The sequence below is a fragment of the Rhodococcus sp. M8 genome (genome assembly GCF_015654185.1).
Classification (GTDB): domain Bacteria; phylum Actinomycetota; class Actinomycetes; order Mycobacteriales; family Mycobacteriaceae; genus Rhodococcus; species Rhodococcus aetherivorans.
Genome location: NZ_CP064065.1, coordinates 4,576,596 through 5,488,534, shown reverse-complemented (window position 1 = coordinate 5,488,534; position 911,939 = coordinate 4,576,596). Strand labels below are relative to the sequence as shown.

Annotated in this window: 854 protein-coding genes, 9 tRNA genes, 6 pseudogenes and 1 riboswitch (2 of these 870 cut by a window edge); of the genes and pseudogenes, 369 read left to right on the top strand and 500 right to left on the bottom strand. The window is 70.4% G+C overall.

Features of this window, described 5'->3' with window-relative positions:
• Both ISO16_RS25040 and ISO16_RS25035 read right to left on the bottom strand, forming a co-directional pair.
• Positions 1-317, bottom strand: the 5' portion of a protein-coding gene (locus ISO16_RS25040; protein ID WP_029542164.1) for a hypothetical protein. The gene continues 109 nt to the left of window position 1, outside the view; the window shows 317 of its 426 coding nt (coding positions 1-317); the start codon lies at positions 315-317; the stop codon falls past the left edge of the window.
• Positions 314-775: a GyrI-like domain-containing protein gene (locus ISO16_RS25035; protein WP_072634659.1), complete on the bottom strand. Its 462-nt coding sequence runs from the start codon at positions 773-775 to the stop codon at positions 314-316. Before ISO16_RS25035 ends, ISO16_RS25040 begins: the two co-directional genes overlap by 4 nt.
• Positions 776-1,021: 246 nt before the next feature.
• On the opposite strand from ISO16_RS25035, the gene ISO16_RS25030 reads away from it, so the two are divergent.
• Genes ISO16_RS25030 through ISO16_RS25015 form a run of 4 tightly spaced genes read left to right on the top strand, consistent with a single transcriptional unit; the run spans position 1,022 to position 4,749 of the window.
• Entirely contained in the window at positions 1,022-2,278 is a 1,257-nt protein-coding gene (locus ISO16_RS25030; protein WP_029542160.1) for a class I SAM-dependent methyltransferase, read from the top strand.
• A complete protein-coding gene (locus ISO16_RS25025) occupies positions 2,275-3,069 on the top strand; it encodes a glucose-1-phosphate cytidylyltransferase (RefSeq protein ID WP_029542158.1) in 795 nt (264 codons plus the stop codon). Before ISO16_RS25030 ends, ISO16_RS25025 begins: the two co-directional genes overlap by 4 nt.
• The gene (locus tag ISO16_RS25020; RefSeq protein WP_029542156.1) at positions 3,066-3,719 is read left to right on the top strand and encodes a PIG-L deacetylase family protein; all 654 of its coding nucleotides are present in this window, start codon (positions 3,066-3,068) and stop codon (positions 3,717-3,719) included. Before ISO16_RS25025 ends, ISO16_RS25020 begins: the two co-directional genes overlap by 4 nt.
• Position 3,720: 1 nt before the next feature.
• Positions 3,721-4,749: an NAD-dependent epimerase/dehydratase family protein gene (locus ISO16_RS25015; protein WP_072634658.1), complete on the top strand. Its 1,029-nt coding sequence runs from the start codon at positions 3,721-3,723 to the stop codon at positions 4,747-4,749.
• Here ISO16_RS25015 and rfbC read toward each other — a convergent pair.
• On the bottom strand, positions 4,733-5,287 hold the full coding sequence (gene rfbC / locus ISO16_RS25010; RefSeq protein ID WP_072634657.1) for a dTDP-4-dehydrorhamnose 3,5-epimerase: 555 nt from the start codon (positions 5,285-5,287) through the stop codon (positions 4,733-4,735). The genes ISO16_RS25015 and rfbC overlap by 17 nt on opposite strands.
• 14 nt (positions 5,288-5,301) lie before the next feature.
• On the opposite strand from rfbC, the gene ISO16_RS25005 reads away from it, so the two are divergent.
• The 3 genes from ISO16_RS25005 (at position 5,302) to ISO16_RS24995 (ending at position 8,945) form a co-directional block, all read left to right on the top strand.
• Positions 5,302-6,372: a class I SAM-dependent methyltransferase gene (locus ISO16_RS25005; RefSeq protein ID WP_072634656.1), complete on the top strand. Its 1,071-nt coding sequence runs from the start codon at positions 5,302-5,304 to the stop codon at positions 6,370-6,372.
• Positions 6,373-6,416: 44 nt separating this feature from the next.
• Positions 6,417-7,361 (top strand): TIGR03621 family F420-dependent LLM class oxidoreductase, encoded by a 945-nt coding sequence (locus ISO16_RS25000; protein WP_170914028.1) that lies wholly within the window; start codon positions 6,417-6,419, stop codon positions 7,359-7,361.
• 96 nt (positions 7,362-7,457) lie between these two features.
• The gene (locus ISO16_RS24995) at positions 7,458-8,945 is read left to right on the top strand and encodes a lipopolysaccharide biosynthesis protein (RefSeq protein ID WP_083662413.1); all 1,488 of its coding nucleotides are present in this window, start codon (positions 7,458-7,460) and stop codon (positions 8,943-8,945) included.
• Here ISO16_RS24995 and ISO16_RS24990 read toward each other — a convergent pair.
• The 3 genes from ISO16_RS24990 to istA form a co-directional block, all read right to left on the bottom strand.
• Complete coding sequence (locus ISO16_RS24990) at positions 8,942-10,078, bottom strand: glycosyltransferase (RefSeq protein ID WP_072634654.1); 1,137 nt, start codon at positions 10,076-10,078, stop codon at positions 8,942-8,944. The two genes, ISO16_RS24995 and ISO16_RS24990, sit on opposite strands and share 4 nt — an antisense overlap.
• 318 nt (positions 10,079-10,396) lie before the next feature.
• Positions 10,397-11,167 carry an IS21-like element helper ATPase IstB gene (gene istB / locus ISO16_RS24985; protein WP_072636906.1) on the bottom strand — a complete coding sequence of 257 codons (771 nt, stop codon included), beginning with the start codon at positions 11,165-11,167 and terminating at the stop codon, positions 10,397-10,399.
• Positions 11,164-12,738, bottom strand: coding sequence for an IS21 family transposase (istA, locus tag ISO16_RS24980; protein WP_230304621.1), 1,575 nt, complete (start codon positions 12,736-12,738; stop codon positions 11,164-11,166). The genes istB and istA overlap by 4 nt, the downstream gene beginning before the upstream one ends.
• Positions 12,739-12,997: 259 nt before the next feature.
• Between istA and ISO16_RS24975 the strand changes: the two genes are divergently transcribed.
• Both ISO16_RS24975 and ISO16_RS24970 read left to right on the top strand, forming a co-directional pair.
• A complete protein-coding gene (locus tag ISO16_RS24975; protein WP_050034803.1) occupies positions 12,998-13,501 on the top strand; it encodes a YdcF family protein in 504 nt (167 codons plus the stop codon).
• Positions 13,502-13,511: 10 nt separating this feature from the next.
• Positions 13,512-14,123: a serine O-acetyltransferase gene (locus ISO16_RS24970; RefSeq protein ID WP_072634641.1), complete on the top strand. Its 612-nt coding sequence runs from the start codon at positions 13,512-13,514 to the stop codon at positions 14,121-14,123.
• On the opposite strand, the gene ISO16_RS24965 is transcribed toward ISO16_RS24970, so the two are convergent.
• The 3 genes from ISO16_RS24965 to ISO16_RS24955 are packed head-to-tail and all read right to left on the bottom strand — an operon-like array spanning position 14,086 to position 17,551.
• The gene (locus tag ISO16_RS24965; protein WP_072634640.1) at positions 14,086-15,411 is read right to left on the bottom strand and encodes a lipopolysaccharide biosynthesis protein; all 1,326 of its coding nucleotides are present in this window, start codon (positions 15,409-15,411) and stop codon (positions 14,086-14,088) included. The two genes, ISO16_RS24970 and ISO16_RS24965, sit on opposite strands and share 38 nt — an antisense overlap.
• A complete protein-coding gene (locus ISO16_RS24960) occupies positions 15,411-16,319 on the bottom strand; it encodes a glycosyltransferase family 2 protein (protein WP_072634639.1) in 909 nt (302 codons plus the stop codon). The genes ISO16_RS24965 and ISO16_RS24960 overlap by 1 nt, the downstream gene beginning before the upstream one ends.
• Positions 16,316-17,551: a hypothetical protein gene (locus ISO16_RS24955; protein ID WP_230304433.1), complete on the bottom strand. Its 1,236-nt coding sequence runs from the start codon at positions 17,549-17,551 to the stop codon at positions 16,316-16,318. Before ISO16_RS24955 ends, ISO16_RS24960 begins: the two co-directional genes overlap by 4 nt.
• 292 nt (positions 17,552-17,843) lie before the next feature.
• Here ISO16_RS24955 and ISO16_RS24950 point away from each other — a divergent pair, with 292 nt between their 5' ends.
• From ISO16_RS24950 to ISO16_RS24910, 9 genes are all read left to right on the top strand, one after another.
• Entirely contained in the window at positions 17,844-18,206 is a 363-nt protein-coding gene (locus tag ISO16_RS24950; protein ID WP_312026524.1) for a putative colanic acid biosynthesis acetyltransferase, read from the top strand.
• Positions 18,207-18,210: 4 nt separating this feature from the next.
• The gene (locus ISO16_RS24945) at positions 18,211-19,332 is read left to right on the top strand and encodes a glycosyltransferase (RefSeq protein WP_065922866.1); all 1,122 of its coding nucleotides are present in this window, start codon (positions 18,211-18,213) and stop codon (positions 19,330-19,332) included.
• Complete coding sequence (locus ISO16_RS24940; RefSeq protein WP_072634638.1) at positions 19,329-19,994, top strand: SGNH/GDSL hydrolase family protein; 666 nt, start codon at positions 19,329-19,331, stop codon at positions 19,992-19,994. The genes ISO16_RS24945 and ISO16_RS24940 overlap by 4 nt, the downstream gene beginning before the upstream one ends.
• A gap of 41 nt (positions 19,995-20,035) precedes the next feature.
• Positions 20,036-20,977 carry an SGNH/GDSL hydrolase family protein gene (locus tag ISO16_RS24935; RefSeq protein ID WP_230304432.1) on the top strand — a complete coding sequence of 314 codons (942 nt, stop codon included), beginning with the start codon at positions 20,036-20,038 and terminating at the stop codon, positions 20,975-20,977.
• Positions 20,974-22,287: a Wzz/FepE/Etk N-terminal domain-containing protein gene (locus ISO16_RS24930; RefSeq protein WP_065922867.1), complete on the top strand. Its 1,314-nt coding sequence runs from the start codon at positions 20,974-20,976 to the stop codon at positions 22,285-22,287. Before ISO16_RS24935 ends, ISO16_RS24930 begins: the two co-directional genes overlap by 4 nt.
• Positions 22,284-23,561 carry a hypothetical protein gene (locus ISO16_RS24925; protein WP_072634636.1) on the top strand — a complete coding sequence of 426 codons (1,278 nt, stop codon included), beginning with the start codon at positions 22,284-22,286 and terminating at the stop codon, positions 23,559-23,561. The genes ISO16_RS24930 and ISO16_RS24925 overlap by 4 nt, the downstream gene beginning before the upstream one ends.
• A gap of 100 nt (positions 23,562-23,661) precedes the next feature.
• Entirely contained in the window at positions 23,662-24,411 is a 750-nt protein-coding gene (locus tag ISO16_RS24920; RefSeq protein WP_050034794.1) for a hypothetical protein, read from the top strand.
• Complete coding sequence (locus ISO16_RS24915; RefSeq protein ID WP_065922869.1) at positions 24,408-25,817, top strand: O-antigen ligase family protein; 1,410 nt, start codon at positions 24,408-24,410, stop codon at positions 25,815-25,817. The genes ISO16_RS24920 and ISO16_RS24915 overlap by 4 nt, the downstream gene beginning before the upstream one ends.
• Positions 25,807-27,582 carry a DUF4082 domain-containing protein gene (locus ISO16_RS24910; RefSeq protein ID WP_083662411.1) on the top strand — a complete coding sequence of 592 codons (1,776 nt, stop codon included), beginning with the start codon at positions 25,807-25,809 and terminating at the stop codon, positions 27,580-27,582. Before ISO16_RS24915 ends, ISO16_RS24910 begins: the two co-directional genes overlap by 11 nt.
• 17 nt (positions 27,583-27,599) lie before the next feature.
• Here ISO16_RS24910 and ISO16_RS24905 read toward each other — a convergent pair whose 3' ends face one another.
• Together ISO16_RS24905 and ISO16_RS24900 are read right to left on the bottom strand one after the other, a co-directional pair.
• Positions 27,600-28,457 carry a glycosyltransferase gene (locus ISO16_RS24905; protein ID WP_082120205.1) on the bottom strand — a complete coding sequence of 286 codons (858 nt, stop codon included), beginning with the start codon at positions 28,455-28,457 and terminating at the stop codon, positions 27,600-27,602.
• Entirely contained in the window at positions 28,450-30,189 is a 1,740-nt protein-coding gene (locus tag ISO16_RS24900; RefSeq protein ID WP_082120204.1) for a WecB/TagA/CpsF family glycosyltransferase, read from the bottom strand. Before ISO16_RS24900 ends, ISO16_RS24905 begins: the two co-directional genes overlap by 8 nt.
• A gap of 544 nt (positions 30,190-30,733) precedes the next feature.
• On the opposite strand from ISO16_RS24900, the gene ISO16_RS24895 reads away from it, so the two are divergent.
• On the top strand, positions 30,734-31,657 hold the full coding sequence (locus ISO16_RS24895; RefSeq protein WP_072634652.1) for a GDP-L-fucose synthase family protein: 924 nt from the start codon (positions 30,734-30,736) through the stop codon (positions 31,655-31,657).
• A gap of 10 nt (positions 31,658-31,667) precedes the next feature.
• Here ISO16_RS24895 and gmd read toward each other — a convergent pair whose 3' ends face one another.
• Positions 31,668-32,705 carry a GDP-mannose 4,6-dehydratase gene (gmd, locus tag ISO16_RS24890; protein WP_050034791.1) on the bottom strand — a complete coding sequence of 346 codons (1,038 nt, stop codon included), beginning with the start codon at positions 32,703-32,705 and terminating at the stop codon, positions 31,668-31,670.
• Positions 32,705-33,961, bottom strand: coding sequence for a glycosyltransferase family 4 protein (locus tag ISO16_RS24885; RefSeq protein ID WP_072634635.1), 1,257 nt, complete (start codon positions 33,959-33,961; stop codon positions 32,705-32,707). Before ISO16_RS24885 ends, gmd begins: the two co-directional genes overlap by 1 nt.
• Before the next feature lie 134 nt (positions 33,962-34,095).
• Between ISO16_RS24885 and ISO16_RS24880 the strand changes: the two genes are divergently transcribed.
• The 3 genes from ISO16_RS24880 (at position 34,096) to ISO16_RS24870 (ending at position 37,040) form a co-directional block, all read left to right on the top strand.
• On the top strand, positions 34,096-34,758 hold the full coding sequence (locus tag ISO16_RS24880) for a hypothetical protein (RefSeq protein WP_050034789.1): 663 nt from the start codon (positions 34,096-34,098) through the stop codon (positions 34,756-34,758).
• 263 nt (positions 34,759-35,021) lie between these two features.
• Positions 35,022-35,999 (top strand): hypothetical protein, encoded by a 978-nt coding sequence (locus tag ISO16_RS24875; protein WP_050034788.1) that lies wholly within the window; start codon positions 35,022-35,024, stop codon positions 35,997-35,999.
• Between the two features lie 141 nt (positions 36,000-36,140).
• Positions 36,141-37,040 carry a glycosyltransferase family 2 protein gene (locus ISO16_RS24870; protein ID WP_065922872.1) on the top strand — a complete coding sequence of 300 codons (900 nt, stop codon included), beginning with the start codon at positions 36,141-36,143 and terminating at the stop codon, positions 37,038-37,040.
• A gap of 60 nt (positions 37,041-37,100) precedes the next feature.
• On the opposite strand, the gene ISO16_RS24865 is transcribed toward ISO16_RS24870, so the two are convergent.
• The 6 genes from ISO16_RS24865 to ISO16_RS24840 all read right to left on the bottom strand — a co-directional run bounded on the left by ISO16_RS24865 (position 37,101) and on the right by ISO16_RS24840 (position 44,196).
• Positions 37,101-37,991, bottom strand: coding sequence for a MazG family protein (locus ISO16_RS24865; RefSeq protein WP_050034786.1), 891 nt, complete (start codon positions 37,989-37,991; stop codon positions 37,101-37,103).
• A 130-nt stretch (positions 37,992-38,121) separates the two neighbouring features.
• Positions 38,122-41,754: a transcription-repair coupling factor gene (mfd, locus tag ISO16_RS24860; protein ID WP_029542134.1), complete on the bottom strand. Its 3,633-nt coding sequence runs from the start codon at positions 41,752-41,754 to the stop codon at positions 38,122-38,124.
• An 88-nt stretch (positions 41,755-41,842) separates the two neighbouring features.
• A complete protein-coding gene (locus tag ISO16_RS24855) occupies positions 41,843-42,418 on the bottom strand; it encodes a PIN domain-containing protein (protein WP_072634633.1) in 576 nt (191 codons plus the stop codon).
• Positions 42,419-42,429: 11 nt separating this feature from the next.
• Positions 42,430-42,762 (bottom strand): helix-turn-helix domain-containing protein, encoded by a 333-nt coding sequence (locus tag ISO16_RS24850; protein WP_006938886.1) that lies wholly within the window; start codon positions 42,760-42,762, stop codon positions 42,430-42,432.
• A gap of 44 nt (positions 42,763-42,806) precedes the next feature.
• Positions 42,807-43,442, bottom strand: a complete 636-nt coding sequence (locus ISO16_RS24845; RefSeq protein ID WP_029542131.1) for a ScbR family autoregulator-binding transcription factor — start codon at positions 43,440-43,442, stop codon at positions 42,807-42,809.
• A gap of 160 nt (positions 43,443-43,602) precedes the next feature.
• Positions 43,603-44,196, bottom strand: coding sequence for a TetR/AcrR family transcriptional regulator (locus ISO16_RS24840; RefSeq protein WP_037201479.1), 594 nt, complete (start codon positions 44,194-44,196; stop codon positions 43,603-43,605).
• A 234-nt stretch (positions 44,197-44,430) separates the two neighbouring features.
• Here ISO16_RS24840 and ISO16_RS24835 point away from each other — a divergent pair.
• The 6 genes from ISO16_RS24835 (at position 44,431) to ISO16_RS24810 (ending at position 51,368) form a co-directional block, all read left to right on the top strand.
• Positions 44,431-44,502, top strand: a tRNA-Gln gene (locus ISO16_RS24835).
• A 71-nt stretch (positions 44,503-44,573) separates the two neighbouring features.
• Positions 44,574-46,052: a bifunctional UDP-N-acetylglucosamine diphosphorylase/glucosamine-1-phosphate N-acetyltransferase GlmU gene (glmU, locus tag ISO16_RS24830; RefSeq protein WP_029542129.1), complete on the top strand. Its 1,479-nt coding sequence runs from the start codon at positions 44,574-44,576 to the stop codon at positions 46,050-46,052.
• On the top strand, positions 46,049-47,029 hold the full coding sequence (locus ISO16_RS24825) for a ribose-phosphate diphosphokinase (RefSeq protein WP_006938895.1): 981 nt from the start codon (positions 46,049-46,051) through the stop codon (positions 47,027-47,029). The genes glmU and ISO16_RS24825 overlap by 4 nt, the downstream gene beginning before the upstream one ends.
• A 53-nt stretch (positions 47,030-47,082) precedes the next feature.
• Positions 47,083-47,712, top strand: coding sequence for a DUF2461 domain-containing protein (locus ISO16_RS24820; protein WP_072634632.1), 630 nt, complete (start codon positions 47,083-47,085; stop codon positions 47,710-47,712).
• A gap of 192 nt (positions 47,713-47,904) precedes the next feature.
• Positions 47,905-48,573, top strand: a complete 669-nt coding sequence (locus ISO16_RS24815) for a hypothetical protein (protein ID WP_072634631.1) — start codon at positions 47,905-47,907, stop codon at positions 48,571-48,573.
• Between the two features lie 236 nt (positions 48,574-48,809).
• Positions 48,810-51,368: a helix-turn-helix transcriptional regulator gene (locus tag ISO16_RS24810; RefSeq protein WP_072634630.1), complete on the top strand. Its 2,559-nt coding sequence runs from the start codon at positions 48,810-48,812 to the stop codon at positions 51,366-51,368.
• Between the two features lie 111 nt (positions 51,369-51,479).
• Here the strand turns inward: ISO16_RS24810 and ISO16_RS24805 are convergent, their stop codons facing one another.
• The gene (locus ISO16_RS24805; RefSeq protein ID WP_043800378.1) at positions 51,480-52,121 is read right to left on the bottom strand and encodes a class I SAM-dependent methyltransferase; all 642 of its coding nucleotides are present in this window, start codon (positions 52,119-52,121) and stop codon (positions 51,480-51,482) included.
• Between the two features lie 54 nt (positions 52,122-52,175).
• On the opposite strand from ISO16_RS24805, the gene ISO16_RS24800 reads away from it, so the two are divergent.
• Entirely contained in the window at positions 52,176-53,459 is a 1,284-nt protein-coding gene (locus tag ISO16_RS24800; protein WP_072634629.1) for an MFS transporter, read from the top strand.
• Positions 53,460-53,463: 4 nt separating this feature from the next.
• Here ISO16_RS24800 and ISO16_RS24795 read toward each other — a convergent pair whose 3' ends face one another.
• From ISO16_RS24795 to ISO16_RS24770, 6 genes are all read right to left on the bottom strand, one after another.
• Positions 53,464-54,660, bottom strand: a complete 1,197-nt coding sequence (locus tag ISO16_RS24795) for an MFS transporter (RefSeq protein ID WP_083662410.1) — start codon at positions 54,658-54,660, stop codon at positions 53,464-53,466.
• Between the two features lie 81 nt (positions 54,661-54,741).
• Positions 54,742-55,698, bottom strand: a complete 957-nt coding sequence (gene egtD / locus ISO16_RS24790) for an L-histidine N(alpha)-methyltransferase (RefSeq protein WP_072634628.1) — start codon at positions 55,696-55,698, stop codon at positions 54,742-54,744.
• Positions 55,695-56,441, bottom strand: a complete 747-nt coding sequence (gene egtC / locus ISO16_RS24785; protein WP_006938912.1) for an ergothioneine biosynthesis protein EgtC — start codon at positions 56,439-56,441, stop codon at positions 55,695-55,697. Before egtC ends, egtD begins: the two co-directional genes overlap by 4 nt.
• Positions 56,434-57,729 carry an ergothioneine biosynthesis protein EgtB gene (gene egtB / locus ISO16_RS24780; protein ID WP_065922876.1) on the bottom strand — a complete coding sequence of 432 codons (1,296 nt, stop codon included), beginning with the start codon at positions 57,727-57,729 and terminating at the stop codon, positions 56,434-56,436. Before egtB ends, egtC begins: the two co-directional genes overlap by 8 nt.
• The gene (egtA, locus tag ISO16_RS24775; RefSeq protein ID WP_029542112.1) at positions 57,726-58,958 is read right to left on the bottom strand and encodes an ergothioneine biosynthesis glutamate--cysteine ligase EgtA; all 1,233 of its coding nucleotides are present in this window, start codon (positions 58,956-58,958) and stop codon (positions 57,726-57,728) included. The genes egtB and egtA overlap by 4 nt, the downstream gene beginning before the upstream one ends.
• A gap of 79 nt (positions 58,959-59,037) precedes the next feature.
• Positions 59,038-60,282, bottom strand: coding sequence for an APC family permease (locus tag ISO16_RS24770; RefSeq protein WP_072634627.1), 1,245 nt, complete (start codon positions 60,280-60,282; stop codon positions 59,038-59,040).
• Between the two features lie 45 nt (positions 60,283-60,327).
• On the opposite strand from ISO16_RS24770, the gene ISO16_RS24765 reads away from it, so the two are divergent.
• The 4 genes from ISO16_RS24765 to pth all read left to right on the top strand — a co-directional run bounded on the left by ISO16_RS24765 (position 60,328) and on the right by pth (position 64,550).
• A complete protein-coding gene (locus tag ISO16_RS24765) occupies positions 60,328-61,506 on the top strand; it encodes an aminotransferase class V-fold PLP-dependent enzyme (protein ID WP_006938916.1) in 1,179 nt (392 codons plus the stop codon).
• Positions 61,507-61,595: 89 nt separating this feature from the next.
• Positions 61,596-63,065 (top strand): FAD-dependent oxidoreductase, encoded by a 1,470-nt coding sequence (locus tag ISO16_RS24760; RefSeq protein ID WP_072634650.1) that lies wholly within the window; start codon positions 61,596-61,598, stop codon positions 63,063-63,065.
• Between the two features lie 205 nt (positions 63,066-63,270).
• Complete coding sequence (locus ISO16_RS24755; protein WP_006938918.1) at positions 63,271-63,876, top strand: 50S ribosomal protein L25/general stress protein Ctc; 606 nt, start codon at positions 63,271-63,273, stop codon at positions 63,874-63,876.
• Between the two features lie 101 nt (positions 63,877-63,977).
• Positions 63,978-64,550, top strand: a complete 573-nt coding sequence (pth, locus tag ISO16_RS24750; protein WP_072634626.1) for an aminoacyl-tRNA hydrolase — start codon at positions 63,978-63,980, stop codon at positions 64,548-64,550.
• Between the two features lie 8 nt (positions 64,551-64,558).
• Here the strand turns inward: pth and ISO16_RS24745 are convergent, their stop codons facing one another.
• The gene (locus ISO16_RS24745) at positions 64,559-66,193 is read right to left on the bottom strand and encodes a fatty acyl-AMP ligase (RefSeq protein WP_072634625.1); all 1,635 of its coding nucleotides are present in this window, start codon (positions 66,191-66,193) and stop codon (positions 64,559-64,561) included.
• Positions 66,194-66,392: 199 nt separating this feature from the next.
• Between ISO16_RS24745 and ISO16_RS24740 the strand changes: the two genes are divergently transcribed.
• Both ISO16_RS24740 and ISO16_RS24735 read left to right on the top strand, forming a co-directional pair.
• Positions 66,393-68,060, top strand: coding sequence for a peptide chain release factor 3 (locus ISO16_RS24740; RefSeq protein ID WP_072634624.1), 1,668 nt, complete (start codon positions 66,393-66,395; stop codon positions 68,058-68,060).
• A gap of 85 nt (positions 68,061-68,145) precedes the next feature.
• Entirely contained in the window at positions 68,146-68,679 is a 534-nt protein-coding gene (locus tag ISO16_RS24735; protein WP_006938924.1) for a hypothetical protein, read from the top strand.
• 126 nt (positions 68,680-68,805) lie between these two features.
• Here the strand turns inward: ISO16_RS24735 and ISO16_RS24730 are convergent, their stop codons facing one another.
• From ISO16_RS24730 to ISO16_RS24715, 4 genes are all read right to left on the bottom strand, one after another.
• Entirely contained in the window at positions 68,806-69,843 is a 1,038-nt protein-coding gene (locus tag ISO16_RS24730; RefSeq protein WP_072634623.1) for an enoyl-CoA hydratase/isomerase family protein, read from the bottom strand.
• An 83-nt stretch (positions 69,844-69,926) separates the two neighbouring features.
• Positions 69,927-70,373 carry a VOC family protein gene (locus ISO16_RS24725; protein ID WP_006938929.1) on the bottom strand — a complete coding sequence of 149 codons (447 nt, stop codon included), beginning with the start codon at positions 70,371-70,373 and terminating at the stop codon, positions 69,927-69,929.
• 28 nt (positions 70,374-70,401) lie between these two features.
• Positions 70,402-70,881, bottom strand: coding sequence for a nuclear transport factor 2 family protein (locus tag ISO16_RS24720; RefSeq protein ID WP_006938931.1), 480 nt, complete (start codon positions 70,879-70,881; stop codon positions 70,402-70,404).
• 101 nt (positions 70,882-70,982) lie between these two features.
• Positions 70,983-71,612 (bottom strand): TetR/AcrR family transcriptional regulator, encoded by a 630-nt coding sequence (locus tag ISO16_RS24715; protein WP_029542101.1) that lies wholly within the window; start codon positions 71,610-71,612, stop codon positions 70,983-70,985.
• A gap of 100 nt (positions 71,613-71,712) precedes the next feature.
• Here ISO16_RS24715 and ISO16_RS24710 point away from each other — a divergent pair, with 100 nt between their 5' ends.
• Genes ISO16_RS24710 through ISO16_RS24700 form a run of 3 tightly spaced genes read left to right on the top strand, consistent with a single transcriptional unit; the run spans position 71,713 to position 75,172 of the window.
• Positions 71,713-73,227: an acetyl-CoA acetyltransferase gene (locus ISO16_RS24710; protein WP_072634622.1), complete on the top strand. Its 1,515-nt coding sequence runs from the start codon at positions 71,713-71,715 to the stop codon at positions 73,225-73,227.
• The gene (locus ISO16_RS24705; RefSeq protein WP_072634621.1) at positions 73,224-74,018 is read left to right on the top strand and encodes an enoyl-CoA hydratase-related protein; all 795 of its coding nucleotides are present in this window, start codon (positions 73,224-73,226) and stop codon (positions 74,016-74,018) included. Before ISO16_RS24710 ends, ISO16_RS24705 begins: the two co-directional genes overlap by 4 nt.
• The gene (locus tag ISO16_RS24700; protein WP_072634620.1) at positions 74,015-75,172 is read left to right on the top strand and encodes an acyl-CoA dehydrogenase family protein; all 1,158 of its coding nucleotides are present in this window, start codon (positions 74,015-74,017) and stop codon (positions 75,170-75,172) included. Before ISO16_RS24705 ends, ISO16_RS24700 begins: the two co-directional genes overlap by 4 nt.
• 27 nt (positions 75,173-75,199) lie before the next feature.
• Here ISO16_RS24700 and ISO16_RS24695 read toward each other — a convergent pair whose 3' ends face one another.
• Positions 75,200-75,760 (bottom strand): PadR family transcriptional regulator, encoded by a 561-nt coding sequence (locus ISO16_RS24695; RefSeq protein ID WP_029542097.1) that lies wholly within the window; start codon positions 75,758-75,760, stop codon positions 75,200-75,202.
• A 52-nt stretch (positions 75,761-75,812) separates the two neighbouring features.
• On the opposite strand from ISO16_RS24695, the gene ISO16_RS24690 reads away from it, so the two are divergent.
• Entirely contained in the window at positions 75,813-76,994 is a 1,182-nt protein-coding gene (locus ISO16_RS24690) for an FAD-dependent oxidoreductase (RefSeq protein ID WP_072634619.1), read from the top strand.
• A gap of 7 nt (positions 76,995-77,001) precedes the next feature.
• Here the strand turns inward: ISO16_RS24690 and ISO16_RS24685 are convergent, their stop codons facing one another.
• Entirely contained in the window at positions 77,002-78,801 is a 1,800-nt protein-coding gene (locus ISO16_RS24685; protein ID WP_043800361.1) for an ABC-F family ATP-binding cassette domain-containing protein, read from the bottom strand.
• 23 nt (positions 78,802-78,824) lie between these two features.
• On the bottom strand, positions 78,825-79,751 hold the full coding sequence (locus tag ISO16_RS24680) for a 4-(cytidine 5'-diphospho)-2-C-methyl-D-erythritol kinase (protein ID WP_006938943.1): 927 nt from the start codon (positions 79,749-79,751) through the stop codon (positions 78,825-78,827).
• Positions 79,752-79,826: 75 nt separating this feature from the next.
• Here ISO16_RS24680 and ISO16_RS24675 point away from each other — a divergent pair, with 75 nt between their 5' ends.
• Positions 79,827-80,816, top strand: a complete 990-nt coding sequence (locus ISO16_RS24675; RefSeq protein WP_072634618.1) for a helix-turn-helix transcriptional regulator — start codon at positions 79,827-79,829, stop codon at positions 80,814-80,816.
• A gap of 81 nt (positions 80,817-80,897) precedes the next feature.
• Here ISO16_RS24675 and ISO16_RS24670 read toward each other — a convergent pair whose 3' ends face one another.
• From ISO16_RS24670 to ISO16_RS24650, 5 genes are all read right to left on the bottom strand, one after another.
• Positions 80,898-81,104 (bottom strand): cold-shock protein, encoded by a 207-nt coding sequence (locus ISO16_RS24670; RefSeq protein WP_003937833.1) that lies wholly within the window; start codon positions 81,102-81,104, stop codon positions 80,898-80,900.
• Between the two features lie 442 nt (positions 81,105-81,546).
• On the bottom strand, positions 81,547-81,753 hold the full coding sequence (locus ISO16_RS24665) for a cold-shock protein (protein ID WP_003937832.1): 207 nt from the start codon (positions 81,751-81,753) through the stop codon (positions 81,547-81,549).
• Positions 81,754-82,020: 267 nt separating this feature from the next.
• Positions 82,021-82,941 (bottom strand): 16S rRNA (adenine(1518)-N(6)/adenine(1519)-N(6))-dimethyltransferase RsmA, encoded by a 921-nt coding sequence (gene rsmA, locus ISO16_RS24660; protein ID WP_072634617.1) that lies wholly within the window; start codon positions 82,939-82,941, stop codon positions 82,021-82,023.
• A 9-nt stretch (positions 82,942-82,950) separates the two neighbouring features.
• A complete protein-coding gene (locus ISO16_RS24655) occupies positions 82,951-84,078 on the bottom strand; it encodes a resuscitation-promoting factor (protein ID WP_072634616.1) in 1,128 nt (375 codons plus the stop codon).
• A 12-nt stretch (positions 84,079-84,090) separates the two neighbouring features.
• Positions 84,091-85,218 carry a resuscitation-promoting factor gene (locus ISO16_RS24650; RefSeq protein WP_072634615.1) on the bottom strand — a complete coding sequence of 376 codons (1,128 nt, stop codon included), beginning with the start codon at positions 85,216-85,218 and terminating at the stop codon, positions 84,091-84,093.
• Between the two features lie 286 nt (positions 85,219-85,504).
• Between ISO16_RS24650 and ISO16_RS24645 the strand changes: the two genes are divergently transcribed.
• Entirely contained in the window at positions 85,505-86,905 is a 1,401-nt protein-coding gene (locus ISO16_RS24645) for an amino acid ABC transporter substrate-binding protein/permease (RefSeq protein WP_230304613.1), read from the top strand.
• The gene (locus tag ISO16_RS24640; protein ID WP_003937827.1) at positions 86,902-87,672 is read left to right on the top strand and encodes an amino acid ABC transporter ATP-binding protein; all 771 of its coding nucleotides are present in this window, start codon (positions 86,902-86,904) and stop codon (positions 87,670-87,672) included. Before ISO16_RS24645 ends, ISO16_RS24640 begins: the two co-directional genes overlap by 4 nt.
• Before the next feature lie 40 nt (positions 87,673-87,712).
• On the opposite strand, the gene ISO16_RS24635 is transcribed toward ISO16_RS24640, so the two are convergent.
• Entirely contained in the window at positions 87,713-88,138 is a 426-nt protein-coding gene (locus ISO16_RS24635) for a DoxX family protein (RefSeq protein WP_006944906.1), read from the bottom strand.
• 208 nt (positions 88,139-88,346) lie between these two features.
• Here ISO16_RS24635 and ISO16_RS24630 point away from each other — a divergent pair, with 208 nt between their 5' ends.
• Together ISO16_RS24630 and ISO16_RS24625 are read left to right on the top strand one after the other, a co-directional pair.
• Positions 88,347-88,856 (top strand): VOC family protein, encoded by a 510-nt coding sequence (locus tag ISO16_RS24630; RefSeq protein WP_072634614.1) that lies wholly within the window; start codon positions 88,347-88,349, stop codon positions 88,854-88,856.
• Positions 88,857-89,837 carry a pirin family protein gene (locus ISO16_RS24625; protein WP_072634613.1) on the top strand — a complete coding sequence of 327 codons (981 nt, stop codon included), beginning with the start codon at positions 88,857-88,859 and terminating at the stop codon, positions 89,835-89,837.
• Positions 89,838-89,890: 53 nt separating this feature from the next.
• Here the strand turns inward: ISO16_RS24625 and ISO16_RS24620 are convergent, their stop codons facing one another.
• Together ISO16_RS24620 and ISO16_RS24615 are read right to left on the bottom strand one after the other, a co-directional pair.
• A complete protein-coding gene (locus tag ISO16_RS24620; RefSeq protein ID WP_230304431.1) occupies positions 89,891-90,949 on the bottom strand; it encodes a maleylacetate reductase in 1,059 nt (352 codons plus the stop codon).
• 52 nt (positions 90,950-91,001) lie between these two features.
• A complete protein-coding gene (locus ISO16_RS24615) occupies positions 91,002-91,832 on the bottom strand; it encodes a TatD family hydrolase (RefSeq protein ID WP_072634611.1) in 831 nt (276 codons plus the stop codon).
• Positions 91,833-91,868: 36 nt separating this feature from the next.
• Here ISO16_RS24615 and metG point away from each other — a divergent pair, with 36 nt between their 5' ends.
• The 5 genes from metG to ISO16_RS24590 all read left to right on the top strand — a co-directional run bounded on the left by metG (position 91,869) and on the right by ISO16_RS24590 (position 98,116).
• The gene (metG, locus tag ISO16_RS24610) at positions 91,869-93,416 is read left to right on the top strand and encodes a methionine--tRNA ligase (RefSeq protein ID WP_072634610.1); all 1,548 of its coding nucleotides are present in this window, start codon (positions 91,869-91,871) and stop codon (positions 93,414-93,416) included.
• 42 nt (positions 93,417-93,458) lie between these two features.
• Positions 93,459-94,652: a DUF2786 domain-containing protein gene (locus tag ISO16_RS24605; protein WP_083662445.1), complete on the top strand. Its 1,194-nt coding sequence runs from the start codon at positions 93,459-93,461 to the stop codon at positions 94,650-94,652.
• A 91-nt stretch (positions 94,653-94,743) separates the two neighbouring features.
• Positions 94,744-95,889: an FAD-dependent oxidoreductase gene (locus ISO16_RS24600; RefSeq protein WP_230304430.1), complete on the top strand. Its 1,146-nt coding sequence runs from the start codon at positions 94,744-94,746 to the stop codon at positions 95,887-95,889.
• The gene (locus ISO16_RS24595; RefSeq protein WP_006944922.1) at positions 95,886-96,761 is read left to right on the top strand and encodes an RNA polymerase sigma-70 factor; all 876 of its coding nucleotides are present in this window, start codon (positions 95,886-95,888) and stop codon (positions 96,759-96,761) included. The genes ISO16_RS24600 and ISO16_RS24595 overlap by 4 nt, the downstream gene beginning before the upstream one ends.
• Positions 96,762-96,811: 50 nt before the next feature.
• Positions 96,812-98,116: an aminodeoxychorismate synthase component I gene (locus ISO16_RS24590; RefSeq protein ID WP_072634646.1), complete on the top strand. Its 1,305-nt coding sequence runs from the start codon at positions 96,812-96,814 to the stop codon at positions 98,114-98,116.
• Here the strand turns inward: ISO16_RS24590 and ISO16_RS24585 are convergent.
• The 3 genes from ISO16_RS24585 to rsmI all read right to left on the bottom strand — a co-directional run bounded on the left by ISO16_RS24585 (position 98,055) and on the right by rsmI (position 104,710).
• Positions 98,055-102,035 (bottom strand): nSTAND1 domain-containing NTPase, encoded by a 3,981-nt coding sequence (locus tag ISO16_RS24585; protein ID WP_072634609.1) that lies wholly within the window; start codon positions 102,033-102,035, stop codon positions 98,055-98,057. The two genes, ISO16_RS24590 and ISO16_RS24585, sit on opposite strands and share 62 nt — an antisense overlap.
• Before the next feature lie 386 nt (positions 102,036-102,421).
• Positions 102,422-103,816: an alanine/glycine:cation symporter family protein gene (locus tag ISO16_RS24580; RefSeq protein ID WP_072634608.1), complete on the bottom strand. Its 1,395-nt coding sequence runs from the start codon at positions 103,814-103,816 to the stop codon at positions 102,422-102,424.
• 33 nt (positions 103,817-103,849) lie between these two features.
• Positions 103,850-104,710: a 16S rRNA (cytidine(1402)-2'-O)-methyltransferase gene (rsmI, locus tag ISO16_RS24575; RefSeq protein ID WP_006944930.1), complete on the bottom strand. Its 861-nt coding sequence runs from the start codon at positions 104,708-104,710 to the stop codon at positions 103,850-103,852.
• A 71-nt stretch (positions 104,711-104,781) separates the two neighbouring features.
• Between rsmI and ISO16_RS24570 the strand changes: the two genes are divergently transcribed.
• A complete protein-coding gene (locus ISO16_RS24570; protein WP_170914054.1) occupies positions 104,782-106,290 on the top strand; it encodes a dolichyl-phosphate-mannose--protein mannosyltransferase in 1,509 nt (502 codons plus the stop codon).
• On the opposite strand, the gene ISO16_RS24565 is transcribed toward ISO16_RS24570, so the two are convergent.
• From ISO16_RS24565 to mscL (ISO16_RS24550), 4 genes are all read right to left on the bottom strand, one after another.
• A complete protein-coding gene (locus tag ISO16_RS24565) occupies positions 106,241-106,801 on the bottom strand; it encodes an SAM-dependent methyltransferase (RefSeq protein WP_029542063.1) in 561 nt (186 codons plus the stop codon). The two genes, ISO16_RS24570 and ISO16_RS24565, sit on opposite strands and share 50 nt — an antisense overlap.
• Entirely contained in the window at positions 106,794-108,446 is a 1,653-nt protein-coding gene (locus tag ISO16_RS24560; protein ID WP_139310951.1) for a BCCT family transporter, read from the bottom strand. Before ISO16_RS24560 ends, ISO16_RS24565 begins: the two co-directional genes overlap by 8 nt.
• A 66-nt stretch (positions 108,447-108,512) precedes the next feature.
• The gene (locus ISO16_RS24555; RefSeq protein ID WP_006944937.1) at positions 108,513-108,875 is read right to left on the bottom strand and encodes a GntR family transcriptional regulator; all 363 of its coding nucleotides are present in this window, start codon (positions 108,873-108,875) and stop codon (positions 108,513-108,515) included.
• An 81-nt stretch (positions 108,876-108,956) separates the two neighbouring features.
• Entirely contained in the window at positions 108,957-109,382 is a 426-nt protein-coding gene (mscL, locus tag ISO16_RS24550; protein ID WP_072634607.1) for a large conductance mechanosensitive channel protein MscL, read from the bottom strand.
• A gap of 94 nt (positions 109,383-109,476) precedes the next feature.
• On the opposite strand from mscL (ISO16_RS24550), the gene arsC reads away from it, so the two are divergent.
• On the top strand, positions 109,477-109,824 hold the full coding sequence (arsC, locus tag ISO16_RS24545; protein WP_006944940.1) for an arsenate reductase (glutaredoxin): 348 nt from the start codon (positions 109,477-109,479) through the stop codon (positions 109,822-109,824).
• Between the two features lie 34 nt (positions 109,825-109,858).
• Here arsC and arcA read toward each other — a convergent pair whose 3' ends face one another.
• The gene (gene arcA, locus ISO16_RS24540; RefSeq protein WP_006944942.1) at positions 109,859-111,064 is read right to left on the bottom strand and encodes an arginine deiminase; all 1,206 of its coding nucleotides are present in this window, start codon (positions 111,062-111,064) and stop codon (positions 109,859-109,861) included.
• 116 nt (positions 111,065-111,180) lie between these two features.
• Here arcA and ISO16_RS24535 point away from each other — a divergent pair, with 116 nt between their 5' ends.
• Positions 111,181-111,648 (top strand): FABP family protein, encoded by a 468-nt coding sequence (locus tag ISO16_RS24535; protein WP_006944943.1) that lies wholly within the window; start codon positions 111,181-111,183, stop codon positions 111,646-111,648.
• Between the two features lie 4 nt (positions 111,649-111,652).
• On the opposite strand, the gene ISO16_RS24530 is transcribed toward ISO16_RS24535, so the two are convergent.
• Entirely contained in the window at positions 111,653-112,270 is a 618-nt protein-coding gene (locus ISO16_RS24530; RefSeq protein WP_006944945.1) for a response regulator, read from the bottom strand.
• The gene (locus tag ISO16_RS24525) at positions 112,267-113,448 is read right to left on the bottom strand and encodes a sensor histidine kinase (protein ID WP_072634606.1); all 1,182 of its coding nucleotides are present in this window, start codon (positions 113,446-113,448) and stop codon (positions 112,267-112,269) included. The genes ISO16_RS24530 and ISO16_RS24525 overlap by 4 nt, the downstream gene beginning before the upstream one ends.
• Before the next feature lie 112 nt (positions 113,449-113,560).
• Between ISO16_RS24525 and ISO16_RS24520 the strand changes: the two genes are divergently transcribed.
• Positions 113,561-114,631: an FtsX-like permease family protein gene (locus ISO16_RS24520; protein WP_072634645.1), complete on the top strand. Its 1,071-nt coding sequence runs from the start codon at positions 113,561-113,563 to the stop codon at positions 114,629-114,631.
• A 75-nt stretch (positions 114,632-114,706) separates the two neighbouring features.
• A complete protein-coding gene (locus ISO16_RS24515) occupies positions 114,707-115,369 on the top strand; it encodes an ABC transporter ATP-binding protein (RefSeq protein WP_072634605.1) in 663 nt (220 codons plus the stop codon).
• A 3-nt stretch (positions 115,370-115,372) separates the two neighbouring features.
• On the opposite strand, the gene ISO16_RS24510 is transcribed toward ISO16_RS24515, so the two are convergent.
• The 3 genes from ISO16_RS24510 to ISO16_RS24500 form a co-directional block, all read right to left on the bottom strand.
• Positions 115,373-116,233 (bottom strand): SDR family oxidoreductase, encoded by an 861-nt coding sequence (locus ISO16_RS24510; RefSeq protein ID WP_006944952.1) that lies wholly within the window; start codon positions 116,231-116,233, stop codon positions 115,373-115,375.
• 176 nt (positions 116,234-116,409) lie between these two features.
• On the bottom strand, positions 116,410-116,553 hold the full coding sequence (locus ISO16_RS24505; protein ID WP_006944955.1) for a hypothetical protein: 144 nt from the start codon (positions 116,551-116,553) through the stop codon (positions 116,410-116,412).
• Between the two features lie 110 nt (positions 116,554-116,663).
• Positions 116,664-116,739 (bottom strand) — tRNA-Ala (locus tag ISO16_RS24500).
• 99 nt (positions 116,740-116,838) lie between these two features.
• Here ISO16_RS24500 and ISO16_RS29020 point away from each other — a divergent pair.
• Complete coding sequence (locus ISO16_RS29020) at positions 116,839-118,488, top strand: LuxR family transcriptional regulator (protein WP_276207666.1); 1,650 nt, start codon at positions 116,839-116,841, stop codon at positions 118,486-118,488.
• The gene (locus tag ISO16_RS24490) at positions 118,485-119,276 is read left to right on the top strand and encodes a class I SAM-dependent methyltransferase (RefSeq protein ID WP_006944958.1); all 792 of its coding nucleotides are present in this window, start codon (positions 118,485-118,487) and stop codon (positions 119,274-119,276) included. The genes ISO16_RS29020 and ISO16_RS24490 overlap by 4 nt, the downstream gene beginning before the upstream one ends.
• Before the next feature lie 84 nt (positions 119,277-119,360).
• Here the strand turns inward: ISO16_RS24490 and sepX are convergent, their stop codons facing one another.
• The 4 genes from sepX to ISO16_RS24470 all read right to left on the bottom strand — a co-directional run bounded on the left by sepX (position 119,361) and on the right by ISO16_RS24470 (position 123,279).
• Positions 119,361-120,215, bottom strand: coding sequence for a divisome protein SepX/GlpR (gene sepX, locus ISO16_RS24485; protein WP_029542048.1), 855 nt, complete (start codon positions 120,213-120,215; stop codon positions 119,361-119,363).
• A 225-nt stretch (positions 120,216-120,440) separates the two neighbouring features.
• The gene (locus ISO16_RS24480; RefSeq protein WP_029542046.1) at positions 120,441-121,076 is read right to left on the bottom strand and encodes a GNAT family N-acetyltransferase; all 636 of its coding nucleotides are present in this window, start codon (positions 121,074-121,076) and stop codon (positions 120,441-120,443) included.
• Positions 121,076-122,335, bottom strand: a complete 1,260-nt coding sequence (glp, locus tag ISO16_RS24475; protein WP_006944964.1) for a molybdotransferase-like divisome protein Glp — start codon at positions 122,333-122,335, stop codon at positions 121,076-121,078. Before glp ends, ISO16_RS24480 begins: the two co-directional genes overlap by 1 nt.
• A gap of 32 nt (positions 122,336-122,367) precedes the next feature.
• Entirely contained in the window at positions 122,368-123,279 is a 912-nt protein-coding gene (locus ISO16_RS24470; RefSeq protein WP_006944965.1) for a UTP--glucose-1-phosphate uridylyltransferase, read from the bottom strand.
• A gap of 62 nt (positions 123,280-123,341) precedes the next feature.
• Here ISO16_RS24470 and ISO16_RS24465 point away from each other — a divergent pair, with 62 nt between their 5' ends.
• The 4 genes from ISO16_RS24465 (at position 123,342) to mscL (ISO16_RS24450) (ending at position 125,641) form a co-directional block, all read left to right on the top strand.
• On the top strand, positions 123,342-123,947 hold the full coding sequence (locus ISO16_RS24465) for a 5-formyltetrahydrofolate cyclo-ligase (RefSeq protein WP_065922891.1): 606 nt from the start codon (positions 123,342-123,344) through the stop codon (positions 123,945-123,947).
• A gap of 69 nt (positions 123,948-124,016) precedes the next feature.
• A complete protein-coding gene (locus ISO16_RS24460) occupies positions 124,017-124,316 on the top strand; it encodes an FmdB family zinc ribbon protein (RefSeq protein WP_006944967.1) in 300 nt (99 codons plus the stop codon).
• 98 nt (positions 124,317-124,414) lie between these two features.
• Positions 124,415-125,113 carry an RcpC/CpaB family pilus assembly protein gene (locus ISO16_RS24455; protein WP_072634604.1) on the top strand — a complete coding sequence of 233 codons (699 nt, stop codon included), beginning with the start codon at positions 124,415-124,417 and terminating at the stop codon, positions 125,111-125,113.
• Between the two features lie 96 nt (positions 125,114-125,209).
• Positions 125,210-125,641 carry a large conductance mechanosensitive channel protein MscL gene (mscL, locus tag ISO16_RS24450; RefSeq protein WP_050034763.1) on the top strand — a complete coding sequence of 144 codons (432 nt, stop codon included), beginning with the start codon at positions 125,210-125,212 and terminating at the stop codon, positions 125,639-125,641.
• A gap of 89 nt (positions 125,642-125,730) precedes the next feature.
• Here the strand turns inward: mscL (ISO16_RS24450) and ISO16_RS24445 are convergent, their stop codons facing one another.
• The 9 genes from ISO16_RS24445 to mrf form a co-directional block, all read right to left on the bottom strand.
• On the bottom strand, positions 125,731-126,366 hold the full coding sequence (locus ISO16_RS24445) for an MspA family porin (RefSeq protein WP_050034762.1): 636 nt from the start codon (positions 126,364-126,366) through the stop codon (positions 125,731-125,733).
• Positions 126,367-126,417: 51 nt separating this feature from the next.
• Positions 126,418-127,233: an MspA family porin gene (locus ISO16_RS24440; protein ID WP_170914026.1), complete on the bottom strand. Its 816-nt coding sequence runs from the start codon at positions 127,231-127,233 to the stop codon at positions 126,418-126,420.
• A 784-nt stretch (positions 127,234-128,017) separates the two neighbouring features.
• Positions 128,018-128,515, bottom strand: a complete 498-nt coding sequence (locus tag ISO16_RS24435; RefSeq protein ID WP_029542037.1) for a MogA/MoaB family molybdenum cofactor biosynthesis protein — start codon at positions 128,513-128,515, stop codon at positions 128,018-128,020.
• Positions 128,516-128,586: 71 nt separating this feature from the next.
• Positions 128,587-129,855, bottom strand: a complete 1,269-nt coding sequence (locus tag ISO16_RS24430) for a S1C family serine protease (protein ID WP_072634603.1) — start codon at positions 129,853-129,855, stop codon at positions 128,587-128,589.
• A gap of 107 nt (positions 129,856-129,962) precedes the next feature.
• Positions 129,963-131,351, bottom strand: a complete 1,389-nt coding sequence (locus tag ISO16_RS24425) for a HAMP domain-containing sensor histidine kinase (protein ID WP_202916546.1) — start codon at positions 131,349-131,351, stop codon at positions 129,963-129,965.
• A 38-nt stretch (positions 131,352-131,389) separates the two neighbouring features.
• On the bottom strand, positions 131,390-132,079 hold the full coding sequence (locus ISO16_RS24420) for a response regulator transcription factor (RefSeq protein ID WP_006944976.1): 690 nt from the start codon (positions 132,077-132,079) through the stop codon (positions 131,390-131,392).
• Positions 132,080-132,180: 101 nt separating this feature from the next.
• Complete coding sequence (rpmF, locus tag ISO16_RS24415; protein ID WP_006944977.1) at positions 132,181-132,354, bottom strand: 50S ribosomal protein L32; 174 nt, start codon at positions 132,352-132,354, stop codon at positions 132,181-132,183.
• A gap of 30 nt (positions 132,355-132,384) precedes the next feature.
• The gene (locus tag ISO16_RS24410; RefSeq protein WP_006944978.1) at positions 132,385-132,639 is read right to left on the bottom strand and encodes a type B 50S ribosomal protein L31; all 255 of its coding nucleotides are present in this window, start codon (positions 132,637-132,639) and stop codon (positions 132,385-132,387) included.
• A complete protein-coding gene (gene mrf / locus ISO16_RS24405) occupies positions 132,636-133,850 on the bottom strand; it encodes a ribosome hibernation factor-recruiting GTPase MRF (RefSeq protein WP_072634602.1) in 1,215 nt (404 codons plus the stop codon). Before mrf ends, ISO16_RS24410 begins: the two co-directional genes overlap by 4 nt.
• A gap of 117 nt (positions 133,851-133,967) precedes the next feature.
• Here mrf and rpmB point away from each other — a divergent pair, with 117 nt between their 5' ends.
• The 5 genes from rpmB (at position 133,968) to ISO16_RS24380 (ending at position 136,035) form a co-directional block, all read left to right on the top strand.
• Positions 133,968-134,204 (top strand): 50S ribosomal protein L28, encoded by a 237-nt coding sequence (rpmB, locus tag ISO16_RS24400; protein WP_006944981.1) that lies wholly within the window; start codon positions 133,968-133,970, stop codon positions 134,202-134,204.
• Positions 134,204-134,368: a 50S ribosomal protein L33 gene (rpmG, locus tag ISO16_RS24395; protein ID WP_003937781.1), complete on the top strand. Its 165-nt coding sequence runs from the start codon at positions 134,204-134,206 to the stop codon at positions 134,366-134,368. Before rpmB ends, rpmG begins: the two co-directional genes overlap by 1 nt.
• 3 nt (positions 134,369-134,371) lie before the next feature.
• Positions 134,372-134,677, top strand: a complete 306-nt coding sequence (gene rpsN / locus ISO16_RS24390) for a 30S ribosomal protein S14 (RefSeq protein ID WP_006944984.1) — start codon at positions 134,372-134,374, stop codon at positions 134,675-134,677.
• Positions 134,678-134,687: 10 nt separating this feature from the next.
• A complete protein-coding gene (gene rpsR, locus ISO16_RS24385; protein ID WP_006944985.1) occupies positions 134,688-134,948 on the top strand; it encodes a 30S ribosomal protein S18 in 261 nt (86 codons plus the stop codon).
• Positions 134,949-135,141: 193 nt separating this feature from the next.
• Positions 135,142-136,035 (top strand): DUF559 domain-containing protein, encoded by an 894-nt coding sequence (locus ISO16_RS24380; RefSeq protein ID WP_072634601.1) that lies wholly within the window; start codon positions 135,142-135,144, stop codon positions 136,033-136,035.
• A 31-nt stretch (positions 136,036-136,066) separates the two neighbouring features.
• On the opposite strand, the gene ISO16_RS24375 is transcribed toward ISO16_RS24380, so the two are convergent.
• From ISO16_RS24375 to ISO16_RS24350, 6 genes are read right to left on the bottom strand one after another with little or no spacing between them, the layout of a single operon-like run.
• On the bottom strand, positions 136,067-137,080 hold the full coding sequence (locus ISO16_RS24375) for a zinc-binding dehydrogenase (RefSeq protein ID WP_072634600.1): 1,014 nt from the start codon (positions 137,078-137,080) through the stop codon (positions 136,067-136,069).
• Positions 137,056-138,657, bottom strand: a complete 1,602-nt coding sequence (phnE, locus tag ISO16_RS24370) for a phosphonate ABC transporter, permease protein PhnE (protein ID WP_072634599.1) — start codon at positions 138,655-138,657, stop codon at positions 137,056-137,058. Before phnE ends, ISO16_RS24375 begins: the two co-directional genes overlap by 25 nt.
• The gene (gene phnC / locus ISO16_RS24365) at positions 138,654-139,538 is read right to left on the bottom strand and encodes a phosphonate ABC transporter ATP-binding protein (RefSeq protein ID WP_072634598.1); all 885 of its coding nucleotides are present in this window, start codon (positions 139,536-139,538) and stop codon (positions 138,654-138,656) included. The genes phnE and phnC overlap by 4 nt, the downstream gene beginning before the upstream one ends.
• 1 nt (position 139,539) lies before the next feature.
• On the bottom strand, positions 139,540-140,502 hold the full coding sequence (locus ISO16_RS24360; protein ID WP_072634597.1) for a phosphate/phosphite/phosphonate ABC transporter substrate-binding protein: 963 nt from the start codon (positions 140,500-140,502) through the stop codon (positions 139,540-139,542).
• A 30-nt stretch (positions 140,503-140,532) separates the two neighbouring features.
• Positions 140,533-141,210: a phosphonatase-like hydrolase gene (locus ISO16_RS24355; protein WP_072634596.1), complete on the bottom strand. Its 678-nt coding sequence runs from the start codon at positions 141,208-141,210 to the stop codon at positions 140,533-140,535.
• Positions 141,211-141,242: 32 nt separating this feature from the next.
• Positions 141,243-142,373, bottom strand: coding sequence for a TIGR03364 family FAD-dependent oxidoreductase (locus ISO16_RS24350; RefSeq protein WP_072634595.1), 1,131 nt, complete (start codon positions 142,371-142,373; stop codon positions 141,243-141,245).
• A 97-nt stretch (positions 142,374-142,470) separates the two neighbouring features.
• Between ISO16_RS24350 and ISO16_RS24345 the strand changes: the two genes are divergently transcribed.
• Positions 142,471-143,187 (top strand): GntR family transcriptional regulator, encoded by a 717-nt coding sequence (locus ISO16_RS24345; protein WP_006945000.1) that lies wholly within the window; start codon positions 142,471-142,473, stop codon positions 143,185-143,187.
• Positions 143,188-143,239: 52 nt separating this feature from the next.
• Here the strand turns inward: ISO16_RS24345 and ISO16_RS24340 are convergent, their stop codons facing one another.
• Complete coding sequence (locus ISO16_RS24340) at positions 143,240-143,599, bottom strand: hypothetical protein (protein ID WP_139310950.1); 360 nt, start codon at positions 143,597-143,599, stop codon at positions 143,240-143,242.
• On the opposite strand from ISO16_RS24340, the gene ISO16_RS24335 reads away from it, so the two are divergent.
• From ISO16_RS24335 to ISO16_RS24325, 3 genes are read left to right on the top strand one after another with little or no spacing between them, the layout of a single operon-like run.
• A complete protein-coding gene (locus ISO16_RS24335) occupies positions 143,568-144,494 on the top strand; it encodes an AEC family transporter (protein ID WP_072634594.1) in 927 nt (308 codons plus the stop codon). The genes ISO16_RS24340 and ISO16_RS24335 overlap by 32 nt on opposite strands.
• 23 nt (positions 144,495-144,517) lie before the next feature.
• Positions 144,518-144,910 carry a large secreted protein gene (locus tag ISO16_RS24330; protein ID WP_072634593.1) on the top strand — a complete coding sequence of 131 codons (393 nt, stop codon included), beginning with the start codon at positions 144,518-144,520 and terminating at the stop codon, positions 144,908-144,910.
• A 3-nt stretch (positions 144,911-144,913) separates the two neighbouring features.
• A complete protein-coding gene (locus tag ISO16_RS24325) occupies positions 144,914-146,080 on the top strand; it encodes an MFS transporter (RefSeq protein ID WP_029542013.1) in 1,167 nt (388 codons plus the stop codon).
• A 69-nt stretch (positions 146,081-146,149) separates the two neighbouring features.
• Here the strand turns inward: ISO16_RS24325 and ISO16_RS24320 are convergent, their stop codons facing one another.
• Together ISO16_RS24320 and ISO16_RS24315 are read right to left on the bottom strand one after the other, a co-directional pair.
• Positions 146,150-148,087 carry a vWA domain-containing protein gene (locus ISO16_RS24320; RefSeq protein ID WP_072634592.1) on the bottom strand — a complete coding sequence of 646 codons (1,938 nt, stop codon included), beginning with the start codon at positions 148,085-148,087 and terminating at the stop codon, positions 146,150-146,152.
• Positions 148,087-149,472 (bottom strand): sigma 54-interacting transcriptional regulator, encoded by a 1,386-nt coding sequence (locus ISO16_RS24315; protein WP_029542008.1) that lies wholly within the window; start codon positions 149,470-149,472, stop codon positions 148,087-148,089. The genes ISO16_RS24320 and ISO16_RS24315 overlap by 1 nt, the downstream gene beginning before the upstream one ends.
• A 136-nt stretch (positions 149,473-149,608) precedes the next feature.
• On the opposite strand from ISO16_RS24315, the gene ISO16_RS24310 reads away from it, so the two are divergent.
• From ISO16_RS24310 to ISO16_RS24300, 3 genes are all read left to right on the top strand, one after another.
• Positions 149,609-150,181, top strand: coding sequence for a DUF4126 domain-containing protein (locus tag ISO16_RS24310; RefSeq protein WP_072634591.1), 573 nt, complete (start codon positions 149,609-149,611; stop codon positions 150,179-150,181).
• A gap of 23 nt (positions 150,182-150,204) precedes the next feature.
• Complete coding sequence (locus ISO16_RS24305; RefSeq protein WP_006945011.1) at positions 150,205-151,164, top strand: alpha/beta hydrolase family protein; 960 nt, start codon at positions 150,205-150,207, stop codon at positions 151,162-151,164.
• 312 nt (positions 151,165-151,476) lie between these two features.
• Positions 151,477-151,713, top strand: coding sequence for a hypothetical protein (locus tag ISO16_RS24300; RefSeq protein ID WP_006945013.1), 237 nt, complete (start codon positions 151,477-151,479; stop codon positions 151,711-151,713).
• Between the two features lie 23 nt (positions 151,714-151,736).
• On the opposite strand, the gene purH is transcribed toward ISO16_RS24300, so the two are convergent.
• From purH to ISO16_RS24280, 4 genes are all read right to left on the bottom strand, one after another.
• Positions 151,737-153,302, bottom strand: coding sequence for a bifunctional phosphoribosylaminoimidazolecarboxamide formyltransferase/IMP cyclohydrolase (purH, locus tag ISO16_RS24295; protein WP_029542004.1), 1,566 nt, complete (start codon positions 153,300-153,302; stop codon positions 151,737-151,739).
• Positions 153,289-153,936, bottom strand: a complete 648-nt coding sequence (purN, locus tag ISO16_RS24290) for a phosphoribosylglycinamide formyltransferase (protein WP_072634590.1) — start codon at positions 153,934-153,936, stop codon at positions 153,289-153,291. The genes purH and purN overlap by 14 nt, the downstream gene beginning before the upstream one ends.
• Positions 153,937-153,990: 54 nt before the next feature.
• The gene (locus ISO16_RS24285; RefSeq protein WP_072634589.1) at positions 153,991-155,649 is read right to left on the bottom strand and encodes a cell division protein PerM; all 1,659 of its coding nucleotides are present in this window, start codon (positions 155,647-155,649) and stop codon (positions 153,991-153,993) included.
• A 66-nt stretch (positions 155,650-155,715) separates the two neighbouring features.
• Positions 155,716-156,981: a DUF5336 domain-containing protein gene (locus ISO16_RS24280; protein ID WP_170914025.1), complete on the bottom strand. Its 1,266-nt coding sequence runs from the start codon at positions 156,979-156,981 to the stop codon at positions 155,716-155,718.
• Positions 156,982-157,088: 107 nt separating this feature from the next.
• On the opposite strand from ISO16_RS24280, the gene ISO16_RS24275 reads away from it, so the two are divergent.
• On the top strand, positions 157,089-157,712 hold the full coding sequence (locus ISO16_RS24275; protein WP_072634587.1) for an IMPACT family protein: 624 nt from the start codon (positions 157,089-157,091) through the stop codon (positions 157,710-157,712).
• 70 nt (positions 157,713-157,782) lie between these two features.
• On the opposite strand, the gene sucD is transcribed toward ISO16_RS24275, so the two are convergent.
• From sucD to ISO16_RS24260, 3 genes are all read right to left on the bottom strand, one after another.
• A complete protein-coding gene (gene sucD / locus ISO16_RS24270) occupies positions 157,783-158,685 on the bottom strand; it encodes a succinate--CoA ligase subunit alpha (RefSeq protein ID WP_003937757.1) in 903 nt (300 codons plus the stop codon).
• A gap of 15 nt (positions 158,686-158,700) precedes the next feature.
• Entirely contained in the window at positions 158,701-159,870 is a 1,170-nt protein-coding gene (sucC, locus tag ISO16_RS24265) for an ADP-forming succinate--CoA ligase subunit beta (RefSeq protein WP_006945023.1), read from the bottom strand.
• A 144-nt stretch (positions 159,871-160,014) separates the two neighbouring features.
• The gene (locus ISO16_RS24260; RefSeq protein ID WP_072634586.1) at positions 160,015-161,730 is read right to left on the bottom strand and encodes a hypothetical protein; all 1,716 of its coding nucleotides are present in this window, start codon (positions 161,728-161,730) and stop codon (positions 160,015-160,017) included.
• Positions 161,731-161,956: 226 nt separating this feature from the next.
• Between ISO16_RS24260 and ISO16_RS24255 the strand changes: the two genes are divergently transcribed.
• Positions 161,957-163,000 (top strand): M23 family metallopeptidase, encoded by a 1,044-nt coding sequence (locus tag ISO16_RS24255; RefSeq protein ID WP_065922906.1) that lies wholly within the window; start codon positions 161,957-161,959, stop codon positions 162,998-163,000.
• Between the two features lie 77 nt (positions 163,001-163,077).
• Here the strand turns inward: ISO16_RS24255 and pcrA are convergent, their stop codons facing one another.
• Positions 163,078-165,522: a DNA helicase PcrA gene (pcrA, locus tag ISO16_RS24250; RefSeq protein ID WP_065922907.1), complete on the bottom strand. Its 2,445-nt coding sequence runs from the start codon at positions 165,520-165,522 to the stop codon at positions 163,078-163,080.
• A 289-nt stretch (positions 165,523-165,811) separates the two neighbouring features.
• Between pcrA and ISO16_RS24245 the strand changes: the two genes are divergently transcribed.
• Entirely contained in the window at positions 165,812-166,120 is a 309-nt protein-coding gene (locus ISO16_RS24245) for a chorismate mutase (protein ID WP_029541984.1), read from the top strand.
• Positions 166,121-166,303: 183 nt separating this feature from the next.
• On the opposite strand, the gene ISO16_RS24240 is transcribed toward ISO16_RS24245, so the two are convergent.
• The gene (locus tag ISO16_RS24240) at positions 166,304-167,755 is read right to left on the bottom strand and encodes an NAD-dependent succinate-semialdehyde dehydrogenase (RefSeq protein ID WP_072634642.1); all 1,452 of its coding nucleotides are present in this window, start codon (positions 167,753-167,755) and stop codon (positions 166,304-166,306) included.
• Positions 167,756-167,834: 79 nt separating this feature from the next.
• Between ISO16_RS24240 and pgi the strand changes: the two genes are divergently transcribed.
• On the top strand, positions 167,835-169,469 hold the full coding sequence (gene pgi, locus ISO16_RS24235) for a glucose-6-phosphate isomerase (RefSeq protein ID WP_075288591.1): 1,635 nt from the start codon (positions 167,835-167,837) through the stop codon (positions 169,467-169,469).
• An 87-nt stretch (positions 169,470-169,556) separates the two neighbouring features.
• Here pgi and ISO16_RS24230 read toward each other — a convergent pair whose 3' ends face one another.
• The 3 genes from ISO16_RS24230 to ISO16_RS24220 all read right to left on the bottom strand — a co-directional run bounded on the left by ISO16_RS24230 (position 169,557) and on the right by ISO16_RS24220 (position 172,855).
• Positions 169,557-170,381 carry an FAD:protein FMN transferase gene (locus ISO16_RS24230; RefSeq protein ID WP_072634557.1) on the bottom strand — a complete coding sequence of 275 codons (825 nt, stop codon included), beginning with the start codon at positions 170,379-170,381 and terminating at the stop codon, positions 169,557-169,559.
• Positions 170,382-170,583: 202 nt separating this feature from the next.
• The gene (locus tag ISO16_RS24225) at positions 170,584-172,206 is read right to left on the bottom strand and encodes an acyl-CoA dehydrogenase family protein (RefSeq protein ID WP_072634556.1); all 1,623 of its coding nucleotides are present in this window, start codon (positions 172,204-172,206) and stop codon (positions 170,584-170,586) included.
• Between the two features lie 43 nt (positions 172,207-172,249).
• Positions 172,250-172,855, bottom strand: a complete 606-nt coding sequence (locus tag ISO16_RS24220; protein ID WP_029541968.1) for a TetR/AcrR family transcriptional regulator — start codon at positions 172,853-172,855, stop codon at positions 172,250-172,252.
• A 58-nt stretch (positions 172,856-172,913) separates the two neighbouring features.
• Between ISO16_RS24220 and ISO16_RS24215 the strand changes: the two genes are divergently transcribed.
• Both ISO16_RS24215 and ISO16_RS24210 read left to right on the top strand, forming a co-directional pair.
• Positions 172,914-174,155 carry a hypothetical protein gene (locus ISO16_RS24215; RefSeq protein WP_072634555.1) on the top strand — a complete coding sequence of 414 codons (1,242 nt, stop codon included), beginning with the start codon at positions 172,914-172,916 and terminating at the stop codon, positions 174,153-174,155.
• Positions 174,156-174,194: 39 nt separating this feature from the next.
• Positions 174,195-175,733, top strand: a complete 1,539-nt coding sequence (locus ISO16_RS24210; protein WP_072634554.1) for a carboxylesterase/lipase family protein — start codon at positions 174,195-174,197, stop codon at positions 175,731-175,733.
• On the opposite strand, the gene ISO16_RS24205 is transcribed toward ISO16_RS24210, so the two are convergent.
• From ISO16_RS24205 to ISO16_RS24195, 3 genes are read right to left on the bottom strand one after another with little or no spacing between them, the layout of a single operon-like run.
• Positions 175,726-176,052 carry a cupin domain-containing protein gene (locus ISO16_RS24205; protein ID WP_006933250.1) on the bottom strand — a complete coding sequence of 109 codons (327 nt, stop codon included), beginning with the start codon at positions 176,050-176,052 and terminating at the stop codon, positions 175,726-175,728. The genes ISO16_RS24210 and ISO16_RS24205 overlap by 8 nt on opposite strands.
• A 59-nt stretch (positions 176,053-176,111) precedes the next feature.
• Positions 176,112-176,609: a dihydrofolate reductase gene (locus tag ISO16_RS24200; RefSeq protein ID WP_029541961.1), complete on the bottom strand. Its 498-nt coding sequence runs from the start codon at positions 176,607-176,609 to the stop codon at positions 176,112-176,114.
• The gene (locus ISO16_RS24195) at positions 176,606-177,400 is read right to left on the bottom strand and encodes a thymidylate synthase (RefSeq protein ID WP_006933254.1); all 795 of its coding nucleotides are present in this window, start codon (positions 177,398-177,400) and stop codon (positions 176,606-176,608) included. Before ISO16_RS24195 ends, ISO16_RS24200 begins: the two co-directional genes overlap by 4 nt.
• Before the next feature lie 85 nt (positions 177,401-177,485).
• Here ISO16_RS24195 and ISO16_RS24190 point away from each other — a divergent pair, with 85 nt between their 5' ends.
• The 4 genes from ISO16_RS24190 to ISO16_RS24175 all read left to right on the top strand — a co-directional run bounded on the left by ISO16_RS24190 (position 177,486) and on the right by ISO16_RS24175 (position 181,919).
• On the top strand, positions 177,486-178,352 hold the full coding sequence (locus ISO16_RS24190) for an Fpg/Nei family DNA glycosylase (RefSeq protein ID WP_072634553.1): 867 nt from the start codon (positions 177,486-177,488) through the stop codon (positions 178,350-178,352).
• Between the two features lie 59 nt (positions 178,353-178,411).
• On the top strand, positions 178,412-179,467 hold the full coding sequence (locus ISO16_RS24185; protein WP_006933256.1) for a tellurite resistance/C4-dicarboxylate transporter family protein: 1,056 nt from the start codon (positions 178,412-178,414) through the stop codon (positions 179,465-179,467).
• Positions 179,422-180,117 carry an alpha/beta hydrolase family protein gene (locus ISO16_RS24180; protein ID WP_037200605.1) on the top strand — a complete coding sequence of 232 codons (696 nt, stop codon included), beginning with the start codon at positions 179,422-179,424 and terminating at the stop codon, positions 180,115-180,117. The genes ISO16_RS24185 and ISO16_RS24180 overlap by 46 nt, the downstream gene beginning before the upstream one ends.
• A gap of 269 nt (positions 180,118-180,386) precedes the next feature.
• Entirely contained in the window at positions 180,387-181,919 is a 1,533-nt protein-coding gene (locus tag ISO16_RS24175) for an MFS transporter (RefSeq protein WP_072634585.1), read from the top strand.
• Here ISO16_RS24175 and ISO16_RS24170 read toward each other — a convergent pair.
• Both ISO16_RS24170 and ISO16_RS24165 read right to left on the bottom strand, forming a co-directional pair.
• The gene (locus ISO16_RS24170) at positions 181,900-182,646 is read right to left on the bottom strand and encodes a 2OG-Fe dioxygenase family protein (RefSeq protein WP_072634552.1); all 747 of its coding nucleotides are present in this window, start codon (positions 182,644-182,646) and stop codon (positions 181,900-181,902) included. The genes ISO16_RS24175 and ISO16_RS24170 overlap by 20 nt on opposite strands.
• Positions 182,647-182,827: 181 nt before the next feature.
• Complete coding sequence (locus ISO16_RS24165; RefSeq protein ID WP_072634551.1) at positions 182,828-184,174, bottom strand: nicotinate phosphoribosyltransferase; 1,347 nt, start codon at positions 184,172-184,174, stop codon at positions 182,828-182,830.
• A gap of 151 nt (positions 184,175-184,325) precedes the next feature.
• On the opposite strand from ISO16_RS24165, the gene ISO16_RS24160 reads away from it, so the two are divergent.
• Positions 184,326-186,008, top strand: a complete 1,683-nt coding sequence (locus ISO16_RS24160) for a sensor histidine kinase (RefSeq protein ID WP_065922916.1) — start codon at positions 184,326-184,328, stop codon at positions 186,006-186,008.
• Positions 186,009-186,021: 13 nt separating this feature from the next.
• Here ISO16_RS24160 and ISO16_RS24155 read toward each other — a convergent pair whose 3' ends face one another.
• The gene (locus tag ISO16_RS24155; RefSeq protein WP_072634550.1) at positions 186,022-186,660 is read right to left on the bottom strand and encodes a response regulator; all 639 of its coding nucleotides are present in this window, start codon (positions 186,658-186,660) and stop codon (positions 186,022-186,024) included.
• A 193-nt stretch (positions 186,661-186,853) separates the two neighbouring features.
• Here ISO16_RS24155 and ISO16_RS24150 point away from each other — a divergent pair, with 193 nt between their 5' ends.
• The 3 genes from ISO16_RS24150 (at position 186,854) to ISO16_RS24140 (ending at position 189,070) form a co-directional block, all read left to right on the top strand.
• The gene (locus ISO16_RS24150; RefSeq protein WP_029541945.1) at positions 186,854-187,774 is read left to right on the top strand and encodes a nitroreductase family protein; all 921 of its coding nucleotides are present in this window, start codon (positions 186,854-186,856) and stop codon (positions 187,772-187,774) included.
• 70 nt (positions 187,775-187,844) lie between these two features.
• Complete coding sequence (locus ISO16_RS24145) at positions 187,845-188,798, top strand: acyl-ACP desaturase (protein ID WP_072634549.1); 954 nt, start codon at positions 187,845-187,847, stop codon at positions 188,796-188,798.
• The gene (locus ISO16_RS24140) at positions 188,795-189,070 is read left to right on the top strand and encodes a hypothetical protein (protein ID WP_006933270.1); all 276 of its coding nucleotides are present in this window, start codon (positions 188,795-188,797) and stop codon (positions 189,068-189,070) included. The genes ISO16_RS24145 and ISO16_RS24140 overlap by 4 nt, the downstream gene beginning before the upstream one ends.
• 179 nt (positions 189,071-189,249) lie before the next feature.
• Here the strand turns inward: ISO16_RS24140 and ISO16_RS24135 are convergent, their stop codons facing one another.
• The 3 genes from ISO16_RS24135 to ISO16_RS24125 all read right to left on the bottom strand — a co-directional run bounded on the left by ISO16_RS24135 (position 189,250) and on the right by ISO16_RS24125 (position 192,291).
• Positions 189,250-190,152, bottom strand: coding sequence for a universal stress protein (locus ISO16_RS24135; protein ID WP_006933272.1), 903 nt, complete (start codon positions 190,150-190,152; stop codon positions 189,250-189,252).
• 55 nt (positions 190,153-190,207) lie between these two features.
• Positions 190,208-191,248 (bottom strand): LLM class F420-dependent oxidoreductase, encoded by a 1,041-nt coding sequence (locus ISO16_RS24130; protein ID WP_029541944.1) that lies wholly within the window; start codon positions 191,246-191,248, stop codon positions 190,208-190,210.
• Between the two features lie 92 nt (positions 191,249-191,340).
• Positions 191,341-192,291, bottom strand: coding sequence for a universal stress protein (locus ISO16_RS24125; RefSeq protein WP_029541943.1), 951 nt, complete (start codon positions 192,289-192,291; stop codon positions 191,341-191,343).
• A gap of 147 nt (positions 192,292-192,438) precedes the next feature.
• On the opposite strand from ISO16_RS24125, the gene ISO16_RS24120 reads away from it, so the two are divergent.
• From ISO16_RS24120 to ISO16_RS24105, 4 genes are all read left to right on the top strand, one after another.
• On the top strand, positions 192,439-192,885 hold the full coding sequence (locus ISO16_RS24120; protein ID WP_006933276.1) for a CBS domain-containing protein: 447 nt from the start codon (positions 192,439-192,441) through the stop codon (positions 192,883-192,885).
• A gap of 65 nt (positions 192,886-192,950) precedes the next feature.
• Positions 192,951-193,391 carry an RrF2 family transcriptional regulator gene (locus ISO16_RS24115; protein WP_006933279.1) on the top strand — a complete coding sequence of 147 codons (441 nt, stop codon included), beginning with the start codon at positions 192,951-192,953 and terminating at the stop codon, positions 193,389-193,391.
• A 55-nt stretch (positions 193,392-193,446) separates the two neighbouring features.
• A complete protein-coding gene (locus tag ISO16_RS24110; RefSeq protein WP_006933281.1) occupies positions 193,447-194,670 on the top strand; it encodes a globin domain-containing protein in 1,224 nt (407 codons plus the stop codon).
• Positions 194,671-194,745: 75 nt separating this feature from the next.
• Positions 194,746-197,031, top strand: a complete 2,286-nt coding sequence (locus tag ISO16_RS24105; RefSeq protein ID WP_072634548.1) for a M28 family peptidase — start codon at positions 194,746-194,748, stop codon at positions 197,029-197,031.
• On the opposite strand, the gene ISO16_RS24100 is transcribed toward ISO16_RS24105, so the two are convergent.
• The 3 genes from ISO16_RS24100 to ISO16_RS24090 form a co-directional block, all read right to left on the bottom strand.
• A complete protein-coding gene (locus ISO16_RS24100; RefSeq protein WP_072634547.1) occupies positions 197,032-198,552 on the bottom strand; it encodes a glutamate-cysteine ligase family protein in 1,521 nt (506 codons plus the stop codon).
• Positions 198,553-198,628: 76 nt separating this feature from the next.
• Positions 198,629-199,459, bottom strand: coding sequence for a M23 family metallopeptidase (locus ISO16_RS24095; RefSeq protein WP_072634546.1), 831 nt, complete (start codon positions 199,457-199,459; stop codon positions 198,629-198,631).
• Between the two features lie 326 nt (positions 199,460-199,785).
• Positions 199,786-200,559 (bottom strand): neutral zinc metallopeptidase, encoded by a 774-nt coding sequence (locus ISO16_RS24090; RefSeq protein ID WP_029541939.1) that lies wholly within the window; start codon positions 200,557-200,559, stop codon positions 199,786-199,788.
• Positions 200,560-201,034: 475 nt separating this feature from the next.
• Here ISO16_RS24090 and ISO16_RS24085 point away from each other — a divergent pair.
• Positions 201,035-201,107: transfer RNA gene (locus tag ISO16_RS24085), tRNA-Arg, on the top strand.
• A gap of 100 nt (positions 201,108-201,207) precedes the next feature.
• Here the strand turns inward: ISO16_RS24085 and ISO16_RS24080 are convergent.
• The 4 genes from ISO16_RS24080 to ISO16_RS24070 all read right to left on the bottom strand — a co-directional run bounded on the left by ISO16_RS24080 (position 201,208) and on the right by ISO16_RS24070 (position 203,351).
• Positions 201,208-201,714 (bottom strand): nitroreductase family deazaflavin-dependent oxidoreductase, encoded by a 507-nt coding sequence (locus ISO16_RS24080; protein ID WP_230304429.1) that lies wholly within the window; start codon positions 201,712-201,714, stop codon positions 201,208-201,210.
• A 16-nt stretch (positions 201,715-201,730) separates the two neighbouring features.
• A complete protein-coding gene (locus tag ISO16_RS28815; RefSeq protein ID WP_230304428.1) occupies positions 201,731-202,186 on the bottom strand; it encodes a hypothetical protein in 456 nt (151 codons plus the stop codon).
• Between the two features lie 155 nt (positions 202,187-202,341).
• Positions 202,342-202,485 (bottom strand): hypothetical protein, encoded by a 144-nt coding sequence (locus ISO16_RS28810; RefSeq protein WP_230304427.1) that lies wholly within the window; start codon positions 202,483-202,485, stop codon positions 202,342-202,344.
• Positions 202,486-202,607: 122 nt separating this feature from the next.
• Positions 202,608-203,351 (bottom strand): Clp protease N-terminal domain-containing protein, encoded by a 744-nt coding sequence (locus tag ISO16_RS24070; protein ID WP_072634545.1) that lies wholly within the window; start codon positions 203,349-203,351, stop codon positions 202,608-202,610.
• Positions 203,352-203,449: 98 nt separating this feature from the next.
• On the opposite strand from ISO16_RS24070, the gene rpe reads away from it, so the two are divergent.
• On the top strand, positions 203,450-204,181 hold the full coding sequence (rpe, locus tag ISO16_RS24065) for a ribulose-phosphate 3-epimerase (RefSeq protein ID WP_206003398.1): 732 nt from the start codon (positions 203,450-203,452) through the stop codon (positions 204,179-204,181).
• 87 nt (positions 204,182-204,268) lie between these two features.
• On the opposite strand, the gene ISO16_RS24060 is transcribed toward rpe, so the two are convergent.
• From ISO16_RS24060 to ISO16_RS24045, 4 genes are all read right to left on the bottom strand, one after another.
• Positions 204,269-204,667: a DUF302 domain-containing protein gene (locus ISO16_RS24060; RefSeq protein WP_006930271.1), complete on the bottom strand. Its 399-nt coding sequence runs from the start codon at positions 204,665-204,667 to the stop codon at positions 204,269-204,271.
• A gap of 25 nt (positions 204,668-204,692) precedes the next feature.
• Positions 204,693-204,977: a metal-sensitive transcriptional regulator gene (locus tag ISO16_RS24055; protein ID WP_037201469.1), complete on the bottom strand. Its 285-nt coding sequence runs from the start codon at positions 204,975-204,977 to the stop codon at positions 204,693-204,695.
• A 115-nt stretch (positions 204,978-205,092) separates the two neighbouring features.
• Positions 205,093-205,452 (bottom strand): rhodanese-like domain-containing protein, encoded by a 360-nt coding sequence (locus ISO16_RS24050; protein ID WP_006930269.1) that lies wholly within the window; start codon positions 205,450-205,452, stop codon positions 205,093-205,095.
• A complete protein-coding gene (locus tag ISO16_RS24045; protein ID WP_006930266.1) occupies positions 205,449-205,763 on the bottom strand; it encodes a rhodanese-like domain-containing protein in 315 nt (104 codons plus the stop codon). The genes ISO16_RS24050 and ISO16_RS24045 overlap by 4 nt, the downstream gene beginning before the upstream one ends.
• A gap of 199 nt (positions 205,764-205,962) precedes the next feature.
• On the opposite strand from ISO16_RS24045, the gene ISO16_RS24040 reads away from it, so the two are divergent.
• From ISO16_RS24040 to ISO16_RS24030, 3 genes are all read left to right on the top strand, one after another.
• On the top strand, positions 205,963-207,258 hold the full coding sequence (locus tag ISO16_RS24040) for a lactate 2-monooxygenase (protein WP_006930265.1): 1,296 nt from the start codon (positions 205,963-205,965) through the stop codon (positions 207,256-207,258).
• 17 nt (positions 207,259-207,275) lie between these two features.
• The gene (locus ISO16_RS24035) at positions 207,276-208,022 is read left to right on the top strand and encodes an amidohydrolase family protein (RefSeq protein WP_037201466.1); all 747 of its coding nucleotides are present in this window, start codon (positions 207,276-207,278) and stop codon (positions 208,020-208,022) included.
• A gap of 149 nt (positions 208,023-208,171) precedes the next feature.
• Positions 208,172-208,630 carry a hypothetical protein gene (locus ISO16_RS24030; RefSeq protein ID WP_043797747.1) on the top strand — a complete coding sequence of 153 codons (459 nt, stop codon included), beginning with the start codon at positions 208,172-208,174 and terminating at the stop codon, positions 208,628-208,630.
• A 12-nt stretch (positions 208,631-208,642) separates the two neighbouring features.
• Here the strand turns inward: ISO16_RS24030 and ISO16_RS24025 are convergent, their stop codons facing one another.
• The 14 genes from ISO16_RS24025 to ISO16_RS23960 all read right to left on the bottom strand — a co-directional run bounded on the left by ISO16_RS24025 (position 208,643) and on the right by ISO16_RS23960 (position 224,098).
• Positions 208,643-208,972 (bottom strand): YnfA family protein, encoded by a 330-nt coding sequence (locus ISO16_RS24025; RefSeq protein WP_029541928.1) that lies wholly within the window; start codon positions 208,970-208,972, stop codon positions 208,643-208,645.
• A 67-nt stretch (positions 208,973-209,039) separates the two neighbouring features.
• Positions 209,040-209,807, bottom strand: coding sequence for a methanethiol S-methyltransferase (mddA, locus tag ISO16_RS24020; RefSeq protein WP_006930258.1), 768 nt, complete (start codon positions 209,805-209,807; stop codon positions 209,040-209,042).
• A 134-nt stretch (positions 209,808-209,941) separates the two neighbouring features.
• Positions 209,942-212,203, bottom strand: a complete 2,262-nt coding sequence (locus tag ISO16_RS24015; protein ID WP_072634543.1) for an ATP-dependent DNA ligase — start codon at positions 212,201-212,203, stop codon at positions 209,942-209,944.
• A gap of 216 nt (positions 212,204-212,419) precedes the next feature.
• Positions 212,420-212,851 (bottom strand): type II toxin-antitoxin system Rv0910 family toxin, encoded by a 432-nt coding sequence (locus ISO16_RS24010; protein WP_006930253.1) that lies wholly within the window; start codon positions 212,849-212,851, stop codon positions 212,420-212,422.
• Positions 212,852-212,922: 71 nt separating this feature from the next.
• Positions 212,923-214,557, bottom strand: a complete 1,635-nt coding sequence (locus tag ISO16_RS24005; protein WP_006930252.1) for a solute symporter family protein — start codon at positions 214,555-214,557, stop codon at positions 212,923-212,925.
• Positions 214,554-214,916: a DUF485 domain-containing protein gene (locus tag ISO16_RS24000; RefSeq protein WP_006930250.1), complete on the bottom strand. Its 363-nt coding sequence runs from the start codon at positions 214,914-214,916 to the stop codon at positions 214,554-214,556. Before ISO16_RS24000 ends, ISO16_RS24005 begins: the two co-directional genes overlap by 4 nt.
• A gap of 160 nt (positions 214,917-215,076) precedes the next feature.
• The gene (locus ISO16_RS23995; RefSeq protein WP_072634542.1) at positions 215,077-216,888 is read right to left on the bottom strand and encodes a sodium/solute symporter; all 1,812 of its coding nucleotides are present in this window, start codon (positions 216,886-216,888) and stop codon (positions 215,077-215,079) included.
• A gap of 7 nt (positions 216,889-216,895) precedes the next feature.
• Entirely contained in the window at positions 216,896-217,291 is a 396-nt protein-coding gene (locus ISO16_RS23990; protein WP_072634541.1) for a hypothetical protein, read from the bottom strand.
• Positions 217,288-218,076: a LytR/AlgR family response regulator transcription factor gene (locus tag ISO16_RS23985; RefSeq protein ID WP_006946359.1), complete on the bottom strand. Its 789-nt coding sequence runs from the start codon at positions 218,074-218,076 to the stop codon at positions 217,288-217,290. Before ISO16_RS23985 ends, ISO16_RS23990 begins: the two co-directional genes overlap by 4 nt.
• 88 nt (positions 218,077-218,164) lie before the next feature.
• Positions 218,165-219,382, bottom strand: a complete 1,218-nt coding sequence (locus tag ISO16_RS23980; RefSeq protein ID WP_006946362.1) for a sensor histidine kinase — start codon at positions 219,380-219,382, stop codon at positions 218,165-218,167.
• Entirely contained in the window at positions 219,379-219,771 is a 393-nt protein-coding gene (locus ISO16_RS23975) for an MmcQ/YjbR family DNA-binding protein (protein WP_006946363.1), read from the bottom strand. The genes ISO16_RS23980 and ISO16_RS23975 overlap by 4 nt, the downstream gene beginning before the upstream one ends.
• A gap of 97 nt (positions 219,772-219,868) precedes the next feature.
• Positions 219,869-220,063 (bottom strand): YbdD/YjiX family protein, encoded by a 195-nt coding sequence (locus ISO16_RS23970; protein ID WP_072634540.1) that lies wholly within the window; start codon positions 220,061-220,063, stop codon positions 219,869-219,871.
• 1 nt (position 220,064) lies between these two features.
• On the bottom strand, positions 220,065-222,392 hold the full coding sequence (locus ISO16_RS23965; RefSeq protein WP_072634539.1) for a carbon starvation CstA family protein: 2,328 nt from the start codon (positions 222,390-222,392) through the stop codon (positions 220,065-220,067).
• A 68-nt stretch (positions 222,393-222,460) separates the two neighbouring features.
• Positions 222,461-224,098 (bottom strand): Na+/H+ antiporter, encoded by a 1,638-nt coding sequence (locus tag ISO16_RS23960; protein WP_029541922.1) that lies wholly within the window; start codon positions 224,096-224,098, stop codon positions 222,461-222,463.
• Between the two features lie 232 nt (positions 224,099-224,330).
• Here ISO16_RS23960 and ISO16_RS23955 point away from each other — a divergent pair, with 232 nt between their 5' ends.
• Together ISO16_RS23955 and ISO16_RS23950 are read left to right on the top strand one after the other, a co-directional pair.
• Complete coding sequence (locus tag ISO16_RS23955; protein WP_006946371.1) at positions 224,331-225,482, top strand: acyl-CoA dehydrogenase family protein; 1,152 nt, start codon at positions 224,331-224,333, stop codon at positions 225,480-225,482.
• A 338-nt stretch (positions 225,483-225,820) separates the two neighbouring features.
• Positions 225,821-227,185, top strand: coding sequence for an MFS transporter (locus tag ISO16_RS23950; protein WP_044476512.1), 1,365 nt, complete (start codon positions 225,821-225,823; stop codon positions 227,183-227,185).
• 76 nt (positions 227,186-227,261) lie between these two features.
• Here the strand turns inward: ISO16_RS23950 and ISO16_RS23945 are convergent, their stop codons facing one another.
• Both ISO16_RS23945 and ISO16_RS23940 read right to left on the bottom strand, forming a co-directional pair.
• On the bottom strand, positions 227,262-228,110 hold the full coding sequence (locus ISO16_RS23945) for a 3-hydroxyacyl-CoA dehydrogenase family protein (RefSeq protein WP_072634538.1): 849 nt from the start codon (positions 228,108-228,110) through the stop codon (positions 227,262-227,264).
• Between the two features lie 98 nt (positions 228,111-228,208).
• Positions 228,209-229,387 carry a thiolase family protein gene (locus ISO16_RS23940; protein ID WP_029541919.1) on the bottom strand — a complete coding sequence of 393 codons (1,179 nt, stop codon included), beginning with the start codon at positions 229,385-229,387 and terminating at the stop codon, positions 228,209-228,211.
• 147 nt (positions 229,388-229,534) lie between these two features.
• On the opposite strand from ISO16_RS23940, the gene ISO16_RS23935 reads away from it, so the two are divergent.
• From ISO16_RS23935 to ISO16_RS23900, 8 genes are all read left to right on the top strand, one after another.
• Positions 229,535-230,329, top strand: coding sequence for an enoyl-CoA hydratase-related protein (locus ISO16_RS23935; protein ID WP_006941059.1), 795 nt, complete (start codon positions 229,535-229,537; stop codon positions 230,327-230,329).
• 36 nt (positions 230,330-230,365) lie between these two features.
• Positions 230,366-231,097 (top strand): SDR family NAD(P)-dependent oxidoreductase, encoded by a 732-nt coding sequence (locus ISO16_RS23930; protein WP_006941061.1) that lies wholly within the window; start codon positions 230,366-230,368, stop codon positions 231,095-231,097.
• A 29-nt stretch (positions 231,098-231,126) separates the two neighbouring features.
• Complete coding sequence (locus ISO16_RS23925; protein WP_043797759.1) at positions 231,127-232,797, top strand: class I adenylate-forming enzyme family protein; 1,671 nt, start codon at positions 231,127-231,129, stop codon at positions 232,795-232,797.
• Complete coding sequence (locus tag ISO16_RS23920) at positions 232,794-233,984, top strand: acyl-CoA dehydrogenase family protein (protein ID WP_043797761.1); 1,191 nt, start codon at positions 232,794-232,796, stop codon at positions 233,982-233,984. The genes ISO16_RS23925 and ISO16_RS23920 overlap by 4 nt, the downstream gene beginning before the upstream one ends.
• Positions 233,985-233,997: 13 nt before the next feature.
• Complete coding sequence (locus ISO16_RS23915; RefSeq protein ID WP_072634537.1) at positions 233,998-235,146, top strand: acyl-CoA dehydrogenase family protein; 1,149 nt, start codon at positions 233,998-234,000, stop codon at positions 235,144-235,146.
• 31 nt (positions 235,147-235,177) lie between these two features.
• Positions 235,178-235,840, top strand: a complete 663-nt coding sequence (locus ISO16_RS23910) for a TetR/AcrR family transcriptional regulator (RefSeq protein WP_050034726.1) — start codon at positions 235,178-235,180, stop codon at positions 235,838-235,840.
• Between the two features lie 2 nt (positions 235,841-235,842).
• Positions 235,843-236,595, top strand: coding sequence for an enoyl-CoA hydratase/isomerase family protein (locus ISO16_RS23905; protein WP_072634536.1), 753 nt, complete (start codon positions 235,843-235,845; stop codon positions 236,593-236,595).
• Between the two features lie 110 nt (positions 236,596-236,705).
• Positions 236,706-237,368: a TetR/AcrR family transcriptional regulator gene (locus ISO16_RS23900; RefSeq protein ID WP_006941079.1), complete on the top strand. Its 663-nt coding sequence runs from the start codon at positions 236,706-236,708 to the stop codon at positions 237,366-237,368.
• Here ISO16_RS23900 and ISO16_RS23895 read toward each other — a convergent pair.
• From ISO16_RS23895 to ISO16_RS23870, 6 genes are all read right to left on the bottom strand, one after another.
• Positions 237,361-238,029, bottom strand: a complete 669-nt coding sequence (locus ISO16_RS23895; RefSeq protein ID WP_072634535.1) for a ScbR family autoregulator-binding transcription factor — start codon at positions 238,027-238,029, stop codon at positions 237,361-237,363. The two genes, ISO16_RS23900 and ISO16_RS23895, sit on opposite strands and share 8 nt — an antisense overlap.
• A gap of 252 nt (positions 238,030-238,281) precedes the next feature.
• Positions 238,282-238,470: an antitoxin gene (locus tag ISO16_RS23890; protein ID WP_006941081.1), complete on the bottom strand. Its 189-nt coding sequence runs from the start codon at positions 238,468-238,470 to the stop codon at positions 238,282-238,284.
• Between the two features lie 86 nt (positions 238,471-238,556).
• On the bottom strand, positions 238,557-238,802 hold the full coding sequence (locus ISO16_RS23885) for an antitoxin (RefSeq protein WP_006941082.1): 246 nt from the start codon (positions 238,800-238,802) through the stop codon (positions 238,557-238,559).
• A 106-nt stretch (positions 238,803-238,908) separates the two neighbouring features.
• The gene (locus ISO16_RS23880) at positions 238,909-239,193 is read right to left on the bottom strand and encodes an antitoxin (RefSeq protein ID WP_029541908.1); all 285 of its coding nucleotides are present in this window, start codon (positions 239,191-239,193) and stop codon (positions 238,909-238,911) included.
• Positions 239,194-239,316: 123 nt separating this feature from the next.
• Positions 239,317-241,794: an HAD-IC family P-type ATPase gene (locus tag ISO16_RS23875; RefSeq protein ID WP_072634534.1), complete on the bottom strand. Its 2,478-nt coding sequence runs from the start codon at positions 241,792-241,794 to the stop codon at positions 239,317-239,319.
• 63 nt (positions 241,795-241,857) lie between these two features.
• Positions 241,858-242,223, bottom strand: a complete 366-nt coding sequence (locus ISO16_RS23870) for a YybH family protein (protein WP_006941088.1) — start codon at positions 242,221-242,223, stop codon at positions 241,858-241,860.
• Between the two features lie 100 nt (positions 242,224-242,323).
• Here ISO16_RS23870 and ISO16_RS23865 point away from each other — a divergent pair, with 100 nt between their 5' ends.
• Both ISO16_RS23865 and ISO16_RS23860 read left to right on the top strand, forming a co-directional pair.
• Positions 242,324-243,211 carry a LysR family transcriptional regulator gene (locus ISO16_RS23865; RefSeq protein ID WP_072634533.1) on the top strand — a complete coding sequence of 296 codons (888 nt, stop codon included), beginning with the start codon at positions 242,324-242,326 and terminating at the stop codon, positions 243,209-243,211.
• An 87-nt stretch (positions 243,212-243,298) separates the two neighbouring features.
• Positions 243,299-243,643 carry a hypothetical protein gene (locus ISO16_RS23860; protein ID WP_006941091.1) on the top strand — a complete coding sequence of 115 codons (345 nt, stop codon included), beginning with the start codon at positions 243,299-243,301 and terminating at the stop codon, positions 243,641-243,643.
• Between the two features lie 6 nt (positions 243,644-243,649).
• Here the strand turns inward: ISO16_RS23860 and ISO16_RS23855 are convergent, their stop codons facing one another.
• The 5 genes from ISO16_RS23855 to ISO16_RS23835 form a co-directional block, all read right to left on the bottom strand.
• Positions 243,650-244,414, bottom strand: coding sequence for a ZIP family metal transporter (locus tag ISO16_RS23855; protein ID WP_006941093.1), 765 nt, complete (start codon positions 244,412-244,414; stop codon positions 243,650-243,652).
• Between the two features lie 112 nt (positions 244,415-244,526).
• Complete coding sequence (locus ISO16_RS23850; protein ID WP_006941094.1) at positions 244,527-245,642, bottom strand: MBL fold metallo-hydrolase; 1,116 nt, start codon at positions 245,640-245,642, stop codon at positions 244,527-244,529.
• A 29-nt stretch (positions 245,643-245,671) separates the two neighbouring features.
• Positions 245,672-246,403 (bottom strand): enoyl-CoA hydratase, encoded by a 732-nt coding sequence (locus ISO16_RS23845; RefSeq protein ID WP_029541887.1) that lies wholly within the window; start codon positions 246,401-246,403, stop codon positions 245,672-245,674.
• Positions 246,404-246,473: 70 nt separating this feature from the next.
• Positions 246,474-246,674, bottom strand: coding sequence for a hypothetical protein (locus ISO16_RS23840; protein ID WP_050034723.1), 201 nt, complete (start codon positions 246,672-246,674; stop codon positions 246,474-246,476).
• 15 nt (positions 246,675-246,689) lie between these two features.
• Complete coding sequence (locus tag ISO16_RS23835; protein ID WP_072634583.1) at positions 246,690-247,577, bottom strand: SPFH domain-containing protein; 888 nt, start codon at positions 247,575-247,577, stop codon at positions 246,690-246,692.
• A gap of 206 nt (positions 247,578-247,783) precedes the next feature.
• Between ISO16_RS23835 and ISO16_RS23830 the strand changes: the two genes are divergently transcribed.
• Entirely contained in the window at positions 247,784-248,884 is a 1,101-nt protein-coding gene (locus tag ISO16_RS23830) for an NAD(P)-binding domain-containing protein (RefSeq protein WP_072634532.1), read from the top strand.
• Complete coding sequence (locus tag ISO16_RS23825) at positions 248,881-249,942, top strand: S1C family serine protease (protein ID WP_083662409.1); 1,062 nt, start codon at positions 248,881-248,883, stop codon at positions 249,940-249,942. The genes ISO16_RS23830 and ISO16_RS23825 overlap by 4 nt, the downstream gene beginning before the upstream one ends.
• Before the next feature lie 109 nt (positions 249,943-250,051).
• Here ISO16_RS23825 and ISO16_RS23820 read toward each other — a convergent pair whose 3' ends face one another.
• Complete coding sequence (locus ISO16_RS23820; RefSeq protein WP_006936055.1) at positions 250,052-250,558, bottom strand: pyridoxamine 5'-phosphate oxidase family protein; 507 nt, start codon at positions 250,556-250,558, stop codon at positions 250,052-250,054.
• Positions 250,559-250,706: 148 nt separating this feature from the next.
• Positions 250,707-251,531 carry an aldo/keto reductase gene (locus ISO16_RS23815; RefSeq protein WP_072634531.1) on the bottom strand — a complete coding sequence of 275 codons (825 nt, stop codon included), beginning with the start codon at positions 251,529-251,531 and terminating at the stop codon, positions 250,707-250,709.
• Between the two features lie 86 nt (positions 251,532-251,617).
• Between ISO16_RS23815 and ISO16_RS23810 the strand changes: the two genes are divergently transcribed.
• The 8 genes from ISO16_RS23810 (at position 251,618) to ISO16_RS23775 (ending at position 260,253) form a co-directional block, all read left to right on the top strand.
• Positions 251,618-253,237, top strand: coding sequence for an ABC-F family ATP-binding cassette domain-containing protein (locus ISO16_RS23810; RefSeq protein WP_195886176.1), 1,620 nt, complete (start codon positions 251,618-251,620; stop codon positions 253,235-253,237).
• 13 nt (positions 253,238-253,250) lie between these two features.
• Complete coding sequence (locus ISO16_RS23805; RefSeq protein ID WP_006936062.1) at positions 253,251-253,625, top strand: RNA-binding S4 domain-containing protein; 375 nt, start codon at positions 253,251-253,253, stop codon at positions 253,623-253,625.
• Positions 253,626-253,726: 101 nt separating this feature from the next.
• Positions 253,727-254,017: a helix-turn-helix transcriptional regulator gene (locus ISO16_RS23800; RefSeq protein WP_029541869.1), complete on the top strand. Its 291-nt coding sequence runs from the start codon at positions 253,727-253,729 to the stop codon at positions 254,015-254,017.
• Entirely contained in the window at positions 254,014-254,559 is a 546-nt protein-coding gene (locus tag ISO16_RS23795; RefSeq protein ID WP_083662408.1) for a hypothetical protein, read from the top strand. Before ISO16_RS23800 ends, ISO16_RS23795 begins: the two co-directional genes overlap by 4 nt.
• 32 nt (positions 254,560-254,591) lie before the next feature.
• Positions 254,592-255,482, top strand: a complete 891-nt coding sequence (locus tag ISO16_RS23790) for an ABC transporter ATP-binding protein (RefSeq protein ID WP_029541864.1) — start codon at positions 254,592-254,594, stop codon at positions 255,480-255,482.
• Positions 255,479-256,669 (top strand): ABC transporter permease, encoded by a 1,191-nt coding sequence (locus ISO16_RS23785; RefSeq protein ID WP_072634529.1) that lies wholly within the window; start codon positions 255,479-255,481, stop codon positions 256,667-256,669. Before ISO16_RS23790 ends, ISO16_RS23785 begins: the two co-directional genes overlap by 4 nt.
• A 61-nt stretch (positions 256,670-256,730) precedes the next feature.
• Entirely contained in the window at positions 256,731-258,233 is a 1,503-nt protein-coding gene (locus ISO16_RS23780; protein ID WP_050034720.1) for a carboxyl transferase domain-containing protein, read from the top strand.
• A 127-nt stretch (positions 258,234-258,360) separates the two neighbouring features.
• On the top strand, positions 258,361-260,253 hold the full coding sequence (locus ISO16_RS23775) for a propionyl-CoA synthetase (RefSeq protein ID WP_072634528.1): 1,893 nt from the start codon (positions 258,361-258,363) through the stop codon (positions 260,251-260,253).
• 91 nt (positions 260,254-260,344) lie between these two features.
• Here ISO16_RS23775 and ISO16_RS23770 read toward each other — a convergent pair whose 3' ends face one another.
• Complete coding sequence (locus ISO16_RS23770) at positions 260,345-260,650, bottom strand: DUF3618 domain-containing protein (protein WP_006936071.1); 306 nt, start codon at positions 260,648-260,650, stop codon at positions 260,345-260,347.
• The gene (locus ISO16_RS23765) at positions 260,647-262,200 is read right to left on the bottom strand and encodes a YhjD/YihY/BrkB family envelope integrity protein (RefSeq protein ID WP_006936072.1); all 1,554 of its coding nucleotides are present in this window, start codon (positions 262,198-262,200) and stop codon (positions 260,647-260,649) included. Before ISO16_RS23765 ends, ISO16_RS23770 begins: the two co-directional genes overlap by 4 nt.
• Before the next feature lie 83 nt (positions 262,201-262,283).
• On the opposite strand from ISO16_RS23765, the gene ISO16_RS23760 reads away from it, so the two are divergent.
• Positions 262,284-262,778 (top strand): flavin reductase family protein, encoded by a 495-nt coding sequence (locus tag ISO16_RS23760; RefSeq protein ID WP_072634527.1) that lies wholly within the window; start codon positions 262,284-262,286, stop codon positions 262,776-262,778.
• A gap of 37 nt (positions 262,779-262,815) precedes the next feature.
• On the top strand, positions 262,816-263,571 hold the full coding sequence (locus ISO16_RS23755) for a pyrimidine reductase family protein (RefSeq protein WP_072634526.1): 756 nt from the start codon (positions 262,816-262,818) through the stop codon (positions 263,569-263,571).
• On the opposite strand, the gene ISO16_RS23750 is transcribed toward ISO16_RS23755, so the two are convergent.
• Positions 263,543-264,598: a carboxylate-amine ligase gene (locus ISO16_RS23750; RefSeq protein ID WP_072634525.1), complete on the bottom strand. Its 1,056-nt coding sequence runs from the start codon at positions 264,596-264,598 to the stop codon at positions 263,543-263,545. The genes ISO16_RS23755 and ISO16_RS23750 overlap by 29 nt on opposite strands.
• Before the next feature lie 80 nt (positions 264,599-264,678).
• On the opposite strand from ISO16_RS23750, the gene ISO16_RS23745 reads away from it, so the two are divergent.
• On the top strand, positions 264,679-265,167 hold the full coding sequence (locus ISO16_RS23745; RefSeq protein ID WP_006936080.1) for a CinA family protein: 489 nt from the start codon (positions 264,679-264,681) through the stop codon (positions 265,165-265,167).
• On the opposite strand, the gene ISO16_RS23740 is transcribed toward ISO16_RS23745, so the two are convergent.
• Positions 265,136-265,750, bottom strand: coding sequence for a TetR/AcrR family transcriptional regulator (locus ISO16_RS23740; protein WP_006936082.1), 615 nt, complete (start codon positions 265,748-265,750; stop codon positions 265,136-265,138). The two genes, ISO16_RS23745 and ISO16_RS23740, sit on opposite strands and share 32 nt — an antisense overlap.
• Before the next feature lie 82 nt (positions 265,751-265,832).
• Between ISO16_RS23740 and ISO16_RS23735 the strand changes: the two genes are divergently transcribed.
• Positions 265,833-266,420, top strand: coding sequence for a dihydrofolate reductase family protein (locus ISO16_RS23735; protein WP_072634524.1), 588 nt, complete (start codon positions 265,833-265,835; stop codon positions 266,418-266,420).
• A 32-nt stretch (positions 266,421-266,452) separates the two neighbouring features.
• Here the strand turns inward: ISO16_RS23735 and ISO16_RS23730 are convergent, their stop codons facing one another.
• The gene (locus tag ISO16_RS23730) at positions 266,453-268,252 is read right to left on the bottom strand and encodes an acyl-CoA dehydrogenase (RefSeq protein WP_072634523.1); all 1,800 of its coding nucleotides are present in this window, start codon (positions 268,250-268,252) and stop codon (positions 266,453-266,455) included.
• A gap of 123 nt (positions 268,253-268,375) precedes the next feature.
• Here ISO16_RS23730 and ISO16_RS23725 point away from each other — a divergent pair, with 123 nt between their 5' ends.
• The 4 genes from ISO16_RS23725 to ISO16_RS23710 all read left to right on the top strand — a co-directional run bounded on the left by ISO16_RS23725 (position 268,376) and on the right by ISO16_RS23710 (position 271,404).
• A complete protein-coding gene (locus tag ISO16_RS23725) occupies positions 268,376-269,011 on the top strand; it encodes a TetR/AcrR family transcriptional regulator (RefSeq protein WP_083662407.1) in 636 nt (211 codons plus the stop codon).
• Positions 269,008-269,703: a response regulator transcription factor gene (locus ISO16_RS23720; protein ID WP_006936087.1), complete on the top strand. Its 696-nt coding sequence runs from the start codon at positions 269,008-269,010 to the stop codon at positions 269,701-269,703. Before ISO16_RS23725 ends, ISO16_RS23720 begins: the two co-directional genes overlap by 4 nt.
• Positions 269,700-271,028 carry a sensor histidine kinase gene (locus ISO16_RS23715; protein WP_072634521.1) on the top strand — a complete coding sequence of 443 codons (1,329 nt, stop codon included), beginning with the start codon at positions 269,700-269,702 and terminating at the stop codon, positions 271,026-271,028. The genes ISO16_RS23720 and ISO16_RS23715 overlap by 4 nt, the downstream gene beginning before the upstream one ends.
• A gap of 88 nt (positions 271,029-271,116) precedes the next feature.
• Positions 271,117-271,404, top strand: coding sequence for a hypothetical protein (locus tag ISO16_RS23710; protein ID WP_065922932.1), 288 nt, complete (start codon positions 271,117-271,119; stop codon positions 271,402-271,404).
• A 77-nt stretch (positions 271,405-271,481) separates the two neighbouring features.
• Here the strand turns inward: ISO16_RS23710 and ISO16_RS28805 are convergent, their stop codons facing one another.
• From ISO16_RS28805 to ISO16_RS23690, 5 genes and pseudogenes are all read right to left on the bottom strand, one after another.
• Positions 271,482-271,835 (bottom strand): FKBP-type peptidyl-prolyl cis-trans isomerase, encoded by a 354-nt coding sequence (locus ISO16_RS28805; RefSeq protein WP_373867492.1) that lies wholly within the window; start codon positions 271,833-271,835, stop codon positions 271,482-271,484.
• Between the two features lie 21 nt (positions 271,836-271,856).
• Positions 271,857-272,207 (bottom strand): annotated as a pseudogene (locus ISO16_RS28800) (FKBP-type peptidyl-prolyl cis-trans isomerase); the annotation flags it as partial.
• Positions 272,208-272,233: 26 nt separating this feature from the next.
• Positions 272,234-273,532: a citrate synthase gene (locus tag ISO16_RS23700; protein ID WP_037200579.1), complete on the bottom strand. Its 1,299-nt coding sequence runs from the start codon at positions 273,530-273,532 to the stop codon at positions 272,234-272,236.
• Positions 273,533-273,805: 273 nt separating this feature from the next.
• Positions 273,806-274,744 (bottom strand): aldose 1-epimerase family protein, encoded by a 939-nt coding sequence (locus tag ISO16_RS23695; protein WP_072634520.1) that lies wholly within the window; start codon positions 274,742-274,744, stop codon positions 273,806-273,808.
• 24 nt (positions 274,745-274,768) lie between these two features.
• The gene (locus ISO16_RS23690; RefSeq protein ID WP_442800806.1) at positions 274,769-275,542 is read right to left on the bottom strand and encodes a serine hydrolase; all 774 of its coding nucleotides are present in this window, start codon (positions 275,540-275,542) and stop codon (positions 274,769-274,771) included.
• Between ISO16_RS23690 and ISO16_RS23685 the strand changes: the two are divergent.
• Positions 275,505-275,723: pseudogene (locus ISO16_RS23685) on the top strand (serine hydrolase); the annotation flags it as partial. The gene ISO16_RS23690 and the pseudogene ISO16_RS23685 overlap by 38 nt on opposite strands.
• Before the next feature lie 22 nt (positions 275,724-275,745).
• Complete coding sequence (locus ISO16_RS23680) at positions 275,746-276,663, top strand: MBL fold metallo-hydrolase (protein WP_072634518.1); 918 nt, start codon at positions 275,746-275,748, stop codon at positions 276,661-276,663.
• Between the two features lie 4 nt (positions 276,664-276,667).
• Here ISO16_RS23680 and ISO16_RS23675 read toward each other — a convergent pair whose 3' ends face one another.
• Positions 276,668-277,936: an MFS transporter gene (locus tag ISO16_RS23675; RefSeq protein WP_006936119.1), complete on the bottom strand. Its 1,269-nt coding sequence runs from the start codon at positions 277,934-277,936 to the stop codon at positions 276,668-276,670.
• Positions 277,933-278,586, bottom strand: coding sequence for a pyridoxamine 5'-phosphate oxidase (pdxH, locus tag ISO16_RS23670; RefSeq protein ID WP_029541828.1), 654 nt, complete (start codon positions 278,584-278,586; stop codon positions 277,933-277,935). The genes ISO16_RS23675 and pdxH overlap by 4 nt, the downstream gene beginning before the upstream one ends.
• A 245-nt stretch (positions 278,587-278,831) precedes the next feature.
• On the opposite strand from pdxH, the gene ISO16_RS23665 reads away from it, so the two are divergent.
• The 4 genes from ISO16_RS23665 to ISO16_RS23650 all read left to right on the top strand — a co-directional run bounded on the left by ISO16_RS23665 (position 278,832) and on the right by ISO16_RS23650 (position 283,092).
• On the top strand, positions 278,832-279,959 hold the full coding sequence (locus ISO16_RS23665; protein ID WP_006936122.1) for a citrate synthase 2: 1,128 nt from the start codon (positions 278,832-278,834) through the stop codon (positions 279,957-279,959).
• Between the two features lie 114 nt (positions 279,960-280,073).
• On the top strand, positions 280,074-281,195 hold the full coding sequence (gene serC, locus ISO16_RS23660; protein WP_029541824.1) for a phosphoserine transaminase: 1,122 nt from the start codon (positions 280,074-280,076) through the stop codon (positions 281,193-281,195).
• Between the two features lie 244 nt (positions 281,196-281,439).
• Positions 281,440-282,327, top strand: a complete 888-nt coding sequence (gene sepH / locus ISO16_RS23655) for a septation protein SepH (protein ID WP_174824772.1) — start codon at positions 281,440-281,442, stop codon at positions 282,325-282,327.
• A gap of 15 nt (positions 282,328-282,342) precedes the next feature.
• Positions 282,343-283,092: a DUF6928 family protein gene (locus tag ISO16_RS23650; RefSeq protein ID WP_072634516.1), complete on the top strand. Its 750-nt coding sequence runs from the start codon at positions 282,343-282,345 to the stop codon at positions 283,090-283,092.
• Positions 283,093-283,133: 41 nt separating this feature from the next.
• Here ISO16_RS23650 and ISO16_RS23645 read toward each other — a convergent pair whose 3' ends face one another.
• The 4 genes from ISO16_RS23645 to ISO16_RS23630 all read right to left on the bottom strand — a co-directional run bounded on the left by ISO16_RS23645 (position 283,134) and on the right by ISO16_RS23630 (position 286,283).
• A complete protein-coding gene (locus tag ISO16_RS23645) occupies positions 283,134-283,415 on the bottom strand; it encodes a DUF2537 domain-containing protein (RefSeq protein WP_072634515.1) in 282 nt (93 codons plus the stop codon).
• Entirely contained in the window at positions 283,412-284,218 is an 807-nt protein-coding gene (locus ISO16_RS23640; RefSeq protein WP_006936134.1) for a TrmH family RNA methyltransferase, read from the bottom strand. Before ISO16_RS23640 ends, ISO16_RS23645 begins: the two co-directional genes overlap by 4 nt.
• Positions 284,219-284,323: 105 nt before the next feature.
• The gene (locus ISO16_RS23635; RefSeq protein WP_029541818.1) at positions 284,324-284,755 is read right to left on the bottom strand and encodes a MarR family winged helix-turn-helix transcriptional regulator; all 432 of its coding nucleotides are present in this window, start codon (positions 284,753-284,755) and stop codon (positions 284,324-284,326) included.
• Between the two features lie 43 nt (positions 284,756-284,798).
• Positions 284,799-286,283, bottom strand: a complete 1,485-nt coding sequence (locus tag ISO16_RS23630; RefSeq protein ID WP_006936143.1) for an NCS2 family permease — start codon at positions 286,281-286,283, stop codon at positions 284,799-284,801.
• A 75-nt stretch (positions 286,284-286,358) separates the two neighbouring features.
• Here ISO16_RS23630 and ISO16_RS23625 point away from each other — a divergent pair, with 75 nt between their 5' ends.
• Positions 286,359-286,607: a DUF2530 domain-containing protein gene (locus ISO16_RS23625; RefSeq protein ID WP_006936145.1), complete on the top strand. Its 249-nt coding sequence runs from the start codon at positions 286,359-286,361 to the stop codon at positions 286,605-286,607.
• Between the two features lie 37 nt (positions 286,608-286,644).
• On the opposite strand, the gene ISO16_RS23620 is transcribed toward ISO16_RS23625, so the two are convergent.
• From ISO16_RS23620 to ISO16_RS23610, 3 genes are read right to left on the bottom strand one after another with little or no spacing between them, the layout of a single operon-like run.
• Positions 286,645-287,184, bottom strand: a complete 540-nt coding sequence (locus ISO16_RS23620) for a phosphatase PAP2 family protein (RefSeq protein ID WP_006936149.1) — start codon at positions 287,182-287,184, stop codon at positions 286,645-286,647.
• Positions 287,181-289,949, bottom strand: a complete 2,769-nt coding sequence (locus ISO16_RS23615) for a sacsin N-terminal ATP-binding-like domain-containing protein (RefSeq protein ID WP_072634514.1) — start codon at positions 289,947-289,949, stop codon at positions 287,181-287,183. Before ISO16_RS23615 ends, ISO16_RS23620 begins: the two co-directional genes overlap by 4 nt.
• Positions 289,950-289,951: 2 nt before the next feature.
• Positions 289,952-290,971, bottom strand: a complete 1,020-nt coding sequence (locus ISO16_RS23610; protein WP_072634513.1) for a DUF3027 domain-containing protein — start codon at positions 290,969-290,971, stop codon at positions 289,952-289,954.
• A 49-nt stretch (positions 290,972-291,020) separates the two neighbouring features.
• Between ISO16_RS23610 and ISO16_RS23605 the strand changes: the two genes are divergently transcribed.
• The 3 genes from ISO16_RS23605 to ISO16_RS23595 all read left to right on the top strand — a co-directional run bounded on the left by ISO16_RS23605 (position 291,021) and on the right by ISO16_RS23595 (position 294,044).
• Complete coding sequence (locus ISO16_RS23605) at positions 291,021-291,815, top strand: glutaminyl-peptide cyclotransferase (RefSeq protein ID WP_072634580.1); 795 nt, start codon at positions 291,021-291,023, stop codon at positions 291,813-291,815.
• A gap of 61 nt (positions 291,816-291,876) precedes the next feature.
• Positions 291,877-293,577, top strand: a complete 1,701-nt coding sequence (locus ISO16_RS23600; RefSeq protein ID WP_072634512.1) for an MFS transporter — start codon at positions 291,877-291,879, stop codon at positions 293,575-293,577.
• Entirely contained in the window at positions 293,577-294,044 is a 468-nt protein-coding gene (locus ISO16_RS23595; protein ID WP_006936161.1) for a DUF2771 family protein, read from the top strand. Before ISO16_RS23600 ends, ISO16_RS23595 begins: the two co-directional genes overlap by 1 nt.
• Before the next feature lie 82 nt (positions 294,045-294,126).
• On the opposite strand, the gene ISO16_RS23590 is transcribed toward ISO16_RS23595, so the two are convergent.
• Complete coding sequence (locus tag ISO16_RS23590; protein ID WP_029541805.1) at positions 294,127-294,537, bottom strand: cold-shock protein; 411 nt, start codon at positions 294,535-294,537, stop codon at positions 294,127-294,129.
• A 176-nt stretch (positions 294,538-294,713) separates the two neighbouring features.
• Here ISO16_RS23590 and ISO16_RS23585 point away from each other — a divergent pair, with 176 nt between their 5' ends.
• The 3 genes from ISO16_RS23585 to ISO16_RS23575 all read left to right on the top strand — a co-directional run bounded on the left by ISO16_RS23585 (position 294,714) and on the right by ISO16_RS23575 (position 296,367).
• A complete protein-coding gene (locus tag ISO16_RS23585) occupies positions 294,714-294,947 on the top strand; it encodes a hypothetical protein (RefSeq protein ID WP_072634579.1) in 234 nt (77 codons plus the stop codon).
• Positions 294,944-295,336: a YccF domain-containing protein gene (locus tag ISO16_RS23580; protein WP_006936165.1), complete on the top strand. Its 393-nt coding sequence runs from the start codon at positions 294,944-294,946 to the stop codon at positions 295,334-295,336. Before ISO16_RS23585 ends, ISO16_RS23580 begins: the two co-directional genes overlap by 4 nt.
• Before the next feature lie 211 nt (positions 295,337-295,547).
• Positions 295,548-295,773: riboswitch (cyclic di-AMP (ydaO/yuaA leader) on the top strand.
• 9 nt (positions 295,774-295,782) lie between these two features.
• On the top strand, positions 295,783-296,367 hold the full coding sequence (locus ISO16_RS23575) for a resuscitation-promoting factor Rpf1 domain-containing protein (protein WP_006936171.1): 585 nt from the start codon (positions 295,783-295,785) through the stop codon (positions 296,365-296,367).
• A 64-nt stretch (positions 296,368-296,431) separates the two neighbouring features.
• On the opposite strand, the gene ISO16_RS23570 is transcribed toward ISO16_RS23575, so the two are convergent.
• A complete protein-coding gene (locus tag ISO16_RS23570; protein ID WP_006936172.1) occupies positions 296,432-296,620 on the bottom strand; it encodes a hypothetical protein in 189 nt (62 codons plus the stop codon).
• 59 nt (positions 296,621-296,679) lie between these two features.
• On the opposite strand from ISO16_RS23570, the gene ISO16_RS23565 reads away from it, so the two are divergent.
• Both ISO16_RS23565 and ISO16_RS23560 read left to right on the top strand, forming a co-directional pair.
• Positions 296,680-298,968: a helicase-associated domain-containing protein gene (locus ISO16_RS23565; protein ID WP_072634511.1), complete on the top strand. Its 2,289-nt coding sequence runs from the start codon at positions 296,680-296,682 to the stop codon at positions 298,966-298,968.
• Between the two features lie 76 nt (positions 298,969-299,044).
• The gene (locus ISO16_RS23560) at positions 299,045-300,703 is read left to right on the top strand and encodes a DNA repair helicase XPB (protein WP_072634510.1); all 1,659 of its coding nucleotides are present in this window, start codon (positions 299,045-299,047) and stop codon (positions 300,701-300,703) included.
• Positions 300,704-300,715: 12 nt separating this feature from the next.
• Here ISO16_RS23560 and ISO16_RS23555 read toward each other — a convergent pair whose 3' ends face one another.
• The 3 genes from ISO16_RS23555 to ISO16_RS23545 form a co-directional block, all read right to left on the bottom strand.
• On the bottom strand, positions 300,716-301,384 hold the full coding sequence (locus ISO16_RS23555; RefSeq protein ID WP_072634509.1) for a response regulator: 669 nt from the start codon (positions 301,382-301,384) through the stop codon (positions 300,716-300,718).
• On the bottom strand, positions 301,366-303,039 hold the full coding sequence (locus tag ISO16_RS23550; RefSeq protein WP_072634508.1) for a sensor histidine kinase: 1,674 nt from the start codon (positions 303,037-303,039) through the stop codon (positions 301,366-301,368). Before ISO16_RS23550 ends, ISO16_RS23555 begins: the two co-directional genes overlap by 19 nt.
• A gap of 67 nt (positions 303,040-303,106) precedes the next feature.
• On the bottom strand, positions 303,107-304,507 hold the full coding sequence (locus ISO16_RS23545) for a CitMHS family transporter (protein WP_006936182.1): 1,401 nt from the start codon (positions 304,505-304,507) through the stop codon (positions 303,107-303,109).
• Positions 304,508-305,532: 1,025 nt separating this feature from the next.
• Here ISO16_RS23545 and ISO16_RS23540 point away from each other — a divergent pair.
• The 3 genes from ISO16_RS23540 (at position 305,533) to ISO16_RS23530 (ending at position 307,188) form a co-directional block, all read left to right on the top strand.
• Positions 305,533-305,817, top strand: coding sequence for a hypothetical protein (locus ISO16_RS23540; RefSeq protein WP_206530884.1), 285 nt, complete (start codon positions 305,533-305,535; stop codon positions 305,815-305,817).
• Between the two features lie 136 nt (positions 305,818-305,953).
• Positions 305,954-306,622, top strand: coding sequence for a DUF3239 domain-containing protein (locus ISO16_RS23535; protein WP_006931132.1), 669 nt, complete (start codon positions 305,954-305,956; stop codon positions 306,620-306,622).
• Positions 306,623-306,624: 2 nt separating this feature from the next.
• On the top strand, positions 306,625-307,188 hold the full coding sequence (locus tag ISO16_RS23530; protein WP_006931131.1) for a GNAT family N-acetyltransferase: 564 nt from the start codon (positions 306,625-306,627) through the stop codon (positions 307,186-307,188).
• Positions 307,189-307,213: 25 nt separating this feature from the next.
• On the opposite strand, the gene ISO16_RS23525 is transcribed toward ISO16_RS23530, so the two are convergent.
• From ISO16_RS23525 to ISO16_RS23500, 6 genes are all read right to left on the bottom strand, one after another.
• The gene (locus tag ISO16_RS23525) at positions 307,214-308,200 is read right to left on the bottom strand and encodes an LLM class F420-dependent oxidoreductase (protein ID WP_006931130.1); all 987 of its coding nucleotides are present in this window, start codon (positions 308,198-308,200) and stop codon (positions 307,214-307,216) included.
• 7 nt (positions 308,201-308,207) lie between these two features.
• Positions 308,208-308,642, bottom strand: a complete 435-nt coding sequence (locus tag ISO16_RS23520) for an MFS transporter (RefSeq protein WP_072634507.1) — start codon at positions 308,640-308,642, stop codon at positions 308,208-308,210.
• A gap of 181 nt (positions 308,643-308,823) precedes the next feature.
• The gene (locus tag ISO16_RS23515; RefSeq protein ID WP_065922945.1) at positions 308,824-310,176 is read right to left on the bottom strand and encodes an LLM class flavin-dependent oxidoreductase; all 1,353 of its coding nucleotides are present in this window, start codon (positions 310,174-310,176) and stop codon (positions 308,824-308,826) included.
• Between the two features lie 33 nt (positions 310,177-310,209).
• Positions 310,210-311,082 (bottom strand): ABC transporter permease, encoded by an 873-nt coding sequence (locus ISO16_RS23510; protein ID WP_072634506.1) that lies wholly within the window; start codon positions 311,080-311,082, stop codon positions 310,210-310,212.
• Positions 311,075-311,899, bottom strand: a complete 825-nt coding sequence (locus ISO16_RS23505; protein WP_072634505.1) for an ABC transporter ATP-binding protein — start codon at positions 311,897-311,899, stop codon at positions 311,075-311,077. Before ISO16_RS23505 ends, ISO16_RS23510 begins: the two co-directional genes overlap by 8 nt.
• Positions 311,896-312,984, bottom strand: a complete 1,089-nt coding sequence (locus ISO16_RS23500; RefSeq protein WP_050034701.1) for an ABC transporter substrate-binding protein — start codon at positions 312,982-312,984, stop codon at positions 311,896-311,898. The genes ISO16_RS23505 and ISO16_RS23500 overlap by 4 nt, the downstream gene beginning before the upstream one ends.
• Before the next feature lie 358 nt (positions 312,985-313,342).
• Between ISO16_RS23500 and ISO16_RS23495 the strand changes: the two genes are divergently transcribed.
• Positions 313,343-314,272, top strand: a complete 930-nt coding sequence (locus ISO16_RS23495; protein WP_072634504.1) for a sigma-70 family RNA polymerase sigma factor — start codon at positions 313,343-313,345, stop codon at positions 314,270-314,272.
• Positions 314,273-314,313: 41 nt separating this feature from the next.
• Here the strand turns inward: ISO16_RS23495 and ISO16_RS28795 are convergent, their stop codons facing one another.
• Together ISO16_RS28795 and ISO16_RS28790 are read right to left on the bottom strand one after the other, a co-directional pair.
• Entirely contained in the window at positions 314,314-315,375 is a 1,062-nt protein-coding gene (locus tag ISO16_RS28795) for a galactose oxidase early set domain-containing protein (protein WP_230304424.1), read from the bottom strand.
• A complete protein-coding gene (locus ISO16_RS28790; protein WP_230304423.1) occupies positions 315,372-316,472 on the bottom strand; it encodes an FG-GAP repeat domain-containing protein in 1,101 nt (366 codons plus the stop codon). The genes ISO16_RS28795 and ISO16_RS28790 overlap by 4 nt, the downstream gene beginning before the upstream one ends.
• A 113-nt stretch (positions 316,473-316,585) precedes the next feature.
• On the opposite strand from ISO16_RS28790, the gene ISO16_RS23485 reads away from it, so the two are divergent.
• Entirely contained in the window at positions 316,586-316,999 is a 414-nt protein-coding gene (locus ISO16_RS23485; RefSeq protein ID WP_072634502.1) for a VOC family protein, read from the top strand.
• Here ISO16_RS23485 and ISO16_RS23480 read toward each other — a convergent pair.
• Complete coding sequence (locus tag ISO16_RS23480; RefSeq protein WP_006931110.1) at positions 316,981-317,583, bottom strand: carboxymuconolactone decarboxylase family protein; 603 nt, start codon at positions 317,581-317,583, stop codon at positions 316,981-316,983. The genes ISO16_RS23485 and ISO16_RS23480 overlap by 19 nt on opposite strands.
• A gap of 117 nt (positions 317,584-317,700) precedes the next feature.
• Between ISO16_RS23480 and ISO16_RS23475 the strand changes: the two genes are divergently transcribed.
• Positions 317,701-318,894, top strand: a complete 1,194-nt coding sequence (locus tag ISO16_RS23475; protein ID WP_083662405.1) for a pyridoxal phosphate-dependent aminotransferase — start codon at positions 317,701-317,703, stop codon at positions 318,892-318,894.
• 2 nt (positions 318,895-318,896) lie between these two features.
• A complete protein-coding gene (locus ISO16_RS23470; protein ID WP_006931106.1) occupies positions 318,897-319,895 on the top strand; it encodes an AraC family transcriptional regulator in 999 nt (332 codons plus the stop codon).
• 10 nt (positions 319,896-319,905) lie between these two features.
• On the opposite strand, the gene ISO16_RS23465 is transcribed toward ISO16_RS23470, so the two are convergent.
• Together ISO16_RS23465 and ISO16_RS23460 are read right to left on the bottom strand one after the other, a co-directional pair.
• Positions 319,906-320,331: a VOC family protein gene (locus tag ISO16_RS23465; protein WP_043799865.1), complete on the bottom strand. Its 426-nt coding sequence runs from the start codon at positions 320,329-320,331 to the stop codon at positions 319,906-319,908.
• 30 nt (positions 320,332-320,361) lie between these two features.
• Complete coding sequence (locus tag ISO16_RS23460) at positions 320,362-321,405, bottom strand: zinc-binding dehydrogenase (RefSeq protein WP_072634501.1); 1,044 nt, start codon at positions 321,403-321,405, stop codon at positions 320,362-320,364.
• Between the two features lie 168 nt (positions 321,406-321,573).
• On the opposite strand from ISO16_RS23460, the gene thpD reads away from it, so the two are divergent.
• Positions 321,574-322,461 (top strand): ectoine hydroxylase, encoded by an 888-nt coding sequence (gene thpD / locus ISO16_RS23455; RefSeq protein ID WP_043799864.1) that lies wholly within the window; start codon positions 321,574-321,576, stop codon positions 322,459-322,461.
• Positions 322,462-322,536: 75 nt separating this feature from the next.
• Here the strand turns inward: thpD and ISO16_RS23450 are convergent, their stop codons facing one another.
• From ISO16_RS23450 to ISO16_RS23420, 8 genes are all read right to left on the bottom strand, one after another.
• On the bottom strand, positions 322,537-323,418 hold the full coding sequence (locus tag ISO16_RS23450; RefSeq protein WP_029541766.1) for a glycosyltransferase: 882 nt from the start codon (positions 323,416-323,418) through the stop codon (positions 322,537-322,539).
• 141 nt (positions 323,419-323,559) lie between these two features.
• The gene (locus tag ISO16_RS23445; RefSeq protein ID WP_029541763.1) at positions 323,560-324,642 is read right to left on the bottom strand and encodes a 3-deoxy-7-phosphoheptulonate synthase; all 1,083 of its coding nucleotides are present in this window, start codon (positions 324,640-324,642) and stop codon (positions 323,560-323,562) included.
• Positions 324,643-324,947: 305 nt separating this feature from the next.
• Positions 324,948-325,868, bottom strand: coding sequence for a dioxygenase family protein (locus tag ISO16_RS23440; RefSeq protein ID WP_072634577.1), 921 nt, complete (start codon positions 325,866-325,868; stop codon positions 324,948-324,950).
• A 47-nt stretch (positions 325,869-325,915) separates the two neighbouring features.
• Complete coding sequence (locus ISO16_RS23435; protein ID WP_072634500.1) at positions 325,916-326,968, bottom strand: maleylacetate reductase; 1,053 nt, start codon at positions 326,966-326,968, stop codon at positions 325,916-325,918.
• Positions 326,969-327,089: 121 nt separating this feature from the next.
• On the bottom strand, positions 327,090-328,595 hold the full coding sequence (locus tag ISO16_RS23430) for an FAD-dependent monooxygenase (protein WP_072634499.1): 1,506 nt from the start codon (positions 328,593-328,595) through the stop codon (positions 327,090-327,092).
• Between the two features lie 171 nt (positions 328,596-328,766).
• Complete coding sequence (locus ISO16_RS23425) at positions 328,767-329,531, bottom strand: SDR family NAD(P)-dependent oxidoreductase (protein ID WP_072634498.1); 765 nt, start codon at positions 329,529-329,531, stop codon at positions 328,767-328,769.
• A gap of 88 nt (positions 329,532-329,619) precedes the next feature.
• Complete coding sequence (locus ISO16_RS29125) at positions 329,620-329,856, bottom strand: hypothetical protein (protein ID WP_442800805.1); 237 nt, start codon at positions 329,854-329,856, stop codon at positions 329,620-329,622.
• A 32-nt stretch (positions 329,857-329,888) separates the two neighbouring features.
• Complete coding sequence (locus tag ISO16_RS23420; RefSeq protein WP_442800804.1) at positions 329,889-331,298, bottom strand: FAD-dependent oxidoreductase; 1,410 nt, start codon at positions 331,296-331,298, stop codon at positions 329,889-329,891.
• Between ISO16_RS23420 and ISO16_RS23415 the strand changes: the two genes are divergently transcribed.
• Both ISO16_RS23415 and ISO16_RS23410 read left to right on the top strand, forming a co-directional pair.
• Positions 331,297-332,763, top strand: a complete 1,467-nt coding sequence (locus ISO16_RS23415; RefSeq protein ID WP_195886175.1) for a cytochrome P450 — start codon at positions 331,297-331,299, stop codon at positions 332,761-332,763. The two genes, ISO16_RS23420 and ISO16_RS23415, sit on opposite strands and share 2 nt — an antisense overlap.
• Before the next feature lie 43 nt (positions 332,764-332,806).
• A complete protein-coding gene (locus ISO16_RS23410) occupies positions 332,807-333,196 on the top strand; it encodes a 2Fe-2S iron-sulfur cluster-binding protein (RefSeq protein WP_230304422.1) in 390 nt (129 codons plus the stop codon).
• Here ISO16_RS23410 and ISO16_RS23405 read toward each other — a convergent pair.
• The 5 genes from ISO16_RS23405 to ISO16_RS23385 form a co-directional block, all read right to left on the bottom strand.
• Positions 333,184-333,933 (bottom strand): Crp/Fnr family transcriptional regulator, encoded by a 750-nt coding sequence (locus ISO16_RS23405; RefSeq protein ID WP_083662403.1) that lies wholly within the window; start codon positions 333,931-333,933, stop codon positions 333,184-333,186. The genes ISO16_RS23410 and ISO16_RS23405 overlap by 13 nt on opposite strands.
• Positions 333,934-333,955: 22 nt before the next feature.
• Positions 333,956-335,488, bottom strand: a complete 1,533-nt coding sequence (locus ISO16_RS23400) for a class I adenylate-forming enzyme family protein (protein WP_072634495.1) — start codon at positions 335,486-335,488, stop codon at positions 333,956-333,958.
• A gap of 95 nt (positions 335,489-335,583) precedes the next feature.
• Entirely contained in the window at positions 335,584-336,570 is a 987-nt protein-coding gene (locus tag ISO16_RS23395) for an AraC family transcriptional regulator (RefSeq protein WP_072634494.1), read from the bottom strand.
• Between the two features lie 116 nt (positions 336,571-336,686).
• Positions 336,687-337,613 (bottom strand): alpha/beta hydrolase, encoded by a 927-nt coding sequence (locus tag ISO16_RS23390; protein WP_072634493.1) that lies wholly within the window; start codon positions 337,611-337,613, stop codon positions 336,687-336,689.
• Positions 337,614-337,621: 8 nt separating this feature from the next.
• Complete coding sequence (locus ISO16_RS23385) at positions 337,622-339,907, bottom strand: CaiB/BaiF CoA-transferase family protein (protein ID WP_072634492.1); 2,286 nt, start codon at positions 339,905-339,907, stop codon at positions 337,622-337,624.
• 262 nt (positions 339,908-340,169) lie between these two features.
• On the opposite strand from ISO16_RS23385, the gene ISO16_RS23380 reads away from it, so the two are divergent.
• The 3 genes from ISO16_RS23380 (at position 340,170) to ISO16_RS23370 (ending at position 344,565) form a co-directional block, all read left to right on the top strand.
• Positions 340,170-341,048, top strand: a complete 879-nt coding sequence (locus tag ISO16_RS23380) for an NmrA family NAD(P)-binding protein (RefSeq protein ID WP_072634491.1) — start codon at positions 340,170-340,172, stop codon at positions 341,046-341,048.
• 401 nt (positions 341,049-341,449) lie between these two features.
• Complete coding sequence (treS, locus tag ISO16_RS23375) at positions 341,450-343,171, top strand: maltose alpha-D-glucosyltransferase (RefSeq protein ID WP_072634490.1); 1,722 nt, start codon at positions 341,450-341,452, stop codon at positions 343,169-343,171.
• Positions 343,168-344,565, top strand: a complete 1,398-nt coding sequence (locus ISO16_RS23370; protein WP_072634489.1) for a maltokinase N-terminal cap-like domain-containing protein — start codon at positions 343,168-343,170, stop codon at positions 344,563-344,565. Before treS ends, ISO16_RS23370 begins: the two co-directional genes overlap by 4 nt.
• On the opposite strand, the gene ISO16_RS23365 is transcribed toward ISO16_RS23370, so the two are convergent.
• The 6 genes from ISO16_RS23365 to ISO16_RS23340 form a co-directional block, all read right to left on the bottom strand.
• Positions 344,531-346,909, bottom strand: coding sequence for an MMPL family transporter (locus tag ISO16_RS23365; protein ID WP_072634488.1), 2,379 nt, complete (start codon positions 346,907-346,909; stop codon positions 344,531-344,533). The genes ISO16_RS23370 and ISO16_RS23365 overlap by 35 nt on opposite strands.
• A 37-nt stretch (positions 346,910-346,946) precedes the next feature.
• Positions 346,947-347,963, bottom strand: coding sequence for an NAD(P)/FAD-dependent oxidoreductase (locus tag ISO16_RS23360; RefSeq protein ID WP_029541754.1), 1,017 nt, complete (start codon positions 347,961-347,963; stop codon positions 346,947-346,949).
• Positions 347,956-348,471 carry an isoprenylcysteine carboxyl methyltransferase family protein gene (locus tag ISO16_RS23355; RefSeq protein WP_006946895.1) on the bottom strand — a complete coding sequence of 172 codons (516 nt, stop codon included), beginning with the start codon at positions 348,469-348,471 and terminating at the stop codon, positions 347,956-347,958. Before ISO16_RS23355 ends, ISO16_RS23360 begins: the two co-directional genes overlap by 8 nt.
• 10 nt (positions 348,472-348,481) lie before the next feature.
• The gene (locus ISO16_RS23350) at positions 348,482-349,621 is read right to left on the bottom strand and encodes a type III polyketide synthase (RefSeq protein WP_230304421.1); all 1,140 of its coding nucleotides are present in this window, start codon (positions 349,619-349,621) and stop codon (positions 348,482-348,484) included.
• Positions 349,622-349,986: 365 nt separating this feature from the next.
• Positions 349,987-350,982: an MCE family protein gene (locus tag ISO16_RS23345; RefSeq protein ID WP_006946898.1), complete on the bottom strand. Its 996-nt coding sequence runs from the start codon at positions 350,980-350,982 to the stop codon at positions 349,987-349,989.
• Between the two features lie 325 nt (positions 350,983-351,307).
• Positions 351,308-353,734: an ATP-dependent Clp protease ATP-binding subunit gene (locus tag ISO16_RS23340; protein ID WP_072634487.1), complete on the bottom strand. Its 2,427-nt coding sequence runs from the start codon at positions 353,732-353,734 to the stop codon at positions 351,308-351,310.
• A 149-nt stretch (positions 353,735-353,883) separates the two neighbouring features.
• Between ISO16_RS23340 and ISO16_RS23335 the strand changes: the two genes are divergently transcribed.
• The 3 genes from ISO16_RS23335 (at position 353,884) to ISO16_RS23325 (ending at position 357,280) form a co-directional block, all read left to right on the top strand.
• Positions 353,884-354,375 (top strand): MarR family winged helix-turn-helix transcriptional regulator, encoded by a 492-nt coding sequence (locus tag ISO16_RS23335; protein ID WP_029541744.1) that lies wholly within the window; start codon positions 353,884-353,886, stop codon positions 354,373-354,375.
• Entirely contained in the window at positions 354,372-354,794 is a 423-nt protein-coding gene (locus tag ISO16_RS23330) for an organic hydroperoxide resistance protein (RefSeq protein ID WP_072634486.1), read from the top strand. The genes ISO16_RS23335 and ISO16_RS23330 overlap by 4 nt, the downstream gene beginning before the upstream one ends.
• 170 nt (positions 354,795-354,964) lie before the next feature.
• Positions 354,965-357,280: a DEAD/DEAH box helicase gene (locus ISO16_RS23325; protein ID WP_006946907.1), complete on the top strand. Its 2,316-nt coding sequence runs from the start codon at positions 354,965-354,967 to the stop codon at positions 357,278-357,280.
• Here the strand turns inward: ISO16_RS23325 and ISO16_RS23320 are convergent.
• Complete coding sequence (locus ISO16_RS23320) at positions 357,240-358,625, bottom strand: wax ester/triacylglycerol synthase family O-acyltransferase (protein ID WP_072634485.1); 1,386 nt, start codon at positions 358,623-358,625, stop codon at positions 357,240-357,242. The genes ISO16_RS23325 and ISO16_RS23320 overlap by 41 nt on opposite strands.
• A 405-nt stretch (positions 358,626-359,030) precedes the next feature.
• Between ISO16_RS23320 and gvpJ the strand changes: the two genes are divergently transcribed.
• From gvpJ to ISO16_RS23300, 4 genes are all read left to right on the top strand, one after another.
• Positions 359,031-359,450, top strand: a complete 420-nt coding sequence (gene gvpJ, locus ISO16_RS23315; protein ID WP_072634484.1) for a gas vesicle protein GvpJ — start codon at positions 359,031-359,033, stop codon at positions 359,448-359,450.
• Between the two features lie 114 nt (positions 359,451-359,564).
• Complete coding sequence (locus ISO16_RS23310; protein ID WP_083662402.1) at positions 359,565-360,941, top strand: potassium transporter TrkG; 1,377 nt, start codon at positions 359,565-359,567, stop codon at positions 360,939-360,941.
• A gap of 19 nt (positions 360,942-360,960) precedes the next feature.
• Positions 360,961-361,599 carry a potassium channel family protein gene (locus ISO16_RS23305; protein WP_072634572.1) on the top strand — a complete coding sequence of 213 codons (639 nt, stop codon included), beginning with the start codon at positions 360,961-360,963 and terminating at the stop codon, positions 361,597-361,599.
• 96 nt (positions 361,600-361,695) lie between these two features.
• A complete protein-coding gene (locus ISO16_RS23300) occupies positions 361,696-362,766 on the top strand; it encodes a potassium channel family protein (RefSeq protein ID WP_006946916.1) in 1,071 nt (356 codons plus the stop codon).
• Positions 362,767-362,831: 65 nt separating this feature from the next.
• On the opposite strand, the gene ISO16_RS23295 is transcribed toward ISO16_RS23300, so the two are convergent.
• The gene (locus ISO16_RS23295; RefSeq protein ID WP_072634571.1) at positions 362,832-363,701 is read right to left on the bottom strand and encodes an oxidoreductase; all 870 of its coding nucleotides are present in this window, start codon (positions 363,699-363,701) and stop codon (positions 362,832-362,834) included.
• A 167-nt stretch (positions 363,702-363,868) separates the two neighbouring features.
• Here ISO16_RS23295 and ISO16_RS23290 point away from each other — a divergent pair, with 167 nt between their 5' ends.
• The 3 genes from ISO16_RS23290 (at position 363,869) to ISO16_RS23280 (ending at position 367,060) form a co-directional block, all read left to right on the top strand.
• Positions 363,869-364,609, top strand: coding sequence for a GntR family transcriptional regulator (locus ISO16_RS23290; protein WP_072634483.1), 741 nt, complete (start codon positions 363,869-363,871; stop codon positions 364,607-364,609).
• A 127-nt stretch (positions 364,610-364,736) separates the two neighbouring features.
• Positions 364,737-366,308 (top strand): NCS1 family nucleobase:cation symporter-1, encoded by a 1,572-nt coding sequence (locus tag ISO16_RS23285; RefSeq protein ID WP_072634482.1) that lies wholly within the window; start codon positions 364,737-364,739, stop codon positions 366,306-366,308.
• Between the two features lie 5 nt (positions 366,309-366,313).
• Positions 366,314-367,060: an aspartate/glutamate racemase family protein gene (locus ISO16_RS23280; RefSeq protein ID WP_072634481.1), complete on the top strand. Its 747-nt coding sequence runs from the start codon at positions 366,314-366,316 to the stop codon at positions 367,058-367,060.
• Here ISO16_RS23280 and ISO16_RS23275 read toward each other — a convergent pair.
• Together ISO16_RS23275 and ISO16_RS23270 are read right to left on the bottom strand one after the other, a co-directional pair.
• The gene (locus ISO16_RS23275) at positions 367,035-367,913 is read right to left on the bottom strand and encodes an oxidoreductase (protein ID WP_072634480.1); all 879 of its coding nucleotides are present in this window, start codon (positions 367,911-367,913) and stop codon (positions 367,035-367,037) included. The two genes, ISO16_RS23280 and ISO16_RS23275, sit on opposite strands and share 26 nt — an antisense overlap.
• The gene (locus tag ISO16_RS23270; RefSeq protein WP_230304420.1) at positions 367,906-368,907 is read right to left on the bottom strand and encodes an alpha/beta hydrolase; all 1,002 of its coding nucleotides are present in this window, start codon (positions 368,905-368,907) and stop codon (positions 367,906-367,908) included. The genes ISO16_RS23275 and ISO16_RS23270 overlap by 8 nt, the downstream gene beginning before the upstream one ends.
• Before the next feature lie 129 nt (positions 368,908-369,036).
• On the opposite strand from ISO16_RS23270, the gene ISO16_RS23265 reads away from it, so the two are divergent.
• Together ISO16_RS23265 and ISO16_RS23260 are read left to right on the top strand one after the other, a co-directional pair.
• Entirely contained in the window at positions 369,037-369,936 is a 900-nt protein-coding gene (locus tag ISO16_RS23265; RefSeq protein WP_072634479.1) for a universal stress protein, read from the top strand.
• Between the two features lie 2 nt (positions 369,937-369,938).
• Positions 369,939-371,117: a site-2 protease family protein gene (locus tag ISO16_RS23260; RefSeq protein WP_065923530.1), complete on the top strand. Its 1,179-nt coding sequence runs from the start codon at positions 369,939-369,941 to the stop codon at positions 371,115-371,117.
• On the opposite strand, the gene ISO16_RS23255 is transcribed toward ISO16_RS23260, so the two are convergent.
• Positions 371,114-371,974, bottom strand: a complete 861-nt coding sequence (locus tag ISO16_RS23255; protein ID WP_072634478.1) for a universal stress protein — start codon at positions 371,972-371,974, stop codon at positions 371,114-371,116. The genes ISO16_RS23260 and ISO16_RS23255 overlap by 4 nt on opposite strands.
• A 100-nt stretch (positions 371,975-372,074) precedes the next feature.
• Between ISO16_RS23255 and ISO16_RS23250 the strand changes: the two genes are divergently transcribed.
• Complete coding sequence (locus ISO16_RS23250) at positions 372,075-372,995, top strand: pseudouridine synthase (RefSeq protein ID WP_072634477.1); 921 nt, start codon at positions 372,075-372,077, stop codon at positions 372,993-372,995.
• A 29-nt stretch (positions 372,996-373,024) separates the two neighbouring features.
• The gene (locus ISO16_RS23245) at positions 373,025-373,531 is read left to right on the top strand and encodes an SRPBCC domain-containing protein (protein ID WP_006946948.1); all 507 of its coding nucleotides are present in this window, start codon (positions 373,025-373,027) and stop codon (positions 373,529-373,531) included.
• A gap of 24 nt (positions 373,532-373,555) precedes the next feature.
• Here the strand turns inward: ISO16_RS23245 and ISO16_RS23240 are convergent, their stop codons facing one another.
• Complete coding sequence (locus ISO16_RS23240) at positions 373,556-374,563, bottom strand: Acg family FMN-binding oxidoreductase (RefSeq protein WP_072634476.1); 1,008 nt, start codon at positions 374,561-374,563, stop codon at positions 373,556-373,558.
• Positions 374,553-375,086 (bottom strand): flavodoxin domain-containing protein, encoded by a 534-nt coding sequence (locus ISO16_RS23235; protein ID WP_006946953.1) that lies wholly within the window; start codon positions 375,084-375,086, stop codon positions 374,553-374,555. Before ISO16_RS23235 ends, ISO16_RS23240 begins: the two co-directional genes overlap by 11 nt.
• Before the next feature lie 221 nt (positions 375,087-375,307).
• Here ISO16_RS23235 and ISO16_RS23230 point away from each other — a divergent pair, with 221 nt between their 5' ends.
• The 3 genes from ISO16_RS23230 to ISO16_RS23220 all read left to right on the top strand — a co-directional run bounded on the left by ISO16_RS23230 (position 375,308) and on the right by ISO16_RS23220 (position 378,875).
• Entirely contained in the window at positions 375,308-376,834 is a 1,527-nt protein-coding gene (locus ISO16_RS23230; protein WP_072634475.1) for a CYTH and CHAD domain-containing protein, read from the top strand.
• 102 nt (positions 376,835-376,936) lie between these two features.
• On the top strand, positions 376,937-377,929 hold the full coding sequence (locus ISO16_RS23225; protein ID WP_037200556.1) for a zinc-binding alcohol dehydrogenase family protein: 993 nt from the start codon (positions 376,937-376,939) through the stop codon (positions 377,927-377,929).
• Positions 377,930-377,981: 52 nt separating this feature from the next.
• Positions 377,982-378,875: a universal stress protein gene (locus ISO16_RS23220; protein ID WP_044476559.1), complete on the top strand. Its 894-nt coding sequence runs from the start codon at positions 377,982-377,984 to the stop codon at positions 378,873-378,875.
• Positions 378,876-378,913: 38 nt separating this feature from the next.
• On the opposite strand, the gene ISO16_RS23215 is transcribed toward ISO16_RS23220, so the two are convergent.
• Positions 378,914-379,639, bottom strand: coding sequence for a VIT1/CCC1 transporter family protein (locus ISO16_RS23215; RefSeq protein ID WP_006946958.1), 726 nt, complete (start codon positions 379,637-379,639; stop codon positions 378,914-378,916).
• A gap of 52 nt (positions 379,640-379,691) precedes the next feature.
• A complete protein-coding gene (locus tag ISO16_RS23210) occupies positions 379,692-381,173 on the bottom strand; it encodes a bifunctional aminoglycoside phosphotransferase/ATP-binding protein (RefSeq protein ID WP_006946959.1) in 1,482 nt (493 codons plus the stop codon).
• 170 nt (positions 381,174-381,343) lie between these two features.
• Between ISO16_RS23210 and ISO16_RS23205 the strand changes: the two genes are divergently transcribed.
• The 6 genes from ISO16_RS23205 to ISO16_RS23180 all read left to right on the top strand — a co-directional run bounded on the left by ISO16_RS23205 (position 381,344) and on the right by ISO16_RS23180 (position 389,064).
• Complete coding sequence (locus ISO16_RS23205) at positions 381,344-383,686, top strand: glycerol-3-phosphate 1-O-acyltransferase (RefSeq protein WP_072634474.1); 2,343 nt, start codon at positions 381,344-381,346, stop codon at positions 383,684-383,686.
• Positions 383,683-385,116: an HAD-IB family hydrolase gene (locus ISO16_RS23200; protein ID WP_006946961.1), complete on the top strand. Its 1,434-nt coding sequence runs from the start codon at positions 383,683-383,685 to the stop codon at positions 385,114-385,116. The genes ISO16_RS23205 and ISO16_RS23200 overlap by 4 nt, the downstream gene beginning before the upstream one ends.
• Entirely contained in the window at positions 385,113-386,252 is a 1,140-nt protein-coding gene (locus tag ISO16_RS23195; RefSeq protein WP_170914024.1) for a lysylphosphatidylglycerol synthase transmembrane domain-containing protein, read from the top strand. The genes ISO16_RS23200 and ISO16_RS23195 overlap by 4 nt, the downstream gene beginning before the upstream one ends.
• A gap of 99 nt (positions 386,253-386,351) precedes the next feature.
• Positions 386,352-387,893: a sodium-dependent transporter gene (locus tag ISO16_RS23190; RefSeq protein ID WP_029541699.1), complete on the top strand. Its 1,542-nt coding sequence runs from the start codon at positions 386,352-386,354 to the stop codon at positions 387,891-387,893.
• A complete protein-coding gene (locus tag ISO16_RS23185; RefSeq protein ID WP_072634473.1) occupies positions 387,890-388,027 on the top strand; it encodes a methionine/alanine import family NSS transporter small subunit in 138 nt (45 codons plus the stop codon). The genes ISO16_RS23190 and ISO16_RS23185 overlap by 4 nt, the downstream gene beginning before the upstream one ends.
• 212 nt (positions 388,028-388,239) lie before the next feature.
• The gene (locus ISO16_RS23180) at positions 388,240-389,064 is read left to right on the top strand and encodes a hypothetical protein (RefSeq protein ID WP_006946975.1); all 825 of its coding nucleotides are present in this window, start codon (positions 388,240-388,242) and stop codon (positions 389,062-389,064) included.
• Between the two features lie 48 nt (positions 389,065-389,112).
• Here ISO16_RS23180 and ISO16_RS23175 read toward each other — a convergent pair whose 3' ends face one another.
• Entirely contained in the window at positions 389,113-389,760 is a 648-nt protein-coding gene (locus ISO16_RS23175) for a TetR family transcriptional regulator (protein WP_072634472.1), read from the bottom strand.
• Between the two features lie 160 nt (positions 389,761-389,920).
• On the opposite strand from ISO16_RS23175, the gene ISO16_RS23170 reads away from it, so the two are divergent.
• Complete coding sequence (locus ISO16_RS23170) at positions 389,921-390,772, top strand: LLM class F420-dependent oxidoreductase (RefSeq protein ID WP_072634471.1); 852 nt, start codon at positions 389,921-389,923, stop codon at positions 390,770-390,772.
• A gap of 28 nt (positions 390,773-390,800) precedes the next feature.
• Entirely contained in the window at positions 390,801-392,267 is a 1,467-nt protein-coding gene (locus tag ISO16_RS23165; RefSeq protein ID WP_072634470.1) for an FAD-dependent oxidoreductase, read from the top strand.
• Positions 392,268-392,308: 41 nt separating this feature from the next.
• Here the strand turns inward: ISO16_RS23165 and ISO16_RS23160 are convergent, their stop codons facing one another.
• The 9 genes from ISO16_RS23160 to ISO16_RS23120 form a co-directional block, all read right to left on the bottom strand.
• Entirely contained in the window at positions 392,309-393,109 is an 801-nt protein-coding gene (locus tag ISO16_RS23160; protein ID WP_230304419.1) for a hypothetical protein, read from the bottom strand.
• A gap of 145 nt (positions 393,110-393,254) precedes the next feature.
• The gene (locus ISO16_RS23155) at positions 393,255-394,514 is read right to left on the bottom strand and encodes a hypothetical protein (RefSeq protein WP_072634469.1); all 1,260 of its coding nucleotides are present in this window, start codon (positions 394,512-394,514) and stop codon (positions 393,255-393,257) included.
• Positions 394,508-395,059 carry a nuclear transport factor 2 family protein gene (locus tag ISO16_RS23150; RefSeq protein WP_072634468.1) on the bottom strand — a complete coding sequence of 184 codons (552 nt, stop codon included), beginning with the start codon at positions 395,057-395,059 and terminating at the stop codon, positions 394,508-394,510. Before ISO16_RS23150 ends, ISO16_RS23155 begins: the two co-directional genes overlap by 7 nt.
• A gap of 17 nt (positions 395,060-395,076) precedes the next feature.
• A complete protein-coding gene (locus ISO16_RS23145; RefSeq protein WP_006936239.1) occupies positions 395,077-395,271 on the bottom strand; it encodes a ferredoxin in 195 nt (64 codons plus the stop codon).
• 11 nt (positions 395,272-395,282) lie between these two features.
• Positions 395,283-396,641 (bottom strand): cytochrome P450, encoded by a 1,359-nt coding sequence (locus ISO16_RS23140; RefSeq protein ID WP_072634467.1) that lies wholly within the window; start codon positions 396,639-396,641, stop codon positions 395,283-395,285.
• Positions 396,638-397,438 (bottom strand): SDR family oxidoreductase, encoded by an 801-nt coding sequence (locus ISO16_RS23135; RefSeq protein ID WP_072634466.1) that lies wholly within the window; start codon positions 397,436-397,438, stop codon positions 396,638-396,640. Before ISO16_RS23135 ends, ISO16_RS23140 begins: the two co-directional genes overlap by 4 nt.
• Positions 397,431-398,642, bottom strand: a complete 1,212-nt coding sequence (locus ISO16_RS23130; RefSeq protein ID WP_006936246.1) for a cytochrome P450 — start codon at positions 398,640-398,642, stop codon at positions 397,431-397,433. Before ISO16_RS23130 ends, ISO16_RS23135 begins: the two co-directional genes overlap by 8 nt.
• 3 nt (positions 398,643-398,645) lie before the next feature.
• Positions 398,646-399,206, bottom strand: a complete 561-nt coding sequence (locus tag ISO16_RS23125) for a TetR/AcrR family transcriptional regulator (protein WP_006936248.1) — start codon at positions 399,204-399,206, stop codon at positions 398,646-398,648.
• A gap of 73 nt (positions 399,207-399,279) precedes the next feature.
• Entirely contained in the window at positions 399,280-400,503 is a 1,224-nt protein-coding gene (locus ISO16_RS23120; protein WP_072634465.1) for a cytochrome P450, read from the bottom strand.
• Between the two features lie 86 nt (positions 400,504-400,589).
• Here ISO16_RS23120 and ISO16_RS23115 point away from each other — a divergent pair, with 86 nt between their 5' ends.
• Entirely contained in the window at positions 400,590-401,183 is a 594-nt protein-coding gene (locus ISO16_RS23115; protein ID WP_050034675.1) for a TetR/AcrR family transcriptional regulator, read from the top strand.
• A 50-nt stretch (positions 401,184-401,233) separates the two neighbouring features.
• Here ISO16_RS23115 and ISO16_RS23110 read toward each other — a convergent pair whose 3' ends face one another.
• The 5 genes from ISO16_RS23110 to ISO16_RS23090 form a co-directional block, all read right to left on the bottom strand.
• Positions 401,234-401,890: a TetR/AcrR family transcriptional regulator gene (locus tag ISO16_RS23110; protein ID WP_006936256.1), complete on the bottom strand. Its 657-nt coding sequence runs from the start codon at positions 401,888-401,890 to the stop codon at positions 401,234-401,236.
• 114 nt (positions 401,891-402,004) lie between these two features.
• The gene (locus ISO16_RS23105; RefSeq protein ID WP_029541682.1) at positions 402,005-402,847 is read right to left on the bottom strand and encodes an enoyl-CoA hydratase-related protein; all 843 of its coding nucleotides are present in this window, start codon (positions 402,845-402,847) and stop codon (positions 402,005-402,007) included.
• A 28-nt stretch (positions 402,848-402,875) separates the two neighbouring features.
• The gene (locus ISO16_RS23100) at positions 402,876-404,393 is read right to left on the bottom strand and encodes a class I adenylate-forming enzyme family protein (RefSeq protein ID WP_072634464.1); all 1,518 of its coding nucleotides are present in this window, start codon (positions 404,391-404,393) and stop codon (positions 402,876-402,878) included.
• Positions 404,394-404,517: 124 nt separating this feature from the next.
• Positions 404,518-405,921 carry an MFS transporter gene (locus ISO16_RS23095; RefSeq protein ID WP_072634570.1) on the bottom strand — a complete coding sequence of 468 codons (1,404 nt, stop codon included), beginning with the start codon at positions 405,919-405,921 and terminating at the stop codon, positions 404,518-404,520.
• Positions 405,922-405,965: 44 nt separating this feature from the next.
• A complete protein-coding gene (locus ISO16_RS23090; RefSeq protein ID WP_083662401.1) occupies positions 405,966-406,928 on the bottom strand; it encodes a PDR/VanB family oxidoreductase in 963 nt (320 codons plus the stop codon).
• A gap of 112 nt (positions 406,929-407,040) precedes the next feature.
• Here ISO16_RS23090 and ISO16_RS23085 point away from each other — a divergent pair, with 112 nt between their 5' ends.
• From ISO16_RS23085 to ISO16_RS23075, 3 genes are all read left to right on the top strand, one after another.
• On the top strand, positions 407,041-407,832 hold the full coding sequence (locus tag ISO16_RS23085) for an SDR family NAD(P)-dependent oxidoreductase (RefSeq protein WP_029541674.1): 792 nt from the start codon (positions 407,041-407,043) through the stop codon (positions 407,830-407,832).
• A gap of 23 nt (positions 407,833-407,855) precedes the next feature.
• On the top strand, positions 407,856-408,719 hold the full coding sequence (locus ISO16_RS23080) for an alpha/beta fold hydrolase (protein WP_072634462.1): 864 nt from the start codon (positions 407,856-407,858) through the stop codon (positions 408,717-408,719).
• Positions 408,720-408,805: 86 nt separating this feature from the next.
• The gene (locus ISO16_RS23075) at positions 408,806-409,468 is read left to right on the top strand and encodes a TetR family transcriptional regulator (RefSeq protein WP_044475956.1); all 663 of its coding nucleotides are present in this window, start codon (positions 408,806-408,808) and stop codon (positions 409,466-409,468) included.
• Between the two features lie 130 nt (positions 409,469-409,598).
• Here the strand turns inward: ISO16_RS23075 and ISO16_RS23070 are convergent, their stop codons facing one another.
• The 3 genes from ISO16_RS23070 to ISO16_RS23060 form a co-directional block, all read right to left on the bottom strand.
• Positions 409,599-411,095: an aldehyde dehydrogenase gene (locus tag ISO16_RS23070; protein WP_072634461.1), complete on the bottom strand. Its 1,497-nt coding sequence runs from the start codon at positions 411,093-411,095 to the stop codon at positions 409,599-409,601.
• 19 nt (positions 411,096-411,114) lie between these two features.
• Positions 411,115-411,939 carry a mycofactocin-coupled SDR family oxidoreductase gene (locus ISO16_RS23065; protein WP_006936270.1) on the bottom strand — a complete coding sequence of 275 codons (825 nt, stop codon included), beginning with the start codon at positions 411,937-411,939 and terminating at the stop codon, positions 411,115-411,117.
• Positions 411,940-412,113: 174 nt separating this feature from the next.
• Positions 412,114-413,100 (bottom strand): GNAT family N-acetyltransferase, encoded by a 987-nt coding sequence (locus ISO16_RS23060; RefSeq protein WP_072634460.1) that lies wholly within the window; start codon positions 413,098-413,100, stop codon positions 412,114-412,116.
• Between the two features lie 164 nt (positions 413,101-413,264).
• Between ISO16_RS23060 and ISO16_RS23055 the strand changes: the two genes are divergently transcribed.
• Both ISO16_RS23055 and ISO16_RS23050 read left to right on the top strand, forming a co-directional pair.
• Positions 413,265-414,434 carry an aromatic ring-hydroxylating oxygenase subunit alpha gene (locus tag ISO16_RS23055; protein WP_006936272.1) on the top strand — a complete coding sequence of 390 codons (1,170 nt, stop codon included), beginning with the start codon at positions 413,265-413,267 and terminating at the stop codon, positions 414,432-414,434.
• A 52-nt stretch (positions 414,435-414,486) separates the two neighbouring features.
• Positions 414,487-415,638 (top strand): acyl-CoA dehydrogenase family protein, encoded by a 1,152-nt coding sequence (locus tag ISO16_RS23050; protein WP_072634459.1) that lies wholly within the window; start codon positions 414,487-414,489, stop codon positions 415,636-415,638.
• A 58-nt stretch (positions 415,639-415,696) separates the two neighbouring features.
• Here the strand turns inward: ISO16_RS23050 and ISO16_RS23045 are convergent, their stop codons facing one another.
• From ISO16_RS23045 to ISO16_RS22970, 16 genes are all read right to left on the bottom strand, one after another.
• On the bottom strand, positions 415,697-416,950 hold the full coding sequence (locus ISO16_RS23045; RefSeq protein WP_072634458.1) for a cytochrome P450: 1,254 nt from the start codon (positions 416,948-416,950) through the stop codon (positions 415,697-415,699).
• Between the two features lie 20 nt (positions 416,951-416,970).
• Positions 416,971-418,194 (bottom strand): cytochrome P450, encoded by a 1,224-nt coding sequence (locus tag ISO16_RS23040; RefSeq protein WP_072634457.1) that lies wholly within the window; start codon positions 418,192-418,194, stop codon positions 416,971-416,973.
• A gap of 40 nt (positions 418,195-418,234) precedes the next feature.
• Positions 418,235-418,468, bottom strand: coding sequence for a ferredoxin (locus tag ISO16_RS23035; protein WP_072634456.1), 234 nt, complete (start codon positions 418,466-418,468; stop codon positions 418,235-418,237).
• 2 nt (positions 418,469-418,470) lie between these two features.
• Positions 418,471-419,352 carry an SDR family NAD(P)-dependent oxidoreductase gene (locus tag ISO16_RS23030; protein WP_072634455.1) on the bottom strand — a complete coding sequence of 294 codons (882 nt, stop codon included), beginning with the start codon at positions 419,350-419,352 and terminating at the stop codon, positions 418,471-418,473.
• 254 nt (positions 419,353-419,606) lie between these two features.
• A complete protein-coding gene (locus tag ISO16_RS23025) occupies positions 419,607-419,753 on the bottom strand; it encodes a DUF1059 domain-containing protein (protein WP_065923532.1) in 147 nt (48 codons plus the stop codon).
• 280 nt (positions 419,754-420,033) lie between these two features.
• On the bottom strand, positions 420,034-421,383 hold the full coding sequence (locus ISO16_RS23020; RefSeq protein WP_072634454.1) for an MFS transporter: 1,350 nt from the start codon (positions 421,381-421,383) through the stop codon (positions 420,034-420,036).
• A gap of 235 nt (positions 421,384-421,618) precedes the next feature.
• Positions 421,619-422,809 (bottom strand): aromatic ring-hydroxylating oxygenase subunit alpha, encoded by a 1,191-nt coding sequence (locus ISO16_RS23015; protein ID WP_072634453.1) that lies wholly within the window; start codon positions 422,807-422,809, stop codon positions 421,619-421,621.
• Between the two features lie 47 nt (positions 422,810-422,856).
• The gene (locus ISO16_RS23010; RefSeq protein WP_072634452.1) at positions 422,857-424,272 is read right to left on the bottom strand and encodes an aldehyde dehydrogenase family protein; all 1,416 of its coding nucleotides are present in this window, start codon (positions 424,270-424,272) and stop codon (positions 422,857-422,859) included.
• A 93-nt stretch (positions 424,273-424,365) separates the two neighbouring features.
• Positions 424,366-425,028: a TetR/AcrR family transcriptional regulator gene (locus ISO16_RS23005; protein ID WP_072634451.1), complete on the bottom strand. Its 663-nt coding sequence runs from the start codon at positions 425,026-425,028 to the stop codon at positions 424,366-424,368.
• Positions 425,028-425,564, bottom strand: coding sequence for a flavin reductase family protein (locus ISO16_RS23000; RefSeq protein WP_072634450.1), 537 nt, complete (start codon positions 425,562-425,564; stop codon positions 425,028-425,030). The genes ISO16_RS23005 and ISO16_RS23000 overlap by 1 nt, the downstream gene beginning before the upstream one ends.
• Positions 425,565-425,634: 70 nt before the next feature.
• A complete protein-coding gene (locus ISO16_RS22995) occupies positions 425,635-426,129 on the bottom strand; it encodes a lipocalin-like domain-containing protein (RefSeq protein ID WP_072634449.1) in 495 nt (164 codons plus the stop codon).
• An 18-nt stretch (positions 426,130-426,147) separates the two neighbouring features.
• A complete protein-coding gene (locus ISO16_RS22990) occupies positions 426,148-427,323 on the bottom strand; it encodes a thiolase C-terminal domain-containing protein (protein WP_072634448.1) in 1,176 nt (391 codons plus the stop codon).
• A complete protein-coding gene (locus ISO16_RS22985; protein WP_029541633.1) occupies positions 427,320-427,802 on the bottom strand; it encodes a Zn-ribbon domain-containing OB-fold protein in 483 nt (160 codons plus the stop codon). The genes ISO16_RS22990 and ISO16_RS22985 overlap by 4 nt, the downstream gene beginning before the upstream one ends.
• 75 nt (positions 427,803-427,877) lie before the next feature.
• A complete protein-coding gene (locus tag ISO16_RS22980) occupies positions 427,878-428,690 on the bottom strand; it encodes a mycofactocin-coupled SDR family oxidoreductase (RefSeq protein ID WP_006936302.1) in 813 nt (270 codons plus the stop codon).
• A 51-nt stretch (positions 428,691-428,741) separates the two neighbouring features.
• Positions 428,742-429,965, bottom strand: a complete 1,224-nt coding sequence (locus ISO16_RS22975) for an LLM class flavin-dependent oxidoreductase (RefSeq protein ID WP_072634447.1) — start codon at positions 429,963-429,965, stop codon at positions 428,742-428,744.
• A gap of 1 nt (position 429,966) precedes the next feature.
• Positions 429,967-430,443 carry a cupin domain-containing protein gene (locus ISO16_RS22970; protein ID WP_072634446.1) on the bottom strand — a complete coding sequence of 159 codons (477 nt, stop codon included), beginning with the start codon at positions 430,441-430,443 and terminating at the stop codon, positions 429,967-429,969.
• A 418-nt stretch (positions 430,444-430,861) separates the two neighbouring features.
• On the opposite strand from ISO16_RS22970, the gene ISO16_RS22965 reads away from it, so the two are divergent.
• Entirely contained in the window at positions 430,862-432,100 is a 1,239-nt protein-coding gene (locus ISO16_RS22965; RefSeq protein ID WP_072634445.1) for a cytochrome P450, read from the top strand.
• A gap of 81 nt (positions 432,101-432,181) precedes the next feature.
• Here ISO16_RS22965 and ISO16_RS22960 read toward each other — a convergent pair whose 3' ends face one another.
• From ISO16_RS22960 to ISO16_RS22925, 8 genes are all read right to left on the bottom strand, one after another.
• Entirely contained in the window at positions 432,182-434,608 is a 2,427-nt protein-coding gene (locus tag ISO16_RS22960) for a CaiB/BaiF CoA transferase family protein (RefSeq protein ID WP_072634569.1), read from the bottom strand.
• Between the two features lie 41 nt (positions 434,609-434,649).
• Positions 434,650-436,095 (bottom strand): aldehyde dehydrogenase, encoded by a 1,446-nt coding sequence (locus ISO16_RS22955; protein WP_072634444.1) that lies wholly within the window; start codon positions 436,093-436,095, stop codon positions 434,650-434,652.
• Between the two features lie 23 nt (positions 436,096-436,118).
• Complete coding sequence (locus tag ISO16_RS22950; RefSeq protein WP_072634443.1) at positions 436,119-437,312, bottom strand: thiolase C-terminal domain-containing protein; 1,194 nt, start codon at positions 437,310-437,312, stop codon at positions 436,119-436,121.
• Positions 437,309-437,764, bottom strand: a complete 456-nt coding sequence (locus ISO16_RS22945) for a Zn-ribbon domain-containing OB-fold protein (RefSeq protein WP_072634442.1) — start codon at positions 437,762-437,764, stop codon at positions 437,309-437,311. The genes ISO16_RS22950 and ISO16_RS22945 overlap by 4 nt, the downstream gene beginning before the upstream one ends.
• The gene (locus tag ISO16_RS22940) at positions 437,761-438,078 is read right to left on the bottom strand and encodes a hypothetical protein (RefSeq protein ID WP_029541620.1); all 318 of its coding nucleotides are present in this window, start codon (positions 438,076-438,078) and stop codon (positions 437,761-437,763) included. Before ISO16_RS22940 ends, ISO16_RS22945 begins: the two co-directional genes overlap by 4 nt.
• A gap of 77 nt (positions 438,079-438,155) precedes the next feature.
• Positions 438,156-439,643, bottom strand: coding sequence for an acetyl-CoA acetyltransferase (locus ISO16_RS22935; RefSeq protein ID WP_072634441.1), 1,488 nt, complete (start codon positions 439,641-439,643; stop codon positions 438,156-438,158).
• Positions 439,640-440,677, bottom strand: coding sequence for an LLM class F420-dependent oxidoreductase (locus ISO16_RS22930; RefSeq protein ID WP_072634440.1), 1,038 nt, complete (start codon positions 440,675-440,677; stop codon positions 439,640-439,642). The genes ISO16_RS22935 and ISO16_RS22930 overlap by 4 nt, the downstream gene beginning before the upstream one ends.
• Positions 440,678-440,725: 48 nt before the next feature.
• Positions 440,726-441,541, bottom strand: a complete 816-nt coding sequence (locus tag ISO16_RS22925; protein ID WP_072634439.1) for an enoyl-CoA hydratase/isomerase family protein — start codon at positions 441,539-441,541, stop codon at positions 440,726-440,728.
• A 96-nt stretch (positions 441,542-441,637) separates the two neighbouring features.
• Between ISO16_RS22925 and ISO16_RS22920 the strand changes: the two genes are divergently transcribed.
• From ISO16_RS22920 to ISO16_RS22910, 3 genes are all read left to right on the top strand, one after another.
• On the top strand, positions 441,638-442,516 hold the full coding sequence (locus tag ISO16_RS22920; RefSeq protein WP_029541613.1) for a glucose 1-dehydrogenase: 879 nt from the start codon (positions 441,638-441,640) through the stop codon (positions 442,514-442,516).
• A complete protein-coding gene (locus ISO16_RS22915) occupies positions 442,513-444,654 on the top strand; it encodes a molybdopterin-containing oxidoreductase family protein (RefSeq protein WP_072634438.1) in 2,142 nt (713 codons plus the stop codon). Before ISO16_RS22920 ends, ISO16_RS22915 begins: the two co-directional genes overlap by 4 nt.
• Positions 444,655-444,738: 84 nt before the next feature.
• Positions 444,739-446,100: an MFS transporter gene (locus ISO16_RS22910; RefSeq protein WP_072634437.1), complete on the top strand. Its 1,362-nt coding sequence runs from the start codon at positions 444,739-444,741 to the stop codon at positions 446,098-446,100.
• 128 nt (positions 446,101-446,228) lie between these two features.
• On the opposite strand, the gene ISO16_RS22905 is transcribed toward ISO16_RS22910, so the two are convergent.
• The 12 genes from ISO16_RS22905 to ISO16_RS22850 form a co-directional block, all read right to left on the bottom strand.
• Positions 446,229-446,969 carry an SDR family oxidoreductase gene (locus ISO16_RS22905; RefSeq protein ID WP_029541609.1) on the bottom strand — a complete coding sequence of 247 codons (741 nt, stop codon included), beginning with the start codon at positions 446,967-446,969 and terminating at the stop codon, positions 446,229-446,231.
• Positions 446,970-446,976: 7 nt separating this feature from the next.
• Positions 446,977-448,500 (bottom strand): class I adenylate-forming enzyme family protein, encoded by a 1,524-nt coding sequence (locus ISO16_RS22900; protein WP_072634568.1) that lies wholly within the window; start codon positions 448,498-448,500, stop codon positions 446,977-446,979.
• A gap of 88 nt (positions 448,501-448,588) precedes the next feature.
• Entirely contained in the window at positions 448,589-450,223 is a 1,635-nt protein-coding gene (locus tag ISO16_RS22895; protein ID WP_065922963.1) for an FAD-dependent oxidoreductase, read from the bottom strand.
• Positions 450,220-451,452, bottom strand: coding sequence for a 3-hydroxyacyl-CoA dehydrogenase family protein (locus ISO16_RS22890; RefSeq protein WP_072634436.1), 1,233 nt, complete (start codon positions 451,450-451,452; stop codon positions 450,220-450,222). The genes ISO16_RS22895 and ISO16_RS22890 overlap by 4 nt, the downstream gene beginning before the upstream one ends.
• Positions 451,449-453,686 (bottom strand): molybdopterin-dependent oxidoreductase, encoded by a 2,238-nt coding sequence (locus ISO16_RS22885; protein WP_029541602.1) that lies wholly within the window; start codon positions 453,684-453,686, stop codon positions 451,449-451,451. The genes ISO16_RS22890 and ISO16_RS22885 overlap by 4 nt, the downstream gene beginning before the upstream one ends.
• Positions 453,676-455,799, bottom strand: coding sequence for a molybdopterin-containing oxidoreductase family protein (locus ISO16_RS22880; protein ID WP_029541599.1), 2,124 nt, complete (start codon positions 455,797-455,799; stop codon positions 453,676-453,678). Before ISO16_RS22880 ends, ISO16_RS22885 begins: the two co-directional genes overlap by 11 nt.
• Before the next feature lie 188 nt (positions 455,800-455,987).
• A complete protein-coding gene (locus ISO16_RS22875) occupies positions 455,988-457,367 on the bottom strand; it encodes an MFS transporter (protein ID WP_029541596.1) in 1,380 nt (459 codons plus the stop codon).
• A gap of 34 nt (positions 457,368-457,401) precedes the next feature.
• The gene (locus ISO16_RS22870; protein ID WP_072634435.1) at positions 457,402-458,967 is read right to left on the bottom strand and encodes a class I adenylate-forming enzyme family protein; all 1,566 of its coding nucleotides are present in this window, start codon (positions 458,965-458,967) and stop codon (positions 457,402-457,404) included.
• Positions 458,968-459,245: 278 nt separating this feature from the next.
• Positions 459,246-460,475 carry a CaiB/BaiF CoA transferase family protein gene (locus ISO16_RS22865; RefSeq protein ID WP_072634434.1) on the bottom strand — a complete coding sequence of 410 codons (1,230 nt, stop codon included), beginning with the start codon at positions 460,473-460,475 and terminating at the stop codon, positions 459,246-459,248.
• Entirely contained in the window at positions 460,472-461,134 is a 663-nt protein-coding gene (locus ISO16_RS22860; protein ID WP_072634433.1) for a PaaI family thioesterase, read from the bottom strand. The genes ISO16_RS22865 and ISO16_RS22860 overlap by 4 nt, the downstream gene beginning before the upstream one ends.
• A 10-nt stretch (positions 461,135-461,144) precedes the next feature.
• Positions 461,145-461,912, bottom strand: a complete 768-nt coding sequence (locus ISO16_RS22855) for an enoyl-CoA hydratase/isomerase family protein (RefSeq protein WP_050034657.1) — start codon at positions 461,910-461,912, stop codon at positions 461,145-461,147.
• Positions 461,909-463,093 (bottom strand): aromatic ring-hydroxylating oxygenase subunit alpha, encoded by a 1,185-nt coding sequence (locus ISO16_RS22850; RefSeq protein ID WP_006936358.1) that lies wholly within the window; start codon positions 463,091-463,093, stop codon positions 461,909-461,911. The genes ISO16_RS22855 and ISO16_RS22850 overlap by 4 nt, the downstream gene beginning before the upstream one ends.
• 72 nt (positions 463,094-463,165) lie before the next feature.
• On the opposite strand from ISO16_RS22850, the gene ISO16_RS22845 reads away from it, so the two are divergent.
• The 7 genes from ISO16_RS22845 (at position 463,166) to ISO16_RS22815 (ending at position 469,235) form a co-directional block, all read left to right on the top strand.
• A complete protein-coding gene (locus ISO16_RS22845) occupies positions 463,166-463,762 on the top strand; it encodes a TetR/AcrR family transcriptional regulator (protein WP_029541579.1) in 597 nt (198 codons plus the stop codon).
• Positions 463,763-464,160: 398 nt separating this feature from the next.
• Positions 464,161-465,642: an aldehyde dehydrogenase gene (locus tag ISO16_RS22840; RefSeq protein ID WP_072634432.1), complete on the top strand. Its 1,482-nt coding sequence runs from the start codon at positions 464,161-464,163 to the stop codon at positions 465,640-465,642.
• A 5-nt stretch (positions 465,643-465,647) separates the two neighbouring features.
• Positions 465,648-466,409 (top strand): SDR family oxidoreductase, encoded by a 762-nt coding sequence (locus tag ISO16_RS22835; protein WP_072634431.1) that lies wholly within the window; start codon positions 465,648-465,650, stop codon positions 466,407-466,409.
• The gene (locus tag ISO16_RS22830; protein WP_072634430.1) at positions 466,406-467,281 is read left to right on the top strand and encodes an NAD(P)-dependent oxidoreductase; all 876 of its coding nucleotides are present in this window, start codon (positions 466,406-466,408) and stop codon (positions 467,279-467,281) included. The genes ISO16_RS22835 and ISO16_RS22830 overlap by 4 nt, the downstream gene beginning before the upstream one ends.
• The gene (locus tag ISO16_RS22825) at positions 467,278-467,643 is read left to right on the top strand and encodes a carboxymuconolactone decarboxylase family protein (RefSeq protein ID WP_006936371.1); all 366 of its coding nucleotides are present in this window, start codon (positions 467,278-467,280) and stop codon (positions 467,641-467,643) included. Before ISO16_RS22830 ends, ISO16_RS22825 begins: the two co-directional genes overlap by 4 nt.
• Positions 467,644-467,690: 47 nt before the next feature.
• On the top strand, positions 467,691-468,461 hold the full coding sequence (locus ISO16_RS22820) for an SDR family NAD(P)-dependent oxidoreductase (protein WP_083662400.1): 771 nt from the start codon (positions 467,691-467,693) through the stop codon (positions 468,459-468,461).
• 114 nt (positions 468,462-468,575) lie between these two features.
• Complete coding sequence (locus tag ISO16_RS22815; protein ID WP_072634429.1) at positions 468,576-469,235, top strand: class I SAM-dependent methyltransferase; 660 nt, start codon at positions 468,576-468,578, stop codon at positions 469,233-469,235.
• A gap of 4 nt (positions 469,236-469,239) precedes the next feature.
• Here the strand turns inward: ISO16_RS22815 and ISO16_RS22810 are convergent, their stop codons facing one another.
• From ISO16_RS22810 to ISO16_RS22800, 3 genes are read right to left on the bottom strand one after another with little or no spacing between them, the layout of a single operon-like run.
• The gene (locus ISO16_RS22810) at positions 469,240-470,340 is read right to left on the bottom strand and encodes a prenyltransferase (RefSeq protein WP_037200535.1); all 1,101 of its coding nucleotides are present in this window, start codon (positions 470,338-470,340) and stop codon (positions 469,240-469,242) included.
• Entirely contained in the window at positions 470,327-471,058 is a 732-nt protein-coding gene (locus tag ISO16_RS22805; RefSeq protein WP_006936380.1) for a class I SAM-dependent methyltransferase, read from the bottom strand. The genes ISO16_RS22810 and ISO16_RS22805 overlap by 14 nt, the downstream gene beginning before the upstream one ends.
• Positions 471,058-472,296, bottom strand: coding sequence for a glycosyltransferase family 4 protein (locus tag ISO16_RS22800; RefSeq protein ID WP_072634428.1), 1,239 nt, complete (start codon positions 472,294-472,296; stop codon positions 471,058-471,060). The genes ISO16_RS22805 and ISO16_RS22800 overlap by 1 nt, the downstream gene beginning before the upstream one ends.
• 345 nt (positions 472,297-472,641) lie before the next feature.
• Between ISO16_RS22800 and ISO16_RS22795 the strand changes: the two genes are divergently transcribed.
• Together ISO16_RS22795 and ISO16_RS22790 are read left to right on the top strand one after the other, a co-directional pair.
• Positions 472,642-473,610 (top strand): cyclase family protein, encoded by a 969-nt coding sequence (locus ISO16_RS22795; protein WP_006936384.1) that lies wholly within the window; start codon positions 472,642-472,644, stop codon positions 473,608-473,610.
• On the top strand, positions 473,607-475,292 hold the full coding sequence (locus ISO16_RS22790; protein ID WP_072634427.1) for a class I adenylate-forming enzyme family protein: 1,686 nt from the start codon (positions 473,607-473,609) through the stop codon (positions 475,290-475,292). Before ISO16_RS22795 ends, ISO16_RS22790 begins: the two co-directional genes overlap by 4 nt.
• A 56-nt stretch (positions 475,293-475,348) precedes the next feature.
• Here the strand turns inward: ISO16_RS22790 and ISO16_RS22785 are convergent.
• From ISO16_RS22785 to ISO16_RS22765, 5 genes are all read right to left on the bottom strand, one after another.
• Positions 475,349-475,422, bottom strand: a tRNA-Asp gene (locus ISO16_RS22785).
• Between the two features lie 70 nt (positions 475,423-475,492).
• A tRNA-Phe gene (locus tag ISO16_RS22780) sits at positions 475,493-475,569 on the bottom strand.
• Between the two features lie 37 nt (positions 475,570-475,606).
• Positions 475,607-475,680 (bottom strand) — tRNA-Asp (locus tag ISO16_RS22775).
• Positions 475,681-475,737: 57 nt separating this feature from the next.
• Positions 475,738-475,810, bottom strand: a tRNA-Glu gene (locus ISO16_RS22770).
• Between the two features lie 98 nt (positions 475,811-475,908).
• Entirely contained in the window at positions 475,909-476,562 is a 654-nt protein-coding gene (locus ISO16_RS22765; RefSeq protein WP_006936388.1) for a TetR/AcrR family transcriptional regulator, read from the bottom strand.
• Between the two features lie 231 nt (positions 476,563-476,793).
• Here ISO16_RS22765 and ISO16_RS22760 point away from each other — a divergent pair.
• Positions 476,794-476,869, top strand: a tRNA-Lys gene (locus ISO16_RS22760).
• 60 nt (positions 476,870-476,929) lie between these two features.
• Here ISO16_RS22760 and ISO16_RS22755 read toward each other — a convergent pair.
• Positions 476,930-477,517, bottom strand: a complete 588-nt coding sequence (locus tag ISO16_RS22755) for a hypothetical protein (protein ID WP_029541522.1) — start codon at positions 477,515-477,517, stop codon at positions 476,930-476,932.
• A 163-nt stretch (positions 477,518-477,680) separates the two neighbouring features.
• Here ISO16_RS22755 and ISO16_RS22750 point away from each other — a divergent pair, with 163 nt between their 5' ends.
• The 6 genes from ISO16_RS22750 (at position 477,681) to phoU (ending at position 484,134) form a co-directional block, all read left to right on the top strand.
• Positions 477,681-478,124: a hypothetical protein gene (locus ISO16_RS22750; protein ID WP_072634426.1), complete on the top strand. Its 444-nt coding sequence runs from the start codon at positions 477,681-477,683 to the stop codon at positions 478,122-478,124.
• A 58-nt stretch (positions 478,125-478,182) separates the two neighbouring features.
• Positions 478,183-478,758 (top strand): DUF937 domain-containing protein, encoded by a 576-nt coding sequence (locus ISO16_RS22745; RefSeq protein WP_006936393.1) that lies wholly within the window; start codon positions 478,183-478,185, stop codon positions 478,756-478,758.
• A 216-nt stretch (positions 478,759-478,974) separates the two neighbouring features.
• A complete protein-coding gene (locus tag ISO16_RS22740; RefSeq protein WP_072634425.1) occupies positions 478,975-479,931 on the top strand; it encodes an acyl-ACP desaturase in 957 nt (318 codons plus the stop codon).
• A gap of 121 nt (positions 479,932-480,052) precedes the next feature.
• Positions 480,053-481,195, top strand: a complete 1,143-nt coding sequence (gene dusB / locus ISO16_RS22735) for a tRNA dihydrouridine synthase DusB (RefSeq protein WP_044475953.1) — start codon at positions 480,053-480,055, stop codon at positions 481,193-481,195.
• Positions 481,196-481,342: 147 nt separating this feature from the next.
• Positions 481,343-483,343, top strand: a complete 2,001-nt coding sequence (locus ISO16_RS22730; protein WP_072634424.1) for an LCP family protein — start codon at positions 481,343-481,345, stop codon at positions 483,341-483,343.
• An 83-nt stretch (positions 483,344-483,426) separates the two neighbouring features.
• Positions 483,427-484,134: a phosphate signaling complex protein PhoU gene (phoU, locus tag ISO16_RS22725; protein WP_010593878.1), complete on the top strand. Its 708-nt coding sequence runs from the start codon at positions 483,427-483,429 to the stop codon at positions 484,132-484,134.
• Positions 484,135-484,212: 78 nt separating this feature from the next.
• Here the strand turns inward: phoU and pstB are convergent, their stop codons facing one another.
• The 6 genes from pstB to ISO16_RS22695 all read right to left on the bottom strand — a co-directional run bounded on the left by pstB (position 484,213) and on the right by ISO16_RS22695 (position 490,061).
• Positions 484,213-484,989 (bottom strand): phosphate ABC transporter ATP-binding protein PstB, encoded by a 777-nt coding sequence (pstB, locus tag ISO16_RS22720; protein WP_006936402.1) that lies wholly within the window; start codon positions 484,987-484,989, stop codon positions 484,213-484,215.
• Positions 484,990-485,041: 52 nt separating this feature from the next.
• On the bottom strand, positions 485,042-485,950 hold the full coding sequence (gene pstA, locus ISO16_RS22715; RefSeq protein WP_072634423.1) for a phosphate ABC transporter permease PstA: 909 nt from the start codon (positions 485,948-485,950) through the stop codon (positions 485,042-485,044).
• 4 nt (positions 485,951-485,954) lie between these two features.
• Entirely contained in the window at positions 485,955-487,010 is a 1,056-nt protein-coding gene (gene pstC, locus ISO16_RS22710; RefSeq protein WP_006936404.1) for a phosphate ABC transporter permease subunit PstC, read from the bottom strand.
• A gap of 58 nt (positions 487,011-487,068) precedes the next feature.
• Positions 487,069-488,187 (bottom strand): phosphate ABC transporter substrate-binding protein PstS, encoded by a 1,119-nt coding sequence (gene pstS, locus ISO16_RS22705; protein WP_006936405.1) that lies wholly within the window; start codon positions 488,185-488,187, stop codon positions 487,069-487,071.
• Between the two features lie 238 nt (positions 488,188-488,425).
• Positions 488,426-489,322, bottom strand: a complete 897-nt coding sequence (mshD, locus tag ISO16_RS22700) for a mycothiol synthase (RefSeq protein ID WP_072634422.1) — start codon at positions 489,320-489,322, stop codon at positions 488,426-488,428.
• A gap of 10 nt (positions 489,323-489,332) precedes the next feature.
• A complete protein-coding gene (locus tag ISO16_RS22695; protein ID WP_006936407.1) occupies positions 489,333-490,061 on the bottom strand; it encodes a winged helix-turn-helix transcriptional regulator in 729 nt (242 codons plus the stop codon).
• 127 nt (positions 490,062-490,188) lie between these two features.
• On the opposite strand from ISO16_RS22695, the gene ISO16_RS22690 reads away from it, so the two are divergent.
• The 5 genes from ISO16_RS22690 (at position 490,189) to ISO16_RS22670 (ending at position 493,329) form a co-directional block, all read left to right on the top strand.
• A complete protein-coding gene (locus ISO16_RS22690; RefSeq protein WP_072634421.1) occupies positions 490,189-490,968 on the top strand; it encodes an LmeA family phospholipid-binding protein in 780 nt (259 codons plus the stop codon).
• Positions 490,965-491,438, top strand: coding sequence for a thioredoxin family protein (locus ISO16_RS22685; protein WP_006936409.1), 474 nt, complete (start codon positions 490,965-490,967; stop codon positions 491,436-491,438). The genes ISO16_RS22690 and ISO16_RS22685 overlap by 4 nt, the downstream gene beginning before the upstream one ends.
• Before the next feature lie 218 nt (positions 491,439-491,656).
• Entirely contained in the window at positions 491,657-492,124 is a 468-nt protein-coding gene (locus ISO16_RS22680; protein ID WP_072634420.1) for a DUF4395 domain-containing protein, read from the top strand.
• 60 nt (positions 492,125-492,184) lie between these two features.
• Positions 492,185-493,021, top strand: coding sequence for a sulfurtransferase (locus tag ISO16_RS22675; protein WP_006936411.1), 837 nt, complete (start codon positions 492,185-492,187; stop codon positions 493,019-493,021).
• Positions 493,022-493,023: 2 nt separating this feature from the next.
• Entirely contained in the window at positions 493,024-493,329 is a 306-nt protein-coding gene (locus ISO16_RS22670; protein ID WP_029541490.1) for a DUF1416 domain-containing protein, read from the top strand.
• A 53-nt stretch (positions 493,330-493,382) separates the two neighbouring features.
• On the opposite strand, the gene ISO16_RS22665 is transcribed toward ISO16_RS22670, so the two are convergent.
• Positions 493,383-494,618, bottom strand: coding sequence for a cutinase family protein (locus ISO16_RS22665; protein WP_072634419.1), 1,236 nt, complete (start codon positions 494,616-494,618; stop codon positions 493,383-493,385).
• Positions 494,619-494,848: 230 nt separating this feature from the next.
• On the opposite strand from ISO16_RS22665, the gene ISO16_RS22660 reads away from it, so the two are divergent.
• Positions 494,849-495,520, top strand: coding sequence for an FABP family protein (locus tag ISO16_RS22660; protein ID WP_029541483.1), 672 nt, complete (start codon positions 494,849-494,851; stop codon positions 495,518-495,520).
• A 355-nt stretch (positions 495,521-495,875) separates the two neighbouring features.
• Here the strand turns inward: ISO16_RS22660 and cydC are convergent, their stop codons facing one another.
• The 5 genes from cydC to ISO16_RS22635 form a co-directional block, all read right to left on the bottom strand.
• Positions 495,876-497,537 carry a thiol reductant ABC exporter subunit CydC gene (cydC, locus tag ISO16_RS22655; protein ID WP_029541479.1) on the bottom strand — a complete coding sequence of 554 codons (1,662 nt, stop codon included), beginning with the start codon at positions 497,535-497,537 and terminating at the stop codon, positions 495,876-495,878.
• Entirely contained in the window at positions 497,537-499,276 is a 1,740-nt protein-coding gene (cydD, locus tag ISO16_RS22650) for a thiol reductant ABC exporter subunit CydD (RefSeq protein WP_072634418.1), read from the bottom strand. The genes cydC and cydD overlap by 1 nt, the downstream gene beginning before the upstream one ends.
• Complete coding sequence (gene cydB / locus ISO16_RS22645; RefSeq protein ID WP_006930194.1) at positions 499,273-500,310, bottom strand: cytochrome d ubiquinol oxidase subunit II; 1,038 nt, start codon at positions 500,308-500,310, stop codon at positions 499,273-499,275. Before cydB ends, cydD begins: the two co-directional genes overlap by 4 nt.
• Before the next feature lie 10 nt (positions 500,311-500,320).
• Positions 500,321-501,817: a cytochrome ubiquinol oxidase subunit I gene (locus ISO16_RS22640; protein ID WP_006930196.1), complete on the bottom strand. Its 1,497-nt coding sequence runs from the start codon at positions 501,815-501,817 to the stop codon at positions 500,321-500,323.
• A gap of 212 nt (positions 501,818-502,029) precedes the next feature.
• Positions 502,030-502,875: an aminodeoxychorismate lyase gene (locus ISO16_RS22635; protein ID WP_029541472.1), complete on the bottom strand. Its 846-nt coding sequence runs from the start codon at positions 502,873-502,875 to the stop codon at positions 502,030-502,032.
• A gap of 54 nt (positions 502,876-502,929) precedes the next feature.
• On the opposite strand from ISO16_RS22635, the gene ygfZ reads away from it, so the two are divergent.
• The 4 genes from ygfZ (at position 502,930) to ISO16_RS22615 (ending at position 506,094) form a co-directional block, all read left to right on the top strand.
• Positions 502,930-504,060, top strand: a complete 1,131-nt coding sequence (ygfZ, locus tag ISO16_RS22630; RefSeq protein ID WP_072634417.1) for a CAF17-like 4Fe-4S cluster assembly/insertion protein YgfZ — start codon at positions 502,930-502,932, stop codon at positions 504,058-504,060.
• A complete protein-coding gene (locus tag ISO16_RS22625) occupies positions 504,057-504,731 on the top strand; it encodes an MOSC domain-containing protein (RefSeq protein WP_006930202.1) in 675 nt (224 codons plus the stop codon). Before ygfZ ends, ISO16_RS22625 begins: the two co-directional genes overlap by 4 nt.
• Complete coding sequence (locus ISO16_RS22620; protein ID WP_072634416.1) at positions 504,728-505,702, top strand: asparaginase; 975 nt, start codon at positions 504,728-504,730, stop codon at positions 505,700-505,702. The genes ISO16_RS22625 and ISO16_RS22620 overlap by 4 nt, the downstream gene beginning before the upstream one ends.
• A 182-nt stretch (positions 505,703-505,884) precedes the next feature.
• Positions 505,885-506,094 carry a DUF3073 domain-containing protein gene (locus ISO16_RS22615; protein WP_006930206.1) on the top strand — a complete coding sequence of 70 codons (210 nt, stop codon included), beginning with the start codon at positions 505,885-505,887 and terminating at the stop codon, positions 506,092-506,094.
• Between the two features lie 252 nt (positions 506,095-506,346).
• Here ISO16_RS22615 and purM read toward each other — a convergent pair whose 3' ends face one another.
• The 12 genes from purM to ISO16_RS22555 all read right to left on the bottom strand — a co-directional run bounded on the left by purM (position 506,347) and on the right by ISO16_RS22555 (position 520,557).
• Positions 506,347-507,420: a phosphoribosylformylglycinamidine cyclo-ligase gene (purM, locus tag ISO16_RS22610; protein WP_006930215.1), complete on the bottom strand. Its 1,074-nt coding sequence runs from the start codon at positions 507,418-507,420 to the stop codon at positions 506,347-506,349.
• A 175-nt stretch (positions 507,421-507,595) separates the two neighbouring features.
• Positions 507,596-509,182: an amidophosphoribosyltransferase gene (gene purF / locus ISO16_RS22605; protein WP_006930220.1), complete on the bottom strand. Its 1,587-nt coding sequence runs from the start codon at positions 509,180-509,182 to the stop codon at positions 507,596-507,598.
• Between the two features lie 116 nt (positions 509,183-509,298).
• Entirely contained in the window at positions 509,299-509,685 is a 387-nt protein-coding gene (locus ISO16_RS22600; RefSeq protein ID WP_006930223.1) for a sterol carrier family protein, read from the bottom strand.
• Positions 509,686-509,696: 11 nt separating this feature from the next.
• Entirely contained in the window at positions 509,697-510,383 is a 687-nt protein-coding gene (locus tag ISO16_RS22595; protein ID WP_072634415.1) for a CPBP family intramembrane glutamic endopeptidase, read from the bottom strand.
• On the bottom strand, positions 510,380-512,155 hold the full coding sequence (locus ISO16_RS22590; protein ID WP_006930227.1) for an alpha/beta hydrolase: 1,776 nt from the start codon (positions 512,153-512,155) through the stop codon (positions 510,380-510,382). Before ISO16_RS22590 ends, ISO16_RS22595 begins: the two co-directional genes overlap by 4 nt.
• Before the next feature lie 3 nt (positions 512,156-512,158).
• On the bottom strand, positions 512,159-514,441 hold the full coding sequence (purL, locus tag ISO16_RS22585) for a phosphoribosylformylglycinamidine synthase subunit PurL (RefSeq protein WP_072634414.1): 2,283 nt from the start codon (positions 514,439-514,441) through the stop codon (positions 512,159-512,161).
• Positions 514,442-514,506: 65 nt separating this feature from the next.
• The gene (locus ISO16_RS22580) at positions 514,507-515,118 is read right to left on the bottom strand and encodes a Uma2 family endonuclease (protein ID WP_006930232.1); all 612 of its coding nucleotides are present in this window, start codon (positions 515,116-515,118) and stop codon (positions 514,507-514,509) included.
• Between the two features lie 69 nt (positions 515,119-515,187).
• On the bottom strand, positions 515,188-516,486 hold the full coding sequence (locus tag ISO16_RS22575; RefSeq protein WP_072634413.1) for a M18 family aminopeptidase: 1,299 nt from the start codon (positions 516,484-516,486) through the stop codon (positions 515,188-515,190).
• 173 nt (positions 516,487-516,659) lie between these two features.
• Positions 516,660-517,010 (bottom strand): VOC family protein, encoded by a 351-nt coding sequence (locus ISO16_RS22570; protein ID WP_029541452.1) that lies wholly within the window; start codon positions 517,008-517,010, stop codon positions 516,660-516,662.
• Between the two features lie 60 nt (positions 517,011-517,070).
• Positions 517,071-517,436, bottom strand: a complete 366-nt coding sequence (locus ISO16_RS22565; RefSeq protein ID WP_083662440.1) for a hypothetical protein — start codon at positions 517,434-517,436, stop codon at positions 517,071-517,073.
• 325 nt (positions 517,437-517,761) lie between these two features.
• A complete protein-coding gene (locus ISO16_RS22560) occupies positions 517,762-519,831 on the bottom strand; it encodes a copper-translocating P-type ATPase (protein WP_029541448.1) in 2,070 nt (689 codons plus the stop codon).
• A gap of 105 nt (positions 519,832-519,936) precedes the next feature.
• Positions 519,937-520,557, bottom strand: a complete 621-nt coding sequence (locus ISO16_RS22555) for a DUF305 domain-containing protein (RefSeq protein WP_050034639.1) — start codon at positions 520,555-520,557, stop codon at positions 519,937-519,939.
• A 134-nt stretch (positions 520,558-520,691) separates the two neighbouring features.
• Between ISO16_RS22555 and ISO16_RS22550 the strand changes: the two genes are divergently transcribed.
• The gene (locus ISO16_RS22550) at positions 520,692-520,931 is read left to right on the top strand and encodes a hypothetical protein (protein ID WP_029541442.1); all 240 of its coding nucleotides are present in this window, start codon (positions 520,692-520,694) and stop codon (positions 520,929-520,931) included.
• A 182-nt stretch (positions 520,932-521,113) separates the two neighbouring features.
• Here the strand turns inward: ISO16_RS22550 and ISO16_RS22545 are convergent, their stop codons facing one another.
• Positions 521,114-521,473 (bottom strand): MmcQ/YjbR family DNA-binding protein, encoded by a 360-nt coding sequence (locus ISO16_RS22545; RefSeq protein WP_006940324.1) that lies wholly within the window; start codon positions 521,471-521,473, stop codon positions 521,114-521,116.
• Positions 521,474-521,566: 93 nt separating this feature from the next.
• On the opposite strand from ISO16_RS22545, the gene ISO16_RS22540 reads away from it, so the two are divergent.
• Both ISO16_RS22540 and ISO16_RS22535 read left to right on the top strand, forming a co-directional pair.
• On the top strand, positions 521,567-522,262 hold the full coding sequence (locus ISO16_RS22540) for a response regulator transcription factor (protein WP_006940326.1): 696 nt from the start codon (positions 521,567-521,569) through the stop codon (positions 522,260-522,262).
• Positions 522,259-523,380 carry a sensor histidine kinase gene (locus ISO16_RS22535; RefSeq protein WP_072634411.1) on the top strand — a complete coding sequence of 374 codons (1,122 nt, stop codon included), beginning with the start codon at positions 522,259-522,261 and terminating at the stop codon, positions 523,378-523,380. Before ISO16_RS22540 ends, ISO16_RS22535 begins: the two co-directional genes overlap by 4 nt.
• Here ISO16_RS22535 and purQ read toward each other — a convergent pair.
• From purQ to ISO16_RS22520, 3 genes are all read right to left on the bottom strand, one after another.
• Complete coding sequence (purQ, locus tag ISO16_RS22530) at positions 523,347-524,024, bottom strand: phosphoribosylformylglycinamidine synthase subunit PurQ (protein WP_006940330.1); 678 nt, start codon at positions 524,022-524,024, stop codon at positions 523,347-523,349. The two genes, ISO16_RS22535 and purQ, sit on opposite strands and share 34 nt — an antisense overlap.
• Complete coding sequence (gene purS, locus ISO16_RS22525) at positions 524,021-524,266, bottom strand: phosphoribosylformylglycinamidine synthase subunit PurS (RefSeq protein ID WP_006940332.1); 246 nt, start codon at positions 524,264-524,266, stop codon at positions 524,021-524,023. The genes purQ and purS overlap by 4 nt, the downstream gene beginning before the upstream one ends.
• 114 nt (positions 524,267-524,380) lie before the next feature.
• A complete protein-coding gene (locus tag ISO16_RS22520; protein WP_029541438.1) occupies positions 524,381-526,762 on the bottom strand; it encodes a PAS domain-containing hybrid sensor histidine kinase/response regulator in 2,382 nt (793 codons plus the stop codon).
• A 202-nt stretch (positions 526,763-526,964) separates the two neighbouring features.
• On the opposite strand from ISO16_RS22520, the gene ISO16_RS22515 reads away from it, so the two are divergent.
• From ISO16_RS22515 to ISO16_RS22505, 3 genes are all read left to right on the top strand, one after another.
• Positions 526,965-527,282 carry a heavy-metal-associated domain-containing protein gene (locus tag ISO16_RS22515; RefSeq protein ID WP_006940337.1) on the top strand — a complete coding sequence of 106 codons (318 nt, stop codon included), beginning with the start codon at positions 526,965-526,967 and terminating at the stop codon, positions 527,280-527,282.
• 27 nt (positions 527,283-527,309) lie between these two features.
• Entirely contained in the window at positions 527,310-529,550 is a 2,241-nt protein-coding gene (locus ISO16_RS22510) for a heavy metal translocating P-type ATPase (protein WP_072634410.1), read from the top strand.
• Positions 529,551-529,631: 81 nt separating this feature from the next.
• The gene (locus tag ISO16_RS22505) at positions 529,632-530,348 is read left to right on the top strand and encodes a hypothetical protein (RefSeq protein ID WP_072634409.1); all 717 of its coding nucleotides are present in this window, start codon (positions 529,632-529,634) and stop codon (positions 530,346-530,348) included.
• Positions 530,349-530,358: 10 nt separating this feature from the next.
• Here the strand turns inward: ISO16_RS22505 and ISO16_RS22500 are convergent, their stop codons facing one another.
• Complete coding sequence (locus tag ISO16_RS22500) at positions 530,359-530,853, bottom strand: hypothetical protein (RefSeq protein ID WP_230304417.1); 495 nt, start codon at positions 530,851-530,853, stop codon at positions 530,359-530,361.
• 222 nt (positions 530,854-531,075) lie between these two features.
• Positions 531,076-532,554 carry a carboxylesterase/lipase family protein gene (locus ISO16_RS22495; protein ID WP_072634407.1) on the bottom strand — a complete coding sequence of 493 codons (1,479 nt, stop codon included), beginning with the start codon at positions 532,552-532,554 and terminating at the stop codon, positions 531,076-531,078.
• Positions 532,555-532,713: 159 nt separating this feature from the next.
• Between ISO16_RS22495 and ISO16_RS22490 the strand changes: the two genes are divergently transcribed.
• Both ISO16_RS22490 and ISO16_RS22485 read left to right on the top strand, forming a co-directional pair.
• Entirely contained in the window at positions 532,714-533,256 is a 543-nt protein-coding gene (locus tag ISO16_RS22490; protein ID WP_029541426.1) for a flavodoxin family protein, read from the top strand.
• Positions 533,257-533,384: 128 nt separating this feature from the next.
• The gene (locus tag ISO16_RS22485; protein WP_006940348.1) at positions 533,385-534,029 is read left to right on the top strand and encodes an MBL fold metallo-hydrolase; all 645 of its coding nucleotides are present in this window, start codon (positions 533,385-533,387) and stop codon (positions 534,027-534,029) included.
• A gap of 54 nt (positions 534,030-534,083) precedes the next feature.
• Here the strand turns inward: ISO16_RS22485 and ISO16_RS22480 are convergent, their stop codons facing one another.
• The 12 genes from ISO16_RS22480 to ISO16_RS22425 all read right to left on the bottom strand — a co-directional run bounded on the left by ISO16_RS22480 (position 534,084) and on the right by ISO16_RS22425 (position 544,166).
• Positions 534,084-535,727: an FAD-binding dehydrogenase gene (locus ISO16_RS22480; protein ID WP_072634406.1), complete on the bottom strand. Its 1,644-nt coding sequence runs from the start codon at positions 535,725-535,727 to the stop codon at positions 534,084-534,086.
• Between the two features lie 48 nt (positions 535,728-535,775).
• Positions 535,776-536,480, bottom strand: coding sequence for a DUF2334 domain-containing protein (locus ISO16_RS22475; protein ID WP_006940351.1), 705 nt, complete (start codon positions 536,478-536,480; stop codon positions 535,776-535,778).
• Between the two features lie 30 nt (positions 536,481-536,510).
• Positions 536,511-537,164 carry a 5,6-dimethylbenzimidazole synthase gene (bluB, locus tag ISO16_RS22470; RefSeq protein ID WP_050034634.1) on the bottom strand — a complete coding sequence of 218 codons (654 nt, stop codon included), beginning with the start codon at positions 537,162-537,164 and terminating at the stop codon, positions 536,511-536,513.
• Between the two features lie 5 nt (positions 537,165-537,169).
• The gene (locus ISO16_RS22465; RefSeq protein WP_006940357.1) at positions 537,170-537,664 is read right to left on the bottom strand and encodes a glutathione peroxidase; all 495 of its coding nucleotides are present in this window, start codon (positions 537,662-537,664) and stop codon (positions 537,170-537,172) included.
• Positions 537,665-537,733: 69 nt separating this feature from the next.
• Positions 537,734-538,570, bottom strand: a complete 837-nt coding sequence (locus ISO16_RS22460; RefSeq protein ID WP_072634405.1) for a methylamine utilization protein — start codon at positions 538,568-538,570, stop codon at positions 537,734-537,736.
• A 45-nt stretch (positions 538,571-538,615) separates the two neighbouring features.
• The gene (locus ISO16_RS22455) at positions 538,616-538,942 is read right to left on the bottom strand and encodes a cupredoxin domain-containing protein (RefSeq protein ID WP_072634404.1); all 327 of its coding nucleotides are present in this window, start codon (positions 538,940-538,942) and stop codon (positions 538,616-538,618) included.
• A complete protein-coding gene (locus tag ISO16_RS22450) occupies positions 538,939-539,283 on the bottom strand; it encodes a cupredoxin domain-containing protein (protein ID WP_072634403.1) in 345 nt (114 codons plus the stop codon). Before ISO16_RS22450 ends, ISO16_RS22455 begins: the two co-directional genes overlap by 4 nt.
• An 11-nt stretch (positions 539,284-539,294) precedes the next feature.
• Entirely contained in the window at positions 539,295-540,908 is a 1,614-nt protein-coding gene (locus tag ISO16_RS22445; protein WP_072634402.1) for a multicopper oxidase family protein, read from the bottom strand.
• Positions 540,905-542,218 carry a hypothetical protein gene (locus ISO16_RS22440; RefSeq protein WP_065922984.1) on the bottom strand — a complete coding sequence of 438 codons (1,314 nt, stop codon included), beginning with the start codon at positions 542,216-542,218 and terminating at the stop codon, positions 540,905-540,907. Before ISO16_RS22440 ends, ISO16_RS22445 begins: the two co-directional genes overlap by 4 nt.
• Positions 542,215-542,877: a methylamine dehydrogenase light chain gene (locus ISO16_RS22435; protein WP_072634401.1), complete on the bottom strand. Its 663-nt coding sequence runs from the start codon at positions 542,875-542,877 to the stop codon at positions 542,215-542,217. The genes ISO16_RS22440 and ISO16_RS22435 overlap by 4 nt, the downstream gene beginning before the upstream one ends.
• Before the next feature lie 43 nt (positions 542,878-542,920).
• The gene (locus ISO16_RS22430; RefSeq protein WP_065922985.1) at positions 542,921-543,535 is read right to left on the bottom strand and encodes a redoxin domain-containing protein; all 615 of its coding nucleotides are present in this window, start codon (positions 543,533-543,535) and stop codon (positions 542,921-542,923) included.
• A 40-nt stretch (positions 543,536-543,575) separates the two neighbouring features.
• Positions 543,576-544,166 (bottom strand): MauE/DoxX family redox-associated membrane protein, encoded by a 591-nt coding sequence (locus ISO16_RS22425; protein ID WP_235431167.1) that lies wholly within the window; start codon positions 544,164-544,166, stop codon positions 543,576-543,578.
• Positions 544,167-544,541: 375 nt separating this feature from the next.
• Here ISO16_RS22425 and ISO16_RS22420 point away from each other — a divergent pair, with 375 nt between their 5' ends.
• Both ISO16_RS22420 and ISO16_RS22415 read left to right on the top strand, forming a co-directional pair.
• Positions 544,542-546,086: an APC family permease gene (locus tag ISO16_RS22420; RefSeq protein WP_072634399.1), complete on the top strand. Its 1,545-nt coding sequence runs from the start codon at positions 544,542-544,544 to the stop codon at positions 546,084-546,086.
• Positions 546,083-546,844 carry an IclR family transcriptional regulator gene (locus tag ISO16_RS22415; protein WP_006932018.1) on the top strand — a complete coding sequence of 254 codons (762 nt, stop codon included), beginning with the start codon at positions 546,083-546,085 and terminating at the stop codon, positions 546,842-546,844. Before ISO16_RS22420 ends, ISO16_RS22415 begins: the two co-directional genes overlap by 4 nt.
• A gap of 36 nt (positions 546,845-546,880) precedes the next feature.
• Here the strand turns inward: ISO16_RS22415 and ISO16_RS22410 are convergent, their stop codons facing one another.
• Complete coding sequence (locus tag ISO16_RS22410; RefSeq protein ID WP_072634398.1) at positions 546,881-548,146, bottom strand: serine hydrolase domain-containing protein; 1,266 nt, start codon at positions 548,144-548,146, stop codon at positions 546,881-546,883.
• A 34-nt stretch (positions 548,147-548,180) separates the two neighbouring features.
• Positions 548,181-549,248, bottom strand: coding sequence for a helix-turn-helix transcriptional regulator (locus tag ISO16_RS22405; RefSeq protein WP_006932013.1), 1,068 nt, complete (start codon positions 549,246-549,248; stop codon positions 548,181-548,183).
• 87 nt (positions 549,249-549,335) lie between these two features.
• On the opposite strand from ISO16_RS22405, the gene ISO16_RS22400 reads away from it, so the two are divergent.
• Together ISO16_RS22400 and ISO16_RS22395 are read left to right on the top strand one after the other, a co-directional pair.
• A complete protein-coding gene (locus tag ISO16_RS22400; protein ID WP_043801529.1) occupies positions 549,336-549,797 on the top strand; it encodes a hypothetical protein in 462 nt (153 codons plus the stop codon).
• Positions 549,794-550,198: a DUF1304 domain-containing protein gene (locus tag ISO16_RS22395; RefSeq protein ID WP_072634397.1), complete on the top strand. Its 405-nt coding sequence runs from the start codon at positions 549,794-549,796 to the stop codon at positions 550,196-550,198. Before ISO16_RS22400 ends, ISO16_RS22395 begins: the two co-directional genes overlap by 4 nt.
• Positions 550,199-550,202: 4 nt before the next feature.
• Here the strand turns inward: ISO16_RS22395 and ISO16_RS22390 are convergent, their stop codons facing one another.
• Genes ISO16_RS22390 through ISO16_RS22375 form a run of 4 tightly spaced genes read right to left on the bottom strand, consistent with a single transcriptional unit; the run spans position 550,203 to position 553,882 of the window.
• Positions 550,203-550,976 (bottom strand): (2Fe-2S)-binding protein, encoded by a 774-nt coding sequence (locus ISO16_RS22390; RefSeq protein WP_230304416.1) that lies wholly within the window; start codon positions 550,974-550,976, stop codon positions 550,203-550,205.
• Entirely contained in the window at positions 550,969-551,751 is a 783-nt protein-coding gene (locus ISO16_RS22385; protein WP_072634566.1) for an ABC transporter ATP-binding protein, read from the bottom strand. The genes ISO16_RS22390 and ISO16_RS22385 overlap by 8 nt, the downstream gene beginning before the upstream one ends.
• A complete protein-coding gene (locus ISO16_RS22380; RefSeq protein ID WP_072634395.1) occupies positions 551,748-552,863 on the bottom strand; it encodes a FecCD family ABC transporter permease in 1,116 nt (371 codons plus the stop codon). The genes ISO16_RS22385 and ISO16_RS22380 overlap by 4 nt, the downstream gene beginning before the upstream one ends.
• Positions 552,860-553,882, bottom strand: a complete 1,023-nt coding sequence (locus tag ISO16_RS22375) for an ABC transporter substrate-binding protein (protein ID WP_072634394.1) — start codon at positions 553,880-553,882, stop codon at positions 552,860-552,862. The genes ISO16_RS22380 and ISO16_RS22375 overlap by 4 nt, the downstream gene beginning before the upstream one ends.
• 888 nt (positions 553,883-554,770) lie before the next feature.
• Here ISO16_RS22375 and ISO16_RS28970 point away from each other — a divergent pair.
• Positions 554,771-554,896: a hypothetical protein gene (locus ISO16_RS28970; RefSeq protein ID WP_268256883.1), complete on the top strand. Its 126-nt coding sequence runs from the start codon at positions 554,771-554,773 to the stop codon at positions 554,894-554,896.
• A 17-nt stretch (positions 554,897-554,913) separates the two neighbouring features.
• Here the strand turns inward: ISO16_RS28970 and ISO16_RS22365 are convergent, their stop codons facing one another.
• The 3 genes from ISO16_RS22365 to ISO16_RS22355 form a co-directional block, all read right to left on the bottom strand.
• Positions 554,914-555,249 carry a hypothetical protein gene (locus ISO16_RS22365; protein ID WP_029541385.1) on the bottom strand — a complete coding sequence of 112 codons (336 nt, stop codon included), beginning with the start codon at positions 555,247-555,249 and terminating at the stop codon, positions 554,914-554,916.
• A gap of 174 nt (positions 555,250-555,423) precedes the next feature.
• Entirely contained in the window at positions 555,424-556,401 is a 978-nt protein-coding gene (locus tag ISO16_RS22360; RefSeq protein WP_083662398.1) for an LLM class F420-dependent oxidoreductase, read from the bottom strand.
• Between the two features lie 201 nt (positions 556,402-556,602).
• Positions 556,603-556,827: a hypothetical protein gene (locus tag ISO16_RS22355; RefSeq protein WP_139310946.1), complete on the bottom strand. Its 225-nt coding sequence runs from the start codon at positions 556,825-556,827 to the stop codon at positions 556,603-556,605.
• Between the two features lie 178 nt (positions 556,828-557,005).
• Between ISO16_RS22355 and ISO16_RS29015 the strand changes: the two genes are divergently transcribed.
• Complete coding sequence (locus tag ISO16_RS29015; protein ID WP_276207664.1) at positions 557,006-559,801, top strand: AAA family ATPase; 2,796 nt, start codon at positions 557,006-557,008, stop codon at positions 559,799-559,801.
• Here the strand turns inward: ISO16_RS29015 and ISO16_RS22345 are convergent.
• Entirely contained in the window at positions 559,774-560,733 is a 960-nt protein-coding gene (locus ISO16_RS22345) for a LysR substrate-binding domain-containing protein (protein WP_072634392.1), read from the bottom strand. The genes ISO16_RS29015 and ISO16_RS22345 overlap by 28 nt on opposite strands.
• A gap of 37 nt (positions 560,734-560,770) precedes the next feature.
• Here ISO16_RS22345 and ISO16_RS22340 point away from each other — a divergent pair, with 37 nt between their 5' ends.
• Both ISO16_RS22340 and ISO16_RS22335 read left to right on the top strand, forming a co-directional pair.
• The gene (locus tag ISO16_RS22340; protein ID WP_230304609.1) at positions 560,771-561,736 is read left to right on the top strand and encodes an EamA family transporter; all 966 of its coding nucleotides are present in this window, start codon (positions 560,771-560,773) and stop codon (positions 561,734-561,736) included.
• Complete coding sequence (locus ISO16_RS22335; RefSeq protein WP_072634390.1) at positions 561,733-562,413, top strand: NAD(P)-dependent oxidoreductase; 681 nt, start codon at positions 561,733-561,735, stop codon at positions 562,411-562,413. Before ISO16_RS22340 ends, ISO16_RS22335 begins: the two co-directional genes overlap by 4 nt.
• Positions 562,414-562,448: 35 nt before the next feature.
• On the opposite strand, the gene ISO16_RS22330 is transcribed toward ISO16_RS22335, so the two are convergent.
• A complete protein-coding gene (locus tag ISO16_RS22330; protein WP_006931977.1) occupies positions 562,449-562,928 on the bottom strand; it encodes a hypothetical protein in 480 nt (159 codons plus the stop codon).
• Positions 562,929-563,158: 230 nt separating this feature from the next.
• On the opposite strand from ISO16_RS22330, the gene ISO16_RS22325 reads away from it, so the two are divergent.
• Positions 563,159-564,391: a MalY/PatB family protein gene (locus ISO16_RS22325; protein WP_029541366.1), complete on the top strand. Its 1,233-nt coding sequence runs from the start codon at positions 563,159-563,161 to the stop codon at positions 564,389-564,391.
• Here ISO16_RS22325 and ISO16_RS22320 read toward each other — a convergent pair.
• A complete protein-coding gene (locus ISO16_RS22320; protein WP_072634389.1) occupies positions 564,362-566,503 on the bottom strand; it encodes an NAD(+) synthase in 2,142 nt (713 codons plus the stop codon). The genes ISO16_RS22325 and ISO16_RS22320 overlap by 30 nt on opposite strands.
• Before the next feature lie 202 nt (positions 566,504-566,705).
• Between ISO16_RS22320 and ISO16_RS22315 the strand changes: the two genes are divergently transcribed.
• Positions 566,706-567,410 carry a GAF and ANTAR domain-containing protein gene (locus ISO16_RS22315; RefSeq protein WP_206530702.1) on the top strand — a complete coding sequence of 235 codons (705 nt, stop codon included), beginning with the start codon at positions 566,706-566,708 and terminating at the stop codon, positions 567,408-567,410.
• Between the two features lie 24 nt (positions 567,411-567,434).
• Here the strand turns inward: ISO16_RS22315 and ISO16_RS22310 are convergent, their stop codons facing one another.
• Positions 567,435-568,181, bottom strand: coding sequence for a Mut7-C RNAse domain-containing protein (locus ISO16_RS22310; RefSeq protein ID WP_072634388.1), 747 nt, complete (start codon positions 568,179-568,181; stop codon positions 567,435-567,437).
• Positions 568,182-568,294: 113 nt separating this feature from the next.
• On the opposite strand from ISO16_RS22310, the gene ISO16_RS22305 reads away from it, so the two are divergent.
• From ISO16_RS22305 to ISO16_RS22280, 6 genes are all read left to right on the top strand, one after another.
• Positions 568,295-569,371: an alkene reductase gene (locus ISO16_RS22305; RefSeq protein ID WP_072634387.1), complete on the top strand. Its 1,077-nt coding sequence runs from the start codon at positions 568,295-568,297 to the stop codon at positions 569,369-569,371.
• Between the two features lie 198 nt (positions 569,372-569,569).
• Positions 569,570-570,133, top strand: coding sequence for an alkyl hydroperoxide reductase subunit C (gene ahpC, locus ISO16_RS22300; protein WP_050034622.1), 564 nt, complete (start codon positions 569,570-569,572; stop codon positions 570,131-570,133).
• Positions 570,134-570,273: 140 nt separating this feature from the next.
• Positions 570,274-571,863 (top strand): alkyl hydroperoxide reductase subunit F, encoded by a 1,590-nt coding sequence (gene ahpF / locus ISO16_RS22295; RefSeq protein WP_072634386.1) that lies wholly within the window; start codon positions 570,274-570,276, stop codon positions 571,861-571,863.
• A gap of 10 nt (positions 571,864-571,873) precedes the next feature.
• Positions 571,874-572,791: a LysR substrate-binding domain-containing protein gene (locus ISO16_RS22290; protein WP_006931958.1), complete on the top strand. Its 918-nt coding sequence runs from the start codon at positions 571,874-571,876 to the stop codon at positions 572,789-572,791.
• Between the two features lie 94 nt (positions 572,792-572,885).
• Positions 572,886-573,491, top strand: coding sequence for a TetR family transcriptional regulator (locus ISO16_RS22285; RefSeq protein ID WP_006931956.1), 606 nt, complete (start codon positions 572,886-572,888; stop codon positions 573,489-573,491).
• A 120-nt stretch (positions 573,492-573,611) separates the two neighbouring features.
• A complete protein-coding gene (locus ISO16_RS22280; RefSeq protein WP_029541357.1) occupies positions 573,612-574,658 on the top strand; it encodes a nucleoside hydrolase in 1,047 nt (348 codons plus the stop codon).
• 86 nt (positions 574,659-574,744) lie between these two features.
• Here the strand turns inward: ISO16_RS22280 and ISO16_RS22275 are convergent, their stop codons facing one another.
• A complete protein-coding gene (locus tag ISO16_RS22275) occupies positions 574,745-576,151 on the bottom strand; it encodes a C4-dicarboxylate transporter DctA (protein ID WP_006931951.1) in 1,407 nt (468 codons plus the stop codon).
• A gap of 193 nt (positions 576,152-576,344) precedes the next feature.
• On the opposite strand from ISO16_RS22275, the gene ISO16_RS22270 reads away from it, so the two are divergent.
• Positions 576,345-577,901, top strand: coding sequence for a sensor histidine kinase (locus ISO16_RS22270; RefSeq protein ID WP_072634565.1), 1,557 nt, complete (start codon positions 576,345-576,347; stop codon positions 577,899-577,901).
• Complete coding sequence (locus ISO16_RS22265) at positions 577,898-578,587, top strand: response regulator (protein ID WP_072634385.1); 690 nt, start codon at positions 577,898-577,900, stop codon at positions 578,585-578,587. The genes ISO16_RS22270 and ISO16_RS22265 overlap by 4 nt, the downstream gene beginning before the upstream one ends.
• 95 nt (positions 578,588-578,682) lie before the next feature.
• Here ISO16_RS22265 and ISO16_RS22260 read toward each other — a convergent pair whose 3' ends face one another.
• Positions 578,683-580,824 carry a S9 family peptidase gene (locus tag ISO16_RS22260; RefSeq protein ID WP_037201420.1) on the bottom strand — a complete coding sequence of 714 codons (2,142 nt, stop codon included), beginning with the start codon at positions 580,822-580,824 and terminating at the stop codon, positions 578,683-578,685.
• On the bottom strand, positions 580,821-581,714 hold the full coding sequence (locus ISO16_RS22255) for a phosphoribosylaminoimidazolesuccinocarboxamide synthase (protein WP_006931941.1): 894 nt from the start codon (positions 581,712-581,714) through the stop codon (positions 580,821-580,823). The genes ISO16_RS22260 and ISO16_RS22255 overlap by 4 nt, the downstream gene beginning before the upstream one ends.
• 109 nt (positions 581,715-581,823) lie before the next feature.
• Between ISO16_RS22255 and ISO16_RS22250 the strand changes: the two genes are divergently transcribed.
• Positions 581,824-583,260: an MFS transporter gene (locus tag ISO16_RS22250; protein WP_050034621.1), complete on the top strand. Its 1,437-nt coding sequence runs from the start codon at positions 581,824-581,826 to the stop codon at positions 583,258-583,260.
• 29 nt (positions 583,261-583,289) lie between these two features.
• Positions 583,290-584,120, top strand: coding sequence for a siderophore-interacting protein (locus tag ISO16_RS22245; RefSeq protein ID WP_072634564.1), 831 nt, complete (start codon positions 583,290-583,292; stop codon positions 584,118-584,120).
• A gap of 114 nt (positions 584,121-584,234) precedes the next feature.
• On the opposite strand, the gene ISO16_RS22240 is transcribed toward ISO16_RS22245, so the two are convergent.
• The 15 genes from ISO16_RS22240 to ISO16_RS22175 form a co-directional block, all read right to left on the bottom strand.
• Positions 584,235-584,927, bottom strand: a complete 693-nt coding sequence (locus ISO16_RS22240) for a GTP pyrophosphokinase (RefSeq protein WP_081636925.1) — start codon at positions 584,925-584,927, stop codon at positions 584,235-584,237.
• 178 nt (positions 584,928-585,105) lie between these two features.
• A complete protein-coding gene (locus tag ISO16_RS22235; protein WP_139310945.1) occupies positions 585,106-585,327 on the bottom strand; it encodes a hypothetical protein in 222 nt (73 codons plus the stop codon).
• 184 nt (positions 585,328-585,511) lie between these two features.
• On the bottom strand, positions 585,512-587,077 hold the full coding sequence (locus tag ISO16_RS22230) for an alpha/beta hydrolase (protein WP_072634384.1): 1,566 nt from the start codon (positions 587,075-587,077) through the stop codon (positions 585,512-585,514).
• Between the two features lie 193 nt (positions 587,078-587,270).
• Positions 587,271-587,594 (bottom strand): ArsR/SmtB family transcription factor, encoded by a 324-nt coding sequence (locus ISO16_RS22225; RefSeq protein WP_072634383.1) that lies wholly within the window; start codon positions 587,592-587,594, stop codon positions 587,271-587,273.
• Positions 587,591-588,022 carry an SRPBCC family protein gene (locus ISO16_RS22220; protein WP_072634382.1) on the bottom strand — a complete coding sequence of 144 codons (432 nt, stop codon included), beginning with the start codon at positions 588,020-588,022 and terminating at the stop codon, positions 587,591-587,593. Before ISO16_RS22220 ends, ISO16_RS22225 begins: the two co-directional genes overlap by 4 nt.
• A gap of 110 nt (positions 588,023-588,132) precedes the next feature.
• The gene (locus ISO16_RS22215; protein WP_230304415.1) at positions 588,133-588,873 is read right to left on the bottom strand and encodes a class I SAM-dependent methyltransferase; all 741 of its coding nucleotides are present in this window, start codon (positions 588,871-588,873) and stop codon (positions 588,133-588,135) included.
• 271 nt (positions 588,874-589,144) lie between these two features.
• Entirely contained in the window at positions 589,145-590,395 is a 1,251-nt protein-coding gene (entS, locus tag ISO16_RS22210) for an enterobactin transporter EntS (RefSeq protein WP_072634381.1), read from the bottom strand.
• A gap of 7 nt (positions 590,396-590,402) precedes the next feature.
• The gene (locus ISO16_RS22205; protein ID WP_006931923.1) at positions 590,403-590,642 is read right to left on the bottom strand and encodes a phosphopantetheine-binding protein; all 240 of its coding nucleotides are present in this window, start codon (positions 590,640-590,642) and stop codon (positions 590,403-590,405) included.
• Positions 590,643-590,646: 4 nt separating this feature from the next.
• Positions 590,647-599,919, bottom strand: a complete 9,273-nt coding sequence (locus tag ISO16_RS22200; protein ID WP_072634380.1) for a non-ribosomal peptide synthetase — start codon at positions 599,917-599,919, stop codon at positions 590,647-590,649.
• 81 nt (positions 599,920-600,000) lie between these two features.
• Positions 600,001-601,017 carry an ABC transporter substrate-binding protein gene (locus ISO16_RS22195; protein WP_006931919.1) on the bottom strand — a complete coding sequence of 339 codons (1,017 nt, stop codon included), beginning with the start codon at positions 601,015-601,017 and terminating at the stop codon, positions 600,001-600,003.
• A gap of 271 nt (positions 601,018-601,288) precedes the next feature.
• Complete coding sequence (locus ISO16_RS22190; protein WP_072634379.1) at positions 601,289-602,269, bottom strand: NAD(P)H-dependent flavin oxidoreductase; 981 nt, start codon at positions 602,267-602,269, stop codon at positions 601,289-601,291.
• Positions 602,270-602,337: 68 nt separating this feature from the next.
• The gene (locus ISO16_RS28775; protein ID WP_072634378.1) at positions 602,338-602,622 is read right to left on the bottom strand and encodes an amidohydrolase family protein; all 285 of its coding nucleotides are present in this window, start codon (positions 602,620-602,622) and stop codon (positions 602,338-602,340) included.
• A 78-nt stretch (positions 602,623-602,700) separates the two neighbouring features.
• Entirely contained in the window at positions 602,701-602,871 is a 171-nt protein-coding gene (locus ISO16_RS28770) for a hypothetical protein (protein WP_230304414.1), read from the bottom strand.
• A gap of 32 nt (positions 602,872-602,903) precedes the next feature.
• A complete protein-coding gene (locus ISO16_RS22180) occupies positions 602,904-604,265 on the bottom strand; it encodes an MFS transporter (protein WP_065923004.1) in 1,362 nt (453 codons plus the stop codon).
• A 186-nt stretch (positions 604,266-604,451) separates the two neighbouring features.
• Complete coding sequence (locus ISO16_RS22175) at positions 604,452-605,312, bottom strand: helix-turn-helix transcriptional regulator (RefSeq protein ID WP_065923005.1); 861 nt, start codon at positions 605,310-605,312, stop codon at positions 604,452-604,454.
• Between the two features lie 164 nt (positions 605,313-605,476).
• Here ISO16_RS22175 and ISO16_RS22170 point away from each other — a divergent pair, with 164 nt between their 5' ends.
• The 4 genes from ISO16_RS22170 to ISO16_RS22155 are packed head-to-tail and all read left to right on the top strand — an operon-like array spanning position 605,477 to position 608,937.
• Positions 605,477-607,099, top strand: a complete 1,623-nt coding sequence (locus ISO16_RS22170) for an AMP-binding protein (protein WP_065923006.1) — start codon at positions 605,477-605,479, stop codon at positions 607,097-607,099.
• A 46-nt stretch (positions 607,100-607,145) separates the two neighbouring features.
• Positions 607,146-607,928, top strand: coding sequence for an enoyl-CoA hydratase/isomerase family protein (locus tag ISO16_RS22165; RefSeq protein ID WP_065923007.1), 783 nt, complete (start codon positions 607,146-607,148; stop codon positions 607,926-607,928).
• On the top strand, positions 607,922-608,506 hold the full coding sequence (locus tag ISO16_RS29120) for an MBL fold metallo-hydrolase (protein WP_083662396.1): 585 nt from the start codon (positions 607,922-607,924) through the stop codon (positions 608,504-608,506). The genes ISO16_RS22165 and ISO16_RS29120 overlap by 7 nt, the downstream gene beginning before the upstream one ends.
• Positions 608,404-608,937 carry a hypothetical protein gene (locus ISO16_RS22155; RefSeq protein WP_139310944.1) on the top strand — a complete coding sequence of 178 codons (534 nt, stop codon included), beginning with the start codon at positions 608,404-608,406 and terminating at the stop codon, positions 608,935-608,937. Before ISO16_RS29120 ends, ISO16_RS22155 begins: the two co-directional genes overlap by 103 nt.
• A 20-nt stretch (positions 608,938-608,957) precedes the next feature.
• Here ISO16_RS22155 and ISO16_RS22150 read toward each other — a convergent pair whose 3' ends face one another.
• Positions 608,958-609,578 (bottom strand): LysE family translocator, encoded by a 621-nt coding sequence (locus ISO16_RS22150; protein WP_072634375.1) that lies wholly within the window; start codon positions 609,576-609,578, stop codon positions 608,958-608,960.
• Positions 609,579-609,712: 134 nt separating this feature from the next.
• On the opposite strand from ISO16_RS22150, the gene ISO16_RS22145 reads away from it, so the two are divergent.
• Complete coding sequence (locus tag ISO16_RS22145; protein ID WP_006931915.1) at positions 609,713-610,165, top strand: Lrp/AsnC family transcriptional regulator; 453 nt, start codon at positions 609,713-609,715, stop codon at positions 610,163-610,165.
• A gap of 159 nt (positions 610,166-610,324) precedes the next feature.
• Here ISO16_RS22145 and ISO16_RS22140 read toward each other — a convergent pair whose 3' ends face one another.
• Complete coding sequence (locus tag ISO16_RS22140) at positions 610,325-618,067, bottom strand: non-ribosomal peptide synthetase (protein WP_072634374.1); 7,743 nt, start codon at positions 618,065-618,067, stop codon at positions 610,325-610,327.
• A gap of 175 nt (positions 618,068-618,242) precedes the next feature.
• Here ISO16_RS22140 and ISO16_RS22135 point away from each other — a divergent pair, with 175 nt between their 5' ends.
• The 4 genes from ISO16_RS22135 to ISO16_RS22120 are packed head-to-tail and all read left to right on the top strand — an operon-like array spanning position 618,243 to position 622,564.
• A complete protein-coding gene (locus tag ISO16_RS22135; RefSeq protein WP_230304413.1) occupies positions 618,243-619,436 on the top strand; it encodes an isochorismate synthase in 1,194 nt (397 codons plus the stop codon).
• Entirely contained in the window at positions 619,433-620,203 is a 771-nt protein-coding gene (locus tag ISO16_RS22130) for a 2,3-dihydro-2,3-dihydroxybenzoate dehydrogenase (RefSeq protein WP_029541311.1), read from the top strand. The genes ISO16_RS22135 and ISO16_RS22130 overlap by 4 nt, the downstream gene beginning before the upstream one ends.
• A 20-nt stretch (positions 620,204-620,223) precedes the next feature.
• Positions 620,224-621,873 (top strand): (2,3-dihydroxybenzoyl)adenylate synthase, encoded by a 1,650-nt coding sequence (locus ISO16_RS22125; RefSeq protein ID WP_072634373.1) that lies wholly within the window; start codon positions 620,224-620,226, stop codon positions 621,871-621,873.
• Between the two features lie 37 nt (positions 621,874-621,910).
• The gene (locus tag ISO16_RS22120; RefSeq protein WP_072634372.1) at positions 621,911-622,564 is read left to right on the top strand and encodes an isochorismatase family protein; all 654 of its coding nucleotides are present in this window, start codon (positions 621,911-621,913) and stop codon (positions 622,562-622,564) included.
• 17 nt (positions 622,565-622,581) lie between these two features.
• On the opposite strand, the gene ISO16_RS22115 is transcribed toward ISO16_RS22120, so the two are convergent.
• Positions 622,582-624,417 carry an ABC transporter ATP-binding protein gene (locus ISO16_RS22115; protein ID WP_170914023.1) on the bottom strand — a complete coding sequence of 612 codons (1,836 nt, stop codon included), beginning with the start codon at positions 624,415-624,417 and terminating at the stop codon, positions 622,582-622,584.
• Between the two features lie 76 nt (positions 624,418-624,493).
• Here ISO16_RS22115 and ISO16_RS22110 point away from each other — a divergent pair, with 76 nt between their 5' ends.
• From ISO16_RS22110 to ISO16_RS22095, 4 genes are all read left to right on the top strand, one after another.
• A complete protein-coding gene (locus ISO16_RS22110) occupies positions 624,494-624,931 on the top strand; it encodes a MarR family winged helix-turn-helix transcriptional regulator (RefSeq protein WP_072634370.1) in 438 nt (145 codons plus the stop codon).
• Between the two features lie 158 nt (positions 624,932-625,089).
• Positions 625,090-625,818, top strand: coding sequence for a 2OG-Fe(II) oxygenase (locus ISO16_RS22105; protein ID WP_072634369.1), 729 nt, complete (start codon positions 625,090-625,092; stop codon positions 625,816-625,818).
• Positions 625,815-626,075 (top strand): Ada metal-binding domain-containing protein, encoded by a 261-nt coding sequence (locus ISO16_RS22100; protein ID WP_072634368.1) that lies wholly within the window; start codon positions 625,815-625,817, stop codon positions 626,073-626,075. The genes ISO16_RS22105 and ISO16_RS22100 overlap by 4 nt, the downstream gene beginning before the upstream one ends.
• Positions 626,051-626,740, top strand: a complete 690-nt coding sequence (locus ISO16_RS22095; protein ID WP_072634367.1) for an alpha-ketoglutarate-dependent dioxygenase AlkB family protein — start codon at positions 626,051-626,053, stop codon at positions 626,738-626,740. Before ISO16_RS22100 ends, ISO16_RS22095 begins: the two co-directional genes overlap by 25 nt.
• Before the next feature lie 24 nt (positions 626,741-626,764).
• On the opposite strand, the gene ISO16_RS22090 is transcribed toward ISO16_RS22095, so the two are convergent.
• Genes ISO16_RS22090 through ISO16_RS22075 form a run of 4 tightly spaced genes read right to left on the bottom strand, consistent with a single transcriptional unit; the run spans position 626,765 to position 630,216 of the window.
• A complete protein-coding gene (locus tag ISO16_RS22090) occupies positions 626,765-627,157 on the bottom strand; it encodes a universal stress protein (RefSeq protein ID WP_029541295.1) in 393 nt (130 codons plus the stop codon).
• Positions 627,154-628,704, bottom strand: coding sequence for a tripartite tricarboxylate transporter permease (locus ISO16_RS22085; RefSeq protein ID WP_006931890.1), 1,551 nt, complete (start codon positions 628,702-628,704; stop codon positions 627,154-627,156). Before ISO16_RS22085 ends, ISO16_RS22090 begins: the two co-directional genes overlap by 4 nt.
• Before the next feature lies 1 nt (position 628,705).
• The gene (locus ISO16_RS22080) at positions 628,706-629,230 is read right to left on the bottom strand and encodes a tripartite tricarboxylate transporter TctB family protein (RefSeq protein WP_072634366.1); all 525 of its coding nucleotides are present in this window, start codon (positions 629,228-629,230) and stop codon (positions 628,706-628,708) included.
• Positions 629,227-630,216 (bottom strand): Bug family tripartite tricarboxylate transporter substrate binding protein, encoded by a 990-nt coding sequence (locus ISO16_RS22075; protein ID WP_072634365.1) that lies wholly within the window; start codon positions 630,214-630,216, stop codon positions 629,227-629,229. The genes ISO16_RS22080 and ISO16_RS22075 overlap by 4 nt, the downstream gene beginning before the upstream one ends.
• Positions 630,217-630,283: 67 nt before the next feature.
• Between ISO16_RS22075 and ISO16_RS22070 the strand changes: the two genes are divergently transcribed.
• A complete protein-coding gene (locus tag ISO16_RS22070; protein WP_083662395.1) occupies positions 630,284-631,909 on the top strand; it encodes a sensor histidine kinase in 1,626 nt (541 codons plus the stop codon).
• Positions 631,910-631,911: 2 nt separating this feature from the next.
• On the top strand, positions 631,912-632,619 hold the full coding sequence (locus ISO16_RS22065) for a response regulator (RefSeq protein ID WP_072634363.1): 708 nt from the start codon (positions 631,912-631,914) through the stop codon (positions 632,617-632,619).
• Here ISO16_RS22065 and ISO16_RS22060 read toward each other — a convergent pair.
• From ISO16_RS22060 to ISO16_RS22025, 8 genes are read right to left on the bottom strand one after another with little or no spacing between them, the layout of a single operon-like run.
• Positions 632,598-633,731 carry an MSMEG_0565 family glycosyltransferase gene (locus tag ISO16_RS22060; protein WP_072634362.1) on the bottom strand — a complete coding sequence of 378 codons (1,134 nt, stop codon included), beginning with the start codon at positions 633,729-633,731 and terminating at the stop codon, positions 632,598-632,600. The two genes, ISO16_RS22065 and ISO16_RS22060, sit on opposite strands and share 22 nt — an antisense overlap.
• Positions 633,728-634,576 (bottom strand): carbon-nitrogen hydrolase family protein, encoded by an 849-nt coding sequence (locus ISO16_RS22055; RefSeq protein ID WP_072634361.1) that lies wholly within the window; start codon positions 634,574-634,576, stop codon positions 633,728-633,730. Before ISO16_RS22055 ends, ISO16_RS22060 begins: the two co-directional genes overlap by 4 nt.
• Before the next feature lie 10 nt (positions 634,577-634,586).
• Entirely contained in the window at positions 634,587-635,843 is a 1,257-nt protein-coding gene (locus ISO16_RS22050) for an MSMEG_0569 family flavin-dependent oxidoreductase (RefSeq protein WP_072634360.1), read from the bottom strand.
• Positions 635,840-636,184, bottom strand: a complete 345-nt coding sequence (locus ISO16_RS22045) for an MSMEG_0570 family nitrogen starvation response protein (RefSeq protein ID WP_072634359.1) — start codon at positions 636,182-636,184, stop codon at positions 635,840-635,842. The genes ISO16_RS22050 and ISO16_RS22045 overlap by 4 nt, the downstream gene beginning before the upstream one ends.
• Positions 636,177-637,124 (bottom strand): carbon-nitrogen hydrolase family protein, encoded by a 948-nt coding sequence (locus ISO16_RS22040; RefSeq protein WP_072634358.1) that lies wholly within the window; start codon positions 637,122-637,124, stop codon positions 636,177-636,179. Before ISO16_RS22040 ends, ISO16_RS22045 begins: the two co-directional genes overlap by 8 nt.
• Entirely contained in the window at positions 637,121-638,554 is a 1,434-nt protein-coding gene (locus ISO16_RS22035) for an MSMEG_0567/sll0787 family protein (RefSeq protein ID WP_072634357.1), read from the bottom strand. Before ISO16_RS22035 ends, ISO16_RS22040 begins: the two co-directional genes overlap by 4 nt.
• A 1-nt stretch (position 638,555) precedes the next feature.
• Positions 638,556-639,617 (bottom strand): MSMEG_0568 family radical SAM protein, encoded by a 1,062-nt coding sequence (locus ISO16_RS22030; RefSeq protein WP_072634356.1) that lies wholly within the window; start codon positions 639,615-639,617, stop codon positions 638,556-638,558.
• 11 nt (positions 639,618-639,628) lie between these two features.
• Positions 639,629-640,153, bottom strand: a complete 525-nt coding sequence (locus tag ISO16_RS22025; protein WP_006931869.1) for an MSMEG_0572/Sll0783 family nitrogen starvation response protein — start codon at positions 640,151-640,153, stop codon at positions 639,629-639,631.
• Positions 640,154-640,398: 245 nt separating this feature from the next.
• Here ISO16_RS22025 and ISO16_RS22020 point away from each other — a divergent pair, with 245 nt between their 5' ends.
• Both ISO16_RS22020 and ISO16_RS22015 read left to right on the top strand, forming a co-directional pair.
• Positions 640,399-640,905 carry a MarR family winged helix-turn-helix transcriptional regulator gene (locus ISO16_RS22020; protein ID WP_029541264.1) on the top strand — a complete coding sequence of 169 codons (507 nt, stop codon included), beginning with the start codon at positions 640,399-640,401 and terminating at the stop codon, positions 640,903-640,905.
• A 251-nt stretch (positions 640,906-641,156) separates the two neighbouring features.
• A complete protein-coding gene (locus ISO16_RS22015) occupies positions 641,157-642,443 on the top strand; it encodes an MFS transporter (RefSeq protein WP_230304606.1) in 1,287 nt (428 codons plus the stop codon).
• 72 nt (positions 642,444-642,515) lie between these two features.
• On the opposite strand, the gene ISO16_RS22010 is transcribed toward ISO16_RS22015, so the two are convergent.
• Together ISO16_RS22010 and ISO16_RS28765 are read right to left on the bottom strand one after the other, a co-directional pair.
• Positions 642,516-643,715 (bottom strand): serine hydrolase domain-containing protein, encoded by a 1,200-nt coding sequence (locus ISO16_RS22010; RefSeq protein WP_072634354.1) that lies wholly within the window; start codon positions 643,713-643,715, stop codon positions 642,516-642,518.
• Between the two features lie 59 nt (positions 643,716-643,774).
• On the bottom strand, positions 643,775-643,909 hold the full coding sequence (locus ISO16_RS28765) for an adenosine-specific kinase (RefSeq protein WP_268256900.1): 135 nt from the start codon (positions 643,907-643,909) through the stop codon (positions 643,775-643,777).
• A 228-nt stretch (positions 643,910-644,137) separates the two neighbouring features.
• On the opposite strand from ISO16_RS28765, the gene ISO16_RS22000 reads away from it, so the two are divergent.
• Positions 644,138-644,326 carry a hypothetical protein gene (locus ISO16_RS22000; protein ID WP_029541253.1) on the top strand — a complete coding sequence of 63 codons (189 nt, stop codon included), beginning with the start codon at positions 644,138-644,140 and terminating at the stop codon, positions 644,324-644,326.
• A 21-nt stretch (positions 644,327-644,347) separates the two neighbouring features.
• Here the strand turns inward: ISO16_RS22000 and ISO16_RS21995 are convergent.
• From ISO16_RS21995 to ISO16_RS21965, 7 genes and pseudogenes are all read right to left on the bottom strand, one after another.
• A pseudogene (locus tag ISO16_RS21995) lies at positions 644,348-644,775 on the bottom strand (HIT family protein).
• Positions 644,772-645,350 (bottom strand): TetR/AcrR family transcriptional regulator, encoded by a 579-nt coding sequence (locus tag ISO16_RS21990; protein ID WP_006931853.1) that lies wholly within the window; start codon positions 645,348-645,350, stop codon positions 644,772-644,774. Before ISO16_RS21990 ends, ISO16_RS21995 begins: the two are co-directional and overlap by 4 nt.
• Positions 645,351-645,461: 111 nt before the next feature.
• Positions 645,462-646,883 (bottom strand): adenylosuccinate lyase, encoded by a 1,422-nt coding sequence (purB, locus tag ISO16_RS21985; RefSeq protein ID WP_029541240.1) that lies wholly within the window; start codon positions 646,881-646,883, stop codon positions 645,462-645,464.
• Positions 646,884-646,907: 24 nt separating this feature from the next.
• Complete coding sequence (locus ISO16_RS21980) at positions 646,908-647,525, bottom strand: TetR/AcrR family transcriptional regulator (protein ID WP_029541237.1); 618 nt, start codon at positions 647,523-647,525, stop codon at positions 646,908-646,910.
• An 84-nt stretch (positions 647,526-647,609) separates the two neighbouring features.
• The gene (locus tag ISO16_RS21975; protein WP_072634352.1) at positions 647,610-648,788 is read right to left on the bottom strand and encodes a pyridoxal phosphate-dependent aminotransferase; all 1,179 of its coding nucleotides are present in this window, start codon (positions 648,786-648,788) and stop codon (positions 647,610-647,612) included.
• A gap of 50 nt (positions 648,789-648,838) precedes the next feature.
• A complete protein-coding gene (gene purD / locus ISO16_RS21970; RefSeq protein ID WP_029541231.1) occupies positions 648,839-650,089 on the bottom strand; it encodes a phosphoribosylamine--glycine ligase in 1,251 nt (416 codons plus the stop codon).
• Between the two features lie 10 nt (positions 650,090-650,099).
• Complete coding sequence (locus ISO16_RS21965) at positions 650,100-650,840, bottom strand: nucleoside/nucleotide kinase family protein (protein ID WP_072634351.1); 741 nt, start codon at positions 650,838-650,840, stop codon at positions 650,100-650,102.
• A 53-nt stretch (positions 650,841-650,893) separates the two neighbouring features.
• Between ISO16_RS21965 and ISO16_RS21960 the strand changes: the two genes are divergently transcribed.
• Positions 650,894-651,319 carry an HIT family protein gene (locus ISO16_RS21960; protein WP_029541228.1) on the top strand — a complete coding sequence of 142 codons (426 nt, stop codon included), beginning with the start codon at positions 650,894-650,896 and terminating at the stop codon, positions 651,317-651,319.
• Here the strand turns inward: ISO16_RS21960 and ISO16_RS21955 are convergent.
• Genes ISO16_RS21955 through ISO16_RS21945 form a run of 3 tightly spaced genes read right to left on the bottom strand, consistent with a single transcriptional unit; the run spans position 651,281 to position 654,581 of the window.
• A complete protein-coding gene (locus ISO16_RS21955; protein WP_043801495.1) occupies positions 651,281-652,384 on the bottom strand; it encodes an alpha/beta fold hydrolase in 1,104 nt (367 codons plus the stop codon). The two genes, ISO16_RS21960 and ISO16_RS21955, sit on opposite strands and share 39 nt — an antisense overlap.
• 53 nt (positions 652,385-652,437) lie before the next feature.
• Positions 652,438-653,847 carry a sensor histidine kinase gene (locus ISO16_RS21950; RefSeq protein WP_072634350.1) on the bottom strand — a complete coding sequence of 470 codons (1,410 nt, stop codon included), beginning with the start codon at positions 653,845-653,847 and terminating at the stop codon, positions 652,438-652,440.
• The gene (locus tag ISO16_RS21945; protein WP_170914022.1) at positions 653,844-654,581 is read right to left on the bottom strand and encodes a response regulator transcription factor; all 738 of its coding nucleotides are present in this window, start codon (positions 654,579-654,581) and stop codon (positions 653,844-653,846) included. The genes ISO16_RS21950 and ISO16_RS21945 overlap by 4 nt, the downstream gene beginning before the upstream one ends.
• A 109-nt stretch (positions 654,582-654,690) precedes the next feature.
• On the opposite strand from ISO16_RS21945, the gene ISO16_RS21940 reads away from it, so the two are divergent.
• The 3 genes from ISO16_RS21940 to ISO16_RS21930 all read left to right on the top strand — a co-directional run bounded on the left by ISO16_RS21940 (position 654,691) and on the right by ISO16_RS21930 (position 657,089).
• Positions 654,691-655,875 carry an Ig-like domain-containing protein gene (locus tag ISO16_RS21940; RefSeq protein ID WP_072634560.1) on the top strand — a complete coding sequence of 395 codons (1,185 nt, stop codon included), beginning with the start codon at positions 654,691-654,693 and terminating at the stop codon, positions 655,873-655,875.
• A gap of 91 nt (positions 655,876-655,966) precedes the next feature.
• The gene (locus ISO16_RS21935) at positions 655,967-656,173 is read left to right on the top strand and encodes a hypothetical protein (RefSeq protein WP_006942989.1); all 207 of its coding nucleotides are present in this window, start codon (positions 655,967-655,969) and stop codon (positions 656,171-656,173) included.
• A 61-nt stretch (positions 656,174-656,234) separates the two neighbouring features.
• On the top strand, positions 656,235-657,089 hold the full coding sequence (locus tag ISO16_RS21930; RefSeq protein ID WP_029541220.1) for a hypothetical protein: 855 nt from the start codon (positions 656,235-656,237) through the stop codon (positions 657,087-657,089).
• A gap of 5 nt (positions 657,090-657,094) precedes the next feature.
• On the opposite strand, the gene ISO16_RS21925 is transcribed toward ISO16_RS21930, so the two are convergent.
• A complete protein-coding gene (locus tag ISO16_RS21925; protein WP_043801617.1) occupies positions 657,095-657,883 on the bottom strand; it encodes a nuclear transport factor 2 family protein in 789 nt (262 codons plus the stop codon).
• 150 nt (positions 657,884-658,033) lie between these two features.
• On the opposite strand from ISO16_RS21925, the gene ISO16_RS21920 reads away from it, so the two are divergent.
• The 3 genes from ISO16_RS21920 to ISO16_RS21910 all read left to right on the top strand — a co-directional run bounded on the left by ISO16_RS21920 (position 658,034) and on the right by ISO16_RS21910 (position 661,612).
• On the top strand, positions 658,034-658,498 hold the full coding sequence (locus tag ISO16_RS21920) for a hypothetical protein (protein ID WP_072634349.1): 465 nt from the start codon (positions 658,034-658,036) through the stop codon (positions 658,496-658,498).
• 43 nt (positions 658,499-658,541) lie between these two features.
• Entirely contained in the window at positions 658,542-660,146 is a 1,605-nt protein-coding gene (locus ISO16_RS21915; protein WP_072634348.1) for a phytoene desaturase family protein, read from the top strand.
• Between the two features lie 113 nt (positions 660,147-660,259).
• The gene (locus ISO16_RS21910; protein WP_072634347.1) at positions 660,260-661,612 is read left to right on the top strand and encodes a serine/threonine-protein kinase; all 1,353 of its coding nucleotides are present in this window, start codon (positions 660,260-660,262) and stop codon (positions 661,610-661,612) included.
• 349 nt (positions 661,613-661,961) lie between these two features.
• Here ISO16_RS21910 and ISO16_RS21905 read toward each other — a convergent pair whose 3' ends face one another.
• Both ISO16_RS21905 and ISO16_RS21900 read right to left on the bottom strand, forming a co-directional pair.
• The gene (locus tag ISO16_RS21905) at positions 661,962-662,705 is read right to left on the bottom strand and encodes an acyl-CoA thioesterase (protein ID WP_072634345.1); all 744 of its coding nucleotides are present in this window, start codon (positions 662,703-662,705) and stop codon (positions 661,962-661,964) included.
• Entirely contained in the window at positions 662,702-664,096 is a 1,395-nt protein-coding gene (locus tag ISO16_RS21900) for an MFS transporter (RefSeq protein ID WP_072634344.1), read from the bottom strand. Before ISO16_RS21900 ends, ISO16_RS21905 begins: the two co-directional genes overlap by 4 nt.
• 55 nt (positions 664,097-664,151) lie before the next feature.
• On the opposite strand from ISO16_RS21900, the gene ISO16_RS21895 reads away from it, so the two are divergent.
• Positions 664,152-664,676 (top strand): winged helix-turn-helix transcriptional regulator, encoded by a 525-nt coding sequence (locus ISO16_RS21895; protein ID WP_072634343.1) that lies wholly within the window; start codon positions 664,152-664,154, stop codon positions 664,674-664,676.
• Positions 664,677-664,747: 71 nt separating this feature from the next.
• Positions 664,748-664,984 carry a hypothetical protein gene (locus ISO16_RS21890; RefSeq protein ID WP_230304410.1) on the top strand — a complete coding sequence of 79 codons (237 nt, stop codon included), beginning with the start codon at positions 664,748-664,750 and terminating at the stop codon, positions 664,982-664,984.
• Between the two features lie 133 nt (positions 664,985-665,117).
• On the opposite strand, the gene ISO16_RS21885 is transcribed toward ISO16_RS21890, so the two are convergent.
• The 4 genes from ISO16_RS21885 to ISO16_RS21870 all read right to left on the bottom strand — a co-directional run bounded on the left by ISO16_RS21885 (position 665,118) and on the right by ISO16_RS21870 (position 668,053).
• Entirely contained in the window at positions 665,118-665,969 is an 852-nt protein-coding gene (locus tag ISO16_RS21885) for a hypothetical protein (protein WP_230304409.1), read from the bottom strand.
• Positions 665,970-666,142: 173 nt separating this feature from the next.
• A complete protein-coding gene (locus tag ISO16_RS21880) occupies positions 666,143-667,288 on the bottom strand; it encodes an RNA polymerase sigma factor (protein ID WP_072634340.1) in 1,146 nt (381 codons plus the stop codon).
• A gap of 6 nt (positions 667,289-667,294) precedes the next feature.
• Positions 667,295-667,702: a YciI family protein gene (locus ISO16_RS21875; RefSeq protein WP_072634339.1), complete on the bottom strand. Its 408-nt coding sequence runs from the start codon at positions 667,700-667,702 to the stop codon at positions 667,295-667,297.
• Between the two features lie 276 nt (positions 667,703-667,978).
• Positions 667,979-668,053: transfer RNA gene (locus ISO16_RS21870), tRNA-Thr, on the bottom strand.
• 127 nt (positions 668,054-668,180) lie between these two features.
• Here ISO16_RS21870 and ISO16_RS21865 point away from each other — a divergent pair.
• Complete coding sequence (locus ISO16_RS21865) at positions 668,181-669,653, top strand: threonine/serine ThrE exporter family protein (RefSeq protein WP_170914021.1); 1,473 nt, start codon at positions 668,181-668,183, stop codon at positions 669,651-669,653.
• 29 nt (positions 669,654-669,682) lie between these two features.
• Here the strand turns inward: ISO16_RS21865 and ISO16_RS21860 are convergent, their stop codons facing one another.
• The 3 genes from ISO16_RS21860 to ISO16_RS21850 form a co-directional block, all read right to left on the bottom strand.
• Positions 669,683-669,922 (bottom strand): MbtH family protein, encoded by a 240-nt coding sequence (locus ISO16_RS21860; RefSeq protein WP_072634338.1) that lies wholly within the window; start codon positions 669,920-669,922, stop codon positions 669,683-669,685.
• Positions 669,919-671,310, bottom strand: coding sequence for a lysine N(6)-hydroxylase/L-ornithine N(5)-oxygenase family protein (locus ISO16_RS21855; RefSeq protein ID WP_072634337.1), 1,392 nt, complete (start codon positions 671,308-671,310; stop codon positions 669,919-669,921). The genes ISO16_RS21860 and ISO16_RS21855 overlap by 4 nt, the downstream gene beginning before the upstream one ends.
• 153 nt (positions 671,311-671,463) lie before the next feature.
• Complete coding sequence (locus ISO16_RS21850; RefSeq protein WP_072634336.1) at positions 671,464-673,188, bottom strand: AMP-binding protein; 1,725 nt, start codon at positions 673,186-673,188, stop codon at positions 671,464-671,466.
• Positions 673,189-673,348: 160 nt separating this feature from the next.
• Between ISO16_RS21850 and ISO16_RS21845 the strand changes: the two genes are divergently transcribed.
• A complete protein-coding gene (locus tag ISO16_RS21845; RefSeq protein ID WP_006942896.1) occupies positions 673,349-674,365 on the top strand; it encodes an NADP-dependent oxidoreductase in 1,017 nt (338 codons plus the stop codon).
• Positions 674,366-674,426: 61 nt separating this feature from the next.
• On the opposite strand, the gene ISO16_RS21840 is transcribed toward ISO16_RS21845, so the two are convergent.
• The 10 genes from ISO16_RS21840 to ISO16_RS21795 are packed head-to-tail and all read right to left on the bottom strand — an operon-like array spanning position 674,427 to position 683,482.
• On the bottom strand, positions 674,427-675,140 hold the full coding sequence (locus ISO16_RS21840) for a metallophosphoesterase family protein (RefSeq protein ID WP_050034595.1): 714 nt from the start codon (positions 675,138-675,140) through the stop codon (positions 674,427-674,429).
• Positions 675,137-675,409, bottom strand: coding sequence for a BON domain-containing protein (locus tag ISO16_RS21835; RefSeq protein WP_006942889.1), 273 nt, complete (start codon positions 675,407-675,409; stop codon positions 675,137-675,139). The genes ISO16_RS21840 and ISO16_RS21835 overlap by 4 nt, the downstream gene beginning before the upstream one ends.
• Complete coding sequence (locus ISO16_RS21830) at positions 675,406-676,038, bottom strand: nucleotidyltransferase (RefSeq protein WP_139310943.1); 633 nt, start codon at positions 676,036-676,038, stop codon at positions 675,406-675,408. The genes ISO16_RS21835 and ISO16_RS21830 overlap by 4 nt, the downstream gene beginning before the upstream one ends.
• 28 nt (positions 676,039-676,066) lie before the next feature.
• Entirely contained in the window at positions 676,067-676,726 is a 660-nt protein-coding gene (locus ISO16_RS21825; RefSeq protein WP_072634335.1) for an HAD family hydrolase, read from the bottom strand.
• The gene (locus ISO16_RS21820) at positions 676,723-677,574 is read right to left on the bottom strand and encodes an acyl-CoA thioesterase (RefSeq protein WP_029541176.1); all 852 of its coding nucleotides are present in this window, start codon (positions 677,572-677,574) and stop codon (positions 676,723-676,725) included. Before ISO16_RS21820 ends, ISO16_RS21825 begins: the two co-directional genes overlap by 4 nt.
• Positions 677,575-677,591: 17 nt before the next feature.
• Entirely contained in the window at positions 677,592-679,250 is a 1,659-nt protein-coding gene (locus ISO16_RS21815; RefSeq protein WP_072634334.1) for an AMP-binding protein, read from the bottom strand.
• Positions 679,251-679,299: 49 nt separating this feature from the next.
• On the bottom strand, positions 679,300-680,397 hold the full coding sequence (locus ISO16_RS21810; protein ID WP_072634333.1) for an acyl-CoA dehydrogenase family protein: 1,098 nt from the start codon (positions 680,395-680,397) through the stop codon (positions 679,300-679,302).
• A complete protein-coding gene (locus tag ISO16_RS21805; protein WP_029541170.1) occupies positions 680,394-681,587 on the bottom strand; it encodes an acyl-CoA dehydrogenase family protein in 1,194 nt (397 codons plus the stop codon). The genes ISO16_RS21810 and ISO16_RS21805 overlap by 4 nt, the downstream gene beginning before the upstream one ends.
• Positions 681,588-681,621: 34 nt before the next feature.
• Complete coding sequence (locus ISO16_RS21800; protein WP_006942877.1) at positions 681,622-682,656, bottom strand: phosphotransferase family protein; 1,035 nt, start codon at positions 682,654-682,656, stop codon at positions 681,622-681,624.
• Positions 682,643-683,482, bottom strand: coding sequence for an enoyl-CoA hydratase-related protein (locus tag ISO16_RS21795; RefSeq protein WP_072634332.1), 840 nt, complete (start codon positions 683,480-683,482; stop codon positions 682,643-682,645). The genes ISO16_RS21800 and ISO16_RS21795 overlap by 14 nt, the downstream gene beginning before the upstream one ends.
• Before the next feature lie 350 nt (positions 683,483-683,832).
• Between ISO16_RS21795 and ISO16_RS21790 the strand changes: the two genes are divergently transcribed.
• Positions 683,833-684,870 carry a phosphotransferase family protein gene (locus ISO16_RS21790; protein WP_072634331.1) on the top strand — a complete coding sequence of 346 codons (1,038 nt, stop codon included), beginning with the start codon at positions 683,833-683,835 and terminating at the stop codon, positions 684,868-684,870.
• 61 nt (positions 684,871-684,931) lie between these two features.
• Here ISO16_RS21790 and ISO16_RS21785 read toward each other — a convergent pair whose 3' ends face one another.
• A complete protein-coding gene (locus ISO16_RS21785; protein WP_043801479.1) occupies positions 684,932-685,714 on the bottom strand; it encodes an IclR family transcriptional regulator in 783 nt (260 codons plus the stop codon).
• 203 nt (positions 685,715-685,917) lie between these two features.
• Between ISO16_RS21785 and ISO16_RS21780 the strand changes: the two genes are divergently transcribed.
• From ISO16_RS21780 to ISO16_RS21760, 5 genes are all read left to right on the top strand, one after another.
• Positions 685,918-686,685, top strand: coding sequence for a CoA transferase subunit A (locus tag ISO16_RS21780; RefSeq protein WP_029541161.1), 768 nt, complete (start codon positions 685,918-685,920; stop codon positions 686,683-686,685).
• Positions 686,682-687,344, top strand: coding sequence for a CoA transferase subunit B (locus tag ISO16_RS21775; RefSeq protein WP_072634330.1), 663 nt, complete (start codon positions 686,682-686,684; stop codon positions 687,342-687,344). The genes ISO16_RS21780 and ISO16_RS21775 overlap by 4 nt, the downstream gene beginning before the upstream one ends.
• A 49-nt stretch (positions 687,345-687,393) precedes the next feature.
• The gene (locus tag ISO16_RS21770) at positions 687,394-688,584 is read left to right on the top strand and encodes an acetyl-CoA C-acetyltransferase (protein WP_075288590.1); all 1,191 of its coding nucleotides are present in this window, start codon (positions 687,394-687,396) and stop codon (positions 688,582-688,584) included.
• A 259-nt stretch (positions 688,585-688,843) separates the two neighbouring features.
• Positions 688,844-690,232 (top strand): NAD(P)/FAD-dependent oxidoreductase, encoded by a 1,389-nt coding sequence (locus ISO16_RS21765; RefSeq protein ID WP_072636742.1) that lies wholly within the window; start codon positions 688,844-688,846, stop codon positions 690,230-690,232.
• A 4-nt stretch (positions 690,233-690,236) separates the two neighbouring features.
• A complete protein-coding gene (locus tag ISO16_RS21760; protein ID WP_072636741.1) occupies positions 690,237-691,238 on the top strand; it encodes an ROK family protein in 1,002 nt (333 codons plus the stop codon).
• Positions 691,239-691,474: 236 nt separating this feature from the next.
• Here the strand turns inward: ISO16_RS21760 and ISO16_RS21755 are convergent, their stop codons facing one another.
• The 5 genes from ISO16_RS21755 to ISO16_RS21735 all read right to left on the bottom strand — a co-directional run bounded on the left by ISO16_RS21755 (position 691,475) and on the right by ISO16_RS21735 (position 696,769).
• A complete protein-coding gene (locus ISO16_RS21755; RefSeq protein WP_072636743.1) occupies positions 691,475-692,683 on the bottom strand; it encodes a GTP-binding protein in 1,209 nt (402 codons plus the stop codon).
• A 116-nt stretch (positions 692,684-692,799) separates the two neighbouring features.
• The gene (gene nthB, locus ISO16_RS21750; protein ID WP_230304408.1) at positions 692,800-693,438 is read right to left on the bottom strand and encodes a nitrile hydratase subunit beta; all 639 of its coding nucleotides are present in this window, start codon (positions 693,436-693,438) and stop codon (positions 692,800-692,802) included.
• Positions 693,439-693,466: 28 nt separating this feature from the next.
• Positions 693,467-694,102 (bottom strand): nitrile hydratase subunit alpha, encoded by a 636-nt coding sequence (gene nthA, locus ISO16_RS21745; protein ID WP_072636739.1) that lies wholly within the window; start codon positions 694,100-694,102, stop codon positions 693,467-693,469.
• Positions 694,099-695,793, bottom strand: a complete 1,695-nt coding sequence (locus ISO16_RS21740) for an amidase (RefSeq protein WP_083662394.1) — start codon at positions 695,791-695,793, stop codon at positions 694,099-694,101. Before ISO16_RS21740 ends, nthA begins: the two co-directional genes overlap by 4 nt.
• Before the next feature lie 16 nt (positions 695,794-695,809).
• Positions 695,810-696,769 carry a phenylacetaldoxime dehydratase family protein gene (locus ISO16_RS21735; RefSeq protein WP_170914020.1) on the bottom strand — a complete coding sequence of 320 codons (960 nt, stop codon included), beginning with the start codon at positions 696,767-696,769 and terminating at the stop codon, positions 695,810-695,812.
• Between the two features lie 369 nt (positions 696,770-697,138).
• On the opposite strand from ISO16_RS21735, the gene ISO16_RS21730 reads away from it, so the two are divergent.
• Positions 697,139-698,710 (top strand): IS1634 family transposase, encoded by a 1,572-nt coding sequence (locus ISO16_RS21730; RefSeq protein ID WP_072636907.1) that lies wholly within the window; start codon positions 697,139-697,141, stop codon positions 698,708-698,710.
• 275 nt (positions 698,711-698,985) lie between these two features.
• Here ISO16_RS21730 and ISO16_RS21725 read toward each other — a convergent pair whose 3' ends face one another.
• From ISO16_RS21725 to ISO16_RS21700, 6 genes are all read right to left on the bottom strand, one after another.
• Positions 698,986-699,921 carry a helix-turn-helix domain-containing protein gene (locus tag ISO16_RS21725; RefSeq protein WP_072634312.1) on the bottom strand — a complete coding sequence of 312 codons (936 nt, stop codon included), beginning with the start codon at positions 699,919-699,921 and terminating at the stop codon, positions 698,986-698,988.
• Between the two features lie 1,023 nt (positions 699,922-700,944).
• Entirely contained in the window at positions 700,945-701,757 is an 813-nt protein-coding gene (locus tag ISO16_RS21720) for an ATP-binding cassette domain-containing protein (protein ID WP_072634311.1), read from the bottom strand.
• Positions 701,758-701,762: 5 nt separating this feature from the next.
• Positions 701,763-702,809 carry an ABC transporter permease gene (locus tag ISO16_RS21715; RefSeq protein WP_072634310.1) on the bottom strand — a complete coding sequence of 349 codons (1,047 nt, stop codon included), beginning with the start codon at positions 702,807-702,809 and terminating at the stop codon, positions 701,763-701,765.
• The gene (locus ISO16_RS21710) at positions 702,809-703,846 is read right to left on the bottom strand and encodes a substrate-binding domain-containing protein (RefSeq protein ID WP_083662393.1); all 1,038 of its coding nucleotides are present in this window, start codon (positions 703,844-703,846) and stop codon (positions 702,809-702,811) included. The genes ISO16_RS21715 and ISO16_RS21710 overlap by 1 nt, the downstream gene beginning before the upstream one ends.
• Positions 703,847-704,044: 198 nt before the next feature.
• Positions 704,045-705,472, bottom strand: a complete 1,428-nt coding sequence (locus ISO16_RS21705; RefSeq protein ID WP_072634309.1) for an MFS transporter — start codon at positions 705,470-705,472, stop codon at positions 704,045-704,047.
• Positions 705,473-705,494: 22 nt separating this feature from the next.
• A complete protein-coding gene (locus ISO16_RS21700; RefSeq protein ID WP_072634308.1) occupies positions 705,495-706,232 on the bottom strand; it encodes a GntR family transcriptional regulator in 738 nt (245 codons plus the stop codon).
• A gap of 196 nt (positions 706,233-706,428) precedes the next feature.
• Between ISO16_RS21700 and iolC the strand changes: the two genes are divergently transcribed.
• From iolC to ISO16_RS21660, 8 genes are read left to right on the top strand one after another with little or no spacing between them, the layout of a single operon-like run.
• A complete protein-coding gene (gene iolC, locus ISO16_RS21695) occupies positions 706,429-707,415 on the top strand; it encodes a 5-dehydro-2-deoxygluconokinase (RefSeq protein ID WP_072634307.1) in 987 nt (328 codons plus the stop codon).
• Positions 707,408-708,310, top strand: a complete 903-nt coding sequence (locus ISO16_RS21690; protein ID WP_006937913.1) for a Cgl0159 family (beta/alpha)8-fold protein — start codon at positions 707,408-707,410, stop codon at positions 708,308-708,310. Before iolC ends, ISO16_RS21690 begins: the two co-directional genes overlap by 8 nt.
• A 5-nt stretch (positions 708,311-708,315) precedes the next feature.
• Positions 708,316-709,209 carry a 5-deoxy-glucuronate isomerase gene (gene iolB, locus ISO16_RS21685; RefSeq protein ID WP_072634328.1) on the top strand — a complete coding sequence of 298 codons (894 nt, stop codon included), beginning with the start codon at positions 708,316-708,318 and terminating at the stop codon, positions 709,207-709,209.
• A gap of 4 nt (positions 709,210-709,213) precedes the next feature.
• Entirely contained in the window at positions 709,214-711,229 is a 2,016-nt protein-coding gene (gene iolD / locus ISO16_RS21680; protein WP_072634306.1) for a 3D-(3,5/4)-trihydroxycyclohexane-1,2-dione acylhydrolase (decyclizing), read from the top strand.
• Between the two features lie 28 nt (positions 711,230-711,257).
• Entirely contained in the window at positions 711,258-712,163 is a 906-nt protein-coding gene (locus ISO16_RS21675) for a sugar phosphate isomerase/epimerase family protein (protein ID WP_072634305.1), read from the top strand.
• Between the two features lie 21 nt (positions 712,164-712,184).
• Positions 712,185-713,225 (top strand): Gfo/Idh/MocA family protein, encoded by a 1,041-nt coding sequence (locus ISO16_RS21670; RefSeq protein ID WP_072634304.1) that lies wholly within the window; start codon positions 712,185-712,187, stop codon positions 713,223-713,225.
• A gap of 5 nt (positions 713,226-713,230) precedes the next feature.
• Positions 713,231-714,115: a sugar phosphate isomerase/epimerase family protein gene (locus tag ISO16_RS21665; RefSeq protein ID WP_072634327.1), complete on the top strand. Its 885-nt coding sequence runs from the start codon at positions 713,231-713,233 to the stop codon at positions 714,113-714,115.
• Complete coding sequence (locus ISO16_RS21660) at positions 714,115-715,623, top strand: CoA-acylating methylmalonate-semialdehyde dehydrogenase (RefSeq protein WP_072634303.1); 1,509 nt, start codon at positions 714,115-714,117, stop codon at positions 715,621-715,623. The genes ISO16_RS21665 and ISO16_RS21660 overlap by 1 nt, the downstream gene beginning before the upstream one ends.
• Before the next feature lies 1 nt (position 715,624).
• Here the strand turns inward: ISO16_RS21660 and ISO16_RS21655 are convergent, their stop codons facing one another.
• A complete protein-coding gene (locus ISO16_RS21655; RefSeq protein ID WP_072634302.1) occupies positions 715,625-716,662 on the bottom strand; it encodes a LacI family DNA-binding transcriptional regulator in 1,038 nt (345 codons plus the stop codon).
• 233 nt (positions 716,663-716,895) lie between these two features.
• Between ISO16_RS21655 and ISO16_RS21650 the strand changes: the two genes are divergently transcribed.
• From ISO16_RS21650 to ISO16_RS21640, 3 genes are all read left to right on the top strand, one after another.
• Positions 716,896-718,317 (top strand): sugar porter family MFS transporter, encoded by a 1,422-nt coding sequence (locus ISO16_RS21650; RefSeq protein WP_072634301.1) that lies wholly within the window; start codon positions 716,896-716,898, stop codon positions 718,315-718,317.
• The gene (locus ISO16_RS21645) at positions 718,308-718,700 is read left to right on the top strand and encodes a tautomerase family protein (protein WP_072634300.1); all 393 of its coding nucleotides are present in this window, start codon (positions 718,308-718,310) and stop codon (positions 718,698-718,700) included. Before ISO16_RS21650 ends, ISO16_RS21645 begins: the two co-directional genes overlap by 10 nt.
• Before the next feature lie 67 nt (positions 718,701-718,767).
• Positions 718,768-719,805 (top strand): Gfo/Idh/MocA family oxidoreductase, encoded by a 1,038-nt coding sequence (locus ISO16_RS21640; protein ID WP_072634299.1) that lies wholly within the window; start codon positions 718,768-718,770, stop codon positions 719,803-719,805.
• Between the two features lie 28 nt (positions 719,806-719,833).
• On the opposite strand, the gene ISO16_RS21635 is transcribed toward ISO16_RS21640, so the two are convergent.
• The 8 genes from ISO16_RS21635 to ISO16_RS21600 form a co-directional block, all read right to left on the bottom strand.
• Positions 719,834-720,865: a LacI family DNA-binding transcriptional regulator gene (locus tag ISO16_RS21635; protein ID WP_072634326.1), complete on the bottom strand. Its 1,032-nt coding sequence runs from the start codon at positions 720,863-720,865 to the stop codon at positions 719,834-719,836.
• Positions 720,866-720,935: 70 nt separating this feature from the next.
• Positions 720,936-721,937 (bottom strand): sugar phosphate isomerase/epimerase family protein, encoded by a 1,002-nt coding sequence (locus tag ISO16_RS21630; protein WP_072634298.1) that lies wholly within the window; start codon positions 721,935-721,937, stop codon positions 720,936-720,938.
• A gap of 44 nt (positions 721,938-721,981) precedes the next feature.
• A complete protein-coding gene (locus ISO16_RS21625) occupies positions 721,982-723,160 on the bottom strand; it encodes a Gfo/Idh/MocA family protein (RefSeq protein ID WP_072634297.1) in 1,179 nt (392 codons plus the stop codon).
• Between the two features lie 40 nt (positions 723,161-723,200).
• On the bottom strand, positions 723,201-724,193 hold the full coding sequence (locus ISO16_RS21620; protein WP_072634325.1) for a substrate-binding domain-containing protein: 993 nt from the start codon (positions 724,191-724,193) through the stop codon (positions 723,201-723,203).
• 305 nt (positions 724,194-724,498) lie between these two features.
• The gene (locus tag ISO16_RS21615; RefSeq protein WP_065923032.1) at positions 724,499-725,155 is read right to left on the bottom strand and encodes a GntR family transcriptional regulator; all 657 of its coding nucleotides are present in this window, start codon (positions 725,153-725,155) and stop codon (positions 724,499-724,501) included.
• A 99-nt stretch (positions 725,156-725,254) separates the two neighbouring features.
• Positions 725,255-726,244 carry a transketolase family protein gene (locus ISO16_RS21610; RefSeq protein WP_072634296.1) on the bottom strand — a complete coding sequence of 330 codons (990 nt, stop codon included), beginning with the start codon at positions 726,242-726,244 and terminating at the stop codon, positions 725,255-725,257.
• Complete coding sequence (locus tag ISO16_RS21605; RefSeq protein ID WP_072634295.1) at positions 726,241-727,125, bottom strand: transketolase; 885 nt, start codon at positions 727,123-727,125, stop codon at positions 726,241-726,243. Before ISO16_RS21605 ends, ISO16_RS21610 begins: the two co-directional genes overlap by 4 nt.
• Positions 727,122-728,522, bottom strand: a complete 1,401-nt coding sequence (locus tag ISO16_RS21600; protein ID WP_072634324.1) for an MFS transporter — start codon at positions 728,520-728,522, stop codon at positions 727,122-727,124. The genes ISO16_RS21605 and ISO16_RS21600 overlap by 4 nt, the downstream gene beginning before the upstream one ends.
• A 186-nt stretch (positions 728,523-728,708) precedes the next feature.
• Here ISO16_RS21600 and ISO16_RS21595 point away from each other — a divergent pair, with 186 nt between their 5' ends.
• The 3 genes from ISO16_RS21595 (at position 728,709) to ISO16_RS21585 (ending at position 730,775) form a co-directional block, all read left to right on the top strand.
• The gene (locus tag ISO16_RS21595; RefSeq protein WP_072634294.1) at positions 728,709-729,533 is read left to right on the top strand and encodes a sugar phosphate isomerase/epimerase family protein; all 825 of its coding nucleotides are present in this window, start codon (positions 728,709-728,711) and stop codon (positions 729,531-729,533) included.
• Between the two features lie 32 nt (positions 729,534-729,565).
• Positions 729,566-730,339, top strand: coding sequence for an SDR family NAD(P)-dependent oxidoreductase (locus ISO16_RS21590; RefSeq protein WP_006937897.1), 774 nt, complete (start codon positions 729,566-729,568; stop codon positions 730,337-730,339).
• Between the two features lie 115 nt (positions 730,340-730,454).
• Positions 730,455-730,775 carry a WhiB family transcriptional regulator gene (locus ISO16_RS21585; protein ID WP_083662391.1) on the top strand — a complete coding sequence of 107 codons (321 nt, stop codon included), beginning with the start codon at positions 730,455-730,457 and terminating at the stop codon, positions 730,773-730,775.
• Positions 730,776-730,935: 160 nt separating this feature from the next.
• On the opposite strand, the gene ISO16_RS21580 is transcribed toward ISO16_RS21585, so the two are convergent.
• The 3 genes from ISO16_RS21580 to ISO16_RS21570 form a co-directional block, all read right to left on the bottom strand.
• Positions 730,936-731,736 (bottom strand): alpha/beta fold hydrolase, encoded by an 801-nt coding sequence (locus ISO16_RS21580; protein ID WP_006937895.1) that lies wholly within the window; start codon positions 731,734-731,736, stop codon positions 730,936-730,938.
• Between the two features lie 108 nt (positions 731,737-731,844).
• Entirely contained in the window at positions 731,845-733,611 is a 1,767-nt protein-coding gene (locus tag ISO16_RS21575) for an ABC transporter ATP-binding protein (protein ID WP_072634293.1), read from the bottom strand.
• Complete coding sequence (locus ISO16_RS21570) at positions 733,608-735,335, bottom strand: ABC transporter transmembrane domain-containing protein (RefSeq protein ID WP_072634292.1); 1,728 nt, start codon at positions 735,333-735,335, stop codon at positions 733,608-733,610. Before ISO16_RS21570 ends, ISO16_RS21575 begins: the two co-directional genes overlap by 4 nt.
• Positions 735,336-735,492: 157 nt before the next feature.
• Here ISO16_RS21570 and ISO16_RS21565 point away from each other — a divergent pair, with 157 nt between their 5' ends.
• From ISO16_RS21565 to ISO16_RS21555, 3 genes are read left to right on the top strand one after another with little or no spacing between them, the layout of a single operon-like run.
• Positions 735,493-735,666, top strand: a complete 174-nt coding sequence (locus ISO16_RS21565) for a hypothetical protein (protein ID WP_006937887.1) — start codon at positions 735,493-735,495, stop codon at positions 735,664-735,666.
• A 56-nt stretch (positions 735,667-735,722) separates the two neighbouring features.
• Positions 735,723-737,192 (top strand): alpha,alpha-trehalose-phosphate synthase (UDP-forming), encoded by a 1,470-nt coding sequence (locus ISO16_RS21560; RefSeq protein ID WP_164528090.1) that lies wholly within the window; start codon positions 735,723-735,725, stop codon positions 737,190-737,192.
• Entirely contained in the window at positions 737,189-737,722 is a 534-nt protein-coding gene (locus ISO16_RS21555) for a response regulator (RefSeq protein WP_006937883.1), read from the top strand. The genes ISO16_RS21560 and ISO16_RS21555 overlap by 4 nt, the downstream gene beginning before the upstream one ends.
• A gap of 13 nt (positions 737,723-737,735) precedes the next feature.
• On the opposite strand, the gene ISO16_RS21550 is transcribed toward ISO16_RS21555, so the two are convergent.
• The 12 genes and pseudogenes from ISO16_RS21550 to ISO16_RS21495 all read right to left on the bottom strand — a co-directional run bounded on the left by ISO16_RS21550 (position 737,736) and on the right by ISO16_RS21495 (position 749,520).
• Positions 737,736-738,320 (bottom strand): twin-arginine translocation pathway signal, encoded by a 585-nt coding sequence (locus tag ISO16_RS21550; protein ID WP_072634291.1) that lies wholly within the window; start codon positions 738,318-738,320, stop codon positions 737,736-737,738.
• Entirely contained in the window at positions 738,317-738,847 is a 531-nt protein-coding gene (locus ISO16_RS21545; protein ID WP_006937879.1) for a hypothetical protein, read from the bottom strand. Before ISO16_RS21545 ends, ISO16_RS21550 begins: the two co-directional genes overlap by 4 nt.
• Positions 738,847-740,264: pseudogene (locus ISO16_RS21540) on the bottom strand (MCE family protein). Before ISO16_RS21540 ends, ISO16_RS21545 begins: the two are co-directional and overlap by 1 nt.
• Positions 740,261-741,496, bottom strand: coding sequence for an MCE family protein (locus tag ISO16_RS21535; RefSeq protein ID WP_072634289.1), 1,236 nt, complete (start codon positions 741,494-741,496; stop codon positions 740,261-740,263). The pseudogene ISO16_RS21540 and the gene ISO16_RS21535 overlap by 4 nt, the downstream one beginning before the upstream one ends.
• Positions 741,493-742,824, bottom strand: coding sequence for an MCE family protein (locus ISO16_RS21530; protein ID WP_006937873.1), 1,332 nt, complete (start codon positions 742,822-742,824; stop codon positions 741,493-741,495). Before ISO16_RS21530 ends, ISO16_RS21535 begins: the two co-directional genes overlap by 4 nt.
• Complete coding sequence (locus ISO16_RS21525; protein WP_006937871.1) at positions 742,821-743,879, bottom strand: MCE family protein; 1,059 nt, start codon at positions 743,877-743,879, stop codon at positions 742,821-742,823. The genes ISO16_RS21530 and ISO16_RS21525 overlap by 4 nt, the downstream gene beginning before the upstream one ends.
• Positions 743,876-744,895, bottom strand: coding sequence for an MCE family protein (locus ISO16_RS21520; RefSeq protein WP_006937869.1), 1,020 nt, complete (start codon positions 744,893-744,895; stop codon positions 743,876-743,878). The genes ISO16_RS21525 and ISO16_RS21520 overlap by 4 nt, the downstream gene beginning before the upstream one ends.
• Positions 744,896-744,967: 72 nt before the next feature.
• On the bottom strand, positions 744,968-746,146 hold the full coding sequence (locus ISO16_RS21515) for an MCE family protein (protein ID WP_006937867.1): 1,179 nt from the start codon (positions 746,144-746,146) through the stop codon (positions 744,968-744,970).
• Positions 746,147-746,150: 4 nt separating this feature from the next.
• Positions 746,151-746,999: an MlaE family ABC transporter permease gene (locus ISO16_RS21510; protein ID WP_029541049.1), complete on the bottom strand. Its 849-nt coding sequence runs from the start codon at positions 746,997-746,999 to the stop codon at positions 746,151-746,153.
• A gap of 20 nt (positions 747,000-747,019) precedes the next feature.
• Positions 747,020-747,784, bottom strand: coding sequence for an MlaE family ABC transporter permease (locus tag ISO16_RS21505; protein WP_072634288.1), 765 nt, complete (start codon positions 747,782-747,784; stop codon positions 747,020-747,022).
• A gap of 484 nt (positions 747,785-748,268) precedes the next feature.
• Complete coding sequence (locus tag ISO16_RS21500; RefSeq protein ID WP_072634287.1) at positions 748,269-749,213, bottom strand: 3-oxoacyl-ACP reductase; 945 nt, start codon at positions 749,211-749,213, stop codon at positions 748,269-748,271.
• Positions 749,214-749,334: 121 nt separating this feature from the next.
• Positions 749,335-749,520, bottom strand: coding sequence for a ferredoxin (locus tag ISO16_RS21495; protein WP_006937853.1), 186 nt, complete (start codon positions 749,518-749,520; stop codon positions 749,335-749,337).
• 179 nt (positions 749,521-749,699) lie between these two features.
• On the opposite strand from ISO16_RS21495, the gene ISO16_RS21490 reads away from it, so the two are divergent.
• From ISO16_RS21490 to ISO16_RS21470, 5 genes are read left to right on the top strand one after another with little or no spacing between them, the layout of a single operon-like run.
• Positions 749,700-750,878: an acyl-CoA dehydrogenase family protein gene (locus ISO16_RS21490; RefSeq protein ID WP_072634286.1), complete on the top strand. Its 1,179-nt coding sequence runs from the start codon at positions 749,700-749,702 to the stop codon at positions 750,876-750,878.
• Positions 750,879-750,901: 23 nt separating this feature from the next.
• Complete coding sequence (locus ISO16_RS21485; RefSeq protein WP_072634285.1) at positions 750,902-752,017, top strand: acyl-CoA dehydrogenase family protein; 1,116 nt, start codon at positions 750,902-750,904, stop codon at positions 752,015-752,017.
• Between the two features lie 59 nt (positions 752,018-752,076).
• Entirely contained in the window at positions 752,077-753,711 is a 1,635-nt protein-coding gene (locus tag ISO16_RS21480) for a long-chain-fatty-acid--CoA ligase (RefSeq protein WP_072634322.1), read from the top strand.
• A 56-nt stretch (positions 753,712-753,767) separates the two neighbouring features.
• Positions 753,768-754,259: a DUF6194 family protein gene (locus ISO16_RS21475; protein WP_072634284.1), complete on the top strand. Its 492-nt coding sequence runs from the start codon at positions 753,768-753,770 to the stop codon at positions 754,257-754,259.
• A 17-nt stretch (positions 754,260-754,276) separates the two neighbouring features.
• Positions 754,277-755,047, top strand: coding sequence for a MerR family transcriptional regulator (locus ISO16_RS21470; RefSeq protein WP_072634283.1), 771 nt, complete (start codon positions 754,277-754,279; stop codon positions 755,045-755,047).
• A 71-nt stretch (positions 755,048-755,118) separates the two neighbouring features.
• On the opposite strand, the gene ISO16_RS21465 is transcribed toward ISO16_RS21470, so the two are convergent.
• The 3 genes from ISO16_RS21465 to ISO16_RS21455 are packed head-to-tail and all read right to left on the bottom strand — an operon-like array spanning position 755,119 to position 759,126.
• Complete coding sequence (locus ISO16_RS21465) at positions 755,119-756,336, bottom strand: cytochrome P450 (protein ID WP_230304407.1); 1,218 nt, start codon at positions 756,334-756,336, stop codon at positions 755,119-755,121.
• 10 nt (positions 756,337-756,346) lie between these two features.
• Entirely contained in the window at positions 756,347-757,459 is a 1,113-nt protein-coding gene (locus ISO16_RS21460; protein ID WP_043797477.1) for an NAD(P)H-dependent flavin oxidoreductase, read from the bottom strand.
• Between the two features lie 11 nt (positions 757,460-757,470).
• Positions 757,471-759,126 (bottom strand): acyl-CoA synthetase, encoded by a 1,656-nt coding sequence (locus ISO16_RS21455; protein ID WP_072634281.1) that lies wholly within the window; start codon positions 759,124-759,126, stop codon positions 757,471-757,473.
• 77 nt (positions 759,127-759,203) lie between these two features.
• On the opposite strand from ISO16_RS21455, the gene ISO16_RS21450 reads away from it, so the two are divergent.
• Complete coding sequence (locus tag ISO16_RS21450) at positions 759,204-760,058, top strand: crotonase/enoyl-CoA hydratase family protein (protein ID WP_072634280.1); 855 nt, start codon at positions 759,204-759,206, stop codon at positions 760,056-760,058.
• Positions 760,059-760,126: 68 nt separating this feature from the next.
• On the opposite strand, the gene ISO16_RS21445 is transcribed toward ISO16_RS21450, so the two are convergent.
• Positions 760,127-761,086, bottom strand: a complete 960-nt coding sequence (locus tag ISO16_RS21445; protein ID WP_072634279.1) for a hypothetical protein — start codon at positions 761,084-761,086, stop codon at positions 760,127-760,129.
• 165 nt (positions 761,087-761,251) lie between these two features.
• Positions 761,252-762,289 carry an LLM class F420-dependent oxidoreductase gene (locus ISO16_RS21440; protein ID WP_006937830.1) on the bottom strand — a complete coding sequence of 346 codons (1,038 nt, stop codon included), beginning with the start codon at positions 762,287-762,289 and terminating at the stop codon, positions 761,252-761,254.
• 90 nt (positions 762,290-762,379) lie between these two features.
• Here ISO16_RS21440 and ISO16_RS21435 point away from each other — a divergent pair, with 90 nt between their 5' ends.
• The 6 genes from ISO16_RS21435 to ISO16_RS21410 are packed head-to-tail and all read left to right on the top strand — an operon-like array spanning position 762,380 to position 767,537.
• A complete protein-coding gene (locus tag ISO16_RS21435) occupies positions 762,380-763,357 on the top strand; it encodes a Zn-ribbon domain-containing OB-fold protein (protein WP_006937828.1) in 978 nt (325 codons plus the stop codon).
• Positions 763,358-763,373: 16 nt separating this feature from the next.
• Positions 763,374-764,435 (top strand): thiolase domain-containing protein, encoded by a 1,062-nt coding sequence (locus ISO16_RS21430; RefSeq protein WP_006937826.1) that lies wholly within the window; start codon positions 763,374-763,376, stop codon positions 764,433-764,435.
• Position 764,436: 1 nt separating this feature from the next.
• Positions 764,437-765,612, top strand: coding sequence for a thiolase domain-containing protein (locus tag ISO16_RS21425; RefSeq protein WP_006937825.1), 1,176 nt, complete (start codon positions 764,437-764,439; stop codon positions 765,610-765,612).
• A 12-nt stretch (positions 765,613-765,624) separates the two neighbouring features.
• Entirely contained in the window at positions 765,625-766,503 is an 879-nt protein-coding gene (locus ISO16_RS21420) for a TIGR03619 family F420-dependent LLM class oxidoreductase (RefSeq protein WP_072634321.1), read from the top strand.
• Complete coding sequence (locus ISO16_RS21415; RefSeq protein ID WP_006937821.1) at positions 766,500-766,928, top strand: nuclear transport factor 2 family protein; 429 nt, start codon at positions 766,500-766,502, stop codon at positions 766,926-766,928. Before ISO16_RS21420 ends, ISO16_RS21415 begins: the two co-directional genes overlap by 4 nt.
• A gap of 9 nt (positions 766,929-766,937) precedes the next feature.
• Complete coding sequence (locus ISO16_RS21410) at positions 766,938-767,537, top strand: nucleotidyltransferase family protein (RefSeq protein WP_072634278.1); 600 nt, start codon at positions 766,938-766,940, stop codon at positions 767,535-767,537.
• On the opposite strand, the gene ISO16_RS21405 is transcribed toward ISO16_RS21410, so the two are convergent.
• The 3 genes from ISO16_RS21405 to ISO16_RS21395 form a co-directional block, all read right to left on the bottom strand.
• The gene (locus ISO16_RS21405) at positions 767,518-768,954 is read right to left on the bottom strand and encodes an MFS transporter (protein WP_230304406.1); all 1,437 of its coding nucleotides are present in this window, start codon (positions 768,952-768,954) and stop codon (positions 767,518-767,520) included. The two genes, ISO16_RS21410 and ISO16_RS21405, sit on opposite strands and share 20 nt — an antisense overlap.
• Positions 768,955-769,051: 97 nt before the next feature.
• The gene (locus ISO16_RS21400) at positions 769,052-770,623 is read right to left on the bottom strand and encodes an FAD-binding protein (protein ID WP_072634276.1); all 1,572 of its coding nucleotides are present in this window, start codon (positions 770,621-770,623) and stop codon (positions 769,052-769,054) included.
• Positions 770,624-770,967: 344 nt separating this feature from the next.
• On the bottom strand, positions 770,968-772,221 hold the full coding sequence (locus ISO16_RS21395; protein ID WP_029541008.1) for a cytochrome P450: 1,254 nt from the start codon (positions 772,219-772,221) through the stop codon (positions 770,968-770,970).
• Positions 772,222-772,403: 182 nt separating this feature from the next.
• On the opposite strand from ISO16_RS21395, the gene ISO16_RS21390 reads away from it, so the two are divergent.
• The 3 genes from ISO16_RS21390 (at position 772,404) to ISO16_RS21380 (ending at position 774,781) form a co-directional block, all read left to right on the top strand.
• Positions 772,404-773,567 carry a steroid 3-ketoacyl-CoA thiolase gene (locus tag ISO16_RS21390; RefSeq protein WP_050034578.1) on the top strand — a complete coding sequence of 388 codons (1,164 nt, stop codon included), beginning with the start codon at positions 772,404-772,406 and terminating at the stop codon, positions 773,565-773,567.
• A 1-nt stretch (position 773,568) separates the two neighbouring features.
• A complete protein-coding gene (locus ISO16_RS21385; RefSeq protein WP_029541004.1) occupies positions 773,569-774,042 on the top strand; it encodes a nitroreductase family deazaflavin-dependent oxidoreductase in 474 nt (157 codons plus the stop codon).
• A gap of 79 nt (positions 774,043-774,121) precedes the next feature.
• On the top strand, positions 774,122-774,781 hold the full coding sequence (locus tag ISO16_RS21380; protein WP_029541002.1) for a GNAT family N-acetyltransferase: 660 nt from the start codon (positions 774,122-774,124) through the stop codon (positions 774,779-774,781).
• Between the two features lie 70 nt (positions 774,782-774,851).
• Here ISO16_RS21380 and ISO16_RS21375 read toward each other — a convergent pair whose 3' ends face one another.
• A complete protein-coding gene (locus ISO16_RS21375) occupies positions 774,852-775,766 on the bottom strand; it encodes an SDR family oxidoreductase (protein WP_072634275.1) in 915 nt (304 codons plus the stop codon).
• Between the two features lie 149 nt (positions 775,767-775,915).
• Between ISO16_RS21375 and echA20 the strand changes: the two genes are divergently transcribed.
• From echA20 to ISO16_RS21355, 4 genes are read left to right on the top strand one after another with little or no spacing between them, the layout of a single operon-like run.
• The gene (gene echA20 / locus ISO16_RS21370) at positions 775,916-776,677 is read left to right on the top strand and encodes a (7aS)-7a-methyl-1,5-dioxo-2,3,5,6,7,7a-hexahydro-1H-indene-carboxyl-CoA hydrolase (protein ID WP_072634274.1); all 762 of its coding nucleotides are present in this window, start codon (positions 775,916-775,918) and stop codon (positions 776,675-776,677) included.
• A 19-nt stretch (positions 776,678-776,696) separates the two neighbouring features.
• Positions 776,697-777,578 (top strand): cholesterol ring-cleaving hydrolase subunit IpdA, encoded by an 882-nt coding sequence (gene ipdA / locus ISO16_RS21365; protein ID WP_006937805.1) that lies wholly within the window; start codon positions 776,697-776,699, stop codon positions 777,576-777,578.
• Positions 777,575-778,351, top strand: a complete 777-nt coding sequence (gene ipdB, locus ISO16_RS21360) for a cholesterol ring-cleaving hydrolase subunit IpdB (RefSeq protein WP_006937804.1) — start codon at positions 777,575-777,577, stop codon at positions 778,349-778,351. The genes ipdA and ipdB overlap by 4 nt, the downstream gene beginning before the upstream one ends.
• The gene (locus ISO16_RS21355; RefSeq protein WP_072634273.1) at positions 778,348-779,448 is read left to right on the top strand and encodes an NAD(P)H-dependent flavin oxidoreductase; all 1,101 of its coding nucleotides are present in this window, start codon (positions 778,348-778,350) and stop codon (positions 779,446-779,448) included. Before ipdB ends, ISO16_RS21355 begins: the two co-directional genes overlap by 4 nt.
• Before the next feature lie 118 nt (positions 779,449-779,566).
• On the opposite strand, the gene ISO16_RS21350 is transcribed toward ISO16_RS21355, so the two are convergent.
• Complete coding sequence (locus ISO16_RS21350) at positions 779,567-780,511, bottom strand: alpha/beta hydrolase (RefSeq protein ID WP_072634272.1); 945 nt, start codon at positions 780,509-780,511, stop codon at positions 779,567-779,569.
• A gap of 31 nt (positions 780,512-780,542) precedes the next feature.
• Positions 780,543-782,192: a flavin-containing monooxygenase gene (locus ISO16_RS21345; RefSeq protein ID WP_072634271.1), complete on the bottom strand. Its 1,650-nt coding sequence runs from the start codon at positions 782,190-782,192 to the stop codon at positions 780,543-780,545.
• A 180-nt stretch (positions 782,193-782,372) separates the two neighbouring features.
• Between ISO16_RS21345 and ISO16_RS21340 the strand changes: the two genes are divergently transcribed.
• The gene (locus tag ISO16_RS21340) at positions 782,373-784,706 is read left to right on the top strand and encodes an ATP-binding protein (RefSeq protein ID WP_170914019.1); all 2,334 of its coding nucleotides are present in this window, start codon (positions 782,373-782,375) and stop codon (positions 784,704-784,706) included.
• 32 nt (positions 784,707-784,738) lie between these two features.
• Here the strand turns inward: ISO16_RS21340 and ISO16_RS21335 are convergent, their stop codons facing one another.
• Together ISO16_RS21335 and ISO16_RS21330 are read right to left on the bottom strand one after the other, a co-directional pair.
• Positions 784,739-785,008 carry a DUF2277 family protein gene (locus tag ISO16_RS21335; protein WP_006937792.1) on the bottom strand — a complete coding sequence of 90 codons (270 nt, stop codon included), beginning with the start codon at positions 785,006-785,008 and terminating at the stop codon, positions 784,739-784,741.
• A gap of 22 nt (positions 785,009-785,030) precedes the next feature.
• Positions 785,031-785,615, bottom strand: coding sequence for a TetR/AcrR family transcriptional regulator (locus ISO16_RS21330; protein ID WP_029540975.1), 585 nt, complete (start codon positions 785,613-785,615; stop codon positions 785,031-785,033).
• Between the two features lie 88 nt (positions 785,616-785,703).
• Between ISO16_RS21330 and ISO16_RS21325 the strand changes: the two genes are divergently transcribed.
• Together ISO16_RS21325 and ISO16_RS21320 are read left to right on the top strand one after the other, a co-directional pair.
• The gene (locus ISO16_RS21325; RefSeq protein WP_006937788.1) at positions 785,704-787,101 is read left to right on the top strand and encodes a cytochrome P450; all 1,398 of its coding nucleotides are present in this window, start codon (positions 785,704-785,706) and stop codon (positions 787,099-787,101) included.
• Between the two features lie 68 nt (positions 787,102-787,169).
• A complete protein-coding gene (locus tag ISO16_RS21320) occupies positions 787,170-787,574 on the top strand; it encodes a hypothetical protein (protein WP_065923055.1) in 405 nt (134 codons plus the stop codon).
• Between the two features lie 66 nt (positions 787,575-787,640).
• Here ISO16_RS21320 and ISO16_RS21315 read toward each other — a convergent pair whose 3' ends face one another.
• The 4 genes from ISO16_RS21315 to ISO16_RS21300 all read right to left on the bottom strand — a co-directional run bounded on the left by ISO16_RS21315 (position 787,641) and on the right by ISO16_RS21300 (position 791,512).
• Positions 787,641-788,789, bottom strand: a complete 1,149-nt coding sequence (locus ISO16_RS21315; protein ID WP_006937784.1) for an acetyl-CoA C-acetyltransferase — start codon at positions 788,787-788,789, stop codon at positions 787,641-787,643.
• 34 nt (positions 788,790-788,823) lie between these two features.
• Positions 788,824-789,426 (bottom strand): TetR/AcrR family transcriptional regulator, encoded by a 603-nt coding sequence (locus ISO16_RS21310; RefSeq protein WP_043797511.1) that lies wholly within the window; start codon positions 789,424-789,426, stop codon positions 788,824-788,826.
• A 65-nt stretch (positions 789,427-789,491) separates the two neighbouring features.
• Complete coding sequence (locus ISO16_RS21305) at positions 789,492-790,292, bottom strand: SDR family oxidoreductase (protein WP_006937781.1); 801 nt, start codon at positions 790,290-790,292, stop codon at positions 789,492-789,494.
• A complete protein-coding gene (locus ISO16_RS21300) occupies positions 790,289-791,512 on the bottom strand; it encodes an acyl-CoA dehydrogenase family protein (protein ID WP_006937778.1) in 1,224 nt (407 codons plus the stop codon). Before ISO16_RS21300 ends, ISO16_RS21305 begins: the two co-directional genes overlap by 4 nt.
• Before the next feature lie 44 nt (positions 791,513-791,556).
• On the opposite strand from ISO16_RS21300, the gene fadD3 reads away from it, so the two are divergent.
• The 9 genes from fadD3 (at position 791,557) to ISO16_RS21255 (ending at position 800,288) form a co-directional block, all read left to right on the top strand.
• The gene (fadD3, locus tag ISO16_RS21295; protein WP_072634270.1) at positions 791,557-793,104 is read left to right on the top strand and encodes a 3-[(3aS,4S,7aS)-7a-methyl-1,5-dioxo-octahydro-1H-inden-4-yl]propanoyl:CoA ligase; all 1,548 of its coding nucleotides are present in this window, start codon (positions 791,557-791,559) and stop codon (positions 793,102-793,104) included.
• Complete coding sequence (locus ISO16_RS21290; protein WP_072634269.1) at positions 793,101-794,000, top strand: enoyl-CoA hydratase; 900 nt, start codon at positions 793,101-793,103, stop codon at positions 793,998-794,000. The genes fadD3 and ISO16_RS21290 overlap by 4 nt, the downstream gene beginning before the upstream one ends.
• Entirely contained in the window at positions 794,000-795,160 is a 1,161-nt protein-coding gene (locus tag ISO16_RS21285; RefSeq protein WP_006937775.1) for an acyl-CoA dehydrogenase family protein, read from the top strand. The genes ISO16_RS21290 and ISO16_RS21285 overlap by 1 nt, the downstream gene beginning before the upstream one ends.
• On the top strand, positions 795,157-796,122 hold the full coding sequence (locus tag ISO16_RS21280) for an acyl-CoA dehydrogenase family protein (RefSeq protein ID WP_072634268.1): 966 nt from the start codon (positions 795,157-795,159) through the stop codon (positions 796,120-796,122). The genes ISO16_RS21285 and ISO16_RS21280 overlap by 4 nt, the downstream gene beginning before the upstream one ends.
• The gene (locus ISO16_RS21275; RefSeq protein WP_043797521.1) at positions 796,119-797,168 is read left to right on the top strand and encodes an acyl-CoA dehydrogenase family protein; all 1,050 of its coding nucleotides are present in this window, start codon (positions 796,119-796,121) and stop codon (positions 797,166-797,168) included. Before ISO16_RS21280 ends, ISO16_RS21275 begins: the two co-directional genes overlap by 4 nt.
• 102 nt (positions 797,169-797,270) lie before the next feature.
• Positions 797,271-798,146, top strand: coding sequence for an aldo/keto reductase (locus ISO16_RS21270; protein WP_029540948.1), 876 nt, complete (start codon positions 797,271-797,273; stop codon positions 798,144-798,146).
• Positions 798,147-798,329: 183 nt separating this feature from the next.
• On the top strand, positions 798,330-799,046 hold the full coding sequence (locus ISO16_RS21265; RefSeq protein ID WP_072634267.1) for an acetoacetate decarboxylase family protein: 717 nt from the start codon (positions 798,330-798,332) through the stop codon (positions 799,044-799,046).
• A gap of 76 nt (positions 799,047-799,122) precedes the next feature.
• A complete protein-coding gene (locus tag ISO16_RS21260; protein ID WP_065923059.1) occupies positions 799,123-799,782 on the top strand; it encodes a PRC-barrel domain-containing protein in 660 nt (219 codons plus the stop codon).
• Positions 799,779-800,288, top strand: a complete 510-nt coding sequence (locus tag ISO16_RS21255) for a DUF4190 domain-containing protein (RefSeq protein WP_006937762.1) — start codon at positions 799,779-799,781, stop codon at positions 800,286-800,288. The genes ISO16_RS21260 and ISO16_RS21255 overlap by 4 nt, the downstream gene beginning before the upstream one ends.
• A gap of 25 nt (positions 800,289-800,313) precedes the next feature.
• On the opposite strand, the gene hsaB is transcribed toward ISO16_RS21255, so the two are convergent.
• From hsaB to hsaA, 4 genes are read right to left on the bottom strand one after another with little or no spacing between them, the layout of a single operon-like run.
• Positions 800,314-800,889: a 3-hydroxy-9,10-secoandrosta-1,3,5(10)-triene-9,17-dione monooxygenase reductase subunit gene (gene hsaB, locus ISO16_RS21250; RefSeq protein ID WP_029540935.1), complete on the bottom strand. Its 576-nt coding sequence runs from the start codon at positions 800,887-800,889 to the stop codon at positions 800,314-800,316.
• Positions 800,886-801,788, bottom strand: coding sequence for an iron-dependent extradiol dioxygenase HsaC (hsaC, locus tag ISO16_RS21245; RefSeq protein ID WP_006937760.1), 903 nt, complete (start codon positions 801,786-801,788; stop codon positions 800,886-800,888). Before hsaC ends, hsaB begins: the two co-directional genes overlap by 4 nt.
• A gap of 1 nt (position 801,789) precedes the next feature.
• Positions 801,790-802,701, bottom strand: a complete 912-nt coding sequence (gene hsaD / locus ISO16_RS21240) for a 4,5:9,10-diseco-3-hydroxy-5,9,17-trioxoandrosta-1(10),2-diene-4-oate hydrolase (RefSeq protein WP_072634266.1) — start codon at positions 802,699-802,701, stop codon at positions 801,790-801,792.
• Between the two features lie 10 nt (positions 802,702-802,711).
• The gene (hsaA, locus tag ISO16_RS21235; protein WP_006937755.1) at positions 802,712-803,887 is read right to left on the bottom strand and encodes a 3-hydroxy-9,10-secoandrosta-1,3,5(10)-triene-9,17-dione monooxygenase oxygenase subunit; all 1,176 of its coding nucleotides are present in this window, start codon (positions 803,885-803,887) and stop codon (positions 802,712-802,714) included.
• 191 nt (positions 803,888-804,078) lie between these two features.
• Here hsaA and ISO16_RS21230 point away from each other — a divergent pair, with 191 nt between their 5' ends.
• A complete protein-coding gene (locus tag ISO16_RS21230) occupies positions 804,079-805,227 on the top strand; it encodes a Rieske 2Fe-2S domain-containing protein (RefSeq protein ID WP_029540927.1) in 1,149 nt (382 codons plus the stop codon).
• Positions 805,228-805,229: 2 nt separating this feature from the next.
• Positions 805,230-805,568: a hypothetical protein gene (locus ISO16_RS21225; RefSeq protein ID WP_006937751.1), complete on the top strand. Its 339-nt coding sequence runs from the start codon at positions 805,230-805,232 to the stop codon at positions 805,566-805,568.
• On the opposite strand, the gene ISO16_RS28965 is transcribed toward ISO16_RS21225, so the two are convergent.
• The 3 genes from ISO16_RS28965 to ISO16_RS21215 are packed head-to-tail and all read right to left on the bottom strand — an operon-like array spanning position 805,552 to position 806,214.
• On the bottom strand, positions 805,552-805,674 hold the full coding sequence (locus ISO16_RS28965) for a hypothetical protein (protein ID WP_268256882.1): 123 nt from the start codon (positions 805,672-805,674) through the stop codon (positions 805,552-805,554). The genes ISO16_RS21225 and ISO16_RS28965 overlap by 17 nt on opposite strands.
• A 12-nt stretch (positions 805,675-805,686) precedes the next feature.
• Positions 805,687-805,989, bottom strand: a complete 303-nt coding sequence (locus tag ISO16_RS21220) for an MGMT family protein (protein ID WP_006937742.1) — start codon at positions 805,987-805,989, stop codon at positions 805,687-805,689.
• Between the two features lie 15 nt (positions 805,990-806,004).
• Positions 806,005-806,214, bottom strand: coding sequence for a DUF2945 domain-containing protein (locus ISO16_RS21215; protein ID WP_006937741.1), 210 nt, complete (start codon positions 806,212-806,214; stop codon positions 806,005-806,007).
• Positions 806,215-806,438: 224 nt separating this feature from the next.
• On the opposite strand from ISO16_RS21215, the gene ISO16_RS21210 reads away from it, so the two are divergent.
• Together ISO16_RS21210 and ISO16_RS21205 are read left to right on the top strand one after the other, a co-directional pair.
• The gene (locus ISO16_RS21210; protein ID WP_037200466.1) at positions 806,439-806,645 is read left to right on the top strand and encodes a zinc-ribbon domain-containing protein; all 207 of its coding nucleotides are present in this window, start codon (positions 806,439-806,441) and stop codon (positions 806,643-806,645) included.
• Between the two features lie 857 nt (positions 806,646-807,502).
• The gene (locus ISO16_RS21205; protein WP_072634264.1) at positions 807,503-808,147 is read left to right on the top strand and encodes a dihydrofolate reductase family protein; all 645 of its coding nucleotides are present in this window, start codon (positions 807,503-807,505) and stop codon (positions 808,145-808,147) included.
• Positions 808,148-808,285: 138 nt separating this feature from the next.
• Here ISO16_RS21205 and ISO16_RS21200 read toward each other — a convergent pair whose 3' ends face one another.
• Together ISO16_RS21200 and ISO16_RS21195 are read right to left on the bottom strand one after the other, a co-directional pair.
• Positions 808,286-809,794 carry a protein adenylyltransferase SelO gene (locus ISO16_RS21200; protein WP_072634263.1) on the bottom strand — a complete coding sequence of 503 codons (1,509 nt, stop codon included), beginning with the start codon at positions 809,792-809,794 and terminating at the stop codon, positions 808,286-808,288.
• Between the two features lie 366 nt (positions 809,795-810,160).
• Positions 810,161-810,562 (bottom strand): DUF6223 family protein, encoded by a 402-nt coding sequence (locus ISO16_RS21195; protein WP_072634262.1) that lies wholly within the window; start codon positions 810,560-810,562, stop codon positions 810,161-810,163.
• Between the two features lie 229 nt (positions 810,563-810,791).
• Here ISO16_RS21195 and ISO16_RS21190 point away from each other — a divergent pair, with 229 nt between their 5' ends.
• From ISO16_RS21190 to ISO16_RS21170, 5 genes are all read left to right on the top strand, one after another.
• On the top strand, positions 810,792-812,042 hold the full coding sequence (locus tag ISO16_RS21190; RefSeq protein WP_072634261.1) for a sensor histidine kinase: 1,251 nt from the start codon (positions 810,792-810,794) through the stop codon (positions 812,040-812,042).
• Complete coding sequence (locus ISO16_RS21185; RefSeq protein ID WP_043797531.1) at positions 812,039-812,731, top strand: response regulator transcription factor; 693 nt, start codon at positions 812,039-812,041, stop codon at positions 812,729-812,731. The genes ISO16_RS21190 and ISO16_RS21185 overlap by 4 nt, the downstream gene beginning before the upstream one ends.
• A 110-nt stretch (positions 812,732-812,841) precedes the next feature.
• Positions 812,842-813,570 carry a mycothiol-dependent nitroreductase Rv2466c family protein gene (locus ISO16_RS21180; protein WP_072634260.1) on the top strand — a complete coding sequence of 243 codons (729 nt, stop codon included), beginning with the start codon at positions 812,842-812,844 and terminating at the stop codon, positions 813,568-813,570.
• A 104-nt stretch (positions 813,571-813,674) separates the two neighbouring features.
• Positions 813,675-814,364: a hypothetical protein gene (locus ISO16_RS21175; RefSeq protein WP_072634259.1), complete on the top strand. Its 690-nt coding sequence runs from the start codon at positions 813,675-813,677 to the stop codon at positions 814,362-814,364.
• Between the two features lie 156 nt (positions 814,365-814,520).
• Positions 814,521-814,841: a DUF6191 domain-containing protein gene (locus tag ISO16_RS21170; protein ID WP_006943319.1), complete on the top strand. Its 321-nt coding sequence runs from the start codon at positions 814,521-814,523 to the stop codon at positions 814,839-814,841.
• 15 nt (positions 814,842-814,856) lie between these two features.
• On the opposite strand, the gene dmpG is transcribed toward ISO16_RS21170, so the two are convergent.
• The 3 genes from dmpG to ISO16_RS21155 are packed head-to-tail and all read right to left on the bottom strand — an operon-like array spanning position 814,857 to position 817,674.
• Complete coding sequence (gene dmpG / locus ISO16_RS21165; protein ID WP_006943321.1) at positions 814,857-815,924, bottom strand: 4-hydroxy-2-oxovalerate aldolase; 1,068 nt, start codon at positions 815,922-815,924, stop codon at positions 814,857-814,859.
• Between the two features lie 5 nt (positions 815,925-815,929).
• Positions 815,930-816,859 (bottom strand): acetaldehyde dehydrogenase (acetylating), encoded by a 930-nt coding sequence (locus ISO16_RS21160; RefSeq protein ID WP_029540875.1) that lies wholly within the window; start codon positions 816,857-816,859, stop codon positions 815,930-815,932.
• A 29-nt stretch (positions 816,860-816,888) separates the two neighbouring features.
• The gene (locus tag ISO16_RS21155; RefSeq protein ID WP_072634258.1) at positions 816,889-817,674 is read right to left on the bottom strand and encodes a 2-keto-4-pentenoate hydratase; all 786 of its coding nucleotides are present in this window, start codon (positions 817,672-817,674) and stop codon (positions 816,889-816,891) included.
• 131 nt (positions 817,675-817,805) lie between these two features.
• On the opposite strand from ISO16_RS21155, the gene kstD reads away from it, so the two are divergent.
• The 3 genes from kstD to ISO16_RS21140 are packed head-to-tail and all read left to right on the top strand — an operon-like array spanning position 817,806 to position 822,232.
• A complete protein-coding gene (kstD, locus tag ISO16_RS21150; protein WP_083662437.1) occupies positions 817,806-819,518 on the top strand; it encodes a 3-oxosteroid 1-dehydrogenase in 1,713 nt (570 codons plus the stop codon).
• Positions 819,519-819,568: 50 nt separating this feature from the next.
• Positions 819,569-820,429, top strand: a complete 861-nt coding sequence (locus tag ISO16_RS21145; RefSeq protein WP_043797541.1) for a MaoC/PaaZ C-terminal domain-containing protein — start codon at positions 819,569-819,571, stop codon at positions 820,427-820,429.
• A 57-nt stretch (positions 820,430-820,486) separates the two neighbouring features.
• Entirely contained in the window at positions 820,487-822,232 is a 1,746-nt protein-coding gene (locus tag ISO16_RS21140; protein WP_072634319.1) for a cholesterol oxidase substrate-binding domain-containing protein, read from the top strand.
• 33 nt (positions 822,233-822,265) lie between these two features.
• Here the strand turns inward: ISO16_RS21140 and ISO16_RS21135 are convergent, their stop codons facing one another.
• Positions 822,266-824,839 (bottom strand): AMP-binding protein, encoded by a 2,574-nt coding sequence (locus ISO16_RS21135; RefSeq protein ID WP_072634256.1) that lies wholly within the window; start codon positions 824,837-824,839, stop codon positions 822,266-822,268.
• A gap of 9 nt (positions 824,840-824,848) precedes the next feature.
• Positions 824,849-825,814, bottom strand: coding sequence for a cell division protein ZapE (zapE, locus tag ISO16_RS21130; protein ID WP_072634255.1), 966 nt, complete (start codon positions 825,812-825,814; stop codon positions 824,849-824,851).
• Positions 825,815-825,863: 49 nt separating this feature from the next.
• Between zapE and ISO16_RS21125 the strand changes: the two genes are divergently transcribed.
• Positions 825,864-826,499 carry a TetR/AcrR family transcriptional regulator gene (locus ISO16_RS21125; RefSeq protein ID WP_029540862.1) on the top strand — a complete coding sequence of 212 codons (636 nt, stop codon included), beginning with the start codon at positions 825,864-825,866 and terminating at the stop codon, positions 826,497-826,499.
• 74 nt (positions 826,500-826,573) lie between these two features.
• Positions 826,574-827,353: an IclR family transcriptional regulator domain-containing protein gene (locus tag ISO16_RS21120; RefSeq protein ID WP_043797546.1), complete on the top strand. Its 780-nt coding sequence runs from the start codon at positions 826,574-826,576 to the stop codon at positions 827,351-827,353.
• Between the two features lie 170 nt (positions 827,354-827,523).
• Here the strand turns inward: ISO16_RS21120 and shiA are convergent, their stop codons facing one another.
• Positions 827,524-828,888 (bottom strand): shikimate transporter, encoded by a 1,365-nt coding sequence (gene shiA / locus ISO16_RS21115; protein ID WP_072634254.1) that lies wholly within the window; start codon positions 828,886-828,888, stop codon positions 827,524-827,526.
• Positions 828,889-829,133: 245 nt separating this feature from the next.
• Here shiA and ligD point away from each other — a divergent pair, with 245 nt between their 5' ends.
• Entirely contained in the window at positions 829,134-830,105 is a 972-nt protein-coding gene (ligD, locus tag ISO16_RS21110; RefSeq protein WP_072634253.1) for a non-homologous end-joining DNA ligase, read from the top strand.
• Between the two features lie 329 nt (positions 830,106-830,434).
• Here ligD and ISO16_RS21105 read toward each other — a convergent pair whose 3' ends face one another.
• Positions 830,435-831,154, bottom strand: coding sequence for a MerR family transcriptional regulator (locus ISO16_RS21105; RefSeq protein WP_072634252.1), 720 nt, complete (start codon positions 831,152-831,154; stop codon positions 830,435-830,437).
• A gap of 113 nt (positions 831,155-831,267) precedes the next feature.
• Here ISO16_RS21105 and ISO16_RS21100 point away from each other — a divergent pair, with 113 nt between their 5' ends.
• Complete coding sequence (locus ISO16_RS21100; RefSeq protein WP_072634318.1) at positions 831,268-832,485, top strand: erythromycin esterase family protein; 1,218 nt, start codon at positions 831,268-831,270, stop codon at positions 832,483-832,485.
• A 194-nt stretch (positions 832,486-832,679) separates the two neighbouring features.
• Here the strand turns inward: ISO16_RS21100 and ISO16_RS21095 are convergent, their stop codons facing one another.
• From ISO16_RS21095 to ISO16_RS21080, 4 genes are all read right to left on the bottom strand, one after another.
• Positions 832,680-833,186, bottom strand: a complete 507-nt coding sequence (locus ISO16_RS21095) for a COG4315 family predicted lipoprotein (protein ID WP_006943359.1) — start codon at positions 833,184-833,186, stop codon at positions 832,680-832,682.
• Positions 833,186-833,932 (bottom strand): flavodoxin family protein, encoded by a 747-nt coding sequence (locus ISO16_RS21090; protein WP_037200461.1) that lies wholly within the window; start codon positions 833,930-833,932, stop codon positions 833,186-833,188. Before ISO16_RS21090 ends, ISO16_RS21095 begins: the two co-directional genes overlap by 1 nt.
• Before the next feature lie 204 nt (positions 833,933-834,136).
• A complete protein-coding gene (locus tag ISO16_RS21085) occupies positions 834,137-834,427 on the bottom strand; it encodes a hypothetical protein (RefSeq protein ID WP_043797559.1) in 291 nt (96 codons plus the stop codon).
• A 441-nt stretch (positions 834,428-834,868) separates the two neighbouring features.
• Positions 834,869-836,284, bottom strand: a complete 1,416-nt coding sequence (locus ISO16_RS21080) for an apiosidase-like domain-containing protein (protein WP_072634251.1) — start codon at positions 836,282-836,284, stop codon at positions 834,869-834,871.
• 107 nt (positions 836,285-836,391) lie between these two features.
• Between ISO16_RS21080 and ISO16_RS21075 the strand changes: the two genes are divergently transcribed.
• The 6 genes and pseudogenes from ISO16_RS21075 (at position 836,392) to ISO16_RS21050 (ending at position 841,550) form a co-directional block, all read left to right on the top strand.
• The gene (locus ISO16_RS21075) at positions 836,392-836,628 is read left to right on the top strand and encodes a hypothetical protein (protein ID WP_072634250.1); all 237 of its coding nucleotides are present in this window, start codon (positions 836,392-836,394) and stop codon (positions 836,626-836,628) included.
• Positions 836,629-836,730: 102 nt separating this feature from the next.
• A pseudogene (locus tag ISO16_RS21070) lies at positions 836,731-838,295 on the top strand (FAD-dependent oxidoreductase).
• Entirely contained in the window at positions 838,292-839,329 is a 1,038-nt protein-coding gene (locus tag ISO16_RS21065) for a DUF5914 domain-containing protein (RefSeq protein ID WP_072634249.1), read from the top strand. The pseudogene ISO16_RS21070 and the gene ISO16_RS21065 overlap by 4 nt, the downstream one beginning before the upstream one ends.
• Positions 839,330-839,409: 80 nt before the next feature.
• Positions 839,410-840,483 carry a patatin-like phospholipase family protein gene (locus ISO16_RS21060; RefSeq protein WP_072634248.1) on the top strand — a complete coding sequence of 358 codons (1,074 nt, stop codon included), beginning with the start codon at positions 839,410-839,412 and terminating at the stop codon, positions 840,481-840,483.
• A gap of 112 nt (positions 840,484-840,595) precedes the next feature.
• Positions 840,596-840,943 (top strand): hypothetical protein, encoded by a 348-nt coding sequence (locus ISO16_RS21055; RefSeq protein WP_006943375.1) that lies wholly within the window; start codon positions 840,596-840,598, stop codon positions 840,941-840,943.
• A gap of 205 nt (positions 840,944-841,148) precedes the next feature.
• On the top strand, positions 841,149-841,550 hold the full coding sequence (locus ISO16_RS21050; RefSeq protein ID WP_006943381.1) for a TIGR02611 family protein: 402 nt from the start codon (positions 841,149-841,151) through the stop codon (positions 841,548-841,550).
• Positions 841,551-841,565: 15 nt separating this feature from the next.
• Here ISO16_RS21050 and otsB (ISO16_RS21045) read toward each other — a convergent pair whose 3' ends face one another.
• Together otsB (ISO16_RS21045) and ISO16_RS21040 are read right to left on the bottom strand one after the other, a co-directional pair.
• Positions 841,566-845,525, bottom strand: coding sequence for a trehalose-phosphatase (gene otsB, locus ISO16_RS21045; RefSeq protein WP_072634317.1), 3,960 nt, complete (start codon positions 845,523-845,525; stop codon positions 841,566-841,568).
• Positions 845,526-845,807: 282 nt separating this feature from the next.
• Positions 845,808-847,415, bottom strand: coding sequence for an SLC13 family permease (locus ISO16_RS21040; RefSeq protein WP_072634247.1), 1,608 nt, complete (start codon positions 847,413-847,415; stop codon positions 845,808-845,810).
• Positions 847,416-847,550: 135 nt separating this feature from the next.
• On the opposite strand from ISO16_RS21040, the pseudogene ISO16_RS21035 reads away from it, so the two are divergent.
• Positions 847,551-847,904 (top strand): annotated as a pseudogene (locus ISO16_RS21035) (pyruvate kinase alpha/beta domain-containing protein); the annotation flags it as partial.
• Between the two features lie 109 nt (positions 847,905-848,013).
• Here the strand turns inward: ISO16_RS21035 and ISO16_RS21030 are convergent.
• The 10 genes from ISO16_RS21030 to ISO16_RS20985 form a co-directional block, all read right to left on the bottom strand.
• On the bottom strand, positions 848,014-848,817 hold the full coding sequence (locus tag ISO16_RS21030; RefSeq protein ID WP_006943393.1) for an ABC transporter permease: 804 nt from the start codon (positions 848,815-848,817) through the stop codon (positions 848,014-848,016).
• Positions 848,814-849,797 (bottom strand): ATP-binding cassette domain-containing protein, encoded by a 984-nt coding sequence (locus ISO16_RS21025; protein ID WP_072634246.1) that lies wholly within the window; start codon positions 849,795-849,797, stop codon positions 848,814-848,816. Before ISO16_RS21025 ends, ISO16_RS21030 begins: the two co-directional genes overlap by 4 nt.
• Positions 849,798-849,874: 77 nt before the next feature.
• Entirely contained in the window at positions 849,875-850,693 is an 819-nt protein-coding gene (locus ISO16_RS21020) for an SDR family oxidoreductase (RefSeq protein WP_029540809.1), read from the bottom strand.
• 57 nt (positions 850,694-850,750) lie between these two features.
• Positions 850,751-851,470 (bottom strand): TetR/AcrR family transcriptional regulator, encoded by a 720-nt coding sequence (locus ISO16_RS21015; protein ID WP_043797593.1) that lies wholly within the window; start codon positions 851,468-851,470, stop codon positions 850,751-850,753.
• Between the two features lie 81 nt (positions 851,471-851,551).
• The gene (locus ISO16_RS21010) at positions 851,552-852,724 is read right to left on the bottom strand and encodes a lipid-transfer protein (protein WP_065923066.1); all 1,173 of its coding nucleotides are present in this window, start codon (positions 852,722-852,724) and stop codon (positions 851,552-851,554) included.
• A complete protein-coding gene (locus ISO16_RS21005) occupies positions 852,721-853,128 on the bottom strand; it encodes a MaoC family dehydratase (RefSeq protein WP_065923067.1) in 408 nt (135 codons plus the stop codon). The genes ISO16_RS21010 and ISO16_RS21005 overlap by 4 nt, the downstream gene beginning before the upstream one ends.
• Positions 853,125-854,162, bottom strand: a complete 1,038-nt coding sequence (locus ISO16_RS21000) for a bifunctional MaoC family dehydratase N-terminal/OB-fold nucleic acid binding domain-containing protein (protein WP_072634316.1) — start codon at positions 854,160-854,162, stop codon at positions 853,125-853,127. Before ISO16_RS21000 ends, ISO16_RS21005 begins: the two co-directional genes overlap by 4 nt.
• Before the next feature lie 14 nt (positions 854,163-854,176).
• The gene (locus ISO16_RS20995; RefSeq protein WP_072634245.1) at positions 854,177-855,328 is read right to left on the bottom strand and encodes an acyl-CoA dehydrogenase family protein; all 1,152 of its coding nucleotides are present in this window, start codon (positions 855,326-855,328) and stop codon (positions 854,177-854,179) included.
• Positions 855,313-856,371, bottom strand: coding sequence for an acyl-CoA dehydrogenase family protein (locus ISO16_RS20990; protein WP_065923068.1), 1,059 nt, complete (start codon positions 856,369-856,371; stop codon positions 855,313-855,315). Before ISO16_RS20990 ends, ISO16_RS20995 begins: the two co-directional genes overlap by 16 nt.
• A 65-nt stretch (positions 856,372-856,436) precedes the next feature.
• A complete protein-coding gene (locus ISO16_RS20985) occupies positions 856,437-858,581 on the bottom strand; it encodes an acyl-CoA dehydrogenase family protein (protein WP_072634244.1) in 2,145 nt (714 codons plus the stop codon).
• Positions 858,582-858,673: 92 nt separating this feature from the next.
• Between ISO16_RS20985 and kstR the strand changes: the two genes are divergently transcribed.
• Both kstR and otsB (ISO16_RS20975) read left to right on the top strand, forming a co-directional pair.
• Positions 858,674-859,339 (top strand): cholesterol catabolism transcriptional regulator KstR, encoded by a 666-nt coding sequence (kstR, locus tag ISO16_RS20980; RefSeq protein ID WP_072634243.1) that lies wholly within the window; start codon positions 858,674-858,676, stop codon positions 859,337-859,339.
• 94 nt (positions 859,340-859,433) lie between these two features.
• Positions 859,434-862,031, top strand: a complete 2,598-nt coding sequence (gene otsB, locus ISO16_RS20975) for a trehalose-phosphatase (RefSeq protein ID WP_006943418.1) — start codon at positions 859,434-859,436, stop codon at positions 862,029-862,031.
• On the opposite strand, the gene ISO16_RS20970 is transcribed toward otsB (ISO16_RS20975), so the two are convergent.
• Positions 862,019-863,128, bottom strand: coding sequence for a LacI family DNA-binding transcriptional regulator (locus ISO16_RS20970; protein ID WP_006943423.1), 1,110 nt, complete (start codon positions 863,126-863,128; stop codon positions 862,019-862,021). The genes otsB (ISO16_RS20975) and ISO16_RS20970 overlap by 13 nt on opposite strands.
• A gap of 156 nt (positions 863,129-863,284) precedes the next feature.
• On the opposite strand from ISO16_RS20970, the gene ISO16_RS20965 reads away from it, so the two are divergent.
• The 4 genes from ISO16_RS20965 to ISO16_RS20950 all read left to right on the top strand — a co-directional run bounded on the left by ISO16_RS20965 (position 863,285) and on the right by ISO16_RS20950 (position 869,893).
• Positions 863,285-864,325 carry a metal ABC transporter solute-binding protein, Zn/Mn family gene (locus ISO16_RS20965; protein ID WP_442800803.1) on the top strand — a complete coding sequence of 347 codons (1,041 nt, stop codon included), beginning with the start codon at positions 863,285-863,287 and terminating at the stop codon, positions 864,323-864,325.
• A 135-nt stretch (positions 864,326-864,460) separates the two neighbouring features.
• Positions 864,461-865,273, top strand: a complete 813-nt coding sequence (locus ISO16_RS20960; RefSeq protein WP_202917110.1) for a metal ABC transporter ATP-binding protein — start codon at positions 864,461-864,463, stop codon at positions 865,271-865,273.
• Entirely contained in the window at positions 865,270-866,184 is a 915-nt protein-coding gene (locus ISO16_RS20955) for a metal ABC transporter permease (protein WP_072634241.1), read from the top strand. The genes ISO16_RS20960 and ISO16_RS20955 overlap by 4 nt, the downstream gene beginning before the upstream one ends.
• 52 nt (positions 866,185-866,236) lie before the next feature.
• Positions 866,237-869,893 carry a hydantoinase B/oxoprolinase family protein gene (locus tag ISO16_RS20950; RefSeq protein WP_139310942.1) on the top strand — a complete coding sequence of 1,219 codons (3,657 nt, stop codon included), beginning with the start codon at positions 866,237-866,239 and terminating at the stop codon, positions 869,891-869,893.
• On the opposite strand, the gene ISO16_RS20945 is transcribed toward ISO16_RS20950, so the two are convergent.
• Positions 869,881-871,146 carry an MFS transporter gene (locus ISO16_RS20945; protein WP_072634239.1) on the bottom strand — a complete coding sequence of 422 codons (1,266 nt, stop codon included), beginning with the start codon at positions 871,144-871,146 and terminating at the stop codon, positions 869,881-869,883. The two genes, ISO16_RS20950 and ISO16_RS20945, sit on opposite strands and share 13 nt — an antisense overlap.
• Positions 871,147-871,414: 268 nt before the next feature.
• Between ISO16_RS20945 and ISO16_RS20940 the strand changes: the two genes are divergently transcribed.
• Positions 871,415-871,846, top strand: coding sequence for an STAS domain-containing protein (locus tag ISO16_RS20940; RefSeq protein WP_072634238.1), 432 nt, complete (start codon positions 871,415-871,417; stop codon positions 871,844-871,846).
• A gap of 49 nt (positions 871,847-871,895) precedes the next feature.
• Positions 871,896-872,765 (top strand): biotin-dependent carboxyltransferase family protein, encoded by an 870-nt coding sequence (locus tag ISO16_RS20935; protein ID WP_072634237.1) that lies wholly within the window; start codon positions 871,896-871,898, stop codon positions 872,763-872,765.
• A 12-nt stretch (positions 872,766-872,777) separates the two neighbouring features.
• Here ISO16_RS20935 and ISO16_RS20930 read toward each other — a convergent pair whose 3' ends face one another.
• The 6 genes from ISO16_RS20930 to carD form a co-directional block, all read right to left on the bottom strand.
• Positions 872,778-873,263: a hypothetical protein gene (locus ISO16_RS20930; RefSeq protein WP_072634236.1), complete on the bottom strand. Its 486-nt coding sequence runs from the start codon at positions 873,261-873,263 to the stop codon at positions 872,778-872,780.
• A 144-nt stretch (positions 873,264-873,407) separates the two neighbouring features.
• Positions 873,408-874,370: a 23S rRNA (guanosine(2251)-2'-O)-methyltransferase RlmB gene (rlmB, locus tag ISO16_RS20925; protein WP_029540775.1), complete on the bottom strand. Its 963-nt coding sequence runs from the start codon at positions 874,368-874,370 to the stop codon at positions 873,408-873,410.
• Positions 874,370-875,764, bottom strand: a complete 1,395-nt coding sequence (gene cysS, locus ISO16_RS20920; protein WP_072634235.1) for a cysteine--tRNA ligase — start codon at positions 875,762-875,764, stop codon at positions 874,370-874,372. The genes rlmB and cysS overlap by 1 nt, the downstream gene beginning before the upstream one ends.
• A gap of 11 nt (positions 875,765-875,775) precedes the next feature.
• On the bottom strand, positions 875,776-876,252 hold the full coding sequence (gene ispF / locus ISO16_RS20915; RefSeq protein WP_029540770.1) for a 2-C-methyl-D-erythritol 2,4-cyclodiphosphate synthase: 477 nt from the start codon (positions 876,250-876,252) through the stop codon (positions 875,776-875,778).
• Positions 876,253-876,945 (bottom strand): 2-C-methyl-D-erythritol 4-phosphate cytidylyltransferase, encoded by a 693-nt coding sequence (ispD, locus tag ISO16_RS20910; protein WP_006947915.1) that lies wholly within the window; start codon positions 876,943-876,945, stop codon positions 876,253-876,255.
• Between the two features lie 27 nt (positions 876,946-876,972).
• Positions 876,973-877,461 carry an RNA polymerase-binding transcription factor CarD gene (carD, locus tag ISO16_RS20905; RefSeq protein ID WP_003935974.1) on the bottom strand — a complete coding sequence of 163 codons (489 nt, stop codon included), beginning with the start codon at positions 877,459-877,461 and terminating at the stop codon, positions 876,973-876,975.
• Between the two features lie 287 nt (positions 877,462-877,748).
• Between carD and ISO16_RS20900 the strand changes: the two genes are divergently transcribed.
• The 3 genes from ISO16_RS20900 to dinB all read left to right on the top strand — a co-directional run bounded on the left by ISO16_RS20900 (position 877,749) and on the right by dinB (position 881,171).
• On the top strand, positions 877,749-878,387 hold the full coding sequence (locus ISO16_RS20900) for a hypothetical protein (RefSeq protein WP_050034536.1): 639 nt from the start codon (positions 877,749-877,751) through the stop codon (positions 878,385-878,387).
• 92 nt (positions 878,388-878,479) lie between these two features.
• On the top strand, positions 878,480-879,898 hold the full coding sequence (radA, locus tag ISO16_RS20895; protein WP_072634234.1) for a DNA repair protein RadA: 1,419 nt from the start codon (positions 878,480-878,482) through the stop codon (positions 879,896-879,898).
• 25 nt (positions 879,899-879,923) lie between these two features.
• Positions 879,924-881,171, top strand: a complete 1,248-nt coding sequence (gene dinB, locus ISO16_RS20890) for a DNA polymerase IV (protein WP_083662388.1) — start codon at positions 879,924-879,926, stop codon at positions 881,169-881,171.
• Between the two features lie 12 nt (positions 881,172-881,183).
• Here dinB and ISO16_RS20885 read toward each other — a convergent pair whose 3' ends face one another.
• Entirely contained in the window at positions 881,184-881,744 is a 561-nt protein-coding gene (locus ISO16_RS20885; RefSeq protein ID WP_072634233.1) for a PaaI family thioesterase, read from the bottom strand.
• Positions 881,745-881,841: 97 nt separating this feature from the next.
• Between ISO16_RS20885 and disA the strand changes: the two genes are divergently transcribed.
• Positions 881,842-882,927 carry a DNA integrity scanning diadenylate cyclase DisA gene (gene disA, locus ISO16_RS20880; RefSeq protein ID WP_006947908.1) on the top strand — a complete coding sequence of 362 codons (1,086 nt, stop codon included), beginning with the start codon at positions 881,842-881,844 and terminating at the stop codon, positions 882,925-882,927.
• Between the two features lie 42 nt (positions 882,928-882,969).
• Here disA and ISO16_RS20875 read toward each other — a convergent pair whose 3' ends face one another.
• On the bottom strand, positions 882,970-883,746 hold the full coding sequence (locus ISO16_RS20875; RefSeq protein WP_072634232.1) for a hypothetical protein: 777 nt from the start codon (positions 883,744-883,746) through the stop codon (positions 882,970-882,972).
• 58 nt (positions 883,747-883,804) lie between these two features.
• On the bottom strand, positions 883,805-884,431 hold the full coding sequence (locus tag ISO16_RS20870; protein WP_006947904.1) for a carbonic anhydrase: 627 nt from the start codon (positions 884,429-884,431) through the stop codon (positions 883,805-883,807).
• Positions 884,432-884,526: 95 nt separating this feature from the next.
• On the opposite strand from ISO16_RS20870, the gene ISO16_RS20865 reads away from it, so the two are divergent.
• The gene (locus tag ISO16_RS20865) at positions 884,527-885,417 is read left to right on the top strand and encodes an A/G-specific adenine glycosylase (RefSeq protein ID WP_029540757.1); all 891 of its coding nucleotides are present in this window, start codon (positions 884,527-884,529) and stop codon (positions 885,415-885,417) included.
• Here the strand turns inward: ISO16_RS20865 and ISO16_RS20860 are convergent, their stop codons facing one another.
• Positions 885,418-886,158 (bottom strand): alpha/beta fold hydrolase, encoded by a 741-nt coding sequence (locus tag ISO16_RS20860; protein WP_072634231.1) that lies wholly within the window; start codon positions 886,156-886,158, stop codon positions 885,418-885,420. It abuts the gene before it with no gap.
• A 32-nt stretch (positions 886,159-886,190) separates the two neighbouring features.
• On the opposite strand from ISO16_RS20860, the gene ISO16_RS20855 reads away from it, so the two are divergent.
• The gene (locus ISO16_RS20855) at positions 886,191-886,517 is read left to right on the top strand and encodes an antibiotic biosynthesis monooxygenase family protein (RefSeq protein ID WP_006947900.1); all 327 of its coding nucleotides are present in this window, start codon (positions 886,191-886,193) and stop codon (positions 886,515-886,517) included.
• Positions 886,518-886,527: 10 nt separating this feature from the next.
• A complete protein-coding gene (locus ISO16_RS20850) occupies positions 886,528-887,031 on the top strand; it encodes a DUF1990 family protein (RefSeq protein WP_072634230.1) in 504 nt (167 codons plus the stop codon).
• 79 nt (positions 887,032-887,110) lie between these two features.
• Here the strand turns inward: ISO16_RS20850 and ISO16_RS20845 are convergent, their stop codons facing one another.
• Positions 887,111-887,551 (bottom strand): OsmC family protein, encoded by a 441-nt coding sequence (locus tag ISO16_RS20845; RefSeq protein ID WP_006947898.1) that lies wholly within the window; start codon positions 887,549-887,551, stop codon positions 887,111-887,113.
• Positions 887,552-887,709: 158 nt separating this feature from the next.
• Between ISO16_RS20845 and ISO16_RS20840 the strand changes: the two genes are divergently transcribed.
• Both ISO16_RS20840 and ISO16_RS20835 read left to right on the top strand, forming a co-directional pair.
• Entirely contained in the window at positions 887,710-888,327 is a 618-nt protein-coding gene (locus tag ISO16_RS20840; RefSeq protein ID WP_072634229.1) for a YrhK family protein, read from the top strand.
• Between the two features lie 48 nt (positions 888,328-888,375).
• Positions 888,376-891,234 carry an ATP-binding protein gene (locus ISO16_RS20835; protein ID WP_072634228.1) on the top strand — a complete coding sequence of 953 codons (2,859 nt, stop codon included), beginning with the start codon at positions 888,376-888,378 and terminating at the stop codon, positions 891,232-891,234.
• Positions 891,235-891,258: 24 nt separating this feature from the next.
• On the opposite strand, the gene ISO16_RS20830 is transcribed toward ISO16_RS20835, so the two are convergent.
• Positions 891,259-892,458, bottom strand: a complete 1,200-nt coding sequence (locus ISO16_RS20830) for an acyl-CoA dehydrogenase family protein (RefSeq protein ID WP_072634227.1) — start codon at positions 892,456-892,458, stop codon at positions 891,259-891,261.
• 106 nt (positions 892,459-892,564) lie between these two features.
• Between ISO16_RS20830 and ISO16_RS20825 the strand changes: the two genes are divergently transcribed.
• On the top strand, positions 892,565-893,329 hold the full coding sequence (locus ISO16_RS20825; RefSeq protein WP_029540736.1) for a PIG-L deacetylase family protein: 765 nt from the start codon (positions 892,565-892,567) through the stop codon (positions 893,327-893,329).
• Positions 893,330-893,338: 9 nt separating this feature from the next.
• On the opposite strand, the gene ISO16_RS20820 is transcribed toward ISO16_RS20825, so the two are convergent.
• Positions 893,339-894,286: a helix-turn-helix transcriptional regulator gene (locus tag ISO16_RS20820; RefSeq protein WP_006930367.1), complete on the bottom strand. Its 948-nt coding sequence runs from the start codon at positions 894,284-894,286 to the stop codon at positions 893,339-893,341.
• 93 nt (positions 894,287-894,379) lie between these two features.
• Here ISO16_RS20820 and ISO16_RS20815 point away from each other — a divergent pair, with 93 nt between their 5' ends.
• Positions 894,380-894,973 carry a TIGR03086 family metal-binding protein gene (locus tag ISO16_RS20815; RefSeq protein ID WP_072634226.1) on the top strand — a complete coding sequence of 198 codons (594 nt, stop codon included), beginning with the start codon at positions 894,380-894,382 and terminating at the stop codon, positions 894,971-894,973.
• 70 nt (positions 894,974-895,043) lie between these two features.
• Here ISO16_RS20815 and ISO16_RS20810 read toward each other — a convergent pair whose 3' ends face one another.
• From ISO16_RS20810 to ftsH, 16 genes are all read right to left on the bottom strand, one after another.
• Positions 895,044-897,569 carry an ATP-dependent Clp protease ATP-binding subunit gene (locus ISO16_RS20810; protein ID WP_029540728.1) on the bottom strand — a complete coding sequence of 842 codons (2,526 nt, stop codon included), beginning with the start codon at positions 897,567-897,569 and terminating at the stop codon, positions 895,044-895,046.
• A 256-nt stretch (positions 897,570-897,825) separates the two neighbouring features.
• On the bottom strand, positions 897,826-899,256 hold the full coding sequence (locus ISO16_RS20805) for a phospholipase D-like domain-containing protein (RefSeq protein WP_072634225.1): 1,431 nt from the start codon (positions 899,254-899,256) through the stop codon (positions 897,826-897,828).
• A 271-nt stretch (positions 899,257-899,527) separates the two neighbouring features.
• Positions 899,528-899,884 carry a histone-like nucleoid-structuring protein Lsr2 gene (locus ISO16_RS20800; RefSeq protein WP_006930387.1) on the bottom strand — a complete coding sequence of 119 codons (357 nt, stop codon included), beginning with the start codon at positions 899,882-899,884 and terminating at the stop codon, positions 899,528-899,530.
• Positions 899,885-899,986: 102 nt separating this feature from the next.
• A complete protein-coding gene (gene lysS / locus ISO16_RS20795) occupies positions 899,987-901,495 on the bottom strand; it encodes a lysine--tRNA ligase (RefSeq protein WP_006930389.1) in 1,509 nt (502 codons plus the stop codon).
• Positions 901,496-901,586: 91 nt separating this feature from the next.
• Positions 901,587-902,030 (bottom strand): rhodanese-like domain-containing protein, encoded by a 444-nt coding sequence (locus ISO16_RS20790; RefSeq protein WP_072634224.1) that lies wholly within the window; start codon positions 902,028-902,030, stop codon positions 901,587-901,589.
• An 87-nt stretch (positions 902,031-902,117) separates the two neighbouring features.
• Entirely contained in the window at positions 902,118-902,960 is an 843-nt protein-coding gene (locus tag ISO16_RS20785; RefSeq protein ID WP_029540725.1) for a type III pantothenate kinase, read from the bottom strand.
• Between the two features lie 2 nt (positions 902,961-902,962).
• A complete protein-coding gene (gene panD / locus ISO16_RS20780) occupies positions 902,963-903,400 on the bottom strand; it encodes an aspartate 1-decarboxylase (protein ID WP_029540720.1) in 438 nt (145 codons plus the stop codon).
• A 32-nt stretch (positions 903,401-903,432) separates the two neighbouring features.
• Entirely contained in the window at positions 903,433-904,374 is a 942-nt protein-coding gene (panC, locus tag ISO16_RS20775; protein WP_072634223.1) for a pantoate--beta-alanine ligase, read from the bottom strand.
• Positions 904,367-905,302 carry a Rossmann-like and DUF2520 domain-containing protein gene (locus tag ISO16_RS20770; RefSeq protein WP_029540714.1) on the bottom strand — a complete coding sequence of 312 codons (936 nt, stop codon included), beginning with the start codon at positions 905,300-905,302 and terminating at the stop codon, positions 904,367-904,369. Before ISO16_RS20770 ends, panC begins: the two co-directional genes overlap by 8 nt.
• 129 nt (positions 905,303-905,431) lie before the next feature.
• Positions 905,432-906,247, bottom strand: coding sequence for a DUF6779 domain-containing protein (locus ISO16_RS20765; RefSeq protein WP_006930401.1), 816 nt, complete (start codon positions 906,245-906,247; stop codon positions 905,432-905,434).
• Positions 906,248-906,371: 124 nt separating this feature from the next.
• Positions 906,372-906,836, bottom strand: a complete 465-nt coding sequence (locus ISO16_RS20760) for a DUF3180 domain-containing protein (protein WP_037200442.1) — start codon at positions 906,834-906,836, stop codon at positions 906,372-906,374.
• Positions 906,836-907,360 (bottom strand): 2-amino-4-hydroxy-6-hydroxymethyldihydropteridine diphosphokinase, encoded by a 525-nt coding sequence (gene folK / locus ISO16_RS20755; RefSeq protein WP_050034528.1) that lies wholly within the window; start codon positions 907,358-907,360, stop codon positions 906,836-906,838. The genes ISO16_RS20760 and folK overlap by 1 nt, the downstream gene beginning before the upstream one ends.
• A complete protein-coding gene (folB, locus tag ISO16_RS20750; RefSeq protein ID WP_072634222.1) occupies positions 907,357-907,725 on the bottom strand; it encodes a dihydroneopterin aldolase in 369 nt (122 codons plus the stop codon). Before folB ends, folK begins: the two co-directional genes overlap by 4 nt.
• The gene (gene folP / locus ISO16_RS20745; RefSeq protein ID WP_072634314.1) at positions 907,722-908,543 is read right to left on the bottom strand and encodes a dihydropteroate synthase; all 822 of its coding nucleotides are present in this window, start codon (positions 908,541-908,543) and stop codon (positions 907,722-907,724) included. Before folP ends, folB begins: the two co-directional genes overlap by 4 nt.
• A gap of 32 nt (positions 908,544-908,575) precedes the next feature.
• Complete coding sequence (gene folE / locus ISO16_RS20740) at positions 908,576-909,229, bottom strand: GTP cyclohydrolase I FolE (RefSeq protein WP_006930424.1); 654 nt, start codon at positions 909,227-909,229, stop codon at positions 908,576-908,578.
• 32 nt (positions 909,230-909,261) lie between these two features.
• Entirely contained in the window at positions 909,262-911,568 is a 2,307-nt protein-coding gene (gene ftsH / locus ISO16_RS20735) for an ATP-dependent zinc metalloprotease FtsH (RefSeq protein WP_065923084.1), read from the bottom strand.
• 224 nt (positions 911,569-911,792) lie between these two features.
• Here ftsH and ISO16_RS20730 point away from each other — a divergent pair, with 224 nt between their 5' ends.
• Positions 911,793-911,939, top strand: the start of a protein-coding gene (locus ISO16_RS20730; RefSeq protein ID WP_072634221.1) for a protein kinase domain-containing protein. Its footprint extends 1,974 nt past the window's final position; only the first 147 of its 2,121 coding nucleotides appear in the window; the start codon lies at positions 911,793-911,795; its stop codon lies off the right edge, out of view.

The window sequence follows — 911,939 nt, the reverse complement described above, 5'->3', positions numbered from 1 at the left end:
TGCCACACGTCCTCGACGGGATCGGAGTGATCCCCGCCCGGAACGAAGCGGGCGAAGTATCCGGTGGGGATCCGCACCAGCGAGTCTCCGATCGTCAGGTCGGACAGGCCGTCGCAGCGATAGCCGACCACCGCGTTCCATCCGACCTCGGGGTGGCAGATGTAGACCACGACCACCTCGCCGATGCCGCGCGCGCGGATGCGATCCTCCGTAAAGGTCAGCAGTTCGGACCGCTGCCCGGTTGCCCCCGGCTCGAGTCCGGGCAGAACGAGTCCCCCCACATAGTGGTCGTGCAGCTTGGTGAGTTCGAAAGTCATTGCGCACCACCCTTTTCCGTGGTTCGGATCGCCACGTACATGTCGATGCGGTACGCGTGGGGATAGAACTCGAAGTCGCCGGTGAACGACCGGACGATCTCGCCCGCCTCCTCGGCCGCACGGATCTGGTTCCACAGGTCGATGAAGACGCCGGGAAACGTACCGGTCGAGGAGAACTTCGCGTAGGTCCCGGCGGGCAGGCAGGCCACGAGGTGGCCTTCGGTCACCTGATCCAACGACTCGCACTGATACCCGACCGTCTGGGTGTAGTAGGAGTCGATGTCGACCGCATGATCGGTGTAGGCGGAGGCCAGGGGCCCGCCGAGTTCCTGCTTCAGCACCGCCGACCATGCCCGTTCGAGCGCCCGGTCGCGAACCTTGCCGAGGGCCCGGCGCGGGCTGCGCACGGGTAGGCCGGCGACGAGCGTCTGGTCACGCTGAACGATCTGAAACGACATCGGGCGACCTCCCCAGGATCTCACCGTACGCCTCGACACCCCGGCGTGCCCGACCCACGTGTGGGGTGTGAGTGATTCGAGTCTAGGGGTGTCTACCAATTGGCACCAAACAGCAGGCAAAACAATCTCGAAGATTGTTTCAGGGTTCCATTCATCCCCTCAGTATGATTATCTAATCGAGTCGGACCTGATGTTGCGAATATCTCGTCGGCACGGTTCCCACCGACTGCCCGAGGGGTGCCATCAATGAAGTGCCGCCTGTGCGAATCGGAACGGCTCCTCAGCGTGCTCGATCTCGGCGCCACACCGCCGTGCGAACGCTTCCTGGCCGCGGACGAGCTCGACCTGCCCGAGACCACCTATCCGCTGCACCTGCGGTTGTGCGAGGACTGCCTACTGCTGCAGATCCCGGCGCTGATCACACCCGAGGACACCTTCACCGAATACGCCTACTACTCGTCGTTCTCCGACTCCTGGGTCGACCACGCGCGGCAGTTCGTGGAAGCCGCCATCCGGGATCTACATCTCGGCGCGGGCTCGTCGATCGTGGAGGTCGCCAGCAACGACGGTTATCTGTTGCGGCACGCGGTCGCGGCCGGCATCCCGTGCCTGGGCATCGAACCGTCGGTGAATGTCGGTTCCGCGGCTCGTGCCATCGGGGTTCCCACCGTCACCGCTTTCCTCGACGAAAGCCTCGCCGAGGACATCCGCGGGGAGTACGGGCCCGCGGACCTGGTCGTGGCGAACAACGTCTACGCCCACATCCCGGACCTGCTCGGGTTCACCCGATCGTTGCGCACCCTCGTCGCCGACGACGGCTGGATCTCCATCGAGGTGCACCACGCACTGAACCTCGTGCGCGAAGCGCAGTTCGACACCGTCTACCACGAGCACTTCCAGTACTACACGGTGCTGTCCGCGATGCGGGCGCTCGCCACCGGCGGCCTGTCGGTCGTCGACGTGGAACTTCTCGGCACCCACGGCGGATCGATCCGGCTCTGGGCCCGGCCGGACGAGGTCGCGGATCCCCCCGGGTCACGGGTGGAAGCCGTGCTCGAGGAGGAACGCCGGGCGGGTCTGCACACGAGGGCGGGTTACCGCGAACTCGAGGCCCGCGCCCGTTCCGTCCGCCAAACCCTCCTGCGCTTCCTCCTCGACTGCCACGACCAGGGCCTGTCCGTCGTCGGTTACGGCGCGCCGGGCAAGGGCAACACCCTGCTCAACTACTGCGGCATCCGCCCCGACCTCATGGCGTACACCGTCGACCGGAATCCGTACAAGCACGGGCGTTACACGCCCGGCGCCCGGATCCCGATCCTGCCGCCGGAGCAGATCGACAAGGACCGGCCCGACGTGGTCGTCGCCCTGCCGTGGAACCTGGCGGCCGAACTGACGACGCAGCTGCAGTACATCGCCGCCTGGGGCGGCCGGCTCGTCTTCCCGCTGCCCACTCTGCACACCACCATCGGCCCCGCCGACTTCGTCAGGAGGATCACGGTATGAAAGTCGTTCTGTTCTGTGGCGGCTACGGCATGCGGATGCGCAGCGACCGCACCGACGAAATCCCCAAGCCCATGCAGATGGTGGGACCGCGGCCGCTGCTGTGGCACATCATGAAGTACTACGCGCACTTCGGCCACACCGAGTTCATCCTGTGTCTGGGCTACGGGGGCACCAAGATCAAAGAGTTCTTCCTCGACTACCACGAGGAGGCATCCAACGACTTCGTCATGCACCGCAACCGGGTCGAACTGCTCCATACGGATATCAGCGACTGGTCGATCACCTTCGTCGACACCGGCCTCGAATCCTCGATCGGCGAGCGGCTTCGACGCGTGCGGAACTATCTCGGAGGCGACCAGCACTTCCTGGCCAACTACGCGGACGTGCTCACCGACGCGCCACTCGATCGGATGATCGAGCGGTACCACGAGTCCGGCGCGACCGCCGCACTGCTGGTCGTACCCCCACAGTCCTCGTTCCACTGTGTGGATCTGGCCGAGAACGGCGAAATCAAGGAAATCGTGCCGGTCAGCCACTTCCCCATCTGGGAGAACGGCGGCTACTTCGTGCTGAATCGGGAGATCTTCGAGCTGTTGCCGCCAGGGGGTGACCTTGTCACCGACGTGTGCGGCACCCTTGCGGGCCGCGGCCGCCTGTTCGGATATCGGCACGACGGCTTCTGGAAGCCGGCGGATACGTTCAAGGAACGTGCGGAGCTCGACGACAACTACGCGCGAGGGATCCGGCCGTGGATGCTGTGGGAACCGACTGCCGTGGCGGTGCAATCATGATCGAGCTCTGTGCCGGCGACGTCCGAGAGATCGCAGTGCTCGGTGCGCACTGCGACGACATCGCCATCGGTGTCGGCGGCACATTGCTGACGCTGTCGGCTCGGGTCTCGTCCCCGCTGCGCGTGCATGCGTTCGTACTTTCCGGTGAGGACTCGCGGCGCGAGATCGAAGAGCGGCACGCTCTGGCGGCGCTGTGTCCCGGTGCCGAGGTCGAGGTGAGGGTCCTCGACGTTCCCGACGGCCACGCCCCTGGATACTGGGAGCCCATCAAGAACGCACTCGAATCGTTCCGGCACACCTGCGAACCCGACGTGGTGTTCGCGCCGCATCGCGACGACGCGCATCAGGATCATCGAATACTGGCCGAACTGGTGCCCACCGTCTTCCGTGACCACCTGGTCCTGGGGTACGAGATCCTCAAATGGGAAACGGATACGCCACGACCGACGATCTACCATCCGCTGACCCGCAGGATCGCCGAGGAGAAGGCACGGATCCTGCTCAAGCACTACCCGTCCCAGACCGACCACGACTGGTTCGACGAACAGGCATTCCTGGGTCTTTCCCGTCTCCGCGGCGTGCAATGCCGACGGCCGCACGCCGAGGCCTTCGTCGTGGAGAAGGCCACCGTCCACTTCGGAAAGGTATGACATGCGTGTCCTCGTCACCGGTCATCAGGGATACCTCGGGTCGATCATGGTGCCGGTCCTTCGCTCGTACGGTCATGAGGTGATCGGCCTGGATTCCGGTCTCTTCGCCGACTGCATTCTCGGGCCCGCTCCGCAGGATCCTCCCGCGATCCGGCTCGATCTACGGGACATCACCGCATCGCACCTGACGGGATTCGACGCCGTGATCCACCTCGCGGCCCTGTCCAACGATCCCCTCGGCGCGCTCGAACCGAGAATCACCTACGAGATCAATCACCAGGCCTCCGTGCGGCTCGCTCGATGCGCCAAGGCGGCTGGTGTGCGTCGCTTCCTCTACGCATCCACCTGCTCTGTCTACGGCGCCGCCGGGGAAGATGCCGTCGACGAGAGTGCACCGCTGCGCCCGCTCACGCCGTACGCGGAGAGCAAGGTGCGCGTCGAGGACGACGTGGCTGCGATCGCCGACCCCGGCTTCTCGCCGGTGTTTCTCCGCAACGCCACCGCATTCGGGTTCTCGCCCCGACTGCGAGCGGACATTGTCCTGAACAACCTGGTGGGGTATGCCGTTCTCACCGGCGAGGTGCGTGTGCTGTCGGACGGAACCCCTTGGCGACCGTTGGTGCACGCTCGGGACATCGCGGAAGCGTTCGCGCGCTGCCTCGTGGCGCCGGTGGACGCCATCCACTGCCACGCATTCAATATCGGCACCGAAACCAACAACCTGACGGTGGCCGACATTGCCGGTGCCGTGGTGGACGTTGTCCCTGGCTCCGAACTCGTGATCACCGGGGAGAGCGGCCCCGACCCTCGCTCGTACCGGGTCGACTTCTCTGCTGCTCGGGATCGGCTCGGCTACGAGGCGAAATGGACAGTTCCCGAAGGCGCCGCGGAACTGTACGAGAAGTACACCGCCTTCAGCTTGAAAATGGAGGACTTCCACGAGCGGTTCACCCGGCTCTCACACCTGAAGGAGCTACGGGAAACAGGAATCCTGGACGAATCGATGCGGTTTGTCAATGCAATCGCGTGAGCAACTCCCGCCAGCTTCCGGCCTTCGCGTCCCTCGCGGACACGGCCGTTACCGGCAGCGGCCAGTCGATCCCGAGATCCGCGTCGTCGTAGGCGACGCCGATGTCCTCCGCCGGGTCGTGCGGCCGATCGATCCGGTAGCAGACGTCCGCCGTCGCGGTCAGTGCCTGGAACCCGTGCAGGAATCCCGGCGGAACGTAGAGGTGGCGAAATTCTTCGTCGTCGAGCCGGAACGCCTGGCTTCGTCCGAACGTCGGCGAGTCGGGCCGGATGTCGATCAGGACGTCGTGCACCGCGCCGTTCGCACAGCGCACGAGTTTGGCTTCGCCACGGCCGGACCTACCGTGCATTCCCCGGACGACGCCGCGGACCGACCGGGATTGGGAGTCCTGCACGAACGCCGCGGCAGTTCCCGGCCTGCCGAGGTGGTCATCGAACGTCTCCGCGTCGAACGTGCGCGTGAACAGCCCCCGTTCGTCGCGGAAGGGCTGCGGAATCAGCACGATCACGTCGGCCAACTCGGCTTCCTCGATGCGCACGAGGAAATGTTCCCATGAGTGTGTGCCGAGCGTGCGGAATGCCCGATCTGGATCGAGTACTCGATCTCGGAAAGGTGCCGGCCGCCGATCACTTTCCCCCAGCCGACGACGTCATCGGCGACGACGAGGTCTCGCATCCCCTTGCCATGGATCTGTGTGCGACGTGCGGCCTCGCGCAACTCGCCGAGGACGACACGATCATCGAGGAGCCACGCGGCGTCGAACCGCAGGCCCTGAGAGAACAGGCCGTGTGTGCGGTACGGTGCGTCGCTCGATCCGAGCGGTTACGGGGCTCGACCGTACGGGAGTTCGGCAGTCCCCACGGAGGGACGTGGCTTCCGCTGCTCGTCGAGCGTGGCTTCACCGTGGCCGACGGTACCTGCGACGTCGTGCTCGACTGTTTCGGCCTGATGCACGAACCGGACCAGTTGAAGGCCATGGTCGAGCGAGCCGCTGCCACAGCCCCGGACGGTGTGCTGCTCGTCCAGTTCCATTCCCTGGCCACCATCGTCTGCCGGGGCCAGTGGAACGCGCTTCGTCATGGCCACTTCGCGTACTACTCGATGACGGCGCTGACCCGCCTCCTCGAGGACGTCGGCATGGGTCCGGTGGCGGCCTGGACGTTCGACCTCTACGGCGGCACGGTCCTCGTCGCGGCCATGCACGGGCAGGTCGAACCGGACGAATCGGTGCGGAGGGTCTTCGCCGACGAAACCGGTATGACCGATCCACGCACCGTAGGTTCACTGCAACGTGCTGCCGACGACCATGTGCGCTCACTGCGCACCTGGCTCGAGGACGAATACCGGTCCGGCAAACGCGTGTACGCATATGGCGCGGCGTCCCGTGCGGTGGCGTTGTTCAGCCTCGCGGCCGTCGACCGGAGGCTGGTGGCCGCGGTAGCCGACGCCTCACCGGCTAAACAAGGGCGCCGAATGCCCGGCACCGACGTGCCGATCATCTCGCCGGAGGAACTCGTTGCAGCTGAGCCGGACCGGGTGCTGCTGACACTTCCGGATCTGCTACCGGAAGTCGATCGGAGGTACCCCGCACTAGCCGGACGATGGAAGGTCGACGGTTCATGAGCTCGATCGGACATGCCCCTCCCGCGATGCGCATGATCGCGCCCATGCCTCGGCTCCGGGCCGACGGCGCCAGATGGATCGCCGACGTGCGCCGGCTCGAATCCCTGGGGTTCGACACGGTAGCCGTCTCCCAGCACGTCAGCCACGGCTGGCAACTTGCTCCACTGGTCGCCATGGCATACGCCGCGGCCGGCACCACCCGGTTACGGGTCCTGTCCCTCGTATTGCCGAACGATCTTCACCACCCGGCGTTGCTCGCCAAGGACATCTCGACGATCGACGTGCTCTCAGGCGGACGAGTCGAAGTCGGGATCGGCGCCGGCTGGCAGCCGGACGACTACGCGGCCCTCGGCCTCCGATTCGACACCACCGGCCGGCGGATCGCGAGGCTGGACGAAGCATTGACGGTGTTGCGACGCTACTTCACGGCCGAGTTCGTCGATTTCGAGGGAGAACACTATCGAATCGGCCACATGGAAGCCCTTCCACGGTGCGTACAGCAACCGAATCCGCCGATTCTCGTCGGCGCCGGAGGGCCCCGGATGCTCGACCTCGCCGGACGTGCCGCCGACATCGTCGGGATACACCCGAGCATGCGCGCCAACACGATCGACGAAGCGGCGATCGCCGACCTCACGCCCGATCGCATCGAGGCCAAGATCCGGAGAGTCCGGGCCGCCGCCGACGCCGCGGGGCGGCCCTGTCCCGTCCTCCAGTTCAACTGCTACTACGTCCGCGTGACGGACGCGCCGCACGGTTCCGTGCCACGTTCGTCGTGGTCGGGGCACATCGAGGCGGCCGGCGACACGTTGAAGGGCTCGCCGGCGATACTTGTCGGCACGGCGTCGGAATGCGCGGCGCAACTGCTCGAGTGGCGAGACCGATACGGAATCACATACTGGCACTTGGGTCAGGACGTCGACAGCGCTGCTCGGATCATCGAAGAACTGGCTGTACAGTCCGTTTCGGTCCGGACGGCTGCGCCGTGAGTACATCGGCTGCACCCGATACTCCGCTACGCCGGGGCCTTCGGCGATTCGCCACGCACCGAGGGCTCCCGCTGCGATCCCGGGCACGGACCCCCCATGGCTGACAGCAGTCTGTCCACGGGAATCCGCTGGAGCGGCATTTCCGTGATCGGTAGGGAGGTGTCCCGAGCCGGGTTCACGATCGTGCTTGCCCGGTTGATCGGTCCCGAGGCATTCGGCATCGTCGCGCAGGCATTGGTCTATATCGGCATCGTCGCACTCCTGCTGGACCAGGGCTTTTCCAGCGCACTGATCCAGCGCGAACGCATCGAACCCGACATGCCCGGTGCGGTCGTTACGGTCAATCTGGCCGTCGGGGGGGCGCTCACCGCCCTGACCTGCGCCGTCGCCTCGACATGGGCCTCCTTCATGCACTCCCCCGAGCTCACCCTCGTGCTCGTGGCGCTTTCGCCCAGCTTGCTCATCCGAGCCGCCTCGATCACGCCGCGGGCGCTGCTCCAGCGCGACATGCGGTTCCGCGAGATCGGCCTCGCCGACATCACGGCCGCAATGGTCGGCGGGTTGGCCGGGTTGGGTGTCGCGCTGGCAGGGGGCAGTTATTGGGGACTGGTGGCACAGATTGTCACCACCGACTCGGTGCTGCTGCTGATGCTGCTGGCAGCGGGAGCCGGACGGTCGCCGAATCTGCGTCTGAGGCACCTGCGCGACATCGCCGCCTTTTCGTGGCGGGCGTTCACCGCCGGACTGCTGATCAACTCGGTGTCCCGGAATATCGACAACCTGTTGGTAGGACGGTTTCAGGGCCCTCAAGCTCTGGCCTTCTACGGCTTGGCGTATCGGCTGCTGCTCTTGCCGGTTCAGCTGGCATGCACCACCGTCGGCGCGGTGTTGTTTCCCGCGTTCGCCCGACTGGCGCACGACCTCGATGCGCTTCGTAGGGAACTGGCGCGTGCAACGCGCGCCAATGCCGTCCTCGCGCTGCCCGTCATGGCCACGGCCGCCGTAGCAGCGCCCCAATTCATGGCCCTGCTGTTCGGCTCCCAATGGGAACCTGCAATCCCCATCATTCAGGTACTCGCCATGGCAGGCGCCATACAGGCGATCTACCAGCCGTCGACAGCTCCCCTGATGCTCGGGCTCGGGCACGCAGGGCTCAACCTGCGCTATGCGTGGCTCACCACCGTCGTGTCCACCACAGGCATCGTCGCCGGTCTGCCGTTCGGTCCGTTCGGCGTGGCAGTCGGTTACAGTCTTGCGACCGGACTGCTCGTCCCCGTCGAGTGGCTCATCCGGCGGCGACTCCTCGGCGTAACTCTGCGCAGCCAGGTCGCCTTGTTGCTGCCGGGTCTCCACGTGGCGATCTGGGCGGCGGCGACCTACCTTCTGGTTGCCGTCCTCGTGCCGGATCGCACTGTGGTCGTGCTCGTACTCGGAATGCCGGGAGCGGCCGTTGCGGGTGCAACCGTTCTGCGACTCGCACATCCAACACTCTTCGCCGAACTTCGGCACATGGCCGACCGGGTACTCGGCCGCGGGGGCGGTCCGCCCGTTTCCTCCGAGGGTCGCACCGACGTCGCGCGCTAATCGACAGCGGCCTCGACCACGGGCTGCATCCGACGCTCCCACGAAACCGCGTCGATGAACTGCTGTCGCCGGCCTTCCGGTGCGCTCCCCATGTCGAGGACCCGCTTCACGCCACTCGCCCATTCCTCGCGCCGGCAGATACACACCCGCTCGTCGTCGACTCCGTGAATGGGGGGCAGATCAACCGACAGCACGGGGAGCCCGGCAGCGAGATACTCGTAGAGTTTGAGGGGCGACATCGCGCGGATACAAGCCTGATCGCGGTGCGGAATCAATCCGACGTCGCAGGCTTGCACCAATGCTGCGAGTTCATGCTGCCCGACTGGGTCGAACACATGCACGCGGTCGAGCGAACGCAGCCACTCGACGGTCCGCGCATCTCCTGGATAGCCGATCATGACCAGCGAACCCACCATGCTCGCCGTGGTCTCGACCAGATCCGCTTCGAGACGGTCGTCGATCGTGCCGGTGTAGACGGCGCGAGGTCGCGGCAGCGCCGCGATCCGATCGGGTTCAGGATGCCGCGGACGCCACACGTCGGCGATCACCCCGTTGGGCACGACTGTGGTGCGCGGCGAAATACGCTCTGCGAGTTCCTCGGACACCGCAAATATCGCGGCTCCGCGTTCCTCGATGCGCCGGTAGGCTTCGCGGTAGAGATCCCACCATCGAACCACCCCCTCCCCTGTCGCCCAATCGTCCTGGCCGAAATACACGACCTTGCTGATCCACGGAGAATCACAGAATGCCGCCACGAAGGGGTTGTAGGTGACCAGGGCCGCCGACCTCGGACGCGGTTTCCGTTCGCCGCGAGTCCGAGCCAGCGCGCGCCCGAGCACTGCGCCGTAGCGGCGATAGGACCGTTCCACCCTGCCGAGATCGGTGGGATCGCCCGTCCGCAATCGGTGAGGCCGGACGCGGACCGCGTTTCGCCCGGCGACTGTGATGTCCTCGACGAGCCGGACAGGCCGACGGCGCGCCGCGGATACGACGTAGGAACGCCACGGATCGGCCACGATCAGTCTGCCGACCCGATCGTCGTGGGCAAGGGCAAGCAGCGTCTGGTCGGGCGGTCGGCAGAATTCACGACCGACTGCATCGTCGAACATCTCGTACGAGAACCCGAACACCACGTCAGGCCGGGGAGACGCCGAAGGGCTTCGCTCCATACCTCCAGATCCTAGGTCGATCGGTGCAGGGAAGGTCGCCGATCGGGATCCGCGATATCGAGGTCCTCGCGTGCCGGTCAGGCCCGACCGTAAGGCAGGATTCCGTCCGTATCGATTTCGACGCCGACCGCACGATCCGACAGAGCTGCGTCCCATACACTGGCCGGTAGTCACGGCACCCTCTGTCAAGGGACAGGAGGACGTCCCTGTGGGCGGACAGGTGATCTCCCTGCCTGCGGACAGTTGATCTCCCTGTCCGCGGTCAGGTGATCTCCCTCGATGTCAGGTCAACGGCACCACCCCGCGTCCGGCGGTGGCCTCGCTCAACCGCAGTGAGGTGCCCTCGGTGATCACGACGTGGGCGTGGTGCAGCAGCCGGTCGACGGCGGCGGTGGCGAGGGTCTTCGGCATGATGGTGTCGAACCCGGACGGGTGGAGGTTGCTGGTCACCGCCACGCTGCGGCGTTCGTAGGCGGCGTCGACGAGGCGGTAGAACGCCTCGGCGGCGGCCTGACCGGAGGGCAGCATGCCGATGTCGTCGACGACGATCAGCTCGGCCCGGGTGATCTTGGTGATGGTCTTGGTGATCGACCCGTCCACCGCGGCCCGCCCGATCGCGGCGGTCAACGATTCGAGGGTGAACCACGACACCCGCATCCCGGCGTCGATCACCGCATGCGCCAACGCCTCGACGAAGTGGGTCTTGCCGGTTCCGGACGGGCCACTGACGGCGAGGTTCTCGGCGCGATGCACCCACTCCAACGCCGCCAGGGCGCTCTGGGTGGGGACCGGGATCGACGAATCCTCCTCGCGCCACGAGGAAAACGTCTTGCCGGCCGGCAGCCCGGCGGCTTTGCGGCGCATCGCCCTGGTGGCTTCGTCGCGGCCGCGGATCTCCTCGGTCAGCAGCACTTTGAGGACCTCGGTCGGGTCCCACCGCTGCGCTTTTGCCGTCGCCAGCACCTCGGGGGCGGCGGCCCGCAGGTAGGGCAGGCGCATGCGTTTGAGGACGGCGAGCAGATCGTCGGGCAGCGGCGGTGCGGTGGGGTTCACGAGCGGGCCTCCGTGCGGGCGGTGCCGAAGCCGGCCCAGGCTCCGGTGCCGGGCTGGACCGAATGGGTCTCGTCGGCGACGACCCGCCCGGCGCCGGCGCCGGTGTCGGTGTGGTGCGCGACGATCGCCGGCAGATCCGACTCGGCGAACCGGCCCGCTCCGGCCGCGACCGCCAGCGCCGCCGAGACGGTGTCGGCGCCGACGAACGCCGCCAGCTCGACCGCGGCGGTCATCTTCGCCCGGATCCGGGCCGCCCCGGCCGCCGAGGCGGCGATCAGCCAGGTGTGCGCGCCGGGTCCCAGATCGAGGAACCGGGCCTCGGCAGCGGAGCGGGCCCTCGGACGGGGCGGCCGCGGCGCCCCGTCCGCTTCCTGGGGGTGGTTCGGGTAGTGGGCCGGGTCGATGCTCGGGTTGCCCGGTGTCGAAAGACGATGCCGGGCAACCTCGCTCAGACCGCACCGACCGGCGGCCCAGTCCGGAATCCGCGGCAGGGCATCGAGGTCGGCCACCACGACGAGGTCGGCGCCGGCGGCGCGCACCCACACCTCGGCGCCGACCAGACCGGGCGGGGTCGAATAGCGCACCGAGCCGAACCGGATCGTCTGGTCGGTGCCGACACTGCGGGTGGTCCCCAATGCCAGGGTGTGCGGGGCCGACGGCAGGGTGTGCAGGCGGGCGCGTTCCTCGGCCAGGGCCTCGGCCGGGATGCGGGCGCTCTCCCGGTGCCGTCGGGCGTTGACCGTGACGCAGAAGCGGTCACACGCGGCTTCGAGGTCGGTGAAGGAGGCGTACTCGGGCAGCAGGTTCGCCTCGGTGGGCACCAGATCCGCCTTGGCGATCTTGACGGTGGCTTCGCTGCCACCCTTCGATTCCGGGTCGAAGGGGATGCAGGTGTGCACGGCCATGCCGTAGTGCCGGGCCGTCTCGACGATCTGCGGGTGCCGCACCGCGATGCCGGCGACGTGATCGATGCTGACGGTGCGCGGATTGTCGGTCAGCGCGTAGGTCGGCACCCCACCGAAGCGACGCACCGTGGCATCGAGGCACGCGATCAGCGTCGGCAACGTCTGATCCCACACCGGGATCACCACCCGGTAGCGGGACCACGCCAACCAGGCGCAGAACAGCAGGGTCGAGCGCACGATCCCGCCCGGTCCGGGCACCTTCGGGCCGGCGCCCCAGTCGAACTGCATCCACAGTCCGGGTTCGGTGATCCACGGCCGGTAGGTGCGCCGGTGCCCGGCCTGCCACGCCGTTTTCGCCTGCGCCACGGCCCGGCGGGTGGTGCGTTCGGTCCCGTCGAACCCGAGCTCGACCAGGCGTTCGTGGACGATGTCGGCGCGGACCCGGCCCTTGCTGCGTTCGACCCACTCCTCGATCTTGGGGAGGTAGTCGTCGATGATGCGCGGCCGCCGCGCCGTGCCGGTCACCGGCATACCCGCGTCGCGGGCGGCGACGTAGCGTCGGACGGTTTTCGGGTCCACCCCGGCGAGCTGCGCGGCCGAGTGCGCGCTGCCGGTGGCGTCGTAGGCCTCGAGAATTTCCATGATGTCCCTGTCAGACTTCTTCATGCGTCCCTCCGGTGGGAGTCGCTCGGTGGTGGTCGAAGACCTCGAGCAAAACCCCGGAGGGGCGTCTGGTTCAGGACCGACACACCGCCGGTCCCACGGTCACGGACAGGGAGATCAGCTGTCCGTCAGCAGGGAAGAACGTGTCCGCCTACAGGGAGGTTGGCATGTCCGCTAGCACCCTCGGCTCGAAACGGAGAACGCGTGGGTGAGGCTTCGAAACAACTGGCCTTCCATCCGTGTGGTGGTGGCGTCGATATGCATGCTGGTGATCGCAGCACTGGTTACCGGGTTGCCGGTCTACGTCCGGCCACAGACTGATTCGCTGCGCCCTGCCGACGCGATCTTCGTCCTCGGCGGTGAGGACTGGCGCCGCCACTCGCTCGGCATCGAGCTCGGCATGGCAGGCTGGGCGCCGAAGGTGGTTCTCTCCCATCCCGACGGGCCGGGTGACAACTGGGCCTCGGAGAACTGCGGGAAGGCGTATCCCGGATTCGAAGTGGACTGTTTCCTCCCCGATCCATCGACGACCCGGGGCGAAGCGCGAGAAGTGCGCCGCCGGGCCGAGCAGTACGGTTGGAACCGGGTGATCGTCGTGACGTACACACCGCACATCTCCCGAGCTCGATTCGTCCTGCAGCGGTGCTTCGACGGCGAATTGATCATGGTGGCAAGCCCAGCGGAGCTCTCGCTGTGGGGATGGGCGTCCGAGTACCTATACCAGACCGCGGGCTATCTGAAGGCCGAACTGGAGCCGGGATGTTGAAAGGCGGACGATGCGAGGCAATCGTGCAGTACTGCTCCAGGGCGCACGCATCTGGGCGTTTCCGCTGTGGTGGATCTCCGCCCACTGGGACTCGACGGATGCGATCACGGAGGACGTCGACTGGTGGAGCGAGTGCATCGGGGACGCGGATCTGGCGTCCCTCGACAGGTACTCGAGATTCGCCTATCTGGCCGGGGCGCTCACCGAGTTTCGTACGCTCGTGCACTACCGTCTCCGTTCCGCCCCGCCGGTCCTACGGATGCTGCTTCGCGCGCTGTACCGACCCGCCGCCACGCTGACTCTCGAAGCGGACCGAATCGGTCCCGGTCTCTTCATTCAGCACGGCGTCGGCACGATCGTCACGGCCGAATCCATCGGGCGTCATTGCTGGATCAACCAGCAGGTCACCATCGGTCACGACGCGCGGGGAAGGCCGACCCTCGGTGACGGAGTCCGCGTCGGCGCCGGCGCGATCGTGATCGGTCCGATCACCCTGCACGACGGGGCGACCGTCGGCGCGAACGCGACGGTGATCCGTGATGTGCCTGCAGGGACGACCGTAGTCGCCCCGTTGGCCACCGAACTCAGGGGCCCGCGAGTGACCGGCGACGAACCAGGCTAGGTACCCACAGCAGATCCGGGAGAACTTGCGCCAGGCAAATGCCCAGTACAGACGCGCACACCACGCCCACTGCTCCGAACGGTCCCGCCAACGCGAACCCTAGCCCGAGACTGAGTGCGGCCATGACGACCGTCCACAGCGCTTGCCACCGCGCCTCGCCGGGACCGACCAGCAGCACGTTCGCCGGGAGATGTGCGGTTTGTGCGACCATCAGCACACCGAATCCGAGCGCGAGCAATGCAGACACGTCGATCTGACCGCCCGAAAGCACGGACGCGGCCCATGGGCCGAGCAGCGCGATTCCGCTGGCCCCGATCGATGCGCACAGGACGAGTACAGCCGTGAGCCGCCACCACATCCGGATCGTCTCGTCAGGGGCGGACCGTCGTTGCACGAACACCGGCCAATAAGCCAATCCCACCGTCGAGAGAACCGACCAGACCACACCGTAGATCTGGGCCATCACGGCGTACTCGGACAGTTCAGTGGGTGTCGACAGATGCGCCAGGAGAACCCGTCCGGACTGGAGCCCGATGGGCAGCCCCACGCCGACGACGAACAGCCATCCGCTGCCCGCCAGCAGCCTGGCGCCGGTCGTCGGTGCGGACGTCCGTGCAAACGCCGACCATCCGAGCCCGCTCAGTCGCAAAGCCAAGACCGTACCGAGAATCTGTCCGCCGAGCAGACCACCGAGCGCCGATACTGCGTACCAGATCTCGTTCACCCCGGTCACATACAGCACGAGGGTGATGACCAGCGCGACAGCCGGACAGCTCATCTGCACCAGCGTCGCCTCAGGGATCCGTCCGATCCCGATGAGGATCCGGAAACCGAGGCCGGCAGGAATCGTGAGGGCGAAGACACACGCGGCAAGAGTGATCGCCCACCGGTCCGCGGGACCACTGGACATGCCGACGAGCACGATCCAGCCGTCGAATGCCATGACGACCAAGGCCCCGGACACGACTGCGGCGGCGACCACGAACAGGACGCGATAGGCACGTCGGATGACATCGGCCGCAATCGAATCCCCCTCATGCTGATGGAGCGTCGCACTGGCGCTCAGCACCGTCGCGCCGATCCCGAAGTCGACGAATGGCACGAGAAGAGTGATCGTTGCGATCAAGGACACCAGCCCGAAGACCGCCGCTCCCGTCTCGTGCGCGATGACGGCCGTGTTGGCGAGTCCCAGGACAGCAACCACCGGAGTACCGAGAATGCGGTACAGCGTGCCCCGGAACAATGCTCGACGCTCCTCCGGCGTGAGCTGATCGTGCTCCGCTGCCATCAACGGACCGATGCATGTGCTGTGCGCACAAGTATCCGCGCGGCGCCGAGAACTGCGTAGACGACCGCGAACGGACCCGGCCTGCCATGACGTATCGCCGACCACATCGAGCGCCGCACACCTGCCAGCGACCGCGCGGACACCGCCGCGCTCACCGGGCTCGTGCAGAGGTAATCACCACGAACGCGCGGCGATTCCTCACCGAGATACTGCAGTCCCCAGGCAATGTACTCATCGGCTCGGTCCGACGAGCTGTGGGACAGGGACGAATTCCCCACGTGGTAGGTACTCAACACGTCCGGATGGTGGACGAGGCAGACATCAGGGACGGCACGTCGGATCCGGAGCAGCCAGCTCGCCTCCTCGTGCGGCGCGTCCGCGTCGGTATCCCATGGGACGGTGCCCACGAGGTCCACGGGGAAGCACAGTGTCGAGGTCTGCAAAGTCGCGCCACCGACCGTGAATCCGGTGAACCGGAACAGATACTCTGCGACGGATTGCTCCGATCCGATAAGTCGCCGCGGCCAGACTCGCCGCCGGGTCCCCGGCCCGACGACCGCCATACGCGACGATGCGATCCAGGGCTTTCCGAAGGCCGCCTCATGCTCGACGGCCGCCAACTGTCGTTCGAGCTTGACCCGGCGCCACTCGTCGTCGTCGTCGAGCAGAGCGATCACGCTCCCGTGCGCGGCATCGATTCCCAGTTGCCGACATCTGGCGGGTCCGACCCGACCTTCGCTGCGCAGCACCACGATGCGGTCGTCCGACGGCAGGGACATGGCCAGATCGGTGTCCGCGACCACGATGACCTCGGCGACCGGATACGTCTGCTCGAGAGCGGATTGCACAGCGCCGTACAGGGAAGGCCGACCGAGCGTGGGGATCACGACGCTCACACTCGGTCTCATGACGAGTCCCGTACAGCAACCATCGGCCGGCGGACGCGTACCGCGCAGAAGAAGAGCGTGATGCAGGCAAACTCCGGGATCATGTTGTACGTCCATGGCGCGTAGAGCAGGTCCCAGATGCCTTGCAGTGCGAGGGTCACCACGAGCGGACTCCAGCGGCCGAAAGATGTGCTGTTCCAGACCACGCCGACGCAGGCGACGAGGAGCCACAGCGGCAGAAGCACCGCCAGAATGCCGCCCTCGACCCAGGAACCCAGCAGGATCGAATGGGTTGCGGAGTAATCACTCGGCGGCAGCCGCCAGTAGAGTTCGAACGGGAAAGTGGGATCGAATCCCATCCGGATCGCCAGGTGCTGGGCCCGGGCATACACGTCCGGAGTCAGGTTGAAGGCACTTCCCCAACCGAGGAACGGACGCTCGAGGATCGCTGTGATGTTCAGCGGGGGCTCGGTGCGGCCGGCCAGCAGCAACGGCAGATTCGTGGCATCCTGCTCCAGCGTCTTCTGCTGCAGCGCGGCCCCGAACAGTCCTGCCCGCGCAGCGATCGGCATCACCTGCGCGAAGACCAACCCGAACACCGCGACCCCCAGGAACTGCCAGCCTCGTCCGATCCGGGAGCCCAGCATGTGCCGGGTGAAGACGATGGCGCCGGCGAGGAGACACACGAGGGCATGCGAGCGGAAGTTCAGTCCCAGGCTCGCCAGCCCAAGCGCCACGAGCACCGCCGACTGCAACAGCGGCTGAATCCGCGCCGTCGTCATTCCGAAGAGGACGAGAATCGTCACCGCGTGAGCGATTCCGTACTTCCAAAGGTCAGGAATGCTCCCGGTTCGCGTCAGTTCGATTCCCTGGGTCAGGAAGAAGGCCATAGTGCCGGTGGCGATTCCGGCGAGGACTGTGGCGGTCGCGTCCACCGCACGGACTGTGAGCACGGTCAGGCCCACGAGGTAGAGCAGGAATGCAGGAAATGCGATTGCGTTGGGCCATAGCACGGTGACCCCGTTCACCGCGCACGACGCGACAAAGGAGAGTGATCCCGCCACCGCGAGTACGGCCGGCAACAGGTCGATCCCCCGGTGCATCATGAGCAGGAATCCGGGTGCCAGCAGCAGACAGACCACCGACAACCCGGTGACGGTGAAATTCGCCAATTGAACACCCGATGTGGCGCCGATAGCGAACAGGGCCACTCGGGCCAGCACCTGACGGTGTGCACGCTGGCGTTCGGCCACGGTAGGGACGGATGCACACCCGAGATCTGTCACGAAATGCCCCTCGGTCGGAGCCGAACACGGCGTATCCTCTCGAAGTGTAGTGCGTTGTCCTGCGGAGGTGCGCGTGTCCGCTGCACAGTCCAAGCGGTCGCTGCAATCCCTGCGTGGCCGCCCCTACGACAAGGGTCGCGGCTTCGCCGCCCAAGCCCTGTGGGTTGCGGTCTCGACGCTGATCTTCACCCAGGTATGGTGTCCGGCGCGCCTGCGGTGCACGATCCTACGGTGCTTCGGGGCCCGCATCGGCACCGGGGTGCTGATCAAGCACCGGGTCAAAGTTCAATGGCCGTGGAAGCTGGTGGTCGGGAACGATTCGTGGATCGGAACAGATGCCGATCTCTACAACATCGACGAAATCGTGATCGGTTCGGATGTCTGCGTTTCGCAGTACACCTACCTCTGCACGGGGAGTCACGACAGGCGGTCGAAGACCTTCGAGTTCGACAACGGCCCGATCGTCATCGAGGACGGCGTCTGGCTCTGCGCCGGTTCCACCGTCTTGCGGGGCGTGACCATCGGCGCGAATTCGGTCGTGGGAGCGAGAGCACTGGTGACCGCCGACGTTCCTCCCGATTCACTCGTCCGGGCTCCGCGATCGATCGTCACACCGGGTTGACTCCGTGCGCATCCTGCAAGTGGTCACGCTGCTCGACCCCGACGGCGCGTACGGGGGACCCGCCCGGGTCGCGCTCAATCAGAGTATGGAGCTGATCCGCCGGGGCCACGAGGTGACGCTCGGCGCCGGCGCCCGGGGGTTCCCGGTCGTACCGACCCGCTTGAACGACGTACCGGTCAAGCTGTTCACCGTCCGAACCGTAGTTCCCAGGACGGGGTTCGCCGGTGTCGGTGCGCCCGGATTGCAGCGATGGTTCCACCGCAACCGAACTCGGTTCGACATCGTCCACATCCATTTCGGCCGCGACCTCGTCGTGCTCCCGCTTGCGGTGAGCGCGCGGCACCACGGGATCCTGTACGTGCTCCAGCCCCACGGCATGGTCACTCCGTCCGATCATCCGCTCGCCGGCCCACTCGACGCACTGTGGACGAGGAAGGTGCTACGCGACGCCGGAGCCGTGTTCCACCTCACCGCGCTGGAGAAGGACCAGCTCGCCACCGTCGCACGGACGTCATTGCCTTTCGTGCAGCTCGGCAACGGCGTGCCGTGCTACCCACCCGGCCGGCCGAGCGCGGAACCTCCCGAGGTGCTCTTCGTCGCACGCATGCACCCGCGCAAACGCCCGACGGCTTTCGTGGAAATGGCCGAAGTTCTGCTCTCCGCCGGGATGGACGCCCGGTTCACCCTGGTGGGACCGGACGAGGGCGAGGGCCCGGCGCTGCGCGCCATGCTCGCAGCCGAAGCAGACCCGCGGATTTCCTGGGAGGGAGCGCTCGACCCGGACGACGTGCCCCGGCGAATGGCGGCAGCGACCGTGTACGTGCTCCCCTCAGTGCGTGAGCCCTACCCGATGTCGGTGCTCGAGGCCATGTCCGTGGGTGTTCCCGTCGTGGTGACCCGCGACTGTGGGCTCGCCCCGACGATCGAACGAACAGGCAGCGGAATCGTCACGGAGCCGACAGTGCCCGCTCTGGTCACCGCGGTCGAGTCGCTGCTTGCCGACCGGTCTCTCGCGCGTGCCATGGGGGAACGAGGACGCCGTGCTGTGCGCACCGACCTGGGGATGCACGCGGTCGGTGACCGACTGCTCGATACCTACACGGACGTGGCCGGGAGTGAACGATGAAGCGACTCACCATTGCTCCACGGACGCTCGTGGCCGTCCTCGCGGCCAACGTCTTGGTCAGCGCCCTCGTAGCCACTTCGGTCTTCGCGATGACACGTACCAGCGAGGCAGATGCGTCCCCACTCGCCATCGCGGTGGTGGGCGACGAATGGTCGGCCGGATTCCGCAACCGAACGGTGTGGCCGACGCTCATGGCCGAACGAACGGGATGGTTCGTCGCCAATTTCGCCCTGCCCGACTCCGGCTTCGTCGCCGATGGTCAGGGCGGCCACGCGTTCACCTATCAGGTCGACCGCGCGGATGCTGTCGATCCACGGGTCGTCCTGATCGTCGGGGGGCTCGGCGACACCGGACTGCCGGACACGGAGGCGATCGTGGTGGGCGCGACCGATGCGATCAACAAGATCATCGTCGGTGGCCGGCGCCCCCTCTTGGTCGGGCCCACGTGGTTCGAGACGCCGGTTCCGGCATCCGTCGTCCGGGTGTCCGACGTTCTCCGCAGCACCGCAGACGAGATGGGGGTGCCGTACCTGGATGCACTCGATCCCCCGTTGCTGACGAGGGATCAGATGTGGCCGGACCTGAGCGGGCCGACGGACGCCGGACAATCGGCGCTCGCCGACATGATCGCGGCGTGGGTCCGCACGCAGGTCATCCGATGAACCGCACCCGACTGTTGGGTACGGCCGCGATGATGCCGGCCGTGGCGATCGCGGGCGGCGCGGTGTTCGTGTTCTATCGCCGACGGCGTGCTCGACGAGATCATCCTTCACCGCCGGCAGCCCCCCGCCGCCGGGCCCTCGAGATTCGAAGTACGGATTCGGAATCTCGCCGCGCAGATTTCCGGTACTCGCCGGGCCGGAGCCAGGGAGGGAAGGGCGCCACATCTCGACGCGCTCGGTGGGATCTGGCCGCAATGGTGTCGGCCCTGGCAATCGCGGTCGGCCTGGTGTTCGTCTCCGGACCGATGTACACCGCAGATGCACCATCCACACGCCCGTCCCCGGAGATCAATCGCCTGAACGTTGCCGGCGACAGCCGGCCTTCCGCACTGTTCATCGGCGATTCGTACACCGGCGGGACCGGTCTTGCGGAAATGTCCTACGCCTGCACGACGGCAGTCCGGATGGGGTGGCTGTGCAACCTCGCGGCTGTGCCGGGAACGGGCTACATCAGCGGCGGACCGGCCAACAGGTTCGTGGTCGACGAGTACATCGGTCGGTCGACGTCGTTCGCCGAACGCATCCCGCGCCTGGCCACCGTCTATGCACCCGACGTCGTGGTGCTCGACGGCGGACGAAACGATCTCTTTCCACCCACCGAGGACGTCTTCCGGGCAATGGTCGCGACCGTCGAAGACGTACGGCGCACCTGGCCCGCGGCCACGGTCGTCTTCGTCAGGCCCCGCCTCCTCGCCGACCCATCCGATGATCTGGGATTCGACGACGAATTCATGGCGCGCCTGGCGGCAGAACCCGCCGCCGAGGGTGTCCTGTTCGTCGATCCCATCGCGCCGTTGAGCGGGACGGACACCTCCGCGCTGCTGGCTGCGGATCGAAAGCACCCCAATCCCCTCGGTGTGCAAGCCATCGGTGCGGCGCTGACCGATTCGCTCGAAGCTCTCGGACCGGGCGTCCGATCATGAACGACACGGTTTCCGAGTACGGTCGCGTACTGCGTGAGCGGTGGCGCTGGATCGTATGGGGAGTTCTGCTGACGCTGGCTGCAACGACGCTGTTCCTGCTGCTGCGTCCGCCGCTGTACCGGTCCGAGGCCGCCGTGTTCGTCCGCACGCCCGGTGATGTCAGCCGCGTTCTCGACGGGGGCGACTCCTACGCGCAGGGCCGCGCCCGAACCTATGCCGCACTGGCGAACAGCCGCGACGTGGCAGCTCGGGTGATCGCCGATCTCGGTCTCGGCCTCACGCCCGAGGTGCTGTCCGCGCGAGTGGAGGCCGTCAATCCACCGGGCACGGCACTCATCGAGTTCGAGTTCCGTGCTCCTTCGGCCGAAGAGTCCGAACAGATGGCGACCGTCTTCCTCTCCGAACTCGCGGCCACAGTGCGCACTCTGGAGTCGGTTCCCGGATCGCTCGTCCCACGCGCCGAGTTGATCGTCGTCGATACCCCGGGGCCGACAGCTCGTGTCGTCGCCATGCGTGCCACGATCCCGGTCGTCTTGTCCGGCGCGGTGCTGATCGGGGCGCTCCTCGGCTCCGCGGGGGCCGTGCTGCGTTTCCTCTTCGATCACTCGATCCGCGACCCCCGCGATGCTGCACGGATTTCCGGGCGGCCGGTTCTCGGTTCGATCGGCGGGGAACCGACGGAGCAGTTCACGGTGGAGGAGCGCGGGATCCTGTACCGTCTGCTCGCGGCCGTCGACCGGTCGGAACGCGGCGCGTTCACGGTGACCGGCGCCGGTCCCGGATCCACGGTCTCCGCGGTGTCCGTCTTCCTCGCCACGGCGCTCGCCATGCGCAGCGATTCGGTGGTACTGGTCGATCTCGACTTCCGCTCCGCCGAACTGACGGAAGCGCTGTCGGATCGCCACGCGTCCGGGGTTGCCGACGTCCTGCGCGGAGAGACGACACCGGCTGAAGCGGCGAGAGAAGTCTCGCTGCGAACCACCCACAGCAGTTTCATCGGAGTAGGCACCGCAGCGGGGGCCATCGATGACCGGATGCTCACAGCCCCACTGCGGGAGATGGTCTACGCCCTCCGCACGTCGTACACATGGGTGGTACTCACGTGCCCCTCGCTGCCGGCAGCAGTAGAGATCGGGGCCGAGTCGGATGTGGTCGTGCTCGCGGTGGGAAAGAATGTGACGACAGAGGAGCAGCTACGTCAGGCCTCGGCGTTGCTGCCGAGGGACGCGGTCGTGGTCTTCGACATGGACACCCACTGGAGTCCCGGCCGAAGTTCTGAGCGCGACAGGAAGACCGAGGCGGCAGAGTGAGACTGGACGGGTTCCTTGCCGAGCTGAAGCTGTACCGGAAGACGTTTCTCGTCGTCACCGTTGTGGTGTTCGTCGCAGGTCTCGCCTGGCTTCTCCTGGCCCCGGACAGGTACGTGTCGACCACCAAGCTGATGGTGTCGATCGAGGGATCGACGACCGCCGCCGCATACCAGAACGACGAGGTGGTCGCAGGACGGGTCAACTCCTATGTCGTCCTGCTGACCAGCGACGTCGTGACCCAGCTCGTTGTGGATGAACTCGGCCTGCCGGAGACGGCCCGAGAAGTGTCCGGCAAGGTGAGCGCAACGGTCGTGCCGCCGAGAACGTCGATCATCGACATCACGGTGACGGACCGATATCCGGATCGTGCTCGGCTCATCGCCGACGCGCTCGCGCGCGAGTTCGTCGGGTATGTCGAAGCACTGGAAACACCGACCGGCGACGACGGTCAGAAGGTGAACACGCGGATCGCCTCTTCCGCGTCCGAGCCGCAGCAGGCGTGGGTCGAGCGGGCAGGTTCTGCTGCCGCCATCGTGCTCGCCGCACCATTGCTGGGCGCCGTCGCGGTGTGGATCCGATCCCGAACCGACCCCATAGTGCGAACCGCCGACCGCGCCGTCACCGTGTCGGGAGTTCCGGTGCTCGGACGCGTGGACGGGGTGGATTCCGCAACCGACAGTGATATGGACGGGTATCGCCGGCTGCGGCTACGGCTGCGCCCCGACCCTCGTGCCGAGCCTGGTGATCGGGCACAGGTCTGGGTCGTGACGTCGGCTGCAGGAGAGGCCGACACAGCGACGCTGGCGTCGAACCTGGGGCGTGTCACGGCATCGAGCGGCGATCGGACGCTCGTCGTCCATACCGACGAGCGAGGGACCCGGGCGGAAGCCGGGACACGGGGACCGGCCTGGACCGAACCGGCGCAACGCGACGGCGCACCCGGCCTGACCGATTCCACGCCCGGACTCACCGGCTACCCCTCCGACCCGACGACCATCGCGACCGACGCGACCGATCCGACTGTCACGATCGACCGTCTGCGACCGGACTACGCGCAGGTCATCGTGGCCGCGCCCGCCGTCCTGTCGACGTGTACGGCCTCGATTGCGGGCGAACAGGCCGACGGCATCCTCCTCGCGGCCGTATTGGACGTGACGCGACGGCGGGATTTGAGTCGCGCCGTCGAGTCCCTTCGCTCTGTCGGCGCGCCTGTGACCGGCGTGGTGCTGTCGGATGGGGCAGAAAGGTCACAATCGACGGGTTTCAGTCGGTAGGGTTGAACTGCTCGGGTCGGCGAGTCTGCGGGTCGTCGAGCACGGTTCGTCCTCGGCAGGTAGCTCACGTCGGTTCATCCGATGATGAGGGGGCATTGACATGGATCTGTTCGATGTCGTGCGGTCGTGCTTCCGCCGCTGGTATGTCGTACTTCCACTTCTGGCGATCACCGCGTGGTACAGCTACGGCGTCTACAGCTCCGTGAAACCGGTCTACTACGCAAGCGCGGTCATCGGCTTGGCTCCGCCGAGTGTCCGGCAGGACACGCCCTCGACTGGCGGCGAGATCCGGCGGAACGGTCTGCTGGATGTCGGTGGAGCGTCACTGCTGGCGAATCTGACCGCACTCGGGCTGAGGGAACCGTCCGTGGTGGACCGGGTCGTGGCGGCCGGTGGCCTGTCCGATTACGGCGCGAAGGCATTCCCGACCCCATCTCCCAACCCGCAGCTGCCGCTGGTGTTCGTCGAGGAGACGGCGTCGGATCCTGCCGACGTGACGAAGACCTTGGAGCTTGTTGCCGCACAGGCCGAAGTGACGCTGCGGACCCTGCAGCAGCAAGCTCGGGTACCCGAGGATCAGATGGTCACGTCGTTCGTCGTGACACCGCCCGGCGTCCCGACGGCCGCGATGCCCACCCGCACACGCTCGACCGTTGCGATCCTTGCCACCGGGGTCGGACTATCGATCCTGTTCACCGTGTTGGTCGACGTTTCGCTGACGCGGCTGAAATCACGCAGGCAGACAGCCCAACCTCCGTCGCCGGCAGGTCCGCGCCCCGGCAGATCCTCGTACAACCCCGACGGCGAAGGCGGACGTATGCCTGCCGACGGTGCCGTGGATGCCCGATGAAGACTACGGTCTTCGTTGCGCGCCGACGGCCGGGCGATCACTTCGACGGTGCGGTCCGCGGTGCCGAACAGCGAGAACGCACCCCGTGGTTTCTCGCCTTCCTGTGTCTCCTGATCCCCTGCCTACCGGCCTTCGCCACCCTGCCCGGCCCGCTCAAGAGCAACGGTTCACCTGCGCGGATGGCCGCGGTCATGCTGTTCGGCCTCGTCGTCCTCGGATTCCTGACGGTCCGACGCACCACAACTCACCCCACGGTGAACCCTGGGGTGGTCGTCATGCTTCTGTTCTTCCTGCTGCTGACCCTGGTCTACGGAATCGGGTTGCTCCGTACGGGCGATGCCCTGGTAGAAGCCAACAAGACCCGGGCGATCATCACCCTGGTCGCAAATGTGGGGGTGGCCCTCTATGTTCTCGTGAGAATCGAGAGCACACGGCAGCGGACCATCATCCTCGGCTGCCTCACCGTAGGTCTGGCATTCGCGTGTTCGGTCGGACTACTCCAGAGTCTGACCTCGATCGATCTGCGATTCCTGTTCATGCCCCCGGGCTTCGTCGTGAACCTCGATCCCGAGTACCTGCAGTTCACCGAGCGGAGAGGCGCCGTGCGTGTTGTCGGTACCTCCGAGCACGCGATCGAATTCTCCGTTCTGGCTGCAGTGACCGTGCCGATGACCATCCACTTTGCGCGTTACGCCACGCGCCGGAGCGCCCGCTGGGCTGCGGTCGCCACGTGCGGTGTGGCGTTGGTGTCCATGCCCGCCGCCATCTCTCGCACCGGCGTGCTCACTCTGCTCGCGTGCCTGCTCGTCTACATGTTCGCGTTCCAGGTTCGGCAGCTGGTCCTGGCCGCCGTCGCCGGGGCGGCCGCGATCATGGGCTATGCCGTCGCCTTCCCGGAGACACTGGATGCGCTGTGGCGGACGATCACGGGTTCGGAGCAGGATGACAGTATCCTGACGCGGACAGCCGACTATGCCGCAGTGTCGCAGACCTTTCGCGAGAATCCTGTCTTCGGGGTCGGCCTCGGTGGAGCTCCTCCCAGCGCGTATCAATTGCTGGACAACGAGTGGCTACGGACGATCGTGCAGGGCGGTGTTGTAGGACTCGCCGCGATGATTCTGCTGACGGGAGGAGCAATCTTCGGCATCTCGGCGGGATTGCGCCGCGCCACCTCACCCCGGGAACGCGATCAGGCCTACATGATGGGATCAGTGCTGGTGGGCATCCTGGTCTCCAGCACTACCTTCGACCTGTTCTTCTACCAGCAGGCAACCTTCGTCTTCTTCATCGTGTTCGGCCTGCTGTGGTCCACCTTCAGCGTTTCGGTGCCGGAAATCGACTCACCCGACCGATACGACGCAGAACGCGACATTTCCTCGCCACAGGCTGACGACAGTGCTCGATAAGCGCCCGACAGCACGTTCCCTCGTCGCCCCGCTGCTCGTGGCGGTGATGGTGCTTACCGGATCATGCACGCAAGGCTCCCCCGACACGGCCGAACGTCCCGGCTCGCCGGCAGGAAGCCTGTGGTCCGACGAAACCGTCCCGGCCGTCTCCGGCGATCCCGCCGCGCGGCCGATCGAAGTCGGCACCGAGTTCACGACGACGAGCGATGGAGTCGTCACCGCCGCGCGGTTCTATCAGGGACCGGAGGACACAGGGGCGGTCACCGCCACCTTGTGGTCGTCCGACGGCACCGCCTTGGGTACCGTCCCGATCACCACCGGCCCGAGCGGCTGGCGGAACGTACCGTTCGACGAACCGATTCCGATACAAGCGCACGGAAGCTACGTGATCTCCTACCGTGCTTCGAATGGGCACTATCCGACGGATCTGAACACCTTCGACCTGGGCGCAACCGTGAAGAGCGGATGGTTGACCGCGCGCGACGGACGGTTCACCTACGGCGAGGGAATCCCCGACCAGTCGGGAAACGGTGCCGCCTATTTCGTCGACGTCGTGTTCGAGCCGACGGGTCCGTCGCTGCGATCGGTCGACGGCGGTGAGGAGTACTACGACACCTTCGAGAATTCGCTGCCAACGTCGCCGGACTACTTCCCTCTCGCAGTATGGTTCGCGAGCGTGACCTCCCCTGAGGAGGCTGCCGTCGATCGGACCATCGGACTCAATACCTACGTCGAACTGACCGAAGACAGCGACGTGCGGGTGATTCGTGACAGCGGGATGTTCGCCCTTCCCAGCCGCCCGGACCCGCTCGCGTCCGGTCAACTGACCACAGACGAGGCGGACATGTGGGCGGGTGCCGGAGATGCGCCGTGGACGGGTCGGATGCCTGACGATCGACCGATCTGCGTACCCGAACAAGCTAAGTGCGGTTACACGGTGATGTATGCGTTCAGGAGCAAAGTACCGTCGGGCGTCATGACCTTCACGAATTACGGCAAGGGCGTCACCTTCTGGGAGCCCCGGGACGCAGCCGAGCGATTCGTCAACGACTTTCAGGATGTCGTATCCGCAGACAACTACTGGTTCACCGACGATACGATCTGTCAGGCCGACCAGGGCGGTGTCCTCACGAAGGACGGGCAGGCCGACCTCTCCCCCGCGGAGTGCCATCTGGCGGCCAATTACGGTGTGACAACACGATACGTCCGCTCCTTGGTCCAGCCGCCTGCGGCGATGCCGGTGTGGAACTTCGTGGAGGTGGGTCACCCCTTCGAGGAGGACACGGGCGGCACGATCACGGGCCCGCAGATTCGAGCCGCGGTCTGGAGCAGCATCATCAACGGCGCACGCGGCATCGTCTACTTCTCCCACAACTTCGGCGGATCGTGCCTGTCGTACAACATCTTCCGGGATCGGTGCGGAGACGGCATCCGCGACGACGTCAGGGCAGTCAACGATCAGATCAATCGACTGGCCCCAGTTCTCAATGCACCGTTCGTCGACGGATTTGCCAGATCCGACGGACCCGTCGATCTGGCTGCCAAGTATCACGAGGGAAGTCTCTACGTGCTCGCGGGATCCACGCGGAACGAGGGCGGAGACGCCACGATCGCCCTTGCATGCGGGAATGCGGACCAGGTGGAGGTCTTGGACGAAGGGCGGAGCATACCCGTCACCGGTAACACATTCCGGGACACATTCGACGACGGCAACGCCGTTCATCTTTATCGGATCGACCGGACTGCCGACTGCGACCTCCAGTAGCACCCCTCATGAACCCCTCACCGAGGCTCTCGACTGCTTTCGTCGCGCTCCCACGGCACGTTCGGATGCAGTGCACCCCGCCGGGCCGCGAGCGCCACCGCGATGTACACCGCTGCATCCCCAGCCGATCCGGGTCCCCGGATCGACCGCAGCACCGCGCGAGCGGTGGCCGGGCCGGTGCGGCGCACGCGACTCCGGTCGACGACGCGCGCTTCGGTGCCGCCGCGATGACTGCGACGCAGAATTGCGAGCAGACTTCCGACATCAGTAGGAGTCGTGACCACGGCCGGTTCCGTACGCACCACGGATTTCTCATCGGCGTCGAACAGAGAGTCGACGAAAAGATCGTCCCCCGTAAGATCCGGGAAGGATCCGAACCTCGCATGCCCCTGTCTGCTCAGGCCGTACACACCGGCACCCCACAGTATGGGCTCTCGCTGCGGAATCCGCTGCCGGGCACGGTAGTAGCTGCGAACCAGTGGGTCGGAGCGGTCGAACGCGTAACGGAACTCGGGACGAGCGGCGAGCACGTCACCGCGGGCGAGTCGATCGAGGACGGCCAGTACCGCACCGGCCGAAATCCGGATGTCGGCGTCCAGGTACAGCCGGGGCCACATCGTGGCGATCCGGTCACCGGTATTCAGTGCCGCAGGTTTGGACCCCTCCCGCAACTCGACAACGTGCACGCCCGGGATACGTCGGGCCACCGCGGCGGTGTCGTCGGTACAGCCGTTGGGCACCACAATCAGCTCGATATACCCCTCGGTTGCAGCGTGGCTGAGCGGCAGGAGCGTCCGCTCGATCACCGCGGCTTCGTTGTACGCGGGAACGATCACTGCGCCGCGTCGGTGCGGTCCCGACAGTTGTTCAGCCATGTGAGGTCGCGTGCGGGAGATCTCGCCATTTCCTGCGGTTCAGCACAGCTGCGAGCGTACGTCGACGCTCCCGATCGTAGGAGCGCAGCGCTTCGGCCAATGCCACAGCTCCGCGGAAAAGCACCGCGTACGCGGCTCCGTGGTGTCGTTTCACGTATCGAATTCGGTTCACGGCCATGAGCCGTGCGAGAGCCGGCGATGTACCCGAGCCTCCCTGGCGGTGTTGCACCACCGCCGACGGCTCGAACCGAACCAAATGGCCGCTCTCGCGGATGCGACGGAAGTAGTCCGTCTCCTCGGAGTAGAGAAAGAACTCCTCGTTCCAGGGGCCTACCTCGTGCGCCACCGTGGTTCGAATGAGCAGTGCGGCTCCGGTTGCCCAGTCCACATCGTGAGCTTCGAGGTAATCTGCTGGACAGTAATCGATTTCGGAAAGCAAGGACGGCCTCTTACGAAGTCTGCGGCCGAGCAATGCGTCCCCGACCGCACGCGAGAGCGAGGGCTCGCGTCGAATCGAGTTGTAGACTGCGCCGTCTGCGTCGAGAATGAGCGGTACCACGGCCCCTATTCGGTCGTCGCCACGGAGCGATGTCATCAAGCGGGTCACCGCTCCAGGGGCCAACGACAGATCAGGATTGAGTATCAGCACGGCCTCGCACGGCTCCACGAACGGCATCGCCGCATTGATGCCACCGGCATAGCCGAGATTCCCCCCGGACTCGACCAACGTGATGTCGGTGTGCGAGCGCACCACATCGGTTGTGCCGTCGGACGACTGGTTGTCGACGACAACGACGCGGATCGACTGGTCGCGAGCAGCGATACGCAGGTCGTCGATCAGCCCGGGCAGATCGGACACACTGTTGTACGTCACCACCACCACGGCGACGGTAGCCCGCCGTCGGGGCCCGACGAATGCACCGCGCCCCACACTCCTGTCGGGATGCGCCATCGCCGCTTCGTGCTGGAGGGTCGGTTCTCGGCGCATCAACCGCAGCAATTCCGGCGGATCGTGCACGAGATAGCGACGGCTCAACCGTCGTGGCTCCAGCATCAGTCGCCACGTCCACTCGAAGCCGTGGTCCGCCATCCACCGCGGCGCCCGGCTCACGCGGCCGGCGAGGAAGTCCACCACGGCACCGAACGCGAGCAGCACCCGCGCTCCGGTGTCCGGGCCGAATCGCGCAATCCAATTCTCCTGCAGGGGCTTTCCCAGTCCCACGATCAGGATTTCCACCTCGGCCGAACGGATGTCGGCGGCGATTCCCGCCGACGTTCGGGAGTCGAGTATCTCGGATCGCGCCGGCGCCCAGGTGCCCGCGACCTGCAGGGCGGGAAGGCGCATCCTCAGCGTCTTGCGGAGTTGCTCGTGTGTCTCGGCGGTCCCGCCGAGAAACCCCACCCGCGTGCCGTGTTTCGCCGCGTACTCCAGAATCGGCCAGATCAGGTCACTGCCCGAAAGCTTCGGCCAAGGCCGACCGCTGAGTGCCTCGGCTTTCCGGACGAGCGGCACTCCGTCGAGCAGTGTGAGCCAGCGCAGCCCCCTGGACGGCTCTCCGATGGAAACCGCAGGTGGACGGTCCGTCCAGAAGCTGTCGCGTTCGAAGTGATGGAGATGGTCGAGGTTGGCCGATGCGACGGCGAGCGGGTCCGGTAGGCGGAGCGCATCGACGATGAGGGCCATCGCGAGCTCTCGATCGACCAGATCGATCGGAACGGCATCCACAACCATTCGAGGCCACGGCGTCGGACATGGGTGCGCCGGACCGCGCAGGTCTCGCTGTCCGTGATCCCAACTCGTCCCACCCAACTCGCACCCCTCGAGGCGTCGTTGTTCCGTCGAATTTTACCCGAGCTGCATGCAGTTCGGGCCCGATACGTGCGTGCGCGGCCAGATCCGAGCACCCGACGACGCGGTGAGCTCGCCGGCACGTGCCGGCCGTGTCGCGTTCCGTCGGCTCAGTCGCAGTCCTGCCCTTACACCGGGCACGCGCTGAGAATCTCCGCGCGTCGACGAACGAGCAAGTGGTAACCTTCGAACCCGGTACCGGCTCCGGTTCGAGGTGATCGGTTGGAGGAAGTTGCGGTGCGTGCATGTGCCACCCTCTCCCGGACATCACCGGAGCGTTCGGGACCCCCACCGGAGGATCGAGGTGGCCGTGTCGGATACCGACCCTGCACGGGATAGCGTCGATGTCGATCGGTCCGATCGAGCCTCCTGCGTCGCAGGTCGTCATCCCGGGACGAACTCCTACCCCCTACCTCGAAGCACCCGGATCTACATCGCGGGTCACCGGGGACTGGTGGGATCGGCGCTGTGGCGCCACTTCGCAAAGCGCGGCTTCGAGAATCTGATCGGACGTAGTTCGGCCGAATTGGATCTGCGCGACGCCCGCGCTACCACGGAGTTCTTCGAGGCGACCCGCCCGCAGGTGGTGATCGCCGCAGCAGCACGGGTCGGCGGGATCGCAGCGAACGCTCGTCGACCCGCCGACTTCATCTCCGACAATGTGCGCATACAGGTGAACCTGCTGGACAGCGCCGTCGCGAGTGGCGTGAAGCGATTCCTCTTCCTGGGGTCGAGCTGCATCTACCCCAAGTTCGCAGAACAGCCGATTCGCGAAGAGGCACTCTTCACGGGTCCCTTGGAGGAGACGAACGAAAGCTACGCGGTCGCGAAGCTGGCCGGGATCGCGCACGTCACCGCCATCCGCCGCCAGCACGGCCTGCCCTACATCAGCGCGATGCCCACGAACCTCTACGGTCCGGGCGACAACTTCAGCCCGCACGACAGCCACGTCCTGCCCGCCATGATCCGTCGCCTCCATGACGCGGCCCGGGACAGCGCTCCGCATGCAACGTGCTGGGGCACGGGCCGGCCCCGGCGCGAGTTCATGTATGTCGACGACTTCGCGGATGCCTGCCACTTCCTGCTGGACCACTACGACGACTGCCGGCCGGTCAATGTGGGCACTGGTAGTGACGTAACGATCGCCGAGATCGCGCACCTTGTCGCCGACGTGGTCGGCTACCGCGGGGAGATTCGGTGGGATCCGTCGAAGCCGGACGGCACCCCGCGCAAGTTGCTCGACGTCCGACGCCTCACGGAACTCGGATGGACCGCGAAGACCCCGCTCGAGGAGGGCGTCCGGATGACATACGAGTGGTTCGTCGCGCATCAGGGAACCTGTCGCAGCTGATCCCACAGGGTCAGTGCGACGAGGTGCCCCACCCCGGCAGCTCGGGTCTGTCGATCCGGTGACCGCCTCGAGATTCGAGTGCCGCGAGGTCGGCGTCCACCATGATCTTCACGAGTTGGGGAGTGCGCACCCGAGGATTCCAGCCGAGGATCGCTCCGGCCTTCGCTGCGTCGCCGATCACCGAGTCGACCTCCGCGGGGCGAAGGTAGCGTTCGTCGAATCGCACGTACTTCTCCCAGTCGAGACCGGCGTGGTCGAACGCGAGGGCAAGGAATTCGCGCACGGAATAGCCTTCTCCCGTCGCCAGCACATAGTCGTCCGGGGTCTCGGCCTGCATCATCCGCCACATCCCCTCGACGTATTCGGGTGCGTAACCCCAGTCACGGACTGCGTCGACGTTGCCCATGTACAGATGCCGATCCAGGCCGGCCCGGATGCGAGCCACCGCACGGGTGATCTTTCGCGTGACGAAGGTTTCCCCCCGTCTGGGTGATTCGTGGTTGAACAGGATGCCGTTGACTGTGAAGAGACCATATGCCTCCCGGTAGTTGCGTGCCGTCCAGTAGGCGAACACCTTGGCGGTGCCGTACGGCGAGCGGGGATGGAACGGCGTCTCCTCATTCTGCGGCGGCGGCGATGCGCCGAACATCTCCGAACTCGACGCTTGGTAGAAGCGGCAGTCGAGTCCGATCTGGTGAATCGTCTCGAGCAGCCGAATTGTTCCGAGTGCTGTTGTTTCGGCGGTGTATTCCGGCTCGTCGAAACTCACGCGAACGTGTGACTGCGCCGCCAGGTGGTACACCTCGTCGGGACGAATCGCCGACAGCAGCGCCGTGAGCCGTGCCCCGTCGAGGAGTTCTCCGTAGTGCAGGAACAACCTCGCGCCGGGTACGTGAGAGTCCACGTACAGGTGTTCGATCCGGTGGGTGTTGAACGTCGAGGCACGGCGGATGACTCCGTGGACCTCGTAGCCCTTGTTCAGCAGCAACTCCGCGAGATAGGACCCGTCCTGTCCGGTTATGCCGGTCACGAGTGCGCGTTTGACCATCAGCGCGGCCTCTGCCTGCGCGACTCGCGCACGAGATCCCCGATCCATTTCTCGTAGCGCTCCAGGGCCTCGTATGTGGACAAGGTTGTAGCGCAGTAGCGACGTCCCTGCTCCCCCATGTGTGCGGCGAGCGCCCCGTCCGTGCCCAATCGGACCGCCTCCCGGAGCAACAGGTCCGGTCGGTCGGCCGGGATACGGATACCGGCCCCTGATGCGGCGATCTCGGTCGCCGTGAATCCGTCCGCGTCGGTCGCCGCGAGGACAGGCTTGCCGGAGTTGAAATAGGACGTCAGCTTGCTGGGTACCGCCATCTGCGCGACGCCGGGTCGTTCGTTCACGAGAAGCACATCCGCAGCTCCGAGCGCTGAAGGAAAGTCCTCCTCTGTGACCGGCGCCAGGAACTGCAGTGTGGGGATTCCGGCGCCCGCAGCCTCCAGACGAACGCGCTGGTTGCCGTCACCGAGCAGGACGAACCGCACACGGCGGCCTTCGCGACTTGCCAGCCGGGCCGCCGCGACAACATTTTCCAAGCCCTGTTTGGTGCCCATGTTTCCAGCATGCAAGATCACCACCTCGTCGGAATCCCAGCCGTGTGCGGCACGGAATGCGGAGCTGGCCGCGGGATCCGGGGGTGCGACATGGTTCCAGTTCCGGATCGTGCGTATTCTTCTGCGGTCGACGCCGAGGTGCTCCTCGAGGATCTGCGCGAATCCGTCGTGGATCACCACAATGCCGTCCGCCGACCGAAGGAATGCAGATTCCACCGCCTGTGCCACGCAGGCGGACAAGCCCGACAGCGCCGCCGCCTCCACGACCCCACGGCTGTAGAGGTCGTGGACGATGACGCCGATTGCAGGTCGCCGCCACGACAGCCGTGCGCGCACCACGGACAGTCCTGCCGCCAGCAATGGTGGACTCACGCAGAGGACGACGTCGGGTCCGTTCCATCGCGCGAGCAGAAGCTGAAGCCCGAAGCTCATCTCCATCAACGCTCGACCGACTGCCGTAGCACCCCGCGGGACGTGGTGACCGAAGCGCCGAATCCGAACGCGATCCTCGATTTCGTCGGATCGGAACCGGAAACCTCCGTCCAGGCGCTTCCATTGCGGATAATGAGGGAATCCGGTCAGAACTTCGACTTCGTGCCCACGCGCGGCCAATCCGGACGCGAGAAGGGTCGTATAGGGCGCGATCCCGGTCGGCTCTGGGGCGAAGTTGATGCCCAGGATCGCGATACGAACCTTCGGTCCGGTCATGAGAACCGAGGGTAGTACGCGCGAACCACGCAAACGGCGCATCGAACCGGATCGAGATCGGCCCTGTCGTCGCACGGCGGTGATAGCATAGGCGTCTTGCGAACGTCGAGAGCCTGATCACCGGAGGGGGATCTGTGGCCGGCACCCAACTGCGACGCATACTCGTGGATTCTCCGACATCTCTGGGCGCCAGAACGAGGATGCGGCGTTGGCAGATGTTTCGTGAGGCATTCCCGGCGATCGAGAACATGCGGGTTCTGGATCTCGGCGGAACGATAGAGGCATGGCGCCGTGCCCCGGTCAGGCCCGAGCACGTTACGGTACTCAATCTCTTCGAGCCCGGTGAGTCCGACGACGGGTGGATCGTTCCCGTCCTCGGTGATGCGTGCGATGCGACCCGCGTCCTTGCACAGGCGGACGTCGACTCCCGCTTCGACATCGTGTTCTCGAATTCACTCATCGAGCACGTGGGCGGACATGCCCGCAGAGCGGAGCTGGCGCGACAGGTCCGGCGCCTCGCGCCGCACTATTGGATTCAGACGCCATATCGTTACTTCCCCCTCGAACCGCACTGGCTCTTTCCCGGAATGCAGTTTCTGCCTGCCGCTGCCCGGGTCGCCATTGCCGCACACTGGCCCTTGGTCCACACGAGGCCGGCGAACATCGACGAGGCGCGCAACGAGGTTCTGTGGACCGAACTGGTGAGCATCACAGAGATGCGCGACTACTTCCCCACGGCGACCATTCTGCGCGAACGGATACTGGGTGTCCCCAAATCGATCATCGCGGTGGGCTGACGGATGCCACTCCCGACACCCGATTCGACCCGAAATCCTGGGGTGCTTTCCGACAGAGCGCTCCGTCCGAGTCGAAGATTCGACGGCAAGGCCGGAGGTAGCATCGAAATGGAACAGGCCCCGATGGCGATCCCGAACACGAATCGCCCGTTCGCCCGGTAGCGCAGCGCGGAGGACGTCCCGGATCGCTGCAATCGTGGTCCACCGCGTACACCCGGACATCCGACGCGCTGCAGCCCCCGGGAGGGAAGGAAACACTCACGATGACGAAGTCCGCGACCATTCCGGGCCTGCGCGTCGGCGACCTGGTCGAGGTTCGAAGCGCCGAAGAGATCCTCGCGACGCTGGACGAACGGGGCGAGCTCGAGAACCTGCCCTTCATGCCGGAGATGCTCGGGTTCTGCGGCCGTCGGCTGACCGTGCACAAGGTTGCGCACAAGCTCTGCGACACCATTTCGGGCAGCGGCATCCACAGGATGGACAATGCGGTACACCTGACCGATTCGCGCTGTGACGGCTCCGCGCACGGGGGCTGCCAGACAGCGTGTTCCCTGTACTGGAAGGAAGCCTGGCTCAAACGCGTCGGCCCCGGAACGCCGACTTCGTCCGTCTCCGGCCGTATCGAGATTCCATTGCTCGAGGTCAACACCCGCAAGGAACCGGGACCCGACGGCCGACCACGCTATTCGTGCCAGGCCACCGAGCTGATGCGCGCCGCGCCGACGTGCCTGCCGTTCCGCGATCTCGGCCAGTATGTGACGGACGTGAAGACCGGAAACGCCGGTCCCATCGACTCGATCAAGGCCTTTCTCGTAAGCCTGTTCAATCGCCTGCAGGACGCCAGCAGGCGGCGGCTACCGCGCAAGCTGTGGTTCCGCGACGGGCTGCCCTGGGGCTTCGTCGCGGGCAAGGCGGTCGGAAGGACGCCGACCGCCCACCTGAACCTCCAACCGGGCGAGATGGTACGCATCAAGCCCAAGGATCAGATCATGTTGACGCTCAACGAAGATCGGTTGAACCGGGGCATGGGCTTCGAGGAAGAGATGGCCCGCTACTGCGGCCGCACGGCACGAGTGCAGGCCCGGGTCACCAAATGTATAGATGAGAAGACCGGCGAGTTGCTGACCATGAAGAACCCCTGCATCGTGCTGGCGGACGTCGTCTGCAGCGGCGCGTACAACGCCAACTGCCCCCGCGAATTCGTGCCTTTCTGGCGGGAAATCTGGCTCGAACGTATCTGAAAACCGGACTCGGTGTCCGGTCCACCGAGTACCGGCCTGATCGAAGAAGCCGCCAGGCCTGTCGTCGCCCCGGCCCGAGCATTCCGCCCGAGGCGTGGAGGCACGGTGTAATGCACGAGTCGAGCGACGAGGGGGTGCCCGATGGGCCACACCGACACGCTGGTCTCCATCGGGTTGCCCGTTCGCGACGGGGCGGATCGCCTCGAGGTCGTGGTGCAATCGGTGCTCGCCCAGGACCACACCGACATCGAACTCGTGATCTGCGATAACGCCTCCACCGACGGGACCGAGGAGCTGTGCCGCAGCCTGGCGGAGCAACACAGCCGGGTCGTCTACCACCGGCACCCCGTGAACGTGGGCCTGCTCAACAACTACATCAGCGCGCTCCGGCTGGCCACCGGCACCTTCTTTCGGTGGGTAGGCGATGACGACTGGCTTGCACCGCGCTGCATCTCCAGGGCTCTGGAGGCGTTCGCAGCCGACGACCGGCTGATCCTGGTGACGAACCGAATCGAGTACACCGCTCCGGACGGCCTGACACGACTCAGCCCGCACCACGGCACGGCCCTCGCTTCCGACGACCCGGTTACGCGGTTCACCGCGATGCTGGGGATGCTGAACGAGGCCATCCCCCTAGTCGACCCTCTGTACAGCTTGATCCGACGCGAACCCGCGGTACGGATCGAGCGTCGGAACATGCTGCGCGAAGACGAGGTGTTCGCCGCCAAGCTGGCGCTTGCCGGGCCATGGGGGCACGTGCCGGAGGTGCTGGCGCGACGGCACCTGACGCATGCGACACCGTCGATGCTGGCACGCAAGCTCGACGTACCGTCGTGGCAGGCGTACATCGCGACCACACTGGAGTGCAGGGAAATGGTGCGATCGCTGGCCGAGTACGACCTGAGCGCCGAGCAGCGGCGCAGGGCCCGGCGCGCAGTGGCCCAATTGTATGCACGGCGCCAGCAGGACTTGCTGATTCGAGTCGGCCGTAAGCTCACGCGCACGACCCGCCGACGTGCAGGACGTCGCCAGACAGGTTAGGCCGCGGGCGGCGGGCTGCCGCATCCTGCCGGGTCGGGCGACCCCGACCGGCGTCGTCGCTCACGTCTGCGGCCAATACCTGCGCCAGTCGTCGCTCGACAATGGTCTTCGCTTACCGCGATCGGCTTCGGCGGCGTCTTCGGCTCTGCGGATCCGGCCGGCGAAAGCCACGACAGCGGTCCGCAGCGTCTGCTCGGCGCTGCCCTCACCGCAGATCCGTACCGAACCGAGCGATTCCGGTACCAGATCCGACGGAAATCCCGCCTTGGCGCTGCGGGTCAGCACCTTCTCGGTCAACGCCAGCGCCGGCTGCGCCATCGCGATGCCGTCCAGGCAGGAGGGCCGGGCCTTCTCCGCCGCCTTCGCCACCTCCCACGCCGCCTCCTGCTCAGCCACGTCGATCGGGCCGGTATGACCGTTGGTCAGGTGCGGGCTGCGCAACGCGAGCTTGGTGACGAGCGTGTCGGCGACATCGTCGACGGTGAACGGGTCGGTGCCGGACTCCTGGGCGATCCGCGAGTGGAACAGCACCTGGAGCAACAGGTCTCCCAGTTCCTCGCGCAGGCCGTGCGGGTCACCTTCCTCGATCGCGTCGAGCAGTTCGTAGGTCTCCTCGAGCAGGTAGCGGCGCAACGAATCGTGCGTCTGGGTGACCTCCCAGCCGCCGAATCCCCACAGCCGGTCCATCACCTCCACGGCACGCAGCAGGCGCTCCCCCGGCGCGGGCGGGGCGGCGATCACCCGCTCACCCCGCCGCACGCGTTCACGCACCGCCTCGTGCCCGGCATCGACGGCCACCAACGTCTCGGCGTCGGATCCCGCTGTCGCGCCGAGCGTTTCCCGAACCGCCGCCGGCACGTCGTCGGTGCAGGCGAGCGGCCCGGTCAGCAGCGGCACCGCCTCGAGCGGCACCGATCCGGGCCGGTACGGGTCGAGCAGAATCACCGTCACGGCCGTCGCCTCACATTCCCCGTCGCTGCGCTCGCCCCGGTCACATTCCCCGTCGCTGCGCTCGCCCCGGTCACATTCCCCGTCGCTGCGCTCGCCCCGGTCACATTCCCCGTCGCTGCGCTCGCCCCGGTCACACGCTCGCGACGGCCGGCACGCGCACGTCCACCGAACCCTGCGCCTTACCGTCGAGGGCGAGCAGGAAGTCCGCGATGTACTGCAGCAACTCGACGTCGCGCACCCGATCGGAGCCCACCCCACCGGTCCGCGGCAACGGCAGCTGCACCAGGCCGCTCGTGGCCCGGTACTGCGCCGCCGGGTAGAGCCGCTTGAGCCGCATCTGCTTCGAATCCGGCAGATGCATCGGCGAGATCTTCAGCTGGGTACCGGAGACCGCGACCTCCTCGAGGGCGTACTCGCGGCACAGCAGGCGCAGCTTGGCCACCGACACCAGCCGGCCGACCTCCTCGGGCAGCGGGCCGTAGCGGTCGACGAGTTCCTCGACCACCGCGGCGATCGCGTCGTCGTCGTGCGCCGCGGCGAGCTTGCGGTAGGCCTCGAGCCGCAGCCGGTCGGAGGTCACGTAGTCCGGCGGGATGTGGGCGTCGACCGGCAGGTCCACGCGCACCTCCTTGGCGGCCTCCTCCGTGGCGACGGGCCGGCCGTCCGCGGCGGCCCGGAAGGCCTCCACCGCCTCGCCGACGAGCCGCACGTACAGATCGAACCCGACGCCGGCGACGTGACCGGACTGCTCCGCGCCCAGCACGTTTCCCGCGCCGCGGATCTCGAGGTCCTTCATGGCCACGGCCATGCCCGCACCGAGGTCGGAGTTCTGGGAGATCGTGGCGAGCCGGTCGTACGCCGTCTCGGTCAGCGGCTTCTCCGGCGGATACAGGAAGTACGCGTAACCCCGCTCGCGGGACCGGCCGACGCGCCCGCGCAGCTGATGCAGCTGCGACAGGCCGAGCGAATCGGCGCGTTCGACGATGAGGGTGTTGGCGTTGGAGATGTCCAGGCCCGTTTCGACGATGGTGGTGCACACCAGGACGTCGTACTGACGTTCCCAGAAGCCCTGCACGGTCTTCTCGAGGGTGTCCTCGTTCATCTGCCCGTGCGCGACCGCCACCCGCGCCTCGGGGACGAGGTCACGAATCCGCTTGGCGGCCTTGTCGATCGAGCTGACCCGGTTGTGCACGTAGAACACCTGCCCGTCGCGCAGCAGCTCGCGACGGATGGCGGCGGCGACCTGCTTGTCCGCGTAGGCGCCCACGTAGGTGAGCACCGGGTGCCGCTCCTCGGGCGGGGTGAGGATCGTCGACATCTCGCGGATGCCGGCCATGCTCATCTCCAGGGTGCGCGGAATCGGCGTCGCGGACATGGTCAGCACGTCGACGTGCGTGCGCAGCGCCTTGATGTGCTCCTTGTGCTCGACGCCGAATCGCTGCTCCTCGTCCACGATCACGAGGCCGAGGTCCTTCCAGCGCACGCCGGTCTGCAGCAGCCGGTGGGTGCCGACGACGATGTCGACCGCGCCGTCGGCGAGGGCAGCGATCGTCTCCTTCGACTCGGCGGGATCGGTGAAGCGGCTCAGGCCCTTGACGGTGACGGGGAACGACGCCATCCGCTCCGTGAAGGTCTGCAGGTGCTGTTGCGCCAGCAGCGTGGTGGGCACCAGCACCGCGACCTGCTTGCCGTCCTGCACGGCCTTGAACGCGGCGCGCACCGCGATCTCGGTCTTGCCGTAGCCGACGTCGCCGATGACGACGCGGTCCATCGGGACCGCCTTCTCCATGTCGGCCTTGACCTCGGAGATGACGGTGAGCTGATCCTGGGTCTCGGTGAACGCGAACGCGTCCTCCATCTCCTTCTGCCACGGGGTGTCCGGGGCGAACGCGTGCCCGGGCGCGGCCTGGCGCGCCGCGTACAGCTGCACCAGCTCCCCGGCGATCTCACGAACAGCCTTGCGCGCCTTGCGTTTCGTGTTGGCCCAGTCGGAGCCGCCGAGCTTGCTCAGGGCGGGCATCTCGCCGCCGACGTAGCGGGAGAGCTGATCGAGGGACTCCATCGGCACGAACAGCCGGTCACCCGGCTGCCCGCGTTTGCTCGGGGCGTACTCGATGACCAGGTACTCGCGGCGGGCACCGCCCACGGTCCGTTCCACCATCTCGACGAAACGGCCGATGCCGTGCTGGTCGTGGACCACCATGTCCCCGGCGGTGAGCGCCAGCGGGTCGACCTGGTTGCGACGCTTGACCGGCGTGCGGCGCCCCTCGGCGGCGGTCACCCGGTTGCCCGTGAGGTCGGACTCGGTGACGAGCACCAGGCCGGGCACGTCCGCGCCGTCGCCCGGCAGGACCACGCCGTCGTGCAGCGCGCCGCACAGCACCCCGACCGTGCCGCGCACCGGCTCGGCGCCCGGATCGAGACGCGCGGCGGGCACGTCGTTCTCCTGCAGGCGCTCGAGCACCCGCTGCCCGGTGCCGGCGCCCGCGACGACGATCGCGGCCCGCCCGCCGGTGGTGACGTGCGCGCGCAGGTTCGCGAAGAGCATCGTCAGCAGCTCGTCCGAGCCGCGCACCTCCGGCGCCGGCTGCACGTCGAGCACGACCTCGGTGTCGGCGCCCGACGCCAGCGGGCTCAGCGTCCACCACGGCCGGCCCGCCGCCTCCGCCGTCTGCCGCACCTGGGTCAGCGGCCGGTACGCCGACGCGGCCAGGTCCACGCCCTTCATGTTGGCGGTGTCCAGCGGCGCGGCACCACCGAGCGAGGCCGCGGTCCACGACGCCTCGAGAAACTCCTGACCGGTGCGCATCAGATCCGCCGCGCGGGTGCGCACCTTCTCCGGATCGCACAGCAGCACGTGCGTGCCGGCCGGCACGACGTCGGTCAACAGCTGCAGCTCGCCCGTCTGCAGCACCGGCAGCAGCGCCTCCATGCCCTCGACCGGAATGCCGGAGGCCATCTTGTCGAGCATCTCCACCAGCGCCGCATCGGCCGGGTTGTCCTGCGCCAGCCGGGCCGCGCGCTCCTTGACCTGCTCGGTGAGCAGCAGCTCCCGGCAGGGCGGGGCGATGAGGGTGCCCACCTCGAGTTCGGGGATGGACCGCTGGTCGGCGACGGAGAACGGGCGCAGCTCGGTGACCTCGTCGCCCCAGAACTCGACCCGCACCGGATGGTCCGCGGTCGGCGGGAAGACGTCGAGGATGCCGCCGCGCACCGCGAACTCGCCGCGCTTGCCGACCATGTCGGCGCGGGTGTAGGCCAGCTCGACGAGCCGCTCGATCAGCTCGTCGAAGTCGTGCTCCGCGCCGACCCGCAGGGTGACGGGCTCGATGTCGCCCAGACGCGGGGCCATCGGCTGCACCAGCGACCGCACGGTCGCGACGATCACCCGCAGCTCGGGGCCGTAGTCGCGGTCCTCGGGGTGGGCGAGCCGGCGCAGCACCTGCAACCGGCGGCCGACGGTGTCGGCGCTGGGCGAGAGCCGCTCGTGCGGCAGCGTCTCCCACGACGGGAACTGCGCGACGACGTCGCCGAGCATCTCGTGCAGTTCGGCCGTCAGGTCGTCCGCCTCGCGGCCGGTCGCGGTCACCACGAGCAGCGGCGTCTTCGCCGCGAGCGCGGCGGCGACGAACGGCCGGGCCGACGGCGGGGCCACCAGGGCCTGTTCGGCGGTCCCGGCGAGGGCGGCCACACGTTCGAGCTGAGCGTCGGCCAGCGCGATCCGCGCCAATCCGGACAGGGGGGTGACGGACACGTCGGACACGGGAAGGGCGCTCCTGGGTTCGAGAAGAGGACCGTCCGAGTCTATGCGGTGTCCGGTTCGGGCTGCCAGGACCACCGGGGGCGTCCGGTCACGGTCGGACCGGGTCCGCGGCCAGCAGATCGGCGCTGTTGTCGCCGAGATCGCGACGGGCCCACGCGGCCAGCCGGGTCTGCAGGGCGGCGTCGGGGGTCTCCTCGCCGGGCCCGAGCCACCGCCGTCGCGCCATCCGCAGCAGCACGCGCCGGCAACGCTGCGGCTCGGCGTCGAGCACGTACGCGACGAACGCGTCCGGCGTCTGCGGCTCGACCCCGGACCGCTCGAGCGAGCGAGCGAGACCGGCGTCGGTGGTGACGACGACGTCGGCCTGCGCGAACAGCGCCACCGCGGTCAGGTGCGCGTCGCGGGGATCGCTGATGTACGGCACCTCCCGCAGCACCGTGGCCGGCCAGGTCACCCGGGCCTCGGGGAAGGCGGTTTCGAGTTCGGCGAACAGGAAGTCCCGCGCCGGGCGCGACATGTGCGACGGCAGCCGCCGCTCCACCTCGGCGACGATGCCGTCGCTCCAATAGGGCTGGAACAGCGCGTCTTCGGCCAGGGCGAGCAGCACGTCGCGCACGCGTGGCGGCGTCAGCGCCGGCGCGTCGAGTACCGCTCGGATCGGCACGACCGTTCCCCCTAGAAGTCGTCGTCGTAGAGGCCGTCGCGGCGGCTCAGGTCGGCGACGGTGTCCAGGGCCCGGGTCCGGGTCTCGGCGCGCCGCTCGGCGTAGGCGAGGACGTCGGCGCGGCGGATGCGGCGGTGCAGGCCGCGGAACCGGGACGGCAGGGTGCCGTCGTCGACGAGGCGGCCCACATGCCGGCGACCGACGCCGAGCACGTCCGCCGCCTGGGCGGTGGTGAGCATCGCCGGCACCGGGGTGATGGTCACGGCGGCAGCGGCGCCGAGCTCGTCCAGGGTGCGGGCGAGTGCCGCACCGGCCGCGTCCGCGTCGAACGGTCCCAGGGTCACGGCGGCGATCGTGTCAGGCGGAGGCACCGAACGCAATCGCCCGGCTACACCCGCAGCCGGCGCGAGACGAACTGCCGGAAGTACTCGACCTTGTCGGCGGGCACGAGCGCGGGCACCAGCAGGCGCCACATGTTCTCGAGGTGCTCGACGAGCTCGTCCCGACGATTCAGTGCCGCCGCGACCGCGCGAGCCCCGGTCAGGGCCTGCAGCACGAGCAGGCCCACCGCGTCCGGTTCGAGCTCCTCGCTCAGGTCGCCCTCCGCGAGGGCCCGCTTGGCGAGATCCTGCACCGTCGAGAGCCAGATCGCGAAGACCCCTTCCCCGGACCCGCGGTAGTCGCCGATCTCGATCACCAGCCGGAACATGGCGCGCACGATCGGGTCGGCGCGGGACACGTCGACCGTGAGGACCGACAGTTCGATCATGGTCTCGAGGGCGGGGGTCCGGTCGCTGATCGCGCTCAGCCCGGCCGAACCCAGCCGGGCGAAGCCCTCGTCGATGACCGCGCGGGCCAGCTCCTCCTTGGAGGCGAAGTGGAAGTACAGCGCGCCCTTGGTGACTCCGGACTGCTGGATGATCTCGTTGAGGCTGGCGTTGGCGTAGCCGAGATTCATGAACACTTCCGCGGCGCCGCGCAACACGGAGTCGCGCGTCACCTCGGCGCGAACCTGCCGGGCCATTCATCCCCCTCGATGCGGGCTCGGCGCCGCCCGGCGACCCGGACGATCGGCGCCGATCGCCGCTCCGCTGGGTACCACGATCACCTCGCAATTGCTCGTCGAGTCGGCTGGGCAACGATACCACCTGGTAGGGGCGCGATCGGGAGTTCGCATCGCCCGGTCAGTCGGTCCCGAGCTGCGGATTCGCCTCCAGATGGGTGAGGCCGTTCCAGCACAGGTTCACCAGGTGGGCGGCCACGACCTCCTTCGACGGGCTGCGCTCGTCCAGCCACCACGTGGCGGCCGTCGCGACCATGCCCACCAGCGCCTGCGCATACAGCGGGGCCAGGTCCGGGTCGAAGCCCCGGCGGGAGAAGTCGCCGGCGAGGATGTGCGCCACCTGCCGCACCGCCTCGTTCAGCAGGGACGAGTACGTGCCCTCCTCCGCGGCGACCGGGGAGTCCCGCACGAGGATGCGGAAGCCGTCGGTGCGTTCCTCGACGTAGGTGAGCAGGGCGAGCGCCACCCGCTCGACCCGGATGCGCGAGCGGTTCTGCGTCAGGCTCGCGCTGATCATCGACATCAGGGTCGACATCTCCCGGTCCACGACCACGGCGTACAGGCCTTCCTTGCCGCCGAAGTGCTCGTAGACCACGGGCTTGGAGACCTGGGCCCGCTGGGCGATCTCCTCGATGGACGCCGCCTCGTAGCCGCGCTCGGCGAAGATCGCCCGCCCGATCTCGATGAGCTGTTCCCGGCGCTGGGTCCCGGTCATCCGGACCCGGGGGCTGCGGTCGGCGTGGTTCTGCGACGGTTTCGACACGTGTACATCCTTTCCGGCACCCGGCCGGACCCTGTGCCACCGGAAAACACCGAGGACGACGCGCGGCGGGTTGCGATCAGCCTATCCGTGGCGGCGACGCGCCCGGCCCCGCGTTCGACTCCGGGTGTGGCGGCATGCGAGGATCACAGACGCATGACCGGGGCGTCGGCGCCGGGAATGCGGCAGTCCGCCGTGGTGTAATCGGCAGCACCTCTGATTTTGGTTCAGATAGTTCAGGTTCGAGTCCTGGCGGCGGAGCGGGGCAGTCGGGGCCGGCGAGCTCCCCTGCCGGTGCCGAACCTGCGCATGTCGAACGTCGAGGGAGCTTCATGCAAGTGCAGACCGCAGTTGTCGTTCTGGCGGCCGGAGCGGGTACGCGAATGCGATCCAAGACCCCGAAGGTGCTGCACACACTCGGGGGTCGCACGATGCTCGCCCATTCGCTGCACGCGGCCGCAGAGCTGGACCCGAGCCACCTGGTGGTGGTCGTCGGGCACGAGCGCGAGCGGGTTTCCGCCGCGACCGCCGAGATCGCCGAGACGCTCGACCGCAAGGTGTCGATCGCGGTCCAGGACCGGCAGCTCGGTACCGGGCACGCGGTGCAGTGCGGGCTCGACGCGCTGCCCGGCGACTTCTCCGGCGTGGTCGTGGTCACCAACGCCGATGTCCCGCTGCTCGACGGCCACACCCTCGAGGCTCTCGAAGCCGAGCACCTCGCCGAACCGGCGCAGTCGGCGGTGACCGTCCTGACGTTCCTCGCCGACGATCCCACCGGGTACGGCCGCATCGTCCGGAACGGCCACGGCGAGATCCGCGAGATCGTCGAGGAGACCGACACCGACGCCGAGCAGGCTGCCATCAACGAGGTCAACGCCGGCATCTACGCCTTCGACGCGAAGTTCCTCCGCAGCGCGCTGACCCGGCTGCGGGCCCACAATGCGCAGGGCGAGCTGTACCTGACGGACGTCGTCACGATCGCCCGGGAGGACGGCCTGCCGGTGTTCGCCGCCCAGCTCGCCGACCCGATGAAGGTCGCGGGCGCGAACGACCGGGTGCAGCTCGCGGCGCTCGCCGCGCAGTTGAACCGGCGCACCCTCGAGCACTGGATGCGGGCGGGTGTGACCGTGATCGACCCGTCCAGCACGTGGGTGGACGTCGACGTCGTCCTCGCCCGGGACGTGACCCTGCACCCCGGGGTGCAGCTGCACGGCCGGACCGTGGTCGACGAGGACGCGGTGATCGGCCCGGACACCACGCTGACGAACGTGCGGATCGGCGCCGGGGCGTCGGTCGTGCGCACCCACGGGTCGGACTCCGTGATCGGCGAGGGCGCGACCGTCGGGCCGTTCGCCTACCTGCGGCCGGGCACCGACCTCGGCGAGTCCGGCAAGATCGGCACGTTCGTGGAGACCAAGAACGCCGAGATCGGGCCGCACTCGAAGGTGCCGCATCTGACCTACGTCGGCGACGCCACCATCGGCGAGTACTCGAACATCGGGGCCTCGAGCGTGTTCGTCAACTACGACGGCGTGCACAAGTCGCGCACGGTCGTCGGATCCCACGTCCGGACCGGGTCGGACACCATGTTCGTGGCCCCCGTGACGGTCGGCGACGGAGCTTACACCGGCGCCGGCACGGTCCTGCGCCGCAACGTTCCGCCGGGGGCGCTTGCGGTGTCGGGTGCGCCACAGCGCAATATTGAAGGCTGGGTCCAGCGAAACCGACCCGGGACCCCCGCGGCCGAGGCAGCGTCTGCAGCACGGCAGCAGCAAGAGATCGAACGGCATAAGGACGGCCAGGACCAGTGACCTCCAATTGGATCGACAACCAGAAGAACTTGATGCTCTTCTCCGGCCGGGCCCACCCCGAGCTGGCCGAGCAGGTGGCGAAGGAGCTCGACGTCCAGGTCACCCCGCAGACCGCGCGTGACTTCGCCAACGGCGAGATCTTCGTGCGGTTCGAGGAGTCCGTGCGCGGCTCCGACGCGTTCGTGCTGCAGAGCCACCCGTTCCCGCTCAACCAGTGGGTGATGGAACAGCTCATCATGATCGATGCGCTCAAGCGAGGATCGGCCAAGCGCATCACCGCCGTCCTGCCGTTCTACCCGTACGCCCGCCAGGACAAGAAGCACCGCGGCCGTGAGCCCATCTCCGCCCGCCTGATCGCCGATCTGCTCAAGACCGCCGGCGCGGACCGCATCATCACCGTCGATCTGCACACCGACCAGATCCAGGGCTTCTTCGACGGACCGGTCGACCACATGCACGCCCAGGGCCAGCTCGCCGAGTACATCCGCGACAGGTACGGCGTCGAGAACATCGCCGTGGTCTCCCCCGACTCCGGCCGCGTCCGCGTCGCCGAGAAGTGGGCCGACACCCTCGGGGGCGCCCCGCTGGCGTTCATCCACAAGACCCGCGACCCGCTGGTCCCGAACCAGGTCAAGTCCAACCGCGTGGTCGGTGAGGTCGAGGGCCGCACCTGCATCCTCATCGACGACATGATCGACACCGGCGGCACCATCGCCGGGGCCGTGAAGATCCTGAAGGAGGCCGGCGCGGGCGACGTCGTCATCGCCGCCACCCACGGCGTGCTCTCGCACCCCGCCTCCGAGCGCCTCGCCGCGTGCGGTGCCGAGGAGGTCATCGTCACCAACACGCTGCCGATCGACGACGAGAAGCGGTTCCCGACGCTCACCGTCCTGTCGATCGCGCCGCTGCTCGCGCGCACCATCCAGGAGGTGTTCGAGAACGGCTCGGTGACGTCGCTGTTCAACGGTTCCGCGTAGTCGCGGAAGGCGGTGTACTTTCGGACCGTCACCGGACCGAAAGGACACCCGGCATGTTCACCGGCTTCCCCGTTGCCGCCCTCGACTTCTACGAAGACCTCGAGGCGGACAACAGCAAGCCGTTCTGGGCCGCGCACAAGGCCGTCTACGACGACTGCGTGCGCGGCCCGATGCTTGCCCTGCTCGCGGAACTCGAACCGGAGTTCGGCCCGGGCAAGGCGTTTCGTCCGCATCGCGACGTCCGCTTCAGCGCGGACAAGTCGCCGTACAAGACTCATCAGGGCGGATTCGTGCAAACCGGGCCCGGCGTCGGGTTCTACGTGCAGATCGACGCCGCCGGGCTGCGGATCGCCGGCGGCTTCTACGCGGGCTCGTCCGCACAGGTCTCCGCATACCGTGCCACCGTGGACGATTCGCGCCACGGTCCCCGGCTCGAGACGCTCGTGCGGCGGCTGCGCCGGGCCGGGTACGAGATCGGTGGCGAACGGCTGAAGACCCGTCCGCGCGGCGTCGCGGAGGATCACCCCCGCCTCGACCTGCTGCGGCACAAGTCCCTCACCGCGGCGCGGGAGCACCCGTCGCCCGAGTGGCTCGACTCGCCGCGCACCCTCGACGAGGTGCGCACCGCGTGGCGCGACGTCCGGCCGCTCGTGGAGTGGCTGACCGCCGCCACCGCCGCCTGAAAAGCGTTCGCATCGCGGTCGATTCCGAGCCCCCTCGGCAAACCGATCGGTATGGAAAGTCGTGTGGCACAAGGCTTTGCCGCCCGGACGCCGACGGTTAACATGATCTTCATCACTCCGACATCCCTCAGCCGCAGGTCGTGCAGGACCCCCCCGACCGACCGGGCCGGCTTTGACTTAAGGTGGCTCCTCGTGATCGACGCTCAAACCCTCGAGGCCCCCACCGAAAACGCGAAACTCGAGACCGTCCGGCGGTGGAGGCCGGGAGCCTGCGTCTGGTGCGGCGACACCGATTCCGTCGAGGAGTTCCGCAACGAACCCCGTTGCGCCACTTGCCGCACGCACGAGTCGATCATCGACGAGGCGCGCAAGTTCGTCGGCATGTACGGCCTGCGTCCCATCGGCGGCACCCTGCAGTCGGACGACGAGGAGGAGTACGAGCACCGCAAGGCCGCCCGCGACTCACGCCGCGTCCTCAACGACATCCGGCTCGCCGAACAGCCCGACCCCGCCCTCGTCCGCAAGGCCCTGCGCCCCCGCGCCGCCGCCGTCGTCGCCGAGACCGCCCCGGCGCGCCGGACCGTCACGCCGCGCACGTCCTCGTCGCGCCCGTCGCAGCGCGCCGCCTCCGAGCCGGCCCCCGCGCCGGTGCGCACCGGCGCCGTCGACGTCGACGAGATCCAGAACCGCGCCCTCGCGCTGCTCGACCAGCTCTCCGCGATCGACGCGCAGCTCGCCCTCGTCGCCGAGCAGTCCGGCCTCGCCGCCCGCGCCCGCCGCGGTGACCTCGAGAAGCAGAAGGCGACCGTCCTGCGCACCCTGGCTGCTCTGGAGAAGGCCCGGCTCAGCGCCACCCGATAGGGAACTTCTCGCCCCGAGGGGGAGGTTGTCGCGGCATCGTTCGAGTGCCGCAGTCGACAACCTCCCCCTCGTCGCATATATCACCTGGTGGGACTACGCATACCGGACATCCCTCCCCTCGATCCGTAAGAGACCAGGTAGTCTGCCCGTGCCGAAGGGTCTGTCGGGGACACCGGGGTATCGGTGGAGACCGCACATGCAGGCTTGCGTGGACCGACCGATCGAGAGGAGTTGCCGTGAGTGTCCCCGGCGCCGGCCGTACGGGGGTACCGACGTGGCGGGCGCTGGCCACCGCGCTGCCCCGTCCTCGCCTGTTCGAGATGCTCGACCGCGGGTCTGCGCTGACGGTGGTCCACGCACCGGACGGGTTCGGCAAGAGCACGCTGCTCGCCACGTGGCTGCACGGCGGCGGCGTACCCGGGCGCGACGTCGCGTGGGTGCCGGCGGCGACGGACGACGGGACACCGGACCGCATCTGGTCCGACGCGTGCGCGGTGCTGGGCGACCATGTCGTGGCCGGCGACCCGGTCGACCGGCTCGCCTCGACCCTCGGCGGAACGCCGTCCCTGCTCGTCCTCGACGGGCTCCCCGGCACCGCCCTCGACGACCTGCTGCCGGCGATCCGGCAGCTGCTGGATCGCTGCCCGTCCGTGGACGTCGCCGTCTGTCTTCGCGGCAGCACCACGTCCGCCACCGTGGCCGCGGCGGGCCTCGACTGCACGTTCGTCTCCGCCCACGACCTCCGGTTCACGCCCCGGGAGACGGCGGAACTCTTCCGCGCCGCCGGGGTGGAACTCGGGATCGACGAGTACGGCGACCTGTGCCGCGCCCTGGGCGGGCTGCCCCAGCTGATCTCGGGCGCCCTGAACGTCGCCCGGCTGCACCGGGGCGCACCGGTCGACGAGGAGGGCCGGCCCTCCCCCGACCTGGCCGTCGCCATCGCCGGGTTCGCGTCCGGTCTGCTCGACACGCTCACCGCCGAGGAACGGGCGTTCGCGATGTGCGTCGTCGCCGCCCGCGATCTCGACGCGGAACTCGCCGCCGAGCTCACCGGCCGGCCCGAGCCGGCCGCGCTGCTCGACCGTCTCGAGGCGCGAGGCCTGCTCGTCGTCGACGAGGCGGACGAGACACGGACGTGGTCGTGGCCGTCGGCCCTGCGGTCGGCGGTACTGGAACAGGCCCGGCAGGAGGAGCCCGCACGGGTCGACGAGCTGATGACCTTTCTCGCGCGCCTGCACCGGGATGCGGGCCGGCCGGCGCAGGCCGCGGTGTACGCGGCCGAGGCTCGCAACTGGACGATGGCCGCGGGCATCGTGGAGCGCAGCTGGGGCGAGATGGTCTCCGAGCACCTGGAGGTGCTCATCCTCGTGTTGCGGACGATCCCGGAGGACTTCCTGGAGGACTATCCGGCGGTGCTCGCCGGACGGGCGCTGTTCGTGCAGATGCTCGCCGATCACCCCATCCTGCGGGCGTCGCTTCCGAGCGAACCCGACGAGCTGCACACGCTCGGCGCCGGGCCGGACGCCGCGAACGTCCTGCACCTGGCGACGGTGCAGTCGCTCGCGCTGCGTGTCGCCGGGGACTTCGTCCAGGGCGCCGACTGCACGCGACGGCTCGAGCCGCTAGTACAGAGCATGCTCCTGCACCAGCCGGACAACATCACCCCGCAGCTGCCGCTGCTGCGGGTCCAGTGGGCGATCACCTTCCAGCTCGTCGCGGAGCTGGCCGAATCCAACCGGCAGTTCGAACTGGCCTACCGCGGCGGTGTCGCCGCGGACACCCCCTACATCGTCCAGAACGCCGCGGGCAGCTCGGCGCTCAACTGGGCTCTGGTCGGCGACGTCCCGCGCGCCCGCCGGTGGCTCGACCGGGAGGCGACGACGGAACCGTCCGACGGGCTCTTCGGCGAACTCGTCAAGGTCGGCGGCCGGGTCGCCGCGGCCCTGACCCATCTCGACGCGCTCGACGTGGGCGCGGCCGAGTCGATGATCGAGCTGCTCGGCGCGCCCAGCGATCGGGAGGAGCTGTGGGGGTTCGTCGCCTACGCCCACGCCCAGCACGCCCTGCTCACCCTCGAGGCGTACGCGGGTCTGACGTGGTTGCACCACACCGTCGCCGGCCACGCCCACCGGCACGGCGACGGCGCATTTTCCCGGACGCTGCTCACCGCGACGGAGATCGACCTGCACCTGGCTCTCGGCAACGGCAACCTGGCCCGCGCCGTGGCGGACCAGGAGCCCCGGCACCATCCGATACTCGTCGTCTCCGACGCGCGGGTGGACCTGCTTGGTGGGAGTCCCGACCGGGCCGCCAAGAAGCTCGCGCGGGTGTCGTGGCCGGACTGTGGATTCCCGCGGGCCCATCTCGAGGCGTTGCTGCTGGACGCCGCCGCGCAGCTCGATCTCGGCAATCCCCGGTCCGCGATCGTGTGCTGGGAGCGCGCCTGCACGCTCGCCCGGACGCTCGGCAATCGGCGCGCCTTCACGACCGTGCCGGACCGGCATCGGCGAGAGCTCGTCGAGCGCAGCGGTATTGCGGTGCCGGGCGGTTCCGTCGAGGCGGTGTTCCCGGACGAGGTCGTGCGGGTCGAGCTGTCCCCGCGGGAGAGGCAGGTGCTCGCGTTGCTGGCCGACGGATCACCGCAGAGCGAGATCGCCCGGCTCCTGTTCGTCTCCCCGAACACGGTCAAGACGCAGCTGCGCAGCATCTACCGCAAGCTCGAGGTCCACACCCGGGTCGAGGCCATCACCCGGGCGCGGGAGCTGCGGCTGCTGCCGGTGACCGGTGAGCTCTAGGCACGCTTCCGCGGCCCTTTCCGGCGCCGACGTCCCCTCCCGAACCGAGCGAATGTATCGCTCATCTCCGCAGATCGACGCGATGGCACGTTCGCTCGGCTAGGGGGGAGGTCACGCCGGTTTGTGGGCGCGCACCCGGAACACGATGCCCATCCGCCCGGTGCGGTGCACGTCGTCGACCACGAAGCCGGCCTCGGTGAGATAGGGGACGGGGTCGCGGAGCAGGTGGTCGGCGCCGAAGCGGATGCTGAGCGGCTCGATGCCCCGCTGCAGGGCGCGCAGCGCCCGGTTCGTCGACGGCCCGTGCTCGGCGAGGACGACGCGGCCGCCGGGGACGAGCACGCGGTGCGCCTCGGCGGCGGCGCGGGCCGGGTCGGGCACGGTGCAGAAGGTGAAGGTCGAGAGCACGGTGTCGGCGCTCGCGTCGGGCAGGTCGAGGGCCTGGACATCGCCCTCCCGCAGTTCGACGCGCGGATCGGCGGCGGCCTTCGCCCGGGCGAGTTCGAGCATCCTCGGTGAGATGTCGATGCCGACGACGTGCTCGACCTCCGGCCCGTAGAGGGGAAGGTTGAGCCCGGTGCCGACGGCGAGTTCGACGACGCGGCCGCGGGCCTGCGCGGCCGCCCAGTGCCGGGCCGGCCCGAGGATCAGCCGCTCGACCAGGCCCATGCCGCGGTCGTAGTTCTTCGACATCTCGTCGAAGATCCGCGATACGCGGGCGTTCTCGTTCTCGACCTTCTCCGAATCGGTCACCGTGTCTCCTTACCGCCGGGTCACCGCCGACGTTACCGGCGTACCCTCCCGGCTGTGACCGAACCGATCCCGGAACAGCGCCGCGTACTGACCGTGCTGGTGACCGCGCAGATCCTCAGCGGCGCGGGCCTGGCCGCCGGCGTGACCGTCGGCGCGCTCCTCGCGCAGGACATGCTGGGTAGCACCAGTCTCGCCGGGGTGCCGAGCGCCCTGTTCACGATCGGGTCGGCGGCCGCGGCCGTCGCCGTGGGGCGGATCTCGCAGCGCGCCGGGCGCCGTGGGGGCCTGACGTTCGGCTACACCACGGGCGCGATCGGCAGCGCGGGCGTGGTGGCCGCGGCGGCGCTCGACACCGCGGTGCTGCTGTTCGCGGCCCTGTTCGTCTACGGCGCGGGCACGGCGACGAGCCTGCAGGCGCGCTACGCGGGCGCCGACCTGGCCGCCCCGGCGCGGCGCGGCCGCGCCGTGAGCACGGTGCTGGTGGCGACGACCCTCGGGGCGGTGGTGGGCCCGAACCTGACCACCGTGATGGGCGACGCCGCCGAATCGTGGGGCATTCCCCGGCTGTCCGGGCCGTTCGTGCTCTCCGGCGTCGCCTACGGTCTCGCCGCCGTCGTCCTGTGGGTGCTGCTGCGCCCGGACCCGCTCCTGCTCGCCCGCAGCCGCGCCGCCGCGGAAACCCTGAGCGGTACCGCCGCGGAAACCCTGAGCGGCACCGTCGGCGAGGATCCGGCGCCGGCCGGCGACCCGCCGGCGCCGGGCCGGCCGTGGACGCCCGCGGTGACCGCCGGGGTCGTGGTCATGATCGTGACGCAGCTCGTGATGGTGGCGGTGATGACGATGACGCCGATCCACATGCGCGACCACGGGCACGACGTCGGCGCGACGGGCGTGGTCATCGCGATCCACGTTGCGGCGATGTTCCTGCCCTCACCGATCGCGGGGATGCTCGTGGACCGGGTCGGGCCCTACCGGGTCGCGGCCGCCGCGGGACTCGTCCTGCTGGCCTCCGGGGTGTCCGCGGCGCTGGCCCCGCCGCACTCGGTGGCGGCGCTCGCGTTCGCGCTGGGCCTGCTCGGCTTCGGGTGGAGCCTGGGCCTGGTGAGCGGCACCGCGCTCGTCACCGATGCGGTGCCGCTCGAGTCCCGCGCGGCCACGCAGGGCACCGCGGACCTGTTCGTCGCACTCGCCGGGGCGGGCGGCGGCCTGGGTTCCGGGCTCGTCGTCGCGGCGGCCGGGTTCCCCGCCCTGGCGCTGACCGGTGCGGCGGTGTCGCTGGTGATCCTTCCGGTCCTGGCGCGACGGTCCGCACACGTCGCGCAGTCCGCCGTCCACTAGCACCTCAGGCCGGCACGGCGACGGCCCGTCGCGCCACCCGCAGGTCCGCCACCCACACCAGGGCGGTCACGACGGCCGCCGCCACCCCGAACACGCACACCCCGGTCCAGCCGGCGCTCGTCCACGCGACCGCGCCGAGCGCCGAACCGGCAGCGGCGCCGATGAAGTACGTCGTCATGTACACCGCGTTGATGCGGGAACGCGCCGCGGGCGCCAGCGCGTAGACGATGTTCTGGTTGCTGATGTGGATGGCCTGCAGCGCCAGGTCGATCGCGACCATCCCGATCAGGAACCACGCCAGCGAGTACGCGCCGGCGCCCAGCGCGGCCCAGGACGCGACGAGCACCGCCGCGCCGGCGCCCGAGGTGAGCTGCGCGAGCCCGCGATCGGCGAGGCGGCCGGTGAGGTTGGCCATCACCGCGCCGGCGACCCCGGCCAGGCCCACCAGTCCGATCTGCACCTCGTCGAAACCGTAGGGTTCGCCGGCCAGCAGGAACGCCATCGTCGAGAACAGGGCGCTCACGGACGCGAACGACAGGGCGCCGAGCAGCGACCGGGTGCGCAGCCGCGGCTGGGTGCGCACGAGGGTCCCGAGCGAACGCAGCGTGGTCCCGTAACCGATGCGCTCGGCGGGTCGAGACGTCGGCAGCACCCGCCACAGGGCCAGCGCGACCACGACCATCACGGCGGCGCTCACCCGGTAGACGGTGGCCCAGCCGCCGACGCCGGCGAGGAGCCCGGCGACGCTTCGGGCGAGCAGGATGCCGAGCACCAACCCGCTCATCACCGTCCCGACAGCCTGGCCGCTGCGCTCCGGTGTGGCCAGGGCCGCGGCGAACGGCACCAGCACCTGCGCGGCCACCGAGAACAGCCCTGCGATCGCCGTGCCGACGGCCAGCACCGCGATGTTCGGGGCGAAGCCGCTGATTGCCTGGCCGGCCGCGGCGGCGAGCATGAGCCCCACCGTGAGGCGGCGCTTGTCGAACATGTCACCGAGCGGCACCAGGAACAGCAGGCCGAGGCCGTAGGAGACCTGGGCGATGGTGACGGTGGCTGCGGCGGCGGAGTGGGAGGTGCCCAGGGCGGCGGCGATCGAGTCGAGCAGGGGCTGGTTGAAGTAGTTGCCGCCCACGCACAAACCGGTGGCCGCCGCCATCAGCAGCAGCACGGGGGTGGTCAGCACGGGCCGGGTCGACGTCACGTCTGCCAGCCTCGCGCGGCCGGGCCGGTGCTGTCCAACCGGCTTCCTGCCGTCGGCGGCCCGGGATCGCCGATGTGCGGCTCAGGCGCGGCTCGCACCGATCAGCGCGAACCTCCCGTCGGGATCGATCCACTCGCGCCGGACGACGAACCCGGCCTCGGTCAGTTCACGGCCCATCCCGTCGAGACGGAACTTGGCGGAGATCTCGGTGCGCAGCTGCTCACCCGCCGCGAAGGAGATCTCGAGATCCAGCCCGGGAATTCGGACGGTCATGGGCTCGGTGGCCTCGAGCCGCATCTCGATCCATTCGTTGATCGGGTCCCACACGGCGACGTGCCGGAACTTCCCGGGTTCGAAGTCCGCACCGAGCCGGTTGTTGAGCACGTTCAGCACGTTGCGGTCGAATTCCGCGGTGACCCCGGCCGCGTCGTCGTAGGCCGGCACGAGCACGTCCGGGTCGGTGACGAGGCCGATGCCGAGAAGCAGCCACTCCCCCGGCTCGAGCACGGCGGCGAGATCGGTGAGGAACGCGGCGCGCTCGGCGGGCGCCAGGTTGCCGATGGTGCCGCCGAGGAACGCGATCATGCGGCGTCCGCCGCCGGGCAGGTGCGTGAGCGAGCCGGTGAAGTCTCCGACGACGCCCCGCACCGTCAGGTCCGGGTACTCGGCCGAGAGCCGGGTCACCGCGGGCTGCAGGGCGGCCTCCGACACGTCCTGCGGTACGTACGTATGGATGTACGGTTGCAGCGCGTCGAGCAGGATCTCCGTCTTCTCGGAGGAGCCCGACCCGAGCTCGACGAGCATCTCGGGGCGGGCCTCGTCGGCCAGTTCCGGTGAATGCTTTTGCAGCAGAGCCCGTTCGGTGCGGGTGGGGTAGTACTCCGGCAGGCGGGTGATCCGGTCGAAGAGCTCGCCGCCGCGCGCATCGTAGAGCCAGGTCGGCGAGAGCCACTTCGGCGACGACGTCAGCCCGCGGCGCGCGTCGGCGCGCAGCGACTCGTCGAGCTGCTCCGGGGTCAGGTACACGTCCACCGTCATGAAACGGCCACCTCCATGGGGGACACGATGAGGTGTCCCGGTCGGGCGCTGACCAGGTGCCGGTCCGGCACCTGACGCCAGCGCGGATCGTCGTCGTACGGTTCCGAGGACACCACGGCGACGTCCTCGTCGACGAGGGTCCACAGCGAGTGGTACCAGGCCGTCGCCCACAACCCGGAACCGTTGCCCAGCAACAGGTTCAGCCGCGAACCCGGCGCGACCGCGAGCACGTCGTGGACGAGCCGCATCAGCGCCTGCTCGGGCCGCGAGGAACGCAGCCGCGAGTACAGCAGCAGCCACAGCGCGGCCGCGTCGGTGGGCGACTCGAGCTGCAGCAGTTCGGCCACCGGCAGGCGCTGGGCCAGCGAAACGAGCGAACCGGGCCACCCGCGGACCAGCCCGTTGAGGCTGAACGCCCAGCCGTCGCGGGTGAACGGGGCGCAGGCCGAGCGCTCGACGGGCATGCCCTCCGTCGCCGAGCGCAGCGACGCCATGACGGCTCCGGCGCTGATGTGCGAAAGGCCTTCGGCGACAAAGGGGTCGGACCAGATCGGAGCGGGGTTCCGGTAGCGGCCGAAGCCGTCGGCACCCCACCATGCCACCCCGAACCCGTCGGCGTTGATGGTGCCGCCGCCGCGCATGTCCTTCGGCGCCCACGATTGGCGCAACAGCGACCGGGGTCCCTCGGTCACCAGGGAGCTCACCGAGCGGACCGGCCCGAGATATCCCAGGTGTCTACACATCCGGCACGTCCCGCGCGCAGCGGAAGCCGGCGAAGATCTGCCGCCGGATCGGCAGGTCCCAGTTGCGGAAGGTGCCGCGGCAGGCCGCGGGGTCGGTGCCGAACGAGCCGCCGCGCAGCACCCGGAAGTCGCCGCCGAAGAACACCTCCGAGTACTCCCGGTACGGGAAGGCGGTGAACCCGGGATACGGCTCGAACCCCGAGGCCGTCCATTCCCACACGTCGCCGATCAGCTGGTGCACGCCGAGGCGCGACGCACCCGCCGGATAGGCACCGACGACGGCCGGCTCGAGGTGCCGCTGGCCGAGGTTGGCGTGGGCCTCGGTCGGTTCCTCGTCGCCCCACGGGTAACGCCGGCTCGCCCCGGTCAGCGGGTCCCAGCGGGCAGCCTTCTCCCATTCGGCCTCGCTGGGCAGCCGGCGCCCGGCCCAGCGCGCGAACGCCTCGGCCTCGTGGAAGCACACGTGCACCACGGGCTCGTCGGGATCGAGCGGCACCACCGCCCCGAACCGGCGGCGCCACCACGTGCCCGAGTCGTCGCGGGTCCAGAACTGGGGGGCCTCGAGACCCGCCTGCTCGCGGTGCACCCATCCCTCCGGGCTCCACAGCTCCCGGCGGGCGTAGCCGCCGTCGGCCAGGAACTCGAGGTAGCGCCCGTTGGTGACCGGCACCGTGTCGATCGCGAACGCCGGTACGTACACCCGGTGCGCGGCCCGCTCGTTGTCCAGCGCCCACGGATCGGTCGAGGTCCCCATCTCGAACTCGCCGCCCGGGATCAGCACCTCCTCCGCGGCCGGCGGCTCGGCGCGCCGCGGCGGCGGTGGGGCGTCGAGCACGGGCGATCCCGCCCGCAACTGGTGCGTGGCCAGCATCGTCTCCGCATGCTGCACCTCGTGCTGGACACTCATCGCGAAGACGAATCCGTCACGGGTGAGGTCGGTGTCGAATGCACACTGCGCCAGCACGTCCGCCGCCCGCGCGCGGACCTCCGCCGCGTAGCCGCGGGCCTCCGCCGGCCCGAGCAACGGCAGCGCCGGACGGTCCGCGCGGGGATGCCGGAAGGCGTCGTAGAGGTCGTCGACGTCCGGGCGCACACCGCCCTGACCGCCGGCCGCCCGGAGCAGCCAGCGTTCCTCCTGGTTGGCGATATGCGCGAGATCCCACACGAGGGGGCTCATCAGCGGCGAATGCTGAGCCGTGAGCTCCGCGTCGTCGATGTCGGTCAGCGCGAGGACCCTCGCCCGCGCGCGGGCGAGGTCCCGGCCGAGCCGGGTGCGCAGACCGCTCACCGGTCCTGGACCTCCGGGGTGCGACCGCGGCAGCACCGCGCCGCCGCCGAGTCCAGGGCCGTGGTGAACCGCATGTCCGGCGACGCCTCCGCGGCGAGGGCGAGCAGTCCGACCGCCGCGGCCCGGAGCTCGAGGTCCGCGAGACCGAACTCGGCAGCCTCCTGCCAGCGGTCCACGACGGGTGCGGCGACGGCCAGGGCCTCGTCCATCACGGCCGGCGAGGTGAGCAGCGCCTCGACCGCGGCGACCGGGACCTGCCAGAGGGCACCCGGCTGGGCGTCGATGTACCGGACCTCGAGATGCCCGGCGGGACGCACCGGCGGGAACAGGGTGGTCAGGTGGTAGTCCAGGTCGGCGACGGTGGGCCGGCGCCCGATCTCGTCGTCGAGACCGCCGCCGAGCCAGTCCGCGAACGACGCACCCGGCGGCGCGTGCCAGTCCCCGTCGGACGCGCGCACGCACAGCAGCGGCGCGTCGAGCGCCCAGGCCGGGTAGTGCGCCGGATCGGGGACGGGCGTGGTGCGGTCGGCGTCCAGCGCCAGCCAGGTCCGCATCCGCTGCGACGCCCAGGTTCCGTCCGGGGCGCCGCGCAGCGAGGGGGAACACGCGAACGCGGCCACGAGCGCCGGTCCGACGGCGTGCAGCACCCGCCACCGGCGGGCCAGCTCGTCGTCGTCGGCGCCGGCGTCGACGCTCACCTGAGTGGCGGCGGTGCTGTTCATCATCAACCGGCCCAGCGGCCCGATCCGGTCGAACCGCAGCTCCATCGCGCTGTACCGGGGGGTGCGCAGGAGCCGCTGCGGGGGGCGCAGTTCGTCGGCCGCCGCGTCGATCATGTCCACCGACCGGCGCGCCAGCAACGCACGGAGCATGCGGGCATCGGCGGTGAGACGGTCGCAGACCTGCCGCGCCGAGCCACACGGCACGCTCGACAGTTCGACCTGCCCGCCGGGCTCGAGGGTCACGGCGCTGCCCGACGGCAACGGCCGCGCCGAGGAGCCGGGAGCCAGCTGCCGGGGGGCGTGCGGGCCGAGGGCCTCGAGGATCGCCTGCAGCTCCGGCCGGGCGCTCGTGCCGTCGGCCCGGGCCGTGAGCCATTCCAGTTCCACCCCGATCAGCCGGGGCGGCCCGAAGCGGAAGCTCACCCTTCGCACGTGCAGTTCGGCGGCGGTTCGCGAGGCGATGCCGGCGTCCGCGCGCGGCACCGCCGTGTCGACTGTGATCACCACTCGGTCCGCCCCTCCCTCGCCTGTGGGCCAGCTCACGGATGAGCCTAACGTCAACCGGCGACAGGATGCGGGTGAACGCTCACGGCACGGCCCGGCGCGTCGCCCGTGCGAGGACACCGACCGCCAGCACGGCGGCGCCGACCCCGACGGCGCCCGGCGGCAGCGTCAGTGTCAGCGCGACGCACCCGACGGCCCCGATCACCTGCAGGAATCGGGGGTAGCGACGGTGCTCGTCCCGCTGGGTGAAGGCGGACAGGTTCGCGACGAGGTAGTACACCAGCACCCCGAAGGATGAGAATCCGATCACTCCGCGCAGATCGACGGTCGCGACGAGCAGGCACACCACCGCGGCGACGGCGAGTTCGGCCCGGTGCGGCACCGCGAACCGCGGATGTACCGCCGCGAGCGGGCGCGGCAGATCGCCCTGCCGCGCCATCGCGAATGCGGTGCGGCCGACGCCCGTCACGAGGGCGAGCAGGGCGCCCAGCGACGCGACCGCAGCCCCGGCCACCACGACGGGCGCCGCCCACGCCCAGCCGCCCACGCGGACCGCGTCGAGCAGCGGCGCGCTGCTCGACGCCACCCGGTCCGGCCCGAGGCACGCGAGCAGGGTCACCCCGACGACGGCGTAGAGCAGCACCACGAATCCGAGGGCGCCGACGATCGCGCGCGGGATGGTCCGGCGCGGCTCGCGCACCTCCTCACCGAGCGTTGCGATCCGCGCGTAGCCCGCGAAGGCGAAGAACAGCAGGCCGGCCGCCTGCAGCACCCCGTACGCGCCGCCGCCGACGGGGCCGAACGGATCGGCGGGCTGTGCCCCGGGGCCGGCCCAGCTCGCCGTCACCGCCACGGCGAGGGCGACGAGCACCAGCGCCACGATGATGCGCGCGAGCCGGGCCGTGCGGGTGATGCCCCGGTAGTTCACGGCGGTCAGGGCGAGGACCGCGGCGACGGCGACCGGCCGCCGCCACGGTTCCGGCACGGCGTAGGCGGCGAAGGTCAAGGCCATCGCCGCGCAGCTGGCGGTCTTGCCGATCACGAAGCCCCAGCCCGCCACGAAGCCCCACCACGGCCCGAGCCGTTCCCGGCCGTACACGTAGGTGCCGCCGGACGTCGGATACTGCGCGGCGAGCTGCGCCGACGACGTGGCGTTGCAGTACGCCACGACTGCGGCGACGGCCAGGCCGACGAGCAGGCCCGCGCCGGCCGCGGCGGCGGCCGGCGCGAACGCCGAGAACACCCCCGCCCCGATCATCGCGCCGAGCCCGATGGCGACGGCGTCACCGGTGCCGAGCCGGCGCTGCAGGGGTGTCGGTTCGCTCACGCGTACATTCCAACCACGAAGACATGAACGGGAGGTACGCCCTCGATGCTCGACCTGCAACGCGCCCGTCGGGACACGCCCGGCTGCTTCGACCGGGTCTTCCTCGACAGCGCGGGCTCGTCGCTGCCGCCCACCCCGGTGCTGGAGACGACCGTCGCGCATCTGCGGCGCGAGGCCGAGGTCGGCGGGTACGTCGCGGCCGCGGAACGCGCCGGCGACCTCGCCGCGGTGAAGACCTCGATCGCGCGGCTGATCGGCGCGGAGGCGTCGTCGATCGCGCTGGTCGAGAGCGCCACCCGGGCGTGGGCGAGCTTCTTCTACTCGGTGCCGCTCGGCGAGGGCGACCGGATCCTGCTCACCCGCTCCGAATACGCCAGCAACGCCGTCTCCGCGCTGCAGCGCGCCCGCGCGACCGGCGCGACGGTGGAGACGATGCCCACCGACGCGCTCGGCCGGATCGACGTCGACGCCCTCGGCCGCACCCTCGACGAGCGGGTCAAGCTGGTGTCCGTCGTGCACGCCCCGACCAACGGCGGGCTCGTCAACCCGGTGCGGGAGGTGGCCGACGCCGCGCACGAGGTCGGTGCGCTGGTGCTGCTCGATGCGTGCCAGTCCGTCGGCCAGCTGCCGGTGAGCGTGCCCGAGTTCGATGTCGACGCGCTCTCCGCGACCGGTCGCAAGTGGCTGCGCGGGCCCCGCGGCACCGGCTTCCTCTACGTCCGCCCCCGGCTGATCACCGAGCTCGAACCGGCCGTGCTCGACCTGCACAGCGCACAGTGGACGGCCCCGGACGAGTACCGGGTCGCCGACGACGCGACGCGGTTCGAGCTGTGGGAGACCAACGTCGCCGCCCGCCTCGGGCTCGGCGCCGCCGTCGACTACCTGCTCGACTTCGGTGTCGACGCGGTGACCGAGGCGGTCGCCTACCGGGCCGAGCACCTGCGCGACGGGCTGGGCCGGATCCCCGGCGTGGCCGTGCGCGACCTCGGCAAGGAACACAGCGGCATCGTCTCGTTCACCGTCGACGGCTGGGATCCGGCGCACCTGCGCGAGGCGCTGGCCGCCGAGGCGATCACGGTCACGGTCAGCGGGCGCGGATCGACGCTGCTCGAGATGTCGGCGCGACGGCTCGAGTCGGTGGTGCGGGCTTCCCCGCACTACTTCGTCTCCCCCGCCGACGTGGACCGGTTCCTGGCGGCCGTGCGGTCGCTCACCCGGTCCTGACCGTCCCGGCAACCGGGACAGCCGGTACCGCTCCCCCAGGTCGCGTGGTCAAGGTGTGCGAATCCCCGTACCACTTCGAGAGGATCGCGATGACCGAGACCAGTCCCGTCCGTCCTGTTCCCGTCGACCGGATCCCCGCCTGGGATCTCGAGGCCGACGTCGTGATCGCCGGATACGGCATCGCCGGTGTCTGCGCGGCCATCGGCGCCGCCGACGCCGGAGCCGACGTGCTGGTGCTGGAACGCACCGGCGGGTGGGGCGGCGCGGCCGCCCTCGCCGGCGGGTTCGTCTACCTCGGCGGCGGCACGGCCGTGCAGCGGGCCTGCGGGTTCGAGGACTCGGTGGACGACATGCGCGCGTTCCTGACTGCGGCACTCGGACCGGGCGTGGACGAGGAGAAGATCGCCGCGTACTGCGCGGGTTCCGTCGCGCACTTCGACTGGCTCGTCGGGTGCGGGGTGCCGTTCAAGCACGAGTTCTGGGGCGAGCCGGGGTGGGAGCCACCCACCGACGCGGGCCTGCAGTACACCGGCGGGGAGAACGCGGCGCCGTTCCGCACCGTCGCCCGGCCCGCGCCGCGCGGTCACGTGCCGCAGATGAGCAACAAGCGCACCGGCGAGCAGGGCGGCGGCTACATGCTCATGAAGCCGCTCGCCGAGAAGGCCGCCGCGCTCGGGGTCCGCGCCGAGTACGACGTGCGGGTGCAGACCCTCGTCACCGATGCGTCCGGACGGGTGGTCGGGCTGCTGGCCAAGCGGTACGGCACCGACCTGGCGATCCGGGCGCGCCGAGGGGTCGTTCTCGCCACGGGCAGCTTCGCCTACAACGACGACATGGTGCGGGCGTACGCGCCGCATCTGGTGGGCCGTCCCGCCGCGTCGATCGAGGAGCACGACGGCCGGGCGATCCGGATGGCGCAAGCCCTCGGCGCCGACCTCGCGCACATGAACGCGACCGAGGTGGCGTTCTTCTGTGATCCTCAGCTGATCGCGCGCGGCATTCTCGTCAACGGGCGCGGCCAGCGATACGTGCCCGAGGACACCTACCCGGGCCGCATCGGTCAGCTGACCCTGCTGAAGAACGACAACGAGGCGTTCCTCGTCATCGACGAGGCGGCGTACGAGGCGGGGATCGCAGCCCCGACGTCGTCGGAGCAGCTGCGGCATCAGCCGAAATGGGTGTGCGAAACCGTCGCCGACCTCGAGGCCGAGATGGGTCTGCCCGAGCAGGCGCTGCAGTCCACGGTGCAGCTGTACAACCGGCACGCCGCACGGGGCGAGGACCCGCTGCTGGGCAAGAAGCGCGAATGGGTGAAGCCGATCGGTTCGCCCGTCGCGGCGATCGACCTGCGCGGCATGACCGGCGGGTTCACGCTCGGCGGCCTGCGCACGAGCCTGGACTCGGAGGTGCTGCACGTCGACGGCGCGCCGATCCCGGGGCTGTTCGCGGCGGGACGGGCGGCGGCCGGGCTGTCGGCGTGGGGATACTGCAGCGGCATCTCCCTCGGCGACGGCAGTTTCTTCGGCCGGCGGGCGGGCACCGCCGCCGCGCGCGGCTGAGCGCAGGGCGGCGTTCGACTGGCCCGGGCGGATCCGGTAGAGTCGTTCGAGTTGTCTCGGCGAGGGTGAACCGCGAAATCGCTGGCTCACCGTGATCGACGCGGCTGCGGCTCCGCTCGAGCGTGTCTACGCTCCTGGCCGCGCGCGTCGCCCCTCGCCGGGAAGACCGCCCCAGTTCGAGCCATATGCGTAGGAGCCTTTCAGCATGTCCGACGAAAACCGTCTCGTAGCCGCCGTCCGTACCGAGTTCGGCAAGGGTGCCGCCCGCCGCGCCCGCCGCGACGGTCAGGTCCCCGCCGTTCTGTACGGCCACGGCACGGACCCCAAGCACCTCGCCCTCCCGGCCCGTGAGTTCGCGGCCGTGCTGCGCGCCCACGGCACCAACGCCCTGCTGACCCTCGAGGTCGACGGCGGCGAGGAGCTGGCGCTGACCAAGTCGGTCGTCGTGCACCCGATCCGCAACTACATCGAGCATGCCGATCTGCTCGTCGTGAAGAAGGGCGAGAAGGTCACCGTCGAGGTCCCGCTCGTGGTCACCGGCGAGGCCGCCTCCGGCACCCTGGTCGTCAACGAGGTCAGCACCGTCCAGCTCGAGGCCGACGCCCTGAACCTGCCCGAGCAGGTCGAGGTGTCCATCGAGGGTGTCGAGGCCGGTACCCAGATCCTCGCGAACAACGTGCAGCTGCCCGCCGGTGCGACCCTGCAGGGCGACCCGGAGCTGCTGCTGGTGAACGTGGTCGCCGCACCGACCGCCGCCGCGATGGAGGGCGAGACCGCGGAGGGCGAGGCCGCCGAGGCCGAGGAGGCCTGAGCCCCCACCGGCTCCGCGTGACGTGACGAGCGGCGCGTCATCCCACGGGATGACGCGCCGCCGTCGTGACAACACCCGCCGCAACGGAAGGACACCGCCAAGTGAGCGACGGCACCGCCCTCGTCGTCGGGCTGGGCAATCCCGGCCCGCAGTACGAGAAGACCCGCCACAACGTCGGCTGCATGGTGGCCGACACGCTCGCCGCCCGCGTCGGCGGAAAGTTCAGCGCGCACAAGCGCAGCAACGCCGACATTGTGCAGGCCCGCCTCGACGGCCGGCAGGTGATCCTCGCCAAGCCACGCACCTACATGAATCTCTCGGGCGGGCCGGTCGCCGGACTCGCGCGGTTCTTCTCCGTCGAGCCCGCCGACGTCGTCGTCCTCCACGACGAGCTGGACCTGGACTTGGGCACGATCCGGCTCAAGCTCGGCGGCGGCGAGAACGGCCACAACGGGCTGCGGTCGATCTCGAGTGCCCTCGGCACCAAGCACTACCTGCGCACCCGCATCGGGATCGGCCGCCCGCCCGGCCGCATGGACCCGGCCGACTACGTGCTCAAGCCGTTCTCCTCGACCGAACGCAAGGACCTCGACCTGATCCGCGAGCAGGCCGCCGACGCGGTGGAGCTGTTGCTGCGGGTCGGCCTGGAAGAGGCGCAGAACAGGCTGCACTGAGCGCGGCGTCAGCCGCCCAGCAGGTGGACGGAGCTGCCACGGCGCAGCTTGCCCGACGACGTCTTCGGGATGCTGCCCGGCCCGAGCACCGCGACGGTGCGCGGCCGCACCCCGACCTCCGCGACGACCGCGTGCACGACGTCGTGTTCGATGCGGCGCACCTCCTCCGGATCGTCGATCCGGTTGGTCTCGACGGCGACCGCGAACGACTCGCGTTTGTCGCCGGCGTCGAGGCGGATCGCGACGGCGTTGCCGGGGCGCACGCCGTCGACGCTGCACGCGGCCCGTTCGATGTCGGTGGGATAGACGTTGCGCCCGCCCATGATGATGACGTCCTTGACGCGTCCGCACACCACGACCAGGCCGTCCTCGGTGAAGTAGCCCACGTCGCCGGTGTCGAACCAGCCCTGCGAGTCCTGCGCGGGCACCGGACCGTCGACGGTGAGGTAGCCGTGGGTGACCGCCTTGCCGCGCAACTGGATGATGCCGACACCGCGGGGCGGCAGCAGCTCCCCGTCCTGGCCGACGACGCGGCCCTCGAGGCCGGGCACGAGGTGGCCGAGAGTGGGCAGGCGACGGGCGTTGGACCGGCTCGACGGCACCGCCATCCCGCCGGCCTCGAGCAGGTCGGGGTCGACGAGATCGAGGATCTGCCCGCGTCCGGGGTCCGGCACCGAGACCGCGAGGGTGGTCTCGGCCATGCCGTAGACCGGCGCGAGCGCGGCGGGGTCGAGGCCGAACCGGGCGCCGGCGGCGGCGAGGGCCTCCATGGTGTCCGGGTCGACCGGCTCGGCACCGTTCCACATCCACCGCACCGACGACAGGTCGACCGCGCCGTCGGGCGCCTGCGCAAGCTTGCGCGCCAGCAGCGAGTACGCGAAGTTCGGTGCGGCCGTTACGGTTCCGCGGTACTTGCTCATCAGCTCGGCCCACAGCAGCGGGGACCGCAGGAAGTCGAGCGGGGTCACGGAGACGACCTCGGCGCCGACCTGCATGGGCACGCTGAGGAACCCGACCATCCCCATGTCGTGGAACAGCGGCAGCCAGCTGACCATCACGTCGTCGTCGAGGGAGAACTTGATCCGCTCGATCATCGCGTACGCGTTGACGTAGAAGTTCTCGTGCGTGATCTGCACGGCCTTCGGGGATCCCGTGGACCCGGAGGTCAGCTGCTGCAGCGCGATGTCCTGTTCGTCGGTGGGCAGCGGGTCGACGGGCGTGCCGGCGTCCATCTCGGCGATCGTGACGACGGGGATGCCCCGCTCGGCGAGCAGCGGCGCGGCGATCTCGAAGGGGGCGCCGAGCACCACGGTGCGGGCGCCGATCATGCCGATGACGACCTCGGTGTCGCGGGCCCACAGGGCCAGGTCGGTGCGCGGGGTGGGCTGGTGCAGCATCGTCACCGAGGAACCGCGCATCCACACGGCCTGGCAGGCGGGGGCGATGTCCACCGGATTCCCGGCGAGGATGCCGACGGCGTCGCCGTGGCCGATGCCGGCCGCGGCGAGGGCACCGGCCATGCGCCGGGCCTGCTCGTGGATCTGCCCCCACGTCTGCCGCAGCGGGGCGTCCGGCTCGCCGGTGACCAGAGCATGCGGCGAGCGAGCCGCGGTCTCGTACATCTCGTCGGTGAATCTGCTCACGAACCACTCCTCACGCCGGATACGACCACGCCCAGGGTGCCCCCGATCCGCGCCGAGGGGGAGTCTCTTCGGCGAATGTGACCGAATCTGGCGGAAATCGACATTCAATCGCCGAGTAACATGGACGAGTTGTCTGCGATGCGCGAGCCGCCCGCGCGCATCCACGAGCCGCACATCCGCTTCGAGAGGTTCTCCTGCGTTGACTACCCCGCCCGTTTCCACCGGCAACGACGCCGGCAACACCGCCGTGTCGTCGAAGGAAGTGCTCGCGGAAGCGGGTCGCCGCCGCACCTTCGCAGTGATCTCCCACCCGGACGCCGGCAAGTCCACGCTGACCGAGGCGCTGGCCCTGCATGCGAAGGTCATCGCGGAGGCCGGTGCGGTGCACGGCAAGGCCGGGCGCAAGTCCACCGTGTCCGACTGGATGGAGATGGAGAAGGCCCGCGGCATCTCCGTCAGCTCCACGGCGCTGCAGTTCAACTATCGCTCCGAGGAGTCCGGCGACGACATCGTCAACGTGATCAACCTCGTCGACACCCCCGGCCACTCCGACTTCTCCGAGGACACCTACCGGGTGCTCACCGCCGTGGATGCGGCGGTGATGCTCATCGACGCCGCCAAGGGCCTCGAGCCGCAGACGCTCAAGCTGTTCCAGGTGTGCCGGCACCGGGGCATCCCCGTCATCACCGTGATCAACAAGTGGGACCGGCCCGGCCGGACCCCGCTGGAACTGCTCGACGAGATCGACGAGCGCATCGGCCTGACCCCCACCCCCCTGTTCTGGCCCGTCGGCATCGCCGGCGACTTCCGCGGCCTGCTGCGCCGCGGCGAGGACGGCGCACCGGTCGAGTACGTCAAGTTCACCCGCACCGCCGGCGGCGCGAAGATCGCCCCCGAGGACCGGCTCTCCCCCGGCGAGGCCGAGGACCGCGAGGGCGAGACGTGGATCGAGGCGGCCGAGGAGTCGGAGCTGCTGTCGGCCAGCGGGCAGGACCACGACCAGGAGCTGTTCCTGGCCGGGCAGACCTCGCCGGTGATCTTCGCGTCGGCGATGCTCAACTTCGGTGTCCGGCAGATCCTCGACACCCTCGTCGCGCTGGCGCCGCCGCCGCGCGCCCGGCTCGACGTGAACGGCAACTCCCGCAACGTGGACGACCCGTTCAGCGCCGTGGTGTTCAAGGTGCAGGCGGGCATGGACACCGCGCACCGCGACCGCCTGGCGTTCATGCGGGTGGTGTCCGGGGTGTTCGAGCGCGGCATGGTCGTCACGCACGCGCAGACGGGCAAGCCGTTCGCCACCAAGTACGCGCTGACGGTGTTCGGCCGGGAACGGTCCACGGTCGAGAACGCCTACCCCGGCGACGTGGTCGGCCTGGTCAACGCCACGGCTCTCGCGCCCGGGCACACCCTGTACGTGGACAGGAAGGTGGAGTTCCCGCCGATCCCGTCGTTCGCGCCCGAGCACTTCTCGATCCTGCGCGCCGAGAGCGCCTCGAAGTACAAGCAGTTCCGCAAGGCCGTCGATCAACTCGACTCCGAAGGCGTGGTGCAGATCCTGCGCAACGACATCCGCGGCGACGCGTCCCCGGTGATGGCAGCCGTCGGTCCCATGCAGTTCGAGGTGGTGGCGGCCCGGATGAAGGCCGAGTACAACGTCGAGCCGCGGATGGAACCGCTCGGCTACGCGCTGGCCCGCCGCACCGACGCGGCCTCGGCGGACGAGCTGAACCGGCAGCGCGGCGTCGAGGTCTTCACCCGCTCGGACGGGGTGCTGCTGGCGCTGGTGAGCGACAAGTGGCGGCTGCAGTACATCCAGAAGGAACTTCCCGAGCTCACCCTCGAGCCGCTGGTGGCCACCGCCGATTAGGGACGCCCGTGGTGCGTGGGGCTGGTGTTACTGGTAGTTTGCTGTGCCGTCGAGCCGACCGAGCTCGCGGATGTCAGGAGCGTTCATGGACGACGACTCGGCCGCACCGACCGACGGCACGCCGCTGCGCGGCCGTTCCGACCCGGCGGACGAGTCGCCGGGGCCCAAGCGGGCGGGCACCTTCGTCTATCCCCTGCCGGGAACCCTGACCGGTAACGGCGCGTCCGCCCCGCACTCGGTGGGAAGCCACGCGGCGGACCACGACGTCGCCGACGAGGCCGGTGGCAACGGCACCGATCCGCTCTCGCTGCCGAGCTTCGACGAGATCGTCGCCGGCACGAACGGCGTCGCCGCGGACAGCACGCCGACCGCCGCGTCGCGCCGCAACTCGATGGGAGTGGCATCCGTGCGGATCGCGGCGCGACTGGCGCACACCGAACTCGCCGCCCGCGCGCAGCGGCCCCCCGCCTCCGACCCGACGATCGGCACCGACGAACTGCTCACCCTGCTCGGCGAGTACCTCGTCGCGGGCGGGTTCGAGAACCCGGAGATCCGCGCCGTGCTGGGCGGCCAGGAGATCGTCGTCGACCTGCTCGCGCCGCAGCGCACCGCACGCTGACGCCCGCATCCGCGCCCCCGCCGGTCAGCAACGCACGAAACAACCCGCACTGCTGAGGATTTCGTGCGCGGATGCGTCGTCTCGTCGCGCCCCACTCCCCGCGCGGGACTGCGGCCGGCCGAGCGTCTACTCCCGGAACAGCCCCGCGACGACGGCCGGGTCCACCTCGCCGATCCCCCGCGGCGACCACGACGGGTTGCGGTCCTTGTCGACGAGCACCGCGCGCACCCCCTCGGCGAAGTCGGGCTCGGCGGTGATCCGCACCGCGACCTCGAGTTCCCGCGCGAAGCACTCGCCCAGGGTGCTCTCGGCGCCGCGACGCAGCAGCTCCGCGGTGGCCCAGAGGCTCGTCGGGGACGCCGCGCACAGCGCCGCGCGGGTGGTGACGGCCCACTGCTCGTCGAGGTCGTGGTCGCCGGAGAGCCGTTCGACGGCGTCGGCGACGGTGCCGTCGCCGAACACCGCGTCGATGTCGGCGTAGCGGTCGGCGATCGCCGATGCGGGGTCCGCCTCGGCGAACTCGTCGAGCGCCAGCTGCCAGTGTCCCTCGCGGATCCGGTCGGCGAGGGCTTCGATCCGGTGACTGGGAACGAAGTGGGTGGCCAGGCCGACGGCGATGGCGTCGCCCGCGTCGGCGCGGGCGCCGGTCAGCGCCAGATACAGGCCGACCGCGTCGCAGCGGGCGGTGGTGCCGCGCAGCCGCGGCAGGAAGTGGCTGGCGCCGACGTCGGGGATGAAGCCGATCGCCGTCTCCGGCATCGCCAGCATCGCCTTCTCCGTCACGACGCGCACCGCGCCGTGTACCGAGATGCCCAGCCCGCCGCCCATCGTGACGCCGTCGAGGAGCGCGAGATACGGCTTGGGGTAGGTGGCGACCAGTTCGTCGAGCCGGTACTCGTTCGCGAAGTAGTCCCGCACCGTGGCGGTGTCGCCGGCCACGGCGGCGTCCCGCACCGGCTTGATGTCGCCGCCCGCGCAGAACGCCCGGTCGGATGCGCTGGTGACCAGCACCGCGGTGATCTCGGGGTCGTCGCGCCACGCCAGCAGGGCCTCGTACATGTCGCGGATCATCGACGAGTCGAGGGCGTTGAGCGCCACCGGCCGGTCGAGCACCACCTCGCCGATGCCGTTGGCGACGCGGGTGCGGATGAAGGTGTCGGTCACGGGGCGGAGCCTACCGGGCCGCTCCCCCGACGGCCGATCGTGTGAGCCCGGCGGCGCGCGTGTCGAACTCGGCGCACCGCGGCCTACTGTCCGGTACCGGCGGTGCCGTCCTGCCGGCGACCGGTCGGGGGGCCGATGAGCAGCCAGCGGTGCCCGAACGGATCGAGCAGCGTGGCGTTGCGGTGACCGTGGCTCTCGGCGATCCAGCGCTCGACGGTGCCGCCGGCGTCGTGGGCCTTCGCGAGAACGGCGTCGGTGTCGGCGACCGGCAGCATCAGGCTCACCGACGTCGCGCCGGCCTCGGGCGCGGCCAGGCCCATCTCGGGGAACTCCTCCGCGAGGTAGACCATTCCGGTCGGAAAGACCAGCTCGGCGTGCCCGATCCGGCCGTCCTCCAGCACCACGGGGTCCGCGGCCAGTGTCGCGCCGAACACCTGCCGGTACCAGTCGATGGCGCTGCGGGCGCGCGCCACGATGAGATACGGGAGCGCACCGGCCCGGGGGAAGACTTCGGTGTCGGTCGCGGTCATCGGGCGGGGTCCCCTCCTCTCGGGTGGTTCAGGATGCGCGGGGCGGCTGCTGCAGCAGCGACCACCGGTTCGACGTGAGCCGGAAGCTGGGCATGTCGGACACGGATGTGACTGTCTCCCAGTTTCTTTCGTATCCGGTATGGGAGATGCGCCAGCTCCCGTCGGAGCAACGCACATAGCGGTCGTGGTAGTAGGCGGACCCGCGCATCACCAGCCCGTCCTCGGGCACCACCACCGTGTCGGCCAGGAACCAGATGCCCGTGGCCGTGTCGCCCTCGACGTCGATCTCGGGATGGCCACAGTGATGTTCGGTGATGACGTGGGATCCGAGGGTGTTCTCGAGGAAGTTCAGGAACGCGTCGCGCGACTCGAAACTCAGGTGCTCGCCGTAGACGGCGGTGGCCTCGGGAACCATGGTGTCGGCCAGTTCGATCCACGACTTCGTGTCGAGCGCCCGCGCGTAGCGGTACTTCAGCCGCTCGATCTCACCTATCGCCTGCAGATCCATTCTCGCGCCTCCCACCACAGGTAAGACCTGTCAGCCAGGCTAGCCGGGATCACCCTCGGAGGGTATCGATTTCGGCGGCTCGCCGGGCAATTCGATTGCAGTTAGGTCACGGCACCTGGATCGTGTTCCCGTTCCGCGACCAGCGCCCGGATCGCGGCGTCGACGAGCGTGCGGGCATAGGCGTCGTCGTCCGCCGCCGATCCCGGGTCGGCGAGGGAGAACAGCACGTGACTGAGCGCCGCGCCGGTGACCATCTCGAGCAGCAGAGTCACCGAGACCGCCGGGGGCAGCTCGCCCCGCTCGACCGCCCGCAGCACGATGGTGCGGGCCGCGACGAGGCGGCTCCGGTTGAGCGTGGTGGTCAGGTTGGCCAGCAGGTCCGGGTGCACGCGGGCGTCGAGCGCGACGCGCAGGCTCACCAGCCCGGGCGTGGTGCGGTAGCCGCGCAGCAGCTGGGTGACGAGCTCGACCAGGTCCGAGCGCAACGATCCGGTGTCGATCGGCACCGGCAGCGGGCTGCGCGCCTCGAGGGCCTGCACGAGCAACTCGTCCTTGGTGGCCCAGCGCCGGTACAGCGCCGCGCGGCCCACCCGGGCGCGCCTGCCGACCGCGTCGATGGTGAAGCCGCGCCAGCTGGTCTCGGAGTAGACCTCGATCACCGCGTCGTAGACGCGGTCCTCGAGGTCGGCGTCGCGGGGTCGGCCCCGGCGACGGACGGTCGGCTCGGTCACGGTCTGCAGTGTGCCAGACACCCCACCCCATTTACAGACTGAATCAGTCCGTATTAGTGTGCGGGTGACCGATCCCAGGACAACTCCCCCGAGGACCGCCATGACCGACCCTGCCCGGGTACCCGTCGTCGTCGGCGTCGGCGACCTGCGCTCCGGACGCGCCGGCGCCCCCGCCGACCCCCGCGAACCGCTCGACCTGATCCACGAGGCCGCCGTGGCCGCCCTCGCCGACTCCGGTGCCGACGGACTCGCCCAGCGCATCGACTCCGTGTACGCCGTCAAGACCGCGAGCTGGGCGTACGACGACCTGCCCGCCCTGCTCGCCGCGCGTCTCGGCGCCGCAGCGGTCCGCACCCACACCAGCCCCATCGGCGGGCACTGGCCGGCCGCCCTGCTCGACCGGATCGCCCACGAGATCGCCACCGGCGCCGCAGGTGTCGCGCTGCTCGTCGGCGGCGAGTCCCAGGCCTCGGTCACCGCCGCGACGAAGACCGGCACCGACCCGGCCACGCTCGGCTGGACCACCGACCCCGGCGGGCCGCCGGCGTTCGACCCCGACGACCTCGGCAGCCCCGCCATGCAGCGCGCCGGGATGATCGCACCCACGCGCGTCTACCCGCTGTTCGAGACCCGGCTCAGCCACGAACTCGGTCACTCCCGCGACGAGTCGCTGGCCTGGTCCGCCCAGCTGTACGCCGCGTTCTCGGAGATCGCCGGCCGCAACCCCGCCGCCTGGAACCCGGACCTGCGCACCGCCGAGGACATCACCGCCGTCGGCCCCCGCAACCGGATGGTCACCGCCCCGTACCCGCTGCTGCTCAACGCGATGCCGTTCGTCGACCAGGCGGCCGCCGTCGTCGTCACCTCCCTCGCGACCGCCCGCGAGCTCGGCGTCGCCGAGGACCGGATCGTGTACGTGTGGGGCGGTGCGGGCGCGACCGAGCCGGCCGACATCCTCGCCCGCGCCGACTTCGGCCGGTCCGCGGCGCTGGCCGACGCCCTCGCCCGCACCCTCGAACGCACCGATCTCCGGCCGGCCGACCTCGACATCGTGGACGCCTACAGCTGCTTCCCCGTGGTGCCGAAGCTGCTCATCGAGCACCTCGGCCTGCCCCGCGAGACCGTCCCGAGCGTCACCGGCGGCCACTCGTTCTTCGGCGGACCGCTCAACAGCTACACGCTGCACTCGTTCGTCGCCGTCACGCGCCGGCTGCGCACCGACGCCGAGATCGCCCTCGTCCACGGCAACGGCGGCTACCTGACCTACCAGCACACCGTCGTGCTCGCCGCCGCCCCGCACACCCGCGGGTACGTCGGCGACCCCGAGCCCCGCGTGCTGACCGCCACCGCACCCGAGTTCGCCGCCGACTACACCGGAGAGGTCGAGATCCACACGGCCACCGCAGAATACGGGCGCGACGGCCACCCGGCGATCGGGTTCCTGGTGGGCACCACCCCCGACGGCCGCCGGGTCTCCGGCTACACCGATGCGGCGGGCGCGGCGGTGCTCGCCGGCGGTCCCGACCTCGCCGGCCGCTCCGTCCACGTCGTCGACCGCGGTGGCGCCCTCACCGTCACCCTGACCGACCCCGTCCCCGAGGAGACCCCCGCATGACCGAGCCCGTCGTCCTGGTCGAGCAGCGCGGCCACACGTTGCTCGTCACCATCAACCGGCCCAAGGCCGCCAACAGCATCAACGCCGACGTGCACACCGGCCTCGGCGAGGCGTGGGAACGCGCCGACAAGGATCCGGACGTGCGCGTCGTCGTCCTCACCGGCGCCGGGGGCAGCGTGTTCTGCGGCGGCGCCGATCTCAAGGCGCTCGGCACCGCCGGCCCGGGTGGGGTGACCCCGCCCGAGACCGCGCACTGGGGCTTCGCCGGCGTGGTCAGGCACCACATCACCAAGCCGATCGTCGCGGCGGTCAACGGCACCGCCCTCGGCGGCGGTACCGAGCTCGCCCTCGCGAGCGACCTCGTCGTCGCCGCCGACACCGCCGAATTCGGGCTGCCCGAGGTCCACCGCGGCCTCATCGCCGGCGCCGGCGGCGTGTTCCGGATCGTCGGAGCCCTCCCGCGGGCCGTCGCGATGGAGCTCGTGCTCACCGGCAAGCCGATGGCCGCGGCCGACGCGCTGCGCTGGGGTCTGGTCAACCGCGTCGTTCCGCGGACCGACCTCCTCACCACCGCGCTCGAACTCGCCGACCTCGTCGCCGCCGGCGCACCCCTGGCCGTGCAGACGAGCAAGACGATCGCGCGCGGGATCGTCGACGGCATCGTCCCGTCCGAGGAACAGGCGTGGGCCGCGACCGACGCTGCCCTGGCCCGACTGACCACCAGCGCCGACACCCTCGAGGGCGTCATGGCCTTCATGGAGAAGCGCACACCCGTCTGGAGCGGACGATGACCACGACGTTGAACAGGGAAACCTGGGACACCCCCGAGCGGGCCGCGCTGCGCCGGCTCGCCGCCGACTTCACCCGCAAGGAGATCCTCCCGCACCTCGACACCTGGGAGCGCGAGGGCGCCGTCCCGCCCGAGCTGCACCGCACGGCGGCCGACGCCGGGCTGCTCGGCGCCTCGGTCGCCGAGGAGCACGGCGGTTCCGGCGGCAACCCGCTCGACATGCTCGCGATCCTCGAGGAGATCATCCTCGCGGGCGGCTCGTCCGGCCTGATCTCCGCGTTGTTCAGCCACGGCATCGCCACCCCGCACATCGTCGCGTCCGGGAACCGGGACCTGATCGAGCGGTTCGCCCGGCCCGCCCTCGAGGGCCGGATGATCGGCTCGCTGGGTATCACCGAGCCGGGCGGGGGTTCCGACGTCGCGGGCATCCGGACCACCGCCCGCCGCGACGGCGACGAGTACGTGATCAACGGCGCCAAGCTGTACATCACCTCCGGCACGCGTGCCGATTTCGTCACCACCGCCGTCCGCACGGGTGCGGCGGGAGCCGGGGGCATCTCGCTGATCGTCGTGCCCACCGGCACACCGGGATTCACGGTCTCGCGCAAGCTCGACAAGATGGGCTGGCTGTGCTCGGACACCGCCGAGCTGTTCTACGACGACGTGCGGGTGCCCGTCGCGAACCTGATCGGCGAGGAGAACAGCGGGTTCGCACAGATCGCGCAGCAGTTCCAGGGCGAGCGGCTCTCGCTCGCGTTCCAGGCCGTCGCCACCGCGCGGCGTTGCTACGACCTGGCGGTGGAGTGGGTCCGTTCGCGCGAGACGTTCGGCCGGCCCCTGTCGAGCCGTCAGGTGGTGCGCCACCGGCTCGCGGAGACGGCAACCGAGATCGCTGCGGCCCACACCTTCTGCCGCTCCGTCGCCGAACGCTGGATGAACGGCGAGGCGATGCTGCTCGAGACGTCGATGGCGAAGAACTTCGCCGTCCGGGTGTGCGACCACGCGGTGATGGAGTCGGTGCAGCTCTTCGGCGGCCTCGGCTGCATGCGCGAGAGCGAGGTCGAACGCCACTTCCGCGATGCCCGCGTTCTCGGCATCGGCGGCGGCACCACCGAGATCATGAACGAGATCATCAGCAAGGTGCTGGGATTGTAGGCGGCTCGGGGCGGGCCGCCCGCGCGCTCACCAGCGCAGGCGGCCCGCGGCGATGTCGTCGGTGAGCGCGCGCACGTAGCCGAGCTCGGCTGCCAGCACGGCCCGCCGGTACTCGTCCTCGACGACGAACAACCGCGGCAGGAACGCGGCCGCGTCCGCCAGGCCGGCGGCCAGCGCCTCCAGGTTCCGCTCGAGCGCCGCGACGCGCGCCCGCAATGCTGCGGCTGCCTCGTCGGGGGTGAGACTGGGCAGAAATGCCAGAGCGGCCGGGAATTCCGGGAATTCGCGTGCCGGTTCGGCGAGCATCGTCGTCAGCCATTGCCGCAGGATCATGCGCCCCGGCTCGGTGAGCCGGTAGGTGGTGCGCTCGGGGCGGTTCTCGGCCCGCTCGGTGGCCTGCACTTCGATCAGGCCGTCGCGCAGCAGCCTGTCCAGTGTCTGATAGACGCTGTTGCGCTGCGCGACGTTGACGACGTCGTCCTTGTGCCGCTCCTTGATCAGCTGCTGGATCCGGTAGGCGTGCATGGGTTCCTCGGAGAGCATCGACAACAACGCCATGGCGAGGACCGATCTGCGCGGTGTGGCCATCGGTGGAGCATATCCACCCGTCCGTCATGGTCATTTTATGTATAGTGTAAATATGACTAAGACCGTAGCGATCATCGGAGCGGGCATCGCCGGACCGGTCACGGCAATGGCGCTTCAGCAGGCGGGACTCCACCCCGTCGTCTACGAAGGGCACGACCGGATGGCGGACGGCGTGGGCGCGTTCCTCACCGTCGCCACCAACGGCCTCGAGGCGCTGCACCTGCTCGACCTCGACCTTGCCGGCTTCGGCATGGAGACCCGCCGGATGCGCATCTGCAGTGGCACCGGGAAACTACTGGCCGAGTTCGACAACGGCGGCGTGACCTCGTTCGGCGCGGCAAGCCGCACCCTCCGGCGCGCCGACCTCTATCGAGCGCTCCGCGACGAGGCTCTGCGTCGTGGCGTGCGAATCGAATACGGCAAACGCCTGGCCGACGCCCGCCCCTGCGGCGACGGTGTGCGGGCCGACTTCACCGACGGCACGTCGGCCGAAGCGCACCTGCTGATCGGGGCGGACGGGCTGCACTCCCGCACGCGCGCGGTCCTCGACCCCCACGCCCCCGAGCCCCGCTACCTCGGCCTCCTCAACACCGGCGGGTTCGCGAAGGGCCTGCGGCTCGACGTGGAGCCGGGCACGGCGCACTTCGTCTTCGGCGCGCGGTGCTTCTTCGGGTACCTCGCCCACCCCGACGGTGACGTGTGGTGGTTCGCCAACCCGGGCCGGCGCACCGAACCGGCCCCCGGGGACCTCGCCGCGCTCACCCCGGATCGGTGGCGCGACGAACTGCGCACCCTCTTCGCCGCCGACGCCGGTCCCGCGCTGCGGATCGTCGATGCCACCGAGGAGATCGTCCGCGGATGGAGCACCTACGACCTGCCCACCGTCCCCACCTGGCGCACCGACCGTATGGTGCTCGTCGGCGACGCGGCGCACGCCGCCTCGCCGTCGTCGGGACAGGGTGCATCCATGGCCGTCGAGGACGCCCTCGTGCTCGCCCGGTGCCTGCGCGACATCCCCGGCACCGCCGACGCGCTCGCGGCCTACGAGCGCCTGCGCCGCGGCCGGGTCGAGCGAATCGTGGAGCAGGGCAGGCGCAACGGCAGCTACAAGTCCGTGGGCCCGGTCCGCCGGATGCTGCGCGACGCGGCCCTGCCGGTGATCCTGCGCGCTGCGTCCCGTCGGGACAACCAGCGCTGGATCTACGACTATCGCGTCCCGGAGACCGTCCGGTAACCGGTCCCTATTCCAGTTCTCCCGCCAGCTCCATCCACTGCTCCTCGGCGGCCTCCTTCTCCGCGACCACGCTGCGCAGCTCGGCGTCGAGCTTCTGCAGGCGATCGGGGTCGGTGGCCGCGTCGGCGAGGTCGTGGTGCAGCTTCTCCTCGCGCTCGGTCAGCTTCGCCACGCTCCGCTCGAGCCGTGCCAGTTCCTTGCGGGCGGCGCGCTCGGCCGCACCGTCGCGCTTCGGTTGCGCCGCAATCTGATCCGGAGTCGACGCCTTTGCCACGGTGGAGGCCGACGACGGGATGTCCCCGTCGCCCAGCGCCGCGCGACGGCGCAGGTACTCGTCGATCCCGCCCGGGAGGTTGGTGAGCCTGCCGTCGCCGAACAGCGCCCATGTCGAGTCGCAGATCCGCTCGATCAGGTAGCGGTCGTGGGAGATGACCACCATGGTGCCCGCCCAGCCGTCCAGCAGGTCCTCGAGCTGCTGCAGGGTGTCGATGTCCAGGTCGTTGGTGGGCTCGTCGAGCAGCAGCACGTTCGGTTCGGCCATGAGCACCCGGGTCAGCTGCAGCCGTCGGCGCTCGCCGCCGGAGAGGTCGCCGACGGGGGTGCGCTGCCGCGCCGGGGTGAAGCCGAGCCGTTCGGCGAGCTGGCCGGCCGAGATCTCCTTGTCCCCCAGGGTGATCCGCTCAGCCACGTCCTTGACCGCGTCGAGCACCCGCAGGTCGGTGGGCAGGTCGTCGAGTTCCTGTCGCAGCCAACCGATCTCGACGGTCTTGCCCTGGATGCGACGACCCGACGCCGGTTCGAGTTCCCCGGCGAGGGTGCGCAGCAGCGTCGTCTTCCCCGATCCGTTGACCCCGACCAGGCCGATCCGCTCGCCCGGGCCGAGCCGCCACGTGAGGTCGTGCACCAGTTCCCGGCCGTCGGGGGTGGTCAGCGTCGCGTCCTCGAGTTCGATGACCACCCGGCCGAGGCGCCGTTTGGCGAACGACGCCAGCGCCACCGTGTCCCGCGGCGGCGGCACGTTCGCGATCAGCGACTCCGCCGCCTCGATGCGGTAGCGCGGCTTCGAGGTGCGCGCCGGAGCCCCGCGCCGCAGCCACGCCAGTTCCTTGCGCGCGAGGTTGCGGCGCCGTTCCTCCATCGCATCGGCCTGCCGGGCCCGCTCGGCGCGGGCGAAGATCCAGTCGTTGTAGCCGCCCTCGTAGCTCTCCACCTGCCCGTTCACGACCTCCCACGTGCGGGTCGCGACGGTGTCGAGGAACCACCGGTCGTGGGTGACGACGACGAGGGCGCTGCGCCGGGCGAGCAGGTGCTCGGCGAGCCACTGCACGCCCTCGACGTCGAGGTGGTTGGTGGGTTCGTCCAGCACGAGCAGGTCGAGGTCCTGCACGAGCGCGGCCGCGAGCGCGACGCGCCGTCGCTCGCCGCCGGAGAGACCGTCGACGAGCGCATCGAGGCCGAGCCGGTCGACGCCGATGCCCGCGAGGACGGAACGGATCCGGGCGTCGCCGGCCCACTCGTGCTCGGCGACACCCAACGGCCCGAGCACGACCTGCCCGACCGTGGACCCGGGCGGCAGAACACCGCGCTGGGTGACGACCGCCATGCGCAGCCCGCCCACCCGGCTGACCCGGCCCGAGTCGGGCTCCTCGAGGCCGGTGAGGACCTCGAGCAGGGTGGTCTTGCCGCCGCCGTTGAGGCCGACGACGCCGATGCGTTCACCTTCCTGCACGCCGAGGGACACCGAGTCCAGCAGCGGCTTGATGCCGAAGGACTTCGAGACCTGTTCGAGGTTGATCAGATTCGCCACGCGGAGCAATGCCTTCCGAGAGATCAGTGGTGGGAGTTGTCGACGACGCGCGCGCCCGGTACCGGCCCGGAAGCCACGCGCACCGTCCGGCACACGCCGGCTCCGGCCAGCTCGGCGCTCACCGTCACCGCCGCGGCGGCGTCGGCGCACAGGAACGCGCATGTGGGTCCGGACCCGGAGACGATGCCCGCCAGGGCCCCGGCCTCCACGCCCGCGCGCAGGGTGCGCCGCAGCGCGGGCTCGAGCGACAGGGCAGCGGCCTGCAGGTCGTTGCCCAGCAGCGGCGCCAGCGCGTGTGGATCGCCGGCGGCAAGCGCCTGCAGCAGACTGTCGAGTCCGCCGACCCGGGGCGGGGAGCCCTCGGCCCGGAGCCGGTCCAGCTCGCGGAACACCACCGGGGTGGACAGGCCGCCCTTGGCGAGGGCCAGCACCCAGTGGAACGTGCCGCGGGAGAGCACGGGCACCAGGCGCTCGCCGCGCCCGGTGCCGATGGCGGTGCCGCCGTGCAGGCAGAACGGGACGTCGCTGCCCAGTTCGGCGGCGAACTCGTCGAGGTCGTCGCGGGTGAGACCGAGCCCCCACAGGGCGTCGAGGGCGACGAGCGTGGCGGCGGCATCGGTGCTGCCGCCGGCCATGCCACCCGCGACGGGAATGCCCTTGTCGATCGTGATGGCGACCTCGGGTGCGCGTCCGGCGCGCTCGGCGAGCAGGGCCGCCGCCCGCCACGCGAGGTTGCCGGCGTCGGTGGGCACGGCCGCGGCGTCGGCACCGCGTACCCGCAGGCTCAGCGTGTCGGCGCGGGCGACGGACACCTCGTCGCTCAGCGACAGCGCGTGGAAGACCGTGCGCAGCTCGTGGTATCCGTCGTCGCGCAGGTCACCGACGGCGAGGTGCAGATTCACCTTGGACGGCGCCCGCACGGTGACGGGGCTCGGAACGACGGACAGCACGGATATACAGCTTACGCACCCGCGCGGAACCGATTGCGGACGACGGCTGTCCTCGTTCACTGGCATGCTCGGGCCATGCGCGAAACGTCCGCTCGCCTGCTGCGCCTGCTGTCGCTGCTCCAGACCCGGCGGGACTGGTCCGGCACCGAGCTCGCCGAGCGCCTGCAGATCACCACCCGCACGGTGCGCCGCGACGTCGACAGGCTTCGCGACCTCGGCTACCCGGTGGACGCGACCGTCGGGGTCGGCGGCGGGTACCGCCTCGGCGCGGGTGCGGAGATGCCGCCGCTGCTGCTCGACGACGAGGAGGTCGTCGCGGTGGCGGTCGCGCTGCAGTCCGGCGCGACCGGCTCGGTGACGGGCATCGGGGAGGCCTCGGGCCGCGCCCTGGCCAAGCTGCGGCAGGTGATGCCGTCGCGGTTGCGGCACCGGCTCGAAGCGCTGCGGGTGGACGTGGTCGAGCAGGCTCCGGCCGCGTCCGCGGCCGACGCGGGCCTGCTGTCCGCCGTCGCCTCGGTGTGCCACGCACACGAGCGGCTGCGCTTCGACTACCGCACGCACGACGGCGGATTCTCGCGGCGGGAGGTGGAGCCGTACCGGCTGGTGCGCTCCGGGGCACGGTGGTATCTGGTGGCGTGGGATCTGCACCGGCAGGACTGGCGGTCGTTCCGCGTCGACCGGATGGAACCGAAGATCCCCACCGGTCCGCGGTTCACCACACGCGGGCTGCCGCCCGGCGGGGCCGCGGAGTTCGTGGCCCGGGGCATCGCGCGCGGGTCGGTCCGGGTCCGGGCCCGGGTGCTGCTGCACGCGCCGTTCGAGTCGATCGCGCCCATGGTCGACGAGCAGTGGGGCACCCTCGAACCGGTCGACGACGACCATTGCGCGGTGGCGCTCGGCGGCACGTCGCTCGGGTCGATCGCGGGCTGGCTCGCGGCGTTCGACGTCGACTTCACCGTGCTGGATCCGCCGGAACTGCGGGACGCGTGCCTGCACGCGGGACGGCGCCACGAGCTGCTGGCCCGGCGATACGAACGCGCCGGCTCCGTCGCTGTGAGCGACTGAGCCGGCGCGTGCGATGACCGGATGTCACACGTATTCGATCGAACCGAACTCGTGTGACATCCGGCCGGTGAGGCGGGTGTGTCAGCCGATGACGGTGACGCCGGTGGCCTGCGGGCCCTTCTGACCCTGGCCGACCTCGAAGCTCACGCGCTGGTTCTCCTCGAGGGTGCGGAAGCCGCCGCCCTGGATCTCGGAGAAGTGCACGAAGACGTCCGCGGAGCCGTCGGCGGGGGCAATGAAGCCGAAGCCCTTTTCGCCGTTGAACCACTTCACGGTACCTTCAACCATGTTCATTCCTAAGAAGATTCGGGAAGCACCAGGCTTCCCCACTCGTCGAGCGACACATCGCCGCTCGGGTCTGTCACTCGACGGTAGAAAACGATTCCGTGTGGGCTATCGCATCCGCTCGCGACCAGAAATGCGCGAGGGGTGAACCACGAACACTACCTAACGACCGAGTGCAAGTAGATCACATCGGCGCCCGCACCGCCAGCGATATCGCCGGAACTGCCACGAAACAGCGTTGTGCCGAAACGTTTTCGCAGGACACGACGCCGACGCCCGGATACGACGACGCCGGCCCACCGACACGAAGAGGGGCCGGTCCCTGCGGACCGGCCCCTCTTCACTGCTCGGATGCACCTCTCACGGCGGCACTTCCACGACGACCTCACGAGGCCGTCGGAGTAGGCACCTGCCCGGGGAACGCGCAGCGAGCGTTCGACCTACGTCAGCCGATGACGGTGACGCCGGTGGCCTGCGGGCCCTTCTGACCCTGGCCGACCTCGAAGCTCACGCGCTGGTTCTCCTCGAGGGTGCGGAAGCCGCGACCCTGGATCTCGGAGAAGTGCACGAAGACGTCCGCGGAGCCGTCGGCGGGGGCAATGAAGCCGAAGCCCTTTTCGCCGTTGAACCACTTCACGGTACCTTCAACCATTTTCAACCTCATACATCTCGGAAAGCCGTGCGGCCTTCATCTTTCGTCGAACGACACGACGTCGTCCGGGCCTGTCACTCGACGGCTGAGAAGGATTCCGTGGGAATTTCGCATCCGCTCGCAACTAGAAATGTGCGAGGGGTAAACCACGAACACACTACCTAACGACCGTGTACCAGTAGAGCACAGATCCGCCCGCCTGCCAAGCGCTGCGACGGAACCGACCTGCCCGGCGCCGTCACTGCGTACCGGCCCTGCCCGGCGCCGTCACTGCGCGGCGGCGATCCGCACGAAGGCAGCGGCGTCCAGCTTCTCCCCCCGCGTCGACGGATCGATCCCGGCGGCGAGCAGGCGTCGCTCGGCCTCCGCGGCCGAACCGGCCCAGCCGCTCAGCGCTGCCCGCAGCGTCTTGCGGCGCTGCGCGAATGCGGCATCGACGACGGCGAATACCCTGCGGCGGTGCCCCTCGTCCGTGGGCCACGGCGGCTCGGCGTAGCGGTCGATGCGCACCAGCCCGGATTCCACCTGGGGCACCGGCCAGAAGACGGCCCGGCCCACCGACCCGGCGCGACGGACGTGGCCGAAGAAGCCGGCCTTGACACTGGGCACGCCGTACACGCGGCTCCCGGGTTCGGCGGCGAGCCGATCGGCCACCTCGGCCTGCACCATCACCAGAGCCGTGCGCAGCGAGTCGAATTCGGCGAACAGGTGCAGCAGCACGGGCACCGCGACGTTGTAGGGCAGGTTCGCGACGAGCGCCGTCGGGGTGGCCGGCAGGTCGGCCGGATACACCCGCATGGCGTCCTTCAGGACGACGTCGAGCCGCCCGGCGAGGTCGGGCGCGCGGTCGGCGACCGTCGCGGGCAGGCGCTCGGCGAGCCTGGGATCGATCTCCACGGCGACGACGCGGTCGACGACGTCGAGCAGGGCGAGCGTCAGCGAGCCGAGGCCCGGGCCGACCTCGAGCACCACGTCGTCGCGGCCCACGCCGGCGACCGAGACGATGCGGCGCACCGTGTTGGCGTCGTGCACGAAGTTCTGGCCGAGTTGTTTGGTCGGCCGGACTCCGAACTCCTCCGCGAGGGCGCGCACCTCGGCGGGACCGAGCAGGGCGGCACGACCGCGGGCGGTCACGTCGGAACCGTCGCGGGGGGTCGAGCCGGGGTCGCCGGGTGAGTGGTCTGGCACGTGCCGAACCTAACGCACGCCGATGCGGGACGAGCAGGACGGCCACGCTCCCCAGCCCTGGGCACGCTGCATCCGGCTCGCGACGGCGATCTGTTCTTCCCGGGTGGCGAGGTCGGCACGGGGCGCATACTTCAGGCCGCCCTGGCGCTCCCAGGTGCTCTGGTCGAACTGCAGGCCGCCGTAGTAGCCGTTGCCGGTGTTGACGGCCCAGTCGCCGGTGGCTTCGCACTGCGCGAGGGCGTCCCAGGCGTCGCCGTCCTCGACGGGCGGCACCTCGGTTCCCGGCTTGGCGCCCACGCGCACGATGCGCGGCTGCGCCGGGGTGGTGACGACGGCGTCGATCTGTTCGCGGGTGGTCTCGACGCCGTCGACGGTGGTGACGGCGAAGGTGACGTCGTGCACGCCGGGCACGCCGGGGTTCTCGACGACCGTCCGGCTCATGTTCATGGTGGGATCCTCGATGCGCTGCTCCGGAGGCGCGAGCGGCTGAGTCTCGGTGACCCGGACCGTGCGCTGGCGGGTGATGCGGATCTCGAGGCCGTCGGTCAGCGCCGCATCGACCGCCGGCACCACCGAATCGGCCTGCTCGAGCGCCACCCCGTGCGCGGCCAGGAACTCCCCGACCGTCGGCGCCGCCATCCGCACCTGAACCGCCGGCGCACCGCCGTCGAGCAACCGCACCGTCTTCGGGCTCACCACGTCGAGCTCGGCACCCTCGAGCGGCAACCGGTGCGACCGCGACGCCGAGGTGTACACATCCGCCGCCAGCTCGAACTGCGCCAGCGCCTCGTCCACCGTCGTCGCCGTCGTCCACACCGTGCGCTCGGCACCGTCGACGCTCAGCTGCACCTCACGCGCCCGCCGCAGCACCACCGTGTCCCCGTCCGACACCTCGGCATCGACGGCCGGGGCCACCACGTCGCGCTCGCCGACGGGGTGGCCGGCGTGGGCGAGGACGGCTCGGACGTCGGTGCCCATGGTGCCCAGGGTGAGCCGGTCCTCGTCGACGTCGATCGTCACGGTCTTGTGCCGGGCGAGCGCCGTCGCGGCGCCGGCCACCAGGGTGGCCAGGAGCGCCGCGACGACGGCGTACAACAGCACGGAGCGCGAGTTGTTGATCTTCGTCAGTGGGGACACAAGCCGTACTTCTTACCGCAGTCCCATCTTGCTGGTGCACGCCGGCCAGGCTCCCCAGCCCTGCGCGGCCTGGACCTTCTCGGCGACGGCGATCTGCTGCTCGCGGCTGGCCAGGTCGGCGCGCGGCGCGTACTGGGTGCCGCCGAACGCGGCCCAGGTCTGCTGGGTGAACTGCAGACCGCCGTAGAAGCCGTTGCCGGTGTTGACGGCCCAGTTGCCGGTGGCCTCGCACTGCGCGAGGGCGTCCCAGGTGGAGGAGCGTCCGGAGGCGGGCACGGCCGGCTTCGGCTTGGTGCCGACGCGGACGATCGCAGGAGCCGGCTCCCGGACGGTGGTCGAGGCCTTCTCGGTGCGGCCGACCTCGACGCCGTCGATCGTGTGCACGTCGAGGGTCACGGTGCGCTCACCGGGAGCGCCCGGGTTGTCGAGCGCGGTCTCACCCTCGGTCATGTTCGGGTCGTCGACGCGCTGCTCGGGCGCGGGGACCGGCTGGTTCTCGATGCGGGTTTCGATGCGGTCGCGGGTGATGCGGATCTCGAGGCCGTCGGTCAGCGCCGCATCGACCGCCGGCACCACCGAATCGGCCTGCTCGAGCGCCACCCCGTGCGCGGCCAGGAACTCCCCGACCGTCGGCGCCGCCATCCGCACCTGAACCGCCGGCGCACCGCCGTCGAGCAACCGCACCGTCTTCGGGCTCACCACGTCGAGCTCGGCACCCTCGAGCGGCAACCGGTGCGACCGCGACGCCGAGGTGTACACATCCGCCGCCAGCTCGAACTGCACCAGCGCCTCGTCCACCGTCGTCGCCGTCGTCCACACCGTGCGCTCGGCACCGTCGACGCTCAGCTGCACCTCACGCGCCCGCCGCAGCACCACCGTGTCCCCGTCCGACACCTCGGCATCGACGGCCGGGGCCACCACGTCGTGCTCGCCGACGGGGTAGCCGGCGCCGGCGAGAACGTCGCCGACCTCGGAGCTCATGGTGCTGAGCGCGATCCGCTCACCGTCCACGTCGAGGGTGAGTTCCTTGTGCTGAATCAGGGCGGCGACGCCGCCGGCCGCAAGGGTGAGGAAGAGTGCGGCGACGACCACGTACAGCGTGGGCGATTTCGCTCGGTTGATCTTGGTGAAAGGTGACACGGCTATTCCTGCACTGTCGACAACTTCGATCACGGCACGGTAACGAATCGGCATTGATACGGCAACTGCACCATTTCTACCTGCAGTTTCTCGGTAACGGGACAGGTGACGATTCGTAATTTTCGATCAATAGCCGGGCCGCGACCGAAGGTGCGGGCTAGCGTCGATTCGACGCTCGGGAAAACGTGCCGCACGACGCGCGAATTACAGAGGTGGGATTACTTTGGGTGACCGAATTCACCGTCCGCCGGCGCGGCGGAGTGCGGCGCTGCTGACCCTGCTCGGCATGCTCGGCGTGCTGCTGCTCACTGCCACCCCGGCGGCCCTGGCGCAGTCCCCCGCCGCCGGCCGCACCTACGTCATCGCCACCGACGTGACCTTTGCACCTTTCGAATTCCAGAACGAGCAGGGCGACTTCGTCGGCATCGACATGGACCTGATCCGGGAGATCGCGGAGGACCAGGGCTTCACCGTGGAGGTTCGTCCGCTGGGCTTCGATGCCGCCCTGCAGGCGGTGCAGGCCGACCAGGCCGACGGCGTGATCGCGGGCATGTCGATCACGGAGGAGCGCAAGCAGGTCTTCGACTTCTCGGATCCCTACTTCGAGTCCGGCGTGCAGATGGCGGTCCTCGCCGGCAACGACGAGGTCGCGTCGTACGCCGATCTGGCAGGCAAGCGCGTCGCGGTCAAGAACGGCACCGAGGGCGCCGCGTTCGCCGAGTCCATCAAGGGCGAGTACGGGTTCACCACGGTCTACTTCGCCGACTCGGCGAGCATGTACGACGAGGTCCGCACCGGGAACTCGGTCGCGGTCTTCGACGACTACCCGGTGCTGGCGTACGGCATCGCCCAGGGCAACGGGCTGAAGACGGTCACGGAGAAGGAGGCCGGTGCGAACTACGGGTTCGCGGTGAACAAGGGCCGCAATCCCGAGCTGCTCACCGCGTTCAACGCGGGCCTGCAGAATCTGCGGGACAACGGCCGCTACGACGAGATCGTGGAGAGTTACCTCGGCGAGGGCGCCGTGCAGGCCGACAACTCCATCCCCGGCCTGCTCCGCAGCACCTGGCAACTGCTGCTCGAGGGGCTGTGGCTGACCCTCGTGCTGTCGGTCGTCTCGATCGCGATCGCGCTGGTGCTCGGTGCGCTGTTCGGCCTCATGCGGGTCTCACGCAACATCGTCCTGCGCGGGATCGGCACCGCCTACGTCGACGTCTTCCGCGGCACCCCGCTGCTGGTGCAGGCCTTCTTCATCTACTTCGGCATCCCGGCCGCGGCCGGATTCCAGATGTCGGCGTTCACCGCGGGCATCATCACACTCTCGCTCAACGCGGGCGCGTACATGGCCGAGATCGTGCGTGGCGGCATCCTGTCCGTCGACAAGGGGCAGATGGAGGCCGCCCGCAGCCTCGGCATCGGCTACCTGCCCGCGATGCGCAAGGTGGTCATGCCCCAGGCGGTGCGCACCATGATCCCGTCGTACATCAATCAGTTCGTGATCACGCTGAAGGACACCTCGATCCTGTCGGTGATCGGCATCGCCGAGCTCACCCAGACCGGGCGGATCATCATCGCCCGCAACTTCCAGTCGTTCCAGATGTGGCTGATCATCGGGGTGATCTACTTCGTCGTCATCATGGCGCTGACCAAATTGTCGGACCGACTCGAGAAGAGGATCAACCGTTGACCGAGGCAGCCGCGGCCCAGCCGCTCGAGGACGGTCGCGAGGTGAAGATCCGCGTGCGCGGCCTGAAGAAGTCGTTCGGCGAGAACGAGGTGCTCAAGGGCATCGATGTGGACATCCTCGCCGGCGAGGTGGTGTGCGTGATCGGCCCCTCCGGTTCGGGCAAGTCGACGTTCCTGCGATGCCTGAACCGGCTCGAGGACATCAGCGCCGGTTCGGTGGTGGTGCACGGGTTCGACCTCGCCGACCGGAAGATCGACATCGACCGGGTGCGCCGCCACATCGGGATGGTGTTCCAGCACTTCAATCTCTTCCCGCACATGACGGCCCTCGAGAACATCGTGCTCGCGCCGGTGCTGACGAAGCGGGCGACCAAGGAGGAGGCACGGGCGCGGGGGCTCGCCCTGCTCGACCGGGTGGGGCTGAGCGAGAAGGCCGACGCGAAGCCGGCCAACCTGTCCGGCGGGCAGAAGCAGCGCGTCGCGATCGCACGGGCGCTGGCCATGAATCCGGACATCATGCTGTTCGACGAGGCGACCAGCGCCCTCGACCCGGAGATGGTGGGCGAGGTGCTACAGGTGCTGCGCGACCTGGCGGCCGAGGGCATGACCATGGTCGTGGTCACGCACGAGATGGGCTTCGCCCGGGAGGTCGCCGACCGGGTGCTGTTCATGGCCGACGGGTACGTCCTCGAGGAGGGCACGCCGAAGGAACTGTTCGGGAGCCCCCGCCAGGAACGGACCCGCGACTTCCTCGCGAAGGTGCTCTGAGGCCGGCGCCCGGTTCCCGGGCGCCGGTCCTCACCCACGGCTACGCGGTCTGCAGGAACCGCACCCGGCGGGCGAGCAGGGCGTCGACGCTGTAGGCGCCGGCGCCGACGACGGCGAGCACCAGCGCACCCGCGCCGAGGGCCCCGACGAGTTCCCATCCGCCGTCGGTGACGTAGATGCCGTTGCCGATGTGGACGACGAAGAACGCGCCGAGCATGTTGATCAGCAGCAGGACGCCGAAGATCGGCACGAGCAGGCCGATGATGAGGGCGATGCCACCGAGCGTTTCCACCCAGGTGGCGTAGAAGGCGGACAGCGCGGGCACGGGCACGTCCATGCCCTCGAATCCGGCCTTGGTGGCGGAGTATCCCTGGTTGATCTTCTGCAGGCCGTGGGCCAGGAAGACGATGCCGATGACCACTCGGGCGACGAGCAGCCCGACGTTGCGCAGGACGGGGTTGTTCATGGGGATGACCTTTCGGTGCGGGCGGTGGGGGGCTCGTCCTTCGATCGAAGCCGCGTCCACGGTAGCTGCGCAAGGTTGAAGGTTCAACCTTGGGGTGCCCGAGCGCCCCAGCTGCCGGAAGGTCGGAGGCCGAAAAGTAGTTGATTAATCAACAATGCGGAGTATGCTCCTCGTCGAAGGGGCAATCACCGGCCGAAGGAGCACTATCGTGGCAATCAGCGTGGAAGAGGAGCGCAGCCGCCGATCCGCGACGCTGCGGGAGGAACTGCGCAGCCGTTACCTCCGGTCGGTCGACGAGCGACCCGCGTCGTCGGCCCGCGGGCTGCACCACACCGCGCTCGTCAGCAGCGACGTCGAACGCACCGTGCGCTTCTACCAGGACGTGCTCGAATTCCCTCTCACCGAACTGATCGAGAACCGTGACTACCCCGGTTCCTCGCACTTCTTCTTCGACATCGGCAACGGAAACCTGCTGGCGTTCTTCGACTTCCCCGGACTCGACGTCGGGCCCTACCGGGAGGTCCTCGGCGGCCTGCACCACATCGCGATCAGCGTCGAGCCCGGCAGGTGGGAACGCCTGCGCACCAAGCTGACCGACGCCGGCGTCGAGCTCGTCGAGCACAGCGAGGTATCGCTGTACTTCCGCGACCCCGACGGCGCCCGCATCGAACTCATCGCCGACCCCCTCGGCGAGATGTACGGAAACAAGGTCCTCTAGATGAGCAACGTCGACGCCGAGCCCACCGAGATCCGCTGCGAAACCGAGCCCGCCCCCACCCGTGTGCAGATCATCACCTCCCGCGAGGTGCCGCTCGGCGGCCCGCGCGCGATGCCGGTCCGCCGCACCCTGCCGCAGCGCGCCCGGTCCCTCATCGGGGCCTGGTGCTTCGCCGACCACTACGGGCCCGACGACGTCGCCGCCACCGGCGGAATGGACGTCGCGCCGCACCCGCACACCGGCCTGCAGACGGTGAGCTGGCTGTTCGCCGGCGAGATCGAGCACCGCGACAGCCTCGGCAAGCACGCGTTCGTCCGCCCCGGCGAACTGAACCTCATGACCGGCGGCCACGGCATCGCCCACTCGGAGGTCTCCACGCCGGCCACGACGGTCCTGCACGGCGTCCAATTGTGGGTGGCCCTGCCCGACGCGCACCGCGGCGCACCCCGCGACTTCCAGCACTATGCCCCCGAACCCGTCCGGATCGAGGGCGCGACCGTGAGCGTGTTCCTCGGCTCCCTCGCCGGGTCCGCGTCGCCCGTGCACACCTTCACCCCGCTGCTCGGCGCCGAGATCACCCTCGACCCGGGCGCGACCGTCGAACTGGCCGTCGATCCCGAGTTCGAGCACGGTCTGCTCGTCGACACCGGCAGCGTCCGCCTCGCCGGCACCGTCCTCGCCCGCTCCGCGCTCGGCTACGTCGGCACCGGAATCCCCACGCTCCCCCTGACCAATCTCACCGACGAACCCGCGCGGGCCGTCCTGCTCGGCGGTACGCCGTTCGGCGAGGAGATCGTCATGTGGTGGAACTTCGTGGGCCGTAGCCACGACGAGATCGTCGCGTTCCGGGACGAGTGGCAGCGCGAGGGGGAACGCTTCGGGCGGGTCGAGGGCTACACCGGGAAGGTGACGCGGCTACCCGCGCCGGCGCTGCCGAACGCGCAGATCCGGCCGCGCCGCAACCCCCCGACCGCCCCCTGAGTGAGCACACACCGAGTGAGCACACACCGAGTGAGCACACACCGCGCGCACCGTCACTCGGGGCGGACTCCGGCATAGGCGTCCCCGAGCAGGCGCCGCACCCCGACCCGGGTCACCTCCCGCGGGTTGGGGTACTGCCGCTCGGTGGCCAGGTGCGCCGCCTCGTCGAGGTCGCCCTCGGGCATCCCCAGTTCGGCCAGCGTCGTCGGGCCGCCCGCCGCCGCCACCAGGTCGAAGACCCCGGCCGGGGCCGTGGGGGTGCCGAGGGCGTCGGCAATGCGGCTCATCACGGTCGGCACCGACGGCGCGTTGAACGCCATCACATGCGGTAGCACCACGGTGTGCGTCGGCGCGTGCGGCAGGTCGAAACTGCCGCCCAGGACATGACACAGCTTGTGGTGCAAGCCCATTCCCACCGCGCTCAGGCACGTGCCGGCCAGCCACGCCGCGAGCAGCAGATCCGAGCGGCCCTCCCGGTCCGCGGCGTCGGCGCCGAGGACCGGCACGCCCCGGGCGATCGCGCGGATGGCCTCGAGCGCCAGCGTGTCGACGATCGGGTTGGCATGCTCGGCGTACAACGCCTCCACGGCATGCGCCATCGCGTTGATCGCACTGGTCACCGCCATCGGGATCGGCATCGACAGGGTGAACTCGACGTCGTAGATGACGGTCTCGGGCAGGATGGCCGGCGACGAGTGCGTGGTCTTCACACCGTCCGCGGTTTCCCCGAGGACGGGAGTGACCTCGGATCCGGCGTAGGTGGTCGGCAGGATCACCTGGTCCACGCCGGTGCGCACCGCGATCGCCTTCGACAGTCCCGTCGTCGACCCCCCGCCCACGGCGACGACGGCATCGATGTCGTGTTCGGAGACCAGGCCCAGCACCTTCTCGGTGACCGCCACCGGCGTGTGCATGACGGCGCCGTCGAACCGGGCGACCTGCAGCCCACCGAGGGCCTTCTCGACGAGTTCCACCTGCGGACGGACGTGCTCACCACCGAGCAGGAGAACCCGGGAGCGGTCGAGGCGGCGCACCTCGTCGGCGACCCGCGCCGCGGTTCCCGGCCCGAACACCACCCGTGACGGCTGAGCGTTGTAGACGAAGCTGTGCATGCCGTCCATTGTCCCGGCCGCACGGGCCGGCCGCCTCGGAACGGCGACACCGTTACGAAAGTCCGTACACCCGTTCGGCGTTCGCGGTGGTCGCGGCGGCCAGCTCGGCCGGGTCCGCGCCGCGCACCTCCGCCAGCGCCCGCACCGTGTACGGCAGGCAGTACGACTCGTTGGGCGCGCCGCGGAACGGATGGGGCGTCAGGAACGGAGCGTCCGTCTCAACCAGTACCTGCTCGAGCGGCACCAGCGGGGCCGCGGCACGCAGCGCCGCGGCGTTCTTGAAACTCACCGTCCCGGAGAAGCTGAGCAGGTAACCGGCGTCGACGCAGGCCCGCGCCATGTCCGCGTCCGACGAGAAGCAGTGGAAGATCACCGTCTCCGGCGCACCCTCGTCGTGCAGCACGCGCAGCAACTCGGCGTCGGCGTCGCGGTTGTGGACCATGAGGGTCTTGCCGAGCCGTTTGGCCAGGTCGATGTGCCAGCGGAAGGCGTCCTCCTGCTCGATCGGGTCGGCGCAGCCGTCGAGCTTGCCGGGCCAGTACAGGTCCAGGCCGGTCTCCCCCACCGCGACCACGCGCGGGTCGGCGGCGAGCTTCTCGATCTCGGCCCGGGTGGCGTCGTCGAGCGCGTTCGCCCGGGTGGGGTGGAGCGCCACGGCGGCGTAGACCCGCTCGTCCCAGTGCGCGGCGTCCACGGCGAAGCGGGCGGCGACGATGTCGTCGGCGACGGTCACGACCCGTCCGACCCCGACCGCGGCCGCCCGGTCGAGGATCGCCGCCACCGACTCGGCGTCGTGCGCGCCGCACGCGTCGAGGTGCGTGTGGGCATCGACGAGAGGCGAGAGCGGCTGCGGAGGCTCGGGCGCGGGGCGGGTTCGGCTCACGGCCCATACACTATCTACCTATAAAGTGGACGCACCATGACTGTTCCTGCCGCCTCCCGCCCGCCGTTCTACCTGACGACCGCGATCGCTTACCCGAACGGCGCCCCGCACATCGGCCACGCCTACGAGTACATCTCCTCGGACGCGATCGCCCGGTTCAAGCGCCTCGACGGCTTCGACGTGTTCTTCCTGACCGGCACCGACGAGCACGGCCTGAAGATGCAGCAGACGGCGGCGAAGGAAGGCCTGGACGTGCGGGACCTCGCGGCCCGCAACTCCGGGGTGTTCGAGGCCATGGACAAGTCGCTGAACATCTCCTTCGACCGGTTCATCCGCACCACGGACGCCGATCACCGCGAGGCGAGCAAGGCTATCTGGCAGCGCATGGCCGACAACGGCGACATCTACCTCGACACCTACTCGGGCTGGTACTCGGTGCGCGACGAGGCGTTCTACGCCGAAGCCGAGACGACGGTGCTCGAGGACGGTACGCGCATCGCCACCGAGTCGGGCACCCCGGTGGAGTGGACGGAGGAGTCGACGTACTTCTTCCGGCTCTCGGCGTATCAGGACAAGCTGCTGAAGCTGTACGAGGAGCGACCGGACTTCATCGCCCCCGCCACCCGGCGCAACGAGATCGTCAGCTTCGTCTCCGGCGGGCTGAAGGATCTGTCGATCTCCCGCACCACCTTCGACTGGGGCGTGCCGGTGCCGGACCACCCCGAGCACGTGATGTACGTGTGGGTGGACGCGCTCACCAACTACCTGACGGGCGCGGGCTTCCCCGACACCGAGGCGGAGTCGTTCCGCCGCTACTGGCCCGCGAACCTGCACATCATCGGCAAGGACATCACCCGGTTCCACACCGTGTACTGGCCGGCGTTCCTGATGTCGGCCGGAATCGAGCTGCCCGAGCGGGTGTTCGTGCACGGCTTCCTGTTCAACAAGGGCGAGAAGATGTCCAAGTCGGTCGGCAACGTCGTCGACCCGCTCGAGATGGTCGAACAGTACGGTCTCGATCCGCTGCGCTTCTTCCTGCTGCGGGAGATCTCCTACGGCCAGGACGGCAGCTACAGCCACGAGGCGATCGTGACCCGCGTCAACGCGGACCTGGCGAACGAACTCGGCAACCTGGCGCAGCGCTCGCTGACGATGGTCGCCAAGAACCTCGACGGCGTGGTGCCGGCCCCCGGCGACTTCACCGAGGACGACCGCGCGCTGCTCGCGCAGGCCGACGCCCTGCTCGAGAAGGTCCGGGCCGAGTTCGACGTGCAGGCACTGCACCTCGCACTGGAGACGATCTGGCACGTGCTCGGCGAGACGAACCGGTACTTCTCCGCGCAGGCACCGTGGGTGCTGCGCAAGACGGACCCGGCCCGGATGGCGACGGTGCTGTACGTGACGCTCGAGGTCGTGCGGATCGTCGGCCTGCTCGTGCAGCCGGTGATGCCCGATTCGGCCGCGAAGATCCTCGACCTGGTGGGCCAGGACCCGCAGGCGCGGCAGTTCGCGGACATCGCCACACGCCTCGCCCCGGGCACCCCGCTGCCGGCCCCGGCCCCGGTGTTCCCGCGGTACGAATAGGCATCCCGCCGCCTGTCGGTGGCCTCGTGCACACTCCCGCGCATGGGGCGAGATAGAACATACTTTCGACAGGCGCCGGCGGGGTCCGGGGCATCCGACGAGGTCTTCCACCTCGGCACCCGGCCACTTCTCGACGAACTGTGCGCCGCCTACGAACGTGGCTGGCAGCCCGCCGACGTGCTGCACGTGACGGCCCGGTCCGGCGACGCCACGGACGTCCCGCTGGCGGCCGCCGCGGTGCTGTACGACGCCCGGCGCAGCCACGCGGCCGACCGGGCGCCCATGGACTGGGTGCAGCAGCTCGGTGTGATCGCGGAGCGCTGTCCCGGTGCCGCGCGGATCGCCGAGCGGGTTCCGCCCGACGCACCGGTGCGCCACCTCGGCGTCGAACTGCTGCGCGAGCTGCCCGGCCTGTCCCGCTTCCAGGTGATGGGGCTGGCATTCGCCTGGAAGTACCTGCCGCGGTTCGCCCCTCTCCTGCCGCCGCCGTCGCAGTGGCCGCCGTTGCGTCCGGTCCCCACAGCCGGCGAATTCCTGTGCCCGGACCCGAGGGTGCTCGCACGGATCCGCGGCCTCCTGGCGAAGGCCGAGTCCACGGACTATCCGGAGGAGGCCGAGACCCTCACCGCCAAGGCGCAGGAACTGATGACCCGGTACGCGATCGGCGCGGCCCTGCTCACCGGCGCCGAGACGGGCGCCGCGCGGGGGCGCCGCGTGCACGTCGACAATCCGTACGCGAAGGAGAAGGTGCTGCTGCTCACCGCGATCGGGAACGCGAACCGCACCCGCACGGTGTGGTTCACCAAGGTCGGGATCGCCACGATCGTCGGCGCCGACGTCGACCTGCAGCAGGTCGAGGTGCTGTTCACGTCGCTGTCGGTGCAGGCGAGCCGGGCCGTGCGCGCGGCCGGGACCGGGGGCCGCACCGGCGGCGCGGCGACGGCGTTCCGTCGCGCCTTCCTGGCGGGGTTCGCATACCGGATCGGCGAACGGCTGCGGCAGGCCGACGTGCGCGCCACCGCGGCCGCCGCGGCCGACGCGAGCATGGCCGTCACGCAGCTCGCCCCGTTGCTGGCCCGTCGCTCCGAGGCCGTGGACTCGGAGTTCCGCCGGTTGTTCCCGACGACCCGGTCGACGCGCACACGCAGCGTCGACGCCGAGGGGTGGTTCGCGGGCCGGGACGCGGCCGAGTCGGCCTTCCTCACCCCCGGTTCCCGTAGCGGGCCGGCCGTGTGAGCACTGCCACGCCGCACCCTGTCACATTCGCGGGCCGGCCGGTGTCCCATGCACGACCGCGAAATCGTCGACAGCAGAAGGGGTGGTCAGGATGGCAACCGACGTGGTGGTGCTCGGGGCCGGGTACGCGGGCGTGATGGCAGCGAACCGCATGCTCGCCGCGCATCCGGAGGTATCGGTGACGGTCGTCAACCCGCGACCGGTGTTCGTCGAGAGGGTGCGGCTGCACCAGCTCGCGGCCGGATCCGGTGCGGCCGCGCACGACCTCGCCGAGGTGCTGCACCCGGCGGCGGTCGTGCACCTCGGCACCGCGGTGCAGATCGGTGCGGATCGGGTGCTGCTCGCCGACGGGACGGCGCTGCCGTTCGACGTGGCGATCTACGCCGTCGGCAGCGGCGCCGGCGTGCCCGCGATCCCGGGCGCCGACCGGCTGCACTCGCCGGCCGAGTTCGAACGCGCCATGGACACCGCCGCCGCGCTCGACGGGCTCGGCGCCGGTGCCGGCGTGGTGGTCGTCGGCGGCGGGCTCACCGGCGTCGAATCGGCCGCCGAGATCGCCGAGGCGCATCCCCACCTGACCTGCACCCTCGTCGGGGACCCCGTCGCGCACCTGCCCGGCGCCACCCGGCGGTTCGTCGCCGCACGGCTGCGACGGCTCGGTGTCCGGGTGCGGCCGGGCCGGGTCGTCGCGGTCACCGGGCGGGAGGTGCTGCTCGCCGACGGCGAAGCGGTGCCCGCGGAACTCACGATCTGGGCGGGCGGCTTCACGGTGCCCGACCTGGCCCGGCGGAGCGGGTTGCCGGTCGACGGGACCGGTCGGCTCCGGGTCGACGCCACCCTGCGGAGCACGGGCGCAGCGAACGTCGTGGGGGTGGGCGACGCCGTGACCGTCGACGGCCAGGATCACATCCGGATGAGCTGCCAGGCGGCGCTGCCGCTCGGCGCGCACGGCGCCGACACGGCATGGGCGCTGCTGGCGGGCCTGGAGCCGCAGCCGCTGTCGCTCGGTTTCGTGGCGCAGTGCATCTCGCTGGGCCGGGCCTCCGGCGTCGTGCAGCGCACCCGCCCGGACGACACGGCCCGCGGCGGCGCCCTGCGCGGTACGTTGGGCGCATTCGGCAAGGAGATGGTGGTGCGCGGAACGGTGTGGACGCTGCGCCGGCAGGCACGGGGGCACGGCTATCCCTTCCCGAAGGGACCGGCCGCTGCGCACGATCCGATCGCGGCGCCGCGATGACGCACGACGAGCTGTTCACCCGGCACCGCGGCCTGCTGTTCGGCATCGCGTACGAGATCACCGGCAGCGTCGCCGACAGCGAGGACATCCTGCAGGACAGCTACCTGCGGTGGGCCGAGGTGGACCTCGACGAGGTCGCCAACCCCCGGGCGTATCTGAGCCGCGTGGTCACCCGGCAGGCACTGAACGCGCTGCGCACCGCGCAGCGTCGCCGGGAGGACTACGTCGGGCCGTGGCTGCCCGAGCCGGTACGCACGGCGCCGGATGCCGCCGAGGACGTCCTGCTCGCGGAGTCGGTGTCGATGGCGATGATGCTGGTGCTCGAGACACTCGGCCCGCTCGAACGGGCGGTGTTCGTGCTGCGCGAGGTGTTCGGATTCGACCACGCCCAGATCGCGGCGGCGGTCGGCAGGCCGGAGGCGACGGTGCGGCAGATCGCCCACCGCGCCCGAAGCCACGTGCACGCGCGGCGCAAGCGGTACACGGCGTCCGGCGCGGAGACCCGCCGGGTGGTCGAGGAACTGCTCGCCGCCGCCGGCACCGGCGACGTGGAGGCGCTGATGAAGGTGCTGTCCCCGGAGGTGGTCTACGTCGCCGACGGCGGGGGCAAGGCGACGGCCGCACGGGTTCCGGTGTCCGGGGCGAAGAAGGTCGCGCGGCTGTTGCGGAACCTGGGGCGCAGGCCCCTGCCCGACATGCGCTTCGAATTCGCGTCGTTCAACGGTCTGCCCGCGCTGGCGGTGTACTCGGCCGAGCGGCTCGATCTCGTGATGATGATCGAGACGGACGCGGGCCTGGTCACGGGCCTGTATGTGGTGCGGAACCCGGACAAGCTCGGCGCGGCGGACAGGGTGATGCCGCCGGTCCACTGAACGCCCGGTGTGATTCGGCCCGTTCCGGCATCCCGTGGGAGGCTGTGCTCATGCGGATGGAACGGCTCGGCGCCGGGGGTGGCCCGGCGCAGGTGCTGCGGGTGCTGGGCGCCCGCGCCGAGGCGGCGGGAGCGCCCCCGCCGGCCGCACTGACCGGCACGTGGTTCGGCGCGGCGGCGGTCCTCGCGCCCCACGTCGAGGCCGTCGCCACCCCGCCTTCCGACGCGTTCGTCCTGCGCGAGGGCCCGTCCCTGCGCACCCGCGACGACGGGCCGGTCGTCGGCGGGGGGTGGATCGGCTACCTGGCGTACCCGGACCGAGCCCCCGCCCACCCGGCGTTGCCTCGCGCGGCCGGGGGGTGGGCGGACACCGTGCTGCGGCTCGACCACGACGGCTGCTGGTGGTACGAGAGCCTCACCGACGCGCCGTGCCCGGCCGGGCTCGCCGCCGCCGTCCGCGAGGCGCCCGAGGCCTCCGGTCGGGCGCCGTGGCGTATCGACTGGGCCGCGCCGGACCGCGGCGCCCATCGCCGCGGCGTGCGGCAGTGCCTCGACGCGATCCGGGCCGGCGAGGTCTATCAGGCGTGCGTGTGCACTCGCTTCACCGGCGCCTGGTCGGGCAGCCCGCTGCACTTCTTCGCCGACGGGATCGAGCGCACCGCGCCGGCCCGGGCCGCCTACGTCGCAGGCGGGTGGGGGGCGGTCGCGTCGCTGTCGCCGGAGTTGTTCCTCGCCCGCCACGACGACCGGGTGACGTCGAGCCCGATCAAGGGCACGCTCCCGATCGGCGCGGATCCGGCCCGGCTGCGCGCGTCCGTCAAGGACGTCGCGGAGAACGTGATGATCGTGGACCTCGTGCGCAACGACCTCGGACGCGTGGCCGAGACCGGAACCGTCACCGTGCCGGATCTGCTCGGGGTGCATCCGGCCCCCGGAGTCTGGCACCTGGTGTCCACCGTCGCGGCCACGCTGCGAGCCGGTGTGGACACCGCGCGGTTGCTCGGGGCCGCGTTCCCGCCTGCCTCGGTGACCGGCTGTCCCAAGCTCCGGGCGCGGGAGTTCCTGCGGGTCTGGGAGCCGCAGCCGCGGGGCGTGTACTGCGGCACCGTGGGCATGGCCAGCCCGCTCGCCGGGCTGGAGCTCAACGTGGCGATCCGCACCGTCGAGTTCGGCGGCGGGGACGCGGGCACGCCGGGGTCGTGTGGTCTCGGCGTCGGCGGTGGCATCACCATCGATTCCGATCCGGACGCCGAATGGCAGGAGTGCCTCGACAAGGCCGCCAGCATCCTGGCGCTCAGCCCCCGCACACCGTCCGGCCGGCCACCGGCAAATCGGACTGCGGCAGCGATGCGGTGATCCGGCCCGTCGTCGCCGCGCAGATCCGCGCGATGATCGACTCGACGTCCAAGCCCCACGTGCGCACCATCCCGTCGCCACCCGCCGCGATCACGGCGTTGCTGCCCGGCAGGAAGCCCACCTGCCACCGGCCGACGCCGACGTCGGTGATCGGGCCGCCCACCGGGTGCATGTCCTCCGGGTCGCCGACGTGCCACAGGCGCACCGTGCCGTCGTCGCTGCCGCTGACCACCTCGTGGCCGTTCGGCGTCACCGACACCGAATAGACGGTGCCGGTGTGCCCGCGCAGCGCCTCGGGGCGGACGGTGAACGACCCGTCGGGTCCGCGGTCCCACACGCGGACCGTGTGGTCGTCGCCGCCGGTGGCGAGGACGTTGCCGTCGGCGCTGAACGCGAGGGCGTTGACGCCGGTGGCATGGCCGTCCGACACCGGCACCGGGACCGGGGCCGCGGGATCGGCGACGTTCCAGGCGTAGAGCGAGCCGTCCGCGCTCGCCACCACCAGGTGCCGGCCGTCCGGCGCGAACGCCGCCGCCCGGATCAGGTTGGTGGGGCCCCCGAGCGGGGCGCCCCACGGCGCCGGACGCGCCGGATCCGACACGTCCCACAGCACGAGGGAGTGGTCGTCGTCTCCCGTGACGAGGGTGGTGCCGTCGGGACCGAATGCGAGTTCGGACGTGAACCGGGTCTCGGTGACGATCGGGTTCGCCCAGAGCCGCGGAACGGTGGGGTCCCGGACGTCCCACAGGTGGATCTCGCCGTCCGTCGTCGAGGCCGTGGCCAGTGTGCTGGCGGAGGGAGACAGGGCGGTCGTCACCGCACCCCCCAGCGGTCGCGGGCGGTTCACGGCACCGAGCGGTGACCAGCGCCCGTCGGAGCCGATCCGCCACAGCGGCACGGTGGCGTTGTAGCCCCCGGTCGCGACGAGCGAGCCGGTGCGGTCGATCGCCGGGAGGGTCAGGGCGGAATCCGCGACCGGGACGCGTCCGCGCGGCAGCGTCCAGACCCGGATGGTGCCGTCGTGACCGCCGGTGACCAGCGCGGCACCGTCGGGGGTGAACGCGAGCGCCGGGACGCCGCCGCCGTTGCCGGCGAGGGCCGGCCGCATCTCGTCGACCGCTCGCGTCGCCGGGTCGATCGACCACAGCTTCGCGGTCCCGTCCCACGACGCGCTCGCCAGGGTGCGGCCGTCGGGCGCGAACGCCACGGTCCACACCCCACCGGTGTGCGCCTGCACGGGCGGGCCGGCCGGCCGTACCGCCCCGGGCTCGGCGGTGTCGAACAGCGTGAGGACGCCGTCGTCGCTGCTGACCGCGAGGGTCCGGCCGTCGGGGGCGAACGCGACGGAATGCGCCACGTCGCGGAAACCGGTCAGCGGCTCGCCGAGCGGCGCGGCGGCCTGGTCGGTCAGGTCCCACAACCGCACCGAGCGATCGTCGCTCGACGTGGCCAGCACGGTGCCGCCGGGGTGGAACGCCACGGTCCGCACGGCCGCCCCGTGCGCGGGCAGGACGGTGCGGGGAAATCCCCGCGTCCGGGGTTCGCTCGTGTCGACGAGCACCACCGACCCGTTGTCGTACGGCACGGCGAGCAACCGGCCGTCCGGGCTGAACCGCACGTTGTGGATGACCTCCGGCACGAGCACCTCGGCGGTGAGCAGGGCGACCGGCCGGTCGCGATCCGTGACGTCCCAGATCCACACCGCGCCCGTCGCCCCACCCGCCGCGAGCAGGGTGCCGTCCGGGCTGAACGAAACCGATGCCAGATACTCGGGCTCGCCCGACACCAGCGCTCCGAGCGGCCGCGGGGCGGTCCGGTCCGACAGGTCCCACAAGCGAACGCTGCCGTCGTCGCTGGCCGAGGCGAGGGTCGTGCCGTCCGGCGCGATCGCCACCCCGTAGACGGGACCGCTGTGGCCTTCGAGAGGCAGCGCCAGCGGCATCTGCTCGGTCGCGACGAGCCGCGAGTACGCGACCTCGCTGTTCGGCTTCAGCTGCCACGCCGCGAGCGCCAGCTGGGCCGCGGTCGACGGGTCCTTCTCGCGCATGGAGTCGGCGAGCGCGACGACCTGCTGGAACTGGGCGGCACTGCGCTCGGCCTCCGCGCGGTTCTTGCCGGCCCAGGCCAGCGTCCCCATCACCACCGCGACGATCGTGGACAGCACGAGGGCGGCGATCGCGCCGTTGCGGATGCGGGTCCGCCGGCGGATCTGCCGCCGCGATTCCCGGAGGAAGTCCACCGCGGTCGGGCTCAGCGCGGCCTCGACGCCGACGGGCCGCGTCCGCCCCCCGTGGTTCCCGGCCTCGTGCTCGGCCACGAGGTCCATCCGGCCGCGCTGGTAGAGCAGGTCCGCGTGCCGGCGTCCCGCGACCCACCCGGCGGCGTCCGCCTCGATCTGCTGGCACAGCGCCGCGTACGAGCGGTCCGCCTGGATCCAGGACTTCAAGCGCGGCCAGGCGTCGATCACGGCGTCGTGCAGCAGCTCGACGCTGCCGGCGTCGACGACGAGGACGCGAGCGGTGACGAAGTGGTCGACCACCCGGCGCCCCGCGTCGACGTCGTCTCCGGCGACGGCGAGCAACCGGTCCAGCGGACGCCGGATCTTCACGTCGGTGCCGGTGTCGGTCACATAGACCAGGTGCACGAGCATCGCGCGAGCGAGGCGGCGGCCACGGTCGTCGAGCTCCTCCCACGCGCGTTCCGCGCTGGCGGCGATCGATCCGCGCACCCCGCCGGTGGCACCGTAGCCGGCCACGGTCAGGTGGCCGCCACGCCGGCGTTCCCACAGGGTGTCGAGCAGGTGGGACAGCAGCGGCAGCTCCGCCCCGCCGACGTCGTCGGCGGTCAGCACGCCGAGGTCGTGCAGGATCAGCTCCACCAGCCCCGGCTCGAACCGCAGGCCGAGCAGCCGCGCCGGTGCGGAGATCACCTCCACCAGATCGTCGCGGGTCAGGGGCTGGACCGTCTTGCTGTGCCGCTCCAGCGCCCGCGCCAGCACGGGATACGTCACGGCCCGGTCGTAGAAGTCCGACCGCAGCGTGGCCACCACCGCGATCGGGGTGTCGCCGTCGCCCACGGTCGCGGCCCGCTCGAGGAGCGCCAGGAACGCCGAGCGTTCGGCCGGGTCCTCGCAGTGGGTGAACAGCTCCTCGATCTGGTCGACGACGATCAGCAGGCCCGAGCTGCCCTGACGGCCGGCGGCGGCGCGCAGCCGCGCGACGGCGGTGGGCTCGTCCGCGTCCGAGATGTCGGCGAGTTCGGGTATGCACTCGACGAGCTGCGCCACGGGGTGCCGCCCCGGAGTCAGGACCACCGGCCGCCAGCGGCCGTCGCGGCACAGTTCCGGGATGAGGCCGGCCTGCACGAGCGAGGACTTGCCGACGCCGGAGGCGCCGGTCACCACGACGATGCCGTGCCCGTGGGCGGCGACGACGGTCTCGACGAGCTCGCGCACACTCCGGCTCCGGCCGAAGAACAGCTGCGCGTCGCGCTCGCGGTACGCCTCGAGTCCCCGGTAGGGCCGCACACCGGTGGGCGGCGTCGCGGCGGGCGCCTCGGACGTCTCCGCCCGGGCCCGCCCGGCTGGTCCCCGGGCGAGTTCCCACCACCGTTCCCACTGCTTTATCGAGTAGAGGCCGGGTGCCGGCGGCTGGGCGTGCAGGGCCCGGGCGGCGCGGATCAGGACGACCAGGACCGGACGGATCGCCTCGAAGGTGGCGGGCACCCGGGCGCCGGATCGCCAGTCGCTGAGCCGCTGCACCGACACGGTGCGATCGCTGCCCACGGCGCGGGCGACGGCCGCCGCCTCGGAGGAGACCTTCTTGAGTGCGGGACGCCCCGCCGCCGCGAACAGAATCCGGAGCTGGTCGGCGAACACCTGCCGCGGCTCAGCCTCGGTTCGCTCGTCCGCCGGTTCCATCTCCCGCATCCTCCCTGCTCCGCACCCCTCGAGAGCCCGGATCGTCCGCTGCGGAAAAACTCCTCACCAGCCCTGACCTGGGATGATATCGCGAGCGGCACGCGAACCGGTTGGTCGCCCCGGATATACCCGACAGAGTTGTTCCCGAGCGGGAAGACCCCGCGACGCGCTGCACCTCCGCACCGGCCGGAACCCGACGAGGGGTGGTTCCGCCCGAGGCGGAGGGAAGGCAGCGCGCGACCCGAACCGAGGGATCGTGTACAAGCTCGTCGACCGGATCGTCAACGGCGTTCCGCCCACGTTGGTCGCGGCCCTGATCGTGGCCGTCGCCGTGTTGCTGATCGTCGCGCTCTCCTCGGCCGCGCCGTAGCGACGGCCGGCCGCGCCTACCGGGCCGGCGTGCTGCTGCCCCTCTCGCCGAGCAGGTACGGATCGCGGGCGAGGTACTCCTTCGTCTCGCGGGCGATGAGACCCGAGAGGACGAGCAGGCCCACCAGGTTGGGCAGTGCCATCAGCCCGTTCATCACATCGGAGAAGTTCCACACCACCTCGAGCTCGGTGGTGGCGCCGACGTAGACGACGAGCACGAAGATCGCCCGGTACGGGAGGACGCCGCCCCGGCCGACGAGGCGTTCGACGCAGCGGTCGCCGTAGTACGACCACCCGAGGATCGTCGAGAAGGCGAAGAACACCACGGAGATCGTGACGATCCAGCTGCCCCAGTCGCCGCCGAGGCCGTCCGAGAAGGCGAGCGAGGTCATCGCCGCGCCCTGCTCGCCGGACTTCCAGGCGCCGGTGGTGATGATGACCATGCCCGTGAAGGTCACGACGATGATCGTGTCGATGAACGTCTGGGTCATCGACACGAGGCCCTGCCGCACCGGATGGGTGGTCTGCGCCGCGGCGGCGGCGATTGCGGCGCTGCCCATGCCGGACTCGTTGGAGAAGATGCCGCGGGCCACGCCGTAGCGCAGGGCGATCATGAACACCGAGCCGATGAAGCCGCCGGTCGCGGCGGTTCCGGTGAATGCGTCGGAGAACACCAGGGCGAACGCCTGCGGAATGTCGGTGATGTTGACCGCGAGGACGATGATCCCGGCGCCGACGTACAGCAGGATCATCGCGGGCACGAACCCGGCGGTGACCTTGCCGATGGACTTGATGCCGCCGAGCAGCACCGCGGCGGCGAGCACGGTCATGACGATGCCGGACAACCAGGTGGGCACCCCGAAGGTGGAGTCCATCTGGGTGGCGACGGTGTTGGCCTGCGTCATGTTGCCGATGCCGAAGCTGGCGAGCACGGCGAACACCGCGAACATCACGCTCAGCGCCAGGCCGAACTTGTTGGGGATGGCGCGGGCCAGGTAGTACTGCGGGCCGCCGGACTGCTCGCCCTTGGCGTCGGTGACGCGGTACTTGACGCCGAGGAACGCCTCCGAGTACTTGCTGGCCATGCCGACGAGACCGGTGACCCACATCCAGAACAGGGCACCCGGGCCGCCGAAGTAGATGGCAGTGGCGACACCGGCGATGTTGCCGACGCCCACGGTGGCGGCCAGCGCGGTCGTCAGCGCCTGGTACTGGGAGATGTCACCCTCGGTGGCGTCGGGGTCCTTGCGAATGATCAGCCCGAGCCGCAGGGCCGGCCACAGCTTGCGGAACTGCACGCCCCGCAGCCGCACCGTCAGGATCACGCCGGTGCCCAGCAGCAGCGGTATGAGCAAGTACGGCCCCCACACCACCGACGCGACCTCGACGAGGAATTCGTTCACCGACTCCATCCGTACCTCCTGCTGCGCGGTAAGGGGCAGAGTCTACGACGACGGCTCGTCCTGCCGCGCGGCCAGCACCGCGTCGTACAGCTCGCGTTTGGACACCCCGGACGTCGCCACCTGCGCGCACGCGTCCTTCAGCCGCACCCCGTCCGACACCAGCCGTTCCACCTCGTCGACCAGCTCGGCCGGCTCCGCGATCTGCGCCGACGCGCCCTCGAGCACGACGGTGATCTCGCCGCGCGCCCCGTCGGCCGCCCACCGCGCCAGCTCGGCGAGCGTGCCGCGACGCACCTCCTCGTAGGTCTTGGTCAGCTCCCGGCACACCGCGGCGCGCCGCTGCCCGCCGAGCACGTCGACGGCGTCGGCGAGGCACGCGGCGAGGCGATGCGGGGCCTCGAAGAACACCACCGCGCGCGGCTCGGCGGCGAGCGTCTGCAGCCAGGCGCGACGGGCGCCGGCCTTGCGCGGTGGGAAGCCTTCGAAGCAGAACCGCTCGACCGGCAGCGCGGACAGCGCGAGTGCGGTGGTCACCGCGGACGGGCCGGGCAGGCACGTGACGGGCAGCCCGGCCGCGACGCACGCCGACACCAGGCGGTAGCCGGGGTCGCTGACGGACGGCATGCCGGCGTCGGTGACCAGCAGCACCGTCTTGCCGGCCTCGACGTCGGCGACCAACGCAGGCGTCCGGGCGGCCTCCACCTGGTCGTAGAAGCTGACCACCCGTCCGGTGACGGTGACCCCCAGCGCGGCGGCGAGCGCCCTGGTACGACGGGTGTCCTCGGCCGCGACGACGTCGGCGCTGCCGAGCGCGTCGCGGAGCCGTTTCGAGGCGTCGCCGATGTCGCCCATGGGGGTGGCGGCGAGCACGAGCCGGCCCTGTCCCGGATTGTCTGCCTGCATGCGTCTCAGCCTACGATCGGGGCGTGACCGTGACGGACGAGCGCCCTGCCGTGGCATCGGACCGCCGCCGGATGAACAGCCCGGGCCCGACGGTGCCCGCACCGGATTTCGGTCCGGTCGACCGCGGCCGGGGCTGGGTGGTGACGCTGTTCGTCACCGCGATCGCGGCGATCACCCGGTTCACGATGCTGCACTACCCCACCGACGCGAAGACGCCGGTGTTCGACGAGAAGCACTACGCCCCGCAGGGCTGGCAGGTGCTCACCGGCGGCGGGATCGAGGACAACCCCGGGTACGGCCTCGTCGTGCACCCGCCCGTGGGCAAGCAGCTCATCGCGCTCGGCGAGGCGCTGTTCGGTTACAACGGGTGGGGGTGGCGGTTCTCCGCCGCCGTCGCCGGGACGCTGCTGGTCCTGCTGGTGGTGCGGATCGTGCGGCGGCTGACCCGCTCGACCCTGCTCGGCGGCCTGGCGGGGATCCTGCTGATCGCCGACGGCGTCACGTTCGTCTCGTCGCGCCTCGGGATGCTGGACATCTTCCTGGCGCTGTTCGCGGTCGCCGCGTTCGGGTGCCTGATCGTCGACCGGGACGAGATGCGGGAACGCATGGCGCGCGTGCACGCCGAGGGACGCATCGCCGACACGGTGTGGGGTCCCCGGCTGGGCGTGCGGTGGTGGCGGTTCGGGGCCGGCGTGCTGCTGGGTCTGGCGGTGGGCACCAAGTGGTCGGGGCTGTATCTGATCGCCTTCTTCGGGCTGATGTCGGTGGCGTTCGACGTCGCCGCCCGCCGGGCCTACGGCGTGCAACGGCCGTGGCTCGGCACCGGGCTGCGCGACGTCGGTCCGGCGCTGTACGCGCTGGTGGTGGTGCCGCTCGGGGTGTACCTGGCGACGTTCTGGGCGTGGTTCGCCGGCGAGACCGGGGTGTACCGGCACGCGGTGGGTCGTCAGATCGGCACGGACGGGGCGTTCGCATTCGTGCCGGACGCCCTGCGGTCGCTGTGGTATTACAGCGCCTCCGTGCTCGAGTTCCACTCGGGGCTGACGAACTCGGCCGGCAACCTGCATCCCTGGGAGTCCAAGCCGTGGACGTGGCCGATGGGGTTGCGCCCGATGCTGTACTACTTCGCCGACGGCGAGCAGATCCGTGGGTGCGGCGGCGAGCAGTGCGTCAAGGCGGTCATGCTGGTGGGCACCCCGGCGATGTGGTGGCTGGCGCTGCCGATGCTCGCGTGGGGTGGGTGGCAGCTGCTGGTGCGGCGGGACTGGCGGTGGGCCGCGGTGCTCACCGGTTACACGGCGACGTTGCTGCCGTGGTTCGCGACGCTCGACCGGCAGATGTACTACTTCTACGCGGTCCCGCTCGCGCCCTTCCTGGTCATGGGGCTGGCGCTGGTGCTCGGCGACGTCCTCGGCTCGCCGCGGGCCTCGGCCGAGCGACGCTCGACCGGCCTGCTGGTCGTGTGCCTCTACGTCGGCCTGGTGGTGGCGAACTTCGTGTGGCTGTGGCCGATCCTCACCGCGGCGCCGATCACCGTGGAGACGTGGCAGCAGCAGCTGTGGCTGCCGAGCTGGCGGTGACGTCCGGCGGCGCGGCCCGCACGCCGACGGTCCGCTCGCGCTCGACGATGTCGACGATCGCGTAGCCGCAGCGCGAGAGCAGCGCGCTGATCCGCATGGACACCGGTCCGAGGGCGAGACCGGGCGGCGGTTCGTCGAACACCCACAACTCGCCGGCGGGTCGCAGCAGCGATGCGACGGCCGTCGGCGCGGCCGGGTCCTCGCTGCGGAAACCGGGGACGTTGACGGCGAAGACCAGGTCGAACGATCCCGGCAGGTCGACGCCGGGGAATTCGCCGACGCGCAGTTCGGCGAGCCCGGCGTCGACTCCGTCCCGGTTGCGGCGACGAGCCCGATCGATCTGCGTGGCCGAGCGGTCCACCCCGACGACCCGGCCGCGGCGGCGCAGCCGCTCGCACACGAGCGCGACGGCGACACCCCCACCGCAGCCGATCTCGAGCACGTCGCTGCCCGGCTGCGGGTCCATGGCCTCGACCGCGAACGCGATCCGCGCCGGCACGGCACTACTCATTCGACGTCCGTTCTTCTCCGCGCCGCGCCGGGGACCGGTACTCGGCGCGGCGCAGCAACCGCCGACCGCGTGGGGACACCAGTGGGTCCCGCGACAGGTCCCGGTACAAGGACACGCACAGACCCACCATGACGAGCACGAACGGCGCCGCCGCGATGATCGTCATGGTCTGCAAGGCGGTGAGGGCATCGGCACCGCCCGTCCACAGGAGCAGGGCGGCGACGCCGCCGGTGAGCACGCCCCAGAACACCACGACCCGACGGTGCGGGGAGAGTGTGCCGCGCTGGGACAGGGTGCCCATCACGATCGATGCGGCGTCAGCCCCCGAGACGAAGAAGATGGCCACGAGCACCATCACGACGGCGGCCGAAATCGTGAACAGCGGCAGATTGTCGAGCATGCCGAACAACTGCGCCTCGGTCGTGCCGACGTCGGCCAGGCCGAGGCCGTCGCGCTGCTCGCCGATGGCCGCACCACCGAACACCGCGAACCACACCAGGCTCACCGTGCTGGGAACGACGATGACCCCTACGACGAACTGGCGGACCGTGCGGCCACGGCTGATGCGGGCCAGGAACATCCCGACGAACGGCGTCCACGAGATCCACCATGCCCAGTAGAAGACGGTCCACGCGGAGAGCCACTCGGCGACCTCGGGGCTCGACGCCGCGGTACGAGCAGACATGCGGGCCAGATCGGCGGCATAGGCGCCGAGAGTGGTGGGTACGAGATTCAGGATCAGCACGGTGGGACCGACCACGAAGACGAACGCGGCGAGCGCGAGCGCGAGCACCATGTTGATGTTGGACAGCCACTGGATGCCACGAGCCACACCGGACACCGCGGAGGCGACGAAGGCTGCTGTGAGCAGCGCGATGATCGCCACGAGCAGCAGCACCCCCGTCTCCTCGAGCCAACCGGTCACCGCGAAGCCGGACCCGATCTGCAGGGCCCCGAGGCCGAGCGAGGCAGCAGTGCCGAACAGCGTCGCGAACAGGGCGAGGATGTCGATGACCTTCCCGGCGGGTCCCTCGGCGCGGCGGCCGAGCAGCGGCAGGAAGGCCGAACTGATCAGCTGCTTACGCCCCTTGCGGTAGGTGCCGTAGGCGATGGCCAGACCCACCACGGCATAGATCGACCACGGGTGCAGGCTCCAGTGGAACATCGTCGTCGCCATCGCCGGTCCCACGCCCCCGGCTGTGCCCGGCGGCGGGGTCACGAAATGGGCCAGGGGCTCGGCGACACCGAAGAACATCAGGCCGATGCCCATACCGGCGCTGAACATCATGGCAATCCAGCTGACGGTGCGGAACTCCGGCACCTCGTCGTCCTTGCCGAGCGGGATCCGTCCGAACCGGCTCAGGGCCAGCCAGATCGAGAAGACCACGAAACCCGACGCGGTGAGCACGAACAGCCACCCCAGGTTGACCACCAGCCAGTCCAGTACCGCCCCCGTCACGGCGGCGAAATTGTCCGGTGCGAGCAGCCCCCAGACGACGATCGACACCACGATCAGGGCCGTCGGGACGAACACGGCCGGATCGATCACCGGTGCGGTCCGTCGGCGCAGCCCTCCCGGGCGAACCGAAACGAGCCGGCCACGCTGAGCGTCGTGCGGATCCGTCGGTTCGTCCGAAAGGCCCATGATGTAAACCTCGTCCACTTCCCTGCGGAGCGCAACCGTCACCGCTCCGGCGGGAAGTCGGACGAGTCACGCGCCCCGCAGCGCCGCGACGACGAATTCGAGCACCTCGTCGTCGGACATGCCGAGGGTGCGCAGTTCGCGGACGTAGCCGGTGGCGGCGCGCTGGGCGAGCGTGCGGGTGGGGTCACCGGACTCGGCGACGAACGTGCCCGCCCGGCCCCGCGTCTCGATGATGCCGAGATGCTCGAGCTCCCGGTAGGTCTTGGCCACGGTGTTCGGGGCGATGCCGAGGTGTTCGGCCAGCCCACGGACGGTGGGAAGCTTGGTGCCGGCGATCAGCTCGTCGCGCCGCACCATCGTGACGATCCGCTGGCGCAGCTGCTCGTACGGCGGGACCGGCGAGTCGGGGTCGATGACGATGTCGAGCATCGGGGCGTCCTCAGGTGGGCAGGTGGTGCGTCGAGGCTAACAGTGCGGGCCGACCGTCCCCGACTGCGCCGCGGGGCCGCCTCAGACCCGCGCCCTGTCCTCGTCGGCGTCCGCGGCGCGGGGGTAGCTGCCGGTCTCGAGCAGGTCGCGGATCTGGATCAGCAGGTCGGTCTCGCTCAGCGGCTTGTCGCCCTCCTCCTTGGGGGCGAACCGGGCCTTGGCGGTGTTCACCGGCAGGATCAGCACGAAGTAGACGACCGCGGCGATCAGCAGGAAGTTGATCACCGCCGACACCACGGCACCGATGTTGACGAACGTCTCCGGGCTCGAGGTGATCTGGAATCCCCAGCCGTACTCGTTCGCGCCGCCCACCGAGGCCACGAGCGGGTTGACGATGTGGTTGGTGAAGGCGGTGACGATGGCCGTGAACGCGGCACCGACGACCACCGCGACGGCGAGCTCGACCACGTTCCCGCGCAGCAGAAAATCCCGGAATCCCTTCAGCACGACACCTCTCCTGTCCCTCGCCGACGCCGGACGATGGTAGAGACCGGCCGCGCCGCACTCAACCGGAGCGGGTGCGTCACGGCAGAATGTGGCCATGGCAACGACCGCGACGATCTACCACAACCCCCGGTGCAGCACGTCCCGCAACACCCTGAAGGTGCTGCAGGAGGCGGGCCTCGAGCCGACCGTCGTCAAGTACCTCGAGACCCCGCCGTCGCGCGACGGGCTGCGCAAGCTGCTCGACGACGCCGGACTCGTGCCGAGCCAGGCGATCCGGCGGAAGGAGGCACTGTTCGCGGAGCTGAACCTGGCGGACGCCTCCGAGGACGAGCTGCTCGACGCGATGGTGAAGCACCCGATCCTCATCGAGCGGCCGATCGTGGTCACCGACAAGGGCACCGTGCTCGCCCGTCCGGTGGAGAAGGTGCGCGAGATCCTCTAGGGTCCTGCCCGCTCGCCCGCGCCGGACGCGCCGGTCAGCCGCGGGCGAGCGGGCAGGACATGCAGCGCGGCCCGCCGCGTCCGGAGCCCAGTTCGGACCCGGCGATCCGCAGCACCTCGATGCCCGCGTCCTCGAGGCGGGTGTTGGTCTCGATGTTGCGTTCGTAGGCGACCACCACGCCGGGCGCGAGGGCGAGGGTGTTGTTGCCGTCGTCCCACTGTTCACGCTCGGCGACGACCGGATCGAGGCCGGTGTCGATGACGCGGAGCTTCTCGATGCCCATCGCGTCGGCGGCCGCCTCGAGGAACCCGCGCGGCCCGCCGATCCGGACGTCGCCGTTCTCCCGGCGCAGAGTGAAGGCCTGCAACGTTTCCCGCACCGCGGGGTACATCACCACGGCGTCGACGTCCACCATGGTGCACACGGTGTCCAGATGCATCGAGGCCCGCTGCTGCGCGATCGGCACCGCCAGCACGGTGTGCGCGAGACCGTCCTCGAAGACGCTGCGCGCCAACGCTTCCGCCCCCGCCGGTGTCGTGCGCTCCCCCACGCCCACGGCCACGACTCCCGGGCCGAGCAGCAGCACGTCGCCGCCCTCGACCGGCGCCGTGTGCGATTCGTAGGCGCGGCGCACCCCCAGGAACCGCGGGTGGAACGCGTAGATCAGATCGGTGATCGAGGCCTCCCGGCGCCGGGCCGGCAGTGCCAGGGTGGGGATCGCGACCCGCGGGCCGATCCAGAACGACGAGTCGCGGGTGAACAGCAGGTTCGGCAGCGGCTCGATCACGAAGTCGGCTCCGTGATGCATCAACCGCACCAGCGACGGCGCGGCTCCGAGGCCCGCGACGGGCAGTTCGTCGAACGTCATGCCCGCGACGAGGACGCGGGTGAGATCCGCGGCGGACATCGCGCGCAGGTGCGCGGCGAGTTCCTGCGCCAGCCCGTGCCCGAGCCGGCGCGGATCCACCGCGGACGACACCCCCTGGACGCGGGCGGCCCCGCTGACCTCGAGGGTCTCGGTGAGCAGGTCGGACAGGAGCAGCACCTCCACCCCCCGCCCGCGCAGCAGGTCGACGAACGCGTCGTGTTCCTCCTGCGCCCGCGCCACCCACGGCAACGCGTCGAACAGCAGCTGGTCGTTGTTGCGGGGAGTCAGGCGTTCGAGCTCCGCGCCCGGCCGGTGCATCAGCACCGCCCGCAGCGACCCCACCTCGGAATCCACACCCAGCTGAGCGTTCATGAATAAGACCGTAATGCCGCGGCCCGCCGCGCGGCGCGCCGAAACTCCGCGAAGCCGGCCGGGCGCCCGCCCGGCGATGGCAGGATCGACGGTGCCCGACGACCGAGGAGACCCACATGACCGACACCGGCCCGCTCGGTGATCTCGCCGCCTTCGCCGGCCGCTGGGTGGGCGGCGGCGAAGGCCACTACCCCACCATCGAGGACTTCACCTACAACGAGACCATCGAGTTCACCCCCACCCCGGGCAAGCCGTTCCTGATGTACGTCAGCCGCACGAAGAACCCGGGCACCGGTCAGCCGATGCACACCGAGAACGGATACCTCCGTCTCGCCGATCACGAGGTGGAGCTGCTCGTCTCCCAGCCGACCGGGTTCGTGGAGATCCAGCGGTCGCGGCTCACCCACGGTGTCCTCGACTTCACCACCGTGCACCTCGAGCGCTCTCCCCACGCGAAGCCGGTGCACGAGCTGCGGCGGCGGTTCGTCCTCGACGGCGACGAACTGTCCTACGACCTGTGGATGGCGCACGCCCAGACCCCGCTCACCCACCACCTGCACGCCCGGCTGCGACGCGCCGGATAACCGTTCACAGCAGGCCGCGCTCGCGCGCCGCCGCGACCGCCGCGGTGCGCGAATCCACGCCCAGCTTCGAGAAGGCATGCACCAGATGGGACTTGACGGTGGCCTCGCTCACGAACAGTTCCTTGGCGACGGCCCGGTTGGAGAGCCCCCGCGCCACCGCGCCGAGCACCTCGATCTCGCGGGCGCTCAGCTCCACCCGCGGCGTCTGCATGCTGCGGTAGAGCCGTTGCGCCACACCGGGATCCAGCACGGTTTCGCCCCGGGCGGCCCGGGCCACCGCGTCGACGAGCACGGCCGGGTCGGCGTCCTTGAGCAGATACCCGGCCGCCCCCGCCTCGACCGCGCGCAGGATGTCGGAGTCGGTGTCGTAGGTGGTCAGCACCAGCACCTTCGGCGGATCCGGCGCGGAAGCCAGTTCGGCCGTCGCCTGCGCCCCGTCCATCCCGGGCCCGAGCCGCAGGTCCATCAGCACCACGTCCGGGCGGTGCGCCGCGTTCTGCGCGACGGCCTCCCGACCGGACGCAGCCTCGGCCACCACCTCGAGCCCGGGCTCCGACGCGAGGAGGGCACGCAGCCCCGCCCGCACAACGGGATGGTCGTCGACGAGCAGTATCCGGATCACGGCAGCACCCGCACGGGAAGCGTTGCCGCCACGGCGGTTCCGTCGCCCGGCGCCGACTCGAGGAACACCGTGCCGCCCAGCTCGGCGAGCCGCTCCCGCATGGCGGTGAGCCCGAACCCACCGCCCGAGCCCGCGTCGCGGACGTCGAAGCCGACGCCGTCGTCGACCACGTCGAGCCGGACCTCGTCCGGGGTGTAGGCGAGGGTGACCCGCACGCGGCGCGCGTGGGCGTGCAGCCGGACGTTCGCCAGCGCGCTCTGCGCCACCCGCAGCAGCGCGACGTCGAATCCCGTGGGCAGCGGCAACGGTTCGCCGTCCACGCGCAGTTCCGCGTCGATGCCGGTGTCGGCACGCAACCGGTCCAGGATGCGGCCGAGGGCCGCCGCGAGCGGCGCATCGTCGAGATCGGACGGTCGCAGCTTGTCGACGACCCGGCGGGCCTCGACGAGATTGCGCCGTGCCGTCTCCTCGATCCGGCCGAGCAGCGCCGCGGTGTCGTCGCCGGCCCGCAGCCCGGCGCGGGCGAGCAGCAGGATCGACGAGAAGCCCTGGGCGAGGGTGTCGTGGATGTCGCGGGCCAGCCGGGCCCGCTCGGCGGTGGCACCGGTCTCCCGCTGCAACCGCACCAGCTCGTCCTGGGCGTCGAGCAGTTCGCCGTGTGCCTCGGTGAGCTCGGCGAGCAGCGCGTCGCGCTGCTCGGCGTCGCGCACGAGCTGCCGGTAGATCAGGGCCGTGCCGGACGCGACGAGCGCCCCGAACAACGGGCCGACGACGGCGGCCGTGGCGTTGGCCGTGCCGTGGCCCAGGCTCGCGGCGATCGCGACCGCCGTCAGAGCCGCCGTCGCGGCGAACGCGGCGATCGTGGGCAGCAGGTGGAAGCACAGGAAGAACAGCGCGAAGGCGAGCCACACGAAATCCGGTGCGAGCACCACCAGCGCCAGCCAGCCGGCCAGCAGCACCGCCAGCCAGATCCCGCCGCGGGACCCGCGCCGGGCGAACCACAGCCCCGAGATGTACCAGGCGAATTCGGCGCCCGCGAGGACCAGCACCCCCGGGGTGCCGCCGCCGCGCAGCACCCCGACGAGCAGCAGCAGTACGAACAGCGCGTGCTGGCCCAGCTGCATCGCACGCAGCACCGGGACCGTCCCCTCGGGGCGGTGCTGTCGGGCGGTCTGCATTTCACCGACGCTAACACCGCCGCGCACGCCGCCGCCTCCCACTTTCGATTGATCCGGGAACCCATCCACCGAGCGATGCGCCGGCATCGCCGCACCGGGCACCGTGGAACTCATGTTCCTCGCACTGCGCGATCTGCGCTTCGCCACGGGGCGCTTCGCCGTCATGTCGGCGGTGCTCGTCCTGGTCTCGTTTCTCGTCGTCATGCTCTCCGGCCTCACCGCGGGCCTGGGCAACCAGTCGATCGCCGCGATCCGCGGCATCGGCGCCGATCACTTCGCCCTCGACGGCGGTGACACCGATCCGTCCGACCTGTCGTTCGGGGAGTCCACCGTCACGGACGCGCAGCGCACCGCCCTCGCCGCGCAACCCGGCGTGACCGACACCGCCGTGCTCGGCGTTGCCCCCGGACGCGTCGGTGCGGGCGGGCGCGAGGTGATGGCGGCACTGTTCGGGGTCGCTCCCGGTTCCTTCGCGGCACCGGCGGCCCTGCGCCCGGCGACGGCGGCGGTCGACGCGCAACTCGCCACCGACAACGGCTGGACGCCGGGCACCGTCCTGACCGTCGGCGGGCGGGAGGTCACCCTCACCGCTCTCGTCGAGGACTCCTACTACAGCCATCAGCCCGTGGTGTGGCTCGACCTCGGCACCTGGCGCGAACTCCCCGCGACGGCCGGCGCCGACGGGACGGTGATCGCGCTGCGGACCGGTCCCGGGTTCGACACGGCGGCGGCCGCGGCCGCGACCGGCACGAGCGTCCTCGACACGTCCGCGACCCTGAACACCGTCGGCTCGTACACCTCCGAACGCGGGTCGCTGCTGCTGATGCAGGGCATGCTGCTCGTCGTCGGCGCCCTCGTCGTGGGTGCGTTCTTCACGGTGTGGACGGTCCAGCGCAGCCGGGACATCGCGGTGCTGCGCGCGGTCGGCGCCTCCACCTCCTACCTGCTGCGCGACGCCCTCGGACAGGCCGCGGTGGTGCTCGTGCTCGGCACCGGCCTGGGCACCGTCGCCGCGACAGCCGCGGGAGCGGCCGCAGCCACCGTCGTGCCGTTCACGCTGAGCGCGGCCACGACCGTGCTGCCGTTCGTCGCGCTGGTCGGGGTCGGCCTCCTCGGGGCCGCGGCGGCCGTCGCACGCATCGGCTCCGTCGACCCGCTCACCGCGCTCGCCGCGGCCCACTGAGCTGTTCGAGACACCGACGCTGTTCGAGACACCGACGCTGTTCGAGACACCGACCCGTTCGAGAAAGGCACCACCATGAGCGTGCGGCTCACCGACATCGTCCTCACCTATCCCGACGGCGACGCCACGCTGCGCGTCCTCGACGGCCCGGACTTCCACGCCGAGCCCGGCGAGACGGTCGCCGTCACCGGTCCGTCCGGATCCGGCAAGTCGAGCCTGCTGGCCGTCGCGGGGCTGCTCACCGTGCCCGACTCCGGGCGGGTCGTCCTCGACGGCGTGGACACCACGGGCCTCGACGCGGCGGCCCGCACGCGGCTGCGGCGCGAACGGATCGGCTTCGTGTTCCAGCAGGCGAATCTGCTTCCCTCGCTGACCGCCACCGAACAGCTCTCGCTGATCGCGCACCTGAGCGGGCGCCGGCTCGACCGGGCCCGCGCCCGCGACCTGCTCGCCGCGGTGGGCCTGACGCAGCAGGCCGACCGCCGCCCGCACCAGCTCTCCGGCGGGCAGCGGCAGCGGGTCGCGATCGCCCGGAGCCTGGTCAACGATCCGGCGGTGCTGCTGGTCGACGAGCCGACTTCGGCGCTGGACGCCGAGCGCAGCCGGGAGATCGTCGAGCTGCTCGAACGGATGGCACGCGAACGCGACGTCGCCGTCGTGATGGTCACGCACGATCGGGAGGCGCTGCGGGCGGGAACACGGCTGCGCGAGTTCGCCCTCGACAAGACGCCCGCCTGAGCGTCACCGGCGGGTACGCACCGCCTCGAGCGTGCGGGAGAAGTAGTTGTTGGCGAGCTGCATCACCACGTTGTACGGAGGCGCGAACTTGCGGGCCCACCAGTAACCGAAGCGCACGTCGAACGACGTGTACACCAGGAAACGGTTCTTCCGGATCCCGGCGAGGATGCACCCGGCGACCTTCTCCGGCGACGCGGCGTGCCGCTCGAACCGCGAGGTGAGCTTTCGGGCAGCCGGATGGTCGCGGTCCACGCCGACGATCTGCACCGAGTTCACCAGCGGGGTACGCACGGCGCCGGGCACGACGAGCGAGACCCCGATGCGGTGCCGGTGCAGGTCGAAGCGCAGCACCTCGGAGACCCCGCGCAGGCCGAACTTGCTCGCGCTGTACGCCGCGTGCCACGGCAGGGCCAGCAGGCCCGCCGCGGAGGAGACGTTGACGAGGTGCCCGCCGCGGCCGGCCTCGATCATGGGGGGCACGAAGTTCTCGATGACGTGGATCGGGCCCATCAGGTTGACGTCGACCATCTGCTTCCAGTGGCGGTGCTCGAGGGCGTCGACCGTGCCCCACACCGACGTTCCGGCGACGTTGGCGACCACGTCGAGGGCGCCGGCGCGGTCGTGGACGTCGGCGGCGAAGGCGGTGACCGCGTCGTAGTCGGAGATGTCGAGGGCGGCGGCGTGCAGCACCGACCCACCCCCTTCGCGCACCGTCCGCACCGTGTCGTCGAGACCGTCGGCGGCGAGGTCGGTGAGCACCAGTTCGGCACCCTCCGCGGCGGCGGCCAGGGCCAGCGCCCGGCCGATGCCGCTGGCCGCCCCGGTCACGAGGAACTTCCGGCCCCGCAGGTCCTTGATCGCCATCTCCGCCCCCGATTCGTCGTGTGCGGGTCACCTTAGCGCGGCGCGATCCGCCGCGGCGCCGCGCGGGCGCCGCGGTGAGAGAGAGGGGCTGAGGGCGTATGGGACCGCCGGCCGCGCGCTCGACAGTGCGTGTGCGCGACGAATGCGCGCGGGCGGCACCGATGCGCGCGGACGGCTCAGAGGCGCTGGGCCATCTCCTCCTGGTACTTGCGGATCGTCTCCTCGATGCCGTCGGCGTCGGCCTCGCGCCCTTCGCTGCGGGCGCTGTCGGCACGTTCGCGGAGCACTCGAATAGCGCGCCGCAGTTCGTCGTCACTCATTCTGTGTTCCATGTCACACAGTCTCCCCGACCGCGGGCCGGTTCGGCCGGCAATCGGCGGCACGGCATCGACGACGAAGGGCGCCTCCCTGTCCGGGAGACGCCCTTCGGTGGTGGAGCTGAGGGGAATCGAACCCCTGACCTCTTCGATGCGAACGAAGCGCGCTACCAACTGCGCCACAGCCCCGCAGGTTCCGTTCGGAACCGCTCGCAAACTGTAGCAAACGTGCGAGCCGGAGACGAAATTGCGGTATCGGCACAGGTCACGGCGGCGGACAATCGACATGTGGATGCAGTGCGCCTCCGCGGGGACCAGGCCCTGCGGGAGGGTCGGTGGGCCGCCGCGCTGGCCGACCTGACGTCGGTGGCGGCCGCGACCGACGATCCGGCGGCGTGGCTCGGCGTCGGCGAGGCGTCGTGGTGGCTCGGGCGCCTCGACGACAGCGTCGCCGCCTATCGCAGGGCCTACACGACGGCTCTCCGGAGCGGCGACCGAGAGAGTGCGGTTCGCTGCGCGGCGTGGCTGAGCATCAGCTACACGTCCGATTTCGGCAATCGGTCGGTGGCCCACGGTTGGGTCCGCCGGGCGCAGCGACTGCTGCCCGAGGGCGCACCGGGCGCGTTGCACGCCCTGGTGTGGGTGGCACACGCCCACCGCCTGCTCCCGGACGCCGCAGCGGCCGGACCGTGGGCGGCGCGCGCCCTGGACGCCGCACACCGATGCGGCGACCGGGATCTCGAACTGGTGGCACTCGCCCAGTCCGGTCACGTGGCTGTCGCCCGGGGCGACCTGGAACCCGGATTCGCGCTGCTGGACGAGGCCGCGGCGGCCGCTCTGGGCGATGCGGACCGCCGATTCGACACCGTCGTGTTCGTCTGCTGCGACATGCTGGGCGCGTGTGCGCTCGCCGGCGACACCCGTCGCGCCGACGAGTGGTGCCGCGTCGCCGAGGACTTCACCTCCCGCTGGGGGTGTCCCTTCCTGTACGTCGAGTGCCGCACCCTCTACGGGGCATTGCTGCTCACCGCGGGCCGTTGGGCGGAGGCGGACCGGCTCCTGACGGCGGTTCTCACGCTCGACGAGAAGGTCTGCCCCGCCGTCCACGCGCGCGCCGTCGCGGCCCTCGCCACGCTCCGGGTCCGGCAGGGGCGGCTCGACGAGGCCCGGGCGATGCTGGACCGATCCCGCCGCCCGACCACGGAATTGGACACCGCCCGCGCCGAGGTCGCCCTCGCCGACGGCGATCCCGCAACCGCCCGGCGGCTGCTCGAACGTCACGGCACCACATCCCTGCTGTGTGCCCGGGCCCAGGCGGCCACGGGCGACCTGAACGCGGCGACGACCACCGCGGCGGCGCTCGATCCCGACGGTCCCGAGGCGGTGGAGGCGTCGGCGCTGACTGCCGCGGCGCAGGGCTGCGTGGCGGCCGCCGTCGATGCCTTCGAGACGGCCGCCGCTCGCTGGGCGGACCGCTCGGCGCCGTTCGAGGAGGCCCGATGCCTGCTCGAATTGGCCGAGTCGGCGATGAACGACGATCCTGTCCTCGCGACCGCACGCGGGCGAACGGCGGTGACGATCTTCCGGGAACTCGGAGCCGTCGCCGCCGCGGACCGTTCCGCGGCCGTGTTGCGGCGTCTCGGGGTGCGCGGCCCCGGCATCGGCGCCACCACTCGCGCCGGCCCGGATCTCGACAGCGACCTCACCGCCCGCGAACGCGAAGTACTGGACCTGCTCGCGAGGGGTTTGACGAATCCGGAGATCGCCGGCCGGCTGTTCGTCTCCCGCAAGACGGTGGCGCACCACGTGAGCCACATCCTCCGCAAGCTCGGCGTGCGGAACCGCTCGGAGGCCGCCGCGTATGCCGCCGCCCACCCGGAAGATGGGTCACCTGCCCGATGCGCGGCACCCGGGCGCGGCGCCATCCTCGGTGTATGACGAACACAAGCGAGAACTTCGGGATTTCACCGGCGGCCGCGGAGGTGTACGAGTCACGCTTCGTACCCGCGATCTTCGCGCAGTGGGCGCCACGGCTGCTGGACCAGGCTGCGATCACGACGGGCACGCGGGTGCTGGACGTGGCATGCGGAACCGGGATCGTCGCGCGCGTAGCCGCCGACCGGGTAGGCCCGTCGGGACGGGTGGTCGGTGTCGATGCCAGTGAGGCCATGCTGGCGGTGGCACGTCGGTTGCGTCCCGACCTCGAATGGCACCGGGGTGACGCCGGCGCGCTGCCGTTCGCGGACGGTTCGTTCGATGCGGCGCTGTGCCAGATGGCGCTGATGTTCTTTCCCGATCGTGCACGGGCACTGCGCGAGATGCGCCGCGTGGCGACGGAGATGGTCGCCGTGTGTGTGCCGGCCGCGTTGGACGAGCAGCCGGCATACCGAGACTTCGTCGACGTCGCGGTGCGGCACGCCGGCCCGCCCGCGGCATCCCTCCTGGGCACCTACTGGAGTTGCGGGGACCGCGACGAACTACGGGGATGGTTCCGCGACGCCGGACTCACCGTCGATCGGTTCACCACGCACACCGGAAGCGCGCGGTTCCCGTCCGTGGATGCGATGGTGGCGACCGAGGTCGAGGGCAGCCCGTTGATCGAACGGCTCGACGCCGGAACGTACGAGGCGATCACCTCGGAGGCCCGAACGGTGCTGGCCCGGTTCACCGACCCGGACGGCTCGGTGTCGGCGCCTCTCGTGGCACACATCGTCACCGCGCGCTGAATACGCCCCGCTCCGAGCGAATGTATCGCCCGCTACCGCTGAGGAGATGAACGATACATTCGCTCGGCCCGAACGGATCGGTGACTACTCCCCGGAGGCCCGACGCACCGGGTAGTCGTCGGCGTCGTAACGGGGTTCGTACGTCTCGTGGGCGGGCTCGTCGTCCGTGTAGTGGTCCAGGTGCTCGAACACCGGGTCCTCGTCGTCCACCTCGAGCACCACCGCGCCGGGGCGTCGCAGCCGGGCCGGGACCAGCCGCAGCTCGTCGTCACTGTGTGACTCGACGCCGAGCCGCGAACGGTTCAGGCGCGCCATGCGACGGCGGCGGATCTCCTGCTCGACGCGCACCTGGCGACGGAGGTAGATCAGGTAGCCGGCGAGGGCAGCCGTCGCCACCGTGCACAGCCACCACAGGGCCGACGAGACGATGAGGGCGAGGGCGGCGGTGATGATCGCGGCGAACAGCAGGCCGAGCACGGTGCGCTGCCGGAACTCGTAGCGCGCGGCCCGGGCCATGGCGTCGGCCTGCGGGTCGAATCCGCCGCGTCCGCGGCGCTGGGGCACGAACTCGCGGGCGGGAGCCCGGTCGGGACGCTCCTCGAAGTCGATGTCGGTGTCGTGGTCGGTGTCGAGCTGTGTGTCCATGCGGTCCTCCGCTGGGTGGCGGTGTCTGCGGTCGTCCACCGTGCGGGCGCGACCGGAGTCGTCGCCGGCTGTGGGACGGGCGGAATCCCGACTCGGACGCCAGTGGGGGTCGGTGCGATGACCGGCGGCCGGCCCGCGCGGGGCGAGTGGCTCGTCGTCACCTCGGTGCAGGACCCGGGTTGCGAGTGCGGCGTCGGTCGTCTGGCGAATACGGGGGCGCTTCGTGACCAGCATGGGCACCAGAACGAACAACCACACGGCAACCAGCCCGATCCACAGGAGCGAGTTCGGCATTTCGGCGGCCCTCCTCCCAGTTGTCGCCTACCAGTCCGTCGACGCCACTGACCCCGTCAGGTTAGCGGCCCCGAAGCCGTCACCCGGACAGAAACGCCGACTCAGATGACTACAGCTGTCACACGAGTCACGCGAATCATGTGACACTCTCTTCACTCTAGTCACAGGGATATAGGACCGTGTGGGTATTACTACGCAGCGATGCACGTAATCTGCGTTACAAGATCAGGCCCAGGTGGCCCGGCCGCCCCGGATCAGCACATCGGACACGCTTCCGGGCACCTCCTCGACCGTCATCGCGACCAGCAGATGGTCGCGGAACCGCCCGTCGACGTCGAGGTAGCGCCGCAGCAGGCCCTCCTCCCGGAAGCCGACGTTGCGCAGGACCGCGCGGCTCGCAACGTTCTCCGGCCGCACCGTGGCCTCCACCCGGTGCAGTCCGGCCGGCCCGAAGCAGTGGTCGAGCCCCAGCGCCACCGCCGCCGTCGCCACACCCAGACCGTTGACGTGCTTGGCCACCCAATACCCGATCCACGCCGACCGCAGCGCTCCTCGCACCACGTTGCCCACGGTGATCTGCCCGCAGAACTCGCCGTCGAGCTCGATCGCCATCGGCAGCATGTGGCCCCGGCGGGCCTCCGCCCGCAGGCTGCGGTACAGCCCCGGCCACACGGTGATGTGATGGCGCATCTCCCACGGCACGTCGCCGGTGGGTTCCCACGGCTCGAGATGCGCCCGGTCCCGGATCCGCAACCGGCTCCACGCCGCCGCGTCCCGCAGCCGGATCGGCCGCACCGTGACCAGGCCGCCGGCCACCCGCAGCGGGCCCAGCTCCGCCGGCCATCCCGGATGACGGGTCATCAGCCGCGCTGTCCGAGGAAGGCGACGTCCACCGGATCCCCGGTGCGCACCTCGGTCACCTCCGGCTCGATCAGCACCAGGCAGTTCGCCTCGGCCAGGGTCGCCAGCAGGTGCGACGACGCGCCCGCCGCCCCACCGAGCGCCTGGACCATGTACTCGCCGGTCGCCTCGTCGCGCATCAGCTGCCCCCGCAGGAATCCCTTGCGGTCCGGGATCGAGGTGATCGGCGTGACGGTGCGGGCGGTGACGACGCGGCGCATCGGCTGCCGGCGGCCGAGCGCGATACGGATCAGCGGCCGCACCATCACCTCGAACACGACCAGCGCGCTGACCGGGTTGCCCGGCAGCAGGAAGGTGGGCACCTCGTCGCGGCCGAGCTGGCCGAACCCCTGCACCGAGCCGGGGTGCATCGCCACCCGCTCCACTTCGAGCTTGCCGAGGTCCGACAACGCCTCGCGCACGTCCTCGAGCGCGCCGCCACCGACGGCTCCCGCGACGACGACGATCTCGGAGCGGATCAGCTGGCCCTCGACGACCTCCCGCAGGCGCTTCGGGTCGGTGCTGGCGATCCCCACGCGGTTGACGTCCGCGCCGGCGTCGCGGGCGGCCGCCGCGAGCGCATACGAGTTGACGTCGTACACCTGGCCGGGGCCCGGAGTGCGGTCCACGTCCACGAGTTCGCCGCCGATCGAGATCACCGAGAGCCGGGGACGCGGATGGACCAGCACCTTGTCGCGGCCGACCGCCGCGAGCAGCCCGACCTGGGCGGCCCCGATGATGGTGCCGGCCCGGACCGCGACGTCACCGGGCTGGACGTCGTCGCCGGCGCGGCGCACGTAGTCGCCGGTCCGGACGGGACGCAGGACCTTGATGCGCGCGCGGCCACCGTCGGTGCGGTCGAGCGGGAGGACGGCGTCGGCGAGGGTCGGCAGCGGCGCCCCGGTGTCCACCCGCACGGCCTGCCGTGGCTGCAGCCGGATCGGTTGACGCGAGCCGGCCGAGACCTCCCCCACCACGGGCAGAGTCAGCTCGATCGGCTCGCCGTCCTCGCCGGTCCGGTCGGTGCCCGCGCCCTGGACGTCGACGCTGCGGACCGCGTAGCCGTCGATCGCGGCCTGGTCGAAGCCGGGCAATGGCCGTTCGGTGACCACTTCCTCCGCGCAGAGCAGCCCCTGGGCCTCGGAGATGGCGACCCGGACCGGCCGTGGCGCCACCGCCGCCGCCGTGACCCTGGCCTGTTGATCCTCGACCGACCGCATACCGCTTCTCGTCCTCCCGACCTGTCGCGCCGTCAGTGCTTCAGGCGCTCGACCAGCCACTCCCGCAGGGAGGGGCCGTACTCCTCGCTGTTCAACGCAGAGTCAACCGCAGCGCGCAGATAGCCGCCGGGATTTCCGAGGTCGTGTCGAGTGCCGCGATGCACCACCACATGCACGGGGTGACCCTCCTCGATGAGCAGGGCGATCGCATCGGTGAGCTGCAGTTCGCCGCCCGCACCGGGGGTGATCCGGCGCAGCGCGTCGAAGATCGCTCGATCGAGCAGATAGCGGCCGGCAGCGGCGAAGGTGGACGGCGCATCCTCGGGCGCCGGCTTCTCGACCATGCCGACGACCTTCAGCACGTCCGGGTTGACGGCGTCGGGCACCTCCTCGACGTCGAAGACGCCGTAGGCGCTCACCTGGTCCTTGGGCACGTCGATCGCGCACAGCACCGTGCCGCCGCGCTTGGCACGCACCCGCTGCATGGTCTCGAGGACGCCGCGCGGCAGCACGAGGTCGTCCGGGAGCAGCACCGCGATGGAGTCCTCGTCCGGATCGAGGGCGACCTCGGCGCACGCGACGGCGTGCCCGAGCCCGAGCGGCTTCTCCTGCACCACCGACTCCACCTCGAGCAGGCCCGGCGCCTTGCGGACCTTCTCGAGCAGGTGGTACTTGCCGCTCTCCTTCAGCTTCGACTCGAGGACCAGGTCCTCGACGAAATGCGCGACGACGCCGTCCTTACCCGGAGCCGTCACGATCACCAGGCGCTCGGCACCCGAGTCCGCGGCCTCCCCCGCCACGAGCTCGATTCCGGGCGTGTCCACCACCGGAAGAAGTTCCTTCGGCACGGTCTTGGTCGCGGGCAGAAAGCGCGTACCGAGACCGGCTGCGGGAACCACCGCCGTCCGGAAGTGGCCGGCTTCACCGGTCGCTCTGTTCGTCATAAACACCCACCCTAACTTTCGGCTACCACCCGGTAGATACGTCAGATCCTAAGGTGGCGGATATGAGCGCACTCTCCAAGTCGGAATGGCGGGCCCGAATCGTTGCTGCGCGACGGGCCCGCAGCGACGGGGAGCGCCGCGGCGAGGACGACGCCCTCGCCGCGGCGGCACGGTCGCTGGCCCCCGCCCGGGCGACGGTCTGCGCGTACGTGCCGGTCGGTTCGGAACCCGGTGCGTTGTCCCTGCTCGACGCCCTGCGCGAGGCCGGAAACCGGGTGCTGCTCCCGCTCACCCGCCCGGACAGCACCCTGGACTGGGCGCAGTACACCGGCCCCGGCGCCCTCGCCCCCGCCGGGTACGGCCTGCTCGAACCCACCGGGCCGGCGCTGGGCCCGGAGGAGGTGCGGCGGGCGCACACCGTGGTGGTGCCGGCGCTCGCAGTGGACGAGCGCGGCGTGCGGCTCGGTCGCGGGGCCGGCTTCTACGACCGGACCCTGCACCTCGCCGCCGCCGACGCCGTCCTGGTCGCGGTGGTCCGGGACGACGAACTCGTGCCGGAGCTGCCGGAGGATCCCCACGACATCCGGATGGGCTGGGCCCTGACCCCCGGCCGCGGCCTGGTGCCGCTGAACGGGTCGCGCAACACCGGGAATAGAGCACCCAGGTAGCCACGTTGGCACTGTCGGCTGTAGAGTGCTAATGCTGCGGTCGCCAACCAATTCGCGGAGGATCCACCGGTGCCCACTTACTCCTATGCCTGTACGTCCTGCGACAACCGATTCGACATCGTGCAGTCGTTCACCGACGACGCCCTGACGGAATGCAACGAGTGCTCGGGCAAGCTGCGCAAGCTGTTCAATTCGGTCGGCATCGTCTTCAAGGGCAGCGGCTTCTACCGCACCGACTCCCGCGGCGGAGGCAGCACCGCCAGCGAGCCGGCCAAGTCCGACTCGTCGTCCGGCAGTTCGTCGAGCACCTCGTCGTCGGACTCCTCGTCGTCGAGCACCTCGTCGGCACCGGCCGCAGCCGCGAGCTGACACAGTTTCATCCACAGGCGGACGGTTCATCCACAGTCCGCCCGTGACCGGCACTTCACCGGGCCGGCGGGCACGGCCGAACTCGTAGGGTTCGGACCATGCCCGCCGGTCCGTTCTCGTTCCCGCCCCTGCGGAATCCGCTCGATCCCACCCTGCCCGACCGCCTCACGGCCCTGACACGGCCGGGCTGGGCGCGCACCGTCGCCGTCCGCCGCGCGATCGCGGCCGGTCTCGTCGGGGTCGCGGCGGTCTCCGCCGCCACCGGCGGCCCGTCGGGCGACCGGACCCCCACGGTCGTCGCCGCCCGCGACCTGCGGCCCGGGCAGACCCTCACCGCCGACGACGTCACCGTCGTCGAGCGCGACTCGTCCCAACTCCCGTCCGGGGCACTCACCGACCCCGCCGAGGCGATCGGCCACACCCTGGCAGGACCGGTGCCCGCCGGCGAAGCCCTCGTCGGGGTGCGGATGCTCGGGCCGCGGCTGGCGGCGTCCGCCACCGGCGACGCGGCGGCCCGGGTGGTCCCGGTGCGCCTGGCCGATCCCGGCGTCGGGGATCTGCTGCGCGAAGGCGACTTGGTCGACGTCCTCACCGTCGCCGAGGACGGCTCCCCGTCGTCGGGTGCGGCACCGGAGGTGCGGGTGCTGGCCACGGGGGCGACCGTCGTGCTGGCCCAGGCAACGGACCGGACGAGCGACCGCGGCGAGAAGGTGGTCCTGCTCGCCCTGCCGCCCGAGCCGGCGACGGCTGTGGCTGCTGCGTCGCTTGTGAGCGCGTTGACGGTCACCCTGCACTGATCCGGGTCGGGATCCGCATTCCGGACCTTGCGACATACCTACTGGTCTATGGTGCGACTGCGAGCATGACGACAAGACACGTCTAGGAGAAGCGCCATGTTGAAAGGCTTCAAGGACTTCCTGCTCCGCGGAAACGTACTCGACCTCGCTGTCGCGGTCGTCATCGGCACCGCGTTCACGGCCATCGTCACGGCCTTCACCAGCAACGTCATCGAACCCCTGATTGCCGCGCTCGGTGGCGACAACGAGATGGGCTGGGGCTTCCAGATCCTCGCGGACAATCCCGCCACCTTCGTCAACATCGGCGCGGTGGTGTCGGCGATCATCAATTTCGTCATCATCGCCGCCGTCGTCTACTTCGTACTGATCCTCCCGGCGAACGCGGCCAAGAAGCGGTTCGCCACCGAGAGGGACGACACCAAGGCGAGCGCCGAGGATCTGCTCATCCAGATCCGCGACCTCCTCCAGGTGCAGTCCGGCCAGACCGGCGCACACGCCAAGCTGAGCCTCGAGGAGAGGGAACAGTAGGCGCAACCGTGCCACCGACGAAAAAGGTTGGGCCCGCTCGGAATTCCGAGCGGGCCCAACCCGTGTCAGCCTGTCGGCAGGACGTCGTGTCAGACGGTCCAGGGCTTGCCGTAGGTGGTCACGTTGTCGCCGTTCGCGGTGATGGCGCGAACGAACGGACGGACCTGAACGGCGCCGATGACGCCGGAGGCGGTGCCGTGAACGTTCGAGAACTGCACGGACTTGAAGTCACCGTCGAACTCGCCCTCGGCGACGACGAGCTCCTCGATGCCCGGAGCCGGGGTCAGCTCGAGCTCGGCGTAGGCCTGCGGGAGGATGTCGGTCACGGTGGCAACGGAATCCGAGCCGAGCTCCAGCTCGAGCTGCGGGGTGGAGTAGGTGACTCCGATGGCGCCGTCGATGCTGCCGGCCCACGCGAACTGGTAGCCGAACTGGAACGTGGTGCCCTCGGCGTCGGCAGCGGACTCACCGACGAGGTTCGCGGTGCCGCGGCCGTTGTGGAAGAACTCGCGGTTGAACGGGCTGCCACCCAGGGCCGGAACACCCTGGATGAAGGTGTCCTCCTGGGTCACCACGACCTCGTAGCCGTCCGTGGAGACGATCCGGTTCTGATCGTCGACCGCAGCCTGCGCGGAGCCGGTCGCACCGAGGACCAGGCCCAGGACAGCGGCACCGGACACCGCGGCGTTACGTGCGGCCTTGAAGCCACGCGACTTGATTCCCATGATTTCTCCGTATTTCTTGGTGGGGATTACTGCGGGGTGGGGCGAGCAGGACTAGATCGTCCAGACTTTGCCGTAGGTGGTGACGTTGTCGCCGTTCGCGGTGATCACGCGGACGAACGGGCGGACCGAGACCGCGCCGATGACGCCGGTGGCGGCGCCGTGGACGTTGGCGAACTGGACGTGCTTGTAATCGCCGTCGAATTCGCCCTCGGCGACGACGAGCTCCTCGATGCCCGGAGCCGGGGTCAGCTCGATGCCCGCGGTGAACTGCGGAAGGATGCTGTCAACGGTGAGGACATCCTCTGCGTACGGCGCCGGGCTCGTCTCACCGTTCGGGATGTACAGCGGGTTGCCGTCCGCGTCACCGCTGTCCGTTGCAGGGACGCGATCCTCCACCTCGACGACATTGCCTTCGTAGTCGACGTAGTCGCCCGCTTCGTTGGTGTTCCAGACCGGATCGAACTGGTCGACGTTCTCCACACCGCGGGTAGCCTCGAGCTCGAGCTGCGGGCTGGACCACGCGATGCCGATCGAGCCGTCGACAGCGGCGGACCACGCGAACTGGTATCCGAACTGGAAGGTCGAGCCCTCGAAGTCCGCGGCGTCGGGGCCGACGATGTTGGCGATGCCACGGCCGTTGTGGAACCACTCGCGGCTGAGCGGGCTGCCGCCGATCGGTGGAACACCCTGGATGAAGGTGTCCTCCTGGGTCACGATGACCTCGTGGCCGTCCGACACGATCCGGTTCTGGTCGTCGACCACAGCGCCGGCGGTCCCGGTCGATCCCAGAACCAGGCCGAACACGGCGGCGGCGGCCACCGTGACGTTGCGGGCGGCCTTCACACCGCGTCGCGTCTGCATCTTCATGAATGCCTCATCCATTCTCTGCGTGCCGGGTCACGCACACGCGTCCGACAACTGCCCTGTCGCCCGCGAGGCATGCCACACCTGAGACACCGGCGAGCGTGCTCACCGGTGCCGACGTGTGCGTCATCCGCACGGTTGCGTTTCCGATTCGTGATGAAGACCGTCGCATTAGCTACCGATCTTGACCTGAGCGAACCAGGACAGAGACTAGACCGTGACCTCTGAAGCCAGCAACGGCTACGTCCCGGGGCGAGGCCTCGTCGAACCCGAAATTGTTTCGGCCCGATGAAACAATCGGTGCCATTTCCATGGACGCCCCGAAGGGGTTGCGGAGGTGCCGAAAACCGTCTCTCACCCATGAATAGAGCCGCATACCCCCTGGTGGCGGGTTCATGCGCCGCTGTGGCCGAATACATACTGCCGGTACTTCCGTGATGCGCGCCACCGAAAGCCGGGCGCGCGTCGACCGCGACTCGCCGAATTGCAGGGTTACGAGAAGGTTGCGGAATCCCACCGCTGAAATTAACGATTCGGCATCGGCCGACTTCTACAAGTGGGGTAGATCACATGTAGCCGTGGTGCGGCGGTACCTGCCGGCGCAGCCATTCTTCCGAGTCGGACGAATCGTCTGCCGGCGAGCGCTCGTCGCGGGTCGTCTCGGGGAGGACGTCGCCGAAGATGCGGCGGAGCCGGGCCCGGTCGATCCGGGCCCGGCTCGCGTCGTCGCGCCGTGGTGCGTCGTCCGACGACGCGCCGGACGCGCTCTTGTCCGTGCCGGTGATGGCTATCCCTCCACCCGCGACAGTTCCTCGATCACGTGCGAGGCGAGCGGCAGGAGCGTGGCCATGCCGTCGCGGATCGCCGCGCGCGAGGAGGCGAGGTTCGCGACCAACGTGGAGCCGGACAGGCCGACCAGACCGCGGGACAGACCGGCGTCCATCGCGCCGGCGGAGAAGCCGGACGAGCGCAGGGCCTCGCCGATCCCCGGGAGTTCCCGGTCGAGCACATCGGAGGTGGCGTCGGGCGTCACGTCGCGCGGCGACACCCCGGTGCCGCCGACGGAGATGACCAGGTCCACGCCGCCGATGACGGCGGTGTTGAGGGCGTTGCGGATCTCCACCTCGTCGGCCGACACCGTGACGACACCGTCCACGGCGAATCCCTCCTCTGCGAGGAGCTCGGTGACCAGGGGCCCGGCGGAGTCCGGGTTGTCGCCGTGCGCTACCCGGTCGTCCACGATCACCACGAGGGCTCGCCCGGTCCTGGGGGTTTCGAATTCCATGATGCCCACCGTAGTTGCCCTGTCCGTCGAACGAGCTGTATGTCCGAGAATGAACCCGGCGGCGTCTCTTCTCATCGGCCACCCGCCTCGGCCGCCGCGAGCTGCACGTCGACGGTCTTCTCGCTGCCACCCTGTGCGTCGGTGTAGGTGATGCGCACGGTGTCGCCCGGCGCGTACGAGCGGACCGCCGCGATCAGCGAGTCCCCGTCGGTGACAAGCCGGTCGTCGACCTTGGTGATGATCACGCCGCTCGGAATACCGGCCCGTTCCGCCGGCCCGCCGCCGGTGACCTCCATGACCCGAGCGCCGCGCACGTCGCTCTGCGACGGCACCTGGACGCCGATGACGGCGTGGGTCGCCTTGCCGGTGTCGACGAGTTCGTCGGCGATGCGGCGTGCCTGATCGACCGGGATCGCGAAGCCGAGGCCGATGGATCCGGACTGTCCGCCGGCCGTGGCGATCGCCGTGTTGACGCCGATCAGCTGGCCGTCCATGTTCACCAGCGCGCCGCCGGAGTTGCCGGGGTTGATCGCGGCGTCGGTCTGCAGCGCATCGATGACGGTGTTCTGGTTGCCGGTCTCCCCGCTGGTCGACACGGGCCGGTCCAGGGCCGAGACGATACCGGTGGTCACCGTGCTCTCGAGACCGAGCGGCGAGCCGACCGCCACCACCTGCTGGCCCACCTGCACGGCGTTCGAGTCGCCGAGCTCGATCGGGGTGAGGTCGGTGCGGCCCTCCGCGCGGATCACGGCGATGTCGGAGATCGGGTCGGCGCCCACGATGGTCGCGGGGACCGAGCTGCCGTCGGAGAAGTACACCGTGAGCTGCGCGCCGGCGCCGCCCCCGGCGACGACGTGGTTGTTGGTGAGGATCAGGCCGTCGGAGGACAGGATCACGCCCGAGCCCTCGCCCTGCGCGGTGCGGCCGACCACCTCGATGCGCACGACGCTCGGTACGACCTTCTGCGCGACGGCCTGCACCGAACCGGCGGGGGCGGCGGCGACGGTCGTCGTGGACGGCCGCGGCGCGTCGAGGGCGTTGGTGACGGCCGTGCCGCCGGTCGACTGCTGCGTGGTCCACGCGCCGACGGCGCCGCCGATCCCGCCGCTGACCAGCGCCAGCGCGACGGCGCCGAGGGCGAGCAGGCCCCGCGCCGATCGGGGTGAACCCTGGGGCCCCGGCGCGGGCTGGGGCGGGGCGCCGAACGGCGCGGTGTGCCCGTACCCGGCATAGGGATCGGAGGGAGCCTGGTAGGGATTCGGCTGGTGCGGTGTCGGCTGCTGCGGTGTCGGCTGGTGCGGCTCGGGGCGGCCGCCACCCGGTGTGGGGTCCTCGCTCATCTCATCGCTTTCGGTCTACACGGCCGCCGGGTCGGCGGCTCGTCGTTCGGCTTCCAGCATGCCCGCGGCGGCTGAGAGTCCGCTTAGATCCGACGGCGATTTTCCTGTCAATCCGCCGGGTGTTCGAGCTGCGGGGTGCCGGGCAGCACGATCCGGACGAGGGCACCCCCACGCGACGAGATGTCGACCGCGATGGTGCCGCCGTGCTTCATCACCACCTGCCGCACGATCGCGAGGCCGAGGCCGGATCCGGGCATCGACCTCGACGCGGTGGAGCGGTAGAACCGCTCGAACACCAGCTCGCGGTCCTCCTCGGGGATGCCGGGCCCGGCGTCGTCGACCGTCAGCTCCATCAGGCCGGTGCCGAGCTGGCGCATCGACACCAGCACCTCGGCGTCGGCGGGACTCCACTTGGCAGCGTTGTCGAGGACGTTGAGCACCGCCCGGGAGAGCGCGGCGTGGTCGCCGTAGACGAACCACGGTTCCGTGTGCGCCGTGAAGTCGATGTCGGAGCGGCGGCGCCGGGCGCGTTCGAGGCTGCGCTCGACGACCTCCGAGATGTCGACGGGTTCGAACACCGTCTCGGGGGCGTCCTCGCGGGCGAGGTCGACGAGGTCGCCCACCAGGGTGGACAGCTCCTCGATCTGCGCCACCACGTCGGCGCGCAGCTCCGCCATGTCCTCCTCGGGCAGGTTCGGCGCGTCGGGCCGGCTCGCCGCGATGAGCAGCTCCATGTTCGTGCGCAGCGACGTCAGCGGGGTGCGCAGCTCGTGGCCGGCGTCGGCGACAAGCCGGCTCTGCCGCTCCCGCGACTCGGCGAGGGCGCGCAGCATCGTGTTGAAGCTCTCGGTGAGCCGGGCCAGCTCGTCGTGCCCGGTCACGCGGATCGGCCGCAGGTCGTCGGTGCGGGCGACCCGCTCGGCCGCCGCGGTGAGGCGCGCGACGGGGCGCAGACCGGTGCGTCCCACCGTCGCGCCGGCAGCGGCGGCGAGCACCACGCCGCACCCCCCGACGACGAACAGCACGCTCGCGAGCCGTTTGAGGATGTCCGCCGTCGGCTGCAGGCGCTGGGCGATGACGATGGTGCTGCCGTCGGGGATGCGCTGCGCGAGCACCCGCTGATGGCCGACGGTGCGCAGCGACGACTCCCGTTCGCCCTTCGCGACGGCGAGTTCGGCGCCGCCGATCGGGACGGACGACCCGGGCGGGACGTACTGCCCCAGGTTGGAGTAGATGAGCGCCACGCTGATGTCGGAGCTGTAGAGCTGGGCGCCACCGATGTAGCGGGGGTCGTAGGTGATCAGGGTGCTGCTCTCGACGAGCGCGGCAGCCCGCGCCCGCAACTGCTTGTCGACGTCGGCGTAGAGGGCGCGGGCCACCACCGCGTACGCCGCGATGGAGGTCACCGCGACGGCGATCGCCACCGCGCCGGCGGCCAGCAACGTGACACGCCGGCGCAGCGGCACCGACCGGGTCAGCAGCAGCGGGGGGCGCATGGGGCGCTTCGAATCCGGGTCGGCACCGTCGAGCCGGGTCACGGCGGGGTTTCCCGCAGGACGTAGCCGACGCCGCGCACCGTGTGGATCAGGCGCGGCTCCCCGTCGGCCTCGGTCTTGCGGCGCAGGTAGCCGACGTACACCTCGAGGGCGTTGCCGGAGGTGGGGAAGTCGTAGCCCCACACCTCCTCGAGGATGCGGCTGCGGCTGAGGACCCGGCGGGGGTTCGCCATGAGCATTTCCATGAGCGCGAACTCGGTGCGGGTGAGGCTGATCGACCGGGTGCCGCGGGTCACCTCGCGGGTGGAGGGGTTCAGCGTCAGGTCCGCGAAACGCAGCGTCTCCTCCGACTCGGTGGCCGGGTCGGGCGAGGCGCGGCGGAGCAGCGCGCGCAGCCGGGCGAGCAGTTCCTCGAGCGCGAACGGCTTGGGGAGGTAGTCGTCGGCGCCGGCGTCCAGGCCGGCGACGCGCTCGGAGACGGAGTCACGGGCGGTCAGGACGAGGATGGGCAGGTCGTCGCCGGTGCTGCGGAGTCGGCGGCACACCTCGAGGCCGTCGACCCGCGGCATCATCACGTCCAGGACCATCGCGTCGGGCCGCTCGGCCGCGACCTGTTCGAGGGCGTCCTGCCCGTCCGTGGCGAGTTCGACGGTGTATCCGTTGAAGCTCAGTGATCGGCGCAGGGACTCCCGCACCGCCCGGTCGTCGTCGACCACCAGAATGCGCATGGCCTCCAGTGTGGACCCGACCGCTGAGAGGTGTCTGAGAGGGCGGCGGCGTGTCCGGCGAGGGGGACCCGCCCGGCGCCGCGGTTCCCCCTCGCGGGTCGTCACACCTCGTTCGGGTCGATCACCCCGAGCCGCACGGCCTTCACGAGCCGTCGCGGGACGTGGTGCGTGACACCGGCGACGGTGACCGGCACCAGGGCCGGGACCTGCGCGTGCCACTGCGAGCGGCGGCTGCGGGTGTTGGACCGGGACATCCGGCGCTTGGGTACTGCCATGGTGGTTCTCCTCGGGTGTCCGGGTGGGGGTCAGGGCCGGCGGCGCTTGCCGTACTTGCGTTCGAACTTCTCGACCCGGCCGGCGGCGTCGAGCACGCGGGCAGTTCCCGTCCAGAAGGGGTGGGATTCGCTGGTGACGTCCACGACGATCAGCGGGTAGGTGTTGCCGTCGGACCATTCGACCGTGCGGTCGGCGGTGACGGTGGAGCGGGTCAGGAACGCCGATCCGGTGTTGGCGTCCTGGAACACCACGGGGTGGTAGTCGGGGTGGATGCCGGGCTTCATGCTCGTCCTTCTCCTTCTGTCGGTGCGGTGCCGGCGGTGGGTGCCGGCAGGTCGTCGCACGGTTCTTCGTGGTACTCGCCGAACGGGTCGTCCCACGTCGGCCAGGCCGCCGGGTCGGCGAACTCCTCGTCGGTGAGCAGTGCCCACTCCAGGGCGCGGTGGATCTCGTCGGGGTCCGCGTCGTGGGTGAGGATCACCATCGAGGTGTCGCGGTCCCCGTGGGTGTCGTCCCAGCGCAGTGCCGCCATGGCCCGCCGTTCGCCGGAGACGCGTTGCTGTTGCTGGGGAGTCATCGCGGCGAGCCACGGCCCGGCGTGGGCGACGCGAAGGCCCTCACCGGCGGACTCGATCAGCAGCGCGTTGTCCGGTTGCGTCGCGACCCAGGCCCGGCCGCGGGCGCGGACCACGCCGTCGAGGAGGACGTCGATCGCCTCGTGCAGGCGCTGCGGGTGGAAGGGCCGGCGGGCACCGAACTCGAGCAGCCGCACGCCGCAGTCCTCGCCGAGCGGTGGTTGACCGCGCAGCAGCGGAGAGTGCGCGTCGGACACCGTCCCGCGCCGCGCGCCGGGCGGGATCTGCCGGAGCAGGTGTTCGACGTCGACGTCCTCGCCCCACGCCAGGGGTGCGTCGGGCGCGAGCCGCGAGAGCACCGCGTGCAGCTTGGCCTGCTGCCAGCCGTCGGCTCCGGGCCGGACGACGAGGGCGTCGGCGAACTCGACCTGGCCGACGACGACCTGGGCGACGGTGCGGTCGTCGTCGAGTTCCTCGTCGCCGGTGGCGTCGGTGAGCCAGGTGGCGGCGTCGATGCAGGTGACGGTGGCCTCGATCCGCACGTCGTGGGCGGTGGGTCCGTCGATCTGCCCGACCACGCCGGAGACGACGACGTGCTCGACGGCCCAGCACAGCGCCTCGGGTTCGAGCCGTGGGTCGAGGAGCAGGACGATGCGGTCGACGTTGCTGCGGGCGTGCAGGCGCCGCAGCAGCGGGAGCAGATCCTCGCGGAGGGTGCAGGAGACGCAGCCGTGGGCCAGTTCGAGCACGTCGAGGCGGTGGTCGTGCACGGTGGTGAGGGTGCGGCGCACGACCCCCTCACCGACGTGGTCGAGGTCGTGGTGCACGACGACGGTTCCCGGACGCAGCAGGGCCCGCGCGGTGCGTTCGGTGGGTCCGCGCCGGCCCGAGACGACGATCAGCGGCGTTCTGGTGTCCACCGGAACCCCTTTCGGTAACGATTGTCATTAGCTCGAAGGGAGCGTACAGTCGCTCGGGCCATTTGTCGAAAACGATTGTCGTTACGCCCTCGGGGCGCCGACAGGAGGGAGCCCGCCGTGTCGGCGCACTGCCAGGTGACCGGACGCAAGCCCGGCTTCGGGAAATCCGTCTCCCATTCGCACGTCCGCAGCAATCGCCGCTGGGACCCGAACATCCAGCGCAAGACCTACTACCTGCCCTCCGAGGGACGCCGGGTCACCCTGACGCTCTCCGCCAAGGGCATCAAGACCATCGACCGCGACGGCATCGAAGCCGTCGTCGCCCGCCTCCGCGCCCGAGGAGAAAAGCTCTAGTGGCCCGCAACGAGATCCGACCCATCGTCAAGCTCCGCTCCACCGGCGGCACCGGGTACACCTACGTCACCCGCAAGAACCGGCGCAACGATCCCGACCGGCTGGTCCTGCGCAAATACGATCCCGTGCTGCGCCGCCACATCGACTTCCGCGAGGAAAAGTAGGCCATGGCCAAGAAATCGAAGATCGCCCGCAACGAGCAGCGCAAGCTCGTCGTCGCCCGCTACGCCGCACGTCGCGCGGAACTGAAGGAGATCGTGCGGCGACCGTCGAGCACCGACGCGGAACGCCTCGCCGCCCGGACCGCCCTGCAGCGTCTGCCGCGCGACGCCAGTCCGGTACGATTGCGCAATCGAGACGCTGCGGATGGACGTCCGCGCGGCCACCTGCGGAAGTTCGGGCTCTCACGCGTGCGCGTGAGGGAACTCGCGCACCGCGGCGAGCTGCCCGGCGTCCACAAGTCGAGCTGGTGAGGAGCGAGTCATGGCAGTCAAGAGGGGCCCGTCGAAGAAGTCGCGTGCCGTGGAAGGCCGCAAGCCCAAGAAGAACCCGCTGTTCGCGGCGAAGATCGAGTACGTCGACTACAAGGACGTGAACCTGCTCCGCACGTTCATCTCCGATCGCGGCAAGATCCGCAGCCGTCGTGTGACCGGCCTGACCCCGCAGCAGCAGCGGCAGGTCGCCGTCGCGGTCAAGAACGCCCGCGAGATGGCGCTGCTGCCCTTCACCACCACCAGCAAGTAGAGCTCCACTCGCGACGAGGGTCGCGCGGGCACGTGCCCGCGCGACCCTCGTCGCATCTGGGGACCGTCGAGTGCGCAGTTCTCGTGGCCGATCCCGGTGTGTCGTCCCGAGATGTGCACACTCGCGCGAGTTGTCCACAGGCCGTCGCGACCGCGGTTCCCTCCCGCACGGTCACCGGGCATCCTCGGCGATCATGGGGGAATTCGACGAACCGTTCCTGGGGACGCAGGCCGTACGGGCGGGCCTTCTCACACCGCACCAACTTCGGCGATTCCGGCGCGTACACCGGGACGTGTACATCCACCGGGACGCGGCCGTCACACCGTACGGCCGCGCACGGGCCGCATGGCTCTGGGCGGGAGGCGACGGCGTGCTGGCCGGCTACTCGGCCGCTGCCCTGTTCGGCAGCCGATGGATCGACGCGACCGCGCCCGCCGAACTGATCCGACGCGGTAGCCGCCGGGGTACGGACGGGGTCGTCGTGCACGCCGAGACGATCCTCGACGACGAAGTGTGCACGCTGGCAGACATGCGGGTGACGTCTCCGGCCCGGACCGCGTTCGATCTCGGCCGTCGTCTCGTCCTGGATACCGCGGTCGAACAGCTCGACGCGCTGTGCCGTGCCACCCGCTTGGACCCTGCGCATGTCGCCGAACTGGCCGATCGGCACAGCGGCGCCCGCGGCGTGCGGCGGCTGAGGCAGGCGCTCCCACTGGTCGACCCCGGAGCCGAGTCGCTCCCGGAGACGCGGGTACGGCTGCTTCTCGTGCGTGGCGGCCTACCCCGCCCCAGCACCCAGGTCCCGGTCGCCGGCGTGGACGGACGCGTCCTCGGGTGGGCCGACCTGGGCTGGAAGCAATGGCGCACCCTCGTCGAGTACGACGGCATCCATCACTGGACGGACGAGCGACAGCGCACCAAGGACATCGAACGATACGAGGCATTCGCGGCGCTGGGCTGGTCCGTGGTCCGCGTCAACTCCGAACAACTGCGCCTGCGCCCTGGATCGGTCGTGGAGCGCGTGCGGATGCGGCTTCGAGCGGCAGGCGCTTCCGTCCGACCGCCGAGTGCGCACAATTCGCACTGAGTCACGGCGTGTCGTCACGAGAAGTGCGCGCTCACGGGGCGACGGACGCGCGCAGGGCGGGCGCGGCGGGCCGACGCAGGGCGTCCGCGAGATCGTCCAGCCGGACCGGTTCGGCGACGAGTTCGTCCCACGGGTAGGTACCGGCCGTGCGGGTCAGGAACGCCACGGCACGACGGAGGTGGGCGGGCTCGTAGTTGTGGACTCCGGTGACGGTGAGCCACCCCCGCACGACGGCCTCGGGGTCGAGGGGCACCGAAGGGCCCGGCGTCACGGACCCGGCCAGCACGAGGCGGCCCCCGACGTCGAGCCGGCGCAGGCACTCCCCCACCGCCGCGACGGATCCCGAGAAGTCGAGCGCGACGTCGACGGGGCCGCCCTCGTCGCCGAGGGCCCCGAACCGCTCGGCCACCGCTATCCGTTCCGCATCCGGGTCGGCGACGCGCACATCGGCACCGGCCGCCGCGCACAGCGCGATCGCGGTGACCCCGAGCAGGCCGGCGCCGCACACCAGCACCCGCCGTCCGGCGACATCACCGGCCGCCTCGACAGCGGCGACCGCCGTCGCCGTCGCACATGCCGCCGGGGCCGCGACGACGTCCGGCACCGAGTCCGGCACCCGGACCACGCCCACCCCGGCCGGCAGCACGATGTGGTGGGCGTAGCCGCCCGACAACGCCCAGTCGCCGTCGAACGGTTCGTGCCCCACCTTGCGCACGGCCCGGCACTTGGCGGTCCGCCCGGACACGCACCTGTCGCACGCGCCGCACGAGGCCGTGACAGTCCACACGACGCGCGTGCCGACGACGGTCCCGGCACCGGGACCGGCCGCGACGACGTCACCGACAGCTTCGTGCCCCAGCACCGACGGCCGCGGCCCGGGCCGCCGTCCGGCGACGGTGTGCAGGTCGCTCCCGCACACGGTTGCGAGCCGGACACGCACCAGCAGTTCCCCGTCACCGAGCCGCGGGACGGGGACGTCGCGCACGTCGACGCCGTCGCCGGTCCACACCGCCGCGCGCGTCAGACCACCAGCGACCGGATCCATCCCGACATCCTTTCGATCAGGTAGACGACGGCGAACACGATGATCACGATCGCTCCGGCGAACTCGAAGTTCAGGGTTCGGATCGCCTCGAACAGCAGGAAGCCGACGCCGCCGGCGCCGACGATGCCGAGCACCGTCGAGGTGCGAATGTTGACGTCGAGCAGGTAGAGGCTCGAGCCGATGACGGACGGCACCGCCGGCGGAATCACCGCCGCGAACAACGTCTTCCACCAGCCCCCGCCGACGGCCCGCACCGCCTCGACCGGCCCGGGATCGATCTCCTCGACGGCGTCCGCTACGAGTTTGCCAAGGAATCCCACGGATCCGAGAGCGAGTGCGCACGCCCCCGCGACGGGGCCGAGGCCGATCGCGGCGACGAAGATCACCGCGAGGATCAGCTCGGGCACCGCGCGGACGAACAGGATCACCGAGCGAGCCGACCAATACACAGCCGAGTTCGGGGACACGTTGCGGGCGGCGAGTATCCCGAACGGCAGGGAGAGCACGATCCCGGCGGCCGTGGCGACCGCACCGATCGCGAGGGTTTGCAGGACGGCGTCGAGCAGCCTGCCGCCGACGGCGGTGAAGTCCGGCGGGAGCAGCCGGGTGAACACCTCGAGTGACGGACCGATCCACGTGACCAGCGCACGCGGGTCGATGCGCAGGCTGATCAGTGCACCGATCGTGGCGGCGGCGACCGTGCCGGAGAAGATGAGTCGCGCGGCTCTTTCCCGGCGCGGATCCGGAACGGAGGGTGCCAGCAGAACCCGCCGGACGACGACCGCGAGCACCTCCATCGCGGCGATGATCGCGAGGATCACGCACACGATGCCCAACGCCCGCGGATACACCAGTCCGCGCAGGGCGTCCTGGAGCGCGAACCCGATGCCGCCGGCGCCGACGAAACCGAGCACGACGGAGGTGCGCAGGTTGATGTCGATTCGGTAGACGAAGGTACCCATCCAGGACGGAACCACCTGGGGCACCACGGCATTGAGCATCTCGCGGACATAGCCGGCACCCGTGCTGCGTACCGCCTCCCGTGGTCCGGGATCGGTCTGCTCGACGGCGTCGGCGAACAGCTTGCCGAGCATGCCGATGGAATGCAGCGCGAGCGCGAGCACGCCGGGCAGGACACCGATGCCGAGGGCGCGGACGAACAGCACCGCGAACAGCAGGTCCGGCACCGCCCGGCAGAAGGTGATCACCGCGCGCGCCACCGTGTACACGGCGGGGTGCGGGGTGGTGTTGCGGGCGGCCAGGAAGGCCAGCGGCACCGACGCGACGGTCGCGAGCACCGTCCCGAGCACCGCCATCAGCAGCGTGTCGAGGGCGAGTTTCCAGATCCGGCCCGGATCGTCGAGGGTGGGTGGAAACATGCGGCCGAGCAGGCCGGCGACGTCGTCGAGCCCGTCGAGCAGTGCCGCGGGGGCGAAGTCGATGTAGCGGGCGGAGACCAGGACGACGAGGAGCGCGACAGCCGCGCACGTTCCCAGCAGACGCCGGCGGCGGACGGCCGGCCGCGGCAGGCACCGCCCGGCACGGTCGGGCGGCGACGGCGCGAGGGCGGTGCTCACGACGGTCCCGTCGGCGCCGAGGCCGGCCGGGCGGCCGGGTCGACCCGCCGGTAGATGTCCATGGCCTCACCCCTGCTCAGCTCCACGGCCGGCCGGTCGAGCACCTTCCGTCCGCCGCGCAGGCCGACGATCCGGTGGGCCCAGCCCAGCGCGAGGTCCACCTGGTGCAGGGTGCACACGACGGTGAGCTTGTCCTCCATGCACACACGGAAGAGCAGGTCCATCACCACCCCGGCGTTCTCGGGGTCGAGGGACGCGACCGGTTCGTCGGCGAGCAGGACGGTGGGACGCTGCATCAGCGTCCGCGCGATCGCGACCCGTTGCTGCTGCCCACCGGAGAGGGTGTCGGCGCGACGATCCGCGAGGTCGGCCAGCCCCACGCGGTCGAGGTGGTCGAGGGCCTCGGTGCGCATCCGCTTCGGGTACGTCGCGGCGCCGTAGCGGGGCAGGCGCAGGCGCCCGAGCCCGCCGACGAGGACATTCTCGAGGCAGCTGAGCCGTCCGACGAGGTTGAAGTGCTGGAAGACGAACCCGACCTCCCGCCGCAGCATGCGCAGCTCGGCGCGGGACGCCAGATCGACGCGGGTGCCGGCCACCTCCACGGCCCCGTCGGTGACGCTGTGCAGACCGTTGAGGCAGCGCAGCAGCGTCGACTTGCCGGAGCCGGACAGGCCCAGCAGCACGACGAGTTCGCTGCGGTGCACCTCGAGGTCGACACCGTCGAGAGCCACGGTGTCGCCGAACTTCTTCGTGACGCGACGGGCGGAGACGACGACGTCGTCGCCCGCGACGGTGAGGTCTTCGTCGCCCGCGACGGTGGGGTCGCCGTCGCCCGCGACGGTGTGGTCGCCGTCGCCCGCGACGGTGTGATCGCTGTTCAACTCAGCCCTTGCACTTGTCGGACTCGGTCAGGGCACACACCTCGCGCACGCCCTCGTAGTCGGCGTCGGTCGCGGCGACGACGCCCCACGCCCGTTCGTCGGTGATGCGGCACTCGCCGTCGCACAGTCCCGCGGCGCGCATGTGATCGGCGTTGGCCTTGTCGACAAAGATCGTGCGGAGCCGGTCGACGGTGTCGGCACCGAGCGAGTTGCTCGCCACGAACAGCGAGCCGGCGATCGTCTCGGACTCCCAGACCTTCTTCAGTTCGCCTTCCTTCAGGTCGCCGCTGGCGATCATGGTCTCGTCGACCATGGTGTCGAAGGCGAATCCGGCATCGCAGTCGCCGGCGGCGATCGCGAGGGCCGAGGCGTCGTGGCCGCCCGAGTAGATCGGGTTCACACCGGCGGCGACGGCCTGCTCGGTGCCGGATTCGACGACGCCGGCCTCGATGAGTCCCGCGGAGGGGTAGAGGAATCCGGACGTGGATCCCGGGTCCACGAAGCACACGTCCTTGCCGGCGAAGTCGTCGATGCCGTCGATCTCGGTGTTGTCGGAGCGGGTGAGGCCGTAGGACCGGTAACCCGGCTCGCCGCCGGCGGCCTGGACGACGGCGCCGAGCGGGCTGACATCGGCGCCGTTGACGCCGGCCACGACGTAGGCGAACGGGCCGAAGAAGGCGAGGTCGACGTTGTCGGCGATGATGCCCTCGACCACGCCGGCGTAGTCGGAGGCCTGCACGAACTCGACATCGGCGCCGGTCTCGCGCTCGAGGAGCGCGATGAGCGGGTCGTAACCGGCCTGCAGGTCCGCCGAGTTCTCGGCGGGAATCGCGGCCAGGGTGAGCTTCTCGGGGAAGCCCTGGGCGTTGACGGCGTCGGGATCGGAGCCGCCGCAGGCGGTGAGGGCGAGAGCGAGGCCGGTCGCGAGCGCGGTCGCGGCGACCGTTCGGCTGGAGCAGTGCATGTCGGGAAGTCCTCGGGGTCGGGGTGTCTGTCAGGACTGCAGGAGCAGATCGGGCAGGTCGGCGACGGAATCGACGATGTGGGTGGCCCCGGCGTCGCGCAGCGCCTGTTCGTCGTGGGCGCCGGTGCGGGTGCCGGCGACGACGGAGGCACCGGCGCGGCGGCCGGAGAGCATGTCGCCCACGGTGTCGCCGACCACGGCGACCTCGCGAACGTCGTCGATCTCGGCGCGCAGCAGCGCGGTGAGCACCAGGTCGGGGTACGGCCGGCCGCGAACGGCGTCGGACGGCGCGAGGGAGAGATCGGCGAGGTCCTCCCAGCCGAGGGCGGCGAGCAGCCGGTCCTGGGTGGTGCGGCTGAAGCCGGTGGTGAGGGCCACGGCGAGGCCGGCGTCGCGCAACCGGGTGATCGCCTCGGCGGCCCCGGGGATCGGCTCGACCTCGCCGGCGTCGACGAATTCGTCGTAGGCCCGCTCGAAGGCGGCGTTCGCGGCGCGGGCCCGTTCCTCGGAGCCGAACAGGGACCGGAAGACGACGATCTTGGACCGGCCCATCGTGTCGAGGACGTAGCCCCGGGCGGCGTCGCGTTCGGGCCCGTCGGTGGGCAGTCCGACGCTGGTGGCGGCCGCGTCGAAGGCGCGGAGGACGAGGCCGCCGTCGGCGACGGTGGTGCCGGCCATGTCGAGCACGGCCAATCGGATGACAGTCATTGCTACTCCGGAATCGTTGCGGGAGAGGATGTTCAGAACTCGAGGAGATCGGCGGTCCGCTCGCCGAGGTAGGGGCCGAGGGTCATGCCGCGGCCGCCCGGCCCGGCGATGATCCAGATGTCGTCGTCGACGCGGGCACGGTGGACGAGTTCGGTGGGATCGAGGCACTGGCTGTAGACCCCGGCCCAGCGCCGCATCACCGGCGGGAGCCGGCGTCCGAGCAGGTCCTCCGCGACGGTGACGAGGTGCTCGTACGGGGCCTCGTCGACGTCGAAGGCGAACGGTTCGTCGTACTCGTGGGTGTCGCCGAGAGTGAGCCCGCCGTCCAGGCGCTGCACGCACAGCAGCTGCATGCGGTGCCGCTCGGCGGTGAGCGCCTGCGGTTCGCGCGCCTTCAGCTCCTCCAGCGCGGCCCCGGCGAATCCCGGGTAGTAGCGCAGGCTGTCGCCGTCGGCGACGGACGTGGTGAGCTTCTCCCCCAGCGGCGCGGTCTGCATCATCTGCAATCGCACGCGGCGCAGGGGCAGGTCGCCGCCGAGTTCGCGGGCGAGACCGGACAGGGTCGCTCCGGGGCACACGAGCACGAGGTCGGCCTCGTGGACGGTGCCGTGGTCGTCGCGCACCTGCACGGTGCCGTGGGCGGTGCGGGTCACGGTGCGCGCCTCGGTCTCCGGCCGGAATCGATACCGCCCGGAGGTGGCGAGGTGCCACCGGATCGCGGGCAGGGCGACGCGGGATTCGACGGCGGCGTCGGTGCTGCAGTGCAGACCGGCGACGAACTTGCCGCGCAGGGCGGGATTGAGCCGCCGGACCGCCTCGGGCTCGAGCAGGGTGAAGCCCCGGTCACGCGCGTCGGCGCGGTCCGCGGCCTCCCGGGCGACGGCCACCTCGGCGTCGGTGCGAAGAAGGGTGATCGATCCGTTCGCCCGGAAACCGATGCCGGGGACGCGGGCGCCGAGGTCGGCCCACAACTCGCGGGAGCGCAGGGTGGCAGCCAGTTCGCCCTCGGTACGCCCGGAGACCCACACGAGGCCGAAGTTGCGGACGGTGGCGCCCCGGGCCTCCGGTTCGCGTTCGAGGTGAACGACGTCGTGTCCGCGGCGGACGGCGGCGTCGGCGTGGGCGGTGCCCAGAATGCCGCCGCCGATGATCAGGATTCGCATGGCCCCGAGCCTGAGCGATGGTCTAGACCAATGAGGGGACGGCAGGCGAACGCGCGGTGAACAATTGGTATAGACCAAAATCCGGTACGCTTCGAGCGTGACAGCAACCGCTCGCGAGGCCCGGGTCCCCAAGCACCAGATCGTGCGGCATCAGGTCGACGCCCTGCTCGACGAGCTCTCCGTCGGCGACCCGGTGCCCTCCGAGCGCGACCTCGCCACCCGGTTCGACGTGGCCCGGGAGACCGTGCGCCAGGCGCTGCGCGAACTCCTCGTCGACGGCCGCATCGAACGCCGCGGCCGGGGCACCGTCGTCGCGAAGCCCAAGATCCTGCAACCGCTGATCATCGGCTCCTACACCGAAGCCGCCCTCGCGGAGGGCCGCAGCGCGGGACGCATTCTCGTCGGCTGGACCGACCTCGCCGCCGACCCCGACCTCGCCGAGGTACTCGCGATCGCCGTCGGCGACCCCGTCCTCGAACTCGAACGCGTCCTGCTCACCGACGGCGTCCGCGTCGGACTCGAACGGACGCGCCTGCCCGCCGATCGCTATCCGGGACTCGTCGACAGCTTCGACTCCACGTCGTCGCTGTACGCGGCGATCCGCGCGCGCGGGATCACCTTCGCGCGCGCGGTCGAGTACATCGAGACCACCCTGCCCGACGCCCGCGAGGCGGCACTCCTCGACGCCGACATCCGCACGCCCATGCTCCTGCTCAACCGCGTTTCCTACGATCAGCACGACGCGCCGATCGAGCAGCGGCGGTCGCTCTACCGCGGGGACCGGATGACGTTCGTCGCCACGGTGACGCCCTGAGTCCGCCCCGGAGCACGGCGGCGAGGTGCGCCGGTCCCGGGCCCGGAGCCCCTCAGGAACCGTCGTCGCCGCACACGCCGAGATGCTGCAGGACCAGTTCCTGCCGTCGCACCAGCCGCTCCGAGATCGTCCAGTCGGCGTGCTGGTAGCGCGGATGCTGAGCCAGCGCGATGACGTTGGCCGGAGGGTAAACAATCGGGTCGGTCGGCATTTTTTCAGCATCGCAGACTTTCGCCCGCGATGCCCGGCCGGGCTCCCACCCGCATCGTTCCTGCTGCCCGGCACGCCCGGTGAGCCGCGGTGCCGTTACCGCCGGTAAGGTTCTCGGCCTGGCGTGCAGCGCCTGAGTGTCGGGTGGTGACGAAGGGTTGTGACGGTCGGTGTCGGGCGTGATCGCGGGATTCAGCGTCATCTTCGTGATCATCGCGATCGGATTCGCGCTCGGCCGCACCGGCACGCTCGGACCCGAGGGACAGTTCGTGCTCAGCCGGATGGTGTTCTTCGTCGCCACCCCCGCGCTGCTGTTCGACTCGCTGGCCACCTCCGACCTGTCGGTGATCTTCTCCCCCACCCTGTACGTCGCCGCGGCCACGGCGTTCGCCGTCGCCGCGTTCTACCTCGTCGTCGCGAAGCTGTGGCTGCGCCGGCCCCTGCCGGAACTGACGATCGGCGCGCTCGCCGCCTCCTACGTCAACTCCGCCAACCTCGGCATCCCGATCGCGGTGTTCGTCCTCGGCGACGCCTCCTTCGTCGCGCCGCTGCTGCTGTTCCAGATCGTGCTGTTCTCCCCCATCGCGTTGACGATGCTGGACCTGTCCACGATGCGCGCCGGGGCGTCCCGGATGGAGACGATCACCGCCCCGTTCAAGAACCCCATCGTGCTGGCCGGTGCGGCCGGGCTCACCGTCGCCGTCGCCGGCTGGACGCTGCCCACCGCGCTGATGCAGCCGTTCCACCTCCTCGGGGGCGCCTCGGTGCCGGGTGCCCTGCTCGCGTTCGGCCTGTCGCTCCAGGGCGTGCGGGTGCTCGAAAAGGGCACGAGCCCACGCCGCGACGTCGCGCTCGCCTCGGTACTCAAGATCGTGGTGCAGCCCGTCCTCGCCTACGTCATGGCCCGCCACCTGATGGGCCTCGACGGGCACGAGCTCTTCGCGATCGTCGTGGTGGCGACGCTGCCGACCGCACAGAACGTGTTCGTCTACGCCAGCCGCTACGGCCGCGGCATGGTGCTCGCCCGCGACGCCGCGCTGGTCACCACGCTCGCCTCGATACCCGCGATCGGCGTCGTCGCCGCGCTGCTGGCATGACGGGCACGGCTAGGTTGAGACCCATGCGATTGCTGCTGCTCGCCGCCTGCTGCGTCCTGGCCGTCGCGTGCGGTCCGGGCGGCGCCGGCGTCCCCGCCCTGCCCGAGGCGCCGACGCCGGAGGGGGCAACGGTCTTCACGGCCCGCGACGATCTCGTCGACCCGCACCCGATCCCGATACAGTCGTGGACCCGCGTCGACGGCGACCGCATCGCCGTCCACTTCGAGACCGGCACACCCGAGTGTTTCGGGGTCGACGCCACCGTCACCGAGTCCGGCACCACCGTGACGGTGGCGCTGCGCGGCGGCACGCTGCCCGAGGCGGTGGACCGGGCGTGCATCATGATCGCCGTCACCGGTGTGCTCGAACTGACGCTGCGGGCGCCGCTCGCCGACCGGATCGTGACGGCCGGCTGATCGATGGCCCGCACCCCCCGGCACTGGCTGCTGCTCCTGTGCACGGCGACGGCGCTGCTGCACGCGACGTTCCAGTCGGTGCGCGTCCTCGTCTCCTACCGCGTTCTCGCCCTCGGCGGCGACGCGGCCGTGATCGGCGTGGTGACGGCCCTGTTCGCCCTCGTTCCGCTGGTGCTCGCGGTGCCACTCGGCCGGGCCGTCGACCGCCGGCACGCGGCCGGAATCCTCCGGGCCGGGGTGGTCGTGTCGGTGGCCGGTGCGCTGATCATCGCCCTCAGCCCGGACCTGCTGGTGCTCGGTCTCGGCAACGCCGTCCTGGGTCTCGGTCAGCTCCTGGTGACGGTGTCGGGGCAGGCGTTCGTGTCGATCCTGTCGCCGCCGGGCGAACTCGATCGCGGCTTCGCGGGCATCACCCTCGGGGTGTCGGTCGGTCAGGCGATCGGGGTGCCGCTCGCCGGCGTGATCGCTGCGGCGAGCAACGGCGAGACCGTCGAGACCACGCCGGCGCTGCTCGTGATGACGGTTCTGGCCGCGATGGCCCTGCCGTTCGTCGTCGGCTTGCGCGAACCACCCGGTTCCGGACGCACCCCGGACGACGCGCCCCCGCAGTCGGTGCTGTCGATGCTGCGCACGCGCGGGATGAAGCCCGCGATGTTCTCGAGCCTCGTGGTGCTGGCGTCCGTGGACATCGTCGTCGCGTACCTGCCGCTGCTCGGTGAGGAGTTCGGATTCGGGGTGCTGCTCGTGTCGGCTCTGCTCACCGCCCGCACCGTCGCGTCGATCGTCTCGCGCGCGGTGCTGCCGTGGGCGCTGCGGACGATCCCGCGGCGACGTCTGCTGCTGTCGGCGACGGCGTGCACTGCGCTGCCCGTCGCGGCCCTGCCGTTTCTGCCCAACCCGTGGGCGCTGGGCGCGCTCCTGGCGCTCTGCGGCGCCTTCTGGGGTTTCGGGCAGCCGCTGACCATGACATGGGTGGTCGAACTGGTGGCACCGGCGGACCGGGCGTCGGCGCTGGCGGTACGCCTCACCGGCAACCGTCTCGGCCAGGTGTCGGTGCCGTTGGCAGCCGGCGCGATCGCCGGGGTCGCCGGCACCGCCTCGGTGTTCCTGGTGACCGCGGGACTGCTGTCGGCTGCCGCGGTGAGCACGTGGCGGGCGCTGCGCAGGTAGACGCCACCCGTGCGCGCTTTCGGTAGCTCCCACTACCGGAACCGCGCACGGCCGCGCAGCCGCGCATAGTCACCGGCGGCGCAGCCGCACGTAGTCACCGACGACGGCGGCGCCGAGTCCGTCGACGTCGGGCGCGACGACCCGCCCTCCGACCCGGCGGGCCATACGGTCGACGATCCGTGCCAGCCCGGGATCGTCGCCGAGCCGGAAGATCGTCACGTGCGCACCGGCGCGGGCGAGATGATCGAATTCGCGGACCGTCATCCCCAGGGTGCGGGCGCTGGGTGGATAGTCGAACGCCGCGTAGCCGTCCGCCTCGAGGTGCGCGGTGGGTTCGCCGTCGGTGACCACCAGCACCACCGGCTGGGCGTTGGAATGCCGGCGCAGGTGCCGGCCGGCCAGCATCAGCGCATGATGCAGGTTGGTGCCCTGCTCGTAGACCCCGTCCAGCCCGGCGAGTTCGGTGGCGGTGACGACCCGAGCGTGCCGGCCGAACGCGATCAGCTGCAGCGCGTCACCGCGGAACCGGGTCGAGACCAGGTGGTTGAGGGCCAGTGCCGTGCGCTTCATCGGCACCCATCGACCGTCCATCACCATCGAGAACGAGGTGTCCACCAGCAGTGCCACGGCGGCCTGGGTGCGCTGCTCGGTCTCGACGACCTCGACGTCGGTGACGTCCATCCGCACCGGGATTCGCGCGGGAGCGCGCAGGGTGGCGTTGGTGAGGGTGCGCACGACGTCCCACGGCTCGGTGTCTCCGAACTCCCACGGACGCGACGCCCCGGTGGGCTCGCCCGTCGCCCCCGCACGGCGGGTCTCGCGCTGCCCGCCGCGGGTGGACAGCTGGTCCATGACGTCGCGCAGCGCGGTCCGGCCGAGTTCGCGCATCGCCTTGGGCGACAGTCGCCACTGCCCGTCGGCGCCGCGGTCGAAGAACCCCTGCCGTTGCAGTTCCTTCTCGAGCTGGGCGAGCATGCGTGCGTCGGCCGCGGCCTCGTCGCCGAGCTGGCGAGCCAGCGCGTCGAGGTCGATGTCGTCGAGGGAGGCCCCGGCGTACTGCTGGGAGAGCTGCTCGGCGAGCGCGTCGAGTTCGGCAACCTCTTGCAGCGCCCCGGTCGCTTCGCCGAGGCCCATGCCCTGGTCGCCGCGGAACCGCTCCGACCCGGTCCAGTCCTCGCCGGGACGGGCGGCGCGCAGGTGCGAGTCGAGGCGGTCGAGCTGCGACATCAGGCTCGGCGAGCCGAACGCCTGCTGGGCGAGAGCGTCGAGCTCGTCCCGCTGTTCCTGGCTGAGCGAGTTGCGCAGTCGCTGCGCCGCCGCCGCGCGCTGGGCGAGCGAGTCGAGCAGTTCCTCCACGTTGCGGGGGTTCTCCGGGAAGAAGTCGCCGTGCTCGGCCATGAACTGCTCGAAGTCCTCCTGGGTGTCCTCCCCGCGGGAATGCTTGTCCAGCAGATCGTTCAGATCCTCGAGCATCCGGTTCACACGTTCGCGGTCCTCGTCGGTCGCGCCTTCGAGGGCCTGCTTCATCCCGGCGAACCGCTGGTCGAGCATCTCCCGCCCCAGCAGATCGCGGATCTTCTCGTAGTCCTCCCGGGCTTGCGAACTGCGCCAGTCGTAGTCGGCGAGTTCCTGCACGGCCTGGGCGGCGGAGGCGGGCAGTTCCTCGATCCGCATCTCCGCGAACCGGGCCTCGTCGTCGAGAGCGCGCGCGAGCGCCTTGCGCTCCTCGAGCACGGCCCGGTCGAGCAGCTCGCGCACCTCACGCAGCGTGCCGTCGAGATTCGTGCGGTCCAGCAGTTCCCTGCGACGCCGATTCGCCTGCGCGGCAAGCCGGTCCAGGCCGCGCATGGACCCGTGCCCGCGGCGCAGCAGCTCCCGCAGCGCCCGTCGTGGCGAACTGCCGGACAGCACGTCCTCGCCGATGGCGGCGAGGGCCTCACGCAGATCCACCGGCGGGGCGAGCGGGTCGCCGCCGTCGTAAGGTCCGTACCTCGCGCCCCGGCTCATCAGGAGTACACCGCGGCACCGTCGTCGTCGGCGTGCTTGGCGATGCGCCGCGCCAGATAGAGGCCCTCGAGGGCGAGTTCGACGGCGGCAGCCCGGGTTCCGATGCCGTCCGCGCCGAGCCGTTCGGCGACGACGTCGAGGACGGGCAGGTCGGGCAGTTCGTCGAGCAGCGCCTTGGCGGTGATCCGGTCGCCGGTCACCACCGGCCGGCCCTGCTCGACGGCCGCGACGAGCGGACCGAGGTCCACCCCGGCCAGCCGGGTTCGGGCGGCGTCCGCCGTGGCCCGCCGGAGCAGGTGGTCGAGCACCTCGAATTCCCGTCCCTCCTCGCCGGATTCGAACTCGACCTTGCCGCGCAGCACCTCCACGACGGTGCCGAGGTCGACGGGCCGTGCGACGGGGTCGGCCTCGCCGAGCACGGCCCCGCGACGCATCGCGGCGGCCGCGACGGTCTCGGCGCCGGCAACGGCGAAGCGCGCGGACACGCCGGAACGCTGGTCCACCGACGTGGATTCGCGCAGCAGGCGGGTGAAGCGGGCCAGGATCTCGAGCAGGAAGTCCGGGACCCGCGACTGCAGCTGCGCCTCCTGCTCGATGACGGCGATCTCGTCGTCGAGCTGCGTCGGGTAGTGGGTACGGATCTCGGCGCCGAACCGGTCCTTGAGCGGGGTGATGATTCGGCCCCGGTTGGTGTAGTCCTCCGGGTTGGCGCTGGCGACGAGCAGGACGTCGAGCGGGAGCCGCAGCGTGTACCCGCGCACCTGGATGTCGCGCTCCTCCATCACGTTGAGCAGCGAGACCTGGATGCGCTCGGCGAGGTCGGGCAGCTCGTTGACGGCGACGATGCCGCGGTGGGCGCGGGGCACGAGACCGAAGTGGATGGTCTCGGGGTCGCCGAGGCTGCGGCCCTCGGCGACCTTGACGGGGTCGACGTCGCCGACCAGGTCGGCGACGGAGGTGTCGGGGGTGGCGAGCTTCTCGGCGTAGCGCTCGCTGCGGTGCCGCCAGGCGACGGGCAGGTCGTCGCCGAGCTCCGCGGCGCGGCGGATCGAGGCGGGGGTGATCGGGTCGTAGGGATGCTCCCCGAGCTCGGAGCCGGCGATCACCGGTGTCCACTCGTCGAGCAGCAGGGGCAGGGTGCGCAGCAACCGGGTCTTGCCCTGACCGCGTTCGCCCAGCAGCACCACGTCGTGGCCCGCGAGGAGGGCGCGTTCGAGTTGCGGAACGACGGTGTCGTCGAATCCGACGATGCCCGGCCACGGGTCGATGCCGTCGCGCAGGGCGGCGAGCAGGTTCTGCCGGATCTCGTCCTTGACGGAGCGGTGCACATGGCCCGAGGCGCGCAGCTCGCCGAGGGTGGACGGCCTGACTGTGGGTGACGTCACCTCTCCCAAGGTACGAGCGTTCGGTGATTTCGGCACCTGCAGCCGCGGCGCGTCGCCGCGGCGGGAACGCCGCGCGGGAGCGCCTGCCCGGCCCGGTTCGGTACCCGATGTCGGCGGCGATCCCTACACTCCCGCCATGGACACCTGGCTCCTCGCGGCACTGCTGGGCCTCGGACTGGCCGCCGCCACCGGCCTGCGCACCTTTCTCCCGCTGCTGATGCTCGGCACCGCGGTGCACTTCGGCCTGTTCGGGATCGCGCTCAACGAGTCGATGCAGTGGGTCGGGTCGACGGGCGCGCTCGCCGCGCTGGCGATCGCCACCGTCGTCGAGATCGGCGCCGACCTGGTCCCCCTCGTCGACAACGTCCTCTCGGCCGTCGCCACCGTCGTGCGGCCCGTCGCCGGCGCGCTCGCCGCCTGGGCCGCGTTCGCCGATCTCGACCCGGCGATGGCGGCCCTCGCCGGCATCGTCGTCGGCGCCCCGACCGCGATGGCGGTGAGCACGGTGCAGACCGGCACCCGCGCGGCGAGCACGGTCACGACCGCGGGACTCGGCAACCCGGCGCTGTCACTGCTCGACGACCTGCTCTCCTTCGTCACGTCGTTGATCGCGCTCGTCGTCCCGCTGCTCGTCGTGCCCCTGCTCGCCGGCGTCGCGTGGGCCGTCCACCGCGGGTACCGAGGGCTGAGCCGCCTGCGGACGGGCTGACCGGTTCTGATAGACACGACGCCATGGCGGACACCGACATCTCCTTCTCCAGCGGCGACGTGACCCTGCACGGCAGCCTGCGCGTGCCCGCCGCGGGCGACGGGGACGTCCCCGCCGTGCTGCTGCTCGCCGGCAGCGGTCCCACCGACCGCAACGGCGACAGCGCGCTGCTGCCCGGCCCGATCGGCACCCTGCGTCACCTCGCCGACGTGCTCGAACGCAACGGCTTCGCCAGCCTGCGCTACGACAAGCTCGGCAGTGGCGTCACCGGCCTCGGTCCGTACGACGTCTCCGACGTCGCCGACCTCGGATTCTCCACCTTCATCGACGCCGCCACCGACGGCCTGCGGTTCCTCGCCGGACAGCCGGGCGTCGACGCCGAGCGGCTCTACGTCGTCGGGCACAGCGAGGGCGCGCTCATCGCCCTCTCCCTCGCCCACGCCGGCGCGCCCGTCGCGGGCATCGCCCTGCTCGAGCCGCTGGCGGTGCGGCTGCTGGACCTGCTCACCGCCCAGATCGACGCCCAGCTCGACGCCGTCGTCGACGCCGGTCAGCTCCCGATCCAGGTGGCCGACGAACTGCGCCTCGCCCTCGCGGACGCCGTCGAATCGCTGCGGGCCGACGGCACCCTCAGCGACACCCTGCCCGAGCCGCTCCGGAACGCCGGACTGGTCTCGGCCAACGCAAAGGCCCTCGCCGAGGAGGACGCCCTCGATCCGCGGATGCTCGCGGCCCAGCTCGACGGGGCGCTGCCGGTACTCACCAGCGTCTCCGCGAAGGACATCCAGGTGCGGGTCGAGGACGTCGACGCCCTCGACTCGGCACTCGTGCACACGAGCCTGACCTCGCTGCGCCTGCACCGGGCCAACCACGTGCTCAAGGACATCGGCGACCAGCAGTCCACCGGCGCCGACTACATCGCCGATCTGCCCTTCTCGGACGAGTTCACCCGCGGTTTCGAGGCGTGGCTCGCCAAGCTCTGACCCGCCGCCCGAGATGGGCGGAAAACAAGAGATGTCAGATTCGCGTTACTCGGGTATGGTGTCCGGTTAACCCGTAGGAACACACGAGAAAGGTACGGTCCGATGCGAGACGACAAGGTCATCGCGGCGAAGTCGATGCGCATTGCCGTACCCACCTGGTGCCGACACACCTACGCGTACTTCCACTTCGCCAAGTGGCAACCCCGGGAATGAGTCGACGACTCGAAAGACTCCTTCTCGGGCACCCGGGCACATCGCCTCGGGTGCCTTTCTTTATCCCGTACCGATCTTGTCCAGTAAGAGGAGAACACGATGAAACTGCGACTCGGCGCCACCGGCGCCGTCCCCAAGGACCTGCCCGACGATCTCACCGGTCACGCGATCACGATCGACCTGAGCCACGTCGGCACCGAACAGGCCGCGGCCGCTGCGGACCTCATCCGCGAACTGCTCGACCGCGGTGCCGCCCGGCTGGTCATCTCCGACGCCCGCGACGCCGCGCCGCGGACCGTGACCCGCCCGGCGACCGGCCACCCGCACGCGGCCTGACGGCGCGGGCGGCCGGGCGGCGCTCAGTGCGCGAAGTGCCGTGCGCCGGTGAGGTACAGGGTCACGCCGGCCTCGCGAGCGGCCTCGATCACCTCGTTGTCGCGCACCGAACCACCCGGCTGCACGATGGCCTTGACGCCGGCCTCGGTGAGCACCTGCAGGCCGTCCGCGAACGGGAAGAACGCGTCCGATGCGGCGACGGATCCGGTGACACGGTCCCCGGCGCGTGAGACCGCGAGCCGGGCGGAGTCCACGCGGTTGACCTGGCCCATGCCGACGCCGACGGTGGCGCCGCCCGCAGCGAGCAGGATCGCGTTGGACTTCACGGCCCGGCAGGCGCGCCAGGCGAACTCGAGATCCGCGAGGGTCTCGGCGTCGGCGGCCTCGCCGCAGGCCAGCTCCCAGTTCCCGGCCGAATCACCCGGCGCCGTGAGGGTGTCGCGCTCCTGCAGCAGCATGCCGCCGGAGATCTGACGCAGCTCGATCTGCGCCGCCTGCGGCGAGTCGGCCCGCAGGATGCGGATGTTCTTCTTGCGGCTGAGCACCTCGACCGCGCCGGCCGCGTACGCCGGGGCGATGATCACCTCGGTGAAGATCTCGGCGACCTGTTCGGCCATCGCCACGCTCACCTCGCGGTTGACGGCGATCACGCCGCCGAACGCGCTCACCGGATCGCACTCGTGCGCCTTGCGGTGCGCCTCGGCGACGGTGTCGGCCACCGCGATGCCGCACGGGTTGGCGTGCTTGATGATCGCGACGCACGGCCGGTCGTGGTCGTGCGCGGCGCGCCAGGCCGCGTCGGCGTCCTGGTAGTTGTTGTAGGACATCTCCTTGCCGTGGAACTGCTCGGCGCGGGCCAGGCCCGGCTCGCCGGCCTCGTTCACGTACAGTGCCGCCGCCTGGTGCGGGTTCTCGCCGTACCGCAGCACGGCCGCACGCTGCCACGTCGCACCGGCCCAGGCCGGGAACTGCTCGGCGGCGTCCGCCTCCGGGACGGCATAACCGGCGTTCATCCAGCTCGCCACCGCCACGTCGTAGGCGGCGGTGTGCTGGAACGCCTGGGCGGCAAGGGCTTTGCGCTGCGGCAGGGTGAAGCCGCCCGCCTTGACGGCGTCGAGCACGTCGTCGTACCGGGCCGGGTCGACGACGACGGCGACCGACGGATGGTTCTTCGCGGCGGCACGCACCATGGACGGGCCGCCGATGTCGATCTGCTCGACGCACTCGTCGGGGGTGGCCCCCGAGGCGACGGTCTGCGTGAACGGGTACAGGTTCACCACGACCAACTCGAACGCCTCGACACCGAGCTCGGCGAGCTGGTCGAGGTGGTCCTGCTTGCGCGTGTCGGCGAGGATGCCGGCGTGCACTCGCGGGTGCAGCGTCTTGACCCGGCCCTCGAGGCACTCGGGGAAGCCGGTCAGGTCCTCCACCTTGGTGACGGGGATGCCGGCGCCGGCGATGGTCGCGGCCGTGGAGCCGGTGGAGACCAGCGCGACACCCGCCTCGTGCAGACCCGTCGCCAGTTCGACCAAACCGGTCTTGTCGTAGACGCTGACGAGTGCACGTCGCACAGCCTTACGTTCGGTCACTGGGGATCACGGCCTTTCGTCCATCGGATACAACTCCACGGGTGGCGACGGCGGCGACCACGTCGGCCAGCAACCGTCGCTCCACAACCTTGATGCGTTCGTGCAGGGTGGCCTCGTCATCGTCGTCGAGGACCGGCACGGGTTCCTGCGCCAGGATGGGGCCGGTGTCGACACCGGAATCGACCAGGTGCACGGTCGACCCGGTGACCTTCACCCCGTAGGCGAGGGCGTCGGGGACTGCGTGCGCGCCGGGGAACGCCGGCAGCAGCGCAGGGTGGGTGTTGACGATGCGGCCGCCGAACCGGTGCAGGAAGGTCGGCCCCAGGATCTTCATAAAACCGGCGGAGACCACCAGGTCCGGCTCGTGCGCGGCGACGGCGTCGGTGAGGGCGCGGTCCCACGCGGCGCGGTCCGGGTGCTCACGCAGCACGACGCGGAGATGCGGGATGCCGGCGGCCTCGGCATGCCCCTCGGCGGCGCACTCGCGGTCCACTCCGACGGCGACGATCCGGGCGGGGTACCCGTCCGTGTGCGTCGCGTCGATCAGCGACCGCAGCAGGCTTCCGGTGCCCGAGGCGAGGACGACGACCCGTGCCGGCGCAGTCGGCGGCAGCTGGTCACGCGAGGCAGTCAGCGCTCTACTCCTGGAACTCGAGAGGGGTCGGCCGGATGCTCGGCCGGGTAGAGCCTAGCCCTTGGGGGGTGCGGCCCCCTCCGGCAGGTCACCGTTGCGCTCCGGCGGCGTGCCGGCATCCTGCTCGGTGACGCCGGACCCGCCCGGCTCGTCGGCGGCGTCCTCGAGCTCCGCGTCGGCGACGTCCACACGCTCGTCGTCGGCGGGGTCCTCGCCCTCGGTGCCGGCGACGGCGGGCGCCCCGGCGTCGCCTGCGGCGTCTGCGTCGCCCCCGGCGTCGGCGGCGTCCTGCTGCCCCTCGGGGCCGTCCTCGACGATCTCGGCCTCGAGCACGTCGGCGGCCGGCGTCGCCGGGCCCGCCTCGAGCGCCTTCGCCTCGTCGAGCGGGGTGGCGTCGGCCTCCTCGACCGGCTCGTCGTCGTCGGGATTCTCGGCGGCGGCGGTCTCCGTGGCGGACTCCTCCGCGGCGGCCGACGCTCGGGCGGCCTCCGCCGCGGCCAGGCGGTGCTCGCGCCACAGCAGCAGCTGCGACGTGACGAGGCCCAGCAGCCCCGACCACGCGAATACCAGAACCCCGGCAAGCCACCAGTTTCCGCCGACCACGCCGAAGATCCCCAGGGGGCCACCGGCGACCCACGTGGCCAGCGCGCTCGTCGCGCCCGCGAGCGCCGCCGCAGCGACCACCGTGAGCGCGGCGTCGGTGGACGACACGTACTCCCCCCGGGCCCGCGCCTCGAGGTGGCGCTGGGCGACGTACCGTCCGAGCAGCGCACCCACCGTCGCGGGAACGGCCAGCAGCACCGGCCAGAACGGCGCGGCCGGTCCCGGTGGGATCACGGCGAGCACTGGCAGTGCGGGCAGGTCACCGCCGGTCGCCTCGAACAGGCTCAGGGTCACGTCGCCGAACTGCACCGTGCTGCCGGCCACCACGGCGGCGGCCCCGATCAGCACGTTGGGCAGGTACAGCACCGACAGCACCGTCAACCCGAGTGCCCCGGTCACTCCCCCGCCGCGGCCGATCAGATCACCGACCACGGTCCACGACCACAGCAGCCCGAGTACGGTCACCACCCCGGCCGCGGCGAACATCCCCAGCACCGCGCGGGCCGCGGGGCGCACGGCGGCGACCAGCCAGTTCGGCACGCCGTAGCGGACGGACAGCGGCCGCCACGTCCGGGCACCGATGCCGAGCCCGGCCCCGAGCAGGTAGAGGGCCGTCACCCAGGCCAGCGCGGCCGCCGGATTGGGGGTGACGACGGGCAGGACACTCGCCGCATCCTGGATCACGATCAGTGCCACGATCGTGATCACCGTCGGACCGGCGAGGGTGGCCACGGCGATGCGTGAGGCGTTCCGACGATCGAGCGGACGGCCGCCGAGCGCGACGAAGGCGTCGGTGGCCGAACGCGCGGCCCGGGCGGTCAGCCACACCAGCACCGCCGTCGGCAGCAACGGCAGCACGCCGAGCGCTACCCCGTCGATCGTCAGCGTCACCTGATGCAGGGCCAGCCAGCTTCCCGCGATCGCCGCGTAGATGCCGGTCAGGTCGCTGCTCGCGGCCACCATCGTGGTCACCACCAGCGTGGCGATCAACGCGAGGGTCACTGCCGGCACCCTGGCCGCCGTGCCGAGCAGGATCCGCAGCTGCTCCGGTTCGACCGGGTTGCCTTCCGGGGTGGTGCGCCGGTCGGACCGGCCTAGCGTCGAGGTCATCGTGTCGAGAGTGTCACCCGGCGACGGTCGTGACGGTCAGGCGCGCCGCAGCACATGCGGGAGCCGTCACCGCGGCTCGTCACCGGGGCGGAACGCCTGCGTCGGCGCCGGGTCCGACGTCCGCTCGGCGTCGTCCTCCGACGGACGCCCCGCGGCATCCTGCTCGGAGTCGGCGTGCCGGGGGGCGAGCACGGTCGGCTCGTCCGCGCCGCCACCGGCGGGCTCCCCCGGCCGGCCCGAAGGACCGGGCGACCCGGCGCCGTACGGGGCCTGGGCTCCCGTCGGGGTGTAGGCCTGCTGGCCGGGGTGCTGCCCCTCGGATTGCGGCCGGTCGACGCGCAGCGGCTGGCTCAGGTGCTCGGTCTGGGCGCCGTAGTCCGGGCTGGGGTAGTGCTCGCGCGGCTGCGCGCCCGAGTACTGGGTGCCCGGGTACTGGGTGCCCGGGTACTGGGATCCCGGGTACTGTCCGGACGGGTGCTGCCCGGACGGATACTGGCCGGTGGAGTACTGCCCCGACGGGTACTGCCCGGTGGAGTACTGCGGCTGCTGGTAGCCGGGGTACTGCGCCGAGGACCCCGAGGGGTAGGCCGAGGACCCCGAGGGGTAGGCCGAGGACCCCGAGGGGTAGCCGGAGCCCTGCGTTCCGTATCCGCTCGACGCCGCGCCGGGAGCGTAGCCCTGACCGGACGGATAGCCCTGCCCCGCGCCGGCGCCCTGCGCTCCGTAGCCCTGGCCGCCGTACCCCTGACCGCTGTAGCCCTGGCCGCCGCTGTACCCCTGGCCCACGCCCTGCCCGCCGCCTCCCTGGCCGCCGAACGACTGCGCGGGCGCGCGGCGCTGGCCGGGCACCAGGATGCCGATCCCGAAGAGCAGCGCCATCAGCGCGAGCGCGGTCTGCAGGAAGCCGAGGACGAGGATCGACACCCCACCCCACGAGATGCCGGTGTCGTCGGGCAGGTGGAAGAGCTGGAACAGCGACACCACGAAGCCGACCGCGGAGGCCGCCACCGCGACGGAGCGCAGGTCCTGACCCGGTAGCAGCGACAGTGCCGCGGCCGCGCCACCGAAGAGCAGGAAGGCCAGCGGCACGACCGCGAACCCGAAGTCGAACGACGACAGCGCAACCTGGGTGCCGAAGGAGATCCGCACGTACGGGGCCAGGCCGAGCAGGAAGTTCAGCACCGCCAGCACCGCGACGGCGATCGGCAGGAGCAGCGGCACCACCTTGTCGGAGCCACGGGAGGCGAGGCTGGATCCGCCCCCGGTCGACGACCCCGTGGGACCTGACGGGGTGTCGGACCGGCCCGTTCCCGAGCCTGCTGGGTAGGTCATCGCTCCTCCTGATGTCGTCGGCTGCTCTGTGACCAGCCTAGGCACGATCACCGTGGGCGGCAGGAGTCCCGGGAATCCGGCGAATCCCCACCGGCGAGAATGTGCGCATGCCCAGCACCCTCGAGCCCGGAGCGGACGTCGTCGCCGAGACGGAGATCAAGCATTCCCGCTTTCTCGCCGCGCTGCGTCGCGTCGACTCGGATACCGCCGCGCTCGCCTTCGTCGAGGAACAGCGGAGGCTGTATCCCGATGCGCGGCACCATTGCTGGGCCTTCGTGGTGGGCGAGGAGCCGGCGCACCGGGCGGAACGGTCGAGCGACGACGGGGAACCGGGTGGCACGGCCGGGGTGCCGATGCTGCAGGTGCTGCACCATCGCGATCTGGTGAACGTCGCGGTGGTGGTCACCCGCTGGTTCGGCGGCATCAAGCTCGGCGCGGGGGGACTGGTCCGGGCGTATTCGGGTGCGGTGGCCGTCGCGGTCGACGCGGCGACGCTGGTGCCGCGGGAGCGACGGGAGGTGTTCACCCTGGCGGTGGGGCACGGTGACGCCGGCCGGGTGGAGTCGGAACTACGGGGCCGCGGGGTGAGCGTGCTCGACGTGTCCTACACGGAGCGTGTCGTCTTCACGGTCGCGGCCCGGGATGCGGCCGGGTTGCGGAGCGTGGTGGCGTCGGCGACGGCCGGCGCCGGCGAGCTCGAGCCCGTCGGCACCGAATGGGTGGACGGGTAGGCAGCGGAGCTGCCGGTGCGTCCTTCGGGCGGTCAGGACCGCCCAAAGGACGCACCGGCGGCGGAGCCGCCTACAGCGACTGCAGGATCTCGCGCGCGAGAGCGGCGGTCTCGGACGGCGTCTTGCCGACCTTCACGCCGGCCGCCTCGAGGGCGTCCTTCTTGGCCTGCGCGGTGCCCGAGGAGCCGGAGACGATGGCGCCGGCGTGGCCCATGGTCTTGCCCTCCGGAGCGGTGAACCCGGCGACGTAGCCGACGACCGGCTTGGTCACGTTGGCCTTGATGTAGTCGGCCGCGCGCTCCTCGGCGTCGCCGCCGATCTCGCCGATCATGACGATGAGCTTGGTCTCGGGGTCCTTCTCGAACGCCTCGATGGCGTCGATGTGGGTGGTGCCGATGACCGGGTCGCCGCCGATGCCGATGGCGGTCGAGAAGCCGAAGTCACGCAGCTCGAACATCATCTGGTAGGTCAGGGTGCCGGACTTGGACACCAGGCCCACCGGGCCCTTGCCGGAGATGTTGGCCGGGGTGATGCCGACCAGCGACTCGCCCGGGGTGATGATGCCGGGGCAGTTGGGGCCGATGATCCGGGTCTTGTTGCCCTTCTCGACGTTGTAGGCCCACGCGTACGCGGTGTCCTGCACCGGGATGCCCTCGGTGATGACCACGAGCAGCGGGATCTCCGCGTCGATGGCCTCGATGATGGCGTCCTTGGCGAACTTCGGGGGGACGAACGCGATCGAGACGTCCGCGCCGGTCTCCTTCATCGCCTCGGCGACGGTACCGAAGACGGGCAGCTCGACGGCCGAGCCGTCGGCGGCGGTGTGGGACACAGTGGTGCCGGCCTTGCGGGCGTTGACGCCGCCGACGACCTGGGTACCGGCCTTGAGCATCAGGGCGGTGTGCTTGGTGCCCTCGCCGCCGGTGATGCCCTGGACGATGACCTTCGAGTCCTTGTTGAGGAAGATAGACATGTTCTCCGTGTGTCCTTACTTCGCGGCGTGCGCCAGCTCGGCGGCCTTGTCAGCGGCCTCGTCCATGGTTCCGACCAGCGTGACCAGCGGGTGGTTGGCGTCGGCCAGGATCTTGCGGCCCGCCTCGACGTTGTTGCCGTCCAGGCGGACGACCAGCGGCTTGTTGGCCTCGTCGCCGAGGATCTCCAGCGCCTTGACGATGCCGTTGGCGACCGCGTCGCACGCGGTGATGCCACCGAAGACGTTGACGAACACGCTCTCGACCTGGCCGTCGTTCAGGATGACGTCCAGGCCGGCGGCCATGACCTCGGCGGACGCGCCGCCACCGATGTCGAGGAAGTTGGCGGGCTTGACGCCGCCGTGCTTCTCACCGGCGTACGCGACGACGTCGAGGGTCGACATGACCAGGCCCGCGCCGTTGCCGATGATGCCGACCTGGCCGTCGAGCTTGACGTAGTTCAGGTCGTGCTCCTTGGCCTTGGCCTCGAGCGGATCGGTGGAGTCCTTGTCCTCGAGCTCGGCGTGCTCGGGGTGGCGGAAGCCCGCGTTCTCGTCGATGGTGACCTTGCCGTCGAGGGCGAGGATCTGATCGTCGGGGGTGCGCACGAGCGGGTTGACCTCGACCAGGGTGGCGTCCTCGGCGACGAAGACCTCCCACAGCTTCTGGATGGTCACGGCCGCGGCGTCGAGCACGTCGGCGGGCAGGTGGCCCTGCTCGGCGATGCTGCGCGCGAACGCGAGGTCGACACCCTTGACGGCGTCCACGGGAACCTTGGCGAGACGCTCGGGCTTGGTGGCCGCGACCTCCTCGATCTCCATGCCGCCCTCGACCGAGCACATGGCCAGGTAGGTGCGGTTGGCCCGGTCGAGCAGGAAGGAGATGTAGTACTCCTCGGCGATGTCGCTGGCCTCGGCGACCAGCAGCTTCTTGACGATGTGACCCTTGATGTCGAGGCCGAGGATGTTCTCGGCGTGGGTCTTCGCATCCTCGGGGGTGGCGGCGTACTTCACGCCACCGGCCTTGCCACGACCACCGGTCTTGACCTGGGCCTTGACCATCACAGGCTTACCGATTTCCTCGGCGATCGCCTTGGCATCGTCGGCCGTGTCGGTCACACGACCCAGCGACGTCGGCACACCATGCTTGGCGAAGAGTTCCTTCGCCTGGTATTCGAAGAGATCCATCTGCTCACCGTCTCGTCTGCGTTGACGCCCGCTCGAGGGGTATGAGCGGGTCCGTTCGGACTGTAACTAGTCGGAAGTCCCACCAAACGCCCGCACTCCTGGTATGTGTCGCATGTCACCGGAGCGAAGGGCCCGAGGGGTACCTCACGGATTTTCCTCCCGGATTGTGAGCCACGCCGCAGCCAGGAGGAACACCACCCCAAGGATTGCAGGCAGTGTGAGGACGCCGTTCACCGGCTCCTGCTCCGGGCTCCGCACGAGCAACCACGACGCCGCATACAGGGCCACCGACGCCGCCGCGCCGAGCAGCAGCACACCGCCCCGGGCCGGCCGCGACCGCGCTGCGACCAGCACCGCTGCGACCACCGCGACGGCGAGCAGCACCCGCCCCCACACGTCGTAGCCCCACGGATAGTCCAGGACCGAACCGGCCCCGGGCTGCACCGGCAACAGCACACCGGCACCGGCGACGAGAGCCGCAGCCGCGCCCACCGCGCGCACGACCGGCCCGGCGATCCGTTCTACGGAGGTGTCGATGCCGTCGCGTTCCGCACCCCCGGCCAGCACGACGAGCACCCCCGTCGCCGCCGCCCCCAGGATCGCGGCGCCGGCCAGCCACGCGCCCGGCCCGGCACCGACGCCGGGCAGGTCCGCGGCGAGCACCCAGGACTGCAGCACCGCCCCGGCGGCGGTGACCACCGCGACGACCGGCACCGCGACGGCGGGCCGCAGCGGGGCGGCGAATTCGGAGAGCAGCAGCCACACGCTCAGCGCCAGCACGAGCAGGCCTGCGGCGAGCAGCAGGCGAGTGGCCGGCAGGTCGGGCGCCGGCGCCCCGGCCGGGACCGACAGGGTGGGCAGCAGCGCACCCGCCGTCGCGACGACGCCGGTGGCAATCCCCGCGACGCCCGCGGTGACGTGCCGGCGCAGCATCGCCGGGACGGACGTGACCGCCCTGGGCACCGGCCCTGCGGCGCGGGCGGACCGGGCGACGAGCCGGGGCAGTGCGACCGCGGCCGCGACGAGGGCGACGGCGGCGACCACCCCGACGGCGGCACCGGGCGACGGCGCGAGCCGCTCACCGGTGAGGCCCGCCGCCAGGCGCGGGCCCAGGATGCCGAGCGCACCGAGCCCCGCACCCGCCACCAGGCCCGTCGCGGCAGCCGGCGAACCGGTCACCAGCGCCCACGTCGCCGTCAGCACCACCGCGACCGCGGCGGCCAGGGAACCGATCGCGGTGGCCGTGGTGGCGTCGAGGACGCCGGGGCCGAGCAGCACCGGGTCGTCCGAGACGAAGGGCGGGGCGAGGAGCGCACCGGCCGCGACCAGGGCCGCCACCGCCACCGCGGTCGCCGCCGGGGCCCCGACGCGCACACCCACCGGGCCGTCCTCGCCGGGCACGTGTGCGGGGTCGGCCACGAGCCGCCGGACCGCGACGGCCCCGAGGACTCCGGCGCCGACCGCGGCGAGATGGCCGGCGAGGACGACGCCCGCGCCCGGGCCCGCCGTGAGGCCGGCGGCTGTGAGGGGCCGGAAGAGCTCGAGCCGGTCGGCGTCGAGGGCGTCGGTGAACAGCGCGACGTCGAGCAGGGCCGCGCCGAGTGCGACGAACCCGGCCCCCGCAAGCAGCGCGCCGGCCCGGATTCCGGCGAGGGGCCCGGGCCGACGGGCGAGACTCACCGCGCCGACGGGCACCGCGAGCGCGGCGGCGACGGCGACGAGCGTCGCGGCGCCGAGGGCGGCGCCGACGGGCCCGGCGTCGGCGCGGACCGCCGGCAGGAACGGCGCGACCGCCACGGCGATGGCGCCGAGCACGGACAGGACGAACGCGGCGACGAGGACGGGCGGGCGGCTCGGCACGCCCCGACGCTACGGCGACGTTCCGATTCATCGCGGCGTGACACACCGTGAATATTCGGTATCGCGCCGTAACCGAAGGAACGTTTCCATATACGCCCAGCTCAAACTGTGATGCCAGTCACAAGGCCCGATTTCCAGCCCGTTTGGGTTGCCACGCTTGCGATCGTTTCGTTACCGTCGCTTCGGTCCGAATAACGGTCAGGTCACGAACGGAGGACGGCAGTCGATGCACACTTGCACTCCACGCGCCGACAGCCGTCCCGGCAGCGGGTTCGGTGACTTCGAGTCCACGGAGGCCACCGACCATCTCTATCCGGGCCACTGGCAGCCGCACGAGCGTTACCTCGACGAGGGCCCGGCGGACGATCTAGACGTCTCGAGCATTGTGAACTTCCGCAACACCAGTACCACCGAGCAGTACGAATTCTATGGCACCGAGCCGGCCGAGCCGCTCACCGCCCCCGGATCACCCGACGGCGATCTGGCCGCCCCCACTCGTCGCGGCGGCGCCCACCGGGTTCCCACTCCCCCCGCCGCCCTCAAGGGCCGCGCCGCGGTCCTCGCGGTCGCCGCCGGCGCCGTCGTCGCCGCGGGCCAGGCCGCCGCCAGCGGCCCCGCCCAGGAGTCCGAGCACTCCGAGGTCGCCCTCGCCGCGGACGCCACCGACTCGCACGTCATCACCGCCACCGCGGTGCCGCAGGCCGCGCAGTTCGCCCCGGAGACCGAGTCCGAGGGCGCCGCCCCGTCCCAGGCCCCGCAGGTCCTCAACATCGCGGACCCGAACGACCTCTCCCAGTTCTCGAACCTGCTCGCCAAGGGCCAGCGGTTCAGCGAGGAGCGCGCCGCCCGCGAGGCCGCTGCCCGCCGCCCGCTGTTCGTCCTTCCGGCCGCCGGCGTCTTCACCTCCAGCTACGGTGCCCGCTGGGGCACCCTCCACGCCGGGGTGGACATCGCCGGTCCGATCGGGACCCCGATCCTCGCGGTCGCCGACGGCACCGTCATCGACTCCGGTCCGGCGTCCGGCTTCGGCATGTGGGTGCGCCTGCGCCACGCGGACGGCACCGTCACCGTCTACGGCCACATCGACCAGTCCATGGTGACGGTCGGTCAGCAGGTCATGGCCGGCGACCAGATCGCCACCATGGGCAACCGCGGCCAGTCGACCGGCCCGCACCTGCACTTCGAGGTGCACCTCAACGGCATCGACAAGATCGACCCGCTGCCCTGGCTCGCGACCCGCGGCATCTCCCTCGGCATCCGGAACGACTGACCTCCGGCGCTTCTCGCGAAACGGGCCCCGCACCGGCTGGTGCGGGGCCCGTTTCGCGTCCGGCCGGGAACCCGGGGTCAAAGCTTGACCATCGGCACGCCGCCGACGAGCATCAGCCGCACCTTCCCGGCGCTGCCGAAGTCGATGACCACCGTCGCCGTCGGCCCGGAGCCGCGGGTCTCGAGGACCGTGCCGAGGCCGTACTTGTCGTGGCTGACCCGGTCGCCGACGGCGAGCACGAGATGGTTGTTGCGCGAGCGCGCGGCCCCGAAACTCGGTGTCGACTGCCGGTCGTCGCCGAACCGGGACGCTCCGCCCCCGAAGCCGGAGCCGACTCCGCCGTAGCCGCCCCGGCCCCGGCCGGCTCCGATGGCGTGACCACCGGCCACCCCCGGATCCTCCCGGCGCCACTCCACGAGTTCCTGCGGAATCTCTTGCAGGAAGCGCGATTCCGGATTGGTCACCGGCTGCCCCCAGGCCGAGCGCAGCACCGCCCGGCTCAGGTAGAGGCGCTGCCGCGCGCGGGTGAGCCCGACATAGGCCAGGCGCCGTTCCTCCGACAGCTCGGCCGGGTCGCCGAGCGCTCGCATGTGCGGGAACTGCCCGTCCTCCCACCCGGTCACGAACACCACCGGGAACTCGAGACCCTTGGCGGTGTGCAGCGTCATCAGGGTGACGACCCCGTCGCCCTCCTCGGGGATCTGGTCGGCGTCGGCCACCAGCGACACCCGTTCGAGGAACGCGGCGAGCGAGCCGGGCTCGGGCTCCCCCTCCGCGCCCTCCCGTTCCTCCTCGAGACCCGCGGCATTGCGGGCATCCGAACTGAATTCCCTTGCCACGCTGACCAACTCGTTGAGATTGTCGAGCCGCGTGCCGTCCTGCGGGTCGTCGCTGGCCTCGAGCTCGGCGCGGTAACCGGTGCGGTCGAGGACCGCCTCGACGACGTCGCCGATGTCGACGAGGTCGTTGCCGTCGGCGTCGGTCTCGGTGAGCATCCCCCGCAGCTCGTCCATGAGGTCGACGAACGCGGCGATGGCCTTCTGCGAGCGGGTGTTCAGCAGGGGCACGGTGCCCTCGGCCGCGTCGCGCAGGGCCCGGCCGAACCCGACCGCCGTGCGTTCGGCGTGCACCGCCACGCAGGCCTCCGCGCGGTCGCCGATGCCGCGACGGGGGGTGTTGAGAATACGGCGCAGGCTGACCGTGTCGTCCGGGTTGGCGAGCACCCGCAGGTACGCGACGAGGTCGCGGACCTCCTTGCGCTCGTAGAAGCGCACGCCGCCGACCACCCGGTAGGGCACGCCGTGCCGGATGAACACGTCCTCGAGGGCACGGGAGGAGTTGTTGGTGCGGTAGAACACCGCGACGTCGGCGAACCTGGCCTCACCGGCGTCGACGAGCCGGTCGATCTCCGCGGCCACGAACTGCGCCTCGTCGTGCTCGTTGTCGGCGACGTACCCGGTGATCGGTTCCCCCGCGCCGGAGTCCGTCCACAACCGCTTCTCCCGTCGTCCGGTGTTGCGCGCGATCACCGCGTTGGCCGCCGAGAGGATGTTCTGCGTGGAACGGTAGTTCTGCTCGAGCAGGATCGTGCGAGCGTCGGGATAGTCGCGTTCGAACTCCTCGATGTTGCGGATCGTCGCGCCGCGGAACGCGTAGATGGACTGGTCGGCATCGCCGACGACACACAGCTCCCCCGGCGCGACCGCATCGTCCGTCACGGTGTCGTCCGCACCGCCCACGAGCGTGCGCACGAGCACGTACTGCGCGTGGTTGGTGTCCTGGTATTCGTCGACGAGAACGTGGCGGAACCGTCGGCGGTAGTACTCCGCCACCTGCGGATGCGCCTGCAACAGTGCCACCGTCTCGCCGATCAGGTCGTCGAAGTCGAAGGCGTTGGCCGCACGCAGCCGCTGCTGGTAGTGCGCGTAGACCCGCGCGACGATCCGCGGCAGTTCCGCCGCCTCGCGGTCCGCGTCGGCCGCGGCCTCCTCGGGGCCGATCAGCTCGTTCTTGAGATTGGAGATGTGCGTCGCCAGCAGCCGCGCGGAATACCGCTTGACGTCGAGGTCGAGATCCTTGGCGATCATGGTGAGCAGCCGCCGGGAGTCGTCCGCGTCGTAGATGGTGAAGTTCGAGTTCATCCCCGACAGCAGCGCCGACTGCGCCCGCAGGATCCGCACGCAGCTCGAATGGAACGTCGACACCCACATGCTGTTCGCGCGCGGACCGACGAGGTGGGCGACGCGCTCGCGCATCTCGGCGGCCGCCTTGTTGGTGAACGTGATCGCCAGGATCTGGCCCGGCGCCACCCCACGCTCACCCAGCAGGTACGCGATGCGCCGGGTCAGCACCGCCGTCTTGCCGGAGCCGGCCCCCGCGACGATGAGCAGCGGAGACCCCGTGTGGGTCACGGCCTCCCGTTGCTGGGGATTGAGTCCCTCGAGCAGCGCGTCGGGGGTCATCGCCCGCACCCCCGAGTTCGACGCGGGGACGGGACGGCCGGAGGCAACGGGTGTGTTCATCGTGGTACCAAACTACCGGCGATCGCCGACAGCCGTGCCGGCCGGGCCGGGGCGATTCGGCAGGTATGCCTTACTTGGCCGGTTCGGGGACGGGTGGCAAACTGAACGTCATGTCATGCGCTCCACGTCGCCACTATCGGCGACACTTCCATCGGTGTGAGAGCCGATGACCGAGGCCTGACCACACCCGAGGCTTCGGCTGCTGCGCCACCGAAGTCCCGAGCCGACGGCCGGACCGGTAACGCCCGCAGTATCCGAAGCGATCCCAGAGCTGACGCGAGGAGACGACATGAGCACCAACACCGAGGCCGCCGGTTCCGGAGCCAGCGCATCCGACGCTGCCCTGCCCACCACCGAGGCGGAGATCGACGAGCTCCGCAAAGAGATCGACCGGCTCGACTCCGAGATCCTGGCGGCGGTCAAACGCCGCACCGAGGTCTCGCGCATCATCGGCCAGACCCGCATGGCCTCCGGCGGTACCCGCCTGGTGCACAGCCGCGAGATGAAGGTTCTCGAGCGCTTCAGCGAGCTGGGCCAGGAGGGTCACACCCTGGCCATGCTGCTGCTGCGGCTCGGCCGCGGCCGTCTCGGTCACTGAGGCCGCGGCCGTCTCGGTCACTGAGGCCACGGCCGTCTCGGTCACTGACGCCGCGGCCGTCCGGGTCACCGAGGCCACGGCCGTCCGGGTCACCGAGGCCACGGCCGATTCGGTCACCGAGTCCCGCCGGTACGCCCCCGAGCCCGTCGGTCCCGACGCTCGGGGGCGTCACCGTCGCGCAGGTCACTGCAGCGCGATGTACTTCGTCTCGAGGTACTCCTCGATGCCTTCACTGCCGCCCTCGCGGCCCAGCCCGGAGGCCTTGACACCGCCGAACGGCGCCGCCACGTCGGAGATCACGCCCCGGTTGACGCCCACCATGCCGGACTCGACGGCCTCGGCCACCCGCAGCGCCCGGTCCAGGCTCTGCGTGTAGATGTACGCGGCCAGTCCGTATTCGGTGGCGTTGGCCGCATCGATCGCCTCCTGCTCGGTGTCGAACCCGGCCACGGCGGCGACGGGGCCGAACACCTCCTCCCGCAGGATCCGGGCCTCGGCCGTCACCCCGTCGAGCACGGTCGCCGGGTAGTACCACCCCGGGCCGTCGGGGACGGATCCGCCGAGCCGGAGGCTCGCCCCGGCCCCCACCGCGTCCTGCACCAGCGCGCCGACGGTCTCCCGCTGGCCGGCGTTGATCAGCGGCCCGAGTGTGGTGCCGGGCTCGGTGCCGCGCCCGAGCCGGTACTGCGCCATCCGCTCGGTCAGCTTCTTCACGAACTCCTCTCGCACCGAGTTGGCGACGTGGAAGCGGTTCGCGGCCGTGCACGCCTCGCCGCCGTTGCGCAGCTTCGCGGCCAGCGCGCCCTCGACCGCGGCGTCGAGGTCGGCGTCGTCGAACACCAGGAACGGCGCGTTGCCGCCCAGCTCCATCGACGTGCGCAGCATCGCCTTCCCGGCCCGCTCGGACAGGGCCCGGCCGACCCCGGTGGAACCGGTGAAGGTCAGCTTGCGCAGGCGGGGATCGTCGATCAGCGGACCGGTGACCGCCCCGGCGCGCGACGTCGGCAGCACGGACAGCACCCCCTTCGGCAGGCCGGCCTCGGCGAACAGCTGGGCGAGCAGCAGCATCGTCAGCGGGGTCTCCGACGCGGGCTTCATCAGGATCGTGCAGCCCGCAGCGAGGGCGGGACCGATCTTGCGGGTGCCCATCGCGAGCGGGAAGTTCCACGGCGTGATCGCCAGGCACGGTCCCACCGGCTGCTTCGTCACCAGGATCCGTCCGTTGCCCGCGGGCGCATGGGTGTAGCGGCCCGCGATCCGCACCGCCTCCTCGGCGAACCAGCGGAAGAACTCGGCACCGTACTTGGCCTCGGCCCGGCTCTCCGGCAGGGCCTTGCCCATCTCCAGGGTCATCAGGAGCGCGAAGTCCTCGGCACGTTCGGTGATCCTCGCGAACACCGAACGCAGCAGTTCGCCACGTTCGCGCGGCGGGGTCGCGGCCCACTCGTGCTGGACGGCCACCGCGGCGTCGAGGGCGCGGACGGCGTCCGCCGGACTCGCGTCGGCGACGTCGGTGAGCATGTCGCCGGTGGCGGGATCGTGGACGGGGAAGGTGGCGCCGTTCTCTGCGGCCACCCACTCCCCGCCGAGGAACAGTTCTGTCGGTACGGTCCGGATCAGTTCTTCGGTGTCCATGACCCACATCATGCGCTCCACGACCCGAGCGGATTCCGAACCCGCCGGTAACTACGGCCCCGCACTAGGCTCTGAATTCATGAGCGACGTGACTCGAACCGCACCGTGGCAGCAGCTGTCCCAGCACCGTTCGGAGCTCGAGGCGGTGGATCTGCGGGGGTTGTTCGCGGCGGATCCGGGGCGGGCGCAGCGGTTCTCGCTGACCGTCGGGGAGTGGTACATCGACTACAGCAAGCATCGGATCACCGACACCACGGTGGGGTTGCTGCTGGAGCTGGCCCGGGCGTGTGGGCTCGAGGCCCGCCGCGATGCGATGTTCGCCGGGGACCGGATCAACACCACCGAGGACCGGGCGGTGCTGCACACCGCGCTGCGGTTGCCGCGGTCGGCGACGCTGACCGTGGACGGCACCGACGTGGTCGCCGAGGTGCACGCGGTGCTCGACGCGATGGCCGGCTTCGCCGAGAAGGTCCGCTCGGGCACCTGGCGCGGCGCCACCGGCGAGCCGATCGCCACGGTGGTGAACATCGGGATCGGCGGCTCGGATCTGGGTCCGGCGATGGTGGCGCGGGCGTTGCGGCACTACGCCGACGGCCCGGCGGTGCGGTTCGTCGCCAACATCGACCCGGCGGATCTGACCGCGCAGCTGACCGGCCTGGACCCGGCCACCACGCTGTTCGTGGTGGCGTCGAAGACGTTCACCACCGTCGAAACCCTCACCAACGCCACCGCCGCGCGGCGCTGGCTGGTCGCCGCGCTCGGCGAGGACGCCGTCGCGGCGCATTTCGTGGCGGTGTCGACCAACGCGAGCAAGGTCGCCGAGTTCGGCATCGACCCGGCGAACATGTTCGGGTTCTGGGACTGGGTGGGCGGGCGGTACTCGGTGGGCTCGGCGATCGGGCTGGCGGTGATGTGCGCGATCGGCCCGGTGCGCTTCGCCGAGTTCCTCGCCGGGATGCACACCGTGGACGAGCACTTCGCCACCGCCCCGCTGGAGGCGAACGCGCCGGTGCTGCTCGGGCTGCTGGGGGTGTGGTACGCGTCGGTGCTGGGCGCGCAGTCCCGGGCGGTGCTGCCCTACAGTCAGGACCTGGCCCGGCTGCCGGCGTATCTGCAGCAGCTGACCATGGAGTCGAACGGCAAGAGCGTGCGGCGGGACGGCACCGCGGTGGACCACGACACCGGGGAGATCTTCTGGGGGGAGCCGGGCACCAACGGGCAGCACGCGTTCTACCAGTTGCTGCACCAGGGCACCCGGCTGATCCCGGCCGATTTCGTCGGGTTCGCCGCCGCGTGCGAGGACCTGCCCACCCGGGACGGGACCGGCAGCATGCACCAGATCCTGCTGGCGAACATGCTCGCCCAGGCGAAGGTGCTCGCGTTCGGGCGCACCGCGGCCGAGGTCGCCGCCGACGGCACCGACCCGGGGTTGGTGGCGCACAAGGTGATGCCCGGCAACCGGCCCTCGACCACCCTGCTCGCCCCGGCGTTGACCCCGGCGACGCTGGGCCAGTTGATCGCGTTGTACGAGCATCAGACCTTCGTCCAGGGCGTGATCTGGGGCATCGACTCGTTCGACCAGTGGGGCGTCGAACTCGGCAAGACCCAGGCCCTGGCCCTGGCACCGGCCCTGACCGGCGCGGCGGACCCGGACACCGGCGACACCTCCACCGACACCCTCGTCCGCACCATCCGGCGGTGGCGTCAGAAGTAGAGCAGGCACCCCTCGTGGCGGGCTTGCACCGGTTTCCGACTGCGGAGACGGGGGCAAGCTCACCGATTCGGGCGCAAGCTCCGCCGCTCAGGCGGCGTGCGGGCGGGACCAGCGGCGCGTCGTGTGCACCCGGCCGCCGCCGTCCACGAGCCGGGCGGCGAGATCGTACTGCTCGAGCCACCGCACCGCCGGCGCCCCGCGGCGCAGCGCCGCCGCGGCCGCGGCGTCGGCCCACAGCGCGTCCCCGGCGATGACGGTCACCTGCGCCCACCGCCCGGAGACGTCGTTACCGCCGTTCTCTTCCACCTCGTCGGGTTCGGCGGCGCGCACGCGCGTCGCCATCGCGCTGCCCGCCGGAAGTTCGACCGTGCCGGCTCCGGGGATGGCCACCTGCCAGCCCCCGGCGGGGCTGTGACCGGCGGTGGCCGTCACGTCGCCCATGCGCACCAGGACACCGCATTCGAGACTGCGTGCGACGGTCGCGGCGGCCCGATCGGCCGTGTCGGCCCTGGCCGTTTCGGTGATGTCGAGGTTGACGCCGAACGGGGCCAGCACGGTCTCGCCGTCGAGGTGGATGTCGCTGTAGTCCGGAAGCGGATGGATGGGCGGGGTGGCCTCCTCGTCGATTCCCGCGTCGTCGGCCGACAGGGGGCTCACCGCCCCGTCGGTCATCCGGGCGACCCAGAGCGCCGAGCGCAGCAGCGCCGACAGCCGCGGACTGACCTGCACGGGAATGCCCTGGGCGAGATTGACCTCGTGGATCTCCGCGTCGCCGCGCTGGGGGTTGCAGGCCGCCTCGGATTCTGCGATCGCGGCGCGCACCAGCGTTTCGGCCTCCACCAGTGCGGCGCACTCGGTGACGGCCACCTCGACCGGGACCCCCCACTCCCGCCATTCGCTGCTGCTGATCATGAGGGGCTCCGGCCTCGCTCGACGATCGTTGTCGTTACCCCAGTATGCCCCTGCGGATCGTCGCCGGTCGGATGCGCGCGAGAATCGCCACTGTTCAGATGCGCGCGAGAATCGCCACTGTTCAGATGCGCGCGAGAATCGCCACTGTTCAGATGCGCGCGAGAATCGCCACTGTTCAGATGCGCGCGAGAATCGCCACTGTTCAGATGCGCGCGAGAATCGCCGCGGTGTCCACGCCGGTCGGCATGGTCCCCAGGGCGATGCCCCAGTCGTCGCCCAGCCGCGTGGCGCAGAAGGCGTCCGCGACTGCGGGATGCCCGTGGCGCACGAGCTGTGCCCCCTGCAGCACCAGCGCCATCAGCTCCACGATCCGGCGGGCCCGGTATTCGACGTTCTCGAGGTCGGCGAGTTCCTTGCCGACCCGGGCCACGGCGTCGTCGAGCCGGGGGTCGGCGCCCTCGGCGAGGCGCAGCTCGGCGAAGAACGCGTCCACGGTCTCGGGCTGCTTGACCATCGCCCGCAACGCGTCGAGGGCGGCGACGTTGCCGGAGCCCTCCCAGATCGACATGAGCGGTGCCTCGCGGTACAGCCGCGGCATCCCGGATTCCTCGGCGTAGCCGTTGCCGCCGAGGCATTCGAGAGCCTCCGCGGCATGCGCGGGGGCGCGCTTGCACACCCAGTACTTGGTGACCGCGAGGGCGATGCGGCGCAGCGCCGCCTCCTGCGGATCGGTCGACGCGCGGTCCGTCGCGCCGGCGAGCCGCATCATCATGGTCGTCGCGGCCTCCGACTCGACGATCAGGTCGGCGAGCACGTTCCGCATGAGCGGCTGGTCGACGAGCAGGGCGCCGAACGCCTTCCGGTGCCGGGCATGATGCACCGCGCGCAATGTCGCCGCGCGCATCCCGGTCGCCGAGCCGATGACGCAGTCGAGGCGCGTCATGTTCACCATCTCGATGATGGTGTTGACGCCGCGGCCCTCCGCACCGACGAGCCAGCCGGTTGCGCCCTCGTATTCGATCTCGGAGGAGGCGTTGGACTTGTTCCCGAGCTTGTCCTTGAGCCGCTGGATGTGGATGCGGTTGCGGCTGCCGTCGGGAAGCACCCGCGGCAGCAGGAAGCACGAGACGCCGCTCCCGGTCTGCGCCAGGGTGAGGAACAGGTCCGACATCGGGGCGGAGGTGAACCACTTGTGCCCGACGATGCGATAGCTGCCGTCCGCCTGGAGGGTCGCCGTCGTCGTGTTGGCCCGCACGTCCGATCCGCCCTGCTTCTCGGTCATGGACATGCCGGCGATCAGGCCGCGCTTGGTGGACGGTTCCCGTAGCCCGAAGTCGTAGTGCGGGGCGGCGAGCAGCGGCTCGTACGTCGCGGCGAGTTCCGGGTTGTGCCGCAGCGCCGGGATCACGGCGTACGTCATGGAGATCGGGCACATGTGTCCCGCCTCCGCCTGGCCCCACACGTAGAACTTCGCGGCCCGGGCGACGTGCGCACCGGCCCGGGGGTCGCGCCACGGCGCCGCGTGCATGCCGTGCTCGACGGCCACCGTCATGAGGTCGTGCCAGTGCGGATGGAACTCGACCTCGTCGATGCGGTGCCCGTAGCGGTCGTGGGTGCGCAGCACGGGCGGGTACTCGTTGACGAGCCTGCCCCAGTCCTGCGCGCGCACACCGCCGGCGAGCGCGCCGATCTCCCGGACCTCGTCCTCGGCCCAGGCCGCGCCCTCGCGGCGCAGGCCCTCGAGCAGCGCCGGGTCCGCCGCCGCCTGGTAGGGCACCAGATCCGGGACCTGGTTGAACACCTCGTGAGTGGCGGGAAAGTTCACCGGGTGGGGGGCGGGCGAGGTCACCGGGTGGGGGCGGGCGAATTCACTGTCGGGCTCCTATTGCGCGTAGGGCGAATGCGACGAGTTCGGGAACGGTGTCGGCGGCGGCCGCACCGGACTGCAGCGGACCGGTGAGGACCTCGCCGACAGCGCCGACGAGGGCGGCGGCGGCGAGGGCCGCGTTCCGGGGGGCGAGATCGCCCGAGTCGATGCCCCGGCGGACGGCCCCTTCGAACGCGGCCGCGAAGGCGCGTCGCAGCACCAGGCGCTCGGCGTCGACGGCCGCGTCGACGGGTTCGGCGAGCAGGGCGTAGGCCAGGGTGGGGTTGCGCATGGCGCGACGGGCGAAGGTCTCGACGACGGCGGCGACCTGCGCGGCGGCGCCGTCCGGCCGTGCCGTCTCGGCGGCGGCGACCACGGCGTCGACCTCCCGCCCGCACAGGCTGCGGAAGATGCGCACCATCAGCTCGGACTTGTCGACGTAGTGCCGGTAGACGCTGCCGGTGGCAACGCCGGCCCGCTCGGCGACGGCCGCGATGGACAGGCCCTGGTAGCCCCGTTCGGACAGCAGGCTCACCGCGGCGTCGGCGATCGCGTCGCGTTGCGCGTCGAGCCGTTGCTGCACGGCGGGGGTCCGGCGGTAGGCCATGAAAGGATTGAACCTCGATTCATAGCTTGGGTCAAGGATCGCGGCTACCGTCGGGGAGGTGAACCGGCTCAGCGTGGTGGACGAGATCTTCCTGCACAGACACCGTGGCCTCGGCATGCCCGTCGCCCTGCAGGGACTGTGGCGCACCGGCGACACCGTCGGCGCCCCCCTGCTGATCTCGCTGCACGACGCGCTCGGCCGCAGCCCCCTCGGCCGGCGCGTCGTGCGCCCGCACGTCCCCGGCGCGCGCCCCCGGCTCGAACCGGGTCACCACAGCTACCCGCTGCGCTACCCGCCCGAGCCGATCCCCGCCGCCGACGTCCTCGCCTGGGCGGACCAGCAGGCGGAGGTGGACGTCAACCCCGAACTCGGACCGGGATGGGCGCTGACCGCCACCCGGGTCGAGGGCGGCGGGACCGTCGTCTCGCTGGTGTGCTCGCACGTGCTCGCCGACGCGCGCGGCCTGATCGACGCCGTCGCCGACGCGCTGGCCGAGCGGATCCGCCCGTCCGACCCGGCGCGTGTCTCCGACGTGCGCGACGCCGCGCGCCTGGTCCGGCGCGTCGCCCGGGGCATGCGCCGGGCCCGCTGGTCCCCCGCCACCGAGAAGCCCCCGCGGCCCCGCCCGATCCGCTCCCCCGCCCGCACGGCACTGCTCGACGTCGACGCGACCGCGTGGGACACCGCGGCGGACGCGGCCGGCGGCACCCCCAACTCCCTCTTCCTCGCGCTCGCCGCGGGCATCGCCCACCGCGCCGGGCTCGACTGGCCGCTGCGGATCGCGGTGCCCGTCGACGGCCGCACCGCCGCCCCCGGCCTCCCCGACGACGGCGCCGGCAACGGAGTGACGATGACCGAGGTGGTGGTCGACGCGTCCGACACCCCGGCCTCGATCCGCCACCGCGCCCGTGCGGCGTACACCCGCCGCCGGGAGGGGGCGCCGCACGGCCTGCCGGACGAGGTGCTGCAACTGCTGCCCGACCGGCTCGCCGCGCGCCTCGCCGCGGGGGCCGGCGAGCGGGACCTGCTGTGCTCCAACATCGGGCCGCTGCCCCCGGTGCTCGACGGATTCGGCCCGCACCGCACCACCGGCGTCGCCACCCGCGCCGTCCACCCGGGCCTCGCGACCGCCCGGGCCTCGACGTCCACCCGGCTCGCCGCGTACCTGTGCCGGCAGGGCGACCGCTACACCCTGGCCCTCGTCGCGCTCGACGACGAGCACTTCCCCACCCGGGCCGCCCTGCGCGCGGACACCGACGCCGAGCTCGCCGCCCACGGGCTGCACGGCCGGCACTGGTAACCGCGGCACCTATGACTCGGCGTCACGTACAGTTCGAGCATGGCGGCTGAGACCCTTGTCACTGTTCCCGACGGCGCCCTGCGCGGCACCCGCATCGGCGACCTCCTCGCCTGGCGCGGCGTCCCCTACGCGGCACCCCCGGTGGGACCGCTGCGGCTGCGCGCCCCGCAGCCGGTGCAACCGTGGACCGGTGAACGCGATGCCACCCGCTTCGGCGCCGCGGCGAGCCAGCACCCGCGCGGCCTGACGATCGGTTTCCGGAAGCAGCAGCCCGCGAGCGAGGACTGCCTGACGCTCAACGTGCTGGCGCCCGCGGCGCCCGCCGCGACGCCGCGGGCGGTGCTGGTGTTCATCCACGGCGGCGCCTACACGCTGGGCACCACGGCGATGCCGCTCTACGGCGGGGAATCGCTGGTGCGCCGCGGTGACGTCATCTACGTGTCGATCAACTACCGGCTCGGCAGCCTCGGCTATCTCGACTTCACCCAGTTCTCCACGGCAGAAAGGCCTTTCGACTCGAACCTGGGGCTGCGCGACCAGGTCGCCGCGCTGGCATGGGTGCGCCGCAACATCGCCGCCTTCGGCGGGGACCCCGACAACATCACGATCTTCGGCGAATCGGCCGGCGGCAACGCCGTCACCACCCTGCTCGCCACACCCGCCGCCGCGGGACTGTTCGCCCGCGCCATCGCCCAGAGCTCGGCACCGAACCTCGTCGTCGACGCCGACCACGCGGCCGAGTGGGCGCGACGTTTCGTCGAACTGCTCGGCGCAGAACGAGATTCCGCGGTCGCGGCGCTCAAGTCCGCGACCCCGGCGGAGCTCGGCCGCGCCGCCCAGCGGCTCAGCGGGCGCATCCTGCACCAGACGCCCGGCCTGCACGCGTTCGGTCCCGTCATCGACGGCGACTACCTACCCACCGCCCCGATCGAAGCCTACGAAACCGGTGCCGCACATCGGGTTCCGCTGATCATCGGCACCAACGCGCGGGAGGGCACGCTGTTCCCGCGGGTCCTCGACGCGCTGCCCACCAATCAGCTCCGCATCGAGCAGATGTTCGGGCTCACCGATCCCACGGCCCAGGAGCGCGTCGTCGCGGCCTATCCCGGCTACCCGGAGGCCCGCGCGGCCGTCGATCTCGGCGGCGATCTCACGTTCTGGCATCCCTCGATCGAGATCGCCCAGGCCCACGCCCGCCACGCCCCCACCTACAGCTACCGGTTCGACTACGCGCCGCCGCTGCTGCGCTGGACCGGCTTCCACGCCACCCACGCGTTCGAGCTGCTCGCCGTGTTCGGCCAGGCCGACACCGCGCTCGGCCGGGTGGTCACGGTCGCCGGGGGCCGGCGCGCGCTGCGCACGGTGAGTGACACGGTGCAGCGTCAGTGGCTGCACTTCGCGCAGGAGGGCGAGCCGCTGCCGTCGTGGCCGCGCTACGACGAGCGCGACCGCGCCACCGTCATCTTCGACGACCCAACGCGCGTGGAGTACGACCCGTGGCGGGAGCGGCGGCTGGCCTGGGCCGGGTACCGCGGCTACCGCGGTCTCGCGCTGCCGCAGGCGGGAGCGGTCACTTGACCACGGTCAGCAGGAACACGACGTCCTCGAGCGCGGTGACGCTGTGCCGGACGGTGGGCAGCACCAGGTAGTCGCCGGTTGAGCCCTTCCAGGAGTCGTCGCCGGCGATCAGGGACAGCCGCCCGCCGAGCACCTGCAGCGACCCCTCGCCGGGGCCGTCGTGCTCGGCGAGTTCGTGGCCGGCCAGCAGTGCCACCATCGTCTGCCGCAGATGCTTGGCGTGCCCGCCCAAGATGGTCTGCGAGCTGCGGCCGCTGCTCGATGCCGCCGCCAGCTTCAGTTGCTGTCGCGCCAGAGCCGTGAGGGAAAGCTTGTCCATGGCAGCCCTTCCTGGTCGGGGTACGCCCTCGCAGTATGGCCCACCGGGCGCGCCACCGGTCAGGTTCGCGCGTACCGGACGAAGCGGAACCCGATTCCGTCGCCGGATTCCTGCCGCGCGCCGACGTCCACGGCCGTCCACCCGGGACCGATCCGCGGGGCGAAGGCGTCCGCGCCGACCTCGAGGTCCACCTCCGTGACGAGCAGCCGCGTCGCATGCGGCATGGCCTGCGCGTAGATCTGGCCGCCGCCGATGACGCAGACGTCACCGCCGCCGGCGAGCGCCAGGGCCTCCGGCACGCCGTGGGCCACCTCGGCGCCCGCGTCCGACCAGGCCGGGTCGCGGGTGACGACGATGTTGCGCCGGCCGGGCAGCGGCCGGAACCGCGGCGGCAGCGACTCCCACGTCAGCCGGCCCATGATCACCGGTTTACCCGTCGTCGCGGCCCGGAAGTGCGCCATGTCCTCGGGGATGCGCCACGGGATCGCGCCGTCACGGCCGATGCCGCCGTCGCGGTCCTGCGCCCAGATCAGGACGATGTCGCCCGTCTCCGTCATACCGCGACCGGCGCCTTGATCGGCGGGTGGTGCCGGTACCCGGTGATCTGCACGTCCTCGTACTCGTAGTCGAAGATCGACCCGCGCCGGTTCAGCTCCAGGGTGGGATACGGGTAGGGCGCGCGGGAGAGCTGCTCGGTGACCTGCTCGACGTGGTTGTCGTAGATGTGGCAGTCCCCGCCCGTCCACACGAACTCGCCCGGCTCGAGGTCGGTCTGCTGGGCCACCATGTGGGTCAGCAGCGCATAGCTGGCGATGTTGAACGGCACGCCGAGGAACAGGTCGGCGCTGCGCTGGTACAGCTGGCAGCTGAGCTTGCCGTCGGCGACGTGGAACTGGAAGAACGCGTGGCACGGCGCGAGCGCCATCCGGTCGATCTCGCCGACGTTCCACGCGGAGACCACGATGCGCCGCGAGTCGGGGTCGGTTCGGATCGTGTCGATCGCCTTGGTGATCTGATCGATGTGCCCGCCGTCGGGGGCGGGCCAGGAGCGCCACTGCACCCCGTAGACGGGACCGAGCTCGCCGTCGGCGTCGGCCCACTCGTCCCAGATCGTGACGCCGTGCTCCTGCAGCCACTTGACGTTCGAGTCGCCGCGCAGGAACCACAGCAGCTCGTACACGATGGACTTCAGGTGCACCTTCTTGGTGGTGATCAGCGGAAAGCCCTGCGAGAGGTCGAAGCGCATCTGGTGCCCGAACAGGCTGCGCGTCCCGGTGCCCGTGCGGTCGGCCTTGGGCGTGCCGGTGTCGAGCACCAGGCGGAGGAGGTCTTCGTACGGGGTCGGCACGGCAGTCACCACGACAGGCTATCGCCCGTGCGTGGTTGTGGTCGTTGGGGCAGCCCGAAGCACGCACGAGCGATAGCCTGACTCCATGCCCGAGCTGCCCGAGGTGGAGGCCCTGGCGGTGTTCCTGCGCGAGCACGCCGTCGGTGCCGTCGTCGGCCGGATCGACGTGGCGGCGCTCAGTGTCCTGCAGACCGCCGACCCGCCGATCACCGTGCTGCAGGGCCGCAACGTCACCGGCGTGTCCCGCTTCGGGAAGTTCCTGGCCGTCGACTGCGCCGGTCTGTGGCTCGTCACGCACCTGTCGCGGGCGGGGTGGCTGCGCTGGCAGGACAACCCGTCGCCGGCACCGCCGAAGCTGGGCCGGGGGCCGCTCGCGCTGCGGGTACACCTGTTCACCCCCGACGCCGCCACCCCCGCCTTCGACCTCACCGAGGCCGGCACCCGCAAGCGCCTCGCCGTGTGGATCGCCGACCGTCCGCAGCAGGTGCCCGGCATCGCCCGGCTCGGTCCCGACGCCCTGGCCGTCACCGCCGACGAGCTGGCCGCGCGGCTGGCGGGCAGCACCGCACGCCTGAAGACCGCCCTCACCGACCAGCAGGTGCTCGCCGGGATCGGCAACGCCTACTCCGACGAGATCCTGCACGTCGCCCGGCTGTCGCCGTTCGCGCCGGCGGGCCGGCTCACCGACGAGCAGCGGCAGGCGCTGTACGACGCGCTGCGCACGGTGCTCCTCGACGCCGTGAGCCGTTCCGTGGGCCAGGATGCCGCGCGGCTCAAGGGTGAGAAGCAGTCCGGGATGCGGGTACACGCCCGCACGGGCCTGCCGTGCCCGGAGTGCGGCGACACCGTCCGCGAGGTCGCCTACGCCGAACGTTCCTTCCAGTACTGCCCCACGTGCCAGACCGGCGGGAAGATCCTCGCGGACCGGCGGCTGTCGCGGCTGGTCAAGTGAGTGGTGTCGTTCGAGACCCGCGCAGATCCGGAAGGACACCACGGCGGTAGCGTGCGGCTGTGACGGTTCTCGACGGTCTCCGCGGGGGTGCCCGCACGCTCGACCCCGGCTACTTCGCGCTCGTGATGGCGACCGGCATCGTGTCGATCGGCATGCACCTGCAGGGCCTGGTCACGGTGTCGGCCGCGTTACTGCTGGTGTCCGTCGCCGCCTACGCCGTCCTGCTGGTGTTGACCGGGTGGCGGCTCGTGCGGTTCCGCGGCGAGGTCCGCGCCGACCTCACCGACGCGAGCCGCGCGTTCGGGTTCTTCACGTTCGTCGCGGGCAGCAACGTGCTGGGGATCCGCCTGACCATGGACGGGTGGCACTCGACGGCGGCGGTCCTGCTCGTCGGCGCGGCCGCGACGTGGCTCGTGCTCGGCTACGTGATTCCCTGGACGGCGGTGCTCGGCACCCGCAGACGCCCGGTGATCGCCAAGGCCAACGGCAGCTGGTTCGTGTGGGTGGTCGCGGCCCAGTCGGTCGCGCTCGCCGCAGCCACCCTCGAGCCGATCTACGACGACCTGCGGCGGCCGCTGTCGCTGGTGGCCGTGTTCGCGTGGTCGGTCGGCCTGTTCCTCTACGCCGCGGCGGGCGTGTTCGTCGCGGCCCGGATGATGCAGTATCCGCTCCGGCCGGTGGACCTCACGCCGTCGTACTGGGTGTCGATGGGCGCCGCGGCGATCACCGTGGTGGCCGGCTCACGCATCGTGGCGATGGAGTCGGCCCCGATGGTCGACGCCACCCGTGGACTCGTCGCCGGGCTGGTGGTGGTGTTCTGGGCGTTCGCGACGTGGCTGCTGCCCGCCCTCGTCGCCGCCGGGTGGTGGCGGCACCGCACCCACCGCATCCGGCTGCGCTACGAGCCGGGCCTGTGGTCGGTGGTCTTCCCGCTCGGGATGTACGGCGTCGCCGGGGTCTACCTCGCCGAGGCCGACGAGTTGCCGTGGGTCGGGGTGGTCGGCAGGACGGAACTGTGGGCGGCCGTGACGGTGTGGGCGGCGGTGTTCGCGGCGATGCTCGTGCACCTGTGGCGCACGGTGCTGCGTCCGCGTCCGGCTACCGTGGGCCGGTGACGACCGAGGACCTCGACGACGATTCCGTGCACGGCGTGCTGCACCACCCGGCCGGTGTCCCGCGCGGCGCGGTGGCGCTGACCCACGGGGCCGGCGGCAACTGCGACGCGGCGATCCTGCGGCAGGTGTGCAACGCGTTCGCCGACGCCGGGTTCCTCGCGTTGCGGTTCGACCTGCCGTTCCGGCGCCGGCGGCCGAAGGGGCCGCCGCAGCCGTCGCGAGCGGCGGAGGACCGGGCCGGGATCGCGGCGGCGGCCGAGGCGATGCGGGTCCGCACAGTCGGCCCACTCGTGCTCGGCGGCGTCTCGTACGGCGGCCGGCAGACGTCGATACTTGCCGCCGAGCAGCCCGACGTCGCGGACGCGCTCGTACTGCTGTCCTACCCGCTGCACCCGCCGGGCAAGCCCGGGAAGGCCCGCACCGAGCACCTGCCGTCCCTGACGGTGCCGACGGTCTTCGCGCACGGCGACCGGGACCCGTTCGGCAGCCTGGACGAGATGCGCGCCGCGCTGACCTTGATTCCGGCGCCCGTCGTGCTGGTCCCGGTGACCGGCGCGGCGCACGACCTCGGCAAGGCGAAGACCGATCCGGCACCGCCGATCGTGCACGCCGTGTCCGGACTGCTCTCGGACACGGCGTCCCGGCCGTGACACCCGCGGCCGCGGGTGTCACGCGTCGGTGGCGTGGGCCCGGCCGGAGGGCGGCGACCGCTGCCCTCCAGCCGGGCCTGGTCTCGTGTAGATCCTCGACGACGGCGGCCGGGGCGGTCTGTCGCATCCTCCACGAGCCGACCCGCCGTTGTGGCCGGTGTCAGGCCGTCGGTTCGCCCCTCCAACCTCCGACGGGACGCGGAAGCCGGGGCTAGAGTCGATCAGGTCGGACGTGGGAGCAGGGGAGGTGGGCGGTGCCTACGTCTCGGTTGCGGACCAACGCGAGGACCCTGCCGATCATCCTGGCCCTGTCCCTCGCCTTCACGATCACGGTCGTCGACCCGCTGGTGCTGAGCCTGAATCTGCCGCAGGTGAGCCGGGCCCTCGACGTGCCACCGCAGGTCGTCGGATTGCTGGGCGGTATGGCGACGCTGGTGATGGCCGCAGCCGTCCTCGCCGCGGGCAACCTTGGCGACGCGTTCGGGCTTCGACGCTTGCTGAGGTCGGGACTGGTCGTCGTCACGGTCGCCAATCTGCTCTCCATGCTCTCGCCCAACTACGCTTTTCTGCTTGCGATGCGCGTGTTGGACGGATTGGGAATGACGGCGCTGCTCGGAGTGCCGCTGGCCCTGCTCAAGACGTCCGTGACGGACAAGCAGCGGCCGACGGCCATCGGCGTTTTCGTGGCCATCGAGATGGTTCTCTGCGGGGTACTGCCCGCGTTGACGGGTTGGGCGGTGGCGGCCGTCGGCTGGCGAGTTGTGTTCCTGGTCGCACCGCTGCTTGCCATGATCTCGCTTCTGCTGACGGCGAGGTACGTCCCGGAGACGCCCGTTCAGCATCGCGCTCGGCTGGACGTGGCCGGCGTCATCCTGGTCGGTATGGCCCTCCTGGCACTCGTCATCGGACTGGCAGCCGCGCAGAACGGCGTCTTCCGGCCCGAGACATGGCTGCCGCTGGCCGTCAGCGTGGTCGCCGCCGTGCTTTTCGTTCGCCACGAACACCGCACCCCCGAACCGGCACTGGACCTGGCTCTGTTCGGAAGCCGGCCCTTCAGCGTGGCTCTGGCGGCGGCCTTTACGCTGAATTTTCTCATGGCAGGGCTCGGCATCGTCCTGGGGCAGTTCGGCAGTGTGGTGCTCGCGCTGTCACCGGAGACCATCGGCCTGTTGTTCCTCCCCGGCACACTGCTGATCGCCGGTTTCGTGGTCTTGTCCGGGAGCCTGGTGGGGAAGTTCTCGCCGAGACCGGTGATGGTCGTCGGCCTCCTGCTCATGGCAACCGGCGGACTGCTGATGGCGGGCACGGTCAACCCGGCAATGGCGCTGTGGTTGCTCGTGGCGGCCGTATGGCTGTACAACCTGGGCTCGATGGTGACCTCCACATCGGTGTCCGAGACGGTGCTCTCCCAGGCGCCGAGCGGGCAGTCCGGAACGGTGGCTTCCGTGCAGTTGGCCTTCGGGATGACCGGCTATGCGTTCGGGCCCACCGTGTACCTGCTGCTTCTCAACGTATTCTTCCAGCGAGAATGGCTGGCCGACACCGAGGCTCGCGGGCTGACGGCGACTCAGGGCGAGCAGGCCGTGGATGCCGCGCGTAGCGCGGTGGCGCAGAGCCCCGGCGGCGCCGGGTACGACCCGAACTTGCTTCGGCAGGTGGGCGGTCTCGATCTCGGAGCGGACTTGGCCGACGCGGTGCGACTCACCATGCTGACTGTCAGCGCCCTGCCGATCGCTGTGGCGGTGGCGGCCTTTGTGCTCATGTCCCGCCGCAAGAGGCCGATCAGGACGGTACGCAGGTGACCACCAGCACGTCCCTACGTGCCGGCTTGCCGCGGTCGACCGCTCGGATCGGCGAAACACCGTGCCGGGTGCAACGGTCGTCGCCCAGGAGGAAGGTGCCGGGTTCGCGCAGGGTCGTCGTCAGAAGTCGATCGCCCTCCGGGCCGAACACCGAACTTTCGCCGCCGAGGGCATTGTCGACGCCGATCAACAGGGAACTGACCAGCGTGACACCGTCGCGGTGCACGCCCTCGGGCGTGGGCCGGCCCTCGTCATCCGCCGTTGCGACCACGCGGAACGGATGCACCCAGACCGTCCATTCGGGAGCTTCGTCGAGGACCGGCGCGATCCGGCCCACCAGCTTCACCGTGCGCTCGAACAGCGGATCTTCGAGGAACGCGGCTGTCAGCGGTTCGAAATGGCGGTCTCGTGCGAGGTAGAGGGCGTTGGAGTCGTCAGGCTGTACGAATTCACGGTGCGCCGTCGGCGCCAGCGCGCCGTCGGCCGCCCGGTACCGGAACCGGCCGTAGCGCCGCAGCCGGTGAACGCCCTGTTCTGCCGCGTACGGGTCGGGCGCAAGCTCCTCCCAATGCGCGGAGAACCGAACCCACGCATCGGCGTCGGCACCGATGGATCGCCACAGGTCTGCCGCCGACATCAAGAACGTGCCCACGGAGGCGAGTGCTCGCCGGGCGGCTTCGACCGGATCCGTGCCGGCCTCCGTACCTCCCGCGGCTTCTTCCCTCATCTGCTCAGAGGTAGCAAGGACGGTCCCGACGCGCAACCATCGCCGGTGCAGACGGATGAACGCAGCTACCCACCGAAAAGGCGCCGAACGAAATCCATTGGGTCGAAGAGCGCGAACGCCACCGTCGGCACGGCGAGTTGCCCCGAAGCGGCCTCCGCCCGCCCGACGCGGCAGGCCCCGGTCAGGGAGTCTGCCGCGCCCGGCGTAACCCGTCGAGATCGTCCTGCACCCGTGCGCTCACGGCCACCGGATACGGCGCTCCCGCCTCGTCGAGGGAACGAAGCGCCGGCGGAAGAGCGTCGATCTGCTGCCGTGCACGCCGTCGCGCCGCGTCGAGCCCGGCGTCGTACTGCGACAGCCGCCGCCCGCCCCGCATCACGGGCACCAGCAGCGCCTCACCCGGGAGGTTCTCGTCGGGCCGGCCGATGATGTCGCCTGCGAAGACGCCGCCGTCGACCCGGCGGTACACCTGCTTGCGCCCGGGAGGGAGGACCTTGCCGCTCGACAGCTTCGTCCGCCCGACGCCGGCGTACTCGACGAGCTTGTATGCCATGTCGAGCGTGGGCGCGTCCTGGGCGACGGAGAGCTGGGTGCCCACCCCGAAGCCGTCGATGGGACAGCCGTCGGCCAGCAGTGCCGCCACGCTGTACTCGTCGAGGCCCGACGAGGCGAAGATCCGGACGTCGTGCAGACCCGCCGCGTCGAGCCGGGCGCGCGCCGCCTTCGACAGCGCCCCGAGATCCCCGGAATCCAGCCGGACCGCCCGCACGTCGAACCGGTCGCCCAGTCGCTCGGCCAGTTCGACGACCAGGTCGACGCCGCGGAGTGTGTCGTAGGTGTCGACGAGCAACGTCGTGCCGGGGTTGAGCCGGGCGAACGCCTCGAAGGCGTCGAACTCGTCGTCGAACGCCTGGACGAAGCTGTGGGCCATCGTGCCGAACGCGGGTATTCCGTATTCCTTGGCCGCGCACAGGTTGGAGGTTCCCGCCGCACCCGCGAGGTAGCTGGTCCGGGCGACCTCGAGGGCGGCGTCGGTGCCGTGGGCCCGGCGCGCCCCGAAATCCACCACCAGCCGCCCGCGGGCGGCCTCGACCACCCGCGCGGCCTTGCTCGCGAGGACACACTGCAGGTGGATCCGGTTCAGAACGAAGGTCTCGACGAGCTGCGCCTCCAGGATCGGCGCGACGACCTGGACGATCGGCTCGTTCGGAAAGACGACGGTGCCCTCCGGCACGGCCCACACGTCGCCGGTGAAACGCACCCCGGCGAGCCGCTCGAGGAACTCGTCGGAGAACAGGCCGAGGCCGCGCAGGTACTGCAGGTCGTCCTCCTCGAACCGGAACGCCTCGAGGAAATCGAGCACGTCGGGCAGGCCGGCGGCCAGCACATAGGACCGCCCCGGCGGAAGCTTGCGGAAGAACGTCTCGAACACGGCCGTGTCCGACATTCCCAGAGCCAGATAGGCCTGCGCCATCGTGACCTCATACAGGTCGGTGAACAGCGCGGCACCGCGCGGCGGAACTCCCATGGCAGCCGTCACCCGTCTCCGTCGAACCCGGCCCGTCCGGGCCCGTTCTCCATATGCGGATTCTCACACGCCGGCGACGGGCTGCGGCCGTGTTGCCCCCTTTTGCCGCGGTGCACGGACCGGCACGCAGGGCCGCGCGAGGAGTGCACCTATGCTGACGGGTGTGAGCGCTCCCGGTGACAACGGCACGATCGACGACACCGCCGACATCGACGGACTGCTCGCCGAGATCCGTGAACGGCTCACCGACACCGTTACCACCCCGGCGAGCATGCAGAGCCTGCTCGAGGCGGTGCTCGTCGTCGGGTCGGGCCTCGAACTCGACTCCATGCTGCAGCGCATCGTCTCCGCGGCCGTCGCGCTGCTCGGCGCCCGCTACGGTGCGCTCGGCGTGCGGGCGCCCGACGGCGGGCTGTCGGAGTTCGTGTACGTCGGCATCGACCCGGCCGAGCGCAGCCGCATGGGGCACCTGCCCGAGGGCCGGGGCCTGCTCGGCCTGCTCATCAACGACCCGCGGCCGGTGCGGATCGCGGACCTGTCGGAGCATCCCGCCTCGATCGGCTTCCCACCCGGCCACCCTCCGATGAAGAGCTTCCTCGGCACGCCGATCATGGTGCGCGGCAGGGTTTTCGGAAGCATCTATCTCACCGAGAAGATCGACGGTCCCGCCTTCACCGAAGAGGACGAGGTGATCCTGAAGGTCCTCGCCACCTCCGCGGGCGTCGCGATCGACAACGCCCGCCTGTTCGAGGGGTCCCTCACCCGAGAACGCTGGCTCGAGGCGGTGGCCGCGATCAACTCACGGTTGCTGGTGGGCGGTTCCGTCGACGAGACCCTGGCGCTGCTGGTCGACCGGGTCCGGGACCTCGCCCACACCGTGGGCACCTACGTCCTGCTGGTCGACGGCACCGAGGGGACCGTCCGGGCCGCCGCCGCGCCCGGCCCGCCGGCGACGGGCTCGCGTCTCGACCTCACCGATTCTCCTGTGCTGCAGGCGATCCGCACCAGGCGCACACTGATCACCGACAACCTCGAGGGGCTTCCGGCAGCCGGCGCGGGCCGCGCCGCGATCCTGCCGCTGTCCGCCACGTCGGGGGTCACCGGCGTACTGATCGCCACTCGGTCGGCCCGTTCCGATGCGTGGGACGACGCGGAGGTGACGCGCCTCAAGTCCATGGCCGACCTGGTCACGGTGGCACTCGAATTCGCGGCGCAACAACGCAAGAAGCGGCTGCTCGACGTGCTCGCCGACCGGGACCGGATCGCACAGGATCTGCACGACAACGTGATCCAGCGCCTCTTCGCCACCGGGATGAGCCTGCAGAGCACCCTGGTGCCCGGCACCGATCCGGACCGGGTCGCGGACATCGTCCAGCACGCCGTCGAGCAGCTCGACCGTACGGTCCGCGAGATCCGCACCACCATCTTCGATCTGCATACCACCGGCGCCGCGGCGTCGACCAGCCTGCGGCGGCGGCTGCTGGATGTGGTCGGCGACCTGACCACTCAGTCCCCCGTGGCGCCGAACGTCCAATTCGCCGGCGCCATCGACACTCTCGTACCCGCACGCATCCATCCGCATGCCGAGGCGGTGCTGCGGGAGGGACTGAGCAACGCGCTGCGCCACTCGCAATCGGAGAAGATCTCCGTATCCGTCACCGCGGGCGACGAGTTCACGATCGAGATCGTCGACGACGGCATCGGGCTGCCGGACACCCCGCGCCGCAGCGGCCTCGCGAACCTCGAGCGGCGCGCCCAGCAGTGCGGCGGACGCTGCAGCACCGGACCCGGCGAGAGGGGCGGGACGCGCGTGCTGTGGCAGGTCCCCCTGTGACCCGGGGTCCCCGTCAGACCTCGCGCTGCTTGCGCAGCTCGGTGGCGAGCACCGCGGCCTGCGTGCGGCGCTGCATCCCGAGCTTGGCCAGCAGCCGCGAGACGTAGTTCTTGATCGTCTTCTCCGCCAGGAACAGCCGCTCGGCGATCTCGCGGTTGGTCAGGCCCTCCCCGATCAGCTCGAACACGGCCCGCTCCTGCTCCGACAGCTCGGCGAGCGGGTCCGCCGTGCGGGACGCGCGGATGCGTTCCATGAGCGCGGCCGTCGCCCGGCTGTCGAGCAGCGAGCCGCCGGCCGCGACGGTCCGGATCGCCGAGACCAGGTCGGTGCCGAGGATCTGCTTGAGGACGAATCCGGACGCGCCCGCCATGATCGCGTCGAACAGGGCCTCGTCGTCGGCGTAGGAGGTGAGCATGAGCGCGCGCAGCTCCGGCATGCGGGCCCGCAGCTCGCGGCACAGTTCGACGCCGTTGCCGTCGGGCAGGCGCACGTCGAGCACCGCGACTTCGGCTCCGCTGCCCGGGATGCGGGTCAGCGCCTCACCGACCGACGCGGCCTCCCCGACAACCGTGAAGTCGGGCACGCTGTCGAGCAGGTCGACCAACCCGCGCCGCACGATCTCATGGTCGTCGACGAGAAATACCCGAGGCATCGTCCCTCACCTTTCCTGACACCGGCATTGCGGTGACCATCGTCTCAGCTCGCTCGCGCGCCGCCGACCCCGGGCCGTTCGACGGCAGTTTCGGGACCTTCGGCACATGCGCCCGGTGCAGCCCGCGGGCGATGCTCGGACAGTCATCCTCGATGAGCCGTGCGAGGTGACCGACCAGGACGAGGAGGCTGCGATGTCCACGGTGCCCGACACCTGGTCCACGAGCGACACCGAGGTGATCGCGCGTGCCGTGATCGAGGCCCCCTCGATCCACGACACTCAGCCGTGGAACCTGCGCCTCCCGGCCCGCACGGCCGAACTCGAGGAGCGGGTCGAGTTCGCCGCCCCCGGCCAGGACCCCCTGCGCCCGGATCGGCTGATCTCGTGCGGAGCCGCCGTCGCCAACCTCGAACTCGGCATCCGGGTGCTCGGCTGGAGCACCCGGACCCTGCTGCTGCCCGAGCCGGAGCGGCCCGAGCTGATCGCACGGATCGAGGCAGCGGCGCCGGCCACTCCTTCGAGCACCGACCTGGGGTTCTTCGCCGCCATCTCGCACCGGCGCAGCCACCGCGAGTCGTTCGCCCGGATCCCGGTGCCGGCGACCACCATCGCCGACGTGATGGCCGCCGCCGACCTCCCCGGGGTCGAGGTTCGCCTGCTGGCGTCGGACGAGGCCCCGGCGCTCGCCGACATGCTCACCTACTCGGCCGACGCGATGCGCCGCAATCCGTACTACCAGCGCGAGATGTTCCGGTGGACGTCGCACTGGCACCCCGAGGGCAACGCCGAGGTGGTGACCGACTGGGGCGCCGATCTCGACGCCGGCGGACCCGCCGGGCGCGCGCTGATCACCACCGGTGTGCCGGACACCGCCGAACTCGCGGCGGCCATCGACCGGGAGACCGTGCTGGTGTTCTCGGTGCACTCCGGCGATCCGATCGACCTGGTCCGGGTGGGCATCGCGTCCGAGCGGGCGTGGCTGGCGGCGGTCGACGCCCGGTTGTCGGCGTCCGTACTCACCTATCCACTGCGCGTGGAGGATTCGGCTGACCGGCTCGCCGAGCGGATGGACATCGACGGCCTGCCGCAACTGATCATGCGCATCGGGTTCTGACCCGACCGAACCGACCGCCGGGCGCCGCAGGGGGGCGCCCGGGGTCCCACCAGAGAGGGAATACATCACTGTGACCAGGGAACTCACGGATCTCGAACTGCTCCGAGAGCTCGAGCCGATCGCCGAGGACAACGTCCACCGCCACCTGGCGATGGCGAAGGACTGGCATCCGCACGACTACGTTCCGTGGGACGCGGGCCGCAACTTCGCCGCCCTCGGCGGCATCGACTGGGACCCCGACCAGTCCGCGCTGTCCGAAACCGCGCAGGCAGCGATGATCACCAATCTGCTCACCGAGGACAACCTGCCCTCCTACCACCGCGAGATCGCCGAACACTTCAGCCTCGACGGCGCCTGGGGCACGTGGGTGGGCCGCTGGACGGCCGAGGAGAACAAGCACTCCGTCGTCATGCGGGACTACCTGGTGGTCACCCGCGGTGTGGACCCCGTCGCGCTCGAGAACGCACGCATGGCGCACATGACCACCGGATTCGACCCGGGCTCGACGTCGATGCTCGAGTCCGTGTCGTACGTGACCTTCCAGGAACTGGCGACCCGGGTCTCGCACCGCAACACCGGTAAGGCCTGCGGGGATCCGATCGCGGACCGCATGCTCGCCCGCGTCGCCGCGGACGAGAACCTGCACATGATGTTCTATCGCAACATCGTCGAGGGCGCCCTCGACATCGCCCCCGACCAGACGCTCGCCGCGATCATGAGCGTGCTGACCCGCTTTCGGATGCCGGGCGCGTCGATGGCGAACTTCCGGCGCAACGCCGTGCTGATCGCCAAGGGCGGCATCTACGACCTGCGGCAGCATCTCGACGACGTGGTGCTGCCGGTGCTCCGCAAGTGGCGCGTGTTCGACCGCACCGACTTCGGCGGCCGCGGCGAACAGCTGCGCGAGGACCTCGACGCCTTCCTCACCGACCTGCAGACGAAGGCCGAGCGGTTCGAGGAGGCCCGGGACCGGGCGCTGGCCCGTCAGGCCCGGCGCGACGAACACGCAGGGGCGAGCGCATGACCAGCGTGCGCGAGCCCGGATCCCGGGAGGACCGCGACACCGGGTCGGCAGAGCTGTTCGGCTCGGTGCTCGACATGGCCCGCGCCGCGAAACGCGGCGACGTGTCCGGATGGCTCACCGTCAAGAGCGGCACGCACCGCCCGGAGGACGTCGCCTTCCTCAGTTCGCAGATGCTCGGCGTGCTGATCGAGAACGACGCCGTCCGTCGCGGGGTGCATCCCGCCGACGTGTGGAGCGAGCTGCGCCGGCGCGGCCTCGACGACTTCGGCTGACCACGCGGCGACCCGGAACCACCCGGCGACGATGCCTGGCACCCGCTCAGGGTGCCGGGCATCGAGCGTCCGGGTACGTTCCCGGTGGTCGGCGCTGCGGTGCTTCCCGCGCGCGTAGGGACGCGCGCGGGAAGCACCCTGCCGCGCCACCACATGCGGCGCAGGCCGCGACGGGACGGCTACTTCTCGCCGTCCGGCCGGACGATCAGCACGGGGCAGTCGGCCGTCTGCATCAGCGCGTTGCTGGTCGATCCGAGCAGCAGGCCCTTGAAGCCGCCGCGGCCGCGGGAGCCCACGACGATCAGCTGGGCGCGTTCGGCGTACTCGCTCAGCACCCGCACCGGCCGGTCCCGCGCGACGACGCGCTCGACGACGACGTCCGGGTAACGCTCCTGGAACCCGGCGAGGTTCTCGGCGAGCACGACCTCCTCCCCCGTCTGGATCCTGCTCCACTGCGGATCCTCGGGCACCGCGCCCAGGGACGGCTGCACGCTCACGTCGCTCCACACGTTCACCGCGACGAGCGTCGCCTTGCGGGCGGCCGCCTCGGCGAACGCCACCTCGACCGCGCGCACGGAGGCCTCGGAACCGTCGACGCCGACCACGACCGGGCCGTCGGAGGGCGGTGCCCCGTCGAGGGTGCGGCCGCGCACGATCGCGACCGGGCAGTGGGCGTGCGAGGCGAGACCGAGGGTGACGGAGCCGACGAGCAGCCCCTTCACCTCCCCGAGCCCGCGCGAGCCGAGCACGATGGTGTCGGCCCGGTTCGAGAGGTCGACGAGGGTGGGGACGACCTTGCCCTCGATCTGCTCCGTGGTGATCTCGACCGGGCCCTGCTCGTCGGCGATGCGCTTGGCGAGCACCTTGGCACTGTCGAGCCGCGCCCGCGCCGTCTCCTTCATCTCCTCGTGGAAGCTCTCCGCGAGGTAGGGCTCGGAGTAGTAGAACGCGGGGATGTGCACGACGGTGACGATGTGCAGCGGCAGCGCGCGGGCCGCGGCAGCGCGGGCCGCCCAGATCACCGCGGTCGCCGCCGCGTCGGATCCGTCGACCGCGACGACGATCGGTTGGGTTTCGGTCATGAATTCCCCTCTGTCGGCGGGCCGGTGGGCCCGGGTTCTCACATCGGCGCGGGTGTCAGTTGCAGATCTCCCGCAGCTGTTCGATCAGTCGGACCCGGCCGGCGGTGTTCTCCGCGATCGGGTTGACGTTGAGGGTGGTGACGCCGGCTTCGGCGAACGCGGCGACGCGTTCCCGGACGTAACTCTCGGGCCCGATGAGCGAGACCGCCCGCACCAGGTCGTCGGGCACCGCGGCGGCGGCCTCCTCCTTCCGGCCTGCGAGGTACAGGTCCTGGATGGTCTCCGCCTCCTTCGCGTACCCGTAGCGGACGGCGAGGTCGTTGTAGAAGTTCTTGCCCTTCGCCCCCATGCCGCCGATGTACAGCGCGAGGTGCGGGCGTACGAAGTCGAGCAGGAAGTCGACGTCGTCGCCGATCGCGAGCGCCGCGCCGACGTAGACCTGCAGGTCCCCGAGCGCGGGATCGCGCTTGGCCTTGCCGCGCGCGAGGGACTCGCCCCACACGTCGGCGGCCTTCTCGGGATAGAAGAAGATCGGTTCCCAGCCCTCGGCGATCTCGGCGGTCATCTCGACGTTCTTGGGGCCGATCGCGGCGATCAGGACGGGGATGCGTTCGCGCACCGGGTGATTGATCAGCTTGAGCGGCTTGCCGAGTCCGGTGCCCTTCTCCGGCGGCAGCGGGATCTGGTAGTACTTGCCCTGGTACTCGACCTTCTCCCGGCGCCACACCTGGCGGCAGATGTCGACGAGTTCACGGGTCCGGCCGAGCGGCGCGTCGTATTTGACGCCGTGGAATCCCTCGATGACCTGCGGGCCGGACGCACCGATGCCCAGGACGAAGCGGCCGTCGGAGACGTAGTCGAGACCTGCGGCGGTCATCGCCGTCAGGCTCGGCGTGCGGGTGTAGATCTGGAAGATGCCCGAGGCCAGCTCGAGTCGTTCGGTCTTGGCCGCGAGGTAGCCGAGCTGGCTGACCGCGTCGAACGAGTACGCCTCCGGTACGAAGACGATGTCGAGGCCGGCCCGTTCGAGATCGGCCACCTCCGCCGCCGTCTCGGCGAATCCGCCGCTGTAGTTCAATCCCATCCCGATGCGCATCCGCATACCCCGTGATTCGTTGGTGCGTGGTCCTGCCGGGCACGCTCGTACCCGTGTGCCAGGTACCCTACCGCCGGGGTGTGGCGCGACCTTCAGGACTCGTCGGGGCGCACCACCATGACGGGGCACTGCGCGTCGCGGATCAGCGAGTTGCTGGTGGAGCCGAGCAGCATGCCGGTGAAGCCGCCGCGGCCGCGGCTGCCGAGCACCAGCAGCTGCGCCTTCTCCGACCAGGCCAGCAGGTGGGCGCGCGGCCCGTCGACGTACACCTCGCGACGCACGTTCACGTCGGGGTAGCGGTCGTGGAACCCGGCGAGGCGCTCGGCGAGCAGGGCCTGCTCGGATTCCGCGAACGCGTTCGGGTCGATCGAAACCTCCACGGCCTCGTCGAAGGTGCCCCGCCGCATGTCGCTCCACACGTGCACCGCGACGAGGTCGACGCCGCGCAGGCCGGCCTCCTCGAACGCCGCGCGGACGGCCTTCTCGCTGAGGGGGCTGCCGTCGACCCCGACGACGACGGGCCGGGTGTCGGGCAGGGTCTCCGGAGCCTTGCCGCGGACGACGACGACCGGGCAGCGACCGTGGCTGGCGACGGACACCGGGGTGGAGCCGAGCAGTGCCTCGCCCACCCGGCCGGTGCCGGAGGAGCCGAGCACGAGCATCCGCGCGCGGGCGGACAGGTCGATGAGCCAGCGCGCGCTGCCGGTGGCGGCGAGCCGGGTGGTGATCTCGAGTGCCGGCGCGACGGTGCGGGCGACCTCCTCGGCGCGCTGCAGCAGCGTCTTGCCCTCGTCCTCGACCCATTCGAAGACCTGTGCGGTCTGGATGAACGGCGCCCCGCTGTAGCCGCTGGGGGCGAAGTCGAGAGCGTGCACGATGTGCAGCGGCAGCCCGCGGTCGGCGGCCGTCGCGGCGGCCCACCGGACGGCGTCGTCGGAGGCCGGGGATCCGTCGATCCCGACCACCACGGTGTTCGAGCGCACCGCCTCGTCGTGCGTGGGCTCGTGGTGCGCCTTGCTGCCTGGGAACTTCACGTCGGTCACCGCTCTCGTCGCAGGGATCGTCCTCGGGGTCGAGGTTAATCCGCTCCCCTGGGGGCAGGAATGGTCTTTGGTCCCTCTCCGGGAAGTCCGGAGCCACTGGCCCGGTAGCGGGGATGCGGCCACAATCGTAGGCAGAGGAGGCGCATCATGTCCGGTGGACCGATCCGCATGGCGGGGCCCGCGGCCCACAAGGTCCGCGCGGCGGACGTGATGAGCACGCCGGTGCTGGCCGTGACGGTCGACGCCACCCTGGAGCGGGCCGGGGAGGTGCTGGCCCGCAACGGCTTCACCACCCTCCCGGTGGTCGACGAGCACGGCCGGCTCTGCGGCCTGATCACCGAGGAGGCGCTGGCGGGGGCGCATCTGGCGCGCCTGTCGATGTACGCCGACCTGCCGCTCGTCACCGCGATCCGCCGGCCGCTGACGGTGCGGGCGGTGGCGTTGCCGCCGGTGGCCCTCGATGCGGACGCCGAGCTGTTCGACATCGCGCGGGCGATGCTGCAGATGCGGCTGCGGTCCGTGCCGGTGGTGCGCGACGGCAGGCCGATCGGAATCGTCAGCTGGCGCAATATCCTTCCCGTGCTCGAACGCTGACGCACCGAAGCGATCTACGTCACATTAAATTGTCATTTCAGATACCAATTATCTAGTCTCAGGTCATGCAACTCACCCAGTTCACCGATCTCGGACTGAGAGTTGTCATGTACCTGGCGGCCGCCGCGCCCGACAGCTCCCCCAGCACCAAGCGCGTCGCCGAGCAGCTGCAGCTGTCGTACGCACACACCACCAAGGTGGTCGCACGATTGAGCGAACTCGGCGTCGTCACGACCCGCCGCGGCCGCGGCGGCGGACTGACCATCACCGAGCTCGGCCGGGGCGCGTCCGTCGGATGGCTCACCCGGCAACTCGAAGGCGACGGCGAGGTCGTCGCCTGCGAGGGCGACAAACCGTGCCCGCTGCGGGAAGGATGCAGCCTCCGCGGCGCACTGCGCCGAGCCCAGGAGTCCTTCTACGCGGCGCTCGACTCCGTCACCGTCGCCGATCTCACCCGGGCCCCCACCCGCACCGTCCTGCTCGATCTCACCCGCCCCGCCGTCTGACCGCACGGTTCCACAGCCCGGAACCGGCCCAGCCCTACCCGAAACGGAGTTCACGATGCCGCTCTCAGCCGAGTCCAAGGAAGTTGTCCGCGCCACCCTCCCCGCCGTGGGTGCCGCCATCGGCGACATCACCCCGCTGTTCTACAAGAAGATGTTCGCCGCGCACCCCGAACTCGAGCGCGACCTGTTCAACCGCGGCAACCAGAAGCAGGGCGAACAGCAGAAGGCCCTGGCCGGCTCCATCGCCGCCTTCGCGACCCTGCAGCTCGATCCCGACCCGGCCCGGGTCGAGGCGATCCTGTCCCGCATCGCGCACAAGCACGCCTCCCTCGGCATCAAGCCCGACGAGTACTGGATCGTCCACAAGCACCTGTTCGAGGCGATCGTGGAGGTCCTCGGCGAGGCCGTCACCCCCGAGGTCGCCGCGGCCTGGGACGAGCTGTACTGGCTGATGGCCAACACGCTCATCAAGCTCGAGGACGACCTGTACAAGGCCGCGGGCGTCGCGCCGGGCGACGTGTGGCGCACCGTCCGGGTCGCCGAGCGCCGGCACCAGTCCGCCGACACCGTCTCGTTCGTCCTGACCTCGCTCGACGGCGCTCCGCTGCCCGCTTTCCGTCCGGGACAGTATCTTTCGGTGGGCGTGAAGCTGCCCGACGGGGCCCGCCAGATCCGCCAGTACAGCCTGACCAACGCGCCGGCCCAGGGCGACTGGCGCATCACCGTCAAGCGGATCGTGGCGACCACCACCCCCGACGGCACCGTCGCGCCGGCCGGTGAAGTGTCGAACTTCCTGTACGACAACGTCTTCGAGGGTGACGAGTTGCAGGTCACCACCCCGTTCGGCGACCTGGTGCTGCCCGACGACGGCGCCCCGCTGCTGCTGGCCTCCGCCGGCATCGGCTGCACCCCGATGATCGGTATGCTCGCGCACCTCGCGGAAACCGGTGACGAGCGAAAGGTTTCGGTGCTGCACGCCGACCGCTCCGTCGCCAACCACGCGCACCGGCACGAGCTGGCCACCCTCGTCGAGCGCATCCCGTCCGCCGAGGTGCACCGGTGGTACGAGGACCTCGGCGCCCGCGAGCCGCTCGAGACCGTGCGCGTAGGCCGGGCCGACGTGTCGGACCTGCCGCTCGACCCGAACACCAAGGCGTACCTGTGCGGTCCGCTGCCGTTCATGCTCTCGCTGCGCGAGGCCCTCATCGAGCGCAACGTGCCCGCCGAGAACATCCACTACGAGGTGTTCGGTCCCGACAGCTGGGCCCCGAACGCCTGAGTCGCCTCCGACCGTGCCCCGGCCCCCGCGGCCGGGGCACGGTCGTCTCCACGATCCGGCGCTAGGCTCGCTCGCATGGACGATGCTCCGGCCCCCGCCGGCGCGGGCCGCACCCGCCGGGCCGGCCGGATCGGACTGCTCGTGCTGCTCCTCGTCGGGCTCGCGGCCACGCTGCGGACCCCGGCGGCACCCGCACCGGCCGACGCTCCCCCCACCGCGTTCAGCGCCGTCCGCGCGACGACCCACGTCGAGGCGGTGGCGGCGCGGCCGCGCACCCCGGGTTCGGCCGGCCATGCCGCGACCCGGGAGTACCTGGTCCGCACCCTCGACGACCTCGGCTGGTCCGTCCGCGTCGACGACGGCGTCGGCTGGTCGGCCACCGCCATGCAGGGCACCCAGCGGGGCGGCCGGGTCGCGAACGTCGTCGCCACCCTGCCCGGCACCGACCCCACCGGCACCGTCGTGCTCGCCGCGCACTACGACACCGTCGCCGGCTCCCCCGGCGCGGGCGACGACGGGATCGGGATCGCCACGGTGCTCGAGGCGGCCCGCGCCCTGACCGCCGGCCCCCGTCCCCGGAACGACGTCACGGTGCTCGTGACCGACGGCGAGGAACGCGGCCTGCTCGGCGCCGAGGAGTACACGCGGCGGCAACCGGCCGACGCGAGGCCGACGGTGGTGCTCAACCACGAGGCCCGCGGCAACGGCGGGATCCCCGTCACCTTCCGGATCTCCTCCCCCAACGCGGGTCTCGTGGGTGTGCTGTCCGGCGTGCCCGGCACGACCGCGGACTCGTTCACCCAGACGGCGTTCGAGTTGCTGCCCAACGACACCGACTTCCGCCGCCTTACCGAGGCCGGCATGCACGCCGCGGACACCGCGATCGCCGGCGGCGGCGCCTACTATCACAGTCCCCTCGACACCCCGGACCGGCTCGACACCGCGTCGCTGCAGCGCATGGGAGAAACCACCCTTGCTGCGGCACAGCGGTTCTCGTCCGCCGACCTGGCAGAGCTCGGCTCGGGGGGCGACGACGTCGTCGTCACGCTGCCCTGGGGGCCGGTGCACTACCCGCGCCCGCTCGAGATCGCCCTGACCGCGCTGCTCGCCGCCGTCACCGGCGCCCTCGCGGCCCGGCGGATCCGGGACGGTGCCGCCTCGGCGGGCTGTCTCGCGGCGTCGGGCGGGATCTCGATCGCCGTGGCGGCCGCGGCGGCGGGTGCGGCGTTCGTGCCGTGGTGGCTCGCGCTGCGGATCGCTCCCGGTCAGGCCTCGGCGGTCCTGCGCGAGCCGTACCTGCCGGTGCCCTATCAGGTCGCCGCGGCGGCCGCGGCCGTCGCCGTCCTGCTCGCGGCGTATCCGCCGGTGCGCCGCCGTGTCGGCCCTGCCGCGTTCGCGACGGGCGCGCTGCTCGCCGTGACGGTCACCGCCCTGGCCGCGCTGCCCTTCCTCGGCGTCGCGACCGTCCTGGTGCTGCCGGCGCTGCCCGCGGCGATCGCCGCGCTCGTCGTGGACCTGCTGCCCACCGATCGGCGCGGGTGGCGGACGCCGGTGACGCTGGCCGGGACAGTTCCGGCGGTCGTGGTGCTCGTGCCCGCCGCGGTGGCGTCGTTCGACGCCGGTCTGCTCACCGGAGCGCCGCTCGCGGGGGTGTTCGTCGCGGTGCTGTTCGCGCTGGCGCTGCCGCTCGTCGACGCCGCCGGCGCGCCGTCGCAGCTGCGGCTCGCCGCGATCGCCGCCGCGGGGGTCGTGCTCGTGGCCGCGGCGGTAGGCGGCTGGGTCAACCGCGACGGCGCCACCCCGCCGCGGCAGGAACAACTGCTCTACGCGCTGAACGCGGACACCGGTGCCGCCGTGTGGGCGTCGCCGCGCGCCCCCGCCTCGGCCTGGAGCCGCGCCCTGCTGACCGAGGAGCCGGCCACGCTGCCGGACGCGTTCCCGTGGCGCAGCGAGACCAGGTTCGCCCACGGGCCCGCGCCGGTCGCGCCGCTGCCCGCGCCCGGGCTCGCCGTCGTCGCGGACGTCACCGACGGCGACGAACGGACGCTGACCCTGCGGCTGACGTCGCCGCGCGGGGCGCCGACGATCGGGCTGTGGGTGGACGGGACGTCCGCGGCGGTGCGGGAGGCGGTGGTGGCCGGGCGGAGCGCCGCGCCGGCCGCGCCGTTCGGGTTCCTGTTCTCCGGGACCCCGGCCGAGGGCATCGAGGTGCGGCTGACCGTCGCCCCGCGCGACGGCGCGGTGGTACTGCACGTCGCCGACGTCACCGACGACCTCACCGTCGTCCCGGGCTACACCGCTCCGGACGACCGGGCCGTGGTCACCCCCGCGGTCGCGGTGACCCGCACCGTCCGGTTGTGATCATGCCGTGCCGAGCGGCCACTCGTGAACGGGCTTGCCGCCCAGCATGTTCCGGATGTAGTCACGCATCATTCCGTGCAGGGCGGTGCGCCGGTCGGCGCCGGCGTCCTCCCGTTCGACGACCTGCGCCCGCTGCCACGCCGCCCCGGTCTGCCGGTTCAGGCACCGGCCTTCGATGATGCCCAGGTACCGGTCCCGCGCCTGCTGGGACAGCCCGAAGGCGGTCAGGCCCGCGTCCGCCATGGGCAGCAGCCGGCGCAGCACGAGTTCGTCGGCGCCCACCCAGCCCAGGCCGGGCCAGTACAGCCGCGCGTCGAGGCCGTACTTGGCCCCGATCCCGAGGTTCTCGCGGGCCGCGTCGAAGCTCATGAACCGGCACAGCGGCACGTCGGCGTCGACGAGGGCGCGCAGCGCCCCGTAGTAGAACGCGGCGTTGGCCATGATGTCGAGCACCGTCGGGCCCGCCGGCAGCACCCGGTTCTCGAGCCGCAGGTGCGGGTGCTCGTCGGCGACGTCGTAGACGGGCCGGTTCCAGCGGTAGATGGTGCCGTTGTGCATCTGCAGCTCGCGCAGCCGCGGAGTCCGGCCGGCATCGAACTCGGCGATCGGATCGACGTCGGACACCTCGGGCAGCAGCGCCGGGAAGTACCGCGAGTTCTCCTCGAACAGGTCCGTCACCGAGTCGATCCAGCGCTCGCCGAACCACACCCGCGGCCGCACCCCCTGATTCTTCAGCTCCTGGGTGCGGGTGTCGGTGGCCTGCGCGAACAGCGGGATCCGGCTCTCGTGCCACAGCGCCTTGCCGGCGAGGAACGGGGAGTTCGCGGCGAGCGCCACCTGCACCCCGGCCAGGCACTGAGCGGCGTTCCAGTGGTCGGCGAAGTCCTCCGGGGCCACCCGCAGGTGCAGTTGCAGCGACGTGCAGGCCGCCTCCGGCACGACCGAGTTGGCGTCGGCCCGCAGCTGTTCGGCGTCGTCGCGGCCGGGGAGGGGCACGCCGTCGAGATCGAGCTCGATGTCCTCCCCGCGTGCGGCGAAGATCTGCTCGTTGAGGGCCTCGTAGCGCGGGTTGGCGGTGATGCGCTCCCGGTCGAGGTGGGCGAGCTCGAGCGTGGGCAGCATGCCGATCATGACGAGCTGGGCGTCCTGCCGGTGCATCCGCGTGTCGGCGCGGCGCAGCGACTCGCGCAGGGTGTTCTCGATGTCGAGGGTGGCGTCACCGGCGAACGGCCCGGGATCGACGTTCATCTCGACGTTGAACTGGCCCAGCTCGGTCTGGAACACGGCGTGATCGTCGATCGCCTGCAGGACCTCGAGGTTGCACATGGCCGGTTCCATGTCGTCCTGGACGAGGTTGAACTCGATCTCCATGCCGAGCAGCGGCTCCGGCCGTTCGCGCGCGTCGGTGATGGCGCCGTCGCGCAGCATCCGGTCCAGGGCGGCGAGGCAGGCCTGCACCTTGGTGCGGAACTCGCGCCGGTCGGCGCGGGTGAAGGAGCGAGCCTTGATCTGCGTGCCCATGGAGCCGTGTCCCTCTCCCCCGCTAGGTGATGATTCGTCAGCCTAGCGGCCGAGCGACCGCAGTTGGGGGCGAGCGTCAGACGGCGCGGTAGCTGCCCCAGTCGGCGACGACGCCGCGGGTGCTGAGCCAGGCGTTGGGGTCGGTCTTGCCGCCGGCCTGGTCCCACACCTCGAAGTGCAGGTGCGGGCCGGTGGACCAGCCGCGGTTGCCGACGGTGGCGATCTGCTGACCGGCGGTCACCCGCTGACCGGCGCTGACCTGGTAGGTGTCGACGTGGCCGTAGACGGCGGTGGTGCCGTCGTCGTTGAGGACGCGCACCCACTGGCCGTAGCCGGAGGCGGCGCCCGCGTCGAGGACGGTGCCGTCGGCGGCGGACTTGATCGGCGTGCCGATCGGGGCGGCGATGTCGATGCCGCCGTGGTGGCTGCCCCAGCGGGGGCCGAAGTCCGAGGTGAGCGTGCCCGAGACGGGCTGCACGGTGGCAGGCTTGGCGGGGTTGAGGTTGTTCAGCCAGCCCTGGCCCGCGGCGAACTGGTCGACCAGGGTGTCGAGCTCCGGCGGGAGGGCGGGAGCGGCGGCGTGCTCGTGGCCGTGCTCGTCGGCCGGGGCGGGCGCACCGGGCAGCTGCGGGAGCTCGAAGCCCTCGGGCAGCAGGCCCTGCGGCACCTCGAACGGCAGGGTGCCGGTCTGGGCGGGGGCGGGGGCGGGCGCGGCACTGGCCGTGCCGGCGGCGAGCTGGGCACCCACGGCGAAGAAGGCGCCGGTGGCGGCGGCCACGGTGGCGGCCTTCACGGGTGCCGACGGGCCGGTGGGCTCGACGCGGTGCCGGCCGCGGCCGGAGGACGCACCGGACAGATCCATCTCGAAGGTGGTCGCCTCGTCGCCTGCCCGCTGGTGCCGTCCCACAGTTGCTACCTCATCCGTCGTCCGTTGCGCGCCGGGTGTGCCCCGGCCGTTTCTGGCGACTCAAAGTAACAAAACGATATAGGGCAGCGCCAGCGTTACGTTTCGGACACTTCTGCGGTGGGTACCGACGGCGACCCGGCGGCAGCCCGGCCGGATGCAGCCCCGCCCCACCCGCGTGAACTGCGGAAACACCCCCCTGGTGCGCGCGGGCGGGGTTGGGACGTCCGCCGGGGCCGGCGGCTCCCGGCGCCGCCTCGCGCGCATACAGAACCGCGAGGAGGCGACGGCAGTTATGTGATTGTGATCACATCGAAGCGCCCGGCGCGTCAGCCGATGTACGCGATGGGCGCCTCGGGGATGTAGTCGACGCACGAGAGCAACGGGGTGGGCGACGGGCTGAGGTAGCCGGTGTCGAATGCCTGGATGCGCTGCTCGGCGGTGCCGTGGGTGCGCTCCGGCCCCTTGTCCTCCCCCACCGCGGCGAACGCCCGGCCCAGCGACGCCAGGTCGGTCTGCTCGACCGTGACGCCGAGGTCGCGTTCGGAGTACGCGACGAAGGCGCCCGATCCACAATCGGCCTGGTTCTCGTAGGGGATGGCACTGTTGGGTTCGGCCGGGTCGGGCTCCGGCAGTGCCAGCATCGTCTGGAAGTGATGCGTCACCTCGTGGCTCAGCACCGCGGCAATGGCGATCTCCCCGTAGCCGTTCACGAGGTCCATCGCCGCCTTCTCGCCGATGTAGAGGCTGCGGTCGGCCGCGCAGTACATCAGCGAGTTCTCGTCGTAGGCGCAGCCGGGCGCCGCCTCCCCCGACTTCCCCGCCGCCACCGAGTAGTAGGCGGTGGGATGCGGCATGTCCTGGTACGTGGCATCGATCCACGACTCGATCGACGGAAGGAAGCACTGCACATACGGTCCCATCGCGTCCGTCGTGTACTGCCCGGTGCTCCCGGCGGCGAACGGACACTCCGCTGTGGGCGAAAGCTGTTGCAGGGCAGACTCGTCCTCCGCGGCGGCCGGAGCGACGGCACCCAGGGCGGGCACCACGGCGGCGACGGCCACGGCGGCGAAGCGGATCGTGCGCGAGATCGAGCGAGGCATGAGTACTCCCGGGGACGAGGATTCGGCGTGCGGATCCACCCTCCGGCACGCCACGGCCGCACTCCAGGGCTCTTCGGGCTGCACACCGCACCCCGAGGGGGGCGGTTCCCACCCCCGGGGTCACTGGCCGCACCTCCGACCGAAGGTCACCGGCCGCAGGTCACCTGCCGCACCTCCGGCCGAATGTCACATGCGTTCGGTTGGATTGACGGCGTGTGACATTCGGGTGCACGACCGGGCGGGAACGGCGATCGCCCTCACGGGCGCCGCGATCTACGGGTCGAGCTTCCGCACCCCGGCCCCTGCTGTCCGCCTCGCACGCCTCCGACCAGGCCTGGACCGTCACGTGGATCGCCGTCGGCGCGGCGGCGGCGCTCGCCGTGCCGCTGGTTCCGCGACCGTTTCACACCGGCGCCGCGATCCCGGCTACACTCACACCGCGCATCGAATCGGCACCGCCGGTCCACCGCGCGCCGCCCTCGTAGCTCAGGGGATAGAGCACGGCTCTCCTAAAGCCGGTGTCGCAGGTTCGAATCCTGCCGGGGGCACAAGAGACCGCTGGTCGAGCTCACCCGCAGCCGCTCTCTACGGACCGCCGCTCGCGGGGAGCGGGCGAACCAGCGCGATGCCCCTGGTCCAGCCGCTCGATCAGTCCGCCTGCACGCCAGGGGCGATGTCCAGCCGTAGATACGACTCGACGCCGAACAGTCGGTGCATCCTCCTCGATGCCGACGACAGATGCGGTTCCGCCTCCGCCGCCGGCACGATCACGGGAGCGACGGCGTCGTAGCGCACGCCCTCGCGCTCGAGGACGCAGCCCCCGCCCGCCAGAACGTTGCGGCACCAGTCGACGTCGGTGCCGTAGGGCAGATGGATGAAAAACGACTGTCCGGATCGTTCCGCCCACACCGGGGTCACGTATGGCCTTCCGGACGTGCGACCCACGTGATGCACCGCTGTGACCGTCTTCCCACCCCTCTTCAAGATCACCGGGTTGAAGACGACCTTGTTGTACCTGCGTAGGGCAGTCAATGCCGGCTTCCAGCGCGAGCGCCACACGACGACACGGATCACCGTGAAGACCGTATCGACGACGAGCACGACGCCGCCGAACACCCACTCTGCCAGTCGCCGGAGCGTTGCCTTTTCGGTCACGGGTCCGCCCTCTCGCTCAGGAGGAATCTCGACCCGGATCGCTGCGTGGCGGCGAGCGGTCCACGGCACCCGGCCCGTCCTCGGAGTTCGCCCACCGGAGGAACCTCGCCGCGAGGTCGGCACGGATCTCTGCGAGAAAATCGCCGTCCCGAGCGTGATCCAACTGCTCGACAGTGTCCAGTTCAGCCCGTACCGTCGCGGCCTCGTCGCCCCGAAGGCTCGCGATCCACCGTTCCGCCGGGCCGGGCGGTGCGGGAACCGGACGGGGTACCACCACGTACTTCTCGAATACGTTCCGGAACCGCTCCCAGCATTGCTGTTCCTGCTGCAGAAGGAACCACGGCCATTCGACGATCCGGCCCTGGAGGCACACCTTCTTCGAGGGACCGTACTCGAGCGGATTCCACTGCGGCGGACGCATGAACACGACCTGCAGGTCCACACCGTCCTGATCGCTTCCGGGCGTGCTCATCAGCGAAATGGTATGCAGGTTCCTACCGTCTCCGGGACACCGGTATCGGATCGTCGGCGCTCTTTGGCACGGCGCATGGTAACCTGCCGGCGATATCGCCGCGCCGTTCACAATCCAGCCGACGGACAGGTCGTCCTGGCCGTGCTCGAAGGACATCAGCGCGGTTTAGGAAAATCGACCCGACGCCCCACCCAGACACCGCGACGACAGAGCGACGGCGTCTTCGTGTAGTCCTCGATCACGAAATGCGGCCCGGCTTCCGAACGTTCCCGGGACTTCTCGACGAGCGGGTAGGTCATCGTTCCCCTCTCGGCTGCCTCGACTCAACGGTAGATCGAGGAGCGGACCGGGGAGGCGGTTTCGCCCTGCGGGATGAGGCCCTCTCAGCGACGAGTCGGCTGGACAGCGGATCGCTGCCTGCTCATTCCGCGTGTCCACGCTCCGCGTGTGCGGCCTGCTCCGCCGCCACGGCCGCGGCGACGTGCGCTTCGGCGGCCGTCTTGTCCACGCCGAGACCGATGAGGACGCCGTTTCCGTCCTCGTATTCGAGGAGGGCGAGGAGGATGTGCTCGGTGCCGATGTAGTTGTGCCCGAGACGAAGTGCCTGCCGGAACGTCAGCTCCAGGGCCTTGCGCGCACGCGCGTCGTAGGGGATCAGGTCGGGCACGTCCCCGGACGCCGGCGGGAGCTTCTCCACCACGGCGCGACGGACCGCGTCCGGCGAGACGTCCTGCGCGACGAGCGCGCGGACCGCGAGGGAGTCGGGCTCGCTCAGCAGACCGAGGACGAGATGTTCGCAGGTGATCTCGGCGTTGCCGGCCGCCCGGGCCTCGTTCTGTGATGCCATGACGACGTTACGGGCGCGTTCGGTGAATCGGCTGAATCCTTGTTCGGGATCGAGATCGGCAGAACCCTTGGGCACGAAGCGCTTCTGGGCCGCCTGCTTGGAGACGCCCATGCTGCGCCCGATGTCGGTCCAGGACGCGCCGGAGCGGCGGGCCTGGTCGACGAAGTGGCCGATCAGATGGTCGGCGACCTCCCCGAGATGCTCGGCGGCGAGGACCGCGTCGGTCAGTTGTTCCAGGGCGTCGGTATGCACCTTCTTGATGGCATCGATGAGGTCGTCGAGCCGGACGGGATTGCTCATGGGTACCGGGTTCGTCATTCGTCAACCATAGGTTGACGCGCTCATGGTCGTCAATGCCCGGTTGACGATCGATCCGGTGCGCCTCGCCGGCACCGCGAGGCGGGTACTGTCGTCGCATGGACCCCGACGTCCGCGCTGGTCACCGGGCCGATCGCCACTCGCGGCGCGAGCCGATGATCGCGCCCAGCCTGGCCTCGGGCGACCTGGCGCGCCTGGCCGACGAGGCGCGGGCCGTGGCCGGTGGATCCGATCGGGGCGCGGACTGGCTGCACGTCGACGTGATGGACGGACACTTCGTCCCCAACATCACCTTCGGGGTGCCGGTCGTGCGATCCCTCGCCCGGCACACCCCGCTGCCGCTCGACTGCCACCTGATGATCGAGGATCCCGACCGGTGGGCGGTCGACTACGCGGAGGCGGGCGCGCACAACGTCTCCGTGCACGTCGAGGCCGTCCGCGAACCGGTCGCTCTCGCCGGCCGCCTGCGCGACGCCGGCGCCCGCGCCGGTCTCGCGCTCGCGCCGCAGATCCCGCTCGAGCCGCACATCGACACGCTCGCGCACTTCGACACGCTCCTGGTGATGAGCGTGCCTCCGGGATTCAACGGCCAACGGTTCATCCCCGAGATGCTCGACAAGGTGCGCGCGGCGCGACGCCTGGTCGACGCGGGGGAGCTCGACGTGCTCATCGAGGTCGACGGCGGGGTGAACCTCGACACCATCGGGGCTGCCGCGGCGGCCGGCGCCGACTGCTTCGTGGCCGGCACGGCCGTCTACGGCACGGACGACCCGGCCCGCGCCGTGCGCCTGCTGCGCGAGAAGGCCCGGGCGGCGTACGGGAGACCGTGACAAGCGGGAGACAGGGACGAATCGGAGACAGGGACGAACGAGAACGGGCGCCGAGAGACATCTCGGCGCCCGTTCTCGAGTGACGGCTCAGCTCCCCAGCGCGTCGATCGCTGCCTGCAACCGCCGGGCGGCCTCGTCGGCGACGGGCTGCAGCCCGGGATCCTCGGCCACCTGCACCATCAGTTGCGGGTTCATGGCCTCGACGTGCACCAGGCCGGCGTCCTCCGGATCGCGCCGGACGACGACGTTGCACGGCAACAGCAGCCCGATCTGCCGATTGACCGATACGGCCTGGTGTGCGAGCGGCGGGTTGCACGCCCCGAGGATGACGTACGGCTCCATGTCGACGTCGATCTTGGTCTTCAGGGTGGCCTGCATGTCGATCTCGGTGAGCACCCCGAAGCCCTGGTCCTTCAGCGCCTCGCGGGTGCGCTCGACGGTGTCGCCGAGCGGGGCGCGCAGCGTGGTGGCGAGAGCGAGTGTCATGCTGCTCCTTCGTGGTTCGCTGTTGTCAGGCGAGCGCGAGGAAGAGCTTCTCGAGTTCCTCCTCGGTCAGCTTGTCGACGCAGGTGTCGTCCTGCTCGTCGAGGACACACTGCCGCAACCGGGTGGCGACGATCTTGAATCCGGCCCGGTCGAGGGCGCGCGAGACCGCGGCGAGCTGGGTGACCACCTCGCGGCATTCGCGCCCGTTCTCGATCATGGAGATCACGCCGGCGAGCTGGCCCTGTGCGCGGCGCAGCCGGTTGAGCACCTGGGTGGTGGATTCTGCGGCATTCACGGTGTTAACTGTCATGGTCGGCCCCTTCATACTGAAGATGAACCCATCATACCCGGTGGGGTATTCCCGTGCCCACATTCCGGCTCGGCGCCGATTCCCGGACCTCGGGCGGGTGGACCCGGCGATTCCTTCAGCGGCGACCGCCCTTGACCACCCGCTCGCCGGCCCGCTCCCAGGCGATCATGCCGCCGCGCAGCGAGGCGACGGGCGCCTGCGCCGCCGGGGCGAACATCCGCGCGGCGCTCGCGGAGCGCATGCCCGAGTGGCACACGAACACCACCGGCCGGTTGCGCACGATCCGCGCCGCCTTCGTCGGAACCTGGGAGAGTTCGCAGTGCTGCGCGACGGGCGCGTGCCCGGACCGGTACTCGGCGGCGGAGCGCACGTCGACGAGGACCGCCCCGCCGTCCAGCAACTCGCGCGCCCGGCCGACGCCGACGGACTCGTAGGGCTTGGCGAAGCGCGCCTTGATCTTCTCGAGCAGGCTCATCGGGTTCCGCCCTGTTCGGCCGGGTGACCGGCGCGCAGCCAGCCCTTGGTGCCGCCGGCGACCGAGACCGCGGACCGCCCCGACGCGGACACGATGTCCGCGCCGCGCAGGCTGCGATTGCCGGAGGCGCAGATGACGTAGACGAGGTCGGTCCCCGGGATCTCGGCGAGACGGGAAGCGAGTTCGCCGAGCGGGATCCACTGGGCACCGGGCACGTGCGCCTGCTCGTATTCGTAGTCCTCGCGCACGTCCACGACGGTCGCGCCGGACTTCCACTCGTCGGCGAATGCAGCGATGTCGATTTCCCTCATTGTCCACTCCTCGGCCCACACCGGTGGGCATCGTGCCGTCGTTCGAGGTTCATACCCCATGGGGTACTACATACCCTATGGGGTATATCGGAATCTGTCCACCGTCTCCGCCGGACGACCGGCGCTTCGGCCCGGCGCGTGGGCGCTTCCGTGTAGCGTCCGAGACGATCCCGCCCGACGCACCAGTGAGGAATCGCCGATGAGCGACGGACCCGTGGCGCCGCAGCCCGGCGCGGGCCGTGCCCGCCAGAACGTCATCTACCGGGCAGGAGTGCTCGGGCGCACCCCCGCGGTGCCGACCGACTTCGCCGGCCTGGAACGCCTGGCGCGACGGAAGACGAGCCGGCGCGGCTGGGCATACATCGCCGGGGGCGCCGGCGAGGGCGCGACGATGCGCGCCAACCGCGAGGCCTTCGACCGCTGGAAGATCGTCCCCCGCGTGCTGCGCGACGTCTCCCGCCGGGACCTGAGCGTCGAGCTGTTCGGCCGCACCCTGCCCGCCCCGGTCCTGCTGGCGCCGGTCGGCGCCGCCGAGCTCGCGCACCCCGACGCCGACGTCGCGATCGCCGGCGCGGCGGCCGAACTCGGCGTGCCCTACATCTTCTCCAACCAGGGCTGCGCCCCGATGGAGGAGAGCGCCGCGGCGATGGGAGACTCCCCGCGCTGGTTCCAGTTGTACTGGAGCAGCGACGACGACCTCGTCGACAGCCTGCTCGCCCGCGCGAAGACGATCGGCGCGGACGCCGTGGTCGTCACCCTGGACACCACCCTGCTGGGCTGGCGGCCCCAGGACCTCAACCTCGGATCCTTGCCGTTCGCCCGCGGCGAGGGCATCGCCCAGTACACCTCGGACCCGACGTTCGTGCGCATCGTCCGCGAGCGCATCGCGGCCGCCGCCGGCGCACGACCCGAGGTGGAGGTGACCCTCGGCGCGATCAGGACACTGCTCTCGATGAGCCGGCGCTACCCCGGCCGCCTCCTCGACAACCTCCGCTCCCCCGAGCCCCGGGCCGCCGTCGAGACCTTCCTCGACATCTACTCCCGGCCCTCCCTGACGTGGACGGAGATCGAGTCGCTGCGCGAACGCACCGATCTTCCCGTGCTGCTCAAGGGCATCCTCCATCCGGACGACGCCCGGCGCGCCCTCGACGCCGGGGCCGACGGCATCATCGTCTCCAACCACGGCGGCCGCCAGGTGGACGGCGCGATCGCCTCGCTCGACGCCCTGGTCGGCATCGCACCCGCCGTCGACGGCCGGGTACCGGTGCTGCTCGACAGCGGAATCCGCACCGGATCGGACGTGTTCAAGGCGCTCGCCCTCGGCGCCGACGCGGTCACCGTCGGCCGCCCGCACCTGTACGGGCTGGCGGTGGGCGGCCGCGAGGGGGCCCGCGACGCCGTCGCGAACATCATCGCCGAGTTCGATCTGACGCTCGGGCTCAGCGGGCTGACGTCGGTGAAGGAGATCACCGCGGACGCGCTCACGCGCACGTGACCGACGGGCGACGCGTGATGCCGATCTTCGACGCCCACTTCCATATCGTCGACCCCCGCTTCCCCGTGACCCCGAACGAGGGATACGTGCCGCCGGCCTTCACGGTCGCCGACTATCTCGAGCGGGTCCGCGGGCTCGGCGTCACGGGTGGCGCCGTCGTGTCCGGCTCCTTCCACGGCTTCGATCAGGGCTACCTGCTGGACGCGCTGGCCCTCCTCGGCCCCCGCTTCGTGGGCGTCACCCAACTGCCGGCGACCGTGACCGATACCGAGATCGCCCGGCTCGACGAGGCCGGCGTGCGCGGGATCCGGTTCAACCTGCGCCGCGGCGGTTCGGAATCCGCCGCCCACCTCGACTCGCTCGCGCGGCGGGTCCACGACGTCGCCGGCTGGCACACCGAGTTGTACGTCGACGCCCGCGAACTGCCCGCGCTCACCGGGACCGTCGCCGCCCTGCCCGCGGTGAGCATCGACCATCTGGGCCTGTCCGCGGCCGGACTGCCGCACCTGCTGGACCTGGTCGACCGCGGGGTCCGGGTCAAGGCGACCGGGTTCGGCCGCGCCGACTTCGACGTCGCCGCCGTTCTGCGCGCCGTCGCCGACCGGAACCCGCACGCCCTGATGTTCGGCACCGACCTGCCGTCCACCCGGGCGCCGCGGCCGTTCACCGACACGGACGTCGCAGTGGTCACCGATGCACTGGGCCCGGACCTCGCCGCGCGGGCGCTGCACGACAATGCCGCGCAGTTCTACCGCGTGCGTTGACATCCCCGGCAAGCAAGATCTCCGAAACGTCGTATGCTCCGCCGTTCGCGATCTAGACTCGGGGGCGTCATTCGGTGCGCGGGGCGCGCCGCCGGCGGGGCGCGGCGGTCGGCACCCGGACGTGACATTCCGATCACAGGAGCATCAGCATGAGCGCCGCCCGAACCACCCGAGCAATCCTCGCCACCGCCGCACCGATCGCGGCCGCCGTCCTGTTCGCCGGCAGCGCCGGCGCCGCACCGCCCCAATCCCTCGGCACGGCACTGACCTTCGGGTGCCTCAACCAGGGCAGCCTGGCCTCGATCACGGCGGTCACCGCGCAGGCCGGCCCGGAGGCGAACCCTGCGATCGCCCCCGGTCACGTACTGTTCTCCACCGCACCGGGAATGGGCCCCATGCCCGCTGCGGGGCAGGTGTCGGTCGCATGGCTCAATCAGAGCACCGGCCAGGCGGGGATCGTCGACCTCGAGGGGACGTACCCGAACCTGGCGAAGGTGGTGAACACCGGCCCGGGCACCGTGCTCACCACCGTATTCGGCTCGGTGAACCTGAGCAGCGGCCCGATCTGCAATTCGACACCGGCCGCGGGGACGGTGACCGTCGGCTGACGGTGCCGGAGTTCAGCGCGGGCTGTACATGATCAGCGCCACGCCGAGCAGGCACACCAGGGCGCCGGCCACATCCCACCGGTCGGGGCGGAAGCCGTCGACGATCATCGCCCACACGAGCGATCCGGCGACGAACACTCCGCCGTAGGCGGCGAGGATGCGACCGAAATTCGCATCCGGCTGCAGCGTTGCCACCATTCCGTACCCGCCGAGCGCAATCACACCGGCGCCCACCCAGATCCAGCCGCGCTGTTCCCGGATTCCCTGCCACACGAGCCAGGCACCGCCGATCTCGAACAGGGCCGCGACGACGAACAGGACGAGGGACTTCGCGATGCTCACGCGAAGTACCCTACGGCGCTGCACGGCTCCGGTGCGGGTGCCCGCACCGGAGCCGGCCGGAACATGATCAGGTTCGGCTCGCCGCGCGCGGGCGGGGCACCAGCCGGGGCACGCGGGCACTGTAGTCGCGGTACCGGTCGCCGAACGTGTCGGTCAGATCGTGTTCCTCGAACCGCAGCGCGACGAGGATGTATCCGGTGGTGACCGCGGCGAACAGCAGGTGGCCCACGCTCATCGTCGGCGCCACCCAGAACGCGATCAGGAAGCCGAGATACAACGGGTGACGCACCACGCGGTACAGCATCGGGGTGCGGAATACGACTTCGGCCGGGGGTTTTCCGGCGAAGTTCCGCAGCACCTGCCGCAGGCCGAACAGGTCGAAATGGTCGATCGCGAACGTCGATGCGAGCACGAGGCCCCATCCTGCGAAGGACACCGCATAGAGCACCACGCGCACCGGTGTCGCGTCCACGTCCCAGATCTCCTGTGGCAGTGGATGCCACTGCCACATCACCAGCGCCAGGGCGGCGGTGGCGAACAGGACGAACGTGGAGCGTTCGATCGGCTGTGGGACGATGCGGGTCCATCGGTCCTTGAACCAGGGCCGGGCCATGACCGAATGCTGAACGGCGAACACGGACAACAGGGCCAGGTTCACCATCACGGCGACGACGATCGGCGTCTGCGGCCCCTCGTCGATGGTGCGGGGCACCACGAGACCTTCGACCCACCCGATCGAGTACAGGAACACCGCGAAGAACACGGCGTAGGCGGCCGCGCCGTACGCGGTCATCAGGGTGCGGCCGAGGCGGCCCCTGTCGGTCGTCTGCAACATCGTCGAACCTTCCCTCCTCCGGGCGCGCCGGCCCGTGCCACAGTCGGCGGATGTGCCGTGTGACCACGGTGCGCCGACGCGCCGGAGGACGACAGGCACCCCGGGGTGAGGTTTTCGGCACCCGGGGCGGGCGGTCATCCGCTGCCGCGGACCACGTCCTGCGGATCGATGTCGTCGCGCAACCCGCGCCAGCTCGGATGCCAGAGCTTGCCGGCGTCGGTCCACTCCCGGAACCGCACCTCCCCCACCAGCTTCGGGCTCACCCACACCGCGTCCCGCGCGTCCTCGCGCGGGACGTCGCCGGCGAAGGGGGTGGTGCGGCGCCGCAGACCCGCCATGGCGGCCGACAGTTCGGCGAGCTGGGGTTCGTCGAAGCCGGTGCCGACGCGGCCGACGTACTCCAGCCCGGCCTCACCCTGCACGCCGACCAGCAGCGAGCCGAAGGTGCCGGCGCGGGCCCCCTTGCCGAGGCGCCAGCCCCCGATGACGACGTCCTGGGTGAGCCAGTTCTTCGACTTCACCCAGTCGGGGCTGCGCCGACCCGGCACGTACACCGAGTTCCGCCGCTTGGCCACCACCCCCTCCCAGCCCCGCCGGGTGCTCTCCTCCAGCGCTTCGGATCCGTTGCCGTGCAACAGTTCCGGAACGACCAGGCCGTCGGCCGCGGCGGCGAGCGCGTCGAGCACGCGCCGCCGGTCGGAATACGGCTTGCGGTACAGGGTCACCCCGTCGAGGAAGAGGACGTCGAACACGAAGTACTGCGGGGTGCCCCCGGTCCGCAGCTGCCGGAAGCTTGTGACACCGAGGGTGTCGCACGCGACCACCTCGCCGTCGAGGACCACCTCGTGCCCGTCGAGGATGCGGGTGAGATCGGCGAGAGCGGGGTAGTCGCCGGTGATGTCGCGGCCGGAACGCGAATGCAGCCGCAGCTGCCCGTTCTCGATCTCGGCGACGGCGCGGTAGCCGTCCCACTTGCCCTCGAATGCCCATTCGTCGGCGTCGAGATCGGTCACCTCACCCGGTGTCGCGAGCATGGGCTCGAGGTCGCGCGGGAAGCTCGTCGGCGGGCCCGGCGGCGCGCTCTGGTCCTTCATGCGGTGCGCGAGCCACTGGTTGCCGGCCGTGCGGATCAGCGCGTACCGGCCCTGCACCCGCGCGCCGTGCAGGCGCACGATCACCTCGTCGTCGCGCCATTTCTCGGTGTCGTAGGTGCCGGTGTCCCAGATCGTCATGCCGCCGGCGCCGTACTCCCCCTTGGGGATCACGCCGTGGAAGGTGAGGTACTCGAGCGGATGGTCCTCGGTGCGCACCGCGAGGTTGTTGCGGCCGGGATCGTCCGGAAGGTTCTTCGGCACCGCCCACGACGCGAGCACCCCGTTGCGCTCGAGCCTCAGGTCGTAGTGCAGGCGGCGGGCGTGGTGCTCCTGGATGACGAAGGAATTGCCCGGTCCGGATCCCACGGTGGCGGGGACGGGTTCGGGGGTGCGGGACGGGTCGCGCTTGTGCCGGTACTCGGTCAGGGCGTCGGACTCGGGCAGCGGCGGGTCGAGCGCGGCGAGCGGGTCGGGTCCGGCCTCGAGGCGCGCGAGCACCTCGTCGAACCGCAACTGGCGCAACCCGGGGTCGTCGAGTTCGTCCCAGGTGCGGGGCGCGGCGACCCACGGCTGCTCCCGGCCGCGCAGGGAATACGGCGCGATGGTCGTCTTGGCCTGGTTGTTCTGGCTCCAGTCGAGGAACACCCGGCCACCGCGCACGGCCTTGGCCATGGTGGCGGTGACCAGGTCGGGATGCAGCGTCTCGAGGTTGATCGCCACCTGCTTCGCCACCGTCGACGCCCCGCCCGGCGCGAGCTCGCGGTCGAGCGGCACATACAGGTGTATCCCCTTGCTGCCGCTGGTGACCGGGTAGGCGGGCCAGCCGAGCCCGCCGACCATGTCGCGCACCAGGCGGGCAACCTCGGCGCACTGCGCCAGCGTGACCCCTTCCCCCGGGTCGAGGTCGAACACGATCCGCGTCGCGGGACCCGGGACGGACCCCGAGAACCGCCACTGCGGCACGTGCAGCTCGAGTGCCGCCTGCTGCCCCAGCCAGGCCAGCGACGCCACGGAGTCGAAGACCGGATACGTCACCGACCGCTGCTTGTGGTGAACAGTCTTGCGGGTGAGCCACTTCGGCGCGTGGGAGGCGAGGTTCTTCTCGAAGAACGACTCGCCGCCGACACCCTCGGGCCAGCGTTTGCGGGTGCCGGGCCGGCCCGCGACGTGAGGTAGCAGCACCGGGGCGACGGCGACGTAGTAGTCGACCACGTCGGCCTTCGTCGTGCCCGTGCTCGGGTACAGCACCTTGTCGAGGTTCGTCAGGTTCAGACGACGGCCTTCGAACGTGCGGGTCGTCATCGCCTCATTCTGCCGAGCGCGGCCCGCGGGCGCGCACTTCTCGCGCCGGTCCCCGGCGTGTCGCCCGCGCGGAGGGCGCTCTCGGTGCTGCGCTCACGAGCACCTTCGGCGCTGGGACACATGAGCGCCTTCGGCGCTGCGCTCATGGGCACCTTCGGTGCTGCGCTTACGAGCACCTTCGGTGCTGGGACCCATGAGCGCCTTCGGCGCTGCGGCTCAGCTGTAGAGTTCGGCGAACCGGCGCAGCGAGGCCTCGATGTCGCCGTGCAGGGCCCGCGCGACGCCGGAGCCGATCGGCCCGAACAGCGGTGCCCCGCCGAGGTCGATGTTCAGGCTGAGCACGGAGCCGATCCCGGCGGCCCGGACGGTCATCCGCAGCTTGAACCGGGTGCCGCCCTTGCCGGAACCGTGGAGCACGAGGTGGTGCGGCGAGTCGATCTCCCGGACGGTCCACGCGACCCGGTTGCGCATGCCCTTGACCGAGACGACGGACTCGGCGGTGGTGCCGACGACGAGTTCGCTCGGCAGGTCGCTGCGCCACCCGTCGTGGATGGTCAGCCATTCGTCGAATCCGTGCAGGTCCGACGCCCGCACCCAGGTCACGTGCGGTTCGAGCGGAAGGTCGGTCGATACCTCGAGTTTGGCCATGCCCCGCAGCGTAGACGCCGAAGCGCGGACGCAGGGTGATCGACCCTGCGTCCGCGCTTCGTGGGTGTTGCCTAGTGGGCGACAGCCTTTTCGACACCGACACCGGTGAGGGAGCGGACCTCCATCTCGGCCTGCTTGGCCGGGTCCTCCAGCTTGCGCCGGCCGATGTAGGTACCGACGATGCCGAGGACGAAGGCCAGCGGGATCGACACGATGCCGGGGTTGGCGAGCGGGAAGAGGGCGAAGTCCGCGTTCGGGAACATCGAGGACGGCTTGCCGGACACCGCCGGGGAGAAGGCGATGAGCAGCAGGCAGCTGACCAGGCCGCCGTAGATGCTGAACAGGGCGCCGGTGGTGTTGAACTTCTTCCAGAACAGCGAGTACAGCAGCGTCGGCAGGTTGGCGGACGCGGCGACTGCGAAGGCCAGGGCCACCAGGAAGGCGATGTTCTGGCCCATCGCGAGGATGCCCAGCACGATCGAGACCACGCCGATCACTACGACGGTGATGCGGGAGACCCGCACCTGATCCTCCTCGGAGGCGTTGCCGCGCTTGATCACGCTGGCGTAGATGTCGTGGGCGAAGGACGCGGACGCGGTGATCGCGAGGCCGGCGACGACCGCGAGGATCGTGGCGAACGCGACGGCGGAGATGATGCCGAGGAAGATGGTGCCGCCGAGTTCGAAGGCGAGCAGCGGCGCGGCCGAGTTCTCCTTGCCGGGGGCGCCGAGGATGACGTCCGGTCCGACCATCTTGGCGGCACCGTAGCCGAGCACCAGGGTGAACAGGTAGAACCCGCCGATCAGGGCGATGGCCCAGGTCACCGAGCGCCGGGCCTCCTTGGCGGTGGGCACGGTGTAGAAGCGCATCAGCACGTGCGGCAGGCCGGCGGTGCCGAGCACCAGGGCGATGCCGAGCGAGACGAAGTCGAGCCGGGTCATGTCGCTGATGCCGTACTTGGCGCCGGGGGCGAGCACGTCGCGGCCGGCGACGGCCTCGTTGGTGGAGCTGTTCACCATGGCCTGCGCGTCGGCCAGCAGCTGCGAGAAGTTGCCGCGGACCGCGAGCAGCACGAGCACGAACATGATGCCGGCACCGGCGACGAGCAGCACGGCCTTGACCATCTGCACGTAGGTGGTGCCCTTCATGCCGCCGATGAGCACGTACACGATCATCAGGACGCCGACCACGGCGACGACGATGCCCTGGCCGAGCTTGCCGTCGATGTTGAGCAGCAGCGCGACGAGGCCACCCGCACCGGCCATCTGGGCGAGCAGGTAGAACAGCGACACCGCGAGGGTGGACAGCGCGGCGGCCATACGCACCGGACGCTGCTTGAGCCGGAAGCTCAGGACATCGGCCATGGTGAACCGGCCGGTGTTGCGCAGCAGTTCGGCGACGAGCAGCAGGGCGACGAGCCAGGCGACGAGGAAGCCGATGGAGTACAGGAATCCGTCGTAGCCGTAGACGGCGATGGCGCCGGCGATGCCGAGGAACGACGCGGCCGACAGGTAGTCGCCGGCGATCGCGAAGCCGTTCTGCGGGCCGGAGAACTGCCCGCCGCCGGTGTAGAAGTCCGAGGCCTTCTTGGTGGAGCGGCTGGCCCGGATGACCAGGCTCATCGTCACGACGACGAATGCGACGAAAATCGCGATGTTGAACAGGGGGTTGCCGACGTCGGTGGCACCCTGGGCCAGAACTGTCACTGGGCCGGTCCTTCCAGCTCTTCACGGATCGCGGCGGACCGCGGATCCAGGTCACGGTTGGCGAACCGCACGTAGAGCGCGGTGATGACGAAGGTCGATACGAACTGCGCGAGTCCGAGGATCAGGCCGAGGTTGATGTTGCCGAGCACCTTGGTCGCCATGAAGTCGGCGGCGTAGGTGGCCAGCAGGACGTACACGAAGTACCAGGTGAGGAAGAGTCCCGTCATCGGGAAGACGAACCGCCGGAGCCGGCGGCGCAAGTCCTGGAACTCCGGACTCGCCTGCATGTCGACGAAGTCCTGCGCATCGGGCGTGCGGCGCTCGAGCGCCCCGCCCTTGCCGAGGTGAGCTGTGGTCACTGCCGACTCCTTGGTCGTGGCTTCAGGGATCGCCCCTGTGAGACGTACTACCAGTAGACCGTAATGAGACGAGAGTCACACGAGAAGATGGTGGCACCGGTCACACGCCGAGCTGTCGACCGGTGCGGCGAACGGTCCCCCGGGCGCGACGAGTGGCGGCTCAGTGGCCTCGCGGCCGGGGCGGCTTTCCGGGTCCGCGCCGGTCCGCGGGGTCGCCGGTGTCCTCGAACGCCCCGAGCTCCCGGTCCCGGCCCATCCCCAGCCGCTCGGGCACGTGCATGCGGGAGAAGACGCGACCGATGTCCGCCGGGACGCGGGATCGGGTGGCGAGGCTGACGACGACCATGGTGACGAACGCGAGTGGCACGCTCACGGCGGCCGGGTAGCCGACGACGGCGGCGAGCCACCCTCCGCCCGTCCCGGGGTCGATGCGCACCAGCACGACCACCAGGGCCGCGCCGCCGGCCACCACCGCGCCGACCACCATGCCGGCGGCCGCCCCGGCCGCGGTGAGCCCGCGCCACCAGATGCCGAGCATCAGCAGCGGACACAGCGTGGAGGCGGCCACCGCGAACACCAGACCTACCGCCCGCGACAGGTCCAGCGACGTCACCGCCAGCGACAGGCCGAGCGGCACCAGGCCGGCGAGGACGGCCGCGATCCGGAAGTCCCGCACCCGCCCCCGCAGCACGTCGGTGGACAGCACGCCGGCGACGCTGACCAGCAACCCCGAGGACGTGGACAGGAACGCCGCGATCGCGCCGGCGGCGACGAGCGCGGCGAGCAGCTGGCCGCCCCAGCCGGACAGGACCGACCCCGGCAGCAGCAGCACGGCCGCGTCGGAGCGGCCGGTGATGAGCAGTTGCGGCACGTACAGGCGCGCGAACACCCCGAGCAGCGTCGGGAACAGATAGAACACGCCGAGCAGGGCGATCACCGCGAGCGACGTCATGCGGGCCGCACGCCCGTCGGGGTTGGTGTAGAAGCGCACCAGCACGTGCGGCAGCCCCATGGTGCCGAGGAAGGTGGCGAGGATCAGCGAATACACCTGGAACATCGGGTGCGCGCCGCCGATCCCGCCGCCGGGCGCGGCCCAGTCGTCGTTGGTGGCGGGTGCCCCGGCCACCACCGGCACGGCTGCGCCGGGCTCGAGCACCAGCGCCGTGCCGGCGGCCACCTCGTGCTCGCCGGGCGCGAGCAGCACGGTGCCGTCCACGGTCCGTCCGTCGACCCGTCCGGTGGCGGCGACCTCGAGGGGCTCGCCGACCTGGACGACGACGTCGGTGGTGACGTCGACGGTGGTGCGCTCGGTGACCGTCGGCGGCGCCGGCTGCCCGACGGCGCGGTCGTCGTCGAGGAAGTGGACGGCGAGCACGAGGGCCGGCACCGCGACGGCGGTGAGCTTGAGCCAGTACTGGAACGCCTGGACGAAGGTGATCGAGCGCATGCCGCCACCGACGACGTTGCCGACGACGATCAAGCCGACCGCGACGACGCCGACCCAGTCGGGGACGCCGAGCAGGATGTTCAGGGTCAGTCCCGCGCCCTGGAACTGGGGGACGAGGTAGAGCACGCAGACGACGGCGACGATCACCATCGCCAGGGTGCGCAGCCATCGCGCGCCGAGCCGGAACTCCGCGAAGTCGGGCACCGTATAGGCGCCGGACCGGCGCAGCGGCGCGGCGACGAACAGCAGCAGGCCCAGGTAGCCCGCCGTGAAGCCCACCGGATACCACAGGGCGTCGGCACCGTACTTGGCGATCAGCCCGGCCACTCCGAGAAACGAGGCGGCGGAGAGGTATTCACCGGATATGGCGGCGGCGTTCCAGCGGGGGCCGACGCTGCGGGAGGCGATGAGGAAGTCGGAGGTGGTGCGGGCCAGCCGGACTCCGTAGATGCCGATCGCGACGGTGGCGGCGGCTGCGGCGACGAGCCCGATGACGGTGACGACGGGGATCGAACCGGTATCCATGAGCCGCTCAGTCGTCGACCAGGTCGGTGAAGTCCTGCTCGTTGCGTTCGGCCAGGCGGACGTAGAGCCCGCCGATGCCGAGCAGCAGCGGGTATCCGACGAATCCGAGCAGCAGCCACGGCAACCGGATGCCGAGCACCGTCAGGTCCGTCAGGCGCGGCACGAAGTGGAACAGCAGCGGCAGGGCACACAGCAGGCACACCGCGACGAGCGAGAGCCGCGCGGCGAGGCCGAGCTGGGCTCGGACCAGGCCGCGCACCATGGCCTCCCCGACCTCGGTCTGTTCCTGGACCTCCACGCGGGTGCGCACCATGCGGGCGCCGCGGCGCTGGGCGAGCACCACCCGTTCGCGCGGCGGCGGGCCGCCCGAACCATGCGGCGGCGGGTTGCCGGACGGACTCATCTGGTCGTCCAGGTCTGCATCGGTCCGCGGATCAGGCGGTCCTTGAGCTCGCGGGTGTGGCGACGGCTCACCGGCAGTTCGACGGGCGGCTTGCCCTCCTCGGCCCGCAGGCACACGACGAGGCCGGAGCCGACGCTGCGAATGCCGGTCACCAGGGGCAGCGACACGAGGTAGGAGCGGTGCACCCGCAGGAACCCGGCGTCGGCCCAGCGGCTCTCGAGGGTGGAGATGGGGATGCGCACCAGGTGGGAGCCGGTGCCGGTGTGCAGGCGTGCGTAGTCGCCGTCGGCCTCGACCCACTGCACCGACGACCGCGGCACCAGTGTGGTCACGCCGCCGAGTTCGACGGGGATCACCTCGTCCGCCGCGGCCGCGCCCGCGGCGGCGGATTCGGTTTCGCGGGTGCGGCGGCGCTCGGCGATGCGGCGCACCGCCTCGGCGAGACGCTCCTCGCGCAGGGGTTTGAGCAGGTAGTCGACCGCGCCGAGGTCGAAGGCCGCCACCGCACGGTCGTCGTGCGCGGTCACGAACACGACGGCGGGCGGGTTCGCGAAGTTGCGCAGGATGCCGGCGAGCTCCAGGCCGTCGAGGCCGGGCATGTTGATGTCGAGGAACACCGCGTCGATCCCGCCGTCGCGCAGCAGCCGCAGGGCGGTGGTCGCCTCGCCCGCGGTGTGGACATGGCCGATCTCCTCGCGTCGCCGCAGCAGGTACGCGAGCTCGTCGAGGGCCGGCGGTTCGTCGTCGACGGCCAGCACGGTGAGGGTGTCGGTGGTGTCGTTCACAGCCGGTCCATCGTGCCATGCCGGACCGTCCGCGCGGAGCGGACCGGTCCACTCGCGCGGAGCGGGGCCGGGTGGCGGAAGGGTCGCGTCATGCCCGTATCCCGGGCCGGAACTTCGGCACCCGCATGCTGACCTTCGTTCCGGCCCCCGGCGCCGTCTCGACGACGAGGCCGTAGTCGTTGCCGAACGCTGCGCGCAGGCGGTCGTCGACGTTGGCCAGTCCCACGTGCGCCGCCTCCTTGGCGCTGGTGCGCCCCTGTCCCTCGGCGACGGCGTCGAGGTCGCCGGAGCGCAGGAGTTCGGGGTCCATGCCGACGCCGTCGTCCTCGACGCTGATGACGCAGTCGGTGCCCTCGTCCGCGGCGACGATGCTGATGGTGCCGGTGCGGGTGCTCTTGCCCGCGATGCCGTGCCGCACGGCGTTCTCGACGAGGGGCTGCAGGGCGAGGAACGGCAGCACCACGTTGAGCACCTCCGGCGCGACCTGCAGCCGCACCTCGAGGGCGTTGCCGAACCGGGCCCGCTCGAGCGTGAGATACCGGTCGATGTTGCGCAGTTCGTCGGCGAGCAGCGTGTACTCCCCGGCCGCGCGGAACGAGTACCGGGTGAAGTCGGCGAATTCGAGGAGCAGTTCGCGGGCGCGTTCGGGGTCGGTGCGCACGAACGACGCGACGGTGCCCAGGGCGTTGTAGATGAAGTGCGGGCTGATCTGAGCGCGCAGCGCCAGCACCTCGGCGCGGTCGAGGCGGGCGCGGGAGGCGTCGAGTTCGGCGAGTTCGATCTGGCTGCAGGCGTAGCGGGCGACCTCGGTGAGCACGCCGAGCAGAGCCGGGCCGGGTTCGGTGGTGGTCACGACGCCGAGCGCACCGACGACCCCGACGTTGTCGATGACGAGCGGCTGCACGATCACGGCGCGCGCGGCCTGCTCGTCGGGACCGCGCTGGAGGTCACCGTGCCCGACGAGGACGCGCCGGTCGTCGGCGATCGCGCGCTTCGCGGCGGTGAGCAACTGGGCGGACAGCCCTTCGAAGGGGCCGCTCCACGCCAGGCGGGTGCCGTCCGCGTCGACGAGCGCGACGGACGACGTGCCGGTGAGCGAGCGCAGGTGCGGGGCGGCCTCCTGCGCGGACGTCGCGTCGAGGCCCCGGCGCAGCGGCCGCGCGGCCAGCGACGCGGTGTGCAGGGTGGCGTGCACGGCACGTTCGGCCGGTGTGGTCAGGCCGCGCCGGGTGCGCAGCCACAGCACGGTGACGCCGGCGACGACGAGCAACGCGACGGCCAGGAGCGCGGCGAGGGTTGCGCTCACCGCGGGTCCGGTCCCGGCTCGGCGTCGAGCCGCGCGACGAGGGTCTTCGGCGCGACGGTGCGGTACGCGTCCTCGACGATGTCCGCGACGTCGTCCCAGAAGGCGTCGCCGGTGGCGCCGGGGCCGTCGAGGCGGACCCCGATCCAGCCACGGGTGCCGACGTACGGCGGCCGGAAGAAGCGATCCGGGTCCCGCTCGATCCAATCCTGTTGTGCGCCCGCGGGTGCGGCCGCCCAGAACGCGACACGGTCGTCGTGGTGGTGGTCGGCGAAGGTGGCGAACTGCGGGGAGCGGCGGACGAACCAGGCCGGTTCGCCGTGGCTGACGCGCTCGGTGACGTCCGGAAGCGCGGTGCACAGGGCACGCAGGCGGTCGAGCGGACTCATCATGGGTTCACGCTAGGCCACCGCAGCGACGCCGTTGCGGGGTACACGGTGGCCGGGTGCACGCGGATCGGCGCGGCGCCGGCCGGTGCCCGCACAGGCCTCAGCAGCAACGTGCCCCCGGGTTCGCATCCGCGGCGGCGTAACGGGTGCGCCAGTACTCGCGTTCGGTGGGGATCTCGGCTCCGGGATGCAACCGTTCCAGGTGGGCGACGTACCGCGCGTAGTCGTGGTCGCCCATCAGCGCTCCGATCCACCAGCGCACCGTTCGTCCCCGCGCGGCGAGCACGGCGAGCACCCTACTCACGGTGCGCTCCGGTCGGCTCCGAGCGGGGTCCACGAGCGGGACGGATGTGCGCGGCGCCCGGGGCGCGCACGCGTCCGGACGCGATGAGCACGTCCCACTGGTGCTGTATTCGTTTCTCGGCGGCCGTGGGTACGAACCCGGCCGGGGCGAAGATCTTCGACGGAACGTCGGGAGCCTCGGTGGTGGGCAGCCCTCCGGCCCGGAACGCCTTGACGCACACGATGGCTCCCGCGACGGCGACGATCAGCACGAGACTCGCGAACACGATCGACAGTGTGCCCTGGATGAAGGTGTTGCGGATCACCGCGTCGATCGCGGCGGGGCTCGTCGCGGACCGGAAACTGGTCTCCCCGGCGTCCTTGGCGGCCTGGAAGTCGAAGTGCTGGGTCCAGTACCCGATCGCGGGATCCCCCGAGAAGATCTTCTGCCACGAGGCGGTCATCGTCACGATCAGGTCCCACACGAGCGGAACGCCCGGGATCCACGCCCATTTGAACAGGCCCTTCTTCATCACCACGGTGAGCACGACCGTCAGAGCGATCGCGGCGAGCAGCTGGTTGGCGATGCCGAACAGCGGGAAGAGGGTGTTGATGCCCCCGAGTGGATCGGTGACGCCCATCAGCAGGATCGCGCCCCACGCGGCCACGACCAGCAGCGAGCACAGCCACGCGCCCGGACGCCACGACGGGTCCTTGAACCGGCGGGCCGGTCCCCCGAAGTTGCCGAGCGAATCCGAGAGCATGAAGCGGGCGACGCGGGTGCCGGCGTCGACGGTCGTGAGGATGAACAGGGCCTCGAACATGATCGCGAAGTGGTACCAGAACGACTTCAGCGCGTCGCCACCGAACAGGTCGCTCAGCACGCTGGACATCCCGAACGCGAGGGTCGGGGCGCCGCCGGTGCGCGAGATGATCGAGTCCTCCCCGACGTCGGCGGCGGCCTGGGAGATGGCCTCCGGGGTGATGTCCGGGGCACCCAGTCCGAGGCCGTTGACGTAGTCCGCCGCAGTGGCGGGAGTGCCTCCGGTCACGCCGGCCGGGGCGTTGAGCACGAAGTACAGATGCTGATCGATCACACAGGCGGTGATCAGCGCCATGATCGCCACGAAGGATTCGGTGAGCATGCCCCCGTACCCGATCAGCCGGGTCTGCTTCTCCTTCTCGAGCAGCTTCGGGGTCGTGCCGGAGGAGATGAGCGCGTGGAAGCCGGACAGTGCGCCGCAGGCGATGGTGATGAACAGGAACGGGAACAGCGATCCGGCGAAGGCCGGGCCGTTGCCCTCGAGAGCGAAGGAGGTGACGTCCGGCATCTGCAGGGTCGGGCGGACGATGAGGATACCCACGGCGAGCAGCGCGATCGTCCCGACCTTCATGAACGTGGACAGGTAGTCTCGCGGCGCCAGCAGCAGCCACACCGGCAGCACCGAGGCGGCGAATCCGTACGCGATCATCAGCCACGTGATGGTGACCTTGGACAGGGTGAACCACTCGGCTCCCCAGTCCGTTTCGGCCACCCAGCCGCCGGCGACGATGGCCAGCAGGAGCAGTGCGACGCCGATGAGCGAGACCTCCGAGACCCGGCCCGGCCGCAGGTAACGCAGGTACACCCCCATGAAGAGGGCGATGGGGATGGTCATCGCGATGGAGAACAGACCCCATGGGCTCTCGGCGAGCGCATTGACCACGACCAGAGCGAGAACCGCGATGAGGATGATCATGATGACGAAGACCGCGACCATGGCGGCGATTCCGCCGACGACGCCCAGTTCCTCCCGCGCCATCTGACCGAGGCTGCGCCCGCGGCGCCGCGACGAGATCGACAGCACCAGGAAATCCTGCACCGCACCGGCGAACACGACGCCGAGGATGATCCACAGGGTGCCCGGCAGGTACCCCATCTGCGCGGCGAGCACCGGACCGACGAGAGGACCGGCGCCGGCGATCGCGGCGAAGTGGTGTCCGAACAGCACCCGCCGGTCCGTCGGGATGTAGTCCTTTCCGTTCTCGAGGATCTCCGCCGTGGTGGCACGGTCGTCGCGCGGTTGGACGATCTTGCTCTCGACCAGCCTGGCGTAGAAGCGGTAGGCGATCAGATACGTGCACACCGCGGCGATCACGAACCAGACCGCGTTGACGTTTTCCCCGCGGACCACCGCGATCATCGTCCAGGCGACACCACCGAGCAGCGCCAGCACGACGAACACGACGCGGGCCGACGAAGGCATCGGGGAACGGTCGACGATGCCGACCGGCGGGAGGTCGGGATCCGTGCGCAGGTATTCGATCCGGGGCGGGGACTCGGGAACCGATTCGACGGCCATAAGGAATCCTAGAATCGTCTGCTCCCGCCCCGGCGGGAAAACGCGGATGTCGGCAGTCCGGGGCCCGGTCAGTACCGGGTGCGCCGGTTGAGCCGTTCCTCCGCGGCCGCCTCCTCGACGTCGAGTCCCTCGAGCACCGTGCGGAGCGTCTCGTCGTCGAGGTCGCCGTTGTCGCGTGCCGCGATCAGGGCCTGCCGCTGGGCGCGCAGCACGGAGCGCCGGAGCTTCTCGAACAGGGTGCCCGAGTCGGGCACGGCCGGTTCGTGCTCACCGGCCTCCTCGGCCTGCTGCGCTTCGAGGCGGGCCTTCATGGACCGGTTCACCCGGGCGAGGATGCGTTGCAGCGCCTCGGCGTCGACGCCGTCGGGCGGGTTCTTCGCGAGCAGCGCGAGGTGCTGTTCGGCGGCAGTGCCGGAGATGGTCCGCGCACGTTCCATCTGCTCCTGGGCATACAGCCGTTCGTAGGGATCGGCGACGTTCAGCACCCGGATGAGGGCCGGCATCGTCGCCCCCTGGATCAGCAGGGTGCCGACCGCGACCACGAAGGCGATCACCTGGATCGTCTCGCGACCGGGGAACGGCTCGCCGGAGGCCAGGACGAGCGGCACGCCCCCGGCGGCCGCGAGGGTCACCACACCGCGCATCCCGGCCCACGAGATCACCAGGTACTCACGGCCGGTGAACTGGTCGCGCCCCAGCCGGTCGAGCCCGACCTCCCGCGTGAGGCGGCGACGCGCCCAGTGCAGCAGCACCCACAGCGGCCGCACCGCGATCACCACACCGAGCACCGCGAACGCGTAGAGGAACGCGCGGTGCACGTCGAGACCGCTCTCGCGGACCTCGTCGATCACGAACTTCAGCTGCAGCCCCATGTAGGCGAAGACGAACATCTCGAGCAGCACGTCGAGGCTCTCCCACACCGCCCGTTCCTGGATGCGCGTCGCCACGGAGGCGTCGGTGGCCCGGTGCCCCATGTACAGGCCGGCCGCGACCACGGCCAGCACACCGGACGCCTCGATCTCCTCGGCGGCCAGGTAGGCGGTGAACGGGAGCACCAGTCCCAGCACCGTTTCCAGCGGCGAGTCGTACATGCGGCCGCGCACCCGGTGCACCACGACGGCGAGCAGCAATCCGATCGCCACGCCGCCGGCCACCTCGTACCCGAAGAACACCACGGGCGAGTCCACCAGCACCCGGGTGCCGGCGACGGCGGAGACCGCGACGGTGAACAGGGTCAGCGCGGTCGCGTCGTTGACCAGACCTTCACCGGTGAGGACCGCGATGACGCGTTTGGGCAGTCCGAGTCGCTGTCCGACGGCGACGGCGCTGACCGCGTCGGTCGGCGCGACCACGGCCCCGAGCACGAGTGCGGCGCCGAGGGTCAGATCCGGCACCAGCGCCGAGGCGGAGAACGCGACGGCGAAGGCCGTGACCAGGACGGTGAAGATGCCCAGCCGCAGGATCGGCGCGAGGTGCCGGCGGAAGGTCGCCACGGAGAAGCGCAGCGCCGCCGAGTACAGCAGCGGCGGCAGCACCACCCCGAGGATGATGTCCGGATGCAGCTCGAGCCGCGGCATGCCGGGCAGGAACGAGGCGATCGAGCCGATGGTGACGAGGACCAGCGGGGCCTGGAGGTTTCCGCGGTTCGCGAGTCCGGTGACTGCGACGGCCGCGATGACGACGAGGAGGATCCAGGTCCCGTTCACCCGTCGATTGTGACCCGGACGGGCGGTGGGCGCCGCCGCACGATCCGAGTGCCCGGTGTCCGAGCCCACCGGGCACCGATACTCGCGTGCCCTGCACCGCACCCTTGACACCCCCCGAGAAACGAACGTATATTCACCTCAAGTGAATGAGCATTCATTTTGCTCGTGTGCTTTTCGAAATCCGACGCACCCCGCCCCGAAGGCCCCGGTGGTGCCCCAGCAAGGAGTCGACATGGATCTGGCGTTGACGGAGGAGCAGCAGAGTTTCCGGCAACTCGCACGCGAGTTCCTCGACAAGGAGGTGGTCCCGCACCGGGCCGCATGGGACCGCGCCGAATCGGTGGACATCTCGATCGTGCCCAAGCTCGCCGAGATCGGGTTCTTCGGGCTGACCATCCCCGAGGAGTACGGCGGCCTCGGCGGCGACTACATCACCTACTGCCTCGGCATGGAGGAACTCGGCCGCGCCGACTCCGCTGTGCGCGGCATCGTGTCCGTCTCGATGGGCTTGGTGGGCAAGGTGATTCTGTCCCACGGCACCGAGGAGCAGAAGCACGAGTGGCTGCCACGCATCGCTTCGGGTGAGGCGCTCGCATGCTTCGGTCTCACCGAACCCGACAACGGCTCCGACCCCGGACACCTGAAGACCCGCGCGGTGCGCGACGGCGACCACTACATCATCAACGGGTCGAAGATCTTCATCACCAACGGAACCTGGGCGAACCTGTGCCTGGTCTTCGCCCGCACCGGCGGTCCCGGCCCGAAGGGCGTGTCCGCCTTCCTCGTTCCCACCGACACCCCGGGCTTCGAAGCCCGGGAGATCCACGGCAAGCTCGGCCTGCGCGGCCAGGCCACCGCCGAGCTGTACTTCACCGACATGAAGGTGCCCGCGAGCGCGCTGCTCGGCGAGGAGGGCCAAGGCTTCTCGATCGCCATGCACTCGCTGGACAAGGGCCGGGTCTCGGTCGGCGCCGGCTGCGTCGGCATCATCCAGGGCTGCCTCGAGGCCGCCGTCGACTACGCGACGAACCGCAAGCAGTTCGACCGGCCCATCGCCTCGTACCAGCTGATCCAGGACCTGATCGCGGACATGTCCGTCGACGCCGACGCCGGCCGCCTGCTGACCTGGCGGGCAGCCGACCTCATCGAGCGCGGAGAACCGTTCGGCACCGCCGCATCCAAGGCGAAGTACTTCTGCAGCGAGGCTGCGGTGCGAGCCGCCAACAACGCGATCCAGCTCTTCGGCGGGTACGGCTACGTCGACGAGTACCCCGTCGCCAAGTACATGCGCGACGCCCGCGTGATGACCCTGTACGAGGGCACCAGCCAGATCCAGAAGCTGCTCATCGGCCGCGCCGAGACCGGCATCAGCGCCTTCCTGTAGACCGTCCAGGACGGCGGGCCCGGGATCGCCGGCGGAGCCGGAGGGGGGTCGTCGCCACACCGGCGGGTAGTCAGGCGGTAGTAGATCACGCACAACGCTCGGCTGGGGTCTCCCAGTCGAGCGTTGTGCGTGATCGGCCGTAGAGGCCCCGACCGGGAGCCCCGGGCACGGCCTCGGCGCGCACCCTTGACAGAGTGACGCGCACCACACTACCGTTCTGGTCGAACACAATGAATGAGCATTCATCCACTACGAATTTTTGTTCACTCATCGTTGTCGCTCCGACGGGGCCGACCCGCCCCGGCGAAAACTCGCCCCCTGACCCACACGGAGTTCTCATGCCCCCTGTCTCGGCCGACTGGACCAGTACGCAGCATCGACGCTCGGTGACGTGGATCGTCGCCCTCGCGACGGCAGCGCTCGTCTTCGACGGATACGACCTGGTCGTGTACGGAACCATCCTCCCGATCCTCATGAAGGATCCGACCCAGCTCGGTGCCGTCTCTGCCGAACAGGCCGGGGTGCTCGGCTCGTACGCCCTGGTCGGGGTCCTGATCGGCGCCCTGCTCGCCGGCGCCTTCGGCGACCGGGTCGGCCGCCGAAAGCTGACACTGATCAGCATCACGTGGTTCTCGGTGGGCATGGCTGCCGCGGCGATGACCCACTCCGTGACGATGTTCGGCGCCATGCGACTGCTCACCGGCATCGGCGTGGGTGGACTCATCGCCACCACCGGCGCGGTGGTCGCCGAGTTCGCGCCGCCCAGCAAGAAGAACATGTACAACGCGATCGTCTACTGCGGCGTCCCCCTCGGCGGTGTCATGGCGTCGCTGCTCGCCCTGCTGCTGCGTGACGCCATCGGCTGGCGCGGCCTGTTCTGGATCGGAGCGCTGCCCCTCGTGATCCTGCTGCCGCTCGTACTGCTGAGGCTTCCCGAGTCGCCCCGCTGGCTCGTCGCCCGTGGCCGGATCGACGAGGCCCACGCGATCACCGCACGCACCGGCATCCCTTCTCCGACAGCCGAAGAACTCGTCGTCGAGCGGGCGGGCGCCCAGAAGGTCGGATTCGCCGCGCTGGCCACCCGCCGGTACGCGCTCGGCACCGCACTGCTCGGCCTGATGAGCTTCGGCGGCATCATGCTCACGTACGGGCTCAACACCTGGTTGCCGAAGATCATGGAGAACGCCGGGTTCGACGCGAAGAACTCGCTGGCATTCCTGTTGGTGCTCAACGGCGGCGCGATCGCCGGCGTTGTGCTCGCCTCCCGGACGGCGGATCGCACCGGCCCGCAGCGGGTCATCGTCGGCACGTTCCTGCTCGCGGTGCTGTCGCTCATCGTGCTCACCCTCGACCTGCCGCTGGCGGTGCTGCTCGGCGCGGTCGCGGCGGCCGGTATCGGCGGGATCGGCACCCAGATCCTCATCTACGGCTTTGTCGCCAACTACTACTCGACCACGGCACGCGCCGCCGGCGTCGCGTGGTGCGCCGGATTCGGCCGTCTCGGCGGGATCTTCGGGCCGCTCGTCGGTGGGCTGATCCTCGGCGCCGGACTGAGCAGCAACATCGCCTTCTACATCTTCGCGGGCATTGCGCTGCTCGGCGCGGGCCTCACCGTGCTGGTACCCACCCGTCACGAGAGCGTCGCGACGAGCCCGAGCGGGACGCACCGGGCGGCCGAGCCCGCCATGGTGACCGTCGACTGACCGCACCCGGAACGGGGGCGGGTCCGTGGTTACGGACCCGCCCCCGTTCGTGCGTGGACGTCGGATCCTTGCTCGCTCAGCTCCAGTCGTAGAAGCCGCGGCCGGACTTGCGGCCGAGCTCGCCGCGGGCCACTTTGTCGCGCAGCAACTGCGGCGGCGCGAACCGCTCCCCCAGGGTGCCGTGCAGGTACTCCGCGACGGCCAGCCGGATGTCCAGGCCCACGAGATCCGTCGAGCGCAGCGGGCCCATCGGATGCTTGTACCCCAATTCCATTGCCCGGTCGATCGACTCGGCGTCGGCCACGCCCTCCTCGAGCATCCGGATCGCCTCCAGGCCGAGCAGCACGCCGAGGCGGCTGGTGGCGAAGCCCGGCGAATCGCGCACCACCACGGGCGTCTTGCCGAGCAGCTCCACCCAGCCCGCGACGTCGCGCACCAGCGCATCGGAGGTCGTCTCGGCGCGCACGATCTCCACCAGCTCCGACGCGGGCACCGGGTTGAAGAAGTGCATGCCCAGGAACCGGGACGGGTTCCTCAGGGCGGCGCCCAGCTCCGTCGGCGACAGCGAGCTGGTGTTGGTGGCGATCACCGCGTCGTCGGGCACGACGCGCTCGGCGTCGGCGAGCACGCGCCTCTTCAGGCCGGGATCCTCGGGCACCGCCTCGACGAGCAGCCGGGTGTCGCCGGGCAGCGCGGCCACCGACGCGACGAACGCGACCCGGCCGGCCACCACGTCGAGCGGATCGACGAGCTTGCCACGCTCGGCCGCGCGGGAGAGGCTGTCCGTCAGCCGCTTTCGCGCGGCATCCAGGTCGCCGGTCTCGGACACGGTCACGGTCGCGCCGAGCGCGGCGAAGGCATGGGCGATGCCGACGCCCATGCGGCCTCCGCCGATCACGGCAACACGGTCGGGAAGTCCTGTCATCTGCTGGTCCTCTTCTCCAGGAATCGGGTCATGCGTTTCTACCGGTCCGCGGCCCCGTACCGCACCGCCCGGCCGGATCGTCGAGATGATGTGGTCGCTCACAGCGCCTCCACCGCCAGCGACACGCCCTGGCCGACGCCGACGCACAGGGTGGCCAGGCCCCGCGCCGCGCCCTCGCGTTCCATGCGGCCGAGCAGGGTGACGAGGATGCGCGCCCCGGACGAGCCGAGCGGGTGACCGAGCGCGATGGCGCCGCCGTCCGCGTTGACGAGGTCCTCGTCCAGGCCGAGTTCGCGGATGACGCCGAGCGACTGGGCGGCGAAGGCCTCGTTGAGCTCGATCGCGCCGATGCCGTCGAGGGTCCAGCCGGTGCGGTCGAGCAGCTTGCGGGTGGCGGGGACCGGGCCGAGGCCCATGATGTGCGGGGCGAGCGCCGCCGAGGCGCTCCCGACGATCCGGGCGCGCGGCGTCAGCCCGTGCCGGCGCACCGCGTCGGCGCCGGCGAGCACCAGCGCGGACGCGCCGTCGGACAGCGACGACGACGAGCCGGCGGTGACGATGCCGCCGGCCCGGAACACCGGCTTCAGGCGGGCGAGTTTCTCCTCGTCGGTCCCGCGCCGCGGGCCCTCGTCCACGTCGACGACGCCGTCGCGTACCGGCACCGGGACGATCTCCTTCTCGAACCGGCCGGCGTCGATGGCGGCGAGGGCGCGCCGGTGGCTGCGGACCGCGAACGCGTCGCTCGCCTCCCGGGTGATGCCGTGCAGGGCCGCGACCTCCTCGGCCGTCTCGCCCATCGACAGGGTGGTCGTGTCGTCGAAGCGCGGGTTGGTGAACCGCCAGCCGATGGCGGTGTCGAAGACGGCGCCGGGCTTGGCCCAGGGTGTGCCGGGCTTGCTCATCACCCACGGCGCCCGGGTCATCGACTCGACCCCGCCGGCGACGACGACGTCGGCCTCCCCGGACCGGATGGCCTGGGCCCCGGAGGCGACAGCGGTGAGCCCGCTCGCGCACAGGCGGTTGACGGTGTACCCGGGGACGGTCTGCGGCAGGCCGGCGAGCAGCACCGCCATGCGGGCGACGTTGCGGTTGTCCTCGCCGGCCTGGTTGGTGGCGCCGAGGATCACCTCGTCGATCGCGTCGGCCGGGACGCCGCTGCGCGCGACGGCCTCGCCGACGACGAGTGCGGCCAGGTCGTCGGGCCGCACCGGGGCGAGCGCGCCGCCGTAGCGGCCCTGCGGTGTGCGGACTCCGTCGACGACGTAGACGTCGATCATCCGTAGATCTCCCTTCCGAAACCGGGGGCCGTGTGACCCTTGACACCCTCCGGTAGTGAATGTACGTTCATAGTCAGTGAAGCACAATTCATCACTCATGAACAGAACTTCAATTCCTGACCCGACCTGCGCTGACGAGGAGTCATCATGACCGTGTTCGAGGACATCACCTACGAGATCGACGGCCCCGCGGCGATCATCACGATCGACCGCCCGCACCGCTACAACGCGTTCCGCGGCAAGACCGTCGAGGAGCTCATCAAGGCGTTCCGCGCCGCGTGGGCCGACAGCCGGGTCTCGGCGATCATCCTCACCGGCGCCGGCGAGAAGGCGTTCTGCACCGGCGGCGACGTCAAGCAGCGCGCCGAGACCGGCGACTACGGCCCCACCGAGAGCGGCATGTTCGAGATCGGCTACCTGCACAAGCTGATTCGCGACATCCCGAAGCCGGTCATCGCCGCGGTCAACGGTGTCGCCGTCGGCGGCGGACACGTGCTGCACGTGCTGTGCGACCTCACGATCGCCTCGGAGAACGCCAAGTTCGGCCAGGCCGGCCCGAAGGTCGGATCGTTCGACGCCGGTTTCGGCTCGGCCTTCCTCGCCCGCGTGGTCGGCGAGAAGCGCGCCCGCGAGATCTGGTACCTGTGCCGCCAGTACGACGCCGCCACCGCCGAGCGCTGGGGCCTGGTCAACTGGGTCGTGCCGCAGGACAAGCTGCTCGACGAGGCCAAGGCGATCGCCGCCGAGATCGCCGAGAAGAGCCCCACCGCCATCAAGTTCCTCAAGCAGTCGTTCAACGCGGACACCGACCACCAGGCCGGCCTGAGCAACCTCGCGATGTCGGCGCTCGACCTGTTCGGCAAGTCCGACGAGGGCCTCGAGGGCGCCAACGCGTTCGCCGAGAAGCGGCCCGCCGACTTCGCCAAGTTCGTCAAGGCCTGATCCCTCCCCATTTCGGATTCCCCGAGAGGACCCCTCATGAGCAACATCGCACTGGTCACCGGCGCCGGCTCCGGCATCGGCAAGGCCATCGCACTGGCCTTCGCCGCACAGGGCGACCGCGTGGTCGCCGCCGACCTCGACCTCGCCGCCGCCGAGGCCACCGCCAAGGAGTACCCCGAGCTGATCACCGCCCTGCCGGTGGACATCGCCGACCGGGCCCAGGTCGACGAGCTGCGCGAGCGCACCCACGCCGAGGTCGGCGTGCCGAACGTGCTCGTCAACGCCGCCGGCTGGGACCGCACCGACCAGTTCCTCAACGCCACACCCGAATTCGCGCAGAAGGTCGTGGCGATCAACTACCTCGGCCCGGTGCACGTGTGCAGCGCCTTCCTGCCCGGCATCATCGAAGCCGGCAACGGCGGCCGCGTGATCAACCTCGCCTCCGACGCCGGCCGCGTCGGCAGCTCCGGCGAGTCGATCTACGCCGGGGCGAAGGGCGGCGTCATCGCGCTGACCAAGTCCCTCGCCCGCGAGATGGCGCGGCACGGCATCAACGTCAACTGCGTGTGCCCCGGCCCCACCGACACCCCGCTGTTCCAGGCGCAGGACGAGAAGCTCAAGGCCGCACTGATCAAGGCCATCCCATTCCGCCGGCTCGCCCGGCCCGACGAAGTCGCCGCCCCCGTGCTGTTCTTCGCGTCGGAGGCCGCGTCGTTCGTCACCGGTCAGGTGATCAGCGTCAGCGGCGGCCTCACGATGGCCGGCTGACCGCGGACACGCGAGGGAGGACGGACACCATGACCGCGTCGTACAACGCCCGGGCCTACCGGGAGTACTTCGAGAACGACTTCACGTACCTCAACGGATTCCGGCGCAACACCAAACGTTACGCACACCAGGTCGCCCTGAGCGACCCCGGCACCGGGCGGCAGTGGACCTACGCGCAGCTCGGGGAGCGCGTCGACCGGATCGCGACGGGCCTGGCGGACGCGGGGGTGCAGACCGGGGACGTCGTCGCCTACCAGCTGTTCAACGGCGTCGAATTCGCCGAGCTCTACCTCGCCACGCAGGCCGTCGGGGCGGTCGGATCGCCGGTGAACTTCCGCCTGGCGGCCGGCGAGACGGCGTTCGTCCTCGACAAGTGCACCCCTGCGGTATTCGTCTACGACACCGAACTCACCGATATGGTGCAGGAGGCGTTGCGGCTCGCAGCGCACACCCCGAGGGTGATCGTGGCCGTCGGCGACGGCGACACCGTCGAAGTCGACGGCGTCACGGTGATGCGGTACCGGTACCTGGCCGCCGACCGCATCGCGCTACCGCCGCTGCATCGCACGGTATGGGACGAGACCACCCGTCTCTACACCTCCGGCACGACGGGCATGCCGAAGGGCGTGCCGCTCAACAGCATGATCGAGATCTTCAGCGCCCACGACGTGATCATGCACTTCCCGCTCGGCCCCGACGACAAGACGCTCAACATGACCCCGTGGTTCCACCGCGGCGGCCTGCACGCGGGCGGGCCCAACCCGACGTTCTACGTCGGCGGTGAAGTGGTGCCGCTGCGGTCGTTCGACGCCGACCGGGTCCTCGACCTCGTCGCCGCGTACGGACTGACCTTCCTCATCGGCGCACCGACCAATCTCGCCATGCTCGCCGCCGCCCAGGAGGCGCGCCCGCGCGACCTGTCCAGCCTGCGCGGCATCGTCACGATGGGCGCGCCGCTCGAGAAGGAGGCGGCGCTGCGCTACCAGAAGGTGCTCAACCCCCGGATCTTCAACGGCTACGGCACCACCGAGGCCTTCTGGAACACCTTCCTGCGGCCGGCCGACCTGCCCGACCGCGCCGGCAGCGCCGGCCGGGCCTGCACCGACGACGAGGTCCGCGTCGTCCACGTCTACCCCGACCGGCTCGCCGACCCCGACGACGTCGTCGCCCACGACGGCCACGACGTCGGTGAGGTCATCGTCCGCTCCCCCAAGTGCGCCAACGCCTACTTCGACACCCCCGACCAGGAGAGGGCCAAGTTCCACCAGGGTTGGCTGCACATCGGCGACCTCGCCACCTGGGACGCCGACGAGTTCGTCACCATCGTCGGACGCAAGGACGACATGCTCATCTCCGGCGGTGAGAACGTCCACCCGGTGCAGGTGGAAGAGGCACTCAACGCCCATGCGCAGGTGCAGGACTCGCTCGTCGTCGGCGTCCCGGACGAGAAGTGGGGACGCATCGTCGTCGCCTACATCGTCGCCGAGGATCCCTCGCTGACGGTCGATCACCTCGACGCCCACTGCCGCTCCCACCCGATGCTCTCGTCGTTCAAGCGGCCGCGCGCCTACCGGTTCGTCGAGACCCTGCCCGTCTCCCCCACCGGCAAGAAGCTGCATTACAAGGCCACCGAAGCCGCCGCGGCCGAGTTCGCCGCCGGCCTCTTCTCCGCTCCCTCCGACTCGAGGATGACCCGATGAGCACCGCCACCACCCTCCCCAAGTTCGACGCCCTCGACCCGCTCGCCATCGACTCGCTCTACTCCGACGACGAGCTCGCCGTCCGCGACACCGTTCGCAAGTTCTGCGCCGAGCACGTCACTCCGCACATCGCGGAGTGGTTCGAGGCCGGCGACCTGCCCGGCGTGCGCGACCTCGCCCGCGAATTCGGCAAGCTCGGCCTCCTCGGTATGCACCTCGAGGGCTACGGGTGCGGTGGCTCGTCCGCCGTGCACTACGGCCTCGCCTGCCTCGAGTTGGAAGCCGCCGACTCCGGCATCCGCTCCCTGGTCTCGGTGCAGGGCTCGCTCGCGATGTTCTCGATCTGGAACAACGGTTCCGAGGAGCAGAAGCAGCGCTGGCTGCCGGGCATGGCGGCGGGCGAGATCATCGGCTGCTTCGGCCTGACCGAACCCGACGTCGGCTCCGACCCGGGGGCGATGAAGACCCGCGCCCGCCGGGACGGGTCCGACTGGGTTCTCGACGGTCGCAAGATGTGGATCACCAACGGCTCCATCGCCGACGTCGCCGTGGTCTGGGCGAACACCGACGAGGGCGTCCGTGGCTTCGTCGTGCCCACCGACACACCCGGTTTCAGCGCCCACACCATCAAGCACAAGCTGTCGCTGCGCGCCTCGGTCACCGGCGAACTCGTCCTGGACAACGTGCGCCTGCCCGCCGATGCGCTGCTGCCCGAGGCCAAGGGCGTCAAGGCGCCGCTGCAGAGCCTGTCCGAGGCGCGGTACGGCATCATCTGGGGCGCGATGGGCGCCGCGCGCTCGGCGTGGGAGGCCGCCCGCGACTACTCGATGCAGCGCACCCAGTTCGGCCGCCCCATCGGCGGATTCCAGCTCACCCAGGCCAAGCTCGCCGACATGGCCGTCGAACTGCACAAGGGCCAGTTGCTGTCGCTGCACCTCGGCCGGCTCAAGGACAGCGTCGGGCTGCGGCCCGAGCAGGTGAGCTTCGGCAAGCTCAACAACACCCGCGAGGCCATCGAGATCTGCCGCACCGCGCGAACCATTCTCGGCGGCAACGGCATCTCCCTCGAGTACCCCGTCATCCGGCACATGGTCAACCTCGAATCCGTGCTCACCTACGAGGGCACCCCCGAGATGCACCAGCTGGTGCTCGGCCAGGCCTTCACCGGCGAAAACGCCTTCCGCTGACAGGAATCCCACCATGAACGCACGATTGATCCACGACTCCGAGCACCTGCAGTTCCGCGAGGTCGTCCGTGACTTCGTCCGGGACAAGATCACCCCGGTGCACGAGGACTGGGAACGGGCGAGCTGCCTCGACCGGTCCCTGTTCACCGAGGCCGGCAAGCTGGGCCTGCTCGGCTTCCCGGTCCCGGAGGAGTACGGCGGTCCCGGCGTCGACGACTTCCGCTACAACGCCATCCTGATCGAGGAGGTCAACCGGGCGGGCAACGCGGCCGCCGGGATCGCGTTCTCGCTGCAGAACGACGTCGTGCTGCCGTACCTGACCGACATGACCACCGACGAGCAGAAGGCCCGCTGGCTGCCCGGCGCCGTCACCGGCGAGACCGTCCTCGGCATCGCGATGACCGAACCCGGCACCGGCAGCGACCTGACCGGCATCCGCACCTCGGCGGTGCGCGACGGCGACCACTACGTGGTCAACGGCGCCAAGACGTTCATCTCCAACGGGCAGAACGGCGACCTGTTCGTCGTCGCCACCCGCACCTCCGACGACCCGCACAAGGGCCTGACCCTGCTCGTCGTCGAGGCCGACACCGCCGGCTTCTCCCGCGGGCGCAATCTGGAGAAGATCGGCCTGCACGCGCAGGACACCAGCGAGCTGGCCTTCACGGACATGCGGGTCCCGGTCGCGAATCGGCTCGGCGAGGAGGGACAGGGCTTCTACCAGCTCGTGCACAACCTGCCGCAGGAACGGTTGTCGCTCGCGATCGGCGCGGTCGCCGCGGCGGAGGGCGTGTTCGCCGAGACCCTCACCTACGTCAGGGAGCGCAAGGCCTTCGGCAAGCCGGTCTCGAGCTTCCAGAACACCCAGTTCGTGCTGGCCGAACTGGCCACCGAGCTGGATCTGGCCCGCACGTTCCTCGACGACTGCATCGCCGAGCACGTTGCCGGCGAGCTCACCGCCGCCCGCGCGGCGCGGCTGAAGTGGTGGGCCACCGAACTGCAGGTGCGGATCGCGGACCGGTGCCTGCAGTTGCACGGCGGCTACGGGTACATGCGCGAGTACGCGGTGGCACGCGCGTTCGTCGACGCCCGCATCCAGACCATCTACGGCGGCACCACCGAGATCATGAAGACGATCGTCGCCAAGGATCTCGGGATCTGAGCGGCCGTCCCGAGCGACGAGGAGGACGCCCATGTCGGCCGATCCGAGCGAGCTGCCGATCGACGAGGCCGTGCGCGCGGTCCGTGCGAACTCCCGGCGCAGGCAGATCCTGATCGCTGCCGCGAAGGTGATGCAGCGCACAGGGTTCCATCAGATGTCCATGCAGGCGCTGGCCGACGAGGCGAACGTCAGCGTGGGCCTGCTCTACAAGTACTTCGGCAACAAGGAGGAGATCCTCCTCGCCACCATCACCGCCATCCTGGACGCGTTCCGGGATCAGCTCGAGCCCGCGATGGCGGCGGCCGGCACGGACCCCGTGGAGCGCCTGGCCGCGGGGATCGGCCGGTTCGTCGAGATCGTCGACGAGAACCTCGACGCCGTGGCCCTGACCTACCGCGAGAGCCGCACGCTCGACCCGGCCGGGCGGGAGATGCTCAAGCGGCTCGAGATCGCCACCTCCGCCCCGCTGCGTGCGGTGCTGACCGACGGCATCGACGCCGGCATCATGAACCCGGTCGACGTCGACCTGATGGTCTTCGACCTGGTGCTGCTCGCCCACGGCTGGGCGCTCAAGCACTGGCATTTCGGCCGGCTCTACAGCCTCGACGACTACATCCGGCTGCAGACCCGGTTCGTGCTCAACACCGTTCTGCCACAAGAACACCGAACCCGCTACCGACACCTGCTGGAGTAACCGTGAGCGTCGTCACCACACGCGAAGACCGCGTCGGGATCATCACCCTCGACCGTCCCCCCGCCAACGCCTTCGACGAGGCGCAGGCGGAGGCCCTGGCCGAGGCGGTCACGACGCTGGGCGAGGACCCCGCCGTACGGGCCGTCCTGATCCGCAGTGCCCGGCGGATCTTCTGCGGAGGCGCGGACATCGCGATGATGGAGTCCTGGAGCACGAAGCCCGATCGGGGTGCACGCCTGCGCCGCTTCACCGCACGGCTCCAGGACGTGTTCGCCCGCATCGAGGTGCTGCCGAAGCCCTCGGTGGCCGCCCTCGCCGGTGCCGCCACGGGAGGCGGCCTCGAACTGGCCCTCGCGTGCGACTTCCGCGTCGCGGGCGCCTCGGTGAAGCTCGGGCTTCCCGAGGTGGGAATCGGGCTCCTTCCCGGCGCGGGGGGCACACAACGGCTCACCCGGCTGGCCGGTCCGTCGGTGGCGCACCGGCTCGTGCTCGGCGCCGAACTGGTCACCGGCCGTGCGGCCGAACGGCTCGGAATCGTGCAGTGGGCCACCGACGCCGACGTCGAGACCGAGGCCCGAGCCTTGGCCGATCGACTCGCGCAGCTGCCGCCGGCCGCCTACGCGGCCGCCAAACGCTGCATCGTCGCAGCTCGGGGCGATGAGGGGTTCGCCCGAGAGCTCGACGAGATCAGCCGGCTGATCGAGACGCCGGACACCGTCCGCTTGCTGGAAGGATTCGTCGCGCGCGCCCGGTAGCCCGGCGTGCGGGCCGTCGCGGGATGTCCGCCGCCCGGGGCTGCGCCGGACGACCCGCCCGGATCACTCGGTACTGTGGATCCGACCCAGCGGCGACGAGGAGCACCACCATGACCACCGACCACGACGCGCTACCCGTGGACGAGGCCGTGCGAGCCGTGCGCACCAGCTCCCGCCGCAAACAGGTGCTCGACGCCGCGGTGACGGTCATGCAGCGGACCGGGTTCCACCAGATGTCCATGCAGGCGCTGGCCGACGAGGCCGGGGTGAGCGTGGGGCTGATCTACAAGTACTTCGGCGGCAAGGAGGACGTCCTCCTCGCGACCATCCTCGCGATCCTCGACGCCTTCCGCGACCAGCTCGAACCGGCCATGGACGCCGTCGGCGACGACCCCGTCGAGCGGCTCGCCGCCGGGATGCGCCGCTACATCGAGATCGTGGACGAGAACCTCCACGCCACGGTGCTCACCTACCGGGAGAGCCGCACCCTCGACGACGCCGGACGCGCCCGGATCAAGGAACTCGAGGTGGAGTCCTCGGCGCCGCTGCGCGCCGCGCTCGACGCGGGGATCGAGGCGGGCGTGATGAACCCGGTCGACGTCGACCTGATGGTCTTCGACATCATGCTGCTGGCGCACGGCTGGGCGCTCAAGCACTGGCACTTCGGGGCCATCTACACGCTCGACGAGTACATCCGGCTCCAGACCCGCTTCGTGCTGAACACGCTCCTCCCGGCCGAGCGCCGCGACGACTACGCGCAGTTGCTCACGTAGCCGACACGGGAAGCAGGTCGCCGCCGAGAGGTAGCGACCAGCGCGCCCCGCGCACCGTCTCGATCGCGTCGTGGCGGGAGGTCGGCATGATGCCGGGCAGCAGCAGCGTCCACATCTGGTCGATCCGCTCCTCGAGGTCGACGCGCCCGGCGAGGACGTCGGACAGGAGCTGCACGCCCGTGAACGCGGAGATCACGAAGTGCGCCAGCATCGACGGATCGAGGTGGGCATCCAGGTCGCCTTCCTCGACGGCACGACGGCCGAACGCCTCGCAGGCCGTGATCCAGTCCAGGTACGGCCCGGCGGGCTTGTCGAGACTGCCGAGTTCGAGGGTGAGCCGGATCCCGGCGCGCACGACGGGGTCCTCGATCATCTGCCGGCCGATGCCGTGGCACAGCATCACGATCTGTTCGAGGGTCGACGCCTCGGTGCCGGCGATCGCATCGACGAGCGCGATCGAGCGGCGGTGCTGCTCGGCGACGATGGCGCCGGCGAGGTCGATCTTCGACGCGAAATGGAAGTACACCGCCCCCTTGGACAGTCCCGTGTCGCGGAGAATGTCGGCGAAGCTGGCGCCGTGGAACCCTCGTTCGTCGAACATCGCGGCGGCGGCGTGCACGATCTGCTGCCGGGTCACTGCGGCGCGGGCTTGCTTGGCCACTCACTCACCTTTCTCGCGAGGCGGATTCCGACGAGACACCTCGGCCCGAGGCATCCGACGTACATCCCCTCGACAACCCCCGACCGACACACCGCCGACTCCCCCTGGGCGGCCCGCCGGGATCTGCGTCGATCCCGGCGGAAGGCACCAGCCACCTTAACAAGACCGATCGACCGTTCAACGAAGGGTGGACGGCACCGGCGTGCCCGCCCCGCTCCCCCTCGGCAGCACGGGCCGATCGGCGGCCCCGGCCTATCCGGCGCCGAGGGCCTTCTTCGCCGCGTCCTGCGCCTTGTCGACCTGCTCGGCGTACTTTCCGCCGGTCTTGCGGTCCGCGAGATCACCGGCCTTCTCGATCGCCTCGTCGACCTTGTCGGGGTTCTGCGCCGCGAACTCCTTGCCCTTGTCGACCAGCCCCTTGACCGAATCCATGAAACCCACGTCGCGTCCTTTCGTCCGAATGATCGAGCGGGCCAAGCCTGCCACAGCAGGTCGCGACCGGACGTGGGGCCGGGTCCGACGCCGCGCTATCGGGGGTCGGGTCCGGGAGCCGGGCCGGGTCCGGCAGCCGGACCCGGTCCGCGACCTTCGGTGCCGAGGGTCTTCTTCACCGCTTCCTGCGCCTTGCCGACGTGCCGGGAGTACTTTCGGGGCCCCTTCGTCCGGGCGAGATCGCCGGCCTTGTCGATGGCGTTGTTCACCGTGTCCGGGTTCTTCCGGGCATAGTCCTTGCCCTTGTCGACCAGGCCCTTGAGCGAATCCATGAATCGCATCGGGTCCATCCCTTCTCTGTGCAATGGTCGGATCGTCACCAGCGTGCCACCGGTGGACGCAGAGCGGGAGATCCCTGTCGGGACCTCCCGCCGAAGACCTGCACTGCTACGGGCTGCGCGGGCCCGGCTGCGCCTGCGGGCCGGGATCGGACTCCGGGCCGGGCCGTCCCGCGGGACCCGGAGTCGCACCGGGAACGGGATGGTCCGCGGTACCGAGGTGCTTCTTCGCGGCGTCCTGCACCTTGTCCACGTGCTGGGCGTACTTGCCGCCCGTCCGGGCATCGGCGGCGTCGCCTGCCTTGTCGACGAACCCGCCGGCCTTGTCGGGGTTCTTCTCCGCGTACGCCCTGCCCTTGTCGACCAGGCCCTTGATCGAATCCTTCAAACCCATCTGCCGCTCCTTCCGTTCGAGGGATCGATGCCTCAGCGTGCCACCGCGGGCCGGTTCCCAAACCTGCCGCGGCGGCGCAGTGTCCCCGTCCCCGGCCGGGCCGGGGCAGTGCCCTCGTCCCCGTCAGTGCACGCCCGGCAACAGGTCCTCACTGGCGGCGAACAGCCGGCGGTGCTCACCGTGGACTCGCCCGGTCACCCACCACGAGACCTCCACGAGGACCACGCCGATCGCCCCGCACGTGAACGCCGTGACCATTGCGCCGACGTTGGAGATGTCGAGGGCGAAGAACTCGCGGGCGAAGGGGAAGGCGAACAGGACCAGGTACCCGAGCACCGAACCGGCCAGCAGCACCAGTTTCCACATCACGTACGGCCGCGCCACCACGGCGAGCACCCACAGCGCGATCATGATCAAGGTGATCAGCGCCGCGGTGCCGGCCTGCATCTTCTGCGCCTCGGTCTGCTCGGGTCCGGCGTACACCAGGATGTAGCAGACGTACGTGCTGATCCCGATGATCACCCCCGACGGGATCGCCAGGCGCATCACCCGCGACACGAAGCCGGAGCGGGCCCGCTCGTTATTGGGGGCGAGCGACAGGATGAACGCGGGGACTCCGATGGTGAACCACGCCGCGATCGTCACGTGCCGCGGCAGGAACGGATACGGCATCGGCTCGTAGCCGAACACCTGGGACAACGCGCCCGAGAGCCCCACGAGGAACGCCAGCAGTACGGAGTACACGGTCTTGGTGAGGAACAGGTTCGAGACCCGCTCGATGTTGCCGATCACCCGCCGGCCCTCGGCGACGACGTAGGGCAGGGTGGCGAACTTGTTGTCCAGCAACACGATCTGCGCGACCGCACGGGTAGCCGGGCTGCCGGAGCCCATCGCGACCCCGATGTCGGCGTCCTTGAGCGCCAGCACGTCGTTGACCCCGTCGCCGGTCATGGCGACGGTGTGCCCGCGCGACTGGAGGGCTCCGACCATCGCCCGTTTCTGGTCGGGCCGCACGCGACCGAAGGTGGTGGCCGAGTCGAGGGTGTCGGCGAGCCGGTCGCGGTCCTCCGGCAGGGTGCGGGCATCGACGGGGTGATCGGCGTGCGGCAGGCCGAGCGACGTCGCGACCGCGCCGACCGACACGGCGTTGTCGCCGGAGATGACCTTGACCTCGACCTGCTGGCTCGCGAAGTACTCGAGGGTCGGCTTGGCGTCGGGCCGGACCCGCTGCTCGAGCACGACGAGGGCCTGCGCGGTGACCGTGCCGGGGGCGTGCGGGTCGTCGACGGGACGGTCGCACCGGCCGAGCAGCAGCACCCGCAGCCCCTGCGCCCCGAGCGCCTCGGCGCGCCGGGCCGCCTCCGAGCCGGGATCGAGCAGCACGTCCGGTGCGCCGAGCACCCAGTCGCCGTGGTCGCCGTACGACTGGCCGCTCCACTTCTTCGCCGACGAGAACGGGGCGACGGCGGTGGCCTCTCCCCAGCCGGGGTCGTCCGGCATCGCCTCGCGGACGGCGAGGACGCTGGCGTTGGGACGCGGGTCGTCGGCGGCCATCGCCGCGAGCGCGGCACGGGCGGCCGTCTCGTCGCTGCCGTCGACGCATACGACGTCCGCCAGGCGCATGCCGTTCTCGGTGAGCGTGCCGGTCTTGTCGGCGCAGACCACGTCGACGCGGGCGAGGCCCTCGATGGCCGGCAGTTCCTGCACGAGGCACTGCCGGCGACCGAGACGGATCACGCCCACCGCGAACGCGATCGACGTCATCAGCACCAGGCCCTCGGGGACCATCGGAACGAGCGCGGCGACCATGCCGCTGAGTGCCGGGCCGAGCGCCTCGCCGCTCGAGAACAGCTGGTTGTAGATGATGAGCAGGCCCGCCGGGATCATCAGGTAGGTGATGAATTTCAGGATCTTGTCGATGCCGGCGCGCAGTTCCGAGTGCACGAGCGTGAACTTGCTGGCTTCCTCGGCGAGCCGGGCTGCGTACGCGTCACGGCCGACCTTCGTGGCCCGGTAGGCGCCGCTGCCCGCCGCGACGAAGCTGCCCGAGAGGACGTGTGCGCCGAGCTCCTTGTGCACGGGATCGGCCTCACCGGTGAGCAGCGACTCGTCGAGTTCGAGCCCCTCGGCCTCGACGACGAACCCGTCCACCACCGCCTGGTCGCCGGGGCCGAGTTCGATGATGTCGTCGAGCACCACCTCGCGCGGCGGGAGCTCGGCCACCACTCCGTCCCGGCGCACGAGAGGCTTGGCCTGGCTGACGATCGCGAGCCTGTCGAGGGTCCACTTCGCGCGGATCTCCTGCACGATGCCGACGGCGCTGTTGAGGATGATCAGCAGGCCGAACATGCCGTCGATGATCGAGCCGGTGGCCAGGACGATGGCCAGCAGGACGGCCAGGATCGCGTTGATGCGGGTGAAGACGTTGGCGCGGACGATCTCGCCGACCGACCGCGACGCCCGGTCCGGCACGTCGTTGGTGGCGCCCCGGGCCACGCGTTCGGCGACCTGCTCGGTGGTCAGGCCCAGCTCGATGTGCCGCGCGTCGGTCGGGGGCGCGGCCGCCTGGTCGGCGACGGCGGTGGGCTCCTCTGCTGCCATGGGAATCAGGCTAAGCCACCCGCTGCGCTCCGCCGCCGTGCCGTGACGCGCCTCGCGCCGGGCTCAGCTGTCCGGGCGGACGAACTCGGGCTGGTCGAGCACGCGCAGCCAGCTGCCGTCAGGCTGGCGGCGGGCCACCTGGGCCCGGGCGCCGGCGCCGTCCTTCGGCGGGGTGGCGGTCAGCGCGAGGTCGCCGCTGATCAGTGTCGGCAGCGGCGGCTCGGGTTCGAAGTGGGGCGCGTGTTCCAGCACCTGCTCCCACAAGCGGCGGATGGCCTCGCGGCCCACCGTGCGACCGCCCGGCGGGTAGGCCATCACGGCGTCCTCCTCGTACAGTGCGGCGACACCCGCCGCGTCGCCGGCGTTGGAGCGCTCGACGAACAGGCGGGTGAGATCCTCTGGCTGCCAAGCCTTCTCTGCGTCGGACACGGTCATCCTCTCCAGGAACGGAAGCGGGACACCACCAGCCTCCGACCCGCAGAGTCAGAAGTCCAACAGATTGTTCTGATCGGAACTAGAATCCGGGGTTATGGAACTGCGGCAGCTCGAGTACTTCGTCGCGGTGGCCGAGGAGGCGAACTTCACCCGGGCCGCCCACCGCGTCCACATCAGCCAGTCCGGGATCAGCGCCCAGGTCCGCCGGCTCGAGCACGACCTCGGCGCCGCCCTGTTCGACCGCTCCACCCGCACCGCCACCCTGACCACGGCCGGGGAGGCGGCCCTGCCGCACGCCCGGGCCGCGCTGGCGTCCGCCGCGGCCGCCCGGCAGGCGGTCGAGGAGGTGACGGCACTGATCCGCGGACAGCTGGTGGTCGGCATGGTCACCGCCTGCACCGTCACCGGGTTGTTCGACGCACTCGCCGCGTTCCACCGCGCGCACCCGGGGGTCGAGATCAACCTCGTCGAGGACGCCTCCGACCGGCTCGTCGAGCGGGTCCGCTGCGCCACCGTGGACCTCGCCCTCGTCGGCTCCGCCGGCAGCCCGCCCCCGGGCCTCGAGGCGCTCACCCTCGTCAGCGAACCGATCGTCGCGGCCGTGCCGCCCGGTCACCCGCTGACCGGACGCGCCCGCCTCACGCTCGCGGACGTGTGCGCGCACCCCGTCGTGTCCATGCCCGAGGGCACCGGGATCCGGACCGTGTTCGACCGGGCGTGTGCCGCCGCCGGCCTGCGTCCCGACATCGCCCTGCAGGCCAGTTCCCCGGACACCGTCGCCGACCTCGCCCTCCGCGGGCTGGGCGTGGCGATCCTCAGCCGCTCGATGACCGCGCACTTCGAGGGCCGGTTGTGCGGGCTCACCCTGGACGACGCCACCGCGCCCGCGGTGCTGTCGCTGATCTGGTCCGATACGGACGCTCCGGCCCTGCGCGAACTCGTCCGGCACAGCCGTCGCGCCTTCGCCGTCGCAGGGACCTAGGACACTTCCCCGGCGGCGGACGGCGGCCGAGAATGGGCACGGGCCGGCGAACCGGCCGGAGTCGAATCCACGACGACAGGGGCGGACATGAATCTCGAGGACCTGATGGCCAAGGCACGCGACACGGTCACGGTCAAGCGCGTGTACTCGGAGCCGGTCGAGAAGGACGGCCTGACGGTCATCACCGCGGCCGTGGTCTCCGGCGGTGCCGGCGGAGGCGGAGGGTACTCGCCCGACGGGGAGAACGGCGAGGGCGGCGGCTTCGGCGTCGGGGCTCGCCCGGTGGGCGCGTACGTCATCAGCGGCGGCAAGCTGTCGTGGCAGCCGGCGGTGGACGTCAACCGCCTGGTGCGTACCGTCGCGAGTGTGGCGATCGCCTTCCTCGTCACGCGGGCGCTCGTCGAACGCAAGCGTGCCGCTACGACGCGCTGACACCGCTCACAGCGTCGCGAGGACGAACGACAGCACGAATCCCGCGGCGGTGCTCAGCGCGACCGTGGGACCGCCCTTCTCGTAGGCCTCCGGCATGAGCGTGTCGGCCAGCGACGCCAGCACCGCGCCCGCCGCGAACGCCAACGGCAGGGAGATCGTCTCCGGCGGGGTCACCGCGAGCGGCCCGGCCCCGACGACGACGGCGACGGTCAGCAGCGTGGCGCACGCGACCCACATCCCGAGGATGTACCCCCGGGACCGGCCCTGAGCGCGCATGGAGGCGCTGCCGACGAGCGACTCCGGGAAGTTGGACACGAAGATCGCGACCAGCAGGGCGAGGCCGCCGGTGCCCTCCCCCAGGGACACACCGAGCGCCACGTTCTCGGGCACCCCGTCGAGCGTGACCGCCGCCAGCAGCGCCAGCCCGGCCGCCCCGCTCACCGAGGACGACGACGGCGCGGTTTCCTCGGCGGCCGCGTCGACGTCGAGTTTCTCGCTGCCGTGGTCCTTCTCCCGCCGGCCCTCGGCCACCCGGTCCAGCCACGCGCTGAGCACGGTGAACACGAGCGCGCCGACGACGAGTCCGATCGCCGCGCGCCAGATGCCGCCCTTCTCGTACGAATCCTCGAACAACTCGAACGACAGGGCGGTGATGAGCGCGCCGGCGGCGAACGCCAGCATCGCCGCGAGAACGCGTTTGGGGATCTCCACCCATCCGCCCACCAGGGCACCGAGCACCAGCGCGCTCGAGGCGATGATCCCGAAGAGCAACGATTCGACGATGGCCCCGCCCTCCCTCCGACGCTCCCCGACGGACGGCGGGATACCCGCTGCGGCGGCCCGGAAACCCCCTACCGGCCCGGAAACCCCTACCGGCCCGGGGTCAGCCGAGCGGAACCCACCACGGATCCTGCGAGCCCGGCCGCAGTGCGTCGACCCGCTGCCCCGGCATCGGCACGGCCGTGGGCACCCCCTCCTCCCGAGCGGCCGGCAGGAGCCGCGCGATCGGCTCCGACCACGCGTGGAACGCCAGGTTGAAGGTGCCCCAGTGCACGGGGACGAGCAGGCCGGGGTGGTCGCCGCCCCCGAGATCGAGGTGGGTGCGCACCGCCTCCTCCGGGTTCATGTGCACGTCGGGCCACCGCGGGTCGTAGGCGCCCACCGGCAGCAACGTCAGATCGAACGGGCCGTAGCGGTCCCCGATGCCGGCGAACCGGGGCGTGTAGCCGCTGTCGCCGCCGAAGAACGCGGTTCGCGTCGGCCCCGCGATCACCCACGACGACCACAGTGTGATGTTGCGGATCAGGCCGCGTCCGGAGAAGTGCCGCGCCTCGGTGCACGTGACGGTGAGCGCGCCCACCTCGGTGTGCTGGTCCCAGTCCAGCTCGACGATCCGGTCGGCCGGGATCCGCCACCGGCGCAGGTGCGCGCCCACGCCGAGCGGCACCAGGAACCGGGCCTCGCGCTGCGTGGCCGCGAGCGCCTCCACGGTCTCGCGGTCCAGGTGGTCGTAGTGGTCGTGGGAAATCACGACGGCGTCGATCGGCGGCAGTTCCGCCAGTTCGACCGGCGACGGGTGCAACCGGGCCGGGCCCACGGCCGGCGACGGCGAGACCCGCTCGCTCCACACCGGGTCGGCGAGGATCCGGTGGCCGTCGATCTCGAGGAGGACGCTCGAGTGCCCGTACCAGGTGACCGCCAGTTCCGCGGCCTGCACCGGCGCGAGCTGCGGCGCGAGCGGCACCGCGTCGCGCGGCGTGCCGGAAGACCGTCGGGTGAGCATGTCCTTGACGAGGCTGCCGCCGGCCTCGGGTAGCACCGTGCTGCTCGGCTCCGAGTTGTGGAACCGGCCGTTCCGATACCGGGGTGAGCCGGCGGCGTACGGGCGGATGTCCGCCGGGGTCGCGCCGATCGAGCCGGGGACGCCGCGGGCGGCGCGCGCCACCCACAGCAAGCCGGCGCCGGCGAGGGCGGACGAGGCGGTCTGCTTGACGCTCACCCCACCACTGTAGAGGGGCGCGGGCGCGCTCAGCGGCCGCGGAAGACCGGCTCCCGGCGTTCCGCGCGGGCGAGCCGGGCCTCCTGGACGTCCTCGCTGAGCCACGCCGCGGCCAGCGCGGCCGTCTGCTCAGGCGACGGCTCGTCGCGGGTGCCGTCGTCGTTGAGGAACAGCTTCATCGCGTGCAGCGACAGCGGTGCGAGCTTGGCGATCTCGTGTGCCCAGGACTGCGCGGCGACGAGGTCGCCGATCCGGTTGGCCAGGCCGCGGTCCACGGCCTCGTGGGCGTCGACCGGCTCGGCGGCGAGCAGCACGGCCCGCGACGGGCCGCCGCCGAGCAGGGAGGCCAGCCGTCGTACCGTCCACCGGTCCACCGAGATACCAAGGCGCGCCGCGGGAATCGCAAAGCGAGCACCCGGCGCGACGACCCGCAGGTCCGCGGCGAGAGCGAGCTGGGTGCCCGCGCCGATGGCGGGGCCGTTGATCGCGGCGATCACCGGCACGGGCGCCTCCTGGATGGCACGCAGCATCTCGCCCAGGCTGTCGAGGAATCCCTCCGCGTAGACGTCCCCCGACAGGTCGGCGCCGGCGCAGAAGCTCGAGCCCCGGCCGGTGATCACGACCGCACGCGCACCCCCGTCGAGCGCCTCCTCGAGTCCCTCCCGGACCTGGACGCACAGCTCGGTGTTGAGCGCGTTGCGGCGCTCCTCGCGCCGCAGTTCGAGCGTGACCACGTCGCCGTCGCGGCTGATCCCCATCATGTGTGCTTCACCTTTCGTCGCCGGCACGCATCATCGCACCCGCCGCGCACGGGCGCGACGTCGCTCCGCGTCAGCCCTCGTCCGCGCGCGGCCGGCCGGGCTTGCGGATGCGCCCGGCGTCGCGCGGCATGCGTCCCGCCTCGCTCAGCGCGCGCCGGAGCAGGAACTCGATCTGCGCGTTGGTGCTGCGCAACTCGTCGGCGGCCCACCGCGCGAGCGCGTCGTGGACCGCCGGGTCGAGCCGGAGCAGGAGCTTCTTGCGTTCCGCCATGGCGTCGACGAGCCCTCAGGCGTAGAGCGATCCGGTGTTGAGCACCGGTTGCGCGCTCTGGTCACCACATAGGACCACGAGCAGATTGCTCACCATCGCGGCCCTGCGCTCCTCGTCGAGTTCGATGGTGTGCTCCTTCTCGAGCTGTTCGAGGGCGGTTCCGACCATGCCGACCGCGCCCCTGACGATCTGCTCGCGCGCGGCGATGACGGCACCCGCCTGCTGGCGGCGCAGCATGGCCTGCGCGATCTCGGGCGCGTACGCGAGCCGGTTGATCCGGGATTCGACGACCCGCACGCCGGCGGATCCGACCCGCTCGTCGACTTCCGCGGAGAGCCTCGAGGTGATCTCGTCGGCGTTCTGCCGCAGCGACAACGTCTCCGGGCCCGCGTCGTACGGGTAGCTGCCGGCGATGTGGCGGACGGCCGCCTCGGTCTGCACGGCGACGAACTCCTCGAAGTCGTCGACGTCGAACACGGCCCGGGCGGTGTCCTCGACCTGCCACACGATGACGGCAGAGATCTCGATGGGGTTGCCGTCGGCGTCGTTGACCTTGGCGATCCCGGTCTCGTGGTTGCGGATGCGGGTGGAGATCTTGCGCCGGGTGTTGAGCGGGTTCATCCAGCGCAGCCCGTCCTGCCGGAGGGTGCCCGAGTACGAGCTGCCGAGCAACTGCAGCACGCGGGCCTCGTTGGGTTCGACGAGGACCAGGCCGGCGAGCGCCACGATGGCGGGGACGAACAGCACCGCGCCGGCCACGACGAGTGCGACGTTGTGGTTCACCACGCCGAACACGGCGAGCGCCGCTGCCACGACGTCCACGGCGAGCGCGATCGCGAGGACGGACCAGCCGCTCGCGGATCGTCCGGGCCGTTCGATGGTTACGGAGGGGGTGGCGGACATGGCGGTGACTCCCTTCCCGGTCATTGCAATGCGATATTAAAGTGATATCACATTTTTGGTCGTGCGGGAAAGCCCGTGAGTCCCTCCGACGGTGGTCGCGCCGGCCCCGATCGTGCCGACGGCACGGCCCCGATCGTGCCGACGGCACGGCGGCGACGGGGACGCCGGTGCATCATGGGTGCGGACCCACGGAAGGGAGGGCGGTGATGACGACGGACGCACCGGCGACCCCCGTCGACGTCGTGGTGATCGGCGCGGGCCAGGCCGGGCTGTCCACCGCCTACTTCCTGCAGCGGTTCGGCGTCGAACCGGAGTCCGGGTTCGTCGTGCTGGACCGGTCGTTCGGCCCCGGCGGCGCCTGGCAGGAGCGGTGGCCGTCGTTGACGCTGAGCACCGTCAACGGAGTACACGACCTGCCGGGGTGGCCGTTCTCCGAAGCGGTCGACACCACCGCCGGGCAGGTGCCGGCGGCCGCCGCGGTTCCCGAGTACTACCGCGCCTACGAGGCCCGCTTCCACCTGCCGGTGCACCGCCCCGTCCAGGTCGGCGTGGTGTGCGACCGCGGCGAGCGACTGCGCGTGGAGACCGACCGCGGCGTGTATTCCGCCCGCGGACTGGCCAACGCCACCGGCACGTGGGAACACCCCTTCGTGCCCTGGTACCCGGGCGCTACCCGCTTCCGCGGACGCCAGCTGCACACCCGGGACTACCGCAGCGCCGACGAGTTCACCGGCCGCCACGTCCTCGTCGTCGGCGGCGGCATCTCGGCGGTGCAGCTGCTCGACGAGATCTCCCGCGTCACCGAAACCACCTGGGTGACCCGCCGCGAACCCGCCTGGCGCGACGAGGATTTCACCCCGGAACTCGGCCGGGCCGCCGTCGCGCTGGTCGAGGACCGGGTACGGCGGGGCCTGCCGCCCGGGTCGGTGGTGTCGGTGACCGGACTGCCGGTCACGCCCGCTATCCGTGCGGCCCGCGAACGCGGCGCACTCGACCGCCTCCCGATGTTCGACGAGATCACCGAAACCGGCGTCCGGTGGCCCGACGGCACCACGCTCGATGTCGATGTCATCCTGTGGTGCACCGGTTTCCGCAGTTCCCTCGACCATCTCGCGCCCCTCGGCCTGCGCAATCCCGGCGGCGGCATCACCATGACGGGGAAGCTGGCGACGCAGGTCGCCGCGGACCCGCGGGTCCACCTCGTCGGGTACGGGCCGTCGGCGTCGACCATCGGCGCGAACCGCGCCGGTCGCGCCGCCGCCCGCGAACTCGTCGACCATCTCGCGGCCACCGCGCCGGGGCCGTGATCCGCCGCATCGGCGCCGTCCTGGCGATGGTGTCCGCCGGACTGGTGCTCACCGCGCCGGCGACGGTCGAGATCGTCGTGCTGCCGCCGCCACCCCCGGCACCCGCCCCGCCCGTCGTGCCTACCACCGAGGAGGTGGCGGCACGGATCACGCCGGCCGTCGTCACCCTCTCCGCCAACCGCGGCTGGCGCGGCATCTCGGGCACCGGCATCGTCCTCACCGCCGACGGCACGGTGCTCACGAACCACCACGTCGTCACCGGCGCCACCGACATCAGCGCGGTCAGCGCCCACACGGGTGCGAGTTACGACGTCGCGGTGCTCGGCTACGACACCACCCTCGACATCGCCGTACTGCAACTCGGCTCCGCCGCCGGCCTGCCGGTCGCGGCCGTCACCGAGAGCCCCCTTCCGCAACCGGGAGCGCCGGTGACCGCCTTCGGCAACGCGGACGGCGGCGGGGTCGTCGTGCCTGCGCCCGGCACGGTCGTCGCCGTCGACAAGACGGTGTCGGTGCGCGATTCGATGGACGGATCCCTGCGCCGGCTCAGCGGAATGCTGCAGGTCGACGCGGCGATCCGGCCCGGGGACTCCGGGGGTCCGCTCGTCGACGCGTTCGGCACCGTCGTGGGGGTGAACACCGCCGGGGCCCTGGAACCGGATCCGGCCGTCGTCCCCGACCCACCCGAGGCGTACGCGGTGCCCATCGGGATCGCCCTCGACGTGGTGGACCAGGTCCGTACCGGCACGAGCGCCGGGACGGTGCACGTCGGTCCGACCCCGCTGCTCGGCGTGAGCGTCACCACCGGCCGGACCGGCGGCCAGGAGACCGGCGCCGAAGTGCTGTGGGTCGGCTACGGCACCCCGGCCGCCGGCACCGACCTCGAGATCGGCGACGTCATCGTCGCGTTCGACCGGCGCCCGGTCTCGTCCACGGCGGACCTCGAGGAAATGCTGATGGCGCGACGGCCGGGCGACAGCGTAGAGATCGGCTGGCTCGACGCCGCCGGGCAGCGACGCACCGCCACGCTCACGCTGGACGCCGGCCCGCCCCGCTGACAGGCGACCGGCGCGATGCTCGCGCGGTTGTGTGGCCGAATGTGACATGCGTTCGATCGGATCGAAGCAATGTGACATCCGGCCGGGAACGGGCCGTCGGCACGGGCGGTCAGGCGAACCGGTGCGTGGTCTGCCCGAACGGCCCCTTGGCGAAGACGAGCACCTTGCTCGGCTCGACGCGGAAGACCCAGCCCGGGTCGTCCACCGGCCCGACGGCGTCGCCGTGGACCTCGAACCGCCACTGCTGGCCGTACTTGACGTAGTACGCCTCGGCGACGTCGCGCAGCGCGTCGCCGTCAGTGACGCGCCGGGCCCGCCCCTCGACCACGACGTCCGTGCCGGCCGCCCACGTCGCGACGCCCGTGGTGACAGCCACCGCATCGTTGTGCCGGAGGTTGTGCGTCTTCTGCTCGCCCGGGCCCGTGCAGAAGACGAATCCGCCCGCGTGCCACAGTCCGATCAGCGGTGTCACATGCGGTACGCCGTCGCGCCGGACCGTGCTGAGCCAGTACAGCTGCGCGGACTCGAGAAGCTCCTCCGTGTCGGTCCACGGCAGGGGCGGCTCCCCTTCGTCCCCGAAGCGGGCATCGACGGTGGTGGTGACAGGTGTGCTCACGACGACTCCTCTCCCGGCTCCGGCCGGAGCCCGTATCGATACGGACCGGTCGGACCGGGAGAACTCATCGCCCGCGCGGGCCGAATGTCACACTGCGTCGATCAGATCGAACGCGTGTCACATTCGGCCACCGCCCCGGCCCCGCGGATCAGGAGAACGTGGCGGGATCGCCGCCGATGCGGCCGCCGTCATCGTGCAGCCCGCGGATGCGGTCGAGGTCGTCCGCGGTCAGCTCGAAACCGAAGACGTCGACGTTGCTCGCGATGCGCTCGGGCGTGACGGACTTCGGGATGACGATGGTGCCGAGCTGGATGTGCCAGCGCAGGATCACCTGCGCGACGGTGCGGCCGTGCGCCTGCGCGATCGACGTCAGCGTCGGGTCCTCGAGCACGGTGCCCTGGCCGAGGGGGCTCCAGGCCTCGGTGGCGATGCCCTTGCCGGTGTGATACGCCCGCAGCTCGGCCTGGTTGAACCGCGGATGCAGCTCGATCTGGTTGACGGCCGGGACCTCGCCGACGGCGTCGATCAGCCGGTCGAGATCCTCGATCCGGAAGTTGGAGACGCCGATCGAGCGGGCGCGGCCCTCCGCCTTGATCTTCTGGAAGGCGCGGAAGGTGTCGATGTAGCGGTCCTGGGCCGGCGCCGGCCAGTGGATCAGGTACAGGTCGACGTAGTCGAGGCCGAGCCTGCCCAGGCTCGTGTCGAAGGCGCGCAGCGCCGAGTCGTAGCCCTGGTCGCTGTTCCACAGCTTGGTGGTGACGAACAGCTCGTCGCGGGGGACGCCCGAGTCGCGCAGCGCGCGGCCGGTGCCGGCCTCGTTGCCGTAGAGGGCCGCGGTGTCGATGCTGCGGTAGCCCACCCGCAGCGCCTCGGTCACCGCGTCGTAGCTCTGCTCGTCCTCGACCTGCCACAGGCCGAAGCCGAGCTGCGGAATCGTGTTGCCGTCGTTGAGGGTGATCGTGGGAACGGTCATGATCGGCCCAACCCCTTCCGGCCGCCCGGTGTTCCCCGCATCCCACCATCCGGAAACCCCGCGACGCGCGTGGGGATAATCGAGAGGTGACTGCAACACTGCGCATCAGCGGCCTGTCCGCCTCCCGGGGCGAACGCACCCTGTTCACCGACCTGAGCCTGACCGTCGCGCCCGGCGACGTGATCGGCCTGGTCGGCGCCAACGGCGCAGGCAAGTCCACCCTGCTCACGACGCTCGCCGGGGTCGGCACCGCCGACGTCACCGGCACGGTCGTCCTCAGCCCGCCCGACGCCACCGTCGGGTATCTCGCCCAGGAACCCGAGCGCGTCCCGGGCGAGACGATCCTCGGCTTCCTCGGCCGACGGACCGGTGTCACCGACGCCGAGCACGCGATGAACGCCGCGGCCGAGGCGCTGGGGACCACCGACGTCGACGACTACACCCCCGCCCTGGAACGGTGGCTCGCGCTCGGCGGCGCGGATCTCGCCGAACGCGCCGAGAAGGTCGTCGCCGACCTGGGCCTCGAGGTCGGGCTGGACGCGCCCATGACGGGGCTCTCCGGGGGACAGGCGGCGCGGGCCGGGCTGGCGGCCCTGCTGCTGTCCCGGTACGACGTGCTGCTGCTCGACGAACCCACGAACGACCTCGATCTGGCCGGCCTCGATCAGCTCGAGCGATTCGTCGCCGAGACCCGCACCGCGCTGATGGTGATCAGCCACGACCGCGAGTTCCTGGCCCGCACGGTCACCGGGATCGTCGAACTGGATCTGACGCAGCAACAGATCGCGGTGTACGACGGCGGTTACGAGGCGTACCTCGTCGAACGCGAGGTGGCTCGGCGGCACGCCCGCGAGACCTACGAGGAGTACGCGGACACCAAGCAGGAGCTCGAGGATCGCGCCCGGATGCAGCGCAACTGGCTCGAGCACGGGGTCCGCAACGCCCGCCGCAAGTCCAAGGACAACGACAAGCTCGGCAAGAAGTTCCGCGCCGAGGCCACCGAGAAGCAGGCGGCGAAGGCGCGGCAGACGCAGCGCCGCATCGAGCGGCTCGACGTCGTCGAGGAGCCGCGCAAGGAGTGGGAGCTGCGCATGTCGATCGCGGCGGCGCCGCGCAGCGGTGCGGTGGTGGCCACCCTGAACGGCGCACGCGTCGACCGCGGCGACTTCGTGCTCGGCCCCGTCACGACGCAGGTGCAGTGGGGCGACCGGATCGTCGTCACCGGCCCGAACGGCGCCGGGAAGACGACGCTGCTGCGGCTGCTGCTGGGCCGGATCCGGCCCGACACCGGCACCGCGGCCCTCGGGTCGGGCGTGAAGATCGGCGAGATCGACCAGGCACGTGCCCTGTTCGAGGGCGACGAGCCGCTCGTGGACGCCTTCGCCGCGCAGGTGCCGGATTGGCCGGACGCGGAGGTGCGGACGCTGCTCGCCAAGTTCGGGCTCAGGGGCCACCACGTGCTGCGGTCCGCGTCGTCGCTGTCACCGGGCGAACGCACCCGGGCCGGACTGGCCCTGCTGCAGGCCCGCGGGGTGAACCTGCTGGTGCTCGACGAACCGACGAACCACCTGGACCTGCCCGCGATCGAGCAGCTCGAGCAGGCCGTCGACAGCTTCGAGGGCACGCTGCTGCTGGTCACCCACGATCGCCGGATGCTCGCCAACACCCGTTCGACCCGCCGGTGGCACCTCGACGGGGGCGGCTGACGGAGGAGCCGGCATGACGGCCGGCAGCGTCCGGGTGGACAGCTGGACCTGGGCGGTGCGCCTGTTCAAGACGCGGTCCGCCGCCGCGGCCGCGTGCCGCGGCGGGCACGTGCGGGTCAACGACGCCCCCGCGAAGCCGTCGCAGCCCGTGAAGGTCGGCGACGAGGTGCGGGTGCGCGTGGCCGGGGCGGAACGGATCGTGCGGGTGACGCAGCTGCTGGCCAAGCGGGTGGGGGCGCCGGTCGCCGCCCAGGCGTACGAGGACCACAGTCCCCCTCCCCCACCCAAGGAGATCCTCGCCTCGATTCCTCGCCGCGACCGCGGCACGGGCCGGCCCACCAAGCGGGACCGGCGCGAGCTCGACCGGCTCCGCGGGCTGCTCGAGTAGGACTCCCGCGGGTCTTTCGGCGGCGCGCCGGGGTGCTGCCTGCCGCGCGGACGCGTCGACACCGCTTGACCGTTCGTTGGGTTTTTACAATACTTCGTTGTATGAGTCCGGTACGTCGGGGGGAAACCCTGCCGATCCACAACCGCATCCGCGTCCTGCGCGCGGAACGCGGGATGAGCCGTGCGCAGCTCGCGCAGCTCGTCGAGGTCAATCCCCAGACCGTCGGCGCCCTCGAGCGTGGCGACCACTACCCGAGCCTCGACCTCGCCTTCCGCATCTGCGACGTCTTCGGCCTCCCGGTCGAGGCCGTGTTCTCCCGCACCGAGTTCGGGCCGCTGTCCACCGAGGTGTACCGGATCCGCACCGCAACCGAAGGACGTGACGCACAGTGACCGAGATGCCCGTGCACGACGCCACCCTCCTCGAACGGTACGAGGCCTTCCGCACCCGGCGCTTCCTGAGGAACGAAGAAAAGTTCCGGAACATGTTGCCGCGCTGGCACACTCGTCGACGCCGCCGAATCCTGGTCGTGGCCCTCGCCGCGACGTTCGTTCTCATGTTCACCGTGGGCGTGCTGTGCCACTTCTTCGCACGGGGACCGCTGCTGTGGCTGCCGGCGTGCCTGACGTTCTTCCCCCTCTGGATCTCGCTGCAGATCGTCTCGGGCCGGCAGGGCGACGCACCGCGCGCGGCCCTCGACGAGCGGGAGATCCAGGAACGCAACAGCGCTCGCTCGATCGCCCTGACCGTGACCCAGTCCCTGGTGATGATTCCGGTGCTCTACCTCGTCCTCGGCAGCGTGCTGACCGACGGCATGCATCCCAGGATGGCCTATGCGGGCGGGCTCATGACGCTGACCGCGACGCTGATCGGCGGTTGCCTGCCCGCGATGATCCTGGCCTGGAACAACCCCGATCCCGACGAAACCGACTGACGCAGAGAACAACCCGAGAAGACGGAGGAAACGTGACGCTCACGATCAACGGTGTCTCGAAACGATACGGTGACGTCGTCGCGCTCGACGACGTCACCTTCGACGTGCGGCCCGGTGAGCTGTTCGGCTTCGTCGGCAGCAACGGCGCCGGGAAGACCACCACCATGCGGATCGTCCTCGGGGTGCTCGCCGCCGACTCCGGTGAGGTCCGGCTCGACGGCCGGCCCGTCGACCTCCAGGTGCGCCGCACCATCGGGTACATGCCGGAGGAACGGGGGCTGTACCCCAAGATGCAGGTCGGCGCGCAACTGTCGTATCTCGCTCGGCTGCACGGACTCTCCCGTTCCGAGGCCGATGCCGCCGTGACGCGCTGGACGAGCCGGCTGGGCATCGCCGAGCGGGTGGACGACGCCGTCGACGCGCTCTCCCTCGGTAACCAGCAGCGGGTCCAGCTCGCGGCCGCCCTGGTGCACGACCCGAGGGTGCTGGTCCTCGACGAGCCGTTCTCGGGCCTGGACCCCGTCGCCGTCGACGTCATGAGCGACGTGCTGATGGAGAAGGCCGAAACCGGTGTCCCGGTGATCTTCTCGAGCCACCAGCTCGATCTCGTGCAGCGGCTCTGCCACCGTGTCGGGATCATTTCCAAGGGAACGATGCGCGCCGTCGGCACCGTCGACGAACTGCGCGGCCACGGTGAGGCCCGGCTCGAGGTGCACGCCCCACAGGCCCCCGAGGGCTGGGCCGCCGGGCTGCCCGGCGTCACCACCGTCGCGCACGGCGGCGGGCGCACCGTCCTCGTCCTCGGCAACGGCGCCGACGACCAGCAGATCCTCCGGGCCGCGCTCGCCACCGGCCCGGTGCACGAGTTCTCCGTTCGTCGGCCGACATTGACCGACCTGTTCCGAGAGGTGGTCGCAGCGTGAGCGCCCCGTTGAGTCCCGCCCGCGCCGTCGCGCTGGTGGCCCGCCGTGAGTTCCTCACCCAGATCCGCAAGAAGAGCTTCCTGATCAGCAACGCGATCATCCTGCTCGCGATCGTCGGCGGCATCGTCGCCGTGTCGCTGTTCTCCGGCGACGACGAACCCGCCACCGTCGGCGTCGTCGGCGACCCGGCCCTCGGCGCCGCCGTCACCGCCGTCGGAGAAGCCACGGGCAGCCCGGTCGACGTCACGGAGATCCCGGACGCCGGCACCGGCCGCGACCGGGTACGCGACGGCGAGCTCGACGTCGCGCTGGTCCCGGGCCCGGCGGGTTCCGTCACCGCCGTCGCCGAATCGGAGATCGATCCGGTCCTGCGCGCGACGATCGACACGGCCGTCGCGCAGCAAGCGCAGGTCGAGGCCCTCACCGCGCGCGGCGTCGACCCGTCCGCGCTGGCGGCGGACACCGCCCGCGCGACCGTGACCGTCGAGGCCCTCGACCCGCCGGACCCGGAGCAGGCGCAGCGCACCACCCTGGCGATCGCGGCGGTCGTGCTGCTCTACATGCAGATCATGATGTTCGGGATGTACGTGGCGATGGGCGTGGTCGAGGAGAAGTCGTCGCGCGTGGTGGAGCTGCTGCTGTCGACGCTGCGCCCGCTGCAGTTGCTGTGGGGCAAGATCCTCGGCATCGGTGCGGTGGGTCTGCTGCAGCTCACCGCGTACGGGGTGGCCGGGGTGGGGGCCGGTCTCGCCACCGGCACACTCACCGTCACCGGCGCGGCCCTGGGCACGCTCGCCGGCACACTGGGCTGGTTCGTCCTCGGGTTCGCGTTCTTCGCGGTCCTCTACGCCGCGGCCGGCTCGATGGTGTCGCGCCAGGAGGACGTGAACGCCACCGCGTCCCCGCTGATGGTGCTCATCGTTGCGATGTTCTTCGCGGCCTTCTCGTCCGTGGACGACCCCGAGTCGACGTGGAGCACCGTGCTGAGCTGGATCCCGCCGTTCTCGGCGATCCTGATGCCGCTGCGCATCGCCTCCGGCGTGGCGACCCCGCTGCAGATCGTCGGCACGATCGTGCTGATGCTGCTCGTGACCGGCGCCCTGAGCGTGGTCGGGGCGCGGATCTACCGCCGGTCCATCCTGCGCATCGGCCGCGTGGTCACCTGGAAGGAGGCGATCGGCCGGTAGGCGCCGGTGCGTCCTTCGGGAGCCTGGAGGCGCCCGAAGGACGCACGGCTAGGGTCGTGCCATGGCCCTCAGGATCTCGGCGCAGGAGTTCATCGACAGCGTGCTCGATGCGGGCAGCTTCCACTCCTGGGACACCGCCCCCGTCGACGTGCACCCCGACGAGCAGTACCGCGCCGAGCTCGAGGCCGCGGCGGCGAAGTCCGGCGTCGACGAGTCCGTGATCACCGGCGTCGGAACCGTGCACGGCCGGCACGTCGCGGTGATCGCCTGCGAGTTCGCTTTTCTCGCCGGGTCGATCGGGGTGGCCGCGGCCGAGCGCATCGTCCTCGCCGTGGAACGCGCCACCCGCGAGCAGCTGCCGCTGCTGGCCTCCCCCACGTCCGGCGGCACCCGGATGCAGGAGGGCACCCTCGCGTTCGTGCAGATGGTCAAGATCGCGGCGGCCGTCACCGCTCACAAGGCCGCGCACCTCGGCTATCTGGTGTACCTGCGCAACCCCACCACCGGCGGGGTGTTCGCGTCGTGGGGTTCGCTCGGGCACGTCACCGCCGCCGAACCCGGCGCGCTCGTCGGCTTTCTCGGCCCCCGCGTCTACCAGGCGCTCTACCACGAGGCCTTCCCGGAGGGCGTGCAGACCGCCGAGAACCTGTCCCAGAAGGGCGTGATCGACGGGGTGGTGCCGCTCGCCGGGGTCCGCCAGCTCGTGCACCGGATGCTCCGCGTGCTCACCGAGCCGACGGTCATCGATGCGTCCGCAGGTCCCGCGGTCACCTCCGCCGACGACGTGCCCGACGTGCCGGCGTGGCAGTCGGTAATGCTCTCCCGCCGGACGGAGCGTCCCGGCATCCGGCAGTTGCTGCGGCATGCCGCGGCCGCGCAGGTCCCGCTGTCCGGCACCGGGCAGGGCGAGTCCGACCGCACCGTGCTGGTCTCGCTCGCCCGGTTCCGCGGCGCGTCGTGCGTGCTGTTCGGCCAGGACCGCAGCGGACAGTCCGCAGCGCGGACGATGGGTCCGGGCGCGCTGCGCGAGGCGCGGCGCGCGATGCGGCTGGCCGACGAACTCCGCCTTCCCCTCGTGCTGGTGATCGACACGCTCGGCGCCTCGCTGTCCAAGGAGGCCGAGGAACGCGGACTCGCGCCGGAGATCGCCCGCTGCCTGGCCGACCTGGTGACCCTGCCGACGCCCACGGTGTCGGTGCTCCTCGGGCAGGGCACCGGCGGTGGCGCGCTGGCGCTGCTGCCCGCCGACCGGGTGCTGTGCGCGCAGAACGGCTGGCTCGCCCCGCTGCCGCCCGAGGGCGCCAGCGCGATCGTGCACCGCGACACCACCCACGCCCCGCAGATGGCGGCGGCTCAGGGCATCCGCTCCCGCGACCTGCTGCGCGACGGTGTCGTCGACGGTGTGATCCCCGAGTTCCCCGATGCCGCGGAGGAGCCCACCGAGTTCGCCAAGCGTGTCGGTGCCGCCGTCGCCCGCGAACTCGGCGTGCTCGTCGGCCAGGACCCGACGCTGCGATACCGGCGGCGGCTCGAGCGCTATCGGAAGCTGGGGCTGCCCCGGTAGCCGCGTGCCCGCTCACCGACGCCGAGGCGCCGCCCGGCGCACCGGCCGAACGGGCAGTGCCTCACCCCGGGGGCTCTCGAATAGGGTGGTCAGCGTCACAGGCTGTGGTCAGAGAGGATGCGAATCGATGAGCTCGTACGCGGAGGCCTTCCGGCAGAGCGTGGAGGACCCCGAGGGGTTCTGGCTCGAGGCGGCCCGCGCCGTGGACTGGGTGAACACGCCGACGCGCGCCCTCGACGGCTCGCAGGCCCCGTCGTTCCGCTGGTTCCCCGACGGCACGCTCAACACCAGCTTCAACGCCCTCGACCGGCACGTGCAGGCCGGGCACGGCGACCGGGTCGCCCTGATCTGGGATTCGGCGATGGTCCCCGCCAAGCGCACCTACACCTACGCCGAACTGCTGGGCGAGGTCGCGGCCTTCGCCGGGGTGCTGCGCGATCAGGGCGTCGTCGCCGGCGACCGCGTCGTGATCTACATGCCGATGATCCCGGAGGCCGCGATCGCGATGCTCGCGTGCGCCCGCATCGGCGCCGTGCACTCGGTGGTGTTCGGCGGTTTCGCCGCCAAGGAACTCGCCACCCGCATCGACGACGCCCGGCCGGTGCTGCTCGTCACCGCCTCCGGCGGCCTCGAGCCGGGCCGCACCGTCGAGTACCTGCCCATGGTCGAGCAGGCACTGTCGCTGTCGCAGACCCCGCCGCACACCGTGATCGTCAAGAACCGGGAGATGATCCCGGGCTCGGCCGCCGACTACAAGGCCTCCGTCGCCACGTGGTTCGACTGGGACGAGCTCACCGCCGACGCGGACCCGGCCGGGCCGGTCACCGTCGCGGCCACCGACCCGCTGTACATCCTCTACACCTCCGGCACCACGGGGAAGCCGAAGGGCGTGGTGCGCGACAACGGCGGGCACGCGGTGGCGCTGACCTGGTCGATGCGCAACATCTACGACATCTCCCCCGGCGACGTGTGGTGGACCGCGTCCGACGTGGGCTGGGTCGTCGGCCACTCCTACATCGTCTACGGCCCGCTGCTGATCGGCGCGACCACCGTCATGTACGAGGGCAAGCCGGTGGGCACACCGGATGCCGGCGCGTTCTGGCGGATCATCAACGAGAACAGCGTCGTCGCGTTGTTCACCGCGCCCACCGCGATCCGCGCCGTCCGCAAGGCCGACCCCGAGGCGAAGGAGCTGGAGAACTACGACATCTCCTCCCTCCGTACGCTCTTCGCCGCGGGCGAGCGGCTCGATCCGGACACCTACGAGTGGGCGACGAAGGTGCTCGACCGGCCCGTCGTCGACCACTGGTGGCAGACCGAGACCGGCTGGGCGATCGCCGCGAACCTGCGCGGCCTGGACCCCATGCCGATCAAGGCGGGCTCGCCCACCGTGCCGGTACCGGGCTACCGCGTCGACATCGTCGATGCCGAGGGCAAGCCCGTCGAAGCCGGCACCGAGGGCAACATCGTGATCGCTCTGCCGCTGCCCCCGGGCACCCTGACCGGGCTGTGGCAGGACGAGGACCGCTACCGGCGGTCGTACCTGGAGACCTTCCCGGGCTACTACCTCACCGGCGATTCCGGCTACGTCGACGAGGACGGCTACGTGTTCGTCCTCGGCCGCTCCGACGACGTCATCAACGTTGCCGGCCATCGGCTTTCGACCGGAAGCATGGAGGCCGTGGTGGCGTCGCACCCGGCCGTCGCCGAGTGCGCGGTCGTCGGCATCCGCGACGAGCTCAAGGGCCAGCGGCCGTCCGGGTACGTGGTGCTCAAGTCCGGCGTCGAGATCGACCCGGAGACGCTGCGGCAGGAACTCGTGGCGATGGTGCGCGAGCAGATCGGCGCGGTCGCCACATTCCGTGACGTGACCGTGGTGCAGGCGCTGCCGAAGACCCGCTCCGGCAAGATCCTCCGCAAGACGATGCGGCAGATCGCCGACCACGAGCAGTACACCGTGCCGTCGACGATCGAGGACCCGTCGGTGCTCGAGGCGCTCGAGCAGCAACTGCGCGGATAGCTCGCCGCTCGCAACGTCGAGAGGGAGGTTGTTGCGGAGCCCTTTCGGGCGATGCCGCAACAACCTCCCTCTCGACAAGGAGACCTCCCGCTCAGTGCTTGCGGCGGCGGCGCACCACCTTGCGCTTGCCGTTGCGCTTGCCGCGGCGGCGCGCCACCCGGCCCACGACGAGGGCCGCGACGATGCCGCCGACGACGGCCGCGACGATCTGGGGACGTTCCTGCGCTTTCACCTGGACTTCGTGCACCTTCTCCTGGGCGGCCGACTTCGCGCGGGCCGGGACGTCGACCTTGTGGGCGAGGGCCTCCACCGTCTCGGCGAGTTCGGCGCGTTGCTGCTCGACGCTGGGCACCGCGTCGGCGGCCTCGGTGTTGCGTGCGGGGTCGGGACCGGTCATCGCACATGCTCCTTCACGGTGTTCACGTCCTTGCGGATACTTTCCGCCGTCTCGCTGGGTACCGGTGGGGCCGAGTTCTTGGCCCGCGACCTGCCGACGGCGGCCAGGGTGCCGCCGACAGCCAGGACGATCAACGAGACGATCAGCGCGGCCAGCCACGGGGAGAGCACGGTGGCGAGCCCCAGGATCGCGGTCGCGATGAGGGCGCCGACGCCGAGGTAGATCAGCATCAGCCCGGCACCGGCGATGCCGACGCCGACGCCCATCCGGGTGCCCTTGGCCTTCACCTCGTCGAGGGCGTGGGTGACCTCGGTGCGCACCAGGGTCGGCACCTGGGTGGTGAGCCGCTCGATCAGTTGCGCGGTGGACAGTTCGCTGGGGTCCGTGGCACTGTGCGTGCCGCCGGGGGACGCGGTCATCGTCGAGTCCTTTCGGTGTGGTGCGACGTCTCGGTCCGATCTGTCGCCCTCCGCATCGTCGTCGGCGCCCTCGCGGGCCGACGCGGTGTGCGCAAGGCGGAGTTCACGGCCGCGGTCGATGTCCTCTTGCCGCTTCTCCTCGTTCTTCTCGATGTTGCGGGTGTCCCGCGGCGGCAGCTGCAGCGTCTCCTCCGCCTCGATGCCGGCCTGCAGCTGACGTCCACGCTCGAGCTCGGCGTCGAACTCCGCGCCGAACAGTAGCGCGAGGTTGGTGATCCACAACCACAGGAGAAACACGATCGCGCCGGCGAGGGAGCCGTAGGTCTCGTTGTAACTGCCGAAGTTGGAGACGTAGAACGCGAACGCGACCGACGCCACGATCCACGCGAGGATCGCGATGGCGGCACCCGCACTGATCCAGCGGAACTTCGGCTGCGTCACGTTCGGCGTCGCGTAGTACAGCACGGCGACGATCATGATCACCAGGATCAGGATCACGGGCCACTTCGCGATGTTCCAGACCGTCACCGCAGTCTCGCCGAGCCCGATCACGTCCCCCATCGCCCGGGCCACGGGACCGCTCACGACGAGCATGAGGGCCGTCGCGCCCATCGCGATCAGCGCGAGGGCGGTGATGAGCAGCATCCACGGCCGCAGCTTCCAGATGGGGCGTCCCTCGTCGACCTCGTAGATGCGGTTCATGGCGCGGCCGAACGCGCCGACGTAACCCGAGGCCGACCACAGCGCACCGGCGATACCGACGACGAGCGCGAACCCGGCCGCCGGCGCCTGCACGAGTTGTTCGACCGGGCCGCGGAGCGTGTCCACGGCGGTGGCCGGACCGAGATCCTCGACGATCTGCATCACCGCGTCCACGGTGCTCTGGCCCTGGCCGAACACGCCGAGCAGGGACACGACGACGAGCAGCGCCGGAAACAGGGACAGCACGGCGTAGTACGTCAGCGCGGCGGCGAGGTCGGTGCACTGATCATGACTGAACTCGCGAGCGGTCTTGCGCAGCACGAACTTCCACGACGGTTTCGTCAGGTCGGTCGGCGAGTCGGGTTTGCGAGAATCGTCCGGTCGCGGGAAGTCCTCCGCCACGTCGGGGTCGCCGTGTTTGGCCGTCATGTTGCCGCGATTACCCGTACACGGTGGGGACCAAACGCCGCAACCGGCCGGAACAGGAGGCCGAGCGGCGTAGGAATGAAGGCATGACGAGTGCACACAAGGTGTTCCATTCGATCGTCGGCCGCCTGGATCAACCGGTGTTCGTCGTCACCACCCGGGTCCTCGAGGAGCGCACCGGGTGCCTGGTGGGGTTCGCCACCCAGGCCAGCATCGACCCACCCCGGTTCCTGGTGGGGTTGTCCACCTCGAACCGCACCTTCCGGGTGGCCACCGCCGCCGAGCATCTCGCCGTCCACGTACTGGGACGGGACCAGCGCCCCCTGGCGCGCCTGTTCGGCGGCGAGACGGGCGACGAGGTGGACAAGTTCTCGCGATGCGCGTGGCACGACGGGCCGCACGGCCTGCCCGTCCTCGACGGCGTCCCGGCGTGGTTCAGCGGACGCGTCGTCGGCCGGGCCGCGCTGGGCGACCACGTCGGATTCCTGCTCGACCCGGACGGCGGGGAGTGCCACGGCGAACTGAACGACGTGATCCGGCACGGCGACGTCCGTGACCTCGACGCCGGGCACGCGCCCTGATTCCCCACGGCGCCGCGACGCGTGGTGTGATCGAGCGATGCGGCGCCTCGACGATCCGACCTGCCCGGCCCGTCCGCTCGACGACGACGAACTGCGGGCCCTCTACGCGTATCCGGCCGATCTGCGGTCGCCGTGGGTCCGGGTCAACTTCGTCTCCTCCCTCGACGGGGCCGTCGCCGTGGAGGGCCGCTCGGGTGGGCTCGGCACGCCGTCGGACAAGAAGGTGTTCGGGCTGCTGCGGGGCCTGGCCGACGTGATCGTCGTGGGCGCGGGCACGGCACGCGGCGAGAACTACGGCGGTGCCCGCACCAGCGCGGCGCTGCGCGAGCGGCGCCTCGAGGCGGGCCTGAGCGAGGTGCCGCCCGTCGCGGTCGTCACCGCCACATGCCACCTGGACCCCGGGTGCCGGTTGTTCACCGACACCACCGTCGCGCCGGTCGTCCTCACGTGCGAGACCGCGCCCGGGACCCGTCGTCGCTCTCTCGCCGCCGCCGGCGCGGACGTGCGGGTGATCGCCGAGCATTCGATCGACGGGCACGCGGTGCGCGACGCGCTGGCCGCGGCGGGCTGGACCCGCTTGCTGTGCGAGGGCGGGCCGCGGCTGTTCGGTCAGCTGATCGCCGACGGCGTGGTCGACGACCTGTGCCTCACGCTGGCGCCGCTGCTCGCCGCAGGTCCGGAGGGACGCATCGCCACCGCCCCGCAGACGGCGGTGACGTCGATGCGGCCCGCCCACGTCCTCGCCGACGACGACGGCACGGTCCTCACCCGGTGGATACGCGGGGAGCGGTGACGGGGCGGGGCCCCGCCAGGAGCTTCTGCACCACGTCGAGATCGCCGTGCGCCCGCAGCGTCGGCGCGACGCGGTCCAGCAGGCGGGCGAGCATGTCCCGGGCCGGGATCCGGGTGCCGGTGTGCACGTCCACCGCCGGGCCGTCGAGACCGTACCGGGCGGCGCTCCACACCGCCGCCGCACCGAGGTCCGGCTCGACCGCCCGCACCTCGACGCCACGGCGCAGATCGTCGAGAGCGGCGCCGACCAGGCCCCGGCCCAGGGCCGCCTGCAGGACCGTGCCGTCGACCGTTGGGGCGGTGTCGGCCGCGCGGATCTCCACCGTCGGCACGTGGACCGACGGCCGGGCGAGCCAGAACGTCATCCGGGAGTCGAGCAGCACCCCGGCGTCGACTAGGCGGGCGACGAGAGCGGCGGCGTGCTGCGCCGAACGCAGGTACGGGGGCAGACCGAAGCCGGGAAACCGGCTCTGCTGCACGATGCGCCAGCTCGCGTAGCCCGTGTCGCGGCCGCCGTGCCGCGGGGAGTTGGCGCCGAGCGCGACGAGCGTGGGCAGCCACGGGGTCAGATGATTCACCACGGCGGCCGCGGTGTCGCGGTCGGCGACGCCGACGTGCACGTGGCAGCCGCAGGCGTGGTAGTCGTCGACCAGCGCGCGGTACCGCTCGGCGATGGCGGCCCGCCGACCCGCCGCGACGAGGGTGCCGGGTCCGGCGTCGGACTCGGGGACCCCGACGGCGGCGACCCGCAGCCCGCATCGGCGGGCTGCGGCGTCGAGGGCGGAGCGGGACGAGGTCAGCCGGGTCCGCAGCTCCGCGAGGGTCCGGCACACCCCGCCCACGGCCTCGATCTGGGTCGGGTGCAGTTCGCCGACGAACGTCACCCCGGGTACCCCCGGAAGCCGGCCGCACACCGCGTCGAACCCCGGCGCGGGGTGACCCGTCGCCGGGTCGACGAGGAGGAATTCCTCCTCCACGCCCATGGTGACGCCGTCGCCCGGCGCCGCGCCGGAGGTTTCGGGGTTCATGGTTGCGGGCTACCCGTTGCCGCCGGCGGCGACACGCCGGCCGGTAGAGTCCGGACAGCATCCGGCGGAAGGAGTTCCCCATGCCCGACGACGTTCCCGAAGGATCCGCACGGTCCAGCGCGACGGCCGAGCGGATCGGCGAGCTCGCCGCCGACCGCGATCTGACCGTCGCGTGCGCGGAGTCGCTCACCTCCGGCGCCCTGGCCGCCCGGCTGGGCGCCGCGCCGGGCAGCGCAGGGTGGTTCCGGGGCGGCATCGTCGCCTATTCCCGGGCCGTGAAGCACTCGCTGCTGCGGGTGCCGGAGGGCCCGGTGGTCTGCGAGGCGGCGGCGCGCGCCATGGCCGAGTCGACGGTCGAACTGCTCGGCGCCGACCTCGCGGTGGCGGTGACCGGGGCGGGCGGCCCGGACAGCCAGGACGGGCAGGAGCCGGGCACGGTGTGGTTCGCCGTGGCCGGCCGCGGGCCGACGCACGCCGAGGAGAAGTTCTTCCCGGGCGAGCCCGAGGACGTGCTGGCCGAGACGGTCTTTCACGCGCTCACTCTGCTCGCGGACCGCGCGGCGAGCTGAGCGGGCCGGTGCCCGCCCGGCCGAGCAGCCGGGTGACGAGTTCGGTGACGAGTTCGTCGGGTGTGGCGTCGGCACCGATCGAGGTGGTGAGCAGGTCCAGCAGCAGCCCGTCGATCGCGTAGTGCAGCAGGGCGACCTCGAGCGCGGTGGCGGGTAACTGTGCGGCGTCGTTGAATTCGACGTCGAGCCGGTAGTTGCGGGAGAGCGTCGCGCCGAGCACCTCGGCGAGTCCCGGGCTTCTGCGGGACTCGAGGCGCAGTTCCATCAGGGCGACGGTCAGGTCCGGCTGGGCGGTGGTGCGCTCGACGAGGTATCGCATGTAGTCGATGTAGAGGTCGACGCTCGGGGTCCGGCCGGCGAGCGCCTCGAGCCGGTCCGGATCGGGGGCGAGCCGCTCGAAGATGCGCGCACCGAGGGCGCCGAGCAGTTCGTCCCGCGTCGGAAAGTAGTTCGCGCAGGTGCCCAGGGGCACTCCTGCCTCCCGGTCGACGGCGCGGTGGGTCAGCTTGCGGGCGCCGTCCGCGCCGAGCACGCGCAGGCCGGCATCCGCGAGCTGTGCTCGGCGCTCCGGATTCGCTGCCATGAAAAAACTCTAGCATCGACCACAACACCTGTTGTAGTTTGACCACCACAGGTGTTGTAGTCGACGATCCGAGGAGCCCTTCGTGCGAAAACTGACCTACTACGTCGCGACCACGCTCGACGGCTTCATCGCCGACCCGGCCGGCGGATTCGACTTCTTCCCGGTCGAGGGCGACCACATGGGATACCTCCTGCGGGAGTTTCCGGAGACGTTTCCGGTCCACGCCCGCGGACCCCTCGGAATCGAGGGACCACCGAAGCACTTCGACGCCGTCGTGATGGGCCGGCACACGTGGGAGCCCGCCCGCGACGCCGGGCTGACGAGCGCGTACCCGCACCTGCGGCAGTACGTGTTCACCACGACGATGACCCAGGCGCCGGACGAGACGGTCACGCTCGTGGCCACCGATCCGCTCGAGTACGTGCGCGACCTCAAACGCCAGGAGGGACTGGGAATCTGGCTGTGCGGCGGGGGCTCGCTCGCCGGGGCGCTGTTGCCCGAGATCGACGAACTGGTGCTGAAGGTGAACCCGATCGTCGTCGGCGACGGAATCCCGTTGTTCCGCCGCGGGTTCGAGCCGCACCGCTTCACCCGGCTCGAGACGAAGACCTTCGACAGCGGCGTCACGGTGTGCCGCTTCGCGGCCTGTGTGTCCTTTGGGCGGCCCTGACCGCCCAAAGGACACACCGGCGGCGCAGCCGCCTAGAGCCAGGCGGGATCGGTGTCGAGCGTGGTCCGGTCCAGGCTGTCGAGCAGGTCGAACTGCGGACCCGTCTTCGGCAGTTCGAACGCGAAGAAGTATCGAGCGGCGGCACGCTTGCCGTCGTAGAAGCCGCCCTCCCGGGTCCCGGCCGCGAGGAGCTGTTCGAGCCACATCCACGCGACGATCACATGCCCGACGGCCTCGAGGTAGACCGACGAATTCGCCAGCGCCACCTCGGGATCGCCGGTCGACCACAGCCGTGCGGTGGTCGCCGCGACACGCGTCACCGCCGCCTGCAGCTGCCCGGCGTAGCGGGCCGCGTCGCCCCCGGCGTCGACGGCCCGCGCGACGGTCCGCCCGATCGTCTCGCCGAGCAGCGCCAGCCCCGCCCCGCCCTGCATGACCACCTTGCGCCCGAGCAGGTCCAGCCCCTGGATGCCGTGCGTACCCTCGTGAATGGGGTTGAGACGGTTGTCCCGGTAGAACTGCTCGACGTCGAATTCGCGGGTGTAGCCGTAGCCCCCGTGCACCTGGATCGCCAGGCTGTTCGCCTCGAGGCACCACTGCGACGGCCAGGACTTCGCGACGGGGGTGAGCATGTCGAGCAGCAGCCCGGCGCGGGCGCGGGCCTCCTCGTCCTCGGCGGTCTGCTGCTCGTCGACGAGCGTCGAGCAGTACAGCCCCAGCGCCAGCGCGCCCTCGACGTAGGCCTTCTGCGCGAGCAGCATCCGGCGCACGTCGGCGTGCTCGATCAGCGGCACGGGCGGCGACGACGGGTCCTTGTCCCCGAGGGGGCGGCCCTGGGTGCGGGTGCGGGCGTACTCGAGGGACTGCAGGTAGCCGGCGTAGCCGAGCGACGTGGCGAGGAACCCGACGCCGATGCGGGCCTCGTTCATCATGTGGAACATGTACGCCAGGCCCTTGTGCGGCTCGCCGAGCAGGTAGCCGACGGCGCCGGCGCGACCGCCGGGGGTGAAGGTGCCGTCGCCGAAGTTCAGCAGCGTGTTGGTGGTGCCGCGGTTGCCCATCTTGTGGTTGAGACCGACGAGGGCGACGTCGTTGCGCTCACCGAGCTGCCCGCCCCCGCCGACGAGGATCTTCGGGACGATGAACAGCGAGATGCCCTTGACCCCCGCCGGACCACCGGGAATCTTCGCGAGCACGAGATGGACGATGTTCTCGGACAGCTCGTGGTCGCCGCCGGAGATCCACATCTTGGTGCCGGTGAGCCGGTAGCTGCCGTCGTCCTGCGGCACGGCCTTGGTGGTGATGTCCGCCAGCGACGATCCGGCCTGCGGCTCGGACAGGCACATGGTCCCGAAGAACCGGCCCTCGAGCAGGGACGGCACGTACGTGGCGATCTGCTCGTCGCTGCCGTGGGTGGCGATGAGGTTCGCGTTGCCGACGGTGAGGAACGGGTAGGACGAGGTGCCGGCGTTCGCGGCCTGGAACCAGGCCATCGCCGCACGCAGCACGGTGACCGGCAGCTGCATACCGCCGAGTTCCTCGTCGAACGAGGACCCGATGAGTCCGGCCTTGGCGAACAGCTCCAGGGCCGCCTTGACCTCGGGGATGATCTCGACCTTGCCGTCGTCGCCGATCCGCGGCTCCTGGGCATCCGCCTTCTTGTTGTGCGGCGCGAAGTGCTTGGTGGCCATGTCCGCACTGAGATCGAGGACGGCGTCGAACGTATCGCGTGAGTGCTCGGCGAACCGCGTCCGCGCGGTGAGGGACTCGACGTTCAGCCACTCGTAGAGCAGGAAGTCGAGGTCACGCCGGGACAGGACGGGAGCGGGCATGGAGGTTCCTTTCACAGTGCCACGGATTCACTCAGCGGCCACAGATTCACTAAGCGCTCACTTAGTACAGCAACGACGGTGCATGATGTCAACGGACCAGCACGGCGACGGAGAGACCCCAGCATGATCGACACGCCCATCACCGACCGGAACGACCTCACCGGCATCTTCACCGAGGTCGAATCCGACGTCGCGCGTCGTCTCATCGGCTCGGCCGTGGAGTCCTTCGCCCGTCGCGGCTACCACGCCACCACCACCCGTGACATCTCCGTCGGCGCAGGCCTGAGCCCGGCCGCACTGTACGTGCACTTCAAGTCCAAGGAGGAGGTGCTGTTCGAGGCCAGCCGCATCGGGCACCAGCACGTCCTCGACGCCGTCGTCGCCGCGGCCGCCTCCGCCACCGAGCCGGCCGACCGGATGCGCGCGATCGTGGACGGCTTCGTGCGCACCCACGCCGTGCACCACACCGTCTGCCGGGTGGCGCAGTACGAACTGCACGCCCTCACCCCGGAGCACTACCGGACGATCGCCGCGATCCGCCGCGACACCGACGCCGTGATCCGTGCCGAGATCGAGAACGGCATCGCGGCCGGGGTGTTCACCGTCCGCGACGTGCCGACCACCGCCCTCGCGATCCTGTCCCTCGGCATCGACGTCGCTCGCTGGTACCAGCCGGGCCGTATCGACGTCGACACGCTCGCGGGCAACTACGTCGAGCTCGTCCTCGGCATGCTCGGCGCGGGCACAATGCAGGGGTGACCGAGCCAGCCACCGTCCTCGTCGTCGACGACGACGAGGACGTCCTCGCCTCCCTGCAGCGCGGGCTGCGCCTGTCGGGGTTCGACGTGCTCACCGCCGCGAGCGGCACCCAGGCGCTCGACGTCGTCGCCCGGCACCGCCCCGATGCGATGGTGCTCGACATGAACATGCCGGTCCTCGACGGCACCGGCGTGGTCACCGCCCTGCGCGCCGGCGGTCACGACATCCCGATCTGCGTGCTCAGCGCGCGCAGCACCGTCGACGACCGCATCGCCGGGCTCGAGTGCGGCGCCGACGACTACCTGACGAAGCCGTTCGTGCTCGCCGAGCTCGTCGCGCGGATCCGGGCGATGCTGCGGCGCAGCGTGCCGGGCGCTCCCGGCGCCGGCTCCGTCGTTCGGGTCGGCGGGCTCGAACTCGACACCGCGGGCCGCCGGGTGCGCATCGACGGCAGCGACGTGGAGCTGACCAAGCGCGAGTTCGAACTGCTCGAGGTGCTCGCCCGCAACGCGGGCATCGTCCTGAGCCGCGACCGCCTGCTGACCCTGGTGTGGGGCTACGACTTCGACGCAGACACCAACGTCGTCGACGTGTTCGTCGGCTACCTGCGCCGCAAGCTCGAGGCCGGCGGGCGGCCACGGCTGGTGCACACCGTGCGCGGGGTGGGATTCGTGTTGCGGGATCAGGCGTGACACACCGTTTCTCGCTGCGTGCACGGGTCGCCGCGGCCACGGCGCTCGGCACCACGCTCGTCGTCGCGGTCCTGGGCGTGCTCGTCGCGCTGGCGATCACCCGGAACAACCTCGCGCAGCTCGACCGCCGCCTCGAGACGGCGACACAGGTGCTGGTCGCCAACGCCGGCACCGCCGGTCTGTTCCTGCCCGCCCTGGGCGACGCCGGCGCCTTCGCCGTCACTATCCGCACCGAGTCCGGGCGGTTGCTCAGCAGCACCCCGACCGAACTGCCGGTCCTCTCCCCCGGCGCCCACACCGTCGACCTCGGCGGCACCGCCTACCGGACGTACACCGCGCCGACCGACCGGGTGCCCTCGCTCCTGTCCGTCGCCGTGCCCTACGCCGAGGCGCAGGACATCACGACCGAGCAGCACCGTCAGCTCGCGGTCGCCGGTGCGATCGCCGTCGCGGTCGCCACGGCCCTCGGCTGGGTGTTCGGCGGGCGGGCCGTGCGTCCCCTGGTGGATCTCACGCGCCGGATCGCGGCCCGCGAACCGACGCTCGCGCCGCGGCGCTCCGGCATCCGCGAGGCCGACGAGCTCGCCGCCGCGGCCGGCGACATGCTCAGCGACGTCGCCCGCGCCCAGGCCGCCACCGACGCCGCCCTCGCCACGGCGCGGGACTTCGCGGCTGCCGCCGCCCACGAGCTGCGGACCCCGCTGACCGCCATGCGCACCGACCTCGAGGTGCTCTCCACCCTGGACGCGACCGGCGACGTCCTGAGCGTCGAGGAGCGCACCCAGATCCTCGCCGACCTCACCCGGACGCAGAGCCGCGTCGAGTCCACTCTCGACGACCTCGAGCGGCTCGCCCGCGGCGACCTGTCCACCTCCCGGGACTTCGTGCCCACCGACCCGGTGGAGATCTGTGACGCCGCGGCCGCCGATGCGATGAGCCGGCATCCCGGCGTGCAGATCGAGGTGGTCGGCGAGACGGGACGCGAGATCCGGGCGCTGCCGAGCGGACTGCGGCTCGTCGTCGACAACGCCGTGGCGAACTCGGTGCGGCACGGCCACGCCCGCCGGATCCGGCTGGCGGTCACCGCCGACGGCACCGACACCATGCTCACCGTCGACGACGACGGCCGCGGGGTGCCTGCCGACGAGCGCGGCGTGGTGTTCGAGCGGTTCCGCCGGGGCAGCGGCGCCGCCAGGGGCGGCTCCGGGCTGGGGCTGGCGCTGGTGGCGCAGCAGGCGGCGCTGCACGGCGGCGCGGCGCGGCTGGAGGCGAGCCCGCTCGGCGGGGCCCGGCTGACGGTGCGGCTCGCCGGATCGGCGGGGTGAACGTTTTCCACCCCTCGGGTCACTACGACGCGGGACGGGGCGGGCGCAGGATCGTAGGCAGCCCCTCCACCGATCCCAGGAGATCCGAATGTCGAAGAGCCGCAAGCTGATCGTCACCGCCGCCCTGATCGTCCTGCCGGTCCTCGGCGGTGCCGGGACCGCAGCCGCGTCCTCGGACCACCGCGACGACCACGACCGCCGCGACCGTCACGACCGCGGTTGCGCCATCACGCATTTCGACAGGAACGGCAACTTCCAGCGCACCGAGTTCCGCAACCACGGCTCCCGGTTCGACGGGCGGATCTGCCGCAGCGACGACCAGTGGCACTTCCTCGACAGCGGCGACATCGCCCCCACCCCCTTCGTCCGGCACTGACTCCCGCGGGAATCCCCCGCATGCGACGGAGCCCCGCATCGCGACAGGCGATGCGGGGCTCCGGCCGTGGGCGGGACCTACTCGGTGCCGAGGAGGTCGATGACGAAGACCAAGGTCTTGCCGCCGAGCGGGTGCCCGGACCCGGCCGGGCCGTAGGCGAGCTGCGGGGGCACCGTCAGCTTGCGGCGACCGCCGATCTTCATGCCGGGGATGCCCTCCTGCCAGCCGGGGATGAGCCGGCCGAGCGGGAACTTGACGGACTCGCCGCGGGCGAACGAGGAGTCGAACACCTCGTTCGTGTCGTACTCGACGCCGTGGTAGTGCACGTCGACGACCGACCCGGGCTGCGCCTCGGTCCCGTCCCCGACGGTGATGTCCTCGATCACGAGCTCGGCGGGAGCCGGGCCGGTCGCCGGCTCGATCTCCGGCACCTCGGGCTTGGCCTCCACCCCGAGCAGATCGATGACGAAGACCAGGGTCTTGCCGGCAAGACGGTGACCCGAGCCGGCCGGGCCGTACGCCATCTCCGGCGGGATCGTCAGCTGCCGGCGGCCACCGACGCGCATGCCGGGGATGCCCTCCTGCCAGCCGGCGATCAGGCCGCTGAGCGGGAAGGTGATGGATTCGCCGCGGCTCCACGACGAATCGAACTCCTCGCCGGAGTCGAACTCGACGCCGACGTAGTGGACCTCGACCTTGGCTCCGGGCGTCGCCTCGGCGCCCTCGCCGACGGTGAGGTCCTTGACCACCAGGCCGGTCGGGGCGGGACCCTCCTGGAACTCGATCTCGGGCTTGCTGCTCATGTATCGGTCTTCCGGTAGGGGACGGGTCAGCGTGCGTCGATGCTGTTGTAGTCGCGCTCGGTGTAACCGGTGTAGATCTGCCGCGGGCGGCCGATCTTCAGCGTCGGGTCGGAGTGCATCTCGCGCCAGTGCGCGATCCAGCCCGGCAGGCGGCCGAGTGCGAACAGCACCGTGAACATGCGGGTCGGGAAGCCCATCGCCCGGTAGATCAGACCGGTGTAGAAGTCGACGTTCGGGTACAGCTTGCGCTCGATGAAGTAGTCGTCGGTGAGCGCGGCATCCTCGAGGGCCTGCGCGATCTGCAGCAGGTCGTCGTCGCCGCCCAGCTTGGCGAGCAGGCTGTCGGCGGTCTTCTTCACGATCGCCGCACGCGGATCGTAGTTGCGGTAGACGCGGTGTCCGAAGCCCATGAGCTTGACGCCGTCTTCCTTGTTCTTGACCTTGCGGACGAACTCCTTGACGTCGCCCCCGCTGGTCTTGATCTCGTTGAGCATCTCGAGCACGGCCTGGTTGGCGCCACCGTGCAGCGGGCCCCACAGCGCGTTGATGCCGCCGGAGATCGAGGTGAACAGGTTGGCGTCGGAGGAACCGACGAGCCGCACCGTGGAGGTCGAGCAGTTCTGCTCGTGGTCGGCATGCAGGATCAGCAGCATGTCGAGGGCCTGGGCGATCTCGGGATCGACCTGGTACGGCTCCGCCGGGAAGCCGAAGGTCATGCGCAGGAAGTTCTCGACCAGGTTCAGCGAGTTGTCCGGGTACAGGAACGGCTGACCGACGGACTTCTTGTAGGCGTAGGCCGCGATGGTCGGCAGCTTGGCCATCAGCCGGATGGTGGACAGCTCCACCTGCTCCGGGTCGTCGGGATCGAGCGCGTCCTGGTAGTACGCCGACAGGGCGTTGACGGCGCTGGAGACGACGGGCATCGGGTGCGCGTTGCGCGGGAAGCCGTCGAAGAAGCGCTTGAGATCCTCGTGCAGCAGCGTGTGCCGGCGGATCTTGTCGGTGAAGACCTCGAGCTGCTCCGCGGTGGGCAGCTCACCGTAGATCAGCAGGTAGCTGACCTCGATGAACGTGGACTTTTCCGCCAGCTGCTCGATGGGGTATCCGCGGTACCGCAGGATGCCCTTCTCCCCGTCGATGAAGGTGATGGCCGACGTGGTGGAGGCGGTGTTGACGAAACCGGGGTCAAGGGTGGTGTACCCGGTCTCCGCAAGGAGCTTGCCCAGCTCGATGCCGTCGTTGCCTTCCGTCGCCTTGGCGATAGACATTGTGTGCTCGCCACCGGGGTAGCTGAGGGTGGGTCGGGTGTCATTCTCAGCGGGCACGAAGGATCCCTCTCAAGCTCAGATCAACGCGATTCTTCCGAACATTCACGTAGAACCTAGCCCTTGCGCAGGCCATGTGCCCAGGGAGGGTCCGTCGAAGGTCCCGGATCGCGCCGGATCGGCGGTGTGCCACGACCGCACCGAAACCGTCGGTCGTGCCCCCCGCAACGGCGCTCACCTGCGTCGATATTGCATATCACGTTCCCTGCGCCGTCGCGGTGAGCGCCCGTCGGCGTGTCCGCACCGCCGGTGCACCGGCGGTGCGGGAACCGGTCACGCGGCCGGCAGGGCGGTCAGGCCCCACCGGCCCGTCCACGTCTCCCCGGGCTGCAGCACGACGAGATCGATGCCGAGATTGAAGGCGTCCGGCGGACACGTCATCGGCTCGAGCGCCAGGGCCCGCCCCCGCCCCGGATATTCGAGCTCGGGGACGGCACCGGCGGTGAACACCTGCAGCCAGGCGAACTCGCGCCCGGCCCACAGTTGCACGCCCCTGCCGTCCGGGCCCCGCAGGTCGTGCCGGGCCCGGCCGTCCACGTCCACGTCCAGCGCGCTGTAGGGGGCCTCGAGCTCGACCCCGCGCAGCGGCCGCGGCGCGGTGAAGTCGAACTCGGTGCCCTCGACCGGCTGGGAGTACGCGTTCGGCAGTCCGCGCCCGGGGTCGAGCGGCAGCCGGGTGCCGGCGGCCAGGCGCAGCGTGCACTCGTCGAGCGGGGCGTCGCCCGCACGCACGTACGGATGCACACCGAGCCCGAACGGCGAGTGGTAGCCGCCCACGTTGGTGGCGGTGTGCGTGACGGTGAGTCCGTCGTCGCCCACCTCGTGGGTCGCGGTGAGCCGCAGCTGGTACGGCCACCCCTTGTGCAGGCCCACATCCAGCGCCTGTTCGGTGCGAGAATCGTTGTGGGAAACCAGAACCCAGTCTCGATGCCAGGCGAACCCGTGAACCGCGTTGCCGCGTTCGGGTTCGGTGAGCGCGAGCTGATGCTCGATGCCGTCGAAGTAGAAGTGCCCGTCCCGGATGCGGTTCGGCCACGGGGCGAGCACCGTGCCGGAGCGCAGCGGGGGCCGCTCGTTCTCCGGCCAGCTCTCCGTCAGCCGGTACGGCCCGGTCGCCGATTCGTGCTCGAGCACCCGCAGGGCCGCCCCTGAGCTGGAGACCTCCGCGCGGTACCCGCCCCCTCGGATCCGGTAGTTCTTCGGATCGGACATGGGCCCAGTGTCCCGCGGACGGACTCAGCGGGTCAGGGATTCGACGATCACGGCTGTGGCCTCGGCGATCGCGGCGTTGTCGTGCGCGGCGTCCGGCAACCCGGTGACCGAGTCGCTGAGGAGCACGAGCACGAGCGGCGAACCGTCCGGGGACCACAGCACCCCGGCGTCGTTCACGGTGCCGTACCGGCCGGCCCCGGATTTGTCGGCCGCGGTCCAGCCGGCCGGCAGCCCCGCCCGGATGCGCTGCCCGGAGGTGACACTCGCCCGCATCCAGCCCGTCAGGGTCTGCTGTCCCGCCGCGGGCAGGCCGGACCCGAGCAGCAGCTCCCGGTAGCCGCGCGCGAGACCGGACGCGGTGGAGGTGTCGCGCACGTCGCCGGGCTCGGCGCTGTTGAGCTCGGGCTCCCAGCGGTCGAGGGTCGTGACGGTGTCGCCGAGCGACCGGGCGAAGGCGGTCACGGCGGTGGGCCCGCCCAGCCGCCGCAGCAGGAGGTTGCCGGCGGTGTTGTCGAGCCGCAGACTGCCCTGCGATTCGAGCCGCAGGATCGCGGCGGCCGCGTACACCTTGAACGTCGAGCACATCGCGAACCGGTCGTCGGCCCGGCGGGCGTACGTCAGCCCGCGCCCCGGATCGTGGGCGAGCACGCCGAGCCGGACCCGGCGACGCTCCTCGAGGTCGGCGAGCACCGCGTCGAGCGGGGCGAACCGAGCGCCGGCCTCCGGCCCCGGCGGCGGCACCGTCGCCTCGGTGCGCGCGCCGCACCGCGGCGTGTCGGTGGCGGGCAAGACCGGCACCGTCGGCGTGATCCGCAACGAGGTCGCCGTCGTCGAGTTCCCGCACGAACAGCCCGTCGCGGTGGCGGTCTTCACCCGGGCCGCGCGCGTGGACCCGGTACTGCCGGTCGTCGACGCCGCGATCGCCGAGGCCGCCCGCATCGCGGTCACCGAGCTGCGTCGTCCGGCGCCGCACGAGTGATTCCCGCGCCTACGATGACCGGATGCGACTGCGCCTCGGCCGCCCGGACCTCGCCGCCTACGCCGACCGGTTCGACGTCCCCGCAGCGACGGCGGCGTCCCGCCCGGCCGTGACGTTCCTCGGCGTTTCCACCCTGCTCGTCGACGACGGCACCGACGCGCTGCTCACCGACGGCTTCTTCACCCGGCCGGGCCTCGGCGCCGTCGCGCTGGGCCGGCTCGCACCCGACCCGGCCCGGATCGACGCGTGCCTGGCCCGCGCCGGCGCGTCCCGGCTCGCGGCCGTGCTGCCCGTCCACAGCCACTTCGATCACGTGCTCGATTCCGCGGTCGTCGCCGAGCGGACGGGTGCGGTGCTCGTCGGCGGCGAGTCCACCGCGAACGTCGGGCGCGGGCACGGCCTTCCACCGGAGCGGATCGTCGTCGCCACCCCCGGTGATCCGCTGCGGTTCGGCGGGTTCACCGTCACCCTCGTCGCGTCGGAGCACTGTCCGCCCGACCGGTACCCGGGCACGATCGACGCGCCCGTGGTCCCGCCCGCACGGGCTGCGGCGTACCGGTGCGGCGAGGCGTGGTCGACGTTCGTCGCGCACGCCGACGGCCGTACCCTGCTGATCCAGGGCAGCGCCGGATTCCGGCCCCGGGCGCTGGCCGGCCGGCGCGCCGACGTCGTCTATCTCGGCGTCGGTCAACTCGGCGTGCAGAGCGAGGAGTACATCCGCACCTACTGGGCGGAGACCGTCGGCACGGTCGGCGCGCGGCGGGCGGTGCTCGTGCACTGGGACGACTTCTTCCGCCCGCTCGACCGGCCGCTGCGCGCGCTGCCCTACGCCGGCGACGATCTCGACGTCACCATGCGGGTCCTCGGCGGGCTCGCCGAGCGCGACGGCGTACGCCTGCACCTGCCGCAGGTGTGGCGGCGCGAGGATCCCTGGAGGTAACCGATCAGCGGATCGTGCGGTCGACCCGGTACCGCACGAACGCGGGGAAGGCGAGCACGCACACCAGCACACCGACCACGACGAGCACTCCCCCGCCCGCCGCGGCGATCGCGGTGCCCACCAGCGCGGCCGCGCCGCCGTGCAGGACGTCGCCGATGCGGGGTCCGCCAGCGACGACGACGATGAACACGCCCTGCAGCCGGCCGCGCATCTCGTCGGTGGCGACGGACTGCAGCATCGTCGAGCGGAACGCCGCCGAGACCATGTCGACCGCGCCGCCGAACGCCAGGAACGCCAGCGCGATCCACAGCCACACCGCGGTGCCGCCCGGTTCGGCCGCGCCCACCGCGACGCCGAAGCCGATCATCGCCAGGCCCCAGGCGACGATGCACACGATCACCGCCAGGCCCTGCCGGCGCACCCGCGGCAACCACCCCGAGAACACGCCGCCGAGCACCGCGCCGACCGACATCGCCGCGAACAGCAGGCCGAGCGCGAGCCCGCCCTGCGCGGGATCCCCGAACGAATCGTGGGCGATCTGCGGGAACAGTGCCCGCGGCATGCCGAACACCATCGCGACGATGTCGACGACGAACGAGGCGAGCAGGATCTTCTGTGTGGACAGGTAGCGGAACCCGTCGAGCACCTCGCGCAGGCCCGCCCGCCGGGCCTGCCCGGTCGGCGGGATCGGCGGCAGCGCGAGCACCGCCCACAGCGTCGCGAGCAGCGCGACGGTGTCGATCAGGTACAGGGTGGGCAGGCCGAGCACGGGGATCAGGGCGCCCGCGAGCAGCGGTCCGGCGATGGCGCCGAACTGCATCACCGTCATGTTCAACGAATTGGCCGCCGCCAGTTGGCCCTTCGGGATGAGTCGCGGGATCACGGCGCCGCGCGTCGGCTGGTTGACCGCGAAGCAGGCCTGCTGCAGCGACAGCAGCACCAGCACCAGCCACACGTTCCCGAGGCCCGCGGCGGCCTGCGCCCACAGCAGCAGCGACGTCACCCCCATGCCCACGGTGGTGAGCGTGAGCAACCGGCGCCGGTCCATCACGTCGGCCAGGGCCCCGCCCCACAGCCCGAACACCACGAGCGGCACGAGGGCGAACACGCCGGTCAGGCCCACGTACGCGGAGTTGCGGGTGATCTCGTAGATCTGTTGCGGCACGGCGACCACGCTGAGCTGGGCACCGATGACCGTGACGATGCCGGCGGTCCACAACCGGCGGTAGTCGCGATTCTCGAGCGGTGTGGTGTCGGCGAGCAGTCGCCTCACGGCTGCAGACGCTCGGTGATCCACCGCCCGTCGACCAGCCGGGTCCGGACCCGGTTGTGCAGGCGGTTGGGGCGGCCCTGCCAGAACTCGGCCGACTCGGGACGGATCCGCAGCCCACCCCAGTGCGGCGGCACCGGGATCTCGGCGTCCATGCCGTAGCGCTCCGCGACCTCGATGAGGGCGTGCTCGAGCGCGGCCCGCGACTCGATCGGCCGGGACTGCTGCGACGCCCACGCGCCGAGTCGGGAGCCGCGGGGCCGGGAGTGCCAGTACTCGGTGGTCTCGTGCTCGCCGACCCGCTCGACGGGTCCGCGCACGGTGACCTGGCGGAAGATCGGGATCCAGGTGAACGTGGCCGACGCGTAGGGCGTCGCGGCGAGCTGCCGGCCCTTGTCGGAGTCGTAGTTGGTGAAGAAGGTGACCCCGTCCGCGTCGACGCCCTTGCACAGCACGGTGCGGGTGACGGGCCGCCCGTGCTCGTCGACGGTGCCGAGCACCATCGCGTTCGGCTCGGGCAGCCCGGCCGCGGCGGCGTCGACGAGCCAGCGGCGCAGCAGCGGCAGCCACCCGTCGGCGAGCCACTCGGGCTCGAGATCCTCGTCGGCGGCGGAGGCGCCCTGCGGGCCGGCGGGGGTGTAGTCGACACGCATCGAGGCCAGGTCGGCGTGCTCGGCCGCACCCGGAGGCAGTCCCTCGGCGCTCTCGGCGCCGGGCTGTGGATCGGTGGACACGATGCTCGACGCTACTCCTGGGTATCCCATCGCTGAGCGTCCAGTCCGGGGGACTACAGTCGCACCGACGAACGGAGTGGGGCGCCGATCACATCCGCCGAGTCCCGCTTCACCGGCAGTGCTGCCCGGACCGGGTTGCACCGAACGAGGAGAGCCCAACCGTCATGGCATCGCGCGCGTCTGTACCCGAGGATTTCGTCGCCGGCCTCGAAGGCGTGGTCGCCTTCACCAGTGATATCGCCGAACCCGACAAGGACGGCGGTTCGCTGCGCTACCGCGGCGTCGACATCGAGGACCTCGTCACGCGCGGGGTGACGTTCGGGGACGTGTGGGCGCTGCTGGTCGACGGGAAGTTCGGCCAGGGCCTGCCCCCGGCCGAGCCGTTCCCGCTGCCGATCCACACCGGCGACGTCCGCGTCGACGTCCAGGCCGGCCTGGCGATGCTCGCCCCGATCTGGGGCTTCGAGCCGCTCCTCGACATCGACGACGCCACCGCCCGCGAGAATCTCGCCCGCGCCGCCGTGATGGCACTGTCCTACGTCGCGCAGTCCGCGCGCGGCATCTACCAGCCCGCCGTGCCGCAGAAGCGCATCGACGAGGCCGCGACCGTCACCGAGCGGTTCATGGTGCGGTGGAAGGGTGAGCCCGACCCGGCGCACGTCGCCGCGATCGACGCGTACTGGGTCTCGGCGGCCGAGCACGGCATGAACGCCTCCACCTTCACCGCCCGCGTCATCGCCTCCACCGGCGCCGACGTCGCCGCCGCGCTGTCCGGTGCGGTCGGCGCGATGTCCGGCCCGCTGCACGGCGGCGCCCCCGCCCGCGTGCTGCCGATGATCGAGGAGACCGAGCGCACCGGCGATGCCCGCGCGCTGGTCAAGGGCATCCTCGACCGCAAGGACAAGCTGATGGGCTTCGGCCACCGCGTCTACCGCGCCGAGGACCCGCGGGCGCGGGTGCTGCGCGACACCGCCAAGCGGCTGAACGCCCCGCGCTACGAGGTCGCCGCGGCGCTCGAACAGGCCGCCCTCGCCGAGCTGCGCGAGCGTCGCCCCGATCGCGCCATCGAGACCAACGTCGAGTTCTGGGCCGCGGTGATCCTCGACTTCGCCGAGGTCCCGGCCGCGATGATGCCGGCGATGTTCACCTGCGGCCGCACCGCCGGCTGGTGCGCGCACATCCTCGAGCAGAAGCGCCTGGGCAAGCTGGTGCGCCCGGCCGCGATCTACACCGGCCCGGACCCGCGCAGCCCCGAGAGCGTCGAGGGCTGGGACTCCATCACCCACAACTGACCCGCGAGCCGGGCGGACGGCCCCTGCGCCGGGCGCCCGTCCGTCCGGCCGCCCGACGGGGGCCGTCTAGACTACCGGTGCACTCGTTCCTCGACGTTTAGGACACGCATACCGATGGCTGACGCTACACCGATCATTCCCGCCGACCTCAAGCCCGCAGACGGCCGCTTCGGCTGCGGCCCCTCCAAGGTTCGCCCCGAGCAGCTGCAGTCCCTGGTCGAGGTCGGTGCCTCGGTGTTCGGTACCAGCCACCGGCAGAAGCCCGTCAAGGACGTCGTCGCCCGCATCCGCTCGGGTCTGCGCGAGCTGTTCTCCCTGCCCGACGGTTACGAGGTGGTGCTGGGCAACGGCGGCACCACCGCGTTCTGGGACGCGGCCGCGTTCGGCCTGATCCGCGAGAAGTCGCAGCACTTCACCTACGGCGAGTTCTCGTCGAAGTTCGCCACGGTCGCCAAGAAGAACCCGTTGATCGGTGACCCGATCGTCGTGGACAGCGCGCCGGGCACCGCACCGGAGATCGTCGCCGACGGCTCGGCCGACCTCATCGGCTGGGCCCACAACGAGACCTCGACCGGTGTCGCGGTGCCCGTCACCCGCCCGGCCGGCTCCGGGAACGCCCTCATCGCCATCGACGCGACGTCCGGTGCCGGCGGTCTGCCCGTCGCCGCGGAGGACTTCGACGTCTACTACTTCGCGCCGCAGAAGTGCTTCGCCGCCGACGGCGGCCTGTGGATCGCGCTGATGAGCCCGGCCGCGCTCGAGCGGGTGGACGAGATCAAGGCCTCGGGCCGCTTCACCCCCGAGTTCCTGTCGCTGCCGATCGCCGTCGACAACAGCACCAAGGATCAGACGTACAACACCCCGGCGGTGGGCACGCTGCTGCTGCTGGCCGACCAGATCGAATGGATGAACGGCAACGGCGGCCTGGAGTGGACCACCGCCCGCACCAAGGACTCGTCCTCGCGGCTGTACGAGTGGGCCGAGGCCTCCGAGTACGCCACCCCGTTCGTCGCCGATCCGGCGCTGCGCTCGCAGGTGGTCGGCACCGTCGACTTCGCCGACTCGGTGGACGCCGCGAAGGTCGCAAAGATCCTGCGCGCCAACGGGATCGTCGACACCGAGCCGTACCGCAAGCTGGGCCGCAACCAGCTGCGCATCGGCATGTTCCCGGCCATCGACCCCGAGGACGTCACCCAGCTGACCAAGTGCGTCGACTGGGTGGTCTCGCAGATGTAGGGCGGTAGCGCAACCGTTCGGGGCGGGGTCGGATCCGGGTCGGGTCCGGCCCCGCTCGCCGTCTCGCGCCCCCCCAAACTCTCGACGAGTAGTAGAGACTTTCGGGGAAACCTTGGACAATAGCGCCACGTCGACGGATTCGTGCCACAGGGTCCCCCGGCGTGTCGGCGTGTCCTGCTCCGCAGGGGTCACGAGTCCGTTACAGTCGGGCGGGTCAATCGCGATTCCCCGCGAGGAGGTCATGGTGCGAGAGCTTCGAGTGGTCGGCCTCGAGCCCGACGGAACGCACGTCGTGCTTGCCGATCCCGAAAACGGCGACAGATTCCGCATCCCGATCGACGACACGCTCCGCGCCGCCTCCCGCGGTGACCTCGCCCGCCTCGGGCAGATCCAGATCGAGACCACCAGCCAGCTGCGCCCCCGCGAGATCCAGGCCCGCATCCGCTCCGGCGCGTCCGTCGAGCAGGTCGCCGAGGAGGCCGGGATTCCGCTCGCGAAGGTGGAGCGGTTCGCCTACCCGGTGCTGCTCGAACGCTCCCGCGCGGCCGAGATGGCCCAGCAGGGACATCCGGTGCGCCCGGACGGCCCGGCCGTGCACACCCTCGCCGAGATCGTCGCCCAGGCGTTCCGGGCGCGAGGGCACAGCATCGACGCCGCCACGTGGGACGCGTGGCGCGACGACGAGGGCCACTGGGTGGCTCAGCTGCAGTGGGCCGCCGGCCGGTCCACCAACACCGCGCACTGGCGCTACCAGCCCGATGCGCACGGCGGCACGATCCTCCCGCTCGACGACACCGCCACCGAGCTGATCGACCCGGACTGCGGGCGGCCGCTGCGCTGCCTCACGCCGGTGTACACGGCGCGCGACGTCGACGACAGCGGAGACAACGACGGGCCCGACCGGGAGGACGTCGTCGCCGAGGCGATCACCCTCGATCCGCCACCCGCGGTGATCGACGCGGAGGTCGAGGAGGTCCGGCCCATGGCGGCGGGCCTGCCCGAGCCCGACGCGGAGGAGGACCGGCCGAAGCTGGCGCCGCAGCAGAGCCCGGGCAAGGACAAGCGGGGCAAGCCCGCCCTCCCCTCGTGGGACGACGTGCTGCTCGGCGTGCGCAGCAACGGGCGCGTCTGAGGTTCGGGCCCACCGATGGTGGCGGCGGCCGTGTCGACCATCTGGTACGTCGACGCCCCCGACCCCGGTGCGGTGCTGCGCGCCGCGCGGGCCGACCGGAAGACGGCCCACGCACTCGTCGGGCGGCTGCACCCCGGGATGTCGTCCGAGCCGCTGGACCGGGTGCCGCTCGCGCAGGCCGCGGCCGGTGACCCCGGCCGGGTCTACGTGGGCAGCTTCCCCGGGGTGACGGTGGTGTGCAGCCCGGACCTCGCGGCCACGCGTCCGTCGCAGCTACCCGAAAGCTGGAGGCGCACCGTCGCTTCCGAGAACACCTACCTCGTCGTGTCGGACCCCACCGGGGCCCGCGGCGCCGTCGGGGCCTGGCGGCGCGGCATGCTGCGACGGGCGTTCGACGCCACGTCCGTCGACATCGCCGAGGACGACGGCCTGCCGTTCGTGTGGGAGCGGCCGTTCTGGGGTGGGGAGTTCCCCATCCGCTGGCCGCTGGACGTGCTGCCCGATCCGCAGGCGCTGCCGTTCCACCCCCGCCGGTTCGCCGAGGCCGCCAACGCCGCGTGGCTCGGGTTCCGCTACACGGGCCGCGCCGGCGGCGAGCTCGACCCCCACGAGATCGAGGTGTGGGGCTTCGAGGTGTACCGCGAGGGCGAGCGACCGCCCACCGCACGCGACGAGCCGGCCCGCCCGCCCGCGCGACGGTGGTGGTGGCCGCGACGGACCTCCGCACGCGGTCGCGCGCTGTCCGGTCACCCGCACGCCGAATAGCCGGCGGGTCCGTCCGGTGTCGCGCGCGGCTGCGGAGCCGCTCAGAACGTCGTCACGCCGAGCAGCACGATCCAGCCGACCGGAACTCCGGCCGCGACACCTGCGACGATCCACCGCCACAGCGGCACCCCCCGCCACCACCACAGGGTCGGGGCGATCCCGGCCGCGGCGACGAGGTTGACGATCACCGCGAGCAGGGGGTGCACACGCCCGAGCTCGAGCCCGAACGCGACGATCGTGACGACGGTGACGACGAGGGCGAAGCCCGTCAGCGTCAGCCCCGTCGACCACGGCGTCGACGGGGCGCGCAGGGGTGCGGTCACCGCGGGAGCCGTACCCGCTCGTAGAACGCCATCGCCGCGGCCGTGGCGACGTTGAGCGAGTCGGTGCCCGGCGCCATCGGAATGCGTGCCCGCACGTCCGTCGCGCGCATCGCGTGCTCGGTCAGCCCCGGGCCCTCGGCGCCGAGGAGCAGGGCGACCTTCTCCCCCGTCATGGCCTCGGCCAGCGGCACGGCCTCGGGGTTCGGCGTGAGCGAGATGAGCTGGAAGTCCCGCGCCCGCAACCGGTCCAGGTCGTACGGCCACCGCTCGACGTGCGCGAACGGAACCCGCAGCACGTGCCCCATCGACACCCGCACCGCCCGCCGGTACAGCGGGTCGGCGCAGCCCTTGCCGAACAGGACGGCATCGACGCCCAGGCCGGCGGCGTTGCGGAACATCGAGCCGAGGTTCTCGTGGTCGTTCACGCCCTCGAGCACCGCGACGGTGGTGGCCTTCTCGAGGACGTCGTCGAGGTCGAGCGCCGGCGGCCGGTGCGCCGCGGCGAGCACCCCGCGGTTGAGATGGAAGCCGACGACCTCGGCCATCACCTCGGCCGAGGTGCGGTAGAACGGCACGTCGACGTCGCGCAGGTCGTCGGCGAGTTCACCGAGACGGCGATCCACCCCGAGCAGGCCGCCCGGCGCGAACCGCGAATCGAGCATCCGCTGCACGACGAGCACGCCCTCCGCGATCACCAGGCCCTTGCCCGCGGGCAGGTCCGGCCGGCGATCCGACGAGTTGAGGTCTCGGAAGTCGTCCAGCCGGGGGTCGGCGGGATCCTCGATGTCGATGACGTGAACCACGCCGTCGATTCTCCCAGGTCGCACCGGAGTCTCGTCGGCGGGTTCTCGCTCCGTGCTACCCCGTGCCGTCCGGGCGCAGACTCAGCCCTACGGGCCCGGACCGGCTCACTCCGCCTCGCTGACCAGCTTGTTGATGATGCCCACGGCGTCCTGCAACGTGGCGAGGTGGTCCTCGTCCAGCGTGGCCAGCCGTTCGGTCAGCCACGCCTCGCGGGCCTGCTGCTCGTCGACCAGCAGTGCCAGGCCCGCATCCGAGAGCGAGACGATGACCTGCCGGCCGTCCGTGGGATGCGGAGTCCGCTCGACGAGCCCGAGCTCGTCGAGCGATGCGATCACCCGCGTCATGGACGGCGGCTGAACCTTCTCGCGCGCGGCCAGCGCGCCGGGGGTCATCGCTCCCTCCTGCCTCAGCGTGGTCATTGCCGACAGCTGAGTCAGGGAAACCCGGGAATCGGAGCGCCGCCCCCGCAAATGGCGCGTCAGGCGCACAACTGCCAACGAGAGGTCGCCGGCGAGCGTGCGATGTTCCGATGTCATGGCGTGCACAATACGGGACCGACCGGACACATCGCGCCGTGTGTCAGGTGAGCAGTTCGGTGATCGGGTCCACCGCGAAGTAGGCGACGAACAAGCCCGCCACCACCCACAGCAGCGGGTGCACCGCCCGCGCCTTCCCGGCCGCCGCGTGCAGGACCACCCACGTGATGAAGCCGACGCCGATCCCGTTGGCGATCGAGTACGTGAACGGCATGACGACGATCGTGAGGAACGCCGGCAACGCGACGGCGAACTGCGTGAAGTCGATGTCGCGGACCTGCCCGATCATCAGGGCACCCACCACCACGAGGGCCGGGGCGGCGGCCTCGACGGGCACCATCTCGTAGAGCGGGGTGAGGAACATCGCGGCGAGGAACAGCACGCCGGTCACCACGTTCGCCAGGCCGGTGCGCGCACCCTCGGCGATGCCGGAGGCGGACTCGACGAACACCGTGTTCGACGACGCGGATCCCACGCCGCCGGCGATGGCCCCGGTGCCCTCGACGACGAGGGCACGGCCGATACCGGGCAGGTTGCCGTCCTTGTCGGCGAGACCGGCCTCCTTACCGAGACCGGTCATCGTGCCCATCGCGTCGAAGAAGTTGGCGAGGACGAGGGTGAACACGAGCAGCGTCGCGGCGATCACGCCGATCCGGGTGAACGCGCCGAAGAGGTCGACGTTGCCCACCAGGCTCAGATCCGGCACGCCGGCCACCGTGTCCGGCACCTCCGGCGTGCTCAGATTCCAGCCCTTCGGGTTGGTGCCCTGCGACGGCCCGACCCCGGCGACCGCCTCGACGATCGCGGCGACCACCGTGGTCACGACGATGCCGATCAGCAGCCCGCCGGGCACCCGGCGCACGATGAGCACACCCATGAGCAGCACACCGAACACGAATACGGCGGTCGGCCACGACGCGATCGAGCCGTCGATGCCCAGCCCGACGGGAACGGTGGTGCCGGCCGCGTCCGGCAGGCGGCGCACGAATCCGGCGTCGACCATGCCGATCAGGGCGATGAACGCGCCGATGCCGGCCGCGATGGCCGCCTTCAGCTCGGGCGGGATCGCGTTGAACACGGCGGTGCGGAAGCCGGTGAGGGCGAGGACCACGATGATGATGCCGTCGATCACCACGAGGCCCATCGCTTCGGGCCAGGTGACCTGGGGTGCGATGGTGACCGCCAGCAGGGTGTTGATACCCAGGCCGGCCGCGATGGCGAACGGATAGTTGGCGACGACGCCGAAGACGATGCTCATCAGTCCGGCCACCAGCGCGGTGACGGCGGCGACCTGGTTGATGGGCAGAATGTTGCCGAGCACGTCGACCTTGGCCGAGGCGTCGTCCGGGGAGAAGCTGCCCAGGATCAGCGGATTGAGCACCACGATGTAGGCCATCGCGACGAACGTGACGACGCCGCCGCGCACCTCCCGCGAGACCGTCGATCCCCGTTCGGTGATCTTGAAGTAGGTGTCGAGGAACGAGGTGCCGACCGCCGTGCCGGACTTCCGCTCTGAGGATTGGGCCATATCGACTTCCGCTCTGGGATGGGGGCTGCGTCGCAACGGGAGATTATTGCAATCGGGCTGGACTAGCCTGAAATCGTGAACGACGCGCAAACGGTTGCCGAGCGGACACGGCGCCTCGCCGATCCCCGTCCCGCGCTGGCGATCGGCACGGCACTGTGGACGGTGGCGACGATCGTCGTACTTGCCACGGGCGACCGGTGGCCGGCCGCCCTGCCCGTGTGCGTAGCGGGAATCATCGTGGGGCTCTTGGGATTCGCCGTCTACCTCGTGCAGCGCCGGGCCGCCCGGCTGGGTCGGCGCGGCGCGCAGGTCGGACTGGACTGACGAGCGGGTCCCACGCCGCCCGGCCCCACGGCCGCGGTCACAGCCGGGCCCGCACCCGCGTGATCAACCCCACCCACAGCAGCGCCCACAACGACCCCAGCAGCCATCCGGCGACGACGTCGGTCAGCCAGTGGGCCGCGAGATAGACCCGCGAGAGCCCGACCGCGAGCGTGTAGGCGCCCAGGGCGCAGTACGCCACGAGCGCCCGGCGGCTGCCGGGCGGCGACTGCCGGGCGATCACGACGGCGAGCACCGTCGCCAGCATCGCGGTCATCATGGCGTGCCCGGAGGGGAACGAGTGGGTGGTCAGCTCGACGAGGCGCGCGGGCTGCGGCGGGCGCTCCCGCCCGAACTGCAGCTTGAGCAGGCTCATCAACGGCCAGCCCGTCAGGATCGTCGCGGACAGGAGCAGCGCATCGTCGCGACGGCCCGCGCGCAGCATGAGCATCGTCAGCGCTGTCGTGACCACGGCGACGGCGACGGTACCGCCGGTGTGGGTGACGGCGGTGACGACGGCGGTCAGCGCGGGTTCGCGGAGCTCCACCACGCCGTCGAGGGTCGTCGTGTCGATGCTCATCGTGGCTCCGGCGGCGAGAGCGCCGCGACGGCGGCGGCCAGTCCCGGGCCGGTGCAGTGCGTCGTACCGCTCTCGTCGACCCACCACGAGACGTCGCGCTCGCCGGTGACCGCGCCGGAGCAGCGCACGGTCAGTCGCTCGTGCACGACGAGGGGTCCGCGCGGCAACGGCCGCTGCGCGACGGCCGCCGCGAGCACCGCGGCGGGCTCGTTCCGCCATCCGGTCGCGCGGCCCGGGCCGGACACGCGCCCGGACACCTCGGCCGAGGCGAGGGCGACGTCGAGGAGGTCGGCGAGGACCGCTGCGGTCGGCAGGGCGCCGAGCACGAGCCGGTCGGCGGGCACCACGGCGGCGAGCCACGGCCGGTCCAGCACCAGCGCGTCCGCCGCGTCGACGATCGACCCGGCGAGGCTGCGGACGGCGTCGGGCAGGTGCAGGGCGTCGAGGTCGAGCATGCCGGCGGCACTCGCCGCGGCCAGGGCGGCGTGGGCGCGGGCGGTGACGGCCGGGGCGGGGGTGCGGTCGGGATCGGCGAGGCGGTCGAGAAGCAGCGCGGCCGTCTCCGTGCTCTCGACGCCCGTCGCGGCCAGGCACGGCCGCAGACGGTCCGCGTCCGGGTGCGGGCAGGGGTCGAGCAGACCGGCGAATGCCTCGTCGTCGGGGGCGCGCAGGTGCCCGAGGGTCCGGCCGCCCAGCGACGCGTAGGTGCGCAGCCACCAGGCGGTGTAGCCGCGCCGGTCGCCGAGGGCCGCAGCCGTGCCGGGTTCGGCGACGAGGAGCGACAGGGCCCGATCCCAGCGGGCGTCGTCGACGAGGTCGAGGTCGCGCACCGCCACGAGCGACTCGGGATCCTCGTCGAGGGTTCCCCACCACTGCTCCTCGTCGGGCAGGTCGTGATCGGGACCGGTGGGCAGCTCGGCACGCAGCACCGTGAAACCCCATCCGACGCCGACGGCCCGCAGCGCCTCGGCGTCGTACTGCTCCGCCACCTGCGGATCGAGGATGGCGAAGGGCGCGTCCTCGACCAGCACATCCGCGAGGGGCGCCCCCGGCAGCAACAGCTCGTCGGCGGGCACGAGTTCGCCGTCGGCATCGGGCAGGAGCAGCGCCCCCAGCTCCCGGGGCACCGCTTCGGCCGGTACCTGCGCCGCCAGCCGGAGCACGACCTCGGCGAGCTCGGCCGTCGCCTCGTGGTCGTCGACGTCGACGTCCTCGACCGCCGCGAGCAGCGCCGGGTCCGCGAGCAGATCCACCGCCGTGACCGTGCCGGCGCCGAGCCGGGTGAGCAGGGGATGCGCGGCGTCGGGGTGCACGAGGCGCACCCACGGCATGCGCAGATGCCCGACGTCCGTGCCCAGCACGGCGGTCCGCGGCCCGGTGACGGTGCGGCCGTCCGACAGCGGCACCGGGATCGCGGCGAGTTCCTCGGCCACCACCGAGTCGACGACCAGCGGGGTGAGCGCCTCGTACAGCCGGTACCACCACGCAGGCTCGCGCTCGACCCCGGCGAGCAGCTCGGCGATCCGCGCCGGCCCGAGGCGGTGCACGTCGACGGCGCCGAGCGCCGCAGCGTACCGCGGCCCGCACAGATCGGGCCGGATCAGGCCGGGCACGACGTCGGCGAGGACGGCGGCGAGCTCGTCGGTGAGACCGGTCAGCGCGGTGGCCCGGTCCGGGACCAGATCGTCGCCACCGCCGGCCGGGGGCAGCCACGGATGCGCGCGCAACTCCTGCAGCACGGCCTCACGCAGCAGCGCGTCGACCTCGCTGCGCGCGAAGCCGGGAACCGGAACCATCGCCGGCCGCTGCCGCGGCGGCAGCGCCGCGACGAAGCCGGCGTAGCCGCGCGCGAGGCCGGCCACCGGGGCGCCGGGAAGCAGTCGGCGCCGGTCGGGCTGCATCGGCACGTCGGCGATCACCAGCGCGGGCAACGAGAGTTCCTCGTCGGAGCGGGTGGGAGCGCGCAGCACGTCCTGCGGCACCGGCACCGCCACCCCGTCCACGACGGGAACGAGCCAGCGGGCGTGGGGCCCGGCGTACTCCCACCAGGTCTGCTCGCCGACGGCGACGACGCGCAGTCCGGACTCGGCTTCGGTGCAGGTGCGGGTGAGCTCGCGGCCGCCTACCGTGACGGCGGCCAGTGCGGGCAGCTCGAGGAGCAGGTCGACGGCCTCCGCGGCGAACCCGTCGAGCAGCGTCTCCGCGTCGATCCCGGGACGCAGCCGCAGCACCACCTCGGTGTCCCAGCCGGGCGCCGGCGGCATGGACGCGGGCCACGCGAGACGCAGCACCGGGATGCCGGACTCCGGGGCGGGCACGCCGCGGTCGGCCAGCGCGTCCCGGGTGTGCGCGGCGGAGAAGCGGATCGAGCCGGACCGCGAACGGATCTCGATGTCCTCGCTCACCGCGGCCGCGGCGGTGAAGCCGACCCCGAACCGGCCGACCCCGCCGGTCTTGCTCGACGCCCGCAGCGCCGTCAGCGCCTGCACGCCGGCTTCGTCGAGCGGCGCGCCGGTGTTCGCGACGTGCAGGTCGTCGCCGTCGCGCCACAGGCACAGCGCGCCCGGCACGCCCGCGCGCGCGGCCGCGTCGGCGGCGTTCTGCGCGAGTTCGGTGAGCACCCGGTCGCGGTAGCCGGCCCGGACGAGATCGGCCTCGGTGGCGGCATCCTCCCGCAGCCGCGTCGGGGACGACGCCCAGGCCAGCAGGGTGCCCTCGCGCAGCGCCGCGGTCCCGAAGGGGTCGGCGGGGTCGGGGCGCGGCATCCTCAGTCGGTCTGTTCCGGCGGCGCGACCGCGGCCGGCTCGGCAGTCGTGTCCTCGGTGCTCTCGGTGTTCTCGGTGCTCTCGGTGTTCTCGGCGCTCTCCGTGTCCCCGGCGCTCCCGGACCCGGTCTCCTCCGAGGCCTCCGGGACCGTGCCTTCCGCGTCCGCCGGGGCGGCGTCGCGACCGTCCGCGTCGGCGCCGGCCTGGGCGTGCGCCTCCGCACCCGCCTCGGCCGGCGGCAGGGCGACGACCTCCACAGCGGAGTCGTCGTACGCCTCGTGGACCGGGGAGCCCGCGCCGGTCGGCAGGGTGGTGTCCGAGTGGGCGCCGCACCCGTACGCCGAGTGCACCACGTGGCCGTCGGCGGCGAACTCGTTGCCGCACACCCCGAACGCTGCCCGCAGGGAACCCGCGAGGGGAAGGTAGAACCCGCACAGCCGGCACGTCGAGGGCGCAGCCTTGGCCATTTCCGAGTCGGGGCCGTAGTCGCCGTCGTACCAGCGCTGGGCTGCCTCGAGGCGGCCCTCGAGGCTCATGACCTGCGTGCGGCCGAGGCCGATCTCGAGGGCCGTCTCGTCGATCTCGGGGTCGCCGGTGGCGACGTAGCCGGGCACGAGGCGCGGATCCCCCGCCGGGGGCGCGAGCAGGTCGCCGGGACCGAGGTCGCCGGGCCGGATCCGCTCGTTCCACGGCACCCACCGCGGCGCGACGAGCGCGTCCGGTCCGGGCAGCAGCGCCAGCTCGCTCACCGTCACCCGGTCCGAGCCGGGTGCGGCGGCGACGACGACGGCCCACTGCCAGCCCCGGTACCCGGGCAGTTCCGCGGCGAACCGGTGGGTGGCAGCGCAGTCGTCCTCGGCCGCGACGCCGAGGTACCCGCCGACGCCGGTCTCTCCTGCGTCCAACAGCGCGGCCCGCGCGACGTCGACGGCGTCGGCCAGCAGAGGCTGCACGAGCTGTTCGGTAGAGGCGGACGCGGAGCCGGACGCAACTGAGGAAGGCACACCACTCACGGACCCCATTCTGCCGCACGGAACCGCCACCGCGACCCTCGGCTGCCATCATGTGGGCATGCGCCGCCGTCCGCTCTCCGTCGCGGCCGCGGTCGCCGCCTGCGTCGCGGCGGCCGCGTGCGACTCCGCCCCGGCGGATCCGGGTCCGCCGCCCGAGCGCCTGCGGGCCGAGGTCGTGGCCGTGCATCCGCACGATCCCGCCGCGTTCACGCAGGGCCTCGAGGTGTCCGGCGACGAGTTGCTCGAGGGCACCGGCCTGTCCGGCCGGTCGTGGATCGCGGCGCGGTCGCTGGCCACCGGCGCCGAACGGGTCCGGGTGCCGGTGCCGGACGGCATGTTCGGCGAGGGCATCACCGTCGCCGGCACCACGGTGTGGCAGCTGACGTGGCGTGATGGGGTCGCGGTCGCCCGCGACCGGGACACCCTGGCCGAACGCGGCCGCGCCGGCTACGACGGGGAGGGCTGGGGGTTGTGCGCCCAGGACGACCGGCTGGTGATGAGCGACGGCACCGCGGAGCTGACGTTCCGGCACCCCGGGACCTTCGCGGAGACGGGCCGGGTGACGGTCCTGCGCGAGGGCCGCGCCGTCACCCGCCTCAACGAACTCGAATGCACCGACGACGGTGCCGTGTACGCCAACGTGTGGAAGACCGACGAGATCCTGCGCATCGACCCGGACGAGGGCCGGGTGACCGCCGTGGTGGACGCCGGGGCGCTGCGCGAGCGGCTCACCGACGGGCAGCGCGAGCGCATCGACGTGCTCAACGGAATCGCGCACCTGCCCGGTACCGATCGTTTCCTCGTCACCGGCAAGTTCTGGCCGTCGGTGTTCGAGGTGCGGTTCGTGCCGTGACTGCGCCGCAGGTGGGGCAGTCCACCGAACACCGATCCGCCCGGTGCGACAGAATTGTGCCGTGACCGATTCGGACGAGGAACGCGCACACGACGACGCGGGCCGTGGCGCCGACGTCGGCGGTCGTCCCCGCCGGTCGGCCCGGGCCCCGCACCCCGGCAACGGCAACTATCCGCCGCCGCGGCGCACGTCTGCGCGACGTACCCCCCTGCCGCCGCTGCATCCGGTCGAGGACGCCCGCAGGTACCGGGGCGACGACTTCTCCCGCGAGGAGCGCGCCGGCGCCCCGCGGGCCCCACGGATGCCGCGGAAACTGACGGTCACCCGCGTCGCGGCGCTGCGCAGCCGTGAGCTCACGAGCAAGGGCATCGCGACGTTCCGCCGGGCCGCCACCGCGGACGGTGCGGACCGCTCGGGCCTGACGGCCCTGACCTACGCGACGATGGCGAACTTCGCGAGCGACGCGGCGGTCGCCGTGGCCCTGGCCAACACCCTGTTCTTCTCGGCGGCCACGGGCGAGGACAAGACCAAGGTCGCCCTGTATCTGCTCATCACGATCGCCCCGTTCGCGGTGATCGCCCCGCTGATCGGTCCGTTGCTCGACCGGTTGCAGCACGGTCGCCGGCTGGCGCTGGCCACGTCGTTCGCCGCGCGCACCGTGCTCGCCGTGGTGCTGGTGTTCAACTTCGACAGCTGGGGGCTGTATCCCGCCGCGCTGGCGATGATGGTGCTGTCCAAATCGTTCGCGGTGCTCAAATCGGCGGTGACGCCGCGGGTGCTGCCGCCCGAGATCGATCTGGTCCGGGTGAACTCCCGGCTCACGGTGTTCGGCCTGGTGGGCGGCACGATGGGCGCCGGGGCCGTCGCCGCCGCCGCGGCCTGGCTGTTCGGATCGTCCGGCGCACTGTGGCTGTGCGCCGTCATCACGGCGTTCGGCGCGTACCTGAGCATGCGGATCCCGTCGTGGGTCGAGGTCACCGAGGGCGAGGTGCCGGCCACGCTGTCGTATCACGGCGCCGAGGCCCGCACCGAGGTCACCGGGACCCGCACCGAAGTGATCGCGACGCCCGCGCGCGCCGCCGGCGGCGCGAAGAGCCGCCGGCAGCCGCTGGGGCGGGCCGTGCTCACCGGTTTGTGGGGCAACGGCACGATCCGGGTGCTGACCGGCTTCCTGACCTTGTTCATCGCGTTCGTCGCCAAGTCGAAGACCGAGCACGAGCCCCTGGTCCAGGCGGGGATGCTGGGTCTGGTCGGCGCGGCCGCCGCCATCGGCAACTTCACCGGCAACGCGACCGGCGCGCGGCTCACGCTGGGCCGTCCCGCGCTGATCGTGGTGCGGTGCACCGCGGCCGTGACGGTGATGGCGGCGCTGGCCGCCGCGACCGGCAACCTGATCACGGCGGCCCTCGTGGCGCTGGTGGGATCCTGCGCGAGCGCGCTGGCGAAGGTGTCGCTGGACGCGTCACTGCAGCAGGACCTGCCGGAGGAGTCCATCGCATCCGGGTTCGGTCGCTCGGAGACGGTGCTACAGCTGAGCTGGGTGTTCGGCGGGGCCCTGGGGGTCCTGCTGCCGACCGAGTACTGGCTCGGGTTCACCGTGGTCACCGTCGTGCTGGCCCTCGGTCTGACGCAGACGATCCTCACCTACCGTGGAGGCACCGTCGTTCCGGGCTTCGGTGGCAAACGCCCGGAACACGCCACCCAGGAGACCACCGGTCGCATCCCGCGGCCAGGCGGACTTACGACGAGAAACGGAACGTGATGAGACTGCAGCCCCGGACGAAGAAGACGATCGCGATCCTGGTGATCGTGGCGCTGGTCGCGATCGGCGGGCTCACCGCGGTCGTGGTCTCCCTCGTCCGTTCCGCACCGCCGAGCGTGCCCACGGTGACGGCGTACGCGCAGGGCCGTACGGTCACGGTCGAGCCCGGCCTGTGCAGCGCCGACGGCACGTGCGCCGGCCTCGAGGCCGTGATGCTCGAGGTGCCGGCGGGCCGGCCGCTGCAGCTGTCGTTGCCGTCGGAGATCACCGACTCGGACTGGCGGCTGAACGTCACCTACGGTGATCCCCGCACCGGCGAGATCTTCGAGGGGTTCCGCGACTACACGCCCGGTCAGGCCCGGGCCGTGACGGTGCCGTCCGACCCCGGCGCGCAGTTGCTGAATGTGGTGCTGCAGCTTCCCGCCACCGGGGAGCAGGCGCCGGTGTGGGCGATCCAGACGTTCTGACCCCCGTCCAGCATGCGAGAGGGGCCCTCCGGGTGCTGTCCCGGAAGGCCCCTCTCGCGTCGGGTCGGCCCGACGCCGGACGTCAGGAGTCGAGCTCGCGGGCGACGGCCCGCATCACCTCGGAGATCCGCTGGGCGGTCTTGCGCTCGGGATGGCGGCCCTTGCGCAGCTCCGGCTGCACGGTGGCCTCGAGCAGCTTGATCATGTCCTCGACCATGCCGTGCAGCTCGTCGGGCGTGTGCCGCTTCTGGGGGGCCGCCTCACGCCGCCCTCCCTGGCGCACCGACGGCAGTGGATCGAGCAGTTTCAGGCTGAGCGCCTGCGGTCCGCGACGGCCCGCGGCCATGCCGAACTCCACCCGCTGACCCGGCTTGAGGCCCTCGACCCCGGCCGGGAGCGCGGAGGCACGCACATAGACGTCCTCGCCCTCCTCCTGGGACAGGAAGCCGAAGCCCTTCTCCATGTCGTACCACTTCACCTTGCCGGTAGGCACTGCGTTCACCCGCTCCTCGACAGCCGTGCCCCGGTGGGGCACGAGTGGATATGCAAAACAACGCGCCCCGCTTCGAGTGCGGGACGCGCAGACATGCGTCAGTGTACCCGCGGCGGAGTCCACCTTCGAATGTCCGGCGGCGGCGCGGGCGGGTGGGGAAGCACTACGGTGGACGCGTGGGCACCTCCAGTTCTTCCGCACCGGGCAACGGCCTGCTCAAGGCCGCGCTGGCATGTTTCCTGGTCGGGATCGTCGCCGTGGTGGCGATCTTCCTGACCCCCGCCGTCACCGACGGCCGGCCGGGCCTGGTGCTGTATCTGCTGACTCTCGCCTGGCCGCTCGGCTTCGTGCTGGCATTGACCTTCGCGCTGCGCTCCGGCCGGCGCTCCCGCGGAAGGGACCGCACGTGAGGATTCTGCTCAACATCATCTGGCTGGTCTTCGGCGGCCTGTGGCTGGCGCTGGGGTACTTCCTGGCAGGCCTGATCTGCTTCGTGCTGATCATCACCATCCCGTTCGGCATCGCCTCGTTCCGCATCGGCATGTACGCGCTGTGGCCGTTCGGCAAGACGGTGGTGGACAAGCCCACGGCGGGGGCCGGGTCACTGATCGGCAACGTGATCTGGGTCGTCGTCGCCGGCATCTGGCTGGCCCTCGGTCACGTCGTGACGGCGATCGCGATGGCGATCACGATCATCGGCATCCCCCTGGCGCTCGCGAACCTGAAGATGGTGCCGATCTCGCTGCTGCCGCTCGGGAAGGACATCGTCCCGGTGGACAACCGCCCGAGTTACATGTGACGTTCCTCACATAACACGGGCATAACGGCGAGGTCGCGAACCGGCACCGGCGATGGACTTTGGTCCCTACCTGCGACTTCATCGCGCCACACGCGCCACTCACGCGCCGCCCTCGCCGCGCTCGGCGTTATCAATTGGTGACAATCCCCGCCTCGAGCCGTTACCGTCGTCTCCGGCCGGTTGGTTCGGCCACCCCGGGTCCGTCGCGCCAAATCCTGCTCCGCGGATTCCGGGTGTCCCGACGAACGATCCACGGGAGCAGGAAGCGGGGGACCCAACGGTCTCCCAGGGAACACCGATTCCCAGGAGGCACCCGGATCGCCGCCCACGGCGACGGTCCTTGGGGTGAAGCCGAATCGCCCACCGGCGAGGAGGCCGGGCTACCTCTTCAGCCCGAACCCGACAGCTGACCTCGTAGGCGCGTACGGAGAGGAACCGGAACCGACATGAGCGGACGCCATCGCAAACCCACCAACACCGGCCGCACCGTCGCCAAGTTCGCGCTGACCAGCGCGGTTCTCGGCGTCACGGGCGTCGCCTTCAGCGGCACCGCCAACGCCGCTCCCGACTCCGACTGGGACCGCCTCGCGCAGTGCGAGTCCGGCGGCAACTGGGGCATCAACACCGGCAACGGCTACCAGGGTGGCCTGCAGTTCTCCCCCAGCACGTGGAACGCCTACGGCGGCGGCGAGTACGCGGCGACCGCCAACCAGGCCACCCGCGAGCAGCAGATCACCGTCGCCGAGCGCGTGCTCGCCGGCCAGGGCTGGGGCGCGTGGCCGTCCTGCTCCTCGAGCCTCGGCCTGAGCAGCGCTCCGACGCAGCGCAGCGCCCCGTCCACGAGCGCCGGCACCGTCCAGAACACCCCGGTCGTCGAGGCCGCCCCCGAGGTGCCCGAGCTTCCCGCTCTGCCCGCGGAGGCCCAGGGCCTGCGGGCCGGCTTCGAACAGGGCCTCGACGCCCTGCGCCAGGCCGGCATCGCCGTCGACCAGAACCTCGTCGACGCGGTCAACGCCGCCCTGCCGAACTGATACCCGGCACAGACGCACGAAAGAGCCCCGCACCGTTCCGGTGCGGGGCTCTTTCGTGCTTCGATCAGCGGTTGATGACGGTGCGGGGGTGGGTGTACGGCAGGGAGTCGACCGGCAACGGGAACTCCATCTCCTCGCCGTACGGGGACAACGGGCCGGAACGAGTCGAGGACAACTCGGTGACGGCGTGGTCCCCGTCCGCCACCTTGGGCCACCCCGGATCGACATACTGCTTCTTCGAATTGTCAGCCATGCGCTCATTTTGGCAGGCAGGTTCACGGACAGCTACTTCAGGTCTCTAATCTGGTCTCGATGACCGCCACCGACCCCGCCGCGCCGGAGACCGGGCCGGAGTCGCTCGTGCGCTGGCTGAGCGACCGCCGCGACGCCGACCTCGCCGAGCTGCTGCGCGCGCGCCCCGACCTGGTGGTCCCGCCACCCGCGACGATGGCCGTCCTGGCCGGCCGCGCGCAGCAACGTGCCTCGGTGTTCCGCGCCGCCGACGAACTCACCGTCCTCGACTTCGGTGTGGTCGACGCGCTGACCCGGCTGGGCGCCGACCGGGAGCCGGTGACCCGCCGGGCGCTGCTCGACTCCGTGTCCGGCCGCGTCACCGCCAAGAACGTCGACCGGTCCCTCGACCGCCTGCGCCGCCTGTCGCTCGTGTGGGGTCCCGCCGACGGGCTGCGGCTGGTCAAGGCCGCGGCCGAGGCGGTGCCGTGGCGAATCGGCCGCAGTCCCGACCCCGAGCAGCTGCCGGCCCCGGCCGAGGTCGGCGCCCTGCTCGCCGACCTCGATCCGGCGCAGCGCAGCCTGCTCGACACCCTCGCGCGCACCTCGCCCGTCGGGCGTACCCGCGACGCCGCGGCGGGCACACCCGCCGACCGGCCCGTGCAGCGCCTGCTCACCGCCGGGCTGCTGATCCGGCTCGACGACGAGACCGTCGAGCTGCCGCACCGGGTCGGTCAGGCGCTGCGCGGCGAGGCCCCCTTCGACCCCGCCGCCCTCACCCCGCCCCGGCCGCTGCCCGCGACGCACGTCGTCGCCGAGGTCAACGCCACCGCTGCGGGCGCCGCCCTCGAACTGCTGCGGCACTGCGAGAACGTGATCGACGCGCTCGCCGCGCTGCCCGCCCCCGCGCTCAAGTCCGGGGGCCTCGGAGTGCGCGAACTGCGCCGCCTCGCCAAGACCGTCGACGTCGACGAGCAACTCGCCGCGCTGCTCGTCGAGGTGCTCGCCGCGGCCGGCCTGATCTCGCGGGGCGTGCCCCAGCCGCCGCCCCCGACGGACATCGACGACTACTGGGCGCCGACCACCGCCGCCGACGGCTGGTCGAACGCGCCGCCCGCGCAGCGCTGGGCCGTGCTCGCGGGCGCGTGGCTCGACGCGCCGCGACGTCCGTGGCTCGTCGGGCGCCGCGACGCGACGGACAAGCCGATCGCCGCACTGTCCGACGAGTGCCAGTCCACCGCCGCACCGCGCGAGCGGCGCCTGCTGCTCGAGCTGCTCGCCGAGGTGCCCGGGTCGGCGCCCGGCGCGGATGCGGCGCGAGCCGTGCTGGCCTGGCGGCGGCCGCGGTGGGCGGCCCGGCTCGGCGCCGACACGGTGGCCGAGACGCTGCGGGAGGCGACGGCGCTGGCCGTCGTCGCGCACGGGGCTCTCGCCTCGCCCGGCAAGGCGCTGCTGCACGGCGGCGACCCCGAGGCGGAGATGGCCGCGGTCCTGCCGGAACCGGTCGACTACGTGCTGGTCCAGGCCGACCTGACGGTGGTGGCGCCCGGCCCCCTGGTGCCCGAACTCGCGGACCGCATCGCCCTCGTCGCCGACGTCGAGTCGGCGGGCGCGGCCACGGTGTACCGGGTGAGCGAGACCGGCGTGCGCCGCGCTCTGGACGCGGGCACCGGCGCCGCCGAGCTGCACGCCCTGTTCGCCACGCATTCGCGCACTCCCGTCCCCCAGGCGCTGACCTACCTGATCGACGACGTCGCCCGCCGCCACGGCCGGCTCCGCGCCGGGATCGCCGCCTCGTTCGTCCGCTCCGACGACCCGGCGCTGCTGGCCGAGGTGCTCGGTCACCCCGTCGCCGGCCACCTCGCCCTGCGGGCCGTCGCGCCGACGGTCGCGGTGTCGCAGGCGCCGCTGGCGGAGGTGCTCGCCGAGCTGCGCGGTGCGGGCTTCGCGCCCGCGGGCGAGGACGCCACCGGCGCGGTGCTGGACCTGCGGCCACGAGGCGCCCGGGTGTCGGTGCCGCGGGCACGGCCCCGCTACATCGGACCGACGCCGCCCACCGGGGAGCAACTCGACACCCTGATCCGCACGCTGCGCGCCGGGGACCGGGCCGCGGCCGCCCCGCGCGGCACCACCGTCCGCGGCGACGGCACCCGCACGGGCGGTGCCGCGACGATGGCGCTGCTGCAACTCGCCGCGCACGGCAAGCGCAGCGTCCGGATCGGCTACGTCGACGCGCAGGGCGTCGCCACCCACCGCATCGTCGATCCCGTCGCAGTCGGCGGGGGGCAGCTCGAGGCGTTCGACCCCGCCGCGGGCACGGTCCGCAGCTTCGTGCTGCACCGCATCACCACGGTCGCGCTCGTGGAGTGACGGCGGCCGGTGGCGGGCCTGCCGCCGCACCTGGAGAATGGGGAGGTTCTGCCTGTTCCCGCGCTAGGAGGCGTCCGTGGCCGACGGACCGTTGATCGTCCAGTCCGACAAGACCCTGCTCCTCGAGGTCGACCACGCCCTCGCGAACGAGGCCCGGCAGGCCATCGCGCCGTTCGCCGAGCTCGAACGCGCCCCCGAGCACGTGCACACCTACCGGGTCACCCCGCTGGCGTTGTGGAACGCCCGCGCCGCGGGACACGACGCCGAGCAGGTCGTCGACGCCCTGGTCACCCACTCCCGGTTCGCGGTCCCGCAGCCGCTGCTCGTCGACATCGTCGACACCATGGCCCGCTACGGCCGGCTGCAGCTGGTGAAGAACCCCGCGCACGGCCTGACCCTGGTCAGCCTCGACCGGGCGGTGCTCGAGGAGGTGATGCGCAACAAGAAGATCGCGCCGATGCTCGGCGCCCGGCTCGACGACGACACCGTGATCGTGCATCCGAGCGAGCGCGGCCGGCTCAAGCAGATGTTGCTCAAGGTCGGCTGGCCGGCCGAGGACCTCGCCGGCTACGTCGACGGTGAGGCACACGCGATCAACCTCGACTTCGAGACCAACCCCTGGCACCTGCGGGACTACCAGGAGATGGCCGCGGACTCGTTCTGGGCCGGCGGCTCCGGCGTGGTGGTGCTGCCGTGCGGGGCGGGGAAGACGATGGTGGGTGCGGCCGCGATGGCCAAGGCGGGCGCCACCACCCTGATCCTGGTGACCAACACCGTCGCGGGCCGGCAGTGGAAGCGCGAGCTGATCGCCCGCACGTCGCTCACCGAGGACGAGATCGGCGAGTACTCCGGGGAGAAGAAGGAGATCCGCCCGGTCACCATCGCCACCTACCAGGTCATCACCCGCAAGTCGAAGGGCGAGTACCGCAACCTCGAGCTGTTCGACTCCCGCGACTGGGGGCTGATGATCTACGACGAGGTGCATCTGCTGCCCGCCCCGGTGTTCCGGATGACAGCCGACCTGCAGTCCCGGCGCCGGCTCGGCCTCACCGCGACCCTCGTGCGCGAGGACGGCCGCGAGGGCGACGTATTCTCGCTCATCGGCCCCAAGCGCTACGACGCACCGTGGAAGGACATCGAGGCGCAGGGCTGGATCGCGCCCGCGGAGTGCGTCGAGGTGCGGGTGACCCTGACCGACGCGGAACGGATGACGTACGCGGTGGCCGAGCCCGAGGAGCGGTACAAGCTGTGCTCGACCGCGCACACGAAGATCGCGGTGGTGAAGTCGATCCTGGACCGGCACCGCGACTCCCCCACCCTGATCATCGGGGCGTACCTCGATCAGCTCGACGAGCTCGGCGGGGCGCTGGACGCCCCGGTGATCAAGGGCTCGACCCGGAACAAGGAGCGCGAGGAGCTGTTCGACCGCTTCCGCGCCGGTGAGCTGAAGGTGCTCGTCGTGTCGAAGGTCGCGAACTTCTCGATCGACCTGCCCGAGGCGTCGGTGGCGGTGCAGGTGTCGGGCACGTTCGGCTCGCGCCAGGAGGAGGCGCAGCGCCTCGGCCGGTTGCTGCGCCCCAAGCACGACGGCGGGCAGGCGCACTTCTACTCGGTCGTCGCGCGCGACACCCTCGACGCCGAGTACGCCGCGCACCGGCAGCGGTTCCTCGCCGAACAGGGTTACGCGTACCGGATCACCGACGCGGACGATCTGCTCGGCCCCACCATCGGCTGACCGCCGGCCGGTTCAGCCGGGCGGGAGGCGGTACTCCTGTTCCGGTCGTCCCGTGCTGCCGTACCGGAGCTGCATCCGCAGCTGCCCCTTGGTGACGAGCGCGGCGAGATAACGCTGAGCGGTCGCGCGGGACACCCCGATCGTGGCCGCCACCTCCCCCGCCGACATGGGCGTGTTCGAGGACGAGAGAGCTTGCAGGACAAGTTCTTTGGTCACCGATCGGGGCGCCCTGTCGCCGGCGCCCGACGGCGCCGGGCGCAGCGCGGCGAGCGCCGAGTCGATCTCGGCCTGGGTGAGTTCGGCGCCGGCGACGAGACGCCGGTACTGCGCGTACGCCGACAACCGCCGCGCGAGTTCGGTGTTGGGAAACGGCTTGACCAGATACCCCGAGGCGCCGGCGGACAGCGCGGCCCGCACCGTCGTGCCCTCGGCGGCCGCGCCGAGTACGAATGCGTCGCAGTCGAGTTCACGGATCAGGTCGATGCCGGAGCCGTCGGGCAGGTACACGTCCACGAGCGCGAGGTCGACCGGGGCCTCGCGGACCGCGGCGCGCGCGGCCGCGACGGTACCGGCGACCGCCGCCACGCGGAACCCGGCCACCGCGGCGACCACGCTCGCGTGCAGTTCCGCGACGCGGAAGTCGTCGTCGACGACGAGCACCGTCAGATCGGATCCGCCCACGCGGTGTCTCCTTCGTCGAGTACGTCGATCAGCGTGGCGACGAACACCGCGCCCCCGGTGGGATTGTCCGGGGTGCGCCGCCCGCCGGGATCGGCGAGGATCACGTCGCCGCCGTGCTGCCGGGCCACCTGCCGCGCCAGCGCCAGGCCCATTCCGCGACCGCCCGGGACGGCACCGTCGGCGTGGGTGGTGACACCCTCCCCGAAGACCTCCCCGGCGCGGCCGGCGGCGATGCCGGCACCGGTGTCCGCGACGGCCAGGTGCAGGTCGCGGCCGGCCTCGACGAGTTCGACCTCCACCTCGGCGGGGTCGTGCCCGTGCTCGCGGGCCGCCTCGATCGCGTTGTCGAGCAGGTTGCCCAGCACGGTCGTGACGTCCACGGGGCAGCGGACGGTGCCGCGCACCCAGGTGTTCTCGCCGAGGACCAGCGTCACCCCGCTCTCCCGCGCGTGGGCGGCCTTGGCGGTGAGGAAGGCGTGCAGGTACGGGTCGGCGACGGCGTCGAGCCCGTCGAGGGGCCGGCCGGTGGGCCCGGATCCGAGGAGCTGCTCGAGGTACTCGGTGGCCTGAGCGCTGCGGCCTTGCTGCAGCAGGCCGTAGAGCAGGTGCAGGCGGTTCGCGGTCTCGTGCCGCTGGGCCCGCAGTGCGGTGGTCAGCGACTGCACGGCGTCGAGTTCGCGGGTGAGCTTCTCGACGTCGGTGCGGTCGCGCACCGACATCACGGTGCCCAGGTCGCGGCCGTCGCGCAGGACCCGTCGCGCGACGGCCAGCACGATCCGGTCGCCCGCGGCGGCGGCCACCGGCTCGTCGCGGGGGCGGCGCGCGACGTCGAGCAGGCGCGGGGTGAGCCCGACGTCCTCGAGCCGGTCCCCCACTCCGCCGCGCAGGTCGAGCAGCCGCCGGGCCTCGGCGTTGACGACGGTGACCACCCCCTCGGTGTCGGCGCCGATCACCCCTTCCCCGATGCCGTGCAGCACGACCTCCTGCTCCCGGACCAGCTCGGCGAGCTGCTCGGGCTCGAGGCCGAGGGTCAGCCGCTTCCACCGGCGGGCCAGCAGCGCCGATCCCGCGGCGCCGCACGCCAGGGCGCCGGCCGCGACGAGCGCCGCCTGCGCGATGTCCTCGCGCAGCTCCGACCGGACGCGGTCGGTGGCGATGCCGACGCTGACCTCGCCGACGACCCGCTCCGAGCCGGGGGCGACGACGGGCACCTTGGCCCGGACGGAGTCGCCGAGGGTGCCGCGCTCGCTGCGCACCACCTCCCGTCCGGCCAGGGCCTCGTCCGGGTCGGTGCTGACCCGCAGACCGAGCAGCCGCGCGTCGGGGTGAGCCAGCCGCAGTCCCTGCTCGTCGGTGACCACCACGAACAACGCGCCGGTGGCCGCGCGCACCGCCTCGGCGGCCTGCTGGACCGTGCCGGTCGCGAGCTCCGGGTTGCCGGGTGCGACGACTCCGTCGTCGGCGGCCGCGAGCCGGGCCACCTCGGCCCGGACCGTGGCATCGGCTGCGACGGTCCGGGCGACGGCGAGGGCGCGTTGTCCGTATTCGTCGGTGACGCGGTCCTCGGTGGTGGTGACGAACGCCGCGAACCCGAGTCCGAGCACCACCGCCACCACGGCGGACTGCAACAGCAGCACCTGGGTGCGCAGCCTCACGACGCCTCCGGCAGTTCGGGGTCCGACACGTTGATCCGTTTCTCGCGACGGTACGTCGGTGCGGAGCTCAGCCGAGCGGGATCTGGCCCAGGAGGATGCCGACGGCCAGCATGGTGAGCGACACGAGCGTCGCGCGCCACAGCACCTTGCGGTGGTGGTCGGCGAGCTGGACGCCGGCGAGGGTGACGAGCAGCAGGATCGCGGGCACCAGCGGGCTCTGCATGTGCACGGGCTGGCCGGTGATCGAGGCGCGGGCCATCTCGACCGGTTCGATCCCGTACTGGGCGGCCGTCTCGGCCAGGACCGGCAGCACGCCGAAGTAGAACGCGTCGTTGGTCATGAAGAAGGTGAACGGGATGCTGAGCACGCCCGTGATCACCGCCAGGTAGGGGCCGAGCGCGTCCGGGATCGCGCCGGTCAGCCACTGCGCCATCTCCTCGACCATGCCGGTGCCCTGGAACACACCGGTCAGGACGGCGGCCGCGAACACCATGGCCACGACCGACACGATGCTCGACGAGTGCCGGACGATCGCCTCGGACTGCTCCGACACGCGCGGGAAGTTCACGGCCAGCGCCAAACCTGCGGCGATCATGAACAGGACGGGGATGGGCAGGATGTCGAGCCCGAGGACGACGAGCAGGGCGACGGTGAGCAGCGCGTTGAACGGCAGCAGCCTCGGTCGCAGGGTCGCGCGGGTCGGGTCGAGACCTGCGACGAAACCGCCGGTCTCGTCGTCGCCGGTCGCGTCCGGCCCGGATCCGCTGCCGGTGCCACGCGAACCCGAACGACCCGCTCCCGTGGAGCCGCCGCGGCCGGCGCCGGCCAGCACCGGCTCAGCGGTCCACACCAGCTTGCCGAGGCGCCGGCGCTCCATGACACCGAGGTGCAGCGCGAACCCGAGCACGACGACCAGGCCGACGAGCAGCGACGGGATCATCGGGACGAACACATCCGACGGGGACAGGCCGAGCGCGCTGGCGGCGCGGACCGTCGGGCCGCCCCACGGGATGATGTTCATCGTCGCGTTCGACAGGCCCGCGACAACCGTCAGCACCACCGGGCTCACCCGCAGCTTCAGGTACAGCGGCAGCATCGCGGACGTGGTGATGATGAAGGTGGTCGAGCCGTCGCCGTCGAGGGAGACGACCATCGCCAGCACTGCCGTCCCCACGACGAGCCGCGCCGGGTCGTCCCGGACGAGCCGCAGGACGAGCCGCACCAGGGGGTCGAACAGCCCCACGTCGATCATGATCCCGAAGAAGATGATCGCGAAGAACAGCAGCGCGGCCGTCGGGGCGAGGTCGGTGACCCCGTCGACGATCATGTCGCCGAGATCGGCGCCCGCACCGGCGAACAGGCCGAAGGCGACCGGAACGAGGATCAGCCCGACGACGGGAGTGGCCCTCTTGGACAGGATCAGATACATGAAGACGGCAACCATGAGGAAGCCGAGGAAGACAAGCACGATCTGCTCGCTTTCGTCGGTGGACGGTGCGGAGGAGGTTCGAGAATCCGGGTCGTCGCCCGGTGTGATCTCTGCTACACGGAAGTGTGGGGCAGGCCACTGCGGGTGGTCACCGTTGCGTGCGATAGCGCCGTTGTGCGCATTCTGCTCGAGTGCATTCGCCCCGGTCGGCGGGTTTACCGGGACCGCATGAGGGGTACGCCTTCTGCATGGGCGCACGGGGCGACAAGGGTGGCCGGACCGCATCCGGCAGCCCCGGCCGAACGGCTACCAAGGCCGCGGACCGGGGCAGCTCGACCAGGACGACCGAGCGGCCGCGTCGTGCGGCCCCGTCGTCCGGGACGGCGAAAAGGCCGACGGCGTCGGCCACCGCCGGCCGGGAACGAGCGCCCCGCAGACGCTCGTCCGCCACGAAACCGACCGCCGCGAAGTCGGCCGCCACGAAGTCGGCCGCCCCGAAGTCGGTCGCCACGGAATCGACCACGGCGGCACCGCGGCGGACGGCGTCGAAGCCGCGCACCGAACGGGCAACGGCCCCCCGCCGATCGGCGCCGGAGACACCCCGCCGATCGACGTCGGATGCCCCCCGGCGCCGCCCGGGGCAGGAGGCCGCCACGAAATCGACCACCACGGCGGCACCGCGGCGGACGGCGTCGAAGCCGCGCACCGAACGGGCAACGGCCCCCCGCCGATCGACGTCGGAGACCCCCCGCCGCCCGGGGCAGGAAGCCGCCACGCGCCCGGCCCGTCCGCGGACGCGGACCGCCGCCGCGGGGGAGGCACGGCAGCGGCCCCGCGAGCAATCCCGCACCTCCACGACATCCCGGCCCTCGTCGGCATCCCGGCCCTCGTCGCCGGAGCGCACGCCCCGCCGGCCGGCCTCGACCTCGCAACGCCCCGGACCCACCGGTCGCGGCGAGCCTCTTCCGAGCCGCAAGCCCGGACCCTTCGCGGCCCTCGTCGAGTGGCTGAAGATCCGCGTTCGCCGACTTGCGCGCGCGGCGCGGAGGCAAGGAGCCGCGGTGATGCGCAAGATCCCCGGGTGGACGGATCAGCTCACCGACTCCGTCACCGAGGGCCACCCGATCAAAAGTGCCGTCCTGGAGGGGATCCGGGCCTTCCTGACCGGCAAGAACGTCGTGTGGGCAGCGTTCAAGGGCCTGCTGTCCGGACTGAGCATCAAGGCCAAGATCCTCCTTGCTCTCGCCGTCGTCCTGGTGGCGCTGCTGGCTCCGGTCCTGCTCGTGGTCGCCCTGCTGGCCCTGCTCGTCGCCGGGGTGATCGCGGCGGTACGGGCCGCTACGCAGTGATCCGAAGGTCCTCGTGTCGAAGGGGTGGATCCTGCGCCATCGCGCGAGAGGGCTCCACAGCAACGCCCCCCTCACCACCGCTGCGGCCCCCCTACAGGGCTCTACCGCCGACCAGCCGGTCGCATAAGCTGACGGCGTGCGCCGTTTCGACTTCCCCGTGGACCTGCCCCACGCCAAGGCCGTCAATCAGACCGTCGCCGAGGTGCGGCGGCTGCGGGTCTCGGGGATCGTGCTGGCGGTGCTGTTCGCGGCGGCCGCGGTGTGGCTGCTCCTGATCGGCCAGGCGTGGTCCTTCGTCGTCGCGGCGGTGGTGATCGTCGCCGCACTCACCGCTGCGTGGGTTGCGGTATGGGCGCCGCGCAAGGTGGGCACGATCCAGCACCTGTACCGGGACAGTCCCCTGGTGCCGGCCGTGGTCTCCGAGCTCCGGCCGCGCGGGATGACGCTGCTCGCGCTCGTCGACATCGCCAAGCCGGAGACCGGCGTCCACCGCTATGCGCTGGTCGCCCGGGACGTCACGGCCGTACCGGGGCACCGGGTGCAGGTCGGCGAGCGCGTGCCGTGCGTCGCGGTGCTGTCGGACCGCACCACCCGCAACACGAGCGGCGCGTGGCAGATGGTCAGCCCGATGCCGATCGCGTGGGGCACCCGCGACGCCTCGGTGCTGCGGGAGGCCGCGGCCGCCATCGACGAGACCGAGTGGAAGGTGGTCGAAGGCAAGCTGTCCCTCTCGGACGAGGTCGCGGCCAGCGACGAGCGCCGGCTCGTGCTGGACCCGAAGGACCTGCCCCCCGACCTCCGCTGACCATGCGACCCGTCGTCCTCGCCGGAAGCACCGTCGTTCTCACGGTGCCGGGCCCGGACGACGTCGACGCGATCACGGCCGCCTGCCGGGACCGGTCGATCGTCCGGTGGACGACGGTCCCCGACCCCTACACCCGCGCCGACGCGCAACGGTTCGTCGGCGACGTGGTGCCCGCCGGCTGGGAGGGACACAGTCCGGTGTGGGCGGTGCGGACCACCGCCGACGGCCCGCTGCTGGGCACGATCGGGCTGATCGCGCGCGACCCGTCGGCCGCGGAGATCGGGTACTGGATCGCTCCGGCCGCACGCACCCGCGGGCTCGCGACGGCCGCGGTGAACGTGTTGTGCGACTTCGCCTTCCGCGCGGACGGTCTGAAACTGGGCCGTATCGAATGGCGGGCGCTGGCCGCCAATCTCGCGTCGGCGGCGGTGGCGCGGCGCGTCGGCTTCCGCTTCGAGGGGGTGCAACGGCGCGGCGTGCTGCAGCGCGGGGTGCGGCACGACGCGTGGGTCGCGGGTCTGCTGCCCGACGACCCACGCGTGCCGGCCGACGGGTGGCCGATGTGATCGGCACGGCCGCCGGCGACCCCGGTCAGCGCAGTTCGGGCAGGACTTCCCTCTCGAACAACTCGATGCCCGAGGTGTCGTACGCGGCCTCGGGGAAATAGAGGATCGCGTAGGTCATGCCCTGCTTCTTCAGCGCGGTGAAGTTCTCGACGATCTGCTCGGGAGTGCCGACGGCGGGCAGTCCCCGGAACGCGTCGAGCGCGCTGTCGGCCTTCTCCGGTCCGACGTACGGTTCGAGCCGCGCGCGCAGCGCATCGAGGCGCTCCTGCACTTCGGCCTCGGTCCGGCCGATCGCGACGTTGTAGTTCGCCGAGCGGACGATGGCGTCGAAGTCGGTGCCCACGTCGGCGCAGTGCCCGCGCAGGATCTCCGACTTGTGGGCGAAGCCCTCCGGGGTGCCGTCGAAGTTGGTGTACTGCGCGTACTTGGCCGCGATCTTCAAGGTCACCTTCTCCCCGCCGCCGGCGATCCACAGCGGGATGCCGCCGTCCTGCAGCGGCAGGGGGCGCACGACGGCGCCGTCCACCTGGTAGTGCCTGCCGTGCAGGGTCGCGGTGCCGGTGGTCCAGGCCTGCCGGAAGATCTGCACGCCCTCGTCGAGCCGGCGCAGCCGTTCGGCGGCGGGCGGGAAGCCGTATCCGTACGCGCGCCACTCGTGCTCGTACCATCCGCCGCCGATGCCCATCTCGATGCGGCCGCCGGAGATGATGTCCGCGGTCGCGGCGACCTTCGCCAGGTAGGCGGGGTTGCGGTAGCTCATGGCGGTGCACATCTGTCCGATGCGCACGTTCTCGGTGACCGCGGCGAATGCCGACACCAGCGACCAGGCCTCGTGGGTGGCCTCCTCAGTGGGCAGAGGCACGGTGTGGAAGTGGTCGTACACCCAGATCGATTCCCACGGGCCGGCGTCGGCGCGCTGCGCCAGGTCGCGCATCACCCGCCACTGCTCGGCGGGATCGATGCCGACGAGGTCGAGCCGCCAGCCCTGGGGGACGAAGAATCCGAAACGCATGTGGGTCCTAACTCGGTGTCGTGGTGTGTGCTGCCTTCTCGGACGCCGACGCCGGTTGCAGCGTGCGACGCGGCCAAGCCGAGTATCGCGGAATGTACCGGTACATGACGGCGGCACCGAGCATCGCGAGTCCTCCGACGGTCAGTGCGCCGGCCGCCAGCGACAGCGCGGCGACGGCCCCGACCGCGAACGGGCCGGCGAACATACCGCTGTCGTGCATCAGTCGCCAGGCCGCGAGAAACTCCGCACGCGTCCGCGGCGGGGCGGTGTCGGCCCCGAGCGTCATGATGACGCCGTTGCCCAGGCCGTTGCCGATTCCGAGGAGCACGGCCACCGCCACGAGGGAGATGAGATCGTCCGCGATCGGGAGCGCCAGAAACGCCACACCGATCACGAGCAGCGACGGCACCGCCACGACGCGGCGGCCGAAGCGGTCCATCATCTGTCCCGCCGGATACGAACAGAGTAGGTCGACGCCACGATCAACCCGGCCACGGACACCGGGGCCCCGAGGTCGCGCGCGAGAAGCGCAACCACCGGGGCCCCGGCACCCTGCCCGATCCCGAAGATCGCGGACGGGACGAACACCGTCCGGACGAGCGACGTCGGTTCGAGGGGCGGACTCACGCCGTCGCGGCACCCGCGTATGCGGTGGCCGCGAGGCGACCGGCCGGGCGGTCGAGCCCGTAGTGGCCGCGCAACGTCGTCGCCGTGTACTCGGTGCGGAACAGCCCGCGCTCCTGCAGGATCGGCACCACGCGGGTGGTGAAGTCCTCGAGTCCGCCGGGCAGATACGGCGGCATGACGTTGAAGCCGTCGGCGGCCTCGCTGTCGAACCACAGCTGCAGTTCGTCGGCGATCTGTTCGGGGGTGCCGGCGAAGGTGCGGTGACCGCGGCCGCCGCCGAGCTTCCCGATGAGCTGGCGCACGGTCAGGCCCTCGCTCTCGGCGAGGTTCCTCACCAGTTCGTAGCGGCTCTTGTTGCCCTGGATCCGGTCGATCGGCGGCAGCGGAGGCAGGGGCGCGTCCAGGGCATGCTCGGTGAGATCAACTCCCACCATCCCGGAGAGCTGGCGCAACGAGTACGCCGGTGAGATCAGGTCGGTGAACTCCTGCTCGAGCGCCTTGGCCTCGGCCTCGGTGTCGCCGATGAACGGCACGATCCCGGGGAGCACCTTCAGGGAGTGCGGATCCCGCCCCGCCTCGGCCACGCGGGCCTTCAGGTCGCGGTAGAACGCCTGCCCCTCGGCCAGGGTGCGCTGCGCGGTGAAGACCGCCTCGGCGTACCGGGCGGCGAAATCCTTTCCGCTCTCCGAGGATCCGGCCTGTACCAGCACGGGACGGCCCTGGGGTGAGCGCGGGGAGTTCAGTGGGCCGCGCACCGTGAACCGCGCGCCGTCGTGGTCGATGGTGTGTACCTTGGCCGGGTCGGCGAAGCGGCCGCTGTCGACGTCCAGCTCGACGGCATCGTCGTCCCAGCTGTCCCACAGGTCGACGGCGACGTCGACGAACTCGGCGGCGCGGTCGTAACGGCCGGCGTGGTCCGGTGTCTCGTCGTAGCCGAAGTTGGCCGCCTCGTCGGCGCCACCCGAGGTCACGATGTTCCAGCCGGCGCGGCCGTGACTGATGTGGTCGAGCGAGGCGAACTTGCGGGCGAGGTTGAACGGCTCGTTGTAGCCGGTCGACGCGGTGGCGATCAGGCCCACCCGCTCGGTGACGACGGCCATCGCGGACAGCAGAGTGATCGGCTCGAAGACCGCCTGGATGTTGTGTTCCACGCGGGGACCGGTCGCGAGGCCGTCGGCGAAGAACACCGAGTCGAGCTTGCCGCGTTCGGCGATCTGCGCGAGCTCCTGGAAGTGTGCGACGTCGAGGACGCGGCGCTCGTCGGTGCGCGGGTGTCGCCAGGCGGCCTCGTGGTGGCCGACCCCCATCAGGAAGGCGTTGAGGTGGAACTGCTTCGGAGACTGGGACATGACAACCTATCCGAGTACGTGGGAACGGAGGGACTACTGGTCTGCGCGCCAGCGGGACAGTCGGCGCTCGACTGCGACGAGGATCCCGTTGAAGGTCAGACCGACGAGGGAGATGGCGACGATGCCGGCATACATGTTCGGGATCTGGAAGTTGAGCTGCGAGGCGGTGATGAGATAGCCGAGACCTGCTTTGGCGCCGACCATCTCGGCCGCAATGAGCACGAGGATCGACGAGGCCGCAGCCATCCGGATGCCGGTGAAGATCGTCGGCACGGCAGCCGGCAGGATCACCTTCTGGAACAGGCGGTAGGAAGGCAGACCGAGGGAACGGGCCGATTTGACCAGCAGCGGATCCACGGTGCGCACGCCGGAGATGGTGTTGAGCAGGATCGGGAAGGTGCTCGCGTAGATCACCAGCGCCACCTTCGAGGTCTCGCCGATGCCCAGGATCAGGATGAACACGGGCAGCAGTGCGAGCGCGGCGGTGTTGCGGAACAGCTCGAGGATCGGGTTGAGGAACTCGGCCACCGGCCGGTACCAGCCGATCGCCACCCCGAGCGGGATCGCGACGAGCACTGCGATCACGAATCCGGTGACGGCCCGGGACAGGCTGGCGCCGAGGTGTTCGGCGAGCTGGCCACTACCGATCAGCTGGGTGAAGGCCTCCGCGACCACGGTGAAGGGCGGCAGGAACACCTCGTCGGCGAGCCCGAACCGGGGCGCGGTCTCCCAGACCGCGAGGAAGGCGAGGATCGCGAGGGCCGGCTTCACACCGCGCCATACGACGGCACCGACCCGGCGTCCGGTCCCGGCGCCCGGGGCGGGCACGGCCGGCGCGGGTCGCTGCTCCGCGAGGGCCCCGTCGAGCTCGACGGGGTCGATCAGCGTGGCGCTCGGACTAGACATGCTGCACCTCCTGGGTTGCGGCACCGAACTCGTGGTGCTGCGCGCGCTCGACCTCCGAGTGCAGCAACGACCAGATCCGGTGTCGATAGTGTCGGAACGCCTCGCCGGACCGGACGTCGTCGACGGTGCGATCGATGTCGATGTTCACGACGGTCTTGATCCGCCCGGGCCGGGACGTGAGCACGGCGACGCGCTGTCCGAGGTAGATCGCCTCGTCGATGCCGTGGGTGATGAACAGGATGGTCTTGCCGGTCTCGTGCCGGATCCGCAACAGCTCGTCCTGCAACGACTCCCGGGTCTGCGCGTCGAGGGCGGCGAACGGCTCGTCCATGAGGAGCACCTCGGGGTCGAACGCCAGGCTCCGGGCGATCGCGACGCGCTGTTTCATGCCGCCGGACAGCTCGTGCGGATAGCGATCGCCGAACCCGCGCAGCCCCACCAGCTCGAGGTAGTGCTCGGCCAGCGCGCGGCGCTGACGCCGGGGCAGGCCCTTCGCCTCGAGGCCGAATTCGATGTTGTGCCGCGCGGTGCGCCACGGCAGGAGCGCGTACTGCTGGAAGACGATGCCCCGATCCAGGCCCGGCCCGGAGATCGGCTGTCCGTCGAGCAGGATCCGTCCCGACGTCGGCCTGCTCAGCCCGCCGAGAAGGTCGAGCAGCGTGGACTTGCCGCAGCCGCTGGGGCCGACGAGGACGAGGAACTCACCGTCGGCCAGGTCGAGGCTGACATCGTCGAGGGCAGTGAACGCGGTGTCCGTACCGCGGACCGGGAACTGCTTGGTCACGTGCTCGAGACGGAGCTTCGGGGTGGTGCTCATTTCGCCTCCTCGACGGGTTCACCGTTCGGACCGCTCGACGGTTCGTAGGTGCCGTTGGCGTAGGGGTTGAATTCGTTGGTGTAGATGTCGGCCGGGGTGAACGTGCCCTCGGGCAGTTCGCCGTTCCGGGCGAGCCAGTCGAGCCAGGTCTGGATCTCCTGTTCGGTGATCGTCCCGCCCGGGCCGGCGACGCCGGGGCTCTTGTAGAACTCGACGAGGTTGGTGTTCTCGTTGCGGCCGCGGCCGTTGATGATCTCCTTGTACTCGGCGATGACCTCGTCGCGTGGGGTGGTCTGCGCCCAGCGAATGGCCCGCGCCGTGCCCTGCACGAAATCCGCCACCGCGTCCCGGTTCTCGGCGATGAAGTCGTCTCGGAAGACGTACGTGCCGTAGCTGAACGCCCCGAACAGGGACTCGTCGGTGAACAGCGGACGGATCCCGCCGCGCGAGACCGCGGTCTCGCGGAACACGCTGCCGAGGGTGCCGACGTCGATCTGCCCTTCCCGCAGCGCCTGCTCGGTGTTCACCGGGGGCACGACGATCAGTTCGACCTGCTTGATCTCGTCCGGGGTCAGTCCCTGCTGGGCGAGCCATTCGCGGACGAGGAACTCGTGGTGGGCACCGAGCGTGTTCATCCCCACCTTCTTGCCGATCAGATCCCGGGCGGTGCGGATCGGGCTGTCCTCGAGCACGTAGTAGCCGTTGAACGACTCCTTGTCGGAGCCGTAGTAGCTGATGACCGACGTGATCGGCGAGTTGGCGGCGGCGAGCTTGATGACGGCGCCGTTGAATGCGCCGCCGAACTCGGTCTGGCCGGTGGCCGCGGACTGGATGTCCTGCGGACCGCTGGTGGTGTCGCCCACCCAGTCCAGCGCGACGTTCTCGTAGTAACCGAGGTTCTCCGCGAGTTCGGGATAGGTGACCTGGCCGGCCGAGCCCTGGTAGCGCAGGACGGTGCGACCGTCCTCGGTGGTGGTGGTCTCCGACCCCGAGGAGCAGGCCGCGACCCCCGCGGCGAGGGTGACGAGGGTGGCTGCGACCGCAGCCGACCGGACCAGTCGGCTGCGCAGCGTGGAATACGACATCGCGAGAGTTGTCCCTTACGTTCGACGAAGAGGCCCGGCACGGCGGGCACGGAGAAATGCGGCGCGCGGCGACAGTGAAGGCGTACGCGACACCGGGATTCGCGGTGCGGCAACGGAAGATCGCGCGACGGCGGCCGGCCGGACGGGCCGGCACGCCGGGCTACACCGGGAGGGTCAGCGACAACAGTCCGGACACTCGTACACGGTGGACTCCTTCTGCGGCGATCGGACTCCGGAAGTCTGTCCCGGGCCGCCGCGACGGGTCAACGCTTCGGCGCATCCGTGTGCGGATCCCTTGACATGTTCGGTCCGGTGCCGTACCGGTCGCGATCGCGCCGTCGGTCGGTACGATCGCCCCATGCGCACCGCCGTGCTCGCCGACGCCTTCGAGCAGCATCGGCCGCACCTGCTTTCCGTCGCCTACCGGCTGACGGGCAGCGTCGCCGACGCCGAGGACGCGGTCCAGGACGCGTGGCTGCGCCTCGACGGCGCCGACACCGACCGGATCGACGATCTGCGGGCGTGGCTGACCACCGTCGTCGGACGCCTGTGCCTCGACCGGCTGCGGTCGGCGACGGCGTGCCGGGAGAACTATGTCGGCCAGTGGCTGCCCGAGCCGATCGTCACCCCGCTCGGCGGATCGCCGGCCCCGGATCCACTGGAAGCCGTGGTGCGGCAGGAGGACAGCAGGATGGCGGCGATGGTCGTGCTGGACACGCTCACCCCCGCCCAGCGCGTCGCCTTCGTCCTGCACGACGGGTTCACCGTGCCGTTCGACGAGATCGCCGGCATTCTCGACGTCACGCCGGCGTCCGCGCGCCAGCTCGCCTCCCGCGGTAGGCGGGCCGTCGCGGCCGCGCCGCCCCCCGTGCCGGCCGCCGAGCACGTCGAGGCGGTGCAGCGGCTGATGACCGCCCTCGCCTCCGGGGACCTCGCGGCGGTGGTCGCGGCGCTCGATCCCGATGCCCGGGTGATCGGAGACGCCAACGGGGTGACCCGCACGGCCGTCAACGTCGTCGTCGGCGCGGAGCGGTTCGCCCGGTTCTTCCTGGGCCTGATGCAGCGCTACGGCGCCGAGGCGTTCCTGGCCGGCACACCGGCGCTCGTCAACGGCGAACTCGGGTTCGTCAGCGGGGGCGGCCCCGGCGACGAGACCCACCGGGCCTTCGCCGGCCGGGTCGTCGGCTGCACGGTCCGCAACGGGCGGGTCTGGGCGGCCTACGACATGGCCAATCCCGACAAGCTCCGCGGCGTCCTGCTCGACCGCGGGGACGGCGACCGAGCGTAGCGAACCGGACCGAATCCGCCGACCGGACGGTGCGATCGGTTTCACCCCAGGTGCAGCCATCGGCCGATCGACGGCACCTCGTGCTCGTCGACCGCGAACACGAGGTACCACCCCGGCGGCGCGAGGTCGGGGTCGGTGGGCAGATGCAGCGTGACCGATCCACCCGCCCCGGCGGTGAACGCGACGTCGACCAGGCGTTGCTCGCTGTCGCACGAGTGGGTGCAGGCGCCCGGACGGACGAGGCCGACGGTCTGTACGGCGCCGCGCGGGTGCACGGTCGCGGCAACGGCTCCCCCGTATCCGCCCTCGGCGGCGGCCAGCTCGAGGGTCGGCCGGTCGCCGTGGAACAGATACGGGGGCCAGTAGATCTCGATGCGCAGGTCCTCCGTCTTGCGGGCCGGATTCGAGCCGGCGGTGACCACTTTCCCGTCGGGGGTCAGCAAGGCGACCGAGTGGTAGAGCCGGGGCACCCGAGAGGGCGCGGTGTGCGTCCACACGCCGGTGGCGGGCCGGTAGATCTCCGCATGGGGCGGTGCGCCGTGCGCCGTCTCCTCCACCGCCGAACCGCCCGTGGCGAGCACCGTGCGGTCCGGGAGCAGCACCGCGCTCAGATGCATGCGGGCATGGGCCATCGGGGGACCGGGCCGATAGGCGGGCTCCGGGTCGGTGAGGTCGACGATCCGCGTGTCGGCGAGTGCAGGTGCGGGACTGTGCAGGTCGAATCCTCCGCCGCCGAGGATCATGACCCTCTGCTGCTGGGCCGGCGGCAGCAGCACGCTCGCCGCCTGATTGCGGGAACCGGGCACGGCCAGGCCGGCCACGGCGGTGACGTGACCCGTATCGGGATCCCACACGGACGGCCGCATGCCGTTGTTCCCGCCGTATTGACCTCCGGAATAGAAGATCCGGCCGTCCGCGAGCAGGAACAGGTGCGCATACATCGGGATCGGGCCCGGCGACGGCAGTTCCGACCACGTCGCGGTCGCCGCGGTGTAGCGCTCGGGGACGACCGAAAGATGGTTGTCGGCGCCGAGTCCGGACACCGCGACCACGTTCCCGTCGCCGAGGGTGAGCAGCGTCGGGTACCACCGCCCGTACGTCATGTCGGCGGTGGCCGACCACTCCCCGTGACCGGATCGAAGACGAGCGCGTCCTTCAGACCGTAGAACGGGTCGTACCGTTCGGTGCCCCCGGCCGCGAGAAGGCGCCCGTCGGGAAGAAACGCCTGCCCGACGCAGAACAGGTCGATCGGTGTGGCCGGAGCGTCGAGTTCGGGAGCGGGATAGTGCCAGACTCTGGTGCGGAATCGATGGGCTGCATGGTGGTCGGGATCGTTCCCGGAGCCTGCGAAGAAGAGCACGTCCCCGGTGTGCAGCAGCGCCGCGTGCACGGGATTGATCTCGGTGCCGAAGTCGAGCAGCCGCCAGAGGCCCATGTCGGGCGCCTCGTCGACGTCCGTGACGAGTTCGACCACGCGGAGGTATCCGGTGTTGCGCTGCGGTGGGTTGTCCGTCGCGAGCACGACCAGTTCGGGCCGGGAACCGTCGCCCCGATCCAGCACTGCGGCTGCCGCACCCTGGTTCTCCCAGAAGCCCCACGCCGGGATGGTGGACCACACGCTCCAGCCGTCGAGGGCGTGACCGGATCCGTCCAGACCCCAGCCGATCGTGTAGTGACCACCGTTCTCCCCCGGCGGATTGTCGACGGCGAGCACGATCAGTTCGGGCCGGCCGTCGCCGTCGAGGTCGGTGACGGCGATGCCCGCACCCTGGTTCTCCCAGCCGTACCAGTCCGGTACGGGCACCCAGGGCGTCCAGCCGGCGGTCAGCGTTCCCTCGGGAGTCAACCCCCGGCCCAGCCGGAACTGTCCGCTGTTCTGGCCGGGCGGGTTGTCGACGACGAAGACGACGAGGTCGAGCGTGCCGGTACCGCCGAGGTCCGCGACGGCGATACCGGCGCCCTGGTTCTCCCAGCCCCACCAATCGGGAACGGGGATCCAGGACTCCCAGTTGCGCACCGTTCCGTCGGCGGCCAGCCCGTGTCCGACCCGGTACCAGCCGGTGTTCTGCTCTCGCGGGTTGTCGATCATGAGAGCGACGACGTCCGGTGCGCCGTCACCGTCGAGGTCGGCGACGGCGACGCCGCAGTCGTGATTCTCCCAGCTGAACCAGTCCGGAACAGGCACGAAACCACCGGCCATGGCGCCTCCCAGTATCCGTGTCCCGCCGCGGTCGGGTCCGCGAACGAGACACCACGAACAGTGTCGCCCATCCGCACTCGCGTGTCCGGGACGGACACGCCTAGGCTTCGGCCATGGAGCAACGACTGAGCTTCGTCACTCTCGCCGTCGCCGACCTCGAGCGCACCCGGCGCTTCTACGTCGACGGACTCGGCTGGACCCCGGTCGTCGACGTCCCCGGCGAGGTGGTGATGATCCAGGTCGGCTCGCACCTCGTCCTGTCCCTGTGGGACGAACGGCAGTTCGCGGCCGAGGTCGGCCCCGTGCAGCGGGGCGGCGTCCCGCCCGTGACGCTCGCCCACAACGTCGCCGACCGAGAGGACGTCGACCGGGTGCTGGACACCGCCCGCCGCGCCGGAGCCGATCCGGTCTCCGACGCGGTCGAACGTGAGTGGGGCGGCTACACAGGGTATTTCGCGGACCCCGATGGGTTCCGGTGGGAGATCGCCTGGAATCCGGGTCCCATCGGTCAGCTCGTGCTGCCCTGAGCCGCGTCGTCCTGCAGCCACGGCACCCGGCACGCGTCGGTGCTGAAACCCTGCTCGTGGATGCCGAGGGCCGAGTTCATCCGGGCCCGCATGTTCTCGAGCGCGATCTGGTACGTCAGTTCCACCACCCCGGCCCGCCCGAAGCGACGCTCGAGGTCGGCGACCTGCTCGTCCGTCACCGCGACGGCCGCACCGCCGGCTCCCGTCATCGCGTCGGCGTACGCGATCGCCGCACGCTCGTCGTCGCTGTAGGCGTCGGAGGTCGCGTAGTCGGCGATGTGCTCGAGGCGGTCCACGTCGAGTCCGTCGAGCCGCTGCAGCATCGCGCCGAAGTCGACGCACCAGGAGCACCCGACGCTCCAGGCCACCCGGTACACCGCGAGCTCGCGGACGTGCGCCGGCAGCACCGTCGAGGCGCGCTCGACGAGCATCTCGTGCACGGCGCTCGCCCGCATCAACGCCGGATGGTGGGCGTAGACGGCGAACGGCTCGGGCACCTCCCCGAAGCGGCGCCGGGCCACCCGGTAGGCGATCTTCGTCGTGACGCCGGCCTCGGCCGGTGTCACCGCGGGAATGCGCGCCATGACCTTCTCCGTTCCTCGGGTCCCGAGCGGGACCGTTCATCCTTTGGACGAGACAGCCCCGCCGGATGTGACACGACCGCTGCCGGAGGCCGGGAAGGGCGCGGCTAAGCTGCAGAAATGGCAGAAATCGCGTCCTCACATCGGGTCCGCACCGTCCGCAGGCTGCGCCCGTTCGCGTCCACGATCTTCGCCGAGATGACCGCCCTGGCCGTTACGCACGACGCCGTGAACCTCGGCCAGGGTTTTCCCGACACGGACGGCCCCCGCGCAATGCTGGACGTCGCGCGCCAGGCCATCGCCGACGGCGTCAACCAGTACCCGCCCGGGCCGGGCACGCCCGAGTTGCGCCGGGCGATCGCGGCGGACCGCGCCGCCCGGTACGGGCTCGAGCACGACCCGGACACCGAGGTCCTCGTCACCGTCGGCGCCACCGAGGCGATCAGCGCCGCCATCCTCGGTCTCGTCGAACCCGGCGACGAGGTGCTGCTCACCGAGCCCTACTACGACTCCTACGCCGCGTCCGTGGCGCTGGCGGGGGCGAGCCGCCGCACGGTGCCGCTCGCCCGCGCGGGGTCCGGGTTCGTCCTGGACGTGGACGCGCTGCGCGCCGCGGTCACCGAGCGCACCCGCATGCTCGTGGTCAACACCCCGCACAACCCGACGGGCACGGTCTACGACGACGCGGCGCTCGGCGCGGTCGCGGCACTGGCCTGCGAGCGGGACCTGCTGGTGCTGTCCGACGAGGTGTACGAGCACCTGGTGTTCGACGGCCGCCGGCACCGCCCGCTCGCGTCGCTGCCCGGCATGGCCGAACGCACCGTCACCGTGTCCAGCGCCGCGAAGACGTTCAACGTCACCGGCTGGAAGATCGGATGGGCGCTCGGCCCCCGTGAACTGATCGACGGGGTGCGCGCGGCGAAACAGTTCATGTCGTTCGTCGCCGGGGCGCCGTTCCAGCCCGCCGTCGCGTACGCGCTGACCCACGAGCAGCCGTGGATCGCCGCCCAGCGCGACGATCTGCAGCGCAGGCGCGACCTGCTCTCCGGCGCCCTCGCCGACGCCGGATTCGGTGTGTTGGACTCGGCCGGCACGTATTTCGTGTGCGCGGACATCACCCCGTTCGGCGCGACGGACGGTGTCGCCTTCTGCCGGACCCTGCCCGAACGCATCGGGGTGGCCGCGGTCCCGGTCAGCGCCTTCGTCGACGACCCCCAGCAGTGGAACCATCTGGTGCGCTTCGCGTTCTGCAAGCGCGACGACGTCCTCCTCGAGGGCGTCCGGCGGCTGCGCAGCCTGCGGGAGCACGGCTGAACATGACCGCCCCCGCCACCATTCCCTCCGACTTCGTGCGCCGCTCGGTGGTTCTCGCCGCGGCGAACGGCGTGGATCTGGCCCCGGCCCTGGACGCGGCCCGGATCAGTCGCGCGGTGCTCGCGCACCCGCACGCGCGCCTCACCCCCGAACAGGTCACCCGGTTCACGCAGAAGACCTGGGAGCTCACCGGTGACGAGTTGTTCGGCCTCGGGCCGGGGCCGGTGCCCCGCGGCACCTTCCGCGTGATGTGCCTGACGCTGATCCACTGCCGGGACCTCGCCCAGGCCCTCGAACGGATGATCGAGGTCAACCGCGTGCTGCCGACGCTGCCGAGACTGCGGCTGACGCCGGGCCCGCAGACGACCCGGCTCGAGGTGGTGCTGCCGGAGCCGTGCGACGACAAGACCCGCGTCATCATCGATTTCCTGCTCATCCTGCTGCACCGCTTCGCGGCCTGGCTCGTCGGCGGACGAGTACGGCTGGCGTCGGTCACGGTTCCCTACGGCGAGCCCGATCCGGTGCTCGCGAAGAACTACGACGCGATCTTCGGGGTGCCGGTCACCTTCGACGCCGACGGGGCAGCGCTCGAAATCGACAACGCGGCACTGCGGTCGCCCATCGTCCAGACCGAGGAGACGCTCGAGGACTATCTGCGCGAATCGCCGAATCTGATGATGTCGGAACGCGACTACGACTCCACCGCCGCGTCGCAGGTGCGGCGGATCTTCGAGTCGGGCATCGAGGGACGCACGGCGACCGCCGAGGAAGTCGCGGAGATGCTGTCGGTGAGCGCACCGCATCTGCGGCGCCTGCTCCGGCAGGAGGGCACCTCGCTCGGGCAGTTGCGCGAGGAGGTGCTGCGCGACACGGCGATCGCCGGGCTGCGCCGCGGCGAACCGGTGGACGCGCTGTCGGCCCGCCTCGGCTTCTCCGAGCCGAGCGCGTTCCGGCGTGCCTTCAAGCGATGGACAGGCAAGACCCCGCGCGCGTATCGGTAGGTCCGCCGGTTCACCCGACGCAGAACTCGTTGCCCTCCGGGTCGGTCATGGTGATCCACTCGCTCGGCCCCTGCCGGCCCCGGTGCAGGACGGTCGCGCCCGCCTCGACGAGCCTCCCGGCGAGCGCCTCACGTTCCTCCCCGGCCCGGATGTCGAAGTGCAGCCGGTTCTTCACCGTCTTGCCCTCGGGCACCCGCTGGAAGAGCACGCGCGGACGCGCGGGCACCTCGGGATCGGAGATCGCGGCGCCCGCCTTCCAGACCAGGACGCCCTCGAAGATCTCGGTGTCCTCCTCGCGGGCGTGGCCGGCCGCGACCAGGCCGCGGATGAAGTCCTCGTTGCTCGGCTCCACCCGCCAGCCCAGCGCGGCCGCCCACCATTTCGCCAGCGTGTGCGGGCTGTCGGAATCGACCGTCACCTGGAATTCGTAACCCATGCGGCGACGGTACGACGAGACTCCGACAGGTCAGGGCTGAACGAGGATCCGGATCGGATCCCCGATGTGGTTGTGCAGCTTCTCGATGCCCTCGGCGATGTTCTCCAGCGGCACGATCTCGCTGATCGAGCGGGAGATGTCCAGGCGGCCGCGGGAGACGAGCGCGGCGAGCGTTTCGATGTCGACATTCTTGTAGCCGAGGTGGCCCATCACGTGCTTGCGCGACAGTCCGAACGTGGCGGTGGGGCCCAGGGAGGCCTCCTGCCCGCTCAGCCCGACGACCACGACGCGGCCACCCGTCATCACGCACTGCAGGGCCTGGTCGAAGGTGGCCTTCACGCCCGCCGAGTCGAAGGCCACGTCGAGCATCTTCCCGCCGGTCGCCTCGGCGACCCTCTGCACCAGGTCCGGGTCGCGGGAGTCGAACGCGTAGTCGGCGCCGAGTTCGAGGGCCCGCTCCCGCACCGCGGGGTTGATGTCGAACGCGAGGACCGGCACGGCACCGATCAGCCGGGCGAGCTGCACGATGTGGGTGCCCACTCCGCCGACCCCCCACACGCCGACGGCCTCGCCCACCTGCACCTGCCCGGTGCGCACGACGGCGCCGAACGGCGTGGACACCGCGTCGGCGAGGATCGCCGCCTGCTCGAGCGGGACGTTGTCGGGCACGAGGGTGAGACCGCCCGCCTGTGCGACGGTGTACTCGGCCCAGGCGCCGTCGTACGCGAAGGCCATCAACTGGATGTTCAGGCAGTTGGTCAGGTCGCCGCGCCGGCACTTGCGGCACTGCATGCACGGTCGTCCGGCCGAGGGCACGACGCGGTCCCCGACCTCCCACCCGGTCACGCCGTCCCCGACGGCGGCGATGGTCCCGGCGGCTTCGTGGCCCTGGGTGACCACCGGCAGCAGGGCCGGGAAGGTGCCGTCGAGCAGGCTCAGGTCCGAGTGGCAGATGCCGCAGAAGGCGACCTTGACGAGCACCTCGCCGGGGCCCGGCGACGGAATCGGAACATCTTCCAGCACATTGGTTCTGGTGTCCGCATGAAAACGCGCGGCGCGCATCGTCTCGGTCATGATCCCCTCATCCTGTTGTGCGGCGGCAGCCAGGGGCGACCCTACTCCCGGCGCATGCGGCGTTGCGCATGTTTGTGCCGCGGATCTCCGCGACGGGTTGCATCCGCCCACGGTGGGTGAGAGCGTCGGAAGGAACCGTCATCGACTTCGAGAGGGTGATTCGCAACAATGCAGACGGCCGTCATCGACGACTACCCGACCCGGAACCGCACGAACTGCGTGAGCGTGTCCCGGCCGGATCCGGTGGTGTGGGGATCGGCAACGGGGCCGCTGGACGCCCCGGCCGTCGCCGAGTACGACCGGCGCGGGTTCCACACCGTCGACGCGCTCCTGCCGGCGCACGACGTCGGAAATCTGCTCGACGAGACGGCACGTCTGGGCCGGGATCTGGCCGACGACGAGCGGGTCGTGCGGGAGGCGGGAAGCGGGGACGTGCGCTCCGTGTTCGACGTGCACCGCCTCTCCGGCACGGTCGCCGAGATCGTCCGGCGACCGGAGATCGCCGGTATCGCCCGCCAGCTCCTCGGCTCGGCGGTCTACATCCACCAGTCGAGGCTGAACGTCAAGCCGGGATTCCGCGGCGGACCGTTCTACTGGCACTCCGATTTCGAGACCTGGCACGCCGAGGACGGGATGCCGCGTCCGCGGGCGCTGAGCATCTCCGTCGCGCTGACCGAGAACTACGGTTACAACGGCGGTTTGATGATCATGCCCGGTTCGCACCGGACCTTCGTCTCGTGCGCCGGTACCACCCCCGACGACTACTACCGGCAGTCCCTCGTCACGCACGTGCCCCCCACCGGTTCGCCCGACGAGGACACGCTGACCTCGATGGCCGCCGAGCACGGCATCGCCACGTTCACCGGCTCGGCCGGTTCGGCCACGGTGTTCGACGCGAACTGCATGCACGGCTCGAACGGCAACATCACCCCGTTCCCCCGGTCGAATCTGTTCGTGGTGTTCAACAGTGTCGAGAACGCGCTCGTCGAGCCGTTCTCGGCGCCGCGCCGGCGGCCGGACTACCTCGGCAGCCGGGACTTCACTCCCCTGCACTGACCCGAACGGACGTGCTGACACGAACGGACGCGGGGTGCGACCGGCGCGGGCCGGGCGCACCCCGCATCGCGGCGCTCACACGCGGGCGGTGTCCGCCACGTCGATCGGCAGCGTGCGGGCACGCGGTGTGCGCAGCAGCCGGGTGAGCGTGAACCGGCCCAGCTCCGGATCGTAGGGCCGGTAGGCCAGATACACCAGCACGTGGAACGCCCAGTGCGCCCGCAGGATTCGGCGAAGCACCGGATTCATCCGGCCATGCAGTTCGAACGTGGCGGTTCCGGAGCGGATGTACTTGGTGTACTCCCGCGGCGGCGTCAGCGCACGCCGTGGGGAGATGTCGACGAACAGCTCGGAGAGCTGGGCGATCTCGATGTCGGCCTCGCGCAGGCACAGGGCCAGGTCGAGGTCTTCGTGGATCCCGGCATCCGTGCTGACCGCGTCGCGGACGCGCTGCCAGGCCGACCGGCGCACGGCCATGTTGGCACCGTGCAGGTTGTCGATGCGGCGCTCACCGCCGAAGAAGCCCTTGCGCACGCGCTGCTCGATATACCGGCGCTTGAGCTCCCGGTACGGCGAGTCGTAGGAGTTGCTGAGTCCGCTGACGGCACCGACGCTCTCGGTGTCTGCACGCGCGAAGAAGTCGAGGATCGCGCGGGCCCATCCGGGCCGCACCCGCGTGTCGGCGTCGATCCGGCCGAGGAGATCTCCTGTCGCCGAGTCGAATCCGGCATTGCGGGCGAATGCGACGCCGGGGCGGGGCTCGACGATCCGGCGGACGATCGGAGACCGCTCGGCGATCGCGTCGACGATCTCGCCTGTCCTGTCCGTCGAATTGTTGTCCACTACCACGATTTCGCGGATGTCCGCTTCCTGCTCCAACAGCGCCGCCAGACACGGACCGATGTAGCGTTCCTCGTTGTACGCCGGCACGACCACCGACAGCGTGTGCTGATGCATGCCTCCGACGCTACCTCGACCGGCCGCGCGCCGCGGGGCGCCGAGGGCGGGAACCGTTCCGGGACATCCCCCGAAACGGTTCCCGGCACCGGCGTTGGGCGCGCCGCGGGCCTCAGGCGCGCCGGCGGCGCACCGCGGGCCTCAGGCGCGCCGGCGGCGCACCGCGTCGGCCAGCCGGTCGAGCTGGTCGGCCGTGGTGGCCCAGTCGAGGCACGCGTCGGTGATCGACTTGCCGTACTCGAGCTCGTCGGACCGGCCCAGGGTCAGGTCCTGACGGCCCGCCGCGAGGAAGCTCTCCAGCATCACACCGACGATGCCCTTCTCGCCCGCGACGAGCCGCTCGGCGATGTCGGTGACGACGTCGACCTGCTTCTCGTGGTTCTTGCTGCTGTTGCCGTGGCTCGCGTCGATCACGACGCGCTCGGGCAGACCGGCCTTGCGCAGGCGGGCCATGGTGTCGGCGACCGTCCCGGCGTCGTAGTTGGGGCCGGCGGAGCCGCCGCGCAGGATGACGTGGCAGTCGGGGTTGCCGACGGTCTCGATGAGCGCGGCCTGCCCGTCGAGATCGGTGCCGGGGAACACGTGGCTCGCGGCGGCGGCGCGGGTGCCATCGACGGCCACCTGCACGTCACCCTCGGTGGAGTTCTTGATGCCGACCGGCATGGACAGTGCGCTGCACAGTTGCCGGTGCACCTGGCTGGCCGCGGTGCGGGCCCCGATCGCGCCGTAGGTGACCAGATCCGCGTAGTACTGCGGCAGGATCGGGTCGAGGAACTCGCACCCGACCGGCAGTCCGAGGCCGGACACGTCGAGCAGCAGCTTGCGGCCGATGCGCAGACCAGTGTTGATGTCGTAGGTGCCGTCGAGGTGCGGGTCGTTGAGCAGGCCCTTCCACCCGAGGGTGGTGCGCGGCTTCTCGAAGTACACCCGCATCACCACGTGCAGGTCGTCGCGCAGATCGTCGGCCTTGGCGGCGAGGCGGCGCGCGTAGTCCATCGCGGCGGCGGGGTCGTGCACCGAGCACGGCCCGACCACGACGAGCAGCCGGTCGTCGGTGCCGTCGAGGATCGCCACGGTGTCGGCGCGGCCCGAGCGCACGGTGGCGGCGGCCACCTCGTCGGGGGCGTGCTCGCCGCGGACGACGGCCGGGGCGACGAGCGGGCTGATCCGCACGGTCCGCTGTTCGTCGAGATTCGCGGTGGAGATGGAGGTGCTGGTGGTCATCGGGGTTCGGTTCCTGTTCCCGGGCCGACCCTGGCTGAACCTGAAAGATCCCAGCGAGCCGGTCCGTGTCCGGCTCGTAGGTGGAAGAAGTCAGCGCGCGGTTACGCCGACCGACCCACCCCGGGCCGGCCTGCTAAACCAGAAATATGCACGCTGCATGCGGACCACCGTAACAGGCCGCCCTCCGCGGCGCCACGGCGCCCCCGTGCGCGGTTTCGGTAGCGGGGGCTACCGGAACCGCGCACGGGTATGGGGACGGCCGGGCGTGACGACTGACCGGCGGTCGGCATCGGCGGGGTCCGGCGCTATTCCGGGCTCCTGTGCATCTGCGTTCGCGGCAGCGCCTCGCGGCTGAGGACGATGTCGAAACGAACCTTCGACCAGGCGCCCTCGATGACACGACCGTCGGGTGTCGGGGTACCGTCTTCCTGCTGCTCGAACTTCTTGATCAGCGAGGACTTGACGCCGAAAACCGCGTCTTTCCATCCGACTTCGTCGCCCTCCGGAAAGATGTGTGTCACCAACGTGCGGCAGTCGGGGTGGGACACCATGAAGTGCAGGTGGCTGGCCCGCAACGGGGACCGCCCGACTGCGTCGAGCATCTTGCCGACCGGCCCGTCGTGGGGGATCGGGTACGGCGTCGGGGTGAGTCCCCAGAAGGCGTAGCTACCGTCCTCGCGGGAGAACAGGTGCGCTCGTGCAGCCCGCTTGGTGGCGTCGTACTGCACGTCGTAGAGACCGTGCTCATCGGCTTCCCACACCTCGATCCGCGCCCCGGCCAGCGGATTTCCGTCGGTATCGGTAACGGTGCCCTCGACCCGGCACGGTTCACCCTGAGCGCCGAAGGCCATGTCGCCGCCGACCTCGATCTCGGGACTGTCCTCGACGAAGAACGGACCGAAGACCGTGGACTCGGTGGCGCCCTCGCGGGCCTGGTGGTTGACGTTGATGGTCTGCATCGACGCACCCAGCGTGTCGGACAACAGGATGAACTCCTGCCGCACCTCGTCGGTGATGTGACCTGCGGCGGTGAGGAACTCGATCGCAGTGCCCCACTCCTGCTCGGTCAGACGGGTCTCTCGGATGAAGGAGTGCACATGTTTGACGAGCGAGACCATCAGCTCCTTCAAGCGCGGGTCATCGCAGGTGTCGAAGCTCGCGACGACGGTATCTACCAGGACCTGCTCGACGGCCTGCTGTTCGGGGGAGACGGTGCGGTCGATCATGTCGTGGCTGCCGACCGGAACCGAATCGGCGTTCACGTAGTTACCGCTCACGGGATATCTCCTTCCCAGGCCGCCTTCAACAGGGCAGCAAGTGTATCTTCGGTCACTGGCGTGGGGTTGTCGTCCGGGATGGCTCGGAGGATGGGATCGAGAGCCTTGGCGATTCCGTCCTCGGGCATGCCGTAATCCTTCAGTGCGTTCGGCGCATTCAAAGTCTTGTGCAGTGCGGCCAGGCCTTCGAGGGCGGTCGGGGCGTCGAACGCGGCCGCTATCCGGCGCTCGGCTGCGGGGGCGTGTGGTGCATTGAAGGCCAGTACGTGAGGAAGCACGACGGCGTGGGTCTGTGCATGTGGAAGGTTGAACAGGCCGCCCAGCACATGACAGATCTTGTGATGCATGCCGCTGCCGGCAGAGGCGAAGCTGACCGCGGCCAGATAAGCGCCATAGAGCGTCTCCTCGATTCCCGCAAGGTCGCCAGGTTCGGCGGCGACTTTCGGCAGGCCTGTGGCCAGGCTGCGAATGCCCTCCCCGGCCAGAGCCTGATCGATCGGGTCAGCACGCGGGGCCCACATCGCATCGATGCAGTGGGCCATCGCATTGAGGCCGCTGGCCACGGTCATGTCACCGGGAAGGGTGGTGAGCAGGTTGGCGTCGTACACGATCGAGGCGGGAAGAACTCCAGGATCGATCCCGGTGGTTTTGGTTCCACCCTTGGTGAGGCCCCACACGTTGGTCGCCTCGGAGCCGGCGTACGTCGTCGGAACGGCGACGATGGGCAGACCGGTGGTCATCGCGACGGCCTTGGCCAGTCCGGTCGAGGAGCCACCGCCGACACTGACCACGAGGTCTGCACCACAGGCCGTCGCTGCTTCGCGGGCACGTACGGCTACCTCGACTGGCACGTGCATGACTACGTCCTCGTAGCGCAGAGCGACGGGGATCTCGGCGGCGATCGGGTCGGCCAGCATCTTCTCGCGCGCGGAGGCGATGAGCATGACCTTGGACCCGCCGAGGACCGCGACTTCGGCAGCCACCGCCGCGGGCGCCTCACCGGAGGCGAAGGTGACCCGCTGCGGCAGCGACACGTGAGTGAACTTCATGTATCTCGTTCCTCGTCCTTCTCGCAGGTTGATGTGCTCAGTGGTTGTCTGCGGTGGCAGGTCGACGTCACGGGCCCGCCGCCTGTGCTGCCCGACACCCACCTGGAATCAGATGGTTCGATCAGGCGGGTGAGAGGAAGTCGCGCAGTGCTGTCCGGACATCGGCGGCGTCGACGTTCGAGCCTTCGCCGGCCCACGCGACGTATGTGTCGGGACGCACGACGAGCGCGGTGATCCCGCGCAGGGACTGCGGTCGGCGGGCCGCGTGTGCTTCGACGAAGGTGGCGGGCAGCCCTTCTACGTCGAAGCCCCGCAGCATGCCGGTGCCACTCAGGTCCACGATCACGAAGGGGGACCGGCGGAGGAGTTCGTACAGGCGAACACTCGAGCCGTCGCGGAGGAAGAGGTCGAAGTCCGGGGCGGGCCAGCCGACCGCGGCGTGGCTGCCCTGCGGCGACGGGTAGGCGGATTCGAGTCCGTTCAATTCCTTCCACAACTGCGCCGTGACGTACGGTGTCGTGATCATGTGCTTTTCGAACCGCTCCTTGAAGGCCATCCCTTCTTCGGTGAAGTTGAACTGCACGGCGACCTGCGAATCGACGCTGCGGAGAAGGTCCTCGACGATGGGGCGGCGTTCGGACTCGTAGGTGTCCAGCAGGGCCTCGTCGGCTTGCCCTGCGAGCACCGCGCCGATCTTCCAGCCGAGGTTGAACGCGTCTTGGATGCAGTAGTTCATCCCGACGCCGCTGGCGGGGTAATGAACTCGAGCTGCCTCGCCGACGAGGAAGACCCGTCCCTTCCGGAAGGCTTCGGCCCGGAACTGTGCATCGCCGTAGCGGCTGGCCGCGGACAGCGACGGGACCTCGACATGCTCGCCGAGGATCTCGCCGGCCTGCTTCGCGACCTCTTCGGCGGTAACCGGCTCGTTCTGGGCGGCCTTGCGCCCTTCGGCGTGCACCATCGTGAACCGGGTGACGCCGGGACCGTACGGGTACGCAGCGACCCAGCCGTGGGTGTTCTGGCCGACCTTCATTCCGCCGGCCCAAGGGAAGTCGATGTCGGCGTTCGCGATGATCCCGGTGAAGGTGGACGGGTGACCGATCCGCGCGATTCCGATCGCCTCTCGAACGCGACTTCGTCCTCCGTCGGCACCGACGACGTACGTCGCGGTCGTGGTGTGCTGCTGCCCGTCAGAGGCACGCCACCCGACCTCGACTCCGTCGCCGACATCATCGACGTTCTCGACCTCCGCTTCGAATGTCATTTCGACACCTGTTTCCAGGGCCCAGTCGCGCAGGATGGTCTCGGATTCGTGCTGGGAGAGGAAGAGGGTGAACCCGAAGCGGGAATCGCGATCGGTCCAGTCGACGGGGTGCATGCCGGCCCAGATGTGCCAGGTCTGGAAGGGGTGCGGGTTCATCTCGGCCGTGCGCTTGATGAAGCGATCGGCGATGCCGCGTGCATCGAACAGCTCGAGAGGGCGCGGGAGCACGGTGCCTGCGCGGGGAATCGGTGCGACCGCGCGCTTTTCGAGAATGCGGACGCTTGCTCCTGTGCGCGCGATCTCCGCTGCGACCGTCATGCCGGAGGGGCCGCCGCCGACAACCAGAACATCCACCTCTGCCATGGGAGGTTCTCCTTCGTGATTACGAGACGACCGATACGTCGCCCTGAGGGTGAGACGGGCATCACATCGGCTCGTCACTTGAACAGTAGAGCTACCCGCGGGCGGTGCCTGTCCGGACTTCGCGTCAGGCTGTCCGCGGATCGCGGTTGTGGGCGATGGCGACTGTGCCGATCAGAGGAAGCGGTCGCCGCCGCCGACCGAAAGGGATTGGCCGGTGACGAATCCGGCGCCTTCGCTGGCCAGATATGCGACGGCCTCGGCGACGTCATGAGGCTCACCCCGGCGCTGGACGGACTGGCCGGCGATGACCTGGTCGAAGAACCCGTCGACGTCGACGCTCATGGCCAGGACCTGGTCGGTGGCGATCAGTCCGGGCAGGATGCAGTTCGCTGTCACACCGAACGCGCCGCCTTCCTTGGCGAGGACGCGAGTGAGACCGATGATTCCGGCCTTGCTGGCGATGTAGGCCGACTGGCCCGGAGTGCCGATGAGCACTGTGCCCGACGAGCACGTCACGATCCGTCCGTAGCCCTGCTTCTTCATGTGGGCGAATGCGGCATGTGCACACGTGAAGGTGCCGGTCAGGTTCACATCGACAACCTGTCGGAAGACCTGTTGGGTCATGTCCTCGAAGGGCACCCACGGGTAGATCCCCGCCATCGCCACGAGCACGTCGAGTGATCCGGTCTGCGAGGCGAACTCGGCCGTCGCTTCCCGCACGGAGGCCTCGTCGGTGACGTCTACGGGGTATCCATGGGCAGTCGCTCCGGCGTCGCGCAAGCGGCGGACCGCGGCGTCGACGGAGTCCGGTTTCAGGTCGATGATGCCGATCGATGCTCCCTCCGCGGCCAGCTGCATCGCAGTCGAATAGCCGAGGCCGTTCGCTCCGCCCGTGATCAGCGCCGCTCGGCCGTGGTAGCGCCCGTTGCTGCTCATCTTGTCGAACCTTTCGCTCGATGTGGATCTGTCAGGTTTTTCGCGCCGTGAGTGTGGTGCGGGGACGTCACACCGCCGGGGACTGTTGTCAGCGGGACTGGCATGTGAGGACGTTGTGTTGCCGTGCCACGGCGAGCTGGTGGTCTGGATCGACGAGCTTGACCCGCGGGCGTCGGCTCTTCTTGCCGGCAGCGATCTCGTAGTCGTCGATCGCCCGGAACTCCTCTAGTCCGATGCTGTCCGGGACGAGATTCGCGATGTCGGGCGTCCGATCCGATCGGCACGCCAGACGGCCGCTGCGCCAGTCCTCAAGGAGTCCTTGCACCGTTTCGTGAGCGCAGCTCTTGTTCGTGCCGATCACGCCGGAGGGACCGCGCTTGATCCAGCCTGTGGTGTAGACACCGGGAAGCGGCTCGCCGATCCGGGGTCGACGACCCGTCCGTCATGATTCGGGATCGTGCCTCGCGCCGGGTCGAACGGGACACTCGGAATAGGCGTCCCGTGGTATCCGACGGCGCGGATCACCAGATCGCAAGACAGCTCCTCGAGCTCATCGGTTCCTCGCGCGGCAACTCGGCCGCTGTCGTAGACGAGTTCGTTGCGACGAAGGATAACCCGCTCGACGCGGCCGTCGCCGGTGAGTTCCACGGGTGACTGCAGGAACCTCAGCGAAACATGCCGCCCTGCCGGGGGTTCTTCGACGGCGAGCTTCGTCAGGAGCTCGGCGAGAACGCGCCGGTCGGTCTCGGTGGCGGAGACGTCGGCGTCGTCGATGTCCTGTCGGGAGACGCTGACCTGCAGGCCGGACGCCTCGCTGAGACCGATCAGCTCCGGAGTGGTGAACCCGGCCTCGAGTGGGCCACGTCGCCCCACCACGATCACTTCACGGATACGGGATTCACGCAGGGCGTCGAGGGCGTGGTCGGCAATGTCTGTCTGCGCGAGCGCCTCCGGGTCGCGCAGCAGCACCCGGGCCACGTCGAGCGCAACATTGCCGTTGCCGAAGACGACGGCTCGCTCGCCGGAGAGGTCGAATTGTCGATTCCGGAAGTCCGGGTGGCCGTTGTACCAACCCACGAACTCCGCGGCGGAATGGCTACCCGGCAGCGACTCCCCGGGGATACCGAGTTGCTTGTCGCGCATCGCACCGGTGGCGTAGACGACTGCATGATAATGGTCCACCAGGGTCTCGTGTGTGAGGTCCTGTCCGATGTCGACATTGAGGAAGAGGCGGAACCCGTCTCGCCTGGACGTGCGTTCGAAGCGCCGCTGGATCAGCTTCGTGCGCTGGTGGTCGGGTGCCACACCGAACCTGACGAGCCCACCCGGGGTGAGGAGACGCTCGAACATGTCGACCTCGACCTTGCAGGAAGGGTGGGCGAGCAGTTCTTCGGCCGTGTACCAGGCGGCGGGGCCGGAGCCCACGACGGCGACTCGCAGCGTTTCGGTCGTGTAATCGTCCGTGTCCGTGGAAGGCGGCGCTGCGACAGGGGTCGGGGGTTCGTTCCGATCGGCGTAGTAGCCGGCATTGAGTCGCTCGAAGAGATCGAAACCGGCGGGGAGCACGTCGTCGTAATCGGGGACGATCGCATCGACCGGGCAGGCGGGGATGCAGGCGCCGCAGTCGATGCACGATTCGTTGTCGATGTAGAGCATCTCGGCTGTGCCGTAGTCCGGCTCGTCCGGAGTCGGATGGATGCAATCGACCGGGCAGACCGCGACGCAGCTGGCATCGTTGCAGCAGTTCTGGGTGATCACGTGGGGCATGAGCGTCTCCTCGTCGACTTCGCCCGATGGTGCGGGGCGGATCACCAGGTTCCCGAACGAGCGAGTCACGTTCAGTGACATATGTTCCTTCCGGGCGAACCTGTTCCGGTTCCCGGATCATTTCTCGTATCCGGTGACTTCAGTCACCGCGGCGGGAAGCCGACGCTCCTACGTTGGCGCCATGACCACGAACATGACCAAGTGCCCGGTGGACTTCCACCCGCTGTCGCTTCACGTCCTGGCAGAGCCCCTGGAGTTCTGGCAGCGAGCCGAGCATTCCCCCGTCTTCTACTTCGAACCGATGAACTGCTGGGTCGTCGCCGACTGGAAGGAGTGCGAACGTGGACTGATCGATTTCAAGACGTTCTCCAGCAAAACGATTCAGGCCGTCCGCCTGACGCCGGAACTCGAGGAGCGCATTCCGGCAGAGATTCGAGCGATTGCGCCGAAGCTGATCGAGCAGGCATTCATCAACCTCGACCCGCCGGTGCACAACGTCAACCGTCGGAACTCCCAGCGCGCGTTGACTCCCCGCCACGTCGCCGAGTCCGAGGACGAGATTCGCAAGATCGCCAACACCGTGATCGACGAGATCGCCGCCAACGGCAGCGGTGATCTCCTGCACGAGTTCTGCCATCGATTCACCCTGAACTCGATCGCCGGGTTCGTCGGCTTCCCGAAGGAGGCGCTGCCGTCGTTCCGAAACTGGATCGACGATTGGTTCGGCCTCATCGAACCGGCCAGGCCCGAAGGGGTGGATGCTCCGCTGCCGTGCTCGCCGGAGGAACTCGAGGGCCGCTACCGCCGACTCGCCGACGCCCATGCGTTCTTCCTGAACTACCTCGCGGAGCGGAAGGCGAACCCCGGCGACGATCTCGCCTCCCGGATGCTCACCGAGACGAATCCCGACGGCACCCCAGCCATGTCCCTGGACGAAATCCTCACCCGCATGATCGAATTCGCCGCCGCCGGTAGCGACACGACCGCGAATCTCATCGCGCACATGGTGCGGATGTTCACCACGGATCCCGCGATGCTCGAGCGGGTGACGGCAGACCCCGGCCTGTGGGAGACCACGATCGAAGAGGGCCTGCGCCGGTTCGCGATCATCAATTGCCTCGTCCGTGTGACGACGAAGGACGCCGAACTCGGCGGGGTCACCATTCCCGCCGGATCCGTGGTCCTGTTCAATATTCCGGCCGCCAACGGGGACGCCTCCCACTTCAAGAACCCGCTGGAGTTCGACCCGTCCCGGGAGAACGTGGAGTCGCACCTGTCGTTCGGCAAGGGCCGTCACATGTGCATCGGTGCGCCACTGGCGCGCTTGGAGGCCCGCATCGCTCTGCAGGAGCTCTACCGGCGACTACCGGACCTGAAGGCGGACCTCGACCAGCCGCAGCAGTACGGTGCGGCCATCGGACTCCGGGCACTGCAGTCACTGCCGGCAACCTGGACTCCACGCTGAGCCGGTTGCCGAAGGTTGTCGAAGAAGTGTCGGCCTGGCGGCCGTGACCGTAGTCGTACGGCGGCCGTCGGGCCGGCTGGCAGAGAAGGAGATCGACATGCCGCGGATCATCTACACGCTCGAGGATTCGACCGTATACGAGGTGGACGCACCAGTGGGATACACGTTGATGGAGGCTGCCACCGAGAACGACGTGCCGGGAATACCCGCGGAATGCGGGGGCAACATGATATGCGGAACGTGTCACGTGCAGGTCGAGCCCGAATGGGCGGACAAGCTGGACGGTGCGGGAACCTATGAGGAGGATCTACTGGGATCGCTGCCGAATCACGCCGAGAACTCGCGACTGTCCTGCCAGCTCGAGGTGCGCCCCGAGCTCGACGGCATCGTGGTCCGGATTCCCGGCGTCACCCGCGGCGATCAGCTGACCTGATGCAGTCCGGCAGCGTCGACGAGCACCAGGCGCCGACCCTCTTGCCGTACGAGGTGCTGGCCCTGCATCCCCCGCAGGACCCGCGAGACCACCTCGCGCACGCTGCCGATCGCATTCGCGATGTCCTGGTGAGTGGTACGCGCAACCAACTGCCGATCATCACGAACGGCGATGTCGAGCAGATGGTGCGCCACCCGGGCCCGGACGGGAAGGAACACCCCCCGGGCCATCAGGTGTTGAGTGGTCTCGTTCTCCAGGGCGAGATAGCGGGCAACGGCCATCGCGGCGGCAGCATCCTCGCTGATCAGGCGGTGAAAGCGCTGCGGAGACAGCCGCAGGACCGTACTGTCCTGCAGCGCCTCGGCCTTGATCGAACAGTCGCTGATCGACCTGCCCGTTGCGCTCGTCGTCCCGAGAACGAACTCCGCCAGCCCGATGACCGCACCGGACGATGCATGACTGATGGTGAGCTCGCGACCCTGCGGGACCGACGCGGCAATCCGGATCAGCCCGGACAGGACCAGCGCCGGGGCCGCGCTGTCCGTCGATCTCGCACCACCGTAGAGCGTCTGGCCGGCCCGAAGGGGCACTTCGCGCGCCTCGACGAGGATCGCGGCGGCGGTGTGACGGGGCAGGGCTGCGAGAAAGCTCGATTCCCAAGCGGCACGGGAGGATTCGGGCAGCGAACAGCCATCGGTCGCTGCCGGTGTGCGCGCGGGTGTACGTGTTGGTTCCATGGTGGTTCTCCGTGCGGGTCGTTCACGTGATGTCGACGTCGAGCGAGGTAATGAGCTTTCGGCGCATGATCTTCCCGCTCGACGTCTTCGGCAGGTCGCCGACGAATCGGACCATCCGCGGTCGCTTGTACGCGGCCAGGTGCTGCGCCGAGAACTCGATGATCTCGTGCTCGGTCACCTCCGAGCCGTTCGCGCGGACGACGTAGGCGCAGGCGAGTTCGCCCTTGGTCTCGTCGGGCACGGCGCCTACCCCAACCATGGCCACGCCGGGATGAGCACTGAGCACCCGTTCGATCTCGGCGGGGTAGATGTTGTATCCGCCGGTGATGATCATGTCCTTCAGCCGGTCGACGATGAAGAGGAAACCGTTCTCGTCGCGCCGCGCGACATCACCGGTGCGCAGCCACCCGGCGTCGTCCAGCACCTCGCGTGTCGCGGCGTCGTTGTCGAAGTAGCCCTTCATGACGACGGGACCGCGGATCAGCAGTTCCCCCGCCTCACCCTCGGCGGCCTCACGCGCCGGGTCCCGCAGGTCGACCAGACGCACCTCCATCCCCGGCAGCGGGACGCCGATCGAGCCCTTCGGTCCCTGCGCGTGGAGGGGATGAGTCGTGCCCAGCCCGGCCAGTTCGGTCATTCCCCACAGCTCGATCAGTGGTGCGCCCGATCGCTGCTCCCAGCGTGCGATCGTGGCCTCCGGCATGGTCTGGCCCCCCACGGTCGACCGTGTCAGCGAGGAAAGATCCGCGCTGTCCAGCGCTGCATCGGCCAGCATCGCGGCATACATTGCGGGTACTCCCTCGAACATGGTGGCGCGATGGTCGCCGATCAGCTCGAGGGCCGTCACGGGATCGAATCGCTCCATCAAGACCACCGTGCCGCCCACGAGCCAGGTCGAGTTGACGGCGACATTGCCGTAGACGTGGGGAGCGGGCAGTGCCGTGACGACGATGTCCTCGGCGGTGCGTCCGTGCATGGTCGCGGTGAGTCCGAAATTCTGGATCACGGCGCGGTTGCTCTGCACCGCGCCCTTGGGGTGCCCGGTCGTGCCCGAGGTGTAGCCGATCGTGCATGCGTCGTCGAGTCGCGGCTGCGGCAGCGGAAGATCGGCAGGTGCGTCGAGAAGTGTCCGAAACGCCACGGTGCCGGGCACAGCCGAGGATCCGAACACGATGACAGAGCATTCCTGGGGGATGCGAGTCGTCGCCTGGACGAGCTTTTCCGCCTGGTCCTCGCCGACGAAGACCGCTGCCGAGCAAGCGTCGCGGAGAACGTATGCCACCTCGTCGGTCGTCAGCATGACGTTGATCGGATTGACCACGGCACCGATCTTCAGCGCGCCGTGATAGGCCACCAGCCACTCCCAGCGATTTTGCGAGTACAGCGACACGGTCTGACCGGGCTCGATGCCCCGGGCGTGGAGGGCGCCGGCGACCCGGTTGCTGGCGGACTCGAGTTCGGCGAAGGTCAGGGTCCGATCGACCGTGATCAGAGCGGTCTTGTCTGCGAAGCGGGCAGCGGCGTGTGGCAGGACCTGCGCTGGGCCGTTCAGCATGATTTCACTTCCGTTCGTGGATTTTTGGCGTAGGGCGACAGGCGTCGACCAGCCTCTGTGGTCGACGTCGAGGGAGGGGAGGCGGGGAGCGGCCGCTAGCGGTGTGTGGTCTTCAGGGTTTCGGCGGGCAGCTCACCGAAGCAGTCCCGGTAGATGCTGGCGAAGCGTCCGAGGTGTTTGAAACCCCATCGATTGGCGACACGGGCGACGGTGTGGGTCGAGGGCTCCGCGATCTGCAGGTCGCTGCGAGCACGAGTGAGGCGTACCTGACGGAGATAGGCCATCGGCGTGGTGTCCAGGTGTTTTCTGAAGCCTTCCTCCAACGAACGCACGCTCGAGTGCACGCGCTCGGCCATATCGCCCACCGTGGTGAAGGCCATGGGGTCCTCCTCGATCAGCTCTTGCGCGTCACGGAGCGGACCGATGGGACACGCCTTGGCCGGTCGGTGGATCAAGTCGGAGAAGTTGTTCGGCTGGGACAACACGAGTGACGTCGTGACGACGTCCGTCAGCAGCGCGGCACCTCGCAGGTTCTGCGCGATGCCATCGGCCTGGGTCAGCTCGATACGGAGCATCTCCAGGGCTCGCCCGAGCGCGGCACTGTTGCCGTTCGACAGGTCGAACTCAGGATGGAACTTCAGGGGATCAGCGACCGGTCGACCCAGCATCTGGACCAACTGCCGTTCGAGGAGCTCGGTATCGATCCGCACGGTGATCAGCTCCGTGCCCGGCGCCCAGTTCTCGAAGTAGGTCGGCTCGTGGGGATAGATGATGACACCCCGGCTACCGGAGACGACATGGGTCGAGCGACCCGAGGTGACATCCAGGCTCCCCTCGCTGGCGAGGCAGAGGACATAACACGACGGCGGAAGCGCGGTCACCCGGACATCCGTCCCGAACTGAACCTTTCCGAACGCCAGTCCGGGGAGCCTGGACACCCGCACCTTGAGGTTGAAGTCGCGCGCAGATCCGAGGACGTCGAGGCGCGACGGCGCATACGTCTCGGTGATGATGTCGAGAGCCGTCTCGGGGTGAAGGACCGTCAGGCCGGTGACCAGATCGGTCGTCGCATGTTTGGCCATGGCAGGTGTCCCCTCCGGGTGCGGAGATACTGTCTTACTCACTGTCGCGATCACGATCGTTCATTCCAACCAACAATTCGGTCCGACACTCTATTCTGCGCGACTGTCCGTCCAGGTCAGACGCTCACCGGGGCCGAGGCCCCGAGCCGGGCGGCGAGCCACGCTCCGGCGGCGGCGATGGACCGATCCGCCTCGGGCGCCCGCCCGGCCATGAACTGGTAGACGTGCTGCTGGCCCTCCTCGACGACGAAGGTGACGTCGACGCCGGCCTGCCGGGCACGGGCGGCGAACCGCTCTCCGTTGTCGAACAGACACTCGATGTCGCTGGCGGTCATGTAGACCGGCGGGAAGCCCGTCAGATCTGCGTGGAGCGGGTTCGCGCGCGGATCGGCCGCTGCGCCGGTGTCCTGGATGTAGGCCGCAGCCATCTCCTCACACAGTGGCCGTTTGGCCAGAGCGTCGAACTGCTCGTTGGTGTCGAGCGTGCCGGGCAGGGACTCCAGATCGAGCCACGGGGAGAACCCGAGCACGGCAGCAGGGAGTTCGATGCCGTTGTCGCGCAGACGCACGACCGTGGACAAGGCGAGGCAGGCACCCGCGGAGTCGCCGGCGAAGGCGATCTGTGCCGGCTCGACGCCCTGGTCGAGCAGCCACGCGTAGGTCGCCTCCGCGTCGTCGATGGGCGCCGGGTACGAGAACTCGGGTGCCTGCCGGTAGTCCAACAGCAGCACCTTGCGGTTCGCGGCCTTGGCGAGGTGACCGGCGAGCTTGCGGTGGCTGTGAATACTCTGAACCACGAACCCACCGCCGTGGAAGTAGACGATCACACCGTCCTGGTCGGCGCCCCTCGGCTCGCACCACATGCCGGGCCGTCCGCCGGCGTCGGTGTCGCGGTAGGTGACGTCGGTCGGCTCGCCCGTCACAAGATGGATCTGGTCGAGCAACGCCCGTCGAAGCGCCAGGTCGATGTCCGGAGCGGTAGTCAGGAGTGCGACGGTCGCTTTGTAGTGGGTCTCGAGCGCGGTGGACTGCGGACTGGGCATCGATACTCCTAGTTTTCCAGTGAGGTCACGTGCCGGAACCGGTCACGGACGTGGGTGGTGTGGGCTCCCAGGGGCCCGGGGTGTTCGAGGATGCGGTCGGGAACCGGCCAGGGTGACGAGCCGACGCCGAGGACGGGTGAGACACGGTTTTCGCCGTTCCGGGCGTAGCGGAGGATCCCGCGCCGGTGCCACACGGGATCGTGGGCGACCTCGTCGAGTTCCCGCACGGGTTGGGCGGTGATGCCCCGTTCAGCGAGGACGGCGGTCCAGTGCGCCCGGGTCTGCCGACCGAGGACGCGCTCGATCTGCCCGTCGAGCTCCTCGTCTTCGCGGTGGCCGCCGGCTTCGGTGCGGGGTGCTCCGAGAGCGAGCGCCTCGCGCAGATCGTCTGCTTGCTGCGGCGCGGCGGCGAGAAAGAGCCAGCCGTCCGATGCCTGGTACAGACGCTGCAGCGCAGTCCAACCTCGACTGTCCAGTCCGGAGGGTTCCGGAAGTCTCGCGTCGTCGGGTCCGCCGTCGAACAGGTAGATCGCCTGCTGGAGCGTGGCGACATTTGTCAGAGAGGTGCTGACATGCTGGCCACGGCCGGTCCGGCTGCGGTGGAACAGGCCCAGAACCGCACCGAGGGCGCCCATGATGCCGGTATCGACGTCGCAGATCAGATAGGGCTGGTACATCGGCCACCCGCCGGAACCCCCGTACCGGCTGGACAAGCCGGTGACGGCGACCGCCTGGTTCTCGTGGCCCCGGCGAGCGCGCCACGAACCGCTGCGGGCGTATGCCCCCATGGAGACATACACCAGGTCCGGGCGCGTCTCACACAGCTCGTCATAGCCGAGGCCGTATCGCTCGATGGCGCCGTAGGCGTAGTTCTGCAGCACGACATCGCATTCGTCGACGGCAGCACGCACAGCGGCGAAGTCCTCCCGGTCCTGAACGTCGAGGTACACCGTCTGCTTGCCGCGGTTGGTATACGAGCCGTGGAACCCGTTGTTGCCGTCCGGGGCCGGGTTCGCGATCTTGACGACGTCTGCCCCGAGGTCCGCCAGAAGGCGCCCGGAGATCGGTCCGGCGACGACCTGCGACAGCTCGAGCACCCGCACGCCTGCGAGCGGGGGTTCGTCGGCCGTCGTGATCGGCACACGTGTCCGTGCGGGCTCGGCGACGAGCTGCCGGACGGCGTCCGCGTCGCCGTCGACCCGGCTCCGCGGCCCGAGAACCACCGGCGTCTCGCTGAGCTCCATGGCGGCACCGGCCATCGTCAATCGCCCGAACTCCGGGTCCTCGAGCTCGACGACCGTGCGTGATTGTCGGGCATGGTCGTTCTCGAGCCAGGAGCGCGGCGTCCGGACCTCCGCAGCCGAACTACGGAGCTCGAGCACGATCCGCTCCCAGTACTCGGCCGGGCGGGTAGCGACGAGATCGACGAACCGCCGCTCGGCGACCCGCTTGAGAACAGGATCGGTGAAGACCTTCGCCATGTCTCCCAGTCCGTCCGCGCACCAGGAATCCCACACCCCTGCGGCGACGAGCAGACCCTCGACGAACCGGGGATAGGACACCTGATCGAGGAATCCGCCATCGCTGCACCGGTAAGAGCCCAGGAACGCCTTGGGGAGATCCTCGCGGGGACCGACGAAGTCCGGGAACTCGAGGTGGAAGCCGATGACCTCCAGCATGGCCTCGGAGAGTGGTACCTCCAGGTAGGCTCCTCGCCCGGTGCGTTCCCGGCGGTACAAGGCAGTCACCATGCGGAGGGCGCCGAGGATGCCTGCGGTGTTCGAGGCCAGGGGAAGTGCCGTCAGGAGCGGTCTGCCGGGGTCGTCGAGGGAGGCGTTCGCGCGGGCTTTCCAGTCCCAGTGCTCACGCAGTCGTCGGTAGCCCGCCGTTGCGCTCAGCACGACCCCCTCCCATGCGGGAAGTGTCGAGCGAGGGTCGGCGGCGGCGAATCCCGGCAACGAGCAGTACACCAGGCCGGGATTGGACTCGGTGAGCTCGACGGCACCCAGTCCCAGCTTGTCCATGACGCCCGGCCGGAAATTCTCGACCACGACATCCGCACGCAGACACAGGGCACGCGCCGTTTCACGGTCGGCCTCACGAGTGAGATCGAGAACGATGCGTTGCTTGCCGCGGTTGAGATACGCGTCGGGCAGCCCGGCAAGCCGGGGACCTTCGGGAGGGTCGATGTGCACGACATCCGCGCCGTTCTGCGCCAGAAGTTCGGCAGCGAGCGGTCCAGCGACGTACTGGCCGAAATCGATGACGCGAACGCCGTCGAGAGCACCAGGCATGCGTTTCCTCCAGAAAGTCCACCGCAGAGATTCACGTCACATTCGACGCTGACTCCGAGGCTAGTCACTCGGAAAACGGCGGAATGTCCTCGAGTCGCGCCGGGCTATCCGCCGATCGCGGCGTTGCGCCGGATTACAACCGGCTGGTTGCTTCTGCTTCATGTGCGTGGTCAAGATGCAATCGCCCGCCCCAAGTGCCGATCGCGCGCAGCCGGTCGGATCGCTACGGACACCAGCACACCACTTCGAGGAGCTGTACCGCATGTACGCCATCACCGCGGCCACCGGTCACTTCGGCCGTCACGTCATCGATGAGCTCATCGCGCAGGGCGTACCACCGGCCGATATCCGGGCGGTGGTCCGGACGCCGGCGAACGCGGCCGACCTTGCCGAGCGCGGAGTACAGGTCCGCAAGGCCGACTACAACGAGCCGCAGGCACTTGCCGCGGCGCTGGAAGAAGTCGAAGATCTGCTGCTGATCTCGGGAACCGACTTCGGCAATCGGATCACCCAGCACACCAACGTCATCGAAGCCGCTGCCGCATCCGGGGTACGGCACATCGCCTACACGAGTGTTCTTCGCGCCGACTCCAGCAGCAACCCTGTCGCAGCAGAACATCTCGGCACAGAAGAGGTCCTCCGAACCAGCGGGATCCCTCACACTCTCCTGCGGAACAGCTGGTATGCCGAGGTCTACCTCGACCAGCTTTCCCAGTTTTTCGAAACAGGCACGATCCTCGGGGCGGCGGGACAAGGACGGATTTCCATGGCTGCTCGCCGAGACTATGCCGAGGCCGCAGCCGCCGCGCTGTCCGCACGACCGACAGAACCGGTCACGGTCTACGAACTCGGCGGCGACCCCCGTACCCTCGCCGAACTCGCCGAAACGATCAGCGACGTCACGGGAACCGCAGTTCGATACAGCGATCTGAGCGCGACCGTCTACGCCGCCGCGCTCAATGCCGGTGGACTTCCGTCCGAGGTGGTCGCTCTGTCGGTAGCGATCGACGAGTCCATCGCCCGGGGTGACCTGGCGACCGACAGCAGAGAACTCGAGCGGCTGCTCGGCCGACCGATCACACCTCTGCGCGAGCTCGTCACAGATGCGCTCGATCGTCTCGGAATCACAATGCCGAGGTAGGGGGAGCTGGCGGCCGTGGCCTCTCGCAACCCGCTCTTCCGCGTCGTCGACGGCTGTGAGTCGACGAACGGATACGCCGGGTGGCAGATTCGACACATACACGCCCCTCGAAATGGGACCGGCTGTCTGTGACAGGGCCGTCGCCCGTCCATAGTCGGCCGCTTCGGGTGTGGAAACGCGCGAACCGGGGCACCCTTGGAGAGTCTGTCCCGCGAAGCGACGAGCACGGAGGTGCCATGCCAGACCTGGACGGCGGAACTGCCGCCCCATCCCTGGGCGTCAGCCCGCCCCGAGCGAATCCACCCGACGAGCACGCTCGGGGGACAGGACCGGAACACACCGCCGACGGGCACCTGGTCGAGGCCCAGTCCGAGGACTTCTCCCATGCCAGAAACCTCGCGGTGGATCCCGACTGGTTCAAGACCGCGGTGTTCTACGAGGTCCTGGTGCGCGCCTTCAACGACTCGAACCACGACGGGACGGGTGATCTGCGCGGGCTGACCGAGAAACTCGACTACATCGCCTGGCTGGGCGCCGACTGTATCTGGCTGCCACCGTTCTACGACTCCCCGCTGCGCGACGGCGGGTACGACATCCGGGACTTCCGGGCGGTGCTCCCGGAGTTCGGCACCGTCGACGACTTCGTCACGTTCCTCGACGAGGCGCACAAGCGCGGTATCCGCGTGATCACCGACCTGGTCATGAACCACACGTCCGACACGCACGCGTGGTTCCAGGAGTCGCGTACGGACCCGGACGGCCCGTACGGCGACTTCTACGTGTGGTCCGACACCGACGAGCGCTACCCGGATGCGCGCATCATCTTCGTCGACACCGAATCCTCCAACTGGACGTGGGATCCGGTGCGCAAGCAGTACTACTGGCACCGGTTCTTCTCGCACCAGCCGGACCTGAACTACGACAATCCCGAGGTGCAGGACGCGATGATCGACGTCCTGCGCTTCTGGCTCGACCTGGGGATCGACGGGTTCCGGCTGGACGCGGTGCCCTACCTGTTCGAACGCGAGGGCACCAACTGCGAGAACCTGCCCGAGACACACGCGTTCCTGAAGAAGTGCCGCGCGGTGATCGACGCAGAGTATCCGGGCCGGGTGCTGCTGGCGGAGGCGAACCAGTGGCCCAGCGACGTGGTGGAGTACTTCGGCGAGCCGGAGGTCGGCGACGAATGCCACATGGCGTTCCACTTCCCGCTCATGCCGCGCATCTTCATGGCGGTGCGGCGCCAGAACCGGTTCCCCATCTCCGAGATCCTCGCCCAGACACCGCCGATTCCGAGCAGTGCGCAGTGGGGCATCTTCCTGCGCAACCACGACGAGCTGACCCTCGAGATGGTCACGGACGAAGAACGTGACTACATGTATGCCGAGTACGTCACCGACCCGCGGATGCGGGCGAACATCGGCATCCGGCGCCGGCTGGCCCCGCTGCTCGAGAACGACCGCAACCAGCTCGAGCTGTTCACGGCTCTGCTGTTGAGCCTGCCCGGCTCGCCGGTGCTCTACTACGGCGACGAGATCGGGATGGGCGACAACATCTGGCTCGGCGACCGCGACGCCGTGCGCACGCCGATGCAGTGGACACCCGACCGCAACGCGGGCTTCTCGCGGGCGGACCCCGCGCGGCTGTACCTGCCGACGATCATGGATCCGACCTACGGCTACCAGTCCGTGAACGTCGAGCGGCAGATGAACTCGACGAACACGCTGCTGCACTGGACGCGCCGGATGATCCAGGTCCGCAAGCAGCATCCGGCGTTCGGCAAGGCCGCCTTCACCGAATTGGGCAGCGCCAACCCGGCCGTCCTGTCGTACCTGCGGGAGATGCCGCTCGGCCCGGACCGCAACTACAGCGACGTCATCCTGTGTGTGAACAACCTGTCCCGATATCCCCAGGCCGTCATCCTGGACCTGTCCCGGTTCGCAGGGTGGATTCCGGTGGAGCTCACCGGTTCCGTCCCGTTCCCACCGATCACGGAGGAGGGGTACATGATCACCCTGCCCGGTCACGGTTTCTATTGGTTCGCGCTGCAGCCCGATCCGACGAGGGAAGGCGTCGGCGAACATCCGGTGAGCAGCGAAGCCGAGGCGGCGGTGCAGCCATGAGGGATCCGAACGTGCAGCACTACTCCGATGCGGAGCTCGAGGCCCTGCTGGCCGAGTGGCTTCCCCACCAGCGTTGGTTCGCCGCCAAGGGCAGAACCGTCGCCGCCGTCCGGATCATGCTGCGGGAACCGCTCACCGACACCCCCGCGTTCGGAGCGGACCACCTGCTGGTGACCGTCGAGTTCGAATCCGGCGCCGAGCAGATCTACCAGGTGCCGCTCGGGTATCGCCCGCACCTGCCCGACGAGCTGGCACCCTGGGCGCTGCCGCGGCCCGACGGGAGCGGCGACGACCGCCCCCACGCCTACGACGGCCTGCGCGACCAGGAGATCATCGACCTGTACGCGCACTCGATCGCTACCGGGCAGGTGTATGGCCCGGTCGAGCTGCACACCGTGCCCGGCACGGTCATCGAGGAGGGACTGCGCGGGCGGGCGCTCAGCGCCGAGCAGTCCAACACCTCCGTCGCGCTGGGCGAGCAGTTGCTGCTCAAGCTCTTCCGCCGGATCACTCCGGGCGTCAACCCCGACGTGGAACTGCACCTCGCGCTCGGCGAGGCGGGCTGCCGGTCGGTCGCCCCCGTGCGCGCGTGGATCGACGCCGAGATCGGCGGCGTGCGCACGACGCTGGCGATGGTGCAGGACTTCGCGGCCAACTCCGCCGACGGCTGGTCGATGGCTCTGGGCAGCGTGCGGGACCTGCTGCTCGAGGCCGACCTGCGGGCGGACGAGGTGGGCACGGACTTCGCCGGCGAATCGCAGCGGATGGGCGCGGCCGTGGCCGAGGTGCACGCGCTGCTGGCGCAGTCCCTCGGGACGTCGCAGCGACCCGTCGGCGAGATCGTCGACGGCATGCTGCGCCGCCTGGACGCGGCCGGTGCCGTCGTACCGGAACTGGCGGAATTCGCCCCGGCGGTGCGGGAGCGGTTGGCGGAGGCGGCGGCCACCGGCACGACCACGGTGCAGCGGGTCCACGGGGACCTGCACCTCGGGCAGGTGCTGCGCACCCCGGAACACTGGCTGCTCATCGATTTCGAGGGCGAGCCCGCCAAGTCCCTCGACGAACGGCGGGAACCGGACAGCGCCCTGCGCGACGTGGCGGGGATGCTCCGCTCGTTCGACTACGCGGCCCACCACTCCCTGCACGATGCGACGTCGGAGGCTGCCGCCGCGCAACGCGAGTTCCGGGCGCAGGAATGGGCGCAGCGCAACTCCGCCGCGTTCTGCGACGGCTATGCGGGCGCGTCCGGCGCGGATCCGCGCGAGTCGGCCGCGCTGCTGCGCGCGTACGAACTGGACAAGGCCGTTTACGAGGTGGTCTACGAGGCCCGCCACCGGCCACAGTGGATCCGGCTGCCGCTCAACGCGATCCGTCGGCTGGTGCAGGCGACGTAGGGCTGTGGCCGTCGGTGGTATCCGCCAGGGGATCCTCACCCGAGGGTGCCGGGTCGTCGAGTCCGCCCCGATGCGGCCGGTGGACCGGGTCGATCGCGGCCGCCCCCCGGTCCGGGGAGGACCCTTTCCGGCGTGGTCGGCGCAGGTCCACGGAGGACCGGTGCCGGCCCGCGGCGGGTGTCGACCGGCCTCTCGCGGTGGCCCGGTGGCGCGGGCCCGGGCCCTCGGACCATCCGTGCACGATGCGTCGGTGCAGGCGTGCCAGGGGTGCCGGCGCCCACCAGTTCGCGTCGCCCATCAGCTTGATCAGTGAGGGAACCAGCAGCATGCGGACCAGCGTGGCGTCGATGACGAGGGCGAAGATCATTCCCAGTCCGATGAACCGCATGATCGTCATCGGGGAGAGCGCGAAGGCCGCGGTGACCGTACCGAGTATCAGCGCGGCGCAGGTGACGACACGACCGGTGAGGGCGGTACCGGTGTGCACCGCCGTCTCGGTCGACGCCCCCGCAGCATGCGCTTCGACCATCCGCGACATCAGGAAGATCTCGTAATCGGTCGACAGGCCGAACACGACGGCGAGGATCAACACGACCAGGGTGGGCTGGACGGGCTCCGGAGCCACACCGATGAGACCGGCGCCGTGTCCTTCCTGGAAGATCCAGGTCAGCAGCCCGAAGGTCGCCCCGAGGCTCAGTCCCGCCATGGCGACCGCCTTGACCGGCAGCACCACCGTGCCGAAGGCCAGGAACAGCAGCAGCAGTGTCGCGCCCACCATGACGGCGATCATGGTGGGCAGCGCCTCGGTGATCGCGTGATTGTTGTCGGCCTCGAGGGCGAACGGTCCGCCGACCTCGATCCGGGTTCCTGCCGGCGGCGCCAGCTCGCGCAGTGCTGCGACGGCCGCGTTCGCGCGCTCGACGTCCGATCGGTCGGTCACCGCCGCGGAGATGACGGTGAAATCCGAGGTCGTGGCGATGGGCTGCGCACCGGTGACCCCGTCGACGGCATCGGCCTGTGCCACGAACCCGAGGCTCGCATGCAGGGGCGGGGGTGAGCCGGCTGTTCCGTGCACCAGGACGGTGATGTCGCCACCAGGTGACCGAAATTCCTGGACCAGCTGTTCGGTGGCCGCGCGAACCGGATTGCCGGGCGGCAGCGAGGTGTAGCTGATCGAGCCGAACCGCGTCAGAAGGACCGGGGCCGCGAACACCACCAGCACGAGGGTGATCGGGACTGCGACGCGCAGCGGATGGCGCATCACCCGGTCGGCGACGGCTCCCCAGAATCGGTGGGCTCGCACCTCGCCGCGCTCGACCGCCCCGCGGCGCCAGGTCAGACCGTTGATCCGGGCACCCAGAACGGCCAGGGCCGCGGGCACGGCGGTCAAGGACAGCAGGGCCGCGCTGAGGGCGGCCGAGATGGCGCCCAAACCCAGCGACCGGATCACCTCCTGGGGAAAGACGAGCATTCCGGCGAAGGCACATACGAGCAGCAGCGCGGAAAAGCACACGGTGCGGCCCGCGGTGAGAACGGTCCGCCGAACCGCGTCGTTCGGCGAGGCGCCGGAGCGGAGTTCTTCCCGGAACCGGCTGACGATGAACAGTCCGTAATCGATGGCCAAACCGAGACACAGAAGGGAGGTGACGTTGAGGGCAAAGGCATTGACCGCGGTGAACATGGTCAGCAGCCGAAGCGTCCCGAGCGCGCTGAGCACCGACAGCGCGGCGACGAGAACCGGCACCGCCGCGGCGGTCAGTCCGCCGAAGATCATCACCAGCAGAATCAGGGTCAGCGGAAGCGACACCGACTCGGCGACGACGAGGTCGGTCTTCAGTTGTGTGTTGAACGAATCGTCGACCACGGTCTTGCCGGTCAGCTGGGTGTCGACTCCGGGAACCTGCAGCACGGACAGCAGATCGTGGTACGGCGGCCGATCACCCGACCCGGAATGCTGCAGGGTCACCGTCGCGAGCGCTCGGGTGCCATCGGCGGAGCGCAAGTACGGTTTCTCGACCACGGGCACCGTCCAGTAGGTGTCGACGCGCTCGACCCGGGTGCGATCGAGAGCGGCGAGGTGCCCGGCCACCTCGGGTCCGATGTCGTCGATGCTCTGCCCGGGTGGGGCGGTGTAGATGGCGACGATGTCCGGCTCCCGGCGGCCGAGGTGCTCCTCCACCTGGTGCGTGACGTGCGCGGCTTCGCTCCCGTCGTCGAGGAAGCCCTCGAACCTCAGATGGGGGAAGACCCCCAGCCCCCATGCGCCGCCGAGGACCAGCGCGGTGACGGTCACGATCAGCACGAGCCACCGGCGTGCGAGAAGAAATGCGGCCCAGCGGGTCATGGCCGTGGCGGAGGCCGGGTCGGGGACGTCGACATCGTCATCGTGCGACCTGATGGACGGCGGCAGCGAACAGGCGTGGTGACCGCGCAGCCAGCGGCACGATGACAGGGCCGAGGCGGGGTTGCCGACGCGCCCACAGCAGGGAGGAGGTCAGCAGGCGTGAGCGCCGCGACGCCCGTGACCATGCCCGTTCGTAGCGTGCCGGTTGCCCGCATTCGAGGCACTGCACAAGGGCGCGTGCGCATTTCAGAGCGACGTCGATGCCTTCGCCGGTGATCGCGTCCACGTATCCGGCCGCGTCGCCGACGAGCAGCACACGGCCCGCGACGCGGGCCCTGGCGTCCTGACGCATCGGTCCCGCCCCCCGGACGGCGGTCGCCGCGGTGTCGGGGAGCCGCTGGGCAAGGGCGGGGAATTCGGCCAGCTGCCGGGCGAACGACCCGCGGGTAGCGGAGAGCAGCGCCACGCCGACGAGGCGGGGACCGACCGGGGTGACGTAGGCCTCGCGGTCGCGGGCCCAATGCACTTCCACGAAGTCGGTCCATGGGGCCACCTCGAAGTGCCGGCGTAGCCCCCACCTGTGGTGACCGGACGGTGGGCGGTCCAGGCCCAGCTGCCGTCGGATGGCGGAGTGCAGCCCGTCGGCCGCGACGAGGTACCGCGCCGTGGCGCCTGCGGCCGTCACGCACCGGGCATCCTGCGTGATCTCGGAGACCCGGCGCTGCAGCACCGGAACACCTCGTGTCACGACCTCGGACTGCAATGCTGCCTGCAGATCGGTGCGGCGCACCCCCAAGCCGTGGCCGTCGCGGAAGACGGCCTCGGCCCGGCAGTGCCCGTCCGTGTACCGGATCCCCCGGAGGGGATGTCCGTCGACCGGCACACCGAGTTCGCGCAGGCAGGCGACCGCGCCCGGCATCAGACCCTCGCCGCAGGCCTTGTCGATCGGCGACGGCCTCGACTCGATCACGACCGTATCGAGGCCGGCCCGGGCGGAATACAGGGCCGTGGCCAGCCCGGCGGGGCCGGCGCCGACGACGATCAGGTCATGCATCGCGCACCAGTTCGCGCAGGGCGGCATTCTCGGCGCGGATCCGCACCCGAAGTACCACGGCATCGAGCGCAGTGAAGGTCACCGCGGTCACCCACGCGGAGTGGACGAGCGGCAGTGCCGCACCCTCGACGACGACGGCCACGTAGTTGGGGTGCCGGAGCCGGCGGTACGGCCCACGGCGGATCAGGGGCAATCCGGGCACGATCACGATGCGGGTGTTCCAGCGGTGTCCGAGGGTGAGGATGCACCACCATCTCAGGCACTGCGACGCCAGGACGAGTGCCAGCATCGGCCGGCCGAGGGCCGGCACGTACCGGCGGCCGACGCCGAACGTCTCGATCAGGCATCCGGCCAGCAGCCCCGCGTGCAGTGACGCCATCACCGGATAGTGTCCGCGGCCGCTCTCCCGGCCCCCGCGCTCCATGCTCCACGCCAGGTTCCGCCGGGACACCACCAGCTCGGCGAGCCGCTCCGTGGCGACCGCGGCGACGAGCAGGAGATAGAACATGGCGTCCGCGCTACCACTCGAGGAGGACGAGTTCGGAGCAGAACCCCGGCCCCATGGCCATCATGAGCCCCGGAGTGCCCGGTTCCGGGGGGCGCTGTTCGAGCGTGTCCCGCAGCACGTGCAGGACCGACGACGAGGACAGGTTCCCCACCGCGGCCAGCGACCGGCGGGTCATCTCCAACGCCTGCGACGACAGACCGAGCTCGGACTCGACCGCGCGGATCACCCTCGGCCCTCCCGGATGGCAGACCCAGGCGGTGATGTCGTCCGTCCGCAGTCCGTGTTCGGCCAGGAACGAGCGGACGTCCGCACCGAGGTACTTTTCGATCACGACGGGCACCTGGGCATCGAGGACGATCTTCAGGCCGCTCGACCCCACATCCCACCCCATGGTCCGCTCGGTGTCCGGGTACAGGTGGCTGCGCGACGCGATCACCCGGGGCCCGCGCGCCCGGGTCCGTTCGGCGCGCCGGGCGCCGACGGCGGCCACCGCTGCCGCACCGTCGCCGAACAGCCCGGTCGCCACGAGATTGGCGATGGAGTGATCGTTGCGCTGCACCGTCAGCGAACACAGTTCCACGGACAGCAGGACGGCCACGTCGTCGGGGTGCCCGAGCAGATAGTCGTACAGACGCGCTGTTCCCGCCGCACCGGCAACGCACCCGAGCCCGAAGATCGGCACCCGTTTGACGTCGGGTCGCAGCCCGACCCGATACGCGATCCGGGCCTCCATCGACGGGGCGGCGACACCGGTGACCGTGGTGGACATGATCAAGTCCACCTCGTCGGGTCGAATCCCGGACTGGGCGAGCGCGCCGGTCACGGCGGCCGCACCCAACTCGATCGCACCTTCGATGAACGTGTTGTTGCAATCGTCGAAGTCGTGCAGCTCCGGATAGCGCTCGAGCGGGCGCACCAGGTGCCGCGTCCGGACCTCGGCATTGGCGTGCAGCCGCTGCAGCAACCTGATGTCGCCGTCCTCCCCGAGGCAGTAGTCGGCGAACATCTTGGTGAGCTCGGCCTGAGCGTAACGGTGCGGTGGTACGACGCCGCACACCCCCGCCAGCGTCGTCCCCTCGACGAGGGGTTTCGGTGTGGAGCGCTGACCCGGACCGGCCCGGGGGTCTGCCTGCAGGTTGACGATGCTCATGAGTGACTCCTCGCATCGCGCGGCTTGTGGCGCCGCGCCACTTACCCAGCTCGACACTTGTCCGGGATCGGGAGCCTCGATAGCCACCCTAGGGGTGAGAAGTGTGACCCTGGGGGTGAGAGCCGGGGGCGCGGGGACGTCCGGTTCGGAACCCGGAACGGCGTCCCGCCGCCGGGGCCACGTCTTCGGAGCGTGCGGCCGCTATGGGACGTGGGCGCCGGACCGAACGATCATCCCTCGGTTGGGGATGCCGGTGCAACTGCTCGGATGTGCAGTCCCGTGTCGGCGAGCGGAGGTGGGCCGGTGGCGGTGCGGGCGAAGCGGCGTGACCTGTCTGCGCTGCGGCCTCATGCGACGTCTGCCGGTCAATTGCCTTCCATCGTGCGAATGGGACTGCGCGGCGCCGAAATATCCGGCAACCCGGGCGGGGTGAGATTCACGATGACTCCCTCGAACCAGCGCCCGTTGCCGATGATGTTCGTGTACATGCGGATGAAGGGGTAGTACAGCTCCAGCGCCCGGTTCAGGTCGTCGTTGCGGGCGTCGAGGATCTGCACGACGCCGCGGAGTTGTTCGAGTGCCGGTCCGATGGTGGCTTCGTTGTCGCGCACGAGTCCGGTCAGTTGCCGGGACAGGCGCTGGGTTCCGGTGAGCAGCTGGGAGATCGCCTGCTGCCGGCTGTTCAGTTCCCCGATGAGCAGTCCGGCGTCGGTGATCAGTTGAGTGAATTCGGCATTGCGGTCGGCCAGCACCCCTGTGGTGTGCTCGGTCGCGTCGAGCAGTCTGCGCAATTCTCGGTCGCGGCTCGCGATGGTCTGTGAGAGTCGGGTGACGCCGTCGAGGGAGGCGCGGATGTCGTCGGAGGTGTTGTCGAATGCCTGGGACAACACCGTCAGGCTCTGGGCGAGTTGGGTGGAGTCGATCTCCCCGATGGTCTGTGCCGCCGCCGAGAAGGCCTCGAGCACGTCGTAGGGAGATGTGGTGCGGTCGCGTGGGATCACCTCCCGCGGATTCAGGACCTCGGAGCCACGGGGGTCGAGGGCCAGGTATTTCTGCCCCAGGATCGTCTTGATCTGTATGGAGGCGGAGGTGTTGTCACCGATCCACGCGTCCTTGGCTCCGAACGTCACCTCGACGTGGTCGCCTTCGAGTTCGACCGACATGACCTTGCCGACCTTGACACCGGCGATCCGGACTTCGTTGCCGGGTCTCAGGCCCGCTGCTTCGGTGAACTCGGCACGGTAGAGGGCGCCGGCTCCCAGGAGCGGTAGCGAATCGAAGGAGAAGACCGCCAGCGTCGCCAGCAGCATCACGAGGATGGCGAGGGCTCCCACCGCGGCCGGGCTGCGAGGTTCGGCCATGGCGTCTGCAACTCCTCCTCGTCGACCGCGATCCGCGTCTCCCCCTGCTGCACATCCGCCTGGGCGGCTCCTTCGTTGCGACCCCGGGCCCGCACGGGATCGCAGACCGCTGCCCAGTCAGTGTGATCACTGTCACTGCGGGTGACAAGTTGCGCACCCGGACAACGGACAAATGCCGCAGGGGCCGGTGGAACAGGGCCGCGTCGCCGACGCCCGCTCGGAGCCGGGCTCGACGACGACCGCGGACCGTGGACCCGTTGCGCAGCACGCGGGACGGTGACCGGTTCCGGTCACCGCCCCGCGTCCCTGCGCGTCGGTGGCAGCGTCAGCGCACCATCAGGTCCAGTTCGTCGTCGGCGACGTCGACTCGGACCTGCCCACCCTCGACGAGCACGTCGTCGAGCAGCAGGTCGGCGATGCGGTCGTCCACGGCGCGCTGGATGGACCGGCGCAACGGCCGCGCCCCGAACTCCGGCTGGTGGCCGTGCTCGGCAATCCAGTCGACGGCGGCCTCGGTGAACTCGATCTCGATTCCCTTGGCGTGCAGTCGCTTGCGGCTGTCGTCCAACAGCAGGTCGGTGATCCGGTGCAGCTGCTCGGTGTCGAGCTTGCGGAAGATCACGATCTCGTCGATGCGATTGAGGAACTCCGGCCGCATCGACTCGCGCAGACGGCCCATCACCCGGTCCCGCAGCGGCTTCTCGGCCGCCTCGGCGTCCCCGGTGCTGAAGCCCAGCGCCCCGCCGCGGCTCGAGATGATGTCCGAGCCGAGGTTGCTGGTCATGATCACCACGGTGTTGGTGAAGTCGACCGTGCGGCCCTGGCCGTCGGTGAGCCGGCCGTCGTCGAGCACCTGCAGCAGGGTGTTGAACACGTCCGGGTGCGCCTTCTCGATCTCGTCGAGCAGCACGACCGAGTACGGGTTGCGCCGCACCTGCTCGGTGAGCTGACCCGCCTCGCCGTAGCCGACGTAGCCCGGGGGCGCCCCCACGAGGCGGCTGACGGTGTGCCGCTCGCCGAACTCGCTCATGTCCACCCGCAGCATCTTGCGCTCGTCGCCGAACAGCACCTCCGCCAGCGCCTTCGCCAGTTCGGTCTTGCCGACGCCGGTGGGACCCAGGAACAGGAAGCTGCCGACCGGCCGATGCGGATCGCTCATGCCGGCGCGGCTGCGCCGCACGGCCCGGGCCACGGCCCGGACGGCCTCGTCCTGCCCGACGACGCGCCGGTGCAGTTCGTCCTCGAGGCCGCGCAGCCGCTCCTTCTCCGCCTGGGTCATCCGCGTCGCCGGGATACCGGTGGCGCGGGAGACGACCTCGGCGATCAGTTCCGCGGTCACCTCGGGCACCTCGGCACCGGCGGGGGCGCCGGTATCGAGACGGGCCTGCACCTCGGTGATCTGGTCGCGCAGTCGCGAGGCCTGCTCGTAGCGTTCCGCCGCGACGGCCCGGTCCTTGTCGGCCTCGAGCCGGGCCAGCTGCTCGCGCAACGCCTTCTCGTCGACGCGCGGTGAGCGCAGCCGCAGCCGGGCACCGGCCTGGTCGATCAGGTCGATCGCCTTGTCGGGCAGGTGCCGGTCCGGCAGGTACCGCACCGACAGGTCCACGGCGGCGTCGAGCGCGTCGTCGGTGTACCGCACACCGTGGTGTTCGGCGTAGCGGTCCCGCAGGCCGCGCAGGATCGCGACCGCGTCGTCGTGGCCGGGTTCGCCGACGGTGACCGGCTGGAAGCGGCGCTCGAGCGCCGGATCCTTCTCGATGTGCTTGCGGTACTCGTCGAGCGTGGTGGCGCCGACGATGTGCAGTTCCCCGCGGGCGAGCTTGGGCTTGAGAATGTTGCCGGCATCCATCGCGCCTTCGTTGCCGCCGCCCGCGCCGACGACGGTGTGGATCTCGTCGACGAAGACGATCAGCTCGTCCGAGTGCGCGGCGATCTCGTCGAGCACCTTGGTCAGCCGCTCCTCGAAGTCGCCGCGGTACCGGGTGCCGGCGACCATACCGGTCAGGTCGAGCTGCACGATCCGCTTGCCGCGCAGGCTGTCCGGGACGTCGCCGTCGACGACGCGCTGGGCCAGGCCCTCGACGATCGCGGTCTTGCCGACACCGGCCTCACCGACCAGAACCGGGTTGTTCTTGGTGCGGCGGGAGAGGATCTCGACGGTCTGCTCGATCTCGTCGGCACGGCCGATGACGGGGTCGATGCCGCCGCCGCGGGCACGCTCGGTCAGGTCTACGCCGTACTTGTCCAGGGTGGGGGTGGCGGACTGCTCCTGCGCCGCCTCGGCGGGCGCGGCGGGCTGCAGGGCGGCCTGGAGCGACTGAGCGGTGATCCCGGCCGAGACGAGCAGCCCTCCGACCCCGTGTTCCTGGTCGGCGGCGAGGGCCACGAACAGGTGCTGGGGTTCGATGTAGGTCGCGCCGAGGGCGCGCGTGAGCTGGTGCGCCTCGAGCAGCACCGTCTTGATCGCGCCGGTGAGGGCGGGAGCGGTGACCGCGGTGCGGGTCTGTTCCTGCGGGAGCCGTTGCTCCACCGCGGCCAGGACCTCGGCGGGATCGGCCCCGGCGCGGGTCATGACCGACCGGACCGGGTCCTGTTCCGCCATCACGTGCAGGACGTGGAGCGCGTCGAGGTCCGTGTCGCCGCGTTCGGCGGCGAATCGGGCCGCAGCGGCCATGAGTTCCTGGGTGCCACGGCTCAGGTAGCGGGTGATGTCGATACGCCCAGGGCCACCAGGCCCGAAGAATGCCGGCATTCCGAAGCCTCTCTCTCGGACTTGAGTCTTTCTCACTCAACTAACGTGTCGGGTCCCCTGTCAATTCCACAGATGGTGTGATGTGCGCCATATCCCCGAGGCCCGAATTTCAGTTGTGCACAACATAGCGGTGCGCTACTTTATTTCTCGTGTCCGACGATCTCGCGCTCGACCGGCAGGTCTGCTTCGCGCTCTACTCCGCCTCCCGGGCCACCACCGCCGCTTACCGCGGCATGCTCGACCGGCTCGGCGTCACCTACCCGCAGTACCTCGTACTCCTGGCCCTGTGGGAACAGGAAAGCCGCGGGGACCACGGCGGCCGCGGCGTCCGCGACCTGTGCGACGCCCTCGACCTCGACACCGGCACCCTCTCCCCGCTCCTCAAGCGGCTCGAGAGCGCCGGACTGCTCGAACGCCGGCGGCAGAGCAGCGACGAGCGCCGCGTGCAGATCCACCTCACCGAGGCCGGGCGCGAGCTGCGCGCCCGCGCCGAGGACATCCCCGCGCGCATGGCCCGCGCGAGCGGCCTCGCGGCCGACGAGCTGGCCGCCCTTCGCGACACGCTCCACCGCATGACCGAGGCGCTGCACCGCCCCGAAACACCAGATCCCCATCCCGCCACCCCACAGGAGAAGCCATGAACGTGCTCTACACCGCCGAAGCACTCGCCACCGGAGAGGGTCGCAACGGCCGCGCCCGGACCTCCGACGGCAAGCTCGACCTGGGCCTCGCCATCCCCACCGAAATGGGCGGCACCGGCGAGGGCACCAATCCCGAGCAGCTCTTCGCCGCGGGATACGCCGCCTGCTTCCACTCGGCGCTGCAGCTCGTCGCCCGGCAGGACAAGGCCGACGTCGCCGACTCGGCGGTCGGAGCACGCGTCGGCATCGGCCGCACCGACGGCGGCGGCTTCGGCCTGAAGGTCACGCTCGAGGTGTCGCTGCCCCACGTGCCGCGCGCCCAGGCCCTCGAACTGACCGAGAAGGCCCACCAGGTGTGCCCGTACTCGAACGCCACCCGCGGCAACATCGAGGTCGAGCTCGAGGTCACCGAGGACTGACCCGCGCGGCTCGCCGCGGTCACACCTGCGCGGCTCGCCGCGGTCACACCTGCGCGGCTCGCCGCGGTCACACCTGCGCGGCTCGCCGCGGTCACTCTCGCGCGGCTCGCCGCGGTCACTCTCGCGCGGCTCGCCGCGGTCCGTCCCCAGGCACGCGTAGCGTGGATTGCGTGTGCAGGCAGGACGGGCCGCGGCTCGCGCAGTTCACCGCGGGACTCGGCTTCACGCTCGACGACTTCCAGGTCCGCGCCTGTCGCGCTCTCGACGAGGGCCGGGACGTGCTCGTCTGTGCCCCCACCGGCGCCGGCAAGACGATCGTCGGCGAGTTCGCGGTGCACCTGGCGCTCGCCGCCGGCGGCAAGTGCTTCTACACGACGCCCATCAAGGCCCTGAGCAACCAGAAGCACGCCGACCTCGCCGCGCAACTCGGGGACGAGCGGGTCGGCCTGCTCACCGGAGACGTCTCGGTCGACCCGCACGCACCCGTGGTCGTCATGACGACCGAGGTGCTGCGCAGCATGCTGCACGGCCGCTCGCCCCTCCTCGACGGGCTCACCCACGTCGTGATGGACGAGGTCCACTACCTCGCCGACCGCGAGCGCGGCGCGGTGTGGGAGGAGGCCATCCTCTATCTACCTGGCACCGTGCGCCTGGTGAGCCTGTCCGCGACGGTCAGCAACGCCGAGGAGTTCGGTGCCTGGCTGGGCCGGGTCCGCGGCGCGACCACCGTCGTCGTCGAAGAGACGCGGCCGGTTCCGCTGCACCAGCACGTGCTCGCCGGGGGCCGGCTGTTCGACCTGTTCTCCCCCACCACCGGTGCGATCGACGAGAACCTCGTGCGGTACGTCGCGCATCGCCAGCTCGTCGACGCCGCCCCCGCCGTCCCGTCGCGTCGCCGGCGCCGCCGCACGGCCACGCCCGGCCCGGCCGGCGTCGACCGGCCCGAGCTCGTCGCGCGGCTCGAGGCCGAGTCGCTGCTGCCGGCGATCTGGTTCCGCTTCAGCCGCAGCGGCTGCGACGAGGCCGTCGCCGAATGCCTGCGCTCGTCGCTGCGGCTCACCGAGGCCGCCGACGTCACCCGCATCCGCCGCATCGTCGACCGGCACACCGCCGGCCTCTCCCCCGCCGACCTCGACGCGCTCGGATTCGCCGACTGGCTCGACGGACTCGAACGCGGCTTCGCCGCCCATCACGCGGGCATGGTGCCGGTATTCCGGCACGCCGTGGAGGAGCTGTTCGGCCTCGGCCTCGTCCGGATCGTCTTCGCCACGGAGACCCTCGCCGTGGGCGTCAACATGCCCGCACGGACCGTCGTGCTCGAACGCCTCGTCAAGCACACCACCGCCGGGCCGGTCCGCCTCACCGCCGGCGAGTACACCCAGTTGACGGGACGGGCCGGCCGTCGCGGCATCGATCGGGAGGGCCACGCGGTCGTGCTGTGGAGCCCGGAGGTGCAGCCGGCCACCGTCGCGGGGCTCGCCTCCACCCGCACCTACCCGCTGAACAGCTCCCTGCGGGTGGGCTACAACACCGCCGTCAACCTCGTCGACCGGCTCGGCGTCGCCGGAGCCCGGGACCTGCTCGGCCGGTCCTTCGCCCAGTTCCAGGCGGAGCATTCGGTGGCCGCGCTGGCCACCGCGGCGACGACGAACGCGGCGACGCTCCACCGGCTCGACGACGAACTCGGGGACGCCGAGGGTTTCGCCGAGTACCAGCAGTTGCGCGAGCGGCTGGCCGCGGCACGCACCAGCGGCACCGCCGACGCGGTGACCGCTCTCGCGCGGGCCGTGCGTTCGCACCCCGGGCACCGGCACGCCGATCGGGAACGCCTGATCACCGTCGCCGAGCGCCGTCGCGCGCTGGCCGCCGACACCGAGGTGCTGCGCGGGCAGGTCGCCGCCGCCACCGGCCGGCTCGTGGAGACGTTCGACCGTGTCCTCGGGCTGCTCGACGAACGCGGGTACATCCTGTCCGACCCGTACACCGGCGAGGCGGTGGCCACCGACCACGGCCGGATGCTGGGCCGGATTTATTGCGGCAGCGACCTTCTCGTTGCCGAGTGCCTGAGAACCGGCGTGTGGGCGGGCCTCGATCCGGCCGAGCTGGCCGCCGTCGTGTCGAGTGTGCTCGGCGAATCGCGACGGCCGGCGCCCGGCGGCGGAGCCCCCACGGCCGGTGTCGACGCCGCGTACCGCGCGACGGTCCGGCTGTGGCGGGAACTGTCCGACGCGGAGCGCCGGCACGGCCTGCCCGCGGGCCCCGAACCGGATCCGGTGGCGATGCGCGCGATCCACCGGTGGGCCCGTGGCGACGGCGTGTCCGCGGCCCTGCGCGAGGCGGCGGAGTCGGATCTGTCGGCGGGCGATCTCGTCCGGCGCTACCTGCGTACCCTCGACCTGCTCGGGCAGATCGGCAGGGGCGAGTGCCCGGTGGAGCCGGCCGGCTTCACCGCGGCCGGGTACCCACAGCGCTCTCCAGTTCGGTGAGCGCGCCCTCGAGGAGCTCGACCAGCCGGTCGAGGGCGGGCACCGCGTGGCGGTCGCCGACCACCCCGAGATCGAGCCGGCCGTCGTTCCCGGTGAGGGTGATGCTCAGCGCCTGCCCGTTCAGCACGGCCGGCACGGGGTAGATGCCGGTCAGCCGCGCACCGTTCCAGTACCGGGTGCGGGAAGGTCCCGGCAGGTAGGAGATCAGCACGTTGAACGGCGGCGGGATCTCGTCGACGAACCGCCGCACCGGCTCGAGCGCGAGCGGGCTCAGCGACAACGCGCTGAGCATCAGGAACTGGGTTCCGCTCAGCGCGGTGACCACCCGGTCGGTGTGGACGAGCGAGTCGGCGATCCGGGCGAGCCGCACCGCGGGATCGGGTTCGTCGGTGGCCAGGCTGATCACCATCGCTCCGACGCCGGGTTCGCGGCCGCCGGGACCGACCGCGGCGCCACCGAGGTTCATCGGCACCGGGAGCATCGCGGTCAGCGGTGCCTCCGGGAGCGCGTACCGCTCGGACAGATACGCGCGCAGGCCGCCGGCGCACATCGTCAGTACGACCGCGTCGATCGTGGTGTCCGCCGACGTCGCAACCGAGTGGAGCCGCTCGATCGGCCAGGAGCGCGCCGCGAGGGTCCGGCCCCGCCCCACCGCGACGTTGAACATCGTGGGCGGCGTCTGCCACGGCAGCGCCACCTGGTGCCGGCGCACGCCCTCCGTGACCAGCCTGCCGATCTCCGGGGTCATCGCGAACACCTCCGCGCCGACCCGGAGCCCGGCGCGCAGCCACGAGGTGGGAAGGGGCGACAGCCGAGCCCGGGGGGCCACCACCTCCGGGCTCCACGGCGCGGGGCAGTCGCGGGCGCCGGGGTCGGTGGACATGCTCCGGTGCAGCAGGCGCAGGCCGGCCGGGCCGTCGGCGAGGGACAGGTGGATCTTCGCGTACATCGCGGTGCGCCCGTCCTCGAGTCCCTCGATGACGTACACCTCCCACATCGGGTGGAGCGGGTCGAGCGGGGAGCCGTGGATCCGGGAGACGAGGGCCAGCAGGTCTGCCAACGAACCGGATCCGGGCACGGCGGTGTGACGTACGTGAAACCGCAGGTCGACGTCCTCGGGACGCGACCACCACGGGTAGCCGGCCCCGCGCAGCGTCCGCACCGGGCGCCGGCGCAGCGGATCCGCCACCTCGCCGTGGGTGAGCAGCGTCTCGTACATGCGACGGGCGTGGTCGTCCCCGGCATCCGGCGGGGGCTCGAACAACGCGAGAGCCCCGAGGTGCAGTGGACGCGACGAGGTTTCGAGCAGCACGAACAGCGCCTCGGGAAGGCTCATCACCTGCATTCCCCCATCGTGGCGCCGAAACAGCCCGCGCGTGCGGTAACCCGGCCATCTCCGCAGGGACGTGCCCGCGACGCGCGGAAATGGTGTGACGTCTCCGCGCCGCGGGGACTACCCCTCGTCCAGTCCCGGACGACGCGGAGACGTAGGGGCCGGCACTCCCCGCTCGTACGTCCGCGCGGACGCCTGGCGGAGTGACCTCCCTGCCGGGATCGCGGCCCGAAGTGACGATAGCAACAAACCGGTCGCACGGTATGTCTTTGGAGCTGGTCCCCCCGTATTTCTTCGCGCGGGCGTGTTTCGACTCGGGAGCGCGTGGCTATAGCCCTTACACGGGCACCGCCCCACGAGAGGTCTCCCGCGCGGCGCGGCGGCTCGCGGACCGTTGGAGCGACAGGAGCGCGGACCATGACCATCCAATCCGCAGGCGGAGGTGGGGGCGGTGGCACGATGGCACGGCCGAACTCGTCCGGCCTCGCCGACGTCATCGACACCATCCTCGACAAGGGACTCGTCATCGACGCATTCGTCCGCGTCTCGCTCGTGGGCATCGAGATCATCACGATCGACGCACGGGTCGTGGTGGCGAGCGTCGACACCTACCTGCGTTTCGCCGAGGCAGTCAACAGGCTCGAGATCTCCACGACCGAGCCGAAGGGCCTGACGGACGTCGTCGGCGGCGTGGCCGGGACACTCACCGAGAAGGCCGCCGAGCACAAGACGAAGGGCGCACTGGACTCCGCCGGCGAACGGGTCCGTGGCCTGCTCGCCGGCAACGAGGACGAACGGGAGCCGGCGCCACGCCGATCCCGCAGCAGAGACCGGTGACGTTCACCTCCGCCGATCGGCGGCCCGCACCCGCCGCCGTCACGGCATGGGTCCGAACTCCTGCCACCGCCGTCCGGTTCCCCGGCGGCCCGGAGCAGGTCTAGTCTCCTCCGGGTGAGGACACGCACCGGTGCGTTCGCGCCGTCCCTGCTGCGGCGCATGGCGGCGCGGGCGACGCTCACTCCTGTCCGGGTCGTGGCGCTGAGCTTCGCCGCCGCGATCGCCGTCGGCACGCTCCTGCTCCTCACGCCCGCGGCGAGCCTGCCCGGTACCGCGACTTCCCTCGTCGACGCCCTGTTCACCGCTACCTCGGCGATGTGCCTGACGGGCCTGGTCGTCGTCGACACGCCCACGCACTGGTCCGGCTTCGGCCAGGGCATCATCCTGGCCCTGATCCAGGCCGGCGGGTTCGGGATCATGACCATGGCCTCGCTCGTCGGCCTGCTGCTCGCGAACCGGATCGGCCTCAAGGCCCGATTGAATACCGCGGCCGAGGTGCGTGCGTCGGGGCTCGGCGACGTCCGCTCGGTCGTCGTCGGCGTCGTGCGGATGAGCGTGCTCATCGAGTCGGTCACCGCGGTGGCGCTCGCCCTGCGGTTTGCGCTCGGCTACGAGGAGCCGCCCCTGCGTGCGGTGTGGCTGGGAGTGTTCCATTCCGTCTCGGCGTTCAACAACGCCGGCTTCGCGCTCTACAGCGACAACATCATCGGATTCGCCGACGATCCGTGGATCTGCGTGCCGCTGATGCTCGCGGTGATCCTGGGCGGCATCGGGTTCCCGGTCCTGTTCGAAGTGACCCGGCACCTGCGCGGCCGCAGCCACCGCTGGAGCCTGCACACCCGCCTGACCGTGACCGTCACCGCGGTGCTGTTGGTGGTGGGACCGGTGCTGGTGCTGGTGCTCGAGTGGACCCGCACCCTGCAGCACTACGACTTCGGCCAGAAGCTGCTCGTCGCCGCGTTCCAGGGCGTGATGCCCCGCACCGCCGGCTTCAACAGCGTCGACTACGCCCAGATGGACCCGGCCACCCTCCTGGTGACGGACGTGCTCATGTTCATCGGCGGCGGCAGCGGCGGCACCGCCGGCGGAATCAAGGTCACCACCTTCGTCCTTCTGCTGTTCGTCATCCTCGCCGAGGCCCGCGGCGAGCGCTCGGTGATCGTCTTCGACCGGCGCATCGACACCCGGGTCCAGCGTCAGGCGTTGTCGGTGGCCCTGATCGGTGTCGCCCTGGTGATGGTGCCGACCATCGCCCTGTTGGCGGGGACCTCGTTCGACCTCAACGTCCTGTTGTTCGAGGTCACCTCCGCGTTCGCCACCGTCGGCCTGTCCACCGGGATCACGGCCCAGCTGCCCGTCTGGGGGCAGCTGATCCTGGTGCTCCTGATGTATCTGGGCCGCATCGGATCGATCACCCTCGTGAGCGCTCTCGCCGCCCGCGATCGCGGCCGGCGCTACGAACTCCCGGAAGAAAGGCCCTTCATTGGCTAGGAAATCCGCCGCCGACGTGGTGGTCGTGCTCGGGCTCGGGCGGTTCGGCAAGTCGCTCGCGCTCGAGCTGATGAGCCAGGGCACCGAGGTCCTCGGCATCGACTCCAGCGACGCCGTGGTGCAGAAGGTCGCCCACCGCCTGACCCACGCCGTGGTCGCCGACACCACCGACGAGGAATCGCTGCGGCAACTGTCGGTGCACGAGTACGGCCGCGCCGTCGTGGGAATCGGTTCCGATCTCGAGGCCAGCCTGCTCACCGCCTCCGCCCTGATCAACCTGGGCGTGCTCAACATCTGGGCCAAGGCGATCAGCAACGCGCACGCGAAGATCCTCACCCAGATCGGGGTGCACCACGTCGTCCGGCCGGAGCACGACATGGGCAAGCGGGTCGCCCACCTGGTGCGCGGCCGGATGATCGACTACATCGAGTTCGACGACGGCTTCGCGATGGTCAAGACGACCCCGCCGGCGTTCGCGATCGGCCGGCGCCTCGGCGACACCGCCGTCCGCTCCGACTTCGGCGTGACCGTCGTGGCGATCAAACGTCCCGGCGAGGACTTCACCTACGCCACCGCCGACACCGTCCTCGCCCCCGGGGACACCATCATCGTCTCCGGGCGGGTCCGGAACACCGAACGATTCAGCGAACTCACCTGACAGCACCGGAACGACGTAGGCTGCAGACGATGTCACCGACAGCGCACCAGGAGCGACCGGACCCCCACCCGGCCGCGGCACCGAACGGCACCGGTCGTGCCCGGTAGCACGCTGAGGACCCGGTTCAGCCGTTCCGACGCCCTGACCGAGCGACCCGACTTCGCGCTGGTGGGCATCCTGCGGGTGCCGCAGCTACAGACCAGCCCGGGCCGGGCGATCGTGCGCCGGATCGGATACGCCCTGATCGCCCTGGCCCTGGTGGTGCTCGTCGTCTACCTCGACCGCGACGGCTACTCCGACGCCCAGGACAACGAACTGTCGTTGCTGGACTGCCTCTACTACGCGACGGTGTCGCTCTCGACCACCGGCTACGGCGACATCACCCCCATCACACCGCAGGCCCGCCTCGTCAACGTCCTGGTCATCACCCCGCTGCGGATCTTCTTCCTCATCATCCTGGTCGGCACCACCCTCTCCGCCCTGACCGAGAGCTCCCGCCAAACCTTCCGCATCCAACGCTGGCGACACCGCGTGCGCAACCACACCGTCGTCGCCGGCTACGGCACCAAGGGCCGCACCGCGGTCGAGGCGATGCTCGGCGACGGCGCCGCGCCCTCGGACATCGTCGTCGTCGACACCGACCCCGTGGTGCTCGACGCCGCCAGCGGCCAGGGCTTGGTCACCGTCCAGGGCTCGGCGACCAAGTCCGACGTGCTGCGCCTGGCCGGGGTGCCGCACTGCGACTCGATCGTCGTCGCCGCCAACCGCGACGACACCGCGGTGCTCGTCACCCTCACCGCCCGTGAACTCGCCCCCGCCGCCAAGATCGTCGTGGCCATCCGCGAATCGGAGAACACCCATCTGCTCCGCCAGTCGGGCGCCGACACGGTGGTGATCTCCTCCGAGACGGCGGGCCGGTTGCTCGGAGCCGCCACCATCACCCCGAACGTCGTGGAAATGATCGAGGACCTGCTCACCCCGGAGGAAGGCTTCGCGATCGCCGAACGCGAGGTCGAACCCGGCGAGGTCGGCGGCTCACCGCGGCACCTCCCCGACATCGTCCTGGGCGTCGAACGCAACGGCCGCCTACTGCGTGTCGGGTCCCCGGAGGTCGAGGCGGTGGAGGCCGGCGACCGGCTGCTCTACCTCCGACGCGTCTCGGACTGATCGGAACGTCCCCGGACCGGCCGGGGCGTCTCGGACCGACCGTGCGGTTGCCGTCCCGGGTTCCGCTATCCGGCCGGGGCGCACAGCCGCGCCGACAGCTCCCAGAGTCCGCGGGCGACAGCCTCGTCGTGCGAGCGCGAATTGGATTCGACGCGCTCGGGGTCGCCCCGCAGCTCGAACAGGCCACCGGGACCGTAGTACCCGCCGGGCTCGACGCCGGGCGCGGTGGCCGCGTACAGCAGCGGCAGCGCTCCGGTCTGCGGGGACTGCCCCACCAGCCGGTTCGCCACGCCCAGGAACACGTCCTGGATCGACTCGGTGTGTGACTGCAGGTTCGTCGAGGAGTATCCCGGGTGCGCGGCCACCGCCACGACCGGGGACTGCTGCTCGGTGAGCCGGCGCTGCAGCTCGTGGGTGAACAGCAGGTTGGCCAGCTTCGACTGCCCGTACGCCAGCCACCGGTCGTAGCGACGGTGCTCCCAGTTCAGGTCGTCGAGATCGATGCGGCCGATCCGGTGCATGCCGCTCGACATCGTCACCACGCGGTCGGTGACGCGCTCGCCCAGCAGGGCGGTGAGGGCGAAGTGGCCGAGGTGATTGGTTCCGATCTGCATCTCGAATCCGTCGACGGTGCGGCGCAGCGGCACCGCCATCACACCGGCGTTGTTGACCAGCACGTCGACCTCGTCGACACCCGCGGCGAATTCACGCACCGATGCCAGGTCGGCCAGATCGAGGCGCCGCACCCGCGCGTTGGGCCCGACCTCCCGGGCCACGGCCTCGCCCTTGGCCACGTTCCGGCACGCCAGCACCACCCGCGCCCCCGCGGCCCCGAGTGCGCGGGCCGCCACCTCGCCCAGGCCGCTGTTGGCGCCCGTCACCACGAAGGTGCGGCCGTCCTGCTTCGGGATGTCGCGTGTGGTCCAAGCCGTCATGTCGGCCACCCTACGGGGAACGGGACATCCGGGAAAGGAACCCGCTCGGCCACCCGCCCGGCGCCGACACGTCGCCGACACGTTCCCGAAACAGGCCGGCGATAGGGTCGCCTCGCTTCCGTCGCCTGTCGCGCCGGAATTCCGAAGGGAGCAGTAGGAGGGGTCCCGTGCCGCCACGTCGCAGGTCGATACTGCTCGACCGGCTCGAATCCGGGACCCCCGGCCGTCCCCAGCAGGCCATCCTCGACGAACTACGCCGCGTCATCCTCTCCGGCGCCGTCCCGCCGGGAACCCCCATACCGGTACCCGAGGTGGCGGAACTGTTCGGCGTCAGCCGCATCCCGATCCGGGAATCGCTGAAAACCCTCATCGGCGAGGGACTCGTCGACCACCGGCGGAACCACGGATACACCGTCGCCCGGCTGACCGCCGCCGAACTCCGCGAGATGTATCTCGTGCGGGAAACCCTCGAGACGGCAGCACTGACGGCGGCGGTGGCGCTGGCCACCGAAGCCGATCACGCCCACGCCGCATGGGTCCACGCACGCCTCGAACGCGCCGTCGCCGACGACGATCCGCACACCTACCACCGCGAGAGCCGCGAGTTCCACCTGGCGCTGGCCGGCCCGTCGCGCATGCACCGGCTGCTGCACATGCTCGAATCGGCTTGGAACATCACCGAACCCGTGCAACCGATGGTGCACGTGTCCGCGGCGCAGCGGACAGTTCTGCATGCCGAGCACGAGCGGATGCTGACAGCGTTCCTGGCCCGGGACACGCCGGGGCTCCTCGCCGCCGCCGACGCCCACAACCATCGGCTCGATTCCGTGATCGCGACGCTGCCCGCCGACGCCGGGTTGCTGACCCCGGAAGATATACCGATCGGGAAACCCACCGGCAACACCTGATCGTTACTGTTCTCCTCATCGGAATTCACCACCGTCGCTGAGATTCCGGGTCCACTGCCTTCCTCGCGGACCTGCGCCGTGCCGAACCGATCGGCGCCCCGCCGGTCGTCGACGCCCAGGAGTACCCATGACCGAATTGATCTCTCCCCGCCGTGATCTGCCGCCCGGCGCCGTGCTCGGCGCCGACGACCTCGTCGAAGCGGCGGGCCACCCCGTCGGCGGCGGGCTGGTCGAGCCGGACTACGACCCGCGGCTCACCAACGAGGACCTCGCCCCGCTGAAGAAGCAGAGCTGGGGCTCGTACAACATCTTCGCGTTCTGGATGTCCGACGTGCACAGCGTCGGCGGCTACGTCACCGCCGGCAGCCTCTTCGCCCTCGGCCTGGCCAGCTGGCAGGTGCTGGTGGCCCTGCTCGCCGGCATCACGATCGTCTACTTCTTCTGCAACCTCGTCGCCAAGCCCAGTCAGGTGACCGGCGTGCCCTATCCGGTGATCTGCCGCAGCGTCTTCGGGGTGCTCGGCGCGAACATACCCGCGATCATCCGCGGCCTGATCGCGGTGGCCTGGTACGGAATCCAGACGTTCCTCGCCTCGGCGGCGCTCGATGTGGTGCTGATCAAGCTGTTCCCGTCGCTGGCCCCGTACGCGGTGGTGGAGGACTACGGCTTCGCCGGGCTCTCCGCCCTGGGCTGGGGCAGTTTCCTGACCCTGTGGGTCGTGCAGGCCTGCGTATTCTGGCGCGGCATGGAGTCGATCCGTAGGTTCATCGACTTCTGCGGTCCCGCAGTCTATGTCGTGATGTTCCTGCTGTGCGGCTACCTGATCTCCCAGGCCGGTTGGAGCGCAATCGATCTGAATCTCGGCTCGGTGACCTACACGGGCCTGGATGCGATTCCGGTGATGCTGGGCGCGATTGCGCTGGTGGTGTCCTACTTCTCCGGACCGATGCTGAACTTCGGCGATTTCTCCCGCTACGGAAAGTCCTTCGCCGCGGTGAAGAAAGGCAACCTCCTCGGCCTGCCGGTCAACTTCCTGGTGTTCTCACTACTCGTGGTGATCACCGCGTCGCTGACCCTGCCCGTGTACGGCGAGCTGATCACCGATCCCGTCGAAACGGTCGCCCGCATCGACTCGACCTTCGCGATCGTGCTCGGCGCCCTGACGTTCACCGTCGCCACCATCGGCATCAACATCGTCGCCAACTTCATCTCCCCCGCCTTCGACTTCTCCAACGTCAGCCCCCAGCGGATCAGCTGGCGCGCCGGCGGAATGATCGCCGCCGTCGGCTCGGTGCTGATCACCCCGTGGAACCTGTACAACAACCCCGATGTCATCCACTACACCCTCGAGACGCTCGGCGCGTTCATCGGTCCGCTGTTCGGCATCCTGATCGCGGACTACTACCTGGTGCGGAGGCAGAAGGTGATCGTCGACGATCTGTTCACCATGTCCGAGCGCGGCGCGTACTGGTACCGCAAGGGCTACAACCCCGCCGCGGTGATCGCCACCGTCGTCGGCGCCGCCGTCGCGGTGATCCCGGTGCTGGTCAAGTCCGCGCCCGGCATGCACACCGCCGCGCAGTACAGCTGGTTCATCGGGTGCGGCCTCGGCCTGGCCGTCTACTACGTCCTCGCCACCCGCACCGCCCTCGCGGTCCGCGTCGGCGACGGTTCCGCCGAACCGGTGAGCGTGGGCTGATCGGAATGCGCATCAAGGTCGTCAACCCGAACACCTCCCGGTCGATGACCGCCACCATCGAGGCGTCTGCCCGGGCCGTCGCCGGCCCGGGCACCGATGTCGAGGCGGTCAGCCCCACGATGGGTCCCGCCTCGATCGAGAGCCACTACGACGAGGCGCTCGCCGTACCGGGTGTGCTCGCCGAGATCGCCGCGGGCGAGGAGGCCGGCGTCGACGGATACGTCATCGCCTGTTTCGGCGACCCGGGGCTCGACGCAGCGCGGGAGATCGCCGCCGGGCCCGTCGTCGGCATCGCGGAGGCCGCCATGCACGCGGCCGCGCTCCTGGGTCGTGGCTTCTCCGTCGTCACGACGCTGGGCCGGACCACCGGCCGGACGTGGGATCTGGCCGAACGGTACGGCCTGCGCCGGTCCTGCCTCGGCGTGCACGCGTGCGAGCTGCCGGTGCTGGACCTCGAGACCGATCCCGACGCCCGCAAGATCGTCACGGAGGCCTGTTTCGAGGCGCTCGACTCGGACGGCTCCGACGCCGTCGTGCTCGGGTGTGCCGGCATGGCCGACCTGTGCGCACACATCTCCGAGGAGCTCGGCGCCCCGGTCGTGGACGGGGTGGCCGCGGCGACGTTGTTCGTCCAGTCCCTGGTCACGCTGGGTCTGCGCACCGGCAAACGGGGCGAGTTCGCCGTCCCGCCGGCGAAGCCGTACGCGGGCCTGCTGGCGCCGTTCGCTAGAGCTCGAACCGCACGCCCGTGAGCTTCTCCGACAGCTCCCACAGTTGCCGGGCGGTGTCCGGATCTCCGGCGCGGCGGCTGTAGGCGGCCACGGTCGGCGGGCCGTACAGCTCGAAGAAGCGGTCCGGCCCGATGTAGCCGCCGGTCACCTCGGGATCGGCGGCGGCCACCACCACGGATTCGGCGCCCTGGGCCGGGGTGCGCTCGAGCACTCTCTTCCCGAGGCGGAACAACTGGTCGAACCACGTTCCGGTGTGCGTGCCGACGTCGGTGGCCGCGTAGCCCGGATGCGCGGCCACCGCCCGCAGCGGCGATCCGGCGGCCGCCAGCCGGCGCCCGAGCTCGAGGCTGAACATCAGGTTCGCCAGCTTGGATTCCGCGTAGGCCAGCGAGCGGCTGTAGTGCCGGCGGCGCTCCCAGTTCAGGTCGTCGAGATGGATTCGCCCGAACCGGTGACTCATGCTCGAGACGGTGACCACGCGGTCGGTGAGCCGATCGAGCAGCAGCCCGGTCAGCGCGAAGTGCCCGAGGTGGTTGGTGCCCATCTGCATCTCGAAGCCGTCCACCGTGCGGCTCAGCGGCACACCCATCACGCCGGCGTTGTTGACGAGCACGTCGACGGTCTCGATGCCCGACGCGAACTCCCGCACCGACGCCAGGTCGGCGAGATCGAGCCGGCGCACCTGCGCGTGCGGGCCGATATCCCGCGCGACCGCCTCGCCCCTGGCCACGTTCCGGCACGCGAGCACCACGTCGGCACCGGCGGCACCGAGCGCCCGGGCGGTGGCCGCACCGAGGCCGCTGTTCGCGCCGGTCACCACGAAGGTGCGGCCCCGCAGGGTGCCGGTTGCCGGCGGGGAGAACCGTTCAGGCACCGATGGAGGACTTCATCATGGGCAGCATCGCCCACAACTGGTCCTGCCAGTAACCCCACGTGTGGGTGCCGGCGGCCGGGAAGTCGAAGTGGGCGGAGTTGATGCCCAGGGTCGCCAACCGCACCTGGAACGCGCGGTTCTGCGCCAGGGCGAGCGCCTCGAGTCCCATCGCGTTACCCGTGTTGAACACCCCGATCGCGGAGTTCGGCCGGTCGTGCTGGCCGGGCAGGCCGCTGCCCGCGGAGATCCACATCGGCAGCCCCCGCATGCTGGGCGCGGCGACGAACGGGTCGTTGCGCAGCCACGCCGAGTTCCACGGCGGGCCCCACATCGAGTCGGCGTTGTAGCCGCCGGAGTCGATCATCGCGAGGCGGATCGCCTCCCGCATACCGGGCGCGGACAGGTTCAGGTAACCGGACATGGAACCGGCGAAGCGGAACTGGTCGCGGTGGTAGGCCGCGAGGATCAGCGCCGCGTTGCCTCCCATCGACAGGCCCACGATCGCGTTGCTGGAACGGTCGATGCCGTACGTACCGGCCAGGAAGTCCGGCAGGTTCTGGGTGAGGAAGGACTCCCACTTGTAGGTGTAGCGCTGGCCGTTGAGGTTGCTCGGCGCGTACCAGTCCGTGTAGAAGCTGGACTGGCCGCCGACCGGCATCACCACGTTGACGCCGTGATCCGACAGCCACGCGGCGTTCGTCTCGTGCTCCCAGCCGCTCACGTCGTTGGTGGCGCGCAGGCCGTCGAGCAGGTACATGGCCTTGTTGCTGCCGTTGTTCGCCAGCCAGATGCGGACCTTGATCTGGCCGACCCCGCCCGGCGCCGGCACCCAGTGCTCCCGCAGGCGGGAGTAGGGGTCCGCCGAGGCGGTGCCCGCGCCGGCGAAGGCCACCGCGAGCGGCAGCACGAGCGCCGCGATCAGGAATCGGACGAGCGTCCGAACCCCCCGACGTCCGGCCTTGGTTCTGGAAGTATGAGTCACACCAGGCTCCATCAGCACATCTGTAGCAACAACAACTGTGGCCCCGACAGTTACGCAACAACACGGTAGAGGTCCACGTCGGCCTGTACGAGGCTTGCACATAATCGTTATCGAGCAAAGCCGAACCGAAAGGCAGGCGCAATGAGCAGCGACCTCGGCAGGCGGCCGGTCACCGTCGGAATCGACGGCTCCGACGCCGCGAAACAGGCCGCGACCTGGTCCGCAGCCGTCGCCGCGCGGCTCGGCACGAACCTGCACCTCGTCCATTCGCTGCCGGGCCCCCGGAATTATTTCAGTGACGCCGCGCTGCGCGCGCGGACCGAATACACCCAGCGCCTCGCCGAAATCGGCCGTGAACTGCTCGACGACACCGCGGCGGCGCTGCACCGGCGGCACCCGGATCTCGAGGTGGTCACAACCGTCCATGACGGCCCACCCGACCTGGCGCTGCTCGAACACGGCGACCGCAGCCGGATGCTCGTGCTCGGAGCCACCGGCACGGGTGCGCTCGGTTCGCTGCTCACCGGCTCCACCGCGCTGCGGGTCGCCAACCGGTCCACCTGCCCGGTCGTGCTCTGGCGGGGCGATCCGGTCCCCGAACCGGGCACGGACCGCCGGCCGGTGCTGGTCGGCATCGACGGCAGCGAGGACGCCGGCCCGGTGGTCACCGCCGCGTTCGACATGGCCGCGGCGCTCGGGGTCGGCGTCCTCGCCGCGCACGCGTGGGGTACCGGGGAGGTGGCGGGCCGCACCGCGGCGCTCGAACTGATCGACTGGGCAGTCGTCGAGGCCGAGGAGACCGCGTTGCTGTCCGAGTGCATCGCCGGGCAGCGCGAGCGGTACCCGGACGTGCCGGTCACCGAGATCGTCGAGCAGATCGGCGCCCGGCACCTGCTGCTGCGACTGGCGACGCACGCTCAGTTGAGCGTCGTCGGCAGCCACGGCCGGGGACTGCTCGGCGGCCTGCTCCTGGGCTCGACGAGTCAGGCGCTGCTGCACCACGCGCCGTGCCCGACCATGATCTGCCGTCCGGGGGTGTGACGATGCTGCGCGGATCGATCCGGCTCGGCCGGGTCGCGGGGATAGAGATCCGGGCCCACTGGTCGCTGCTCGCGACGCTCGGGCTGCTGTCGTGGCTGCTTGCCGGGGCGATCCTGCCCGCCCGGATCAGCGGTCCGAGCCCCGCACAGTTCTGGATCGCGGGCGTCGCCGCGGCGGTGGGCCTGCTGGTGTCGCTGCTCGCCCACGAACTTGCGCACTCGGTGGTGGCGGGCCGCTACGGAGTCGGGGTGGACGGGATCACGCTGTGGCTGCTCGGCGGCGTCTCCGAGCTGCGCGACGAACCCCCGAACCCGAAAGCCGATCTGCGTATCGCGCTGGCCGGACCGCTCACGAGCGTCGGGATCGGCGTCGTCGCGCTGGCGGCGGCCTCGTTCCTCGGCCCGCCCGTCCCGGAGCTGGTGACCGCGACGATCGGCTGGCTCGGCGCGACCAACCTGGTGCTGGCCGTGTTCAACCTGTTGCCGGGTGCGCCGCTGGACGGCGGACGGGTCGTGCGGGCGGTGCTGTGGCGCCGCACCGGCGACCGCCTCGCGGCCGCGAGCGGCGCCGCGCGCTCCGGCCGCGCGGTCGGGCTGGCGCTGATCCTGCTCGGCGCCGCCGAGACGCTCGCCCTCGGCAGCGCGGGCGGCCTGTGGCTGATGCTCCTCGGCTGGTTCCTGCGGACCGCGGCCAACGCCGAGCTCGCGAACGCGTCGCTACGGCATCAGCTCGGCGACACCCGGGTCGGCGACGTCATGACGCCGTCGCCGGTGGCCGCCCCCGCGCGCTGGAGCGTAGCGCAGCTCCTCGCCGTCGCGGCCCGCGGCTCGCACCACCGGGTCTTCCCCGTCGTCGACGACGGCCACCGGCCCACCGGGGTGGTGTCGCTGTCCGACCTGACGCCCGTCCCGGAGGGCGAGCGCACGGTCGTCGCGGTCGCGGACCGGGCCCGGCCGCTGCCCGCGGCGGCGCGGGTGCCCGCCGACGCGTCGCTCGCCGAGGTCGCGAGCCGGGTGCTGCTGCGGCCGGGGCTCGACCTCGTGGCCGTCGTGTCGGGCGAACGACTGGTCGGCATCGTCACGGCGACGGACCTGGTGCGGGCCTGCGATCGCAGCGCGCTGGGCCTGCCCATCCGCCGCACACCGCCGCCGGACGAGCAGACCCGACCCGGGTATCCCTAGTCGCGCCGGACCACGAGCAGCGGGCACGGCGTCGTGTGCAGCAGCGCCCGGCTCGTCGAGCCGAGCAGCATGCCCTCGAAGCCGCCGCGGCCGCGGCTGCCGACGACGAGCAGCCGGGCGTTCTCCGCCCGCTCGAGCAGGTGGCGCACCGGCCGGTCCCGCACGACGACCCGTTCCACGTCGACGTTCGGATAGTCCTGCGTGCGGCCGGCGAGGGACTCGGCGAGCACGACGCTCTCCTGCTGGTCGACGTCCTCCCAGGTGGCTCCGGGCGTGCCGGCGACGACGTCGACGAGGTCTCGGTCGGACCATGCGTGCACCGCCACCAGCGGCGCCTTGTAGCGGTCGGCGGCCTCGAACGCGACGTCGAGGGCGTGCAGGCTCGCCGGCGAGCCGTCGACACCGACCACGACGGGGCCGTCCGCGCCCCGTCCGCTCTCGTCGGGCCCGGGGATCACTGCGACGGGACAGTGCGCGTGCGCGACCACCGCGGAGGTCACCGATCCGACCAGTCCGCCGGTGAACTCGCCGAGACCGCGCCGGCCGAGGACGAGCATCCGTGCCCGACCGGAATACCCGAGCAGCGCCTGTGCGGCCACCAGGCTCGACTGTTCGGTGCGTACGGACAGCTCGGGGTGCTCGCGTTCCACGGTCTCCGCGGCGGACGCCAGGTTCCGTCGCGCGGTGAATCGCAGTTCGTCGAAGAACGGCGACGAGGCGCCGATCCCGCCGGCGTTCGCGCTGGAGACGAGCAGCAGCGGCGCCCCCGTGGAGGCGGCCTCGCCGGCCGCCCACCGCAGCGCGGCACGCGCCGGCGCCGATCCGTCGACCCCGACCACGATCGGCGCATCATTCATCGCCCGCTCCTTGTCCCGTTCCGTCCGGATCTTCCGCCACCAGTGTCGCCATCCTGCGGTCGCCGCGCGGTCGGTTGGCGGAAACAGTTACCGTGCGGGTGTGCGCCGTGCCCCGCTGCCCGTCCGCGACGGACTGAATCCGACCCGCCTGTGCCTGCCCGACGGCGGCTCCTGGGCGACGGTGGCGGAGTTTCTGCTGGCGCGCTTCCCCGCCGACGCGGCACGCGTGCAGGAGAAGGTCGCGGCCGGTGAGGTCGTCGACGGTGCCGGCGCGGCGATCACCGGGAACACCCCGTACGCGGCAGGCCGATTCGTGTACTTGTACCGCGATCCGCCGGTCGAGGAGCGGGTGCCGTTCGAGATCGATGTCCTGCATCGCGACGAGCATCTGCTGGTGGTGGACAAGCCGCACTTCCTGGCGACGACACCGCGTGGGTCGTGGGTGGCCGAGACGGCGCTGGTGCGGCTGCGCCGGGAACTCGACCTGCCGGAGCTGAGCCCGGCCCATCGGCTCGATCGACTCACGGCGGGCGTGCTGGTCTTCACCGTCCACGCCGGTGCGCGCCGGGCCTACCAGTCGCTCTTCGATGCCCGCCGGGTCGACAAGGAATACGAGGCCGTGGCCCGGCACGTGCCCGGGATGCGGTTTCCGCGCGAGGTGCGCAGCCGCATCGTCAAGGAGCGCGGCGTGTTGCAGGCGCGGGAGGTGCGGGGTGAGATCAACGCCCTCAGCCGCGTCGAACTGCTCGAAACGGACGCCGGGCTGGGCCGTTACCGGTTGCTGCCCCGCACCGGCAAGACGCACCAGTTGCGCGTGCACATGAATTCGCTCGGCCTGCCGATCCTCGGGGACAACCTGTATCCCGATGTATATGACGTTGCGCCCCAAGACTATTCACGACCACTGCAGTTGCTGGCCCGCGCGGTGGAGTTCGACGATCCGTATACAGGTCGACGGACCCGCTTCGCCAGCGCCCGAAACCTGGCAGCATGGAGGCACAGCACACCAGGACCCCGTTGATCGCACGGGCTCACGTCTTGGAGGACCCCATGGATAACGGCACCGTCTCGCGCACCTACGACGGCCGCGTCGCCCTGCGCTTCCAGCACGCCTTCGCCCATCCCCCGGACCGCGTATGGCGGGTCATCACCGACCCCGAGTACCTACGCGCCTGGTTCCCGGCCCGCGTAGAACTGGATCTCACCCCCGGTGCCCAGCTCGTCTTCCATGCCACCGAGCAGCAGGCCGAGCGCCTCGGGCTGCCCGCCGACCACACCGCCACGGGGACCGTCATCTCCGTGCATCCCGGGCGCATCCTCGAGTACATGTGGGACGCCGAGGTCCTGCACTGGGAACTGGTGCCGGACGGGTCCGGGGGCTGCTGGCTGACGCTCACGCACACCGTCGAGGACGAGGACTCGGCCTACGCGCACGGCGCCGACTGGCACGCCGGGTTCGAGGTGCTCGAGGCCCAGCTGGAGGGCCGGGACGTGAACTGGTCGCCGTGGGAACGCGCCCGGGAACTCGCCGACAAGTACCGCAACCCGTCCGACTGATCCCACTCGGCCGGTTGCCGGCGGCTATCCGTCCCGTCCGCTCCGGTCGACGAAGACCTCGTCGACCGGACGTCGCGACGTGGTGGGCAGTCCCCGCGCGCTGCGGGCCCCCAACCGGATCACCACCTGGGGAAATCCCGCGACCTCCCCGGTCCGCGCCGTCGCCGTGCGCACGATGCCGCGGCTGGCCTCGATCTCCGTCACGTGGGTGAGCGGGCACGTCGCTAGATGCGCCGCGGTGGCCTCGAGCAGTACCGCGGACATCGCCTCCCCCGCCCGCAGCCAGTCGATCCGCTCGTCGGCCCGGGTGCTGAGCACCGCCAGCGCCGACGCGTCCGCCTTCGGTTGCGCAGTGTCCAGAGTTCCTGCGCCCGTGGGGAACCGCCGTCCCACATCGATGTCCCCGGCGGCCTCGTCGTCGAGCAGAGCGGACGCCGGCACGCCCGTGTCGCCGGGCTCCGCGCGACCGGTCCACCAGGCCAGCTCCTGCCGGTAGGCCTCGTCGCCCTCGCGGATCGCCGCGCTCAGTTCCGACGCCCGCGCGAGGTCCGAGCGGGCCTCGGCGTCGAGGATCGACAGCGACGCCCCCTCCCGGCGGGCGGCGTTCTCCAGATCCACCAGGCTCTCGCGCAGGGTCGTGGGCGCCGCGAACGGCCGCCGGTCGGTGTGCCGGGCGTCGATCGCGAGGGCGAGGGCGGCGTCACGGGCGTCGACCGTGTGGGGCCGGTCGAAGTCGAGAACGGCCAGCAGGTCCGGTCGCGACGGATCCGGAAGCCGGGTCACGGTGGGGATCCACGACGCGGCGGACAGCGCGACGCGGGCGTGGTGCAGTGCCGCCCCGCAGCCGAGAACCAGCTGCCGGCCGCTCGGATCGGTGTGGCCGAGCATGCGCTCGGCGACGGCATACAGTTCGAGCCGTTCGCCCGTCCACTCCCAACGCCACGGCTGGCTGTTGTGCAGGGACGGCGCCCGGCACGCCGACTCGACCGCATCCCGGATCGCCGCGGTGTCCGGCCGGATCTCAGTAACCATCGTTGTCTCTCCCCCAGCCGCTCGACTCGACCGCATGCCGCTCCACGGACTCGACGATCTGCGCGGCCCAGGTCCCGATCGCGTCCCAGTCCCGGAAGTCTCCGGTGCGTCCTCCGGTCATGCGGGCAACCACGCGTTCGCCGGCGCCGAGCACCTCCGGATCCAGTTTCCCCGCGAACATCCGGTGCTCGCGCGCGCCCGTGCGCTCCGTCGCCAGGGAGGCGTCGTACGGCCTGTTCACGGGGCGGTCCTGGTCGCCGATCGGGCCCGAGGAGAACAGGAACACGGCGCGCTCCCGCAGCGCGCCGGCGTGCCGATCGACGAAGGTCTTGGCGGGATGCAACCAGTGCCCGAGGTAGACGGCGCTGCCGAGGACCACCGCGTCGTAGCCGTCCACGGCGTCGACCTGCTCGGGCGCGACGACGTCGACGTGCGCTCCCTTGTCGCGCAGGGCGGCCGCGAGCGCCGTGGCGATCTCCGTGGTGGAGCCGTGCCTGCTCGCCGCCGTCACCAGAATCCTCATCTGTGTCCTCCCCGGCCCAGGTTATTCGATGATCGCCCGACGGGCACGCGGTCGGACAGAGTCGAAGGGCCCCGCTCCCGGGCCGGCCGCAGCCGGGCCGTTGCGGCGATCACGTGCGACGGGCACAGGTCGGTGCCGGGGTGGCAGAGTGGTCTGACGAACGCCGCCGACCAGCGCGACGAGGACACGCAGGGCAACCGCCGGAACAGGAGTCGGATCGCATGACCACGCCGCCCAGGATCGATGCGGTTCAGGAATCGGAACGCAAGTACGCGGTCGGGCACGCGCAGCAGCTGCCGGACCTGTCGGGCCTGCCCGGCGTCGACGGACACCCCGAACCCGACCTTCAGCAGCTGTCGGCGCGGTACTACGACACCGACGATCTGCGACTGCTGCGCGCCGGGATCACCCTGCGCCGCCGCGAGGGGGGTCACGACGCCGGCTGGCACGTGAAGCTCCCCGCCGGCACGGACACCCGGACCGAGGTGCGCTTCCCCCTCGGCGACGACACCGCCCGGCCACCGGCCGAACTGCTCGCCCTCCTGCACGGGGTGCGCCGTGCGCGTCCCGTCGCGCTCGCGGCGGTGCTGAACACGCAGCGGTGGCGCCACCGCCTGATCGACGACGAGGGGCGGGCCCTCGCCGAGATCGTCGTCGACGACGTCGTCGCGACCCGAGGGGAGGGCAGCGAGCCGCAGCGGTGGCGCGAGATCGAGGTCGAGCTCGCCTCGGCCGGAACCGATCTGCTCGATGCCGTCGAGGATCGGCTGACCGCCGCCGGAATCGAGCGCGCCCCGAATCCCTCCAAGCTGCATCGGGCGCTCGCCGATCTGCTGCCCACCGAGGAGCCGGTGCCCGGCCCGGCCGGGCACCTGCGCGACTACCTGCGCGGCGAGTTGCGCACCCTCGAGCTCGCCGAGATCGGCGTGCGCCGGGACGCCCCGGACGCCGTCCACAGCATGCGCAAGGCCCTGCGCCGGATCCGCAGTGCCCTGCAGACGTATGCGGGAACCTTCGCGATCGACGACAGCCTGGTCGACGAACTACGTTGGACGGGAAGGAAACTCAGCCCCTCACGCGACCTCGAGGTGCAGTGGGAGCGCATCGTGGACCGCGTCGCGGAGGTGCCCGTGGAAGCGCAGCGCGAGGCCATCCGCGCCCGCATCGACGAGTACTTCTCCGCCCGGTCGGACGCGGCCCGGCTCGAGGCCGTCGGCACTCTCGACTCGGATCGCTACGCGGCCCTGCTGGGTTCGCTCGACGCACTGATCGACGGGCTGGCGAGGGGGGCAGTCGGATCCGGTCCCGGCGAGCAGCGACGACAGGTTCGCCCGAAGGACCTCGACCGCGCCCTCGCCCGCCTCGCGAAGAAGGTCTCGCGCCGGGTCCGCAACGCCGGGGAGGCAGCCACGCACGCCGAGCGGGACGAACTCGTCCATCGGGCCCGCAAGGGCGCCAAGCGGATGCGCTACGCCATCGAGGTGCTGCGGCCGCTGCATCGCAAGCGCGCCCAGCGCGCCCTCGATCACTTCGACGACTTCCAGGATCTGCTCGGCGAATTCCAGGACTCGGTGGTCGCCCGCGAGCACCTGCTCGACATGGTCTCCGAGCAGGACCACACCGCCGAGTCGAGCTTCGGCCTCGGGATCGCCTACCAGCGCGAACTCGAGATCGGTGAAGCGCAGGTCGCGCAGCTCGAACGCGCGTGGAAGCGGGCGCGGCGGGCGGCGAAACCGCTGTGGAAGTGAACCACTGCCGACCGGGTCCTTGTCCCCTGGCCGACCACCGCCGAGAAAGGGCATGCTGAGCCCGGACGACGGAAGGAGGCGCGCATGAGCACCCCTGGAGAGATGCGAGCATGGCGTGTCGACATCCCACGCCCCGCGGCGGAGCATCCGCTGCGGCCGGTCCGGGAACCGATTCCCGAACCGGCGCCCGGGGAACTGCTGGTGCGTGTCCTCGCGTGCGGGGTGTGCCGTACCGACCTGCACGTGAGCGAGGGCGACCTGCCGGTGCACCGGCCGCACGTCGTCCCCGGCCACGAGGTCGTCGGCGAGGTGGTCGGTGGCGACCTCGGCGAGCACCGGGTAGGCGACCGGGTGGGCATCCCGTGGCTGCGCAGCACGTGCGGCCGGTGCCGGTACTGCCTGCGCGGGGACGAGAACCTGTGCCCGAACTCCACCTACACGGGCTGGGACGCGGACGGCGGTTACGCCGAATATGCGACCGTCCCTTCCGCTTTCGCACTGCCGCTGCCGTCCGGGTACGCCGACGCGGAACTCGCCCCCCTGCTGTGCGCCGGCATCATCGGCTATCGGGCGCTGCTGCGCGCCGAGGTTCCGGACGGCGGCGTGCTCGGCCTGTACGGCTTCGGCGGCAGCGCCCACCTCGCCGCGCAGGTCGCCCTCGCCCGGGGCGCCCGCGTGCACGTCATGACCCGCGGCGAGACCGCCCGGCGGCTCGCCCTCGAACTCGGCGCGGCCTCCGCGCAGGGCGCATACGACGAGCCGCCCGAGCCGCTGAACTCGGCGATCCTGTTCGCCCCCGCCGGGGAACTGGTGCCCACTGCCCTCGCCGCACTGGACGCCGGCGGCACGCTCGCCGTCGCCGGCATCCACCTCAGCGACGTGCCCCCGCTGAACTACCAGCAGCACCTGTTCCGCGAACGCCAGGTGCGCAGCGTCACGGCCAACACCCGCTCCGATGCACACGAGTTCCTCGGCTTCGCGAACGAACACCGCCTGCGCGTCACCACCACCGCGTACGGGCTCGACCGTGCCGACCGCGCGCTCGAGGACCTGTCCGCGGGGCGTTTCGGCGGCGCGGCGGTCCTGGTTCCGTGAAACACTCGACATGCGCCCCCGAGCGCGGAGAATGCACCGAGAAGGAGATCGAATGAGCACACTTGCCAACCGGAATGCCGTCGTAGCGGGCGTGGACGGTTCCGCCGTCGCCACGAGTGCGGCCCGGTGGGCGGCCGCCCTCGCCGCTCGTCTCGGAGCGCCCCTGCACCTGGTGCACTCGCTGCCCAGCGAGGGCATCTTCTACAGCGAGGCCGCGGTGCTCATCCAGGCGCAGATGGTCGACCAGCTCCGGGAGGACGGCGAAGCGATCCTGTCGAACGTCACCGACGTGGTCCGCTCCGACCATCCGGATCTCGAGGTGCAGAGCTTCATCGGTCCGGGCCCCGCCGCCAACTCACTGCTCGAGGCCGCCGAGGACGCCCGCCTCGTGGTAATGGGCGCCACCGGTGCCAACGCCGTGGAGAATTTCCTGCTCGGCTCGACCGTGCTGCGCGTGGCCAACCACGCCCCGTGCCCGGTGGTGGTGTGGCGCGGCGACACAGCACGACCGCTGCCGGACACCCGGCCCATCGTCGTCGGCGTCGACGGCAGCGAGCTGTCGACGGCCGCGGTCGGGCACGCCTTCGAGTACGCCTCGCTGTTCGGTGTGCCGCTGGTCGCGGTGCACTCCTGGATCGGGGACGCCGCCCTCGGCGTCGGCACGGTCGCGACGCTGGTGGACTGGGAGGCGGTGGGTGAGTCCGAATCCGCGGTCCTGTCCGAGACTCTCGCCGGCTGGCACGAGAAGTTCCCCGACGTGGAGGTCCGCCGCGTCGTGGACCGGGGCCCCATCGCGAAGGTGATCCTGCGCCAGCTCGAGGACGCACAGCTCGTCGTGGTGGGCAGCCACGGCCGCAGCCAGTTCACCGGGGCACTGCTCGGGTCGGTGAGCCAGAACCTGCTGCACAACGCGCCCTGCCCGATCATGATCAGCCGCAAGAAATGACGACCGGCCGGTGCCGCCCGCCGCCGGGCGGCACCGGCTCAGGCCGTCACGGTCCCGAACGCCATACCCACCGCGTACGTCACGATCATCGCGAGCGCACCGCCGATCACCACGCGGGACGTCGCCCGGCCGCGGCGCGCGCCGCCGAGCCACGCGCTGACCGAACCCGTCAGGGCCAGCGCCACGAGCACCGACACGAACGTGACGGGGATCCGCAAGCTCGCCGGGGGCAGCACGATCACGAGCAGCGGCACGAGGGCGCCGACGGTGAACGAGACCGCCGACGACAACGCCGCGGCCCACGGATTGGCCAGCGCCTCGGGATCGATGCCGAGTTCGACCTCGGCGTGCGCGGCCAGCGCGTCGCGCTTGGTCATCTCCTTCGCCGCGGAGCGCGCCGTCGCCCTCGACATCCCCTTGCCCTCGAGCAGCGCGGTCAGCTCCTCGAGTTCGGCGTCCGGCATCTCCTCGAGCTCGCGACGTTCCTTGTGCAGCAGCGCCCGCTCGGTGTCACGCTGCGTGCTGACCGACACGTACTCCCCCAGGGCCATCGACACCGCGCCGGCCGCGAGCCCGGCGAAACCCGCTGTGAGGATCGTCGATTCGTCGGTGGTGGCGGCGGCCACACCGACGACGAGGCCGGCCGTGGAGACGATTCCGTCGTTCGCGCCCATCACGCCGGCGCGCAGCCAGTTCAGTTTCGCCGAGATGCCTCCGGAGTGCGGCTCGACGTCGGCGTGATTGAGGGAAGGATCGGTCGACATGCCGCCAGGCTAGGGCGATTCCGCGCGCCGCGGTAGCAATGCGAGCCTGTCCTCACCACGGTCCCGGACCGAGTTCCCGCTCCAGCCACGCGGCATCGGGGAGGGCGCCGTCGCTCGTGTCCACGACGCGAGCCGTGGGCCACTCGTCGCGCACGTGCAGCTGCTCGTCCAGGACGGCGGGCGTGGCGTCGGACGCGTCGTCGCCCCGCTCGCGCCGGGCCACGATGCGGCGGACCAGCACCGCCGGGTCCGCCCGGCACTCGATCTCGACGAGGTCGGCGGTCGCGGCGGCCGCAACCGCACGCGCCGCCGCGCGACGAGCCTCGGTGAGCCACGTCGCGTCCAGCACGACCGACTCGCCGTGGGTGAGCGCGACGGCGGCGCGGCGCAGCACCTCCCCGTAGGTCTCGTCGGTGTGGGCGGCACTGTAGAGCCCGGCACCGACGGCGGCGGTCGCATCGGCGGTCGGGGCGAGACCGGCCAGTTCCTTGCGGACCACGTCGCTGCGCAGCACGGTCGCACCCAGGTGCTGCCCGGCGAGATGGGCCACGGTGGTCTTGCCGGTGGCGGACAGACCTCCGACGACGACGAGGCGGACCCGGCCCCGGTCGAGGTTGCGCCGCGTCTGGTCCAGGAACGCGAGCGCGCCGGCGCGCGAGTGCTCGTCACCCTGTTCGTGCCGCAGCGCGGCGACCTTGGCCCGGACCACGGCCCGGTACGCGATGTAATGGTGCATCAGCGACGGCGGGAACGCGTCGGCGGAGAACTCGGCATAGGCGGGCAGCAGCTGCCGCGCCGCCGCCTCGCCGCCGAGCCGTTCGAGATCCATCGCGAGGAAGGCGATGTCGAGTGCGGCGTCGCCGTAGCGCAGCCGGTCGTCGAACTCGAGGCAGTCGATGATCCGGGGGCCGTCGTCGAGGCAGAAGATGTCGTCGGCGAGCAGATCACCGTGGCCGTCGACGGCCCGCCCGGCGGCGATCCGCTCGTCGAGCACCCGTCCGCGGCCCGCGAGATAGCGGCCGGCCATGTCCCGGATCGCGGTGAGCGCGTCGCCGGCCTCGGCCCCGACGGGCAGGCGGTCGAGGTGGTCGAGGCTCTCGCGCCACAATCCGTCGAGGAACTGCGCCGTGGCACACCGGTCGATGGCCGGATCGCGCGGCGACGCGGCATGCAGGGCCGCGACCTGCCGCGCGACGGCGGTGACGACCCCGGCGACGGGCTCGCCCCGCTGCACCAGCGCGGCGAGCCGCCGGTCGTCGGGCAGCCGGCGCATCTCGACGAGGTGCTCGCACACCTGCCCGTCGGGCCCGCGCACGTCGGCGACGCCGAGGTAGACGTCCGGGGCGAGACGCCGGTTGAGTTCGACCTCACGGTGGCAGGCCCGCTCCCGCGCCTGCCGGGTCCGGTTGTCGAGGAACCCGAGATCGAGTGGCTTCTTGAGCTTGTGCACGCGGCCCCCGACGAAGAACACCACCGAGGTGTGGGTCTCGCGGATCGCCGCGTATGCGGGTTCGGATCGGTCGGTGCCGGTCACGGAGTTCCTCCCCGATGAGGCTTGTCGAACGTCGGTACGCTGCCCACCTTGCCTCAGGGTGGACCGGATCGCGCGCCGGCAGAAGTGCCGAAGGTCTCTCGTGTGGTTGCACCGGAGCCGGTGCCGGAGACGCGGTACGTTTCACTCGGGCTATCCGGGAATGGGGTGACATGAGCACGAACGGGCGAGGCTCGGAATCCGGGAGACAACCGACGGTGGTCGTCGCCGAGACGACGACACCGATCGAGCGCAAGCTGATCGCGAGCTGGCTGCGGTCGGACCGGGTGCCGAAGGAGTACCGCGCCGACGGACCGGTCGAGGAGATGGAACTCGACCCGCGCCGGCTCGCGCGCGATCTCGTGAACCGGGACGACGATCCCCTCGTGCTCCCCGTCGGGGTGGTGTGGCTGCCGGAGGCCCGGGACGGCGAGCGCCGGGTCCGGTTCTCCGACGTCGTGGCGCTGACCAACCCGCGCAGCCCGAACCGGCTCCTGCAGAAGTGGCTGGTCGGGCGGTCCCCCGACCGGTATCGGATCGTTCTCGCCGAGCCGGCGCGGCTGAGCGAGCTGCGGGCCCGGCACCTGGCCGAGGACGGCGACCCGGCACCCGAGTCGTTCGCCCGGTTCGTGACGCACCGCGCGGTGGTGGGCCTCGACCGGGCCGAGCGTGCCGTCATCGGCGACCGGTACAAGGTGCCGAGGCTGGTGGCGGAGCAGATCATGGATTCGGCGTCGTTCCGGCGGCGGCTCGACGCGATCAGCACCGAGCACAACATCGCGCCCGAGGAGGTCCGGTTACGAGCGACGTCCGCCCTCGGGGAACTCGTCGCCGTCCAGTCCCGGCTGGTGACCGACCTGTTCACCGAGATGATGCGCCCGCTGCACTCCGCGGCGTGGACCGTGCACGCCGACGAGTCCGGGCTGCGGAGCCTGCGCGACGTCAACCGCCGGTATCCGCTGGTGTTCCTGCCGTCGCACCGGTCCTACGCGGACGCGTTCGTGCTCGGCGACGTGCTGGCCCGGAACGATTTTCCGCGGAACCACCTCATGGGTGGCGCCAACCTGACGTTCTGGCCGATCGGCCCGATCGCCCGGCGCACCGGCACCGTCTTCATCCGCCGTAGCTTCGGCGACGACGCCGTCTACAAGGCGGCGCTCGAGGAGTACTTCGCGTATCTGCTGACCAAGCGGTTCAACCTCGAATGGTATTTCGAGGGTGGCCGCACCCGCACCGGCAAACTCCGCGCGCCCCGCTACGGCCTGCTCAACTATGTGGCCAACGCCATCCGGAGCGGCCGGGTCGAGGACGCGATGCTCGTGCCGGTGTCCATCACCTACGAGGGGCTCGCCGAGGTCGCGGCCGTCGCGGCCGAACAGACGGGCGCCCAGAAGAAGCCCGAGGGCCTGGCCTGGCTGGCCCGGTACGCGCGCAATCAGCGGCGCCGTGCGGGCAACGTGTACGTGCGGTTCGGCGAACCGCTGTCGATGCGCTCGCAGCTCGCCACGAGCGGGGATCCCGAGCTGTCCGGGAAGCCGGCCGAGCCCGGGAGCGAGCGCAGCCGCAAGGCGCTGCAGAAGGTCGCGTTCGAGGTGGCCGTGGGCATCAACTGCCACACCCCGGTCACGGTGAACTGCCTGGTCACCCTCGCTCTGCTCGGCGTCCGGGACCGGGCGCTGACCCTGGACGAGGTGCGGTCGGTGATCGCGCCGGTGCGCCGGTACATCGACGCCCGCGGGATACCCCAGGGCGAACTCGGCGTCCTCGACATCGAGGGCGGCCTCGCGAACGTCCTCGCCTCGCTGAGCGATGCCGGTGTGGTCACCACCTACGCCGGCGGGGACGAGCCGGTCTACGCGATCCAGCCCGGGCAGCACCTGGTCGCGGCGTTCTATCGCAACAGCGGCGTGCACTGGTTCGTCAACCGTGCCCTGATGGAGCTGGCCATCCTCCACGCGCACGCCAATCCGGGCCTCGACCCGGTGCGGGCGGCGTGGGAGGAGGCCAAGGCGGCGCGCGACCTGCTCAAGTTCGAATTCTTCTTCCCCGACCGGGACCGGTTCGAGGCCGACATGCGCGACGAGATCGCCCTGCTGATGCCGTCCTGGCGCAACGCCTTGCCGGACGTGGAGCTCGCGCTGGCCGCGCTCCTCGAAACCGGGTTCTTCATGGTGCACCGAGCTCTGCGGTCCTTCTTCGACGCGCAGCTCGTCGTCGCCGAGCGGCTCGCCCGGCGCGACCCGTCCCTGCAGGTCGACCGCAAGGCGTTCCTGGAGGAGTGCGTCGCGGTCGGCCGGCAGATGCTGCTGCAGGGCCGGCTGTTCGGACCCGAATCGGTCTCGTCGGAACTGTTCACGACGGCGTTACAGCTTGCCGCCAACCGCGGGCTGCTGGAACGTGGGGGCGAGGAGATTCGGCAGAAGCGGGAGGAGTTCGCGGCACAGCTGCTGGCGGTGGGTGAGCGGGTCCGGCTCGCCGAGTCTCTCGACGTATCCAACAGAAAGGCGGAGCGGTGATCCTCGAGGAAGCGCTCGAGCGCGTGCGTACCGGGCCGAAGGGTCCGGAGATCGCGGCATTCTTCGACTTCGACGGCACCATCGTCCACGGCTTCTCCGGTCTGCACTTCTTCCGCGACCGGTTGCTCGCCGGGAAGGTCGGCGCCGCCGAACTCGCCGCAACCATGCTCAACGGCCTGCGCGGCCACGACACCGAGGCGGACTTCGAGCGGTTCGTCGCGGTGGCGTTCAAGGCGTGGGGCGGGCACACCGAGGAGGAGCTGTACGAGATCGGGCGCCGGCTGTTCGCCTCCACGATCGCCGGCCACATCTATCCCGAGGCGTGGCAGCTCATCCGGGCGCATCAGGCGGCGGGGCACACGGTGGTGATCGCGTCCTCGGCGTCGCGCTACCAGATCCAGGCGACGGCGGATGCGCTCGGCGTCGAGCACGTCCTGTTCAGCCCCCTCGAGGTGCGCGACGGGGTGCTCACGGGCCGTGTGGACGGGAAGTCGTTGTGGCGCAGCGGTAAAGCGCAGGCCGTGGTGGCGTTCGCGGAGGCGAACAACATCGATCGCGAGCAGAGCTACACGTATTCCAACGGGGGCGAGGACGCCGACTTCCTCGCCACGATGGGCAATCCGACGCCGACCAATCCGGACCGGAACCTCGAGCGCACCGCCGCCGAGCAAGGCTGGCCGATCCTGCGATTCAGGCCGCGCGGAACGCCGGGCACCAAGGAGGTGATCCGCACCCTCGCGGCGTACGGCGGGCTGTTCGGCTCGGTGTGGACGGGCGTCGGCCTCGGCCTGCTCAACCGCAACAAGAAGGTGGCGCTCGACTCGATCGCCACCCTCACCGGCGAGGTGCCCCTCGCGCTCGCCGGCATCGACGTGAACATTCGGAACGAGGCCAACGCCTGGTCACATCGCCCCGCGGTGTTCATCTTCAACCATCAGAGCCAGCTCGATCCGGTGATCATGGCGCGGGTGCTGCGGCACAGCTTCACGGGGGTCACGAAGAAGGAGATGGCCAGCGACCCGCTGTTCGGGCTGGTGCTCCGCTTCGTCGGTGCGGCGTTCGTGGACCGGGCCAACACCGAGCAGGCGAAGGCCGCACTCGGTCCTGTGGTCGACACGCTGCGCGAGGGCACCTCGGTGATCATCGCGCCGGAGGGCACCCGCTCCCTGACCCCGGAGATCGGCCGGTTCAAGAAGGGCGCGTTCCACATCGCGATGCAGGCGGGCGTGCCGATCGTGCCGGTGGTGATCCGCAACGCCGGGGAGGTGCTGTGGAAGCACTCCACGGTGCTGCGGCCGGGAACCGTCGACGTGGTGGTCCTCGATCCCATCGACGTGAGCGACTGGACCCTCGAGGAGCTCGGCACACGGGTCGCGGAGGTCGAGGACCTGTACCGGAAGACGCTGGCGAACTGGCCCACGACCACATGACCGATGCGGGTGAGAACGGGGGCGCGTCCGTGGGCGAACACGACCACACCCCGAGCCACGGAAGAGACAACGGCAACGACAACGGCAACGGCAACGGCGGAATGTCGCCGACCCGGCGCCGGCGCCTCAAGTGGCTGCTCGGCCTCGTGCTCGTCGTCGTCCTCACCGTGGAGGTCGTTCTCGTCTGGCCGGAACTGAAGACCAGCGTCGGCAGCCTCGGCGACCTGCGCTGGTGGTGGGTGGGCGCGGCGATCCTGGCCGCGCTGACCGAGATGTCGAGCTTTGCCAGGGTACAGCGCACCCTGCTGTCCGCGGCCGGGGTCACCGTGACGCAGCGCCAGTCCCTGTCGGTGGCGTACGCGGCGAACTCGATGAGCGTGACCCTGCCCGGCGGACCCGTGGTGGCCACCACCTTCACCTACCGGCAGATGCGCAAGTGGGGGGCCAGCCCCGTCGTCTCCACCTGGCAGCTGGTGATGGCCGGTCTGCTGCAGGCCGCGGGCCTGGCGCTGCTCGGTCTGGTCGGCGCGCTGCTCGTCGGTGCCACCACCAACCCGTTCTCGCTCATCTTCTCCCTCGGCGGATTCGCGGCGTTCGTGGTGCTCGTGCAGTACGCGGCAAGCCGGCCGGATGCGTTCGAGTCGATCGGCATCATCGCGCTGCGCGGCGTGAACCGCCTGCGCAAGAAGCCCGCGCGGGCCGGCGCCCGCGCCTGGAAGCGGATCGTGGCGCAGCTCCAGGCGGTCCAGCTCGACCGCACCCACGCCGCGCGCGCCTTCGGCTGGTCGTTGTTCAACTGGCTGTGCGACGGTGCGTGCCTCGCCTTCGCCGCGTACGCGATCGGCGGCAAGCCCAGCCTGGCCGGCATCGCCGTCGCGTACGCCGCCGGTACCGCCGCCAGCCGCGCAATCCCCCTCCTGCCGGCCGGGCTCGGGGTGATGGACGCCGTGCTCGTGCCCGCGCTGACGGCCAGCGGGATGACCGGCGCGCAGGCCCTGGCCGCCGTCGTCGTATACCGGCTCGTGAGCTTCCTGATGATCGCGTCGATCGGCTGGGTGATCTTCGCCCTGCGCTACCGCGGCGCCCCGCCGGACGAGGAACCGGGTCCGGAACTCGACAAACTGTGGCGGGACTGAGCTCCGCTCCGACACACCGCGTCCGCCCTCCCGGATCAGCCGCGAGGCAGCCGCGGGGGCGCTAGCGTCGACAGTCTGTAACCGAGGAAAGGTACGTCAGTGACAGAGGACGCAGCGGTGCGCACGAGAGAGGTCTGGTCCGGCCGGTCGGTGTTCATTCTCGCCGCCATCGGCTCGGCGGTCGGGCTGGGCAACATCTGGCGTTTCCCGTACATCGCGTACGAGAACGGCGGCGGTGCGTTCATCGTGCCGTATCTGGTGGCCCTGCTGACCGCGGGCATCCCGTTGCTGTTCGTCGACTACGCGATCGGTCACAAGTTCCGCGGGTCGCCGCCGCTGGCGTTCCACCGCCTCAAGCGCGCGACCGAGAGCCTCGGCTGGTGGCAGGTGGGCATCTGCTTCGTCATCGGCGTGTACTACGCGGTGATCATCGCGTGGGCGCTGCGCTACACGTTCTTCTCGGCCACGCAGGCATGGGGCGACGACGCGGAGACCTTCTTCCTGCAGGACTTCCTGCAGATGAACGCGGACGCCACGTTCGGCCTCGACTTCGTCCCGGGCGTGGCGTGGCCGCTGCTCGGGATCTGGCTCGTGGTGCTCGTCATCCTGGGTCTGGGCGTGCAGCGCGGCATCGGCGCGGCGAACCGGTTCTTCGTGCCGTTGCTGCTGGTGCTGTTCGCCGGCATGGTGGTGCGGGCGCTGACCCTCGACGGCGCCGCCACCGGTCTCGACGCGTTCTTCCGGCCGGACTGGTCGGCGCTGACCGACACCGGGGTGTGGATCTCCGCCTACGCGCAGATCTTCTTCTCGCTGTCCGTCGCGTTCGGCATCATGGTCACCTACTCGTCGTACCTCAAGCACCGGACCAACCTCACGGGCTCCGGTCTCGTCGTCGGCTTCTCGAACTCGAGCTTCGAGATCCTCGCCGGAATCGGCGTGTTCTCGGCGCTCGGCTTCATGGCACAGGCGCAGGGCGTCGCCGTCGACGAGGTGGTCAGCGGCGGTATCGGGCTGGCGTTCATCGCGTTCCCGACGATCGTCTCGGAGATGCCCGGCGGTTCCCTGTTCGGCCTGCTGTTCTTCGGCTCGCTCGTCTTCGCCGGTTTCACGTCGCTGATCAGCATCATCCAGGTGTGCGTGTCGGCCGTCGAGGACAAGACCGGCCTCACCCGCGTGCCGGCGGTCCTGATCGTCGGTGGCGTCGCAAGCGTCACCTCGCTGCTGCTGTTCCCGACCACCACCGGCCTGAACACCCTCGACGTGGTCGACCGCTTCGCCAACCAGTTCGGCATCGTCGGGGTCGCCTTCGCGACGCTCGTGGTGCTCGCGTGGGGGCTGCGCCGGCTGCCCGAACTGCAGGACCATCTCAACTCGGTGTCGTCGTTCCGGGTAGGCCTGCTCTGGCGGGTCTTCGCCGGCGTCCTCACACCCATCGTGCTCGGCTACATGCTGATCAGCGAGATCGTGGATCGGAGCCGGGAGGGCTACAACGACCTGCCGGATGCACTCGTCATGACGTTCGGGTGGGGCGTGCAGGCGCTGGTGATCGTGATCGCGGTGGCATTGTCCTTCGCACCGTGGGGCCTGACCGACGCCGAGCTGGCGCATACCGAATCGACGGAAGCGGGAGAGAGACTGTGAGTGGATCTGCGATCGGGATGATGCTCGTCGCGCTGGGGCTGGTGTGGGGCGGTCTCACCGTCAGCCTGCTGCATCTGCGCCGGAATCCGGACGAGACTTCGGGGCAGACGCCGGTTGAACCCCACCACGACTGAAATGTCCGGTCTCGAACCGGCCACAACTCGTTTCGTTTGAATAACGCCACGCCGCGCCGGACTGGCCGGTCTGTTCTTCCTGTGGTCTGCTAGATCCCACCAACACCATGAGTCACACGAGTAACACCAGACCCATGGGTCTCCGCCCCGGAGCCGTCGCACGACTCCGGGGCGGAGGGTGTTCCGGTTCCGACCACGTACAGGAGCGAAGCATGACCACCAGGACCACCCGGCGCAGGCTGCGCCGGCTCACCGCCGCAGCCTCCCTCACCGTGGCCGCTGCTCTGGCGCTGCCGACCGTCGCGGCCGCCGAACCCCCCGCGGACCCCGCAGTCGCCGCGGCGCCGGCGCCCGACCCGCTCCTCGGCGCCCTCGAGACGCTCCGGGCCCAGCCGGGCGCCGATGCGCTCGCGCTCGCCGCCGCCGAGGCCATCGGCTCCGCCCGCGGCGGTGCCACCGACGTCGCCGAGAACTCCCCGCTCTCCGCCTACGAGGACGCCGTGGAGTTCCTGCGCGGCCTCGGCATCGAACCGTTCCTCTACCCCACCGGCGCGCCCTTCTGCACCGAGGGCGGCAGCCTGCCGCTCGGTATCGCCCCCGCCGTCGCCGGCGCGGCTCCCGGCCCGTGGCCCAACCTGAACATCCCGATGGTCGGTCCCGTCAATGCCGTCGATCCCGGCGAAACCCTGTTCGCCTTCGTGCCCATGGGCGTCGAGAAGGACAGCGGGAACACCACCGGCATGCAGGTCGCCTGGTTCAACGTCAACACCTTCCAGGGCGGGTTCGTGCCCATGGGCACCATCGCCGAGGCCGCAGCCCTCGCCGTGCCCGGCGGCCTGCCCGAGTTCGCCAAGCCCCTCGTCGCCGCCGCGGTGCAGAACTTCTTCGCAGGCGCGGTCCCGCTCGGCGGAGTCCGCGCGGCACCGGTCGCGACCGGCTCGGGAACCGTCCTGGCCGCCGTGTTCGGCACGGTGCAGAACGGCGAGACGTCGTGCTTCTTCCTCCCGACCGTGGGCATCGTGGAGGTTCCCGCCTGATCCGTCGCGTCCGGGGCGCGCATGCGCGCCCCGGACGCAGCGGCCGCGTCAGCCGATCGCCTGCAGCCTCTCCAGCCGGTCGAACACGAGCCGCACCACGCTGTCCATGTGCGCCATCACCTGATCCGCCGTGGCCCGACCGGCGGCCCAGCTCACCAGGTTCGACATCCACACGTCCGCGATCACGTGCACCGCGTTGAGGAGCTGCTCGCTGACCACCTCGACCCCGGCCGCCCGGGCGTACATCCCGGTGATGATCGCTCCGAGCCGGTCGAGCTCGGCCGACGACGAGGCGTCCGCGAACATCGCCGCACGCACGAGCGCGTCGTAGAGGTTGTGGTCGCTCTCGAGCCGGCCGATGTAGCCGTGCAGCACCGACATGATCCGTTCGTGAGCCGAGTCGCCGGGGATGTCGGTGTCGCCGAACCTGTTGCTCAGATCTTCGAACAGCAGCACCATCGCCACCACCAGCAGGTGGTTCTTGGACGGAAAATAGCGGTACACGGTGCCCAGCGCCACGCCCGACCGTTCGGCGACGGCACGCATCTGGACCGCGTCGTATCCGCCCTCGGAGGCCAGTTCCTTCGCGGCCTCGATGATCCTCAGGTAGCGGGCGCGCTGGGCCGGCTTCAGGTCCGCGCCGAGAAGCGAAGCGGACCGCGCCTTCGTTCGGGATGCTGCACTCGGCTCCGCCATCGTCCTCACCTTTCGTACGCCTGCCCGCCAGCGTAGTGCGCCTTCCCCGGGCCGGCGCCGGGACCTGACCGAAAAAATGGACAGGTGTCTGGAACAGGTTCCACCAATCACTAGAACGCGTTACAGTTGCGTGGACCCGACAAGTAGGGAGGCAGCTTCCGTGCGTCACGGCATCACCCTGTTCACCAGCGATCGCGGTATCCGGCCCGAGACGGCCGCCCGAGCGGCCGAGGAACGCGGCTTCGACGCGTTCTACGTCCCCGAACACACCCACATCCCCGTGCGCCGCGAATCCGCACACCCCGGCACCGGCAACGCGACGCTGCCCGACGACCGGTACCGCCGCACGCTCGACCCGTGGGTCGCCCTCGGACTCGCCGCGGCCGTCACCTCGACCATCAGGCTGGGCACCTCGGTCGCCCTGCCCCTCGAGCACGACCCCATCACGCTGGCCAAGACCGTCGCGACCCTCGACCACCTCTCCGGCGGGCGCGTCGTCCTCGGCGCGGGCTTCGGCTGGAACGCCGAGGAACTCGCCGACCACGGCGTACCTCCCGGCAAGCGGCGTACCGCCCTGCGCGAATACCTCGAGGCGATGCAGGCGCTGTGGAACGAGGAGGAAGCCTCCTACGACGGGCAGTTCGTCTCGTTCGGCCCGAGCTGGGCCTGGCCCAAGCCGATCCAGCAGCCCCGCCCACCGGTGCTGATCGGCGCGGGCGGCACCGAGCGCACCTTCGCGTGGATCGCCCGCTCCGCCGACGGCTGGATCACCACCCCGATCGAACGCGACATCGACGACAACGTCGAGCGGCTGTGCGCCACCTGGGCCGAGGCCGGCCGCGCCGGCGCCCCGGAGATCGTCGTCCTCGCCGGCCGGCCCGACCCCGCCAAGCTCCAGCAGTGGCGCGACCTCGGCGTGACCGAAGTGATGTTCGGCCTGCCCGACCGCTCGGAGGACGAGATCCTCGCCTACCTGGACAAGCTCGCCGCCACGCTGGAACCGACCCGCTGACGGTCACGACCGAGAAGGAAACACCTCCATGACCACAGCTCCCTTCCGCCCGCTCCGTGCCGCAGAGGTCACCGCCTGGGACCACGAAGCCGACGTCGTCGTCGCCGGCTACGGCATCGCCGGCGTCTCGGCCGCCATCGAGGCCGCGCGGGCCGGCACCGACGTGCTGATCCTCGAACGCACCGGCGGCTGGGGCGGTGCCGCCTCCCTGTCCGGGGGAATCGTCTACCTCGGCGGCGGCACCCCGCTGCAGCGCGAGCTCGGGTTCGAGGACACCCCGGAGAACATGAAGAGATTCATGCTCGCCGCTCTCGGCCCCGGCGCCGACGAGGCCAAGATCTCGGAATACTGCGACGGCAGCGTCGAGCACTACCACTGGCTCACCGACAACGGAGTGGTCTTCAAACCGGCGTTCTGGGGCGAGCCCGGATGGGAGATCCCCGGTGACGACGGTCTGATGTACTCGGGGGGCGAGAACTCCGCGCCGTTCAACGAGATCGCCACACCCGCCCCGCGCGGCCATGTGCCGCAGATGAGCAACAAGCGCACCGGTGAGCAGGGCGGCGGGTACATGCTGATGAAGCCGCTCGCCGAGACGGCAGAATCCCTCGGCGTGACATCCGTCTTCGACATCCGGGCGCAGCGGCTGATCGTCGACGACACGGACCGGGTCGTCGGGATCGCCGCCAAGAAGTACGGGAACGAGGTCTTCGTGCGGGCGCGGCGCGGCGTCGTGCTCACCACCGGCAGCTTCGCCTACAACGAGGCCATGGTCACCTCGTTCGCCCCGCAGCTGCTCGGCCGCCCGGGCGCCGCGATCGAGGAGCACGACGGCTGCTCTATCCGGATGGCCCAGGCCCTCGGCGCCGACCTCGCGCACATGAACGCCACCGAGGTGGCGTTCTTCGCCGACCCGCAGCTGATGGCGCGCGGCATCCTCGTCAACGGCCGCGGCCAGCGGTACGTTCCCGAGGACACCTACCCGGGACGCATCGGGCAGCTCACCCTCCTCGAGAACGACAACCAGGCGTACCTGATCATCGACGAGGCGGCGTACGAGGAAGGTTGCACGACGACGAGTTCCACCCCGTACTTCCGGTTCCCGCCGAAGTGGGCGGCGGAGACCGTCGCCGAACTCGAATCCGACATGGGCCTGCCGGAGGGCACGCTGCAGGCCACCGTCGAGGTGTACAACCGGCACGCCGCGGCCGGCACCGATCCCGTCCTCGGGAAGAAGCCGGAGTGGGTCACGCCGATCGGCACCCCCGTCGCGGCCCTGGACCTGCGCAACTGCACCGCGGGCTTCACCCTCGGCGGCCTGCGCACCACCGTGAACTCGGAGGTCCTGCACGTCTCGGGCGAACCGATCCCGGGCCTGTACGCCGCGGGCCGGTGCACCTCCGGCGTGTGTGCGGGGGGCTACGCGAGCGGCACGTCGCTCGGGGACAGCAGCTTCTTCGGCCGTCGCGCCGGCGTCGCCGCCGCCGAGAACTGAGCGTTCCCGAATCCCGTTGTGTGGCCGAATGTCACATGGGTTCAATCGAATCGAACCCATGTGACATTCGGCCGGTTCGGTGTGCTCAGAAGCAGGTCGGCCGGGAACGGCACCGGACCGGTGACGATCATGAGCGGACCGGCCGGATTCCCGAGGTCCTTGAAGCCGACGCACGCGGGACCGCCCTGCCATGCACCCGGACTGAGCAGCGTGGTCGTCACCGAGAACACGCGGTCTCCGTTGTTGCCCCATCCCGTTCCCACGGCGTCGGGCAGATCCGGGATCAGATCCTTCGCGAGCGCCCTGACGAGAAGCCTTGTGGTACCCGGTGATCCGGCACCGAGAAACAGCGCGTCGGCGACGATGCGCTTGCGTTCGAGTACCACACCGTCCGTGGAGATCCGGTCCGTATGCGCGATCCACGTGCCGTCCCGTCCGCGCTCGATGTCGTTGACCCGGTGCAGCGTCCCGATGCGGACGTGACCCGTCGCCTCGGCCTCCGCCAGGTACGTCACGTCGACGGAGAACTTGCCGCCGTTGTTCACGCCGTAGATCAGGTCGCCGTTGGTGTACGACGGCGCCAGTTCGCCGGCCAGCTCCCGCCGGGCGAACTCCCAGTCGATGGGCATCGGCACACGGAGTGGCTCGAAGCCCTCCTCGGCGACCCGGTCGAGGAATTGCCTCGACGAGCGGTAGCGCTCGTGGTTCAGCAGATCGTCGGGGATGGTCTGCAGGCGCAGCGTCCGCGCCACGCGGGGAAAGTGCTCGACAGCGAGCAGGTCGTAGTCGATGCGCGACGACACGCTCTGCGCGAAACGCTCACCGTCGGGCTGCAGCGTCATCCCTTGGTAGAGAAGGGAACTGCCGCCCACCCTGACTGCACGCAGCCACCCGAGCGAATGTATCGCTCACCTTTTCAGGCCGACAGAACGATACATTCGCTCACCTGGGGGCGCGTGGGGGTGGGGGTGGGAATGGATGGGACGCTCAGACGACGGTGAGCGGCAGTGGGATTCCGCGGTCGGCGAACGTGAAGTTCGCGCCGGTGCTGAAGCGGGTGATCGCCACCTCGCCGCATTCCTTCGCGGGTTCGGCGTGGCGGATCACCTCGACGGTGAGCGCGTGTGCGTCCTCGGACACCACGTGCGCGGTGAAGTGCGGGTCGACGCCGCGCACCAGCGCCTGCAGCGGCTCGAGGTGGTGCCCGTCGACCAGAGTCGGCCACGACCCGTCCGCGTCGGCACCCCCGGCTCGCCCGAGGCGCAGGCGCAGCCTGTCCGGCTCCCACCGGATGTCGCGCTGGACGTACTGCCTCGGCGCGAACACGGGGTGGACCGACAGCACCGTCGCCAGTCCCTCGAAGTCGCGCGGCAGGCCGAGGGCGTCGCGTATCCGCTCGGACGCCAGCCCGGCGATGCCGGTCAACTGCTTGCGGGTAAGGGCCAGCGCGGCGTCCTCGTCCGTGCGTTTGCGCACGCCGATGAGAAAACCCAGTGTGAGCAGATGCTGCTGCAGGCACACCTCCTCCGCGATCCGCACCAGGGCCGAGTGCGAGAAGTCCGCGAACCGCAGGTCGGAGAGCAGGGGCCCGGAATAGTCGCCGAGTCCCTCGTCCGCCGGGTCGATCGCGCTGAGTTCCACTGCGACGGCCGCGGTACGCCCGATCGCCTCGGTATGGGGCGCGGCCTGCGGCGGAACGTGCGACGGGTCGATCGTCACCGTCCACGCGCAGTGCGGATGGCGGCCGGCCGGCCGGCGCGGCGGCCGGTGGATCGGCCGCACCTGGGCGTGCGGGTTGGTGGCAAGGGCGGTCGCGTCGAACGTGGGGTCCTCGATGTCGTGGCACATGGCCTTCACGTACGCGTCGCCCATCGGTTCGACGTCCATGAGCGCGCCGCAGTGGTCGAGCCGGAACTCACCGTGGTCGTGGTCGTCGACGCGGAACCGGAAGTCCATGAACTGCGGGGGCGCGCCGATGTCGAGTTGCAGCCCCTTGAAGATCGTCTCGACGCCGTCGCCCTCGTACCGCAGGGCCCGCTGCATGCGCCGGGTGTACCACGGGCTCGACGCCTGCCACTCCTCGACGGCGACCTCGGTCATTCCCTCCCGTCCGAACGCCGAGATCAGGTGCGCCATCCCGGAGCGGTCGATGAGCTGGCCGCACAGGAGCAGTTCGGGGACGAGGACGGCGAGGTCGGCCCGGGAGAGCGCCGCGAAGGAGTCGCGGACGTTCACCGAGCTCACCACAGCGGAACCGGCGCCTGTCCGGCCGGATACCAGCCGGGAAGACGTTTCGTCGACGTCGATCGTTCGATGCGCTTGTTCATGCCGTCGGACAGGACGTTGCCCGTGATCATCTCCAGGAAGAGGTGGGAGACGTTTCCGAAGTCGAAGAAGTCACGCTGCCAGGACCATCGGAAGTTGCCGCCGTAGCGGAACCAGCTGCCGCCGAGGCCGTGCACCTCGTAGTGCGACCCGTCGTCGCGGGTGGCGTCGGCGACCTGTTTCCAGAAGCCGATGACGTCGCCGGTCCGCTCGTCCACGACGAACCGTTGGTAGGGATACTGCCAGCCCTCCAGGCCGGCCATCTCCTGGCCGAGCGCGAGCTCGCGGATCTCCTCGCGCCCGACGGCCATGAAGTCGTCCGTGGGACCGTAGTTCCAGCCGTAGGTCGCGTCCTCGGTGTACATGTCGGCCAAGGGCTTCCAGTCACCGGCTGCCTCGGCCTTCTTGTTCTCCTCGATCCAGCGCTCGATCATCTCGTCGAGTTCTGCTCGGTCGAAGGGTGCCATGACTTGTCTCCTCTGGATCAGTCCTCGACGATGCGGAGGGCTCGGGTGGGGCAGTACCGTACGGCGGATCGGACGTCGCCACAGAGTTTTTCGGGTATGTCGTCCATCAGGATCCGGACCTTGCCGTGCTTGGGAACGTCGAAGACGTCCGGTGCCTCCAGCGAGCACATCGCGTGGCCCTGGCACAGATCGAGGTCTGCTTCCACTTTCACGGCGCGAGTCCTTACATCCGGGTGCGACGGCGATAGCGCACGGCGCACGGCTGCGCGAGCTGCACCACCATCTTGGAATGGTCGTTGCGGTAGGTGTCGGCCGGCTGAGCCATCTCGAATTCGTAGTCGCGCAGCAGGACCGAGAAGATCGCCTTGAGCTGCATGAGGGCGAACGCCGCTCCCACGCACCGGTGCCGGCCGGCCCCGAACGGGATCCAGGTCCAGCGGTTGACGATGTCCTCCTGCCGCGGATCGAGGTAGCGGCCCGGATCGAAGGCATCGGGCTCGGGGAAGTCCTCCGGGATGCGGTTGGAGATCGCCGGGGTAGCGCCGACGAGGTCGCCCTCGCCGATCCGGTACCCCTCGACCTCGAACTCGCCGCGCGCGACGCGCAGCAGCAGGATCAGCGGCGGGTGCAACCGCAGCGTCTCCTTGAGTACCGACTCGAGCATCGGAATCTGCCGCAGCGCATGGAAACTCACGCCCTCACCGTCAGCGTAGAGGACGTCGAGCTCGTGGGTGACTCCGCGCAGGTACTCCGGATTGCGCAGCAACTCGATCAACGCCCATGCCGCCGTCCCCGACGTGGTGTGGTGGCCGGCAAACATCATCGAGATGAAGATGCCGGTGATCTCGTCCGCGCTGAACCGCTCCTTGCCGTTCTCGTCCTTGATGGAGACGAGGACGTCGAGCATGTCGCGATCCTCCTTGCCCTGGGGCGGGTTCGCGATGCGGCCGACCATGATCTCCTCGACGAGGGCGACCAGCCCGCGGCGGGCCTCGTCGCGGCGACGGAAGCTCTCGATGGGCGCGTAGGGGTCGACGAAGGCGAGGGCGTCGGTGCCCTTCTCCAGGTCGTGGTAGAGGCTCGCGAACCGGCTGTCGAGCTGGTCGCGGAACTTCTTGCCGATCAGGCAGGCCGAGGACGTGTAGATGGTCAGCTCCGCGAAGAACTCCAACAGGTCGATCTCACCCTCGTCACCCCACCCGGCGACGATGTCACGGACCTCGCGTTCGATCGTGGCGGCATGGCCCTTCATCTGCTCGCCGCGCAACGCGGAGTTGTGCAGCATCTCCTTGCGGCGCTCGGGGCTGGCATCGAAGACCACGCCCTCCCCGAAGACCGGCTTCATGAACGGGTACGCGGCCTGCTGGTCGAGGTCCTCGTCGGCGGAGCGGAAGAAGAACTCGTTGGCCCGAGCCCCGGAGAGCAGCACGACGTTGCGGTCGGCGAGCTGGAAGGCGCCGACGTCGCCGCACTCCTCGCGGACTCGCTGCATCAGGCCGATCGGGTCGGTGCGCAGTTCCTCGAGGTGGCCGTGTTCGTGCTCGCCCCCCGAGACGCACGTGGGGGTGGTGATCGTGGTCATTCAGGCTCCTTTCCCCGAGAATCCTTCTGCAGAGGCGCTTCCGGCTGCACTTCGGTCAGCACCAGGTGGGTTCCGCGCGGGGCCGAGACGACGGCGACGACGGCGTTCGCGATCTCGGAGGCGCGGAGGAAGTAGGAGTGCCGGGCGAAGCCCCATCTGGTCCAGTCGGCGATCAGCGGCTCGATGATCTCCGCGGGGGCATCGAGTCCCATCCCGGTCTGTGTCGGGCCGGGACGCACCACCGACGCGCGAACCCCCGTGCCCTCGAGTTCCATCCGCATCTGGCGCACGAGCGCCTCGAGGCCCGTCTTGGCGGCGACGTAGGCGCCCATGCGGGGCCGCGCGACGTCGGCGCAGTCCGAACCGATGACGACGAAGTCGCCGCGGCGCCGTTCGATCATCCCCGGCAGCACGCGATGGGCGAGACGCTGCGTGCCGATGAGATGGACGTTCACCTGGAACTCGAACCGGTCCGGATCCATCTCGTGCACGAGCCGGAAATCCATGTCACCGGCGCCGGACAGGACGATCTCGGTGGGACCCAGGGCCTTCTCGGCGCCGGCGACGAACTCGTCGACCGATTCGGTGGACGCCACGTCGAGGAAGTGCGCGAAGGCCTCGCCGCCCTCGCCGCGGATCTTCTCCGCGAGGGCCTCGCACTGTTCGACGCGCCGCGCACCGAGGGCGACCGGGTGACCGAGGGCGGCGAGCGCGAAGGCGGTGGCCGTACCGATGCCGGAGGAGGCGCCGCTGACGATCGCGGGCCGGCGCGGCGGATTGGGTTCGAATCTAGGCATGTCGCCGGGTCACCTCTACGGGCAGGGCCGCGAGGCCTCGGACGTTGGTGGAGTGGACGCGTTCACAGCGGTCGAAGTCGACGTCGTAGTCGGCGACGCGCGCGGCGAACTGTTCGAGCGCGATGTTCGCCTCGAGGCGCGCAAGGTGGGCACCGAGGCAGAAGTGCACGCCGCCACCGAAACTGGCGATCTTGGACGCGCTGTCGCGGCCGATGCGGAAGGTGTCGGGATCCTCGAACACCTCGGCGTCGCGGTTGGCCGAACCGATGAGCAGCAGCACCTTGTCGCCCGCGCGAATGGTGCTGTCGTGCACGTCGATGTCGGTGGCGGCAGTGCGCGCGACGATCTGGCTGGAGGTGTCGTAGCGCAGCGTCTCCTCCACCCAGCCCGGGGCTGCGTCCGGGTTGCCGAGGACGCGGGCCACCTCGGTCTTGTTCTTCGCGCCCCAGTACAGTGCGTTGCCGAGCAGTTTGGTGGTGGTCTCGTTGCCCGCGACGACCATCAGGAACATGAAGCCGATGATCTCGTCGTCCTCGAGGCGGTCTCCGTCGACCTCGGCGTCGAGCAGGGCCGAGGTGAGGTCCTCGCTCCGGTGGGCGCGGCGCTGCGCCAGCATGTCCGCGTAGTAGCCGACGAGGTTCAGCGACGCCTCCATCGCCGCGACGGGCACGTCAAGTACGCCCCGCTCCCGGTGGACCACCAGATCCGCCAGCCGGCGCAGTTCGGCGCGGTCGGCCTCGGGCACGCCCATCAGTTCGGAGATGACGTCCATCGGGAGCTTGCCCGCGAAGTCCGCGATCCAGTCGAATTCGTCCTTGTCCAAGGCGGTGTCGAGGTAGTGGAGAGTCAGCTCGAGGATGCGGCCGCGCAGGTCGGCGACCCGGCGCGGGGTGAAGCCCTTGGAGACGAGCCGGCGCATGCGCATGTGGCGGGGGTCGTCCATCGCGAGGAACGACATGACCTTGTGGGCGTGGGGGCCGTAGGCCGCCGGGTCGAGGGACACCCCGTTCGCGCTGGAGAGCCGGGTGTGGTCGCGGAAGCCCGCGACGACGTCGGCGTGCCGGGACAGGGCCCAGAAGCCGAGGTCGTCGTTGCGGTAGAGCGGCGCCTCCTCGCGCAGGCGCCGGTAGATCGGATACGGGTCCTCGTGGAAGCCGTAGTCGTAGGGATCGAACAGGAGCGGTTCGAGCGAAGCCTGGGTCATGCGCTACTCCAATAGAAGTTTGGCGGAGGTCTCCAGCCGATCGGCGATCTTCTCGTAGGTCTCGTACCCCATGCCCGCCCGGACGAGGGCGCCGGCGTAGAGCATTTCCAGCGCTTCGATCTCGTCGGGATCGGCGTCGGGGCCGAGGGCCGTGGCGAGCCGGTCCCGGATGTCGAGGCCGATGCGGGCGCGCAGGTGTTCGACGTCGGGGTCGCGGCCGAGCAGCGCGCTGGTGACCGCGCCGGCGAGTTCGGGCTCGTCGGCCATCATCAGCGCGACGTTGCGCAGCACCGCGACCACGCGGTCGACCCGGTCGGTCGTGGCCGCCTCGGGTTCGGGCGAGGCGGCGAGCCGGCGCCAGAACACCTCGGCGACGAGGTGCTCCTTGGACGAGAAGTAGGTGTAGGCGGTGGCCGGTGCGACACCGGCCCGAGCGGCGACGTTGCGTACGGTCAGTCCTGCGAACCCCTCTTCCCGCAGGACCTCGACGGCAGCGCGCGTCAGACGGTCCACGGTGTCGGCCTGCTTCTCGGTGAGACGGCGGCGGGTGGATTCGAGATTCACATTTCTGGACACGTGTCTGGACATTACTACGGTCGCCTGTCCGAGGCAATGGTCCCACCCACCCGAATTCGCTTCAGACCTTCGGATACACCCGCACGGGCATGGATTTGATGCCGTTGATGAAGTTCGAGCGCAGCCGCCGGACCGGCCCTGCGGGCTCGATGCGCTCGATCCGGCGCGCCAGGGTCTCGAACAGGATGCGCAGTTCCAGCCGCGCCAGGTGCGCGCCCAGGCAGAAGTGCACCCCGGTGCCCCCGAACGCCACGTGCGGGTTGTGGGTCCGTCCGATGTCGAAGACGTGCGGGTCCTCGAAGACGTCCTCGTCCCGATTCGCGCTCGGGTAGTAGACCACCACCTTGTCCCCCGCCTCGACGGGCTGGTCACCGATCGTCGCCGGGCACGTCGGCGTGCGGCGGAACCCGATCACCGGGGTGACCCAGCGGAGGATCTCCTCGACCGCGCCGGCGGCGAGTTCCGGCTCGGCCTGCAGGCGGCGCCACTGATCCGGATGGTCGATGAAGGCCTGCATGCCGCCGGCGGTGGCGTTGCGCGTCGTCTCGTTCCCGGCCACCACCAGCAGCACGAAGAACATGTCGAACTCCATCTCGGTCAGCGTGTCACCGTTCTCGTCCGGCCGGACGAGCCGGGAGACGATGTCGTCGCGCGGCTCCACCCTGCGCGCCGCGGCGATCTCGTTGGCGTACAAGAAGATCTCCGCCGCGGCGAGTTCCCCGTCGGCCTGGGTGTTGCCGTACTCCGGGTCGTCGAACCCGATCATCCGGTTGGACCAGTCGTAGAGCCTGCCGACGTCCGCCGTGGGCGCGCCGAGCAGGGCGGCGATCACCTCGAGCGGAAGCGGGGCGGCGGCCACCGGCACGAAGTCGACGACCGCGCCGTCCCGGCCCCGCTCGATCAGGTCGTCGACGATGCGGTTGCAGATGTCCCGGATGTGCCCCTCGAGTGTCCGGACCATCCGGGGTGTGAAGCCGCGGCTGACGAGCTGGCGCAGCCGGGTGTGCTCGGGCGGATCGAGGTTGACGAGCATCGCCGCCTGCTTGAGGCGGGTCGCCTCGTCGAACTCGTCGATCTGGGTCGTGCCGAGCGCCGACGAGAACGTCGCGCTGTCGCGGGAGACCGCGGTGACGTCCGCATGGCGCGTCACCGCCCAGTAGCCGGGTCCGTCCTCCTCGTCCTGCCGGTAGACCGGGCAGCCGTGCCGCAGCTCGGCGAAGAAGTCGTGGGGTACCCCCTCGGTGTAGAGATCGGGGTTCTTCAGGTCGATACGTGATGCCGTCACGGGACCACCTCGCACTTGTTTACGAATGATCGTCGTTTATAAGCTACACATATTCGTTTGAAATGGAAGATCCGTCGGATGGGCGGATGGAAACCGAGAAGAAGAGGCCGATGCGCCGTCGAAACCTCAGCCGCGAGAAGGTGATCGAGGCGGCACTGGAGGCGGTGGACGAGTCGGGCTGGGAGCAGCTGACGATGAGCACCCTCGCCGGCCGCCTCGGCATCGTCACCGCCTCGCTCTACAACCACGTCCGTGGTCTCGACGACGTCCGCGGCGAGATCCAGGTGCGGACGATGGCCGACCTCGGTGAGCGGCTGCGCGAGGTGGCGATGGGGCGCAGCGGGCCGGAGGGCCTGCGCACCCTGATCGATGCGCATCGTGCGTGGGCCGCCGAGCATCCGCACCGCTACCAGACGCTGACGACGGAACCGATCGAGCGCAGCGCCCTGATCGCGGCGGCCCTCGACGCGAACAGGGCGCTCCGCTCGATGCTCGCCTCCTGCGGGGTGCCGGAGGAGGACACGCTCGAGGCTGCGGTGAGCCTGTTCACCGCGATGCACGGGTTCGCCACGATCGTGCGCAGCGGCTTCCTCGGCGACGAACTCGACCTCGACCGCATCTACGAGAACGTGGTCGCGGGAGCCTTCGCGGCGGCGGGGGTGACTCCGCTGCCGCGCTGAGCCATTACCCGGTTCGGCGTCCGGGGTCTACCACTCCGTACCCGCGATCTTCAGTGGGTCGGAGTAGCAGCTGCCCCACCGGACCGCAGCTGTTCCGCCGCCTCCTCCGTCACGATTCCCGGAAGCAGGAAGTTGGTGAGCATCCGTCTGTTTTCCGGGTCCCCCTCGGAGCCGAAATCCATCCGCCCGACCAGGATGAGCTGCACCAGCGCGATCCACTGGCAGATCTCCTCGTCGGTGAGGCCTTCGCGGATCTCACCTCGTTCGCGGGCCTCGTCGAGCAGCGGCGCCCACATCTCCTGGGTCAGCCGGACCGCCAGTCCGGTGCTGCCGATCAGAGCCGTCGCCATGTCCATGTGTTCGGGGCTGACGATCAAGCGGACGATCGGATCGTGGCGACCACGGTCGACGAGAAAGATCAGGCCGTCGACGATCTGCTCCGCGAACGTCGTCCGTTCCCTCAGGAACGCACGAGCCTTGTCGAACAGCCGGCGCGACCGCAACTCGATCAAGGCCGTGATCAGCGTGTCACGGTCACCGAAGTAGCGGTAGACGGTCGGCCGCGAAACGCCGGCCTCCTTGGCGATGTCGTCCATCGTGGTCTTCGAGAGGCCGTACCGCTGGAACATCGACTCGGCAGCCTTCAGTATCTGCCCTCGCGCCACCTCTGCGTTCTCACTGAGGACGTTCGCCCGCCGTCGCGCCATGTCGCACCCCCGAACTCGTCCTCACCGACTCCTACGGGCAATGATACAAGTAATGACCATTGTCAAGCATCGGGCCCGCGACTGTGGCACGGAGCGTCCGACGCGGCACCAGTGTCACTCGAACAGATCCGGCAGTCCATCCGAGACGCGATCAGGAAACTTCGGGTCACGTTTTTCGAGGAAGGCGTCGACACCTTCGCGCACGTCGTCGGAGGAGCCCCGGACATAGATGCCGATCGACTCGGCGCGGTGCGCAACCTCGGGTTCCGACGCGCCGAGCATCCGCCACATCAGCTGACGGGTCAGTGCCGCCGATACCGGCGACGTGCCCGAAACCAGTTCCCGGGCGACCTCGAGTGCGCGATCCAGTACCTGATCGGCGGGCACGACCTCACGTACCAGACCCCGGTCGAGAGCTTCGGTGACCGGCACCATCTTCCCGCCGACCGTCCATTCGACGGCGGTGGAGATTCCGACCGCCCGCGGGAGGAACCACGTCGAGCATGCCTCCGGCACCAAGCCGCGGCGAGTGAACACGAAACCGAACTTGGCCGTATCCGAGGCGATGCGGATGTCGGCCGGAAGTGTCATCGTGACGCCGACGCCTGCTGCAGGCCCGTTGATCGCCGCGATCACCGGCTTCAGGGAACGGTAGATCCGCAGCGTCACCTGACCACCCGTGTCGGCGGGGGCTCCACCGGTCTCCGGATCGTCGCCGAGGACGAACGTGTCGCCGCCTGCGGCGAGATCGGCGCCCGCGCAGAACGCGCGGCCGGTTCCGGTGAGCACAACCGCGCGTACTTCGTCGTCGGTGTCGGTCTCGTCGAAGATCTCGATGAGCCGGTAGCACATCGCATTGGTGAACGCGTTGAGCCGATCGGGACGGTTCAAGCGCACGACGGCGATCTCTCCGTGCCGCTCGAGGATCACCGCGTCGTCGGTTCCGGTCCGAGCCACGAGGGCTCCTTTCTGCGCGACGGGTGCGTCAGCGCACCTTGTCGAATCGTTCGGAGACGTCCCGGTACTCGGACCGGATCGCCGTCTTCGACAGCTTGCCACTGGGGAGCCGGGGCAGCGGCTCGTCCCGGATCACGACGTAGCGCGGAACCTTGTAGTCGGCGACCAAACGGTCGCAGTATTCCACGATCGTTGCCGCGTCGACCCCGTCCTTCACAGTGACGATCGCCGCGGGCGTCTCGCCGAAACGCTCGTCGGACGCGGCAATGACCGCGACCTCCTCGACACCCGGGATCCCACTGATGACACGCTCGATCTCGACGGGCGAGACGTTGATGCCGCCGGTGATGATGAGGTCCTTGAGGCGGTCGACGAACTTGACGCGCCCGCCCTCGTCGAGGGTGCCCAAGTCCCCGCTGTGCAGCCAGCCGTCGCGCAACGCGGACGCCGTCGACTCCGGATCGTTCCAGTAGCCGGGGGTCACGCCGGGTCCCCGCAGCAGGATCTCCCCCTCTTCGCCGGGCTCTGCGTCGGTGCCGTCGGTGCGGACCACCTTCGTCTCGGTGAAGATCGAGCCGGACCCGCAGGTGTCGGGGTGGTCGAAGGCTTCGGAGACGAGAGTCGCAGTCGCGACCCCGCCGGCTTCGGTCATGCCGTAGATCTGACGCAGCGCGACGCCCTTGTCGGCCCACCGCTTCAACAGGGCCGGTGCGACTGCCGCGCCGCCGACGATCGCGGTGCGCAGCGACGACAGGTCGGCCTTCTCGAATTCGGGCGACCGCGAGATCGCTTCGAAGATCAGCGGAACCCCGAACAGAGCCTGCACCTTGTGCTCACCGAGCAGTGCCGCGGCACGACCGGGATCGAGTTCCTTCTCGATGATGAGCGTGCCACCGAGCACCGTGGACATGACCAGCCCCCACACGAGGCCCGGGGTGAACACGAGCGGCAACACCAGCAGCGACGTGGAACCCGGACGGAAGCCTTCCTCGGTGAGGGTGGCCTCGAACACGATGTTGAGCAGAGTCCGATTGGTGCAGATGACGCCCTTCGACAACCCCGTGGAGCCACTGGTGAACAGAAGTGCTGTGGGGTCGTCGGGCGCGAGGTCGACGCGGAAGTCGTCGCGCTCCCCTTCCCGCAGCGCCGCGATGTCGGTGAACCCGAACGTGTCGAAGGGATCGCCGAGGTCACGCGCCTGGGCGACCGTTGCGGAGAACTGTTCCGGCGCGATGACCAGGACGGCACCCGCGTCATCGACGACCTTGCGGAGTTCCGCCGGCTTGAACCGGGGATTCAGCGGGACGAGCACCGCACCGGCCTTGAGTACGCCGAGTGCCGCCACGGGCCACGTCACCGAATTCGGGCCGAGCACTCCGACACGCTCACCCGGCTTGATGCCCCGGTCGACGATCTCACGAGCGACGCGGCTGGACCAGTCCTGGAGTTCACGGTAGGTCAGAGCCTCACCGGCAACGATGATCGCGTTCTGTTCCCCTTTGGTCTTCGCCCACCAATACAGGGCCGAGCCGACGGTGGCAGCCATGTGTCCCTTGCCTTCCTTGACCGAGAGAATACGAATCTGTTTTGTGTACAAGAATTTTCAGCGCGAGAGGAGCGCGGGTCCTCATATCGCGTACACCTCAGGCTATAGGCTCACTCATGAGACGTCAATCAAATTTTGTAAATTGCAAAGGGCGGCTCGCACCGGCGACGAACCCGGCGGCAAGCGCGGCCACACCGCCGATCACGAATGCGGCCACAAACGCACGCTCGGAGGGAATGTCGGCACCCGCGATCGTGATCGTCGCGAGGAGCATCCCCACCAGCGCGCTCGCCAGCGAACTGCCGAATGTCCGTGCGATGGCGTTGATGCCGTTCGCAACACCGGTGTCGTGCAGCGACACATGCTCGACGAGCATTGCCGGCAGGGCGCCGTAGGCAACGCTGACGAAAACATTGAGGACCGCCACCGCAACGATCACCTGCCACGGGCGGTCGTGGGCGAACCCGACAAATGCGAACCCACACACGCCGATAGCGCACGCCACCATCAGCACCCGCTCGGCGCGGAACCTCCGCACGAGAAACCCGCTCACCGCAGCCGCGGAGATGCCGACAACCTGCCCGGGCAGCAGGTACAGCAGGCTCGTCTCGAGCACCGAAGCACCGAACCCGAACCCCGCTTCCTCTGGGGCGGCCTGCACGAACACGGCTGTGGCCAGGAACTGTACGAACATCGCGATTCCCACGAGGAACGCGGCAAGGTGAGCGGGCGCCACCGCACGTGCGGTCAGGAGGGCTGGGGCCACCAGCGGCGCATCGGATCGCCGCTCGTGCCGGTACCAGGCGGCAAGCACGAGCACACCCGCGACGACACAACCGATCGTCGGCACGGACACCCAGCCCCACGTCCCGCCCTGCGCGAGCGCCAGAAGCAGTGCGGACAGGCCGACCGCGAGCCCGACCGCGCACCAGAGATCGGATCCGGATCCGGTCCCGGAACCGGGCGAACCGGGAACGACCGCCCACGCAAGTGCAGCTGCAATCACCGCGAGCGCCACCAGCAGCCAGAACACGCGACGATAGTCGTCGCCGTCGCTGTACAGCAGTCCGGCGGCGATCATTCCCGCACCGCCGCCGACGCTCATCGTTCCCGACATGATGCCGAGCGCCGCCGTGAGCCGATACGGCCCGAGAGCGCTGCGCAGCACAGCGACGCCGATCGGAAACAGCGCGAACGACGTCCCCTGCAGGGCTCGCCCGGCGATGAGTACCGGCAACGAGTCCCACGCGACACACAGCAACGAACCGACGAGCACCACTCCCAGGATGCCCAGCAGCACTTTTCGTGGTCCACGTCGGTCGGCGAGCCTGCCCAGCAGCGGCGTACAGACGGTGGCCGTCAGAAGATTCCCGGTGACGATCCATCCCACCGCATTCGTACCCACCCCGAGCTGCGCCGCGATATCGGGCATCAGCGGCACGACGGCGGTCTGCATGACCGAGGTGATCATCACGACGAAGCAGAGCGCCGGGATCAGCACACCGGGCGAGACGGCAGGTGTGCGCACACGCGTTCGCGCAGTGGCGGGACGGAGGGTCACCATGGGCCGATCTACAGATCCAGAGTGAGCTTGGGGGTGCAGCTGCGGGATACGCAGATCATCATGCAGTCGTTCTCCGCCTGCTCGTCCTCGGTGAGGACGGAGTCGCGATGATCCGGAATTCCTTCCAGCACAGTGGCTTCGCACGTACCGCAGGTTCCCTCGCGGCACGAGAACGGCGAATCGACGCCCGAGCGGAGCACCGCGTCGAGCAGTGTTTCGCCCGAGTCGACAGTGATCGTCTTGCCCGATTGCCGGAGTTCCACCTCGAATGCCCCGTCGACGGCGTCGGCCGGCCGCTCCTTCGCGGCGAACCGTTCGACGTGCAAGGTGACACCCGAGCGGTTGCGGCACTCGTTCTCGATGGCGTGCAGCAGTGGTTCCGGCCCGCAGCAGTAGACACCGGTGCCGTCCCCGAGGGCGTCGAGCGCTGCCGCCAGGTCGAGGAGCCCGCATTCGTCCTGAGGCCGGAGCTCGACCCGGCCGGGATACCGGGCGACGAGGCCGTCCGCGAAAGCCATGCTCGCGCGGGTACGTCCGCCGTACAGGAGCGTCCAGTCGGCGCCGCCCGCGTCGGCCGCCCGCACCATCGGAAGTAGCGGCGTGATGCCGATTCCGCCCGCGACGAAGAGATACGACTGCGCGGGCTCGAGGCTGAAGTTGTTGCGGGGGCCGGCGATGCTGACGAGGTCGCCGACCTGCAGCGAGTCGTGGATCCACCGCGATCCGCCGCGTCCGTTCTCCTCGCGGAGGACCGCCACAGTCAGGCAGGTGTCGTCGGCCGGGTCGCCGCACAGCGAGTACTGCCGGACCGTCGACTCGTCGATGATGACGTCGATGTGCGATCCGGGTTCCCATGCCGGGACGGTCCCCCCGTCGGGATCGGCGAACCGCACCGCCACTACGCCGTCTGCAAGTGCGTCCTTGCCGATCACCTGCATCTTGCCCTGCTCCACATCGGTGCTTCCGGCCATCAGTGTTTCCGTTCCCCTGGACATCACCTACGCTCTAATCTTAAGTAATTAGTTTTAAGGGACGCAAGGCCCGCAGACGAACCTCATGACACGCAGGACCGGGAGCAGCCACATGACCTCGACAGATACCGCACACGACACCGGCTCGATCCTCGACCTCTTCAGGCTCGACGGGTCCGTCGCCGTCGTCACGGGCGCCGGCAGCGGCCTCGGAGCAGGGTTCGCGCGCGCCCTCGCGGAGGCCGGGGCGGACGTGGTGATCGCCGCACGCCGTCGCGAGAAGCTGGACGCCGTCGGCCCCACGATCGAGGCCACCGGCCGACGCTGCCTCATCGTCCCCACCGACGTCACCGACCCCGAGCAGTGCGACGCCCTCGCCCGGGCGACGGTCGCCGAGTTCGGTCGGCTCGACATCCTGATCAACAACGCCGGCGTCACCCATTCCGCACCGGCGACGCGCGAGCGACCCGAGGACTTCCGCTCCGTGCTGGACGTGAATCTGCTCGGCGCGTATTGGGCAGCGCAAGCATGCGGACGCGTGATGAAGCCGGGCTCGAGCATCGTCAACATCGCGAGCATGCTCGGGCTGGTCAAGTCGGTTCTCCCCCAGGCCGCCTACGCCGCGAGCAAGGCCGGTCTCGTCGGCCTCACCCGCGATCTGTCCCATCAGTGGTCGCAGCGAAAAGGGATCCGCGTGAACGCGATCGCGCCGGGTTTCGTCGAGACCGACCTGATCGCCGAGATGTCGTCGGATACCCTCGAGGAGTTCCTGCGCGGCTGCTCACTCGGTCGCACCGCCACGCAGCGCGAGATCGACGCCGCCGTCGTGTTCCTCGCCAGCCGTGCTTCCGGCTACATCACCGGGTCGACGCTCGCCGTCGACGGTGGGACTTCCGGACACTGACTCCGACGACGAAGGGCGAAACGATGACGATCTCCAGCACCGTGACCACACTTCGGGGCGACGGCGTTTCCCTGGTCGCCGATGTCTGGGAGCCCGCGTCCGAGCGGAAGGGGACCGTCCTGCTGTTGCACGGCGGCGGGCAGACGAGGCACTCGTGGCAGCGCAGCGGAATCCGCCTCTCGGAACAAGGATGGCGCTCATACGCGATCGACGCGCGCGGGCACGGCCACAGCGGATGGGCCGACGACGGCGACTACAGCTCCGACGCACACGCGCGCGACATCTGCACGATCGTCGACGAACTCGGTGAGCCACCGGTGCTCGTGGGAGCGTCGATGGGCGGTATGGCCGCACTCGTCGCCGAAGGAGACAATCCGGGGCTCTCCCGCGCGCTGGTGCTGGTGGATATCACCCCGAAGGCCGAACCCGAGGGGTTGGCCAAGATCACCGGATTCATGCGCGCGGGACTGGCGGGCTTCGACAGCCTGCACGACGCGCTCGACGCCGTGATCGCGTACAACCCGCACCGGAGCCGTCCGCCGCGGGTGGAGGGGTTGCGTAAGAACATGCGCGAGCGAGACGGTCGCTGGTACTGGCACTGGGATCCGCGGATGCTGTCGCATCGGACGAACCTTCCGGATGCTGCCGCGGAGCGCGAGGAGCGGGCCCGGGCCGCGGCGCGCGCCGTCGCGGTTCCGACCCTCCTGATTCGTGGTGCCCAGTCCGACGTCGTCAGTATCGAAGGTGCGCGCGAACTCCTGGAACTGATCCCCGGGGCGCGGTACATCGACGTGGGCGGTGCCGGGCACATGGTGGGCGGCGACGACAACGACGTGTTGAGCCGCGGCCTGGTCGAGTTCCTCGACGAGGCCGTCCTCACGGCGTAACCACCGGCCGGACCGGAACAGATAGCATCTATAGGTCACCCGCCGGGCAGACCCGCCCGGTGGACCGCACGAGCTGAAAGTAGATGATGGCCCGACCGTCGAAGCCTCTCATCAGTCGCGCGTCCGCGGTGGCGGCTTCCATCGAGATCATCGACTCCGAGGGACTCGATGCCTTCAGCCTGCCGCGGCTGGCGAAGCACCTCGGGGTACGGGCGCCCTCCCTCTACCACCACTTCGCCGACAAGTCGGAGATCCTCCAGGCTGTCGCGCGACAGATTGCCGGCGCCGGCACCCTGCCACGCCGCAGGCCCGGCCCGGACTGGCCCGAGTACTTCGTGACGCTGAGCATGAATCTGCGTCAGTCGATCCTCAAGCACCGCAATGCCGCGCCGATCCTGCTCCAGTATCTTCCGCGTGATCTGCTGATCGGCACCTACGAGGACACTGCCCGATTCCTGGAGGAGTCCGGCGTGCCGGCCCGCCTGCACGTCCAGATTCTCGACGGCATGGAGCGTTTGACGCTGGGCGCAGTGCTCACCGAGGCGATGCGCAAGCCGAGTACGAAGAACACGATCTTCCCGAACGTCGACCCGGAGTCACAGCCGCTGCTGGCGCGGGCTCTCGCCGAGAACGAGATGACCTCCCGGCAGTTGTTCGAGGAGATGATCCGCAGCTTCCTCCACGGCGTGGTGCGCAACGCTCAGGTAGAGATCGCGGACAAGAGCCAACTGAGCGTGTCGACCCACTGAGCGTGTCGGCCCACTGAGCGTGTCGGCCCACTGAGCGTGTCGGCCCACTGACCTGTTCGGCAGTCGTACGACCACCCACGACGCAACGACGACGCCCCGCAGATCGAATCGCGGGGCGTCGTCGTCGGTCCTACCGGGCCGGAGCGGGCATGTGGACGGTCTTGATCTCGAAGAACTCCTCGAGACCTTCGAGGCCGCCCTCACGGCCCACGCCGGACTGCTTATAGCCGCCGAACGGCAGGGTGAAGTCCATCGTCGCGGTGTTCACGCTGATGGTGCCGGTGCGGATGCGCCGCGCAACCTCGAACCCGTGGTCGATGTCCTCCGTGTACACCGCACCCGACAGCCCGTACATCGAGTTGTTGGCGATCGCGATGGCGTCCTCTTCGTCTTCGTAGGTGATCACCGAGATGACCGGACCGAAGACCTCTTCCTGCGCGATCCGGGAGTCGGGGTCGACGTTGTCGAGCAGTGTCGGTGCGACGAAGAAGCCCTTGTCGAATCCCTCCGGTCGACCGCCGCCGAGCACGACCCTCGCGCCGTCCTCCTTCGCGATGTCGATGTATCCCAGGACGCGATCCTGCTGACGCTTCGACGCGAGCGGGCCGAGGAAATTGGTCGGCTCCCACGGGTTGCCGATCGGCAACGCGCCATACGCGGCCTTCAGGACCTCGAGCACCTCGTCGTGACGCTTGCGGGAGACGAGCACGCGCGAGAGGGCGATGCACGCCTGACCGGACTGCATGCAGCCCCCCATGGGGAGCGTCTGCACCACGTGGTTGATGTCGGCGTCGTCGAGGATGATCGCCGCGGACTTGCCGCCGAGTTCGAGCGAGACACGCGCGATGCGCTCGCCGGCCAGCGACATGATGCGCCGGCCCGCCGCGGTGCTGCCGGTGAAGGTGACGTGGTCGACGTCGGGGTTGGTCACGAGCGTCTCCGACACCTCGCGGTCTGCGCACAGCACGCTGACGACCCCCTCGGGAATGCGACCTTCCGCGACCAGCTCGGCGATGATGTCCGCGAACACCGACGGCGAGAGCGGTGCCTCCGGTGCGGTCTTGAGCACGACCGAGCAGCCCGCGGCCAGCGCCGGGGCGAGCTTGAACGCGATCGTGCCGACCGGGCCGTTCCACGGGATGATCGCGGCAACGACGCCCGTCGGTTCCTTCACGATGCGCGAGACACCGCCCGCTGCGCGCGGACGCTCCTCGGTGGTCTCGAACGTGCGGGCCACCGCGGCCACCGCACGGAACAACCCGCCGACCATCTCCTGGGTCGGCCGGCTGACGCTCACAGGCACGCCGACCTCGATGACCCCGATCGGGGTGAGCTCGTCCACCCGCCGTTCGAGGCGGTCGGCGATGGCGTCGACGACATCGGCGCGCTCTGCCATGCTGCGAGACGACCACTCGCCCTTGTCGAACGATTCACGCGCTGCGGCAACCGCTTTGGCGACGTCTTCGACCGTGGCGGTGCGCACCCGCGCGACCTTCTCCTCGGTGAACGAGTCGACGACGTCGACCCATTCGCCGCCGGTCGAATCGACCCAGCGGCCGCCGATGAAAACCTGTTCTCGGTCGGCGATCGACGGGGTGGTACCCGTCGAGGCTTCGGTGGTGGTCATATGTGAAAGCTCCTTCGCTTCAGCGGATGTTGTAGCCGGCGTCGACCGGGAACGTGACACCGGTGACGTAACGAGCCTCGTCGGAGGCGAGGTAGACGATCGCGTTGCTGATGTCGACGGCCTCGATCAATTCGACCGGCATCGGGTTCTTGTACGACTCGTCGGCGGCAACCTCGGGATGGGAGTTGACGAACTCGCCGTACTCCGCGTTCGCCACCATAGGCGTGTTCACGCCGGTAGGGTGCACAGTGTTCACCCGAATACTGTGCGGGGCAAGCTGTTTCGCGTAGATCCGCATGAGACCGACAACACCGTGCTTGGCGGCGCTGTACCCGACCTGACCGGGGAGGGTGTTCAGCCCGATGCTCGTCAGGCCGGCCGCAGAACTCGTGATGATGATCGACCCGCCCTCCCCCCGTTCGACGAGGTGCGGCACCGTCACCTCGAGCACGTGCCATACCCCGGTGAGCATGGTGTCGATTGCGTCGTGCCATGCCTGGCGCTGTTCACCGGGACCGATCACCGGCATGATGCCGGCGTTCGGCAGCACGATGTCGACCTTGCCGAACTGTGCGATGCCCGCGTCGTAGGCCCGCTGGACATCCTCGATGTTGCGGACGTCTCCAATGGACGCGACGATTGAGCCTCCGGCCTCCTTGACCAGGCGCTCGGTCTCGGCAAGGTCGTCGCTGGTCGCCATCGGATAGAAGACCGTGGGGATCTGGTCGCAGATGTCCATCGCAATGACGGATGCCCCCTCTTCGGCGAGCCGGACGGCGTGCGAGCGCCCCTGGCCTCGCGCCGCACCGGTGATGAAAGCGACCTTGCCTTCGAGTCGACCCATGAGTGTTCTCCTCCGATTGCACGCCCCAGCTCCGGGCGGGCAAGCGCCCGTGCGTGGGAACGTAGTGAAGTTGGGGACCCACACATCAGTGTGAGGCGCACCACAGACGGTAGTTGCCTAAGCCCTTTAGGTCAACGTCGGACAAGATTCGTCGCTCGTCTCACCCGGGCGGACTCAGAAGCTGGGCGCCTCGGCCCACTCGCCGACCTGGTAGCAGGAATGTTCCCCCTCCTGCTCGAATGCCATCAACCGGCACATGCGCACCGCCCCCGCGTCGTCCGGGTCGATACGAATCAGGGCGATCTGGGCCCCCGCGTCGCGCAGGGCCCCGAGTGCCATCGTGAGGAGCGTCATCCCGAGGCCCGCCCCGCGGGCGGTCTCCGTGAGCACGAGCGCCCGGACCGACGCCGCATCCAACTCGAGGTGGGTGGACAGCGCCGGATCGGACCACACGAACCCCACCTTCGCTCCCGAAGAGTCGGTTGCGACCAGCACATTGCCGGAACCGAGGCGGATCTCGTCGGCGAGGCGCTCGCGTTGCGCCGGTACGAGCGACGCCGCGCCCAGCACCTCGTCGATCGCCCGCGACACCGCCGGATCACCGAGCGGACGCGCGTCGCCCGTCGTGATGCCCTCGGGCGCCGCGACCTCGTCGAGCGGGATCGCGAACGGGCCGGACAGGTGGCGGAACAACGTCCACAGCCTGCCCACCGCCGGGATGCCGAACCGTCGCGCGAGACGTTCGGACGCGGGGTGCGTGCTGTACGCCCAGCAGCGCAGAGCCACCGCACCGGTGCGCTCCCAGCCGCCGTCCGCTGTCGTGCCCAGGCCGATCTCCTCGACCAGCATCGTGGCCACACCGCGCGACCGGTAGTCCGGATGGACGACGAACTGCACGGTACCCAGCCCCTCGCCGTCCACCTGCAGGTGCAGGTACGCCACAATCACCAGCGGCGCGTCGTCGCGCGCGCTCAGGTCCTTGCGCGCCTTGATCGGCAGATGGGAGACGCGGACGCCGTCGCGACTCGTCGAGGTCACATCACCGGGGTGGATCCGCGAGAACCCGGCTTCCTCGTCGTACTCGGCGGCCGCGGCGACAAGAGCCAGCACCTCGTCCCGATCGCCGGAATCCAGTTCCGAACACCACTGATACGAGATCATCCTGTTCGCTCCTCATCTGCGGGTCAGTTCTCATAAATCTAATGCCGATCGGTATAGGGCCGCAACGGCCGAAGCGCCACCCGCAACCGGTCCGGGGTTTACACTTAAAACTACTTGAGTTAGATTTAGCGTCATCGATCCGAACCACCGCCTGGAGGGCAGCCATGACAGAGGTCGGAATTCCCCGCGAGGAACGCATTCGCCGCGCTCTCGACCATCTGCGCAACGACACCACCGACGAATTCGAGCACGTCACGTGGTTCGAACCCGTCGAGTTCACCGATCCGGAGATCGCCAAGCTCGAACGCGAGCGTGTCTTCGGCCGGGTTCCGTCGATCATCATCCACGGCTCCGAGATCCCCCGCGCGGGCGATTTCGTCACCCTCCAGTTGCCGCGGAACAATGTCATCGTCGTCCGTCAGCGCGACGGCAGCGTCAAAACCCTGGTGAACCAATGTCGTCACCGCGGCGCGATGGTCGAGAAGGAGGAGAAGGGCCGTTGCCGCCTGTTCTCGTGCCCGTACCATCGCTGGTCCTACGACACCGACGGCGCGCTGCGCACCATCACACGCGACAACACGTTCGGTGACGCCGACCGTTCCGAACGGAACCTCGTGCAACTCCCGACCGAGGAACGTCACGGATTCGTCTGGGTTGTCGACGACGCCGACGCCACCATCGATGTCGCAGACTGGCTCGGCCCCGAGATGGACTCGATCATGGGGTCATACGGCATGGACAAAATGGTGACTACCCGAGTTCAGCGCTTCGACGAGCCCGTCAACTGGAAGCTGATGCAGGACGCGTTCCTCGACGGCTACCACATCCAGTACGCGCACCCGAACACCGCCGCCAAGCACATCCACACCAACGTCATGGCCTTCGAGGACTTCGGACATCACTGCCGGTTCCTCAATCTCCGCAAGACCATCGACCGGTGGATCGAGGAAGACCCCGGCGATCGCAGCCTCGCCGAGCACGTGACGGAAAGCCACCTGGTGGGTCCCAACAGCACCCTGCTCAAGCAGCCCGACCATTTCCAGCTGCTCACCTTCCGCCCCCACCGGAGCGATCCGCAGCGCTGCCACATGGAGATCCGTCTGATCGCACCGACGCTCGAAGACAGCGGCATGACCGAGGAGCGCTGGAATCGGATCTGGGACAAGAACGTCGAGATCCTGATCGCGGTCCTCCACAACGAGGACTTCCCGATCCTGCGTGGTTCGCAGGTCGCCATGGACAGCGCGAACGCCGGCAACATGCTCCTGGGCCGCAACGAGGTTGCCAACCAGGTCTTCCGCCGCGAGATCCAGAAACTCGTCGGCGAGAACTGACACCGAACACCACAGCGGGGCGCCTGCGGGCGCCCCGCATCAGGAGAATTACATGGAAAGCGATCTCTTCGAACACGACCACCAACTGTTTCGCGACTCCGTGCGGAGCTTCGTCGACAAACACGTCGTCCCGAACCTCGAGAAGTGGGACGCTGATCGGCTCATCGACCGGGAAACCTGGCTCGCTGCGGGTAAGCAAGGGCTGCTGGGCCTGAGCGTCCCTGAGCAGTACGGCGGGCCCGGCGAGCTCGATTACCGCTTCCGCGTCGTGATCCAGTCCGAGATCGCACGGGTGGGCGCATCTGCGCTGCAGTCCGGCTTCTCGACCAACGACGACATCGTCCTCAACTACCTGCTCCGCCATGCCACCGACGAGCAGAAGCAGCGGTGGCTGCCCGGATTCGTCACGGGCGAGACGATCGGCGCGATCGCGATGAGCGAACCGGCCGCCGGCAGCGACCTGCGCGGCATCACGACTACCGCGGTGCGCGAAGGCGATCATTGGGTCCTCAACGGGTCCAAGACGTTCATCACGAGCGGCATCCTGGCCGACCTCGTCATCGTCTTCGCCAAGACCGATCCTGCAGCCGGTTCGCACGGGTTCAGCCTCTTCGTCGTGGAAGACGGAACGCCCGGGTTCTCCCGCGGCCGCAAGCTCGACAAGGTCGGTCTGCACGCTCAGGACACGGCCGAATTGTTCTTCGAGGATGTCCGCGTCCCCGCAGAGAACATCCTCGGCGAGCTGGGGCAGGGCTTCGGCTACCTCATGCAGAGCCTTCCACTCGAGCGGCTCGGTATCGGCATCGCCGCGCAGGTGTCCGCCGAGGCCGTCATGAGCTGGACACTCGACTACGTCAAGGAACGCACCGCGTTCGGCAAGCGCATCGGCGAGTTCCAGGGGATGGGTTTCACGCTCGCCGAACTGCAGACGGCCGTCGAGGTCTCGCGCGCGTACATCGACCGCTGTGTCCGCGAGTACAACAAGGGCACGCTCTCCGCGGTCGACGCGTCCAAGGCGAAGCTGTGGGCCACCGAGTTGCAGGGCCGGGTGATCGATGCCGGCCTCCAGTTCCACGGCGGCTACGGCTACATGATGGAGTACCCGGTCGCGAAGGCGTTCATCGACGCCCGGATCCAGCGGATCTACGGCGGCACCAACGAGATCATGAAGGAGATCATCCATCGTGATCTGATGAAGGCCTGAGTCCCGGCACACGAGGAAGGGGACCCGATCGAATCGGGTCCCCTTCCTCGTCTCAGCTTCACGATTCCGGTGTGAACGTGAGCGGTAGCCGCACGCAACCACGCACCGACGTACCGTGCATCAACGGCGGATCACTGTCGACCAGCGCGTAGTCGGGGATTCTCCGATGTATCTCCTCCATCGCCAAGGTGAGCTCGAGGCGGGCGAGGTGAGACCCGAGGCACCGATGCGGCCCTGCACCGAACGACAGATGCCTGTTCGGGCCACGATCGATCACGAACGCGTCCGGATTGTCGAACTCGGCTTCGTCGCGGTTGGCCGCACACAGCAGGAGCAACACTTGATCGTCGGCCTTGATGTTGACGCCGGCGATCTCGACATCGCGGGTGGCCCGCCGGCCCATGCTGACGGCGGCTTCGATGCGGAGGATCTCCTCGACTGCGTCCGGCACCAGGCTGCTGTCGTCGATGAGCGCCTGCCGTTGCACCGGGTTGTTCGCAAGGTGCACCATGGCCCAACCGAGTGAACCCTGCACCGTGTGCAGTCCGGCAATGAGCAGCAGGAAGAACATGCGGCGCAGTTCCTCGTCAGTAAGGTGCCGCTCGACTCCGTCCATCCGGATCGGGGTATCGATGATCTGCGCGGTGACGCTCTCCGAGTCCTCCTGCCCGGAACGCACCCGATCCACGAATGCACCGAAGTACTCGAACACGTTCGTTGCCGCTTCTGCCCGGGCACGGGCGGATTCCTCCTCGCCGGCTCCCGGAATCCCCTGGAGCGCAATATCCGTCCACTCCGTGAACTGTTCGGCATCGTCGAGAGGCCAGCCCATGAGACTGAGGAAGACACGAGTCGGCAGCGCATGCGCGAACTCGGCAACGAATTCGCACCGGCCGGAGTCCGCGAAGCCGTCGATCAGTTGGTTGATGATCTCGCGGATCCTCGGCTCGAGCTCTTTCATCCGCGCCGGACCGAACAGTGGCTGGAGCGCCTGACGATACTGCGTGTGCTCGGGCGGATCGATCTCGACCGGGATGAACTTGCCCTGGCCGGCATCGACCAGGTTGTTCGGATAGCTGGAGAACGTCTCGGCATCGCGCAGGATGCGGAAGATGTCCGCGTAGCGCGTGACGATCCAGTGCCCACCGTGGTGCGGGGAGTAGACGATCGGTCCGCGGGCACGGAGTTCGGCGGCCTTTTCCTGGAAGACATCGACCGGAGCGGCGAGAGCTGGGTCGTACACGTCGAAGTCGACGAGCAGATCCTCGGATACGTTACTGGCAGTCAACGCGTTGCACCCTTCTGAATCCATGGAACCTGCCGATCCGACGCTCAGGTCGTCGGTGTGAACCTGATCGGAAGCCGCAAGCAGCCCCGCACCTGCGTTGCGTGCAGGATCGGCGGATCGGATTCGACGAGTTCGTAGTCCGGAATCCGGCGGTGCAGTTCCTCGAGCGCGATCGACAGTTCGATGCGGGCCAGATGTGAGCCCAGGCACCGGTGCGGACCGGCACCGAATGCCAGGTGCCGGTTCGGTGACCGGTCGATCACGAACTCGTCGGGATCCTCGAATTCGCTTCCGTCGCGGTTGGCCGAACAGAGCACCAGCAGCAACTGGTCGCCGGCCTTGATCTTCGCCCCGCCGAGTTCGACGTCGCGGGTCGCACGGCGGCCCATACTCACTGCAGCCTCGATCCGCAGGACCTCCTCGACGGCGTTCGGGATCAGCGAGTCGTCCTCGATGAGCGCGGCGCGCTGACGAGGATTGTTCACCAGGTGGATCACGGCCCAGGCCAGCGATCCCTGAACGGTGTGCAGACCTGCGATGAGCAGGAGGAAGAACATGCGGGTCAGCTCTTCGTCGGTGAGCAGTCGCTTGCCGTCCTCGAGGTCGACCTCGGTGCGGATGAGTGCGGAGGTGACATCCTCACCGGGGTTCGCGCGACGCTCGTCGACGATCTTCTGGAAGTAGGCGAACATCTGCTGGGCTGCCTCGGCGCGTGCCTTCGCCGACTCGTCCTCGCTGGCTCCGGGCTTGCCCATCAGGGCGGTGTCGGTGGCCTCGGTGAGTATCGGGGCGTCCTCGAGTGGCCAGTCCATCAACGCGAGGAAGACGCGGGTGGGCAGCTCGTGCGCGAAGTCGGCGATGAACTCCGCCTCACCCTTGCCCGCGAAACTGTCGATCAGTTCGTTGACCACGCCCCGGATCTGCTCGGACAGCGCCTTCATCCGGTTCGGGGAGAACAGCGGCTGCAGGGCCACCCGATATCCGGTGTGCTCCGGCGGGTCGAGCTCGAGCGGCAGAAACTTGCCGTCCCCGGCATTGACGAGGTTGTTCGGGTAACTCGAGAAGGTTTCCGGGTCGCGGAGGACCTCGTGGAGCTCCTTGTACCGGGTGACGATCCAGTGGCCGCCGTGCGCGGTCGAGTAGACGACAGGGCCTTTGGCCGCGAGTTCGGCGACCTTCTCCTGCACGGTGTCCACCGGGTCCGTGAGCGACGGGTCGTAGATGTCGAAGTCGACTACAGGTGTCGACATTTCGTCGGTGATGGTCATGCTGATCGCCCCGTTCGAAGGGTCTGTGTTGCTCGAGAAGTCAGGGTGTTTCGAGGCTCAGGGCTCGTTCGGGGCACATCGCGACGGCCTCCTCGGCCGCCACGATGTGCGCTGCGGTCCCTAGCGTTTCCTGCACGAGCACTGGGTATCCGGCATCGTCGCAGTCGATGATCTCGGGGGCGCGGCCGTAACAGAGGCCGTGCCCGGCGCACGCCGACCGATCCACGACGAGTCGGCGCGTGCCTGACTGCGCTTCCGTGTCGTGGGCAGTCATCGTCAGTCCTCGCCGGTGACCATCGGCGGCGGGTTGTTCCCGTCTTCGGGGAACATCATCGCCACTCGAGACAAGGTGCCGCCGTCGGTGGTCGGCAGGGTGACACCGGAGATGTATGCCGACTCGTCCGACACGAGGAACAACGCAGCCCGCGCATTGTCCTTCAGCGACGGCGGACGATTGAGCTTGAGCGGAATCGGCGAGACACTCGGGTCCCACGGACCGGCGACCTCCTCGTACGACTGCCCCACCACCGGAGCACCGGCCGGCGCCAGGAAGTTCGGCGACATCCCGTGCGTCGGGGCGATCGCATTCACCCGGATCCCGTACTTGCCCAGATCCAGGCTCAGACCGCGAACCATCCCGTTCACACCGGCCTTCGTCGCCGAATACGCTGCGATGCTGTGGTACGCCACGAACGACGCCGCCGACGAGGTCGCCAGGATGACACCGCCACCATTGGCCCGCAACGCCGGCACCGCCGCCTTCGCGGTGTAGAACACGCCGGACAGGTTCACCCCGATGACGTCCTGCCAGTCCGCGTCCGTCAGATCCTGGAACTCGACCTGCTCACCACCCGCAACGGACGGCACACCACCGCGCGAGACAATCCCGGCATTGGCCCACGCGATGTCGAGCTTTCCGAACGCCGCCACCGTCGCCGCCACCGCATCGACCACCTGCTGCTCGACCCGCACATCCGCGGTGACCGCGATCGCCGAACCACCCTGCTGCTCGACCAACTCGACCGTGCCCTTCGCACGCTCCGGATCGATATCGACCACCGCGATCTTCGCGCCCTCCGACGCGAACAACTGCGATGCCTCGCGTCCCAACCCGGACCCGGCACCGGTGATCAGCGCGACCTTACCTTCGAGTTTCATCAAAGCTCCTCAGCTCGAACATGTAACAGAGGGATGGAAGACGCTGGAGGACGGCGACTTCCCTACAGGGTTCGCACCGTCATGTGATTCAGCTTACATACATGAGAAGTGATACGTCAATCGTTCTTTGTAAATCAGCCGAGCCGGATCGACGTGTCGAGGACCCTTGCGCGGGAATCGACTCTTCACCGCATGGAGGTCGTTGATGAACAGCCGCTTGACCATTCGCGAAACACTGCCGGTACGCGACACTGCTAGTACGCGATGAAGAGAATCTCATCGCGCGAGTACTCCATTCCGGGATGTGACTCGCTCAGGTGCGACCGGGCCTTCGCAACCAGGTCGTCTTCATCCGTGCCCGTGACCACGGCTCCACACGGGCAGGTCAATCTCGTCTTCATCCTCATAGCGGTCGGCCCTTCTGCGCCATCGGTACGGTCGGTGACACCCCTGTCCGTCCTCGTCGACCGAGAGGCTCGGGAGCGCCGGGCCGGATGTGGGCGACATCACACCACAATATCTAACGTACGTAGGTTACACAACCGCCGGAGCCCTGATGCCGGTCGTCTGCTGTCGATAGAGCCGCCAGTGCGACACAGCAGGAACGTCGCGAAGCTCGGGTCGCAGATGAAGGCTACGTGCGCGCCTCCGTCTCCCAGCCCCCTCACGTTTCGGAATCGATCAGGCAGGCTCCGCGGTCTTTTCGACAGGCGCGTCCGTCCGATGCATGGCATTGGTCCTTCGGGGAACCAACGACACCAGCACTGCGGCAGCCACTCCAGCGAACGCGAAGGCGTAGTAGGCCCAGTCCGCTCCGAGCGCAGAGCTCATGATCATTCCGGTGAGAATGGGCCCGCAGACACCACCCAACCTGCCCAGCCCCACCGCCAGTCCGAGCGCTGTGCCACGCGCAGCGGCCGGGTAGAAGACCCCGACGAATCCGTAAACGCCCGTCGTGGAGGACGCACAGAAGCCGATCAGCAGAACCAACCCGAACACGAGCGCCTGTGCCGGCTGCAGGGTCAGGGCGGACACTGCGATCGCTCCCCCGACAAAGCTCACCGAGATCACCGGACGCGATCCCAGTCGATCCGCCAGACCGGTGATGACCACCATGCCGAACCCGCTACCGATGTTGAAGGCGAGCAGGAACGTCAACGCGGACCCGAGATCGTAGCCGGAGGCCCTCAGCATCTGAGGAATCCAGGTGTTCATGCCGTACGAGACGAGAAGGCCGAAGAAGGTGATGAGCGGGAACATGATCGTCGCGATCCTGTATCCGGGTGCGAACAGGAGCTTCAGTCCCGACTTGGAACCGGCATTCGCGGTTTTCGACTCCTCCAGGGCCAGGCCGGATTCGGCACCGTGATCAACCGAGTAACGCTGCGTCAACGCGCGGGCCTCATCGTGCCGGCCCTTGCTCACGAGGAAAGCGATCGATTCGGGCAGGCTTCGGTATGCGATGACGAACAACACGACCCCAAGGAGGCCACCCACTGCGAACATCGATTCCCAGCCGAAGGCAGGGATCATGAAGATGGCGGCGATGGCGACCACGCACCCGCCGATGGGAAAACCGGTTTGGATGACGCCGTTGTAGAACTGCCGTCGGTCGACCTTGACGTATTCCTGGGTGAGCGCAATCAGGGTGGGGAGGGCTCCGCCGAAGCCGAGGCCGGCAAGCAACCGGAAGAGGCCGAAGGTCTCGAGATTCGGCGCAATGGCACATAACCCGGTGAACAGACTGAAGCTCACAATGCAGGCGAGCACGATCGGTCGCCGGCCGACGAGGTCCGTGAGGTAGCCGGCCAGCATTGCGCCGGCCATCATTCCGAACAGCGACAAGCTGCCGATCAACCCTGCCGAGGCGGTGGTGATCCCCCACTGTTCGATTTCCAGCAATGTCGGAAGCACTGCGCCGAACATGATGAGGTCGACACCATCGAGGATGGTGATGGCCAAGCAGGTGAGGACCACGGATCGGGCACCCGAGACGGCCCTTTCCTTCCCCAGGCCGGAGATCTGCGACATGTTGGTTCCTTCGGGTTGTGGGGTATCTGGGTTCGATGCCGATGAACGCGCGAGTGGCGGTTGTCGACGTGTGTCGACAACGGGGCAGAATCGTTCGATTGCAAGCTCGTCGCGACCGTCGAGGTGCGGGGCTGCGGGATACGCCCTTTACCACCGCGGCATGCCCTGCATCACACGGGCAATAATCTAATGCCTATCGGTACTGGCGACAAGCCCGGAATGAGCACTTCGGAGCTCAGCCCCACTTCCTCGAATCCTCGAACGCACGCGCCATCCACTGATGAAAATGCTGGTTGGCAATCTCGTTTCGCCCGAAGTAGATCGGTCCGATGTCCGTGTTCGTAACGGCCTTCTGCAGACCCTCGTTGACGACGAGGTCCTCCTCTCGAAGTACGGCCATCAGAATGTTCCAGTTCTTGTCCCACCGCGCCTTCTGCTCGTCCGTCACGGCAGGTTCCCGAGTGAGAAGACGCATCTGCATCCGGGCCCCGACGGGCGTGCCCGGAGCAGGGACGAAGTTGAGCACCTCCAGATGGTCCGGTTGACGCAGCACCGACATATTGGGCATCAGAAAGTGCGCAACGGTGATGTGCCGGTCGATCGGGGCGTCCGCGGGCGCGACACCTCGCACCGTGTCGATGCTCTTGCGTGCCGTGACCATTCGTCCGTGCCTGCCCATGGGTTCCCAGGATTGCGCGTTGTTGTAGAAGTACGGCGCAACAGTTCCGGCGTGGGTCGAGGTGATGTGGTAGCCGTCGAGGAAGGCATCCATCAAGACCTTCCAGTTGATGTCCACATCGAAGTTCTGGGCGATATGGCAGTGGTATTTGTCCATCTCCATGGCGGCGAGGGACTCGTCGAACTCCCGGCCGAGCCACTCCGCGATGTCGATCGTTCGATCACCCGCGGCGGAGTCGACGACCCAGACGAAACCGTGTCGCTCCTCGACCGGAATCTCCAGCAGGCTCATGCAGCGACGATCGACCCTCCCGAACGTCGGCTCGTCCGCGATCGACCGCAGACTGCCATCGCTCCCATACGCCCACCCGTGGTAGCGGCACGAAAAGATGCGCTTCGAACCCCTCTCCTCGGGAACGAGCCGGGCGCCTCGATGCCGGCAGGTGTTCACGAACCCACGAACCCCACCGTCCGCCTGCCGAACGAGAACAATCTCGTTGTTCGGCAACTGGACCGTCGCAAAGTCGTGGTTGCCGGGCAATTCGGTGCTGTGCGCCGCGATGATCGGCACATATCCGAACAGCTCTCTGCGCTCGCGGGCCGCCAGTTCCGGATCGGTGTAGACGCGCGGATCGACCTCGAGGATCTCCGGCGCCATATCGGTGGTGTCGTGGTCGAGGTGATCGAACAACGCCCGGGCAAAACCCGCTTTCGTCGCCTCGTCGTACGGAAGATCGGTGTAGACCATCGTGCTCACTCCTTCGCGGGACCGCGGCGGTCCCCGCAAGAACGTCGCTAGAGCTGCAGACTCTTGATTTCGACAAACTCCTCGAGGCCGAATGCCCCGCCCTCACGCCCATGGCCGGATTGCTTGAATCCGCCGAAAGGCGCAGCGCCGTTGAACTTTCCACCGTTGACCTCGATCTGCGTCGCACGCATCCTGCGCGCAACCGACTTCGCGCGCTCGGGGTCGCCGGACCACACAGCGCCGGCGATACCGAAGATCGTGCCGTTCGCGATCTCGATCGCTTGCTCGGGTGTGTCGTACGCGATGATCGACAGCACCGGACCGAAGATCTCCTCCTGAGCGATCGTGCTGTCCGGGTCCACCTCCGAGAACACGGTCGGTTCGACGAAGAATCCGGTACGGGCCGGTGCGTCGACCGACCCGGCGACGAGCTTTGCGCCCTCCTTGACGCCGGCACGGATGTAGTCGAGGACCCGCTCACGCTGAGATGCGGTAACCATGGGTCCGAGCTTCGTGTCGCCGTCGGCGGGATCGCCGGGCGCGTAGGCCGCGGCCGCCTTCGCGGCGAGCTTCTCCGCCTCGGCCAGGCGGGAGCGCGGTACGACCAAACGAGTCTGCGCATTGCAGGACTGTCCGCCGTTCATGTAGCAGGCACGCACGGTGTGCGGCACGGCCTTACCGAACTCCTCGTCGCTGAGGTCGTCGAGCAGCACAGCGGCGCTCTTTCCACCCAGTTCGACCGACACCCGCTTCACTGTCCCGGCGGCCAGTTCGAGGACTCGCTTGCCGACCGAGTTCGATCCCGTGAAGCTGACCATATCGATGTCCGGATGAATGGCGATGGCCTCGCCGACGATCGGACCGTACCCGTGAACCAGATTGAATACGCCGGCCGGAACTCCGGCAGCGTCGACCGCTTCCGCCAGGGCGTGGGCGGTGAACGGGGCAACCTCGCTGGCCTTGACGACCACCGTGCACCCGGTCACGAGCGCAGCCCCGATCTTGGCGGTGATCTGGTGCAACGGGTAGTTCCAGGGCGTGATACACCCGATCACCCCGACAGGCTCACGCACGATCAGGGAGTTGCGGAGCTGTTCTTCCCACGGGAAGTCCCTCGCCGCGGTCACGGCCTCACGCAGGTCGACGATACCCAGTCCGATCTGGGCCCAACGCGCCACCCTGCGTGGGGTGCCGACCTCGGCGACGACGATATCGGTGATCTCCTCCTGTCGCCGCTCCAGTTCGTCGGCCAGACGCGAGACGAACTCCGCCCGCGTGTGCGGCGCGGTCTGTGACCACTGCTCCAAGGCCCGCCGCGCAGCAGCCACCGCCACATCGACATCTGCGGCAGCCCCGGCGGGGACATCCCCTATGCGTTCCTCGGTGGTCGGGTTGACGACGTCGATACGCTCCGCGCTCGTGGAGGCACTCCACGTGCCGTCCACGTACAGATCAAGGGTCACGATGGCTTACTCCGTATCATCGAGTTGACAGAATTCACCGGTACACCGAGCTGCTCGGTCACCGAGAAGGCATAAGAAGCAACGGCTTACCGCTTACGATCCGACGAGGTCCCGCAGACCTTCGTCGCTCACCGTTGCGGTGGCCACACCCATCACACCGGCGAGGAATCCGCGGATCGCTACCACGAAGAGCTCGCGCGACGACCATCGGTTGGCTGCCAGCGCGCGGGTGAGCGTCGGGTGTCTCCGCTCGTCGACATTCGGGAAGACCTCCGTGCTGCCGACCGGGTCGCGCATGAGATCGCTCAGAGTGGTGGCGAGTGCCAGTTTCTCCAGTCTGTCCAGGATCACCACGTGCAGGCGCGCCGGTACGCCCCCGTCCTCGAGGATTCGGGCACACATTTCGTACGTTCTCGTGAGGACGTCGCGCGGAAGAAACTGCACCAGCACGAGAGCGGCATTGGGATGGCGGAGAATCGCGTCGCGGTAGTTGAGGCTGAGTTCGACGAACCATTCCACCCAGTCGGTATCCGACGAATACTCGGGCACCGTGGCCCCGGTCATGAGCTCCTTCGCCACCTCTGTCATGAGCTCACGGCGATCGGCGAAGTGGTGATACAGCGAGGAGGTATTCACGTTCAGGTGTTTGGCCACGCGCGGCAGGCTGAACGCAGCCATACCTTCGGTGTCGATGATCTCGATGCTTGCCGCGATCGTCGAACTCCGGCTGATCAGAGGCTTTGCCGGTCGTCCCATCACGTCCCCCTTTCGATCGACCCGAGACTCAGTTCCACAACCCCGCCGTATCGACTCCGATGGAAAACCAGTGGCTGCGTGGTCGGATCCGACCCGAAGTCGAGGAGGTCAGCAACCGCGATGAGGTGATCGCCACCGTCGTGCTCCGCAGCCAGCGCCACCTCGAACCACGCCGCCACCCCGCCGATGATCGGCGCGCCGCCCTCGGCCGGGCACCACCGCACTCCGTCGAATTTCCGGCCCCCCGATTTCGCAAAGCGGTCACTGAGAGCGTGTTGGCCCGAGGAAAGTACGTTGACACAGAACGTCTCGGCGGCCCGAATCGCCGGCCAGCTCGTCGAACGCCGGCTCGGGCACAGCAGGACCTGGGGCGGATCCAGCGATAGCGCCGAGAACGACTGACAGGTGAATCCGGCCGGTTCGTCGCCTACCATCGCCGTCACCACCGTCACACCGGAGCAGAAATGTCCCAAGACGTCGCGGAGCGCCCGAGTGTCCGTTGCCGGGCCGATGCTGCTGTCCACTCGCGTCGACACATGTCGTCCTCTCATCTGCCCGGTGCGATGTGCACCCGGATCTCGCCTGCAGGAACGAGCTGCATCGGGCTCATGGCGCCGTCCGTACCGCGCGGGGTGTGATCCGTCGCCAGACCAGTGCCGGAGACAGCGTGGTGGTGCGGAACACGAGCGGATCCGACGACAGGGTCATCACGTCACCCTCGAAGCGCACGTACCGCTTCTGGTCGTCGCCGATCCAGTTCGGATACAGCGATACCGCCATCTCGTGCCAGACAGCGGAGTTGTCCTCGTCGACACGGTAGGGACCCGAATAGGCGAGGTACCCCCCGGCGGCCTCGCTTCGTTCGCCCATCTCGCCGCTGTGCACGTTGCGGGTCCGGTAGAGGGTTCGGCCGGAACGCATGATCTGTGCCGACATGTACCCGTCCGCCGAGTAGATGATCAGTCCGCGAGCCTCGGGACCCAGCGGGTAGTCGACCTTTCCCGTATCGGAGGTTGTCGAGTACTCGACGAGTTCCCAGGCCCCGACGATCCGCTGGGCGATCGAGACGCCATCGATGTCGGTGTCGGTGTCGGTGCTCATGTCCTGCTTCCTTTCAGCTCACAGCACGTCGCGCGTGCAGAGAAGGACCGAACTCGAGAGTGCGGCCATGGGCCCGCCGATGAACAGGGACACCTTCGCGCCGGGCACCTGGTTTGCCGAGCTTCCGCGCACCTGGCGCACGGCCTCGACTGCCAGCCCCATCCCGTTGACGAACGAATCTGCGAGATTGCCCCCGCTGGTATTCACCGGGAGCAGTCCGTGCGGAGCCGTCAGATTCTCGAGGGTCATGACCTTGCCGGCTTCGGCGCCGGGTGGGCACAGCCCGTGATCGATCAGCGCGGCCACCCCGGAACCACTGAAGTTCTCGTAGACCTGGACGACATCGACCTGGTCGGGACCGAGGTCGGCATCTGCCCACAGACTCTCCGCGACCCCCGCCGCCCCGGAGAATCCCGCCGAGGTGTAGTCGAGATCGTTCTCCGTGTCGACGGCGTAGCCCCCTACCGCGCCCTGACTGCCGGCCAGCACGTAGGCCGGATTCGGATGGAGCTTCTCGGCGCGCTCGGCAGCGACCAGGATGAGAGCAACGGCTCCGTCGTTCTCACGAGAACAATCGTAGAGCCGGTACGGCTCGACTATCATCCGCGAGGCTTCGTAGGTCGACTCGTCGAGAGGACGCCCGAACGCCGCGGCACCCGGATTCTGCTGCGCATGTACGTAGTCGGCGAGAACCAGGGACCTCATCGCGGATTCCGGGACCCCGTCGTGCTCGAGCATCCGCTGGGTGCGCAGTGCGCAGGCCTGGGCGGGGGATCCGACTCCGTGCGGGAGCATGTGACCGTCGAAATGGTGCTTGGCATATCCGAGGCGGCCGGAATCCCGCTGTGCCATGGCGCGGTACACGACCACGCACTGTGCTTGGCCCGCTGCGATAGCGACCGCCGCGTTGGTGATCGCCGCGGCGGCACCACCACCGCCACCACCCCAGATCATGGTGGACCAGCGGATCCGGTGCGACATCAGTGACGCACCCACGACGGTCCCGTCGTTGTCACCGCCGCCGTACGAGACGAAGCCGTCGATCTCGCGGGGCGGCACCCCGGCCTCGGCAGCAGCCTCGACGATGGCGCGCAACGTCATCCGAAGTTCGCTGTCGGGCGATTCGCCTCGTTTGTAGTGGAATTCGCTGACGCCCACGACGGCTGCGGCACCGCGGAGAAATGAGCCGGTCATCGCTCGTCTCCCCGTTCGGTCCCGTTCGCAGTGCTCGCGAGGCGCCAGCGGAGCACCGGCCAGGGCGAGTCGGCAGGTTGCTGGATGATTCCCGCAGCCGAGTCACCGATGGCGATGTCCGCATCGTCGTTCTCCGCCAGCAGACCGAGCACTCGTCGCCCCCCGGCGTGCGGGAGCTCGACGAGAACCGTGACGTACGGCAGTTCGCCGGCCAGCTCCGGGATGAAGGGGTGCCAGGTCCGCGACCACGAGAAGACCCGTCCGACCGGTTCCACGGCGACCCATGCCGGGTCGAACGCCCGGCACTGTCCGCACATCCAGCGTGGTCCCCAGATCCACAGTCCACACCGGCCGCATCTCTGCAGCCGCAGCTCACCCGCCCGCAGACCTTCCCAATACGGCAGGTCCAGGCCGTCCGCGTACGGACCGGCCAGGACGGTGGCCGGGAACTCGCGGGCCACCCCGGGACCCGGTGTCATCGGATCGCACCGCTTTCGTGAATCGGCATATCGCTCCTTCGCCCTACGGGCGGGTGTCGCAGAAGGTCCGGTCGGTCAGTGCTTGGTCAGGTAGCCCGCGTCGATCGGCAGGTCGATCCCGGTCACGTACTTCGCGCCGTCGGACACGAGCCACAGCACGGCGTCGGAGATATCCTGTGGTTCGAGCATCATCACGTCGAGCAGATTCGTGCGGTCGTTGTGCTTCCACTTCCGCACCACGTGTGGCAACACCTTCGACAGTCCCTCCGCCATGGGCGAATTGACCCCTGTGGGGTTGACCGTGTTGACGCGGATGTTGTGATCGGCGAGCTCGAACGCGAGTGTGTCCTTCAAGCCTTGGAGTCCGTGCTTCGCGGCGCCGTAGTGCCCCCACGAGGGAGAAGCGCCGAGTCCGTCGACCGACGAGGTGATCACGATCGATCCGCCTCGACCACCCTCGATCATCACCGGTACGACAGCCTTGCACGCCTTCCACGCTCCGGTGAGGTTGACGTCGAGCATCGTCTGCCACGCGTCGTCTTCGATCTCGATCGTCGACTCGCAGTGATCGTGGATTCCGGCGTTCGCCAGCAGGATGTCGATCCTTCCGAATTGCGATACCGCAAGATCTGCGACAGCCTTCATGTCCGCACTGCTTCGCACATCCGCCTGCATGCCGGCAATCTCACCCCCGGCTTCCTTGACCAGCTGGATCGTCTCCTCGAGGTCCCCCGGTGTCGCGAGTGCATACTGCACATTCTTGATCGGTGCGGCGACGTCACACACCACGATCCTGGCGCCGGCAGCGGCAAGCGTGAGCGCGTGGGCGCGCCCCTGGCCGCGAGCTCCGCCGGTGATGATTGCTACTTTTCCGTCGAGTGAGGTCATCGATTCTCCTGCTGTCGGATAACGGTGTTGAGCGGGGTCTTGCCGGATCGACTACCGTGCGCTCTTCACACGCTCGTAGTCCTGCGTCGCTTGGCTGATGCCGGTCGCGAATCGCTCACTGAAGCCGTCCTTGCGCGCTTGGGTCCAGTGATAGGAGTTCAGCAGCGGTTCGCAGGCGCCCGTGAAGCGCGGCATGACGTCGCGCGTGAGGATGCGGTACATGCGTGAGGTGGCCTCGGTGTCGGCCCAGTCGTGTGCTGTCGCGAGGAAGGTGCCGAAGCCGCCGGTGCGGTCGATGATCTTCTGGATGTAGTCGATGGCGTCGTTCGCATCGCCGATGCAGCCGTATCCGGACTCGTTGACGCGCCGGACCAGTTCCTCGTGCGCGACTTCTTCGCCGGGTTCGATCATTTTCATCGGGGTGACGACGTGGCGGTAATCCATGAAGTCGCGCAGCCCGTACCGGGTGTCCTCGACGGCCTGCTCGAAGGTGTCGGCGATGTGGATGTTGCCGACGATCGCCCAGTCACCGCGGTCGACCGTCCGACCGTGCTCGTTCGCCTCGTGGGTCGTGATACCCCACGTCTGCTCGAGCAATTCGAACGACTTGTCACTGGTGCCACCGATGGACAGCAGACCGAGTCCGTACTTGCCGGCCAGCTTGGGTCCGGACGGGGACATCGCCGCCGCGACGGTGATCGGCACGCCGGGGTACGAATAGGGGCCCAGCTGCACTCGGGCATCCTCGAGGGAGAACCATTCGGTCTTCCGGTCGACCGGCCCCGGTGTCTCGAGCAGTTCCAGGATGGCGTCGAGGGATTCCTCCATCCGCGGCCGCAGAAGGTTGTAGTCCATGCCCATCATCTGCGAGTCGGCCACGAGCGCGCCCGGCCCGACACCGATCCTGATGCGTCCTCTAGTCATGTGATCCAAGAACGTGATTCGGTCGGCCACCATCAACGGATGGTGGTACGGGAGAGAGATGACACCGCTGCACAGCTCGATGCGCTCGGTGCGCTGTGCAGCTGCCGCGATCATCAGTTCCGGTGACGGACCGACCTCGTATCCACCGGTGTGATGCTCGCCGAACCACACCTGGTGGAAACCGAGCCGATCGAGATCCTCGACATGGCGGAGATCCTGTTCGATCGCCATCGTGGGGTTACGGCGGGGATTGTGGTACGGCGGAAGGAACACTCCGCACCGGAGCGGAGCCTTCCTCGCAGCCGGCGCATAGTTCACGTTCGACCCGGTGTTCTCGGTTGCCGATTCCATTTCAGTTCTCCTGTCGGTCGTTGCGTGACGCGCCGCAGATGGTGACGATGGCCCGAGCGGTCCGTTCTCCTCGGTTGTGCCATCGGTGCCTGTTCCCGTTGATCACCACCGTGTCGCCGGGATTCAGTTCGATCTCCACACCGTCGTCGAGTTCGAGCACGAGCAAACCCTCGAGAAGGACGTGCACGTCCACGGAATCCGTCCGATGAAACCCCGGATCCTCGTCGTCCATGACGACGATTCCGTTGTCGCTGTCGCCGATGCGACCAGGCTCGAGCACCCAGCCGATCACCCACACTCCGCCCGGATCCGGAAATCCGACGGCGGCCGGTACTTCACCGGAATTGGGGACCTCGGGATCGGAGTCGGTTCGCCAGATGGGGTCGATTCCGGCGGCGTCCAGCCTCTCGATCTGCTCGTCGGCGACGAGCACGGCCGCGCCCTCGCGTTCGACTGCGATTACGCGACGAAAGCCCATGTTTGCCCCTCCGGGAGACAATTCTGTGACGACGAACGGCGCCGGGATGGCAGACAGTACGTTCTGTCCCACAACAGATTTCAGTTCACGGACACGAACAGGGAAGCACCGCGTGCTACGTGTGATACGCGCCCCACCCGCAGCACGCGAGTGTTGCGCATCACACCGATCAATCTAAATGCTATCGGTTAATCGGTCAAGCGGGCACCGACTGCGCGACAGCAATTCCCCTGCGAAACGCAGACATCAGCACATACGCTGTTGACCGGTCGGAAACGACTGATCTACCGTCGTCCCAAGGCAATCGCCCCTCCCCACGTCAGCCCGCTCTCGTCACAGCGCCATATCACCTGACTCCCCGGAAGACCCCTCCCCGCCGAGGCGCTCTCCGGATCACTCCCCTCGCGAAGGATCGCCGATGATCACGACACAGATCGAAATTCCCGCACATCTGATCACCGACTTCGATGTGTACGACCCGTCCCTGGCCGTGCCGGCCGATGTGTTCCAGGAGCGTGTCGCTGCGTTACGCAAGCAAGGGCCGGTCCTCTACTCCCCACATCACGGCGGACACTGGGTCGTCACCCGATACAGCGAGGCACTCCAGGTGCTCCAGGATCCGGAGACGTTCTCGAGCTTCCCGAACAACCTGCTCAATGCCGCGCAGGGCAAATTCCTTCCACTCGAACTCGACCCGCCCGAACACAGCTACTATCGGCAGGCACTTCAGCCGCTGTTCAGTCCCAAGCAAATGAAGGCGCTCGAGCCCGAGATCCGGGGCATCATCACCGCGCTGATCGACGACTTCGCAGAAAAGGGCGAGTGCGAGTTCATCTCCGAGTTCGCACACGAACTGCCGACGCGGATCTTCCTTGCGCTCATGGGGTGGCCACTGAGCGACGCACCGCAATTCACCGAGTGGACCGACATCACGCTCCAGGGCATCCCCGGCGCGAGCGAGGAGGAATCGGCCGAGGCCCGCGCGAAGGCCGCCGGCGAGATCTACGAGTACTTCGGGCAGGTGGTCGCCCGGGTCCGCTCCGGCGACGACAACTCCGGGAGCCTCACGGCGCAGATCATCAACACCCCACTCGACGTCGAAGGAACACCCAGGCAGCTCACCGACGAGGAACTGTGCCGGATGTTCTTCCTGCTTCTCGTCGCGGGACTCCACACCGTCCAAGGCGCTCTCGCCTGGGGACTCATCCACCTGTCTCGTAATCTCGAGCAGCGCGAGGCGATCCTTGACGACCCGACGCTGATTCCATCGGCGGTGGAAGAGATCCTGCGGATCGAGACTGCCACGAGCGGCGGCCGGCGTGCGACCCGAGACACCGAGATCGGTGGTGTCTCGATCAAGGCCGGCGACCAACTCTTGGTGTTGATGACCTCCGCCAACCGTGACGACGACGAGTTCGACAACCCTGACGAGCTACAGATCGAACGGCACCCCAACCGCCACATCGGGTTCGGCGCCGGCCCGCATCGCTGCCTCGGCTCCCATCTCGCGCGGCTCGAGCTGAGGCTCGCCATGGAGGAGATTCACAAGCGGATTCCCGACTACGCGCTCGTTCCGGACAATCCCGCGGTCTTCCATTCGTCCCAGGTCCGTGGATGCGAGAAGCTGCCGATCACGTTCGCGCCGTCGACGCACTGATCCCGCTCGACCCGGTCGCAGGAAGTCGGCCCGAACAGTAGAAGGTCCCCGGAGGAAGCTCCGGGGACCTTCTCGGCTGTGTCACACTGTGGAGGGAACCGGCGACAGCGCCGGATCGTCGGCGGGCGGTTGCAGCACGCCGTCGCGCACGAGCGAATCGATCTCGACTGTGCTCAGCCCGAGCACTCTCTCGCAGATCTCACGTGTCTGCTGACCGGCCAGGGGCGCCTGCCGCAGCGGCCAGTCCGGCAACGTCGCGAAGTGCGCCACCTGCTTCGCGGTCGGGAGCGGCGCCGGAAGCAGCTCGTGTTCGAGCTCGGTGTACGCACCGCGCGCGATCAGCTGAGGGTTGGTGAGCAGCTCCGGCAACCGGATCATGGCCCCGGCCGGTATTCCAGCCGCCTGCAGAGTCTCCATCGCATCGGTCGGCGTGTGCCGCAGCAGCCACTCCGTCAGCACCTCGTCGGCCTCGGCGCGGTGGTCGATCCTGAGCTCGGCGGTGGCGAAACGAGGGTCGTCGGCGAGGTCGGGCCGGCCCACTACACCGCACAGCCTCGCCCAGTCCGTGTCGTCGCGGACGGTGACGACACACCACTCGTCGTCACCTCCACACGGGTACACCCCGGAGGGCGCCGAGTACGGATCGGAATTTCCCGGTGCGCCGATCGACCCAGGCTCGAGATGTTCCGCGACGAGCTGGCTACCCAGTTGCACGATCGCGGTGTCGGCCTGAGCGACCTCGATCGCGGCGCCACGCCCGGTCCGCAGCCGGTGGATCAGCGTGGCGAGAATCGTGGTTGCGGTGACCTGTCCGGCGATGTGATCGGGGTAGACAGTCGAGCCGTCGCACAGTGCATCAGTGGTGTCCGAGTACCGCCAGAGCGCTGAGACACCACAGGCTGCCCGTACCAGCGGTCCGTAGCCGAGCCGCTTGTTCCACGGGCCGACACTGCCGAAGGCGCTGCTCTCGGACACGATGATGCGCGGATTGATCGCGGCGAGCTCGTCGTACGAGAGCCCCATCGAGGCGAGAGTGCCGGGCTTGAAGTTGGCGAGCACGATGTCCGCTTCGGCGGCCAGCCGCTTGAAGATGCGGATGCCTTCGGGACTGCGCAGGTTCAGTCCGAGGCTGCGGCGGTTACGGTGGCCCCACGCCACGGACGCGGCGAGGGCCGCACCCCGCTTCGACTGGCGCAATCCGTCCGGGAAGTTCGAGTTCTCGATCTTGATGACGTCGGCGCCGTTGTCCGCGAACTGGCGCCCGAGTTCAGCACCGAACACCACGACACCCATATCGAGGACCCGAAGACCCTCGAACGGCCGCCCACCCGGTTCGCGCTGCAGTGCGGGAATCGGATCGTGAGCCCCGTCGATGTCGGACCCGAACACCATGTCGTTGTGCTCACCGAGTTCTGGCGCACGCATGCGCACTCCGGCTCGCTGCCCGTCGACCTTCGCGTACCCGGACGGGACTCGCGCGGTGACGCCGGGTGAGATCTCGGTATCGACGAACGTACCGGCCGCATCGAAATGCTCGGTCGTCAAGACCTCCGACACGGTGTTGAGACCACCGATCGGGATGCCCCGGGCCGCACCTTCGACGACGAGTTCGTCGCGGGTATAGGTGCTGAACAACTGTTCGATGAGCGGATTGAGGCGAGCGGACGCAGCGAATCGCGCGGGAATGGTGTCGTATGTCGGATCCGCGAATTCCTCCGGCTCACCGAGCCATTCGAACATCGCCCGCCACTGCCGCTTCGCGAGCAGGCAGATGCGCACCTGCCCGTCGCCGCAGCGATAGACCGGGTAGAAGTTGGCGGCGTCGGGCCGGCCCCGCGGGAAGTCCTCGGAACGGCCTGCGGCAGCGGAGCCCTGCACACCGAATCCGGGGTCGAAGCCGTGCACGATGACCTCGAACGCCGAGATGTCGACGGTTTGTCCCCGTCCGGTGTGCAACCGATCGAAGTAGGCGAGCAGCGCCGACCACGCCGTGTGCACGCCCACCGACTCGTCGATCAGCCCGTGGGGCGGCAGCAGCGGCTGCTGCCCCGGTTCGCCGGAACGCGACAGCACACCGCTCAGTGCGTAGAGCACCTGCTCGGTCGCAGTCCAGTCACGATACGGCCCGTCCTGGCCGAAGCCGGTGATCGACACGGCCACGAGCTGCGGATTGATCCGGCACAGGTGTTCGGCACCGATTCCCCGAGCAGTGAGGAATCCCGGTGGGAAGGACTCGAGAAGAATGTCCGAGCGTTGCGCGAGGTCACGCAGCCGTTCCTGTCCCTCGTCTCCGTCCAGGTCGAGGGTGACTCCGAGCTTGTTCGCATTGCGCAGCGCGAACGGAACGCTCACACCGCTGCGGACCGGTTGCGCCGAGCGCGAAGCCGAGCCTCCGGGGAGTTCGACGTGGACGACCTCGGCCCCGAGGTCGGCGAGAAACCGGCCTGCGGTGTCGCCGAATCCGTCCGTCAGTTCCAGTACCCGGACACCGTGCAGGGGTAGTGCCATCTTGTGCTCCAAATGTGGCTCGACGCGAGAGGTGTTTCTGGTCAGCGAGTTCCGAAGTACACCGACTTCGACGTGTAATAGGGTGCCAGCCCCTCCGGGCCGAGCTCGCGACCGAGCCCCGACGACTTGACACCGCCGAACGGCGCGTCCAGGTCGAGGGCGTAGTAGTTCACTCCGACGGTGCCGCTGTGGATCCGTGCCGCCAGATCGAGGCCGTGCCGTTCGTCGGTGGTCCAGACCGTGCCGCCGAGTCCGTATTCCGAGTCGTTGGCGAGCGCGACTGCCTCGTCCTCACCGTCGTAGGCGGTGACGGTCAGCACCGGACCGAAGATCTCCTCCTGCGCGATGCGCGCGGAATTGTCGACGCCGGCGAACACGGTCGGCTCGACGAACCACCCCTGCGGCTGATCGTCGGGGACGCCGCCGCCGGTGGTGATGCGGTATCCGTCGGCGCGGCCCGACTCGATGTAACCGAGGACGCGGTCGCGCTGGGCCGCCGAGACCAGCGGCCCCACGTCGGTGGCCTTGTCGAGCGGATCGCCGACGGTCAGTGCCCGCACGGTCTCGGTGACCGCGTCGACGACCTCGTCGTACCGGGAACGCGGCGCGAGGATCCGAGTGCTCGCGTGGCAGGTCTGGCCGTTGTTAACCAGCGATACGTCGAGCAGGTTCCTCGCGAACACGTCGAGGTCGGCCTGTTCGGTGACGAGCGCCGCGGACTTGCCGCCGAGTTCGAGCGTGACCGGCCGCAGCAGCCGCCCGCAGACCTCACCGATCGCGCGCCCTGCCGCCGTGGACCCGGTGAACGCCACCTTGTCGACGCCCGGGTGCGAAACCAGGTAGGCACCGGCGTCGCGGTCGGCCGGGACGACGTTGACCACACCGTCGGGCAGACCCGCCTCGAGGGCGGCGTCGGCGAAGGCGAACGCGTCGAGTGCCGTCTCGGGCGCGGGCTTGAGCACCACCGTGCATCCCGCCGCGAGCGCGGGAGCCAGCTTCATCGCGGCGAGTGGCTGTGGGTAGTTCCACGGCGTGATGGCCGCGACCACACCCACCGGCTCGCGTCGCACGACGGTGCGACCGCCGAATGCGCTCGGCCGCACGTCCTCGTTGGACGCGTTGCGGATCAGCCCGGCGTAGTACGAGAGCATCGCTGCGGGGCCGAAACCGTTGACACCGCCCGACAGCGCGATCGGCATGCCGTTCTCGCGGCTCACCAGTCGGGACGTGTCGCGACCGCGGGATTTGAGGGCGGCCGCGAACCTGTCGAGCAGGTCCGCACGTTCGACGTGGGTCAGCCTGCTCCACGGGCCGGCGAGTGCTGTGCGCGCGGCCGCAACGGCGTCGTCGATGTCGGCCTCGGTCGCCAGAGCGGAGGTACCGAGCACCTTCTCGGTGGCCGCCTCGACGACGTCGACGGTGCCACCGTCCTTCGGCGCCACCCATCGGCCGCCGATGAACAGTTCGTTCCTGTCCTGATCGTTCATGTCGTGCCTTTCGGAGGTGGCGGTCAGAGGGTGTCTTCGTGGCCGAGCAGCACCGAGCTCACCAACGGCGCCATCGGCCCGCCGATGAACAGGGAGGTCTTCGCGCCCGCCACCGGGTTGGTCGAGGTGCCGCGGATCTGCCGGACTGCTTCGACCGCGAGGTTGAGACCGTTGATGAACGAATCGGCGAGGTTGCCGCCGCTGGTGTTGACGGGCAGTTTGCCGTTCGGTGCGGTGAGATTGTCGACGGTCATGAAGGTGCCGGCCGCTTCTCCAGGCGGGCACAGGCCGTGATCGATCAGCGCCGCAACAGCGGGACCGCTGAAATTCTCGTAGACCTGCACGACGTCGACATCGTCCGGACCGAGGCCCGCCCCGGACCAGAGTCGCTCGGCGACACCGGGTTTTCCGTTGTTCGCCGGCCCGAATCCGGCGCTCATGTACTGCTCGCCGAGGTCGTTGTCGATCAGTTCCGAGTACCCGCCCGGTGCGCCCTGTGCGCCGGACAGCAGGTACGCCGGGTCGGGGCGCAGGGTCTTGGCCCGCTCGGCCGAGACGAGCACCAACGCGACCGCGCCGTCGCTTTCCCGGGAGCAATCGAACAGGTGGAACGGCTCGGCGATCAACCGCGAGTTCTCGTAGGACTCCTCGTCGAGGGGTCGGCCGTAGCCCTGCGCGGTCGGGTTGTTCTGCGCGTGCTGGTACGAGGCGAGGACGAGCGAGCGCATCGCCGAGCGCGGCACCCCGCCGTGCTCGAGCATCCGCTGGGTGCGCATCGCACAGATCTGCGCGGGGGAGCCGATGCCGTGCGCGAGGAAGTGGCTGCCGTAGTGGTACTTCGCGTATCCGAGTCGACCCGTATCCGCTTGCGTCATGGCGCGGTAGACCACCACGCACTCTGCCTGACCGGTGGCGATCGCAGTCGCCGCGTTCGTGATGGCAGCTGCGACGCTGCCGCCGCCACCGCCCCACATCATGTTCGACCAACGCAGCTCGTCGATCAGCAGTGCGCCGCCGATGATGGCGCCGTCGTTGGCGCCACCCGCGTAGGAGACGAATCCGTCGATCTCGCGGGGGTTGACGCCTGCGTCGGCACACGCTTCGAGGATGACCTCGAGGGTCATGCGCTTCTCGCTGTGCGGCGCCTCGCCGCGCTTGTAATGCTGTTCGGCGACGCCGACGACTGCGGCTGCACCGCGTAGGACGTTGTCACTCATCGCTTTTCTCCCTCTACGATCGAGTCGGCCCGGCGCCAGCGCAGCAACGGCCAGGCGGCACCCTCGGTCCGCTCGAACACTCCGACCACTCGGTCGCCGATCTCGGGGTTCGCATCGATGTCGTCGGCGAGGATGCCGAGAACCCGGCGGCCGTCGGCGTGCGGCAGTTCGACGAGCACCGTCACGTACGGCAACCGATCGGCATATTCGTCCATGTACGGGTACCAGCTGCGATTCCAGCTGTAGACGGTGCCGACCGGTTCGACGGCCTCCCAGTCGAGATCGAAGCTGTGGCAGTTGCCGCAGATGGCCTGCGGCCCCCAGATCCACGTGCGGCAATCGCTGCAGCGCTGAAGGCGCAGCTCACCGGCGAGGAGACCGTCCCAGTACGGCTGATCGAGTCCGTCCGGCGCGGGTCCCCACGGTTCGGTCGCGAGTTCTGTCGCGGTCATGCGTTCGCCTCCGTTCCGGCGGGGAAGTTCTCGAGCTTCGCCGCGAGCCAGCGTCCGTCGTGGAGCTCCCAGATGGAGCGCAGCCCGATCGAACGGTCGCCCATGTCGTAGACGGTCTCGCCCACCATCCGGTCGCCCTCGGCGCGCACGTCCTTGATCTCGAAGCCTTTCGTGGCCTCGCGGGGGGTGTCGATTCCGTCGAATACCTGCGGAATGTTCTCTCGCACCATGTCGGCGAGAGCGGCCTTCATGTTTCCGGCGACAACGTAGCCGACATGCTGTTCGTACAGTGCACGAAAGTCTTCGACAGACATCTGTGAACTCCTCGATTCGTGACACGAGCCTGTCGTGTCCGTCAGTGCAATAACCTTATGTCGTTAGATAAATGCCGTCAACGTCGCGCGAAGTGGAACTGCCCGTCCTCCCTGATCGAAACGTGCTGACCTGCAACATCGCCCTCCGTGAGGCGCGCGAGATCCTCGGCGTCCGTGGTCGCCGCGAGGGTTCGCTCCCCTGCGGCAGTGCGTGCCGCGAGGAAACCACGCTCCGGCGAACCGTCGCGGCCGTACACCACGGTCCACGACTCCGCCGACGCCGTGCCCGCGTAGGACATGAGCGCGGCGGTCGTGGGCTGCCCCGCCACCTCGGCCTGCACGTCCAGCCGCCGGAATCCTCCGGCGGGAGGTTCCGTCCGGTACACGCCCATGGCGTGCTTCGTGAGATAGCCGCTGTTGGCGGTCACCAGACCGTACGAACCCGGGGACTCACGCACCCGTTTCGCCATGGTCGCGATCGAATGGCTCACGTAGTTGTTCCACGGGCCACCCCCGAACGTCAGACCACCGGTCACGGTCAGCGGCCGACCCGGATCATCCAGCGCCAACCCCAGCTCGTTCGCCGCAACCTGTACCGCCGACGGAAAACACGAGTACACATCGACGTGCGCGACATCGTCCAGCCCGATACCCGCGAGCTCGAGAGCCCGCGCCCCCGCAATGCGAATCGCCGGTGACCCGTCGAGGGCACCCCGTTCGGCGATCGCATACGTATCGTGCGATTCGGTGCCGGACTGCGGAAAGACCCAGTTCTCCCGCGGGATACCGAGCCGGGCGGCCGTCTCGACCGAGCACATCAGCAGCACCGCGCCCTGATCGACCATGTTGTTCGAGTTCAGCAGCTTGGTGTAGGGCGTGGAGATCATCCGGTTCTCGGGCGACGGTGTCGCGATCTCCGCCGCGGTGTACTCCCGCTGCACCCACGCATTCGGGTTCGTTGCCGCGATCTTGCTGAACCGCGACCACAGGCCCCCGATGAACTCGCGGTGCTCCTCGAGGGAGCGTCCCGCCGAGACCCGCAGCGCCTGCTCGAACAGCGGATAGACGTACGAGGGCCGGTCCAGACCGATCCGGCGTTCGCTCTCGTCCGCCATCGGCACATCGGTGACCATGATCTCGGCGGCGGGCACCGACTCGTCCTGCACGCTCCACTCGGGTCGCTGCTTCTGCGCCCGCAGCTTCATGCGGGTCCGCCAGGATTCGGCGCCACCGATGAGCACGACGTCGGCGCGGCCAGCGGCGATGTCCTCGGCGGCACCGTTGACCAGCACCTGCGGCGTGCTCCCACCGTTTCCGGAGTAACCGGTGTGCCGTACGGTCGCGCCGATGCGCTCGCCGACGAGTGCGCCCGGGTCGCGGTAACGCCAGGACAGGAGCCCGACCACGCGGACGGAGTCGACCAGTTCGAGCAGGCGCGCGGACCCGGCATCGGCAGCGGCCTCGCGCGCCGCGCGCGCCATGAGATCGACGGGCTCCACGCCGCCGCCGCGTTCGTCGACCTGGCCGGTGCCGACCAGGATCGGGGTTCTCGGATCGAGGGTCACGACTGCACTGCCTCCAGAATGCGCTCGCGGTTCTCCGGCTTCGGCCACCCACCGAGGATGAGGGTGGTCAGGCACGTGGACTTCCACTTGGTTTCGATCTCTTCGATGATCTTGTCCGCGGGACCGACCAGGGCGACGTCCTCGACCATCTCGGTGGGCACGGCCTGTGCGGCGAGCTCGGGCCGCCCGCTCAGGTACAGCTCCTGGATCTCGGCGCACACCTCGCCCCACCCCATGCGGGCGAACACGTCGTTGTGGAAGTTGGCACCCTTGGCCCCCATACCGCCGGCGTAGAGCGCGACCGTCGGCTTGAGCCGGGCGGCGGCCTTCTCCACGTCGTCGTTCTCGAGGAGCCAGCACACGTTCGCAACCTCGAAGTCGTCGGCGGTGCGGCGCGCTCCCTCACGCGAAAAGCCTTCGGCGAGTGCCGTGCGGTAGAACTCGTCGCTCTTGGGCGAGAACCACAGCGGCGTCCAGCCGTCGGCGATCTCGGCGGCGAGCGCCACGTTCTTCGGGCCCTCGGCGCCCATGTAGACGGGGACGTCGTCACGCAGGGGGTGGACGATCGACTTGAGCGGCTTCCCCAGTCCGGAGCCGCCCTGGAGCGGCAGCTGGTAGTGCCGCCCCGAGTAGGTCACCGGCTCCTCACGCGCCCACACCTGCCGCATGATCTCGATGTACTCGCGGGTGCGTTCGAGAGGTCGCGGGTAGGGCTGCCCGTACCAGCCCTCGACGACCTGCGGCCCGGACGCGCCGATGCCGATGATCACGCGACCACCGCTGAGGTGATCGAGGGTCTGCGCGGCCATCGCCAGCGCCGTCGGTGTGCGCGCCGACATCTGGCACACCGACGTCCCCAGCTTGATCCTCGACGTCTGCGCACCCCACCACGCGAGAGGTGTCAGCGCGTCGGACCCGTAGGTCTCGGCGGTCCAGAAGCTCTCGACCCCGAGCGCTTCGGCCTCGGCGAGCATCCGTTCGACATTGCGCGGCGGGCCCGAACCCCAATACCCTGCGGCGATTCCAACTCTCATGCTGCTTTCACTGCCTCTTCGGTGTGTCGTCGAATCAATCGGTGCCGGTCAGTGATTCTGGAACGCCGGCGGCCGCTTCTCGAGGAACGAGACGACGGCTTCCTTGTGATCGCGCGTCAACGAGCTGAGGATCTGCGTACGGTTCTCGAGGTCGATTGCAGCGCGCATACTGGGCGCCTCCAGGTTCGACCACATCACTTCCTTGGTCATCCAGACGCCGAACGGGCTGTTCTGCGCGATGGCCCCGGCGGTGTCCAGCGCGACGTCGAGCAGCTTGTCGGCGGGTTCGACGGACGAGACGAGCCCGATCCGTTCGGCTTCGGAGGCGTCGATGGACCTGCCGGTGAGCATGATCTGCGCAGCCCGGGAGAAGCCGATCATGCGGGGCAGGAGCCAGCTCATTCCGATGTCGCAGTTGGACAGGCCGCGGCGAATGAACGCGGCGTGGAACACCGCGGATTCGGACACGATACGTATGTCGGACATGAGGGCGAGCGACATTCCGCCGCCCGCCGCGGCCCCGTTGACCGCCGCGATGATCGGTGGCCGCGCACCGCGGAATGCATCGACGAGACCCGCGATGTGCTTCTGCACCCGCAGTCCGAGTTGCGCGCGACCCTCCCCCTCGGTCGCACCCTGCGGGATTCCGTATCCGCGCAGATCCAGACCTGCGCAGAAGGCACGTCCTTCACCGGTGAGCACAATCGCGCGGGTGGTCGAATCGTCCCGCACCTCGGCGAGCACCTCGTGCAGCGCGTCGATGAGGTCGACGTTCATGGCATTGAGCTCGTCCGGGCGATTGAGGCGAATCAGGAGAATGCCCGGCCGCGGCCGCTCGGTCAGGATCGGTGTCGCATCGGACATATGGCTCTCCCCAGGGACGAAGGACTCGACAGAAGAAGACTAATGGCTTTAGATTAAAGCTCGAGGAACCGGCGAGCACAACCGAAGGAGTCCACCATGACGAACCTCGACGGCAAGGTTGCCGTGGTGACGGGAGCCGCGAGCGGAATCGGCGCAGCCACCGCTCACGTGTTCGTCGAGCGCGGGGCGCGTGTGATCGTCGCGGATATCGACGACGCTCGCGGGGAGACCGTTGCTGCCGCCCTCGGTCCCCGCGGTGCCTACCTGCACACCGATGTACGCACCGAATCCGAGGTCGAGGCCGCCGTCGCGCTGGCGGTCGACCGGTTCGGACGGCTCGACTGCATGGTCAACAACGCGGGCCGCGTCGGTGCCTGGACATTCCTCGAGGACACCTCCCTCGAGGAATGGGAAGACGGGTTCGCCGTGCTCGCACGCAGCGTGTTCCTCGGAACCAAGCATGCCGCGCGCGTGATGCGCGACCAGGGCTCCGGCAGCATCGTCAACGTCTCGAGCGTCGCGGGCGTGCGCACCGGATTCGGACCGCATCCCTACAGCGCCGCGAAGGCCGCCGTGCTCCAACTGACCCGGACCGCGGCCGTGGAGCTGGCCGAATTCCGGATCCGCGTCAATGCACTGGTCCCCGGAGGAGTCGCCACCCGCATCGTCGGCCACGGTGCGGGACTCGAGGACGAAGCACTCGACCGCAGCGTCGACGCCGTACGGGGCAGCCTGACGACGTTCCAGCCCATCCCGCGAGCCGGCGAACCCGAGGACCTTGCGCACGCCGCGGCGTTCCTCGCCTCGGACGACTCCGAGTTCGTCACGGGCCAGGCCCTCGGAGTCGACGGGGGACTGACCCTGGGCAAGAAGTGGCCGTCCAACTATCGGGACGAGGCGCAGGCGGCATCGACTCGCGCAGCCGCCGTGGGCGGCATCGACTTGCGCAGCCGCCGTGGGCGGTTGACCAGGTGACGACGCGCCGGGTCCACACGTTCTGCCGCATCTGCGAACCGGGGTGCGGTCTCGTCGCAGACGTCCGGGACGACCAGGTAGTCTCACTGCACCCGGACAAGGATCACCCGATCCACCAGGGATTCGCCTGCCACAAGGGTGTGCACTTCCTCCAGGTCCACGACGATCCGAACCGCCTCGACCGCCCGCTCAGGCGCACGAATCCTCGCCACGAGGAGGTCGGCGACTTCGTACCGATCGACTGGGACGATGCGGTACGCGAGATCGCCGACAAGCTCGGGGACATCCGCCGGCGGTACGGGCGCAACGCACTCGCCGTCTACCAAGGCAACCCGTCGGCGTTCAACGGCACCTACTACGCCAACGCGGCGGCACTCGCGCGTGGTTTCGACACCAGGATGCGTTTCAGCGCCGGCACCCAGGATACCTCTGCAAAATACGCTGCAAGCGAGGCGATCTACGGGGCGTCGATGGCGCATCCGATCCCGGATCTGCTGCACACCGACTATTTCCTGTGTCTCGGCAGCAACCCCCTCGTCTCGCACATGACCCTCATGCACATCTCGAACCCGATGGCCAAGATCAAGGCGGTCAAGCAGCGCGGAGGGACCGTCCTGTTCGTCAACCCGCGGCGGATCGAGTCGTCGGGACCGGACACCGGTGACGTGCTGCTGATCAAACCCGATTCCGACTTCTACTTCCTCGCGGCGATCCTGCACGAGATCGTGTTCCGGATCGGGTACGACCGCACCGCGGTGGAGAAGCATGCACGCAACATCGACGGGCTGCTCGATTTCCTCCGGGGGTATCCCGTCGCGCGAGTAACGGCGGCGACCGGCATCGAGGCCGACGTCATCAGGAAGGTCGCCGAGGACTTCTGCACCGCCCCCACCGCCAGCATCTACATGGCGACCGGCGTGAACCAGGGACGCCAGGGCACGCTGGCGTACTGGATGCTCAACATGATCAGTCTCGTCACCGGCAACCTCGGCCGCCGAGGCGGCAACATCTACTCCCGCGGCATGACCGACGTCGTGCAGAATTCGAAGCGCAAGCGCGAGAATCCGTTCTTCCATAACAGCGTGGGCGAGGTCCGCACTGTCAGTGGGGATCTGCCCGCAGCAATGCTGTCGGAGTACATCGAGACTCGGGATGATCCGATCAGAGCGTTGATCGTCATCTCCGGTAACCCGCTGTTGTCGGTAGGCGGAGAAGAGCGCCTGCGCCGCGCCCTGAAAGACCTGGAACTGATCGTGACGATCGACCTGTACCGCACGGTCACCGGCGAGATGGCGGATTACGTTCTCCCCGCCACGGATTGGCTCGAACACGAGGACCTCAACTTCCTGAACACGATGGGCGTCGCGATGGAGCCCTACGTGCAGTACACCCCCGCGGTGGTACCGCCGAGGGGCGACCGGCGCGACGACTGGTGGATCCTGTCACGAATCCAGCAGGAGATGGGCGTGGAGACGCTGCTCGACAGCCCCGATCCCGACCCCCTCGCCAACGCGGATGCCGCCATGCGCGACTCGGGCCTGAGTATCGAGCGGCTGAAGGAAATGCCTTGCCAGACCGCGGTGTTGCCCGAGGCGGACCCGTCGCACGTGTTCACCATCGCAGTGCAGCACGACGACGGCCTGATCGACTGCTGCCCGGCAATTTTCCGGCGCGCATACCGCACCGCCGAGGACATTCTCGAGGAGTTGTCCACCGAGAGTGCCGACCAGCTCAAGCTCATCACACGCCGCACCCTGTACATGGTGAACAGCTGGCTGCACAACCTTCCGGTACTGAAACAAGGAGTGCACCAGAATAATCCCCTGTGGATGAACCCGGCCGACGCGGAGCGGCGCGGACTGGTCGCCGGTGACGACGTCACCGTCCACAACCGTTACGGGTCGGTCGACGCGGTACTGGCATACGACGAGGCCCTCAAGCCGGGCGTAGTCGCGATGACACACGGATGGGGTCAGAGCTCCGCTCGCAGCCTCGAGGTGGCGCGGCGCCAGCCCGGTGCGAACGTGAACAGACTCTCCCCCATCGGGAAAGACGGATACGACGTCCTCAGCAATCAGTCGCACCTCACCGGCATCAACGTCGATGTCACACGGCGCGGGCACAACGGACCCCGATAGACAAATCTAATGCCTATAGCTTAATGTGGTTTCCGTCACTACATCATTCGGGCAGATCGCCCATCACTCACATCGAGGTTTCGCATGACCGAACGTACGACCGCGGCTGCAGGCCCTCCCCCGAACACGACCTCCGGGCCCTCCCGCGCGGACTCACGACGCGCAAGCCGTGCCGCCTTCGTAGGAACCCTGCTCGAGTACTACGACTTCAGCCTCTACGCCTCGGCGGCGTCGATTGTCTTCGCCAGCGTGTTCTTCACCGGCTCGAGCCCGTTCCTGGGAACACTACAGGCGGTCGCCACGTTCGCGGTCGGCTTCCTCGTCCGCCCGGTAGGTGGCGTGATTCTCGGCAGCCTCGGTGACCGCATCGGACGCAAGAAGATCCTGGTCTTCACGATGCTGCTGATGGGAGGGGCAACCCTCCTCGTCGGGCTTCTGCCCAGTTACGCGCAGATCGGATGGGCTGCACCGGCTCTGCTGGTCTTCCTGCGCATTCTCCAGGGTATCGGGGCCAGCGGTGAGTACGGCGGTGCCGCCCTCGTCGCCGTCGAGTTCGCACCCGAGAAGAAGCGTGGGTTGCTCGGCTCCCTCCCCGGCATGGGCGCGGCACTCGGTGGCGTGCTCGGAACCTTGTCGCTCCTCCTGGTGTCCGCCCTGATGTCCCAAGAGGCCTTCCTCGCGTGGGGCTGGCGCATTCCGTTCCTGCTCAGCGTCGTGATCCTCGCCTACGGCCTGTGGCTCCGTCGTGCCCTGCCCGAGACGCCCGCGTTCCGCGAGATCAAGGAATCCGACGCCCTGTCGAAGAGTCCCATTCTCGATGTGATCCGACAGCAGCCGCGCGCCCTTCTGACCGTCCTTGTGATGACCATCGGACAGACCGGTATCGGCTACTTCTACATCGTGTTCATGGGCACCTTCGGCACCAACCAGCTCGGTTTCGGTAGAACCGAAGTACTGGTCGGCCTGATCGCTGCGCAACTCACGAATACCGTTCTGATCCCGCTCTTCGGAGCACTGTCGGATCGTGTCGGACGACAGCCTGTGATCATGTTCGGCTTCCTCTACAGCGCCGTATTCGCGTGGGTGGGCATTTCACTCCTGTCGGGGGCAGGAACTCCTCCGTTGCTGTACTGGGTGGTCATGGCACTGGGCAACGGGGTCGGAGTCGCCGCCATCTTCGGTCCGATGGGCGCGTACGTCATCGAGTTGTTCCATACGCAGCACGCCTACAGTGGCCTCGGTCTCGGTCGTGAGGCCGGCAACGCGCTCGGCGCGGCAATCGTCCCGGTCATCGCAGTCGCCTTGGCGTTCGACGACACGACGGTGTGGCTCAGCCTCCTGGTCTGCGTCGTCTCGCTGCTCGGTTTCGCAGCAACCGTCCTGTCCCGTACCCGGTCGTCGTCCGTCGTGAAGCAGGACGACGACCGAGCCCCGGTGTCGGTGTAACACCTACCCAACACCGTGCGCGTTTCTGGTAGCGAGAGCTACCAGAAACGCGCACGGGTGCAGGGGGCACGCAACAACGATGCGACCCGTGCCGATCGAATCGGCACGGGTCGCATCGTGGTCGGATCTCAGACGCCGACCGGACCACCCCGCCACACACCGATCTCCTCACCGGAGACGTCGGCGGCGTTGTCGCTCACCAGGAACGACACCGTCGAGGCGATCGACTCGGGCGGAATCGACGGCCAGTGCCTGGTCAGGGCCTCCACGCCGGCTTCGCCTCCCGACGACACGATGTCCGTGGCGACGAAGCCGGGCATCACAGAGTTGACCGTGATGCCGCGACGGGCCACCTCCACCGCCATCGTCTTGGTCATGGCTACGAGACCGGCCTTGGCCGCGGAATAGGCACTCATGCCGGGCGACGGCCGGCGCCCGCCCGACGGGCTGTTCACGAACACCACACGGCCCCAACCTGCGTCGTACATTGCGGGCAATGCGAAGTGTGTACAGTAGAACGCGCCGTTGAGATTGACCGCGATGACTTCGTCGAACTCGTCGGGGGACTGCTTACGGGCCGCACCGGCCTTGTTCATGCCCGCATTGTTGACGAGCACGGTGGGAGCACCCAGTCGGGCCGTCGTGTCGGCGATGAGCCGTTCCGCGTCGGCGGCTTTCGAGATGTCGGCCCGGATTGCCACGGCCTGTCCGCCGTCCGCGACGATCTTCGCGACTACGTCCTCGGCATCGCGCGCACTACGTGAATAGTTGACCGCGACGGCGAATCCATCGGCGGCGAGCCGCTGCGAGATGGCCGCGCCGATGCCGCGCCCCCCGCCGGTAACGACAGCAACTTTCTGCGGGTTCACCACTGGATTACCGGACCTTCTCGTAGTTGTCGGGCACATCCGCGAAGGTGTCGCGCAACTGGCGCTTCGCGATCTTCCCGCTGGGCATCCGGGGCAGCGGCTCGTCCATGAAGACGACGTAGCGCGGCACCTTGTAGTCGGCGAGGCGCTCGTTGCAGAAGGCGACGACCTCGGATTCCTTCATCTGCACGCTCGTCCTGACCAGCGCTGCCGGGGTCTCGCCGAACTTGGCGTCGGGGACGCTGATCACCGCGACCTCTTCGACCCCTGGGATCTGGTTGATGACGGTCTCGATCTCGGCGGGCGAGATGTTCAGGCCACCGGAGATGATCATGTCCTTGAGGCGGTCGACGTACGTGAGGTAGCCGTTCTCGTCGAGCTTGCCGAGGTCGCCGGTCTGGAGCCAGCCGTCGATCAGAGTCGCACGGGTGGCTTCCTCGTTGCGCCAGTATCCCGGCATCATGCCCGGTCCGCGCAGCAGGATCTGACCGGTTTCGTTGGGCGGGAGGTCGTTTCCTTCGGGGTCGACCACCCGGATCTTCGTGAAGATGCCGCCCCACCCGCACTTGTCGGGGTGTTCCGCGGCTTCGTCCCGCGGCATTGCGGTGGCCGATCCGCCGATCTCGGTCTGACCGTAGATCTGCCTCAGGGACACCCCTTGGGCCTGCCACTTGTGCAGCAGGTCGACAGGCACGCGGGCACCGCCGACGTGTGCGGTGATCATGTGGCTCAGATCCGTGTCGGCAAATCCGGGCACCTTCGCGATCTGTTCGAAGAGAATCGGGGGCCCGGTCAGGGTGTTGGCCTTGTCCTCGGAGAGGACGCGCAGCGCCGACGACGGGTCGAATCCCGGCTGCAGGAACAAGGTTCCGCCGTGCAGCACGACACGCGAGATGCCCCAGACGATGCCGGCGGCGGTGAACAGCGGCAGCACCAGTACCGGGCGCAGACCGTTCGGCTGAATCGGTTCCATCAGCGACCACTCGTGCATCTCACCGGCAATCGTGGCGTGCGTGAAGATCACACCCTTCGGCTTCCCGGTGGTGCCGCTGGTGAACACGATGGCAGTGGGAGTGTCGAGATCGACGACCGGCGAGCGGTACTTCGCGTGTTCGCGGCCGCGCAGCGGGCGCACATCCTTCTCGAACACGGCGATCGAGAAGGTGTTGCGTGCCTGCTGGACCTCTTCGAGTCGCGGCAGCAGTGCCTCTTCGCAATAGACCACGGAGGGTTCACAGTCGTCGACGAGGGTGGTGAGCTCGCCGGTGAGCATGCGCTGGTTGAAACCCACGGCGATGGCGCCGACCTTCATGGCGCCGAGCGAGGCCACGGCCCATTCCAGGCTGTTGGCACCGAGGAAGCCCACTCGATCACCCGGCGCGACGCCACGGGAGGCGAGGTCGTGCGCAACACCGTCTGCCCAACTCGACAGCTCTGCGTAGCTGACGACATCGCCGTCGAAATCGATCGCGGGCAGATCCGGCTTCGACCGAAACCAGTAGGTCAAAGCGTCTACAACGGTGCCGCTCATGTAGCCCTCCATGAATGTGTGTCGTCGATGCGGGCCCACCCCGGTGAGGCGCAGATCACACCCGCCTGTTAAATCTAAAGGTTGTTGTTTATTGAGGCAAGTACGAATGGGCGTCCGCACCATGGGCGACGGCGCGCATCGCATCGACCTCGACCAGTTTCCGACGGGCACGGCCTTGGCGACGCCCCTCGGTACGTTCGTACCGGTCGATGCGCCGCCAGCCGTCGAAGCCGAACGCGTCCGGACAGCGCGTCTCGACGATCGCCGCCAGATCGTCGCCCGTGCGGCTCGGCCGCGACAGGAGGGCGCGTTCGTGGTCAGCAACGATCGCTTCGACGGTCTCGGCTGCGCAATATCGATTGGTCCCGATCACGCCGGTCGGCCCCCGCTTGATCCAGCCTGCTACGTAGACACCGGATATCGGACGGTTGCCGGCCGGATCGACGACGCGACCTGCGACGTTGGGTATCGTTCCGCGGACCGCGTCGAACGGCAGACCCGACACCGGACGGCCGCGATACCCCACCGACCGCAACACCAGAGACGCGTCGAGGTCCTCGCCGGGCCCCGCCTGGCCGTACGGTGCGATCCGCAGACCCTCGACGCGAGTGCCGCCGAGAATCTCGACCGGCGCGGCCTGGAAGCGTAGCGTGATCCTCCGCCTGCCCGGTTGCGGACGCCGGTGCGCGTACTCGGCGATCGTCTGCAGCTTGATCGAGGCGCCCTCCGGCGCGTCGTAACCGCCGTGGACGGTCACGTCCAGCTCGGGCAACGAGCCCAGCGCCAGCAGTTCCGGTGTCGTGAACGCCCCGTGCTCGGGGCCGCGGCGCCCGAGCACCACCACCTCCTCGATCGCGCTGCGGCGCAGTACATCCAGAGCATGCTCCGCGATGTCGCCGGGCACGAGCCGCTCGGGATCGCGTGCCAGGATCCGCGCTACATCCAACGCGACATTGCCGTTGCCGATCACCACGGCGCGACGCCCCGACAGATCGAACGTACGGTCGGCGTAGTCCGGATGCCCGTTGTACCAGGCCACGAATTCACGTGCGGCGAAGCTGCCCGGCAGGTCTTCGCCCGGGATACCGAGCTTCCGGTCGTCGGAAGCGCCGCCTGCGTGGATCACCGCATGGTGGTGGTCGAGCAGTTCGTCGACGCTGAGGTCACGTCCGACCTCCACACCGAGAAATGCGCGGAAGCCGTTGCGGCCGGCGGTACGGGCGAAGACCCGCTCGACGGCCTTCGTCGTCTGATGATCCGGTGCCACACCGAAGCGGACGAGCCCACCGACGACGGGGAGCCGCTCGAACATGGAGACCTCCACGTCGATGTCACGCCGTTTCAGCAATTCCTCGGCAGCGTAGAAGGCGGACGGACCGGAACCCACGATCGCCACCCGCAGCGGACCGGGCCGCTCGGCGACGACGACGGGCTCCTTCGGCACCTCCGTCGGGCCGGACACGGTCGGGTTCCCCAGGAAGTATGCGGCATTGAGATCCTTGTAGATCTCGGTCTCGGGTGTGAGATCGCTGTCGGGCGCGATCGCCTCCACCGGACACACGTCGGCGCACGCCCCGCAATCGATGCAGGTGTCCGGATCGATGTAGAGCATCTCGGTGCGCGCGTACTGCGCTTCGTCGGGAGTCGGGTGAATGCAGTTCACCGGACACACCGCGACACACGTCGCGTCGTTGCAGCAGGCTTGGGTGACTACGTATGTCATGGATACTCCGGTTGATCGTGTGCTTCCGAACTCTGTTCCGGCGGGAGGAAGCGGTGGCCGTAGCGGTCGGCAAGTTCGCGGGCGCGAGCCGTGAATCCCTCCGCACCACCGGTATAGGACCGCCTGAACGACACGACCCCACCAGTGTGCGCGGGGAATCCGATGCCGAGAACGGATCCGGTGTCTGCGTCGGCCTCGGAACCGATCACACCTTCGTCGAGACAACGCAGCGCTTCGATCACCTCGACGAAGAGCAACCGGTCGCGCATGTCGTCGACCGGGATACTCCGGGTCGTCCCGAACACGTCGCGAAGGCCGGGCCACAACCCGATTCGCGTGCCGTCGGTGTCGTACTCGTAGAATCCGCGTCCCACCGATCGACCGACTCGACCGTGCTCGTCGATCATCCGGTCGCGGACACGGTCCGCACCAGTCGCCCGCCACGCACCGCCGGCGGTCCCGACAGCGGCTCGGTTCTCTCGCTGCACCGCGCGGTTGAGGGTCAACGTGATCTCGTCGAGCAATTGCAATGGCGGCACCGGGTATCCCGCTTCGAGCGCCGCACGCTCGACGAGGACCGGATCGATTCCTTCCCCGACCGCGACCATCGCCTCGTCGAGATAGGGCTGCATCACCCGGCTGGTGAAGAACCCCCGGCTGTCGCGCACCACGATGGGCGTCTTCCCGAGCTTCCGTGAGTACGTCAAGGATGCCGCGAGAGTGGTCTCCGACGTGCGCGTACCGGTGATCGTCTCCACCAACGCCATCCGGTCGACGGGCGAGAAGAAGTGCATCCCGACGAAGTTCTCCGGACGTGCCAGCGTGGATGCGAGCGTTGTGATCGGCAGGGTCGACGTCGTCGACGCGAGGAAGGTGCCCGGGTCGGTGACGGCCTCGACCGACTGCAGGACCTGTTGTTTGGCGGCGACGTTCTCCGCCACGGCCTCGACCACCAACGAGGCCGGCGCGAGGTCCGAAACCCGTTCGGTAGGCGTGATGCGGGCGAGCAACGCCTGTGAGACCGCCGTATCCGTCGTCCCGGCCTGCAGTGCACGCATTTCGCGCCGGTCGGCGTACGCCCTTCCGCGGCGCGCACCCTCGAGGGTCCGCGCAACGAGCACGACGTCGGCGCCGGCCTGTGCGCACGTGTACGCGAGGGCCGATCCCATCATCCCGGCGCCGACGACACCGATCGTGGTGCCGGTCAGAGCACCCGACTCCCCGGTCATGACTGCGGCCTTTCCACGCGGGTGACGTCGACGGGGAAACCGTTGAAGATCGGGGCGCCTGTCAGCGGTTCGACCACGGTGTCGTCGACCAGGGCATTGACGTTCGCACCGGGTGCAGCGGCCGAGCGAGTGGTGCGGAGACCACGGCCGTCGTGACCCCACCCGTGCGGCAGGCTCACCACGCCCTGACGCATCGCGTCGGTGATGCGCAGTTCGGCGACGACAGCGCTGGTCTTCGATGCGATACGCACCGTGTCGCCGTCCACGAGGTTGCGTGCGGCAGCGTCGAACGGATTCATGAACAGCGCACACTGACCTGTGTCGGGCTGTGGCAGCGCATTGTGCAGCCAGGAGTTCATACCGCGACGCTGTCGCCGGTTGACGAGGACCAGCTCCGGCACGGGTTGTGCCAGCGTGTCACGCAGGCGCGGCAGGTCGGCGGTCAACGCATCGGGGACGAGGTTGATCCGTCCATTCGGGGTCCGCAGCACCTCGGGGATTCGCGGTTGCAACGGCCCGTAGTCGATGCCGTTGGGATTGCGTTCGAGCAGCTCGAGGGTCAGTCCGCCGGGAACGGCACCGAACCGGTCGCCGTACGGGCCGCTGCGCAACCGCAGGTCCAGCAGCCGCTGCGGGCCGGTGCGGCCCGCGGTCGCCCGTACGACGTCGTCAAGTTCGCAGCCCGCGAGCTTCGCTGCGCGACGGATCGCTGTGGTGGCGACCTCGTCGTCGAGCTCGGTGACCGGCCGCTCCGGTTCGCCACGGACGATTGCCGTGAGGCGCAGCAGGATCTGCCACTCGGGGACCTGGCCCGGACTCGGCTCGAGCAACGGGGCCGTGTACCGGGCCACATTGCGCACCTGGAAGTGGGTGAGCGCGAGGTCGTGGTGGCCCCGCGTCGTCAGCGGTGGAGGTGGCAGGATGACATCGGCATAGCGGGTCGTCTCGTTGAGGTACCCGTCGATGCACACCATGAATTCGAGGTCGGCCAGCGCGGCCTCGACAGCGTGGCTGTTCGGAAACGACCGTGCCAGGTTGCCGGAGACCGTGATCAGGCCCCGCACCTGTCCCGGGCCCGGGGTCAGGACTTCCTCGGCGAAACAGACCGCGGGGATCTCTCCCATCGCCTCCGGCATGTTCCGGACCCGCGACCGCCATCGGTCGAACACGAGCGGAGCCTTCGGGTTGGCGGGCCAGGTGGTCGGACCGCCTGCCGGTGGCACGGGGAACATCGCGCCCCCCGGCCGATCGAGGTTGCCGGTCACGATGTTGAGGATCTCGACCATCCAGTTGGCGACCGAACCGAACTCCTGTGTGCACGAACCCATCCGGGAATGGGCAACGGCCGAGTCGGCAGCGGCGAAATCCCGTGCGATCCGGCGGATCACGTCGGCGTCGATACCGCAGATCTCCGCGACCGCATCCGGGGTGAACTGTTCTGTGAGCCGAAGGACGTCGTCCAATCCGTCGACGTACCCGGTCAGGCGCCCGGGCGCAGCAAGCCCCTCGGTCGCGATCACCGAGACGAGTGCGAGCAGGAGAAACGCATCGGTACCGGGCCGGATGGCGAGATGGAGGTCGGCGACCTCCGCCGTCCGGGTGCGCGCCGGGTCGACCACCACCAGGGTGCCACCGCGCTCTCGCAGCGCTTCCAAACGCCTCCCGATTCCCGGCGCGGTGACGGTGCTGCCGTTCGACACGAGCGGATTCGACCCCAGGATCAGCAGATACGACGTGCGGTCGATATCGGGGACCGCCATTCCGAGCCCGGTTCCGTAGAGCAGTGCGTTCGCGTAGTTCTTCGGAAGGGTGTCGATGCTGGCGGGCGAGTAGACATTGCGGGTGCCGATCGCCGAGATCAGCGGCAACGTGTAGAACGACGGATCCAGGTGGTGCGCGGCCGGGTTGCCCGAGTAGACAGCGCAACTGTTGGGGTCCGCCGCGATGATCGGAGGCAGTCGCCGACCGATCTCGGCAAACGCCTCGTCCCACGTTGCCTCACGGAAATCGTCCCCGTCGCGGATCAACGGAGTGCGGATGACGTCGGGGTCGTTCTCCAGTTGCCCGAGGCCCAGCCCCTTCGCGCAACTGTGCCCTGCGGTGAACACGTCGTCGGGGTTCGGCCTCACCGACGTCACCGTGCGTCCGCCGAGCTCGAAGAGCAGACCGCACGTCGCTTCGCACAGCGGACAGATGCGTGCGCCTACCGTCGTGGCGGAAGTGTCAGTGAGCACCGGCGGGGACCTCCGATTCGACGGCCACCGGCACCGCAGTCATCACCGGCATCGCGTTGATGTTCTGGACTCGGTCGTAGCCGGTCAGGTCGTTGACATTGCTGCCGACTCCGCGGGGGTCCGCGTCGGCGTCGGACGCACCCCAGCAGTGGGTCATCGAGACCGTGCCCTGTCGGACGGTGGGGTCGGTGTGTGCGACAGCCCGGATGCGGCCGTGGGCCGAGCGGATGCGCACGATGTCGCCGTGTTCGATGCCGAGCTGCCGCAGGTCCTGCGGATTCACGTGTGCGGGGTTGTAGCCGAAGCGTGCGAGCCCGCTGACATCCCGGCCCACCGAATTCATCAGCTCCCGCATGCGGCGCACCGTCAGCCGCATGGTGAGCCCGCGTTGTGGCGTCGACTCACCCAGTGCAGCAGCGATTTCTGCGCTCACATCGTCCGGGCACAGGGCGAGGCGATGTTCGGACGCTCCTTCTGCGGGCGGACCGACCACCTTCTCCTCCGGAGGCGCGAGCGTGCCGCGTCGTGCCGACATCACTTCGTCCATGGAAACGCGCCCGCGTTCTGCGAACATCGCGAGCATTTCGTCCGAGGTGGGCGGCACGTCCGGATCGAGCACCCGCCCGGCGAACTTCACCGTGTGCCCGGCCGCAGAGGCAAGGCGGAAGAAGAACTCCCAGTCCTCGATCACGCCTGCGGGCGGAGCCACGAGTCGTGGTGTGTATTGCGCGAAGGGCCGGGCGAAGAAGAACTCCATCAGCAAGGTGTGGTCGGGTCGCTCGTACGCCATCGTCGGCGCGATCACATAGTCGGCCAGCCGGGCGGTGTCGGACATTCGCGTGTCGACGCACACCAAGAGCTCCAGCTCGCTCAGTGCACGTTCGACCTTCTCCCGATCCGGCAGGGCCCGCGCCGGGTTCCCGCCCGAGACCACCAGTGCCCGCACCCGGTCGGCGCCCGGCTCGAGGATCTCGTCGGCAAGAATGCCCGACGGCAGCTCGCCGTTCATCGTGCCGATCCCGCCGATGCGGCTGCGGAACCCGGATTCCCAGGTCCGGTACGGCGGACGAACCTCCGCCTTCAACGGGGTCGTCCGTGCGAGAACGTTGCGGTTGGGTGTCACCTCGCCTTCGCGGAGGTACCGACCGCAGACGACGTTCAGGCACGCGGCCAGGTGTTCGGCGACATTGGAATGCGGGCCCATGCACACCCCGGTGCCCGTTGTCGCCATGCCCCGCCGCCCCGCCGCGAACATCCGGGCCGCGCGGATGACATCGGCGGCCGGCACGCCCGTCACCGCTTCGGTGTGCGCCGGTGTCGCCGGTGCGACCGCCGCGCCGAGCTCCTCGAGGCCGTCTGCGAAGCGCTCGCAGAACCCGTGATCGTGACAACCCTCGGACAGGATCACGTGCAGCAGTCCTGCGAACAGTGCGGCATCGGTGCCGGGGCGGAGCTGCAGGTGCAGGTCCGCACGAACCGCAGTTTCGGTGCGCCGAGGATCGACGACGATGAGCTTCAGCCCTCGCTCGCGCGCCCTGCGGATCGTCACGGACGGGTTCTGGGTGATCGCGCCGTCCCCGTCACCGCCGTTGAGCGACACCATCGGGTTCGTGCCGGCCAGCAGCCACACGTCCGCGGTGTCGAAGCGCTGGCGCCCGCCGAGATACTCCCCCATCCGCGACTGCACGATCCACTTGGCGGACTGATCGATCGTCATGGTCGAGAACAGTTTCCGGGATCCGGTGGTGCGGAACCACGCCCGCGCCATCGGGCCGGTCAGCGCCGCGAAGTTCTGCTGGGTTCCCATGAACAATGCCAGTGCGTCCGGACCGTGCTCCCCCGTGATCGCTTCGAGGCGCTCGGCAATCTCCGCGATCGCCACCTCCACCGGGATGGGCTCGAAGTTGCCGCCGGGGGTGCGGCGCATCGAGGTGGTGAGCCGATCCGGCCCCTGATGGAAGTCGCCACCACGACGTCCTTTCGGACACGAGTAGCCGCCCGACAACGGGTGCAGTCCGTCGCCGACGATGCCGAGGATCCGATCGCCGTCGACCTCCACCCGCACCCCGCACGAGGCAGGGCACAGGCGGCAATAGGACAACTTCACCGGCACTGTCCGCTCCGTCCGCTGTTCGGCAGAGGCGATGGGCTCTGCAGGATGTGATGATCGTCACCGACGTCATCGCAATCTAACATCTGTAGGTAAATGGCACAACATGAGCCTGTTGCGGCGGCCACGAACGGCAAACGGTTATTCACCAGCAGAACTCCATGCGGTGAATAACCGTCAACCGCGTAGGGCTATTCGGCTGCAGCCATGGTGTGGGGTGTCGTAGCGGTCTCGGAACGGCGGTTGCTCTGCGCTCGGCGATTCCGGATGGACATGACCCCGAGAGTCACGACAGCGAGCAGCGTCGGCACGATCGTGAGGAGGAAGATGCTCTGCGCACCCAACCCCGCCGCGATCAGAAGCGCGCCGACCGCCGGACCCGCGATCGAGCCGATTCGCCCGATGCCCATTGCCCAGCCGACACCCGTCGCGCGGACCGCAACCGGATACACCGTGGCTGCGATCGCGATGATGCCGGCCGAGCTACCGGACATGCCGAATCCGACGAAGAAGACCGCCAGCAGCAGCAACCATCCGCTGCCGAGAAGCATCGCGACCAGCGCAGTGAACACGGCTCCGAGCGTGTAGCCCGCCATCACCACGACGAAGCCGTTGCCGATCCGGTCGGTGATCCGGCCGAATGTCAGCGCACCCGTCATCCCGCCGAGGTTGAACAGCGACGCGGCGAGCAACGCGGTCGATGCGCTCCGACCGCCTTCGCCGAACAGCGTCGGCATCCAGCTGAGCAGAAAATAGATGACCAGGAAGTTGATGACGAACACGCCCCACAACAGGACCGTGTCGACCGCGCGGCCGCCCTGGAACAGGACGCTCACCGGCGACTTCGTCACGGTCGACGTGTCCTGCACGAACCTGGCCGTGGCGGTGACGCGTGCGTGGGGCGCGATCTCGTCGACGATGTGCGCGGCCTCCTCGTTGCGGCCTCGGGCAACGAGGAACTTCACGGATTCCGGCAGCCACCGCATCGCCACAGCCATCAAGATCAGCGGTAACACGCCACCGACGACGAACAGCGCCTGCCACCCGAACTTCGGGATGAGGAACGCGGCCGCGAAACCACCGACGAAGCCACCCAGCGACATGCCCGCGACCGTCACGGTCACCATCGTCGCCCTCATCCGGGCAGGACTGTATTCGCTCACCATCGCGATGAGATTCGGTGTCACACCGCCGAGGCCGAGACCCGCGATCACGCGCAGCACGATCAGCGCCGTCATGGAGGTCACCAGCGCGGTGGCGAGCGTGAACACCGCGAAGATGACAGTGCACACCATGATGATCCTGCGGCGGCCGTAGCGGTCGGCCAGCGGCCCGAAGAGCAGGCTGCCCACGACCATCGCGCCGGTACTCAGCGCGAGCGCGAAGCCGAAGGACGCGGGCGACAGTCCCCAGTCCGCCGACATGGCAGGAATGACGAACCCGATGAGTTGTGCGTCGATGCCATCGAGGATCGCGAGACCGAGGCACAGGGCGAGGACACGCTTCTGCAGGGATGACAGGGGCGAGTCGTCGATGATCTTGGTGATGTCCACATCGCGGGTACTGCTCACGGTGCGTGTCCTCTCGGAGAAGGGGAAATGAACCTCAGGACCGGGACGTCGCGGCATCCGCCGACTGCGCCTCTCGGGGTACCGGGATCGCATGGGCCGGCGGCGTCTGAAAGCGCTCTCGGAGAACAGCCTTCGCAAGCTTGCCCGAGAAGGTGCGCGGCAGCGGTTCGTCGAGCGCGAGCGCCACCGCGGGGCGCTTGAATCTGGCCAGGTTCCCGCTCGCGACGCACGCGATGTCGGTGACGATGTCGTCCGCCGGCCGTTGACTGTGGAACACCACCATCGGGACCTCACCCCATCGGTCGTCCTTGACGCCGATCACCGCGAGGTCGACCAAGCCGTCGATGCCGTGCAGCGCCTTCTCGATCTCGGCCGGGTATACGTTGAGTCCACCGGAGATGAGCATGTCCTTGCGGCGGTCGACGACCTTGAGGAAGCCGCCTTCGTCCTGCAGGCCCAGATCGCCGGTGCGCAACCAGCCGTCGACAAGCGTGTCCGCCGTCGCCTCGGGCTTGTTCCAGTACTCCCGCATGACGTGCTCGCCGCGCACCAGAATCTCGCCGACCTCGTTCGGTGCGGCGAAGCCACCGTCGATGCTGCCGATGCGCACCTGGGTGCCGGCCAGGGCCAGGCCGGCGAAGCCCGGCCGGGTACGAGCGTCCTCGTAGTACAGCGTCGAGACCATTCCCGACGCCTCGGTCAGTCCGTATGCCTGGGTGAGCGGCACACCGCGGCTGTTGTAGAAGTCGAGCAGGTCCAGGCTCACGGGTGCGCCACCGGCGCCGGCGAACGTGAACTTCGCGAGCTTGCGGGTTCCGAAGTCCGGGAGCTGGGCCATGCGCTCCCAGATCACCGGCACCGTTGTGGTCGCGGTGACCTGCTCACGCTCGAACGTGTCCAGGGCGATCGCCGGATCGAACTCGCGCAGCAGCACCATCGTCGATCCCGGCAGCACCACGAGCTGCATGAAGATCGACAGGACCGAGCCGGTGTAGACGAGGGGCGCCGAGCACATCACGCGGTCGCGGCGGGAGATGCCGTGGCTGAGCACCTGCGCGATACCGGGCGCGAGTGCGCTGCGATGTGTGACGAGCGCACCCTTCTGTATACCCGTGGTGCCCGAGGTGTAGCAGATGAATGCCGGATCGGACGCCTCGATGTGAACGTCCGGCACGTTTCCGGGGTCGAGCAGCGTCTCGTATGCACGGTGGTCGCTTCCCCCGATCGCGAAGATCTCGAACTCGGTTTCGGCCGCTGCCTCCTCGAGCAACGGAGCCAGCTCGTTCTCCACGATCACGACCCGCGGCGCCGAATCCACGAGCATCGGAGCCAGTTCCTTGCCGAGCAGTCGGAAGTTGAGCGGGACGCTGATCGCACCGAGCTTGAGTGTCGCGAGGATGACGTGCGCCAGTTCCGGTCGATTGAGCATCATCACCCCGACGCGGTCACCCTTACGAACGCCCCGGGCGGCGAGGCCACGGGCCAGCGCGTCGGTGACTGCGTCCACCTCGGACCACGTCTGGGAGGTGTTGCCGAACACGATCGCCTGCTGGGCGGGACGAGTCTTGCCCCAGTATCGAACCAGATCGGTCAGATTCATTGTCGTCTCCTCATGCTCGCCGTGGCGGCGTGCCCCGCTCTCGCTCACGGCGGTGGGGGTGCGGCCCGCGCCGGGCCCGTCCACCCGATTCGGACGCGCCTCCGTCGGGCGGCGCGTCTGGAGTTGCTGCGCGACCGTCGGGCCGGATCACCCACCGAGGCGGTGTGTGATCGCCGTCACCGAGGTCGCAGTTAATCTAACATCTGTAGATAGCTGGCACAACAGAATGCGGCATCGAATTCGCACACCCGACTGCGAGGATTCCGACCTTGCCGCCCCTACCCGCGCGAGATCGGCCCCATCGCGTTGGAATGGTCGGATACACTGCGTGTTAACACTTTTCGGAGGACTTCCGCTGTGTCCGCCCCGAGCTCCGGCGGTAGCGACGGCGCGAACTTCTCATCCTGCACCCGGACCGGGCTCACCACGAATTCGAGCTCACCCACTCCCTCGTACTCGACGCGGTACGTGTTCGCGCGACCGGCGAAGTGTGGATCGGCGATCATGTCCCGGACGCTGTTCACCGGTCCACCCGCGATGTCGTGCGCGAGGAACAGCGCGACCCACTCGTCGCGGGTGCGCTGCAGGAAGATCTCGCGAAGCTCGCGGTATACACGGTCGGCGCGCGCCGGCGCTTCCGGATCGGTACCTGCCAGATCGATCTCGAGCAGATCCGGCCGGTCGACGGCCATGCAGAAGTTGCGCCAGAACTTGTCGACGTGCGAGCCGAACAGCACGGCCTCGTCGTCCTTCGTGCGGTACGCCTCGAGTCGCGGCCAATCGGGCAGCCGTCCGTCCGGCAGCCACGTGGGGCGATGGATGGATCGATCCTTGTTGAGTTCGGCATCGACCAGGTCCGGCATCCACGACGCGGCCACGTCGATGCCCGCCACCTCGAGCTTGCAGCCGCGACCGGTGCGACCGGCACGATGTACCGCTGCGAGCAGGCCCATCGCGCCGTAGGCACCCAGCGCGTACATCGCGATCGGCGCAGTCGTGGACCCCGCGATCCCGTCGGTCGGCGGTTCCTCCGGTGTGCGCACGTCGCGCAGCCCCGCGTACGCATCGAACACGGGGCCCCCGGTCCCGAGCCGGCTGTAGGGCCCATCGGATCCCATACCCGAGACCGTGCAGAAGACGATCTTCGGATTGACCTCTCGCAGCTGGTCGTAGCCGACACCGAGCCAGTCGAGGTAACCGCTGCGCATGCCCTCGACGACCGCGTCACACGTCCGGGCGAGATCGAGGAAAGCCTGCGCGCCTTCGGGGGATCGCAGGTCGAGTGCAACGCTCTTCTTACCCCGGTTCCACCTCAGATGCATGAACGACGGACCGTTCTGGTCGCCGATCGCGCGGCTGCCGCCGATGCGCACCGGATCGCCGAGCGGCCCTGATTCGATCTTGATGACTTCGGCACCCAGGTCGGCAAGGTGACCACCGACCGATGCGGGCGCCAGTTGTGCGACCTCGAGGATGCGCATGCCCTCGAGCAACGAGTAACCACTCATACGTCTCCTCCTTCGGAAATATTGATCGTCTGTTCGGGTTTCAGTTCCACCCAGAGTCCGTCCGCATCGGCGACGAGCACCTCGCCGTGGTACATGGTTCCGCGCATGAACCGCTTGCGTCCGTCCTGTCGCAGGTACTCCGCCTCCACACGGAGTTCGACGTCGAGTGGGGCAGGCGCCCGGAAGTTCACGTTCAGATAAGCCGTACGCGCCCAGGGACGTCCGGAATCATTGGCGAGCCGGGCCATGATCTCGTCGAAGATCAGCGGTGTGACACCACCGTTCATCGCGTAACGACCGGCATGGAAGCGCCCGACCGTGACCCGCCCACGAGCGGTCGTTTCCGTCACCGCGTCGATGTGCAGCGGCGGCGCCAGGGCCTGTCCCCGACCGGCAAGATCCCAGCGATGACCCGCGATCTGATCGTCCTCGCCTACCTCGAGTTCTTCCAATCGCTGTGCAACAGAACGCAGTGTCCCGGCGATACCCGACGCGGCGGCAGGGTCGGGACGCGACCGCGTGAAAGCCTCCTGTACCGCACGGACTGCGGCGACCAGCTCGGCGAACTCGTCGCCGGCCTCGACGGTCGGATCGAACGGATCGTTCCAGTCCGGATTCCAGATATCGATCGGTGCGTTCGGGCGTAGCGAGACGTCCATGATGCCCCTTTCAGTCGGTTCCCGCACGGGCACCGAAGAATTCCGTGAACATGTCGCCGATGGGGCGAGGGCGCAGCGTGGTGCGTGCGACCGCGTTCTCGCGGTCGTAGCGGCTGCGCAGATCCTTACCATGCCCGGCGAGCAGAAGCGATTTGATCTCCCGGACCGCCTCGGGTGGTTGCGCTGCGATCTGCGCCGCGGCCTCCAGCGCGGTCCCGAGAACGTCACCGTCACCTGCGTATCGGGTGAGCAGGCCCATCCGATATGCCTCGTCGCCGGCGACGGCACGCGAGGTCATGAGCAGATCTCGCGTCTGTCCGGCCCCGATCAAGGTGTCGAGCACCCAGGTCAGGTTCGCACCACCGTACTTCGCCGCAGTCACGGTGAATTGTGTCGACGATCCGCCGACCCGTAGGTCGGAGCAGACAGCGAGCAGTGTCCCGGCGCCGTACGACACGCCCTGAACTGCCGCGATCGTGGGCTTGGCGAATTCGAGATACCGCCAGAGCAGTTCCTCGCGCTCGAGCATCGCCTCCAGGTTCGCGTCCGACGACAGTGCCGCGAGTTCCTGCAGGTCGTACCCTGCCGAGAAGGCGCGCTCACCGGACCCGGCGACCACCACGACCCGGACGGCGTCGTCGCACGCTGCACGGGTCAGCGTCTCGTCGAGTGCCCGTTGCAGCGACAGCGAGATCGCGTTGTGTACCTCCGGACGATTCAACGTCAGTTGCAGTACACCCGGTGCGGGAGACGATTCGAGCAACTCACGCGAGGTCATGTCGTCACGCCGGCCTTCTTCCGCCGCTCCTCCGCGATCGCAGCGGCATCGCCCGAGATCATCTTGTGGAAGACCTGCCCAGGCAGTTCGTTCCGTCCGTAGACGAGTTCGTCCACCTGGCCGTGCGCGACGTTGTCGGTGATCGTCTTCGTGACGAACCAGTCCTCCGCGTGGAGAGTCTCCATCAGGAGTTCCCAGTTCTTCTCGAGTACCCGCTTCTCCCGGGGAGTCGTGGGTTCGGCCGGAGACAGCAACCGGATGGTGCAGTACGAGACGTTGGGATCGTCGACGTCGGGGACGATGGTCCAGACCTCGAAGTGATTCGGCTCGGTGACCAGCATCGTGCCGGGATAGATCGTGTAGTTCGCGAGCGAGTAGTCGCGGACATCGAAGGAATCCGGATCCGCATCGCGAACCTCCGTGATCGCCTTGCGCGCCACAACGATTCGCCACGACCTGTCGACGAGATCGAAGGCCGTGATGTTGCCCTCGAGGAAGTTGCACACGGTCTTGGTGTGCAGCTGGCACAGATGGTAGGAGTCCTGCACGCCGTCGACCGCGATCTTCCAGTTCATGTCGAGCTTCCAGGTCTCCTTGCGGACCTGGAACGACGTGGCAATACCGGTGTCGGCGACCTCGGCGTCGTGCTTCTCACCGAGCACCCTCGCGATGTCCAGTTCGGCACCGACCGTCGGCACGACCCAGACGAGCCCGTGCCGCACCTCGCACGGGAACTCGACCAGCCCGTACTGCGATCGATCCAGGCCGTCGAACCCTTCGGCGTGAGGCATTCCCCGCAGCGCACCGTCACGGCCGTACGCCCAGTTGTGGTAGGGGCAACTGAAGAGGCGCTTGCATCCCGATTCCTCGAATTCGACCTTGGAACCTCGGTGCCGGCACACGTTGGAGAACGCCTTGACGCTGCCGTCGGACTGCCTGATCACCAGCAGCGGCGTGCCGATGAGCTCGGTGGTGACGAAGTCGCCGGTCTTCTTCAGCTCGTCGATGTGCGCCACGATGTGCGGAAATCGGCGCACGGCGTCACGTTCGAGGCTCGCCAGTTCGGGGTCGTTGAACACGGAGAACGGAACACGAAGCATCTCGTCCGCGTAGTCGGTGCTGTTGTTGTCGACGTGCGCGATCAGGCGCCGAGTGAGGTCGATCTTGTCTTCACGCTGCATGACCCCAGCGTGGCACATGAGACATGTGGCGTCTAGTGTCTTATCCAGATTACCCGGCGGTATGGTGCATGCGTGGCACACAAGACGGACACCGAGACCACGGACGTCGGCGCAGCGATCCTTGTCGCCGCCGAATCATGCTTCGAACAGTTCGGTATCACGAAGACCACGATGGCCGACGTCGCGCGAGCTGCAAACATGTCCCGGGCGACCGTCTACCGCTACTTCTCGGACCGCGAATCGCTCATTGTGGCGTCGATCGTCCGCCGCGCACGGATGAACATGGAGCCGTGGCGAGTGCGCATCCGGAATTACCCGACATTCGGCGAACGGATCGTCGAGGGCCTGTGCGCCAATATCCGCCGAGGCCTCCGCGACCCGATGATCCATCTCCTCGTTTCCCCCGCCGAGGCAACACTCGCCACAACCCTGCTCGCGACCTCGGGCCGTGCCGTCCAACTCACCCGCGAACTGTGGGAGCCGATTCTGCTCGAGGCCCGGGAGTCCGGAGAGCTTCGCGCCGATGTCGATCTGGACCTGCTCTACGAATGGCTGTCGGAGATCGAGATGAACTACATCAGTGCGCTCGGCGCCAGTGCGGGCTCGCTCGACCGGTTGCGGGCGAAGCTGTACGCGTTCGTCGTGCCGTCGCTACTCGCCCGCCCGTAGACCCCGCGGGACCACCACTCCCCATCGACGCCGCGCGATCGGGCGTTCCCCGCCCGCTCCGGGCCGATCACTCGACCCCGTGGGGAGCCGGCCCCGGAGGAGCCGCCGAGGCTCGGGGCCGCGGCGTACCCACGCCGGGGACCGACCGTCGTGCCGTGCGCCGACTCGTGCCCAGTCCCATCGTCCGGCCCCTCCGCACGCGTGCCGCTTCGCCGGGCGACGCGGGGCATTGCGTCACGCACTTGTCCGAACTATAGTCCAGACAACTGTCCAGACAAGGGGCACCCGAGGCACGCAGCGAAGGCGTCAGCATCGCGTACCGACCGGTCCCCGCCATGTGCGCATCCGAATCTCCTACTACACCTGACACTTTCCAATCTCCAGAACGGAAACGTCCGATGTCCCTGATTCCCGGCGACAGCTCGGCTCTGCTCGTCGACGGCAAGCTGGTTCCCGGCTCCGGCGGCACGTTCGAGGTCGTGAACCCGGCCACCGCGGAGGTGCTCGGCACCGCCGCCGACGGCACCGCCGCCGACATGGACGCCGCGATCGAGGCGGCCCGTCGCGCCTTCGACACCACCGGCTGGTCCCGCGAACACGCCTTCCGCGCCCGCTGCCTGCGTCAGCTCCGCGATGCGCTGCGCGGCCACATCGAGGAACTGCGGGCGATCACCATCGCCGAGGTCGGCGCACCCCGGTTCCTCACCTCCGCCGCCCATCTCGAGGGCCCCGTCGACGATCTCGGGTACTTCGCCGACCTGGCCGAGAACTACCCGTGGCAACAGGATCTCGGCAATGCCGCGCCGATGGGCATCCCCACCCACCGCTACGTGCTCCGCGAGGCGGTCGGTGTCGTCGGGGCGATCACACCGTGGAACTTCCCGCACCAGATCAACTTCGCCAAGCTGGGTCCCGCGCTCGCCGCCGGCAATACGGTGGTGCTCAAGCCCGCGCCCGACACCCCGTGGTGCGCCGCGGTCGTGGGCCGGATCCTCGCCGAGGAAACCGACATCCCGCCGGGCGTCGTGAACATCGTGACGTCGAGCGACCATGCCGTCGGCGCCCTGCTCGCCACCGACCCGCGGGTGGACCTCGTGTCGTTCACCGGCTCCACCGCCACCGGACGGTCGGTGATGCGCGCCGCCTCGGAGACGCTGAAGAAGGTGTTCCTCGAACTCGGCGGAAAGTCGGCGTTCATCGTGCTCGACGACGCCGACCTCGGAGCCGCATGCTCGATGGCCGCCTTCACCGTGTGTACCCACGCCGGGCAGGGCTGCGCCATCACGACCCGTCTGCTCGTCCCCCGGAACCGCTACGACGAGGCGGTCCGCGTCACCGCCGACGCCCTGCGCGGCATCCGGCCCGGCGACCCGAACGAGCCCGGCGCGGTGTGCGGTCCGCTCATCTCCGAGCACCAGCGCGCACGGGTCGAGGGCTACCTGCGGCTCGCCGTCGAGGAGGGCGGGACGATCGTCGTCGGCGGCGGCCGTCCCGCCGAGCACCGGCGTGGCTTCTTCCTCGAACCGACGCTGATCGCCGGGGTCGACAACACCGCTCGCGTCGCCCGGGAGGAGATCTTCGGGCCGGTCCTCGTGATCCTCCCCTACGACGGCGACGACGAGGCGATCCGCATCGCCAACGACTCCCCCTACGGCCTGTCCGGGGCCGTCTGGGGCACCGACGAGGACCGGGTCCGCCGGGTCGTCGAGGGGGTCCGCACCGGCACCCTGGGCGTCAACGGAGGCATCTGGTACGCCGCCGACGCTCCCTTCGGCGGCTACAAGCAGTCCGGAATCGGCCGCGAGATGGGTGTGGCCGGATTCGAGGAATACCTGGAGACCAAGCTCGTCGCCGAACCGGCGGCGAAGCAGAGAGGCTGACGAACATGACCCGCAGCACAACGCGTTTCGCCGACCGCACCGCGATCGTCACCGGATCGGCGCAGGGAATCGGCGAGGCGTACGCCAGAGCCCTTGCCGCCGAGGGCGCCTCCGTCGTCGTCGCGGACATCGACACCGAACGCGGCGAGCAGGTCGCCGAGCAGATCGTCGCCGACGGCGGCATCGCCGTCTTCAAGACCGTCGACGTCTCCGATCCCGACTCGGCCACCGAGCTCGCCGCCTTCACGGTCGAGACGTTCGGCAGCATCGACCACGTCGTCAACAACGCCGCCATCTACGGGGGCATGAAGCTCGACCTGCTGCTCACCGTCCCGTGGGACTACTACAAGAAGTTCATGAGCGTGAACATGGACGGCGCGCTCAACATCACCCGCGCGGCGTGGCCGCACATGACGGACCGCGGCGGTTCCGTCGTCAACCAGTCCTCGACCGCCGTGTGGGTGTACTCCGGCTTCTACGGCCTGGCCAAGGTCGGTGTCAACGGCCTGACCCAGCAGCTGGCCGTCGAACTCGGCGGCTCGAACATCCGCATCAACGCGATCGCCCCGGGTCCGATCGACACCGAGGCCACCCGCACCGTCACGCCGGGAAACATGGTGGCGGACATGGTCTCCACACTGCCGCTGAAGCGGATCGGTACGCCCGGGGACCTGGTGGGAATGTGCCTGTTCCTGCTCTCCGACGAGGCGAACTGGATCACCGGGCAGATCTTCAACGTCGACGGCGGCCAGGTGATCCGCTCGTGACCAGGCTCGGCTACATCGGCCTCGGCAACATGGGCGCGCCGATGGCGAAGCGGCTGCTGGACCGGCCGGGTGGGCTCACCGTCCTCGACGCCCGGCCCGAGGCCGTCGAGCCGTTCACCGCGGCCGGCACCCGGGTCGCCGGCGACCCCGCCGACCTGGCGCGCGACTGCGACGTCGTCTGCGTCACCGTGGTCGACGACGCGCAGGTCCGCACCGTCGTCGCCGGGCTGCTCGACACGGCCCGGCCCGGCACGGTGATCGCGGTCCACTCGACCATCGCCGACACCACCGCCGTCGAGCTCGCCGCCGAATGCGCCGACCGCGGCGTCGAACTGGTCGACGCGCCCGTCAGCGGCGGGGCCCCCGGCGCCGAGCAGGGCCGGCTCGCGGTGATGGTCGGCGCCTCCGACGCGGCGTTCGACGCGGTACGCGAGCCGTTCTCGCGGTTCGCCGACCTCGTCGTGCACGCCGGTCCGGTCGGCGCGGGCACCCGGATGAAGCTGGCCCGGAATCTACTGCACTTCGTGTCGTTCACCGCGGCCGCGGAGGCGCAGCGCCTCGCCGAGGCGGCCGGGCTGGACATCACCGCGCTCGGGAAGGTGGTCCGCCACACCGACGCGATCACCGGTGGCGCCGGGGCGATCATGCTCCGGGACACCACCGCACCGATCCCGCCGGACGACTTCTGGTTCCCGATCCTCGACCACGTCCGCGCCCTGGGCGAGAAGGACCTGTCGCTGGCCCTCGGCCTCGGCGCCCGTCTCGGCGTCGACCTGCCCCTGGCCACGCGGGCACTGACCGGTCTGGGACCCGGACTCGGCGTCGGTACCGGAGACGTCGAGAGCCGGAACCGACAGGAGGAACGCATATGACCGACGATCGCCGCCGCCGCGGCCTGGACATGATGTCGAAGGTGTACGGCTGGGAGATGCAGGACGGGCCCGGCGACCACTTCGCCGTCACCGCGGACCACCTGTTCGCCGACATCTGGTCCCGGCCCGGGCTCAGTATCCGCGACCGGCGGCTGCTGCTGCTCGGTGCGCTCACCGCACAGGGACTGATCGACGTGGCCGAGATCCAGGTCGGCGCCGCCCTCCACAACGAGGAACTCGACGAACAGCAGCTGAAGGAGATCGCCCTGTTCCTGTGCCACTACGTGGGGTGGCCGCTCGGCACCAAGCTCGACTCGATGATCGGCGGCGTGCTCGCCGAGCGCCGCAAGGCGGCGAAGTGAGCCTGCCACCGGCTCACCGTGCGGCACGAGAACACAGGGAGTGACGAGTGCAGGACTTCGCGGACCGGCCGGGCGCGGCCCTCGTGGCCGGCGGCACCGGCGGGATCGGCCGAGCGGTGTGCCGGGTGCTGGCCGAGCGCGGCAGCGACGTCGCGTTCATGTTCCGCCACAGCGGGGCGGCCGCCGCAGCCCTGACGACCGAACTGTCCGCGCTCGGCGCGAAGGTGCTGTCGCTGCAGGTGGACCTGGGCGACAGTGCCGCGGCCGCCGGCGGCGTGGACGCGGTGATCGAATCCTTCGGTGCGCTGCACACTCTCGTCTACGCGGCGGGGCCGCACGTACCGATGCTGCACCTGAGCCGGGTCACGCCCGCGCAGTTCCGCGACCAGCTCGTGGGCGACGCGGGCGCGTTCTTCAACCTCGTCCGTCCCGCCCTGCCCCGGCTACGGGAGTCGCGGGGCAGCATCGTCGCCGTGACCACCGCCGCGACCCGCCGGTTCCCCGTCCGGGACGGTCTGTCGGCCGGGCCCAAGGGTGCGATCGAGGCCCTCGTGCGGGGCCTGGCGGCCGAGGAGGGACGGTTCGGTGTGCGCGTGAACGCGGTGGGGCCGGGCATGCTCACCGACGGCACGGCCGCCCGGCTGATCGGGTCCGGCGATCTCGACGAGCACGCACTGTCGGTCGCGCGGAACAACATTCCGCTGCGCCGCTTCGGCGATGCCGAGGACATCGCCGAGGCGGTCGCGTTCCTCGCCTCGGACCGCGCGGATTTCGTGTCCGGGCAGACACTCGACGTCGACGGCGGTTACGGCGCGTGACCGGCGCCCACCGTGCGCGGGGTACCGCACCGGCACCGGCGATGGGTAATGTGCTCGTCAGTACACCCCGCTTCAGCACCCGCCACCGGACCGCAGCGAACGGAGACCGCCGTCATGACCCGTACCACCCTGCCCCGGGAGGTGATCGAACTCGCCGAGGCAACACCGGGTTTCATGCCGATCGACGAGGGCACGGCCCTGCACGACGCCGCGGTGCGCTACCTCGGTGACGGTGTCGGTGTCGAGATCGGCACCTACTGCGGGCGCTCGACCGTCTATCTCGGTGCCGCCGCGAAGGCCACCGGCGGCACGATCGTCACGATCGACCATCATCACGGGTCCGAGGAGCACCAGCCCGGGTGGGAGTACCACGATCCGGCCCTCGTCGACGCGCACACCGGCCGGCTCGACACGTTGGGCCGGTTCCGCCACACCCTCGCCGACGCGGACCTCGAATCCCACGTCGTCGCGGTGCTGGGGCGGTCGGGCCAGGTCGCGGCGTTCTGGCGGACCCCGGCGGCGTTCGTGTTCGTCGACGGCGGTCACAGCAGCGAGGCGGCGCAGGCGGACTACGCGGGCTGGGCTCCCTGGGTGCGTGTCGGCGGGGCCCTGATCATCCACGACGTGTTCCCCGACCCGAAGGACGGCGGACGACCCCCGTACGAGGTCTACCTGCGCGCGCTCGGCAGCGGCGAGTTCGCCGAGGTGTCGGTGACCGGGTCGCTGCGGGTGCTCGAACGCACCGGTGGCACCGTCGGAGTGCTGCCGGGCTGACGGCTCAGACCGTCACCCGGCAGTCCTCGTGGCAGTTCTCGGTCGCGACCCATCCGGAGGGTGCGGCGGCATCGCGGAACACACCGTTGCCCGCGGTGCTGCGTGAGAGCGCGTCGGCGGCGAGGATCACGGCGGCACTGGTCCAGGAGCTCTTCTCCACGGGCCAGCGCTTACCGTCCGTGAAAACCATTCCGGTCCAGTACGACCCGTCCGGATCGCGCAGATGCTGCATGGCCGCGAGCAGTTCCCGGGCCGTCGTGGCCTCACCGATCGCGTCCAGCGCGAGCACGAGTTCGCAGGTCTCGGCCCCCGTCACCCACGGCCGATGGTCGACGCAGCGGATTCCGAGACCTCCGACCACGAAATCGTCCCAGCGTTCCCGGATCCGTTGCCGGGCCGGCGCACCGCGCACCGCGCCGCCGAGGATCGGGTAGTACCAGTCCATCGAGTACTCCGGTTTGGGCGCGAACGCCTCCGGGTGCCGGCGCAGCACGTGCCCGAGCCGATACCACGCGACCTCCCAGTCCGGGTGGGGATCGCCGACCACCTCCGAGAGGCGCAGGCCGCACTGCAGGCTGTGGTGGATGCTCGAGCACCCCGTCAGCAGGGCCTCGTCGGCCGCGCCGTGTTCTCCTCGTGCCCAGTAGATCTCACCGCCTGGCGCCTGCAACTCGAGCACATGGTCGAGGGCCGTCCGCACCGTCGGCCACAGCCGTTCCACATGGTCGACGTCGCCTGTGACGAGGTAGTGGTGCCACACCCCCACCGCGATGTATGCGGTGAAGTTCGAGTCGGCGTCGTGGTTTTCGACGGCGTCCTCGCGGAACTGCATGGGCCACGAGCCGTCCGGCCGCTGGGTGCGACGGGACCAGTCGAAGGCCGCCTCCGCCTCTTCGAGCAACCCCGCGGCGGTGAGAGCCATCGCGGACTCGATGTGGTCCCACGGATCCGTGTGACCACCGGGGAACCACGGGATCGCTCCGGAGGACTCCTGCATGTCGGCGATCGCGCGGGCGGTGTGCAGGCACTGTTCCTCGGACAGCACTCCCGGCACGGCCGGAACCGCCGGCCGTGCCCCGCCGGGGCGGAAGTCAGCGGCCGGCAACGGGAACCGTCGGCTTCTCGAGGTAGAACACGACGCTCTTGCCGAGCACCGGGTTCAGCAACGACTCGGCGGTGCGCGTCAGCCACGGCCCCTGCATCAGGTCCCACACGAGGAGCCGGTGATACGCCTTCGTCAGGGGGTTGTCGTCGTTGTCGACGCCCACAGCGCATTTGAGCCACCAGTACGGCGAGTGCAGGGCGTGCGCGTGCTCCCGGCCGCGCACCGTCAGGCCTGCCGAGGTCAGCTCGGCCGCGAGCTCGTCGGCCTTGTAGATCCGCACGTGCCCGCCCTCGACCTCGTGATACGCGTCGGACAGCGCCCAGCAGATCTTCTCCGGCAGCCACCGCGGCACGGTGACGGCCGCGACGCCGCCCGGCTTGAGCACACGCACGAATTCGGCGATGGCACGGTCGTCCTCGGGCACGTGCTCGAGCACCTCGGAGATCAGCACGACGTCGAAGGTCTCGTCGTCGTAGGGCAGGGCGAGGGCATCGCCCACCTCGGCCCGGGCTAGGGCACCCTCGGGAACCTGGCCCTCGAGTTCCATCGCCGCGAACATGTCGCCGACTGCCTTCATGTCCTCCGCGCTGCGGTCGAACGCCACCACGTCGGCGCCCCGACGGTAGAGCTCGAACGAGTGCCGGCCCGCGCCCGCCCCGATGTCGATGGCACGGTCGCCGGGCTTGACCCCGAGCCGGTCGAAATCGACTGTCAGCATCAGGTGTTCGTCCTTCCTGCCTGCGCCGCCACGGTGTCCTGGTAGGCCCGGACGGTCCGGGCGGCCACGGCCGCCCAGCTGAATCGCTCGAGCACGCGTGCCCGTGCCACCGACCCGAGGCGGATCTGCTCGGCGGGATCGTCGAGAACCCGCGCCAGCGCCGCGGCCAGCTGTTCGCTGTCCCCCGGAGGCACGAGGATGCCCGCGTCGCCGACCACCTCGGGGATCGCGCCGGCGCGGCTCGCGACCAAGGGGGTGGCGCAGGCCATGGCCTCGACCGCGGGCAGCGAGAACCCCTCGTAGAGCGACGGGACCACAGCCACCTGCGCCGAACCGAGCAGCTCGGCCAGCTCGCGGTCGTCGATCCCGGAGACGGTGCGCACCGCGTCGCCGATGGCCAGCTGCTCGATCAGCTTCTCGGTGACCCCGCCGGGCGCGAGCCGGGTGACGAGCACCAGCTCGACCCGCCGTTCGGTGCGCAGCTTCGCCACCGCCTCGAGCAGGTTGGCGACGCCCTTGAGCGGCGCGTCCGCGCTGGCCACGCACACGATGCGGCCGGGCACGCGCTCGGCCGTCGGCGGGGCGAAGACCTCGGTGTCGACGCCCAGCGGGATCGTGCGCAGCCGCCCCTCGGGGATCTCGAAGGCGGTACGGATGTCGTCCTCGGAGGACTTCGAGACGGTGAGCAGGGTGGGGATGCGCCGCGCCACCCGGGCCTGCATGCGCAGGAACCCGTACCAACGGCGCAGGGTGAGCTTGCGGCGCAACGTCGGCGCGCTCGCGAGGTCCAGTTCCCGGTCGCGGGTGATCGGGTGGTGGATCGTCGCGACCAGTGGCAGGCCCGCGACCGCGATGCGGAGCAGGCCGTAGCCGAGGCACTGATTGTCGTGCACGACGTCGAACTCGGCGGCCCGGGCCCGCAGCAGCCTGGCGGCGCGCAGGCTGAAGGTCAGCGGCTCCGGAAAACCCGCCGTCCACATCGTGCCCAGCTCCAGGAGGTCGATCGCGTCGCGAATCTCGCGCGGGTGCGGAAAGCGGAACGGATCGTCCTCGCGGTAGAGGTCGAGACTGGGCACCTTCACCAGGGTCACCCCGTCGTCCAGCTCGGGGTACGGCTGGCCGGAGAACACCTCGACGTCGTGGCCGAGCGCCGCGAGCTCGCGGCTGAGGTGTCGAACGTACACGCCCTGACCACCGCAGTGCGGCTTGCTGCGGTACGACAGCAGAGCTATTCGCACAGATCACCTCGTTCGTCGTGTCGCCGGAGCGGGTCCGTCCAGAAGATCGAACTCACTCTAGAACATGTTCTCGTCCGACGTGCAACCCGGCGCAGCCCTGCGGATCAGCGCCGGAACCGCACCAGGTCCAGTGCAAACTGAACGTACAGGGTGGCGAGCCGTTCCGCCGTCGAAGACCCGCCGGGACGACACCGGACCGGGCCTGCGGTGCGCATTGCGAGCGGGCGGCGCGCCCTCGTCCTCCGCGGGTTGACACCCGGCGATGTGACCTACACCATAAGCGCACGCTTACCGTACGAACGCTCGGTGAGCGACGAGTGCACCTCGACCCGAAAAGGAGACGGTATGTCCGACGCCCCGTCCATGCGCGAACTGCTCGGCGACGACGCCCCCAGCAACTGGGGACGCTGGGGCGCCGACGATGAGCTCGGAGCTCTGAACTTCCTCGGCACCAAGGAGGTTCTCGGCGGAATCGGCGAGGTCAAGTCCGGCGACGTGTTCACCCTGCAGATCCACATGGGCCGCAAGGAGGCCCCCGGCGATCCCCTGTGGCCCAGCCGCAGCGGCATCGATCGCCGCAACACCCTCGACGAATCGTCGTGGGACGGCGAGGACGCTCCGCAGTTCCCCGGCGGACTGCACTACGCCGACGACACAGCCACCCTCTTCCTGCAGGGCTCCACCCAGTACGACGCCCTCGGCCACGTCTGGTACGACGGCAAACTCTGGAACGGATACGACGCGCGCAGCACCGTCGGCAGCATGGACAAGGCCTCGGTGCTGCCGATCGCCGAGAAGGGCGTTGTGGGCCGGGGGATCCTGATCGATATGGCGCGCCACCGGGGCAAGGACTGGCTCGGCGCCGGCGAGACCTTCGACCACAACGACCTCGAGGCGGCCGCCGCCGCCCAGGGCGTGACCATCGAACCGCACGACATCCTCGTGATCCGGACCGGCTGGCTGAAGTACTGGTACAGCCTCGACGACACCACCGAGTTCTACACCGACTTCTGCGAACCCGGCCTGACCTACAGCCGCGAACTGGTCGAATGGTTCCGGAACCGGGAGATCCCCAACCTGGTCACGGACACCATCGCCAACGAGGTGACCACCGACCCGGCCAGTGGCGTGGCGCTGCCCCTGCACTGCGCGCTCATGCGCAATCTCGGTGTGGCCCTCACCGAGATCGCCTGGCTCGAGGACCTCGCCGACGCGTGCGCCGCCGACAATCGCTGGACCTTCCTGTACACCGCGGCACCACTGAAGGTCGTGGGCGGCACGGGCGCTCCGGTCAATCCGGTCGTCATCCGATGAGCGCAGCCGGACCCCGCGACGCACGCACGGGCGTCTACGACAGCAAGCCTTGGCTCGCGCGCTACGCGCCCGGCCTGCCGATCCACATCGAGCCGGAGTACACCGACGCGCTGGAGATGTTCCGCGCCACCGTCGCTCACGATCCGGACGCGGACATCATCCGCTACTTCGACGGGCGCCTGACCCGCCGCGAACTCGACGAGCAGTCCGACGCGTTCGCGGCCGCACTGACGGCCCACGGCTTCCGCCCGGGTGAGCGGGCGGCGCTGTTCCTGCAGAACGTCCCGCAGTTCGTCGTGGCGCAGCTCGGTGTCTGGAAGGCCGGCGGCATCCCGGTCTCCGTCAACCCCATGAACAAGGAACGCGAGCTCGGCGAAATCCTCCTGGACTCGGGGGCTACCGTGCTCGTCGCACTCCAGGGGCTGTACCGGGACGTCGCACAGCACGTCGTCGCCGGCACCGCCGTCCGGATCGTGATCACCACGTCCGAACTCGAATACCAGACCCACGGAGACGAGCGGATCTTCTCCGGCATCGAACGCCTCGATCTGCCCGACACCCTCGACCTGCAGACCCTCCTGGCCGAGTTCCGGGGACGGCCCGTCCCCGTGCACACTCTCGGCCCGGACGACATCGCGTTCCTCACCTACACGTCCGGTACGACCGGGCCACCGAAGGGCGCGATGACCACTCACCGCAACGTGGTGTTCAACGCCCGCACCTACCGGGAATGGGTGGGACTCGGCGCGGACGACGTCGTGCTGGGAATCGCCCCGCTGTTCCACATCACCGGGCTCGTCGGGCACATCGCTGTCGCCCTGCTGACAGGTGCGCCGCTGGTGTTGATGTACCGGCTCGACCCCGGCGTGACCCTCGAAACGGTGGCGGTGGAGCGGGCGACGTTCACGGTCGGCTCGATCACCGTGTTCATCGCGCTGATGAACGCCCCCGGCGCCCGCGGGGAGTCGCTGAAGACGCTGACCAAGATCTTCTCCGGCGGAGCGCCGATACCACCGAGCACCGTCGCGGCGTTCGAGAGATTCTCCGGGACGTACATCCACAACATCTACGGCCTCACCGAAACCACCTCCCCCTCGCATGCGGTTCCGTTCGGCACCCGGGCTCCGGTGGACGAGGCGTCCGGCGCCCTGTCGGTCGGAGTCCCGACCTTCGACACCGTCGTGCGGATCGTCGACGAGGACGGCAACGACCTTCCCGTCGGTGCGGTGGGCGAGCTCGTCACGTCGGGCCCGCAGGTGGTCGCCGGCTACTGGAACAAGCCCGAGGAGACCGCGACCGCACTGCCCGGGGGTGCCCTCCACACCGGGGACGTCGGGTACATGGACGCCGACGGCTGGTTCTACATCGTCGACCGCAAGAAGGACCAGATCAACGCCGGTGGGTACAAGGTCTGGCCGAGAGAGGTCGAGGACGTGCTCTACGAGCACGAAGCGGTGCGCGAGGCCGCGGTGGTGGGGGTGGTGGACAGCTACCGCGGCGAGACGGTCAAGGCGTTCGTCAGCCTCCGTCCGGGGCATTCGGTCACCGCGGAGGAACTGATCGCCTTCGCCAGGGAGAGAATGGCGGCGTACAAGTACCCGCGGCTGGTGGAGATCATCGACGAGATCCCGAAGACCGTGTCCGGCAAGCTTCTTCGCCGGGAACTCCGGGCCCGCGGCTGAACCGGTCGGGACGGCGAAGGCCCGGTCCGTTTCGGGACCGGGCCTTCGCCGTGAAGCGACCCTGACGGGACTCGAACCCGCGACCTCCGCCGTGACAGGGCGGCGCGCTAACCAACTGCGCCACAGGGCCGTGTGCACCCCCGAAGGGGTTTCCACAGAAAACCCACCGCCGAGCGGTGGGTCTACCGTATGAAATTGTGTGGTGGCCAGGGCCGGGATCGAACCGGCGACCTTCCGCTTTTCAGGCGGACGCTCGTACCAACTGAGCTACCTGGCCGGACGGCACCCGAACCGAATGCCAATTGCCAACTCTGCGACCCTGACGGGACTCGAACCCGCGACCTCCGCCGTGACAGGGCGGCGCGCTAACCAACTGCGCCACAGGGCCATGCTCTTCACTTGTGGTCAAACCGTACTGCATGCGGTGATACTGCTTCCGCAAGCGTACCCCCTACGGGATTCGAACCCGCGCTACCGCCTTGAAAGGGCGGCGTCCTAGGCCGCTAGACGAAGGGGGCCCGCCGGATTACTCCGACCCGCACCCTCAACGGGTTCGCGTTCCGTTGGGAGCTTGGATAGCTTAGGACACGGGTTTCCGGATTCACAAATCAGCAGGTCACGCCGGTTGTTCGCCTTCGAGGCGCAACTCCGGCGCACCACGCCGCCGCTCGAGCCACTGCGGCGCAGCCGTCGCCTCGAGGCAGACGTCCAGGCATTCCGCGAACCGGGCCCGGACGTCGACGTCCTCCGCGGTGAGGTCGTGGAAGTAGCGCTGCCCGGCCAGGCACGCACTGAGCACACCCAGGAACCGTTCGAGGTCGACCCCGGCACGGAACAGCCCCGCTTCCTGCGCCTCGACGGCGAGCCGGTGACCGGCCTTCCCCCACACCGAGCTGCCGCGCAGTTTGGCCTCCGCGTCGAACTCGGGCTCGGTCACGAGCTTGAACTCCGCCTGGATGATGACGTCGCCGTGCAGGGCATCGGCGAGATCTCCGACGAGGCCGTACAGCCGCTCGAACGGATCGAGCCCCGGCGCGTCCAGCCACCGGTCGGCGATCACCCGGTAGCGCTCGAGGCCCTCCGCGAGCACCGCCCGGGCGAGCGCTTCCTTCGAATCGAAGTGGAAGTACATCGCACCCTTGGTGGCCCCGGAGTGCTCGAGGATCGCGTTGACCGAGGCGGCGCCGTATCCGCGCCGGGCGAATTCGATCGCCGCGGATTCGACGATCGCCGCGCGTGTGCGCCGCGCCCGCTCTTGCTGACGTGACATGGGGGGTTCGTGCCTCCGTACGTGACCGGCAGTCCCCCCCGGACGCCACTGTAGCCGCCGTCCGGCCCCCACGCCCGCAACCAGGCGTTTTCCGGCCTTCGCAGAGAACACACCAAGTGGTATGCTTTTGCGCGGCTCGGGTGCGCCGCAGGGGGTGCGCACCCGAGCCTTCGAACGGCCCGCGCGTCCGATACTGTTGTCCGGCGCGATGCAGCTAGACTGTGCGCCCACGCCCCTATAGCTCAGTTGGTAGAGCTACGGACTTTTAATCCGCAGGTCCCAGGTTCGAGCCCTGGTGGGGGCACCACACCCTCGTCCGTCCGGAAGGACGGGAGCGCCCCGGCACGAGGCGGCTCGTCGTCGCCCGTTACTCCGGAGCGCCGGCCACCTTGCCCGGCCGGTCGCTTCGTAGCTCCGGCTCCTGCCGGCCCCGCTCGTCACGCTCCCGCTCGAGGTCGCGACCGCGTTTGCGGTACGTGTAACTCAGGGCCGCGAACACCAGGAACACGATCACGCCGACGACGGCACCGACGAGCGTCGCGCCCCGGAAGCCGGGGGCGTCGACGTCGAGGATCCGCTCCCCCGCATGGGCCGCGTTCCCGTTGCCCAGCACGATGCTCAACGTCATCAGGTTGGGGATCGCCACCACCACGGCGGCGGCGGCGAACACCACCTGCAGGACGCGGTGCCGGCGCCACGTCCTGATCCGCCATGCGGCGGCGAACAGGGCCAACGGCACGAACGTGCACACGAGGCCGAACAGCAGGCCCCAGGCTATCCCGCGGGCGAAGCCGGCATCGGCCAGCCCGGCGATACGCTGCGCCCACCACCGGGGGACGAATGCCGCCAGCACGAAGTACGCGACCACCAGCGCGAGCAGGGCCCCGACGCTCCACAGGGCCTTCTTGGCCCACGGCGGAAGCCCCGACCGCTGCACCGTCTCGTTGCCCACCATTGCGTTGTTCCCCTTCCGGGTCCGGGTGTGCCGCTCCCCTCAGATTACGTACCCGCAAGCCCGACACGGCGCCCGAATCGTCGGTTCCGCGCTGCTGCCGCACCCGAGTTGCGGTTAGGGTGTGGTCGCTCACAAAACCGATCCGACGATCGATGGGAGTGGCGTGCGCAGCTTCGTGGACCTGGGTCTGTTCCTGTCCGCCGTCGCCCTGGGGATCGGCTCGTTTCTCCCGGTGCTGGCCGGGACCCGGCCGACCGACGTCCCGCTGACCGAGTTGCGCGACGGGATCGCGGCCGGCGACGTCTCCGCCCTCGGCGCAGCCGACCTGCCCGTCCATCAGACACTGGCGGCGCCGCTCGTGCTCGCCGCCGTGCTGCTGCTCCTGGCCGCCCTGTTCGACTCGGCGGTGGCCGGCTGGGCCGGGGTGGTGATCGGCCTCGTCGCGACCGGCGCCTTCGCGGTGCGGGTCTATCAACGGTTCGGCGACTACGTGCAGGTCAACCACGCCACCGCGCTGACCAACCAGACGGGGTTCGTGCTACTGCTCAGCGGGTTGGGGGTCGCCCTGCTGTGCGCGGTGATCGCGGGGCGGCGGGCGTCCGCGTAGCCGAAACGCCGACGCGGGATCCCGGAGCGGGCGACCACGCTGGCTACCCTCGGTTCCCATGCCTTCCCTCGACGATCTCCTCTCGCGGATTCCGGTCGACCAGATCGCCCGCCGGCTCGACGTGGACGAGCAGACGGCGGCGACGGCGGTGCGGGCCGCCCTGCCCACGCTGGTCGGCGGCCTCGAGGCGAACACACGGCATCCGGACGGCGCCTCGTCCCTGCTGTCCGCGCTCGACCAGCACCGGAACCCGGCCCTGCTCGACGGTGGAGTGGACGTGACCGACGTGGACACCGCGGACGGCGACCGGATCGTGGCGAACGTGTTCGGCGACCACAAGGACCGGGTCGTGCAGACGCTGGGCCGAGCCGACGGCGCGGGCGGCAACGACCTCGTCGCACGGCTGCTGCCCATCCTCGCCCCGATCGTGCTGACGTACCTGGCCGAGCAGGTCGGCAGAAGTTCCGGCGGCCAGGGCGGCCTGGGCGAGCTGCTGGGCGGGCTCCTGCGCAGCGCGACGAACGGCACCGGAAGCGGCGGCGGTCTCGGCGGAGTGCTCGGCAGCGTTCTCGGCGGCAACGGGGGTGGCCTGGGCGAGCTGCTCGGCGGACTCCTCGGCGCCGGCAAGCGCTGAGGTCACGGCGGGATATGGATTGCCCCCGCGCGTCGCCCCGGGACGCCGTTCGCGCCCCGGTATGATAACGACGTCGCCGTCTGTGAGTGATCCCATCGGCGGGTAGGCCCCGGTCGGCCGAACTTGGAACAGGTAACAGACAAACGGGTGCCGAACCTACGGTGCCGTAGGCTGTAATTCGTACGTGACACGCACAGTTATGGAGAGGTAAACGGAATGACGCGAGTTCTGACTCAGCTTGAGCTTCTGCGCGAGCTGGAGCCCGTCGCCGAGGCGAACGTCAACCGCCACCTTTCGATGGCCAAGGACTGGCACCCCCACGACTACGTGCCCTGGGACGAGGGGCGCAACTTCGCCGCCATGGGTGGCGTGGACTGGGAGCCCGAGCAGTCGAAGCTCGACGAGGTCGCCAAGGCCGCGATGATCACCAATCTCCTCACCGAGGACAACCTGCCGTCCTACCACCGCGAGATCGCCGAGAGCTTCTCGCGCGAGGGCGCCTGGGGCACCTGGGTGGGCCGCTGGACCGCCGAGGAGAACCGCCACGGCATCGTGATGCGCGACTACCTCGTCGTCACCCGCGGTGTCGACCCCGTCGCCCTCGAGAACGCGCGCATGGAGCACATGACCAACGGGTTCGCCTCGCCCAACGAGGTCGGGATGCTGCACTCGGTGTCGTACGTCACCTTCCAGGAGCTGGCCACCCGCGTCTCGCACCGCAACACCGGCCGGGCGTGCCACGACTCGATCGCCGACAAGATGCTCCAGCGCATCGCCGCCGACGAGAACCTGCACATGATCTTCTACCGCAACATCTGCGAAGCGGCCCTCGACGTCGCCCCGGACCAGACCCTCGCGGCGATCACAGACGTGCTGAAGAACTTCCAGATGCCCGGCGCCGGTATGCCCAACTTCCGCCGCAACGGCGTGCTGATGGCCAAGCACGGCATCTACGACCTGCGTCAGCACCTCGACGAGGTGGTCATGCCGGTGCTCCGCAAGTGGCGCATCTTCGAGCGTGAGGACTTCGGTGCCGAGGGCGCCCGCATCCTCGACGAGCTCGGCACCTTCCTCGAGGATCTCGAGAAGCAGGCGGTGAAGTTCGAGGAGATGCGCGATCGGTCCCTCGCCCGCGAGGCCGCCCGCCGCGAGCGCAACGAGGCCGCGTCCTGATCCAGGCCGTTCCGTGATTCGGGAGCAGCGGCCCCGAACAGCTATCCTGTGCCCGGTACCGGATTCGGTGCCGGGCACAGTTGCACGCACTTCTTCTTCACGCCGTCTTCGAGGTTTTTTCATGTCACCCCTTCGCATCGGCTCGCTCGAGTTGAACAGCCCGGTCGTACTCGCGCCGATGGCGGGAATCACCAATGTCGCCTTTCGCACCCTGTGCCGCGAACTCGAACTCGAGCGGTCGGGGAGCACGTCGGGGCTGTACGTGTGCGAGATGGTCACCGCCCGGGCACTCGTGGAACGCCACCCCGTCACGATGCACATGACGACGTTCGGCCCCACCGAGACGCCGCGATCGTTGCAGCTGTACACCGTCGACCCGGACGTCACGTACCAGGCCGCGAAGATGATCGTCGACGAGAACCTCGCCGACCACATCGACATGAACTTCGGCTGCCCCGTGCCGAAGGTCACCCGCAAGGGCGGCGGCTCGGCGCTGCCGTACAAGCGGCGGCTGTTCGGCAACATCGTCGCGGCCGCCGTCCGCGCCACCGAGGGCACCGACATCCCGGTGACCGTGAAGTTCCGCATCGGCATCGACGCCGATCATCACACCCACCTCGACGCGGGCCGGATCGCGGCGGCCGAGGGCGCCGCCGCCGTCGCGCTACACGCCCGCACGGCCGCGCAGCGTTACTCGGGTGAGGCCGACTGGAACGAGATCGCCCGCCTCAAGGAGCACGTCACCGACGTGCCGGTGCTGGGCAACGGCGACATCTTCGCCGCCGAGGACGCCCAGAAGATGATGGAGCAGACCGGCTGCGACGGCGTCGTCGTCGGACGCGGATGCCTCGGCCGGCCCTGGCTGTTCGCCGAACTCAGCGCCGCACTGAACGGCACCCCCATGCCCACCCCGCCGAACCTGGGCGAGGTGGCGGCCATCATGCGCCGGCACGCCGAACTCCTCGCCGACCACCACGGCGAGGACCGCGGCATGCGTGAGATTCGCAAGCACATCGCCTGGTACCTGCGCGGCTTCCCGGCCGGATCCGACGTGCGCAACGCTCTGGCGCGCGTGTCCGGTCTCGCCGAGCTGGACGACCTGCTCGGCCGGCTCGATCCGACCGTGCCCTTCCCGAAGGACGCGGAGGGCCCGCGCGGGCGCCAGGGCTCCCCCGGTACCGTCGCACTGCCGGACGGCTGGCTCGACGACCCGGAGGACTGCATGGTGCCGGCGGGCGCCGACGTCATGCACTCGGGCGGCTGACCGCAGGGTCCGCTGTGCGGGCCGGACGAACCGGACCGGTGCTCGGCGGACGCTCGATCCGGACCGAGGCCGCCAGTATCATGACGGAATCGCCGTGGTGGCGGATGCGTACGAGAGCGGAACATCCGCGGAGAGGCGAGGGAATCGGTGGGTGAGGAGCACGAGTCGGGCCTGCCCGACAGTCGCGCTCCGTGGGAACGTCCTATCGCCGACTCCGGGTATCGCAGCTCACATTCCGGCCGGGTGCGACGACGTCCGGAGGGTCTTGCGCCGCCCGCCGACGCCGGACCCGCGCCGTCGGGCCGGGGCGCCGATACCGGCCGCCCCCGCCGCTCGGCCGCCCCCGACGAGAATCCCGATCAGGTCACCGTCGCCGCGCTGATGAACAAGGTCGGGCGCGACAGCCCGCCCGGGCGGCACCCCGAACCCGAACCGGCCGTGCCGGGCCCGCAGCCGGGCCGGCCGCGGCGGACGCCGGCCGTCGACGACGACCCCACCGAGAAGATCCCGCCCGTGGCCGCGGCCCCGCCGACCGGCCCGCCGCCCCCACCCCCGCGCGACGACCGTGCCGGACGGCGGAGCGACGACCCCGACCAGCCGCCCGCGCTGCCCCAGGCCGTCGGGGGCGACGGCCTGAGCAGGCTGGCTCTGAACAAGCGCCGCAAACGCCGGCGCCTCGCGACCGTGGGCCGCACCGTCCTGGCGCTGCTGTCCGTGCTGACCCTCGTCGGCAGCGGCCTGGTGTGGGGCTACGTGCGTTCCACCGAGGCCGGATTCGCCCAGATCGCGGCGCTGGACACCGAATCCACCGACATCGTCGACCCCGGCGGGCAGACCGGCGACGAGACCTACCTGATCATCGGCACCGACACCCGCGCCGGGGCGAGCGGCGCGGTCGGCGCCGGCACCGTCGCCGACGCCGAGGGCGCACGCGCCGACACCGTCATCCTCGTCAACATCCCCGCCGACCGCAGTCGCGTCGTCGCCGTCTCCTTTCCGCGCGACCTGGACGTGACGCGGCCCGTGTGCCGCGGCTGGGACAGCACCACCGGCGAGTACACGTCGGAGACGTTCCCCGCCGCCGAGGGCGACAAGCTCAATGCCACCTACGCGCTGGGCGGGCCCAAGTGCCTGGTGAAGGTGATCCAGAAGCTGTCCGGCCTGAAGATCGGGCATTTCGTCGGAATCGACTTCGCCGGCTTCGAGAGCATGGTCAACGAGGTCGGCGGCGTCGAGGTGTGCACACCCACCCCCCTGGTCGACGGGGAACTCGGCACCATCATCGAGACGGCGGGCACCCACACCCTCGACGGCCGCCGGGCCCTGGACTACGTGCGGGCCCGCAAGGTCGAGTCGGAGGGCAACGGCGACTACGGGCGTATCACCCGGCAGCAGAAGTTCCTGTCATCACTGCTGCGCTCGGCCATGTCGAACAAGGTCCTGTTCGACCCCGGCAAACTGAACGGGTTCATCAGCGCGTTCACCCGCGCCACGTTCGTCGAGAACGTCGACACCGAGTCCCTCGTCCGGCTCGGCCGCTCGCTGCAGCGGGTCGAAGCCGGCGCCGTCACCTTCCTCACCGTGCCGACGGCCGGAACCAACGAGTGGGGCAACGAGATTCCGCGTCTCGACGACATCAAGGCGATCTTCAACGCGATCATCGACGACGAACCGCTCCCCGGCGAGAAACGCGATGTTCCCGAGCCGGAATCGTCAGCGCCGCCGGCAGCCCCGCTGCCTGCACAGACCGCGGTGGACCCCTCGACGGTGTCGGTGCAGGTGTCCAACGCCTCCGGCGAATCCGGCCTCGCGGCCCGGACCGCGGAAGAACTCGGCGCCTACGGTTTCCCGATCTACAGCGTCGGCAACTACTCCGGGACGAGCAAGGAGACCGTCGTCCGCTTCTCCCCCGGGCTGGAGGCCGAGGCGTTGACGCTGGCCTCCGCAGTTCCGGGGGCCGTGCTGCAGGAGTCCCAGGACCTCGGCGGCATCGTGGAACTCGTCCTCGGCACCGGGTTCGTCGGCAGCATCGCGGCTCCGACCGAGGTGGGTTCGGTCCTGCCGACGGTGCCGATCCAGGCCGCCGAGGAGAACGAGCTGCCGGTCGACCTGTCGATCACCAACGCGGGCGACGATTCCTGCGCCTGAGCAGCACCTCGAGCCCGTCCATTCACCCGGCGTTCACCCGCTGCTCGTGACTCGGCTTTGTCTGCGCCGTAGTCTGTGCCATTATGCGCGTCGTATACCACGAACAGATGACCGAGCTCGCCGATCTCCTCGGAGAGATGGCGGGCCTTGCCGGCCTTGCGATGGAGCGGGCCACCCAGGCGCTGCTCCAGGCGGATCTGGCGCTCGCCGAGACCGTCATCGGCGAGCACGACAAGATCACCGACCTGAGTACCCAGTGCGAGGAGAAGGCCTTCTCGCTCCTCGCCCTCCAGGCGCCGGTCGCCGGTGATCTGCGTTCCGTGGTCAGTGGCATCCAGATCGTCGCCGACATCGACCGGATGGGTGCGCTGGCACTGCACGTCGCCAAGGCGACGCGACGTCGGCACCCCAATCATGTTCTGCCCGAAGAGGTCAACGGCTACTTCGCCGAGATGGGCCGCATCGCAGTCTCGCTCGGCGCAGCGACCAGGGAGATCCTCGAGACGCGCGACCCCGAGCGGGCGGCCCGGCTCCACCAGGAGGACGAGGCGATGGACGATCTCCATCGTCACCTGTTCACCGTGCTCATGGACCGGGAGTGGAAGCACGGCGTGGCCGCGGCTGTGGATGTGACGCTGCTGGGCCGGTTCTACGAACGGTTCGCCGACCACGCCGTCGAGGTGGGTCGTCGCGTGATCTTCCTGGTCACCGGCAAGCTCCCCACCGACGAGGATTTCCGGGCGATGCGTGAGCGCGTCGACAAGCTCACGGTGTACCCGCAGGATCAGTAACCCGACTCGGCACAAGGCCCCGCCCGGAGTTTCCGGGCGGGGCCTTTCCGCGTCCGCGGTGCCGAAGTCGCAGCCGGCTCAGCCGAAGCGGCCGGAGATGTAGTCCTCCGTGGCCTTCTGGGTGGGGTTGGAGAAGATCTTCTCGGTGTCGTCGATCTCGACGAGCCGGCCCGGCTTGCCGGTGGCCTCGAGGTTGAAGAACGCGGTCTGATCGCTCACGCGCGCGGCCTGCTGCATGTTGTGCGTGACGATCACGATGGTGTAGTCCTGCTTCAGCTCGGCGATCAGGTCCTCGATGGCGAGGGTGGAGATCGGGTCGAGAGCGGAGCACGGCTCGTCCATCAGGAGCACCTCCGGCTGCACCGCGATGGCGCGGGCGATGCACAGGCGCTGCTGCTGGCCACCCGACAGGCCGCCGCCGGGCTTGTCGAGGCGGTCCTTGACCTCGTTCCACAGGTTCGCGCCGCGCAGCGACCGCTCGGCGATCTCGTCGAGCCTGTTCTTCTCGCGCACGCCCTGCAACTTCAGGCCGGCGACGACGTTGTCGCGGATCGACATGGTGGGGAACGGATTGGGGCGCTGGAACACCATGCCGATCGTCTTGCGGACGCCGACCGGGTCGACGGACGAGTCGTAGATGTCCTCGCCGTCGAGCAGCACGGAGCCCTCGACGCGGGCACCGGGGGTCACCTCGTGCATGCGGTTGAGCGAGCGCAGCACGGTCGACTTGCCGCAGCCCGACGGTCCGATGAACGCGGTGACGTTCCGCGGCGGCACGGACAGCGTCACGTCGGAGACGGCGTGGAACTTGCCGTAGAAGATGTTGACGTCCTTGAGGTCCAGACGCTTGGCCATTACCGGCTCCCTACTGGTGTATCGAAATCGAAGGGTGTGTACATGAGGTGACCTACTTGGTGCGCACCTGGGAGAAGTGGCCGACCACCTTGGCAACGATGTTGAGGATGGCGATGACGAGGATGAGGGTCAGGGCAGCGCCCCAGATCCGCATCGTGCCCGCGTCGGTCGGGTTGTTCATCTCCGCCACCATGACGCCGGGCAGGCTGCCCATCTCGCCGCCGAACAGGTTGAAGTTGATGAACGGCGCGTAGCCGACCAGGATCAGCAGCGGAGCGGTCTCGCCCATGACGCGGGCCAGGGCCAGCATGACGCCGGTGATGATGCCGGGCAGCGCGGTCGGAATCACGATGCGCGCGATGGTCTTCCACTTGGGCACACCGAGGGCGTAGGAGGCCTCGCGCAGATCCTGCGGCACGATCCGGAGCATCTCCTCGGTGCTGCGCACCACCACGGGAACCATGAGCAGGACCAGCGCCAGGGACACCGCGAAGGCGGACTTCGGGAAGCCGAAGGTGGCGATCCACAGTGCGTAGATGAAGAGCGCGGCAACGATAGAGGGGACACCACTGAGGATGTCCACCATGAAGGTGGTGATCCTGCCCAGTCGCGTGCCGGCGCCGTACTCCACGAGGAAGATCGCCACGAAGATGCCGATCGGGATGGAGATCACCGCGCACACCAGGCCCTGCAGCAGGGTCCCGACGAGGGCGTGGTAGATGCCACCGCCCATCGCGGACGCGGACAGACCGCTCAAGGAATTCGTGAACCAGGTGGCGCTGGTCAGGGCGGGAAGACCCTTGACGATCACGGTGATCAGCACCCATGCCAGCGGCACGAGAGCGATCAGCACCGACACGGTGACCAGGACGGTGGCGGAGAGATCCGAGACGCGCCGACGGGTGCCGACGCCCCGGAAGGTGGGGCCCTTGACCGGCGTCTCGAGGAGAGTGGTCGTCATGGCTTCAGTCCTTCTTTCCTGCGACGACCGCACGCGCCGCGGCGTTGACCACGAAGGTCAGCACGAAGAGCACCAGACCCGCGGCGATGTAGGCGCCGGCCTGGATGTCGTTGTTGAACTCGGCGTAACCGAGGGCGATCTTCGAGGCGATGGTGGCACCGCCGTCGAACAGTGACCACGAGAACGGCTGCGACGTGGTGCGCAGGATCAGGTACAGCGCCATGGTCTCGCCGAGTGCGCGGCCGAGACCGAGCATCGAGCCGCTGATGTAGCCCGACTTGCCGAACGGGATCACCGTGGTCTTGACGACCTCCCAGCGGGTCGCACCGAGAGCGAGCGCCGCCTCGATATGGGACGTCGGCGTCTGCACGAACACCTCCCGGCTCACCGCGGCGATGGTCGGCAGGATCATCACGGCGAGCACGATGCCCGCGGTGAAGATGGTGCCGCCGCCGAGGATGGAACCCGATCCGGACGCGAACAGCGGGAACCAGCCGAGACTTTCGTTGAGCCACGTCGCCAGCGGCCGGATCGCGGGGGCCAGGACCAGCAGGCCCCACAGGCCGTAGACGATGGACGGCACGGCGGCGAGCAGGTCGATGACGTACGCCAGGGGCTTCTTGATGCGCTCGGGGCAGTACGAGGTGAGGAAGATCGCGATGCCGAGTGCGACCGGCATCGCGAGCACCAGCGCGAAGAACGACACCAGCACGGTCACCTGGAACAGGTCGAGGACGCCGAACGCCATCGCGGCGATGTCCTGGGTGACCCACTCGCGGCTGGTGAGGAAGTTGACGGTGTTGCGCTGCAGCGCCGGCACCGCACGCCAGACGAGGAACACGCCGATGGCCGCGATGATCACCGAGATGAGAACGGCGGACCCGGAGGCCAGTGAACGGAAGATCCGGTCGCCCGGCCTGGTCAGCGGCTTGCTGTCGCCGCGCGCTGGAGTGGTAATCGTGGCCTCCGGGGTGTTGCCGTGCGGACCGCCCGCCCCGGGCCCGGCATCGCTGCCGGACCCGGGAGTGCGAGGTGCGGATTTGGTGGGCGCGTCACTCATCTGCGCTCGCGATCTCTCTCTGCTGGGGATTGACGGTACGGTCCGCGGCGCTCATCGGCTAGGCGATGGCGTTGATCGACTCGGTGAGCTTCGCCTTGAAGGACTCGGGCAGCGGCACGTAGCCCTGCTCGGCGAGGCCTTCCTGGCCCTCGTTGGCGGCGCTGACGAGGAACGACTTCACGGCCGCGGAGGTGTCGGCATCGTAACCGGCGGAGCACACGATCTCGTAGGTCGCGAGCATGATCGGGTAGGCCCCCTCCTCCTTCGTACCGAAGATCGAGGTCAGGTCGAGCGTCAGGTCGCCCTCACCGGTCGGAGCGAAGGTCGCCGCCTCGATGGCCTTCGACGCGGTCTCGTCGGTCAGCTCCACCGCGCCGGATCCGTTGTCGATCTGTGCGACGTTCAGGTTGTTCTGGTCGGCGAAGGACTTCTCGACGTAGGTGATCGCGCCGGGGGCGCTGGCGACGGCCTGGGCGACACCGGCCGATCCCTTGGCGCCTTCACCGACACCGCCGGTGAAGTCGGAGCCGGCGCCGGTGGTCCAGGCACCGTTCGAGGCGGCCTCGAGGTACTTCTGGAAGTTGTCGGTGGTGCCCGACGAATCCGAGCGGACGATCGGGGTGATGGCCGAATCCGGAAGGCTCACACCCTCGTTGAGAGCCGCGATGGCCGGGTCGTTCCACTGCTTGATGGTGCCGTTGAAGATCTTGGCGACGGTCTCGCCGTTGAGCACGAGGTTGTCGACGCCCTCGACGTTGTACGCGACGGCGACCGGACCGAAGACCAGCGGCAGGTTCCAGGCGGGGTTGCCGGCGCAGCGCTCGGCGGCCTGGGCGGCCTGCTCGCTCTTGATGGCGGAGTCGGAGCCGGCGAAGTCGATCTGCTTCGCGATGAACTGGGTGCGGCCGTCACCGGAACCCGACGGGTTGTAGGCGACGTTGACGTTCTTGCCCTTCTCCTGGCAGACCGCGATGTAGGTGGACACGAACTGGTCCATCGCGTTCTTCTGCGCGGACGACCCGGCGGCGGACAGCGTCTCCTTGCCCTCACACGTCGCGGCCGATGCGGACGCGTCCACGTCCGTCGAGGCGGCATTGTTGTCGCTGCCGCATGCGGCCAGGGTGAGGGCACCTGCAGCCACCACACCGAGCAGGGCGCCATTGCGCTTGAGGTTCACTCGTACTCCTCCGGAATTCGCGACCGGCACGCCCGCGACACGGGCGGCGGCATCAGGCGCGGGGTGATCCCGGCGCCGGACCGGCATGCTGCGGCCCGTAATGGAAAGTTAATGAGGACGGGTTGACGGTTGGACGCCCGAAGGTGAACGCGACGTGAACGCGAAAAGTACACCTGCAGTCCGTATGGTCGACGTCACACGACATTCACGGGCCGGACTCGTTCGGTACGTGCTCCGCTCACGCTTTCGCGTATGCGAGGTCCACGTGGAATCGCTCGAATCCGAGCCGGCCGTAGGTGCGCAGCGCGGCGTCGTTGTCGCCTTCGACGTACAGCAGCACCGCGCCGAGCCCGCGTTCCCGCAGATACCGCAACCCGGCGAGCGTGAGCAGCCGGCCGAGACCGCGCCCCTGCGCCCCGGGATCGATGCCCACCACGTACACCTCCCCGATCGCCGGCTGGTCCGCCGTGGCGGCGTGCACCTTCGTCCAGTGGAAGCCGAGGAGCCGGTCCGGGTCCTGCTCGTCGAAGGCGAGGAACACCCCGGCCGGGTCGAACCAGGACTCGCTGCGGCGCTGCGCGACGTCGCGCTCGGTCCAGCGGCCCTGCTCGGGGTGCCACGCGAAGGCGGCGGCATTGACCCGCAGCAGTTCCGCGTCGTCCTCGGGTCCGCGGTAGGTCCGCAGGATCAGCCCGTCGGGGACCTGCAGGGCCGGCAGCTCGGGCTCCCCGAGGGGGCGCCGCAGCTGCAGGAGTTCCCGGACCGGGGTCAGGCCGAGCCGCGCCGCGAGCGCCCGCGCGGACTCGAGGTCGCCGTGTGCCCACACCCGGGTGCCGGCACCACCGGCGTCGAGGGCCGCGGCGACGAGCCGCGACCCCACGCCGCGGCGGCGGTGCGGCGGATCGACGACCACCTCGGCCATCGCCGGGTGCTCCCCGTGACCGGGGACCAGATTGGCGTAGCCGACGATCGCGGCGGCATCGACGGCCACCAGGTGCCGGACGTCGCCGTCGCCGGTGAGGGAGTGCAGCACCTGCTCGGACACGGGGGCCGTTCCGTCGGCGGCGTGGGCGCGGGCGACGAGCGCCCGCACCTCGGCGGCCTGCTCGGCGGACAGTCGGCTGACGAATTCCACGACGGCGAGCCTAGTCCGCGAGTTCGGCGTCCTCGAACTCGATGGTGGTGGAGCCGCCCTTCCCGGTCTTGGTGGTGGGCCGCACCGCCTTGTAGCCGACATTGCGGACCGTGCCGATCAGGGACTCGTACTCGGGGCCGAGCTTGGCGCGCAGGCGCCGCACGTGCACATCGACGGTGCGGGTGCCGCCGAAGAAGTCGTAACCCCAGACCTCCTGCAGCAGTTGCGCGCGGGTGAACACCCGGCCGGCGTGCTGCGCGAGGTACTTGAGGAGCTCGAACTCCTTGTACGTCAGGTCGAGGGGGCGGCCACGCAGGCGAGCGGTGTAGGTGCCCTCGTCGATCGAGAGCTCCCCGAGGGTGATCTTGCCGGTGTTCTCGGGGCCCGCCGCACCGCCGGACCGGCCGACCAGCAATCGCAGCCGCGCGTCCAGCTCGGCGGGGCCGGTGGTGGTCAGCAGGATGTCGTCCAGCCCCCACTCCGGGTTCACCGCCACCAGGCCGCCCTCGGTGAGCACGGCGACGACCGGTATCGCCGACCCGGTGCTGCCGAGCAGCCGGCACAGGCCGCGGGCCGCGGCCAGGTCCGTGCGGGCGTCGACGATGGCGATGTCCGCGGAACCGGCCTCGAGGAGCGAGGACACCTCGGTCGGTGCCGGGCGCACCGAGTGCGCGAGCAACGACAGCGAGGGCAGGACCGCGTCCGGGTTGGGGTCGGAGGTCAGCAGCAACAGCTCCACCGTGCCTCCATTCTTCGCGGGCTGCGCGAAACTCGTGTAAACGACGCGCTACAGATTAACGCCACGACGGCGTTCACCGGGCAACCGCACTCGGGAAGCGGCGCGAGCCGTCCGTCACAATGGTGCGGTGCGCAAACTCATCCTCGCTCTCGTGACGCTCGTCGGAGTCGCGCTCCTGATCGATTTCGGCGCCGCGGCGTGGTCCGAGTACCGGGTCTCGCGGTCGCTGCGGGAGGGTGGGGCGCTGACGGCGGACCCGGCGGTGACCATCCACGGATTCCCGTTCCTGACCCAGGCCCGGGCGGGCCGCTACGAGAACGTGGAGATCCGGGCGCAGGGCGTGCCCAGCAGGACGCTCGGCGACATCACGATCGAGGCCAACCTGATCGGTGCCCATGCGGCCGCGGGCGAGCTGCTCGACGGTTCGATCCGCTCGGTGCCGGTGGACCTGCTGTACGGGCGCGTGATGATCGACGCGACCGAGCTCGGTCAGCTCTACGGCATTCCCGACCTGCAGGTGTCCGCTCCCCCGGCCGACAAGTCCGACGGCACCGGCGGGTCCGGCGGCTCCGGACGCACCACCGCGGGCGGGGTCGTCCTCACCGGCACGGTTCCGGTCGGCCCGGTCTCCGCGGAGGTCAGCGTCCAGGCGGACCTGCTGCTCGAGGGCGACACGGTGCGCATCGTCGCGTCGGACCTGTACTTCGGCCCGGAGGGACAGGCGGACTTCACCGTGCCGGATCCGCTGAAGCCGGCGGTGCTGGGCCTGTTCACCACCACGATCGAACCCCAGAACCTGCCGTTCGGGGTGCGCCCGACCGCGGTCGAGGCCCGCGGCTCGACGATCGTGATCGAGGGCGAGGCGCACCAGACCACGATCGACCTCGAGGAGGTTCAGCGCCTGTGACCGCCGTCGTCGTACTGCTGGTGGTGGTGGCTGCCGCCCTGATCACCGGGACCGTCCTGCGGGCCCGCGCGGGCAAGGTCCGCGCCGTCGCGGCCGCCCCCGCGCCGGGGCCCGGCCCCCTGCTGGCCGCGGTGGGCGTGGGCACCGGCAGTGCGCCGGTGGTGCTGCACTTCTCCGCCGACTGGTGCGGACCGTGCGCCGCGGTACGCCGGGTCGTCGCTCAGGTGGTCGCCGACCTCGCGGCCACCGGCGACGGGCTGCCGGCACCCCGCGACCTCGAACTGGACATCGACGAGAACCCGCAGTTGGCAAGGGAACTCGGCGTGCTGTCGCTGCCGACGACGTTCCTGTTCGACGCCGCCGGCACCGAAAGGTACCGGGTTTCGGGGGTGCCGGCCGCGGCGGACCTGCGGGCCGCGCTGGTGCCGCTGCGCACCCCCTGGGCCCCGATCCGTCGAGACGTCGGCTAAGCTGCCTGCCGTGTCGACCTGCCGAGAGCTCATGCTCACCCGACGCCGCACAGTCGATCTGTGCCGCCTCGGCGGCTTCTGCTGTACCTGCTGCTGATCACCCCGGCCGAGACGCCCGACCGTCTCCGCGGCATCCGCTGCCGTCACCGGTGTGATCCCCGCGGTTGCCACCGCGACGGTTCGCCCCCATGCGTCCCCTCCCAGCAGGAGCACCCCTCATGTCCACCACCGCCCCCGCCGCCCGCCAGGGTCAGCAGGTAGACGTCCGCGGCCCCCGGTTCGCGGTGTGGATCACCACCGCCGTCCTCGTCGTCGTCCTGGCCGTCGCGACGGTCTCGACCACGGTGGCCGGCGTACTGCTCGCCGTCCAGACCGCGGTGTTCGCGGCCGGTGCGGCCCTCGGCCCGCGCCGCAGCCCCTACGGCCTGCTCTTCGCGCGGCTCGTCGCGCCCCGGCTGGGCGCCCCCACCGAGAAGGAACCGGTCGCCCCGCTGCGGTTCGCGCAGCTCGTCGGGTTCGTGTTCGCCGCCGTGGGCACCTTCGGATTCCTCCTCGGCGCCGACCTCGCCGGTCTCGTCGCCACCGGGTTCGCGCTGTTCGCCGCGCTGCTCAACGCCGCGTTCGGGGTGTGCCTCGGTTGCGCGATCTACCCGCTCGTGGCCAGGTTCCGGGCCGTCGCCGCCTGACCACCGTTCCCTCCGCACCGTTCCACTCGACCGAGAGTGTCAACACCGAAAGGAAACTCCATGGCTCGCTCCGACGTCCTGGTCTCAGCAGACTGGGCAGAGCAGAACCTTCACGCACCGAAGACCGTGTTCATCGAGGTCGACGAGGACACCGCAGCCTACGACGGCGGGCACATCGAGGGCGCGATCAAGCTCGACTGGCGTAAGGACCTGCAGGACGGCGTCCGTCGCGACTTCCTGAACCGGGAGCAGTTCTCCGCCCTGCTGTCCGCGAAGGGCGTCGCCGACGACGACACCGTCGTGCTCTACGGCGGCAACAACAACTGGTTCGCCGCCTACGCGTACTGGTACTTCAAGTTCTACGGGCACCGGGACGTCAAGCTCATCGACGGTGGCCGCAAGAAGTGGGAGCTCGACGGACGCCCGCTGTCCAAGGACGAGGTCACCCGCCCGGCCACCGAGTACAAGGCGCAGGAGCCGGACTACTCGATCCGCGCCTTCCGCGACGAGGTGATCGACGCGATCGGCACCAAGAACATCATCGACGTCCGCTCCCCCGACGAGTTCTCCGGCCGGATCCTCGCCCCGGCCCACCTGCCGCAGGAGCAGGCCCAGCAGCGCGGCCACGTCCCGGGTGCGATCAACATCCCGTGGAGCACCACCGCCAACGAGGACGGCACCTTCAAGTCGGACGACGACCTCGAGGCCCTCTACCGGGCGAAGGGCTTCGACGACAGCCGCGAGACCATCGCCTACTGCCGGATCGGTGAGCGCTCGAGCCACACCTGGTTCGTGCTGCAGGAGATCCTCGGCAAGAAGAACGTCAAGAACTACGACGGCAGCTGGGTCGAATACGGCTCGCTCGTCGGAGCCCCGATCGAGTTGGAGGTTCGCTGACCATGTGTGGTGCACCCGTTCAGTCCCAGACCCTGCCCGCGGGCGTGGACGTCGAGAAGGAGACGGTCCTGACCGGCCGTGTCGTCGACGCCGACGGCCAGCCGGTCGGCGGTGCCTTCGTGCGCCTGCTCGACGGCACCGGTGAGTTCACCGCCGAGGTCGTCGCCTCCGGCACCGGTGACTTCCGCTTCTTCGCCGCGCCCGGCGACTGGAAGGTCCGCGCGTTGTCCGGCCGTGGCAACGGTGACGTCGCCGTGAGCCCGGCCGCCCCCGGCGTCCACCACGTCGAGGTCACGGTCGCGAAGTAGCAGACCGTTCGGCGGGCCCGTTCCTCCGGGAACGGGCCCGCCGTCGTCCGTGGTCAGTTCTGCGGCTGCCGGTCCGTCCGTTCGGCGTCGGCGAGCGCGACGATCCAGTCGACGATCCGCTCACTGTCCGAGTACCAGGGATCGTGCGGGTTCGTGTTCCAGTAGCCGATGTGCTGGATGAAGCCCAGCAGGAGGTACGGCTCGAGAAACAGGTCGACGATGCCGCTGTTGTCGTCGGCGAAGCCGGCTCCCTCGGCGCGCAGCTTCTCCACCACGACCGGCCGGCCCGGTCCCAAGGCCCAGTCGAGAATCTCCCGCATCCGTTCGGGGCTCACGTCGGCGCTCGGGTCCACCGGGTACGTCGTGTCGACGACCTTGCGCAGCACGTCGAGGAGGGATTCGCCGGACTCCCACCAGTCGTCGCGGGTGACGATGTGGGCGGCCGCGCGGGCCGCCGTCACCGCCAGCGCACCGCCCAGGTCGCCGACGGTCTGCAACGGGTTCAGCAGCGTGAACCGCATCTGTCCGAGCACGCCGAGGGCCAGTTCGAGCACCGCGATGTCCTCGGGTGCGTCGCACGCGACGTCGTAACGCCGGCACGAGTACACGACCCGGTCGGCCAGCGCCCCGTAGTCGGCGGGTTCCGAGGACATGAACCCGCCACCGGGCGGACCGGGATCGCCCATCGAGTCGACCCCCGCCGGCCGGTACGGGTCACCGACGAGGACGACCCCCGCGATGTCGTCCGGTGCGACGTGGGCTTCGGCGGGCCGGTGCCCGAGTTCGCGGCTCACCCGTTCGATCACCTCGGCGCCGACGCTGTAGCCGACGAGCGCGAACCGGGTGCGCTCCCCGCAGGCGCTCTTGCGTTCGTCGAGGATGCGGTTGGTCGACGCGACGCCCGCCGCCACCGAGTCCTGATAGGTCGGCACGTCCTCGAACACGCCCAGGCCGTAGGTGGCCGGGTACGGCACGTACATCCAGCCGATCGAGCCCGGACGGTCCGCGGTGGCCTCGCCGGCCGGGACCGTCACGTTGCCCACCCAGTTCGACCACAGCTGCCGCGACTCCTCGACCACGGGATCGCGGCCGGCCTCGGAGTCGGTGGCGCCGGAGACCGCGACGATCAGCAGGTCGGGGCACTCCAGGGCGTAGTTGTCGGGGTGGACGGCGGGCCCGGACGAACCGCTGCTCGACCCCGTCCCGGGGGCGGCGACCGCGACGGGCACGGTCAGGGACAGGGTCGCGAGCGCCGCAACAGCCGGCAGCAGCAGACGGATGGGGCGCACACGACCTCCGAGTCGGACTTTCCGGACGAAAGGGCCCGCACGGCCCACTGCACGGTACTATCTCGCGCGCCGCACTGCGCGCCCGGTGGGGGGCGTCGGTTTTCGCGCTCTCCGGGCGCCGTCTAGGATATGGCCGTGGTCATCTTCTTCGAAGCTCTCCTTGTCCTGGCGGCCGTGCTCATCACGTGGTTCGCGGTGTACGTCCTCTACCGTCTGGTGACCGATCAGCCGTGAGTGCCGAGTCCGGTGAGGAACGGGAGGTCGTCCGCGGTAGCGGCGACAAGGCGGTCGCGGACGCCCTCGAACGGGCCAAGGCGACTGCCGACAAGAACGTCCCGATCCTGAGCGGCCTGCCCGTCCCCGACGACACCGCAAACCTGCGCCTCGGCCCGGACATGCATCCGGAGCTGTTGGCGCTGCTGCCCATGGTGGGCGTGTGGCGCGGCGAGGGCGAGGGCAACGATCCCCGCACCGGCGACTACCGCTTCGGCCAGCAGATCGTGGTCACCCACGACGGCGGCAACTACCTCGTGTGGGAGGCCCGTTCGTGGCGCCTCGACGAGGAGGGCGGTTACCGCGGCCCGGACCGGCGGGAGAGCGGATTCTGGCGGGTCTCCGGCACCGGCGCGCCCGGCAGCGAGGATCCGGAAACCCTCGAGCTGCTCCTCAATCACAGCTCCGGCGTCGTCGAGCTGTACTACGGCACCGCCCTGACCCAGTCGTCCTGGGAGCTGGCGACCGACGTGGTGATCCGAAGCCAGTCCGGCGAGGTGGTCGGCGGCGCCAAGCGCCTGTACGGCATCGTCGAGGGCGGCGATCTCGCCTACGTCGAGGAACGCGTCACCGCGGACGGGGAACTGCAGCCGCACATGTCCGCGCGGCTGGCACGCTACATCGGCTGACCGTCCGGCACTCCTTCGGAACCGCCCTCCGGGCACGCGGCCCGTTCCGCCGGTCCCCGAGCCGAGGGACGTGGTCGCGCGGCCCACGCACGGCCTCCGCCCACGGACGCGAACGGCCCCCGAGCGACGGACGCGAACGGCCCCGAGCGCTACGCCGGGACGGATCGTCTCGGCGATTCCCGGTCGGACGGACCGGGAGGCTCGGGGGCCGGGTGACTGCGTGGTATTCGCCGGCCGCTGCAGCGGTCGACAATCCCGTCGTCGATTACAGCGGCTAGCGCGCAGCCACCTCACGTGTCCGATACTTCAATTCAGACCACCTCCTTTCTCGTGTACGCCCGAAAGTACGCCCCGCTCAGACCGCGGGCAACGAGTTTTTCCCCAGGCGAACGACGAGGTCGGCCGCGGTGTCGCCGGGCAGTTGGTGCGTGACGACGACGACGGTGCGCTCGGGCGCGACGAATCCGGCGTCCCGGTCCAGCAGCAGCCGCTGCAACTGCGCACCGTCGACGGCGTCGAGATGCTCGGTCGGCTCGTCGAGCAGCAGCACCCGTGCGGGGGACACGAGGGCCCGCGCGAGCAGCAACCGGCGCCGCTGGCCCCCGGAGACAGCCCGCGCACCGCCGGCCAGGGTGCTGTGCAGTCCGTCGGGAAGCCCGGCCACCCACTCCCCCAGCCCGACGTCGCCGAGCACGTCCAGCGCCTCGGCCTCGGTGAGGTCGCCGCGGGCCACCCGCAGGTTCTCCAGCACGGACGTCTCGAACAGGTGGGCGTCCTCGGCGAAGAATCCGGCCTTCTGCCGCAGGGCAGCCGGTTCGAGCTCGGCGAGCGGCACGCCGCCGAGGGTGACCGTCCCGGCGACGGGCTCGAGCAACCCCGCGAGGGTCATCAGTGTGCTGGTCTTGCCGCTGCCGCTGCTCCCGACGAGGGCGACGCGCGCGCCGGGTGGCAGGTCGAGCGTGAGGGGCCCGGCGTCCCGTCCGCCGGGCCAGCCGCTGCGCAGATCGACGGCACGCAGGTGGCACGGTTCCGCGACGGGCCGGGTGCCGTGCGGCACCGGCCGGTCGGCGCGGTCGAGCAGGTCGACGACGCGGCGCGCCGCGATCCGGGCGCGGGTGAGGGTGACGGCCGCGCCGGGCAGCGCCGCGCCGGCTTCGAACGCGGACAGGGGCAGCAACACGAGGATCCCGAGGGACATCGGGCTCATCCCGCCCTCGGCGAAGACCGCGATGCCGACGAGCAGCGACCCCAGGACGCTCGCCCCGACCGCGAGGGGGGTGGCGGCCTCCGCGTACGCGGCGGGGACGGCCGCGCGGTCGGTGGCCCGCACCGCGTCCACGCCCGCGCGGTGCGCCCGGCCGACGGCCTGCGGGAGCAGGCCCGCGACCCGCAGCTCGGCGGCGTGGTCGAGCGCGGTGACCGCGTCGCGGGAGAACCGGACGCGGGCGGCGGCGCTGTCGGCCTCGGCGCGGGCCGCGGCGCGGGCGGACAGCCACGGGGCCGCGACGCCGGTGACGAGCAGCGCGACGGCGAGGACCGCCGCCGCGGCCGGGGAGATCAGGGCGAGCCAGCCGACGGCGGCGAGGGCGAGGACCGCGGCGACGGCGATGGGCACCAGCGCCCGGACCACCACGTCCCCGAGGGCGTCGACGTCGGCGCCGGTGCGGGCGAGCAGGTCCCCGCGGCGCAGGCCGGCGGAGGCGACCGGGTCGCCGTCGGCGAGGCGCCGGTAGAGCCGGGTGCGAGCGGCGGTGGTGCCGCGCAGCGCGGTGTCGTGGCCGGCGAGCCGCTCGAGATAGCGGAACAGGCCGCGGGAGATGCCCAGGGCCCGCACCGCGACGACGGCGACCGTCAGGTCCAGCACCGGCGGCATCTGCCACGCACGGATGATCAGCCAGGCCGACAGGCCCGCCAGCGCCAGGGCGCTGCCCAGGGTGGCGACGCCGGCGGCGACGGCGGCGGCGACCCGGCCGGGGCGCAGTTCGAGCAGCGCCATCGCGCGACGCAGATCGTTCATCACCGCTCCCCCGTGCCGGAGGTCGCGTCGCTGTGGGAGCAGACCCGGACGACGGTGTCGGCGATCGCCAGGATGCGCGGGCGGTGCGCGACGATCACCACGGTGCGTCCGCGACGGGCCAGTTCCCGCACCGTCGCCAGGACCGTGGTCTCCGTCGTGTCGTCGAGGTGGGCGGTCGGCTCGTCCAGCAGCAGCACGGGCCGGTCCGCGGCGAGGGTGCGGACGAGGGCGAGCCGTTGCCGCTGCCCGAGCGACAGCCCGCTGCCGCCGGCGCCGACGACGGTGTCCCAGCCGTCCGGGAGCTCCTCGAGCACCTCGTCGAATCCCGTTGCCGCACAGATGTCGTCGATCCCGGCGGTGGCGAGGTCCACGCCGGTGAGGCGCAGGTTGTCGGCCAGCGTGCCGGGGAGCAGCACGGGCCGCTGGGGCAGCCACGCCACCTGCCCCCACCACGCGTCGGCGGCCACCACGGGACGGCCACCGACCTCGACGCAGCCCTCCACCGGCGCGGCGAGGCCGAGGACGGCGAGCAGCGCCGTCGACTTGCCCGAGCCGTTCGCTCCGGTCAGCACGGTCACGGCGCCCGGCCGGCACACGGCGTCGAGCCGGAACGGGGCGTAGCCGTCGCGGCTCGCGACGCTGAGGCCGGTCAACGTCAGTTCGGCTGCGGTGGAATCGAATTCGGCGCTCTCCGACACCGAGGTGGTCGCGGGGGCACGGTCGAGGATCGTGAAGGCGCGCTCGGCGGCGGCCTTGCCGTCCTCGGCAGCGTGGAACTTCGCGCCCACCGTGCGCAGCGGCAGATACGCCTCGGGGGCGAGGATCAGCGCGACGATGCCCGCCTCGAGGGCCATGTCGCCGTAGACGAGGCGCAGGCCGATGCTCACCGCGATCAGCGCGACGGACAGGGTGGCGAGCCATTCGAGCACGGTGCCGGACAGGAAGGCCACGCGCAGCGCCGACATGGTCGTGCGGCGGTGGTCGTCGCCGAGTTCGCGCACCTTCTGCGCCGGCCCCTGCTCGCGGCCGAGCGCGCGCAGCGTGGGCAGACCGGCGATCAGGTCGAGCAGCTGGGCCGACAGCGTCGTCATGGTGCGCAGCGTGCGGTCGGCCTTGCCCTTGGTCAGCAGCCCGATGAGGATCATGAACGCCGGGATGAGCGGCAGCGTCACGACGACGATGATCGCCGAGGTGAGGTCCTGGAAGGCGATGACCACCACGGTGATCGGGGTGAGCGTGACGGCGAGCAGCAGGGCCGGCACGTACCCGGTGAGGTACTCGGAGAGCCCGCCGAGCCCGCGGGTGAGGACGGTGGCGATCTCGTCGCGGCGTGGTTCGAGTTCGCGCGGCGGCAACCGGGTCGCCGCCGCGAGCACCTCGTGCTCGAGTTCGGCGACGACCCGGCTCGCCGAGCGGTGCGCGAACCGGGACTGCACCCACGTGACGAGGGTCCGGACGGTGACGGCCGCGGCCAGCGTCAGCAGTTCGGTCCGCCATGCGCCGAGGTCGGTGGAGCCGGTGGTGAGCACCCCGGCGAGGACCGCACCGATCGCGAGTGCGGACACGACGATCATCGCGACGTTGATCGAGGCCGTGACGACGGCGAGCGCCAGATAGCCGCGGGCGGTGGCGGAGTAACGCCACAACCGTGGGTCGATCGGCCCGCGACGCCGCGGCGCGTCCGACGCTCCGGGGGCGGAGCCGAACGGACGCACCGGGGCGTCGGCGGGCGCGGTCATTTCGTCCCGAGCGACAGGCCGATGGACTTCGGGATGTGCTTGGTGGAGATGCGCTGGCGGAACACCCAGTACGTCCACCCCTGGTAGATCAGGACCACCGGGGTGACGATCACCGCGGCCCACGTCATGACCTTCAGCGTGTACGGGCTCGACGACGCGTTCTCGATCGTCAGCGACAGGGTGTCGCCGAGCGTGGACGGCATGACGTTCGGGAACAGCGAGCCGAACAACAGGACGACGGTGCCGACGATCGCGACGGTGGTGAACACGAACGCCCAGCCCTCGCGCTCCGCGCGGGTGAGGGCGACGACGGCGAGCAGCGCCGCCGCCGCGGCGCCGACGACGAGCCACGTCCAGGTCTTGCCGTAGGCGAGTTGCGTCCACACCACGAAGACACCGGCCACGACGACCGCCGGAACGGCGAGCCGGGCGGCGAGTTTCACGGCGTCCTCGCGCACCTCGTCGGCGGACTTCAGGGCGATGAAGACCGCGCCGTGCAGCGCGAACACCAGTGCGGTGGTCGCGCCGCCGAGCAGCGCGTACGGGTTCAGCAGGTCGAAGAAGCCACCGATGTACTGCTTGTTCTCGTCGATGGCGACGCCGCGGACGATGTTCGCGAACGCCACGCCCCACAGCACGGCCGGCACCCAGGAGCCGAAGACGATGCCCCAGTCGCAGCGCCGCCGCCAGGTGGGGTCGTCGATCTTGCCGCGGTACTCGATCGCCACGACCCGGACGATGAGGCCGAGCAGGATCAGCAGCAGCGGCAGGTAGAACCCGGAGAACAGGGTCGCGTACCACTCGGGGAACGCGGCGAACATCGCGCCGCCCGCGGTGAGCAGCCACACCTCGTTGCCGTCCCACACCGGTCCGATGGTGTTGAGCAACACCCGGCGGCGGGTGTCGGCCGTCTCGGTGCGGCCCCGGCCGAGCACCGGCATCAGCATGCCGACACCGAAGTCGAAACCCTCGAGCACGAAGTACCCGGTGAACAGCACCGCGATCAGGACGAACCAGACCTCTTGAAGTCCCATGACCGATCTCCTAGTACGCGAAGGACAGCTGCTTGGGCCGGCCGGTGTCGTCGGGTTCGTCGTCGTGCTCACCCGGCGGGTGGGCGTCGTGCGGCAACGGGCCCTCGATGGTGTAGCGGCGGATCAGCCAGAACCACACGACGCCGAGCGCGCCGTAGACGACGGTGAAGGCCACCAGCGAGGCGATCACGGCGCCGGACGAGTTGTTCGACACGCCCTGGTCGACGGTGAGCCGGATCATGTCCACGCCCGTCGGGTTGGGGTGCACCACCCACGGCTGGCGTCCCATCTCCGTGAAGATCCAGCCGGCGCTGTTGGCCAGGAACGGCGTGGGGATGGCGAGGATGCTCAACCAGCCGAACCACTTCTGGTCGGGGACGCGGCCGCGGCGGGTGACCCACAGCCCGGCCAGGGCCAGCGCGGCCGAACCGGCGGCCAGGCCGATCATGGCGCGGAACGACCAGTAGGTGACGAACAGGTTGGGCCGGTAGTTGCCGGGGCCGAACTGCTCCTCGTACTGGTCCTGCAGGTCTTCGACGCCCTGCAGGGTGACGCCGGTGAACTCGCCCTGCGCGAGGTACGGCAGCACGAACGGCACCTCGAGGACGTGGATGACACCGTCGCAGTTGTTGTGCGTGCCGATCGTCAGGACCGAGAACTTGGGGTCCGTCTCGGTGTGGCACAACGACTCCGCCGACGCCATCTTCATCGGCTGCTGTTCGAACATGAGCTTCGCCTGGATGTCGCCACTGACGAAGAGCGCGACACCGGAGACGATCATGACCAGCATGCCGAGGCGGGCGGCGGGGCGGAACATCCCGCGGGCCTCACCCTCGAGCCGGTCGGCCTCGACCGGCTCGGCCTGCGCGGCGCGCCGCATGTTGCGCACCATCCACCAGCCGGCGATGCCCGCGACGAAGGTGCCGGCGGTGAGGAACGCCCCGGCGACGGTGTGGGGGAACGCCGCGAGCGCGGTGTTGTTGGTCAGCAGTTCCCAGATGCTCGTCAGCTCCGCACGCCCGGTCTCGGGGTTGTACGTCGCACCGACGGGGTGCTGCATGAACGAGTTGGCAGAGATGATGAAGTACGCGGATGCGTTCACGCCGATCGCGACCAGCCAGATCGTCGCCAGGTGGAGCAGTTTCGGCAGCCGGCCCCATCCGAAGATCCACAGGCCCAGGAAGGTCGACTCGAGGAAGAACGCCACCAGGCCCTCGAGCGCCAGCGGGGCGCCGAAGACGTCCCCGACGAAGCGGGAGTATTCGCTCCAGTTCATGCCGAACTGGAACTCCTGGACGATGCCGGTGGCCACGCCGAGAGCGAAGTTGATGAGGAAGAGCTTGCCGAAGAACTTCGTCAGGCGGTACCAGTGGTCCTTCTTCGTGACCACCCACATGGTCTGCATGATCGCGATGAGCGGGGCGAGACCGATGGTCAGCGGGACGAGGATGAAGTGATAGACGGTGGTGATGCCGAACTGCCACCGGGACAGGTCCAACACATCCATGGCTACTCCGAGGTGACGCCCAGGGACAGGCTCCGAATCCGGGGCGCGGGCTCGGGGCCTCGGACTCTGTGCACAAGGGACCATCCGCCGCACGCGCCGGAGACCTTGTTACTACTAACAGTAGTAGAAGTGGACAGAAGCGTCGACGGTGTCGACCGACACATGCTTCCGATCGCGCGAGCGGCACGCCCCCGGCCGGGCCGCGGCGGCGCTCACTCGACCGCGGCGTCCACCAACGCCTCTACCTCACCGACCAGGGCACGGCGGGACAGGGCGTGCCCGTCGAGGGTGTGCACCCGCGCCGCCAGAGCGACGCTCGAGACGAGCCAAACACCTTCCGCCACAACAAGATCCGCAGGACGGACCGGTTCGTACCGCACGACGAAATTGTGGTCGCCCGCGACGTCGAACAGCGCCTGTTGCGTGGTACCGGGCAGGATCCCCTGCTCCGGCGGCGGAGTGATGAGCGTGCGGCCGCGCGCAATGAGGACCGACGAACGTGGCCCCTCCAACACGTACCCCTCGCTGCTGATGTAGATCACATCGTCGGCGCCGAGCGACTCGGCGTGCCGCAGCGCCGCCATGTTCGTCGCGTAGGACAGGGTCTTGGCCCCGAGCAGCTGCCACGGCGCCTTCGACGCGAGATCCACCGAGTAGCCGCGCTCGAGCGTCACCACGGACACCCCGTCCTTGCGGGCCTTGTACACCCGTTCGGCCACCGGCGTCAGCAACAGGAACGCGGTCGGTTCACTCCCGCCCTCCCGGCCGCGGGTGTACACCAGGCGCAACGCCCCCTCCCGCTCCGCGTCCCACTGCTCGATCGCGACCTCGATCGCCAGCCGCCAGTCGTCGCGCTCGGGGGCCGGCAGTCCCGCCGCCGCGGCGGACGACACGAGCCGGCTCAGGTGCTGTTCGACGGTGCGTGCCCGCCCGCCACGCACGAGGAGCGTCTCGAACACCCCGTCGCCGCGCAGCACCCCGATGTCGTCCGCGTGCAGCAGCGGCACATCCGCGTCCCGAACCTCGCCGTCCAGCGTCACCAGCACCCGCTCAGCCATGCGCACACCCTATCCATTCCTCCCGGTACAGACCCGCGCTCCTAGACTGGTGTCGTGGCCGACACTCCCTCCGTGACCGACAGCCCACTCCTTGCCCGCCCCGGCGCCGTCCCTGCGCCGGCCGGCACCCCCGACGCGGGACTGCCGTGGCACTACGGCGACCCGTTCGGTGAACAGCGCGCTGCCCTCACCGGCGTGGCCGTCGTCGACCGCTCGACCCGGTTCGTCGTCGCCGTTCCCGGCGAGGAGCGCCTGAGCTGGCTGCACACCATCTCGAGCCAGCACGTCGCGCAGCTGCGCGACGGCACCTCGGCGGAGAACCTCAGCCTCGATGCGCAGGGCCGCGTCGAGCACCACTTCGTGCAGACCGATCTCGACGACGTCACCTGGATCGACACCGAGCCACAGCGTGGACCGGACCTGCTCGCGTTCCTCACCAAGATGGTGTTCTGGTCCAAGGCCGAGCCGCGGGACGGCAACGAACTGGCCGTGCTCACCCTGCTCGGTCCGCACGCCGGCGATGCCGCCGTCCTGGCCGCGCTGGGCATCGACGCCCTGCCCGCCGACGTCTACGCCGCGGCCGCGCTGCCCGGGGGCGGGCTCGTCCGGCGCATGCCCTGGCCCACCGACGACGCCTGGGACCTTCTCGTACCCCGGGAACGGCTCGCCGACGTGTTCACCGCCCTCGTCGACGCCGGTGCCCGCCCGGCGGGCACCTGGGCATTCGAGGCGCTGCGGGTCGTCTCGCTGCGCCCGCGCATCGGCCTCGACACCGACGAGCGCACCATCCCGCACGAGGCCCGCTGGATCGGCGGCCCGGCCGAGCACGGCGCCGTCCATCTCGACAAGGGCTGCTACCGGGGGCAGGAGACCGTCGCGCGGGTGCACAACCTCGGCAAGCCGCCCCGGCACCTCGTCCTGCTGCACCTCGACGGTTCCGCCGAGGGCCGGCCCGAACCCGGCGACCCGGTGACCGCCGACGGTCGCGCCGTCGGCCGGGTGGGCACCGTCGTCGACCACTTCGAGCTCGGTCCCGTCGCGCTGGCCCTCGTCAAGCGGAACGTTCCCGTCGGTACGGCGCTCGTCGCCGGACCCTGCGCCGCGGCGATCGATCCGGACTCGGTGCCCGACGACGCCGCCGTGCAGGCCGGCCGGCTCGCCGTGGAACGGCTCCGCGGGCGGTGAGCCACCCGTACGTCCCGACCGGCCGGGTCGAGGCGGTCTGCGTGGTGCACGCCGTCCGCCACAGCGGCACCCGCCGCGTTCCGTACACCGCCATCGACAAGCGGCCCGTGCCCGGGCCCGTGCCGGTCCGGCAGCTCGGCCTGCACGGCGACCGGCAGTGCGACACCGCCCACCACGGCGGCCGCCACAAGGCCGTCTACGCGTACGCCGAGGACGAGGTGCGCCGCTGGGCCGACGAGCTCGGCCGCGAACTGCCCGCGGGTTGGTTCGGCGAGAACCTGCGCGTGAGCGGGATCGCCACGTCGGATGCCGTGATCGGCGAGCGCTGGCGGATCGGATCCGCCGGCCTGCTCCTCGAGGTCACCGGACCGCGCACCCCGTGCGGCACGTTCGGGGTGTGGGCGCAGGAACCGGGCTGGGTGAAGCGGTTCGCGGCCCGCGGCGACACCGGCGCGTACCTGAAGGTGATCGTCGAGGGCCCGGTCGAGGCGGGCGACGGGATCACCGTCGTGCACGTGCCCGAGCACGGGGTGACCGTGCGGGAGCTGTTCACCGGCCGGGACCCGGCGCGGATCGCGGTGATGCTCGAACGGCAGGCCGACTTGTCCCCTAGTGTCGCCGACAAGGCTCGCAGACGAGTCGCCGGACGAGAGGTGCAGGTGGAGTATTGAGCGTCGAACTCGTGGAAGTGGTGCGGTCCGGATTCCGCGAATGCGTGCACCGCGGCTCGCTCGTCGTGGTCGGGCCGGACGGTGAGGTGCGGATCGCCCTCGGAGAGATCCACACGCCCGTCTACCCGCGTTCGTCGAACAAGCCGCTGCAGGCGGTGGCCCTGCTGCGCCACGGATTCGTGCCCCGGTCGACGGAGGAACTGGCCATCGCGACGGCCTCCCACGAGGGCGAGGAGGACCACGTCCGGCTCGTGCACGCGCTGCTCGCCGGGCACGGGTTCACCGAGGACGACCTGCAGTGCCCGCCGGACCTGCCGGGCAACGAACCGGCCCGCGCGACGATCGTCGCGGCCGGCCGCCCACGGCGGACGGTGTACATGAACTGCTCCGGCAAGCACGCGGCGATGCTCGCGACGTGCGCCGCGAACGGCTGGCCCGTCCGCGCCGAGCAGGACGAGCCGGGCTACCTCGACTCCGCCCATCCGCTGCAGCAGGCGGTGGTCGAGACGATCCTCGAACTCGCCGGCGACGTGGAGGACACCGATCTCGGAATCGACGGGTGCGGCCTGCCGATCGTGCCGCTACCGCTGTTCAACCTCGCCCGCGCCTATTCGCGGCTGGCGACGGCCGCGCCCGGGACGCCGGAACGGGCCGTCGCCGACGCGATCCGGCGTCATCCGCACCTCGTCTCGGGCAGCGGCAAGGACGACGCCCGGCTGATGCCCGCGGTGCCGGGGCTGCTGTGCAAGGCCGGCGCGGACGGCGTGCACGCGGGCGCCCTGCCGGACGGCACCGCGTTCGCCCTCAAGATCGACGACGGCCACGAGCGGGCCCGGCTCCCCCTCACAGCCGCCCTGCTGCACCACCTCGGCGTGACGTGGTCCGAGGACCACGCGGAGCTCGCCTCGCAGCCGGTGCTCGGCGGCGGCATCCGGGTCGGCACGGTGCGGGCGATCCCCGGGGTGCTCTGAGCGCCACCGGTACCGCATTTGCCCAGGTCGCCTGTGGGTGAGACCAATCGGACACTGCCGCAACCAGGTGTGTGGAGGCGGAACCGACTTTTGCACGCTAGAGTGGTGGCCAGGAAAATACTCAATTAACCGGGGCCGCCAAATTCCCCAGGCCGCCCCGTCAAGGCGCGAGGGGGTTAGCCATGGGCCGCGGCCGGGCTAAGGCAAAGCAGACCAAGGTTGCACGGGAGCTCAAGTACAGCTCACCGGCCACCGACTTCGAGAGCCTCCAGCGGGAATTGTCTGGCGGTACACCCAACTCGCACCGGGACGAGGTCTTCGCGGACCAGCGTTCCGGCCCGGACGGTCGTTCCGCCTGGGACGACGACTACGACGACGACTGGCGTCGCTGACCCGAGCCTCACGCACGGGAGGGGGGAGTCGGACCACCGACTCCCCCCTCCCGCTGGGCACCCCTCCCCTCCGCCCGGATCCCGCACAGCTCTGCGGACCCGGTCGGGCGGTGAGGCGATCCCGAAAACTTCTTCATCACCACGACGCGCAGCGCCCGGGCCGTCCTGAACGGCCCGGGCGCTGCGTGTTTCGGGTGTGGAGAGGTTCCGGGGTGGGGCGTTCCCGGATGCCGGACTCGGGCCGGCGCCGGGTCAGAACCGCGGGTGGTCGCCCACCAGCACGGCCCGCACGTCGTCCTGGTCCTGCGACTTGCGCACGGTGCCCAGGGTCCAGCAGTCGATGTGCCGCGCGGTGAGCACCGCGAGGGCCCGGTCGACGTCCTCGGGCGCGACGATCGCGACCATGCCGACGCCCATGTTGAAGGTCTTCTCCATCTCGGCCCGCTCGACGCGGCCGCGCTGGGCGATGAGCCCGAACACCGGAGCCGGGCTCCACGTGGTGCGGTCGAGTTCGGCGACGAGTCCCTTCGGCATCACGCGGGCCAGGTTCCCCGCGAGTCCCCCGCCGGTGACGTGGCAGAAGGTACGGACCTCGGTCTCGGCGGCCAGCGCGAGGCAGTCCTTCGCGTAGATCCGGGTCGGCTCGAGCAGTTCCTCGCCGAGGGTGCGGCTGAACTCGTCGACGTGTGCCGTCAGGCTCATCTTGCCGATGTCGAGAAGGACCTTGCGCGCCAGCGAGTATCCGTTGGAGTGCAGGCCCGACGAGCCCATGGCGATGACCACGTCGCCCGGGCGCACCCGGTCGGGTCCGAGCAGCCTGTCGGCCTCGACGACGCCGACACCGGTGGCGGACAGGTCGTAGTCCCCGTCGGCCATCACGCCGGGGTGCTCGGCGGTCTCGCCGCCGAGCAGCGCGCAACCGGCCTGGACGCAGCCGGCCGCGATGCCGCCGACGATCTCGGCCACCCGCTCGGGCACCACGCGACCGACCGCGATGTAGTCCTGCAGGAAGAGCGGCTCGGCGCCACAGACCACGAGGTCGTCGACGACCATCGCGACGAGGTCGAGACCGACCGTGTCGTGCTTGTCGAGGGCCTGCGCGACGGCGAGCTTGGTGCCGACGCCGTCGGTGGACGCCGCGAGCAGCGGTTCCTTGTAGTCACCCTTGAGCGCGAACAGACCCGCGAATCCGCCGAGGCCGCCGAGCACCTCCGGGCGGGTCGCCTTCTTCGCGTGCGGTGCGAACAGTTCGACGGCTCGATCGCCGGCCTCGATGTCCACGCCCGCCGCTGCGTAGGAAGCTCCGGGGGTTGTGTCCTCGGTCATGGGTTGTCGGCTCCAGCCTCGAGTTGTGGTGAACAGGTGTGTCGGCATCGCTGCCGGGCGCGCGCACGCACGCCGAAGCCCGCCGATCGCGCACCTCAAGGTACCTGACCGGGTCGGACCGCCGACGCGCGACGACGCGAAACCGTGGCCGCCGCCATCGCGGCGGCGGGTGGGTCTAGGGGCGGCTCAACGCGTCCGCGTTGTCGTTGTCGAGCACCGGCGCGGTGCCCGCGGCCCCGCCGAGCATGCCTTCGAGCACGTTCTTTCCGACGGCGTGCTCCTTCGGCAGCGCGATCGGGTAGTGCCCGTCGAAGCACGCGGCGCACAGGCGCGATGCGGGCTGCTCGGTGGCGCCGATCATCCCGTCGATCGAGATGTACCCGAGGGAGTCCGCACCGATCGAACGGCGCACCATCTCCACCATCTCGTCGAAGTCGTGCCCAGTCAGCTCGGAGGCGTCGCGGGTGCCGCCGCCGTTGGCGATCAGCTCGGCCGGGGACGCGAAGTCGATGCCGTAGAAGCAGGGCCACTTCACCGGCGGCGACGCGATCCGCACGTGGATCTCGAGCGCACCGGCCTCGCGGAGCATGCGGATCAGGGCGCGCTGAGTGTTGCCACGCACGATCGAGTCGTCGACGACGACGAGCCGCTTGCCGCGGATCACCTCGCGCAGCGGATTGAGCTTGAGCCGGATGCCGAGCTGCCGGATGGTCTGGCTCGGCTGGATGAAGGTGCGGCCCACGTAGGCGTTCTTCATCAGGCCCTGGCCGTAGGGGATGCCGGAACCCTGGGCGTAGCCGACGGCGGCCGGGGTGCCCGACTCGGGGACCGGGATGACCAGGTCCGCGTCGACCGGGTGTTCCTTGGCCAGGCGCCGGCCGATCTCGACGCGGGTCGCGTGCACCGAGCGGCCCGCGATCGTCGAGTCCGGACGCGCGAGGTAGACGTACTCGAACACGCAGCCCTTGGGCTCGGGGTTCGCGAAGCGGGTCGAGCGGACGCCGTCGGCGTCGATGGCGAGCAGCTCGCCGGGCTCGATGTCGCGCACGAAGGACGCACCGACGATGTCGAGCGCGGCGGTCTCGCTGGCCACCACCCAGCCACGGTCCAGGCGACCCAGGCACAACGGCCGGATTCCCCACGGATCGCGGGCGGCGTAGAGCGTGTGCTCGTCCATGAAGGTGAGGCAGAAGGCACCACGCAGGGTCGGCAGCAGCTCGAGGGCCGCCTGCTCGACGGTGCTGTCGGCGGCGGCGTGCGCGAGCAGCGCGCCGACGATGTCCGAGTCGGTGGTCGCCGTGACCGCCCGCCGGTCCTCGCCGAGGCCCAGCTCGCGGGCGCGCTGGGCGAGTTCGGCGGTGTTGACCAGGTTGCCGTTGTGGCCGAGCGCGACGCCGGTGCCGGCCGCGGTGGTGCGGAAGATCGGCTGGGCGTTCTCCCAGGTGGTCGACCCGGTGGTCGAGTAGCGGCAGTGCCCGATCGCGATGTGACCGGACATGGCGGCGAGCGTCTGCTCGTCGAAGACCTGGCTCACCAGCCCGAGATCCTTGAAGACGAGAACCTGCGAGCCGTCGGCGACGGCGATGCCGGCCGCCTCCTGGCCGCGGTGCTGCAGCGCATAGAGGCCGTAGTACGTGAGCTTGGACACATCCTCGCCCGGAGCCCACACTCCGAAGACTCCGCACTCCTCGCGAGGTTCGTTCTCAGGTTCCTCGGCTGCGAGGAGATTACGTGTGTGGACCGACAGATCGGCACTGGTCACCGGGGTGCTCCCTGGGGGCTGGACAGAAGAGAGGCAACACCATTCTACGGGTCGCGCGACGGTGCCCCGCCCCGACGGGCCGCCGGGGCCCCATCCGGCGTCCCGTAGTCCCCCACTCACAACCGCAGCAGCGGCATCCAGTGCGCGATTTCCCCCGCCCGGCTGCCGGACGCGTCCAGCGATCCCTCGGCGGCCGCGTCGGCGAAGCCGACGAGACCGGTGGCCAGCCGCAGCCACGTCCGCGGGTCGGTCTCGACCACGTTGGGCGGGGTGCCCCGGGTGTGGCGGGGGCCCTCGATGCACTGCACCGCCACGAACGGCGGCACCCGGACCTCGACGCTGGATCCGGGCGCCACCTGTTCGAGGGCACGGGCGCTCAGGCGCACGGCCGTCGCGAGGTCGGTGCGGGCGGGCGCGTCGTCGGTCTCCGCCCGCAGCCACGGACCGACCCGGAGCAGGGCGGCGCGGAGTTCGGCGGGGTCGACGGGTCTGCGCGGTGCCACGGCGAGCCAGCCTAACGCCGCCGCGGCGCGGCGGCGTCCTCCTCGGGCGGCAGGCCGGCCAGGCGGACGGCCACGGCGCCGCCGGCGTTGAGGGCCAGGTGCAGCAGTGCCGGCGCGAGGACGCTGCCGCTGCGCCGGCGCAGCCCGTCGAAGACCACCGCCGAGAGTCCGGTGACCAGCACGGTTCCGAGCACGTGGTGACCGGCGTCCCTCGCGGGCCGCACGTGCCACAGCCCGAAGGCCGCCGCGTGCAGGCCGGACCCCGCCCCGCCCGGACCGAGCAGCGCCGCGAGCACGCTGCGGAACAGGAGTTCCTCGGCGGCGACTGTGCCGAAGGGAATGTGCAGGCCCACCCATTCGTAGAAGTCCTCACGTTCGGCGCGGGCCTCGTCGACGAGCCGGGCACGCAGCGACGGGACGGCCAGCATCACTCCGTAGGCGGCGAGCGGGACGGTCGCGGCGGCCGCACCCCAGCGGGCGCCGGACACCAGGTGCACCGGGTCCAGTCCCAGCGTCGCCCGTTCCAGGCCCGAGGCCCGCGCCGCACCCACCGCCGCGGCGCCGACCGCTGCGGACAGCACGGCCCGCCCCCGCGGCCCGAGGCGCGTGGCCGGCAGCACCGCACCCCAGCCGACGACCGCCGCGGCGACGGCCGGACCGAGCCACGGCCGGCGGCGAGCCCGTCCCGGCCGGCTCACTTCTCCGGTCCCTGCAGGTCGTCGATGACGCTCAGCGCGAACCGCACCCGCTCGGTGTCGGTCTCCGCCCAGCCTTCGGGCCGGGCGATCGCGAGCCACCCGTCGAGCACCGTGGTGCCGTAGTTGTGGCCGTGACCGTCGGGTACCCCCGCGGCGTTGGTCAGATCCGCCGAGACCTGCCAGAACGTCACGAACGGGAACCACCGCATCTGCGGCAGCCGATCGGGTCCGGGCGGTTCGGACAGCCAGTCCGGCCGGCTGAAGATCAGGTCCGGGGACCACCACACCACCGGATCGGAGGCGTGCTGCAGGTACAGGATCCGGGGGAACAACCATTGAGTGTCGGGTTCGCCGATCGACGCGCGGTTGTCGGCGAAGCGCACCACCAGGCCGTCCGCGTACACCGGCTCGACCTCGGTGGTGCCCGGGTCGCGCCGGGTGACGAGCTGACGCCACAGGCGGTTCGAGTTGGGCGGACCGACCCACAGGACACCGTCGACGGTGTCGCGGATCTCGGCGAGCGTGTCGAAAGCGCCCTCCCCCGACTGGGTTCCGAGGCTCTCCCCGTACAGGTACAGCTTCGGGCGATGCTCGGCGGCCTGGGCGAGCCACCGGTTGTGCACCCGGTCGATCAGCATGTCGCCGGCGGCGGCGGCCTTCTCGCGGTCGGCGAGGAACGAGATCCAGCTCGGCATGTACGAGTACTGCCACGCGACGAGGGCGACGTCGCCGTTGTGGACGAGTTCCATCATCATCGCCGCGGTCGGATTGACCCATCCGGTGCCGGTGGTCGGGATGACGACGAGCACCTCGCGGTCGAACGCGTCGGTGCGTTCGAGCTCGTCGATCACCAGGTCGGCACGCGCCTCGGGGGTGTCGGCGGTCTCGAGCCCGGCGTAGACCCGGATCGGTTCCCTCGCCGGGGCGCCGTTGATCGCGGTCAGCTCCGCGGCGCTCAGTCCCCGGCCGACGAAGTCGCGGCCCTGGTAGCCGAGCGTGTCCCACGCCGCGAACGACTCCGGGCTCCCGGACTTCTCGGGCACGAGCGGCTGGGTGATCCCGGGGCGGGTCTCGCTGTTCTGGAGACCGAACACCACGTTGAGTCCCGCGTACGCACCCCGGGCCAGCACACCGTCGATCAGCATGAAGACGACCAGCACCACCAGCAGCGCACCGAGCGAGCGAGCCGCACCCGGCGGCATGCGCAGGCGCCGCACGAGTTGCCACGCGACGATCCCCGCGAGTTCGCGCAGCCCCCGCCAGGTCGCGATCAGGGTGATCGCGACGGCGGCGGCAAGCACCAGGGTCCGCAGATACCCGCTGGTGGTGGTGCCCTCGGCATTCATCAGCGCGGCGAGCTGACGCTGCTGCCGCGAGGCGAACACCAGGGCCACCAGCGACGCGAGCACGGCCGCGACGGGGACCGCGACCTTGATCGCCCGCAGCACGGGCAGCGGCGGCGGCCACCACAGTCGGTTCGCCAGCAGCAGCCGGTACCCGGCCCAGCCGACGGCACACCCCACGCCGTAGCCGATGGCGACGTTGATGCCGCCGATGATGCCCTGGAACAACCAGTCGCGGGGCAGCAGCGACGGGGTCAGCGACCAGCAGAAGAACAGGGCCGCGAAGGCGATGCCGGTGAAATCCAGGCTCAGCAGTCCCCACGCCTGGGCGGTGTGGGGATGACGGTCACCGAATTCGGTGACCGCGTCGATGATCCGGCCCTGCCGGGCCTCGATCAACGCCAGCCGATCGACCTGGGATCCGACCATCGCTCACCCGAACAATGCCGGCAGTGTGCCCTCGTAGACCTCTCGCAGTTCGGCCATCGAGACCGAGAACCGGCCCTGCACCTCGACGGAGTCGGAGCCCTCGTCGACGACCCCGATCCGCACCCACGGCATGTTGCGCGCCGTGCACATGCCGGTGAAGCGGGTCTCCTCGGTGCGCGGCACCGCCACCAGCACCCGGCCGGCGGACTCGGAGAACAGGGTCACGAACGGATCCGCGTCCTCCGGCAGCAGGATCCGGCAGCCGGTCTCGCCGGCCAACGCGGCCTCCACGACCGCCTGCGCGAGGCCGCCCTCGGATAGGTCGTGGGCGGCGGAGATCAGGCCGTCGCGCGAACCGGCGGTGAGGATCTCGGCGAGCAGCCGCTCCCGCTCGAGGTCGACCTTCGGCGGCACGCCGCCGAGGTGGTCGTGCTCGACCTGCGCCCAGATCGAGCCGTCGAACTCGTCGCGGGTCTCCCCCAGCAGGATCAGGGTCTCGCCCGGCTCGAGGCCGAGGCCGGTGGGGATGCGCCGGTGCACGTCGTCGATCACGCCGAGCACGGCGACGACCGGGGTCGGCAGGATCGGGGTGGCCCCGGTCTGGTTGTAGAAGCTGACGTTGCCGCCGGTGACGGGGATGCCGAGCTGCGCGCATCCGTCGGCGAGACCACGCACGGCCTGCTGGAACTGCCACATCACGCCCGGATCCTCGGGCGAGCCGAAGTTGAGGCAGTTGGACACGGCCTTGGGGGTGGCACCGGTGACGGCGACGTTGCGGTAGGCCTCTGCGAGGGCGAGCTGCGCGCCGGCGTACGGGTCCAGCTGGGTGTAGCGGCCCGACGCGTCGGTGGCCAGCGCGATGCCGCGGCCGGTCTTCTCGTCCACGCGGACCACGCCCGCGTCGGCGTTCTCGGCGAGCACCGTGTTGCCGCGGACGTAACGGTCGTACTGCTCGGTGATCCACCTGCGGCTGCACAGCTGCGGCGAGCCGATCATCTTCAGCAGGGTCGCCTTCAGCTCCTCGGGAGTCTGCGGGCGCTGCAGTCCGGCGGTGGTGTCCGCGACGAGCGCGTCCTGGGACTCCGGGCGCTGCACCGGACGGTGGTACACCGGGCCCTCGTGCGCGACGGTGCGCGGCGGCACGTCGACGACGGTCTCACCGTGCCAGGTGATGACGAGCCGGTCGCCGTCGGTGACCTCGCCGATCACGGTGGCGAGCACGTCCCACTTCTTGCACACGGCCATGAAGGCGTCGACGTTCTCCGGGGTCACGACGGCGCACATGCGCTCCTGGGACTCGCTCGAGAGCACCTCGGCGGGCGTCATTCCCTTCGCGCGCATCGGGACCCGCTCCAGTGCGACGTGCATGCCGCCGTCACCGGCGGCGGCCAGCTCGGAGGTCGCGCAGGCGAGGCCGGCGCCGCCGAGGTCCTGGATGCCGACGACGAGCTTCTCGCGGTAGAGGTCGAGGCAGCACTCGATGAGCACCTTCTCGGTGAACGGGTCCCCCACCTGCACGGCCGGCAGCTTCTTCCGGCCGGAAGAAGATTCGTCGCCCTCGAAGGTCTCCGACGCCAGGACGGACACGCCGCCGATGCCGTCCAGACCGGTGCGCGCACCGAACAGGATGACCTTGTTGCCCGTGCCCGACGCGAACGCCAGGTGTAGGTCCTCCTTGCGCATCGCGCCGGCGCACAGCGCGTTGACGAGCGGGTTGCCGGCGTAGGAGGCGTCGAAGACGGTCTCGCCGCCGACGTTGGGCAGGCCGAGGGAGTTGCCGTAGCCGCCGATGCCGCGGACCACGCCGTCGACGACGCGACGGGTGTCGGTCGCGTCGGCGGCGCCGAAGCGCAGCTGGTCCATGACTGCGATCGGGCGGGCGCCCATCGCCATGATGTCGCGGACGATGCCGCCGACACCGGTCGCGGCGCCCTGGTACGGCTCGACGTAGGACGGATGGTTGTGGGATTCGACCTTGAAGGTGACCGCCCAGCCGTCGCCGATGTCGACGACGCCGGCGTTCTCACCGATACCCGCGAGCATCGACGCCCGCATCTCGTCGGTGGTGGTCTCCCCGAAGTACCGCAGGTGCACCTTGGAGGACTTGTAGGAGCAGTGCTCGGACCACATCACCGAGTACATGGCCAGCTCGGCGTCCGTGGGACGACGGCACAGGATCTCGCGGATGCGGGCGTACTCGTCGTCCTTCAGCCCCAGCTCGCGGGAGGGCTGGGCGACATCGGGGGTTTCGGCGGCGTGGGTGACGGTATCCACCTGCGGTGACACTGGGCGTCGGGTCCCTTCACTCTGGGATCGAAACGGCAGGCCGGGCGCGCGCTGCCGCGGCCAGTCTATCCGGGTGCACGCCCGGCGCCGTCCACCGGTGCGACGCCCCGCGGCGGCCGCACCGCCGTCAACGCGTCGAGATCCACGCTCACCCGGTGACCCGCGGCCGGAAGCAGCACCTTGCCCGTGTACTCCCCCTCGTAGCGGTACCACCCGTCGTCGAGCACGAACACCCCCAGCGTCGCGGGTTCGACGAGGTCGATCATCCAGTAGGCGGGGATGCGCGCCTCGGCGTACTCGGAGAACTTCGTGACGCGATCGGTGCGGACGCTGCCCTCGGCCATGACCTCCACCACCAGCCGCACGTCGCCGGCCGTCGCGCGGTCGGGGTCGGCGTCCACCAGCGCCCGGTCGACGACGATGCCGTCCGGGCAGCGCACCGTCAGCGGGGACTCGGTGAGCAGCACCTCCACGTCGCCGAGCACGGCCAGTTCCTTCGGCAGCTGATCGGCGAGCTGAGCGACGAGCCCGAACGCGACGTGCTGGTGCAGGTATCCGGGCCGCGGCGACGCCGACAGCACCCCTTCGCAGACCTCGACGTGGAACTGCTCGTATTCGGGCAGTTCCGTCCATTCGGCGAGCGTGAGCAGATGGTCGGGGAACGACGGGCCGGTCACAGGATCACCACCGTTCGCGGTCGGGCGAATTGTCCCCTCAGTCTGGCACCGGATGCCGGGCCGTGCCGGTCAGTTCGCCGGAGTGAGAAACGCCCCGAGAGCGCGGGCGTAGGCGGTGACGTCCTTCGCTCCCATGAGCTCGCGCGCCGAGTGCATCGCGAGCTGCGGAGCCCCGACGTCGACGGTCGTCAGCCCGGTCCGGGAGGCGGTGATGGGGCCGATCGTCGAGCCGCACGGCAGGTCGGCGCGATGCACGTAGCGCTGCAGCGGCACCCCGGCCTGATCGCAGGCGAGCGCGAACGCGGCGGCGCCGGCGGCGTCTGTGGCGTAGCGCAGGTTCTGGTTGACCTTGAGCACGGGGCCGCCGTTCACCGCGATGCGGTGGGCGGGCTCGTGGCGGTCCGGGTAGTTCGGGTGGGTGGCGTGAGCCATGTCGCCGGAGGCCACCACCGAGCCGGCCATGGTCCGCAGAAAGTCCTCGCGGCTCCCGCCGCGGGCCAGCACGACCCGTTCGAGCACGGTGTTCAGCAGGTCGGAGAACGCGCCGCGGTCGGACATGCTGCCGACCTCCTCGTGGTCGAACAGGGCGAGCAGCGGCACTGGGCCGCCGTGCTCGGCGACGTGGCCGACGGCGGCGAGCAGCGCCGCGGTCCCGGCGTAGCAGGTGCCCTGGTTGTCCAGCCGTGGCGCGCTGACGAGATCCGCGTCCGCCCCGACCAGGGTGGACGGGGCCAGGTCGTGGGTCATCAGCTCCCAGCCCAGGATCGCGTCGGCCTCGACCTCGACCGCCTCGGCGAGGAAGGCGAGGAAGGACCGCGGCGCGGTGCCCACCCCCCACACGGCGTTGACGTGGCGCTGCGGATCCAGTTGCACGCCCTTGCGGTCCTCCGAAAGGTGGATGGCGAGCTGGGGGACACGCAGGATCGGCCGGTCGACGCGGACGAGCACGTCCTCGGCACCGTTGCCGGCCCGCACCGTGAGCCGGCCGGAGACGCCGAGATCGCGGTCCAGCCACGAGTTCAGCCATGCTCCCCCGTACGGTTCGAGACCGACCAGTTGCCAGCCTGCCGAGGCGAGGTCGGGGTGCTGCTTGACCCGCAGGTTGGGGCTGTCGGTGTGGCCGCCGACGATCCGGAACGGGCGGGCGGGGTCGCCGTCGGCGCCCTCGGTGCTCCACGCGATCAACGAGCCGCCCCGCAGCAGGTAGTAGCGGCCGGGCTCGCTCGGCCACACCTGGGTCTCGGTGAGCTGCGTGAAGCCGGCGTCGGTGAGGGTGGCCGCGACGGTCGCGCACACGTGGAACGGCGACGGCGACAGATCGACGAAGTTGCACAGGCCCTGTGCGTCGGCGGGCGTGGTCGTAGGCATGGCTGCATCCTCGCACCGCACCCGCCTCGACACACCCCGGCCGCGCCACCCCGCACCCCGGCACGTCCGTGATGCACGACCGGGAGTGTCTCCGCGAGCGCACCGCGTCGCCGGCGACCGCGCCGACGGGGCGGGCTCGAATCCCGCCCCCGGGGCCGCGCTGCCGCCGTCGCTCAGTGCCCTCCCGCCACGCAGAACTGGTTGCCGTCCGGGTCGGTGAGCGTCACCCACCGGAACCCGCCCATGTCCTGGCGGTGCACCTCACCCGCGCCCGCCTCGACGAGCCGGCGCACCTCGGCGTCGAGATCGGGCGCCACCAGGTCGAGGTGGACCCGGTTCTTGCCCGGGGTCGGATCCGGAACCTTCTGGAAACCGAGTTTCTGTGCGGTGCCGGGCATTCCGACGATGTAGAACCAGCCGTCGTTGTCCTGCTCGATCCGGCCGCCGATCTGCTCGGCCCACCACGTGGCAAGCGGGCCGGGGTCGGCGCTGTCGAAGGTGATCATGCCGATGTTCAGTGCCATGGCCGGGACGGTAGCGGACGGGACCGACACGGGTGTGCCGCCACGGCACCGGGTTCGCCGTCAGCAGGCGGCGCGGACGAGCTGGGTGATGCGGTCCACCTGCTGATCGGTGGGGGTGACCGCCCCGTTGGCGGACAGCTCCGCGACCCGGCTGTTGATCTCCTCGTCGCTCGCCCCGTCGTCGATCAGGGGACAGGTTTCGGTGACGATCGCCTCGATGGAGGCGTCGTCCCGAGCGTCGGCCAGGTTCGGGTAGCCCGTCCGGAAGGTTGCGACGAAGGTCCCCAACTTCGCTGCGTCGACGGCACGTTGGACGACGCTGGAGGCGACGCTGCCGGCCGGGCGGGTCGTGCTCTCGGGCGCGGACGTCTCGTCGTCGGATCCGCAGGCGGTGAGCAGGAAGAGGGCGGCGACCGCCGCCACCACAGCAGTCTTGGTCTTCATTGTTCGAGCGTGACACGCCGGGACGCGCCCGCGCCGGTGAAAGGCGGAATTCACGGTGAGCCGTCGCGCTCACGCGCTTCCCGGCCCGGGAAGGGGACCGCCGAACGGCCCCGGCAAAGATGCGTAATGCTACTCGAGACAACGGCGACGACGTGCGGCATAGTGGTGCCCGGCACGGCCGATCGGGGGATTCGGCGGTGCCCGCCGGAGCCGGTTGGGGGCCGCGCTCCGGACCGCAGGAGAAGGGGCCCCGCCGCCGATCGGGACGGCGGCGGGGCCCCTTTCGTCGCGTCGGGCGACGGTCGTCTCAGCTCCGGGCTGCGACCTTCGCCGGATCCAGCTCCAGCCGGCGCAGCAACTGCGCGTTCAGTGCCACGACGATCGTGGAGACCGACATGAGCACGGCAGCGACCGCAGGCGGCAGGACCACCCCGGCGAAGGCCAGCGCACCGGCCGCGAGGGGCACCGCGACGACGTTGTACCCGGTGGCCCAGGCCAGGTTCTGCCACATCTTGCGGTAGCTCGCCCGCGACAGCGCGATCACCGACAGCACGGCGCGCGGATCGTCTGCGGCCAGGACCACGCCGGCCGACTCGACGGCGACGTCGGTGCCCGCGCCGATCGCGATGCCAACGTCGGCCCGCGCCAGCGCCGGCGCGTCGTTGACCCCGTCACCGACCATCGCGACGCGGTGCCCGCGGGCCTGCAGCTCGGCGACCTTCGCGTCCTTGTGTTCGGGCAGCACGTTCGCGAACACCTCGTCGATACCGAGGTCGGCGGCGACGGCGTCGGCCACCTGCCGCGCGTCCCCGGTGATCATGGCGACCTTCACCCCGCGCGCGTGCAGGGCGTCGATCGCCTGCCGCGACTCCTCGCGCACCGCGTCCTCGAGCGCGACGGCTCCCAGCACCGTGCCGTCGCGCACGACGTGCAGCACCGACGCCCCGCGGGCGACCCAGCGGTCGGTCGCGGCCGCGACGTCGGCGGGCACGTGCGCCCGCAGGTCCGCGAGCACGGCCGGACCGCCGACGAACACGGTCGCCCCGTCCACCACGGCCCGCACCCCGCGGCCGGGCAGGGAGCGGAAATCCTTCGTCGGCAACATGACTCGCCCTCCCGCGGCGGCGACGACGGCGCGGGCGACGGGGTGCTCGCTGTCGGATTCGACCGCGGCGGCCAGGGTCAACAGGTCGTCCTCGGTGGTGCCGGCGGTGGCGACGACGTCGGTGACGACGTGCCGCCCCTGGGTCAGGGTCCCGGTCTTGTCGAACAGGACGACGTCCACGCCGCGCATCCGCTCCAGCGACAGCCGGTCCTTGACGAGCACGCCGGCGCGGGCGGCGCGCTCGGTCGAGATGGCGATGACGAGTGGGATGGCCAGGCCCAGCGCGTGCGGGCACGCGATGACCAGGACCGTGACGGTACGGACGACGGCCTCGTCGACGTTGCCGAGCAGCGTCCACACGGCGAAGGTGAGGACGCCGGCGACGGTGGCGAAGTAGAAGAGGAAGGCGGCGGCCCGGTCCGCGAGCGCCTGGGCTCGCGAGGACGAGGCCTGCGCGTCGGCGACCATGCGCTGGATGCCGGCGAGCGCGGTGTCCTCCCCCACCGCGGAGATGCGGACGCGCAGTGCACTGTCGGTGGCGACCGTGCCGGCGACGACGGTGTCGCCCACGGCGCGGGGCACGGCGCGGGACTCGCCGGTGATCATCGACTCGTCCACGTCGGCGCGCCCGTCGACGACCGTGCCGTCGGCCGGGACGCGCGCACCGGCGCGCACCAGCGCGACGTCGCCGACGGCCAGGTCGGCGAGGGCGACCTGCACGACGCCGTCCGCGGTCACCTTCTCGGCGGTGTCGGGCAGCATCGCGGCCAGGGCGTCGAGCGCGCGCGACGCCGAGCCCAGCGCCCGCATCTCGAGCCAGTGCCCGAGCAGCATGATCACGATCAGCAGCGCCAGTTCCCACCAGAAATCGAGGTCGAACCCGCCCAGCCCGAGCGTGGTCACCCAGGACGCCGCGAACGCGACGCTGATGGCCATGGCGATGAGCAGCATCATTCCGGGCCGGCGGTCCCGCAGCTCGTTCCACCCGCCGACGAGGAAGGGGCTGCCGCCGTAGGCGAACACGACCGTGCCGAGGACGGGCGAGACCCATCCGGCCCACGCGGCGTCGGGCAGCGCGTAGCCGAGCAGGTCGGCGAACATGGCGCTGAACGCCACGATCGGAACCGCGAGGACCAGGCTCACCCAGAATCTGCGACGGAAGATCTCACCGTGCGGCCCGTGCCCGGCGTGCCGGTCCCGGGCGCGGTGGGCGTCGCGCGCTCCGGGCGGCGCGGTGTGGGCAGCGTGTCCGTGGTGTGCGAGCTCTGTCATGGCTCCCGCCTCGATCCGTTTCCGTTTCCGTGGACCCCTCCATTGATACCCCCTGGGGGTATAAATGGAAGGGGTGGGACGGTCACGATCCGGTCACGGCACCGACTACCGCTCGAGCATGGCGCGCATCTCGTCGATCTCCGCCTGCTGCGTCGCGATGATCGACTCGGCGAGTTGCCGCGCCTCCGGGTTCACGCCCTCGGCCAGCTCGGTCTGCGACATCTCGATCGCGCCCTCGTGGTGGACGATCATCATGGTCAGCCACATGCGGTCGAAGTCCATGCCGCGGGCCCCCATCATGGAGTCCCACTCGTCGTCGGACATCATTCCCGGCATCCCGCCGGGCATGCCCATGCCGCCGTGACCCATCCCGTCCTCGTCCGGCGCCTCCTGCCCCCAGCTGTCGAGCAGCGACACCATCTGCTCCATCTCGGGTTCCTGCGCGGCCTCGATGCGGGCGGCGAGGTCGATGAGCTGCGGATCCTCGCTGCGTTCGGGCACGGCCTGGGCCATCTGCACGGCCTGCGCGTGATGGGGATACATCTCCTGCAGGAACTCGACGTCCGCGTCGACGAACTGCGCCTGCCCGGCCGGCACCGAGGTCTGGGACGTGCCCGGAGTCGCCGTCCCCGCCTGCTGCTGCGGCTCGTCGCTGCCACACGCCACGATCATCAGGGCGAGCGGAACCGCCGCCGCTGCCGCTACTACTCTCTTGTTCCACAACATGATTCGACGGTACCCGCCGTATCGGCCGAGTCCGGGGCCGCAGCCCCGCCCCGGCCGGTCCTTCATCGAAACTTCATCGGCCGCAACGCCCGCCCACACGCGGCGGCGCGCACACTCGTCGTAGGAGGTGCGCGATGATGGGTTGGTACGGCGGCGCAGGCTGGGCCGCCGCCCTGGCAATGGGTGTGTTCTGGCTTTTGCTCGCCGGGGTGGTGGTGTGGGCGGTGGTCCGGGCGGCGGCGCCACCGGATCCCGGCGACGACGCCCGCCGGATCCTGGACCGGCGGCTCGCCTCCGGCGAGATCGACGTCGCAACCTACCGGACTCTGCGCGACGAACTGGACGCGCGGCCCCGACGACGGACGCGTCGATAGATCCGCCTGCTCGATACGCGATGCAGCGCATTCACGGGGTCACCGCGATCCGATCCGTCGTCGACGGGTCGCCGAACAACTCTCTGCCGCAACCCGAGTGGCGGGCAGCCGGGGGCGCCCGGCCCTCGTCCCCCGCGGCATGGTCACCCGCGGCATGGTCGGCACCCTGCGGCACTCGCTCGTCAGCGATGTTCCCGGCGGGCATCGAACGCCGCGACGACCCGCTTCGGCGCGGTCAGCCGCCACGCATCCTCGATCAGTTCCGCCAACTCGACCGTGTCGACCGCGGCGAAAACCACGTCGATCCAGCCGTAGCGCCCGAAGAACGGGGCCGCGCGGAACACGTCCGGATCCTCGTGGAGCAGGGCCGCCTGGGTGTCCACGGTGGCTTTGAGGCAGACCGTGGCCGCACCGTAACCCAGGAGGCCGAACATCTTGTTCCGCACCCGGTACGTGGGTTGGTCACCCCAGCTGTCCACCACCACTTCACGTGCCTCGGGCAGCGCCAGCATCATCGCGCGCACACTGTCCGCGCTGGGCATGGGATCTCCTCGGTCGGCGGACAGGGCCACCCAGTTGTACACCCGACCCGCGACAGGGAACGGACGGCCGCGAGTGCTGGGTACCCTGGCCGCGTGCACACCCCCGGCCCCCGCATCCTCGTAGTCGACGACGAAGCCGCCCTGGCGAAGGTGGTGGCCAGCTATCTCGAACGGGAGGGCTTCGAGGTCGCGCTCGCCTACGACGGACCGACGGCCGTCGCGCTGGCTCGGCAGACGGACCCGGTGCTCGTGGTGCTCGACCTGATGCTGCCGGGATTCGACGGCATCGAGGTGTGCCGGCAGCTGCGGACCTTCTCGGACGCGTACGTGCTCATGCTCACCGCCCGTGGCGACGAGGTGGACAAGGTGATCGGTCTGTCGGTGGGCGCCGACGACTACGTCGTGAAGCCTTTCGGGCCACGGGAGCTCGTCGCCCGGGTGCGTGCCATGCTGCGCCGGCCCCGCAGTGGCACCGCGGCGGAGGCACCGCGCCGGATCGGCGGGCTCGTCGTCGATCCGGTGTCGCGCACCGTCTCGGTCGACGACGCGCCGGTGGAGCTGACACGCACGGAATTCGATGTGCTGCTGGCACTTTCGGATCGACCTTCGGCGGCGCTCTCACGCCGGCAGATCATCGACGAGGTGTGGGGGCCGAACTGGTTCGGCGACGAGCACATCGTCGACGTCCACATCCGCGCCCTGCGCCGCAAGCTCGGCGACGATGCCGCCGCCCCGCGCTTCGTCCGGACCGTGCGCGGGGTCGGGTATGCGATGGAGGCCGCGCGGTGAACCGGCTGGGACTGCGCGGGCGGCTGCTGATCGCGCAACTGCTCGTGCTGTTCGTCGGGGCCGCGACGCTCACCGTCGTCGCGACGCTGGTGGCCGCCCCGCTGTTCCACTACCACCTCGCCCACGCGGGCGTGGAGGACACGCAGGTCCGCCTTCACACCGAGGAGGCGTTCGCGCAGGCCGGGGCGGTCGCGCTCGCCGCCGGGACAGCCGTCGCGCTCGGTGCCGCGGCGATCACGTCCGTGGTCCTGGTGCGCCGCATCACCGCGCCGGTGGGCCGGCTGGTGGAGGCCGCGGGCCACGTCGCCCGCGGCCGCTACGACGTGCCGATCACCCGGTCCGGCGACGCGGACTTCGCCCGGCTCGAGAACGCCTTCGCCGACATGGCGGGCCGCCTGCACAGCACGGAGCTCTCACGACGCCGGCTGCTCGACGATCTCGCCCACGAACTGCGCACACCCGTGGCCACGCTCGAGGCCTACCTCGAGGGCATCGAGGACGACGTACTGCCCGCCGACGCCACCTCGTGGCAGGTGATGCACCACCAGCTCGACCGGCTGCGGCGTCTCGTGTCGGACCTGTCCGACCTCTCCGCCGCGGACGAGCACGCGCTCGCCCTGCACCCCGAGGAGGGCGACCTCGCCGCGGCGGTGACGGCATCGGTCTCGGCCGCGGCACCGCGGTTCGCCGACAAGCAGGTCGGGCTCGGGACGGAGCTGCCCGAGGCGCTGCCGCCGGTCCGGTTCGATTCGCAGCGAGTGGCGCAGATCCTGGCGAACCTGCTCGAGAACGCCCTGCGTCACACGCCGGCCGGGGGCCGGGTGGTCGTCACGTGCGAACGCGCGGACCGGGCGGCCGTGCGGGTGCGGGTCCGCGACACGGGCGACGGCATCCACGCGGATCAGCTCGACGCGGTGTTCGAGCGGTTCCACCGGATCGATCCGGCCCGCAGCCCCGGCGGCAGCGGCCTGGGCCTGACCATCGCGCGCAGTCTCGCCCGCGCCCACGGCGGCAATCTCACGGCCGCGAGCGACGGGCCGGGGCGCGGTGCCCGCTTCGACCTGACCCTGCCCACGAACGGGAATCAGGCAGAGACGACCGCGTCGAGAACGCTGTAGAACATGCCGAGCCCGTCGTCGCTGGGACCGGTGAGCGCTTCGGTGGCGTGCTCGGGGTGCGGCATCAGGCCGACGACGCGGCCGTTCGCCGACGAGATGCCCGCGATGCCGCGCTGGGAGCCGTTCGGGTTGTCGCCGGCGTAGCGGAACACCACGCGGCCCTCACCCTCGAGTTCGTCCAGCACCTTCTCCGAGGCCTGGAACCGGCCCTCACCCGACTTGAGGGGCACCAGGATCTCGGCCCCGGCCTCGTAGCGGGTGGTCCACGCGGTGGTGTTCGACTCCACCTTCAGCCACTGGTCGCGGCAGATGAAGTGCAGGCCCTCGTTGCGGGTGAGGGCCCCCGGCAGCAGACCCGCCTCGCACAGCACCTGGAAGCCGTTGCAGATGCCGAGCACCGGCATCCCGCCCCGAGCGGCCTCGACGACCTTGCCCATGACCGGGGCGAACCGCGCGATGGCGCCGCAGCGCAGGTAGTCGCCGTAGGAGAAGCCACCCGGCACGATGACCGCGTCGACTCCCCTCAGGTCAGCGTCGCCGTGCCAGAGGCTGACGGCCTCACCGCCGGCGAGTTCGACGGCGCGGGCCGCATCGATGTCGTCGAGCGTGCCCGGGAAGGTGATGACTCCGACGCGGGCACTCATGCGTCACCGTCGATCCGCCGCACGGTCCAGTCCTCGATGACCGTGTTGGCGAGCAGAGCCTCGGCGATCTTCTCGACCTCGGCGTCGTCGACGCTGCCGTCGACCTCGAGCTCGAAGCGCTTTCCCTGACGGACGTCGGACACGCCCGCGAAGCCCAGTCGCGACAGCGCCCCGACAATGGCCTGGCCCTGAGGATCGAGAATCTCGGCCTTGGGCATGACTTCGACGACGACACGAGCCACGTGCTGCTCCTCGGTAGTAGTGCTGGCGCCCGGGGACGGACACCGGACAGCCCGCAGTTTACCGGCCGACCCGAGCCGGTCCGGAATCGGCAGGGCCCGACGCCGGCGGCCCCGTCACGGCTGTGGCGGCCCCGGCTCGGCGAGCGACGCCGTGAAGTTCTCGACGATCTCGGCCGCGAGGGTGCGGACCTTGACGTTCGTCGCCTGCGACATCGCCGACAGCTGCGCGAACGCGGTGTCCGCGTCGACCCGGTGCGCTGCCATGAGCAGGCCCACGGCCCGGCTCGTGACACTCCGTGTGTCCAAGGCGGTCCGGAGCGAGGCGGCCTCGCGCTCGCCGGCGGCGAGCAACGCCTCCCGCAGCCGCGACATCTCCAGGTGCACGCGGACCCGGGCGATCAGCTCGCTGGGATGGAACGGCTTGACGACGTAGTCGTCGGCACCGGCCCGCAGCCCCTCGACGGCGGACTCCGATCCGGCCCGGGCCGTGAGCAGGATCACCGGCAGCCGCACCAGCCGTTCGTCGCCCCGCACGTCCTGCAGCAGCGACAACCCGCTACGTCCGGGCAGCATGACGTCGCTGAGGAGCAGGTCGGGAACCTCCGTCCGGATCCGCTCGAGCGCGGACTCGGCGTCGGCGGTGACGTCGACGTGCCAACCCTGCGCGGCGAGCAGGTCGACGAGATGGTCACGCATGTCCGCGTTGTCCTCGACGAGGAGCAGGCGCGGTTGCCCCTCGCGCGGTCCGGCGCCGGGGGTCGCGACGGGCCGCCACGCCTCGGCCTCCCCCAGATACGCCGCGCCGGCGGACGCCACGACGTCGTCCGCGGCGCGTGGTGCCGGCTGCGCGCTCGGCACCGCGGGCACCGTCACCGTGAACACCGAGCCGTGCGGGGCGACGGCGTCGACGGACACCGAACCACCCAGGGCGGCAACGAATTGCGCGACAAGAGACAGCCCGATGCCCGAGCCCTCGCGGCTGCGGCCGGACCGGTCGCCGATCTGGTAGAAGCGGTCGAAGATCTTGCCCCGCTCGGCCTCCGCGATGCCTGTGCCGGTGTCGGCGACACGCAGCACCAGGTTCGCCCCGTCACCCCGCAGGGACACGGCGACCGATCCCTCCGGCGTGAACTTCATCGCGTTGGACAGCAGGTTCAGCACGATGTGCGTCCACATCGCCCGGTCGGTCGCCACGTACCGGGTCGGCACATTGTCGACGTCGACGAGGAGCGCGAGCCCCGCGCGGTCCGCGGCGTCGCGGAACAGTTCGGCGGCCTCGCGCGTCACCGCGACGATGTCGGTGGGCTCGGTGTGGGCGTCGAGCCGGCCGGCGTCCCCACGCGCAACGTCGAGCAGCATGTCGACGAGCCGCTGCAGGCGCAGGGCGGCCCGCCGCGCCGCCGCGACGGCGTCGACCTGGGCGGGTGGCAGCGCGGCGGCGTGCTCGTCGAGCAGGGTCTGCAGCGGCCCGAGGAGCAGCGTCAGCGGGGTGCGGAACTCGTGGCTGACGTTCTCGAAGAACCGGCTCTTGGCGGCGTCGAGCTCGGCGAGTTCGGCCGCCCGCCGGCGTTCGGCCTCGTAGGCCTGCGCATCGGACAGAGCCGTGGACACGCGGACCGCGACCATATCGAGGAACACCCGGTACTGCTCGTTCAGCTCGCGGAACCGGCTGATGCCGAGCACGAGGGAGCCGGCCGGGCCACCAGCGGAGACCGGGAGCGGCAGGACCACCGCGGTGTCGCCGTCGCGGCCGAGGTCCGCGACGGTCTCGGCCTTGCCGGACTCGGCGACCCGGGCGATCACCTCCGGCAGGTCCGACGCGGCGCCGGGAGCGGTGCCGAACTCGGCGACCGTCACCGTCACCTCGTCGCGGCACAGGTGGGCACTGCCGAACGGCAGATCGTCCTCGTGGCCGGCGAGCAGGCCGAGCGCAGCCCGGCAGGCATCGTCGGCGGTATCGGTCTCCGTCATCGAGAGCTGGCCGAGTTCCCGCAGGACGGCGGCCCGGCGCTCGGCGAGCACCTGCTCGGTGACGTCCGTGGTGGCGACGAAGATGCCCGCGACGGTGCCGTCGGCGGCCCGGACGGGGCTGTAGGAGAACGTCCAGTACGTCTCTTCCGTGTAGCCGAATCGGTGCATGAACAACTGCATCCGCTCCGACAGGGTCGGCTCCCCGCGTTGCGCCTGGGCGAAGAGGGCGCCGACGAAGTCCCAGATCTCGCCCCAGCACTCGGAGGCCCGCTGGGCGACCGCCGCCGGAAACTTCTCGCCGAGGAGGGGCCGGAAGGCGTCGTTGAAGATCTGCACCAGTTCGGGGCCCCAGCACAGCAGCATGGGCACCCGCGACGGAACGACGGTCCGCACGGCCGCCGTCAGTTCGGGAGGCCAGGTGTCGATCGGCCCCAGCGCGGTCGACGCCCAGTCGGCGGCGCGGTGGGCGGTCGCGGTGGGATCCGATTCCGGGAACAGGGCGCGGGCCGAAGTCTCGTCGTTCACCTCGGTGTCGCCTCACATCCTTGCCGTCGGTCCTGTCGGAGGTTCTCAGGATAAGGCGGGCCGGCCCGCCGCTTTCCGGGCCTTGTCCCGCCCCGACGGCACGCGGCATTCCTGAAGATTCGATGAAGAGCACGTCCCGCCCTGGCGGTTCAATACCCCTAGGGGGTATAAATGGGGTGCACCCACGCAGAGGAGAATCGCGATGACCCGGCTCCTGCCCCTGACCGACACGGCCAGCGGCTGCCGCTGCGGCAGCCACCCCACCGAACCGACCGGACCGAGCAGTGAGGACCCCCGAATGAACACCCAGGCCTTCCCCGTCGTCGGCATGACCTGCGGCCACTGCGCCGGCGCCGTCACCGAGGAACTGCGCGCCCTGCCCGGCGTCGAGGACGTACACGTCGAACTGGTCGCAGGCGGCGTCTCCACCGTCACGGTGACCAGCGTCGACGGAATCGACGACGAGGCCGTCGCCACCGCGCTCGACGAGGCCGGCGACTACCGCCTCGCCCCGCAGTGACCCGCCGACCCGAGAAGGGACCCGCCCATGACCACGGGTGAGATGGTGCACGAGGTAGAACTCTCGATCGGCGGCATGACCTGCGCCTCCTGCGCGGCGCGCATCGAGAAGAAGCTCAACCGGATGGACGGCGTGACCGCCACCGTCAACTACGCGACGGAGAAGGCGAAGGTCACCTATGGGCACGGGGTCGCCCCCGACGACCTCGTCGCGACGGTCGAGGCGACCGGCTACACCGCCGCGCTCCCCGCCCCGCCCCGGGCCGAGGAGGCCACCGAGGCCGCCCCCGAACCGGACGAGGCCGCCGCCTGGCGTCAGCGCCTGACCGTCTCCGCGGCCCTCACCGTGCCGGTGGTACTGCTGTCGATGATCCCGGCGCTGCAGTTCGACAACTGGCAGTGGCTGACCCTGACCCTCGCCTCCCCCGTCGTGGTGTGGGGGGCGCTGCCGTTCCACCGCGCCGCCTGGACCAACGCCCGCCACGGCGCCGCCACGATGGACACCCTCATCTCCGTCGGCGTCACGGCCGCGTACCTCTGGTCGCTGTGGGCGTTGTTCTTCACCCACGCCGGCATGACCGGGATGCGGATGACGTTCGACCTGCTCCCCACCGGAAGCTCCGAGCCGCACATCTATCTCGAGGTCGCCGCCGCCGTCACCACCTTCATTCTCGCGGGGCGCTATTTCGAGGCCCGCGCCAAGCGGCAGTCGGGCGCGGCCCTGCGGGCACTGCTCGACATGGGCGCCAAGGACGTCGCCGTGCTGGGCGACGGTGACACCGAAACCCGGATCCCGATCGGCCGGCTCACCGTCGGCGACCGGTTCGTCGTGCGTCCCGGCGAGAAGATCGCCACCGACGGCGTCGTCGTCTCCGGCACCTCCGCCGTCGACGCGTCGATGCTCACCGGCGAACCCGTGCCGGTCGAGGTCGGGCCCGCGGACCCCGTCGTCGGCGCGACCGTCAACGCCGGCGGCCGGCTCGTGGTCCGCGCGACCCTCGTCGGCGCCGACACCCAGCTCGCTCAGATGGCGCGGCTGGTGACGGAGGCGCAGAACGGCAAGGCCGAGGTGCAGCGGCTCGCCGACCGGGTGTCGGCGGTGTTCGTCCCGATCGTCATCGGGCTGTCGCTGCTCACCCTCGCCGGCTGGCTCCTCACGGGCAACTCGGTGACCGCGGCGTTCACCGCTGCCGTCGCAGTACTGATCATCGCCTGCCCCTGCGCGCTGGGCCTCGCGACCCCGACCGCACTGCTCGTCGGCACCGGCCGCGGCGCCCAGCTCGGCATCCTGATCAAGGGACCGCAGATCCTCGAATCCACCCGCCGCGTCGACACTGTCGTGCTCGACAAGACGGGCACCGTCACCACCGGCCGCATGGCCGTGGCCGCGGTGCACGCGGCGGACGGCGGCTCCGAGGACGAGGCGCTGCACCTGGCGGGGTCGCTCGAGCACGCCTCCGAGCACCCCATCGGGCGCGCCGTCGCCGAGCGGGCCGCGGGCACCGGGGCTCTCTCGCCGGTGGAAAGCTTCGAAAACCACGGTGGACGAGGGGTTTCCGGTGTCGTCGACGGCCACGCCGTGCTCGCGGGCCGGCTGTCCTGGCTGCGCGACGAGTGGTCGCTGACCGCGCCCGAATCGCTGCGACGGAGCGCCGGGGCCGCCGAGGCCGAGGGCCGCACACCGGTGTGGATCGCCTGGGACGGGCGCATCCGGGCGATCGTCGTCGTCTCCGACACCATCAAGGACACCTCCGCGTCGGCGATCGCCGATCTGCGCGAACTCGGCCTGCGGCCGGTGCTGCTCACCGGCGACAACCGCAGCGCCGCCGAGACCGTCGCGAAGCAGGTCGGCATCGACGAGGTCATCGCCGAGGTCCTGCCCGCCGACAAGGTCGACGTGGTCAAGAGGCTGCAGGACGAGGGCCGGGTCGTCGCCATGATCGGCGACGGCGTCAACGACGCGGCCGCCCTCGCCCAGGCCGACCTCGGACTGGCGATGGGCACCGGCACCGACGTCGCGATCGAGGCCTCCGACCTGACGCTCGTGCGCGGCGACCTGCGGGCCGCTCCCGACGCGATCCGGCTCGCCCGCGCGACCCTGCGCACCATCAAGGGCAACCTGTTCTGGGCGTTCGCCTACAACGTCGCGGCCCTGCCGCTCGCGGCGCTCGGGTTGCTCAACCCGCTGATCGCCGGCGCGGCGATGGCGTTCAGCTCGGTGTTCGTGGTCAGCAACAGCCTGCGGCTGCGGCGGTTCAGCCCCCGCTGAGGCCCGCACCCACGACGCGCTGCCGGCGGAAGGTCTCCGATTCGCCGGCAGCGCGTCGTCGTGCTGTGTCACGCTCGTGCCATGGAGGCGGAGCGGGACCAGCTGCTGCTCACGGTGCGTAACCTCGCCCGGTTCCACCGCGAGCACGAGAAGTTCTATTCCGAATCGCCGTTCCACGACGTGATCCGGCTGCACCGCAGCTCACGTGCCCTGAAGGCGCTCGCCGAGCGGTGGTCGGTCGTCGCACCGCTCGAACGGACGTCGCCGAGCCCGTTCGCCGGCGCGCCCGACCTCAACGACGATCGGGCCACCGAGACGCTCGGCATCCTGTTCATGGAGAGCGGCGACGAACCCGCCGAGATCACCAGACTGAAGGCCGACCTCGGGGCGCTCGCCGAGGCGAACCGGACGACCGGGCAGTGGCTCGCCGACGCCATGGCGACCGCCTGGGACGTGCTCGAGGCGCTGCTGGCCTACCCGGGCCTGGCGGACCTGCTCGCCGAACGGCACCGCATCGTCACCAACGACTGGCAGTGCGCGACGACGGCCCAACTCGTCGCCCGCAACCTCGACCGGGCGGTCGCGATCCTGGGGCGCATCGACTTCACCACAGCCGCCCTGCGCGCGGACCTCGCCGGGGATCGCATCGCGCCACGTTACGTCTTCTCGGCCGCGGAAATGATCGACCACGCCGCCGATCTCGCGGCGCAGAGCGCGGTGCTGACGCACGAGAACGAGCGGCGCTGGCGGATCTTCCACGATCGGGTCGAGCAGATCGTCGCCGGCCCGGAGCCGTAACACCGGCCGCTCAGCACCCCTGCGTGTCGAGGAGGACACAGTCCCACGTGACGGTCCGCTCCGCCGGGATGCGGCCACCGCCCTCCCACAGCGTCGGCGGCCCGGACGGGTGCACCGAATACCAGCCCGGATACCGGGTCGGCGTGCGATTCGCGAGCTGGGTGATCCAGCCCCGGCGCACGATCCGGCCCCGCGCGGTCGGCACCGTGCGGTGGAACACACCGAGGTAGCGGTCGTAGAGCAGGCAGCCGGAGACCGTGTCCCGCCCGTCCTCCGGATATCCGGGCGGGAGCAGCGCCGACACCCCGTCGCCGAGGTGCGCGACCCGGTCGAACCCACCCGGCGTGCGCGCCGGGACCCGCTCGACGTGAGCGGGCAGGTTCCGGCTGATCAGTTCCGGCGGCAGCATGTGCGGCAGGCACCACTCGGTCGTGCCCTCGATCGTGTCCCCGACGTGCAGCCGTTCGTAGCCGGGTTCGAGGTCGACGAGCATCCAGATCCTCACGCCCGTCACCCTCGCCAACCGGCCGGCACCCGAGCGAAAGGCGCAGCACTGTTCCCGTCGTTACCGACCCGGGCACCGATCGGAGTCGGCTCGGTGAAACGATGCGTCATCACAGCCCGGTGCACTCGACGAAGGCCCGGAGGGCGACGCCTCCGGGCACCGGGATACCGTGCGGCCGCCCTACCCGCCGCGGGCGCTGCCCTCACGGATTCCGCTGCGACGTCACCCGATCCAGCACGCCAGCTCGTCGGCGCGCGGATCGGCCACCACCGGATCACCCTCACCGCCGAACACCCGGACCGGCCGCGAGGCACCGATCGGCGCCCATCCCGGACCTCCCGTGGTCGCGAACTGCACCCAGGCGCGGTGCATCTCGTCGGCGAGGGCCTGCGGGGGCCGATCGCCGGTGAGCCGGTGGGAGACGTCGAGGCGGTCGAAGACGAACGCGATCTCGAGGGCATGGCACGCCCGCAGATCCTGCACCGGGCTCGGCCAGGCGAACTCGTACAACCACGCCGTGCCACCGCGGCGGGCGACCGCGTCGGCCAGGGTGACCGTGCCCGACCGGAAGGCGTAATCAGTGAGGACGGCGGCGAGCACGTCGCCGGGAGTCGCGCCCGGCCGGTGGGCCGCGTACAGGTCGGCGAGCGCGGGATCGATCCCGTACCGCTGCAGGACGAACGGCAGGTTGTCGTCGGTGATCGCCGCGGCGATACCGGTCGGCACCAGGAAGAAGCGGAACTCGTCCGTGGTCGTGCCGGCCAGCACCGGCACACCCGTGCCCGCTCCGGCGGCGATCGCGTCGATCGGCAACGACGGCAGAATCTCCCCGTCGATCGTCGGGAACATGCTCATCACGCCCAAGCCGCGCTGCACCACCGACCCGCCCCACCGGGCCGGGTCCGGATTCTGGGCGAGGTCGAGGCCGAGAGCGTCCTGGGCCGCCTGCAGGACGTCCGGGGCGAGGGCCCCGAACGCCTCGGCCGTGGCCGGCACACCCAGGCGGTCGGCGAGGACAGCCCCCACCCGGCGCGCGTCCTCGAGGTCCGAGGCGGCCGTGGCGTTGCCGCTCTGCACGACGGCGCGGTGGAACAGTCCGCTCGCGGCGGGCGAGGCCAGCAACGTGGCCACGCTCATCCCGCCCGCCGACTCGCCGAACACCGTCACGTTGTCCGGGTTGCCGCCGAAGGCCCGGATGTTGTCCTGCACCCAGCGCAGCGCGGCGAGCTGATCCAGCAGGCCACGATTGTCCGGCGCGCCGTCGAGCGACAGGAACCCGGTGACGCCGAGCCGGTAGTTGATGCCGACCAGCACCACACCGTCGCGCGCGAAGGCGCGTCCGTCGTAACTGTCGATCCGGTTCGAGCCGCGGGTGAACGCGCCACCGTGGATCCACACCATCACCGGCAACCCGGAGGCGCCCGGATCGGGTGTCCACACGGACAGATTCAGGCACTCGTCGCCGGGTTCGATGACGTTGCCGAGCAATGCGGCCGCCGGAGCGGCGTACGGCGCCTGAGGGCAGGTGGGGCCGGGCGCGGTGGCGTCGCGGACACCGTCCCAACGCGGCGCCGGGCCCGGGGCCGCGAACCGCGCCGCCCCCACCGGGGCGGCCGCGTACGGAATGCCCAGAAAGGCCCACACTCCGTCGGTCGGCGTGCCCCGAACCGTTCCCCCGGTCGTCTGCACCGTATCCGTCATGCCCCGATCCTCTCCTCGCAGCTCCTCACAACGCCACCCACCCGAGCGAATGTATCGCTGATCTCCGTAGGCCGACGGAAAGTCACATTCGCTCGGTCCGACGGCTCCTATGCTGAGTTGGACGGTCGTCGACTTTCCGTCCAGCCGAGGAGGTGCGGCATGCGAGCACTGGTGGTGTACGAATCGATGTTCGGGAACACCCGTCACGTGGCGGAAGCCGTCGCGCGCGGGCTGGGACCGGCGGACGCGGTGCGCACGGTCCCCGTGACGCAGGCGCATGAGGAGAACCTGTCCGAATACGACCTGGTGGTCGTCGGCGGCCCGACGCATGCGCACGGCATGAGCCGGGAGTCGACGCGCCACGGCGCGGTCGAGCAGGCCGAGAAACCCGACAGCGGGCTGACGCTCGAGCCGGACGCCGAGAGCGAGGGCGTCCGCGAGTGGCTCGATTCGCTGCCCGCCGGCGGCGGGAAGGCCGCATCGTTCGACACGCGCATCGACATGGCGGCCGTCCTGACCGGGCGCGCCGGCAAGGGCATCGCCAAGAAGCTGCGCAAGCACGGGTTCGAACTCGTCGCCGATCCGGAGAGCTTCCTCGTCGACAAGCAGTCGAAGCTCGAGCCCGGCGAGGAGGATCGGGCCGAGCAGTGGGGCCGCTCGCTCGCCCAGCAGGCAGCGAGCGGGTCCGAGGAGCTGCGCTGACCCGCCCGCGGGCCGAGCGAATGTATCGCTCATCTCCGTAGGCCGACGGAACGATACATTCGCTCGGCGCAACCCGGACGCGAGATTGCTCGGCGCGCCGCCGCACGCGACGGTCCATACTCGGGTGCATGCGACTGACCCACTTCGGACATTCCTGCCTGCTCGTGGAGCACCTGGGCGCGACGATCCTGTTCGACCCGGGGAATTTCTCGCACGGCTTCGAGGGCATCACGGGGCTCGACGCGATCCTGGTCACCCATCAGCACCCGGACCACGCCGACCCGGCGCGACTGCCGGCGCTGGTGGAGGCCAACCCGGGGGCCGCCCTGTACGCGGACCCGCAGACCGCCGCTCAGCTGGGCGGCGGCTGGAAGGCCGTGCTCCCGGGCGACGCATTCACCGTCGGCGACGTGCGCGTGCGCGGCACCGGAGGCCGGCACGCCGTCATCCACCCGGAACTGCCGGTCATCGACAACACCGCCTATCTGCTCGGCGACGCCGAGAACCCGGCGCGGCTGCTGCATCCGGGCGATTCGCTGTACATCCCGAACGAAGAGGTCGACGTGCTCGCGCTGCCCGCCGCGGCACCGTGGCTGAAGATCTGGGAGTCGGTGGACTATCTGCGCGCGGTCAATCCGCGGGTGGCCGTGCCGATCCACCAGGGCATCGTCGCGGAGCAGGCCACCGGCATCTTCTACGGCCGTTACTCCGAGATGGCGCCGGAGGGCACCGAGTTCCGGGTGCTGCCCGCCGAGGATTCGGTCGAGGCTTAACCGCCGGTGCGTCCTTTGGGCTGCAGTACCCGCCCAAAGGACGCACCGGCCGCGTCAACGGCCTGCGGCCCTCCCGGCGGCGCGGCCGGAGAAGATGCAGCCGCCGAGGAACGTGCCCTCGAGCGAGCGGTAGCCGTGTACCCCGCCGCCGCCGAATCCGGCGACCTCACCGGCGGCGAACAGGCCCTCGAACACCGAGCCGTCGGCCTTCAGCACCCGGCCCGACAGGTCGGTCTCGAGCCCGCCCAACGTCTTGCGCGTCAGCAGGTGCAGCTTGACCGCGATCAGCGGTCCGGCCTTGGGATCGAGCAGCCGGTGGGGGGCGGCGATACGGGTGATCCGGTCCGGCAGGTAGGCGCGGGCCGCGCGCATCGCCGCGACCTGCAGATCCTTGGTGTACTTGTTCGCGATCTCGCGATCGCGGGACTCGACGACCTGCTTGACCGTCGCGTAATCCAGCGGCGCATCCGGGGTGATCTCGTTCATTCCTGCCACCAGTTCGGCGAGGGTGTCGCGGACGACGAAGTCGACGCCGCGGCGCTTGAACGCCTCCACCGGTCCGGGTGCGCCGGGCTTGACCCGCTGCAGCACCTTGCGGATGTCGCGTCCGGTCAGGTCAGGGTTCTGTTCCTGGCCGGAGAGCGCGAACTCCTTCTCGATGATCTTCTGGTCGAGCACGAACCAGGTGTGGTCGTGGCCGCTGCGCACGATGTGTTCGAGGGTGCCGAGGGTGTCGAAGCCCGGGAACAGCGGCACCGGCAGTCGCTTGCCGGTGGCGTCGAGCCACAGCGACGACGGGCCGGGCAGGATGCGGATGCCGTGGTTGGGCCAGACGGGGTCGTAGTTGGTGATGCCCTCGGTGTAGTGCCACATCCGGTCGCGGTTGACGACGCGCCCGCCGGCGCGTTCGGTGATCTCGAGCATCCGCCCGTCGACGTGCGCCGGCACGCCGGTGAGCATGTGCTTCGGCGGGTCTCCCAGCCGCTTCGGCCAGTTCTTCTTCACCAGGTCGTAGTTGCCGCCGATGCCGCCCGACGTGACGATCACCGCGCCGGCCGAGAGTTCGAACTCGCCGGTCGCCACGCGCGACGACGCCACGCCCCGCGCCGCCGACGACGGCTCGAGCACGGTTCCGCGCACCCCGGTGACGGCGTTGCCGGTGACGACGAGGTCGTCGACGCGGTGCCGGTTCCGCAGGATCACCCGGCCGCGGTCGACGCCGTCGAGCACCCTGCGGGCGAAGATCTCGACGAGGGCCGGTCCGGTGCCCCACGTGATGTGGAAGCGCGGCACGGAGTTGCCGTGACCGCCGGCGTCGTAGCCGCCGCGTTCGGCCCAGCCGACCATGGGGAACAGCTTCAGCCCGCGTTCCTTCAGCCACGCGTGCTTTTCTCCGGCCGCGAACTCGACGTAGGCCTGCGCCCAGCGGCGCGGCCAATAGTCCTCGTCCTCCCGGTCGAAGGCGGCGCTGCCCATCCAGTCCTGCAGGGCCAGGTCGTACGAGTCGCGGATGCCGAGCTGGCGCTGCTCGGGGGAATCCACGAAGAACAGCCCGCCGAACGACCAGAAGGCTTGTCCCCCGAGGTTGTGCGAGTTCTCCTGGTCGACGAGCACCACGGTGCGCCCGGCGTCGATGAGTTCGGCCGTGGCGACGAGCCCGGCCAGGCCGGCGCCCACCACGATCACGTCTGCGTCCATGCCCGCCAACCTACTGCAGGGTAGGTTCGTGTGGGCGGATCTTCGGGCTCAGGCCGCGCCGAGTGTGCGCAGGCGCGGCGGCCAGCGGTAGACGGAGGGCTGCGCCTCGAGGTGCAGGGCGAGGTCGATCGCGTCGAGCATCGCCTGCCGCGGCCCCGGCCGGTCGAGTTGCTTGCCGGAGATCGACAGCCGCAGCAGCCCGCCGCGCCGTGCGACCCGGGCGGCGCCGATGACCATCGCCCGGCACCACCACGGTTCGGCCTTGGCGCCCTCGCCGATGCCGAACACCCGTGCATGGGTGACGGTATCGCGGTCGAGGTCGTGGATTCCGGCGGCGCCGGCCAGGAGCCGGAAACCGGTGGCGGGCAGCGCCGCGACGGCCCCGGGCGAGGCGAGCCAGCGCGGCGGCGCGAACAGCCGGGTCCGCAGCCCCGTCTCCTCGAGCACCCGGTCGGCGGCGAGCAACCGCAGCCGCGCCTCGTGTTCGGGCAGGACCGCGAACTCGGCGCGCCGCCGCTTGGTCGCGGCCTGATCGTAGCCGTGGAGCACGATGGCGTCGCCGCCCTCGCGACGCTCGAGCAGCCACTCCTGGGTGTGCGGGTCGCGCGCCAGCCGGTAGTGATCCTTCAGTCGCGGCGCGACGAGCAGCGACAGCGGCACGCCGCGGGCGTCCATCTCCCGGGCGAAGGCGTCCACCGCCGGGCGGGTTTCGTCCCTGATGCCCGACACCGACACGATCAGCTGGCCGCTCATGGGCTCCACGGTGCCAGGGCCGGGTGAACGTCAGGCGTCGCGGACCTGAAGGGTTTCGGCATGCACGGCGTCGGCGAGGGGCCGGCCGGTCCGCCACCCGAACCGTTCGAGGTCCGGCACCTCCTGCAACCGCGTCACGGGGCCGACGCACAGCCACGCGATCGGCCGCACCGGGGTCCGCGCCCCGACGAAGTCGGCGAGGAACGCCTCGTCGTAGAACGAGACCCAGCCGACACCGAGTCCTTCGACGGTCGCCGCGAGCCACAGGTTCTGGATCGACAGCACCGCCGAGAACACGCCCACGTCGTCGATCGTGTGCCGGCCGAGGATGTGCTGCCCGCCCCGCGACGGGTCGTAGGTGACCACGATCCCGGTGCCGGACTCGGCGATGCCCTCGACCTTGATGGGGTCGAAGGTGCGCCGCCGCTCCTCCGGCAACGAGTCCGCGAACGCGCGACGGCATCCGGCGACGTGGTCGGCGAACTCGGCGAGCCGCTGCGGGTCGCGGACCACCACGAAGTCCCACGGCTGGGTGTTGCCGACGCTGGGCGCGGCGTGCGCCGCACCCAGCACCCGCCACAGGACCTGCTCGTCGACGCGCTCGCCGGTGAACTCCGCGCGAACGTCGCGGCGCGCACGGATCACGTCGTACAGGGCCGCCCGCGCATCGATGGTGTCGGTCATCGCGGTCAGCGGGGCAGCGCGGCTTCGATGGCCGCGATCACCTCGGGGGCGTCGGGCTCGGTGCGCGGCCGGAACCGGGCGACGACGTTCCCGTCCGGCGCGACGAGGAACTTCTCGAAGTTCCACTGCACGTCGCCGGCCTCCCCGTTCGCGTCGGGGTGCTGGGTGAGCTCGGTGTAGAGGGGGTGCCGGCTCTCGCCGTTGACGTCGATCTTCTCCATCAGCGGGAACGTGACGCCGTAGTTGGTGGAGCAGAAGGTCCGGATCTCCTCGGCGGTGCCCGGCTCCTGGCCCATGAACTGGTTGCACGGCACACCGACCACGGTCAGGCCCCGGTCCGCGTACTCGACGGCGAGCTTCTCGAGCGCCGTGTACTGCGGGGTCAGGCCACACTTGGAGGCGACGTTGACCACGAGGACCGCGCGGCCGTCGAACTCGGCGAGGGAGGTGGGCACCCCGCCGAGGGTGTTGATGCCGATGTTCTGCAGAGAAGTCGTCATGCCGCCCGACGTTAGTCGCGGCGGTCCCGGGTGCGGTAGTGCGCCCGGAAACCGCCGCGAACCGGCACGTCAGAGTGCGGCGACGACCGCGAACGCGCCGAGGGCGACGAGCACGGCGCCGGTCAGCGTCTGCACGCGGCGGTCGACCACGCACATCGCCGACAGGAAGCCCGGCATCGACCCGCCGCCGCGGGTGTGCAGGATCGCCAGCAGGCTCGGCAGGCACCGGCCGAGCGAGACGAGCGTGAACAGGGCGGCGCCGAGCGCCGGGGAGCCGACCACGGCGACGCCGAGCACCAGCAGGTAGTACGCGCTCGACCGGATGAAGATCACGAAGCCGGGTCCGATCATGGCGCCGAAGAGCAGCGAGACCTTCCACGGGGCCATCGACCGGCGCAGGTGCCGCGGCAGCTGCCGGCGGCGCATCGGCGTCGGCAGCGTCACCAGACCCAGCTCGTGCAGACCGTAGGCGAACGCGACGACGCCCCACGCGACGAGCGCCCACGTCACCGGGACGGATCCGGCGACGAACGCACCGAGCGCGCCGACGAGCGCACCGGTGGGGGCGCCGGTCGCGACCGACCCGAGCGCGTGCCAGCCGAGCCGGCGCACCGGCGTCGACGAGCCCGCGCGGTCGGGCTGCTTCGGAGCCGCGACGACGCCGGCGACCGACATGCCGCACGTCGACCAGTTCGCGGCCAGGGCGGTGACGGCGCCGGCACCCACGACCGCGGCGGTCGTCGCGGCGGGTCCCGACGGCGTGAGGAGCGCCGCCGCCCCCGCACCGGCGACGCCGGCGGCGGCGATCAGCGCCGCCCGGGTGCGCGACGGCACGGCCTTCTGCAGGGTGGGACGGATGTCCGGCACGTCCGTCGTCAGCGGCTCGTGCGTGAGTACTGCTGTCATGACTTCCTCCAAGGGATCGGTGTTCTCCGGATTCGGACGACTGGTTCAGGATTCGGTGACGGTGACGGTGCCGGTCATGTACCGGTGGACCGAGCAGGTGTACTCGTAGGTTCCCGGTTCGTCGAAGGTGTGGGAGTACGTGCCTCCCCCGGTGATCCCGCTGTCGAACCGCCCCTCCGACGTGACCTGGTGCAGCACCCCGCCGTCCTCGAACCGCCATTCGACGATGCCGCCGGCCGGCACGGTCACGTCGGGCGGAGCGAAGTGGACGTTGCTGACGACCACCACCGCGTCCGGGGGCCGCTCGGACGGGCCGCAGGCCGTGACGAGCGGAAGCAGCAGGGCCGCAGCCCACCCCGGCCGCCGGGTCATTCCCGGACGATCACGGTGCCGACCATCATCGGGTGCGGCGTGCAGTGATAGGTGAACGTGCCGGCTTCGTCGAAGGTGTAGGAATACGTTCCCTCGGTGAGGAGTTCACTCTTCAGCTCCCCCTCGAGGGGGCCCTCGCCCACGACGTCGTGCGGCAGTCCGCCGTCGTCGAATCGCCATTCGACGGTCTGCCCCTTCTCGATCGTCACCGACTCCGGGTTGTAGGCCATGTTCTTCACCTCCACGACGACGGCCGGTTCGGCCGAACCTCCGGCGCTGCCGCACGCGGACAGGCTCGCCGCGGTCAGCAGGCCGGCGAGCAGGGTGACGGACTTTCTCATGGCGATTCCTCTCATCGGATGTACCGCAGGTTCGCGGTCATGCCGGCTTCGAAGTGGTAGGCGTTGTGGCAGTGGAACATCCATTCGCCCGGATTGTCGGCATCGAATTCGATCGCAAGTTCGGTGCCGGGCAGCACGTTGACCGTGTCGCGGCGCAACCCGCCGTACGCGCCGATCGCGAAGGTGTGTCCGTGCGTGTGCATGGGGTGCCACATGGTGGACGAGTTCTTCATCGTGATCCGCACGCGTTCACCCTGTTTCATGACGAGGCGGCCGGCGTCGGCGCCGGCCATGCCCCACACGTAGCGGTCCCCTGCCTGGATCAGCTCGATCCGGTAGTCCCGGTCGGGCTCGCGCGGGTCGAGCCGCACGGTGTCGGCAGGCCGCAACGCGCTCTCCGCGACGAGCCGGCCGCCGAGTTCGGGGATCGCGTCGCCCACGTCGGCGTCGGCCATCGGCACCGCATCCGGGGTGCGCAGCACCGTCGAGGCATACCCTTGCCGCCCTTCGACCTTCGCGACGATCGGCCACACGCCCGACTTCACGGTGACGAGGACGTCGTAGCGTTGCGCCATTCCGACGACGATCGTGTCGGCGACGGTGGGCTGCACGTCGAAGCCGTCCGCCGCGACGATCGTGAGTTCGTGCCCGGCGACCGCGAACCGGTACGGGGTCTCCGCCGCCGCGTTGACGATCCGCAGCCGCAACCGCTGTCCCGCCGCGGCGACGACCGGGGCGGGATCGTTCGGGGGACGACCGTTGATCAGGTGCAACGGATACGCGATGTGCTGGGTCATCCCGCCGAGGGGCGCGGAGTCGCCGTGCCCGGCGCTCACCAGCCGCCGGGCGACGTCCGTGTCGCCGGCCGGGTGCGCGCCGGGTGCCGCACTCCCGCCGTGGCCGCCGTGACCGCCGGAGATCGCGGGGTTGAGCGCCGTGAGCACGGCGTCGGGCGTGGTGCCCAGGCCGTCGACCCAGTCGTCGAGAACCAGGACGGCGTCGGCGTCGGCGCCGGTGCGGTCGTCGGGGTCCTCCACGATCAGGGCCCCGAACAGGCCGCGGTCGGCCTGCAGGCCGCTGTGCGAGTGGTACCAGTGGGTGCCGGGGTCCGGGACGACGAAGCTGTAGTCGAACGTCGTGCCCGGTGCGATCGCCGCCTGGGTGACGGGCGCTGCGCCGTCCATGTCGTTGCGGATCCGGATGCCGTGCCAGTGGAGCGTGGTGTCGGCGTCCAGGTCGTTGCGCACCACGGCGTCGAGCCGGTCGCCCTTGCGTACCCGCAGTTCCGGGGCGACGGCGTGCCCGCCGTAGGTCCAGGTATGGACCAGGCGTCCGCCCAGGTCGACGGTGGAGAATCCGGCGGCGAGCGCGAACGACGCCACGGTGCCGTTCCACCCGCGGGCGGCCTCGGCGGCGGCGATCTCCGGATCGGCCGGGGAAATGTAGTCGAGATCGGACGCCGCCGATCGTGTGTCCGAGCCGGCGGCCGCCGGCTGCGTACCGGACGATGCGGTAGCGCAGCCGGCGGCACCGAACCCGAGCGCGCTCATTCCCAGCGCCCCGGCTCCGAGGGAGCCCAGGGCGAGGAATCGGCGCCGGCCCAACCCGTTGTCGGGTTGTCTCATCCGATCACCTCGGGGGTGAGCAGGTCGGTGAAATCCTCGACGTTGCCGCTAATCTCCGCCGAGGAGACCTGTTGCCCGGTCGCGGCGTCGAACCCGACGATGCGCTGTGCCGCCTCGCCCTGACCCTCCGGATTGCCACCGAGGACGTAGAACGTCGCGCCGTCGACGGAGAACGCCATGCTCGCGATGTCGGTCAGCCCCAGGTCCTGCAGGCTCAGCGACCGGATCGGGGCGAGGTTCGCGGCGTCGGACAGCACGATGCGGGCCAGGTCGCCGCCGCGCGCGGAACTGGGATGGATCGGTGAGTCGGTGTAGGCGATCGCGATCCGGGTGCCGGTGTTGTCGATGACGTCGCTCGCGAACCGCCCGTCGGGCTGACCGGCGTTGCCGATCGGCGTCACCGCGCCCTGCGGCAGGCCGTTCGAGAAGTCGAAGACGTACACGTCGCCGTTCTCCCCGACCAGCAGGGCCTTGCGCGCCTCGGCGGCCCACCCGACCTTCCGGGCGCTGACGAAGTCCTCCGGCAGCACCTTCGCCCGGGCGGTCTCGGCCGGCACGCCGTCGTCGCCGACGGAGATCCGGATCAGCTCGCCGGTCTCCTCGCACACGCTGTAGATCTCGTGGTCCACGGTCCAGGTGAACGGTCCGCAGCCGACGATCTGCACGGCCCCGCTCTGCTGCTTCGTCTCGAGGTCCACGACGCGGACGCCGTAGAGCCCGTCGTCCCACGTGACGAAGTACCGCCCGTCGGAGGTGACCGCGTTGGAACCGGGCCGCGAGTGCACGCGCGCGACGTCGGGCAGCAGCGCCTCGGCCGGCTCGAGCAGATTCCCGGAGTAGGTGCTGACGGTGAAGTCCGCGGCCCCCCGCGAGCCGCGGGGGCGCCACACCTCGGCGGCGAGAACGGCCGGATCGGACGGGGTCTCGCCGACGAAGCCGTGGATCACGGGGTCCCAGATGCCGGGGCCGACGACGATGCGGCTGCCGGCGACGCCCGTCTTCGGGTCGAGGACGTTGACGCCGAGCTCGAGCTTGCCGAATCCGCCTGCCACGGCGACGAGCTGGTCACGTCGGATGGGGTCGATCTCGGCGACGTGCAGCGGTTCGGGGATGGTGTCGCCGATCTCCTGGTCGTCGTGGCCGAGCGAGATGCCCTCGCCGGGGGTGCTGAATTCGACGGTGGGATAGGTGACGTCGCCGGCGGTGTTCGCGTCGTCGCCGGACGAGCCGCAGCCGGCGAGGGTGACGAGCAGCGCGAGCGGAACGACGGCCGCGGCGGGACGCACGAGGCGGCGGGAACGCGATGTCATGATCCGGCACCGACCTTCGGGCGGTCGGCGGGACGGGCCTGGCAGTCCTCGCCGATGATGGGGGCCATGGTGCAGGTGTACGACTGGGATTCGTCGGACACGCACCAGATGATCTCCTGGTCGTAGCTGCCCGAGACCGGGTTGTACATAACGGCCTGCATATCGGGCTCGCCGCAGAAGGCGTTGGAGCACGACGGGGCGCCGCAGCAGTCGTAGTAGGCGATCAGGTAGGTCTTGCCGGTGTCGGGGTTGGTGCAGCAGCCCACCCAGAATTCGGCGCCCGGCTTGCTGCCCGGCGCGCACGTGGTCACTCCGCCTCCGTTGCAGGCAGCGCAGGAGGTGCCGTCCATGTTGCACCAGCGCCAGTACTCGCACTCGGCGGGATCCTTGCCGTCGTACACGGGCACGAGCGGTTCCGGGCCGGGCGCGGGGGCGGGTTCCTGCGCGAACGCGGTGCGGGTCACCGGAAGCGAACTGATGAGCGCCACCCCCGACACGCCCATCGTCCAGCGGCCGAGGCGGCTGATCATCGAGCGGCGCGACACCTGTTCCGACATCCGGCGTCCGGTCCGGCTCATGAACGAGCCGCCCTTGCCGGCCATCCAGGCGGCTTGTTCCTTGACGGTCTCCTCGTCGACCGGATACCGGTTCTCGTACATCTCTTCCAACGCATCTCTCCGTTCGTCCAGGGGAAGGCGGGATTCAGGCGCTCGCGGCGGCGCGGGCCTTGGCCTGTTCGTGCAGGTGCTGCAGCGACGGGGTGCCGGTCTCGAGGGCGTTGAGCAGGCTCTCGACCTGGGCCATGTGGTTGCACAGCCCCTTGGCGCGGATCTTGCCGTGCTCGTCGAGGATCACCCCGTAGGGGGTGGTGCCGACCTGGTAGGCGATGCCGACGTCGCGGCCGTCGACGTAGCTCAGTTCGGTGCCGATGTTGCTGCCGGCGAGGAACTGCCGGTGTTCCTCCGGTGTGCCGTCGGAGACGATCACGACGTCGAGGTCCTTCTCCGCCTTGGCCATCGCCCGGATGCCGGGCAGCAGGCTCTTGCAGGTGGAACAGGTGGGCGCCGTGAACAGCAGCAGCTGCGGCCTGTCGCGGTGGCCGCCGACGCCGACGGTGCGGCCCACGTGGTCGGTGAGGCCCCGGAAGGACGGGCCGGCCTGCTCGATCTTCGGACCGGTGTCCATCATGCGGGCCCCGAGGGGGCCGAGCCGGACCTGCACCCGGCCGATCTCGCGGGCCAGCGCGAGGACCATCAGGAACAACACGGCGACCGCCACCACCAGCACGATGATCGCAACGAGAAATATGGTGTCCATCTGTCGTCCCGTCTCGGAAAATGTTGTGGAAGAAATGGTTTCAGGCCCCGTAGCGCGACACGGCAGAGACCGCGCGCAGTTCGATGGACGCGCCGGTCAGGTGCTCGTCGACGGGCCGGCGCCCGACGTGGACCACGGAGCGCAACTGTGCCACCGCGAGCCCGGCGGCGAGCGCGAGCGCCGCGAGCGCGATTGCCGCCACCTGCTGGAGCGCGGCGATCGTCGCGGGTCCGGTGAGGGCCAGCACGATCGACGCGGCGGCGAACGCACCGGCCCGCACGGAGTGGAACCAGCCGATGCGCGGTGCCTCGCCGTGGCCGCCGAACGCGAAGCAGCCGCAGTCGAGCTCGCGCCGGCCCCGCGCGAGGTTCACGGTGAGACCGACGAAGAAGCCGAGGAACAGCACCGCCGCGACAGCCGCGGCGGCACTGCCGGCGACGCCGAGCACCAGCAGGGCACCCACGGCGATCTCCGCGGCGGGCAACACCCGCGCGACCGCCCGTTCCAACACGGGCGGCAGCAGCCGATAGCCGCGGACGACGCGCAGCAGCCCCTCGTGATCGCCGGCCTTCGGCACCCCGGCGAGCAACAACGTCCCGCCGACGAGCGCCGCAACCACCGCCCAGATCATGGTCGTCCCCTTCGCAGTCGAGTGATCGTGCCGGTCAATCGTGCGCACCGGATGCGTCGCGAACGGGTCCTCGGGGAAACGTCCGGGGGCACCGCGAGTGGAACCGGCCGTGGCGGCGCGCCCCATGCGGACACTGCAGGTGGGACACGGTCTCCGGCGCTCGGGGGACCGTGTCCGCACGGGGCACGGGGCCGTGCGGTGGCGCGGGCCACAGCGCCGCGTCGGGCGGATTCCCACTTGCCGTCCACATGTCGTTCGCGGAGGTAACCGTCGCGTAACACCGCGGCGCTACGTTGTCCCTCGCCCTGAGGCGTTTCACCGCCCGAGGTGCCGGCACCGCCGGCTGCACGGACGCACAGACGGGATACGACGATCGTGACAACCGCACTCCGGGCCGCGATTGCCCGCTCACGGGACGCCGAAACCCATCGGGATCCGGTGTATTCGCCGCTGCGCGCCCTCGGCCGCCGTCAGCTCACCCCGATCGATCTGCTCGGCCAGTCCCTGTCGACGATCGCGCCGGCCACCGGGATGGTGTTCATCGCGCTGTGGATGGTGACCCACCGGCCGGGCATCGGCGGTCTGCTGACGATCGCGGGGACCACCGCCGTGGTGGTGCTGGTGGCGCTGTGCATCACGCAGTTCACGCGGCGCCTCGCCGCGGCCGGGTCGCTCTACAGCTTCGTGTTCCAGGGCCTGAGCGCCCGCGCGACCCTCACCACGGGCGCGGCGCTGCTGCTGGGCTATCTCGGCATCTCGATCTCGGTGATGTCGCAGGCCGCACAGAGCCTGCTCCGCATCGCAGACCTGCTCGGCATGCACGTGCCCGGCGCCGCGCCGTGGTCGGTCACGATCGGTCTCGTCGCGGTTGCCGTCGCGGTGATCACGGTGCGCGGCGTGCGGTTCGCGACGCGCGCCATCCTGCTCGTCGAGGCGTGCTCGCTCGTGCTCATCGTGGCGCTCATGCTCGGCACCCCGGCCGGTGCGGGCACGGCCACCACCGAACTGCCGGACGCACCCCTGAGCCTCATGCCGTTCCTCGCGATGCTCACCGTGCTGTCGATGGCGGGCTTCGAGAGCGCCGCGTTCTTCGGCCCGGAGGCCAAGCGGCCGTTGGTGACCGTCACTCGCACCGTGCTGATCTCCCCCGTCGTCGTCGGTGTCCTGTTCGTGTTCGCGGCGTGGGCCGCGTTGTCCGGCCACGGCGCCGTCGTCGTCGGCGCGTACTTCGACGGCACGGCGTCCGGCGCGAGCGTCGGTGTGGTGCTCGCGGTGCAGGCGGGCATGACGTGCTCGTGGCTCGCGTCGACCCTGGGGTGCGCGCAGGCGGGTTCCCGGCTGCTGTACTCGATGGGTGTCGAGAGGGTGCTGCCGAGCGCCCTCGCCCGTGTCCACGACCGGTTCCGCACCCCGCACGTGGGCGTGCTCTCCTTCACCGCCGCGGGTTTCGCCGGCGCGTGCCTGTACGCGTCCCTCGCGGGGGCGGATTCGGGGGCGTTCGACGGCGTGGTGGAGATCGGCCTCGTCGTGGCCTACACGCTGGTGGCCGTCGCGTCGCTGCGATTCCTGCACCGCATCGGCGAGCACACCGTCGTGACGCGGGCGGCCGCGCTGTTCGTCTCGGTCCTGGGGATGGGCCTGCTCGGCTACATCGCCGTCGACGGCACCGCGCACGGCGTATGGGTCGTGCCCGCGACACTCTCGGCGGTCGCGGCGTCCGGCACGGTGTGGCAGTACGTGCTGCGCCGGGTCCGGCCGGGCAGCCTGACGACCATCGGTGCGTTCGACTCGGTCGAGACCGGGGACATCCTCCCCGGGGCGGGGACCCTCGTGATCGGCGCGGACGGGCGGCGGCGCATCCTCCCGGACGTCTCGCACCCCGGCGACGACGCCCGTCCCCGCGACGGGAACCCGGGTTGACCGCGCACGTGTCCGTGCACGCGGACGATTCGCACTTCAGCGGACAGCAGCCGCGCGCGGTGCAGAAGGCGCTGGGGATGCTCGAGGCCGTCGCGCAGCTCGGCCCCGGCACGTCCGCGAAGGAGATCGCCAGGTTCGCCGGGGTGCCGCCGACCACCGCGTACCGCATGCTCAACCTGCTCGTGGCCGACGGATTCCTCGTCCGCGTGCCGGACCTGTCCGGCTTCGCGCTGGGTCGTCGCACCGCGGAGCTCGCGCAGGCGGCCGCGGAGACGAGCCCGTCGCCGACGCTGCACGACGTCGTCGAGGAGCTGCGCACCCACACCCGATTCGGGGTGCACGTCGCCTCGTTCGCGGCCGGGCGGCTGCGGTTCGTCGACAAGGACCCCGACCACGAGATCATCGCCATCGGCGTGCTGGCGAAGAACCTGCACGCCAACGCCCTCGGCAAGCTCATGTTGGCGCACCATCCGCACGTGCGTCCCGATCCGGAACTGCGGCGCCTGACCGACCACACGATCTGCGACCACGACGTCCTCGCCGAGGAACTGCGCGCCGTCGCCGCCGCGGGCTACGCGTACGAGGGCGAGGAGTGCCGGACCGGGCGGGCCGCGCTGGCGGTGCCGATCCGGGACCGTTCGGCGTTCGTCGTCGGCGGCCTCTACCTGCAGGGGTCGGCGTCGCGGGTCACCCCGGACGACGCGGTGCTCGTGCGGTTCCTCTTCGACGGCTCGGCACGCCTGTCGGGGCTGCTGTGACGGCGTGAGTCACCGGGTGGGCCGCGGCGGGGTTCGTCACCGGGTGGGCCGCGGCGGGGGTGCGTCGTCCGGGGCGAGGTGCGCACCGATCCGACGGAACAGCGTGTCGGCCTCGTTCCGGTACGCACCGGTGTCGTCGAACGCCGCCGGGTCGAAGGTGACGGCGACGGCGACGGCGATCTTCCGCGACGGCAGGTATGCCTCGACCGCGGCGTACCCACCGAACAACGGGTTCTGCATCAGCCAGTTGCCGGTGACCACCACACCGAGGCCATAGGTGTAGCCCTCGGACTGCGGGAAGCACGTGGGGCAGCCGGGCAGCGCGGTGGTCCGGCCGCGCAGGTCCGTCGACACCATCGCCCGGTACGACTCCGGGGAGAGCAGCGTGCCGGTGCCGACGGCGACCGCGGTGTCGTGCAGGTCGTGGATGTCGGTGGTCTGGACGGCGCCGCGGGTGATGGTCCAGGACGGGTCCCAGAACGTGGATTCCTCGTAGAAGGGTGTCGCGGCGGGGATCCCGAGCGCCTGCCGGCGTTCCGAGCTGAACGCATGCAGCACCGGCTCCGGGATCGCCGGCGTCTGCGACGGCGTCGTGCCGTCCAGCCCGAGCGGGTCGAGTACCTTCTCCTGCAGCAGTTCCGCCACCGGCCGGCCGGTGATCTTCTCGAGGGCCAGGCCGAGGATCACGTAGTTGGTGTGCGCGTAGTTCCAGTTGGTGCCGGGCTCGTAGAAGAGGGGCTGGGACGTGCCGTAGGCGATGAGCTCGTCGGGCGTCCAGTTCCGGAACGGGTCCCGGTAGATCGCATCCGACAGTTCGGGATTCTGCACGTAGTCGGCATAGCCGGAGGTCATCTGGGCGAGCTGCCCGAGGGTGACCCGGTCCGAATTCGGAATGTTGGGCAGCCACGTCGAGACCTTGTCGTCGAGGCGGACCTTCCCCTCGTCGACGAGTTGCAGCAGCAGCGTGGCGACGTAGGAGATGGCCACCGCGCCGTTGCGGAAGTGCATGTCGGTCGTCGCCGGCACGCCGGTGGTGGATTCGCCGTAGGCGCGGGTGAGGATCTCCCTGCCGTCGACGGTGACGCGCACGACCGCCGCCTTCAGGTGCGTCTCCGCCATGGTGTCGCGCACGATCCGGTCCACGGCCTCGGCCTGTGCGGGGTCGGCCGACGAGGCGGTCCCCGATGCGGCCGCGGTATCGGCGGATCCGGACGGCCCGGGCGCGGCATCGTCCGTCGACATGCAGGCGGTCAGGAGGCCGAGTGCGCACAGCACGGACAGGATCCGCCGGTTCAGGGGCATGCCTGATCTTGGCAGATGCGCTCGGCCGGTGCGATCACTCCGGCCCGGCGGCTGTGGTTCGGCGCAGGTCCCGATCGGACCGCAGGCGGGCGGTGAGTTCGGCCCTGCTGCGGACTCCGGTCTTCGTGTAGATCGCCTTGAGGTGATCGTGGACGGTGTTCGGAGTGATACCGCGACGGTCGGCGATCTCGGCGGTCGAGTATCCGGCCATCACCTCGAGGCACACGTCCCGTTCGCGGGCGGTGAGCGCGTATGCGGCGAGCAGCAACTCGGCGAGTTCGAGGCCGGTCGCATGCTCGATGGTGACCACGGTCTGCGGTTCGGCACCGCCCAGCAGCGCGGTGGCCCGCATCAGGATCCACCCGCCGGTGGCGTCGCGGATCCGCGTTCGGAACACACCCGAACCGCTCGCACGCGCCCCGAACGCGGCGGCGCGCACCATGACGGCCAGCCGTCCGGGCGCGATCTCGTCGAATCGGTCCTGCCAGTCGCGGGCGGCCGCTGTGAGCGCGAGCGGCTCACCCGCGGCCCCGGTGAGTACGACCGCCGGACCCGGGTCGCCCAGGCGCGAGGCGGCGGTGGCGCACACGGCGGCGCGGGTCGCCGACGCCACCGCCGGCGCCACCCGCGTGAGGAACTCGACCTCCGAGTCGGTGAAGTCCGCCCCGGACCGAACGAATCCGGCCGCACCCCAGCACAGTCCGCCGATGCGGAAGATCACGCGCAGTTCGTGGTCCAACCCGAGCGGACGCCACACCCCGGCGTGGCGAAGACTGTGGGCCACCTCGTCCGGGGGCAGCTCGGATCCCCGGGCCGCACTGCGGCCGTTGCGGAACAGCTCGGCGAAAGTGCCGGGATCCCGTCCGCGGTACTCGCTCTCAGCGAGCAGCGGCTCGTATTCCGGCGGAACCCGGTCGGGTCCGCTCGTCATGGAACCGATCGTCAGGGACCGGGGATCGATCATCGCCCAGCACGTCAGGTCGCTGCGCACCGTCCGGCCGACGAGTTCGATGGCGCGCCCGTGCACCTGCGTCACATCGGCGCCCGCGGCCGCGAGCGCCACCACCTCGCGGCCCACCTTCTCCGCCCGGATCTCGAGCATGAACCCAGTATGCGCTGGTGGCGGGCCTGTACCCATCCCCGTTTTCGGGGATGGGCCACCGGCCGGGCGGTTCCTAACGTGACAGACATGTCAGACAACATCGAACTCTGCAGGATGGGCGAGGGCCGTCGCCTCACCCTGCCCGACGCAACCGTCACGGTCCTGTCCACCGGTGCACACGCCGGCGGAGCCTACGAGCTCTTCCTCGTCGAGGCCCCGCGCACCGAGCCGGCGCCGCTGCACGCCGAACCGTGGGCCAAGTCGTATCACGTGCTGAGCGGCCGGATCCTGGTCCGTGCCGCAGCGACCGGTCACGAGCTCGCGGCCGGGGACACGATCACCCTCGCGCCGGGAACGGTGAACTCCTTCACCGTCCTGACCGACGCCGCGACCTTCCTGCTGATCGCCGCCGGGACCTCGATGGGCGGCTTCTTCGGCGCGGTCGACGCCCTCGGGCACGAGCGTCCACCGGACGAGACGGGTCGGATTCTCCGAGAGGTCGCCGACCGGTACGGGGTCACGCTCGCAGCGGAGGCAGGTGCGTCGTGATCGTTCTCGCGCAGGTCGCCGCGCTGGTCGGCGCGGCCGTGCATCTGCTCGCCTTCGTGTGGGAGACGCTGCTGTTCCGGCGGCCGTCGATACACGAAGACCTGTTCCGCATCCCCACCGGCGACGTCGCAGCGGTGCGGATGTGGGCGTTCAACGTCGGCTTCTACAACCTGTTCCTCGGCACCGGCGCGCTGATGGGGGTGGCCCTGTGGCGGGCCGGCGAGGACACGGTCGGACGCGCGCTCGTGCTCTACACGTGTTCATTCATGCTGCTCGCCGGGATCGCCCTGTTCGTCTCGGACCGCATGGCCATGAGCCGGCCCCGCGGCGCCGGGCTCGGGGGTGCCGCGGCGCAGTGCACGCCACCGGCGATCGCGCTGATCGCGCTCGCGGTGGCCTGATCCGCTACTCCTGCGCGGCGACGTACCGCCCCAGCGCCGCGGCGCGGTCGGCCGGTGACCGGCGCGGGCAGCTCGTGCACTTGCCGCTGTCGGTCGCCCGGTAGATCAGGCAGCAGGAGCTGCGTCGCACGAAGCGTCGCCCGTCCGCCGGCTCCGGCGATCCGGGAGCTGCCGCCGTGACGCTCCCGGTGGGATCGACGTCGACGAAACGCGGTGGCAGCAGCGGCGGCCGCGACAGCGCGGCGGCGAGGGTGCACCCGTCGTCGACGCGGTGGGCGGCACGCCCGGCGTCGAGGGCACGGTTGGCGATCGAGTCGGACGCGACGGCCCACAACGCCCGCGCCGGCGCACCCGACACCCGCGCGAGCGGCGCGATGATCGCCGACAGCGCCGGCACGAGAGCGCGCGCAAAGGCATCGCGCCCGGGCAGCAGGCGCGAGGAACGCACCGCGCCGAGGTAGCCGTCCTCCCGCAGCACGCAGCGCAACCGGGCCGGGTCGGGATCGGGAGCGTGGCCGGTGGCCAGGAGCATCGCGACGGGTCCGGCCACCAGGGTCGAACTGGCCGAGTACCACCAGAGCGTGCCGTTGACCCGAGGGTCGCTGCAGTCCCACCTGCGGCCGGTGTCGGATACCCGTCCGGCCAGCCACTGCGGATCGGTCGTCACCGTGCCCGGAAGGACGGCGGTCCCGAGGTCGACGGTGTGCGCGAAGTCGCCGAGCAGGGTTCGGGCCGCGGCGTAGGCACGCGCCGCGGCGTCGGCGTACCCGTCAGGCATCGGCGAGCCCCCAGACCTCGAGCGTGCGTCGTCCGTCGCCGTCCACAGCCACCCGGCCACGAACTCCGAAGACCCCCGCCAGCACGGCGGGATGCAGGACGTCTTCCGGGGTTCCCGCAGCGACCACCGATCCGTGGTCCAGCACCGCCATGCGATCGCAGTACGCGGTCGCCAGCCGCAGGTCGTGCAGCGTCACCAGCACGGCGAGCCCGTCCGTGGCGAGGCTGCGCAGCAACTCCAGCACGGTCAGCTGGTGGCGCAGGTCGAGATGATTCGTCGGCTCGTCGAGCAGGAGCACGCGGGGTTGCTGGGCCAGGGCCCGGGCTATGGACACACGTTGGCGTTCCCCACCGGACAGGGCGAGCACGTCGCGATCGGCGAGGTGCAGCAGCCCGAGCCGGCCGAGCACATCCTCGACGACCATCCGGTCGTCGTCACCGAAGGGTTCGAGCCATCCCCGCCGGGCGGTGCGTCCCAGCTGCACCGATTCGCGCACGGTCGTCCCACCGAGCGAGACCGGCTCCTGGACGCCGACCCCGACCAGGCGCGCGAGGGTGCGGCGCTTCAGGTCCGTGACGTCCTCGTCGCCGACGGTGATCGCGCCGGCCCCGACCCGCACCGCGCGGTAACAGGCGCGCAGCAGGGTCGTCTTGCCGCTGCCGTTGGGCCCGACGAGGGCGAGCACCCGGCCCGGGGCCACGTCGAGGTCCACCCCGTCGAGTACGGTGCGTTCGCCCAGCCGCGCGCGGACCCCGGTGGCGCGCAGGCGGGTCATCGTGCCCGCCCGTAGCTGCGCCACAGCATGACGAGGAAGGCGGGCGCACCGAGCAGACCGGTGACGACCCCCACCGGCAGCTCGGTCGAGCCGCTGACCGAACGGGCGACCATGTCGGCCAGGACCAGCGCGAGCGCCCCGGCCACCGCCGCCACGGGTATCAGCCGGACGGTGTTGCGGCCGACGAGATGGCCGGCGATGTGCGGGATCAGCAGTCCGATGAATCCGACGGTCCCCGAGACGGCCACCGCCGCGGCGGTGAGCAGAGAGACCGCCAGCAGGATCAGGATGCGGAACCGCCGCACGTCCATTCCCAGGGCGGTCGCCCCGTCGTCGCCGACGAGCAGCAGGTTCAGCTGCCGGCCGCACAGCAGGACGCCGCCGCCGACGGTGAGCAGGACCAGCGCCGGCGCGGCGAGCATCGACCACGTCGCATCCCCGAATCCTCCTGCCAGCCAACGTATCACCGTACCGATCTGACGGTCGTCACCCAGGACCAGCAGGGTGAAGGTGGTCGCCGCGGAGAACACCATCGACATCGCCACGCCGACGAGGACGATCGCGGTGACGGCATGGGCGCGCAGACTCACCGCGATCGCGCCGGCGAGCGGAAACAGGGCTCCGAGGAAGGCCGCGAACGGCAGGGTGAAGGCTCCGAGTGCGCCGCTGCCGACACCCAGGACCGTCACCAGCACCACCCCGAACCCGGCACCGGAGGACACGCCCAACAGGTAGGGGTCGGCCAGCGGGTTGCGGGTCACCGCCTGCGCCACCACCCCGGCGATCGCGAGCGCGGCACCGACGACGGCGGCCGTCAACGCCCGGGGCAGGCGTGATTCGACGACGATCGCTTCCCGCGCCGCGGTCCACCACGGCGTGAAGGCCCCCGGTGCGAGGCGGTGCGCGACGATCGCCCACACGTCGCCGAAGGGGATGTTCACCGTGCCCAGCGACACGGCGCCCGCCAGCGCCAGCACGAGTGCGGCGAGCAGCGGCGGCAGGATCAGCCACAGCGAACGACGCGCCGCGCCCCCGTCCCGTCCCCGCGCGGCCGGCGCCGCGGCGCCGGCGTGCGGCGCCGATGCGTCGGCCAGGGTACCGGCGGGGGTCATTCCGGATCCGTGAACGCGGCCGGGTGCAGTCCGCGGGCGATCGTCGCGACCGAGTCGACCATGCGCGAGCTCTCGAAGAAGTCGTCGAGCGGCACGACGACGAAACGATCGTTGCGCACGGCGGGCGTGGTGGCCACGATCGGCTGGTTCTTCAGATAGGCGATCTTGTCCTCCGCGCTGGTCGCGCCGTAGTCGAGTACGACGATCGCCTCGGGTGCGCGCTCGCCGACGACCTCCCAGCCGGTGGTGAAGTACGGTTTCGGGCCTTCGGCGGTGATGTTGTCGGCGCCGGCGTATTCGGCGATGAGGTTGCCGATGCCCACGCCGCCGACCGAGAGCGGCTCGGCTTCGCCCGAGTCGTAGAAGAAGGTGCGCACCGGCGCGACGGCGGCCTGCTCCAGGCGGGCGCGTACCGCGTCGAGTTCCGCGGTGATCGATTCGGTCAGGGCCGCGGCCTGTTCCTCGGTACCGAGGAGGGCGCCGAGTTGGGCGAAGTCGTTCTCCAGCAACGCGATATCGGAGAAGCCGGCACCGCAGTACTCGGAGAACAGGAACGTGCGGATACCCGCCTGCTCGAGTGCGTCCCGCCCGCGTCCGGTCTTGTCGTCGAATGCGCTGCGCATCCCGCCGACGACCAGATCCGGGTCGAGGTCGCGGATCTGCTCGTACGTGGGGTACTCGGCAGCCAGCGACGGAATCGCCCGGAACTGCTCGGCCGTCTCGGGCAGCGGGTCGTCCTTCTCGCCGTAGCCCATACCGACGATGCGATCCCCCACGCCCATCTGGATCAGGGTTTCGGTGACGTGGTCGTTCATCGACACGATCCGCTGCGGGGGCGCGTCGTAGGTCGCGGTGCGTCCGCAGTTGGTGATCGTCACCGGTTCACCGAAGGCCGCGGCCGGCGGGGTGGCGCCGGTGTCTGCGCCCCGCGAGCAACCCGACAGGGCCGTGGTGGCGACGGTCAGGGCGGCGAGAACCGCGGCGGCGTCTCGCACGGGACGGCGGAAGTCGACGGGCATGGGACCTCGTGCTCTGCTCAGGTGGCACGAGGCAGACTCCGGCACGGCAGCGACCCCGGACAGCGGGCACCGGCTACCCTGCTGGACTCCATCTCGTAGACCACGACGAAATACCGGAGTCGCGCACCCCCGTGCAGGCGATCGGGCTCACCGTCGGATGGACGGCCTACCGTTGCGGGTCAGCGCCGGACTCGGACCGGACTTTCCCTGCACGGGCGTCAGCAACGCTGCGGCCATTATGCATGTCGGCGGCCGGCCCGCATCGCAGGGTCGGCCACCGGTGCGCGGGTCCGTCGGGACGGCCACCCGGAGCGCCGTTCCATCGTCCGCCGCCGTCCCCCGGTTTTCACCCTCACTTTCACCCCGTTCGCGACCTCGGCTCCGGAACCGCGGCGATCCCCGGTGCGTTCCGATTGATGGTGGCTGTCGAACGGACTGCGCCCTCGTGCGGCCGGGGCGTCGCCACCGGCCCCTCTTCCGAGGGGCAACGCGCCGGAACGTCGGGTGATGCGGCGGACCGGCGGGGCCGGTCACCGCGCAGGGGGGCGGTGACCGGCATCCGGGCGCGTGCGGGCCGGCACACTCGGGCGGATCACCGTACTGCCACGCCGCTGCCTCGCCCGCGGTGCCCCGGAACCGGGACCGACGACGCCGACTCCACGAAACCCAGAGTTCAAAATGCGGCCATCTGCCGGAGACCCGCCGCCGCGACACTGGAGGCACAAGGTGTCAACGACGGACGGGGAAACACTGATATGTCCGAGAACATCGCCCACCGACCCGACCCCCCTCTTCGCTCTGCCGGCCGCGACGATTCCGGCGGCGCCCCACTCGATACGCCTCGAGGAGCCGGCCCCGATCCGTCCGGCCTCCGGCCTGCGTCCCCGCGTGGGCACCGTCCTCGGCACGGTCGTCTCCGCGGGGGCCGTCGCCACCATGGTGACCGGCTTCGTGGCGGTCGGTACCGTCGCCACGGTGTCCGGCCTGGTCTCGGCCGTCCGGCTCGGACCCTGACCGGCTCGGCGAACCCCTCAGTCGCCGAACTGCACGCTGTCGACGACGACGTCGGACCCGAACAGTTCGCGGGCGCGGACCAGAGCCGCGTCGCGCACCTCCGGCTCCGACAGCGTCGTGGGCAACGCCAGGGTCAGCAGCACGGAACGACCGTCGGACCTCGGCTGTGCCCTGACACGGCACACCCAGTCCACCGTTCCGCCCTCCCGGCGCAGCGCCAGCTCGGTGCGCGCGACGTCGCGCGCGAAGCAGGGCAGCGCGGGATCGGTCGTGCGTTCGAGCTGGGCCACGAGATCCTCGAGGCGATCGGTGCGCCATTGGCGCAACCCGGCCATCCGCGGTTCGACGTTCATCTCGGCACCCTTCGACGCCGGCGACCGTCGGGTGCGCTCGCGGCGGCATGCGGGTCCGAGGTCTGCGGCGTCAGCGAAAACTGACTACTACCGAGACCATCGCGCCGCGAGCGCGCGGCGTTTCATGAGCCCGGCAACAGGCTGCGCTTCATGAGCCCGGCAACAGGCTGCGCTTCATGAGCCCGGCAACAGGCTGCGCAGCGCCGGTAGCAGTTCCTGTTCGGCCCACCGGATGAACGGCCCCTGCCGGTCACCTCCGATCTGGACGAGGGCGACCTCCGTGAATCCCGCGTCGACGAACGGCCGGATCTTGTCCACGTACTCGTCGATGTCGTCGCCGCACGGCAGTTGCGCCCCGACCTGCTCGGGCGTCACGAACCGGGTGGCCGCCGCGAACGAGGACGGCGCGGGCAGGTCCGGGTTGACCTTCCAGCCGAGGCCGAACCATCGGAACTGCTCGTGCGCCCGCTGCACCGCCGCGTCGCGGTCGGTGTCGTAGGAGACGGCGATCTGCCCGACTCGCGGTTTGCCCGCTCCCCCGGCCTCGTCGAACATCCGGGTCAGCTCCGGCTCGGGTTCGGTCGCCACCATCAGGTCGGCCTTCTCCCCAGCGAGGGCGCACGACTGCGAACCGGACACGGCGATGCCGATCGGCACCCGGGTCTCGGGCAGGTCGTACAGGTGCGCGGACTCGACGTCGAAGTAGTCGCCGCGGAAGTTCACGTTGCCGCCGTCGAACAGCGCCGAAATGATCTCCACGGCCTCGGCGAGCATCTCGTGACGGGTGCCCACCGCGGGCCAGCCCTTGCCGACGACGTGTTCGTTGAGGTTCTCGCCCGCGCCCAGGCCGAGGCGGAACCGGCCCCCGGACAGGATCTGCATCGTCGCCGCCTTCTGCGCCACCACCGCCGGGTGGTACCGCAGGATCGGGCAGGTCACGTAGGTCATGAGCGGGATCTGCTCGGTGGCCTGGGCCGCGGCACCAAGGATGGACCACGCGTAGCCGGAATGCCCCTGTTCCTCCAGCCACGGGTTGTAGTGGTCACTGATCACCGAGAAGTCGAAGCCGGCCTTCTCCGCCATCTGCACGTCGCGGACGAGGTGGTCCGGCCGGGACTGCTCGCAGAGCATGGTGTAGCCGAAGTCGGTCACTGTTCGTTTCCTCCCGTGGTCCGTGCCGGGCGCCCCGCCGATGCCGGCGATCCGTCCTTCGGGATACCCACCGGTCGCCTCGGTACACGACCGTCACGGTAAGGAGGGGCCGCCGAGATGCCGGCTGCGCATCTCGGCGGGTACGGGTGTCTCGTTGCGGCGGGCCGGGCCGGCTCGCCGCAACGAGGGGTCGACCCGGTGTCAGACGAGGCAGACCACGAACAGCGGCACTCCGACGACCGGAACGAAGAGCAACGGAACGCACACGACACCGAACGGGCCGAGGACCGCCGGCTGGACGGATTCCGCGATCGGGGCAGGCGCGGTGGGGATGGCGGGGGCCGCTGTCGCGGCACCGGTGCCGAGGGCGATCATGGGGGCCATGGCGGTCGCCGCTACCGCCGCGCGAAACGTAGTCCTGCTCATGGTGTTTCTCCTCGCGTCGCGTGCCGCGACCGGTACGCGCCCACGGCACGGAAATGGATCGGCTGTATATCAGCATCGCCGACGAACCCGACGCCGGGCGACGGGGAAAACCCTGCATCGCGACGACTCGGGCATGGCCACGTACCGACGGGTCTCGTTTCGGTCGAGGCCGGCCCCGATGCTTCCATTTCGGTTGAGAAGAGGGCGCCGGCCCCCGCCCGGGGGCTACGGTGAAGCTGTGCTGTTCGGGCGGGGACCGGAATGCGCACGCATCGATCGGCTGCTTGCCGCACTCCGGCAGGGAGCGGGTGGAGCAGTGGTGCTGAGCGGGGAAGCGGGAATCGGCAAGACCGCCCTCCTCGACTACGCCCGCGAGCATGCTTTCGGGCTCGGGGTGCTGTCGGTGACGGGTGCGGAAGCCGAGGCCCCGATCCCCTTCGCGGCGCTCGAACGCCTGCTGGCGCCGGTGCCGGGGCCCATTGCGTCGCCGCCCAGGGTGCGCCCGTTGTGCGGCTCCACCGCGCACGAAATTCCCGGGCCGGAGGACCGATTCGCGATCTACGCCGGATTCTTCCGGGTTCTGACAGCGGCCGCACGCAGCGCGGCACTGCTGGTGGTGATCGACGATGCACAGTGGCTGGACCGGCCGACCCTGGACGCCGTCGCCTTCGCCGCTCGGCGGCTCACCACCGAGCGGATCGGGATTCTGGTCGCCACCCGCGAGCCGCAGGGTCCGGCCGGCGTCGAGACGTCGGTGGTGCGGGGTCTCGACGACGAGGCGGCCGGTCAGCTGCTGGCCGCCCTCCTGGGCCGGCGCCCGCCGGACGACGTGGTGGCGGCGGCGGCCGCACAGGTCGGGGGCAACCCGTCGGCGCTGCTGGAGCTGGCGGGCACTCTCTCGTGTGACGAACTCACCGGAACCCGTCCGCTGCGCCTCCCGGTACGCGCCGGGTCGGCCGCGACCCGCATCTTCGGTGCGCGCATCGCCGCGCTCGACGACGCGACACGCCGAGCCCTCCAGGTCGCGGCGGTGGCGGCCGACGACGGGTTGCCGGTGGTGTCCGCCGTCCTGGCGCACCTGGGGATCGCCGGCGGTGCCCTGGGAACGCTCGAGGACACCGGGTTGACGTCGTTCGCGGGCGGCCGGTTGTCCTTTCCGCATCCGTTGATCCGCAGCGCCGCGGTATCCGATCTCCCGCCGACGCGGCGGCGGTCGCTGCACCGCGCAGTGGCCGAGATGCTCACCGATCCGGCGCAGCAGGACCGACGTGCGTGGCACCTGACCGAAGCCACCCTCGCCCCGGACGAGGGCACCGCCCGGGAACTGGAGCAGTCCGCGCGGCTGACGTCGGAACGGCGCGGGTACGCGGCCGCCGCGGTCGTCATGGAGCAGGCTGCCGCGTTCTCCGCCGACGAGGCGGGTACGGCCCGGCGTCTCTGCGCGGCGGCCGACGCGGCCCGGCGCGCGGGCCGCAGCACGACCGCGCTGCGGCTGCTGGACCGATCCGACGACCACACCACCGATCCGGCCCTGCGGGCCGCCAGCGCCGGCGTCCGCGGACGGGTCGAACTCCACACCGGCGCAGCGTGTATCGCACGCCGGGTGTGGGAGACGGGCGCCGCGGACATCGGTCGACGAGACCCGGCGCGAGGCGCCCACCTGTTGGCCATGGCGGCCGAGGGAGCACTCGTCGCCGGCGAGCCCGAGGGGGCACTGCGGCTCGCTCGCCGGGCGATCCGGTCGGCGCCGCCCCGGGACACCGACACGACGCTCCTCGGCTCGCTCGTCATCGGCAGCGCGTTGTCGTTGTCCGGCAACCCCTCCGACGGGATGCGCTGGCTGCAGGATGCGGCGGCGCTCGCGCGGTGGGGCACCGACGCCGACGTCGAATGGGTCCTGTTCGCGGAGCTGGGCGCGGTGGCCTGGCACGGGGAGGACGGCGATCCGCGGCAGGTGCTCGACCCGCTGGTCCACCGGCTCCGGGCCGAGGGCGCCTGGGGGCAGTTGCCCCTGGCGCTGTACGTCACGGCGCTGGCCGACAGCCGCCTCGGACGCCTGCACTCCGGTCGTCGCGCGGCCACCGAGGCCGTCGAACTCGCCACCCGCACAGGTGATTTGCTCGCGCTCTGCGCGGCGCTCGGATGCCTGGCGGAACTCGAGGCGCAACTCGGTGACGAACAGGCCTGCCGGGCGCACGCCGCCGACTCGTTGCGGATCCGCGAGAGGACCCGTCTGGGCGAGATGCATCGCGACGCCCTGGACGGACTCGGGCTGCTGGAACTGAGCCTGAATCGGCCCGACCGTGCCGTCGACCATCTGGAGGAGGCCAACCGGCGACCGTCCGGGTACGCGGACGGTCTCCTCGTCGCGCGAGCGTCGTCCGCAGACCTGATCGAAGCGTACGTCCGAACAGGACGCGACGTGCCGGACGCGGTTCGCGAACAGTTGCGGCTGCTCACGGAACTCGCGCTGCCCGATGCCCTCGGAGCCCTGATCTGCCGCGGCCGGGCACTGATCGGCGACGACGCGGAGTACGACACCTGGTTCACCAAAGCCCTGCAACTACACGCACGCTCGCCGTCCCCGTTCGACACCGCCCGGACCGCGCTGTGCTACGGCGAACGGTTGCGCCGCGCCGGGCGCCGGCGCGACGCCCGCAAGCATCTGGAGGTGGCGTTCGACGCGTTCCGGCACATCGGGGCCCGCACGTGGGCCGCACAGGCCGCGACGGAACTGGGCGCCGTCGGCCGGCCGGTCGACGCGCCCGCCGCAGCCGCGGGACACCGGCTCACCCCGCAGGAACTCCAGGTGGCCCGGCTCGCCGCCCGCGGCGGCACCAACCGTGAGATCGCCGAGCAGCTCTTCCTCAGCGTCAAGACCATCGAAATGCATCTGGGACGGCTGTACCGGAAGCTCGGCATCCGGTCCCGCACCCAGCTGGCGAACTATCTGCGCGACAACGTCCTCGCCTGAGCATCCGACTCCCAGGACGATTGTCGCATCGGAATAGGTTGGGATTTCAGTCGATTCGATGCCATCTGAGAGTGCAATGCGTCCAGGAATGCCACCGCGGCGGGCGCGGGGTTGAAGTCGCTCCAGGCGAGGTATTCGACTCGGGTCGGCCCGTCGCTGACGGGCACCTGGACCAGGTTCGGGTTCGAGGGGACGAAGGCGGGGGGCAGCAGTGCGACGGCGAGGCCCTGTTTCACGAGGTCGAGGATCAGATCGGTAGACATCGATTCGAAGGTCACCTCGCGCCGGAGTTCGGCGGCATCGAAGGCCCGGTCGCTCTGTGCGCGTCCCTGCGTCCCGGCGGGAAAATCCGCGAAGGTCTCGTCTGCCAGATCGCGTAGGCGCAGGCGGCGCCGCCCCGACAGTCGATGATCAGCGGCGAGGACGGCAACGAGACGTTCGCGGGCCAACTCGATGAACCGGACACGGTGAGGGGTGGTCGCGTCAGGCAGGCCCAGCACGGCGATGTCGACCTCGCCCGCGCGGATCGCGGTCATGAGTTCGTCGCTGCCGCCGTTTCGAAGCGCGATGCTCACCGCCGGGTGAGCGCGGTGGAATTCGCCCAGCGCAGTGGGAATGTCGATGGCGGTCACGGTGGGGATGACACCGATCGTCAACGGGCCACGGATCTGCCCTACGGTCGCTGCCGCGTCGGCGGCAGCACGCTCGGCGGCCTCCAGACTCGCCCGCGCCGCGGGCAGGAACGCCGCCCCGGCATCAGTGAGCTCGACCCGACGGCTGGTCCGGGCGAACAGCGGCACGCCCAGCTCTTGTTCGAGCGCCTTGATCTGGTGACTGAGCGCCGATTGGACGACGAAGCACTGCTCGGCCGCTCGGGTGAAGTTCTTCTTCTCTGCCACGGCGAGCACATACCGCAGTTGCTGCAACTCCATCCATCTATCGTGCATCGCGATCGTTGTGATGAAAAGCATGTGTTGGACTCATCAACCGAAAGGGCACGACAGTGGTGGGGTGACTACGACGACCACTTCTCCGCCCACGTCACCCGGCCCGGTGACGAATCGTGCGGCGCTCACCGCGGCGACCGCCGTGGCCCCGGTGGTGTGGGGCACGACCTACCTCGTCACCACCGAACTGCTGCCGCCTGACCACCCCCTGTTCGCCGCGCTCATGCGCGCTCTGCCCGCAGGCGCACTCGGCCTCCTGCTCTCCCGCACGCTTCCGCGCGGGGCATGGTGGTGGAAGGCCGCGGTGCTGGGCGCCTTGAACATCGGCCTGTTCTTCCCGCTGCTGTTCCTCGCCGCGGAACGACTGCCCGGCGGAGTGGCCGCCACTCTCGGGGCGACCCAGCCGATCCTCGTCGCCGTCCTCGCCGTGATCGTTCTGTCCGAACGCCTCTCGCTCTGGCGCCTGGGCTGGGGCGTCGTCGGCGTGATCGGGGTGGGGCTGGTGGTGCTGGGCCCCGGAGCGATGTTCGACCCCGTCGGCATCATCGCCGGTCTGGCCGGTGCCGCTGCGATGGGAACCGGCGTCGTTCTCACCAAACGGTGGGGCCGGCCCGAGGAAGTCAGCGCGATCGGCTTCGCAGGCTGGCAGCTCACCGCCGGCGGCCTGGTGCTGCTGGCTCCGACGCTGTTGTTCGAGGGGATTCCCAGCCGAATCGGCGCCCCCGCCGTGGCGGGCTACCTCTGGCTCGGCATCGTCGGCGGGCTTCTTGCCTATTCCCTCTGGTTCAACGGCCTGCGCACCCTGCCGGTCACCGCGACGGCTCTGCTCGGACTGCTCTCCCCACTCGTGGCCGCCGTCCTCGGCGTCGTCGTGGCAGGAGAAACCCTCAGCGCACTCCAACGTGTCGGCTTCGCGTTCGCCCTCGCAGCGCTGGGCGCCGGACAGGTCATCCCTCGTCCCCGTACGAGGAAAGGACTCCCGTCGTGAACATCACCGTCATCGGCGCCACCGGCATGGTCGGCTCGCGCCTCGTCACCGAAGCCGCCGCCCGCGGGCACCGCGTCACCGCCGCCGCCCGGCACCCCGGTACACACCCGGCCCCTGCCGTCACTCCCCTCGCCGTCGATGCCGGCGCACCCGGGCAACTCGAGGCCGCACTCGCCGACGCCCACGCCGCGATCCTCGCCGTCCGTGCCGCTCCCGGCCAGGAGCAGACAATCGCACCGCTGACCACCGCAGTTCTGGACGCGGCAGGCCGGGCCGGCGCCCGTCTACTCGTCATCGGCGGGGCCGGGCCCCTACGCTCACCGCACAAGGGCGACCTGTCGGTCATCGACGATCCGAACTATGTGCCGATCGAATGGCGAGCGATCGCCGACGCCAGCGCCACCCAACTCCGCACCTGCGTCCAGCACCCGAACCACCGCTGGACCTATCTCAGCCCGCCCGCGATCCTCGAACCCGGTACCCGCACCGGCACGTACCGCCGGGGAACCACCACCCTGCTCACCGAGCCGGACGGCACCTCCCGCATCACCGCAGAGGACCTCGCCGTGGCCGCCCTGGACGAAATCGAGCGCCCCGGCACCGACCGGCACTTCACCGTTGCGCAGAACTCCACTGTTCACGCCGCCACATCAACGTCAGGGGTCAGGAGGGGCTGACAGCCCCGATTTACGGCGCGCGCACTCTTCAACCGTCATCGGCGGTGCCGGCGCGCCGCCGACGAGTCCGCCCAGTGCTCCCACGCCGACTGACGCGTCATCCCCACCAGCTCCCCCACCTGCGCCCACGAGGCACCCTCGGCGCGCAGGCGCCGTACCCCCTCGTCCACCACTTCGGTCAGGGCCTGCTGTTCGGCCGCCAACCGGTCGAGCTGCTCGAGCGCATCGAGCACCGCCGCCTTCGCCGACACCCGATAGATGTGGCGCACCCACTCCTCCTCGAGCTTTTCCCGCGTCAGGCGCCCCGGACGCAACGCCTCGCCCGAACCGACCCGCACCGCCGTGCTGCCCAGCCAGTCACAATGCAGACACTCCGCCCGCCACGCGCACGCCCCCACCGCAACCCCGCCGGCGATCGGCACCGGCCGCCCCGCCTCGTCCTCGATCCGGATCGTGCCGACGTACGGCCCCTCCCCGGGTACCAGCAACTCCCACTCCGGCAACCGCCTCGCCATGTCGTCAGGCTCCACCCATCACGCAGGCGCCGTCAACCACACCCCGTGCCGGGTGCTGCGCGACGGGGACGGCAGGCAGGCGCTTTCGAACGTCGATCGACCACTCGCGGAGTCCACGGGCAGCTGCGGACGAAGGCGGATCGGATTTCGGGTTCGCTTCCGTCCGGTACGCGGCACGGGCACACTCACTGCATGGACTGCTCGGGGGACCCCCGTTCCGGGACCGTCCGATGACCGGATTGCCTCCGGCATCGGAGGCCCGGTATCCCGGATTCGACGATATCGAGATCGGCGATCTCGTCCGTCGCACCGGGGTCAAGTGGGCACGTGCCGTCCGCGCGGGCGCCCTGCCGGCCTGGGTGGCCGACATGGACTTCCCGATCGCCCCCGAGATCCGGGACGCGCTGTGCGAGTCGGCCCGGTCGGGAGAACTCGGCTACCCCGATTGGCTCGGCGGTACCCCGCTGCGTGCGGAGTTCGCCCGGCGGATGCAGTCCCGATACGGATGGACGGTCGACCCCGCCGACGTCCGGGAGCAGACCGATCTCATCCAGGCCCTGCAACTGATCCTGCACCTGCACACCGAGCGCGGCGACGCCGTCGTGATCCAGACTCCGAACTACCCGCCGTTCCTCGCCACCATCGCGGCCATGGGCCGCAGGACGGTCGAATTCCCGTTCGCCGACACACAGGACGGGTGGCGGCTCGACTTCGAGACGCTCAGGGCGTCGCTCGCCGCCGAGCGCCCGAAAGTGCTCGTCCTGGTCGATCCGCACAACCCGACCGGACGCGTCCACACCCGTTCCGAACTCACCCGCATCGCCGAACTGGCCGTCGAGTTCGACCTTCTCGTCGTCAGCGACGAGATTCATGCGGAGCTGATCTACGCGCCGCACCGGCACATCCCGTTCGCGTCGATCAGTCCGGAGGCGGCAGCTCGGACGATCACCGTCACGTCGGCCGGAAAGGCCTTCAACATCGCCGGACTGCGCTGCGCCGTCGCGCACTACGGGTCGAAGCAGTTGCTCGCCGTGCGGGACGGCGAACCGCCCGACCTGTACGGAACCGTATCGACCCCGGCGGTGCTCGGCACACTGGCCGCATGGCAACGCTGCCAGAGCTGGCAGGACACGCTGCTCCGAGTGCTCGACCGCAACCGGCGACGTGTCGACACGGTCCTGCGCGAGCACCTGCCGGAAGCCCGCCACCATCTGCCGGAAGCCACCTACCTCAGCTGGGTCGATGTCTCGGCCGCACCCGTCGACGATCCGATCCGCCGGATCCGGGACCTCGGCCGGGTGCTGGTCGACGGCGGCAGACCCTTCGGAAGCGCGGCAGCGGGATTCGTGCGGATCAACTTCGCCACGTCGGCGGCTGTCCTCGAGCACATCCTCGACGGCATCTCGGCGGCGATGCGCGGGCGACGAGCCGTCTCACCGCTGACGGAGTTCCTCGGAACCTGATCCGCCCCGGTCCTCCGGCACCTCCCGATCGAGTTCGTCGAGCCAGATGCGCGCGGACGCGTCGGAGGGCGCACGCCAGTCCCCGCGCGGTGAGAGGGACCCCCCGGCGGCGACCTTCGGCCCGTTCGGCATCGCGGACCGCTTGAACTGGCTGAAGGCGAAGAACCGCTGGACGAACACACCCAGCCACCGCCGGATCTCGGGCAGGTCGTACTCGCGGCGGGCGTGCCCGGGATGGCCGGACGGCCAGTCCCCGGCGCCGGCCTCGTGCCAGGCCTGCCATGCGAGGTAGGCGATCTTCGACGGCCGGAACCCGAAGCGCAGCACCTGGAACAGGAAGAAGTCGTGCAGGTCGTAGGGACCGATCGTGGCCTGGGTGCTCTGCGGCGTCTCCCCCTCCTCGACGGGGACGAGCTCGGGACTGATCTCGGTGCCCAGCACGGCCTCGAGGGTGGCGCCGACCTCGTCGTCGAATTGCCCGGACGAGACGACCCAGCGGATCAGATGCTGGATGAGCGTCTTCGGCACCCCGGCGTTGACGTTGTAGTGCGACATCTGGTCCCCGACGCCGTACGTGGACCAGCCCAGCGCGATCTCCGACAGGTCGCCCGTCCCGAGCACCAGGCCGCCGCGCTGGTTCGCGGCCCGGAACAGATAGTCGGTGCGCAGCCCGGCCTGGATGTTCTCGAACGTGATGTCGTAGACCCGCTCGCCGCGCGCAAACGGGTGACCCAGGTCCTCCAGCATCACGCGCGCGGCACGGGTGATGTCGATTTCCTCGAGCGTCACCCCGAGCGAGTGGCACAGCCGGCGGGCGTTCTCCCGGGTCCGGTCGCTCGTCGCGAACCCCGGGAGGGTGAAGGCGAGCACGTCCTCGCGCGGACGGCCGAGGCGGTCCATCGCCTTGACGGCGACGATGAGCGCGTGCGTGGAGTCCAGTCCGCCCGACACGCCGATCACGACCTTCGGACCGCCCCGCGTCGGACCACTCAGCGCACGCAGGCGCTGCTCGAGCCCGGCGACCTGGATGTTGTACGCCTCGTAGCAGTCGTGCTCAAGGCGGGCCGGATCGGACGGCACGAAGGGGTATCGCTCCACCCGGCGCCGCAGCCCGATGTCGGTGAGCGGAGGCGCGAGGGTGAACGCGATACGGCGGAACGCGTCGAGGCGGGCCGCGTGATGACGCCGATTGTCGTCGAAGGTGCCCATGCGGGTGCGCTCGTTGCGCAACAGTTCGAGGTCGACGTCGGCCACCGCGTGCTGTTCGCCGCGCGGGAACCGCTCGGTCTCGGCGAGCAGCATCCCGTTCTCGTACACCATCGCCTGCCCGTCCCAGGACAGGTCGGTGGTGGACTCCCCCGATCCCGCCGCGCAGTACACGTAGGCGGCCAGGCACCGCGACGACGCCGAGCGAGCCAGCAGGTGACGGTCCTCGGCGCGGCCGACGGTGATCGGGCTGCCCGACAGGTTCGCCAGCACCGTCGCGCCGGCCAGGGCGGCCTCCGCGCTGGGCGGGATGGGGACCCACATGTCCTCGCAGATCTCCACGTGGAGCACCAGACCGGGAACGTCGGTGGCCTCGAACAGCAGATCGGGACCGAACGGTGCGTCGTGACCGGCGACCCGGACCGTGCCGCTCGCATCGTCCCCCGGCGCGATCTGCCGGCGCTCGTAGAACTCCCGATACGTCGGCAGATACGACTTGGGGGCGACCCCCAGGACCCGGCCGCGGTGCACGACCGCGACGGCGTTGTAGATCCGGTGCCGATGCCGCAGCGGCAGGCCCACCAGCAGGACGGGCAGCAGGCCGGCCGAGCCGGCGACGATCTCCGCCAGCGCCCGCTCGGCCGCCTCCAGCACGGTGTCCTGCATCGACAGGTCCTCGACCGAGTACCCGGTCAACGTCATCTCGGGAAACACCGCCAGCCCGACCCCGTCGTCATGGCAGACCCGGGCGGCCCGCAGCACCGCCGCCGCGTTGGCCGCCGGATCGACGATCGTCGTCGGCGTCGCGCAGGCCGCGACCCGCAGGAAGCCATGGCGGTAGCTGGACCGGAACTCGGGTCTCGCCGCGGGGACGGGGACGTCCCGAGCGCCGGCTTCGTCGGTCATCGCGCTGCCTCCTTCTCCGTCGCCCGCGCCCTCGCGGCGCCCGGATCGCGTGATCGAATCCTAGGGATCCGGCGGCTCGACGCCACTCGGCGACGTGGAGCGGGCCGGATCCGGACTTTCGCGGCATTATCTCGGCGTTTCGGGGAACACTCCGGTACAGACGACGGAAACTGGGCCCGTCCGCGCGGCACAGGGGGTGGTGATGGCCTACCGGCACAGGGAATTCGTCGCCGCGCTGTCGAAGTTCGCGCAGCGCCTCCTCACCCCGTACGAGGTCGACGCCGCCCTCGACGCAGTCGTCCGCAAGGTGACCACCGTGCTCGAGCTGTCGGGAGCGGGAGTGACTCTGCACATCGACGGCCGGCTCCGGTTCGTCACCGCCGCCGGCGAACAGATCGAGGCGATGGAGCGGTGCCAGGAGCGATTCGCCGCCGGACCGTGCGCGCACGCCTTCGCCCACGGCGAGACCATCGCCGTCTCCGATGTGCGCCGCCGCGACGATCTGTGGCCGGAGTTCGCCGCCGAGGCGCGACGGCGGGAGATCGCCGCCGTCGCCGGTGTCCCGATGCAGCTCGGCGAGGTCAAGGTCGGCGCCCTGGACCTCTACTGCCGCGAGCCCCGGGAATGGGCCGACGACGAGCTCGCCGCCGCGCAGGTGTTCGCCGACATGGCCACCGGCTACATCGTCAACTCGGACAAGCTGCGCCAGCAGGAGCAGCTCTCCGCGCAACTGCAGACCGCGCTCGACACCCGCATCGTCGTCGAGCAGGCCAAGGGCATCACCGCCCAGGCCCGCGGCGTCACGCCGGCCGCGGCGTTCGAGCTGATCCGCGCCTACGCGCGCCGCCATCAGGCGCCGGTGCGCGCCGTCGCGCAGGCGATCGTCGACGTCGGGTTGCGCATCTGACGTCGAGGTGCGCATCTGAGGACGTCAGACCTCCGCAGCGATCTCCCGCACGAGGGCGACCAGCTTCCGGTGATGCGACCCAGCCCAGTAGATGCGGCCGCAGTCCGTGCACCGGGAGAACTCGTCGTAGAAGCGGCGGGTGAGCGGCTCGAGCCGATCGAGGACCTCGTCCTTGGGCACCGGGTCGAGCCGGCCGTTGCAGCGCAGGCACCGGGTGAGCGGGGCGAACCGCGCCGCGAGATCGAGCCGGCGGACGACCTCGACGATCTGCTCGAGCGGGCGGTCGGCGTGCACGAACAGCCCGTGGGTGATCTCCCGGCGCTCGAGCAGTCCCCGGTCGCGGGTCAGCAGGATCCGCTGATCCGCACGCCCGATCCTCGCCAGCTCCGCGTCGTCCATGTCGGACGTCCAGATCACGTCGAACCCCAGCAACCGGAGCAGGCGCGCCAGCCGGCCCAGGTTGACGTCGACCACGAACCGGGGGTCACGCAGGGGAACCGGGCGCAGCCGGGTGATCGGCTCGATGTCGAGCGCCTCGAACAAGGGATAGACCGCTATGCGGGCGCCCGAGTGCGGCCGGTACGCGAAATCCACCGGCTCGCCGTCGACCACGATCAGATCGACCTCGGTGTGCGGTATGCCCATCGCCTCGACGACGTCCTTGACCGTCTGATGGGCACGGAACGGCCGCCGCACCGCGATGCCCCGCGACTCGGGCGCCACGAAGTCGTTCAGCTCGGCGTACGCCCGGACCTCGACGTGGCCGGTCATCGGACCATCTTCGCGCGCAGCATGACCCGGCACAACCGCCGCGGCGGGCGTGACGCCGGTCGCAGTCGGTCACGTTCGGGAATCGCGGGTACGCCAGCCCGGTTGCGCCCGACATGGATTTGTTTACACCTGTCACCCTCGGAGACCTCGAACTCGCCAATCGCGTTGTCATGGCCCCACTGACCCGGCTGCGGTCCGGCGCCTCCGGCGTCCCCGGAGACCTGGTGGTCGAGCACTACCGGCAGCGGGCGAGTGCCGGGCTGATCATCGCCGAGGGCACCTATGTGAACCACGAATCGCAGGCCTTCGTCGGCCAGCCGGGGATCGTCACCGGCGAGCAGGAGGCCGGCTGGCGGCGGGTGGCCGAGGCGGTGCACGATCGCGGCGGCCGCATCGTGCTGCAGGTGATGCACGGCGGCCGGGTCACGCACCCCGACGTGAACGGCGGCCGGCGGGTCGTCGCCCCGAGCGCGATCGCGATCGACGGTGTGGGGCACACGGAGAAGGGCAAGCAGCCGTACCCGGTGCCGCACGCGCTGACCACGGAGGAGGCGCGGGCGATCATCGGGGACTTCGTCGCCGCGGCCCGCCGGGCGATCGAGGCCGGGCTGGACGGCGTGGAGATCCACAGCGCCAACGGCTACCTGCTGCACGAATTCCTCTCCCCGGCCGCCAATCAGCGCGCCGACGAGTACGGCGGTTCGCCGCAGAACCGGGCCCGTTTCGTCGTGGAGGTGGTCACGGCGGTGGCATCGGCCATCGGCGCCGGGCGGGTCGGGCTGCGGATCTCGCCGGAGCACAACATCCAGGACGCCTACGAAACCGACCGGGACGACGTCCTGGCCACCTACGGCGCCCTGCTCGAACAGGTGCGCCCGCTGAATCTGGCCTACCTGTCCGTGCTGCACGCGGACCCGGCCGGTGAGTTGGTGCAGGAGCTGCGCCGGCGTTTCGGCGGCAGGCTGATCGCCAACAGCGGCTTCGCGTCGCCGACCACCCGTGCGGAGGCGGTGCAGCTGATCGAGGCCGCCCATGCCGACGCCGTGGCGGTGGGCCGGGCGCTCATCGCCAATCCCGATCTGGTCGAGCGCTGGCACGGCGAGCACCCGGAGAACGAGCTGCGGCCGGCGTTGTTCTACTCGCCGGGCGCCGAGGGCTACACCGACTACCCGTTCCTGCAGGCGGGCTGAGCCTCAGGGCTGCGCCGGCCCCGCTCGGCAGCGGAGAGAACAACTCTCGCCGTCTTCATGGTGCGGTGACGGGCGCGACCAATCATACCGATAGATGCAGACTATCAATCGAATCAGACCGGTCGATTGGCATTATCTATCGAAAGTCGTTAGTGTTCACAACGTCAGAAACCCATATCGACCGAACAGAGGTTCAACGTGGCCCTGATCAACAAGCAGATCAAGCCCTTCTCCGCGACCGCCTACCAGGAGGGCGGCTTCGTCTCCGTGTCCGACGAGGACATCAAGGGCAAGTGGGCGATCTTCTTCTTCTACCCGGCCGACTTCACCTTCGTCTGCCCGACGGAGCTCGGCGACCTGGCCGACCACTATGAGGAGCTGCAGAAGCTCGGCGTCGAGGTCTTCTCGGTCTCCACCGACACCCACTTCACGCACAAGGCGTGGCACGACTCGTCCGAGACCATCGGCAAGATCAAGTACGCCATGATCGGCGACCCGACCCTGCAGATCAGCACCAACTTCGAGGTGCTGCGTGAGAACGAGGGCCTGGCCGACCGCGGCACCTTCCTCGTCGACCCGGACGGCATCATCCAGTTCACCGAGGTCACCGCGGAGGGCATCGGCCGCAACGCCGCCGAACTCGTCCGCAAGGTCAAGGCCGCCCAGTACGTCCGGTCGCACCCGGGCGAGGTCTGCCCGGCCAAGTGGGAAGAGGGCGACGACACCCTCGCCCCGTCGCTGGACCTCGTGGGCAAGATCTGACGCACCCGGATTCGACACCCCGGTAGTGCGGCGCGGGGTCCGGTCCGCCGGACCCCGCGCCACCCCCGGAGCGCCGAACCACCCGGCGCAGTTCCCTTCGCCCCGATCACCGTTCCGCCCCGTCGATGGAGTAGATCCCTATGCTCGAAGCCTCGCTTGCCGGCCAACTGAAGTCCCTCCTCGAGCGGCTGACCCTGCCGATCGAGCTCGTGTCCTCCCTCGACGACGGACCCAAGTCCGCCGAACTCGCCGAACTGCTCACCGAGATCGCGGCGATGTCGGACAAGGTCACCTACGAGCGTCGCGACGACGACGCGCGTCGCCCGTCCTTCGCGGTGCGCCGCGTCGGCACCGACATCGAGGTCCGCTTCGCCGGCATCCCGCTGGGCCACGAGTTCACCTCGCTCGCGCTTGCTCTGCTCCAGGTCGGCGGTTACCCGTCGAAGGAGCCCGAGGAGCTGCAGCAGCAGGTGCGAGACCTGGACGGCGAGCTGCACTTCGAGACCTACTTCTCGTTGTCCTGCCAGAACTGCCCCGACGTCGTGCAGGCCCTGAACCTGATGTGCGTGCTCAACCCGCGCATCAAGCACGTCGCGATCGACGGCGCCCTGTTCCAGGACGAGGTCGACGGACGTCAGGTGATGGCCGTGCCGACGGTGTACCTCAACGGCGAGCTGTTCGACTCGGGCCGCATGAGCCTCGAGCAGATCATCGGCAAGCTCGACACCGGCGCCGCGGATCGGGCGGCGGCCGCGATCGACGAGAAGGACCCGTTCGACGTGCTCGTCGTCGGCGGCGGTCCGGCCGGTGCCGCGGCCGCGATCTACGCCGCCCGCAAGGGCATTCGCACCGGTGTCGTCGCCGAGCGCTTCGGCGGCCAGGTGCTCGACACGATGGCGATCGAGAATTTCGTCTCCGTGCCCTACACCGAAGGCCCCAAGCTCGGCGCCGCACTCGACAACCACGTCCGCCAGTACGACGTCGACATCATGAACGTGCAGCGTGCGGCGAAGCTCGTGCCTGCGACCGAGGGCGGCCTCGTCGAGGTCGAACTCGAGAGCGGCGCCTCCCTGCTCGCCCGCAGCGTGATCCTGTCCACGGGTGCACGGTGGCGTTCGATGAACGTGCCCGGCGAGACCGAGTACCGGAACAAGGGCGTGACCTACTGCCCGCACTGCGACGGACCGCTGTTCAAGGGCAAGCGCGTCGCCGTGGTCGGCGGGGGCAACTCCGGCGTCGAGGCCGCGATCGATCTCGCCGGCGTCGTCGCGCACGTCACGCTCATCGAGTTCGACTCGGTGCTGCGCGCCGACGAGGTGCTGCAGCGCAAGCTGCGCAGCCTGCCGAACGTCGACATCGTCGTCAGTGCGCTGACCACCGAGGTCCTCGGCGACGGTCAGAAGGTCACCGGCCTGACCTACCAGGACCGCACCACCGAGACCGCGCACACGCTCGAACTCGAGGGCATCTTCGTCCAGATCGGCCTGCTGCCCAACACCGAGTGGCTCGCCGGGACGGTCGAGCTGTCGCCGCGCGGCGAGATCGTCGTCGACGACCGCGGCCAGACCTCGGTGCCCGGCGTGTTCGCCGCCGGCGACTGCACCACGGTGCCGTACAAGCAGATCATCATCGCCGCCGGTGCCGGAGCGACGGCAGCGCTCGGCGCGTTCGACCATCTCATCCGCACCAGCGCCCCGGCCGAGGACTCGGTCGCCGCGGTCGTCCGATAGTTCGTCCCTCGTGAACCTGCGTGATCTCGAGTACCTGGCCGCGGTGGCGCATCACCGCCACTTCGGCCGGGCGGCGGAGGCCTGCTACGTCAGTCAGCCGACGCTGTCGACCCAGATCCGCAAGCTCGAACAGGAACTCGGCGTCGAACTCGTCGAGCGGAGCCCGCGTCAGATCACCCTGACCGACGCGGGCCGGCAGATCGTGGAGCGGGCCCGGATCATTCTGAGCGAGACCGCGAACATTCGCGAGATCGCCCGGCAGTCCTCCGACCCGGAGTCGGGCACGCTCCGCATCGGCCTGTTCCCGACCCTCGCCCCGTACCTGCTCCCCCATGTCGTACCGAAGGTGCGGGCGAGGTTCCCCGACCTCGAACTGCTGTTGATCGAGGAGAAGACCGAGGACCTCCTCGAGCGGCTCCGCGGCGGCGACCTCGACGTCGCCGTGCTGGCGCTCCCGGTCAACGACGAACACCTGCACCAGGAGTACCTGTTCTCCGAGGACTTCGTGCTCGCCGTCCCGGCCACGCATCCGCTGGCCGCCACGGCCGAACCTGCCCCTATGTCGGTGATCGCGGACGAGAGCCTTCTGTTGCTCGAGGACGGTCACTGCCTGCGGGACCAAGCCCTCGAGGTGTGCCGGTTGACCGGAGCCGCCGAACGCAACGGCTTCCGGGCGACGAGCCTGGAGACCCTGCGTCAGATGGTGATCGCCGGGGTCGGGGTGACACTGTTGCCCCGCCTGGCCGTCACCACCCCGGTCACCCAGCCGCCGGACATCCGGCTGCTGCGCTTCGAAGATCCCGTCCCGCATCGCCGCATCGGCATGTTCTGGCGCAAGAGCAGCGGCTTCCGCGACTTCCTGCCTCAGCTCGCCGAGATGTTCCGCCAGCTCCCCGCCGGCCTGGTCGACACGACACCGCCCTCCTGAGCCGGCAACCCGAGGCGACGGCCGGGTCGCCGCCCGCACGCCGGCATCGACGGAGGTGGTCATAATCGCAGGACACCGGCTGAGGAAGGACCGCATGAACGTCGACATCCCCCGCGATCTGCGGACCCGGCGCCGCCTGGACACCCACCAGGAGATCCACCGGGCTGCCCTCGAGTTGTTCGAGGAACAGGGCGTCCGCGAGACCACCGTCCAGCAGATCTCCGACCGGGTCGGCATCTCGGCCCGCACCTTCTTCCGGTACTTCACCTCCAAGGAGCAGGCCGCCCTGCCCGGACAGCGCCGCCTGCTCCTGGTGATCGACGCCCTGGAGGTCTCCGGCCCGGATCCCGCCGCCGTCCTGAGAAGCGTCGAGGCCGCCGCGGAGGCGGTGATGAGCCGGGAGACCGACCCCGACCTGGAGGAACACCGGCGCGTCGCGCGCCTGCTGGCGAAAGAGCCCGACCTGCAGGCGCTCGCCGCATCGCAGGAGCAGGTCCTCACGTCCCGCCTCCGGGCCCGCCTGACCGAACAGCTCCCGCACTACGACCCGGCGACGATCCTGCTGGTCGCCGAGACGGCCGTGGCCGTGTGGCGCACGAGCTGGGAGCGTTGGGGCGAACTCGCCCTCGCGGGCGAGGCCGCGGAACCGGTGGAGGTCTACCGCCGCTGCCGCGAGGAGTTGCGGCGCATCGTCGGCTGAGACCGCACTCGCACTGCCCGAGCCGCGATCGGCCGTCCGTCCGCGGTGTGGTCGGCATCCACACCCATCCGGCCCGCCCCGACCGTTCCGGGCCGCGGCCGCGTACTGCAGGATGGGCGGGTGCCCGAACCCACCCGCCTCGTCGCCGACGTCGACACCGGCATCGACGATGCACTCGCCCTGCTCTACCTGCTGGCGAGTCCGGACGCGGAGATCGTCGCGGTGCTCTCCACCGCGGGGAACGTGCCCGTGCAGCAGGTCACCACGAACAACCTGGCGTGGCTGCAGGTGTGCGGCCGGCCGGACATCGAGGTCGCCGTCGGCTCCGAGGCCCCGCTCGTCGCGCCGCTGATGACCACCGAGGACACGCACGGCCCGCGCGGCGTCGGTTACGCCGACCTGCCCGCCCCCGGACGCGGCCCGTCGGGTCGCAGCGCCGCCGAGGCATGGGTGGAGCTGACCCGCGCCCACCCCGGCGAACTCGTCGGGCTCGTCACCGGTCCGCTCACCAATCTCGCACTGGCGGTCCGGCTCGACCCGGAACTCCCCCACCGGTTGCGTCGTCTGGTCGTGATGGGCGGGGCGTTCAACTACCCGGGCAACACCACACCCACCTCCGAGTGGAACGTCGCGGTGGACCCCGAGGCCGCGAAGGCGGTGTTCGACGCGTTCTCCGCGGTCGAGCCCGGCCGTCGGCCGATCGTGTGCTCCCTCGACACCACCGAGTCCATCGCGATGCGACCGGAACACCTGCGACGGCTCGCCGAGACCGCGGGGAGCGTGCCGGCCGAAATCCTCTCGCCGGACGATCCGCGCGGCCTGCGCTCCGAGGCGTCCCACCCGGTCGTGCGGTACCTGTCCGACGCGCTGCGCTTCTACATGGAATTCCACCGCGATCAGGATCAGGGTTTCCTGGCACACGTCCACGATCCGTTCGCGGCGGCGGTCGCCCTGGGAGCGGTGCCCGTCACCACCCGTCCGGCGACGGTCGACGTCGAACTCGACGGCCGGCTCACCCGCGGCACCACCGTCGCCGACTGGTCCGGCATGTGGGGCCGGCAACCGAACGCCGAGATCGTCGTCGCCACCGACCCGCCGCTGTTCTTCGACCACCTCGTCGAGCGGGTCGGGGCGCACCTCGCCGCGCTGTCCCGGACGCACGTCTGACCGAACGCCTGTGGCCGAATGTCACACCGGCTCGATCTGATCGAACCGGTGTGACATTCGGCCACAAGGGGTTTCGCGGAGGTGGGTCAGGCGCGTGCCAGCACCTTCTCTTCCGGCTCGGCGGCGACGGCCGGCTTCGGCTCGGCGACCGGACCGTGGCCGTCGTCGACCATGGTCTCCTCGTCGAACGGGATGCGGCCGGCGAGGACGTCGCGGACGCGGCCGCGGTCGACGGTGCCGGTCCACGTTCCCACCAGCAGGGTGGCGACGGCGTTGCCGGAGAAGTTGGTGACCGCGCGCGCCTCGGACATGAACCGGTCGATGCCGACGATGAGGCCGACGCCGTCGAGCAGCTCCGGACGGTGGCTCTGCAGGCCGCCGGCGAGCGTGGCCAGGCCCGCGCCGCTCACTCCGGCCGCGCCCTTCGACGCGACGATCATGAACACCAGCAGGGAGAGCTGCTCGGCCAGGGACAGCGGCGAACCGAGCGCATCGGCGATGAAGAGCGAGGCCATCGTCAGGTAGATGGCGGTGCCGTCCAGGTTGAACGAGTAGCCGGTGGGGACCACGACGCCGACGGTGGTGCGCTCGACACCGACGTGCTCCATCTTCGCGATGAGTCGGGGCAGCGCGGACTCGGACGAGGACGTCGCGAAGATCAGCAGGTATTCGCGGGCCAGGTACTTGACCAGCTTGAAGATCGACACCCCGGACACCATGCGCAGCAGGGAGCCCAGCACACCGAACACGAACAGCACGCAGGTGAGGTAGAACCCGATCATGAGGGTGCCGAGCTGGACGACCGCGCCGAGACCGGTCTGCCCGACCACGTTGGCGATGGCGCCGAAGGCACCGATCGGAGCGAGCCACAGGATCATCGACAGGATCTTGAACACGAGCTTCTGCACGTAGCCGATGCCTCGCAGGACCGGCTCGCCGGTCTTCCCGAGGGCCTGCAGCGCGAAGCCGACCAGCAGTGCGACGAACAGGGTCTGCAGCACGCTGCCCTCGGTCAGCGCCGACAGCAGCGACGTGGGGATGATCGACGCGATGAAGTCCATGGTCCCGCCCGCGGCGTGGGCCTTGTCGGCCAGCGCGGCACCGGTGCCGGCGGTCTCCGGAGAGAGGTTCAGGCCGCTGCCCGGATCGAGCAGGTTACCCACCCCCAGGCCGATAGCGAGCGCGACGGTGGACATGCCGAGGAAGTACACCATCGCCAGGCCGCCGACCTTGCCGACGCTGGCGGCGGCCCGCACCGAGCCGATGCCGAGGACGATCGTGCAGAAGATGACCGGGCTGATCATCATCTTGATGAGATCGACGAACATCGTGCCGAGGACGCCGAACGACTTGGCGACGTCCGGGGCGAGCCAGCCGACGAGGACGCCGGCCACCACCGCCACGATGACACCGACGTAGAGCCAGTGCGTCCGGTCTTTGCGCTTGGCCGGCGACTTGGCACCGGGTGGCCGGGAGTCTGTGGACGTGCTCATGGCGGATCCTCTCGGATGGGACGTTTCGGGGGACTTCGTGATCGCGGTCACGTTCCTGATAGAAATGGTGGTAGCGCAGCCTCACCCGGTGAAGATTGCGTTCATTTCGTTCAGGTGATGTCGCGCTCACGAGGCGGACCCACCGGCATCCGGAAGGAGTACGTCCGTGCCGCCGACCGCGCACCGGCCGTCGATGAGCGTGGCACGTCAGCTGCTGGTGCTGCAGCTGGCTGTGCTCGCCCTGGTCATCGCCGCAGGTACCGTCCTCGTCGGGATCGACGAGCGCCGCGACAGCGACGACGCCACCCGCCGCACCGTCCTCGCCATCGCCGAATCCCTGGCCGGGTCCGACTCGACGGCCGCGGCGCTGCGCACGCCGGACCCGACCGCGGTGCTGCAACCGCGCACCGAACGGATCCGGGAGGCGACGGGCACCGACTTCATCGTGGTGATGGCGCCGGACCGGACCCGGTACACCCACACCGACCCCGCGATGATCGGTCTGCCGTTCAGCGGCAACATCGAACCGGCCCTCGCCGGCACCGCGTTCACCGAGACCTACGCCGGCTCGCTCGGCCCGTCCATCCGGGCGGTGGCGCCGATCCTCGACGACGAACGCGTCGTCGGCCTGGTCGCCGTCGGCGTCACCCGCGCGAAGGTCGCCGACCAGTTCGCCCGTGGGCTGCCCGCCCTCCTGGGCCTGTCGGCCGCGGCCCTGGCCGTCGCGGCCGCCGGCGCCGTGCTCGTCAGCCGGCGCCTGCGCCGCCAGACCCTCGGACTCGCACCGGACGAGCTGCGCCGGCTCTACGAGCACCACGACGCGGTCCTCCACGCGATCGGCGAGGGCCTGATCGTGCTCGGCACCGACGAGCCCGCACGTGTGGAGGTCGTCAACGACGAGGCGCGGCGCCTGCTCGGCCTCGGCGACGGCCCGGTCACGACGGAGGACCTGCCCGAGGCGCTGCGGGTGGCCGGCTCGGACCCGGACGCCCGCGGCGACGTACTTCTCACCGAGGACCGTGTCCTGGTCGTCGACCGCAGCCCGGTGCAGTGGGAGGGCCGACGGATCGCCACGGTGATGACGTTGCGGGATCGCACCGAATTGCGGACGGTGCTGGGCGAACTGGACTCGGTGCGCGGATTCGCCGACGCGCTGCGCGCGCAGGCACACGAGTCGGCGAACCGGCTGCACACCATCGTCACGATGGTCGAACTGGGACGCCCCGAGGAGGCGGTCGCGTTCGCGACGGAGGAGCTGCGCCTGTCGCAGCAGCTCATCGACCGGCTCACCGCGTCGGTGCAGGAACCCGCGCTGGTCGCCCTGCTGCTGGGGAAGATCAACGACGCCGCCGAGCGCGGCGTGGAGCTGACCGTCACCGACGACACCGCACTGGGCGCGACGCCGCTCGGCACCCGGGACCTGGTGACGCTCGTCGGCAACCTGGTGGACAACGCCATCGACGCCGCGCGGGCCGTCGACGAGCCCTGGGTGGAAGTGACGATACGGCAGGATGATTCGAACATGATCGTCGAGGTGGCGGACAGCGGGCCGGGGATGTCGCCGGAAACCCTCGCCCGTGCCATGGCGCGGGGTTACTCCACGAAGGCGGACCACCACGGCCTGGGCCTGGCCCTCGTCGCGCAGGTGGTGGCGCGGCACCGCGGCACTCTGCGGACCGAACCGTCGCTGGGTTCGATGGTCGTCGCGGAGATCCCCCTGCAGGCCGAGCACGGAGGCGGCGCACGATGATTCGCGTCCTCGTCGTGGAGGACGAGCCACGCATCGCCGACGCCCACCTCGCCTACGTCGATCGGCTGCCGCAGTTCACGGTCGTCGCCGTCGCCAACACCGGGCAGGCCGCGCTGCGCGCCGTCGCCGACGCCGCGCGGACCGCCGAGCCGGTGGATCTGGTGTTGCTGGACATCGGCCTGCCCGACATGAGCGGCCTCGACGTGGCTGCGGCGATGAGCGGGATCCGCCCGAGCCCGGACATCATCGCCGTCACCTCCGCCCGCGACCTCGAGATCGTCCGCACCGCCGTCGCCCGGGGCATCGTGCTGTATCTGCTCAAGCCGTTCACATTCGCGGCCCTGAGCGACAAGCTCGACCACTACCTGGCCTACCGCGACGCGCTCGGCGCCTCGGGCACGGCCACCGGCCAGCACGACATCGACCGGGCGATGGCTGCGCTGCGGACCTCCGATCCGCGCGCCTCGTCCCCGAAAGGCGTTGCGCCGCAAACCCTCGATGCGGTGGCCCGGTGCCTGCGGGACGCGTCGCGCCCGCTGACGGCCGCCGAGGTGGGCAGCGCGGTAGGCGTGTCCCGGGTGACGGCGTGGCGGTATCTGGAGCGCCTGGCCGATGACGGCGTCGCCTCCCGGCACACCGAGTACGGCCGTGCCGGCCGTCCGCAGATCCGCTACGCCCCGCGCTGAGCGGCGGCACGCGGTGGCCGTTTGTGGCCGTTGTGGCCGAATGTCACACCGTGTCGTTTACATCGAACGCATGTGACATTCGGCCCCGGCGGTTCTCAGCCGCGGTATGCCCCGGAGGTCTCGAGCACCCACGCGAACTCGAAGGCCACCTCGCGCCACTTCTCGTACCGGCCGGACACGCCGCCGTGGCCGGCGCTCATCTCCGTCTTGAGCAGCAACGGGGCGTCACCGGTCTTGGTGGCGCGCAGCTTGGCCACCCACTTGGCCGGCTCGACGTAGAGCACCCGGGTGTCGTTGAGGCTGGTGATCGCGAGGATCGCCGGGTAGTCCTTCGCCTCGACGTTCTCGTACGGGCTGTACGAGCGCATGTACTCGTACACCTCGGGGTTGTCGAGGGGGTTTCCCCACTCGTCCCATTCGATCACCGTCAGCGGCAGCGACGGATCGAGGATCGACGTGAGCGGGTCGACGAACGGCACGTTCGCAAGGATCCCGGCGAACAGCTCCGGCGCCAGGTTCGCCACCGCGCCCATCAACAGGCCACCCGCGCTGCCGCCGTCGGCGACGAGCCGGTCCGGGCCGGTGACACCGGCGTCGATCAGGTGCCGTGCGCAGGCGACGAAGTCGGTGAAGGTGTTCTTCTTCGCCAGCGTCTTGCCGTTCTCGTACCAGTGCCGGCCCATCTCGCCGCCGCCCCGCACGTGCGCCACCGCGAAGACCATGCCCCGGTCGAGGAGCGACAGCCGCGCCACCGAGAAACCGGGGTCGATGCTGGCCTCGTACGACCCGTAACCGTAGAGCAGCGCCGGCGAGTTCTCGGGCGTGCCCTTGCGGGTCACGATCGACAGCGGGATACGGGTGCCGTCCTCGGCCACCGCCCAGTCCCGGCGCTGTTCGTAGTTCGACGGGTCGAAGTCACCGAGCACCGGCTGGGCCTTGCGCAGCAACAGCTCTCCCGAATCCACGACGTAGTCGTAGACCCGGCTGGGGGTGATGAACGACGTGAAGCCGAGCCGCAGCATCGGCTGGTGCCATTCCGGATTCGCACCCGGGCCGACGGCGAAGAGCTCCTCGTCGAACTCGAGTTCGGTCAGCTCGCCGTAGCCGTCGGCGGTCAGCGGCCACACCGCGAGCCGGGTCAGCGCCTCCCGCCGGTACCCGAGAACGAGGTGCCCGGCGAACGCGTCGACGTCCTCGAGACGCACGTCGTGCCGGTGCCCGATGAGAGTGCGCAGCGCCGACGGATCGTCCACTGGCGCCTCGGCGAGGACGAAGTTCTCCGCCTTCTCGCGGGTGATCTCCCCCGTCGCGTCGTTCACCACCTCGACGACGTCGTTGTGCATGACCAGGAACCGGTCCTCGCCGCCGATGACGGCATGCTCGGCGCCGTACTCGACGCCCTCGCGGCGCGGCAGCAACACCCGGAATTCGCCGGTGGGATCCGCGGATTCGAGCACCCAGCCCTCGGTGGTGATCTTGGATCCCACCCAGATCATCAGATACTTCTCGCTGCGGGTGGTACCCACCGACACCCAGTACCGCTCGTCGGGCTCGTGGAAGACCTTGACGTCCTCGGTGTGGGACGTGCCGAGACGGTGCCGCCATACTGTGTCCGGCCGCCACGACTCGTCCACGGTGAGGTAGAAGATGTGGCTGTGGTCGATCGCCCACGTCGCGCCGGGTGCGGTCCCGGGGATCTCGTCGGCGAGCAGCTCGCCGGTGCCGAGATTCTTGAACCGCAGCGTGTAGCGCTCGTCGCCGACGACGTCGACCGAGTACGCGAGCAGCGTCCCGTCGTGGCTGATCGAGAACGCGCCGAGGGAGAAGAACTCGTGCCCGGCCGCCTCGACGTTGCCGTCGAGCAGCACCTGCTCGCCCGGCAGTTCCACACCCGGCGCCAGCTCCGGCGGATTCCAGTCGTCGGGGTCGGCGATCGGACAGCGGCACTGGATGCTGTACTGCTTGCCCTCGACGGTACGGGCGTAGTACCACCAGTCCCCCATGCGGGTGGGCACCGACATGTCGGTTTCCTGCGTGCGGGACTTGATCTCCTCGAAGATCCGCTCCCGCAGCGGCGCCAGATGCGCGGTCTGCTTCTCGGTCCACGCGTTCTCGGCCTCGAGATGGGCGATGACCTCGGGATTCTCCTTGTCGCGGAGCCACTCGTACTCGTCGACGAAGGTGTGTCCGTGATGGACCCGCTCGGACGGGACCCGCTTGGCGATCGGCGGGGTCATGCGCTCGGCCCCCACCAGTCGGCGAACGACAGGCCCGAGATCCGTTCGTAGGCTTCGATGTAGCGCTCCCGGGTGGCGTCGACGATGTGCTGCGGCAGGGGCGGCGGCGGGGTGTCGGACGCACGGTCCCAGCCGGACTCGGGGCCCGTCAGCCAGTTGCGCACGAACTGCTTGTCGAAGCTGGGCTGCACCTTGCCGGGCTCGTAGCCCTCGGCGGGCCAGTAGCGTGACGAATCCGGGGTGAGCACTTCGTCGGCGAGGATGAGGTTGCCGTCGTCGTCGAGGCCGAACTCGAACTTCGTGTCGGCGAGCAGGATGCCCTTGTCCGCCGCGTACATCGCGGCACGGCCGTAGATGTCGAGGGTGTCCTCGCGCAGCTTCACGGCGAGATCCACGCCGACCTTGTCGGCGACCTCCTCGAAGGTGATGTTCTCGTCGTGGTCGCCGAGTTCGGCCTTGCTCGCCGGGGTGAAGATCGGATCCGGCAGCTGACTGGCCTCCACGAGGCCCTCGGGCAGCGGGACGCCGCACACCGCGCCGGTCTTCCGGTAGTCGAGCAGGCCCGACCCGGTGAGGAAGCCGCGGGCCACGCACTCGATCGGCACCATCTTCAGCCGTTTGACGACGAGGGCGCGGCCGAGGACCTCGGCGGGGATGCGTTCGTCGTCGGGCTCCCCGGCGAGGTGGTGGTTCACCTCGAGCAGGTTGAAGAAGAACACGCTCATCGCGGTGAGCACCCGGCCCTTGTCGGGGATCGGGGTGTCGAGCACGTGGTCGTATGCCGAGATCCGGTCGCTGGCCACGAGGAGCAGGTGCTCGTCGTCTATGACATACAGGTCCCGGACCTTGCCGCCGGCGAGGTGGGGGTAGGACTGGAGTGATGGACGCACGCTGCCACCCTAGTGCGCCGCGCCGACCTGCACCGCACCCCCGTCCGATCGCCGGATCGTTCACTATGACAATGATCGTGACCGGAACCCCACCCCGAACAGGAGCGTGATGTCGGCCGCACCCCGGATCGACGTGGGTCTGCGCTCGGAACGCGGACCGATTCTCGCGGCCCTGATGCTCGCCACCGCGCTCGTCGCACTCGAGAGCACCATCCTGGCCACCGCCGTCCCGACCATCGTCGCGGACCTCGGCGGCTTCACGCAGTTCCCGTGGCTGTTCTCGAGCTACCTGCTCACGCAGGCCGTGCTCGTGCCGGTCTACGGCAAGGTGTCGGACGTGTACGGGCGCAAACCCGTGCTGCTGTTCGGCATCGCGCTGTTCGCGCTGGGCTCGGCGCTGTGCGCGCTGGCGTGGAGCATGCCGGCACTGATCGCCTTCCGCGCGGTGCAGGGTCTCGGGGCGGGGGCCGTGCTGCCGATGGCGCAGACCATCGCCGGCGACATCTACACCGTCGCCGAGCGCGCAAAGGCGCAGGGCTACCTCGCGAGCGTGTGGGGCATGTCGGCGATCGTCGGCCCCGCCGTCGGCGGCGTGTTCTCCGACTATGTGTCGTGGCGGTGGATCTTCTGGGTCAACCTGCCGCTGTGTGCGCTGGCCGCGGGGGTGCTCCTGCGGGCGTTCGCCGAGCCACGGCCCCCGGCCGCCCGGCGGCGGGTGGATCTGGCCGGCGCCGCGACGCTCGCCACGGGTTCGGGTCTGCTGATCCTGGGTCTGCTCGAGGGCGGGCAGGCGTGGGCGTGGGCATCGGCGCCGAGCGCCGGGGTGTTCGCGGCCGGCACGACGCTGTTACTGCTGTTCGTGTGGGTCGAGCGGCGGGCGCCGGAGCCGATCCTGCCGCCGTGGGTGTTCGCCCGTCGTGTGGTGCTGACCAGCAGCGCGGTCGCTGCCCTCGTCGGCGCCGTGGTGCTGGGGCTGACCTCCTACGTGCCCGCGTTCGTGCAGGGGTCACTGGGCACCACGGCACTGGTCGCGGGATTCACCCTGTCGACGATGACGATCGGCTGGCCGCTCGCGGCGGCTCGTTCCGGCTGGTTCTACCTGCGGATCGGGTTCCGCAACACCGCGATGATCGGGTCCGTGCCGGTGCTGGCCGGCACGGGTCTGCTGACGCTGCTCGACGAGCAATCGCCGGTGTGGCACGTCGCGGTGTGCTGCGTGCTGGTCGGTCTCGGGATGGGCCTGATCGCGAGCCCGGCGCTGATCTCGGCGCAGTCGAGCGTGACGTGGGCCGAGCGGGGCGTGGTGACGGGGGCGTATTCGTTCGCCCGATCGATCGGCAGCGCCGTCGGGGTCGCGGTGTTCGGCGCGCTGGCGAACTCGGCGCTGGCCGCGGACGGGGTCGCCGGGTCGGGCCCCTTGGAGCCGGAGCGGCTCGCCGACGCGGTGGCTCCGGTGTTCGTCGCCCTTCTCGTGGCCGCGGTGGGCCTGGCGGTGACGGCCGCGACGATGCCGAACCGGCCCGCCGAACCACCCGGCACCCCTTAGGTTGGAAAGGCTCACCTAAGGTGTGGGTCATGTCGAACGAAGACGGGCTGCTGCCCAGCGTCATCGAAGTCGCGAAGGTCGAGGACATCACCCCCCGCATGCGCCGCGTCACGTTCGCCGGCCGCGGGGTCGAGGTCTACGCGAGCGACCCGACCCGCGTGCCCAACATCAAACTGATCTTCCCGCGGGAGAACGGCGACCTCGACCTGCCGGTCAACACCGGCGGCCGTCGCCTCGAGTGGCCCGACCCCACGCTCAAGGCACAGGTCCGCACCTACACCGTGCGGCGGCTCGATCCCGCGGCCTCCGAGATGGACATCGACTTCGTCCGGCACGGCGACGAAGGGCTGGCCAGCGCCTGGGCCGAGCGGGCCCGTCCGGGTGACCGCATCGCGGCGGCCGGCGGCGGCGGGATCGTCGCGCCCCCGGCCGACTGGTATCTGATCGTCGGCGACGAGACGGCGCTGCCGGCGATCGGCCGCATGCTCGAACGCCTACCCGAGGGCGCCCGCGGCACCGCCGTCGTCGAGGTCGCCGACGAGGGTGAACGGCAGGATCTGCGCTCCCCCGCCGACATCGAGATCCGCTGGGTGCACCGCGACGGGGCGCCCGCGGGCACCACCACACACCTGGCCGACGCGGCGACCACCGTGCCGATCCCCGACGGCGAGTTGAAGCGGTTCGCGTGGGTCTCGGCCGAATCCGCGACTGTGCTGCGGATGCGCAGGTATCTGCGGAACGAGGCGGGCTTCGACCGCAGGTCCACCCTCGTCATCGGCTACTGGCGGCACGGCATGACCGAGACCGGGTACGGCCGTACCACGGATCACGACCGGGACTTCACCGAGCACGACGCCTGAGCCGGGCCGAGCGACGCGCGCCTTGGGCCGCCCCGGGGCCGCCCCGGGCCGAGCGAATGTATCGTCCATCTCCTCAGCGGTAGCGAGCGATACATTCGCTCGCCCCGCAGGAGGTCAGGGCGACGAGTCGGGCCCGTGCACCTGGTCGTGCAGGGCCTCCATCCGGACGTCGAGGTCGCGGGCGGTCGCGGCCGCTGCCCGGAGTTCGTCGAGCAGTCCGACGGGCACCGCCTTGTCGTACTTGTAGAAGATCTTGTGTTCGAGACTGGCCCAGAAGTCCATCGCGACGGTGCGGATCTGCAGTTCGACGAACACCGGCTGCACCCGGTCGGACATGAACACGGGGACCTCGACGATCGCGTGCAGGCTCCGGTACCCGTTGGGCTTCGGATGCGCGATGTAGTCCTTGACCTGGACGACCCGGACGTCGCGCTGCCCGGTGATCAAGTCGAAGATCCGGTAGACGTCGGAGATGAAACTGCAGGTGATGCGGATGCCGGCGATGTCGTAGATGTTCTCGCGGATCGCGTCGAGGGTGAGCGGCAGGTCCTTGCGGACGGCCTTCTCGACGACCGACTCCGGTGTCTTCAGCCGCGACTTGACGTGCTCGATCGGGTTGTGGTCGTGGGCGAAGCCGAACTCCTCCCGGAGGATGTTGATCTTGGTCATCATCTCGTCGATACCGAACTTGTAGACCATCAGGACGCGGCGGAACTCCCGTTGGAGCGCGATCTGCGGCGGGTCCAGGTTGAGCTGCGCCGGCTCGACTCGTGGTTGCCTCAGCTGCACGTCGTCAGCGCCGTCCACCGTGTCCGTCACCGTCTGTCTCCTCATCGCCTTCCCGATCGAGTCTGCCAGGTCGGCCGAGGGTGCGGCCCGGCGCCGACCCGGAGCCGCGGTGACGAGCGTGAGGGCGGCACGCGGCAACCGCGCCGGAGCGGCACGGTCGCCGCGCACCCTCAGCCGGGATGGACGGGCGCAGTCGTCACCACGGCAGCGGCACCCACTGGTCGAACAGCCAGAACCCGTGCCCCTGCGGCCCGGGCTGCTGATGCTGCGGGGCCGGCTGGTGCTGCGGCGCCGGCTGCTGCTGAACCGGGGACGAACCGGGTGCGGCGCTCGCGACGCCGGCGCCGACGCCCACTGCGGCCAACGCGATCGTCCCCGTCGCCGCGACCTTGCCCAGCTTCGTGTTCAGAACCTTCACGACTTCGCAGTCCTCTCGTCGGGGGCGAGGTGGTTCCCCGCCCGTTGGACGACTCCACACTGACCCGCGCAGCTGGCAGCAGCCTTGGGAAACCCTGCCGTTCGGCTCCGAATTCGCGGGGCGCCCGCGGTGACCACCGCGGGCGCCCCGAACCTCTGTCACGACGGATCGGCTCCGGTGCGGCTCAGCATGTCGTATCCCCTTCCGGCACAGCCAGATCGACGAGGTAACGCGCGACGGGCAGGTCGACGCACCACTGGCCGCTCAGCACCACGCCGTGCTGGGTTCCGCGGTACGTGACGAGCACCGCGTCCAGTTGCTTCGCCAGGTCCACACCCGCCTGATACGGCGTCGCCGGATCCTCGGTGGTGGAGACCACGACGATCGGGGGCAGACCGTCGACCTCCACGGCGTGCCGATCTCCCGTCGGCGGCACGGGCCAGAAGGCGCACGCACCGAGCGGCGCGTTGCCGGTGCCGCGGCCGTCGTCGAGGAACGGGGCCGCCTGCCGGGACCGGGTGTCGAGTTCACCGGCCACGGCGGGGTCGGTCACGGCGGCGTCGTCGACGCACCGCACCGCCGCCATCGCCTCGGCAGAGTTCGAGTACGAACCGTCGGCGAACCGGCCCTCGTACATGTCGGACAGCACCAGCAGTGTGTCGCCCCGCCCCTGCACCAGTTCGGCCAGCCCGTCCCGCAGGTATTCCCAGCCCTCCGGCGAGTACAGGGTCGCGATGACGCCGCTGATCGCGTTCGCGTAGCTCAGCCCCCGCGGATCCTCCGTCGCGGCCGGCCGATCGATCAGGGGATCGACCAGCGAGCGGAACCGCTCGACTGCGACCGCGGGATCGGTGCCGAGGGGGCAGTCCTCGCGGGTCGCGCACTCCGTGGCGAATGCGTCGAAGGCCTGCTGGAAACCGGCGGCCTGCCGCACCGCTTCCTCGACCGGGTCCTGCTGAGGATCGAGCGCCCCGTCGAGCACCATCGCCCGCACGTTGCCGGGAAACGCCTCCGCGTAGGCCGAACCGAGCCGGGTTCCGTAGGAGTAGCCGAGGTAGTTCAGCTTCGGGTCGCCGAGAACGGCCCGGATGACGTCCATGTCCCGCACCACGTCGCGGGCGCCCACGTGCGCCAGCACGTCGGTGCCCGTGCGTTCGGCGCAGCGCGCCGCGTACTCCCGGCGGTTCTGCTCCGCCCGGGCGATCCCCTCGGGGGTCATGTCCACCGCGGGGTCCTGCCGCCACGCGTCGGTCTCCTCGGGCGTCAGGCAGTCGATCTGCGGTGTCGACGCACCGATGCCGCGCGGGTCGAATCCGACGACGTCGAACCGCTCGGCGAGCTCGGTGCCGGCGCCGACGACGGCCATCCCGAGGCCGGACGCTCCCGGTCCACCCGGGTTGACGAGCAGCGACCCGACCTTCTCCCCCGTCGCCCGTGATCGGGACAGGGCGATCTGCGCGGTATCGCCCTGGGGGTTCTCGTAATCGATCGGCACGGTCACCCGCGCGCACTCGAGCCCGGCCCCGGCCAGGTCCGATCCGTCGGTGCTGTAGCCGTCGCACGATCCCCACTGGAGCTGCTGGGTGTAGAAGGGCTCGAGGCCCGGCGGGATCTCCCCCGCCGCCGAGGCGAAGCCGGCCGCGCCGACCGGAGACGTGAACCCGCCCACGATCAGTGCCGTCGCCGCTCCCGCTGCGGTCACGAACCGCAGGACCCGGGCCCGGGTCCTGCGCTCTCCACTCGCCGCCATGAATCGACCTGCCCTCCAGTGGTACTCGATCGGAGAGGCGAATCTCTCCTCGGACCACTACAGGGTCGGTGCCGGCGGCGACCGGCACCACCACCCCGAGGGTGTCGATGGACAACCCCTCGGGACGGCGCTCCACCGTTCTCGCCGAGCGCGTCGCCGCTCGGGCCTCGCCGCGCTCCGGCCGCCCGTGCGGCTAGGGACGTTCGGCGATGCGCTTGATCGCTTCGAGCCGGCGGTCCCACTGCCGCCCGATCGATTCCAGCTCGCCGGCCAGTTCGCCGAGCCGGGCACCGACCGCCCGGTAGCGGATCTCCCGGCCGACCCGAACCGACTCCACGAGCCCGGCGGCGGCCAGCACGGTCAGGTGCTTGGCGATCGCCTGACGACTGACCGGCAGCCGCCCCGCGAGCGCACTGGCGGACAGGTCCTCGGCGCCGATCGCGGCGAGGATGTTCCAGCGGGTCTCGTCGGCCAGTACCGCGAGCACCGCTGGAACGCCCTTCGGCACATCGTTCACCGGGATTCCAGGAACTCCACCAGATCGCCGAGTTCGGCACGCCAGCCGTCGACATTGCCGTCGTGGGCCGACTGCGGGTCGACGAGTTCCTCGAAGCCGGTCTCCACCATCGTCAACCGGGTGCCGCCGTCGATCTCGGCCAGGTCGAACCGCACGACCGTGGAGTTGCCCGGTACCGGGTCCACATTCGCGTCGCGTGCCCAGCGATAGATCAGTGTCTTCGGCTCGTCCACGTGTTCGACCAGTACCCGGAAGGGTCCGGCGTCGTGGCCCGTCCAGCCGAACGTGCCGGCACCGCCGGGCGATGCGTCGAATTCGATTCTGTCGCCGAACCATTGCGCGATCAGTGCGGGTTCGGTCAGGGCGGACCACACCTTGGTGGCCGGTGCCGCGATGTCGATGGTGCGGGTGATGTCGAGCGGGGCCATGATCGCCTCCAGTTCGGGTAGGGGTTGTGCAACTCCAGGGTTGCACCTTTCTTCCTCGACTGCAACCCCGCAGTTGCAGAAATATGGTCGTCGCGACGGCGACTCACCTCTCATCGCGTCCGGTCGACGACCAGCACCTGGACGGCACCGAACTGCGGGACGATCCGGCCGATCAGGGCCGCCGCCGGCTCGAGCCGGTGCCCGAACCGCGGATGCGCCGCGGTGAACAACCGGCCCTGCACCCGGGCTCGGCCGTGTCGAGCGCCCAGACGGCGCAGCTCTCGCCGCGTGACAAAGCGTCCGTCCGAGTACGGCGCTCGGCGGGTGGGCCGATCGAGCCACCCCCAAGGGCTGGTCGGGTTCAGGGTGAGTGCGACGATGCGCCCGCCCGGACGAGTGATGCGGGCCATCTCGGTGAGCACCGCCGCGGCGTCGGTGAACTCGAGGGTCGCGACGGTGACGGCCGCGTCGGCCGCGGCGTCCGGCACCGGCAGGCGGGCGGCGTCGGCGCGCACGACCCGGCCGGGTGCCCGGGCGGCCGCGACGGCCAGCATGCCCGCCGACAGGTCCACACCGAGCACACGGGCACCACGGTGAACAAGATGGCACACGAGCCGGCCGGTCCCGCAGCCGATCTCGACCACGGTGCGGCCTGCCACCTCCGGCAGGGCCACATCGATCGCGCCGCGCTCCACGGCCCAGGCGTGGGCGCCCCACGGGGTGGCGAACCAGGTGTCGTAGTCCCGGGCCTGCGCTGCGTCACTCGTCATCCAGCGTGCAGAGGGGTGCGCAGCATCGATCTCTTCTCCGGGTGTGCGCTCGAACGGCCCGAACGGTTCGTTGGTGGACATGCCGTCGGGATTCCCCTCGCCGGAGTCCGGAAACAGCGGTACGACGAGGCGGGTCTCACGCCGGTGCGAGCCTTCGGACCGCGTAGCTCACGATCTCGGGGGTATGCGCGCTGATCACCACCCGCTACACCCTCGACCAGGTCGCCGAGGCATACGAGGACATGCACGGCGGCAAGAACATCCGCGGCGTGATCGTGTTCGACCGAGCGGAACCGGCCCGCGCCGGCACCCGCACACGGGTGCCGGCGCAGCGGCGTTCGGCAGGACGGGCTCAGGCGACGCGCTCGAGCGAGGTCCCCTCGTCGAGCCGGCGCAGCGTGCGCAAGGTGGCCCACAGCAGCGCGGTGATCACCAGCCCGACGGCACCGTACGCGGGCAGCGCCGCCGAGATCGGCACCAGCGCCGCCACTGCGCCCGCGACCACCGCGCCGACGGAGGCACCGGCGGTGACCTGCGCCGCCCACACCGCGGCGATGCGCCCCCGGTACTCGTCGGGGGTGTGTTTCTGGACCGTCGCGTACCGGACGATGTCGGTGAGCGCGTCGCCGAAGCCGTGCGCGGCCAGGCCCAGCAGCGCCACCGCGACGGTCGCGGTGAGGCCCGCCCCGACGAGCCCGGCGGCGGAGACGGCCATGAGCAGGAAGACCACCTGCCCGGATCGGCGGAGGTGGCCGGTCCAGCCGCTGGTGAGCGAGCCGATCACCGCGCCGACGGCCGGGGCGGTGTAGAGCAGCCCCACCACCGACGGTCCCGCGCCGAGCACCTCGGTGGCGTACTCGGGGACGAGCACCGACCAGCCGGCAAGCAGCATCGTCACGAATCCGCAGACGAGCACGCCGCTGATGACACGGTTCCCCGACGCGTAGCGGAAGCCGCTGAGCACCGAGCGCAGCGGCGACTCGTCGGCGACGTGCGTCGGCGGCAGGGACGGCAGCCGGGTGATGCAGAACGTGGTCACGGCGGTGGTGGATGCCGCGAGAGCGTAGGCCACCCCGACTCCGCCGGCGGCGATGACGACCCCGCCGAGTGCGGGTCCGACCATCGCGCCCAGGTCGCCGGTGAGGGCCATGAGCGCACCGGCCGCCGCCATCTTCTCCCGCGGCAGCAGGCTGGGGGTGACGGCCATAAGGGCGGTCGCGGAGATGCCGCCGCACGCGCCGTCGATCACGGCCGCCACATAGACGACCCACATCTTCGGGTCGGGCAGAAACGCGTTGAGTGCGAGCACCGCGAACGCCACGCCCGCGGTGCCCCGGGCGACGGCGATGACGCGCCGGCGATCGTAGCGGTCGGCGAGCACCCCGCCGACGAACGTGGCGGCGAAGGTGGTCACGCCGAGCACCGCCGACACGGCGGCGACCTGCGCGGTGGACCCGGTGAGCCGGTACACCTGCAGCGGCACGGCGACGACGAGGAAGCCGAGGCCGAACAGCGACACGACCCGGGCGGTGAAGATGTAGCGGAATTCGCGGCTGGTGCGCAGGGGGTCGACGTCGAGGACCAGCTTGTCGATCAGGGCCACGGCCGGGTCACCGCGGGGCGAGCAGGTCGTACCACGCCTCGAGCCGCGGTTCGGTGGCCAGCGAGACGAAGTCGACATCCGCGCCGGCGCCGCGCCACTGCTCCACGAGCGCCATCAGACGCACCGAGTCGAGGCCCTGGTCGACGAGGCTGAGCGCGGGGTCGAGTTCGTCGGCCTCGATCTCGAGGAGCCGTGCGATATCGGTGCGGATCGTCTCGCGGTCCAGGATGCCGGACTGTGCTGACATGAGGTCACTCCTTCTCGGTTGCAACGGGTGCGGGGATGCGGGCGGCCGCGGTGAGGGCCTGGACCCAGCGCCGGGCCACGACGGCGACGGTGCGCTCGTCGAGCACCTCGTCGGGCGCGGCGAATTCGCAGTCGAGCATGGGCCCCTCCGGGGTGTCCTCGACGACGGCGTCGACGTGCAGGACGTGGTCGAGCGGCGTGGCCGGGTCGACGGAACCGCCGAGCGCGACGGCCTCGGGTGCGCCCGACCACGGGGCGCCGGTGTCCTCGCCGAGCGTCATCCGGCCGAGGTAGTTGAACACCACCTGGGGCCGCCGATAGCGGTCGAAGACGTGGTCGGGCGCGAGGCGGTGCAGTAGTCCGAAGCCGATGCCGTTGTCGGGCACGGCGTTCAGCGCGTGCGCGACTCGCGCGCGGGCCTCGCGCGCGGCGGCCGCGCCGGTCAGGGCGTCCTCGGGGTCGATACCGGCCAAGTTCAGCGCGACCGGGAACATCGACGTGAACCACCCGACGGTGCGCGCGACGTCGGCTCCGGGCACGACCTGTTCCTCGCGGCCGTGACCCTCGAGTTCGACGCGCACGACGTCGCCGCCGCGGACCGAGGCGACCGCCACGGCGAGCGCCGCGAGCAGCGCGTCGTTCACGGCCCCGGAGGCGAGGACGTCCTCGGTGACCGGCACGGGAACCCGCACGTGCGTCGAGCGCAGCGCCGAGACCGTGTCGCGTGCCGGGTCGAGGGCCCGGACGCCGAGGGGTGGTTCGACCGCGTCGACCGCGAGTTGCCAGGCGGGCAGCGAGGCCCTGATCCGCTCGGAGCGCGCGGCCTCGGCGAGGCCGGTCGCCCACGCCCGGAAGGACGTGCCGGGTGACGTCAGCGCGACGGTCTCGCCGCGTCGGGCCTGTTCGACGGCGTCGGCGAGGTCGGGCACGAGGATGCGCCACGACACACCGTCGATCACCAGGTGGTGCACGGCGACGAACACGCGGCCGGGGCGGTGCGGCCCGAAGTCGAACAAGATCGCCTGCACCATCACTCCGGATTCCGGATCGAGTGCCCTGTAGGCGATTTCGCGTTCGGCAGCGAACCGATCCGCCCACTGCTCGTCGTCGACCTCACCGACCTCGACGCGGCGCACCAGGGTCTCGATGCCCGGTGCGGTCTCGGGGACGGTCCAGCGGGGTCGGCCCCCGGCGACGGCGAACCGGGACCGAAGCATCGGATGGGTGTCGAGCAGCGCCGCGACGGCCTTCCCGAGCGTGTGCACGGTGAGGCCGACGGGCGCGACGAGCAACCGCGCCTGCGAGAACCGGGCGAGGTCGCCGCCCCACGCGAGGGCCTCCCACACGATCGGGGTGATCGGCACGTCGCCCGTCGCGGCGACCGCGGGCACCGCCGCCGGGGCCGTGTCCGTCTCGTCGACCGCGGCCAGGGCCGCGACGGTGCGCAGCTCGAACACCTGCCGGGCCGTGAGCCGGAGCCCGGCGGCCCGGGCGCGGGAGACGAACTGGATCGAGACGATCGAGTCACCGCCGAGCGCGAAGAAGTCGTCGTCGATGCCCACCCGGTCGAGGCCGAGCACCTCGGCGGCCACCTCCGCCAGCACCGCCTCCCGCTCGGTGCGCGGCGCACCCGAGCCGACGAGTGCCCCGAAGTCCGGCTCCGGTAGCGCCTTCCGATCCACCTTGCCGTTGGCGGTGACGGGGAATGCGGCCAGCACGAGCACCGCGGCCGGCACCATGTAGTCCGGGAGCCGCTCGGCGAGCACGGCCCGCACGACGGCCGGGTCCACGTCGCCGTCGGGCACGACGTAGCCGACGAGCCGGCGCACGCCGCGTTCGTCGGTGTGGGCGACGGCGACGGCGTCGCGCACCCCGCGCACCGCGGTCAGGGCCGCCTCGACCTCGCCGAGCTCGACCCGGAAGCCGCGGATCTTGACCTGGTCGTCGCCGCGGCCGAGGAATTCGAGGGTGACACGGCCGTCGCCGGCCGGGGCCCGGCGCACGACGTCGCCGGTGCGGTACATGCGGGTTCCCGGCGGACCGAACGGGTCGGGCAGGAAGCGGGTGCCGGTCAGGTCGGGGCGCCCGAGGTAGCCGCGGGCCACGCCGGATCCGGCGACGTACAGCTCACCCGCGACGCCGACCGGCACGGGGCGCAGCATCCGGTCGAGGACGTAGGCGGCGGCGCCGTGCACGGCCCGGCCCAGGCACGGGGTGTCGGCGTCGGTGACCTGTCCGACGAGCGAGTCGACGGTGCACTCGGTGGGCCCGTAGAGATTGAACGCACGTCCGTCGGTCAGCTCCCGCAACCGCCGCCACAGCGCCGGGTTGACGGCCTCGCCCCCGAACCCGACCGTGGCGGGCCGGTGTCCGCCGTCGAACAGCCCGGCGGCGACCATGCGGTCGAGGAACGACGGGGTGACCTCGAGGAAGTCGAGTTCGTGTTCGGCGACGTACGCGACCATCGCCTCGGGATCGCGCAGGGTGTCCTCGTCGAACACGTGCACGGCGTGGCCGTCGAGCAGCCACAGCATCGGCTGCCACGAGGCGTCGAACCCGAACGACCAGGCGTGCCCGACGCCCACGCTCGTCCGGCCCGCCCCCGCCACGGTGGGCACGTACAGGTCGGCGCGGTGGCTGTCGAACAGGTTGAGCAGGTTCGCGTGGGTGATCGCCACGCCCTTCGGCAACCCGGTGGAGCCGGACGTGTAGATGACGTACACGGGGTGCTCCGGTCGGAGCGGTGCGGTGCGCTCGTGGTCGGCGACGGGTGCGGCCGGGCGGGCCCCGACGTCGGCACGGACCGTCTCGTCGTCGAGGTCGAGCACCGGCACCCCACCGAGCACCGGTCGCAGCGTCTGCGCCACGGCACCGTTCGTGACCACGACCCGCGGCCGCGCGTCGCCGACCATGTGCGCGAGGCGCTCCGCGGGGTACGCCGGGTCCATCGGCACGTAGGCGCCGCCGGCGGCGTGCACGGCGCAGAGCGCGACCATCATGTCCGCCGAGCGCGGCAGGGCCAGGCCCACGAGCGTCTCGGGTCCGACGCCCTCGTCGATCAGCCGTCGTGCCAGACGTGCCGACGCGGCGCCGAGCTGGGCGAAGGTGAGCCGCACGGCGCCGCACACGACGGCCGCTGCGTCCGGGGTGCGGGCGATCTGCGCCGCGAGCAGGTCGGTCACGGTGCGGTGCCCGTTCGACGGTGCCGGGGCGGTCGACGAGAGTCCGGGCAGCCGTCCTCGCTCGGCCGGACCGAGGACGTCGAGCTGGGCGACGCGCAGCGACTGTTCCCCGGCGAGCTGGTCGAGGAGGCGCACGAGCTGCCGGCCGAGTGCGCCGGCGTCGGCGGCGGTGAACAACGCCTGCTGGTACTCGAGGGTGAGGGCGAGCTCGTCGTCGAGTGCGGCGACGAGCACCAGCGGGAAGTTGGTGGCGTCGTGACCGCGGACGTCGGTGACATCGAGACCACCGGAGCGCTGCGCGCGGGCGAGGGCGTCGGTGTCGATCGGGTAGCTCTCGAACACGATGAGGGTGTCGAACAGTTCGCCGAGGCCGACGGCGCGCTGGATGTCGGCGAGGCCGACGTACTGGTGATCCAGGAGCCGGTTCTGCTCGTCCTGGACGCGCCGGAGCAGTTCGGCGGCGGGCTCGCCGGGGCGCAGCACGACGCGCACGGGCACGGTGTTGATGAACAGGCCGATCATCGTCTCGACGCCGGGAACGTCCGGGACGCGGCCGGACACGACGGCGCCGAAGGTCACGTCGGTGCGGTCGAGCCGGGCGCCGAGGAGAACCGCCCACGCGGTCTGCACCGCGGTGTTCACGGTGACGCCGAGGTCGCGGCAGCGGCGCTGCAGCCGCGCGGCCAGACCGGCCGGCACCGGCACCGAGAGTTCGGCGGGCAGCGTGGCGTCGAGCGACGAGCCGGCCGGGGCAAGCAGCGTGGGTTCCTCGACGCCGGTGAGCGCCTCGGTCCAGCGGCGCAAGCCCTCGTCGGTGTCGCGGTCGCCCAGCCACGCGAGGTAGTCGGTGAACGGGCGGACCGCGGGCAGCGACGCCGGGTCGGCGCCCGCGCCGTAGAGGGTGAACAGTTCCTGCATCAGCAGCGGCGACGACCAGCCGTCGAGCAGCAGGTGGTGGGCGGCGAAGATCAGCCGGTGCCGGTCCGGTGCGAGGCGCACGAGGGTGAACCGCACCAGCGGCGCGGCCGCGACGTCGAACCGGGTGGCGCGGTCCGCGGCGACGAGGTCGTCGCTGCGCTCCTCGACGGGCCGAATGTCACATCGCGTCGATCTGACCGAAGCGGTGTGACATTCGGTCACGGGGGTGGGGTCGTGTGTGAGGTCGACGTCCGTCCACCGCAGGCCGGGGTCCCGGAGAACGACGCCGACGGGGTCACCGGCTGTGGTCGTGCGGAATCCGGTGCGCAGGGTCGCGTGCCGGTCCAGCAGCGCGACGACGCTGCGCCGCAACGTGTCCCGGTCGAGGTCGCCGCGCAGATCGAGGACGGTCTGCATCGAGTACACGTCGGTGCCGGTGCCGTCGTCGAGACCGGCGAGGAAGAACATGCCGCGCTGCAGCGGCGTGAGCGGTACGACGTCGTCGATCGGGCCGAGTTCGGTGGTGAGCGAGGCGAGTTCGGGCAGCGCCAGCCTCCGGTAGGTCAGGTCCGACGGGGTGGGTCCGCCGGCGCCGGGGGTGCCGGCGTGCCGGGCCAGCGCGGCGAGCGCCTCCACCCACCGGCCGGCGACGAGGGCGACGGTCTCCTCGTCGAGGACGCCCGCCGCCGTGAATTCGCAGACGATCTCGGGGCCGCGGGGGCCGTCCTCGGTGACGGCGTTGACGTCGAGGACGTGGTCGAGGGGTGTGCCGGGATCGACGGCGCCGCCGAGGGCACCCGCCTCCGCCGCGGCGGACCACGCCTGACCTGTGTTCTCCCCGAGCGTCATCCGGCCGAGGTAGTTGAACATCACGTCGGGGGCCCGGTACCCCGGGAAGTGCCGCGTTCCTTCGGGAGCGAGGCGGCGCAGCAGCCCGAATCCGAGGCCGTCGTCGGGCAGGGCCCGCAGCGACTCCTTGACCTGGGCCAGAGCGGTTCCGGCTGCCGCGGTACCGGCGAGGGCCTCGTGCGGGTCGATGCCGGACACGTCGAGCACGGCGGGGTACAGGGTGGTGAACCAGCCGACGGTGCGGGTGAGGTCGGCGCCGGGCACGGCGTGCTCGGCGCGGCCGTGGCCCTCGAGGTGCACGCGCAGCACGTCGCCGCCGCGCACCGACGTCACGGCCAGCGCGAGGGCGGTGAGCAGCACATCCGCGACGCCCGCCCGGTACGCGGCGGGCACGGTGGTGAGGATCTGCTCGGTGACCGCCACGGGTACCCGCACCTCGCGCGACCGCGCGGTGGCGACGGTGTCGCGCGCCGGATCCAGCGGGCGGGCGCCCAGCGGCGGTTCGGTGGTCTCGGCGATCTCCTGCCAGCGCGGCAGAGAGTGCGTAATGCGATCGGACGTGGCGGCTTCCGTGAGCCCGAGCGCCCAGTCCCGGAAGGACGTGCCGGCCGGCTCGAGATCCGGCGCGGCGCCACGTCGCGCCCGATCGACGGCGGCCGCGAGGTCGGGCACGAGAATCCGCCACGACACACCGTCGACGACGAGGTGGTGCACGGCGACGAACACGCGGCCCGCCGCGTCGGGGCCGGCGTCGAGGAGCACCACGCGGATCATCTGCCCGGCCGCGGGGTCGAGGTCCGCCAGCGCGCGGTCGCGTTCGGCCTCGAACAGGGCGCGCCACCGCGCGTCGTCGAGACCTGCCGCGTCGACCCGGCGCACCGCCATCGCCGCGTCCGGAATACCCTCGGGCACCACCCAGTCCGCGTCGCCGCCGGCGACGGTCAGGCGCGAGCGGAGCATGGGATGGGTGCGCAGCAGTGCGTCGACGGCCGCGACGAGGTGCGCCTCGGTGAGCCCGGGCGGAGCGATCAGCAGGCGGGCTTGCGCGAAGCGCCGCAGATCCCCTCCGTGGTCGAGGGTTTCGCGCACGATCGGGGTGAGCGGCACCGGGCCGGTGGCCACGACGGCGGGCCGCGCCGGCTGCTCGTCACCGGTGTCGGACTCGCAGGCCGCGGCGAGCGCGGCGACGGTGCGCAGTTCGAACACCTGGCGCGCGGTGATCCGGACGTCGGCGGCGCGAGCGCGGGACACCAGTTGAATCGAGACGATGGAATCGCCGCCGAGGGTGAAGAAGTCGTCGTCGACGCCGACGCGGTCGAGGCCGAGGACCTCCGCGAACGCGGAGCACAGCGCCGACTCCGTCGCGGTGCGTGGCGCACCGGATCCGGCGAGCGCCCCGAAGTCCGGCTCCGGCAGGGCCTTCCGGTCCACCTTGCCGTTCGCGGTGGTCGGCAGTTCCGGGACCCGCAGGATCGCGGCGGGTACCAGGTACTCGGGCAGGTGGGCGGCGACGGCGGGGCGGACGGTCACGGGCTCGGCCGTTCCGGTGACGTAGCCGACCAGGCGGCGCACGTCGCGGGCGTCGGTGTGCGCGACGACGACGGCGGCACGCACCCCCGGCACGGCACCCAGCGCGGCCTCGATCTCGCCGAGTTCGACGCGGAACCCGCGGATCTTGACCTGGTCGTCGTCGCGGCCCACGTATTCGAGGGCACCGCGTTCGGTGTCGACCGGGTCCGGCAACCACCGCACGACGTCGCCGGTGCGGTACATCCGCTCGCCCCGGCCGGTGAACGGGTCGGCGACGAACCGCTCCCCCGTCCGGCCGGGTTGTCCCAGGTAACCGCGGGCGACACCCCCGCCGGCGACGTACAGTTCCCCGGCCACGCCGGGCGGTGCCGGTCGCAGCCACCGGTCCAGCACGTACAGCCGGGTGCCGGGGGTCGGTCCGCCGATGGTCACGGTGTCTCCCTCGATACGGGAACAGGTTGCGTCGACCGTGCATTCGGTGGGGCCGTAGCAGTTGTAGGCCTCGACGCCGTCCGCGGCGCCGAGGCGCCGCCACAGCGCCGATCCGACGGCCTCGCCGCCGACGGTCACCTTGGCGGGCCGGTGGCGGTCACCGTCGAGCAGACCGGCGTCGAGCAGTCCGCTCATCAGCACGGGCACGCAGTCGACATGATCGATGCGGTGGGTCCGCACGTAGTCGACGACGAACGCGGTGTCGGTGCGGTGCTCGTCGGGCAGCACGTGCAGGGTGTGCCCGGACAGCAGCCAGGTCAGGGCGGCGACGGCCGAGTCGAAGGCGAACGGGTAGGTCAGCAGCACCCGCCACGTGCCGGACGCCGACCGCATGATCGTCTCTCGCTGCGCGGCAACGAGATCGGTGAGATTGGCGTGGGTGACGGTGACACCCTTGGGGAGGCCGGTGGAGCCGGAGGTGTAGACGACGTACGCGGCGTGACCGGGGCGGAGCGGGCGGAGACGATCGGCGTCGGCCACCGCGGCGGCGGGCAGCGCGGCGAGCCGGGTGCGCAGGTCCGGGTCGTCGAGCACGACGAGGCGCGCGCCGCTGCCGGTGAGGGTCGCTCCGAGTTCGTCGGCGACGGCACGGGTGGTGAGCACGACACCGGGGCGGGCGTCGGCGACCATGTGCGCCAACCGCTCCGCCGGGTACGACGGATCGAGCGGCAGGTAGGCACCCCCGGCGGCGAGCACCGCGAGGACGGCCTCCACGGTGGCGGCGGAGCGTGGCAGGGCCAGGCCCACGAGCACGTCGGGTCCGACACCGAACCCGATCAGCAGGCGCGCGAGCCGCGCCGAGTTCGCCCCGAGCTCCGCGAAGGTGCGCTCCTCGGCGCCGCACACCACCGCGAGGGTGTCCGGACCCGCCGAGGCGGGCAGCGCCGCGACGGTGCCGTCCGAGGGCGCGGCCGGCGCGACGGACCACGTGCCGAGGACGCGACCGCGTTCGGTGCCGGTGAGCAGGTCCAGCGCGGCGGCCGGACGGTCCGGCGCGGCGGCGAGGGCGCCGAGGATGTGGACGAGGCGGCCGGCGAGGGCGGCGGCGTCGTCCGCGGTGAACAGGCCGGGCCGGTAGTCGAGGGTCATGACGAGGGTGTCGGCGACGCCCGCGGTGAGCACGAGCGGATAGTTGGTGGCGTCGCGGCCCTCGACGGCGGCGATCGTGACCCCGCCGGCGCGCTGGGCACGGTCGAGCGCGTCGCGGTCCACGGGATAGCTCTCGAAGACGGTGAGGGTGTCGAACAGCTCCCCCAGTCCCACGTCGCGCTGTACCTCGGCGAGGCCGAGGTACTGGTGGTCGACGGTGCGGGACTGCGCCAGCTGCACGCGCCGCAGCAGCTCGGTGACAATGGCGCGGGGATCCAGGCGCACCCGCACGGGCACGGTGTTGATGAACAACCCGACCATGGATTCGACGCCGGCCAGTTCCGGCGGTCGCCCGGAGACGGTGGCGCCGAAGACGACGTCGTCGCGGCCGAGCAGCCCGGACAGCAGCAGCGCCCACCCGGTCTGCAGGACGGTGTTGAGGGTGACGCCGGCGTCGCGGGCCAGGCCGGTGAGCCGGTCGCCGAGTCCGGCCGGCACCTCGACGGCGACGGCGGCGGTCGGCGTCGTGGCCCGGGTGGCGCCGGGCGGGGCGACGAGGCTCGGTTCGGTGAGTCCGTCGAGGGATTCGCGCCACAACGCGCGGGCGGCGTCGTGGTCCTGCCTGCCGAGCCACGCGAGGTAGTCGCGGTAGGGCCGGACCGGAAGCAGGCCGGTGGCGGCACCGCCCGCGGCGTAGATCTCGAGGAGTTCGCGCACCAGGATCGGGGTGGACCAGCCGTCCACGACGATGTGGTGGGCGGTGAGCACGAGCCGCACGTCGTCCGGCCCGATTCGCACGAACAGCCAGCGGATCAGCGGCGGCCGCGTGAGGTCGAACCAGTCGCGTAGATCCTCGGCGAGCAGATCCGCGAGGTGACGCTCCGCGACGTCCGGCTCGAGACCGGTCAGATCGACGCTGCGCCAGGGGGCTTCGGTGCCGCGCACGACGAGGCCGGCGGTGCGGCCGTCCTTGCGGGGGCGGAAGCACGTGCGCAGGGCGGGGTGCCGGTCCAGCAGCGCCTGCGCGGAGGTCCGCAGGGTGTCCTCGTCCACCCGCCCGGTCAGGCGCAGCACGGACTGCACGGTGTAGGCGTCCGGTTCGACGGCTCCGGCGGCACGGGCGGTGTCGTCGGGCGCGGCGACGGTGCTGAGGTAGAGCAGGCCTTGCTGCAGCGGCGAGAGGGGAACGATGTCTTCGAGCGCGGAGGTGCGGGTCATATCTGCCTAACGAACGGGTGCGAGGTGCGACGAACACGGCCCCCGGGTCGCCGGACGCGGGGGCCGTGGGTGCCGGGAGGGCTACTGCTGCCGGTTCGCGGGCAGCGCGGCGAGCGCCTCGTCGATGGAATCGAGTGCGAGCAGCGCGGTCTCGTAGGTCGCGGCGTGGGAATGTTTGACCGGAACCAGATTTCCGGCCTGCACGGCGGGCAGGGACTGCCACAGCGGGGAGGCCATCAGCTCCTGCAGCTCGGGCGAGACCGAGCCGTCGGCCTCGACGCCGTAGACGATGACGTCGACGTTCCCGAGGTTCCGGCCGATCTCCTCGACGGAGAGGTACTCGCCGTGCACGTCCTCGGGGTTGGCGGGCTGACCGGGGAACTGCAGGTCGAGGTCCTCGAACAGGTTGGTGGTGTACGACGAGGCGTACTCCCGGAAGAACTCACCGGGCTCGGTGCCGCACACGTTGCAGACGCCGGCGAAGGTCAGGTTCCCGAGGGTGCCGCGGTACTTCCCGGCGATCTCCGCGGCGCGTGCCTCGTACTGCTCCTTGTACTCGCCGTAGGCGTCGGACACGTTCGCGGCGTCGGCGTACTGCTCACCGAGGCCGCGCCAGTCACCGGGGTTGGTCAGGCCGAGGAAGACCACCGGAGCGAGGGCCTCGAGCTTGGCCGTGTCGAGCTGCGACTGCACGCGCGCGGGCACGCCCATGATGATCAGGTCGGGCGCGGCGGCGGCGACGGCCTCGTAGTCGAGTTCGCTCACGGCCCCGTCCGGCGCCACCTTGGGCAGCGCCTCGTACGCGGCCTTGGTCTCCGCGTCCATGTTGTCGAGCTCGCGGGTCCATTCGCAGGCGGCGGCGAGATTCGCGTCGGCCTGGAGCAGCGGTAGCACCGCGTAGCCGCAGGCGACGATGCGCTGCGGGTCGGACGGGATCTCGATCGGCCCGTTCTGCGCCTCGAACGTGCGCGTGGCGTCCGCGGCCGGTTCCTCGCCGGAGCCACCGTCGCTGCCGCACCCCACCAGGCCCACGGCCAGCACCGCCGTCGCGCCGAACACCGCTGCGCGGCGCAACCGGCCCCGTCCCTCAACCCGCATCGCTTACTCCCACATGTCTGTTCGCCGGGCACCCGCCCGGACCTGATTGGTTAGGCTAACCGAACTCGGTGCGGGCGCCAAGCGCTACGTCCCGGTCCTGCGCACAGTTGTCTGCGCCGATCCTCGTGCCCCATGAGGGGCAGCACGCGAGGACAGCTTTCGTCGCTCCGGATGAGGGGGCCACGAAGGCGCACGGTCCGTAGCCGGTCCGTGCGCCTTCGTAGCAGTTTCGGAAAGGCGCGCTCGCCCTTCGGTCCATCGTGAAGGTGGTTCAGCCGGTGATCTGGCCGAGCAGTTCCTCAGCGATGATCTGCCGGGCTTCGGTGAGTATCGAGCCGAGCACTTCCTCACAGCTGGCGACCTCGTGGATCAGGCCTTGGGCCTGGCTGGCCCACCAGAGTCCGCCTTCGACGTCGCCGTTGCCGTACACCTGTTCGCGGCCACGGACACCGCTGGCCAGGTGGGCGACGTCGTCGAAGGTCGCACCCGTTCGGCGTGAGATGGTGGCGATTTCTTCGGAGACCGAGTTGCGTGCGACGCGGGCGGAGTTGCGGAACTCGCGGAAGACGATGACGGTGTCGCGTTCGGTGTTGTCGACGATCTGCTGTTTGACGTTGTCGTGGATGGGTGCCTCGGTGGTCGCCATGAAACGGGTGCCCATGTTCACCGCGGAGGCGCCGAGCGCGAGGGCGGCGACGAGACCGGCGCCGGTGGCGATTCCGCCGCTGGCGATGATCGGGATGGACAGTGCCCGGGCCGCGGCGGGGATCAGCACGAGCCCGGGGACGTCGTCCTCGCCGGGGTGCCCTGCGCACTCGAAGCCGTCGATGCTGATCGCGTCGACGCCGAGTTGTTCGGCTTTGAGGGCGTGCCTCACCGAGACCGCCTTGTGGATCACCTTCACACCGGCGGCCTTGAACGCAGGTAGGTGCGGTCGCGGGTTGCCGCCTGCGGTTTCGACGATGGTGATGCCGCTGTCGACGATGGCGTCCCGGTACTCGTCGTAGGGCACCGGCCGGATGGTCGGCAGGATCGTCAGGTTGACGCCGAACGGCTTGTCGGTGAGGTCGCGGCAGCGGGCGATCTCCTTGACCAGCGCCTCAGGGGTGGGTTGGGTCAGGGCGGTGAGGAACCCGAGTGCTCCGGCGTTGGCCACCGCGCTGATCAGGTCCGCGGTGCCGACGGCGGTCATGCCGCCGCACACGATGGGGTGCTCGATCCCGAAGGTCTCGGTGAAGATATTGGTGAACAAGTGCTTCCTCGGTGTGGGTTGACCGCCGATTGGCGGATGACCGGACTGCTCAGCGATGTCTGCTTCGGTCAGGACGGGAGATTGAATGCGCGAATCGCGTTCTCGCGCAGGAACGCCGTACGGGTCTTCTCGTCGAACTCGAGTTTGTCCAACCCGGACAGGCAGTCGGGTGCCGGCCAGGCGAGGTGGTTGGAACCGAAGAGCACCTTGTGCCGGCCGTGTCCGCGGAGGTAGTCGACGATCTCCGCCGGATAGCGGGAGGTCGTGTATGCGGAGGTGTCGATGTAGACGTTCGGGTACTTCGTGGCCAGTGAAATGGCTTCATGTGGCCACGGCACGCCGATGTGACCCACGATGACCCGGGTGACGTTCGACGATGTCGCCGACCTTGTCGTTGCTGATCAGCGGTCCCGCCGGGGCGTACCGGGCGCTCAACATGCCAGTTCGACGCCCGCTTCGTCCATGCGGTCGAGGGTCCACAACACCGGCGGTTCGGCCTCGGGGATGGTTCCCTTCGACCAGCGGCGCAGGGAGTCCAGGAAGAGCATGTCCAGCCATCGCTGGGTCGGGTGCTGCATCCAGGCATCGATCGTGTCTGTCATCGTTTTCCCTTTCTCGTGTCGGTGGTGTCGGATCAGGCGGTTTCGGGAACAGGGTGGGCCGCTCGGCTGTCCTCGTCGGTTCCGGTCTCTTCCATGTCGCGGTGCCGGGTTTCGGGCAGCATGAGTGCGCAGAACAGACTCAGGAGACCGAAGCCCGCGAGCATCCACCCGACGGCGGCGCTGCCGTACTGGGAGGTGAGGTGCGCGGCCAGCATGGGAGCGGTGCCGCCGCCGATGACCCCGGCGATGGCGTAGGCCATGCCGGCGCCCGTGTAGCGGTACTCGGTGTGGAACATCTCCGGCAGCAGTGCGCCCGCGGGCCCGTAGGAGACGCCCATGATGGCCAGGGTGAGGGCCAGGCCGGCGAGGAACGCGACCGGGGAGCCGGTGTCGAGGAGGGGGAAGAGCACCAGTCCTCCGGGGATGGCCACGAGACAGGAGGCGAGCACCATTTTGCGGCGGCCGATGCGGTCGGAGTGGATGGCGGACAGGATGATCGCGGCACAGAAGACGGCGGCGGCGAGGAGGCCGAGGGAGAGCACTGTGGTGCGGCTCAGGCCGAGGGTGGCAGTGGCGTACGAGGTGAGGTAGGCGGTGCCGATGTAGAAGAACGCGAACATCATCGCCAAGGATCCGGCGGCGAGGAGCAGCTCACGGGGCTGATTCTTGAAGACTCCGAGGAGGGGTCCGGCGCCGGCGCGGCGGGCCTGGGTGGATCGCCGGGCGAACATCGGTGTTTCCTCGACCGCGAGCCGGACGTAGAGGCCGATCAGCACGAGGAGGGCACTGGCGATGAAGGGGATTCGCCAGCCGTAGTCGAGGAACGCCTGCGAGGTCTCGCCGACGAAGAGGTTGACCGCCAGGAAGGTGCCGTTGGACAACGCGAAGGCCAGTGACGGTCCCAGCTGTGGGAATACCGCGTACAGGCCCCGTTTGTCGGTGGGGGCGTATTCGGTGGCCAGCAGGGTCGCCCCGGCCCATTCACCGCCGACGGCGAGGCCTTGCGTGATCCGCAGTGCGATCAGCGCGAGCGGTGCGGCTACGCCGATCGTGGCGGCGCCGGGGAGCAGTCCGATGAGCACGGTGCTGATACCCATCAGCAGCAGGGTGCTGACCAGCGTTTTCTTGCGGCCGATCCGGTCGCCGAAGTGGCCGAAGATCGCGGCTCCGAGGGGGCGGGCGACGAACGCGACGGCGAAGGTGGCGAAGGAGGCGACGGTGCCGGCGGCGGTACCGAGGGCGGGGAAGAAGACCTTCGGGAAGACCAGCGCTGCCGCGGTGCCATAGATGAAGAAGTCGTAGAACTCGATGGTGGTGCCGGTGCAGCTTGCAATGGCGACGCGACGCATCGGGGTGGTCGGTGGGCTCGTCACCGTGTCGACGGTTCGGGACATCGTGATCTCCTGCTCGGTGGGCCCGTCCGGCTGGCGGAGGGGCTGGGGTACGACGAGCAGTGTGAGCGCCGTTACACCGACCGCTACACCCCCCAAAGTGGGTTGTGTTGCCGGGTAGCTGCTTTCGTGGGTACGTCGTGGGCAGGGAATGTCCGCTGGAGGTGCGGGGCTGCGGGCGGAGAGGGGTCAGCGGATGAGGCCGCGCTCGCGGGCGGCGAGGATCGCCTGCACGCGGTTGCTCGCGTGCAGCTTGCGCATGGCGCTCTTGAGGTAGGACTTGACCGTGTTGGGCAACAGGCCGAGGGTCTCGGCGATCTCCCGGTTGCTCAGACCCCGCGCAACGTGTTCGAGCACGTCGATCTCGCGGGGCCGCAGCACAGTGGGTGGTTCCTGCGATGCAGCCGGCGTCAGCACGGGCGCGAACCGGTTCCCGACCGCCTCGATCCGGGCACGCAGGACGTCGTCCTCGATCTGCCCGGCCAGGTCCGCCAGTTCCTGAGCGATGTCGTGCAGGTCGGCGCGGCTGAGCGCCGGCCGGTCGGCCTGGATATCGGTCCGCATCAAGCTGAGACGCCGCCCTACCTCGTCCTCGACGGCGATGTCGCGCTCGAGTCGCCGGACGAGTGGGGTGAAGCTGTCGAACCAGCGGTCGCCCAGGCGCACGTGGGTACGGGCCGCCAGGTAGATGAGGATGCGAGGTATCCGGTCGACGATGATCGGTAAGGCGGCCAGGGTTTCGATCGCCTCCGGGCGCACGGCGTGGTCGTACACGTGGGTGATGCCCTGGGCCGAGAAGTAGTCGGCCACCGAGACCGGGCGGGCGAGCATCAGCGCCTTTCCGCCGAGTCCCTCACCGTTGCGGACCACCAGGTTCACCGCCGAGCGGGTGCGGACGCCGGTCAGGTCGGTGATCTCCATCGCCACGGCGCCGTGCTGCACCGGCCCGCCGAACACCATGTCCATTCCGGCGTGCTTGCGGAGAGTCTCCAGCGAGCGCGCGAGGATGCGCCGTTCGACCGGCGTACCTGATTCGAATGACGTGATCATGTGGGCCTCCAACTACGCATCTGCCATTGAAGCTAGTGAGTGCCGTCACACCGTGGCAACGTCGTACCCCCGAAGGTGGGTGCCGGGCCGCCGGACCTACCTTCGGGGGTCCCGCACCGGTCCTCTCCCAGGCCATATTCCTCCTCGAGAACGGAGGAACACACATGAACACCAGGTTGAGCCACACCGTCGGTCCGGCTGAGCAGCCACTGCTCGAGATGACGATCGGTGACAACTTCGACCGGACCGTCGCGAGGTTTCCCGACCGCGAGGCTCTGGTCGACGTCCCTACCGGGCGGCGGTGGACGTACGCCGACCTTCGGGCCGACGTCGACGCTCTGGCACGAGCGCTGCTCGAGGAGGGAATCACCCTCGGTGACCGGGTCGGGATCTGGGCCCCGAACTGCGCCGAATGGACGATCGTGCAGTTCGCCACGGCGAAGGTCGGCGCGATCCTCGTGACCGTCAACCCCGCCTATCGCGCCCACGAACTCGAGTACGTCCTCACCCAGTCGGGGATCCGGCTGATGTTCGCGGTCCCGTCGTTCAAGACTTCGGACTACGCGGCGATGATCGTGCAGGTCTCGCCCCGGTGCCGGAGTCTCGAGAAGGTGGTCCACCTGGGCGGCGAGGAGTGGGCGGCGCTGCTGCGCCGGGGCGCTCAGGCCTCGCCGGACCGGCTCGCCGAGGTGCAGGACGGGTTGACCCCCGACGATCCGATCAACATCCAGTACACCTCGGGGACCACCGGTTTTCCCAAGGGCGCGACCCTCTCCCACCGCAACATCCTCAACAACGGGTTCTTCGTCGGTGAACTCCTCGGCTATACCGAACAGGACCGGATCTGCGTGCCGGTGCCGTTCTACCACTGCTTCGGCATGGTCATGGGGAACCTCGGGGCCAGCACGCACGGCGCGTGTGTCGTCATCCCGGCCCCGGCGTTCGACCCGGTGGCGACGCTGCGCGCGTGTGCCGAGGAGCGATGCACGTCCCTGTACGGGGTGCCGACGATGTTCATCAGCCTGCTCGATGCCCCGGGCTTCGACTCCTACGACCTGTCCTCGATCCGCACCGGGGCGATGGCCGGTTCGCCGTGCCCGGTGGAAGTGATGAAGCAGGTCACCCAATGGGCCCCCGAGATGGCCATCGCCTACGGGATGACCGAGACGTCCCCCGCCTCCGCCCAGACCAGGGCGAACGACTCCCTGGACCGACGGGTCTCCACCGTCGGGCGGGCCCACCCGCACGTGGAACTCGAGATCGTCGACCCGGCAACCGGTGAGACCGTGCCCTCCGGGCAACCCGGGGAGCTGTGCGTCCGGGGCTACTCGGTGATGCTCGGCTACTGGAACCAGCCCGACAAGACCGCCGAGACGGTCGATGCCGACGGCTGGATCCACACCGGTGACCTGGCGGTGATGGACGAAGCGGGCTTCGTCGCCATCACCGGGCGGATCAAGGACATGGTGATCCGCGGCGGCGAGAACATCCACCCGCGGGAGATCGAAGAGTTCCTCTACACCCATCCGGACGTTCTCGACGCCCAGGTGATCGGGGTGCCCGACGCCAAGTACGGCGAGGAGCTGATGGTGTGGCTGCGGCTGCGTGACGGTGCCGCACCTTGGGACGCGGCGGCGCTCCGCGAATTCTGCAGAGGCCGGCTCGCGCACTACAAGATCCCCCGGTACGTGCACTGCGTCGACCAGTTCCCCATGACCGTGACCGGGAAGATCCGCAAGGTGGAAATGCGAGAACACGCCATCGACATGCTCGGGCTCGAAGCCTGAAACCCACACCACGAGACACACTCACATTCGATACGGAGGAACCGACATGAGCTGGACCATCGAACGCCGCGGACGCGTCGCCGTCGTGACGATGAACACCAATCCGGTCAACGCACAGAACCGCGCCTTCTTCGCCGACCTGCACGAGGCGTTCGATCGACTCGAACGCGACCACCCACAGTCCCCGGTCGTGCTGACCGGCACCGGCACCCGGTTCTCGGCCGGACTCGATCTCGCCGAGCACTTTCCGCTCTTCGCCGGGGACGAGGCAGAGGTCGCGTCGTGGTTCCAGGACTACCGGGCGACGAACATGCGGTTGTTCACCTATCCACGGCCGACGGTGGCCGCGGTGAACGGGCACGCATTCGCCGGGGGCCTGATCACCGCCGCCGTGTGTGACCGCCGGGTCGCCGTCCCCGACGGGGCCCGGTTCGGGATCAACGAGGTGCCGATCGGCATCCCGATGCCCGCGGTATATCTGCGGATGCTGGCCTACGCCTGGGGTGAACCGGTGGCCTCGCGAACCTGTTTGCAGGGCGAGATCTTCACCTCGGCCGAGGCGCACGCCATGGGCATCGTGCACGAGCTGGTACCGGCGGAGGAACTGCTCGGCCGCGCCGTCGCCATCGCCGAACTGACCCCCGAAGACTGCATCGAGAACTACGCCTACACCAAGCGCGCCCTGCAGGCCCCCGCCCTGCGCGACATCGCGGACCTGTGCGACCCGCTCGACCGCAAGGAGCTGGCCGCCGGCATGACGAGCGAGCCGTCCCGGCGCGCCCACCGTCGGTACTGGGAACAGCTCAAGGGCCGCCCCGCGGGATGGTGACCAGGGTGGACGGCGGCGCGGACGAGCAGTTGCCCGCCTGGGTGATCTGGCGGCAGCGGCCGTTTCCCGATACCAACCTGCTTCTGCTCGACGGGCGGGAAGCGGCGCTCGTCGACAGCGGTTTCGTCGGCCATGCGCAGCAGACAGCCGAATGGGTGCACGCGCACAGCGACAATCGCACCCGGGTCGTGAACACGCACTGGCACGCCGACCACGTCGGCGGCAACGCGCTACCGCAGGCGAGGGGTGCCGGTATTGCGGCCGGCGCCCCCGGACGCCGACGCCGTCGCCCGACGCGACCCGGGCTGCTGTCTCGCCGAATACCTCGACCAGCCGGTCGCCCCGTACACCGTCGACGAACCGCTCGACGACGGGCAGGTGCTCCGGCTCGGCGACACCGACTGGGAGGTGGTCCGCACCCCGGGCCACACACCCGGCCACCTGGCGCTGTGGCAGCCCCGAGGAGCGACTACTGGTGGTCGGAGACGCGCTGTCCGACTACGACGTCGGCTGGGTCGACAGTGCCCTCGACGGCCCTGACGCGGCCCGCACGGCCCTGCAATCGCTGCACCGGTTGACCGACCTTCGGCCACGGGTGCTGCTGCCCGCGCACGGACCGATTCCCGCCGACACCGACGGAGCACTGGCCAGTGCACGGCGTCGCGGCCAGCGTCACGTCGACGACCCGGACGGCGCGGTGAGGTACGGCGCACGTCGAATCTTCGCCTTCGCGTTGATGATTCGAGGCGGCATTCCCGCCGACGAGGTCGAGCCCTACCTGCATGCACGCGCCTGGCTGACCGACGCCGCACGGTTGTTGTGCCTCACACCCGAGGCGCTCGCCGCCGAACTGGTCGAGACGATGATCCGCGGCGGCGCCGTCGTCGCGCGGAACAATCGACTACATGCCGCCGCCGAACACATCCCGGTCACGCCGGGAACGCTGCAGGTGCCGTTTCCCCGGAAATGGTCGGCGTTGCGCGCACGCGCCGTTCCGGACCGCACGTGAACGCGTGCTGTCGCCGAGTCCTATCCGACCACCCGCTGGATCAGCAGTACCGCACCGATTCCGATCATCGCGGCACCGGAAATCCAGGTCACCACCCGCGCCGCGGCGGGGCGGGTGCGCAGCACAACCCGCGCCCCCGTCCCCACCCCCGTGTAGACCACCGCGCAGCTGACCGTGTGCACCACACCCAGCAGCACGATCTGCACCGCGAGGGGCCACCGCGCGTCCGTGTCGGTAAACTGTGGCAGCAGCGCCAGGAACAGCAGAAGCACCTTCGGATTCAGCCCGCTGGTCCCCATACCCTTGACCGCCTGCCGCACCCACGATTCCGGTGCCTGCTCCGCCCCGGTCTGCGGCAGAGCCGAGGGCTTGACGAGCATCGCGATCCCCAGCCACACCAGGTACGCCGCCCCGACCGCCGTCAACGCGGTCAGCACCAACGGCGAACGGGCCACCAGCGCCGCGACGCCGGTCGCCACCACCGCGGTCATTGCCAGATGCCCCGACAACATCCCACCGACCGCGGGCACCACGGTGCGGTGCCGCAGACCCGCCGCGATCGCGTACGCCCAATCCGCCCCCGGCGTCAGCACGAACAGAAACGACACCGCCCAGAACGCAGCAACGGTACCGACCGCCATGACCTCACTCATCCTTCACACTCTCGGACCGCCAGGACGCCTGGCGGTTCCCGATAGAGAGATTAGGGAGATCGACCTGGAATTCGTTCCCATAGTTTTCACAAGAACCGCGTAATTGGGGGAAAATCTTCCACATGGACAACGTCGACAAAAAGATCCTTGCCGAGCTCCAACAAGACGGGCGGCTCACCGTCACCGAACTCGCAGATCGGGTCCAACTCAGCATCTCGCCCTGCCACCGCCGCCTACGCGCGCTGGAGAGCTCCGGCGCGATCACCGGCTACCGCGCCCAGCTCGACGCCGGCGCCCTGGGCCTGACGTTCGAGGCGCTCGTCTTCGTCACCATGCGCACCGTCGACCGCGATACCCTCGAGGCATTCGAACCGGCCGTCGCCGCCATACCCCATGTCCTGCAAGCGCAACGACTGTTCGGCGACCCCGATTACCTCCTGCGGGTCATCACCCGCGACCTGCCCGCCTTCCAGAAGCTCTACGACGAATCCCTCGCCACCCTCCCCGGCGTCGGGCGCCTCAGCTCCACTCTCGTCATGAAAAGCGTGGTAGACAACCGTCCCCTGCCCCTGTAGGACCCCGACCACTGCTCCGTGGCCTACGCGGTCCGGAGCGTACTGACGCCCCAGGAGGGACGGTGTCCTGTCCGTCCCGATCGAAGAACACGTCGTTACTCCGCTGTCGACGGTCCGCATCGATGATGCGGCGCACCTCCGGGCCCAGCGCAGAGGCACTCACCCGAATTCCAGGGCAAAATCGTCGATTTCGGACTGGTCGAGGTCGCTCAGCGTCAGATCGGAGGGAGTGAAGCCACCGGCGTCGTCGCGCGCGGCGTGGTCGGCGAGCGCACACAGCGCCGCGACCCAGCCGTGCGCCAACTCGGCGACGACGGACGCCGGCACGACCCCGGTGGCGTAACCCCACGTCGCGCGGAGCACCGGTCCGGCCGGCGTCTCCTCGGTGACGGCGCCGACCTCGATCGCGTGGCTCACCGGCATCGCCTCGTCGGTGGTGCCGCCGAGCACGCCGGCCTCCGGAGCGGCCGTCCACGGTCCGCCGTCCCCCTCGCCGAGGGTCAGCCGGCCGAGATAGTTGAACCCGATCTCCGGTGCCGGTGCGGCCCCGAGTTCGGTCCCGGACTCGGGATCGAGATGGCGGAGCATGCCGAACCCGATTCCGTTGTCCGGGATCTCCCGCAACTGCTCCTTGACGAGCTTGAGCGCCACCCCGGCGCAGTCGCCGCCGGCGAACGCCTCGGCGAGATCCACCCCGGAGACGTCGAGGCGGACCGGATACAGGCTGGTGAACCAGCCGACGGTGCGGGACAGGTCGGCGCCGGGCACCACCTGCTCCTCGCGTCCGTGCCCCTCCCGGTCCACCGGGACCGCCCCACCGCCGCACACCCGGCCCACCGTCAGCGCCAGCGCGGTGAGCAGCACGTCGTCGACGCCGGCGCGGAAGCGCTCCGGCACCGTCGTCAGCAGCGCCTCGGTCACCGACGCCGGGACCTGCACCTGCACCCTCGAGACCGTCGCCATCGTGTCGCGCGCGGGATCCACCCGCCGCCCCGCGATCCGCACGCACCCGGCCGGTTCGAGGGCGCGGCGCCACAACCCCAGTTCGCCGCGCCGCGCCGGAACCTGGTCGAGCAGCCCCCGCGCCCACGTCCGCAGCGGCGTTCCCCCGCCGGCCGGTTCGGTGCCCTCGCACGCGACGGCCAGGTCCGGGACCAGGATCCGCCACGAGACCCCGTCGATCACCAGATGATGCACCACCATCAGGATCCGGCCCGGACGGCCCGGGCCGGCGTCGAAGAAGACCACCCGCATCATGTCACCGGTCTCGGGATCCAGCGCTGCACCGGCGACGTCGGCCTCCTCGGACAGCACCGACGAGCGGGACCGCTCGTCGAGTCCCCGGACGTCCACCCGCGTGACGAGCGTGGCCGGATCGACGACATCCGCGGCACGGACGTCGAATGTCCTTGCCGCCGGATCGAACACGGCGCGCAGGGCGTCGTGCACCGCGAGCACCCGGCCCACCGCCCCGACCAGGGTGCCGAGGTCGAGCCCGACGGGCGCGTGCAGGAGGCGGGACTGGGCGAATCCCCGGTAGGGGCCGCCGCGGTCGAGGAGGTCGTGCACGATCGGGGTCGCCGGGACGAGACCCAGGGCGGCGGTGCGTTCCGTCTCGTCCGGTGCCGTGTCCACCTGCACGATACGGGCCAGGCCCGCCGGGGTGCGGTGCTCGAAGACGTCGCGGGCGGCGAAGCGCAGTCCCGCCGCCCGGGCTCTCGACACGAGCTGGATCGAGACGATGGAATCACCACCGAGGGAGAAGAAGTCGTCGTCGGGTCCGATCGTGTCCAGGCGCAGCACCTCCGCCACCACCGCGCACAGGCGCCGCTCGAGGTCGTTTGCCGGGGCCCGGGACGCCCCGGCGGGCGCGAAGACCGGGGCGGGCAGCGCCCGCCGGTCGACCTTACCGTTGGGGGTGACCGGGAACTCGTCGAGCACCACGATCGCGGCCGGCACCATGTGCTCGGGCAGACTACGGGACACGTGCTGCCGCAACACTTCCGGATCTGCTCCGGCGCCGGTGACGTACCCGACGAGCCGGCGGCGGCCCGGCTCGTCCTCCCGGGCCACGACCACGCAGCCCGCGACCGCCGGGTGCGCCGACAACGCGGCCTCGCTCTCGCCGAGCTCGATGCGGAACCCGCGGATCTTGACCTGATCGTCGCTGCGGCCGAGGTACTCGAGCACCGGACGGTCGCCGCCCGCGTCGATCCACCGCACCCGATCTCCGGTGCGGTAGAGCCGGGCGCCCGCAGCGCCGAACGGATCGGCCACGTAGCGGGCCGCACTCGGCCCGGGGCGGTTCAGGTAGCCGCGGGTGACGCCGGGCCCGCCGACGTACAACTCCCCGGCCACGCCCGCCGGGACGAGGCGCAGACGGTCGTCGACCACGTACACCCGGGCGCCGTCGATCGGCGCCCCGATGTGCGGGCGCGCCCCGCGGATCTCGGCGACCGTGGCGTCGACCGTGCATTCGGTGGGGCCGTACATGTTCAGCGCCCGTACCCCGTCGAACGCGCCGAGCGCCGACCACAGGTCCGCGGACACGGCGTCGCCGCCGACGGCGAGCAGGCTGGGACGGTGCGGCGCCGCGGGCTCGCACAGGCCGGCGGCGAGCAGTTCGGTCATGAGCAGCGGTACGCAGTCGACGGCGTCGATGCGGTGGGTGCGCACGTAGGCGACGGTGGCGGCGGCGTCGGCGAGCAGGTCGGCGTCCGGCAGGTACAGCGTGTGCCCGGCGAGCATGGACAGCAGCGGGTCGATCGAGGAGTCGAACGACAGCGCGTAGGTCAGCAGCACCCGCAGCGGCCGGTCCTCCGCGCGGCCGACGGTCCGGCGCCGCTGGGTCGCGACCAGGTTCACGACGCCGCGGTGCGGCACCACGACGCCCTTGGGGAGCCCGGTCGAGCCGGAGGTGTAGACGACGTAGGCGGCCCCGTCGCCGGAGACTGCGCCGAGATGCTCGCCCGGCTCGAGCGGGGTGTCCGGGAGCGTGGGGTCCACCGCGGCGAGCGCGGCCTCGTCGAGGACGAGGACGGGCCTCGAGTCGGCGAGCATGTGTTCGATGCGCTCGGCCGGGTACCCGGGATCGATCGGGACGTAGGCGCCGCCGGCCTGCCACACCGCGAGGGCCGCGACGATCGCGTCGGTGCCGCGCGGCAGCATCAGCCCGACCACCGTCTCGGGTCCCACGCCGCGGCGGATCAGGTGCCGCGCGAGCCGACTAGTACGGGCGTGCAGTTCCTCGAAGGTGAGCGTCCCGGTGGCGGTGACCAGCGCGGTCGCGGTCGGGGTGCGCCGCGCCTGGCGGGTGAACAGCTCACCCAGGGTGTCCACGCCGACGTCTTCGACGTCGTCCATACATACGTATGGGCTGCCGGAGCAGAGAAGGTCGCGCTCGTTGTCGGCGAGCAGGTCGAGCGCGGACAGCCGGGTCCGCGGATCCCTCGCGAGCGCCGCGAAGGCGCGCACCACGCGGGCGGCGAGCGCATCGGCGGTGGCCGCGTCGAACAGGTCCCGCGCGTACTCCACCCGCACCCGCAGGCCGACGCCCGCGTCCTCGACCACGTCGAAGGTCAGGTCGAACAGGGCGGCGCCGGTGTCGACGGTGGACACCCGCGACTCCAGGCCGGCGAAGGCGTCGACGACCGGCGGGGTGCGGTGCTGCACGAGCACCTGGAACAGCGGGTGCCGGCCGGCGCTGCGGGAGGGGTTCAGGGCCTCGACGAGCCGGTCGAACGGCAGGTCCTGGTTCGCGTAGGCGTCGAGGTCGGTGCTGCGGATCCGGGCGAGCAGTTCGGCGAGCGTGGGATCGCCGGACAGGTCCGTCCGCAGAACCACCATGTTGACGAAGAACCCGACGAGGTCGTCCAGTTCGGCGGCGGGGCGGCCCGCGGTGGGCGAGCCGATCGGGATGTCCTCCCCCGCGCCGCTGCGCGCGAGGGCGACGGCGACCGCGGTGTGCACGAGCATGAACATCGTGGCGCCCGCACCGCGCGCGACGGCCCGCAGCGCATCGGCGACGTGCGGCGGGACCGTCCGTTCGACCGTGCCGCCCGCGAACGTGGCCGTCGCGCCGCGGGGCCGGTCGGTGGGCAGGTCGAGTTCCTCCGGCATCCCGTCGAGCCGGGCGCGCCAGTAGTCGAGCTGGCGGGCGGCGAGTCCGTCGCCGTCGCCGAGGATCTCGCGGTGCCACACCGCGAAGTCGGCGTACTGCACCGGCAGCGGCGCCGGCGTCCAGGACCTCCCGGCGGCCGCGGCGGCGTAGGCCGCGCCGAGCTCGCGCAGCAGGATCGGGGCGGACAACTCGTCGGCGGCGACGTGGTGCACGAGCACCAGCAGCACGGCCTCCGCGGATTCGCCCTCGAAAAGCATCACCCTGATCGGGATCTCGCGTTCGAGGTCGAACACGTGCCGCGCCGCGGCCGCCACCGCCGCGTCCAGGTCGGCCCCCGCGACGGTGCGGGCGGTGAACGGCACGCTGGGTGCGGCGAGCACGCGCTGCATGCCGACGCCGTCGTGGTCCTCGAGCACGGTGCGCAGGACCTCGTGCCGGTCCAGCACCGCGCGCACCGCATCGTGCAGCGCCGCCGGATCGGGGACGCCGCGCAGGCGCAGCGTCAGCGGGACGTTGTAGGTCGGGCTCGGGCCCTCGAGCCGGAACTGGAACCACAGCCGCTGCTGCCCCGCCGACAGCGGTGCACGGTCGCCGCGTTCGACCGGACGCAGCGGGATCCGCAGGGCCGCGGCATCGTCGGGGCACTGCGCGGCGAGCCCCTCGACGGTCGGGTGGTCGAAGACGGTGCGGATCGGCAGTTCCACGCCGAGCGCGTCGCGGACCTTCGCGATCAGCTTGGCCGCCGCGAGGGAGTGACCGCCGAGGAGGAAGAAGTCGTCGTCGACGCCGACGGTGTCGAGGCCCAGGACGTCCGCGAACACCGCGCACAGCACGCGTTCGCGTTCGGTGGCGGCCGCGCGGCCGCCGACGAGGGCCCCGAAGTCCGGTTCCGGCAGCGACGTGCGGTCCACCTTCCCGTTGGAGGTGAGCGGCAGCGCGTCGAGGAACACGAACGCCGACGGCACCATGTGCGCCGGCAGCCGCCGCGCCACGAGCTCGCGGGCCGTCGCGGGGTCACCGTCGCCGCCCACCAGGTAGGCGACGAGCCGCGCGGTGCCGGTCGCGTCGGGACGCGCCACGGCGACGGCCCGCGCGACGCCGGGCAGCTCCTGCAGCGCCGCCTCGACCTCGCCGAGTTCGACGCGGAAGCCGCGGATCTTGACCTGGTCGTCCCGGCGGCCGCGGTAGACGAGGTGGCCGGCCGCGGTCCACCGCACCACGTCGCCGGTGCGGTACATGCGGCTTTCGCTGTCGCCGAACGGGTTCGCCACGAACCGCGCCGCGGTCGCGCCGGGCGCGCCGAGGTAGCCGCGCACCACGCCGGGGCCGGCGACGTACAGTTCGCCGTCCACGCCCTCCGGGACCGGGTTCAGCGCGGCGTCGAGCACGTAGGCGCGCAGGTTCGCCACCGGCCGGCCGATCACGGGTTCCGCCGCGTCCCCCACCTCGGCGACGAGGACGTCGACGGTGCCCTCCGTGGGGCCGTAGAAGTTGAACGCGGCGCGGTCGCGCTCACGCAGACGCCGCCACAGAGCGTCGGTGACGGCGTCGCCGCCGAAGCCGAGCGTCGGCACGGTACCGGCGGGCAGCAGGTCGGCCTCGACGATCTGCTCGAGTTGCGCGGGCGACAGTTCGACGAAGTGCCAGCCCTCGCTGCCGGCGAGTTCGGCGAGCCGGTGCGGGTCCCGCTGGGTGGCCTCGTCGACGATGCGCAGTTCGTGTCCGTCGAGCAGCCACAGGTGCGGGCCCCACGAGGCGTCGAACGCGAACGACCAGGCGTGCCCGACCCGCAGGCGGTCGCGGCCGGCCTCGGCGCGGGCACGGGAGAAGACGCGCTCGCGGTGGCTGTGGAACAGGTTGACGGCGCCGCGGTGCGGGACCTCCACGCCCTTGGGCCGGCCGGTCGAACCGGAGGTGTGGATGACGTAGGCGACATCGAGCTCGTGCAGCAGGCGGCCGCGTTCGGCGCGGGTCAGCGGCTCGGCGTCGTAGCCGGACAGGTCCAGCCCGTCGAGGTTCACCGGATCGGGAAGGCCTGCGGTGCAGGAGATCTCGGCGATACGTGCGGCGCCGTCGCCGCCGGTGAGCACGACACCGGGTGCGGTCTCGGCGAGCACGTGGGCGAGCCGCTCGGCGGGATGGTCGGGGTCCAGCGGAACGCACGTGGCGCCGGCCTCGAGGACGGCGAACAGCGCAACCAGCGTGTCGGCGCGGCGCGGCAGCGCGACGGCGACGCGCCGCTGTGGGCCGAGCCCGCGGCTCAGGAGGTGACGGGCGAGGCGGCGCGAGCGCGCGGCCAGTTCGCCGAAGGTCAGGGCGGTGGCGGCATCGCGCACCGCGGGTGCGTCCGGGTCACGGGCCACCTGCGCGGCCAGCAGGTCCGGCAGCGTGCGGTCCGTCGGCACCGGCAGGTCGTCGCCGCTGCGCTCGACGAGGAGGCGGCGGCGCTCGCCGGCGCCGAGGATCTGCAGCCGGGCCAGCGGCCGGTGCGGATCGGCGAGCGCGGCGACCTGGGTGAGGAGCAGTTCGAGGCGGCGGGCGTGCCGCGCGAGGTCGTCGGCGGTGTAGGCGTCGGCATCCGCGTCCACCCAGACCTCGAGGCCGCCGGTGTGGTCGAGCGGCCGCACGGTCACCATGAAGTCCTGCAGCGGGCCCCGGGCCACGGAGTGCACCGCGGCGTGCAGGTCCGCGAAGCGCAGCCGGTCGCCGAACGGTTTGACGTTGACGGACGGCCCGACGACGCCCCGGGAGCCCGCGGGCAGGCGCAGGTCGTTCTGGATGTCCTCCCCGCGGTAGCGGTGGTGCGGGCGGCAGTCCGCCACGGCGGCACGCACCTCGGCGACGAGATCGGCGAGGGTGCGGGCGGGGTCGGGACGCAGGCGCAGCGGCACGACGTTGACCGCGGACATCGGCACGGTCGTCGCGGCGCTGCCGAGCCGGTTCATCACCGGGAATCCCACGATCACGTCGCCGCGTCCCGTCGCGGCGCGCAGGAACGCGGCGACGGCGGCGGTGACGACGTCGCCCCAGCTCGCGCCGGTGGCCTTGCCGATCCGCGAGAGCCCTTGCTGCTGTTCGGCGGTCAGGGTCAGGCGCACGCCGCGGCAGCGGACGGCGATGCCGCCGGGACCGTCGGCGAGGGTCACGGCGTCCTCGGCGCCGTCGAGGTAGCCGGCCCAGAAGTCCCGGTCGGCGGCGAAGTCCGCGGACGCACGGTAGGCGGCTTCCTCGGCGACGACGGGGGCGAGTGGGGCGAACCTGGCCGGTGGGACCGGCAGCCCGAGCACGTCGGCGGTGTAGCGCTCGGCGATGCGCCGGGTGAGCAGGCCGAATCCGTAGGCATCGATCACCAGGTGGTGGATGCACAGGTAGAGGACGGCGTGCCGGTCGCCGAGGCGGAGCACGGCGGCGCGCAGGCACGGCTCGCGGGCGGGATCCAGCACGCGCGTGTGGTCGCCGGCCATCCAGCGCCGGGCGGCCGCCTCCGGGTCGGGCTCGCGGCGCAGATCGACGACGGCGGGCTCCGGCGCCTCGTGCGCGCCGGGACGGATGAGGACCGATCCGTCGGCCTCCACGGCGAAGGCCGCGGTGAGCACCTCGGCTTCGGCGACGGCCTCCCGGACCGCCCGCGTCACCGCGGCGACGTCGACGTCGCCGCGGAGTTCGACGCATTCCGCGGTGTTGAAGACGGGGTTCGCGGGGTCGAGCTGCTGGGCGAACCATACGCCGGACTGGGCCCGCGTCAGCGGAAATGCCGAGGTCGACGGGCCGGACGTGGGCACGATCGATCCCCTTTCTACGGTCGAATTCGACTGTGCCGTATCGCATCACGAGAGGTGAAGCCGGTCCGGCGCGAAACGTGACGATACCAAAGGTTAGGCTAACCGTATATGTTCTGCTGGGTCGGGTGCACGGCACCGCGACCGTCCCTGTCACCACTACGAGAGGTCTGCGCACATGCAAGCACCGGCCGTCGCCGCGCCCGGCACCGCCGCCCCGCGGCAGATCGGCACCGCCGCCCCGCGGCAGATCGGCACCGCCGCCCCGCGGCAGATCGGGTCCGCCGCCCCGTTCGTGCTGTCGCGTCCGCACGGCACCGTCGTGGCGGAGGGCGTCGACGCCCGGTTCGACTCGGCCGGCGAGGCCGCGGCAGCGCTGCGCGCCGGCTCGGTGGCCGCCGTCGTCGGCGCGCTGCCGTTCGCACCAGACCACCACGCCGCCCTCACCGCGCCCGTCGCGCTGCGGCACCAGCCGGACCCCGTCGGGGACGTCACCGTCGCGCTGCCGCCGGTGCGGATCGCCGCGACGCTGCCCACCGAGGACGAACATCTCGACCGGGTGGCCACGGCGCTGCGGCAACTGCGCGACCCGGCCGACGACCTGGCGAAGGTGGTGCTGGCCCGCGCGCTGCTCCTGCGGGCGGACGCACCCGTCGACCCGGCGTCGCTGCTCGCCCGCCTGGCCGGAAACGACCCCTCCGGCAACGGATTCGTCGTCGACCTCACCGCCGCCGGGGGACCGTGGACCGGCCGGCACCTCGTCGGGGCCAGTCCCGAGGTGCTCGTCCGGCGCCGCGGCGACCTCGTCACGTGTCATCCGCTCGCCGGTTCGGCGCCCCGGCACCCGGACCCCGAGGTCGACCGGCGCACCGGCCGGCGCCTCGCCGCGTCGGAGAAGAACCTCGCCGAGCACGCCCACGTCGTCGACGCCCTGCGCGCGAGCCTCGAACCGCTGTGCACCGACCTCGACATCCCCGGTTCGCCGACCCTGACGAGCACCCGGCAGCTCTGGCACCTGGGCACCCCGATCTCGGGCCGGTTGCGGGACCGGTCGGTCACCGCCCTCGACCTCGCCCTCGCCGTGCATCCGACCCCCGCGATCTGCGGCACGCCGACCGCCCCCGCCCGGGCGCTGATCCAGGAACTGGAGGGTGACCGCGGCTTCTACGCCGGCGCCGTCGGCTGGGCCGACCGGGACGGCGACGGCGAATGGATGGTGACGATCCGCGGCGCCGTCCTCGACGCCGACGGCACCACGCTCACGACCCACGCGGGCGGCGGCATCGTCGCCGGGTCGGATCCGCTCGACGAACTCGCGGAGACCACAACGAAGTTCGGCACGGTGCTCGAGGCGCTGGGGGTGCGGCGGTGAGCCGGTCCGTCACCCTCGTCGTCGGCGCCGCCCAGGGCATCGGCCGCGCCACCGCCCTGACCCTCGCGAAGGCCGGGCACCGCGTCGTCCTCGCCGACCGGGATGTCGACGGCCTCGCCGAGACCGCCGCGCTGCTCGACGTGGCCGCCCCCGTGCACGGTCTCGACGTGTGCGACGCGGCCGGCGTCGCCGAGGCGGTCGCACGAGTGGAGGCCGAGCACGGGCCGGTCGACGCACTGGCCCACGTCGCGGGCGTCTTCACCACCGGGTCGGTGCTCGACTCCGATCCCGCCGAGTGGCAGCGGATGTTCGACGTCAACGTCACCGGCCTGATCAACGTGCTGCGCGTCGTCGGTCGCGGGATGCGCGAGCGTCGCCGCGGGGCGATCGTCACGGTCGGCTCCAATTCGGCGGGTGTGCCCCGCGCCGGGATGGGTGCATACGGCGCGTCGAAGTCCGCCGCCCACATGATCGTTCGTGTGCTCGGCCTCGAGCTGGCCCGGTTCGGGGTCCGCGCCAACGTCGTCGCCCCGGGCTCCACGGACACGGCGATGCAACGGTCCCTGTGGCCGGATCCGGCCGACGACGCGGGCGCCCGCACCGCGATCGACGGCGACGCCGCCTCGTTCAAGGTGGGAATTCCATTGGGCCGCATCGCCGACCCTGCCGACATCGCCGACGCCGTCGAGTTCCTGCTCTCCGACCGTGCCCGCCACATCACCATGCAGACCCTGTACGTCGACGGCGGCGCCACGCTGCGCGCCTGAACCGGATCGAAAGGAACTCCGTGACGATCGCCGCCACCCGGACTCCCCTGGCTGCCACCGCCGGCTACCCCCAGGAGTTCGCGGAACTCTACCGCGCCGCGGGCTACTGGACGGACGAGACGTTCGTCCGGTTCCTGTCCGTGCGGGCCGACCACCACGGCGAGCGCGTCGCCGTGGTCGGCCGTGACGCCCGCGGCACCGAACGCCGCCTCACCTACCGCGAACTCACCGGCGCCGCGGACCGGATCGCCACCGGGCTCGCGGCCGCGGGCGTCCGGCCGGGCGACCGGGTGCTGGTGCAGCTGCCCAACATCGTCGAGTACACCGAGGTGGTCTTCGCGGTGTTCCGGCTCGGTGCGCTGCCGGTGTTCGCGCTGCCCGCGCACCGCAGCGCCGAGATCGGGTACTTCTGCCGGTTCACCGACGCCGCCGCGTACATGATCGCCGGCGAGCACGGCGGATTCGACTACCGCGGCCTGGCCCGGCAGGTGTGCGCGGACCTCGACCGTCCGCCGGTCGTGGTCGTCGCCGGCGACGCCCAGGAGTTCACCCCGCTCGACGCGCTGCGCGAGCACGAGCCGGGCGAATTCGCCGATGTCGAAGCGGAATCCGTCGCCTTCCTGCAGCTCTCGGGCGGCACCACCGGAACCCCGAAGCTGATCCCGCGCACCCACACCGACTACCTGTACTCGGTGCGCGAGTCGGCCCGGATCTGCGGCGTCGACGCCGGCACCCGGATGCTGGTGGTACTGCCGGCGGCGCACAACTTCCCGATGAGCTCACCGGGGATCCTCGGGGTCCTGCACGCGGGCGGCACGATCGTGCTGGCGCCGGACCCGAGCCCCGACACCGCCTTCGCGCTGATCGAGCGCGAGCGGGTCACCATGGCGTCGCTCGTGCCCCCGCTCGCACTGGCGTGGCTGTCGGCGCGGCCCCGTATCGACCGGGACCTGTCGTCGCTGCAGGTCCTGCAGGTGGGGGGCGCGAAGTTCGGCGCCGAGGCGGCCGCGCGCGTGACGCCCGAACTCGGCTGCACCCTGCAGCAGGTGTTCGGGATGGCCGAGGGCCTGGTCAACTACACCCGGCTCGACGACCCCGAGGCCACCATCGTCGGCACCCAGGGCCGGCCCATCAGCCCGCACGACGAGATCCGGGTGGTCGACGACGCCGACCGTCCCGTCGCCCCGGGCGCGACGGGCCACCTGCTCACCCGCGGTCCCTACACGATCCGCGGCTACTACGACGCGCCCGGGCACAACGCGTCGGCGTTCACCCCCGACGGGTTCTACCGCACCGGAGATCTCGTGCGGCTGACCGAGGACGGCTACGTCGTCGTCGAGGGCCGCGCGAAGGACCAGATCAACCGGGGCGGCGAGAAGATCGCCGCCGAGGAGGTGGAGAACCACCTGCTCGCCCACCCCGGGGTCCTGGACGCCGCTGTGGTGGCCGTGCCCGACGCCTACCTCGGGGAGCGCACGTGTGTGTTCGTCGTCGCCGACGGCGAGGCCCCGAAGGCCCCGGCGCTGAGGACCTTCCTGCGCGAGCGGGGACTGGCCGCGTACAAGATCCCCGACAAGGTGGTCTTCGTCGACACCTTCCCCCGCACCGGTGTCGGCAAGACCAGCCGCGCCGGACTGCGTCGCGCGCTCGCCGCCACCCTGCAGCACTGATCCCGACTCCGCTCGACCACAGAAAGCGAATCCTGCGATGGCCCTGCCGAAGTCCGTGTCCTATCCCCTGCCGACCGACCTGCCCGCCAACACCGTCGACTGGACCATCGACCCGCGGCGGGCGGTACTGCTCGTGCACGACATGCAGGAGTACTTCGTGCGGGTCTTCGACCGCGCAACGGATCCGCTGGCGACGGTGGTCCCGAACATCGACGCGATCCGGCGGTCGGCGTACGAGGCGGGCATTCCCGTCGTCTACACCGCCCAGCCCGGCGACCAGGATCCGGCCGAGCGGGCGCTGCTCACCGATTTCTGGGGTCCCGGCCTGGCCGACGATCCGGCCCTGACGTCCGTCGTCGCCGACCTCGCGCCGCGCGAGGGCGACGTGCAGCTCACCAAGTGGCGCTACAGCGCGTTCATCCGCACCGACCTGCGGGAGCGGATGCGCGCGTGGGGCCGGGACCAGCTCGTCGTCACCGGCGTCTACGCCCACATCGGGTGCCTGAGCACCGCGCTGGACGGATTCATGCAGGACGTGCAGGTCTTCGTCGTCGCGGACGGCGTCGCGGACTTCTCCCGGCGCGAGCACACCGAGGCGCTGCACTACCTCGCGGCGCGGTGCGCCGCCGTGGTGCCGGCGGCGGACGCGGTGCGGCGCCTGCGCACCGGCGTCCTCTCGGTGTCCGGCTGATCCGCGGGGGGCGCCGCTTACACGCCGACTTCCTGCGGTTCCGTGCGGGCCGCGAGCGCGGCGTATCTGCCGCCGCGGGCGAGCAGTTCGTCGTGACTGCCCTGCTCCACGATGCGGCCGCGGTCGAGGACGACGATCGTGTCGGCGTCGCGGATCGTCGAGAGGCGGTGCGCGACGGTGAGGGTCGTGCGGCCGCGGCGGGCCGCGTCCAGGGCCTGCTGCACCGCGCGTTCGGTCTCGTTGTCGAGCGCGCTCGTCGCCTCGTCGAGCACCAGGATGCGCGGGTCACGCAGCAGGGTGCGGGCGATGGCGAGGCGCTGCTTCTCGCCGCCGGAGAAGCGGTGTCCGCGCGCCCCGACGACGGTGTCGTAGCCGTCCGGCAACGAGGACAGGAGCTCGTGGATGTGCGCGGCGCGGGCGGCCTGCTCGATCTCGGCGTCCGTCGCGTCGGGCTTGGCGTGGCGCAGGTTCTCCCGGACCGTGGCGTGCAGCAGGTACGTCTCCTGGGAGACGACCCCGACCAGGCTCGCGATGTCGGCGAGCGGCAGGTCGCGCACGTCGACGCCGTCGATCGTCACCCGCCCCGAGGTGGGGTCGTACAGCCGCGCGACGAGCGACCCGAGAGTCGTCTTTCCCGAACCTGTTTCGCCGACGAGAGCGACGTGTGAGCCGGCGGGCACGTCGAGGGTGATGCCGGCCAGCGCGTCCCGGTCGGCGCCGTCGTAGCGGAAGCGGGCATTGTCGAACCGCACGACGCCGGCGATCCGGTCGAGGTCGAGCCGCACCGGGTTCGCGGGTTCGCCGATCTCGACGGTCAGGTCGAGGTATTCGAAGATGCGGCTGAACAGCGCCAGCGAACCGGTGACCGACACGCCCACGTCGAGCAGGCTCATCAGCGGCCGGAACAGGGTGGCCTGCAGGCCGGTGAAGGCGACGAGGGTGCCGATGGTCATCCCGCCCGACGTCGCAGGCAGGCCGGCGACGAGGTAGAGCAGGGCGGGGATGGCGGCGAAGACGATGTTCATCGTGGCCATGCGCCAGCGACCGGACAGCTGGGAACGGACCTCGAGGTCGGCCAGTTCGGTGGAGGTGCGGGCGAAGCGTGTCGACATGGCCGGGCCGGTGCCGAGGGTCTTACCGAGCAGGACGCCGCTGAGCGAGAGACTCTCCTCGATCTGGGTCTGCATGTCGGCGAGGCGACGCTGGCGCACGGCGGTGATCTCGCGGCGCATCAGGGCGACCTTGCGGGTGAGCCAGATCGCCGGCGGCAGCACCAGCAGGGACAGCAGCGACAGCCGCCAGCTGAGCACCGCCATCGCGACGGCCGTGCCGACGACGGTGGTGACGTTGGCGGCGATCGAGGTGGCGGTGGAGGTGACGACGTTCTGCATGCCGCCGATGTCGTTGGTCAGGCGTGACTGGATCTCCCCGCCGCGGGTGCGGGTGAAGAAGCCGAGGGACTGCCGTTGCAGGTGGTCGAACACGCGGGTGCGCAGGTCGTGCATGACGTGCTGGCCCACCGTGGTGGAGATCCACGTCTGCACCACCCCGAGGATCGAGGCGACGACGGTGACGGCGAGCATCGCGCCGACGGCGCCGAGCAGCAACGGCACGTCCTGGTCGGGAATCGCGTGGTCGATGAGGGTGCGGACGAGGAACGGGTTGGCGAGCGTGATCACCGACGACACCACGATGAGCACGACGACGAGCGCGACCTGCCAGCGGTAGGGCGCGAAGAGCGCGCCGATGCGGCGCACGCTCACGGGGGATTCCTCGAGCTGGGCGCGGTCGCGCGGGTCGGGCTTGGCGTGCCGCATCGGTCCCGGCCCGCCGCCGGGCGGAGGCTGCATCATGCCCATCACCTCCTTCGTGAGGCACGAAACGTACTTGTTGAGGTTGCCTCACTAAGAGGCAGCCGTCAAGTGAGGTATGATCCGCATCATGTCCGACGCCCCCACCGACCCGGCGCTGCGCGACCTGCTGATGACGGCCACCCGCACGCTGCGACGCCGCTGGCACGCCACCCTCGTCCCGTGGGAACTGTCCCCGCACGAGCACCGCGCGCTGCACGTCGTCGGCCACTCCACTCAGCCGCTGCGCCTCGGCGACGTCGCCAAGGCGCTGCGCATCGCGCCGCGATCGGCCACCGAGGTGATCGACCGGCTCGAGGCCCGGGGCCTGACCCGTCGCGTCGCCGACCCCGCCGACCGTCGCGCCGTGTGCGTCCACCTCACCGACGAGGGCCGTCGCATCGCCGCCGAACTCGACGCTGCCCGCGACGCCGAGGCCACCGAGTTCTTCGCCCACCTCGACGGCCCCGAGCGCACCGAACTGGCCCGCCTCCTCACCAAGCTCGCCGACGGGTGACTCCCGCGACGAGGGGGAGGTTGTTGTGGCAACGTGCGAGTGGCGTGCCCGACAACCGTCCCCTCGGCGCGACAACCTCTCGCTCGGATCTCACGTTCCCCGCCCGACGGACGTCTACCCGGTGGGCCGGGTGGGACAGCCCGGGCGGAGGAGGAACCATGACCACAGGGAACCGGACCGACTCGCTCACCGCGCGGGTCGATGCTCAGGACTGGCCGGCGCTCGTCGCCGAACTCGACGCGACGGGGTGCGCGCAGACCGGGCCGCTGCTCACCGCGGACGAGTGCGCGCGCGTCGCCGCGATGTGGGACGACGACCGCCGCTTCCGCAGCACGATCGACATGGAGCGGCACCGCTTCGGCAAGGGCACCTACCGGTACTTCGGCGCTCCCGTACCCGAGGGCATCACCCGGTTGCGCGCGGTGTTCTACCACCGGCTGCTGCCCGTCGCACGGGACTGGGCGCAGCGGCTCGGCGACCCGGCGCCCTGGCCCGACGACTTCGGCGACTGGCTCGACGCCTGCCACGCCGCCGGACAGGCCAGGCCGACGCCCATCCTGCTGCGCTACACGACCGGCGACTGGAACGCCCTGCACCGCGACCTCTACGGCGACCTGGTGTTCCCGCTGCAGGTGGTGATCGGCCTCGACCGGCCCGGCCACGACCACCTCGGCGGCGAGTTCCTCCTCGTCGAGCAACGCGCCCGCGCGCAGTCCCGCGGCACCGTCACCGTGCTGCAGCAGGGTCACGGGCTGATCTTCACCACCCGCGACCGGCCCACCCCCTCCGCGCGCGGCTGGACCCGCTCCCCCGTCCGGCACGGGGTCAGCACCGTCCGCGCCGGCGTCCGCCACACCCTCGGCCTCGTCCTGCACGACGCCCGATGACCGGCTACACGCTGCTCGGCGCGGACGCCCGTCCCTACCGCAGCCCGACCCCCGGGTCCGTCGGAGGGCACCGGCGCGGCCGGATCTACGGTCGCCTCGACTGCCGCGCGGCGCTGCGGGCGATCGCCCGCGGCGGGTACGTCCGGGACCGGGTCTTCTTCGCCGACGAATCCGATGCCGTCGCAGCCGGATACCGCCCGTGCGCGGTGTGCCTTCCGGGGCGCTACCGGGAATGGCAGACGAGGCGGCACCCGTGAGCGACGCCCTGTTCCCCGTGCCGCGCGCCCGCGTCGAGATCGCCCCGGGCGCCGTGCACGTGCCCGGCTGGCTCGACGTCGACGAGCAGCGCCGCCTCGTCGCCGCCTGCCGGGACTGGGCGCGCGGGCCCGTGCCGATCCGTCACACCGCCCTGCCTGGCGGGGGCCGGATGTCGGTGCAGACCGTCTGCCTCGGGTGGCACTGGTCGCCGTACCGTTACACCCGCACCGCGGTGGACGTGAACGACGCTCCCGTCGCCCCTTTCCCGGACCGGCTGGGCGACCTCGGGCGGCGTGCCCTCGTCGCCGCGTACGACGACCCGCACGCCGGCAACGATTACACCCCCGACACCGCGCTGATCAACTTCTACGACGGCGACGCCCGCATGGGCATGCATCAGGACAAGGACGAACGCAGCGACGCCCCCATCGTGTCGCTCAGCATCGGCGACGCGTGCACCTTCCGGTTCGGCAACACCGAGAGCCGCGGCCGGCCCCACCGCGACGTCCGGCTCGAATCCGGCGACCTGTTCGTGTTCGGCGGTCCGTCGCGGTTCGCGTATCACGGTGTGCCCAAAGTCTTTCCCGGCACGGCCGACCCCGCGTCGGGGATGACGCGGGGCCGGCTCAACCTCACGATGCGGGTCACCGGGCTCGGCGGGTGAGCTACCCCGAAGCGGCGGGGAGCCTCACCCCTCCTCGGGCTTGACCGCCAGCACCGGTTTGCGGCAGGACAGCAGCAGCCGCTGGGCGGTACTGCCGAGAAGCAACTTGCCGACGGGTGTGCGGTCGCGGACCCCGATCACCAGCAGTTGCGCCTCGTCGGGCTCCATGGCGTCCAGGATCACGTCGACGGTCTCGTCGCCGACCGTCTGCCTGATCTCGTGCTCGACGCCGCTTCCGGACAACTTCTCCTCCAGCGCCTCGAGCTGTGCCCGGGCGGCGAACGACCGGTCGGCGAGGGCATCGCCCCTGGAGGTGTTGATCACGAGCAGTGAGGTGCCGCGCAACCGGGCCTCGGCGATGCCGTGGTCGACGGCGGCTCCGCCGTACCGGTCCGGGGTGAATCCGACGACGATCATGCGTGGGCCTTCTCTCGGGTCTCGCTGGAGTCGTCACCGGGGGTGCCGGCCGGAATCACGGCAGGCCGTCGCGAGTGGACGAACCGGGCGGCGAGCGGCGCGACGAGCAGCAGTGCGATGACGATGTAGACGACGATGGCGACGGGTTCGGTGACGAGACTGCCCCAGTCGCCGCCACCGAGCTGCAAGCTCTGGCGAAGTTGGCGTTCGATGCGCGGCCCGAGGATCACCCCGATGATCAACGGCAGGACCGGAAGACCGAACCGGCGCATCATGAGCCCGAGCAGGCCGAACGTCAGCAGCAGGGCGAGGTCGAGCCACTGCAGGTTGACGGCGAACGCGCCGAGCGCGGCGAAGAACAGGATGCCGGCGTACAGATACGGCCGGGGCGTGCGGAGCAGCTTGGCCCACAGCGGGGCGAGGGGAAGGTTGAGGACGAGCAGGAGGAAGTTGCCGATGAACAGGCTCGCGATCAGCGTCCAGATCAGCAGCGGTTCCTTCTCGAACAGCGTCGGCCCGGGCTGGATTCCGTACGACACGAAGGCGGTCAGCATCACCGCGGCGGTCGCATTGGTCGGCAGACCCAGCGACAGCATCGGCACGAGGGTGCCCGCCGCGGAGGCGTTGTTCGCCGCCTCCGGTCCCGCGACGCCTTCGATGGCGCCCTTGCCGAACTCGTCCTTGTGCTTCGACAGCTTCTTCTCGGTGATGTACGAGAGGAAGGTCGGCAGCTCGGCACCACCCGCCGGCAGCGCGCCGAACGGGAATCCGTATGCGGTGCCGCGCAACCACGGCTTCCACGACCGCTTCCAGTCGCTGCGGCCCATCCACGGACGGCCGACCGGGATGACCTCGGCGGGGCGGCGGCGCAGGTGCGCGGCCACCCACAGCGCCTCACCGACCGCGAACACCGCGACCGCGACGACGACGATGTCGATGCCGTCGGACAGCTGCGGAATGCCGAAGGTGGCGCGGGGCTGCCCGGTGAGGAAGTCGATTCCGACCAGTCCGATCGCGAGGCCCAGGAACAGCGAGATGCAGCCCCGGAGCTTGGAACTGCCGAGGACGGCGGTGACGGCGACCAGCGCGAGCAGCATGATCGCCAGATACGACGGCGCACCGAGAGTCACGGCGAAGCGCGACACCGCGGGAGCGAAGAGCACCAGCAGCATCGTGCCGATCGATCCGGCGACGAACGAGCCGATGGCGGCGGTGGCGAGGGCCTGCGCCGCGCGCCCGGCTCTCGCCATCCGGTTGCCCTCGATCGCGGTGATCACGGAGGACGACTCCCCCGGGGTGTTGAGCAGGATCGAGGTCGTCGACCCGCCGTACATTCCGCCGTAGTAGATGCCGGCGAACATGATGAACGCGGCGCTCGGGCTCACGTTGTAGGTGACGGGCAGCAGCAGTGCCACAGTCATCGCGGGCCCGATGCCCGGCAGTACTCCGACCGCGGTCCCCAGCAGGACACCGAGACACGCGTAGAGCAGGTTCATCGGGGTCGCCGCCTGCTCGAACCCCTGCAGCAGCCAGGTCAATGTGTCCATGTCACAGAATTCCGTCCAGAATGCCTGCGGGCAGCGGTATTCCGAGCCCGACGTAGAATGCGTAGAAGCTGCCGAACCCGAGGACCGCCCCGATCACGAGACTGCGCACGTAGCGCCTGTTTCCCAGGACCGTCGCGGCGCCGGCGAACAACAGGGTTCCGGTGATCGCCCACCCCAGCGGGCCGACGAGGGCGATCGTCGCGACGAACAACGCGACCAGCAGCCCGACCGTGCGCCAGTCCCCGGGCGACGACAGGTCCACGTCCTCTCCGCCGTCCTCCTCGCCGGTCGATCCCCACAGGATCGCCGCTGCGAGCGCCACCGCGCAGACGACGAGTCCGGTGCCGACGACCATCGGGAACAGCCGAGGCCCCACCGGGTCGACCTTGACGAAACCCGCGGTCAGAGTGAGCGCGTCGACGATCAGGAAGACTCCCACCGCCACGAGCACACCGCAGACGACGAACTGGGCCGGATCCTTCATCCGGCGGGCCGGCGTCGCATCGGCCGCTGCCCGCGTACTCATGCCAGCCCCAGCTCGGACAGCGTGGATGAAACCCGCTCGTCCTGCTCTTCGAGGAACCGTTCGAACTCCGGTCCGGTCGCGAACGCGTCGCTCCACCCGTTCTTCACCAGAGCCTCCTTCCATGCCGGGGTGTCGTGCAACTTCGCCAGCGCCTCCACCATTGCCGCCTTGGCGTCGTCCGAAATTCCGGGCGGCGCAAGGATTCCGCGCCAGTTGGTGAAGGTCAGATCGATGCCCGCCTCACGGAGCGTCGGTGCGTCGATGCCGGGAACGCGCTCGTTGCCCGACACCGCGAGGACCCGGACCTGGCCCGCCTCGATCTGGTCGACGTACTCGCCGAGCCCCGACGTGCCCGCGGTGATCTTCTCGCCGAGCAGCGCGGTCAGCAGATCACCGCCGCCGTCGTAGGACACGAAGTTCACTGCCTTCGGATCCACTCCCACCGCACGTGCCGTCTCCATCGGGAACAGGTGGTCGGGACCTCCGGGTGACGATCCACCGCCGATCGTGATCGCCGACGGGTCGGCGCGCCACGCGGCGACGAAGTCGTCGACGGTGCGCAACGGCGAGTCCGCGGGGACGAGAATGCCCTCCTGCTCCTCGACCATCCTGGCCAGGGCCGTGGCGTCGGACACCCGGGCCGTCGAGCCGTTCGTGTAGCCGGCGCCGACCACCCCGAGGCCCATCATCATCATGAGGTCGTCGTTGCCCGCCTCGTTCATGAGCCGGGCCATCGCCACCGTTCCGCCTGCGCCGATGACGTTGAAGACCTCCACGCGGCCGGTGATGCCGTCGTCCTCCATGATCTTCACCGCCGTCCGGGCGGTGAGGTCGTAGCCTCCGCCGGGGCTGTTGGGAACCATCATCCGCACCCGGTGCAGACCCTCGTCCTCGCCGCGGGTGACGCCGCATCCGGCAACGAGAATCCCCGCGAGCACGAGCAGTAGGACCGCACGTACGCGGCCTCCGCCGGCTGTCCTGGACATCGTTCCTTCTTTCGCCGAAAAATGTGACCTTCGGCAATACTGAACCCGTCAGTGAGTCACGTCACTCTTGAGTACGAAACGGAACTTGAGTTCATTGTGGTCACCACGTCCCCTCCGTATCCGCAGCCTCGCCGGGCAGGTTCTGCTCCTTCAGCTCGCCGTCGTGGCGGTGGTGCTGCTGGCGGTCGCCGCGGTGTCGGTGCACCAGTCGACCGTCGGATTCCGCGACCTGCAGGGTCAGCGGATGATCGCGGTCGCCGAGAACGTGGCCTCGACGCCCGTGGTGCGGGAACTGCTGTCCGCACCGTCCGCCGGCACGGTTCTCGCGCCCGAAGTGGACCGCGCCGTGAACCTGTCCGGGGCGACGCTCGCCGAGATCGTGACCGCCGACGGCACGGTCCTCGTGTCGTCGGACCCGACCCGGCTCGGCGCGGCTGCGGAACTCGGGGCCAGCGACGTGGCCACCGGCCGGGCCTGGTCCGGTGACGTGGTCGTCGACGGCCGTCGCGCCATCGCGGGACACGTCCCGATCCTGTCACCGGCCGGGACCGTGCTCGCGATCGTGGCGGTGAGCGACGACTACCCGTCCCTGTGGGACCTCCTCAGCAGCGCCGGAGCCCGGTTGCTGCTGTATCTCGGCATCGGCGCCGGGCTCGGGCTCCTCGGCTCGTGGCTGTTGTCGCGACGGATCAAGACGCACACCCGGGGGCTCGAGATCGCCGAGATCGCCAACCTCGCCGACCACCGCGAGGCGCTGCTGCACAACATCCGCGAGGGCGTGGTGGCGGTGAACACCGAGGGCGTCATCACCGTTCTCAACGACAGCGCACAGGAGCTGCTCGACCTCACCGCGGACGCCGTCGGCCGCCGCGTCGACGACGTCGACCTCGAACCGGCGGTCCGTCAGTACCTGCTCAGCGGGGACGACAGCGGCGACGTCGTGCTGTCGACGGCGTCCCGGGTGCTGGCGCTCAGTCGCCGGACCGCGACGAGCCGGGGACAGCGGATCGGCACCGTCACCACGATGCGCGACAGCACCGAGCTGGCGTCGCTGCAGAGCCAGCTGTCGTCGCACAAGAGTGTCACCGACACCCTCCGGGCCCAGACCCACGAATTCGCCAATCAGCTCCACACCATCTCGGGGCTCACCCAACTCGGCGACTACGACGCCGTCACCGACTTCGTCGGAACTCTCACCAGGCGCCGAGCGGAAATCAGTGACGCTGTGACGCAGCGTATTTCCGACCCCGCCGTGGCCGCCCTGCTCATCGCGAAGACATCGCTCGCCGCGGAGACCGGAGTGACCCTGGTCCTCGAGCCCGATTCGCGCCTGCGGGCCCTCGACCCCGAACTCGCCACCGACGTCATCACCGTCCTCGGCAATCTCGTCGACAACGCCGTCGACGTGTCGCAGGGCGGGCGGGACGCGCGGATCTCCGTCCGCATCACCGACTCCGACGGCATCACGGTCGAGGTCGCCGATTCGGGTCCCGGCGTGCCCGATTCCCTGCGGGAGGAGATCTTCGCCCGGGGCGTCACGTCCAAACCCGACACGCCCGGGGGACGCGGGGTCGGACTGGCGCTGGTGCGACTGGTCAGCGCCCAGCACGGCGGATCGGCTACCGTCTCCGATGCCCCGGTCACCGGCGGCGCCTTGTTCACCGTCCACATCCCGCGCAGTAAGGATGGCTGACCATGCACGACCGTCCAGGATCGGACGAGGCGGCGACGCACAAGGTCGTCGTCGTGGACGACGACTTCATGGTCGCGGAGATTCACCGTCGATTCGTGGACCGGACAAAGGGATTCACCACGGTCGCGGTGGCACACAGCGGCGCGGAGGCGCTCGACGCCGCGCGGACCACCGCACCCGACCTCCTCCTGCTCGACGTCTACCTGCCCGACATGTCGGGACTCGACGTCCTTCAGCGGCTGCGCGCCGAGGGCGACGCCGTCGCCGTCATCATGATCACCGCCGCCCGGGAGATCGACACCGTCGGTCGCGCCCTGCACGGCGGAGCGACCGACTACCTGGTCAAGCCGTTCGAGTACGCGCAGCTCCGGGAGAAGCTCGAGCACTTCCGGCGCCGAGCGCACGAGCTCGCGACCCAGACGAGCGCCGACCAGACGTTCATCGACTCCCTGTTCGGTGCCGGCGGCAAGACCGCCGAACCCGTACGGCTGCCGAAGGGACTGAGCGCCGAAACCGGCCGGCTGATCCTCGACACGGTCCGCACCCGCGGCGAACTGTCCGCCACCGAGTGCGCGGAGCTGGCCGGGTTGTCGCGGGTGAGCGTGCGCCGCTACCTCGAGCACTACCTGGACGCAGGCCTGCTCGAACTGCGTCTCGAATACGGCGGCACCGGCCGACCGGTCCGCCGCTACCGGCCCGCCGGGCACTGACCCCGGGCCGCATCCCGGGAGTGCTCCGCGGGTTGCAGGTGCATGACGGAGCGGTAGAACGCGAGGTGCGCGGCCGCCGCGTCGTCCCAGGTGTGGGCCGCGGCGAGCGCCCGCCCCCGGTGTGTCCGCGCGGCGACGGGCGGCTCGGTGAGGGCGCCGGCCATCCCCCGGTGCGTCGACGCGAACCGGACGGTGTCGCCGAACACCTCGCGCAGCACCGGCAGATCCCGCGCCACCACGGGCACTCCGGCGGCCAGGGCCTCCATCGCGGCGAGCCCGAAGCCCTCCTTCGTGGACAGGAACGCGAACACCGACGCCTGCGCGACCAACGCCGGCAGCGCGTCCTCGGCCACCGTCCCCAGGATCGTCGGATCCACGTCCAGTTCCGTGCAGCGACGGTCGAATTCGGCTCGGTACGGCCGGTAGTCGAACAACGTCTCGCCGCCGGCGAACACCAGCCGCATCCCGGGCCGCTCACGGCGCAGCAGGGCGAACGCCTCCACCAGATCGATGCTGCCCTTGCGGGGCTCGATGCCACCGACGGCCAGCACGTACTCCCCCAGCTGCGCCCGCCACCGGGCCCGCGCCGCCCTGTCGTGCTCGGCGCGCGAGAAGCGGTGCGCGTCGACGCCGTTGGCGATGACCGTGGGCGTGAAACCCCAGCCCGCGCGGACCTCCTCGGCGACCGCACGCGAGACGCAGATCCGCGCATACGGTTCGACGACGGCCCGTTCGTGACAGGCGGCGAGCTGCGGCGTGGTGAACCGGTCGAGGTGGTGGATCGTGCGGATGCACCGGTTTCCGACGGCGTTGGCGCTGATGCAGTCCTGCGCGTGCACCACGTCGTACCTTCCGGGGGTGAACGCCGCGCCGAGCGCGGCGATCGAACGCACGATGCGCTCCCCGACCCCTTCCCCCTCCACCCCGGCGAACGGGACGACGCGCACCCGCACGGCCGGGTCGACGGCGCGGAAGAACCCGTCGTCGCCGCCGCGCCCGAGCGTCCACACGGCGACGTCGTGGCCCGTCCGGGCCAGGGCCTCGGCAAGATTGAGGGTGTGGACGACACCGCCGCGCGGCTTGGTGGAGTACGTGAGCAGAGCGATCCTCACCCGATGTCCCCCTTCTCGTCGAGCAGTCCCCGATAGGTGTCCACGCGCCGCTCGGCCAGGTGGTGCAGCACCCGGCGGGCCCGTTCCACCTCGACCTCGACGTCGATGTCGACGACGGCGAGCCCGCCCTTGGTGCCCGTGCGGGCGAGCACCTCGCCACCCGGGCCGACGATCTTCGCCTGCCCGAGGAAGCGCATGCCGCCCTGCATCCCGGTCTGATTGGACGAGACGAGCACGACCTGGTTCTCGGCGGCGCGGGCCGCGTCGTACAGGTCGAACAGCCGGGACTGCCGGTCCTGCGGCAGCCGGGCCGCCCGGTCGGTGACGCTCGCGGGCCACGCCGACAGCGCGGCGACGATCCGTGCGCCGTCCAGCGCCAGCGTGCGGGCGGACTCGGGGAACGTCTTGTCGTAGTCGATCAGCATCCCCATGCGACCCACCGGGGTGTCGAAGGCCTCGAACCGGTCGCCCGGCGCGTAGGCGAGGAATTCCCCGGCCGGCTGGTGCACCTTGCGGTGGGTGCCGAGAATCCCGTCGCCGGTGACGCAGGCGGCGGCGTTGTACCGCTGATCCCCGTCCCGTTCGGTGTAGCCGACGCACACGGTCATCTCGCCCGCCATCCGGGCGAGCGCGTCGAGTTCGGGTCCGTCCCGCCACAGTGCGGGCGGCAGGTCGTCCGGGTCGGGCCGGCGCAGGTCCGAGATGTACCCGCCGAGGCACGCGTCGGGCAGCACCAGCAGCTCGATGCGGTCCCGTCGCGCGGACTCGATCAGGGTCTCCAGTTTGAGCAGGGCCCGCGGCACGTCGCGTCCGAAGTGACCGGCCAGGGCGGCGATGCGCGTCATGCGGCGCCCGTCAGGCCGGGGCGCCGATCGAGGCCCGCAGTCCGGCCTCGAGCTCGATCCGGTCCGCGAGGTGTTCGGCGTCGCGGGCGATTCCGGCGAACCGTCCCGATCCCCACGTGTGCAGCCAGGGCAGGCCCAGGAAGTACAGGCCGGGCACCGAAGTCACGCCCCGATTGTGGCACGGCAGACCGGCACCGTCGAAGACCCCGGCGTGCAGCCAGCGGTAGTTCGTCCGGAATCCGATCGACCAGATCACCGAGCCGATCCCGGCGGTGTCCAGGTCCAGGCCGGTGGGTTCCTCGGCGGGTCGCCACACCGGGACGTACCGCTCCTCCGGCGGGGCGTCGATGCCCTCCCGCGCGATGTGGTCGTCGATCATGTCCTTGATGCTCTCGGCGACGGCGTCGGCCGCGTCGAGCGACGCGCCGAGGGTGGGCGCCACACGCAGCACTCCGTCGTCCACACCGAGCAGCCTGCCGTAGAGGCGCATCCCCTCGAGGGCGAAGGACCGCAGGTCGATGTCGCGACCGCCGTCGCGGCCCGTGACGTAGTGATTGGTGTTCTCCCGCTTGGCGGTTCCGCCGGGGTGTTCGGCGATGGGCACGTCATAGGTGCCCATGTCGTGCAGCCAGGCCACGCAGTCCCGCCCGCGGTAGAACCGCGCCACCCGCGGTGCGCTCCCGGTCACCAGGTGGACCTGCCGGCCGGCGAGCATGAGGTCCTCGGCGATCTGCGCGCCGGACTGCCCGTTGCCGACCACCAGCACCGCACCGTCCGGCAGCGCGGACGCCGACCTGTACCGCGAGGAGTGCAGCTGGGTGAGGTGCGCGGGCAGCTTCTCCGCGTACCGCGGCACCACGGGCTCGTGGTAGCCGCCGGTGGCGACGACAACCTGCCGCGCCCGGATCGGGCCTGCGGTGGTCTGCACATCGAAGCCGCCGCCGGCGGCCTGCGTCACCGACGTGACCGCGGCGCCCTCGCGCACCGGCGGGTGGAAGGTGCCGGCGTAGCCGCGGACGAACGCGTACGTCTCGTCGCGGGTCATGAACCCGTCCGGATCGTCGCCGCGGTAGCTGTAGCCGGGCAGGTTGCATTGCCAGTTGGGGGTGACGAGGGTGAAGTTGTCCCACCGGCTGTCGCGCCACTCGTGGGCGATGCCGTCCCGTTCGAGCACCACATGGTCGATGCCCCGCTGCACGAGGTGCCAGCTGACGGACAGACCGGCCTGGCCCCCGCCCACGACGACGACGTCACGGTTCTCGATCATCGGACTGTTCCTTCCGGTCGGTGGGCTGCGCCGGCGCCGCCCGGCGCGGCGTCGACGGTGGGCGGATCCAGGGCCAGCACCCGCACGACGGCATCGGGTTCGTAACGACCGGCCGTCGCCTCGATCTCCGCGAGCGTCGCGGCCGCGGAGGTGCAGTACATGCCGAACTTGGCGCGCACGCGTTCGCTCGCCTCGGTGAGGGCCAGGCGAGTGCGGTCGACGAAGTCCCGGACGGCGTACTCCGCGCCCGCGGTCAGATGGTCGTGCATCACCAGGGACGGCGAGTAGTACTCGCCGGCGCGGCCGTCGGGCCACCGCACCGTGTAGGTCATTTCAGGCATGGGCCGGTACCCCTGCCCCGCGGAGGGACGACGGCCGCTGCTCGCGGCTCAGCTGCGTCCCGGTCACCAGGTTGGGGGCCACCACGTCGCCGTAGACCTCGGGCCGCCGGTCCCGCAGGTTGTACATGCCGCCGCCGCGGATCGCGTCGAGTTCGGCGCGCACGTCGAGCCGGGCGGACGCGAGGCCGGGGTCGGTGCCGGTGGTCGCCAGGATCTCCCCACCCGGCCCGACGATCTTGGCGCTGCACACGAACCGCAGCGACCCGAAGGTGCCGGCCTGGTTGGACGCCACCCACACCACCTGGTTCTCGGTGGCCCGGGCCCGGTCGTAGATGTCGAAGCGCTGCGTCCACCGATCGTCCGCGAGAGCGGCGGCCTGCGCGGTCCGGGCCGTCGGCCAGGCGGACAGCGACGTGACGATCTCCGCGCCGTCGAGCGCCAGGGCGCGGGCCGCCTCGGGGAACGCCTTGTCGTAGCAGATCTGCATGCCCATCCGGCCGATCGGCGTGTCGAACGCCGCGTAGCGGTCGCCGGCGTCGTAGCAGAGGTTCTCGCCCAGCGGCTGGTGCACCTTGCGGTAGGAGCCGAGGATGCCATCGCCGTGCAGCGTCACGGCCGCGTTGTAGCGGGTCGGCCCGTCGGCCTCGCAGAAGCCCAGGGTCACCACGAGGTCGCCGGCGAGGTCCATGACCCGCCGCAGTTCCGGTCCGTCGAGTGCGAGCGCCGGCGGCAGCGCGCGCAGGCGGCGTTCCCGCGCCGCCTCGCTCTCGTCGCCACCGCCGAGGCTCGGCAGGTACCCGCCGAGGCACGCTTCGGGCAGCACCAGCAGGTCGCTGCCGCGGGCGCGGGCCTGGTCGATCAGTGCCGCGATCGTCGCGTAGGACTGCTCCATGTCGCGGCCGAATTCCGCCGCCGCGACCGAGATTCCGATCTCGCTCATGCTCTTCCCAATCCTGTGACGGTGCCGTGCACCGCGTTCGTGATCATGCCGTCGGGCCAGCGCAGGCCGACCCCCGGTCGTGTGGTCAGTTCCCCGCACACCGCGGACACGGCCGGTCCGCTCGGCGGCGTGGGGCGTCCGGGCCGGTCCGCGGTCACCATCGCGAAGCCCGGGAAGCACGCCATCCAGTCGCCCATCGTCGCGCCCGCCGGCCGGGGAATCCTCGCGACGTCGAGGACGGCGCCGACGCCGCTCGCTTCGGCCAGCATCCCGACGGTGCCGGCGAGTCCGGCCATGCTCACGTCCTTGGCCGCCGCCGGCCGCGCGCGGCGGACGAAGGACCCGAGCAGCGCGAGCTCCTCGGACGTGCACGTCGAGGTGGAATCCCATTGCTGTCCGGTGTATCCCGGTCGCCACCGGCCGCGCAGGTCAACGGTGAGGCGGAGGTCGTGGCCCGCGGAGCCACCGCCCGCCGGGATCGGCTCGGCCGCCGCGCCGAGCGCGGTGACCGACAGCGCGGCGGGGACGCCGAGCTGGGTGTGGCCACCGAGGATCGGCACGTTCCACATCCGGCCGGCGTGCGCCAGCCCGCGGAGCACGCGGGTGAGCACCGAGCGGTTGGGGGCGCCGACGGCGTCGAGCATCCCGACCGGCGTCGCACCCATCGCGGACAGGTCGTTGAGGTTGACCAGGGCCGCGCACCAGCCCGCCCACTCGGGATCGCGCTGGACCATCGCCGGCACGATCGCGTCGCACGCCGCGACGAGGTCGCTGCCGGGGACGGGCGCACCGTCGTCGCCACGAAACCCGTTGCCACCGAGCCCGTCCGGACCCCGGTCCAACGGCGCCAAGACCTGCGCCAGGACCGATTTCGTGGACCGGACGAGCCGTTCGATGCGGTCGAGCGGCCACTGCATCAGCACATGCGGGGCACCGGCGACGACGACGTCGCCCCGGCGGACCCAACCGAGTCGGGTGAACATCGGCTCTTTGGGTGCCTGCACGGTCGCGTCGAAGCGCAGCACGCCGTGGGACTCGGCGTACGCGCAGGCCGCGCGGACGAGGGCCCGGCCGATGCCGCCGCCGTGGCGGCTGCGGCTGTCGACGACCAGGCGGCTGCCAGTCCACCAGCCGAGGTCCACGCCGTCGGTGGCCGGGGCGAGCCGCACCCCGCCGAGGACGGCGCCGTCGGGTGCGGCAGCGACCAGGACGACGGTGCGGGGATCGTCGTCGAGGTCGTCCCGGTCGCTGCCCGCGAACAGTCCCTGCTCGAGCACGAACGTCTCGCGGCGCAGCCGGTGGTAGGCGGCCACGTCGCCGGCGTGGGCCGCCGCGCGCACGAGGAAGCCGGGCGGCGGCGCCGGTGCGGGACCGGCGAGCACCGCGGGGTCGAACAGTTCGGTGGCCCGGGAACCGGATTCGGATGTCATGTCAGCCTCCCGCGTTCTGCAGCACGCTGCACGCGCCGCACGCGGCGCATCCGGCCTTCTGGTCGGAGCCGGCCATGCCCGCCGCCCGCAGCTGCGCGGCGACGCGCCGGGTGACGTCCTCGAGCAGCGTCGCGTCGGGGGCCGCCGCCCCGTCGACGTCGACGGCGAGGGTGCCGGCGAGGGGCCGGAACGGCACCACGAACGGGTAGACCCCCATCGCGATGAGTTCGGCTGCACCGGCGACGAGTTCGTCGGCGTCCTCGCCGAGTCCGACGAGCAGGTAGGTGGAGACCTGGTTGCGCCCGAAGACGCGCACGGCCTCGGCCCACGCCGCCCGGTACTCGGCGAGCGGAACCGTCGCCTTGCCCGGCATCCAGCGCCGGCGCACGCCGTCGTCGAGGGATTCGACGTGGATGCCGATCGAGTCGGCGCCCGCCCGGCGCAGGTCGGTGAGGGTGGCGAGATCGCCGGGCGGTTCGCACTGCACCTGGACGGCGAGGTGCGGCACGGCCGCCTTGACCGCGCGCACGCAGCGGGCCAGGTGGCGGGCGCCCCGGTCCGTCCCGGCGGAGGTGCCCGTGGTCATGATCATCTGGGTGACCCCGTCGAGGCGGACCGCGGCCGCGGCGACCTCGGCGAGCTGCTCGGGACGTTTGACCGCGACCGTCGAACCCGCCGCCAGCGACGCCTCGATCGAGCAGAAGCGGCAGCGCTGGTTGGGGTCGTACCGGATACAGGTCTGCACCACGGTGGTGGCCAGGACGTCGGCGCCGTGCAGGCGGGCGATCTTCTCGTAGGAGACGCCGTCCGCGGTCTGCAGGTCGTAGAACCTGGGCCGGCGCACCGGCTCGACGTCGAGGCCCGTGTCCGTTCCGTCCAGCAGCAGCCGGGTGCCGTCCACCGTGTACGGGCTGTCGGACCGGATCGGGATCGCGCCGCCCACCCCGCCGATCAGGACGTGCCCGTCGTCGCTCGGGCCGGCGCCGGATCGCCTGTGCACCGGCGCCTCGAGGGACCGGATGCCGCGGACGGCCAGGTCGACCCGGGTCGAGAGACCGCTCATGGTGTCACCCTTCAGACCATGTAGGTGGAGTTGATGATGGCGCCCTTGCGGGCGTAGTGGATGATCGCGTCCTGCACGTCCAGGGGGTGGGCGGGAATGGCGCCCTCGATCAGGTCCTCCTCCCGGTGCCCGTGCAGCGCGAGGCCGAACCGGCACACGAAGACCTTGCCGCCCTCCGTGATGAAAGTGGTCAGCGCGTCGTTGATGTTCTGCTCACCCGGGAACCCGTTGTCACCTGTCGTCGGGAAGCCGCGTGTGGCAACGGCATTCATCGCTCCGGTGCCGTAGAAGTAGATGGCCGACTCGAAGCCCTTGCGCAGCGCGCGCGTGGCCTGCAGGACCGCGACGAAGCTCACCGACGACTCGTGGGCGATGCCGTGCACGAGGGTGAAGTAGCACTCGCCGTCCTCGGCCCGATAGTCGGGGAAGATCTTGGTCGAGCCGTAGAGGTTGGTGCCCTTGGGCAGTGCCGGATGGGGGATCTCGGCCAGGGACCTGGCGATGTTGTCGGCAATGGTCTGCTCGATATCGGTCACTGAGTTCTCCTCGGAGATCGGTGGATTCGGCGGGCGCGCCGGTGATCTCGCCCGGCTGCGGCCTGCAATCAGTAGACGTGCAGTCGATTTCGCGTTGGTCACCCCTGGAACAACGCCGCATTTCGTGGAGCTCACATCGGCCGGAATCCCGTCATCGCCGCGTAACACCGCCGCCGGGAGGGGGCGCGGCAGCGGGTGCGAGGCGACGGCAATGGGCAGGTCACCGGTTGGGTAGCATCGAGACCATGAGCACGGAGGCCCGCCCGCAGTCGGCCGGGGTCGAAGCCGGGTCGGCGAGGGCGACGGACGACCCGCTCGCCCTGGACCGTCAGGTCTGCTTCGCGCTCGCCGTCGCCAACCGGGCGGTGCTCTCGGTGTACCGGCCGGTGCTCGAGCCGCTCGGCCTGACCCACCCGCAGTACCTGGTGATGCTGGCCCTGTGGGGCGACGCCCCGATGTCGGTGAAGGAGATCGGCCGGGCCCTGCAGCTGGACTCCCCCACCCTGTCGCCGTTGCTCAAGCGGCTCGAGTCGACCGGGTTGATCACCCGCACCCGCAGCCCGCTGGACGAGCGGCAACTCGTCGTCGACCTGACCGACGAAGGCCGGGCCCTGCGGGCGCGGGCCGCGACGGTCCCGGAGACGGTCGTCCGCAAGCTCGGCGTGAGCCTGGCCGAGCTGGAGGAACTGCACGACGTGCTCACCCGCATCAACGCCGCGGCGCTGAAGGCCGGCGCGCTGGACCACGACTGAACCGCTCGCACCACCCACCCCCGTGCGCGCGGCGGCGTCCACCATGCGGGAAACCCCAGAAGAACAATTACGGAACAGTAACGAACTCTCTCCATCGTCGCATCGACCGGATCCCGCGTGCGCTCTGTGGGTACGCAGGGACGGTTGTCCGAACGAAGGGAAGTGTCGTGAGCACCACCAACGCCGGCCGGAAGGGTGAGCCCCAGGAGGTCCCACCGGGGCATCTACGGCGCGCCATCAGCGCCTCTGCCATGGGGAACTTCACCGAGTGGTTCGACTACGGCGTGTACGCCTACACCGCCACCTACATCGCCGACGCGTTCTTCCCCGCCGATCTCGAGTCGGCAACCCTGCTCACCCTCGGCGTCTTCGCCGTGTCCTTCCTCGTCCGTCCCCTCGGCGGGCTGGTGTGGGGCCCCCTCGGCGACCGCCTCGGCCGCCGGCAGGTGCTCGCGCTCACGATCATCCTGATGGGCACCGCGACCGTCCTGCTGGGCGCCGTCCCGTCGTACGCGTCCATCGGGTTCTGGGCGCCGCTGCTGCTGGTTCTGCTGCGCATGATCCAGGGCTTCTCGACCGGCGGCGAGTACGGCGGCGCCGCGACGTTCATGGCCGAGTACTCCCCCGACCGCAAGCGCGGGTTCTTCGGCAGCTTCCTGGAGTTCGGCACCCTCGGCGGGTTTTCGTTCGGCGCGCTCATCGTGTTGTTCGTCGACCTGGTCTCCACCGACGCGTTCATGAGCACGTGGGGCTGGCGTCTGCCGTTCTTCGTCGCCGGACCGCTCGCCCTGGTGGGCCTGTACCTGCGGTCCAGGCTCGACGACACCCCGGTGTTCCGGGAACTCGAAGCCGAGGGCGCCGTCGAGCACGACACCGGCACGCAGTTCAAGGACCTGCTCGTGCAGTACCGGCGGCCCATCCTGACCCTGATGGGCCTGGTCGTCGCCCTCAACGTCTGCAACTACACCCTGCTGAGCTACATGCCCACCTACCTCGAGAACCGCATCGGCCTGTCGAGCACCGCGTCGCTGTTCCTCGTCGTGATCGGCCAGCTCGCGATGATGGCCGTCATCCCGTTCGCGGGCGCCCTGTCCGACCGGATCGGCCGCAAGCCGATGTGGACGATCTCGATGGGCGGCCTGCTGCTCTTCGCGGTTCCCATGTACAAGCTCATGAGCATCAGCTTCGGGTGGGCGATCGTCGCGTTCACCGTCCTCGGCCTGCTGTACGTCCTGCAGCTGTCGACCATCTCGGCGACATTCCCGGCCATGTTCCCCACCCACGTGCGCTTCGCCGGCTTCGCGATCGCCTACAACGTCTCGACGTCGCTGTTCGGCGGGACCGCACCGGCGGTCAACGAGTGGCTGGTGGAACGGACCGGCAACGACCTGGTGCCCGCCTTCTACATGATGGGGGCATGCGTCGTCGGCCTCGTCGCGCTGTACTTCGTGGCAGAGACGGCCGGGGCTTCCCTGCGCGGGCGCGGCATCCCCGGCGTCGACACCGAACCCCACCCGACGGCGCTGTCGAAGGCCTGACATCCGCCGAACACCTTCTCCGGAGGGGTCTTTCGATCGATTCCCCGGGGCCGGGTACGCGACCGCCCCGGATCAGGTCGACGTTACGGCGCGGGTCATCGCGGCACGCAAAGCGACGTCGCGCGGATCGTTTCGAGACTTGCCCATGCGGTTGCAGACGTAGCCGTAGCCGATCCCGGCATCCGGATCGGCGTAGCCGAAGGAGCCGCCGGCACCGGGCGCGCCGAACGACCGGGGCCCGCCGAAAGACCAGTCGGGACTCGGGCGCATGAAACCGAGGGAGAACCGGATGTCCCCGAGCATGCACGCGTCGTGGAATCCGTTCCGGGGCGGCACCGGCGGGGCCGTCAGTTCGTGCAGCGTGTCCGGGCGCATGCCGAGTTCCGCACCGCCGGTGGCCAGGACGCCGTAGGCGTGCGCCAGGGCGCGTGCCGTGCCCACGCCTCCGCCGGACGGTGCCTCCAGATCGCGTGCGTAGATCATGTCCGCGTCCATTGCCACGAGCGTTCCCGGGTTGGCGACCAGCGAGCGGTAGAACACCGACCGCTTGTTCAGGAACGCCGGAAACAGCCGCGGCGACAGCTCAGCGAGGTTCAGGAAGGGGTTCCGCATCACCAGCGGGGCAAGTCGGGCGTCGGGAACGGAGGCCGGGAGACGGATGTAGAACTCCAGCCCCAGCGGGGTCGCGATCTCGTCCTGGAAGACCTGCCCCAGCGTGCGGTGCTGCGGGTCGACCCGGCGAACGAGTTCACCCTGATAGAAGCCGAGGCTGATCGCGTGGTAGGCCTGCCGCGCCCCCGGCTCCCACTCCGGTCTCTGGCGAGCCATGATCGCGGCCAGCCGGTCCGGATCGGCGATGACCCCGACATCCACCGGCTCGTCGAAACCGAACAGCCCGGCCTGGTGGGCCAGCAGTTGGCGGACGGTGATCCGTTCCTTGCCGTTCTGCGCGAACTCGGGCCAGTAGGTGCAGACGCGCTCGTCGAAATCGAGCCATCCACGGGAATGGGCCAGCGCGACGGTCATGGCGGCCATCCCCTTCGTGGCGGAGAACACCAGCGCCATGGTGTCCCGTTCCCAGGGTTCGCCGGTCGCCTTGTCCCGTATCCCGCCCCACAGATCGACCACCTTCTCGCCGCGGTAGTAGACGCAGCAGGCAGCGCCCAACTCCCCACGGCGGGCGAAGTTCTCGGCGAACGCCTGCCGTACGGCCGCGAAGTCGCTGCGCGCGTATCCGTGAATCCCCGGATGTACGGACTTTCGAGCGGACACGGTCGTCTCCTCTCGCGCGGGCTCGGCACCCGGTTACCGGCGGTCCGGCACGGGGCCGCTCACAGCTTGTAGCCGATCGTGCGCAGCAGGGCTTTACGGTCGGCGACGTCGGAACTCGACTCCACGCGGGCAGGCGGCCGCCCGTCGATCATCCCGGCGATCTCCCGGCCGAGTTCCGTCTCGGCGACGATGATCTCGACCGGTCTTGACGGCCGGTCCGACGACGACGTTCATGTCGTCCGGCTCGTCGACCGCCACGATCTGCAACTCCACGACCGCCTCCTCGAACGCCTGCGACTCGCCGGGTCGCCGTCCACAGACAGTCTCCCGCGCCCGGGAGACGAGGGCAATGCAGTCGCCGGCCGGGGCAGGCGCCCATCGGGCACATGTCCGCCGCATCAGGGATGAGGGAGGATGGTGCGGTGACCGATTCCTCCCGTTCCCCGGTGAGCCGGCTCCGCAGGCGCGGACGTTCCGGCCGCGCTGTCGTCCTCGTCGGCTCGCTCGCCTCGGCCCTGACCGTTGGCATCCTGTGGCTGCGGTCGGGCCAGGGCGTCAGCGCGTCGGCGTGGCGTGACGACGAAGTGGGCCCGGACGATCTGGCCGGGTGAGTCCGGAGGATTCACCCGGCCTCAATCGGAACCCACACTCAGCGCCGCGCGGATCGTCTCGGCGGTCCCGTCGAGCACGGTGCGGTTCGGGGTGCGCGGCACCGCCCGCAGCCCGAACCCGTCGCCGCGACGCCGCGGAACGACGTGCAGGTGCACGTGGAACACCTCCTGGCCGGCGGCGACGCCGTCGGCCAGGAAGAGGTTGACCCCTCGATCGGGAGCGAACTCGCGCGCAGTGCGGTGGCGATGCGCCGGCCCGCGTCGAACACCCGCGCACCGTCCTGCGGATCGAGGTGCGCGAGACCGGACGCGTGACGCTTCGGGATCACCAGCAGGTGTCCCGGTGTGAACGGGCGAATGTCCATGAACGCCAACACGTCCGGTTCGTCCAGCACGATGCTCGCCGGCGCGGTGCCGGCGACGATCGCGCAGAACACGCAGTCGCTCACGCACTCTCCTGGACGGGTGCCGGCCGCCGGACGCCCTCGAGGAGCTGCAGCAGCTGCGCCTGCACCTCCGGCCGTTCGCGGACCGGGTCGTCGCTGTGGGCGAGGTAGAGCATGGCCTCCTCGACGGCCGCGACGATCATGTGCGCCAGCGCCGAGGACTGCGGGGCCGGCTCACCGCTGCGCCGCGCGATGGCCCGCAGCGCGCGCTCGGTGATCATGATGGTGTTCTTGCGGTGCCCCTCCCGCACCTCCGCCCAGCCCAGCACCGCGGGAGCCTCGATGAGCAGCAATCGGCGGATCGCCGGGTCGTACACGACGTCGAGCGAGGCGAGCACCGCCGCGGTGAACGAGTCCCACGGATCGTTCCCCTCGATCGCCGCGAGCGTCTCCTCGGTCTCCACCTGCATCCGTTCCACGACGCCGCGGAACAGGTCCCGCTTGTTCGCGAAGTGGTGGTAGAGCGCCCCACGGGTCACGCCCGCGACGGCGACGATCTCCTCGGTCGCCGCCGCGGCGTAGCCGTCGCGGAGGAAGACCTCCGTCGCGGCGTCGAGCAGCGCGGCTCGTGTCCGCACCGCATCGCGGATTCGTACGGCATTACCCGGCTTCCCAGCCAACATCTTCTCCCCTGCACTTCGGCTACCCCCATCTGACAAATCCCCCCGGCAGCCTGTTCCGGACGATCCCTACAGGATCGGCGCCGGCGTGTACTTCGCGGCGTCCGGGTACTGCTCGACGAGGTCCTGCACCGCCGCAACGACGGTGGCGACCTGCGCCTCCGCGGCCCCGACGAACGCCGACCGGTCGGCCAGCGCGGCGTCGAGAGCCGCTCGATCCAGTGGCAGCCGCTCGTCGGCGGCCAGCCGGTCCAGCAGGTCCGGCTCGCGGCCCTGCTCGCGCATCGCCAGCGCCACGGCGACCGCATGCTCCTTGATGACCTCGTGGGCCGTCTCGCGGCCCACGCCCGCGCGCACCGCCGCCATGAGCACCTTGGTGGTGGCCAGGAACGGCAGGTAGCGGTTGAGCTCCTTCTCGATCACCGCCGGGTACGCGCCGAACTCGGCGAGGACCGTCAGGAACGTCTCCATCAGGCCGTCGAGGGCGAAGAAGGCATCGGGCAGTGCGACGCGCCGCACGACCGAGCAGAACACGTCGCCCTCGTTCCACTGCGCGCCGGCGAGCTCGGCGGCCATCGACGCATACCCGCGCAGCACCACCTGCAGGCCGTTGACACGCTCGCAGGAACGGGTGTTCATCTTGTGCGGCATCGCGGACGAGCCGACCTGGCCCGGCTGGAAGCCCTCGGTGACGAGCTCGTGCCCGGCCATCAGGCGGACGGTGTGCGCGAACGACGACGGCCCGGCCGCGACCTGCACGAGCGCGGAGAGCACGTCGTGGTCCAGCGAGCGCGGATAGACCTGACCGACGCTGGTGAGCACGTTCGCGAACCCGAGGTGCTCGGCGACCGTCGCCTCGAGACGCGCGAGCTTGTCGGCGTCGCCGCCGAGCAGGTCCAGCATGTCCTGCGCGGTGCCCATGGGGCCCTTGATGCCGCGCAGCGGGTACCGGGCGATCAGCTCGCGCAACCGGGTGAGCGCGATGAGCAGCTCGTCGGCGGCGGACGCGAACCGCTTGCCGAGGGTGGTGGCCTGCGCGGCGACGTTGTGCGACCGGCCCGCCATCACCAGCGCCGAGTACTCGGCGGCGCGGTCGGCCAGCCGCGCGGCGATCGCGACGCCGTGGGCGTGCACGTGCTCGAGGGAGCGCAGGATCTGCAGCTGTTCGACGTTCTCGGTGAGGTCGCGGCTGGTCATGCCCTTGTGCACGTGCTCGTGGCCGGCGAGGGCGTTGAACTCCTCGATGCGGGCCTTCACGTCGTGGCGGGTGACGCGCTCGCGGGCCGCGATCGACTCGAGGTCGACCTGCTCGAGCACCCGCTCGTAGTCGGCCAGGGCCTCCTGCGGGACGTCGATCCCGAGTTCCGCCTGCGCCCGGAGGACCGCCAGCCACAGCTGGCGCTCGAGCACGATCTTGTGCTCCGGCGACCACAGCGCTGTCAGGTCCGGGCTGGCATAACGGGTGGCAAGAACGTTCGGGATGCGACTCACAGGACATCAGTTTACGGCGCCCCGTCACGCCTCCTGTTCGGCAGGCGGTGCCACCCGCTCCACGACGTCGGGCAGGATGCCCCGCGCGAGGGCCCGCGGATCGGGCTCGAGATCGCCGAGCGCGCCGAGCACGGCCCCGTCGACGACCGCGACGAGCCGCCGCAGCTGCGGCTCGTGCACCGAGCGCCCGCACCGTTGCAGCAGGTCCGTGAGCAGCTGATCGATCTGCACGCGCAACTCATGCTGGACGTCGCGCAGTTCGGGGTGCCGGGCGGTGGCGACGCACCGTTCGTAGCGGGCGATGAGGCGCTCGCGTTCGATCTCGCCGACCCCGCCGGGGCCGACGAGCAGGTCGACGATCAGGTCCGCGGTGGACTCGGGGCTGCGGTCGCTCGGCGGGACGCACTGCACCCGCGAGCGCATCGCGTCGAGCTCGCGCCGCCCGTTGTGCTGCACCGCGCTCGCGATCAGGTCGTCGAGGGAATGGAAGTAGTAGGTGGTCGAGGCGAGCGGAAGTCCGGCGCGGTGCGCGACGGCGCGGTGCCGGACGGCATCGATCCCGCCCTCGAGGATCAGGTCGGCCGCCGCCTCGACGAGCGCCTGGCGGCGCCGTTCGCCCTTCGGGGTGGCTGCGATCGACACCTTTGTCATGGTGCCAGTCCCGGTGGTCACGCCTGAGGGAAACGGCCCGAATACTCGCAGGTAGGACCTATCTGTCGGGTTTCGTCACGGTGTGGGCAACCAGGCGCGCAGCCGTTCCAGCGCCGCCCGCACGTCCGCGGTGGAACCGGCGAAGGACAGCCGGACGGTCCGGTCGCCGTGCACGGTGTCGAAGTCGACGCCGGGCGCGAGCGCCACTCCGGTCTCCTGCAGCAGCCGGGCACACCAGCGGGTGGAGTTCTCGCCGGCCGGGAGCAGGTGACCGATGTCGGCGTAGACGTAGAAGGCGCCGTCGGCGGGCGCAAGCTCGGTGATCCCCAGCTCCGGCAGGCCCCGGAGCAGCAGCTCGCGGTTGGCCGCGTACCGCGCGACGTGGCCGTCGAGTTCGGCCCGGGCCTCCGCGCCGAACGCGTCGACGGCCGCGTACTGGGAGATCGTCGGCGGGCACACCGTCATGTTGGAGGCCAGCCGCTGCAGCGGCTGGCGCAGTCCCTCCGGCACGAGCATCCAGCCGAGCCGCCATCCCGTCATCGAGAAGTACTTGGACACGGAGCCGATCACCACGGCTTCGCGGGAGGTCTCCCACGCGCAGCTCGTCGCGGGCGCACCGTGCGTTCCGAACTCGATGCCGTGGTAGATCTCGTCGGAGATGAGCAGCGCGCCGTGGTCGTCGCACCAGCGGGCCAGCGCGGCCAGCTCGGCCGGTTCGATCATGGTGCCGGTCGGGTTGGCGGGGCTGGCGACGACGAGTCCGGCGATCGGACCGTCGAGGGCCTCGAGCATCTCGACGGTCGGCTGGTAGCGGGTGTGCGGCCCGCAGTCCAGCTCGACGACCGTGCAGCCGAGCGCGGCGAGGGTGTTGCGGTAGGCGGGGTAGCCGGGCCGGGCGACGACGACCGTGTCGCCGACGTCGAAGGCGGCCAGGAACAGCAGGGTGAACGCCCCGGAGGATCCGGTGGTGACGACCACGTCGTCGGCGTCGGCGTCGATGCCGTAGCGGTCGCGGTGGTAGCCCGCGATCGCCGCGCGCAGCGGCAGGATCCCGAACGTCTCGGTGTAGCCGAGCAGCTCGTCGTCGAGCGCGCGGTGGGTGGCGCGCAGCACCGGGGCGGGTGCCGGCGTGGACGGCTGACCCGCCGCCAGGCTCAGCACGTCGCCGTGGGTGCGCTGCCGCTCGGTGGCGGCCTTCCACACGTCCATGACGTGGAAGGTCTGGATCCGGGATCGCTGCGATTCGCTCCGCACGTCACCAGACGGTAGTCGCGGGCCCGGGCGCGACCGGCGGCCGGGGACGGTCAGACGGTGATCCGGCCCTCGACGGCGGCGAGGCCGATGTCCTTGCGGAAGTGCCCCCCCGGCAGCTTGATGCCGGCGAGCGTGGCGTAGGCCTCGTCGCGGGCGGCGGTCAGGTCGGCGCCGGTGCCGACGATGCTGAGCACGCGGCCGCCGGCGGAGACCAGCGATCCGTCGGCGAGCCTGGTGCCGGCGTGGAGGACCCCGTCGGCGTCGGCCCCGGTGATGACGTCGCCCGTGCGCGGGCTGGCCGGGTAGTACTCGGCGGCCAGCACCACGGTGACGGCGGCGCCGTCGCGCCAGCGCAGCGGCGGCAGCTCGGCCAGGGTGCCGGTCGCGACCGCGTTCAGCGCCTCCCCGAGCGGCGACTCGAGCAGGGCGAGCACGGCTTGGGTTTCGGGATCGCCGAAGCGGCAGTTGAATTCGACGACGGCCGGGCCGTCCTTGCCGATGGCCAGGCCCGCGTAGAGCAGGCCCGAGAAGCCGCATCCGCGGCGGACCATCTCGGCGGCGACGGGCCGGACGACGTCCTCGACGATCGTGTCGACCATGCCTTCGGGCAGCCACGGCAGCGGCGTGTAGGCGCCCATGCCGCCGGTGTTGGGGCCGGTGTCGCCGTCGCCGACACGCTTGTGGTCCTGCGCGGGCAGCAGCGGCACCACGGTCTCGCCGTCGACGAGGCAGAACAGCGAGACCTCGGGGCCGTCGAGGAACGATTCGAGCAGCACCGGGTGCCCGTTCTCGAGGATCTCCGCCGCGTGGTCGCGGGCGGCGGCCCGGTCGGTGGTGACGACGACGCCCTTGCCGGCGGCGAGCCCGTCGTCCTTGACCACCCAGGTGGGTCCGAAGCGGTCGAGCTTCTCGTCGAGCTCGGCCGGATTGTCGACGACCTCGCTGTGCGCGGTGCGGACCCCGGCGGTCTGCATGACGTCCTTGGCGAAGGCCTTCGAGCCCTCGATGCGGGCGGCCGCGGCGGACGGGCCGAAGCAGGCGATGCCCGCGGCGCGGACGGCGTCGGCGACACCGAGGACGAGCGGAACCTCCGGGCCGATGACCACGAGGTCGACGTTCTGTTCCTTCGCGAGCGCGACGACCTCCTCGGCGGAGGCGGCGTCGACCGGGAACTGCTCGGCGATCCGGCCGATGCCGGCGTTGCCGGGGGCTGCCAGCACGGCCGTCACGCCGGGATCGCGGGTCAGGGCCAGGACGAGGGCATGTTCACGGGCACCGGAGCCGATAACGAGTACGCGCACGCAGCACAGGTTACGGGACCGGTCCGGGGCCTCGGACCGACGCATCCGCGCGGCTCCAGCGGGCCGCTCCCGCGCCTCGGTCGTTCCCCTCCACCGGGCACCACACGAGGTCGGCGCGGTCGCGGGTCCGCGCGACGGTGCGCGCATTGGGCAGATCCACCGTGCGGACCCACTCGGCGGCCTGTTCGGCGGTGGATCCGGTGGCCCGATGGCGCCGGATGAGCCGGGCGGCGAGCTCGTCGCCCGGTGCGTCGAGGTAGACGACGAGGTCGAGCAGCGGGCGGATCCGCTCCCACCCGCCGTCGCCGAGGAGCAGGTAGTTGCCCTCGGTGACGACGACGCGGGTCTCGGGGGTGATCTCGTGGAACGCGGCGATCGGTTCGTGGAGGCGGCGCGAGTACTCGGGGGCGTGGACGGTCTCCGTGCGGTCGTCGCGGAGGCGGCGCAGCAGCGCCGCGAACCCGGCGACGTCGAACGTCTCCGGCGCACCCTTACGGGATCGGGTGCCGCGGGCGTCGAGCCGGTGGTTCGACAGGTGGAAGCCGTCCATCGGCGCGGCCGCGGCGGGTATGCCGGCGTCGCGGAGGAGGCCGACGAGCAGGTCGGCGGCGGTGCTCTTGCCGGCGCCGGGTGGGCCGCAGAGCCCGACCACGCGCCGCTCCCCCGCCGCGACGATGCGCAGGTGCCGGTCGATCAGGTCGGCGACGAGCGCGCGCAGCGGGCCCGTCCGGGGCGGCTGCGGCGACGACATGCGACGAGGATACGAGAGGCGGCGCGCGCGGCGGTCCGCCTATTCTCCCCGGTATGGCTTCCGTGTTCAGCATGATCATCGCCGGCGACCTGCCGGGCCGGTTCGTGTGGCAGGACGACGACGTCGTCGTCTTCCTGACCATCAACCCCGTGAACCAGGGCCACGTGCTCGTGGTGCCGCGTCAGGAGGTGGACCACTGGCAGAGCGTCGACGCCGACGTGTGGGGCAAGGTCGGCGACGTCGCCCGCATCATGGGCCGGGCGGTGTGCTCGGCGTTCGACGCGCCACGCGCGGGCCTGCTCGTCGCGGGCCTCGAGGTGCCGCACCTGCACCTGCACGTCTTCCCGGCGTACGACCTCGGCGACTTCGACATCAGCAAGGCCGAGAAGGACCCGTCGCCGGAGTCGCTCGACGAGGCGCAGGCGAAGCTGAAGGCCGCGCTACGAGAACTCGGGTACGCGGACAACGTCCCCGACTGACGCGCCGGGACCCGTCGGCACCGGCGCCGACGGGTCGTCGAGGAACGCGGTGAAGTGCGCCCACGACGTGCCGCGGGCGGTGAGGCCGGCGAGCAGCCCGAGGTGACTGCCGGGCACGACCTCGAACCGCACGTGGGGCGAGCCGGGCAGCACCCGGCGGATCGCCTCGACCGCCGGGACGGGCGCGAGCACGTCGTCGCTGCCGCCGAGTGCGAGCACGGGCACGGAGACGTCGGCGAGGTCGATCGTCCGGTCGTCGAAGCGGACCCGGCCCGTCGCGAGATCGTTCGCGACCGTGATGCGCATCGCCATCTGATGGAACAGCCTGCCGGGGTAGCCGGGCATGTCGGCCTGGAACCGGTCGATCGCCTCCATCCGGGCCAGGGTGTCGGCGTCGGCGAGGTTGCAGGCGACGAACCACGGCCGGGTCAGTTCGCGTTCGAGGGCGGTGGCCCGGTAGCCGATCTGCACCAGCGGGGCGGGCACGCCGCCGAGCAGGTGGGTCACGGCGGTGAGGGCGGGCTCGCCCAGGGCGCGTCCGAGGTGGCGGGCCGGCCCCAGGAAGGGGATGCGCGCGTAGTCGATCGGCGTGCCGAACGCGGTGATCGAGCGGATCGGCAGCCCGGGGTGGGCGGCCGCGGTGAGCAGGCACAGGGTCCCACCGAGGCTCCAGGCGCCCAGGTCGACGTCGCGGCCGCCGCACAGTTCGGAGACCCGCGCGATCGCCTCGGGCACGATGTCGTCGACCCAGTGCTCGAAGCCGAGGTGCCGGTCGGAACGGTCCATGGTGCCGAAGTCGAGGACGTGGACGCTGCGGCCGGCGTCGACGAGGTGCTGCACGAGGCTCTGCCCGGGCCGCAGGTCGTAGCAGCGTGCGGGCGCGGCGAGCGGGGGCACGAGCAGGACGGGGGCACCCGCGTCGGGCTCGCCGTAGCGGCGCAGGGTACGGTGCGGTCCGTCGGCGACGACGGCCGACGCGGTGGCGTGCGGCGGTTCGATTCCGTCGCCGACGAACAGCGCCCAGGCGTTGCGCAGGGCGCGCTGCGCCGTCCCCGACAGTCCCACGACGTCTCCTTACTCGAAAGTCAGTTACGTCACCGTAGCCGAGGGCCGGATCGTCACTCCACCGGCATCCGCGGGATGAGCACCCGGAACGTGGAACCGGCGCCCACGGCCGACTCCACCTCCACGCGGCCACCGTGGGCCGCCACCAGCGCCGCGACGATCGACAGTCCGAGACCGCTGCCGCCCGACGATCGGGTGCGCGACGTGTCGGCGCGATAGAACCGCTCGAAGACCCGGGCACGGTCGGCTTCGCTCAGGCCGGGGCCGGTGTCGAGAACCTCGAGCACCGCATCGGATCCGATCGTGCCCACCCGTACGGTGATGCGGGCGTCGGCCGGGGTATGGGTGAGGGCGTTGGTGACGAGATTGCCGAGGACCTGCCGCAGCCGCGCGTCGTCGCCGAGCACCTCCGGGGTACCGGGACCGTCGAACACCTCGAGCCCGACGGCGCGATCGGGCGCGACGGCCCGCGCATCGTGCACCGCGTCGGCGGCCAGGGCCAGCAGGTCCACCGGCTTCCGCTCGAGCGGCCGCTGCGCGTCGAGGCGGGCCAGCATGAGCAGATCCTCGACGAGGATCCCCATGCGCCGGGACTCGCTCTCGATGCGGTCCATCAGCATCGCGGTGTCGCTGCTCGCGCCCTGGCGGTAGAGCTCGGCGAATCCTCGGATCGTGGTGAGCGGGGTGCGCAGCTCGTGGCTGGCGTCGGCGACGAACCGTCGCATCCTCTCCTCGGATCGGCGCGCGGATTCCTCCGACGACGCCGTCGCCGCGAACGCCGCCTGGATCTGGCTGAGCATGACGTTCAGCGCCACCGACAGCCGGCCGACCTCGGTGCGCGGATCCCGTTCGGGAACCCGCCGGTGCAGATCCCCGCCCGCGATCGCCACGGCGGTGCGCTCGACCTCCACCAGGGGCCGCAGGCTGCGCCGCACCACGAAGTAGCCGGCCACCCCGAGAACGAGCAGCACCGCGGCGCCGATGCCGACCTGCAGCACGACGAGCCGATCCACGGTCTCCTCGATCGAGGTCAGCGTGACCCCGACGGTGGTCACGATGCCCGCGGTGCTGCGGGTCGACACCACCCGCCAGCGCACGTCGGAACCGTCGACGGAACCCACGGTCACCGGCTCCCCCGCCGGCTCGCCGGGCAGCGCCGGCGACGTGGACTCGTCGTTGACGACGAACCGCTCCACCCCGTCGGGGCCGACGACCCGCACATAGAACGGGCTCGGCGGGCGATTCGAACTCGGGGCGTCCGGCGGCGGCAGCTCGCGGCCGGCACCGGGCGGCTTGGCCCACGTCTGCGCCGCGGTGTGCAGATCCTGATCGGTGCGGGCGAGGAGCGAACCCTGCAACGCGGACGTCACCGCCACCCCGGACGCCAGCAGCCCCAGCCCCGACAACGACACCAGCGCCGCGACCAGCGCCAACCGCAGCGGCAGCGCCCGCATGCGGCTCACTCGCGGGGTTCCCGCATGACGTACCCGACCCCGCGCAGGGTGTGGATCAGCGGCTTGTCCCCGGTGTCGACCTTGCGGCGGAGGTAGGAGACGTACGACTCCACGACGCCGACCTCCCCGCCGAAGTCGTAGCTCCACACGTGGTCGAGGATCCGCGGCTTGCTGAGCACCGTGCCCGCGTTGACCATGAAGTACCGCAGCAGGGTGAACTCGGTGGGTGAGAGCGACACCGGCCTGCCGGCCTTCCACACCTCGTGGGTGTCGTCGTCGAGTTCGATGTCGGCGAAGGTGATGCGGGACGAGCGTTCGTCCTCGGACACCTTGCCGGCCCGCCGCAGGATCACCCGCAGCCGGGCGATGACCTCCTCGAGGCTGAACGGCTTGGTGACGTAGTCGTCCGCACCCAGGGTCAGGCCGGACACCTTGTCCTCCACGGCGTCCTTCGCCGTCAGGAACAGCACCGGCGCGTCCGAACCGTCGGCCCGGAGCCGGCGCAGCATCCCGAACCCGTCCATCCCGGGCATCATGACGTCGAGGATCACCGCGTCCGGCCGGAAGGCCCGGGCCCGGTCGAGTCCCTCGGCGCCGTTTCCCGCCGTCTCGACCTCGAAACCCTGGAACTTCAGGCTCACCGAGAGCAGTTCGACGATGCTCGGCTCGTCGTCGACGATCAGGATCCGCGCTTCGGGGGTCTTGTCGGTCACGGCGTCGATTCTCCCGGAGAGCTCTGGCATGCCGCTGCGAGAATCCTGGGAACTTCCTGTATGCCGGCCCTGCCGAATTCGGGCCGTCGGAGTGCGGCGATCGGGGATCATGGACGTGTCCGCACCGGGAGGAGCCGCCGTGTCGCCGAAGTGGGTGCGCCGCGGGGCGGCGTCGGCCGCAGCCGTCGCCGTGTCCCTGATCGCGGTCTGCCCGCCCGCGGCCGCGGAGGAGGTCGAGGTCTCGTTCGGCATCGCGTGCCGGGTGCGGTCGGTGATCGACGTCGACGAGCTGCTCGGGTCGTCGGCCACGGTGGACGCGCCCGCCCGGGTTCGTCCCGGCGAGCGGTTCACCTACCGCATCCAGACGGCGCCCGTCGCGTACCCCGACTCGAGCCGCGGCGCCACCACCCGCAGCGTCTCCCGCCTGAAGAACGACTTCGCCATTCCCGCCAACGCGACGTTCGTCGACGCGGCTGTCGTACCCGGCACCGCCTTCAACCTGGACAACGTGCCGCCCGGTGTGCTGCGGGTGAACGAGGACGGCGTCCCCGACCCGGCGGGCACGATCCTGCGCCTGTCCGGAAACAACGAGGTCATCGGCAACAGCCCCGCGTCCGGTGCCGACAGCGAGGCCGGGATCCGGGCGCCGAAGACGCAGCTGCAGCTCGACGGCTCCCCCAGCCCCGTCGGCGACAGCTGGTTCCGGCTGCCGGCGGTGGAGGTGACCATGATCGCGGGCGACGCGGGCGTGATCACGCCGATGCTCCGCACGGCCGGTGCCGCGGGCCTGGTCGACGACGACGCCAACTACAACACCTCGCTCACCCAGGCCACGTTCCTCGGCACCAACCAGTGGGGACCGACCCGCTGCTCGCCGCGGGACACCATGACCGGTCCGCTCAACGCCGGCGCCGGCCCGCTGGCGACCATCACCATCTCCGACACCGCCGAGGTGCCCGCCACGGTCACCGTCGACGCCCCGGACGTGGTCGACGACGGGACGGTCGTCACGCTCACGGCGACGGTGTCACCGGACGTCGACGGCGGCACGATCCTGTTCCGGGACGGCGGCACCGACCTGGGTCCACCGGTGGCGGTCGTCGACGGCCGCGCCACCACCGAGCACCGCGTCTCCGGCGCCGGGAGCCACACGATCACGGCGGTCTACTCGGGCGCGCCCGGCGCGGCGGGCGCGACATCCGAACCCGTCGCCGTGACGGTTCCCGGATCCGACAGCACACCCGGCTGGTGGGTCGCAGCCGGGATCGGGGTGATCGCCGGCGCGCTGGCCGTCGCCCTCGTCGCCCGGCGCAGGCGGCGCTGATCCGGCGTAACACGCCCCGCACGTCCACCACCTTGTCGGCGCGTGATGCTATTACGGGACGAAGACAGCCACCGCGAAGGAGGTCCCGCCCATGACGTGCCGGGCGTGCCGATCCGATCTCGACCACTGTCACGGCACCCTCGTCGTGCACGCGACGGTGCCCGTGGAATGCACCGAACCCGACTGCTTCGACACCTCCCGCGTGCGGCACATGCTGGTGGTCGACTGCTCCGACCTCGCCCACGGCTGCGGATGCACCGAGACGTACGTACGGGTCGGAACGCTCCGCGTCTCCTGACGACCTTCGGTAACGGCTCGTCCCGCCGAGCCGGACTGTTGTGCCGGTTACAGTGACAGGCATGAGTCTGGCGTCCGCGCTCGCGTTTCCCGTCCGCCTCGGATTCGCCGCAGCGGACTCGGCCCTGGGCGTGGCGGAGGGCGCGATCGCCACCGTCCGCCTGGCTATTTCCCCCCGGACGTACGCGGGGTTGAGCGCGGTCGGCGTGGCGAACCCGCGGGGACCGCTGGGCTTGCTGCAACAGGTCTCCGTGCTCGCCGCCGACGACCGTCCTCTCGGCCAGGCGCTGCGCCCCGACGGACCGCTGGACCGCCTCCTCGCCCCCGGCGGGCCGGTGGACCGGCTCACCGCACCCGGCGGCCCCCTCGACCGCCTCCTCGAGCCCGGCGGCGCCCTCGACCGCGTCACCGCCCCCGGCGGTCCGCTCGAGAAGATCCTCGCCGAGGACGGGGCGCTGGACCGCCTGCTGTCGAACGGCGGCCTCCTCGACCGTCTCACCGCACCCAGCGGCCCGCTCGAGCGCCTGCTCGCCGAGAGCGGGCCCGTCGAACGCCTCACCGCCCCCGGCGGCATCGTCGACATCGCCCTCCAGCCCGGCGGCCTGCTCGAGCGGGCCCTCGAGCGGGGTGGAGTGCTGGACACCCTCCTCGCCGAACAGGGCGCCCTCGAGCGCCTCCTCGCCAAGGGCGGTCCGCTCGATCAGATCGTGTCGCTGTCCGAGACGCTGGCGCAGCTCACCCCCAGCATCCTGCGGATGAGCACCAGCATCGACGTGCTGCAGGAGACCGTCGAACTGCTCCGCGGGGCGGTGGGCCCACTGGGCGACCTCGCGGGCAAGCTGCCCGGTCGGTGGCTGCGCAGCAACTCGGGCGGCACGGGCAACAGTGGCAGGCACGAACTGCAGCCACCGGACTGAGCCGGTCACTCCTGCAGGTCCGTGACGGCCCGGAAGGAACCGTCCATATGGAAGGGGGTGGACTCGTGCTCGTGCGCGATCCGCCACGACCCCTCGACGCGGCGTAGACCGAACGTGACACGGAACCACATGTCGAATCGCGGTCCACCGAGCTGTGTCGCTCCCAGCCGCGACAGCGCGTGGCAGAACGCGACGTCGCCGGCCGCCTCGACGCGCAGATCCCGCACTTCGCAGTCGAGAGGGCCGTCGAACCCCGCGAACCACGACGCCCAGGCCTGCGGGTCGGGAGCGGACTTGCGCAGCGGCGGCGCCAGATCGAACACCGTCGCACCGGGGATATAGCACGCGGCGAGCCGATCGACGTCCTTGGCGTTGCGGGCCGCGGTGTGTTCCTCGATCAGCGCGCGGATCTGTTCGTCGGCCGGGGCCTCGTCCACCTCGAGGACGGCGAGGATGTTGCCCGCCGGGTCCCGGAACCAGGCGATCGGCGGGCCCACCCGACGGAAGATGCCCTTGCCGTCGACACCCTCGTAGCGCTCGAACCGGATTCCGCGCGCGGCGAGTTCGTCCACCGCCTTCTCGATGTCGCGAACCGGGAAGTTGAGGATCGTGTAGGTGGCCGGGGTGTGGTCCTCCTTCGGATAGATCAACGTGTCGCGGCCGCCGTCGAGGTGCAGGTGGAGCATTCCGTGCTCCTCGGACACGGAGACGCCGAGGACGTCGCCGTAGAACTTCGCGGCCGCGGCAACGTCGTCGACGGCGAAGCCGGAAAAGGCTGGGGAACGGTCGAACATGGTGCTCACTCCTCCGCTGCGAACGATGCTGCACCTGTTCCGACCGCCGAGCGACGGCAAACTCATCGGCCGGCCGGGGACCTTCTTCCCTGACGCGGATCCGGACGCCGGGGCTAGCGTGGAAGACGGTCCTGCCCGAGGGAGGTCGCCATGACACCCACCACGACCCGTCCGCGCTCCCCGGTCGCCGCCCGGCGATTCGGGTATCTCGTCGCGGTGCTCCTCAATGCGGCGGTGCTGTACGCCGCCAACGTGTGGCCGGGCTGGGAAGCCGTACCATTCCTCACCGACGGCACCCGGTCGGTCATCGGCTTCGTCAATGCCTCGATCCTGGCGAGCTTGATCGCCAATCTCCTGTACTTCGTGTGGGATCCCGTCTGGTTCAAGGCGCTGGGAGACGTGGTCACCACTGCGGTCGCGCTGCTGGCGCTGCTGCGGATCTGGCAGGTGTTCCCGTTCGACTTCGGCGACGCCTCGTTCGACTGGCCGCTCGTGGTGCGCATTGCGCTGGGACTGGGAATCGTGGGCAGCATCATCGGAATCGTCGCCGCGTTCGTCACCTTCGTCCGCAACGTGGCGGGCCACCCGTCCACCCGCGAGATCCGGCAGCACTGAACGGCGCCCCGAACCGGCGATTTCCCGCAATCCGGAGGTCAGCATGGAAGAGCGTTACGACTACGACGTGATCGTCATCGGGGCCGGACCCGGTGGGCTCACGGCCGCGGCATATCTGGCGGCCGCCGGGCGCCGGGTACTGGTGGCCGACGCCCGCAACCAGCCGGGTGGGCACATGTCCGCCTTCACCCACGACGGCTACGAGTTCGACATCGGGCTGCATTACACCTCCGAGGCGCCGGTGCGACACGCACTCGGACCGTTGGGTGTGGACGTGACGTTCCGGGAGTTCGATCCCGCAGGAATGTTCCGGCTGCTGAACGGCGACCGCGAACTGGCGGTCCCGAAGGGCATGGATGCCTTCAAAGCCACTCTGTACGAGGCATTTCCGGCAGAGCGTCACACGATCGACGAATTCCTCACCACCGTCGAGCTGCTCACCGAGGAGCTGGGACGGATCGCGGAGCGGCCGCACCTGCGTGAGCTGCCACAGCTGCCGTGGCGGCTACGCGGCCTGCTGCGCTACGGACGCGCGACCGCCGGTGGCTACCTGCGCCATCTGCACGCCTCCCCGCAACTCACCACCGCACTTCTCGGCTGGACGACCGGCAGTCTGGCCGTGGCGCCGTCGCGGCTGTCGCTGCCGGTGGCGGCCCGGATGATCCACACCTATCTCGAGGGCCTGTCGTACCCGCAAGGCGGATCGCGGGTCGTCTCGGAGGGCCTGGCAGAGGTGGTGCGTGGCCATGGTGGCGACGTACTGCTCGGCACGGAGGTGAGCCGGATTCTCGTCGACGACGGCAGAGTTCGTGGCGTACGAACACAGGACGCATCGCTCGACACCGTTCCGGGGGCCGGACGCGAGATTCTCGCCCCCGCGGTCGTGTCGGCGGTCGACATTCAGCAGACCTACCTGTCGCTGCTGCCGCCGGATCGTGTGCCTCCCCGGCTCCTCCGGCGGGTACGCAGCTACGAACTGGCCCTGCCGCTCGCCGTCGTCTATCTGATTCTCGACCGGGACCTCGCCGCCGAGGGCTATCCGAACGCGACCCGTCTCGTCACCGACACGGACGACTTCGATGCGGAGTACGCCGCGCTCCGTGCGGGTGAGCTTCCCTCGTCCACGTCCGCCGGCCTGTGGATCGCGAGCCTCGCCGACCCGGAGAACCCCCGGCTGTGCGCGCCCGGGCAGACCAACGTTCAGCTGATCGGCCCGGCCCCGGCACAGCACACCTGGTGGGGAATAACACCGGGAAGCGGTTCGACAGCGCGCTACGACGCGAGACGACGCGAGCTTCGCGACCGGCTCGTGAGGTCGGCCGAACGCACGGTTCCCGGCCTGGCCGACGCCATCGTCCACGAGGAGACGGGGACTCCCGTCACCGACGAACGCTTCATGCGCTGCACCGGCGGCGTGTCGTACGGCCCGGCGTTCACCCCGAGCCAGACGTTCACCCGCCTCGGCGCGACGGGACCGGTCGAGGGCCTGTTCCACGCCGGTGCGGGGGTGCGCCCGTCGCACGGGCTGGTCGGCACCCTGTTCGGTGGGGTGGCCGCCGCAGCGGCGGTCGCGGGAGTATCCGTCGACGACCTGCGGGACGCCGCAGCAGCCGGATGCGGCGCGGCCGCGGCCGGCACCCCCACCTGACCGGTCACGGGACGGCGGCGTCCCGCCGCGCCACACGACTCGGACCGCATGACGACGGCCGTCCGGCGAGGCTTGCCTGGTACCACCCCCGGCACCGCACTAGCGTTGGAACCATGCCCGTTCCCGAACTGCTCGCCGGCCGCTACGAGTTGCGCGGCCTGCTCGGCTGCGGCGGCATGGGCGAGATCCACGACGGCTGGGACACGCGGCTGGGGCGGCCCGTCGCGGTGAAGGTGCTGCGCGGCGAGTTCGGCCGCCAGCCCGACGTGCGCCGGCGCTTCGAAGCCGAGGCGCGAGCCGCGGCGAACCTCACCGATCCGCACATCGTCGCGGTGCACGACAGCGGTGAGGACGCCGGAGTTCCGTACATCGTGATGGAACGCCTGCCCGGCCGCACCCTCGCCGACGAGATCGCCCTCGGCCCGATGCCGGAGGACCGGGTGCGCGCGATACTGATCGCCGTGGTGGCTGCGGTCGCCGCGGCGCACGACGCCGGGATTCTCCACCGCGACATCAAGCCCGGCAACATCCTCTTCACCGAGACCGGAACGGTGAAGGTGACCGACTTCGGTATCGCCAAGAGCGCCGGCGAGGACTACACCCGCACCGGTGAACTCGTCGGCACCGTCGCGTACCTGAGCCCCGATCGGCTCTCCGGCACACCGGCGAGCGTGACGGACGATCTGTACGCCGTCGGGGCCGTGGGGTACGAGGCGCTGACCGGGCGGAAACCCTACGACTACGACAACCTGCTGGCCCTGGCGCGGGCGATCACGCAGGGGCCGCCGCCGCCGCTGGCCGCCGCGCGACCGGACGTCGGCCCCGCACTCGTGGCCGTGATCGAGCGTGCGATGGCACGCGAACCGGAGCACCGCTTCGGCAGCGCCCGGGACATGCTCGCTGCACTGCGGGAACCGCACCTGGCCACACTGCGGGAACCGCACCTGGCCACACGGCGGGAACCGCACCGCGCCGATCCGGTGACCGAGGTGATCCACGCGCCGACCCGGGGGTTCACCGTTGCCGGGCCGCCCGTGCCGGCACCCGTCCCGACGCTGTCGACGTTCGACGCGGCGCCCGACTCCGGTCGCCGCCGGATCCTGCTCGCAATCGGCCTCACCGCCGCGGCGGTGGTCGCCCTCCTCCTGCTGGCCTGGGGTCAGGGCGGCGACACACCGCCGGTCGCCACGCCGGGGACGAGCAGCGTTCCCGCCACCGCCCCGACACCGGTCGGCAGCGTGGGTTCGCCCACCCCCTCGGCCGTGGACACCGGGCCCGTCTTCACCACCCTTCCCGTGCCGGCCCCGGCGCCGGCACCGGCGCAACCGCCGGCGGAGGAGAAGCCTCCCAAGCCCGAAAAGCCCAGCAACGACAACGGAAACGGCGGCGGAAACAACAGCAACAGCGGAAACAACGGGGGCGGCAACAATGGGGGCGGCAACAATGGAGGCGGCAACGGCCGCTGACCGTCGGCCGTCGAGACAGGCCCGGCACGGTGCGAGCCGGGACCACGCGCCGCAAGCGCTCCCGCTTCGAGGCGGGAGCGCTTGCGGCGTGGGTCGAGCGTGGGTCAGAGCAGGATGCCGAGACCGGCGAGCAGCGTGAACAGCGTTGCAGCGAGGGAACCGAGAACCATGTTTACCTCCGTTGTGTCGAGTGACGATCCTTCCGTCCTCGCATGAGCAGGGACGAACGACGCTCCCGCAGCAGCAGGCTGCACCACGGGGGACGTCATCAAGATCATCGAGCGGTACGTTCTAGGTGTTACCCGCGGTTCGCCATCCCACTCCGTGATGTGCATCACCGACGCCTCCGTCAGCCTCCGAGGATGCGGCGCAGCTGCCGGGCCTGACCGACGAGGTGGCCGTCGCCGTCGGTCAGCTCCGCCTCGTCGACGCACAGCATCTCGGTGGCCCACACCGTTCGGTGCCGCAGGTGATACCAACCGTCGGCAGCTGCACGCGACGGGGCGAAATGCGCCGCGAACTCCACCGTGGGAACTGGGACGGGTGCGGACATCGTCGCGAACAACCCCGGCGGCAGCGCATCGAGGAGGATCGCGGCGCGCTCGACCGGAGCGAACCCGACCGCGGACATCAGCCGTATCCACACCTCGAATTCCGGGTTGTCGCCCCGGCCGAAGGGCCGGGCCGCATTGATCGGCCGGATGTCGAGGTACTGCGAGAACGGCACGAAGTCGACCGGGATCTCCAGGGGCGGCAGCGTCACGGGATCCGTGCCGCCGAAATCGCTTCCCGTACGCGGCCAGGTCGTTTCACCCACCGTCCGGGCAAGCCGGACGAGGGCGGTGACCGAGTCCGGCATCGATGCCCGGGCGCTCACGGTCCGGCCGCCGCGGACGTCGTCGACCGCGACGTCGACGGGGCCGGGCTGCACAGGGCCGGTGAAGTGCGCCGAGACGGCGAGCGGCGTTGCGCCGGTTTCCACGGCGGCCGCGCGGATCAGGGCCGCGACGACGAGTCCGCCGTGCACGCCACCGAATCCCAGCCAGCTGGAATCGAATTCGATCGGGAAGGGGGCGGGGGCGAGATGGGTCATGCCAGGACCTTCACTTCCGGTGTGGACGGGCGGGGGGTCATACCTCCGGCGGCGAGGGCGGCGACGACGGCAACCGCCGCGATCGTCCACCAGGAGAATCGGAAGGCGGACACCGCATCGTCACCGGCCCCGAGGATCGCGACGAGCACGCTGACCCCGAGCACGGTGCCGAGCTGCCGGCTCATGGTGACGATCGCGCTGCCGGTGGCGGTGCGTGCCGGGGGCAGTTGCGCCGTGGCGGCCGAGAGGATGGTCGGCAAGGCCAGCCCCACGCCGACGCCGCCGATCAGCCAGCCGGGCAGCAGCGCGGTCGCATACTCCGGCTCCGGCCCCACCGTCGCGAGGACCAGGCCGGCGCCTGCGCCCCACAGCACGCATCCCGCTGCGGCGATCGTGCCGGGGGTGAAACGTCGCGCGAGCATCTGCCCGACGGCGGCGAAGAGCGGCACCATCAGCGGTCCGGGAGCCACGGCCAGACCCGTCCGCAGCGCGGAGTATCCCCAGACCTGTTGCACCCACAGCACATTGGCCAGGAGGCCGGCCGCGAACGTCGCGCTGAAGATCAGGGCGGTCACGTTCGACCAGGAGAAGGAGCGCACCGCAAGCAGACTCGGCTCGATCAGCGGCGCGGGGTGCCGGGCGTTGACGTGCGCGAACAGCAGCAGGGCCCCGGCGGCGACGACGAACGCGGCGAGGATGCGGACGTCGGCCCAGCCCCACTCCGGCCCCTGCACGAGTCCGAGCGCGAGTGCACCGATGCCCAGCGTCAGCAGAGCGGCGCCGGCCAGGTCGAGGCGGGTGCCGGAATCGACCGGCCGGATGTCCGGCACGACACGCCGCGCGACGGCGAGGAGCAGGATCCCGATCGGGACGTTGATCAGGAACGCCCAGCGCCACGAGACCTCGACCAGAAGCCCGCCGACCACCGGGCCGAACGCCGCCGCCGCAGCACCCGTGGCCGCCCAGATCCGCACGGCACCGGCACGTCGCGCCTCCGGCACCGCGCTCACGAGCAGCCCCAGGCTGGCCGGCGTCAGCGCCGCGGCTCCGACGGCCTGGAACAGCCGGCAGATCACGAGCACCCACAGCGACGGACTCAGCGCACATGCCGCGCTCGCGACGGTGAACAGCCCGAGGCCGGCGAGGAAGCCGCGCCGGCGGCCGATGCGGTCGGCCCAGCGACCGAGCGGGACCAGCAGCGCCGCGTACACGATCGCGTAGCCGCTGAGCACCCAGCTGAGCTCTCCCAGCGAGCTGCCGGGGTAGCTGGTCCCGATGTCGCCCAGTGCGACGTTGAGGACGAACAGATCGAGGCTCGCGACGAAGGGCGCTCCCGAGAGGACGGCGAGGAGCGGGCCGATCCGGACCGAGGCCTGACTTTGGCTTTCCATAGTCAGATAGGTTAGAAGCTGACTATGGACTTGGCAAGTCAGATAGGATGGGGGCATGCATGCGGCACGGTTGGACGGTTTCCTCGCCGATCGCGACGCCTGGCAGGCCGCCCAGTGCTCGATCGCCAAGGCGATGGACGTGGTGGGGACCCGCTCGGCGATGCTGATCCTGCGCGAGGCCTACTACGGCACCACCCGGTTCGACGACTTCGCGCGCCGCGTCGGCATCACCGAGGCCGTCGCCGCCGCACGCCTGCGCGAACTGACCGCCGAGGGCCTGTTCGAGCGCCGGCCCTACAAGAAGCCCGGGCAGCGGACACGGTACGAGTACATCCTCACCGAGAAGGGCCGCGACCTGTTGCCTGCGGTGCTCGCGCTGATGCAGTGGGGCGACAAGTACCTCCAGGGCGAGCGCGGCGGCCCCCTCGGCCTGTCCGACGACGCCACCGGCGATCCCGTGCGCGTCGAGGTCCGCAGCACCGAACGTGAAGTCCCCCTGGAGGAATTGCGCCTGACACCGAACTTCACCGAGGAGCAGGCCCGGCGCGCGATGCGTCGCACCGACCCCGCAAACCGATGACTCGCCGTCGCGCGCTCTGAGACAATCGCATCGGTCGATACGTTTCCACGAGCGTGCCGGGGGTGGTCACGGTGACAAAGATCCCGGAAGACGGTGCCGGGCCCGATCTCACCCGGGTGCCTACCGACTTGCTTCTCGCCGAGCTCCGCCGGCGGATCGAGTCGTCGACGGCCCCCTCCGCGGCGGCAACGCCCGGACGGAACGAGGGCACCCCTCCCCCGAACACGCCCCTGCAGGTGTTCGAGGTCTCCGAGGGCGACGAGAGCGAGCTGCGCGCGTCACCGATCCACCCGGACAGCGAGACCTGAGCCGACCCGCGCGGCGACCGGGAAGCGCGCGGGTGCCTCGGCGCCACAACGGTGACGTGCCCTGCAAGGTCCTGTCGGTGCCGTCAGCCCCGAGCCACGAACCGGCAGAGTCCTGCTCTGCCGGTTCGCGATGTCACGGGGTCAATGCCCGACAATCGTCGAGCTGAGCGGGGGGCTGGCCACCGCCGCGTTCCCGGCTGTCATCCTGGATCACCGTGCCGACGTACCGATTCGTGAACGGGATCTTGTCGGCCCCCACGGTCCCCTGCAGCACGATCTTGCCGTTGACCCGGGCTGTGTACAGGTCTCCCTCAGCCCGCAGCTCGATCACTGCGCCTTCGGGAAACCTCGACGTGGACGCGTACTGCGGAGTCCCCGTCACCGGCGTGAACCCGTTCGGGTTGGCAGGATCTTCGTGGTACAACGCCATGATGCTGTCGGTGAACGCGAACTGCACACCGGTGTCGACACCGGGATTGGCGCGCACCACCGGACCGATCGACGAGTGCTCCGGCTCGCGTCCGTTCCAGCGGACCACACACCGCATCACCTGCGTCTCGCTCGGCATCGGCTCACTCCAGAACGCAAGACTCAACGGAGTCGACGGAGTCCCCCGGCCGTCGAGATGACCGTTCACGATCTTCAGTGTGCCTCCACCCCAGGTGATCCAGTTCGGGCCGAGCGGGCCGTCCGGACGATCGAAGTCGTCGGCCGCACGCAGCACCAAGGGAGTCGCCGGAGCCGGTGCGCGGTCGTTGTCCTCGCCCCTCTCGTCGGCGGTGTCTGCGAGCGGCGAGGCCGCGATCCTCGGGATCGGAGCGAATTCGGGCCCGGCAGGGCGGGCATGTGGGTCAGCGGTACCCGGATCAGCGTCAGCGAGAGGTGCCAGTCCGGTTGCGAGGGCGAGCGACCCACACACGATGCCGAGCCGCACGGCGCCTTTTCGGACGGACGTGAGAATACGATCGTTCGGTTCGGGAAGCACGCCGGGAATTTTAGGGCCCGAAAGCACATATGACAGTGATGCTCGTCACGACCACGTCCCTCCGGGCCGCGGCGGGCCGATGCCTCCAGCGCCCATATGCACCGATCAGAGGCATACACGGTGTCGGTGGTGGGGGACCCTGGCGGTCCTGTTCCGGGATTCGAACGGCCGCCTCAACGGCGGAGCTCTGCGCCCAGCCGTGCAGCCTGACGCGTGAGGTGGTCGCGTTCGGGGAGGTTGGGCGCCGATCGGGCCGCTTCGGTGTAGAGCCGTGCTGCGGTCACCAGGTCACCGGCACGCTCGTGGAGGTACGCCGCGGCCGCGGTGTGGCGGGGCAGGGTGGGGTCGAGTCCCGCCAGGGCGGCCAGACCGGCCCGCGGGCCGTCGGCCTCGCCGACCGCGACGGCGCGGTTGAGGCGGGCCACCGGGTTGTCGGTGAACCGCAGCAACTCGTCATACCACTCGACGATCTGCACCCAGTCGGTCTCCTCGGCCGTGCGGGCATCGGCGTGGAGCGCGGCGATGGCGGCCTGGGCCTGGAACTCCCCCAGTCGGTCGCGGGCGAGAGCTGCCTGGAGCACGTCGACGCCCTCGGCGATCAGACGGGTGTCCCACAGGCTGCGATCCTGCTCGGCCAGCGGCACGAGGCTGCCGTCGGTACGGGTCCGCGCCGGGCGCCGTGCGTGGTGGAGCAGCATGAGCGCGAGCAGGCCCGCCACCTCCTCATGCCTGGTGCCGTCCGCCAGCTGGCGAGTGAGCCGGATCGCCTCGACGGCGAGGTCGACGTCGCCGGAGTAGCCCTCGTTGAAGACGAGGTAGAGCACGCGCAGCACCGTGGCGACGTCACCGGGCCGGTCGAACCGGACACCCGAGACGGTCCGCTTGGCCCGGCTGATGCGCTGGGCCATGGTTGCCTCGGGCACGAGGTAGGCCTGCGCAATCTGTCGCGTGGTCAGACCGCCGACCGCGCGCAGTGTCAGCGCGACCGCCGAGGCCGGCGTCAGGGACGGGTGCGCGCACAGAAAGTACAGCGCAAGCGTGTCGTCCACTGCCTCGGCCGGGCCGGGCCCGGGCTCGACCTCGACGAGCACCTCGCGCCGCCGCCGGGAGGACTCGGCGCGGGTGGCGTCGAGGAACCTGCGCCAGGCCACGGCGACCAACCAGCCCTTCGGATCCCGCGGCGGATCGTCCGGCCACACGCGCACCGCTTCGACCAGGGCGTCCTGCACGGCGTCCTCGGCCGCCGCGAAGTCGGCTCCGCGGCGGACGAGGATCCCGATCACCGTGGGGGTGAGGGTCCGCAGCAGGGTCTCATCCACCGTGCCTCACTCCGTGACCATCGGAGGCGCGGACAGGAACGGGCGCACCTCGAGCCACTCGTGAATCGGCTTCCCACCCGCCCCCGGAGCCGCAGACAGCTCGCCGGCCAGCTCCAGCGCCCGCTCGTAGCTGTCGACGTCGATCACCATCCAGCCGGCGATCAGATCCTTGGTCTCGGCGAAAGGGCCGTCGGTGACCGGCGGCCGCCCCTCGCCGTCGTACCGGACGAACACGCCCTCCGGGGACAGCGCCTGCGCGTCGACGAACTCTCCGGTGCCCTCGAGCCGAGCGGCGAAGTCGTTCATGTACTGCATGTGGGCGGAGATCTCCTCCGGCGTCCACTGGTCCATCGGCACGTCGTTGACCGGTGCCGGCGCGCCACGGTAGTGCTTGAGCAGCAGGTACTTGGCCATCGTGTTCTCCTTGATGCGGTACAGCCCATTGTGGCCGTGTTCACCTCGGGGACGGAGCCGTGCTCGGGATCTCGACATCCCACCGCGACATTTCCCGGCGATCCTCCTGACACCGCGCACTCTGCGGCGCCACGGGAGCCGCGACGAGCTTCGCGCCCGCGGGCTTGCAGGCCGGCCACGACGGCGTCGAGCGAGAGAATGTGGGCAAGAACCAGAACAGGGCCGGCTCCCGTTCCCGGAACCGGCCCCTGACCTGCCGTGCAGCGTTTCCGCTGGTGGAGCCCCCTGTCAGGATTGAACTGACGACCGCTCGCTTACAAGGCGAGTGCTCTACCACTGAGCTAAGGAGGCAGTCGAGCGGCCCCATCATATCGGTAGTGCCCGCTCCACATGCGACCGCCCGGGTTCGTTACGGTGGATCCATGGCTGCTGTTACCGCGCGCATCGCCGAACACCGGACGGACGGGAGCACGTAACGGTGGGGACGCTGGCAACCGCCTTTGGGAAGCTCGTCCTCGACCGTCGCGCCACCCTCGACACCATCACCGAGGCGCCGGCGCCGCTGCAGCCGATCGACCTGACCGACGACGCGACGGTCGCCGAGGCGCTCGACGTCGCCGTCCGCGTCGGCGAGGTGCTGCTGGCCGCGGGCACGGGTGCGATCGACACCTCCGAGCAGGTCCGTTTCGTCGCCGCGACGTACGGCCTGGCCCAGTGCGACGTGGACGTCACCTACAACTCGATCGTGCTCTCGGCGTACCGGGGGCCGACGATGCCGCCGGCGAGCACGATGCGCGTCGTGCAGTACCGGTCGATGGATTTCACGCGGCTCGCCGCGGTGGACCGGCTGACCCGGCGCATCCGACGGGAGGCGATCTCGCCGGCGCAGGCCCGCGAGGATCTGCTGGCGATCACGACGGCGCCGCACCCGTATCACCGCTGGGTGGCGACGTTCGCGTGGGCGGCGATGGCCGCGTCGATCTCGGTCCTGCTCGGCGGTGGCGGGCTCGTGGCAGTGATGGCGTTCGCGTCGACGGCGGTCATCGACCGGACGAACCGCGTCCTCAACGGCATGGGCCTGCCGTTCTTCTTCCAGCACGTGGTCGGCGGCATCATCGCCGCGACGCCCGCGATCCTGTTGTTCAACCTGCGCGAACCGTTGGGTGTCGACGTGCCGCCAGGCCTGATCATCGCGGCCGGCGTGACGGTGCTGCTGTCGGGACTGTCGCTGGTCGGTTCGGTGCAGGACGCGATCACCGGGGCACCGATCACCGCGTCGGCGCGGTTCTTCGAGCTGGTGATGATGACCGGCGGAATCATCGCCGGCGTGGCGACGGCGCTGAAGGTGATGGAGGCGCTCGGCGCGGAGCTGCCGGTGATCAGCAACGATGCGCTGCCGACGGCGACCGCGCTGCCGGTGAAGGTGCTCGCCGGTGCGGCGTCGGCGTTGTTCTACGCGCTGGCGTGCTACGCCGAGCGACGGGCGCTGACGGCCGCCGCGCTCGGTGGTGCGGTGGGCAGCCTCGTGTTCTTGATGTCGATGGAGTTCGCGGTGGGTCCGATCATCTCGTCGGCGACCGCCGCGACGGTGGTCGGCTTCGCCGGTGGCTTGATGGCGCGACGGGCGCTGACCCCGCCGCTGGTGGTGGCGGTCGCCGGCATCACCCCGTTGCTGCCGGGCCTGTCGTTGTATCGGGGCCTGTACGCGGTGATCGGCAGCGAACTGCTGCTCGGGCTGACCGCGCTGTTCTCGGCGTTCGGCATCGGGTGCGCGCTGGCGGCAGGGGTGACGCTCGGCGAGTGGCTGGCCCGCACGGTCCGGCATCCGCGGAGCGTGCTGCGGGCGGGGTCGCTTCGCCGGCCGCAGTTGCGCCGCGTCCGGCGGGTGCGTCCGTACCGGGGCTCGAAACGCCACGAGAGTCACTCCGCGGGTGGTGCACCCACGGGGTGACTCTCGGTCGACGCGGTTACCGCGGCAGGTCAGGCGCCCGCGTTGCGGGCCTTCTCGTCTGCCTCCATGGCGTCACGCAGGCTCTTCGGCCGCATGTCGGTCCAGTTCTTCTCCACGTACTCGACGCATGCTGCACGCGACTCCTCCCCGAACACCACGCGCCACCCCTGCGGCACCTCGGAGAAAGTCGGCCACAGCGAGTACTGCTCCTCGTCGTTCACGAGGACGTAGAAGCGGCCGTCTTCGTCGTCAAAAGGATTCGTGCTCATCTCGCCTCACTTGTCGCATAGGTGTGCTGCTTTCGTACCCTAGCAAGCCCGGGGGTCCGGTCATGACCCGCTGGTAGTTTTCCTCCGCGCCGCTCGAGGACGGATCCGAGGATCTCCCCGGACCGGATCGCCACGTTCGACAGCAGCGACGCCGTCAACCCGTGGGTCTTCTCGGTGCCGCCCTGCAGATAGATCCCGGCACGGACGTTGCCGGCGGTGGGCAGGCGGTAGTCCCGGTCGACCGTGCGCAGCGGCGACGACGCGGAAGCGAGGGCGCCGAGCAGGGGCGGCAGCGGGGCGGGCTCGAACCCGGTGGCGAGGACGACGGCGTCGCACACCAGGGTGTCGGTGAGTCCGTCGATCGTGCTGCGCACGTCCACCTCGATTCCGGTGGTCGTCTCGGTGACCGCGGCGATCTCGGAGGCGCGCCGCATGAACAGCCGCCGCCGTCCGCTGACGCGTTCGCGGTACTCGGCCGCGTACAGCGCGGTGATCAGGTCGGGGTCGACGACGGAGTAGTTGGTGCCGCGGTGCAGGGCAAGCAGTCGTGCCCGCTCGGTCTCGGGTGCGGCGTGCAGTTCGTCGACGGTGGCCGGGTCGAAGATGCGGTTGGCGTACGGACTGTCGTCGGCGGGGCTGTAGCCGAAGCGGGCGAAGACGTTGTGCACTTCGGCCTGCGGATAGTGGCTGTGCAGGTACTGCACCACCTCGGCGGCGCTCTGGCCGGCGCCGACGACGACGAACCGCTGGTGCACGGGCGCGGGCATCTCGGCCAGATGGAACAGGAACCGGTGGTTGTGGAAGCAGCGCGCGGTCTCGGTGGCCCACGCGGGGATGCGGGGCCGCAACCCCACGCCAACGACGACGTTCCGGGCGTGCACGACGGTGCCGTCGGCGGTGTGGACGGCGAGGCGGTCGGCAATGCCTGCCTCGTCGTGCACGGCCTCGACCGCGGTGACTTCGGTGCCGTAGCGCACGTCGGCGTCGACGCGGCCGGCTGCCCACTGCAGGTAGTCCTGGAATTCGTGCCGCGTCGGGAAGAACGTCTGGTGGTTGACGAAGTCTACGAGCCGGCCCCGGTCGTGCAGGTAGGCGAAGAAGGTGTAGGGACTCGTGGGGTTGCGGAAGGTGACCAGGTCCTTCGGGAAGGCGATCTGCATGGTGGCGCCCTCGAGGAGCATGCCGGGATGCCACGCGAAGGCGGGTTGCCGGTCGAAGAACCGTGCCCGCACGGGATCGTGCGGGGCGTCGGCATTGTGTTCTTCGACGGCGATCGCCAAAGCGAGATTGGCGGGCCCGAATCCGATCCCGACGAGGTCGAGGAGTTCCGGTGGTTCGCCGTCCGGCGACGGCGAGTCACCGCTGTCGTTGCAGGATCGGTCGGTCATTGGTCGCTCTTCCGTGCTCTGGGGCCGCAGCCGCGGATGGATCGATCGCACAAGAAGATAGCTCAGGCTATCCTTGGTTTGGTTAGCCTACCAATCATTGAGGTCGGCTGGGGAGGCTGCGCTGCACCCCTCCCGGCCCGGCTCCGGCCCGCCCTAGTTGCGCTCCTCCGCCCGCGCGAACAGGTCGCCCTTGCGGATCTTGCCGGTGGCGGTCATGGGCAGCGCAGCCACGAGTTCGACGATCGGCACCTTGTAGCCGGCCATGTTCTCCCGCGCCCACGCCACGAGCCCCTCGGCCGTGACGGCCGCGCCGGGGACCGGCTGGACGAACGCGAACGCGACCTGTCCCCTGTCCGGGTCGGACTTGGGGACCACCGCGACCGTCGCGACGTCCGGATGCATGCGCAGCAGCGCCTCGACCTCGGCGGGGAAGACGCTCATGCCGTTGGTCTTGATCATCTCCTTGTTGCGGGCGAGGTAGTGCAGCGCGCCCCGCTCGTCGAACCGACCGACGTCACCGGTGCACAACCAGGCGCCCTGGAACGAGTCCGCGGTGGCCTCGGCGTTGCGGTAGTACCCGGTCGTCACCGAGGGGCTGCGCACGATGATCTGCCCGGTCGCGCCGATCGGCACCGGAACGCCCGTCTCGTCGACGATCAGGATGTCGGTGCCCGGCACCGGCAGGCCGCAGAACACGGGCTCGCTCTCGAGGTCGACGTCGCCGTCCTGGAAGCCGAGGGTGAAGGTGTCGGCGGTGTTCGTCTCGGTCATGCCGTAGCTCGCCTCCCGCAGGGTGTGGCCGGTCGCGTCGCGCCACCGCCGGCGGATCGCCGGATCCAGCTTCAGCACGAACGACACCGCCATGGCGTTGTCGAGGCTGGCGGCGCGGCTGCCGTCGAAGCCGGGCGCCTCCATCAGCTCCACGTAGTTGTCGACGGTGCCGACCGTGCTGGTGACTCCGTGCCGCTCGACGAGGGCCAGCGCGGCGTCCGCGTCCCACCGGGTCATCAGCACGACGGTGCTGCCGTTGACGAGGGGATTGAGGATGCCGAAGACCTCGCCGGCGATCCAGAACATGGGCAGGTAGTTGAGCACCACCGTCGTCTCCCCCACCCGGCGGCCGCCGCCGACGGTGGCCGCGGCGGCGGTGTAGACCATGTGCCACTGGGTGTGCTCACAGCCCTTCGGCATGCCGGTGGTGCCACCGGTGTAGTTCAGCGCGGCGAGCGCGTCCGGATCGGTCGCGACGACAGGAGCGCGGGGGCTGTCGACGATGCCCGCCCAGTCGCCGACGGCGGGATCGGCGACCGGGAAGGGCGGTGGCACCTCCCCCGGCGCCACACCGGCGAGCATGTCGCCGAGGGCGGTGACGGCGACGTGCCGCACAGGGGTGCGCGGCCGGACCGCTTCCACGAGCGGGAGCAGTTCGGGCTGCGTGAGCAGGATCGTGACGCCGGCGTCGGCGAGCTCGTGGGCGAGTTCGTGCTCGCGCAGCATCGGGTTCACGGGCACGTGGACGGCGCCGATCTTGAGGATCCCGAGCATCGCGACGTGGAACTGCGGGCAGTTGCCGAGGTGGACACCGACGCGGTCGCCGGCCCGGGCGCCGCGGGCGAGCAGCCAGCCGGCGAACCGGTCGGAGAGGTCGTCGTACTCGGCATAGCCGACGGTGCGACCGTAGAACTCGATCGCGGGGGCGTGGGGACGCACGCTCGCCCAGTGCCGCAGGTAGTCCACGAGCCCGCGACCCTCGATCGGGTACTCCACCGTGCGCGGCACCTCCGGCGGCCAGTGGACCTCCTGCACCCGCCGGATCTCGGCGAGCGCGGCCTCGAGCGCATCGGAATCGGTGGGGACCGTGTCGAGCTGGCGTGTCATGTCGACCTTCCGTTTCTCGGGGCATCCGCGACGGCCGGGGTGATCCCGGTCACCCGCCATGTATAGTTGAATCCGGTGTCGGATTCAACTGCCCGGAATTCCCGCGAGGAGTCCGAATCACCGCACCGCAGTAGACGTTCCGCTGCCGAAAGGAATACGCATGGCGTCCGTGAACAAGCAGGTCCGATTGGCGCGACGACCGGTCGGCCGCCCCGACGAGTCCACCTGGGACATCACCACCGCACCCGTTCCGCGGCCCGCCGACGGCGAGTTCACCGTCCGCGTCGAGTATGTCTCCCTCGACCCCGCCATGCGGGGGTGGCTGAACGACGTCCGTTCGTACATCCCGCCGGTCGCGATCGGCGAGATCATGCGCGCCCATGCCGTCGGCCGGGTACACGAATCCCGGCACGACGACTACAAGGAGGGGCAACTCGTCTCGGGACACTTCGGGGTGTGCGACTACGCCGTCTCCGACGGTAGCGGCGTCGTCCCGGTCGACGAATCCCTCGCGGCCCCGCCGGTGTGGCTGGGCGCCCTCGGATTCCCTGGCATGACAGCATATTTCGGCCTCGTCGACGTTGGGCGGATGAAGCCGGGCGACACCGTGCTCGTCTCGGGCGCCGCCGGGGCCGTCGGCAGCATCGCCGGGCAGATTGCCAAACTGAGCGGGTGTCGCGTCATCGGCATCGCCGGCGGGCCCGACAAGTGCGCGTGGCTCACCGACGAACTGGGCTTCGACGCCGCCATCGACTACAAGGCCGGTTCCGTGGGCCGGGCGCTGCACGCCGCCGCGCCGGACGGGATCGACATCTACTTCGACAACGTCGGCGGTGAGACGCTCGACTCGGCGCTCGCCGTGCTGCGCAAGAATGCGCGAGTCGTGTTGTGCGGTGCCATCTCCGGCTACAACGCGACCGACCCGCAGCCGGGGCCGTCACGCTACCTGTCCCTGCTGGTGAACCGGGCCTCCATGGCCGGGTTCATCGTCTTCGACTACCTCGACCGCTTCCCCGAGGGCATGGCCGCGGTGTCGGAGTGGATCCGCCGCGGCGAACTGGTCACCCGCGAGCAGGTCGAGAGCGGCGGCGCCGAGGCCTTCGGGCGCACGCTCAACATGCTGTTCGACGGCGCGAACACCGGCAAGCTCGTGCTGAAGATGACCGACGACGCCTGAGGGCTCGCGCGGGGTGGTCGAGTGTCGGGCCCGCCACCCCGCGACCGGGCCCCCAGCGCGATCAGTTCTCGAACCGGTAGACCGCGTAGGCGGTGCGGATGACCGGCTGCGCGACGTTGCGGACCCGCACGCCGCCCGGGGTCGTGCCGCGCTCGCACCCGGCGTGCGCGTGCCCGTGCACGGCCAGGTCCAGGTGGAACTCGTCGACCGGTTCGCCGAGCAGATACGACCCGAGGAACGGGTAGATCTCGGCGGGTTCGCCGCGCAGGGTGTCGCTGATCGGCGAGTAGTGCAGCAGCCCGACGCGGACGTCGGCACCGTCGAGCTCGGCGACGGCGCTGCGGAACCTGTCGGCCAGTTCCACGGTGTGCCCGGCGAACTGCTTCATCTCCGGCTCACCGAACGCGCTCGCGCACTTGCCCGCGAAACCCCCGCCGAATCCCTTGGTCCCCGCCACACCGAGCCGCGCCCCGTCCACCTCGAGGACGACCGACTCACCCTCGAGCATGACGATGCCCCGGTCGCGGAGCAGTTCGGTGATCTCGTCCGCGGCGTCGCTGTGGTAGTCGTGATTGCCGAGTACACCGACGACGGGCACCGGCAGGTCGCCGAACTCGTCGGCGACGACGCGCGCCTCGTCGACGGTGCCGTGCCGGGTGAGATCACCGGCGAGCAGCAGCACGTCGGCATGCTCGTGCAGGTGTTCGAGGGCGGGCCGCAGATGGCCGCGGGCGTCCTCGGCCAGGTGTACGTCGCCGACGGCGGCAATCCTCATCGCAGTTCCTCCACCGAGGTTCCGGGGTCGCGCGAGTCGACCACGTGCACGTCGTTGTGGACGGTGACGTCCGGTAGCTGTTCCTGCACCACCACGGTCAGCGCGTCGCGGCGTGCGGCGCTGGCGACCTCGCCGGTCAGGTACACGTCGGTGCCGCGGATCGTGACGCGCACGCCCTGTTCGGCGGTGCGGGGATCCTCGGCCAGGGCGCGGTGCAGGTGCGCCACCACATACTGCGGGTGATCCTGCTCCGGGTGTTCGTGACTCATCGCCGGACCTCCGAGCCGGGTTCGATGATGCCCAGGTCGGCGAGCAGGCCGAGGAAGGCGCGGGCGTACGGCGACGCCGCCGTGGCGGTGGCCACCTGGGCCCAGTCCACCTGCTCGCGCAGGGCGCGGGCGATGCGCAGCAGCGGCGCGAAGTCGCAGCGGTGCGCGTCGAGCACATTGAGCTTGTCGCTCAACAGGTCGGTGCCGCTGATCACCGGCGCCGCGGTCGGGCCGATGCGCATCCACTGGGCGCGGGCGAGCATCGAATCGTCGACGTCCCGGTCGTTGGGGCGGAAGATCAGGTCCACGAGATGCTCCCCCTCGTAGACCTTGCTCAGCCAGTTCTCGGGCGGATCGACCGGACGCATGCCGGCGGCGACGAGCGCCTCCCGCGCGGCGTCCACGTCCCGGGGGCGGACGAACAGGTCCACGTCGTGGTCGGACGCGGGCCCACCGCGCGCGTACACCGCGCATCCACCGCCGACCGCGAACGGCACCCCGGCTTCGTTGAGGGTGTTCGCCGCCTTGGTCAGCACCTGCAGCAGCTGGGTCTCCTTGACCGACTCGTCCGGCGAACCCGCGACGTCGACCGTCGCGGCGTCGGGGCTGTGGGGCTGTGCGTTGGTCATGGGTGGCGGGTACCCGCGCGCCGACGGCTCACACCTGACCGGGCACTCGTCCCGTCACGAAGCCGAACCGCTCGGCGAGCTCGAGGCGCGTGGTGTCGGCGTCGGTGTGCAGCACGCCGGCGATGCCGATCCGCGCCGCCCCGTCGAGGTTCTGCTGCAGGTCGTCGACCATCACGGCCTGCTCGGGCGCCACCCCCAGCCGCTCGCACGCGAGGGCGTAGATGCGGCGCGACGGCTTGCGGATGCCGATCTCGGCGGAGATCACCACCTCGTCCGCGAGCGCGGCCAGGTCGAAGCCGGCATAGCAGTCCCGGCCGAAGGCGTTCGACACCAATGCGACCGGCACGCCGGCCGCCCGGAGGTCGTCGACGAGGGCCACCGTCCGGTCGTCGCGCCGCATCCCGGCCTGCATCCGGGCGGCGAGTCCCTCCGCGGTCACGACCGCCCCGTGGGCGCGCAACCGCTCGGCGAAGCCCTGCTCGAACTCCTCCGCGTCGATGCGCCCCGACTCGTGCTCGGCGAGCAGCCCGCGCGAGATCGGGTCGCCGCCGAGCAGCCGCAGCGGCAGTCCCGGATCGCCGAGTGTCGCGCCGAACTCCTCGAACGCGGCGAACACGCTCGTGGTGATCACCCCGCCGAAGTCGACCAGGACGGCGGTGCGTTCGGAGATGGGTGCAGCGAGGTTCATTCCGCCCGGCCTTCCGCGCGTCCGGCGCCGACCGCCGCGGCGCGCTCGGTGTGGAACCGCACCATGCCCTCCTGCGCGACGGCGGCGACCAGTCGTCCGGCCGTGTCGAAGATCTGTCCCTGGATCAGGGCGCGCCCCGATTCGGACGACGGCGACACCTGATCGAACAGCAGCCATTCGTCCACCCGGAACGGCCGCAGGAACCACACGGCGTGATCGAGGGACGCCCCCTGGATCGGCCTGTCGGGATGCGGTAGGACGGCGATGTCGAGCAGCGCCATGTCGCTGCAGTACGTCAGGGCGCAGGCGTGCAGGACCGGGTCGTCGGGCAGGGGGGTGCGGTGCCGTATCCACAACCGCCGGCGCGACGGCACGTCGGGCGTGGCCTCGTCCGCAGGGAGCCAGCGGCGCTCCCAGTCGTCCCATTCCGGGAAGTCGTACCACGCGGCCCACGGGCGGCCGTTCTCCGCGATCTCTTCCGGTCCGGCCGTCGCCGGCATGGCCGCCTGATGGGTGTACCCGTCGTCGCCGCGGTGGAACGAGGCGGTCAGTGTGAACACCGTCTCGCCGTCCTGGACCGCGGTGACGTACCGGGTGCGGAAGCTGCCGCCGTCCCGCACGGCGTCCACCCGATAGTCGGTGGGGTCGAGCGGCCGGCCGGGGCGCAGGAAGTGCCCGTGCACCGAGTGCACGCCGAACTCGGGCGGCACGGTCCGTGCCGCCGCGGAAAGCGCCTGCCCGGCGACCTGGCCGCCGAAGGTCCGCTCCATCTCGGTCGGCACCGGGTCGGCGCGAAACGTCGCCGGGGCGATTTCGCGCAGGCCCAGAACCTCGTCGATGCTCGGCACGTGTTTCCCTCCTCGGGTCAGGACGACGCGACCCTGCGCATCTCGCGGCGCAGGATCTTCCCGCTGGTGGTCTTGGGCAGCTCGTCCAGGATCTCGACCGACCGCGGGGCCTTGTAGGTGGCCAGCCGGTCGCGGCACCACGCCACCAGCTCGTCCGGGTCGACGTCCTGGTCCGGGCGCAGGCTCACGAACGCAGCGACCGACTCGCCGCGGTAGGAGTCGGGCACGCCGACGACCGCGGCCTCGCGGACCGCCGGATGCCGGTAGAGCACGTCCTCCACCTCGCGGGGCCAGACCTTGAACCCGGAGGCATTGATCATGTCCTTCTTGCGGTCGACCACGTACACCCAGCCCTGTGCGTCCATGAAGCCGACGTCACCGGTCAGCAGCCGCCCGCCCGGGATGGATTCGGCGGTGGCCTCGGGCAGGTTCCAGTAGGCGGGGACGACCATGGGACCCTCGACGGCGATCTCCCCGACCTCGCCCGGTCCGAGGTCCTTGCCGTCCTCGTCGACGATGCGCACCATCGCGGTGGGCAGCGGCAGGCCGATCGACAGGGTGCCCGAGTCCGGATCCACCGGCGCCTCGCGACCGGAGGGCACGACGACACAGGGCGCGCTGGTCTCCGTCAGGCCGTAACCGTTGCGGATGTAGAGGCCGGTCCGCTCGCGGAAGCGCTCGACGATGGCCGGTGGCAGCGGCGCGCCACCGGAGTTGAGGGTCAGGAGCGACTCGAACGCGTCCGACGAGAACGACGGATGCGCCAGCAGCGCCATGTACGCGGTCGACGGGCCGACCATGAACGCGGGCCGCTCCCGCTTCAGGACGTCGAGCACCACCCCGGCGTCGAAGCGGTAGGCCAGCACCAGCGGACCGGCCAGATCCACCGCGGTGAGCAACTGGACGACCATCCCGGTGATGTGGAACAGCGGCGCGAGAGCGAAGATCGGCGAACCCGCCGGAATCTCGTCGTACAGGCGCAGCAGTACGCAGTTGACGGTGAGGTTCGCGTGGGTGTTGGTGGCGCCCTTGGGCAGTCCGCTCGTCCCGGACGTGTAGGAGACGAGCGCGATGTCGTCGGGGACCAGGCCCGGATCGGGGACGGGGCGGCCCGCCCACTCGCGGGCGACCTCGAGCAGGTCGGGGACGCCCGGCGTACGGCGGCGCTCGACGCCCGCGAAGAGCCGCTCGTCGTTCCGGGTCTGCAGGTCCAGTTCGCTCGCGGTCAGCGCGATCGTCACGCCCGCCCCGGCGGCCTGCTCCGCCACCCGGTCCGCCCACGCCTGTTCGCCGCACACGACGGCGACGACGCCGGCGTCGGTGAGGATGTGGTCGAGTTCGTCCTTGTACATCGGGTTCAGCGGCACCACCGCGCCGCCGGCCTTCCACGCGCCGAACAGCGCGAGGACGAACTGCGGCACGTTCTGCAGGTACACGGCCAGCCGGTCGCCCCTGCGGAAGCCGTGTTCGAGCAGGTAGGCCGCCACGCCGTCGGTCAGCTCGTCGACTTCCCGATAGGTCAGCGTCGCACCGAGATACGTGATCGCCGGCCCGTCCGGCGCGGCGGCGACGGCGTCGGCGAACACCTCGAGCGTGGTCCGCCGCGGGACGGGTCCGACCTCGGCCACGCGGGGATCGTACTGGGCCATCCAGGGCCTGTCGTCGTACCAGCTCATCGTGGCGGCACCTGTCCTTTCGTGTGTTGTTGCAGCGCAATCGTTTCGGTCACGAGACCGGCAGGCCGACGAGGTCCGCCAGCCGGGCGCGGTGCCGGGACGGGACGCCGAGCGCGAGCTGATCGGCCTTGGCCCGCTTGAGGTAGAGATGCGCCGGGTACTCCCAGGTCATGCCGAGGCCGCCGTGCAACTGGATGCACTCCTCGGCAGCGTGGACGGCGACGTCGCTGCAGTAGGACTGGGCGACCGCCGCCGCGATCGCGGTGTCGTCGTCGCCGCGTGCGTACGCGTCGGCCGCGTACCGGGCGGCCGACAGCGCTGCGCCCACCTCGAGCCACAGATCGGCGAGCCGGTGCTTGATCGCCTGGTACGAACCGACGGCGCGGCCGAACTGGCGGCGCTCCTTGACGTAGGCGACGGTGGTCTCGAGGCACCACTGGGCCACCCCGAGCTGCTCGGAGGCGAGCAGCACCGCCCCGCACTGCAGCGCCTCGGTCACCGCGGCGGCCGCGTCGCCGCCGTCGACGCGGGTGGAGGCGGCCCCGGCGAACTCGACGTCGGCGATCGGCCGGGTCATGTCCAGCGACAGCACCGGGGTCACCGTGACGCCGGCGGCGTCCGACCGGACGGTGTGCAGTTCGAGGCCGTCCGGCCCCGCGACGGGGACGACGAGGACGTCGGCCTCGTGTGCCCCGGCGACGCTGGTGACCCGTCCGGTCAGGCCGTCGGCCGTGCGACGCACCCCGATGATCGCGGCGTCCGGCGCCGTCGACAACGGCACGACGAGGGCGCCGGTCGCGGCGCCCTCCGCGAGGGCCGGCACGGTCCCGGTGTCGCCGGCGCGCAGCAGCGCGACGGTGGCGAGCACCGCGCTCGACAGGTACGGCACCGGCGCGGCGGCCCGGCCGATCTCCTCCATGACGACCGCGGCCTCGCGGGTGCTCGCGCCGGCGCCGCCGAGCGACTCGGGCACCAGCAGCCCCGCCAGCCCGAGTTCGGCGGCGACCGTCTTCCACACGCCCGAGAAGTCGGCGGGCGCGGCGTCGTACGCGGTCACCACGACGGAGGGTGGGCAGCGATCGGTGAGCACGCGACGGACGCTGTCCCGCAGGGCGTCCTCGGTGTCGGAGTACAGCAGGTCGGTCATCGCGCCAGGTCCTTCCACGGAATGTCCTTGTCCACACGGTGTTCCGGAGGCAGCCCGAGCACCCGCTCGGCGACGACGTTGCGCAGGATCTCCGACGTGCCGCCCTCGATCGAGTTGCCCTTGGCGCGCAGATACCGGTATCCGGGTTCACGGCCGGTGAAGTCCACCGCCTCCGGCCGGCGCAGGGTCCAGTCGTCGTACCGGAGGCCGTCCTCGCCGTGCAACTCCACCTCGAATCCCGACACGGTCTGGGCGAGGCGGGCGAACGCGAGCTTCATGCCGGAGCCCTCCGGACCGGGCTGGCCCGCGGCGAGCTGCTGGCGCAGGCGTTCTCCGGTCAGCCGGGTCACCTCCGCCTCCACCCACAGCCGCATCAGCTGGTCGTGCCGCGCCGGGTCGCGCAGCTCGGGACGCTCGCGCCACGTCGCGGCGACCTTGCCGATCATGCCGCCCTCGCGGGGCGCGCCGGAGCCGATCGCGACGCGTTCGTTGTTGAGGGTGGTCGTGGCGACGCGCCAGCCCTGCCCCTCGTCGCCGAGCCGGTTGGCGTCGGGTACCCGCACGTCGGTGAGGAACACCTCGTTGAACTCGGCCTCGCCGGTGATCTGCCGCAGGGGTCGCACGTCGACGCCCGGATCGCTCATGTCCAGCAGGAAGTACGTCAGGCCGGCGTGCTTGGGCACGCTCGGGTCGGTGCGGGCCACCAGGATCGCCATCTGCGCGTTCTGCGCGCCCGACGTCCACACCTTCTGGCCGTTGACGATCCAGTCGTCGCCGTCGCGGACCGCGCGGGTCGCGACGGCGGCCAGGTCGGAGCCGGCGCCGGGCTCGCTGAACAGCTGGCAGTAGATGTGCCGTCCGGTGTAGAGGGGACGCAGGAACCGGCGTTTCTGCTCCTCGGTGCCGAACGCCGCGATGGTGGGCGCGGCCATGCCCAGGCCGATGCCGTTGCGGCCCGCGGCGGGCCGGGGTGCTCCGGCGGCGGCCAGTTCAGCCTCGACCTGCGCCTGGTGACTCTGCGGCAGGCCGAGTCCGCCGTGGCCCGGCGGGAAGTGCACCCAGGCGAGACCCGCGTCGAACCGAGCGCCGAGGAAGTCCTCCGGCCCGGTCGTGCTCGGATCATACTGGTCCAGAAGATGTTTCACGCGCCCGGAGAGGTCGCGCGAGGTCGTCTGCTCGTCGGGGGACATCGTCGTCTCCTGCGTGTCGAGGGTGGTGGGGGCGTCAGATGCCGGCTTCGTCGGCGATCTCGCGGGCCTTGTGGACGAGAGCGTCGATGCGCGCGACCGTGGGAGTGCCGGCCGCGGCCTTGTTCTGCGGTTCGTCGAGGGCGCGGCGCATCACACCCTCCGCGATCACCGCCACCTTCCACAGCCCCAGCGCGTGCCAGAACTTCAGCGCCGCCGGGTCGCGGCCCGTCTCGTCCAGGTAGACGGCGGCGAGTTCGGCGCGGCTCGGGAAGCCCTCGAGGGTGGAGGCGGGGAAGTCGCCGCCGGTGTCCTCCCCCGGCTCGGGCCAGTACGCGAACAACGACCCGACGTCGGCGAGGGGGTCGCCGACGGTGGACAGTTCCCAGTCCAGCGCGGCGACGACGTCACCGCTCTCGCACGAGGTGATGACGTTGCGCAGGTGGAAATCACCGTGCACCAAGGTGATTTCGTGCTGTGGCGGCACGGCGGCCAGGAGCCGGCGGGTCAGGTCGTCGAGTTCGGGCAGCTCGCGGGTCTTCGACTTCTCCCACTGGCCGGCCCAGCGGTGCAGCTGCCGCTCCGCATACGGCTTGGGGCGGGCGAGGGCGTCGAGCCCCGTACGTTCGAGGTCCACGGCATGGATCCGGCCGAGCGTCCGCGCGAGCGACAGCCCGATCCGGCGGCGGCGCTCCGGCGTCAGGGATTCGGCGACGGACATCCGGTCCACCACCTGTCCGTCGACGAACTCCATGAGCACCAGCGGCACGTCACTGAATGCCGGATCGTCGGTGAGCCCGAACACCTTCGGCGTCGGCACGTCGGTGCCCTCGAGCGCGGAGAGGATGCGGGCCTCGCGCGCGACGTCGTGCGCGGACGCCAGTAGGTGCCCGAGCGGCGGTCGCCGCAGCACCCACCGGCGGCCGTCGCCGTCCTGCACCAGGTAGGTCAGGTTCGACTGTCCGAGCCCGATGCGGTCGAAGGTCAGCGGCGCGGTGTGCTCGATGCCGAGGTCGCCGAACCAGCGCAGGATCGCGTCCGGGTCGATGCCGACGGTTTCACGCAGGGGCATGGGCACTCCCGGGCAGGGCGGCGAACGCGGGGGCGCGCCGCTCGAGGTGACTGGCGACGCCCTCGGCGACGTCGGGACCGCGGAAGGCCTCGCGCATCAGGCGGTCCGCGGCGGCGAGCGCGTCCGGGTAGGACCGGTCGGCGTCGTCGCGCAGCTGCTGCTTGATCGTCGCCATCGACCGCGGCGAGCAGTGCGCGGCGAGGTCGGTCGCGTAGGCGACGGCGGCGTCGACGACGTCGCCGGTGGTGACGAGATGGTCGAGCAGGCCGATCCGGTGGGCCTCGTCCGCGTCGACCATACGGCTCGACAGGAGCAGGTCCGTGGCGCGGCTGTGGCCCACGAGGCGGGGCAGCAGCCAGCTGCTGCCGTACTCGGCGATGAGCCCGCGGCGCGCGAACGCGGTGGTGAACCGGGCGGTCGGGTCGCCGAAGCGGACGTCGCAGTAGAGAGCCTCGACCAGGCCGAGTCCCGCGACGGGTCCACGGATCGCGGCGACGAGCGGTGTGCGGACCCGCAGCGGGAAGTCGCGCGGGCGTGGCCGCATCAGGTCGTCGTCCGACGCGTCGGCGACGTGGCGCAGGTCGTCGAGGTCGGCGCCGGAGCAGAATCCGCGGCCGGCACCGGTGACGACGACGGCCCGCACCTGCGGGTCGTCGTCGGCCTCGGCGAGCAGGTCGAAGTAGCGGTCCTCGAGCGCGTTGCTCCAGGCGTTGAGCTTGGCCGGCCGGTTGAGGGTGAGCAGGGCGACGGGGCCGCGCCGCTCGGTCAGGACCAGGTCGTCGGTGGTGGCCACGCCGCGGGTCGCCGCGGCGGGTGCGTCGGTCATCCGGGTGCTCCTTCACAGCAGGGAGTCACGTAACTTGACGTCAGATTCAAGTTGCTGAGCGCTCGCATAGTTTGCGCCCGAGGCGGTGTGATGTCAATCGCTCGGGCCATCCGGATGTGACCGGGGCAGGCGGCCCGGGCCACGGTCGGTGCGGGCTCGACGAGGCTTGCCCGATCCCCGAGTCCCGGGTCGCCGGCGGGCGGAGGACCCGGTCAGGCCCAACGGCGTCTGGGGCGCGTGGACCGCGCCCCGAATTTCCCCGGTGGTCCGGCACGGCACGTACCGATCGGTGCGCGAGGCGAGTAAGCATGAGGGATCCGCACCGGATCCGAACGAGCAGAGAGGGCGCGATGGCTCAGGTGGATGCCGCGAGCGAGCCGATCGGCCTCGACGCAGCGCGCGTCACCGCGTGGTTCGTCGAGCACCTCCCGGACGTCGCACCCCCGTTGCACTTCGAACTGATCACCGGAGGCCGGTCCAACCTCACCTACCAGGTCCGTGACGAGGCGGGGACGCGTTGGGTCCTGCGCCGGCCGCCGACCGGGGAACTGCTCTCCTCCGCCCACGACGTCGTGCGGGAGTGGCGCATCCTCGACCTGCTCGCCGGCGGCCCGGTGCCGGTGCCGCCGGTGACGGGCTGCTGCACCGACCGGTCGGTGACGGGGGCGGACTTCTACGTCATGAAGCACGTCGAGGGCATCGTCCTCGGCGATGCCGAGACGGTCGCCGCGATCCCCCGGCCGAACCGACCGACCGCCTCCCGCAGCATCGTGGACACCCTCGCGGTGATCCACGCGGTGGACACCACGACCGGACCGCTGGCGCAACTGCGCAAACCGGGCAGCTACCTCGAGCGCCAATTGCGGCGCTGGAGCCGTCAGCTCACCGCCGGCGGTGTCGGTCCCGGGCCCGTGTGGGACGTCCACGAGCTCCTGACCCGGAAGCTGCCCGCCGAACGGTGGACCGGGTTGGTGCACGGCGACTTCCGGCCGGGCAACCTGCTGATCGGGACCGACGGGCAGGTGCGCGCGGTTCTGGACTGGGAGCTGTGGACCATCGGCGACGTCATGGCCGACCTCGGGTGGCTCACCGCCACCTGGGCGTCGGCCGACGTGATCGGCTGGGCGCCCGATCCCGCCGACGGTTTCCTCGACGTCGAGACGGTCGTCTCCCGGTACGCCGACACGACCGGCCGTGACCTCGACGACCTGCGGTATCACCAGGGCTTCGCGCTGTGGAAGCTCGCAGCCATCGCGGAGGGTGTGGCGGCGAGGTTCCGCGCCGGCGCGATGGGCGATCAGGAGGTCGACATCGACGCCCTCGCACAGCGTCCGGCGCAGCTGGCCGAGATGGCCCGCGCGGTGCTCACGGGGCGAGGGCCGGGCTGACGCGACGCGAGTGCGGGCGGTGCGGCGGCCCGATCCGGGTGCGTGTCCGGACGATCGTCCCTCACCCGGATCGCCGGGGGCGGTGGCGCAGCAACTGGGTGAGACGATGCGCCTGCCGGAGCAGCAGTTCCCCGAGTTCGGGACGACGGTCGGCGCGGAAACGGCTCTCCACCCCGGTGATGCTCAGCGCCCAGGCCGGCGCGTCCCGGTGGTCGAAGACGGCGGCCCCCATCCCCCAGCTTCCCTCCACGAGCAGGGCGGGATTGGTGGAGTAGCCGGCCAGGCGCGTCGCGGCGATCCGTTCCTCGACGGCCTGCCGGCTGTGGTCCGGCCCCCACCCGGCGGTCAGGTCGGTGCGGGACAGGTACTCGTCGATGTCGCGGTCGGACAGGTGGGACAGGATGACGAGCCCCGCGGACGCGACACCCAGGGGCAGCCGGATCCCGACGTGGAGGACGTGGGAACGCAGCGGGAAACTGCCCTCCTCGCTGGCGAGGCACACGGTCTCGTCCCCGCGCCGGGCGGACAGGAAGGCGCTCTCGCCGGTCTCCCGTGCGAGGTCGCGCAGGATGTCGCGGGCGAGGTCGGTGATGTCGTAACGGCCGGCCGCCAGCGAGCCGAGCAGGTACAGCTCGGGCCCCAGCGACCATCGACCGGTCTTCGGGTCGCGGTCGACGAGGCCCTCGTCGGTGAGCGAAGTCAGCAGGCGGTGCGCCGTCGGGCGCGCGAGGTTCGTCGCCCGGGCCAGATCCGAGGTCGACGAGCCGGTGGGCTCGTGCCCGGCGATCGCGCGCAGCAGCGCGCTGACGCGGCCGATCACGTGGGGTCTCTGTGCCTCCTCCATGACACGAGAATACGTCCACTCAGTGAACGCCGTCGAAATCGACGTTCCGATGGGCGAGCAATCTCGAATGCGCCGCTCGCAAGGCCTTGAAATCGGCAAACACAGAGCATGTAGTGGTACTCGACCGATGCGTCATCGTCCATTGAATGAACGCATCTTGCACCGGGGTCCGGAGGGACCGAAGTCTCGAGAAGGGGTCTGTGATGGGAACGAAAGTGTTCGACACGCCCGCGGCCGCCGTCGCGGACGTGTCCGACGGCGCGACGATCGCCGTCGGCGGGTTCGGGTTGTGCGGCATCCCCGACGCCTTGATCCGCGCGCTGGTCGAGTCCGGCGTCGGCGATCTCGAGGTGTTCTCCAACAACTGCGGCGTCGACGACCACGGCCTGGGCCTGCTGCTGAACGCGCGCCAGATCCGCCGGGTCACCGCCTCCTACGTCGGGGAGAACAAGGAGTTCGCCCGCCAGTATCTCGCCGGTGAGCTCGAGGTCGAGCTCACCCCGCAGGGCACCCTCGCCGAGCGGCTGCGCGCCGGTGGCGCCGGCATCCCCGCGTTCTTCACCCCGGCGGGTGTCGGCACCCCCGTCGCGGACGGCGGACTGCCGTGGCGGTACCACGTCGACGGCTCGGTGGCCGTGGCCTCCCCGCCGAAGGAGACCCGGGCCTTCGGCGACAAGCGGTACGTGATGGAGGAGGGCATCACCGCCGACTTCGCGCTGGTGCACGCCGTCAAGGGCGACACCGCCGGCAACCTGATCTTCGACAAGACGGCGATGAACTTCAACCCGCTGGCCGCGATGGCCGGGAAGGTCACGATCGCGCAGGTCGAGGAACTCGTCGAGCCCGGCGAGCTCGATCCCGCGCAGGTGCACCTGCCGGGAATCTTCGTGCAGCGCATCGTCGAAACCGGTCCGCAGGACAAGCGGATCGAGAAGCGGACAGTCCAGGCAACGGAAGGGGCGGCACGATGACCGGCACCAAGGGATGGACCCGAGACCAGATGGCGGCCCGCGCGGCCGCGGAGATGATCGACGGCGAGTACGTCAACCTGGGTATCGGGCTGCCGACGCTCATCCCCGGTCATCTTCCGCCGGACGTGCAGGTGACGCTGCACTCGGAGAACGGCATCCTCGGCACCGGCCCGTACCCGACCGAGGAGAACGTCGACCCGGACCTGATCAACGCGGGCAAGGAGACGGTCACCGTCAATCCCGGTGCCGCATTCTTCGATTCGGCATTGTCGTTCGGCATGATCCGCGGCGGGCACATCGACACCGCCGTGCTCGGCGGCATGCAGGTCTCCCGGACCGGCGACCTGGCCAACTGGATGGTTCCCGGCAAGATGGTCAAGGGCATGGGCGGCGCCATGGACCTGGTGCACGGCGCCAGCCGCGTCATCGTGGTCATGGAACACACCGACCGCGACGGCAATTCGAAGATCGTCGACACGTGCTCCCTGCCCCTCACCGGCCAGGGTGTCGTCGACCGGATCATCACCGACCTCGCGGTGATCGACGTCGTCGGCGACGGGACCCTCGCGCTGCGCGAGCTCGCGCCGGGCGTGACCGTCGACCACGTCGTTGCGGCCACCGCGGCGCCGCTCGAGATCCGCATCGACGAGCTCGTCTGAGAGAAGTAGTCGAATACCCCTGCTCGACAACAAGATCGGAGACCCCATCGTGACCAGTTCTGTCATCGTTGCCGGAGCCCGGACCCCGATGGGGCGTCTGCAGGGCGCCCTGAAGGACCTCTCCGGTTCGGACCTCGGCGGGGTCGCCATCGCCGGTGCCCTCGCCAAGGCCGGGGTGGCCCCGGAGCAGGTCGAGTACGTGATCATGGGTCAGGTGCTCACCGCCGGCGCCGGCCAGATCCCGGCCCGGCAGGCCGCGGTGGCCGCCGGCATCCCGATGGACGTGCCCGCCCTGACCGTGAACAAGGTGTGCCTGTCCGGCATCGACGCGATCGCGCTGGCCGACCAGCTCATCCGCGCCGGCGAGTTCGACATCGTCGTCGCCGGCGGCCAGGAGTCGATGAGCCGGGCCCCGCACCTGCTCGAGCACTCCCGGGCCGGGTTCAAGTACGGCGATGCGACCCTGCGCGACCACATGGCCTTCGACGGGCTGCACGACATCTTCACCGACCAGGCCATGGGCAACCTCACCGAGGCCGCCAACACCGGCACCCGGTTCGTCTCCCGCGCCGAGCAGGACGCCGTCGCCGCCGCCAGCCACCAGCGGGCGGCCCGCGCGCAGAAGGACGGGCTGTTCGACGCGGAGATCGTGCCGGTGTCGATCCCGCAGCGCCGCGGCGAGCCGGTCGTGGTCACCGCCGACGAGGGCATCCGCCCGGAGACCACCGCCGAGTCGCTGGCGGCGCTGCGGCCGGCGTTCGCGAAGGACGGCACCGTCACCGCCGGGTCGGCCTCGCAGATCTCCGACGGGGCGGCCGCGGTGGTGGTGATGAGCCGGGCCAGGGCCGAACAGTTGGGTCTGTCCTGGCTCGCCGAGATCGGCGCGCACGGGGTGGTCGCCGGCCCGGACTCGACGCTGCAGTCCCAGCCGGCCCGGGCGATCGCCAAGGCCTGCGCCCGGGAGGGCCTGGACCCGGCCGGGCTGGACCTGGTGGAGATCAACGAGGCGTTCGCCGCGGTCGGGATCGCCTCCGGCCGCGAGCTGGGGCTGGACCCGGCCCGGATCAACGTCAACGGCGGCGCCATCGCGCTGGGCCACCCGCTGGGGATGTCCGGGGCCCGGATCGTGCTGCACCTGGCGCTCGAACTGGCCCGCCGCGGCGGCGGTGTCGGGGCCGCGGCCCTGTGCGGCGGCGGCGGCCAGGGCGACGCCCTCATCGTCCGCGTCCCCAAGACGTAGGACCCGCGACCTCGAGGATCCGTCGAGGACCGTCACGTTCGGGCGGAGGCGACACGATCGCCTCCGCCCGAACGCGTGTCCGGGGACCCTGTCGCGCGCCGGCCGGCGCGCGACGCGGTCGACCGGGGCATGAGGGATAGATTTTAAAGTGCGAATGTCCGGACAAAGTTTGACAGGATGGGGTGACCTGCAGCACAGTTGTCACACGCGCCCGGACATCGCACCGGGACACCACCCATCCCGCGAAAGGGGCTCCCCCATGTCCGTCTCGGAAGCGACCGTCACCGGCTCGTCGGACCGTCGCGCGCGGCACCGCGTGGTGGTGGTCGGATCGGGATTCGGCGGGCTGTTCGCCGCCCGCGCGCTCGCGGACGCGGATGTCGACATCACCCTCGTCGACCGGACGTCCCACCATCTCTTCCAGCCCCTCCTGTACCAGGTGGCGACCGGGATCCTGTCCGAGGGCGAGATCGCCCCCGCCGTGCGGCTGGTACTCGAGGACCAGGACAACGTCACGGTGCGGATGGGCGAGGTGTACGACGTCGATCCGAGCACCAGGACGGTGCACTCCCGGCACGGCGACACGGAATCCGTGCTCGAGTACGACAGCCTCGTCGTCGCGGCCGGAGCCCGCCAGTCGTACTTCGGCAACGACCACTTCGCCGAGAATGCCCCCGGACTCAAGTCCATCGACGACGCCCTCGAGATCCGCGCCCGCATCCTCGGCGCATTCGAGCAGGCCGAGGTGACCGACGACCCGGACGAGCGCCGCCGGCTGCTCACGTTCGTCGTGGTCGGTGCCGGTCCCACGGGCGTCGAGATGGCCGGCGAGATCGCCGAACTCGCCAGGCGCACCCTGGCCGGGGCCTACCGGACCATCGATCCGCGTGAGGCACGGGTCGTGCTCGTCGACGCCGCTCCCACCGTCCTGCCGCCGTTCGCTCCCGCCCTCCAGGACGCGGCCGCCGCCGCCCTCGGCCGGCTCGGCGTCCAGATCGAGCTGGGAGCCGTCGTCACCGGCGTGGACGCGGAGGGCGTCACCCTGCGCTCGCCCGACGGCTCGGAGCGGCGTATCGAGGCGGCGTGCAAGGTGTGGTCGGCGGGGGTCGCGGCCAGCCCGCTCGGCGCCGTGCTCGCCGACCGCACCGGCGCCGAGCTCGACCGTGCCGGGCGAATCCTGGTGGAACCCGATCTCTCCGTCGCCGGCCACCCCGACATCTTCGTCGTGGGCGACATGATGAACCGCGACGGCCTGCCCGGTGTCGCCCAGGTGGCCATCCAGGGCGGCCGGCACGCGGCCGCAGCCATCGTCGCCGACGTGAAAGCGCTCGCCGCGGGACGCCCCCGCCCGGAACGCACGCCGTTCCGGTACCGGGACAAGGGCTCGATGGCCGTCATCTCACGGTTCAACGCGGTCGCATCCGTCGGCCGGCTCGAACTCTCGGGAGCGCTCGGCTGGTTCCTGTGGCTGGTGGTGCACCTCGCCTACATCGTCGGCTTCCGCAGCCGGTTGACCACGACGGTGTCGTGGACGTGGTCGTTCCTCGGCCGCAGCCGCCCCCAGTTCACCGCGACCGATCAGCAGGCGAAGGCCAGGGGCGCGCTCCGCGAGCGCGCGAACCGGATCACCCACCCGGTGGCGAGCTGACCCGATGGTCCTCCATGCACCGGACACGGACTGCGCCGCGGACGAGACCACCCCGCATGCCATAGGGATCGACGTCGGCGGAACCAACATCCGCGCCTCGGTCGTGGACGAGCACGGTCGCATCCTCGCCGAAACACACCGGCGCACACCGTCCTCCGCCGATGCCCTGTCGAGTGCGCTCGTCTCGGTGGTCGACCACCTCGCCACCGGGAATCCGGTGGACGCCGTCGGCGTGGCGGTGGCCGGGTTCGTCGCTCGGGATCGAGCGACAGTGACGTTCGCCCCGCACCTTCCCTGGCGCGACGCTCCGGTTGCCGCCGAACTCACCGCGCGCGTAGGGCTCCCGGTGATCGTCGAGCACGACGTGAACTCGGCCGCGTGGGCCGAGTACCGGTTCGGTGCCGGCGCGTCGGGTGAGAACGTGGTGACCCTCGCCCTCGGGACCGGCATCGGTGCGGCGCTGATGGTGAGCGGGACGCTCTACCGTGGAAGCTTCGGAGTGGCAGCAGAACTCGGCCATCTTCAGGTTGTTCCGGGTGGCCGGGCGTGCCCGTGCGGCAAACGGGGATGCTGGGAGCGGTACTGCAGTGGTACGGCCCTGGTGGAGACGGCCGTGTCGTTCGCCCGCCGGGACCCGCGGGCGCCCGGCGCCCTGTCCGCGGCGGCACTCACCGCTCCGGACAACCTGGACGGGCACGCGGTGGCGGCCGCGGCGCGAGACGGAGATCCCCTCGCGCTGAGCGTATTCGGCAGTTTCGCGTACTGGCTCGGGGTCGGTCTGGCGGTGATCCAGGACATCTACGACCCGGATGCCGTCCTGCTGACCGGCGGAGTGAGCGAGTCCGCGGATCTCTACCTCGACACCGCGAGGGCCGTGGCGGGCGAGCTGCGAACCGGCGGCCGGTACCGGAGGGGCGCGCAGGTCCGCGTCGCCGAGCTGGGGGCATCCGCCTCGCGGATCGGCGCCGCGGATCTGGCACGCACGCTGATCCCGAATCCCCGGTGATCGGAGAACGGGTCGGTCGGCACGGCACCGGTCGCACAAGCGCGCCCGTCCTCACGCAGGTCGTAGCGCTTCACCGGAGACTCGACAGACGGAATCCCGCGGAGCTGGGCCGTGTCGTCAATTATCCGGTTCGGGGTCAGGAAACAGTCATGGCTCCAGTAGTGCATCACCACCCCCGCCGACACGCTGCGAAAGCTCGGGTCCTTGATCGTCGAGGACGTGTGCACAGCCCCGAGCTACATTCGGGCCGAGTGAGCCGGCGCCAAAGACCCGTCGCCCAGGGGGTCGGCGAACTCGGACCAGGCATCGATCCCCATGGCGACCTCGTCCATGGTGAGCAGGCACGCGTCGAGGCGTTCGATGAGGTTGTCGCGGTCGAGGGATTGCCCGATGAAGACGATCTCTTGTCGGCAGTCTCCGACGGATTCGTCCCATGCCGTCGTGATCGCCTCTCGGCGTTCGTCGTCGGGCCAGTATTGCTTCGGGATGAATCGCCACCACCGACCGACGTAGTCGTGTCTGATGAGATGTCCTGCTTGCGAGAGACTGCCGATGTCGGTGACACGGGCGGCGTTCCAGAAGTACCCCTTGGCCCGCAACAGCCGGCCGTTCGTCCACTCCTCATGGAGGAACTTGTGGAAGCGGACCGGATGGAAGGGTGTCCGGGCACGGTAGACGACGGATCCGATGCCGTATTCCTCGGTCTCGGGTGTGTGGGTTCCATTGAGTTCTTGCAGCCATCCGGGGGCGGCGGCCGCTCGCGTCAGGGAAAAGGATCCGGTGTTGAGGATCCAGCCCGACGGGATCCGGCCCATCTGCATCGGGCGGATCTGTGCGACGCTGTTGAGTCGGCGCAGGATGGCGGTGAGCTCTTCGAGTTGCTGCTGGCTGATGAGATCGGTCTTGCTGATCAAGATCACGTCGGCGAACTCGCACTGGTCGGCCAGAAGATCGGAGAGCTCGCGTTGATCCTGCGGCGAGTCGGCAGGCACCTGACGCCCTTCTTTGAAGTCTCGCAGGAAGTTCACCCCGTCGACGACGGTGACCATCGTGTCGAGACGGGCAATGTCATCGAGCGCGAACCCGGAGGGGTCGATGAAGGTGAAGGTTTCCGCGACGGGCAGCGGTTCGGAAATGCCCGAGGATTCGATCACGAGGTAGTCGAATCGACGTTCCCTGGCGAGGCGGACGATCTCGCTGAGCAGGTCCTCGCGGAGTGTGCAGCAGATACACCCGTTGGTCATCTCGACCAGCCGCTCCTCCGATCTGCTGAGCGTGACTTCACGAGCGATGTCGGCTCCGTCGATGTTCACCTCGCTCATGTCGTTGACGATGACGGCGACACGGAGGCCTTCCCGGTTCGTGAGCAGATGATTGAGCAGGGTCGTTTTTCCGGCTCCGAGGAAACCGGAGAGAACGGTCACCGCAAGTCGTTCGTCGGTCATCGTCAGGTCCATTTCTTCGAGATCGGCGAGCAGGAAGAGCTGACTACTGTCCGGGGTCGGGGTGGAGGCGCCTCATCGACGCCTCCACCCGGGCCACGGTCGGATCGGCGGAGGCGTCAGGCAACGCGCTCGAGATAGCCGCCGAAGAGGTCGACGACAACGGCGGTCCCGTCGGTGTCGTCGCCGAACAACTCCGCGGAGGCGAACTCGACGCCGTATGTCGGCTGAGCACCCGCATCGTCTCTACCGTGACCGATCGAGTCGGGGAACGGCCAACTCTCGGTGGTGCGGTGTTGTACCGTGCCGACCTTGCTCCGGCAGAATGCCGGGTAACGGACATGGCCGGCGAAAAAGTCGTCCTTGACCCGCACCAACTCGCCCACCTCGAAGGGCGCGTCAGGAACGATCGCAGGACGTCCCTCGGAAATCGCCGGCAGCGCGAGGGGGAACGGTCCGCCTGCCAACCGCTCGAGCTCGTCCTGGGTCAGCACGCCCTTCTCGACCATGAGGGAGGCGACGCCGATCACGTAGCGTTCGTAGTACGGCGTGGTCAGGTAGTGACGCGGCTCGATCCGTTCCACCACATGGCGGACCTCGTCGACTGAGAAGTGGCCGAGCTCCACGCCTAGAAACATCAGGCTGTAGGGGAGATGCTCCCAGTCCTTCTTGAACGTCGCACCGATATCGGCGTTGGCCGTGTGCGGAACGCGACCGAAACCCTGCCTCCCGGCGAGGTCGTGAATTCCATCCATCATGAACTCCTTCAGGGACGAGACGAGCAGGTCAGTCGGCGATGGCGTCCGGCGACGGCAGCGCAACACCGATGAGGCAGTCCTTGGTGACGATGCGGGTGAGCTGCTCGCGGGTCCAGCCCTCGGTGCCCGCGGGGCGCACAGGCAGCACCATGTAGCGCGTCTCGGCAGTGGTGTCGTAGACCTTGATCTCGACGTTCGCCGGGAGCACGGTGCCCATTTCGGCGAGGACCTTGCGGGGCTCCCGCACTGCACGCGCTCGGTATTCGAACCCCTTGTACCACGCCGGCGGCAGGCCGAGAATCGGCCACGCCGTGCAGGAGCACAGCGAGCACACGATCATGTTCTTGAGCGTCGGGGTGTCCTCGAGGGCACGGATGTATTCACCCTGCGGACCGAGGTAGCCGAATTGGCCCACGGCGGCGGTGCCGTCGGTGAGCAGCAGCTCACGGAATTCCGGGTCCGTCCAGGCGCGGGCGACGATCTCGGCGCCGCGTCGAGGCGAGAACTCCTCTTCGAAGGTCTTCTTCCACTTCTCGGTGTAGCCGTCGGGAACCAGGTCCTTCGCTGCCAACGCCTGGAAGAGGGCCCGCGCCCGGTCCGAAACGGACGCCTGCGCAGGAAGTCCCCATTGTTTTCCTGGCTGGCCGGAAAGCGTGGTCGTCATGATTGACTCCTTCGATGTTGGATGGGCCGAGACCCGGAGATCCCGGCGATGGATGGCGCCGGTTCTGCAGTCTGGCGATCGATGCGCGGACGGTCGGTGAGTGTGTGCTGATGTCCCACGTCGACACCTAGGTGATCGCGCTGGCTTCGACGGGGGGTTGTGGCGACCGGCGGTACGGGAAAGCCGCCGAGCGCCTGTTCATAGGTGTGCGCCACCCGCAAGACGGTGGCATCGTCGAAACGTCGGCCGATGATCATCAAGCCGGTCGGCAGGCCGCCGACAAGCCCGGCGGGGACGGTGCACGCCGGATGGCCGGTCACATCGAACGGCGCGGTATTGCCGACCATCGACAATGCGGCGTTCAGATAGTCGGCCAGCGGCACATCGGCCGGCGGGATCTCGCTCGCGGTGTACGGCAGGGTCGGCATAACCAGCACGTCGTAGCGGGCGAGCTCGGCGTCGTAGGCGGCACGGACGTCCGGCACAAGTCGACGGGCCATGGCGTAGAACTTCCCGCCGCCGACCTCGAAGGTGTACCGACCGGACAGCCCCACCAGCTTGACCGTCCTGGATAGTTCGTGGCCGCGTGCCAGGCGTTGCCGGGCGAAGTGGGCGATGAGTTCCGGATCGTAGAAGCCGTCGGTATTCATGCCGTAGGCATTGCCGTCGAGCATCTGGTAAGCGGCACCCTCGGTCGCGATGACATTCCATACGTGCACGGCATCGGCATGCCAGGGAATCGATACCTCGGCGACCTCGAGTCCGGCGTCGCGCAGCACCTCGATCGCGGCGCGAACGGAGGCGTCGACCGCAGGATCCGACACCGGCGTGCCGAAGCCTTCGACGACGACCCCGACTCGCAACCCCGACGCCGGATCCTGGATCGCTGCAGAGTAATCCACCGGATCGATGCGGTTCGGCTGCCGGGGATCGGCCCCGTCGGGACCGGCCAGCACACCCAGCATGGCAGCCGCGTCGGCCACCGTGCGGGTCATCGGACCGAGGTGATCGATGGTGCGCTCGATCGGGAACGCACCGGTGTACGGCACCAGGCCGTGGGTGGGCTTGTGCCCGATGATTCCGCAGAATGCACTGGGAATGCGGATCGACCCGCCCTGGTCCCCGCCGAGCGCCGTATCGACGGCACCACTGGCCACCAAGGCACCGCAGCCGCTCGATGACCCCCCGGCGATGCGCCTTTCGTCCCACGGGTTGCGCACCGGTCCCGGGTGCGAGGTGAAGCTGGCGCCGGAGAAGCACAGGTCCTCACAGACCGCCTTGCCCTTGATCGTGGTGCCGGCGGCGAGAAGCCGGCGGACTGCGGTGGCGTCGTAGCGTGGGACGAACCCCTCGACCGTGCGAGACCCGTTCATCATCGGCACGCCGGCCACTGCGATGTTGTCCTTGATCGCTACGGTGCGCCCGGCCAGCGGACCGCGTGCCGATTCGGTGACGTCAGCCGTCACATACCATGCACCCAGGCTGTTGTGTTCCGGCTCGGGCTGCGCCCAGGCCCTGTGTGCCGGTGGCGGGTCCGTGCGCTCGTAGAGCCACTCGATCGCCGTCGTGGAAGCCAGGGTGGCGGCGACCGCGGGCGCGAATTCCTCTAGGTCGTTGGCGGACAACCCGAAACGGTAGTGCGCACTGAGGGCGGCCAGTCGTTCGGCATCGGGTGGTAGCAGTGAAGCCATGAAATTACCTCCGTCTCTAGAGCGCGACCTGCGCCGCTGTGTGGTCGAGGATGGTGAGGAAGCCGGTCCGGTTGTGGCAGTTGATGTACTCGGCGGTTGCGCTGCCTTTCGGGATCACCGAAACCTCATGCCACAGCGACATATCCATCGGAATTCCGTCCTTGCCCTGCATCATGCGGAAGAATGCGCCGTAGATCTCCAGATGGCTGCGATGGCCGCGCGACCACGTCATGAGATGCTCCAATGACAGGAACCAGCCGAGTGTGCAGGCCCGGTCGATGAGCTCTCCCTGCGGTGACTGCTCACGAACCTTGCGCGTCTGCAGGCAGCCGGTCTCGGGGTGGGTAGCGAGGTAGTCGACCCCCGAATCCTTGATCGGATCGACATTCGCGAAGTAGTCGTCCTTGAACACCGTGCTGTTGCGCCAGTCCTGTGCCGTACGGATCAGGCAGACGTTTCCCGGGACCGCGACGGTTACGTGCTTGCCCAACGTCTCCTGAGTGGTCGGGACGTACTCGAACAGCTCGCCTTCGAGCTCATCGGTCCGGGACGCTGTGATGCGGTCGCGTGCCGACCCCCAATAATCGTGCACTTTGGTTGGCCCGACCTCCACGTGCTGGGCAATCCCCGCGGTGTCGCACTTCCTCGGATCGTGCGGGGTATACAGGGTTTCGATGTGGTCACGGGGAATTATCGCGGTTTCGCGGTAATAGCCGACGGGACCGGTAGTCGACCGCGAGGCCCAGAAGCTCTCGACCTCTTCCTGGGCGGCCCATTTTTCGTAGTCCTGCGGCGCGAACCAGTACGCCATTAACGTCGCGTTGGCGAATCCATCGGCGTCAATGTACTGTCCGCGGTCCAGGACAGTCGGACGAAAATCCGTTTCGAACAGTGAGAGCAGTTCTTCGACAGCGGAATTCGCCCTCTCCAGAGTGTCGGCCTGGGTGCCGAACTGGGCGAACAAGACCTCGGTCACCCCCTTCGGGTATGTGGTAGACCACATCTCGAACCGTGGTTCGGAATCGGTAATTCGTATATGCCGTGGCATCTCGGGCTCCAGTTCGAGTAGGTGATCATCTCGGCGTGATGCCGATCACTCGTTCTTCGGGGTACTCGAACGGTACGGGACCGAAGTGAACCATGTTTGCACCTCAGTGCCAACAACTTTGACGTTCCGCGTCATCATCGAATTTCACGGTGCCGAAGTTCGTGAACACGTGCTCGAGGCATTCGACCCGAGTTGCACCAGGTGAGCCGATTTTCGGGATGATCGCGTCATCGGTGCAGGTAGCAGCGGTGCGTGTTCGGAAAGTGGCACACTAACGGCTCGGTAGACTTTCGGTCCGTGGCCGCCTACATCCGCAAAGTCCGCACCGCCTCGGGAGCGACCGCGGTGCAGATCGCGGCCAAGCACGACCGCCGGGACAAGGTGCTCGAGCACCTCGGATCGGCTCATACCGACAGCGAACTCGCTGCCCTGCTCGAGACCGCTCGGGAGAAGCTGCTCGCCGGCCAGCAGGAACTCGACCTCGACCTGGGCACCACCAGCAGCGGACCGCCGACGATCACCGGGAAGCGGTCGCGGTGGCTGATCGAGGTCATCGACACCACCTGGCGACGTCTCGGCTTCGACGCGGTCGACAACGAGGCGTTCTTCCAGCTCGTGACGGCCCGCCTCGTCGAACCGACATCGGTTGCGGACGCGGGCAGAGTGCTGCGCGAGATCGGGATCGCACCCGCCCACCGCAACACCTTCGTGCGAACCCTGCAGCGATGCACCGCCCATGGTTACCGCGACGACATCGCGCAGCGGTGTTTCGAGCACGCTGCTACCGCGGGGGATCTGAACCTGCTGCTCTACGACGTGACTACGTTGTATTTCGAAGCAGACAAGGAAGACGAGCTCCGCAAGGTCGGATACTCCAAGGAACGTCGAGTGGACCCGCAGATCGTCGTCGGCCTGCTCGTCGATCGCACCGGATTCCCTTTGGAAATAGGGTGTTTCGAAGGAAACCAGGCCGAGACCCGAACGATCGTGCCCATCGTGCGGCAGTTCCAGGACCGCCACAACCTCGAGGGTGTGGAGATGGTCATCGCCGCCGACGCCGGGATGCTGTCGGCGACGAACCTGAAGGATCTCGATGCTGCCGGTCTGAAGTTCATCGTCGGCTCGAGGGTGACGAAAGCACCAGCGGATCTGGCCAGCCATTTTCACTGGAACGGTGACGTGTTCACCGACGGGCAGGTCATCGACACCGTCACCCCACGGCACGCCAAGAGCACCGTCAACGACATCAGTCGCCGCAGCGAACCGGTGTGGGAGCCGGCCGACACCTCGGCGTGGCGGGCGATCTGGGCGTACTCGACCAAACGCGCCGTGCGGGACAACCAGACACTGAACGCGCAGGAAGCCCGCGCCCGGGAAGTCATCGACGGCACCCGCGCTGCCCGAACACCCCGGTTCGTCAAGAGCACCACCAAGGGCAAAACCCTCGATACCGACGCTCTGGCCCGGGCGCGTTCCCTGATCGGCCTGAAGGGCTACGTGACCAACCTTCCTGTCTCGCTGATGAATCCGCAGGAAGTGATGACGAAGTATCACGATCTGTGGCACGTCGAGCAGTCGTTTCGGATGTCGAAGACCGACCTGCGGGCCCGCCCGATCTTCAGCCACACCCGCGATTCGATCGAGGCGCACCTGACCATCGTGTTCACCGCGCTGGCGATCTCGCGCTACCTGCAGGATGCGACCGGGATGTCGATCCGGAAGATCGTGCGGACCCTGCGGCCGCTGCAGGAAATCACCGTCACCATCGCCGGGCACGAACACACAGCCTTCGATCCACTCACCGACGACGCCGTGCACATCCTCGACTCCCTCGGCATCCCGAATCCCGGGTCAAAGTTGGCACACTAATTTGGTGCAACTCGGGTTCGAGTAACGTCCGGGTACGGTGTGCATGTCGGAAACTCGGAGGAAGCCGCGTCACCGACATCACCGAGGACTCCGACTTCATCGGAGGCGGATCGGCCCGACAACCCTCCGCAAGAGCCGGCCGCACCCTTCCCGAAGGCCCACTCCGACGACAAGTGCTGATCGCACAGCGACCACTGTCTGCTGACGAGCACCACAGATTCCGGCACCATTCAATGGCGCATGCATCGAACGGCCCCGACCCCGGTCCGGTGCCGCTATCTGCGGAGGTTGCGGTAACGACTCGGGCTCACTCCGTACGCCGTCGCGAACGCCCTGCTGAACCCAGCCAGATCCAGGAATCCGAATTGGGTGGCAATGTCGGTCAGTGTTCGGTCGGGAGACGACGTCATCGCCCGACGACAGGACTCGAGACGACGAGTGCGAATCCTGTTCGCTACGGTCTCACCGTGTTTGGCAAACAAGCGGTGCAACGTCCGTACGGAAACGAAGAATGCCTGGGCAATGAAATGCGGTCCCAGGTCCGGATCCTCGAGGTGCAATTCGATGAACTGTAAGGCCCTGGCGAACAGTTCGTCCGAATCCGATTCTCCTACCTCGATACTCGATTCTTCGAGCGCGGCCGTGATCGCCAGTTCGACCACGTGGTCGGCCAATCGCACCGCTCCAGTCGGCGAGAACTGCGAGTCGGAAGCAAGCAGACGCGACAGCGTGGGCGAAAGCAAGCGCCCGACAGGAGAATCCGCCATCACAGTCCTTGCGGTAAGCCTCTGCGATTCGCAATCATTCAGCGAGACAGTGCGCCTGGGCCAGGTGAACACGCGAAGGCGCCATTCCGGACGCAGACTCCATGTGAACGGACGCGACGTTTCGTATATCGCGAAGTCACCGGGCCCTACTACGCACGTCTTTCCATCCTGGATCAGCTGTGCTTCCCCGCTGACCACCATCCCGATCTGAAACAGATCCAACGGCTGACGCGAAACCAACCGCGCCGTTCGGTCGAACGCCTGAGACGCGGATGCCACCTCGGCTACCCTCAAATGGGCAAGATGCCTGGTCAGCACCGAACCGCGAAACCCCGCCGAATCCGCCGGAGCAATATCCAGCGCGACGAAAGTCTCACGAATGACGTCGACCCACGTACTCAGACAGTCCGTACTGACCGTCTCGACACGCTGACGCACATCCATGCCTTGCACACCCCAAGCCTAGCCCCAGTGCGCACCAGGTCACAGCGACGCGACCAGCATGGCGCGCCAGGACAAACGGTTGACGCTTCACGTCAAACCTCCGCTTTCGGCGGCGGCCACCAGCAACTCGTCGGAGCCTGCACATCGACGAAACTGTCCCTCGGATGCGGGAGACGTCACGCCGACCTCACAGCCAGAACGGGCCGACGCACCGCAAAGCCGCCGGTACCGCCACTTCGTCGACGACCGTAAGGGCTACGAAACAGCGAGCCGCGGGAAGCGCAGACGAGGGCCGCGGTTCGGGCTGAACACGGTCGGCGGGGGGACGACCCGGCGCTTGAACGCATATTCACCATGGCGGTCGGCGTCTACCGGAACCTCGTCACGCGTGGCGTGGCCCGAGGATTGCGCACCCACCTGTCGGCCTGATCGACGAATGAGTCCTCGACGGGCAGTGCCTCATCCTCGGTGACGCCTCCGGTGACGCACCTGGTCTGTCTGACCGATCCTCGCCGCGACCAGAGTGTCGGCGCCCGGATTGCCTGAACGTCGTCGACCGTGCGATTCGATGAGCCCTTACGACCCGAAGAGCCGCACAGCACTCGCCGTCGGCCCCTACCCGTGGCATCGGCCAGGCCACAGCCCCGGCTTTCGCTGCTGCCGGCACCGACGTGCTGACATCGCGCTCTTGACAGCCGCCGACGCAGAGGTCGGGAGACGGCGAGTGAGGTGAGCGTCCATGCCCTCGACGGCTCGGCGCCGTCCCGCCGAGGGGCTCGCGGCGCCAGGCCCGTGGGCTCCGATTCGCGGTCAGAAGTCGATTTGAAAGCTCAGAAACTGTTTCTGTGCAATATTGTCCGCTTGATCCACGCCGCCGGGCGAAATGAGGTGCGGGCAGCGCTGCATCTGCATGTCGTCATGAAGTCCGAAGAGCGCGACGACGCGTTCCGGAACGGCTCACGCACGTGCATTTCGACGACGACTCGGGGCCGTCCATTCGGAAGGCCCGCGAGTCGTCGCGTGTCACCGGCGCAGTTCGTGGGTCAGGGCTTCGAGCTCGTCGCCGCCGGCCATCTCCTGGGTGAGCTGTTCCAGGGTGATCTCGTCGTAGGTGCAGTCCAGCTTCTGCCGGCCGCGATTGAGCAGGACGAAATGGTCACCGACCATGTAGGCGTGGTGCGGGTTGTGCGTGATGAACACGACCCCGAATCCCTGTTCCTTCGCGGCGGTGATGTAGCGCAGCACCATGCCGGACTGCTTGACGCCGAGGGCCGCGGTCGGCTCGTCGAGGATGAGCACGCGGGCGCCGAAGAAGATGGCCCGGGCGATGGCGACGCACTGGCGCTGGCCGCCGGACAGCGACCCGATGGGTGCGTCGACGTCGGGCAGATCGATGCCCATCTTCGCCAGCTCCGCCTTGGTGGTGGCCCGCATCGCGTTCGCGTCGAGTGTCTTCAGCGGCCCGCGCCGCAGTTCCTGACCGAGGAAGAAGTTGCGCCACACCGGCATCAGCGACACGACCGCCAGGTCCTGGTACACGGTGGCGATGCCCTTGCCGAGGGCCTCCTTCGGCGAGCCGAACAACACCGGCTCGCCGTCGACGAGCAGTTCACCCTCGCTCTGCTGATGCAGACCCGCAATGATCTTGATCAGGGTGGACTTGCCGGCGCCGTTGTCGCCGAGCACACCGGTCACCTCCCCCGCGTGGACGCGCAGGTTGATGTCCTTCAGGGCGATGATGCTGCCGTACCGCTTGCCCACGTGGCGCAGTTCGACGAGCGGGACCGTGCCCCCGGAGGCGGCGTCGTGGGTGGGGGTTTGGGCGGTGGTACTCATAGAAGTCACCTCTTGGCGGCGTAGTTGCGGAAGGCGTTGTTGGCGATGACCGCGAACAGCAGCATCGCGCCGAGGAAGAACTTGAACCAGTCGGGGTTCCAGCCGGCGTAGACGATGCCCTGGTTGGTCATGCCGAAGATGAACGCGCCGATCGCGGTGCCGTAGCCGCCGGTGAGCAGGCAGCCGCCGATGACCGCGGCGATGATGTAGAGGAACTCGTTGCCCACGCCCTGCCCGGACTGCACGGTGTTGAACGCGAACAGCAGGTGCATGCCGACGAACCACGCCGCGAAGCCGACCGTCATGAACAACCCGATCTTGACCTTGGTGACCGGGACGCCGATGGCGCGGGCGCTGTCCTGGTTGCCGCCGACCGCGAAGATCCAGTTGCCGATGCGGGTCTTGAACAGCACGTAGGTGGCGATCGCGGTGAAGAGCAGCCACCACAGGACGGTGATCCGCACCGAGACACCGCCGATGGTCAGCGAGGAGGCGAAGACGACCTTCGCCGAGTCGAAGCCCTGCATGTCGGACACGCTGGGCGTGGCGACCTGCCCGGAGATCAGCTTGGTGACGGCGAGGTTGACGCCGGTGAGCATCAGGAACGAGCTGAGCGTGATCAGGAAGCTGGGGATCTTGGTCCGCATCACCAGGTAACCGTTGAGAAACCCCACGGCCAGCGACAGCACCAGTGCCAGCGCCGCCCCGGCCCACAGGTTCAGGTGCAGGTTGTAGGAGATCATCGACGCGGCGAGCGAACTGGTGGTGACGGCGACGCCGGCGGACAGGTCGAATTCGCCGCCGATCATGAGCAGGGCCACCGCGCACGCCATGATCCCGATGGTCGAGCTGGCGTAGAGCACCGTCGCGAACGCCTCCGGGGTGCGGAAGGGCGCGGCGACGACGAAGAAGAAGACGAAGATCGCAACCGCACCGAACAGGGACCCGATCTCCGGGCGCACCAGCAGCCGCTGCAGCCGCTTCTGTTCCTTGACGCGTTCGTCGGTGACGACCTTGTGACTGGACAGGTCGAGGTCTGCCTGGGTGGACATCAGCGGGTTCCGTTCTGCGCGTACGCGGCGACCGCGTCGATGTTCGACCGGTCGATGAAGGCGGGTCCGGTCAACGTCGGCATGCCGCCGCCGATGACGTTGCCGTTGTTGAGATACAGCCACAGCGAATCCACCGCGAGGTACCCCTGGAGGAAGGGCTGCTGGTCCACCGCCCACTGCACCGAGCCGTCCTCGATCGCTCCGACGAGGGCCGTGTTGGTGTCGAAGGTGACCACCTGGGCGGCGCTGCCCGCGTTCCCGACCGACTGGACCGCGGTGAGAGCGAAGGGCGCCCCGAGGGTCAGCACCCGGTCGATGGTCGGGTCCTGCTGGAGCTTGGCCGTGATCGTCGACTCCACGGACGGCATGTCCTTGCCGTTGACGTTGAGGATCTCGGTCTGCCCACCGAACCCCTTGGCGACACCGGCGCACCGCGCCTCGAGGCCGACGTGGCCCTGTTCCTGGATGACGCAGAGCGTCTTGCGCGCCCCCTCCGAGGTGAGGCGGCGGCCGGCCGCCTCCCCGGCGATGGCCTCGTCCTGCCCGAAGTACTCCATCACGCCCATCGCGCTCCAGGCTTCGAGGCCGGAGTTGAAGGCGACCACCGGAATCCCGGCTGCCTCGGCGCCCTTCACCGCGGCGGCCAGTGCGTCCGGCTTGGCGAGGGTGAGGGCGATCCCGTCGACGTCGCTGTCGATCGCGCTCTGGACCAGGTTCGCCTGGTTCGGGGCCTCGGGGTCGGCCGAGTAGCGCAACTCGATGTTGTCCTTCGCGGCGGCGGTCTCGGCGCCCTTGCGCACCAGGTCCCAGAAGGTGTCGCCGGGAACCTCGTGGGTGATCATCGCGATGGTGGCCCGTGGCGTGTCCGCCGACCCGGCGGCCATCCCGCCACCGGATGTGTCGGGCTTGCCGCCGGTGCTCGAGCAGGCGGCGAGGCCGAGGGCCAACACGCCCAGGCCCGCAACGATCGTCCGCGCCCGGCCCCGCCGACGCCGTGCGCCGGACCGGCCGGGGGACGACCCCTTACCAAAGCTCATCGTGTCTCCCTCATCTGTGTGCGCTCGATCGGCGACAGTCGCGGACCGACCCTGAGGAAGATGTAATACTCGTCACATCGCAATGTCAATAGTTTGTTCTGACATTAGGACCGCATGTCAAATTCGGCCTCAGCGCGCGCATGCCTCTCCCCGCGCGGATCGAACTCGAAAGATACTGTTCGGCAACGGTTCCGAACGTCAGCGGCGCACCCGCTCGGGAGCCGGACCGGATACCGCGGCACCGAGTGCGCGGGACATCCGCGCGCTCTCGAACACCGTCGGTGCCAGTAGCAGAGCCAGGACGACGAAGGCGAGCGAGTACTCGGCCCCGGCGGGCAAATGCCGTACAGCCACCGCTGCCCCGCACACCGTGACGGTCAGCGCGGCCACCGCGACACCGATGCCGGCAGCAAGCTCCTGCAGCGTGGCGTGGAGGGTGTTCGCGTCGGTGAGCGCGTCGGAGCCGACATCGGCGAACGCCAGCGAGTTGTAGGCGGTGAAACCGATCGATCGCAGTGCGCCGCTGACGACGAGGAGCAGGACTGTCACAGCGATCGGGGTGTGCGCCGTCATCGTCGCGAGGAGCACCAGCCACACCACCGACAGAGCACCCGTCACGACCAGGACCGTGCGGATCCCGAAACGGCGCATGAGGGGCGTGGTGACGGGCTTGATCGCAATGTTCCCCGCAAACAGCGCGGTGACCAGCAGGCCGGACACGAACGGAGACCAGCCGAACCGCACCTGGAACAGCAGGGGCAGCAGGAAGGGGACGGCCGTGATCACCGCCCGGTACAGCGAGCCCCCGGCCGCGACCACCCGGAACGACGGTATACGCAGAACGTCGAGGCGGACGAGCGGGTTCGGCGTCCGGAGCAGGTGCCACACCGCGAAGACGAGCGCGCCGACCGCGATCCCCAGCGCCGACACCGCGCGCAGCCGGTGCGATCCCGCCGGTTGCACGCTCTCCGCCGCGATCAGCAGCGCAGCGACCCCCACGCCGATGGCCGAGAGCCCGGCGACGTCGAGCCGGCGCCCGGACCGCTCGCCCGGATCGGGCACGAGACGCCGGGCCGCGAAGAATCCGACGACACCGAGCGGGACGTTGACGAGGAAGATCCAGCGCCACGACGCGACCGACACGATCGCCCCGCCCACGACCGGTGCGAGCACCGGGGCCGTCAGCGCGGGCCAGGTGAGATACGCGATCGCCCGCACCAGTTCGGCCTTCGACGTCAGCCGCAGCACGGCCAGCCGGCCGACCGGCACCATCATCGCGCCACCGGCTCCCTGCAGGACTCGCATCGCAATCAGCATCGGCAGCGATGTGCTCGCCGCGCACGCGATCGAGGCGAGGGTGAACACCACGAGGGCGGCGAGGAAGACCCGCCGCGCCCCGAACCGGTCCGCCGCCCACCCGCTCGCCGGAACCAGCACCGCGAGCGTGAGGAGATACGCCGAGATCGCCGCGTTCACCGCGACGGGTTCGACCCCGAACGAGGCGGCGATCGCGGGCAGCGCCGTCGCCAGCACGGTCGCGTCGAGCATCTCCATGAACAGTGCGCACGCGACGAGCAGGGCAGCGCCCCGCGGGAACGCACGCTCCGGCGCCGGCCGCGACGACATCACGAGAGGCGCCCGCGGGTTCTCAGCGGTCGACGACGGTGGTGTCGAAGTAGTAGCGCGACGCGCGGTAGCAGTGACTACCGAACTCCACGGCGGTTCCCGAGTCGTCGTACGCGGTGCGGTTCATGGTGAGCAGGGGCGCGCCCGTCTTCTCGTCGAGCAGGCCGGCCTCCTCGCGGGTGGCCGCTCGCGCTCCGATGCGCTGGCGGGCCAGCCGGATGTGCACGCCGCGCGCACGAAGCGACTGATAGAGGCCGTGATCCTCGAGTTCGTCCGCATCCGGCGCGATCGCGACCGGGAGGTGGTTGTTCATGATCGCCAGCGGTTCCCCGTTGGTACACCGCAGCCGGCGGATCGACACCACCTCCGCGTCCGGCCCGAGATTGAGTTCGAGCGCGACCTCCTCGGCCGGAGGGCCCACCCGATAGTCGAGGAGCTTCGTGGTGGGGGTCTGCCCCGCGCGGGCGAGGTCGTCGAACAGGCTGGTCAGCTCCACGGGACGGTGGACGGGACTCTGGACGACCTGCGTGCCGACCCCGCGCTTGCGTACCAGCAGACCCTTGTCGACGAGTTCCTGGATGGCGCGCCGGGTGGTCGGGCGGGACAGATTGAGCCGCTGCGCCAGCGCGAGCTCGTTCTCGAACCGGTCGCCGGGGGCGAGATCCCCACCGAGGATGGCCTTTTCGATGGCCTGGGCAAGCTGGAAGTACAGCGGTACCGGGCTCGAACGGTCGAGCTCGACTGCGAGCTGTGCACTCACGGACCACTCCGATCTCCAGCGAGGCGGCCCGGCGGACCGCGGATTCAGCTGAAGTGTATGTGAACACGGACATACGCTTGATTGCAAGTCAATATGTCAGGACAAAGTATTGACACGCGCCGGTGACATGGCGCACAGTTTCTGTGGACGCCGCGATCCCCGCGGACTGCCACCATCATCTCTCGGGAGTGCAGCCTTGACCACCACGCAGACGCAGACCGAGCGCCCGCTGGACGTGCTCGCCATCGGACGCAGCGGCGTCGACATCTACCCGCTCCAGACCGGCGTCGGACTGGAGGACGTGTCGACCTTCGGCAAGTTTCTCGGCGGCAGCGCCGCGAACGTGGCCGTTGCCGCGGCCCGGCTCGGGCGCAGCAGCGCCCTGATTTCCGGGATCGGCGCCGACCCGTTCGGCCGGTTCGTCCGCGCCGAACTCGAGCGGCTCGGCGTCCGGACCCGGCACCTGATCACCGACGGCCGCTACCCCACCCCGGTCACCTTCTGTGAGATCTTCCCGCCCGACGACTTCCCGCTCTACTTCTACCGCCGTCCATCGGCTCCCGATCTGCAGATCCAGCCCGAACACCTCGACCTCGAGGCCGTCCGCACCGCGCGGCTGTTCTGGGCGACGGTGACCGGACTGTCCGAAGATCCCAGCCGCAGTGCACATTTCGCCGCCTGGGAGGCGCGCGGCCGAATCCGGCACACGGTCCTCGACCTGGACTACCGGCCGATGTTCTGGGATTCCCCGGCGGCCGCCACCGAGCAGGTCCAGCGAGCACTGCAGCACGTCACCGTCGCCGTCGGCAATCGTGAGGAGTGCGAGATCGCCGTCGGCGAGACCAATGCGCACCGCGCGGCCGACGCCCTGCTCGACCTCGGCGTCGAGCTCGCGATCGTCAAGCAGGGCCCCAAAGGCGTGCTCGGCAAGACCCGCTCGCAGTCGGTGACCGTCGCGCCCAATCCCGTGGACGTCGTCAACGGCCTCGGTGCGGGCGACGCGTTCGGCGGCTCGCTGATCAACGGACTGCTCGCCGGGTGGCCGCTCGAGAAGACCCTGCGCTACGCCAACGCCGCAGGCGCCATCGTGGCCTCCCGCCTCGAATGCTCCACCGCCATGCCCACCGCGGACGAGGTCGCCCACCTCGCCGACGCGACCGCCACGGAGGCCGTCAATGTCTGAGAATTCCACCCTGCCGTCGACCCCGCCCCAGCGGACCTACGGCGAGATCACCGAGCTGCGCGCCGAGGATCCGGGCGCCATCGAACGGGCCTGGGCAGCGCGGGCCACCCGGCCCGCGACGCGCGGCGACGGGCGCCTGATGATCGTCGCCGCCGACCACCCCGCCCGCGGCGCCCTGGCCGTCGGCGACCGGCCCACCGCCATGAACAGCCGCACCGACCTGCTCGACCGGCTCCGCACCGCACTGGCGGACCCGGGCGTCGACGGCGTGCTCGCCACCTCCGACATCCTCGACGACCTCGTGCTGCTCGGCGCGCTCGAGGACAAGGTGGTCTTCTCCTCGATGAACCGCGGCGGGCTCGCCGGCGCCACCTTCGAATTCGACGACCGGATGACCGGCGCGACCGCCGCGTCGACCGCCCGGTACCGCATGAACGGCGCGAAGATGCTCTGCCGGGTGGCGCTCGACGATCCCGGCACCCTGTCGATGATGACCGAGTGTGCCCGGGCCGTCGACGAACTCGCCGACCACGGCCTGATCGCTATGCTCGAGCCGTTCCTCTCCCGGCGCGTCGACGGCAAGGTCCGCAACGACCTGTCGCCCGACGCGGTCATCAAGTCGATCCACATCCTGCAGGGCATCGGATCCACCTCCGCCTACACCTGGATGAAACTGCCCGTGGTCGACGAGATGGAGCGGGTCATGGACGCCACCACGCTGCCGACCCTGCTGCTCGGCGGGGACCCCAGCGATCCCGACGCCGCCTTCGCCGCCTGGGAGAAGGCGCTGGGCCTGCCGTCCGTGCGCGGCCTCGTCGTCGGGCGCACCCTGCTGTACCCGCACGACGACGACGTCGCCGGCGCCGTCGCGACCGCCGTCTCGCTGGTGCGGTGAGCGCCGTGAACAGCAAGTACTACCTGCCCGCCCGCTCCACCGGCGAGGCCCCGTTCACCGTGGCCGTCACCCCCGGGACCGCCGGGTGGTCCGAATCCAGCCTGTGGGTCGTCGAACTCGGCCCCGGCGAGCACGTCGAGCACCGGTCCGGCGACGACGAGATCCTCGTCGTGCCGCTGTCCGGCTCCGCCGAGGTGCGCTGCGCCGACGAGACGGTGACGCTCGCCGGCCGCCGGAGCGTCTTCGACGGCCCCACCGACTTCGCCTACGTCGGCGTCGACAGCTCCTTCCGGGTCGCGAGCGCGGCCGGTGGCCGCTTCGCGCTCTGCGGTGCCCGCGCCACCCGCCGGATGCCGTTCCGGTACGTCCCGGCCGCCGACGTTCCCGTCGAACTGCGCGGCGCGGGCAACTGCAGCCGTCAGGTGCACAACTTCGGCACCGCGGATGTCTTCGACGCCGACTCGATCATCGCGTGCGAGGTCATCACCCCGGGCGGCAACTGGTCGTCCTACCCCGCCCACAAGCACGACGAGAACACCGACGCCGAGTCCGAGCTCGAGGAGATCTACTACTTCGAGATCGACGAAGGCGACACGGGCACACCAGGATTCGGTTTCCACCGGGTCTACGGCACGCCCGAGCGGCCGATCGAGGTGCTCGAGGAGGTCCGCAGCGGCGACGTCGTGCTCGTCCCGCACGGCTACCACGGCCCGTCCATCGCGGCCCCCGGCTACCACATGTACTACCTCAACGTGATGGCCGGACCCGGCCCCGAACGGGCCTGGCGCATCTGCGACGACCCCGCCCACACCTGGCTCCGCACCAGCTGGGAACACCAGGAGATCGATCCCCGACTGCCGCTCCACACCGGCCGCCCGCCCCAGAGCTCAGGAGAGTAGACCAGTGGCGCCCATCAACTCCGACCGCGACGGCGCGGTTACCGGAATCCGCACGCCGGACACCGAGCACACCGTGCGCCTGACCGTGGCGCAGGCGACCGTGCGGTTCCTCGCCGCCCAGCACGTCGAACGCGACGGCGAGCGCACCCCGTTCTTCGCCGGCTGCTTCGGCATCTTCGGACACGGCAACGTCGCCGGCCTCGGCCAGGCTCTGCTGCAGGCCGAGACCGAGGACCTCGACGCCGGGCGCGAGCCCTCCCTGCCGTACGTGCTCGGCCGCAACGAACAGGCCATGGTGCACAGCGCCGTCGCCTACGCCCGCATGAAGGACCGCCTCCAGGCCTGGGCCGTGACCGCATCCGTCGGACCGGGCTCGACCAACATGGTCACCGGTGCCGCCCTCGCGACGATCAACCGCCTGCCCGTGCTGCTCCTGCCGGCGGACACGTTCGCCACCCGTGCCAGCGCTCCAGTCCTGCAGGAACTCGAACGTCCCGACTCCGGGGACGTCACCGTCAACGACTGCTTCCGTCCGGTGTCGCGCTTCTTCGACCGGGTCTGGCGGCCGGAGCAGCTTCCCGCGGCCCTGCTCGGCGCGATGCGGGTCCTCACCGACCCGGTCGAGACCGGCACCGCCACCGTCGCGATCCCGCAGGACGTGCAGGCGGAGGCGTTCGACTGGCCGGTGTCCCTGTTCGCCGAACGGACCTGGCACGTGGGCCGCCCGCTGCCCGAGCGCGCAGCGCTGGCCCGTGCGGCCGAGGCGATCCGGTCGGCGTGCCGGCCGTTGATCGTCGCCGGTGGCGGCGTCGTCTATAGCCGCGCGACGGACGCGCTGGCGCGGTTCTGCGAGCGCACCGGGATTCCGGTCGGGCAGAGCCAGGCCGGAAAGGGCTCGCTGCCCTACGACCACCCGCAGTCGGTGGGAGCGATCGGCTCGACCGGCACCACCGCCGCCAACGCCCTGGCCGCCGAGGCCGACCTGGTGATCGGGATCGGCACCCGCTACAGCGATTTCACCTCCGCGTCCCGCACCGCGTTCACCGACCCCGACGTGCGGTTCGTCAACATCAACGTGGCGTCGTTCGATGCGGTCAAGCAGGGCGCCGTCGGCGTGGTCGCCGACGCCCGCGAGACGATCGAGGCACTCGACGAGGCGCTGGCGGGCTACGCCGTCTCCGACGGCTACCGCGCCCTCGTCGCGCAGCTCGCCGCCGACTGGGAGGCGACCGTCGACGCTGTCTACTCCCCCGGCGTGCACGGCACGAACGTCGCGACGGGTGCCGAGGCCCTCACCCAGAACGAGGTCATCGGGCTCGTCAACGCCATCTCGGAACCTCGGGACGTCGTGGTGTGCGCCGCCGGGTCGATGCCCGGCGACCTGCACAAGCTGTGGCGCACCCGGGATCCCAAGGGCTACCACGTGGAATACGGCTACTCGTGCATGGGATACGAGGTCGCCGGCGGGCTCGGCGTGGCGATGGCATGCCCCGACCGGGACGTCTTCGTGATGGTCGGGGACGGCTCCTACCTGATGATGGCCACCGAACTCGTCACCGCCGTGCAGGAGGGCGTGAAGGTGATCGTGGTGCTGGTGCAGAACCACGGATTCGCCTCCATCGGCTCGCTGTCGGAATCGCTCGGCTCGCAGCGCTTCGGCACCTCGTACCGCTATCGCAGCGACCGGGGCCGGCTGGACGGCGGCGTGCTGCCGGTGGATCTGGCGGCCAACGCCGCCAGCCTCGGCGTGGACGTCCTGCGGGCGACGACCGCCGCGGAGTTCGCCGACGCCCTCGAGGCCGCGAAGGCGTCCGACCGCGCCACCGTCGTCCACGTGGAGACGGACCCGCTCATCGGCGCACCCGACAGCGAATCCTGGTGGGACGTCCCCGTATCGGAGACCTCGACGCTCGAGTCCACACAGCAGGCCCGCGAGGTGTACGAGGCGTGGAAGAGGGTCCAGCGTCCCTACCTGCGCCCGTCCGAACCCGCGCCCGAATCGTCCTCCACCGACAACTGACCCCCACCAAGAGAAGGACACCCACCACATGAGCACCATCCGCGTCGGCTCCGCTCCCGACTCCTGGGGCGTCTGGTTTCCGGACGACCCGCAGCAGACGCCCTACACCCGTTTCCTCGACGAGGTGGCGGCGGCCGGCTACCGGTGGATCGAACTCGGCCCCTACGGCTATCTGCCCACCGAGCCGCAGCAGCTCACCGACGAGCTCGCGGCCCGCGACCTGAAGCTCTCTGCCGGCACGGTGTTCGAGCACCTCCACCGGGACGACTCCTGGGACGCGGTGTGGACCCAGATCGAGGACGTCGCCAAGCTCACCGCCGCGGTGGGCGGCACCCACGTCGTGGTGATCCCGGAGATGTGGCGGCATCCCGCGACCGGCGAGGTGCTCGAGGACCGCAACCTGACGCCGGAGCAGTGGCGCAAGAAGACCGGCGGCATGAACGAGCTCGGTAAGGCCGTGTTCGAGAAGTACGGCGTACGTGCCCAGTACCATCCGCACGCCGACAGCCACGTCGACACGGAAGAGAACATCTACCGGTTCCTCGACGGCACCGATCCCGAGTTCGTCAACCTGTGCCTCGACACCGGTCACATCAGCTACTGCGGCGGCGACAACCTGGCGATCATCGCCAAGCACCCCGACCGGATCGGCTACCTGCACCTCAAGCAGGTCGATCCCGAGGTCCGCGCCAAGGTCGAAGCCGAGGACCTGCCGTTCGGCGAAGCCGTGCGCCTCGGCGCGATGACCGAACCGCCACGCGGCATCCCGGACATGCCGCCCCTGCTCGAGGCGGTCGAGCAGCTCGGGATCGACGTGTTCGCCATCGTCGAGCAGGACATGTACCCCTGCCCGGTCGACGCCCCGCTGCCGATCGCACAGCGCACCCGAAAGTACCTGGGGTCCTGCGGGATTCCAGCCGTCCGCTTCGTCTGAGTACGTCAGGAGCCACCGAGAATGTCCGACAACACCGATCTCCGCATCGCCGTGCTCGGCGTCGGCATGATGGGCGCCGACCACGTCGCCCGCATCACCGACCGCATCAGCGGCGCGCGCGTCACCGTGATCAACGATTACCTCACCGAGAAGGCCGAGCAGGTCGCCGCCACCGTGCCCGGCGCCCGCGTCGTCGCCGATCCGCTCGACGCGATCGCCGCCGACGACGTGGATGCCGTCGTGCTCGCCACCCCGGGACCCACGCACGAGAAGCAGCTGCTCGCCTGCCTCGACGCCGGCAAGCCCGTCATGTGCGAGAAGCCCCTGACCACCGACGCCGCGACGTCCCTCGAGATCGTCAAGCGCGAGGCCCAGCTCGGCAGGAAGCTGATCCAGGTCGGGTTCATGCGCCGGTTCGACGCGGAGTACGAACAGCTCAAGGCCACCCTCGTCGCGGGCGAGCTGGGACAGCCGCTCGTGATGCACTGCGCGCACCGCAACCCTGCGGTCCCGCCGTACTTCGACAGCGCGATGATCGTCAAGGATTCGATCGTGCACGAGGTCGACGTCACCCGATTCCTGTTCGCCGAGGAGATCACCTCCGTGCAGATCATCAGGCCGACGGCCAACACGCTCTCCGGCTCCGATCTGCAGGATCCCCAGATCGCCATCTTCACCACAGAGACCGGCCGCCACGTCGACGTCGAGGCGTTCGTCACCACCGGCCTGGCGTACGAGGTGCGCACCGAGGTCGTCGGCGAGCTCGGCTCCGCGATGATCGGCCTGGACGTGGGACTGGTCCGCAAGACCCGCCCCGGCGTCTGGGGCGGTACCATCACGCCGGACTTCCGGGTGCGTTTCGGTGCCGCCTACGACGCCGAGATCCAGCGCTGGGTGCACGCGGTACGGTCGGGCGCCGAGACCGGCAGCTACGTCGACGGTCCCGGCGCCTGGGACGGCTACGCCGCCGCGGCGGTGTGCGAGGCCGGCGTCCGTTCGCTCGAGACCGGTGAGCGGGTCGCCGTGGACATGGTGGACCGCGCGTCCGTCCCGGGAGCGTGACCGCCGTGAAGATCGCCCTGGATCCCACCCCGTTCCACCACTCCCACTCGCTGCTCGAACTGCCCGGGATCGTCGCCGAACTCGGCTACGACTACCTGCAACTGACCCCGCACGTGGACATGATCCCGTTCTTCAACCACCCGAAGGCGGACGACGCGCTGGTGGCCAAGTTCCGCAAGGCGTGCGCCGACGCGGGCGTCGGCATCGCCTCCGTGCTCCCCGTGCTGCGCTGGTCCGGTCCGGACGAGGATGCGCGTGAAGCCGCGGTGCGGTACTGGAAGCGCGCCATCCAGATCACGGTCGACCTGGGTGTGAACGTGATGAACACCGAATTCTCGGGCCGGCCGGAGAAGGCCGAGGAGTCCGAGCGGGCGTTCTACCGGTCGATGGAGGAACTCGTCCCGATCATCGAACGCGAGGGCATCGACGTCCGGATCGACCCGCACCCGGACGACTTCGTGGAGGACGGACTGGCCGCCATCCGGATGATCCGCGGTATCAATTCGAAGAACTTCGGACTGGTGTACGTCGCCTGCCACACCTATCACATGGGCGGCAACATGCTGGAGATCATGCGGACCGCCGGCGACATGCTCCGCCTGGTGCACGTCGCGGACACGATGGACCATCACGCCTCGCACGGCCTTCGCTACATCACCAATCCCCCCGGCAACGCGGTCCGTGTCCACCAGCACCTGAAGATCGGCGACGGCGACGTCGACTGGGACGAGTTCTTCGGGGGCCTCGCCGAGATCGGCTTCTACGACCGCGACGACACCGTGATGGTGTCGAGCGTGTTCGCGGAGAACGAGAACGCCCACGATGTCTCCCGCTACCAGCTGAAGACCATGAGCGACTACGTCGCCAAGTACAGGAACCAGGATTCTTGATGACCGAATCTGTTGCCACCCAGACCGTTTCCCATTGGATCAACAACAAGCCCTACCCCGGAACCGGCACCGGCACCGCCCCGGTGACCAACCCGGCGACCGGGGAGGTCACCGCGCAGGTCGCCCTCGCCGATCTCGAGGACGCTCGCGCGGTGATCGACGCCGCGGCGGCTGCGTTCCCCACCTGGCGTGACACCTCCCTCGCCAAGCGCACCCAGATCCTGTTCCGCTTCCGGGAGCTGCTCAACGAACGCAAGGGCGAGCTCGCCGCGCTCATCACCGCCGAGCACGGCAAGGTGCTCGACGACGCCCTCGGCGAGGTCACCCGCGGCCAGGAGGTCGTCGAGTTCGCCTGCGGTATACCGCATCTGCTCAAGGGCGGCTTCACCGAGAACGCCTCCACCAAGGTCGACGTGTTCTCGATCCGCCAGCCTCTCGGACCCGTCGCGATCATCTCCCCGTTCAACTTTCCGGCCATGGTCCCGATGTGGTTCTTCCCCCTCGCCATCGCCACCGGCAACACCGTCGTCCTCAAGCCCAGCGAGAAGGACCCGTCCGCCTCGCTGTGGCTGGCCCAGCTCTGGGCCGAGGCCGGCCTGCCCGACGGCGTGTTCAACGTGTTGCAGGGCGACAAGCTCGCCGTCGACGAACTGCTCGAGAACCCGGCGATCAAGGCGGTCTCGTTCGTCGGCTCCACCCCCATCGCCCAGTACGTGTACGAGCGCGGCACCGCCCACGGCAAGCGGGTCCAGGCGCTCGGCGGCGCGAAGAACCATGCGATCGTCCTGCCCGACGCGGACCTCGATCTCGCCGCCGACGCGATGGTCAACGCCGGATTCGGCTCGGCCGGCGAACGCTGCATGGCCATCTCCGCGCTCGTCGCGGTGGGCGACATCGCCGACGAACTCGTCGGCAAGATCGCCGAGCGGGCCCACACGATCCGCACCGGGGACGGCACCGCGGGCTGCGACATGGGCCCGCTGGTCACCCGTGCGCACCGCGACAAGGTCGCCTCGTACGTGGATGCGGGCGAGGCCGCCGGTGCCGAGGTCGTCGTCGACGGACGGACGGTGCAGGCGGACGGCGGGGAACAGGGATTCTGGCTGGGCCCCACCCTGCTCGATCACGTGAGCACCGACATGAGCGTCTACACCGACGAGATCTTCGGGCCCGTGCTGTCGGTGGTGCGTGTCGGCTCCTACGACGAGGCGCTGGAACTGGTCAACGCCAACCCATACGGCAACGGCACCGCGATCTTCACCAACGACGGCGGCGCTGCCCGGCGCTTCCAGAACGAGGTGGAGGTCGGCATGGTCGGCATCAACGTGCCGATCCCGGTCCCCATGGCGTACTACAGCTTCGGGGGCTGGAAGAACTCACTGTTCGGCGACACCCACGCCCACGGCGCCGAGGGCGTGCACTTCTTCACCCGCGGCAAGGCGGTCACCTCCCGGTGGCTCGACCCCAGCCACGGCGGACTGAACCTGGGCTTCCCCCAGAACAACTGAGTCAGCCACCGGCCCGGTCGTGCACGCGCGCCGGGCCGGTGCTGCCCCGCACGACCAAGGTCGGATCGAGCACCAGCTCCGTCGGCTCGGCGGCGGCGTCCGCCAGGCGCCGGTCGGCGAGCCGGACCGCGGCCCGGGCCAGGGCCTCCGAATCCTGGCGGACCGTGGTGAGATCGATCCGGGCGAGGTCTGCCAGGCGGGTGTCGTCGTAGCCGATGATCGACACGTCGCCCGGCACGTCGACGCCGGCCCGGGTGAGGTGATCCATCAGGCCCACGGCGCAGCGGTCGTTGCCGGCGAGAACGGCGGTGGGCAGGTCGCCGGCGAGCAGCGTGCGGCCGGCCGCGACGCCGGCCTCCTCGGTGTGGGCGCCCGGGACGATGCGCGCCCGATCCGACAGACCGTGCTGCCGCATCGCCTCCAGGTAGGCCTCGCGTCGCTGCTCGGATCCGGGGTCGTTGCCGCCGTCGACGTGGTGGATATCGGCGTGACCGAGATCGACGAGGTAGCCCACCGCCTGCGCGATGCCCTCGGCGTCGGCGGTGTGCACGCAGTCGATCCGCTCGTGCGGCACCACCCGGCCGACGACGACCACGACCGCGCGATCGGCGAGAGCCTCGAGTGCGTCGGTGTCGGAGTAGGGACCGAGCAGGATCAGGCCCTCACACCGGTGCCCGAGCAGCGATTCGATCGCCCGGATCTCCTCGCGCTCGGGCGCGCGGGCGGACAGCAGCACCTCGTAGCCCAGGGCCTCCGCCGCGGTGTAGATGCATGCGACCAGATCCGCCTGGAACGGCTGGTGCACATCCATCAGCACGCCGAGGGTCCGGCTGCGCCCCCGGGCCAGCGACCGGGCCGCGCTGTCCGGGCGGTAGCCCAGGTCCTCCGCCGCCTGCAGGACCCGCTCCCGGGTCGCGGCGCCCGCACCGGGTTTTCCGCTGAAGACGAGCGAGACCAGCGTGCGCGAGACGCCGGCGCGCGCCGCGACGTCGTCCATCGTCGGCCGGCGGTTGCGCCGGGCGTAAGCATCGTTCGGCATCGCACTCCGTTCCTGGTTTTGTGAGCCTTGACACACGGGGTGACGCGCTTCATAGTAGTACCTGCAGCGCTTTACTGAAGCGCTTCAGATTGACTTCGACGGATCGCACGCGGTTACGGCCGCGCACGTCGAACACCAGGACGTGAGAACGGCCCGCCCGAGGGTCCGGCCGCCACGACCGACATCCTGCGCCCCGCAACTGCGGAAGCCGGAATCGATCCCCAGGAGAATCCATGCCTCCCACCGCCACACTCGCCGGAACCGGCAGCGCGCCGCCTCGGCACCGCCGCTTCCTGACCCTCCTGACGGTCGTCTCCACCCTCGGTGGGCTGCTGTTCGGCTACGACACCGGCGTGATCTCGGGCGCCCTGCTGTACATGAAGGACGACCTGGCCCTGAGCCCGGTGGGTGAGGCCACCGTCGTCAGCGCCCTGCTCTTCCCCGGCGCGGCCGGCGGCGCCCTGCTCGGCGGTCGCCTCGCCGACCGGCTGGGCCGCAAGGGCGCACTGCTGGTGTGCGCGGCACTGTTCCTGGTCGGAGCACTGGGCTGCGCCTTGGCACCCAACGTCCAGGCGATGGTGCTGGCCCGCATCGTGCTCGGCCTCGGCGTCGGCGCCGCCGCGGTGACCTGCCCGCTGTACCTCGCCGAGATGGCCCCCGCCGAGCGCCGGGGCCGGATGGTGACGGTGAACGAGCTGATGATCGTCATCGGTCAGATGCTCGCGTTCACGGTGAACGCCGTCCTGGACCAGGTCGTGGAGGATCCCGGCGTCTGGCGCCTGATGCTCGCCGTCGCGGCCGTACCCGCCGTTCTGCTCTTCGTCGGCATGCTCGTCCTGCCGGACTCTCCGAGGTGGTACGCGGTCCGCGGCCGGCTCGACGACACGCGACGAGTCCTGCAGCTGAGCCGGCCCGGCCCCGAGGCCGCGGAGGAGTTCGCGGTCATCAGCGCCCATGCCGAGCGCGACGTGCAGGAGGACAAGGGCGCGGCCCTGCGCGACCTGAAGGCCTTCCCGTGGATGCGCCGGATCCTGTGGATCGGCTGCGGTCTCGCCGTCGTGCAGCAGGCCACCGGGATCAACACGGTGAACTACTACGCCCCCACCATCCTCGAGGAGAGCGGCCTCGGCGTCAGCGCCTCGCTCGTGGCCACGATTGCCGTCGGTGTCACGTCGGTCGTCATGACGATCGTCGGCATCGTCCTGCTGGGCTTCGTGCGGCGCCGCCGGATGCTCGTCGCCGGCTTCGCCGGGGTGGCGGCGTCCCAGGCCGCCCTCGCCGTGGTGTTCCTGCTGCCGGAGTCGACGATGCGCAGCTACGTCATCCTCGCGGGAATGATCGTGTTCGTCGCCTTCGTGCAGTGCTTCATCGGCACCTGCGTGTGGCTGCTGCTCTCGGAGATCTTCCCGATGACGATCCGCGGATTCGCGATGGGCATCGCGGTGTTCGTGCTGTGGACCACCAACGCGATCATCTCCTTCGCCTTCCCCATCCTCAACGGGGCACTGGGGTCGACCGGCACGTTCGGCCTGTTCGTGATCGTCAACATCGTTTCCCTCCTGTTCGTCCTCCGGTTCGTTCCGGAGACCAAGGGCCGGAGCCTCGAGGAGCTCGAGGACGACTTCCGGGAAATCGGAGCGACGCAATGCCGCTGATTCGCATCGACCTCGTCGAAGGCCGCACGCCGCAGCAGATCACCCGGCTCCTCGACGCCGTCCACACCGCGGTCGTCGACGCCTTCGCGGTCCCCGGCCGCGACCGGTATCAGCTGGTGCACACTCACCCTCCGCACGAGATGATCGTCCTGGACACCGGTCTCGGCTTCGCGCGGTCGCAGGACGTCGTCGTCGTCCAGGTGTTCAGCCGGACCCGGCCCGAGGAACAGAAGCTCCGCTTCCACCGCCTCGTCGCCGAGCGGCTCGAGCGGGACTGCGGGACACGGCCGGAGGACGTGATGGTCACCATCACCGAGAACGGCGACGCCGACTGGTCTTTCGGACTGGGCGAGGCCCAGTTCCGCACCGGTGCGCTGCGGTAGTTCCCCACCGTCCGGCACAGCACCCGAACGCCCCCGCCGCAGAGCACGCCACCGAGGAGGTCCCGCCATGCTCTCCACTCGATCGCGCACGCTCACCCTCGGATTGGCCGGCGTCGGCCGGATCGGGGTCATGCACGCCGAGAACATCGCCGCCCTCCGGCGGCGCCTCGCCGATCGCGGGGTGGCCCCGGAGCTGGCGCTCACCGATGTCGCCACCGACCGTGCCCGTACGATCGCGGCGCGACTGGACGCTCGTTTCCATTGCAGCCCAACAGAGATGGTCGATTCCGGCATCGACGGCCTGGTGATCGCGACCGGTACGTTCACCCACCCGGAGCTGATCGCCCTGGGAGTCGACGCCGGCATCCCGGTGTTCTGCGAGAAGCCCGTCGCGGGCAGCGTCGCCGATTCGCTGCCGGTACTCGAGCACATCCGCGCCGGGAGCGGCGTCGTCCAGATCGGTCATCAGCGCCGATTCGACGCCGGTTACCTCGAAGCCAAGCGACGTCTCGAGGCAGGCGAACTCGGCTGGATCCACTCGCTGCGGGCGGTGACCGGGGACATGTTCCCCCCACCGGCCGATTTCCTGGCCACCTCCGGCGGCCTGTTCCGGGACTGTTCGGTCCACGACTTCGACATCCTGCGCTGGCTCACGGGCCGCGAGATCGTCGAGGTGTACGCGCGGGGCTCCAACAACGGCGATCCGGCGATCGGCGAGGTCGGCGACGTCGACACCGCCCTGGCGGTCGTGACCTTCGACGACGGCACCGTCGGCACGGTCTCGGCCACCCGCTACAACGGCGCCGGCCACGACGTCCGGCTCGAGATCCAGGGCTCGAAGGGCTCGGTCATGGTCGGTCTCGACGAACGATCGGCCCTGCGCTCGGCGGAGCCGGGCGTGCGGTTCCCCGCCGGCCCGTCGCACCGCACCTTTGCCGAGCGGTTCGCCGACGCCTACCGCGCGGAACTGCAGGCGTTCGTCGAACTCGTGCTGGGCGAACGCGAGAACCCCTGCACACCCGAGGACGCGGTGGCGGCCGCCCGGGTGGCCGACGCAGCCCAGGATTCGCTCGAGCGTGGGGTGCCGGTGCCCATCGAGTCCTGACGGCAGGCGCCCGGCCGGGCCGCCCGGCTCACCGCGTGGGCTCGACCGGCTCCGACGGCGCGATGCTCGTCTGCCGGACGACGAGGTGCGGCTCGAGGGTCTCGTGCCGTCCCCCGGAGCGACCGCCGATGCGTTCGACGATCATCTCCACCGCCAGCTCCCCCATCCGTCGCCGCGGCTGGTCCACCGTGGTCAACCCCGGCGTGGACAAGGAGGCCAGCGCCGTGTTGTCGTACCCGACCACGGCGAGACGCACGGCCGGGCGCGCCACGGCGAATCGGCGTGCGGCGGTCAGCGCAATGAAGTCGTTGTGCGCGAACACCGCTGTGGGAGGTTCGCCGTCGTGGAACCACGACGGATCGGGGCTGCCGATCGTGTCCAGCTCCGCGTAGTCCACCGGCATGTCCGGCACACTGCGCGCGAGCCCGGCGAGCCCGGCGCCGCGCATCGCCCGGGTGTATCCGGCGCGCCGGCCCTCGCTGCTCGCGTTGCGATCCGTGAGCGGGGCGTCCACGTGCAGGATGCGGCGGTGGCCGAGCCCGATCAGGTGTTCCGTCGCCAGGATTGCGCCTTGCTCGTCGTGGGTGTGCACGCTGTCGAACCGGTCCGACGTACCCGGCCGGCCCACCACGACGGTCGGCGCCGACACCCCGACGACCTCGATCTTCTCGTTCGCGAGTTGCGGGGCGATCAGCACGACACCGTCGGTGCGCGCTTCGAGGAAGGTGTCGAGAGCGCGCTGCTCGACGGTGGGGTTCCGGAATCCGGTGTTGATCAGCACCTGGAGGCCCGCCGCCTCGGCTGCGCTGCTGATCCCGTCGACCACCTCGGCGAAGAACGGGTAGTGCAGGTCCTGGATCACGACGCCGATGGTGTGGGTGCGCCGACCGAGGTGGCGGGCCGCTGCGTTCGGCCGGTAACCGAGCTCACTCATCGCGCGGAGCACTGCCGCCCGGCGTTCCTCGCTCACCTGAGGCGAGTTCCGGAGCACCAGGGACACCAGCGCTCGGGAAACACCTGCGTGCGCGGCCACCATCGCCTGCGTCACGGGTCTGTTCATGGTGCGATCGTAGAGAAGTCCGGCGTACGACCGGGTGTGCCGGCGCCCGGCAGGCGCCGGCACATCCTTCTCAGGGCCGAACGGTCGCCGAGGATGCCTCGATCAGGGTCCTCGCCGCGACCTCGAGGCCCTCGATACGACCGAGTTCCACGTCCTCGTGTTCGATGTTGACCGCCATGTCCGGATCGACCGCGCGCAGCGCATCCAGGAAGCGCCGCCAGAAGGCGACGTTGTGCCCTCGGCCCACGGCGACGAAGTCCCATGCGGAGTTCTCCGGCCACTTGTTGACGTGATGCCGGCCCCCGAGCCCGGTCGGGTTCTCGTCGAGGGGAATGCGGGTGAAACGCTCGTCCAGGACCCCGGCGATCTTGCAGTTGTCGTTGATCCGGGTGTCCTTGGCGGCCGCGTGGAGGACGAGGGGCCCGAGCCACTCGATGGCCGCGACCGGGTCGATGCCCTGCCAGAACAGGTGGGACGGGTCCATCTCGGCCCCGACGTGGGTGGCACCGACCTTGTCCACCAACCGCTTGATGGTCGGCGGATTGAACACGAGGTTCTGCGGGTGCATCTCGATGGCGATCTTGACCCCGTGGTCCCGGGCGAGAACGTCGATCTCCTTCCAGAACGGCACCGCCGCCTCGTCCCACTGGTATTCGAGGGAATCGAGGTATCCGGAGTCCCACGTGTTGACATTCCATGCGGGCCACCGTCCGCCGGGGTGCGCTGCGGGCAGGCCGGACATCGCAACGATCCGGTCGACTCCGAGCAACGCGGCGACACGGATCGCCTTGCGCAGATCGTCGGCGTCCTCGGGGCCCACGTCGGGGTCCGGGTGCAGCGGATTACCGTTGCAGTTCAGCCCGGTCAGCGCGACCCCGACCTCGTCGAACACCGCCAGGTACTCCTGGGGCGACACGGCCCCGGAGAGCAGGTCGCCGACGGGCAGATGGGGTGTGCCGATGAAGCCGCCGGCGTTGATCTCGGCGCCTTCGAGGCCCAGGTCACGGATCGTCTCGAGGGCCTGCCGCAGCGGCCGGTCGTGCAGGATGGCGGTGTAGACACCGAGTTTCATGGTGGGGTCCTTCGTACGGTGATGTTGCCGAACAGGTGTGGTGGTCAGCCGATCTTGACGGCGGCGCCGCCGGATCGGGCGGATTCGACGACGGCCGCGGCGATCTGCATTCCGCGCAGGCCGTGAGCGAAGGTCGGCAGCGGACCGAGATCGCCGATGCCGGCAACCTGGTCGAGGAAGGCCCGCGCCTGATAGGCGAAGTACTCGGCCTTTCCGTGTCCGACACCGCCGGCGTCCATGGGCAGGCCACCGGCGATGTACGGATGCTGCGGTCCGATGACGACCCGGCGGGAACCGTTCACCGTGGGGTCGAGATCGTCGGTGGAGATGGAGAATTCACTCGGACGGCACTGATCGAACGCGGCCCTGCCTTTCGTGGCGAACACCTCGAAGCCGAGACCGTCGGGCAGCCCGTGCGCGACGCGGGAGATCGAGAAGGTCCCGACGGCGCTGGAGGCGAACCGGGCACTGAAGGTGACGATGTCCTCGTTCTCGACCGCCGCCGTCTCGTCGCCCACCGCCGCCTTCGTGTGACCGTAGGTCACTCCCAGGGGAACGGGACGCTCCGGGACGACGGTCGTGAGCACCGCACCGCCGACCTCGACGACGGGACCTGCCAGCACTTCACCGAGGTCGATGATGTGGCTTCCGATGTCCGAGAGGGCCCCCGTCCCGGGTCCACCGCGGTACCGCCACGTCATCGGGGCAGTCGGGTCCAGTGCGTAGTCGCACCAGTAGTGGCCGTGGAAGTGGAGCACCTCGCCGAGGCGGCCCGACGCGACCTCACGGCGGATCGCCTCGATCGCGGGGGCGCGCCGGTAGGTGTAGCCGACGGCCGACTGTGATTCGGCGACGGCGGCCGCAGCGACCATCGCTTCGGCGTCCTCGACGGCGGCCGCGAGGGGCTTTTCGCACAACACGTGCTTGCCGGCGGCCAGCAGGCCCTCGACGATTTCGCGATGGAGGTGGTTGCCGACGACGACGCTCACGACGTCGATGTCCGGCGCCTCGGCGATCGCCTGCCAGGAGTACTCGGCACGCCGGTAACCGTATCGCTTCGCGGTATCGTCGGCGACGGCCGCATTGGCGTCGGCCACGGCGACGAGATCGACGTCGGGGCGGTCGGTTCCGAACAGGGTTGTGGCGTGGCGGTATCCCGCCGCGTGGGCGCGGCCGGCCATTCCGCCGCCGATGACGGCGACGCCGAGGGCTGCAGAGGTCATGTCCGTGGGTCCTTTCCGGGTTCGTGGGTCGGGAGCGATGTCAGCGTGTTCCGGCAGCCGCGTACTCGGCGACCGCTTCCACGTTGGCCGCGTCGATGAAGGCAGGACCGGTGAGAGTGGCCTGCCCGCCACCGAGCACATTGCCGTTGTTGATGTGGAGCCACAGCGAGTCGACGGCGAGGTAGCCCTGCAGGAAGGGCTGCTGGTCGACCGCCCACTGCACGCCGTCGCCCGACTGGATGGACTGCACGACTTCGGTGTTGGTGTCGAAGGTGCCCACCTCGGCCGTGCTGCCGGCGTCCGACACCGCAGTGACGGCCGCCATCGCGAACGGGCCGCCCAGGGTGACGACGTAGTCGATCGTGGGGTCCTGCTGCAGTTTCGCGCCGAGGGTGGCCTGCACCGAGGGCATGTCGGTGCCCGTCACGTACAGGTTCTCGACGTTGCCGCGGAAGGTCTCCGCAACACCGGCGCACCGCGCCTCGAGACCGACGTGCCCCTGCACCTGGTTGACGCAGACGGCGCGCGTGGCACCTTCCCGATTCAGTCGCTCGCCGACAGCGCGGCCGGCGATCTTCTCGTCCTGTCCGAAGTACTCGAGGACGCCCATGTCCTTCCAGTCGTCGTATCCGCTGTTGAAGGCGACGACGGGGATCCCGGCAGCGGCGGCGGCCTCGATGCCCGCTTGCATCGCTTCCGGCTTGGCGAGGGTGAGGGCGATCCCGTCGACATCGGAGTCGATGGCGCTCTGTACCGCGTTGGCCTGATTCGGAGCCTGGTCCTCACCCTGGTAGGTGAGCTCGACGTTGTCCTTCGCGACAGCCGCCTCGGCCCCCTTGCGGACGAGGTCCCAGAAGGTGTCCCCGGGCGGGGCGTGGGTCACCATCGCGAGCGTGATTCGTGGCGTGTCGGCTGTACCTGCGGACATGCCGGATCCGGAGTCGTCGGGACGGCCACCAGTGCTGCTGCACGCGGCCAGCAATGAAACCACGGCAGCGGTACCGATGGTGGTCGCGGCGCGGCGGGTGCGCATCATCGTCGATTCCTGTCGTTCCTGCGGGGTGGAGCGGCACCCCGGGATGGAGGGAAGAGTCTGCAGATGTAATCCGAGCGGTTTAGCACGTGCTAATCCGTAGTGACGACCCTCACACATCGCCCCGATATATGTCAAGACATATGACCATATTCATCAACCGCGCGCACAGGACAGGCCGCCGGCGCGCCCCTCGTCGCGGGGATGCGTCGGCGGCCTGTCGAAGCGCGGGGACCACTCCGCCGTCCGAACGGGCGCGGAGAAGCGCCACGACGGCCGGACCGGCGGTACCGGAGGGAAACCGGCTACGAAACGAGGTTGGCTGCAGCCCATTTCATATGGGAACGCACGGCGGCGGCCGCTTCGTCGGAGTCGCCGGTTTCGATGGCGTCGACGATGGCGCTGTGCCGTCCGACGTCCATGTTGCCGACAGCCTTTTCCAGGCCGGCGAACATGATGGACATGCGGATCGACCCTTCGAGGGACTGCCACGAGTGCATCAGTGTCTCGTTGCCGGTCAGACGGCAGAGGATGCGGTGGAAGTTCAGATCCGCCTCGATGCGCGCATCGAGATCGTGCTCGGCACGCGCCATGATGTCGAGCGCCGCGCGCAGGGCCGGGACCACGGTGGAGCGGTCGGGAAGCTCGGCGAGCTCCCGGACCGCGAGGGCTTCGAGGGCCGCGCGGACGGCGAAGATGTCGCGGATCTCCTTGGCGTCGAGGTGGCGGACGTAGAGCCGGCCCCGGGCGCCGGCGGAGATCAGGCCTTCCTGCTGGAGCTGGCGCATGGCCTCGCGCAAGGTGCCGCGGCTGATCTGGAGCATCTCGGACAGCTCGGTTTCGACGAGCGGGCTGCTGGGGGCGAGGGCGCCGCTGGTGATCGCGCTGCGCAGAGCCGCGACGGCCTGCTGGCGCAAACTGGTCTTCTCCAGTCCGAGCAGCGCGGCAGGTTGTGCGGCCATTGATGCCTCCAGGCGGTGTCAGCGGGCGACTGTCGACAGCAGTCTGTCGACAATGATACGGGCCCGCGCCGGCGGCGGCGCGGGCCCGTCCACACTGCGTCAGCTCAGCTCGTCCAGGACGCGGGCGACGATGCGGTCGGTGCTCAGGCCGTAACGATCGTGCAGCGTCGGCAGGGCACCGGCGTCGAGGAAGCGGTCGGGCAGCGCGATCGGGGTGATCTTCCGGCCCAGGCCCGCGCCGACGGCGGCAGCGGCCACCGTTTCGAACAGCCCTCCGACGACCGTGTGATTCTCGAGGGTGACCACGAGGCGGTCCGTGTCGATCTCGGCGAGCACGGTGGCGGCGTCGAACGGTTTGATCGTCGGGGTGTGGACCACGGCGACATCGACGTTGTGCCGGGACAGCTCCTGCGCCGCCTGCAGTGCCCGCATGGTCATCAGGCCGCTGGCGACGAAGACCACGTCGTTGCCGTCGCGCAGCACCTTGGCCTTGCCGAGTTCGAAGGTGTAGTCGTACTCGTCGAGGACGGTGGCGACCTTGCCGCGCAGCAATCGCAGATAGGTCGGCCCCTCGCAGGCGGCCAGTTGTGGTACCGCCTGCTCGATGTCGACCGAGTCGCACGGGTCGACGATCGTCAGGTTGGGCATGCCCCGGAAGATGGCGATGTCCTCGGTGGCCTGGTGGCTCGGGCCGTAGCCGGTGGTCAGGCCGGGCAGGCCGCCGACGATGTTGACGTTGAGGTTCGGTTCGGCGATGTCCAGGCACAGGAAGTCGTAGGCGCGACGGGCGGCGAACACCGAGTAGGTCGAGGCGAACGGCACCAGTCCGGTTTCGGCCATGCCGGCGGCGGCGCCGAGCAGCAGCTGCTCGGCCATGCCCATCTGGAAGAAGCGGTCCGGGAACGCCTCGGCGAAGATGTGCATGTCGGTGTACTTGGCCAGATCCGCGGACAGTCCGACGATCTTGTCGTTCTCCCGTGCCGCCGCGACCAGTGCGTGGCCGAACGGCGCGGCGGTCGTCTTCTGGCCGGGGTCGACGAAGGAGGCGATCATCGCCGACGTCTTGAGCTTGGGGGCGGTGGTGGTCATCGAGCATCCTCGAGGTCGTATCCGGCGGTCAACTGGTCGCGGCAGATCTGCCATTCGTGCTCGTCGATGCGCATGAAGTGGGCCTTCTCCCTGGTCTCCAGCAACGGCACGCCCTTGCCGACTCGCGTGTCGCACAGGACGACCGCCGGCGCGCCGCGCACGGCGGCACCGGCCGCGGCCTCGTCGAAGGCGCCGAGCAGGGCGCCGGTGTCGTTGCCGTCGACGCGGTAGGTGCGCCAGCCGCAGGCGGTCCACTTGTCGTGCACGGGTTCGGTGCTCAGTACCCCGGCGGTCGGGCCGTCGGCCTGCAGGGCGTTGATGTCGACCATCGCGATCAGGTTGCCGAGCTGGTGGTGGTGCGCGCTCATCGCCGCTTCCCAGGTCGAACCTTCGTCGAGCTCACCGTCGGACAGGAAGTTGAACACCCGTGCCTGCGAGTCCTGGTGGCGCAGACCCAGGGCCATTCCGACGGCGATGGGGAGACCGTGCCCGAGCGAGCCTCCGGAGATCTCCATGCCGGGGGTGTAGGTCGACATACCCGACATCGGGAGGCGGGAATCGTCCGAGCCGTACGTCAGCAGTTCGTCGCGGGGAACGATCCCGGCCTCGGCGAGCGCTGCGTACAGGCCGATGGCGTAGTGGCCGGTCGAGAGCAGGAACCGGTCGCGGCCGGCCCAGTCCGGGTCGTCGGCACGGAACCGGAGGTGCTCCGCGTAGACGGTGGCCAGGATGTCGGCCGCGCCGAGGGCCTGTCCGACGTAGCCCTGGCCCTGTTCCTGGCCCATGTCGAGCACATTGTGCCTGAGGCGGTAGGCGAACTCGTGGACGGCGGCGAGGCGGCGGTCGCGATGGACGGCGCCGGCGTGCGCAGTGGTGGTCACAGCAGTTCCTTTTCCTTGGTGCTCGATGCCGTCCCGGACCGGTGGCGCAGCGTTGCGCCGCCGGGGCCGGAGGCGTGTTCTTCTGAGCGGGTGGCCTCGTCGGCGAGGCGACGTTCGGCCGCACCCCAGGTCTCCCGGGTGAGCAGGGCGGTGATCAAGCCGATCAGCCCGAAGGCACTGAACAGCAGGGCCGGGCCGACCCAGCCGAGAGAGACGTAGAGCAGGGTGGTGACGAACGGGGTGAAGCCGGAGACCATGGCCGAGATCTGGTAGGCCAGGGAGGCGCCCGACGCGCGCCGCGCCGCCTGGAACAGTTCGGGGAACCAGGCACCCTGGGCGCCGGCGAGGGCGTTCTGGCACACCGCGTAGGCGATGACGATCGTGGCGACGATCAGGACGAACAGGCCGGTGTTGACCAGCAGGAACATCGGCACGCCGAACAGGGCGGCGAAGGCGCACACGCCCAGGTACACCGGGCGCCGCCCGATGCGGTCCGTCAGGGCGGCCCAGGCGAAGGTGGCGACGATGCCGATCGCGGAGGCGACGCACAGCGCCAGGAGCGTTTCGGATTTTCCGGCCAGGTCGTTGGTGTGCAGGTAGGAGATCATGTAGGTGATCGAGACGGCGTATCCGGCGGTTTCGGCGACCCGCAGCCCGATGCCGCGCAGGATGTCGCGCCAGTCCTTCTTGATCGACTCGAGCACCGGGGACGCGGCAATCTCGCCGCTGTCCTTGACGTCTTCGAAGACCGGCGACTCGGGCACCTTGGACCGGATGATCAGGCCCACGGCAACCAGGACGATGCTGGCGAGGAACGGTACGCGCCACGCCCAGTCACCGTCGAGGTGCACGCTGAAGAGAAAGACGAGATTCGCCAGCAGCAGTCCGACCGGGAAGCCGGCCTGGACGATGCCGGTGTAGCGGCCCTTGGCCTTCCAGGGGGCGTGTTCGTAGCTCATCAGGATCGCCCCGCCCCACTCGGCGCCGAAGGCCAGACCCTGGACGATCCGCACCGTCACCAGCAGGGCCGGGGCGACGAGTCCGACCTGGGTGTAGGTCGGTAGCAGGCCGATCGCGAACGTGGCCAGGCCCATGACGATGAGGGAGGCGACCAGGACGGGCTTGCGCCCGATCCTGTCCCCGAGGTGTCCGCCGAGGATGCCGCCGAGGGGCCTGGCCGCGAATCCGACACCGAGGGTGGCGAAGGCGGCGAGGGTACCGATGACCGGATCGCCGCTGGGAAAGAAGGCGGTACCGAAATACAGGGCAGCGGCGGTGCCGAAGCCGATGAAGTCGTAGGTCTCGATGACCGCCCCTACCGAGGAGCCGATCGCGACGCGTTTCGCGTCTTTCGTGCCGTGGACGGGACCACGCATCCGGAGAGCATCGGTGCTCATGAACATCTCCTCTTCGAACCGGGAGGACCGGTGGGGATCGGGCAGTGGATGTCGACTGTCAACAGTGTGCACCGAGTGTGACCGCCGCCACCAGTCCCTGTCAACCGTCAATCTTCGACCGTTGACTGTTGACAGTGAATCGTTCTACCGTGGTCCCCATCACCCCGCTTCCTCGAAGGAGTTCTCGTGGTCCACGACCGGCTCGGCTGCTCGTCGATCAGCTTCCGTCACCTCGCGCTGAGCGACGCGCTCTCCACCATCGCCGAACTCGGGTTCGCCGAGATCGATCTCGGAGCCCTGCCGGGAGTGTGCGACCACGTCCCCTTCGGGCTCGACACCGCCGGCGTCGAACAGGTGACCAAGGAGGTGGCCGCGTCGGGCCTGCGCGTGCGCAGCGTCAACGGCGACATCGGCGACCTCAACCTGCCCCTGACCCCGGCACAGCGCGACGAGCGGAGACGTCACCTCGATCGGCTGCTCACCCTCACCGCCGGTGTCGGGGCCCGGGCGCTGGTCCTGCCGTGCGGAGCCCTCGACCACACCCCGGTCCGGTCATTGGACGAGGACCTCGATGCTGTTGCCGCCCAATTGGAGTGGGCAGCCGACACGGCCCGCACGTTCGGCGTGGCCCTGTGGACCGAGTCGTTGCACGTGTACCGGTTGTGCTGCGACACCGCACGTGCCGCGCAACTGACCGCCCGACTCTCCCCCGAGATCGGGATCGTGATGGACTTCAGCCACATCGTCGCTTCCGGCGGCGACCCGGTCGGCTTCGTCGGCCTGTTCGGCCATCGCATCACCCATGTGCACCTGCGCGATGCCGTCCCGGGGAACATCAATCTCGGCATCGGCAACGGCGCCGCCGATTTCGCCGCCGGCATCGACGCCCTCACCGCCTTCGGATACGCGGGCCACTTCAGCCTCGAACTCGAAACCCGCGACATCACCGACGCGCAGCGCCCCGCCGGCACCGCGGAGGCGGCCCGCCTCATCTCCCCCCTCATTCCCTGACCCAGCCATCAACAGCCATCGAGGAGAAACCCATGTCTTCCACCCAGCGCACCGCCGTCGTCACCGGCGCCACCTCCGAGCGCGGCATCGGCATCGCCACCGCCCGCCGCTACGCCGAAGACGGCTGGGCCGTCGTCGTCCTCGACCTGGACGGTGAAAAGTCCGCCAAGGTCGCCGCGGAGATCGGCAGCGACTACTCCGTCCCGGCGTTCGGCCACGACATCGACGTCGCCGACGAGGCCTCCGTCCAGCGCGCGCACGACGCCGTCGCCGCCGAAGTCGCCGCAGGAACCCTCCCGCCCGTCGGGGCCCTCGCCAACATCGCGGGCATCACGTCACCGGTGCCGTTCCTCGACACCACCCTCGAACTGTGGAACAAGGTCATGGCCGTCAACGCCACCGGCACCTACCTGGTGACCCGCGCCTTCCTGCCGGCGATGATCGACAACGGCTGGGGCCGGATCGTCAACATGTCGTCCGTCTCCGCCCAGCGCGGCGGCGGCGTCTTCGGCAAGGTCCCCTACTCCTCCGCCAAGGCCGCCGTCCTCGGCTTCACCAAGTCCCTCGCCCGCGAACTCGGAGACACCGGAGTGACCGTCAACGCCGTCACCCCCGGAGCGGTCGACACCGGCATCCGGGTGGGCAGCACCCCCGAGCAGGAAGCCGCCATCTGCCGCGACATCCCGCTCGGCCGCACCGCCGGCACCCGCGAAGTGGCCTCGGTCATCACGTTCCTCTCCTCCGAGGACGCCGCATACCTCACCGGCACCACCGTCGACATCAACGGCGGCAGCCACATGCACTGACCGCCGGGATCCGCGCCCGGACAGACACGGCCCCGCACCTTCTCCCGGCGCACGCGGCAGGGAGACCGTGTACTGCACGACAGTGCGGTGTCGACTCACACCCCCACCGACGACCATGAGCACACCGCCCGCCCGCGCCTCCGCGGAACTCGCCGTGCCGTCCCGCGACGAGCGGGAGGACTGGACCGCCCGCGCCGACTGCCGGTTCGTCGAGCCGTCCGTGTTCTTCGGCCCGGACGACGAGCCACGCGGTGTCCGCCTACGACGGGAACGCACCGCGAAACAGATCTGCCACACCTGCCCGGTCCGAATCCCGTGCCGTGCTTATGCACTCGACAGCCGGCAGAGGTACGGCGTCTGGGGCGGCACCACCGAAGCGGAACGCCGAGCCCGGCACCCCGCCCTCCCGGCAGCCGTCCCGCCGGAACCGAGGTGACACGATCACCTCTTTCACCCGTGAACCGGTGACACCGAACCCGTGTCACCGGTTCACGAGTCCGCCACCGCCCACGAAGCACCTCGGTCGTGCGGCGGAATGCCGTGGCGGCGAGTGAAACCCGGCACGCCGCGGGCCGCGATCCCGGTCTCGGCGAGGTTCAGCTCGCCAGGAACTCCAGCAGCACCTTGTTCACGGCCTCCGGCTGCTCGAGGTAGCCGTAGTGCCCGGCGTCCGGGATCTCCTGGTAGCTCGCGCCGGGGATCGCGTCGGCGACCTCCCGCGACAGGTACGCCGGGATCATCCGGTCGTCGGCGAAACCGACGGCCAGGCACGGCACCCGCACCGCCCGGTAGGCCGCGCGACGGTCGAACTCGCGGTCCATTCCCAGCTGCGCCCGCACACCCGGCGACGTCTTGCCGCCGGTGAACTCGAACACGTCGAGCCAGTCCCGCGCGGTGTGCGGGTCGGCCAGCGACGCCGGCGACAGGTTCATCACGGCCGTGACCGCCGCTCGGTACTTCGGGGGCAGCTCGACACGGCTGTCGTACAGCTGCCGCTCGCCCTCGGTCAGGGTGAGCTGGAACTGGTCCATGCGCGCGTGCCCGGCCAGGAACACCGCCTTGCGCACCAGGTCCGGGCGCGCCAGCGTCAGCTCCTGTGCGACACGCGCGCCCATCGAGGTGCCCACCACGTACGCGGGACCGCCGAGCAGCTCGATCAGTCCGGCGGTGTCGGCCACCAGGTCGTCGATGGTCATGCCGCCGAGGCTCTCCCCCGACGGCGCGATGCCGCGGTTGTCGAAGGTGGCGACGCGGTAGCCGGCCTGGACCAGAGCGGGGACCTGGTGCAGGTCCCAGACCCGGCCGGGGCTGCCCGTCCCCATGATCAGCACGACGAGGTCGCCGGTCCCCTTGACCTGGTAGTTCAGCGGGATGCCGTTGATTGTCGCGATGGGCATGAAAACCTTCCTGAGGTGGGTGGCACGGGTGCGGCCGTACGGCCGCACGGGCACAACGGACCGATCCACACTACCCTGCACCGCAGGTCGCGGCCCTGGCAGCACATCTCAGCCGCCGGCCTGCCAGGCCCGCCACAGCCGCGCATAGCGGCCCCCGGCGGCGACGAGCGCCGCGTGCGGTCCCTCCTCGACGACCCGGCCCGCCTCGAGCACGACGACCCGGTCCGCCGCCGCGGCCTGCGTCAGCCGATGCGCCACGACCAGGGCGGTGCGTCCCCGCGTCACGACGGCCGCGGCCGCTTCGAGGGCCCGTGCGCCCGCGCTGCCGGCCTCCGCGGTCGCCTCGTCGAGCACCACCACCGGTGGATCGGCGATCAGCACCCGCGCCAGCGCGAGCTGCTGGGCCTGGGCCGCGGTCAGGGGATGTCCGCCCTCGCCGACGACCGTGTGCAGGCCGTCGCCGAGCGCGCGGACCCACTCGCCGGCCCCGACCGCGTCGAGTGCCGCTGCCACCTCGTCCGCGGTGGCGCCGGGCCTGGCCAGCCGCACGTCGTCGAGCAATGGCCCGGCGAACACGTGCACCTCCTGGCTGACGATCACGACGCTGCCACGCAGCCGCGGTCCGAGTTCGCCGAGCGACCGGCCGTCGATACGGACCTCCCCCGAGGCGGGCGTGACGACGCCGGCCGCGGCCGCGGCGACCGTCGACTTCCCGGCGCCGGTCGACCCGACCAGGGCCACCGTCTCCCCCGGCGCGACCTTCAGGTCCACGCCGTGCAGGACCTCCGGCCCGTGCAGGTACCGGTGCCGCACCCCGGCCAGTTCCAGCGCCGGCGGACCGTCGCGTCGGACGTCGCGCGGACCGTCGCGCTCCGGCGGCTGCGCCGGGAGCTCGGCGACGCCCACGAGGCGGGCCAGGCTGGCGCCCGCGGACTGGACGTCGTCGAAGGTGAAGAGCAGGAGCCCGAGCGGCGAGAACAGGCGGTGGAACAGCAGTGCCGCCGCGGTGGCCTCGCCGACGGTCACCGCATCCGCCCGCACCAGCACGAACCCGGCGACGAGAAGCGCCGAGAGACCGACGAATTCGGCCCGGTTGGCGCGGCCCGCGAACCGGGTGAACAGGCCGAACACGCCGACGGTGAGGTCGCGGGCGCGGCCCGACGCGGCGTCGATGCCGGACAGGTGGGCCGGGTCGAGCCCGTAGGCGCGGACGGTGCGCACACCGTGCATGCTGCTGACGAGTGCCTGCGACCGTTCTCCCATCGCCACCCGCTCCGCGGCGTACAGCGGCGCCGACCGGGGCAGGTACCAGCGCAGGGCGAGCGCATACAGCGGCAGCGCTACGAGCCCGGCGAGCCCGAGCCGCCAGTCGATCCCGACCATGGCCGCGACGCTGACCACCACCAGCATCAGCGCCGCCACCAGCTGCGGCACCACCGAGACCAGTGCCTTTGCCAACACCGCGACGTCGTCGCCGACACGGGAGAGGACGTCGCCGTGCCCGGCGCGTTCGACGGTCTCGGTGGGCAGGCGCAGCACCCGCGCCAGGACCGTCTCGCGCAGCCGGGCCAGCACCGTCTCGCCCAGCCGCGCAACGAGGTGCAGGCCGGCGCCGTCGAGCACCCCGCCGACGACCGCCGCGGCTGCGATCAGCGCGACGACCCACCCGAGCGTGGCCATCGGCGCCTGTTCACGCACCCGGTCGACGAGGATGCCGAGGACGCGCACCGGCACCACGGAGGCCACCGCGGCCCCGACGGACACCGCCACGGTGAGCGCGACCCGGCCCGGCGCGGCGCGCAACTGCGCCCCCAGCCAGCGCCACGACCGTCCGGCGGAGGCGATCGGCAACAGCTCGGACTCGTGCGCCGTCATCGCAGCACCGCCGCCCGGTAGGTGGGGTGTGTGGCGGCCAGTTCGGCGTGGGTGCCGGCGGCGACGATCCTGCCGTCGTCGACCACGACCACGCGGTCGGCGACGGCGAGCAGCGCCGGGCTCGAGGTGATGACGACGGTCGTGTGCTCGCCCCCGTCGTGCCGGACGCGCGCGATCCCCTCCGCGACGGCCTGCTCAGTGACGGCGTCGACGGCGGTGGTCGGCTCGTGCAGCACCAGTACCGGGGCGCGCCGCACCAGCGCCCGCGCCAGCGCCACCCGCTGTCGCTGCCCGCCGGACAGGCTGCTGCCGCGGTCGACGATCCGCTGGTCGAGACCGTCGGGGTGGGTGTCGGCGACCTGCCCGGCGGCGGAGGCGCGGAGCACCTCCGGGGGTATGCCCCCGGACGGGTCGCACATGCCCGCGGTGATGTTGCCGGCGAGCGTGCCGGCGAACAGGTCGCTGTGGTGCGGTTCGGCGAGGACGGTCCGGCGTGCGGCGACGGGGTCGAGCGCGCCGAGCGGGACTCCCCCGACGGTCAGCTCACCGCGGACGTCCTCCGGCGGCACCTGCCCGGACAGCACGTCGGCGAGGGCCTCCGCGTCCTGCGGCCGGTGGGCGAGGACACCGAGCAGTTCCCCCGGTGCGACGGTCAGGTCCATCCCGCGCAGCGACCGGTAGCCGAGTCCGCGCAACACGAGGCGGCCGTCCGACGGTGTCCCGGTTCCGGCCGGCAGCAGCGGCGGCGCGTGCAGCACCAGCGACAGCCGGTCGGCGGAGGCGCGGGACGCGGCCCACGACGACGGCAGGGCGGCGAGCGTCCCGAGGGGTTCGACGACGAACTGGGCCAGGCCCACGACGGTGATGAGCTCGCCGACCGAGATCCGGCCGGCGAGCGCGGCCCAGCCCGCGACGCCCGCGACCGCGACGGACAGCAGCGCGCTCACCGCCGCCGAGGTGCCGGTGTAGACGCCGGCGGCGCGGGTCGCGCGGAGCGTCGCGGCGAGCGCGTCCGCGCTGGCCTCCCGGTAGCGGCGGGCGGCGGCCGGCTCGGCACCGAGGCCCCGCAGCGGTCGGAGCCCCGTGACGAGATCGGTCGCCAGGCCCGACGCCCGCGCCACCGCCTCCTGCTGTGCGGTCATCCGCCGGGTCAGCAGCGGGGTGGCGCGGTCGAGCGCGACGAGGATCGCGGGCGTGCCCAGCAGCACCAGCAGACCGAGGGGGACGTCGACGAGCAGCAGCGCCACCGCGGCCCCGGCCACCGCGGTGATCGCCGCGGCGGTGGCGGGCACCACGTGCAGGATCTGCGCGGCCCGCCCGGCGTCGGTGGTCGCCACCGCCAGGAGTTCCCCGATGCGCAGGGAGGTGCGCACCCCGCGCGGATCGAGGATCCGGCGCGCCACCGTGACCCGCAGCCGGTGCGACTCGGCCTCGATCGCCGCGACGAGCCGGCGCGCGCCGAAACGCCACGAGTAGGTGAGCACGACGAACAACGCGGCCAGGCCCGCGAGGGCGACGACCAGCGTCGGGACGTCGCCGCTGGTGACCGGTCCGTCGATGATCGCCCCGATCGCGACGGGGACGAGGGTCTCCATGACCTGGTGCAGCGAGACCAGCGCGGTGCCGATCGCCAGCGCGACCCGCTGGTTCGCAATCGTGTGCCGCAGCAGCCGCAGACCCGGCTCCTTCCCCTGATCGATCCGGCGAGCACCGTCGCTGCTCATGCCTCCCACCACACGAAACTCTCCGTTCCCCGTCCCCGCTCCCAGAAGTGAGCCAACCCTAACTCGTGGAGCGGCTGGCGTCGGAGTCGCCGGTTCTCATAGAGTCGCACTACGAATGACCTGCTCGAACGGAGCAGCCAGCCCGGGAGGAACCACCATGGCCGCGGACGCCACCACCGAGAACGACATCCCCGACGAGGAACTCGAACCCGTCGCGGACGAGACGGCCCGTCAGGCACAGCGTGTCGTCGCTGCCTACGCGGAGGATGCGGACGAATGCCGCATGCTGCTGTCCATGCTCGGCATCGGGCCGAACCCGAAGACGGACTGAGCGGATACCGGCGAACAAGGACAGAGGAGCACCACGTGGCTGCAGGTGAGGAGTCGATGCACGTGGGTGGTTCGGACTTCGTGGTCGTCGCGAACCGCCTGCCCGTCGACCTCGAGCGTCTTCCGGACGGCTCGACCCGATGGAAGCGCAGCCCGGGTGGCCTCGTCACCGCGCTCGAGCCGATCCTGCGCAACAACCGCGGAGCGTGGGTCGGCTGGGCCGGTGTCGCCGACGCCGAGCTCGACCCGATCGTCGAGGACGGCCTCGAGCTGCATCCGGTGCCGCTGAGCGGGCAGGAGATCGCCGACTACTACGAGGGCTTCTCCAATGCGACGCTGTGGCCGCTGTACCACGACGTCATCGTCCGGCCGGAGTACCGGCGGGAGTGGTGGAACACCTACGTCGAGGTCAACCGCCGGTTCGCGGAGGCGACCGCGAAGGCGGCGGCACAGGGCGCGACGGTGTGGGTGCAGGACTACCAGCTGCAGCTGGTGCCGAAGATGCTGCGGATGCTGCGGCCGGATCTGACCATCGGCTTCTTCCTGCACATTCCGTTCCCCCCGGTGGAGCTGTTCATGCAGATGCCGTGGCGGACCGAGATCGTCGAGGGCCTGCTCGGCGCCGATCTGATCGGCTTCCATCTGCCCGGCGGTGCCCAGAACTTCCTGTACCTCGCGCGCCGGCTGGCCGGTCATCAGACCTCCCGCGGCACCGTGGGTGTGCGCTCGAAGCTCGGGGTGGTGCAGGTCGGGTTCCGTGCGGTGCGCGTCGGTGCGTTCCCCATCTCCATCGACTCCGGGCAGCTCGACGAGCGGGCCCGCCGCAAGTCGATCCGCGACCGCGCCAAGCAGATCCGCAAGGAGCTCGGCAACCCGAAGCACATCATGCTCGGCGTCGACCGGCTCGACTACACCAAGGGCATCGACGTCCGGCTCGACGCGCTGCTCGAGCTGATCGCCGAGGGCCGGGTGGATCCGGCCGAGACGGTGATGGTGCAGCTGGCCACCCCCAGCCGCGAGCGCGTCGAGTCGTACGTGCAGATGCGCGGCGCCATCGAACAGACGGTCAGCCGGATCAACGGCGAGTACGCCGAGGTGGGCCGGCCCGTGGTGCACTACATCCACCGGCCCATTCCGCGCGACGAGCTGATCGCGTTCTTCGTCGCGGCCGACGTCATGCTGGTGACGCCGCTGCGCGACGGCATGAACCTCGTCGCCAAGGAGTACGTGGCCTGCCGCAGCGACCTCGGCGGCGCCCTCGTCCTGAGCGAATTCACCGGGGCGGCAGCGGAACTGCGCCAGGCATTCCTGTGCAATCCGCACGACCTCGAGGACGTCAAGGACAAGATGGAGGCCGCGCTGAACCAGTCCCGCGAGGACGGTCGGCGGCACATGCGGGCACTGCGCCGGCAGGTCCTCGCCCACGACGTGGACCGATGGGCGCGCTCCTTCCTCGACGCACTCGCGCATCAGGGCGCGGCCGGTCCGGCGCTGATCGCGCCGGCGGAGGTCGGCGAGCCCGAGTGACAAGCACACCGGACCGCGAAGCCTACGGTGTCCGGTCGTCGTCCGAGCGCAACGTCGAGGAGGCGACGACCGGGACGCCGGCACAACGCATGCCCACGCCCGCCGATTCCCTCGACGTGCTGCTCGTCGAGGACGACGCCGGGGACGAGCTGATCATCCGGGAGTCGTTCGAGGCCAACGAGATCGGCAGCACGCTGCACGTGGTCCGGGACGGCGCGGAGGCTCTCGACTTCCTGTACCGGCGCGGGGCCCACGCCGGCGCCGTGCGGCCGGCGCTGGTGCTGCTCGATCTGAACCTGCCGAAGTACGACGGGTGGCAGGTGCTCGAGGCGGTCAAGGCCGATCCCGACCTGGCGTCCATCCCCGTCGTCGTGCTGACGACGTCCACCGCCGAGGAGGACGTGGTGCGCAGCTACCGGTTGCGGGCCAACGCCTACGTCTCCAAGTCGGTGGACTTCGACCGGTTCGTCGCCACCGTGCGGCACATCGACCGGTTCTTCGTGCACATGGTGCGCCTGCCCGGCCGCTGACCGTCCGCCCGGCTCAGATCGGGGTCAGGCGGCTCACCAGCCAACGGCCGTCGTGCTTCTCGAGTTCGACGCGGACGCGGCTGCCGCTGCTGACCGCCTCGGGATTGACGGAACTGGTGGTGATCTGGTTGAGGAACAGCAGGGTCGCCGCCCGGTCGGCCTCGGCCGACACGACCGACGACGCCTGCACACTCACCTGCACGGTGATCGCCTTCTCCTTGGCGCCGGGCGCGATGACGTTCTTCATCAGGTTCGTGTACTCGTCCCGGAAGTCGCCGGTGAGCCCGTCGGAGGCGGCGGCGACCTGCTCGTCGACCGTGGCATGGTCGTACGCGAGCATCGCGACGGCCTGCTCCTCGGCGGCCTGCAGGGCCTCGGTCCGGGCGGCCTCGGCGCCGTCGCGCTCGACCTTGTCGTACACGCCCACGCCGACGAGGCCGGCGAGCACGATCGCCGCGGCGGTGAGGGCCGCGAGCAGCATCCGGCGCGCACCTCCCCCGGAGCCGGGCTGCGCCGTAGCGCTTTCCGCGCCCTCCACGCCCGCGGCGTCGTCGGTCTTCTCGAGGGTCACGGCCTCGTCCTTCGAATGCTCGGTCATGGTACGAAATCCACCTTCGAGGCCAGCAGCCGACCGTTCTCGTCGCAGATCGTCACCCGCAGCCGGAAGTCGCGGGGCTCGGGTTCGGGCTGTTCCGCGTTGCTGACCATCGACCGCGCGGCCACGAGCGAGGACATGCAGGCGCCGTCCTCGGCCTGGATTCCGGCCTCGATCACCTCACCGGTGGTGTCCACGTTCGCCTTGGTCACCACATCGACGAAAGGCCCTTCGCGTCCTTCGAATTCGGCCTTGAAGTCACCGGTCGCCCCGTCGAGCAGACGCTGTACGTCCTCGGCCGCGCTCTGCGGGTGGATGGTGGTCAGATTCAGCACGGTCTGCCGCGCGGCCTGCAGGTACGCCGCCCGCCGGGCGTCGTGGTCGCGGTCGGCCGTCGCGCCGAGCCACAGCCACACTCCGGCGCCCACCAGGGCGAGGACGATCAGGGCTGCGACCGCGGGGAGCACCCGGCTCTGCCGGGCGGGTCCGGTCTCCGGCGGCGATGTCGTGGGGGTCTCTTCGTCCGCCATCAGCCTTGCTGCGCCTTCATGTACGTCTCCAAACTGGTCTCGGGGCCGGTGTCGACGTTGCGGTACACCGTACCGTCGGGACCGATGTACGTTCCCGTCGCCGGGTCGATGCCGCGCGCCGTCACCCCGGCGGGCGCGGCCGCACCCGTCCCGGTCGCGTGCGAGGCGGGCACCGGCATGTCGCCTTCCGACTGCACGGGCGTCGGGGCGCCCCGCCACGGGTTGTCGAGGTATTCGGGCTGGTACCCGTTGCGGCACGCCTCCGGCGTGGGGGCACGCCGGCCCGGGAACTCCATGCACGGCAGGTTCCGCGCGCCTCGCACGGCGTTCGGATCCGACTGCGGGAGCTTGCAGTACACCTCGCCGGGGGGTGTCCACCATCGTGGTGTCTGCAGGGCTGCGCCACTGTTCGGGCGGCAGGAAGCCGGACAGGCACGGCGGCGGATCGTGCAGCTGCAGGTGGAAGTCGACGACCGCGCCGTCCTCGGCCGGTCCGCTGCCGGCCGCGGTGATCAGCGCCGTGGTCATCGGCGGGTACAGCACCAGGATCTGTTCGATGCCGGCGTTGTAGAGCACGCCCACCTCCCCGACGCCGACCATGTTGGCCAGCAGCAGCGGCAGCGTCGGCCGCAGGTCCTGCAGCAGCTGTTCGGCCTCGGCCGCGGCGCCCGGCCCCCTTCGCGAGCACCGCCCGCAGGTCGGTGTCGGCGGCCCGCAGCCCGTCGGTGAACGTCAGCATGTCCCGCGTCCAGGAGCGGATCGCGTCGCTGGTGACGACCTGGGTGTCGAGCAGCGGACCGAGCTGATCGAGCAATGCCTTCGTCTGCTCGCTGCCGGCGCTCGCCTCCTGCACGAACAGGCGGGTCGAGTCGATGAGCCGCTGCAGGTCGGGCCCCGACCCGTTGAACGCGTCGAACGACTCGTCGACGACGGTGCGCAGCCGTGTGTCGCTGATGCTGGCGAGCAGGACGTCGGCCTGGTCGAGCAGCTCGCCCACCTCCTGCGGCACCGACGTCCGGTCGGCCGGGATCACGTCGCCGTCCGACAGATGCTCCCCGTTCGAACCATCTTGCGGGGGAACGAAGTCCACGTACTGCTCGCCGACGGCGGACACGCTGCGGACCGCTGCGTCGACGTCGGCGGGGATCGAGCGGTCGCTGTCGATCGACAGGATCGCCTCCACTCCGGCCGGCGACAGCTGCACCTTGTCGACCACCCCGACGGTGTTGCCGCGGTAGGTGACGTTGGCGTGCGGGTAGAGCCCGCCGGTGGAGGGCAGTTCCACGATCACCGTGTACCGGCCGACGCCGAGCAGCTGCGGGAGCCGCACGTACTGCAGCGACATCACCAGCAACCCGACCACCGTGAGCACCGAGAAGATGGCGAGCTGGATCCGGACGAACTTCGACAGCATCATGGCGCGGGCACCCCCAGCGGGGGCAGCCCCGGAATGGTGATCTCCCCCAGACCGGGGACCGACAGGGTTGCGGCCGGGCCGGGCGCGGGTTGCGCGGCCGGCTGCTGGAGTGGGGCCTGGAAGGGGTCCGCGGACTGGGCCGCCAGCCCGGCGTCCCGGCCGAGGATGCCTTCCGGGCCGGCGAGGCGCCCGGCGAGCGGGGTGCCGGTGAGGAAGTTCAGGTCCAGCCGTTCGAGGGTGAGGTCGATGGTCATGGCGAGGTTCGCGTAGTCGCCCCGGATCACCTGGTCGATGCCGGCCTGCGGGAACGGATAGGTCAGCAGCACGCCGAGCACCTCGGTCAGCGCGTTGCCCGCGTCGGCGAGCGCACGCAGTGTCGGAGCCAGCGCCTGCAGGTTGGTCTGCAGGTCGTCGCCGCTGTTCTCGACGAGCCGGCTGGCGACGGTGCTCATCTCGCCGAGCGAGGTGAGCGCGGTGGTCAGGTCCTGCCGCTGTTCCACCAGCACGTTCAGCGCGGCCGGCATCTCGTCGAGCGCACGGACGAGGGTGGCGTTCTGCGCGTCGACCGTCCACGCGAGCCGATCGATGCCCTCCATCGCGGCGATGATGTCGCCGCGCTGCCGGTCGAGGGCGCCGACGAGTTCGTCGAGCCGCGGCAGCAGGTTCCGGATCGAGTCCTCCCGCCCGTTCAGCGCCGCGTTCAGCTCGGTGGTGATGTCGTTGATCTGCGCGAGTCCACCGCCGTTGAGGACCACCGACAGCGACGACAGCGTCTGCTCGGTGGTCGGGTACACCCCGGCCCGCTCGAGCGGGATCAGGTCGCCGTCCTCGAGCCGGCCCTGCGGCGGCTCGTCCGCCGGCGACGCCAGTTCGAGGTGCTGCGAGCCGAGCAGGCTGGTCTGCCCGATCTTGGCGGTGGCGTTCGCCGGGAGTTCGACGTCGCCGTCGAGGGCCACCGTCACGAGCGCGTGCCAGTCCTCGACCTCGATCTTCGTGACGCTGCCGACCTGGACGTCGTCGACCCGCACCGGCGAGTTCTGCGTCAGGGTGGTCACATTCGGCATCTGGATCCGTACCTGGTAGGCGTCCTCGCCGTGCCCGGCGGTGCCGGGCAGGGGGAGGGAGTTGAGCCCCTCCCATTCGCATCCGGTCAACGTCAGGGACGCCGCGACCGCCATCGCGGCGGCGGCGTACCGCCGTGCCGGGCGGGTGTGCCGGGTTCGGGTGCTCATCGTCCTCCTCCCGGCTGCAACAGCGCACCGAGGTCGGGGGGAACCGTCACGGTGGGCAGATCCGAGAGCGGCCCGGCCGGCGGCGGAGTGGCGTCCGCGGGTGCGATGCCCCGGCCCGCCGCCTCGGCTTCCGCCTCGAGACCCGGTTCGGTGTACACGATCTGGTCGGGGAACGCCTCCACCGCGGCGATGGGGTTGGTCATGATCGGCAGGTAGTTCATCGCCAGCGACTGGAGGACCGGCCCGAGCTGCTGGCGGCACAGCTCCGCGCTGCGGTCGGAGGTGGCGTTCGCCGCGGCGGCCACGGACCCGCACATGAACTCGACGGGGTTGGCGAGGTTGCTGATCGCCAGCGCACCGGTGAGCGAGCCCTGGGCGGGCTTGTAGATGTCGTAGAAGTTCGCCAGCGCCGTCGGGCCGGAGTGCAGGACCCGCTCGATCTCGGGCCGCTTGCGTGCGAGCACCTCGGTGGCGTCGGCGAGGCGCTGCACCGACTCGGTCAGCGCTGCCCGGTTGTCCTGCACGAACCGCTGCACGTCGCCGACCGCGAGGTCGAGGTCCGCGAGTGAGGTGCCGAGCTGGCCCGAGCTCTGGGCGAGGACGTCCGAGACCGACGCCAGCCGGCCACCGAGCTGGACGATCTGCTCGTTGCTGGTCGAGAGCACCGACACGAACGCCTGCAGGTTCCGGACGGTGCCGAACAGGTCGGTGCGCCCCTCCGACAGGGTGTGCATGGTGTCGGACAGTTCGCGCAGCGTGGCACGGACGGTCAGGCCGTTGCCGTCGAGGTTCTCGGCGGCGGTATCGATGAAGCGGCCGAGCGAGCCCTGGGGGTCGAGGCCCTGGGGGCCCAGCGCCTCCGACAGGCGCATCAGTTCCGTCTTGATCTGGTCCCATTCGACAGGCGAGGCGGTGCGCTCGACCGGGATCGTCGCGTCGTCGGCGAACTGCGGGCCGCCCGAGTACGCCGGGGTCAGCTGGATGAAGCGCGCGGACACGAGGCTCTGCGCGATGATCACGGCCTTGGCGTCGGCCGGGATGTCGACGGAGTCGTCGACCTGCATCTGCACGCGCACCAGGTCGTCGCCCGGCTCGATGCGGGTGATCGTGCCGACGCTCACGCCCAGCACGCGTACGTCGTCGCCCTCGTACAGGCCGCTCGTGGAGACGAATTCGGCGTTGATCGTGCGCTTCCCCCAGCCGGGCAGCACCACGGCGAATGCGACGAGGGCCAGGGCCACCACCGCGACACCGGCGATCACCGGTATCAGCAGGCGGCGGCGCTTTCCGGGCCGCCCCCCGGGGGCCTCGAGGGTGTGGGTGCTCATTCGCCATCCTTCGTGATCGACGGCGGGTTCTTCGGAATGATGTCCTGCAGGTCCTGCTGCAGCAGCTCGGGGGCGACCGTGCTGTCGACCAAGGCCTTCCACCACGGCGCGGGCAGGACGTTCGACACGTACGCGTTGAAGAACGGACCGCTCGCCACGGACTCGCCGAGCGCGCTGATGTACGGGCCGAGACCGTCGAGGGCGCCGGCGATGTTCTCCTTGTTCGCCTGCAGGTTGGCGGTCACCGCGTTGAGCTTCTCCAGGGTGGGAGCCATCTGCGCCTGGTTCTCCTGCACCAGCGCCGACAGCTGCCGTGAGACCGCGGAGATGTTCGCGATCAGCTCGGTGATCGCGTCGCGGCGCACGCTCAGCTCCCCGAAGAGGGCGTTGGCGTCCACCACGAGGGCGTTGATCCGGTCGCTGCGCTCGGCGAGGATGCCGGTCACCGATTCGGCGCGGGCCAGCAGGTCCTCGAGCGACTCGTCGCGCGCGTTGATGGACCGGGACAGCCTGGTCATTCCCTCGAGCGCCCCGCGCAACTCGGGTGGGGTGTCCTGCAGCGAATCCGACAGCGCGTTGAGCGAGTCGTTGATCTGCTCCGTGTCGAGATCCGACACCGATGTCGTGAGGTCGCCGAGAGCGTCGGTGAGCGAGTACGGGGAGTCGGTGCGCGCCAGCGGGATCGGCTCGCGCGGGTCGAGCGTCCCCGAACCGTAGGGCTGCACCGCGAGGGACTTGCGGCCGAGCACCGTGTTCGTCTTGATGTCGGCCCCGGTGTCCTCGCCGAGCGCGATGCCGTCGCGGACGGTGAAGGCGACGAGAACCTGCTGGTCGTCGAGGCGGACGTCGGTGACCTCGCCGACGTCGACGCCGGCGAGGGTGACGGTGTCGCCGGGCACGAGACCGCCGGCGTCGGCGAAGTACGCCGAGTAGGTCAGGCCGCCGGAGAGGAACTGCAGCTGGTCGTACTGCAGGCCGGCGAGCACCGTCGCGGCCGCGACGGACAGGCCGACGATGCCGACCTGCACGGGATTGCGTTCACGGATCGGACTCATTCGATCTTCGCGCACCTTCCGGTCGTCTGCTCGGCCGACGTGAAACGGATGGTGGTCCCGTCCGGTCCCGAGAACTTGAACGTGTTGGCACACAGGAAGAATTGGAAGAAGTTGCCGTACACCCCCACCCGGATGAGCTTCTTGTAGTCGTTCGGCAGCCGCTCGAGCGTCCGGTTGATGTCGTCGCGCCCGAGGTCGAGCTGCGTCATGGTGCGGTTGGTCTCGGCGATCACCGACTGCAGGTCCGGCCGGTTGTTCTGCAGCAGCGAGGCGAGATCCCCGGTGCCGGCCGCGATCCGCGGGATGGCGGTGCCGATCGGGTCGCGGTCCTGCGCGAGCCCGCTCACCAGGGTCTGCAACCGGTCGACGGTCTCGGTGAACTGCTGGTCGTTCTCGTCGATGGTGGCGAGGACGGCGTTGAGGTTGTCGATGACGTCGCCGATCAGCCGGTCCCGGTCGGCGAGGGAGTTCGTGAACGAGTTGGTGTTGCCCAGCAGCGACACCAGGGTGCCGCCCTGCCCCTGGAAGACCTGGAGCAGCGCGCCGGACAGGTCGTTGACCTGCTGCGGGTCGAGGCCCTGCAACAGCGGCTTGAATCCGCCGAGCAGCAGGTCGAGGTCGAGCGCGGGTTCCGTCTGCGCCACCGGGATCGTGCCGCCGGCCGGCAGCGTCTCGCCGGTACCCGGTCCCTCGAGCAGCTCGAGGTAGCGGTCGCCCACCAGGTTCTCGTACCGCACCGTGGCCTTGGTGCTCGCCAGCAGCGTGTGCTCGGCGTCGACGTCGAAGGACACCTCGGCCTGGTTGCCGCGACCGATGTCGACGCTGTCGACCGACCCGACGGGCACCCCGGCGATGCGGACCTTGTCGCCGGCCTGCAGCCCGGACACGTCGGTGAACGTCGCGTGATAGGTCTGCGTGCCGGTGAACCGCACCTGGCTGAACACGATCGCCAGTGCCGCGAAGATCAGCACCATCACGACGGTGAACGCGAGGAACTTGACCGTGGTGGCCCTCACCGGATCACCCCGCTCCCCCGCGGTGCCCGGCCCACCGGGCGCGTCCACGTCCGCCTCTGCGACTCCGGCATCTCACTCGCCTCCCGGGAGCATGTCGCCGAACAGGAAACCGAAGATCGTCGGGTACCGCACCCACGTCTCGGTGTTCGGGTGGAACGGCACGGGATGGGTGTCGGCGACGACGAAGGGGGCGTGGCCGTCGCGCTTGGGATCGAAGGCCGGCAGCCCGTGGCAGTTCGGCCCACCCGTCGCGCCCACCACCGGCAGGTCCTTCTCGTGGTCGTACATGGTGGCGCCGCCCAGGAAGTTCGTGCTCAGCATCAGGGCCGGGTACTTGCCGGTTCCGGCCATGGGCTCGAAGGCGATTCGCGCGTCGTTGAGCCCGATGATGAAGCACGTCAGCTCCGGCGAGTACTCGCCGAGCAGCGTCGTGGTCTCCGTCAGCAGGTCCAGCGCCGAGGTCAGCTGCGCCTCGTTCTCGCCGAGGACGTCGCGACCGGTGTTCGCCAGGCCGGTCACGTTCATCAGCATCAGGTCCAGGTTGGCCTGCTCGTCGACGACGGTGTTGCCGATCGAGGTGGCGTTGTCGAGCAGGTTCATCACGTCGGGCGCGACGTCGGCGTACAGGTTGGTGACGTCGGCGGCCACGGCGAGGTCGTACTGCAGTTGCGGCAGCGAGGGATTCATAGTCGCGAGATAGTCGTCGGCCTCGACGAGGGTGGCGCCGAGGGTGTCGCCGCGACCGTTGAGGGCCTCGGAGATCGCCCCGAGGGTGGCGTTGAGCTTCTCCGGCTGGACCTGCGCGAGCACGTCGGACAGGTGCTGGAAGACCGTGTTGAACTCGACGGTGACGTTCTCGGCCGCGATGATCGCGCCCTCCTGGAGCGGCACCGGCGACGGATCGTCCGGCATGAGCAGATTGACGAACTTCGCGCCGAACACGGTGGTGGACTCGATGGCCACGCGCACGTTGGACGGCACCAGGTGCAGCTGGCCGGGATCCATCGCGAGCTGCAGCAGCGCGCCGTCGGGGGTGTGCTCGACGGACCGGACCCGGCCCACCTCGACACCGCGGAGCTTGACCTTCGCGTCGGGCTCCAGCACCAGGCCGGACCGCGCCGAGGTGACCGTGACCGGGGTGGTGGCGGTGAAGGCACCGGCGAACATCAGCAGCGCCAGCGCGACGGCGACGGTGAGTCCCCCGACGAGACCGAGGGCCGCGAGTTTCTTCTTCCAGGAAGGTGTGTCCATGCGCCTATCCCGACAGGTTGAAGTTGCCGGTCGCCCCGTACACCGCGAGCGAGATGAGCAGGGTCACGGTCACCACGGCGATCAGGGATGCGCGCACGGCGTTGCCGACGGCGACGCCGACACCGACCGGGCCGCCACCGGCGTTGAAGCCGTAGTAGGTGTGGATCAGCATGACGGCGACCGCCATGACGATGGCCTGCACGAACGACCACAGGATGTCGGTGGGGATGAGGAACGTGTCGAAGTAGTGGTCGTACACGCCCGCGGACTGGCCGTAGAGCACGACGGTCGCGAAGCGGCTGGCGATGAACGACGCGATCACCGCCAGCGAATACAGCGGGACGATCGCGATCATCCCCGCCATCACGCGGGTGCTCACGAGATACGGGATCGACGGGATCGCCATGACCTCGAGCGCGTCGATCTCCTCCGAGACCCGCATGGCGCCGAGCTGGGCGGTCGAGCCGGCGCCGATGGTGGCGGCCAGGCCGATGCCCGCGATGGTGGGCGCCGCGATGCGGACGTTGATGAAGGCGGCGAAGAAGCCCGTGAGCGCCTCGACGCCGATGTTGCCGAGGGAACTGAAGCCCTGCACGGCGATGATCCCGCCGGTGAACAGGGTCAGGAAGCCGACGATGACGACCGTTCCGCCGATCACGGCGAGCGCACCGGTGCCCATGCTGATCTCGGCGATCAGCCGGACCGTCTCCTTCGGGTAGTGCGTGATCGCGCGCGGGGCGTATCCGAGCGCCTTGCCGAAGAAGAGCGCCTGCTCGCCGAGCCGGTCCACGGAGTCGGAGGCGCGGGCGACACGGCGCCGCACGCGGGGGAAGCGCCAGGAGATCACTGCCATCTACATCACCGCCGTGCCGGTCACCCGCCCGTCAGCTTGATGCCGACGGCGGTGACGAGAAGGTTGACCACGAACAATGCCATGAAGGCGAACACGACCGTCTGGTTGACGGCGTCGCCGACGCTCTTGGCGCCACCCTTGACGTTGAGGCCGAGGTAGGCGGCGACGAGGCCGGCGATCATGCCGAACAGGCCGGCCTTGACCTGGGAGATCATGAGTTCGCCGAAGCCGGTGAGCAGGGTGATGCCGTTGACGAAGGCGCCGGGGTTCACGTCCTGGAGGAAGACGGAGAACGCGAAGCCGCCCAGGATGCCGATGGTGCACACCAGCCCGTTGAGCAGCAGCGCCACGACGGTGGACGCGAGGACCCGGGGCACGACGAGGCGGTGGATCGGGTTGATGCCGAGCACGCGCATCGCGTCGATCTCCTCTCGGATGGTGCGGGCGGCGAGGTCCGCGCAAATGGCGGTGGCGCCGGCACCGGCGACGATGAGCACGGTGACCATCGGGCCGACCTGGGTAACCGCGCCGAGTGCGGCGCCGGCGCCGCTGAGGTCGGCGGCACCGATCTCGCGCAGCAGGATGTTGAGGGTGAAGCTGACCAGGACGGTGAACGGCACCGCGACGAGGACCGTCGGCACGAGGGAGACCCGCGCGACGAACCATGCCTGATCGACGAACTCGCGTCGCTGGAAGGGCCGGGAGAACACGGCCCGGGCGGTCTCGCCCGTCATCGCGAAGAATCCACCGACCGCGCGGAGCGGTACCTCGAGGAGGTCTACCACCGTCTCCTCCTCCGTTGGTTCGCTCGCCGGCCGAGGCCGGCGAGGGGTCAGCTTGTGACCCGCGTCATACTAACTAGAACGTGTTCACGTGTCAAAGACCACTGCGGCGCGGCGTGACACGGCTACCTCTGCGGGCGGGAGCCCCGCCGCACCGACCGAACCGGCGGCGCTCGCGTCGAGCGGAAAATCGGGGTTCGAACTGGGAATTCAGTGGACCGCGAGATCGGATCCGCCGCCCGTCCACGGGACCGAACTCGGTCGGGAACCGCGCCGGCCGCCCCTTCGCGAACCGCGTCGCGGGACGCAAAACTAGAACAGGTACTACACGATCTCAGAGCGGCCTCCGGCCGCGCGTTCACGCGCCCGGATCGCCGGACGACACGCGAGCCCGGGGTCGGGCCGACACTAGCCGGATCGGCCCCGGACGGCGCATATTACCGAAGGACAACGTTGCATGTCACTTCGGGTACCGCCTAGTGGGACGTCAGAGGGCGAGCGCCTGCGCGGCCGAGAAGTTACGGGCGGGGTCCCGGTCGCCGAAGTAGCCGCCGACCCGTTCGGCGAGGCTCTCCGGGGTCCACCGGACGTCCGCGTCGAAGCGCTGCTCGACGACGGGCGCGGCCATGAGCGCGACCATCGGGCCGTAAACGACGAAGACCTGGCCGTTGATCCGGTCCGCCGCGGGCGACGCCAGGTAGGCGACCAGTGCCGAGACGTGCTCGGGCGACAGTGGATCCACCTCCCCCTCGGGCGCGGCACCGAAGACGCCCTCCGTCATCGCGGTGCGGGCCCGCGGGCAGATGGCGTTGGCGCGCACCCCGTACCGGGACAGGCCCCGCGCGGCGGAGAGAGTGAGTGCCGTGATTCCCGCCTTGGCGGCGCCGTAGTTGGCCTGCCCCTCGGGGCCGAGCAGGCCGGCCTCGGAGGACGTGTTGACGATCCGGCCGTAGACGGGACCGCCGGCCTTCTTGGACTCGCCACGCCAGTACGCCGCCGCGTTGCGGCACAGCAGGAAATGGCCGCGCAGGTGCACGGCGATCACCGCGTCCCAGTCCTCGTCGGACATGTTGAACAGCATGCGGTCCCGCACGATTCCGGCGTTGTTGACGACGATGTCGAGGCCGCCGAAGCGTTCCCGTGCCGTCGCGAGCAGCGCGTCGGCCGTGGCACGTTCCGCGACGCTGCCGGCGACGAACGCCGCATCGGCGCCGAGGTCGCGGATCTCGGCGAGGGTGTCCTCGACGGCATCGGTCGCCGCGAGATCGTTGACGACCACCGCGGCGCCGGCCCGGGCCAGCGCGACGGCCTCCGCCCGGCCGAGCCCGGCACCGGCGCCGGTGACGACGGCGACCTTGCCGTCGAGACCCACGCCCCCCTCGTCCGTCGCACCGTTTCCTGCGGGGCCGAGACCGTTGCCGGTTGCACTCATGGACGCGCTCTCCCTAGCGATGTCGGGCGGCCCACCCGGGGCCGCCGCGCTCGTGGTCGCCGCGGATTCCGGCGACCCCCGGAAATGTAGAACGTGTTCTCGTTTCTGACAAGGGGCGCCGTCAGGCCTCGCTCAGCGCCGCACGCGGACACTGGGCGATCGCCGTGCGCACGTCCTCCTCCCGCTCCGGCGCGATGGGGTGCGTGACGATCAGCTCGTCGTCGTCGTTCAGATCGAACACCTCGGGCGCGATTCCCACGCACACGCCGTTCGCCTCGCAACGATCGAAGTCGACCTTGACCTCCATGAACAGACCTCGCTTCTCGCTTGCTCGACCGATCGGGCGCCGGACGCGCGGGCTGGCGCGACGGCTCGAAAACCAGGCTAGAACGCGTTTCAGTTCTGTGCAATGATTCGGGAACATCGCCGAGCCGGTCCCGGTCCTCGGCCGTCGACCAGCTGCCTACCCGACGAACGGAGCGGTTCGTGGACATCGCGTACACCCCGCAGCAAGAGGAACTCCGCGCGCAGTTGCGCGCCTACTTCGCCGACCTGATGACCCCCGAACGACGGGAGGCGCTCGCCGCGACCACGGGCGAGTACGGCGCCGGCAACGTGTACCGGGAGGTCGTCCAGCAGATGGGCAAGGACGGCTGGCTCACGCTCGGCTGGCCCGAGGAGTACGGCGGGCAGAACCGTTCGGCCATGGACCAGCTCATCTTCACCGACGAGGCCGCGATCGCCGGCGCGCCGGTCCCGTTCCTCACCGTCAACTCGGTGGCGCCCACGATCATGCACTTCGGCACGCCCGAGCAGAAGGAGTTCTTCCTGCCGAGGATCTCCGCCGGCGAGCTGCACTTCTCCATCGGCTACTCCGAGCCCGAGGCGGGCACGGATCTCGCGTCGCTGCGCACCACCGCCGTGCGCGACGGTGACGAGTGGGTGATCAACGGCCAGAAGATGTGGACGAGCCTGATCGCCTACGCCGACTACGTGTGGCTCGCGTGCCGCACCGATCCGAATGCCCGGAAGCACAAGGGCATCAGCGTCCTCATCGTGCCCACCACCGCCGAGGGGTTCTCCTGCACGCCCGTGCACACCATGGCCGGCCCCGACACCAGCGCCACCTATTACCAGGACGTGCGCGTCCCGGCGTCCGCGCTCGTCGGCGCGGAGAACGGCGGCTGGGCGCTGATCACCAACCAGCTCAACCACGAACGCGTCGCGCTCACCTCCGCGGGCCCGATCCTCACCGCGCTGCAGGAAGTGCGCGCGTGGGCGCAGCACACCCGCCTGCCCGACGGCCGCCGCGTCCTCGATCAGGAATGGGTGCAGATCAACCTGGCCCGGGTCCACGCCAAGGCCGAGTACCTGAAGCTGATGAACTGGGAGATCGCTTCCAGCACTGCGCCACTCGGACCCGCACCGGCGTCGGCGAACAAGGTGTTCGGCACCGAGTTCGCCACCGAGGCCTACCGCCTGCTGATGGAGATCCTCGGCCCGTCGGCCACGCTGCGGCAGAACTCCCCGGGCGTGCTGCTGCGGGGCCGGCTCGAACGGATGCATCGCAGCTCCCTGATCCTCACCTTCGGCGGCGGCACCAACGAGGTCCAGCGCGACATCATCGCGATGACCGCCCTCGGACAGCCACCCGCCAAGCGCTGACACTCCACCGGAAGGGACAAACCGTGGACTTCACCCTCACCGAGGCGCAGCAGGACCTCGCCGGCCTCACCCGCCGCATCGTCACCGAGATCGTCACCAACGACCACCTGCGCCGGCTCGACGCCGCCGACGACCGCATCGACCACACCCTGTGGGACGCGCTCGCCTCCTCGGGCATCCTCGGCGCGGCACTGCCCGAGTCCGTCGGCGGCGACGGCTTCGGACCGCTCGAACAGACGAGCATCCTCACCGAACTCGGCCGCGGCGTCGCCGCCGTCCCCTACCTGTCCTCGATCGTCGTGTCCGCCGCCGCTGTCGCCGAGTTCGGCAGCGACGCGCAGCGTCGCGACTGGGGCGAACCCGCCGCCACCGGCGAGAAGATCCTCACCACCGCCCTCGAGGAGGAACTGAACGACGACCCCACGTCGCCGACCACCACGGCACGTCGCGCCGACGGCGGATGGATAGTCGACGGCACCAAGATCCTCGTCGACGCCGCGCCTGCCGCGGACCTGTTCCTCGTGCCGGCCTCGACCCCCGACGGCGTCACCGTGCTCCTCGTCCGTCCCGGCGATCCCGGCGTGACCGTGACCCGCCAGTACGACACCGGCCTCGGCTGCCTCGGGACGCTCACCCTCGCCGCGGCCTCCGTGCCCGGGGACCGCGCGCTCGGCACCGACGGCCACGCGGTCACCGTGTGGCTGCGCGACCGCGGGCTGCTCGGCTCGGCCGCATACCAGTACGGGGTGCTCGACCGGGCGCTCGAACTCACCGCCGGGTACGCCCGCGAGCGGGTGCAGTTCGATCGGCCCATCGGCAGCTTCCAGGCGGTGGCCCAGCGGCTCGCCGACGCCTACATCGACGTCAAGGGCGCCCGGCTCACCCTGTGGCAGGCGGCCTTCCGCGCGGAGGCCGGGCTGCCCGACACCGGGGAGCTGCGCACGGCCGCGTTCTGGGCCGCCGACGCCGGGCACCGCGTCGCGCACACACTCGTACACGTCCACGGCGGAGTCGGCCTGGACGAGGACCACCCCGTGCACCGGTACTTCCTGGCCGCCAAACACCACGAGTTCCACCTCGGGTCGGCCACCGCGCAGCTGCGGCACCTCGGCGCGTCCCTCGCGGAGGCGCCGGCGTGAGCGTCCCGATCAGCGGAACCGGCACCCCACCCGCCGCGGCGATGCCCCAGGATGCCGGCATGACCGACGTCCCCACCGTGACCGCGCTCCTCGAACGGCTCGCCACCGTCGACGATCGTGGCCTGCAGTTCGAGAACATGTCGCTGTCGTGGCGCGAGCACGTGCAGGCCGGCCGGGACCGGGCCGCCCTGTTGCACGAACTGCTCGACCCACGCAGACCCCGGCACTTCGGGATCCTCATGGACAACGTGCCGGAGTTCTCGATGCTGCTCGGCGCCGCGGCGCTGTCCGGCTCGGTGGTGGTCGGGCTGAACACCACCCGTCGCGGGCAGGCCCTCGCCCGCGACATCGCGCTCGCGGACTGCCAGGTGGTGTTCACCGAGGCCGCGAACGCGCGGCTGCTGGACGGACTCGACCTCGGCGGCGTCCGGGTGATCGACGTCGACTCCGCCGAGTGGGCCGATCTGCTCGCTCCCCACACCGGTTCCACCGCCGCGCCGGCGCCCGTCGCCGCGACCGATCTGTTCATGCTGATCTTCACGTCCGGCACCAGCGGCGACCCGAAGGCCGTGTGCTGCACCCACGAGAAGATCACCGGCCCCGGAGTGATGCTCGCGGAACGGTTCGGTCTCGGCGCCGACGACGTCGTGTACGTGTCGATGCCGATGTTCCACTCCAACGCGATGATGGCCGGCTGGGCGGTGGCGCTGGCAGCCGGGGCCGGGATCGCCCTGCGGCGCAGGTTCTCCGCCTCCGGCTTCCTGCCGGACGTGCGCCGCTTCGGCGTCACCTACGCCAACTACGTGGGAAAGCCGTTGTCCTACATCGTCGCCACCCCGGAGGAGCCCGGCGAGGCGGACAATCCCCTGCGCATCATGTACGGCAACGAGGGCACGGCGCCCGCGATCGCCGAGTTCCGCCGGCGGTTCGGCGCGACGGTCGTCGACGGGTTCGGCTCCACCGAGGGCGGCATCTCGATCTCCGCGGCGCCCGATGCGCCGCCCGGGGCGCTGGGACGGCTGCCCGAGGGCGTGCGGATCCTCGAACCGGACACCGGATCGCCCTGTCCGGTCGCCGAGTTCGATGCCGACGGCCGCATCCTCAACGCCGACGTCGCGACCGGTGAGCTCGTCAACGTCGCCGGGGCCGGACTGTTCGCCGGCTACTACAAGAACCCGGACGCCGACGCCGAGCGGATGCGCGACGGCCGGTACCACAGCGGCGATCTCGGCTACGCCGACGCCGACGGGTTCGTCTACTTCGCCGGCCGCAGTTCCGGCTGGATGCGCGTCGACGGCGAGAACATCGCGGCCGCTCCGATCGAGCGGGCCCTGCTCCGCTACCCGGGCTTCGCGCAGGTCTCGGTCTACGCGGTCCCGGATCCGCAGGTCGGCGACCGGGTGATGGCCGCGGTCATCCCGACCGCGGATTCCGCGTTCGACCCCGTCGCACTCGCCGGGTTCCTCGACGCGCAGGGCGATCTCGGCCCCAAGCAGCTGCCGACGCTGATCCGGGTGTGCCGGAACTTCCCGCGCACCGCCACGTTCAAGATCCTCACCCGCACACTCAGCGCCGAGCGGTGGCACTGCGCCGACCCGGTATGGGTCCGCCGCCGCGGCGAGCGCGAGTTCACGCCGCTGACCGACGACCTGGCGGCCGAGTTGCAGCCGCAGGTCACCGGATCGGGCCGATAGGCGATCCGGCACGAGGACTTGAACCTGACGTTGCGTCAGGTCGTAGCGTCCGCCCCATGACGACGAACGAACCCCGATCCCTCACGGTGGACGACATCATCGACGTCGCGGCGGCCCTGCCCGGGGTGGTGGCGACGACGGCCGGGGAGGACAACGGCGTGCCCCGGCAGGCGTGGGGCGACACCTTCCTGTTCTTCGATCCGGACGGCACAACCCCCGCCGACCGCAGGTTCCCGTTCGCCACGGTCGTCGTCCACGATTACGACGGCTTCGACACCGCGTCCCACCTCTACCGGACGGGGGTGTTCCGGCTCAACGTCGCGGTCGGCCGCGACGAGTTCCGCGACCTGCTGGGTCACCCGCCGGCCGGGCACGCGCGGCACGGCGCCGCCGTGGACTACACCGCCCTCGATCTCCTGCTTCCCCATCCCGTGTACGCGCCGCAGGGGTGGGTGTCGATCCTGAACCCGGGCGCGCGCACCGCCGCACAGGTACCCGGCCTGCTCGCCGTCGCCCACGCCCGGGCGGCGCGACGACACCGGCCGTGACGGCGCATCATCGACGTGTGGACGGCGAGTACACGGTCGGGGACGTCGCGCGGATGGCCGGCGTCTCGGTGCGCACGCTCCACCACTACGACCGGATCGGCCTGCTCGTGCCCCATGGACGCAGCGCCGGCAACCACCGCCTCTACTCGGCCGCCGACGTCGAGCGGCTGCGACGCATCCTGTTCTATCGCGCGCTCGACTTCGGCCTCGATGCCATTGCCGACATGCTCGCCGATCCGGGCGCGACCGTCGACGATCACCTCCGCCGCCAGCGGCGGCTTCTCGAACAGCGCCGGGACCACCTCATCGGTCTGCTCGCGGCGCTCGATCGCGAGCTCGAGGCGCGGCGCACGGGTGTATCGCTCACCCCTGAGGAGCAACTGGAGATCTTCGGAACCGACCGGTTCGCCGAACGATTCGCGGCCACCGAGCCGGACTGGCCGAATCACGACCAGTGGGAGCGGGCGGCGCACCGCGCCGCGGGGCACACCAAGGAGGACTGGGAGACGATCAAGGCCGAGGCCGACGCCGACATCCGAGCGTTCGTCGAGGCGATCGCGGCGGGCGAGCCGGCGGACGGACCGGTAGCGATGGATGCCGCCGAGCAGCACCGCCGCCACCTCGAACGCTGGTTCGGCCCGTGCAGTCCGCAGCAGCACTGCGAGATCGCGGCCCTGTATGTCTCCGGCGACGCCGCCACCTCCGAGTGGGAGGAGCTGGCGCCCGGGCTGCCGCGGTTCGTCCACGACGCGATCGTCGCGAACGCGCGGCGTGTCCGTGGGTCGTGACAGGGAGGTTCCCGTTCCGAGCGGGAGGATCCTGGTCGACGCACCCGCACGATGCCGCGACATACTCCCGCTCACCGCCACAACCTCCCGCTCGGCTGACGCAGGAGGGCGGGCAGGCTCACCCAGCCGCGGGTGAACGACGACTGCAGACGCACCCCCGATGCCGGATCGACCGACACGTGGGGATGCCGGGCCAGCAACTCCTCGAGCGCAACCCGGGACTGCAGCTTCGCCAGGTGCGAGCCGATGCAGAAGTGGGGACCGCTGGAGAATCCGAGGTGCCGCGGAATCGGCCGGGTGACGTCGAACTTCTCCGCGGTGTCGCCGAATTCGCGTTCGTCGCGATTGGCGGCGCCGTAGAGCATCATCACCTTCTCCCCGGCCGGAATCGTCACCCCGTGCAACTCGACGTCACGGGTGGTGGTGCGCGCGAGTCCCTGCACCGATCCCTCCAGCCGCAGCGTCTCCGTCAACGCGCCCGGGATCCGGGAAGGCTCGTCGACGAGCAGGTCGCGCTGGCGGTGATCGGTGTCGAGCAGCATCACGGCGTGCGAGATCAGGTTTCCGGTGGTGTCGTTGCCGCCGGCCACCATGACGAAGCAGAACCCGAGGATCTCCCAGTCGGTGAGCAATTCGCCGTCGGACTCGACGGTGGTCAGGGCGCTGATCAGGTCGTCGCCGGGTTCGCGGCGGCGCTCGCCGATCAGCCGCGAGAAGTACTCGAACATCTCGGCGACGGCGTCGGGTGCGCTCATGGCGGCCACGTCGAATCCGCTGTCCTGCAACGTCGTCAGCGCGGCGACCCACGGATCGAACCGGGCCCGGTCGGCCGCCGGCACGCCGAGCATCTCCGCCAGGACGAACGTCGGGACGGTCGAGGAGAATTCGCGGTGCAGATCGACCTCGCGCCGCCCGGCGAACGAATCGAGCCGGCCGCGGACGAACCCGCGCACGGCGTCCTCGAGCGCCGCGACGCGCCGGGGCGTGAACCCCTTCGCGATCAGGCTGCGCAGCTGCCCGTGCCGCGGGGGGTCGAGCATGACGATCGTCGGGGCGAGACCCAGTGTGCCGATCTCGTCGGGAACGAACGTCAATCCCCCAGCGGACGAGTAGGTCTCGGTGTCGCGCACCGCGTTCCACACGTCCTCGAAACGGGACAGAACCCGGAACGGCGGAATGCCGTTCCGGGTGCTGACGTGGCGGTGCACCGGGTCCTCGTCCCGCAGCATCCGGTAGGCCGGGTAGGGGTCGGCCAGGAACTGCGGATCGAAGGGATCGTAGACGGTCACCACCGGTCCGTCACCGTGCTGCGTTCAACCGGTCCACGGCCCGCTCGTACCCCTCGACGAGCTCGGCCATGATCTCCGCGACCGGCCGGATCTCGTTCATCCGGCCGACGATCTGCCCGACGGGCATCGCGACGACCTCGGGATCGTCCGCGGCGGCGATCCGCTGGTGGGCTTCGCTCACGAGCAGGTTCTGCAACGGCATCGGCAGCGGCGACGGGGCATCGGGCTTCGACCATGCCTCGGTCCACTTCGTCTTGAGCAGGCGGGCGGGCTTGCCGGAGTAGATCCGCGAGCGGACGGTGTCCGACGATGTCGCGCCCAGCAGGGCCCGCTGGACCGACGACGGGCCGTCGGCGGCAGCGCCGAGCTTGTATTCGGAGGTGGTGAGCCAGTAGGAACCCATCCACACCCCGGACGCGCCGAGCGCGAGCGCGGCCGCGACCTGCCGCCCGGAGCCGATACCGCCGGCGGCAAGCACCGCCGCCGAATCGCCGAGGGCGTCCACGATTTCGGGCCAGAGCACCATCGAGGCCACCTCGCCGGTGTGCCCGCCCGCCTCGTACCCCTGGGCGATGACGATGTCGACGCCGTTCTCGACGTGCCGCCGGGCATGCTCGACCGCCCCGGCGAGCGCCGCGACGGGCACCCCCTTCTCGTGGGCGAGGTCGATCACGTCCTTCGGCGGGGAGCCGAGCGCGTTGGCGATGAGCGCAGGCCGGTGCTCGAGGGCGACGTCCACATGTGCGCGGGCGACCGAGTGCAGCCAGCCGAGGACGCCGGCCGCGTGTTCGGCGGACTCGTCGAGCGGCGGCACGCCGAGCTCGGCGAGGGTGCGCTCGACGAAGGCACGGTGCTCGGCGGGGATGAGCTTGTCGAGATCGACGGCGGTGCCCTCGGTGGGAACCTTTGCGGGCATCACGACGTCGACCCCGTAGGGCTTGCCGTCGGTGTTCTCGTCCATCCAGGTGAGCACGGCGTCGAGCTCGTCCGGGTCGTTGAACCGGACACAGCCGAGGACGCCGAGACCACCGGCCCGGCTGATCGCGGCGGCGACGTGCTCGGACGGGGTGAACCCGAAGATCGGGTACTGGATGCCGAATTTCCTGCTGAGATCGGTGTGCATCCCGGTCCCTTCTAGCTCGCCGCGGCGGAGCCGTTGGTGTGGTGGTCGTCCGCTGGGCGCTGCTCGGTCTGTTCCTTGGCCCAGCGGTAGTCGGGCTTGCCGGCCGGCGAACGCTTGATGGCGTCGACGTACCAGACACTGCGCGGAATCTTGTAGCTGGCGATCTGCGTGCGGGCCACCTCGACGAGGTCGGCCAGCGTCGGGCGGGTACCGGCGCGGGGCGCGATCACGGCGGACACCCGCTGCCCCCAGCGCTCGTCGGGCACGCCGACGACGAGGACGTCGAACACGTCCGGGTGGGCCTTGAGGGCGCCCTCGACCTCCTCGGGGAACACCTTCTCGCCACCGGTGTTGATGCAGACGGACCCGCGGCCGAGCATGGTGACGGTGCCGTCGGCCTCGACCCGCGCATGGTCGCCCGGGATCGAGTAGCGGACGCCGTGGTACTCGCGGAAGGTCGCCTTGGTCTTGACCTCGTCCTTGTAGTAGCCGATGGGGATGTGGCCCTTGCGGGCGAGCACGCCCACCTGCCCGGAGCCGGCCTCGACCGGATTTCCGTCATCGTCGATCACGGCCGTGGAGGCGTCGATCTTGACGGTGGGGCCACCCGAGTGGGCCTGGCCCTTGGCGACGATGCCGAGTCCGCCGAAGCCGGTCTCGGACGAGCCGATCGAGTCGGTGATCACCGTGTTGGGCATCAGGTCCAGGAAGCGTTCCTTCAGCGCCGGGGAGAACAGTGCGGCGCTCGACGCCATCGCGAACAGGGACGAAAGATCGTACTTCTCACCGGTTCCCGGACGTCCGCTCTCGAGCGCGTCGAGCATCGGGCGGCCCATCGCGTCGCCGGTGATGAAGATGACGTTGACCTTGTGCTCCTCGATGACGCGCCACACCTCGTGGCCGTCGAACTCGGGATGCATGATCACCTTGCCGCCGCTGAACAGCGACTGCAGCACCGCCCACTGGGCACCGCCGTGGATGAGCGGGGGGATCGGGAAACGGACCAGCGGTGGGCTCGCGGCACCGGTCTTTGCGAGTTCCCATTCGTCGGCGACGTATTCGCCCGTCATGAAGTTGATGCCGCCGCCGAGTACGCGCCACACGTCCTCCTGCCGCCACATCACGCCCTTGGGGCTGCCGGTGGTGCCGCCGGTGTAGAGGATGTAGAGGTCGTCGGCGCTGCGTTCGCCGAAGTCGCGCTCGGGTGAGCCCTGAGCCAGCGCGGACTCGTAGTCGACGCCGCCGTAGCTCGCGTAGTCGAGATCGGTGCCGTCGTCGACCACGACGACGGTGCGGATCTGCGGGCAGTGCGGCAGCACGGCGGCGACCTTGTCGGAGTAACGGCGCTCGTGGACGAGCGCGACCATGTCCGAGTTGTCGAAGATGTACTGCAACTCGTTCTCGACATACCGGTAGTTGACGTTCACCATCACGGCACGAATCTTGAACACCGCGACCATCGCCTCGATCGCTTCGATGGTGTTGCGGGAGTAGATACCCACCTTGTCACCGGGCTTCACGCCCCGTTCCTGCAGATAGTGGGCGAGCCGGTTGGCGCGCTCCTCCACCTGCGCGTAGGTGACCTCACGTCCGTCCGACGCGAGCGCGACGCGGTCGGGAACGAGGTCGATTGCGTGCTCTACGAGGTCTGCGATGTTAAGGGCCACGTCACAAAAGTAGAACGTGTTACCGTTTCTGACAAGACCCGGATGAGATCCAGTTCACAACCCCTCAGGAGTCCTCAGTGTCCACCACCGCATCGGAAGTTTCCGGCATTTCGGCAGACGCCCCGCACTGCCTCGTCGAGCAGCGCGGCTCGGTCCTGATCGTGACCATGAACCGGCCCGAGGCCCGCAACGCCCTGTCCGGCGAGATGATGGCGATCATGGCCGAGGCCTGGGACCGCGTCGACAACGATCCGGAGATCCGGGTGGCCATCCTGACCGGCGCCGGCGGCGCGTTCTGCGCGGGCGCCGACCTCAAGGCGATGAACCGGTCGGCCCCGGGCGACAGGTTCGAGCAGGGCGAGCGAAGCGACGGGAAGGGCAAAGGCGGTGGCTGGGATCTGTCCAGGCTGCCCGCACTGCTGAAGGGCCGTCGCCTCACCAAGCCGCTGATCGCCGCGGTCGAGGGCCCGGCCATCGCCGGCGGCACCGAGATCCTCCAGGGCACCGACATCCGCGTCGCCGGGGAGAGCGCGAAGTTCGGTGTCTCCGAGGCCAAGTGGGGCCTGTTCCCCCTCGGCGGCTCGGCGGTGCGGCTCGTCCGCCAGATCCCCTACACGATCGCCGCCGATATCCTGCTCACCGGCCGCCACATCAAGGCCGCCGAGGCCAAGGAGATCGGCCTCATCGGCCACGTCGTGCCCGACGGCCAGGCTCTCGACAAGGCCCTCGAGATCGCCGGGACCATCGCCGCCAACGGCCCCCTCGCCGTCCAGGCCATCCTGAAGACCATCCGCGACACCGAGGGCATGCACGAGGAGGAAGCCTTCGAGATCGACGCGAAACTCGGCGCCGAGGTCTTCAAGAGCGCCGACGCCAAGGAAGGCCCCCGCGCGTTCACCGAGAAGCGCACCCCGAAATTCACCGGCGCCTGACGGGCCGGAGGCCCGGGCCGAGCGAATGTATCGCTCACCTCCGTAGTCCGACGGTATGGTCCATTCGCTCAGCCCGGTACCACCGTCCGTAGTCGCACGTCGGGCCGCGGCCGAGAGGCCGCGAGCTCGTAGTGCCGGCGCAGGTCGTCGACGACACGCCTCGGTGACCGCTCCACCGCACTCGGGACCGTCGGCAGCACGATGATGCCCGCGTTCTGCATGCGGGTCCGGCGCTCGATCGTGTCCTTGTACGCCTTGGGCGACAGGTGCCACGCGAGGGAGTCGATGTCCCAGGCCATCGCGACGTCGTCGATCCAGCCGTCAGGTCGTGCGATGAACCCGCCCCGGGAGTCGAGAACATCGCGGTTGAACACCATCTCGGGCAGACCGCTGCGTTCCCACAGCTCCCGGGCCTTCGCCTCCGCCACCGAGTGGACGTTGGCATCCACCTCCCGGAGCACCCGCCGCGGCAGAGCCGAACCCCGCCCGCTCCCCTCCGCCAGTTCCTCCTGCAGCGCTGCCACCGACACCGCTCCACGCTGGACGGCCGAGGCGATCAACGACCGCGTCGCATCGAGAGTGGTGCACCGGCGCGCGGCGTCGAGCAGGGCACGTTCGATGGGAGCACACCGGATGCCGTTACGTATCAAAGGGTCCGGAATTCGGGTTGTCCGCTCGACGAGGACGAATCCGGCCGACTGCACGCGACGATTCGCCGGGAGCAGCACGTGGACGTCGAATTGTTCTCCCGCCAGTCCATGTTCTCCGAGCGCCGATCGTCCGGTGAGTACGGCGTCGTCGCCGACGTACTTCATGGCCGCGATCGTGCGTTGCCGAGCCGACGCCGGTCCGTTTCCGAGCATCACGATGCCCGGCAGCAGCCGTTGCCAGGGACCACCCGGACGGCACCGCTCGTGAATTGCCGACCCCGACACTCCGACACGACGAAGCACGGCGTCGCGAACCACACCGCTGTCGCCCAGCCGGCCCAGTGCCTCTGGATCCCCTGCCCACTCACCCCTTCTCATGGACCTACAGTGCGCCGCTCGATCGGATTCGTGTGGCCGCGGAGCGTGCATTCGTCGAATCTGTGGAGCAACTCGCCGACTGTGGACAACCTCCCCACCGAGCGAATGTGGCATCCCGTCGATCTGAGGAGGTGAACGATACATTCGCTCGGGGGAAGCGGGCGCCTACCGCAGCACGACGTCCGCCAGGGAGCGCACGTGCTCGGCGTCGCGGCAGCTGACGAGCAGCATCGTCACGCCGGCGTCGGACCAGCGCTTCACGCCGGCGCGCACCTCGTCGCGGTCGCCGATGATCATCGTCTCGGTGACCATCTCGTCGGGAATCGCGGCGGCGGCCTCGTCCTTGCGGCCCGCGCGGAACAGGGCGGTCACCTCGTCGACCACGTCACCGTAGCCCATGCGCCGGTACACCTGGGCGTGGAAGTTGAGTTCGGGGGTGCCCATGCCTCCGACGTACAGGGCGGTGACGGGCTTGAGGCCGGCGATGGTCCCCGTCCGGTCGTCGGTGACGACGACCTGGCAGGTCGCGGCGATCTCGAAGTCGTCGCGGGTGCGCCGGGCGCCGGGCCGGGCAAAGCCCTCGTCGAGCCACTCGTCGTACATCGGGGCCAGGCGTGGGGAGTAGTAGATGGCGAGCCAGCCGTCGGCGATCTCGGCGGTCAGCGCGACGTTCTTGGGTCCCTCGGCGCCGATCCAGATGGGGATGTCGGCACGCAGCGGGTGCGTGATCGGCTTGAGCGGCTTGCCGAGCCCGGTGGCGCCGGGTCCGTCGTACGGCAGCGGGTAGTGCGGGCCCGGGTTGGTCACCGGCTCCCGGCGGGCCAGCACCTTGCGCACGATCGAGACGTACTCGCGGGTGCGGGCGAGCGGCTTGGCGAACGGTTCGCCGTACCACCCCTCGACGACCTGCGGCCCGGACACGCCGAGCCCCAGGATGTGCCGCCCGCCGCTGAGGTGGTCGAGGGTGATCGCGTGCATGGCACAACTGGTGGGGGTGCGGCCGGAGATCTGCACGACGGACGTGCCGAGCCGCACCCGCCGCGTGCCCGAGCCCCACCACGCGAGCGGCGTGAACGCGTCCGAGCCCCACGACTCCGCGGCGAAGACCGCATCGAAACCCTCCGCCTCGGCGGCGGCGACGAGCTCGCCGGCGTTCGCGGGCGGCTGCGCCCCCCAGTAGCCGAGTTGCAGACCCAGTTTCATTGCACACCATTCCTTTCGGGGCGGACCGGGGACACCGCTGCTCGGACGGTACCCTTGCCACCATCTCTAGAACCTGTTCTACTCGAAGTTGTGAGCCTGGGAAAGAGCGCGATCGCGGAGAAGCCGCTGAGCGCACCACTGAACCTGAAGTTCGACTACACCCGATCCACGGGGCCGACCGTCGGCGCGTTCGTCACGGGCCTGCGTGACGGGCGCATCCTCGGCGCCCGCGGCTCGGACGGGCGCGTCCTCGTGCCGCCCCCGGAGTTCGACGCGGTCACCCACGAACCCCTCACCGACTTCGTCGAGGTGGGGCAGTCCGGCACGGTGCGCAGCTGGACGTGGAACCCCGAGCCGCTGCCGGGCCAGCCGTTCGACCGGCCGTTCGCGTGGGCGCTGATCCAGCTGGACGGGGCCGACACGACGCTGCTGCACGCGGTCGACGTCCCCGGTCCCGAGGACATGAGCACCGGGATGCGGGTACGCGTGCGGTGGGCCGACGACCGCGCCGGTCACATTCGTGACATCGCAGCCTTCGAACCGGGCGAGGCCGAGACCGTCACGGTCCGGACGGACGCCTCCGGCGAGCCGGTGACGATGATGATCACGCCGCTGGATCTGCACTACACGCACAGCGCGTCCTACGAGGAGTCCTACTACCTGCGCGCGCTGGCCGAGGGCAAGCTGATCGGCGGCCGCACCGGACCGGGCGGCAAGGTCTACATCCCGCCGCGCGGCGCGAACCCCACCGACGGCATCCCCACCCGGGAGCAGGTCGAGGTGTCCGACAAGGGCATCGTCACCACGTTCTGCATCGTCAACGTGCCGTTCCTCGGCCAGCAGATCACGCCGCCGTACGTCGCGGCCTACGTGCTGCTCGACGGTGCGGACATCCCGTTCCTGCACCTGATCCTCGAGTGCGACGCCGCCGACGTCCGGATGGGCATGCGGGTGGAGGCGAAGTGGCGCCCGCGCGAGGAGTGGGACTACACGCTGCGCAACATCGAGTACTTCCGGCCGACCGGCGAACCGGACGCCGACTACGAGACCTTCAAACACCACCTGTAAGGGAGCCGCGCCCACCATGACAGACATCGCAGTCGTCGGCTTCGCGCAGGCACCCCACGTGCGCGAGACCACCGGCACCACCAACGGCGTCGAAATGCTCGTCCCCTGCTTCCGGGAGCTGTACTCGAAACTGGGAATCACCAAGTCGGACATCGGTTTCTGGTGCTCCGGTTCGTCCGATTACCTCGCGGGCCGGGCGTTCTCGTTCATCTCGGCCGTGGACGCGATCGGCGCGGTGCCGCCGATCAACGAATCCCACGTCGAGATGGACGCCGCCTGGGCGCTGTACGAGGCGTGGGTCAAGCTGATCACCGGGGAGGTCGACACCGCCCTGGTGTACGGCTTCGGCAAGTCGTCGGCCGGCACCCTGCGTCAGGTCCTCGGCCTGCAGCTCGACCCGTACCTCGTCGCCCCGCTCGGCCTCGATTCCGTGTCCCTCGCCGGGCTGCAGGCCCGGTTCGGGCTCGACGCCGGCAAGTGGACGGCGGAGGACATGGCACAGGTCGCGGTGCGCGCGCGGGCCGCCGCCAAGGACAACCCGAACGCCCAGATCAGCGGCGACTTCGACGTCGAGGAGCTGCTGGCCCGGCCCTACGTCGCCGATCCGCTGCGGGGACACGACTGCGCGCCGGTCACCGACGGCGCCGCCGCGATCGTGCTCGCCGCCGGCGACCGGGCCCGTGAACTGTGCGAGAACCCCGCCTGGATCACGGGCATCGAGCATCGCATCGACTCGCCGAACCTCGGCGGCCGCGACCTGACGACCGCGCCGTCCGCGTCGGCCGCCGCGCGGGCCGTCACCGGCGGTGACACCGCGTTCGACGTCGCCGAACTGCACGCGCCGTTCACCCATCAGGAGCTGATCCTGCGCGAGGCCCTCGGCCTCTCCGACGCGACGGCGGTCAACCCGACCGGCGGCCCGCTCACGGGTAACCCCATGTTCTCCGGCGGCCTCGAGCGCATCGGCTGCGCCGCGCAGGCGATCATGGCCGGGCGGGCCGGGCGGGCCCTCGCACACGCGACGAGCGGCCCTGTGCTGCAACAGAATCTGGTAGCCGTTCTGGAGGGACGTAACTGACATGGCCAAGCAACTCGCGGCTGTCCTCGGCACGGGGCAGACCCACTACGTCGCCAAGCGGCACGACGTGTCCATGTCCGGCCTCGTGCGCGAGGCGATCGACCGCGCCCTGGCCGACTCGGACGTCGGCTGGGACGACATCGACGCGGTCGTGATCGGCAAGGCCCCCGACCTGTTCGAGGGCGTGATGATGCCCGAACTGACCATGGTCGACGCGATCGGCGCCACCGGCAAGCCGATGCTGCGGGTCCACACCGCCGGTTCGGTCGGCGGGTCCACCGCCAATGTCGCCGCCAGCCTCGTGCAGGCCGGCGTGCACCGGCGGGTGCTGGCCGTGGCGTGGGAGAAGCAGTCCGAGTCGAACGCGATGTGGGCGCTGTCCACCCCGGTGCCGTTCACCATGCCGGTCGGCGCCGGCGCCGGCGGGTACTTCGCCCCGCACGTGCGCTCCTACATCCGCCGATCGGGCGCACCCGAGCACATCGGCGCGATGGTCGCCGTGAAGGACCGGCTCAACGGCGCGAAGAACCCGTACGCGCACCTCAAGCAGCCGAACATCACGCTCGAGTCGGTGCAGGCGTCGCAGATGCTGTGGGATCCGATCCGCTACGACGAGACGTGTCCGTCGTCGGACGGCGCGTGCGCCGTCGTGATCGGCGACGAGGACTCGGCCGCGGCGGTCGAGGCGCAGGGCCGGAGGGTCGCGTGGATCCACGCCACCGCGATGCGGACCGAGCCGACCACGTATGCGGGACGCGACCAGGTCAACCCCGAGGCAGGCCGGATGGCCGCGGCGGCGCTGTGGCAGGCCGCGGGTATCACCGACCCGCTCACCGAGATCGACTGCGCCGAGATCTACGTCCCGTTCTCGTGGTTCGAGCCGATGTGGCTCGAGAACCTCGGCTTCACCCCGGAGGGCTCCGGTTGGAAGCTCACCGAGGCCGGGGAGACGGCCATCGGCGGTCAGCTGCCGGTCAACATGTCCGGCGGTGTGCTGTCCTCCAACCCGATCGGCGCCTCCGGCATGATCCGGTTCGCCGAGGCCGCGATGCAGGTGATGCAGCGCGCCGGGGAGCATCAGGTCGACGGCGCACGCAAGGCACTCGGGCACGCGTACGGCGGCGGCTCGCAGTACTTCTCGATGTGGGTCGTCGGCTCGGACCGACCGGAACGATAGGCACGGACCGTGGTGGACTTCACCGTCGGCGTCGCGATGACGCCCCTCGACCAGCTCACCGGCCTCGCCCGCACCGCCGAGGAGTGCGGGTTCCGGTCGATCGCGCTGCCCGACTCCCTGTTCTACATGGAGAAGCAGACCGTCGACTACCCGTACACCCCCGACGGGTCGCGGATGTGGACCGAGGACACGCCCTGGGCGGACCCACTGATCGCCGCGGCCGCGATGGGGGCGGTCACGTCGACACTCCGGTTCTACACCCAGGTCCTCAAGCTCGGCTCGCGCAACCCGGTGCTGCTGGCGCGCCAGGTCGGCTCGGTGGCCAACCTCACCGGTAACCGCTTCGGCTTCGGAGTGGGAATCGGCTGGGCCCCCGAGGAGTTCGAGTGGTGCGGGGTGCCGTACGCGCGGCGCGGCAAGCGGGTGGACGAGATGATCGACGTCATCAAGCTCATCCTCGGCGGCGGCATGGTCGAGCACCACGGCGAATTCTTCGACTTCGACCGGCTGCAGATGAGCCCCGCCCCCACCGAACCCGTGCCGTTCTACATCGGCGGCCACACCGACGTGGCGCTGCGCCGGGCGGCGCGCGTGGGCGACGGCTGGACCTCGGCGATGATCCGGTTCGACGACCTCGTGCAGGTGATCGCCCGGCTGCGGGAGCTGCGCGCCGAACACGGCCGCGCCGACGATCCGTTCGAGATCCAGGCGGTGTGCGTGGACCGGTTCGGCCGTGCCGGGTACGCCGAGCTCGAGGATGCCGGCGTCACCGACATCATCGTGGTGCCGTGGATCTTCGACGGGCACGGCTTCGACAGTCCCCTCGAGGCGAAGCAGGAGTCCCTGCACCGTTTCGCCGACAGGTACATCCACGGAAGGGCATCGGCATGAGCGAGGAACACCCGGCTCGGGTCGCCGCGCGGGCGTCGCAGGCGGCGGCAAGCGGCAAACGCAAGGACGAGTGGCTCGCGTTGTTCGCCGAGAACGGTGTCGTCGAGGACCCGGTCGGTCCGTCCGGATTCGATCCGGAGGGCAAGGGTCATCACGGCCGCGAGGCGATCTCGCGGTTCTACGACATGACCATCGCGAACACCGACAAGCTTGAGTTCCTCGTCGACGACGTGCTGGTGTGCGGCGACGAGTGCGTCAACATCGGCACCATCCGCACGACCCTCGGCGGCAACGTGATCGACGCCGAGGGGGTGTTCGTCTACCGTGTCGACGACGCGGGCCGGATCGCGTCGCTGCGCGCCTTCTGGGAGGTCGAGCGGGCCATGGCGACGGTTCGTCCCGCAACCGAGGAAGCACGCGGCTAGAGTCCGGCCATGACCGTCGCTGGGATCGTCCTCGCGGCAGGGGGCGGCACGCGGCTGGGCGGGCGCGCGAAAGCGCTGCTCCCCCACCGCGGCCGCCCCCTGCTGCACACCGTGGTGGCCGCGCTCACCGCCGGCGGCTGCGACGAGGTCACGGTGGTCGCCGGCGCCTACGCCGGCGACGTCGTCGCCGCGTGTCCGCCCGGCGTCCGCTCCGTCGTCAATCCGCGCTGGGCCGAGGGGATGTCGACGTCGCTGCGGTGCGGGGTGGACGCCACGACCGGCCACGACGTGATCGCGCTGACGGTCGTCGACTTCCCTGGCATCACCGCCGAACTCGTCCGCACCGTACTCCTCGCGCACCGCCCGGGCACGATCACCCTGCCGGTGTTCGGGGACCGCCCCGGGCATCCCGTGGTGTTCGACCGCCGCGATGCCGAGGCGGCGGCCCGCGAGGCCGTCGGCGACGAGGGAGCCCGGCGATTCCTCACCCGCAACCGCGACCGGGTGCGACGGCTGGACTGCACGCGCCTCGCCGATCCCGGGGACATCGACGTCTCCGACGATCTGACGCTGCTGGACGGGCCGGGAATCACGCCCGCCGATACCTGATCGCCGAACCCAGCCCGATCGTCACGGCGCAGGAGAGGACCAGCATCGCGCAGACGGCCCCGAGCGCGGCCACTGTCGGCGTCGCCGTCCCGGGCAGCACCAGGGACGCGAGCAGGAGCGAGGCGAGCGAGGTGCCCACCGCCGACGCCGCGGTGCGCAGCACCGTCTGGCTGCCGGCCATCTCGCTGGTGTTGTGCTCCGGGACGGACTCGACGAGCAGGTTCGGCAGCGCCGTGTACGCGAACGCCGTCGCCACCGACACGGCCACGACCAGCAGCGTCATGCCGATCACCGATGCGCGGAAGAAGAAGAACCCGGTACACGCGACGAGGAACATCACGCTGCCTAGCAGCAACGACGTCCGCGCCCCCACGGCGGCGGCGATCCTGCCCGCGACCGGGGTGAATGCCATGCCGATCATCGCGCCGACGAACGACAGCGTTCCGGCGTAGGTCGGCGAGAGTCCCAGGCCGAACGGCGCGGTGGCCGGGCTCTGCATGATGATCGGGATGATCATCGTCCCGACGCCGATCGGTCCGACGCCGAGTGCGACCCCGGCGAGCATCGTCAGGGCGACGTTGCGCTCGGCGAGCAGGCGCAGGTTCACGATCGGAGACGTCCGGCCCAGTTCCCACCACACCCAGCAGGCGAACACCGCGGCGCCGAGGACGATCGGACCCAGCACGCGGGCGTCGCTCCAGCCCCAGGAGCGGCTCTGGGTCAGACCGAACAGGACGGACGCCACCGACACCGCCAGGCCGACCGCGCCGACGACGTCGATCGGTTGCCGCCGAGCGGTGCGGCGCCGCCACGGCAGCACGGCCTCGACCAGGAAGAGACAGACGAGCGCGTAGCCGGCGGCGACGACGAAGATGTACCGCCAGTCGCCCAGGTCGATGAGGACGCCGGCGACCAGCAGGGAGGCCGCGCCGGCCGCGACGGCCGACCCGGAGATCAGCGCGACCGCCATGGGGACGCGCTCGGCCGGCAGGTGTTCGCGGGCCAGGCCGATGCACAGCGGCAGGATCGCTCCGGCCACACCCTGGATCGCCCGGCCGGCGATGATGGCCTCGAGGGTCCCGAACGCCATGCTGACGACGGAGCCGGTGGCAGCGCAGGCCAGCACGAACATCAGCACCCGTTCGCGGCCGTACATGTCGCCGAGCCGGCCGCACACCGCCGCCGAGGCAGCCGCCACCAGCAGGAACGCCGTCACGGTCCATCCGACCGCGGAGGCGTCCGCCTCGAAGACCCGGGCGAACGTCGGCAGCGCCGCGTACATCATCGACGTCTCGAATGCGCTGATGACTTCGACGGCGATGAGAATGGCCACCACCGCCCACACGGGTCGGGTCCGCTCGTAGCGGCGTTCGGCGCGGGTCGAGGGTGCCCGTTCGGGTGCCAACGATGTACTCATGAAAACTCCTACGGTTCGTCGATGTGAACCGTACGGACGAAGTGCTCCGAGTGTGACGCAGGACCCACTGAGCGGGACCGGACGAGTCGCGGCGTTCCTATGCTCCGGCCATGTGCCGGACCGCCAGGTGGGCGAACAACGCGCTGGTGCCGATCGGGTTGCCACCGCCGGGGTAGACGGTGCCGCTCGGGGCGGCCATCGTGTTGCCCGCCGCGTACAGCCCGGCGATGGGCGTCCCGGCGCCGTCGAGCACGCGGCCGACCGTGTCGGTGCGCAAGCCGCCCTTGGTGCCGAGGTCCGAGATGCCGAACTGCGCGGCGTGGAACGGGCCCTTCTCGATCGGGACCAGCGCCGAACCGCCGCCGGTGAACGCCACGTCGTAGGGCTCGTCCCCGCGGCCGAAGTCCTCGTCGACGCCGCCGGCGGCGAGGCGGTTGAACCGCGCGACGGTCGCCTCGAGCGCCTCGGCCGGCACTCCGATCTGCCCGGCGAGTTCGGCGAGCGTGTCGGCGGTCTTCCACAGTCCCGCCGCCTCGTACTTCTCGGTCTCCACGAGCGGCACGTTCGTCGCCGCGATCGGCGGCACGACGCCGCCCCGGTCGTCGTAGATCATCCAGAACGGCAGCGTCATCTCACCCTCGTCCATCCGGGCGATGATGTCGCGGCCGAGCCGGTCGTAGGGCGCGTACTCGTTGGTGAAGCGGTTGCCGTCCTGGTCGACGAAGATGCCGCCGGTGAAGCACAGCGCGAAGGCCGACCGCCCGTCGGGATGGGTCAGTCCCGGGGACCACCACGCCTCGCTCATCAGGTCGACGTCGGCACCGATCGCGATGGCCGCCCGATGCGCCTTGCCGAGGTTGGACCACGGCCCCATCGAATCGCGGGCCGCCCCGGGAACGCCGTACTCCCGGCGCATCTCGTCGTTGTGGTCGAATCCGCCGGCGGCCAGCACGACGCCCTTGCGGGCGCGCACGGCGCGGCGCTCGCCGCCGTGGGAGACGATCGCGCCGACCACGGCGCCGTCCTCGACGACGAGTTCCTCGAGCGCGGTGTTCCGATGCAACTGCACGTTCGGGTACTTGCGCATGGCGAGCAGGAACCGGCCGATGAGGGCACGTCCGCCGATCAGCTTGTCCGGCAACGGATCCCCGTTGCGCTCGCGACCCAGCGGCCCGCGGACGGATTCGTTGAGTTCCGGGTCGTCGACGACGGACCGCGGGGTCGGTGCGATGTGACGGCCCTTCGCGCTGGCCTTGGGAGCCTTGCCGAAGTAGTCCGGCCACGGGTAGGCGGTGAACTCGATGTCCTCGTCGGCCTCGAGATAGTCGATCAGGGGTGCGCCGCCGCGCACATAGGCGTCCTGCAGTTCGCGGGGGGTGCGGTCGCCGACGACCGCGTGATAATAGGTCAGGGCGTCGTCGATGGTGTCGTCGTCGCCGGCCCGTCGCAGCACCGCGTTGGTGGGGAACCAGACCCCGCCGCCGCCGGAATATGCGGTGGTGCCGCCGAAGTACTCGGAGGCCTCGACCAGGACGACGGACAGTCCCTCGCGGGCAGCGGTGTAGGCGCCACAGCAGCCGCCGGCGCCCGATCCGACGACGAGGACGTCGCATTCTTCCGCCCATTCCACCATGTTCGATGCCTTTCGCCGATTCCGTTCCAGGAGCACGTGACACTATTTCCGCAACCGCGGCGCGCGGGAGGAGACGTCTCACTGGGTGGAACAACAGGCACGGCCCCTGCTGCGCGGGTTCTCTCGGGGCTCGGCGCCGAGTCCCGCTGTTCGGCCCGCGCAGGCCGGACCCGGCACGGCGGCGGTCGCGCAAACAGGTCCCGGCCAGTAGGACCGAAAGCCGGGGGCGCCTCGGCGGCCGAATACTGTGGGCGAGCACCCCGCCCTCACCCCCAATTTCGGCGGGGTGCACCCATGCCACCGGCTCCCGCAGCCCCGCTCACACGGAAAGCGCGGCGGCGCCGGGGGATTCCCGATCTCTCGGCGCCGCCCCACCCGGGTCAGTGCTCGACCGGGCAGCCGCCCTGCGTCTTGTAGTCCACCCGGAACTCCTTGATGCCGTTGAGCCAGCCGGAGCGCAGCCGCTTCGGATCGGCGACCTTGGTGATGTCGGGCATGTAGTCGGCGATCGCGTTGAACACGAGGTCGATCTCCATCCGCGCCAGGTTCGCGCCGAGGCAGTAGTGCGCACCGGTACCGCCGAAGGCGAGGTGCGGGTTGGGATCTCGCAGGACATCGAAGGTGCGGGGGTTCTCGAACACCTCTTCGTCGTTGTTCGCCGACGCGTACAGCATCACGACGCGGTCGCCCTTGCGGATCGTCCGGCCGCCGAGCTCGGTGTCCTCGAGCGCGGTGCGCTGGAACGACGTGACCGGCGTGGCCCAGCGGATGATCTCGTCGGCCGCGGTCTTCGGCCGGTCCCGCTTGAAGATCTCCCACTGCTCCGGGTTGTCGAGGAACGCCGCCATCCCGTGCGTGATCGCGTTGCGGGTGGTCTCGTTGCCGGCGACGGCGAGCACGATGAAGAAGAAGCCGAATTCCTCGGGCGAGAGCTCGTCACCGTCGATGTCGGCCTCGATCAGGGTGGTGACGATGTCGTCGGCCGGGCACTCCTTGCGGGCGGCGGCCATCTGGTACGCGTAGCCGAGGACCTCCATCGACGCGGCCGCCGGGTCGGCGGTGTTGTCCGGGTCGTCGTAGCCGGTCATCTGATTCGACCACTCGAAGATCTTGTCGCGGTCCTCCTGCGGGACGCCGATGAGTTCGGCGATGGCCTGCAGCGGCAGCTCCGCGGCGACCTGGGTGACGAAGTCGCCCCCGCCGGCCCGGCAGGCCTCCTCGACGATCTTCTTCGCGCGGGCGTTCAGCTCGTCGCGAAGGCCGTTGATCGCGCGCGGGGTGAAACCGCGGGCGACGAGCTTGCGCAGCTTGGTGTGCTCGGGCGCATCCTTGTTGAGCAGGACGTGGCGCTGCAGTTCGATGGCCTCGCGCGGGATGTCGTCGTTGAACCGCGGGATCGCGGTGTTCTCCCAGTTGGAGAACACGTCGCTCCGGCGGGAGACCTCACGGACCTCCTCGTGCCGGGACACGACCCAGAATCCCTCGTCGTGGAATCCGCCGACGTCCGGGGATTTCTTGTTCCACCAGACGGGGGCCGTCCTACGCAGCTCGGCGAACTCCTCGAACGGCATCCGCTCGGCGTAGAGATCCGGATCGGTGAAGTCGATGTCTTCGGGGATGTTGGGCTGCGCCACTGAATTCTCTCCTGCCCTGACGAGTGCACCGTGTCGTGATGTGGAACACGTTCTAAAAGCATTCAAGCACAGGGCGGCCCGCAGGCCAAGGAATCGCCAAGTCCCGATCATTCGGACCCCGCCTTGTCTGCCCCGGAAACCTGTTCTACTTTGCGAGGACAAGGACCAGAAAGGAGCCCACCGTGGGCACACCAGTCATCGTCGAGGCGGCACGCACCCCGATCGGCAAGCGCGGCGGCTGGCTCGCCGGCCTGCATGCGGCCGAGCTTCTCGGGGCCGCACAGAGCGGACTGATCGAGCGCGCGGGCCTCGATCCCGCCCTCGTCGAGCAGGTGATCGGCGGGTGTGTCACCCAGGCCGGCGCGCAGTCCAACAACATCACCCGCACCGCGTGGCTGCACGCCGGCCTGCCGTGGCAGGTCGGCGCCACCACGGTCGACTGCCAGTGCGGGTCGGCCCAGCAGGCCAACCACCTGATCGCCGGACTCATCGCCACCGGCGCCATCGACGTCGGCATCGCCTGCGGCATCGAGGCGATGTCGCAGGTGCCGCTCGGCGCGAACGTCGGCGAACTCGCCGGCCCGCGGCGGCCCGAGTCGTGGAACATCGACCTGCCCAACCAGTTCGAGGCGGCCGAGCGCATCGCCCGCCGTCGCGGCATCACCCGCGAGGACGTCGACGCGCTCGGCGTCCGGTCGCAGGCGCTGGCCAAGCAGGCGTGGGACGAGGGCCGCTTCGACCGCGAGGTGCTGCCCGTCGTCGCGCCCGTCGTCGACAAGGAGGGCACCCTCACCGGCGAGAAGCAGACCGTCGCCCGCGACCAGGGCCTGCGCGAGACGACCACGGAATCGCTCGCGAAGCTGAAGCCGGTCCTCGACGGCGGCATCCACACCGCCGGCACCTCGTCGCAGATCTCCGACGGCGCTGCTGCGGTGCTGCTCATGGACTCCGACCGCGCCGCGGCGCTCGGCCTGAAGCCGCGGGCCCGGATCGTCTCGCAGGCCCTCGTCGGCGCCGAGCCCGAGTTCCATCTCGACGGCCCGGTGCAGGCGACGAGCCGCGTCCTCGAGAAGTCCGGGATGACGATCCGCGACCTGGACCTGTTCGAGGTCAACGAGGCGTTCGCGTCGGTGCTGCTGTCGTGGGCGCGGGTGCACGAGCCCGACATGGACAAGGTCAACGTGAACGGCGGCGCGATCGCGCTCGGCCACCCCGTCGGCTCGACCGGCTCGCGGCTGATCACCACCGCGCTGCACGAGCTCGAGCGGCGCGACGGCGCCACTGCGCTGATCACCATGTGCGCGGGCGGCGCGCTGGCCACCGGCACGATCATCGAGCGGATCTGACATGAACGGGGCCGCTGCGCCGAAGGGTCTCGACTCGAAGTGGACCGTGCCGATCATCAAGTGGATGTCGCGCGCCAACGTGGCGGCCTATCAGGCCACCGGCGGCCGGATCGGGGGAAAGTGGCGGGTGGGCAGCGCCTTTCCGTGGGGCATCCCCGTCTGCCTGCTGACCACCACGGGCCGGAAGACGGGACGGCCGCGGACCGTTCCGCTGCTGTTCCTCGAGGACGACGAGCGGGTGGTGCTCGTCGCGTCCCAGGGCGGCCTGCCCGAGCACCCGCTGTGGTTCCGCAACATCCAGGCCGATCCGCGGGTGACCGTGCAGGTGAAGTCCCGGGTGCGGCAGATGACGGCACGGGCGGCGACGCCCGACGAGCGGTCGCACTACTGGCCGCGGCTGGTGGCAATGTACGCGGATTTCGACAATTATCAGTCCTGGACGGATCGGGTCATCCCGGTGGTGGTGTGCGAGTGACCCTCGCGGGAGCCGGCACGACCGGGCACGAACCAGTGGGGTGCCCGGTCGAGCTGCTCTCGAGAAGGGATGTCACCCGATGACAACCGCGAACCACGATCAGGTACTCGACAAGCGGGAGATCGCGGCGGCACTGCTGCGCGCGCTCGAACGCCGGCACGAGGTCCTCGATGCCATCGTCGAGAGCAACGACAGGGCCGAGGCCGTCGCGACCGTCGCGCGGCTGCTCGACACGGACGAGTTCTGCGCCGAAGCGGTGCTCAACCTTCCGTTCCGGCGGCTGACCAAGGCGGAGCGCAAGAAGATCCGGGAGGAGCTCGACGACCTCGACGCGGTGCTCAAGTGGACGCCCGCCGAGCGTCCCTACGCCACCGGCGCCCATTTCCGGCTGCGTCAGTTCAGCGACAGCGAGCCGGACCGCGAGCTGTTCCGCGTCCGGTGCGAGGAGCAGCTCGGCGACGCGGGTGCAGCGCGGGTGGAACAGGAGCGCGCCGCCGGCCTGTCGCGCATCGACGACGAGTCCGCGGTGTGGCTGGTCGCCGAGGACCTGTCCGGCACCGAACCCAAGCCGGTCGGCTTCGCGTTCGGCGAGTTGCAGGGCCATGAGGTCGACGTCGCGATCTGGGTCCACCCCGAGCTGCGCAAGCAGGGCTACGGCACCGCGACCCTCAAGCACGCCCGCACCGAGCTGGCCGCGTACTTCCCCGGCACCACCATCATCGTCCGCTCGCCCGCGTAGGCGGCTGCGCCGCCGGTGCGTCCTTCGGGTCGTTCCCACCGCCCAAAGGACGCACCGGCAGCTTCGCTGCCTACGCCCCGTAGACCGGGGTCGGGGGCTCGCTGCGCGCGATCAGCTTCTCCACCACCGGGCCGAGTTCCTTCGGATCCCAGCGCTCGCCCTTGTCGATCGCCTCGCCGTGCCGCCAGCCGTCGGCGACGGAAACCCTGCCGCCCTCCACCTCGAAGACTCGGCCCGTGACGTCCTTCGATTCGGCGCTGCCGAGCCACACCACCAGCGGTGAGACGTTTTCCGGGGCCATCGCGTCGAAGCCCTGTTCCGGGGCGGCCATCGACTCGGCCATCGCGCCCCCCGCGCCCACGGTCATGCGGGTCCGGGCGGCCGGCGCGATCGCGTTGACGGTGACGCCGTACCGGGCGAACTCGGCGGCCGCCTGGATCGTGAGGGCCGCGATCCCGGCCTTCGCCGCGGCATAGTTGCCCTGGCCGACGCTGCCCATCAGGCCGGCGCCCGAGCTGGTGTTGACGATCCGCGCGTCCACCGGGTTGCCGGCCTTCGCCTCCCCGCGCCAGTACGCCATCGCGTGCCGCATCGGGGCGAAGTGACCCTTGAGGTGCACCCGGATCACGGCGTCCCACTCCTCCTCGCTCATGTTGGCGAGCATGCGGTCCCGCAGGAATCCCGCATTATTGACCAGGACGTCGAGCCGTCCGAAGGTGTCCAGGGCCGTCTGCACCAGGTTCTCCGCGCCGGTCCAGTCGGCCACGTCGTCGCCGTTGACGACGGCCTCGCCGCCCGCCGCCCGGATCTCCGCGACGACCTGCTCGGCGGGGCTCTCCCCCGTCGCGGAACCGTCCGCTCCGGCCCCGATGTCGTTGACCACGACCTTCGCGCCCTCGGCCGCGAAGGCCAGCGCGTGGGCCCGCCCGATGCCGCGCCCCGCGCCGGTGACGATCACGACGCGCCCGTTGACCAGTCCACTCACTTGTCTTCTCCTCGAATAGATGTCGTTGTCGGGGAATCCGGGCGACATGCTCGCCCCGCCTCCACGATTCCGCTCCCTGGGGTCTGCGCCCCGCATGTGCTAACTTACCAAGCAATCGCTTGGTTCGGTACAGACGTTAGGAACCTGCCATGGGCATCACCTCGACCACCGACGGCGCGGGCATCACCACGGTCACCGTCGACTACCCGCCTGTGAACGCCATCCCCTCCCAGGGCTGGTTCGAACTGGCCGACGCGGTCCTGGCCGCAGGCAAGGATCCGGCCACGCACGTGGTGATCCTGCGCGCGGAGGGCCGCGGCTTCAATGCCGGCGTCGACATCAAGGAGATGCAGGCCACCGACGGCCACGGCGCCCTCATCGCGGCCAACCGGGGCTGCGCCGCCGCCTTCGGCGCCGTCTACGACTGCGCCGTCCCCGTCGTGGTCGCCGTGAACGGCTTCTGCGTCGGCGGCGGCATCGGCCTGGTCGGCAACGCCGACGTCATCGTCGCCTCCGACGACGCCGTCTTCGGCCTGCCCGAGGTGGATCGCGGCGCTCTCGGCGCCGCCACGCACCTCGCCCGGCTGGTGCCGCAGCACATGATGCGCACCCTCTACTACACGGCGCAGAACGTCACGGCCCAGCAGCTCGAGCACTTCGGCTCGGTGTACAAGGTCGTCCCGCGCGCCGACCTCGACGCCACCGCCCGCGAGATCGCCGAGAAGATCGCGGCGAAGGACACCCGCGTCATCCGGTGCGCCAAAGAAGCCATCAACGGCATCGACCCGGTGGACGTGAAGGAAAGCTACCGCTTCGAGCAGGGCTTCACCTTCGAACTCAACCTCGCCGGCATCGCGGACGAGCACCGCGACGAGTTCGTCGCCACCGGCAAGCCGCGCGCCAACCACTGACCAGGAGACGAGAAACACCATGCGTGACAAGAGGATGTCGCTCGACGACGTGGTCGGCGAGCTGCGCAGCGGCATGACGATCGGCATCGGGGGCTGGGGGTCGCGGCGCAAGCCGATGGCGCTCGTCCGCGCGATCCTGCGCTCGGACGTGAAGGACCTGACCGTCGTGACCTACGGCGGCCCGGACCTGGGGCTGCTGTGCTCGGCCGGGAAGGTGAAGAAGGCGTACTACGGGTTCGTCTCCCTCGACTCGGCCCCCTTCTACGACCCGTGGTTCGCCAAGGCGCGCACGAACGGGGAGATCGTCGCGCGGGAGATGGACGAGGGCATGGTCAAGTGCGGCCTCGAGGCGGCCGCCGCCCGGTTGCCGTTCCTGCCGATCCGGGCGGGACTCGGTTCCGCCGTCCCGGACTTCTGGGAGGGTGAGCTGCGGACCGTCACCTCGCCGTACCCCGACGCGTCCGGCACGCCCGAGACGCTGATCGCGATGCCGGCACTGAATCTCGATGCCGCCCTGGTGCATCTGAACATCGGCGACGCGCACGGCAACGCCGCCTACACCGGCGTCGACCCCTACTTCGACGACCTGTACTGCCTGGCGGCGGAGAAGCGGTACGTCTCGGTCGAGCGCATCGTCGAGACCGAGGAACTCGTCAAGTCCGTTCCGCTGCAGTCGATCATCCTCAATCGCATGATGGTCGACGGGGTCGTGGAGGCACCGGACGGCGCCCACTTCACCCTCGCCGGCGACAGCTACGGCCGCGACGAGAAATTCCAGCGCCACTACGCCGAGGCCGCGAAGGACCCGCAGACCTGGCAGGCGTTCGTCGACCGGTTCCTCTCCGGCAGCGAGGACGACTACCGAGCCGCCGTCAAGACTTTCACCGAGGAGCAGGCATGACCGACACGACCACCCCGGCGACGACGGGCACGGTGACCCGGGCCGAGTACTGCGCCATCGCATGCGCCGAGATCTTCGCCGGGGCAGGCGAAATCATGGCCAGCCCGATGGCGACGCTGCCGCTGATCGGCGCCCGCCTCGCCCGGCTGACCACCGAACCGGACCTGCTCATCACCGACGGGGAGGCGCTGATCCTCGCGGACACTCCCGCCCTCGGAGCGAAGGGCCCGATCGAGGGCTGGATGCCGTTCCGCAAGGTGTTCGACGTCGTCGCCTCCGGCCGCCGCCACGTGGTGATGGGCGCCAACCAGATCGACCGGCACGGCAACCAGAATCTCTCCGCGTTCGGCCCGCTGCAGCACCCCACCCGGCAGATGTTCGGCGTGCGGGGCGCCCCCGGCAACACCATCAACCACCCGACGAGCTACTGGGTCGGCAAGCACAACACGCGCGCGTTCTGCGACAAGGTCGACATCGTCTCGGGCGTCGGCTACGACAGGGTGGACCCGGCCAACCCGGCCTTCAAGTACCTGCACCTGCACCGGGTGGTCACCAATCTCGGGTCGTTCGACTTCGGCGGTCCCGGCCACACGATGCGGGCACTGGCCCTGCACCCGGGGGTCACGGCGGAGCAGGTCGCGGAGAACACCTCCTTCGAGGTGGCCGGCCTCGACGAGGCGGGCGTGACCCGCGAGCCCACCGCCGAGGAGCTGCGCCTGATCCGCGAGGTCCTCGATCCGCGCGGCCTGCGGGATCGGGAGGTGGCGGTATGAGCCCGCGCCTGACGACGGCACTGACCGACCTCGTCGGCATCGAGCACCCGATCGTCCAGACGGGGATGGGCTGGGTGTCCGGCCCGCGCCTGACCGCGGCGACCTCCAACGCGGGCGGTCTCGGCATCCTGGCCTCGGCGACGATGACGTACGAGGAACTCGAGGCCGCCGTCGCGAAGACGAAGGCGGCGACGGACAAGCCTTTCGGCGTGAACATCCGGGCCGACGCGTCGGACGCCGCCCAGCGCATCGACCTGCTCATCCGTGAGAACGTCAAGGTCGCGTCCTTCGCCCTCGCGCCCAGGAAGGAACTGATCGCCAAGCTCAAGGACCACGGCATCGTGGTGATCCCGTCCATCGGCGCCGCGAAGCACGCGGTGAAGGTCGCCTCGTGGGGGGCCGACGCGGTGATCGTGCAAGGCGGCGAGGGCGGTGGGCACACCGGGCCGGTGGCCACGACGCTGCTGCTGCCGAGCGTGCTCGACGCGGTCGACATCCCGGTCGTCGCGGCCGGCGGATTCTTCGACGGGCGCGGGCTCGCCGCGGCGCTCGCCTACGGGGCGGCCGGCGTCGCCATGGGCACCCGGTTCCTGCTCACCAGCGACAGCGCCGTGCCCGACTCGGTGAAGCAGGAGTACCTGAGGCGGGGCCTGCAGGACACCACGGTCTCCCTCAAGGTCGACGGCATGCCGCACCGTGTGCTCAACACCGACCTCGTCGACAGCCTCGAGCGCGGCAGCTACGCGAAAGGCCTGCTCGCCGCCGCGAGGAACGCGGCGAAGTTCAAGGCCATGACCGGGATGAAGTGGTCGACGCTCGTCAAGGACGGCATCGCGATGAAGCGGGCGAGCGACCGCACGTGGCAGCAGATCATCATGGCGGCCAACACCCCCATGCTGCTCAAGGCCGGGCTCGTCGAGGGCAACACCGACGCCGGTGTGCTGGCCTCCGGGCAGGTCGTCGGCATGCTCGACGACCTGCCGAGCTGCCGGGAGCTGATCGACCGGATCGTCGCCGAGGCCGTGGAGCGGATCGACGCAGTGGCCGCGCTGCGCGGTCAGGACCAGGCCCCGCGTTCCGCGGCGTCGCGCACGTAGGTCTCGAAGGACACGGGCGGCCGGCCCGCTCAGCTCGTACGGGTCACCGGTGCAGCCGACCGGTCGACCCGGTCCTCGCGCCCGGCGGACGACACCACCTCCGCCGGGCGGAAGACCGTCAGGCCGCCGACGTGGTGGCGAAGACCCGCTTGACGAAATCGGCGACGGCGGCGCGCAACTCGCGGCTGCGGGGAACCGCGCCGGACATCCAGTACACGCCGTGCACCAACCCGTCGAAGCGGACGGTACGGACGTCCACACCCTCGGCGCGCAGCCGAGCGCCGTACTGTTCGGCCTCGTCGCGGGCGACCTCGTTCTCCGTCGTGAGGATGAGGGCCGGCGGGAGTCCGTCCACGCGGTCCGCCCGGGTGGGGACGGCGTAGGGGTTGTCGGCGTCCTCCGGTGCGGACAGGTACTGCTCCCAGAACCAGTCCAGGGCCGCGGCGGTGATGAGGTAGCCGTCGGCGTAGTCGATTCGGGACGGCAGCTGAGCGTTCGGGTCGATCACCGGGTAGATCAGCACCTGTCCGCGAAGGGCCGGCCCTCCCTGATCTCTGGAGCGCAGCGCGGTGACGGCCGCCAGATTCCCCCCGGCACTGTCGCCCATCACCACCATGTTGCCCGGGTCCCCGCCGTGCTCGGCGATGTGCGCGGCGACCCAGTTCAGGGCGGCCCAGGCGTCGTCGGCGGCCGCCGGAAACCGATGTTCGGGGGCTCGCCGGTAGGTGGCGGTCACAACGACCGCTCCCGTCTCGTTCGCGAGTGCCCGGGCGGGTTCGTCGACCACCTCGAGATCACCGGCGACGAACCCGCCGCCGTGGAAGTAGAGCACCACCGGGCGCGGACCGGTCCCTTCGGGAAGGTAGATCCGCAGCGGAAGCTCGGTGGTGTCGCTGACATAGTGGAGGTCTTCGATCCGGGCGACCGGTTCGGACGGGGCCTGCAAGCCGGTGAATGTGGACACGACCGCGCGGGCTTCGTCGATGGACATGTTCTCGAACGATTTCAGTCCTTGCGCCTGCAGTCCTGCGAGCAGTTGCTCGACGTGGTGGTCGAGTGCCATGGCATTTCCTTCCGGGGAATGGACGGTGGGGTCAGGAGACGGCGGTCGCGACCACCGCGCGCGAACTCGTCGTGTCGAAGCCGGTGTAGCCGCCGGCGACGACCTCGGCGCAGGTCTGCCGGTAGGTCGGGGCACCGCCGAGGTAGACCATGCAGGCCCTCGGCTTGCCGGGGATGTTGGCGCCCATGTACCAGGAGTTCGTCTGCGGCAGCAGGGTTTGCCCGGCGATCTCGTTGGTCAGGTGCAGCCAGTCGGTCTCGGCCTGCGCGGTCGGCTCGATCACGTCGAGCTCGTGGGCGCGCAGGTAGTCGATCGCGTCGGTGGCGAAGTCGACGTGGTCCTCGATGGCCAGCGGCATGTTGTAGAGCACCGACGGCGACTGCGGCCCGGTGATGGTGAACAGGTTCGGGAACCCGTGGATCATGATGCCGAGGTAGGTCCGCGGCCCGTAGGCCCATTTCTCGGCCAGCGTCTGTCCGCCGCGGCCGCGGATGTCCATCGCCAGCAGCGGCCCGGTCATGGCGTCGAAGCCGGTGGCCAGCACGATGGTGTCCACCTCGTACGTGCGCTCCCCCACCCGGACCCCGGTGGCGGTGATCTCGTCGATCGGAGTGTCCTTCACATCGACGATGTGCACGCTCTCGCGGTTGTAGGCCTCGTAGTAGTTCGTCTCGAGCGGGGGACGCTTGGTCCCGTAGGCGTAGCCCGCGGGTGCGAGCTTGTCGGCCTTGGCCGGGTCCTGCACCCGCTCGCGGATGCGTTCGCGGATGTACTCGGCGATGGTGTCGTTGGCCTCCTTGTCGAACAGGATGTCCTGGAAGCTGTCGATGAACAGCCGGAACCCGCCGGCGTTCCAGCGCTCGTCGAACACCCGGCGGCGCTCCTGCGCGTCGACGGCCAAAGCCGAGGGCTGGACCTGGTCGAACGGGACGCCGAGGAAGTGGTTGCGGGCTGCGTCGCGCAGACTCCGGTAGTTCTGCTTGGCCTCGGTCTCCACCTCCGGGTCGAGCGGCCCGTTGCCCAGCGGGGTGGCGAAGTTGGGGGTGCGCTGGAAGACGATCAGCTCCGCCGCCTCCTCGGCGATCAGGGGGATCGCCTGGATGCCGCTGGCACCGGCTCCGATGACCGCGACGCGCTTGCCTGCGAAGTCCACGCCCTCGTGCGGCCAGTTGCCGGTGAGCAGGACCTCGCCGCGGAAGTTCTCGATGCCGCCGAACTCGGGGGTCTTGGGGACCGAGAGGTTGCCGGCGCCGGAGATGAAGTACCGGCTGCGCACGCTGCGGCCGTCGTCGGTGTGCACCGTCCACATCGAGTTCTCGTCGTCCCAGTACACCCCGATCACCCGGGTGTCGAAGGTGATCCCCCTGCGCAGGTCGAAGCGGTCGGCGACGTGCTCGAGATACCGCAGGATCTCCGGCTGGCCGGCGAACTTCTCGCTCCACCGCCACTCCTGCTGCAGCTCTTCGTCGAAGGAGTACGAGTAGTGGATGCTCTCGATGTCGCAGCGAGCGCCCGGGTAGCGGTTCCAGTACCAGGTGCCGCCCACGTCGGCGCCGGCCTCGAACACCCGCACCGACAGGTTCATCTTGTCGCGCAGCTTGTGCAGGGCGTACAGGCCGGCGAAGCCGGCCCCCACGACGACGACGTCGACGTCGGGAGCGGAGAAATCGGTTTCGGTCATGGTGCGGGCTCCTCGCGGTCACAGGGATTCGGCCCCGTTCGGGGCGCTTCGATGCCTGACCACGACAATGACCCGCGTCACCTCACCCCCACGCGGGGGAAATCACCCCTTTCGATACCTGTGTTGGGCGTCACACCGCATTCGGGTATGTTCTGACCACTATCTCTGGGAAGCGTGAAGATGGAGTCCCCCCTGCCCCGCACCAAAGGACTGACCCCCTCGCTGACCAGCTTCGTCGGCCGTCGCCGGGAGATCGACGAGGCTCGGGCCCGCCTGCAACAGGCCCGGCTCCTGTCGTTGCTCGGTCCGGGCGGGGTCGGCAAGACCCGGCTGGCGGAGGAGATCGCCCTCCGCTCCGCCCGCGCCTTCCGCGACGCCTTCTGCTGGATCGACCTCGCCGTGGTCCGCGATCCCGAGGCGCTCCCGTCGGCTGCGGCCGCGGCGCTCGGCGTCACCGACCAGTCCACCCGTCCCGTGCGGGACAAGATCCTCGATCACCTGCGGGACCGCCACATGCTGATCGTGGTCGACAACTGTGAGCACCTGCTCGACGCGGCGGCCGCGTTCGTCACCACGGTCCTCACCGGCGCACCCGAGGTGCGCGTTCTGGCGACGAGCCGGGAGCCGCTCGGCGTCGGCGGCGAATTCACCTACGTGCTGCCGCCGCTGAGCACCCCGACGGAATCGACCGGCAACCGCGCCGCCGACCTGGCCCTGTTCGAGTCGGTCACGCTTCTCGTCGAGCGCACCCAGAGCGTGGTCGCCGAATTCCGGATGACCGACGCCAACGCCGACGCCGTCGCCCAGCTGTGCATCCAGCTCGACGGCATCCCCCTGGCCATCGAACTCGCCGCAACCCGGTTGCGGACCCTGTCCCCCGCCCAGCTCGTCGAACGGCTCGACCGGCGCTTCGCCCTGCTCACCGGCGGCAACCGCGCGGCCGTGCCCCGGCAGCAGACGCTCCGGGCGCTGATCGACTGGAGCTACGAACTGTGCTCCGCACCGGAGCGCACGCTGTGGGCGCGGCTGTCGGTCTTTCCCGGCAGCTTCGATCTCGAAGCCGCCGAGTCGATCTGCGGGGACGAAGACCTTCCCCCGGAACAGGTGATGGATCTGCTCGACGGTTTGGTGTCGAAATCGCTTGTCACGGTCGATCGTTCCGCAGAGGCCTTCCGCTACTCGCAGCTGATGACCGTGCGCGAGTACGGGCACGAGCTGCTCGACGCCGGTGGACGACGGAACGATCTGTACCGGCGGCACCGAGACCACTACCTCGAGCGGGCGCAACGTCACGCGGCGGACTGGTACGGGCCGAGACAATCGGAACTGTTGTCGCGGTGGCGGATCGACCATCCGAACTTCATGGCCGCGCTCGACTGGTCGCTACGGGACGACAGCGACCTGTCGGCCGCGGCCGCCCTCGCCGTGGCGCTGCGGTATCACTGGATCGCGGGAGGCAACCTCTCCCACGGCCGCACCCGGCTCGAGCGGCTTCTGCAACGACTGCCCCGGTCCACTCGCGACCGGGGCCACGTCCTGTGGGTGACCGCGTGGACGGCCCTGATCCAGGGGGACCGGGAGGGAGCCGCACTTCATCTTGCCGAATGCGGATCCATCGCAGCCGAACTGGAAGATGCCGAGTTGCAGGCGCACCACGACCACTGGGCCGCCCTGCACGCCTTGTTCTGCGGACGAACCACCGACGCGATCGATCTCTACGACGCGGCGATCGCCGTTCATCGCACCCGAGGCGATCGCGCAGCAACCCTCACCGCCTTGTTCCAGCTGGCCATGGCCCAGACCTACGACGGCCGGCTCGACGACGCACTCGCCACGTGTGCACACGTGATCCACGTGGCGGACGAACACGGCGAGCAGTGGAACAAGGCGTACGCCCTGTGGGTTTCGAGCCTGGCCTACTTCCACCTCGGCCGGATCGACGACGCCGTCGACGCCGCGGAACAGGCCCTGCACATCCAGCGCGACTTCAAGGACAAGATCTGCACCGCCCTGTCGATCGAACTTCTCGCCTGGGCGGCGGAAGCCGTCGGTCACACCGAGCGGTCTGCCACGCTCTTCGGCGCGGCCAGGGCGGTGTGGCAGCGACTCGGCACGTCCGTCGCCGCCTTCGGTCCCCATATCACGGGTGATTCGGCGCACTGGGAACAGCGGGTCCGACAGTCGCTGGGAGCGAAGAAGTATGCGCGCCTGTCGACACCGCCGGCACACCCGGCCATCGAGCAGGCTGTCGACACGGCTCTCGGGATGCCCACGGGTGGATCGGCGACCGCGTCACCCACCGCCTCCCCGTTGACCCGCAGGGAAGAGGAGGTGGCCGAACTCGTCGCCCGGGGCCTCAGCAACCGGGAGATCGCGGATCAGCTCGTGATCTCGCACCGGACGGTCGACGGGCACGTCGAACACATCCTGGACAAACTGGGCGTCGGATCCCGCACCCAGGTGGTCGCCTGGGTGCACGCCCGCGCCGCGGGAGCGGCACACGCGCCCGGCTGACGGCCGCCGCGGGACTCGGGGTGCGACGTCGTTCAGCCGCGCGCCGCGATCCGTGCCTGCACCTCCGGCCGGCGCAGCGGCGGCACCGTCGGCGGCGGCTGCCGGCGCGGCGGGAGCCGGTCGAGCAGTCGCATGGTGACGGCAGTGACCTCGGCGACGGCCTCCTCGAACGGTTCGCGGGTGGCGTCGGACAGTTTGTGGACGCCGCTGACCTTGCGCACGTACTGGCGGGCGGCGGCCTCGATCTCCTCGGCGGTCGCTGCCGGCTCGAGCCCGCGCAGCTCCGTGATGTTCCGGCACATGGACCGAGGGTAACCCGGGTCCTCAGCCGAGGCGACCGCCGAGCATGCCGCGCAGCGCATTCAGGCAGAGCTCCCGCAGCTGCGTCCCGGTGACCGTGGGGTGATCGTGCCAGTCGACGCACACGCTACGCACGAGGGCGATCCATCCCTGCACGGCCACCGCGACGAGTTCGCGTTCGTCGTCGGGCGGGGCGAGCGCGTCGAGGATGCGTTCCTGCTGAACGCCGAGTTCGGCGTCGACGATCGCGCGGATACCGGCGTCGGCGGAGTCCGCGGCCCGGTTGACCGCCGCGACGCCCTGCCGGTGCGACGCGACGTAGTCGAGGTAGGCGTCGAGGCCCGCGATGATCCGCTCGGCGACGGTGAGCTGCGGATCCGGTTCGGTGACGGCGAGCAGCCGGTCGGACTCGCGCTGGACGACCGCCGCCATGAAGTCTCGTTTGGTCGGAAAGTAGTGGTACATCAGGCCGCGCGAGACCCCGGCGAGTTCGGCGACCTCCTCGATCCACACGTCCTCGTAGGCGCGCTCGGCGAACAGGCGCGCGCCGATGTCGAGCAGCTGCGCGCGGCGCTGCTCGGGATCGAGTCGTCGGCGGGATCGGGCCACGGACTCAATCTAGTTCTTGACACCCGTCCGTCCCGGCGTAGCGTGATTACTGTACACGGATTCAATAACTGGGGGTCGGAGCATGGCCATGGCCACGTCACGGGTGTTCGACACAGAAATTCCGCGCCCGCCGAAACGTCTCCCCCTCGTCGGCGACGTCCTGGGCATGTCGCTCGAGACCCCGGTGCAGAACTCGATGGCAATCCACAAGGCCCTCGGCCCGGTGTTCGAGCGCACGGCCTTCGGCCGCCGCTTCGTGTTCGTCTGCTCCGGCGAGCTCACGGCCGAGCTGTCCGACGAGAAACGCTTCGCCAAGCACCTCGCGCCGGGTGTGGAGGCCCTGCGCGCGATCGGCGGCGACGGGCTGTTCACCGCCTTCAACGAGGAACCGAACTGGCGCCGCGCGCACGAGCTGCTGATGCCCGCGTTCACCCAGCAGGCGATGCGCCGGTACCACGCCACGATGCTCGACGTCACCGCCCAGCTCGTCGCACACTGGGACCGTACGGCGCGCAGCGGCGGCGACGTGGACATCGCCGCGGACATGACGAAGCTGACGCTGGAGACCATCGGCCGCAGCGGCTTCAGCTACTCGTTCGAGCCGTTCGAGCGTGCGGCGCGGCACCCGTTCGTCGAGGCGATGGTCGGCGGACTCTCGTTCTCGCAGCGCAGCATGCTGCGCACCGTGCCGGTCGTCGGGCGCTTCCTCTTCCCCGCCGCCAAGCGGCAGTACGACCTCGACCGGGCGCACATGCGCGACGTCGTCGACGCGGTGATCCACAGCAGGCGCGACGCCCCCGGCCCCGCCCCCGACGACCTGCTCGAGCTGATGCTGCGGGCGGCACGGGAGGACGATCCCAACAAGCTCGACGAGATCAACATCCGCAACCAGGTGCTCACCTTCCTCGTCGCCGGTCACGAAACAACTTCGGGCGCATTGTCGTTCGCTCTCTACTACCTGATGCGCGACCCACAGGCCTACGCGCGGGCACGGGCGGAGGTCGAGGAGATCTGGGGCGACGGCGAGCCCGCATTCGAGCAGATCGCCAAGCTGCGCTACGTCCGCCGGGTGCTCGACGAGGCGCTGCGCCTGTGGCCGACCGCGCCCGCGTACGCGCGAGAGGCGAGGGTGGACACCACCCTCGCCGGCCGATACCGGATGCGTGCCGGCGACTGGGTGCTCGTGCTGCTGCCCGCGGTGCACCGCGACCCGGCGGTCTGGGGCGACGACGCCGACGAGTTCGACCCCGACCGCTTCCTGCCCGAACGGGTCCGGGCCCGGCCCGCGCACGTGTACAAACCGTTCGGCACCGGCGAACGCGCTTGCATAGGAAGGCAGTTCGCGCTGCACGAGGCCACGCTCGTGCTGGGAACCCTGTTGCGCCGCTACGACCTGGCGATGGACCCCGCCTACCGGCTGAAGGTGGCCGAACGGCTCACCCTCATGCCGGAGGGACTACACGCCCGGGTGTCCTTGCGGTCCTGAGCCGGCGCCCACCCGTGTCGTAGGCTGAGCCGGGCGGGTGGGAGAGGCCCGCACGGGAGGGAGAAACCATGAGATTCGGTTCCGCAGGCGTCACGGCGGCGGCGCTGTCCACGATCGTTGCGGCCCTGGCCGTCCCGGCGACGGCGCAGGCGGGGCCCACCGCCGACGTCGTCGCGGGCCGGGAGCGGGTGAAGGTGACGGTGCACGGTGTGCCCGTCCATCCGGAGAGCTGCCGTGTCGATCCCGATGCGGACGGCCACACCCGCAGCCTGCCCGTCGAACCGTCCGGTTCGATGGTCGCCCACGGCGTCGCACCCGGACCGCGGCGCGTGCTCGTCTGGTGCCCGGACGGGGGCATCGTCCACGAGCAGATCGTCCACGTCCTGCCCGCCGATCCGCTCGCCGACCTCGCCGACCACGCGTTCCGCACCGCCGGCAGCAGCGACCGGGTCACCGATCCGACCCTGCGCTGACGCGCCGGTGTGTCTCTTGGGCTGCCCTGACAGCCCAAGGGACACACCGGCGGCGCAGCCGCCTGTCTACACCCGCTCGATGATCGTCACGTTGGCGGTGCCGCCGCCCTCGCAGATCGTCAGCAGGCCGTAGCGACCCTCGCGGCGCTCGAGCTCGTTCAGCAGAGTCGCCATCAGCTTGGTGCCGGTGGCGCCGAGCGGGTGGCCCAGCGCGATGGCGCCGCCGTTGACGTTGACCTTGGCCGGGTCGGCGCCGATCTCCTTGATCCAGGCCAGCACGACGGGGGCGAAGGCCTCGTTGATCTCGATCAGGTCGATGTCGTCGATGCTCAGGCCGGTCTTCTCCAACGCATGCTGCGTCGCCGGGATGGGCGCGCTGAGCATGAAGATCGGGTCGTCGCCGCGGGCACTGAGGTGGTGGATCCGGGCGCGGGGCTTCAGGCCGTACTTGCGCACGGCCTCGTCGGAGGCGAGCAGCACCGCCGAGGCACCGTCGGAGATCTGGCTGGCGACGGCGGCGGTGAGCCGGCCGCCCTCGACGAGCGTCGCGAGTGACGCCATCTTCTCGAGGCTCGTCTCGCGGGGTCCCTCGTCGACGGTGGCGTCGCCGAGCGGGACGATCTCGCCCTCGAACCGGCCCTCGGCGATGGCCGCCTTGGCCCGCTCATGGCTCTGCAACGCCCAGCGCTCGAGGTCCTCGCGGCTGAGATCCCACTTGTCGGCGATCATCTCGGCGCCGCGGAACTGCGAGACCTCCTGGTCGCCGTAGCGCTCGGTCCAGCCGGTCGAACCGCCGAACGGGGTGTCGAAGCCGTACTGCTGCCCGACGATCATGGCCGCGGAGATCGGGATCTGCGACATGTTCTGCACGCCGCCGGCGACGATGAGGTCGGCGGTGCCGGACAGGATGGCCTGCGCACCGAAGTGCAGGGCCTGCTGGCTCGACCCGCACTGCCGGTCGACGGTGACGCCGGGAACGTGCTGCGGGTAGCCGGCGGCGAGCCACGCGGTGCGGGCGATGTTGCCGGCCTGGCCACCGATCGCGTCGACGCAGCCGAAGACGACGTCGTCGACGTCGCTCGGGTCGATGCCGGTGCGGTCGACGATCGCCTTGATCACGTGCGCGCCCAGGTCGGCCGGGTGGACGGCGGACAGGCCGCCGTTCTTCTTGCCGATCGGGGTGCGTACCGCGTCGACGATGTATGCCTCGGTCATGAGGGACTCCTAGTCGGTTCCGGGGAAGGTCGGTTCAGGGGTTGGCAAGTCCGTCGAGCACGATGGACAGGTACTGCTGCGCCACCTTGTCGGCGGTGAGGGTGCCGCCGGGCCGGTACCAGCGCACGGCCACCCACACGGTGTCGCGCAGGAACCGGAAGACGAGTTCGACGTCGACGTCCGGCCGGAACGTGCCGTCGGCGATGCCGCGCTCGATCACCCCCACCCACAGGTCGCGGAATTCGGTGTTGAGGTCGGAGATGTAGGAGAACCGCTCGTTCTCCACGAGCCGCTTGGCCTCGTCCTGGTAGATCGCGACCGCGGCGTGCGACTTGTCGATCGATTCGTACGACGCGGTGATGAGCGCCTCGAGGGTGGCGCGGGAGTCCGCCCCCGAGGCGACGATCTCGCGGTAGCGGCCGAACAGGTCGTCGAGGAATCCCCGCAGGATCTCGTCGACCATCGACTCCTTGGAGTCGAAGTGATGATAGAGACTGCCCGACAGGATGCCCGCGGCGTCGGCGATGTCGCGCACGGTGGTGGCACGCACCCCGCGCGAGGCGAACAGCTGAGCGGCGATATCGAGCAACTCGGCGCGACGCCCGGACTTGGCAGCATCGTCTCTGGGAGGAGTCATGGAGGCATCCTTTCAGGCTGCCGTGCGCGGTTCCGGTGGCGGCGGCTACCGGAACCGCGCACGGGTCAGGCCCTCTGCGAGGAGATCGAGACGACCTCGCCGGTCAGGTACGTGGTGTAGTCGCTGGCGAGCATGGCGATGGTCGCGGCGATCTCCCAGACCTCCGCGGCCCGCCCGTACGCCTCGTCGGCGGCGAGCCGGTCGAGCAGGTCCTCGCTGGTGACCTTCGCGAGGAAGGCGTGCCGCGCGATCGACGGGGCGACGGCGTTGATCCGGACCCCGTACTCGGCGGCCTCGATCGCCGAGCAGCGGGTCAGCGCCATCACGCCGGCCTTGGCGGCCGCGTAGTGCGCCTGCGAGTGCTGCGCGCGCCAGCCGAGCACCGAGGCGTTGTTGACGAGGACGCCGCCGTGGCCGGCCGACCGGAAGTAGCGCAGCGCGGCGCGGGTGGCGCGGAAGGTACTGGTGAGGGTGATGTCGAGGACGCGGTCCCACTGTTCGTCGGTCATGTCGACCACCGGGGTCTCACCGCCGAGGCCGGCGTTGTTGACCAGCACGTCGATGCGCCCGAGCCGGTCGGCGGCGCCGGTGATCAGCGCGTCGACCTGCTCGGTGGAGGAGACGTCGCACACGAGGGCGTCGACCTGCTGCGACGGGAACTCGGCGGCGAGCTTGTCGACCGTCTCCCCGAGCCGACGCTCGTGGAAGTCCGAGACGAGCACGTCGCCGCCCTCGAGCAGGGCGCGACGGGCGGTCGCGAAACCGATGCCGGTGCCGGCGGCGGCGGTGACGACGACCTTCTTGCCGGCGAGCAGGCCGTGGCCCGGGGTCTCGACGGGCGGCGTGGCGAGGGGGGAAGTGGTCACGGACGGGCCTCTCGGGGAAGGCCGAGCACGCGCTCGGCGATGATGTTGCGCTGGACCTCGTTGGATCCGCCGTAGATGGTGTCGGCGCGGGTGAACAGGAACAGCCGTTGCCACTCGGCGAGCTCGAGATGCTCGGGATCCGAGAGCACCGACGGGTTGCCGGCATGGTCGTGCTCCGGCCCGACGAGCGAGGCCGGGCCCTGCACGTCCATCGCGAGCTTGCCGAGGTCGCGGTGCCAGTTGGCCCACAGCAGCTTTGCCACCGACGCCTGGCCGGGGTCGGCCTCGCCGAGGGTGCGCACGGCGTGGGCGCGCATCACGCGCAGGCCGATGCGGGCGCGCGCGATCCGCTCGCGAATGTGCGGATCCTCGGCGGCACCGTTGGATGCGGCGAGGTCGGCGACGCCCTGCAGCTCACGGGCGAAGCCGATCTGCTGGCCCAGGGTGGAGACGCCGCGCTCGAAGGTGAGCAGTCCCATCGCGACCTTCCACCCGTCGCCGGGGGCGCCGACGACGAGGTCGGCGTCGGTGACGGCGTCGTCGAAGAAGACCTCGTTGAACTCGGAGGTGCCGGTGAGCTGCTGGATGGGCCGGACCGTGACGCCCGGTTGATCGAGCGGCACGAGCAGGAAACTCAGGCCATGGTGCCGGGAAGAGCCGGGTTCGGTGCGGCAGACCACGAACGCCCACTGTGCGACGTGCGCGAGGGACGTCCACACCTTCTGGCCGTTGATGATCCACTTGCCGTCCTCGAGCCGGGCGGTGGTGGCGACGTTGGCCAGGTCGGAACCGGCGCCGGGCTCGGAGTAGCCCTGGGCCCACAGTTCGGTGACGTTCCGGATGCCGGGCAGGAAGCGGCGCTTCTGGTCCTCGGTACCGAAGGCGACGAGGGTGGGCCCGAGCAGTTCCTCGCCGAGGTGATTCACGCGGGCCGGCGCGTTCGCCTTCGCGTACTCCTCGTGGAAGATCACCTGCTGTTCGAGGGTGGCGCCGCGTCCGCCGTACTCGGCCGGCCAGCCGATGCAGGTCCATCCGGCGGCGGCGAGATGCCGGTCCCAGGCCAGGCGCTGCTCGAAGTACTCGTGCTCGCTGCCCGGGCCACCCTTGCCCTTCAGCTCGGCGAATTCGCCGGTCAGATTGTCCTCCAGCCACTGCCGGACCGTGGCGGCGAACGCGGCGTTGTCGAAACCCGTGTCGTCCAGTCTCTCGCTCTGATGCACGTCTGTACGATAACCTACCAAGCACTTGCTAGGTAGGGAGCTCCGTGACCGCACAACCGAGAACCACACCGGCGGCCCTCGAACGCGCCGCATCGGCGCACGCCGACCGGACCGCGATCGTCGACGGCGACGTGCAACCGACGTTCGCACAACTGCGCGACCACGTCCGCGAATTCGCCGCCGCCCTCGTCGCCCACGGCGTCGGGCCCGGCGCACGCGTCGCGATCTGGTCGCCCAACACGCACCACTGGATCGTCGCCGCGCTCGGGATCCACTGGGCCGGCGGCATCGTCGTCCCCGTCAACACCCGATACACCGGCGACGAGGCGCACGACATCCTCGACCGGATCGACGCCGGCGCCCTCGTCGTTGCCGGGGACTTCCTCGGCACCGACCGGTACGCGGCCCTGCGCGCCGCGGCGCCGAAACTGCACATTCCCACCGTCGTGCGGGTCCCGCTGGGTGGGACCGACGCCCCCGCCGACGGCGTGGTGGACTGGGACGAGTTCCTCGCCTCGGCGACGGAGGACGCGCGCGCCGAAGCCGACGCCCGCGCGCGGGCCGTCTCCCCCGACGACGTCTCCGACATCCTGTTCACCTCCGGCACCACAGGGCGGAGCAAGGGTGTGCTCAGCGCCCACCGGCAGCTGATCGGGGTCGCCCGGGCGTGGGCGGACTGCGCCGAACTCACGCCGGACGACAACTATCTCGTCATCAACCCGTTCTTCCACAGCTTCGGATACAAGGCCGGTTTCGTCGCGGCGCTGCTCGCGGGCAGCACCGTCGTGCCGATGGCGGTGTTCGACGTCGAGAAGGTGATGGCCACCGTCGCCGACCGGCGGATCAGCGTGCTGCCCGGGGCGCCGACGATCTACCAGAGCATCCTCGACCACCCCCGCCGCGACGAACTCGACATGTCGTCCCTGCGGATCGCGGTCACCGGGGCCGCACCCGTGCCCGTCGCGCTCGTCGAACGCATGCAGAACGAACTGAGCTTCGACGCGGTGCTCACCGCGTACGGGCAGACCGAGGCCGTGGTCGCGACGATGTGCCGCACCGACGACGATCCCGTCACCGTCTCCACCTCCTCCGGCCGCGCCACCGCCGGCTTCGAGGTCCGCATCGGCGACAAGGGCGAGATCCTGCTGCGGGGCCCCAACGTGATGCTCGGCTACCTCGACGACCCGGAGGCCACCGCCAAGACGATCGACGCCGACGGCTGGCTGCACACCGGCGACGTGGGCACCCTCGACGAACGCGGCTACCTCGACATCACCGACCGGCTCAAGGACATGTACATCAGCGGCGGGTTCAACGTCTATCCCGCCGAGATCGAGGCGGCGCTGATGCGCCTGCCCGGCGTGCACGAGGTCGCGGTCATCGGTGTGCCCGACGAGCGCATGGGCGAGGTCGGCCGCGCGTACGTCGTCGCCCTCGAGGGCAGCGGCCTGACCGAGGAGGCCGTGATCGCGTTCTGCAAGGAGAAGCTGGCCAACTTCAAGGTGCCCCGCTCGGTCCGCTTCACCGGGCACCTGCCCCGCAACCCGTCCGGCAAGGTTCTGAAAAACATTCTGCGTGAGGAGAAGTCATGACCGTCCCCTACGAACCCGACGTCGTCACCTACGAGGTGCGCGACGGCGTCGCGATCGTCACCCTCAACCGGCCGGACTACCGCAACGCGCAGAACTCGGTGATGACCTACGCCCTCGACGCCGCGTTCGAACGGGCCGTCGAGGACGACGAGGTGAAGGTGATCGTGCTCGCCGGCAACGGCAAGCACTTCTCCGCCGGCCACGACCTGGGGACCCCCGGGCGTGATCACCACGTGCACTACGACAACAAGGCCGTCATGTGGTGGGACCACGTCGACAAGCCCGGCGGCGACCAGCGCTACGCCCGCGAGATGGAGGTGTACCTGGGCATGTGCCGCCGCTGGCGGGAGATCCCCAAGCCGACGATCGCGATGGTGCAGGGCGCGTGCATCGCCGGCGGCCTCATGCTCGCCTGGGTGTGCGACCTGATCGTCGCGTCGGAGGATGCGTTCTTCTCCGATCCCGTGGTGCGCATGGGCATTCCCGGAGTGGAGTACTTCGCCCACCCGTGGGTCCTCGGCACCCGCTTCGCCAAGGAGATCCTCTACACCGGCGACCGCTTCGGCGCCCAGCGCGCATACGAGGTCGGCATGGTCAACCGCGTCGTGCCGCGCGAGAAGCTCGAGGAGGAGACCCTCGCCCTGGCCGCGCGTATCGCCGAGATGCCGCGGTTCGGCCTGGCCCTGACCAAGCGCGCCGTCAACCAGTGCGAGGACCAGATGGGCATGCGGAACGGCATGGACTCGGTGTTCGGCCTGCACCACTTCGCCCACGCCCACAACGCCGAGGTCGGCACCGACTCCCTCGGCGGCATGAACGCCAAGTCGATGGCGGCGAGCGCCCGCCCCTCCCCCGCGAGCAACGCGGGCCCCACGGCCCAGGACGGAGCGAAGTAGTGGATCTCGAGTTCGACGACGCAACCCTCGCCTTCCGCGACGAGGTCCGCGCGTTCCTCGCCGAGCACGTCCCGCAGACCCCACTGAAGTCGATGGACACCGCGGAGGGCTTCGAAGAGCACCGGCGGTGGGAACGCACCCTCGCCGACGCCCGGCTGTCCGTGGTGTCCTGGCCCGAGGAACTCGGCGGCCGCGACGCCTCGCTGCTGCAGTGGGTGGTGTTCGAGGAGGAGTACTACCGTGCCGGGGCACCCGGACGCGTCAGCCAGAACGGCATCTTCCTGCTCGCCCCCACCCTGTTCGAGCACGCCCACCCCGACCAGCTCGCCCGCATCATGCCCCGCATGGCGCGCGCCGACGACATCTGGGCACAGGCCTGGTCCGAACCCGAGTCCGGCAGCGACCTCGCGTCGCTGCGCTCGACGGCCACCCGCGTCGACGGCGGCTGGCTGCTCAACGGGCAGAAGACGTGGAGCTCCCGGGCGTCCTTCGCGGACATGGGCTTCGGTCTGTTCCGCTCCGACCCGGAAGCGCAGCGGCACAAGGGCATCACGTACTTCATGTTCGACCTGCGCGCGGAGGGCGTCACCGTCCGGCCCATCGACCAGCTCGACGGCGAGCCCGGCTTCGCCGAGATCTTCCTCGAGGACGTGTTCGTGCCCGACGATCCCGCCGACCCCGGCGCGTCCGGGGTCATCGGCGGCGTGAACGAGGGCTGGCGGGTCGCGATGAGCACCGCCTCCAACGAGCGCGGCCTGTCGCTGCGCTCCCCCGGGCGGTTCCTCGCCACCGCCGACCGGCTGCTGCAGCTGTACAAGTCGTCGGATCTGCACGGCGACGCGGCCCTGCGCAACCGCGTCGCCGACACCTGGATCGGCGCGCGCGCCTACGAGTTGTCCACCTGGGGCACGGTCACGCGATTGCAGGACGGCGGGCAGCTCGGCGCGGAGTCGTCCATCAACAAGGTGTTCTGGTCGGAGTGGGACATCGCCGCCCACGAGACGGCGCTCGACCTGCAGGGCGCCGCCGCCGAGCTGGTCGACGGCTGGACGGACGGCTACCTGTTCTCGCTGTCCGGCCCGATCTACGCCGGCACCAACGAAATCCAGAAGAACGTCATCGCCGAGCGCCTGCTCGGCCTCCCGAAGGGCGACCGATGAGATTCGCGCTCGACTCCTCCCACGAGGACTTCGCGTCCAGTATCGATGCGCTGCTCGCCAAGTCCGACATGCCGGCCGTGATCCGCGCGTGGAGCGCCGGCGACACCGGCCCCGGTCTGAAGGTGTGGCAGCGTCTCGCCGAGATCGGGCTCGGCGGCCTGCTCGTCGGCGAGGACCACGACGGCGTGGGTGCCGACGCGGTCGACCTCGTCGTCGCCGTCGAACAACTCGGCCGCCACGCCGTGCCGGGCCCGGTCGTCGACACCGTCGCCGTCGCCCCGGTGCTGCTCGCGGCCGCGGCGCCGGACCGGTTGCCGGCCCTGACCTCCGGCGCGCTCGCGACAGTCGCCGCCGCTCCGGACGTGCCGTTCGCGGTCGACGCCGACGTCGCCGACCTGGTGCTGCACGTCGACGGCTCAGCCGTGTCCGTCGGCACCCCCGGGCAGCCGCGCGAGTCCGTCGACCCGGCCCGCCGGCTGTTCCCCGTCTCGGCGGGAGAGCCGTTGGGTGAAGCCGACTTCGGCGCCGCGTTCGACCTCGGCGCGCTCGCCACCGCGGCGCAGCTGCAGGGGCTCGGCCGGACGCTGCTCGAGCGCACCACCGAGTACGCGCAGCAGCGCCGGCAGTTCGGCCGGGCCATCGGCTCCTTCCAGGCCGTCAAGCACCACCTCGCCGAGGTGGCCGTCGCGCTGGAGATGGCCCGGCCGCTGCTGCACGGCGCGGCGCTGTCGGTGCGCGACGGGCTGCCGCAGGCGTCGCGGGACGTCTCTGCCGCCAAGGTCGCATGCGGCGACGCCGCCTACCGTGCGGCCCGGACCGCGCTGCAGGTGCACGGCGCCATCGGCTACACCCGGGAACACGATCTGTCGCTGTGGCTGACGAAGGTCCGCGCCCTCGTCACCGCGTGGGGCACGCCCGACGTGCACCGGGCGCGGATCGTCGACGCGCTGGAGGCGTCGTGACGTTCGAAACCGAGGACCGCGCCGCGCTGCGCGAGTCGGTGCGCAACCTGCTCGCCAAGCACTCCGACTCGTCGGCGGTGCGCAAGGCGATCACCGCGCCCGAGGGCTACGACGCCGGCCTGTGGGAGCGGATGGTCGAGCAGATCGGGGTGGCGGCGCTCGCCGTGCCCGAGGACTACGACGGCGTGGGCGCCTCGCTCGCCGAGACCCACGTCGTGCTCGAGGAACTCGGCCGGACGCTGACGCCGTCACCGATGCTCGGCTCGGCGGTGCTCGCGGCGCAGGCGCTGCTGCTGTCCGGCGACACCGAAGCATGCGCGCGGCTGCTGCCGGGCATCGCCGCCGGGGAGATCGCGGCCGTGTGCTGGGCCTCGGCGGCGGGCTGGTCGTCGCCGGGGGTGACCGCGACCGGCGACCGGCTCGACGGCACCGCGCATTACGTGCTCGGCGGAGACGTCGCGAGCACCTTGCTGGTGCTCGCGCGCGACGGGGACGCCGTCGCCCTGTTCGAGGTGGATCCGCACGCGACCGGCGTGACCCGGCGCCGGGTGCCGACGATGGACCCGACCCGCAGCCTCGCGCAGGTGCGGTTCGACGGGGTGACCGGGCGGCCGCTCGCGTGCCCGGCGGATCTCGTGGACCGGTTGCGCACCGTCGCGCTGATCGCGCTGTCGGCCGAGCAGGTCGGTGCGGCACAGGCCGCGCTGGATCTGACCGTGGAGTACACGAAGAACCGCAAGCAGTTCGGCCGCGTCATCGGGTCCTTCCAGGCGCTCAAACACCGCATGGCCGACATGTACGCGCTGGTGGAGACCGCGCGCTCGATGTCGTACGCGGCGGCGCTGTCGCAGGATACGCAGGACGCGTATGCGGCGAAGGTGTACTGCTCGGAGGCGTTCGAGCAGGTGGCCGCGGAGACGATCCAGTTGCACGGGGGCATCGCCATCACGTGGGAACACGACGCGCAGCTGTACTTCAAGCGCGCCCACGGCACCGCCCAGCTGTTCGGGCAGCCGCGCGAGTTCCTGGCCGCGATCGGAATGTGACGCCCGCGTGCCCGAGCGAATGAACCATCGCGTCGGCCTGATCGAGTGAGGGGTACATTCGCTCGGGCCGCGGGGCGATCCGGCAGTCGTTAGCCTGGGACGATGAGCACTCCCGTGATCACGCTGAATTCCGGAACCACCATCCCGCAGCTCGGCCTGGGAGTCTGGCAGGCCACCAACGAGCAGACCGAACACGCCGTGCGCTTCGCCCTCGACGAGGCCGGCTACCGGCACATCGACACCGCCGCCGCGTACGGGAACGAGGAGGGCGTCGGGCGCGGTATCGCGGCCTCCGCGGTCCCGCGGGAGGACGTCTTCCTCACCACGAAGCTGTGGAATGCCGACCAGGGCTACGACCGGGCACTGCAGGCGTTCGACGAGAGCCTCCGCCGCCTGGGCACGGACTACGTCGACCTGTACCTGATCCACTGGCCGTTGCAGGACAACGACCGGTTGCTGCGCACCTGGGACGCACTCGAGAAGATCGCCGGGTCCGGCCGGGCGAAGGCGATCGGCGTGTGCAACTTCGAGCCGCACCACCTGCAGCTGCTCGTCGATCGCGGCGGCATGCTGCCCGCCGTGGACCAGGTGGAGCTGCACCCGCACCTGCCCCAGCAGGAGATCCGCGCCTTCGCGGCCGACCACGGTATCGCCGTCGAATCGTGGAGCCCGCTGGGCGGTACCAGCAATTCCGGGTGGGGGCGCGATTCCAAGCCGAACACGCTGCTGATCGATCCGATCATCACGCGCATCGCGGACCGGCACAGCAAGTCCGCGGCCCAGGTGCTGATCCGCTGGCACCTGCAGAACGGCCTGATCGTGATTCCGAAGTCGGTCCACGACGCGCGGATCGCGCAGAACTTCGACGTGTTCGACTTCGAACTCGACGACCTCGACCTGAGCGAGATCGCGACCCTCGACGACGGCACGCGCGTCGGCATGCACCCGGACGAGATGAACATCGGCGCGCCGGACTGACGGACGATCCCCGCACGGGCAGCCGCGCCCCTCGGCACGCGGCTGCCCGTTTCCGGGCGTATTCGCCGATCACCTTGCGCTTCCAGGACGCAGCACGAATAGTAGAACACGTTCTCATTCAGGACCCGGTCGGTCGCGGGTTCGCGATCGGTTCGCGCAGAGGGGCAGGACGTGACGACACACATGATCTCGGGCACCCCGATCGAGATGCCGGTGCGGATTCGGACCGCGACGGCATTCATGGCGATGTACTCGGTGCCCGCCGCCCCGGCTCGGGCCCTGATCGATCACACGGGACTCGAACTGCTGCACCACCGCCCGGGGCGCGGTATCTGCATCCTGGTGTTCGTGGACTACGTCGACGGAGATCTCGGACCCTACAACGAGTTCGGCGTGTGCTTCCTCGTTCGTGACCATCGCCGGCGCGGCGGTACCGTGCTGCAGGATCTGCGGGAACTCGCCCGCGGCGGCGCCGGCGCCCTGATCCATCAACTGCCCGTCGACGGCGAGCTCACCCTGGCGGCAGGACGGGGAATCTGGGGGTTCCCCAAGATCCTCGCCGACTTCGACGCCGACCACGCCGGCGCCGTCAAGCGCGCGTCGGTGAGCCGGGACGGGCAGCTGATCGCGGAACTGTCGGTGCGCCCGGGCCTCGCGGTTCCCGGGCGTGGTGCCGCCGCCTCCGTCACGGCCTACGCCCATCTGGACGGGATCACCCGGCGCACCGGATGGGCGATGAATCCCGCCGGCGTGCGCAGCCGCGTCGGCGGTGCCACCCTGCGCCTCGGAACCCACCCCATCGCCGGCGAACTGCGCGCGCTGGGGCTGCCCCGGCGCGCGCTGCTCACCTCGTCGATCCCCCGTCTGCAGATGACCTTCGGAGACGCCGAACCGATCTGATCCGGCCTTCGGGTTTCGACGCCCGTCGCAGCGGGCACCCACCGACTCGAAGACACAATCGATCGGTGAGGTCACCATGATCAACAACAGCGACATCGATGCACTTGTCGGCGCCACCGTCTACGGACCCGGCGGCGACAAGCTCGGCAAGGTCGGCGAGGTCTACCTCGACAACCGCACCGGGAACCCTGCTTGGATCACCGTCGTCACCGGCCTGTTCGGCACCCGTCGGCATTTCGTGCCGATCGACGTCGCCGAGCTGGACGGCAAGGACATCCGTCTGCCGTTCGACAAGGACACGGTGACCGGCGCCCCGAACATCGACGAGGACGGCCGTCTCACCCCCGAGGAGGAGACGCAGCTCTACCGCTACTACGACAGGGCGGATACCGACACCGACACCGGTCGTGCACCGGACGTCGACCGGACGCCCGACGCCGATCGGCTGCGCGACACCGACCGGACACCGGACACCGACCGGACACCCGACGCCGATCGGCTGCGCGACACCGACCGGACACCGGAGACCCATCGGACGCCGCAAGGAGGCGCGCCGGGTGTGTCCACCTCGGCTCCGCCGTCGGCCACACCGTCGCATCCCGGTGGCACCGGTGACACAACGCAACACGGCGCCCCCTCGCCCGGCCCGCGACTCCACAAGCGGGTCGTGACCACCGAGTACTACGTCGACGAGGGCGCCCCCGGCCAGCACCCCGACCAGGAGGACCGACGATGATCGAACGTGAGCCCGCCGGTGCCAGTGCCGCCGGCCGAGACCCCGTTCCCGGCCGCGACCCCGTTCCCGGCCGCGAGCGCGTGGTCACGGACGACCGGGTGACGGACCGCACCACCACCGCCGCCGCGCCCTTCGAGGAGCGGGTGACGACGAAGCCGGCCAAGACGAGTGTGGCCGCCGCCCTCGCACTCGCTGTCGGCACCGCCGCCCTGGTGTGCGTGCTCTCGCTCGTCCTCTCCCCCGTGGGCCTGGTGCTGTCCCTCGTCGGGCTCGTGCTCGGCATCGTGGGCCTTCGCGCGGCACGTCGCCTCGGCGTGACCGGGCGCGGCGTCGCCATCGCGGGCATCGTGCTCAGCATCGTCTCGCTCGTGCTGTCGATCGCCTACGTGGCGGGTGTGGTGACGGTGCTCAACAACGACCGCATGGTCGAGCAGCTCGAACAGCAACTCGACCGGGCCCGCGACCAGCTGCCCGACAGCATCCAGGTGCCCCAGCCCGGCGAGTAACCGTCCGGCCGGCCGTGCCGGCCCCCTAGAGCCAGGTGTCCTCCGAGGTACTGGTGAGAAACGCCTCGAGGTCGTCGCGCCAGGGGGCCGGCACGGTCTTGTCCGGCTCGATGCCGGTGTACTGGCCGCGATAGAACAACAGCGGCCGCTCCTTCTCGTCGCGCACCTCGCTGAGCGAGGACACCCGTCCGAACACCACCCAGTGGTCGCCGCCGTCGTGCACGGTCTCGACGGTGCAGTCGATGTGCGCCAGGGATCCGGTCAGGACGGGCGAGCCGAGCGGTGACGGGCTCCACTCGACGCCGGCGAACTTGTCCGGCTCCCGGGACCCGAACCGGGCGCACGTGTCCTGCTGCTCCTCCGCGAGCACGTTGACGCAGAAGCGCCCGGATCGTTCGATCGCGGACCACGACCGCGACGTCCTCGTCGGGCAGAACAACACCAGCGGCGGCTCCAGCGACAGCGCCGCGAACGACTGGCAGGCGAATCCCACCGGCTCGCCCGCGTCGACGGTGGTGATGATCGTGACCCCCGTGCAGAACTGGCCCAGCACGTTCCGGAAGACCCGAGGGTCGATCCCACCGTCGTCGGGGGTGGTCACGGCTGCATCCCCACGCTGAAGTCGTGACCCCACAGGCTGACCGCTGTGGACTCCCGGGCGATCCACTCCTCGTCCTTGACCTGCCTTCCCTCGCAGCCGAATTCGACGTCGAAGCCACCCGGGGTCTTCATGTAGAACGAGAGCATGAGGTCGTTGACGTGCCGGCCCAGCGTCGCCGACATCTTCACCTTCCGGCGCAGCGCCCGGTCCAGGCACAGCCCGACGTCGTCGGCGTTCTCCACCTCGATCATCAGGTGCACGATGCCACTCGGCGTGGGCATCGGCAGGAACGCCAGGCTGTGGTGCCGTGGGTTGCACCCGAAGAAGCGGAGCCAGGCCGGTTTCCCGTCGGCCGGGCGGCCCACCATCTGTGGCGGCATGCGCATCGAGTCCCGCAGCCGGAAGCCGAGGACGTCGCGGTAGAAGTGCAGGGCCTCCTCGTCGTCGCGGGTGGACAGGACGACGTGCCCGAGTCCCTGCTCGCCGGTGACGAACCGATGCCCGTACGGGCTGACCACGCGGCGGTGCTCGAGCGCCACCCCGTGGAACGCCTCGAGGGTGTTGCCGGACGGGTCCTGGAACACGATCAGCTCGTCCACACGACGGTCGGCGAGCTGCTCGGCCGTGCCCTCCTTGAACGGGACCCCGGCGGCCGCGAGGTTGTCGCGCACCTCCTGCAGCTCGGCGGCGTTCGCCGTCTCCCAGCCCGCGACCAGCAGCCGGTCGCTCTCGTGCGGCTCGATGATCAGCCGGGCCGGGAAGTCGTCCATCCGCAGGTACAGGGCGTCCGGGTGGACACCCTTGCCCTCCACCATGCCGAGCACCTTCAGCCCGTACTCGCGCCAGGCGTCCATGTCGGTGGCGCCGATGCGCAGATACGCGAGGGATCGGATACCCATGTCAGACACTCCCGTCGCTTCGCTCGCCCCGACCGCTCCGGTCGGTCAGGAAATCGATTGTCAGGCGGTTGAACTCGTCGAACTTCTCGAGCTGGGCCCAGTGCCCGCAGCCGCCGAAGACGTGCAGCTGGGCGCGGGGGATGAGCTTGAGCGCGACGAGTGCCCCGTCGAGCGGATTGACCCGGTCCTCCCGGCCCCAGATCAACAGCACCCGCTGCCGCAGCTTGTACGCGTCGCGCCAGAGCATCCCCAGCTCGAAGTCCGGTCCGGAGAACGACTTTCCCATCGCGCGCGCAGCGGCGAGCGACTCGGGGGTGCTCGCGGCGGCGAAGCGTTCCTCGACCAGCTCCTCGGTGATCAGCGACTGGTCGTACACCATCACCCGGAGGAACGCCTCGAGCTTCTCCCTGGTCGGGCCCTCCGGCGGCGCCGCGAACCGGCCGAGGTGCTTAACGCCCTCGGTAGGGTCGGGCGCGAAGAGATTGACGCTCAATCCCCCCGGCCCCATCAACACGAGCCGTCCGGCCCGGTCCGGGAAGTCCAGTGCGAACCGCACCGCGGCACCGCCGCCGAGCGAGTTGCCGAGCAGGTGCACGCGCCCGTCGACGCCGAGGTGGTCGAGCAGGTCCTTCAGCGCGGTGGCGCTGTGCACGAAGTACTGCGGATGCTCGGTGGGCTTGTCGGACTTGCCGTAACCGGGCTGGTCGACACAGATGATGTGGAAGCGCTCGGCCAGCACGGGGATGTTGCGGGCGAAGTTGGACCAGCCGGAGGCGCCTGGACCGCCGCCGTGCAGCAACACGATCGTGGTGTCGTGTCCGACCCCCGCCTCGTGGTAGTGCAGCCGCAGGTCGTGGCGCACCTGAGCGAACCGGGACGTCGACTCGTAGGTGATCTCTTCCGTCGCAGTCAATTCGGTCTCCCTACACCATCGTGTCGGTGATCGGCAGTCCGAACTCGCCGGCGCCGAACATCACATAGGCGCGCTCGGCGTCGTTGGCGGCATGGACACGCCCGGCGTGGGCGTCGCGCCAGAACCGTTGGATCGGCGTGCCGTTGGCGAGGGCGGTGGCACCGGAGTTCTCGAACAGCAGGTCGATGGACGCGATGGCGCGGCCGGTGGCGCGGACCTGGTCGCGACGGGCGCGCAGCCGCAGTTCCATCGGGACCTCCTCGCCGGCGACGAGGTGCGCGTACTCGTCGGCGACGTTTCCGGACAGCTGGCGCCACGCGGCGTCGATGTCGCTCGAGGCCTCGGCGATCCGCACCTTCGAGAACGGATCGTCCTTGGACTTCTCCCCCGCGTAGGCGGCGCGCACGCGCTTGCCCTGATGCTCGACGTGGGCCCGGTAGGCGCCGTAGGCCATGCCGACGATCGGCGTGGAGATCGTGGTGGGATGGATTGTGCCCCAAGGCATCTTGTAGACCGGCGCGGTGTTGCGCTCGAGGCCGGGGGCGGTGAGGTTGCTCATCGCCTTGAAGCTGAGGAAGCGGTGCCGGGGCACGAACACGTCCTCGACCACGATCGTGTTCGACCCGGTGCCGCGCAGGCCGACCACGTTCCAGACGTCGTCGATCCCGTAGTCCGCGCGCGGGATCAGGAAGCTGCCGAAATCGACGGGGCGGCCGTCCTTGAGGACTGGGCCACCGACGACGACCCACGTGGCATGGTCGCACCCGGAGGACCATGCCCACGCGCCGTTGACCCGGTAGCCGCCGTCCACGACCTCGCCGGCGCCCATCGGGGCGTAGGAGGAGGAGATGCGCACGTCGGTGTCCTCGGCCCATACGTCCTCCTGGGCCTGCTGCGAGAACAGGGCCAGGTGCCAGTTGTGGACACCGATGATCCCGGACACCCATCCGGTGGAGCCGCACGCGCTCGCGATGTTGCGGACAGCCGTGTAGAACAGCACCGGGTCGGCCTCGTAGCCGCCCCACTGCTTCGGCTGGAGCAGCCGGAAGAACCCCGTCTCCTGCAGCGCCTTGATCGAGTCGTCGGGGATGCGGCGAAGATCCTCGGTCTCCTGTGCACGTTCCCGCAGGGCGGGCAGCAGCGCGTCGATCCGCTGCAGTACCTCGTGGCTCTCGTGGTCGCCCACTGGACGCTCCCGTCTGTTCCGGAAATGATCGCTTGCTTCGAGACTAGAACACGTTCCCATTCATGTCGAGACCGCGGAATCACCGCACGTCGGCGTCTTTTCTGTGGGACGAAAGTCCCGGATCGCTTCCGGATCGCCGCAATATTCTATAACGTGTTCTACTAGATGAACCGAAGGGAAGTGAGGGGACAATGGCACAGATTCGCGAGATCGACGTCGGAGAGGTCCGCACGCGTTTCGCGCGGGGTTGGCACTGCCTCGGGCTCGCCAGGACGTTCAAGGACGGCAAGCCGCACGCCGTCGAGGCCTTCGGCACGAAGCTCGTGGTCTGGGCCGACAGCCAGGGCGACCCGAAGGTCCTCGACGCCTACTGCCGGCACATGGGCGGCGACCTGTCGCAGGGTGAGATCAAGGGCGACTCCGTCGCCTGCCCCTTCCACGACTGGCGGTGGGGCGGCAACGGCAAGTGCACCGGCATTCCCTACGCCCGTCGCGTGCCGCCGCTCGCCCGCACCCGCTCCTGGCTGACGATGGAGAAGAACGGGCAGCTGTTCGTATGGAACGACCCCGAGGGCAACCCCCCGCCGCCGGAGGTCACGATCCCCGATATCGAGCAGTACGGGTCGGGTGAGTGGACCGACTGGACGTGGAACTCGATCCTCATCGAGGGCGCCAACTGCCGGGAGATCATCGACAACGTCGTGGATATGGCGCACTTCTACTACATCCACTACGCGTTCCCGACCTACTTCAAGAACGTCTTCGAAGGGCACGTCGCCGCGCAGTACCTCAACACCCGCGGCCGGCCCGACAAGGGCATGTCCACCCAGTACGGCATGGAGTCGCTGCTGAAGTCGTTCGCGGCGTACTACGGTCCCTCCTACATGATCAATCCGATGACCAACAGCTACGGCGGCTACGAGGTCGAGTCGGTGCTGATCAACTGCCACTACCCCGTGACCCACGACTCGTTCGTGCTGCAGTACGGCATCATCGTCAAGAAGCCGACCGGGATGTCCGACGAGATGTCGGCCAAGCTCGCCGCGAAGTTCACCGAGGGCATCGGCGAGGGCTTCCTGCAGGACGTCGAGATCTGGAAGAACAAGACCAAGATCGACAACCCGCTGCTGTGCGAGGAGGACGGCCCGGTCTATCAGCTGCGACGCTGGTACGAGCAGTTCTACGTCGACGTCGCCGACGTCACCGAGAAGATGACGCAGCGCTTCGAATACGAGGTGGACACCACCAAGGCCAACGAGGCGTGGCAGGCGGAGGTCGCCGAGAACCTCGCGCGGCAGAAGGCCGAGCAGGAACAGGGCAAGCAGGAAGCGGAGGTCTGACGATGGATCCCTCGACCCGGGCGCGCCGGTGGGCGAAGGCCCCGGACTTCGCCGGCCAGCCCGCGCGGGTCGAGGCGGTCCGCGCGCAGACCGCCATCGACAAGATCAACTACCTGGATTCGGGCCTGCACGAGGTGCGGTGCCGCGAGTGCGGCACCTGCGTGCTGGTGCGCAAGAACAGCTTCGACCACACGAGCGTGCAGTGGTGCGAGAACCCCGCGTCGGTGTGCCCGAACTTCCGGGACGACGCGACCCCGGGCGCCCTGCGAGACGGCTGCCCGCAACTGCGCGCAAGCATCGAGCAGGCGGTGCTCGACGGCCGGATCACCGTGCCGGACTGACGTCGCCGCGCCGCGGAGCGGCGAGTTGTTCGAGCGAATCGAGCACCGGCGCCGTCGCCGACACCCGATAGACGTGCCGCACCCGGTACTCCTCGAGCTGACCCACCGTCAGGGATCGTCAGTCCATCCATCCTTGCCGAGCGCGTTGCATGTCAACCCGCTTCCCGGCCACGGGGGTGCCCTCTTCGAGCAGGAGTGCCGGTGCACGACCGCCGTGACACGAGGCGGTTGTTCCGTCGGCGTAGACGACTCGCCACCAGGGAACGTTGTCGTCCAGCAGGCTCATCGCTCGGCCCACCTGCCGTGGACCCGCCCCGATTCTCTTGCCGATATCGCCATAGGAGGCAACCGAGCCCGGAGGGATGGCAGCGACTGCCTCCCGGACCGCGTCGATGATGCTCGTCTCGTCTCGAGTGACCATCGGGATTCCGGCCCCCTAAAGCTTCTTCAGCGCATCGCCTTTGTGCATCGCGATGTGCTCGGTCTTGTCGCTCTTGATCTCGTATTGAGGGTCACTCTCACTGCAACGCCGTGTGCGCCCCTTGAACTCCACGTCCTTCGTGTGCTTCCTGATGATGACGCCCTCGACGTATCCGGCTTCGGAGTTCCACCGGACATGGTCGCCAACGGAGAAGTCAGTCGTCATAGCCCTTCCTCCACTCGATGTTCGTCCTCGTGAGGCTACCCGGCTCACGGCTTCTGTATGCCGGCGGAAGAGGCGACAGCAGATCGCCGGCAGGCGGGGTTGGCTGGCGAGTCGGTCTTCGGGCAACTGGTGCCGATCGATATCGTCGGCTGTGGTCATCGCGTGGTATCCCTCGAGACCGTTGCCACCTGACGACCGTCTACTCAGCATCGCTCTATGCTGGCGTGGTGTTCCTTCTATTCGGATACGGCACCAAGCGGCAACACCTCGGCTCCGGGCAGACCCGAACGTGCCCGCGCTGCCACAACACCACACAGTGGGCACGGATCCGGGAATTCAGCCAGTTCACGTTGTTCTTCGTTCCGGTCGCGCGATGGAAGCGCCGGCAGCTGGAGGAATGTGGCATCTGCGGCACCGCCGTCGAAGTCTGAGCGCCTTCATCGTCGACGCGCCACCGACGGAGCGTGCGTCGGCGCACTCAGCCGACACGGTTGTTCAACAGCTGCAGCACCCTGTGCTGTCACACGAAAATCGTTGCGCAACAGAGACTTCTACAATCCGGTCGAAACACTCCGTCAGGGGCACTGTTTCCCGGGCGCGCGACCGTTTCCACGACCCCACCCCCATCGACCACCAGACCGACTACCGACTACCGACTACCGGCTACCGGCTACCGGCTACCGGCTACCGGCTACCGGCTACCGGCCCGAGATGATAGAACCGATTTTCTTGGGGCACAGGGTGATCCTGTCGAATGCCATCCATCGGGTGGCGAGCAGCGCAGCGGCACGTTCGCCGAGGCACCGCAGAAGGCGGCCTCTGGTGGGCCGGCCAAGTCCAAGCCTGATCCACGGCATCGGCAGCTGCGAGACAGTGGTCGGCTCGATCCTCACCGAAGCTCCCCACATCATCACTCGCCCACTGCTCGGTCACGTCAAGAGCTGAAACTGCTCAGCGCCCTTCTCCGACACCACCCGGTCGGGAAACCATGCCCGCTGGGGCACTGCCCCCAGCGGTGTCCGCGCGACGCCGCCGACCGCATGGGCGGCCGTTCTCCGGCACGACCTGCGCGACCCCACCCCGATCGAGGCGAGTGAGGAGATGTGCACCGCCCGCCGAGCCCGGACTGCCGGGCAACGCACGGACGCCGCAGGACCGGTGGTGACCGATGCACCGCGCGAGGCCGGTCGAGGAGGACGAAGTTCGATGCCGTCACAGCGATGAGTCCGCCGACGCCCGCAGGTCTACCTTTGCGACCGAGACACATCACTTCACCGGGAGCCACGCCATGGGCCTGATCGACATCGAACTGTTCACCACCCTCGACCTCGTCGGACAGGCACCCGGCGGCCCCGACGAAGACCCGGAAGGGTTCCCGTTCGGCGGCTGGCAGGCACCCCTGCTCGACGAGGTCACCGGCGCGCAGATCGGGGCCGCCTACGAAGGCACCGATGCCCTGCTGCTCGGCCGCCGGACCTACGACATCTTCGCCGCCTACTGGCCGTACCAGGACGGCGGCGAGGACCACGAGATCGCCACGCTCTTCAACAGCGTCCCGAAGTACGTGGCCTCCCGCGGTCGGCCCGACCTCTCCTGGGCCGGATCCACGCAGCTCGGCCCGGATCTGGCCGGCGCGGTGCGCGAAATCCGGGACCGGCACGAGCACGTCAAGGTCGTCGGGAGCCTGAATCTGGTCCAGACCCTGCTGCGCGAGAAACTCTTCGACCGGCTCGACCTGTGGGTGCACCCGATCGTGCTCGGCGTCGGGAAGAAGGTGTTCGACGCCGGCGCGGTGCCCACCAACCTCACCCTCCTCGCACCGCCGGTCGCCGGCCCGACGGGCACCGTGTACCTGCGCTACGGGCGCGCCGACGGCATACCCGGCACCGGGGACATGAGCGCCCCCGACCGCGGCGCCGGGCGAGACGGCTGAACCCGCCCCGCACCAGCTGGGTCCGTGTCCTCGGGGGTGCCTCCGCCAGGTCTGCCGACGTCGTTCCCGGCGGCGCAGCACCGGCGAGGGAGTCCCCCGACACGAACACAGCAGTGCCCAGCGGTGGGTATTCGGGCGTTATGTGCCGCAGAAGGTTCGGAAGGTTGCACTGAACGACGACGGGGCGGGTGTGGTGTAGTCGGACCACTCGTCACGGCGGTCGAACGGATGCGTGACGACCTCGAGCAGCTTCTCGAAAGCAGCGAGCTCACCGTCGGCCGCGGCACGCAGAGCCGCATCGAGCTGATGATTGCGCGGGATGTACAGCGGGTTCACGCCGTCCATCGCGTCCGCGGTCTGCGCTGTCCCACGCCCCTGTGTGCTCAGGGCGCCCCGCCAGCGATCCACCCACGGCCCGATGTGCTCGCGCGGGACGAGGGCGTGCAGCGGCGCCGAATGCCCACGGAGTTCGTCCGCGAGCGCCCGGAAGCTGCCCGTCCAGTCGGCGCCGTGTTCGGCCATCAACCTCAGCAGGTCGTCGACCAGCGCTCGATCGAGGAGCGTGCCGGCCACCCCGAGCTTGGCCGCCATCCCGGCGGCGTAGTGGCCCTCGTAACGCGCGTCGAAGGTATCGAGGACTGCCGACACCGCGGCAATCGCGTCATCCGGCGTCGAATCGAGCATCGGCAGCAGCGTTTCCGCCAAGCGCGCCAGATTCCACTTCAGGACAGCGGGCTGATTGCCGAACGCATAACGGCCGCCGTGATCGATCGAACTGAACACCGCCGCCGGATCGAACGCATCGAGGAAGGCGCACGGACCGAAGTCGATGGTCTCCCCCGAAATGGTCGTGTTGTCGGTGTTCATCACCCCGTGCACGAACCCGGTGAGCATCCACTGCGCCACCAGTGCTGCCTGCGCCTCGACCACCGCCTCGAAGAACGCCAGGTAGCGACCGCCCTCACCCGTCGCCGGCAGCTCGGTCAACTCCGGGTAGTGGCGGGTGATCGCGTAGTCGGCGAGCCGCTGCAGGACCCCCTCCTGCCGGGCCGCGAATTCGAAGGTGCCCACCCGCAGGTGACTGGCCGCGACCCGGGCGAGCACGGCACCGGGCTCGGCGCCGTCTCGGCGAACGCGGCGGCCCGTCGCGACCACCGACAGCGCACGCGTCGTGGGAATACCGAGGGCATACATGGCCTCGCTGACCAGGTATTCGCGCAGCATCGGGCCGAGGACCGCGAAGCCGTCACCGCCCCGAGAAAACGGCGTGGGCCCCGAGCCCTTCAGGTGCAGATCCACTCGCCGACCGTCACTGCCCACCACTTCGCCGAGCAGCAACGCCCGGCCGTCCCCGAGTAGGGGTGCGTACCCGCCGAACTGATGTCCCGCATACGCCATCGCGACCGGCGTGGCCCCAGCCGGCGCCGTCGATCCGGACAGCACCCCGATCCCGACCTCGCTCCGCAGCACCTCCACGTCCCATCGCAGCGACACCGCGAGCTGCTCGTTGAGCACCAGCAACGTCGGGTCGGGGGCATGAGCGCCCTGCCACGGCACCGCCAGGGCGGCCAACTCGTCGGCAAAGGTGCTCTCGAGGCGCGCCACCGCCGAGTTCGTGCCTACCGTGGACTCCGGGAATGCCGCCATCAGTCGAGGGTAACCATCGCACCACCTGGCCCGCCGCTCACGACCGAGAACGCACCCGGCCACCAGCTCGCGGTGCTCGACGTCACCGCACCGCGAGCCCACACTCCCCGTCACCGGCAGGGCTCGTCCTGCTCGTCACCGCAGCCACCCCGACGCGGGCCGCGTCGGCTCGGCAAGGCCCACCGCGTCGGCAGCGGGCGCCCAGGTGGGCGCAGGCCCGAGTGCGCTCGATTCGCCACGTGCCACCGTCTGCGACCAGGGGAACGCCGGGCCCGGCGGCGGCCGTGGCGGCGGACAGCTGCGCCGGGCCGAGCCGGCGCCAGGCCCCGCGCAGCACTCGGTGACGGTGCACGGAGCGGGCGGGGGTCACGACGCGGGCACCGGCCTGGAATCGTGACCGGATCGGCTGGTGCGACGAGAGCGGGCCAGAGCCAGCCCACCGAGGACCGTGCCGATCAGCCCGAGCGCCACGGCGAGGACGGCGCCGGCGAGCCCGTTGCCGGTGCCGAGTCCACCGGCGGAGTTGGCCCCGTGCACCCCGCCGGCGATGACGCTGATCGGTCCCAGCACCAGGGCCACGATCGTCCGAGCTCGTCCGGTGCCGGTGCGGCGGGATCGGGCCAGGGCCAGCCCACCGGCGACGGCGCTGATCAGCCCCAGCACGGCTGCCGCGGTGGGCACGGTTCGCCCGACGCCGAGCTCGTAACCGGCAGCGACAACGGAGACGTGCGTGATCGCCGGTGCGGCAAGCAAATCGAGGACAGGCATTGCGGATCCTTTCGGTCGAACGACGGGTTCCGGCCGCGCTCATGGAGGCCTCCGTCGTTGAGCGGACGCATACGATCGTCGCGTCTCGGCAACGGGGTGTCCTCGGACAGCGGGCGGCAGCCGATACGAAGTTCGACGTAGGTGGCTCGCGCGCAACCACGCTCCTCGACGTAGGCGGCCGCGCAGTTCGCGGGAGTTGTTTTCCCACCCGGAACCATATGATCGCGCCATGCCGGATCGCGTCACGTTGTTCCGCCCGCCCGCCTGGGCGCAGGATGTGCTGCTGGCGGTATTCATCACTGTCATGCAGGTCCAGGGCACCGTCGTCCGCAACAGCGGGGAGCCCGAAGCAGTGCTGCGCCCCCTGTCCGACCTCGGGAACCTCGGCTACCTGCTGTTGATCGCCGGTGGCGCGGTCCTGGTCCTGCGCCGCCGCTGGCCAGTCGCAGTGTTCGCCGTGACCGCGCTCGCCAGCATGGTGTACTACACCCTCGACTTCCCGGACGGCCCCGGATGGCTGGGCCTGTTCGTGGCCCTCTACACCCTCACCGCCCGCGGCGACGGACGTCGCTCGCTGGTGATGGCCGTTGTGGGCATCGCAGCACTGGCCGCGGTCTGGCTGATCGCCGCGACCGACATCGAACCCCCAGCCGCCGTCGGCTGGGTGTACTTCCGGATCGGCGCCGCGGGCATGAGTGCCGCCCTCGGGGAGAGCGTTCGCTCGAGGAGAGTGATCGCGGAAGAAGCACTCGAGCGCGCCGAACGGGCCGAACGCTCTCGTGAGGACGAAGCACGCGCCCGGGTCGACGAGGAACGGCTCCGGATCGCGCGCGAGGTCCACGACACCGTCGCGCACGCCATCGCCATCATCAACGTCCAAGCCGGCGTCACCGCACACGTACTGGACAAGCGACCGGAACAAGCACGCCAGACGCTCGAGGCCATCGAGCAGACCAGTTCCCGGGCCCTGCAGGAGATGCGGGCCATCCTCGGGGTCCTTCGCGACGACAACGACGGCCGCCTCCCACCCCCAGGGCTCGGGCAGGTCGACGAACTCACCGCCAGGGCACGCGAAGCCGGGCTCGACGTCGAGTTGGAGACGACATCACCCCCACCGCCCGTACCCAGCGCGGTAGGCAGCGCCGTGTACCGGATCCTGCAGGAGTCGATCACCAATGTGATTCGCCATGTCGGACCGACCAAGGTCGCGGTCGCCCTGAACTACGGCCCCGACGCCGTGGAAGTCCGCGTGACGAACGACGGCCCGCGTGCGGATGGGGACACCGACAAAGCAGCCAGAGGCGCCGACCGTGCGGACGCCGGGTTCGCCGGCACGGACACACGCGGCCGCGGGATCGTGGGGATGCGCGAGCGTTGTCAGCTCTTGGGCGGCGACTTCGACGCCGGCCCGCTCCCGGGCGGCGGCTTTGCCGTCACCGCCCGGCTGCCCTTGGCCCCGGCCCCATCGGTGACGGTATGAACCCGGTGACAGGCGCATCCGGCCGCGACACTCCGATCAAGGTCCTACTCGTGGACGACGAGCATCTGGTGCGGTCCGGCTTCAAGATCCTCCTCGAGGTCGAGGACGGCATCACGGTGGTCGGGGAAGCCGCAACCGGCGCCGAAGCCGTGGAGCAAGCCCGGGCCCTGCGCCCGGATGTCGTGCTCATGGATATCCGTATGCCGAAGATGGACGGCATCGAGGCCACCCGGCAGATCGCCACCACCAACGGGCTCCAATACGTACGCATCCTCATCCTGACGACCTACGACACCGACGCCTACGTCTTCGAAGGCCTCCAGGCCGGCGCCAGCGGCTTCCTGCTCAAAGACGCGGGTCCGGCCGAGCTCCTGCACGGCATCCGCGTGGTCGCCGCCGGAGAAGCTCTGCTCGCACCGCGCATCACGCGCCGCCTCATCGCCCAGTTCACCACCCAGCGCACAGCCGACAAGGCCGCCGATCATCGGCTCGAGGTCCTCACCGACCGGGAACGCGAGGTCCTGACGCTGGTAGGTATGGGCATGAGCAACAACGAGATCGGCGCCGAACTCTGCCTCAGCCCGGCCACCGCCCGCACCCACGTCAGCCATGCCATGGTGAAACTCGGTGCTCGCGACCGCGCGCAACTGGTCGTCATCGCCTACCGAACGGGACTTGTGAAGCCGTAGGCGATCGGCCTGTCGACCCCGCGATCCGAATCTTCTCTGCTCGACGATCTCTCAGACGAGAGGGGTGTCTGTGCCGGCGACCGCCCGAGCACTCCGTAGCCTGACGAGGCATGAGTGATGCGGATATCCACTTCTACTTCGACCCGGTGTGCCCGTTCGCCTGGATGACCAGCAAGTGGGTGCGCCTGGTGGCGGCCCAGCGCGAATTCCGAGTCGACTGGCGGTTCATTTCGCTGCGCCTGATCAACGCGCACGTCGACTACGACACTCACTTCCCGCCCGAGTACGAAGCCGGTCACACGAGTGGGCTGCGGCTGCTCCGGGTCGCGGCGCGAGTGCGGGCGGAGCACGGGCGCGAGGCGGTGGATCCGCTGTACCGGGCGCTCGGTGCGTGGATATTCGAGACCACGCCGGACGCCGACAACACCGCCGGACCGGAACAGCAAGGAACGCGGGCTTTCCTCGAGCCGATCCTGGCCCGGGCGGGCCTACCCGTGCAGGTGGCGGACGCGCTGGACGACCCCTCGCTCGATGCGCTCATCCAGGCGGAGACCGACGAGGCACTGCGCCTGACCGGCAGAGACGTCGGCACGCCGATCATCCACTTCCAGCCGCCGAACGGCGTGGCCTTCTTCGGGCCGGTGATCAGCCGGCTACCCGGCGAAGAGGACGCCCTCCGCCTGTGGGACCACGTCGTCGGGCTGACGAGCTTCCCCGGCTTCGCCGAACTCAAACGTAGCCTGCGCGAACTGCCGCAGCTGCCCGGCCTCGGCGTCGCTCCCGACGAGGTGGGAGTGGAGCAGGACTGGCACGGTGGCAGTCGACGAACCAAGAGATGAGCAACCGGCGCCGGCCACCCCGGCACCGTTCGGCCCGACAGCCAGGTCGAGACGGCTGCCGTTGTGTATGTCCGATGCGGACCGGTAACGGATAGCCTCGAGCCATGATGCTGGCGAACGTCTGCGAGCTCTATCGAGACGCAGGCTTTCTCGGGCAGCCAGCGGCTGCCGCCACCAGCCTGGCCTTCGTGATCGCCGGCCTGGCCGTGCTCGCACGTCGTCGGCAGGGCACGCCGACGGTGACCTACGGTCTCCTCGTCATCGCGGTCGGCGCCGGATCCCTCATAGCGCACGGACCGAACCCGCCGTGGCAGGCCTACGCACACGACATACCGATCGCGACATTGCTCGCTTACACAGCCGTCGACGCCGCTTCCGACCGGTTCGACCGACGGCTGTCGCCGCGGTGGTGGCTCGTCGTTCCGTTCGTGATGGTTCCCGTCGTCGCAGCCGGCTCGAGTGCCTCCACGATCGTGCAGGCACTGCTCGCCGCGGTCACTGTGGGACTCGCTTTGGAACGCGCCCGCGTCCGTCCGCACCTGCGCCGCACGACGATCGTCGCGGCACTGCTTCTCGCGTCCGGCGCCGTGCTCGGCACCATCGGCGACCGGACCTCGCTCTGCCGGCCGAGTAGTGTCCTGCAAGGCCACGCGCTGTGGCACATTCTCGCCGCCACCGGACTGTGGCGGCTCTCGCCCACGATCGGTTCACGGTCCCCCCGGATATCGGCCAGGACATCGCGGCATCTGTCGGGTCGGGCCGGGCCGGGCCGGAGACGGCCCGGGCAGGCTTGACCGCGTCGGTGGCACATGCACCGTCCTTCATCCACCCGGCCACGGGCAGAGCACCCCGGACGGGCTCCGCAGCGCGAGCACCGGCGAAGTCCCTCGATACCCGCCCCTGCGCTCCGGGAATCGTTGCCGCGTTCCACGGCTCGATACCCTGGAACGATGGGCGCGCTGTTCGCGATGACGATTCCGGGACTGGCCTGCCTGCTGGTGGGCGCGGCCGCGGTCGAGGTGTTGTGGAGCCGTCTGACGGGTCATCGCCTGCTCCGGCGCAGCGGGGACGGTCGCACACGGCCGGTGGCGGCAACGGGGTTCGAGGAGGTCGGTGCGGTGTTCGAAGGGTCGCGGCGATTCGAATTCGAACAGCGACAGACCTCGCTGATGGACCGTGAGGACGCCACCGGTGGCGAACCCGGATGGCTGAGCGTCGAAACCCGTTGGGGCCGAATGTCACATTGCGTCGATCGAATTGACGCGATGTGACATTCGGTCGGTCGGTCAGGCGGTCTGCTGTTCGCGCTGGAGTTCGAGGGCGATGTCGATCAGCTGGTCCTCCTGGCCGCCGATGAGCTTGCGCTTGCCCGCCCGCACCAGCAGCTCCGCGGCGGAGACCCCGTACCGCTCGGCCTGGCGCTCGGCGTGGCGCAGGAAGCTCGAGTACACCCCGGCGTAGCCCATCATCAGGGCCTGACGGTCGAGCAGGCACTCGGCGGGCATCACGGGGCGCACGACGTCCTCCGCGGCGTCCGCGACGGCGAAGAAGTCGATGCCGGTCTTGATCCCCACCTTGTCGCATACGCCGACGAACGCCTCGACCGGGGTGTTGCCGGCACCCGCGCCGAACCGGCGGGCCGACCCGTCGATCTGCTTGGCACCCGCGCGGACCGCCGCGATCGAATTCGCCACGCCCAGGCCGAGATTCTCGTGCCCGTGGAAGCCGACCTGCGCGTCGGAACCCAGCTCCGCGACGAGCGCCTCGACGCGTTCGGCGACCTGCTCGAGAACGAGCGCGCCGGCCGAGTCGACGACGTACACGCACTGGCAGCCCGCGTCGGCCATGATGCGGGCCTGCTCGGCCAGCTTCTCCGGGGTGACGGTGTGCGCCATCATCAGAAAGCCCACGGTCTCGAGCCCGCGCTCGCGGGCGAGCCCGAAGTGCTGGACGGACACGTCCGCCTCGGTGCAGTGGGTGGCGATGCGGCAGATCGAGGCGCCGTTGTCCTGCGCCTCGATGATGTCCTCCTTGATGCCGACGCCGGGCAGCATGAGGAAGGCGATCTTCGCGTGCTGCGCGGTGTCGACGGCGATCTTGATCAGTTCCTGCTCCGGCACTTTCGAGAACCCGTAGTTGAACGAGGACCCGCCGAGGCCGTCGCCGTGCGTGACCTCGATGACGGGGACGCCCGAGAGGTCGAGGGCGGCGACGACGGCGCGCACCTCCTCCCGGTCGAACTGGTGACGCTTGTGGTGCGAGCCGTCGCGCAGCGACGTATCGGTCACGCGGATGTCCCACGACGGCTCGAAGAAGATGTCGTCGCGACGGAGATCGGAGTTCGAAGAGGTCATCGGAGTCAGGCCTTCACGGTGGAGTTCGAGGGGAGGGAGTCCGCCGAGAGGAGCGCGCGGGCGATCTCCTCGCCCACCTTGGTGGCGGCCGCGGTCATGATGTCGAGGTTGCCGGCGTACGGCGGCAGGAAGTCGCCGGCGCCCTCCACCTCGACGAAGGTGGTGACGGTGGCGTGCCCGCCGGACACGACGGTCGGCTCGTCGAACTGTGGTTCGTTGAGCAGGCGGTAGCCGGGCACGTACTCCTGCACGTCGGCGACGACGCGGTGGATGGACTCGGCGATCGCGTCCCGGTCGGCGTCCTCGGGGATGGCACAGAAGATGGTGTCGCGCATGATCATCGGCGGGTCCGCCGGATTGAGGATGATGATCGCCTTGCCCTTGCGGGCACCGCCGATGGTCTCGATGCCCCGGCTGGTGGTCTTGGTGAACTCGTCGATGTTGGCGCGGGTGCCCGGCCCGGCGGACACCGACGCCACCGACGCCACGATCTCGGCGTAGGGCACGTCCACCACCCGGGAGACGGCGTGCACGATCGGGATGGTGGCCTGACCGCCGCAGGTGATCATGTTGACGTTGGGCACGTCGAGATGCGCCCCGAGGTTCGCCGGTGGCACGACGGCCGGTCCGACGGCGGCAGGGGTGAGGTCGATCGCCCGGATGCCGGCCGCCTCGTACCTCGGCGCCGCCGCCCGGTGCACGTACGCGGACGTCGCCTCGAACACCAGGTCCGGCTTCTCCGGCTGCGCGAGCAACCAGTCGATGCCCTCGGCCGACGTCTCCAGGCCGAGCGTGCGGGCGCGGGCGAGGCCCTCGCTCGCCGGGTCGATGCCGATCATCCACCGCGGCTCGAGCAGGTCCGAACGCTGCAGTTTGTAGAGCAGGTCGGTGCTGATGTTGCCCGACCCGACGATCGCGACACTTGCCTTGGCCATTGCTTCTCCTTGCAGTCGGGACCGGGTGGTCACGAGAACGTGAGCGAGACGGAGCCCAGTCCCGCGAACTCGGCGTGGAACTCGTCGCCCGGGCGCGCGTCGACGGCCCGGGTGCACGAGCCGGGCAGGACGATGTCGCCCGCCTTCAGCCGCACTCCGAAACTCTCGACCTTGCGGGCGAGCCAGGCGACGGCGGTGACGGGATTGCCGAGCACCGCGTCGCTGCGCCCCTCGGCAATCCGTTCGCCGTTGCGGCTGAGCACGGCATCGATGCCCTTGATGTCGACGCCGGACGGCGCCACCCGCTGCGCGCCGAGCACCCATCCGGCGGAGGAGGCGTTGTCGGCGATAGTGTCCGCGAGGCCGATCTTCCAGTCCTTGATCCGGCTGTCGATCAGTTCGATGGACGGCGCGAACGCGACGGTGGCGTCGAGGACGTCGCTCTCGGTGCAGTCCGCGCCGGGCAGGTCCTTGCCGAGCACGAAGGCCACCTCGACTTCCACCCGCGGGAAGCAGTACCGCGAGGTGTCGACGGGACGGTCCTCGAAGACCTGCATGTCGTCGAGCAGGTGGCCGTAGTCGGGTTCGTCCACGCCCATCATCTGCTGCATGGCCAGCGAGGACAGCCCGACCTTGTGGCCGACCACGCGGGCACCGGCCGCGAGCCGGCGACGGATGTTGATCAGCTGGATCTCGTAGGCGTCGACGACGTCGATGTCGGGGTGCCGGGCCACGAGCGGGTCGACGGGGGTGCGGTCGCGTTCGGCGGCCTCGAGCTCGTCCGCCAGCCGGGTGCGCAGTTGCGTCGGCAGCATTGCGGTTCCTTCCTGTTCACCGGCGACCGGCATGTTCTGCAACCTGTTTCCGTTCGGCCCGTGGTGTGCGGGTGATTCTTCCTGGCAGAAGGGATGGACTCACCGCGCCATCATTCTATAACGTGTTCTACATGATCAAGCAGGAATACGACATCGTCGTAGTCGGCAGCGGTGCCGGCGGAATGACCGCCGCGCTGACCGCCGCGCACCAGGGCGCGAGCGTCGTCCTGATCGAGAAGGCACCCCACTACGGCGGCTCGAGCGCGCGCTCGGGCGGCGGGGTGTGGATCCCGAACAACGAGGCCCTGAGGGCCGCCGGGGTCACCGACACCCCGGACTCGGCCCGCACCTACCTGCACAGCATCATCGGCGACGTGGTGCCCGCCGACAAGATCGACACCTACATCGACCGCGGGCCCGAGATGCTGTCCTTCGTGCTGAAGCACAGCGCCCTGGAACTGCAGTGGGTGCCGGGCTACTCCGACTACTACCCCGAGGCCCCCGGTGGCCGGCTCGGCGGGCGGTCCGTCGAGCCGAAGCCGTTCGACGGCAAGCGCCTCGGCGACGACCTCGCCCTGCTCGAGCCCGACTACGTCAAGGGCCCGCCGAACTTCGTCATCACCCAGGCCGACTACAAGTGGCTCAACCTCCTCATGCGCAACCCGCGCGGACCGGTCCGCGCCGCGAAGGTCGGCATGCGATACCTGTGGGCCCGCGCGACGAGGAAGCACCTGCTGGTCCGCGGCCAGGCGCTCATGGCCGGACTCCGCGTCGGCCTGCGCGACGCCGGGGTTCCGCTGCTGCTCAACACCGCCCTGACGGACCTCGTCGTCGAGGACGGGGTGGTGCGCGGTGTGCGCGTCGAGTCGGACGGACAGCTGCACACCATCCGGGCCCACCGCGGCGTCGTGATCGCCTCCGGCGGCTTCGAGCACAACGAGCAGATGCGCACGCAGTATCAGCGCGCCCCGATCGGCACCGAGTGGACCGTCGGCGCGAAGGCCAACACCGGGGACGGCATCCGCGCGGGCCAGACTCTCGGTGCCGCCGTCGATTTCATGGACGACGCCTGGTGGGGCCCGTCCTTCCCGCTCACCGGCGGCCCGTGGTTCGCCCTGTCCGAGCGCAGCCTGCCGGGCTCGATGATGGTCAACGCGGCCGGCCGGCGCTTCGTCAACGAATCCGCTCCGTACGTCGAGGCGGTGCACGCCATGTACGGCGGCCGCCACGGCCGGGGCGACGGACCCGGCGAGAACATCCCGTGCTGGATGATCCTCGACCAGCGCTACCGCAATCGCTACACCTTCGCCGGCATCACGCCCCGCAGTCCCTTCCCCAAGCGGTGGCTGAAGGCGGGTGTGGTGGTCCAGGCCGGCTCGATCAACGAGCTCGCCGAGAAGATCGGCGTGCCGGCGCAGACCCTCACCGCGACCGTCGAACGATTCAACGGCTTCGCCCGCGCGGGCCGGGACGAGGACTTCGGACGCGGCGAATCCGGCTACGACCACTATTACGGCGACCCGCGCAACAAGCCCAATCCGAGCCTCGGCGCCATCGACAAGGCCCCCTTCTACGCGATCAAGGTGGTGCCCGGCGATCTCGGCACCAAGGGCGGCCTGCGCACCGACGCCGACGCCCGGGTCCTGCGCGAGGACGGGACCGTGATCGAGGGTCTCTACGCGGCCGGCAACGCCAGCGGTCCCGTCATGGGCCACACCTACGCCGGCCCCGGCGCCACGATCGGCCCGGCCATGACCTTCGCCTATCTCGCGGTTCTCGACGCCCTGGGCCGACCGGAGCAGCCCGCCGCGCGGCCGATCTCCGAGACCGCCCAACAGCACTGAGCCGCACTCGATCCGGCCGAACCCCGTCCGCCGAACAGAAAGGGTCCCGCGTGCCCATCGATCCCGCCGTCGCACTCGGCGCCGAACTGCCCGCCCAGGAATTCGCCTGGAGCAGCAGCGACGTTCAGCTCTATCACCTCGGTCTCGGCGCCGGCGCGCGTCCCACCGACCTCGGTGAGCTGCGCTACCTGCGCGACGGCGATCCGCAGGTCCTGCCCACCTTCGCCACCGTCGCCGCGACGTTCCACGCCACCGAGCCGCCGAAGGTCTCGTTCCCGGGCATCGAGATCGACCTGGCGAAGGTGGTGCACGGCAGCCAGGAGGTGACGGTGCATGCTCCCCTGCCACCGGAAGGCAAGGGCCGCACCGTGACCCGAATCGCCGAGGTGTGGGACAAGGGCAAGGCCGCGGTGATCGTGCAGGAGTCGACGACCACGGATCCGGCCGGCAACCCGCTGTGGACGGCCCGCTCGTCCATCTTCGCCCGCGGCGAGGGCGGCTTCGGCGGCGAACGCGGACCGTCCGAGTCCGTCGAATTGCCGGACCGAGCACCCGATTTCGAGGTGGATGTCGCGACGCTGCCGCAACAGGCCCTGCTGTATCGGCTGTGCGGCGACCGCAACCCGCTGCACTCGGACCCGCAGTTCGCGCAGGCCGCCGGGTTCCCCGCTCCGATCCTGCACGGGCTGTGCACGTACGGGATCGTCTGCAAGACGCTCACCGACGCGGCGCTCGACGGTGATGCCGCGTCCGTGCACGGATTCACGGCCCGGTTCGCCGGCGTCGTCTTTCCCGGCGAGACCCTGCGGGTGCGCGCCTGGCGCACCGGCGACCGGCTGCTCGCGACCGCCGCGGTGGTCGAGCGCGACCTCGCGCCCGCCCTCACCGACGTGGTCCTCACCATCGCCTGACACCCCGTCCTCCCCCAGCACCGGCCCGCCACGGGCCGGTGAGAAAGCAGTGTGTTCATGACGATTCGCACCGAACCCCTGCGCCTGTCGCGCCGGGGTTTCCTCGCCGCCGGCGCGGGCGCGCTCGCCGCCACCGCGCTCGGCGGCTGGACCCCCGTCCACGCCGTACCGGCCGGCTCGTCCGGTGCCACCCTGACCACCCCGGCCGCGTTTCCCGACGGCATCGCCCTCTACCAGCAGGCCTACCAGAACTGGTCCAAGGAGATCATGCTCGACGCGATCTGGACGTGCGCCCCGCGCAGTCCCGAGGACGTCGTCCGGCTCGCGAACTGGGCCCACGCTCACGGCTACACCGTCCGGCCGCGTGGCGCGATGCACGGCTGGACTCCGCTGACCATCGTCAACGGCGCACCGGTGGACAGGGTGATCCTGGCGGACACGATGGCGCATCTGAACGGGGTGTCGGTGCACTCCGGTTCGGACCCCGCCACCGTCACCGCCGGAGCCGGAGCGACACTCGACGCGATCACCACGGCGCTGCAGGGGCACGGCCTCGGCTGGGCCAACCTCCCCGCACCCGGGGTGCTGTCCATCGCCGGTGCACTGGCCGTCAACGCGCACGGTGCGGCGCTGCCCGCCGACGGCGAAAAGAACGTCCCGGGACACACCTTCGGCTCGCTGAGCAATCTCGTCACGGAACTGACCACGGTGGCGTGGAACGGCAGCGAGTACGCGCTGCGCACCTACACGCGCGCCGACGCGGACATCACTGCGCTGCTCGCCCACCTCGGCCGGACGTTCGTCACCTCGGTCACCCTGCAGGCCGGCCCGGACACCCGGATGCGGTGCCAGAGCTACACCGACATCGACTGGCGCGAGCTGTTCGCGCCTGCCGGAGCACCGGGACGCACCTTCGAGAGCTTCGTGCGGGCCTGCGGGCGCGCGGAGGCGATCTGGTATCCGTTCACCGACAAGCCGTGGATGAAGGTGTGGTCCCTCGCTCCGCAGAAGCCGGTGACGTCCCGAGAGGTGTTCGGCCCGTACAACTATCCGTTCTCGGACAACGTCCCCGAGCCCGTCACCGACCTGCTCGGGCAGATGACGGCCGGGAACCCCGCCATCGCGCCGGCTTTCGGGCAGGTCTACTACAACACCACCGTCGCCGGCCTCGCCGCCACGAACTCGAGCGACATCTGGGGCTGGTCCAAGGACCTGCAGTTCTACATCAAGGCCACCACCCTGCGGCTCACGGAGGGCGGCGGCGCGGTCCTCACCAACCGCGCCAACATCGCGAACGTGATCCACGACTTCACGCAGTGGTTCCACGAACGCATCGAGCACTACCGGGCGCTGGGGCAGTACCCGCTCAACGGCCCGGTCGAGATCCGGTGCTGCGGGCTCGATCAACCCGACGACGTGCGGGTCCCGTCCGCCGGGCCGCCGACCATCTCCGCGACCCGGCCGCGACCCGACCACCCCGAGTGGGACACCGCGATCTGGCTCAACGTGCTCGGGGTGCCGGGCACCCCCGGCATGTTCGCGTTCTACCGCGAGATGGAGCAGTGGATGCGCGGTCACTACAACAACGCCGACTCCACCTTCCGGCCCGAATGGTCCAAGGGCTGGGCGTTCGGCCCCGAACTGCCGTACACGGACCAGCGGGTCATCGAGCAGGTCCTGCCCGGCACCTACCGGGAAGGCGTGCCCGCGGACGAGAACTGGGACTCCGCGCGGGCGGTGTACAACCGACTCGACCCGCATCGGGTATTCAGCAACAGCTTCATCGACCGGCTGCTGCCCTGACGAGAAGGCGCCGGATATCCGCGCCCGCCGGTGCTACCCGCGCGCGTTCTCACGCGCGCGGGTAGCACCACGCCGCGCAAGCATGGTGAGGACGGATACCCGGCCGAAGTGGCCCCACAGCCGGCCGAGCCGCACCCACAGCTGCCAGTACGCCACACCCACCACGAGCGACGCCGCGAACGCGAGCCACGGGTCGATGTCCCGCAGCAGCGGATAGACCGTGAAGTGGGTCAGGTAGATGTAGAGCGACGAGGCGGCGAGCACCTCGGCCGGCCGCACCAGCAGCGCCGGCCACCAGGTCCGCGGCACCCAGATCAGCAGGAGCAGGCCGCCGATCACGAGAGCGGTGCGGTCGGTTTCGGCATGGAAGAACCCCGGCACCGTCGCCACCGCCAGGACGGACACCACCAGCCGCTGCCACACCGCGGTCGCCCGGGCGGTCGCCCAGCCGAGTGGGAAGAGCCAGAACACCACGTACGACGCCAGGATCTGACTGGTCGGCATGTCCGGCCCGAGCACCTCGTACCGGGTCAGCAGGCCCACGCCCACCAGCGCGAGCGGGAACGCGAACGGGAACCGTCGCTCGTGCCGGTCGAACCACGGCACGGCGAGCAACAGAGCCACCGCGACGAGCGCGTACACCAGCGCCTCGATGAACCAGTACCGCCATTCCTTCGTCCACGCGGGCGGTCCGAGCACCCCGTTGAGCAGGAACACACTCGACCAGCGGTACTCGCCGGTGAGCGCGTGCACCGCGCCGATCCACACGACGGCCGGTGCGGCGATCCGGGCGACGCTGAGCAGGGTGGTGCGCAGCCGCTCGGCGCGGGGCTTGGGCAGTTGGAATCGCGCGTAGTTGTAGCCCGCGGCCGCGAGCAGCACGTGCGCCCCGCCCACGAGGGCGAACAGGTGCAGATGCGAGCCGACGATGAGCACGATCGCCACGGCGCGGATGAGCACGTTGGTCTCGACGATCCGCCAGCCCCACGGCGCCCGGCGCGACGACGGGCTCAGCTCGCGCAGCGGCGTCGTCGGCCAGTCCGCGGGCAGATGCCCGAGCAGCCGCTCGAGCCGCACCGACATGCGCACGTACGACAGCGAGTCGCCACCGAGGTCGACGAACGTGCTGTCGTCGGTGACGTCGTCGCGGCGGAGAACGTCCGCGTACAGCGCCCGCAGCCGCCGTGGGTCCACGGCCCGCGCCTCGGGCGCCGGCTGCGGTGGTTCCGGGGCGGCGCCGAGCGCGGCGACGGCGCGGTAGTCCGGTTTGCCGTTGGGGGTGCGGGGCAGCTCGGCCACGACGCACACCCGCACCGCGGACTCGGGCAGCCCGCTCGCGCGGGCCGCGACCGCCCGCACGGGCGCGGCGTCGGCTCCCTGGACGGCGACGATCAGTTCGTCGTCGCCGCCGGCGCAGCACGCGACGAGCTCGTGGCGCGCGAGGACGGATTCGATGCGCTGCAGGTCGATGCGCAGGCCGAACAGCTTCGCGAAGCGGGAGCGGCGGCCCACGATCCGGTACAGCCCGGCGTCGGTGCGGACGGCGAGGTCACCGGTGCGCAGTTCGTCGACGACACGCCCGAGGGCCAGCTCGGACGGGTCGGTGGCATAGCCGAGCATGACGTTGGGCCCGGTGTAGACGAGTTCGCCGGCACCGTCGCCGGCCTCGGGCACAGGGTCGATGCGGAAGGCGCCGCCGGGAACGGGGACGCCGATCGTGCCGGGGTGCTCCGCGGCGAGGTGCGGGGGCAGGTAGGCCATGCGGGCGGTGGCCTCGGTCTGGCCGTACATGACGAAGAACTGCCACCCGTCGCGCCGGCCGAGGTCGACATAGCGGCGGACGCGGTCGGGGTCGAGACGGCCGCCGGCCTGGGTGACGTAGCGCAGGTTCGGCAGGTCCATGTCCGCGAAGCCGACGCGGTCGAGCAGGTCGAAGGTGTACGGCACGCCCGCGAGGGCGCTGACCCGGTGCCGGTGCACGAGGTCCCAGAATCCGGGGTCGGTGACGGACCGGTCGGTGAGCACGATCCCGGCGCCCCGCAGCAGGTGGCTGTGCAGCACGGACAGGCCGTAGCAGTAGTGCATCGGCAGGGTGGTGATCGCGCGGTCGGTGGCGCGGATGTCGAGGTAGTCGGCGATGGCCTCGGCGTTCGCCTGCACATTGCGGTGCGAGAGGCGCACGAGCTTGGGCGAGCCGGTCGAGCCGGAGGTACTGAGCAGCAGCGCGAGGTCGGAATGCAGGTCGTGGGTGGTGCCGTCGGCGAGTTCTTCGATCCGGCCGCCGTCGACGACGACGTCGGGCCGGTAGGCCTCGATCGTCGCGGCCAGGGCGTCGGGCCGGTCGCCGGGCACGAGCAGCACGGGATGGCCGGCGGACAGCGCCGCCAGGTAGGCCACGATCGGGTCGACGGCGTTGGCCCCGGCGACCAGGACGAGACGCCGGGTGGTGCCGAGGCGGTCGGCGACGGCGGCGATCCGCTCGGCCAGGTCGGGATAGGTGATCTCGGTGCCGTCGCAGACGAGTGCGGTCCGTTCGCCGTGTTCGGCGAGATGTCGGACGAACGGAACCGTCGGACAGTCGACGAGCTCGGAAGAACGTGGTACCACCGCGGCAGTCTATAAGGTTTGGCTGTCCTGAATCCAGGCTCGGTCGGGTTCGCGGAGCAGTGCGAGGCGGCTGAGCAGCCGGTCGACGTCGGGTTCGGCGGGGACGGACGTCGCGAAGTCGGCGCGCGCGACGGTGGCCGACACCGTGAGCCGGACGTCGGCGTCGCACAGCACGTCGACGACGTTGCCGAAGCGGCGCAGGGCGTCCGCGTCGAGCTCGCGCAGCGGCGGGACACCGGTGACGACCCATTCGCCGTGGTCGCGGAGGACGGCGAGGTAGTCGGCGGGCGCGGTGGGGGCGCGGCACAGGTCGGCGAAGTCGAACCACACGACGTCGCCGCGCACGGCGAGGACGGGTAGTGCGCGGCCCGACGGTCGCAGGGTTCGCCGCTCCCCCGGCTCCGGAACGTCGAGAGCGCCGGGCGGGAGGAACTCACCCGAGGCGAATCCGTCGCCCGGGGTGGCCGTACCGGTGCGGCGACGGTCGATCGGCCCGCCGACCTCGACCACCTCGAGCCGGCGTTCGAGCAGGGCGATGGTGGGCTCGAACAGGTGGTGGAACAGAGGGTTGGGCAACAGGCCCGAGGGCGGGTAGTTGGAGGTGGCGACGAGCGCGACGCCCCGCTCGTGAAGGATGCGTACGGCGCGCGCGACGAGCATGCCGTCGCCGACGTCGTGGACGTGGAACTCGTCGAAGCACAGCACACGGGCGTCGCCGAGCGCGGCGTCGACGGCGTCGTCGATCGAGCCGAGGCGATGCGCCTGCGCATGCAGGCCGGCGAAGAAGCCGTGGAAGTGGTGCCGTCGCGCGGGACCGGGCACGGCCTCGAGGAACCGCTCCATCAGCCACGTCTTGCCGCGACCGACCGGCCCCCACAGGTAGACGCCGCGCGGGGTGGTGCGCCGCGCGGCGAGGTCGCCGCGCAGCCGCCCCAGGGCGGCGGCGCCGGCCCGCTGGTACGGATCCTCGGCCATCCCACCTCCTCTACATTGGTAGAGTACTCTACATATGTAGAGTTGGATCATGGCCAGCAGCCCCGACCGTCGCACCCTGATCGCCGAGACCACCCTCGACCTGATCGCCCGCGACGGACTGCGCGCGCTGACCCACCGCGCCGTCGACCGCGCCCTCGCCCTGCCCGACGGCTCGTGCTCGTACTACTTCCGCACCCGCGGAGCCCTGCTCGACGCCGCCGTGCACCGGCTCGCCGAGCGATCACGCGACGCGTTCGAGCACTCCGGTCTCACCCGCCCGACGACCCCGGTCGACGTCGACGCCGCCGCGCGCGCGGTCGCGACGGCACTCGACCGCGACCTGGCCCACCGCCGCCGGGATCTGCTCGTGCGGTATGCCCTGGCCACCGACCCGGCCATCGGTGCCGAGCAACGCGCCGGCCTTGCAGCCGCCCTGTTCTCCCGCGCCGCCGCGCGCGACCTCGTGGCCGCCTGCGGCGCCGACGACGCCGACTCCGCGGCTGCCGATCTCGTGAGCCTGGCCGAGGGACTGACCGTGGACCGGCTGCTCGGCGCCCGGTCGCTGGAGGGACTCGCCGCCGGCACCGCCGCGAGCGTCGCGCAATTGGCCCGGCCGATCGCGGTGTACCTCCGCGGCCTCGCCGGGGGCGACGGTACCGGCCGGGCACGAACCATGCGATCGTGATCCGGCACCGGCCTGCCTCCCGGGAGGCCCAGCCGTGGGCAGGCGAAGACACGTCGCGTGCCTAGGATTGGCTCATGCGATCGGCCGCCGGTGAACGGTACTTCCTCGAGTCTCTGGACCGTGGGCTCGCGGTGCTCGAGTGCTTCGACGAACAGCACCGGGAGCGCACTCTCAGCGAGGTGGCCCAGGTGGTGGGGATCACCCGATCGACAACGCGAAGAATCCTGCTGACCCTCGTCGATCGCGGGTTCCTGCGGCAGGAGGGTCGTCGCTTCATGTTGACCCCGCGCGTTCTCCGTTTCGGCTTCTCCTACCTGTCCGGGCTGGCGCTCCCGCAGCTGGCCGAACCGCACCTGGCGAAACTCGCCGCCGAACTCGAGGAAACCGTCTCGGTCACCGTGCTCGACGGATCGGACGCACTCTACGTCGCGCGAGTCCGTTCGCCGCGGATCGTGCGTATCGCGATCTCGGTCGGCATGCGCTTCCCGGCGTACGCGACCTCGCACGGCCGGGTCCTGCTGTCCGGCCTTACCGCCGACGAACTCGACCGCTACCTGGAGACGACGGAACTGCGGGCGTTCACCGAGCAGACCCTCGTAGACCCGGACCGGCTGCGCGCCGAGATCCTGACCACGGCCGAGCGGGGTTGGGCGTTGTCGGAGGACGAACTGGAACTGGGGGTTCGCGGCGTCGCCGTGCCCATCCGGGACCGAACCGGCCGGATCGTCGCCGCGCTCAACTCTTCCCTGCAGAACATCGCGCATTCCGGCGCGGACGTCGAGGCACGAGTGGTCTCCCGATTGCAGGAAGCAGCCCAGCGGATCGGGGCCGATCTCGCGATCAGCGGACCATGAGCCGTGCGCGGTGCCGGCGGCTCCCCTTCCATGCTCGGCCGCACCCGGCCCGGCGAGGCGGATCAACCGATCCGTGCAGCATTTCGTGATCGAGAAGCCATTACGCGTAGGAGATTTCGAGCGCCCACGCCCCTGGCCCCGTCCGTTGCCGCCTCCGGTCGATCCGCGTCTCAGGGCGCGGTCGCGACAGTCGATGTCCGCGACGCCCGGGCGGCCCGGCCGGCGTCACCGTGGTCGTGTCCGAGCCGCCAGGCGATGATCCCGGAGATCACGCATCCGCCGGCGAGATAGACCGCCACCAGGTGCCACGACCCGCCGGAGACGGTGACCAGGGCCGCCGCGATGAAGGGGGTAAACCCACCCCCGACCGCGCTGGCCACCTGGTAGCCCACCCCGGCGCCGCTGTATCGGTACTCGGCGCCGAACATCTCGGTGAACAGCGGCTGCTGCACGCTGACCACCATGTCGTGGGCGATGTTGACCAACAGCACCGCGAAGATGACGGTTCCGATCATCGAGCCGCCCTCGAGCATCGCGAAGAACGGGAACGCACAGACGGCGCCGAGTGCGGAACCGAGCATGTACACCCGGCGACGCCCGTACCGGTCGGACAGCCACGCGAACAACGGGATGGTCACCATTCCGAGGGCACCGACGAGCAGGCCGACGTTGAGCATGAAACTGCGTTCCATGCCGAGTTCGTTGGTGGAATAGCTGAGCGCGAACGTCGTGACGATGTACATCGAGAACAGCTCGACGAAGCGCAGACCGATGATCTGCAGAAAAGCCTTGGGATGCTTGGTCAGTGCTTCCACGAGGGGGATGCGCTTGCGGCTCTGCTCGCCGAGCTCCGCTTCGAGCCTCTCGACCTTCTCGGTGAACTCCTGACTCTCCTCCACGCTGGAGCGTACCCACAGGCCGAAGGCGACGAGCACAATGCTGGCGACGAACGGAACACGCCACCCCCATTGGGTGAAAGCCTCGTCGGTCATGACGCTGCTCATCAGCATGACGAATCCGGTGGCGAGAATCAGGCCGACGGAGTAGCCGACCTGTACGCCGCTGCTGTAGAGAGCCTTCTTCTTCGGTGGCGCGCTCTCCACCGCCATCAACGCGGCACCACCCCATTCACCGCCGACGGCGAACCCTTGCACAGCCCGCAGCGTGACGAGCAGGACCGGCGCCCACCACCCGATCGACGCGAAGCTCGGCAGCAGGCCGATCAGGGCAGTGGCGCTTCCCATGATCACGATGGTGAGCACCAGCATCCGCTTGCGACCGAGGCGGTCACCGAAGTGACCGAAGACCACCCCACCGAGCGGCCGGAAGAGGAATCCGACGCCGAAAGTCGCGAACGCGGCGAGCGTGCCGATGGCCGGGCTGACGTTGGGGAAGAACTCCTTGTTGAAGACGAGCGCGGCCACCAGGCCGTAGAGGATGAAGTCGTACCAGTCGATGACGGCGCCGACGAAGCTGCCGAAGGCTGCGCGCCGAGCCTGAGACTCGTCTGGGCCGGCGAGGTGCCGCTCGTTCATACCCGATCCTCGATCCGTATGTTCGTAATGCGAACGCATGTCCGCTGAGTGGATATATGTGACGGTAGACACTCCGCAGGAGTTTCGTCAAGACGAGCGACAGGTGTCGCCACCGGCACGAAAACTGCGGCAATGCACCGGCGCCACCGGACCGCAGCGGAATACACGCGTGTAATTCATTCCGGTACAGGGTGATCCGAACAGTTGCCCTGCAGCCGGGCACGCCACACCGGATAATTCGACCCATGCCCGCCTCCCGCTCCGCGGTGCCCGCCCCGATGCTGGCCACGCCCGGCCGGCCGCCGATCGGCACCGGCTGGGCGGTGGAGATGAAGTGGGACGGCGCCCGCACGGTGGCGGTGTGCGACGGCGAGCGGTGCCGGCTCTACAGCCGCAACAGCAAGGACATCTCGGGGGTCTACCCGGAATTGACGATCGCGCTGTCGGCGGTGTCCCGGGGCCGGCCGATGGTCGTCGACGGGGAGATCGTCGCTCCCGATCCGCGGTCCGGGGCGCCGGCGTTCGCCCGGCTGCAGAGCCGCATCCACGTGGCGAAACCGACGGCGGCCCTGATCCGGACCATCCCCGTGGAGTTCTACGCATTCGACCTGCTCGCGCTCGACGGCGCGCCGACGACCCGGCTGCCGTACCTCGAACGTCGCCGTCGGCTGGTCGACCTGTCGGTGTCCGGCCCCCTGGTCCGCACGCCGCCGCACTGGGTCGGCACCGACACGAAGATCCTCCTCGACCTTGCCCGCGATCACGGTCTCGAAGGCATCGTCTGCAAGCGGACCGATTCCGTCTACCAACCGGGACGCCGCTCTCCGGCATGGATCAAGACCGCCCTGCGCGAGAGCACCGAAGCCGTGATCGCGGGATGGTTGCCGGGCACCGGCATGCACCGCCCGACGTTCGGCTCCCTCGTCCTCGGCGCCCACGACGACGACGGCCGTCTCGTCCACATCGGCAACCTCGGCACCGGCTTCACCACCGCCGGCCGGCGCGCCCTGTGGGAGAGGCTCGACGAACTCGAGCGGCCCAGCGATCCGTTCGACGTGATACCTCCGGCGCCCGTCGTCCGGGCCGCCCGATGGGCCGAGCCGGTGCTGGTCGGGGACGTCGAGTATCGCGAGTTCACCGGCGACAGTCTGCGCCACCCGAGTTGGAAGGGACTGCGGCCGGACAAGGAGCCGGAGGAGGTAAGAGCACCGAAATAGGAATGGATGCACCATCGCTGTGGTTTGACGAGGTCCCCGGTTCGACGCGACGGGGTTCTGGCATGCAACGTCGTGCACTTGGACGCTGGGCAGACTGTGTGCGAGGCGATGCTGGAGGGGCGGGCGCGGCAGCGGCGTGCACGGTTTCCGAATGAGAACGGCACGATCCGTTCGCGACTGCGACTCGCACGGAATTGTATCCGTGACAATGGAATCCGGTCGAGAATGAGGCTGAGGCATGGGCAAGCCTCCGGAAGACGGGATACCGGTGGCGTCCACGCGAGCGACCCGGCACTGCGCGGAGTGGCCCCAGGATTTGGCCCTTGCCCTCACGACGTCGTCGGTCGCCCCTGCTGCGTCCGGTCGAGCAGGGTGAGGTAGGTATCGAGCTGGGCCGCGCCGGCGAGAAGGTTGCGGCTGCGCGTGGTCAGCCGGTCCTGCCAGGAGCCGAGGAAGGCGGCCAACGCGTCCGCCCCGCCCGCCGTGCGCAGCGACTCGAGGAACCGGGCGACCTGGGACAGCGGGTAGCCGCCCTGGCGCAGTTGCCGTGCGATCTCGGCGTCGCGCACGCAGTCCGGTCCGTATTCGCGATAGCCCGTTGCCCGGTCGCGGTCGGGGCGCAGGATGCCCTGGGTCTCCCAGGTGCGCAGCGTGGCCGGGTGCACGCCGAGTCGGCGGGCGAGTTCGCCCACAGTCAGCGGTCCACCGCGGACAGCAGTCGGTGCCGTGGTGGACAGGGCGCCCAGGGCCGTTGCGACCTCGATGCGGGTGCCGCGTTCGGCGAGCAGCGCGACGTGCGCGGCGTCGATCAGCCGGTAGGCGGACTCGGTGTCGCCGCGGTTGACTGAACGCATGATGTCCGTTGCCTGCCGGTGCCCGTGGCCACCGCGCAACGCGAGGAAGGCGCGTAGAGCCTGCGCGTGCAGGGGCGTGTAGCGCCGGTAGCCGGTCTCGCTGCGCTCGGTCGGCGGGAGGATGCCCGCGTCGTCGTAGTTGCGGATCGCCTGTGCGGACAACCCGTGTTCCCGGGCGAGGTCGATGGGTCGCAACGTGCACCTCCGATTGAGGCTTCTACCTCTGGATTCCTGGTCGCAGTCGCAGAAGTTTCACTCGATTCTTCAACGATATCGTCGAGGGCAGTTCCTTCCGACAAGGGGTGTTCATGTCTACTGCCGCAGCACTGCGTGGAATCGGCCGCCAACTCGACGACCCGGCAAGCCTGGGCCGCGCCCTCGACGAACTGCTCGCCACGCGGCCCGAGCCGCCGACCCTGCTCGCCCTCGGCGAGCCGACCCACGGGATCGAGGCGTTCCCGTTACTGCGCAACGAACTCCTCGGTCACCTCGTCGAACAGGGGTACCGGTCGATCGTGCTGGAGACCGATGTCTTCGCCGCGTCCGTCGTCGACGACTACGTGGCCGGGGGAACGGCGGAGATCGACACGGTGCTCGCGACCGGGTTCAGCCACGGGTTCGGCGCGGTGCCGGGCAACCGCGAACTCGTCGAATGGCTCCGCGCGCACAATGCCGGCCGTGCGCCGCAGGATCGGGTTCGCTTCCACGGCTTCGACGCGCCGTTGGAGTTCTCCGGGGCGCCGAGCCCGCGACGCGCACTGTCCTCGGCCAACGACTACCTGCCCGCGGCGCTGCGGCCCGCATCGGTCCGCGACCTCGACGCGCTGCTCGGCGAGGACGCGGACTGGACCAACCAGGCGGCCATGTTCGACCCGGCAGCGTCCGTCGGCGACTCCGATCGCGCTCACGCCCTGCGCATTGTCGCCGACGACCTCGCCAGCGCCCTGCGCCGCGCGGCACCCGGCCTGTGCTCCGCCGACCCGACCGGCTACGACCACGCCGTCGCGCACGCGCGCACCGCCCAGGGCCTGCTGCGCTATCACGCCGCCATGGCCAGTCCCGCACCCGATCGCATCGCGACCTTGCTCAGCCTGCGCGCCGAGATGATGGCCGAGAACCTGCTCGCGATCGTTGCCCAGGAGCAGCGACGCGGGCCGAGTCTGGTGTTCGCGCACAACGTTCACCTCCAGCGTGCGCAGTCCCACATGCCGGTCGGCGAGAGCGAGGTGAGCTGGGGGAGCGCCGGCGCGCTCGTCGGGCTCACCCTCGGCGAGCGCTATGTGTTCCTGGCCACCGACGCCAACCCCGACAGCGATCCGGGCACCCTCCAAGGCGTGTTGGCCGAGGCGACCACCCGCCGCGCCCTGTTCCCGGCACCGGCCCTGCGCGCCGCGCTTGCCCCGTCGACGGGCACGGGCGAACCGATCGTGCCCGGCCACATCCCGCTGGGCCCGGCGGACCTGGACGGCGCCGACGCGGTCATCTTCGTCGCCGACACCGACGGAAGACGGCATCAGTACTGGTAGCCGCACTCGACGCGCAGGCCAAGGTCCGCGGAAGCCCCTCACCGAACGAGGGCCGTCGCACGAGATATGTTGCGCAACAAGGAATCTGGTTCGCAGACCAATATAGCGGGTTCGAATGGTGTGCACCCGCCACTCCTGGTACCCGCTCACGTTCGCCCGGGCGACGGTAGAACACCACCGGACGGTCACCCCGGTCACGGGAGTGGCACGCCGGCCTCGTCTATCGCCAGCCACAGGCCGCCGAACTCCTCGACCTTGTGGCACAGCACCTGTCCGGGCTCCTCGTCGGCATAGAAGTACAGCGGGTGCCCGGCGTAGGTGACCTGAGCGGTCCCGTCGGAGCGCGACGTGGTGCCCAGCAGCCCCTGGTCGGCGTCACCGGCCGCGACGGGAGCACCGACGGTGAGCACCGGCGGCCACGCCACGGCACAGTCCCCGTAGCAGTCGGGGACCGTGCCGGCCTCCCGGTCGAAGATGTAGATCGCCTGGTCCCTCCGGTCGAAGAGCATTTCACCGATGGGACCGTTCGCCGTGGTGATCACCGTCGGCTCTCCGGCCGTGGTCACCGCAGGTTCCGACGCGGGGACGACATCGTAGGAGCTCTCGCCCGTCGCCCCACAGCCGGTGGCGACGAGCACCACGAGCGGGAGGAGCGCGCACCACACGGCCCCCGGCCCCCGCTCGCCGATCTGTGCCGGCATCACCGATGCTCGGGGTTCTCGAACGACGGATGACACCCGGCGTCCCACAGCGATCGCTGGTTGCCACCCACCGGAAAGCCGCCGGCCCGCACGAGCAGTGCGGCGGTGTGCATGAGGTTGTAGGTCATGAATGTGGTGTTGCGATTGGTGAAGTCGTTCTCGGGGCCGCCCGACCCCGGATCGAGGTACGAGGGACCCGGGCCGGCCTCCCCGATCCAGCCGGCGTCGGCCTGCGGCGGGATCACGTATCCGAGGTGCTGGAGGCTGTAGAGGATGTTCATCGCGCAGTGCTTGACGCCGTCCTCGTTGCCGGTGATCAGGCAACCGCCCGCGCGGCCGTAGTACGCGTACTGGCCGTGCTCGTTGAGCAGCGAGGAACAGCCGTAGAGACGTTCGACGACCTTCTTGGTGACCGACGAATTGTCACCCAGCCAGATGGGCCCGGCGATGACGAGGATGTGCGCGGCGAGGATCCGGTCGAACAACTGCGGCCATTCGTCGCTCGGCCATCCGTGCTCCGTCATGTCGGGGTACACGCCCGTCGCGATGTCGTGGTCGACGGCCCGGATCTGGTCCACCGTGACGCCTTCGCGCTCCATCAACGCCACACTGCGATCGATCAACCCCTGCGTGTTGCTGGTCTCGGGCGATCGTTTGAGCGTGCAGTTGACGAACATCGCACGCAGTCCCTCGAACTGCGGCGGTCCGCCCGCGCCCTGCGACTCCTCGAACACCGGTTCGGCCATGGGTCCTCCCATACGAGATCCGCACGCCTACGATAGGCCGCGACGACACCCCGCGGAGGCGGTTCCGTGTCTCCTCTGCTGCCGGAGACCTACGGTAACGTTCGGAACATCGTTGCCCGGGGAAGGGATCGGCACGCGTGACCGACGAACTCGCGCAGCGAGGACGCGTCGTGAGCGTGCGACTCGAACCCGCGGGACCGAGCGTCAGGCCGCCTGTGCGACCTCGGCTCGGACGTCCGTGGCCACCGGGACCGACTTCTGCTTCTCCGGCTGCGTGACCGTGGAGCGCGAGGGCGCACCGCAGTTCCCCGTGGCCCGGCACAGCAGGTGCGTGGCCGCGCAGAACGCCCCGCCGAGTGCCGCCCAGAGGAGCGAACCGAACATCCACATCCCCACCACGGCTACGGCCAGCACCAGCACGCCGTCCAGCACGAAAGCCACCACGGGGTGCGCGACCAGAGGCTCGTCGTTGCCGCCCTGTCGTTCCGTCTCCATCCGCCCGTCTCCTTTCCTGCCGACTCCGTATCCGATACCCAGCCCGGACGGAATTCACACCCTCGGTGCACGAACAGGGGACGAGAGGAGCACCGCGACGATCCGGATACGCGTTCGACTGGCGAAATCGTTTTGTGATGCGATACAAATGAGTGCATAATGTGAGAGCGATCACACTGTGGTACGGCAGGGGGTACATCAGTGGTCCATACATGCGAGGGTCGGCACCGGTTACGGACCGATATCGACGACGACGCCGGCGAGTCCTACTCGCGTCTCCGGCACACGTCCGGCACGGCGGCAGGTGCGTGCGTGGTGGCGGCAGCCATGGCGGTCGCCGTCACCGGTTCGGTGCTTCTCGGGCTGGCAGTCGCAGCGTCCGTCCTGGTGGCCGTAGCCATCGCCGCCATCATGATCTGACGCGCGGACCCGGCTCCCCGTTCACGCCTCGACCACCAGGAGCCAATCCTGGTCGCCGTCGACGTTCGTCCCCGGGGTGGCCACGTTTCCGTCCCGATCGATCTCCGCCGGCAGCGAAGGCGCGGCGGCATCGGCGGGATCGATCCAGCCGAGTGTCGCTCCCGGCGGAGTCAGTGCACGGTCGAGCCGGATCGTGCGCTGCGTCGGCACATAGACGACGGCGAGCGAGCCGTCCGGGGTGCGTGCAGCGGTGACGTAGTCGTCGTCCAGGACGTCCACCATCTCGTCGTCCGTCGATCGGGTGCCTCGCCCGTCGAGCACGAACGGCTCGTCGACGTCCGGCACCAACTGCCACCAGGCCCACGAGGCCCACAGATCGCGAATGGCCTCGAGCTGTGTGACGGCGGGTGTGTCGAGGCGCGATTCCCAGCCGTCTCGGAACTCCCAGTCGTCGGAGCCACGAAACTCCCCCGGTGATCCGGAGGTCAACGCCCACAGAGCCTGGCGCCGAAGGGTCTCGTCGGTTGTCGGCGCCGTGTCGGGCTGGTTGTTCTCGCCCTCGTAGTTTCCCTCCGAGAAGACGGCGGGACGCGGGTCCCTGGCGCCCGCCGGTCGCTGGTAACCGTCCAGCACTGCCTTGTACGTCGGCAGATATGTGTAGACGAAGTTCCAGTCCGCCAACGGTTCCCAGAAGGGGTTGTCCGTCGAGAGCGATTTCTGGGGTCCCAGCTGTATCGAGAACGGCCTGTCCGAGCCGGCCGCCCTGATCCCTTGGAGCATGCCGCGCAACACGTGGTCGGAGTCGGAACCCGCAGCGGGATCGTCTGTCTCGGGAGAATAGTCCCCGCCGGTCATCCAGACGATGTTCGGAAACCGAGCGTATCGCTGGGCGAACATCCGGCCGTAGACGGCGGCCTGTTCGGCAGTCGCCGACGCGAACACGTCGGAGATGTTCCACCCGTCCATCGGGTAGAGGAACAGCGTGTTCCCGTGCCGGCAGGCGATCCGCAGGTACTCGTCGACACGCGCCCAGTACCGCTCGTTCCACGCCGTGATGTCACCGTCGACGAACGGTCGGATGCCGTCGAAGGTCGCTCCCTCCTCGCTCGGCCCGCCGTTGTCGGGGACGGCGACCGCAGAGATTATCGATGCGTTGAACCCGTGGGCCTCACGATTCGCGAAGTACGATTCGGCCTGCTCGGGCGACCAGTCCGCCAGGCCGGACCACGGCGAGTCTCCGCGAATCAGGATCGGGTCGCCATGCTGATCTTCGAAGTAGCGGCCGTCACGACCGACAGCGGAGATGTAGCGATGGCCGGCGCTCTCGGTGACGTCGCACGCTGCGGCCGCCGGGACGGTCGCGGGCGGCGACGGCCGAACCTGCGGCCCGCCGCCATCCGAACAACTCGCCAGGCAGAGCAGGACCAGGAGGGACAGGCCGGCGGTTCCGCCTCGAAGGTCCCCGGTTCCGGCTTACCGTGAGCGTGCGGCCGAATGCTCGCGCCCGGACCGTCGCCGGCCGCACAGCACGGGGAGGGAGCACGATGAACGATCTCCTCCGGCAGGTCGCCGAACTGCGCACGGATCTGCAGGCCCTGGACCGGCGCGTGCGCTCCCTCGCCGAGGCGTTCGACCTGGTGGATCCGGTATCGGACGACGACGCCGCCGAGGCCAACCTGCGGGAGGTCGTCGACGGCCTCAGCGACGCCCACCTGGATCTGAGCACCGCGGACAAACATCTCGAGACCGTCGCGTCGCACGCGGCCCGGCTCGGCGCCTGACCGCGTCGGCCGTCGCCGGGGGCCTTGCCGCGGTAGGCTCGGCCTCGCCACTGTTCGACCAGGACGGCCGGATTCGGACCGGCGCCGCAGGAGGGCAGCTATATGAACGGTGCCGTCGGCAGCGATCGGCGGATCGCCCACCACGCCGCCTCTCGGGGTGCGCCGGACACCGGGCATCTGCCGCAGCGGCCCCGAGTGGTGGTCGTCGGCGCGGGCATCGCGGGGCTGACCGCCGCCACCGCCCTCGCCGAGCGCGGCGTGGAGGTCGAGGTGCTCGAACGCGAGGCTCACCTCGGCGGGCGAGTCGGCGGGTGGCACGAGCGGCTCGACGACGGCACCGGGATCGCGATGAACCGCGGGTTCCACGCCTTCTTCCGGCAGTACTACAACCTGCGCCGGCTGCTGCGCCGCACCGACCCGGATCTGCAACGGCTGACGGCGGTCGACGACTATCCGCTCATCGACGGCGAGGGCCGGCGCGACACCTTTCGCGGGATCCCGAACACCCCTCCGTGGAACGCGCTGGTGTTCGCGTTGCGCAGCCCCACGTTCCGGCTGCAGGACCTGGTGCGCATCGACGTGCGGGCGGCGGCCCCGCTGGCGACCGTGTCCGTGCCGGAGATCTACGACCGGCTCGACGACGTCGATGCACAGACGTTCCTGCAGCGCATCCGCTTTCCGGAGGCGGCCAACCATCTGGCGTTCGAGGTGTTCTCGCGCAGCTTCTTCGCTCCCCCGGCCGGCATGTCGGCCGCCGAGCTGGCCACGATGTTCCACATCTACTTCCTCGGCTCCGCCGAGGACTGCTCTTCGACGTGGCCACCGGCAACTTCGACACCACCCTGTGGGAGCCGCTCGGCCGGTACCTCGCGGGACACGGCGCGCGCATCCGGACGTCCACCGCGGTGACCGGCGTCGAACTCGGCGGTACCCGGACCTTCCGCGTCCACGACGGCACCGGCGGCAGCATCGACGCCGACGGCCTCGTCCTCGCGCTCGATGTGGCCGGGCTGCGCGCCCTCGTCGACGCCTCGCCGGATCTCGGCGATCCCGGATGGCGTTCCCGGGTGGACCGATTGCGTTCCGCGCCCCCGTTCCTGGTGCAGCGCCTGTGGCTGGACCGTCCCGTCGCCGCGGACCGCCCGGCATTTCTCGGCACCGGCGGCCTGCGCCCGCTCGACAATGTCAGCGTGCTCGACCGTTACGAGGAGGAGGCCCGGGCCTGGACTCGCCGCACCGGCGGCTCGGTCGTGGAACTGCACGCGTACGCCGCGACGGGAGATGCTGTCGGCGGGGCACATTCGCCCGACGACGTGCGCGCCCAGGTGCTCGCGCGCCTGCACGCGATCTATCCCGAGACCGCCGCGGCCCGCGTCGTCGAGGAACGCACGCTCTGGCGTCAGGACTGCCCGTTGTTCGGGGTGGGCGATTTCGCGCGACGGCCCACCGTTCGCACCCCGCACGAGCGGTTGATGCTCGCCGGCGACGGCATCCGGATCGATCTGCCGGTGGCCCTCATGGAACGCGCGGCCACCACCGGGTGGCACGCCGCGAATTCCCTTCTCGCGCAATGGGGTGTGGCCGGACACGACCTGTATACGGTGCCCACGCAGGGCCGTTCACCCGTCCTGCGCCGGCTCGCCGCCCTGGAAAGGCACCCCGCATGAGCGTGCTCGATCCGCTGTACCGGCGCTGGCCCGACACCTGGCCCGTCCGGCCCATCGACCCGGACCGCTGGGCCGCGCAGCAACCCACCTACCGCGGTGCACGGCCCGAGCTGATCTCCGCCGTCCTCGACCGCGCCCAGCGCCGGCCGTCCGGCAACTGGTACGTCGTGGCAGCCAGCCGTGAGATCGGCGCGGACCGGCCCTTCGGCATCACGATCGCCGGCATCGAACTCGTCGCCTGGCGCGACGGCGACCGGGTGCTCGTCGGCCCCGGCGCCTGCCCCCACCTCGGCGCCCCGATGGCGCTGGCCGCGGTGGACTGCGGCGCGCTGGTCTGCCGCTGGCACGGGCTGCGCCTCGACGCCGACGGCGCCTACGGCTGGAAGCCCTTCCCCAGCCACGACGACGGGGTGCTCGTGTGGGTCCGTCTCGATCACGTCGGCGGCGAGGAGCCGACGGAACTGCCGATCGTCCCGACTCGCCCGACGGCCGGGTCCCGCATCGCCGCGGTGGCCACCCTCGTCGGTGTGTGCGAACCGGCCGACATCGTCGCCAACCGCCTCGACCCGTGGCACGGCGCCTGGTTCCACCCGTATTCGTTCGCCCGCCTGGAGGTGGTCGAGGCTCCCTCCACCCGCGGCACTGCGGACGGCGAGGACCGGTTCCTCGTCGACGTCACCTTCCGGGTCGCCGGCCGGATCGGTGTGCCGGTGCGCGCCGAATTCACCAGCCCGGAACCGCGCACCGTCGTCATGCGGATCGTGTCGGGCGAGGGCGTGGGCAGCGTGGTCGAGACCCACGCGACGCCCCTCGGTGCCGGACCGGACGGGCGGCCCCGGACCGCGATCGTCGAGGCCGTCGTCGCCGATTCCCCTCGCCCCGGGTTCGGCATCGCCACCCGGCGCGCCGCCGCCGCCCTCCGCCCCCTCATGCGGCACACGGCCACCCGGCTGTGGCGCGACGACCTGGACTACGCCGAACGGCGCTATCAGCTCCGCACCGCGGCACAATCGGGCCGCGTCCCCGGCCGGTAGCCGCTGCGCGGCGGGCATCCCGCACGGATTCGGGACCGAGGACCCTGGCCCGCGGTGTGGCACGCGCGCACAGTCGAGGCATGCTCGACACCGTCCTCGACATCTTCCGGGTGCGCCAGTACTTCGACCTCCTCTCCCGCGGTCGTGACGTGGTCGAAGGCGTGCGCAGCGACGCCGGTTTTCTCGTCGACGTCGCGCGGGCGGCCCTGCAGCGGCCCTCGGGCACGCCGGACCGGGAACTGCACCCCTTTCCCCGGTTCGAGCCCTTCCAGGTCGGGCTGCAGGAGGGGGATCGGATCGCGATGGCCGCGACAGGGGGCAGCGGAGCGCTCGCGTCTCTGGTCGGTGTGGCCCGGGCGATGGAGGAGGGTGGGATCCGGCCGGCGGTGATCTCCCTGTGCTCCGGTTCCGCGCTGTTCGGCTTCCCGATCGCGGCGGGAGTCCCCGCCGAGGAGGTCGCAGAGTTCACCCTCGCGCTGGATCCCGAGGACTATCTCGACGTCGACTGGCGTCGCCTGCTCGCCGTCGCACCGACGGTGGGCCGCGGATTCGCCGGCATCCTGCGCGGCGATGCGATCGAGGCCACGTACCGGCGCCTGCTCGGCGACATGACTCTCGCCGCGATGCCCGTACCCGCCTACGCGCCGATCTGGAACATCGAACAGAACCGGCTCGAATACCTCGGGCCACGAACGTATCCCGACCTGCCCGTGGCCCGGGCCGTGCACATGGCGGTCGCGCTGCCGCTGTTCGTCGCGCCCGTCGAGCTCGGCGGATTCCACTGGTGTGACGGCGGGATCGTCGACATCTTCCCCGTCCACCCGCTGCTCGACCTCGAGCAGCCGTGCGAGGTCACCCTCGCCGTCAACGGCTTCTACCCACCCGGCTTCGAAGGCGAGGACGCCACCGGCTGGGCCGAGCGGCGCGCGAGCATCCTCTACATCGCCGGTCAGGTGCGCACGTCCCAGCAGGTCGAGCTGGCGCGGGAGAACCTGGCGCGGCTGCGCTCGGCCTCCCACGTCACGATGATCGAGCCGGTTCCGTACGAGAAGGTGCGAGGCGTCGGCTTCTACCGGCAGTTCCTCGGCACCCGGGACTGGCCGGAGTTCATGCATGCCGGACGTGCCGATGCCCGGCGCGTCCTGGCGGCGTGACGAGTCGCTCGCCGGCAGCGGAACTTGTCGGTCCCCTCAGGCACTGTGTACAGCGTGCCCGCACGGGTACCACTCGACAGAACGGCTCGGGAGATTCCACGGGAGGTTCGACATGGCGAACGTAACGATGTTCCGTCGGGTGATCGCACCGGCTGCGGTGGCGTTCCCCTCCTCCGCGCTGGCGGACGCCCTGATCGCCGCGGCGGCCGCGGTGCCGCTGCACGGATCGGTGGCCGGCGCGGTGGAAGGCAGCGTGGACGACGCGGTGCGGGTGCTGACCGCCGACGAGGGCGGGTTGTTCCCGTCGCAGGCAGCGGCCATCGTCTACGAGTCCTTCGTGGCGGCGATACGGGGGCTCGACACGATCGAGACCGCGGTCGCCCTCGGCACCGTCTTCACCGCCTACCTGGACCGGCTCACCGCCGCGAATCCCGCCCCGACGGACGCCGCGGCGGCCTGACCACGCGGATCGGACCGGCCGCGACGTGCGGGTCCGCGTTTCCGGGCCCCGCCGTACCCGCCGGTCGTCGGTAGACTGGAAGACGACCCTGCCGTGCACGGCACCCAGGTATGACGAGAAGCAGGCTCGGTAGATCGTGAGTGAAGGACAGATTCGGCACGCGGTTGCGCCCGACCGGGTCGGGGCCCGGACCCACATATCCCCGTTGCGTCGGCTGAAGCAGCGGTGGCTCCGCTGGCGCCGGCGCATCGAGACGCGCCCGTCGCTGAATCTGACGTACCGCATCACCGTCGGTACCTTCGGAGCGCTCGTGTTGCTGGCCGGCGTCGTCGCCATCCCCTACCCCGGACCGGGCTGGCTGATCGTCTTCGCCGGCCTCGGGATCCTGGCCTCGGAGTTCGCCTGGGCTCACCGTCTGCTGCACTTCGCGCGGGGCCGCTACGACCGGTTCATGCACTGGTTCGGGCAGCAGTCGCTGGTGGTGCGGGGCGCGGGAGCGCTCACGACCGGCGCGATCGTGGTCATGACGCTGTGGCTGCTGGGCACGCTCAGCCTGGCCGGCGGCTGGATCGGGGTCGACTACTCGTGGCTCGACAGCCCGCTCTAGCCGACGGCCGGACCGTCAGAGCATCCGGACCGTGTCGCCCGGATGCAGGCGTTCGACCCGGCCGCGGCATTCGATCTCGATCGGCCGCTGGATGCCCGCACCTGCACTGACCTCGACCTGCCGACCGGAGATCCGCACCTGCAGGTGGTGCCCCCGATAGAAGATCGGGAATTCGAGCGCGCCGAGTTCCTCCGGCCACTCCGGGCCGAAGACCAGGCGGTCCCCCCGCGCCTCGAGCCCGGAGAAGCAACGCTGCAGCAGGTCGACGCTGCCGGCCATGGCCGCGAGATGAATCCCCTCCGAGGTGGTGCCACCCTGGATGTCGGCGATGTCGGACGCCAGCACCCGGTCGAAGAACTCCATGGCCTGACCGCGATGCGCCCGGGCCAGAACCCACGAGTGGACCACCGCGCTCAGCGTCGACCCGTGTGACGTCCGCGCCATGTAGTAGTCGATCGTCCGCGGAATGGTTTCGCCCGTCAGCTGGTAGCCGAGCCGCTCGAACAGCTCCCGCAGTTCGTCCGCCGACAGCAGGTAGAACAGCATGAGCACGTCGGCCTGCTTCGACGCGCGATAGCGGTTGACGTCGTCGCCCTCGGCCTCGAGGAGCCGGTCGAGACGCTGGATGTCGCCGTGCCGGCGCCGGTATCCCTCCCAGTCGAGTTCGGCCAGGTCCCCGTAGCCCTCGAACTGGCTGATGACCTGATCGTGGAAGGGCACGAACATGCGGCGGCTGACGTCCTCCCAACGCGCCGTCTCGCGAGCGGTCAGGCCGAGGGTATCGACCAGTTCGGTGCGGATCCGCAGCGGGATGATCTCCAGCGCCTCGAGCGCGCGCAGGATCACCCACACCGCCATGACGTTGGTGTAGGCGTTGTTGTCGATCCCGTCGAAGGGCGCGTCGGGATAGCCGGAGTGGAACTCGTCGGGGCCGATGACGCCGCGGATGACGTACCGATCACGGGCGCGGTCGTACGTGGCGAGATCGGCGAAGAACCGGGCGATCTCCACCAGCATCTCGGCCCCGTACTCCGCGAGGAACCCCAGATCCCCGGTCACCTGGTAGTACTGCCACACGTTGTGCGCGACCGCGACCCCGATGTGGTGCTGGCGCCAGCTCGCGTCGGGATTCCACCGTCCCGACTTCGGATTGAGGTGCACCTGCTGGCTCTCCTCGCGGCCGTCGCTGCCGGACTGCCACGGGAACATCGCGCCGCTGTGACCCGCCTCCCGCGCCGCGCGGCGGGCCTCGTCCAGGCGGCGGTGGCGGTAGCGCAGGAGCGAACGGGTCAACCCCGGCAACCTCAGGTTCAGCACCGGCAGCACGAACAGCTCGTCCCAGAAGATGTGTCCTCGATACGCCTCGCCGTGCAGGCCGCGCGCCGGTACGCCGACGTCGAGATCCGCGGTGTTCGGCGACAGCGTCTGCAGCATCTGCAGCAGGTGCAGCCGCACTATCCGCAGGCCTTCGCCGTCGCCCCCGAGGAAGATGTCCACGCGGTCCCACAGGTGCACCCAGGCGAGTACGTGCCCCTCGAGCGTTTCCTCGAAGCGCCCCGTGCGGGCCAGCCAGCGCGTGGCCTCCTCCGACGGCTCGGACACCGCCTGGTCACGCCCGGTGAACAGGGTGGCCATCTTCTCCAGGGTCACGGGCTCCCCGGCCGCGACATCGAGCGCGACGATGTGCCCGACCCGCCCTCCCGAGTCGAGGAGGGTGTACTCGGCGGGGATCCGTTCGTCGTCGCGCCAGAGCGTGCTGCGAGCCGCCACGGCGACGGGGATGCGGGACTGGTTGGTCTGCACCGTCAGGCACACCGAGTCCTCGGACAACCGGGCGGTGTGCAGCAATCGGAGATGATCGCCGGCCAGGTGCCGGTAGCGCTCGACGAGAGTGTTGCGGACCGCGCCGTCGACCTCCGACCGGATCTCGAGCCGCCCCGACCAGTCCTCCGGGACGATCGTCGTCTCGAGGCCGCACACGTGCGGCTGGTGCATCGCGACGAACCGGCGCTGCACGACCGTCGTCGTGCGGCCCGCACCGTCGCGGAATCGGAACCGCCGGGTGAGCACGGCCCGGCGCAGATCGAGATACTGGCAGTACTCCCGCACTTCGACGCAGTCGATGTCGAACCACTCGCCGCCGTCGATGCGGAAGGTGACCGGCAGCCAGTTCGGCAGGTTCACCATGCTCTCGTTGTCGATGGTGCGGCCCGCCACCTCGTCCGTCAGGCGGTTGAAGATCCCGGCGGCGTACGTGCCGGGGTAGTGCACGGCACCGGCGCGGGATTCGGGGGCGCAGCCACGAGTGGCGAAGTACCCGTTGCCGACCGTGCACACGGCCTCGCGCAGTTTCTCGGCCGGCGGATCGTAACCCTCGAAGTACAGGGTCCAGGCGTCGTGACGCGGGCCGACCTCCTGGTCCTCGCCCCACAGCTCGGCGAGCCGCTGCAGCAGCCGCCGGACCTGTTCGGGGCCGTCCACCGAGAACTGTGCCGCCGAGCGACGGTCGCCGTCCTCGGTGTGGCGCACCACGATTCCGAGTCCGGTGCCGGCCAGCGCGTCGAACGCGTCCTCGTCGGTGATGTCGTCACCGATGTAGACCGGGATCGGGTTGTCCTCGTCGCGCACGTGCTCGAGCACCCATTCGAGAGCCCGGCCCTTGTCCCAGTCGACGTCGGAGCGGATCTCGACGACTTTGCGACCGGTCGTGACCCGGAGGTGGTCCTCGGCGGCGGCGACCTCGTGCACCGCGGCGACGAGTCCCTCCTCGCGGTCCGGAGCGACGTTGCGGTAGTGCACGGCGACGGTGAACCGCTTGTGTTCGATCACCGCGCCCGGCACGTCGGCGAGCCGTTCCTGCAGAGCGGCGGCGGCCCGCTCGAGGTAGGGCACGGCGGCCAGGGCCGCGTCGTTCTGCTGGTGCTGCCCGTCGGGGCCGATCAGTTCGAAGCCGTGACTTCCTGCATACCACAGGCCCGGAAGACCGACCCGGGTCTGCACGTCGGCGAGGTCGCGTCCCGAAATGACGGCGACGGTGCATTCGCTCGCCAGGGAAGACAGCACCGCCGCCGCACCGTCGACCAGCGTGGCGGCCGCGGGATCGTTCACAATCTCGGACAGCGTGCCGTCGAAGTCGAGGAAGACGGCGGGCCGGCGTGTGCCGAGCAAGGCGGTCAGCTGCTGGAGCGACGCCAACGCGTCCGGGATCTCCGACATGCGCCGGTCGCCGGTGCGCACCGCCAGCTCGGCGAGGTCGTCGACCACCACGTCGGCGCCGCGGCGCCGCAGTTCGTCGCGATGATGGACCCGGTCCACGCCGACGACGAGACCGAACCCGCCGTGCCGGCCCGCGGCGACGCCCGCCTCCGCGTCCTCGACGACGACGGACCGGGCCGGGTGGACCCCGAGCCGGTGGGCGGCCTCGAGCATGGCGGCCGGATCGGGCTTGCCGGGCAACCCGAGTTCGTCGGAGACCACGCCGTCGACCCGGACGCCGAACAGGTCGGCGAGCCCGGCGGCCTCGAGCACGAGCGTGCAGTTGCGGCTCGAGGTGACGACCGCGGTGCCCAGCCCGAGGCTCTGGATCCGGCGCACGAGATCGACGCTGGATTCGAACACCGGGACACCGTCGCGGTGGATCCGCTCGCGGAACATCTCGTCCTTGCGGGCACCGAGCCCGCACACGGTCTCGACGTCCGGGCCGTCGTCGGGGTCCCCCCACGGCAGCGTGATTCCGCGCGAGGCAAGGAAATCGGCGACGCCGTCGACGCGCGGCTTGCCGTCGACGAACTTGCGGTAGTCCTCGTCGGTGAACTCGCGATGCTCCTCGCCGTCGCGTTCGGGACGACGCGAGAGATACCGGTCGAAGAGTTCCTTCCACGCCGCGGCGTGGACCGCCGCGGTGTCGGTGACCACCCCGTCGAGGTCGAAGATCACCGCGTCGTGACGGCGGGGGTCGATCACCGGTCCACTCATCGTCATCTCCCGGTCGATTCGTGCATGTGGGCCTGCTCCCTGTACTCGCTCGACAGGCCCACTATCCCACGGCGACCGGCATCGCTCCGGGCCGTTCACTCAGGCTCTTTCGGGTGGAAGGGCCGCGGCACGCAGCGATCGCCTCCCTCGGCAACGACGACCCCGGCCTCCTGAACGAGGTGCGAGCGCTGCCCTACCGAAGCTGCACGCCAACGTCATCCACGTCCACCCCCGTCGCGTGCAGTCTCCGGACGTCGACCTTCGCGACGACGGTGTGGTCGATCATGCAGCGCCGAGGCCGACCAGGGCGATCGTCAAGGGCAGGAGAACGATGATCAGGATCGCCCCCACGATGTCGAAGACCACCCCGCTTCGAATCATCGTGGTGATCGGGACGGCCCCGGAGCCGTAGACCACGGCGTTCTGCGGCGTCGAGACCGGAAGCATGAAGCCGAACGACGCAGCGAACGTGGCCGCGAGCGCCGGCACGAAGGGGTTGACGCCGGCCGCCACCGCCACCGGAATCACGATCGGCACCACGACCGCCGCCGACGCCGTGTTGCTCGTCGTCTCCGATACGGCGATGGCCAGCACGACGGCGAAGACCGTGATGGCGACGACGCTCGTCAGGCCCAGCGAGTCCGCGACGGATGTGCCGATCGTCTCGGCGAGGCCGGTGTCGGCGAGCAGGGAGCCGAAGATGATGCCGGTGCCGAACAGCACGATCGTGCCCCAGTCGATCTCCGCTGCGTCTCGCCAGCGCAGCGTGAACTCGCGATTCTCCCAATCGGTCGGCAGAAGGTAGAGCAACGCCGCCCCGAAGACCGCGACCATGCCCTCGTCGAGTCGGTCGCTGATCGTGCTGTAGAGGTCCGAGTCGTTGCCGGCGATCACCGCGACGACACCGGGCAGGATCCACAGCGTCACCGTGACTCCGAAGGCGATGAGCGTGTTCTTCTCGGCACGAGACAGCGGACCCATTTCCGCGCGCTGCTGCGCCAGGTAGTCGGCGACGCCTTCGATACGTCGGATCTCGGGCTTGTTCAGGCGCAGCAGGATGACGGCGAGCGCGATGAACATCGACAGACAGATCGGGATGGCGATCACCATCCACTGCCCGAAGCTGATCCGCTCTCCCGTGGCCTCCTCGATGAGCCCGCGTCCGATGAGGTTGGGTGGGCTCCCGACCGGCGTCAGCAGGCCGCCCACGCTTGCTCCGTACGCGAGCATCAGCATGATCGCGGCGCCCACCCGGACGCGCAGCGGGTCGAAGTCGGGTGCGACGACGCCGCGGTTCTGCATGAGTTTCGCGATGACGCCGAGGATGCCCAGCGCCGTGGGCAGCAGCATCGCGACGGTCGCGGTGTTGGATACGAAGGCCGAGAGCCCGCACGTGATCGCGCCGAAGGCGATGATCACCCCGGTGGTGGACTGGCCCACACGCGGCAGGGTCAGGATGCGGAACGCGAACCGGCGCGCCACGCCGTGCTTGAGCATCGCCTGAGCGAGGATGAACGCTCCGATGAAAGTGAAGATCGTCGACGACCCGAACGCTGCGAGGACTTCGTCGGCCGGCGCCACCCCCAGAAAGACCACGACCGCCACACCGAGCAGTCCGGTGATCGGGATCGGCATCGCCTCGCTCACCCACAGCAGGATGACGCCGAGCAGCACACCGGCCAACGTCTGCTGTTGCGGCGGTATGTCGATCGGCAGGGCGAGGAAGACGATCGCGATCAGCGGCGCGAGAAACAGCCCAATCGTGCGGCGGCCCTTCTCGAACCGCTCTTCGGCGGGTGAGAGCCGCTGTTCGCCGAGGCTGCGATAGGTGGCGTGCCCGAGCAACGCCTTGTCGACGTCGGTTCGGTCGCCCTGGTTCTCAGCTGTCATGGCCCCTTCCCCACGACGTGGATCGGTACGGACGGAGTACCCATCCCCCGAGCGCGCTAGTCGTACTGCGGCATGATTTTCCGAGTCCATCAGGGTGCGTGCGGGTGGCGTGAGGTGCGTCCGCCGGGAGACGGCCGCGACATCGGGGAGCGATTGCACGCGAAAGCCCTCGTCGCGTTCACACAATCCGGGGACACCGTCCGCCGCCTCGCCCGCCTGCACACCCCGCTGCCACTACTGGCCTTCACCCCGCTGCCCGACGTGCGCAACCAACTCGCCCTGACGTGGGGCACCGAGACCTTCCTCGTCGACCCCGTCCGCACCACCGACGACATGATCCGCCAAGTCGACACCGCCCTCCTCCGACTCGACCGCTACCGGCACGGCGACCTCGTCGTCATCGTCGCCGGATCACCCCCGAACACCATCGGCTCGACCGACCTCATCCACGTCCACCGCATCGGCACCAACGACCACACCTCCCACTGACCATCGGGTCGGGGGGCAAGTGCACCAGTCCGGCCGCGAGCACCGCGTAGCGCGTTCGACGGCTGGGGCCGCGGCCCGTGCGCGACCCCAGCGCGTCGACCAGGGTTCCTCAGCGGCTGACGGCCTTCTGGTAGCGACGGATCGCGAAGGGCACGAACACGATCAGCATCGCGGCCGTCCACAGCAGCGACGCCAGGATCGGGTTCTGCAGCGGCCACGCGTCCGACACGGGCATCGCCGGATTGGTGTTGCCGAACAACTCCCGCACAGCCTGCGTCAGGGCCGACACCGGGTTCCATTCCGCGATCGTCTGCAGCACCGGGGGCAGCGAGGAGATGTCGACGAACGTGTTGGCCACGAACGACAACGGGAAGATCACCATGAAGCTCGCATTGTTGAACACCTCCGGCGTGCGGATCCACATCCCCACCACCGCCATCACCCAGGACAGCGCGTAGGCGAACAACAACAGCAGCGCGTATCCGGCAAGGGCCTCCCCGAACGACGAGTGGATCCGCCACCCGACGAGCAGGCCCGTCAGCGACATCACCACCAGGCTGAGCACGTTGATGAGCACGTCGGTGGAGGTGCGGCCGACCAGCACCGCGGACGGCGCCATGGGCAGCGAGCGGAACCGGTCGATGATGCCCTTCTGCAGGTCCTCGACCATGCCCAGACCGGTCCAGGTCGCCCCGAAGATCACCGTCTGGGTGAAGATGCCGGCGATGAGGAACTCGCGGTAGGACATCCCCGGAACCTGGATCGCGCTGCCGAACACGTACGCGAACAGCAACACGAACATGATCGGCGAGAGCATCGTGAAGACGATGAGGTCGGGCACGCGCTTGATCTTGATGACGTTGCGCTTGGCGATGGTGACCCCGTCCGACACCATCATCTGAGCCGTGTTCATCCCACCGCCTCCTCGATCTTCTCGTCCGCCTCGTGCCCGGTGAGGGCGAGGAACACGTCGTCCAGTGTCGGTTTGCGCAACGCCACATCGGTGACGCGGATGCCCGCCGCGGACAGCCGGCCGAGCGCCGTGGCCAGCACATCGGCGCCGCTGCCTGTCGAGCCGGTGTCGCTGACCGGCACTGTGACGCGACCGGATCCCGCGTCGGCCTGGATCTCGCCGACCGCGAGGTCGTCGAGCTCGCGGCGCACGGTCGGGATCGTGGCGGCGTCCGCGACCCCCAGCTCGATGCGTTCCCCGCCCACGAGGCTCTTGAGTTCGTCGGCGGTGCCGCGGGCGATCACGACGCCCCGGTCGATCACCGCGATCCGGTCTGCGAGCCGCTCCGCCTCCTCCATGTACTGGGTGGTGAGCAGCAGCGTCGTCCCCTGCGCGACGAGCTGGTCGATGACCTCCCACAGCTGGAGCCGGGCCCGCGGGTCCAGCCCGGTGGTGGGTTCGTCCAGGAACAGCACGGGTGGCTGCGCCACCAGCGCACCGGCGAGGTCGAGCCGGCGCCGCATGCCGCCGGAGTAGCCCTTGACCGGACGGTCCCCGGCCTCGACCAGGTCGAACTGCTCGAGCAGCTCACGCGCCCGCTCGCGGCTGCTCTTGATACCCAGATGGTAGAGGCGACCGACCATTTCGAGATTCTCGAACCCGGTGAGATACTCGTCGACCGCGGCGTACTGGCCCGAGGCGCCGATGTGCGAACGCAGAGCGCGCGCGTCGGCAACGACGTCGAGTCCCGCCACGGTGGCCCGGCCCTCGTCCGGTACGAGCAGGGTGGTGAGCACCCGCACCGTGGTCGTCTTGCCGGCGCCGTTGGGCCCGAGCAGCGCCGTCACCGTCCCTTCCGGGACTCGCAGATCGATTCCGTCGAGGGCCGTGACCCGTCCGTACCTCTTGATCAACCCCTCGGCGACTATGGCGTCGGCCATGAGTCCTCCCCGTCGTCGGATGTGCGCCCCAGTGTGCTACAGACCTCCGACAGGTTTCGAGCGGTTTTCCCGGCTCGTCAGATACCGGCCAGCAGTCGTTCCTGATAGCGCCGCATTCCGGTGAGCCAGCGGTCGTAGTCGGCGCCCTTCATCCGGTACATGTCGAGGACCTCGGGGTGCGGCAGGATCAGGAACTGCTCGGCCTCGACCCCCGCGAGCACCACCTCCGCGACGTCGGCCGGTTCGAGGACCGCCCCCGCGGAGGTGACGGCCCGCGCGGCCGCCACGCCCAGCCCCTCGCCGGAGGTCTCCCCCTCGTGCAGCAGCTGGGTGTTCACCCCCATGGGGCACACGCAACTGACGCGGATTCCCTTGTCGCCGTAGGTGACCGACAGCCATTCGGCGAATCCGACGGCGGCGTGCTTGGTGGCCGAGTAGGTGGCCGAACCGATCTGGGTGAGCAGCCCGGCGGCGGAGGCGGTGCTCACGAAGTAGCCCTCGCCGCGCTCGAGCCATCGCGGCACCATCAGCTGCGCGGCCCGCACGTGCGCGCGCAGGTTCACGTCGAGCGCGAGGTCCCAGGCCGACTCGTCGGCGCCGAGCCCCGCTGCCCCGGCGACTCCGGCGTTGGCGAAGTACAGCGCGACGGGACCGAGGTCGGCCTCGGCGCGGTCGACGATCTCCCGGATCCGGTCGGGGTCGGCGACGTCGGCGCCGACGCCCACGGCCAGACCGGCGCCGTCGGGATCGAGTTCGCGGGCCACGCGCTGCGCGGCGTCGCCGTCGAGATCGGCGACGAGCACCCGCGCTCCCGCGGCGACGAGCCGGGCAGCGAGTGCGGCGCCGATCCCGTTACCGGCTCCGGTGACAACGGCGACCTTGCCTTCGACGTGCACTGGCGTTCCTCTCGTCGGGGATGATGCCTCTCTGTTTAGTTGAATCAAACCTCGAGTTCAAGTGGTTGCCGTGGCGGCGCGCTCCGGGATCCGCAGCGCATTGGCCCACAGCCGCGTCAGGGTGGTCACCAGGACGTCGAAATCCACCGGCTCGGCGTCGCCGAGGGCGAGCGTCGAGTAGGCCAGGCGGCTGACCATGCCCGACAGCGCGCGCGAGGCGAGCATCGGATCGAGTTCCGGATCGGCGATGCCGCGCTTCTGCAGCTCCGCGATGCTGCGCGCGTTGCGCCGGATGAAGGTCTCGCCGCGCCGGCGCCGCAGCTCGCGGAAGCGCGGATCGATGCTCGCGACCTGCTCGAGCAGCACCATGAGGCGGGCGTTGCGGCGGTACGCCTCGAGGTACGCCCGGTTGCTGGCCTCGAGCACCGCGTACGGGTCGTCGGTGCCCGCGGCCCGGCCCATCCCCGGGTGCAGCATGTCCTCCTGGGCCTCCTGGAGGACGGCCGCGAACACCTCCTCCTTGTTGTTGAAGTAGGTGTAGAAGGACCCCGTCGAGCACTTCGCCTCACGCGTGATGTCGGTGAGCTTGCTGTCGAGGAACCCGGACCGCTCGAAGACGACCCGGGCCGCCGCGATCAGCTCGGCGCGGCGGCGCGCCCCGCGCTGGGTGACCGGCGGGTCGTGCAGCAGGTCCGCCGGCGCCATGGACGGCGCCGGTCCGTCCCAGTCGGCGTCGCGGCCCGCGTCGCCGCGGCCTGAGTGTGAGGCGGAATTCATGTCCTACTTATACCGTCCCGGTCGGCTCCCGGCCGTGATGTCCGGCCGGATCCTCCCGGGTCCGGGCGGACACCGGCGCCCTCAGCTCCTCGCCAGCACCAGTCCCGACGTCGGCACGCCGGTGCCCGCGGTGACCAGTACGTTCTCCACGTCGGGAACCTGATTGACGGATGTGCCGCGCAGCTGGCGCACCCCCTCGGCGATGCCGTTCATCCCGTGGATGTACGCCTCGCCGAGCTGGCCGCCGTGGGTGTTGAGGGGCAGCCGGCCGCCGAGCTCGATCGCCCCGTCTGCGACGAAGTCCTTCGCCTCGCCGGGCCCACAGAACCCGAGTTCCTCGAGCTGCATGAGCACGTACGGCGTGAAGTGGTCGTAGAGCACCGCCGTCTGCACGTCCTGCGGGCCGAGGCCGGACTGCTCCCACAGTTGGCGGCCGACGATGCCCATCTCGGGCAGCCCCGTCAGGCCGTCACGGTAGTAGCTGGCCATGATGTACTGGTCCGGTCCGCTGCCCTGGGCGGCCCCCGCCACCACGGCCGGCGGCTGGGGCAGGTCCCGCGCCCGTTCGGTCGTGGTGACGACGAGCGCGACGCCGCCGTCGGACTCCTGGCAGCAGTCGAGCAGGTGCAGCGGTTCCGCGATCCACCGCGAATTCTGGTGGTCGTCGAGGGTGATCGGCCTGCCGTGGAAGAAGGCATGCGGATTCGTCGCGGCGTGCCTGCGGGCCGCGACGGCGACCTTCCCGAAGTCCGCGCTGGTGGCCCCGGTGACGTGCATGTAGCGCCGGGCGGCCATCGCCACGAACGAAGCGGGGGTGCCCAGGCCGTGCGGATAGGAGAAGGCGTAGTCGGTGCCGGAGGAGTTGACCTGCGCGGACAGCGCGGTGTTGACCTGACCGTACCGCGCCCCGGAGCGCTCGTTGAAGGCCCGGTACACCACCACCACGTCCGCGACGCCGGTGGCGACGGCCATCGCCGCCTGCTGCACGGTGGCACATGCCGCGCCGCCGCCGTAGTGGACGCGGGAGAAGAACTTCAGGCTCGGGATCCCCACCGCACGTGCGACGGCGATCTCGGTGTTGGTGTCCATCGTGAAGGAGGTCAGGCCGTCGACGTCCGCCGGGCGCAGGCCGGCGTCGGCCAGCGCCGCCCGCACCGCCTCCGCGGCCAGGCGCAGTTCGCTGCGGCCGGAGTCCTTGGAGAAGTCGGTGGCGCCGATGCCGACGATGGCGGCGCGGCGGGACAGGTCGCTCATGTGGAGCCTCCGATCTCGAGGACGGCCTTCGCGGTGATGTGGTCGCCCAGACCGTTCTTGCCGACGATGTCGACGGTGATGCGCCCGTCGGCCTCGACGGCGGCGACGGTCCCGGTCAGGGTCAGCGAGTCGTACGCGTACCAGGGCACCCCCAGCCGCAGCGAGACCGACTTCAGCACCGCGCGCGGACCGGCCCAGTCGGTGACATAGCGCTGCACCAGCCCGGTGTCGGTGAGGATGTTGACGAAGATGTCCTTCGACCCACGCTGCTGCGCCTTGTCGCGGTCGTGGTGCACGTCCTGGAAGTCCCTGGTGGCCAAGGCCGTCGAGACGACGAACGTCGGATCGGCCCGGATCGTCAACGGCGGCAAGGATTGTCCGACGGTGACCGTTCCCGCGTTCATGCGCGCTCCTCGCTCGGCTGCCAGGCGTACAGGGTCCAGGGGTCGCCGCCGGTCTCGTCGTCGCCCGGGAAATCGAGAAAGATCGCCTCGACCGGCGTCCCGATGCGCACGTCGCCGGGGTCCACCCCGCGCAGTTCGCCGAGCATACGAACGCCTTCCTCGAGTTCGACGAGGGCGACGACGTACGGCACCGTTCGCCCCGGCACCTTCGGCGCGTGGTGCACCACGTAGCTGAAGACGGTGCCGCGGCCCGACGCGACGACGTAGTCGGTCGTCTCGTCCTGGGCCACCCACAGCGCCGGCACCGGCGGGTGCTGCAGCGTGCCGTCGGGGCGCCGCTGGATACGCAGTTCGTGCGCGGCGACACCGTCCCAGAAGAACCGCGTGTCCTGCGACGCGGACGGCCGCAGCATGCGGGTGGGGTCGAGGTCCGCCGGAACCGTCGGGGCCGAATGTGACACCGGTTCGGTTGAATCGACAGAATGTGACATTCGGCCGGTCTCGCGGAGGGGCGGCGCGAACTTGAGGATGCGGAAGAGCATTTCGGCGACCACCTCGTCGCCGACCTTCCACACGCTGCGGGTGGTGAAGAACCAGCCCTCGCCGAGGCCGGTCTTCTTCGGTCCGGCGAGGTCCTCGAGGGTGGACTCGATGGTCACCTCCTCGCCGTGGCGCAGATAGCGGTGGTAGACCTGATCGCAGTTCGTGGCGACGACCGACGTGTAGCCCGCCTCGTCGAGGATCTCCGTCATCCGGCGGAGCGGATCGTCCTCCTCGCGCTTGGCGCCGAGGCCGCGCATGGTCCACACCTGCGCCATCGCGGGTGGCGCGACGAGGCCGCCGTGCCCGGCCGCAATCGCGGCGGATTCGTCTGTGTAGATCGGGTTCTCGTCTCCGATCGCCTCGAGCCAGTTGCGGATCAGCGGCAGGTTCACCCGGTCGCGGCCCGCACGCGGCTTGGACGGCCCGTCGGCGCGGACGCGTTCGGCGGCCGCGCGGATCTCGTCGTGGGGGCCCGGCACGGCGGCGCTCATCGACACGTCCCCCTTCACCGCGGGACCCGGGGCATGGCCAGGCCCGCCGTCGCGATCAGTTCCCGCATCACCTCGTTGACACCGCCGCCGAAGGTGATCACCAGGTTCCGCTTGACCTGCATGTCGAGCCAGCGCAGCAGGTCCGCGGTCTCCGGGTCGCCGGGATCCCCGAACCGGCCGACCATCTCCTCCGCGAGCCGGCCGACACGCTGGATGCGTTCGGTGGCGAACACCTTGGTGGCCGACGCGTCCGCGATGTCGACCGCCTCGGATTCGCTGGCGGCGACCTGCCAGTTGAGCAGTTCGTTGAGCCGGAACGTCGCGTGGATCTCGCCGAGCCCGCGCCGCACGTCGGGTTCGCCGAGCAGGTCCCGGGAACGGGCCCAGGCGAACACCCGGTCGTAGAGCCCGCCCACGCGGCCGGCGGGGCCGAGCATGACGCGTTCGTGATTGAGCTGGGTGGTGATCAGCCTCCAGCCCTCGTTCTCCTCGCCGACGAGCATCTCGACCGGGACGCGCACGTCGCTGTAGTACGTGGCGTTGACGTGGTGCGCGCCGTCGCAGGTGATGATGGGGGTCCAGCCGAAGCCGGGGTCCTGGGTGTCGACGATGAGGATCGAGATGCCGCGGTGCCTCGAGTCGGCGCTGCCGGTGCGCACCGCAAGCCAGACGTAGTCGGCGTCGTGGCCGCCGGTGGTGAAGATCTTCTGCCCGTTCACGACGTAGTGGTCGCCGTCGCGCACGGCCGTGGTGCGCAGTGCGGCGAGGTCGGTCCCGGCGTCGGGCTCGGAGTAGCCGATCGCGAAGTGGACCTCGCCGGCAAGGATGGCGGGCAGGAACTTCCGCTTCTGTTCCTCGGTTCCGTAGACCTGCAGGGTCGGCCCGACCGTCTGCAGGGTGACACTGGGCAGCGGCACGTCGGCGCGCACGGCCTCGTTGACGAAGATCTGCTGCTCGACCTCACCGAAGCCGCGGCCGCCGAATTCGACGGGCCAGCCGACGCCGAGCCAGCCGTCCTTGCCCATCCGGCGCACGACCTCCCGGTAGGTGGGGCCGTGGCGCTCGGTGCGCATGATCGCGGCCTCCTCGGGGGAGATCAGGTCCCCGAAGTACCGTCGCAGTTCCGCCTGCAGCGCACGCTGCTCGTCGGTCAGATCGATGAACACCGGGCCCCCACGAGGTCGAGTCGGTACGAGGCGCCGCCGAGCAGGCGCGCCAGATCCTTTGCGGTCGAGGAATAGCGATGCAGCGGATAGGTCTCGTCCACACCGAGACCGCCGTGCAGGTGGTGCAGCACGCGCACGGCGGGCGGCAGCTCCGTGGCGATCCAGTACGCCGCGACGTCGAGGTCGTCGTCCGCGGCGGCGCTGCGGGCGTCCTGCGCGACCCGCCAGGCCGCGGCGAGCGCGGCGACGTGCAGGGTGCGGGAGGTGACGTAGACGTCGGCGATCTGCTGGGCCACCGCCTGGAAGGCGGCGAGCGGCTTGCCGAACTGGTGCCGGGTGCTCACGTGCTGTGCGGTGAGCTGCGTTGCGCCCGAAAGCAGTCCGTCCGCGTAGGCGCCGACCGCCGCGAGGGCGAGGCGGTACAGGACGGCGACGTCGGCGGCCGGGTCGGCGCCGTCGCCGAGGAGCAGGCCCGGCGCGGACTCGAGCCGCACGGAGCACTCGGGGGCGCGGGCCGACGACGGGCTCTCGGTCAGGGTCACGCCCGGCGCCGTGGGTTCGACGGCGATCACACCGGCGTCGGTGGGCACCAGGATCTTTCGCGACGTCGCCGCGTAGGGCACGCCGACGAAGTGCCCGGTGACGGCGTGGCGTTCGCCGTCGGGTACCGCCGTGGCGGCGGGGGACGCCGGGAAGGCGCGGCCGACCTCGGCGAGGGCGGCGGTGAGGACGGCGCCGTCGGCGACGCCCGCGAGCAGCTCGTCCTGCTGCGTGTCGGCGGCGAGGATCCGGACGGGCAGCACACCGAAGCCGAGGGTGGCCAGGGCGGGGACGGGTGCGGCACGTCGCCCGATCTCGGTGAGCAGTGCGGTGACCTCGGCGACGCCGAGGTCGTCGCCGCCGAGCCGCGCGGGCAGGGCGAGGGAGAGCAGGTCGGCGTCGGCGAGGGCGCGCCACAGTTCGTCCGGCCTCAGGTCGCGGGCGAGCAGGTCGACGGCGACCTGGGCCACGGCCTCCTGCGTGTCGTCACGAGCGAAGTCCACGTTTCCACCTTCGATTAGAACGTGTTCTAGTTGTATCACCTCGGCAGGGCGGGTGGAAGCACCCGTCAGCCGCGCGGCAGGCCCAGCAGGCGCTCCGCCGCGAGGGTGAGCAGGATCTGCTCGGTGCCGCCGGCGATCGTCAGGCAGCGCGTGTTGAGGAACTCGCGCGCGAGGGGGCCCTCGACCCAGCCGGCCGCACCGGCGAGATCCATCGCGAGCTCCGCGGTGTCCTGGCGCTGCCGTACGCCGATCAGCTTGCGCACGCTCGACGCCGGGCCGGGGTCCTGACCGTCGAGCTGCGCGAGGGTGGTCCGCAGCTCGAGCAGCGACCCGGCCGTGGCCTCGGCGACGAGCCCGCCGATCCGGTCCTCGGCGACCGGGTCGCCGGGTGCCACCAGGTCCAGCAGTTGCTCGACCGCCTTCCCCAGCGAGGATCCGCCGCTCATCGCGACCCGTTCGTTGGCGAGCGTGGTGCGGGCGAGCTTCCACCCGCCGCCGAGCGGGCCGACGACGCACTCGTCGGGGACGAACACGCCGTCGAGGAACACCTCGTTGAAGAGCGCGTCGCCGGTGATCTCCCGAAGCGGCGAGACGGTGATGCCCGCGGACTTCATGTCGACGAGGAAGTAGGTGATGCCCTTGTGCTTCGGGGCGTCGCGGTCGGTGCGGGCCAGGCAGATCGCCCAGTCGGCCTCCCGGGCCAGCGACGTCCACACCTTCTGCCCCTGCAGGCGCCAGCCCCCGTCGACCTTCTCCGCGGCGGTGCGCAGCGACGCCAGGTCGGATCCGGCGCCCGGCTCCGAGAACAGCTGACACCAGACGATCTCACCGCGCAGGGTCGGCAGGGCGAAGCGGTCGATCTGCTCGGCGGTGCCGTGCTCGAGGATGGTGGGCACGGCCCACCACCCGATCACCAGATCGGGCCGGTCCACGCCGGCGGCCGCGAGTTCCTCCTCGATGAGGATCTGCTGCGCGGCGTGCGCGCCCCGGCCGTACGGCGGCGGCCAGTGCGGGGCCAGGAACCCGGCCTCGGCGAGCGCGGCCCGCCGCTGCGGTCCGGGCCGGTCGAGGAGCTGCGCGATCTCGGCACGGATGCGCACGCGTTCGTCGTCGAAGGCGCTCAGGTCGACGGTGAGGTGACGGCGGGCGCCGGAGCGGGCGAGGCCGGCGACCCGGCCCCGCCACGCGGCGGAGCCGCCGAGCAGCTGACGGGTGACGACGGCGCGGCGCAGGTACAGGTGGGCGTCGTGCTCCCACGTGAAGCCGATACCACCGAGCACCTGGATGGCATCCTTGGCGTTCTGCACGGCGGCGTCGAGGGCGACGGCGGTCGCGACGGCCGCGGCCAGGGGCAGTTCGTGCGGGGCCGCGTCGGCCGCCACGGCGGCGTCCCAGGCCGCCGCGCGGATCTTCTCGGTACGGCAGAGCATCTCGGCGCACAGGTGCTTGATCGCCTGGAACGAGCCGATGGGCTTGCCGAACTGTTCGCGGATCTTGGCGTACTCGACGGCCGTGGCCAGGGCCCAGCCGGCGACGCCGGCGAGTTCGGCGGCGGCGAGCGTGGCGGCGAGGTCGCGCACCAGGCCTGCCGGGACGCAGACGACCCGGTCGGTGGTGACGGCGACGCCGGCGAGCCGCACGCGGGCGAGCGCCCGCGACTTGTCGAGGGTGTCGAGGGGTTCGAGGTTCAGTCCGGGGGTGTCGGCGTCGAGCAACGCCCAGCGTTCGGTCCCGCCGTCGGTGCCGATGCGGACCAGGACCGCGACGCCCGGCTCGCCGCCGAGCGCCGGACCCGCGTCGCCGTCGAGGTCGTACCCGCCCTCCCGGGTCGTCGCGGTGAGCGCGCCGTCCAATGCGACGGCGGTCGGCAGGGCGCCCTCGGCCAGGAGTTCCGTCCACTTGGCGCCGTCGGTGCCGGCGGCGCGGCCGAAGACGAGCGCGGCCAGGGCGGTGGGAAGGACGGGGCCCGTCGCGAGGTGGTGCGCAGCCTGTTCGAGCATCGTCGCCAGGTCGACGACGCCGGCGCCGGCGCCGCCCGCGGCCTCGGGCACGGCGACGGCGAAGATTCCGAGGTCGGCGAGCGATTCCCACCCCGGCCGCCACATGGTCGCCGGTCGTTCGCGTAGGTTCTGGATCGGCGCTGTGGCGCGCGCCCAGGCTTGTACAGAGGCCTGCGCGGCCTGCTGTTCCTCGGTGGTGGCAATGCTCACAGCGGGTTTCCGCCTTTCGGGAATGACACGATGCCTAGAACGTGTTCTAATATGACAGCCGGTTCAGAGTCAAGGCAGAGGAAGACATCTCGATGACGACATCGTCCCGCTCACGTTCCACCGGCGGCGGCGGAACTCTGGCCGCCCTCACCGAGGACGATCTCAGTTCCAACGCCCAGAAGGAACGGCGCAAGCGGATACTCGACGCCACCCTGGCGCTCGCCTCCAAGGGCGGGTACGAGGCCGTACAGATGCGCTCCGTCGCCGAGAAGGCCGACGTGGCCGTCGGCACCCTGTACCGGTACTTCCCCTCGAAGGTGCACCTGCTCGTCTCGGCCCTCGGCCGCGAGTTCGCGCGCATCGAGGGCAAGGGCAAGATCCCCCCGGGCCACACGCCGCTCGAGCGGATGCAACTGATCCTGAGCCTGATCACGAAGGCGATGCAACGTGACCCGCTGCTCACCGAAGCCATGACCCGGGCGTTCATGTTCGCCGACGCCTCGGCCGCCGCCGAGGTCGATCAAGTCGGCCTGCTCATGGACCGGCTCTTCGCCCGCGCGATGAACGAGGGCGAGCCCACCGAGGAGGAACTGGCGATCGCCCGCGTCATCAGCGACGTGTGGTTGTCGAACCTCGTGGCGTGGCTGACGCGGCGCTCGTCCGCGACCGACGTCGCACGCCGGCTGGAGCTGACCGTCGAACTGCTGCTCGGCGACGGATCGCAGCGTCCGGCCTCGATTCCGGTCCAGGAAGGCTGACCTGCGCCGCGAGGAGCGGAACTGTAACGGGAAACACGTCCCGAACCGGACAGGGGAGACGACGCCGGGCGCCGGATCACCTACCTTTGAGTGAGTGAGCGCCCAAGACCTCCCGATCGACCTGCGCCGCGCCCTCGTCGCGCTGGCGCGGACCCCGCGGCTCCTCGTGGCCTCCGACTACGACGGTACCGTCGCGCCGATCGTCTCGGATCCGGACAAGGCGTTCCCGAACGCCGAGTCGGTCCGCGCCCTGCGCGCGCTCGCCGGCCTGCCGTCCACGGCCGCAGCCGTGATCTCCGGTCGCGCCCTGAAGGATCTCGCGGCCCTGTCCCGCCTGCCCGCCGAGGTGCAGCTCGTCGGCAGCCACGGCTCGGAGTTCGACATCGGCTTCGTCCACGCCATCGACAGCGACGCCCGGCAGCTGCTGCGCGATATCGTCGCCGAGCTCGAGGCGATCGCCGCCCGCTACGACGGCGTGCACGTCGAGGCGAAGCCGGCCAGTGCCGCGCTGCACGTGCGCAACGCCGACCCGGCCGACGCCGAGCTGGCACTGTCGCTGGTCCGCGGCGACCTCGCCCGGCACCCGGGTGTGCAGGTCACCGAGGGCAAGGCCGTCATCGAGCTGGCGGTCGTGCCCACTGACAAGGGCCACGCGCTGGACATCATCCGGCACCAGGAATCGGCGAGCGCCGCGGTCTTCTTCGGCGACGACGTGACGGACGAGAAGGCCTTCGCCTCCCTCCACGGCCCGGACGTAGGCGTCAAGGTCGGGGACGGCGAGACCGCCGCCCAGTACCGGATCGGCACGGTCGAGGACGTCGCGGCCGCGCTGGCGTTCCTGCTCGACCAGCGCCGCACGTGGCTCTCGGGCGCGGAGGCCTGCCCGATCGAGCGGCTGACGATGCTGGCGAGCCCGCGCTCGAAGGCGCTGCTGACGCCGGACGGAACGGTGACGTGGCTGTGTCACCCCGAGCCGGATTCCGCGGCGGTGTTCGCGCATCTGCTCGGCGGCGAACCGGCCGGGCACTTCACCATCGGTCCGAGCCGGGAGGCCCTGCCCCTGAGCCAGCGCTACATCGACGGCACCATGACGGCGGTGACCCGCTGGGCGAGCCTCGCGGTGATCGACTACCTTCCGCACGACGTCGAACCGGGCCGCACCGACCTGACCCGGGTCATCACCGGCAAGGCCAAGGCGGTGGTCACGTTCGCGCCGCGCCCCGAGTTCGGGCAGGGTCAGGTCGGGCTCGAACCCGTGGCCGACGGCCTGCGGGTACTCGGATTCAACGAGCCGTACGTGCTGCGCTCCCCCGGCGTCGAGTGGAACATCACCACCGACGGCGCCCATCAGACCGCGCACGCCGTCGTCGATCCGTCCGACAGCGACATCATCCTCGAATTCCGTTGCGGCACCGATGATATCGGCCCACACCCCGTCGCGGAGGTGCAGCGGCGCGCGTCCGCGGAGGAGTACTGGTGGAAGTGGGCGGCGGGCCTGGACCTGCCGCCGCTCAAGCGGGACCTGATGAAGCGGTCGGCGCTGACTCTGCGCGGCCTCGTGCACGCACCGACGGGATCCATCATGGCGGCCGCGACCACGTCGCTGCCCGAGGAGATGGGCGGCGTCCGCAACTGGGACTACCGCTACTGCTGGCTCCGTGACGCCGCCCTGACCGCGCATGCCCTGGTGAGCGTCGGGTCGCTCGCCGAGGCGGACGCCTACCTGGACTGGGTGCACCGGGTGCTCGACACCGTGCCGGGTCCCGAGCGCCTGCACCCGCTGTACACGCTGGCCGGCGGCGCGCTGCCGCCCGAGGCCGTCATCGACACGCTGCCCGGCTACGCCGGCTCCCGGCCCGTCCGGGTCGGCAATGCCGCGAGCCAGCAGGTCCAGCTCGACGTGTTCGGCCCGATCGTGGACCTGATCTCGGCGCTGGCGCACCGCCGCGAGGAGCGAGGCGTCCCGCACGATCAGGCCCTCACCGACCGGGACTGGGAGCTGGTGTGCGCCATGGTCACCGCCGTGGAATGCCGCTGGTTCGAGCCCGACCACGGCATCTGGGAGATCCGCGACAACCCGCGCCACCACGTGTACTCGAAGGTCATGGGCTGGCTGACCGTGGACCGCGCGCTGACGCTGGCCGAGAAGTTCGGGCGCACCGCCGGCGACAACTGGGCCGGGCTGCGCGCCGAGATCGCGGAGGAGGTGCTGGAGAAGGGCTGGAACGAGGACGTCTGCTCCTACACCGCGGCCTACGACGGCACCGATCTCGACGCGGCGACGCTGTTCATCGGCCTGTCCGGGCTCATCGACCCCGACGACCCGCGGTTCCACGCGACGGTCGTCGCGACGGAGGCGGAGCTGCGCAGCGGTTCGACGGTGTACCGCTACCTGCACGACGACGGCCTGCCCGGAACCGAGGGCGGCTTCCACCTGTGCGCGGCGTGGCTGGTGGAGGCATATCTCCTCGTCGGCGCCCGTCCGCAGGCGGAGGCGCTGTTCGCACAGCTCGTCGACGCGGCGGGGCCCACGGGACTGCTCAGCGAGGAGTACGACCCGGTGGCGGAGCGGTCACTCGGCAACCATCCCCAGGCGTACAGCCACCTCGGGCTGCTGCGGTGCGCCCAGCTGCTCGCGGCGGCGCCGGCGGAGGCGGATCGGACGCTGTCGGTCGTCGATCACTCGGCGTAGATCGACGTCTCGTCGTGCACGCCGGTGGTCTGGCCGATGAGCAGTTCCGTCGCAAGGGTTTCCACCGTCGCGACCCCGGAGTGTGACGGCGCGGCCATGAGCAGGGCGCCGGTGCGCCGGCCCTTCTCCTCCTGGGGCTGGCGCACGGTGGTCACGCCCTCGCGCAGGGCCTCGCCGATCCCGTCGAAGCCGGTGATCGACAACCGTCCGGGGACCTCGAGGCCGGCGCTGCGTGCCCACGCCAGCGCGCCGAGCGCGAGGACGTCGGTGGTGCACATCAGGGCGGTGATCGCCGGGTTCGCCGCCAGCGCCTGCGCGGCGGCGGACGCACCGTCCTCCGCGGTGTGCGCGTAGCGCTCGACGACCGTGAGGCTCGCGGGGTCGAGGCCGGCCGCGCGCAGGGCCTCCTGCACGCCCAGGATCCGCTCGTGCTGCACGTGGAAGCGGTCGGACTCGAAGCGGGCGGGGTCGACGACACCGTCGTGCCGGTCGCGGCCGAGTCGCATGCACAGCACCCCGATCCGGCGGTGGCCGAGGGCGATGAGGTGCTCGGCGAGCCGGCGCATCGCGCCTCGGTCGTCGATGCCGACCAGGGGCGCGCTCGCGATGCCGCGGGGCTGGTCGCACACCACCAGGGGCAGGTTCCGTTCGAGGACGGCGGCGAGATACAGATCGTCGGACGGAACCGAGTAGACGACGAAGCCGTCGACCGCCGCGCCGTGCACGACCTGCGCTGCCTCCTCCTCGTCGCGTTCCGGTCCGGCGGGGATGAGCAGAAGGCCCTCGCCGGCGGCCTCGCAGGATTCGGAGAGGCCGGACAGGAAGCTCATCGCGGCCGGGTCCCGGAACGAATAGCTCAGCGCCTCGGTGAGCAGCACGCCCACGGCCCCGGCCCGGCGGGTGCGCAGGGATCGGGCCATCGGGTCCGGACCGGCGTAGCCGCGACGCTTGGCGACCTCGAGGATCTGCTCGCGAAGCTCGGCGGACAGCTGGTCCGGCCGGTTGTAGGCGTTGGAGACGGTGGTGCGGGAGATCTTCAGCTCGGCAGCGATCGACGCCAGGGTGGCCTGGGGACGCGGCTGACGAGACCTGGGCATGAACGGACGGTAGCGGGTCCGCGCCGCGGCGACGAATCGGGCCGGATGGGCGCAGATCCGGACATCCGCTAAAGTGGAACGGTAACGGTTTCCAATAAGGTGGGAACCGCGACCTCCCCGGCCCTCCGGCCGAACGTGATCACAGGAGATGGAACCGTGCGACTGCCCCGCCGAATGCGCGCCGCCACCGCGACCGTGGGCTTGACCTGCGCCGCCGCGCTCACCCTCGCCGCCTGCGGCAGCGACTCGGGGGACGGGGCGGGCACCGGCTCCGGCGAGATCCGCATCGTCGCGTCCACCAACGTGTGGGGCTCGGTCGCGCAGGCCGTCGCCGGGGACCGCGCCCAGGTGCAGTCGCTGATCACCGAGCCGTCCGCCGACCCGCACTCGTACGAGGCCAGCCCCGCCGACGCCGCCGCCATCAGCGACGCCACCCTCGTCGTCTACAACGGCGGCGGCTACGACCAGTTCGTCGACGACATCCTCGAGTCCACCGGAGCCGACACCGCCACGGTCGACGCCCTCGCGTTGTTCGAGTCCGGCACCGGAAGCGACCTCGAGGACGGCCACGACCACTCGGGCGGCACCGCACCCGAGGTCGACACCCACGAGGGTGAGACCCATGCCGCCGAGGAAGGCGACGCGCACGCCGGGCACGACCACAGCGGCATCAACGAGCACGTCTGGTACGACCTGGCCGCCGCCGACGCCGTCGCGCACACCGTCGCCGACCGGCTGGCCGAACTGGATCCGGCCGGGGCCGACACCTACCGCGCCAACGCCGAGGCCTTCCACTCGCAGCTGCACGAGGTCACCGACGTGACCGCCGAGATCGCCGCCGCGCACGCGAACACCCCCGTCGCGCAGACCGAATCCATCGGCTACTACCTCGTCACGTCCGCGAAGCTCGAGGACCGGACGCCCGCCGACTTCACCAACGCCGTCGAGAACGGCACCGACCCGTCGCCCGCCGCGATCGCCGCGACCCGCCAGCTGCTCCTCGACAAGCAGGTCGCCGTCCTGCTCCACAACCCGCAGACCGAGGACAAGGTCAGCCGCGACATGCGGGCGACCGCGGAATCCGCGGGCATCCCCGTCGTCGAAGTTGTGGAGACCCTGCCCGCGGGCGTGGACTACATTCAGTGGCAGAAGCAGACGGCCGAGGCGCTCGCCGCCGCCCTCGACGCCGCCCGCTGACCCTTCGAGCAGGGCAAGGACATCACTCCCGTGACCACACCGGCCGACGTCACACCGGGCGGCACCGCCGCGGCACCGAGCGCGCCCGCGACGCCCGCCGGCCGCACCGCCGCGGTCGAGCTCCGCGACGCCCGCATGGCCTTCGGCGACCGCGTCCTGTGGCGGGGCCTCGATCTCACCGTCGAGCCCGGCGAGTTCGTCGCGGTGCTCGGCCCCAACGGGGCGGGCAAGTCGACGCTGCTGAAGGTCCTGCTCGGTCAGCTACCCCTCAGCGGTGGCACCGCCACGATCGCCGGCGCGCCTGCCCGCACGGGCAACTCGCACGTCGGCTACGTGCCGCAGCAGAAGTCGCTCGACGAGGGCGTGCCCCTGCGCGGCCGCGACCTCGTCGGGCTCGGCGTGGACGGCCATCGCTGGGGCACCGGCCTGCGCTACTGGAAGACCCGCCGCAGCGCCGTCGACGCCGCGATCCGGCAGGTCGGCGCCGAAACCTACGCCAACGCCCCGATCGGATCCCTCTCCGGCGGCGAACAGCAGCGGCTGCGCATCGCGCAGGCCCTCGTCGGCGACCCGCGGGTCATGCTCTGCGACGAACCGCTGCTCAGTCTCGACCTGGCCAACCAGCACCTCGTGTCGTCCCTCATCGACCGTCGTCGCCGCGAACACGGCACCGCCGTCCTGTTCGTCACCCACGAGATCAACCCGATCCTGCCCCTGGTGGACCGCGTGCTGTATCTCGTCGACGGGCAGTTCCGCATCGGCACCCCCGCCGAGGTGATGACCTCCGAGGTGCTCTCCGAGCTGTACCGCACCGACGTCGAGGTCCTCGAGATCCGCGGCCGTCTCGTCGTCGTCGGCACCGGCGACGCCATCGACGCGCTCGGCAGCGCCGGCGGGCTACGCCCCGGCGAGGGCGTCCACCACGACCATCACGAGGATCAGCATTGAGCAGCAAGTTCACCGACGCGATGGGCCGGATGTTCGACGTGCAGGCCACCGTCGACCTGCTCCAGTACGACTTCGTGCAGCAGGCCCTGCTGGCCGGCGCGATCCTCGGCCTGCTCGCGGGCGTGATCGGGCCGCTGGTGATCAGCCGTCAGATGGCATTCTCCGTGCACGGCACCTCCGAGCTCTCGCTCACCGGTGCCGCCGCGGCCCTGATCATCGGCGTCTCCGTCGGACTCGGCGCCGTGCTGGGGGCGGTGGTGGCGGCCATCCTCTTCGGTGTCCTCGGCACCCGCGCCCGTGAACGCGATTCCGTCATCGGCGTCGTCATGGCGTTCGGGCTCGGTCTGGCCGTGCTGTTGCTGTGGGCCTACGACGGCCGCACCGGCGCCGCGTTCTCCCTCCTCACCGGCCAGATCGTCGCGCCGGGTGGCACGGGCATCGCGCTGCTCGCCGCCTGCGCCTTCGGCGTCATCGGCACCATGCTGGTCATCTACCGCCCGCTGCTGTTCGCCAGCACCGACCCCGAGGTCGCCGCCGCGCGCGGGGTGCCGGTGCGGGCGCTGTCCATCGTCTTCGCCGTGCTGGTCGGAATCACCGCCGCCCTCGGCGTGCAGATCGTCGGGGCCCTGCTGGTGATGGCGCTGCTCATCACCCCGGCCGCCGCGGCGTCCCGGGTGGCCGGCGGCCCGCTCGCCGCGACGGTGCTGGCCGTGATCTTCGCGGAGGTCTCCGCGGTCGGTGGGATCCTGCTCGCCCTCGCGCCCGGCGTGCCGGTCTCGGCGTTCATCACGGCGATCGCGTTCGTCATCTATCTCGTGTGCCGCGGAATCGGCGCGGCCCGCACCCGGCGCGGCACCGGACGCAGAGCGCCCGCGCCGGCCCCGGACAGGGCCGCGGCCGTCACCGCCTGAGCCCAGGTGCGGCGGTCTGGGCCGTCCCGCACGCGGTGGCTAACCTGCTGTCATGGCGACAGCGGAGCAGGCGAGCGAACGAGACCGGACACCCGGGCGCTGGGAGTTCTGGGTGGACCGCGGCGGCACCTTCACCGATGTCGTCGCCCGCCGGCCCGACGGTGCCCTGGTCACCCACAAGCTGTTGTCGGAGAACCCGTCCCGGTACCGGGACGCGGCCGTCGCCGGGATCCGGGAGCTGCTCGGGGTGCCCGCCGGCGAACCCGTCACCGCCGACCTCGTCGAGCAGGTGCGCATGGGCACCACCGTCGCGACCAACGCACTGCTCGAGCGCAAGGGCGACCGGACCGCCCTGGTGATCACCGCCGGTTTCCGGGACGCGCTGCGCATCGGCTACCAGAACCGGCCGCGGATCTTCGAGCGCAACATCGTGCTGCCCGAGCTGCTGTACGAGCGGGTGCTCGAGGTCGACGAACGCATCCGGGCCGACGGCACGGTGCTGCGTGCCCCCGACCTCGACCGGCTCGAGCGGGACCTGAGGCAGGTGCGCGACGACGGCATCGACTCCGTCGCCGTGGTGTGCATGCACAGCCACCTGTACCCGCAGCACGAGCACGCGATCGGTGAGCTCGCCGAGCGTCTCGGCTTCGGGCAGATCTCGCTGTCCGCGGTCGCCAGCCCGCTGATGAAGCTGGTGCCGCGCGGCGACACCACCGTCGTCGACGCGTACCTCTCGCCCGTGCTCCGCCACTACGTGGACCGCGTGGCCGAGGAACTGCCGGGCGTGCGGCTGATGTTCATGCAGTCCAACGGCGGGCTCACCGAGGCGATGCACTTCCGCGGCAAGGACGCGATCCTCTCCGGTCCTGCCGGGGGCATCGTCGGCATGAGCCGGATGTCGGCGCTGGCCGGGTTCGACAAGGTGATCGGGTTCGACATGGGCGGCACGTCGACGGACGTGTCGCACTTCGCCGGGGAATACGAGCGCGTCTTCCACACCGTCGTCGCCGGGGTGCGGTTGCGCGCCCCCATGATGGACATCCACACCGTCGCCGCCGGCGGCGGCTCGATCCTGCACTTCGACGGCAGCCGGTACCGGGTGGGGCCCGATTCCGCCGGCGCCGACCCCGGGCCGGCCTGCTACCGCGGCGGCGGCCCGCTCACCGTTACCGACGCCAACGTCATGCTCGGCCGCGTGCAGCCCGCGCACTTCCCGCACGTGTTCGGTCCCGGCGGCGACCAACCGCTGGACGACGAGACGGTGCGGGCCCGGTTCGCCGCCCTGGCCGCCGAGATCCGCGAGGCGACCGGCGACGACCGCAGCCCCGAGGAGGTCGCCGCCGGCTTCCTGCAGATCGCGGTGGCGAACATGGCCAACGCCGTCAAGCGCATCTCGGTGCAGAAGGGACACGACGTCACCGAGTACGCGTTGACGACCTTCGGCGGCGCCGGCGGGCAGCACGCCTGCGCGGTGGCCGACTCGCTCGGCATCCGGACCGTCCTCGTGCCGCCGCTGGCCGGTGTCCTGTCCGCGCTCGGCATGGGTCTCGCGGACACCACCGCGATGCGCGAGCAGTCCGTCGTCGTCGAACTGAACGCCGAGGCGATGCCGCGGCTGCGCGACGTCGCCGCCGAACTCGAGGCCGCGGCGCGCGCGGAACTGCTCGACGAGGACGTGCCCCCCGAACGCATCGACGTGGCCTTCCGGGCGCACCTGCGCTACGACGGCACCGACACGTCCGTGCCCGTCGCGCTCGCCGACCCGGCGACGATGACCGCGGAGTTCGAGGCCGTGCACCGGCGCACCTACTCCTTCCTCATGGACCGTCCGCTGATCGTCGATGCCGTCGCGGTCGAGGCCGTCGGGGCGACGCGCCGACCCGACCTGTCCGGGCTCGGACGCGGCCGCAGCGACGACAGCGGCGCACCCGAGCCCACCCGCCCGCCGCGCGGCACCGTCCGGATGTTCGTCGACGGCGCGTGGCGCGATGCCCCCCTGCACCGCCGCGAACACCTCTCCCCCGGCGACGCCGTGGCCGGCCCGGCAATCGTCGCGGAGGACAACTCGACCACCGTCGTCGAGGCCGGCTGGGCGGCGACGATGTCGGAGCAGAGCCATCTCGTGCTCACCCGGGTGCACGCCCACGACGACACCGCGGTTAGCACCCACGCCGACCCGGTGATGCTCGAGATCTTCAACAACCTGTTCATGTCGATCGCCGAGCAGATGGGCACCACCCTCGAATCCACCGCGCAGTCGGTGAACATCAAGGAGCGCCTGGACTTCTCGTGCGCGCTGTTCGATCCGGACGGAAACCTGATCGCGAACGCGCCGCACATCCCCGTCCATCTCGGCTCGATGGGCACGAGCGTGCAGGAGGTGGTGCGCCGCCGGCACGGGTCGATGAAGCCGGGTGACGTGTACGCGGTCAACGACCCGTACCACGGCGGTACCCACCTGCCGGACGTCACGGTGATCACGCCCGTCTTCGGCCCCGGGCCGGACGGGTCCGGCGAGCACATCCTCTTCTTCGTCGCCTCCCGCGGTCACCACGCCGAAATAGGCGGATCGACACCGGGTTCCATGCCCTCCGGCAGCCACGACATCCGCGAGGAGGGCGTGCTGTTCGACAACTGGCTGCTCGTCGAGAACGGAACCTTCCGGGAGGCCGACACCCGCGCGCTGCTCACCGGCGGCCCGTACCCGTCCCGGAACCCGGACACCAACCTCGCGGACCTGCGCGCACAGATCGCGGCCAACGCCCGCGGGGTGGTCGAGGTGGGCCGGATGATCGACCACTTCGGTCTCGACGTCGTCCAGGCCTACATGCGCCACGTGCAGGACAACGCCGAGGAGGAGGTGCGCCGCGTCGTCGACCGCCTCCACGACGGCGAGTACCGCTACGAGATGGACTCCGGTGCGGTGATCGCGGTGCGGGTCACCGTCGACCGGCGGGCACGCTCGGCGACGATCGACTTCACCGGCACGTCACCGCAACTCGCCTCGAACTTCAACGCGCCCTCGTCCGTCACGCGGGCCGCGGCGCTGTACGTCTTCCGCACGCTCGTCGCCGACGACATCCCCCTCAACGACGGGTGCCTGCGTCCGTTGCACATCGTCGTCCCCGACGGGTCGATGCTCGCCCCCGAGTTCCCCGCCGCCGTCGTCGCGGGCAACGTCGAGACGTCGCAGGCCGTCACCGGCGCGCTCTACGCGGCGCTGCGGGTGCAGGCCGAGGGCGCCGGCACGATGAACAACGTCACCTTCGGCAACGCGCGATACCAGTACTACGAGACGCTCGGCTCCGGGTCGGGCGCCGGCGAGGGGTTCGACGGGACGTCGGTGGTGCAGACCCACATGACGAACTCGCGGCTCACCGATCCGGAGGTACTGGAGTGGCGCCTTCCGGTGTTGCTGGAGGCCTTCACGATTCGTCACGGCAGCGGGGGCGGCGGCCGGTGGCGCGGCGGCGACGGCGCCGTGCGCCGGCTCCGGTTCCTCGAGCCGATGACCGTCAGCACGCTCTCCGGGCACCGGCGCGTGCCGCCGTACGGGATGGCCGGGGGCGAGCCGGGAGCGCTGGGCAGCAACCGCATCGAGCGCGCCGACGGCGCCGTCACCCACATGTCCGGCTGCGACTCCGTCGAGGTCGGGATCGGTGACGTGCTCGTGGTCGAGACGCCGGGCGGGGGCGGCTACGGCCGGTAGGCCGCACGGGACTCCGGGGCGGGATCCAGTTCTCGCAGGACGGGCAGCGCGAAACACACCGCGGCGACGAACATCATCGGCACGGCCAGCGCGAAGAACGTCGTCCGCACACCCGCCGCGTCGATCAGGGGCCCGGCGACCAGGATCCCGACCGGGCCCGCCGCGTACGCGGTCGAGGTCATCACGCCGACGACTCGGCCGCGCATGTGCTCCGGGCTGCGGGTCTGCATGGCCCAGTTCCCGATCGGCCCCACCGGGCCGAACACCAGGCCGATGAGGACGCCCAACAGCACGAGGACCCCCAGCGGCGGCAGGAACGCCATGCCGGTCGTCGCCGCGCCCAGCACCGTGACGGCGACGAGCATCAGGCTGCGGCGCCGCAGGCGCGGTGCGAAGGCGCCGTAGGCCAGGGCACCCACCAGGCCACCGATGCTCAGCGACATCAGCACCCAGCCGAGCTGAGCGGGTGCGTCCAGGCCGGTGAAGTAGGCGGGCAGCAACACCGACTCGATCGGCAGGAACAGCGCCATGATGACCATGTCGACCAGCGCGAGCGTGCGCAGCAACCGGTCACGCCATACGAACCGCAGCCCCTCGAGGGTGCCGGCCCACAGCGAGGCGGGCCGGGTGGCCCGGTCGGGCCGGCCGGCGTGCTCGAGCCGGAGGAAGGCGACGGTGACGAGGGAGAGCACGAAGCACGCCGACGTCACCCACAGGGTGTTCTCGGGACCGACCGCCGCGATGAGGACACCGCCGACACCCGGTCCGATCAGGTAGGCGAGGTTGTAGTTCGCCTCGTAGAGGCTGTTGACACGGTCCAGCGACCACCCGGCGGCGCGGGTCGCCGCCGGCAGCATCGACTCCCGCGCCGAGATGCCCGCCGGGTCGAACACGGCACCGAGCGCCGCGAGTGCGGCGAGCAGGGGCACCGAGAGTCCGACGGTGGCCGCGAGCACGGGGATCGTCGCGACCGACAGCGCCGAGAGGGCATCCGAGACCACGGCGGTGCGCCGCCGGCCGAACCGGTCGACGACGGTGCCGGTGAGCAGGCTTGCCAGCAGCAGCGGCACGGTGGCCGCGCCCGCGACGATCGCCGCGTCGGTGGCCCGGCCGGTCTGCTCGAGCACCAGCCACGGCAGCGCGACGACTACGATGCCGTTGCCGGTGGCGGACAGCAGGGTGGCGACGTTGAGGAGGATCAGCGGCGCGAAGCGGCGGGTGGTCAGGTCGAGGGTGGTCACGGCGGTCGGCATTCACTCGGGAGGAGGCGGTGCCGCGACGCTAGCAGGAGCACGGCGGCCGGCACGAGCGATTTTCGGGCGGCGAAGCGGCCGGTTCCGCGCAGTCCGGTCCCCTCCTCTGCCAGACCTTTCCCGTCTCCGTTATCTCATCGCTATCTTTTCGAGATCATTTCGCTAGGGAGCACGGTCCTGGGCCGTTATCGAACTGCGACATGCTTACTTTTGCGAAACAGCGTCGGATCCACGGCGTCGAGACATCCCGAGCGAAAGGTTCGTGCCGATGATCGACCCCACTACTCCCGAGACTCCATCCGATTCCCCTGCACCGTCGCCGGCCTTCGGAGCCACCCTGTCGGAACGTGCCGGATACGCCGTGCTCTCGGTCGCCGGCGAGATCGACATGACCACCGCGCACCTGCTGCGCTCCGCGCTCGACAACGCCCATCGCGGCCGTGCCCTCGTCGCCGACATGGGCGGCGTCACCTTCTTCGGCGCAGTGGGCCTCACGATCCTCCTGCGCGCGACCTCCGCCCATCCCGGCACCGTCGCCGTCGTCGCCCCGGCAGGACGCGTCCGCCGGACGATCGCCGCGGCCGGGGCCCGCTCCCGCCTGAATCTGCACGACAACCTCGATTCGGCCGTCGGCTCCCTGGTTCCGGCCGGCGGCCCGCTGGTCACCGCCGTCGAACCGCCCTGCTCCGCGGCGAGCTGATTCGCGAAGACGCCCCCGGCACCCCCGCGGTTCCGGGGACAATTTCCCCATGCAGGGGCTCGAAGTCGTCCACAGCGGGATGTTCACCACCGTCCAGGACCGCGGCCGGCCGGAACACGGGGACCACGGGCTGGGCACGTCCGGCGCCGCCGACCGCGCGGCGCACGACGCCGCCAACCGCCTGGTCGGCAACGAGCCCGCCGCCGCGACCCTCGAGGTCGCCGCCGGCGGGCTGACCGTGCGCAGCATCGGCGCGAACGTCGTCGCGGTGACAGGCGCCCGCGTGCCGGTGACCGTCGACGGCCACCCCGAGGCCGACTACGCGATGCTGAAGCTGGACGACGGTGACGTGCTGGCGCTGGGCAGCCCGTCGAGGGGGCTGCGCTCGTACCTGGCGGTGCGCGGCGGAATCGACGTGCCCGAGACCCACGGCAGCCGATCCACCGACACCCTGACCGGGACCGGCCCCGCCCCGATCAGGGACGGCGACCGGCTCCCGGTCGGCACCCTGGCGGGCGAGCTGCCCATCGAGGAGCAGATCCCGCCGCCGGCCCCGATCGAGGATCCGGCGATGCTGCGTGTGCGACTGAGCCGGCACTCCGAGGTGTTCAGCGCCGGTTCGGTGCACGCGCTGCTGCACCAGACGTGGACCGTGACGCCACAACTGGACCGCGTCGGGATCCGGTTGCACGGCCCGGGCAGGCTGCATCTCGCGCGGGGCGGGACCGACCGCCCGGAGCCGACCGTCGCGGGCTCGGTGCAGGTTCCCCCGGACGGCAACCCCATCCTGTTCCTGGCCGACCATCCCGTCGTCGGCGACCACCCGGTGATCGCGGTCGTCGTGCCCGCCGATCTTCCCGTCGCCGCGCAGCTCGAGCCGGGGCACCGGGTGCGGTTCGTCGCCACCCTCACGCGGTGACCCCGCGACCGGTCAGGACACCGCCGCATCGCTCGACGACCGGACCGCGAGGCCCGGGCCCGCAACGAGGTGTTCCTCGACGCGATTGTCCCGCACGGTGATTCGCCGCAACGTACCGGCCGGCGTGCGGACGTCGACCGTGCCGTCGAGCACGTGGTCGAACGTGAAACCCGTGCATCCGGCCGGGACCGTCGCACGCGGGCCCCGCGACGCGCGGCGCACCCGCGCCCGGCGCGAGAGGAAGGTGTCGATCAGGTAGGCCAGCCACTCCGTGTAGAAGTAGAAGCAGTCGCCGCCGTTCCAGCCGAGTGCGGTGCCGTCGGCGGTGGGCACCCACTGGCACCACGACAGCGGGCGCCCCCGCCTGGGCAGTCCGTCGGCGGGCGACCGGTGCGGGCCACTCGCCGGGCCGGCGAACGCGACGAGAAAGTCGATCTCCTGCCGGTTCAGCGGAGGATCGATCTCGATCCGTCCGGTGAATTCGGTTCGATGTGCCATGTGTCCCCCGTCCGCGGTCGATCGCTCTACCCGATTCGACGCAGTCGGGGACGGAACCGTTCCCCGGAACATCCGGCCGCGTGGTTCCCCGGTCGGCCGCCACCTCGATGGGTGCCGCGGCCGACCGTCGGCGCGGATCCGGGACTACTGCAGGCGGCGCTGACGCGCGATGTCCGCGAGGACGACGCCGGCGGCGACGGACGCGTTGAGCGACTCCACGTCGCCGGCCATCGGGATCGACAGGATCGAGTCGCACGTCTCGCGGACCAGGCGCGACAGTCCCTTGCCCTCGGAGCCGACGACGATCACCACCGGATCGGTGCCGTCGAACTCGTCGAGGCTGGTGTCGCCCCCCGCATCCAGCCCGACGACCCGGACGCCCCGGGACTGCCACTCCTTGAGGGTGCGCGTCAGGTTCGTCGCCCGGGCGACGGGGAGGCGCGCCGCGGCACCCGCGCTGGTCCGCCACGCCACCGCCGTGACCGCGGCGCTGCGCCGCTGCGGGATCAGCACGCCGTGCCCGCCGAACGCGGCCACCGACCGGATCACCGCGCCGAGGTTCCGCGGATCGGTGATGTTGTCGAGGGCCACCAGCAGCGGCCGCTCGTGGTGGTCGTGGGCGACGGCCAGCAGGTCGTCCGGATGGGCGTAGCGGTACGGCGGGACCTGCAACCCGATGCCCTGGTGCATGCCGTTGGCGGTGAGACGGTCGAGTTCGCCGCGCGGAACCTCGAGGATCGAGATGCCCGCGTCCCCGGCCCGCTGCACGGCCTCCTTGAGGCGCTCGTCCGCCTCGGCGCCGACCGCGACGTACAGCGCCGTCGCGGGAACATCCGCGCGCAGGCACTCCACGACCGGGTTGCGGCCGAGCACCATCTCCGGCCCGTCCTCGCCCTTGCGGCCGGCGGTGCTGCGGCCGCGCTTGTCGGCGGCCTTCGCCGCGGCGCGGGCGCGCCGCGCGGCGGGATGGTACGGCCGGTCCTCGGCCTTGGGGGTGGCACCGCGGCCCTCGAGGCCGCGGCGGCGCTGCCCGCCGGACCCGACGACCTGGCCCTTCTTGGTGCCGCCCTTGCGGACCGCACCTCGTCGCTGAGAATTTCCAGCCATCACTGCCCTGCTTTCAGGGACCACTCGGGTCCGTTCGGCGTATCGGTCACCTCGATGCCCGCCGCCGTCAATCGATCGCGCACCTCGTCGGCGAGCGCCCAGTTCTTCGCGGCCCGCGCCGTCTGCCGGCGGTCGAGTTCGGCAGCCACCAGCACCTCGAGGGCCTCGAGGGCCGCCGAGTCGCGGCCGGCCACCTCGGCCCAGTGCGGGTCGAGCGGGTCCACCCCCAGGATGCCGAGCATGGCGCGTACCTGCGCGGCGATGTGCACCGCGGTGTCCAGGTCGCCGGCGTCGAGCGCCTTGTTGCCCTCGCTGCGCCGGCCGTGGATCTCGGCGAGCGCCTTCGGGACGCCGAGATCGTCGTCGAGCGCCGCGGCGAACTCCTCGGTCCACGTTCCTACCGGGATGTCGCCGGCCCGGTCCCGGGTCTTGAGGACGAACGCCTCGAGGCCGCGGTACCCCGCCGCCGCCTCGTGCAGCGCGGCGTCGGAGTATTCGAGCATGGACCGGTAGTGGGCACTTCCCAGGTAGTACCGCAGCTCCTGGGGCCGCACCCGGGCGAGCACGTTCGGGATGGACAGCACGTTGCCGAGCGACTTGGACATCTTCTCGCCGCCCATCGTGACCCAGCCGTTGTGCAGCCAGTACCGCGCGAACCCGTCGCCGGCGGCCTTGGCCTGGGCGATCTCGTTCTCGTGGTGCGGGAAGACGAGATCCATTCCGCCGCAGTGGATGTCGAAGGACTCGCCGAGGTAGTACTCGGCCATCGCGGAGCACTCGAGGTGCCAGCCCGGGCGGCCGCGGCCCCACGGCGTCGGCCACGACGGCTCGCCCGGCTTCGCCGCCTTCCACAGGGTGAAGTCCCGCGGATCCCGCTTGCCGCTGCCCGCGCTCTCCCCCTGATGGACGTCGTCGATCCGGTGGCCCGACAGCCGGCCGTACTCGGGGTAGCTGAGCACGTCGAAATAGACGTTCCCGTCGGCCGCGTAGGCATGCCCGGCGTCGATCAGGCGCTGCATCAGCTCGACCATCTGGGTGACGTGACCCGTCGCGCGAGGCTCCACCGACGGCGGCAGCACACCGAGCTGGTCGTAGGCGCGGGCGAAGGCCCGCTCGTAGGTCGTCTTCCACTCCCACCAGGGCCGGCCCGCCTCGGTGGCCTTGCGCAGAATCTTGTCGTCGATGTCTGTGACGTTTCTCACAAAGGCGACATCCAGGCCCTTCGCCATGAGCCAGCGCCGCAGCACGTCGAAGGCGACGCCGCTGCGCACATGACCGATGTGGGGCTCACCCTGGACCGTCGCGCCACAGAGGTACACCGAAGCCCGGCCGGGGACCAGCGGAACGAAATCCCGCACGGCCCGCGATTCGGTGTCGAACAAGCGCAAGGTCACGACCGGCCATCCTACCGGTCGTCGTCGCGCGAAAATACGAGTGCCGTCGCGACGGCCGCGACGCCCTCGCCGCGCCCGGTCAGGCCGAGGCCGTCCGTCGTCGTCGCCGACACCGACACCGGCGCCCCGAGCGCCTCGGACAGCACCCGCTGCGCCTCGTCGCGGCGGGGACCGATCCTGGGCCTGTTCCCGATCACCTGGACGGCGGCATTCCCGATCGCGAAGCCCCCGCCGTCGAGCAGGCGCCGCACCTCGGCGAGCATGGCCGCACCGCTCGCGCCGTGCATCTCCGGCCGGCCGGTGCCGAAGACGGAACCGAGGTCGCCGAGGCCGGCCGCGGAGAGCAGGGCGTCGCACAGCGCGTGGGCCGCGACGTCACCGTCCGAATGCCCCGCACACCCGTCGGCGTCCTCGAACAGCAGACCGGCCAGCCAGCACGGCCGTCCGGGCTCGATCGGATGGACATCGGTTCCGATCCCGACGCGCACTCAGCTCTCCTGTCCGACGGGGGCCCCGGCCGCGAGCACGGCACGGGCCAGGACCAGATCGAGCGGTGTGGTGATCTTGAAGGCGAGCGGTTCGCCCGGGACGGTGTACACGCCCTCGCCGAGGCGCTCGACGAGACCGGCGTCGTCGGTCGCGTCCCCGGCGCCGGCGTTGGCGCGGCGCAGCAGTCCGGCCTCGAATCCCTGCGGGGTCTGTACCGCCCGGAGGACGGACCGGTCGGGGGTGCCGGTGACACGGCCGTCGCGGTCGACGCTCTTGACGGTGTCCGCGACCGGCAGCACGGGGATCACCGCGGACCGTCCGCCGCGCAGTTCCACCACGATCCGGGCGAACAACCGCGGCGGAGTGAGGGCGCGTGCGGCGTCGTGCACCAGGACGTAGGCGGCGTCCTCCGCCGCTGCCAGCCCGGCGCGCACCGAATCGGTGCGCTCCGCGCCGCCCGCCACCACGCACACCCGCGCCGGCGCCGTGGCCGCGACGGACGCCACCAGCTCCGGCGGCACCACCACGACCACGCGGTCGACCACCGCCGAGGCCAGCATGGCCTCCACTGCCCGGTCCAGCATCGTGCGCCCGTCGAGTTCGACGAACGCCTTGGGCAGCGATTCGCCCAGACGTACACCACGGCCGGCCGCCGGAATGATTCCGACGACCGGCCCGTTGCGATCGCTCATCTGTAATTCTGCAGTTCGCGCGGCCGCTCAGGAAGCGGCGGCGAGCACCTCGTCGAGCAGGCTGTCGGCCTTGACGTCGTCCGTGCCCTCCGCGAGCGCGAGCTCGCCGACGAGGATCTGCCGCGCCTTGGCCAGCATCCGCTTCTCACCTGCGGACAGGCCGCGGTCCTGCTCCCGCCGCCACAGGTCGCGCACGACCTCGGCGACCTTGTTCACGTCTCCGGAGGCCAACTTCTCGAGGTTGGCCTTGTACCGCCGCGACCAGTTGGTCGGCTCTTCGGTGTGCGGTGCGCGCAGCACCTGGAAAACCTTGTCGAGGCCTTCTTGCCCGACCACGTCGCGAACGCCGACGTATTCTGCATTATCCGCAGGTACCCGAACCGTCAGGTCGCCCTGGGCGACTTTCAGAACCAGATATTCCTTCTGCTCACCCTTGATGGTGCGCGTTTCGATAGCTTCGATCAGCGCCGCACCGTGATGGGGGTATACGACGGTATCTCCGACCTTGAAAATCATGTGTCCCGTGCCCCTTTCGATTCTTCGAGTTTAACACGTGCTTACGTCCGGCTCTCATCAACGGCGCAGGTCAGGGGCACAGACGCGTGCGCGTAGGACTTGACAGCCAACCGGTTACGTGCATCCGGTGATGTTCGACACACCGCCCGGAGCGGCCCTTCGCGGCCCCGCGGACGCGGCCCGAGGGGGACGAAAGCCCCGACTTCCGCCCCCGGCGCAGACTCGGCGCCCTTCGACTACTACTCTGCCTAGTGGATTGCGAGCCTTACTCGAGTGGAGGACAACCCGTGACTGCTCCCAAAGCGCCGACTCGCCGAGTCGCGACCGCTCTCGCCCTGGCCGCGGGTGCGGCGCTCACGCTGTCCGCCTGCGGCGCCGGTCAGATCAGCCAGACCGCCACCCAGGTGGCCGCGGTCAACGGCAACAGCGCCGAGCTCGGAAACATCGCGCTGCGCAACGTGCACGTGATCTACCCGGACTCCGAGGAGTACAGCCTCGAACCCGGCGGCAAGGCCGCGCTCGGCTTCACCGTGGTCAACCTGAGCGAGACCACCCCCGACGAGCTGACCCGCATCACCACCGACTTCGCGTCCTCCGCCACCGGCGTGTCCGGCCTGCGCATCGAGCCGCAGGCCTCGATCTCGGCCGGCCTGACCGGCGAAACCCTCGCCGAGGACGCGACCGCCGAAGCCGCGACCGACGAGTCCCCGCGTCCCGCCGAGGCCGCCGAGTCCTCCGACACCCCGTCCGTGGCCCAGGTCGAGCTCACCGGACTGAAGGAGGGCGTGCGCCCCGGCCTGACCATCCCGGTCACGTTCACCTTCGCCGAGGCCGGCGACGTCACCATGCAGGTCCCGGTCGACGCCGGACCGGACGTCGAGCGCAACGTCTCCGAGAAGTCGCCGGTCGAGGGCGAGGGTCACTGACCGGCACCCCCGACGCACCCGGGGCCCGGGGCGAGCACTCCGCTCGCCCCGGGCCCCGGTTTCGTGTCGGCCCCCGGCCCTAGGCTGACGCGGTGGCAAAGACGAAGTCGATCTACCGCTGCACCGACTGCGGGCACACCGTCGCGAAATGGGTCGGCCGCTGCCCCGACTGCGGGACGTGGGGTTCGATGGACGAGGCGCCGGCCCTGCCTGCCGCGGTGGCGTCGCGGCCCGGCACCTCGCTCGCCCGCGCCGGGGCCGCGGCACTTCTCCCCACGACCCCGGCCACGCCGCTGACCCTCGTCGACAGCCGGACCACCCACGCGAAGCCCACCGGCATCGAGGAACTCGACCGGGTGCTCGGCGGCGGCGTCGTTCCCGGCTCGGTGGTGCTGCTCGCCGGGGAGCCCGGCGTCGGCAAGTCCACCCTGCTGCTCGAGGTGGTCCACCGCTGGGCGCGGCGCGGCAGCGACGACCGGGCCCTCTACGTCACCGGGGAGGAATCGGCGGGACAGGTACGGTTGCGCGCCGACCGCACGGGTTCGGTGCACGAACGCGTCTTCCTCGCCGCCGAGTCGGATCTGGCGACCATCTTCGGACACATCGAGCAGGTCAAGCCGACGCTGCTGGTGGTGGACTCCGTGCAGACGATGCTCGCCGCCGACGTGGAGGGCGTGTCCGGCGGCGTCACCCAGGTCCGGGCGGTGACCAGCGCGCTGACCTCGCTCGCCAAGGCCAGCGGCGTCCCGGTGCTGCTCATCGGGCACGTCACCAAGGACGGTGCGGTGGCGGGTCCGCGTTCGCTCGAGCATCTGGTCGACGTGGTGCTGCACTTCGAGGGCGACAAGCACTCCACCCTGCGCATGGTGCGGGGGGTGAAGAACCGCTTCGGTGCCGCCGACGAGGTGGGCTGCTTCGAACTGACCGAGGGCGGCATCGTCGGTGTCAGCGACCCGTCGGGCCTGTTCCTGCACCATCGGACCGAGGAAGTGGCCGGCACGGCCGTCACCGTCACCATGGACGGCAAGCGGCCGCTGCTCGGCGAACTGCAGGCGCTGGTGGTGCCGACGCAGAACCCCGCACCCCGGCGCGCGGTCAGCGGCCTGGATGCGGCACGGGTCGCGATGGTGCTGGCGGTACTCGAGCGGCGATGCCGGCTGCCGCTCGGCAAGTGCGACGTCTACGCCTCGACCGTCGGCGGCATGCGCATCACCGATCCGGCCGCGGACCTGGCCCTGGCCCTGGCGGTCGCGTCGGCCGCACGTGAGCGCCCTCTGCCGCCGGGCACGGTGCTGCTCGGCGAGGTCGGCCTCGCCGGCGAGGTCCGCCGGGTCACCGGGGTCGGGCGGCGCATCGCGGAGGCGGGGCGGCTCGGATTCACCCGCGCGATCGTGCCGCACGAACCCGCGGCGGCCCCGGTGGGTGGCCGCACGTTGCGGTCCCCGGCCTCCGCCGGGGATCCGATCGAGGTCGGCAACGTCGGCCAGGCGCTCGCCGCGCTGGGCATGTAGACGTGTCGGAACCGGATGCGAACATGTGTTCGTGTCCGGTCACGCGACCATCCTGCACGCCGATCTCGACTCGTTCTACGCATCCGTCGAGCAGCGCGACGACCCGGGCCTGCGCGGCCGGCCCGTGATCGTGGGCGGGGGTGGCGTCGTACTCGCTGCCAGTTACGAGGCCAAGGCCTGCGGCGTCGCGACGGCCATGCCCGGGCGCGCCGCCCGCGCCCTGTGCCCAGCGGCGATCGTCGTTCCTCCGCGCATGCACGCGTACGCGCGGGCCAGCCGCGCCGTGTTCACGGTGTTCGAGCAGACCACGCCGCTCGTCGAGGCCGTCTCCATCGACGAGGCCTTCCTCGACGTCGCCGGGCTGTGGCGAATCGGCGGCACCCCGGCCGACATCGCGACCCGGCTGCGGCGCGACGTCGCCGAACAGGTGGGGCTGCCGATCACGGTGGGGGTGGCCCGGACCAAGTTCCTCGCGAAGGTCGCGAGCGGCGTCGCCAAGCCGGACGGGCTGCTGGTGGTGCCTCCCGACCGGGAACTCGAGTTCCTCCACCCGCTGCCTGTCGAACGCCTGTGGGGCGTCGGCAAGGTCACCGCCGCGACCCTGCACGCGCACGGCATCCGTCGCGTGGCCGACCTGGCGCGGGAGAGCGAGGTCGAGCTCGTCGCCCTGCTCGGCACGTCCATGGGACGTCACCTGCACGCGCTCGCGCACGGGCACGATCCGAGACAGGTCCGCCCCCACCACCGGCGCCGGTCCATGGGCGCGCAGCACGCCCTCGGCCGGCCCCGCAGCGCCGCCGGACACGATCCCGAGAAGGTCGACGGGACGCTGCGGATGCTGGTGGAACGGGTCACCGGCCGCATGCGCGCGGCCGGGCGGCCCGGTCGCACCGTGGTGCTGCGCCTGCGCTTCGCCGACTACACGCGGGTGACGCGGTCGCACACGCTGCACGGACCCACCGCCCGGACGGACGTCGTCCTCGGCGCCGCGCGGGAACTGCTGGCGCAAGCGGGGCCGCTGGTCGCCGATCGGGGGCTGACCCTGATCGGCGTGGCCGTGTCGAATCTCGACTCCGCGGACACCGAACAGCTCGAGCTGCCGTTCGACGAACCGGCCTCCGACGGTGCGGCGGCCGGCCATCCGCCCGTCGACCGCCACGCGTTGGACGCCGTGCTCGACGACGTGCACGGCCGGTTCGGCACGCGGGCGCTCACGTCGGCCTCGCTGCTCGGCCGGCGTCCGCACCCGGCCGTGCCCCTCCTGCCGGAGTGATGACCGGGGCGGCTACACGGACGAGGTGCCGTGCGGCGACCTGGGTACCCCGTCGACGAAGTCCTTGGCCCTGTCGAAGTGCTGCGCGCCGACGGTGAGGAACAACCCGCGCGACGTCGCGACGACGACGTCCGGGTCGGCGAACGGTCCCTCGACGATGCGGGCCTCCGCGCTGGTGTACACCTTGCGGCGCACCGTCCCGTCGATCCGGGCGCGCAGCTCGAGCACCGACCCGAGCGGGATAGGCTTGGCGAAGTCGATCTGCAGGTGGCCGGTGACGACGGGCCGGCGCAGCACCATGCATGCCATGCCCTGCGCCTCGTCGAACGCCGTGCTCAGGATCCCGCCGTGGATGAAGCCGGGACCGCCCTGGTAGCGGTTCGCGACGTCGAGCATGCCGGTGATCTCGAGACCCTCGCCGAACGTGAACTGCATCGCCATTCCCGCGGGCTGGTCGTCGCCGCAGCCGAAGCACTTGCTCCAATGGGACGGAATCGGCGCGCCTGTCCCGGGATGGTCGTCGGGAAGCTTGGGAAGGGTGAGGTCGTCGGGCAGGGTCCAGGTACCGCTCATGGGGCAGTAATCTAGTCGGCGGTTCGGTCGGCTCCACCCGGCGGACCGACACGAAGTGACGTTCGCCGCACCGGCCGGACACGGGAAGGATCCATCGATGACCGATGTGGCACCGTCCGTGACGCTGCGCGAGACCATCGCCCGGCTCGCGCCCGGCACCGCCCTGCGCGACGGACTCGAGCGCATCCTGCGCGGCCGCACCGGGGGCCTGATCGTTCTCGGGTTCGACGACGACGTGGCAGCGCTGTGCGACGGCGGCTTCGAGCTGGACGTGGAGTTCGCCCCCACCCGGCTGCGGGAGCTGTCGAAGATGGACGGAGCGGTCGTGGTGTCCACCGACGGCGGCCGCATCGTCAGGGCCAACGTGCAGCTGGTACCCGATCACCGGATCCCCACCGTCGAATCCGGCACGCGGCACCGCGCCGCCGAGCGCACCGCGATCCAGACGGGCTACCCGGTGGTGTCGGTGAGCCAGTCGATGAGCATCGTGACCGTCTACGTCGACGGCCAGCGGCACGTGATCAACGATTCGGCGACCATTCTCTCCCGCGCCAACCAGGCCGTCGCGACGCTCGAGCGCTACAAGTCGCGACTGGACGAGGTCACCCGGCAGCTGTCGGTGGTGGAGATCGAGGACTTCGTGACGCTGCGCGACGCACTTACCGTCGCGCAGCGGCTCGAGATGGTGCGCCGCGTCTCGGTGGAGATCGAACAGGAGGTGCTCGAACTGGGCACCGACGGGCGGCAGCTGGCACTGCAGCTCGAGGAGCTGGTGGGCGACAACGACCTGGCCCGGCAGCTGATCGTGCGGGACTATCTGGCCGGCACCGAGGCGCCGCAGCTCGTCGCCGTCGAGCAGACCCTCGCCGCGCTGGACCGGCTCACCGACGTCGATCTGCTGGATCTGACGACGTTGGCGCGCGTGTTCGGGTATCCGGGCACGATCGAGGCGCTGGACGCGGCGACGAGTCCGCGCGGTTACCGCGTGCTGCATCGGGTGCCGCGGCTGCAGTCGTCGCAGATCCATCGGCTGGTCGGCTCGTTCGGGAGCCTGCAGGGCCTGCTGGCGGCGACGGCGGCGGACCTGCAGTCCGTGGAGGGCATCGGCGGGCTGTGGGCCCGCTACATCCGCGAAGGGCTGTCGCGGTTGGCGGAATCGTCCATCAGCGGCCCGTACGACTGATCCGCGAGCACGGCGGCGCGCCGGTCGGGCGGTGTCGGCCGGTCAGGCGATGTTGAACGGCTCCGGCGTGCTGCGCAGGCCCCCGAGCTGGCCGACCACCGTGTAGGCCCCGGCCGGAACCCGCTCCCGCGGCGCCTGGCAACCGGGCTCGGAGGTCGTTCCGGACCACTTCACCGCGAAGGCGGCCTGGTCACCCGGGGCCAGCTTGCGCACATCGGCGGTGGACTCGGGGAAGCAGTCGGTGTTCGCCCACAACCGCCGGCTGCCGTCGAGCGAGTAGACCAGCACCTGCTGCAGGCCCGCGCCGAGGTCGCGCTCGCAGGCGGCCGTGCCGATGTTCGTGATGACGATGGTGAACTCGGGCTCCTCGCCCACCTGGTAGTTGGGCCGGTCCGCGGTCACCCGCACGGCGAGCGACTGGTCCGGGCACTGCCCGGCCGCGACGGCGGACGCACTCGCCGCCGCGGAACTCGAGGACCCGGCGGACCCCGACGTCGTGCTCGACTGCGACGACCCCGACTGCGACGACCCCGACTGCGACGACCCCGAATCGGAGCCTCCGGAGGACCCGCCGGGGCCGACGGCGGCGACGCCGTCGGCCTCCTCGCTCCCGGTGCTGCTGGTGGGTGTGCGGGTGGTGCTGGTCTCGGACGTCAGGACGCCGGCGGCCGCCGGGTCGGGCTCCGGGTCGTCGCCCCCGCCGGTCAGGGACAGGACGAGCCACACGACGAGCGCGAGCACGACCACGCCGACACCCACGGCGAGCGCGCGTCGACGCCAGTAGATCTCGGGGGGCAGCGGCCCGGTCGGTTCAAGCACGCCTCACACGGTATGTGCCACCGGCGAGGCGTCGCCGCACCGAGGTCGGCGTGTCGCGTCAGTCGACGGTCACACCGATGTCGCCGACGTGTCCCTGCAACTGGACGTGACCGTCGGAGAGCTTGTAGGTCACGCCCGCGATGGCGCACTGCCCCTTGGCGATGCGCTCGGCGATGATCTGGGACCGCTGGCTGAGCAGCTTCCCGGTCTCCACCACGTGGCGGCCCTCGAGCTCGTCGACCGTCGACAGCCCGTCGTTGCGGCCCATGAGAATCGACGGCGCGACGCGCTCGACGATGTCCCGGATGAATCCCGGCGGGATGTCTCCCTTGTCGAGGGCGTCCAGGGTGGCCTTGACCGCGCCGCAGCTGTCGTGACCGAGCACGACGATCAACGGCACGTTCAGCACGCCGACCGCGTACTCGATCGAACCGAGCACCGCGCTGTCGATCACGTGTCCGGCGGTGCGCACGACGAACATGTCGCCGAGGCCCTGGTCGAAGATGATCTCGGCGGCCACCCGCGAGTCGCCGCATCCGAAGAGCACCGCGATGGGGTGCTGCTCGTTGACGAGGGTGGCACGGTGGTCGATGCCCTGGCTGGGGTGCAGCGGGGTACCACTGACGAAACGCTGGTTACCCTCGGTCAGGGCCTTCCACGCGGATATGGGGTTGGAGTTAGGCATAAGGGCATTATCCATCCCTTACTGTGACGCATCCCGCTCGGTGGAGTTACCGCGGGGCTAAATCGGGCCGACAACGGGACGGGAGGATGTGAGAGATGCCGGTCGACGCGACCGCCCTGCTGCGCTGGTACGCCGCCGAGGCGAGGGATCTGCCGTGGCGCGAGGAGGGCGTCACCGGGTGGCAGATCCTGATGAGCGAGGTGATGCTGCAGCAGACGCCGGTGGCCCGCGTGGCACCGATCTGGCTGGAGTGGGTGCAGCGGTGGCCGGTGCCGTCGATGATGGCCGCGACGAGCCAGGCCGACGTCCTGCGCGCCTGGGGCAGGCTCGGATATCCGCGCCGGGCGCTGCGGCTGCACGAGTGCGCCGGGGTCCTGGCCACCGAGCACGGCGACGTGGTCCCTGCCGACGTGGACGTGCTGCTGTCGCTGCCGGGCATCGGCGCGTACACGGCCCGGGCGGTCGCCTGCTTCGCGTACGGCCGGCGCGTCCCGGTGGTGGACACGAACGTCCGTCGCGTCGTCGCGCGGGCGGTGCACGGTGCCGCCGAACCCGGTAATCCGTCGGTCACCCGGGACCTGGCCGACGTCGAATCGCTCCTGCCGCGAACCCGCGAGCGGGCGGCGACGTTCTCCGCAGCCCTGATGGAACTCGGTGCGACCATCTGCACGGCCCGCTCGCCCGACTGCGCCCGGTGCCCGCTGCCGCGGTGCGCATGGGTGGAGGCCGGCCGGCCCGCCCACGACGGCCCGCCGCGACGGGTGCAGAAGTTCACGGGCACCGACCGTCAGGTGCGGGGCAAGCTCATGGCGGTGCTGCGCGAGAGCGACGTCCCGGTCGAGCGGCCGGTGCTGGACCGGGTGTGGCTCACGGATCCGGGGCAGCGCGACCGGGCGCTGCACTCGCTGCTCGTGGACGGTCTCGTGGAACAGACCGACGACGGACGTTTCGCGCTCGCCGGCGAAGGCCTCGCCGGCCAGGCGTGATCAGGCGAGGGTACGGAGGAATCGTTCGACCTCGGCGCGGTATTCGTCGGGGCGTTCGTCGTGCACCAGGTGCCCTGCGCCCGGAATCCGGGCGTACCGGGCCCCGGGGTGCTCGTCGGCCATCCGCCGCATCTGTCCTTCCGGGGTGATGGTGAACTCCCCCTCGACGAGCAGGGCAGGCACCGAGATCGACCGCCACTGGTCCCAGAAGTGCCGGGCGCCCCACTCCTCGGAGATGTCGCGGAAGGTGGCCACCTCGCCGTGCAGGTACCAGCCGTCGGCCCGATGCTCGAAGGAGTCGAGGAAGTACCGGCCGGCGACGTCGCCGAAGTAGCCGACGACCGCCTCCTCGTCCGGGAACGGCTGCGGCCACCGCGCGATCATCGCGGCCCAGTCCGCCGCGGTGCGGCCCCGGAAGTCGGGGGCCATGTCCTCGACGACGAGCGCGGCCACCCGGTCGGGGTGCGCGGCGGCGAAGCACCACCCGTGCAGGGCGCCCATCGAGTGCCCGATCACCACCAGCGGTTCACCGATGCCGTCGAGGTGCGCGGCGAGGTCTGCGACGAACGCCTCGGTGGTGAGCCGATCCGGGGCGGGACGGCCGTGGCCGGCGGCGTCGAAGGTGTGGACGTGGCCGTGCGCGCGCAGCCACGGCAACTGCCGGCGCCACGTGCGGGAGCTGCCCATCAGGCCGTGCAGCAGCAGGATCGGCCGCCCGGAACCACCTTCGTCGTGCAACACAACCGCCAAGGTAGCGGAGTACGCTCGCCGCCATGGCAGTGGTGAAGATCAATGCAATCGAGGTCCCCGAGGGCGCGGGCCCGGAACTGGAGACGCGCTTCGCGCATCGCGCGCACACCGTGGAGAACTCCCCGGGCTTCCTCGGTTTCCAGCTCCTGCGGCCGGTGCAGGGCGAGACGCGCTACTTCGTGGTGACCCAGTGGGAGTCGGAGGAGGCGTTCGCGGCGTGGCGGGACGGCCCGGCCCGGCAGGCGCACGCCGGTGAGGCGAAGCGGCCGGTCGCGTCGGGGGCGTCGCTGCTCGAATTCGAGGTCGTGCTCGACGTGAAGGCCGCCGGCGAGGACACCGATCAGGGCTGAGCGCGCCGCCGTGAACGCGCAGCGCTCGTTCAACTACCCGCACGTCGGCGCCACGCGCGGCAGGGTTCCGGCAGGGTTCCGGCACGCGCACCTCACCCGCCGCCTCGGCTCGGGCGACGTCGCGTTCCGCACCGCCGTTCGGGCACTGGAAAGCTGGAACATGCAGCGGCATGCGGGGTTTCGCGTCGATGCGAATACTCCGCGGCCGCGGGCGGGACTGGAGGTACGGCTGGATCCACCGTTCGGTCCGGCGCGCTGGGGTGCGTGGTGCCGCGTGGTCTACGTCGTCGACGAGCCGGATCGCCGCGGTTTCGCGTACGGCACCCTCGACGGTCACCCCGTCAGCGGTGAGGAGGCGTTCGTCGTCGAGCGACGGTCCGACGGCGCGGTGTTCGGCCACATCAGCGCCGTCTCCCGCCCCGGCCGATGGTTCACCCGCCTCGGCGCGCCGGTCCTGCCGCTCGCTCAGCGGTGGATGATGGGCCGCTACCTCGACGCGCTCGCCGGACGGTGACCCACACCGCGGGTGCGCGGGTGCAGGGGACGACACGGTCGTCGCCGCAGCGGGTGCGCACCCGCGGTGGTGGAATCGCTCAGGATTCGAGTGCCGCGTCGAGCGTGATGTCCACCCCGGTCAGTGCCTTGCTGACCGGGCAGCCCTCCTTGGCCCCCTGCGCGGCCTTCGCGAACCCGTCGGCATCGAGGCCGTCGACCTCGCCGCGCACCGTCAGCTTGATGCCGGTGAGCCGGAAACCGCCGTCCGGGTCGGGGCCGAGCGAGACGTCGGCCGTGACGTCGAGGCTCTGCGGCGTGCCGCCGGCCTCGGCGATCAGCGCCGAGAGCTGCATCGCGTAGCACGACGAGTGTGCCGCGGCGATGAGCTCCTCCGGACTGGTGGTGCCGCCGGCGTCCTCGGCGGCCCGCTTGGGGAACGAGACGTCGAACGTGGCGCGGCCGGAACTGGTGAGTTCGACCTGTCCGGCGCCGTCCTGCAGGCCACCGTTCCAGGCGGTGCGAGCGGTACGTGTGGGCATCGATCGGTCCCTTCGTCGTGGGGTGTCCTCCCCCGCCGAACCTACGCCACGTCGCGCGGCCCGGCTCCGGTTCTGCACGGCGGCGGGCCGCCCCTCCTGCACGGCGGCGGGCCGCCCCTCCTGCACGGCGGCGGGCCGCGCCCGCTAGGTTCGCGGGTGTGTTCACCCGGCCGACGCTGCGCCGCGAGTCGCGGCTGTTCGTCATCGGCTCCGCCCTGTTCGCCGCCGGTTCCGGCGGCGTGCTCGTCCTCCCCGCCGCCACCTCGAATCTGCTCTACTTCGTGGGCTCGTGGTTCTTCACCGCGGCAGCGACCGTGCAACTGCTGCTGACGCACCGCCCGCCCGCGGCGACGCGCGTGGACCGGTACGACTGGTGGTCGGCCGCGGTGCAGTGGGCGGGCACACTCGCGTTCAACGTGAGCACCGGATTCGCGCTCGTCGCCGGCCTGACGGCGTCCGAGGAGCAGAACCTGGTGTGGCGGCCCGACGCCGTCGGGTCGGTGTGCTTCCTCGTCAGCAGCGCACTGGCGGTGGTGGCCACCACCGACACCGATGCGCTGTGGGATCCGCACGCCCGCAACTGGCGCAGCACGTGGCTGAACATGCTCGGTTCGCTCGCATTCGGCGCCTCGGCCGTCGGCGCCCACATCGATCCGGCCGGCGAAACACTCGCGCCGCGGCTCGCGGACCTCGGCACGTTCGTCGGGGCGGTGTGCTTCCTCGTCGCGGCGCTGTGGATGCGGCCCGCCGATCCGCCGGAACCGCATCGCACGTGAAGGCCCCGGGTCTCGGCAGGAGACCGGCGGGAGTGGTCCAATGGTTCCGTGGTCACGGGTGGCGACCGGGCGCGAGTCGAGGTACTCGGCCCGCTCCGCGTGCTGGATGCGGATCGGCGCGACATCACTCCCGACGGGCTGCTGCAGCGACGCCTGCTGGCACTGCTGGTGCTCCGGCGGGGCCGGGTGGTGCCGGCGCACTCCGCCGTCGATGCCCTGTGGCCGTCCAGGCGACCGGCGGATCCGGCCGCCGCCCTGCAGAACCACATGTTCCGGCTTCGCCGTGGTCTGCCCGACGGCCTGATCGAGTCCGTCGGTGAGGGCTATCGGCTCGATCCGGCCGGTGTCGAGGTCGACGCCGACCGGCTCGTGGTGGCCCTGAGCGCGGGGGCGACGGGGGATGCGGGCGTGCCGGCCGAGATCGACGCCGTGCTCGCGCGCTGGCAGGGCCCCGCCTACCCCGAACTCGACGAGGTGGACGAGGCCCGGGCCGAGGCGACGCGGCTGGAGGAGCTGCGTTCCCGGGCCCACGAGGTCCGGGCCGAGGTGCGGCTCGGACGGGGCGACACCGACGGCCTCGTTGCCGAACTGGTGGCGCTCGCCGACGCGCAGCCGCTGCGGGAACGGCCGCGCGCGCTGCTGATGACGGCGCTCGCGGCGACCGGACGCCGGGCCGAGGCGCTACGGGTCTACGACGACTTCCGGCGGCTGCTCGGCGACGAGCTGGGCATCGAACCGTCGCCGGCACTGGCGGCTCACCACGCGGAACTGCTCGCCGGTGCCGCCGACCGGGTGTGGGCGCCGGTGGGCCGGTTGCCGGTTCCGGCGACGTCGCTCGTCGGCCGGGACGCCCTGGCGGTGGCGGTGACCGAGCTGGCGGAGTCCGGGCGCCTGGTGACCCTGGTCGGTCCGGGCGGGGTCGGCAAGACCCGGTTGCTCCTCGAGGTCGGGCACCGGCTCCGGGCCGCCCGACCGGATCGGCCGGTGGTGTTGTGCGAATTGGCCACTGCCGACCCGGACTCCGCGGTCGACGTGGCCGCCGCCGCCCTGCGGATCGACGCCCGTCCCGGCACCTCCCTCGCCGAGCGGGTGGCCGACGTGCTGGGCGACACCGAGCTCGTGCTGCTGCTCGACAACTGTGAGCACGTGCTCGATCCGATCGCCGCTGTCGTCGAACGCCTGCTCGCCACCTGCGCGCACGTGCGGATCGTGGCGACGAGCCGGGAGCGGCTCCGAGTCGTAGGCGAGCACGTCCGCCAGGTGCCGACGCTGTCGTACGACGGCGAGGACGCACCGGCCGTGCGGTTGTTCGAGGAGCGGGCGCGGGCCGTCGTCCCGGGCTTCGAGCCGGACGGGCGAGAACTCGCCTGCATCGCCGAGATCGTGCGGCGCCTGGACGGGTTGCCGTTGGCGATCGAGCTGGCAGCCGCGTGCCTGCACACCCACGAGGTCGCGGAGGTCGCCGCGGGCCTGGACCACCGCTTCGAGCTGCTGGCGTCGGGGTACCGCACGTCGCCGCGGCACGGGTCGCTGGCCGCGGCGGTGTCGTGGTCGTTCGGGCTGCTCGCGGAGGATCTGCAGCGGACCTTCGCGGAACTGTCGGTGTTCTCGGGCTCGTTCGACGCGGCCGACGCCGCGGCGGTCTGCGGCACGGATCCGGGGACGGTCACCGCGGCGTTGACACACCTCGTGGAGCGCTCGCTGGTGATGCGGATACCCGGCCGCCGGTACATGCTGCTCGAGACGCTGCGGGCGTTCGGCGCCGAACAACTCACCCGCGAGGGCCGGGTCGACCTCGTCGCGGAACGGCACGCCCGGCACCTGGCCGACTGGGTCGACCGGGCGGATTCACGACTGCTGCAGCCGGGCGAGCCGGTCCTGGCGCAGATCGATGCCGCCGTACCGGAGTTGCGCAGCGCGCTCGGCTGGTTGCTCGACCACGACGAGGTCACGCTCGCGGGTCGTCTCGTCAATGCCCTGCTGGACTACGGGATCTTCCGGCTGCGACCGGACGTGCTGGGCTGGGCGCGGCTGGTGATCGACGCCGATCCGGAGGGCCGGAGCCCGTTCGCCGCGCGCGTGCGGGTGGTGGCCGCCTACGCGGCATGGATGTCCGGCGACGTGGCCGAGACGGGCCGGCTCAGCGCCGCTGCGTTGCGCGCCGTCGAGCGGGCGAAGACCGAGCCGGCGGCGGAGGCGATGACCGTTCGCGGGAGCTACGAGTTGTTCGAGGGGCATCTCGACGAGGCCGCCGCCTGGTACCGGCGGGCCGCCGCGGCCGCCGCGAACGACCCGGCGCAGCGGCTCATGGCGCGGGCCACCGAGCTGCTGCCGTTGGGCTATGCGGGTGACCCGGCCGCCGTCGAGCAGGCCGAGGCCCTCCTCGCCGAGGTCGCCGACGCACGCACCCCGCACGCCGCGTATGTCTGGCACTGCGCCGGGGAGGCAGATCTGGCAGTCGACGTCGAACGGGCCCGCGCGCGCTTCGCTCGGGCACTGGACATCGCGGAACAGACGAACGCCTCGTTCGTGACCGGTCTCGCCGGCGCGTCGAAGGCGTCCATCGACGCCCGGATCGGTGACCCGGCGGCCGCCGCCGACGAGTACCGGCGCCTGATCCCGCACTGGCGGCGCGCCGGGATGTGGTCGACGCAGTGGACGATGCTGCGCTCGATCGCCGGGCTTCTCGAACGCCTGGACCGCTACCGCGACGCCGCGGTGCTCGAGGGGGCCGTGCGCGCGACCGCGGCCGGTCATCGCATCTTCGGCGCCGACGAGGTGGCCCTGGACGAGCTCGGCGCGCGACTGCGCGCCGAGCTCGGCGACGACGCGTACGAGGCGGCGCGACGACACGGCGCGATGCTCGACGGCGAGGCCGCCGCCGAGCATGCGCTCCGCGCGCTGTGACCGCCCGGGCCGGGAGCCGCGACCTCACCACCTGGGCTGTTCGCCGAGAATGCCGAGCAGCGACTTGCCGACGAGTTCGTGGGTGAGCGCGTCGTTGCCGGGGTGGAATCCCCCGCACCGCACGTCGCGGTAGAGGCGTTCGAGCTCGTTCCCGGTGAACATGCCGGCGCCACCGGCCACGTCGAGGGCGATGTCGACGACCCGTTTGGCCGCTTCCACCGCCCGCCACTTCATCGCATACACCTTGGGCACCCACTCGTCGCCGTGATCCGTGCCGGCCACCCAGTCCGCGACGAACCGGTCGAGCGTCGCCGAGGCGGCGTCCAGCTCGAGATACATCTCCGCGACCCGGTGCTGCACGAACGGGTTGTACGCGTACGCGCCCCGCTCGATCGCCACCGAGGTCTTGCGCCGGGCGCTGCGGACGGCGAGTTCCAGGGCGCGGTCGGCGATCCCCAGGTACACCGCCGCCATGAGCGAGAGCGGCCACATCGTCATCGCCACGAGGAACGGGTCGCTGCCGTCGCCCGCGGGGACGACCCGCCCGATGCGGTCGTCGGGCACGAAGACGTCGGCGAGAACCGTGTCGTGGCTCTGCGTCGGCCGCATGCCGAGGGTGTCCCACGTCTCCACGACCTTCACCCCCGCGCTGCCTCGTTCGACGAAGGCGTGCACGATGTGCGGCCCGCCCGCCGCGTCCGCGTCGACGGCGTGCGCGCCGAGCCACCGCCACGCCGGACCGTTGGAGCCGAACTGTTTGCGGCCGGTGAGCCGGTAGCCGCCCGCCACGCGCTGCGCCCGGCACGTCGACAGCAGCACCGGGATGTCGTTGCCCGTCTCGGCGTGTCCGGCGGCGAACACGTCGCCGGCCACCGCGGCCTCCAGGATCCAGCGGAGCGACGTGTCGCCCGTGCGTTCCAGTTCGGTGGCGATCCCGATCCAGTAGGAGTGCATCGTCATCGCCAGCGCGGTCGCCGGGGCGTAGCGGGCGAGGCGCCGCTGGCTCGCGGCCAGCCGGGCCAGATCGAGGCCCCATCCCCCGTAGCGGGTGGGTACGGCGGCGGCGAGATAGCCGGCGGCCCGCAGCTCGACAAGGTCCTCGTCGAAGTAGGAGTTGGACCGGTCGAGTTCGCCGGCACGGGATCGGAACCGCTCCAGCATCTCGGTCGGCAACTCGGCCGCGGTCCGGTTCCGGGTGGGGTTCATGGTGAGTGTGGTGTCCATGGCCACGACGATGCGCCCGCCTGCTCTCACCGCGCTCCCACCGGATCCCAGCGCGCCGAGAGCGCGCGGGAGCGCCGGGGCAGGGCCCGCACGGACCGTGAGAGGCATGAACGCGACGACATCCCTGCCCCTGTCCGGGACGATCCTGTCGATCTGGGCCCACCCCGACGACGAGACCTACCTCGCCGCCGGCGTCATGGCCGCCGCCCGCGACGACGGCCGGCGCGTCGTGTGCGCCTCGGCCACCGCCGGCGAGCACGGAACCGCCGACCCCCGATCGTGGCCTCCGGAGCGGCTGGGCCGGGTACGCCGCTGGGAAGCGGCCGCCGCCATGGCCGTCCTCGGTGTCGAAGAGCACCACGTCCTCGGCCTGCCGGACGGTGCCCTCGCCGAGCACGAGGACACCGGTCTCGCGTGGGCCGGACGGCTCCTCGACGACGTCCGCCCCGGCACGATCCTGACCTTCGGTGCCGACGGGATGACTTACCACCCCGACCACACCGCCGTGCACCGCTGGGTCACCCGGGCCTGGCGTGACCGCGGTTGCCGTTCCCGGCTGCTGTACGCCACCCCCACCGTGGAGCATCTCGACCGGTTCCGGGACCTCTACGAGGAATGGGGCATGTACATGAGCGACGAGCGCCCCACGGGCGTGCGCGAAGAGCGGCTCGCGGTCCACGTCCGGCTGCACGGGCTCGCGCTCGACCGCAAACTCACCGCGCTGCGGGCCATGGCGACCCAGACCGCCGACCTCGTCGCGCGGATCGACCCGGCGGTCTACGCGGCCCAGATCGCGGAGGAGGCGTTCGTCGCCGCCCCTCGCGTCCCGGACCGCGGCGATGCGGCGACGAGAACCGCAGTGGCGCGGTGACGGGCCGGGCTACCGGTGCCGCTCGGCGAGGCGCTCGGCCGACGACCGGACCTGCTCCCGGAGTTCGGGCGGCCCGAGCAGCTCGGCGTCGTCGCCGAGTTGCCACATCGCGGCGCCGGCGTGGGTGGCCCCGCCGAACTCCGCCTCGGCCTCCCACCAGCCGTCGCCGGTGGGCCGCTGCGCGACGACGCGGATCGCGATCGCCGCGAGGTCTTCCCGGCGCCGGTCCCGGATCCGCACCGCGGCGGTGACCGTGCCCAGACCGGCCCGGAACTCGGTGCGGCGCCGCTGCCAGATCCGGGCGAGGTCGACGTCGGGTGGGCGGTGAGCCGCGGTGTCGAGCGGTTGCACCCGTTCCATGCGGGAGAGGCGGTAGGTGCGTTCGGCGCCGCGATGCAGCGCCACCAGATACCAGCGGCCCGCCGCGCTGACCAGCCCGAGCGGGTCGACCGTCCGCCACCGCGCCTCGGCGCCACGGGAGCGGTAGCGGATGCGCAGGCGGCGATCGGTGAACACGGCCTGCTGGACGACGCCGAGGTGCTCGTCCCGCCGGTGATCGACCACCCACCCCGACGAGCTGACGACGATCCGCTCCCCGACCCGCGCGGCGGCGGTGCGCTGCGCCTCGGGCAGCGCGACGGTCACCTTCCGCATCGCGGAGGCGAACGCGGAGGCCATGCCGAGCGAGTCGGGGGTGGCCGACGCGCTCGCCGCGAGCAGGGCGGTCGCCTCGTCGACGGTCAGGCCGGTCAGGTCGGTGGTGAAGCCGGGGAGCAGCGCGAAACCGCCGTCGCGTCCGCGTTCGGCGTAGACGGGGATCCCGGCCGCCGACAGGGCCTCGACGTCGCGCAGCACGGTGCGCACCGAGACCTCGAGTTCCCTGGCGATCGCGGGCGCGGTCATCCGGCCGCGGTGTCGCAGCAGCAGGACCAGGGACAGCAACCGATCGGCTCGCACCTGCCGAACTCTCCCAGAAATACATGACAGAAGGTGTCGTGTTTCGCGCGCAGGATCGTGTCCGGCAGCAACCACACGACCGAAAGGCCCGACATGAGAACCGCGTCCGACCCCCGTCCCCTCTACCGCGACGCCCTGGCGTGGGTGGCCACGCTGATCGACGAGGTCCGCCCCGAGCAGATGACCGACCCGACGCCCTGCCCGGACTACGACGTGCGCGCGCTGCTCGGCCACCTCGTCGCCACCGTCGATCGCGGCCGCGTGATCGGCAGCGACGGCGACCCGCTGAGCGTTCCGGAGTTCCTGACCGGCGTGCCCGACGACGCGTGGCGCGCCGAACTCGAGCGGGCGCAGGCCCACTACCGGAAGGTGTGGAGCGACGACGACCTGCTCGACCGGCCCGTCGTCGCGCCGTGGGGAACGGTGCCCGGCCGCGCCGCGGTGCTGAGCAATCTCAACGAGGCCCTCGTGCACGGCTGGGATCTCGCCGTCGCCACGGGACTGCCGGCCGAGCCGGATCCGGTGCTCGTGGAGGCCGCGTTCGTCGTCGCGCGCAGCAAGATCCCCGCCTCCGTGCGCGGCGGACGGGTTCCCTTCGGCGCGGCCGTCGAGCCGGCGCCGGACGCGAGCCCCGTCGAGCGGCTCGCGAACTGGTCCGGGCGGGACACCGCGGCCTGGCGGCGCTGATCCGGACACACCAACGCCGACGGGCGGCACCCGCAGTGGGTGCCGCCCGTCGGCGTTCGTCGGAGCAGGACTACTCGGCGTCCTTGGCCAGGGCCACCGCCGGGGTGTCGGGCACCGCGGCCGGCTTCTCGCTCGGGGTGAAGGTGAACTTCGCGTTCTCTCCGGCACCCTCGCCGTCCCAGCCTTCGACGTCGACCAGGACGATCTGGCCGGGGCCGATCTCGTTGAAGAGGATCTTCTCCGAGAGCTGGTCCTCGATCTCGCGCTGGATCGTGCGGCGCAGCGGCCGGGCGCCGAGGACCGGATCGAAGCCCCGCTTCGCGAGCAGCGACTTCGCCTTCTCGGTGAGCTCGATGCCCATGTCCTTGTTCTTCAGCTGCACCTCGACGCGGCCGATCATCAGGTCCACCATCTGGATGATCTGATCCTGCGTGAGCTGGTGGAAGACGATGATGTCGTCGATGCGGTTGAGGAACTCGGGCCGGAAGTGCTTCTTCAGCTCGTCGTTGACCTTGAGCTTCATCCGCTCGTAGTTCGACTCGGCGCCGGAGCCCTTGGTGAAGCCCAGGCCGACCGCCTTCGAGATGTCGGCGGTACCGAGGTTCGAGGTGAAGATCAGCACGGTGTTCTTGAAGTCGACCGTGCGTCCCTGGCCGTCGGTGAGGCGGCCGTCCTCGAGGACCTGCAGGAGGGTGTTGTAGATCTCCTGGTGGGCCTTCTCGATCTCGTCGAACAGGACCACGGAGAACGGCTTGCGGCGCACCTTCTCGGTGAGCTGGCCGCCCTCTTCGTAGCCGACGTAGCCCGGAGGGGCACCGAAGAGCCGCGACGCGGTGAACCGGTCGTGGAACTCGCCCATGTCGATCTGGATGAGCGCGTCGTCCTCGCCGAACAGGAAGTTCGCGAGCGCCTTCGACAGCTCGGTCTTACCGACGCCGGACGGGCCGGCGAAGATGAACGAACCGGCGGGACGCTTCGGGTCCTTCAGGCCGGCGCGGGTACGCCGGATCGCCTTGGCGACAGCCCTGACGGCGTCCTCCTGGCCGATGATCCGCTTGTGCAGCTCGTCCTCCATGCGGAGCAGACGGGTGGTCTCCTCCTCGGTGAGCTTGAACACCGGGATACCGGTCCAGTTGGCGAGGACCTCGGCGATCTGCTCCTCGTCGACCTCGGCGATGACGTCGAGATCACCGGCGCGCCACTGCTTCTCGCGCTCGGCGCGCTGCGCGACGAGCTGCTTCTCCTTGTCGCGCAGGTTCGCGGCCTTCTCGAAGTCCTGCGCGTCGATTGCGGACTCCTTCTCCCGGCGCGCGTCGGCGATCTTGTCGTCGAACTCGCGCAGGTCCGGCGGCGCGGTCATCCGGCGGATGCGCATGCGCGCACCGGCCTCGTCGATGAGGTCGATCGCCTTGTCCGGCAGGAAGCGGTCGTTGATGTAGCGGTCGGCCAGGCTCGCCGCGGCGACCAGCGCCTTGTCGGTGATGGACACGCGGTGGTGCGCCTCGTACCGGTCGCGCAGGCCCTTGAGGATCTCGATGGTGTGCTCGACCGTCGGCTCGCCCACCTGCACCGGCTGGAACCGGCGCTCGAGCGCGGCGTCCTTCTCGATGTACTTGCGGTACTCGTCGAGGGTGGTGGCACCGATGGTCTGCAGCTCGCCGCGCGCCAGCTTCGGCTTCAGGATCGACGCCGCGTCGATGGCGCCCTCCGCGGCACCCGCCCCGACGAGCGTGTGCAGCTCGTCGATGAACAGGATGATGTCGCCGCGGCTGTTGATCTCCTTGAGCACCTTCTTCAGGCGTTCCTCGAAGTCACCGCGGTAGCGGCTGCCCGCGACCAGCGAACCGAGATCGAGGGTGTACAGCTGCTTGTCCTTGAGCGTCTCGGGGACCTCGCCGTTGACGATGGCCTGCGCCAGGCCTTCGACGACGGCGGTCTTGCCGACGCCCGGCTCGCCGATGAGCACCGGGTTGTTCTTGGTGCGGCGGCTCAGGACCTGCATGACGCGCTCGATTTCCTTGGCGCGACCGATGACGGGGTCGAGCTTGCCCTCGAGCGCGGCCTGCGTGAGGTTGCGGCCGAACTGGTCGAGCACCAGCGACGTCGACGGGGTGCCGGCCTCGCCACGGCTGGTGCCGGATTCCTGGGGCTCCTTGCCCTGGTACCCGGAGAGCAGCTGGATGACCTGCTGGCGCACCCGGTTCAGGTCCGCACCGAGCTTGACGAGCACCTGTGCCGCGACGCCCTCGCCCTCGCGGATGAGGCCGAGGAGGATGTGCTCGGTACCGATGTAGTTGTGTCCGAGCTGCAGCGCCTCACGCAGGCTGAGCTCGAGCACCTTCTTGGCACGGGGCGTGAACGGGATGTGGCCCGACGGGGCCTGCTGTCCCTGGCCGATGATCTCCTCGACCTGGCTGCGGACGCCTTCGAGGGAGATCCCCAAAGATTCGAGCGACTTGGCCGCTACGCCCTCGCCTTCGTGAATGAGGCCCAGGAGAATGTGCTCCGTGCCGATGTAGTTGTGGTTGAGCATCCTGGCCTCTTCCTGAGCCAGGACGACGACGCGCCGCGCGCGATCGGTGAACCTTTCGAACATCGCACTCCCTCACACTCTCCGGCCGACAGGTCCGGTACGCGGATCGTTCCGGACCCGGCTGCCGCGTTTCGCTCCGGCACTCGAGTCGTCGAGTGGAACCAGGTTCCACGACCCCACTTGACACTCTAGTTGCCGCCGTTTCGAGGCGCTGCCCCTCCACCCGATCGGCGCCGGCGGCAACTCCGGTCACGAGGGGTAACGCTGCACGTCGGCACGGCGTTCCCGCCTCCGTGTACGCCAGCAGCGAACACGCTGCTCAGCGGGGCATCAGCTGGCGAATGCGCCGTCCGATGCGCTGCGGGGCGCGTTCCGGGTCGACGAGTTCGTTCTCCGCGAGGGGGCTGTCCTCGTCGGCGACGGTGCCCGGCTCGAAGAGCGCGAGGGTCCGACCGGCTCCGCGCAACCGCTCCACCGCGGCGACGAGCGAACCTTCGGACCGGACGGCGGACGCGACGTCGGCCGGGGACACCCCGAGGTGCTCGGACAGCAGGCGCTCCCGCATCTCGACCACCGCGCGGCTGATGTGGTCGCCCTCGTGGTCCGCTTCGACGAAGAGATCGCACTCGGTGTCGAAGCCCAGGGACCGGTTATTCAGGTTCGACGAGCCGATGCGCAGCAGCACGTCGTCCATGACGACGACCTTGGCGTGCACATAGATCGGCGCCCCGCCCGCGGTGACGGGGTAGTAGGCGGCGAACCGGCCGTGGACGTCGGCGTTCCACAGCAGGTGCAGCAGCTTGCGGCGGGCGCCGTCCATCGCCTTCTGTTCGAGCCAGCCCTCGGCGTTGCGCGGCAGCACCAGCACGATCTGGGGGCCGTCCGGTTCCCGCAGCCGCTTCGCGAGGGCCTCGGCGAGGGTCCGGGACGCCAGGTACTGGCTCTCCAGGTAGAGCGTGCGGCGGGCGCCGGCGATCACCGCCAGGTAGAGGGCCTCGATCTCCCGGACCTCCGCCCGGTCGCCGAGTTCGGGGAGGGTCCGTGCGACGGCGACATCGACGTCGCGCAGGGCCGGGCGCAGCCCGTCGGGCCAGATGGTGTGCCCGGTGTCGACCGGCTCGAGGTCCTCCCCCGTTGCCGCCTTCCACCGGGCGCGAGCCTGTTCGCCGATCGCGCGGGCGGCCGCGCCGTCCACCGCGGTCGTCACGTCGTGCCACGGTCCGTACCGACGGCCGTTCGGCTCCCGCCGGTAGCGGCTGTGGTCGGGATGCTCGCTGGTGTCCCAGCGATCGACGGTCATGTCGATGCCCCCACAGAACGCGACGGCGTCGTCGATCACGATGATCTTCTGGTGGTGTGCCGCTCCCACGGGATGGGCGCCGTCGATTTCGAGCCGGAGCCGCGGGTCGCTCATCCAGTTGAGCACGAAGACCGGTGTCATCCCGCGCCCGATGGCTGCGAATGCGCCGATGTTCCACTTCAGCAGGAACACCTCGAGATCCGGGTGCCGGTGCGGCAGCCACTTGAGGAATGCGCCCAGCCGGTTCGGGCCCTCGAGGGTCTTCCGGTCGGGTTCGAGCTTGATCCTCGTGTCGAAGTCCCACCCGATCAGGAGGATCCGCCGCCGTGCCTGCAGCATCGCCGACTTGGCGTATCGGAAATAGTCGGCGGCGTCGACAATGCAGGCGAGGCGATCGGCACGATCGACCCGCCAGCACGTCTCACCCGGGACGGCAATCCGCTCTCCCATGGCCGACACGCTACCCGGGGATACCGCCGTTTCCGCCGCGACGGACGGGATACCGAGCGGGTGTGACCCTTGTCTCCGATTCCCGACTGTCTCCGATTCCCGACTGTCTCCGATTCCCGACTGTCTCCACTTCCGGCGGCGCCCCGTTCCGACCGACCGTTTCTTTTCTCGAACGAATAGCAAAGAATTCCGCGAGGCACGACGACGAGGCGATATCCGCGACAGTTGTCGCGGATATCGCCTCGGTCGGACGGAAGGCAGCGCTTCCGGCTCAGTGCGCCTTGTTGTAAGCCTCGATGATTTCGGCGGAGATACGGCCTCGGGCCGAGACGGGCATGTCGTTGTTGCGGGCCCATTCCCGAATTTCCGCGGTACGTTCCCGGTCCGTGCCGCCGCGAGAAGACTTGCGGGGAGCGGGCGCGGTGGGCACGACCTTCGCGCGCTTACGGCCACCCACCTTGCGGGCATGAGTGACCCAGAACTCCAATTCCTCCCGGAGCTTGGCCGCGTTGTCTTCCGACAGATCGATCTCGTAGGTGACTCCGTCGAGCCCGAATTCCACGGACTCGTCCGCCGCCGTCTCCCCGTCCACGTCGTCGATCAGGGTAACGGTGACCTTCTTTGCCATGTGCTGCAAATCCTCTCGAATGAAGAAGCGCGGCCCCCCGCGGTACGAGACAACAATACCCGGGAATCAATTCATGGCAATACGGAAAACGAATGCGATCAATTACCTCGCCGGGCGAACAATTGGGAACAGGATTGTTTCCCGGATTCCGAGGCCCGTCAGCGCCATCAGCAAACGGTCGATTCCCATGCCGGTTCCGGTCGTCGGAGGCATACCCTGTTCCATCGCCGCGAGGAAGTCCTCGTCGAGAACCATCGCCTCGTCGTCACCGGCCGAGGCGAGCCGCGCCTGGTCGACGAACCGCTCCCGCTGGATCACGGGGTCGACGAGTTCCGAGTAACCGGTGGCGAGTTCGAAACCACGCACGTACAGATCCCACTTCTCGGTCACGCCGTTCTTGCTGCGGTGCTGCCGCGTGAGGGGCGAGGTCTCGACGGGGTAGTCCCGCACGAACGTCGGCTCGTGCAACTGGTCGCCGCACTGGTGCTCCCACAACTCCTCGACGAGCTTTCCGTGGCCCCAGCCCTTGCCTTCCGGGACCTCGAGACCCACCCGATCGGCGAGGGCGTGCAGCTCCTCCAGCGACGTGTCGGGCGTGACCTCGGTTCCGATGGCCGCCGACAGCGACGGGTACATCTCCATCGTCTTCCACTCGCCGCCGAGGTCGTATTCGGTGCCGTCGGCGAGGGTGACGACGTGGGTGCCGAACACCGCCATCGCCACCTCCTGGATGAGTTCCCGGGTCATCGTCGCCGAATCGTCGTACGTGCCATACGCCTCGTACGTCTCGAGCATCGCGAATTCGGGCGAGTGCGTGGAGTCGGCACCCTCGTTGCGGAAGTTTCGGTTGATCTCGAAGACCTTCTCGATGCCGCCCACCACGCAGCGCTTGAGGAACAGCTCCGGCGCGATGCGCAGATACAGATCCATGTCGAGGGCGTTCGAATGGGTGACGAACGGACGGGCCGTCGCGCCGCCGTGCAGGGTCTGCAGCATCGGGGTCTCGACCTCGAGGAAGCCGCGCCGCTCGAGCGCGTTGCGCAACTCGCGCACCACCGCGACACGCATGCGGGCGTTGGCGCGGGCCTCGGGACGCACGATCAGGTCGGCGTAGCGCTGCCGGACCCGGGTCTCCTCGTTCATCTCCTTGTGCGCCACCGGCAGCGGCCGCAGGGCCTTGGCGGCCATCTGCCACGAGTCCGCCATGACGCTGAGCTCGCCGCGCCGAGAGCTGATCACCTCGCCGTGCACGAACACGAAGTCGCCCAGGTCCACGTCGTGCTTCCACGCCGCAAGGGACTCCTCGCCGACGCCGTTGAGGCTGATCATCGCCTGCAACTGGGTGCCGTCGCCCTCCTGCAACGTGGCGAAGCACAGCTTGCCCGTGTTGCGGAAGAAGATGACCCGGCCCGCGACGCCGACCTGTTCCCCGGTCGTCGTGTCGGGCTCGAGGTCCGGATACTTCTCCCGGATCTCCGCGAGGGTGTGAGTGCGGGGCACGACGACGGGGTACGCGTCCTTGCCCTGCGCCAGGATCCGTTCGCGCTTCTCGCGGCGGATGCGGATCTGCTCGGGGGTGTCGTCGGACTGCTGAACGGGTGCATCACTCACGGGTGACCAGACTATCGGACCGCCTCGAGCGCCTGCGCAGGACCAGCGCCTGCGCAGGGCCGAGGTGCCCGGGGCGCCGGCGCCCGCCGGGTCAGTGCGCGGTCACGCGCGCCACGTCGTCCTCGACGTGCGGGGCCGCGGCGATCGCATCGGTCGCCCCGGCCGCCGCGAGGGCCGCGTACCCGCCGACGAGGCCGGTGACGCGGCGCAGCCCGAGCGCCTGCAGCGCGGCGACGACGGCGTCGGTCTCCGCGCCGGAGGCCGAGACCACGACCCACTCGACGTCGCGGTCGACGGCCACCGCCAGACGCTCGTCGCTGGTGGGATGCAGGCGCCGGGGCAGCAGCTCGGCGGAGATGGCCAGCGCCCCGGGCAGGGTGCCCTGGACCGCGCGTTCGGCGTGGGTGCGGATGTCGACGACCACCGCGCCGCGCGAGACGGTCGCAGCCAGCCCGGCCGGATAGGTGCGCTCGGTGGTGAGCGGGAGAGTGTGAACGGGTGCGGCTACGAAGGATGCAGCAAGCGCAGTGCGCATGAGGGTGACTCCAGGTATGTGTGAACGATCGAGGCGGACGTCAGCCTCGACAACACTCCTGGGCGCTCATGCAGCGGATCACGGCGACTATTCTTGCACAGGATCGCGGCGGGCGGAACCCACAGCGGCGGATCGGGCGCCGCGCCGTGCGAGATTGCGTTCGTACACCAGGCGCAGGCCCTCCAGCGTCAGGTCCGGTTCGTGGTGCTCGAGCGTCTCGGACTCCGGCATGATCAACGGCGCACGGTCGCCGGTCCCGATGACCGCGACGTCGTCACCCTCGAATCCGCGCTGCTCGGCACGCACCAGGCGCACCAGCCCGTCGACCATCCCGGCGAATCCGAAAACCGCACCGGACTGCATGCATTCGACGGTGTTCTTGCCGACCACGGCGCGCGGGCGCAGCAGTTCCACCTTGCGCAGCGCCGCGGACTGGGAGGCCAGCGCGTCCATCGACACCTCGATGCCGGGGGCGATGATGCCGCCGAGGAACTCGCCCTTCGCCGAGACCACGTCCACGCACGTGGACGTCCCGAAGTCGACCACGATGCACGGCCGGTCGTAGAAGTGATGTGCCGCAAGGCTGTTGACGATGCGATCGGCGCCGACCTCCTTGGGGTTGTCGACGAGCAGCGGCACCCCGGTGCGCACACCCGGCTCGACGACCACGTGCGGCACGTGTTCCCAGTAGCGGCTCAGCATCACCCGGATCTCGCGCAGCACCGACGGCACCGTGGACAACGCGGTCACGCCGGTGATCTGGTCGGCGTACCCGCCGAGCAGACCACGGAAGATGAGCGCGAGCTCGTCGGCGGTCATGCGCGGATCGGTGCGCATCCGCCAGTCCCGCAACAGCTTCGCGTGCGAGCCGCTGCCGGTGAACAAACCCAGGACGACGTTCGTGTTCCGGACGTCGACAGCGAGGAGCACTGCTACACCAACGAACCGGAGTCGAGAGTGGCGAGCATGCGCGGGGTGATCAGGCCGGAACCCTCCGGCGCGTGCGCCGGATCGTTGCCGAGCTCGACCTGCCGGTTGTCCGCGTCGACGAACACCACGCGCGGGTCGTAGTCGCGGCACTCCTGCTCGTTCATCACGCCGTAGGCGATGAGGATGACGAGATCACCGGGACTCACGAGACGCGCTGCCGCACCGTTGATCCCGATGATGCCGGAGCCGCGCTCGCCCGCGATGACATAGGTTTCGAGACGGTTGCCGTTGTCGATGTCGACGATGGCGACCTGCTCGCCCTCGAGCAGGTCGGCAGCGTCCATCAGGTCCTGGTCGACGGTTACCGAACCCACGTAGTGCAGATCGGCGTGGGTCACCGTGGCGCGGTGGATCTTCGACTTCATCATCGTGCGGAACATGGTGTCTCCTCAGCTTTTTCGGGCCGGTCGCGCTATCGGCGGGTGAGCAGGTCGTCGGGGGTGGACGCGTCGACCGGGCCGGTCTCGCGTTCGAGGAATCCGGTGCCGATCGCGACACCGACGTTGTCGATGAGCCGGGTGGTGCCGATCCGCGCGGCGATCAGCAGCCGGCCGTCGCCGCGTTCCGGCGCGGGCCCGAGGTCCACGCCGCGCAGCTCGAGGTAGTCCAGCTCCACCTCGGGCGCGGCGGCGAGCACCTCGCGCGCGGTGGTGAGCACCGCCTCGGGACCGCCGGCGGCGGCGTGCGCCCCGGCGACCAGCGCCGCGGACAGCACGGTGGCGACCCGGCGCTGTTCCGGATCCAGGTAGCGGTTGCGTGAGGACAGCGCCAGCCCGTCCTGCTCACGCACCGTGGGCACGCCCACGATGCGGACGTCGAAGTTGAGGTCCTCCACCATCTGCCGGATCAGGGCGAGCTGCTGGTAGTCCTTCTCGCCGAAGAAGGCGACATTGGGGGCGACGATCTGCAGCAGCTTCGCCACCACCGTGAGCATCCCCGCGAAATGCGTCGGGCGGCTGCCACCCTCGAGCTCCGCCCCCAGCGGCCCCGGGTGGATCACGGTCCGCCGGCCCTTCGGGTACATCGCGGACACCGACGGCACGAACGCCAGCTCGACGCCGGCCTCCCGCAGCAGCTCCAGGTCGGCGTCGAGGGTGCGCGGGTAGGCGTCGAGATCCTCACCGGCCCCGAACTGCAACGGATTGACGAAGACGGACACCACCACCACGGCACCGGTGAGCTTCGCCTGCCGCACGAGCTCCAGGTGACCGGCGTGCAGGGCGCCCATCGTCGGCACGAGGGCGACCGTGCGGCCGACGCCACGCAGCGCCTTGGTGACCTTGGTCAGGGCGGCGGGGTCGTGGTGCACGGTCAGTTCGCCGCGCACGTAGCCGCCCTGTTGCGTTTCACTCACCGTGATCAGCCCCTTCGAGGATCTCCATCAGTTCGGGTTTCGCTCCGGCGCGCTGCGCGGATCGCAGGGACATCGCGCGGTATCCGGTAGCGATCCGGGGATCGACCTCCCCGAGCACCCGCAGGTGCGTGGCCACGGCCTGTGCATCGCCGCGGGCGACGGGTCCGGTCAGCGCCGACGGCCCGCGGCGCAACGCGTTGTCGAGGGCCGCCGACAACAGCGGCTGCAGCACCCGCTCGGCGACACCGCCGGGCGCGTCGTCGACGAGTTGCTGGCCGAGCAGTTCGTCACCCTCGAGCGCCACCCGCAGCGCCTCCACCGCATCCACCACGAGGGTGACGAGGTGGTTGCTGCCGTGCGCGAGCGCGGCGTGGTACAGCGCGCGCCGCTCCTCGCGGACGCGCACCGGTTCGCCACCGATCTCGAGCACGAGGGACTGGGCGATCGCGTAGCCGATGTCGTCGGCAGCCGTGATGCCGAAGCACGCCGAGGCGAGCCGGGCAGTGTCCTCGTCGTGGCCGGTGAAGGTCATCGCCGGGTGGATGGCGAGCGGCACGATGCCCTGCTCGGTGAGCGGAGCGAGGATGCCGACGCCGTTCGCGCCGGACGTGTGGGCGACGATCGTGCCGCGCGAGACGGAGCCGGTGGCAGCGAGCCCGCGGACGAGCGAGCCGAGTTCCGAGTCCGGAACGGCGAGGAGCAGCAGGTCGCAGCGGGCGGCGACCTCGTCGACGGGGAGAACCTCGGTGTCCGGAAGCCGGGTGCGGGCGCGGTGCTTGGACAGTTCGGATACCGCGGAACAGGCCACGACCAGGTGGCCGACGCGTTCGAGTGCCGCGCCGATCGCCGTGCCCACCCGCCCGGCGGAAACGATTCCGACCGTCAGTCGTGCAGGCGCAGGCTCGTTTGTGATCCCGAAGGAGGTCACGGGAGTCCTCTCGTTCGTTCCAGTCCCGCTCGGCGGGTACCAGACGTTCCGACCGACAATAGCGCGGCCCGAGCAACCCCGGCCATGGCCGGGGAACGTGATCTGCGCCTCACCCGGCGCGGCGAACGCTCAGCGCTCGGCGGACAGGGCGGCGAGGATCTCCGCGACCGTGCGGCCCTGGCTGTGTGCCCCCTCGCCGCCGGCACCGTCCGGCCGCCGTCGCCGGGCGCGTCGGCCCGTGGGCTCGGCGTCGTCGTCCGCCTCGGCCTGCTCCTCGGGTTCCTCCGGCTGCGACCCGGACTCGGCCCGGCCCTCCGGTTCGGCCGGTTCCTCCGGCTCGGTCCGGTCCCGCCGTTCCGTGTCCTCGGATCCGCCGGGAGCGGCCGTCGCGCCCGCCGGCCGGCGGGGCACGGCCGTCGTCGTGTCGCCGTCGGTGACCACCGTGGTCTCGGCGGTCACCGGCTCGTCGTCGGGCGAGGCGAAGAACGGGCCTGCCGGACGGGGCGCGGCCGTCACCCGGAAGTTCCCGCCGCCGAGCTCCTGCAGTTGTCCCCGGCCCGCCCACAACGCCGCGCGGTCCTCGGGCAGCCGGCCCTCGAAGAGCACCTCGAGGTTGCGGCGCAGGGCACCGAGCTCGGCGCGCAGGGCCGCCATCTGGTCGGCATCGATCCGCAGCTCCGACCTGACCTTCTCCTCGACGGTCAGCTCGTACTCGCGCCGCGCCGCGATCTCCCGTTCGAGCTGCAACTCGTACACGGTCTGCAGATCCCGGACCTTGGCACGGTCCAGCGCGGACTCGCGACGGTACTTCGTCATCGCGATCGCGCCGACGGTGGCGGCCCACAACGCGACGACCAGACCGACGCGCAGCAGCTGGACGCTGTCGCTGAAGACCAGGAACAGCGACGCGATCAACGCCAGGGCGAGCAGCGCCGCCACGATCACAGAACTCGCGCTGCGCCGTGACCGACGGCCCTTCCTCGTTCGCACCGGAGTCCCCATGCGTTCCAGACTACTGGGCGCGGCCGCCGGGTCCCGAGAGTCGAGCGCACAGGATTCGCCGCCCCGGTCAGGTCGCGGGCTCGTCCGGGTCTTCCGGTGTCCGGCAACAGTGTTCGAGCCACAGCGCGGCAGCCGCGAGCGCCACGCCGGCGAGCAGCCCGACGATCACCCCGGCGCTGTCCTCGACTGCGGCCTGCAGCACCGGCCGCTGCGGAACCAGGTACAGCAGGAATCCTGCCCAGATGCCCGCGCTGGCCGCCCCGACCAGAGCCGACGCCTTCGCCAGCGCCACCGCGCGGGCCGCCGTGATGGGATGCAACTGGTGCGGCCCGTCGCCGATCTCGTGCTTGCCCACCCGGGAACGGATCATGAACGCCAGCACCACCTCGACGATCGCCACCGGGTACAGCGACGCCCCCGCGTAGACGGGGATCGGCGGCAACGTGCCGTACAGGCCGCGCGCCAGCAACCACGCCGCGACGGCGGCGAGCACCGCCAGCGCCAGCAGGTCCCGGATACGCGTCGCCTTCATCACCGCGGCGGCTCCAGCCGGTACTCGGTGCGGCGCACCCCTTCGCGTTCGTCGACGTCGAGAGCGGCGAGCCACTCCGTCAACGGCCGTCGCGTGCCGTCGACCGTCAGCGTCGCCTGGGGTTCGACGTCCCACCACGGGACGAGCACGAAGGCGCGCAGGTGGGCACGCGGATGCGGCAGGGTCAGTTCGGCATCGTCGCTGAGCACCTCGCTGCCGTCCGAGTCGTGGCAGGTGACCACGTCGACGTCGAGGCTGCGCGGGCCCCACCGCTGCTCCCGGACCCGGTCGGCGGCGGCCTCGAGCTGCCGGCCCAGCTCGAGCCAGCCGCGGCAGTCCAGCGACGGGTCCTCCGCGACGACGACCGCGTTGAGGAAGTCCTGCTGCTCGACCCCGCCCCACGGCGCGGTCGAGTACACCGGCGACACGGCCACTATCCGGTCGGCGAGGGCCTCGGTGACCGAGCGCAGGTGCGCCGGCCGGTCCCCGATGTTCGACCCGATGGACAGCACCACCCGGCTCACGAGCCGCTCCGGGTGCGATCGACCACCACCGCTACGTCCGCGAAGGTGAGCGGGATCGGCGCCGACGGCTTGTGGACGGTGACCTCGACCCGGGTGACCCGCGGATCGGTGAGGACGTCGGCGGCGATCTCGCCGGCGACGGTCTCGATGAGGTCCCGCGACGGGCCCGCGACGATCGCGGCGGCCCGCTCGGCAAGGATGCCGTAGTGCAGGGTGTCGTCGAGGGCGTCGCTCGCCGCGGCCGGCGCGAGATCGAGCCACGCGACGATGTCGATCAGGAAGTCCTGACCGTCGCGCTTCTCGTGGTCGAACACGCCGTGGTGGCCGCGTACGCGCAGTCCGCGCAGTTCGATCCGGTCGCTCACGCCGGTCCTCCCGCCGCACTGCCGCGCTGCCACGCGCCGACGACGGCGACGGCGTCGAGCGACGCCCGCACATCGTGCACGCGCACCCCCCAGGCCCCGCGCTCGGCCGCGAGCGCCGACACGACCGCGGTGGCCACCTCGCGGCCGCCGGGTGGCCGGATCGTGCCGTCGGGGGCGGCGAGCAGGGACCCGAGGAACCGCTTGCGCGACGCGCCGATCAGCACCGGGTAGCCGAGCTCGGTCAGCTCGGGCAGCCGGTGCAGCAGTTCCCAGTTGTGGTCGGCGTCCTTCACGAAACCGAGTCCGGGATCGAGGATGATGTTCGCCGGCTCCACGCCTGCCGTGAGCGCGGCATCCACCTGCACCCTCAGCTCATCGCGGACCTCCCGGACCACGTCGTCGTAGTGGGTGGACCCGCCGGCGTGCACGAAGCCGCCCGCGGGCCGCCAGTGCATGAGGATCCACGGCACGCCTGCCGACGCCACGACCGCGGCCATGCGGGAGTCGGCGCGCCCACCCGAGACGTCGTTGACGATGGTGACGCCGGCCTCGATCGCGGCCTCGGCCACGGACGCGCGCATGGTGTCGACGCTCGTGGGGATGCCGGCGGCGCTCAGGGCGGCGATGACCGGCGCGACGCGCCCGGCCTCGACCTCCGGGTCGACCCGGGCCGCTCCGGGACGGGTGGATTCGCCGCCGACGTCGACGATGTCCACGCCGAGGTCGCGCAGTTCCAGACCGTGCGCGATCGCCGCGTCGCGGTCGAGGTACCGGCCACCGTCCGAGAACGAATCCCGGGTCACGTTCAGCACGCCCATCACCACCGGGCGCCCGGGGTTCGGGAGCGCGCTCACCGGCGGAGGATCAGATCCAGAGCCTCGGCGCGCGACGCCGAGTTGGACTGCAGCAGCCCCCGCACCGCCGAGGTGGTGGTGCTCGCCCCGGGCTTGCGGATGCCCCGCATGGCCATGCACAGATGCTCGGCCTCGACGACGACGATCACCCCGACCGGATCGAGCTTGCGCACGAGCGCATCCGCGATCTGACTGGTCAGCCGCTCCTGCACCTGCGGGCGCTTGGCGTACAGGTCCACCACCCGCGCCAGCTTCGACAACCCGGTCACCCGGCCGGTGCGGCCGGGAATGTAGCCCACGTGCGCGACCCCGTGGAACGAGACCAGGTGGTGCTCGCACGTGGAGTACATCGGGATGTCACGCACCAGGACGAGTTCCTGATGGCCCTCGTCGAAGGTCTTGTCGAGGACCGAGTCCGGATCGGTGTACAGGCCGGCGAACATCTCCCGGTACGCCCGCGCGACGCGGGCCGGGGTGTCGAGCAGACCTTCGCGCTCGGGGTCCTCCCCCACCGCGATCAACAGTTCCCGGACGGCCGCCTCCGCGCGGGCCTGATCGAAGACCCGGCCCGATTCCAGGCTGCGCAGGACCTCGCCGTCACCGCCGATCGACGCGGAATCCGTCTCGGAATCCAGGTGATTCACCGACACCAGACCGTACCTCCACTCTCGTTGACTCGGGCTCAGCGCGGACCGGTCGGCCCCTCCCACGGCTGTGTCGGCGGTGGCTCGGGAGCCACGTTCCTACCGGTCTGCCGCTCGTCGTCGTCGGCCGGGCGCGCGGGCTGGGTCCATTGCGGATACCCAGGATAGGTGCTCTGCGGCGGCTGCTCGGACTCGGCCGGCGGCCAACCGGGTGCCGACCAGCCGGCCGGCGCGCCGTAGTCGGGCCGGGTCGCATGACGCGGCCCACCCGGGTGCGGCGGCTGCCCGAAGCCCGGCAGGGGCTCCGAGGCGGGCGCCGGCACCGGCGCCGGATGCCCGTTCGTCGGCGCCGCGGGCTGCGGCTGCGGCTGGGCGGGCTTGGTGAAGGACGGGCGCACCGCTTCCGGCGGCCACGGCTCGCCGCGTTCCTTCGCCAGCTCGGCCGGCGTCTTGATCGGGGGCTTGTCCGACGGCGTGCGTCCACCGAAGTCGTTGAACTCGGTGATCCGTGGCCGCTTCTCGACGGAGGCGAGGATCCGCTCGAGGTCCTTGCGGGTGAGGGTCTCGTGCTCGAGCAGCTCACCGGCGAGCAGGTCCAGCGCGTCGCGGTAGTCGTTGAGGATCGCCCACGCCTCGGTGTGCGCGGCCTCGATGAGGTTGCGTACCTCCTCGTCGATCTCGCGGGCCACCTCGTGCGAGTAGTCGGACTGCACGCCCATCGAGCGGCCGAGGAACGGATCGCCGTGTTCCTGCCCGTAGCGGACGGCGCCGAGGCGGGCGCTCATGCCGTACTCGGTGACCATCGCCCGGGCGATCTTGGTGGCCTGGTCGATGTCGGAGGAGGCACCCGTCGTCGGCTCGTGGAACACGAGTTCCTCGGCGGCGCGGCCACCCATGGCCATCACCAGGCGGGCGATCATCTCCGAGCGGGTCATCAGGCCCTTGTCGTCCTCGGGGACGGTCATCGCGTGACCACCGGTGCGGCCACGGGCGAGGATCGTCACCTTGTAGACCGGCTCGATGTCCGGCATCGCCCAGGCGGCGAGCGTGTGCCCGCCCTCGTGGTAGGCGGTGATCTTCTTCTCGTGCTCGCTGATGATGCGGCTCTTGCGCCGCGGGCCGCCGATCACGCGGTCCACCGACTCCTCGAGCGAGGCCTCGGTGATGACGGTGCCGTTCTCGCGCGCAGTGAGCAGCGCGGCCTCGTTCACGACGTTGGCCAGGTCGGCACCGGACATGCCGACCGTGCGCTTGGCCAGCCCCTCGAGGTCGGCGTTCTGGTCGAGCGGCTTGCCCTTGGAATGCACCTGCAGGATCGCCCGGCGCCCGGCGAGATCGGGATTGCTGACCGGGATCTGCCGGTCGAACCGGCCCGGACGCAGCAGGGCCGGATCCAGGATGTCGGGACGGTTGGTGGCGGCGATGAGGATGATGCCCTGCCGGTCCCCGAAGCCGTCCATCTCGACGAGCAGCTGGTTGAGCGTCTGCTCACGTTCGTCGTGGCCCCCGCCGAGGCCGGCGCCACGCTGGCGGCCGACCGCGTCGATCTCGTCGACGAAGATGATGCACGGGCTGTTCTGCTTGGCCTGCTCGAACAGGTCGCGCACGCGGGACGCGCCGACACCGACGAACATCTCCACGAAGTCCGAACCGGAGATGGTGAAGAACGGGACACCGGCCTCGCCGGCGACCGCGCGGGCGAGCAGCGTCTTGCCCGTGCCGGGAGGTCCGTACAGCAGCACGCCCTTCGGGATCTTCGCGCCGAGGGCCTGGTAGCGCGCCGGATTCTGGAGGAAGTCCTTGATCTCGTACAGCTCTTCGACCGCCTCGTCCGCACCGGCGACGTCGGCGAACGTGGTCTTGGGCATGTCCTTGGACAGCTGCTTGGCCTTGGACTTGCCGAAGCCCATCATGCCGCCGCGGCCACCGCCCTGCATGCGGCTCATCACGAAGAAGAACACCCCGAGCAGGATGATCATCGGGAGCACGAACAGCAGGATCGACGTCAGCCAGCTCTCCTGGGTGACGGTGGTGTCGAACTTCTCGAGGCCCGCGCCGGCGACCTTGTCGAAGATCTGCTCGGACGCCGACTCCGGGTACTTCGCGAGGATCTCGGTGTTGTCCCCGGTCGCCTCGTTGCCGCTCTTCAGCCACAGGCGGACCTGCTGCTCGCGGTCGTCGATCTGCGCCCGGCTGACGTTGTTCGCGTCGAGCTGGGCGATCGCGACAGACGTGTCCACCTTGGCGAAACCGCGGGTGTCGTCGCCGAAGTAGCTGAAGGCGTAGATGACCAACAGGATGCCGGCGACGATCGCCAGATTACGGAACACTGTCTTGCGGTTCATACAGGTTCGGCCCGGCCGGCCGGTCCTTTCGATAGTGCGGTCATCATCGTGGTCGTCCCGAGGAGTCCGGCGACGAACCGGACACCGCAAGGTTACCGCGTGGACGCGCAGCGTTGCCCTCGCGCGGCCGCACGGTCCGAAGGATCAACGTCCGGGACCACCCGGGGGTTCCCGGTCGCGTCAGGTGCCTGCGGTCACGGGCCACGACGTGGTTATCATTTCGCATGGCCATGCAGGAGCCGGACGCTGCAACCGAGGCCGACCCGACCCGGATCACCGAGGCCGAGCCGACCCGAACGGCTGCGGCCGAGCCGACCCGCACGGCTGCGGCCGAGCCGACCCGCACGGCTGCGGCCGAGCCGACCCGCACG

What these genes read in the sequence shown, in the direction of transcription:
- ISO16_RS23045 (WP_072634458.1), bottom strand. Translation starts at nt 416,950, where the DNA reads ATGGATTCAGAAGGGTGCAACGCGTTGACTGCCAGTAACGTATCCGAG.
- ISO16_RS23835 (WP_072634583.1), bottom strand. Translation starts at nt 247,577, where the DNA reads ATGTCCGCCACCCCCTCCGTAACCATCGAACGGCCCGGACGATCCGCG.
- rpmF (WP_006944977.1), bottom strand. Translation starts at nt 132,354, where the DNA reads ATGGCAGTACCCAAGCGCCGGATGTCCCGGTCCAACACCCGCAGCCGC.
- ISO16_RS22215 (WP_230304415.1), bottom strand. Translation starts at nt 588,873, where the DNA reads ATGTCCACCAACGAACCGTTCGGGCCGTTCGAGCGCACACCCGGAGAA.
- ISO16_RS23760 (WP_072634527.1), top strand. Translation starts at nt 262,284, where the DNA reads ATGACGAGTGCACACAAGGTGTTCCATTCGATCGTCGGCCGCCTGGAT.
- ISO16_RS24425 (WP_202916546.1), bottom strand. Translation starts at nt 131,351, where the DNA reads ATGCGCCCCCCGCTGCTGCTGACCCGGTCGGTGCCGCTGCGCCGGCGT.
- ISO16_RS21670 (WP_072634304.1), top strand. Translation starts at nt 712,185, where the DNA reads ATGTCCGACAACACCGATCTCCGCATCGCCGTGCTCGGCGTCGGCATG.
- ISO16_RS20790 (WP_072634224.1), bottom strand. Translation starts at nt 902,030, where the DNA reads ATGCGCACTGCGCTTGCTGCATCCTTCGTAGCCGCACCCGTTCACACT.
- ISO16_RS21860 (WP_072634338.1), bottom strand. Translation starts at nt 669,922, where the DNA reads ATGAGCACGAATCCTTTTGACGACGAAGACGGCCGCTTCTACGTCCTC.
- ISO16_RS24725 (WP_006938929.1), bottom strand. Translation starts at nt 70,373, where the DNA reads ATGACCGCGACCGACACCGAAGTCTTCCCCCGGGCCGGTGCGCTCCCG.
- ISO16_RS21085 (WP_043797559.1), bottom strand. Translation starts at nt 834,427, where the DNA reads ATGGAGACGGAACGACAGGGCGGCAACGACGAGCCTCTGGTCGCGCAC.
- ISO16_RS24940 (WP_072634638.1), top strand. Translation starts at nt 19,329, where the DNA reads ATGAAGCGACTCACCATTGCTCCACGGACGCTCGTGGCCGTCCTCGCG.
- ISO16_RS21010 (WP_065923066.1), bottom strand. Translation starts at nt 852,724, where the DNA reads ATGAGCGACCTGTCCCGCCGCGCCGCCATCGTCGGCATCGGCGCCACC.
- ISO16_RS24920 (WP_050034794.1), top strand. Translation starts at nt 23,662, where the DNA reads ATGGATCTGTTCGATGTCGTGCGGTCGTGCTTCCGCCGCTGGTATGTC.
- ISO16_RS23920 (WP_043797761.1), top strand. Translation starts at nt 232,794, where the DNA reads ATGAGCACCGCCACCACCCTCCCCAAGTTCGACGCCCTCGACCCGCTC.
- ISO16_RS21740 (WP_083662394.1), bottom strand. Translation starts at nt 695,793, where the DNA reads ATGGCTTCACTGCTACCACCCGATGCCGAACGACTGGCCGCCCTCAGT.
- ISO16_RS21280 (WP_072634268.1), top strand. Translation starts at nt 795,157, where the DNA reads ATGAGATTCGCGCTCGACTCCTCCCACGAGGACTTCGCGTCCAGTATC.
- purM (WP_006930215.1), bottom strand. Translation starts at nt 507,420, where the DNA reads ATGACCGAGGACACAACCCCCGGAGCTTCCTACGCAGCGGCGGGCGTG.
- ISO16_RS22305 (WP_072634387.1), top strand. Translation starts at nt 568,295, where the DNA reads ATGGATTTGTTTACACCTGTCACCCTCGGAGACCTCGAACTCGCCAAT.
- ISO16_RS22505 (WP_072634409.1), top strand. Translation starts at nt 529,632, where the DNA reads ATGGAGGCGGAGCGGGACCAGCTGCTGCTCACGGTGCGTAACCTCGCC.
- ISO16_RS24435 (WP_029542037.1), bottom strand. Translation starts at nt 128,515, where the DNA reads ATGGAATTCGAAACCCCCAGGACCGGGCGAGCCCTCGTGGTGATCGTG.
- ISO16_RS24705 (WP_072634621.1), top strand. Translation starts at nt 73,224, where the DNA reads ATGACCGAGCCCGTCGTCCTGGTCGAGCAGCGCGGCCACACGTTGCTC.
- ISO16_RS21095 (WP_006943359.1), bottom strand. Translation starts at nt 833,186, where the DNA reads ATGCCGGCACAGATCGGCGAGCGGGGGCCGGGGGCCGTGTGGTGCGCG.
- ligD (WP_072634253.1), top strand. Translation starts at nt 829,134, where the DNA reads ATGCCCGCCTCCCGCTCCGCGGTGCCCGCCCCGATGCTGGCCACGCCC.
- ISO16_RS24845 (WP_029542131.1), bottom strand. Translation starts at nt 43,442, where the DNA reads ATGGCCCGGCAGGTTCGCGCCGAGGTGACGCGCGACTCCGTGTTGCGC.
- ISO16_RS23470 (WP_006931106.1), top strand. Translation starts at nt 318,897, where the DNA reads ATGACCGCCCCCGCCACCATTCCCTCCGACTTCGTGCGCCGCTCGGTG.
- ISO16_RS22590 (WP_006930227.1), bottom strand. Translation starts at nt 512,155, where the DNA reads ATGGTCGGATCCCAGGTCGATCGGCTGGCGTTGATCGAGGCCCGGCAG.
- ISO16_RS23195 (WP_170914024.1), top strand. Translation starts at nt 385,113, where the DNA reads ATGACCGATGCGGGTGAGAACGGGGGCGCGTCCGTGGGCGAACACGAC.
- ISO16_RS23420 (WP_442800804.1), bottom strand. Translation starts at nt 331,298, where the DNA reads ATGCCCCACGTGATCACCCAGAACTGCTGCAACGATGCCAGCTGCGTC.
- ISO16_RS24285 (WP_072634589.1), bottom strand. Translation starts at nt 155,649, where the DNA reads ATGACCTCGACGCTAGGCCGGTCCGACCGGCGCACCACCCCGGAAGGC.
- ISO16_RS21720 (WP_072634311.1), bottom strand. Translation starts at nt 701,757, where the DNA reads ATGAGTACCACCGCCCAAACCCCCACCCACGACGCCGCCTCCGGGGGC.
- ISO16_RS23875 (WP_072634534.1), bottom strand. Translation starts at nt 241,794, where the DNA reads ATGGCAGCAGAGGAGCCCACCGCCGTCGCCGACCAGGCGGCCGCGCCC.
- ISO16_RS24245 (WP_029541984.1), top strand. Translation starts at nt 165,812, where the DNA reads ATGAGCACCAACACCGAGGCCGCCGGTTCCGGAGCCAGCGCATCCGAC.
- ISO16_RS24960 (WP_072634639.1), bottom strand. Translation starts at nt 16,319, where the DNA reads ATGAGACCGAGTGTGAGCGTCGTGATCCCCACGCTCGGTCGGCCTTCC.
- disA (WP_006947908.1), top strand. Translation starts at nt 881,842, where the DNA reads ATGACCGATGTGGCACCGTCCGTGACGCTGCGCGAGACCATCGCCCGG.
- ISO16_RS20885 (WP_072634233.1), bottom strand. Translation starts at nt 881,744, where the DNA reads ATGAGCGGTACCTGGACCCTGCCCGACGACCTCACCCTTCCCAAGCTT.
- ISO16_RS23900 (WP_006941079.1), top strand. Translation starts at nt 236,706, where the DNA reads ATGACCACCGACCACGACGCGCTACCCGTGGACGAGGCCGTGCGAGCC.
- ISO16_RS22310 (WP_072634388.1), bottom strand. Translation starts at nt 568,181, where the DNA reads ATGACCGGCCACGTCGAGGTCCGGGCGTACGCCGAGCTGAACGACTTC.
- ISO16_RS21100 (WP_072634318.1), top strand. Translation starts at nt 831,268, where the DNA reads ATGTCTACTGCCGCAGCACTGCGTGGAATCGGCCGCCAACTCGACGAC.
- ISO16_RS21775 (WP_072634330.1), top strand. Translation starts at nt 686,682, where the DNA reads ATGACCGGCACCAAGGGATGGACCCGAGACCAGATGGCGGCCCGCGCG.
- ISO16_RS21785 (WP_043801479.1), bottom strand. Translation starts at nt 685,714, where the DNA reads ATGGAGGAGGCACAGAGACCCCACGTGATCGGCCGCGTCAGCGCGCTG.
- ISO16_RS22230 (WP_072634384.1), bottom strand. Translation starts at nt 587,077, where the DNA reads ATGGCGGCGAGTGGAGAGCGCAGGACCCGGGCCCGGGTCCTGCGGTTC.
- gmd (WP_050034791.1), bottom strand. Translation starts at nt 32,705, where the DNA reads ATGGTCAAACGCGCACTCGTGACCGGCATAACCGGACAGGACGGGTCC.
- ISO16_RS24320 (WP_072634592.1), bottom strand. Translation starts at nt 148,087, where the DNA reads ATGAGCCGGGGCGCGAGGTACGGACCTTACGACGGCGGCGACCCGCTC.
- ISO16_RS23220 (WP_044476559.1), top strand. Translation starts at nt 377,982, where the DNA reads ATGAGCACACTTGCCAACCGGAATGCCGTCGTAGCGGGCGTGGACGGT.
- ISO16_RS20950 (WP_139310942.1), top strand. Translation starts at nt 866,237, where the DNA reads ATGGCGACAGCGGAGCAGGCGAGCGAACGAGACCGGACACCCGGGCGC.
- ISO16_RS23530 (WP_006931131.1), top strand. Translation starts at nt 306,625, where the DNA reads ATGCGACCCGTCGTCCTCGCCGGAAGCACCGTCGTTCTCACGGTGCCG.
- shiA (WP_072634254.1), bottom strand. Translation starts at nt 828,888, where the DNA reads ATGAACGAGCGGCACCTCGCCGGCCCAGACGAGTCTCAGGCTCGGCGC.
- ISO16_RS21385 (WP_029541004.1), top strand. Translation starts at nt 773,569, where the DNA reads ATGAACGGGGCCGCTGCGCCGAAGGGTCTCGACTCGAAGTGGACCGTG.
- ISO16_RS22195 (WP_006931919.1), bottom strand. Translation starts at nt 601,017, where the DNA reads ATGCGGGTTGAGGGACGGGGCCGGTTGCGCCGCGCAGCGGTGTTCGGC.
- ISO16_RS25025 (WP_029542158.1), top strand. Translation starts at nt 2,275, where the DNA reads ATGAAAGTCGTTCTGTTCTGTGGCGGCTACGGCATGCGGATGCGCAGC.
- ISO16_RS21340 (WP_170914019.1), top strand. Translation starts at nt 782,373, where the DNA reads ATGGAGTCCCCCCTGCCCCGCACCAAAGGACTGACCCCCTCGCTGACC.
- ISO16_RS22910 (WP_072634437.1), top strand. Translation starts at nt 444,739, where the DNA reads ATGACCGAACGTACGACCGCGGCTGCAGGCCCTCCCCCGAACACGACC.
- ISO16_RS21850 (WP_072634336.1), bottom strand. Translation starts at nt 673,188, where the DNA reads ATGACACGCCAGCTCGACACGGTCCCCACCGATTCCGATGCGCTCGAG.
- ISO16_RS23945 (WP_072634538.1), bottom strand. Translation starts at nt 228,110, where the DNA reads ATGACAGGACTTCCCGACCGTGTTGCCGTGATCGGCGGAGGCCGCATG.
- ISO16_RS23865 (WP_072634533.1), top strand. Translation starts at nt 242,324, where the DNA reads ATGGAACTGCGGCAGCTCGAGTACTTCGTCGCGGTGGCCGAGGAGGCG.
- ISO16_RS23090 (WP_083662401.1), bottom strand. Translation starts at nt 406,928, where the DNA reads ATGGCCGGAAGCACCGATGTGGAGCAGGGCAAGATGCAGGTGATCGGC.
- ISO16_RS24055 (WP_037201469.1), bottom strand. Translation starts at nt 204,977, where the DNA reads ATGACAGTTAACACCGTGAATGCCGCAGAATCCACCACCCAGGTGCTC.
- ISO16_RS22640 (WP_006930196.1), bottom strand. Translation starts at nt 501,817, where the DNA reads ATGGATGTGTTGGACCTGTCCCGGTGGCAGTTCGGCATCACCACCGTC.
- ISO16_RS23910 (WP_050034726.1), top strand. Translation starts at nt 235,178, where the DNA reads ATGTCGGCCGATCCGAGCGAGCTGCCGATCGACGAGGCCGTGCGCGCG.
- ISO16_RS21655 (WP_072634302.1), bottom strand. Translation starts at nt 716,662, where the DNA reads ATGCCGAACGATGCTTACGCCCGGCGCAACCGCCGGCCGACGATGGAC.
- ISO16_RS23480 (WP_006931110.1), bottom strand. Translation starts at nt 317,583, where the DNA reads ATGGCGCGCATTCCCGCGGTGACACCGGCCGAGGCCGGCGTCACGACG.
- ISO16_RS24735 (WP_006938924.1), top strand. Translation starts at nt 68,146, where the DNA reads ATGGACGACGACTCGGCCGCACCGACCGACGGCACGCCGCTGCGCGGC.
- ISO16_RS24330 (WP_072634593.1), top strand. Translation starts at nt 144,518, where the DNA reads ATGCGATTGCTGCTGCTCGCCGCCTGCTGCGTCCTGGCCGTCGCGTGC.
- istA (WP_230304621.1), bottom strand. Translation starts at nt 12,738, where the DNA reads ATGAAGAAGTCTGACAGGGACATCATGGAAATTCTCGAGGCCTACGAC.
- ISO16_RS22440 (WP_065922984.1), bottom strand. Translation starts at nt 542,218, where the DNA reads ATGACATCGCGTTCCCGCCGCCTCGTGCGTCCCGCCGCGGCCGTCGTT.
- ispD (WP_006947915.1), bottom strand. Translation starts at nt 876,945, where the DNA reads ATGAGCGATCGCAACGGGCCGGTCGTCGGAATCATTCCGGCGGCCGGC.
- ISO16_RS21460 (WP_043797477.1), bottom strand. Translation starts at nt 757,459, where the DNA reads ATGCACACCGATCTCAGCAGGAAATTCGGCATCCAGTACCCGATCTTC.
- ISO16_RS21015 (WP_043797593.1), bottom strand. Translation starts at nt 851,470, where the DNA reads ATGAATTCCGCCTCACACTCAGGCCGCGGCGACGCGGGCCGCGACGCC.
- ISO16_RS24590 (WP_072634646.1), top strand. Translation starts at nt 96,812, where the DNA reads ATGCGGATGGAACGGCTCGGCGCCGGGGGTGGCCCGGCGCAGGTGCTG.
- sucC (WP_006945023.1), bottom strand. Translation starts at nt 159,870, where the DNA reads ATGGATCTCTTCGAATACCAGGCGAAGGAACTCTTCGCCAAGCATGGT.
- ISO16_RS22755 (WP_029541522.1), bottom strand. Translation starts at nt 477,517, where the DNA reads ATGGTGGGCAACGAGACGGTGCAGCGGTCGGGGCTTCCGCCGTGGGCC.
- ISO16_RS21380 (WP_029541002.1), top strand. Translation starts at nt 774,122, where the DNA reads ATGACAACCGCGAACCACGATCAGGTACTCGACAAGCGGGAGATCGCG.
- ISO16_RS23665 (WP_006936122.1), top strand. Translation starts at nt 278,832, where the DNA reads ATGGCATCGCGCGCGTCTGTACCCGAGGATTTCGTCGCCGGCCTCGAA.
- ISO16_RS24165 (WP_072634551.1), bottom strand. Translation starts at nt 184,174, where the DNA reads ATGGGAGTTCCGCCGCGCGGTGCCGCGCTGTTCACCGACCTGTATGAG.
- ISO16_RS24375 (WP_072634600.1), bottom strand. Translation starts at nt 137,080, where the DNA reads ATGGATCCGGTCGCTGGTGGTCTGACGCGCGCGGCGGTGTGGACCGGC.
- ISO16_RS23495 (WP_072634504.1), top strand. Translation starts at nt 313,343, where the DNA reads ATGCGCACCGCCGTGCTCGCCGACGCCTTCGAGCAGCATCGGCCGCAC.
- ISO16_RS21140 (WP_072634319.1), top strand. Translation starts at nt 820,487, where the DNA reads ATGACGATTCGCACCGAACCCCTGCGCCTGTCGCGCCGGGGTTTCCTC.
- ISO16_RS22265 (WP_072634385.1), top strand. Translation starts at nt 577,898, where the DNA reads ATGATTCGCGTCCTCGTCGTGGAGGACGAGCCACGCATCGCCGACGCC.
- ISO16_RS23940 (WP_029541919.1), bottom strand. Translation starts at nt 229,387, where the DNA reads ATGATCGACGTCTACGTCGTCGACGGAGTCCGCACACCGCAGGGCCGC.
- ISO16_RS22805 (WP_006936380.1), bottom strand. Translation starts at nt 471,058, where the DNA reads ATGCTGACAGTCGATTTCGACCGGCTCGGGGTCAAGCCCGGCGACCGT.
- ISO16_RS22865 (WP_072634434.1), bottom strand. Translation starts at nt 460,475, where the DNA reads ATGAGTGGTTACTCGTTGCTCGAGGGCATGCGCATCCTCGAGGTCGCA.
- ISO16_RS21065 (WP_072634249.1), top strand. Translation starts at nt 838,292, where the DNA reads ATGAGCGTGCTCGATCCGCTGTACCGGCGCTGGCCCGACACCTGGCCC.
- ISO16_RS24190 (WP_072634553.1), top strand. Translation starts at nt 177,486, where the DNA reads ATGCCCGAGCTGCCCGAGGTGGAGGCCCTGGCGGTGTTCCTGCGCGAG.
- ISO16_RS22680 (WP_072634420.1), top strand. Translation starts at nt 491,657, where the DNA reads ATGTCCACCACCGCCCCCGCCGCCCGCCAGGGTCAGCAGGTAGACGTC.
- ISO16_RS24820 (WP_072634632.1), top strand. Translation starts at nt 47,083, where the DNA reads ATGTTCACCGGCTTCCCCGTTGCCGCCCTCGACTTCTACGAAGACCTC.
- ISO16_RS24130 (WP_029541944.1), bottom strand. Translation starts at nt 191,248, where the DNA reads ATGCGCATCGGGATGGGATTGAACTACAGCGGCGGATTCGCCGAGACG.
- egtD (WP_072634628.1), bottom strand. Translation starts at nt 55,698, where the DNA reads ATGACGGTGGACGTGTACCTGACCCCGGAGCAGCTCGACGAGTCGCTG.
- ISO16_RS23165 (WP_072634470.1), top strand. Translation starts at nt 390,801, where the DNA reads ATGACCACAGCTCCCTTCCGCCCGCTCCGTGCCGCAGAGGTCACCGCC.
- ISO16_RS22180 (WP_065923004.1), bottom strand. Translation starts at nt 604,265, where the DNA reads ATGTCCCGAACCGTCGACACGGTGACGAGCCCACCGACCACCCCGATG.
- ISO16_RS28770 (WP_230304414.1), bottom strand. Translation starts at nt 602,871, where the DNA reads ATGACAGACACGATCGATGCCTGGATGCAGCACCCGACCCAGCGATGG.
- ISO16_RS24280 (WP_170914025.1), bottom strand. Translation starts at nt 156,981, where the DNA reads ATGACCTACCCAGCAGGCTCGGGAACGGGCCGGTCCGACACCCCGTCA.
- ISO16_RS23565 (WP_072634511.1), top strand. Translation starts at nt 296,680, where the DNA reads ATGACCGCCACCGACCCCGCCGCGCCGGAGACCGGGCCGGAGTCGCTC.
- ISO16_RS24350 (WP_072634595.1), bottom strand. Translation starts at nt 142,373, where the DNA reads ATGCGAATCCTGATCATCGGCGGCGGCATTCTGGGCACCGCCCACGCC.
- ISO16_RS24420 (WP_006944976.1), bottom strand. Translation starts at nt 132,079, where the DNA reads ATGCGCATTCTGGTGGTCGACGACGACCGGGCGGTGCGGGAGTCCCTG.
- ISO16_RS21475 (WP_072634284.1), top strand. Translation starts at nt 753,768, where the DNA reads ATGACGACGAACGAACCCCGATCCCTCACGGTGGACGACATCATCGAC.
- ISO16_RS22840 (WP_072634432.1), top strand. Translation starts at nt 464,161, where the DNA reads ATGTCCCTGATTCCCGGCGACAGCTCGGCTCTGCTCGTCGACGGCAAG.
- ISO16_RS22920 (WP_029541613.1), top strand. Translation starts at nt 441,638, where the DNA reads ATGACGAACCTCGACGGCAAGGTTGCCGTGGTGACGGGAGCCGCGAGC.
- ISO16_RS24930 (WP_065922867.1), top strand. Translation starts at nt 20,974, where the DNA reads ATGAACGACACGGTTTCCGAGTACGGTCGCGTACTGCGTGAGCGGTGG.
- sucD (WP_003937757.1), bottom strand. Translation starts at nt 158,685, where the DNA reads ATGTCTATCTTCCTCAACAAGGACTCGAAGGTCATCGTCCAGGGCATC.
- ISO16_RS21090 (WP_037200461.1), bottom strand. Translation starts at nt 833,932, where the DNA reads ATGGCCGAACCGGTGTTCGAGGAGTCGCAGGGCGCGGGCGGACCGCCG.
- ISO16_RS22560 (WP_029541448.1), bottom strand. Translation starts at nt 519,831, where the DNA reads ATGACAGAGCTCGCACACCACGGACACGCTGCCCACACCGCGCCGCCC.
- ISO16_RS22410 (WP_072634398.1), bottom strand. Translation starts at nt 548,146, where the DNA reads ATGCCCCTGAACCGGCGGATCCTGTCCGTGCTGTGCGCACTCGGCCTC.
- ISO16_RS22205 (WP_006931923.1), bottom strand. Translation starts at nt 590,642, where the DNA reads ATGTCAGCACAGTCCGGCATCCTGGACCGCGAGACGATCCGCACCGAT.
- ISO16_RS21625 (WP_072634297.1), bottom strand. Translation starts at nt 723,160, where the DNA reads ATGACCTCTGCAGCCCTCGGCGTCGCCGTCATCGGCGGCGGAATGGCC.
- ISO16_RS24035 (WP_037201466.1), top strand. Translation starts at nt 207,276, where the DNA reads ATGCCGATCTTCGACGCCCACTTCCATATCGTCGACCCCCGCTTCCCC.
- ISO16_RS24255 (WP_065922906.1), top strand. Translation starts at nt 161,957, where the DNA reads ATGCACACTTGCACTCCACGCGCCGACAGCCGTCCCGGCAGCGGGTTC.
- arsC (WP_006944940.1), top strand. Translation starts at nt 109,477, where the DNA reads ATGGCAACGACCGCGACGATCTACCACAACCCCCGGTGCAGCACGTCC.
- ISO16_RS23265 (WP_072634479.1), top strand. Translation starts at nt 369,037, where the DNA reads ATGAGCAGCGACCTCGGCAGGCGGCCGGTCACCGTCGGAATCGACGGC.
- ISO16_RS21565 (WP_006937887.1), top strand. Translation starts at nt 735,493, where the DNA reads ATGGCCGCGGACGCCACCACCGAGAACGACATCCCCGACGAGGAACTC.
- ISO16_RS22400 (WP_043801529.1), top strand. Translation starts at nt 549,336, where the DNA reads ATGTCAGACAACATCGAACTCTGCAGGATGGGCGAGGGCCGTCGCCTC.
- ISO16_RS23015 (WP_072634453.1), bottom strand. Translation starts at nt 422,809, where the DNA reads ATGGTCTACACCGATCTTCCGTACGACGAGGCGACGAAAGCGGGTTTT.
- ISO16_RS23925 (WP_043797759.1), top strand. Translation starts at nt 231,127, where the DNA reads ATGACCGCGTCGTACAACGCCCGGGCCTACCGGGAGTACTTCGAGAAC.
- ISO16_RS23770 (WP_006936071.1), bottom strand. Translation starts at nt 260,650, where the DNA reads ATGACCGGTCCCGACCCCGCACGCAACACCGAGGCCGCCGACGCGGTG.
- ISO16_RS24305 (WP_006945011.1), top strand. Translation starts at nt 150,205, where the DNA reads ATGGCGGACACCGACATCTCCTTCTCCAGCGGCGACGTGACCCTGCAC.
- ISO16_RS21440 (WP_006937830.1), bottom strand. Translation starts at nt 762,289, where the DNA reads ATGAAACTGGGTCTGCAACTCGGCTACTGGGGGGCGCAGCCGCCCGCG.
- ISO16_RS23320 (WP_072634485.1), bottom strand. Translation starts at nt 358,625, where the DNA reads ATGCAGGTGATGAGCCTTCCCGAGGCGCTGTTCGTGCTGCTCGAAACC.
- purQ (WP_006940330.1), bottom strand. Translation starts at nt 524,024, where the DNA reads ATGAGTGCCCGCGTCGGAGTCATCACCTTCCCGGGCACGCTCGACGAC.
- ISO16_RS20870 (WP_006947904.1), bottom strand. Translation starts at nt 884,431, where the DNA reads ATGCCTAACTCCAACCCCATATCCGCGTGGAAGGCCCTGACCGAGGGT.
- ISO16_RS22120 (WP_072634372.1), top strand. Translation starts at nt 621,911, where the DNA reads ATGGCCCTGCCGAAGTCCGTGTCCTATCCCCTGCCGACCGACCTGCCC.
- ISO16_RS23650 (WP_072634516.1), top strand. Translation starts at nt 282,343, where the DNA reads ATGGTGGCGGCGGCCGTGTCGACCATCTGGTACGTCGACGCCCCCGAC.
- ISO16_RS23575 (WP_006936171.1), top strand. Translation starts at nt 295,783, where the DNA reads ATGAGCGGACGCCATCGCAAACCCACCAACACCGGCCGCACCGTCGCC.
- ISO16_RS22055 (WP_072634361.1), bottom strand. Translation starts at nt 634,576, where the DNA reads ATGACGCGCATCGCCGCCCTGGCCGGTCACTTCGGACGCGACGTGCCG.
- ISO16_RS21925 (WP_043801617.1), bottom strand. Translation starts at nt 657,883, where the DNA reads ATGTTCGACCGTTCCCCAGCCTTTTCCGGCTTCGCCGTCGACGACGTT.
- ISO16_RS23990 (WP_072634541.1), bottom strand. Translation starts at nt 217,291, where the DNA reads ATGAGTCCGTCCGGCAACCCGCCGCCGCATGGTTCGGGCGGCCCGCCG.
- ISO16_RS24170 (WP_072634552.1), bottom strand. Translation starts at nt 182,646, where the DNA reads ATGAGGGAAGAAGCCGCGGGAGGTACGGAGGCCGGCACGGATCCGGTC.
- ISO16_RS21715 (WP_072634310.1), bottom strand. Translation starts at nt 702,809, where the DNA reads ATGTCCACCCAGGCAGACCTCGACCTGTCCAGTCACAAGGTCGTCACC.
- ISO16_RS23355 (WP_006946895.1), bottom strand. Translation starts at nt 348,471, where the DNA reads ATGTTCTATCTCCTGCTCGTCGCCGCGGTCGCCACGGAGCGGCTCGCC.
- ISO16_RS22165 (WP_065923007.1), top strand. Translation starts at nt 607,146, where the DNA reads ATGAGCTGGACCATCGAACGCCGCGGACGCGTCGCCGTCGTGACGATG.
- ISO16_RS20815 (WP_072634226.1), top strand. Translation starts at nt 894,380, where the DNA reads ATGAGAACCGCGTCCGACCCCCGTCCCCTCTACCGCGACGCCCTGGCG.
- ISO16_RS24840 (WP_037201479.1), bottom strand. Translation starts at nt 44,196, where the DNA reads ATGACCGGGACCCAGCGCCGGGAACAGCTCATCGAGATCGGGCGGGCG.
- ISO16_RS23730 (WP_072634523.1), bottom strand. Translation starts at nt 268,252, where the DNA reads ATGCCCGCTCCCGTCCTGTCCCGGCGTGACCTCGACTTCCTGCTCTAC.
- echA20 (WP_072634274.1), top strand. Translation starts at nt 775,916, where the DNA reads ATGGGCATCACCTCGACCACCGACGGCGCGGGCATCACCACGGTCACC.
- ISO16_RS23695 (WP_072634520.1), bottom strand. Translation starts at nt 274,744, where the DNA reads ATGTCCGATCCGAAGAACTACCGGATCCGAGGGGGCGGGTACCGCGCG.
- pstC (WP_006936404.1), bottom strand. Translation starts at nt 487,010, where the DNA reads ATGAGTGACGCGCCCACCAAATCCGCACCTCGCACTCCCGGGTCCGGC.
- phoU (WP_010593878.1), top strand. Translation starts at nt 483,427, where the DNA reads ATGCGCGTCGTATACCACGAACAGATGACCGAGCTCGCCGATCTCCTC.
- ISO16_RS23995 (WP_072634542.1), bottom strand. Translation starts at nt 216,888, where the DNA reads ATGGATACCGGTTCGATCCCCGTCGTCACCGTCATCGGGCTCGTCGCC.
- ISO16_RS23215 (WP_006946958.1), bottom strand. Translation starts at nt 379,639, where the DNA reads ATGTCGACCGATCCTTCCCTCAATCACGCCGACGTCGAGCCGCACTCC.
- ISO16_RS22970 (WP_072634446.1), bottom strand. Translation starts at nt 430,443, where the DNA reads ATGGGCTTTCGTCGCGTAATCGCAGTCGAACGCGAGGGCGCGGCCGTG.
- ISO16_RS21690 (WP_006937913.1), top strand. Translation starts at nt 707,408, where the DNA reads ATGTCTGAGAATTCCACCCTGCCGTCGACCCCGCCCCAGCGGACCTAC.
- ISO16_RS21905 (WP_072634345.1), bottom strand. Translation starts at nt 662,705, where the DNA reads ATGACCCATCTCGCCCCCGCCCCCTTCCCGATCGAATTCGATTCCAGC.
- ISO16_RS24755 (WP_006938918.1), top strand. Translation starts at nt 63,271, where the DNA reads ATGTCCGACGAAAACCGTCTCGTAGCCGCCGTCCGTACCGAGTTCGGC.
- ISO16_RS23270 (WP_230304420.1), bottom strand. Translation starts at nt 368,907, where the DNA reads ATGGAGCCTGGTGTGACTCATACTTCCAGAACCAAGGCCGGACGTCGG.
- ISO16_RS24310 (WP_072634591.1), top strand. Translation starts at nt 149,609, where the DNA reads ATGGACACCTGGCTCCTCGCGGCACTGCTGGGCCTCGGACTGGCCGCC.
- ISO16_RS22790 (WP_072634427.1), top strand. Translation starts at nt 473,607, where the DNA reads ATGAGCGCAGCCGGACCCCGCGACGCACGCACGGGCGTCTACGACAGC.
- ISO16_RS22050 (WP_072634360.1), bottom strand. Translation starts at nt 635,843, where the DNA reads ATGATCGAGAACCGTGACGTCGTCGTCGTGGGCGGGGGCCAGGCCGGT.
- ISO16_RS21610 (WP_072634296.1), bottom strand. Translation starts at nt 726,244, where the DNA reads ATGACCACCACCGCCCCCAAGCTCAAGACGTCGGCGATGATCGCCTCC.
- ISO16_RS24210 (WP_072634554.1), top strand. Translation starts at nt 174,195, where the DNA reads ATGGCGGCTGAGACCCTTGTCACTGTTCCCGACGGCGCCCTGCGCGGC.
- ISO16_RS24690 (WP_072634619.1), top strand. Translation starts at nt 75,813, where the DNA reads ATGACTAAGACCGTAGCGATCATCGGAGCGGGCATCGCCGGACCGGTC.
- ISO16_RS22835 (WP_072634431.1), top strand. Translation starts at nt 465,648, where the DNA reads ATGACCCGCAGCACAACGCGTTTCGCCGACCGCACCGCGATCGTCACC.
- ISO16_RS22085 (WP_006931890.1), bottom strand. Translation starts at nt 628,704, where the DNA reads ATGGACACATTGACCTGGCTGCTGCAGGGGTTCGAGCAGGCGGCGACC.
- ISO16_RS21185 (WP_043797531.1), top strand. Translation starts at nt 812,039, where the DNA reads ATGAACCCGGTGACAGGCGCATCCGGCCGCGACACTCCGATCAAGGTC.
- ISO16_RS23330 (WP_072634486.1), top strand. Translation starts at nt 354,372, where the DNA reads ATGAACGTGCTCTACACCGCCGAAGCACTCGCCACCGGAGAGGGTCGC.
- mscL (WP_050034763.1), top strand. Translation starts at nt 125,210, where the DNA reads ATGTTGAAAGGCTTCAAGGACTTCCTGCTCCGCGGAAACGTACTCGAC.
- ISO16_RS23260 (WP_065923530.1), top strand. Translation starts at nt 369,939, where the DNA reads ATGCTGCGCGGATCGATCCGGCTCGGCCGGGTCGCGGGGATAGAGATC.
- pcrA (WP_065922907.1), bottom strand. Translation starts at nt 165,522, where the DNA reads ATGAACACACCCGTTGCCTCCGGCCGTCCCGTCCCCGCGTCGAACTCG.
- ISO16_RS22990 (WP_072634448.1), bottom strand. Translation starts at nt 427,323, where the DNA reads ATGACCGGCTCATTTCTCCGCGGTGCCGCAGCCGTCGTGGGCGTCAGC.
- ISO16_RS24535 (WP_006944943.1), top strand. Translation starts at nt 111,181, where the DNA reads ATGACCGACACCGGCCCGCTCGGTGATCTCGCCGCCTTCGCCGGCCGC.
- ISO16_RS22220 (WP_072634382.1), bottom strand. Translation starts at nt 588,022, where the DNA reads ATGGCCCCGCTCGACATCACCCGCACCATCGACATCGCGGCACCGGCC.
- serC (WP_029541824.1), top strand. Translation starts at nt 280,074, where the DNA reads ATGGCTGACGCTACACCGATCATTCCCGCCGACCTCAAGCCCGCAGAC.
- ipdB (WP_006937804.1), top strand. Translation starts at nt 777,575, where the DNA reads ATGACCGACACGACCACCCCGGCGACGACGGGCACGGTGACCCGGGCC.
- ISO16_RS22150 (WP_072634375.1), bottom strand. Translation starts at nt 609,578, where the DNA reads ATGGCGGTCGGTACCGTTGCTGCGTTCTGGGCGGTGTCGTTTCTGTTC.
- ISO16_RS23180 (WP_006946975.1), top strand. Translation starts at nt 388,240, where the DNA reads ATGACCACCAGGACCACCCGGCGCAGGCTGCGCCGGCTCACCGCCGCA.
- metG (WP_072634610.1), top strand. Translation starts at nt 91,869, where the DNA reads ATGACTGTTCCTGCCGCCTCCCGCCCGCCGTTCTACCTGACGACCGCG.
- ISO16_RS24995 (WP_083662413.1), top strand. Translation starts at nt 7,458, where the DNA reads ATGGCTGACAGCAGTCTGTCCACGGGAATCCGCTGGAGCGGCATTTCC.
- rpsN (WP_006944984.1), top strand. Translation starts at nt 134,372, where the DNA reads ATGGCCAAGAAATCGAAGATCGCCCGCAACGAGCAGCGCAAGCTCGTC.
- ISO16_RS23440 (WP_072634577.1), bottom strand. Translation starts at nt 325,868, where the DNA reads ATGATCGACCGCACCGTCTCCCCCGAACAGCAGGCCGTCGAGCAGGTC.
- ISO16_RS24240 (WP_072634642.1), bottom strand. Translation starts at nt 167,755, where the DNA reads ATGGACACCGAAGAACTGATCCGGACCGTACCGACAGAACTGTTCCTC.
- ISO16_RS23135 (WP_072634466.1), bottom strand. Translation starts at nt 397,438, where the DNA reads ATGCCTAGATTCGAACCCAATCCGCCGCGCCGGCCCGCGATCGTCAGC.
- ISO16_RS23050 (WP_072634459.1), top strand. Translation starts at nt 414,487, where the DNA reads ATGGAAAGCGATCTCTTCGAACACGACCACCAACTGTTTCGCGACTCC.
- ISO16_RS21945 (WP_170914022.1), bottom strand. Translation starts at nt 654,581, where the DNA reads ATGCCAGAGCTCTCCGGGAGAATCGACGCCGTGACCGACAAGACCCCC.
- ISO16_RS23030 (WP_072634455.1), bottom strand. Translation starts at nt 419,352, where the DNA reads ATGAAACTCGAAGGTAAGGTCGCGCTGATCACCGGTGCCGGGTCCGGG.
- ISO16_RS23255 (WP_072634478.1), bottom strand. Translation starts at nt 371,974, where the DNA reads ATGAATGATGCGCCGATCGTGGTCGGGGTCGACGGATCGGCGCCGGCG.
- ISO16_RS23775 (WP_072634528.1), top strand. Translation starts at nt 258,361, where the DNA reads ATGAGCTCGTACGCGGAGGCCTTCCGGCAGAGCGTGGAGGACCCCGAG.
- ISO16_RS23040 (WP_072634457.1), bottom strand. Translation starts at nt 418,194, where the DNA reads ATGACCATCACCGACGAAATGTCGACACCTGTAGTCGACTTCGACATC.
- ISO16_RS22480 (WP_072634406.1), bottom strand. Translation starts at nt 535,727, where the DNA reads ATGGACGCAGACGTGATCGTGGTGGGCGCCGGCCTGGCCGGGCTCGTC.
- ISO16_RS21025 (WP_072634246.1), bottom strand. Translation starts at nt 849,797, where the DNA reads ATGGCCGACGCCATAGTCGCCGAGGGGTTGATCAAGAGGTACGGACGG.
- ISO16_RS24480 (WP_029542046.1), bottom strand. Translation starts at nt 121,076, where the DNA reads ATGACCCGTCATCCGGGATGGCCGGCGGAGCTGGGCCCGCTGCGGGTG.
- ISO16_RS23475 (WP_083662405.1), top strand. Translation starts at nt 317,701, where the DNA reads ATGGCAGAAATCGCGTCCTCACATCGGGTCCGCACCGTCCGCAGGCTG.
- ISO16_RS23570 (WP_006936172.1), bottom strand. Translation starts at nt 296,620, where the DNA reads ATGGCTGACAATTCGAAGAAGCAGTATGTCGATCCGGGGTGGCCCAAG.
- ISO16_RS23610 (WP_072634513.1), bottom strand. Translation starts at nt 290,971, where the DNA reads ATGGGGTCCGTGAGTGGTGTGCCTTCCTCAGTTGCGTCCGGCTCCGCG.
- glmU (WP_029542129.1), top strand. Translation starts at nt 44,574, where the DNA reads ATGCAAGTGCAGACCGCAGTTGTCGTTCTGGCGGCCGGAGCGGGTACG.
- ISO16_RS28810 (WP_230304427.1), bottom strand. Translation starts at nt 202,485, where the DNA reads ATGACCTACCCGCTCGTCGAGAAGTCCCGGGAACGTTCGGAAGCCGGG.
- ISO16_RS20930 (WP_072634236.1), bottom strand. Translation starts at nt 873,263, where the DNA reads ATGGCACATCGAACCGAATTCACCGGACGGATCGAGATCGATCCTCCG.
- ISO16_RS21055 (WP_006943375.1), top strand. Translation starts at nt 840,596, where the DNA reads ATGGCGAACGTAACGATGTTCCGTCGGGTGATCGCACCGGCTGCGGTG.
- ISO16_RS23020 (WP_072634454.1), bottom strand. Translation starts at nt 421,383, where the DNA reads ATGTCGCAGATCTCCGGCCTGGGGAAGGAAAGGGCCGTCTCGGGTGCC.
- hsaC (WP_006937760.1), bottom strand. Translation starts at nt 801,788, where the DNA reads ATGGGTATCCGATCCCTCGCGTATCTGCGCATCGGCGCCACCGACATG.
- ISO16_RS22405 (WP_006932013.1), bottom strand. Translation starts at nt 549,248, where the DNA reads ATGCTCGAGATCCGGGCGGAGAAGGTGGGCCGCGAGGTGGTGGCGCTC.
- ISO16_RS24665 (WP_003937832.1), bottom strand. Translation starts at nt 81,753, where the DNA reads ATGGTTGAAGGTACCGTGAAGTGGTTCAACGGCGAAAAGGGCTTCGGC.
- ISO16_RS21855 (WP_072634337.1), bottom strand. Translation starts at nt 671,310, where the DNA reads ATGACCGACCGATCCTGCAACGACAGCGGTGACTCGCCGTCGCCGGAC.
- ISO16_RS22980 (WP_006936302.1), bottom strand. Translation starts at nt 428,690, where the DNA reads ATGACCTCACTCGACGGAAAAGTAGCAATCATCACCGGCGGAGCTCGC.
- ISO16_RS20945 (WP_072634239.1), bottom strand. Translation starts at nt 871,146, where the DNA reads ATGCCGACCGCCGTGACCACCCTCGACCTGACCACCCGCCGCTTCGCG.
- ISO16_RS23365 (WP_072634488.1), bottom strand. Translation starts at nt 346,909, where the DNA reads ATGACCCGCTGGGCCGCATTTCTTCTCGCACGCCGGTGGCTCGTGCTG.
- ISO16_RS21635 (WP_072634326.1), bottom strand. Translation starts at nt 720,865, where the DNA reads ATGAACAGACCCGTGACGCAGGCGATGGTGGCCGCGCACGCAGGTGTT.
- ISO16_RS21915 (WP_072634348.1), top strand. Translation starts at nt 658,542, where the DNA reads ATGGAAGAGCGTTACGACTACGACGTGATCGTCATCGGGGCCGGACCC.
- ISO16_RS24765 (WP_006938916.1), top strand. Translation starts at nt 60,328, where the DNA reads ATGCTCGACCTGCAACGCGCCCGTCGGGACACGCCCGGCTGCTTCGAC.
- ISO16_RS21425 (WP_006937825.1), top strand. Translation starts at nt 764,437, where the DNA reads ATGGCCAAGCAACTCGCGGCTGTCCTCGGCACGGGGCAGACCCACTAC.
- ISO16_RS24030 (WP_043797747.1), top strand. Translation starts at nt 208,172, where the DNA reads ATGAGCGCCGCCCGAACCACCCGAGCAATCCTCGCCACCGCCGCACCG.
- ISO16_RS21405 (WP_230304406.1), bottom strand. Translation starts at nt 768,954, where the DNA reads ATGAGTACATCGTTGGCACCCGAACGGGCACCCTCGACCCGCGCCGAA.
- ISO16_RS20805 (WP_072634225.1), bottom strand. Translation starts at nt 899,256, where the DNA reads ATGGGAGAGCGGATTGCCGTCCCGGGTGAGACGTGCTGGCGGGTCGAT.
- ISO16_RS24905 (WP_082120205.1), bottom strand. Translation starts at nt 28,457, where the DNA reads ATGGCTGAACAACTGTCGGGACCGCACCGACGCGGCGCAGTGATCGTT.
- ISO16_RS23815 (WP_072634531.1), bottom strand. Translation starts at nt 251,531, where the DNA reads ATGACCGTTCCCACGATCACCCTCAACGACGGCAACACGATTCCGCAG.
- ISO16_RS20855 (WP_006947900.1), top strand. Translation starts at nt 886,191, where the DNA reads ATGGCAGTGGTGAAGATCAATGCAATCGAGGTCCCCGAGGGCGCGGGC.
- ISO16_RS21585 (WP_083662391.1), top strand. Translation starts at nt 730,455, where the DNA reads ATGAGCACACCGCCCGCCCGCGCCTCCGCGGAACTCGCCGTGCCGTCC.
- ISO16_RS25005 (WP_072634656.1), top strand. Translation starts at nt 5,302, where the DNA reads ATGAGTGTGTGCCGAGCGTGCGGAATGCCCGATCTGGATCGAGTACTC.
- ISO16_RS21790 (WP_072634331.1), top strand. Translation starts at nt 683,833, where the DNA reads ATGGCTCAGGTGGATGCCGCGAGCGAGCCGATCGGCCTCGACGCAGCG.
- ISO16_RS22550 (WP_029541442.1), top strand. Translation starts at nt 520,692, where the DNA reads ATGATGGGTTGGTACGGCGGCGCAGGCTGGGCCGCCGCCCTGGCAATG.
- rpe (WP_206003398.1), top strand. Translation starts at nt 203,450, where the DNA reads ATGGACCCCGACGTCCGCGCTGGTCACCGGGCCGATCGCCACTCGCGG.
- ftsH (WP_065923084.1), bottom strand. Translation starts at nt 911,568, where the DNA reads ATGAACCGCAAGACAGTGTTCCGTAATCTGGCGATCGTCGCCGGCATC.
- ISO16_RS21215 (WP_006937741.1), bottom strand. Translation starts at nt 806,214, where the DNA reads ATGACGACTGACTTCTCCGTTGGCGACCATGTCCGGTGGAACTCCGAA.
- ISO16_RS23160 (WP_230304419.1), bottom strand. Translation starts at nt 393,109, where the DNA reads ATGACGCTGCAGCCCGACGGTGAGCGTTTCGCGCAGAGCGTGTCGTCG.
- ISO16_RS23360 (WP_029541754.1), bottom strand. Translation starts at nt 347,963, where the DNA reads ATGCATGACCTGATCGTCGTCGGCGCCGGCCCCGCCGGGCTGGCCACG.
- ISO16_RS22515 (WP_006940337.1), top strand. Translation starts at nt 526,965, where the DNA reads ATGACCCGGCTCCTGCCCCTGACCGACACGGCCAGCGGCTGCCGCTGC.
- ISO16_RS21345 (WP_072634271.1), bottom strand. Translation starts at nt 782,192, where the DNA reads ATGACCGAAACCGATTTCTCCGCTCCCGACGTCGACGTCGTCGTCGTG.
- ISO16_RS24160 (WP_065922916.1), top strand. Translation starts at nt 184,326, where the DNA reads ATGCTGACGGGTGTGAGCGCTCCCGGTGACAACGGCACGATCGACGAC.
- ISO16_RS21205 (WP_072634264.1), top strand. Translation starts at nt 807,503, where the DNA reads ATGGGCCTGATCGACATCGAACTGTTCACCACCCTCGACCTCGTCGGA.
- ISO16_RS23065 (WP_006936270.1), bottom strand. Translation starts at nt 411,939, where the DNA reads ATGGGTCGACTCGAAGGCAAGGTCGCTTTCATCACCGGTGCGGCGCGA.
- ISO16_RS23725 (WP_083662407.1), top strand. Translation starts at nt 268,376, where the DNA reads ATGATCGACACGCCCATCACCGACCGGAACGACCTCACCGGCATCTTC.
- ISO16_RS21795 (WP_072634332.1), bottom strand. Translation starts at nt 683,482, where the DNA reads ATGACCGACGCACCCGCCGCGGCGACCCGCGGCGTGGCCACCACCGAC.
- ISO16_RS23955 (WP_006946371.1), top strand. Translation starts at nt 224,331, where the DNA reads ATGGATCTGGCGTTGACGGAGGAGCAGCAGAGTTTCCGGCAACTCGCA.
- ISO16_RS20865 (WP_029540757.1), top strand. Translation starts at nt 884,527, where the DNA reads ATGCCGGTCGACGCGACCGCCCTGCTGCGCTGGTACGCCGCCGAGGCG.
- ISO16_RS23280 (WP_072634481.1), top strand. Translation starts at nt 366,314, where the DNA reads ATGCGCATCAAGGTCGTCAACCCGAACACCTCCCGGTCGATGACCGCC.
- ISO16_RS22745 (WP_006936393.1), top strand. Translation starts at nt 478,183, where the DNA reads ATGCCTTCCCTCGACGATCTCCTCTCGCGGATTCCGGTCGACCAGATC.
- ISO16_RS21675 (WP_072634305.1), top strand. Translation starts at nt 711,258, where the DNA reads ATGAGCACCATCCGCGTCGGCTCCGCTCCCGACTCCTGGGGCGTCTGG.
- ISO16_RS21640 (WP_072634299.1), top strand. Translation starts at nt 718,768, where the DNA reads ATGCTCTCCACTCGATCGCGCACGCTCACCCTCGGATTGGCCGGCGTC.
- ISO16_RS23175 (WP_072634472.1), bottom strand. Translation starts at nt 389,760, where the DNA reads ATGGCGGAGCCGAGTGCAGCATCCCGAACGAAGGCGCGGTCCGCTTCG.
- ISO16_RS24625 (WP_072634613.1), top strand. Translation starts at nt 88,857, where the DNA reads ATGAGCAACGTCGACGCCGAGCCCACCGAGATCCGCTGCGAAACCGAG.
- thpD (WP_043799864.1), top strand. Translation starts at nt 321,574, where the DNA reads ATGCAGACGGCCGTCATCGACGACTACCCGACCCGGAACCGCACGAAC.
- ISO16_RS23055 (WP_006936272.1), top strand. Translation starts at nt 413,265, where the DNA reads ATGACAGAGGTCGGAATTCCCCGCGAGGAACGCATTCGCCGCGCTCTC.
- ISO16_RS22365 (WP_029541385.1), bottom strand. Translation starts at nt 555,249, where the DNA reads ATGAACGTCGAACCGCGGATGGCCGGGTTGCGCCAATGGCGCACCGAT.
- ISO16_RS23620 (WP_006936149.1), bottom strand. Translation starts at nt 287,184, where the DNA reads ATGAGCATCGACACGACGACCCTCGACGGCGTGGTGGAGCTCCGCGAA.
- ISO16_RS22325 (WP_029541366.1), top strand. Translation starts at nt 563,159, where the DNA reads ATGACCGGATTGCCTCCGGCATCGGAGGCCCGGTATCCCGGATTCGAC.
- ISO16_RS24430 (WP_072634603.1), bottom strand. Translation starts at nt 129,855, where the DNA reads ATGAGCGAGGACCCCACACCGGGTGGCGGCCGCCCCGAGCCGCACCAG.
- ISO16_RS21570 (WP_072634292.1), bottom strand. Translation starts at nt 735,335, where the DNA reads ATGAGCAGCGACGGTGCTCGCCGGATCGATCAGGGGAAGGAGCCGGGT.
- ISO16_RS24060 (WP_006930271.1), bottom strand. Translation starts at nt 204,667, where the DNA reads ATGACACTCGCTCTCGCCACCACGCTGCGCGCCCCGCTCGGCGACACC.
- ipdA (WP_006937805.1), top strand. Translation starts at nt 776,697, where the DNA reads ATGCGTGACAAGAGGATGTCGCTCGACGACGTGGTCGGCGAGCTGCGC.
- ISO16_RS25035 (WP_072634659.1), bottom strand. Translation starts at nt 775, where the DNA reads ATGTCGTTTCAGATCGTTCAGCGTGACCAGACGCTCGTCGCCGGCCTA.
- ISO16_RS24675 (WP_072634618.1), top strand. Translation starts at nt 79,827, where the DNA reads ATGCGCGAAACGTCCGCTCGCCTGCTGCGCCTGCTGTCGCTGCTCCAG.
- ISO16_RS23965 (WP_072634539.1), bottom strand. Translation starts at nt 222,392, where the DNA reads ATGGCCGTCGAATCGGTTCCCGAGTCCCCGCCCCGGATCGAATACCTG.
- ISO16_RS24470 (WP_006944965.1), bottom strand. Translation starts at nt 123,279, where the DNA reads ATGACGAACAGAGCGACCGGTGAAGCCGGCCACTTCCGGACGGCGGTG.
- ISO16_RS21930 (WP_029541220.1), top strand. Translation starts at nt 656,235, where the DNA reads ATGAGTCTGGCGTCCGCGCTCGCGTTTCCCGTCCGCCTCGGATTCGCC.
- ISO16_RS22950 (WP_072634443.1), bottom strand. Translation starts at nt 437,312, where the DNA reads ATGAGTGACAACGTCCTACGCGGTGCAGCCGCAGTCGTCGGCGTCGCC.
- ISO16_RS22850 (WP_006936358.1), bottom strand. Translation starts at nt 463,093, where the DNA reads ATGCAGCGTGAAGACAAGATCGACCTCACTCGGCGCCTGATCGCGCAC.
- ISO16_RS21510 (WP_029541049.1), bottom strand. Translation starts at nt 746,999, where the DNA reads ATGGCAGTGATCTCCTGGCGCTTCCCCCGCGTGCGGCGCCGTGTCGCC.
- ISO16_RS23525 (WP_006931130.1), bottom strand. Translation starts at nt 308,200, where the DNA reads ATGCGTTTCGGATTCTTCGTCCCCCAGGGCTGGCGGCTCGACCTCGTC.
- ISO16_RS23240 (WP_072634476.1), bottom strand. Translation starts at nt 374,563, where the DNA reads ATGGTTACTGAGATCCGGCCGGACACCGCGGCGATCCGGGATGCGGTC.
- ISO16_RS22385 (WP_072634566.1), bottom strand. Translation starts at nt 551,751, where the DNA reads ATGACCCGCCTGCGCGCCACCGGGGTCCGCGCGCGGCTGGGCGAACGC.
- dmpG (WP_006943321.1), bottom strand. Translation starts at nt 815,924, where the DNA reads ATGACCTCTTCGAACTCCGATCTCCGTCGCGACGACATCTTCTTCGAG.
- ISO16_RS23510 (WP_072634506.1), bottom strand. Translation starts at nt 311,082, where the DNA reads ATGTCTAGTCCGAGCGCCACGCTGATCGACCCCGTCGAGCTCGACGGG.
- ISO16_RS24015 (WP_072634543.1), bottom strand. Translation starts at nt 212,203, where the DNA reads ATGACGACCCGCACGTTCGAAGGCCGTCGTCTGAACCTGACGAACCTC.
- ISO16_RS22465 (WP_006940357.1), bottom strand. Translation starts at nt 537,664, where the DNA reads ATGACGACTTCTCTGCAGAACATCGGCATCAACACCCTCGGCGGGGTG.
- ISO16_RS24900 (WP_082120204.1), bottom strand. Translation starts at nt 30,189, where the DNA reads ATGGTTGTGGATGCCGTTCCGATCGATCTGGTCGATCGAGAGCTCGCG.
- ISO16_RS22945 (WP_072634442.1), bottom strand. Translation starts at nt 437,764, where the DNA reads ATGACCGCGACAGAACTCGCGACCGAACCGTGGGGACCCGCGCCGGAC.
- ISO16_RS21620 (WP_072634325.1), bottom strand. Translation starts at nt 724,193, where the DNA reads ATGCGCACCCGCCGCGCCGCGACCACCATCGGTACCGCTGCCGTGGTT.
- ISO16_RS24360 (WP_072634597.1), bottom strand. Translation starts at nt 140,502, where the DNA reads ATGCACTGCTCCAGCCGAACGGTCGCCGCGACCGCGCTCGCGACCGGC.
- ISO16_RS24045 (WP_006930266.1), bottom strand. Translation starts at nt 205,763, where the DNA reads ATGAGGGAAATCGACATCGCTGCATTCGCCGACGAGTGGAAGTCCGGC.
- ISO16_RS23500 (WP_050034701.1), bottom strand. Translation starts at nt 312,984, where the DNA reads ATGTCGTATTCCACGCTGCGCAGCCGACTGGTCCGGTCGGCTGCGGTC.
- ISO16_RS22510 (WP_072634410.1), top strand. Translation starts at nt 527,310, where the DNA reads ATGACCACGGGTGAGATGGTGCACGAGGTAGAACTCTCGATCGGCGGC.
- ISO16_RS25000 (WP_170914028.1), top strand. Translation starts at nt 6,417, where the DNA reads ATGCCTCGGCTCCGGGCCGACGGCGCCAGATGGATCGCCGACGTGCGC.
- ISO16_RS24710 (WP_072634622.1), top strand. Translation starts at nt 71,713, where the DNA reads ATGACCGACCCTGCCCGGGTACCCGTCGTCGTCGGCGTCGGCGACCTG.
- ISO16_RS21660 (WP_072634303.1), top strand. Translation starts at nt 714,115, where the DNA reads ATGACCGAATCTGTTGCCACCCAGACCGTTTCCCATTGGATCAACAAC.
- ISO16_RS22425 (WP_235431167.1), bottom strand. Translation starts at nt 544,166, where the DNA reads ATGATCTGGGCGGTGGTTGCGGCGCTCGTCGGCGGGACGTTGTTGCTC.
- ISO16_RS22955 (WP_072634444.1), bottom strand. Translation starts at nt 436,095, where the DNA reads ATGAACGATCAGGACAGGAACGAACTGTTCATCGGCGGCCGATGGGTG.
- ISO16_RS23075 (WP_044475956.1), top strand. Translation starts at nt 408,806, where the DNA reads ATGGCCCGACCGTCGAAGCCTCTCATCAGTCGCGCGTCCGCGGTGGCG.
- ISO16_RS24585 (WP_072634609.1), bottom strand. Translation starts at nt 102,035, where the DNA reads ATGGAACCGGCGGACGAGCGAACCGAGGCTGAGCCGCGGCAGGTGTTC.
- ISO16_RS22390 (WP_230304416.1), bottom strand. Translation starts at nt 550,976, where the DNA reads ATGCCTGACGGGTACGCCGACGCCGCGGCGCGTGCCTACGCCGCGGCC.
- ISO16_RS21780 (WP_029541161.1), top strand. Translation starts at nt 685,918, where the DNA reads ATGGGAACGAAAGTGTTCGACACGCCCGCGGCCGCCGTCGCGGACGTG.
- ISO16_RS23235 (WP_006946953.1), bottom strand. Translation starts at nt 375,086, where the DNA reads ATGAGGATTCTGGTGACGGCGGCGAGCAGGCACGGCTCCACCACGGAG.
- ISO16_RS28790 (WP_230304423.1), bottom strand. Translation starts at nt 316,472, where the DNA reads ATGGCCGGTGGTTTCGTGCCTGTTCCGGACTGGTTCAGCTGGGAGAAT.
- ISO16_RS21525 (WP_006937871.1), bottom strand. Translation starts at nt 743,879, where the DNA reads ATGAGTCCGATCCGTGAACGCAATCCCGTGCAGGTCGGCATCGTCGGC.
- ISO16_RS24115 (WP_006933279.1), top strand. Translation starts at nt 192,951, where the DNA reads ATGCAACTCACCCAGTTCACCGATCTCGGACTGAGAGTTGTCATGTAC.
- ISO16_RS21805 (WP_029541170.1), bottom strand. Translation starts at nt 681,587, where the DNA reads ATGTCCCCCGACGAGCAGACGACCTCGCGCGACCTCTCCGGGCGCGTG.
- ISO16_RS24760 (WP_072634650.1), top strand. Translation starts at nt 61,596, where the DNA reads ATGACCGAGACCAGTCCCGTCCGTCCTGTTCCCGTCGACCGGATCCCC.
- ISO16_RS23745 (WP_006936080.1), top strand. Translation starts at nt 264,679, where the DNA reads ATGCCCGACGACGTTCCCGAAGGATCCGCACGGTCCAGCGCGACGGCC.
- ISO16_RS24560 (WP_139310951.1), bottom strand. Translation starts at nt 108,446, where the DNA reads ATGGGCCTTTCGGACGAACCGACGGATCCGCACGACGCTCAGCGTGGC.
- ISO16_RS22095 (WP_072634367.1), top strand. Translation starts at nt 626,051, where the DNA reads ATGGCAGACGAGGCGGCACCCGTGAGCGACGCCCTGTTCCCCGTGCCG.
- ISO16_RS23885 (WP_006941082.1), bottom strand. Translation starts at nt 238,802, where the DNA reads ATGCGATTCATGGATTCGCTCAAGGGCCTGGTCGACAAGGGCAAGGAC.
- ISO16_RS24670 (WP_003937833.1), bottom strand. Translation starts at nt 81,104, where the DNA reads ATGGTTGAAGGTACCGTGAAGTGGTTCAACGGCGAAAAGGGCTTCGGC.
- ISO16_RS22115 (WP_170914023.1), bottom strand. Translation starts at nt 624,417, where the DNA reads ATGATGCAGCCTCCGCCCGGCGGCGGGCCGGGACCGATGCGGCACGCC.
- ISO16_RS21590 (WP_006937897.1), top strand. Translation starts at nt 729,566, where the DNA reads ATGTCTTCCACCCAGCGCACCGCCGTCGTCACCGGCGCCACCTCCGAG.
- ISO16_RS22575 (WP_072634413.1), bottom strand. Translation starts at nt 516,486, where the DNA reads ATGCCTACGACCACGCCCGCCGACGCACAGGGCCTGTGCAACTTCGTC.
- ISO16_RS24140 (WP_006933270.1), top strand. Translation starts at nt 188,795, where the DNA reads ATGACCAGCGTGCGCGAGCCCGGATCCCGGGAGGACCGCGACACCGGG.
- ISO16_RS21270 (WP_029540948.1), top strand. Translation starts at nt 797,271, where the DNA reads ATGAGCACTCCCGTGATCACGCTGAATTCCGGAACCACCATCCCGCAG.
- ISO16_RS23615 (WP_072634514.1), bottom strand. Translation starts at nt 289,949, where the DNA reads ATGCCGCGCCCCGACCCCGCCGACCCCTTCGGGACCGCGGCGCTGCGC.
- ISO16_RS21910 (WP_072634347.1), top strand. Translation starts at nt 660,260, where the DNA reads ATGCCCGTTCCCGAACTGCTCGCCGGCCGCTACGAGTTGCGCGGCCTG.
- ISO16_RS23110 (WP_006936256.1), bottom strand. Translation starts at nt 401,890, where the DNA reads ATGGCGCGACGGCGGGCGAACGTCCTCAGTGAGAACGCAGAGGTGGCG.
- ISO16_RS21515 (WP_006937867.1), bottom strand. Translation starts at nt 746,146, where the DNA reads ATGGACACACCTTCCTGGAAGAAGAAACTCGCGGCCCTCGGTCTCGTC.
- ISO16_RS20825 (WP_029540736.1), top strand. Translation starts at nt 892,565, where the DNA reads ATGAACGCGACGACATCCCTGCCCCTGTCCGGGACGATCCTGTCGATC.
- ISO16_RS22930 (WP_072634440.1), bottom strand. Translation starts at nt 440,677, where the DNA reads ATGAGAGTTGGAATCGCCGCAGGGTATTGGGGTTCGGGCCCGCCGCGC.
- ISO16_RS21200 (WP_072634263.1), bottom strand. Translation starts at nt 809,794, where the DNA reads ATGGCGGCATTCCCGGAGTCCACGGTAGGCACGAACTCGGCGGTGGCG.
- ISO16_RS23605 (WP_072634580.1), top strand. Translation starts at nt 291,021, where the DNA reads ATGCGCCGCCGTCCGCTCTCCGTCGCGGCCGCGGTCGCCGCCTGCGTC.
- nthB (WP_230304408.1), bottom strand. Translation starts at nt 693,438, where the DNA reads ATGATGGATGGAATTCACGACCTCGCCGGGAGGCAGGGTTTCGGTCGC.
- ISO16_RS24300 (WP_006945013.1), top strand. Translation starts at nt 151,477, where the DNA reads ATGAAACTGCGACTCGGCGCCACCGGCGCCGTCCCCAAGGACCTGCCC.
- egtC (WP_006938912.1), bottom strand. Translation starts at nt 56,441, where the DNA reads ATGTGTAGACACCTGGGATATCTCGGGCCGGTCCGCTCGGTGAGCTCC.
- ISO16_RS24325 (WP_029542013.1), top strand. Translation starts at nt 144,914, where the DNA reads ATGGCCCGCACCCCCCGGCACTGGCTGCTGCTCCTGTGCACGGCGACG.
- ISO16_RS22965 (WP_072634445.1), top strand. Translation starts at nt 430,862, where the DNA reads ATGATCACGACACAGATCGAAATTCCCGCACATCTGATCACCGACTTC.
- ISO16_RS23070 (WP_072634461.1), bottom strand. Translation starts at nt 411,095, where the DNA reads ATGACCACCACCGAAGCCTCGACGGGTACCACCCCGTCGATCGCCGAC.
- ISO16_RS21725 (WP_072634312.1), bottom strand. Translation starts at nt 699,921, where the DNA reads ATGGATGTGCGTCAGCGTGTCGAGACGGTCAGTACGGACTGTCTGAGT.
- ISO16_RS21180 (WP_072634260.1), top strand. Translation starts at nt 812,842, where the DNA reads ATGAGTGATGCGGATATCCACTTCTACTTCGACCCGGTGTGCCCGTTC.
- ISO16_RS22430 (WP_065922985.1), bottom strand. Translation starts at nt 543,535, where the DNA reads ATGGACACCATATTTCTCGTTGCGATCATCGTGCTGGTGGTGGCGGTC.
- ISO16_RS21190 (WP_072634261.1), top strand. Translation starts at nt 810,792, where the DNA reads ATGCCGGATCGCGTCACGTTGTTCCGCCCGCCCGCCTGGGCGCAGGAT.
- ISO16_RS22765 (WP_006936388.1), bottom strand. Translation starts at nt 476,562, where the DNA reads ATGTCACGTCAGCAAGAGCGGGCGCGGCGCACACGCGCGGCGATCGTC.
- ISO16_RS20970 (WP_006943423.1), bottom strand. Translation starts at nt 863,128, where the DNA reads ATGCCCAGGTCTCGTCAGCCGCGTCCCCAGGCCACCCTGGCGTCGATC.
- ISO16_RS21545 (WP_006937879.1), bottom strand. Translation starts at nt 738,847, where the DNA reads ATGGCGGACGAAGAGACCCCCACGACATCGCCGCCGGAGACCGGACCC.
- ISO16_RS21960 (WP_029541228.1), top strand. Translation starts at nt 650,894, where the DNA reads ATGGCTTCCGTGTTCAGCATGATCATCGCCGGCGACCTGCCGGGCCGG.
- ISO16_RS21650 (WP_072634301.1), top strand. Translation starts at nt 716,896, where the DNA reads ATGCCTCCCACCGCCACACTCGCCGGAACCGGCAGCGCGCCGCCTCGG.
- gvpJ (WP_072634484.1), top strand. Translation starts at nt 359,031, where the DNA reads ATGACCATCCAATCCGCAGGCGGAGGTGGGGGCGGTGGCACGATGGCA.
- ISO16_RS29120 (WP_083662396.1), top strand. Translation starts at nt 607,922, where the DNA reads ATGGTGACCAGGGTGGACGGCGGCGCGGACGAGCAGTTGCCCGCCTGG.
- ISO16_RS24050 (WP_006930269.1), bottom strand. Translation starts at nt 205,452, where the DNA reads ATGAGCCTGCTCGAGAAGATCAAGGCGCGCTTCGCCAAGCCCTACGAG.
- pdxH (WP_029541828.1), bottom strand. Translation starts at nt 278,586, where the DNA reads ATGCGTGTCGACTACACCCCCGCCGGCCCGCAGGGCGCCTCCGCCGCC.
- cydC (WP_029541479.1), bottom strand. Translation starts at nt 497,537, where the DNA reads ATGAACGATCTGCGTCGCGCGATGGCGCTGCTCGAACTGCGCCCCGGC.
- ISO16_RS22075 (WP_072634365.1), bottom strand. Translation starts at nt 630,216, where the DNA reads ATGTCCAGGACAGCCGGCGGAGGCCGCGTACGTGCGGTCCTACTGCTC.
- ISO16_RS24570 (WP_170914054.1), top strand. Translation starts at nt 104,782, where the DNA reads ATGAACAGCCCGGGCCCGACGGTGCCCGCACCGGATTTCGGTCCGGTC.
- rpsR (WP_006944985.1), top strand. Translation starts at nt 134,688, where the DNA reads ATGGCAGTCAAGAGGGGCCCGTCGAAGAAGTCGCGTGCCGTGGAAGGC.
- ISO16_RS23515 (WP_065922945.1), bottom strand. Translation starts at nt 310,176, where the DNA reads ATGTCCCAGTCTCCGAAGCAGTTCCACCTCAACGCCTTCCTGATGGGG.
- ISO16_RS21445 (WP_072634279.1), bottom strand. Translation starts at nt 761,086, where the DNA reads ATGAGAAGGGGTGAGTGGGCAGGGGATCCAGAGGCACTGGGCCGGCTG.
- ISO16_RS23025 (WP_065923532.1), bottom strand. Translation starts at nt 419,753, where the DNA reads ATGAAGACGAGATTGACCTGCCCGTGTGGAGCCGTGGTCACGGGCACG.
- ISO16_RS21830 (WP_139310943.1), bottom strand. Translation starts at nt 676,038, where the DNA reads ATGACCAACGCACAGCCCCACAGCCCCGACGCCGCGACGGTCGACGTC.
- sepX (WP_029542048.1), bottom strand. Translation starts at nt 120,215, where the DNA reads ATGCCGAACTCGCTCCTGTGGATCGGGCTGGTTGCCGTGTGGTTGTTC.
- ISO16_RS23350 (WP_230304421.1), bottom strand. Translation starts at nt 349,621, where the DNA reads ATGAGCATCGTCAACCTGCAGGCAGACCCCCGGGCCGGTCCGGGTCAG.
- ISO16_RS22890 (WP_072634436.1), bottom strand. Translation starts at nt 451,452, where the DNA reads ATGACCGGGGAGTCGGGTGCTCTGACCGGCACCACGATCGGTGTCGTC.
- ISO16_RS21920 (WP_072634349.1), top strand. Translation starts at nt 658,034, where the DNA reads ATGACACCCACCACGACCCGTCCGCGCTCCCCGGTCGCCGCCCGGCGA.
- ISO16_RS23485 (WP_072634502.1), top strand. Translation starts at nt 316,586, where the DNA reads ATGGAGCAACGACTGAGCTTCGTCACTCTCGCCGTCGCCGACCTCGAG.
- ISO16_RS23445 (WP_029541763.1), bottom strand. Translation starts at nt 324,642, where the DNA reads ATGACCACCAGCACCTCCATCTCCACCGCGAATCTCGACGAACAGCGG.
- ISO16_RS24605 (WP_083662445.1), top strand. Translation starts at nt 93,459, where the DNA reads ATGGGGCGAGATAGAACATACTTTCGACAGGCGCCGGCGGGGTCCGGG.
- ISO16_RS22495 (WP_072634407.1), bottom strand. Translation starts at nt 532,554, where the DNA reads ATGACGGATACGGTGCAGACGACCGGGGGAACGGTTCGGGGCACGCCG.
- ISO16_RS23405 (WP_083662403.1), bottom strand. Translation starts at nt 333,933, where the DNA reads ATGGAACCAACACGTACACCCGCGCGCACACCGGCAGCGACCGATGGC.
- ISO16_RS22045 (WP_072634359.1), bottom strand. Translation starts at nt 636,184, where the DNA reads ATGCCTGAAATGACCTACACGGTGCGGTGGCCCGACGGCCGCGCCGGC.
- ISO16_RS22860 (WP_072634433.1), bottom strand. Translation starts at nt 461,134, where the DNA reads ATGGACGTCTCGCTACGCCCGAACGCACCGATCGATATCTGGAATCCG.
- ISO16_RS25020 (WP_029542156.1), top strand. Translation starts at nt 3,066, where the DNA reads ATGATCGAGCTCTGTGCCGGCGACGTCCGAGAGATCGCAGTGCTCGGT.
- ISO16_RS23060 (WP_072634460.1), bottom strand. Translation starts at nt 413,100, where the DNA reads ATGATCTCGTATCAGTGGTGTTCGGAACTGGATTCCGGCGATCGGGAC.
- ISO16_RS21825 (WP_072634335.1), bottom strand. Translation starts at nt 676,726, where the DNA reads ATGAACCTCGCTGCACCCATCTCCGAACGCACCGCCGTCCTGGTCGAC.
- ISO16_RS20760 (WP_037200442.1), bottom strand. Translation starts at nt 906,836, where the DNA reads ATGAAGGCGACGCGTATCCGGGACCTGCTGGCGCTGGCGGTGCTCGCC.
- ISO16_RS23295 (WP_072634571.1), bottom strand. Translation starts at nt 363,701, where the DNA reads ATGACGGCTTGGACCACACGCGACATCCCGAAGCAGGACGGCCGCACC.
- ISO16_RS23750 (WP_072634525.1), bottom strand. Translation starts at nt 264,598, where the DNA reads ATGAACCCCGAAACCTCCGGCGCGGCGCCGGGCGACGGCGTCACCATG.
- ISO16_RS22375 (WP_072634394.1), bottom strand. Translation starts at nt 553,882, where the DNA reads ATGCCCGTCGACTTCCGCCGTCCCGTGCGAGACGCCGCCGCGGTTCTC.
- ISO16_RS23435 (WP_072634500.1), bottom strand. Translation starts at nt 326,968, where the DNA reads ATGAAGTTCACTCACGTGTCGCTGCCGCAGCGGGTCACCTTCGCCTCC.
- rsmI (WP_006944930.1), bottom strand. Translation starts at nt 104,710, where the DNA reads ATGCAGGCAGACAATCCGGGACAGGGCCGGCTCGTGCTCGCCGCCACC.
- ISO16_RS23085 (WP_029541674.1), top strand. Translation starts at nt 407,041, where the DNA reads ATGACCTCGACAGATACCGCACACGACACCGGCTCGATCCTCGACCTC.
- ISO16_RS21230 (WP_029540927.1), top strand. Translation starts at nt 804,079, where the DNA reads ATGGCACAGATTCGCGAGATCGACGTCGGAGAGGTCCGCACGCGTTTC.
- ISO16_RS21290 (WP_072634269.1), top strand. Translation starts at nt 793,101, where the DNA reads ATGACCGTCCCCTACGAACCCGACGTCGTCACCTACGAGGTGCGCGAC.
- ISO16_RS21835 (WP_006942889.1), bottom strand. Translation starts at nt 675,409, where the DNA reads ATGAGTCACGAACACCCGGAGCAGGATCACCCGCAGTATGTGGTGGCG.
- ISO16_RS21815 (WP_072634334.1), bottom strand. Translation starts at nt 679,250, where the DNA reads ATGAGCTGGTACGACGACAGGCCCTGGATGGCCCAGTACGATCCCCGC.
- ISO16_RS21265 (WP_072634267.1), top strand. Translation starts at nt 798,330, where the DNA reads ATGATCTCGGGCACCCCGATCGAGATGCCGGTGCGGATTCGGACCGCG.
- ISO16_RS23740 (WP_006936082.1), bottom strand. Translation starts at nt 265,750, where the DNA reads ATGGCAGCGAATCCGGAGCGCCGAGCACAGCTCGCGGATGCCGGCCTG.
- ISO16_RS24505 (WP_006944955.1), bottom strand. Translation starts at nt 116,553, where the DNA reads ATGAGTGACGACGAACTGCGGCGCGCTATTCGAGTGCTCCGCGAACGT.
- ISO16_RS22940 (WP_029541620.1), bottom strand. Translation starts at nt 438,078, where the DNA reads ATGTCTGTCGAAGACTTTCGTGCACTGTACGAACAGCATGTCGGCTAC.
- ISO16_RS24645 (WP_230304613.1), top strand. Translation starts at nt 85,505, where the DNA reads ATGCTCGGCGTGCTGCTGCTCACTGCCACCCCGGCGGCCCTGGCGCAG.
- ISO16_RS21255 (WP_006937762.1), top strand. Translation starts at nt 799,779, where the DNA reads ATGATCGAACGTGAGCCCGCCGGTGCCAGTGCCGCCGGCCGAGACCCC.
- ISO16_RS24120 (WP_006933276.1), top strand. Translation starts at nt 192,439, where the DNA reads ATGTCCGGTGGACCGATCCGCATGGCGGGGCCCGCGGCCCACAAGGTC.
- ISO16_RS24970 (WP_072634641.1), top strand. Translation starts at nt 13,512, where the DNA reads ATGCGAGGCAATCGTGCAGTACTGCTCCAGGGCGCACGCATCTGGGCG.
- ISO16_RS21800 (WP_006942877.1), bottom strand. Translation starts at nt 682,656, where the DNA reads ATGCCCCTGCGTGAAACCGTCGGCATCGACCCGGACGCGATCCTGCGC.
- ISO16_RS23880 (WP_029541908.1), bottom strand. Translation starts at nt 239,193, where the DNA reads ATGGGTTTGAAGGATTCGATCAAGGGCCTGGTCGACAAGGGCAGGGCG.
- cydB (WP_006930194.1), bottom strand. Translation starts at nt 500,310, where the DNA reads ATGGGACTTCAAGAGGTCTGGTTCGTCCTGATCGCGGTGCTGTTCACC.
- bluB (WP_050034634.1), bottom strand. Translation starts at nt 537,164, where the DNA reads ATGACCGACACCATCGATGCGCGGGCGGCCCTGTACGACGTGATCCGT.
- ISO16_RS23380 (WP_072634491.1), top strand. Translation starts at nt 340,170, where the DNA reads ATGTACGCCATCACCGCGGCCACCGGTCACTTCGGCCGTCACGTCATC.
- ISO16_RS21120 (WP_043797546.1), top strand. Translation starts at nt 826,574, where the DNA reads ATGCGATCGGCCGCCGGTGAACGGTACTTCCTCGAGTCTCTGGACCGT.
- ISO16_RS24110 (WP_006933281.1), top strand. Translation starts at nt 193,447, where the DNA reads ATGCCGCTCTCAGCCGAGTCCAAGGAAGTTGTCCGCGCCACCCTCCCC.
- ISO16_RS24700 (WP_072634620.1), top strand. Translation starts at nt 74,015, where the DNA reads ATGACCACGACGTTGAACAGGGAAACCTGGGACACCCCCGAGCGGGCC.
- ISO16_RS21000 (WP_072634316.1), bottom strand. Translation starts at nt 854,162, where the DNA reads ATGAGCGCCGCCGTGCCGGGCCCCCACGACGAGATCCGCGCGGCCGCC.
- ISO16_RS22615 (WP_006930206.1), top strand. Translation starts at nt 505,885, where the DNA reads ATGGGCCGCGGCCGGGCTAAGGCAAAGCAGACCAAGGTTGCACGGGAG.
- ISO16_RS21840 (WP_050034595.1), bottom strand. Translation starts at nt 675,140, where the DNA reads ATGAGGATTGCCGCCGTCGGCGACGTACACCTGGCCGAGGACGCCCGC.
- ISO16_RS21430 (WP_006937826.1), top strand. Translation starts at nt 763,374, where the DNA reads ATGACAGACATCGCAGTCGTCGGCTTCGCGCAGGCACCCCACGTGCGC.
- ISO16_RS22795 (WP_006936384.1), top strand. Translation starts at nt 472,642, where the DNA reads ATGTCCGACGCCCCGTCCATGCGCGAACTGCTCGGCGACGACGCCCCC.
- ISO16_RS22455 (WP_072634404.1), bottom strand. Translation starts at nt 538,942, where the DNA reads ATGACCCGGCGGCCGGGGTGGGCTGCGGCCCTGCTGCTTCCGCTCGTC.
- ISO16_RS21155 (WP_072634258.1), bottom strand. Translation starts at nt 817,674, where the DNA reads ATGCTGCCGACGCAACTGCGCACCCGGCTGGCGGACGAGCTCGAGGCC.
- ISO16_RS22030 (WP_072634356.1), bottom strand. Translation starts at nt 639,617, where the DNA reads ATGAGCGGTCTCTCGACCCGGGTCGACCTGGCCGTCCGCGGCATCCGG.
- ISO16_RS24440 (WP_170914026.1), bottom strand. Translation starts at nt 127,233, where the DNA reads ATGAAGATGCAGACGCGACGCGGTGTGAAGGCCGCCCGCAACGTCACG.
- ISO16_RS23465 (WP_043799865.1), bottom strand. Translation starts at nt 320,331, where the DNA reads ATGGGTTACGAATTCCAGGTGACGGTCGATTCCGACAGCCCGCACACG.
- ISO16_RS24510 (WP_006944952.1), bottom strand. Translation starts at nt 116,233, where the DNA reads ATGGCGATCAAGGACCTGCGGGGCCGGAAGTTCCTCGTGACCGGGGCG.
- ISO16_RS23150 (WP_072634468.1), bottom strand. Translation starts at nt 395,059, where the DNA reads ATGGCACCCTTCGACCGAGCAGAACTCGACGAGATGATCGAGCGCTGG.
- ISO16_RS22285 (WP_006931956.1), top strand. Translation starts at nt 572,886, where the DNA reads ATGAACGTCGACATCCCCCGCGATCTGCGGACCCGGCGCCGCCTGGAC.
- ISO16_RS25015 (WP_072634658.1), top strand. Translation starts at nt 3,721, where the DNA reads ATGCGTGTCCTCGTCACCGGTCATCAGGGATACCTCGGGTCGATCATG.
- ISO16_RS21335 (WP_006937792.1), bottom strand. Translation starts at nt 785,008, where the DNA reads ATGTGCCGGAACATCACGGAGCTGCGCGGGCTCGAGCCGGCAGCGACC.
- ISO16_RS22315 (WP_206530702.1), top strand. Translation starts at nt 566,706, where the DNA reads ATGGCCTACCGGCACAGGGAATTCGTCGCCGCGCTGTCGAAGTTCGCG.
- ISO16_RS24525 (WP_072634606.1), bottom strand. Translation starts at nt 113,448, where the DNA reads ATGCAGACCGCCCGACAGCACCGCCCCGAGGGGACGGTCCCGGTGCTG.
- ISO16_RS22450 (WP_072634403.1), bottom strand. Translation starts at nt 539,283, where the DNA reads ATGAGAAAGTCCGTCACCCTGCTCGCCGGCCTGCTGACCGCGGCGAGC.
- ISO16_RS23950 (WP_044476512.1), top strand. Translation starts at nt 225,821, where the DNA reads ATGCCCCCTGTCTCGGCCGACTGGACCAGTACGCAGCATCGACGCTCG.
- ISO16_RS23755 (WP_072634526.1), top strand. Translation starts at nt 262,816, where the DNA reads ATGCGGCGCCTCGACGATCCGACCTGCCCGGCCCGTCCGCTCGACGAC.
- ISO16_RS21500 (WP_072634287.1), bottom strand. Translation starts at nt 749,213, where the DNA reads ATGAGTGCAACCGGCAACGGTCTCGGCCCCGCAGGAAACGGTGCGACG.
- ISO16_RS21495 (WP_006937853.1), bottom strand. Translation starts at nt 749,520, where the DNA reads ATGGAGGTCAAGGTCGACTTCGATCGTTGCGAGGCGAACGGCGTGTGC.
- ISO16_RS21415 (WP_006937821.1), top strand. Translation starts at nt 766,500, where the DNA reads ATGAGCGAGGAACACCCGGCTCGGGTCGCCGCGCGGGCGTCGCAGGCG.
- ISO16_RS22475 (WP_006940351.1), bottom strand. Translation starts at nt 536,480, where the DNA reads ATGAGCGGCCAGCTGATCGTGTCGGTGTCGGGCATCAGGGACGAAACC.
- ISO16_RS24230 (WP_072634557.1), bottom strand. Translation starts at nt 170,381, where the DNA reads ATGATCAGCAGCAGCGAATGGCGGGAGTGGGGGGTCCCGGTCGAGGTG.
- ISO16_RS22825 (WP_006936371.1), top strand. Translation starts at nt 467,278, where the DNA reads ATGACCGACGATCGCCGCCGCCGCGGCCTGGACATGATGTCGAAGGTG.
- ISO16_RS23840 (WP_050034723.1), bottom strand. Translation starts at nt 246,674, where the DNA reads ATGGCGGAACGCAAGAAGCTCCTGCTCCGGCTCGACCCGGCGGTCCAC.
- ISO16_RS23100 (WP_072634464.1), bottom strand. Translation starts at nt 404,393, where the DNA reads ATGGCTGCCACCGTCGGCTCGGCCCTGTATTGGTGGGCGAAGACCAAA.
- ISO16_RS23285 (WP_072634482.1), top strand. Translation starts at nt 364,737, where the DNA reads ATGACCGAATTGATCTCTCCCCGCCGTGATCTGCCGCCCGGCGCCGTG.
- ISO16_RS24445 (WP_050034762.1), bottom strand. Translation starts at nt 126,366, where the DNA reads ATGGGAATCAAGTCGCGTGGCTTCAAGGCCGCACGTAACGCCGCGGTG.
- ISO16_RS22815 (WP_072634429.1), top strand. Translation starts at nt 468,576, where the DNA reads ATGACCCGTACCACCCTGCCCCGGGAGGTGATCGAACTCGCCGAGGCA.
- ISO16_RS21845 (WP_006942896.1), top strand. Translation starts at nt 673,349, where the DNA reads ATGGCGTCCGTGAACAAGCAGGTCCGATTGGCGCGACGACCGGTCGGC.
- ISO16_RS21900 (WP_072634344.1), bottom strand. Translation starts at nt 664,096, where the DNA reads ATGGAAAGCCAAAGTCAGGCCTCGGTCCGGATCGGCCCGCTCCTCGCC.
- ISO16_RS21895 (WP_072634343.1), top strand. Translation starts at nt 664,152, where the DNA reads ATGCATGCGGCACGGTTGGACGGTTTCCTCGCCGATCGCGACGCCTGG.
- ISO16_RS22985 (WP_029541633.1), bottom strand. Translation starts at nt 427,802, where the DNA reads ATGACACCGGGTCCCGGGGTGGCCCGCGAGTTCCCGGCCACCGTCCTG.
- ISO16_RS22250 (WP_050034621.1), top strand. Translation starts at nt 581,824, where the DNA reads ATGTCGGCCGCACCCCGGATCGACGTGGGTCTGCGCTCGGAACGCGGA.
- ISO16_RS23340 (WP_072634487.1), bottom strand. Translation starts at nt 353,734, where the DNA reads ATGCCGGCATTCTTCGGGCCTGGTGGCCCTGGGCGTATCGACATCACC.
- ISO16_RS22355 (WP_139310946.1), bottom strand. Translation starts at nt 556,827, where the DNA reads ATGAGCAGGACTACGTTTCGCGCGGCGGTAGCGGCGACCGCCATGGCC.
- ISO16_RS22975 (WP_072634447.1), bottom strand. Translation starts at nt 429,965, where the DNA reads ATGGAATCGGCAACCGAGAACACCGGGTCGAACGTGAACTATGCGCCG.
- ISO16_RS23540 (WP_206530884.1), top strand. Translation starts at nt 305,533, where the DNA reads ATGCGCAAGATCCCCGGGTGGACGGATCAGCTCACCGACTCCGTCACC.
- ISO16_RS22570 (WP_029541452.1), bottom strand. Translation starts at nt 517,010, where the DNA reads ATGGCACTGAACATCGGCATGATCACCTTCGACAGCGCCGACCCCGGC.
- ISO16_RS21710 (WP_083662393.1), bottom strand. Translation starts at nt 703,846, where the DNA reads ATGAGCTTTGGTAAGGGGTCGTCCCCCGGCCGGTCCGGCGCACGGCGT.
- ISO16_RS24720 (WP_006938931.1), bottom strand. Translation starts at nt 70,881, where the DNA reads ATGGATCTGCAGGCGATAGGTGAGATCGAGCGGCTGAAGTACCGCTAC.
- ISO16_RS24070 (WP_072634545.1), bottom strand. Translation starts at nt 203,351, where the DNA reads ATGACGAACCCGGTACCCATGAGCAATCCCGTCCGGCTCGACGACCTC.
- ISO16_RS22330 (WP_006931977.1), bottom strand. Translation starts at nt 562,928, where the DNA reads ATGGCGAGGCGGTTGCCGGAGTGGGAGTTGCTGGTACCCGGGGAGGGG.
- ISO16_RS24410 (WP_006944978.1), bottom strand. Translation starts at nt 132,639, where the DNA reads ATGAAGCCCGGCATCCACCCCGACTACCACCCCGTGGTGTTCCAGGAC.
- ISO16_RS22435 (WP_072634401.1), bottom strand. Translation starts at nt 542,877, where the DNA reads ATGTACGAGAACCGGTATCCGGTCGACGAGGAGACCGTCAAGGAACAA.
- ISO16_RS23130 (WP_006936246.1), bottom strand. Translation starts at nt 398,642, where the DNA reads ATGACCCAGGCTTCGCTCGAACCGCTCCTGTTCGATCCCTACGACTAC.
- ISO16_RS24040 (WP_006930265.1), top strand. Translation starts at nt 205,963, where the DNA reads ATGAGCGACGGACCCGTGGCGCCGCAGCCCGGCGCGGGCCGTGCCCGC.
- ISO16_RS28815 (WP_230304428.1), bottom strand. Translation starts at nt 202,186, where the DNA reads ATGAGCACGCCCGGAAGCGATCAGGACGGTGTGGACCTGCAGGTCGTG.
- ISO16_RS21310 (WP_043797511.1), bottom strand. Translation starts at nt 789,426, where the DNA reads ATGACTCCTCCCAGAGACGATGCTGCCAAGTCCGGGCGTCGCGCCGAG.
- ISO16_RS22100 (WP_072634368.1), top strand. Translation starts at nt 625,815, where the DNA reads ATGACCGGCTACACGCTGCTCGGCGCGGACGCCCGTCCCTACCGCAGC.
- nthA (WP_072636739.1), bottom strand. Translation starts at nt 694,102, where the DNA reads ATGACGACCACGCTTTCCGGCCAGCCAGGAAAACAATGGGGACTTCCT.
- ISO16_RS23800 (WP_029541869.1), top strand. Translation starts at nt 253,727, where the DNA reads ATGAGTCCGGTACGTCGGGGGGAAACCCTGCCGATCCACAACCGCATC.
- ISO16_RS21410 (WP_072634278.1), top strand. Translation starts at nt 766,938, where the DNA reads ATGACCGTCGCTGGGATCGTCCTCGCGGCAGGGGGCGGCACGCGGCTG.
- ISO16_RS24380 (WP_072634601.1), top strand. Translation starts at nt 135,142, where the DNA reads ATGGGGGAATTCGACGAACCGTTCCTGGGGACGCAGGCCGTACGGGCG.
- ISO16_RS22275 (WP_006931951.1), bottom strand. Translation starts at nt 576,151, where the DNA reads ATGAGCACGTCCACAGACTCCCGGCCACCCGGTGCCAAGTCGCCGGCC.
- ISO16_RS23400 (WP_072634495.1), bottom strand. Translation starts at nt 335,488, where the DNA reads ATGCTGAACGGCCCAGCGCAGGTCCTGCCACACGCCGCTGCCCGCTTC.
- ISO16_RS23395 (WP_072634494.1), bottom strand. Translation starts at nt 336,570, where the DNA reads ATGGCCAAACATGCGACGACCGATCTGGTCACCGGCCTGACGGTCCTT.
- ISO16_RS23115 (WP_050034675.1), top strand. Translation starts at nt 400,590, where the DNA reads ATGGAAACCGAGAAGAAGAGGCCGATGCGCCGTCGAAACCTCAGCCGC.
- ISO16_RS22855 (WP_050034657.1), bottom strand. Translation starts at nt 461,912, where the DNA reads ATGACCTCGCGTGAGTTGCTCGAATCGTCTCCCGCACCGGGTGTACTG.
- zapE (WP_072634255.1), bottom strand. Translation starts at nt 825,814, where the DNA reads ATGGCCGAGGATCCGTACCAGCGGGCCGGCGCCGCCGCCCTGGGGCGG.
- ISO16_RS23935 (WP_006941059.1), top strand. Translation starts at nt 229,535, where the DNA reads ATGACCGTGTTCGAGGACATCACCTACGAGATCGACGGCCCCGCGGCG.
- cydD (WP_072634418.1), bottom strand. Translation starts at nt 499,276, where the DNA reads ATGACCGCGCCCGCCGACGCCCCGGTGCGTCCGTTCGGCTCCGCCCCC.
- ISO16_RS24565 (WP_029542063.1), bottom strand. Translation starts at nt 106,801, where the DNA reads ATGAGTAGTGCCGTGCCGGCGCGGATCGCGTTCGCGGTCGAGGCCATG.
- ISO16_RS21040 (WP_072634247.1), bottom strand. Translation starts at nt 847,415, where the DNA reads ATGACAGCTGAGAACCAGGGCGACCGAACCGACGTCGACAAGGCGTTG.
- ISO16_RS23140 (WP_072634467.1), bottom strand. Translation starts at nt 396,641, where the DNA reads ATGACCACGATCACCACCCCCACGTGCGTCTCGGGGGGCGAGCACGAA.
- ISO16_RS21645 (WP_072634300.1), top strand. Translation starts at nt 718,308, where the DNA reads ATGCCGCTGATTCGCATCGACCTCGTCGAAGGCCGCACGCCGCAGCAG.
- ISO16_RS22545 (WP_006940324.1), bottom strand. Translation starts at nt 521,473, where the DNA reads ATGCCCAGCGCGGACAGTGTGCGCGCGATGATGCTGGCGCTGCCCGAG.
- kstR (WP_072634243.1), top strand. Translation starts at nt 858,674, where the DNA reads ATGACGACATCGTCCCGCTCACGTTCCACCGGCGGCGGCGGAACTCTG.
- ISO16_RS22245 (WP_072634564.1), top strand. Translation starts at nt 583,290, where the DNA reads ATGTCGAACGAAGACGGGCTGCTGCCCAGCGTCATCGAAGTCGCGAAG.
- arcA (WP_006944942.1), bottom strand. Translation starts at nt 111,064, where the DNA reads ATGAACGCTCAGCTGGGTGTGGATTCCGAGGTGGGGTCGCTGCGGGCG.
- ISO16_RS21575 (WP_072634293.1), bottom strand. Translation starts at nt 733,611, where the DNA reads ATGACGGCGCACGAGTCCGAGCTGTTGCCGATCGCCTCCGCCGGACGG.
- ISO16_RS22490 (WP_029541426.1), top strand. Translation starts at nt 532,714, where the DNA reads ATGCGAGCACTGGTGGTGTACGAATCGATGTTCGGGAACACCCGTCAC.
- ISO16_RS21755 (WP_072636743.1), bottom strand. Translation starts at nt 692,683, where the DNA reads ATGACCGACGAACGACTTGCGGTGACCGTTCTCTCCGGTTTCCTCGGA.
- ahpF (WP_072634386.1), top strand. Translation starts at nt 570,274, where the DNA reads ATGCTCGAAGCCTCGCTTGCCGGCCAACTGAAGTCCCTCCTCGAGCGG.
- ISO16_RS20935 (WP_072634237.1), top strand. Translation starts at nt 871,896, where the DNA reads ATGCAGGGGCTCGAAGTCGTCCACAGCGGGATGTTCACCACCGTCCAG.
- ISO16_RS28795 (WP_230304424.1), bottom strand. Translation starts at nt 315,375, where the DNA reads ATGACGTACGGGCGGTGGTACCCGACGCTGCTCACCCTCGGCGACGGG.
- kstD (WP_083662437.1), top strand. Translation starts at nt 817,806, where the DNA reads ATGATCAAGCAGGAATACGACATCGTCGTAGTCGGCAGCGGTGCCGGC.
- ISO16_RS21765 (WP_072636742.1), top strand. Translation starts at nt 688,844, where the DNA reads ATGTCCGTCTCGGAAGCGACCGTCACCGGCTCGTCGGACCGTCGCGCG.
- ISO16_RS21005 (WP_065923067.1), bottom strand. Translation starts at nt 853,128, where the DNA reads ATGAACGCGGGAACGGTCACCGTCGGACAATCCTTGCCGCCGTTGACG.
- rlmB (WP_029540775.1), bottom strand. Translation starts at nt 874,370, where the DNA reads ATGGCTGGAAATTCTCAGCGACGAGGTGCGGTCCGCAAGGGCGGCACC.
- ISO16_RS21705 (WP_072634309.1), bottom strand. Translation starts at nt 705,472, where the DNA reads ATGTCGTCGCGGCCGGCGCCGGAGCGTGCGTTCCCGCGGGGCGCTGCC.
- ISO16_RS23430 (WP_072634499.1), bottom strand. Translation starts at nt 328,595, where the DNA reads ATGGCAGAGGTGGATGTTCTGGTTGTCGGCGGCGGCCCCTCCGGCATG.
- ISO16_RS22555 (WP_050034639.1), bottom strand. Translation starts at nt 520,557, where the DNA reads ATGTTGTGGAACAAGAGAGTAGTAGCGGCAGCGGCGGCGGTTCCGCTC.
- ISO16_RS22175 (WP_065923005.1), bottom strand. Translation starts at nt 605,312, where the DNA reads ATGATCACGTCATTCGAATCAGGTACGCCGGTCGAACGGCGCATCCTC.
- ISO16_RS24100 (WP_072634547.1), bottom strand. Translation starts at nt 198,552, where the DNA reads ATGGGCACGCAGATCAAGGCTCGCTCCTTCACCCGCGCCGACCGGCGC.
- ISO16_RS24010 (WP_006930253.1), bottom strand. Translation starts at nt 212,851, where the DNA reads ATGGCCAAACTCGAGGTATCGACCGACCTTCCGCTCGAACCGCACGTG.
- ISO16_RS21220 (WP_006937742.1), bottom strand. Translation starts at nt 805,989, where the DNA reads ATGGTCACTCGAGACGAGACGAGCATCATCGACGCGGTCCGGGAGGCA.
- ISO16_RS22020 (WP_029541264.1), top strand. Translation starts at nt 640,399, where the DNA reads ATGAGCACGGAGGCCCGCCCGCAGTCGGCCGGGGTCGAAGCCGGGTCG.
- ISO16_RS24975 (WP_050034803.1), top strand. Translation starts at nt 12,998, where the DNA reads ATGCTGGTGATCGCAGCACTGGTTACCGGGTTGCCGGTCTACGTCCGG.
- ISO16_RS23460 (WP_072634501.1), bottom strand. Translation starts at nt 321,405, where the DNA reads ATGACCGAGACGATGCGCGCCGCGCGTTTTCATGCGGACACCAGAACC.
- ISO16_RS22995 (WP_072634449.1), bottom strand. Translation starts at nt 426,129, where the DNA reads ATGAGCACCGACACCGACACCGACATCGATGGCGTCTCGATCGCCCAG.
- ISO16_RS22040 (WP_072634358.1), bottom strand. Translation starts at nt 637,124, where the DNA reads ATGAGCGAGATCGGAATCTCGGTCGCGGCGGCGGAATTCGGCCGCGAC.
- ISO16_RS22320 (WP_072634389.1), bottom strand. Translation starts at nt 566,503, where the DNA reads ATGACCGACGAAGCCGGCGCTCGGGACGTCCCCGTCCCCGCGGCGAGA.
- ISO16_RS23425 (WP_072634498.1), bottom strand. Translation starts at nt 329,531, where the DNA reads ATGAGCAGCAACGGGCGCTACCACGGCCGAGCGGCGCTGATCACGGGC.
- ISO16_RS21935 (WP_006942989.1), top strand. Translation starts at nt 655,967, where the DNA reads ATGACGTGCCGGGCGTGCCGATCCGATCTCGACCACTGTCACGGCACC.
- ISO16_RS23860 (WP_006941091.1), top strand. Translation starts at nt 243,299, where the DNA reads ATGAATCTCGAGGACCTGATGGCCAAGGCACGCGACACGGTCACGGTC.
- ISO16_RS24695 (WP_029542097.1), bottom strand. Translation starts at nt 75,760, where the DNA reads ATGGCCACACCGCGCAGATCGGTCCTCGCCATGGCGTTGTTGTCGATG.
- ISO16_RS24875 (WP_050034788.1), top strand. Translation starts at nt 35,022, where the DNA reads ATGACGAAGTCCGCGACCATTCCGGGCCTGCGCGTCGGCGACCTGGTC.
- pstA (WP_072634423.1), bottom strand. Translation starts at nt 485,950, where the DNA reads ATGACGACCACTCTCCTCGAGACGCCGGTCAAGGGCCCCACCTTCCGG.
- panD (WP_029540720.1), bottom strand. Translation starts at nt 903,400, where the DNA reads ATGTTCCGCACGATGATGAAGTCGAAGATCCACCGCGCCACGGTGACC.
- ISO16_RS21480 (WP_072634322.1), top strand. Translation starts at nt 752,077, where the DNA reads ATGACCGACGTCCCCACCGTGACCGCGCTCCTCGAACGGCTCGCCACC.
- ISO16_RS22485 (WP_006940348.1), top strand. Translation starts at nt 533,385, where the DNA reads ATGCGACTGACCCACTTCGGACATTCCTGCCTGCTCGTGGAGCACCTG.
- ISO16_RS24200 (WP_029541961.1), bottom strand. Translation starts at nt 176,609, where the DNA reads ATGACGGAGACGGGCGACATCGTCCTGATCTGGGCGCAGGACCGCGAC.
- pgi (WP_075288591.1), top strand. Translation starts at nt 167,835, where the DNA reads ATGAGCGACGTGACTCGAACCGCACCGTGGCAGCAGCTGTCCCAGCAC.
- pstB (WP_006936402.1), bottom strand. Translation starts at nt 484,989, where the DNA reads ATGGCCAAGCGTCTGGACCTCAAGGACGTCAACATCTTCTACGGCAAG.
- ISO16_RS22145 (WP_006931915.1), top strand. Translation starts at nt 609,713, where the DNA reads ATGGACAACGTCGACAAAAAGATCCTTGCCGAGCTCCAACAAGACGGG.
- ISO16_RS21060 (WP_072634248.1), top strand. Translation starts at nt 839,410, where the DNA reads ATGCTCGACACCGTCCTCGACATCTTCCGGGTGCGCCAGTACTTCGAC.
- ISO16_RS21260 (WP_065923059.1), top strand. Translation starts at nt 799,123, where the DNA reads ATGATCAACAACAGCGACATCGATGCACTTGTCGGCGCCACCGTCTAC.
- ISO16_RS25030 (WP_029542160.1), top strand. Translation starts at nt 1,022, where the DNA reads ATGAAGTGCCGCCTGTGCGAATCGGAACGGCTCCTCAGCGTGCTCGAT.
- ISO16_RS24965 (WP_072634640.1), bottom strand. Translation starts at nt 15,411, where the DNA reads ATGGCAGCGGAGCACGATCAGCTCACGCCGGAGGAGCGTCGAGCATTG.
- ISO16_RS21760 (WP_072636741.1), top strand. Translation starts at nt 690,237, where the DNA reads ATGGTCCTCCATGCACCGGACACGGACTGCGCCGCGGACGAGACCACC.
- ISO16_RS22925 (WP_072634439.1), bottom strand. Translation starts at nt 441,541, where the DNA reads ATGTCCGATGCGACACCGATCCTGACCGAGCGGCCGCGGCCGGGCATT.
- ISO16_RS24490 (WP_006944958.1), top strand. Translation starts at nt 118,485, where the DNA reads ATGACGAACACAAGCGAGAACTTCGGGATTTCACCGGCGGCCGCGGAG.
- ISO16_RS23765 (WP_006936072.1), bottom strand. Translation starts at nt 262,200, where the DNA reads ATGACGGCCAAACACGGCGACCCCGACGTGGCGGAGGACTTCCCGCGA.
- ISO16_RS21530 (WP_006937873.1), bottom strand. Translation starts at nt 742,824, where the DNA reads ATGAGCACCCACACCCTCGAGGCCCCCGGGGGGCGGCCCGGAAAGCGC.
- ISO16_RS24520 (WP_072634645.1), top strand. Translation starts at nt 113,561, where the DNA reads ATGTTCCTCGCACTGCGCGATCTGCGCTTCGCCACGGGGCGCTTCGCC.
- ISO16_RS22870 (WP_072634435.1), bottom strand. Translation starts at nt 458,967, where the DNA reads ATGAATCTGACCGATCTGGTTCGATACTGGGGCAAGACTCGTCCCGCC.
- ISO16_RS21560 (WP_164528090.1), top strand. Translation starts at nt 735,723, where the DNA reads ATGCACGTGGGTGGTTCGGACTTCGTGGTCGTCGCGAACCGCCTGCCC.
- ISO16_RS23845 (WP_029541887.1), bottom strand. Translation starts at nt 246,403, where the DNA reads ATGATGGGGATCAGCCGCGACGGCGACGTGGTCACGCTCGAACTGCGG.
- ISO16_RS21875 (WP_072634339.1), bottom strand. Translation starts at nt 667,702, where the DNA reads ATGGCCAAGTACCTGCTGCTCAAGCACTACCGTGGCGCGCCGGCACCG.
- ISO16_RS21325 (WP_006937788.1), top strand. Translation starts at nt 785,704, where the DNA reads ATGGCCACGTCACGGGTGTTCGACACAGAAATTCCGCGCCCGCCGAAA.
- ISO16_RS20810 (WP_029540728.1), bottom strand. Translation starts at nt 897,569, where the DNA reads ATGTTCGAAAGGTTCACCGATCGCGCGCGGCGCGTCGTCGTCCTGGCT.
- ISO16_RS20960 (WP_202917110.1), top strand. Translation starts at nt 864,461, where the DNA reads ATGGCCTTCGGCGACCGCGTCCTGTGGCGGGGCCTCGATCTCACCGTC.
- carD (WP_003935974.1), bottom strand. Translation starts at nt 877,461, where the DNA reads ATGATTTTCAAGGTCGGAGATACCGTCGTATACCCCCATCACGGTGCG.
- ISO16_RS24620 (WP_230304431.1), bottom strand. Translation starts at nt 90,949, where the DNA reads ATGCACAGCTTCGTCTACAACGCTCAGCCGTCACGGGTGGTGTTCGGG.
- otsB (WP_072634317.1), bottom strand. Translation starts at nt 845,525, where the DNA reads ATGAGTGGACCGGTGATCGACCCCCGCCGTCACGACGCGGTGATCTTC.
- ISO16_RS20845 (WP_006947898.1), bottom strand. Translation starts at nt 887,551, where the DNA reads ATGCCCACACGTACCGCTCGCACCGCCTGGAACGGTGGCCTGCAGGAC.
- ISO16_RS22080 (WP_072634366.1), bottom strand. Translation starts at nt 629,230, where the DNA reads ATGAGTACGCGGGCAGCGGCCGATGCGACGCCGGCCCGCCGGATGAAG.
- ISO16_RS23225 (WP_037200556.1), top strand. Translation starts at nt 376,937, where the DNA reads ATGCGAGCATGGCGTGTCGACATCCCACGCCCCGCGGCGGAGCATCCG.
- ISO16_RS22635 (WP_029541472.1), bottom strand. Translation starts at nt 502,875, where the DNA reads ATGGCTGAGCGGGTGCTGGTGACGCTGGACGGCGAGGTTCGGGACGCG.
- ISO16_RS23635 (WP_029541818.1), bottom strand. Translation starts at nt 284,755, where the DNA reads ATGACATCGGAACATCGCACGCTCGCCGGCGACCTCTCGTTGGCAGTT.
- glp (WP_006944964.1), bottom strand. Translation starts at nt 122,335, where the DNA reads ATGCGGTCGGTCGAGGATCAACAGGCCAGGGTCACGGCGGCGGCGGTG.
- ISO16_RS21030 (WP_006943393.1), bottom strand. Translation starts at nt 848,817, where the DNA reads ATGAACACGGCTCAGATGATGGTGTCGGACGGGGTCACCATCGCCAAG.
- ISO16_RS23505 (WP_072634505.1), bottom strand. Translation starts at nt 311,899, where the DNA reads ATGAGCACCACCCCGAAGCTCCGTCTCGAGCACGTGACCAAGCAGTTC.
- ISO16_RS23595 (WP_006936161.1), top strand. Translation starts at nt 293,577, where the DNA reads ATGAGACTGCAGCCCCGGACGAAGAAGACGATCGCGATCCTGGTGATC.
- ISO16_RS21075 (WP_072634250.1), top strand. Translation starts at nt 836,392, where the DNA reads ATGAACGATCTCCTCCGGCAGGTCGCCGAACTGCGCACGGATCTGCAG.
- ISO16_RS24105 (WP_072634548.1), top strand. Translation starts at nt 194,746, where the DNA reads ATGGACGATGCTCCGGCCCCCGCCGGCGCGGGCCGCACCCGCCGGGCC.
- ISO16_RS24205 (WP_006933250.1), bottom strand. Translation starts at nt 176,052, where the DNA reads ATGGACAAGCTTTCCCTCACGGCTCTGGCGCGACAGCAACTGAAGCTG.
- ISO16_RS23245 (WP_006946948.1), top strand. Translation starts at nt 373,025, where the DNA reads ATGGATAACGGCACCGTCTCGCGCACCTACGACGGCCGCGTCGCCCTG.
- ISO16_RS22960 (WP_072634569.1), bottom strand. Translation starts at nt 434,608, where the DNA reads ATGGCACTACCCCTGCACGGTGTCCGGGTACTGGAACTGACGGACGGA.
- folP (WP_072634314.1), bottom strand. Translation starts at nt 908,543, where the DNA reads ATGGGCGTGCTGAACGTGACCCGGGATTCGTTCTCGGACGGTGGCCGG.
- ISO16_RS23230 (WP_072634475.1), top strand. Translation starts at nt 375,308, where the DNA reads ATGACCACGCCGCCCAGGATCGATGCGGTTCAGGAATCGGAACGCAAG.
- ISO16_RS24455 (WP_072634604.1), top strand. Translation starts at nt 124,415, where the DNA reads ATGCCCGCCGGTCCGTTCTCGTTCCCGCCCCTGCGGAATCCGCTCGAT.
- ISO16_RS21125 (WP_029540862.1), top strand. Translation starts at nt 825,864, where the DNA reads ATGGCCAGCAGCCCCGACCGTCGCACCCTGATCGCCGAGACCACCCTC.
- ISO16_RS24870 (WP_065922872.1), top strand. Translation starts at nt 36,141, where the DNA reads ATGGGCCACACCGACACGCTGGTCTCCATCGGGTTGCCCGTTCGCGAC.
- ISO16_RS21630 (WP_072634298.1), bottom strand. Translation starts at nt 721,937, where the DNA reads ATGAAACTCGGTGTCTACACCGCCATCCTGCACGACCGGCCGCTGCGG.
- ISO16_RS22170 (WP_065923006.1), top strand. Translation starts at nt 605,477, where the DNA reads ATGAACACCAGGTTGAGCCACACCGTCGGTCCGGCTGAGCAGCCACTG.
- ISO16_RS22110 (WP_072634370.1), top strand. Translation starts at nt 624,494, where the DNA reads ATGATCCGCATCATGTCCGACGCCCCCACCGACCCGGCGCTGCGCGAC.
- ISO16_RS23915 (WP_072634537.1), top strand. Translation starts at nt 233,998, where the DNA reads ATGAACGCACGATTGATCCACGACTCCGAGCACCTGCAGTTCCGCGAG.
- ISO16_RS24355 (WP_072634596.1), bottom strand. Translation starts at nt 141,210, where the DNA reads ATGACTGTCATCCGATTGGCCGTGCTCGACATGGCCGGCACCACCGTC.
- ISO16_RS24465 (WP_065922891.1), top strand. Translation starts at nt 123,342, where the DNA reads ATGAGCGCACTCTCCAAGTCGGAATGGCGGGCCCGAATCGTTGCTGCG.
- ISO16_RS22105 (WP_072634369.1), top strand. Translation starts at nt 625,090, where the DNA reads ATGACCACAGGGAACCGGACCGACTCGCTCACCGCGCGGGTCGATGCT.
- ISO16_RS21600 (WP_072634324.1), bottom strand. Translation starts at nt 728,522, where the DNA reads ATGAGCACCGATGCTCTCCGGATGCGTGGTCCCGTCCACGGCACGAAA.
- ISO16_RS24135 (WP_006933272.1), bottom strand. Translation starts at nt 190,152, where the DNA reads ATGACCGAAACCCAACCGATCGTCGTCGCGGTCGACGGATCCGACGCG.
- ISO16_RS24220 (WP_029541968.1), bottom strand. Translation starts at nt 172,855, where the DNA reads ATGGCCTACCGCCGGACCCCCGCCGTGCAGCAACGGCTCGACGCGCAA.
- ISO16_RS22345 (WP_072634392.1), bottom strand. Translation starts at nt 560,733, where the DNA reads ATGGAGTTGCAGCAACTGCGGTATGTGCTCGCCGTGGCAGAGAAGAAG.
- ISO16_RS23805 (WP_006936062.1), top strand. Translation starts at nt 253,251, where the DNA reads ATGACGGCCGGCAGCGTCCGGGTGGACAGCTGGACCTGGGCGGTGCGC.
- ISO16_RS24515 (WP_072634605.1), top strand. Translation starts at nt 114,707, where the DNA reads ATGAGCGTGCGGCTCACCGACATCGTCCTCACCTATCCCGACGGCGAC.
- ISO16_RS23930 (WP_006941061.1), top strand. Translation starts at nt 230,366, where the DNA reads ATGAGCAACATCGCACTGGTCACCGGCGCCGGCTCCGGCATCGGCAAG.
- ISO16_RS23005 (WP_072634451.1), bottom strand. Translation starts at nt 425,028, where the DNA reads ATGGGACGACCGGCAAAGCCTCTGATCAGCCGGAGTTCGACGATCGCG.
- ISO16_RS22445 (WP_072634402.1), bottom strand. Translation starts at nt 540,908, where the DNA reads ATGAGACAACCCGACAACGGGTTGGGCCGGCGCCGATTCCTCGCCCTG.
- ISO16_RS20800 (WP_006930387.1), bottom strand. Translation starts at nt 899,884, where the DNA reads ATGGCAAAGAAGGTCACCGTTACCCTGATCGACGACGTGGACGGGGAG.
- ISO16_RS23680 (WP_072634518.1), top strand. Translation starts at nt 275,746, where the DNA reads ATGCGACTGCGCCTCGGCCGCCCGGACCTCGCCGCCTACGCCGACCGG.
- dusB (WP_044475953.1), top strand. Translation starts at nt 480,053, where the DNA reads ATGTCACCCCTTCGCATCGGCTCGCTCGAGTTGAACAGCCCGGTCGTA.
- ISO16_RS22090 (WP_029541295.1), bottom strand. Translation starts at nt 627,157, where the DNA reads ATGATCGTCGTCGGATTCACCCCGGACCGGTACGGCGGAGCCGCCGTC.
- ISO16_RS23780 (WP_050034720.1), top strand. Translation starts at nt 256,731, where the DNA reads ATGGCCCTCAGGATCTCGGCGCAGGAGTTCATCGACAGCGTGCTCGAT.
- ISO16_RS21535 (WP_072634289.1), bottom strand. Translation starts at nt 741,496, where the DNA reads ATGAGCACCCGAACCCGGCACACCCGCCCGGCACGGCGGTACGCCGCC.
- ISO16_RS21320 (WP_065923055.1), top strand. Translation starts at nt 787,170, where the DNA reads ATGAGATTCGGTTCCGCAGGCGTCACGGCGGCGGCGCTGTCCACGATC.
- ISO16_RS21550 (WP_072634291.1), bottom strand. Translation starts at nt 738,320, where the DNA reads ATGACCGAGCATTCGAAGGACGAGGCCGTGACCCTCGAGAAGACCGAC.
- ISO16_RS23975 (WP_006946363.1), bottom strand. Translation starts at nt 219,771, where the DNA reads ATGATGAGTCCGCTCGACCGCCTGCGTGCCCTGTGCACCGCGCTTCCG.
- ISO16_RS24275 (WP_072634587.1), top strand. Translation starts at nt 157,089, where the DNA reads ATGCCCAGCACCCTCGAGCCCGGAGCGGACGTCGTCGCCGAGACGGAG.
- ISO16_RS24580 (WP_072634608.1), bottom strand. Translation starts at nt 103,816, where the DNA reads ATGGAGTCGGTGAACGAATTCCTCGTCGAGGTCGCGTCGGTGGTGTGG.
- ISO16_RS23520 (WP_072634507.1), bottom strand. Translation starts at nt 308,642, where the DNA reads ATGATGGACCGCTTCGGCCGCCGCGTCGTGGCGGTGCCGTCGCTGCTC.
- ISO16_RS24595 (WP_006944922.1), top strand. Translation starts at nt 95,886, where the DNA reads ATGACGCACGACGAGCTGTTCACCCGGCACCGCGGCCTGCTGTTCGGC.
- ISO16_RS20830 (WP_072634227.1), bottom strand. Translation starts at nt 892,458, where the DNA reads ATGGACACCACACTCACCATGAACCCCACCCGGAACCGGACCGCGGCC.
- ISO16_RS23415 (WP_195886175.1), top strand. Translation starts at nt 331,297, where the DNA reads ATGAGCGTCTCCTCGTCGACTTCGCCCGATGGTGCGGGGCGGATCACC.
- ISO16_RS24090 (WP_029541939.1), bottom strand. Translation starts at nt 200,559, where the DNA reads ATGCCTCGCTCGATCTCGCGCACGATCCGCTTCGCCGCCGTGGCCGTC.
- ISO16_RS22200 (WP_072634380.1), bottom strand. Translation starts at nt 599,919, where the DNA reads ATGACCCGCACCTCCGCGCTCGAAGACATCGTTCCCCTCTCGCCGCTG.
- ISO16_RS23370 (WP_072634489.1), top strand. Translation starts at nt 343,168, where the DNA reads ATGAGGGATCCGAACGTGCAGCACTACTCCGATGCGGAGCTCGAGGCC.
- ISO16_RS22035 (WP_072634357.1), bottom strand. Translation starts at nt 638,554, where the DNA reads ATGACATCCGAATCCGGTTCCCGGGCCACCGAACTGTTCGACCCCGCG.
- ISO16_RS21810 (WP_072634333.1), bottom strand. Translation starts at nt 680,397, where the DNA reads ATGACCGACCTGCTGTACTCCGACACCGAGGACGCCCTGCGGGACAGC.
- ISO16_RS24150 (WP_029541945.1), top strand. Translation starts at nt 186,854, where the DNA reads ATGTCCACGGTGCCCGACACCTGGTCCACGAGCGACACCGAGGTGATC.
- ISO16_RS22895 (WP_065922963.1), bottom strand. Translation starts at nt 450,223, where the DNA reads ATGACATACGTAGTCACCCAAGCCTGCTGCAACGACGCGACGTGTGTC.
- ISO16_RS23630 (WP_006936143.1), bottom strand. Translation starts at nt 286,283, where the DNA reads ATGGCCCAATCCTCAGAGCGGAAGTCCGGCACGGCGGTCGGCACCTCG.
- ISO16_RS23390 (WP_072634493.1), bottom strand. Translation starts at nt 337,613, where the DNA reads ATGCCCAGTCCGCAGTCCACCGCGCTCGAGACCCACTACAAAGCGACC.
- ISO16_RS23345 (WP_006946898.1), bottom strand. Translation starts at nt 350,982, where the DNA reads ATGGCCGAACCTCGCAGCCCGGCCGCGGTGGGAGCCCTCGCCATCCTC.
- ISO16_RS21350 (WP_072634272.1), bottom strand. Translation starts at nt 780,511, where the DNA reads ATGGCACTCGACCACCACGTCGAGCAACTGCTCGCAGGACTGCAGGCG.
- ISO16_RS22670 (WP_029541490.1), top strand. Translation starts at nt 493,024, where the DNA reads ATGTGTGGTGCACCCGTTCAGTCCCAGACCCTGCCCGCGGGCGTGGAC.
- ISO16_RS24635 (WP_006944906.1), bottom strand. Translation starts at nt 88,138, where the DNA reads ATGAACAACCCCGTCCTGCGCAACGTCGGGCTGCTCGTCGCCCGAGTG.
- ISO16_RS23035 (WP_072634456.1), bottom strand. Translation starts at nt 418,468, where the DNA reads ATGACTGCCCACGACACGGAAGCGCAGTCAGGCACGCGCCGACTCGTC.
- ISO16_RS23450 (WP_029541766.1), bottom strand. Translation starts at nt 323,418, where the DNA reads ATGCATCAGCACACGCTGTCGGTGGTCGTGCCGGCGTACAACGAGGAA.
- ISO16_RS22740 (WP_072634425.1), top strand. Translation starts at nt 478,975, where the DNA reads ATGACGCGAGTTCTGACTCAGCTTGAGCTTCTGCGCGAGCTGGAGCCC.
- ISO16_RS21615 (WP_065923032.1), bottom strand. Translation starts at nt 725,155, where the DNA reads ATGGCCGCACAACCTGCCGCGCTGCTCGGACTGGAGAAGACCAGTTTG.
- ISO16_RS22015 (WP_230304606.1), top strand. Translation starts at nt 641,157, where the DNA reads ATGGGGAACTTCACCGAGTGGTTCGACTACGGCGTGTACGCCTACACC.
- ISO16_RS23710 (WP_065922932.1), top strand. Translation starts at nt 271,117, where the DNA reads ATGTCGAAGAGCCGCAAGCTGATCGTCACCGCCGCCCTGATCGTCCTG.
- ISO16_RS22340 (WP_230304609.1), top strand. Translation starts at nt 560,771, where the DNA reads ATGTGTTGGACTCATCAACCGAAAGGGCACGACAGTGGTGGGGTGACT.
- ISO16_RS20940 (WP_072634238.1), top strand. Translation starts at nt 871,415, where the DNA reads ATGATCGACCCCACTACTCCCGAGACTCCATCCGATTCCCCTGCACCG.
- ISO16_RS24155 (WP_072634550.1), bottom strand. Translation starts at nt 186,660, where the DNA reads ATGCCTCGGGTATTTCTCGTCGACGACCATGAGATCGTGCGGCGCGGG.
- ISO16_RS24340 (WP_139310950.1), bottom strand. Translation starts at nt 143,599, where the DNA reads ATGACGCTGAATCCCGCGATCACGCCCGACACCGACCGTCACAACCCT.
- ISO16_RS24555 (WP_006944937.1), bottom strand. Translation starts at nt 108,875, where the DNA reads ATGCTCGACATCGTCATCGACCCCGACTCGCCGGTCCCGCCGTACGAG.
- ISO16_RS22675 (WP_006936411.1), top strand. Translation starts at nt 492,185, where the DNA reads ATGGCTCGCTCCGACGTCCTGGTCTCAGCAGACTGGGCAGAGCAGAAC.
- ISO16_RS24915 (WP_065922869.1), top strand. Translation starts at nt 24,408, where the DNA reads ATGAAGACTACGGTCTTCGTTGCGCGCCGACGGCCGGGCGATCACTTC.
- ISO16_RS23830 (WP_072634532.1), top strand. Translation starts at nt 247,784, where the DNA reads ATGACGACGGACGCACCGGCGACCCCCGTCGACGTCGTGGTGATCGGC.
- ISO16_RS22135 (WP_230304413.1), top strand. Translation starts at nt 618,243, where the DNA reads ATGCAAGCACCGGCCGTCGCCGCGCCCGGCACCGCCGCCCCGCGGCAG.
- ISO16_RS24885 (WP_072634635.1), bottom strand. Translation starts at nt 33,961, where the DNA reads ATGACCGGACCGAAGGTTCGTATCGCGATCCTGGGCATCAACTTCGCC.
- ISO16_RS21225 (WP_006937751.1), top strand. Translation starts at nt 805,230, where the DNA reads ATGGATCCCTCGACCCGGGCGCGCCGGTGGGCGAAGGCCCCGGACTTC.
- ISO16_RS21355 (WP_072634273.1), top strand. Translation starts at nt 778,348, where the DNA reads ATGAGCCCGCGCCTGACGACGGCACTGACCGACCTCGTCGGCATCGAG.
- ISO16_RS21315 (WP_006937784.1), bottom strand. Translation starts at nt 788,789, where the DNA reads ATGACCGAGGCATACATCGTCGACGCGGTACGCACCCCGATCGGCAAG.
- ISO16_RS21170 (WP_006943319.1), top strand. Translation starts at nt 814,521, where the DNA reads ATGGGCGCGCTGTTCGCGATGACGATTCCGGGACTGGCCTGCCTGCTG.
- ISO16_RS21175 (WP_072634259.1), top strand. Translation starts at nt 813,675, where the DNA reads ATGATGCTGGCGAACGTCTGCGAGCTCTATCGAGACGCAGGCTTTCTC.
- ISO16_RS21580 (WP_006937895.1), bottom strand. Translation starts at nt 731,736, where the DNA reads ATGCCCATCGCGACAATCAACGGCATCCCGCTGAACTACCAGGTCAAG.
- ISO16_RS22260 (WP_037201420.1), bottom strand. Translation starts at nt 580,824, where the DNA reads ATGACCCCGCCGATCGCCAAGCGGGTCCCGTCCGAGCGGGTCCATCAC.
- ISO16_RS29015 (WP_276207664.1), top strand. Translation starts at nt 557,006, where the DNA reads ATGCTTCCATTTCGGTTGAGAAGAGGGCGCCGGCCCCCGCCCGGGGGC.
- mddA (WP_006930258.1), bottom strand. Translation starts at nt 209,807, where the DNA reads ATGTTGCAGACGACCGACAGGGGCCGCCTCGGCCGCACCCTGATGACC.
- ISO16_RS21195 (WP_072634262.1), bottom strand. Translation starts at nt 810,562, where the DNA reads ATGCCTGTCCTCGATTTGCTTGCCGCACCGGCGATCACGCACGTCTCC.
- ISO16_RS21965 (WP_072634351.1), bottom strand. Translation starts at nt 650,840, where the DNA reads ATGTCGTCGCCGCAGCCGCCCCGGACGGGCCCGCTGCGCGCGCTCGTC.
- ISO16_RS23205 (WP_072634474.1), top strand. Translation starts at nt 381,344, where the DNA reads ATGAGCACGAACGGGCGAGGCTCGGAATCCGGGAGACAACCGACGGTG.
- ISO16_RS21160 (WP_029540875.1), bottom strand. Translation starts at nt 816,859, where the DNA reads ATGGCCAAGGCAAGTGTCGCGATCGTCGGGTCGGGCAACATCAGCACC.
- ISO16_RS22270 (WP_072634565.1), top strand. Translation starts at nt 576,345, where the DNA reads ATGAGCGTGGCACGTCAGCTGCTGGTGCTGCAGCTGGCTGTGCTCGCC.
- ISO16_RS22460 (WP_072634405.1), bottom strand. Translation starts at nt 538,570, where the DNA reads ATGACAGCAGTACTCACGCACGAGCCGCTGACGACGGACGTGCCGGAC.
- ISO16_RS22900 (WP_072634568.1), bottom strand. Translation starts at nt 448,500, where the DNA reads ATGAGCGGCACCGTTGTAGACGCTTTGACCTACTGGTTTCGGTCGAAG.
- ISO16_RS23385 (WP_072634492.1), bottom strand. Translation starts at nt 339,907, where the DNA reads ATGCCTGGTGCTCTCGACGGCGTTCGCGTCATCGATTTCGGCCAGTAC.
- ISO16_RS24600 (WP_230304430.1), top strand. Translation starts at nt 94,744, where the DNA reads ATGGCAACCGACGTGGTGGTGCTCGGGGCCGGGTACGCGGGCGTGATG.
- ISO16_RS23080 (WP_072634462.1), top strand. Translation starts at nt 407,856, where the DNA reads ATGACGATCTCCAGCACCGTGACCACACTTCGGGGCGACGGCGTTTCC.
- ISO16_RS22380 (WP_072634395.1), bottom strand. Translation starts at nt 552,863, where the DNA reads ATGACCCCCGCCGGTACCCTGGCCGACGCATCGGCGCCGCACGCCGGC.
- ISO16_RS22065 (WP_072634363.1), top strand. Translation starts at nt 631,912, where the DNA reads ATGCACGACCGTCCAGGATCGGACGAGGCGGCGACGCACAAGGTCGTC.